Source organism: Pseudoalteromonas marina (genome assembly GCF_000238335.3).
In the GTDB taxonomy this organism is placed as follows: Bacteria; Pseudomonadota; Gammaproteobacteria; order Enterobacterales; family Alteromonadaceae; genus Pseudoalteromonas; species Pseudoalteromonas marina.
On sequence record NZ_AHCB03000012.1, the window covers coordinates 1 to 728,006 of the forward strand.

A 728,006-nucleotide genomic window follows, 5' to 3' on the forward strand; every position below is an offset into this window, starting at 1 on the left:
TATTTAACCACCTTTAAACTTCTTTATTTATACTAAGCAATATTAAAGGTGTAAATTTATATTATGATGTCTTCTTTTTAAAACACATGTCGTCATAAATAGTTGTTTACAGGTATTTGAATGGACATTATACTAATTGCTTAACTTTGAGGAAGGAAAGTATGTCAATTAACAATAATGCGCTTGATACCTATCGACTTTTAAAAGCAACTGCCGAAGTTGCTGAAAAGTCATTAGAAGGACGTATTCAACATTATCGCGCTCATCTTAAATCAGAAGAGAAAGAATTAAGAACATACACCCAAAAAGCAGCCGCTGATTTATTAGGATGTAACAATCGTACACTAAAACGTCGTCATGATAATGGCGACTTTGACGATTTGAATATCAAACGGGGCGCTAACGGCCATTATGCTTACACATTGGTTAATATATTTGCAATGGCAGATATTATGGACATAAAGCCAGATCACCGTTCTGATAGTGATAAACTACAAGTTATTGTTATTAATTCACTCAAAGGGGGCTGTGGCAAAACAACCAGTATGGTTAATATTGCAGCGGCACTTGCCACCACTAATATTAAGCGATACCGAATTGGGATTATAGATTTAGACCCTCAAGGTTCTTCATCGAGTTTTTTCCCATCGAGTGAACACGATCCCATTACTGTCGGAGATCTAATGCGCGATTGTATCGACTTAGACGACGGTGAAACCTGGCCAGAATTTGTTTCAAGTTCATTTTTACCAACACATATTCCTAATATTCGTGTTTTACCTTCCGGTATGGATGACTTTTACTTTGAACACGAAACCGCCACTTTACTCAAAGACACATCAAATTATGAAGAAACACGTCATTATCATAAATTACTCGAAAAAGTAATTGATCCGGTAAAAGACGAGTTCGACATATTACTAATCGACACTGCCCCTACCCTCAACTTTATGTTTTATAATGCATTAATGGCATCTACAGCTATGTTAATTCCTGTTCATCCAGAAGCTGTTGATTTTGATGCTAATAATAAATATTTAAAACGTTTAGGTGAGATTTATCATACTGTTGCCGCACTTGGCCATGAAGGTTGGGACTTTATGCAGTTTTTAGTTACTAATTACGTAAAAGGTAACCATTCACAACGTGACATTGTTAAAGATGTACGTAGTGCTTTTGGTCGCCAAGTAATGAGTTACCCAATTAACCATAGTTCAGCTATCACGGCGAGCTCATCATCGTTTAATACCATTTTTGATCAAAAAGCATCAGACAGTTTAGCAAGTCGCGAGTCTCTTATGCGAGCACAAGAAAATATTAAAGATGTTGTTGACGAACTTGAAATGCTGATCAGATCCAATTGGCAGTCTACTCAATCAAAATTAAATACACCTAAGTAAGGATGTTAAATAATAATGGCTAAAAAACGTAAAAACGACACCCGCTTAGACCCATTTGCAACAGCTGTAGGAAATAGCAGCCTTGATGCGCTTTTAGAACAAGCTAATGCTGGCGATGTAATTAAAATGCCGGCACCGAGTGATTCTTCGCGACAAATTACCCTTGTTTGTAAAGTAATTTCACATGCTGATATTGAAAAAACGACTCATGTTTATGGCAAAAACCGTCGTGTTCAGTCGCTTTTAAACGAAAAATCGGTGTCGGATATTCTTCCTGCTATTCGTGAAGATGGACGAAATCAGCATCCAGCTCTGCTTTGGGAGCAAGGAGATACAAGTTTAGTACTCGCTGGTTCTCGCCGCAGAATGGCGTGTATTTTAGGTAAAGCAGATTATCTTGTTTTAAGTTCAAGCGATTTCACAGAGCAAGATGCTAAAATTTTAGCTGTTTCGTCTGACCAATATATAGCACCCAGCTTGTGGGAATTAGGTCAAGCTTATCAACAAACCAAAAACGAACTTCTTGAACAAGGTAAAAAAGGATCGTATCGCGAAATTGCAGCCATTGAAGGTGTATCCCACACAGCAATTGCAGATGCAATAAAAGCGTATGAGCAAATACCGTCTTCTGTTATTGCTTTGTACCCAACAGCAAATCACGTTGGTAGAGAAGTCGCTAAAAAGCTTGTTATTGCCAAGGAGCGCGATGCTGAGAGCTTTAACCTGTTAGTAGCTAATGTTGCTAGTAACGCTGAGGTAAACGCCATCACAAGTGACGACAAGCGTGCTATGGCTATCACTAAGTTATTGACTGCTGAACCTCAAGCACCTTCAAAGAAAGAAGCTGTGTTGGAAAACGAGTATGTCATGTTGCAACGAAACTTAAAAAGTGGCGATGTGTCGATTAAGATTAATAATAAAGTAATGACCGACAAACGCTTAGAGCAGTTGACTAAGTTATTAAGTGCATTTAATTAGTTAGTAAAATAACGATCTGCTTGGTCCTATCAGTTAGTTAAACTATGATCTAGTAGTCTGTCTAGTTAGTAAAAATTTGATCTATATTAGTGTTGTTATAGCTGTTTTACTTAAATAGCCTTAATGAGATCATTTTTTTACTAACTACTATCCATTTCCTGGTCCTTCTTCTGTCATTATCTTATCTCTTAGTAAAATTATGATCTGTAAAGCCCCTACGCTGTGTGTAAGGTGTTTATATTTTGTTTGTTATTTGTGGGTTACTGTTTGTTTTTTTATTACGCTGCTGTTTAACATCATAAACCGAATTTTTACTAACCTATCAACTCCAACCAGTTTACATTACTGTGAATAGTGCTTTAGCTCAGCGCTTATAAGGCATATACTGGGAAAATTATTTTAAAAAATTAATCCTTTGAGTGACATGTCTGCTAACTTATCAAAAAATGATTTACTGGCTATTTTTGAAGAAATTAAAAATGAGCAGGCTACCCAGTTTCCTCTTTCTGAGCGTTTTATAAATAAACTGTTTAAGCCAAATGTGTTGGCAAAGGGTAAAGCGTATTATAAAAATGGTAAAATCGCCTGGTTAGAACATAACAGTGACTTTTCGGTGATAGACTCAACCGTTCAAAGTGATACCGGCGCCTCTTATAATCAGCGAATCGAGATCAGTAAATTACCAACGGGTTATTCTGTTGATACCCACTGTACGTGTAATATTAAATCAAAATGCCTACACCTAGCAGCCATTTTGTTAAAGCTTAAAATTGAGCACTCTGGTGAGTATGGCGAAGACTATTTTATAAATGATTGGTTCAGTGAATTAAGTACACTCAAAAGTACCGAATCAACAACACCGTCTCAAGTATTACTTTTTGTGTTAAGTGTTGAAAATAAAAAAGTATTTATATCTCCTAAAATAGCTAATTTCGATAAAGACCAAAATTATACCTTAGGGCGCAATCTAACAGACCAGCAATTAAATAGCTTTATAACGCCAAATGATTTACTTGAAAGCGACTTTAGACTTTATAGTTGGATTCGTTCACAAAATGCAGTTGGTAGTCTCGAGTTAAAAGGTCAATGGGGATTTAGTGCGTTACAGCAGTTGATTGCAACCGAGCGCTTATTTTTGCATCGTTCTCGAACTGCAATAAAGCCTCAAAGTGGCCAGGCGCTTAGTTTTAATTGGCAACAAGAAAAAGAGCTTACAAAATTAGTCGTTAATTTAGAACAAAGTAAAAATTGGGCGGTACTCAAAACTACACCTCCTACATACCTTGACCTTGACCACTTAAAAGTTGGCCGTATACGCACACCGTTAAGTGGCGATGAAATAGCCCACTTACAAACCATGCCTGCAATACACAGCCCTAATTTCGACCGTATTTATAAACAGCTTGCAGATAACTTTGGTGCGGGTGTTATTCCCCATCCTACCAATACGCAATCTGTTTTACCGCATACAGCGAGTAATGCAGTAATTAAAGTGACTATGGAAGAGGCTGGTTTAAGGCTGTCTTTATCATTTAAGTATAAAAATAAACATTACCCCGCAGGTACAGCGCCAAATAATTTAATTAACAGCGCGTTTGAAAACACAGTAACCAATGAGCTTGTTAATTTAGGTTTTGAGTTTTGTAAAGGGGGTTTACAAAGTGAGTTTACTTTTAATAAGCAATCAGCAATTCATTTGCATTGGTTAACTTACGAGGTATTTCCGAGCTTTAAAGAGCATGGTTGGAAAGTAACTATTGGTAAGATGGATATCGCCAATCCGCAAAGTGAAGTTACATTGATTGCGAATAGAGCTGCAGGGCATCAAATGCACTGTAAAGTGCTTATTAACAGCAGCAAGCTTTCACAACTTTTTAGCAACGAAGATTCACTTTATCAATCGTTAAATCGACAAAGTCAGTTATTTCATTACTACCCTGTTGGCCGCCAATTTGGTGTTATTAATAAGTCAGCCATGAACGTTTTGTCTGATTTTAAGCAACGTTTTGAGTTTGTAAAAACACGTGACGAATTCAATATACCGCTTTCGTATTTGCCAGAACTTGTAAAACACACTGCAATTAATGTTGAGCTGCACGACGACTCACTCGAGCTCTATCTTGAGGAGCTTAACAGTACACATAAAACAATGCCGAGCGTATCGCTGCATGGTTTAAATGAGTCTGTCGAACTTAGAGAGTATCAACAGCAAGGTGTTGATTGGCTTAGTTTTTTAAAACGCCACAAACTTGGTGGCATTTTAGCTGACGATATGGGGTTGGGTAAAACACTGCAGGTCATTGCGTTTTTAACGAGTACGTACAATCGTCCGCAGGCAGGTCCTACACTAATCGTGTGTCCAACCAGTTTAGTGAGTAACTGGCAAAACGAAATACTTAAATTTACCAAAGGATTAAAGGTAACCACCATATTTGGGTCTAATCGTAACGAGCCACTGCAACACCTAGCGCAAGCACAGTGCATACTGACTACTTACCCTTTGTTAAAACGTGATATAGCTTATTATTCACCGCTTTTTTTTGAAAACATAGTGCTAGACGAAGCGCAATATATTAAAAATGACACGGCGCAAGTATCTCGATTGGTAAAACGTCTTAATGCTGATTTTAAATTGTGCTTAAGCGGTACCCCAATCGAAAACAACTTGCTTGAACTCAAGTCTTTACTCGACTTTGCTATGCCCTCTCTTTTAGGCTCTCAGGTTCATTTTAAACAACATTTTCAAACGCCTATTGAGCGTGAGTCCGACATGCAGCGTGCAGAGCAATTAAAAGCACTCATAATGCCGTTTATATTGCGCCGAACAAAAGCACAAGTGGCGCAAGAACTGCCGCAAAAAACAGAAATAACTAAAGAGTTTGAGTTTGAGCCTAAACAAAAAGAAATGTATCAAGGGATAACACGTGCCCTTGAAGAAAAGCTCATAGATCTATTTGCTGAGCAAGGCGTTCAAAAAAGTAAACTTGCCTTTTTAGAGGCTTTACTGAAGCTAAGACAAATTTGTTGTCATCCAAAGCTCATTGAACCCGATACACAAGCCGGGTCTGCAAAATTAGAATGGTTATCTACTCACCTCCCTTTAATGCTAAATTTGGGGCGTAAAGTAATTATATTTAGCCAATTTACATCAGCGTTAGATTTAATTGCAAAGCAATTAACTGACTTGGACATTAACTTTAGTTTATTAACAGGCCAAACTCGCCATCGCGATAAAGTTATTGATGAGTTTACCAGTGGCAAAACGTCTGTTTTTTTAATTAGCTTAAAAGCAGGCGGCACTGGGCTTAATTTAACGCAAGCCGATACGGTTATTCATTTCGATCCATGGTGGAACCCCGCAGTAGAAAAACAAGCCACCGATCGTGCCTATCGCATTGGGCAAACAAACCCAGTTTTTGTTTATAAGTTGATTATGAGTCATTCAATTGAACAAAAAGTATTTAAAATGCAAGAAGATAAACAAGCACTTGTTGATGCATTATTTACAGACAAATCAATGAGTTTTACACAGTTCGATGAGCAACAAATGCTGTCACTTATAAAAAATTAATTTATTTTAAAATTAGTGCGATCTTTTTTGAACTTATTTAAATGCAGGGCGTCTACTATTATGCTTGTTGATTAATTGCAGTTAACACAAGTTTTCATGTTGATTCCCTATTTAGTTACTAATTTTTAGTAATGATTAAGCCAGTTCATTTTGAACTGGCTTTTTTTATGCCTGTTTTTAGTGTTTAGTTGCTTATTAGTCGGGGCTAAAGTTATTTAAATTAATTTGATCTTTTTTTGAACTTATTTGAACGCAGGGCGTCTACTATTATGCTTGTTGATTAATTGCAGTTAACACAAGTTTTCATGTTGATTCCCCCCTATTTAGTTACTTATTTAGTAATGATCAAGCCAGCTCACTTTGAACTGGCTTTTTTTATGTTTAATTTTTACCGTTTAATGCTTTATTTGCCAATAATCAGTTTTTTTAAAATAATTTGATCTTTTAATGAACTTAATTCAAAACAGGGCGTCTACTATTGTGCTTGTTGATTAATTGCAGTTAATTCAAGTTTTCATGTTGATTCCCCTGTTGTGTTACTTATTTAGTAATGGTTGAGCCAGTTCATTTGAACTGGCTTTTTTTATGGCTGTTATTTGTTACCCCCTACTTCTACTCAAACTTATTCGTTATGATGGCATGTCCATAAATTTTATAAGTTTATTTTATGATTACTCAAATACTCACCCAAATTGATTGGGTAAGCACAGCTGCAGGGTTTACGGCAGGTGTTGTGCTTTATAGTGTTATTGGTGTTTTGCCTCGCAGAAAATTAAAAAAAACAATTAACGAGCAACAACAGCAACTCTCTTTATTACAAAGTCAGTTCGATAACAAAGCTGAGCAACTTAGCGCCTTACAAGATGAACATGAGTTGCTTGAGCATAGCCACCAAGAACAGCGCGACGAAGCGCAGCATTTTAAAACGCGTTGCAGTGAACAAGAAAAGCAAAGCATGCAATACAATCAGTTTTGGCAAAAAGCCGAAACAGAAATAACGCAGTTGCGTGCACAATATAATCAACGCGATGTAGAGCTTAACTCCATGCGAACTATGCTTGAGCAAAAGCAGCAAAGCTTTACTGCGCAGTTAGCCCAAATAGAAGAAAGTAAAAACGTACTTAAAAAAGAGTTTGAAAATTTAGCCAATAAAATCCTCGATGAAAAAACCCAAAGCTTTAAAGTGACTAACCAAGAAAGTATTGAACAACTGCTTAAACCCGTTCAAGGTGAGTTAAAAGGCTTTAGAGATAAAATGGAATCAATTCATGTTGAGGACTTAAAACAGCGTGCACAATTAAAAACTGAGCTTTTACACTTACAAGCCAAAAGCCAATCCATCACCGAGCAAGCCGATAAGCTAAGTAACGCCTTACAAGGGCAAAAGAAAACCCAAGGTAACTGGGGCGAACTCATGCTCGAAAATGTACTCGATAGCGCAGGCTTACGCGCGGGTACCGATTACAAACGCGAAGTGTCGTTTAATACCGAGGACGGTCGTTTGCGCCCAGATGTTGTAGTGTACTTACCACAAGAGCGACATTTAGTTATAGATGCAAAAACATCCCTTAATGCCTACACCCGTTATGTAAATGCTGAAAATGAACTTGATGCTAATCAAGCTATTAAAGAGCATGTAAATGCAGTTACGGCTCGAATAAACGAACTAGCCAGTAAGTCATATGACCGCCTCCCTGGGTTAAATTCACCTGAGGTTGTCATTATGTTCGTACCTATAGAGTCAGCCTTTGTAGAGGCGCTTAAATATCAAAGTGATATTTATCAACAAGCGATAGAAAAAAACATTCTGGTCGCTACTCCCACTACGCTGTTAACCAGTTTAAATATTGTTAAACAGCTGTGGCGTTTTGAAGAGCAAACTAAATATTCAAAGGAACTGGCAAATCGTGCAGAGCGCTTTTACAACAAATTAAATGGCTTTTTACTCAGCATGGAAGGTGTTGGTAAGCAATTAGACCGAGCAAAAGAAAGTTACGACAAGGCCTTTTCTCAGCTTTACCGAGGTAAGGGAAACTTAATTAAACAAGCCGCCGAATTTAAAGAGCTTGGTGTATCTGTTCAAAAAGAGTTGCCCAACGAGAGCGTAGAGCGAGCACAGTTAGAGTTAGATTAGTCCTTTTAGCTTTATAAAAGCGCTTATAAATTGTAAGCGCTATTGCTCACACTTTTTTTTATGTCAATACACCTAATTATTTGGTTTGAACACACATACAAAAATCAATAAAAGGAACAACGCGAATGAACGCTAAAATTATTATTTTTGCCTTAAGCCTATTAAGCTTTTTTGCCCAAGCTTCAAATGAAAAAGCGTATCAGCCAACAGAAGCTGATTATAGTGAAGGGGAGAAGTGGGTATGGAAATATAAAGGGGTAACACCTAGCAATGAAATACGTGCACAAGGCACCGATACTAAACAAATAGTCAGCGAAAATGGCGCACTTAGTATGTTAACTGCTAAGGGAACTACGTTACTAAAGGTATTAACAAAACCAAATAACAGTAAAACCTCTCGTTATTATTGGCCGTTATATGTAGGTAAAACATGGGTATTTGAAGAGCACTGGGAAAGCGAAGATGGCACCAAAGGCTCAACAATTCAAAACGCTAAAGTTGTCTCTTTTAAAGATGAAAAAGTAGAGGCGGGCACATATAAAGCCTACACCATTGAGTACACTGGTAAAATTACTAATTCGAGAGGCTATTCAGCCGACACACAAGACATACACTTGTATGCACCAACACTAAAAACATTCATTAAGTTAACTCAGCGTCAAAAAGGGTATTTATACGTTGAAGAGCTAATTGAATATACCAATTAATAATTCATTTTTCCCAATAGCTGCAGTATCTAAAAATAAATAAGTGCAATTAAAATGATCACTCAACTAAAAAATGCAGTTCCTTCTGTCGCCGAGCAAATTTATAACGTTTTTCAATGTGCTTATAAAATAGAGGCGCTTTTAATAAAGGTTGAACATTTTCCCCCTCTTAGTAGAACGCAGCATGCCATTGTGCGCAGCAACGCGCTATTTTATGGTTTTTATTATGAGAGTACGCTTGCGGGGGTCATAGAAATTACAGTAAAAAATAAGTGCTTAAGTATCGAAAGCTTAACAGTGCACCCTCGCTACTTTAAAAAAGGAATCGCAGGTAAACTAATTGCTCATGCGCTTACTTTGCATACGTATAATAAAGCTATAGTAGAAACGGCTGTAGCAAATACGCCAGCAATAAATTTATATAAAAAATATGGCTTTTCTGAATATAAACAGTGGTTGCCCGGACATGGTATTTTAAAAACAGCAATGCAGCTTGAAGTTCACTAACAAAATATGTGATTTAGTTTTCCGCTTTAATTAATAAGCCTGATAGGAAGAAAAACATGACAAAAAATAAACTAATTAAATTTGGTTTTATTATGGCTGCGGCCATGAATATAGGTGGTGTTTTACTGTTCTCGCGGTTTTTTACAAATTCCATGATAAACGAACTAGACCCTGTTGTTATGTCTAATTTTGGCTTGTTAATGATTGTTATATGGGGCTTAGCATATTTGGCTAGTGCTTTTATTACCTCAAATATAAAGTGGTTAGCTGGTGCATTTGTAATTGAAAAACTGGTTTATGTTGTTGCTTGGTCATTATGGTTAGCAAACAATAACCTTGATGACGTTTACGATAAAGATGTATTCGCGGGGATTTTTTACAGTATTTACGGTATCAACGATTTTGTGTTTATGGTGTTTTTTGCTTGGGTATTCTTAACACACATCAAAGCACCTAACCGTTAAAACTGAACCTCATCCAATAAGTCACTCATTTGTTGTTGTGTTAAACATTGTCCATTTGACCAGCTTGCATTTAATTGCGTGACTAAATCACCAATACGCTGCGACTTTTTTTGCAGCTGAGCAATCAGCGCATTCGCTTCGTTTTGCTTTTGCTGCAAACGCTCAATAATAACAGTGTGATCCAGATCATTTTCTGGCGTTTTTAATGTGGGTATCTCCTCTAACGAAAACCCTAAACTTTGTGCAAACTTAATCATTTTTATTTGCTCAATGCTTGAATGCTCGTATTGCCTATAACCATTACTGTTGCGGCTGCCTTTCGGTAATAAACCTTTACCTTCGTAATAACGAATTGTACTGGGGGCAACGCCAACAAGATTTGCAAGCTCACTTATTTTCATAGTGGTCCTAAATTAGTTATAAATACTGCCTTGACCTTAAAGCTGACTTTAAAGTTATAGTGGCATTAATGTCAATTTAAACGGTTACAAACATGCCAAAAAATCAACAACAGAGCGTATTTACATCGGTTACTTTACCTAGTGGTTTAGTATTAAAAAATAGGCTAGTAAAAGCGGCCATGGAAGAAAACCTAGCAGATGCCGATCTCACCCCCTCTCAAGTACTTAAAAATTGTTATAACGCATGGGCTAAGGGCGGGGTTGGTTTAATTATTACCGGTAATGTAATGGTTGATCACTTAGCTATGACTGGCCCCGGTGGCCTTGCGCTTGAGCATAATACCGATATAACGCCTTTTGCGGAGCTTGCGCGTTTAGGCCAGCAAAACGACAGTAAAATTGTGATGCAAATTAATCACCCAGGTCGTCAAGTGTTTAAAAAAATGGGGGGAAAGGTGCTTTCAGCCTCCAATGTGGCATTAAGCATGGGAAAACACTCTTATTTATTTGGCCAGCCAAAAGCAATGACACACAATGAAATTGATGATGTGATTGAGCGATTCACAAATACGGCATTACAAGCACAAAAGGCAGGGTTCGATGGCGTGCAAATACATGCGGCTCATGGTTACTTATTAGCACAGTTTTTATCGCCTTTAACCAATAAGCGTGATGATAAATACGGTGGTAGCCTTGAAAATCGAGCGCGTTTACTCACACAAATAACGCAAAAGATTAAGGCTAGTTGCGCAAATAACTTTTCGGTATCGGTTAAGCTAAATTCGGCTGATTTTCAGCGCGGTGGATTTGAACCTAGCGACGCCCAAGCAGTAATTACTCTATTAAGTGACTTAAATATAGATTTTGTTGAGCTTTCGGGCGGTAGTTACGAAGCACCCGCCATGCAAGGTAAAACGGCCGACGAACGTACACTCGCTCGTGAAGCGTACTTTTTAGAATTTGCCAAAACAATTAGTGAACAATCCAGTATTCCTATTATGACCACGGGTGGTATTAGTCGCCTATCAGTGGCTAATAATGTTATTGATTCTGGCGTAGCTTTGGCCGGTATTGCAACAGCACTTGCGTATAAACCTGATTTAGTCAGTATCTGGCAAAAACAACCCGAGTTTATTCCCGCAGCGCCAAACGTTCAGATTAAAGATAAAACCATAGCAGGCCTTGCCACCATGGCATTAGTAAAAAGGCAAATTCGCCGTATGGGACAAGGCAAAGCTGCGAAAGTAAATGCATCATCAGTGTTTACTTTAATTTGCGACCAAATTAGATCTCTTAAATTAACAAAGCGCTATAAACAACATTATATTGAATAGTCTGACACTTAGTTGATTAGAAATAGTCCCCATAGCCGCCGTTGTAGTCTCTATTAATTAGGTTTCTTAATTGTTAAAAATACGCTAAAGTTTAATTAGCATATTTATATGATAAAAAAATTAAAGGAGAACAGGATGCGGCTTAAAGGTTATCTAAAAAAGCTTCTATGCTTTGGGGGACTTTATTTATTAATAACTAGCTTGCCAAGCATTGCAATAGAACAGCAAGTTGCTCAGGCTTGGCAGGATCCAAGTATATTTAGAGTAAATAAACTCCCACCCCGCGCGTTCTATTATCCTACAGCAAATGAGCAAAACGCATTTACACTAGAGCCTTGGCAGTTAGATAGTTATAAATTACTAAATGGGCAGTGGAAGTTTAACTGGGTTGACTCGCCTAGTAGAAAACCAAATGGATTTGAAAAAGTAACCTTCAATGACGCAAGCTGGGATGAAATAGCCGTCCCTGCCAATTGGGAGCTAAATGGTTACGGTTCTCCTTTTTATCACTCTCACTACTGTTTAATACCTAATACTGAGCAAATTGAGCTGCCGCGTTACTATAATCCTGTTGGCTCATACCGAAAAATAATTAACATCGACGAAAGCTGGAATAACAAACAAATCCTTATTCATTTTGGGGCGGTAAAGTCTGCGTTCTATATTTATGTAAATGGTCAGCAAGTTGGTTATTCAGAAGATTCTAAAACTGCCGCCGAATTTGATATTACGCCATACGTTTCTAAAGGTGAAAATACTTTAGCATTACAAGTTTACCGCTATTCAACAGGGTCTTACTTTGAATGCCAAGACATGTGGCGTATGAGTGGTATTGAGCGCGATGTATATTTATATGCAGCGCCAAAAGTGCGTATAAGTGATTTTGAAGCTAATACCACTTTGATTGACAATTACACAAACGGTGAACTAACGCTAACCACAACAGTACAAAACCACACTAAGCAAACCCAAACTAACTTTGACTTACTTGTTTCACTTTTAGACGCAAACGATAAGGTAATGAGTACTAAAACATTGTCAGTTCCTAAAATAAAAAAACAACAAAGTACGCAAGTAAAAACAGTGTTTAAAGTAAATGATGTACTGCCTTGGAGTGCTGAAATTCCTAACCTTTATAAATTAAAAATAGGCTTACGTAATAGTAATGATAAGGTTGTTGAGTGGATTGGAAAATCAATAGGCTTTAGAAGCAGTGAATTAAAAAATGGTAATATTTTAGTTAACGGCAAACCAGTTTTATTTAAAGGTGTAAATAGACACGAGCACGACCCAGAAACAGGGCACGTCGTTTCTAAAGAGTCTATGGAAAAAGACGTTGCATTAATGAAGGCCTTTAATATTAATGCAATACGAATGGCTCATTACCCGCAAGATCCGTACATTTATCACCTTGCAGACAAATATGGCTTATACGTAATGGACGAAGCTAATATTGAGTCACATGGAATGGGAGCCGCAAACCAAGGTAAGTACGACCCCTCGGCACACTTGGTAAATAAGCTTAGTTGGCAAAATGCATACATAGATCGCATTTCAAACATGTATCACCGTTCTAAAAATAATCCATCGGTTGTAATGCGCTCACTGGGTAATGAATCGGGCGATGGTATTAATTTAGAGGCGTCGTACGATTGGCTAAAGCGTCAAGCCCCAGGGTTTCCAGTTGTATCTGAACAAGCACAGTTAAGGCGCCACACCGACGTATACGGTCAAATGTATGCGCCAATCCAATCGGCTATTCGCTATGCTAAAACAATGCATGATGTATCAAGACCCATGATTTTAATTGAATACGAACACGCAATGGGTAATTCGTTAGGTAACCTTGAAGAATATTGGCAGGCCTTTGAAAAATACTCACAGTTACAAGGTGGTTTTATTTGGGATTGGGTCGATCAAACTTTTGCCATGAAAAACAGTAAAGGTGAGCTTTTTTGGGCATATGGTGGCGACTTAGAGCCTCCATTTGCAGTAAGCGCAAAAAGTTTTGCTGCAAATGGGTTAGTATACGCCGACAGAACGCCCTACCCTTATTTGTGGGAGGTTAAACAAGTACAGCAAAACATCGACTTTGAGTTAACGAGCAAAACGCCTTACGAAATAAGCGTAATTAACAAACAGTTTTTTGCCGACCTGTCTGACTTTACTTTGTCATGGCAGCTAATGGCCAACGGTGTTGAAGTCGAGCAAGGTGCTAACCTTGGTATTAATGCCAAACCACAAACATCTCAGCGTGTTAGTTTGCCAATTAAAACAAAACTAAAAGCAGGAATTGAATATTTTTTAAATGTACAAGCCGTTCTCAAAAAGGCTAAAAATACATTGCCAACGGGTCATGTGGTTGCGTCAGAGCAACTAGCATTAACAGGCTTTGCACTGACTAATAATACAAAATCAGCCTCGTTAAAAGTAAAGGATTCTGAAAATTCTTTAGCTTTTTCTACTAAAAACGCTCAATTTACGTTTAACAAAAAAACAGGCTTATTAAATGAAATTAATGTCTTTAGAAAGCCATTACTAGCCAATAGTGTAGACCAACCTGTGCAGCCTAACTTTTGGCGTGCGCCTACCGATAATGATTTACCGCAAAAGGGATATGGTGACTCGTTTGCTGTGTGGCAACACGCGGGATCAAATACAACACTGACTAGTTTTAGTAGTAAAAAAGTATCCTCAACACAATACAAAGTCGAAACAGAGCACACATTAAATAACGTTGAAAGTCGGTACTTCACAACATACACAATAAATGGCAATGGCGTAGTTGATGTAGATGTTTACTTTTATGCTGCACCTCATAATTCGTACTCAGCCTTACCCAGATTAGGTATGCAGTTTGTTGTGAACGAGAACTTTAAAAACGTACAGTGGTATGGCCGAGGGCCTCACGAAAACTACGACGATCGTAAGTCATCGGCTTTTGTTGGCTTATATCAATCTGACGTTGACTCTTTACGTGTACCGTATGTTCGCCCGCAAGAAAACGGTCACAAAACGGATGTAAGGTACGTTACGTTTTATGATGATAAAGGAATTGGTGTTAAGTTCTCTGGCGATCCCTTAATTGGCTTTAATGCATCTTTCTACGATATGCACGACTACGATAAGAGTACTGAACAAGTTAATAGGCGCAATATGCACCCATCAGATTTAACCAAAGCCCCGTACATTTTTGTAAATATAGATTACAAGCAGCGTGGTGTGGGTGGAACGGATTCGTGGGGTAGTAAACCCTTGTACGAATATGAGCTCCCATGGTTAGACTACAAATACAGCTATAAAATTGAAGCTGTTAAGTTAAACGCTAAAAAATAGCTATACATAAAGCTTTAAATGACTACCCTAAGCCCGCTTTTTCCCCTTAAATAGTGGGCTTTTTTTATGTAAAACATGCTAATTTAAACGTTTGAAATAGAAGGAACGCTAAATGAACATAGGTATTTATATATATGATGATGCTGAAGTACTCGACTTTTCAGGCCCATTTGAAGTATTTAGTACTGCTCAACGTTTAGCTAAAAACGAGTGGAATATATTTTTAGTCGCGCAACATAATCAGCCTGTCAATGCGCGAGGTGGTTTTAGTGTAAACCCCCATTACAGTTTTGCTGATCATCCTCCTATAGATTTATTGTTAGTGGTTGGCGGTGTTCACAATAATGAGCTTACTAAAGCACCTGTTATTGATTGGATAAAGCGCACAGCTCAGTTAGCTCCTGTCGTTGCATCGGTATGTACTGGCGCATTTTTATTAGCAAAGGCAGAGCTATTAAATGGTAAAAATGTAACAACTCACTGGGAAGACATAAACGACCTAGCTGCGATGTTTCCTTTACTCAACGTAATAAGTAATAAGCGCTGGGTTAAGCATGATAAGTTTACAACCTCGGCGGGTATTTCGGCAGGTATCGATATGAGCTTACATTTAGTCGCTGAACATATAAGCCCTGAACTTGCAAAACTTACAGCAAAGCAAATGCAGTACACATGGCACAAAAATATTTAAATACGCCTTAACTTCACATTACTGCCTAACCAAGGCTGATAAGTTAGTCAAAAGTGAAATATTGTTTATTATTAAAAGCAATACGGCTTAAATGTACCTATTTTGCGATAAGTGTGCTGATATAAAGCCAATAATTTTGTTAAATTAAGGTTGGTAATACAAGTATGTATTACTAAATCAACTTATTGCAAAACTCATAAAATAATAGCGGTAAGTAAATACCACTTTAGGGACTCACATGAAATTACTTAAAACCTCAGTGCTTGCTTTTTCTATATTAGCGGGGCTGTCTTTATCTGGTTGTTCTATGACTCAAAATACCCCATCTACTTTAGCCTCGTCTGAAATAGACACGCCACTTTCACTCGCGCAAATTTATAAAGATAAAGAATTTAAAACCCAGCGAAGCACTTACTTTAAGTGGCTAGACGATGGTACCGGCTATACCGTACTTGAAGAGCGCGAAAGCGAAAAAGAAAAAGCAGACGATAACAACGCCGATGATGAAAAAGAACACGGCGTAAAAGGCAATGACATTGTATTTTACAATGCTGACGGCACAGGCCGTAAAGTATTAGTTGAGTTTGAAAAGCTATTGCCAGAGGGCGCAGACGAGCCATTTGCAATCGAAAGCTACCAATGGTCAAAAGACGGTAAGTGGCTGATGGTATTTACCAACAGCGAGCAAGTTTGGCGCTCACGCAGCAGAGGCGACTTTTGGTTACTTAACCTTGAGACTAACCAACTACAGCAATTAGGTGGTAAAGACGTTGAGCCAACTTCGTTAATGTTTGCTAAGTTCTCGCCAGATAGCTCAAAAGTGGCTTACGTACGCGACAACAATATTTATATGCAAGCGGTTGGCAATCACGATGTAACTGCGCTCACAACCGATGGCAGTGCCACCATTGTTAACGGTAACTTTGATTGGGTATACGAAGAAGAGTTTACTATTGCCGATGGTTTTCGTTGGAGCCCAGACAACAAATCAATCGCCTATTGGCAGCTTGATACCAGTGACGTTAAATTTTTCACTATGATCAACAACACCGATAAGCTCTACCCTACTCTTAAAGAGTTCCCTTATCCTAAAGCGGGTGAAACCAACTCTGCCGTGCGTGTTGGTGTGGTAAGCCTTGCTGATAAACAAACCCGTTGGGCTGAGCTTGAAGGCGATAACCGCGACCGTTATATTCCGCGTATTAGCTGGGCAGGCACTGGTAAGGAATTAATGATCCAAGACTTAAACCGCCCACAAAGCCATAACAAAGTGTGGTTGTTTGATTGGCAAAAGCAGCAACTGACTAAAATTTTAGAAGACAAAGACGATGCGTTTATCGAATGGTTTTACAAAGCAAACTGGTCAAAAGACGGCGAGTTTTTTATTTGGCACAGTGAGCGCGACGGTTGGCGTCATCTTTATCGTGTATCGCGCGATGGCAAAACTATTATCGACCTAACCCCAGGCGATTACGACATTATTGATATGCTGAGCATTAATGAAGACAAAAACGTGATGTATTTTATTGCCTCGCCAAACGATCCTGGTCAGCGTTATTTATACAGCACACCGCTTGATGGCAGCAGCAAACCGGCACGGGTTACACCTGCTGATTTTGAAGGCTCAAACAGCTATTACATGTCAAAAGATGCCTCATGGGCAATGCATACTTACTCAAAATTTGGAACGCCACCGACTAAAGAGATCATTAAAGTAAGCGATCATAGTAATGTAAAAACCTTAGTTGAAAATACAAAGCTCAAACAAAAGCTTGCTGAGCAAAGCTTACCAAAGCATGAATTTTTTAAAGTAAACGCGCAAGATGGCACCGAGCTTGACGGCTACATTATGTTCCCAGAGAACATGGATAAAAGTAAAAAATACCCAATTGTGTTTTACGTATACGGCGAACCATGGGGCTCTACTGTGCAAGACCGCTGGGAAGGCAACAGTTACTTGTATAAATCACTGTTAACGCAAAAAGGCTTTATTGTGGCATCGGTTGATAACCGTGGTACACGTGCACCAAAAGGCCGCGATTGGCGCAAATCGATTTATAAAAAAATTGGCTCAATTACCGTGAAAGACCAAGTAGACGCCCTAGATGCTATGGCTAAACGCTGGGATGTAATCGACACCGACCGCGTTGGCGTGTGGGGACACTCTGGGGGCGGTAGTTCAACCCTTAACTTGTTATTCCGCCACGGTGATAAATTTAAAGTGGGCATTGCCTCAGCACCTGTGCCAGACATTCGTTTGTACGACACCATTTACCAAGAGCGTTATGCGGGCAACCCAAATACAGACCCAGAGAGTTACGATAACACCTCGCCGATTACCTTTGCTAAAAACCTAACCGGTAAGCTACTGCTTATCCATGGCACAGGTGATGATAACGTGCATTACCAAGGCTCAGAGCGATTAATTGACGAGCTTGTAAAGCATAATAAGCAGTTTGAGTTTTTCTCATACCCAAACCGCTCACACAGCTTACGTGAAGGCAAAGGCACTACCTTGCATTACCATACTATGATGGCTGACTTTTTTGAAAAGCACTTACTAACCAAGTAACCGCTTTAAAAAGTAAAATACTAAAGCCGCACACTCATTATTAGTGTGCGGCTTTTTTAATCAAAATGTAACGGGGGTTTACAGCTGAGTTGAAAGGTTAAAGGTGAAAGGTTTTTAGTTACGGTGGGTTGGGTAGACTGCAACGAAACCCAACAAAAATTTGTAGTATTGGCAAAGTAGTTGACGCTAATGACAAGCGACATCATGACTCCTATCTTTTTTGGCCTCTGTATAAACCAGTCTCGATAAATTATACTAAATAGAATCAAATTTATTGAGAGTAATCATGACAGGCAAAGCAACAAAACAAATTATTGAGCAGCTAAAGGACTCTAGTCACCCTCCAATTGTTTTACTTGATGGCGCTTGGGGGATAGGTAAAACTTACTTAATCGATAATGAGTTACGCCCGTTGATTGAATCTGCTCCTCAAGAATTTGGTGATTATCATTACATCTCAGTGTTCGGCATACAAAACGTCACAGAATTTCAGGATCAAATCGTTTCACTTTATATCTCCAATCAAAAAGAAGGTTCCAAGTACCTTGATGGTTTAACTAGTTTAAGTGGCAAGCTCGCTCGTATGTGTGGTGCTGATACTAGTGAAGCGGGAGTTATTCAGGGCGTCATATCTGGTACTACAGGATTTCTTCGTCAAAAAGCAATCCAAAATATGAAAGATGTTACGCTTGTAGTAGACGACTTAGAACGATTAACAGATGAAAAACTAATTGCAGACATAATGGGAACCTGCTTACGATTTGCTGAAAATAACAAAATAAAAATCATTGCAGTAGCAAACGTGGCTGCATTAAAAGATAAAAACAAAGTTGAAAAGTCTTTCAGTGACGTAATCAAACTGACTAGAACGACTGAAGAGCTGCTTACCATTATTAATCAAATTTATAATGACGTGTTAGAGCCTGCGGTGGAAAAGGTAATTTTTCAAACTATTAACCAAGCACAATCGTTTAATGTAGATATCAATAATTTACGAGTGCTTCAACGAGCCATAAACAGAATCATAAAATTAATGAAAAGAGTTGGCGATATCGAAGAAATAGATCAAAGGCGTAGTGCCGAAATGTTAACCCAACATATTCTTCTTCTGACGCTTTATTGTTACTCTAACAAATTAAATTGGGAAGATTTTGTTTTAATACTAAGTAATACTGATAAGTGGCGAACCCACCAATTGACAGCAGCAATAGCCCGTAAAAAAGACCAGCCTCAGGTGGAGAAGCTTTCCGAAGAAGAGCTGCGGCAAAAAGCTTTGTTCGATCAATTAAGTTCACTGCTTAACGGCTTGCCTTTTATCGATGTTTTGGCAGAATACTGTTTTACTAACCTTGTACCTGAACTCAGTGATGAAGAGTTCATTAAGCGATTTCAACTACCTAGACCATCTAATCCCATAGATATTTTTAAATCTCACACATTTTATAGTTTTACTACTGAAGACGAATTTGAGCTGGGTATTGAGCAGTTGGAGGAATTACTCTTTACCATGAACAATGTAAATTGGTCAGATTGGATAATATGTTGTGATACATATTTGTTTATGTATGAACGAGGGTACTTTGAAGACGCTAATATACCTAAGCTTACTAATAAGCTAGAAACAAGAGTTTTAGAAGATGGGGTTATAGATCTAGACACAGTAAATAACTCTCGCCTAAATTTTAGAGATTACTCATCTAATCAAATCAGGACGGCTAGCTTTGAGCAAGCCATTAATAAAATATATCAACGCTCTAAATCTAAGCATGAAGCTTCTATTACAGAAAGCTTCTTAAAAGATTGGCGAAAGACTATTCATAAACCTCAATGCCATATTGAAAATCAGCCATTTTTCCATAGTATTGATCACGGAATACTCGCAGAAGCCATTGCTCAATGGACCGTGATGGAAATAGCTGAGTTCGTAGGTTTTATTAGAAGAAGATACCTTATAGTTAATAACCCAGAAAAAGATAAATTAGAATTACCTGCTATAAAGCAACTTTCCAAGCAATTGGATTTAAAGCGGAAACATATACCTGGGCGTCTACAAAAAGGGGTTTTTAAAGAACTAATAGTTGAGCTTAACAATGCTATAACTACTATTGAAGTTAGGCAGAAGAGCGATTCTCTTAATTAAATGCCGAATAATACTAAGGCCATAATTTTGAGCTATGTAGTCAAGAGATAGCATTGATATTTGTGAGCCTCAGCTTGAAAAGATGAGCGTATAAATAAAACCCTTCATATGTTCAGTGTGGAGGTGAGTAATCTAAATCAATAAACGCAACGAAGACATATACCGAATGAACCTCGCCGCTGCTGTTTGATTGTTACTATACTATTGTCTGGATTTGCATTAGTAATTTATTTTTAGCCTTTTCATCATGTTGAGGTACAACCACATCTATTTTTACCTCTAAACCTAAAGCTTCCATTAAATCAAACGCGCGGCCAATCGATAACGATCCTGTGCCATTTTCAAAATCACTTACTGTATTAATACTAATACCGGAGAAATCTCCCGCAGTTTTTTGGTCAAGCTTTTGGCTTTTTCTCACAATGCTTGCCAATTTACCTAATTGTTTTGCTGACTTTATCGTGACTTCCATAATCCATCCAAAATTCACAGTGTTTTGTGAATAATAGTAAAAATAGTACAGGAAAGCTAATAATTCACAATACTTTGTGAATTATTACGAAAGTTAACTCACTAAAGGATAAATTCACAGTATTTTGTGAATTAGTAAGTTAATAGGCATGAACCTAATAAATTCACAATAAACTATGAATTTAGGTAATTGAAAATTTCACTCTCTTTTTAATCAAAATGTAATGGGGGTTACAGCTGGATTTAAAGATTAAAGGAACAAGAATACTGATCAATAGGTAATAATTGAATCGTTTAATACTAAACACAGCTTGGAATTAGAGAGGTATTAAAAAAGTAGCTTCCTTGCTACTACAAGTGCGATATTAAGAGCTTGGTTGCGAAGGTTGATACTTATTAACGAGAATGTGCTGCAAACTTTTAAGTGCCCGCTTTATCGCTTGCAGCATACTTCGTCCTTTTGTATTTACATTAATACTGGGTAGCCCAGGTACAAGAATATTAATTTTGCACTGCTGCAAAGTGCCGTGGCGATCACTCGAAAGATCATTTATTTGAATCTCCACTTTGCGAATATTTAAAGCATGTTTTGCCAATTGTGTTTTGATCAGCTTTAAAAGCGACATCTTTTCACTTGCGTTAATTATCTTGTTTTTAACTGTAAGTTTTAGCTTCATGCAATTACACCTTTTAATAGTACCTATGTTGCAGGCATGACTGTAATCTACTAACTTAGAGGCAAAGGAAAAAGCTGATTATTTCTTACTTTAAAACAGGTATTTTCGAATGATTACCAACATCAACTACAATCACTTATATTATTTTTGGCAAGTAAGTAAGCACGGCAGTGTTGCAGCGGCGAGTAAAATACTTAATTTAACGCCGCAAACGGTCAGCTCACAAATCACTAACTTAGAGCAACGACTAGGAAAACCACTGTTTGTTCGCCAAGGGCGAGGCCTAAAGTTAACGGAGTTTGGCCATGTTACACAGCAGTACACCAATGATATGTTTGCTATTGCTCACGAATGGCTCGAAACCACGCAAGGTGATGCCACGCACTATTCACGAACGTTAAAGGTCGGTATTTCAGATGTGTTGCCCAAATCACTGGTGTCAAAGTGGCTAGCCCCTTTAATTAATAACGACCGTATTACCAACTTACACTGTATTGATGGCCAACAAGATGAACTGCTTGCACAAATGGCGATTCATAAGCTTGATTTAGTGTTAGCCGATAAACCGCTCGATACCACTTTATCGTTTAAGGCGTTTTGCCATGAAATAGGCAAAAGCCAAATCGCTCTTTTTGGAAACAAAACATGGCATTCGCAGTTACATAAGGAGTTTCCGCAATCTTTAAATAACAAGCCTTTAGTGCTGCCTGCAAAAGAAAGCCCCGTTGCGCGTGCTATGTATTATTGGCTGCAAGAACACAAGATTGAAATGACAATAGCTGGCCATGTTGACGACAGCGCATTAATGAAGTCGTTAGGTGAACAAGGGTTTGGCATATTCCCTGCGCCTATTTTGGTAAAAGCCGAAGTAGAGCGTCACTACGACGTTAACTATATAGGTACAATTGATAATGTTTATCAGCATTATTATGCCTTTACGCCCGACAGGCTTATTAAAGACAGTATTTACGATGAATTTATAAAGCACGCTCAAACAACGTAAGCTTAGCGCTACTCGTCACGTGGTTATCAATGTGTTTAATTAAGCGCCCTATTTTTAAATACTAAATTGTATTTAAAAAATAAACATTTCCTCATTTAGCTTTATATTAAATTTTTAAAGTGGGTTGTTACTTTTAAGTCATTAAATTAATTAGACTTTATTAAATATCAGACCTACCAGTACAAACGATAAGCGTGTTCTAAAAGCGTTGAATATTATTCAGGTTTTATATGAATAAAATGCATAGCTTACTTTGTTAAATAGAGATCTAGACGTCTAAATTGAGTTTTGCCCCTCATCAGCAACTAATCAATATTGCTAACTTAATGAATTCACTCAAGCGTGAATCTGTCTCATGTTTTACCTGAAATAAACCCGTTTTTCTTCATGCTACATACCGCGTATAAATTCATTAACTCAGCAAAGCATCATTACTGCTTAACCGTTATGTCGGTTTAACAACCAGTTAATAAAAGCAGTAACCACTCAAATTGAAAGGATACGGCTATGAGCACTGATCTTACATTTACTATTAAAAGCACTAACTTGGATGAAAACTACCATCCATCAAATAACACACGTATTACGACTAATTTCGCTAATTTAGCAAGGGGTGAAAGCCGCCAACAAAACCTGCGTAATACCCTAAAAATGATCAACAACCGCTTTAATGCACTGGCCAGTTGGGATAACTCACAAGGGGATCGTTACGAGATTGAGCTCGAGATCATTTCGGTTGATTTAGATATTACTAGCAGTGGCCAGGCATTTCCGTCAATTGAGGTATTAAAAACCAATATTATTGACCGCCAAACTAACGAGCGAATTGAAGGCATGGTGGGTAATAACTTTTCATCGTATGTGCGCGACTACGACTTTAGCGTGTTACTACTTGAGCATAACAAAAGCAAACCGCAATTTAGCATTCCCGATAACTTTGGTGACTTACACGGCAAGTTGTTTAAATGCTTTGTAAACTCAAATACCTATAAACAGCACTTTAAAAAGCCACCGGTTATTTGTTTAAGCGTGTCTGATAACAAAATCTATCAGCAAACCGAAAACTTACACCCTATTTTAGGCGTAGAGTATCAGCCTAATGAGTCGTCGTTAACAGAGCAATACTTTAAAAAAATGGGCTTACAAGTGCGCTACTTTATGCCACCTAATAGCGTTGCGCCGTTAGCGTTTTACTTTTTTGGTGACCTACTTAACGACTACAGCAACCTTGAACTAATTAGCACCATTAGCACCATGGAAACGTTTCAAAAAATTTATCGTCCAGAAATTTATAACGCCAACGCCGCCGCTGGTAGCCGTTATAAACCGAATTTAAAAAATGACGACCATTCGTTAACGCAAATTGTGTATGACCGCGCAGAGCGAGGTCAATTAGCGGTAGAGCAAGGTAAATTTACTGAGCAGCACTTTATTAAGCCTTATCAGTCAGTGCTGCAGCAGTTCTCGGCAAGTATCGCTTAATCACACAACAAAGTTAAAGGCAGCATTTATTATGAAAAAACTATTACCCACTTCATCAGCAGGCAGCTTGCCAAAACCGTCATGGCTTGCTGAGCCCGAAACCTTATGGTCACCGTGGAAATTACAAGGTAGCGAGCTGGTAGATGGCAAACACGACGCTCTGCGAATTACTCTGCACGAACAACAAACCGCAGGCGTAGATATAGTCAGCGATGGCGAACAAACTCGTCAGCACTTTGTAACCACCTTTATTGAGCACTTAAATGGCGTTGATTTTGAAAACCGTAAAACGGTTAAAATTCGCGACCGCTACGACGCCAGCGTACCCACAGTGGTTGGCCCTGTGTCTCGCACTAAATCGGTATTTGTTGAAGACGCCAAGTTTTTACGCCAGCAAACCAGCCAACCAATTAAATGGGCATTGCCTGGGCCAATGACCATGATCGACACCCTGTATGACGATCATTATAAAAGCCGTGAAAAACTAGCATGGGAATTTGCTAAAATACTCAACCAAGAAGCCAAAGAACTAGAAGCCGCTGGGGTTGATATAATTCAATTTGATGAACCCGCTTTTAACGTGTTTTTTGACGAGGTAAACGACTGGGGCATAGCTTGCCTAGAGCGAGCTATAGAAGGGTTAAAATGCGAAACCGCCGTGCATATTTGTTATGGCTACGGGATTAAGGCCAACACCGATTGGAAGAAAACCCTCGGCACCGAGTGGCGACAATACGAAGAAGTATTCCCTAAGCTGCAAAAATCGAATATAGATATTATTTCCCTCGAATGCCAAAACTCACATGTACCCATAGAGCTACTTGAGCTCGTACGCGGTAAAAAAATAATGGTAGGCGCAATCGATGTAGCCACCAATACTATAGAAACCCCTGAAGAGGTGGCAAAAACCCTACGCGAAGCGCTTAAATACGTTGATGCAGACAAGCTCTACCCCTGCACCAATTGCGGCATGGCCCCCCTGCCGCGCGACATCGCAAACGGTAAACTCAACGCCCTAAGCAAAGGTGCAGAGCTAGTACGTAACGAGTTATTAGCAGCGAATGTCGCTTAATTTCAGTTAAAGCAGCTGCAAAAAAGCCACACCTTAAAAAATGTTGAGGTGTGGCTTTTTTAATCAAAATGTAAGGGGGGTTTACAGCTGAATTTAGAGGTTCAAGGCAAAAGGTTCTAAGTTCGTTGAATATTGGTTGGATTGAATTCAACAAACCTAGCGTCATTAAATAAATTTAACCGAGCCGCTAGGTATTAATTATTGAGTGGAAGTGCCCCATTTACAGAGAACGGCAACGCCGTTTTAAGCGGCGAGTAATAGCTTGCTAAAATGTGAAACGAAGTGGAACCGAGCAAGCTGTTACGTGTCCGACTTGAAAACCCCTGTTAGGCAGCATTAAGCAAACTTAATTATAGTGAGTAATAATTGCTCTCATCACCTTCGATTGAAGTTCATAAGTCTCATCACCGCCATTAGTTAAAATAACAATTTCAAGATCGTGCTTCGGATGAAAAAATAATTCTGTTTGATAGCCATCTTGTGAACCGCCATGAGAATAAAAAGGCTCATCACCCCAGCCTATAATCCAACCTAAACCAAAGGTGCCATCATCACCTGCACCACTATGAACTTTTGTCATCGAAATTAACGATTTTTGACTAATAATTTGTCCCTCTTTCAATGCAACAATAAAGTTGTTCAGGTCTTCAATACTACTGACTTGAGCCATTGCCCCTGTGGTATATTGACGATTACCAAAAATAGATTCCGTTTTAGCATAATTAAGGGCGTCATTAGGCTTAATAGTGACGCCTTTCTCGACAATGTAGCTATTTTTCATATTTGCAGGAACAAAGATATTCTCACTCAAATATTCGGAAAAACTAACTCCGCTTACTTTTGCTATAACTTCAGCTAACAATACGTAACAACTATTACAATAAATCGCTTTATCGAAAGCTTGTGGTTTAACCTTAATCATATTTGAGGAAATAAATTTTATAACATCTTGGTTTGTGGATAAATTTGCTAAGTTTAGGTTTGAGTCTGAGAAGAAGTCGTCAGAAATATATACCCTATGAGATAGTAAATGCTTTATCGTTATAACTTTCCAACCTGTGGGTAGCTCTTGAATGTATTTGGTTATATGATCGTCTAGAGAAAGCTTTTTCTGTTCAACTAACTTCATAATTGCCAGTGCAGTAAAAGGTTTACTAATTGAGCCAATTCTAAACCCTGTATGAGAGCTAATTGAATTATTATTATCTTTGTTAGCAAGCCCTTTACTTAACTGATAAATAATTTCATTATTTTTTTTTACTAAAACACTAACACCTGGTTGGTCTTTTTTTTGCTTTGAAAGTATTAAATTTAACTTGTCTACAAGAGCGCTTTTATTCTCTTGAGAATGAACAACACCAAATACAGGTGTGCTTGCTAAATAGATAAGTAAAATCAGAAAAGCTTGAATTATAATTTTTTGCATTATTGCTTCTTCTTTGACTGAGGCACAACTTAATCAGCTGCCTAACGCCCGCATAAGCGGCTATTAATAATGGGCTAAACTTATTGAGCGCAGCGACAATAGCCCATTGTTAATTGTCCGATGCGAGTTTACGAGCCTTAATTGATGTCAGCGATTCAATGCAACCCAAAATTCAAAGGCATTTATCAACGAATGATTGCAGCAGGAAAGCCTAAAAAAGTAGCCATCATTGCCTGTATACGAAAGCTTGTAGTGATAATAAATTCTATGGTGAGAGATGGTGTCATGTGGGACCCTAAAATGGTTTAAAATTAGGATTTGACACCATAGTCACTTGTTATGCGCCACCTTCTATATACCACTAATTATTTTTACTGCCCAATCTCCCCAGTTCTGTGTTTTAAAGACGGTATTCATCGCTATGGCTAGGACGCAAAATAAACTAAAAGATATCAATGTGCTAGTGTAAATGCGACCTCTAGTTATCCAGTCAAATACCATAAGAAAAGCGTAAATTAAAAACATAAACACAAACATAGAATAACCCGGTATCGGAAGTAAATGGATTATTCGATTGAGACCTTCAGGCATCATTTGGATAGCCGCAGCAATCATGAATCGTTTATGGTGTACAGGCCTCTTTATGTTTAGAATACCTAGAATATAAAGTATTAAGAAAATTAACCATTGAAGGAAAGTCCCACCTAAGAATGCACCTGCTCGAATTCTAGCTTGGGCGTCTTCAGGGGCGAATACACCAAAACCAACTAGGCGATGATAGAATTCAAAAGCCATAATTGAGCCGGTAATCAAAATCCCAACCACGAAAAAGACACTTAATTTGCCTAGGCTTTTGTGCGCAGAGTAGTTGCTTGCAGCAGACAATCTAATTTGATTTAGAAGCAACACATACCATGCAGCACTGAATACACCATGTAATCCAGTCCACAAAGTGATTCTTCCTAGGCTGTCTGGATTAGAAAGCCAACTTAACGAAAAACCGCCAAAAACAACGAAAGTAATAAATAGTGAAAAAAAATAAAAAAACCTAGTTTCACCACTGAATGTATTTGATGTATTAACGTTCACTACTGCGGACTCCCTGTACTAAAGTGTTCCTATGGTGCGAATTTTAAAAATGATTAATCGGCGCATAACAATTTAATAGTGCGCTCATTGCGCATATTTCTGCCGACGCCACGCTCATTTTTCTACTTTATATAGTTTTAGCAAATAACCTAAGGTATTACTATCATTAAGCTTTCTAAAAATTTAAGGTAAAGTTAAATAGAACAATATGCGCTATTTGCTCATTTTTATAAATATGTGAGCAAAGAGCTGTTTATCCAATCTCTATGCTTAATTTTTGATCACACCTGACTACTCACAAGACTATCTCGAAAAGACGGGCTAATAAACCCAACTTTTAGCTATTACTTTGTTTGACTTCTAGCTAGCACTTATAAGCTCAACAGCCGTTCTAGCCGTTCTAGCCGTTCTAGCCATTCTAAAACGAGCGAGTATCTCGGGTTTGAAAGCGCTGTTTCTTTAATTAAAATGTTGCGGGGTTTCTGTTAGCGTTTATAGCGTGGGTGTTGTTGCTGTACCTTATTATATAACAAATCAACAACGTTGAGCAGTCGTTCAAAGTAAGTTAAGCTCGAAACAATTAGGCTACAAGTAACTTAAATTTTGGGAGCAAACATGGCAACCACACTCGCATTTGACGTATACGGCACGCTAATAAACACCCACGGTGTAATATCTTTACTTGAAAATATGATTGGCGATAAAGCGCAAAACTTTTCAAATACATGGCGTGAAAAACAGTTAGAGTATTCGTTTAGGCGTGGCTTAATGCAAAACTATGTTCCGTTTTCAGAGTGTACTAAACAGGCGTTAGGCTACGCTTGCCTAGCGCACAAAACTCCACTCTCTGATGAACAAAAACAGCAATTGCTTGAGCAATATAAAATTTTACCCGCCTTTGACGATGTTAAAAAAGGGCTTGAGCAACTTAAAGCACAAAATTACCGGTTGTTTGCATTTTCTAATGGCGCTGCTGATGCGGTAAATACTTTGCTCGAAACGGCAGGCATAAGTGATTATTTTGAAGGTGTTGTAAGCGCCGACGATATGAAAACATTTAAACCAAACCCAGGTGTTTACAGCCACTTTTTACGCGAGGCAAATTCAACGGGTGCTAACACGTGGCTTATTTCGAGTAATCCGTTTGATATAACCGGCGCTATTTCGCATGGCATGCGCGGTGCGTGGATAAAGCGTTCTGAGGATTCTATTTTTGATCCATGGGAAATTCAGCCAACCACCACAGCAACCGATTTAGTTGATTTAAAAGCCAAATTAGTAAGTTAAAAACGAGCCCCTTTTTTTGAGGCTTATCAAAAACCAACGCTGTAAAGGGCTTTACGGGCGCAGTTATACGCGCCCTAGCCTGCTTTTATTGCTTCAATTACTGTATTCATGCGCTTTGCCATTGGCCTATTACGGTGATGGCACACATAAATATTTTCGCTAATCGGATTAGCTAAGTGGTGCGTTTTTATCAGTCCGGGTTTATTAAATGCGCTAACAGCATGCGCAGGTAAAACCGTAAAACCTACCCCTAAGCTTACCGGCTCGAGTATTAAACTTATTTGGTTAGAAAACCCCGTTTGCTTAATTTGATCAACATGCTCAAACTCACTGTAGTTTTCGCTAAGTAAAAGCTGCGCGTGGTGTTTTGCATCGGGGTGGCCAATAAAGCCAAGCTCACATAAAACCTCCCACGTTGGGTTTTTAATATGAGCAGGGGTTACTAATAATAAAGCTTCTTGACCAATTTTGTGGCTAGTAACTTCGCTAAGGGTTGGCGCTTGAGTTAAAAAGCCAATATCGGCACTGTGGTTTGCCACCGCTTGTTCAACACTGGTATTTGGAGCAAAGCGGTAATCTATAACTAGCTCCTTGTGCTCTACTTGCAGTGCTAATAGTTGATTGTAAAACTGCAGTCCGCAACTGCCTGGCGACTGTATTTTAACTAAACCGCTGTAAGGTGAATCATCTTTTAATTGCTGCTCTAAAAACTGCCATTCTTTTAATAATAAGCTGCCTTGCTGATACAAGTTTTGCCCATGTACGGTAAGCGTAAATTGTTTACCGTGGCGCTCAAGCAAGGCGCAATCTACTTGCTGCTCTAACTTTTTTATATGTTGGCTTACGCCTGACTGGGTCATATAAAGGCGCTCGGCGGTTTGGGTAAAGTGATTTACCTCAACTAAAGTACAAAACGTGTTTAACCATGTCGGGTTTATCATTACAAAATATACTCAAAATGATGATTAATGATAATTTTACTTAATAACATCTGGTTCGTAAACTAACTCCATCAACTCGTTACAAAACAAGCCACACGTTAAAGAGGACAGATTATGAGTCATACATATCCACGTAGTTTTTCGCACATTGGTATTTCAGTACCGGATGTTGAAAAAGCCGTAGAGTTTTACACTAAGGTGATGGGCTGGTACACCATAATGGAGCCGACCGTGATCACCGAAGATAACAGCCCTATTGGCGAAATGTGTACCGATGTATTTGGACCAAATTGGGAAAAATTTAAAATAGCGCACCTTTCAACAGGCGACCGTATTGGGGTGGAAATTTTCGAATTTAAAAACCAAGAAAACCCTAAAGACAACTTTGAATACTGGAAAACCGGTATCTTTCATTTCTGTGTACAAGACCCAGATGTAGAAGGCTTAGCGGATCGTATTGTTGCTGTAGGTGGTAAAAAACGTATGCCAGAGCCACGTTACTACTACCCTGGCGAAAAGCCATACCGCATGATCTACATGGAAGACCCGTTTGGTAACATCCTTGAGATTTACAGCCACAGCTACGAGCTTATATACAGCGCAGGCGCTTACTAAACATAGCTAATCTAAAAAGTTTAGCTAAAAACAAAGGCCGCAGTATTTATTACTGCGGCCTTTTTGTGTTAAATCGGCTTGTAGATTATTAGTTTGGCTAATTTAGGGGGTTATAAAAATCAATCTCTTCATTTTATTGATTATAGGTACATACACTGATAGCTTACTAATTACACAAACTGGGTCTAAAGGAAAAACATGAATTTGTCATTGGAAGACATCACCGCCGATAACTACGAAGCCATATGCGATTTAGAGGTTGCTAAAACACAAGAAGAATACGTGGCATGTAATATGTGGTCGTTAGTAGAGGCGCACTACAATAGCGGGTATACCTGTAAAGCTATTTACTTAAATGGTGTACCAGTAGGCTTTTTTATGTGGGTACAAGAAACCCCTGCAAAGGTTTCTATTTGGCGCTTTATGGTTGATCAAACTCATCAAAATAAAGGCATTGGGCGCAAAGCACTGGCTATGGCAATTGAAGAGATTAAAGCAACTCCTAAGCTTAAAGAAATCGAGATTTGTTATAACCCGCAAAATCCTGTTGCTAAAAACTTTTATACAAGTTTTGGGTTCGAAGAAGTTGGCCTCGATGAGGATGACGACGATATGTTAGCGGTTATTAAAATTAGCCGTTAACTCATTGATAAGTAGACGGCTAATTTTACGGAATAATAATAGTTGAAAGGAAATACTGTGATCATAAGATCATTTTTAGAGAACGATTTTTTAGCCGTTCAAAATATTTATCAGCAAGGTATTGATACCGGCAACGCGACCTTTCAAACTGAAGCGAAAAGTTGGCAACAGTGGAATAGTTCTATGCTCAACTATTGTCGTCTTGTAGCAGTTGAGGATGAAAAGGTGCTTGGCTGGGCCGGGTTATCTGCCGTTTCTAGCCGTGAGGTATACTCGGGCGTTGCCGAGGTAAGTGTATATGTTGCAAACCAAGCCCAAGGTAAAGGTTTAGGGCACGCATTGCTTTGTGCACTCATTAATGAATCAGAAAGCAACGGTATATGGATGCTACAAGCCAGTATCTTCCCTGAAAATACTAATAGTATTGCTTTACATGCTCGCAATGGTTTTAGGCAGGTTGGAAACCGAGAGAAACTAGGTAAATTGAATGGTGTGTGGCGCAATGTAATTTTAATGGAAAGGCGCAGCGCCATAGTGGGTTTATAATCACACAAACAGCGCAATAAGTACGTATGTGCCTTTGACTAGTATTAAACCATATTAGCGGCCATTGTGGCCGCCGAAAAAACTAATCACTAAAGCAAAATATCTTGCCAATTATTATCAGTATTCTAGGTTATCAAGTGACTGCTGAGTGCGATGAGCAGACATCGAAGGTTTTTAATGTCTGAAGTCAAGATTTGATCCCATTCACTTAATTAGTAAATAAATCAAATACATTACCTAGCGTACTAGCTTTACCACGATAAAATTCAGTGTAAGTACAATTAGAACAAATAACTGCTGTAAACTTGCGATTTTGCATATCAAAAACTTTAGACCAACCACTACCTGTGGTAGCAATTGTATCTGTGTCGTAATCAGTACAATCACATTTCGGGCATTTCCAATTCTTCGACATAGTAACTCCTTGTTTGATGAAAACACTAATACTTATAAAAAGCCTGTAGACTAACTCGTTTTTTATTTGTTTTTGTTAATGAATCAACCATAGCCGAGTTCCTATTTTGGTTCAATCAGTTATCGCTATTTTACATCAAATATAAGATGACAATGTGCAGTTGTTTTAATTGGCGTTTTGGAAGGAATTGCGGCGTTTGCGTGGCTTTATTTTAGGTTAAAAGGGCTTTCCCTCATACATGCAGCCTGTATAAAAGCCGAGGGGCAAATCTTGACTGCAGACATTATGAAGCACGAACAAAGCCAACTGTTTTTTGTCCACGCTTTTAATTTGCCTTGTTAGCAATACATTGCACACGTTTCATATAGCCATTCTTAGTTAAAACCTGAGAGCCCGATGGGTAACTATTAATAAGAAGAGCGCCACTTTCCAGATGCCATGTTGATACGGGCATACCGACTAAGCTATATAACTTTTCAATTTCAAAATCTGAGTTTATGAAATGAATATCACCATAATTCCACGATAAATGGGCTAAGCCTGATGTGACAACTAAACCGAAAGGCATTTCAAAAATATCTTTTACATTCATACGCTCGATGAGTGTGATCTTATCGTTTTCATCGATTAAAAGTAACTCACCTCCGAATTCACCATTATTACTACCTGTGATGCTCTTTTTCCCCAAGTTTATAACTACATGTGGCTGTATTATTTGGTGCTCAATAGCCGTTTTTTCATCGGAGTAAGGTGAGCTTCTAGGAAAAGACTTTTTGTACTTACCTGTCGCTCTATCCAAAAGTTCAAGCTTCCATATTCTTGGCTTTGAATCATTTTGTGTAGATTCAAGAAACTCTTTTACGCCAACCTCTGTAACCTCACTTTTAACAGTACCTTTTAATACTGTTTTATTAAGATATTTAGTAGGTTCATAAGAGGCACAATTTATCTTTTCGAATACATTAGCAAATGAATTGAAGGATAATATGAGTGCAATAATGGTAAAGTATTTCAAGAAACATCCTTGTTATTGCTAACAGTTTTATTAGAAGACACTTTCCCTATTTTAGCGCGAAAACATCCTAATGTTGTGAGCTCATATTAATAACAAATACTATAAGTTATTACCAGATATATATATTATGCTTTCTGTAGCTTATATAAACATGTAAAAAAGAGGAAAGTTTCCTCTTATTATTACTAAACAAATGATGACTCAACTGAATGACTGCTTCTCGCTCTTTGCCGAGGCTCAGCTAAGTGCCATAAGCCGACTATCAGCCGTAACTCGTTTCTGCCCCAAAATGAGTTAACGTAAATGCTCTAAGGGTGGCTTTGAACGGAGAGCAGGCAGTCGAACAAAATCCTTTTAGACAAAATGTGATTTAACGTAATTATTCTATAGGTTGCAGAGTTACCCTAAATTCGAGGCTTGCTCATCTGATGCGGAAAGACCACTGTTAAATATTGACTTGGAACAGGTAAAAACTACTTTGAATTTAACTCTATCCCATTCGCCTCAGACCATTTTCTTAAATCATCTAAAATAGAAAGTGCTGATTTGCCAAAATCAGTAAGTTCATATGTAACAGCTATGGGTCTGTCGCTTATAACCCTTCTAATTACCATACCTTCTTCTTCAAGTTCCTTGAGACGTTGATCAACCATTTTTTTTGTTGCGCCGCCTAGCATTCGAGCTAAATCATTAAATCGGACTGGCTCATCTTTTAAATGATAAATGATTGATCCTTTCCATTTTCCACCGATCAAACGCATACCTTTTTCAATCGCGCAAGGCTCCATGCACGCGTTATAAACTTTTTTTCTTCCCTTAGTATCTGTTTTTATATAACTTTCCACAGTTGCTCACTCATTTTACTTAGGTTACTAAAAGTATACTAATTGATAGTTGTATGTAGGTATATAAAATATACCACGGTTAAGCACTCAGAATAAATTTTATTTTTGGAGAAACTCAAATGAGCAATATTTTAATTATTAATGGTCACCAATATTACCCTTTTTCAGAAGGTAAGCTAAACGCTACGCTAGTAGAAAAAGCAGTTTCTATATTAGAGGCAAAAGGCCACAAAACTCGCGTAGTTACGACCTTAGAAGAGATTAATGTTGAGAAAGAACTTGAAAATCATCAATGGGCTGACATCGTTATTCTTCAAACCCCGGTAAACTGGATGGGTGTTACTTGGTCATTCAAAAAATACATGGATGAAGTTTATACAGCGGGTATGGGTGGTGCATTATGTGTTGGTGATGGTCGTGACGCATCTGCACCTAAAAAGAACTATGGCATGGGTGGCACACTAACTAATACAAAATACATGATGTCTCTAACGTTAAATGCGCCAGAAGAAGCGTTTAATGATGAAAACGAATTCTTCGATGGAAAATCAATTGATGACCTATTATTCCCTATGCATATGAACTTCAAGTTTTTTGGTATGAAGCCTATGGAAACATTTGCATGCTTTGACGTGATGAAAAATGCCGATGTTGAAAGCGACTTCAAACGTTTTGAAGCTCACATTACCAAGCATTTTTAAGGGGCAGTTATGAGCGTTGAATATACTACTAAATTACACGCGGGTACTGACTTCCCTGCAGTAGCCAACGAGGGTCAAATCTTGACTTCAGACATCAAAACTTTTGACTGGCTGCTCTTCGCTCATAACAGCCAGTCATGCATTTATAATCTTTCCATCTAAACGCTTACTTCAGGTATCAGCCACTACACGTCACGCTTCAATATTGAGCAGTGGCTGTCATTGTATATAGGGTTATAGATTAATTAACTCCAAAATCGCGAGTTTCTAAATAGCTTGGGGCGCTTTTGAAACAGGCTTTTAGCTTACTGGTAAGCGCTGTTTCTGGTGCATCACACATTAACTTGCCATTATATTTCTCGTTAGTTAGTGCTACTAAAATTAACGAGTCATAGCTTGGTTTACTTTGTATTTTATGAATTACCATCCCCTGCTCTGCTGAAACCTTTATTAAATCAAACTCTTCTTTTTCAGGTTGTGTTATAGCGATCTTTTTTACATATAACGGATTTTTAAAGGTCAGCTTTGTCGAAAACAAAGGCGTACCTCCGCGCTCAAAATGGCCATTAAACACAGTGGTATTTAATGTGGGTGTCAGCTTATTTATTAATAAATTTAAATCAAATTTGGTGGGTAAAATGGTGATCTGAGTTTGTTTTTTTAGTGACTCGTTCAGTGTTTTTTTAATTATTTTAAGGTGGGTGTCATCTGTAGTTACTTCGTACACTATTTGGTAGTTGTGTGGGGGGGCGTATAAAGGCATGTGGCTGGCAAGTATTTTATCGCCGGCTAATATAAGCGCCATGCCATGAAACCCCACATAACTGTGGGTTTTATGTGTGTTGTGTGCATTGTGCTGAGGGTCGCTTGCAAGTGCTGCGCTCGACAATAAAATAAAAAATAGCAGTATGTGTTTCATGTTAATGCTCAAAAAATAAATATAGCGCCACTATAAGCTGATTTTTATATATAAATAATCGATAATAAGTTGTTAGTTGTTTCCTATTAATCAATACGGTTTGGTGCTATGCATTTAGATGACATTGAAAAAGTAATCCATATGGCGAGTTCGCAAAACCTGCACACAACCGCTAAACATTTTAATATTACCCCAGGGGCGCTGTCTAAAACGCTAAAAAAGGTTGAGGCAAACTTAGCCACGGAGCTGTTTAATCGTGTTGGCAAAACCTTAGTACTTAATGATAAAGGCAAAGAGTTTGTTAAGCACAGTAGCGATTTAGTTCATAATTACCAGCAGCTTACTAGCCGCTTTAAAAACGATAATCATAAATTTAATGCAGTTATTGCAGGCCCTGCCATTTTACTTAAAAGTGGTTTAAAAAAGTTACTTATCCCTCTTGGCAACCTGCCTTGCTCGGTACGTATTAATAATGTGTTTGAAGGTGAAGCTATAAGCCAAGTGGCGTCGGGCGCTGCACATATTGCGCTAGTTACTCGCGAGGCATTAAATAATAGCTTACACGCTAATTTAGTGGCGGTTGATTTATTTAATACTGGGTTTAGTTTGGCTGGAGCCGCTGGGCATCAGCTAGTACAAACTGGTTCTTTAACGCTTAATAAAAATCAATTACTGCACGCAGCTTTTGCATGCCCGCTGTTTTCGCCATTGTGCGGCCTTGAACAAGGAATAGGCTCCGACGGCTGGCAAGACGATATTGCACCGCGCAATATTGTATTTAGATGTAGCGATTACAGTGCATTAATAGAGGTAGTACAAAGTGGCTTAGCGTTGGCGTATTTACCAAATTTTGTGATTGATGATTTAGGGTTTACAAAATTAACTGTAAAGGGGGTTAACAGTCATTACAATGAAGACATTGTGTTAATTTATAAACCATCGAAGGCCGATGGGTGGCTTAATAAACTCATGTATTCGTTATAAAAAGCGCTTTAGCCACTACACTAAAGCGCTTTAGGATGAAAACTACATTACAAAATAGCCAGGTGGTTAAAAATACTAACCCGCAATAATACTTAATTACTTTGCGGGGCTAAAGGTGGAAATACCTGCTTAAAAAAACTCTCATTTACGACTGCACAGATGCAGAAGGTAGAGCAAAGCAGGAGCAATTGCCGAGAGCAACCAAATAACAAATATTTTGGCTGGCTATCAACACGTTTTCCACACTCAAGTAGATCACTTAATCAAGCGAAATGGTACAAGTACAATTAAGCGACAACACAACAAAATAAATTATGTTATATTATAACAAAAATGATAACACAATAAATTAATAAGCAATACTTTTTTTTATTCCTACAAACGGCTAATTATTACACTAGCGACTCTGATGGCATCACGTTAGTATGGTGCTCTACTTATAGTTACATAACGATAAAAACATGACTTTAAAAACAAACGCTTTGATTTACTTTTTAGCCTTTTGCAGTGGCTTTTGCATTATGGGGATTGAGCTTTTAGGAGGGCGCATTTTAGCGCCTTACTTTGGCAGTAGTGTACATATTTGGGGCAGTATTATTACTGTGTTTATGCTTAGCTTGTCGTTTGGTTACTTGCTTGGCGGTAAGCTTAGTACAAAAAATGCGTCGCTGACTAAATACGGATTAATATTTTTAGTTGCGAGCATTATGGTTGTGCCTATTACGTTGTTTGCTGAGCCCATAATGGCATTTATTTTTACCCATATTGAAGATAGCCGTTATGGCTCGTTACTCGCTTCTACTGCGTTGTTTTTTATTCCAACCATTATATTAGGTATGATTTCGCCGTACTCAGTAAGGTTGCTGGTTACCGACAGCGAAAGAAGCGGCCAAGTTGCAGGTATTTTGTATTTTGTAAGCACGCTTGGCAGTGCCTTGGGCACTATTATTACCTCTTTTTACTTTGTACTCGCGTTTGATGTAAACACCATTATTAGTGCCTTTGCTACTACGTTGGGTGTGTTAGGTGTTGTTGCAATTGCTGTAAACAGTGCTGCTAATAATAAGGAGCTTGCGCATGCTTAAATATGTATTTTTAGCACTTAGTGTGTTTTCAGGCGCTGCTTTAGCTAATGTTATTCACGAAGAGCGCTCTTTATACCGAAATATTATTGTTGATGAAACTCGCGATTTACGCTGCTTAAAATTTAACACTAAAAGTAGCCAAACAAGTCAAAGTTGCATGTACAAAAACGACCCCGACAAGCTCGTTTTCAACTACACAAAGCTTACTTTTGCGAGTTTATTAGTAACCGAAAACCCTAAAAATGTATTAATTATTGGGCTTGGGGGAGGCACATTGTCGAATGTTATTCATGAGTTATACCCTGCGGCTAAAATACACAATGTAGAAATAGACCCCGCTGTATTGAGTGTGGCTCGCGACTACTTTAGCTTTATTGAAAACGATAAAGTGACATCTAGTGTTCAAGATGGCCGTATTTTTATTAAACGCGCGGCTATTAAAAAGAAAAAGTACGATTGGATCATTCTTGATGCGTTTAACGGTGACTACATTCCTGAGCACCTGTTAACCAAAGAGTTTTTTGAAGAGGTTAAAGGTGTGTTGGCTGATGGCGGCGTAGTTGCTGCAAATACATTTTCGAGTAGTAAACTATACGAGCATGAGTCGGCAACTTACCATAGCGTGTTTGGCGATTTTATTAACGTAAGCCGCGCTAATCGAAGCAACCGTATTATTTTAGCGGGTATTAAAGCTATGCCAACTAAGGCTCAACTTAACGAACGTGTTAAAGCGCTTGGGCCCAAGCTTAAAAAATATGATGTAGATATAAACGCCATAAGCAATTACATGCAGTACACACAAGATGAGCAAGATTGGCCTAAAAATACCAAAATTCTAACCGACCAATACTCTCCTGCTAACCTACTTAACTTTTAATATGTAATGCGCCTTGCACTAATATAGCTAGGCGCATCCATTTAGGTTTATTGCTAAAACTTAATATTACCGCGCAATGCTTTTGTTTGGCCGTGTTTAGTTTTTTTATCCATGCGTTTACGCTGCGAATTACGGCTTGGTTTAGTTGCACGGCGGGCTTTATTGACCTTGGTAGCGCTTAATATGAGATCTTTTAAGCGTTTTAACGCGTCTTCGCGGTTAAGCTCTTGGGTACGGTGGCTTTGTGCTTTAATGATGAGAACACCCTCTTTGGTGATCCTCGAATCGTTTAAAGCAAGTAAACGTTCTTTGTAAAAGTCTGGTAATTTAGAGCGATTAATATCAAAACGTAAATGAATAGCGCTGGCGACTTTGTTAACGTTTTGGCCACCGGCACCTTGAGAACGAATAGCGGTGAGCTCTAATTCCCACTCATCAATAGTGACTGTATTTGAAATTGTTAACATTGCGTTCAGTTTCCGTTGCTAAAAATGCATTGTACCATTTGTACATTGACTTAGGGTGAATAAGCTAAATAGGCGGTTAATGCAAAGTTGAGTAAACATTTACGCCAATAAATAAATTTAGATTGGCATAGGCAATTATTTAGTTTTTAATTGCGCAGCCCTTATACGGGCCTAATATAATAATCGATTTTCGATAATAGGAAGTACCTGCATGAAAAAATTACTTGTATCACTGAGCTTGTTAGCAATGAGCTTTTCTGGTTTTGCTAAAGATATCACCGAAGGTGATTTACAAAGCTACATGAAAGCCTTACCTGCTGTAACAAGCTGGGCGAGCTCTCAAGACGCGTTAAAAAACGTAGACTTAGGCAGCATGCTAGGTGCAACCGCAGATCAAACTACAGCAGAGCAAGGCGCGCTTGCAAATACAGCCCTCAATATGATTAAAGAGCAATCACTGTATAAAAGCTTTGCGAGCGTAACAACTCGCTATGGCTTTACGCCTGAGCAGTTAATTACCGTGGGTTCTGAAGTGTCTATGGCATACATAGAAAACCTTAAATCGGGTTTGTCTGATGAAAATAAAGAAACAGCAAACAAATTAATGGGTGGTTTTCAAAGCATGAAAAGCGCTAAAGATAAAGGCGCTACATCGTTAATGGGTTCGTTAGGTAATGCGTCAAGCGCTGCTGATACAACCGAGTCACTTGTTAGCGAAAGTAATTTAGCATTAGTAAGCGAATACATGCCACAGCTTAAAAAGTTGTTTGCACTTTTATAAGTATTAAACAATTAAAAAAGGTGGCATTTGCCACCTTTTTTAATACTTAAAATTTATAACACTCACGACATTTTACGAATTGTACTCAGCGGTGCTATGCGTAAAATCCAATGCAGGAATGCCCAAGGCCAGCTTGGCACAAAGCTGTTGGCTTTTTCTTTATTTATTGCTTTTACCAGTGCTTTGCAGCCAGTTTCGGTATCAACAATAAACGGCACTGTTTTTACTTTTTCGTTTATTTCGCTTCTTATAAAACCTGGATGTACACAGCTTACTTTTATAGGCGTGTGCATTACATCTATGCGTATGCCCTCACTTAATGAGGTAATAGCCGCTTTAGTGGCGGCGTAAACGGTCATGGCGCGTCTAAAACCACGTACAGCACTAATAGATGAAATAGTCACTAAATGACCATAGTTTTGCGCTCTAAAAATTTCCATTGCGGCCTCAGCTTGCGCAAGTGCGGCCACAAAGTTAGTTTGTGCGGTTTGTTTGTTGGCATTAAAATAACCCGTACCAATAGAGGCTCCTTTGCCCATCCCTGCATTTATAATTACTCTATCAAGGCCGTTAAGCTCATCTTTAAAGGCGTTAAATACGCTAAATACTTGCTCGTGGTCGTTAACATCAAGTACTTTTATGCTAATGGTTATATTTGGGTTTATTTGTTCAAGCTCACTTTTTAGCTGCTCTAACAGCTCAAAGCGCCGAGCACATAAAGCAAGATTACAACCTTGTTTTGCAAACTCTTTTGCCATGCCTTTGCCTAAGCCTGAACTTGCACCTGTTATTAGTATGTTTTTGCGCATAATTAGATCCTTAGGTGTATGTAATTAATTTTTGTTGTGGGTGGCACTCTAAAAAGTGATGTTCGTTTAAACTGCTAATGCTTAACTGACGGTTTGCCCCTTTGCCGCGCGCCACTACTTTGGTTACGCCTGCGTTTACTAAGTTCCAATTAATATCAATAAAGCGCTCGAGCTTTAGCCCCATTAAATGGCTGGTTATAATGCTAATAGGCCCGCCAGAGGTGTAAATAAGTACTTTTTTACCGTGGTTTTCATTGGCTATTTGTTCAAGTGCGCCCAGTACACGCGCAGTAAATGCATTAAAGCTTTCGTTATATTGAGTGCTGTCGGGATTGAGTACCCATTGCTGTATGGCGCTAATAAATACCGTTTTAAAGTATTCCATAGGCTCGGCTTGCTTGCTAAGTACCGCGCGAACTTGGCTTGGGGTGGCAAGCTTTGGGTTATAAACGGCTAAAATATGCTCGTGATCGTATTCGTTTAATCGCGTATCGTTTATTAGTACCGGCGCATTATTAGCACTTGCTAAACTCAGCTCTGCGGTTTGATTATGGCGCAGCATACTGCCAGCAAATACAGCATCGGGTGTTAGCTGCTTTTGTGCTAAATATTTACCCAGTAGTGTGGCTTGCTGTTGTCCTTTTGTTGAGAGTGTATCGTAATCATCAGCCGAAAAACTGGCCTGCCCGTGGCGTACTAAATATAAAATACACATTAGACTTTACCTTGGTTGTTAATGGCTTTTTTACAGCGCCATAAAAGGTAATGTACAAACACCCAAAAGTGTTTAAAGGCGGGGTTTTTAGTTTGCCCATGGTGATAGCGGTAATAAATTTGCTGCACAATGCCGGCAAGTCTAAATAGTCCGTACACTTCGTAAAAGGTAAAGTCACCTACGGTTATATTCATTTTTTTACAGTAGTAGGCCACTACTTCTTTGCGCGTTAGCATACCCTCTAAGTGAGTGGGTTGACGGCGCGTGGCTTGGGCTAAAAAATCATCTCCTGGCTCTACCCAGTAAGCCAATGTATTGCCCAAATCCATAAGTGGGTCGCCAAGGGTGGCAAGTTCCCAATCTAAAATACCCAGTACGTTGGTGTAGTCGTTTGCATCAAGCACAACGTTATCAAACCTAAAGTCGTTATGTGTTATGCAAATGCGCTCGTTACTTGGCATGTTGTTTTCAAGCCATTTAATTACTTTTTTGCCGCTGGGTACATTCCAAGTTTTGGCTTTAGTAAAGCGCTCGCTCCAGCCGCTAATTTGGCGCTGTGTATAGCCTTCGCCTTTGCCTAAATGGCTTAAGTTGGCCTGTTTGTAATCTACTTTGTGTAACTCTACTAGGCAGTCGAGTACGTTTTCGCACAGCTTTTTGGTGCGCTCGGGCGTGGGGGTTAATCCGCGTGGTAAATTTTTACGCGGAATTATCCCCGTAAGCTTTTCCATAACGTAAAAGTCGGTGCCGAGTATGTTTTCATCGTCGCAAAACGCCTCCATATTTGGCACATAGCCGTAAACTGGCTTTAGCGCCTGCTGAAGTTTAAACTCGCGGCCCATATCGTGTGCGCCTTTGGCTTTGGTGCCTTTGGGCGCACGGCGTAAAATAAGCGATTGCTCTGGGTACTCTAGGCAGTAGGTCCAGTTTGATGCCCCCCCTGCGTATTGAGTAACACTTGGCTCGCCAGTTAATTGTGTAATGTGTTGTTTAAGCCAGGCATCTACCTTTTGGGTGTCGAGCTCTTCGCCTTGGCGTACGTTTTTGGCTTGATCTAATAATTGTGTGTTCATTGCTAGCCTTTATTATTTTGATTTTAAACGTTGCATAGAGCGTGTTTTTTTCAGCATGTTTTTAATGTACCACTCAACGGGGAGTAGTTTTTTCATTAAAAAGGCCTGTTTACCTAATTTATGGGTCAAAATTAAAAATGGGCGTTTAAGTGACTGCTTATAAATAATATCGGCAACTTGTTGTGCGTTTATGGGGGAGCGCTCAAAGGCACGGTTAAGCATGGTTTTCATGGCCGGCTCGCTAGTGCGCATTGATTCATCAAGATTGGTTTTAAAAAAGCTTGGGCACACTACGCTTACATCTATATTATCGTGGGCGAGTTCAAGCTTTAGGGTTTCGCTAAAGCCAATAACCGCTGCTTTTACGGCGTTATAACTGCTCATAAACGGAATAGGGGTAAGCCCTGCTTGTGAGGCTATATTAATAAAGTAGCCACCGCCTTGTTGCACAAAGGCGGGGTAAAACGTTTGGCACACCCGCACCATAGAGAGCAAATTAATATCCATAATCCACTGCCATTGCTCAAGCGATTCGCCCTCAAGCGAGCCACCCGTGGCTACGCCTGCATTATTTATAACAATATCTACGCCCTGCCACTTGGTTTGGATAATATCGTAAAGCCCCTTTACATCTGCTTGCTTGGTTACATCGCAGGCGTAAAAAAAAGCATCGGCTTTTAGTGCTTGCAGCTCACTAATGGTTATGGCTGCACGCTCGGCGTTTATATCGGCAATACAAATTTGTAAGTTAGCGCCCAAATTACTTGCATAACTCAGGGCTAACGCTTTACCCAGCCCTGTGGCTCCACCTGTTATTATTAGTCGTGTTTTCATGGTGTTGCCTTAGCGGTATTTGTTAAGTTCGAGGCGCGAAACCATGCCCATATGTACTTCGTCTGGGCCATCTGCAAGGCGTAAAATACGCCCCATTGCATTAAACGAGGCAATAGGAAAGTCGCTCGACACCCCTGCGCCACCAAACACTTGTATTGCCATATCTGAGACCATTTGCAGCATATTAGGCACGACTACTTTTATGCTCGATATTTCGGTCATGGCGTGTTTAACGCCTTGAGTGTCTATTTTCCATGCCGCGTGTAGGGTTAATAAACGGGCTTGATCTATTGCCATACGCGCTTGCGCTACACGTTCTAAATTACCGCCTAATTTAAGTAAGGGTTTACCAAAAGCGCTGCGCGACAGGCCTCGTTTAATCATGAGTTCTAAACAGCGCTCTGCTGCGCCAATTGCGCGCATACAATGATGAATTCGCCCAGGCCCTAAGCGCCCTTGTGCAATGGCAAAGCCTTTGCCTAACCCTAAAATAAGGTTTTGTTTTGGTACGCGTACGTTATTAAATTCCATTTCACCGTGGCCGTAGGGGGCATCAAAATCGCCACAGGCACTTAGCATACGCTTAATGTTTACACCGGGTGTGTTTAGCGGCACAAGTACCATTGAATGCTGGCTGTGTTTATCGTTTTCGGGGTTGGAAAGCCCCATAAAAATAGCCACCTGTGCATTAGGATGACCAAGGCCGGTGGTCCACCATTTTTTGCCATTTAAAATCAGCTCGTCGCCATCAACATCTATAGTTGCTTGCATGTTTGTCGCATCTGATGAAGCGACATCGGGCTCGGTCATGGCAAATACAGAGCGTATTTCGCCATTTAATAATGGGGTTAACCACTGTTGTTTTTGTTCATCGTTTGCAAAATGATAAAGCACTTCCATATTGCCGGTGTCGGGCGCGTTACAATTAAATATTTCTGAGGCAAATAAGCATTTACCCATTTGCTCTGCAGTAGGGGCGTATTCTAAGCAGGTTAAACCTTGTGCTAGTTCTTCATCGGGTAAAAATAAGTTCCACAGGCCAGCGGCTTTTGCTTTCGCTTTTAATGGCTCAATGTGCTCACTTAGTTGCCAAGTGGTCCAATCGTTTGAATTATTTTTAGCATGGTTATGCGCAACTACTGCTTGCTCAATAGGCAAGATGTGTTCATCCATAAAGGCGGTTACACGCTTTAAGTAGTCTTGGCTTTTTTGGCTTGGCTCAAAGTTCATTAGGGTTGCCTGTTTATTTTTTAGTTAACCCAGCATAAAACATTCGCCCCAATGAATTAAATGAAATATATTACCAGTTAAGTGTGAATTACATTCATAGTGTGGGCGGGTAATAATGATTGAAGCTAAAAATATTCAGCAGTTGGATTTAAATTTACTTAAAATATTTGAATGCCTATACCGTGAAAAAAACATGAGCGAAACCGCAAAGGTGCTGTACATAACGCCCTCAGCAGTTAGCCATGCTATAAAACGTTTGCGCAGTGTATTAAACGATCCGTTATTTGAGCGCCAAGGGCAATTAATGCTGCCCACCCCTGCGTGCCAACGTATGGCACCCGATCTAATAGATTTACTCGAAAAATTACGCCAAGTGCTACAAGCCTGCGGTGACTTTAATTTAGAGACCACTGCGCAAACCTTTAAAATAGCTCTGCACGATGCAATAGAGCCTATTGTTTTGCCTAAATTGCAACTTGCACTGGCAAAACATGCTCCCAATGCAAGCTTAGCGAGCGTAAAATTAAGCCGTGAAGATATGCATAAGCAATTAGCTAATCATCAAATAGATATGGCAATTGATGTAGCACGGCCAATAAAAGCGCCCATTAGCCATGCTGTTCTTTCAAGTGATCACTTTTGTGTACTCATGAAAAAAAACCACCCGCTTAAAAACCAACTCAATATAGACAATTATTTAGCTGCTAAGCATGTGGCGGTATCTAACCGGGCAACCGGTACTGTTATTGAAGATATTGCGTTATTGCAATTGAGTTTTAATAGGCAGGTGGCTATACGTTGTCAAAATTATTTTGCCGCGAAAGAGGTAATAAAAGACGCGCCATTTTTACTTACTTTACCTTCAATGGTTGCCAGTCAATTGTTGGATGACACACTAATAGCAAGGCCTGTGCCCACCACTATGCCTGCTATTTATCAGCATTTATATTGGCATCAGAGCACTGATAAAGACGACGCTTTAGTATGGTTACGCGGGCAAGTGCAGCATATTTTTAAACGTTAATAGCTATAAAAAAAGCGCCAAATTTAGTGAACTAAATTTGGCGCTTCGCATTATTTTTTAAGCGTTTACAAGGCGTTTGTTTTTAAACTTAAGCCCAGCAATTAATAACAGCGGCCCAATAAACATGGCAAGGCCATATACACCACCAGTTACGGCATACTCAGGCTTATTTAAAAAGCTTATAGCAATTAAAATAGCCAGCGATGCGTTTTGAATCCCTACTTCAATGCCGAGTGTTAACGAATCAGTTAAAGATAGTTTTGAAAGCTTTGCTATTAGCAAGCCAATGATCATTGAACCAATATTAAGTGCTATACACGCCCAAAATACATCGTTAAACGAGCTTGCCAGTAAGGCGCGTTCTTTTATTACTAGCGCGGCTATCATGGCGAGCATAAAAAATAACGAAAAGCGCCTAAAAAACGGCTCGCTTTTAATCGCAAATTCGCTTTTAAAATGGCGCAGGCTTATGCCTATGGCTACAGGCACTAAGGTGATTACAAATAGCCCAAGTGATGTAGTTAATATTGAAAAGCTGGCATCGTCTTGCGGCGCAAATTGGTGCATGGCAAAGCCAATAATAAACGGTGTGGTAATAATGCTAATAGCAGTTGAGGCAGCGGTTAAGCTTACCGAAAGCGCTAAATTAGCTTTTGCTAGCTGGCTCACTACGTTTGACATAGTACCGCCAGGGCACGCGGCTAAAATCATTAACCCTATTGCAATTGGTGTGGGTAAATTAAGTAAATAGCATAAACCTAAAGCCAATAGCGGCATGGCGATAATTTGGCCTACCAAGCCCATAGCAATTGCTATGGGCTTTTTAAAAAGTCTTGTAAAGTCAGTAGTTGTAAGGCCTAAACCCATACCAAACATAATGAGCGCTAAGGCTAGGGGTAATATTATTTCTGTTAAAAAAGATGCATTCAAATTAGGCGACCTCGTTAGTTATTGTTTTTATAGCGAGTACTTCATAGTTAAATGAAAACGGGGTTAACAGCGCCTTTATTTGAGGCTGTAACTCGTTTATTTCGTTTTCATTTACAAAAATATTTGCTTTTATGCCTAACTTTTTATCAGCAAATACGTTTATTTGCACGGCTTTGTTTTTTAAATGCGCGTTAATTGCTTCTGTAATGGTTTGTTTTATTTCTAGGCAAACCAGTTCGGGCTTATAAATTTTACCTACTGCGGTCAGTGGTATTTCGTCAATTATATAAATAGCTTTTGGTATTGCTGCTCGCTCAGGTATGTTGGCGCTAACATACGTGGTGAGATCATCAAGTTTAAGCGTGCTCTGTGGGCTTAGCATGGCGTAAAGTACCGGCACTTCGCCTGCGTAGCTGTCTGGGCGTGGCACGGCGGCAGCAAGTGTTACATCGGGGTGGCTGGTTGCGGCATCTTCAATCATTTTGGGGTCTATATTGTGCCCGCCGCGTATTATTAGCTCTTTTTGCCTACCGCATAACGATACATACCCGCTCTCATCAATTTTTCCTAAATCCCCGGTTCTAAAATATTGTTGGCCGTTTTCATCAACTACCCATGCGCCTTGGTTATGCGCATCTTCTACGTAACCCGGAAATACGTTATTACCGGTTATTATTATTTCGCCAACATCGAGTGTATCGCACATTTTAACAAGCGTGCCTTGCTCGTTTATATCGGCAATTTTAAGCGTAATCCCCGGTATTGGTAGCCCTACAGAAGCCTCTTTATTAATTGGATTTACAGGCATTAACGTACTTACCGAGCTGCCCTCAGTTGAGCCATAACCCTCTACCAGTGGGGTATTGGTGAGTTTAGTAAACAGGGCTTGTAAATCTGATGAAAGCGGCGCGGCCCCACAAATGGCAAACTTCATTTTAAGTGGTGGTACAGTAATTTTTTGCGAAGTAATTTGCTCAACCATAGCAGCGTAAACCGTAGGTACGGCGGTCATAACGGCTACATCGTAATTATTAATTAGGGTGAGCAAGTTTTGAATGATGTTTTTACCCCTAAAGCCAGATGGGCTTGCGAGTAAAATTTTACAGCCTTTCATAACTGAAGCTATGCCCGTGGCTACCGCCGCATTTACATGAAATATAGGTAAGCCTACTAGCATGGTGTCGCCTGCGTTTACTGGCGAAAGTAAATTAACCTGCCCTGCATTGGTGAGCTGGTTTAAGTGCAAGTGCTTTGCAAGTTTTGGTAGGCCGGTGGTACCACCCGTATGAAAATACGCGCACACATCGCTTTGCTCAGGCAAAGTAAAATTAGCTGCTTGCGTATTTTGTGCAGCCAGTAACTTTTTAAACCCATACACGGGTACTTTATTATTTTGCGAGCACGCTATGTCGTCACCAAATAAGCTAATAACTGCTTTCAGGCCGGGTATATGCTCTTTAATTGCCATTACTTTTTGCCAAATATCGCTACCAGGCACTGGGCCTAGGGCAATAATTACTTTGGTATTGGCTGAGATCATAATTTCTTTCATTATGGACTCATCAAGCAAAGGGTTTATGGGGTTTGCAATGCCTGCGGCCTCTGCTGCCCAAAGCGATACATAGGTTTCTGGAAAGTTAGGTAACACCAGCGAGGTTACCTCGGTTTTAGTAATACCCAACGAGTGCAATGCATTGCCAAGGCCTGTTACGTTTTTTGCGAGCGCTTTGTAACTCATTTTACGGTGCGGATTAGCAAAGCTTTTGCCTTTAAAGGTCATTAAAATGCGGTGAATAAGCTTTTTTGCAAACGGAATTTGCGCTTCGCTAATACAGTCGCCATCTAAAATGTATTCAATAGCGGTTGCATCACCAAAGTTTTGGGCCGATTGTAAAATGGCATGATAAGTAGAGCGAGGAAGTTGCGCTGGTGATATTTCAGCAAGGTTTAAATTGCCAACATCGGCGTGGTTTTTAATTGTTGTTATAGTCATAAAACTCTCAACGTATTTTTATAATGTGTGTTTGCGTGTGAGTGCATGGTGTTTAACGCGGCTTTGGGTGTGTGGGCCATTACCGCGTAAAATTTAGTCTATCAAAAACTAAGTTATTGCCATTTTTTAATCTAAAAAACTGTTATCTTGTGCAGCAACGACCTGATACATGGGCTGAAAGTTCCCCCATGTAACCAGCTCTGAGCCATTGGCTTGTTTTGTATGTAGTGCTACCTCGTGCGAGATAAGCTTAGGCTCGCCTGCGGCTTGTGCTAATAACTGGCTTTGGCAGCAGCTATCTAGCAATACAAAGTTGGCAACTGCGGCATCAACCGACGAACCAGCGGTAAGTAAACCATGGTTTTGCAAAATAACAGCGCAGTGATCAGCCAGCGATTTAGCTATCATGTCGCCCTCTTCGCTGTCGGCTACTACACCGCTAAATACATCAAATACACTGTGGTTTTCGTAAAATACGCAAGCATCTTGCGAAATTGGTTTAAGTAACTCACCTAATGCTGAAAACGCACGGCCATAACGTGTATGCGCATGGGCTACTGCGTTTACGTCGGGGCGCGCCATATGTATGCGTGAATGAATAGCAAACGCCGCATTATTAATCGGTGTGCTGCCTTCAATAATATTACCTTTATGATCAACCCGAATAAGATCTGACGCTTTAATATGCGCAAAGTGCATACCCACAGGGTTTACCCAAAAAGTATTGGGCTCTATGCAGTCGCGAAGTGTTATGTGCCCCGCAAGTCCTTCGTCAAAGCCATACATAGCAAATACTCTAAAGCCTGCGGCTAGGCGTTGTTTTTCGTAGGTGCGTTGCTCGTTTAGGGTGTTAAATTTAGGCGGCATAATAAGTTTAAATTTATCGCTGCCTATGGTCATTTTTGCGGCTTGCTGCTCTAGTGTATTGCTCATAATAATCCTAAATTAAAGTCTATTGACTTTAGTTTAGTCTCGCTTAAGATAAATAGAAGTGATGTTAATTAATGGTTAAACATAAATGCTATGCATGGAAAGATAGATTTAAACCTGTTTGTAATACTTAAAACGGTATACCAAGAGGGGAGCATTACTAGTGCTGCAGATAAACTGCATTTAACACAACCAGCAGTTAGCCATGCGCTTTCGCGCCTAAGAGATAAGTTTGACGACCCCCTATTTATTCGCCATGGCCGGCGTATGGTGCCCTCGCCTTTTTGCCAAAAAATAATAGCCCAAGTGATTGAGTCGGTGCAGGCATTAGAGGCAACCATGAACAACGAGCGGCTTTTTGATATAGCCGCCTTTAAGCGGGAAATTAAATTTGGTTTTAGAGATATTTTAGAATCGATATTTTTTCCGCCACTAATGAGCGACCTACTTACAAACACCCCTAATATTACAATTAACAGCCGACAGGTTTCGCATGTTGATATGGAAAAATCACTCGAAAACCAAGAGATAGATATAGTCATTGATGTGCTTACCCCAACGAGTAACCACATAAAAAATACCTTTATTTGTAATGAGCATTTTTCGTTAATTTGTAGGCACGATCACCCAATATTAAATGACTTAACCGTACAAAGTTACGCAAAGGCATCGCATGCGTTGGTATCGTTAAAAGGTGCGCAGGTAGATATTATTGATATGGCGCTGGCAAAGCATGCACTTGCCCGTAATGTAGTGCTTAAATGTGAACATTATTTTGCGGCGACTAAAGTGATTAGCCAAAGCGACATGATAATGACCATGCCAAACGCGTACGCGCAGGTATTAAAAGAGCAAATGCCAGTGCATGTAACTAGCTTACCGTTTGATGTGCCGTTAATGCCAGTGCACATGTATTGGCACGAACAAGCCGACGACGATTTAGTAAATAGTTGGATGCGAGAAAAGCTGCTAGGTTTAGCCCAGCAACTTATCCCTGCTGACAAACTTAAAAGCGATAATTAAATTGTGCGTGATAACTACGCCCACGCTCTGATAAAAAACGGTGTGCGTAGCTAATTACCGGCACATCGTTGGCCTGTGAAAAAGTTTGCTTATCGGTTAGGTTTTTAGCTAATAACGACACCGACCAATCTCCTTCACTGCTGCCTAGTTCTATGCGTAAATTTAGCTTTTCAAAAGCGCTTTGCTTGGCTATTGGGTCAAGATCTTGCTCTAAAAAGTAATCATCACTAAAGTTAAGTGCTAAATTACTGCTTAAAGTAAGATTTGAAAATACCTCGGTATTGTAATCAATTGCTATATTGCCTGAGTAGTCGGGAGCAAACGCGCCAGTTTGCCCGGTTAAATCTTGGAATGCTTGGCCAAGTAGCTCGCTTTGCATAACTGTTGGCGACGCACTGGCGTATTGCTCGTATTCAAAATCAAGCACAGCAAGGTTTGCCGATAACTGCCAACTTTGATTTATTGCCCAGCGTGAATCGAGCTCAATCCCTTTTACTTTGGTTTCGGCAGCATTTTTAACTACAAATGCATTACCATTAAATTCAGATACTTGTAGGTCATCGTACAGGGTGTAAAACAGTGTAGCGTTTACTTGTAGAGTATTTTTAATTGGCTCGGCTTTAATACCAAATTCAAAATTAGTGGCTTTTTCGTCGTCAAACTCAAAGCCTGAATTTTCATCAACCGTATTACCTTGCGAGCCATTTAAGCCAGAGCCATCAAAACCACCGGCTTTGTAGCCTACGCCAGCGCTTGCAAATAACATGGTGTTGTTAAACCCTAAATATTGCACACTAATATTGGGTGATAAGTGTGATTCATCACGCTTAGCGTTAAGGTCATGTACCCCCGCGCCCGAAAGCTGCCCTGCAATAGTGGGCGCAGCCGCATTGGCAAATTGTTGTACGGCTTGCGGTGTATTGGGCTCAAATACGCTATACACATTTTGTACGCTGCTTACTTCTTTTTCTTCTTTTTGATAACGCAGGCCAAAATTAGCGCGCCATTGCTCGTTTACATTCCAAGTAAGGGCGGTAAATGCTGAGTAGCTTTGTTGGTCTTGATCAAACAGGGCATTTACGCCCAATGATGTACCCACTAAATCAGGAATAAGTAACGATGCGCCAAATAAAATATCGTTTGGGTGTTCAAGCTCGCTGCTCATGTAAAAAATGCCCGCTACGTATTCAAGCGTGCGCCCTGTTGGCGAGCTTACTCTGAATTCTTGCGTAAACTGGTTATAGGTTTCTAAGTAGTCTTGTTTTATAAGCGGGACTTCTGAAAAGTCGGCATCAAAAGTTGAGTCCCAATCATACTCGCTATACGTGGTTACAGAGGTAAATTCGTATTCGCCATGGTTATAGGTTAATTTAAGTGATGCGTTATCAAGCGTGGTTTTACTTTGCTCATTAAGCCCGCCTGGGTGCCCATCGCCCGATACCGTACTTGTGTAATCAAGGCCTGAGTTGTCGCTTAGTAAAAGTGAGCGATAGCCCACGTTTCCCGGGTTTGTTGGATCGCTTGCTATTTGTAAGTCGCGGTTGGGAGTATCGATAATGTATTGATAGCGTGAACCGTGCGACTCAAACTCACCGTGTTCCCATTTAAATAATGCATTTATATCATCGTTTATTTGCCAATCTATTGATAAACGCGCACCAGATGAGTCGTTAGATTGCTCGTCGCTTTGGCGCGCTTGGTTATATAAAAAGCCATCAACAGAGTGGTCAAACGCGGCAATACGTATGGCTAAATCATCGTTAATAGGAATATTTATAACGCCTGTAAAGCGCTTTTCGTTATCAGAGCCAAACTCTGCCGATACATTGCCTTCAAGAGCATCGGTTGGCGAATTTGAGATCATACTAAAGGCACCTGCTGTGGCGTTTTTACCAAACATAACTGACTGCGGGCCTTTTATAAGTTCAAGGCGCTGCATATCTAAAAATGGAAATTTAGCCTGATGCCCGCGCCCTAAATACACGCCATCTTTATACATAGCAACCGATTGCTCAAAGCCTGAGTTAGTACCCGAGCCTATACCGCGTACAAAAATACGTTTACTGCTTGAGGTTTCGGTTATATGCACGTTAGGTAGGTTTTCGCTTAGGGCGAGTAAATCGTCAACACTGTTTTGCTCGAGGTAATCGCCAGAAAGCGCTTGAATAGAGGTAGGAATATCTTGCAGTGATTGCACCCGCTTTTGCGAAGTGACGGTAATGGTTTCAAGCTCACTTTTATTTACTTTATTCTCGGCGGCTTGTGCCATACCCACGCTTAATGCGCTGAGCGTAAATAAAGTAAGTGTTTTTTGTTTTAAAAAAGCAGGTTTTAAACGTGTGTGTGATTGTGTGTGTTCAGTTGTCATAGCTGCAACTCCATTATAGAGGTTATTTTTATTCGATAATTTTGCGTCTATTTCATACTGACGAGTCTTAAAATAAATAACAGTGATGTTTATTTATTAAACACTATTAGTAATATTTATAGTTAAGCGAAAAAGTGTTGTGTTAAATGGGGTTATAGCGGATTTAAAGCGGGTTAAAAAATACCTGTGGATTAGCGGTTTTATTAGCGATTGCCGAGCTTGGAGTGTTTGCTGCATTGATAAAGGCGGTAACCTGTGGTGCATTTTCGCAAAAAATAATATCCAGTGCTAAACGGTTTTTGCCGTATAAGCCTCGGTGAATCATATTGACTGAAAATAGGAGTAAGTCACCCGCATTAAGTTTAATAACTTTGCCTGTAGTTAAGTTATCGCTTGGCAGTTTATTATTTTTTGCAAGACGTACATTTAGCTCGTTGGCGCTGTAAAGCCCCTTTACAAGCATATAACCATTTGTTTTGTATGTATTCATTTTTGGTCGTTGTTTATTATTTTAGCCACACGTTCGCTTAGCTCTGGTAATACTGTTTGCTCAAACCATGGGTTCTTTTTAAGCCAAATATTATTGCGAGGGCTTGGGTGCGGTAATACTAAATATTGTGGCCAATACTCACGCCACGATTTTACTAACTCGGTTAAAGGCCTCTTTTTTGTGTGAGGTAAATGATAAGCCTGCGCGTATTTACCAAGCACTATTGTCAGTTCTAAATTTGGCAGAGCGGCTAGTAATTGCGCTCTCCATGCGGGTGCACATTCTTTACGCGGAGGTAAGTCGCCCGACTTACCTTTACCTGGGTAGCAAAAGCCCATAGGTAAAATAGCTATTGTTTGCGGGTCATAAAACTCATCAACACTTAGCCCAAGCCATTCGCGTAGGCGGTTTCCGCTAGCATCGTTAAAGGGCTTGCCAGTTTCGTGTACTTTTATGCCCGGTGCTTGGCCGGCAATTAAAATACGCGCATTGGCATTAAATTGTATAACGGGGCGAGCACCTAACGGTAAATGAGGTTCACAGATCACGCATTTACTAACTTGCTCAATTAAATTGATCGGATCCATATAAATTTGGCCTTAAATGCTTAAATTTTGTTCTAAATGGCCATTTAGACCTAATGAGTTGGTAAAAAATCGGTTTATTTTACTCAAATTAGTTATTAGTTGGTAAAATCGTGATCTCATCTAAAAATAACAACTAATCACTTGATATATTTATTTTTTTTCTGACCATACGGCAAATTCGTTACCACTAGGCTCGGTAAAATGAAAGCGGCAACCACCGGGGAACTCAAAAATAGGTTTTACTATTTTGCCGCCATATTGCGCTACTTTTTTATAGGTTGCGTGAATGTCGTTACTGTAAAACACCAGCAGTGCGGCTCCATGTTGAGTAAGTGATTTAAGCGGTGCTTTAAAAAAGCCACCATCAAGTCCTTGGCCGCTAAACGCCGTATATTCTGGGCCGTAGTCGGTAAATTGCCAGTTAAACACGTTAGTAAAAAAGCTTTTTGTAGCTGTTAAATCGCACGCGGGAAATTCTACATAATTTAGTTTTTCGTGGTTGCTCATTTTAAATTTACTTTTTGGCTTGCCAGTATTGACCACTGTAAACCTTCGTTATTAGCTAAGCAATAACCCTAAAAGAGCAAAGATCAGTATTTTACTAACATGCTAGGGATTAATGTAAAATTATCTATAATATACAAATGAGAATCACTATCTTTTGTATTTGTAAGCTTTATAATAACCCCTTATTTTTATCCTCGTATTTGAATAAGGGATTTGTTAACTATGCAGGCACCTCTGCACATAGCACCTTTTACAAAAACTAACCTAGCTGCGCTTTTAAAGGTGGCCCAAAGCTATAGAGTGTTAGTATTTTTGCGTTTTATTATTGCCATAGTGGGTGGCTATGCGTTTACCTCAGCGTGTATTTCATTATTAAGTGTGCTACTGCCCATTCCTAAGCAAGATGCCGTATTACTGTGTGTGTCTATCAGTATTTTAATTTACGCCGCAGTGTTTATTTATGCGTTTTCGGTTAAGTCGTTAAAAACTGTTTGGATCAGTATTTTACTAAGTACATGTTTTTTTGTTGCTGTATTGGCGTTACTGAAGGGTTGGCTATGAAAGACAGCTTTTTTAGGTCGATGACCTGGCTACATACATGGGTGGGCTTACTTACCTGTTGGATTATTTACGTAATATTTTTTGCAGGCACAGCGAGCTTTTTTAGAGACGAAATAAACCTTTGGAATCAGCCGGCTATACACAATGTGCAAGCCCAAACAGACAGAGTGGCCGCGCAAAGGCAGCAAATTATTAAGGGCTTTGATTATTTAAATCAGCACGCTGCAAACTCCCCTAGTTGGCGTATTACCTTGCCCGAAGAGCGAATACCGTATTTAGTATATGGCTATGCAAAACCTAAAGAGCCAGGGCAGCGCCGCAGCCAGTTTGTAAATACCCAATTAAACCCAAACACCATGCAAGCGCTGCCCGCTTTTGTTGAAACCAAAGGCGGTAACTTTTTTTATCGCTTGCATTATCAGCTTTATTATTTAGATGCCATAACAGGTCGCTGGGTGGTGTGTTTTGCCAGCTTTTTTATGCTGCTGGCAATAATTTCGGGCGTGGTTATTCATAAGCGCATATTTAAAGATATGTTTACCTTTAGGCGCAATAAAGGGACTCGTAGCTGGTTAGATGCGCATAATTTAAGCTCGGTACTTGCCCTACCGTTTCATTTAATGATTACCTACACAGGCATCATTACGCTTATATTTATGTTGTTCCCCTACCCTGCGTTAACGACTTACGACAAGGGTATGCGTGGCTTTTTTAACGATGTAACACCTAGCAATAACGTGACTAATAACGCCCAAGGCAGTGCAGAATTGCTCCCTATAAACACTATTTTGGATCAAGTTTATACTAAGTGGCCTAGTGCAGATATTACGCGTGTTCAGGTTAGTAAACCGAATATGGCCGCTTCAACAGTAACGGTATTGGTAAGCCCTGCAAAGGCGCTTCGCGATCAATCTCCGCGGCTTTTGTTTAGTGGCGCTACCGGCAAATTAGTTGCACAAACTGATGACGAACTTAGCAGTAGTAAAGCACTTTATGAATCACTTAACTCTATGCATACAGGGCGCTTTGCTACGCCTTTACTGCGCTGGTTATACGTACTTGGCGGTATTGCAGGCTGCGTAATGATTGGCTCTGGCTGCATAATGTGGGCTAAACGCATACGCGAGCGTAATAAGGGCAAAGCCTCATTTGGCTTACAATTAGTCGAAGGTTTAAACATTGCCACTATTATGGGATTACCACTGGCTACTTGCGCCTTTTTTATTGCCAATAGATTACTTAGTCCAACCGTAGCCGGACGTGGTGAAAAAGAAGTTACAGTGTTCTTTTTAGCATGGTTAGTGGTTGCCCTTATGGCACTTTTAAAGCGCGATAGGCTGCTATGGCGTGTAATGGCTGCCATAAATGCCCTCGCGTGTTTAAGTGTACCGGCAATAAATGCGCTCACCACACAGGGCAATATAGTGAGCTACTTACTTAATAAACAATGGGCTTTGTTTATTTTCGATGCGGTATTTTTACTGTTTAGCATACTGTTTTTAGTACAAACCGAAAAATTACGTACTGCTTCTAGCGCTTCTAAAAAAACAGCTAATAACCTAACCAATAATAAAAAGAGGCAAAAAGCATGATTGATTTACTTAGCTTTAGCCTCTGTTTGTTTGCTTTTAATGGTTTTGCTTTGGCAAAACCAGTGCATTTTAAAACAGTGTTTACAACGCGTCCCTCTAATCTGCAAAGTAATTTGCTGCTAATAGTTGCTTGGATCAGTATTTTACTAAGTTTATTGTTCTGTGTTGTTACGCAGCAAGGATATGGAGCTTTACTGTTTTGTGGTTATATGGGGTTAAGTGTATTAATTATAACGATTTTTTATAATTTTATAGAAAAGTTGATTAAGCCATTTAGCTTTTTAAATATGCTACTGATTGGCTTATCAGGGCTATTACTGGCAGTAGACTCACTTTAGTTAGTAAAAATATGATCCAAAAAAAGCCATTAATTTTAGGCAAAAAAAATGGCAAGCTATAAAGCTTGCCAACAATAGGGGGGATATTCAGTATGTCCAACACTTGCATGTCTCGTTGCAAGTGCAGCTAATATAGCCCGAACATATTTAACTTACCTTACAGTAAGATGATCGTTTTATTACAGCTGTAACAATCATTAGCACAACAACTGTAAAGCCCCTTTACATCGCTAAATAACTACTGTTTAACCCAAATAATTTGTTCTGTAGCAAAGCCTAGTTTGTTTGCTTTAGCTATAAAATGCTGTTTAAGCTTGTCACTCACGGTAGGTGTACGTGATAAAAACCATAAATAATCACGGTTATAACTTGTAATAAATGCATATTGGTAGTCGTCTTGGTCTAATTCAAAAATTACGTAAGCACCATAAAATGGGCCAAAAAACGAGACTTTAAAATGGCCTGTGTCAGTCCCTTCTACAAATTTTGCTAAGCCTTCTGCTTCATCCCACTTTTGCTCTTTAGTTATGAAACCTTTGTTGAGCACTTTTACTGTACCATCGTCGTTTACTGTGTAAGTTGCGGTTACTTGCTCCATGCCCTCTTCAAATGAGTGATCTAGGCGGGCGATTTCGTACCACTTACCTTTGTACTGCTCTAACTCAAAGTTTTTAACGGGGGTAATTCCTTCAGGTGCACTTGTGCAGGCAGAGAGTAAAAATAACCCTGTAATAAGTAAAATAGTCGTAATGGCCTTCATGAAAGCTCCTTTTTAAATGTGATGCAGTTTGTACGTCTTTAACCAAATAAAGTTTGCTAGCCGATTAAAATAAATTGCTATAGGATCAGTTAAATACTAGAGCAATTAAAAGATTTAAGCATGAAAATATGGGTAGATGCCGACGCATGCCCTGTGGTAATAAAAGAAATACTTTTTAGAGCAGCAGAGCGCACGCAAACACCAACCATTTTAGTGGCTAACCATGCAATGCGCATTCCGCCTTCAAAATTCATAAGCCGCGTACAGGTTTCGAGCGGGTTTGATGTGGCCGATGACGAAATAGTAAAGCGTGTAGAAAAAGGCGATTTAGTTATTACTGGCGACATACCCCTAGCCAGTGAAGTTATAGATAACGGTGGTCAAGCACTTAACCCGCGTGGCGAGCTTTACACGCCAGAGAATATTCGCTCGTTATTAAACGTGCGCGACTTTATGGATACCATGCGCTCAAGCGGCGTAGAAATGAGTGGCGGGCCACCACCGCTTAGCCAAACCGACCGCCAAAACTTTGCCAATAACCTCGACCGTATTTTAGCGCAAAAAAAGGCGAGTTAGTGTGAGTGAGCTAGCTATTGGCCTAGGTGAGCATGATTTTAATGTAGCCGTGTATGTCGCAAAAGCACCGCCTATGCCCTACTTTGAAACCCTGCAAAGTGTTGAGCCTGTAATAAACGAGCAAATAAATACCATAAACCAGCACTGTGGTAATGGCTGGCGTAAAGTGTTTAACGTATACGCTAAAGTATTGTTTGCGCTACCCAGCGAGCATTACAGCTTTGCTAAACAAGCCGATAGCTGGCAAGCGTATCGCGATACATTTTTACTGCAAAAAAACAGTAAAACAGCGCTGCTATTTAGTGTCCCCATTATTAACGGCACTAATAAAAACCAGCTGCATATTATTGCTGGGCGAACCCATGCTAAGAACTTATTACAGCAAGGTAAGCTTAATGCGCAATTTAATTGGCTAGACGATGAGTTTGCAATTGATACAACGAATAACATTATTGTGTGCCCGTACTTTGATTACAGGCAGTTAAGTAATATTAAAATAGCCCGATTAAGCGGGCTTGTAGCTAAGCTTAAAACAGCTAATTAAAAATGTAAGGAGTCAACATGGTGGGAATTTTAGAGCTAAATACGTTATTAAAATCAATGAACCCCGAGCTTAAACAGGGTGAATATATATTTTGCTGTTTAGCAGGCGACCTTGCTGACTACGTTCATTTAAACCCGCTTGCTAGTTACGTTGAAGAAGAAGGCCTAACCCTTATTTTAAATGCAGATACCGCCGATAAAGCCGGTATTACTTACGAAGGTAAATATAATTTAATAACTCTTAATGTGCATTCAAGTCTGGAGGCTGTTGGTTTAACCGCTGCGGTATCGGCCAAATTAACAGATCATAATATTAGCGCCAATGTAGTGGCTGCGTTTTATCACGACCATATTTTTGTACAAACCGATAAAGCGCAGGCGGCGCTATCTGCGCTTAAAGAGATTGGTTAAACTTAATTTCATTAAAAGTCCTCGGTTCTGGGTTGTTTAACGTTCAGTAACCGAGCTTTTAATATTTTTAATTACACTATAGATTCAACAATTTTCAATGCTTTAAGTTCGTTTTCGTGGGTTATGCCATCAGCTTCAATTACTTGCTTAAGAAGCTCTAAAACAAACACCCTCATTGGTTGGTCAATAATGTGCGACATACGGTGTTGAATAAATGACTCTATTTCGTTTGTTTGCACCGCTGAAACACATTTTTTAGTCATTTCTATTATGTAATTGTCTATTTCTATTGCTGAGTTCCATTCAATTTTTTGTGCCCAAGCACTCACTACATTTAGCTCTTCGTCAGCAATAGAACCATCAACAGTGACAAAAAGTAAAGCCAGGTCTAATAACGACTCTTTTTGAAGTTGCTCAACACACACGCCCATATCAAAATTATTTAATAACTGCTCAAACTTCATAGTGCTTCCTTGATGGATAAAAATACTGCTAAAGAGCTTATACCAAAGCACACCAAAAAGTAATTTTAATGGGTTTGTTTAATTGCAACATTTTGTAAGTAATTAATAATACGAGCCTTGAAGCTAGGTTAGCTTTTGATGTTATTTATATTTAAGCAAAAGCTGTCATTAGCCGCTTCTAGCTTTACTTTATTTCCTGTTTTTACTCTTACACAGCGAGTACTTTTCGGCAGTTTTTTCTTTTGAATTACAATGAATTCGCCGTTATCTACATCGTTAAGTGTGTATTGATATGCTGTGTTACCGCCTTCAAATAATGCCGTAAAAAGCCCGCCAATCAATGCTCCCGCAATTGCACCGCTGATCATATCTTCGGTGTTACCATCTAAATCTTCGGCTAAACCAATGCCTGCACCAACCATGATTCCGGCTCCGATTTCTGATGACAGCTTTACCTTTTCAATTGATTCGACCGTAGCATAGTAATGCTTAATTATATGACCTTGGTCATCGCGATCAACGCCCTGAGAGGCACAGCCAGACAGTAATAAAAGGGCAATTAAACTTTTTTTCATGATTATTCTCTGTGTTGGTAATGAGTATAATCATATTCACTAATTAGTAATAAAACTGTGAGAGCTTTGTTTGTACCTGTTAGAAGATGTAAGAATGTGTAGGAAAAATACGCGCTTTATTCAACTACTAACTTTGAAACCACCCATTTATGCAGTGGGTTTTTATTGTAACGTGGATGCCACGCCGCTATTACATCAAACGGGGCTGGCAGCTGCTGTAGCTCTATTTTTACCAGTTCGGAGCTTACCGCGCGTGAGGGTAAAAACGCGATGGAGTCGGTGGTTTCTAGGTACATAGGCACAATTGAAAAACACGGTGCCGATACAACAACATTGCGCGTTAAATCAAAGCTTTTAAACCAATCGTCAATAGAGCCTTTAAAATTTGGGCGCGAAGGCGAGGCTATAATGCTTGGGTAACTGGCTATTTGTGCAAGGGTTGGTTTTGTGCCTGCTATTGATGAGTTAGCTGAAGTAACGCAAATATGTTGCTCCTCAAATAACTTAATAATGGGATAAGTACTTGGGATGTAGTCGGGGAAGGCAATGGCTAAATCAACTTTACCGTTTTCCATTAAATCGTGCAGGCTATCGAGTTCAAAGTCTCTTATTATTAATTTTAAATTAGGCGCTTGCTCTCTTAACTCTTTTACAAGCGCTGGCAAAACAACTTGTTGTGCGTAGTCGGTAGCGGCTATTACAAACGCACCATCAACTGTTTTTGGGTCAAATATTTTAGGCGCTAATAATGCCTGAAAATCGTTTAGCAGCTTGTCTATATCTACCGATAACTCTTCTGCATAAGGCGTTGGCACAAAGCCGGTGGTTTTTCTTAAAAACAGCTGGTCGTTAAATACATCACGCAGCTTTTTGAGTTGCTCACTCACAGCTTGTTGGGTTAAGCCCAATTTACTCGCCGCTTTTGATGCGTTTTGTTCACGAATGAGCGCCTGGAAAATACGCAGCTGTTTTATATCTAGTCTGTCTAACTTACTCATGCCAATGCCTTTGTTGTTTTAGCATTATTAACGTATCACATTACCATTTATTTTTGTATCACTTACATGAAGTGGTTGTTTCTAATTGTCGAACTACCCCCTTATTATGCCCCTACACATTAAATTGAATAATTGGAGCAAACAATGAAAACAGTAATTTTAATCGGTGCACTGGGCAAAATGGGTCAAGCGGCATTGACCGGTTTATCTAAGCATAAAGTAATTACAGCGGGTCGCTCGGGTGATGTAGATCATATTGTTGATATTACGAGTGAAGCGTCAATTACTGCTTTGTACGAAAAAGTAGGCCACTTTGATGCCCTAGTAAATACAGTGGGTTTATGCGAATACGAAACCTTTGCTGATATGAGCGAAGAGCAGTGGATGACAACCATTATGAGCAAAATGATGGGGCAAATTAACCTTGTACGTATTGGTCAAAAGTACATTGCAGATGAGGGTTCATTTACGCTCATTAGCGGTATTTTAAACGTTAAACCGATTCCTTTTGCGATTGCCGATGCAACAACAAGCGGCGCAATTGATACATTTGCAAAATGCGTATCACTAGAAATGCCACGTGGCACGCGTATTAATGTGGTTAACCCTACCGTGCTTGAAGAAGCGTGGGATGTTTACGGCGAAATGATGCCAGGTTTTCAACCCGTGCCAGGCAAGCTTGTAGGTAAAGCGTTTGAGCGTTCGGTTGATGGCTTTATTACTGGCGAAGTTATTTTTGTAGATGCATAACTACCCGCCATATTGGTGAGTGACGTGGCAAATTAAAACAAATAAGCGCTCTGCATTAACAGTAACTGCAAAGCGCTTAAATACAGATTTTAATAGGTGATGAAATGAAAAAGTTAATACCCGTATTTGCAATATTATTGGCCGCAGGCTGTGCCAGTGTAGCACCAAGCTCGCAATATGTTAGCAAGCCAGGTGCCGATTCTAATAAAGAATGTAAAACCATACCGCGCCATAAACATACGGTTAAATGGTGCAGGCCGCATCCTTCAAGATAAGTTAAACAACGTATCCGCTAAAACCAAGCGCTTTAAAATAAAGCTTAGGAATACCGTATTTGCACTCGTTAAGTAATTCACTTAAGCGCATTCTATCAAGTGGGTAAAACTCACTTTCTAAATTTTGAGCTGTGTAGGCTTGCCCTGCGTCACTTAAGCCTAAATCGGCACACACAGTAATTTGTGCTTCGCGCTCAAAGTCGGTTTCGGGTTTCATTAAATCGCTAATAAATAAGTTTGCGCCTTTATTTAAATTAGCTTTAATGTTTTTGAGTAGCTGCTTTTTGCTGCCGTCGTCTTTTAAAAAGTGCATTACGAGTAGGCATAGCGCCGCATCAGCCTTAGTAGATAGCTTATCGAGCTCGCCTTCAATAACGTGAACGCGCTTTGCTATGCCGTGCTCTTCAAACGCTTGTTTAGCAATTGCGAGCATATCACTTGAGGTATCTTGCGCGGTAAATTGCCAATTAGGGTTAAGCGCGGCAAGGGCGAGTATTTCTTTACCTGTACCGGTTCCTACTACTAAAATATGCGCGTTGTCTGCTAACGTAGCGAGTAGTTGTGCATTGGTAAGTTGGTGTAATAGCTCATAACCAGGTACTAAGCGGGTAATGCGACTATCGTAATGTGTTGCTTGCTCGCCTGTAAATGTTGGCATTTTTAACTCCTTTAATCAGCTTATAAAACTTCAATAGTGGAGTATCCACCACTTTGCTTACTTACATGAACTTGCGTGGCTACACGTTCGCTCATTTCGCTCACATGCGATATAACCCCTACTTTGCGGCCCTGTGCTTGCAACGAATCGAGCGCGTCCATAGCAACGCTGAGTGTTTCGCTATCTAACGTACCAAACCCTTCGTCAATAAACAAAGAGTTGATTTGTACTTTGTTTGACGAAAGCGATGCAAGCCCTAATGCAAGTGCTAGTGACACTAAAAACGATTCACCGCCAGAGAGTGTATTAACCGAGCGTTGTTCGTCGGCCATGTCGCGGTCAATAATGGCAATATCGAGCGATTGCGCAATGGCTGTAAGCTCGTAGCGTTTATTAAGGGTTTTTAAGTGGCTATTAGCGTAATGCAGTAATATTTTTAGTGTTTGTGTTTGCGCTAAGTTACGCATGGTTTTACCGGTTGCATCGCCCAATACTTTATTAAGTAAGTGCCATTGTTCCACTCGCTTTTTAAGGGTGGCTAGCTCAGTTTGTTTACCCTCAAGCGCTTTGGCATTTTGATTGTGCTGTTCTATAGCAGTATTGGTGGTAAGTAAGCTGTTTTGCTGCTCAGTTTGCTTTGCATTTAATGCCGCTAATTGCTCGGTGAGTTCAGTATGGTTTTGTGATGGCTTGTTAGTATTTTGGTGATCTGTATGCGCACTTTGTTGCTGTTTAAGCGCAGCATTTGCATCTAAAAGTGCAGCTGAAAGCTGCTCAAACTGGGTTAAATGGGCTTTAATTTGCTCACTGCTTAACGTTAGTAAAATTGTGATCTGCTCGTGCGTTGCTTCACTGTACTGGGCTTTAAAGTCGCTAAACCATTCGTTGTAGCGCTCTTCAAGTGTTTTAAGCTCCGTGCTTTGCTCGGCTAAACGCAGCTCTGCGTTTTTAAGCTCAATTGCATGCTCGTCTCGTTTTTTTACAGCGTTATCGTAAGTTTGCTGGCTGTTAGTTAACTGAGCTTGGCATTGCTCAAGCTGGACATTAATTTTTGTTTGGTAGTCGTTTACGCTTATTTTCTCGTTATTAAACAACGCAAGGCGCTCACTTTGTGTTGTATTTTGTAGCTGTTGAGCATTGTCTAAATCATCTTTTAGCGTTTTAAGTGCACTTTCGCTTTTAGTTATTAGTGGCTTAAGCTGCTGTAATTGCTGATTGGCTGTGTCTATTTGTTTTTGACTTTGCTCAAGTTGCGCATATGTATGCTGATACTGCTCAACCTGTTGGCTTAAATCATTTAAGTTAAGCGAGCCAGTTTGCAGCTGTTGCCAAAAGTTGCTGTGTTCAAATTGTGCATTAAGCGTTGTAGTGAGCTCATTAATTTGCGACGTTAGCTCAGCGTGCTTTGTATTTACTTGGCTTAGTTTATTAGTTAATTCACTATTTAAATTATGCAATTGCTGTTGTGTTTGTTGCTCTGCTTTCAAGGCGTTTGTTTGCTGATTTACTTTTTCTTGCAAGGCTGTTTGCTGTTTTTGTGACTCAAAATAGTGAGACTTTTGGTTGTTGAGCTGGGCGTGGGTTTCATCAAGCTGCTGCGCTGTTAAATCGTTAAGCTCTGTACGCGTTCCTTGCATTGTTGTTTTAATTTCTAGCTGTTTTGCCTGTGCGCTTTGTATGGCTTGGCTGTGCTGGGCGTGCTCAGTGACAAGGACAGCATGTTGTGTTTGATGTTGATGCAGCTTAGCTTGAGCGCTATCGTGTAGCTGCTTAGCCTGATTATAACTTGCTTCAAAATCGGCTATTAAGTTAATTAATTGCGGGCTTTGGCTGCTTGCATACGGGTGCTCTTTTGCCCCGCACACTACACATGGCTCGTTTGGAATAAGCTGAGTGCGTAAATGCTCTACGTTTTCGCTGGCACGCAAGCGTGCTTGGTTTAATGCGTATTCGCTGTGTTTAAGTGCTTGTTCGCATGAAGCTAAGCTTTGTTGCAATGTTGTTTGCGTTTGCTCACTGTTTACAAGTTTGGCTGCAACCGCGGCTTGTTGTTGTGAGCTGTGTTTTATTTCTTGATTAAACTGTTGGTAGCGCAAGCGCTGATCATTTAAATATTCAATATTTTTAAGTTTGCTATCGCATTGCTCAATATTGAATTGACGTAGTTGCTCACTTAGTTGTTTGAGATCTTTCTGCTCATGCGCAAGTTGTTGTTCTTGTAGTTCTACTTTTTTAGTTTGATCTGCTAACTGTGTCGCGTGTTTAGTTTGCTCTTCTAGCAGCTGTTTGCTTTGAGAAGCGGTTGCCTTTATTTGCTCATTGGCACTTAAATACGTATTAAAGCTGTGTTGGTAAAAATTCCAATCATTCGCGAGCGGGTTAAGCTGCGTATGTTCAGTAAGCCATTGCTGATGCTGCGTATTTAGCTTAGTTGCTTCATCAAGCGCGGTTTGGCTGTGTTTAAACTGAATTTGTAATTCGCTAAGTTGTTGCTGCTCTTTTTCACTTTGTTGAGTAAGGTTAGTAATGCTTTGTGCGTGTATAGCAAGCTGGCTGTCGAGCTCGCGGGCTTTTACAATAATTGGCTCAGCAGATTGCTTTTGCTCTTGCGCTGTTTTTAATTTGCTTTGTTTTGTTTTAATTGCATCGGCTTGCTCTTCAATAAGCGTTGCATGATCAATAGTTTTTAAGTCACTTATTTGTTTATTTAGTGTGTTATTTTGCGCTGTTAAATACTCATGTCGTTTTCGGTTATCTTTTATCTCAAGTGCGCTTTGTGCTTGTTTTGCTTGCTCACACTGTTGAGCAATTTTTGCAAGCTCGTTGGTAGCATGCTGCTGACTTTTTGTTGCCTCTTCAAGTGCTAGCTCAAGTGCACTTGCTTGCTTGTACCAATTTAGGTTTTGCTCTGTGCTTATTATTGTTTTTCTAGTGTGTTCTATTTTCTGTTTTAGCTCATTAAGTGTGGTGTGTTTTATTGCTAATTCGTCTTCACTCAATAAGGTAAAGCTTGCGAGGCTTGCTTGTAGTAAATCGAACTTATCTTTTAACTCTTTGTTACGTTCAAAAATTCGCTTACCAATTAGGCTAAATTTGTCGGTGCCTGTTAGGCACTCCAATAATTGCGCGCGTTCGTCGCCAGTTGCTTTTAAAAATGCAGCAAATTCGTGCTGCGCTAATAATACCGCACGCGAGAATTGCTCAAAGCTTAAACCTATTTTACTTTCTATTTGTTTTAAGGTTTGGCTTTTGTCGGCTATTAATGTTTCATCTGGTAGGGTAACTAACGTGTGCTCGGCTACTTTTAATTTACCGGTTACTTTTTTATGGGTGCGCTGAATAGAATAACGGGCGCGGTAAAGGTGTTTGTCTTGCCCTACAAAGTCAACCTCAGCAAAGCCTTCCCATTTTCCACGGCGTAATAAGTTACGCGCATCGTTTAATTTGATGCTGTCGCCATTAAAATCAATCAGGTTACCTTTATCGCCTTTTAGGCGTGCCGTTTTTGTGTAAAGCGCCAAACAAATAGCATCTAAAAAGGTACTTTTACCCGCGCCGGTGTCGCCGGTTATTGCAAATAAGCCCGCATCTTTTAGTGGGGCTTGAGTAAAGTCGATTTCGGCGTCTACTATTGATGCTAAGTTATGAATGCGTACTGCGGTTATTTTCATAGTTGCTCTTGCTCCGTCAGCTCACTTATTACATCGTTTAACAGTGTTTTCAGCTCATCTGGTACAGCTTGGCCGGCCATATCTTTGTCGTTTGCAAAGGCTTGTTCTAATAAGTTTAATGGGTTGAGCATTTCAACTTCACTTAAATCTTCAAATACTGTGTCGTTGTCGGTTTGGGCTGTTTGTTCACGAACGCGTTCGATACCGCAAAATTTTACGTGCTTACCTTCTAATGCTTGTTCTATTTGTTCTCTGAAGGTGGTGTCGGTATCACTTGATTTAAGCTTTACGCGTAAATAAGGGGCAATAGCATGTTGTGATGTATCGAGTGCTTTAATTTGTTCACATAAGTCATTCAGTGGCACACACTCCCCTTTTGGTAAAATAATAACGTCGGCTGAGCGCGGAATGTAAAGGGGGTTTACAGTTGTGCTAATGCTCTGTTTTTTATCGCTTTTAAATTCGACAACATTAACTTGGTGAGTATAGTTACGCTCTGAAAACGACATGGGAATAGGCGTGCCGCTGTAGCGAATAGCCTCGTTTTTAGCAACTTGTTGCGCTTTGTGTAAATGGCCTAGAGCTACATAGTTGGCTTTATTGCCAAACACATTGGCTGAAATAGACTCTTCACCACCAATCACTAAGTTGCGCTCTGAATCGCTTGATATGTCGCCGCCTTTAGCGTGTAAGTGCCCCATTACTATTAACGGTGATTTTTGCTCATTAATTTTATAGGCATGATCTAAAGCAAGCTCATAGGCATTTGCAACGCCCTGTGCATAGCTAGGGCCGTTTTTTGTTTGGCTTAGTGAGCTCACGTCGCTTGAGCGCAAAAAAGGCATAGCAGCAATTACAGCGCGTTTATTATTAGTATTTATTTCTATAATAATATCGCCAGGCGCTGATACATCAAAACGCCCTACTACGTGTGTATCAAATTGAGCAAGTAAAGGCTGAGCCGTTAAAATACGATTTGCAGAGTCATGATTGCCAGCAATAATAACTACATGCAGCTGTGGGCAAAGCTTTTTGGTGTCTTTTATAAACTGATAAAGTTGGTTTTCGGCGCTGGCACTGGGTGTTGCCGTATGATAAATGTCACCTGCGACTAATAACAAATCTATTTGCTGCTCAACAAGTGTGGCAAGTAACCAGGTAAAAAATGCTTGATGTTCAACACGGCGGTCGTGTTCGTAAAATTGTTGGCCAAGGTGCCAATCAGAGGTGTGAAGGACTTTCATGTCGCGCTCTTAAAAACCAGTAAGAGCGCCAATATACCCAAGGCTGTTAAAGATGCAAGCCTCAGTATAACTAAACAGTTAGCTTAAGCTGTACCAAATGCCAAAAATTACTGGCAAAGCAATCAATGCGATGAGTAGAGGTTTTTTTAACGTTTTAGTTTGTTTGGATTGCAGCCTTTTAAGTGCGTTCGTTTCGTTACAAGCGGCTACTTTATCAATGTAAAAATAACCTGAATCAAGGTACTGCTTACAGCTATTTTCGTTGGCTGGGATTGCAATTAGTTCTTGTTGTTTTTTTAGGATATAAAAATCCATGAGCCCACCGCATTTCTTACTTGTAATCGATAATATTTGAGGATAAATAGTCGTTATTTATTTGCCTCAAATAAAAAGGTGGGCGATTTTAAATACAAATGACTACAAAGATCAACCAAAAACTACGGTAATTTCAATTTATCGTACAAATAATTAAAATTAGTGAAAACACCGCAATATTTACGCCAATTATGAGCTGTTTTTTACTGTGTTTTTGTTCAGTGGTTAGCCGTTTTAGGGCATCTTCTTTGTTGCAGGCCGACACAATATCTACATAAGAATAATGGTCAGCTTTATAGCGCTCAAGTAGTTCTTTTTCAGCAGGAATAGCGTCTAGTTTGTGTGCCTTTTTTACAATATAGAATTTCATAGCGTGGACCTTTAAAATCTCACTTAACTTTACTGTAATCTCATTTGATGAACTTGACCTGAAGTTGGCTAATACGAGTGAGTTTTAATGCTCTAGTCGGTTTAAAATTTGTAAACCCCCTTTACATTTTTAAATGAATTAAAATAGCTAACAAATTATTGTTATTTGTGCGTACAAAACTTTAGTGAATATCACCCTAAAAATAGGGTGTTTGGTCGCTATTTAATTGAAGAAAACGGCTACATTTGACACAGTATGATCACAAAATTATTTTAGGACTAACAATGAAAAAAATAAGTCTTACGCTTAGTGCTCTTTTATTGCCAATGGTAATGTCGGGTAGTGCTATTGCGTCTTCAGTTGAACAAACAAAAGGCTCGTTTGTTGATAAGTTTCGTCAGTTAGATGAAGCATTGCCGACACCAAATGTGTACCGCAGTGCTGCGGGTGAACCAGGTGAAAATTACTGGCAGCAAAAAGTTAACTACGATATTGACGTGAAGTTAGATGAAAAAAAGCGTCGCCTTAGTGCAAGCCAGAGTATTGAGTATAAGAATAACTCACCACATACATTAAAATATTTATGGTTACAGTTAGACCAAAATATTTTTAAAAGTGATTCAATTGCTGAAACCACTAAAACCTTTAAAAGCACATTACAAAGCCTGCCTGCGCAAAAGCCTGCAAAACTGAGCTTAGGGCAGTTACGTCGCCAGCAATTTATGAGTGACAACGAGCTTGGCTTTGCAATAAGCAATGTTAAAGACGAAGACGGTAAAGCATTACGTGTAACAATTGTAGATACATTAATGCGTATTGACTTGAATGAGCCGTTAAAGCCAGGTAAAGAAGTTGAGTTCAGCATGGACTTTGCGTTCAATATTGTTGAAGAAGATGCTGTTGGCGCACGCTCAGGTTATGAGCACTTTGAAAAAGATGGCAATGATATATTTTTACTTGCCCAGTGGTTTCCGCGTTTAGCGGCGTACACAGATTACGAAGCATGGACGAATAAAGCCTTTTTAGGCTCGGGTGAGTTTACGCTTGAATTTGGCGATTACGACGTAGAAATTACAGTACCCGCTGATCACATTGTATCGGCGACGGGTAAGTTAGATAATCCAAGCAAGGTACTTACAAGCACGCAGCGTAAACGTTTAAAGCAATCTGAAACTGCTAAGCGTCCTGTGTTTATCGTGACCGAAGAAGAAGCACTCGAAAACGAAAAAGAAGGCACAGACAAAACGAAAACATGGCGATTTAAAGCCGACAATGTTCGTGATTTTGCATGGGCGTCTTCACGTAAATTTATGTGGGATGCAAAAGGCTATCAGCAAGGCGGTGATGTTCAACCACTTGTTATGGCCATGTCTTTCTTCCCTAAAGAGGGTGGCGACTTATGGAAAAAGTATTCTACTGAGTCTGTTGTGCACACAATGGAAGTGTATTCAAAGTATTCGTTTGATTACCCTTACCCAACTGCACAATCGGTAAATGGTCCGGTAGGTGGTATGGAATACCCAATGATTACTTTTAATGGTCCGCGTACTAAATTACAAGATGACGGTACACGCACTTACTCTCAGTCTGAAAAACGCTTTTTGATTGGCGTTGTGATTCATGAAGTTGGCCATATTTACTTCCCAATGATCGTTAACTCTGATGAACGTCAATGGACGTGGATGGATGAAGGCTTAAATAGCTTTTTAGATGGTGTTGCTGGACGTGAATGGGATCCTACTATTCCGTGGGGTGTTGAGCCTCGTGATATTGTTTCGTATATGAAATCTGAAGTTCAGGTGCCTATTATGACGCAATCAGATAGCGTACTTCGCTTAGGCCCTAATGCTTACACTAAACCTGCTGCCGCGCTTAATATTTTACGTGAAGTGATTTTAGGCCGCGATTTATTCGACTTTGCATTTAAAGAGTACGCACAGCGCTGGAAATACAAGCGCCCTACCCCCGCTGATTTTTTCCGTACTATGGAAGAAGCGTCAGGTGTTGATTTAGATTGGTTTTGGCGCGGCTGGTTTTACACTACCGACCATGTAGATATCTCGTTGGATAAAGTGTATCAACTACGTTTAGATACTAAAAATCCAGATATAGATTACAGCCGCCTACGTGATATTGAAGCTGACAAACCAACATCGTTATTTGTTGAGCGTAACCGTGCAGAAGGTAAAAAAACATGGGTTGAGAAAAACCCTGATATTACTGATTTTTATGATGAAAATGATCGTTTCACGGTAACGAATAAAGAGCGCAACGCGTACAACAAGTTTTTAAAAGGGCTTGAGCCGTGGGAGCGTAAAACGCTAGACCGTGCTTTAAGTGACGATCAAAACTATTACGTGATGGAATTTTCAAACTTAGGCGGTTTGGTGATGCCAATTTTACTTGAGCTCACGTATGAGGATGGCACTAAAGAGGAGCGTTACATTCCTGCTGAAATTTGGCGTCGTAATCATAAAAATGTACAAAAGCTTATAGTTACTGATAAAAATAAGCCGCTTGTATCAGTAAGTGTTGATCCACGTTGGGAAACTGCAGACGTTGATGTAGAAAACAATAACTACCCGCGTCGTATTATTCCTTCACGTATTGAAGTATTTAAAAAGAGTAAGAGTAAAGCTAAAGTGAGTCGCGATATCATGCAAGATATCAAAACAGAGCTTAAAAGCGATGAGAAAAAAGACGAAAAGGATGAAGTAGAGGAACAGCAATAATGCGTTTTTTGCTTATTGTTGTTTGCTTTTTAATTGCTGCGCCAAGTATGGCGCATCAATTAAAATCATCAGTAACGACTGTGCTTTTTAACAAAAGAACGCATAATGTTGAGCTTATGCATCGGTTTTACTTACACGATACTGAGCATGCTGTTAGCAGCTTATTTAAAGGTAAAATTGATATAATTAGCAATAAAACTGATCAACAACGCTTTGCCAAATATGTTGAGTCACATGTGGCTTTGCAAACATTAAATGGTGATGTTGTGCCGCTTAACTTTGTTGGCGCTCAGGTTGATGGTAAGTTTTTTTGGGTTTATCAAGAAGCGCCTATCCCAGAGGGAATTCAAGGGATAAAAATGAGCAATGGTGCGCTGCGTGATTTATGGCCATCACAAGTTAATATGGTGAACGTTGAAGGCAAAGGTAAAGTTAAAACCCTAAACTTTGCTCAGGATGATACCTGGCTTGAAGCTCGCTTTGAGGCTAACTAACTCATTGTTAATATAAAATACGCGCTTATTTAAGTGCGTATTTTATTACACTATTTAACGTGCGTTCATAATTGATCGGTAAAATACCAAGTTACGTAAAAAATTGGGTTGTTTATATTTACCTTGTTTTGCGCAACATACAACTAGCTGCTAAGCTTTTGTTCATTGGTAGTTGCAGTGAAGTTACTGACCACCTCGCACTATTAATTTAAATATAATTAGTATTAATTGTTCCCATTTAAGGGTGTAAGCTCAGAGTATTTTTATGTTTGAAAAAAGCTCAACTAATTATTTTCACAAACAAGGATTGGTATGACGACTCAGGTAGAGGCTATCCATGGTGTTATTTTTGATTTAGATGGTACTTTGGTATCGTCAGAACTCGACTTTTCACTTATTAAAGCCCAAATTGGCTGTCCCGATAACGAAGATTTACTCGACTTTATTGCGCAACTTCCTTCTCCCTATATGCGCGAAGAGGCAATGAACATTGTTCACCAGCACGAATTATTAGATGCGCAACATGCCACGTTGTTGCCAGGTGTAAGTGAAGCTATTGCACTATTAAATGAACGAAATATTCCTATGGCAATAGTGACGCGTAATTTTGACAAAGCCGCTGCACTTAAATTAAAAAATAACCCGCTTCCTATCAGTACAGTACTTACACGAAGTGACGCACCAGCAAAACCCGATCCAAGTGCATTAAATGCTATTGCTACGCTTTGGAATATTAGCGCAGATAACCTACTGTACGTAGGCGATTACTTATACGATATTCAAGCTGCACACAATGCTAATATGCGTGCCTGCTTATATGCTCCCAATGAAACGCCTCCTTATGCTGATCAAGCTGATTATGTGTTGCATGATTTTTACGATTTGGTTGCTTTAGTTGAAAGCTACTCCAAAAAAGTCGAGTTATGTTAAATTGATGCTTTATTAGCTTTAGTAAATTTACCTCTCACAATATGGGCGCTCATTCACTAAGGTTTACTAGCCCAATACGTTTTGAATTGGTAAAATAATAAAAAATGTAATGTATTTATTAGAGGCACAAAATGGGTAGAGCATTTGTAGTTCGTCAAAGTTCTATGATCAAAACAGCTAATGCAAAAACAAAAGTAAACTCAAAGTACGGTAAAGAGATTTACGTTGCTGCTAAAAATGGTGAACCCGATCCTGAAGTAAATCAAACTTTGCGTCGTCTAATCGAAAAAGCTAAAAAAGACCAAGTTCCTGCGCACGTTATCGAAAAAGCAATAGAGAAAGCCGCCGGTGGAGCTGGGGAGGATTACTCGGTTGCTCGCTACGAAGGCTATGGGCCGGGTAATTGTATGGTGATTGTTGATTGCTTAACTGATAACCCCAACAGAACCATTAAAGATGTGCGTTTACCGTTTACTAAAACTGATTCAAAAATAGGGACGCCTGGTTGTGTAGCCCATATGTTTGATCATTATGCAGTATTAGGCTTTGCAGGCGATGACGATGAAGTTGTTTTAGAAGCGCTAATGATGGCCGACGTTGACGTTGCTGACGTAGAAGCTGAAGATGGAAAAATTTCTGTTTTTGCACCGCCTACAGAATACTTTAAGGCTAAAACAGCTCTTGAAGACGCATTTGAAGGTATTAACTTTGAGGTAGACGAAATTACTTTTATCCCTCAAGTTAATATTGAAATTGATGATGAAGAGGTTATTGCTAACTTCGATAAATTTATAAATATGCTTGAAGACTGTGATGACGTACAAAATGTGTATCACAATGCAATTATAAAAAAATAATCTTAACGTCGTTTTTTATAGCAAATAGAAATTAAAAAGCGTGTTTTGTGTATACAAAACACGCTTTTTTGTATTTACAGAAATGTTAGGTATTCATAGAGGTTATTGATTTATGTGTTTCTATTTTAAAATGAGTTGTTTTAAGTGTGTCTAAACACATTTTTATGAATATTGGTGTGCTTATTTGTTGATTTAAAAAACCAGCCCTAAGGCTGGTTTTGACACGAAATAAACAATTAAGATACAGCGTTAAACATTTGGAGTGTATTAACTTTGCTGTAACTTATACTGTATACGGTAGCTATGTAATAACGGTTCAGTATAGCCACTAGGTTGTGTTGTTCCTTCAAGTACTAAGGCGAGGGCTGCTTGAAACGCAATACTATTTTTTAGTGTTTCAGGGCTGCTTGCCATTGGGGTGTAGGCTTTATCGTGTTCGTTTTGGCCGTCTACTACCTTGGCCATTTTTGCCATAGTGGAAGTAATTTGCTCTTGTGTACATATGCCATGCAATAACCAGTTAGCCATATGTTGACTAGATATTCTAAGTGTTGCTCTGTCTTCCATTAGCCCTACATGGTTAATATCGGGTACTTTAGAGCAGCCTACACCTTGGTCTATCCAACGCACTACATAACCCAAAATACCCTGTGCATTGTTTTCAAGTTCGCTTTGTATATCTTCTTTAGAGAGTGTTGACGTATCTTGCATGAGTGGCGGAGTAAGTAAGTCGTCAAGGCTTGCTATTGTACGCTCAGCGATTGCGTGTTGCTCAGTAAAAACATTAACATCATGGTAGTGCATAGCATGCAGCGTTGCGGCCGTAGGAGAGGGCACCCAAGCTGTATTAGCGCCAGATTTAGGGTGTGCTAACTTTTGCTCCATCATCAGCGCCATTTTGTCAGGCATAGGCCACATGCCTTTGCCTATTTGAGCTTTTTGGCTTAATCCACAGGCAAGGCCAATATCTACGTTGCGATCTTCGTAAGCACTTATCCAAGGCTGTTGTTTTATTTCAGCTTTAGGGAGCGCAACACCTGCTTGCATTGAGGTGTGAATTTCATCGCCTGTACGGTCCAAAAAGCCGGTGTTAATAAATACAACACGTTGTTTTGCTTCATTTATACATGCTTTTAAGTTTACAGATGTACGGCGTTCTTCATCCATAATACCCATTTTTAAGGTGTTTTTAGGTAAGTTTAAGGCTTCTTCTACATGGGTAAATAGTGTGCTTGTAAAAGCAACTTCTTCTGGGCCATGCATTTTAGGTTTTACAATATTAATGCTCTGCGCGCTGCTGTTTTTTACGCCAGAATTTTTATTTAAGTCGTGCAGGGCGGCTGTGGCAGTAAACATTGCATCCATTATACCTTCAAAAACAGGCTCGCCGTAAACGTCTGTAATGGCTGGATTTGTCATTAGGTGGCCCACGTTTCTTACAAACATCATGCTTCGGCCTTTAAGCGTTATGGTACCGCCATCAATAGAAGTATACGTTTTGTCGCTTTGTAACGTACGTTCTACAACTTTGTCGCCTTTTTTAAACGATTCGACTAAGTTACCTTGCATTAAACCAAGCCAGTTTTTGTAAACTTGCACTTTATCTTGTGCATCTACGGCGGCTACAGAATCTTCACAATCCATAATAGTAGTTAGTGCTGCTTCAAGTACCACATCTTTTAAACCCGCTTTATCAGCTTGGCCAATAATATGGTGGTGATCTATCTGTAATTCTATATGTAAGCCATTGTTTTTAAGCAATACAACGCTTGGGTTTTGGGCTTCGCCTTGGTAGCCAATTAACTGAGAGGGGTCAGCTAAAGTGGTTTGAGAGCTGTCACGCAGCGTAATAACTAATGCGCCGTTTACAACAGAATAATTGGTGCTTTCAATATGTGAGCCGTTTTCAAGTGGCAGTGCTTTGTCTAAAAACTGCCGTGCGTATGCCATTACTTTAAAGCCACGAACCGGATTATAGGTAGTGCCTTTTTCTGCCCCGTCATCTTCACTTAACACATCTGTGCCATATAAGGCGTCGTATAACGAGCCCCAACGTGCGTTAGCTGCATTAAGTGCAAAGCGTGCGTTACTTACTGGAACAACTAACTGTGGGCCTGCTGTAACCGCTATTTCGGGTTCAACCTGTTGTGTTTCAATTTTAAAATTTGCAGGCTCTGGCACTAGGTAGCCAATGTCACTTAAAAAACGTTGGTATTGCTTGCTATCCCACGTTTTATTTGCAATGTGGTATTGATCAATTTGCTGTTGCAGCTGTTCTCGCTTAGCCAGCAACGCTTTATTTATTGGCGTGAGCGTTTGAACAATCTTTGCAAAGCTTTGCCAAAATTGTTGTTCTGATAAGTGTGTACCAGGTAATAGTTTAGTTTTAACAAAGTCAGCAAGCTCTAAATCTACGCTGAGTCCTGAATGTGTGAGAGTGTGGGTCATAATTGCCTTCCTTAAACGGTCGCCATAGTATTTGTGCGTTTGAGCAACAATAACGTAAAAAAGCCATGTTGAGTGTGTTTTTGATATTCACAAAAAATATAGTCGTAATAAAAACTATAAATTTACTAAATCTAAAAAATAAGCCTAATGTTGAATTAAGCGCTACGGAGCACTAGCAACGTTGCCACTCTCACAACATTAAATTATTTATATACCCGTTCGAAGGACTTTATTATGACAACATATCAACGCGAAACCGACACACTTTCTACTTTATGCCAATCTCAAGGTAATGCATGGCAGGCAATTAACCCTGAGTATGCAACTCGCATGCGTTTACAAAATCGCTTTCGTACTGGGATAGAAATTGCACAATACACAGCTGACGTAATGCGTGAAGATATGGCCGCTTACGATAAAGATACAAGCCAATACACACAGTCTTTAGGATGTTGGCATGGATTTACTGCCCAGCAAATGATGATGGCTATTAAACGCCACCAAAAAACAACTAAACGTAGTTATGTTTACTTAAGTGGTTGGATGGTTGCTGCACTTCGCTCTGCGTTTGGTCCGTTACCTGACCAAAGTATGCACGAAAAAACATCTGTTCCAGCGCTTATTGAAGAAATTTACACATTCCTAAAGCAAGCTGATGCCCGTGAGCTTGACCACTTATTTAATGACCTAGATGAAGCAAAAGCGAATGGTGGCGACGTTCAAGCTGTGCTTGATAAAATTGATAACTTTGAAACGCATGTTGTGCCAATTATTGCTGATATTGATGCAGGTTTTGGTAACGAAGAGGCAACTTACCTACTTGCTAAAAAAATGATTGAAGCAGGTGCATGTGCTATTCAAATCGAAAACCAAGTATCTGATGCCAAACAATGTGGTCACCAGGCGGGTAAAGTAACCGTGCCTCACGAAGACTTTTTAGCAAAAATTAATGCGGTTCGTTATGCATTCTTAGAGCTAGGTATCGACAACGGTATTATTGTTGCGCGTACTGATTCGTTAGGTGCTAGCTTGACTCAAAAAGTGCCTGTATCTCAAACACCAGGTGATTTAGCAAGCCAGTACAATGCCTTTTTAGAGACTACACCTATTAATGGCGTAGAGGACTTAAACGAAGGTGATACGGCAATGAAAATCAACGGTGAGCTGTGTAAACCTACTCGCCTTGAAAATGGCCTATACCAGTTCCGTGAAGGAACAGAGAAAGACCGCGTAGTACTTGACTGTGTAACTAGCCTACAATCTGGCGCTGATTTATTGTGGATTGAAACAGAAAAGCCACACGTAAAACAAATTGCTGAGCTTGTAAATCGTGTTAAAGAGCAAGTACCAAATGCTAAACTAGTGTACAACAACTCACCTTCGTTTAACTGGACGCTTAAGTTCCGTGAGCAAGTGTACCAAGAGTGGCAAGAAGCGGGTCGCGATTTGAGCGCTTACCCAAGCCTTGGTGATAACAAAGGCCTAATGGCACCAGAAATGGATGCAACAGAGCTTGCAGCCGCTGCTGATGTATTGGTACAAAATTTCCAACGTGATGGTGCACGTGAAGCGGGTATCTTCCACCACTTAATTACGCTGCCTACTTACCATACTGCAGCACTTAGCACAGATATTTTATCAGAAGGCTACTTTGGTGACTTAGGTATGCTTGCTTATGTACGTGATGTACAACGCCAAGAAATTCGCCGTGAACAAGCATCTGTTAAACACCAAGACCTAGCAGGTTCTAACATTGGTGATACACACAAAGAGTACTTCTCTGGTGATAACGCGTTAAAAGCCGGTGGTGAAGATAACACCATGAACCAGTTCTAAAAATTTCTAGATAGTGTTACTCAAGGGCCGTAAGGCCCTTTTTTTATGAGTCATAAATATTTTTACTGCACTCACTAATAGTAAAGCCTTTATTAGTGTTAAAAGCGGATAGTGTATGAGAAATAAAACTTACATTAGGTTACTTAGTTAGTTGAGATCAGGCTTTAACCAACTATGGATATGCGGATCACGTTTTAACTAGCTAACCGAATTTGTAGATCAGAGTTTAACTAACCCTTTAATAAAAGCGTTTTGTAAGTGCTTTTTTGCTGTAAAGGGGCCTTAAAGAGCTATTAAAGTAATCAAAAACGTTATTTTTTGTTTTTTTTGGTGTTTAAATTCGATTTATAAACCGATTTTTTACTAACGTATACCTTTCACAAAACAAAATTTTACCAACTGAAAGGCTATAAACAGTGACTCAAACCGATTTTTTACTAACTCAAACTATAAAAAAGCTATAAACCGAAATTTTACTAACTGAGAAATAGACTAAGTCCGATATTTAACATGCCTTAAAAGTGTAAAGGGGGTTTACACTTTGCACATACGTAAAAGCCACTTTTAAAAAGTGGCTTTTAGTAATTTAATTAATGTAATGCTATTTACTGTGCTTATCAAACCACCATTGAATGTAAGCAACTTTAGTCATTAAATTAGAAGGGCGAGCTGTAATACCATGCGATGCATCTGGTATGCGAACCATCGCGGTGTCAACACCTTGTAATTTTAGTGCTTGGTAGTATTGCTCTGTTTCAGAAATAGGTGTGCGATAGTCTGCTTCACCTGTAAGCAGCATTGTGGGTGTAGTAACATTACCTACATAGCTAATTGGCGAACGTTTCATGTAATGCGCTATGTGATCCCATGGTTTGCCTGGGAACCAGTAATCAGCAAAAAATGGATAAAAGTCGGCAGTTAGTACAAAGCTGATCCAATTTATAACAGGTTTAGCAACAACAGCTGCAGCAAATCGATCTGTATGTCCAACAATCCATGCTGTTAGTACACCTCCGCCAGAGCCACCGGTAACAAATAGTTTAGACTCATCAATAAACCCTTTTTTAATAAGAGCATCAACCCCAGACATTAAGTCATCAAAGTCATTACTTGGGTAATTATGATGAATGGTTTGTGCAAACTCTTTCCCATACGAATCACTTCCGCGCGGGTTCATGTATAACACCACATTACCTTTTGCTGCAAAAAGCTGAACTTCGGCACTAAAGTGAGGGCCATAATTAGCGACCGGCCCGCCGTGAATTTCGAGCACTAGAGGATACTTTTTAGATTTATCAAACCCTGGCGGGTAAGCAATCCATCCTTGAATAGGTAATTGGTCGTGGCTTGATTTAAGCCAAATCTCTTCCACTTTTGCCAGTTGTTTATCACCTAGCGCATCGCTATTAAGCGTGGTTAAGCGCTGAGTTTTACCGCGTTTAATGCTCGCTACATCCGCAGGGCGTTGAGTGTCAGCAAGTGTAAACGCGATATCGCCGTTGCTGCTAACATCAAAATCTCCGCCTGAGTATGGTCGTCCAAATGCTACACTGCCAATTTGTTCGGTGATCACTTTACGCTTGCCATTTCGAGGTTGATAAGCAAGGGTAGTTTGACCTTCATTGGCATAGCTAAAGTAAACCCCTTTAGAGTTTGCAGCCCATTTTATTTGCCCAACGCTTCTATCAAAGTTGGGGGTTAAGCTTTTGGTGTTACCCGTTTTTAAATCACGAATGTAAAGTTGAGTATTTTCGTAGTTAGTGCGTTTATCGTCATATCCTGTATACGCAAGGTAACGACCATCAGGAGAGACTTTGGGTTGTTGATCTGGGCCATTTCTATTTGTTACAGCTTCAATGGCTAATGTATTAAGGTTTAGCTTATACACTTCGCTGTTTGTAGGCTTGAGTTCACCATTTTTATGCCTATTGGCTGAGTAGTAAAGTAAGCTGCCATCTTTGCTAAAGCTAACATCACCTGCGTTATCAAATTCATCGCTAGTAAGTTGCTTAGCATTTCCGCCATTAGCATCAAGAGTAAATAATTGATTAAAGCCTTTTTGCGAGTATCCACCACCATCAGCTCGATAGTATACTTCATCAATAAATTTAGCTGGCTCTGCCCACGTTGCGCCTTTCGGTTTTCCTGGCAAATTAACTGGTGGCGAGTTTTTACTTGGTACAAACATGCTGAATACAAGCTGGCTTGAATCGGGGCTCCAACTAATAGCGCGAGGGCTACTGGTTAAATTACTTATTTTGGCAATGGCACCGGTTTTAAGCCACTTCATATAAATTTGGCTGCTGCCATCGCGGGTAGATATAAAAGCAAGGCGCTGTCCATCTGGAGAAAGTACCGGCGAGTAATCCATATGAACGCCTGAAGTGAGCGGCTGCATTTGTTTGGTTTTGTAATCAACAGACCAAATGTTTCCCACTTTTCGGTCTGTTTTTATATCCATGCGGTTTCGCACAAAGTAAACGGTTTTTCCGTCGTCAGTAATATCTATTTGATTTGCATATTCTAAATCAAATACATCTTGAAGTTGCAATGTGTGTGTATTGTCGTTTGCGTTAGCCAAATGGCTTGCGCTTAATATAAAACTAAGTGCTAAAAGTTGTTTCATTATTAATCCCTGTTGTTAACTTATGTACAGTTATAAGTGAGGGATTAATAAATTAACAGTGCAATGCGATGAAGCTCATATTTAACTCTATGGGGGTATTTAACAAGTTGGGATAAAAGCTGTAAAGGGGGTTTACAGCTTTTATGTGTTATTAAATGTCAGTCACACAGTGCTTTTATTTCTTTAATGAGTTCAATTGCATCGTTATTGTCTCCATGCACACATAAACTATGTGCATTAAGCATAAGTTGCTTACCTGAGCGTGTGGTTACACTACCTGTTTGTAAGAGCTGTTTGACTTGTGCAAGTATGGCGGGTTTATCATGCACGCTGCCATCGAGTTTGCGAGAGACCAAATGGCCCTCATCAGTGTATTGCCTATCTGCAAATGCTTCGAGTACTAGTTCTACATTAAACTGTTTAGCTAACTGGATGTGTTTATCTGCTTGATTAGTCGCTAAAATCATCAGCTTTAGTTTACTAGGGTAGTTCGCGACAGCAGATAAAATGGTTGCTAATACGTCGTTGTTAGCCATCATATCGTTATAAAGTGCACCATGTGGTTTTACATAGCTTAACGTAAGCCCCTGTATTTTTGCCATGCCTTCAAGCGCTGCTATCTGATACTGAATACAATTAGTTAGTTCGCTTGTTGTTAACGCCATAGAGCGTCGTCCAAATCCTTGAAGATCAGGGTAACTGGGATGCGCGCCTACCGTTACGTTGTTTTTTTTAGCTAACGTTAATGTTGTTGCTATTACATCAGGGTCACCGCCGTGAAAACCACAAGCAATGTTCGCCATATTAATATGTGGCATAACTTGATCATCTAGCCCCATTTTCCATGAACCAAAGCTTTCACCCAAATCACAATTTAGTTTCATGTTAATTGCCTTTTTGCGGTTTAATTGTAACAGGCAAGGTGCCATTGGCAGTGGCTTGGCCTACTAATACTTTAGCGAGTGCGGTAAAGGCAGGGCCTGAAACACGCTCGTGCGTGTCTACATCAACATTGTAAGCATAAGAGGCCAGTACACTGTGGGCATAGTCGCCAAATTTAGCAATGTCGTAAGGAGCCCTCAAACTTATAAATACAGTACGCTTATTAAATTTGTTAGCCATGGAAAGCAATGACTCAAGCGCTTGTGGCTGTTCGCGCCTATTAAGCGCAAAATTAGGGTCATCTTTTAAATCATCCATGCCACCAATTTCAACCGCGCTTTGATTGGGCGTGGCATTACCCGCTATAACAATATCAGCTGTTTTAATGCTCTGGGTTGCTTGTGCTGGGTCAAACCCTTGTAAGCTGCTGCAGCTGAACGTAATAGATGATGAACTTGCAGATTCAATTGCTTGCTGCATAGCCATACATTTACGGGTGTCGGGCATAATAATATGAATATGTTGGCCATCATTTAAATTTAGTGGCAATGTGTTTTCTGTGTTTTTTACCTGTGTTATTGCTGCTAAAGCAAGCTCAGCTTCTATTTTTCTGTGTTGTTTATTGCCTATTATACTTTTTGCATTAACTACTGCATTAATAGGGTCAAACTCAGTAGATAACTCAAATGCATTTTTAAGCGAAATAATACGCGCAGCCGATTGTGTTATTTCTTGCTCATCTAACTGATTTGACTCGACAGCATGAACTAACGATTTAATAAGCTCATCAAGCTTTTTTATATCATCGGGCGTTCTTATTTCTATAGGCATAAGCGCAATATCAACGCCGGCTAAAAATGTATTTATAACAGCTTGAATGGGTGTGAAAAACTGACTAATACCTGCCATATCAAGTGCGTCGGTAACCACTACGCCTTTATAGTTAAGCTCACCTCTTAAAATGTCGGTAATAATAGTGCGCGACATAGTGGCGGGTTTAATCATTGTTTTGCCTTCTACAGAGACAAAGGTTGAGCTATCAAGCGCAGGATATTGTATGTGCGCTGTCATGATCATACCGGGGTTTTGCTTAGCAATAATATGTTTAAATGGGGCTAAATCTTGTTCGTAAATGGTACTTTTTGAGTGGGCAACATTAGGGAGTCCTGTGTGGCTATCAACGTGAGTATCGCCATGTCCCGGAAAATGTTTGAGCGATGTAATTATGCCATTGCTCTCAAACCCAGCCACTTGTGCTGCGCCAAGTTCACTCACTCGTTGTGGGTTCTCACCAAACGAGCGTACATTTATAACGGGGTTGTCTGGGTTCATATTCACATCAATGGTGGGTGCATAATTTACATTGATCCCCAGGGCTGTTAGCTCATTGGCAATAACCGTTGCTGATTTAGTAGCAAAGTCAACGCCATGCTGTTTATAGGTTGCACCAATAGACATATTGCCCGTGAATGACGTTGCAATATCACGCGGCAAACGCGCAACTCTTCCGCCCTCTTGGTCTATTGATATAAATAGTGGCAGTTTACTTGAAGATTTACTGGCAGCCACTTGAAGTTGATGGCTAAGCGTAATGGTTTGTTCAATTGACTGTGTGTTTTCTGAAAATAATATAACGCCACCAATGTTATAGTCGCTGATTACGCGCGCTAATGACTCTGGTAGCTTTGTCATTGGCGTTCTGCAATGTTTACCAGTGCCTTGTTCACAATAATAGCGAAAATCGAGCATTAACTTTTGCCCTAGTTTTTCCTCAAGAGAAAGAGCCGGTTTTGCAACCGCTTTAATTGATGGCATTAAGCACCCAGATATAAAAATAATTGACGATAAAACATACTTATTTAGCAAAATACACTCCAAAGCTAAATAAAATGAACAAGTGAAAGCAGCTTATCTATTTTTTTATATAACTGCAAAATAAGCGCACCCTAGTCATTAGGGGGAATGTAACGTCACAATATAATAAAAGTTATTTGGCTGGTTATTAAAAATACACTATGTGCTCAAATATTAGATAATTAATAAATGGCGGGGTATAATTGTAAATACTTTTTAACAAAGTACTTGCTTTAATAGCAGTGTACTGTGGGCTGTTTACTTTTGCTGAATAAATTATTTCCTGTGCTTAATCTGCGTCTTCTTATTGTGCTATTGGCTTTTTCTGCGGCTTTAGCCACGCTCATTAGTAGTTTTCATTCAACGTACCAAGTACAAAAAGAGCAGTTAATAAGCCATACATTAGAAAGTAACTTCGCTTACGCTAATAAATTAGCTTCAGCAACCGACAACTTTTTAGAGTCGGCAAAACAACAACTTGTATATTCAGCAAATAAAATTGAGCAAAACATAAATAATGCAGCATTACTGCAAGAAGAAGTAACGCGCTTAAATTTGCAAACAAATAGCTTTAATTCAGTAGTTATAAGTAATAATGGGGTTATAAATGCCACATCCCCTTATTTACCTGAAATCATAGGAAAATCAATTTCCTCTCCCGGCGCAACACAGGCTTTAAAAGAAAAAAAGCCACTTATTAGTATGCCGTACATGTCAGCAGCCAATAATTTAATTATATTTATATCGCATCCCTTATTTAACGAAGAAGGGAATTATTTAGGCTACGTGGGCGGCTCGTTATATTTAAAAGAAAGAAATATTTTAAACGATCTCCTAGAGCAACACTTTTACGAAGGGGGATCGCACCTTTATGTCGTCGATGCTAATAAGCAAATCCTGTATCACCCAGATAATAAACGAATAGGTACAAGCGTTGCCAATAATAAAGTAATCAATGCGGTTATTACAGGGGAGGCGGGGCAAGCCGTTGTTGTAAACAGCAAAGGGGTAAAAATGCTCGCAGGATTTTCACCCGTTATTAATTCAAACTGGGGCGTAGTGGCCCAACGTCCCATCAAAGCAACACTTGCGTCTCTAGATACATTAATCATGGAAGTATTTGCAAGAACGCTCCCCATGGCGTTGCTCACCTTCATACTCATAGGTGTATTTTCGTATTTTATTTCACGCCCATTAAAGCAACTCGCTAGTAGCGCAAACAGACTCGACGAAGTAAACAGCATAGAAAAGCTAAAAAGAATAAAAGCGTGGTACTTTGAAAGCCAAAGATTGAAGCTGGCCATGCTTAATGGCGTCAATATTTTACAAACACAGATAGGGCAACTTAAGCACGATGCCCAAACCGATCCGCTGACAAACACCCACAATCGTAGAAGCTTAAATGGTTTACTTAGCCAGCTAATGTTAAAGCAAACACCTTTTGCTATTTTAGAAATAGACATCGATTTTTTTAAACGTGTGAACGATACCTTTGGGCACGATAAAGGCGATGAAGCACTTAAAGTATTAGCCGATATTATAAAAAAGATCTCTCGAAAAGGGGATATTGTATCGCGTATTGGTGGTGAAGAGTTTTTACTTGTATTGCCTCATGAAGATAGCCAAAGCGCTCTAAAAATAGCAGAGCGATTACGCACCACTGTTGAAACAACGCAAATGGAAACAATCGGTTTTATTACCGTTTCAATCGGAATTGCAACTTGGCCAACCCATAGCAATAACATCGACCAAGTATATAAATGTGCAGACAAAGCGCTTTACCATGCTAAAGAGCATGGCCGTAATCGCTGCGTAGTGGCAGAGCCTAGTTAGTATAGACTTGTTTAACTTGAATTAAACTTTACTTTAAAAGCCCTTAAATTTATTTAAGGGCTTTTTTGTTTCTTAAGTTTTTTTTAAGTTTCGCTCTTTAACTTATAAACATACTCCTTAAACGGGCGATGTTTATGCAATTAGCACAGTTAAATTTATCACTAGATAACATATCAAATTCGGCACATTTAATAACTGCTCGAGAAAATGGTGAGCATCGTAATGCACTAGAATCTGCGGTAAAAGATGGCTTTTTAGTAGCTTACAATGCAACGCTTAAATCATTTATGCCACTACTTTGTCAATACACAACAATTGAGGGGCAATGTACGTTAGGTTTAAGGCAAGCTACCTCTCCCTTATTTATTGAGCAGTACACTGCAGAGCCCATTGAGCACTTTTTATTAGAACAAACTCCGCGTAGCAAAATATTTGAGCTAGGTAACTTATGCTCTACACATCGCAGGGCAACGCTTGGTCATTTTATTGTTGTTAACGAGGCGCTTTACAATACTGAAGCTAAGTATTTAGTATTTTGCGCCACAAAAAAAGTACGGGCGATGGTTCGAATGCTGGGGGTTAATTGCACTGAGGTTGCTGTTGCAAACAGCTTTGTGGTTGAAAACCCATTAAGTTGGGGAAGTTATTATGCAAATCAACCTACGGTGTGCATTGTTAATTTAGCGCAGGCACATCAGCAAGTACTTAACACACCCATGCTGTTAAATATTAAACAGCAAAATACACAACAAATTAATGCCTTGATGACTGCGTTGGAGAGCTTATGAGCCTATTAAATAATATTAATAAGGTAGCGAATGAGTCGGTGGTTGTTAGTTACTTAGCCAATAAAGTGATGCCTATTAGCGCTTTGGAGTTACAACAAGAAACTAATAAGCTAACAGCTATTCTTAACGCTTTAGACTCAGGTGCAATTGCCTTCCAGCTTGATAACACTCCAGCTTGGCTGGTTGTTGATGCCGCAACCAGTGCAGCAAACAAGGTTGCGGTGCCTATCGCCCATTTTTTTAGTCAGCAGCAAACACAGTATGTGCTAGCGCAATGTGGTGCGCAGTTTTTTATTAGTGATATGCCTCGTCATTCGCTTGGTAAGCATTCATTATCGGTAACATTATTTGAGCATTATACCCTTTATATTTATCAGCTCGATGCGATTGAACCCGTGGACTATTTTACTGGTACGCAAAAAATTACATTTACTTCAGGTTCTACTGGCGAGCCAAAAGGGGTGTGCTTATCAACACAAAGCCAGATGCAGGTAGCTCAGTCATTATGTGAGCAAATAAACATTAGTAACCCCGTGCATTTATGCTTACTTCCGCTGCCAGTACTACTGGAAAATATAGCGGGTGTGTATGCACCTTTGTTAAGTGGCGGTTGTGTACATTTAATGCCGCTAAACGAATTAGGTTTTGTTGGCTCAGGGTTAAAAAATCCTAACAAACTCATTGGTGCAATCGATAGTGTAAAACCTAACACCCTTATTTTAGTGCCTGAGTTATTAACGTGTTTAATTGCGTTTGCAAAACAAGGTTGGCAGCCGCCAAAGTCACTTAAGTTTATTGCTGTTGGCGGAGCACGGGTTAGTAACTCTTTAATTTTAACTGCACGAGAATATAACCTACCGGTTTATCAAGGTTATGGTTTGTCTGAGGCGGCCTCAGTGGTGAGTTTAAACACCCCCAATGATGACGACATAAATAGTGCTGGTGAAGTATTAGGGCACGTTGAAACGAAAGTTGAAAATGATGAGTTATTTATTAAAGGAGCGTTATTCTTAGGGTATTTAAATCAAGCGCCGCATAACCCAAATACCTGGTACGCCACTGGCGACTTAGTATCTAAGCGTAATAATAAGCTGTACATAAAAGGGCGAGTAAAAAATCTGATCATCACCAGTATGGGGCGTAATGTTAGCGCCGAATGGCCTGAATCATTAATTTTAAGCCAAAGTGCGATACAGCAAGCGGTGGTGTTTGGTGAAAGCCAGCCATTTTTAAGCGCGCTTATATATGCGGCACCCGAGTTTAGTGATGAGCAATTAAAAGCACATTTAAAAACAGTAAACCAGCAACTTCCTGACTACGCACAGATTAAAAAGTGGCACCGTTTAGCCCAACCTTTAAGCGAGCAGCAAGGGTTATTAACCGCTAATAATCGCCCTAAACGAGCGGCAATTAGCCAGCACTACAGCCCTATTTTTGAACAGTTCTACAGACTTGGAGAAGTGATCCATGAGTGATTTTTTTAATACATTAAAAGCACAAACTCAAAACGAGCGTGAGTACTTATTAGCTGCGCCAATTATACAGCGTGTATTTAACGGACAAGCAACGCTTGAAGAGTATGCCTCGTTTTTAGCACAGGCTTATCATCATGTAAAACACACTGTTCCTTTAATGATGTCACTTGGCGCACGTTTAACTGATGAGCAAGAATGGTTACGTGAAGCGGTAGCTGAATATATTGAAGAAGAAATTGGTCATCAAGAGTGGGTGCTAAACGACATTGCAGCCTGTGGGTTTGATAAAGAAAGTGTGCGCCATAGTCAGCCACAATTCGCCACTGAAATGATGGTGTCGTATGCCTACGATAGTATTGCACGTAAAAATCCGCTTAGCTTTTTTGGCATGGTTCACGTATTAGAGGGGACCTCAATTGCGCTTGCTGATGGAGCCGCAACAAACATAGCGAATGCAATAGGGCTTCCTAAAAAAGCATTTAGCTATTTAACCTCTCACGGCGCGCTTGATATAGAGCACGTAAAGTTTTTTGAAAACTTAATAAACCAAATTACTGACGAGGCGGATCAGCAGGCTATTTTACATGGTGCAAAATGTTTTTATCGTTTGTACGGCGATATTTTTCGCGCTTTAGATGACGAGCCGTTTTTTAAAGCATCAGCACAAGAGCAACACGCATGAATACCGGCTTATGTGTATTAACTGGTGCGACAGGTGGAATTGGTCAAGCGATTGCTAAAACATTACACGGCCAAGGTTGGCAACTGCTCTTGGTGGGGCGAAATAGTGATGCCCTCAATACGTTAAGTAGCCAATGTCCCGGTAGTATAGTTTTTGTGGGGGATTTAACGGTTGCCGAAAACATGTTGGCACTCGCCATTAAAGCCAAAAAATTAGGGGGCGCTAAGTTACTCATAAACAATGCAGGCATTAATGTAATGCAAAGCTTAAGTGCATCGAGTAGTGAGCAAATTGATAATCTACTGAGCACTAATTTAGCCGTCCCTATGAAATTATGTCAGCTGTTTTTAGCGCAGTTGCACGCGAATAAAGGCTCCATAGTTAATGTTGGGTCGTCATTTGGCAGCATAGGTTACCCGTATCAAACACTTTACTGTGCTAGTAAGTTCGGTTTACGTGGTTTTAGCGAAGCGCTATCACGAGAGCTTTCAGACACACCCGTTAAAGTTAGTTATTTAGCACCAAGAGCAACCGATACAGATATTAATGATGCACAAATACGAGCAATGAATAAGGCGCTTGGTAATCAAATGGACTCCCCGCAGTTGGTAGCTGATGAGTTAGTTGCGTTATTAAACTCAAATAAAACCAGACGATTTATTGGTTTTCCTGAGAAACTTTTTGCACGTATCAATGGCGTTTTTCCAGGTATCGTGGATAACGCAATTGCCAAACAGCTTCCTAAAATAAAACAGTTTTTAGGTTAATAGAGGATTTATTATGAAAAAATTTACTTTAGTAGCTTATTTAAGCATTGTTAGTGTGTTTTCATCGCCGGTATTTGCAGACGAACAAAGCGATTTACTTGCTATTCAACAGCAATGGGCGGTTGCTAATTATGAGCTTGAAGGTGATGCACAAATTAAAGCGTTTACTCAACTGAGTGAGCAAAGTGCTCAATTTATTGAAAACTACCCTGATTCAGCAAATAGCTATACGTGGAACGGCATTGTACTGGCCAGTTTTGCTGGCGCAAAGGGCGGGTTAGGGGCACTGGGCTATGCTAAAGATGCAAAAGCGTCATTAGAGCAAGCCATTAAGGTAGACGACAGTGCTTTAGGTGGTTCAGCGTATGCCAGCCTAGCAACCTTATACAGTAAAGTACCGGGGTGGCCTATTGGTTTTGGTGATGATGACACCGCCGACAAGTTTTTTAAGCAAGCGCTCGCTTTTAACAATAAAGGCATTGATACCAATTACTTGTATGGTGAGTTTTTATATGACGAACGTGAATATGAGCAAGCTAAAGTCCATTTGTTAGTTGCGCAAGCAGCAGGTATTCGTGATACTCGTGCTAAAGCTGATAAATATCGTCAACAAGCAATTAGCTCTTTGTTAGCTAAAGTAGATAAAAAACTAAAGAGATAACAAAATAAACAATGCATTTATTATTAGTTGAAGATGATCATCTTGTGGCGCAAGGGCTTTGCCGCTCATTGCGCCAAGAAGGCTACAGTGTAGAGCATAGCGCAACGGTTAAGCATGCATTGCAATGCTTAGGCAGTGGTGAAATAGAGTTGGTTATACTTGACCTAGGTTTACCCGATGGTGATGGTTCACAAATTTTAAAGCACATAAAAGCGCAAAAAAAAGTGATTCCGGTGGTTATACTAACTGCACGTAGTAGCATAGATGACAAGGTGCAAGGGCTTGATATGGGCGCTGATGATTATTTAGCTAAGCCATTTGAACCAGCCGAATTATTTGCTCGTTTGCGCGTAGCGAGCCGCCGAGTAAATCAAGCTCAGTCGAGTTTATTACAGTGTGGTGAAGTGACTATGGACACGTCAGCGCATAGTGTCACACTCAGCGATGAGCTGCTTTCTTTGCCACGTAAAGAGTACATGCTGCTAAAGGCGCTCTTGGAAAACCAAGGTCGCGTGCAATCTAAACAGCAGTTAGAAAATAAACTCTATCAGTGGGGTGAAGAGGTTGGCTCCAACACCATTGAAGTACATATTCATCACCTACGAAAAAAATTCCCCAGCGATTTTATTAAAACTCTCCGTGGTATTGGCTATGTCGTGGGAAAGAGATAGTTCACGTGATTAAAATGCCCCTAGATTGCACAAACTTGAATTTACAAAGGTAACCATACTCTATGTCAATTCGTAAGCGTTTAACTCTTATTTTACTGTCAATGATGGTGTTAACCTGCTTTTTAGCTTTAGTCAAAGGCTACCAAAAAAGTATGAGCCATGGTGAGCAATTACTCGATAGTGAACTAAAAGTGGTCGCTGGAGTGTTGATGCAACAGCCTTTATCTATAAACGCCATGGCGCCAAAAATACAAGACAGCGCCCAGTTACTGTATCAAATTTGGCAAGCTGGTGAGCTTCTTAGTGGCTCTGACGAATTAAATCTTGATTTAAGCCAGTATCAAGCGGGTTTTCAAACGCTTAATATTGCAGGGCAGCGAATGCGGGTATTCGTTTTTGTCACTTCTTTACGCACCGTTATTGTTGCTGAGCCGATTGCTAAGCGGTTTGAACTTGCCGAGGCGGTTATTTTATCAGCTATGTTGCCTATGCTCTGGGCGGTTCCTTTGCTTGCGCTATTTATTAGCTTTTTTGTTAAATATGCACTGGCACCATTAACCCGTTTATCAAAACAGTTAGCTCTGCGCCAAGCAAATGACTTCACTGCGATCAATTGGCAGGTGACAGATGAAGAAATAAAACCGGTGATCAGCCGCTTAAACGATTTATTTAAACGCGTAGAAACCGCCTATTTACGAGAGCGTTTTTTTGCCTCTGATGCGGCACATGAATTACGTACTCCCCTGAGCAGTTTAAAAATTAATGTGCACAATTTGGCTGCTCAACAAGGAGATAACCAAGAACTACAAGCCATGACCCAAGGTATTAATCGACTGTCCAATATAGTCGAGCAAATGCTAATACTAGGGCGTACTCAGCCAGAGCAGTGGCAAAAACAGTTTAAGGAGCAGTCATTATTAGCGATCACGCAAGAAGGTGTTAGCCAGTTGTATGAAAAAATAGAGGCTAAAAATCACACTATCAGTCTTGAAGGAGATGATTTTATCATTAACGGTGATGAATTTACCTTAGTGACGCTGATTTCAAACCTACTTAGCAATGCTATAAAGTACGCACCAGCCAATGGACAAATAAAAATAACACTAAAGCAGATGCACAAGCAGCGTATTTGGCAAATAGAAGACAGTGGCCCAGGTATGACGAACGATCAAAAACAACGGATATTTAACCGTTTTTATCGTGTTGGCGGTGACCAACACCCTTCGGGTGAACAAGGTGCGGGCTTAGGTATGGCAATAGTGCAGCATATTATTGCTATTTATCGCGCTGAAATTCACTTAACGGATAGTGATTTGGGTGGCTTAAAAGTACAGGTAGTTTTTGCAGGAGCTAAATGTGATTAAACAACTTATTAGGCCTTACTTATATTGTTGTGTATTTTTATCATTTAACGCCGCCAGTAAAGACTATCGTATTGTACTTAAAGATCATTTGTTTTACCCCGCAGAAATCGTCGTACCGGCAAATAAAAAGGTACGCTTGTTAATCGAAAATCAAGATAGTACGCCTGAAGAGTTCGACAGTTTCGATCTCAATCGAGAGAAAGTACTTTACCCAAAGCGCAAAAGCGTTATTTATATCGGGCCATTAATCCCTGGGCGCTATGAATTTTTTGGCGAGTTTTCGCCCAATACGGCGCGTGGTGCTGTCATAGTGACTGAAAAGGAGCGTTCTAATGCTAATAACTAGCCTAGTGATGAGTCTAAACCAGTTACTGCCGGTGGCCATTTTACTTATTTTACTCCAAGTTGTAGCCAAGCAAAGTTTAATGAAATTGCTGGGAGGGCTTATTTTAGGGATCGGGCTTTCATTTTTGTTTGTAAAAAGTGCGCCGTTAATGAGCCCCTTGTTTGACTATCAGGGTTTAGAATATGCCCAAATTGGTTTGTGTATTTTAATTTTTATTAGTGCACTGTACTACGCCATTAAACAAGCAACAGCTGCTTTTATGATTGCGATTATCAGTGTAATGACACTTTATTTAAGTCACTACATTATTTACCTGATTGGCTTTTGGCAAAGCAACGAAGCGGCTCAAAGTTTATTTATTGGCACTTTTTTAGGCTTGGGAATATGCAGCAGCTTTAGCGTCTTGTTGTATTTTTTATTGAGTGCAATCAAACAGCGCTTTGGGCTTACCCCTTTATTGGTATTGTTAGCTTTAAATAGTGCAGCAAAACTAGTTGTGGCGCTTGATTTGGCGAGCCAAATTGACTTAATAGCAACAACGGTAACCGTATGGGATTTACGTGACATTTTAACCGAAAACTCAGAGTTTGGGAGAGTATTGCGCGCTCTGATCGGTTATGAGGCTACGCCAAATTTAACCAGTCTTTTAAGCTATGTGCTGAGCAGCGTGTTATTTTTATCTGCTAGTTATTTTATGCCTAAATCAATCACTAAGGAAAAATCATGAAAGCAATAAACCTATTTGCAGCTACTGTATTAATTGGTTTTTGTTTATTAATACCTAAGCTCGCTTATGCTGATGGCATAGTAGTAGATAAAGTTTATCACCCGTATGTGTTGCCGTTTGAACGAGAGCTTGAGTGGCGCCTTGTGTCGCATCAAACCGACAGTGGCAATATTTTAGCTCAACGTATTGGTTTAGGTGGCGCCATTAACGACACTATGGCACTTGAAGGTTATTTAGTGGGTGAGCGAGATGATAACGGCGACTTTGGCTTGCAAGCGTATGAATTGGAGCTTAGATGGCAACTAATAGAGCAAGGCCGGTTATGGGCCGATTGGGGCGCTTTATTTGAATTTGAAAAACAGCATGACGCCGACGCATACGAAGCAACCTCCGGTTTTGTAATTGAAAAAGAGTTTGGTCGTGCAAGTCTCACCATGAATGCTTTTTTGGTATACGAATGGGGGCAAGACATAGAGAACGAATGGGAAACAGAGTTTAGGGCACAATATCGTTACCGATACTTGTCTGCGTTTCAACCCTCTATTGAGTTATATGCAGGGGAAGATTTTATCGGAATTGGTCCCGGGTTTATTGGGCTATACCGGTTTGAAGGGCAAAAACAGCTAAAATGGGAAGCTGGCTTTATAAGTGAAATTAGCCAGTCTGAAAAAAACCACAGTTTTAGACTTGCCCTAGAATTTGAATTTTAAGCATATAAATACATGTTGATTATTTATCGCTCAATAAAATAAGGAAGTGCTTGACTTATATTTGGTTATCTATATAGTGGGCCGCAGCTAGAAAGAAAGCATGTAAGCTATAAATCTCCATTTCGTTGTTGTATAAGTAATACTTGTAGTACCGTCCTGAAGTTTTTAAAGTACCATCTCATTTTTTGCTACACCCGCTCATATGAGCATATTTTTTATTTTTATATCAGGATATTACAATGTCTAACATCGTATCAGGTACAGTTAAGTGGTTCAACGAGTCTAAAGGTTTTGGTTTCATCGAGCAAGAAAATGGCCCAGACGTTTTCGCACATTTCTCAGCAATCAAAAGCGAAGGTTTCAAAACTTTAGCTGAAGGCCAACGTGTAGAGTTCACTCTTTCACAAGGTCAAAAAGGTCCTCAAGCTGATAACATCACAGCTGTATAATTTTACTTTTTAAGTAAAATGAAAAAAAGCGCCTAGGGCGCTTTTTTTGTGTCTGAAACAAACCTAACTTATTCATCAGCCCGACCTAATACTAAGGATCACAATTAAAGTGGTTCTACTTGACCCCAAGGTCTAATATAAACACCTAGTTAGTGACAGGGTTAGGCGCTATAAAAAGTCTGTATAGCTTTAATTAGTATAAGCGTAGAAGAGTGAGTTCAAGTACCGCTGAGCTAATACCTGTTATTGTTAGTCATTTACCTCACCTGCACATCATTTAATTAAAAGCCGCGTGTAATTTAACTCATTTACCGTAAGGGCTTCTTTTAGTTTTGCTCACTTGTTTGTGCGCTTCTTCCATTTTTTCTATAAGAACTTTATCTGTATCTTTATTTGCAGCTAAATAAGCAACCGTTGTTAAGGCATCTATTTTAAAAATAAATTTTAAGTGGCCCGGTTTAAGTTTAAAGTAATCACTATATTGGAGCATATAAAGCGGGTCATCCAATATTAGGTCTACTTTTTTGGCTAGTAGTAACTTATAAGAATGCTGTATATCTGAAGTTATAACGCCCTCAAACCCCATTTTAGTGAGAGTTTGGGTCGAGAAGTCGTTATGTTGCATAGCTATTTTGTAATTTTTTGCTTGGTTAATATTATTGATTACTATATCGGTTCTGTCTGATAGCCCAACAAATCCCATTTCAAAGCGACCAATTTCCCCTACCCACTGAAATTGATCTTCACGTTCTGGCGTGCGAGCAATGCTGTAAATAAACGTATTTTTTTCCTCGCTTGCCATTTTGTAGGCGCGGGCCCAAGGGTACATTTGTATGTCTGGTGTTAAACCAGCCTGTTTAAATATATCTCTTATGTACTGTGTCCCTTTACCTTGAACTTCACCGTCTATTAAAACTTGATTAGGTGGTGCTAATTCTGTAACAACCAGCAAAGGCTCTTCAGCTAAAGTGCTAAATGATAAAAAAAGGATAAAAAAGGTCAGATTATAATTCACTACAACTAGTCAATTTAGGCTTGAAAACACTTAATTAAGTGTGGTTTAAAATTGTTAAATTTACAAAGTATTAGTGGTTATTTGAGTTGTAAAAACCTCATAATGAAAATAAAGAGAGGATATAGGAAGGAAGGTAACTTTATTAAAGCCCTAAAACGATAAAAGGGCCTTGCGGCCCTTGGTGAAGTATCGTTCAAGTCAGCTAGCACTTTAACCCCTTAAAGTACTAACTTCTTGTTTTGCAACACCGGTTCATCTCTTAAGTTTCTAAGCTAGCGAGAGGAAAAACCCAGCAATTGCTGCGCTCATAAGGTTAGCCATAGATCCTGCTAACACTGCTCTGAGCCCTAAGCGTGCGATATCCTTCCGCCTGCTAGGCGCCATACCGCCTAACCCACCTAGTAAAATGGCTATCGATGATAAGTTAGCGAATCCACACAAAGCAAACGTAACAATTGCTTGTGTGTGCGCACTTAACGTATCGCGATAATTTATAAAGTCTAAGTAAGCAACAAACTCGTTTACTACTATCTTTTGACCAATAAAGCTGCCGGCTATAATTGCTTCATCCCACGGTACACCGAGTAACCATGCAACAGGAGCAAATACATAACCTAAAATTTCTTGTAGCGTTAATGTTGGATGATCAAACCATCCGCCTACACCACCTAATAAACCATTTAGAAGCGCAATTAACGCTACGAATGCCAGTAGCATTGCACCAACATTAAGTGCTAAATGCATACCATTTGCCGCACCTGATGCAGCAGCATCAATTACGTTTACCGGTTTATCATCGTCGTTTAAATCTAAATCAGCTAAGTTATCTTTAGGTGTTTCGGTTTCTGGCACAATCATTTTTGCCATTAAAAAACCACCTGGTGCCGCCATAAAGCTGGCTGCAATTAAGTACTTAAGCTCTACACCAATAATTACGTAACCAGCCATTACAGAGCCAGCTACAGTGGCTAAGCCACCTACCATTACAGCAAATAACTCAGACTTGGTCATTGTTGCTATAAAAGGTTTAACAATTAACGGCGCTTCAGTTTGGCCAACAAATATATTTGCCGTCGCTGAAAGTGATTCTGTACGCGAGGTTTTTAAAAGCTTTTGTAAACCACCGCCTAAAATCTTAATTATCCAGTCCATAATGCCTATGTGATATAAAACAGCGACCAGCGCTGAGAAAAACACAATAACGGGCAAAACCTGAATTGCAAAAATAAAACCTAGCGTGTCTTGCGATGCCAGCGGGCCAAACAAAAAGCCTATCCCGTCATTCGCGTAGCCAATAACCGATGAAACGGCTGCTGACATACTTGCTAATACGTTTTTTCCTGCGTCAAAAAACAGAACAAAGCCGCCAATAACAACTTGCATTGCAAATGCTATAGCAACGGTTCTTAAATTAATTGCCTTGCGATTAGTTGACGCGGCAAAGGCAATGCCCAGCAGCACACACATGCCAACCAAGCTCATAAATGTTGTCATACAAATGTTTCCCGTTGTTATTCTTGTAGTAAATATTTAATTTTACTTTTTATAATATCAATCGCAACGCGGTTCATGCCGCCTCGAGTCACTACTAAATCTGCATTATGCTTAGAAGGCTCAATAAATTGATAAAACATCGGTCTTACAGTTGCTTGATACTGTTCAACAACAGATTGTAACGTTCTGCCTCGCTGCTCCATATCACGTTGCATACGACGCATTAAGCAGATATCTAAAGGAGTATCTATAAATACCTTAATATCAAATTCTTTATTTAGCGCTTTGTCGCTCAGTAATAAAATACCTTCAACAATTAAAATTTTTGCAGCGGCTACACGTCGCGTTTTATCGCTGCGGGTATGCTGTGCATAATCATATGTTGGTACTTCTACTGAATTTCCACTACGAAGTTGAGTTAAATGTTCAAGCATTAACTCATGTTCAAATGCATCAGGGTGGTCGTAGTTCGTTTGCGTTCGATGAGCCATCGGCAAATGCGACTGATCCTTGTAATAAGCATCTTCTTCAATAATGGCAATTGCGCCCGGTTCAAGCTCATTAACCAACTCGTTGTATATAGTTTGGCTAAACAGAGATTTGCCCGACGCAGACGCGCCAGCAATAGCTATAATAGTTGTTCGTGTCACTAAAGTTCTCACCCACACAGAAGGATATATTGTTGGTAGATCACAATAGCAAAAAAGACACGATTAATCTCTTTTGCTTCGCTTAAGAACGCAAATTTATAATGTTTAGGTTTTATGAAACAGGACTTTTGTCCTGTACGGAAAAATCGTTCAGCAGATAAAGTAACCACCTAGAAACAAAGTGAGGTCAAAATGGCAAGAGCAATTATCTTAATGGCAGATAGCCTAGGAATCGGTGCAGCACCAGATGCAGATAAATTTGGTGATCTTGGCGCCAATACATTCGCTCACTTACTAAAAGCATATTACGACGAAACAGGCAGCGCACTTTCGCTTCCTAATTTATCTAAATTAGGTTTAGTAGACGCCTGTGAAGCCGCCGGTGGAGAAACGTGTTTAGTTTCAGACCGCCAAGCACCACAAGGTGCATGGGGTTACGCTAAAGAACTTTCTAGCGGAAAAGACACTCCATCAGGCCATTGGGAAATGGCTGGCGTACCTGTGTTATTTGATTGGGGATATTTCCCAAAAACACAGCCCAGTTTCCCACAAGAATTTGTAGACGAGTTTATAGCTCGTACAGGTATTCCTGGCATTTTAGGCAATTGCCATGCATCGGGAACAACCATATTAGAGCAGCTAGGTGAAGAGCACGTAAAAACAGGTAAACCAATCTGTTACACCTCAGCTGATAGCGTGTTTCAAATAGCCGCGCATGAAGAGTCATTTGGCCTAGAGAAGCTTTATCAAGTTTGCGAAATCGCACGGGCGCTGCTTGATGAAATGAATATAGGGCGAGTGATTGCGCGGCCATTTTTGGGTTCAAATAGTCAAGACTTTGCACGAACAGGTAATCGTCGTGACTATTCAGTACTTCCGCCAGCACCAACATTGTTAGATGTTTTAGCAAAAGACGGCGGCGAAGTAATTAGTATTGGTAAAATTTCAGACATATACGCGCATCAAGGCATAACCCAAAAGCACAAAGCACCTGGGCTTATGAACTTGCTTGAAAAAACCAGCGAGGTTATTTCAACAGCACCTGATCGCAGCTTAATTTTTACCAACTTGGTTGATTTTGATGAAAAATTTGGTCATCGCCGTAACCCGGTAGGTTACGCTAAAGCATTAAAAGAATTTGATGACTATTTACCAACTATACTAAAGCAGTTAAATGCAGATGATGTATTAATGATCACTGCCGACCACGGGTGTGACCCAACCTTTCCAGGTTCTGAGCACACGCGTGAATACGTACCTGTGATAGCGTATAAGCCTGGTATGGATAATACACCGCTAGGTGAACGAAACAGTTTTGCAGATATTGGTCAAACACTAGCACAGTGGTTTAACTTGTCTGAGCTTGAATATGGCGACAGCTTTTTAACTCAATTAAACGCGCCAAAATAAAAGGAAACAACGAATGAGTACTCCTCATATAAATGCAAATGTTGGTGATTTCGCCGAAACAGTTTTAATGCCAGGCGATCCGCTACGTGCGCAATATATTGCTGAAAACTTTTTAGATGATGCGGTACAAGTAACTGGTGTACGCAACATGTTTGGCTTTACAGGTACTTACAAAGGTAAGCCAGTAAGCATTATGGGTTCAGGCATGGGTATTCCATCAATGTCTATTTATGCACGTGAGCTAATTGTTAGCTTTGGCGTAAAAAACATTATACGCATTGGTACATGTGGCGGTATTGGTACCGACATTAAAATCCGTGACGTAATTTTTGCACAAGGTGCAAGCACAGACTCAAACGTAAACCGTGCACGTGTTCGTGGTTACGACTTTTCTGCAATTGCAGACTTCGACCTACTTTTAAACGGCGTTAATGCAGCAAAAGAGCTAGGTATTAAAGCAAAAGTAGGTAACGTATTTACAACCGACACTTTCTACCAAGCAGACGACACTTTCTATAAAGATTTAGATAAGTTAGGCGTTCTTGCAGTAGATATGGAAACAGCCGGTTTATACGGCGTTGCAGCTGAGTACGGCGCAAACGCAATGGCATTATTTACCGTAAGCGACCACGTGATCACTGGCGAAGCAACACCAGCTGACGAACGTCAAAGCACGTTTAACGAAATGGTTAAAATTGCATTAGAGTCTATCTAATTAATAAAACAGTTCCTTGGTAACGTATTCACTAAGTTTTGGAGACACGCCCAAAGTGAAGTGAGACTAACCTCCAAAGCCGCATTTTATGCGGCTTTTTTTATGCCTTAATAATAAAATCAATGAGTACCAGACTCTAAAAGCGCAGCATCTCTTAATCTCTTTGTGAATAATCTTTCAAAAACGTAATGCACAAAGTGAACAGAATGAGGAGTAAATGAGTAGCTAAAATAAATTGGCTAGGGCTTTGTTTTGTAGACATAGAGCTTGCTTACGTTAGAAGCGCAGCTTCTTATTACTTAAAAAAGGTATCACCACAGAGTGCACCGAGGCGCTTCGCGCTACACAGAGTTAAAAGCATTTTTTAGTCACTACTCCTGGTCTTCTCCTTCACTTCTCGGTGGTGAAATAATCACTTTTATAGCAGTTGCTATTAAACGAAAGTAAAGCGAGTCTGTAGGCTACATTCAGCCACTGCTTTTGAAATCTTTATGCACAAAGATAAGCGAATGAGGAGTAAATGAGAAGACAAAGTGAACACGTCATAGTTTAGCTTTGTTTTGTAGACATAGAGCTTGCTTAAGTTAGAAGCGTAGCTTCTTGTTACTTAAAAAAAGGTATCACCACCGAGCGCATCGAGGCGCTTTGCGTTACACAGAGAAAGCAGGAGTAACAATTATTCACGGCTTCTGTCCTTTCCTTTACTTCTTGGTGGTGAAGTAATCACTTTTCATACCGTCATTAAAAATTATGTGTTTAACAAAATTATTTTAAAAGCCGGGTTAAACTCAAGCTAAACTTCGCAATGAAAGCCAAGGTTATTCATTTAATTGCTACCCGAAAACGTTAAAATTTGCTATGTTGCAATACAATACACGTTTAGTGTTTTTATTAGGAAAGTTATGAAATCGTTATCTATTTTTTTTGCTTTATTTACCTTTACGCTAGCCTTAAATAGCTATGCCACAGAGCCTACTACCGAACAGCAAAAAGCGGATGAAAAAGTAAACACATTAGAATATAAAGCCCCTGAGCTTAAAAAACCGGTTGTTGACCCAACCAAACCAGACGACTCAAAAGTGTTAGGCGATGAAACCCCCAAGCCCGTTGAAAAGCCTAAAAATAAAATAGAAAAAGCAGCAGCCGTAGCCGAAGCAGAAAAAGCAGTAGCCCAAGCAAAAGAGGCTTTAACAGCTAAACAGCAAGCTAAAGCTAAGCAATCACGCGAATCACTAGCTGTGGTTGAACAACTTATAAAAGCCTATAACGCGCGCAACATTGAAGAGTTTATTCGTGTTTACGATGAAGATGTAGAGTTTTATATTTTCCCCAATGAGCTATTATTTAAAGGAAAAGAAAAACTAATAGCACGTTATGGTTTAATGTTTAAAAAGCTAAAGTGTATTCACTCATCGCCAATTAAACGCATAGTACATGGTGATATAGTAATAGATCATGAGCTATCAGAAACCTGCTCAGCAGACGAAAACGTAATAGATAAACGCTCAGAGCTTGTATCGAGCTATCAAATTAAAAACGAAAAAATAATTCGCGTATTATTTTTTCGTTAAGGATTATTATGCAAATTACTGACGACAAAAAACTTCGCTTAATGTACCGAGTAGAGCCCGGTTGTTTAGGCCCCGAAGGCGCACAACATATTGAAGATTTTTGTCGTTATGCTAACAAGCATATTAAGTCACCTTATTATGCACAATTCGTTTTTTTACCGCGTTACGATAAACAAAAAGACGAACGCCAATACAGCGTAAAAAGCCGTAATCTATCGCAATTGCAGGTTAGAAAGTACTTTAGTCACTTTGAAATCGATATGGATGGCTTTGAGGAGCAGCTCGACGAGCTACTTACCAAAGCAATCGACTTGTACTTTAAACGCTAATCCCTGAAGCTTCAAATATAAGTAAAGCGGCCAAAGGTATACTTAGCACGTATGCTTTATACCTAAAGCCTGCTTACGTAACCCTTTATCAAATCACTTATTTTTACCTCTAAAAGCGCAGCGTCTCTTAACCTTGTTTTGTAGACGAAGAGCTTGCTCACGTTAGAAGCGCAGCTTCTCATTTCAGATCAAATATTAAATTACTTAGTCCCTAACTCTAAAAGCGCAGCGCCTCTTAACCTCTTTGTGAATAATGGGTTTTAAAACAGTAATACACAAAGAGAAGCGAATGAGAAGACATAATGATCTGGGCAATGCTTAGCCTTGTCTTGTAGACGTAGAGCTTGCTCACGTTAGAAGCGTAGCTTCTTATTACTTAAAAATACATACCACCACAGAGCGCACCGACGCGCTTTGCGCTACACAGAGTTAAAAATATTTGTTAGTCACTACTCCTGGTCTTCTCCTTCACTTCTCTGTGGTGAAACGATCACTTTTATAGCATGAGTAAAACGTTGTTATTAAACGAAAGCAAAGCGCGTTTACAGGCTATATTTAGGCACGGCATTGTGAATATAAGGATTTTCATTACCTCTAAAAGCGCAGCGTCTCTTAACCTCTTTGTGAATAATGGGTTTTAAAACAGTAATACACAAAGAGAAGCGAATGAGAATAAAATGAGAAGGCAAAGTAAATAGGGTAGAGTTTTGTTTTGTAGACGTAGAGCTTGCTAACGTTAGAAGTGAAGCTTCTTATTACTTAAAATTAGATATGACCACAGAGCACACCGAGGCGCTTCGCGCTACACAGAGTTAAAAAATATTGGTTAGTCACTGCTCCTGTTTTTCTCATTCACTTCTCGGTGGTAAAACAATCACTTTTATAGCATAACTAAAACGCTTCTACAGGCTGTATTTAGCCACGGCATTGTGAATATGAGCTTTTAAATCTTAATGCAAAAAAAGAAGTAAATGAGAAAACATAATGATCTGGGTAATGCTTAGCCTTGTCTCGTAGACGTAGAGCTTGCTCACGTTAGAAGCGCAGCTTCTTGTTTCAGGTCAAATATTAAATCACTTAGTCCCAACCTCTAAAAGCGCAGCGTCTCTTAACCTCTTTGTGAATAATGGGCTTTAAAATTTAAATGCACAAAGAGAAGTGAATGAGAAGAAAATGAGAAAACATAATGATATGGGCAATGCTTAGCCTTGTCTTGTAGACGTAGAGCTTGCTCACGTTAGAAGCGCCGCTTCTCATTTCAGGTCAAATATTAAATTACTTAGTTCCTAACTCTAAAAGCGCAGCGCCTCTTAACCTCTTTGTGAATAATAATCTTTTAAAACCTTAATACACAAAGCACAGGGCTTTATTACAGCCATAAAAAAAGAGCTTTCGCTCTTTTTTTCAAACTATATAAGCAAGCTAAACTTACTCGCCTGCCACAATAGTATTAAAGCTATTATTATCGTGAAGGCTTGCAAATGCACTTTCGTGGAGTAACTCATTACGTAAGTTAGGTGAATACTCAAGTGCCATTTTTATATCGGCCAGCGCATCGGCGTGTTCGTGTATTAACGCAAACGCACACGCGCGTTGCCAATACGCATAACCATAATCGCTATCTATATCAATTGCCTGGTTACATAAATCAATCGCTTTGGCTGTTTGATTAATTTCAAGCAGGGCATCAGCTTTGTAAGCAATAGCCTCAACGTCTTCAGGTTTACGTTTTAAAATTTCATCAAAAATCTCGATTTTATTAGCATAATCACTTTCTAAATTTGCGCGCATCCACAACGAGTGAACCTCATTTGTAATCGATATACGTTCTTGGTTACTGAGTATTTCTTCAGAACGTACACGCAGTTTTTCTTCTAGAATTTTTAATCGGTCTTCGTATTCGTCCGTAATAACACTCACACGGGTATTTACAATATCTTCTACTTTATTTTTAACATCGCGCAGCGAGTTCCAGCCAACAAGTACCAAAATAGATGCCGTCGCGGTAATAATAAAAAACACATTATTTATCGTATCGGTAGTGTAAGTAAGGGCTCTGTCGGCCGTGTCTAACTGCGCATGCGTTACTTGTTTAGTAACGTCTTCGCGTAGTTTTTGCTGATCTTGGCGAACCGCTTTTAACTCATCTAAAATGTAGCGTTCCATAAGCGGTTTATACATAGGCTCTTTAAGTTGTTCAAGCGCTTGCTGTTCTTGTAACTTTGAGGGGGCTTCTGTTTGTTGCTCAGCCGCATTAGCCAACGTTAAAAATAAAGTAAAACAAATACATAGTAAATAAAAGTAATAACGCATCAACATGCCCAAATAAAATAATAAATTGCAAAAATAATATTAACACGCACAACCTAAACTCACTAGGGCGGGTTTTGTTTTGAAGGCGAGTTTACAGCACATTATAAATTATTATCACTAAAGCATTGTGCAGTAATAAATTTTAGGCAAAAAAAACCAGCTCTGGGTGAGCTGGCTGAAACTGCTAAAACATCAAAGGTTAGGGAAAACTTAACTACCGTTAGCTAATAAAAATCAGCTAACAAAAAACAGGTAAATTAGAGTTATAAAGTAAAGGTGTATTGGGCTTAGTAATACACCTTTAACGTTATAACTACAATTTCATGGTGAAGGGGGGTATTCCTATGTGCGCTGTGGTAAACCAAAGCCACTTTCAAACCCTTCACGTACCATTACGCCGCTACTTTTTAATTCGATCATCGTTATTTAAAAAAAGATCAAAAATTTTTAAAGGCTCGTTTTTAAATACCAATCAAAAATACAAATCGCTCCAATCGTTTTAAATACGGTGCATTTGTTGGTATAGCTCAAAAAATAAGCCTATATTGGTAATTCAAAATAAGTACAAGTATATAAACAATTGATTAAGCAACATTTGCATGAATTAAAAATAGTAATACCTAAACAAATTGACCATTGCTTACGTATTTTATTTTATACCAAGAGGATTAAATAATGAGTAACTCTAGCGCCGGCAAATGCCCGGTAATGCATGGCAGCAATACACAAACAGCAGGCCAAAACACAGATTGGTGGCCAAATGCACTTAATTTCGACATCCTTCATCAACACGATACAAAAAGCTCTCCATACGGTAGCGACTTTAACTACGCTGAAGCATTCAAATCCCTAGATCTAGAAGCCGTAAAAACCGACTTAAAAAACTTAATGACACAAAGCCAAGATTGGTGGCCAGCCGATTGGGGCCACTATGGCGGTTTAATGATCCGCATGGCATGGCACTCGGCAGGTTCGTACCGCTTATCTGACGGACGTGGCGGCGGTGGCACGGCAAATCAACGCTTTGCCCCTTTAAACTCATGGCCCGATAACGCCAACCTCGACAAAGCGCGCCGCTTACTTTGGCCAATTAAAAAGAAATACGGTAACAAACTCTCGTGGGCCGATCTCATTATTTTAGCGGGCAACATGGCGTACGAATCAATGGGCTTAAAAACCTTTGGGTTTGCCGGTGGCCGTGAAGACATTTGGCACCCAGAAAAAGACGTATACTGGGGCGCCGAAAAAGAATGGTTAGCACCAAGCGACGAACGCTACCAAAATGTTGATAAACCCGACACAATGGAAAACCCGTTAGCGTCTGTTCAAATGGGCCTAATTTACGTAAACCCAGAAGGGGTAAACGGTAAACCCGATCCGCTTAAAACTGCAGCACAAGTGCGCGAAACGTTTGCCCGCATGGCAATGGACGACGAAGAAACGGCAGCGCTTACCGTAGGTGGCCACACAGTAGGTAAAACACACGGTAACGGAAAAGAGTCTAACCTTGGCCCAGAGCCAGAAGCAGCTGATATTTCAGAGCAAGGCATGGGGTGGAATAACCACAAAACACGAGGCATTGGCCGCGATACAATGACATCGGGCATTGAAGGTGCGTGGACCACACACCCAACAAAATGGGATAATGGCTACTGTGACCTTCTTTTAAATTACGAATGGGAACTGACAAAAAGCCCAGCAGGCGCTCACCAATGGGAACCTGTAAATATTAAAGAAGAAGACAAGCCGGTCGATGTAGAAGACCCATCAATTCGCTTAAACCCAATTATGACCGATGCCGACATGGCCATGAAAATGGACCCAGCGTACCGCAAAATAATTGAGCGTTTTCATAACGACTTTGAATACTTTTCAGACGTGTTTGCACGCGCATGGTTTAAACTTACGCACCGCGACTTAGGGCCAAAAGCGCGCTACCTAGGTGCCGATGTACCAAGCGAAGACTTAATTTGGCAAGACCCAATTCCAAGCGTTGATTACACCCTAACAGATACCGAAATCGCCGATTTAAAAGTAACACTACTTAATTGCGGCGTAAGCGCCAGCGATTTAATTAACACCGCATGGGACAGTGCGCGTACGTACCGAGGCTCTGATCACCGAGGCGGCGCAAACGGTGCACGTATTCGTTTAGCCCCGCAAAAAGAGTGGCAAGGCAATGAACCAGAGCGCTTAGCAAGTGTGTTAGCGGCACTTGAAAAAGTACAAGCTGGGTTAAGTAAACCTGTTAGCATGGCCGATTTAATTGTACTTGGTGGCACAGCAGCGGTTGAACAGGCCGCTAAAAACGCAGGGGTAGAGGTTAACGTACCGTTTGCGCCAGGGCGCGGAGACGCAACCGACGACATGACCGACGCCGAATCGTTCGACGTACTTGAACCTATTCACGACGGTTTTAGAAACTGGCTGAAAAAAGACTACGTTGTGTCTGCAGAAGAGTTACTACTTGAGCGCAGCCAGCTAATGGGTTTAACAGCACCAGAAATGTCGGTACTTATTGGTGGCATGCGTATGCTTGGCACAAACCATAGCGGCACACAACATGGCGTATTTACAAACAATGTAGGAACGTTAAGTAACGACTTTTTTGTAAACTTAACCGACATGGCAAACCGCTGGGAGCCAACAGGTAATGGCCTTTACAACATTGTTGACCGCGCAAGCGGTGCAACTAAATGGACCGCAACACGCGTAGATTTAGTATTTGGGTCAAACTCAATTTTACGCGCACTGGCAGAGTTTTATGCACAAGACGATAATAAAACCCGTTTTGTTCACGACTTTGTAAATGCATGGGTAAAAGTAATGAACGCCGACAGGTTTGATATTTAATAAACCTAAGTAACAGTTAAAAAGGAGCAGCAATGCTCCTTTTTTGTTTTTAAAAACTGAGCTTTAAAACCGTATTGCACAAAGAGAAGTGAATGAGGAGTAAATGAGTAGCCAAAGTAATCAGAGTTAAGGTATTTTTTGTAGACGAAGAGCTTGCTCACGTTGGAAGTGCAGCTTCTAGTTACTTAAAAATAAATATCACCACAGAGCGCACCGAGGCGCTTCGCGCTACACAGAGTTAAAATATTGGTTAGTCACTGCTCCTGCTCTTCTCCTTAACTTCTCGGTGGTAAAACAATCACTTTTGTAGCTGTTGCTATTAAATGAATGCAAAGCGCACCTGCAGGCTACATTCAGCCACTGCTTTTGAAAGCTGAGCTTTTAAAAACATAATGCACAAAGAGAAGAGAATGAGGAGTAAATGAGAAGATAAAGTGAATAGGTCATAGTTTAGCTTTGTTTTGTAGACGAAGAGCTTGCTCACGTTTGAAGTGCAGCTTCTTGTTACTAACTTTTAAAGCGATTCCTCTAAAAGCGCAGCGCCTCTAAACCTCTTTGTGAAAAATTGGCTTTTAAATCTTAATGCACAAAGAAAAGCGAATGAGGAGTAAATGAGTAGCCAAAGTAAGTAGGGTTAACTTATTTTGTAGACGTAGAGCTTGCTCACGTTAGAAGCGATAGCTTCTTGTTTTACATGCTATTTAATTTAAATAAATACAATCCCAAAATGGATATTGCCCGACACTTTTTACTATGCCAGTTCTTAGTGGGTTAGCAACAATATAGCGAGCTTGATTAATTAAATCTTTTTCAGAACGAAGCTGATGCTCAAAATAATTTTGCTGCCAAATCTTGCCTGTTGTTTCATTTAGCTTATTTATTTTTACAGTCGTTACACTTTTAAAGATTTTTATTACGTTAGCTAGTGAGCAGTCTTTAAGCTGAAATAACCAATGGAGATGATCAGGCATTAATACATAACAAATTGTATTTACTTTATTTTGCATATCCACAATAGCCTTTGCTGCAATACATGCATTGCCAAATTCTTTAAATAGAGGTGCTCTATTTATGCAGCATATAGTCACAGAGTAGAACTGATTATTATTTGAAAAACGATGTGCTAATAATTTTGAGGAGTCATGCATAGGAAAGGAATATATTTTGGCTTTGTATAACCATAGATAAGAATTAATCTAAAACAAGTTTTAAAAAGCCTTGCTTTTTCACGCCAGCAAGCTGCGCGTCTACAAGTTACTTTAAACACTATTTTGTAGACGTAGAGCTTGCTCACGTTAGAAGTGAAAGCTTCTCAGCGCTACACAAAAAACACGAGCAATAGTTAATTACCTCTTGGTGATGATTTAATTACTTGTTTACTAATGCATTTAACCAAGCATAAAAAAGGCGCTAACTAAGCGCCTTTTACACTAAACAGCAAAGGGTTTATGCTTTTTTCTCTTCGCAGCTTGCAAGGTACTCGTCAAACGTACCCTGAAAATCAATAACCTGCTTATCTTTAATATCAATAATACGCGTAGCTAACGACGACACAAACTCACGGTCGTGGCTTACAAAAATAAGCGTGCCTGCAAAGTCTTTAAGCGCATTATTTAACGCCTCAATGGCTTCCATATCCATGTGGTTTGTTGGCTCGTCCATTACAAGCACGTTCACGTCTTGCATCATTAACTTACCAAATAACAAACGGTTTTTTTCACCACCTGAACAGTTACGCGCTTTTTTGTTTGAATCGTCTGCGGTAAACAACAAACGGCCTAACATGCCACGTACCATTAAATCGTTATGCTTGGCCGTACGCCACTGCGACATCCAATCAAACAACGTTAAATCGTTATCAAAATCTTTAGTGCTGTCTTGCGGGCAGTAACCAAAGCTCGCATTTTCAGACCACTTAATTTCGCCTTCATTACTTTTAAGCTCGTTAACTAAACAGCGCAAAAAGGTAGTTTTACCCACACCGTTTTCGCCAATTACCGCAAGCTTTGCACCGGCTTCTAGTAAAAACTCACCGCCACTAAATAACGTTTCACCATCAAAACCATGGCCAAGCTTGTTTACTTCAAGCGCTTGGCGGTACATTTTTTTGCCTTCGTCAAAACTTAACGATGGGCTCATACGGCTTGACGCTTTAACTTCATCAAGCTTAATTTTATCCATTTTTTTAGCGCGCGAACTTGCTTGCTTAGCTTTAGACGCGTTAGCACCAAAGCGGTTAACAAAGTCTTGTAGCTCGTCAATCTCGGCGCTCTTTTTAGCGTTTTCAGCTAAAAGTTGCTCGCGCTGTAAGCCTGCTGCTTCTAAAAATTTCTCGTAGTTACCTGGGTAAATACGCAGCTCACCGTAGTCAATGTCGGCCATGTGTGTACATACCGAGTTTAAAAAGTGGCGGTCATGCGAAATAATAATCATGGTGCATTTACGTTTATTAAGCTCATCAGCAAGCCACGTAATGGTATGAATATCCAAGTTATTGGTAGGCTCATCGAGTAGCAGTATATCTGGGTTTGCAAACAAGGCCTGTGCTAAAAGCACACGGAGTTTCCAACCTGGGGCAACGTTTGCCATTAAGCCATAATGAAACTCTTTATCTATACCCGCTTCTATTAGTATTTCTTCAGCGCGGCTTTCGGCGGTGTAACCGTCCATTTCGGCAAAAACGCTTTCAAGGTCGGCCACTTTCATGCCGTCTTCTTCGCTCATTTCTGGTAACGAATAAATACGTTCGCGCTCTTGCTTTACTTTCCAAAGCTCAACGTCGCCCATGATTACTGCATCTACCACCGTGTATTGCTCAAATGCAAACTGGTCTTGGCTAAGGTTACCTACTTTTAACCCCGGGGTAATCGACACATTACCCGCGCTAGGCACAAGCGCACCGCTTAAAATTTTCATGAAGGTCGACTTGCCGCAGCCGTTAGCGCCAATTAAACCGTAACGGTTACCGTTACCAAATTTAGCTGAAATGTTTTCAAACAACGGCTCTGCGCCAAACTGCATCGTAATATTTGCGGTGGAGATCAAAAAGGGTAATCCTAGAATGAGTACTGACAGGAGCTTGCTGTAGCAAAAGGCCACAAACAACATCAAGCAATAGGGTAAATTAGCTGGCGAATTATACAGATCAGCCACAACTATTGAAAGGTAAAAGGCAGCTAATTTATAACCAACCTTAAACGCACTTTAACGGTGCAAAAGCTTTTAAAAATTTGCTTAGTAAATAAGGAAGGTTAAATAAATAAAATTATTGATGGGTTTGGTAAATACGCTCAATAACCGCTTTATTATTGGTAATATACGAATTAATAGCCGCAATATCGTCAGCAGTAACCGTTTTTTTACTCAGCATAAAATGCACATTATTAACGTTTATGGGCTCAACCAATGCCGCAGGCATAATGTTTGAATACTGCTTTGTAAAATATTGCGCCACTAACGAATCATCAATTAAAAAATTAATGCGCTGCTTGTTAAGCAAAATAAAACGCTTTTTAGACTCCCCCGTAAGCACCACTTGGTTTGCATACTGCGTGCGTAGTTGTTCAAACGCATCGCCAAAAACACTTCCTCTGTTTACACCCACCGTAAGCGATTTTTTAAATAACGCGTTAATGCTATTCACATTAGGCGAACTGGCGTGCTTATATAGCAGCATTTTTTCAACACGGTAGGGTAACGTAAAGTGGGCATACTCAGCGCGCTCTGCCGTTTTGCTGGCGGCAAAAATTAAATCAACACGTCCCTGTTTTAGCTCTTCAAATGCACGTAACGAGCTAGGTAACACACTAAAATTTAAGCAATAAGGTGAGCTTTTAAAAATAGCCTTAAGTACGTCTATTTCAACCCCGCCCAGCGTATTGTTTTTTAAAATTACATAAGGCGGCCAGTAACTTTCGTTGGTAGCTACTGTTAACGTTTTAGTGCATCCCCAGGCATTAAATGCACTAAAAGTAAAAAGGGTTATAAACAATAATATTTTCAAACTACAGCCTTTTGTAAACGGTTTTTAGTGTGTATTTAATTATAATTTTTCAAACAGTTCTGCTAATTGTGCCTTACGGCTTTGTATTAATTTATTAACCTCAATAACATCTTGCATAGTGGAGGTATTTTTACTCAGCATTAAATGAATAGAGCCCTTATTAACATAGGTTGTGGTATTAACTCGCTTAATAGTGTTTGACTGGCTAATAAAGTACTCACCCACTAACTGGTCTTCAATTATAAAATCGACCCGTTGTTTAGCTAATAAAGCAAAACGCGTTTTTGCCGCACCGGTAAAAATAATTTGTTTTGGATAAATATTTTTTAAGTGCTCAAATTGCTCGCCGTAATAACTCCCTACATGGGCGGCCACGGTGTAGCCCTGTTCAAGCGCATCTTGCAGGTTTTTAACATTATATTGTTTATTTTTATGCTGATACAGCCACATCACCTCGTTGCGGTAACTATCCGAAAAATAAACATGCTCTGCACGTTTTTCAGTAAAGCTGGCAGCCCAGCCTAAATCCATTCTGCCTTTAGTTTGTTCAACAAATGCACGCTCGGTATTGGGTAAAAACTCAACCTGAACACAGTAAGGCGACCCCGCAAAAATAAGCCAAAGTGCCGTTACTTCTTTACCTTGTGCGTGGCCGTCTACATTAACAACGTAAGGCGGCCAATAGGTATCGTGCGACGCGACAAAAAACCTTTTTTCGCAAGCCGTGCTCCCAAAAGAGAGGGCTACTAACAAATACACACCGTATTTTTTTAATCTATGCATTATATCCCTCATGCTAGCGACGCAATACGTACAGTATAAACCAGCCTAAAAATTTGGTAGCAAATTTTGTATAAGCATGTAAATAACATTACTGGCTGTAAAAAGTTATGTATTTATAATCAATGTGTTGGGAGGGCTAAGCTAACATGTTCAATTTTGTAACCGTTAAATTTGCAGTGCGTACGAGTGATTAATAAAAAGGGCGTATTAATTTAAAATATTCTACTACTAAGTCTATATTTTATTTATTTGTTCCTGTAGATTAAACACCAATGAATTTAATATTAACAGCAGCTTAGCTGTTAAACGATTAGCCAAGGAGCGGGTGTATCGTGCCAAGTACCACACTCACTTACTACAATAACAATGCACAAACCTTTAGCGACTCAACGCTTAATGTTGATATGTCGGCGTTATATACTGAGTTTTTACCGCATGTAAAACAGCACGGCCATATTCTTGACGCTGGCTGTGGCTCAGCCCGCGATGCCGCCAACTTTAAAAACCAAGGGTTTACTGTCAACGCGTTTGACGCAAGCCCAGCACTTGCAAAGTTAGCCAGTAATTACTTACAACAACCGATAGAGATTAAAACCTTTCAAGAGCTTGAGTGTGTTAATAAATACGACGGCATTTGGTGCTGCGCGAGTTTATTACATGTGCCAAAAGCTGAGTTGCCGCAGGTTTTTTTAAAGCTACAAAATGCCTTAAAACCAGATGGCGTTTTATATGTATCGTTTAAATATGGCACGCAAGAGCGCGAACATAATGGCCGTGAATTTACCGATTTAAATGAAAGTGCTTTAACTGCGTTAATTAACAGCCACACAAAACTTAAAATAATAAAACAATGGCAAAGTGTTGATCAGCGCCCTGAGCGCGAAAGCCAAGTGTGGCTTAATGCGTTAATAAAGGCTGCTTCCACTTTATGATTGGCGCAATGCAGCAACAGCTCGACTTTATTGCGTATATTCAACGCATGCTGGTTGAGGGCGATTTTAGCGCTACCTACAAGTTTGCACTTTTACACGCTATTGCCGATGTATGCGTAGAGCAACCGCTGTTATCTGATCAAAGTGAATTAGTAATAGAGCTACCAACCCTTGCCGATAAACTCATTACTTTATACTGGCACCATGCAATGCCGTTTTCGTCAGAGCACACCGGCGAAAGCGCCTTACTTAAGCAAAATACAGGCGCGCAATCAAAAGTAATTAGCGTATTGTTTGAATGCCAGCAAAACAACATACGTAACTTTCGCCAGCTTAAGCAAAGCCCGTTTTATAAGCCCACGTTTAATGCTGCTATGGCAACACTAAAATCAGGGCCGCTTTGGCGCTTACAAATTCTCGCCAAACAAGAAGAATGCTTTTTGTACCCGCACACAAACAGCACTCAATTCATTATGTTAAATGCAGGCATTGCTAGCTGCTTTAGACGCTTTTACGACCTAGTAGTGTATTTAGCTAAAAATGCATGGCTTCAAAAAATTCAAAGTATAAAGCACAACCAAGCGTTAATTGGCCCGCAAAGCCAGCTGCAAGAGTTTTTATTTGGGGTAGACCGTAATGCACTTACCAAGGCAAAGCCTGTTTTAGTAGAGCTGCAATCAAACACCTGTTTTTATTGCCAAAAGCCAATGAAAAACGATGTTGAGGTTGATCACTTTATACCGTTTGCACGCTACGCTAATGACTTAGGCCATAATTTTGTGGCCGCGCACCGCACATGTAATAACAATAAACGCGACTTTTTAGCCGCACAGCAGCACCGTGAACGCTGGCAAAACCAAAATTTGGTCGTTAACAGCCAAACTATTAGTAATGAGCTAAGTGCTTATTTTCATTGCGATGCCGATAAGTCTCTCGCTGTAAGTAATTGGGCTTACCAAGTAGCGCAAGCAAACAGCGCTAAATTATGGATTGCTAATAAAGACCATTTCGAACAAGCAAAACTAACCGCAGAATTGTTTACGTTTCCAAATGCACCACAGGCTGAGCTAAATCAAGTCGCTGAACCTGCCGTTAGTTTAAAATCAGTTGATGAAGTATTAAAGCTACCGTACTTCCCTAATATTAAAGTTGCCTGTGGGCATTTTAAAACTGGCGATAGCAGCGATGTTGAATATTTAGACGCGCCACTTGGCGCGGGCAAGCTTGACCCAAACGTACACTTTTTAGCACGTGCATCGGGCAACTCTATGAATGGCGGTAAACACCCAATACTTGATGGCGACTTATTGTTACTTGAGCTTATAACTTCCGATAGAGCCGGATCGCTTCGCGGCCAAATAGTCGCGATAGAGCGAGATGATATAAGCGGAGATGGGCAGTATTTACTGCGCAAAGTTAATAAATTACCAAACGGACAATATGAGCTAATCGCTCAAAATCCCGATTACGAAGTAATGATTGCTGATGAAAGCATGCGAACGTTCGCACGCCTTAAACAAGTGGTTTTGTAGTCGCGATTTTATATCGCGTTTTAACGTGTAGACGCGCAGCTTGCTGGCGTTAAAAGCGTAGCTTTTTGAATAGCTATTTTGCGTGAGAGCTTTAGGGATTTAAAAACCTCTATTCGAGGTTTTATCGCGTTGGCGATGGCAACCAAAGGGCGGCTGCCGCCGACCGCCCTTTGGAATCCCACGGCGCACCCGAGGATCACACTGTAACTTCAACTTACGTTAATGATGTGAACGTAACCAGCGTAGATAGGCCATCCATGGCCAAGCTACGCTTTGTACAGCATCCATGCTGTAAATTACTCATCATTAACTCAGTTTCAGGTGTGATCACGGGGAATTGGAGTGTGTTGTTAAATTGGTGTTTATGAATGTAGGCGGGAGTTTACCTCATGCTTTTGGATTGTAAGCGCAGAGCTTGCTCGCGCGAAAAGCGAAGCTTTTAAATTTTGCGAAATTTTGGTGTTTAAAAGTAGTAATTTAGTGTTTTTAAAATTCTTAAATAAATAACGAACTGCTTAGCTAAGGCGAAAGGATGTTAGAAAAAAAGAAACCAAGGGAGCAAAGCGGGCGTCATTCATTTGCTGCATATAGAGCACAGGTGAGGTCAGCTGCGATGGCATCACTATCTATTCTAGAAAACGATGGTATCGATAGAGTTTACTGTGACTTGCACGATGATTTTGTTATTCGTAAAAAAGATGACGATGGATTTAGTTATGTTTTTTACCAAGTTAAAACCAATGGCAAGCAAAACCACAATTGGACTTTAAATGAATTATTTGGCCTTAAAGCCAAAACTAAAGACCAGAAAAAGCAGTGTACAGAGAAAATAAAAAATAGCTTTATTGGTAAGCTGCTCTTACATACTGTAGTTTTCGATAATTACTGCAATTCAGTTGTCTTTCAAACCAACATCAATAATGGTGATGACGTTGAAAAAGTAATAGAAGACATTGAAGCAGGGGCTTTTCAAAATAAGTTCTCGGAAGTGTTAATTGATAGGTTCAATAAATGTTTCCCAGAAGAAGTCTCTAATGAACTATCCGAAGATGAAATCAAATTAAGATTATCAAAGCTCAAGTTTGAAACTGATGTACAGTATTTAAAAAGTGGTGATGATAATTTCGAACCTATTGCAAAGAATGCGATTTACAAATTTAGCGAAGTAGATTTAGGACACACTGAAACTCGTGAAATACTGATGAAACTGCTTGAACTAGTAGAAAATAAATCAAGTGGGGTAATAGCTGAGCTAACTCAAGAAAGTATTGAGCAATATGCAGGAATAGCTATTGAAGACTTACTATCGATACTAAGTATATCAAAGGACGCATATAATAACTTGCTTGAAAGCGGAGATAGTAAAGTTATAAAAAGCGCATCAATTATTCAACGAACGCTTTCCTCGGCTGGTGCTAGCATTGAGGAGGTTGAGTATATATCAAGATGCAAAACTAATTGGGATCTTTGGCACAGGAAAAATCGCCATGTGCTTTTTGAGTTCGACTTACGGTCCATCAATAGCATGGTAAGAGAGCTTTTAAATAGCTCCATTCGTAGTGATGGCTCACTTCATTTAGCTAGCCTGAGATCTCCAATAAAAGACTTAGTCAGTAAGCTTGAGTCTGAGGACTTAATGTATGATCTAAACCCTGAGCTCATTCTCGGAGGCATATTTGCGGAATTAGTTAAGGGGAAATCATGAATTTCGATACATTTTTTGAAAATATTGCACAATCTGGTACCGAAATTCGCGTTGATAGCTCTAGTTATAACAAGCCAAATTTGTTAAATAACGAAGCATTATTTCAGCTCCCATTGATCAGTTTGATAGTGCTACTTATGGCTAAAGATAAACGAAAACCCAAAGTATCAGAAATCGGCCAACTTGTTGGTGAATGCTTAGAAACAAGCATGCCCGGCTTTAAAGGCTCGGCTCAACACGTTGGTTGGTCAGCAAACTTACGAGTTAGAACTGTGAAAGCAGTTAGCTTTTTGGAATATTCAAACTTGATAGAAATCCCGAATAATAAAGGGCGAATTAAAATCACAACTTTAGGTAAGAAAGTGATTGATAAAGCCTTTAATGAAGAGGATATCCTAGCTTGTAACCTAGCTGAGATAGCTAGAGCATACAGAAACCTATGTGTTTCTAAGCAATTAGACATGGAGTTGGAATGAAGTTAATTAGTATACAAATTTTTTCAAATGGTCTTTCTGGTTGGCAATCAGATTTACTAAAGTTTGGCGACAATATTACTCAACTATTTGGTAAGAATGGTTGTGGTAAAACTCCTATAGTACAGTCGATTGCTTTTTGCCTAGGCTATCCTAGCGTATTTAGAAATGATATTTATGAACGATGCAATCACGCTACTTTAGAAGTGTCATCTCCTATCGGAAATTTGCAATTAAAGAGAATTTTCAGCAAAAGTACAGATATTCAGGTTACAGAGCCTAATGGCGAGAAGCAGAGGTTTTATGATGAAAAGGAGTATTCGGCATATTTGTTTGAAACGTTGGGTCTGTCAATAGATAACCTAGTAACCAATAATAACAAAAGCACTAGTCCCTATTTAGCATCAATGCTGCCAATCTACTACCTAGATCAAGATGACGGTTATAACAAGTTTTATAGCCCACCAAATAACTTTATCAAAGATCAGTTCTCAGAAATGATGAGAATGATATTTGATTTGCCAGTCAAACACTCATTCGACCAAAAGAAAGAAAAATTTAAGGCTAAAGAACGTTTAGATTATTTAGATAAACAAGTAGAGCTTCATTCACGCCAAGCTGAAATTGCTAAGCAGGAAGCCGCATTAATATCTAAAAGCTCAGAAGAATTAGAAGATGAAATCAGTACTTTAGAAAGTGAAATAGAGCAACTCAAGAGCTCAGGCGCAAACCACGATGACTCGATTAATGTTTTAGATCGCTTAATTTCAAAACATAAAGCCTCGATAAGAGGCTTAACGCTTGAAATCGCTGAAATTAATAAGAGAACAAGCGGTATTGCACAGATAGTACATGAGATTAACACCGAAGTTGAAACACTTAACTTGAACGAAGAGGCTAGGCGTGTATTCCTATCATTTAATGAGATTTGTGGCTCTAGTAACTGCCAACTGTTTGCTTCAAGCTCAGATGCCTACAGTAAAAATTTATTGTATTTAAAAGACCAAATTAAAGATCTCGAAAGAAATGCAGGTATAGATAAGATTAAAATCGAGCAAATCATGAAACAACGTGAAAGCTTAGAAGGTTTAATCCAAACGATTATCGATGAGAGAAATCAATCTTTAGAAAAAAGCGAGATATCGGCTCTGGTAGATGCAATATCAGCATTAAAAAATCAGATTTTTGAACTGCAAAGCCAAAAGAGTGACATCGAAAAAGTTGAATTACTGGAAAATAAACATTTTCAAACTATCGCTGAGCGTAATAAAGCTTTAGAAAAGTATCAGTCTTTTGGTACGGATAAAAACTCAATACCAGCATTAGTAAGGCTCAAAGCTGACCTTCGAGAGTTCTTTTTAAACTGGCTAGAAATACTAAATACCAACAACATTAGCCGAAATATTACGTTTAAAGACGATTTTACTCCGTACCTCGGTACAGAAACTATATCTCAACTTAAGGGAAGTACCAGAACTAGAGCTGTATTAGCGTACCACGCAGCTTTAATTGAGTTAATGGCGCAGCATAATTCGTTCTGTTTTAAATTCTTGATTTTAGATACACCTAAGCAGCACGAAATTCACAATGATGACCTAAACCAATACATCAAAGCACTTAAAGTATTATGTGATCAGCATTCTGTTCAAGTTGTTTTCTCTACTACCGAGTATCATTATCAAGGTGATAATCAAGATATAGAGTGGAACCCGAAATACCAAGGTGAGAAACAATTGATGTTCTTAAAAATGAATGATCAAGATCGAATCATTTAAATTTAAATAAGGCGACAAATAACTTACCTTAAAACCTATATAATACAGATAAAAATAAACGGGCAGTTATCCAACCGCCAACTTCCCCGCCTCATGCCACATTTCACTTGGCATGGGGTTGGTTAATTCCCATGTTATATTCATCGGTTGGCTGCCGTTATGGCTTTGGTATTTAACCTCGCCGTAGTTTACAAATCCCATAGTTCGGCCGTTTTCATCTTCCCCTTGCTCCCGCACAAATAACAGAATGGTTTTTCCTTTTTGTTGATGCTCAATATAACCTTTACCGCGGCCTTTTTCAGGTCGTGATGGGTTTTGGCTTTGCCAATGAAATAGATTCGGGCTAATTGCATAGTCGTGATACAGCGTTGTGGGTGAATAGGTTTTCTCACATTTATTTAGAGTTACAAAAAGGAGAGTAACCTTTTGTTCTTCAATAATTAATACTCCCTCACGAGCAGGTGATTTCTGCTCAAACGTATGCACGCCAAACGCGGCGAGTATTTGCTGGCGAGTGTAGCGGCTGTGTAATTTTATGGCATGATTTGGCTGGCTCGTTAAATCGCTTTCTTGCTGGTGTATGCGGTTTATTAACAGCGCGATCACTTGTGCAAGTTCCTGCTGTAGCTCTTTGTGTTTAAGTGTCTGTAGGCTCTGTTCAAGGGTTTTAAAGCCTAAACCTGTGCCTGTGCTATCCCAAAAGTTGTAATGCGCCATAAGCGCGTACTGCTGGTTTTGTGGGGTTGGCATAAAGCTAAAGTTGTTATTACATAAATCACGTAAAAAGCATAGGTAACTGAGCGAGTTGCAGCCGAGTAATTGGGTGTTTATAGCGCGGTAATACGCGGCGTAAATGTCGGCTTGGTCTGCGAGTATTTCATCGCCTTTTAGCCAGTGCCAGCCGCCGAACCTACCATCTTTTGGTTTGTATATATCTTCAAGCGTGACTTGCGGGTTTATGCGTAAAAAACTACTTAGCGTTAGCGTGTCATTGGTATGTTGCGAATAGCTATTTATCAGCTGCTGTAAACGGCGTTTAGAGTTTATAGCTTGCTGAATATTTTTTAATATTGTTTGTTGTGTGCGCTTTTGTAGCTCTATACGGCAACCTAACGGTAAATGCGGGAAGTTGTTTTCAATCTCGGTTTTTATTGGTTGGTTACTTTTACCAATTAGCGCGCGGAATTTACTGGCAAAGTCGTATTCTGGGCGAGCATTGCCTACAAAGTCGAGTACCGTACAGCATTGCTTTTGGCTGTTGTCGGGCAGGCGTAGGCCACGGCCAAGTTGCTGCAAAAACAGCGTTAGGCTCTCGGTTGGGCGTAAAAATAACAGGGTATCGACCTCTGGAATATCCACACCTTCGTTAAAAATATCAACCACGCACAGTATTTGTATTTCGCCTTGGCGCAGAGCTTGTTGTTTGGCCGCGCGCTCATTGGTGTTTTTACTGGTCAGTACATCGGCGTTTATGCCAGCTAAGTTAAATTTAGACGCCATAAACTCTGCGTGTTTTTGGCTTACGCAAAACGCCAGCGCTTTAATGCGGTGAACATTAGTCACTATATCAGCAAGGCTGGATATAATTTTGTTTGCGCGGCTGTTCTCTCCTGTATAAAGGTTACTTAGCTCGCTTATATCGTAACGGCCACCGCGCCATGTTATTTGGCTTAGGTCGGTATCGTCATCTAGTCCAAAGTACTGAAACGGGCATAAGTGGCGTTGGTTTATTGCCTCTGGCAAGCGAATTTCAGCGGCTATTACCCCACAAAAATCATCGAGTATATTAGCGCCATCTTGTCGCTCTGGTGTGGCAGTTAAACCAAGTAATATTGTGGGCGTAAAGTGATTTAAAATAGCGCGATAACTGGCAGCGCTTACGTGATGTACTTCGTCTATTACTATGTAGTCGTAGTAATCGCGGGTTAAATTGAGCGATTCAATTTGGCTGTTCAGCGTTTGGATTGATGCGAATAATTGGTTGTAGCGTTGTGGTTTGTAGTTACCTACCCACAGCTCACCAAAGTCGTTATTTTTAAGCACGCCGCGGTAAGCGCTTTGCGCTTGTTTTAGTATTTCTTCTCGGTGGGCTACAAACAAAAAGTGTGCGTTTGGGTTTTTATCGTAAACGGTTTTAAAGTCGAACGCCGATATAATGGTTTTACCTGTACCTGTTGCGGCTACCACTAGGTTTTTAAAACGATTATGTACGCTGCGTTCAACGCTTAGCTTTTCTAAAATAGTGAGCTGATGCGTTTTTGGTGTTATATCAAAATAAAACTGGCTGCTTGATTGCCCAACACCGCGCTGCTCGTTAAGTGAATTTATGAGCTTTTCTTTACATTCAGCTTTGCCAGTAAATAGCTCGAAATCTGGCGACTGCCAATAGGTTTCAAAGGTACTTTTGGTTTTAGCTATTATGTGTGGAATTTCTTGCGCGGTAATTTTTAAGTTCCACTCTAGGCCGCTGGTAAGAGCCGAATGCGATAAATTAGACGATCCAATATAACCAGTATGAAAACCCGTATTACGCATAAACAAGTATGACTTTGCGTGCAAGCGCTCTTGCTGATTGTTGTAACTAAGCTTTACCTCGGTATTTGGCAGGCTTGCTAAAAACTCAACCGCTTTAGCATCCGTTGCGCCCATGTATGAAGTAGTAATTACTTTGAGTTTATTGCCGCTTTTAGTAAAGGCTTCAAGCTCATTTTTAAATATGCGCAGTCCCGTCCATTTTATAAATGAGACAAGCCAGTAAATAGTGTCGGACGATTTTATCTCGCGCTTTAGCTCGGTTTCGAGCGATATACCTGCATTAGCGCCGCTAAACAATTCGCTTTGGGTAAGCCCCGTAAGTGGGAATATATCGTGAGAGTAATCTTTAAGGTTGGCCGCAATAGGGTTTTGGGTATTAAACAGCGCGGTGAGTATTCGGCCTTGGCTGTCGATAAGGTTTTCGTTAATTAGCTCGTCATCGCGAATATGATCCTTAAGCCAATGCACAAGGCTATTTGCAAGGTCAATTTGTTCTTCCAAGCGCTTTTTTGAATTAGGGATTGCATCAATGGCATGTTCAACCAGCTTACCTAAAAAGCGCGAAAGCCATGTTGCGGCTTCGGCCGTTTCAAGCTGGCGCTCACCCACATAAAATTGATCACGATTTAAGTTTTGCTCAATTACTTGCGTAATTAACTGCTCGTAAATACCAATTTGCTGCATTAAAACCACTCCCTGTTTGCGAGTGGTTAGTTTACTAAAAAGTGCATTGTAAACAAGCATTAACTCATTATTGAATTAAAGACTAATGCTAAGACAATTCCCCGTGTTCACGCCCGAAATTGAATTAATGATGAGTAATAGCAGCGCATGGATGCGCGTAAAGCGATGCCTACACATGGACGTGTTTCATCGTGTTTACGTCATATCATTAATTTAAATTGAGGAAGCAGTGTGATCCTCGGGGCGCCGTGGGGTTCCAAGGGGCGGTCGGCGATATCCGCCCCTTGGTTGCCATCGCCAACGCGATATTAGTTTATTGTAAGGTTTTAATGTATAAACATATTTGGGTTATAAATAGAGTTAAATAAAAGGATAAATATGGATATAGTAATTAATAAGGAACAGCTCCCTGAGTTTGCAAAGCAGCACTTTGGGCACTTGTATAATCGTCTAGGTGAAGGGATTTATAGCTCTCATGAGACATTGAAAGAAGGGGATGTTTACCTCTTAGGCCTGAACCCCGGTGGTAGTGGTCACACAAAACTAGGCGAATTCATGAATAATACGCTTACTCGCACCAGAAATTCTTATTTAGATGAAAGTTGGAAAAATGGTCAAAGCGAATATGCGCAAGGCGCGGCTCCACTTCAAAAGCGAATTCAAGGTTTACTACCGGGCATAAATCAAAATGTAGCTGATGTATGTGCTAGCAATTTGATTTTTACAACATCTAAGTCTTCGCAAGATAGCAATTTTAATTTTGGTTTCGCTGGTACGTTTTGGCCTTTTCATCAAGCTGTTATAGAAATAGTAAAGCCAAAAGTTATTTTAACCTTTGGAAATGCAAAGCATTTATCGCCCTTTGGCTTTTTAAAATCAATGTATTACGATGAAAATAATTCAGATACTTTTGAAGCGATTCACGCAGAACATGGTACGTGGAAGTGTTATGGATTCAAAACTAATTTCAATGGTAGGCAGACGGCTATTATAGGTTTACCACACCTAAGTTATTACAACCCAAATAAAGAAAAGATCTTAGAGTGGATTCGGAATTTTTCTGGATTATAAATCATCAAATCAGCACTGCATTTTTATCAGTGCTTCCTTTCTATTAATTTTAAAAGCTACGCATTTCGCGCGAGCAAGCTGAGCGCCTACAAGTGTTTAGTTGGGCTTCGTAGCGTTAGTTTGAATAATGCGACATGTACCTGTTTTTAATGTATAAAGCTTACATTGTTATTATAGGAATTCATCATGGATGATTTATTAAACCAAGGCCTTAGCCTTTTAGTTATTATTGGTAGTGTTTATTTATTACTAGGTGTTTTGTTTGTTAAAATATGGCTTCATCAAAAAAATGCAAAGCTGCCTGTAGATCGCAAAAAACTTAAACGTGTTGCTGCGCAAACATTAAATGAACAAGTTAATGACAAGATTGTTGAGGTAATAGGCCTGATTTCTTTATCTGCTTTGATAGTCACCATGCCTTTTGCAATTAAAGGGATTGCTGAAATGTTTGCTAGTGGCAAGGTTAATTATTTCCTAATTACTTTGATTATTTTAGGTTTAGCTTATGTAGCAAGAAAGCTGTGGGTAAAATCTAATCACTTAATAAAGCTAAAACTTGGGCGTGATGCCGAATTAGCAGTTGCCTCTGAACTTATAGAACTTCAGTCACATGGATACCAAGTATTTCATGATATACAAGCTGATGGTTTTAACATTGATCATTTAGTGGTGGGGCCAAATGGTATTTTTGCTATTGAAACCAAAGGCAGGCACAAGCGAATAAAAGACGACATTAATTACAAAGTTAAATTTGAGAATAATCATTTAGCCTTTCCCTCTTGGTTTGAAAGCAAGCCGCTAGAACAAGCCCAAAATCAGGCTAATTGGGTGAACAAATGGTTACAAGAGGCAACGGGTTTTAATACCCAGGTTATACCGGTGTTGTGTTTTCCTGGTTGGTTTATAGAGCTTAAACAGCGTCCAAACTTTCCTATTGTTTCGCACAAACAATTAGTGAAAACAATTCTTTCTATGCGACAAGTAAACTTAAGCCAAGAGCAGCAGCGTGCTATTTGTTATCAAGTAGTTCAGCGCTCATTGCATGAAAGCAAAGCAATTTAAACGCTTCGCTTTTCACTTCAGCAAGCTTTGCGCCCACAGAGCAATTAATCATTGTATTTATAATTTAATAACAATGACATTTTAGTTATTTTTAGCGTTAGCCCTAGTGTGAGTTTTGTTTTTTAAGTATTGTTGTTTAACTATTATGCTGGGCTAATTTAATGAAAATAAAAACACGTCATTTATTGTTGTTGGCTGTGGTGTTGCTGGTTTTACACTTTTTTTATAAACCAAATACCGCTGTGGTTGAAGTAAATAACTATACGCACAAAGCTGAAAATGCTGAGAGTTATACGCATGTGTATACTACTGAAACCGTTAATTATAAGCGTGTTGATAATGTAGCCAGTAAAGTAAAAGCTCAGCCAAAACCTGCCCCAGTGCAGCAAAATAGTTGTGAGTTGATTCATGACCCTGAAGAACTTGAATACGCGCAAAGTGAGCTGTCGCAGTTAAACGATAATCTCGATTTTACAGCCGAACAATTTGATATTGGCCCTTACACCTCTGTTAATTTAATTACCCCTAATGTAAATGACGATTATCATAAAACGCTGCGTATTCGTTTATTTGAAGCATACGAAAAGTATCAAAACTTATTTGGTTTATACCCCGACAAACCCATTTTAATGAACTTGGTTGTACTACCTAATAATTATTACGACGATTATGTGTCGCGCTTTGGGGCTTTACCAAGCAACAATGCGGGGATTTACTTTGGTAAAAATAATACGGCGTTGGTGAGGTTTGACCCGGCCGATCCGCAAAGTAGTTTACGCGTAGCAATTCACGAGGCTATGCATGTTATTAATTTTAATTTAATTGGTATTACCCCTAGTTGGTTAAACGAGGGAATAGCTGAGATTTTTGAAAATACGCTGATTTATAAAACTAACCGAACTATTGCTATTCCTACCTACCGTGTACGCCGGACGTATATGGAGTTTAGGTCGTTAATTGATTCAGAGGCGTTGTGGGAGCAGCAGTCTTACCGAAACGATTTATATGCAAATGCGAATAATTGGTTGGCGTTTTATATTCAGCATAAGCAGGGCAGAAGGGTGTTAAAGGCGATTGTGCAGGCTGAGGCTAAAAACCCGTGCAATACGCTTGATAATGAGGTGATTTTAAATGCGCTTTCTACCTATTTTATAGATTACGAGCAGGCGTATTTAGTGTGGTTAAAGGCATCGCAGCAGGTTGAGGGCGAGTTTATTCCTGTTTATTAAAGTGTGTTAGTTATTTATAAGCGTAATGCACAAAGAGAAGCGAATGAGGAGTAAATGAGAAGAGCAAAGCTACTTGATTTAAGTTATTGGTTTTCATAACGAGTCATTTAATTACTACTCTAAAAGCGGAGCGTCTCTAAACCTCTTTGTGAATAATGGGGTTTTAGGGCTTTAATGCACAAAGAGAAGCGAATGAGAAGAAAATGAGTAGTCAAAGCGCGAAGTAAAATTGCATCTACAAATATTTAAATTACGGTTGCCTATAATTTAAAAAGCGGTGTTGCTTGCAAAACAATGAGGCAATTAATGCCATTAATCGCCTCATTGAATGAGGCAATTAAATCATATAGACTGAAGTTAACTAACTTAAGGGCTAAAGACTATGTGGATATGGCAACAACAAAACTGGCCAAACTTTACGTGGGATTATGCGTCGCTTGCTCCCTTACTAAGTGAACTTTCATATAACCATGGCTTATTAGTGGGCCGTATGGGCGTGCAAAGTGCCCATCAAAAGCAGCAAGCTCTTGATACTTTATTAGCAAATATTATTCACTCTAGTGCGATTGAGGGCGAAAAGCTTAATGCATTTTCGGTTCGCTCTTCGCTCGCTAAAAAGCTCAATATTAACGAAAAGCCTTATCCCACAACTGTGCAAAGCGACAATCTTGCAGAAATTATGCTTGATGCAATAACTAACACAGATTCAGCGCTTGGTTTAGAAAGGGTGCTTAACTGGCATCGTTTATTATTTGCAGATGAGCAAAGCTTGTTTACTAATATTGAGGGCGGCCAGTTGCGTGGCGGTGAGCCAATGCAGGTGGTATCAGGGCGTTTAGATAAACCGGTATTACATTTTACAGCGCCACCTAAAAAGTTAGTAAACAAAGAGCTGTCGCTTTTTTTTGATTGGTTCAACACCACGCAAAACGATCCACAAATAGACCCTTTTATTCGTGCTGCTATTGCACACTTGTGGTTTGTAACAATACATCCGCTTGAAGATGGTAACGGGCGCATAACACGTCTTATAACCGACCTGGCTTTAGCACAAAAGTATGCAGAGTCTATTCGGTTTTATGCTATGTCGGTGGCTATTTTAGACGATCGAAAAAGCTACTACGAGGTGCTAGAGGCCACGCAGCGTGGCGGGCTTTGTATAACACAGTGGATTAAATGGTTTTTAAATACGCTTAATAATGCGATACACCATACGCTTAAAAATATTGAGCAAACAGTTTTAAAAACTAATTACTGGGCAAGTAAAGAGCAAACAAAACTAAGTGAGCAACAAGTAAAAGTAATTAATAAATTACTCGATGGCCAATTTGAGCACGGAATTAGTGCCAGTCAGTATCAAAAGGTAGCTAAAGTCAGTCGTGCGACTGCCACACGGCATTTAGCCGATTTACAAACATTAGGTTTCATAACAAAAACAGCTGCCGGTGGGCGCAGTACACGTTACACAGTTGCTCAATGAGGCAATTAAATGGCTATTTGACTCATTGATTGAGGCAAATAGGTGTGTTTAAGTTAAACGAGTAGTGCTGAATGCTTTAATTAAAGCGAAAGGTAAACTTTCGTCCATAATTTAAAAGCTTTGCTTTTAGGGCTTTAATGCACAAAGAGAAGCGAATGAGGAGTAAATGAGAAGCCAAGTGATGGTGTTAAGTGATCTTTTTATTACCACAGAGCACACCGAGGCGCTTCGCGCTACACAGAGAAAACATTAGTAATGTTAGTTACTTCTCCGCATCTTTTTTCTTAACTTTTGGTGCTGAAACAATCACGTTTCAACCCCCGTAAAAGCGTTGCTTTTAAACGCCAGCAAGCTGCGCGTCTACCAGTAAATTGAACCTCTTTTTGAATAATAGGCTTTTAGGGCTTTAATGAACAAAGAGAAGCGAATGAGGAGTAAATGAGAAGCCAAGCCATTTGATTTATTGGTTTTTTAATCACGAGTCACTTAATCACTTCTCTAAAAGCGCAGCGTCTCTTACCCTCTTTGTGAATCATTGGTTTTAAAGATGTAATGCACAAAGGGAAGCGAATGAGAAGCCAGAGTGAATAGGGCTACTTTTAGCTTGGTTTTGTAGACGTAGAGCTTGCTCACGTTAGAAGCGCAGCTTCTTGCTAAAAAATAAATATCACCACAGAGTACACCGAGGCGCTTACGGTTAAAAATCAAAGCGCGAAGTAAAATTGTGTCTGCGGATGTTTAAATTACAGTTTCCTATAATTTCAAAGCGGTAGTGCAAGCAAAATAATGAGGCAATTAACCCTACCATTTGCCTCATTTTATGAGGCAAATAGCGGTGTTTAAGTTTAACGAGTAGTGCTTGATGTTTTAATTAAAGCGTAAGGTAAACTTTGTTTCATAATTAAAAGCTTCGCTTTTCGCGCAAGCAAGCTTTGCGCCTACGGTGTTTGTTGCAAGCGCTGGTATTTAATTACTGATCTTGAGCTTGCTCACGTTAGAAGTAAAGTTTCCCATTATTAAGCACAATCACTACCTCTAAAAGCGGAGCGTCTCTTACCCTCTTTGTGAATAATGGATTTTTAGGGCTTTAATGCACAAAGAGGAGTGAGTAGGGTTGTTACTCTTTTGTTTGTAGCTTTTTAGCGCGTTCTTCTGCGTCTATTAGTGCTTGTGATTTAGGGGGGCGTTGTTTTTCTTCTATTTTGGGTTTTTCGGCTGAGTTTGGGTCCCAACTTGCGTCAAGTGATAGGTTGGCAAATGGGTTGCTGTTATCTGCTTTTTTAGGCTCGGCTTTTGCCTCAGATGCTTCTGGCTCTGGTTGAATTGTTTCACGGGTGTTTTGTGGCGCTGGTGGCTCCGGCTCAGTTTGTGTTGGCTCTGTTTTACGTGGTTTTTTCTTTTTGCCGGGGAGTGGTGCATTAGGATCGAACGTGCGCACTTCGGGCTCTTTAAAGTCGTGTTCAGTTTTAAATGCAGGCGCTTCTGGCTCGGATTTATCTAATTTAGTAGGTGTACTTGTTGGTAGCGGCTCAGGTGTTTGCTCTGCTGGTTGTTCAGTATTTTCTATAGGCTTTGCTGGTGTTGGCTCTGGTTTTACTGGGCTGTGCTTACGCTGTTTTTTTACAGGTTTTGCATCTGGATCAAAGTCGCGTACTTGCGGTTCGTTAAAGCTGCTGGCGTTTTTAATACGCTCTAACGTAGTTTTAGCTGCGGCTTCAAACTCGGCGGTATTAGGTTGTTGTTTTTCTTCGCTTGGTTTGTCATTAGTAACGGCGTTGTTAGTAGGGGCCTTTGGCTCTGCTGCTTCTGCAGCCGATTGCTCACTGGGTGCCGGTGTTTTGTGTGTAGTTTTTGGTTGCTGTTGCTCTGAGGTTACATTAGCTGTTTGTTTTTCGGCGCTTTGTGTATTTTGTGTTTGCGTACTAACTGCTGTAACGGCTGCGCTGGCATTGGTTTGTTTTGCGCGGCGCAAACGAATGATCACCATTGCGCCAATAAGCACAACCAGTACTAATACAAAACTTGGTAATAATAACGAGCTAGGTTGCTGGCGCGCTGGTTGCGGAGTAATCACTGGCGCTGGTTTTATCACCGGCGCTACTGATGGCTCTGTGGGTTGTATAACCGGTGTCGCTTGCTCTGTTACTTGGCTTTGCGCTGGCTCTTGTACTTTTTTTGATCCTTCTTCAAGCATTTTTGCTGAGACTTGTTCACGTTTTTGAGTTGTTATTGGCTCTGCTAGCGTTTGGTTATCAGCTGTGTTGTTAGGCTCTTTCTTTTCAGTAGGTGTAGGTTGTGTAGGCTCTACATTAATGGTTACTTCGCTTGCGTTAGCGTCAATCATGTCGCTAATTTGCTGTTTTTGCTCATCGGTTAAGTTAAGTGTTTTTTCGTCAATTAGCCCATCGGTGGTTTGGATAGTGGGCTCAATAACCGGAGCAGGTTGCACATTGTTTGGTTGTGGTTGGGTTACTATTACGCTTTGCTCTGGCTCTTTTACTACTGGTTTAGGCTGAGTAAGTACTTGCTTAGTTTTGTTACAATGTTTTTTATAGTCACGCGCCGCTTTACGGTATTTTTCGCTTGTTTTGTTATTACTGTATTGCTGTACTTCTTGCTTTATAAGTATGCACATTGCTTCGTTATAAGCAGCGCTATTAACACTATAAAATAAGGCAAAACAAAGCGTCAGGCGTGTGAGTAAAGTGGTCATAAGGGCGGTTAGCGTTTAAACATTAATAAGTTGATTTTAAGCGTAAAATTAAAAATTATCTAGGGGAGTATTACGCTTAATGGCGGGCGAATATGGCTAAGCTTATTTGCTTCAATATTAAAGCTTAGCCAGGCGGTTATTAAATAGCGCTGAGTAAGCGCTATTTTATTAGCTTATTACCATTAGGCTGCGGTATTCGTCGTAGGCAAATTGGTCGGTCATGCCGCTAATGTAATCTTGAATTAACCGGCATCGGTAATAAAATTCGTAGGCTGCAAAGTGGTCGGGCTCTTCTTGCATGGCGTCTATGGCATGTTGGTAGCTGTTTAAGTGCTTTTTAGAGAGTTTTTTAACAAGCCTTGATTCTATTAGTAGGCGTTTGTCGCCATTTAGTGCGCGTTTAAAGTCGTCGCTTGTTAATTGCAGTAGTGGTTTGTAGCTGTCGAGTAGGCCGTTAATGATTCTGTAGCCTTGTAGCTCAAGCTTTTCAACTTCTTTATCTGAAAACACATGCGCTTGGGCAACTTGTTTAAGCGTTTGTGTTACGGCGTGCAAGTGGCTTCGGTCTTCTAGTAGAGCATGGTTAAAGTCGCCGTGATAAATGGGTTCTATGTTTTCTATAAAGCGTTTTGCGGCATGATTAACTAGCGGGTGCAGCAGGGCTACACGTAGGTATATAAAAAATTCGCTATTAAAGTTATACGGTTGTGCTTTGGCACGCTCTAGTGCGTAGTTTACCGCTTTGCTAACAAAGTCTTGGTGTTCGGTGTCGTCAATGGTTAGGTTTATAAGTACTTTTTGATAGTGATTTTTAAGCACGGTGCACAGTAGCTCAATGGTTATTATGCCTTTTTCTACGGCGTCTTCTATGTCGGCTAGGCAGTACGATATATCGTCGGCGGCTTCCATTATGTAACTGGCCGGATGGCGACAGTAGGGCTCTATGGTTAACTCGTTTTGTAATGCTTCAATAAAGGCTTTTTCACTGTAGTAGTAGCCTACTTTTTTCATTAAGTAGTTTTTATTTTGGGGTATGTCTTTTACATCAAGCCCTGCTGGGCGAGTATATTTTAAAATACCTGCACTTTGGCTGTAGGTTAGGTTAAGGGTTTGCAACGAGTGAATAATACGAATGCCCTGGGCGTTGCCTTCAAAGTTGCAAATGTCTTGCGCTAGGTGCTTAAAAATAACGCCTATGCCGGTGTTTGGCTCGCGGCATCGCTCGGGCGTTACACTGGCTAAATTAGTATTAAACCAGTGGTTTATTGCGGCTTCGCCAAAGTGGCCAAAAGGTGGGTTGCCAATATCGTGCATTAGGCAGGCCATTTCTACTAGGCTTTCGAGTGGGCGTTCTAGGTCGGTTAAGCCATAATCTTTTTGTTGCTCAAAGCTTAGGTTGGCAAAAATACGTTGTACAATAAAGCGCCCAACTTGTTGTACTTCAAGCGAGTGGGTTAACCTTGAACGCACAGCGGCGTTTCGCTCAAGCGGAAATACTTGTGTTTTTTGTTGCAAGCGACGAATAGCGGCGCTGTTCATTATGCGGCCACGGTCGCTTTCGAGCGCCATTTGTAAATTAGAGGTGGTTCTGTACATACGCGCGGGGGTTATTTTTTTACTAAAGTCGATGGTCATCGGTGTCCTTGTTTTGTGGCGATGACTGGCAAGTTAAATGCGCGTTGTCATTCGTTTTTAATACTTACTAGTTAATATATACACCTAGAGGAGTTAGGTACAGGTGCTTGTATCATTTAAGGCCTGGCAATTGTATTATAAAGTTATATTTTTCAGTATTTAACGTATTTTAATGTAGGCGAGTATTTGTAATGAAGTATGGATTTGTAAAGGCGATGATGTGGGCACTTTTGGTGTTAACCAGCCATACGGCGTTTGCAGCAAAAGAGCAAACGGTAGTACTTGTGTCGATTGACGGTTTTAGGTGGGACTACATTGAAAAACACGGCGCACCTAATTTAAAAGCTATGGCTGATAAAGGCGTAAGGGCACAAAAGTTAATACCGGTTTACCCCACAAAAACGTTTCCTAATCATATTTCTATTGTGACTGGGTTATTGCCAGTGAATCACGGCATTGTTGATAACAAATTTTGCGACAAAGCGCGTAATAACGAATGTTACAGCATGGGTAAAGCATTAGGCGACAGCACGTGGGTAAAAGGCATTCCGCTGTGGAACTTAGCTAAAATGCAGGGGCTTAAGTCGGCGGCGTATTTTTGGCCTGAATCGGATGCGCGTTTTAATGGTATGACCCCCGACTATTTTTATCATTACTCTAAGCATAGTGAGTACCAAGGCCGGGTTGATCAAATTATTCAGTGGTTGAGCTTACCTAAAGCGCAGCGCCCTCGGTTTGTTGCGAGTTATTTTTCGTTAGTCGATAGCATGGGGCACGAATTTGGCCCCGATGCACCACAAACACGTGATGCAGTTAAACAGCTCGATACGTTAATGAGGCAGTTACACGCGCGTTTAAGTAAATTAGAACAAGATGTGAACTTAGTGATTGTGTCGGACCATGGTATGGCGGTTGTTGATCCTGATAAAAGCATTTTGTTGAACACGTTACCTAGTGATGACGGTTTTATAGTTAAAAATACGGGGCCGCGTTTACTAATATATGCAAAACCCGAAACCAGCGTAACCGACATAGCCAATTACAAAGCGCGTTTACGCGAGGCGGCAAATGGCCGTTATACAGTGTTAACTGATGAGCAGTTGGCTGGGTATCATTATAATAAAGGGAGCCGAGTGGGCGATATTATAGTGCAAACTAACGCGCCTGCGGTATTTACCAGTAAGGGTAAATCGACTTATGTTGGCACACACGGTTACGCTTACACAGACGACATGGCAGCCACGTTTATTGCAACTGGGCCTGCATTTAAACAAGGTGTAAGCCTTAAAAAAGTAAATAACCTCGACATATACCCGGTGCTTGCAAAAGTAATGGGCTTAAAGCTATTAAATAAGGTAGATGGCGATGGCAAAACGTTAATGCCAGCTATTAAGCAAAAGGTTGTTGTGCATTAAAAAGAGCGCATAACGCGCTCCAAAGGGACTAATATCAATCCGCAAAATAGATCACTTAATTAAACGGATTGGACTAACAAAATAACGTAAGCGGGCATTACATATGCCCGCTTTTTTGTGCTCATTTATTTAAAGTTAGCAATACTTGTTTTTGTAGCCGTTACAGTGCGAATTGCGTATGCCTGGTTTGTAATACCGTAAGGAATACCGTTTACGCTCCAATTTGGGTTAGAGAAGTAATCGTACTGTGTTGCGCTACCAAATACTTGTGGGTACGCCATGATACTTGCAAACTCGTTTTGTACACCGTGGCCCATGCCGTCAGTGTAAACACCACCCGACGTATCACCTTGTTTACGTGAATGCGCTAAGCCTTGGTTATGGCCTAGCTCGTGTACAAATGTGCTTGCGCCACAGTCAATCGCTGTTATTGAGTACATACGATCGCTCATTGAGCTGTAAAGGTTGCCGTTTGTACCTTGCCCAACCCATGCTAAACCACATGAAATTAAGCCAGCACCTGCACTTTGACCCATACCTAGCACTGCTACCATATCGGCTTTCCAGCCTGTGCGTAGGTTATCTACGTAGCTGCTGTTTGTTACTGCATTAAGCCAATCTTCAGATGGAGTAATTGCGTAGTCGCCTAAGTTTTGCGAGCCCACTAAACGCAGCGTAATGTCTACGCCATTTTGGCTGTAAACTTGATTACTAAACGCAATAAGCTGGTTAATTTTTGTATTAATATTGCTGGTTGCTGCAGCCGACTGGTCGGTATATAAAATACCAATATCGATTGTTTCTGCTTGAGCTGTGCTTGCAGCGCACAATGCAGCTGCTACTGCTGTTTTGATGATTACATTCTTCATTGTTGTATTTCCTTACTCTTGTAGTGGTTAATATAGTTATTATTAAATTTTGCTTAAGCATAACGAGCACGCTTAAGCAGCCATTTAATGGGGCTTAATATAAAAAATTAGGTAATAGCAATCCGCGATAGCACTTAATTAAGCGAGCGGAATAAGTGATTAGCCGTCGGTTTTAGGGGCAAACATATCGGCAGCGTTATCGGGTTTTGGTTGTGGGGCACTTACGTCGTGCTCAATATGGCTTTTATATAAATCGCGTTTAGCGGCTATCCAGCCGTATTGGCCTTTGCTTTCAAATACGTAGTTACCAGAAGGCGCGGTAAATTGACCGTATATAGCGTCTTTCCCAACGGTAAGTACCGTGTTGTGCATACGTCCGTCAACGCCAAGTACTTTTCCAAAAATACTTTTGTCACCATTGGCCGACTCAATAACGTTAGTGACTTCGGCTGTATAAGTTTCGGTTGTTTGTGGAATAGCTAAATCAAAGTTTTCGCCTGTTTTTAGTGCTTGTAAAGTGGCTAAATCAAACTCTATGTACGCTTCGTTATTAAGATCGGTAGGCAGTACTTTGGCATTGGTAAGTACTGCTTTGGCACGATCTGATAAGCGGTTTACCGCGTCAAAGCTTTCAAATGGAGCTGTTTGTTCTATTTTAGGCGTGGCTTTTATAGGGTCTTTACTCATATCAATAGGCACAGGCGCTTTGGTTGTGCGTGTTTTTTGCAGATCAATAGGAACAAAATCGATCGCTATTGGAGCAGTAGGCTCCTCGGCTTTTTTGGTCTCAATTACTCCTTTGTAAATGGCAAATGCGAGTACCGCAGTAGCAATGGCAGCAATGATTAAACGCTTCATTTGTTTCTCTTTTGGTGTTTTTGGTTAACTATTTGTTACGTTTTATACTAAGTGAGTAATTAGATCAAGTTTGGTTTTATAGTATTAATGTATTGTTTTTTGATTTTTTAAGTTGTTGTAAAGTAATGATTAGCTTATTTTTAGTACATTTTAGGTATTGCTTTTTGTAGGCTTTATGCGGCCTGTGGCGCTTTTATAGGTACTTGTTTGTTTTTTAAAATGCAATAATTTAAAGGCTCAAAATTTTTTAAAATAAAAATGAAAATAATTCACGATTCTTACACTAATAGTTAATTGCATTGTAAAAATGAGCAACGTATGTTGTGTGCATAAAAATAAATGCAAGAGGGATATATGGCGTTTTCAGATCAATTACTTAACCGAGCAACCGCTGGATTAGTGGCAGTGATTATTGGTTTTGCAAGTTCCATTGCATTAATTTATCAGGTTGTGATCACTCTAGGGGGGACGCCTGATTTAGTTGCGAGCTGGATTTTAATGCTAGGTTTAGTAATGGGAACAACCTCAATTGGTTTATCTTACTATTACAAAGTTCCTGTTTTAATTGCATGGTCGACCACTGGGGCTGCTTTGCTTATATCAAGCGCACAGGGATATAACCTAAACGAGGCGGTTGGAGCATTTATGTTTGCCGCGTTGTTGGTTTTTTTGTCGGGTATAACGGGTTGGTTTGAAAAAATAATGAACCGAATACCCAGCGAACTTGCCTGTGCCATGTTAGCGGGCGTGCTGGTTACTTTTGGTATTGATGTATTTAATTTTATGAATGATATGCCCTTAGTTATAGGGTTAATGGTATTGGTTTATTTTGTAGGTAAGCGCTTTTTTGCGCGCTTTGCCATGCTAAGCGTGCTGATTGTGGGGGTGTTATTAGCGTGGCAATTTGGCCATGTAGATACAAGCGCATTGCAGTGGAAAATGAGTCACTTTACCTATATTGCGCCTTCGTTTAATTTACAAGCCTGTATAAGCATTGGTTTACCTTTATATATTGTGACAATGACCTCTCAAAACTTGCCAGGTATTGCTGTGTTAAAGGCGCATAATTACAAAGCGCCTATTTCGGCATCGCTTAATGTGACGGGGCTGGTAAATGTACTTTGTGCGCCGTTTGGGGCGTATTCAATTAATTTAGCTGCGATTACGGCGGCTATTTGTATGAGTGATGAGGCTGATAAAAACCCGGATAAACGCTATTGGGCAAGTATTGCAGGCGGTGTTTTTTACATTTTAATGGCGTTGTGTGCTGCAACTTTAGTCGGTTTGGTGGCAAGTCTGCCGCAGGCACTTATTTTGGCGTTAGCGGGTATCGCTTTGTTTGGCACTATTGCAAATAGTTTGCAGCAAGCGTTAACGGGGTCGCAATATACTGAGGCTGCAATAGTGACGTTTTTGGTTACGGCGTCTGATTTAACGATGTTTTCAGTAGGATCTGCTTTTTGGGGAATTATAGCGGGCGTATGTACAGTAATGATCACTCGTAAAGGTTAATGACGGTGGGTTACTTAAAAGCGCAGCGTCTCTAGACTTCTTTGTGAATAATGGACTTTCAAAACTGTAATGCACAAAGAGGAGTGAATGAGGAGTAAATGAGCAGCTAAAGTGACAAGCGATGTTTTAGTTTATTTTTGTAGACGTAGAGCTTGCTCACGTTAGAAGCGGCAGCTTCTTGTTATTTAATAATAAATATGACCACAGAGCACACCGAGGCGCTTTGCGCTACACAGAGTTTAAAAAATATTGGTTTGGTCACTTCTCCTGGCCTTCACTTCTCGGTGGTGAGTTAATAACTTTATACCCCGTAAAAGCGTTGCTTTTAAACGCCAGCAAGCTGCGCGTCTACCAGTAAATTTAGAAATAATGGACTTTCAAAACTGTAATGCACAAAGAGGAGTGAATGAGGAGTAAATGAGAAGAGCAATACCAATGTTTAGTTTGTTTTTGTAGACGTAGAGCTTGCTCACGTTAGAAGCGGCAGCTTCTTGTTATTTAATAATAAATATGACCACAGAGCACACCGAGGCGCTTTGCGCTACACAGAGTTAAAAAAGTAGTTATTAGTCACTTCTCGGTGTTAAGTTAGTTACGTTTACGAATAAATCGACTAAATGTAAAAGCGTTGCTTTTAAACGCCAGCAAGCTGAGCGTCTACAGGTAAATTCAGCCATGGCATTATAAATGATGGGCTTTTCACTAACTCTAAAAGCGCAGCGTCTCTTACCCTCTTTGTGAATAATGGGCATAAAAAAAGGCGTTAATATTAACGCCTTTTTTTATATTGAGTTGATTACAACATTGGTTTTAACACATCAAATATGGCTTCAATGTGGTCGTCTCTGTCGTTTAAAGCTGGGATGTAGCGGTATTTTTCGCCGCCAGCTTCTTCAAATATTTCGCGGTTTTCGCCTTCTAACTCTTCTAGTGTTTCAAGGCAGTCGGCGCTAAAAGCAGGGCTTATAATTGCCACATCTTTAATGCCTTCGGCTGGCAGGCTTTCTAGCGTTGCATCTGTGTAGGGCTTTAACCACTCTGCTTTACCAAATCGGCTTTGGAAAGTGCTAATGACATTGTCTTTATCAAGGCCAAGCTTTTCAACAACAAGTCGCGTTGTTTGTAAGCACAGGCAATGGTACGGGTCGCCGTTGTCTAAAAATAATTTTGGCATACCGTGGTACGAAAAAACAATTTTTTGCGGCATCCCGTTGGCTGCTAGATCTTCGCTTATGCTATTAGCTAACGATTCAATATAAGTGGTGTTTTTGTGGTAACCGTTTATAAAGTGAAGTTCAGGCACCCAGCGCCATTTGCGTAGCACGCTTGATACAGCGTCAAATGTAGACCCTGTTGTAGGGCTTGAATACTGCGGATACATTGGCATGATAATTATGCGTGTAAGGCCTTTGTCTCTTAGCTCTTCAAGGCCAGCTTCTATTGAAGGGTTGCCATAACGCATGGCCATAACAACTTCGGTGTTTGTGTAGCCTTTTTGCTTTAACAATGTGTTGAGCTTTTCGCTTTGCTGGCGCGTAATGTGCGTGAGAGGCGACCCGTTTTCTGTCCAAATACTTTTGTATAACTTTGCTGAACGTTTTGGACGTACTCGTAAAATAATGCCATGTAATATGATCATCCAAACAAGGCGTGGTATTTCTACTATGCGTGGGTCAGATAAAAACTCGCGTAAGTAAATACGCAGTGCCGCGGCCGTTGGGGCGTCTGGGCTCCCTAAGTTAGTGAGTAATATTCCCGTTTTTTGATTAAAACGCCCGTCGTGGGGATTGTCGGTTACGGCAGAAAATCGCGACACGTTGTGCTCCTTCAAGCAAAGTTATATGTATATTTTAGGCTTATTGTAACGAAAAAAAGCCTGCTTTAGATCAATCATTTAGCGCTTTTAATCATAATTCTAAAGGGGGTTGGTTTTTTTGCTTCAAGTTGTTGTAACTTTTCAATTGATTTACGGCTAAACACATGGCCTTTAGGTAATAACATGATGCCAGTGTGGCTTTGTATCGAGTTCCCCAATACCATATTTTCTTTAAGCTCTTGAGCATTACAAATAGTGACCGACCCCGCTGTGCTTTTCTTCTCTTTCATTTTATTGTGGCTGGCTTCAAGTGCTCGCACAATTTTTGGATGATAAAACGTACCACTGTAAAGTTTTATAGTGTCGAGTGCGTGCTGATGATGTTCGGCCTCGTTATCGCCCACACTTTGTTCATAGGCTTCCCAATAATCACGTGCAACGCTTAAAACCATGGCGCCAATGGGTATTTCGTTACCCGAAAGCCCTTTAGGTAACCCGTTGCCGTTATAGCGCTCATATTGATAGTAAATAGCATCAGATACATCGTGTAAATGCAGTGCAGGCATAAGCATTAGCTGCGCGGTGCTTGGGTGTGTGTAAAAGGTTTTGCGTTGTGCTTCGGTTAGTTTATTCACTGGTTTTTTATAAAGATCGGGGTCCATGGCTAGCAATCCTATTTGTGCTAGGTAACCCGCAGTTGGCGCAAGTTCGATACTTTTTTGCGATGTATTTAGATACAAGGCTATATGCGTACAGGTATTGGCAATGTTTTGTGCTCTGTTACCATCGAGATAAGGGTTTGCATTAATAAAATTGTAGAGCAGTTCTACGGTAGATTTATGCTCGTTTTTTTCTCGTTCATTTGCTTTTTCAAGCTGCCTGAGCACTTGTTTTATTTGCTTTGTACGCTTTTCTACTCTGAGTTCTAACGACTGGTTCAGTTCGGTTAATTGCGCATTTTGTTTTTTGACATGCGCTTGAAGTAGTTCGTTGTGCTTTTTTAAGCGAAACTTTTCAACTGCTGATTTTATAACCCCGATTAAGTGATCGTTTTGCCAAGGCTTTTGAATGTAGGCGTTAATACCCCCATCGTTTACTGCACTAACCGTTGACTCTAGATCAGAATAGCCCGTTAGCAAAATACGTTGAGTATCAGGAGCTAGCTTTTTTGCTTTGGCTAAAAACTCTGCGCCGCTCATTTTGGGCATACGCATGTCACTTATGACCACATCAAACTGTGTGGCTGTCATTTTTTGAAGTGCGTCGTGTCCGTCGGTCGATACAACCACATTAAATTTGTTCATTCGTAACAGCCGTACAAGTGACTTTAAAACACTTGCTTCGTCGTCTAGGCATAAAATGTGGGCAGGTCTGTTGTTAAATTCTTCTAGTTCAGAGGTTTTTTGCATAAAAGTAAAGCCAGCCAAATCTGATATACGGTTAAATTTAGTCTAACCTCGGCTTATAAACAACTGAATTGGCGGATTTTATTAATCGCAACAAACTTTATTAAAGCGTCAATTTAAATTGCATAAAAAAACAATTAAAACCCCGCATAAAAAGCGAATTTTAGGCTATTTTTTTTGCAGAAATTACTAATTACTTCTACTCTAAAACAGAAGGTTACGTACTAATATTGTATAGCGAGGACTGTATGCCAATACCGGTTACAATAGCTGATGACTCAGCACTTTCAAGAAAAACAATTAAACGCGCACTTCCTGAAGATTGGGATATTACAATTCACGAAGCCAAAAATGGGGTTGAAGCGCTAGATGCTGTGCATGCCGGGTTAGCAGAGGTACTGTTTTTAGACTTGCAAATGCCACAAATGGATGGCTTTGAAGTGTTAAAAGAGCTGCAGCAAGAGCATCAAAAAACCATTGTTATAGTGATTAGCGCAGATATTCAACCTGCAGCACAGGCGCTTGTTAGCTCTATGGGCGCTTTTAGGTTTTTACAAAAGCCTTTAAAAGCCGACCAATTACGCGAAACCTTGCTGGATGTTGGCTTGTTATGATTGAAATAAACGAAGACGAGCGCGATGCGCTTCAAGAAATAATGAACATTTCTATGGGGCAAGCGGCCGATGCGCTTGCTCGACTTATTCAAACCAAAGTGTCTTTGTCTATTCCTGCTATTCAAGCAATGTCTCCTGAAGATTTTCAGGGAATGATTAATAGCCTTTCAAATAACTGGTTTGCACGACAGTCGTTCACGGGCACTATTCGTGGTGAAGTGATAATGAGCATGCACAAAGACGGTTGCAATGCGTTGGCTGAAGTAATGGATTTTGACTTACCGCTTGATGAAGCCGCAACAGAAGAACTTGTTTTAGAAATTACCAATATTTTATCTGCTGCTTGCCTACAAGGCTTTACCAGTCAGCTTGAGTTATCAACGCAATTAAATATGCCTGCGTTTTATTATCCGGTGCAATCTGCTCACAGTAATGAGTGGTCGTCTATTTTAATTATAGAAGTTGAATTTTTTATTGAGCAAATGCAATTCGATGCGCGCATACTCATTGGCTTAAGTGAAGGGTCTATTGAACAGCTGTTAATACCAATCAAAGCCTTATTGGAGGATTGATGGAAAAAAGCGAGTTTGAACGCGTCATTGAGCAACTTCCTATTGGTGCCTGTATTATAAATCAGGATATGACAATCACTTTCGCTAACCCTACGTTTTTAGGTGGATTAACTATTCGCCAACCCGATTTAGTTGGCCAACCTCTATTAACTGTATTTGAAGAACAAGCGCGTTTTTTAAAACGTAAAATTGACAGTGTATTTATTTTAAAAAACCCAAGCTTTAGTTACTGGCAACAACGCCCCCATGTATTCCCCATGCGAAGCAGTCGACCCATTACAGGGGATGAATCGCAAATGTACCAAAATGTGCAATTTATGCCGCTATCAAATGAAAATGCAGAGGTTACGCATGTCAGTATTTTTGTGACAGATGTAACCGCAGAGGCCAGTTATTTTATTCAGCAATCTGATTTAAAAAATGCGCTAGAAGACGAGCATCAACAATTAAAGGCACTGCATCAAGAGTTAAAAGTAGCGCAAAAGAAAATGCTGCAATCAGAAAAAATGGCGTCTATAGGTCAGTTGGCCGCAGGGGTTGCACATGAAATTAATAACCCAATAGGGTTTGTGAGCTCAAACCTAGAAACGCTCAAGGATTATGCGTTAAAACTAATAAAAACAACGCAGACGCAAAAAAAAATCATTGTAAAACAGGCTGAAGATCGCTTTATTAAATTACTTGAGGATGTATACGAACGCCAGGGTGTTGACTTTATAATAGAAGATTTACCGGAGCTACTCGATGAGTCGCTAGATGGTGCAGAGCGAGTTAAAAAAATTGTTAATAGCTTACGAGATTTTGCATTAAGCGATGAAGAAAGCTGGATGGAAGTAGACTTATGCGCTGAGATTGAGTCTACTTTGATTGTGTTAAAAAATGAGCTCAAATATAAAGTTCAAATTGAAAAGCAGTTCCCTGCAGAGCCTGTTTTTTTATGGGGTAAGGCCAGTAAAATACGGCAACTCTTGTTTAATACTATTTTAAACTCGTTACAGGCTATGGTTTCTGGAGGAACACTGACCATTGAGTGTAAGCAAGAGCAAGACAAAATAAGGCTTATTATTGAAGACACTGGCGCAGGTATTGCTGAGTCTGATTTAGAGCGAATTTTTGACCCCTTTTATACAACCAAAGAGGTTGGGCAAGGTACCGGTTTAGGCTTGTCTGAGGTGTACACCATTATTGAAGAGCACGAGGCAAGTGTTGATGTACTGAGTAAAGTGGGTGAAGGCAGTCGCTTTGTGTTTGTTTTCAATACCCCAAAAAGTTCATGAGTTAAAAAACAGCGCTAAGAGAGGCATGTTTTGTGACTAAAGGTTGATTGAATAGTGTTGCTGGTATTGTTTATTATTAGCTAATTATATTGGATTGGTATTTTTTATTATATTAATTCTTTACGATTGGATTGGTGGTTTGTAGATAGCAAGTGATATATTTGCATTAGGGTTACATGTTATTTAAATGTAAATTACTGTTACCCTATCATTTTAATGACGGCAGGCTTTTTAAGTACTGTTGTATTAGCTGTTTTGATCTTTTTTAAGATTGAATAACAATAGGAGCCAATAGTGGAACCTAGTATCCTTTTGGTTGATGATGAAGTTAATGTTTTGCGCTCTTTACGGCGTGTATTGCAGCGCGCCGGCTTTAAGGTAAGTGTAGCCGAAAGTGGCCCTGAGGCGCTTGAATACTTAAAAACAAGCGACGTATCTATTATTGTGACTGACTACCGAATGCCTAATATGACAGGGGCTGATTTACTTCGAGAAGTTAAAATTCACTGGCCAGAAATAATAAATATAGTGCTTAGTGGTCATGCAGATTTTAATTCGGTGGTTGAGCTTCTTAACCAAGGACTGGCGATTAAGTTTTTACAAAAGCCTTGGAATGAAAATGAACTGATAACAACCATTGAACAAGCGCAACAACTCTATTGCAAGCGTATTGCTCAGCACGAGCGTGACCAACTACTTTTAGGTAGCGTTACCGCGCTTATTGAAATAGACGAAAATGGTAAAATAAACCGTTTTAATGCGCCTGCGCAGTCTTTGTTTTCAGGTTTATACAGCTTTGTTGATGATTACATAATTAATATAGACGCACAGCCAAATAAAGACGATTTGACGGCCTTTTTAAGTAATAAAACCAATATGTTATTTATTGCTCGTAAATGCGCAGAAAGCGAAAAAGAATACGAGTTTATTTTGGAACGCTATTGGTCTGATGATTTTTGTCAGTTACTTAAGCTGTCGGTTAACCCTAGTAAGTCGAGTGACAAATTTTTAATAGAAAGCTTTGGTGATTTTTTAATTAAAGAACCTGCTTTTTATCAACAGCTAAATGATTATGAAAGTGAAAACACTAGCTACACGGTTATTTTTATCGGTATTGCTAAATTTGAACTTATTGCTGATTTATTAGATTACCAAAGCGCTTACGAGTTTACACATTTGCTTGCAAAAGTATTGCACAATACCTTTGGTGAAAAGGTAAAAATGTGTCAAAAGCATTCTAACCAGTTTATGTTATCTGTACCTCACGCAAGTAACGATGCCACATTACTTGCCGCTCTTAATAAAACAATGAGCTTATTTAGCGATGCGATACCCCAGCGTTATAAAGGAATGAGTTTAGAGCTTTATGGGGTTTACGGCATTTTTCCTGAAGATGTTTTGTCAGGTAAGGAACTTATAAATCATCTTAGCCTGAACATGAATTACCTAGCAAAAAAACAGCAACGCTTTTTTACACGCTTTGATGCAGAGTTAGTGAACGATTACCGAAAAAACTTTGAACTAAGTAGGCTGCTTTTTAAAGCAATTGATAACGAAGAATTTAGTTTATGTTTTCAGCCAAAAATAGATTTAAAAACACATAAGGTAAGTGGTGCTGAGGTGCTTATTAGGTGGTATGAGCCGACAAAGTATGGGTGGGTGTCTCCGGCTTTGTTTATTCCTATTTCTGAATGTGATGGCCAAATTATTGCTATAAGTCGATTTGTAATTTCACAAAGTTTTAAACAGCTTAAGCAATGGAACATGCAAAAAGTTGAAGTAGGTAAACTCGCTATAAACCTTTCTGCTCGGCAAATTAAAGAAGACCCTGAATGGATAGACTTTATGCTTGAGTCTCTAAATGAGAACAACCTCAGTGCATCAAACATTCAGTTTGAGTTAACAGAAACCTACCTAATGGATGATCTAACAAAATGCCAACTACAAATAACCAGATTAAGAAGCTTAGGGTTTGAAGTCCAAATTGATGATTTTGGTATAGGTTATTCATCACTTGCGTATCTTTCAAAGTTATCAATCGATGGCATAAAATTAGATAAAGAGCTGATAAGTGGTTTAGATTCATCCCTTGAAATGCAAAGTATGATCAGAAACATTGTGCGTATGTCCCATGATCTTAATTTAAAGGTGATTGCAGAAGGAGTCGAAACGGCTCACGAATGTAAATTGGTAGAAAGACTTGGCTGTGATTATATTCAAGGCTTTTATTTTTCTAGACCTTTGCCTGCGGATGAGTTTTATGATTACTTAATAAATACAAATGTGCGCGGTGATGAATGAAAACAATGAGAGTAGTTTTATTTGACGACGAGCTGTTTATATTAAAGGCGCTACAGAGAACTATTAACAGAATATACCCCGCTGCTGACGTTATTACGGTGAGTGAAATAAATGAATTTTGGTCTGTGCTTAAAAATAATAAATCAATAGACCTAATTATAAGCGATTACTTAATGCCGCACGTTAATGGATTAGATGTGTTAGAGCGCTGTTTAATTGAAAATTCGTACCCAGTGAGGGCTTTGCTCACGGGGGACCCGTCGTTAACCGAAAAAATGCGTCAATGTAACGTTGTGCATATGTATCTTGCTAAACCATTTAATAAAGACGATTTAATACTTTTGTTTAACAATGTGGCAGAATTAAAAGCACTCCCGTTTTCAGAAAGTATGAGAAGAAAACTGGGGGCAATGTCTAGCTTTCCGGTTTATCCTTCACTGCTGCAAGAGCTCAATACGCTTATTGATAGTGGAGAGTTTGACCTAACTGAAGTAGCCGAGCTTGTCTCTAAGGAGCCTGTTATTGTTGCTAAGTTGCTGCAACTTGCTAACTCGGCCTATTTGGGCTTTACACGTAAAACAGTCTCTATAGAAGAAGCCGTTTCTCGCCTTGGTACGACTATTTTATTGTCAATTAGTACATCATTATTAATGGCAGAAAATTTGCCACCCTCTATATCGGCCATCGATCACGAAAAGCAAATACATGTTGCAACACATTATGCTAGTTGTGTTAAAAAATTTGCACAACATATGGGTATGAATCTAAAAGAGCAGGCTTTGCTATTTTCAGTGGCGCTATTGAGTTTTGTTGGTAAATTAATAAATGTTGAAGAAGTGACGGAGCAACACAAATTAACTGAGCCTGAGCAAAGTATAAATTACCTTCATGTATCTGCTTATATCATGAAATTATGGGGGCAGAGTGCGCAGGTGTGCACATTAATTTTAAACTCTAATGACCTAAAAACCCCCGCTGATAATTTGAGTAATACCCTTTATATTGTTCATCAAAAGCTATTTAATAAGCAGTCTAACGAGGCCCTTATTGTTGGTTGTCAGCAACAGGGGATTTGTTCATCCTTTTGTGAGGCAATAAATACGTTTGAGTGGGAAGTGCTTTAAGTTAGTCTGCCTGTTTATCGTCAATTTACACATTTATTTACAGAACAAAAAGGAGATCTGGTTGCGTATTTTCAGTTTGGCAACTAAATATTAGTTATACAAGCTATAGGGATACTGGCATGAATGAAGTAGAGAGTCATTTAGAAAGTGTATGTTTAAACGATGAAAAAAAACTTAAGTCGTTACAAAAGCAACTAAGTGAAAAAGAGTCCGAATTAGCACGGTATAAAAAAATGCTTGTCCAAAGTACTAAAATGGCAACACTGGGTACGTTAAGTGTTGATGCGGCTTCGGAAATAAGCACCCCATTGTCACAAGCAATTAATACGATAGATAACCTTAGCCATAGCAGCCCAATAATCTCCACATTATTAAATATAAGCGAGCAATATTTAAACGGTGAACTCAAAGAAAGCCAGTTTAAACACGAGCTCGACTTACTTAATTTACAACACCCATTTGCTTGGATTGGCAATGACTTGTCGGCCAAAATAAAAGACAGCGCCAGTACCTTAAGACAGGTTAACTATTGCGTTCAAAATTTACTTAATTTTTCTGAATCTAATGAATGTCATGCAGTGCAGCTCGTGAACGTAGTCGATATTGCTGTAAATATGCTTAAGCTTCTTGAAAGTCAGCTATCGCTGTGCGCTATAAAAACCGATTTTGAAAATGTACCGCCTATTTATTGTAATTTAGCTTCAATTAATCAGCTTTTTGTTAATTTACTCATTAATGCCCGAGAAGCCTGTGAGCATAATGACACTAAAGGTTGCATTGTTGAAGTGCGTGTTTTTGAACAAAATAGCTTTATTTGTATTGAGATAAAAGATAACGGTTGTGGCATGACAAACCATGTACAAGAACAGATGTTTGACCCTTTTTTCACGACCAAAGAAGTAGGAAAAAATAGTGGGATGGGGCTAACTCTTGTGCACTCAATAGTGCAAGAACACGCAGGAAAGATTCAAGTTAACAGCATAATAGAGACTGGTACGTCTATTTTATGCTCACTCCCCTTAAAAGTATAAGTTAATAAATAAATACCTAATGTAAATAATGTGTTAAAAATATATTTTGTAATTTTAATTCCTTATTTGTGTTAATTTTAGCCTGTTTAGTGTGTTTTTTTCTTAAGTTGAATTTTATTTGCATACTTAGGTCTTTAATTTAAAATTTTTCATTTCTTTTTATTTGCTAATGTTGCTAGGATGTTCCCCATTGGCGATGCTAAATCGCTAAATAAACTATAAGAACACACATAAACAGGGTCGTCACTATGTCAACATATCGTTTAAATACACTTGCAGCGGCAGTTGCATTTGCAGTATGCGCACCAGGCGTTGCTATCGCGCAAGAAGCCCCCGTTCAAGCTGCTAAAAATATTGAACAAATATCTGTATTAGGCTCTCGGGTGTCTAATCGCACCTCAACAGAGTCATCTTCACCAATAGATTTAATAGACTCAGATGATTTAAATAAAGGCGGTTACACTGAGCTTGGTCAAAGCCTACAAGCTACAGCACCGTCATTTAACTTTTCGCGTACGCAGGTGTCAGATGGTTCTGACTTATTTAGACCTGCTACACTTCGTGGTTTACAACCCGATCAAACGCTTGTATTGGTTAATGGTAAACGCCGTCATAATCAATCTATTTTTGGTCTTAATGGGACTGTTGGTGCTGGTGCTGCCGGTACCGATATGAACGCAATTCCGTTAACTGCGCTTAAAGGCGTTGAAGTACTTCGTGATGGCGCAGCGGCAAAATATGGTTCCGATGCAATAGCAGGTGTAATCAACCTATCACTTAATAATTCAACAGGTGTAACAACTGGCTTTGTTCAGTATGGCGGTACAAGCGAAGGCGATGGCGACACAGTTACCGCAGGTCTAAACCGTGGTTTTGAGTTAGGTAACGAAGGTGGTTTTATTAATTTATCACTTGAATACCGTGATGCTGACGGAACTAACCGTGCAGAACGCGATACGGGTGGTTCGTTAAATGTAGAACCCGGAACGCTTTCAGAGGATGTTCGCTGGGGACAAGGTAACGCTGATAGCGAATTCACATCGCTGTTTTATAATATGGCACTGCCTGTTGGCGATAGCGAGCTTTACTCTTTTGGTGGGTTCTCAGAACGAAGCGCGTTAGGTAATGGTTTTTATCGTAACTTTAACGAAGCGTCTAAAAACGTGACTCAAGTATACAGTGATGGTTTTTTACCGCGTATATACAATGAAGCACAAGATCTTTCGTTTGCAATAGGGTTTAAAGGGGATATAAACCCAGATTGGACTTACGATGTGTCGGCTGTATATGGTGAAAACCAATACGATTTTACCTCGCGTAATACCTTAAATGCGTCTTACGCTGCCGAGTACTTATTTAATAACCCTGATGCAAGCGATGCTGATATTGCAGCTAATGCAGGCCCAACCGGTGGCTATTCAGGTGGATTTAGATTTGATCAAACTACATTTAATGCTGATTTTAACGGCATTGTAGATATTGGTCGCAGTGAACCACTATACGTAACTATTGGCGCAGAATACCGAAAAGAAAATTACGAAATAGTACCAGGCAGCCAAGCGTCGTATGCTTGTGGTTTAGCTAATACTGATACTTCTTATCCGTCAGTCAATGACGAAAATCAATTTGCGCAGTGTGGATTTCAGGCGTATAACGGCCTACGCCCAGAAGCGGCAAATAAAAGTGATCGAAATAGCTACGCGATATTTGTAGATCTAGAAACGATGATCACAGATGCATGGAACGTTAGTGGTGCACTTCGCTATGAAGACTTTTCAGATGCGGGTGACGATTTAATTGGTAAACTAGCGACACGTTACGAGTTTAATGATGACTTTGCTGTTCGTGGTGCGGTATCAACTGGCTTTAGAGCGCCTTCGCTTCAGCAAAGCGGTTATACAGCTTTTACAACCAACCTAGGATCGGATGGCTCGTTAACTCAGTCGTTTACTGCTAACACAGGCACGGCATTTCCAAGTGCGTTAGGGGTTGATACTTTAGAGCTTGAGACTTCAACTAACTACAGCGCGGGATTTGTTTACGATGTAAGCAGCGAGCTTTCGCTTACAGTTGACTTTTACCGTGTGGAAATTAAAGACCGCATAACGTTAGGAAGTTTGTTATCGGCTGACGACGTATCGTTTAGCTCAGATGCGCTTGCTGCGCTTCAAGCTACAGGCGCAGTACAGGCTAATTACTTCTCAAACTCCGTTGATTCTACTACACAAGGTGTTGATATTATTGCTTCGTATCGTACTGAGATCGACGGGGCTAATTTGGGTGTTACTTTTGCTGGTAATTTGAACGACACTAAAATTGATAACGTAAATGCAGAAGAAGGTATTCCAGAAGCGGTTGCCTTTGATGACTTACAACGTAGCTTTTTTACTGATGGACAGCCAAGTGAGCGTGCCACGCTGACATTTGATTATGCGCGCGACGCATATACTTCAACACTTCGTTTTAATTACTTTGGCGAAACCGATGTAAAATACTTTGGTAACGACCATATTTCATTACCGGGAGAGCTTTCTCCAACGGGGTCGTTTAAACCAACAAGTACAGTTGAATCAGCAGTGTTGGTTGATGTAAACGTAAGTTATGACATTAATGAGATGTTTACGCTTTCTGTTGGTGCCGACAACGTATTTGATGAAACACCCGATGAGTTAGGTGATGACGAAGTACTTAACTTTATTACCAATGGTGCGTTTAAATACCCTGTACGTGCATTGCCTTATGGCTTTGACGGGCGTACATATTATGCAAAAGTAAGCTTTGAATTCTAATTACTTGAGCTAAAAACTATTTAACCTGAACTCTGGTTAAGAGATATACCAACATATTTCATCATGATGATATTTAAGCTTATTTCTCTAGCCAGAGGTTTTCAGTAGAAACAAGGCGAATTTACGCGTCAATAGCTAGCCTATTTCAAGTAAATTCAACGCTGTTAGCGCTGGAAATAGCTGCTAGAGATAGATTTATTATCCAGTGTTCAGGTTACTACTAAGCGCAGTTATTTACTGCGCTTTTTTTATGTTTATTTATTATGAAAAAAGAGCGTTGTGTAATGATAAAAATACTTGCAAGCTTGAAAATTAGGCATACAATCGCCACTTCTTAAGGTTCTTATTGTTATAAATAGTTAGGAAATAAAATGGCTAAAAAATCGAAAAGCAAAGCCGCAAATAATAGCGCGGTAGACACCGGTCGGGGTGTTATTAATCATAATGCGCTGGCGGCTTTAGTAACCTCTAAAGTGTTTAAACCTCAAGTGGTAAAAGCTAAAAAAGGGAAAGGCTCATTTAAACGCAATAACAAACACGTAGGACGAGAGTCTTATTTAATCGCGGCTTAAATAGCACCGATCAAATAAGACTTTTAACTGCCTACTTTTTGCCGCAGCATGCGGGTAAGTGTGTTGTCTTTATCTATAATATGGTGCTTTAAGGCGCCCACGATATGTAAATTTAACGCGATAAGAAGTGCATTTGCTGTATGAGCTCTAGCCCGAACAAAGCACGTCTCAACCTTTTTGTAATTTATTGATCTTTATTAAAAATGCACAAAGAGAAGGGAATGAGGAGTAAATGAGAAGTGAAAGCTGTAGGCGCTAAGCTTGCTCGCGCAAGATGCTATTTTTTTCTCTAAAAGCGAAGCGTTTCTAAACCCTTTTGTGATTTATTGATCTTTAATACAAAAATGCACAAAGAGAAGTAAATGAGGAGCAAATGAGAAGTGAAAGCTGTAGGCGCGAAGCTTGCTCGCGCAAGATGCTATTTACTTCTCTAAAAGTGAAGCGTCTCTAAACCTCTTTGTGATTTATTGATCTTTAATACAAAAATGCACAAAGAGAAGAGAGAGGAGTAAACGAGCAGCCAAAGCAAATTAGTATAAGTTATCTGTATATGACCACCGAGTAAACCGAGGTGCTTCGCGCTACACATTGAAAACACCCGTATCGTTTAGTCACTTCTCTAGGTATTCTTCTTCGCTTCTCGGTGGTTCCCAGTTAAAGCGTTGCTTTTAAACGCCATCAAGCTGCGCGTCTTCAGCCCATTTAACTTATGCGGCTTACTTTTACTTTTATTTTTCCTGCATTGGCGCCATAAAAGCGGCTTAAGTCATTGGCGAAGGGACTAAATTCACCTGATTTAGTAATAGTCACCGTAGCGTCATTAGCTATTTTAAATAAAAATTCTTCGTTATTATTAATTGCACCAACTAATGAGAACCACTGAGCATCTGGAAGTCGTCTGAATGGTTCAAGTAATGCCATTGGAATTTCTTTAACGCCTAATTGCACGTCATCTCGATGCCATCCCTTAGGTGTACACTTTATGCCGTCGTCAAACCAATGTTGATCAGGGTAGGGGGTAAAGCGATAAGTTGCACCTTGCTCGAGCATTAAGCCCGTTTTGTTATAAAACTCACTGGCAAATACCACCACATCTTGGCTTTGGCCAATACTTAATACGCTCATATTTTGGTTGGCAAGCGTAATGTGCGCACTTAAGCCGGTAAAACTTAAGGTGCTGTTGTCACTGTAGCTAACGTTGTATGACTGCTTTTTAAGTGACTCTGGACGGTAGCTGGTGAGCTTATTAATTCGTGTAGCTACACTGTGGTGAACTAATGGCTTAATATTACTTGCTTCGTTGTCCACCAGCACAAAGCACTCTCTATCTACCAGCTTAAAGAACGAGTTTAACCAAAAGTAATTTTGCTGGTGGCTCAGTGCAAGTGAGTCGGGGATAACAGTGAGATCGTCTTGTGCAATTAAATTACTATCTGGAAGAAGAGTTTTGTAGTTAATATCGTGACTTGTTAACAATGAAATAGCTAACGGCTGCTCAATAATCCACTCAAGTGCATAACGTAAGCAAATATCAGCTAAACCATCACGGTAGTATCCACCGCCAATGTCTGAATGCGCGCCTGCAAACCACAGTTCAGTAATGTTATTTTGATGGTTCATCAGCGTAGGCTCAAACGCACGGCGTTTTTCATCAAGTGCCACGCAGTGCAGTGCTTGTGAAATATTATTAGCAATGGTGTGGTTTTCAAAAATAACGTGCTCGGCGCCGCGTGTCGCTTTACTCACTTTTGATAAGCCAATTGAGGCCACGGTATCAAATACACATACGTACACATTATTACTAATCAAAGGTTCCAGAATTTTTGCAAAACGCCTAGCGAGAGCGCCACCTCGGCTAAAACCGGTAAGTAAAAGGGTATCGCCTAGTTGGTAATGCGTTTTAAAATCACGCATGGCTTGATTTAAAATACTGGCAACATCGTCACCACGTGGCGCTAAAGTTTGGTTTAAAATGCGTTTTAACCGGCTACCTTTAGTGCCAATACCTTGATAATAAAAGCTCAATTGTTGCGAGAAAGGTGTAGTGGGGGAACCATCAAGTTTGCCGCCTAATAATAAGTGCAGCTTAACAATGTTAGAAATACTACTGTCTTCTTTAAAATGCTCTGAGCTAAATTGGTCTGCGTCACGGGGCTCATTTCCTGTGCCATCAAAGTTAAAAACTAGTGTTTTTCCCGTCATTGCCTTATTCCCTAAGTGGTTTGTATAAATTTACATGGGAATTGTGAAAAATCAAAGACAGCGGTAATAAAAATTTATTAAATCTGCTTATTACCGCCATGGGTTATTTATTAATGCAATTTCATTTTAGGGCGCACTACACGCAGTACTTTTTCGCTTATCCATAACGCAAAGGTTTTTGCGCTACCGTGTATGGCGCGCTGGTGCATACGATACAGCGATATATACATAAAGCGGGCTATTTTACCTTCAATAAAAAAGGTGTTGCTGGTTAAGTTACCCATTAAATTACCGACTGTGCTGTAGCGCGATAAGTTAACGAGAGAGCCGTGGTCGCTGTATTTAAACTCGCTTAGCGGCTGGTGTTTAAGTGTTGCAATAAGGTTTTTTTCAACACATTGTGCCATTTGATGGGCCGATTGCGCGCGTGGCGGTACAAGTTTTCCGTCTTCTTGGGTAAAGGCGCAGCAATCGCCAAGTACAAAAATACTTTCATCTACGGTGCTTTGTAAGAACTTGTTTACTTGAATTTGGTTGCTGCGAGTAAGCTCAAAAACACCTAGGTCTTTAATAAAATCTGGCGCTTTTACGCCTGCCGCCCATACCATAATATCGGCATTAATATGTTCTTCGTCTTTTGTTATAAAGCCTTGCTCGGTGGCTTCTTTTACTTGGGTTTGTTCTCGCACGTTTACGCCCAATTTTAACAGCTCGCGTTTGGCACTTACGGCAATACGCTCTGGTAATGCAGGTAAAATACGTGGACCGGCTTCAATTAAATGAATGTGCAAACGTTTAGACGACATGTTTGTAAGGCCGTAAAGCTTTAGTAATTCAGACACGTGATACAGCTCTGCCGAGAGCTCAACGCCTGTTGCGCCGCCGCCAACAATGGCAATATCAAGAGATTGTTGCTGGTTGTCGTCTTGGTGAAGGCGGGTAAAGCTATCGAGCAAAGAATGCTGAAAACGCTCAGCTTGCTGGTTTGAATCTAAAAAGTAGCAATGCTCTTTTATGCCTGGGGTATTAAAGTCGTTACTTACACTGCCAATAGCAATAACAAGGTGGTCGTAGCGTACAGTGCGTTTGGGCAAAATAGTGTGGCCAAGTTCGTCAAAAAGTGGTGCGAGGGTAATTGTTTTATTACTTTGGTCGATATTACAAAAGGTACCAAGTTGGAAATTATAATGATGTTTTGCGGCATGGGCAGAGTAAACTACGCCATCTAAATCGGGGTCAATAGAGCCTGTGGCTACTTCGTGCAGTAAAGGCTTCCATATGTGGGTGCGGTTTTTGTCTATTAATAAAATATCTGCGTGTTTTTTCTTTCCTAGTTTATGCCCTAATTGAGTTGCAAGCTCTAATCCGCCAGCGCCGCCGCCAATAACGACGATTTTAGGAGTGGTTATGTTCATGACTATGCCCTTAAAAATAATATACCCAAGCAATCTGTTTTATTATTTTTAAAATGACTTGGGTATCGAAAATTATTTTGGCAAAGCTCACTTTTATGGGGCTATAGTGTGCGCCTAAATAATGGATATGTCAGCAGTAAATCACCTAATTTACGGTATACTAACTTGCAAATACTTCATCTAGGCTGCATTTTTCTGTTATAGCCCTGTGTTATCAACGCCAAAAAGGACATTTTTATGAATACGCCGCTTTTACAATCACTTGAGCAACATTTTGGTTTTAACCAGTTTAGAGCAGGGCAGCAGCAAACTATAGAGCAGCTTTTAAATGGGCAATCGTCCCTTGCTATATTCCCTACAGGGTCGGGTAAGTCGTTGTGTTATCAGCTAACGGCTATGCATTTAGAAAACTTAACGTTAGTGGTGTCGCCATTACTAGCCTTAATGAAAGATCAAATTAGTTTTTTAAATAGCAAAGGTATTTACGCGGCAAGCCTTGATTCTAGCCAAGACCAAATGCAAAGCAGCACCGTAATGAACGATGTGCGAAATGGTAAAATTAAAGTGTTAATGGTGTCGGTAGAGCGCTTTAAAAACGAGCGATTTAGAGAGTTTATAAGCCAGGTTGCGCTGTCTATGCTGGTGGTAGATGAGGCGCACTGTATATCTGAATGGGGGCATAACTTCAGACCTGACTACTTAAAACTACCGCGATATCGCGAAGAGCTAAATATTCCACTAGTACTATTGCTTACCGCCACCGCCACTAAAAAAGTAAAACGCGACATGAGCGAGCGTTTTAATATTGCCCCTGAGTGCATTGTACAAACTGGCTTTTACCGCGCTAACCTCGATTTAAGCGTGCTAAGTGTAAAAACGGCTGATAAAAACACCGAACTTACAAACATAGTGCGTGCGCAAAATGGCCCAGGTATTGTGTATGTAACACTGCAGCAAAGTGCTGAGCAAGTGGCTAACACGCTAAGTGCGCAAGGTATTCAGGCGGTTGCGTATCATGCAGGGCTTGAAGATACACTCCGGTGGCAAATTCAAGATGATTTTATGGCGGGTAAAATTAACGTAGTTGTAGCAACTATAGCCTTTGGTATGGGCGTTGATAAATCAGACATTCGCTTTGTTATTCATTACGATTTACCAAAATCGATTGAAAACTACAGCCAAGAAATTGGCCGCGCAGGGCGCGATGGCAACCCATCAAACTGCTACACGCTTGCTAATTTAGATGGCCTAAACACAGTAGAAAACTTTGTATATGGCGACACCCCTGAGCTGAGTGGCATTGAATATGTAATTAACGATATTCGCCAAGCCCAACAGCAATGGGAAATGCAAGAATACAGCCTTTCAAGCGAAAGTAATATTCGCCAATTAGCACTTAAAACATTACTGGTTCAACTTGAAATGCAAGGCGCAATTACGCCGCAGTACGCCTATTATGCCGATTTTAAATACAAGTTCTTGGTTGATAAAAACGAGCTACTTAGCCAGTTTGACGAGCAGCGCCAAGCCTTTTTAACGCAAATATTTAGCCATACCGATTTTAAAAAAATATGGGGCACGCTCAATTTTGACACCCTTACCCAAGCCGCGCAGGTTGACCGTAAACGGGTTGTGGCCGCGCTTGACTACCTAGCTGAAAAAAACCTTATAACGCTTGAAACCAAACGCATTACCCAAGTATATAAAGTGCATAGTGAAGTTATAAATAACCCAGAGCTTGCCCAGCAGTTACACCACTACTTTGCTGATAAAGAACAAGCTGAAATAAAACGAATTGCTGCTTTAGTGCGCTTTTTTGAGCTACAAACTTGCCTGAGTTATAACTTAGCGCGCTACTTTGACGACCAAAACGCGCCAGCGCAATGCGGGCATTGCAGTGTATGCCGTGGTAATACTGTAAAACTAGAATACTCACTAGCGCCTGTAACTATTAATGATGACGTTATTTATCAAAAGGTAGATGAGTTTTTGGCGCATATGGCCACAAAGGGAGTTCATAACGTGGGTGTTGAAACCCAGTGCCGCTTTTTAGCGGGTATGAGCGTGCCATTGTTTGCTCGTAATAAGGTACGCCAACTCAGCGGATTTGCACTTTGTGAACAACTACGATATAGCGATATAAAAGCCACACTGCTTGGCAGATAGCCATTAAAGTAATGATCAAACCTGCATAATTATAAAAAATGTTAAATTTTTGTTTGTTTTTTCAGCGTTTAACTATACTCAACTTGACTATAAAGGTCATATAAAACGAGGTGAACGATGAAACTGCAAAAATTGATGCTGTTAGGAGTGTTTATTTCAGGGACTAGTTACGCTGAAATTAATATTTCAGGCTTTGCAAGTATTAACGCGGGTAAAGTACTCAGTGGAAGTGGTGTGCCGCAATATGGTGTTGAGCCAACCTTTTTGGCTGACTACCCTAATGTGAGTGGCTACACAGAAGACTTATCTTTCTCTCCAGAGTCGTTAATTGGTATACAATTGTCGGGGGATCTTGGTGAGGGCTTATCTGTCACAGGTCAAATTGTTGCCCGAGGTGTAAACGATTTTGATGCTAATTTTGAGTGGGCATATATTTCGTACGAAATAAATGATAATTGGACGGTTCAAGCAGGTAAAAAGCGTTTACCTCTTTTTTATTACTCAGATTTTTTTGACGTAGGTTACGCATATGTATGGATGCGTGCACCTGCCGACAATTATACATGGCAAGTATTTAACTATGAGGGCATAAACCTTCTCTATTCTGGCTCGATTGGAGAGTGGGGTGTGTCTGCTAATGTGTATGCTGGTAAAGAAGATGATGACGACAACAAACTGCTATCAGACTTTTTCTTTCAAGAGCCTACCCGAGAAATTTGGGAAGATATGCTAGGTGGTGTACTTTCGTTAAGCCATGATTGGCTTGAATTGAGAGTAACGCATATGCAATACACTAATAAACGCTTTCGTTCTGGAGAGCCGGTTTTATGGGATGGAAAAGATAGCCGTGATGGCAAATTCTATGGCTTAGCTGCCAATTTTGATTTTGGCGACTTTTTTGTACTAAGCGAACTTAACCGTTTAGATCTAGACGGAAACCTAGACACTTATATGATCAGTGCAGGGTATCGGTTTGATGCAATTACGCCTTATGTGATGTTTTCAGATTTTGAGCAAGAAGGTGAGGGAGATACTGAAAGCCATAATACCTTTGCGGTGGGGGTTCGTTGGGATTTTCATCCTTCGGCGGCACTCAAAATGCAGTACGACAGGGTAAAAGATGATTCATTCGAGTTAGCGGTAGCGGGTGATAGTAAAGCAATCACGCTTGGTGTTGATGTTGTATTTTAAGGGGAATTAAAAATGAAAAAATTAATGTTATGTGTACTGTTTTTGTTTAGCAATGTTGCCTTTGCTGATTTTGCTATTATTGTACATCCTTCAAACGAGAGTAGTTTTGATGAGTCCGTCATTAGTCGAATTTATACCGGAAAAGAAAAGTCGTTTAGTAATGGCAATACGATCATTCCAATATCACAAGATTCAAAAAATCCGACTACGGAGCAGTTTAACAGTAAACTGCTTAATAAAAGTGCGTCGCAGTTAAGAGCCTATTGGTCAAAGCTTATTTTTACGGGAAAAGGAACACCACCCAAAGAGCTAGAAAATGACTCAGAGGTGATCAAAATGGTTGCAGCTAACCCAAATACGATTGGGTTTGTTTCGGCATCTGCCGTGTCTGATGATGTGAAGGTGGTATTAAACTTTTAATTTAAAATTAAAAGCCAACAATAAAGCGTGTTAACGAGTAGCACGCTTTTTATTACTCTATTTGTTCACCATTAAAATTAACTAGCACGTTTAGCCTGCTCGTGTATCCTACTTAGTGTGTTTCTTTTATTTAAGCCGCTATGCCTAATACTGTTATTCCAAGTAAAACTATTTCCTCTACACCTGAGCCCGTAACCTGCGCCAATTGCCAAGCATGTTGCTGCCAATTAGAAGTGCGCATAGTAACCGACACCGGTGTGCCTTTTCAGTACATTGATTACGACAAGTGGGGCAGCGAAGTAATGAAACGCGCAGACGATGGCTGGTGCCAAGCACTCGACCGCAATACGCTAATGTGTACCATTTATGAAAACCGCCCACTTACTTGCCGTGAGTTTGAAATGGCCTCGAACGAGTGTATTACAGAGCGCGAAATAGCCGGTATTTAATACAAGCATATGTATTAAAAAGGGGCTTAAAAAGCCCCTTTGGTTTATCTGTGTTTTGCACTAATTAGTCGTATTTAGCTTCTAGCTCATTAGCCGTATGAAACTTCTCGTGGCTTTGTAATTGCTCGTCGTATTTTACTAGGTTTTTAAAGTGACCTAGCTGACCTGAGTTTTTAACAATTTCAACAATAAACGACATCATAAAATCGGCGCCGGTTAGGGTGTCGCCAACTAAATAACGTTTACCTTCTAGCCGGTCGTTAAAGTAGCTAATAACTTTAGCGGTTTCGGCGTCGGCGTAGCCTTCTAAAAATTGTGTTTTAGCGCCATCTTTAAGCACAAACATTTTAAGTAGTAGCGGTAAAATGGCAGAGCTTTCAGCAAAGTGTAGCCATTGTTGGTAATCAACGTAGTCAGCGGTGCCAGCCTCTGGTGCAAACTTTCCGTTACCGTATTTAGTAATTAAGTAATCAGTAATAGCGCCAGATTCGGTAACAATTAACCCATCGTCTTCAATAACCGGCGACTTACCGAGTTGGTGAACTTGCTTTAGCTCATCAGGCGCTAAAAATGTGTCTTTGTTACGTTGGTAAGCAACAATTTCGTAATCAACTTCTAGTTCTTCTAAAAGCCAAATAATACGTTTTGAGCGCGATTTATTTAAATGGTGTAGTTTTATCATGTCAGTCCTTGTTGGCTTTGCTGGTTGCAGCAACGCTGTGTTTATATATTTTAGTTAAAGTGCATCGTTGATTTTAACAACGGTTTTACCAAAGTTTTTACCACTAAGCATATCGTTAAATGCGCTTACAGTGTTTTCAATACCTTCTACCATGTGCTCGCGGTATTGTACTTTGCCATCCTGCAGCCACTTTTGCATGTCTTGGGCAAATTCATTGTAGCGGTGACCGTAGTCGTCAAAAATTATAAAGCCTTGCATTTTAATACGTTTAGTAAGCAACTGCCCCATTAGCATACCCATACGGTCAGGGCCTTCAGGTAAGCTTGTTGCGTTATACTGCGATACTAAACCACACAGCGGTACACGAGCTGCGGTATTAAGTAATGGTAATACGGCATCAAACACTTTACCGCCCACATTTTCGTAATAAACATCTATGCCTTTATCACAGGCTTTTTCTAGTTGCTCTGCAAAGTCATCGGCTTTGTGATCAATACAGGCATCAAACCCTAGTTTTTCAACTGCATGGGCACATTTTTCGCTGCCACCAGCAACGCCTACCACTTTACAGCCTTTAATTTTAGCTATTTGGCCAACGGTTGCACCAACTGGCCCCGTTGCTGCGGCTACGACTACCGTTTCGCCTTCTTTAGGTGCGCCAATATCAAGTAGGCCCATATACGCCGTAAAGCCCGGCATACCCATAATGCCTAGCGCGTACGAAGGATTTGCAGGCTCTTTGCCTAATTGCATAAGGCCTTCGCCATTACTAATGGCGTAGCTTTGCCAACCTGTGTAGGCAAGTACCCACTCGCCTTCGCTAAATTTATCGTTTTTAGACTTTTCTACTTGGCACACGGTAGCGCCAACCATTACGTCACCCACGTTTACCGGATCGGCGTACGACTTTGCGTCGCTCATGCGGCCACGCATGTATGGGTCAAGTGATAAGTAAATAGTGCGCAGCAGCATCTCGCCATCTTTAAGGGCTGGTAAATCGACTGTTTTAAGCTCAAAGTTTTTATCGGTTGGAGTACCGTGTGGGCGTGATGCTAAAGTAAGTTGACGACTAGTTGCAGACATAAAATTCTCCTTTTGAATATGAACCCACTTAACGAATGTGTATGCGTTTAATAACCCGATTGGCATAAACAATAATGCGCGCTAAGTAGTAAATGTATGTAAAAATTTGTACCTTACAACAGGAGTTTTGGGCGAGGGGCTGTTAATTCAACCTTAAGCGGAGTAATTATTCTAAAAGGTTTATTTGAGCTTGCTAAAAATATGACTATCGTAAAATGCGCCATTTTTATAAATGGCTTGTTTAAGAACGGCCTCGGCCTTAAAACCACATTTAGTCAGTGCCTTTATAGAACCAGTATTACCAGCAAATACAGCGCCAAAAATACGGTTTAGGTTTGAGGTTTTAAATGCGTCATCGCAAATTTTTGTAATAGCGTGAGTCATTATTCCTTGCCCCCAAAAGTCACTATTAAGCCAATAGCCTATTTCGCCACTGCGGCTATACTCGAATTCTCCGGGCGTTATGCCTATACACCCCGCAAATTGCTCATCTACAACAATGGCCTTAACTATTCCACTTTTAGAGCCTTGGTTTATCCACCAATCGGCGTCGGCTTGGGTATACGGAAATGGAATTTTAGACGATAAAAAGCGGGTCACCTGTTCATCGTTTAAGGTATTAATAATGTGTGGCGCGTCCTTTGGTTTAAAGTATCTTAGGGTAATCATTGTTTTAATTAAGTATAGGGTGAATAAGGTTTAACTTAGCAAGCAATTAGAGATTGCACAATCACAAAGATTAACCGCTTACGCCTATAACTTTGTTTTAAAGTACTCTAATATAAGCAAAATATAATACTGTTTAAGATACCTTTTATGCACCCACACATAGCCGCCCTATATAATAGTGCCCAAAAGCCAAGCCGTTTAATTGTAGGTTTAATGAGTGGTACCTCGTTAGATGGGCTCGATGTAGCGCTATGTAAGGTAAGCGGCGCGGGCTTAAACACACATATTGAAATATTAAATTTTACCACCGTTGAATATAGCGACGATTATAAAAGCAAAATAAAGGAGGTATTTGCAAAGCGAGAGTGCGATTTAGAACTAGTAACCTTACTGCATCCGTGGGTAGGTAAGCTCCATGGCAATATGGTTAATCAGTGCTTAAAAGTGTGGCAAGTGGACCCTAGTACAATTGATGTTATAGCCAGTCACGGGCAAACAATTTACCACTGCCCACAGTCGCAACATAATCATAAAAGCTTTACTAATGGCACGTTACAAATTGGCGACAGCGACCAAATAGCCGTTACTACCGGCATTACAACCATTGGCGATTTTAGGCAAAAGCACATAGCCGCAGGAGGCGAAGGTGCCCCCCTTGCGGTATATGGCGATTACTTGTTTTTTTCAAGCCTTGTTGAAAACCGTATTTTACTTAACATGGGTGGTATAGCTAACTTAACTTTTTTACCCAAAAGCGGTGATGCAAACAGTGTATTTAGCTCTGATATTGGCCCGGGTAATACAATAATGGATGCCTATGTACAAAAATATTTTGAGGGGATGCATTTTGACGACGGTGCAAAAATAGCAAAAGCAGGGAAAGTAAATATGCCTTTACTTCATGCATTATGCGCAGATGACTTTTTTAATTTAAGCATGCCCAAAACAACAGGGCCAGAAGTGTTTAATTTAGCGTATTTAAAAGCGGCTCAAGCACTCACCAATACGCTTGACTTAACTCACCACGATGTAATGGCAACACTCAATGCATTTAGTGCTAATGTAATAAGCGATGCAATAAAACAGTGTGCTAAACACGAGGCAAATTGTGTGGTGTATGCCAGTGGTGGTGGAATACATAACCCACTATTAATGGAGCAGCTTTTAAACCTTTGCCCAGAGGTTAAGGCGTTTAAAAACACACAGGTATTAGGAATAGACCCCGATGCTAAAGAAGCCGTGTTATTTGCTATTTTAGCCAACGAATGCCTAGCAGGTGAGCAGCAACACCTTAATAATACCGCGCAAGGTATTGCGGGAGTGACTATGGGAAAAATAAGTTTTCCCGACTAACCGCTATTGATAAAAGCGTTTTAAAACAATGATAAAAAGGTCGAGCCTACCCCAGCAAAATAGCGGCGAAAACCGTGTGGTTTTGACTGCTCAATATTTACAAGTGGCGCGTTGTAGCCGCCCTCAAATGCGTTAATATTCATATCAAACTGAAGGCTATTTTTTAATGTAGCGTATTTACCGTGCAACATAAGCTGCATTACAAAACATTGGCTATGGGTAATTTTGTTTAAAGTAAGGTTAACGTAACCACGCTCTAAATCTGCTTGCGTAATAACGCTCTCAGTAAAATACTGAGCGCCACGGGCACTTGGATGTGTTGCGCTCAGCGAAATAACATCACCTTCATTTACAGCATCTGGCAAATCGCATTGCAATGTAATTGCATGAAGCGCATTAGCTTGTACCGAAAGGTTTTCGTATTCCATGGTGTGGCTCATAGCCGCAGACATCGGATCATCAAGTGATTGCAGTGCAAATGTTAGTTGCACTAAAGGTGTGGTCATTTACTTCGTCTTCTAGATTATAAAAAATACAGTTTGAGTTTAAATTATCACCTACTTAGATTGCAGTTTTATGACAAATTGCACTTAATCGGATAATCGCTGCTTTTTGATCAAAAATGATCGTTATAAGGTTTTCATTGAATTTAGGTGACGTTTGTTGTCAAAGTAGGTGAAACTTGCGATCCAGCCTAAAAGGGTATTAATAGTGCTTAAAAATAGTGCTTATAAATATTGTGGGGTAAGCATTTAGGCAGCAATATAATTTATATACGCAGAGCGATTTTTCATTTTCAACTATATGAATTTTAGCTGTATATACAGCCATAGTACGGTCGCTCGCATAGTCAATAAAACGACCCCGTTGCTCGTTTTATACTATGAAGAAAAGCGAGCACTGAAGGATTTTAATAACGCTGGCAATTAGTTGGCAAGTTTGTTACTAATAAACAAACAAGAAAAACGAGCTCCGCCGTGGTAGAAAAACGCGCGATTCGCTCGCTATAAACATGTTAGCGTTCAAGTGTACCTCACTCCAATCAAGTTATAGAAAGTAATAGGAATTATTATGGAAGATGTAAAAACAATCCCTTTTTTGAATGGAAATGCTTGGATAAGGGCTGATTTTCATCTTCATACAAAAGCAGATAAAGAGTTTAAATATAGTGGAGAAGATAACTCTTATGTTTCGGATTATGTCGCCAAACTAAATTCAGAAAGAATTCAATTAGGTGTAATAACGAACCACAATAAATTTGTTTTGAGTGAGTTTAACGCTTTAAAAAAGAAAGCAAAAAAATCAAAGATTGGCCTTCTCCCAGGTGTTGAGCTTTCGGTAAATGATGGAGCAAATGGAATTCATGTTCTTGTCGTATTTTCTGAAGAATGGATATCAGAAGGTCAAGATTATATTAACAATTTTCTAAATGTAACTTTCGCAGGAAGAACTCCATCTCAATATGAGCAGGAAAATGCTAGGTCAAATGATGATTTACTAGCCACTTTGAAGAAACTTGAAGCATATAACAAAAGTTTCTTCATTATATTCGCACATGTTGAAGCACCAAGCGGCCTTTGGAACGAGGTTGCGGGTGGAAAAATGCAAGAAATTGCTAAAGAACCGCTAGTTAAAAAGTATTGCAGAGGTTTCCAGAAAGTTAGAACGATTGATAATCCAGATAAGGTTAATAAATCAAAGGTTACTTCATGGTGGGGGGAAGCATATCCTGCAGAACTTGAGGGATCTGATCCAAAAAAAGTTGATGAAATTGGACGAGGTAAACAGTGTTACATAAATATAGGTGACTTCTCCTTTGATGCCGTTAGATATGCACTGTCAGATCATAACTACAGAGTTTCTTTTGAAAACAAAGGCGTTAGGCATTCCTATATTAAGAGTATTAGTTACGACGGTGGCTTTTTAGACGGTGTTACATTACCACTATCTCCGGGTTTGAATTGTCTTATTGGAATTCGCGGTAGCGGTAAGTCTTCAATTTTAGAAAGCTTGCGTTACGGTCTTGATATCCCAATGGGTAATACTCCTCAAGATAAAAATTATAAACAGTCACTTCTTCCACATATGTTGAAAAGTGGTGGAAAAATAACAATTGAAGCAGTTGATAGACATGGGGAAACTTATGAAGTATCTAGAATATTAAATAGCACCCCAGATGTTTACAAAAATGGGAACCATATTCCAGATATAAAAATTCTGGGAACTATTGTTAATAATCCGCTTTATTTCGGCCAAAAAGATTTGGCATCCGCGGGTGATGGTTTTGGACATGATTTAGTCGAAAAGATAGTACGGGATGAATTGGTTGATGTTAGAAAACGTATCGCTCAAAAGCAGGCAAACGTAACTGAGTGCATTGAAAGCCTGTCTGCTATTGAAGAGGAAGCAGAACAGTTAGAAAAGGACACAAATGATCTTGCGACTGTAAAATTTAAGCTTGAACAACTAGACAAGCATGGGATTAAAGAAAAGCTTACCAAACAAGTTGATTATGATAATGACTCCCAATACTTCGGTGATGTTGAAGAAACCATTTCGAAAAAAATAGAATCATTAATAGAGGCAAGAAATGAGCTTCTAAATTCTCTAGATGAAATCAAAAAGAAAGAATCTGAAACCAATCAGTCCAAGATTGATGAACTCTTTACCAAGATTTCTCTGTTGAAGATGGTAGTGAATGATGCTTCTCCAAGCTTCGAAAAGATTGAGGCTAAATTATTAGAAATTTCCAAAGATAAAGATCTGCTTGATAAAGAAAAAGATGGTTTGAAAGAAGACTTTGCAGAAATTGAAAGAGGCTTGGTGAAAGAGCTTGAAGAACAGGGCGTTCATTCTGTCAAGCCAAATGAATATTTAGACCTTTCAAACCAAAAAGCAGAGTTAGAAGCTAGTATTATTAATTTACAAAAGAGAACTGGTACTTTAAATGATAAGAAGCGCCTTTTACTGACAGCACTCAGTGAACTAAATAACGCTTGGCATGAAGAGTTCAAACTAATTGAAAAAGTAATTGGCAGGATAAATGGTGCGCAAGAATCTTTGATAATAGATTCCATATTCAAAGGCGATAAAAGCGCCTTTTCGGAAAAACTTGAAGAGCACTTGAGAGGGCATAATATAAGAAAGGACGCATACGATGCCGTATCTGAAAAATATTCTGATCTTGGTGAAGTTTATAAGGATATTGATAATGCAAAAACAGAAGCAAAAAGTAAAAGCGAAGAGTTTAAGACCCTGTTTCTAGCACATATAAAAGATCTCCTAACGTGCCAAATACCAAACAAATACGATGTTACCTATAGAGGGAAGGCTCTCCGTTCGCATTCATTAGGCCAGCGTGCCTCTGCTATGATGCTGTTTATATTGAGCCAGAATGAAAATGACTTACTGCTCATAGACCAGCCTGAAGATGATCTAGACAATCAGACAATTTATGAAGATGTGGTGAAGCTAGTTAGAAAAATGAAGCCTAATCAGCAGTTTATATTCGCTACTCATAATGCTAATTTTCCAGTATTAGGTGATTCTGATCAACTTGTTTCATGTGAGCTAAGTGAAAACAAAATTGAGCTGCATATTGGATCTATTGACAACAAAGTATCTCAACAAAAGATCGTGAAAGTGATGGAGGGTGGAGCTGAAGCCTTTAATCGCCGTAAATCCATCTATCATATTTGGAAAGCAGATGTGTAGAACACTAACAAGTTGCTGCACGCGGATAAATTACTCGCTGCGCTCCCAATTTACCGGTGAGCAAGGCGTTATGTTTTTCAGAGGTTGTTTTGAGTAAAAAAATAGACTATTCAAAATACTCCCTAAAAGAGCTATACGAAGCTTTGGATAGCATTGATAGTGAAAAATTTCCTGAGAACTACAGACAGCTTAAAGATGAGCTTTCTAAACCAGAAAGGTCTAATGATGAAGTTCTCAGCGAGTTAGAAGCTGAAATGGGCAACCAAGAAAGTGATTTCAAATCTTACTTCATAATTGCTGTCGGGGCGTTTTTTGTTCTTTGGGGCTTTTTGGCAGAAGAAAAAGGCATCATTCATAAACATAGAAGCAAAGAAGTATTAGTTACATTGGCAGATAACCCAGATAAATTTTATTTTCACGTTTATTTAGCTGCAGGAATTGGAATATGTTCAGTAATTTTTGGAGTGTATTTGCTAGTCAGAAACAGCAAAACATGACAAGGCGCTTAACTCGTTCCCTGCGGTCACTGGGGCAATAACACTTCGGTGCTGCGCACTTTACCGCAGTATTATTGTCCGTTAGGTTCAAGTTGTATTTACATGGAAGTTTATGCGTAAAATTCTCTTTCTATTAATTTTCGTTTTGTCTGGATGTTCAAACTACAAACTTGCTCCCATCAAATCCAATGACGACTTTTATGTTTTAATGCCTGAAGTAGTCGACTCGATTGTTTATCTCAATGTATGCGAAGCTCAATCTGAGAAATGTGATTTAATCAGAACTGGCGCATCCCATGTTCATTATTGGGGAGTTGATTGGTTTAAAGAGTCAAACATAATTATCCTATATTCTTCAGATATAGGCATTTATGCGTGGGCTGAATCAGATTCTTGGAACAAAGTTGAAGTTACTCAGGAAATGAATAATTACGCTAATAAAATTTACGAAGAATTAAAAAGGTAAATATAACAAGCGCATTAAGAAATGGGACTGCTAACAGCTTGCTCAGTTCCGCTTCGCAACACATTTTAGCAAGTTATTATCAGCCCCTTATGCGGTTGTTGAGGCAGTAGGTTTACTCATTTTTTAAAAAATAGCCAGTTGGAGTTGTTCTACAGTCTCGTTATGTAAAATGAAGGATTGAGGAAATAGTATGACATTGGAAGAACTAAGAGCGGACTTTGAATGGTCTGCTAAACGATCATTATCTATGCCTATAGCGGGAGCTATTTATTGGCTTGTGGTGGCAATAGTATCAACTCAGGTTCCTGTTAGTGCGGGTCTGTTAGTGTTACTTTTTGGTTCAGGGTTAATTTTTCCAATTGCTTTATTGATATCAAAAATAACCAAAGAAGTTGTTTTCTCTTCAAAAAATCCTTTGGCAAAACTTATGGGCGCTTCTGTCTTAATGGTAAATTTGTTATGGGCAGTCCATATACCGTTATTTTTATATGCTCCTGAGTTCCTAACTTTAAGTTTTGGTATTGGTTTAGGTTTGCATTGGGTAGTGTACTCGTGGATTATTCAACACCCTTTAGGGCTAATTCATGCGGGGTTACGCACTGCGTTAATTTTAGTTATGTGGTTTTCATTCCCAGAATCACGTATTTTGGCAGTAGGCGTTTCTATTGTTTTTGTATACTGTTTAAGTATTTGGCAAATGATAAGCAGACCATTACCACATAACAATTTAAGCCAGAAGGGCGGCGCAAGCGACGCCTCATCTTAAGGCATTATGTTTAATCGCAGGGTCGGTTTACACTCTGAATACTGTCAAGGAGAGACAAATGAATATTATTCCATTATTTGGCGGGGTTATTTTTAGCGCGCTAGGCATTTATGTATGCTACGACTACCGACGCTTCAATAAGAACGCATTTAAAATTAAAGGCAGAGTTCTTCGTTATGAGGAATACATTGCTAAAGATACTGATAACATTAAGAGGAAAGTGTATAGGCCATTCTTTGAGTTTACAGTTAATGGCTCTACCTATGTTGTTAAATCTAAAACTTCATTTCATTCTAAAATCATTCCCGTAGGTCATTATGCAGACGTTTTATATCACAAAGGTGATGAAGAAAATGCTCGTCTAGCTGAAGGTAATGGTGCGGGGTTAGGTATTTTATTTATAGCCCTCTCTTTACCAGCATATTATTTTGGGTTGTTTCATTAATACATATGTTGTTACTTTGAAAACAATAAACATAACAAGAACATGAAACGATAAGTACTCCTCACCCGTTTTAGTGGACACATCCTCATCACTTTGAAGCCACAGGGGGCAAGCTTTACTTCATCCATTAGCCCCACAGTTGCCCGCTCAGAGAGAGCTTGGCTTGGAAATGAGCTCAAGCTTTTAAGTTGGTGGGATGAGTTCCAGCTTGATTAGTAACCTTTTTGCAGTTTATTTATTATATTGGCCATAACAGCTTAATTAAAAAGCCCTGTGCTAAACGTTACGTTTAACACAGGGCTTTGTAGTTTTAGATTAACCGGCTTAAAACTACAAAGCGTATTAAAACGAATACTGCAGCCTTAATGAGATTGCATTACCCGATGTTATAGTACCGCCTGCCTCGTAGTAATCGGCTTTAATGTAGTCGGCCATAAACTTTATGTTTTTGTTTACAGTGTAGTTAACGCCGAGGGAGTAGGTTTTTGCGTCTTGGTTTTCTTGCTTGAGCTTAAGTAGGCTGTAGCGGCCAGTGAGCTCCCAGCCTGGCTCTGAGCTTGCGCCTAGTTTTGCGTTTTTATACTTACGGTATCCGCCCGATAGCTGATAACCAAATTGCAAATAGCCGCCTTCGTAATCGTTAGATGACTCTTCAATACTAGTTACTTGTGCTTGTTGCCACTCGGCCATCATGGTAAATCTGTTTTTAAGCCATAGTAGCTCTACGCCTTGTTGCGAGAGGCTATCGGCATTAATTTTATCGCCTTCTATTAATGAGTCGGCGGTATAAACTTCAAGAGGTTCATTCACTCTAAATTCGTTACCGTCGTACTGCCTCTCACTAAAGGCGATGCCTAGGTGTAAAAGGTTGGTGTTTTGCTGCCATGGCACCCAGGCTACGCGCCCTGTAATAGCAGACGTTGCTTCGTCTTCATCGGGCTCGTAATAACCTAGCTGCCAATTTACTGAGGCTATGTCCCCGGAAAGGCTAATACCTAAGCTGCGTCCTGGTGAAAACGCTTCGCTTATCATGCTGCGCTCAAGCATTAATAAATTACGCGAGCTGGTTAGTTTTTCTAGGCCAAAACCTTCTTTTTGTTGGCCTATGGTTAAATCGGCATATTTCCAGCCAGAGTATTCTAGGTAGGCGTCTTTTATTTCGGTTTCGCCATCGGCAAAGCCAAGTTGAAATTTACTTTTCCAGTCTTTGTCTATGTCTGATTTAAAACTTAGGCGTGCGCGGCGTATTTCAGAGGTACTTTCTGAATCGCTGCTGTCGTATTTTCCCTCTAACAATGAGGTATCAAATTTGTTGTAGTCGAGCATGATATAGCCGCTTAGGTCTATATCGTCGTTAATTTTGGCAAAGCTTGCGCTACTAACAAGGCAAAGAGCTGAAAGTGCCGCATAAGTAATCGTTTGTTTAGAGGTCATGTTAGGCTGCCTTTGTTTGTTTTTCGGCTAAGTAACTTACTTTTAGTTGCGCTACGTCTCTTAAAAAGTCGATGTGTTCTATATCTACGGCAACTACATTTAGGCCCGTGCGCTGTTTTAAATCATCGATTAGTGTGGCTTGGTTTTGCGGGGTTATATTTTCTATGCGCTCGTAGCAAACGCTTTGTACTTCGTAGCGTTTTACAAATACGCTTGAGTCAATCAAAAAGGCAATTAAGCAAATAATGCCATTAAGAATACTTAGCTCAATTAAGCTCATTTGCCCTACAGAGGTCAGTAAAGCAATGGCAGTAACAAGGAATAAGTAGGTCATTTCTTTAATAGAAATAGACTCAGTGCGGTACCTTAGCATGGTAAATACGGCAAATAGGCCAAATGCAAATTCCATTGACATATCAACGCCGTGCAGCAAAAAGGTAATAATAAAAACGCCTACGCCAAATAAAATAAACGAGCCTGCCACCACTGCATTTTTACTTACGCGAAAGTAACAGCCATAGCAAAGTACAGCCAGCGATAGGATGTTAACTAAAAAGCGGGAAAGAAAAATAAGATCTAATTTGGTCATTTTAATTATTCTCTAAAGGTAATAGTGGGTTAGTGCGGTTAAGGTGTTTTAAACGGGCTAAAACAGGTTTAAAGCGGTTTACTTTTAAGCGCTCGGGGTAGAGCAAAGCACAGCCAATGCAGTATTTACTAAACGAGGCTGGGAATATGTGGTGTTTGCTCATAAGCTTATAAAATGGGGAGTGTTTTGTTTTTTTACGTTGCTTAAGTTCGGCAATAAAAAAGCCCGGTAGTGTTATTTTGTTATCGCCTTTTGGGGTGTTGTACCACAGGTTAAAATCAAGCGTTAAGCGCTCGGCTTTTTCTTCGTTGGCTAAGGCTATGCGGTTATAGCCGCTTTGCTGGGTTACGTTTAAATCTGCAAAGCTGTTTTTCATTTGCTCTTTCATAAACGCAGTACAATGGGCTTGCTCATTGTTTTTTTCGAGCTTTATACGTGTTTTAACAGTGCGGCTTTGGTTGTTTTTTAGTTTTACTTCTAGGTATTCGGTGGCGGTATCAACGTAGCGCCTTTGGCGCACTTTGTAGCGATTAAGCTTACCGTTATGATGGGCTTTATATAAATCAAGCTCGGGCGTATCAAGGTACTGATTATAATAAGAAAATAAACGCTTACCTTGTATATCAAGTACGCGGTACTGGCCTTGTATATGAGTAAGTAGCTCAGGTAAAAAAGACAGTGGTAGCATAAACTTACTGTCTACACGGTTCATTAAATTAGCGTTATTAAGATCGTTTAATCCGTAGCCTTCAAATGGGGTGAGTAACTCGTTAATTAAGCTTGTTAATGAGCCATGCGCATCTGGTTTTTCAGGCTGAGCCTGTTTATTTTTAGTGTTTATTGCAGTAATTGCTACTGGTGAGATTGAAGTATCCTTTTCAAAAAGTTCATCCTTAAAACGTGCTTGAATTGTCATAATTTTCTCAGATTATTAAATTGCAAAGTAATACAGTGCAGTGCCAGCGTGCTGACACCGCATGAAGGATGGGTTGTTTATCTAGCGCAAAATCCGCTGCCATCATCCGCTGAGGGCAATGTGCCATCGAGCTGTGCGGCCATATTTGCTACGCGGTACTGCATAAACGAGGTTAAGCCGTAAAACTGCCCCGTGGTAGAGGTTAGGTTTTGCTCAAAGTAGGTTGAGCCATAAAAGCTAGTTGGGTCGTTTTGTACGTGCTCACGAATTAGGTCGGCTATTTCATTTACGCGTGCGTTAAATGTATCGCTTGAAAGTGAGCCATTAATAAGCTGTGTTAAGTAACTGTGGTACGTGTCTAGGTTGCTTTGCTCGGCAAATACATTAGCAATTAATGGGCGCTCGCTTAATGCGCCGCTTACTGGTTCATCAATGTAGAGCTCTCTTACATCTACGCCATTACAATCCATGGCAAAGGTGCCAAATGACTCGTTAAAATCCCACGGCAAAATGCTAAATACGCCATCGTCATCGTAAATATAATAGTTATGTGCAAGCGGACCGTGGTAGCTATCTAAATTAGACAGTGAAGTACTAACCGACATATAACGTAAAAGTGTGTCTACTTCTATGGCGCTGGTTTCGCCTTTATCGAGCGATTCAACAAAGTTAATAAAGGCGCCGTTATCTGTGGTGTCTTCGTTGGTTTGCAGGTTTATATCGGTGTAGCTTTGTATGTCGTCACCTAGCCATAATAAATCGCTGCCTGTGCCATCTGGCTTGTATAAATCGCCATTACTGTTGGCAAAGTGTTTTTCTACAAATTCGCCATCTACGGCTTCTACCATTAAGTACAAACCAAATAGCTCGCCGTTTACATAAAAGTTAACGTAAGCATGCTCAGGCGTTGGTACACCCATTTCATCCATTAGCTCGTAGGCGATTACTTCACGCATGTACGACGGGTCGTTAAACGAATTTTGCAGTGTGAATTTTTTTAGCCCAAAAAACTTTTGCCCCGACACATATTCGTTAATATCAACCTTAAAGCTGTAACGGTCGCTGCTAGAGTTGGCAACATTTCTTAAACTTGAGCCACCTTTAGTGCGAATAGCCACGCTATCGAGTGTAACCCCATTAAAGGTAATAGCGGTTTCGTGGTATTCCTCATCAAGAGGGTTATCTAGAATGTTTTGCCAGTTTTCGTCGGTAATTGTAATAGAAAGCGTATTAACCGCTGTAGGTGTAAAGGCGGTTGCAACTGTATTTTCACTACTTGGGGTAGGTGTTAAAAACGCATGAGTAAAGCCTGTACTGCTACTTAGGCCGTAACTAAAGCCTGTGGCTACATCACTTTCATCCCAGTCAATGTAGTCAATTACTTCATCGTTGAGTATTAAGCTTAGCTCGTCTTCTTTGCCTAGTTTAAACGGGACGTAGTAAGTGCCTGGGTCTTCATCGGTGGCATAAATAGTTATGTATTCACCTGCGTATAAATCTATGTCGGGCAGGGTAACGGGGTCTATGTCGTCGCTTTCATCAATAACTTGGTAGTTGGCTAAGTTAATTGTATTTGCGCTGTTGTTGTATAGCTCAAACCAGTCGTTACCATCGTCTGCGGCGCTTGCCACTATTTCGTTAATAACGAGTGGCCCGTGGGTTGCCTGGCTGTTTGAGCTAAGCTCTGTTGGAGTGAGTACCGCAGTTGCATCGCTGCCATCAGGGTAGCGACCATAGCTGTAACCACTCAGCGCTTGGCCTTTATTCCACGATAACTGCTCTATAATTACATTGTTACTGTAAAGGCTTACGGTATCGCTTGCGCCTAATTTAAACGCAACGCTTGGCAGATCGCCTAAATCATCGGTGCTTGCGTAAATGCGGTAAAACTCACCCGGCGATAACGTAATATCGGGTAGAGCAAACTGTTCGTTATTGTCATCACTTAGTGTGTAGTCTGCTAAATAAACATCGCTACTGCTTGTTACATAAAGCTCTATCCAGTCCTCGCCGCCGCTACTGTCTTTTGCTACTACTTCGTTTATACGAAGTGGTGCATCTTCAGCAATTAAGGTTGTAACAAGTGTTGAGGTATTGGCTGTTTGGTTAGCTGCGCCTTCTGTGGGCGTTAATGTTTGCGCTGTGCCGGTGCCATCGGTGTATAAGCCGTAACTAAACCCTTCAGCGGCTTCGCCTTCTTCCCAATCAAGTACAGAGATAGCAGTGCCGTCCTCGTATAACGTAACCGCATCGTCGCTACCTAGTTTAAAGGTGACGTAATAACCGTTATCGGGCGGTGTATCGGTTTCATCAATGGCTTGAATAACAATAAACTCACCTTGCGAAAGCGCTACTGCGGGTAAAGCTTGAGGCTCTCTGTCGGCGTTATCATCAACAAGTGAAAATACCGATAAGTCGGCTATATCTTCAGTGGCGTATAGCTCAATCCAATCGTAGGTGGTATCGCTTGGGCTTGCGACAATTTCGTTAATAACTAAGCCCGTTGAGGTAATTGTTGATGATGAGTCAGTTTGCTCTGTGCTGCTATCGGTTGTTTGCTCAGTACCGCCACAGCCATACAAAAATGTAGTGGAGGTAATTAATGAATAAAATAGTAAGGGTTTTATGGTCATTGATGCGATCTTTTTTATTTTAATAACGTGGTAAAACAATAAAAAAAGAAGGTGCAAACAATGTGTAAACATTCAGTAATATTCAGTATAGTGAACTTAATTACTCATTTTAAAAGTTACCTTAACCTAATGATTAAAAAATTAATTTTATTATGCGCCTTAAGCATGCCATTGGCAGCGTGTGCTGACGATGTTGCGCCATTTTCAGGTGAGATAAGCGCGCAGGCTTTAATAAACGATTACGATAAATTTAGCGAATATTACACAACGTTTACCCCTACCTCTAAAGATATTGCGTTAATGCAAAAGCTTAAAGGTAAAGAGCTAGTTGTTTTATTTGGTACTTGGTGTCACGACAGCCACCGCGAAGTACCTAAACTCATTAAACTTCTTGAACAGTCAAAAGTTGAACTGGCAAGTGTTAACTATGTGGCAGTGGGTTACAACAAACGAGACGATGCAGGTATTGCACAGGCTCATGATTTAAAATACACCCCTACATTTATTGTTAAACAAAATGGTAAAGAGTTGGTGCGTGTGATTGAAAAACCCACGGGGTCATTGGCAGAAGATTTAACACAGGGTCTGTAAGGGTTATGTGAGCATTAACCAACAATTTTATTTATAGTTAAAATGGATATTTATGAAGTGTAAAAAGTGTAAAGCAGGGATTACCTCACCTGTAGTTAAAACGACAAATCTTAACGGGACTCCAATCGCGTCATCATCTTGCCCTGTGTGCGGTGAAAATTTAGATGGTTCAAAAAAATATTGGGTTTTATTGATTATTTTAATTATTGGTATTGGTTTAGCATCAAAGTATTTGTCTTAACCTTAGTTATATTATCTACACATGTGAATGAATAATACTGTGGTATTGATTATTAGTCTTTTACTTAAAGTTATGTGGCTTATGACATTAATGCGATCTGAAAAAACTCAATTGTGGTTTGTGAAAAATGCAAACAAATTGTATTTAGCTAAAGTTTTTTTGCTTATAGGTGACTTACAGTCTAGCCATAGTTTTAAACGCTTAATCTCTATTCACTAAACAGGCTTTTTTCGAACGCTTGCGCAGCATGCGAGGATGGCCTGTCTTTATAATGCAATTGATATAGCGGCCGAGAGAGTTGCTCGTTATTTTTTTGGTTCAGGCGCGTTAATTTGCCTAACTGCACTAAATCTTCTGTGACTACATTTGGCAATAAAGCGACCCCCATACCTCGAGCGACGGCCCTTGCTATGGCTTCGTTGCTGCCTAATTGCATACTGCGCTCAGCTTGCACGCCATGCTCTGCTAATAACTTTACCGACATTTCTAACGTGCCCGAGCCTGGCTCGCGCAGTAGCCAAAACTGCTCGTTTAACCATGCTTTTAAGTCTTTAGCGGGCTTAAAGTTACTCGGTATAACCACACTCATTAAATCGTTTTGCCAGTGCTTACTAATAATGTGCGGCTCGGTAGGTGTGCCTTCAACCAGGGCTAAATCTATAGTGCATTCAAGTAAGGCATGTTCAATTTGCGCGGTATTAGCTACTTGTACTTCTACTTTTATATGTGGGTACTGCGCACAAAATTTGGCTAAATAAGGCGGTAGCCAATAGCTGGCAATGGTGGTGCTAGTGCCTATAACTAATGTCCCGCGTTTGAGCCCCGTGCGCGATTTTATATCGTCTAGGGCGGCTTTTTCGATAGCAAAAATACTACGGGCGTGATCATACAAGGCTTGGCCGCCTTCGCTTAAGGTGAGCTTTTTACCCTTAGATGCACGTTCAATAAGTTGAATATTTAACTGATGCTCTAGCTCTTTTAGCGCCTTAGAAACAGCGGGCTGGCTTATAAAAAGCGCTTCGGCTGCGCCTGAAAAGCTACCCAATTTAGCCACTGTATAAAACACCCTAAGTGCATGTAAGTTCATTGAACAACCTTAAATTGTATAACTCTAAATTGTATAACCTTAAGTTATCAAATCATGATTTTAATATATTGGAGTTATATTTTGAGCTTTCTTACAATTAAGTCAACACATCAACATGGTTTAAGTGAGGGAATATTATGCTTAGCGCTATTAAAAATAGTTTTCAGCCTCTAGGTATTAATACTAAGCAATACGGCGATACGCGCTGGTGGTTAGGTATGCTGCTGGTGGTTGTGTTAGCGGGGGCATCTGTTGCATTAAGTAAGTTACCTATAATGCAAAGTGCGCAATTTAGCTCGTTAACAATTGGTATTGTGCTTGGCATTATTGTGGGCAACAGCGTTTTTGCGCACATTGCTACGCGTACAGATGTAGGCGTTGATTACGCTAAAAGTATATTACTTAAAGCGGGCGTTATTTTATTTGGGTTTAGAATTACTTTTGCGCAAGTAGCGGGTGTAGGCTGGCATGGCCTATTAACCGATATAGTAATGCTGTTAGGTACATTTATTTTGGCAGTGCAGTTAGGCAAGCGCGTTTTTAATCTTGATGAGCAAACAACTATATTAATAGGTGCGGGTAGCTCTATTTGTGGCGCCGCAGCGGTAATGGCAACAGAGCCGGTTATAAAAGCACAAGCGCATAAAGTATCGGTAGCGGTGGCAACGGTTGTGGTGTTTGGCACGTTAAGTATGTTTGCCTACCCAATACTGTTTGAGTACATGGGGCTGAGTGAACACGCATACGGTATTTTTGTGGGTTCAACTATTCACGAAGTCGCGCAAGTGGTTGCAGCGGGCACAGCGGTAAGTGCCAATGCAGCCGACACCGCCGTGATAGAAAAAATGCTACGTGTAATGATGCTTGCGCCATTTTTAGTGAGCTTATCGTTTTGGCAAAGTAAAAAGCATGCAAACATAAACGCACAGGGCGGCGAGCAAAAACCAAGAATTACAATCCCTTGGTTTGCGGTTTTGTTTATAGTGGCAAGCGGGATACATTCGTTATCGGTTATTCCACAAGGTACTACAAACGCCATTGTATGGTTTGACAATATACTACTTACCATTGCCATGGTCGCACTTGGGCTGCGTACACATGTTGGCGCTATTCGCCAAGCCGGTATAAAACCGCTGTTATTAGCTGGCTGTTTATTTTTGTTTTTAACCTTAGGTGGCTTTGCCATTAATGTAGGCATTGCTCAGCTGTTTTAAATATAACTAGGTGGAGGTAGATTGGCTTAAATAGGCCAATCTACTTCGTTTAGGTGATCGAGTTGTGCATCTGGGCTTTGATTGCCTCCCCATTTTTTTGTGTAAATGGATTTAGGGTCAAACTGCTGTGTTTGCTTTTCAATATTGAAGTGCCGCCCGCCACGTGGGTCAACGCCTACTCCCGCTATGTACTGCCAGTTGCCCCAATTGGCTGCTACGTCATGATCAATTAGCTGCTGCTCAAAATAAGCTGCGCCGTAACGCCAATCGAGTGCCAGCTCGTTAACTAAGCAGCTTGCCACAATTTGCCTTGAGCGGTTTGTTATAAAACCGGTGGCATTGAGCTCTTTCATGATGGCATTAACCAAGGGGTAAGGCGTTGTGCCTTGGCACCAAGCAGCAAAACGGTTTGGCATAAACGTAGTAAGTGGCTTAGTTTGTTTTTGCCCCTTAAAACTAAACAAGCTGCTTTGTACATTTAGCGCGTGCCATTTAAAGTATTCGCGCCACAGTAGTTCAAACTTAATCCAATAGGTTGAATCGTTAGCGGTATATGTTTGTTCGTATTGCTCAACCGCATTGTATATTTGTTTTGCGCTAATACACCCAAAAGCAAGCCATGGGCTAAATTTAGTGGTGTTGTCAAAGCCGTCAAGCGCGTTGCGAGTTATTTTGTACGTACTAGGTAATTCGCCTGCAAAGTATTGTTCACAGTGTTTTTGTGCGCTTGTTAAGCCGCCATGCATTGAGTTGTTAACTGCTTTTGGTAACTCAATTGGGTTCTTAGCGCACAGCGTAATAGGTTTAGGTAATAGCTCGGTTGTAATGTGCGACAGTGTGATTGGTATGTTGGCAGCTTCAACCTTCTTTTTAAATGGGGTAAAGCTTTTGGGTAAATCTGTTAAGTTAAATGGCAGGTCGTTTTGCTGATACAAGGTATCCTGCAGGGTACCGGTAAACTGGACTTCAGGACAATGAGCTTTTAATAAATTAATTTCGCGTTGTTCGTACACACCAAATTGCTCACTGTAAACCACTTCATCAATGTGTTGATCTTTAATACGTTGCTTTAAAACACTAACGGGTTCGCCTTCTAGCACGTGCAGAGTTTGGCCACGCGCAATTAATGCTTGCTGTAACTCATAAAGGCTTTGCATTAAAAAGGTGTACTTGTTTTCACCATACTGCTTTTGCTGATAATTTGTGTTTTTAAACCAGTTGGGGTTAATTACAAACACCACGTCTAGTGCGCATTGCTGTAGTGCGAGTTTGCTAAAAATTGGGTTGTCGTTTAGGCGTAAATCGTTTTGTAGCCAATATAAAATGCGTTTGCTCATACTTTTGCTCTGGTTTTGTAGATGTTGTATTTACGAAACAAAGGTAGCTGAGGATTAGTTAATCGTGTTTTTAATCAAGTAAATTTATAAATACGTGCATGGTTGCAATTTGAGAAGAGGCGATAGAGTTACCGCCTCTTATTTTATTAAAGTACGGTTTTACTTTGTCTTTTTTTGTTTTGCTATCCAATCGTTTATAACATCTTCAAGTACAGCCATAGGGAGTGAACCTTGGCCAATAACGGTATCGTGAAAGCTGCGTATATCAAATTGTGGGCCTAGTTCTTTTTCGGCTTTTGCGCGCAGTTCGCGTATTTTTATTTCGCCCATTTTGTAAGAGAGCGCTTGGCCTGGCCATGAAATATAACGGTCTATTTGATCTTCCACGGCGCTTTGTGGCAACGCGGTGTGGCTTGCTAGGTAGTCAATTGCTTTTTGGCGGCTCCAGCCAAATGCATGAATACCGGTATCAACCACTAAGCGCACTGCACGCCACATTTCGTAACCTAAACGGCCAAAATCGCTGTAAGGGCTTTGATAAAAACCCGCTTCTTTACCTAAACGTTCTGTATAAAGTGCCCAACCTTCGCCAAATGCAGAGTGGCTGAGTGTGCGTCTAAACTCGGGTACATTTAGCTCCATAGCAATGGCGTTTTGTAAATGGTGCCCGGGTATGGCTTCGTGCAGACTAAGTGCTTCTAAATTATATAAAGGCTGCAGTTTAGGTGTTGAGGCTAAAAAATAAGTACCAGGAGAGCGGTTATCTGGCGGTGGCATATAAAACGCGCCACGACTTGCTGAGCCTTTAATAGTAAAGGTGTTACGCGGTAAGTGGCCAAAGTAAGTGGGCAATTTGCCATACATTTTTTGCGTGATAAAAGCGGTTTTTTCAAGTAGGTCTTGCGCGTCTTTTGCGTAAAATTGCTCATCGGTTGCTAAAAATTCTAAAAACTCACTATAGGTGCCATCAAAGCCTACTTCATCAATAATGGCTTGCATTTGCGCTTTAATACGCGCGACTTCTTTTAGGCCCAGCTCATGTATTTGTTTAGGCGTCGCGTTAGTTGTGGTGTAGTAATTAACGGTGTATTTGTAATAATCAAGCCCGCCTTCAACGCTTGCAATGCCCGGCTTCGCTCTACAGTGTGACATGTAATCATTTTTAAAAAAGTCATAAAAATGCTGATAGGCAGGAATTACTTTTTCTTCAATTAACGCTTGTGCTTTTTGTTTTAAACTCGCTTTTTGCGCTGCACTAAATGTATTAGGTATACGCGTAAAGGGCTCGTAAAGGGCGCTTTTTTCGGGGGTTTTAACTAAATGCGCGCTTATGCTTTGGCTATAATTTTCAAAGGTTTTACAGTAATGAGTAAAGCCTGTTTTTATACCTTCTTTCATTAAATCAATATTTTGCTGATTATAGCGCGGGTAGTCGGCAAGGCTGATTAAAAAAGCGTTGTAATCATCAGCTGTTAAAAAAGCCATATTAGCTGGCGCTTCTGCAAAGTAAGTATGCCAGCCACTTAAAAAATTAACCGGAAAATACTTATCTTGATAAAGGTAGCTTTGCTGCTCGGTTTCGCGCTCATATTTAAATAAGCGATAGTTCATTAGCTGCTCGTTATTGAGCGTTTTTGGGTCAATGTTGGCTAAGCTTTTTAGTACGCTGTTGTTATACGCTTGGCGCTTAGCAATGGCTTGCTCGCTCCAATTTGGTAATGTGCCGTTTGGTTTCCAACCGTCAGGATCGGTTCGAAAAAATATTTTTTCACCTTTGGCATTTTGCCAGTGGTTATCAATAATGGTTTTTAAATCGCTGTTGCTGTCGGCAAGGCTTGGTAGCGAGGTGGTTGCTAAGCAAATAGCTAAAATACGTTTTTTAAACATAGTGATCCGTTATTGGCGAGTTAGTCGCGCTTTTTTATTTTAATTTGTGCTCAATATAGTACCAAGTTAACTTAATCAATGCGCTTACTTTTATAACCTGTATCTTCTGGCTTTACTTTTTGATTGAACAAATTTCACTGTGTAACTGAGTGGCGCACTAGTTTATTGTTTTATCAGCGTTTAGAATGATTAAAACTTATTATAAAAAATGACTGTCATGTTTAATAAAGTAATCGCCTTAATTGATGAAGCAAACAACCAAGACCCAAATAGTGAGCAATTTAATGGGCAAAGCGTGCCCAAAGAAAGCCTTTATGCTACTCGAATGAGCGACATGCTTAGCCGTTTTAACCCCGATGCTGGCGAGCTTATGCAAATTGCAGTGCGTGGGCAGCATATACAACGCTGGAAGTCGCCGCGTAGTGACTTTGAAATGAACAAGCAAGGCTATCATCAATGGCGCAGTGCACTTTATATATTTCATGCAAGTAGTGTTGTTGCGCTTATGCAGCAAGCTGGTTACGGCGAAGCTGAGCAAAATAGAGTGTACGATGCGGTGGCTAAAAAAAATATTAAACGTAACCCAGATAGCCAATTAGTAGAAGACGTAGCAAGCCTCGTATTTATTGAGCATTACATGTTGGGGTTTGCTAATAGTAAGCCTGATTACGATGAGCAAAAATGGATAGGGATTATTCGCCGTACATGGCAAAAAATGTCAGATGACGCGCATGAGTTTGTACTTGCAGGTAATATTACATTGCCAGCGCCGCTTGTTGGGCTTATTCATAAAGCGCTTGAGTAAAAAAGCATCAATGAAAAGGAATTTTAAATGTACTGTCCTCGTAGTAATACGCCACTTGAACCTTTACTCGTTGGCGGCATTACTGTTTTTACGTCAGCGCAAGGCGGCGTGTTTTTTGATAACAGCCAAATTTTTAAATTTAGCTCGCCTGAGTTAAAGCATGGTCAGGTTTTACTTAAACACTTAAGTAACTATACCGAAAATGAAGGCGATGTTTCAATGCGAGTAAATTGCCCTAAATGCCCAAGTATTGTGATGATGCGCCGGTATTTTTCGCCAGTTAAGGCTGTCGAAATAGACGAGTGCCCAGGTTGCGCTGGCATATGGCTTGATAGCGGCGAGCTTGCAAAAATACACGAAAACCACCTAACCCCCAAAGAACGAAAACTGTTAGTGCACGAAATGGCCACCAACCATGGGTTTGTATCTATTAAGCCGCCAAAATCTAAGTATTACCCCAAAGCGCCTAAAAATACCCAAGCCACCACAGTCGAACGGCTGGTACAATTGGCATTACTGAGTCTCTAATACCAATCTGCAATAATACGTAATCATTTTGCTAAGCTAAACGTGTTGTTACTCGCGTTAAAGAATTCTCATTCAAAACCACTAAATAGATCACCTAGTTAAGCTAATTGGTATAAAGCATAAAAAAACGGCGTACTACAAAGTACGCCGTTTTTGTAATAAATTAACGCTTATACCGTTTATTTATTACGGTTTTCTTTTGCAAAGGCACGTATTTTACGTTTTTGCGAAAGCGTTACTTTATTAGTACGCCCTGCGAATGGGTTATCACCTTCTCTAAATTCAATTTTGATTGGGGTGCCCATAATTTTAAGTGCTTTACGGTAGTAGTTCATAAGGTAGCGTTTGTAGCTATCTGGTAAATCGTGAACTTGGTTACCGTGAATTACAATACGTGGCGGGTTATAACCACCGGCATGCGCGTATTTAAGCTTAACACGACGACCACGAACAAGTGGCGGCTGGTGATCAGCCTGTGCCATGTCCATAATACGGCGTAGCATTGCAGTACTTATACGTTTAGTTGCTGACTCGTACGCTTCATCAACGGATTCAAATAAGTGGCCAACACCTGTACCATGAAGTGCAGATATAAAGTGCAAGCGTGCAAAGTCAATAAAGCCTAAACGACGGTCAAGCTCGGTTTTAATACGATCTTTAACGTAGTCATCAAGCCCATCCCATTTGTTCACGGCAATAACTAATGAACGGCCTGAGTTAAGCGCAAAACCTAATAAACTTAAGTCTTGATCAGAAATACCATCGCGCGCATCTACAACCAGTAAAACAACATTACAATCTTCGATAGCCTGCAGTGTTTTAATAACTGAAAACTTTTCTACTACGTCGCTTACTTTTTTACGTTTACGTACACCGGCTGTATCGATTAACACGTACTCTTTTTCGTTTCGTGTCATAGGGATATAGATAGAGTCGCGCGTTGTACCTGGCATATCGTACACAATTACACGTTCTTCACCGAGTATACGGTTTGTAAGTGTTGACTTACCTACATTAGGACGACCAATAATTGCAAGCTTTACCGGCTTATCTGCAAATGCTTGGTGGTCGGTATCATCGCCTTCACCTTCTTCGTAAAGGTCTATTAGCTCTTCATCGTCATCGGCTACGTCTTCATCTTGTGCTGCTAGTTCGGCAATCACAGGTTGAAGTGTGTGCTCAAGTAAAAGTGTAATACCACGACCATGCGCTGCTGCAATATGATGAATTTCACCCAGTGATAGCTGGTAAAATTCAGCACAGTTTGAATCAGCGTCTATGCCATCGGTTTTATTGGCAACAACAAAACATTTTTTGTCTTGTTTGCGAAGATGATTGGCAATAGCTTGGTCGGCAACGGTCATACCTACGCGTGCGTCTACTAAAAACAGTACGATGTCGGCTTCTTCAATAGCAAGTAGCGATTGGTCAGCCATTTCGATCTCGATGCCTTCTTCTGTGCCATCAATACCGCCCGTGTCCACCACGATAAATTCATAGCCATCGTAATTAGCTTGGCCATATTTTCTATCTCGTGTTAAACCTGGAAAATCGGCTACGAGTGCATCACGAGTACGTGTTAAACGGTTAAATAATGTGGATTTGCCCACATTGGGTCGCCCAACTAGAGCGATCACGGGAAGCATAAACTACCTCTTTAAAAAACAACAAAAGGCTTCGCAGAGCGAAGCCTTACAAAAAACCTTTAAGTGTTAGCTAGTTAGTTTGGTATTGTTACCGCACTTACTTCACCGTCACGGGTGTATAATATCAGTTTGTCGTCGGCAACAACAGGTTCAACAAAGAAGCCTGAGCTGTCAAAGTCTTCACGAGATACAAGCTCACCAGTGTCTTTGTTTAGCCAATGTAGGTTACCTTCTTGGTCGCCTAAGGCTAAATAGTTACCTGTAACAGCAGGACCTGTTAAGTACCAACCACGGAGTGCGGGTTGGCTCCAACGTTCAATACCTGAATTTTTATCTAATGCATAAACAACGCCGTTGCTGTCTACTACATAAATACTTTGCGCATCCATCGAAATTTCGCGATAGCTACTGTATTCGCGCTTCCAAACAACATTACCAGAGCGAATATCCACTGCAGCTAAGTTACCGTTGTATGCAATTGCATAAGCGTATGGGCCGCTAATGAGTGGCTGCGTGTCTACATCAACTAGGCGTTCAAATTCTGAGGCACCTTTTGCAGCTGCAATTTCTGCACTCCAAGCTGAGTAACCACTTTCTGAAATTAAAACGCTTAATTTACCTGTTTCAAGGCCAACTAAAACACCACCATTGGCAACAGTGGGTGCACTTTGTCCGCGTAATGTAAGCGCAGGCACTTCTTGCTCAAAGCTCCAACGCTCTTCACCAGTATCTGGATGAAGGGCTAGTAATTTACCCGAGCCTAAGTTTACAAATATTAAGCCATCGCCAGCTGCTGCTTTTGAAAGTGATTCACCAGGTACGTTTTTACGCCATACTTCTTCACCGGTTTCACGGTCAAGTGCTACAACAAAGCCATGTTCAGAACCGATATACAGTTTACCATAAGCTTGTAATATACCGCCTGATAATTTTGCTGAACCGTCGTCGCTCCAAGGCCAAAAAGAGGTGTCTTGGCGTACGTCGGTGTCCCACTGTACATCGCCGCTAGTAAGCGATAACGCTTCTACTTGACCTTCGCGGTTAGCAACATAAACAGTGTCTTTGTAAACAGCAGGTGTTAAGCGAGAAAAGTAATGCTCTACGCCGCTACCTACAGACTCTTGCCAAACAACATCAGTTTCAAACTGATTGACGATTTCTGGAAGGACTAGTTCGTCTTCTTCATCACTTGATGAACAACCCATTAGCGTTGCCATACATAGGGCAAGGGTTGCGGTCGTTAATTTTTTCATACCTAAAACCTTATGCCGCTGGGCTAGTTACTGCTAGGTCATCTAACTTAACTTGTAAAAGTGGGTTGCCTGTTAACCCTCCTGCATCTACCGCAGCTTGATAAGCAGTACGTGCTTGCTCTTTATTACCTTGCTGAGCGTAAATATCGCCTTTAAGCTCTGCAACGTTTGCATTAAATGCTTCAGGTAATGGTGCATTTAGTGTGCTTAAAGCATCGTCAAAATTAGTTTGTGCAATTTGAATACGCGCTAAACGTGTAATCGCAATCGCTTTTAATTCTGCATTATCAACGTTTGATACAATCCAGCTTAGCTTTTCACTAGCGACATCTAATTTTTGTGCTTCTACCGCATCTTTAGCGGCAACAAACGCCGCAAGTGCAGCATAGTTTGTGTCTTTATTTTCACTGATAAAAGCATCAGCTGACGATAAAACATCATCACCTTCAACTAATTTAGTGTAAGAATCTGACGCTTGCTCAGCGGTTGTAATTTGGTTTTGGTTATAAGCTTTCCAACCATATAAGCCACCTAAGCCAACAATTACACCAAGTGCCAGTGAAAGACCGTTTTCACGGAAAAAGCGTTTAATTGCTTCTGCTTGTTCTTCTTCTGTTGAATGTATATCCATGATTACCTCTAATATCTGCTTAGCCGTTTATAAGCTCAGCCAGTAGCGCTTTAGCTTGTTCTAATTTTAATGTGACTTGTTCTTTACGCTCGCGTAAATACTTTATGGTCACAACGCCTTGTTCTAATTCATCTTCACCAATAATTACGGCAACAAGTGCATCGCTTTTATCGGCACGTTTTAATTGTTTTTTAAAGTTTCCGCCACCCGCGTGAACCATCACACGAAGGCCAGCCACATCACGGCGTAGTTCTGACGCGATAATTGGGGCTTGAATACTTGCTTTGTCGCCCATTGCCGCTAAATATACATCAGCATTACGACGAATGTCACCAACACATTTAAGTGCTTGGAGTAACAATACTAAGCGCTCTAGGCCCATTGCAAAGCCGACTGCTGGGGTTGCCTTTCCACCAAGTTGCTCTACTAAACCGTCGTAACGTCCACCTGCACACACAGTGCCTTGCGCGCCAAGGCTGTCGGTTACCCATTCAAATACTGTGCGGTTGTAATAGTCTAAACCGCGCACTAATTTTTCGTTAACCGTGTATGAGACGCCAGCTGCGTCTAAACGTTCACATAAATTTTCAAAATGTTCTTTTGATTCAGCATCTAAATGCTCAGATAATTTAGGCGCATCAACTAAGATTGCTTGAACGTCTGGATTTTTGCTATCAAGTACACGTAACGGGTTTGAATACATACGGCGTTTTGAGTCTTCATCAAGCACGTCGGTATGTTGTTCAAGGTAAGCAACAAGCGCATCTCGGTAATCGGCGCGCGCTTCGTTAGAACCTAAAGAGTTAAGCTCTAAACGTACGTGCTCGCTAATGCCAAACGCTTTCCATAATTGCGCTGTTAATAAAATAACTTCTGCGTCTATGTCGGCTGTGGCAATACCAAATGTTTCTAAACCAAATTGGTGAAACTGACGATAACGACCTTTTTGCGGGCGTTCATGACGAAACATTGGGCCCATGTACCAAAGTCGTTGTTCTTGATTGTACAGTAAGCCATTTTGGTTGCCAGCACGTACACACACTGCGGTGCCTTCTGGGCGAAGTGTTAGTAAGTCGCCATTGCGATCGGCAAAGGTGTACATTTCTTTTTCTACTATATCGGTTACTTCACCAATAGAGCGTTTAAATAGATCGGTTGATTCTACAATAGGAAAACGAATTTCTTGATAACCGAACGATGCTACAGTCTCGCGTAAAATGTTTTCTACTTTCTGCCAAATTTGTGTATCGCCCGGCAGACAATCGTTCATACCGCGAACTGCCTGAATTTGTTTTGCCACTGATAAATCCTAATTACTGTTTATGTGTAATAAAAAAATGCTTACACAACGAGAATGCTTAAAATTGACCCGACATTATATACCCAAACCAACTCAAGATGCGAGCGTCGTTGGAATTAAAAGAAATTACCATTATTAAAAGTAATACTTTGATATAAAGCCCGATGAAGCGCTGAGCTCTGTATTTTTGAACGCTTGGGTAAATCTATTATAAGGGTCAACGCCAAACACGAATGCTTGGCGGTTTATACGTTATTTATTCGACTATTTTTACATCGATAGGGGTTTGGCTTTGCTTTTTATCTATAAAATCGCGAACGTAGCCCTCTAGTTGCTCAACAATATTGTTATTGTCGATACGGGCTTTTTGACGTTCACCATTAATATACAAACCAGAACGGCGATTTGCACCGGCAAGGCCAATATCACTGACGAGTGCTTCACCAGGGCCATTTACTACACAACCAATAACCGATACAGAAACCGGTTCGATTATATCTTCAAGGCGTTCTTCTAATTGGTTCATAGTGCTTACTACATCAAACTCTTGACGAGAACAGCTGGGGCAGGCAATAAAGTTAATACCACGAGAGCGAATGCGCAGTGATTTTAATATATCAAAGCCTACTTTTATTTCTTGTACCGGGTCGGCGGCGAGTGATACTCGTAATGTATCGCCTATGCCTTCGGCTAGTAACATACCTAAGCCAACAGCCGATTTAACCGATCCTGAACGCATGCCGCCCGCTTCAGTGATACCCAAATGCAAAGGTTGGTCTATTTCTTTTGCAAGCAAGCGATATGCGCCTACAGCTAAAAATACGTCTGACGCTTTTACCGATATTTTAAATTGATCAAAATCAAGGCGACGTAATATATCAACATGGCGCATTGCTGATTCTAATAACGCCTCAGGTGTTGGTTCACCATATTTTTCCTGTAAATCGCGCTCAAGTGAGCCGCCATTAACGCCAATACGAATAGGGATGTTGTGCTCGCGAGCTGAATCAACAACAGCTCTAATGCGCTCTTCGCTTCCGATATTACCAGGGTTTATACGTAAACAATCTACGCCATACTTTGCCACTTTTAGGGCTATGCGGTAATCAAAATGAATGTCGGCAACAAGCGGAATACTTACTTGCTCTTTTATACTTTTAAACGCTTCAGCTGCGTCCATAGTCGGTACCGATACTCGTACTATGTCGGCGCCAGCATCTTGGATGGCTTGAATTTGTGCAACGGTTGCATCAACGTCCATGGTGTCGGTATTAGTCATCGACTGCACGGCAATTGGAGCGCCGTCGCCAATAGGCACATTGCCTACATTAATACGGGTGGATTTTCTGCGTTTAATTGATGATTCTGAAAACATAGCGACTACTCTGCTAATGGTAATGTAAATTTGGCTAAACGGTTCTTAGGAAAAGCCGAAATATCTATTGGCTCACCGTTTAAGGTAATGTTAACTACATTGTGCTTACCAAGCACAACAGCAAAAGGAGGTGTACCAGAAACAGTCATTCTGTAACCTGCTTTTTTAACGCCAAAGGCTATTTTTTCGCCTTCGCCGTCGTGAATTTCGACCCAGCTTTCGTCATTAAATAGCATTTCTATTGTGCTGATGTCGGCTTTATCGGTATCTGACTCTGAAGTTTGTTCGTTAACTGCTTGTGTTATTTCGTTATTTGTTAAATCTGTACTTTGCTCAATAGACTCTTGGCGTAACTCATCAACATCGTTTGCTGTTTTTTGCTGTTCAATATTAGTTGATTGAATGGCTTGGCGTTCACTCATTATGGTGTTGCCAATATTTATATTTGTAGTTTGTTCTTCAATTGGGGTGGCGTTTTGCCAAAACCATAAAGCAGACGAGCCAATAACAATGGCTATAATAATGTAAGTTACTAACATTAAACGGCTATCGCTTGCTTCTTTTTCTGTACGACGAGAAAAGCTTTGCATGTTAGCTGGTTTTGCTGGCTCAGGTGGTGCTGGCAACATGGCTAATATAGGTGCGCTATCTACTTTTAATTCACGGCAATAGTTCTTTATGTAGCCTTTAACAAAAGTAATAGGTCCTAACGCTTGAAAGTCGTCATTTTCAAGGTGTTTAATTTGAAACTCAGATAGCTTTAGTGGTTTAGCGATGGTTTCAATGCTTACCTTAGCTTGCTCTCTGTGTGCTTTTAAAATTTGGCCTACTGTAGGCTGTTCGCTTTGCGTATTTTCTTCATTCATAATAGGTATGAGTCTGGATCCACTAGTAAAAGTCTATGTCCTGGTTTTAGCTCTATATCAGGACTTAATTTATTCCATCGCATTAATTCATCAATTAATACTTGCTTCTGGGTAGCAATATCGTAAAGGGAGTCGCCAGATTTAATTTCGTAATAAATATTAGGATCGTTTAAGTAAATTTTGCTGCCATTCATTACCCGATCCGACTCTTTTAATCCATTCCATTGTAGGAGCTTTTGTAGTTTAACATTGTATCGCACCGAAATGCTAAATAGGTTTTCACCAAACTCAATGATATGAAAAGGCACTCGTAATGCAGCGACTTTAGGATTTAACATGGGTAACGCTGTTTGCTTATTTGATGATAAGTTTGTAAATGTAACGTCACTACCGTTTTGGTAACCACTCGTTTCAAAAATATCTTCATTTTTAGTGGCTTCGTAAAAAACAACATTTGAGTCGTTACTGGCAGCTGTCGTGTTCGTCGTGACTGCTGGCTGATTTATTTGAGGAGAATTAAAGTTAGCCGTTTTAGGCGCCCCAAAAGAAATAATTTTCACCTCTTCTTTTGGGGCTTCTGGTACTACTTTAGCTGTTACTGTTGAAGCTGCTGTGCTTGAATTAGTAGCTGGCTCTTCAACAACTGACTCAGGCATATTTGTTGTATTTGGTTGAGTTGTTAACGCAAGTAATACCGCAGACGTATCTGTTGATGGCCCTGAGGGTTTAATTTGTTTTGTTTCAGCTTGTACTGGCTGTTTTACAATTGTTGTTACAGGTGCTTTAGGTGTAACTTTTTTTGGAGTGACTTCTGGTGTTGTTTCAACTTCATTAACAGCTGTTTCTGCGCTTGTGTTCATATCATTTCTGGCTATGACCGGATTCGCATCTTGCGTGTTTTGTTCAGGCTTTGCTGGACTTATTTGCGCCGGTTGCTTAATAACCAGGCTTGTTGTGCTGTCTTGATTAGGTGCTTTTTTTCTAACTATTTTTATTTTTGGTTTTGCACTTATATATGTGCCGTCTGCATCAGCTTTTAACTCATTGAGTTTTGCCTTACGATATTTCTCGCGCAGCATTTCAAATTCGTTAAATCGTGTGCGTTGCTCTCTAATTGCGTATGCTTCTTTACTAGTAGAATAGGTTTGTAAAAGTGTGCTTGCTACTTTTTCGGCTTCTTCTATTCGACCCATGCGATTTTTAACTAAATAGCTAAGCATTAAAGCACGCGAGGATACTCGGCCTGTGTCGTCATGTTTTTTAAGAATGTCGTTCGCTTTGTATAAGTCACTTTTTGCATAAAACAGAGCCGCTAAGCTTATAAGAGTAGAGGTTCGTTGAGAGCTATGATTAAGCGCTTGCTTAAAGTAAGTTTCTGCGTTTTCAAAATCATCAAATTCAATGGCGCACAATGCTAGATTTTCGTAGCTCTCGGCAACACGAATATACGTTGGAATTTCAATGGCTTTTAAAAATTGATCAGTGGCGCGGTCGTATTCATCAATACCACATAAAAATACACCGTAGTTGTTGAGTGTATTAGGATCATCAGGCTTTATATCTAATGCTTTTTGGTAGGCTCTGTCGGCTAATGGGTTTTCACCTACTTGCTGGTAGTAATAGGCCATAGAGTAATGAACTTCAGGTAAATTGGGAGCGAATTCAGCAGCGCGTTCTAGGTTGTATTTTGCTTGTGAATTATTACCTGTTTTTAGGTACTGTAAGGCTAAAGCTATTCGAGTGCGTGCTGCCCCGGCGTTATTGATTTTATTTTTGACAACGGGCTTATTACTGCCGTTATAACTACTTTCGGTAACACAGCCACTTAAAGCCAGTGCCGATAGTGTTATAGCAAGTATAGATCGCATTACCTTATCTCTTTATTTTTGTCCATATTGCCTATATTACCTAAAAGCCCTCATGTTGCATCAATTATTTAATAATAAACGATTTAACAGGAGGGCTTTTAGTAATTTAACTAAATTTAGGCTTGCTGGATGTTAACTGAGATTTTGTTATCGTCACGCATTTTCTTTTTCGCCATACGTTTAGTGCGGTCAACTACATCGCCGGCTAATTGCCCACATGCTGCATCAATATCATCCCCGCGAGTACGACGCACAATACATGTAATGCCAGCAGCTTGTAAAACCTTAGAGAAACGGTCTATTCGGCTGTTGCTCGAGCGTGTGTATTCGTTGCCCGGAAATGGATTAAACGGAATAAGGTTTACCTTAGAAGGCGTGCCTTTTAACGTTTTAACTAATTCGTGAGCTTGGTCGGTGCTGTCGTTTACGCCGTTAAGCATTACGTATTCAATTGTTACGTCTTTATTGGCTTTAGAGCCATCAATGTAACGACGACATGCCGCTAAAAACTCTTCAATAGGGTACTTTTTATTAATAGGAACTAAAATATCACGCAGTGCGTTATCTGGCGCGTGAAGTGAAATAGCAAGCGCTACGTCAATCTTCTCTTTTAATAAATCAAGTGCCGGTACCACGCCCGATGTACTTAATGTTACGCGGCGCTTAGATAAACCAAAGCCCCAGTCGTCCATCATTAATTCCATAGCAGGTACTACGTTTTTAACGTTAAGCAATGGCTCGCCCATACCCATCATTACTACGTTAGTAACCGGGCGCTTTTCGCTGTTGCCATCAAGGCCAATATCTTTAGCTACACGCCATACTTGGCCAATAATTTCAGACACTTTTAAGTTACGGTTAAAGCCTTGTTGTGCGGTAGAGCAAAACGTACATTCTAAAGCACAGCCAACTTGTGAAGATACACATAACGTTGCACGTTCTTTTTCTGGGATCCACACGGCTTCAACTTCTTGGCCGCCTTCAAGGACTAATGCGTATTTGATTGTACCGTCGCTCGCTTGTTGGCGAACTGATATTTCAGGGGCTACAATTTCGCATTCAGCTTTCAGCTTTTCTTTAAGCTTTTTATTTACATTGCTCATTTCGTCGAAGTTATCTACGCCAAAATGATAAATCCATTTCATCACCTGATCGCCACGAAACGGCTTTTCACCGAACGATACAAATAGCTCACGCATTGCATCTCGGTTTAAATCTAATAAGTTAATCTTTTTTTGCGCAGTGGTCATGAAACAACCTTAATCAGTAACGGTGGTGATAAAATTTACAAGGGCGAATTGTACACAATTCACTCACTTTAATCATTAAGTAAAACATCAAATATGCCAGTGTAATACTTTAATTAATGACTAAAAAAGGGCTCGAAAGCCCTTTTCATACTTTGCATCACAGGGTTAACTGTGAAACTCAAATTAACGAGTACGTGGGCAAAGCTCTTCGTCAGCGAAGAAGTACGCGATTTCGCGAGCAGCAGATTCAACAGCGTCAGAACCGTGAACAGCGTTTTCGTCGATGCTGTCAGCGTAGTCTGCACGTAAAGTACCAGCTAGTGCTTCAGCAGGATTAGTAGCACCCATGATTTCACGGTTTTTAAGAACAGCGTTTTCGCCTTCAAGAACGGTAACCATTACTGGGCCAGAAGTCATGAAAGAAACTAAAGCGCCAAAGAAAGGACGTTCGCTGTGCTCAGCGTAGAAGCCTTCAGCTTTCTCTTGTGAAAGGTGAACCATTTTAGCTGCAACGATTTTAAGGCCAGCAGTTTCGAAACGGTTGTAGATAGCGCCGATGTGGTTTTTAGCTACTGCATCAGGTTTTACGATTGAGAAAGTACGCTCTAAAGCCATCTTTATGCTCCAATAATTTATAAGTAAAAGTGTGAATATTAACGGGCGCGAATTATACGCGCTTTAGCTGAAAAATCCTAATTTTATTAAAAACCAGTTCAATTACAATTTTATGATCTTGATCAAGGGGAAATTTTTAGTGCTATTTATACTGCCGCGCTTTGATTTTATATTTAAATTTATGACGCACACAATTGGCTTAATGCCCTTTGTTGTAGGGAGCGCAAATGTCACCTGTTTCTTCAAGCCCTTTTATACCTGAACTATTGTGCCCTGCAGGCAGTTTAAAAAATATGCGTTACGCCTTTGCATATGGGGCCGATGCCGTTTACGCCGGCCAGCCTCGCTACAGTTTACGTGTGCGTAATAATGAGTTTGACTTAGAGACCTTACAAATAGGTATTAATGAAGCTCACGCATTAAATAAAAAGTTTTATGTGGTATCAAATATTGCACCGCATAACGCTAAGGTTAAATCGTATTTACATGATATTGAGCCAGTAATAGCAATGGGGCCCGATGCACTGATTATGTCCGATCCGGGTTTAATTATGCTTGTTCGTGAAAAGTGGCCAGCCATGCCTATTCACCTATCGGTGCAAGCAAATGCCGTTAATTACGCTAGTGTGCGGTTTTGGGCAAAACAAGGTATTGAGCGTGTTATTTTATCTCGTGAGCTATCGCTTGAAGAAATAAAGGAAATACGTACACAGTGTCCAGACACCGAACTAGAAGTATTCGTGCATGGTGCATTATGTATGGCTTATTCTGGACGATGTTTACTCTCGGGTTATATAAATAAGCGCGATCCAAATCAAGGTACATGTACGAATGCATGCCGTTGGGAATACGATGTAAAACCTGGGGTTGAAAACGAGACGGGCGAAATGGTGCATAAGTTTGATCCGAAACAGGTAATTCCTACTCTTGGCGAAGGCGCACCAAGCAATGATGTATTTATGCTTGAAGAGCAAGGTCGCCCAGGTGAATACATGCCTGCGTTTGAGGATGAGCATGGCACTTATATTATGAATTCAAAAGATTTGCGTGCCGTGCAGTATGTTGAACAACTTACAAAAATGGGCGTACATAGCTTAAAAATAGAAGGGCGTACTAAATCGTTTTATTACGTTGCGCGCACCGCTCAGGTATACCGTAAAGCAATAAATGATGCGGTTGCGGGTAAACCATTCGATACTAACTTATTTAAGACGCTTGAGAACTTAGCACATAGAGGCTATACCGAAGGTTTTTTAAAGCGCCATGCTCACCAAGAATATCAAAACTACGAATACGGTCATTCGGTGTCTACTAAGCAGCAATTTGTGGGTGAAGTACTAGGGCGCTGCGAAAATGGACTAGTTGAAATCGACGTTAAAAATAAATTTTGTGTTGGGCATTCTTTAGAGCTGATGACACCGCAAGGAAACATTACGTTTGAGCTTGAATACATGCAAAACAAAAAGGGCGAAAGTATTAGCGATGCCAAAGGCTCAGGGTATATTGTAAAAGTTCAGTTAGATGAAGGTATTAATTTAGAGCACGCTATATTGATGCGTAATTTAGATGAGCACCAAGATACACGTAACCCCCATAAGCATGCAGTAGTAACTTAACGATTAAACTTAGTAATGAAGGTATCTGTATATCACTGTGAACTTTATTGCTTAAATAAAACGAAAAAGTTTATTCATAATAAAAGCTACTTATTAAAGAAATGAACTAATTTACATGCAGTCTGTTAAATCAAGACTCTTCTTTCTTAGTGTTTATATGAGTTATAACCAGTTTAACCAAAATGATAGTAAGTACAACTGCGGGGAATATCCATACATAATCAGCCATTGTTTTTAACTCCAAAACTTAATTAATGACATTAAGATTAATGTTTTCTTAGCGGTTTGCAATAAAAAGTTAATGGGTGCTCGGTGTATTTTCCAGAGATGAAAAGCGTTAAGTAACTTATAAACTATATAAAACAAGTGCGATTCAGTATTCGCACTTTATTCAAGGTCAACGAAGGAGGTAATAGTGGCACTACTAATAAATAATAAATGCATTAACTGTGATATGTGCGACCCAGAGTGCCCAAATGAAGCAATTTATATGGGCGCTAAAATTTATCAGATAGATTCTGAAAGGTGCACCGAGTGTATAGGGCATTATGAAAAGCCAACCTGTATAAGTGTATGTCCAATAGATTGCATTAAACCAGATCCAAATTGCCGAGAAACTATTGATGAGTTAGCTAATAAATATATACGTATTAATGGTTAGTAATAGTACCTAACAATTTCACTCATACAGTTATATATAAAGGCAGTTTGTGTGAGTGCTTAAGATGAATATTTATGAGGAAGCTCAAAGTTATTATTTTCGTAAAAGTGAAATTAGTTCAAAGTAAATAACCTCATCCTTTGTATAAACTGATTGAAAGGTCTTTTTATATGCAAATTATACCCCCTCAAACCGCGGTTTGTATGTATTTTGTACTAAAACCAAATTCTTTTGAATAAGCGTGAAATAAACGTTGACCATCATTCGAATATCCCTATAATGCGACCCCACTGAGACGGCAGAGCAGGCAACGCTTAGCGAGGCAAGCAAACCACTTAGTGAGTCGAGTAAAACTTGAGTTTAGATTTTTATAAAATTTAAAATTAAGTGTTGACAAAAGTACAGGAAAGCGTAAGATTCGCTTCCCTTGAGTCGCTAAGGCAACTCAAACGTTCTTTAACAATATAAAGCAATCATCTGTGTGGGCACTCGTACAGATTGAGTTCTAACAGCCAAGCTTAGTTCGCTAAGTGAGGCAAACAAATTAGAGTCTCAATTGAAACTGAGTGACCAACAGAATAATTATTTCGGTAGTTATTCAGCACAGTCAATTCAATATCGAAAGATATTAAATAAATTCAGAATTCATTGAGCTGTCGAAAGACACAAAACTTTTTAATTGAAGAGTTTGATCATGGCTCAGATTGAACGCTGGCGGCAGGCCTAACACATGCAAGTCGAGCGGTAACAGAAAGTAGCTTGCTACTTTGCTGACGAGCGGCGGACGGGTGAGTAATGCTTGGGAACATGCCTTGAGGTGGGGGACAACAGTTGGAAACGACTGCTAATACCGCATAATGTCTACGGACCAAAGGGGGCTTCGGCTCTCGCCTTTAGATTGGCCCAAGTGGGATTAGCTAGTTGGTGAGGTAATGGCTCACCAAGGCAACGATCCCTAGCTGGTTTGAGAGGATGATCAGCCACACTGGAACTGAGACACGGTCCAGACTCCTACGGGAGGCAGCAGTGGGGAATATTGCACAATGGGCGAAAGCCTGATGCAGCCATGCCGCGTGTGTGAAGAAGGCCTTCGGGTTGTAAAGCACTTTCAGTCAGGAGGAAAGGGTGTGAGTTAATACCTCATATCTGTGACGTTACTGACAGAAGAAGCACCGGCTAACTCCGTGCCAGCAGCCGCGGTAATACGGAGGGTGCGAGCGTTAATCGGAATTACTGGGCGTAAAGCGTACGCAGGCGGTTTGTTAAGCGAGATGTGAAAGCCCCGGGCTCAACCTGGGAACTGCATTTCGAACTGGCAAACTAGAGTGTGATAGAGGGTGGTAGAATTTCAGGTGTAGCGGTGAAATGCGTAGAGATCTGAAGGAATACCGATGGCGAAGGCAGCCACCTGGGTCAACACTGACGCTCATGTACGAAAGCGTGGGGAGCAAACGGGATTAGATACCCCGGTAGTCCACGCCGTAAACGATGTCTACTAGAAGCTCGGAACCTCGGTTCTGTTTTTCAAAGCTAACGCATTAAGTAGACCGCCTGGGGAGTACGGCCGCAAGGTTAAAACTCAAATGAATTGACGGGGGCCCGCACAAGCGGTGGAGCATGTGGTTTAATTCGATGCAACGCGAAGAACCTTACCTACACTTGACATACAGAGAACTTACCAGAGATGGTATTGGTGCCTTCGGGAACTCTGATACAGGTGCTGCATGGCTGTCGTCAGCTCGTGTTGTGAGATGTTGGGTTAAGTCCCGCAACGAGCGCAACCCCTATCCTTAGTTGCTAGCAGGTAATGCTGAGAACTCTAAGGAGACTGCCGGTGATAAACCGGAGGAAGGTGGGGACGACGTCAAGTCATCATGGCCCTTACGTGTAGGGCTACACACGTGCTACAATGGCGCATACAGAGTGCTGCGAACCTGCGAAGGTAAGCGAATCACTTAAAGTGCGTCGTAGTCCGGATTGGAGTCTGCAACTCGACTCCATGAAGTCGGAATCGCTAGTAATCGCGTATCAGAATGACGCGGTGAATACGTTCCCGGGCCTTGTACACACCGCCCGTCACACCATGGGAGTGGGTTGCTCCAGAAGTAGATAGTCTAACCCTCGGGAGGACGTTTACCACGGAGTGATTCATGACTGGGGTGAAGTCGTAACAAGGTAGCCCTAGGGGAACCTGGGGCTGGATCACCTCCTTATACGATTTAGAACTTATTTGTTCGTAGTGTCCACACAGATGATTGTTAATTAGTTAAGCCACTGGCTTAGTTAATTAATATGCTCTTTAAAAATTTGGAAAAGCTGATAATAAAATTCGTATGAATAACAATGTTATTTGTACAGAGTTTTCAAAAGTAAAAAAGAATGATAGCAGTATCATTCAGTGCCATTTAATCACTCTTATGAGTTGATTGATTGGTATCTACTTTAGTATTCAATATTAACTTCTGGCGAAGTTAAACTGTCACAAAACAAAGACCCGTTTGGGTTGTATGGTTAAGTGACTAAGCGTACACGGTGGATGCCTTGGCAGTTGGAGGCGATGAAGGACGTATTAACTTGCGATAAGCCTAGTCAAGCTAGTAAAAAGCACTTGAGACTAGGATTTCCGAATGGGGAAACCCACCTGCTTGCAGGTATCGTTAACTGAATACATAGGTTAACGAGGCGAACGCGGAGAACTGAAACATCTAAGTACCCGTAGGAAAAGAAATCAACCGAGATTCCGAAAGTAGCGGCGAGCGAAATCGGAACAGCCCTTAAGCTTATTATGTGTTAATGGAAGGCTCTGGAAAGTGCCACGATACAGGGTGATAGTCCCGTACATGAAAAGACATTTTAAGTGAAATCGAGTAGGTCGGAGCACGTGAAACTTTGACTGAATATAGGTGGACCATCATCTAAGGCTAAATACTCCCAACTGACCGATAGTGAACCAGTACCGTGAGGGAAAGGCGAAAAGAACCCCTGTGAGGGGAGTGAAATAGAACCTGAAACCGTGTACGTACAAGCAGTAGGAGCAGACTTGTTCTGTGACTGCGTACCTTTTGTATAATGGGTCAGCGACTTATATTTTGTAGCGAGGTTAACCGATTAGGGTAGCCGTAGGGAAACCGAGTCTTAACTGGGCGAATAGTTGCAAGGTATAGACCCGAAACCCGGTGATCTAGCCATGGGCAGGTTGAAGGTTGAGTAACATCAACTGGAGGACCGAACCCACTAACGTTGAAAAGTTAGGGGATGACCTGTGGCTAGGAGTGAAAGGCTAATCAAACCGGGAGATAGCTGGTTCTCCCCGAAATCTATTTAGGTAGAGCCTCGGACGAATACTTACGGGGGTAGAGCACTGTTAAGGCTAGGGGGTCATCCCGACTTACCAACCCTTTGCAAACTCCGAATACCGTAAAGTAATATCCGGGAGACACACGGCGGGTGCTAACGTCCGTCGTGAAGAGGGAAACAACCCAGACCGCCAGCTAAGGTCCCAAAGTCATAGTTAAGTGGGAAACGATGTGGAAAGGCCCAGACAGCCAGGAGGTTGGCTTAGAAGCAGCCATCCTTTAAAGAAAGCGTAATAGCTCACTGGTCGAGTCGGTCTGCGCGGAAGATGTAACGGGGCTAAACTATGCACCGAAGCTGCGGATTCATACTTTGTATGAGTGGTAGGGGAGCGTTCTGTAAGCGGTTGAAGGTGTACCGGGAGGTATGCTGGACGTATCAGAAGTGCGAATGCTGACATGAGTAACGATAATGCGGGTGAAAAACCCGCACGCCGGAAGACCAAGGGTTCCTATCCCATGTTAATCAGGGTAGGGTAAGTCGACCCCTAAGGCGAGGCCGAAAGGCGTAGTCGATGGGAAACGGATTAATATTTCCGTACTTGGTATAATTGCGATGGGGGGACGGAGAAGGCTAAGCAAGCATGGCGATGGTTGTCCATGTGAAAGTGAGTAGGGCGTTTGTTTAGGTAAATCCGGACGAACATTAAACCTGAGACACGAGACGAGCTACTACGGTAGTGAAGTTGCTGATGCCATACTTCCAGGAAAAGCCTCTAAGCTTCAGATTATACCGAATCGTACCCCAAACCGACACAGGTGGTCAGGTAGAGAATACTAAGGCGCTTGAGAGAACTCGGGTGAAGGAACTAGGCAAAATCGTACCGTAACTTCGGGAGAAGGTACGCTCCTATCTGTGATGAGACTTGCTCTCTAAGCGGACGGGAGCCGCAGTGACCAGGTGGCTGGGACTGTTTATTAAAAACACAGCACTGTGCAAAATCGCAAGATGACGTATACGGTGTGACACCTGCCCGGTGCCGGAAGGTTAATTGAGGGGTTATCTTCGGAGAAGCTCTTGATCGAAGCCCCGGTAAACGGCGGCCGTAACTATAACGGTCCTAAGGTAGCGAAATTCCTTGTCGGGTAAGTTCCGACCTGCACGAATGGTGTAACCATGGCCACGCTGTCTCCACCCGAGACTCAGTGAAATTGAAATCGCAGTGAAGATGCTGTGTACCCGCGGCTAGACGGAAAGACCCCGTGAACCTTTACTACAGCTTGGCACTGAACATTGAACCTACATGTGTAGGATAGGTGGGAGACTTTGAAGATGAGACGCTAGTCTTGTTGGAGTCGTCCTTGAAATACCACCCTTGTAGTTTTGATGTTCTAACGTTGGCCCCTGAATCGGGGTTACGGACAGTGCCTGGTGGGTAGTTTGACTGGGGCGGTCTCCTCCCAAAGAGTAACGGAGGAGCACGAAGGTTGGCTAAGTACGGTCGGACATCGTACGGTTAGTGTAATGGTAGAAGCCAGCTTAACTGCGAGACAGACACGTCGAGCAGGTACGAAAGTAGGTCATAGTGATCCGGTGGTTCTGAATGGAAGGGCCATCGCTCAACGGATAAAAGGTACTCCGGGGATAACAGGCTGATACCGCCCAAGAGTTCATATCGACGGCGGTGTTTGGCACCTCGATGTCGGCTCATCACATCCTGGGGCTGAAGTCGGTCCCAAGGGTATGGCTGTTCGCCATTTAAAGTGGTACGCGAGCTGGGTTTAGAACGTCGTGAGACAGTTCGGTCCCTATCTGCCGTGGGCGTTTGAGAATTGAGAGGGGTTGCTCCTAGTACGAGAGGACCGGAGTGAACGAACCGCTGGTGTTCGGGTTGTCATGCCAATGGCATTGCCCGGTAGCTACGTTCGGAACTGATAAGCGCTGAAAGCATCTAAGCGCGAAGCAGGCCTCGAGATGAGTTCTCACTAGACTTTTAAAGTCTCTGAAGGGCCGTTGAAGACTACAACGTTGATAGGCAAGATGTGGAAGTGGTGTGAGCCATTAAGCTAACTTGTACTAATTACCCGTGAGGCTTAACCATACAACGCCAAACGCGTTTTGTGTGACAGTTAAGACAGAAGTTAATAACTAAAGTAGATATTACGACAGACTTAAAAAATATTATCAGATATTTTCCAAATTTATGAGGTGACTCTTAGCGCGTAGCGTTAACATTGAGGCACCTTGCGCAAAGAAAATGGGAGCACTACGTGCTTGTCATTAATTCTTTGCACCATATTTGCTTGGTGACAATAGCGTTTTGGACCCACCTGATTCCATGCCGAACTCAGTAGTGAAACGAAACAGCGCCGATGATAGTGTAGCATTTGCTATGTGAAAGTAGGACATTACCAGGCTTCAAATTGTAGAAAGCCGCTTCAGAAATGAAGCGGCTTTTTTACGTCTGCAGAAAAGTAATATTCAACATTTTCTTCTCTAAAGCGTAGCGTCTCCTAAGCGAAGCGCCTCTTTGTTAAGAGTGTTTTGGCTATTAAATACACTGACCTATGGTAGGTAACATTTCACTGTGACTCTCCACCGCTGTGGACACCAAGACATTACGCAGGCCGCAGGCTTCAAATACAATAAAGCTCAATTCGCTAAATTTTTTTATGTTTATAGAAAAGTAATATTCAGTATTTCCTTTTCTAAAGCGAAGCGTCTCCTGAGCGAAGCGCCTCTTTGTGGGCAGTGTTTTGGTTATTCAATACACTGACCTATGATAGGTAACATTTGCTATGTGACTCTCTACCGCTGTGGGCACCACGACATTACGCAGGCTTAAAATTGTAGAGAGCCCGACTAGCGATAGTCGTTTTTTCCGTCTGGGGTTTAGTAAATAGTCAAAACCCTATGCCGAACTCAGTAGCGGCTGCTGATGCATATCCTGTGCTCAACGGTATTTTAATTCCCATACATTATGCATAACAACGTCAAAGCGAGATCCGCACAAGTCAGCCTTTACATAATAATAATTTCTATTTCATGGTGACTTTTACAGATTTACTTCTCTATGTATTGATTTAAGATTTATAACAATATAAAAAATACTAGCGATTTAAATAAGCGTATTGGCTAATACTTTTATAGAGATAAGTTATTATTGGTTTTGTTTAACTTTACTTGTTAAAAGTCCTTATGGGCTTTATGCTCTCCTTTTGTTAACGCTTTTACTCATTCAGGGTCCTCTATGTCTTTCCCCTTATTTATTGATGACTCACCTTCTTTAATAGAGTTTACTCGTATCTACCTTGCTTTGTTTTATACATTTGTAGCAGGCTTTTATACCTATAGAATTATTTATATGTCACGTACTGAGAAAGAAAACATTGTTTTTCCTGGAGTTAAGTATTGTGCAAGTTGGTGGAACCATACTGCGTTTAAGTTCTTTAGAGCCTTGATATGGTTTGTATGTGTATTGCGAGTGTTTGTTCCTTCGCTTGATAATTACCTAGGGCTTTTTACTGGTTTGAATGATTGGCCCGGTGTTATGTTTGGCAATGTGCTTTTGACAGCAGGTTTTGCTTTATCGATGCTTGTTCATTTTAATATGGCCTCATTGTGGCGTTCAGGGATTGATCCAAACGGTCCGCGTGAATTAAAGACAAAAGGGTTATATCAATTTTCTAGAAACCCTATGTATTTGGGGGTGATAGCCGCTCAAATTGGATTTTTCTTAGCGTTGCCAAGCTTATTTAGTTTAATATGCTTAGTCGTTGGGGTCGCAGCTATATACAGGCAAACTCTGGTAGAGGAAAAACATTTAACCGAGAGCTTTACAGTTGAATATAAACAATATTCACAGGTAGTGCCTCGCTGGTTTTAATTGTGCGTTATTCTTCAATGAATTCGCTGACAAACACCTTTTTTGAAACTGGTTTAGAAAAGTAATAGCCTTGAATATAATCACATTGCATCTGTTTTAGTAACATGTACTGCTCTTGTTTTTCTACTCCCTCAGCAACTACTTCTACATTTAAGTTATGGGCCATTGTGATAATAGCCCTTACTAGTGCAATGCTATTATCATTTTTTTCTATATCCTTTATAAATGAACGATCTATTTTAAGGATGTCGATATCTAATCGCTGTAAGTATGCCAGTGATGAGTAACCCACGCCAAAATCATCAATAGCAACATCTATTTGAAACTCACTTAGGCGCTTGAGCTGTCGTTTTATTTCTGAATCAGTTCCCATTAGGGTGTTCTCTGTTACTTCTATTAAGACAGAGTGTCCGGGTAAATTGAATTTTTGGCTCGCTTGTATCCATTGCTCAACCCACTCACCAGAGCGATCAATTTCCAGTGGTGAGGTATTAATACTAACTTGTATAAGGCGTTTAGATATTTTATTGAATAAAGTGCAGTCTTGTATTGCTTGCGATTTCACCCAGCGGCCTATGTCGCTTATTAAGCCATTTTTCTCTGCAATAGGGATAAATTCATTGGGCCCTATTAATCCTTTTTGTGGATGATTCCAGCGGATCAATGCTTCGGCTTTAGTAATGCTCTTACCGTCAACAGAAAAAATAGGTTGATAGTACAACTCAAACTGACTTTCTTTTAAACCAAGTTTTATTTCTTCTATGAGTTTTCTTTTCTCAGTGGCTTTTTCTTCAATTGAGTAAGAGAAAAATTCGTACCTATTTCTACCTTTCTTTTTAGACAAATACATTGCTTGGTCTGCACGTTTTACAAGCTTTTCTACTGTACTACCATGCTCAGGATAAAGAGTAATCCCAATACTTGCGGTAACACATACAGTTTCTTCTTTTAATTGTATAGGTGTTAATAATGCTTGTTTGATTTTATCAGCAGCTTTAACAGCGAATGTTTGGTTAGCGTCTTTTAAAATTAATGTAAATTCGTCTCCGCCTAATCTTGCAATTATATCCTCATCTTCTATGCATGCTTTGAGTCTATTGGCTACATGATGTAACAGTAAATCTCCGTAGTCATGGCCTAGGCTATCATTAACGTCTTTAAAGCCATCAAGATCTAAAAATATCAATGCAAAGCTTGTATTGTCATTACTGATAAGCGTTTGTATTTCTTCGTAGAAAAAACGACGATTAGGTAAGTCGGTTAAACCATCTTGGTATGCGTAGCGGTGAAGTTCGCTGTTAGCATTTTCAAGCTCTTGGGTACGTGTTTTAACTTGATTTTCTAAAGCGTGTTCACGTTGCTCTATTGTATAGAGCATATCGTTAAAACATACGGTTAATTCGCCAACCTCATCATTAGAGAGTTGCTCGGCACGTAAACTATAGTCATTTGATTTAGTGATGTCGTTAGCTGTTTGAGCTAAATATAAAATGGGGCTTAAAAAACGACGCCTCAGTAACAATGAAATAATTAGGCTGACAGCAAAGGATAGTAGCGTGAGACTAATTATAAACTTTACATAAAAATCTATTCGATTATTGATATAGCTATTGTTAGCGTAGATTACTAATTCGCCAACGTTGTTAGCATCTATAGTCAGTTGTTTTTTTACTTCAACAGCATGCTCAACATTATCGGATAACATGTGCGAATTAGTTTTTGCGACAATATCTCCAGTTCGATTAGTAACAATAGCAGAGATTACATCTGTACGAGTAAGAATAGGCTTTATTAGTTCTTGAATTGCTTCTAAATCTTCAAAGATAAGTGCGGTGGCTATATTTGGCGACATCATGTTTGATAGAGAGTTTAGACTTTCTATTTGTTCGCCTTTTGCACTGCTTAATTCGTATGTACCAAATGCTACAGTTACAATACTACTTGATATAAATGCTACGCTCATCAGTATAAAAAGCAGCTTTTTACTAATAGTGTCTAAGGTGAATAGTCTTTTCATTCTAACTATCCACAATTCGCGCAAGGCGTAATACTTTAGAGCTTATTGTTAAGCCATTTGATTTAAGGTTATTAGGTGATATTTCGAAACGGACCTTACCGCTTGATAGAAAAAATCTTATGTGACCATTGTTTTCTATAAATCCGTCACTTTCTCCCACTAATAAAATATTTTGATAAGTTAAACCAGGAGTATTTACCCAATCTTGGTATGTTTTTGATGTAATGAATACCATGTTGCATTGTGTTAGTGAGCTACTATTAAGTGATATGTGTTTATTTACTAATGGGCGTTTTTTAATACTGCGCTTAGTGAGTGCAACATCAGCAATGTTGATGAATGTTTCGTCTGGGCTACATAATGTAAAGTTATTATTATGATACGTCGGTGTTACCCAATGAGCGAATCGAGCAAAGTTATATAAAAAACCAGCCTTGAGCATATACTCTTTCTCAGTCGCAGCACTATTAGCACTAAAAAATAGTGTTAATGTAATTAATAGCCCGTTGAGTAAAAGTTTTAATAGCTGCATTAAATAATCTTAAAAGCTGGCTTTAATTGAAAATGTTATACATTCATCAATGTAGTTAGGCAATGTGTAGGTTTCACGAGTGTTGTTATACTCTATGTGAGAGCCTGCAAACAAGTTTTTACCCGACAAAGCCGTAGACCATATTTGGTTAATTTGATAATTCCAGGTTATATCCATTGTAGTGTAACGGTCGGTATTATAAGCGTCTGAGTTTTCAACTCTAAGCGTTGCAAAAATATTATGTTTATTAAAAAGCGTATAGTTTACTTTGCCAAATACTTGTCTATTAGTTGAATCAAAACCAATAGTTGGTGTTGCTCCCTCGGGTAAATCATAGTCAATTTTTGTATAGCTATACCCTAGTTCTGTACTTAGGTTATTCAGCGGTTGCCAGGTTGCAACTATATCAAACCCGTTAGTTGTTGTTTCACCCTGCGAAACAATATCAAGATCGACACGAGTTTGAGTAAGCGCAAATGCGGCTTGTTCAAATTGACCGAGCTGAAAAGAACGTATAGCAGGCAGAAACTGATTGGGATCGGTGTTAAATCTAATCGCTGCTATATTATCGGCATCTGTATGGAATGCGGACAAATCGAGAGAGGTGTTATTTCCTTCAAAGCGGTAGCCTAACTCGTATGAGACGTAGTTTTCTGATTCAACTTTGTCGTTGCCATTGAGGTAAGTGGCAATCGCATATTCATCAATAGCTTTAATGCCAGTACTTCCACCAAGCGCCTCTTCTACAACTGTCCCATTCACTTTATAGTCATCATTAAACTCTATCAGGGTAGGTGTACGTACACTTCTAGATATAGCGCCCCATATTAGATGGCGCTCTTGTGGCTTATAGATAACCCTAGCCGATGGTTGGTTTTCCCAGCCAGTTAAATCATTGTGGTCGAGCCTAGTGCCGACAACTAAATCAAGATAATTGGGTATAACATTATATTGGGCTTGGATTAATCCACCATATTGTTGAAGATTGTCTAGGTCTTTATTACTGTCTAAAAATACACTTTCCTCGAAAGATATTTTGTTATATCTGTAATTCAAGCCCCAATCGAGCTGCAAAGAGTCATATAAAAAGTTCATTTGGTAGTCTATATCTATAGATTCAAAGTTTTCTTTTATATATGTTTGGTTGCCACTTTGCTTTAGCCATGACACTTGCAACATTTGGTTTGCGTCGGGAGATATTCTATTTTCTAGACGCGCCATAACACGAGAATCAGTACGTGATAAGTCCCCAGAAAATGAAACGTTTCTATTGGTCTCGTCAATAACTCCACGGTAGTTTTGGCCTAAGTTAGAGTGTGTAACATCTCCTTGTATTAAAGCAGACCATTCGTCACTTGGTGTAAAGTCAGCACGCAAACCCAAAGAATGTTGTTTGGCTGTGTCGCTAGGCGTGAGTGAAATCCCTTTTTTTGACTCATTAGCATCTTTTACATGACCATAAATACGGTAACTGCCTTTATTACTTAAGTCGCCGCCATATCGCGCGTTAGCATCAATATTTATTTGATTACCGGTAGTCGCATTCGCGTAGGCACCACGAGTATCAATACTGTTTTTAGTAATAATATTGATCACACCATTATTTGCATTTGTGCCCCACAGTAGGCCGCCTTGACCGCGAATAACTTCTATTCGTTCTATATCATAAAGTGGGACATTCAGTGTTTCCCAATAGACAGCTGCAAATTTAGGTGTATATAAGCTTTGCCCATCAACCATAACTAAAAGCTTACTTGAAAATCGAGACGCAACACCGCGCGAAGAGATTGCCCATTGATTATTATCAAGTTGCCTAACGATAAGTCCAGGTACCATTTTTAATGCTTCTGGTACTGAGTTTGCGCCAGATCTATTAATTTGCTCTTTACTTAAAACATAAATAGACGAGGCGGTATCAAATGCAGATTGAGCTCTCTTCATTGCAGACGTTACTTGAACATCCATTTCCATTAATGCGCTAAGGTCGAGCTCAGCATCTTCAAAAGGGTCTGCAATTACAAGCGGTGATAAAAACAATAATGGCCATAGTGATTGATGCGAAATTTTCACTAAGGAACTCCTACCTAGTCATAAGTTATATAAGCGAAATTGCTTTTCTTAAACATTTTAAGAACATTACATTAACATTGTGAATGGTGTAAATATAGCAAAAATACGCTGCTACTTTTTATGTGAGCCTTTAACTTTTTTCAATATATCATTAGCTTATAAAGTAACCATAACTAAAAAATACCATAGCTAACGTATACACGGCTTCATTAAAATTAATTTTAAATGATTAATAATATATATTATCTTTAAACAAAAGTATTAAGTCCATGTTTAATTGTTTTTTTATCAACCAAAAGCGGATGATTTTTACACTTAACGTAAGTTCATAAAGTTAATTTAACAAAAAAGTAGCTTTGACTTATTTTATATTTTGAGGTGTTGAAAGCAGTAAGTGCATCACAAGGCTTATCAAAACTGGTTCAGCGTTGAAAAATAAATTAACCTTACTTTATTAACCTTTAATAAGATTATTTTTATATGAGTTTTATTTTTTCTGCACTGCTAGCTAGCATTCCTGCTTTACCTGAGCCTGTTGCAAACAACGCAGTAGCTAAAGTTACAGCGCAAAATAACACCTATTTCTTAAGCTTTATGGGCTTAGCTTCAAATAAACAATTTAGTGATGTACATAATAAAGTGTGGGCATTAAAGCTGGGAGAAAGCCAATGGCAGGCTAAATTGGCAGTACCTTCTAGCTTGCCAATTAAGGGGCGTTTAGCAAGTACAGCGGTTGGTATAGGCAAATACGCTTATGTATTTGGTGGCTACACTGTTGCTGCAGATCACACGGAAATATCGAGCCCCGACGTGTATAAATACAATATAACCACAAATAGCTATACGCAACTCAAGTCTATGCCAGTCCCAGTAGATGACAGCGTGGCGCTAAGCTACAAAGAGCGTTACATATACCTTATTAGCGGTTGGCATAACGATGGCAACGTAAATTTAGTGCAAGTATACGATACTAAAAACAATACATGGCAGCAGGCGTCGCCTTTTTTAGGTGAGCCTGTATTTGGCCAAGCGGCTGCAATTAGTGGTAATACTATTGTTATTTGCGATGGCGTAAAAACCCAAGCAAACCCAAGTTCACGCCGCTCGTTTTCAGGGGTTGCACAATGTTTAAAAGGCACAATAAATGCCAACAACCCACAAAAAATAGATTGGCGAACGCTGCCACACCCAACAGGCGAAGCACATTATCGTATGGCTGCTACAAGCTATAATGGCCATATTTACATGCTAGCTGGCTCAAGCAACCCCTATAATTACGATGGCATTGGTTATAACAAACAGCCAGCTCCAGCAAGTCGTCATGTATGGCGCTTTAATATTAAAAATAATACATGGCAAGTAATGCAGCCACTTAAAACTGCAACGATGGATCACCGAGGCTTACTAGAGCATAACGGTATTTTATATCGTATTGGTGGAATGAATAACCAACAGCAAGTTATTAATGATGTGCTAGGTTACGAGGTCAAATAATGAATACGCTTTATATTACCGGCGCAGGGGTAAGCGCGGCTAGTGGTATACCTACGTTTAGAGGGGAAGAAGGCTTTTGGACTATAGGCAGTAAAAACTATACGCCTATGGAAATGGCAACGCGCGCAATGTATCAAAATAATCCGCGTGAGTTTTTGGCTTGGTATTACAACCGTTTTGCAACGTATCGTAACCATGGCCCTAATGACGTGCATCATTGGTTGAGTGATAAAAACTTAATAACCCAAAATATAGATGGGCTTGATGGCAAAGCCGGTAACAAAAATTACATTGCTATACACGGCAGGCTCGATCAGATGACGCTATTTCATGAGCAAGGCGAAGCTGTTGAGCCGCTGATGACCCCGTGGGATAGTGTAGATGAAAGCCGCCGGCATGAATCTCTTTTTGAGCTGTTTAACATTCAAAACCAAACACCTGAGCTTAACCATTCGTTTAAGCCTTTTGTGTTGTTGTTTGATGAATTTTACACCGAGCTTTACAGAATAACCCAAGCACAGCAGCGAATGCTCAACGCTGATAAAATTGTATTTATGGGCACCTCGTTTAGTGTAAATATCACCCAAATGGCATTAGAAATAGCCCGTACTTATAACATACCTATCGAGGTGGTCGATCCTAATCTTGCTCACATACTACACCCAAATGTAAGTTATAAAAAAATGACCGCGCTTGAGTACATTCAAAAGTTTTGATTTATTTGTAATTTAAAACTTACAAATAAATGCATATAAATAAGCGTTTTGTTAACCCCAGTGATACATGTTGTTTTATAATGAAATGTAAAACCACAATCGTTTAGCAATAACATAACCCAAGAGAGTTACATGAGTGATTTAACTGCAATAGCCAATTTATCAATATTATTAGTAGAGCCTTCAGAGGTTCAGCAAAAACTGATAATCAAATCACTAACTCAATGTGGTGTAACCCAAGTAGAAACCGCAAGCAATCAAGCGCAAACGTTAGCCCTTTTAGAAAAATATCAGCCCGATTTAGTCATTAGTAGCATGTACCTAGCCGATGGCACTGCAGACTCTTTGTTACAAAGCATTCGTTCGAACCCGCGCACAGAAAGCCAAGCGTTTATGTTGATCTCGAGCGAACGCAATAAAAAATACCTTGAGCAATTAAGGCAGTCGGGCGTATTAGCCATTTTACCTAAACCATTTAGTGCTGATGCAATTACACGCGCGTTAAAAGCGACGCTCGACATAATTACAGAAGAAGAGGTCGAACTAGAGCATTTTGATGTCACTTTATTACGAGTTCTGGTTGTTGACGATAGTCGTTTTGCGCGCAAGCATATTATTCGTGTGCTTGCTGGTATGGGAATACCAGCCCCGGTTGAGGCGCAAGATGGTAAACAAGCAATTGAAAAACTTAACGAACAGTCATTCGATTTAATCGTTACCGATTACAACATGCCAGAAATGGATGGTCGCGAACTAACCGAAACTGTACGTGGCTCAAATACTTACTCGCATATTCCTATTTTAATGGTGAGCTCAGAGGCGAACGACACCCATCTTGCCAATATTGCGCAAGCTGGCGTTGATGCCATTTGCGATAAACCGTTTGAACCCGCCACAGTGCGAGATTTGCTTTTCAAAATAATGTCGTGATAGACATTTTTTCATCACATATATTTGAACGAGTGCAAAAGTAACAGCACTCGTTTTAAATACTTTTACATTTGGCCTAATCTATATACAAGCAGCGCTGTTTTAGCGGTGTTTTTATTAAGCGAGGTTAAATCGGCGGTTTCGTTTTTAGTGTGTGCGCCACTGCCCATTAGTCCTAGGCCATCAAGTGCCATATCAACATGGTTTGCAGCAAACGAAATATCAGCAGCACCGGCATTACGAGGGTTTGCAGCCACCACTTTGTTATAGCCTAAGTCTTGGCTTGCTTGGCTATACAGTGCAAGCAGCTTTTTATTACCCTCGGTTAGCCCCATTGGTGGGTAGCCGTCTTCAAAAATAAGCTCAGCTTGGCTGCCATTTAAACTTTTAGTCACTATTTGCTGCATCACTTTTTTAGCGCCTTCTACCTGCTTTGGCGAAAGCGCCCGTAAATCACCCGCTACATGCACGGTTTGCGCAATTACGTTACTTTTACCAAACGCCGTGGCTGACGAGTTAGCACTGTCGTAATCGGCATTTGTACCACCTACAATAAGCCCTGGGTTAAAGGTTAAATTAGGTTGTGTAGCTAGTTGCTCTCTAAAGTCATTTAAAATACGCGACGCCTCGTAAATAGCACCATAGCCCACACTGTCATTAAATATTTGCGATGAATGTGCAGCATTGGCCGTTACATTTAACGTCCAGCCGGTATAGCCACGGCGCGCCGCCATAGCGGTTTTAATATTGTTATCGCCGTTTTCAAAACCTAGCGCTACGTCAGCCCAAATTGCAGCATCAACAATCGCCTTTTTAGATAAACTAAGTGGACGACCGCTGCTTTCTTCATCGCCGGTAAGCAGTACTTTTACGCTTACGTTTTCAAGTAAATTAAGCGCTTGCAGGCTTTTAAGTGCGGTAATTATAATAGTGTTACCACCTTTCATATCGGCTACACCTGGGCCGCTCGCGGTGTGTTCATCAATTTGTTTATAGGTAGTAAAGTTATCGTGTTTGGCAAATACCGTATCAAGATGGCCGATCATCAGTATTTTTATTGCATCGGGGTCTTTACTTTTGTGCGTAGCTAATACATGCCCAGCTCGGTTAAACGCGCTGCCATCTAGCCACTCAACCTCAAAACCAATGGCTTTTAGTTGCTCGCTTGCAAGCGCGCCCACCTTTTTTACGCCTTCAATATTAAGTGAGTCGCTATTAATATTAACTGCTTGTTTTATCTCTTCAAGTGCTTGGGGCATGTTTTGCTCAACTTGTTTAACTATTTCACGCTCATTTTTATTAAGCGCTGCATGGCTTGTAAGCGAAAGGGTACTTGCAAGTGTGAGAATAAGTGCATGGCTAAACTTTAAAACTGACATAACAGCCTAATAATTGAAAAATAGTTCAGCTAATATGAAGTAAAAATACAAAGGGTTCAATAGAAGTAGATTGTGATTTTTAACTAATTATATAAGCAACAATGAGTTACAAGGTTAAGGGTTAATGGGTGTATGCGTTACTGGTTTAAACTCAGGTATTTAAAATATGATTTGTTAATTAATAACCAACCGGTATAACTAAACAACGATTTGTCTGATATTACTGATCTCCACCATTTTGGGGTTTTGCTGCATTTAAGAAAGCTAAGGCGAAGCTAACTATTTGTTTACAGGTGTTTATTTTATAGCTAGGATAAAATCACTGTAATATATGGACATTTGTCGGTTTGTAAAACGACAAATGTCGTAGACTAAATTGTTATAAAGCACGGAAGTTTTGATGAAAGCCTCAACTATTGAGTTCACAAGTTATAGTGGTAATCAAACACATATTGAATCAATCAACTACGATTTAGACTATTTAAAAGTAGTAGTTGTCGCTGATTCTAATTTACGAATTGAAGTATGTTTTCAACAGCCAATCGGATTTAGGTGTCTTGATGAAGGTGATTTATTAGAGTTTTGGGCAAGCAATAAAATAACGAGTAATTGGCTTTTACAAATACATGATTTTGGTTGGTTGGCTCAAGAAAGTAATCGCGCTGGCTTCTTATCCAAAGACACTATGTTAAGTGAGTATTTGATTAAAGGCAGCAATGAGTGTTTAAATGTTCTAAGCACAGATAAGCCAGTAATAAGTTTGGTATAAATGCTTTATAACAAGCTAATAAATAAGGACAAAAATCAGTTGACTGTTTTCGTTCCTCAACATTTTAGCCAACAACTTTTTGCCCATTATTAGGGCGTTATATGCCTTGGTTAACTTGAGAGGGACCTATCAATGTCGATGACTATGTACGTAATCTTATCTCTTAGTGATGTTCCAAATACGAACTCACTAAACGAATTATCAGAACAGTTAAACACTCCTGTTCAATATTTAGAAAATGTAGATTTAAAAAAGCATACTGGGTTTCTCCCTGTCAAACTGAAAAGCGAAGACTCTGGAGTGGAAACATTTATGTCGCCTTTATCAGAGTTCTCAGATTACTTTCCTGCGTTCGATTCCTCAGCTTTTATAGAGCCAGTAGTGGTAACATTTCGATGGGGCGGTGACATGAATGAAATGGTTGTGGCTTTAAACTCTGCTTATCTTCTCGGATATCAAAAAAACTCCGCTACATTCGAACCGCAAAGTGGTGTGTTTTTATCAAATGAACAAGTAAAAGAAGGTGCAGAGGCCATGTCTGCAAACGGCATATAACAAGGCAAATTAAAAAGTGCGGACAAAAAATAGTTGGCTTTGTTCGTACCTCACAAATTATAGCCAACTATTTTTAGCCGTTTATTTGCGGCGTTAGATGTAAGAGATATGCGAAGCACAGTTCTGATAATATTTGTATCCATAATGCTCATGTCATGTGGCTCATCATACAGTGTCCCGCGTGCTACGCTGCATATCGATGTTACTGATGTAAATCAGTTCAATATACTGCAGGAGAGCATTAGCGACTTTCTTATGGCTAAAGGTTTTACCGATCTCGGCAAAGATGAAGAAATGCTAGATCTACTAGAATGGAGTAGTAAAAAGCATCAAGGTGATGTCATCGCTAAAACGAATAGCGACCAAATAAATAGGATCCATCGGACAAGGCGCTTCAAGAACGAAGAATTAGAAGTAGATGTCGTAATAATTGATTATTCAGATTCTGCAATCAAAAAACGTTTCGTAAATTATTCAACTTCAGAATCAGAAATATCCGATTCTCCGGCATTAGAATTGAATATTTATAACTATAGGCCCGGTGGTTTTTCAGTCGAAGTTAACAAGTTCTATGAAGAGATATTTTCATTTATAGAATCAAATCATAATAAGCCTATAAACATTGTATTTTCACCTCCTGAAACGAACCAAAGTGAATTTTACAAGATCACTACTATAAATCTTCTTACGAGCGGGCTGTGGTGGCTAATTGTTTATACAATTTCAATCGGAATATTTGGGTTCATAATAATCAAAACGCTAAATCGTACTAATTTCGCAATTTTTACCAAGCGTGCAATATTTGCTTTGTTGGGAACTATCTTGGCTACACCACTACCTTTTCCAGCAACAATATTTGTAATAGTACTGCCAAGCGTAATGGCTTTGCCTGCAATTGGGTCAGATTATTTCTTACGAATTCAAACTTTTGCTATACCATCGTTAATTGTTAGCGCTGCTTTGTGTGTACTCATATCCACCTATGTTATCAAAGGCAGTAAAAGTGAAAACATCTAACAAGTGCATGTTGCCGGACTGCTTTTCCGCTGCGCTTCAAACCAGCCGCAAATGCAGGCGTTAGCTGTACTAGGTGAAATTTGAGCCCATATTTTGAAATCAGTTTAACCCCCAACATTGATTACTTTTTGTGGGTGTTACCTGTTTTATTTTTGCTTGTAGCTTTTGTTAGATTGCCAGCCGCCTCTGATCTTGTATTAAGCATGGTTAAGATTTCACGAAATTGGCTTTTAACAATTTTTGGATTGATTTTTTTCATTGCATTGTTTGGTACATACTCAGAGCTACAACAAGATATTGATGTTAAAAAACAGATTGATTCGGGTGAGTTTTCACTTGTATCTGGTTGTATTCAAAACTATCGTCTAGACGAAGTTAAGGGAAATACAGCAACATTCGAAGTGAAAGAGGTCGAGTTTTCTTATAATAGCTATACAAGAACACCTTTTTTCTATGAAAAAGAGTTACCAGGTAAAGTTATAAAAAATGGTAATTGCCTAGAAATTAGCTACTTAACAATAGCTAAAGAAAACAAAATCATAAAAATCGTACAGCTAACAAAGTAATTAAACAAAGGACACAAAACAGCAGGCTTGTGCTCCTTCGTCGCCAATTTTAGCCTGCTATTTTGTGCCGTTTATTACGGCGTTATAACTAAAGGCATGTTCGAGAAATATTTCGCTAAACGTAAGTTGGTAAGTCATGTTAAAGAGCTTGCCATCTACAATGACAAAGGAATGCATTGGAAGAGTCATAATATCGCTCAAGTTTCTGCCGAGCGAAAAAGGCTAATCCAATTAATACTCGTGAGTTTATCAAAACTAGATAGCACTGAATCAGCTATAAAGCTTAATGACTTAATTATAAGTGGTGCATTAGCCGAAGATGAGGAAGGTCAATATATAGACCTCGCCAAATCAACTTAGTTATAACAAGTTACTTAAAAGGACAAATAACAGTTGGTTTTTGCTCCTTCGTCGCTTATTTTAACCAACTATTATTTGCCTCTTAGTAAGGCGTTATGTGTTTCGTAAAGTATGAGTTTCAAAAATAGCGACAAAGGTTTCGAATGTGAAACAGTACAAAAACATAATAAACTAGACAGATACTTTTATTTTCGCACTTTGATGAGCTACGTATCAGGCTTTAATTAGTGAAGAAATAAGTAAAGTATTACATAACAATCGTAAATTAATTAAGTGCTCACCTACTTTAATTTTTTCACAGGGAAGTTAAATGAACTTAAATCAAATTACATTACCTGTTACAGATATGGAAATTTCGACTAAATTTTATCGCGACTTAGGTTTTACTCAAATTGTAGACACCCCGCATTATGCTCGCTTTGAATGCCCAGATGGGGATTCAACTTTCTCCTTGTCTTTAGATCGAGGTGAGTTTGATTGTGGCACGGTAATATATTTTGAACATGAACGATTAGATGAACTGGTTGAGGCTTTAAAAGTTAAAGGTTTTGTATTTATACAAGAACCTACAGACCAGAGCTATTTATGGCGAGAGGCCGTACTGCATGATCCGTCAGGACATAAAATTAAGCTATATTGGGCGGGTGTTAATAGAGTTAATCCACCTTGGCGTGTAGAAATACGCAGCTAATCAGATTTTTAATTATGCAGTGTTCAAACTTACGCTATTAAAATCCAACCTCATTTAAGTATAAAAAACCGTCAGGTTTAACGCATTAGCATTAAACCTGACAGCTCAAACTCAACCAATCACCGTTAATTAGTCGGCATTAAATAAATCTCGCGCACGTTGTTGCGCTGGTTTGCTTCTATTGCAAACAGTACGGCGTCGGCCACATCTTGTGGGTCGAGTTTGTCGGGCTTTGCTTCATCAAAAAATGGGGTGTTTACCATGCCAGGGGCTATGGTGGTACAGCGGCAGTTCCACTCGCTCATTTCTTCAGCTAAGTTTTGGCCAAACCCGTAAGCAAACCATTTAGTTGCACCGTAAATAGAGCCTTTAATTGGCTTACGGCCAGCAGCTGAGCTGGTTAATATAAAGTGGCCTTTGTTTTGGCGTAAATGGGGCAGGGTTGCTTTTGCCGTCCACAGCAGGGCTTTAATGTTTATGTCTATCATGGTTGACCATTCATCGGGGTCGCCTTTTTCAGTGCCTGCGGTTGAAACGCCCATACCTGCGTTGGCAAATGCGGCATCTAGTCGGCCAAATTTTTTAAGCCCTTTTGTTACTACGTTTTCAAGTTCGGTAAAGTCGGTGGCATCTGCGGGTACACTCAGTGCGTTATCTTCACCTAATGACTCAACTAGTTCAGCTAATTTATCTTCACTTCTGGCGGTAAGAATGACTTTATGGCCGTTATTAACCAATGTTTTTGCACTCGCTTCACCTATGCCACTAGAGGCACCTGTAATTAGAACTACTTTTTCTTTCGCCATGATTATTTCTCCTATGTTTACATATTCAAAATGATAAGAACGGTTTAACTAATACGTGCTATTAACTGTACCAGTTCTGGGTTAACGGAGCTTGAATGCAGGTCACTTTACGAATGAATTATTTGGATGATGTTAGGTGAGTGGCTTTAATGGGTTTCTGCAAAGGTGGAGTGTTCGTTTTTGTTATACTTTTTATAAAAAAAGCGCACCTTAAAGTGCGCTATACGTTTATTGTGTTATGTCAAAGCTAACTGAAAGGTCCTCAGTTTGCGGTACACTAATTTGCTTAAGTTGATAAACAGTGAAATCTGTATCTTCTAGCTCTGCATCGTCTAAATGTGCGGTGCACGTATAGCCAAGTTGGTAGTCTCCCGGTGTAATGAAAGCAAGCTCAAACTCATATTGGTTATCGTCTTGATCAAATACAACATTTGCGGTCGCAAGTGGGGCATCTTCTGGGGTTTGCTCATCTATTTCGTATATATCTTTAGGTATTTGAGCATCTGATGAATATAAATATACGGCGTGTCCAAACGTTGAATCTGCAGCAGCAGTGGCGATATTGTCTGTTTCACAGTTATTAATAAGCGCTTGGCTTACTGTGCCTTCAATTTCTTGTGACTCAGAAAGATTTTGTAATCGTACGCCTCTAGGTTTTAAAAAGATCTCCTCATTATTTTGAGGATCGACCAGCGATTTTTTTAGGTCAAATTCTAAAACAAAGTCGTTATCAGTTTGGTTAAGTGTAAAGCCATCGAGTTGTATTTCGCCTACACCATCATTCCCTTTTCTTTTTACCACGAGCGGGGCAATGCTGTCGTCTTCGTATACTACGTGAGATGTAAAACTAAGGTTATTAGTATCGCCATTTATAACCTGAGCGCGGATCCACGAGTATTCGCCTGCTGGCACTTCTTGATCGTCAAGCAGCTCAAAAACATCGTCCCCGGTGTAATCGAGCAAATTAACCATTTGTGGTTGAGATGCGTCAGCTTCACTTCGGGTTTCAAAACTAAATTCTTCATCGCCTTGTGTTTTAATAGTGATTGAATCAAACACGACGTTAACCGCTTTTAAACCACTAACCGGCGCATCTGACACACCAAGGCTAAAGGTTGATTTGTCGCTAGATTGTGGCGGTGTTGTGTCATTGTCATCACTTGAAGAGCCACACCCGGCTAATGCAAAAAGAACGGCGCTGCTGACTAATGTTGATTTAAAATTCATGATTTACTCCTTTAGTTTATAAAGCGGATTGTAGAAGGGCTAAGCTGAATTTAGATTGAATAGGTTTTTAGAATAGTTACTTGAAATTAATCTTTATTTTACTTTGCGCATTTTTGAACAAAAGTATGTACGCCATAGGTTAACTAGTTTGTGAGCACTAAGTTTTTAAGTGTGAAAATTTAAGCGAAAAAAAGAAAAACTTTGCCCAATTAATTTGCTGATATAGGCACACCTTCCACTTATTTTAATGCTATCGCTTTAAAATTTTTACTATATACTCCCGCCACTTCTTTTGAAGTGTATAGATTTAATTCTTGCTGATAATCAGCCCATAGTTGGAATATGTATGAAAGATAAACTTATTGTGTTTTGGCAAAGCCATTCAGAAACTATCATCACTTTAGGTTACAAAGTGGTATTAGCTTTGGCTATTTTAGTTGCGAGCGCGCTTATTGCACGCTCGGTTAAAAAAGCGATCAAAAATTCTAAATCGCCATTAAAAAAAGTAGACGAAACGCTACTACCGCTTCTATCGAGCATTGCGGGGTATTTAGTTTACATAATTGCTGGGCTGTTTATTTTAGATATTTTTGGCGTTAATACGGCAAGCTTAATAGCGCTAATGGGCGCGGCGGGTTTAGCGATTGGTTTGGCGCTTAAAAACACCTTAAGTAATATTGCAGCCGGCATTATGTTATTAATACTTAGGCCATTTAAAATAGGCGATTTTGTAGATGCGAGCGGCACGCTTGGCACAGTGAACGAAATAAACTTATTTACGACCATTTTTAAAACCACCGACGGCCTTTATATCGCATCGCCTAACGGTAAAGTGTGGGGCGGCAACATTAAAAACTTTACCCGCAACGGTAAAAGGCGCATGGATATAGTAGTGGGAATTTCGTACGCCGACTCTATTGATGTTGGCTTAAATGTACTTAAAGAGCTCGCCGAATCAGAAAGCCGACTACTTGCAGAGCCAGCACCTAAAGTAATGGTTACCTCAATAGGCGAAAGCGCGGTGAACATTCAATTACGTGCATGGACGGTAAACGGCGATTACTGGCAAACCGTGTGGGATTTAAATAAACGCGTTAAAGAGGCCATAGAAGGCGCGGGGCTGAGCATTCCGTTTCCGCAGCGAACGCTGCATATATCTGAGTCGATGGCATCGGCAGTAACGGTTAATAAAGGTATTTAAACTCTATTAGCATAAGCACAAATAAAAATAGCGAGCCTTGGCTCGCTATTTTTGTATTAGCCTTTTGCTGACGAGTATTAACCTTCTAATTGAAAGTCGTACACTGAGGCTAAGTTAAGCAGTTGGGTTAGTTCATCCAGTGCTTGGTAGCTTTCGGTAAGTAGGGCTGAATCGGCAAAGTCGTTTGCGCCTAGCTTATCGCGGTAGTTACGTTTTGCCCAGTCACAAAGCTGTGTGTATTTAGTATCGGTTAAAATAACTTCTGGGTTTACAGCGCTTAGCTCTTGTTGGTTAAGAGCTACACGTAAACGCAAGCATGCAGGGCCGCCGCCATTTTGCATGCTTTGGCGCAAGTCAAAAAACTGCACTTGGTTTACTGGGTTATCGGCTAAAATCATTTCTTCAATGTAGGCGTTTACTGCGCTGTTACGTTGGCACTCTTGTGGCGCTACTAATAGCATTGAGCCATCATCTAGGCTTACTAATTGGCTATTAAATAAGTAACTGCTTACTGCATCGCTAATGCTTACTTTATCGGTAGGTACTTCAATTATGTATAGCTGTTTGCTGCCGGTGTAGGCATCGCGAATTTCTTGCAGGGCATCTTGTTGGTTTAAAAATGCTTGCTGGTGGCAAAGCAATACGTTTGCGTTACCTACTGCAATTACATCGTTATGAAACACGCCTTGGTCTATAACATCTGGGTTTTGCTGCAGTAAAATTTGGCTCGATTCTTTTAAGTTATGTAATCGGCAAATGGCTTCTGAGGCTTCTAGTGTTTGCCTTGCAGGAAACTTAGCCGGTTTTGGTAATTGGCTGTTAAAGGCACTTGCACCAAATACAAACATTTCTAGGCCTTGCTCGCCGTGGCTGTCGCAAAGTCGGGTATGGTTAGCCGCGCCTTCGTCGCCAAAAAAGCCCTGATCGGGTAAATGCGTGTGGTGTGCAAAGTAGCTATCGTTATTAAACATGGCTTTTAGTAAGCGGGTAGTTGTAGCAGGCTCTAGGGAGCGATGAAACTTATTGTTTAAATTAGCTGAGGTAAAATGCACTTTGCCATCGAGGGTATCTGGCGATGGAGAAACAGTAGCGGCATTGGCGGTCCACATTGCAGAGGCCGAATAACACGCGCGCAATAAAATAGGGTCGGCTTTAAATGCTTTATGAATAACTTGCGAGTCGTTGCCGGTAAAACCTAGGCGACGTAGTACGTTTAAATCGGGGCGTGCATGGGGCGCAAACACACCTTGTGTTAGGCCTTTGTCGTGCATGGCTTTCATTTTTTCAAGGCCCTGTAACACAGCTTCTTGAGGGTTTGAAAAACTTGCCGCATTATTTAACGAGGCAACGTTACCATACGATAAACCCGCATAGTTGTGAGTAGGGCCAACTAAGCCATCAAAATTTACTTCTAAGGCGTGCATACACGTTCCAATCATATTGTTTTTAGTTACTTAACAATACAACGCAATGGCCGCGCTTGCAAAGCCTATAAATACGAAATTTATCGGCTGTAAACTCGCTCTTTGTCGCACGTTGTATGGGTATTACTCGGATCGTTTACCTGCCATACGCTAATGTCTAAACGCCAAATTAGGTAAAGGGTGTGGTATAAGTTAGCCATGGTATTTTCCTTGAAAGTTTCACTGAACACATCTGTACTATGAAAGAATTATGCCAACTGTTAATTGAATATTTTATGAATACAAATCAGATATTTATTAAAACACTAAAAATAACTTTTGAGCGCTTAGCACCACTTTGGGGCTAAAAGGGTTAAAAGTTGCACCAAAAAGCCACGCAACAGGTGCGTGGCGTATGGTTTATACGCTGTATTTAGCGCCCTACTTTACCCTTTACTAGTGGGTCGAACGACAGCACACTAAATTTTCCTTGGCTGGCATTTTTACCGTTATTTAATACTGGCGAGCGATGTAGCTCATCTACGGTAAAATATATTTTATGATCGGCGCCATAACTAAAGCCATCAGGCCAGCTTAAGCGCTCGTCTTTAAATAATACCTGGTATTTACCGCTTGGTTTTACCACGCCAATTGCGCCGTTGGTTATGTCGGTAACATACACATTGCCGCCGCCATCAACAATAATGCCGTCGGAAATGGGTTTAGTGCCGTAACGCGTTACTTTACTTTCAAGGGCGCTTGCGCTCAGGCTTTTATTGTTAATATCGCTTGTGGCAATACGATAAACCGACGTGCCAGACATAGAGCCAAAGTAAAGCCACTGTTCGCTTGGGTCGAGTGTGATTGGGTTTACCCCTAAACGTGCTGGTTGGCCGCCTAGTTTCATGGTGCGCCCTTCAATGACCATGTCGATGTTTTCGGCTGTGGTGTATGGGCTATTTTGTAATACTCTGCGCGCCTCACCCGTTTTTAAATTTACGGTAATAATAGCGGCTTGGCTGCCTTGTGCGGTGTCGGCAATGTATACAACACCGTGCTTATTATCGATGACTAAATCGTTTAAAAACGAGGTGTCGGTAATGGTGGGTTTAGCTAAGTAAATTATTTTATGCAGCTGCTCTTTATTGGTATCCCATCCGACTAAACGCCCAGCATGATCAGGGCCTGATGTATCAAGCATCCATAATACGCCATCGGCTGATACATTTATGCCAAGTACATCGTAAAAGCCTTTGCCGTTTTTATACGCGTATGCCCATTCTTCATTAGGGTAGGGTTTGGTGGTGCCATCGCTTAATAGCTCCATAATTTTTTGTTTTTGGCCGTAAAAACCATGTACCGATAAAAACTTACGGCCCGAGGGAGTAATAGCAATATTACCCGGTGGGTGCTGCGCGTCGAATGTGGCTACTGTTTTTAAATCAGCATTTTGATTAGCGGTATTAGCAAACACACTGCTGGTTAAAAACGCGGTGCTGCAGGCTGCAACTAAAAGTATTTTTTTAATCTGATTCATGGTTAAAAGCCTTCTAAAACAAGTTTACCGCGTGAGGTGTGCGATTCTAAAATTTGGTGTGCTTTATATAAATTAGCAGCGTTAATTAATCCTAAATTTTGCCCTAGCGTGGTTTTAAGTGTACCTGCGTCTATCAGTTCGCTAATTTCATTAAGTAAGGTGTGCTGCGCTGTTATATCGGCGGTAGTAAATAGCGAGCGGGTAAACATAAACTCCCAATGCACCGATATACACTTACGCTTAAACTTTAAAATATCGAACGATGTAGGGTCATCTATTAGCGCAAATTTACCTTGCGGTTTAATACACTCTACTATTTGATCTTGGTATTGATCGGTATGGGTTAAGCCAATAACGTAATCAAATTCAGCTAAACCTAGCTCTTTGCGCTGCTCGTTTAAGTTTTTAGAATGATCGAGCACGTGATCGGCTCCTAACTCTTTAAGCCAGGTTACGCTTTGCTCGCGCGATGCAGTACCTACCACCTTTAGCCCAGTAAGTTGCTTGGCAAGCTGTACTAAAATAGAGCCAACGCCACCAGCGGCGCCAATAACTAACATAGATTGCTGAGTATTTTGCTTATTTTTAGGCACTTGCAGGCGCTCAAATAGCATTTCGTAGGCGGTAATACTGGTTAGCGGCAGCGCTGCGGCTTGTGCGTCGGTTAATGTTTTAGGCGCACGCCCTACAATACGCTCGTCAACTAATTGAAATTGCGCATTACTGCCTTGGCGCGATAAATCGCCGGCGTAAAATACGCGATCCCCCACATTAAATAACGAAACCGACTCGCCAACGGCTTTTACTATGCCTACGCCGTCCCAGCCTAATACTTTGTAGCCTTGCTCTGGCGCTACATTTGCACGTATTTTTGTATCTACAGGGTTTACCGAAATAGCATTTACTTCAATAAGTAGGTCGTGCCCGTTAGCGGTTGGGGTATCAAGCTCAATTGCTTGTATAGAGCTTGCTGTAAGCGTTTTAGAGTTTTTGGTGTAGCCAAATGCTTTCATGTGGGTTCCTGATGATTTTAAGTACTTTTTAATATGTAAACACTATAGCTCAGTTGAAAAATAGAAAAAGACATGAAAAACTAAAGCACTTTCAAATTTTAATTGAAAATATGCGATCATTTAACGATATTCAAACTTTTATAGATGTAGCCAGTTGCGCCAGTATTTCTGAAGCCGCAAGGCAAAACGCGCAAACCCCAGCGGCGGTAAGTGCAGCTATTAAGCGCCTAGAAAAAGATTTAGGAAACGTGCTGTTTATTCGCTCTACCCGCAGCTTACGATTAAGTGTGGCAGGGGAGCAGTTTTTAAGTTACGCCAAAGATTCACTTTCGCTTATTCAACAAGGGGTAGCTGCAGTACAAACCGCTGTGGGCGAAGTAACAGGGACACTACAGGTATCGGCCCCGTGCGATTTAGGGCGTAATAAACTAAGTGAATGGCTTAATGAGTTTTTAGCACACTACCCGCATGTAAAACTTAAACTGCACTTAAGTGACGAAGTAAGCGACATTTACAGCCAATCAATTGATATTGCGCTGCGCTTTGGTGTACCAAAAGATTCGCAGTTAATTGCAGCGCCGCTTTTTTTAAATAATGCGCGTATTTTAGTGGCCTCTCCTGACTATATTGCTAAAAATGGATTGCTTACACATCCCCTTAATTTAACACAGCACACCACCATTACCTTTATGCGCTTTGGCGAGGTGTTTAAAGAGTGGCGATTTTATAAAAATGGCGCGGTGCAAAAAGTGCAGCTAAATTGCCAACACATAGTTAACGATGGCGAAATGGTTAGGCGCTGGGCGCTAGAGGGCAAAGGCATTGCGTATAAGTCGTACTTAGATGTAATTGATGATTTAGCAAGCGGGCAGCTCGTTCATCTATGCCCCGAGTGGCAAAGCGATCCGCTACCGCTTTATATGATGTACGCCGATCGACGCCAAATGACCCCGGTGATCAGCGCATTTAGGGCGTTTATTCAACAAAAAATAACCGCGCTAGTTGGCTAACTCATCATCGTTTTTAGTTGTTAAATCGCTTACTACTAAATCAAGTAGCTGCATGAGTTGTTTAGCTTGTGTAGGGTCTACACTTTCAAACTTACATAATATATTTTTTGGAATATCAGCAGCTTCGTTTTTAAGGGCTTGCCCACTTTGGGTAAGCTGAATTAGACGCTTACGCTTATCGTGCTCATCTTTAATAACAGCCAGCAGAGACTTTTCGGTCATTTTTTTGAGTATTTGGGTCATAGCGCCGCCATCAATAGCGGTTTTATCTATTAGCTGCGCTATGGTTATTTTGTCTTGCTCCCACAGCGCCATCATTACTACATACTGCGGATACGTTAAATTAAGTGCAGCTAAAGGCTCACGGTAAGCACGCGCAATGCTATTTGATGCCATATATAACCTATGACACAGCTGATTTTTTAATTTTAGTTGCTCAAATGACATACTCAACTCCTAGTGCGTTAATACCTTCAACTCAAAAAACATTTTAATTTGCATGCAAAGTATTTGCAATCTCTAATTACTTGGCCTATTATTTTGCATGCAAACTAAATTAATTGATAAACTTTGGAGTTCACTATGAATGTATTACAAAGCGTTGCCTACACAGCAAAAGCAACTGCAACCGGTGGCCGTGAAGGTGTAGCTAAATCAGACGATGGCCGTTTAAATGTAAACTTATCAACCCCAAAAGGGCTAGGTGGTGACGACGGACAAGGCACAAACCCAGAGCAATTATTTGCAGCTGGTTATGCAGCATGCTTTATTGGTGCACTAAAATTTGTAGCCGGTAGCGAAAAAATTGCGCTACCAAGTGATACACACATTAACTCTGAAGTATCTATTGGCGCGATTGAAGGCGGTTTTGGTATTGCTGTAAAACTAGCTGTATCACTCGGTGATATGGATAAAACAGCAGCGCAAGAGCTGGTAAATAAAGCACACCAAGTATGCCCATACTCAAACGCTACACGCGGTAATATTGAAGTTGAGCTTTCGGTTATTTAATTAACTGATCACTTAGCATTGTAATAGCCCAGTGGTTTGCCACTGGGCTTTTTTGTGCGCTGCAATTTACTAGAGATCACATTAATTGAAGCGGGCTTTTAAATAAACATACGAAAAATCGTATATTCACTATTTCATATATTCTAATTTTGTTTTATTGTATGCACACTAACTAAACGAGGATGCTATGGAACAACTCAACCCACTTCAATTTTACAAATGCTTAGCCGACGATACGCGCTTAAAAGCCATGTTATTAATTAGCCATGAGCAAGAGCTATGTGTGTGTGAGCTTGTTGCTGCGCTTGAACTGAGCCAACCTAAAGTGTCGCGCCATTTAGCACAGCTTAGGCAATGTGGCTTATTGAGCGACCGTAAGCAAAATCAATGGGTGTACTACAGCATTAATAAAGCCCTGCCACAGTGGGCTCTTAGTGTACTAACACAAACCAAAAACGAAAATTCTGCGTTTTATAACGACGATTTAAATCGACTCAATGCAATGGGTAATCGCCCAGAGCGTGCAGCAAGCTGCTGTTAATTAAGCAAATTGATATAACTTTACTAAAGGTATTTATTATGACAATTAAAGTAGGTATTAACGGCTTTGGCCGTATGGGACGTTTAACACTGCGCGCAGCACTAGAGTGGCCAGAAGTAGAATTTATTAAAGTAAACGATGTAGCGGGCGACGCTAAAACACATGCCCATTTATTAGAGTTTGACTCAGTGCACGGGCGTTTAGCGCACAGCGTTACAGCAAACGAGAATAGCTTTAGTGTGGCTAAACATACAATTGCCGTTACCAATAACAAAACCATTAGCGATACTGATTGGTCTGATTGCGATGTAGTAATAGAAGCCAGCGGTAAAATGAAAACCACTGAGCTGTTAAATCAATATTTAGCCCAAGGTGTTAAGCGCGTTGTGGTAACCGCTCCGGTAAAAGAAGACGGTATTTTAAATGTGGTTATGGGCGTTAACGATGATTTATATAACCCAGATGAGCACAAAATTGTTACGGCGGCTTCGTGTACGACTAACTGTTTAGCGCCAATTGTAAAAGTACTGCAAGAAAAAGTAGGCATTAAGCACGGCTCAATGACCACTATTCATGATATTACCAATACCCAAACTATTATTGATGCGCCACATAAAGACTTACGCCGTGCTCGTTCGTGCGGGACTAGTTTAATACCTACCACAACCGGCAGTGCAACAGCCATTACGCATATATTCCCTGAGTTAAAAGGTAAGTTAAATGGCCATGCCGTGCGCGTACCTTTAACTAACGCATCTATTACCGACTGTGTATTTGAGCTTGAGCGTGGAGTAACTGCAACTGAGGTGAATGAATGGTTTGCTCAAGCGTCTAAAAACGAACTTGCAGGTGTATTAGGTTACGAAGAAAAACCGCTGGTATCGATTGATTACAAAACCGATCCACGCAGTAGCATTATTGATGCGCTTTCTACCATGGTTATTAATAACACCCAGCTTAAATTATACGCTTGGTACGATAACGAATGGGGCTACGCTAATCGTACTGCCGAGCTTATGCTTAAAGTTGCTAAAAGTGACGTGGTTTAACCATTAATTAAAGGTTTTAAGGGCGTTAACCATGTTTGAGCAACTCGCTAATTTACCTACAGCTATAAAACAATATTTAATAATTACCGGTAATTACTGGGCATTTACCTTAACCGATGGCGCACTACGTATGCTGGTGGTGCTGCATTTTCATCAGTTAGGGTATGGTGCACTGGCCATTGCCATGCTGTTTTTGTTTTACGAAATTTTTGGTGTGATCACCAATTTAGTGGGCGGTTGGCTAGGGGCTCATTTAGGCCTTAATAAAACCATGAACTTTGGCTTGGCGCTGCAAATAATGGCGCTTGCCATGTTATGCGCGCCAAGTGAATGGCTTACAGTTGCTTATGTTATGGCGGCACAAGCGCTTAGCGGTATAGCCAAAGATTTAAATAAAATGAGTGCCAAAAGCGCCATTAAACATTTAGTGCCCGAGGGAGAAAGCGGCCAAGGCCAGCTTTACAAGTGGGTGGCTATTTTAACGGGCTCTAAAAACGCGTTAAAAGGGGTGGGCTTCTTTTTAGGCGGTTTACTTCTTACGGTACTGGGTTTTGTAGGTGCTTTAAAAGCCCTAATTTTATTACTCACTATTGCGTGGATTATTAGCGTTGTATTTTTAAAAGGCGACATGGGTAAGGCTAAAAATAAGCCTAAGTTTAAAGAGTTATTTTCTAAATCCCGTGCAATAAATTTACTAAGTGCAGCACGATTATGCTTGTTTGCCGCGCGTGATGTATGGTTTGTAGTGGCTTTACCTATTTATTTAGCCCAGCAGTTTAACTGGAACTTTTGGTGGGTTAGTGGCTTTATGGCACTTTGGGTGATTGGCTACGGTGGTGTGCAATCGCAAGCGCCGCGTATTACAGGCACCAGCAATTCAAGTGAAGATACCGTTAAACATGCCTATTTATGGGTGTTGCTGTTAAGTGGTGTAACTGCACTTTTAGCACTACTTATGCAATTTGATGTTGCTATGCATGCTACCTTAATTATAGGTTTACTAATATTTGGCGGTGTATTTGCCGTTAATTCATCTGTGCATAGTTATTTAATTGTCAGCTTTGCTAAAAGCGATGGTGTATCGCTTGATGTTGGCTTTTATTATATGGCCAATGCCATGGGGCGTTTACTGGGTACGGTGCTTTCGGGGTGGGTGTTTCAGGTTTATGGTTTTGTAGCGTGTTTGTGGGTGAGCGTTGCTTTACTCATAGGTGCCTCAATAACCACAGCTATTTTGGCTAAGCGTTAAAACTCAACGTATTGTATTAAATTAAATTTTGTTCGCGGTTATCGATAGCTTGATTAGTAAAATCGTCTAAACTGTATTTGTAGTTTAAACAAAGGGCAGGTCAATGCGAGAAATATCGTTAGCAAAAAAACTATTATGGCTTACAGTAGGTAGCATATTTATAACCGTGTTACTGCTATCGAGCATTCTGTGGTGGGAGCTGTCGTCGAGTAACGATGAGCTATCAAGCCAGTCAGAAAAATATATAGTGGCAGAAGTTGAAGAAAAACTAAGTGCAAACGCGGCTGTATACGGTGAAAGAATTGCAGGGTTTATTAACGAGGCATACCGTGTCCCTTTTTCACTAGCTGCCATATTAAGTGGCACGGCGGGTAATGACGCACTTAGCCGCGAATCCGTTGTTAATCTAAATAAATCCATATTAAATAATAATGAGTCGCTCTCTTCCATTTATTCCCAGTTTGAAGTAAATGGGTATGATTCAAAAGATACTCAATTTACAAATGGCTACAGTCACTCTGTTGATGGTGCTGGTACACTCGAAATTTATTTTACACGCAGTAAAGAAGGCGTGGTCGAGCAGCAAATTGTAGACAACCCTGCCGAAAAATATTTCACTAAGCTTAATGAATTTGGCCTGCGAGAGTCTGAATGGTATTTGTGTGCTAAAGACAACGTTAAGCCGTGTATTATGGAACCTTACTTATACGAAATTACGCCAGGCAATTCAGAAATGATGACGTCTCTTACGGTTCCTATTGTCAGAGACGGTCGGTTTGTTGGTATATCTGGCGTTGATTTAACGTTACCGGTTTTTCAAAAGTTAACCGAGCAGCTTTCAAAAGAGCTGTATAACGGTCAAGCTAAGGTTACCTTATTAAGTGATTTTGGTTTAATCGTAGGCAGTAGCCACTACAAAACCAAGCTTGGCCGGCCTTACAAAGAAGCAATGTCATCCACTATTACCAGTAAAGTTGAAAAGGTACGAGGTGAAAACAATCTTTTAAAAGCGGATGACACTTACCTGGTTAATTACCCTATAAATATAAAGCTTGCAGACACTCAGTGGTCGCTTATTATTGAAGTACCTGCAAATTTAGCACTGGCTGGCCCACAGGCTTTAAGCGAAAATATGCAAAGTACCGCAGCAGCATTGGGCACTATTATTTTAGTAACCGGCTTAATTATTGCGGGTGTTGCTTTTGTAGTTATGAAATTTGTTGTGGCAGGTGTTATAGCCCCACTTGAACAAATACAAGAACGCGTTGATAACCTAGCCAGTTCAGAAGGCGACTTAACACACACCTTACATGTAGACAGCCATGCCGAACTAATTGCACTGGCTGGTGGCTTTAACCGCTTTTTAACTAAATTACGCGACCTAATTGCTGAGCTTAAAGCCGTATCAGATCAGACTAAGCAACAAGGCGAAATTGCCCAGCATATAGCCATCGACACGAAACACAATGTGCAGGCGCAGTTTAAAGAAATAGAAAGCGTTGTTACTGCTATGAACGAAATGAGCGCAACGGCGCTTGAAGTTGCAAGAGCTTCAGAACAATCAGCGCAGCAAGCTGACGAAATAAACGGCTTAGTGGTAAGCAGTGAGTCGAGCTTGTCGTCGGCTATGACGCAAGTAAAAACCATGTCTGAAGAAATAAAAGAGGCAAACCAAGCCGTTGAAAAAGTAGCGACGCGTAGTAAAGACATAACGCAAATTTTAGATGTGATCAGAACCATCTCAGAGCAAACTAATTTACTGGCACTCAATGCAGCCATTGAGGCAGCAAGGGCTGGCGAACACGGCCGAGGTTTTGCAGTTGTTGCTGATGAAGTACGAGCACTTGCCTCTAAAACCCGTTCATCTACTGATGACATTAGCAACCTAATAGACAGCCTACTGCATGAAGTTGGTAATGCTTCCACCGTAATAGAAAAAGGCGTTGTAAGAGCACAAAATGCGGTTGACGAAACCTCTGTCGCCTTTGACGCGTTGCACAGTGTGGTTGTAAAAGTGGATGAAATAACCAATCAAATAACGCATATTGCAACAGCGGCTGAAGAGCAAAGCTTAGTAACAGAAGAAATAAATCGTAATTTAACGCTTATTTCTGATGCGGCATCTCAGTTGTCTGGTTTATCTTCGCAGGCAGGCGATAGTAGCGAAGTCCTTAATAAGCTAGTTGCTCAACAAGATAGCGAACTCAATAAGTTAAAAACTTAACGGGTACATCATTCCTAAAAATAAAAAACGGCGGTAATTGTATTACCGCCGTTTTTTGTCATTCATTGAGTTGTTTAGCTTAGAGCGCTCTCATAATTTTAAACATTTGATCGATCATAGGTTGTGCAAGCTCTTCAACACCCGGGCGGTTAAAGTAGCCGCGTAGCCCTGTAAATTGCACTTTAAAAAAGCGAGCATAGTCTTTTGGGCTAACCTCGCCTTTTAGCTCTTCACGCGCAATGGCTTGTGCAAATAAATCGCTTAAATAATCTTCAAATTTGTCTGATAAATCAAGGCTTAATGAATACAAACAGCTGTCTTCATCGGCAAACTCACAATTTGCTTTTACTAGCATACAAATAGCGCTCGGGGCATTTTTTTTATCTTTAATGATGACGTTTTCAACAAACGTTTGTAAACCACCAATAATAGTAGGCGAAGCCAATAAACACGTTTTTATTTGATCTTCTATTTGCATGGTGTAATTTTTTAAAGACTCAATATACAACCCTTCCTTTGAGCCAAACGCAGAATAGATACTACCTGGGCGCATATTAATTGCGTCCTGTAGATCGCGGGTCGAAGTGGCATTAAATCCCTTTTCCCAAAATAGCTGACTGGCAAGGCGGACAACAGTCTCGCGCTCAAATTTAACTTTGTTGACCATGCTGTTTCTCAATTAATTTGAACATTTGCTCAATTTTAACTTGAGCAGTCGCTCAAAATCAAATAGTATGTGCTTCGACGTTACTTAAACAACTTATTTTTGGAGCTAACAATGGCAGAATTTACTTTATATACAGCAGAAAATGCACCTGAAGAGTCAAAACCTTTATTAGCCGATTCAGTTGCTGCATTTGGCATGTTACCTAATTTACACGCAGTAATGGCTGAAGCACCAACGCTATTAAAAGGTTACCAAGTACTTCACGAATTATTTCAAAACACTTCATTTAACGCAGAAGAGTTAACAGTGGTATGGCAATCAATTAACGTTGAACATGACTGTCATTACTGTGTACCAGCACACAGTGCCATTGCAGCGTCAATGAAAGTTGACCAAGGTATTGTTGATGCTTTAGTGAATAAAACACCGCTTGCAGATGCAAAACTCGAAACATTACGTGAAACAACATTGGCTATGACGCGTGAACGTGGCGTAATTAGTGACGAGCAAATAGAAAAGTTTTTTGCAGTGGGTTACGGTCAACAGCAACTACTAGAGATTATTGTAGGTATATCGCAAAAGGTAATGAGCAACTACACTAACCACCTAGCAAATACGCCAGTGGACGAACCATTTAAAAAATTCGCAAAATAATCGCGTTATAATTAACAAAAAAGGCAGCGAAAGCTGCCTTTTTTTGCCGTAAGCACCGGGAGCTATTTGAATTTTACGGCTTGATTGCTACGCGTATAAATGCGTGACTCTGGTTTGGTCCATTCACCTTTTTTTAAATAGGAGGTAGACACAACCAATTTCCCATCTTTTAAATCGCTGGTCGACTTCACTTTAGTAATGCCTTCTTTACTACCTGTAACCTCTTCGTAAGCAACAAACTGCGTAGGGCTGAGTACTTTTATAGTGCCTTTTGTATAAAAACCGGCTGTTGTAAAATAATAAAAAACCAATGAGTCTTTTTTGCTATCGTAAAAAATCATCGACTCGCCACCATATTCACCCTCATTAATAGAGTGCTTTGTTCTTATTGCCTTACCATTAAGCGCACGCTCCCATAAGCCTACGTCTTGAACTGGTTTAGTGCCTGGTGCAACATCAAAATCAGCTTGCCACGAGCCTAAATAAGGCTGAAATACACTAAGGTGTTTATCAAGTTTAAGTGGTTGTTCTTTTGCGTGAGTTGTAAAAGCTAAAAAGCACAAAGTAAAAAATAGCACTTTAAAATATGTCATAATTATTCTCTTATTATTTGAATTGATACAGACCAGTATAGGCGATAATTACTTGATAAAGAAAATCTTAATAGTTCTATCCTTACTTTTTATATCCATAGTATGGTTTGTACATTTTCAGTGGGGCGTAACTATTTTGGCGCCTACTTATATAACAGCTATTAGTGCCATAACATTTATTATGTATGCGTGGGATAAACACAAAGCTAAGCAGTCGGTAAATAAAAAAGTGACTCGTACGAGCGAGCGAACTCTTCATTTATTAGCACTATGTGGGGGCTGGCCAGGGGCGTTAATTGCTCAGCAATTGTTGCGTCATAAATCACAAAAAAAGCGTTTTATAACGGTACTTTGGGTGTGCATTTTATTAAATATAGTTTTACTGGTAGGTGGCTATACATTTTTATGCGCTTAATGCCTTTTATCTTTATAGTTAAAGGCATTAAGCGTAAATCGATAATAACTGGTATTAATTGGCGCTTTGGTCCGCGGCTATTTCATCTAACTCTACAGTTAAAATTGTTTTTTTATCAACAACAACCCACTTTCTGTAGGTAAGGTATCCTGCTTTGGTAACTTCTATATCGTACTTACCTTCTTTTAATTCCATGGCGTCTTGGTAAACAGGGGCAATATTCATAATGCGCACGCGTGCATCAGCAGGGTTGGTAATAACGGTTAACGAAATTGGTGCGTTTTCCTCAACTACCTCATTAACAGGCTCTACTGACACTTGCTCAGTTTCTTGAACAGGAGAGGTGGTTGAACAACCAGTTAAAATTAACAATAGTGCCAGTGCGCTTAACTTTTTCATAGGTACTCCATAAAATCATTTAGTAGTGTTCAATTTCACGAAATATCATGGAGGACTATCAACAAAAGGGGGGTACTCGCTCGTCTTCCTTGACTTTCGTTTGTTTAAATAACAAATCGACTTACAGTTTAATATGTATCCAGCCTAGGTTCAATTATTGTTGTTAATTAATCAAAATTAAACATAAAAAGTATACAAACGATCCGCAATTAAATTATTAGTAGAGACTCATCATCATTATCGCGCTCAAAGTTTAAGTTAAACTGGCCTTGACGAGTGATAGTAAAAATAGCGCGTTGCCAATTTTCAGTCTCATTTTTAATGCCGTGGTCAAATAATGTTTTGAATAATGCAGTTATCGCGTCAGATACTGCAATAGCATGGTGTGTATCGTCATCTGCTTTTATAAAGCGGGCTTTGCACTCAAGTATATTATTGTTTTCGCAATCTAAAATAAGGTGTGCTTTAAGCCATGGCTCTTTTATTTGTTGATAAAGGTACTGACCGAGGTGTTGCGGGATGTTTTTAATATCTGGTTGCATGTGCTTTCCTTAGCGTTTAGTTATTGAGCAACGACTCGCTCAGCGACACTTTCGAAATAACGAGAAGAAAAAGACGGTGTGGCTTTTCTTTCTTTTAGGTATTCCTCAGAAAAGAGGGTGACGCCTAAGCTGAGCACTTTTATTTCATTTTTATTTTGTGGGTTTACATCTACCCTAATGCCAATTTCACCCTCGTTAAAATAGGGTGGGGCCTCTTTATCGCACGCAAAACGTGAACCAAAAATAGTGGGCATATACGCCTCACCAAAATAATGGGGATTTTTTGGATTAAATGCATACAATTGATTATTTACTTTACTCATATCCCAGTTGCCTTTAATTGCAGCCCCATTAACCCAAAGCGTTTGAGTAAATGGCGTTTTAGAGCGAGATTCATTCGCTTCTCTTTTTGTTTTGCGTAGGCGTTCACCATGTGTGGCTCTAATATTATCTTCACTAAAAGCAATGGTTTCATTAAACTCAAAGGTCAATGTTTGAGCTGTGTGCTTATTGGTTTTAGAATAGAGACCAATACCAATTTCATCCCAATAATACACATCGTTTGCTAAGTGAGTGACTCTGTCGTATGGGCCAAGTATTTTAACCCATTCATCAATGCTGGCATCAAAAATAAGTGATTGTCCTTTATAGGTTAAATTACAGCCATTAACTTGAAAATCACTTCCTTCAGGAGAGGCCACTTGTATTTTTTCTGCGGGCGCTAATAATGAAGTTACGGTGCTCACAGTCACTTTGTCGCACCCCGCTAGCGTTAAGGCAAGCGCTATAAATATAAGTTGCTTAGTTAAAGTAGTCATAAATATCTCTAAAAAGGGTGGTGAAGTTTGATTGTGATTTGTCTTATTTATTGATGTATTTCAACAGCAGCGATTACTTCTTCATCATTATTATCGCGCTCAAAGTTTAAGTTAAACTGACCTTGACGAGTGATAGTAAAAATAGCGCGTTGCCAATTTTCAGCCTCATTTTTAATGGCGTGGTCAAATAATGTTTTAAATAACTTAGTTATATTTTCAGATACTGTAATTGAATGCTGTGTATCGTCACCTGCTTTTATAAAGTGGGCTTTGCACTCAAGTATATTATTGTTTTCGCAATCTAAAATAAGGTGTGCTTTAAGCCATGGCTCTTTTATTAGTTGATAAAGGTATTGACCTAGGTGTTGCGGGATGTTTTTAATATTTGGTTGCATGTGCTTTCCTTAGCGGTAAAGTTTATAAAGTGCCGTTTTCGTATTTTTTGGCAATTGCCTTTAATTCAGCAAGTAAACCATCTTTTAACATATATAAGGGTATATCCCACTCCTGTGGTGTTATACTTGCTATATAGTCCTTGCGGTTACTATTCCAAATATTTAATCCAGGTACGTTTTCAGCGCAGCAATGCATCATGGCATTAACTCCAATAGTTTCTCCCTCAAACTCTGCAGTTGTACTGCGTTTAAAGTTTGAAAAACCACCTTCGTCCTTTCTTTTGAAAAATCCATTCTCTATTTGGTCTACTATCCAAGGTAATGATCTAAGTGGAAGTTCAGATTGTGTGAATCGTCTTACTTTTTTTATTTTTGAATAATAATCAGTAGACACGATTAAATACGCTTCTTTTTTAAAGAGCATCGTGTTTTCATCTGGGAACATTTCATAGTTAATAGTTAAAAGCTTTCCTTCGTTATCCTTCAAGTTATTGTGATCAATAAGCCCTAAAGGAGGAGCTATATATTTATTCATTTAATTAACCTTTAATTGGTGGTAATAGGATGCTCAGAACATTCTCCATCTCGGAAATTGTTGGAGGATCATTTTCAAGCGTTAATGTTTCGACTACCCCATGATCATTTACCTCATGGCGAATTTTAGTCATTCCATCGTCTGTAAATTCACTATTAGCGCCAAATGGACTTTCCATAGTTTGCTAGACACCTAATTATACCTTTACTCTTAAAGCGCAGCGCCTCTTAACCTCTTTGTGAATCATTCACTTAAAATATTTTTTTGCACAAAGAGAAAAAATGAGAAGTAAATGAGGGTGTTAACCATAAAAAGTAGTCATTACTTGAAAGGCTAGGCGCTTATTTTTAGCGCCTAGCCTCACAACATCCATGTTGTTAAAGAGCGGGTAATTATTAATACGTTCGTTTATTCTGGTTTTGGTGGGTTAACATTGATTAACCAATCAGGAATGTACTCATTTTTAATAGTAAGTTGATAACCTTTGACTTCTTTAGCGATAACGGCCATTGCGATAAGGGGGATTGCTAAACCTCCACTTCGGCTGCCTGAACGCTCTTCATCACTGTAATATTCTTTGTGCAGTAATAAAGCCTTTTCCATGGCGCTATTGTAGGCTTGCTCACCGTCTTCGGTGAAGATGGCTTCGATAATAGATACTAACGGCCACTTTAGGCGGCTGGCATATAAATACGCTTCATCAATTGGGTAATCACCAGGATTTGAGGTGACATACGCTTGCTCAAGGAGGTGTGCTAAGTCGGCGTCTGGGTTGAATAACCCTTTGAGTAAATCAGCTAAGGCGTAATCAAACGGTTTGAGTTGATTGCCGTAATTAGAGTTTACAAACACCTCATTGTCGATGGTGGTTAAAAAATCAATGGCCTCTTGATTGCGTACGATAATCGCGGCATATAAAGCAAGTAGCCAAACAGGATGCTCTGCATTTTCAGGGTTTTTCTTGCCAACCACCTCTAGGTACTCATCATCATAAAAAAATGGAAAGGCTTGACCATCATTAGCGTTACTCTGGAAAATACCGTGGCCTAATTGTGATGCGCGTAGTAGGTATAACCAAGCATGATACCCATTGGGGTTTTCAATGGCTTCCATCGGGAATGATTCAATTAAATTTCGTTTAAATTGAGTTTGCAACCCTAAGCTTGGATTCTTTTGGATACGGGGGACGTTTTTTTCTTCGTGTTTTTTGTATCGCTCACACATGTGTTCATAACTTACTTTTGCAAAGCTGTAATGGCTTTTAATCATCTAAAAAATCTCCTTAAAATCCAATATCAAAAATAGACACATCAATAACGTCAATTAGCCCAGCGTCGTTGGCTTTTTGCTGTATGCCAATATATTCTAGTGTTCCATCTAGTTTAGCGTCTTCTAGTGAATCTAACATGTCTTGGATGCCCTCAACCTGCTTAGTAAAGGCTTCTTCGCCGACTTTACCATAGCGAGGGTCTTTTGTGAGTGTATCTAGTTTAGTTGTGTAATTATCAATCACTGAATTCATGTACTTGGCGGAACCTTGCTGGGCACGCTCCTCTCCAGCCATTCTGCTACCCCATGTTGCATTACCGCCTTTACCTTCCATGATAAGGATTTTACCATCTTCGGTAATATACACTTGGTCAAACTCACCTTGTTTGCCGTTACCGGGTAATTTTGTGTTTAACGGTTTGGCGTTAGGGTAGTTTTGTTGTACATAAATGCGGGCGGCTTCTTCACCTAAGTCTTCACTGGCCAGTCGCATGGCTTTTTGTGCATCTTTTAATGCTTTAGCGTTTCCAGCTAATAGGGCAGCATCACGTTGTGCAACCGCGTTGTTTCGCGCTGTTTCAAGTGTTTTTAAACGTTTTCTTGCGGCTGAGTCTAGGTTGCTGTGTTTAATTTTTAGTTTTTGTGACAAAGTATTAAACACATCGATTTGGTCAGATACAGTAACTAACGCGCCATTTTCATAACGCAGTTTCGGTGGTTTAGTACCATCTAAGCGCTGTATGATAACTTTGCCGTCTGCGTTGGTGTATGCGCGGTAGTTGCCACGGATATCATCAGGCAGATTTTGTAATAAGTAGTCAGCATGTGCTCTTGCTGACACCTGTGTTGTTACGCCTCGATTGATACCCGGCTGTAATGTCACATCGGGCTTGTCAATGCGCTCAATTAACTTAGGTTGCTGAGGCGATACGGTATGCGAGATAGTTTTGTTAAGTTGCTCTCGTTTGAGTATGTCTGCCGTTTTAACTAGTGAGCGGTGCGCATTGGCAAGGTGTTTTGATTTACTTGCTACAGATGCGGCAACACCAACCCCACCTGTTAATATTGCTAGTAAAACTTCAAAGGCCATAATGCCGGTTATGCGCTGTTTTTCAACATAGGAATGGGCTTCAATATAATCATAGGGGAAGCGCGCGAGTGTATTGCGGATATCCTCATCGTCCATTAATACAATTAATAGCTCAAAGGCTTGTGACAATGCACTGGTTGTTTTTTGGCTAAAGACTAAGATGGTTTCGAGTTCTTGTTTTACAGCCTGTTTATCACCACTTGCAACGGCATCAATCATTCTAAAGCAAGCAGAATACACACTGATATTAACATCAATTCCAAGTACTATTAAATCAGCAATACCCGTTACAAGGGATTTAGCGCCTTGATATAAGCCCGTTGCGCGTGCCCCGGTTTCAATCATCCATTGGGTAAAAAAGTCCTCTTGCTCAAAAATAGCATCGCCAATCGCGGCTTGTTTGCGAATTTCATCAAGCATGAAAGTAAGGTGTTGATTGAATTCTTTGCGCAATTGAATGAGTTTTTGCTCATCAGCTTGTGTGGTTGCACGTAACAAAACATCACTTTTACCTTGCGGTAAATTAGCTAAGGAGGCTGCACCGTTTGCCAGTGAGCCGGTGTGTTCAACACCCTCATTATCGATAACGATATAGTCAACACCCTCGACGGGTGAGCCATCATTATAAAAATATTCAAGATCAAGCTGAGCGAGTGAGCCTGCAGATAGCGTATTGTCACTTAAATCAAACGCAGTGATTTGGCTAATACTGGCAGGGTTTGAAACACTTGGGCTGCTGGCGGTTTGTGGGCTTTCTATGTCGTAATCAACCGGGCCATCAAAGGTTATAAATGTGCCATCGAGTGTGAGTACATTTGTTGCAGTAATATCAACATTACCTTGGCTGTCGAGTTTTATCTCGCCGCCTGCGTTGTGAATAATTAAATCGCCTTGGCCGGAGCCGGTAATATCAATACTGTTATTGGTTTGTAAAAATGTAGAGCCATTAGGCACATTAAGCTTTAAATCGCTATTATCAGTTTTAAGAAGTATGTCGCTTTGGATATTTACTTTTATAGCGCGACCAGCAAGTAAAGACAGCTCTTGATCGCTTTCAACACGTGTGTTTTTACTACTAAAAGATTGATTACCTGCGCTTTGATAATTTATGTGGCTGTTATTGGTAGTTTGCTCAATGTTATTTTTTACATCAATAAATTGATTGTTTTTAATAACAAATTGCACATTACTTTGTTCGGTTTCAAGGCATAGGTCGCGTCCAGCGTGTAAATTAATAGTACCGAGTTGGCTTATCCATTCAATAAACTGTCGGCCAGATTGTTTAGCGTTGAGCTCTATGTAATGTTCACTGGCGAGCGTTTGTAAAATGACTTTAGGCTCGTTTTGCTCGTCGTCAAATAAAAGTTCGTTTTGGGCTGCGCTTAAAAGGCGGTTATGTGTTGGGTTGGCTGCTGTTACTACACTTGGCTGATCAGCGTTAAGTGCAAAACCCATTATAAATGCGTTGTTGGGGTCGTTATTAATACACCCAATAAGTACCTCTGAGCCACCGACCAGTGGGAAGTGCCAGCCAGTGGCTTGAGGTTGGTTTTGACATGCATATAGCGCCAATTTTTTTAATGCAGGGCTTGACTGAGTTAATGGCCGTGCTGTTTTATCAAAGTCGGTGCGTGTTCTATATTCGCCATGTTCATCTACAAATGCGTTACCCGTTAATGATTCAACTTTTGCTGCAAAAACCATTGGTTTAGCTGTGTGATCCACAGGCATTGGTTTAAAGGGCGTACCGCGCTCAATAAATTGTGCAACACAATGATAATGCGTTTCGCCGTTATGGCTGCTTTCGTCATTTGCTTGATTTAGCGTGTGTTCTACTTTTATACACAGCAAATCGCCGCTGGCAAACCCCATTTGATCGTCAAGTGATATTGAGCATCCTGCAAATACATCTGATACGTTACCTGTTAAGGTAATTACCTTGTTATGTGTACCTAATGCGTTACTAAAATTTTGTGCTTGTAATGCAGCTTGGCTAGGTGTTTCTGCTACGGGCTCAAAAAACGATTGGCTATTGCTGGCTACTTTTTGAAATTGCCCATGTGCATTACTTATTGCTGCATTATTAGATATGCTTTGTTTTACTTCACTGTGCATAAATCCAAAAAAACTATTGTTGTAAAGTGCGTTCATGCCAGCCGTTGCTTTGACCTCGAGTACACCTGTATTTAAGTAGGGACTATTTAAATTACTGTCACTTATTATTAATGTTTCGGTGTTTGTATCGCTTTCAATCCAATAAAAAAGGCCATGTTGAGATGTGAGCCTATTAAAAAATGACCAGTCACTTTCCATTGCTTGAACACATTGCGCTACCTGAGGTAAAGCTGAACTTGTTCTAAATACAATTTGCCCTGCTGAATAGCCTGCCTTGTACGCTAAGTGTGTTAGTACGTCTTGTATGTTAACTGATATAAACACTTTGCTATTGGCCGTGTTTTTTAATGTTGAGAGCCTGTCTTGCACGGTAATAGCAAAACGATAAACCTTATTAAATGCACCTAAGTTGGTAACAGATGTAATTAGTCCTGCTTGTTGTCGGTATTGATTTTTTTTATTTACAAAGATGACATTGGCGTTAGCTAATAAATTATCAGATTGGAGATTTTCTGAGGACTCTACGGTTATTGAGTAATAAAAACCTTGATTAAGTGTTTCGTGGCCTTGTAGGTGTGTAACGTTAAGGTTTTTATCGTTAACCTTTAAAAAAAAACTAGCCTTACTCACAACGTTGCAATCCTTGCTCAGTAAAAATATCCGCTAAACATACCTGTTTGAAAACTTTTGATCAATAAAATAATAATATATATGTGTATTTTATTATCCCTATTTTCTGGATTGTTTCAAAAATAGGGATTGTTGTTTATTGTTGCAAAATGTTGATTAGTTTTTGTTTTTAGAGTTTTTATTCTATTTATTTTAAGTTTTTATTAATGTTATTTATTAGGGTTTATATAGGTTGACAATGCCTGTTTGGAGTTTGTATTATTGCGTTTATTAAATGGACAGAATGCTAACCTTGTACTACGAGGTTAAATAAAATTGATGACAAGGAGCTTGTTATGAATAGAAAAGAGTTTATAAATCAAATAAATAGCTTGTACTCTTTGGCTTGGTCAATGACTACAAGTGTATCCTCCTTACTTGATCAAGTGGGTATTCCTGCCCATCGTGTTTTTTCAGAAAAGTCCATAGAGCATTTTTTCTTTTTTTTAAATAATCCCCCAATTGATAATGAAAAAGTTACTTTAATTAATGGTGATGTATCTATTTATATTAAAGAGCTTTCTTTAATAAATACTAAATTAATTACATCTATAGATGATGTGGTTACTCAGTCTTTATTAGTTGAATCGCAAGAGAAAAGTAAATCAAAACGTTTTTTAGGGTTGTTTAAAAGTGACAAGTGGTCTGATTGTGCGAACGATAGATTTAATAAAGTAATTTGCCCAGTTTACGAAGCTAATCTGTGCAGAAACTAATTTTAATTTAAATAAAAATAATTATGAGGTAAATATGCGCTTTATTACAAAGGTTATAACGAGCTTTTCATTGTGTTTTATTTTAGCCGGCTGTATGAGTACTAACGTAAGTTTAGATGTTAAGGCAACAGATAATTTAAACTTAAACCAGTTTGATGAGGCTTTACCTGTTGTATTAAAAGTTTATCAATTGTCTGATATACAAACATTTAAAACAGCCACGTTTGAAGAGTTGTGGAAGTCTGATAAATCAGTATTAGCAAATAGTTTAATTACACTAGAAGAGCGCACTATTCACCCTTCAGAAAAGTCTGAAATTAAGTTTGAACAGGCCGAAAATGCCAAGTTTGTAGCGATTGTTGCATTATTTAGAGACCGCAATGGGGATAATTGGAAAGCATATTATCCGCTAGCTGATGGGCCGGTTAAGTTATCTACCTCATTAGATGTGTTAGTAACTAACAATGAAGTGCAACTACCTGGTGTGGATAAGGCCGAGTAATGAACTTAAAAGCTCCCGCTAAGCCTGTATGGGCTGAAGGTGTATTGCTGGCTCAGCAACATTTTCAGTTATTTGATGATTACCACGATCAGAGTCAAATAGTACGCCATGCACTTACATCACCTTTAGCTTTTGGCTTAGAGCATTTTTCTATTGACGAGTCGTCTCTTGCCAGAGGTATTTTAAAAGTAATTAGCTTTAAACTCCTGCTTGAAAATGGCCGTTTATTAGATTTTGATCGCCAACAGCACGAAGAGCTAAAACTGGAGCTTGATAATACACATGAAGAGAGTGTTATTTATATTGCTATTGCTGCAAATAAAACAGTAAGCAATATAGAGGGCTATGCAGCGAGTGGCCAATTAAGCGCCTACGAAGCAGATTATATTGATTTAGAAGATAACCACGATGCGTCACGTAGTCGCGAAGTATTAATTGCGAAACCTAAATTTATACTGCTGTCTGATTCTGACGTTAAAACCTATTTTGATACGGTTGCCTGTTTAAAAATAGCGCGCGCAGATGATGGATCATTTATTTTAAATAAGCAGTTTGTGCCGCCTTTATTAAATATAACAGCTTCGTCTTATTTAACTGAATTATTAAATAGAACGGCAAATTTGGTTAATGCAAAAGTAAACGTGCTTTTAAGCAGACGAAAAAATTATGGCTCGGTGACCGACTTTGGCCCAAATGAAATGAACACATTTTTATTGCTTAATGCCATGGCGCCGTCGGCTAAGCGGTTAGATCATCTTAAAAACCTTTCTTTAGTTCATCCTGAACGCTTGTATTGCGAATTGGTTGATTTAATTAGTTCAGTTTCAATGTTTGAGCACAGTGATTTAGTTAATCAGGTTCCTCCTTACCAGCATAAGCATTTAAGTAATGTATTTGGCCAATTAGATGAGTTGTTAACGCGTTTACTTGAGGGTGTAGTACCTAAGAAAATGGTGGGGCTTAAACTCGAAAAAACATCAAATGCAATTTACCAAGTGGCAACCATTGATTCTGCAACCTTTACAAATAACGACTTTTATCTCGCGGTGTATTTTGAATCAGAAGACACAAAATGGATTGAAACCTTTAGTGAACAGGTGAAAGTAGGCGCAAGCGAAAAACTCGATATTATGATTTCGTCGGCATTAGCTGGTGTTCAGCTAACACATTGCCAGCGCCCTCCTAATAAGCTGGCTATAAAAAGTGGTTATGAATACTTTAGGCTTGAATCACATGGGTTTATTTGGCAACAAATTATTGAAGAACAGTCATTAAGTTTATTTGTGCCATTTGGATTACAAAGTGCACAAATAGAAATTGTGACCGTTGCACGCAGTTAACGTTGAGTTGAAATTATGCAAGAAAAACAACAAGAACAAGATTTAGTCGCGTGCATCTCTCCGGTGATCAATGCGCTCACTCCTTTAAAACTTAAGCAGTCTACTACTGTTGAGCTAGAAGAATTTAGAGAAAGCTTATTAGCTAGCTTTGACGAATACGAACGTAATTGCTATTCGCAGCAAGTGACAACCAGTTTAATGCAAGAAGTTAAATTTGCATTAACAGCAATGTGCGATGAGTTTGTAATGAGCTCGGGTGCACATTTTAGAATGGATTGGATGTCGCGACCTCTGCAGCTTGAATTTTTTGGTAATAACCGGGCAGGCGAAGAGTTTTTTGAGCGCTTAAGTAAGTTAAGAACAGGGGGAGAGCAAAAACTCGCTGCATTAGAAGTTTACTATATTTGCTTGCAACTTGGTTTTGAAGGTATTTACAAAGTTAAGGGTATCGAGCAATTAAAAGCGTTAATTGTTGATGTTAGAGCACAAATTGAAGACATAAAAGGCACTCCCAGCGCTCAGCTTTCTGAAAACGGTGTACCTGCAGAAGGGTTTGCAATGAAGGTGGGCCGCAATATTCCTTATTGGGTTATTTTATCAATTTGTCTGGGATCGATTGCCTCTTTATTTGCTGGGTTTCATTACGTTATCAGTAAGCAAGCGACCCAAAGTACACAAACAATAAATAACCAAATTGAAGTGCTGACTCAGCTCAACAAAACCAACGAAACACGATAGGTAATACAATGCAGGGAAGAGTTAATAAAAGCGGTTTAGTCCATTTTTTACTGGGCTTAGTATCATCGCGTGCAACGGGTCAGTTAATTGGGTTAATTGCCGTTTTAAGTATTGTGTGGTTTGCCGGTCGTATGGTGGGTTTAGACACCACTGACAAAAAGCTTATTGCTATGGGTGCCGTTACCGCTGTTTTTATACTATTTATTTTTATTCGTTGGTTATGGACTAAACGTTCTGGTGATAAATTAGCGTCTGAGCTTGCTAGTCATAATGCGGGTTCTAGCGCTGAACTTGATGAAATAAAAGATAAAATGCAAGAAGCATTGGGATCTTTAAAAGCTTCTCATTTAGGAGCTGGTTACAGAGGTAACACAGCATTATATGCATTACCTTGGTATATGATCATTGGCCCTTCTGCGGCGGGTAAAAGTACTTTATTTGCAAACTCAGGGTTGCATTTTCCATATTCTAACTCAAGCGAACTGCATATTCAGGGCTTTGGTGGTACTCGTAATTGTGATTGGTGGTTTTCAGATCAGGCCATTTTAATTGACACCGCAGGTCGTTACACCACAGAGCAATCTGAAAACAAAGAGTGGTTATCTTTTTTATCTTTACTTAAAAAATACCGTCCTAAATTACCTATTAACGGTGTGATGGTCGCCATTAGTGTGGCAGATGTTTTAACGTCAGATAGCGAAGAAATTCGTCAACATGTGAAGCTCGTACGCGAGCGTATTGAAGAATTGATTACACAGCTAGGTGTTATTTTTCCTGTGTATATTACCTTCACTAAAACCGATTTAATTAGTGGTTTTGAACCCTTCTTTAGTGACTTGTCTGAACAAGAACGCGAACAAGTGTTTGGTGCCTATTTACTTGATATTAGTGAAGATCAAAAAAATGATCCGGCTGAAATGTTTGAAGTTCGCATGCAAGACCTGTACGAACGCTTATGTGAACAACGTTTAAGTAAGGTTGCACGTGAAAGAAATGAACATCGTAAGCAACTTATTTTAGATTTTCCTAATCAATTTAAATCAGCGTCCACCAAGCTTACAGAATTTGTAAACTTATTATTTAAATCTAACCCGTATCAAGAGGTTCCTTGGTTTGCTGGTGTTTACTTTACATCAGGCACACAAGAGGGAACGCCAATAGAGCGTATAACCAACGGAGTCAGAGACCAATTTGGCGCTGTAATTGTTGAGCAAAAACAAGAAAGCATTACGCAAAGTTACTTTATTAACCGCGTTTTTAACGATGTTATTTTTAAACTGCAAGATTTAACTCGTGGAAATAGAAAAAAACGTCTTGTTGGGCGTTGGTTAAAAGGGTTAACCGTTACATCAGGGTTAGCGTCTATTGCAGCAATTACGGCTTTATTGATTACGTCTTACACAAGTAATCAGTTACTGCTAAATCAAGGTGAAGCGCGCGTTAAAGCCGTTGTTGAAGCCAGTGTCAATAAAGCAAAAGATGAGCAAAAGTTAGCAGCTACGCTCGCATTGTTCGATCATTATGGCCAATTGCGCAGTTACGAAGATTCTCTACCTTGGTATTTTATTTTTGGCATTTATGAAGGCGACGAAACACTTGATAGTGTAGCTAATGTTTTATTTAACCAAATGAACCAGCTTATTACTTATCCGGGTGAAGAGCGTTTACTTACTCAAATTAAACAATACGAAACTCAGTGGTTAGAAGATGAAGATGAGGCAAAAGCAACCATACGCCAAGCCTACTATGATGCGTTAAAAATGCATTTAATGATGAGTACTAACCCTGAAAATATGTCATCTGAATTTGCAAAAGAGCAGTTACTTAACTTTATTGCAGAGCACTTTAATATTGACATAAACGCCGAAGAGCAAGCACCTATTTATACTCAACTAAGTAGTTTAGTTGACATGTATTTAGAAAATATGGGCAATGATATTGAGCAACCAGGTAACATTGTTTTTTGGCAATCTAACGAAACCTCTATCGCGTTAGCGCGTGAAAACCTAAACACCCAGCCTGAGGCGTTCCCGCTATATCAACAAGTTATTACAAGCTTTGCTGAGCGCAAAAAGCCACTACTTTTAAATAACTTTATGGCTTCTAAAAATCGTGATGTGTTCAAAAGTAAATACAAAATACCTTACGTGTACACAAATTTAGGCTGGGAAGAATATGTTTTTCCAGAAATTAAACGTATTTCTCGTTTAGTGTTTTCTGGCGATTGGGTTATGGGAACAAGTAATGACTCGGGCCAAAATGTGGTAGATGAAGCACAAGCTGAAACTCTAGCTAAAGCAATGCGCGCCTATTACTTTAAAGATTATGGCAACACGTGGTTTGAGTTTCTTGATAGCGTGAAAATGCCAGCTTTTAGAGATTTAAATGACGCCAGTATTGATTTTGCGCGCCTTTCGTCAATGGATGGCCCTTTTAATGACCTAATGAAATTAGTGAGTGACAATATTACGCCGGCAGATGCGCCACTTAAAAGCCAAGCATCAATCGGTAAAACAGCGTCAGATGTTGCTAATAAATTAGCGCTAAACACACCAACAATTACGCAGATCAGTACTGTTAGAGCACCAGAACTTGAAAGCCGCTTTGCTGATTTAAGGCGTTTTGCACAGGCAAACGCTCAAGAAAACTCATCAGACTACTTAAGGCAATATATTAGTTCGTTAAGCAGTATTCATTCTGATATTAAGGCAATGGCCGCCAGCAATGAAGATGACGCTCAAGCGATGATTTTTGCTCAAGAGCTACTCTCTGGTAATAGTCAAAGTAATGCATTGCAGTCGTCGTGGATTATTATTGAAAGCCAAACTCGCGCGCTTGACCCGCAAACTAAAGAAACGTTAGATGCCTTGTTTAAAGCGCCGCTTCATGCGGGTATTGCAACGATTATGGCCAAAGCCCGGACTCAGTTAAATCAAGAGTGGGAAAACCAAGTTTACACTATGTATAACAGCAGCTTAGCTGGCAAATATCCGTTTAATTTAACGGGGCCTGATGCGGCAATTGCTGATGTTTCAGAATTTTTAAACGCTGAAACGGGCATTTTATGGGGCTTTATAAATACGCAACTTAAACCGTTTATGAAAGTTCGCCGTGGTGTTTGGGAAGAAAAGCAATGGAATGGTGTTGGCATTGGTTTTAGCCCTCAATTATTAGATGGATTAACTAAGGCAACTAAAGTAACGCGTTCGTTATTTGTAAATGGAGCGGATAGCGCAGGGTTTACATTCCAAATGATGCCTGTGCCAGTTAGAGGTATTCGTGAAACTTACTTAGGCTTTAGCGAGCAGGGATACCGTTACCGAAATGAACCAGAAGAGTGGCGTAACTTTTCATGGCCAGGGCGCGGTGCTGCAGAAAAAGCAGTGTTGTATGGCCTTGATAATAAAGGGCGCAGAATCTCAATTGCACAAGATGGCCCATGGGCGTTATTAAAAGTACTTAACTCAGCCAATGTTAAATGGATTAAAGGTACTGAATTTTTAGCAACATGGGAGTTAAAAGATAAATCTGAAGAGCCGCTTACGGTGCAGTTTTCTCTTAAATCAGGACGCAACAGCGGTATATTTTCTAAGTACATGCTTACGTCGTTTGCGCTTCCTAGCAACTTGTTCTCACAAACGCCAACGTTGGCTCAATCGCAGTCGCGAACGATGCAATAGGCGGCTGACCAATGTTTAATTTATTTACTAAAAAGAAAACACCGACCCTAGTAAAGCAACATGCATTTGGTTTTATGGGTAAGACACCCATTAGGCCAGATTTTGTAAAGCTTAATATTTCATCGCGTGAGTCAGTCTCTTTTGATCATTGGCTACAAGAAGGGTTTGCGCATTTAAATAGAGGTCGAAAAGCAAGTGATACTCATCATTTAAATGGATGTAAATCGTTGTTTTTTATTTCGGGTAATGCAGACGATGGTGGTTTACTCGGGGTGCTACAACCGAGTACTGACAGCAGCGGTCGTTTTTACCCATTTAGCTCATTTGTGCACAGCGGTTTAGAAACGTATAAACGTCATCCTGCTTTTTTGTTTTTATTTGCAAGCCAAGTAATTGAACACTTATTGGGTGTGAATGAAAATATTAAAAATGCGTCAAATATTAATGAGATGGAGCAAAAGGCTCAGGGTTATAACTTGGTAGCTAATTCGCTTAAACAGCAACCAAATTTAACTCAAGAGTTAGACAAACTCAGAACAATTCCGATGAGTGTTTTTTGGGATCATTTAGAAATAAATGATATTGCTAAACGCGCAATTCTTATTGAAGAGCTTTCAATCGTTTTAAAATCCATTGCTAATAGAGGCTGCTTAAGAAGCCAATTTGGTATTCGTTTACCTATGCCTCGCTTTACGCACGAAAGTGCATTAGTAGCTGGTTTTTGGTTGCACTTAGTCGCCTCAATGGTGGCAGATCATAATTGGCAACCTTGGTTTTTTTATCAATTAGGTGATGAAAACCAATCTCCTAGCTTAACTATTTTTTGTAGGCCTATTCCAGCCTCGTACTTTAATAGTGTGTGGGAGTGCGATAAAAAATCGAACGATATTATTGATTTATGTAACCTAAAAGTCGAAAAACAACCATCATCACAAACACTTAATTTTGCTGATATGGATAATGTAAGTGTATATGACGCGCTTCGCCGTTGGTGTAAATCATGAGTTTAAAAGCACCGCATACGCACACCACATGGATTGAATGGCTTGAGGCTTTGAGTTCGCCACTTTTAGGAAACAAATGTGGTGAAGATTTAAAGTACGAAGAAACATTTAAAGCATTAAAAGCCTCTTCCTCTGGAGTAGGTGAAGTTGACTTTAAAATGATGTTTATTCAAGCAACCGATCTTATTAATACGCAAAGTAAAGATCTGCGTATTGTGAGTTATTTGGCACTTGCGGCAACCAGTGAGTTTGGTGTGACTGGCCTCACTCATACACTTTTATTGTTTAATCGTTTATTAACCACCTTTCCAGACGAAGTGCACCCGCTTAAAGCAAGAATGCGAAGTGCGGTAAATACCTGGTTTTTACAGCAGCAAGAGCGTTTAAAAGGGGTTGCCCAAGGTCATAATACTAACCCAGAGCAATGGCCAGAGCTTGTTGCTGCATTAAAACAATATAACGAGCAATGTGTTGCTGTGCTTGATAGTGAGTCAGGCCCATTATCAACATTAAACGATTGGGCTCACGAGCAAGAAAAACGCAATCCGGTACCCGTTGTTGAGCCTGAAAAAGTTGAGCCAGTAAAAGAGCTCGAACAAACGACAGTTAATAATGCTGTGCAAAGTGCGCCTAAGGCTGATGAGCCAAGTACAAATGCGGCACCCGCGCGTTCTCAAGTTACTGTAAATACTAACGATATAGCATCAGATACCGCATATTTAGCGGCTATCAGGCAGTTATTAAACTTTGACAAAGAGCAAAATAACATTGAACGCGTAGTGAAATTATCACGCGCAGCACGGTGGACTAAATTATCTTTACCTGCAAATGAAAATGGTAAAACACGCCTCCCAGCTCCGCGTGCAGCCGCATTCGCCCCTATTGAAAATGCCTTGGCGAGCGACCAACCAGAGCAAGCCTTAAATTTAGCTGAAGGCTTATTTATGGAAGGTGCTATGCAATTTAATTTAAATCTGCAAATTCTTACATTAAATGCTTTAAAAAAACTAAACAAAGGACACCTTGTTCATTGGTTAGAGCAACAGCTTGTTAATTTAAACGAGCAGTTTCCGGCTTTAACATCACTGCAATACGACGATAGCAGTGCGCTATGTTCACCCGTCAATAAAGAATTTATAAGAGAGCTTGCTAATTCATTCAATACTGACTCCACCAGTACCCAAAGTAACTTATTTGATGAGCAATACGTTGAGTTAGTCGAGGAAGTTGAAAAAGGTCAATTGTCGAGTGCGTTAAAAAAAGTAGATGAAATAACCATTTTAAATGCTTTTGATAAAGCGCAAGCACAGTTATTGAAGGCGAAGTTATTAATAAAGGCTGAGCACTATGAACATGCTTTGTCTTTATTAAATGTATTACTTGAACAAATAAACGCGCACGATTTAGCGCAATGGCAACAATGTTTTTGCATGGAAGTATGGCGATTCTCCAAGCAGTGTTATGCAAGTTTGTCACAAACGCCAGAAGATGAAATGAGTTTAGCTGCTAAACATATTAGTCAGCAAATGATGGTAACTGATCCCGCACAAGCATTAAGTTGGGTTTAGTTACAAGGGCCTGACTAATATGTCGAGGTTTAATTGGAATTGAGACGGTAGATAACCAAACTGCAAAGGAAAAAACATGAGTGATACATTTCAAAAAGAGATCCCACGAGCTCGGATCAATATTTCGTTAGAGCTTGATACAGACGGCGCTTCGCAAAAAAGTGAATTACCGTTAAAAATGTTAGTGATTGGTGACTATTCAAATGGTCAAAATAGCCAGGAACTTTCTGAGCGCGAGCGAGTAACAATTAATAAAAATAACATTGAGCAAGTGCTAAAAGATATGGCGCCTAAAGCTAACTTTCAGGTTGCTAACAAAATTAAAGGCGACGGCGAAATTAACGTTAACCTTGAGTTTGACTCTTTTAAATCGTTTGATCCTGAGTCGGTTGCAGCACAGGTGCCTGAACTTAATAAAATGATGGCAATGCGTAATTTACTACGTGATCTTAAATCTAACTTATTAGACAACTCATCACTGCGTAAAGAGCTTGAGCGTGTATTACAAAATCAGCCTGAACTTGATGAACTAAAAGCAAAACTTGACGAAATTGCACCACTTGCGTCTGAAGAAGAAAAACAACCCGTAACGGAATAAGGAGGTTACCATGTCAATGCAAGAACAATTAAATGTAGCTGCACATACGACAGAGCAAGCTGCTTTATCTACCTACGAAAGCATTTGTGGAATGGTTGATATTTCACCTGTTGCAGATGAAATTAAACTAGACTCATTCAGAGACGCCAGCAACCTTGCTGAAACACGTGCTAATGAGCGCTTAACAGCAGCCATTAACGTATTTTTAGATATGGCCGGTAGCAGCGATCAAGAAGTAACGCGCATAGATAAACTGCTTTTAGATGATTACATTGCAAAAGTAGATACAATTATCTCTCAGCAGTTAGACCAAATATTACATAACCCAAGCTTTCAAAAAATGGAATCAGCTTGGCGTTCACTTCGTTATTTAATTAACCACACGCCTAATAACGCAAATATTAAAATTGAAATGCTTGATGTTGATAAAGAAACATTAAGAGACGACTTTGAAGAAGCGCCAGATACAACACAATCTGCGTTATACAAACACGTATACACGTCAGACTACGATACGCCGGGTGGCGAGCCTGTATCAACCATGGTATCTAACTTTGAGTTTGATTGTTCTGCACCAGATGTTTCGTTACTACAAGAAATATCGCGTGTTTCAGCGGCGGCTCACTGTCCATTTATGGGGAGCGTTGGTCCTAAATTTTTCTTGAAAGATTCACTTGAAGAAGTATCAAAAATTCAAGATTTAGGTTCTTACATGGAGCGTGCGGAGTTTCTTCGTTGGAAAAACTTCCGCGAATCAGAAGACTCTCGCTACATTGGCCTAGCATTCCCACGATTTTTACTGCGTTTACCATACGGTGAAACAAATCCTCTTCGTAACTTTAATTACCAAGAAGATGTTAATGCACAGCATCATGAGCGCTACTTATGGGGTAATGCTACGTTTGCATTTGCTGCCAATATTATTCGTAGCTTCCATGACAACGGTTGGGCTGTAAATATTCGTGGTCCGCAATCGGGTGGTAAAGTTGAAAACCTTCCTCTTCACTCGTTTGAAGCAGGTAAAGGGTCTGAAACTAAAATACCTACCGAAGTGCTTATTTCTGAAACGAAAGAGCTTGAATTTGCTAACCAAGGGTTTATTCCACTTAGTTACTATAAAAATTCAGATTTTGCGTGTTTCTTCTCTGCTAACAGTGCACAAAAGCCACAAGTACTTGAAACCAGTGAAGCAACAGCAAATGCACGCATTAACTCGCGTTTACCGTATATTTTCTTAGTGTCGCGCATAGCGCACTACTTAAAAGTTTTACAGCGCGAAAACATTGGTTCGAGCAAGCCACGTCATGAACTAGAGCAACAGCTAAATGATTGGCTAGGCGCTTTGGTAACTAAAATGAATAACCCAGATGAGTCACTTATTGCAACGCATCCGTTAAAAGATGCAAAAGTAACCGTGTCAGAAATTCCGGGTAACCCGGGTTACTACCGCGTAAGTACCTATATTGTGCCGCATTTCCAAGTTGAAGGAATTGACGTTCGTTTAGCGCTAGTAGGGCAGATGCCTGGCGAAAAATGAACTGCCAAGCCGCCGATGAAACGCATTTAACGCAGGCTTTATAGTGTAAATACGTCAATTTGGTGAGTAGCTGGTTGGTGTACTTAAAGAATATAGACTAATGGTCTGAAAAGTTGCCCCAAGTTGGTTGCACCCAACTTGGGACATATTCCCCAGTGGCATGAAGCAGAGGGCTTTTTGGGGGGCATAAACAGTGATGTTTATGCCAATGCCAACTAACAGGAAACACTTCATTCTAAAAGGAGAATAATGAAATGGCAATTCCAGCGTACATGTGGTTAAAGGATGACCAAGGTAATGACATCAAAGGTTCTGTAACAGTTGCAGAACGTGAAGGTTCAATTGAGATCCTACACTTTGATCATGAACTTCGTATCCCTACGGATAATGATACTGGTGAACTTACAGGTACTCGTAAGCATGAACCTTTTGTTATTACAAAAGCGGTTGATGCATCTACACCGTACTTGTACAAAGCGTGTTCAAACGGTCAAACACTTAAGCAACTTGAGCTTAAATGGTACCGTATTGATGACACAGGGACTGAGCGTGAATATTTCTGCCACAAGTTGGAAGACGTAAAAATCACTTCAATCTCACCAACAATGCACAACGTTAAAGACTTAGACAAGGAGCGTTACCCGCACCTTGAAACAGTTTGCCTACGTTACAAGCGCATTACTTGGACTTACTTAGATGGCAACATCGAGTTCTCTGACTCTTGGACTGAAGGTCGTTAATTAGTCAGTACTTATTAAGGATATGCGAAAGCATATCCTTTTATTGAGATCCAAATATGGCGTTATTCGATTTTTTAACTCAACCCGTTATTCGCAATGGTCATCAGGGCTTTGAAACTGATGAGCAAGCCAGTGTGTGCAAGCATTTAAATGAGCTTTTAAATGCCCGCAGAGGCGTTTTAAAGCACTTAACCGACTATGGCTTACCCGATGTAGAAGATATTTACGAAGGGCTTCCTTATTCGCAACACACATTAGCGTTTGAAGTTAAAAAATTGATAGAAAAATACGAACCCCGCGTTCGCTATGCAAATGTAACACCGGTCGAAATTAAAGAAGACAACTGTGTAATTAGGCTCGATATACAAGCTTTTCTAACCAGTGGACAAAGTATTAAGTTAAATACGCGGTTTGAGTCGGGCGGTAAAGCAGATGTTATACAGCACGCAAAAAATAATAACTAATGTAGTTCAAAAGGATTGATGAATGCAGCAATATTTTGATGCACAAATGCGCTTACTTACTCAGGCTGGCAAGCAATTTGCTCAGTTTTATCCTGAGCACGCAGGTATGCTTAATATTGATGCATTAAAAGACAGAGATCCGCATATTGAGCGTTTATTAGAGGGGGTTGCTTATTTAACGGCGCATACTCAAAAACGCTTAGATGAATCTGTGCCGGAGGTATCTGAGCAGGTGTTGCGTCAGCTGTGTCCTATTTTGTTAAGTTATTTTCCTTCCAGTACGGTGGTACAGTTTTCTCCTAAATTAGCAATGCAAAAAACGCACACTATTGAGAAGGGGTTGCAGTTAAACCCGCCAACAGGTAAGTCGGATGGCAAAAAAATTATATTTACGACCACGCACAGTTTAGATGTTGTGCCTCTAGATGTTGAGCATGTGCAATATCAAGAGTCGCACTTGGGTGCGGAGCTAAGAATTGGACTCAAATTTGTATGCCAAGGTGAGCGTAGTAACTTTGATTTATCTACACTTAATTTTTATTTGCGCGGTGATACACCTTTATGTAGCGCATTATTTCAATTACTAAAAACACCTAACAAGCAGGCCGAACTCGACTTTGGTGCCAATCACTTTGAATATAATAAAAAGCTTAAGGCAAAAGGGTGTAATGCCAGTTATTTAGATATTGACGGCGCATTACTTCCTAGCGCGGCTAAAAGCCACCCAGGGTATGCTTTATTACTTGATTACTTTAATGCCAAAGATCGTTTTTACTTTTTAAGTTTTGATGGTTTAAAAAATGAAGAGTTTCCTGAGCATATAGACCGCTTTGAAATTGTATTCAGAGGGGATAAAAAGCTTCCTCCGGGACACCAATTAAGTAAAGAAAATATACTAATAAATTGCGTACCCGCTATTAACTTGTTTAGCCAAGCAGCAGAGCCAATAAAAATAGAACCTAATAGAACCGATTACATGATAAGCGCGGATCAAGCACGCACCGACCATGTATTTAGCTATACCGTTGACGAAGTAGCAGGGCGTAATTCGGTAACAGGTCAAACTCACGAATACACCCCCCGCTACCAAAGTGTATTTGAAGACGAAAAAAAGCTATTTACCGTCCTAACTAAAGACGTAGGCGCTGCGGCACCAACGCATTACTTACAATTGCCTTTTAATTTAAATGACGAAAAAGAAACGCTATCGATTGATCTAACTGCATTTAATGCAGGTTGGCCGCGTCAATTATTACAAGAAGGCGATTTAAATGAAGGGGGCAAAGATATGCCCAATATTGTTGATGTTAAAAATGTTATTCGTCCAACAAACTACTTAGCATGCCCAAGTCAGCCAAAACACTGGCAGCTTATTAGCTTATTAAATGTAAAGTTTTCACAAATTACACAGGTAACTGAACTTAAAAGGTTGCTTGTATTATTTGATTGGTCAAATAAGGCCGAAAACCGATTAAGAATTGAAAGTATTTTAAAAATATCAGCAACGCCTATCAGCCAAATTAAGCGAGGCATTTTTATCAAAGGGGTTGACGTACTAATTGATATTGATGAAAGCAAGTTTGTTGGAGACGCAGACCTATACCACTTTTGTAATGTACTGCACGAGTTCTTTTTGATGTACGCACCTATAAACGAAAGCGTACAAACGCGAGTTAACGCAATTCCAAGTTATAAGTCGTGGTGTTGGGATATTGAGCCGGGTAAGAGTTACCAGCTATGAATTCGTCAAGCAATTACGTACATCCTGTTTGGTCTAAATTACCTCCAGCGATTGAGGGTTTAATTGCTGAACCCTGGCGCTTTAATTTATTTAAAGCAATGAGCCTAATAGAAAAACACTGGGCTGCGCCGCAAGAGCTTGATCATGGCATAAGTAGCCGTGTTGTTTTTAAATCACACAAAGAACTGGGTTTTCCTGCAACCGATGTTCGCGAATGTGTATTAGAAAACGAAGGTAGAGGAAAACTCAGTTTATCGACGTCATTTTTGGGTTTATATGGCGTAGACGCGCCCATGCCCCATTACGTGTTAGAGCAAGCAGCAAGTGATGAGCAAAGCGGTGATCGAGTACGCCAGTTTTTAGATATTTTTAATCATGTTTTGTATTGTCAGTTATTTCAGGCTTGGAAAAAGTCTCAAATTAATATTGCAGGCAGAGGCGCGAATCAATTTGATGATTTAGTTAAATCTATTTTATTAGGTAAAACAGATCAAAAAATTCAGTGTGGCATTGCAAGCTTAAAGCAAACAAGTGCAGCGGGTTTAGCGCAACTACTTAAGCACAGCTTAAACATAGACACATTAAAAGTTGACGATACACGAGCCAATTGGCAACACGTAGATACCCCAAGCGCAATAGGCGAAGAAAACCAAATGGTATTGGGCAATTCTGCTGTATTGGGAACCCAGGTGTTGGTTAGCGGTAGTGTTTTAACAATTGATATAGGGCCAGTCAGTAGCGATGTAGCCATAAGCCTTTCACCAAGGAGTGAAGAAGGAATAAAAATGGCCGCTTTGCTTAGTGCGCATTTACCAAGCAATGTTGAGTGGGTATGCCAAATAAAAGTAGCAAATGACGCTGTTTCAGAGCAGCTCATTGGTCAGCAATCGTTAGTACTAGGACATAATTCATATTTAGGGGCCGCAGCTGCAAATACAACAACTCATAGCTACAGCCATCAACAGTATAAACACTAAGGAATTAAGGATAAAAAAATGGATGCTAAAGGCATAAAACAACTTATAGATAAATTAAATGGCCATACTGCTACTGCACTTGAATCAGCTGCAGGTTTTGCCAGTAGCCGCAGTCACTTTGAAGTACTTCCAGAGCATTTGCTTATTAAATTAATGGAAGAGGGCAGTAATGGTGATCTTGAGCACATTTTTCATTTTTTTAATGTTAATCAAGATGCTGTTTGGCATGAGTTACTAGACTTTTTAAATAGGCAGCCAGCGGGTAACCAAAGTAAGCCTACATTTTCGCGTCGTTTATATGAATGGCTAGAGCGCGCATGGTTAAGTGCAAATGTTCAGCATAAGAGTGATTTTATAACGGGTGCTGCTCTAGTTGACTCTTTAACTGAATTGTTACCATACAGCCCAGTGCTTCAGCTACCAGCACTGCTTGATAAAATTGACTCACGCTTTTTAGCCGAAAACTTGGAAAAAATATGTCAGCAATCGTCTGAGCGTTTAAACCCTGCAGCTAAATCACAATCAGCCAATAAATCAGAAAACTCAAACGACAGTGCTGCACTGGATGAATATTGCGAAGATTTAACGGCTAAAGCAGAACAAGGAAAAATAGATCCTGTACTGGGCCGTAATGACGAAATTAGAATGATGGTCGATGTGTTATGCCGTCGCAGAAAAAACAACCCTATTTTGGTAGGTGACCCAGGTGTTGGTAAAACTGCGGTTGTAGAAGGGTTTGCACAACGAATTGTTGATGGCCAAGTACCACAAGACCTGCAGGGTGTTCGCCTTTTAGTGCTTGATATGGGGTTACTACAGGCAGGAGCGGGTGTTAAAGGTGAATTTGAACGCCGCTTAAAAGCCGTGATTGATGAAGTAAAAAACTCTTCAACGCCAATCATTATGTTTATTGATGAAGCACATACGCTTATAGGTGCTGGTGGCGATGCAGGCATGAGTGACGCTGCAAACTTATTAAAACCGGCGCTTGCTCGTGGTGAGCTCAGAACTGTAGCTGCAACAACGTGGAGCGAGTATAAAAAATACTTTGAACGTGATGCTGCATTAGAACGTCGTTTTCAGCTTATTAAAGTTGATGAGCCTACAGAGCAAGCGGCTCAGCTTATGCTTGCGGGCTTAAAAGACAAATACCAGCAGCATCATAATATTCAAATAACCGATGATGCTATTGAAGCGGCTGTGGTTTTATCTTCGCGTTATATAACAGGGCGCTATTTACCAGATAAAGCCATTGATGTACTTGATACCGCTGCGGCGCGTGTGCGTATGTCGTTTGCGACAGACCCTGCAGCAATAGAAGCAGAACGTGAACACATAAATTATTTAGAAACCAGAATAAATAGCCTAAATATAGAGTTAGGCCAAGGCTTGGCGGTTGATCAAGATAAACTAACGCACCTAGTAGAAGAGTTAGTTAATGCCCAGAGTAAATTAGCTGAGTTGACACACTCGCGCGAATCGCAAATATCAACCTTAAGCCAAATTAACGAAATAAAACAAGCAAGCGATAAAGACCTTGATAGCGAATCGTTATTAATGCTTCGCCAGTCACTCAAAGAGCAAAATACGCAAGACAATGGTTTATTTAGTGAAGTAGATGCCGATGCCGTTGCGCAAATTATTTCACAGTGGACCGGCGTGCCAGTAGGAGCAATGGTTAAAGATCAAATTAGTAATTTGATTAATTTAGAAGCCACCATAGGCCAAGAAGTAATAGGTCAGCAGGCGGGGATTGCAAAAATTGCGCAAACGCTCAGAGTAAGTAAAGCAGGTGTAAGTAACGATGAAGGTCCGCTTGGCGTATTTTTATTAGCGGGTCCATCGGGCGTAGGTAAAACAGAAACAGCGCGTTGTTTAGCTAAACAGTTATTTGGTGGAGACAAATTTTTAACCACAATAAACATGAGTGAATACCAAGAGTCACATACTGTGTCGCAGCTTAAAGGTTCACCACCAGGGTATGTAGGTTACGGCGAAGGCGGTGTGTTAACTGAAGCCGTAAGACAGCGCCCGTACTCTGTTATTTTGCTCGATGAAGTAGAAAAAGCGCATAAAGACGTGATGAATATGTTTTACCAAGTGTTTGAGCGTGGCAGCATGCGCGATGGTGAAGGTCGCGAAATAGACTTTAAAAACACCGTTATTATCATGACATCCAACTTAGGATCTGCTGAGCTAATTGACGCCTGCACACCACCTACGGTAATAGACTTAAGTCCAAAAGAGGACGACGAAGAGTCGCAACAAACTGAGCACGAAGCGGCAATTAACGAAGCGCTCAATCCAGCGCAAGCACCTATTAACGAGGACGGAACACCTTGGTCAGTGCCTACTATTGGCGCGCTTACGGATTTAATAAAACCTCAATTACTTGCTTTTTTTGCACCCGCTTTATTAGCCCGAATGCAGGTTATTCCTTACTTAGCACTCGACTCTGATGCATTACAGTCAATTGTTAGCTTAAAACTCGAAGCCATCGCTAATCGTTTACACGAAAACCATAAAATGCAGTTACGCGTAGATGCCAGTGTGCTTGAAAAGCTAACCACTCAATGCACGCTTTCTGACAGCGGTGCACGTATGGTTAATGCGGTCATTGAACAGCAAATACTGCCAGGGATAGCCAAATCAATTTTAGAATTTATGGCAGAAGAAGACATGCCAGACATTTTAACGTTAGCTGTTGATGAGCAAGACGAAATTACAGCAACATTTGCCGATAATGCGTAAATAAAAGGACAACAAAATGGGATTCATGGACGTATTTAACGAATTAAAAGCCAGCTCAAGTCATTTTAGTGTTGCAATACAAGGCATGCCCGACGGCATGGTGTATGTAACCGACTTTGAGTCTAAAAACGATCGTTTATGTGAAGACTATGAATTTAAAATCCAAGTTTTGAGCCCAGAGCATTTAACGTCTGATATGTTAATAGGAAAAGACGTATCGCTTTCTATGGTGTGGTCGATGACTGACCGCACTATATCAGGATTAATAAGCGGGTTTATAGCTCATGGACAAAGTCACCAAGGGTATCATTATACCTTGGTCATGAACTCCCATTTAACGCTCCTTAAACATCAGCACTCTAACCGTGTATTTACTGCCATGGATGCAGGTAAAATAATTAGCAGTGTGTTTAAAAAAGCAGGGTTCCCTACTCAAAAATTAAGTGTTCAGGCAAGTTCGAGTTCACTTGATATGACCGTTCAATACAACGAAACAGATTACGAGTTTGTAACCCGATTAATGCGTAAATACGGCTTTGTGTATAGCTTTATTGAGCAAACAGGCGGTGACTGTACACTGCATATATGTAATGACTCTAAAGATATTGCGCAAAAATTTGATGAGGTTAATTTAAGTTACATTCCGCCTTCGGGGCAAGTTAGAACAAGTGAATCAATATTTGCGATAAGCAGGCAAGCACAATTGTTTCCACAAAGTACACACTTAAACGACTACAACTACCAAGCACCAGGAAATTTACAAGTATCGCAAAATAATAGTGCATCGGTAACAGGGTTTGGTGAAGACAGCCATTATGGCGACAACTATGCGCAATCAGGAGATGGGCAAACACTTGCAACTATTAGGCAGCAGGCGTTTGATTGCCAGCGCGAGCAAATAATAGTTGATACCGATTGCAGAGCTTTACGCCCTGGCATGCGCTTAAATATTTATGACCACCCAGAGCACGATGGGCAATACTTAGTAACACGTGTTGAGCATAAAGGCAGCCAAAATGCAGCCGTTGAATATGGCTCTAATGTTAAAGGCCTAACGTATAAAAACCAAGCGTACTTAATTAGTGTTGACCAAGTGTACAAAGCTCCATTAATTCCCGCCAGACGAGTATTTGCAACCTTTAACGCATTAATTGAACAAGAAATAGATGACAAAGGTAATTACGTTGTAAAGCTGCCTTTTAACCAAGATGGCGAAGGGCAAGAAAGCCGATCAACACGCTTAATGCAACCGTATGGAGGCAGTGGCCATGGTATGCACTTTCCGTTAACACAGGGCACAGAAGTACTCGTTTGTGGAGAAAATGGCGATTTAGACAGGCCCATTATTTTGGGGGCACTTTATAATCAAAATGCGCCTAACCCAGTTACAAGCCAAAACCCAACAGAAAACAAACTGGTGACCAAAGCGGGGCACAGTTTTGTAATGGACGACAAAAAAGGCGAAGAAAAAATAAGCCTTGCCAATAAAAATAATAAAAATCAGTTACTGCTTGATGCAACAAACGGTGCACATCAAGCAACGCTTAAGTCGGTTGATGGTGACGTAAAAATTTCGGCAAAAGAAAACCTGCAATTTGTAGCTGAGAATGACGCTAATTTTACCGTGGCAAATAACTTTACTACCCGTGTTGAAAACAACCTGCAAATTCAAACGCGTGAAGGTGATATTACCGTCACCTCAGCAGCCGATTTAAGTTTAAAGTCGACGGCCAATACGCGCATTGAAGCAACCGACGGCAGTTTAGAATTAAAAGCAGCACAAGAGCTTAAAGTGCAAGCCCAGCAAGATGTAAGTGTTTACTCTGTTGACGGAAACCTTGAACTTCAAGCGCCACAGGGCGATTTAGAGCTTAATAGTGGCAATAACATTACTATAAAAGCCAATGGTCAGGGCTCTATTCAATTGAGCCAAGGCGGAGCAAGTATTGAAATAGATGCAGCGGGCAACTTAACGATTGATGCCACTAATTTAACGCTGAGCGCCACTAATATAGCTATTAAAGGCAGTGCAATTAGTAACAACTAAGTTAAAGGAGTAATTTAATGAGTGCACAAGTTAAAAGTATTTTTAATGATCAGCAAATACTTGCGTTAGTGAACCGTGTTGACCGTTTAGGAAAGGTTAAAGCCGTTTTGATAAACAATGTAGCCCATGAAATTATCGCGCAGGCTGCACACATAACACCATGTAAAACTAACGACACCGTACTACTCACTCATACCTCACAAGGGTTTGTAGTAACGGCCGTATTAGCAAGTAAAGACCAAGCCCCTGCTGCACTAATAAAAAACAGCGAAGGGCACATCACAATTGAAGCGCAGCAAAGCATAACGCTGCAAACGGCTAAGGGCCTTATAGAAATATTTGCTGACGGTACTATTGTGCTCGAAGGGCAAGATATAACGGCAAACAGCGAGCAAGACCTAACCTTGGCTGGTTGGCCAATTAGGCTTAACTAACGCCATGTTTGCACAGGTCACCAAAGTTAAACAGCACAAACAACGTTTAACCACATTACTAAAACATAAACAAAAATTGCAACAGCAAGGGGTGTATTCGCTTGCGCGTTTAAACGTGATTGAAAGCCAATTACTTAACCACTTATACACATTAAGTGACTTAAAAAGTGAAGCGCCAACAGATTACTTTTCGGGCAAAAATCTTTCTGAGGTTAGCACACTAACGCTCGATGAATTTATTCAACTTGCGCTTAATAATGCAGAACGCAGCGATATTTACACCCTACTTATACAAACGCTTAATTTTGAACACACTCGCAATAGCGACGAAACGTTTGACGAGTTAAAGTCGACAGAAAACTTGGGTTACTACACCTTATTAAAGTATTTAATAAGCTACTGGCAAATAAGTGAAAACAAAGCACTGCGCAATAGCCTTATAAGTGAAAAAGAAGTTCTTGATGAAAGCATAACGACCTTACTTTTTTCCCAGTCGTTGGGGGAGGCAGAGCAAAACAGCGCCATGCTGCACCCCAATTTTAACATTGCGTATGCCGCTTTAGTGAATGCGTATTGCACTAAAGCTGACCATGTATCAGACATGTTATTTAAAGTATTTGCAAAAACGAGTGATGACTCACACAAAGCTAAGCTACTTGCATTAGCAGGCTTCACTAACGATCCCCGCTGGGACGAACCGTGTTTTTTATTTTGTAAAGCCAACCCAGACCAATGTGAATATGTATTAAGCCACTTTGTTTATAAGCGTGCACTGCCTCTTTTTATTAATTTAATGGCGCAAGGGGTAACCCAAAAGCCAGCCTACGCTGCATGGCTAACCATTACCAATCGTGAGCTTGCAAAAGCAGACAAAATGTCAGCAGTAAATACAGGTATAGCCCCTCAAAGCGGCTTAAATTTAGACGATGCAGAACACGCAAGGCAAACTTTTGCGCTCACCCCAGGAGAGCAGTTACTCAATGGCATAAGCTTTACAAGCAGCAATGCCGCTCAGCAGTTAAAAGGTCTGGGTGGAACAGTAGTACAACGTGTTTTAGCTACACATTATGAGCCCCAACAAGCGTGCGCATTATATCATTTATTACTGAGTGCTAATCAATGGCAGCAAATTGTAAAGGAGACTACAAATGCTTAATAACTTCTCTCCTTGGCAGGCTAGCTTTTTTGATGGCTGGTTGCACGACCGCACGCAGGCTAAAGTAGTGCTTGTTAAACAAAATTTTGAGTTTGACGAGCAAGGTAATGTCACACCAATCAATCCGGGTGACGAAATAATATTAGCAGATGATTATTACAACGAGCCCGCTAACTCATCACTCAGAGAAGTAAACGAACAGGTTGCATTTAAAACGGGTTTTGAAGTGTATGGCAACTTTACAGCCTATCCGCCAAAAGCAACAAAAGCCCGCGTAATAGAGGTGGAGCTTGCCCTTTATGAACACACAAAGCCCCTGTTTAATAAACGTTTACGTGTTACAGGCACGCGTTTTTGGAAACGCTCATTGTTAGGGCCCGTTGCCACCGACCCACTCATAATTAAACCAACGCCTGTTGATTACAGCCATGCATTTGGAGGCAAAAACCTCAATGACGATACCGACTACTTACTAGAAAACCCATTAGGCAGCGGTTATAAACTAAAAAATAAACACGCGGTAGGGCAGCAATTACCGTGTATTGAATATGCAAAAGAGCTTTTACGTAAGCCAAGCCATACAACACCGGTTGCTAGTTTTTCGGCCATTCCATCGCATTGGTCACCCCGAGTAGAACTTATACCAGAAATAGATCAAAAAGCACTTATGGCGGGTAACTACCCGTTTAAAACGCAGCTTAACGAATTTTTTAATAACACCGCACCGATAGATCAGCGGGTAAATAAAAAATTTACACAAGGCTGGGCTTTTACACTATCGGGTTTGTATCCACTGCAAGAATATGGCCAGCAACAGCGGGTAAACCTTCCTTTTGAAGAGCCCATAGTACAAATTGTGAATACACTTAATAGGCATACATTGGCCATGCACTGCGACACATTGGTTATTGACTCAGACTCACAGCAGTTTTCTTTACTATGGCGAGGGCATATTGATGCAATAAATGTTGCAGAAAATAGCCAAATAATTGTGGCAAAAAAGGAAAGCAACAATGACGTTTGATGTACTTTGCCACATAAATGCAACGGGATCCGCTGCAAGCAGCTTGTACACAGCGGTTGCAAACCAAATGCTGTTTTCTAAACCAAGCAAAGCGCTAATACGGTGCGACATAAGTTTAGACGCCCCTTACATAATGGTCGAAATAGATGAGCTAGCTCAGTTAGACAGGCAAACTAAATGCCTGCTTTTATTAAGCCAATTACTCGAACATATTGATATACCCACGCTTAGGCAAACATCGCGCATTAGCCAAATTGTGTTTGTACTCCCTCAAGACGAACTAGGCAACCCTGTTATCGATAACGACACACTCGCTGAGCTACTGTCTGAAATGATTTTGCAGCAAGTGCCCGACTTTAACCAAACTACAACGCTTGATTTAAAAAGCATAGCGCCCGATACGCTCATAATTGCAGTAGATTCGTGTGTAAGCTACCAATATGTAAGCAACCAGGCCAAAAATAACGCGGTGCAAGTATTAAACGGCCCGCCTGGTATTATAAATGGTGAAGGTGGATACGCATTACTAACTCATTTACAAGGCAGCCTTAGCGCACAATTTTATAGTGGTGAAATAAACGAGCAGCTTAACCAGGCACAGGCTTGCGTTAATAATACTTACCTATTTGCAGGTAAAGACTCGTTAGCATGGCAAAAAAAATGGTTTGCCAATACACAAACACTCTATAGCCCAGAAGACGAGCTAATAGAACTTGCCAATTTAAATAACACGATTGGCTATCAAGGTGTTGCAAACGACCCTGCAGGGCTTGCCCTCGCAAATAGCTATTTAAATAACCCACTAAATAAAGGGTTACAGCATGTTTTTTTATTATTTAATTCACCCAGTGATCAATTAATAAAAATTTCAAGGAGTGAAACTTAATGCCCTACATTAATGCAATGGCAGGTAAACAAACAGGCACTGTGCAATACGATATTGACGCACTCACAGCCGATGTACGTAGCGGTGGCTCTGTAACATGGCGACACAACAACCCTACTTTATTAGGGTTAAATAACAGCGCCCGAAGTAATGGCGCGTTAGGAAAAGCAAATGGCATAGCCATATTTGAAGACCGAGCCAGCGGCGACGCCGCATTTTTAGCCGAAATTGGCCGCCCCAAATACCGCGAAAAAACACTCGGTGAAATGGTTAATACCTTCATACCCGACTTCATAATTCCACCCACGCAATGGGATAGCCAAAAAAACGAGCCCATATTGCCGTGGAATGAGTCGCAAACCAATATGGATGTTAATAAACCCATTACCAATGCCCAAGCATTTTTAGATTTAGTATCAAGCCACCTAGGTTGGGAAGCCGGCACTCAAGCGCAATTAATTAAAGATTCGCAAGCGCAAGCCGCGCAAGTGGCCACCGTGTCTGGTCAAAATGTATTAATTAATGGCCGAACGGCAGTACACACAGATAGCGGCGGAAAGTTAACCACTATTGATGTGTGTTTAACCACCGTGGGCACAAGTGTTATACCTATTCCTTACGCAAACAAAGCGCAAACAAGCGATATTACAAGCGTAGCAAGCTCAGTAAAAATAAATGGTAATGGCGCGGGTAATATAAAAAGTTACTTTTCGCAAAGTAGCGGGGATTCACCCGGCGATAAAAAGGGCATTGCAAGCGGTACAAACGACGGCAAAGCCGAGTTTATATTAGGCTCATTTAATGTGCTGATTGAAGGCAAGCCCGCAGTACGCCAAGGCGATTTAATGATATCAAACGCTAAAAACACCCCACCTATGCCGCTAGCGCAATCAGGTGGCGCATCACCAAGAGGGTTAAGTGTGCAAGTGAGGGATTTAGGCGCAGAAAGCGAAGACCCAGCAGAGGCTGTTTACAACGTGAATGCACCATCCAGTTCTGAATTATTAGGGCAAGGTCATTTTGAAGTGTCGCAAGGCGGGCAGAAATCTTCACGCATGTTAAATCAAGGAGAATAATGTGACGGTACAATATGTTCATAAGCCTAAAATTGCTGATGATACGCAACAGTGTGCGCTTGATTTAAAAATGCCAACTTTAGGCGGTGAAGTCTGTGTGATCCCGTATGGCCAAGCCGCGACTCAAAAGCAATCTGCCCCTAAACAAATGGTAGAGTTGCCAGATTTAGTGGCGGTCGACTTATTGGTGTTTAAGGATCCAAGCCTTGATAAAAGTAAAGCAGGTAATGCTGAATTTATTCCAATGTTTAAAGGAAAAGATAAACTGGGAGAAAATGAGGCCATTGGCTATTTTTATATATTTATAAATGGATTTTTATGGCGTGAAGTAGCAGCTTTACCACAAGGTGCATTAAGTGAGGTTGATTTAAGGCTATATCACGACAAAAACTTTCGCTCGTTTAATACCGCTAATGCATTTGAGTTAGTCATTCCTACTAGAGCTATTGGTTTATTATCTACAAGTACAAGTGCTGATGTGCCCGGTTTACAAATTGCTTTTTCGAGAGTGCAATGGTCATGGGATTATATAAACAAAATGGGCGGCATGTGGCCAAGCGATACTCGCTTTGATAAAAGCCCTCAGTTATCAAAATGTGAAAACATAAATCAAGCAACGGATAATCGTGCGGCGCGGATGCAATCTATCGACCTAACGAGTGCCCCAAGCTGGGCAAGTATAGAAAATATGGGGGCGCCAAATAGCAAGCCCTGTATTTATGTTCATGACTTAGTGGGTATTGCGCAGTCACAAAAATTGGATGCCGACTATGAGCTACACTTGCTCAAAGAACATCAAGCTATTTTGCAGCGTAACCCATTTTACAAATCAGCAATGCTTGCCCATCAGTTGTTTTTAAATGAAAAGCTATGGGAAACCAAGCTCACAACCCCTCCTACAGGAAGGCAAGTTGAATACCCAACATTGGTATTAAAAGATGAGCAAAGTGAACAAGCCCGTGATGCTGGTAGACATTTATCACCCGACGAGTTAGAAAAATATTTAGTTGGTTTAAATCCTGATTGGATCATTGAGCGCTTAGATAATTACATTGTCGCACGTAAACATTTACAAGGCTTACACGAGTCGAAATGCAGTCAATCAGATCAACCTTTTAGTAATATATGTTCGGGTAATCTGGTTCAAGCCCCCCCCAGCTGGCAAGCCGTAATGTGTGACTTTTCCACGTTATCACCTTGCGGGTATCCGTTTGCATTTGAGTTTTGCCATGAGCAATTAGCAAGCTTAATGTTACCCAACACACTCATACCGGCATTTATACCCGCGTTAACTAATGACACTGAAAAACAGCGGCTATCAAGCGAATTAAATGAGTTATTCAATAACGGTAAAGCTTATAACGAGGGATTAGTGGGGGATGACAGCTCTTGGCTCAATGTACAGTTTTGCCCAAATGATGACTTATACGGGCAAAACTTAAGTGCAGCCACCGCAGATGAAGATAAAATAGGCCAAGAGCTCGGGGCTTTTGATCCACGAAAGCTGCAACAAGAGTTAAAAAATGCTGAGCTAAAACAACCAGACATTCCAGCACTTTTTGTAGAGTCTCGATTGCTCTCGGTTATTGAAAAAATTCTCTCAGAAACACTCATGTATTGGGAACGAATTTTTAAAGAACGAGCATTTGCAGGGCGTGAGGAACGCTTATTTTATGCCCGAGTAGGCTCATTAGCTAAAAGCTTTGACGTATCACCACTGCACGATATTCAACTTCATGATATGGACGCTGTGCCCAGTGATAGAATGATCATAAGTATGAGCTTTGTGCGCCACCCGCTTATTGAAAAAATAAAATCAACGAAAGGGCGAGCTGCGCTTAAAAATGCATTAGCCAGTATCGCCAAAGGCAAACCCGTTAATAATAACCAGCTGATCACCATTGCCCGTGAGCTCCATATGGATATGAACCCAGAAGGGTCGGCTCAATTTAAAACGCAAAGTGGTCAGCCTTATATGCTCAAGCAAGTACGCGCAGAAATATTGCAAATGCTCAACGAGGTCAATGATATTCAAGGCACGTTTAAAACAGTATCTGGTATGGTAGGTAAAGTACTTACCGTACCTACAGGCGATACCCCAGCAAGTATAGTGTATGAACATAACCGAGACTTAGCCCCCGCAGTAGCAGCCAGAATGGTCTCACCAAATAATTTCGGCAAAGTGTGGTTTGAAACAAAGCGAGGTTCATCCATTGCACTACTCGCTTTAACAGGCATCACCGCCTGTTACATCTACGCAGAATATGAAAAGGAGTTTGGTAGCAAAGACGTTGGTTATCAAACAATGAAACATATTGCTGTTATAGGTGGAGTTATCGCAGCTGTTGGTTCTGTATGGGAGAATTACTCATCAGCAGCAGGCAATAGCGAGCTTACAAAAGCGCGTTTAGATAAGATAGCTAAAAATATAAACAAACCCGGTAAGGAACTTGTTAAGTTCACTTATTTAAGAACCTTTGGCGGTGTTATGGGCATATTTATGTCTGGCGTGCAAATTGCTGATGCGGTGGAAATGTGGAATAAGCATGACCGAGATGCCGCAACAGTGAACATGATAGCCGGTATGATGGGCATGACATCAGCTATTTATGGTGCAATATTCGCAAGCATGGGCCCTATTGGCTGGGGGCTATTTTTAGGCAGTATTGTACTCTCAATTGTAGCTGTCAGCTTAATGGATACTGAGGCCGAAAAGTGGTGTAAATTTGGCCCATTTGCAAAAAATAAAAAAGGTATATGGCAGGGTGAGCATGGTGCTGAGTATAATGATTTTTCAAACCCAGATAGTTACCATAAATTTATTATGGCTGTGCTGTTTTCGCCCAAAGCGGACTATACCGAAGTCGCTAAAAATCAATACACCGTAGAGGTGAGCATTCCTAACTTTAACAAAGGGGAGTCAGAACTCGCATTTAAATTTGGCTATAAGTTAAAAAACCTGTTAACCCCTCATAGTGTTGAGAATAAAAATTATAGTTATACAGGCGTTACAGGCATAAAAGAATACCAACCAGTTTATGATGAAAAGGGCGAATTAATTAAAGCGCTGTATACAGTTAACGTTGATTTTGATAATCCAAGGCAGGTACTTAAAATAGATAAAGTAAGGCCATTCCCAGAGCTAAGGTATGATAAAAACCTTACATTACCTCTAGATTTTGAGGCAATAGCAACACCTATCGAAAATCCGAGTTATCCAAATCCATGGGTTGTATAAAGGAGTATTATGAGTATTTTTAAATATTTGGGTGGAACCCTACCCAGAAAAACAGTCTTTAACCAATTTTTCGAGCAAGGTAATACACTCGACCTGCAAACAAAATTTAGTGGCTTATGCTTGTTAGCTAAATGGTATTACACAAAAAAAACGACCATAGAAAAAAATCCCCAACGATTTCAAACTCACTCATGTGGCAATAGTCCAATTAGACTTTTATTGTTTGGCCCAATGTTCTTGGGGTTTTGTGGTAGTGTGGCTGTCGGAATATTTAGTATTGTTTATCCTTTATCTGAGGATAGTTTTCCATGGTGGTTTTTATATTTAGTACTAGGCTGGAACTTATTATTTTTAAATTTATTTCCTCTTTGGGATTTGGTATTTTCACCTAAATATGCCTATTTTGACCGCCTTACAGGCAAGGTGGGTTATACCTTTGATATTCCCGGTTGCGACGAGCGGGATGAATTTGGTAATTGCTGCTTTGCTTGGCGTGATATGAAGTGTGTATTGGTAAACCAAAGCACCGACCAAGGGGGCTCTCGCGCCTTTTTCCCAGTGATATCACACAAAGACAGAGATAAATACCCAGATACCAAAATGACCATAGTGGTCACTGAACTTGCACAAAACCCTATCTATTGTTTGTTATTTTGGGAGCGCTTGGTGCGTTTTATGGATAATACCAAGCCATTACCCGATATCCCAGAATACGAAGGCTACAGGCACCTTGACCCAATTACCGCTGAGTTTGATAAACAAAACAATCGCCCAGAAGTGTACTGGCGTGATATGAGCTTTAAACAACAAACCGAAATTTATGATGAGCTGTACAAAGATGCCTGCGAAATAGACTGGTATAACGATACCCCACAACCCGAAATCACCCAGCCGTGGCAACGCTGGACCCCTGAGCCTGAACGTAAAGAAACCTTAAATTGGAAATACAAAGCCAAGCGGTTATTTATCCAGCTAACCTGTGGTTTACCGTAAATAGCCATTTCTAAGATTTTTACCTTATAACGCTCTTTAACAATTAGAAAAGGAATTCAAGCCTAGGCGGTATATGCTGCCTAGGTTTACTAAGATAGAAAAAATATGAGTATATTAAAGTACTTAGGTGGAGCTTTACCCAGGAAAACAGTCTTTAACCAATTTTTCGAGCAAGGTAATACACTCGACCTGCAAACAAAATTTAGTGGCTTATGCTTGTTAGCTAAATGGTATTACACAAAAAAAACAACTATTGAGAAAAATCCGCAACGTTTTCAAACTCACTCATGCAGCAATAGTCCAATTAGGCTACTCTTGTTTGGCCCTATGTTTTTGGGGTTTGTAGGGAGCTGTGTTGTTGCACTGTTTATTTTGGTATATCCATTTTCAGAGGATCCTTTTTCATGGTGGTTTTTATATTTAGTACTAGGCTGGAACTTATTATTTTTAAATTTATTTCCTCTTTGGGATTTGGTATTTCCACCTAAATATGCCTATTTTGACCGCCTTACAGGCAAAGTGGGTTATACCTTTGATATTCCCAGATGCGACGAGCGGGATGAATTTGGTAATTGCTGCTTTGCTTGGCGTGATATGAAGTGTGTATTGGTAAACCAAAGCACCGACCAAGGGGGCTCTCGCGCCTTTTTCCCGGTGATATCGCACAAAGACAGAGATAAATACCCAGATACCAAAATGACCATAGTGGTCACTGAACTTGCACAAAACCCTATCTATTGTTTGTTGTTTTGGGAGCGCTTAGTGCGCTTTATGGATAACACCAAGCCATTACCTGACATTCCAGAATACGAAGGCTACAGGCACCTTGACCCAATTACCGCTGAGTTTGATAAACACAACAATCGTCCAGAAGTGTACTGGCGTGATATGAGCTTTAAACAACAAACCGAAATTTATGATGAGCTGTACAAAGATGCCTGCGAAATAGATTGGTATAACGATGCCCCACAACCCGAAATCACCAAACCTTGGCAACGCTGGACCCCTGAGCCTGAACGTAAAGAAACCTTAAATTGGAAATACAAAGCCAAACGGTTATTTATCCAGCTAACCTGTGGTTTACCGTAAATAGCCATTCTTAATATTGACCTTTAACAATCATAAAAGGAATTCAAACTTAGTCGTTATTCATCACCTAAGTTTATTGTTACTCTAGGGTTGAGAAATGGTGAAATGCAAAGCAATGATAATAAAGGAATAGAATATGCTTGAGCAGTATGCAGACACAGCTTATAGAGGTAAGCAAGATGAAAAGTTCAGAAGTGAAATAGCGACTGATGAGCGTGACTCTATGTATTGCCGCTATTACAACAATAAACTAGACACCCATCCTAATTTTACAGTTTGGCAAACTAAGTACTAGGCTTTTATCAGTGCAAAAATAAGCAGGGTGTCTTATGGCAATTGCAAGAAAGCGTCAAGTAAGTCTAGTTGATACAAAATATTATCATTGTATTTCACGGTGTGTTCGCCGTGCATTTTATGTGGTGAAGACCATTTTACGGGGAAGTCTTACGAACATCGGCGAGGCTGGGTTGAAGATAAGTTACTTGAATTAGCGAAGGTATTTGTATTGATGTATGTGCTTATGCCGTAATGAGTAATCATACGCTCTTAGTCTTGTATGTAGATGATAAGAAAGCCAATAGACTGAATGACAAAGCGATTGTTATTCGCTGGCATAAGCTTTGTAAAGGTACGTTGATTACACAAAAATACATCTAGGGCGAAAAGCTAAGCCAAATAGAACTCATATTTTTAATCAAACAGTCAAACAATACCGCGAACGTTTATCAAGTATTAGCTGGTTTATGTGATTATTAAATGAAGACATTGCGCGCAAAGCAAACAAAGTAGATAACTGCACAGGCCGATTCTGGGAAGGTCGCTTTAAATCGCAAGCTTTATTAGATGAAGCTGCACTTGCAGCATGTATGGCGTATGTAGACTTAAACCCCATTAGAGCGAAAATGGCTAATACTCCTGAAGAATCGGACCATACCAGTGTTCAAAAGCGTTTAACAAGCGCAACAGAAGGTAAGCAACCTAAACAGTTACTGCGCTTTGCAGGTATGTCGCGTCAAATAATACCAAAAGGGTTACCGTTTGAGCTTAAATCGTACCTTGAACCTGTTGAATTAACAGGACGTTGTATACGAGAAGATAAGCGAGGGTATATTGAAAGTACATATTTGCCTTTACTAGAAAGAGTGAATATATCGCCAGAAAACTGGTTAAAACTCACAACCCAATTTACACATGTATTCCATAGTGCAGTGGGGAGACCACCCTCACAAGCCGGCTACTGTGAAAATTTAAATAGAAAACGGCGAGCGAACACCAGTAAATGTGAAAAGCTACTCGCATAGACTTAAACTGCTCAGTAAAAGTATTTAGTAATAAATCACAACTGCATCATGCAGTTATTTTCGTGCATGTAATTTAGGTTTAACAGCGGTAATGTTTTATTTAATGAGTTAAATGAAAGAAATAGATAAGGAAAGGTAAGTTTTTAACCTAAAAAATAGATCTTATGGCATAGTTAAGGTTGCACAATTAAAGTGGCTGTCTAGTTTAATTTCCTTCATTTAATAGATAGTTTAATAAGTAAATTTTATTTTTATGTAGTATTACTTTTACTTTTACTTTTATTATGATTAATCTAATTCATGGAATGATTTTTATTTTAATAAAAAATTCAATATGTACTAAGGATGGTAAATGGAAAGGTTATTAAAATGGCTCCTTTTTTACGGGCTTGTTTTCTCATTTGATGTAAACTCAAACTCTATAATCTCTGAGCATACAGCTCAAAACTTTCTAACCCCTTCATTTGCTGCAAACTACCTCTCAGAAAAAGATTTAATTGCTAGATTTAAAAATGGTTACAGTGAAAAATTAGATGCTGACAGTCAGCGAGATCTTTATTCACGGTTAATTAAGAAAGGTTATCATAAAGACAAAATAGCTACTTGGATATCTAACGGGTGGTTAAAACAAACAGTTTATAAAGACGCAATCATATTCGAATTAGATAATAAAGAATATGATGCTGCATTACAAACAGCCCAAAGTGTAGATCTATCTAACTATGAAAATATTGATAAATTAGAAATGCTTCTTCGTTTTATGGAGAGTGGGAATACCTCATTAATAGAGTCGTTTGTTAAAGAGCTTAGAGTTCAAAACTTTTCTGAAACAGATAGAAGTAACGAAAAGGTTGATAGATTGCGTATTTTCAATGCATGGATAAAATTTCAATCTAGCGAAAACTTTACATTAGAGTATTTAAATATGGCGAAAGAGGCTTTTTTAAATAATCCTGAGCTAATACAACCATTTCCATACACTAATGCTTTTATAAGCAAGCAAGCTACATCCGTTTGGTATCAATTACATGGAAATCAATTAGATGTTAAATTAGTTCTGAATAGTGAATATGTTGAATTTGAAAGTCAATTACTCAAGAATTTGTTTGATTTAGGCCATATTAAATTAGAGCAACATGAATTAGAGATGGTTGAAAAGAACATTAAGGTACTTAGTCAAACAAAACCTGAAACTGACTTAGTTATTGACGGTAAACCATATGAAGAGTTAAACAATATAGTACAGAATCTTGAGCTATTTGTTCCCTACAGTGAAAAGCAAATTTCAATGATTGATATTAATGCTCTAAATGAGTCTTCGAGGTTACATTTACTTGAGTGGGCGATGAGTGTTGATCATCAATACTTAGTTCGTAATTTAGTTACGAATTACAATATCCCATTACATGAGGCCAAGGTGAAGCCAATTGTATTTTTTGAGATTACAGCAGCTCCACTAGAATGGTACTACGCTTTTATGCCAAAGGTATTAGAAGATGCTGCGAAGTTAGGTTTAATAAATGGTTGCAATGATAAAGTAAATAAATATATGTATTTGCTCGAATACATATATATAGGTGGTTTGAATAAAAATGAGCTGCTTTGTTTTTTTTCGAGAACGTCAGATAAAAACTTGCTTTCAAAGATATGGAACACAATTAATAATTTAAGTGAGGATGAACAGCTGGATGCTTTAGTGGATATAATAGACAAGCATCCTAATGTTCTCCGATCTTTATTTTCTGATGGTTTTATTGATATAGATAAATCGAAGTTTTTAATTATATTCGACGAAGAGTTGAAAAAAAATGGTTATTTCTTAGAAAAACTAAGCTTCTTTGAAGCTTTTGGCCTTGAAAGTGATAGATTTGAATCATTAATAAAGCAACAACTAGAAAATACTGACTATATTAAAATTTTTCTATCAGATAATAATGCTTCCCATGATTTTTTTATTCGTGAACCTTGGTTTCAAGATAAATTATGTGCGTTCTTTATAACTAAAAGTTATGGGCGAGAGCTTGAAAGAGCTAAGTATCTTTTAGTAAAAAATAATGTTAGCTGTTCTATTACATCAATAAATATGATTCAAGAAGATGAAGAAATAAACTGGGACTACCTATTAGATGATGGAAGCTTGTTTAGTCACCAAGCTAAAATTGCTTTTTTGTTTGAGTCTATAGAGTCTGAAGATTTTTCTTATTTTACTGATTATATTGAATCACATGGCGTATCTGTATTATCACTAGAAAACACAAAAGGTATTGAGCTTTCTGAAGTACTGGAAGAAAAAGTTAAAAGTTTAGGGTGGGCATCTACTTTATTTAAATCTATATTGACGGAGTATAAATCTGAAGCCAGCCCAAAATATTCTAATAGTGCTACACCCGCAAGGTTACAAACTGCGCTGAAAAACAAAAATTTACATAAATTTAAGCGAGAACTTTTTTCTTATCCTTATTCCGAAGCAATTATAGAAAATTTAATTAATAACTTATCATTAGACTTCTTAACAGCTGAATATCTTAGTTTCAGACATTCAGTAATTAAAATTATATCTTCACACCCTAGCTTTGCAAATTATCAGAATAATTGGGCTCTTTATCGAAAAATTTTCCCAGATGGTGAAGATGGTGGATCTGCTGAGTTATTAAAAACGTATAAAAAACTTGGTTTTAATTTATCTGAGCTAAGATTTCTACCAAAAAAGAGCTATTTTTCTTGCCCAACTTTAATACGTTACTTAGATAACGGTTTGCCTAAAGACATTACAGATATAAAAGGAAAAACATTATTTGAAAAAGTTATAGATAAAGATCTTACTATAGAATGTGTTGAAGCATTGAAAAGTATGGGTGTAAATACTAAAGGATTATTCAAAGGGCAGTCAATTTATTTAGAATTTTTACTACAATTCAAAGGAAATCGTGCAGTTGATATTGAAGAAATTACAAATATTTTTAAAATGTTTAAACGATTGGGCTACAAAGTTAAATCTGATGTTGCAACTAATAATAGGATCATCCGGGCGTCATTATCCTACGATAAAAATGTTTTAGAATATCTATTAAATAATGGGATAGATATTAATGATTCAATTGACCCTGATTACCCACTAATAGCTCATATTATTCGTAGCTTCCGCTTAGATCTATTTAAAGTTGCAGTTGAACACGGAGCTAGGTTTGATGTTCGATATCAATCTGAGCCGTTGTTATTTTTCGCAATTAATCAATCTCCTGAGATAAGTCAGTGGATGATAAAAAATGGTTACCCGGTTTGTGTGAAAAACTCTAAAGGTAAATCTGTTTATCAAACAGTTTACAATTCTAAAAGCAAGGAAATGCTGAAGTTATACGGAGATAACAAATGCAATTAAGAATAGTGGTTTTATGTACCTTTATGATAGGGATCTTAGCTTGCTCTAAAGCAGAGGTATTTAGCAGGGAAGAGTGGATAGAAAAAATTGAAAACGAAGATTATAAAAGTTTACTCTCTATTATTAATAAAAACAGGGTTGTAGTAGAAAATGCAAACTCAAGTATTTTGCAAAGTGCCATTGAAAGTCAACATATCAGCCTGCTGGAGTATTTAATTGACAATGGTAAGTTGGAAAGAAATGATATTATAAGTGGTTACGAAAAGTCAGCGAGATCGCAAAAAAAGACTTGGCAGTATTTGTTAAACTACGATGCTTATAAAAATCCACGTGACAAGCTTTCTAGCTCATTATTTTTAAGCAATTCAAATTACTTTCCCGATTTAATCCTTAATTACAGATTATTGAGTGATCCAGAAACGAACACATTTTCTGAATATAAAGCTAATAAATATATAACAAACCTTAACTTGTTTTTTCCTGAAAATTTAAAAAGCTCTAAAACGTTCGACAAATTAATTAAAAAGTATTACCGAGATGCAGAACCACTCCATATTTTGTTTATTCGATCTTTATTTTATTTAAAGGCAGATACTAATAAAAAAAAGAATGATATTTACGACAATATAAAAATCTTAGCGAAAAAAGGGCACTTACCTGCCGTTTATTATATTGTCGATAATGAATACGACTTTTATGGCAATAATATTAGTTTAGATGAGCATAAAAATAGGAGAGAGTTGTTACTATTGGCAGCTAAAAGTGGAAATAGTCTAGCTGTTAATGAACTTATATCAGATTATGGAAACATGCTCTCAGATAGTGATTATGAATCACTAAGAAGCAGCCTTCTACTGTATGGTGATGAGTTAACTTATCGAGAAGTTATAAATTCATTATTGGAACTGAGTTATGTTAACTCTGAACATGTTGACTTCAGGAATAAATTGAACTCATATGCAGCTGTTTTCTTCTTGGACGCGGTTAAAGATAAAGGCCTGGTCATACAGTATGTATCGCCAAATAATGACAATTTATCGAAAGATCTGAAAATTGACTTTATAGAGGCTTACATATTACAAGGTGATGTTAAAAAAGCTAACAAATTAATACTGAGTGTATTAACTCAACAACTAAGCAATGAGCAAGAAGCAAAACTAGTTAGTTTGGTTTTGGAAAGTAATTATAAACCTGACGGTAAAGTTTTAAAGGCGCTTTTTCAATACGTAGATATTGGTAAATATCACAACAGCCTAATTAGATTAGGTCAAGCTCAAATAATTGATGGCATGCCATTAATTGCTTACTTAATTGAGCAGGGTAGATTTCAATTAGCTAATGGCTTAGTTGAAAGTGAGAGTCATTTTGACGAGGAAAAATATGTTTACTCCAGTTTATATATGGCAATACTTGCTAAACAACATGATTTAGTCAAGGAACTAATTAAAAAATCCAGTTCTGAAATGTTACAAAAGCGTTATGGAGTCAATAAAATTTCATTACTGCACCTTTCCGTATCTGTTGCAGACTTAAATTTTGTTGAAGAGTTTAGTACTCATAAAGCGCTGTTAGAGTTAGAAGATAGTAATGGACTTACAGCATTAGACTGGGCGATTCAACTGAATTTAACTGATATAGCTGAATTATTGGCTACTGAAATGGGTATAGATATAAAAGGAATAGAAAAAAACAGTTCAAATGATTGTTTAGTTGATGAAGTATCGGGGCTAATGTGGCTAAATAAAAACAATGATGGTAATTCCATTTTTAGTTGGGAAAGTAAGGTGCACGTTGATAATCCTAGTATTTGCGATATTGAAGCCTGTAGTATCAAAAATGTGATCAAATATTTAAATGAAGTTAAATATTGTGGAATTGGAAATTGGCGTATACCTTCAGTAGATGAATTACTCTCTATTGATGATAACTTACTTTTTTCGCTTAAAGGAAAGCCTGCGGATAGTTATTTCGTAAGAGACAAGCGAGGGAATCTAGTTTTCCTAAATATTACAGAATTTACATCTGGTGTCTTTAGTGTTAACCCCGAGAGAGCGCACATATGGCCAGTAAATGGTATAGCGAAAAAGCTTGTAAAAAATCTAAATGGTAATTTATTTTCTGTTGGTCAGACTAGAGTGATCAATGATGGAACTACCAGGTCAGATATTGTAAAACGTTCAGATACAGAAAACTTTAATCTGGCAAAGCAATTTTATTTTGGGCACATTCAAAAAGAATCAAAAGAAAAAGCATTAGTAATCCTCAATTATTTAAAAGCTAAAGACCATTCTGGATCGCTTGCATTTTTTTCATATCATCATGAACTCAACAACCAGCCAAAGTTAGCATTTCAATTTGCTCTTGCTGCTTTGGAAAATGCCAAAGAAAAGCAATGGGTTTCCTTTGCTAAAGTACGACTAGGTCATTTGTATTTAAATGGTATTGGTACAAAATTAGATGAAGAAAGTGGGGTTAGCCTTTTAAAAGATTCTGCCAACTTGGAAAATGTGGAAGCTATTGTTGTTTTGTCTAATTTTTACCAGCAAAGAGCGATGATAAAAGAACATCTTCAATATCAGTTACAAGCAGCAGAATTAGGTCATATTGAAAGTCAAAGAGCTATGGGGTTAGCATATGCCTTCGGTTATGGTCCTTTTTTAGGACAAAATAATACAAAAGCAGTTGAGTGGTATAGGAAAGCATCAAGTAGTGGCGACAAATTAGCAACTCAGCAACTTATTCGTGCATACACAAATGGTGAGCTTGGACTTGATTTTTCTCAAGAAGAAATAGATGTACTTAAAAAACGGTTATGAGCTGTTTTAAAAATTAAGATAGTAAGTGTTTTGCAAACTATGGGAACTATAAAAACACTTTATTTTATCGATATAAATAAAGCGCTTGTTGTCATTTAGTTATCGGTGGGTTATTAGCAAATTTAAAATAATGCCGTGCTTTTCTAAGTTTACGAATTGCGAATATTCCCCATAAAGTACCAAAAGGAAATAATAGCAAGGCGATAACTGCAATAAGCCAAACACAATTAAACGCTAATTTACTATTTTGATAGAGCTTAAAACATACAATGAACTGGCTTAATACGAGCATAAAGTTCTGAAAGTTTGAGGGGCGAAATAGCAGACCGTTTAGTGTTGTAAACAATGAAGCACAGAAAATAACTAACAGGACAAAACACCACATCATAAACAACGCTTTTAAAGTAAAAAAGCTTGATTTAGCTGCTTCGTACATTGCGATTTCGTCTTTAGAGTATCGATCGAGAGCACTGATACCACCTTGGACCGCTGATAGAGGTTTATGGTTAGGCGTTTCATTATCAATGTATTCCAAGATTGAGTCTAATGCGTTTGAATTTACATACTCTTTTAGTGTTTCTTGTTCTTCTTTCCATAAAAATGTATTGTTTAATAATATTATTGATTGAGTTCCCAGCCCTACAGTTGAGTATATTGCATGGGGTTTGCCATCACCGACAGCCTTAATTAAAGAGTAAAATGCATTAATCAAATATATGCTTACTTTGAAGTGAGTTTTTTTATTAAGTAGTGTTTGTTTCTGGCTGAATTGATTCCAGCGCTGAAATTGAACATGTTCATCGTCTTCAGATAGTATATCGTCACATATTTGTAATATGTCATCCAGGTTTTCAATTGTAATTTGCTGGTTATCTGACAAGTCAGGAGTTGGTGTTTCTTCTAAAACATTTTGTTCGTTTTTGTTAATTAGATTGTGAAATGAGTTCTCAATAAATACTTCATGATGCTGATGGCAATTAGTATATGATTTACCCGCGCCTTGCTGATCTGCAAGGTATTCGTTTTTATTAAAAAATGGTGTTTTCTCACCAGATAAATGAGCTTGCTCATCTTGTTTTGAGAAAAACATTTGGTCTTCAGAAGTTTCTATTTCCTGATCCATAGCATTCTTTGCGTGCTTAATAGCGCTTTTGTATGCATTGTGAAGTGCAGAAAACTCCGTAGCCTTTTCGTCAGGGCGAATAACTTTGACACGAGCAGCATAAGCTTTTTTAATTAAACCAATATCACTTGTTGGTTCTATTTGCAGTAATTCCCAGTCAATCATTAGAACCAACGTTCGCTATCAAACGAGTCTAAAGCTTCACTAAAAACTACCTGAGCTTGTTGTATCTCTCTTGGGTTTTGGTTATCTAGTATATGTTCAAAACGAGAGATTAGTTGACCCATGTCTTCTCTTTTAGAACCAAGAGAGCAACTGTAAATACGTTCTGCTCTTGCTACTAATGACCGATTTTTTTCGCTGTCTCTAGGGTGAAACTTTAGCTGACTTAGCGTTGCTTTAGCACGACTGATTTGCTCATCAGTTAATGCGCCTGGGGCGTTATTAATTACTTTGTTGTAAGTTTTTCCGGTACTTTTTACTTTAACGTCGACCTCTAGCAGTCCGCTCATATCGTAGCTGTAACGAACTGTAACAGGTTGTTTTCCTACTTTGTCTTTGGGCACGCTTATTTTTAATTCACCTAAACAAATATTTCTATGTACTTGTCTGTGTTCGCCTTGATATATGTTAACTCGCATTGTCGTTTGATAGTCTTTGGATGTGTATAAATCTCGTTCAACACTAATAGGTACAATAGAGTTGCGTTCAATAATTGGAAGCATTTGGCCTGGGTTATCAAAATCATCAAGTATCTCAGTGCCCAGGGTAAAGGGACATACATCGGTTAAAACAATGTCATCCAAGGCTGTGTTTTTTTCTACCAGCCCAGCTTGAACACCAGCGCCTATTGATACGACTAGCTCGGGATTTAAATTGCAAGAAGGTAAACGCCCAAAAAGTTTACTCACCATAGACCGCAGGGCTTTAAGCTTGGTGGCCCCTCCAACTAAAATTACGTCATCAATGTCATTAGGGTGTAAGTTGGCGTCGCGTAGGGCTTGATTAATAGGGTGTTGCGCCCTGATTAAAAGAGGAGTTATTACACGATAAAACCAATGTTGCTCTATTGTAAGTTTATATGTTTTGTTTTGATACGGTAGTTGTAATTGATGAACTAAGTCATTGTCAATATTGCACTTTATGATTTCTAACTTCATAAATGTTTGTTGTCGTTCTTCGCGAGAAAACTGTTGTTTATCAAAGCTATTATCTAAACATAGCTGTTCAAACATGGCATAAACGAAGTCTTCACCACCTAGGTAATTATCTCCGGCACTAGCATGAACTTCCATAACGCCCTCAAAGTACTCTAATATTGAGACATCGAATGTTCCGCCACCCATATCTAAAATCATAAAGGTACCTTGCTGGCGATCATTTAAACTATAAGCCATAGCTGCTGCTGTTGGTTCGTTTATTAGCCTTCTTACGTTAACTCCTGCCAGCTCACCTGCCAATTTAGTTGCGTATCGTTGGTTTTCGTTAAAGTAAGCAGGAACACTAATTATTGCCTCTGTTACTTTTTCGCCTAAAAATGCTTCTGCGTCTTCGATAAGTGAGCGCAAAACAAAAGAAGATAGCTCGGGGGCAGTAAACGCATGACTACCAATTTCTATCGAATGCTCTGTGCCCATAATGCGTTTGAAAACTGCAACTGTATTGAGCGGGTGACTGATCAACCTCTGTTTGGCGGTGGAACCAACGATGATATTGTTTTCATCGTCAATAGTGACGACTGAAGGAGTCAAAAATTTATCTAAACGGTTGGGAATTTGTATTAACTCTGTGCCTTTCCAAACGCAACATGCGCTGTTAGTTGTGCCTAAATCAATTCCTATAATGGCCACGTTCAAGTTCCTTTTGAATTATTGAAAGTTCAACTTTGTATACCGTTATTATCAGCTTAAAAAGGGCTATCAATAACTATGGAAGTAGGCTAAATGTAACATGTGATAAACCGCCGAAGTAGGCAGGAAATCAATAATTAAAGGCATTTACTACCATCTGGTTCAGTTGTCTTTTGAGTATATTGGTTTAGCTATACGTTGAACCTTTGTTGTTTGACATAAAAAAAGATTACCTTACTAATTCTTTCATATTCAAAGTTAAAGGTTAAGTTTTAATTTTATTGGTTTTTAGTTTAATGAGCCTTTTTAAATGTTAATAAAACCATGTTGTCACTAGGCGTAACTATAATTACAAATTTTTAGCCATCATATGTAAAATATTTAAAATGTCGATTTAATACAGTTTTTAATTTGGAATGTTAAGTTTTATTATTCTGTTTATTGGTATAGTTAATGCTGTTGTATTTTTACTTATAAGAGTGTTTTTATTGTTTTATTATCAATAAATATTTTTGTTATATTAATGTTGTTTTTTTTGAAATGGTTTGTATAATTCTGCGCGGGATAAAAAATAAACATTAAAAGGATGAAAATGAATACTTTATTAAAAAAAGTTTTAACTACACTAACTCTTTCTAGTACTTTGATATTAACAGGTTGTATGACAACTGATTTAAAAGTTAATGACAAATACGAACAACCAATCAATTTATCTACTAATAACCCAGCTTTGATTTTTCCGGTTTCATTACATGGCGTGCCAGGTAACAGCAGTGAAGTTGGTTTAGCTATTACTGCGGGTGTTGCTGGTCAATATGGCGCTTCAGTTATTTCTGCTCAGCAGCTATATAGTGTTGTAGGCAACCTTTCTTGGACTTTAGGTGAAAGTATTCGCCGTGGTGCAAATAAAGGTGACTATAAAATAAATTACTACGGTGAAAGAATTGCTACTGACTTACAGTATTCTATGGAAAAGTTAACTAAAGCACTTAAAAGCTCGGGTGTTATTGATGACAAAGACTTTTCTTTTGAAAATGTAATTGTTTTGCATGTAGACAGCACTGGCGGTATTCCAGTACCTGGCGTAAGACGCGTAACGGCTTTTGGTGGTGTAATTAACGTTAAAGATTTAGAAGTAGTGTCTTTTATTGAAAAAGATCTTGTTTTAGCAAATGATCATGACGCTATATTGGCTCAAATGCCTTTAGAAATGAATGCGATTGTTAAAGAGTTAACAAGTAAAAAATAATTGCTTTGGCCTTTCTAAATGAATTTTAGAAAGGCTTTTTTATACTATATAATCATTATTGCAATAATAAAAATATTAAGATTTTATATATTAATTATTCCTTTTTTAACCTCGCTTAATTAAAAATAAATTCAATTTAACTTTCAAATTTATTATAATTTACTTTTTAACAATACTGCTCCACTTTGCTCACTCCCTAAATGATCGTCTTTATTATAAATAGGGCAGCTTTTAAGTGATAAACACCCACAGCCAATACATCCATCTACGCGGTCGCGTATGCGTTGCATATACGCTATGCGTTCATCTAATTGAGCTTGCCAGCGTTTTGAAAGCGCAGACCAATCTTTTTTAGTGGGCGTGCGGTTATCGGGGAGTGAGGCAAGTGTTTGTTTTATATCGTCTAGCGAAATGCCCATGGCTTGTGCTGCTTTTATAACGGCCACTCGGCGAAGTACGTCGGGTTTGTAGCGGCGTTGATTGCCGCTGTTTCGCCAGCTTTTTATTAAATGTTTAGTTTCGTAAAAGTGTAATGTAGACACTTTTACACCACTTCTTTTTGCTACGTAACCTACTGTTAAAGTGGCGTCGATCAGCTTTTTTTGCCCAGCAGACATTAATTTTATTCCATGTATTGACCTCAATATAACTTGAGGTTTTAAGCTCCCTTCAACATTAAAAAAGGAGCTGGAAAAATGCAACAAAAACTTAGTCGTAACACCGTTATTATTTATTCATCGGCACGAAAAAATGGTAACACAGCCGCACATGTTAAAAGTTTTGCTGAGCAAAATGAGCTGCACGTTGTGTGTTTAGATGAATTTAAAATACCGCCTTACAGTTACAGTAAAAAATATACTGATGATGAATTTTTCTCGCTTTTTGAATCACTTTTAAATTACGACCATTGGGTATTTGCTTCGCCAGTGTATTGGTATAGCACCACAACACAAATGAAAACATTCATAGACAGAATTACCGATTACATGGATGACGAACATTTAAAACCAAAGTTGCGTTTACTGCGCAATAAAGATTTTTCGTTGTTGTCTAATGCGTCGTCGAGTGAGGCACCAGATGCTTTTGTTGCGATGTTTAAAAACACATTTAGTTATTTAGGCATGCGTTTTTTAACGCATCACCATAAAAGTTCGCACACTTTATCGTGAATAACTGCCTTTTGTACAAAGCATCTGGTACTTTATTTATACACTAAAAAAGCCAAAGGATTGTTTATGAAATATTTACTATTACTTTTGTTGTTAAGCCCATTATCTTTCGCTAATGAGCAACTTATTAACGGTTTTGGTCATTACTATAAAGTACCAGAGCATGCAGCGATTAATGATTCGACTCAATTTAAAATAGCGTTTGATGTGGCCGATGGCGCTAAAAAAGGCGAGCAAAATAATGCGATGAACTCACTTGCCCGCTTTATAAATATGCATGTTGCACATGGCATTAAACCAGAGAACATTAAGTTAGCATTAGTTATACATGGTGGTGCAAGTGTAGATGTGCTAGCGAACGATGAATATAAAAAACGCTTTAACGTTGATAATAAAAACGCGAGCTTAATAAAACAATTATTGGCAAATAACACGCAGGTATTTGTGTGCGGGCAGTCGGCTACGCACTTTAAAGTAACGCCTAAACAGCTTATACAAGGCGTTACCATGTCTTTATCTGCAATGACCGCGCATGCTCAACTTCAGCAGCAAGGTTACACTTTGAATCCATTTTAATGAAAAAATCTATTTTATGTTTTGGTGACTCAAATACGTGGGGATTAAACCCCGCAACGGGAAAGCGTTTTGTGGAAAAAGTAAGGTGGCCGTCGGTATTAGCAGAAAGGCTAGGTGACCAATTTGCTATTATAGAAGCAGGGCAGCCTAATCGTACGCTTGTGAATAATCCACCATTTAATGGGGACTTATCGGGGGTAAGTTATTTAAAACCGCTTTTAGAAGCGCACTCTTTGACTGCTATAGTGATAGCCCTTGGTACTAACGATTTAAAAAAGCGCTTTAAATTAACGCCTGAGCAAATAGGGAATGGCTTAGCAAATTTAATAGGCGGTATTGAAGGGTTTTACGAGGGTTATAAACAACCTAAGCTCATAATATTGAGCCCACCCTATGTTAGTTGTGTAGGGCAATATAAGCATGTTTACGAGGGCGCACCGAGTAAAAACCTAGCTTTGAGTAAAGAGTTTGAAAATGTAGCGTGTATTAAAAATGCCAACTTTTATGATTTACAAAAAATCGTTTCTGTTTCACCCATTGATGGGGTACATATAGAAGCCAATAGCCATGCTAAAATAGCGGGTTTAGTGTGTAATTTAATAAATGAAGTTGATGCTTAATTAACGCTAACGCTTAAATTATAAGTACGCTATTTACTATGAATATTGTGAGCTTATTTGCATTTAAGGCTGATTATGCAATGATGGAGAACACACTGATAGTGAATGCTTTATAGGCAATAAGGACATAATGAAAAAATACCAACAAAAGTCATTAATTGCAGTTTTAACCGGTGTTTTGGTTTTTGTAGTGGGTAGCCTAGTTTTATTGTATTTTGCGGGGCAAAAATTAGCGGCTGTAATACATAAAGATGCAAAGCAAATTGTTAACCACATAGACGCTGCTGTAAGCGAGCGACGCCAAATTCTTTTTCCTTTAAATGCATTAAACTTCTCTGAGTGTAGCGACGAAAACTTACTTGAAATGCGGCGTGCACTTTTTGATGCCAAGTATGTTGTAGATATCGGCTTTTTTAAAAATAACCAGCTTGTTTGTACCACAGGTTCGGGTGTACTAAAAACCCCAATAAACGATAGAACCCCCGACTATATTCGTAACAATCTTGAAAGTAAAAACGACAATAACATCAGAGTTCGGTTTGAGCCAAACTTAAGAATTTTACTTTTTGAAGAACGAATAATGCAGGTCGTGATAGTTAGGCAGGGTAACTATAATTTAATTATGGATACTGCAGCCATTAGTCGCAGTAACATTGCAGCACCGTACTGGGAAATAACGTATAAAACGGGTTCTGATTCATTTCATTTGGCAGGTAAAAGCGGCTTGAGTAAAGAGCTTGCAAGCCACAAACAAATACCGTTTGAAACCGCACTTATGTGCAGCGATAAAAATACAGGATATTGCGTTGCGGTTAGAACGCCATGGAGTGAGTTTTTCGCTGACAATCAATTTTTGCTGATTATTTCTCTTATATTAACCTGCCTAACGGGTGTGTCGAGCGCGCTAATAGTGGATTATCAAATTGCCGCTCGTCGCTCTACTAATAATAGAGTGCGTAAAGGCTTAACAAAGGGCTCATTTTATTGGACTTACCAACCTATTATTTGTTTGCACACAGGTAAAGTAATTGGTTGTGAGGTGCTAGCTCGCTTTGAAGACAAATACGGGCCACTTTACCCCGATGAGTTTATTCCGGTGATACGAAAAAATAATTTAACGTGGTCGTTTACTCAAGCAATGGTAGCGAAAGTACTTAAAGAGCTTACAGAGTTGGACGATTTACCAACGGGTTTTAAGGTGTCTATTAATATATTTCCTTGTGATGTAGAGCTTGGAAATGTATCGCTGTTGACACAAGAACCTGCACTTATTAATTCACGCTTTATTATTTGCCTAGAAATAACCGAAGACGAGTACCTCGATACTAGCATTGCACATGCTCATTTTAGAACGCTGGTTGATTCTGGATTTAATTTGTCGCTGGATGATTTTGGTACTGGCTATTCTAATTTAAGAAATTTACAAAATTTAAGTTTCCACCAGTTAAAAATAGACCGAACTTTTGTACAAGATATAGCCACGCAAGGTTTAAAGGCGTCTATGATCCCTAATATAATGGAGTTAGTGCGTAAGTTTAATTACACCTGTGTAGCTGAAGGAATAGAAACAACTGAGCAAGAAGCTATGTTAAAAAGCGCGGGTGTACATTATGGGCAAGGTTGGAAATACGGCCGGCCAATGAAGGTCGATAAATTTAAACGGTATATAGCACAGCAAACGCTTTAAAAAAGATCGACGATCTTTTTTAAAGCGTATAAGCAGTTAAATTTATTATAAAAACAGGCTAATTAGAATGATTAGATCAATATTTACAATGCTTTTGTTACTCTTAATAACAGGCTGCGCATCGCAATACCCTAATCAGCAAGTTGTCGGAAAGCAATTTCCAACGATTACTGGCGAAAGCTTAGAGAAGAAAGAATTTGTTATTCCGAGTGATTTTAAAACTGAAAAAACCTTGCTGCTTATAGGCTATAAACAAGATAGCCAGTTTGATATTGATCGCTGGTTAATCGGTTTAGATATGGCAGGTGTAACACTCCCTACCTATGAGTTACCTACCATTGCCGGCATGGCACCGCGAATGTTTAGCACGTTTATTGATAATGGTATGCGCAAAGGGATTCCTAAAGAGTTATGGGGTGGTGTTATTACTATTTATAAAGACGGTGAAGCGGTGCAAAAGTTTACTGGTAACCAAAGTCCTAACAATTCGCGCGTTATTCTTATAGATAGCACAGGGAAAATATTATATTTTTACGACCGAGGTTTCTCTGTTGATGCACTCAATAAATTAAAGGCAAAAATATAACGCTTTAAAGTGTGGTCGTTATTTATGGAAAATTTAAATAACGGCTCAGTATAATTTTTCAGTACTGAGTATTGAGATAAAGCTAATAGGTAATGCTCAACAGATCAGAGCAGTATAATATATGAGGTATAGTATAAATTAATTTTTAAGCTATTGTTATTTATATGTATTAATTTTTTCGCTGCTTTTTTCTCTTTATTCTTAATACTAAAATCGCATTGTAAACCTCGGATATTTTAGTTAATCTACTATCAAAGTTTCAAGGATGAAATCTATGCTAAAACCGCACACCGTATTTGTTAAAACCACCTTTCAATCTTCATTTCACTGTGAAAGTTACACAATTATATTAAAAACTATGCAGGCTATTTTTGGTGATATAAAAATGGATGATGCATTGCCTAAACCTGACGCGCGCGACAAGTTTGATTTATATTTAATTGATGGTGCTAAAAATAACTGGCTTGATTTATTACCTGCTGATTTACTTTGTTTAGCAAAAAAGCATAAGGTTGTTTTATTTAATGTTGAGCAAGAGGCTGTTTGCGAAAAAAACTTACTATTAAATCATGTTAATGGTGTTTTTTATAAATCGGATGCGCCAGAAGTTATTTTTAAGGGGTTAGTTAGGGTCACATCCGATGAACTGTGGTTTACCCGAAAAGTAATTTCTAAAGCATTTAGTGATATTTTATTAGTTGCTTCTTCTTTTAACTCTTTAAAAGACGATATTACTTTAAAGCAAGACGATTATGCTCACCTGACCAAACGCGAAAAGTCGGTTATCCATTTAATTGCTCAAGGCGCGAGTAATAACACGATCGCGGATAAACTTAATATAAGTGATCACACAGTAAAAACTCATTTGTATAGTGCCTTCAAAAAAACAAATTCACGAAATAGAGTAGAGCTTGCAAACTGGGCCCAGCGTTATGTAGCAGTATTATTACCTATGAGTAAGTAGCTTATTGCGGCTAAATAACAACATAAACCACATAAAAAGGCTACGTAATGTAGCCTTTTTAGTTTTTTAAAATAAAATATTAAGCTGCTTTTTGAGCCCATAAGCCTTTATCAATGCCCTTTGTAACTAGGTCGGTCAGTGCTTTTTCTATTGCTTGAGTAACACATATACTCATGGGTTCGTTGTCGCTAAAGCCACCTTCGGCTTCGGCAAGGCGCTTGTAGCTTACATATCTAAAAAAGCCTGCTCTCATTTCTTGGCTTAGTACTTTTTTGCTGGTGGCAACGCTCAATAGCACTTGGCCTGTTCGTACGTCTACGGCGCGTAAATATATTGAAATAGCATCTTCTCTATAAAGCTCAGAGGCGCCAATACCAAAGTACTCCATCCCTAAACCACCGGTTTTTACGTTGGTATCGTAGCTAATAATACCGCCTTCTAAAATTATTTTAGCGGTGGTTAATGGAGGAAGTTCAACACTGTTTGGGTTTTCTGATTGGGCTGCCCGAATAATTTTTCTTTCAGTTAATATATTTTGCAGACCTTCTCGTTCAACCGGTGTAAACCAGTCTGATTCATGAAGCGCTTGTACTAAAATAGAATTAGCGCCTTGTGTTACGGCAGTAGAAAAAGAGCTTACATTTGTTTGGGGTTTGTATTGACCTGTTTGATCTCTAAATGAGTAAACTGAAACCGGTATACTGCCTGCTGGCTTTGGTAAGTTTTTTAGATCGCTGAATATTTCTGTTGGCTCAAGGCTCATTGCATTTTGTTGTGACGGTGGAATTAATTTGCCTAATGTTGAGCAACCGCTTAGCAGTAATAGTATTGCTACTGTTATTATTTTTTTCATTATCCAAACCTCGGTACTTCAATAATCACGACGGTGTCATCAATAATATTTGTTATTTTGACTGTAATGGTATCAGCGGTGCTGGTGATGACTTCAATTTGATAATCGCCACTCATAAAAATTGAGTCTTGGTCAAAAATACTGTCTTCTATATCTTCCCCAAAGGCCATGTCTGTTATTTCACGTACCATACGGTTTAAATAAGTACGTTCAAGTGAGTCCTGAAATTGTTCAGCATAGCCTTTTTCGATTGAAGGCGCTTTATGCTTATTTTGGGCTTGTGCTTTACTCAATAGCATATTGGCATTAAGTGGGTTACCGCCAAAACTTGGGTTTATTGGGGTATAAACCATTTCAGTTGCTGATGCGCAAAAGGATAATGTTGTTATTATTGTAAATATTATTTTTTTCATTTTACCATCCATTTAAAGCCATATCTTTAGAAGATGTAGCCATGTTTGAGCGAGCCATTGCATCAATCACCGTATAGACCGCTTGTTCAACGCGTGCATCTAATGGCTCTAATCTGCGCCCTAAATAGGTTGCATATATAGTTTGATTGTTCATCACTAAGGTAAGCTTTGTTCCAGCTTTAGGTATTACTGTTTCTTTGATTTCAATGTTAAAACCAGCCGTTGAAGGTAAGTCTCGCCAGTAATTTGAAAATTCATAGTAAAATTGATGCCCAAATCGGCTAATGCTTCTATCAAGTAACAGCCCATCAATTTCAAGTTCATCTGCAGCAACACCTGGAGGGGCCAAATACAAAGCGAGTAAGAGCAGGAGAGTGATTTTTTTATTTATTTTCATAGTTTAAAATAGGGGAGTTGAAGCTCCCCTTCATTGTTATTAATTACATTTGTGTAATTGTGGCTGTATTACCGTCGCCAATTTGAGTAACCGTTACAGTACTATTAACACCAATAACACCCCCCTCAACAATGTTGTCATTGCCAAGTTGAGTTACATTGAATGTAACGTTTTCACCACCTACTAAAAACGGTGATTGCTCAGTACCAACAACCCAGTTATTTTCACCTTCTTGAGAAATATCTATGCTGTGGCCACTGCCTTCTACCATCATATCGATAAGGTTAAAGTCGCCATTTTGCGCAATATCAATTTGGTTAAAGTTACTATCAAGAATACCTGCAAGTGTAACCATGGTTTCATTTTGCAAGCCATCTTGTGTAATTTCGATGTCGTTTTCATTAGATGTAAGCGAAACGTCAGGGTAAGATGATTCAACAACGGCGATGTTTTCTTCACCAAGTTGGGTAAGGTTTACATCATTTCCTAGGCCATTAAAGTTTACTAAATGAGCTGAGTTAACATCGCCAAATTGGCTAATTGTAAATTCATTATCTGAGCCTAATACGCCCATGTATGCTTCATTTTCGCTACCATTTTGAATGGCTGTAAGCTCGTTGTCGTTACCAATTAACTCAGCAGTTGTTGTATTAACGTCACCATTTTGCATCGCCATTACTTCGTTGTTTTCGCCTTCAAATAAAGCTGAATCAACATTATTAGCCAAGCCTTCTTGGTCTATACCTACTTCGTTATCGCTACCTACAATAGCTGTGAAATTAACGGTGTTGTCAGCACCTTCTTGCTCAACACCAAACTCATTATTGTCACCGTAAAGATCTGAAAGTGTTACAGCATTTTGGTCGCCAACTTGCTCAATATCTAACTCGTTATCGTTACCTTGTAGCGAGGTCACTCTGAACGTATTATAAAAGCCGTCTTGCTCTACCATTACTGCATTATCGTCGCCTGTAGCGCTTGTAATTACAGCTTCATGCCATTCACCAGTTTGTAATGCGCTTAGCTCATTGCCACTGCCTTGCATGTCCATGTTGTAAAACCAATGACCACCTGTACCTTGTTCAATATCAACAGTGTTGTCATCACCCACAATAGAGTTGATTGCTTCATTGTTAAAAAATAAACCTTCGCCCTCTTGTGAAACATAAAGCTGATTATTGTTGCCGGTGACTGTAGTTAAAGCACCATTGTACAAACCGTCCTGAGAGTATATTTGTACGTTGTTATCGCCAACGGTGGTTACTTCTACAAAGTTACCTGTTTGGAATTGCGATACCTCGGTCGTGTTGTCATTACCAATGGTGGTAACCTGCATTGCATTGCCATCACCATCTTGCAGCAGTAATGCTGTGTTACCTACTTGGGTTTGCGCAAGTACCATTGAATTGCTCGTGCTTTGCACAGACACTTTTGTGCTTAAATCAGATACTGAGCCAGATTTAGTTGCTGTATCTGCAAAGGTAGAGAAGCTTGTGCCCATTGCAATTGCCACTGCACAGCTTAAAAGTGATTTATTTAACTTCATTATTTTCTCCTTGAAATAAAAATACCGAATGCCCTACGTTATTTTGTTTATATAGAGTATTCGCGTTTCCAGCATGCCGTGCCGGTATAAAGTTGTGATCTAAATGTTATTCAATGTTGTGTTGCGTTTTTTAAATGCACATTCACTGTATTCTTGAATTGTTAATTCTTAAATCATCTTTTTTTACCAATTTTTTTATTGTTTTAATACAATTGGTTATGGTGCTTATATTTTTATTCTCACTGTTTTATTAAAAAACCAGTAAAAATTGTTGATCTATTTAAGTGTCCGATTATAAGAATTTGGCTCATAAAAAAGACTGCTTTTAGTGTTTTTTTAGCTGCGCCACTGGTCAAAAATGTTGATTTTTTATTGTTTCCAATTTAAAGACTTGAGTAATTTTTGATTTGTTAGTTTGCTGGGTACATGCCATGTGATCTTTCTTATTCAATGTTGTCAGTAAACTTGCTTAAATTTTTAAGCTTAATCAACTATGGATAGAACAATGAAAACAAAATTATCTATTATTACACTAGCGCTTGTTCCTTGTTTAGCTGCTGCGCAACTACCAGAAACAAGTATTAAGCAATCAGTAACTGCAAGCAGTGATTCGCTTATTGTTAAATACAAAAAAAATGTGTCAGCTAAAATGCGTAAGCAAGCTCGGTCGTTAGTAAGAGCCAAAATCTCTGACATGAACAGCGATGAGGTTGATGATAACTATAAGTCTTTACTTTCAGGCCGCTTAGCTAAATTTAAAGTAACGGGTATGAGTACTAAAGAGGCAATAAAACGTCTTAAAACTCATCAGGCTATTGAATATGTTGAACCAGACTACCGTGTAAGCATTGCCACTACGCCAAATGATCCGCGTTTTGGTGACCTGTGGGGTTTAAATAACGAGGGTCAAACCGGTGGTGTAGCTGACGCCGATATTGATGCACCTGAAGCATGGTCAATTTCTACGGGTAGTAGAGATGTGGTTGTTGGTGTAATTGATACCGGTGTTGATTATAGTCACCCCGATCTTTTAGCAAATGCTTGGGTTAACCCTGGTGAGATAGCTGGCGATGGAATTGATAACGACGGTAACGGTTATGTTGATGATGTTCATGGCATCAATGCAATTACTAACTCAGGCGACCCGATGGACGACCAAGGGCATGGTACGCATGTTTCAGGAACCATTGGTGCAAGTGGCAACAATAACGAAGGCATTGTGGGTGTAAATCATGATGTATCTATCGCTGGTTGTAAATTTTTAGATGCTTCAGGTAGTGGTTCAACGTCTGATGCTATTAAATGTATTGACTACATGGTTGGTCTTAAAAACTCAGGTGTTAACCTTCGCGTACTAAATAATAGTTGGGGTGGAGGCGGTTATAGCCAAGCTTTAGCCGATGCAATAACGGCCAGTGAAGACGCAGACATTTTATTCGTAGCAGCAGCAGGGAATGACGCAGTAGATAACGATGTAAACCCGCACTACCCATCTAACTACGAAAACGACAGCGTGCTATCAATTGCAAGTACAGATAGCAGTGATAATATGTCTGGTTTTTCGCAGTGGGGTCTAGAAAGTGTTGATATGGGCGCGCCGGGTAGCGCTATTCTTTCAACTATTCCAGGTGGCGGTTACGCTACTTATTCTGGCACTTCAATGGCAACACCACATGTTGCAGGTGTGGCTGCTCTTGTTCTTTCAGTAAACCCAGATTTAACAACAGTAGAGTTAAAAGAGCTGCTAATGAGCAGCGGCGATGCCAATACTGCTTTAACGGGTAAAACTGTTGCAGGTACGCGTTTAAATGCAAACCAGGCATTATTAGATGCTGACCCTACACCTGGCTTTAAATTATCGGTTACTCCAACAACTCAGCAAGCAACCGTTGGCGATACAGTTACCTACACGTTTGAGATTGGTTCGATTGCGCAGTGGGATGGCGATGTAGCGCTTTCGCTTAGTTCTAGTCTAGAGGGGGCTTCACTTAGTGCTTCTACAGCACGCCCAGGTGATGAGGTTGTTTTAACTGTAAATACGTTTGATGACACGCCTTGGGGTAATTATGATTTTATGGTTGAGGCAAGTACAGATCAGCAGTTAAAAACACAAACTGTGTCATTAATGCTACAGCCTGCAGGCTTAAACGATTTTACATATAGCAGTGATGAAAACGTATCTATTCCAGATAACGATCCACAAGGTGCAAGCTCTGTAATTACCGTTGCTGATGATTTAACTCTTTTTGGCACTTCCGCCGATGTAAACATTACTCACACGTGGTCTGGTGACTTGGTACTGACGCTAACATCAGCTCAAGGTTCTGAAGTTACGTTACAAAGTAACCAAGGTGGCAGTGAAGACGATATTGTTAAAACATTTACATCAAGCGCATTTAACGGCGAAGTTGCAACAGGTGATTGGACGTTACACGTTGTAGATACAGCGGGAGCTGATGTTGGTAACATCAATGGTTGGTCTCTTACATTTAGTGCGATTGGAGAAGTTACTCCACAGCCACCACAAGCGAGCTTTGACACTGAAATAGAAGGCTTAACGGCCATGTTTACAGATGCAAGTACTGATGCCAACAGCGATATTACACAGTGGAGCTGGAGCTTTGGTGATGGGGCAACATCGTCTGATCAAAATCCAACTCATGTGTACGCAGGCTCTGGCAGCTACAACGTTGAATTAACCGTAACAGACAGCGAAGGTAATACGAGTACGTATATGCAAACGGTTGTTGTTAGTGATGTAGATATTGAGCTTACATTAAAACGCGCTAATAAATCACGCTTGGGTACTATGCGTGTAGATCTTAGCTGGGGCACAGTAGGAGCTGAATCGATGAACGTTTACCGTAATGGTGAGCTAATTGATACTACGTCGGATAACGGCCGCTACCGTGATTACGAGCGTGGTGCTTCACTTTCTAGCTACGATTACCAATTATGTGTTTCTGATAACGTATGCTCTAACATCGTAACAGTAACATTTAATTAAGTAACACCCCCTTAGAGTAACCAAAGCCCAGCTATGCTGGGCTTTTTATGTTTTACAATGCCATTATTTTAGAAGCGTCGTCATAATTATAATTATTTGTATGGATGGGTTTTAAGCCAGTGCTCCGCAATTTGCTCGCGCGTGGCAAACCATACCTGCTCATGCGAGCGGGCATATTCTAAAAACCGTGCGAGGGCTTTAATGCGTCCAGGGCGGCCAATTAAGCGGCAATGCAGCCCTATCGACATCATTTTTGGGGTGTTTTCACCTTGTGGATCGCCTTCTGCATAAAGCGTATCGAATGCATCTTTTAAATAATTATAAAATTGATCGCCGGCGTTAAAGCCTTGCACAGCAGCAAAGCGCATGTCGTTTACATCAAGCGTGTAGGGCACTATTAACTGTGGTTTACCTTCTTTAATACTGTAAAAGGGTAAGTCGTCGCTGTAGTCATCGGCATCATATAAAAACGAGCCATTTTCTACCACTAGGGCAGCAGTATTTGGGCTTGTGCGTCCGGTGTACCAGCCTTTAGGCTTTTTACCGGTAAGTGCTTGAATGATCTCAATGGCTTTTTGCATGTGCTCGCGCTCGGTTTGCTTATCTATATGTTGATAGTTGATCCAGCGCAGACCATGGCTTGCAATTTCGTGTCCTGCCTCAACAAACGCTTTAGCTACATCGGGATGGCGCTCAAGGGCCATTGCGACTGCAAAAATGGTGACCGGTATATCGTATTTTTTAAAGAGTTTAAGTAAACGCCACACACCTGCTCGTGAGCCATATTCGTATATGGACTCCATGCTTATATGGCGGTTTTCTACATGCGGGGCGCTGACTATTTCAGACAAAAATGTTTCAGCCGCTGCATCACCGTGTAATACACAGTTTTCGCCGCCTTCTTCGTAATTTAATACCACTTGCACGGCTATGCGGGCTTTATTGGGCCAATTTGCATGGGGCACCTGTGAGCCATAACCAATTAAATCGCGCGGGTAGTGTTTAAATTGCTCGCTCATGCTATTGCTCCTTTTTTACTGTACTTAGCCAAGTGCCCAGCGTTTCGCGCTCTGTATCAGTCATTTTGGTCATATTAGCCAATGGCATATCTTTGGTAATAACGGCGCGGGTATGAATAAGTGCACTGGCTTTTTTTACATCATTGATAGAGTCGAGCTTAAAGCCAAGGGGCGCTGTTTGAAAAAGCTCAGATGTAGGTGTTTCACTGTGGCACTGTGTACAGTGCTTGCTGATTATATCCCAAACTTGAGTGTCGGTAATGCTCGCTTGTAAAGGTGCGTTTTCGTCTGCATTTGTTGGGCTGCTAGGCCAAGGCGCTATGGCAAGCATTAAGGCAAAAAAGGCGGCAATACCACTTATAAGTACCGAGGGTTTATTAACGCCTTGGTGCTTTAAGTTAAAGTAATGGCGTATCCACATGCCAATGCCAAATAGCGCAATTAATATAAGCCAGCCAAAGCTGTGGCTGTAGGTATATGGAAAGTGGTTGCTCAGCATAATAAATACCACAGGTAACGTGGCGTAGTTATTATGAATAGAGCACAGCTTTGCTTTTAAACCCGGTGCTGAATCAGGAATGCGGCCAGCTTCTACTTCGCTTACCATGTAGCGTTGCCCTGGCATAATAATGTGGTACACATTGCCAACCATACACGTACCAATAAGCGCACCTACATGAATATAAACCGCGCGGTCACTAAATAGCTGATCGACCCCGTAAGTCCAAAGGGCCAATATGCCAATAACCATAGCAATAAACGCTTTACCGTTTTCAACGAGCGGGGTTTTGCATAATAATCGATAAACACCATAACCTAAGCCAATAAAGCCAAGCGACGCGCCAATAGCGGCAAATTTACTTAGTTCACTTTTACTGTTATCGATTAGGTAAACATCGGCGCCAACATAATAAAGTAGGCTAAATAATAAAATACCGGTGATCCACGTTGTGTAGGCTTCCCATTTAAACCAGTGCAGGGTGTGTGGCATTTGTTCAGGGCCATTTTGATACTTAGCCACTTCGTAAAAGCCACCGCCGTGCACGGCCCATAAATCGCCTTTTATACCTTTGTCTTGTTTCCACTGGGGTGGTGTTTGTAAGTTGTTATCAAGCCATGCAAAATAAAACGATGCCCCAATCCAGGCTATGCCCGCAATTACATGAAAATAACGCAATACTAAGTGAGCAAGCTCAAATAAATAATTTTCCATTGGCTAAGCCTCTTCTAATTGCGGTGTGTGGGTGGCTGTAAACTGTTTTTTATCATCGCGCTTATATACGCTTTCACCCATTATGTAGGTTTGTTCAATGCAGCGGTCGTCGCCTAGCATCATCATGGCAAAAAGTTGCTCGTGCAGGGTTTTTGCGTGGCCAATTCTGAACTTTAAAAACGAGGTGGCTGCGTAATCCATTACAATAAAGTCAGCCTCGCAACCTATTGCAAAATTACCTATGGTGCCCTCTAAATCAAGGGCTCGCGCACCGCCAAGAGTTGCTAAGTATAGGCCCTTAAAAGCTGAGAATTTTTGACCTTGAAGCTGCTGAATTTTGTACGCTTCGTTGCCTGTTTGCAGCATCGAAAAACTTGTTCCTGCGCCTACATCAGTTCCCATGCCTACATTAATACCGTGCTCTTCACAGGCCTTTAAGTTTAATAAGCCAGAGCCTAAAAATAAGTTAGAGGTAGGGCAGTGAGAAATAGCCGCGTTGTTATCGGCAAGGCAGCAAAGCTCGCGCTCAGATAAATGAATACTATGAGCAAATACCGAACGTTTACGCACCATTTTAGCTTGCTCGTAAACACTTAAGTAGTCATCAGCCTCTGGGAATAACCCTTTTACCCATTCACACTCGTCTTTGTTTTCAGATAAGTGCGTATGCAGGTACGTGTCGGGGTGTTCTTCTAATAGCTGAGTACATTTTTGTAGTTGCTCAGGGGTAGATGTAGGTGCAAAACGAGGGGTTACCGCATAGCTCAACCTATCAACGTTGTGCCATTTTTTTATGAGTGCTTTTGATTGTTCGTAACTGGTTTGTGCGCAATCTGATAAATCGTCAGGGCAATTACGGTCCATCATTACCTTACCGGCAATCATGCGTAAATTACGTTTTTGAGATTCGTTAAAAAACGCATCAACCGATTGTGGGTGTACCGTACCAAACACTAGCGCGGTGGTGGTGCCATTACGTAGTAGCTCATCTAAAAAGCGATTTGAGACTTCACTTGAGTAAACTTCACTGGCAAACTTTTTTTCAGTAGGGAAGGCGTATTCGGTAAGCCAGCTTAAAAGCTGCTCGCCATACGCGCCGACCATTTCGGTTTGTGGTAAATGTATGTGCGTGTCTATCATGCCGGGCATAACCAATTTGCCATCGTGGCGAATAATAGTGGCTGATTTATCTAAGCTTGGCAGTATGTCTTGCTCGTAACCAAGGTTAACCACTTTACCGTTTTGAATAACTAATGCGCCTTTTTCAAAATAGCGGTGGGCGTTGTCGCCTACTATGGCGGGGTCGTCAACAAAATCGAGTATGTTGGCACAAATTACGGTTAGTTTATTATTGTTTTGCGTGCTCATAATTAGCTGCCTCTGTACGTTGAGTAGCCAAACGGGCTAAGCAATAACGGGATGTGATGATGCTTTTGATCTTGCAATCTAAAGGTTATTTGCGCTTCTGGATAAAACGCTGGGGTAGGCTGGTTTTTATAGTAACTATCTAAATCAAATACCAACTTATAGGTTGCAAATTCTACGTCTGTATTTAGCCAGTCGGTAATGCGCCCGTCGCTATTTGTGTTACCTTGGGCAATTAATTCCCACTTGTTATTAGTGTATACAAACAAGTGTACAGCTACATTTGCTGCAGGTTTACCGGTGCTGGTATCGAGAATATGGGTAGTGATAGGGCTTTTGTTCATACTTTTATTCATATCAGGGACTCCAATCTTATTTTTGTTATTTTGGCTTGTTCGCTCGCGGCAATTGTTAGCTCTTTTTCGCGGGTGTTGTGTACGCGCTGCTCTATTAGCTCAAGCATTTGCTCAGCACTTTTACCGCTGGCACACACAATAAAAATAAAGCCAAATTTACTGAGGTATTGTTTATTTAGCTCAATCATTTTTTTTAGGGTTTGCTCGTTTGCTTTGCTCATACCCGATTGTTCGTGCCCCGCTTTTTTTGCGGTAGCGGCGTACTTTTTACTTAATGTTGATAAATCGCCTATTTGCGGGTGGCCTTCAAAAGCGGCCAAATAATCGCTCTCACTTAGGCTATCCCATACGGTTTGCGCACTGTGAAAGAGGTGCTCTTTATTTTCAAATGGCATGATATTTAGCATACCGAGTACCCAGTTAGGAGCGGCGCAGCAGTGCTCTAATGCTTGATGCGCTTGCGCTGCATTTAGGTCGTTAATTTTTAAGCTACTCATGCGCTTTCTTCCTCGTGCGTGGTGCTAATTAATGCATTTTTAAGTACGCGCCATTGCAGGCCTTGGCGTTTGGGCGCATGGGTTTGCATAGCTTGATAAAGGCCAATTAACTGCCCGCTAATCGAAATGGCTACTTCCATAGGGAGCTTGCCCGTTACATTTTCAAGCCCAACAGGGCAGGTCATTTGGTTTATTTGCTCGGTGGTAAAATTGCGATGAGCTAAGCGTTGTTTAAAGCGTTTTGCTTTGGTATCTGAGCCAATTACACCAAGCCAATTGGCATCAGCGCGTTTAATAATGGCTTGTGTGAGTGCAAAATCGAGCTGGTGGTTATGGGTTAATATTAAGTAATTATTAGTTTTAGGGGCGCGTTTTACTTGCTCTGTTGGCTCTTCATCAACCACTTTTATTACGTTATTAGGAATAGCTTGTGGGAATACATCGGCGCGGCTATCTATCCAACGTATGCGCATCGGTAATTGCGCCAATATACCAATAAGCGCCTGTGCTACATGGCCTGCGCCGTATATGTCAAGGGTAAAGCGCTCGCATTGCATGCACTCAAGCATAACGGTGGCAGCTCCGCCGCAGCACTGGCCTAAATTTGCGCCTAAGTTAAATTGCTCTATCACTTGGGCTGCCTCGCCTTTAGCAAGTAGCTCGCGGGCTTTTTCTATTACTACGTATTCAAGGTGACCACCGCCAAGAGTGTCGTAAATATGCTCGCCGCTTATTACCATTTTAGAGCCTGTACCACGTGGAGTTGAGCCATTGGTGCCAAGCACAGTGGCAATAACATAATTAGTGCCGCTTTGTTCGTGCTGGTTTATAGCTTGCGCCCAATTTTGCGTATGAAAACCCTGAAACGACTCATTTAAATTAGCCATGTTGCTGCTCCTTAAACCAGCTAGCGGTTTGCTCAATTGCATTTAATACACGTTCAGGTGTAGCAGGCGTATCAAGTGGGGCGGTGTATTTGTAATCAGCCACACTGCTTATGGCATTACGAATAGCACTCCACACACTAAAGGCCAACATAAACGGCGGTTCGCCAACTGCTTTTGATCTAAAAACGGTGGTTTCTGGGTTGGCCGAGTTATATAAATTGACGTTAAATTCGGCTGGGGTATCGCCAATTGCAGGAATTTTATAGTTAGCAGGGCCAAAGCTGGCAAGCTGGCCTTTTTCGTTCCATTGTAAGTCTTCAGTGGTGAGCCAGCCCATACCTTGCACAAAAGCCCCTTCAACTTGCCCTATATCAAGTGCTGGGTTAATTGAGCTGCCCACATCGTGCAGAATATCAACACGGGTTACGATGTTTTCGCCTGTCAGCGTATCGATTTCTACTTCACTCAGTGCTACGCCGTGCGCGTAGTAAAAAAATGGGCGGCCTTCGCCTTTAGCTCTGTCGTAATGAATTTTAGGCGTGGCGTAATAACCGGTTGATGAAAGCGATATACGGTTCATGTAAGCAAGGTTTGCAAGTTCGCTAAAGCTAATTTCGCCTTTGCTAAAGGTAATCAGGTTATCTTTAAATACAATACTTTGGCTGTCTGCTTCAAAGTGCTCGCTTATAAAGTTTATTAAGCGTTCTTTTATGGTGTTTACCGCGTTTAGCGCCGCCATGCCGTTTAGGTCAGTCCCGCTTGAAGCCGCGGTTGGCGAGGTGTTTGGTACTTTGTCGGTACGAGTAGCGCTTATGCTTACTGCGTCAAAATCAACGCCAAAGCCATGGGCTACTATTTGCGCTATTTTTGTATTAAGCCCTTGGCCCATTTCGGTGCCGCCATGGTTTAAATGAATTGATCCATCGCTATATACATGCACGAGTGCACCCGCCTGGTTTAAGTGCTGTACGGTAAACGATATACCGTATTTAACCGGCGTCATCGCAAGGCCTTTTTTGATAATGGGCGATGATGCATTAAAGGCTTTAATTGCCTTTTTTCGCGCCCAGTAATCACCCGACTCCTCAAGCTGGCTTATCATATCTTTTAAAATATGCTGCTCTACTGTTTGATGATACGGCGTAGTGTCGCGGCCTTTTTTGTATAAATTAAGTTTTCGGATCTCAAGCGGATCTTTACCCAATTTAGCGGCTATATCGTCCATTATTAGCTCGCCCATGATCATGCCTTGCGGGCCACCAAATCCTCTGAATGCGGTGTGGCTTACAGTATTAACTTTACAGCGATTCCCTTTAATTGTGGCGGCTGGGTAGTAATAAGCGTTATCGGCATGAAACATAGCGCGGTCTACAATGGCATCGGATAAGTCAGGCGAATAACCACAAAACCCATTTACGGTTACATCAGCGCCTTCAATTAGGCCATTTTGGTCAAACCCTACATGGTATTGATTATAAAATGGGTGGCGTTTACCGGTAAGTTTAAAGTCGTCGCTGCGGGCTAGGCGCATTTTAACGGCGCAGCCAAGGTGATAAACCGCAAGCGCTGCAAGGCAAGCCCACGGCGCGCCTTGAGTTTCTTTGCCGCCAAAAGCACCGCCCATTCGGCGGGTTTCTACGTTTACAAAGCTAAATGGCTTTTTTAAAATTTTGGCAACTAAGTGCTGCACCTCTGTTGGGTGCTGCGTAGAACATTGCACATGAATCCCGCCATCGTTGTCGGGCTGAGCGAATGCTATTTGCCCCTCAAGGTAAAAGTGTTCTTGCCCGCCTATGTGTATTTCACCTTTAAGTTGGTGGGCTGCATTATTTATGGCTTGCTCGCTATTACCGCGCTTGAGTGAATGTGGCGGTCTTACCCAGTGCTCTTTTTTTATCGCTTCTTTAATATCAAGTATGGGGGTGGTTTGCTCGCACTCTATAACCACTAAGCGAGCAGCGCGGCGCGCCATTTCGTAGCTGTCGGCAACGACTACCAGCACAGGTTGCCCGTGGTATTGAATTTCGTGATTGGTTAATAGCACATCACCTGGGAATATTGGGCCAATATCAAGCTTACCGGGTACATCATCAGCCGATAAAATACGCTTAACACCTGCCACTTCAAGCGCTTTGCTTGTATCAATTGATTTAATAAAGCCGCTGGTAATGGGCGCAAGTACAGGGTAGGCGTGTAAGCAGCCATGAGGCTCTGGGTTATCGTCGGCGTAGTTTGCATTGCCACATACTTGTTTTATTGCACTTTCGTGGTACTTAGATTGGCCAACGCTTCCGCCTTGGGCTTTTAGTTTATCCATTTCAAAGTGACGCATGTGAGATCCTCGTAATGGCAATGTTGTTATTATTTTTATTGCTACTAGGCTGTGCATCGCAAAACTCAATACCAATACGTTGTAGCAAGTTTTTGCTTACCGTAGTGCGATAATGTGCGCTGCTGCGTACATCGCTCATTGGGGAAAAGTCGTCATTTATAGCGGCTGCGGCATCTATAAACGTACTTACTTGTAAGGGCTTAGCATTAAGTTTTTGCTCTATGTGCGCGGCGCGTTTGGGTATTGCTGCCATACCGCCCATGGCGCAGCGGGCATTGCTAATTACGCCTTGCGTTTGCTCTATAGCCAGTACTAAACAAACAGTAGATATATCATCTTCAAAGCGTTTTGAAATTTTATGACACGCAAGCTTTAACGAGTCTGGGCGTTTAGGTACGGTAATTTTGCTAATGACTTCGTCGCTTTTAATGACTGTTTTTTTGTAATCAACAAAGTAGTCGGCCACGTTTATAGTGCGTGTGCCTGCTGCGCTTAATAAATCCATAGTGGCATTAAGTGCAATTAATAATGGAGCTGGGTCGCCAATTGGAGAGGCGTTTCCTATGCTGCCGCCTAAGGTGCCACTGTTACGTACTTGATTAGAGCCTAGGCGTTCAAACAGCTCTTTAGACTCAGGGTAGTAAGTGCAAAACGCTTCAACAAATTGGCTGTAAGGTAGTGCTGCACCAATATGTAGCTCACCGTTGTTATCGCTTAATGTGCACAGCTCACTGGTTTGGCTAAGGGATATTATTACATCGGGCAATAGCATGTTTTGGCTAAGCTCAATGGCAAAGTCGGTGCCACCAGCAACCAAGTGTGCATGCGGGTAACGCGCTTTAAGCTCAACAAGTTGCGCTGCACTTTGCGGTAAATAAAACGTACGAGGGCCATTTTTTAAGCAAGGAATATCATCACCTATATTTAGTGATGCCTTAAATTGTGCCGCCATGGCTGAGTAAGGCTCATTTTTACGCTCATAGCTGTAGGCTTTTTCAACTGCGAGTAAAATAGGGCTATAGCCAGTACAACGGCACAAGTTACCACCTAAAGCATGAATAGCGGCTTTTTTACCTGGGTAACTCGGGTTATTAATATAAAGCGCCAGCATACTCATTATTATGCCAGGGGTACAAAAACCACATTGCGAACCATGGCACTCTACTAGTGCGCGTTGTACTGGGTGTAAGTCATCAAGGGTTGGGTAAAGCCCCGCTGTTACAGCTTCTACGGTTACTATGTGTTTTGCGTGTGCATTGCCTAATAAAAGCAGGCAGCTGTTCATGGTTTGGTAGTGCCAAACAGGGTTACCGTTTAAGTTTGTTTTTTCTTCGCCGACTAAAATTGTGCACGCGCCGCAATCGCCTGTAGCACACCCTTCTTTGGTGCCCACTTTCCCTTTTTTGGTGCGTAGCCAGTCCAAAATGGTGAGACTTGGCGAGCATTCTTGTTCTTCAATTGGCGTGTCATTTAATAAAAACTGAATCACACAGACCCCCTTAGCTTTTTAACACCTTGTTTTTAATAAGGTTTGTTGTTTGCTTTTTCGTATTGTTATTGCGCAAGTAAGAAAAAAGCTGTTTTATTATGATTAATACTTTGCAGTTAACATGCCATATCTGACCGATCGGTTAGCTTCTTGTGTCTCAGTGAGTTTAATAAGCATTAAAAGCAAGGTTGTGGGTTGTTTATTTGCTTTTATATCAGTAATTTATTTTATTTTTGTTCTTTTTTATATGAGGTGGTTAAATTTTTTTGTTAGCTTTTAGGTGAGATTTAAATAGCTTTTATATATAAACCTGACCAAAAGGATATGTTTATTTTTGTGAGCTTTTTGCTTTTGAAAAGTGCGTTTACATAACTTTTTAAGTTACAGATGTGTGAATATTTGATTGGCTAGGTTGAATTACTTTTTGTAAAAATAAGGTCTTTGTTAGCCATTACAGATTTAATGGGCACACAATGAACTTAACACACACAAATAACGCACTCACCTTTTTACTTACACTTAGCTTTGCGTTGCTTGGTGTATCGTTTGCTTTAGGTGCAAACCCAAACACACTCATAGCGACCTTCAGCTTTTATGAACTTGATACCTTATTCAGTGTAAATACGTTAGGTTTGTTCACAGGCACCGCTATGATTGCATTGGCACTCGCCACTCTAGCTGCACATTTTAAATTACTAAAGCCTATGCCAGTAGCTGTTTTAGCGTTAATTGTTTGCATTGTGCCTTTACTTACTTTATTGGCTAGTAACCGTTGGATGGCACAGTTAGGAGGCTTTCCAATTATTGGCAGTGGGCAAGGCATTATTAAATACTTTGCTGTTATTCCTTTGTATTTATTTTTGTTTTATAAAAATAAGCTCACCGACAAACAACATGTATTTTTAAACTTTATACCGGTTGCGATGGTTTTACTGTGGATTGGCGGCATGAAATTTTATGAATTTGAAGCTAAAGCCATTGTGGGATTAGTAGAAACCTCACCGTTTATGTCGTGGTTATATACAGTATTTAGTGTGCAAGGCGCGTCAAATGTAATTGGTGGGTTTGATTTATTATTTGCAGTGTTACTCGGTGCGGGCATTTTAATTAACAATAAAAAGCTCATTATAGTGAGTGGTTTAGCATGTTTAAGTGTTTTTTTAATGACCCAAACATTTTTAATTACCGCCACCGGCGCATTGAGTTCAGGCGCGTTATTAGATCGATTAGGCCAATTTGTAATTAAAGATTTATGGTATGTAGGCAACTTAATTGTTATTGCTACTTTAATGCGACTTAAGCCAGCTAAATAATGTAAAGAGAACCTTATGATCAGTTGCAACCACTACGATTATATCGAAATTGCTTGTATGCACCATTTGAGCGTTGAGCTTGTATTAAAAAATGGTGATGCAATATGCGGGGTAGCAACTGATACAAAACGTAATGCTAATAGAGACGAATGCATAGTTGTTAACTTGAATAGCGAGCTGAAAATTATTGTGCTCACTACAATCAGCGTACTTAAAGCGCTCACTCACAACCCGTATTTTGATAATGTAAACTTTGAGGCTAATTGAACACTCTGCTGTAGCTTTATTAATAATGCTGCAAAGGCAGCGCTGTAAACCCCTGTTAAAAACAAACAATGTATACAACCCGCAACTTTTACTCTAATTCGCAACCCAACCCAATAACCTTATCAATACGGCTTTTGTATCTTATAAAAAATCACTTTTATAACCTCTAATTGCTTGTTTACATTGCAGTTATTTGGTGGGATTATTAAGCTATATTATGTGTGCCGTTTACGGCAAGCGTCATATCCTTTATTTGGAGTAGTTGTTGTTAAAGTGTAGTAAGTGCAAAACAAAAAATAGTTTTAAAACTGATTTTTGGATGTCAAAAATCGATATGGTGGGATTTCTTTTTCTTAGCCTTTGTTTATCTATTCCAATAGGTTTCTTGGCTTTTTTAGCTGAAGAGTCACAAGGTTTTGCTTATTTTATAGCTTTTTTTACATTTGTTATTGCGGTAATTGGCAAGCACTATAAGGTTGTGGCACTTTTATTTGTTGAGTTGTGTATAGATTCAGCACTCTACGAAAATGGCGCTTATGAATTTAGTTTTATGGTGGCAACAGCGTTTGTTCTGACGTTTATAAAAATTGGAAGTAAAGTGTATGGCTTCTTTTTTCAGTGCGTTAACTATAAGTTCGAATTAGATATCACCTGTGGTAAGTGTAAGAAAGTTTATAAGCAATTAAAATTACCGCAGCAGGCATAGTCACCATATATCAAGCGCATTAAAAATGGCGTTAAATGCTCTTTTGAGACTCATTCTCTGCTAATTATAGCCAAGCATCCCCGCATTATATGCGATCGTTAGCAATCATCAATCTTAGTAAGGAGCCAACATTTGAAAAAAGTTATACTCGCTGTTGCAGTTTTAATGTCGAACATTTCACATGCATCGGAAAATGCGAAAAGTATTTTTGATGAATATACGAAGTTAGGCAGTAATTTTGACGTGAAAGTTGCTTCTTTATATGCAAACGATGCCAAAATTCATTCCTATCGCGTTTACCCGCATGGTACGGAGCGTCAAATGGAAATTACGGGTGAACAGTGGAAGGTGCTTGTCCAACGTGTAATGCCATTGGCAAAAATGACAAAAGCACATTCAAAAACATAGTAATAAAGTCTGAAGGAAATGGCTACAAGATCAAGGCACACCGATATTCTGAAAATAAATGTTATACCGATTAACGCTATTATATGCTTCTAAAAAGAACGGAGAAGGGGCAGCTAGAAATTGTGGAAGAATACATGGAAACACAGCCGCAATCTGATTGCTAACCTACCTCCTAGTTACATTATTAAATAATTGACGTAAATGCGCTGTTTAAACATCAGTAATATTACAATTGAATATAAAAAGCAGGTATTTACTATTACTGCTGTAGCTGTAGCTGTAACTCATCTTGGAGATATGCGAGTAAAACCTCACAAAGTTAATCGTTAAATAGAGCAATACTTACATTTTAACCCCTGTATTACTCATTAGTTTCACTATTCTTTTAACGTTTGTGTATACAGTACAAGTGCGCTGTACATTACGCTGAGTGCTTTTGTTACATCCTCATCAATAACAGCTTCTGCTGGGTGATGGCTTATGCCGCCAGGGCTGCGTATAAATAGCATGCCAACGGGGCAAATTGGAGCGATTGCCATTGCATCGTGCCCTGCACCAGAGGCAAGTGAAGGCGATGCTTGGTTGTTGAGTTTACATGCGCTTGAAAACAAATGTTGAATAGTGGTGTCGCATGCAACGGCACCGGCTGCATGCGTCCATTGCCAATCAAGCGTTAAATCACGGCTAGTTGCAATTTGCTCCGCGCGAGTATGTATTGCATTAAGTAATACTGCTAGGTCGTCATCGTTTTGAGCACGCGCATCTAGGCTTATAGTCGTTTTACCGGCAATAACGTTTGTTGCGCCGGGGCGCGATTGTATTTGTCCTACGGTGGCAACTTCGCCATTTTTAGCATTGTTTGCTAGTTTTTCAATTTCGGTTACTAATTCAGCGCAGCCTGCTAGTGAATCCTGCCTCAAGTTCATTGGAGTTGTACCCGCGTGGCCGCTTTGACCTGTTAAAGTGATCATAGCGCGTTTGGCGCCAGCAATAGCGGTTACTACGCCTAGCGCCTGATTTACCGATTCAAGCACAGGGCCTTGCTCTATGTGGGTTTCCCAGTAACCGAGTAACTCGTTTTTGTTGAGCGCAGCTTTTGCGTAATCATCTGGGTTTAAACCAAAATCCAGCATGGCTTGGCGCATAGTAATACCGTTTGTATCTTGTATATTTAACCACTGCGGGTCAAACTCGTTTGCCAGTGCTTTTGAGCCAATTAAAGTGGTGGCAAAGCGGGTGCCTTCTTCATCACAAAAACCCACAACATCTAAATGAAAGGGTAGATCTAGCTCTAATTCATATGCAATGGCGGCTATTTCAATACCGAGTAACACCCCTAAAATGCCATCAAATGCGCCGGCATTGGGTACGGTGTCAAGGTGCGACCCTATAATTAAACGTTTAGCGTGTGGGTTTGATGATGCTAAGCGCCCCCATAAATTGCCTACTTCATCTTGCCACGATTGCATGCCTGCCTCAGCCATCCACTCGGCAGTAACGCTATTACACTCTTTGTGCTCTTTAGATAAATACACACGGTGAATGCCGCCTTGCATTTGCGATAGGCTGCTAAGTGTTTTACAACGCGCTAAGGCGCGTGCAGCAAATTTATTAGCCAGCTCGCTGTTTAATAATGGCTCATGGAGTGGGCTTGCAATCGTCATGCTAAATCCTTTTTATTATTTGTAATGGGAAAGGGCGGCAATAGCGGCTTCGCCTTTAGGGCCTTTGTAACCGTTGGCATGCAGGCAGGCATCTAGGCTTGCTAATGTTTGTAATACGGCATCTTTACGGGCGTTGTAGCCCATGGTGCCAATACGCCAAATTTTGCCATGCAGCGGCCCAAACGAGGTGCCAATTTCAATACCAAAGTCGGTTAGCATTTGTTCGCGTACATGGTCGGCGTTAATTCCTTCGGGAATATACACACCCACTACGTTGTTCATTTTATGACTAACGTCGCCAAATACGTTTAAGCCCAGCGCTTGAATGCCTGTTAGCATGGCATCGCCGTGTAATTTGTGGCGTGCTACGCAGTTATCTACGCCTTCTTCAATGACTATGCGAGCACATTCTGATGCGCAGTACAGCATGCTGGTGGCTTCGGTGTGGTGGTTAAGGCGCTCCTCCCCCCAGTAATTCATGATCATGCCTAAATCAAAGTAGTTAGAGCGTACAAATGGCTCGGTGCCGTCGGTATGCTCTGCGGTGCGGATCCCCGCTTCTACTTTTTTGCGTTTTTGGATCCAATCGGCGCATTTATCGCTCAGTGTTAAAGGGGCAGAGCCAGACGGGCCACCTAAACATTTTTGCAAACCAACCGACAGTGCATCGAGTTTCCACTCATCGGCGGGTAAATCGTTACCCACAATTGAGGCGGTGGCATCGCAGTAAAATAATACATCGTGCTTTTGGCAAATATCACCAATGTGTTCAAGCGGCTGGTTCATGGTTGTTGAAGTATCGCCTTGCACCATGGCAAGTACATGGGGTTTTACATCAACAATGGCTTTTTCTATTTGTTCGGGGGTAAATACTTCGCCCCAGGGTACGTCTATGGTGTGTACCTTTGCGCCTACGCGCTCGGCTATTTCAACAAGCAAGTGGCCAAAGCGGCCCATTATGGGCACCAGTACTTTATCGCCAGGGCGTAAAATAGAGCACAATACGGCTTCTATGCCTGCGCGTGATGTGCCGTCAACTAACATGGTCCATTCGTTTTTGGTTTTAAATATTTCGCGATAGCGGGCCATGGTTTCATTCATAAAACCAGTCATTACTGGGTCGTATTGACCAATTAGCTGCGCCGACATAGCACGCAGTACGCGTGGATCTGCGTTAATTGGCCCAGGCCCCATGAGTAAACGCTGTGGCGGGTTTAAAGTTTGAATTTGCGTGTTGCTAAACATGTTTTAGGCTCCGATTGTCTGAATAAGCATGCGAATGCCCGTTATCATTAATACAACGGCAAAGGCGCGTTTTAATTGTTTTTGATCCAGCTTGCTACCAATTTTTACGCCAATAGGCGCAAACAAAATAGTAAGTGGAATAATAAGTAAAAAGGCAGGGAGGTTAACTAACCCCCACGTACCTAGGGGAGCATCGGTTGGCGTTGTGCCAATACTTAATAAGGTAATTACGCCAGGTAGCGCAATCAATAAGCCAAATACAGCTGCTGTGCCTACGGCAACATGGGCACGTACGTTAAATGCACTAAGCATGGGCACGCCAATTGTGCCGCCGCCTATGCCTATCATGACCGATAAGCCACCAACAATACTTGCCATTATGCCTTGGCCAAATTTACCTGGTAACTTACTTACAAGGGCAGGGGCGCCGGCTCTAAATAACATGTTAAGGCTAACTAAAATAGCAATACACGCAAACATAAGTACCAGTGCATTACCACGTATTGAGTGCGCTAAGTAGCTGCCTACAACGGCCATTACTAAAATAAACGGCGCCCAGTATTTAATTAAAGCAAGGTCAATGTTTCCCTTTGCATGGTGCGAGCGAATAGATGAAATAGACGTAGGCACTATGGTGGCAAGCGATGTCGCGGTGGCTATCATCATGGCCGACTCAGGGCTTACGCCAAAGCCTTGCAGCAAAAAGTACAGCACAGGCACGATAACAATACCGCCGCCTACGCCAAAAAGTCCTGCTAAAATTCCGGCAAAAATCCCAGTTGCTATTAAGGCCACAATAATTGGCCATTGGTTTATTATTTCTGTCATGTGTGTTCCTACTACGTTGATGAAACAGTTGCACGGCCATCAGAGCGAGGATCCGTTGCAGCTTCAAGGGTTGTAGGTGTATCTAAAATAGCACCTGCGTGACCCATCATTTCGTTATTGTCCTCTACACTTACCCAGTCGTGGCCACGTTTATTTAATTCATTGTCTATTTGGGCAGCGAGGCTGTGTTCTATTTTTAAATTTGTGCTGGTGTCGCCCCATGTGCGGCCCAGTAACCAGCGCGGATCGCTTACCGCTTGGTTAATTGATTTATTTCGCCACGCGTATCCGGCAAATACAGCGGCTTGAGTTTGTGGTTGGCCTTCACCACCCATAGTGCCGTAGGCAAGGCGTCTGCCATCGTCAAACTTAGCCATAGCCGGGTTAAGGGTATGTGCTGGGCGTTTATTTGGCGCTAGTGCATTGGTATCTTTAGTGTTTAAGCTAAAACTTAGCCCGCGGTTATTCCATACAAACCCGCCTTCACTCATGAGTATGCCGCTACCAAATTCCCAGTAAATACTTTGAATAAAGCTCACTAGTTGGCCGTTTTTATCGCGTGCTGCCATCCAAACTGTATCGCCGGGCTGGGCATCAAACGGCCATTTTTTGGCGGTATTCATATCAATATTGTTGGCAAGCTCGGTTAAGCGCTCATCAGTTAATGCGTTTTTATAATCATCGCCAAGCGCTTTAGGGTCGGCCCAAAGCGTTGGGCGGTGCGTAAAGCTTTGCTTGGTGGCTTCTACAATTAAGTGGGTCCAATCGGCTTCGGTGTTAGCGGTGTGTTTTAGCTTATTAACGGTACCAATTATTTGTAGCGAATGTACGCCTTGAGTAGGTGCAGGTAAGTTGTAGCAATTAATACCCGACAAATTAGCATTTAGCGGGCTTACTACATCGGCTTGCGTGTTGGCAATATCATTTGGGGTAATAATACTACCAGCTTTGGCTAAGTCGGCTGCAAACGAGTCGGCAAGTTCGCCTTCATAAAATGCATTTAAGCCATGTTTAGCTAAATGCTCAAAGGTATCGGCAAGTTTTGGGTTTTTAAAATGTTGGCCTGCTTGTAACGGTTTGCCATTTGGGATGTATAGTGCTTTAAATGCATCATTTGTATTGGTAACCGTCGCGAGTTTTTCGCAGCCTGCTTGCAAGCTTTTGGTAACAGTAAACCCTTCGCGGGCAAGTTTGATAGCTGGGGCTAAAATAGTACTTAGCGAAAGGGCTGCGTACTCATCTAATTCAAGGGCTTTTTGCCAGCCTTGAAGTGTAGCCGCTTGAGTCAATGCGCTTAAACCGCCACGCTCTGGTATTTGTTGCTCATTGCTGTAGGCGCTGATGTCGTTTGGTGCACGCCCGCATGCATCAATTGCGGTGGGTGTGCTTTGGTTTGGGTTATCAATAAGCCAAAAGCTATCGCCACCAATCGAGTTCATATGTGGGTAAACCACGCTAATAGCAGCGGCGGCCGCAACCATTGCCTCAGTGGCTGTACCGCCTTGTTTTAGTATAAAGGTGCCTGCCTCGGTCGCTGAGAAGTGCGGGGCCGTAAAGGCAATGTTGTGTGCGTTCATGTGAGAGTTTCCTGTTTAAAATATGCAGCTAGTTGTGTTGCGCAGGCAAGTAAGCTTTTATCGTTATTGTGGCTCATCATGAGTGAAAACCCATATGGATGGCCATTTGCTAGATTAGCTATTGGTAAGTGAACTTGCGCCGAGCGGCTCAAGCCCGCAATAGCCGATAGCGTAATTATTTGCATGCGTAAGGCGCTTGTGTCGGCGCCCAATTTAGGTGCGGTTGTTGGGGTTGTTGGCAAAAATAAGCAGCTAGTTGAATTTAGGTTTTTAGCAATTAATGTTTGCCATTGGATTTGAACGTTAAGTGCTTCTTTTTCTTCTTGGGCGGTTAGTGCCAATGCCATTTTAAAACGGGCCGCAATTGCCGGAGTAAACTGGGGAGGGGGCTCCGGCAACTGAAGCCAATCTTTGTGCGCTTTAGCAATAGCACGTCCTTGCAATATTCTAAAACTATCAGCGAGTTCGCTTAATAAGCTGATGTTAGGTAGTTCAAATTCTTTGTGGTGTTTAAAAAAAGGTTTGGTTTTTTTAAGCAGTTGTTTAAGTGGTGCTTGTAAAGCTGGGCTGACTAGCTCAAATAAGGGCTCACAAATAACCAAGGTATTTACACTATTAATAGCTTGGTTTGGTAACAATACATTGCCTACTTTTTCTAATAGTTCTGCGCTTTGGGTAAGCCAACCAATGGTATCAAAAGGGGGAGCTAGCGGAATTAGGCCATCTTTTTCAATTACGTTATGGCTTGGCCTAATACCAAATAAACCGCAATAACTTGCGGGGATTCTAATAGAGCCTCCGGTATCGGTGCCCAACCCGATGTCAGCTAAATTGCCGGCTACTGCGGCGGCCGATCCCATACTAGAACCACCGCATGCATGCCCTTTTATTTTGGGGTTTTGTGCTGCGCCATAGTGAGTATTATTACCTTCTAAGCTATAGGCAAGCTCGTCGGTATGGGTAAAACCTTTAAAAATACAGCCAGTATCCATTAATTTGTTAACACTACTTGCTGTTTGCTGGGCAGGTTTTGCTGCTTTAAACCAGCTAGGGTTACCTGCGCTGTTGCGCTCGCCTTTAACTGCAAATACATCTTTTACGGCTAGGCGCATAGTGCTTAGTGTGCCCGTTTGACTTGATTGCCAATTACTGGGTCCATGGTCACAAAATATACCTGTGTTTTTAGTTTTTAATTGCGTGTTCATTTTGTAACCCATCTACATAAAACTGACCAAATGGTTATTTACTAATTTTAAATTGAGTAAAAGAGAATAGTGTTGTTATTTTTTTAGCTCTCTACGTAATATCTTATTTTTATTAACTGAGCACTAATTGTACTTTGCATCGGTGGTTGTGGTTTTAGCGAACTTAATACAAGCAAAACAAATGCCAAAAGTAAATTCCTGTCCGATTGGTCAGGTTTTTGGGCGTTGCAGAGAGGGATTTATAATTTTTAAGTTATAAAGTGGGTGTTTTTAACCGCAAAACAAACCAACTTGGTGCATTGTTGCACCAAACTGGTTGTTATTATTTACACGAATTTATTAAATAAGGGGGCTTTACTAATTATTAGGCCATTAACGTCGCCATACAGCCAATCGTTTGGTGCTATTGCGGTACCCAGCATATTAATAACTTGGTCTTGATCGCCAAAACCGCGCTTAAGTGTGCTACGAGGGGTTGAACCAATCGCCATTACAGGTAAATCCATTGTTGCAAGTATTTCTATATCGCGGCAACAACCATTTATTACAACACCTTCCCAGCCATTTTGTAGCGCGCGTTCGGCCATAATGTCGCCAATAAAAGCAAAACGTTTGCTAGCAAACCCATCAATTACTAACACTTTCCCTTTACCATCTTGATGAAGAACATCGGCGGCAAACGAGTTGTCTTCTGGGCAGGTTACCGTTACTGCTTGGCCACTAAAGGTGGTTTTTTTACCAAAGTGGCGCAAGCCACTATCTGCTACTTGAACCGAGTTGCGGTGATCGTCGAATAGGTCGGGGGTTGTAAAGTTTTCCATGTGTTAGGCCTCGTTTGGGGCGGGTATTTTTAAGCCAATACCTTTTAAAATTATGTGGGCAATTGATTGTGTTATTTGTGCCACGTCGGTTTCGTCATATTCTAATTTATTCATAACTAGCAGTACTTCTGCTTGAAAGTCTGCGTAGTATTGTGTTGTTGACCAAATAGTAAATAAAAGGTGATGGGGATCCACTTGGTCTATTTTTTTTGCGTCCATCCAGGATTGAAACACATCAATTTTTTGTTTAACCCAAGGCCGTGTATTTGTTCTAAAGTAGTTTTGTAAATAGGGGGCGCCACGCAAAATTTCATTGGCAAATAAACGAGATTGAAGAGGTTGGTTTACGGCAAGTATTACTTTACTTTTTATGTAGTTATAAAGCACTGTTGCGGGGTCGTCTTCAGCGGTGACGTTATCAAGGCCTAAGTTCCAATTTGCTATTATTCTGTCTATTACCGCTTCGTAAAGGCCATCTTTGCTTTTAAAGTAATACAGTATGTTAGCTTTTGGAACGCTAGCCTCTTTTGCAACCATGCTCATGCTTGCGCCGTCATACCCATTAAGAGAAAATAATTGCTCGGCGGCATTTAATATGAGCAGTTGGTTTTTTTCCCGAGTGACTTCTTTTTTATTTGGTTTTATTTGTGTGGTCATTATTGATTGTGCGTGTTTAACGTGTTGATTGATTGTAGCTTTACTGACCGAAAGGTCAATTACTAAAGTGGCTTTAAATTTAACAGCACGTAAATATGCTTAGGTATGCAGAGGTTAGATGGAGTTAGCAGGTGTGTGTTTAGCGTATAGGGAGCTAAACACACCATGGTGTTAAATACTATGTTTGTTTAGCCAGTCTAGTGCTAAAGGCCATAAAGCGGCAGACCTTTTACTAAAAAACTTCATGTGGCCAATATCTTTCAGGTTATATTCACTGGGCGTTAAATGTAGCGTTTGTGCGTTAAGTTTTGGAAAAACAGAAAGCATATCAGCAACATTATCGTTATTTGCTATATCATCATCGCTGGCATTAATCCAAAGCGAAGGCATGGCTAGTTCATTATAAAAATGTTGAAATACTGTATTGCCAAATGCTGATTTAACATACCCTTGTGCGTTACACCATTTTTGCCACTGTTGAGCTACGCCTTTAGGTAAAGGCTCGCCCATACCAAACCATTGTGATTTAGTATGGCCAAATAGTGCATTACTCACCGGAATAACCCCATTCATAAAAAAGTGTGCTTTTACCTGATACGCTAAGCGCATATTGGTTAACTTGCCCGACGAACACGCAAAGTTGAACAGTGAGCTGAGTTGAGTGGCATTGTGCATTAAACCTACTAGCTGCCCGCCGGCACTGTGACCTATCAAATGGTAGTGGGTATTCGGAAATGTTTTTTGAAGTTGTTCTAGCACTGCGGGCATATCCTGCTCGCCCCACGATTGCAAATTCGCTTTACTATTTTTAATGCTGCCTTTAAGTGATTGGCCTATCCCGCTGTTGTCAAACGTAATAACGGCAAATCCATTTTGCTGCAAGTAAGTAGCAAAGTTTGCATAAAACTGCTGCTTAATCCCCGTTGCAGGTGCAATCATTACTGCGCCTTTTATGGTGTCTTCTGGTTTAAATACATGCGCGCTTAATGTTTGCCTGTTATTGCAGGTAATAGTGATGTGATCAAAGTGTGGTGTGGCCATTAGAGTTATTATTTTCCATATAAAGTACACAGGTGAAAAGAATAGCTGGTTAGACCAGTAGAGGCAATAATACTATTTTTCCCGTGTTCATGTCCTAATGGCAAAAAATCAAAAACAAGCTATTTTGCGTCACTATTCACCTGCGCTAGTAAGTCGAGTACTTTTTGTTGACCAAAAGTTTGTGCAAATTGCTCTGCTGTTTGGCCAGCTTTGTTTTGATGGGCGTTATCGCAATCAAGGCTGACAAGTGTTTTAGCTATACTAAATTCGCCTCTAAATATAGCGGCCATTAGGGCCGTATTACCACGCTTATCTTCAAGGCAGGCATTAGCGCCTAACTGTAAAAGCGTGTTAACTGTGCTTTTATTACCGTGATAAGTGGCAATCATTAGCGCGGTGTAACCTTTGTTGTTGTAACTATTAATAGGAATGCCTGCATCAACAAACTGCGTTATTACGGCGGTGTCGTCAGTACGTGCGGCAGCAAAGTAATATGCAAGTAAGCTGTCGTATTGTGCTTGTGCGGTTGTTGGCTCATTCACAGTATTTTGTTGTTCATTACCAAGGCTTGAAAAGCTCATTACTAAAGTAAATATAATAAGGAATTTACGCATACGGTTTACCTTTTAAAAAAAGAGGAAGGAGAGTCGATCCTTCCTCTTGGTTGGGTAAAATTATTAAAGTTTAGCGGCTAATTGTTTAACCATTTTAATATCGCCATTTACGGCTTTAGTTAAACGTGTACCGTACTCGCTGTCGGCTTTGTAGAAGTAGCTGAGCATTTTGTGCTTTACTTTGCTGTCTTTCACTTTGCCTAAATCGCCAGCTAAGTTGTCAACTAAGTTAGTACGCTCTTGCTTACTAAAGCCACGGTAAAGTACGCCAGCTTGTGCGAAGTTTTGCTGCTTTTTAATCGCGGCTTGTTGTACAAAACCTTTAAGTTCAGTGTTACTTCTACGTGCAATTGGGTTTTCTGCTACGTTTTCGTGACTTGGTTGGTAGTTCACATTACTTGTTGTATTACCGTAGTTCATTGCGCCGTCTTGGTTGTAGTTAACAACATCAACTTTTGCGCGGTTAATTGGCAATTGTTGGTGGTTAGCACCTAAGCGGTACATTTGTGTATCTGAGTATGAAAACACACGCCCTTGTAATAGTCTGTCTTCAGATGGCTCAATACCCGGGATTACATTTGCCGGTGCCATTGCAACTTGTTCTGTAGATTGAAAGAAGTTAGTTGGCATACGGTTTAAGGTCATTGTACCCACTTTTGTTTCTTTAACGTCTAACCACATTTTTGTTGCATCTAATGGGTTGTAATCAAAGTCATCTAACTGCGATGGGTCAAGTGTTTTAATGTATAGGTCCCACTTAGGGAAGTTGCCTTTACCAATTTCGGTGTACAGGTCGCGTGTTAAGTGTTGAAAATCTTTTCCTTGTACTTCGGCTACTTCTTTTGAATCTAGGTTGTCGATACCTTGTTGGCTTACCCAATGAAACTTAACGTATTTAACATCGCCTGATTTATTAATCATTTTATATGCATGCACGCCCCAACCATCCATTTTACGTAAGCTTGCTGGTGTACCGTAGTCGCTGTATACCCACGTTAACATGTGAGTAGAGCCCGGCTCGTACGAGAAAAACTCAAATAAACGGTTAGGATCTTGAATGTTATCTACCGGAGATGGCTTTAACGAGTGAACCATATCTGGGAATTTAATCGCGTCACGGATAAAGAACACAGGTAAGTTGTTACCTACTAAATCCCAGTTACCTTGGTCTGTGTAAAATTTTGTAGCAAAACCACGAGGATCACGCAGCGTTTCAGGACTACCTTTTGAGTGAATTACTGATGAAAAACGAACAAATACGTCTGTTTCTTTACCTGCTTCTGCAAATGGCGCCGCAATTGTTAAATCGTCTAGTTCTTTTGAGGCTACAAACACGCCGTGTGCGCCAGTTCCTCGCGCATGCACTACACGTTCAGGGATACGCTCGCGTGCAAAACGTTGCAGCTTTTGAATTAGGTGTACGTCTTCAAGCAATACACTGCCGCGCTCACCGGCGGTCATTGAGTTTTGATTATCGCCAACAGCTGCGCCGTTGTCTTTTGTAAGAGTGGTAACCGCACTTGCAGGTAATGCCACTGCAAGGGCTAATGCGCTTAAAGTTAATTTAGTTTTTGTTGTGTTTATTTGAGTTTTCATTGTCGACCTCATTATTTAAAAGTGCCGGCAGTGTTGCTGGCTGTTTAACTGTTAACGAGTGTATGGGTTAAATTTATTTCGGTAAAATTGATTGTTTAGATTGCAATAATCAAAAAAGTAGATTGTCATCTGCAGTAAATACACTTGTTGTGAATACGGCATGCGATTTTAGTCGTAACAGCTAAAATCAAAACTAATGAAAATCAACAGCTTTTTTATTGAGGTGTTGATTATTTGAACTATGTGGCGGGTTTTTAAGTTCACAACGTGTTGACATATTATAATAATAAAGAGAATATGCTCAATCTCTGGGCTTATGCTCAGGTCTGTGTTTGCATAAAACTAAATGCAATAAGGTAAAAAAATGAACCCTAAAATTGAACTGGTTATTTTTGACTGTGATGGCGTTGTAATTGACAGCGAAGTTTTAAGTGCGCAAGTGCTCATCGATATGCTTGTTGATAAAGCGGTGTTTATTGACCGTGCTTATGTACAAGAACATTTTTTAGGGTGCAATTTTAAAGCGGTTACTCAAAAGATAGCTGATGCTTTTAATGTTGAATTGCCAGAGCGATTTGAAGCTGATTATAGAAATGCACTTTTACATGAGTTTGAAACAGCCCTAATGCCCACAGATGGCATTAAAGAGGTATTGGCTAATTTAGCTACACCTAGCTGTATAGCAACTAGTAGTAGCCCTGCACGAACAGAAAAAGCATTAAGCGTAGTTAAATTGAGTCATTATTTTGATGAGGTGTTTACTTCAAGTGAAGTAAAAAATGGCAAACCTGCGCCGGATTTATTTTTACACGCCGCTAAAAAAATGGGGGTCAACCCAGCCCATTGCTTGGTAATAGAAGACTCTATAGCGGGCGTGAGTGCGGCGCTTGCCGCAAACATGCAAGTACTTCATTACAGCGGTGGAGGGCATATGCAAGGAGCTGTTAATTTTGTTCACAAGGCATACCCCGAGGTTGCTCATTTAACAGATTGGAAAGCGTTTTATGAAATGTATCCAACCCTAAAAATATAAAAACAGCGTTGATTTAGTCCCACACTGACATGAATGACGTTGTTTAAGAATTTTCGAGGTTGTGTGCGTAGCCGCACACACAACTAAATGCACGTTTTTGTGATTATTATCGTGTTAAAACAATAGGAAGTACCATGGCAACGAGTCCACACACACACACATTTAAAGATGTAAACGAAGAGCAACTACCCGTTGCTAATAATAAGCTTCATGGTTGGAAGCATTTTGCCGGTTTATACGCGGGTGAGCATGTTGCAGCCACTGAGTTTGTTATTGGTGCAACATTTGTTGCACTGGGTGCGTCAACAATCGACATTTTACTAGGTTTATTAATTGGTAATTTACTAGCAATGTGTTCTTGGTGGCTAATTACAGCGCCAATTGCAGTAGAGACGCGTTTAAGTTTATATAATTATTTGAACAAAATTGCTGGTAACTCAATGACTAAGCTCTATAACTGGGCTAACGTCATTATTTTTAGTGTTATATCGGCTGCGATGATTACGGTATCGTCCACTGCGGTTCGATTTTTATTTGATATTCCTGCACAGTTAGATTGGTACCCAAATAGTTTAGCGTTTGTGGGTATTGTTTTAGCCGTTGGCTCTATTGTTGTATTTGTGGCTATGTATGGTTTTTCTACTGTAGCTGACTTTTCTAAAATTTGTGCACCCTGGCTATTTGTTATTTTTATAGCGGGCTCGTTTGCACTTTTCCCTGAACTTTCAAATCATGTAATTGGGTCAACCACGTTAACCAGCTTTAGTGACTTTATGACCATTGGCGACTCATCCATATGGACCGGTACGAACGCAGAAGGGGAGCAGGGAATTGGCCTACTTCAGGTAATTGGTTTTGCCTGGGCTGCTAACTCTATTACTCACTTTGGTTTAATTGATATGGCGATTTTTAGATTCGCCAAGCGCAAAAGCTATGGTTTGTTCTCAGGCGTAGGCATGTTTTTTGGTCATTACTTAGCGTGGATCTCTGCCGGTATTATGGGTGCAGGTGTTGCGGTATTACTTAAAACAACTATTTCATCACTCGATCCGGGCGATGTGGCTTACCACGCATTAGGTTGGACTGGGTTTGTTATTGTAATTATTGCCGGTTGGACTACTGCTAACGCAAACCTTTATCGTGCGGGGCTTGCGGCGCAATCTATTTTTGTAAACCACTCTCGTGAGCGCACTACCGCTATTGTAGGGATTGTGACCGTAGTTATTGCATGTTTCCCGTTCGTATTTTCTCAAATGCTACCTTTACTTACTTATGCTGGCTTATTGGTTGTGCCTGTTGGGGCGATTGTATTTGCCGAGCATGTATTATTTCCTAAAATTGGCTTAACGCGCTACTGGGCTAAATACAAAAACATAACTCGAAGTGTGCCGGCCATTGCGTCTTGGGCGTTAGCGTTAGTGTTTGGCTTTGGTCTAAATGCGCTAGATGTTATGTCGTTTTATTACTTATTTATACCTACCTGGTTTTTTACCATTGTTGTTTACACGCTGTTAGCGAAAAAGTATGGCGCTGGTGAAGACTACAAACAACATATAGCTGCCGAGGAACAAGAGCAACGTGATATTAAAGCGTATCAAGCAGCGCAGGCGAAAGACATTCCAAAACCTGTAGTTGATGGTTCTATGTTTACTAAAGTGCTTAATGCGGTTTCGACTATTTCACTTGTCATTATTTGTATATTTGCAAGCCAAGTCATGTTTTTTAGCGACACAATGAGCATATATAGCGCAAACAAATTGCAGTTTGAGATAGCGTGTTTCATCTGTACGGTTATCTATTTTGTTACCGCTTATTGGTCATTAAAACGCCATAAAGCGCTCAATGCTGCATTGTAATTTACACGTTTTTTAATTTTTGTTTTAGTAAGGCCGCACCATGACACAACATCACACTAATGCCCATGTTAAAGGGCTAAACCAACAAAGTTTGGCATATATGCCAAGCCATGTAGACACCCCTAGCTACGACCGCAGTAAAGTAAAAGCAGGTATAGTTCACATTGGCGTTGGCGGTTTTCACCGTGCTCACCAAGCCATGTATATTAATGAGTTATTAAAAACGCCAGGTTCTGAGCAATGGGGTATTTGTGGTGTAGGCTTGCTTGAAGCAAATCGTGGACTTCGCGATGTATTAAAGCAGCAAGACTACCTTTACACATTAACGGTAAGACACCCAAATGGGACAATAGACAATACCGTTATAGGTTCTATGATTGATTTTTTGTTTGCGCCTGAAAACAAACAAGCTGTTATTAATAAGCTCGCACACCCTGATACTAAAATTGTGTCTTTAACTATTACTGAAGGCGGATACAACTTTAATCCAGTAACGGGTGAGTTTGATTATGCAAACCCAGACATAATTAACGACATTAATAATCCAAACGATCCTATTACTGCATTTGGATATATAGCAGCTGCGTTGAAGCTACGTAAAGAACAAGGCCTTAATGCGTTTACAGTACAGTCGTGCGATAACATTCAACATAATGGCAATGTAACGCGCAAAATGTTACTCGCTTTTGCCGCAGAGCAAGATGCAGCATTAAGTGAATGGATTGCTGCTAATGTAATGTTTCCCAATGCTATGGTAGACCGAATTACGCCAGTATCTAAACAAAGTGATATTGACTACGTTGTTGATGCTTACGGTGTTAGCGATGAATGGCCAATAACGTGTGAATCGTTTACACAATGGGTAATTGAAGATTCATTTTGTGACGGGCGGCCAAATTGGGATAACGCTGGTGCTCAATTTGTAAAAGATGTAACCCCTTTTGAAACCATGAAAATTCGCTTATTAAATGCAGGCCACTCAGTACTGGGTTTACTGGGGTCTGTACATGGCTATGGCACAATTGACGAAACAGTATCAGATCCTTTATTTGCAAAGTACTTACGTGCGTTTATGGATAAAGAAGTAACGCCTAACCTAGAGCAATTAGAAGGCATTGATCTTGAAATCTACAAAGACACACTTATTGAGCGTTTTGCAAACCCTAATATTAAAGACAGCTTATCGCGTATTTGTTCGGAGAGTGCAGCTAAACTACCTAAGTTTTTAATTGCCACTATTAACGAAAACCTAGCGCAAGGGCGAGATGTATCACTAGCTACACTCGTTATTGCTGCATGGTGTTTTTATAGCGACAAAGGGGAAGATGAGCAAGGCAATACGCTTGAAGTAATTGATGCAATGCAAAGCGAGCTTCATGAAGCTGCTGCTAAAACGACGACTGATAACCTTGCATTTTTATCGCTAACAAGCTTATTTGGCGATTTAAACACGCAAAGCGCCTTTACGTCTCACTACAAAAACAATGTAGACGCGTTATACGCACCAGCAAGCAAAATAAAAGCAATTATGAAAAACGTGCTTGAGCCTAAAGGTAACTAATAATGAGCATTTTAATTGATTCTAAACAAGGTAAAGACGTAAGCGTAAGTTGTTTTGGCGAAGTGCTATGGGATTGTTTTGCAACAGGTAAACGCTTAGGTGGTGCACCATTAAACATGTGTGTGCGCATTAACTCATTAGGTATTAAAGCCGACATGATAAGCGCAGTAGGTAACGATGAATTAGGTACTGAGCTTCTTGGCGAAATTAAAGCAAAAGGCGTTAGTTGCGATTATATTGCCGTTAATAACGACAAAAAGACCAGCACAGTACAAGTTACTTTAGACAAAAGCGGTTCAGCCAGCTACGAAATAGTCGCTGATACGGCATGGGACAACATTACTCTTACTGATTCACTTATTGAAAAAGTAAAAGCCAGTGATGTATTTGTATTTGGCAGCCTAATTGGCCGCAGTGAAGCTTCACTTGCTACGCTAAACCAGCTAGTTGATGTAGCTAACTTTAAAGTGTTTGACGTAAATTTACGCGCCCCGCATTACACATTAGACACGCTAGTAGATTTAATGAATAAAGCAGATTTTATCAAGTTAAACGATGAAGAGCTTTACGAAATTGCCAAAGCAATGGGGTGTAAGTTCCATTCGCTTGAGCAAAATCTAGCGTTTATTGCAGAGCAAACTAACACTGAATATTTATGTGTAACCAAAGGCAGTCACGGCGCACTGTTAACGGTTAAGGGCCAAAATTATTACAATTCAGGCTATTTAATTAGTGTTGTAGACACAGTGGGCGCTGGGGATTCATTCTTAGGTTCATTGATATATCAATTATGTAGCAGCGATTGTGCTCAGCATGCGGTTGATTTTGCCTGTGCGGTAGGGGCTATGGTTGCAGAAAGTGCAGGTGCTACACCTACATTGACTCATGAAAAAATTAACGAATTTATGCGTCCTCTTTAAAAAAATTGTGTGTTGAAAGCGGCTTAAGCAATATGCTTAGCCGCTTTTTTTTGCCTAAAAATAGTGTGGTAAACATACATTTTGAACGTTTAAACAGCGGTATTCGTCAGGTTTCTAAACGGGTTATCAAATTACTTTATAAATTGAACAAGTCATGAACGATTGCGACTAAGGTATTAGCTAAACGTCTAATTGTCTGTAAAAAATAGCTTTGATATTGTTCCAAAGTTATTAAGTCACCTTTATGCGAAGCGATACACACTGCGCTTCTAAATACACATACAAAAGAGAAACGTGCTTTATGATTATCTTTTTTATTTGCCTCACTATATTAATTTTGGGATATAAGTTTTATAGCCCATTTGTAGAAAAACAAGCAGGCATGGATTCAACGGTTGATACACCACAAAAACGCTTTAGTGAAGGTGTTGATTACGTGGCTATTCACCCTGTTCGTGCTTTTTTAATTCAATTTTTAAATATTGCGGGTGTGGGTCCAATTTTTGGCCCTATACTGGGCGCTTTATATGGTCCGGTTGCGCTTGTATGGATTGTGTTAGGAAATGTATTAGGTGGCGCTGTACACGACTTTTTCTCAGGTGTAATGAGTATAAAAGAAGACGGTAAAAGCTTACCTGAAATAGCTGGTCACTATTACAATGTTGTATTTAAAGGCTTTATGCTTATTTTCACCGCAATGCTGTTATTTTTTGTTGGTGTAGTATTCATAATGAGCCCAGCGGGTTTACTTAGTAACTTAAATTTATTTGAAGGTACATTTTTAGCCAATAACACTTTTTGGGTATTGGCTATTTTGGCTTATTACTTTTTAGCGACGCTGTTACCAATTGATAAGATCATTACACGTTTTTACCCTATTTTTGGTTTGTTAATGATTGTTATGACAGTCGCTGTTGCCGTGTCGTTACTAATTAACGCGCCACATTTACCGGTTGCTGGCGACTTTTTGGCGTATTTTGAAGCCGATCACGCGCATGACTTTTTAGCACCAAACCCGGACGGGTTACCAACTTGGCCCCTATTATTCATAACCATTACCTGTGGTGCTATTAGTGGTTTTCATTCAACGCAAGCACCTATTATTGCTCGTTGCTTAACAAACGAAAAATATGTACGCCCGGTGTACTACGGTGCCATGATGTGTGAAGGCATTGTTGGTTGTGTTTGGGCATTGGCTGGTATTGCGGCTTTCCCTGAAGGTTATGCTGGTTTAAAAGCAATGCTTGATCAAGGTGGTCCAGGCTTAGTTGTAAACCATATTGCAAATAGTTACTTAGGTGTATTTGGCGGTATTATGGCAATTATTGCGGTTGCTGTTTTCCCTATTACCTCAGGCGACACCGCATTTCGTTCACTGCGCTTAACGGTAGTTGATGCCTTTAATATTCCGCAAAGTATACGTAATCGCCTGTTGTTGGCTTTACCTATTCTAACTATTGCTTACTTTATGACCAAATTGGATTTTTCATTAATTTGGCGTTACTTTGCGTTTTCAAATATGTTGCTTTCTACCAGTGTACTATGGCTTGCTACTAAGTATTTGTTTGACCGTGGCACCTTTCATTGGATTGCGAGTATACCTGCGGTTATTGCAACGGCTGTGACCTTGTCGTATATCACAACAGCTGCAATTGGTTTTAACTTATCGAGCGATTTAGGTAAACCTATCGGTGCAGGGGTCGCGGTGATTGGTCTGATCATACTTGCCATTGTGCATGCTAAGCATAAAGCGAGCCCTGCAGTTTAAATAATTTCCGTGTAAAACTAAAAAGCGAGCTAATTAAGCTCGCTTTTTTATTCGTCAAATCGTCTGGTTAAATACTGTCTCGCGTTGCTAAATCAAAGTAGCTGTGATCGTCGAGTGTTTTACTGATCATCATCGCACCCTCAAGCATACTTACCGTTTGAATAGCTGCTTTTTGTGGGTTTATTTCACCGTTGACCGAATGCGCTGCGCTTAGCCAGGTTAAATTTTGAGTGAAAAAGCGCTTTACTTCTTCACGTACTTTTTCAGGTAAGCTGTCACTCTCGGCGCCAAGTAAACCGCATAAGCACATTTTTTTATCGGTCACCAATGCGCCTCTAAATAGCGACGTATAAAAGTCGATAGGGTTTTTACCTTGCGCTTTTAACTCAGCGGGCTCCCCTAATGAAAGCAAAAACGCATCAGTATATTGATGTGCAAGCTCTGCACCTAAGTCGGCTTTAGTAGGGAAGTGATAATGTACACTGGCGCTTTTTATACCTACTTCGTTAGCAAGTTCTCTAAAGCTAAAATTGCTGTATCCGCCTAGGCGTACTCTATTCTCTGCCGCTTTGAGTAGGGCCTCTTTTTTGCTCATACATCTTCATCCTATTGTTGACCATAAAATTATCGACCAGTAGGTAGTTATTTTCAAGCCTTAATATTTTTATAAATAAAATATTAAGTTTCATTCGGTTAGCAAATACTCTGCTTATGTAGTTATTTTAAAGTTTGACTTAGTTTGGTATAAAGAATATAAATACCTATCAGTAGATAGGTAAATTAAAAAAGGTCACACTCAATGAAAATTTATGATGTAGAAAACTTTCCAAACCCGCTTCGCATTCGTATTGCGCTAGCAGAAAAAAATGCGACAACTGAAGTTGAATTTATTGCGGTTGACTTGCTTAATGGTGAACACCGGACAGAGGCTTTTATAGCTAAAAACCCATTAGCTGGTGTGCCAGTATTAGAGCTTGATGACGGAACATTTATATCAGAATGCACAGCAATTACTGAATATATTGATGCTGCTTTTACAGGACCATCATTGATGGGTATTTCGGCAAAAGAGCGGGCAGTAATAAATATGATGCAAAAACGTGCTGAGTCTATGGTACTTGATGCTGTTGCAACGTATTTTCATCATGCTACTGATGGATTAGGCCCAGAGCTTGAAACATATCAAAATATTGCATGGGGCGAAAAGCAAGGTGAAAAGGCGCGTACTAACTTAAATTATTTTAACGATATACTTGCTAAATCAAGGTTTGTTGCGGGCGATAATTTTAGTATTGCCGATATAACTCTTTATGCTGGATTAGTGTTTGCTGGGTTTGCCAACATTGCGCTACCGAGTCATTTAACTCATTTGCTAGCGTGGCAAAAAGCAGTTGCAGCTCGACCAAGCGTAGCGGGCTTATAAGTAAAAGTGGGTTCAATAGGCCAATTAAACTCGGTATATTGAGTTTAATTGGCAAAACAAAAATTTAAGGGGCAAGCATGAAAATAGCAGCCGATTTTAGTCAGCGTATAGTGGTGAACAGTAATACATTACCGTGGGTAAAATCGCCTATGGCAGGCGTTGATAGGCGACCTCTTGATCGCATCGGCGATGAGGTTGCGCGTGCAACGAGTATTGTTCGTTATGCACCAGGTAGTGAGTTTTCGCCACATGTTCATACCGGCGGGGAAGAGTTTGTTGTGTTAGAAGGTGTTTTTCAGGATGAACATGGCGATTTTCCTGCTGGCTCGTACATCAGAAACCCGCCGCAATCACAACATAAGCCGGGTTCAAAAGAGGGATGTATTATTTTTGTTAAGCTTTGGCAGTTTCAGCCACAGGATAGAACACACGTTCGGTTGCAAACTCACTTTATGGGCAGCGTTGAACACTCAACACAACAAGGGGTTGCGGTAACACCTTTATACAAAGATGAGTTTGAGGAAGTTAGCTTAATCCATTTAGCGCCTAATGCGCAGTTTGTTTTAGATGCTGAGTGCGGAGCTGAGTTGTTAGTAATTGAAGGCACCGTAACAGAAGGGCAAGATTTGCTTGAAAAAAGTAGCTGGTTGCGTACGCCTGTAAATTCTAATGTTTTAGCAAAAGCAGGCAAGCTGGGTGCTAAGTTATGGGTTAAAGAAGGGCATTTAAACGATGTAGATAACCAAATTGCGAGAGTGCAGCAAGCTTAACTAACTTAAGCTCTGCTTAAATACGGTTTTTGTTGATTTGCTTCATCATTGATTAATATAAAGTGCTTTATGCTCAAAACTTACTATAAGAATGAGCAAATTTAATGGCAAATTTAACTCCTAGTTTAACACTTGATATAGAAGGCGCTGGACGCGAAATTTTTATAACCTTAAAAGCAGTGGGTAATTTAAAGCACGCTGATTACAATGCAATTACCCCTAAAATTGAAGCCGCGCTTTTAAAGGTAAACAACCCGATTATTAATTTATTTATAGACGGCATTGAGTTAAAGGGCGTGGGTTTTAAATCGATATTTGACGATTTGAATTTAGGGATAAAGCATAATAAAGCGCTAAGTAAAGTAGCTATTTACGGTAATAAAACATGGCAAGCAACCGCTGCAAACATTGGGAATCGTATTATTTGTGGTGAAATGGCTTACTTTGAAAATGCCACTGCGGCAATTGATTGGCTTGAACACTAGTTTTAAATGGGCCTATTATTTTGGGTTTAGGCTAGTGTTATTAGACTAAAGTCTATAGGTTAGATTTCTTCACTTATTAGTTTTGTTTTTATCGTTTGTCGGTTTTATAGGGATCCTCTAAAGTTCAGTTGTCGGCAACAAGCACGACTTAACTTAACAGGATTATGACCATGAAAACACTTATCAAAACTATCGCTCTTGGCTCACTATTAACATGTTCAGCTGCTGCAATGGCTGATCAAAGTGATTACAAATTAATGGTTATTGAAGCGCAAACCGCGCCGCAGCCACTTGAGCAATCTTTTAATAGCTGTGCACTTAATGTTAAGTCAAAAAACTATGCTGAAGCAGAACAAATTTGTACTAAAGCAATTGCACTATTACAAGATGCCGATGCCCCTAAATTTAAAGTTCGTCAGCTTACATCATTTGCATTAAGCAATCGTGGTGTAGCGCGCCTAAAAGCTAAAAACGAAACGGCCGGCCTTGCTGACCTATACGAAGCAAAACAACTATCTAACAACGATATGGTATCGCATAACTTAACGCGCGCTAAAGAAGAGCTTGCTTTATAGCACTCAGATTAACAATAGTTAAAAAAGCCCCTGTAGGTATTTATCTACAGGGGCTTTTTTAGATTAATTTTTAAAATGTTGCAGGGTGTGTTAGCTCAAAGTACATCGTCTAAAACGGGCAATGCAGGAAAAGCACCCTTTGATAAACAGGCTTTTGAGCCACAACGAAGGCCAAAACTTAATGCGTCTTTAATTACTTGTTTATTATTGAGTTTGTCGATTGGTAATAGCGTCTCGTTGTAATGATTTAAATGATATAACACACCTGCAATAAACGCGTCTCCGGCACTGGTTGTATCTATTGCATTAATAATCGGTGCAGCTTCACTAACGTTAAACTTTTTATGGTAAACAGTGGCAGGCTCGGGTCCATCGGTTAAGAAAATTAAACTAACACCTAACTCTAATAGCGATTGTAAATATTCATCACCTGATTGACTGGTGTGTTCTGCTAAAAAATTTAACTCATCACGTGACAGTTTTATAATGTCGCAATGGGCGTAGCAGGCACGCACATTAGGCTCAATATCACGAATATTATGCCAAAGGCTGTATCGTAAATTTACGTCAAAGCTAACAAGTTTATTATGAATTTTTGCTTGTTTTAAAGCGCTCAATGTAGTGCTTGCAATAGCAATACTTGTTAGCGTATTTGAGCAAAAGTGTAGGGTACTTATTTCATCCCACTGAATTTGCTGTAAATGTTCAGGAGCAAGGAGTAGGTCGGCGGTGTTATGGCGGTAAAAATTAAAGCTGCGTTCGCCAGTTTCATCTAAGCTGACAATAACCATCGCTGTTTGCGCATTTTCTATAGTGAATAAATACTCGGTGCCGACATTATATTGCTTTAACGCGTCAGTAAGTTGTTTTGCAAAGTAATCATCACCCATACCACCACAAAAAGCTGCGTTTCCGCCCAACTTTGCATAACCGACTGCTACGTTTGCAGGTGCGCCGCCAGGAATAGGTAAATACGCTGTGTTGTGTGAGTCTTGTGGCAACATATCAATAAGCAGCTCGCCAAGGCTAAGTAATTTGGTCATGTTATAAATCCTAAAAAACCTAGCAATGCTAGGTTAAATGTAAGGGAGAGTAATAAAGTGTGAGTTAAGCGAGGAATAAAGCGCTGAAATAAAACTGCATTTCAGCGCTTAACACACTCAGACTCGGTTAGTTAAATGCGTATTTAAGCGTTAGTGATGTTGTACGGCCATTAATTGTACGTGCGCGTATAATATCGTTTGCTGGTACAGAGCCTTCCTCTGCTTCTGTAATACCGACTGTGTCAAATAGGTTATTTACATTCAGTGCTAGGCTAAGGTTTTCAGATAGGTCGTAGCTTACAAAGCCATTTACCTGTGTGTAACCATCGAATTTAAGGTCGTTATTATCTTGAGCGTAAGCGTCAGTTGTACCAATAAAGCTCAGACCTGCTGCCCCTTTCTCATAGCTGTAGCGAGCCATTAGTGAGTAAATTAAATCCGCTTGACGGCGTGGTGTGTTACCTACAACGTCAGGAGATAGCGCATCTTTAGCAATTTCAGCATCAGTCCACGTCAAGTTACCACGAAAATCCCACGCATCCATGAAGTACGTTGATTCAATCTCAATACCTTTGGCTTCGTATTCACGGTCGAAGAACTTTTGTGATGTTGCTTCAAAGTTTTGTTCTTCAGTTTCTGCGTAGAACGCTGTTGCGAATACCGATAGCGAGTCAAAACGCTTTTTAACACCAAACTCAAATTGATTTACTTCATCAATTGCATCTTCATCAGCTACTGAGCCATCTGTGCGTACTTTACCAAATAAAAGACGATCAGCGTTTGCACGTCCGCCTTTACTGATACGTGCAAATGTTGCAAGGCTAGGGTCTATTTGGTAGTTAGCACCAATTGAGTAAGAAGAGTAGCTCCAGTCGTAATTTACTGGGCTTGAGTTAGCATGATCAATACCGACAACATTCTGCTCGGGTACTGAAATAACACCATCACGGTTCATGTCAACAGTAGAGGTTACTGCTCCTGCGTAGTTACCGCGTGCTTCGCCGCTGTCGTAACGGGCACTTGCATCAATGCTTAAGTCACCAAGTTTAGTTGAGAACGCAACATAAGGTGCACGTGTGTCGTATTCAGTGTCGTAGTCGCGCTGACAACAGTTACCCCAAAATGGCGTGCCGTATGCGTATAAACCATTTTCTGAAAACTCAGTGCCGTCGGCAGCCGTTACATTTAACAGTGCGGCATTGTCACCTTTGAGCTCCATAACATAAGAGTTCCACAACCACGACATCGCTATGTTTTGCGTTGATGCGTAGTAACCAAACGTAAGGCTTGTGTCATCGTCAAACGATTTTGTTAGTTTAAAGTCGTTAACAATAGAGTCAAAGTCATTCATTGTTACGTCAAACGTATGGATACGCATAGCTAAATCGCCATTGAATGCGTCACCTGTGTTTGCATTGCTCAGTGTTGCTCCTGCTCCACCAATGCTTTCTGCCATTGCTGATGCATCACCTACTTCAGCAGGGAAAACAGAATTAAAGTTTCCGCTAACTGATGACTTACGGAAACGGTTTTCAATACGCCAGTCGTTGTCTAGGTCGAATACAGCTTCAAAGCCAATAGAATCAACATTTGGGTTCATGCCGTCTCGAATGTCACCATTGCTAATTTGGTTTTGACCGTTTAAGCGAACTGTTTTAGTGAACAGTGCTGAATGCGGTGTATCTGACTGAGAATCAAACCCTGGAACTGAATCACCATTTGAGTACATTGGCATTGGAAGGTAACCAACGCTTTTGTCGTCTAAGTGTTTGTAGTAAAGACGCACATAGCCGTTTTCGAAATCTTTAGTCAAATTAGCTTTTATTTGACCACCTTTATTTGATGTGTAACCTGTTTCACGTGGGCCTTCACCTTGGCGTACAAAGCCACCTACATGAAAGCGAACGCTGTCAGTTAAATAAGTACCGTATTCAAAATCAGTACGTACACTGTCAAAATCTAGGCCAACAGTGGTTGCAACGCTGCCCGATTCGTTTTCGCCGTTTTTAGAGATAAAGTTGATGATACCGCCCGGTGCATTACTTGCTGCTGTAGACGCTGAACCACCACGGATTGACTCAACCGTTTGTACCGTGTTGTCAAGGCGCATAAAAATATCAGCATTACCAAAAGCGATGTCACCGTATTGCAGTACAGGTAAACCGTCTTCTTGTAACTGTAAAAATTTAGCGCCACCTGATGCAACCGGTAGACCACGAACTGCAATGTTTGCGTTACCTTCACCGCCAGTAGATTCTGAACGTATACCCGGAATGATTCTAAATGCTTCAGCGGTAGAGCGAGGTGTTGAAACTTGAACTTGTTCAAGCGATACACTGCTTACTGATACGCTTGAAGCCATAATTGTTGTACGGCGTGGAACACCGGTTACAACGATTGTTTCAAGTCCTTTGTTTTGTGATGCTTCTGGCTGAGTTGTTTCTGCTTCTTGAGCATTAATGCCTTGGCTTACTGCAAGTGCTAATGCACTGATTAAATATAAAGGAGTGTTGTGTGTTGTCATGTGAACGCCTCGTTATGTTGAACCTAAATGGTTATTTATTTTTACTTAATCGATTAAGTAAAAATAACAAAATTTTTACAAGATGCAAATTATTTTATTATTAATTTGCTCTTTTTTTACTCGCTCATTGATTTGTAGGGTAATTTTTTTGTTAAATAATTATCAAATTAATTAGTAACTACGTTATTTTGCTCTAAAGCTGATGCTGATGGGTCACGTAAATAATTAAATAGCATAGCCAAAAATAAAATAACTGCAAAACCAGTTGCTAAGTAAAAACCGTAACGCACATGACCAAAGTAATCACTGATCATGCCCATTAAAAGTGGGGCTAATGCTGCTGACAATGCGGTAAAAAATAATATAACGCCGGCTACAGCACCATGTTGTTGAACAGGGAAACAGGAAATGCCCTTAGAGTTTAAAGTAGGGTAAACCATTGACATAAATAAACCTGAAAGTGGAAGCAATCCCACAGCCCAATCTACACCGCCAATTAATGTGCCTACATAACATAGTGCTATGCCAAGGCTTAGGTAGGTCATTACGCCTTGCCAGCTAAAGCGATTTAGTAACCATACCGCTATAAAACGACCCGCCGCGCGAAGTATAAAGAATATGGTTAATGCGTAGGTTGCAAGTAATGGCCATGAACCAGTGTAATCTTGTAATAGTGTTGGCATCCATACATAAATAGCCACTTCGGTTGCAACGTATAGTGCGATAGCCATTGAAAAGCCCAGTGCATAAGGGTTTTTAATCATTTTCATGGTGGTGGCAAGTGAAGCGGGTTTTTCGGTTGTTTTTACAACTGGCGGATAATCTGCGCGCCACGCCAGAAGCGCAAGGATCAAACACATAACACCAGCAATAATGTAAAGGTATGTCCAGCTAACATTTTGAACGAGTAAAACACCTACCAGTGCAGGACCAACAATAGCACCTATTCCAAAAAAGCCTTCTACCTTGTTCATTGTTTTGGTGTGTTCTTCGTTACTGTGTGAAATATCACCCAATAAAGCTAATGCACCTGTTTTAAATAAACCGATTGCCAAACCAATACAGCAAAGAAGTACCAAGAAAAAATTAAAACTAGAACTTACTGAAAATAAAAAACAACTCGCAGAAAAAATGAGTAACCCCAGCATAATGGTTTGCTTTCGTCCAAGGCTGTCGGCTAAAAAGCCTAAAAATAGTCCACTAAAAGCAATTAAAGCCATTGGCGCATAATGAAAGGCACTGGCTTGGGTCATACTTAAGCCAAAGTCTTTTATAAGCTCAGGGATGATCATGCCGACCGCATCAGAGGTCATGGCAAACATAAAAAACATCATGTATGTGAGCCAGCGTATTTGTCGCAACGGATCGCTGCTTGCTTGTGTGTGTGATTTTGTCATTTTATTTAATCCTCGTTAAATGCAGGCTAATACGCGTTAAGTCAGTTAGTTACTTAGTGAAGTATTATTCGTGCAACGATATTTGTATGTAAAATTTTTAAAAATTACTTGTAAATTCTTACTCTCTAGTTAAAGATATATCTTAATCGATTAAGTTTCAACATGGTAATCACACAATGATGCAAAACAAAGTTCAATTGATCACATATGCTGATCGAATCACTGGCCAAGACATTAATGCACTCACTACACTTTTAAATGGATCTTTAAAAGGCGTATTTGGCGGTGTGCATTTGTTGCCATTTTATAACCCAATTGACGGCAGTGATGCTGGCTTTGACCCAATAGACCATAGTGAAGTAGATTCAAGAATAGGTTCTTGGGAGGACATCAAAGCGCTTGGTAACAACCATGATTTAATGGCTGACTTAATTGTTAACCATGTTTCGGCGCAATCTTTTCAGTTTCAGGATGTGCTTGCTAAAGGTAAAACCTCTGAATTTTGGGATTTGTTTTTAACCAAAGAAGACGTATTTCCAAATGGCATGAGCGACGCAGAGCAAAAAGCAATTTATCGTCCTCGCCCTGGTAGTTGTTTTACACCAATGAAATGTGGTGATGGCGAAACGTACGATTTTTGGACTACGTTTACCGATAACCAAATTGACATTAATGTAAAGGTAGAGGCTGGCGTTGCGTATCTAAATAATGTACTCACAAAGTTCTCTGCTAACAATGTAAATATTATTCGCTTAGATGCAGCGGGTTACGCTATTAAGCAAGCGGGTACTAACTGTTTTATGCTAGATGAAACGTTTGGTTACTTAGATAACTTATCTAAGCAAGCAAATGAATTAGGTATGGAAACAATTGCTGAAATACACAGCCATTATCAAACTCAGGTTGAAGTGGCTAAACGCGTAAACATGGTTTATGACTTTGCACTGCCGCCGCTTATTTTACATAGTTTGTTTAATAACGATGTTGATGCACTTTTAAAGTGGCTAAAAATATCACCACGTAACTGTTTAACTGTACTCGATACACATGACGGCATTGGTATTATTGATGCTGGGCCAATGGGCGACAAACCAGGTCTATTAAACGCTGAGCAAATTGATAACCTTGTTGAAACAATGCATGCAAACAGTAATAACGAAAGCCGACAAGCAACTGGGGCTGCAGCCAGTAATGTTGATTTGTACCAAGTTAACTGTACTTATTACAATGCATTGGGGGCAAAAGATTTTGATTATTTATTGTCTCGCGCCATTCAGTTTTTTGCACCAGGTGTTCCACAAGTTTACTACGGTGGTTTATTTGCATGCGAAAACGACATGGAGCTTTTAGCTAAAACAAATGTTGGCCGTGATATTAACCGCCCATATTTAAATGCAGATAAAATAAGCGAATCACTTGATAAGCCCGTTGTAAAAGGTTTAATAGAGCTCATTAAATTACGAAATGAACACCCAGCGTTTTCTGGGGAGTTTTCAGCGCAAGGTGAAGGCAGTATGTGTTGTTTAACGTGGCAACTTGGTGAGCAATCTATTTCATTAAGTGTAGATTTTGAAGCAAGAACCGCCCTCATAACGCAAGTAAATGGTGAAGAAGAAACATCGATAAGTTTAGATTCTTTATTGTAACGAATAGAGTTTTGCTTAATAAAAAGCCAAGCTAGTTAGCTTGGCTTTTTTATTAACTGCTGGCACCAATGTCGAGTTCGTAGCTGACTTCTTGTATTTTATTTTCTTTAGAAATAAATAAGTTTGCAGCAATTACGCCTTTTTCTTCACTGTTTTGATGAATAGTACTTAACCTAGGCACGAACCGTGCTGCTTCATCAATCCCATCAAATCCAACAATACGTAGGTCTTTTCCAATTTTTATACCTTGCTTGATTGCCTCTCGCATTGTGGCGAGTGCAATTAAATCACTCATACAGATAATAACGTTAGGGCGAGGTGAAGCTGATAGTACTTCTTTTGCAGCTATATTAGCAAAGCGCTCGCTGCTTTCAGGTATGTTCCAAATGCGGTCGTCAGCAACACTAATACTTGCCTCAACTAATGCACGTTGATAGCCACGTAAACGCTGATGAGAAATTGACTCTCCGGTTTGAAACTCGTGATGTTCATAAACGCGGCATAATACGTTTTCATCGAGAAGTCTTAGCCCTAGAATGGCGACCTTATCGTTTATATTGTGCAAAACATGCTTGGCAATTTCGTAGCTAGCTTGTTCGTTATTAATGTTAACCGACGCATTGCGGTTAATGTCAAAATCGACTGTGACGACGTGTTTTGGCGTAGTTTTAAGTTGTTCTACTAATGCGTGGTTACGAGGGCGACCGTAGCAAATAAAACCATCTACAAAATCAACAACACTATTAAGATTATTATTAATACCAGAGAACAATAAAACGTTAATATTGTTTTTTTCGAGTACAGAGGTCACGCCACGCATAAAACTGCTGGCAACTGGGTCTGATACCATGTATTCAACGCTGTCGGGTAGCACCAAAGCGACAATGTTAAATGTACCGCTTCTTAATGATTGTGCTGCTTTATTTGGGCCAAAGTAACCAAGCTCTTTGCAGGCTTTGAGTATCGCTTCTCGGCGCTTTTCTGAGAGCTGATCTGGTCGATTAAATGCATTAGATACCGTTGCATTAGACACACCTAACTCTTTAGCAATACTTTTTAGGGTCCATCGAATTTGTTTACTCATTAACTACTCTTTGCCGTAAAACTACACTACACAAATTAACATATTGAACTGTTTAACATAATAAAAAATTTGGGTTTTATCGTTAATTTATTTAGTTATGAGGCTGCTGCATTTAAATTGTAAGCGATTAGTAACGCAATTAATTTATGCCTATGCAAAAAAGGTGTTTTTATAATATTTGCGGCGCCAGTACATGAACGGGTTAAATTATTTTTACCCGATAATAATGTTAAAAAAGTTACTAATTTATAACTACGGGATGAAATTTGGTTATATATTATGGTTTTAGGTTATAAACAACTTCAGTATGCTCTAGTAATAATGAGCTTGATTTTTAAACAAACTGTTGTAATCTAAATCAGGTACACCAAAATCATTACCATGGAGAGAACAATGAGAATATCTAAAGTTTTACCTTTAATTATGGCGTCGGTCTTATCAACTAATTTGGCTTATGCAAATACAGACGCACTTCCTTTGTGTGAAACTGCTGAATGTACATCGGATTTCAAAAAGCTCAGAAATTTTGCCATTAACGGTAGTAGCGAAGCTGCTAGCTTACTTGCCATTGCTTATGCAAATGGTGAAGGCGTAAGCCAAGACGAAGCATATGCCAGAAAGTTTATGTTAAGAGCTATTAAGTGGAAAGACCCTTTTGCTATACATCAGGCTTCGCATTGGTATAGAACAGGGCATATTTTTGATAAAGATGTAGCAAGAGCTGATGAGTTATTAAACCGAGTTGTTGATAGAGGTTTTCCGCCAGCTTTGGTAGACAAGGCGAAACAGTTGTTTGCTGAAAATAATAAAAATTCAGACAAATTAGCATTCGATCTGCTAATTAAGGCAAAAGAGTCAACTTATTTGCCAGCTTATGAGCTGTTAGCTGTTTTTTATGAACATGGTATAGGCACTGAAGCTAGTTTGTATCAGTCAGCTAAAATGCATAAAACGCTGGCTATTCGTGGTCATGAAGGTGCGCAAGAAAAATTAGATAAATTAGTTGCAATAATTGAACAGCAAAATATAAACATTGACGGTTTAAAGGTAAGTCAAGACATTGAGCGTTTAGATCCTGTTTTATTGGACGTCCATTCAGAAATTAAAGATTTGATTGCCAAACTAAAGACTACGGATTATGACGGTAGAAGCACTGTTTCTAGAATACAAGGTCAGGCATGTTCAGATGCGGGGAATGGTTGCTATATACAATTTAATAGAAACTCTCCAGGTATGATACCTAATGTTGTTACAGGGACAATTAAAGGTCGCTTCTTAGGTCAATAGGCCTTGACCGTTTGAAAAAGGAGAGCGTATGCTCTCCTTTTTTGTTTGTATTTAAATAATTATACTTAATTTTATTTTGCAAGCTGCTTTAGGTTATATTTGCTTATTGCTAGTATTGTATTTCTTAAGTTTTTGTAGTCATCTTTTTAGTTATTTTCCCAACTAGCTTCTTACTGCCCAGTTTATTTTCAAGGATGTTTATTGTTATGAAAGTTGTCTCAATGCTTGCGCAGTTTAGCCTTTTTATGCGAGTGATGCGTTAGCGTGCTCGGCAAGTACCAATCCTGAGCAAGTAGTGCAAGCGCAATTAGAGGCTTATAACGCACTAAATATAGGTCTATTTGCAAGCTGTCACTCGGCAGATATAAAAATTAAAAATAGCCAAGAAGGCGCTCCTGACATTATTGGGCAAGAAAGCTTAATCAAAGCGTATTAGTTTTTAAAAACAGCGCCAAAATCATTTAAAGTGATTCTTGAAAATCGAATTGTGAATGGGCCTGTGGTTGTTGATTATGAGCGGTTAACTAGGCTTGGTGAGGGGCGAGATGATATGTTTGCCGTTGCGGTATATGAAGTGCGTAATGGCAAAATTGTTAGCGTATGGTTCCCACCAACTAAATAACAAAAGCTTGCTTAAAACACCTTGAGTAGAGGCCTACAGCAAGGTGTTTTAATGTTACCACTTAAGCATATTTTCAATAACCTTTAGCTTATCGTTATAGCTTCTAATGCCAGAAGCATGCAGTAAGGCAACCGCACTAAACGAGGCTAGGTTAACTAATTGCTTATGTTGGCTTGTCATTAACTGACTGAAAATTTGGTACACCTTAGTGGGTTTAAACTGCTTGGGGCGTTTAATTTGCCATTGATCAATCCCTTTTTTTGGTAATAAACATGGAACATGGCCAGGATATGCTTGCCAAGGCGAATCTAGGGCTTCGGGGAATGCATAGCGTAAAAAATCATGATAAAAGCGATGCTTTCTTACTTGTGACGTTGGCTGCGACAAAACATGTCTAAGTACTTTCCAGGAATAAAAGGGCAGGCAAAAATCCATTTGATACTCGTCCACTTTATCGAATGGAATGGCTAAATGGTGATGCTGATCGTTAAGTAATAAAAACAGATAGTAAGCTTTTTCAAGAGGAATATCTCCAAACTCTTTTAATGAAGTTACGATATTAGCTTTTAGTCTGGCTTGCATTTTTTCAGCGTTATGGATTATTGATTTGGGGATATAAGCAAATTGTTGCGATAAATAAGCGTCAGCAAGGCGCTCAGGTTTTTGTGTTAAAGCCGCTTCGTAAACTTCATCTGAGTAGTAAATAACACCCAGCCCAACACTGCCTCCATTGCCAGACCATGCTAAACGAGGACGTGTTACTTTAGGGTGGTCTGGATGTTGGCCGTTTAACCAATGCTCGCCTAGTCTGTCTTCAATTGTTTTTGCCTGCGTATCGTTAACACGAATAACATCAAGCTCAATTTTTTGGCTTTTTGCGAACGCTGTTGCGCAGTATAAGTCTTGTGTTTGATGCTGTGAAAAATTAAGCGCGGTGATGTTTACATTTTGCCTTTTAAGCAAGCACGCAATCAACCTTGAGTCTAATCCACCCGATAGCGTAGTAAGCACGTGATTATCGTTATCAATATATTTGTTTACATTGTTAGATAGGTCTTGCTTTAAGCTATGCAGTGTTTTTTCGTAATTATCATTATTTTTAGTAAGGCTGCACCAGTCAAAATACTGTGTTTTAGTAACCCCCTTACATGATGCTTCTAGGCGAGTTCCTGGGCGAATACACGAAATTTCGTTGTAATGGGTATGCTCAAATAGGTAATACCCAAGTGTTGCATATTCCATCATTCCTTCGTGATTACAGGTAAGTGGTAAGCCTAAGTTTTTGAGTAAGCTATATTGGGTACTAAAAATAAAAGCACCTTCATAATACATATAATAAAAAGGGCGAACCCCAAGGGAATCGGTAACTAAGTTTAATACATTCGTAACCTTGTTATACCGTGCCATACAAAAAACACCTTCACATCCTGTAAGCATTGCATTGGTATAATGTGAGTTTAGGGTGTTTAAATCGTTATTTCGGTTCGCGCTTAAAAGTGGATGACCAACCAGTGTTGCAATATGCGAATCTGTTTGCAAAAAAGCATGTGGGCCAAAGGTTTCATAATCTAAACTAGCCAAGTAAAGAGCCTGTTCATGTACTTCGTTTATTGTGCCACCGTTTACTTTAGTATCTTCATTTTTAAATTTATTAATAATAAAATCATGATGTTGAGTTAGTCCTGATGCACAATAAATCCCAAAAAATTTCGCCATAACCTTTACCTGTAATTCGTTTTGATATTAATTAGGTATCAAGGTTTGTACCAAGATTAATTAATACTTTGCTAGAGATTCGCAGTACTAATTGAATTTTACTTTTGAGGTACAAATTAATTGCCTCAAAACAAAAAACTATATAACTTATTAAAGTGAATACATTTTATAAAAGTAAATTTATCAATCAGCAGGAAAGCCGAATGAACAATGAAATACTCAAATCATCTACTGCTACGTACCAAAGTGGTGTGGTAAAAGCCGATGGTAAACTTTATGTAACGCAAGGTGAGGTAAGTTTTGAGCCATACAATGAACGTGCTGGTTTAGGACCTTATACTTTAACACGCAGCGCAATCGTAAAAATTGAAAAGTCAGTAGGTACAGGTGCTGGCATTTTACCACTTACAAGCGATGCAATAACAATCACCTTAGAAAATGAAGATACTTATGATTTTATTATAGCAACCCCTGATGAATGGATTCGTTTACTCAAGCATTAATCAATCAGTAAAGCTGGTATTTGGGCATAATTATTTTAAGTGTGTGTTAAGTTAAATAGCATCAATAGTTTCCTGCTTTAATTATTAAAAAACAACAAAAGGATTTGAATGATGGTTAAAATATCTATGCTAAAACTTTCTACTAGCTGCTTAATTATATCCTTTATGGGCTTTGCAAATAGCGCAGTATTACCGAAAACGGATAAGCAATGGCAAACAGTGACAGAAAACGATATTCGCGCTGCTTATAGCATTACCGAAAAAAATCACCCCGGTATGTTTGATATTAATAACATTTCGTTTCCTGATTTATTAAAACAAGCCAAAGCAGAGGCGCTTGCTCTGTCTAAGCAAATGAGTGGGCCGCAAGCTCATGCAGCGGCAATTGCACGTTTTAGCACGGTGTTACAAGATGGTCATGCTGGTGCGTTTTCAAGCATCGACAGGCCTGCGCGACGCTGGCCCGGTTTTAGTGCTTTATGGCGAGGTGATGCCCTAAAAGTGTATTACAGTGAAATTAGCACTATTAAAAAAGGGGATATTGTAAGCCAATGTGATGGGCAAAGTACTGAAGCTTTGATGCGCAAAAGAGTGTTTAAATTTCATGGGCAAGTTGCTCAACCGGGGCATTGGTGGCAGCAAGGTTGGCGGTTACTAACGGATGTAGGGAATCCATTTTTAGTCCCCCTAAAAGAATGCGAGTTTGTTAAACCCAATGGCAATACCTATAAACAGGTTTTAAATTGGTCTGTAAGGCCTAAATCAGTCAGTAAGCATTTAGAAAATGCCTACAATGGTGATGAACTTCCCATTGATTTAATCTGGCCTGAAAAAAACATTGCGTGGATTGCTATGGCCAGCTTTTCAGTAAATGATAAACAAGCAGCTGACTACAAAAAAGTGTTTGAAAAAATACAACAGCAACGTAGCAAGTTACTTACTGCAAAAGCCGTGGTATTAGATTTGCGCCATAATCAAGGTGGCTCATCTTATTGGAGCTCACAAATAGCCAAAGAATTATGGGGCAAAAAAGTAGTAGAACAAAAAACAGCTGGTACTACTCAAAACGAGCAAGTGTGGTGGAGAGCGTCAAAAGATAATACTGACTATGTAGAGTCTTTATTAGACGTTGTAAAAGATCAGCCTGAATTATTGAAAATAGTTAAAGCTGTAGCTGCGGGCATGGCTTTATCGCTTAAAAGTGGTGATCCATTTTATGTAGAACGAGAGTCTACTACGCTAAATATCCTACCAGAAGAGCCCTTATTGAGTGACTTTAAAACCAAGGTGTTTGTTATAGTGCCGCCGCAATGCGCCAGTGCTTGTTTAGATGCGCTTGATAAGTTTAAGCTTTTTGAAAATACCACGTTGTTTGGTGCACCCAGTAGCGCTGACTCGCTGTATATGGAGGTACGTTTAGCCGATTTACCTTCAGGCTTAGGTAAAGTTGTAGTGCCAAATAAAGTATATGTAAATAGAGCGCGAGGGGCAGGTGATTTTTACAAGCCAGATATTGCGTATAACGGCGTTGATTGGACAACGAATATACTATTAGAGCAGATTAAGCGCATCCCATAGCTTAAAAATAAAAAGACCCCCAGGCATTGGATTGTCCAACTATTGGGGGTCACTCCACTTTAGAGCGGTTTTTATTTGGTATTTACTTAAGTTTAGTTACCCATTGAGTATCTAAAACCAAATGCATAACGCGGTCCGTATTGTGCAGCGCTTAAGAACTGGCTTTCAAAACGACTGAACGAACGCTCTGTCTCGTTTGTTAAATTAACGCCTTCAAAGAATACGGTAGTGCTTTCATTCACTTCGTAGTTAACGCTAATGTCCCACTGTAAATATTCTTCAGCATATTGTGGAGGAGCCGTAGCACCCGAATCCGGTAGGCCTTGCGCAATTAGGTATTCATCACGCCATGCACCAGTAATTTTAACTGATAAGCCATCTTTTTCGTAAAAACCTTGTAGATTGGCAGAATCACTCAGACCAGCTAATACAGCTTGAGATGCAAGGTAATAGTTGTCGTACTCTACATCACCGTCAACAATAGTGGCATTAAAACCAGCGCCAAAACCTGACTCGCCGAATAAGTGCTGTATCGCAAACTCAACACCATTTACTTTACGAGAACCTACGTTTTCTGGTGAGTTGATTGTCCACTCTATTAATGGATCAGTTGCTGAGTCAGGAAGTACACGGTTGTTTTCGCCAATTCCTACGCCATTTGCCACAATCTCATTATAGATAGCAGAGTCAGTTGCCTGCTCGCCACGTCCTTCAATTGCGGTTACTGCATTATTCCAGCGTTGACCTAAATAAACATCATGCAGGCCTTCAAACGTGGTTGTTACTTGCGTGTTATCAATCCAATTATCTACATCTTTCCAGAACATACCCACTGCAGCGTAGCTACCTTCATTGTAGTAATATTCAAGGCTAAGATCGAAGTTTGTTGATTTAAACGGTTGTAAATTTGGGTTACCACGGCTACCGCTTCTTGAGTTTAACTTAGGTGATGGTGTTAGGCTTAAGTTACCAAGCATATCGCCAAGGGTAGGGCGTGTGATTGTTTGGCCCCAAGATACACGTGACACTAAGTTATCAGAAAGGTCGACTTTTACATCTATCATAGGTAGAAGAAGATCGTAATTACCTTTGTAATCAACCTCAACTAATTCGCCGCCACTGGCAAATTCAGTTAGCCACTCAGAACCACCTGCCCAATATACTTGCTGAGCAACACGGCTTTTAGCTGGGCTTACGATGTCAGTTTCTTCGTAACGAAGGCCTAAATTTACAAAAACATCGTAGTCGCTGACGTTAAATACCCAATTTGTAGAAAGGTAAACACTGATTGTTTCTTCTTCTACTTTGTTAGTTGGGAAGCCATCAAAAGTACCTATTTGGTAAACATCACTGCCTATTACGTCTTCAGTTAAAAAAGCGCTTTGGCGAGCAAATGCTTCATCAAGATCATAAGTGTAAGCATAGCCTGGCGCTACACCGTTAGGACCAAATGAAAACTCGTCAAGAAAGCCACTTAAATCAACTCGCTCGAACATACTATCTGGGAATATCTCAGCAAATGTACCGTTATTAAAGCCTGGTGCATTGGCATTATTAGAGCCACCCCAGCCACTAAGTGTTTGTTTAGTGTATGCAGCACCAAATTTTACTGTTTCTAAACCAATGTCAGTGTATGTAAATAGTTTACCGTCTAGTTGTACTTGAGATACTTCTGATTCACCGGGGGTTCTTGTAAATATACTAAAGTTAGAGCCAATTTGGTTTGGGTCAACTTCTTGCGTGCCGTTATTCCAATTTACATTAAAACCAGGTACGTCACCTTCACGGAAAGAGTACTCTTTAGTTGAAATGTCTGCCGAGCCTAAAATGATTCGTGCGTTAGCGCCTAAGCCAGGATCTTTACCATTATCGGTCGTTGTTTTAGATGTGTGAGCATCAAAGTTAAAGCTCAGGTTTTCGGTTGCTAACCACTCAACGTTAATACCTGTTGCTTTTGAATCTACTTCTGATGTTTCACGAAATGCAGTAAAGGATGCATCGTCACCTGCAGAGTTGTAATAAACAGCTGTGCCATTTTCATCAAGTTCATAAGCATTGGCATTACCACCAAACGATCCGTTCCAAATACCCCAAGACAATGAGTTATTCCCGGTCGTTGCTTGTGAAATCGTATGATCAAGCGTAAAAGTTAGGTTATCTGTTGGTGCAAACTGAAATGTTGCTTGCGCATTTAAGCGCTCACGTTGAATGTCATCTTTTGCAAAACTAACTTCTTGCGGAAAGAAAGCGGCTGAAACAAATTCACCATTTTCCCCAGCGTTTGGGTCAAAGAATTGTTTAGCCGGGTTACCTTCAGCATCCATTGGGCGATTATCAACAATATTAGCTGCATCAACCGAGAGATTTGGATTAACTAACCAAGAGCGAACATTTGCTGCTTGTCGTTGAAAATCACGACGATGATATGAAAAGTTAGCCGACACACCAAAACGTTCGTCATCAAAGGTGTTACTGTAGATACCTGCAATTTCAGGTGTTACTTTATCGCCTTCTTCTACAGATGTATCGTGAATACCTTTAGCCATAAAAGAAAAGCGTTCACCTGGCTTTTGTAATGGTTTTGCGGTAACAATATTGACAGTTGCACCCAATCCACCGGTTGGTGAATCAGCGCGTGCAGTTTTCATTACTTCAAGTGAACTTACACCTTCTGATGATAAGTTTTCAAAGTTAAATGAGCGTGTAAAACCTGTTCCCGCCATTTGGCGACCATTAAGTGTTACCAAGTTAAACGATGGACCAAAACCACGAACAGTAATTTGGCTACCTTCACCGTTTGAGCGGCTGACAGATACGCCAGTAATTCGTTGTAATGATTCTGCTAAGTTTGTATCTGGGAACTTACCCATTTCTTCAGCTGAGATGGCGTCAACTACACCAGAAGCATCTCGTTTTACATCCATTGAACGGATTAATGATCCGCGAATACCTTTTACTTCAATGATTTCTAGTTCAGGTTCAGCAGTATTTTCTTCTGCTGCATAGGCTAAATTAAATGTACTTGCAGCGATGATAAGTGACACAGAAGCTGCTAACTGGCTCTTTTTAAAAGTGAATGTGTTCATAATTGCTCTGCTTTTCTAAATTTATTACAGTTAGTGGGTGCCTATTTAGAGGCACCTACCATTCAATGGTTGTTCTACGGGTTTGCGATAATTACGTTATCGATACGATAAACCGCGCCTTCACCCGTACTCCATGCTGGGAAAACCATTAACACGTTGATATCACTGATGTCTAAACCGGCGTCAAAAAGTGATTGCAATGTAAATGTGTACGTTTGCCATTGACCAATAACCGGTACTTGACCTTCAACACTTTCTGCAAGAGGAAGCTCCACTGCAGACGCAGCGCCAGTTGATTCAATTTTAAATAACCATTGAGCGTCTGTTGCGTTAGGTGGAGTCACCATTTTCATTTCAAATTGTACAACCCCATTTGCAAGGATAGACGAGGCATCAAAAGAAACACCTTCATCGGCTAAAAAGCCCATAACAGTTGGCGCTGAGCCAATTACAAATTCAGCAACGGTACCGTGATCGCTATCGTCTGTTTCTTCAGTAGGTGTTGAACCACCACAACAATCCCATATGCTCCATTGCTCAGCAGCAGTATCTTGGAATATTGTAATTTCACTTCCTGCAGTAGATGCTGCACTTGGGTCATAAATTTTAGCGTTATCTACACGGTAAACTGCGGCTTCACCCGTTCCCCATGCTGGGAAAATCATAACAACATCTATCGCGCTAACATCTAAACCTGCACCTGCTAGGTCGGCTAAGGTGTAAGTGTAAGTTTTCCATTCACCTGCAACTGGCGCGTCACCTGCGTCTGTTAACGGAAGCTCTACCGCTGAGTCACCCTCATTAGATTCAATTTTCATTAACCAAGTTGAGTCAGGGTTATTAGGGTTTGACATGACTTTTAGTTCAAACTGCAGAACGCCATTTTCTAAAATACTAGTCGCATCGAATGGTGTGCCGCTTCCGCCTGCAGAAGTGCGTGTGTTAAAGCCCATTACTGTAGGTGCTTCACCAATGCTAAACTCTGCAGTTAAACCGTGTTCTTCGTCGTCTAATGCTTCAACTGGTGTTGAACCACCACAGCAATCCCACATAGGCCAATCTAAACTTTGTCCGTTGTCGAATAAAACAACTTCAGGAGAAGCACCCAAGTCACCTTCAATTGCTACATTGGTGATAAGGTACTCAGCACCTTCACCTGTTTGCCATGCAGGGAATACCATAAGCACATCAATTGCGCTTAAATCTAGGCCTTTTTCTTGAAGTAGTGATAATGGAAAGGTATATGTTTGCCATTGACCAGTTACAGGTGTTACACCTTCATTGCTTTCACTTAATGGTACGTCGCCTGTATTTGGGCCACCGTCACCTGCTTCTGCTTTAAGTATCCATGTAGTATCCGACGTTGGAGGTGTTACCACTTTCATGTCAAACGTTAAACGGCCGTTTAATTCAAGTAATGGAGATGCATCAAATGGAGACGATGTTCCTGTAAAGTCGTCTGGAAAGTGACCACCGCGCGTAGAGAAGCCAAGCACAGTTCCGTTGTTATCATTTATATTAAATTTAACAGCGTCACCTTTGTCTGCATCAGTAATAACCTCTGGTACAGTGCCGCCACAACAATCCCATGCAATCCAGTTAGCGTCTAGGCTACCGTTAAATACATCAAGGTTTCGGGCTACGCCGTCGCTTGGTGGGGTAGGTACAGGTGCTGCACCTTCTACAAGTGCGTCGTCTAGGCTGTCGTAACCTGGGCGAACTGTTTCACAACCTTTGCCTGTGCTTGGGTCTGATGCACATTCGTATACTCGAACGTAATCAATTTCAAAGCTTTGGCCTTGTGCAAATGCGTCTGCATCAATACCTAGGTTGTTAACGTTTTCAGGCCAATCGCCACCCACTGCATGGTTTAATATAAGGTAGAAATCTTTATCGAAAGGGGCGTTATCCCAATGTGTTGTAAGTTCGCCGCTTCCTTGTTCAAAGTATTCTGCAAACCAGCCTTTGTGTTTAAGGCCAACAGCTTCGTCTTTTGAATTGAAACGAACTTCAGAACGACGTTGTGTAGCGTAAAGGTAATCATCTACATACCAGCGGATTTCACCCTCTTGCCACTCAATAGCGTAAGTATGAAAATCATCAGCTGGGTTCATATCTTCAGGTAACAAATAAGCTTTACCTGAGCTAGAGTTATTTGGCCACTCACGACCGTAATGAAGAGTACCGTGCACGTAAGATTCAATAGTGCCATCTTCAGCGGCTACTTTTAGATTTACAGCTTCTAAAATATCAATTTCACCAGAACGTGGCCAAGTGCCATACTCTTCATCAGTTGGCATCATCCAAAATGCAGGCCAGCTACCCTGACCAGACGGTAATTTTGCGCGCATTTCAAAGCGGCCGTATGTAAAGTCTGCGTTGTAACGGGTATTTAAGCGGGCTGATGTGTAAGGTTTAGCTGCGCCTTCTTCTGCAGGGAGTGCGACGATGTTCAGCATGCCGTCTTTGATAAAGGCATTTTCTTCGTTATCGGTATAACATTGCTTTTCGTTGTTACCACCACCAGCACAGTTTAATTCAAAGTTCCATTTGTTTGTATCAATGCTAGTGCCGTCAAATTCGTCATTCCATACCATGCGCCAGTCTGAGACTGGCTCTGAAGAATTAACGACTTCTGTATTTGTGTTTGTTGTTGCAGCGTCACCACCACAGCCCGCCAAAGACGCTAATGAAATAGCTGCCAGAAGGCGTGTAATGCGTGTTGTTTCAATGTTCATAACTGAACCCCGTTCAACTGATAATTGTCAGAATATGTGTTTAAGTTTAGTTGATTTTATAGCTTTTATACCTTCTGTAAGCGCTTACATTTACGTGTGTAATTGTAAGCGCTTACAAATAATATTGTGCAGTTGTGGTTTGGTCAACATATTTGTCTAAATTATTTACAATTAATTTACTGTTTAACGAATAAATAGTAGTTCTAAAATCATTAAACTGCATAATTTTGTTTAATGATTTTATTTTTTAAGAGGATAGTTGTTACTTTTTTTGAAATGGCATGGTTAACAAAGCCCAAAGCGACGCGTTTTGCTTTTCGCTTGGGTATTCTTTTAGGCCTACATCTATGTCGTTATCGGTTTTTTGCGCTTCATTTTTGTAACTACCAAACAGTTTATCCCACCAAATAACGCTAAATCCGTAGTTTGAATTGGTTTCGCTCACGCGTTGGCTATGATGAATACGATGCAGTATTTGGGTCATTAAAATTAATCGAAGTGGTTTTTCTATTGCTTGTGGTAAGCGTATATTTGCATGATTAAATAATGCTAATCCATTAAGTGCTATTTCAAATATTAATACAGCAATAGCGGGTACACCCAAAGCGGTAACGGCAATCAATTTTATAAGTATGCTGAGTACTATTTCGATAGGGTGAAACCGCAAGCCGGTACTGGTATCAATATGTGCATCAGCGTGGTGTACGCGGTGCAAACGCCACAAAATAGGCACCTGATGAAAAAGCCGGTGCTGCCAATAAATAAGTATATCAAGCAGTAGCATACTTAAAATAATAGCAACAATACTTGGTGTGGCTATTTGATTAAATAAACCAATGCCGTGCTCTTGGTTATAAAGCGCTACGGCGGTTAAGCCTATGGGTACACTTAAGCGGGCAATTAGTGATGAAGCAAACACGAGTCCAAAATTAGCATACCATCGGGTGCTACTTTTTATAGGCGATTTGCGTGCGGGCATACGCGATTCTAGCAGCATCATAATAACCAAAATGCTAAAAAAGAACCCTAAACGCCACCAAATTTCATTACTCATTGGCTTGTGTAACCTCATTAGCTTCTTGGAGTTTTAACGTGTTATATCCACCATGTATACGTGTAAAAATAGTAATGGCGCACGCAGTGGCAAAAATACTCGCCATTATGGCAAAGTGCTGCGGCCAAATACAAAAGGCAATAAACAGCGCTATGGTTTCTGTGCCTTCGGTTAAACCATTTAAGTAGTAAAAGCTTTTGTATTTAAACTGAGGTTTTTCAAGCTTAAATTTTTCGGCGGCTATGGCAAAGGCTAAAAAGCTTGAACCTGTGCCTATAAAGGTGGCGAGTAATATGCTACCTGCAATGGCGTTTTGCTCGGGGTTTGCCAAAATAAAACCTAGCGGAATTGCCGCGTAAAATAAAAAGTCGAGGGTAATATCTAAATAGCCGCCAGCGCTTGAACTTAAATTTGCATGGCGTGCCAATGCGCCATCTAGCCCATCTAAAATACGATTTAAAGCAATAGCCGTTAACGCTGCGTACCACATTTCAAACGCAATTAATGGCACAGCTAATAGGCCTATTAAAAAACCGACCACAGTAAGTTGGTCGGGCGTTATGCCGCGTTTGTGCATTAACGCCACAACAGGAGTTAACAGTGGCTTTATTACCGGGGTTATGTATTTGTCTAACATGCTTGGTGCCTTGTACTTTTTGTGCGTTTATTTGGCTAAATTTAAGGTAATCAGTTTGCCGTTTGCGGCTTCTGCATCGCTATGATGGTGGGTGACCATAATAGCGGGCAGTTTATGCTCACGTATTTGGCTAAATACCAGCTGGCGGGTATCTACTCTTAATTGGGTGTCGAGCTTGCTAAAGGGCTCATCAAGTAAAATCGCTTTTGGCTCGCTTAATAGCATACGCAATAAAGCAACGCGGGCTTGTTGCCCACCTGAGAGGTTGTCGGGGTGGCGATTAGCCATGCCCTTTAATCCAACTTGTTCAAGGGCGTGCTCTATTTTTTCAAGGCGCTGTTTTTTATTGCCTTTAGGCATAGCAAAGGCAATGTTACCGCTTACCGACAAATGCGAAAATAATAACGCATCTTGATAAAGCACGCCTATGTGGCGTAAATGTGCGGGTAAGTTATTAATATTTTCGCCGTTAAGCCACACTTCGCCATTTGCGCTAAAACCACTGGGTAATGTGCCGGTAAGCCAATTTAATAAACTTGATTTACCACTGCCTGATGGCCCCATAACAGTGAGTATTTCGCCGCCTTTTACTTGCTCGTTTAAGCTTAGTAATTGCTCGTGTTGACGATAAAGCTCACAATTTTTAATCTCTAAAGATGACTGCATTAAAAACCTTTTAATTTATGGGTTAGCGATGGGCGCTTTTAAAAAAGTACTTAGGTAACACCCAAGCCAGTATAAAGCCAATGAGTGGCAATGCCATTTGCATAATGGCATACACCGCACTGGTACGCCTACTTGCGCCATTAGCAAGGGTAACCGCTTCGGTTGTTATAGTTGCAATGCGCCCGCCACCGGCTAAAAGTGTAGGTAAATATTGGCCAAAGCTAATGGCCAAACCAAGTGCGGCCGCAATTAAAATAGGGGCAAATAACTGGGGTAATTTTACTTGTAAAAACACTTTGCAGGGTGTTGCGCCAAGGCTTGCTGCTACATGAGCAAAGCGAGGGTCTAATCGCCTATAACTGCTCGCAAGCGATAAAAACACATACGGCAGTACAAACAATAAATGGGTAAATACCACATTAAAAAACGCGGCTTGGTTATTTACTAGTTGTTGCAGCCACACTAGGCCAAATAAAAACGCAATACTTGGTACAAGCAGCGGTAAATAAATAATTAAGCTGGTAAAGCGCGACATGGGTTTTGCACTTAACTGCTCTGACTCTAAGCACAAAAGGGTAATAATAATGGCAAATAACGTAGTAACTAGCCCTATAGCAAGGGTATTAAAAAGCGGGCTTTGCATTTGCATTAGCGCACTTTTAAAGTGAAGTAGCGTGAGCTGATCGGGCAGTGCCGCCGGAAAACGCCAAAATCCGGCAACCGACCACATAATTAAGCCAATTAATGAAAGCAAAATAAAGCCAATTACAAATACTGTTAATACGGTTGTTATTTTTTGCCAATAAACACCGCCATATTCTCGCTCGCCATTGGTGAGTAAATCACTAAATAATGCTTTTATGGTTTTTTCGCCGCCAAGCCAAAGTGCTAGCAAACCGCCAGTAAGGACAAGCTGCAATAACGCCCCCGCAGAGGCTTTAATACGCAGGTTTAAATCTACATCGTTAAACCAGTGCATAATAGCCACTGCCAAGGTGGGTGGTGTATTTGGCCCTAGAATAAGTGGCATTTCTACACTTGCGCTGGCATAAGCCAATACGGCTAAAATGGGTAGGCGCAGTAATGGGTAAAGGCTTGGTAATACTACTTTAAAAAAAGCAGTCATAGGGCAGTAGCCTAAATTAAGCGCGACTTTATGTTGTTGGCGCAGTTTTTTGCCAAGCTCAGGTTGGGCAAGCACACCTAGCGCCATTAACAGTAAAAAAGGCAGCTCTTTAAGGGTTAAGCCTAAAATTATACTAATACCAAATGCGTCATGCGGAAACATGCCGTTAGGCGCAAGTTCCCATCCACTAAACCAAGGCGATACTAAACGCGAGATCATTCCCGAAGGAGCAATTAAAAAACCAACCGCTATAGCTGCTGCTGCGTGGGGTATTACGAGTATTGGGCTGAGTAAACGCTGAATACGGTTAAGCCACGGGCTATTAAAAAATGTCGCTAAAATCATTAACGTTATGATAAAGGCAAGTAAGGTACTTATTAATCCGCTGCCAACACTTAGCATACCCATGTGTGTTAGGCCGGGTGTTTGCATAAGCATAGTAAAGCCATGTAGGCCAAGTGTTGTGTGCTCAAGTACCGGCGCATAGCCAAAAGCGGGTAATAGCACGCTAATTAAGCCCCCTATTACCGGCAAAATTAGTAATGCCAGTAAAAAGCGTGGACTTAATGTAACTAATTTACTAAACATATCGGCGCTTTTATGTGGTTTAAGCGTTGGGCTTGCTGCTAACTTATTTGAAACAACACTCATTGGCTTACTCCAAAACGTGTTTGCCACCCTTGCATAATAGCGTTTACCCAGCTTGGGTGTGGCTCATTTAGCGTGCGTTTAATACTATTCAAAGGCAGCGCGCTTGGATGCGGTTGCGTTGTTTTAAATAAGGCTTGTTGCTGTGGTGTTAGCGTTGATTGAATAAGTACGCTTTTATCGCCCCATATAGACGCTTTTTGTTTTTGAGCTTGCGCCTCTGGGCTTAATAAAAAATTAGCCACTAACTGCGCACTTTGTGCATGGCTTGCATTATAAGGTATGGCTACAAAGTGGGTGTTACTTAAACTGCCATCTTGCATTGCATAACTGCGAATACTTTTTGGTAAATCATAACGTTTAACGGCGGCGGGTACTTCGGGTGCTGAAAACGTAAACGCTATGCTTAGCTCTGTGTCGCCTACTAAGCGGCGCATTTGTGCACCACTTTGCATAAAGTGTTTACCGCCGCGCCAAAGTGTTGGGTGCAGTTTATTTAAAAAGTCCCATAATGGGTTTAGTACTTGGGCTGTGTTTTGTGCAGTAGCTAGCTGATTTAACTGTGCTTTAAGTGTGTCATCGCTTTGTTGATGTAGCATAACAAGCGCGTATTTTAAAAAGCTCATGCCTAAAAAGTCAGGCGGCTTTGGGTAGCTAAAGCGCCCTGGGTTTTGGGCGCTCCAGCTAAGTAATTGGTTTAGGGTTTTTGGTAGTGTGTTATTTGCAGTGCCGTCAATTGCTAAACTGTCGTAGTAAAAGGTGAGTGAAGCTTGGCCCCAAGGAGCTTCCATCCCGTTGGTGGGTATTCCAAAATCAAAATTAACAGCGGGGTTATTGTCAGGGTCGGTGTAGCTAAAATTAGGCAGCTTATTAGCCCATTGTTTAAGTAATAACGAGTGCTCGCTCATGGTGGCAAAGTTAGCACCGTTTATCCAAATTAAATCTACGCTGCCTTTATCGTTATTGTTTGCTGATTTTTCGGCAAGTACGCGGCTTACTGCTTCACTGGTATCGCTTAGCTTTACATGTACTAAGTTTATGTTGTATTTGGCTTTTACTTGCTGGGCAGCCCATTGAATATACGCATTTATTTGCGCATCTCCACCCCATGCATAAAAATATACGCTTTGGTCTTTACCTAAGCTTTCAACTTGCTGCCAACGGCTTTGTAATTGTGTACTTGCTAGGCTTTTAAAGCTAATAACAAGGCAAATGCAAAACGCGACACAGCAAAAGCTGTATCGCGATAATGTTTGCCAACATTTATTGGCGAGCATTTAAATCCCAGTTGTAGTCTAAAAATTTAACTTTCATGTCGTTATTTTTAAGCGCTTTTTGCTGAGCGGGTATCAGTTTTAGTGCTTCAGGGTATTGCATAAAAAACTGTTGCAGCGTATGCGCACCTTTAAAGCCTTGTTCAAAATCATCGCCGTACCACTTAAATATTGAAGACACACTTAGTGTGTTATCTTGCGCTATATTGCGGGTCATGTCTGATAAAAAACGTACCGTTTGCGCTTGCAATTGGCTTTCTAAATCAATGGCTGTGTAGGCTTCTTCACGTAGTGCTGGGCAGCCAATACTTGCGCAATTTACAGCAAAGTGAATACGTGGGTCGTTGTATTTACCACTGCCACGTATTAAACCATGTTCTATATCATCAAGGCTGCGCGTTTTACCAAGTAATGGCACAAACTCTTTGCTCCATGGTGAGCTAAAAAAGCTGCCTAAATCTTTAATTGACTTAAGATCTGGGTATTTTGTTAATATAAGCTCAACAGTAAAGGCGTTATATGCGTTAATTAAAAACGCCAGCTGCTTAGGTTTTTCCCATGTATCAAACTCATTTTGCGTAACAGCCGATAGCGAATCTAAATAGGTTTTAAGCTCGCTGTGCTTAGCTTTTATTGCTACGTAATCAACCTCAGTGCTGTGGCCATGGTTTATAGCCACAACATGGTTGTTTAATAATGTATTCCAGCCCTCGTGCATATTTTGAGCTTTGCTTGCAAACGATGTTGCAAGCAAAGCAGACCCTAACAATAGCGCTTTTAAAGGTGTTTTAAACATATTAGCCTCTGCGCCATGTGTGGTATTTTTCAAGCATGTTAAGTACTTTTTCAGGTGCGTGAGCGCGTTTCCACTCGCCTGCTGCGTACTTGTTACCTTCAGCCCACGTGGGGTAGCTGTGAATAGTACCCAGTATTTTGTTAAGGCCTAAACCGTGTTTCATTGCCAGTACAAATTCAGCTATTAAATCGCCAGCGTGCTCAGATACCACTGTAACACCCAGTATTTTGTCTTTGCCTTTTGGTGTAATTACTTTAATGAAGCCTTTGGTGGCGCTGTCGGTAATGGCGCGGTCTAGCTCTTCAAATTCAAAGCGAGTGATTTCATAGTCAATGCCTTTATCAATAGCGTCTTGCTCGTTTAAGCCAACACGTGCTACTTCTGGGTCAATAAACGTAGTCCACGGAATAACACGGTAATCTACTTTAAACTTTTTAAGATTACCAAATAAGCCATTTACAGCGGCGTACCAGCCCTGATGAGCGGCTACGTGCGTAAACTGATACGGACCTACAATATCGCCAGCGGCAAAAATGTTAGGGTAAAGCGTTTCTAGGTATTCGTTAGTAACTACAGTACGGTTAGTTTCTATGCCTAGCTCTTCAAGGCCGTAACCTTTAAGGTGAGCGCTTCGGCCCACAGCACATAGTAGCTCATCGTATTCAATATCGATTTCGGTATCGTTATGTTTTACCACAATGAACTTTTTGCCATCGCGCTCTTCACAGCGTAGAGCTTGATGCGAGGTTAAAATGTTTACGCCGCTCTCAATAAGCGCTTCGTGAGCAAAGGTAGACACTTCTAGATCTTCTTTGATCATGATGCGTTCGCTCATCTCAATTTGCGTAACGCTTGATCCTAAGCGTGCAAAACTTTGTGCAAGTTCGCACCCAATTGGGCCGCCGCCAAGTACAACAAGCTTTTTAGGGGCTTCTTCAAGCTCTGCAAATTTAGTCCATAATGTATCGCTTGTTACATAGCCTGTTTCTTCAATACCAGGTAATGGCGGTACAAATGGGCGTGCGCCAGTGGCAATAACAATAGTACGGGCTGTTAATGTTTGTGTGCCGCCATCATTAAGTTTAATTTCTACAGTCCACGGGTCTAATAATTTACCGTAGCCTTTAACCACATCTACACCAAGGTTTGTGTAACGTTCAACGCTATCATGTGGTGCTACATCGGCAATTACTTTATGTACACGTGCCATTACTTTTTTAAACGAAAACTGCGGTGTTGCGTTTTCTAAGCCGTAGTGTTCACCGTTGCGAATTTGCTCGGCAATTTTAGCGCTTTTAATAACGGCTTTACTTGGTACACACCCGTAGTTTAAACAGTCGCCGCCCATTTCGCCGGCTTCAATTAGGGTTACTTTGGCTTTAACCGCTGCTGCAATATAGCTTGTCACTAAGCCGCCAGCACCTGCGCCAATAACAATCATGTTGCGATCGAACTTTTTAGGTTTAGTGTAATTTTTGTATACGCGACGTTTTTTAAACACGTTTAGGATTCCTTTAGCAATAAAAGGGAACACACCCAATAAAGCGAATGATAAAATAAGATCGAGCGATAAAATGCCAGATAAGCTCTCGATTTGCGCAAGTTGCGTACCCGCGTTTACAAATACAAAAGTACCTGCGAGCATACCTACCTGACTTACCCAGTAGAAGGTCCACGATTTAATTGCAGTAACACCCATTAGTAAGTTAATTAAAAAGAACGGGAATACGGGTACTAAACGAAGGGTAAATAAGTAAAACCCACCTTCTTTTTCAACGCCTGCGTCAATAGCGTCTAAGCGCTCTGGAAAACGTTGTTTAATTGTATCGCGCAGTAAGTAACGCGATACTAAAAAGGCAAGCGTAGCACCTACCGTAGAGGCAAACGAGGCGACCAATAAGCCTTCAACTAAGCCAAATAATGCACCTGCGGCCAGTGTTAATATAGCCGCACCCGGTAAAGAGAGAGCCGTTACTACCACATAAAGCAAAAAGAAGCCGCCAATAACAAGCAACGGTGACTCTGCTTTGTACTGATCAAATTGATCCATTGACCCTTTTAAGCCATCAAGTGTTAGTAACTGGTGTAAATTAAAATGAAAGAACGCGCCAATAGCAGCGGCGGCAATCACTATTAATAATAATTTTTTTATCATGTTCTCTCTCTTAATTAGGGCCTATTAACCTTTTTGGATTGCACTAGGTAAATCCTTTGGGCTGAACCTGTTTAGCATTAATTTTACTTTAACGCCTATGAGGAATAACCACACCACATAGGCTTTACCTCGCTTTATAAGAAGCAAATTTATGTATATTTAAGCTTTAAAGCTAAATATTCATAAATATTAAAACTTATGAGTCAGAGTCAGCTTGGCATTTATTGGCAATTCAGGGAATGCCAAGGTTGCGCCAAAGTAGCCGCCTTCAAAAACAGGACGCCAATTTTTTTGGTTTGTGATGTTATTTACATCTAAACGTAACTTAGTACTAGGCGTAAATGCATAGCTAGTATTTACGTTTAGCGTGTACTGATCACGAATTTTAACTGTTTGTAAAAAGTCTAATGGGTAACTCTTTGTATATAGACCTGAAAAACCAGTTTGCCATTTCGAGGTAATTGAATAATTACCATTGAAACTAAACGATTGCTCTGGAATACCTTGTACTTGACTGTTTGACGGTGCAAATGGTGTAAAGCTTGGCGCGCCAACGCCCGTACCAGCAATAATGTCTGGGCGTGAGTTATCAAACGCATCAGCGACTTGAGCGGAATCTTGGCTGCTTGCAGAGTTATCGTAGCGGGCATCTATGTAGCTGTAGCCCGCACTTAGCCAATAAGGGTAAGCATCGTAAAATACTTGGCTTTCAAAGCCCGTAGTACGAATACCCGTATTGCTGCCATCGCGATTACGCAAGCTGCGGCGTTGACTAAATACAGCGCCATCGGCATACCAATCACTGTCGATTGGGGCATATTTTAAACCAAATTCTACGAGTGTGTTTTCTGTTGCAAAGTTTTGTGCACTAATTACGTTGCCGCCACCCAGCACATTACCGCCAGCCATACTATTTGATGTGGCCTCGTTATAACTTGCAGCACCGTAGCCTGTGAAATCAGCATTTAGTTTGTAATTAAAGCTTACCTGACCTGACTGAAGTGTGTCGTTAATGCTATCACTTGCTGCAGTTTGGCCTTGTGGTGCAATAGGATCACGTGCTTCTACATCATAATAATCTACCCGGTAACCTAGGCTTGTATGAAGTTTATCTGTCCAATCCGAGTCTTGCTGAATAGCAAAACCTGTTTGCCATGAACGTGAGTCAGTGGTGTCTGACAGGTTAAAGTCGCCGCTGCCGTCGTTATCTATATCGTACTGTGCACCAGGTGATACGAACACACCCGGGCGAAGCTCAACCAAACGTGCCTTTTGTGCGTCTGTTAAAGGAATGCGGCGGTTTGATAATGGGCCAGTTAAATCAATAGGTGAGTCGGCCTCTGTGGTGAACTGGCTGTAGCCAAGCACTTTGTTATAGCGTACGTCAAAAGCAAAAATAGTTTGTTGTTCGTCGTTCCAACTATACGTTAGTTCTGTTCTATTTTGCGCCGTGTCGGCGCCGTCAATAATTTCAACAAAGCTATTTTGGGCAATCTCTTCACGCTGTAAATGTTGAAAGTAGGTGATGTTTTTAAGTGAGGCATTTGCACTTAGCTCACGTTTATAAATACTGTGAATTAAATAGGTTGTAGCTTCGTTTTGGTTATCAGGGTCAGTAAGTACAGTGCTGCGATCAATGTTTACTTGCCCAGTAGGCGACACAATCGAACCCGCCGCCGGTACTGTACTGCCATTTGCTTGCACGCCTTGGCCAGTAATATAAAGGCCATCATCAATTAAAGCTTGGGTAGGGCGGTTAATACCGGCGTTGTCGGTAAATTCGACTTGGTATAGCTCAAAGTTAATATCCCAAGTGCTTTTATCGTCTGGCAAAATGCGTAGTGCTGCAAATAAACTGTCGCTTTTAGTACCTGAATAATCGTAGTAGCTGCCATGGTCAAGGTGTTCGTAGCTTACTCTAAACCCAACTTTGTCTTTAATAATTGGCGCAGTGTAATCTATTTGCGCACTGTATTGGTCCCAACGACCGGCCGATAAACTCGCTTTGCCTTTACTTTCGTCCGTTGACGCTACTTTTGACTGTAAGTTAACAAATCCACCGTTGCGTTGGCTTGAACCAAACAAAACCGGCGGTGCGCCTTTTACTACATCTATTTGTTCGACAGAATTGAACGATAACGGCACGCCAAACCCATTGTTACCTGCTTGACGACGTGTACCATCTTGAAAAAGCTCACCCAATTGACCGCGAATAGTAGGTAAACTTGGCGCGCCAAAGCCACTTGCAGAGTATGTGTTTGGGCTTACTGCTAATACATCTTGTAAAGTAGTAATGTTAAGCTGTTCTATAAGTTCGCTTGAAATAGGCGTAACTGAGCGTGCTATGTCTTGAAGTGCTAAGTTATCACCAAAAGGACCGTCAATTGTTTCATTTTTAACAGAAAGACCTTGAGAATTTATAACTTGACCAGCCACCTCTATGTGTTCAATCGAATCTTTTACTTGCGTTTTTTCAGCTGCAAAAGCAACAAGGGGAGTGTTTAATATGGTGGCTAACGATAGCGCTAAGTATGCGTGTTTCAAGGGTTGTCTCTCTAGTGTAATTAGTTATTGGCGATAAAGACCGAAAGGAATAAAAATATCTTTCAATTAAAGTAAAACTTTTTTAATTTTTAGAATGGATGCGTGCAAATTATTCTTATTATAGTCTTAAGCTTTAAATGTTGTTGAATACTCACTCGAATTAAATCTAAGTAGTTTGAAATTAATCATACCTTATACGGTCTTGTTCTGTTCTTGGTTTATTTATATATTTTTAAAGGAAATTTTATGACGGGTTCTTTAAGTAGTGATGTTCAAAATCGTTTGCAGTGGTCACTTTTATCTTTGCGTGTAGGTGTGTTTATTGTAATGGTTATGTGGACATTCGATAAGTTTGTTAACCCTGGACATAGCGCACGTATTTTTGAGCATTTTTATGGGATTAGTGGCTCTACAGATATGGTGGCTTACATTATTGGTGCGGTGCAGCTAGTTCTTGTTTTAGCGTTTTTAGCAGGTATTAAAAAACGTATTACTTACGGTATTATTTTCATAATGCACGGCCTATCAACGCTTTCATCTTACAATCAGTACATTGATGGCTTTAATAACTTATTATTTTTTACTGCGTGGCCAATGTGGGCAGCGTGTTTTGCACTTTATTTATTACGGGATCAAGACGTAAAATATACTGTTAAATAAAACAGCCAGACAAAAAAATGGTTATAAGCCAATTAGCTTATAACCAAAAGTACACAGGGAGGTGTATGAATTCTTACTTTTACGATTAATGCATTGCGTCGTTATATTTGTCGCCTAAGCGCTCTTTTTGCCCTTCAGACAGCGCTTTACCTGCTAGTTGAAATACTTCATGCTCTTCTTCATCTAAGTGATGATGCACTAAATGGTGTAGTTTTTTAGCTTCTACTAACCATGCTGATGAGCTCATTTCGGTGTCTTCAAGTTGTTCAATTAGTTCATCAATTTCATGATGCTCTGCAACACTGTGGCGTGCTTTTTCTTGCGTTAAATCTTCACAAATTAATGGATTATAAAAGTAGCGCTCTTCAAATTTTGCATGTTCTTCTAGCTCTGTTTTTAGCTCATCCATTAAGCTATGACGTTTTTTTGTGTCGCCCTTGGTTTGAATAAGCGCGTCAACTAGTTTGCGTTGTTTGTCATGATCATTACGTAGTGCTTCAAAAATATTCATAAATCATCCTAATCAATTACGTTGCTTAATAACTAATAAGCAAACGCAGTGCCAGATTTTAAGTTATTGAAAATAATGAGTTTATATGTTTTAGGCTATATTTTTGGATTGTTTGTGTATTTTTTACAGACGAGAGGATGAAATAATTTCTTACTTTTAATACGAGCTTATACTTCACGTGCAGCTTTTTACAATTAGCTTGTTAAAAACATATTTGGGGGGTATGTGTTTGTTAAGCTTTAATACGCCTAGGGCTGCTCAACATTAACCTGATTGCGGCCACTTTGTTTGGCTTTATAAAGAAGCTCATCAGCATGTATGATCAGTTTTTCAAGTGAGCGGTTAGAAGAGGAGCTAATTGCTGCACCTGCGCTAAACGTAATGGTTTCAGTATTATTTAAGCCTTCTATTTCGCTGCAAATATCTATCAGTGTATTGGCAATAGAATCGAACGTTGTTTTAACGCTTTGTTTATCAACAGTGTTTAAAACAAATAACCATTCCTCACCACCATAGCGGCCAAATTGGTCGTCACCAGCAAGTGTATTTTGTGCTGCACGAGCAAAAGCTTTAAGAACGGAGTCACCCACATCGTGGCCGTAAGTGTCGTTAATGTGCTTAAACAAATCTAGATCGACAATGGCAATTGTAGCATTGCTTTGCTTAAGTTTTTGAGCCGCTTTTTGCATAATACCGCGTCGATTTAAACTGCTAGTTAAGTAGTCAGTTAGCGCAATGTTATAATATTTTTTACGTTGTAGTACTTGTTTATAAATAAGTAATAACGACATAATAACTAAAATAAACGCAATTGTTGCGCTTAACCGCCAAATTATTTTTTGTTGATACTCTTCTTTGGCGAGTAATTCGTTAATGTTTTTGTCGTATTCTAGTTGGAGTATTTTTTCTTCTTTTTCTTTTACTTCAAATTTTATTTGCAGCGTTTTAATGTTTGTTTCGCTGGTGGCTTCGTAATGCTTTTTCATAAATGTAAGCATTTGCTCCATTGCGTCAAATGCATCGTCTGTTTTGTTGAGGCTTCGTTTTAACTGGTATCGCTTTTGAAGGTAATCGGCTTTATAAATGCTGCGGCTAAAATCATCGATCATCGAAAATACTTCATCGTTCATTTTATCGGCTTTTTCAAGTAAACCTTGTTTTTTATAAATATCTAGCATCAATATCATCGATGCGAGTTTCATATCACCTATTCCGGCTAGGTGGGCAACCTCAATATTTTTTGTGGCTAAGGCGAGCGCATCTTCGTAGTTTTCTTGTTTGTATAAAATATTAGCAATTGAATACTGAGCAAAAGACAGTCCTTTTTGCATGTTAACAGATTCAAAGTAAGAGAGTGCTTTGTCTAGATAAATGAGGGATTCGTTTGGTTTATTTATTTCAAGTAATACATTGCCCAAGCTCCAGTAAGCTTTAGCTGTATATAAGCCATCTTGAGTTTGCTGATATGCGATCAGCGCTTTTTTAGCGTATGTTATTGCTTTTTCTTTGTTTTCTAAATAATTATACGCATCGGCTATCTTCCTGTAAAAATAGCCTTGCGATGCAATATCGTTGTTTTGCATCGCCAGTTCTAATCCATCAAGTGCCACGCTCAAGGTTTTTTTCAGTTCATCTGTTTCGGTATAAAAGTATGCAAAGGCTCTTAAAATAATGATTTTTTCAGCCGGTGTAGATTGAGAAAATCGCGTTTTTAGTTGATTAACAACATCGTTTGCCTTTTGGAGTTCTTTTTGTAGGCTAAGCAGTTTTAATTGTGACTCCAAAAATAGCAGTAATACGTCAGGTTGTTTAGATAATTGCTGATTTGATAAGTAAACAGTGAGGTGTTTATTTAATTTTTCGTACTTTTCTTCCCTAAAAAGCAGTTCGGCATAAATGGCTGCAGCTTCTAAATGCAAAGCGTCATTCTGTTTTAATTTACTTTGCTCGTAAGCTTGAGTGATTTGTTTTTTGTTTTGCAGGTAATCAAGTTTATCTGTTCTTACACTTTTAATTAGCGCCCGTACGTCTTGCTGACTGAGCTCAGGGGTAGTGGAATTGTTTGAATAAGCAATACTTTGAAAGGCGGCGAGTAAAAAAAACACAACAACAAGCTGTTTAACCAACACCGATAGGTAACTTGCTTTAAATTGCATGTTATTAGTCATATTAAGCCCTTACTAACTTGATACGTGTAGCTTTTTTGAAAAACGTAGGGTTAGTTAAATTTTGGCTATACCTTAACCATATACTTTTATTAATCAAAAACTTAAGCAGGTTGTAGCCTTGAGAGACGTTTATATCTAGCATTTTCAATCTCTATTAAGTATTGGTTAACCATTAATTATCCAATTACATTACCATAAAAGTTATTTTATAAAAATATCTACGCCTATAATCCTAGTATAAGCGTGATAGCAGCCTTATTTATGGTGGTTTTAGTATTTATCTGTTAAAAATCAGCATCAATTTTAAACTCTAAGCGCTCGTGATTAATCGGGTGCGTGAATGCTAGATACTCAGCATGCAGGTGTAACCGGTCTGCTTTTTTACCATAATGTGTATCACCAATAATAGGGGTGTTTAAACCTAATACGTGTGCGCAGTGCACACGCAGTTGATGTGTGCGCCCTGTTTTAGGGTAGAGCTGCAAGCGAGTTGTGTTGTTTTTTCGCTCAAGTACTTGCCATGTTGTAAGTGCAGGCTTTCCTTTTTGGTAACACACTTTTTGACGCGGCTTATCATCAAAATCTGGTGTTAGGGGTAACTCTATAGTACCGCTTTCTTGTTCTATATTCCCGTCAACTAAAGCAACGTAGCGCTTTTCTATTGTGCGCTCAATAAATTGTTTTTGAATGGCTTTATGTGCCCGTTTATTTAGGGCAATGATTAATAGTCCTGAGGTTGACATATCCAATCGGTGCACAATAAGTGGGCCTGTAGCTTCTGGAAATTGTGTTTTCATACGCAAGAATACAGAGTCGTCTATGGTAATGCCCGGGACCGATAAAAACTCTGCCGGTTTATTCACTATGACCAAATCGTCATCTTGGTAAACAACAGTAAGCTCTTTACCTTGTGCAGGGTTATTCAACAGTGGGCTAGGTTCTACATTTAAGCCTTTTAGCATGTGGCCTAAGATAGGCTGACATTTACTAAAGCAAGATGGGTAGTAGTTTTTATGCTGCCTAACCGCAGATTTAGGCGGGGCTCCCCACCAAAATTCACCCATGGCTATAGGTGTTAAGTTATGTTTAAACGCATATTGAAGTAATTTAGGGGCTGCACAGTCACCTGCCCCCGATGCCGGCGTATGCTCAGGTAATTTGGCAAAAATAGCATTGAGGTCTTCTATTTCGCCATCAATATTAAGAAATTGATATTGAGCAAATAGTATTTTTTGTAAGCTTTTGGAGAGCGTTTTACGGCGTTTTTTTAAATGTTCAAGTTCATCGTTTATTTTGCTATGCGCTTGTTCAAGTGTGATTAGCTGTGTTTGCCATTTTTGCTTTAATGCCTGAAGCTGCTTTTTTTCTTCAATGCTTTGTGTTGCTAGCTTTTTTTTGAGTTGTTGAATTTTGGTTTTACTCGATTTTTTTTCAGCGTCGCTGCGTTGTTTTTTACGCTTTTTTCTGCTTTTTTGCATTAAAGCATGCTGCGCTTGCAGCTCTTTTTCAAAGCCTTTGTTGGCGGTAGCTAATAATTGGCTAATGCTCTTTAGTTGTTCACTGTTTTCAAGTTCGTCTATTTGTGCGTTCAAGTCATTTATTATTTTGCTTTTAGCTAAGTAATTTTCATCGTTTAATTGCATACTTGAAATAGGGGGCACAAAGTTAATATTTTCCTTGTTTGCGTCAACTTGCCCTGAGTAGGCTGCTAAAAAGCCCAGTTCGTTTTGCTCATTTTTAACCACTAACACGCCAAACATTTTACCCGCGTTTTCAGCTTTTAAATGTGGCAGTGTTTCGAGCTGCTGTTGCAATTGTTCGCTTGCTGCAATAGTTAACGGGTGTGGCTCGTAAAAAAAGGGGTAAGTAAACTGTTCCGGTAAAGGAATAGTGGAAACAGGTTGAGCAAATGGGGTAAAACAAGGGCTGTTAGACATAGCGGTCGAATCATGAAATTGAGGCGAAGAATTAATTTAGATTTTATCACAGCATGAGCTTGCTAGGGGATATTGGTTCTACAAATAATAAAAAAAGGCCAGCAACAATGCCGGCCTTGATATTTTAACTTACCACAAATTATTTATTGGCATCTTTTACTGCTTTAAGTTTTGCTGCGTGGTCTATTTCGTAATCAGGCATGTCTTTTTTACCCTCTATTAAATAGTTATCCATCCAACGCATTAAACGTAAGCTGTAGTCGTATTGTGCTGCCACTTTACGGTTGCCGTGGCCTTCACCCGGGTAATAAACAAGGCGTACATCTTTACCTTGTACTTTCATATAGCGGTAAAGCTCCATTGACTGTGCAGGGTGAACGCGTGGGTCGTCTTTACCGTGCATAATAAGCAACGGTGTTTCTGACTGACCAGCCCAGTAAATTGGGCTGCGCTCTAAATACCATTGCCATTTATCCCACGGGTATGAACGGGCATGAACTAGGTGCATTTCGTTTGAAATATCAGTGGTACCAAACTTAGAAAGTTGGTTAGTGACACCCACAAACATAACACTTGCTGCAAAATGTTCAGTTAGTTTTGTTGCACCCCAAGCAGAGGCGTAACCGCCGTAAGAACCACCTGTGATACCAACGCGTTTGCTGTCAACTAGACCCATGTCGACTAAATGGTTTTTAAAGTCCACTAGGTCGTCAAACTCTTTACCAGCGTAATCGTTTTGCCCTAGCTTTGAATAATCAACGCCTTTACCTGTAGAGCCACGATAGTTTGGATAAAATACTGCGTACCCACGTGCAGCACCCATTTGGCCAGGGCGAGAGTAATTGGTTACCCACCCATCTTTGTCGTGACTTTCTGGGCCGCCATGTACTGACATTATAAGTGGGTAGCGTGTGCCTTTTTTGTAATCGAGCGGGTATACAAGTACGCCGTCTAGTTCAACGCCATCACGCGCTTTAAGTTTAATCGTTTCTTGTTTAGCAAAACGTTTATCGTTCAGCCAGCTGTTTGAGTCTGTTAAACGCTTTGCTTTTTTACTACGCACAATAAACACTTCGTTAGGATGCTTAGCACTGTTACCACGAAGTGCCAATGTTTTATCTGAGTCAGAAACACTTAACTGCGTTGCAATAAATTGGCCTTCATCAACTAGCTTTTTGTATTTATTAGAGCCTGCTTTGATACTGGCAACAAAGCTTTGCGTACCTACATTGGCAATAAAGTTAAGCGTGTTACGCTTATGCGACCATTCAAAATCAACTACGTGGCCCATAAAGTTAGGTAGCCACTCAGTGATTTTTGCGGTTTCAGTGTCAGCAATAAATAAGCGGCCAGTTGCTGGGTCGTGCTGATCTTCTGCGCCTAAAATAGCGACGTATTTACCATCATGCGACAGCTCGGCATCGCCCAATTTACCCTGTGTTTTAAACGATAAAGTTACTTTTTCGTTAGCAATATCGTAAAGGTGCCACATTGATTTAGTATAGCGATCGTCAATAAGTGCTGTAGGTTGAGTTTTAACGAGTAGCTTTTCACTGTCGGCTGACCAGTTAACATCGCTTACATAGCTATCAATGTTTATGGCTGTTGGCGATAATGGTTTATCTTCTTTGGCCAAATCAACAACAAAGAGTTGTTTGTTTTTTAAACCTAGTTCGTATACTTCTGCTTTAAAACCAAGTTTTTTTAATTCTTTATCTGATTTGTCGGCAGCGGGCATCGCTAATAACGCAAGCTGTTTATTGTCTGGGCTTAGTTGATAACTTGAAATAGAAGTCCCTTTTAACGACATAACTGCTTGTGCTTGTCCGCCATCAACAGGAATTTGGTAAAGCGAAGTAAATTTATCGTCTTTAAGCTTTGCTAAAAAGTAAATTGTTTTGCTGTCGTTTGACCATTGTAGGCTTTTAATATTAACCGAGCCGGTAATAAATGGGCGTTCAACACCTTCATCGTCTACAACGTAAAGTTCGCTGTAATTGCTGCCATTTTCGTCAACGTAAAGTTTGCGTGGTAACGAGCGTGTAAATGCAACGCTTTCACCATCTGGGCTAATACTTGTTTGTATTACCGATTTTACTTTTGGAATGTCTTCAACTGTGATTGCTGATTGCGCAAATGCAAGGCTGCTTGAAAGCCCGATTGCTAGCGCTAAGCTTGTCTTAAGCATTGTTATATCCTTTATTTTTAAAATCCAGATTAGTATAACAAGCTAAGGTTAATAAACTAAAAAATGCGATTAATGCTCAAAAGAGGGCGTTAAATGAAGGTGATAAAATAAATAATGAATAGCGCGGAATGTACCGCGCTGCTTTTTATAAACTTTTTTTAGGCGGTAAGGCAACGTTTGCAAATATAAGCCCGGCTACAAGCGACATAAATATTAAAAATGTTTGCTGGCCTATATGCTCTGCATATATGAAGTCTTGGCCTTCAATAAGTGAATTTAAGCCAATGTAGGTTTTGCTACCTGGGACTAATACAATCAAGCCCTGCATTGCCACAATTGAAGCCGGCGCATTAGCAACACGGTTAAATAAATTACTAAAAATACCCACCGATAACGCGCCAACAAAAGTACCCAATGTGTAATCTAAATACATTGCTGACCCAATACTTGTGCCATAGGCTATAAAGCCTGATGCAATAGACCAACCCGCATGTTTTAGTTTGGTTCTAAATATAACTATTAGGCTGCTACACAGTAAAAATATAGCAAGCCAAGGTGTCCAGCTGGGTAAAGGCTCCGGTTGAACAAAGTCTGCTTGGCCAAAAAGTGCAAAGCCAATGCCTATACCTATAAAGCCACCAAAATAGAGTTTAAACAGCAACATAAATGAGTCCATTACTCTTGCTGTACCCGAGACCAAGTGGCGAGCTGCAAGCTCTGCCAATCCAAGTGCAAGCGCAAGGCCCGGTATAAATACAATAATGGCAGAAAGCACCACTAAGCGTATGTTTACTTCGGGTGTTATATAAACGCTTACAGCACAGGCCATAATTGCTGAAACAATAGCAACAAGTGGTTCAAGCATATGCGCTACACGTTTAGAGCGCATAGACCACAATACAAACATATACACCACAAGGGTGAGTAACGCAGACCAAATTACATCGGTCCAACTGGTGCCCATAAGCATTGCAAATGCGCCGCCCGAGGTTGCAAATGCAATACCTGTCGTTAATTTATTGTAAGGGTTAGGGGCATCAAAAATTATATCTAGCTGTTGGTCTACTTCTTGAAGAGACAATTCTTCATTAAGCATTTTATTTACAAGGTCGTCGGTATCGGCAAGTGATCCTAAATCATGATCGCCTGGGTCAACTCGTGCCACATGCGTATACTCATCTTCATGGCCGTCGGTCCAAATAACAAAGGTGACCGAGGTGGGCGACATAACAAACGACGATTTGAGGCCTAAGTATGTGGCGACTTCCATTAAGTGTGCTTCTAGGCGGTAGGCAGGCGTACCGTATTTATGAAGCATTTTACCCAACTTAACGATAAATTTGCGTTTTTCTGTAAAGGTTGCAGTTTTCAAATCTTATTTAGGCCAGTGTGTAAATAAATTAGCTAAAAGTATAGGCTAAAACGCCCATATGTAATGGGCGCGATTTTAAAGACTAATTGGTGTGTGTCTAGTCATTTTTAATCTAATTTTTTATTTTTTTCCGCTATCCATTGCGCCATGTATTGTGTGCTTCGCATTGTGTGATGTTTGAGCATTTGTCCGGTAAAGTTTTTTTCACGATGCGCGATTAAATCGCTGCTTATTGCATCTATTTTATTAATGAGCGCCGCGCTTAATTTTACTTTGTCGTATACGGTGTTAAGTAGCGTATTGCCAGCTTGCTGGGCATGTGTAAAATCGGTTTCATTGGTATAAAGCTCAACGGCTGCATTTGCAAAGTCTTCGGTATTATTAGCCACTTTACCAGACCAAGGTAAATCGTTGTGCATGCCCTCTACACCAATACTAGTGGTAACGCTGGGGGTTTGCATTATCATGGCTTCAAGTAATTTACCTTTAATACCTGCGCCAAACCTAAGAGGGGCTAAACAGACGCGCGCACTTTGCATTACATCAAAGGCGTTATCGGCCCAACCTTTTATTAAAAACCCGGTTTTTGGGTTGTTAAGCGCAGTGGCTTTAGGTGGCGGGTAAGAGCCATAAATATGTAGTTCTGCTTTTGGTAATTGCTTGCGAATAAGCGGCCATATTTTTTGTAAGTAAAGTACTGCATCCCAGTTTGGCGCATGCCTAAAATTACCTATCGTCATAAAGTGCTGACGTTCATCAAAGCTTTTTGTGGTTTCGGGCAACGAGGTTAAATCGACCATAAACGGTAAATGGTGTAATAAGCTTGGTTCGACCTTAAATACGCTATTGAGTAATTCCATTTCGTAGCTTGAAATAATTAGGCTTAGGTCGCAACGCAAAATAGCCGCTATTTCGCGTTTTGCTATGTCTGAATGTAAATCGCTTGTTGTAAATTCACGCTCGCCTTTGTGCGCTTCATGGCGTGCGTTTCGCAGGCACTGTAAATCTTCGGTATCGAGAATCTTAATGGCATTGGGGCAATGCTTATCAACGCGCCAACCAAATTGTTCTTCCATCATAAATCGGTCAAACATTACAATATCTGGGTTATAGCCTTTAACGTATTCGTCAAAGCTTGCACAATTAAGGGCAATGCTTTGGCTTGTTATACCAAAGTCGTCAAGGTTTACCATGTGCTCTGTGCGTTGAGCGGGAGTAGCAAACTCCACTTGCCAGTTTTGTGCTGTAAATGCGTTCAATAATGACATCATGTGCGTACCCGCAGCGGATGAGTTGGGCTCTGGCCATACGTAGCCAATTACCAGCACTTTTTTCATTGGCTAGACTCTTTAATTTGTAAGTTAACATTTACCAGTGTTTTAACCGGTGGGGCTGTATTTTGTAATAGTTCTTGTAATACTAAAAGGCAACGTTTTGCGATTTCATGCGTGCTGATTGCAACACTCGTTAATGTATCGTCAAGTAAGGCGCTATTTTTAACTTGCTGACAGCTTACTACTTTAATGCGTTGATTAGCTGCTAAGCCTAATGTGTTAATGCTTGCTAGCACGCCGTGGGCGATAATGTCATTCGCACACACAATGGCGTTAATAGCAGGGTTGCTTTTGTAAGCCTGTGCAAAAGCATTTTTGGCACTAAGTGCTGAGCTTTCATCACATTCGATTGCGTTTAGTGGCGATATACTGTGTTGGGCACATGCGGTATTAAAGCCATGTTGAAGTGTTAAGCAGCTGCTTAATTGTAAATTGCTGCCTATAAACGCAATGTTTGTAACCCCTTGAGAAAGTAAATGCATGCTAACTATATGGCTAGCTTTTTTGTAGTCAGGTAACACACAAGGTGCATTACTAAATGCAAGCTCTTGCATTAACGTAACAACGCTATGCTTAGAACTTAATGTGTCTAACCATTGGGTGCATGTATTAGTCACAGGGCAAATTATAAATCCGGCGGCGTTGTATTCTTTTAGTTTATTAATTGCCTGTGTTTGCTGCTCAACGTTATTGTTACTGCTAACAATAACGGCCTGAAAACCTTCATTGTTTAATATTAGCTCAAGCTCGGTGGCCAACTGTGCCATAACAGGGTCAGTTAAATCATTTATAACCACAGCGATTAAATTAGAGCGCTTTGAGCGCATAGCTGCGGCATCGCGATTATAAACGTAGCCTAACTCATCAATTGCTTTTAATACTTTTTGTTTGCTTTTATTACTGACTTTTTTACTTTGAGTCAGCACCAAAGACACCGTTGATTTAGACACACCTGCAAGGTCGGCAACATCAAAAATTGTGACAGATTTAGCTTTGTTATGCATAGTTGTGTTTGTCGCAGTGATAAATTAAAAACGCGTTAGTGTAGCTTAAACTGGGCTGTTAAGTCATCTTTTGCCATGTGTTGAGCCACCTTAATGCTTTATGAACAAAGCAAAACGTGTTTATATACACTTAATTGTGTAAAAAATAACAAAAGGATAAAAACATGAACGCTTTTAGGCTGTTAGTTGCCTTTATTTGTTGTGTTGTATTACTACCATTTAGTCATGCAGAGCAGGGCTACCAAACTCCTTCGCCTGATTTAGCGGCAGTGGTAGATGCTAAATTGGCGCCCACAAGTTACTTATCAAGTGATGGTCAGTGGCTTGCGCTATTTGAACGCAGGCGTGTTGTATCGCTTGATGAGCTTGCAATTGAAGAGTTAAAGCTTGCGGGGATTAAACTAAACCCGGCTAATTTTTCACGCACACGGGTGCGCGCAAATTTTAGTGCTGTAGAACTTAAACATGTGCAAAGTGGCACTGTTATTAATATTAATAACTTACCAAATGGTATTATTCGCTCGCCTAAGTGGTCTTCTAATAGCAAATACTTAGCGTTTATTGTTGAACAAACAAACGAAGCAAATTTATGGCTTTATAGTGTTGAAAGTAAACAAGCAAAAATGCTATCGAGTGCTGCGTTAAATTCAGTTTTAACGGCATCGCCATACCAATGGTTACCAGACAGCACAGCCATTATTGCAAACCTTGCTGTAAATGTTGGTAAACCACGGCTAGAAAACAACAGTCAAAATGTTGTGCCAGTTATTCAGCAAAGCACTGGCGAAAAAGCCCCTGCACGCACGTATCAAAATTTATTAACGAGCCCATTTGATGAAGCTCAATTTAAGTTTTTTGGTCAAGGCCAGTTGGCTTACATTACTCTTGATGGAAAAGCTCAAGCTATTGGCAGTCCTGCACTTTTTAAATCGTTTTCGGTGTCGCCCGACTCGACTAATATTTTGGTGGCGGGAATTAACGAGCCGTTTTCGTATCAAGTGCCTTACAGCCGCTTTGCGACAACGTGGCAAATATGGGGTATGCGCGGTTTTGCATTAGCCGAGCTTGCTAAGCAACCTTTGGCCGATAATATTCCACAAGGTTACGACAGTGTGCGTACAGGAAGACGTAATTTTGAATGGCGAGCAGATCAGGGTGCTGAAGTTATTTGGGCAGAAGCGCAAGATGGCGGCGACATGAAAACTGACGTGCCACACCATGATTACATTTATAGCTTACGTGCGCCGTTTAAACGCGAGCCAAAGTTATTTGCAAAAGTAGAACGTCGTTATGCGGGTATGGAGTGGGCTAATAACGACATTGCTATGCTTAGCGATTGGCGCTTCAGCGACCGTCAATTACGCACGTATGTAATACAGCCGCGTAATGCAGATAGTAACCGTGTGCTGTTTTCAGAGCGTAGTTATAACGATGCTTATAAAGACCCTGGTAATGCTATTTACGAGCGTAACGATTTAGGCGCTAACGTAATTAAAGTGGTTGGTGGGCGTTATATTTACCTGCGCGGCAATGGCGCGTCAGAACAAGGTAACATCCCGTTTTTAGACAGGTACGATGTAAAAACAAATAGTAGCAAGCGTTTATGGCAATCTAAAGCGCCTTATTACGAGCGTGTAAGGGCGCTGCTTGATGACGAAGGCGAACGCTTTATTACTGTTCGTGAGTCTAAAACTGAGCAGCCTAACTTTTTTATTCGTGATTTAGATGACGATTCGTTAACCCAACTAACGCAATTTGAACACCCATACCCTGCTTTTAAAGGTGTAACAAAAGACCAAGTGCGTTATACGCGCGACGACGGTGTTGAGCTTTCTGGCACATTATATTTACCACCAGGGTACGACAAAACACAAGGCACTTTGCCTGTGCTTATGTGGGCTTACCCGCTTGAATACAAAGACAAAGCAGTAGCGTCGCAAGTTCGCGAGTCGCCTTACGAGTTTACGTATATTGGTTACTGGGGCCCAATGCCGTACCTTGCCAAAGGTATTGCCGTGTTTGACGATCCTAAAATGCCGATTGTAGGTGTTGATGGTAGTGAGCCAAATGATCACTTCAGAAAACAGCTGGTTTCTAGCGCCAAAGCAGCAGTAGATGTATTGGTTGAAAAGGGGGTTGCTGATAAAGACAAAATAGCCATAGCAGGGCACTCATACGGTGCATTTATGGTTGCTAACTTATTGGCGCATAGTGATTTATTTAAAACAGGTATTGCTCGAAGTGGTGCGTATAACCGTACGTTAACACCGTTTGGTTTTCAGGGGGAAGAACGTGATTTTTGGCAGGCGCAAAGTGTATACGCTAATATGTCGCCGTTTTTTCACGCCGAAAAAATCAATGAGCCAATGCTCATGATACACGGTAAAGAGGATCCTAATTCAGGCACTTTTCCAATGCAAAGTGAGCGAATGTATGCCGCGCTTAAAGGCTTAGGAAAAGATGCCCGTTTAGTTATGCTGCCTTACGAAGCTCATGGCTACCGCGCACGTAAAAGCTTATTACATGTATTGTGGGAGCAAGAGCAGTGGTTAGATAAGTATTTGTTAAATGATACACCACAGCCAGTAGAGGTCGTTAGCGAGCCTGCTGTTAATACCCAGCAATAACAATACACATAGGCAAGCAACAGCGCGGCTACTTATAGCCGCGTTTTTGTTATGAATACGAGAGTAAATTAATGATTGATTCAGCAGCACTGGCAGTTTTTATTCCTACCTTCTTTTTTGTATCTATCACACCGGGTATGTGTATGACCCTTGCCATGACATTAGGTATGAGCATCGGTGTGCGCCGCACCTTGTGGATGATGATAGGTGAGTTATTGGGAGTTGCTAGTGTAGCTATTGCGGCGGTACTTGGGGTTGCAAGTGTCATGCTAAATTATCCTGATGCGTTCGCTATTTTAAAATGGGTCGGTGGTGCCTACTTAATTTATATAGGTATAAATATGTGGCGCGCCAAAGGTAAAATGTCGGTTAATACACATAGCCCAAGTGATGTAAGTAGGCAGTCGCTTTTTACGCAAGGGTTTATTACCGCTGTTGCTAACCCAAAAGGGTGGGCGTTTATGATTTCACTATTGCCGCCGTTTATTAATGTTGACCAGGCTGTTGCGCCACAGTTATTTATTTTACTTAGCGTAATTATGATAACCGAATTTGTAAGTATGTTAGCGTATGCAACAGGTGGTAAAAGCCTTCGCTTGTTTTTAGCCCGAGGCGATAATATTAAATGGATGAACCGAATTGCAGGCAGTTTAATGATGCTTGTAGGTGTTTGGTTAGCCTTAGATTAATAATAAAGAGCCCGTGGCTCTTTATTATTTTGTGCATAACGACTATTAATTTTTAATTAGAACCTGCGTGATTTGACTGCGCTTTTAAAAATGGTGCCGTTTTACTTTTTTGTGATTCAGCGACCCTTTCAGGTTTTCCTTGTGCAACTATTACCCCGCCTTCGTCGCCAGCTCCTGGGCCAATATCAATAACCCAATCACTGTTACTGGCTACTTGCATATCGTGCTCAACCATAATGACGGTGTTGCCAGCATCAACTAAGCCATTTAACTGCGCCATTAGCATGGCTACATCTTTTGGGTGTAGGCCTGTGGTTGGCTCATCTAAAATATAAAGCGTATCGCCACGCTGTGTACGTTGTAGTTCAGTGGCAAGTTTAATACGTTGTGCCTCGCCGCCCGAAAGTTCAGTAGCAGGTTGCCCTAAACGTAAATAGCCAAGGCCCACTTGTAAAAGCGCATTGAGCGCGCGCAAAATAGCGGGTTCATCGGTAAAAAATGTATGCGCTGACTCAACGGTTAAATTAAGCACATCGGCAATGGTTTTCTCTTTGTAGGTAATATCGAGTGTTTTTTGGTTATAGCGTTTGCCATTACACACAGGGCAAGGTGAATACACGCTGGGTAAAAATAACAGCTCTACGCTTACAAAGCCTACGCCTTCGCAGTTTTCGCAGCGGCCTTTTTTAACATTAAACGAAAAGCGACCGGCATCGTATTTTCGCTTTTTTGCCTCAGTGGTGTTTGCAAACAGTTTACGTACTTGATCGAATAAGCCCGTGTACGTTGCAAGGTTTGAGCGAGGTGTGCGGCCAATGGCTTTTTGATCAACCGTAATTAGGCGCTTTATGTACTCAATGCCCAGAGTTATTTGCCCGCCGGTTGCTACGTTGAGCTCTTGCTCGAGTAACTCTGCTTCGTCGGTTGGCATTTGTGGCTGCGATTTTTGCCCAAGTGCATCGTAAACCAGGTCAACAAGTGCTTGGCTAACTAAGCTTGATTTACCTGAGCCAGATACCCCTGTAACACTTGTAATAACCCCAAGCGGAAATTCTACATTAAGCTTTTGTAAGTTATTACGTTCAACATTTTTAAGCGCTAGCCACGCTTTAGGTTGGCGCTGCTTGTTTTGTATGGGTGCCTGCTGGGTTTGGTTATTTTTAAATAAATACTGGCTAGTGTGTGAGCTACTAATTTGCTTTAAGCCTTCAACGGGGCCGCTATAAACTATGTTACCGCCATGGGAGCCCGCATTTGGCCCAACATCGACTACCCAATCGGCATGTCGAATAACACTTACGTCGTGCTCAACCACAAATACAGAGTTACCAGCAGCTATTAGTTCATCTAATGCGCTTAAAAGTGCTTGTGTATCGGCAGGGTGTAAACCTGCCGAAGGTTCATCTAACACATACACAACACCAAATAATTTTGAGCGAAGTTGCGTTGCTAGCCGCAAACGTTGTAACTCCCCTGGCGATAGCGATGGGGTGGTACGATCAAGTGATAAATACCCTAGGCCAAGTTTAGTTAATGATTCTATACGTTTAATAATATCACTTGTAATACGCTTAGCGACGATGGCTTTTTCTGGGTGTGTAGCGTTACTTTTAGCAGGTGGATTAGCGGCAAATCTTAATTTATCTGCAAGTTCGTTCAATGTTAACTGCGAAATTTCGCCTATATCAAGGCCTGCGACTTTAACCGATAACGACTCTTTTTTAAGCTTTTTACCTTTACAGCTTTGGCATGGGGATATTTGCATAAACTGCGACACTCGTTTTTTAATACGAGGACTTTGTGTTGTAGCAAAAGATTTAAGAACAAAGCGCTTAGCACTGGTAAAAGTACCTTTATAGCGAGGTTTTTCGCCATTTTTAATGGCGTTTTTAACCTCTAAAATAGTGTAGTCTGGATAAACAGGCACAGTGGGGGTGTCGTCTGAAAATAAAATCCAATCGCGTGCTTTTTGCGGTAACTCATACCATGGTATGTCGATGTCGTAACCAAGTGATACCAGTATGCGGCTTAAGTTTTTACCTTGCCATGCTGGTGGCCAAGCTTCTATTGCGCCTTCGCGTATCGTTTTTGTATTGTCGGGCACAAGTAGTTGTTCGGTTACCTCAAAAGTGCGTCCAATGCCCGAACATTGTGGGCATGCACCTTCGGGGGTATTTGGAGAAAACGCATCGGCATACAAAATGCTCTGCCCTTTAGGGTATTCTCCAGCGCGTGAGTAAAGCATTCGCAGCGCGTTAGAAATAGTGGTTACGCTGCCAACCGATGAACGAACAGAAGGCGCACCGCGCTGTTGCTGCATTGCTACTGCTGGTGGCAGCCCTTCAATTGAATCTACGTCGGGTTCGTCAACCTGATCGATTAACCTGCGTGCATAGGGCGACACCGAATCAAGGTAACGATGCTGCGATTCAGCAAATAATGTTCCAAAGGCGAGCGATGATTTACCCGAGCCCGATATACCAGTAAACACTACAAGCGAATTACGGGGCAGGTTTACATCCACATTTTTTAAGTTATGAACACGTGCGCCTCTTACTTGAATGCTGTGCTCAGTGTTTAATAAAGCCAATTGCGAATGTTCAATCGCGCCTGAACTGTTAAATGTGGTTGCCATGTAATTTTCTCCGTTTAATCGCCATGTTTATTAGGTGAAATTAAAGCTTAGGTTACACAAGCAACGCTGAATGAGCGCTTAGTGAGCATTATTGAATTTGTTGTGTATGTTTACATAATAGGTAAATGCTGAGAGTATGCTTAACTATGTAGACTATACAAACGTCAATAAGTACGCTTGAAGGAGGTTATTAATATGATTAAAGCATGGATTTTAATGTTGGTTATACTGTCGTCTTCGGTATTGGCAAATACTGAGAACGTAATTAACGTAGACAGAGCCATACCTAATAGCTTGCATTTAGCATTTCCAAACGATGCTAACATCACGCCTAAAAAAGGCGACTTCAATGTTTTAAATTACATATTAATGAGTAATAACGAGGGTGAACGCTGGGCGGTAATAACACTCACTAATTTATCGACGGGCAATCGTGAGCTTAACGAAGACCACTTACTGGCTTTATTCGCTGATGGAACGCGACTACCTCCTCAACCTTTTAAATTAAGTTTTAAGGGTAACGAAACGCAGTCGGTAACTGTCTCGTTTGCTGAATATAAATTTCCTATTTTAAGTGTTTACTCAAGTAATGATCAGTAGCTAACTTTAAAATAAGCCTAAATATGCAGTAATTGTTTTAGCTTATCGGCACCGGCTCTGCTGGTGCTTAGCTCCGATTTTACATCGTCGTTTACAATCACCATCAATTTGCCGTTAAACCAGCGCTGTATTTCTTTTATATGGTCAATATTAACCAAATAACTGCGATGAATACGCACAAAATTGTGCGTGGCTAGGGCGTGTTCAAGCTGATCGAGCGTGTCGCTCAAATGATTAAACGTTTCTCCATTCCACGCTAAGCTATTTCCTTGCTCTGATTTAATAAATTTAATATCGCTTGGGGAAAGTAAAAATATGCGCTCGCCACTTTTACTAACCAGTTTGTTTAATGAACTTTCGGTAAGTGTAAAAGCGGGTTCACCTGCGCAGCTAGTTACATGAGTATGCGCTCGTTGTTGCTCTAATTGCTGCTGTGCTTTGGCTAACGCTTTTTTTAATCGTGCAATTGGAAAAGGTTTGAGTAAATAGTCAGTTGAGGCGTGCTCAAATGCTTCAATCGCAAATTGGTCATACGCGGTTGTGTAAATAATAATGGGTTGGTAGTTAAGTAAATCAATAAGTTCAAGGCCATTAATTTCAGGCATTTGAATATCAAGCAATACCACATCAGGAGTTAGCTCATTAATTAATGCAATGGCCTCTTTGCCATTTGTGGCTATGCCTACCACGTCAACATGCTCCATTAAACTTAATTGATGGCTTAACTTTTCGCGAGCAGGAAGCTCGTCATCGGCAAACAGTATGCGCATTTTAGTCGTTTTATTTGGCAGGTTTATATTGTTCATAACGCTAGTTCCAGCGTAACAACAGCACCATTATCATTACTTAGCAATACTTTACTTTGTCCAAGTTGATTAACGCGTAACATAATGTTTTTCATCCCTATACCTTTTCCGTAGCCACATTTTAATACATCGTCAGTAAAGCCTTTTCCGTTGTCGCTTATCACAATTTTTACCCCGTTAGACATTTCACTCAGGGTAATATTAAGTGTAAGTGAGGTTTGTTTAGCATTGTGCTTAATTGCATTTTCAATAATAGGTTGAATAAGTAGCGGTGGTAGCGTTTTGTTTTTAAGGGTATTAGGAATGTGGTAATTAACCTTAAGCTTATCGCCAAAGCGTGCTTTTTCAATATTTAGGTACTTTTCTATTATGGTAAGCTCTTGCTGTAAAGGTATTTGCTGCTGCTCTGCGGTATCAAGCGAGTACCTTAAAATATCAGCGAGTTCATGCAGTACTTCATCTGCTAAATCGGGTTTTGTGTGTATGTAAGCGGAAATTGTATTTAAGCTATTAAACATAAAATGAGGGTTTAGCTGGTATCGCAATGTAGCAAGTTGGGCTTGTTTAAGCGCATGTTTTTCGGCTGTTACGCGTTTTTTGCTTTCAATAAAAATACTGGTGAGGTAAATACATGAGCCCCAAAGTAAGCCGTTAAATACAACAAATATCCCCATTGATTTATGCCCATCAAAAAGCAGTGTCAGTAATACATCGGTAAGCACATTACCGAGGGCCATAAATACAACGGCAATTAACCATTCAAGTGCTGTTTTATTAATGTGCTTATTGCGCAGGTAAAAAATAACGGCTGCCGCACTCCATACTGGAACCCAATAAAAAGTAATAAACCACACGGTTGCAGCGAGTGCACTGCCGCCTGTTAAGGGCGCAGAGTTAGCAATTATCAGCCCAAGGGCGTAAGCAATATCAACAATAAGTAGAATAAAAAAGCTGTATTTGTAAAAAGGATGTTTGAGCATAATAGGTGCTTCTTTTTGTAAGTGATTAAACCATAACAAAAAACAGTCAAAACCCAAAGATTTTGTGTTTTGACTGTTACTTATTTAAAAGTAAGTTAGCTCTTTGATTTGTAATGTGTTTTTTAACGGCTCGTTGCTTGCGCCTGGCATTTTACGCCACATTAAGTTAACCCCTGTTAATTCTGTTGCCGACCACGTAACGGGGCTACCAAACCCAAACTGTTTAAATGTAGTGAAAGGTATATCAAGCGTGGTCCACTCATCGCGTGGTTTTAAAAGTACACTAAAGTGATCCCAATCTTTTACATCACTATGATAAACAGACATAGCAAAAGGTGTAGTTGAGCCTTTATAGGTTAAGCGAATACCTTTAAATGTTGAGGCATCAGCCGGTGACGAAAACTTAATTTCAGCGCCCGCCCATGCACCAAAGCTGGTAGGCTTTGTAATGGTTGTATCAATAGTTAAGCTGTTTTTATGCGTGGTAAGCGTTGCAACAGACTGCCCACCCATTACCGAATCGCTCATAGCTTGCCATGGTGTATCACCGGTAAAATCATCAATACTATGCTGTGCTTGGCTGCTTTTAACTTCTTCATTACAGGTAGGGCCTTGTGGTGTAATGGCCTTGTTTTGAGCAATAAGCGCTGAGCGGTCTACTTTTAAACCTGTTTTATACACCTGTGAGATAGTATGAATATGATTTATATCACTAAGTGGGTTTTGTTTAAGCAGTACAAAACTTGCCTCAAAACCTTTAGCAAGTTTGCCAATGCTCCCGGCTTTATTAATCGCTTTTGCGCCGTTAACCGTTGCTGCGTTAATTATTTCACCATTAGTTAGGCCTGCTTTTTTAAGTGCATCTAACTCGTTGTGTAACCCTGTACCGTGCAGCGTGTAAGGGTTTCCGGCATCAGAGCCTGTGCCAATAGTAATATTAGCTTTATGTAGCTTTTGTATATTTGCATAAGCGGTTTTACGCTCATCCCACGCGTGCTCTTTCCATTTTGAAGGTGCAGGCACCTTTTCAAACAAACACCCTTGAAGCTTTTCAGGAATGGTTTTTAGTAACTCGCTTTGTGAGCTAATAGTATGGTTATGCTTTTCATCGCTATGATTGTGGTACACCGCAAGGGTAGGAATGTAAGTTACATTATGCTGTTTCATTAGCGTAATAAACTCATCGTCAATCGCTTCGCTATTAATGCCGTGCGCTAAAGCCGTTGCACCGGCCTTAATTGCGCGTTTACCATCATTTAGTGTAGAAACATGCACAAAATACGGTAAATTAGCGGCTTTAGAGCGCTTACCTAGCTCCGCCAGTTGGCTATCAGTTAACGATTTACCTACACCGCCAAAGGTTTCAATAACCGCTTTAGTTACATGTGGATTAGTGCTTATATGTTTTTGCCACAGCGCTGCTATGTCTTCATCTTTTGCAATTTCGTATGCTTGGCCACCAAACTGCGTGCCATGCCCGCCAGGTTTGGTAAACAATGTACCTGCATAAAAAAGGTTAGGGGTTAGTTGGGCTGCTTTTAATTGCGCAGCTTCGTTTAGGGTTTGTTCGAACGAAAACAAATCAACAATGTTAGTTACGCCTAAATACAAATTAGAATTAAAGTGCGACTTAACCGGCAAATACTGAAACTCAGTAAAGTTACTGCCCGATGAGCCTAAATGTACATGTAAATCAATTAAACCGGGTATTGCATACTGGTTGTTGGCGTTAATTGTTTTATCTGCGTTTTGTAGTGGGTCAGTCGCTTTAGTAATGCTTACAATTTTGCCCTCATCAATATACAGCGAACTTGGCGCAGAAAAGCTTTGCGAACTACTTTGGTACAAACGAATGTTATCGACCCGCAGGTCAATGGCGTGAGCACTAAAGTGGCTTGCTAAACTCAGTGCTATAACTGTTTTTGTAATAATGTTCATGACTGTATTCCTTATCAAAAAAATAGGTGTTTGGCGTTTTGTTGATAAGAAAGTTAGCGACTTTTATAACCTGCTTCATTAATGTTTATCTGAATCGACATTATTGGCAGTTGAACCGACACAAAAGTAAATAAGCGTTGTGGTAGGGCGGTTCAGGTTCACTAAATTAAGTGCTTTGAATGAGCGATAGGTTCTATTGACGGGGAGCCTATTTTAAGGCAAAGCTTTAAAATTTGATCATGTTTGAATGGTTATTAAGGGCAGTGGTGAGCGAGAAATAGTTAGTCAAAAGTCTTAATGTCTGAAGTCAAGATTTGACCCTCGGCTTCTCTTAATGTCTGAAGTCAAGATTTGACCCTCGGCTTCTCTAGACTTCTCGACTTTCCAAATTGTCATCTTATATTTGATGTAAAATAGTGATAACTGATTGAACCGAAATAGGAACTCGGCTATGGTTGGTTCATTAATAAAAACAAATAAAAAACGAGTTAATCTACAGGCTCGTTAGGTGCTAATGAAGATTGTATTACTAACTTTTTTTCTGCTTTTTTCATTTAAAGTATCTGCTGTAGAACATTGTGCAGCAGTCCCTGAGGGCAAGCAAAGGCGAGATGGTGTTTGCTCATATCAAGATGCTGCATTTAAAGCTCGTCAGGTTTTTAGCTACGTATTATCTTTAAAAAAATACTGTGATACCGCTATCCAAGAAGAAATAAATGAGTGGTACTTAAGTAACAAACAACTCATTGATAAAGCAGTTATCATCGGTAAGCAACCATTAAATGAAATAGTAAAAAATACAGACATAGCATTGTGGCAATCTGAGAGCAGCGACAGAGTTAAAGAGTCTTGTACATATGTTAAACGGAAAATACAATATCCATCACCTTCACTATTTGGTGGTCGAGTAGGTGAGTACTTGAATTCTTACGCACCTAACAAACAATGAAACAGGGATTAAAAACTGCGGGTTCTTCGCTTCGCTCAATTTTAGCCCGCAATTTTTAACCCGTTAATCGGAAGTTAGGTGCTTAATAGTGGATTTTAAGAAAATAATTTTATTAGCACTTTTTTGGCCCATAACGTCAGAGGCGATTGAAATTGTTTTTCGAGAGTCTCATTTTTTGAGTCAGTATCGTCACGAGATATACATAAAAGATGATCAATATGTTTATATTGACGACCATTTTGAACTTGATAACGAATCCAAATGGATACCTAGTGCACCTTCACTCAAGGTTCTAGCGTTAGACTTCGAAACTCAGCAAAACATAGTTAAGCGGCTAATAGAATTAGGGGTCGGAGAATGGAAGCCCGAGTATCCAGAAAGTGATATTCCACTTATTTGCGATGGTTTGTCTTTTGTTCTTTATATTAAATCAGAAAAATTAAATACTTACTCTTCAGGTGGATGCAGGTTTCCGCCAAATTACGAAAGTGTTAGAAATGCATTGGAAGATTTATGAGCGCACCTAACCAAGCGCTTAAGTCGTTCACTGGGACAGTAACATTGCTCGGCTTCGCGATTTTCTCGCAAAGTTACTGCTCCTTAGCTCAAAGTTAGTATTACAAGGAATGTTATGAGTAATTGTCCAAACTGTCGAAATAAAGTTAATCCTTTTGACTTATCACTTTCGGCATTTCCATTGTATTTCAGATGCCCGAATTGCAAGATTCGTTTAAGGGTAATAAATTCAAAATTATTTTGGGTTACGTTTTGTTTATATATACTGATTGTAATACCAATGATCACCTATATACCTATTATTCAAGAATATAATTTAGGCATTATTCTTACTGTGTGCGGTTCGTTAGTTATCTATCAAAAAATATCATCTTATATGCTGCGTAAAGAAAACCTAGCCCTATATGAGTAATGTAATGCTTACAAGAGTCTAAGGTTACAAGAGTTGGCTCATGGCATTTTTGCGAAGTTCAGCTGTGAGCAAGTAATAGTTAGTCAAAAACCTTAATATTTGAAGTCAAGATTTGACCCTCGGCTTTCTCAAGCTAACTAAATTAAGTATTTTGAATGAGTGATAGGTTACATAGACGTGTGTGCCTAGTTTAAAGCAAAGCTTTAAACTTTGATCATGTTTGAATGGTTATTAAGGGCAGTAATGAGCGAGAAATAGTTAGTCAAAAATCTTAATGTCTGAAGTCAAGATTTGACCCTCGACTTTGACCCTCGACTTTCCATCACCTCATTTTTACAGCTACCACCGGTAAAAAATCTACCTTTTTAATAGCCTTACACAAACAATTGTATTTAAAGTAGTTGCTTATATTACCGTTGCCATTTTTTAGAGGTGGTAAAATGGTTTAAAAAAGCTTTTGGTTTTCATTTTAAATTACTGCATTTACTAAAGCGATGGCGTTTTTCCTCCTAAGTCAGAAAGTGAGGACACTCTCCCCTTTTCTGCCTGTTGTTAAAAGTGTTATGGTCAACCCCATCCGACTTAAAGTTAATACTCGCAATGTGTTACAGGATTTGTTATTAGTATTAAAAATAAATAAGAGGACATACATTGCTCATAAAAAGAGGAAAGTGTCCTCTGATAAAGTTGTTAGGTAGCAAGGATGATTGTCAGACACATTATTGAAGACGTTGAATTAGTCTTCGAATCACTTCCAGAATCACAAGAGTTTGATTTAGCTTTTGCGTGCTACGCTGAAGACGGGTCGGGAAATATAGAATTTCGCACAATTGAAGCATTTCATTGGGACGATGATGAAGAGTTTTACTTAGTTCCTAGTGGTTGCGCTCAGCATTACTCTTTAGATCCAATACAATATAAAGCTAAGCAGTTTTTAGATGAACTAAAGAACAAAATTCACGACGAAATTGAAGAATATTGTGCATATGCGAGAGCGCGTATAAAAATTGCGAAAGATGGTTCTGTTGTTTCACTTAATTCGCCTTTGTGGGGAACTGGCTATCACGAGCAAGAGCAGCTTTTGTATTTTTATCATGGGAAGCAACCAAGTGACGCTACCTAACAAGCGCCTGAATTCGCTCGTGAACTCGCTCGGACAATTAACAACGGGTTATTGTCGCTGGCGCTCAATAATTTTAACCCATTGTCAATTTGCCGCTTAGGCGGGCGTTAGAGTTTTTGGAATATATCGATGGGCATGACTAGCGGAATCAACATAAGTGAACTCAATGATTTCTTTGACCATATATTTGAATATGATGTTTTAGTTTATGAAGCTTATTCTGACTTTGATTCTGAGCTAAGGCTATTTTCTTCTCTAAATGAGTTAAAAGATTACGTTTCCTATAAAGTTAACAAAAACAACGAATTAAACAAAGATATTAATTTGTCATTACATTATGTAGATACTTGCGGACAAGTGTTTACTGAAAAACACGAACTTAACCCTGATAAGTGTAGTGGTGCCAAATACAGATATACAAGTGATGGCTGGGGAGTTATTAACTTCAACGTATTTATTGAAGGTGCCCATTTTGGTTTATTTAGCTTACATTCTCGTAATGAAAAAGAAGCTAAAGAATTGGAAGATACATTGCCTGAATTTGGCAGGACTAATTCTTGGGATTGGAAGAAAGTAAGCTTTCATATAAAAAGGCTAACGCAGGTTTATACCAAGATACATAAAGATCTGGCAGTAAAACTCTAACAAAGCCGTCAAGAAACGACGCAAAAATCTTGGCTTGCGCTCATTCTTCGCTAATTATAGCCTAGCATTTTCCGCCTCTTACGGCGGCGTTATGACAGAAAGGATTCCGCCAAATGGTTCAAAATTTAGTTTTAATCTTTTTTTTATTCTTTGCCAGTTATTCACTGGCTTTGGACAGTGAGGATATAAAGCAAGATAAATCTGTTAGTCTCGCAACGATTGCAGACAGCATCGCCATGCAATACCAGCAGATGGGATGGTTTTCCGGAGCATTACTGATAACTAAAGATAATGAGGTGGAGTTTGCGTCATCTTATGGCTTTCAGAATGTCGAAGAAAAAATAAAGAACAGCATTCAAAGTCGCTTTAATCTTGGCTCAATCATGAAAGACTTTACCAAAGTCTTGATCTTGCAACAGGTTGAGGCTGGCAAATTAAAGTTAAGTGATAAACTAGTTAGCTTTGAGTTGGGGTTCAAACAACCTGATGCTGATAAAATCACGATTGAGCACCTACTAAATCATAGTGCAGGCTTTGCTGATATCTTTGTGGCTGAATATCGTCAGAATCAACTTGCATTTGATACTCTAAACAAGAAAATAAAGATATTGATAAATAACCCCCTTTTATATACACCTGGAACTGATCGAAAATATTCAAATTATGGGTATGTGGTATTAGGAGTGATTCTTGAGAAAGTAACTGGAAAGCCTTTCGAAGAACTACTCAAAAACAATATATTCAATTGGGTTGAGATGTCTTCAACGACCTTCAGGCCGGTTAATTCTCATGAATATCAATCAACCCGATATACATACCAATACAATGGCAACTTGAGGAAGGCAGGTGTTACTGAACACCCTAGTCCCGATGGCGGTATTGAATCGACTGTTGTGGATGTGCAACGATTTTATCGAGCGTTATTCTATAGCGATAAGTTATTGAAAAACTCAGACGCGATTAATCGCCACCTATTTGCAATGGACGGCTCCCACTGGGGCGCATATGGAGGTGGTCTAGGCGTCAGTGCAGCCGTGGAAGTAGATTTGGACACTGGCTATGAAATAGTTGTTCTGGCGAATACTGATCACTTAGTTGCCGAACGCATTTCCGGTCGAATTCACTCTTACATCAAAAATGGTGAGTATCAACCAGTTAAACAATTGGAAAAAAACTTTGCCTTTAAGTACTATCAATCAAAAGGAAAACAACAATTCTATAAACACTTCAAACAGGTTTATAAAGACAATGGTTACAGTCGATTCATCGGCAGAACAATTAATGAAGTAGGAATGGAACTACTTAGTACAAAATCATGGACCGAAGCATTTGATATGTTCGAATATTTAGTTTCATTGTTTCCCAATGCACCGCAGGCCTACGACAGTTTGGCATTCGCCTATTTATCGAAAGGAGATAGCGAGGCTGCGAAAAGTACTTTTAGCAAATCTTTAACTATTGATGGTAGTTTTAAAAGTGATTACGTGAGTGATAATTACGGTCATGACAATATGCTCAAGTAAGGACAGGCTATCGCCAGCCGCTTAGTTTTGCGTTATGTGCCATGAGTAACAGAAAGTTTAGTCTCCTGTTTAGAGTCTTACTTATGCTTCTAGTCATTTTAGGAAGTAAGCGGGGTCAAATTTTGACTTCAGACATTAAAACCTTCGATGTCTGCTCATGACACTTTGCAGATTAAACCTAATCTATCGAGTTAAATGAAAATTTAACGGAATATGAGTCAGGTGAGTTAAAGCAAGTACAGGCATAACTATCTGTAGTTTTATTAAATTGATGAGTTACGCCAAACATTTTTGTTATTGCTTTCCCGGTGATTACTTAGCGGTTTAGTGATGTTTACGGTTACTGCATTTCCTTTTGGTTTTAAGTGTTTATTTCTGTTTTTATTTACCTAAATATTGTCTTACTTAGGTTTTGGCTGAGTTTTAGCAAGGTAATAATAGCAGTAATAAACTGTTAAATAACGGTAGTAAAAATAATTTATTATAGTGAATGTAGGTTCCTACCCTGTTGTGAATTTTATGTATAATGTTACTTAAATATAAGGATTTAAGCAGTGGGATCAAAATGCTAATACAGCTTATTATTGGAACATTTGTTATTTGTGGCACGGTGCTAATACAAGCAATGTTTATTGGTGTTTTGTCTAAAGTGCTGGCTAATATTAACGATTGGTTACTAAATGGCTCAAAAACTCTAAAGATGATTTTAGTCGTCACGGCAATGGTAATTTGGTTGGTAGGAGGCTTAACGGCGAGTGCGTGGTTATGGGCTGCTATATTTTTAATTTTTGATGTTTTTAGCGAATTAGAGTCCGCACTTTATTTTTCGGTTGTTACCTTTACAACACTTGGTTATGGCGACGTTGTGTTGGGCACTCAATGGAGGCTGCTTGGCAGTTTAACGGCTGTTAATGGGTTAATAATTGTAGGGCTTAATACGGCTTTTTTAATGGAAGCTATTTCTCAAATAAGAAAAGTTCAATCTAAAAAGCCAAGTTAAATGCTCTCTATTGCAATATATAAAAACTCTCTAGTTAAAGCTGGGAAGTTTATTGTGTTATGAATTTATAAACCTAAGCTTTAACTTTGGCTTATAAATTCACTTTTACTAAAGCAATGCATAATTAATGGCTATTGCAACGTAATTCCTTGCTCTAACAGGTAATTTTGAGCCTCGTCACTATGGGGTTTAAATGCCTTCCAACGCCCAATGGCTTTGTTGTTTAGCGGTTGGCGTACTTGCACTTTACTGGCAGTAGATACCGGTGCGGTGTTTAAGTGAAAGTCTATACACTGTTCTTGCCACTCTAAATCACAAAAGCTGACTAACTCTTTTATTTGCTGCTCGGGCTGTGCGACTAATTCTTCGTATTTCACAATTTTTATATTGCTGTGCAGGGTGCTGAAGTGCTGTATGAGTTTATAAAAACGGCTATAAAATTTAGCAGTGTCGAGTAGGTCTAGCGAATACGCGTAGTAAGGGTTGTTAATGGTAAATAGCTGGCGGTAGTTACCAATACAGGTGTCCATTGGGTCGCGCAGCATACAAATAATTTTAGCGTTTGGCAGTGCTTTAGTGATTAAGTCGATATAAAAAAAGTTAAACGGGAGTTTATCTATAAAATGTTTATGGCTACCGGTAGTAACGCGGGTGGCGTTTAAATATGTTGAGCCAAGCTGATTAAAATCAAGTTCATACGCTTTAGTGAGTGTTTGTATGTCGAGCACGTTTGGTGTGGGTGTGTTGCTTAACCTTTTTACACTTAGGCCGAAGTCTTGTAGTTCACCAGCCGATTGCACGTCGCTATGGCTCGATAATATTCTCTCAACTAATGTGGTACCAGAGCGGGGCATACCTAATACAAAAATAGGCTCAGCGGTGGGATTGCCGTTTACTTGTTGGTTTTTGTGTTTAGCACTGAGTTGTTTTATATGTTCAAACAACGCATTTGACGATGCGTTATCAAACGGGGTAAGTGCATGCTTTGCTGCTTTACCTTGTTGTAACGCGGTAAAGGCGTCAGAAAATGCGCCAATATCTTGGTATTCTTTTGCCAGTGCATGGCCTATGTGTAATTTAGCATCAGGGTGTGAAACCTGCTCAAACACTTGCTTTAACCGTGTAATATTATTTTTTTGCTTTGTTACTTTAGTTAAATCACTGAGTGCAAAGTGGCTTTGATGATGAAGCGGGTTAAGTGCAATGGCATGTTCAAACGCGGTGTGTGCTTTGTCAAATAGGCCCAAAAACTTGGCGCTTACTGCAAAGTTGTAATAAAACTGGGGTTGAGGTTGTTGTTTGGCATTGGCTAATGTGAGTGCACATTCAAAATAATGTAAAGCGTGTTCGTGTAGGCCTGCTTGCGTAAGTGCAACGCCTAGAGTATCGGCGTCGAGTGCTTTTTTTATTTGTGTAATAGGCACCGACAGCGCTACATTTTTTGCTTTTTTTAAGTCACCGGTAAGCGCATAACATTTTGCCAGTTGAGCAGAATATTCAATGCTAGAGCCAAGTGTTAAGGCTTTTTCGATTAGCTTGATGGCTTTATAAATTTGCCCTACTTGCAAGTTGACCATTGCCAGTAAAAAATAGCCGTCGGCAAAGTCAGGTTTATGCGAAACCAGTTCAACTAAGCTTTTGTGGGCAAGTTGTACTTTGCCTTCGTTTAAATATTTAATAGCGCTTTGATGGAGTTGTTTTAAATTTGGCTGCATTTTTTATTTGTATTGTTTAGTTACGCGTTAATAAAGAAAAAAGGCCCAAATAAATTTGAGCCTTTTGATTGTACTTAAACTTAACGGTTAATTATATTTCAAACTTATAATTAAATTTAATGCCTACCGTTAATGGACGGTTGATAAAGTAACCATAGTTACGTTGTATATCAGTTCTATTTGCTGAGGTAATATCGGCATCTGAACGGCGAACAGACGTAACGGCGTATTTATTAAATACGTTGTCTACGTAAACGGTCGCTGACCACTCATCGGCGGTTAGTTTAGCTGAAATATTGCTTAAGCTATAACCTGGTAATGTTTCACCGTTATCGCGTAAACCAACACGAGAAATTACATCGCTTTGTGCGGTAATACCGTAGTTAATATCAAGCGTTTTGTCGTTAAACACATCGGTTTGATAGTTTACACCCATTGAAAACTGGTGCTCAGACGAGCCTGGTAAACGGTCGCCATCTTCTGCACCATCTGTGCCGTCTGAATTAAATAAGAATGGTGCGTCTGATGTTAGCTCTGCTTTTGTGTATGCATATGTAGAATACACAGAGAATGAGTCAGATAAAATTGCACGCGACGATATTTCAATACCTTTCGCATTGGCTGAACCGGCATTAGACAAGTACGGTAGTTGGCCTACCTCGGTTGCACCGGCAACTTGTGCGTCGTCCCAATCTATATTAAATAATGCAGCGTTAAAGTGTAAACGGCTTCTTAACCATGTGCTTTTAAACCCAAGCTCGTAGTTAGTTGTTGTATCTGCATCGTAAAGCATTTCACTTGGGTTACCACAACCCGCTTGGTTAGCTGGTAATGGATCAGGACAAGGTGCTAAACCATTTGAACCACCAATTCTAAAGCCTTCACTTATTGTTGCGTAACCCATTACTGAATTAGTAAATTGATACTTGGCGTTAAATTTAAATAGGCTGCCGTTGTCGCTTGCTTCATTTTGTTCAAAGTTAAGTGTTACGTCGTCTGGGCCTGCGCCGCCAAATAAGGTATTAAATAATGGAAAGTCGACCGCTGACTCAGACTCTACATCGTATTTGTAAAAACGAGCGCCTACAGTAATATCGAGTTTCTCGGTAACTTGGTAACCAATTTCACCAAATAAAGCTGACTCTGTTATTTCAACGCGGTCAATTGAGTAGTATTCAAGTTGGTCTGGACGAGATTGGTCTGCACCAAAGTTTTCTACTGCAAAATCGCCAAAGCCTGGCGTGTATTCTTGGCTAGACGCATCACTTTCAATTTTGTTGTAAAAGCCACCTACAATCCAGTTAATATCACTGTCGTTTTGTGATACTAAACGAATCTCTTGTGTGAACGTGTCTTGCTCTTCAATTTCACGTGTGAACGATGAAAACGCAGGAAATTCTTCGTAGCCGTAATCAAGGCGAATAAGTAAATCGGTTTGGTCACGTTGGCCGTCTGCATCAAAATTTGAAATACCTGTTGCCGATACTAATTCAGCAAAACCTAGGTCTGCTTTTAACTCTAAGCTTAGTAGTTGGTTTTCTTTTTCACGCGGTTCTTCGTAGCGATAACCTGACTCGTATTCACCAATTAAATCGCTAAGACCGTTATCGGCGCTTAATGTATTGTAATGAACAATTGAGCGACCTTCGCTGTCTTGGTTTTGGTAAAAGTAGTTAAGTGTACCTTCAAATGTTTCGCTTGGTTTAAAGCGAACAGAAATACGCCCTGTAGTGGTTGATTCACCGTTGGCGTCTTCTACATTTTTAAGGTTGTTGTTAACTGCTGCGCTGTCGGTCCAATCTGGATCAGGTAACGATACGCCCGGCTCACGCACTACGTAACCATAGTCAATAAAACCTGGGTCTTCGTAAATGTTTAAACTAGCACGAACGGCAAGTGTGTCTTCAATTAATGGTAAGTTAAATATGAATCCACCTTCACCGCCAATAGAGTCGCTTTCTTGTGTTTGCGATACATTGCCGAATACTTCAAGTGATGTGAAATCAAGCTCAGGCTCTTTAAGCATGTAACGAATAGCACCACCTAATGTACCTGCACCGTACAGCGTACCTTGTGGCCCAATAAGAACCTCTACGCGCTCTACGTCGACTAGGCGCATATCAATGGCGACTGGGATCTCGTTAATGTAAGTTGCAACCGTGCCACCGTCTGATGATGGACCTGAAGAGTTTGTGTTTAAACCACGTACAATAATAGGTGAACCAGAACGACCACCTTGATCGGTAATTGTTAAACCAGGTACCCAACGTGCTACATCGGCGAGTTCGCTGATGTTTTGGTCTTTCATTATGTCGGCATCAAGCGCTGTAATGTTAAGCGGTGCGTTTTGCACTGAGCCGCTACGTCGTGTTGCTGTTACTTCAATAACTTCAAGTGATTTGTCTTTTGCGGTTTCTTGCTCTTGGGCAAACGCAGTATTTGGAAGTAAAAAAGCGCTAGATAGGGCGCCCGACATAGCCAAGGTTAACAAGCTTGGTTTAAACATAAAAATGATCCCTAGTTCAAAGATTTAACATAAGTAAAGTACAGTGAATATGATATCAGTCACAATCGAATCAGGGAATGTGTAAATTGAATTAAAATTCACTTTTTTAGAATAAAAAAGGATTGGTTAGGTGTGGTTTGTTGGGTTTGTTAAATTTATCACCCATTTATTGGTAGCTTTACCCGCGAAAGGTACAATTTATGTACGGTTTTAATTTTTGTGAATATTTGAATGACTATTCATCCTTTTTTGCATGCTTGTATTTTTGTGGTGTTAATTTTTTGTAAGTTTATTTGGCTGGGCAGGGAGCCATTTATTTTTTAGTAAGTTGTAGCGGTTTAAAAAAAGTTTTACCTCCCCATAACCTACTTTTAAATAAAGGTTTTTTATATGACTAAATGGGCGAATGTGTTTATTAGTTCGTACATTCAATTTAATTTTTAATTCGTATGCATCAAGGATCTGTTATGAGCCAGCTTTTTTCGCCGTTATCTTTGGGTAAGCTCAGTTTACCTAACCGCATTATTATTGCACCTATGTGCCAATATTCAGCTATTAATGGTGAGGCAACTGATTGGCATACTATTCATTTAGGTCAACTGAGTTTAAGTGGAGCCGGTTTACTTATTATTGAAGCGACGGCTGTAAGCCCTGAGGGGCGAATAAGCTATGGTGATTTAGGTCTGTGGAATAATGAAACCCAACAAGCATTAGGTAAAACTTTAAACGCGGTTAGGCAATATAGTGACATGCCTATAGGTATTCAGCTAGCGCATGCAGGGCGTAAAGCGTCAACCGGTAAACCGTGGGACGACGTAGGTGCTATTTCACTTAGCGATAAAAATGGTTGGCAAACTATTGCGCCATCAGCACAGGCTTACGATGAGCATTCGTTTGAACCTGTTGCAATGAGTAAAGCAGATATAGCGCAATTAATTGCGGACTTTGCAAGCGCTGCTAAACGCGCCGACGAGCTAGGCCTTGATCTGATCGAATTACATGGTGCTCATGGGTATTTGTTGCATCAGTTTTTATCACCTTTGAGTAATAAGCGTGACGATGAATATGGAAGCAGTTTACAAAACCGTATGCGCATTGTAATGGAGGTATTTAAAGCTGTTCGCGCAGAGTTTAACAGTAACAAACCCGTGGGTATTCGAATCTCAGCGACTGACTGGGTTGAAGGTGGCTGGGATTTAGAGCAATCAATAGTGCTTGCTAAAGCGCTTGATGAGCTTGGCTGTGATTTTATTCATGTAAGTACTGCGGGTTTAAGCCCTTTACAGCAAATACCTGTTGAGCCTTGCTTTCAGGTGCCTTTTGCTACTGCAATAAAACAGGCCGTTAATATGCCGGTTATTGCGGTGGGTTTAATTACCGAAGCGCAACAAGCAGAAAATATTTTAAGCGAGCACAAAGCCGATGCAGTGGCTTTAGCTAGAGGTATTTTATATAACCCACATTGGCCATGGCATGCAGCAGCTGAATTGGGTGCAACAGTTAACGCACCTAAGCAATATTTACGTTCAAGCCCCCATGGAAAGCCTTCGCCCATAAAGTGACCTAATAAAAACCTCAGTTTCTTGAGGTTTTATTTAATTAATTTTGAGAATGCCATGTCTAATTTAAGCGCAGACCCTGTGCAGATCAGCCGTACTCTTGTAAGCGTTATTGCACTATGTTGCGGCTTAATTGTTGCCAACATTTACTATGCACAACCTATTATAGAATTGTTAGCCCCGGATGTGGGTTTAAGTGCACATAGTGCCAGCTTTATTGTGTCTTTAACTCAAATTGGCTATGCCATTGGGTTATTTTTTTTAGTGCCGTTAGCCGACTTAGTTGAAAATAAACGGTTAATGTTAATTACTCTGTGTATTACATTTTTTAGCTTAATTGGACTGGGGGTTGTTCAAACACCAAATACAATGCTGTTTTTGTGTTTGCTAGTGGGAGCAAGCTCGGTATCGGTGCAGGTACTTATTCCGTTGGCGGCGCATTTATCGTCAGACGAAAAGCGGGGGCAAGTTTTAGGTAATATTATGGCGGGGCTGTTGTTGGGTATTTTGCTAGCAAGACCTGTAGCCAGCATAATTGCCGATCATTTTGGCTGGCGTGCCGTGTTCTTTTTTGCCGCGGGATGCATGGTATTTATTGCTTTAGTTATTCACTTTGCTATACCAACAAGGTTGCCAACGCATAACACACGTTACTTTGCTTTATTACGATCGTTAAAGTCGCTGGTAATAGGTCAACCTGTGCTTCGTCAACGTGCTTTTTACCAAGGACTAATGTTTGCGTCATTTAGCTTGTTTTGGACGACAGTGCCTGTTGTGCTTGCCAGAGAATATGGTTTTTCGCAAACTCAAATAGCATTGTTTGCTTTAGTGGGCGCAGCCGGTGCTGTTGCAGCGCCTATTGTTGGGCGTTTAGCTGACAAAGGCTATACCTACGAAATGTCGTTATTAGCCAAAGTGATTGCATTATTGTGTTTTTTACCCAGCTTATTTGATTTACCAAACGGCATTATCATATTGGCGCTAACCGGTGTTTTAATTGATTTTGCAGTGCAAGCCAATATGGTACTTGGCCAACGGGTAATCTATTCGCTAGAGCCACAAAGCCGTGCTCGGCTTAACGCCATTTACATGACCAGTATATTTTTAGGCGGTGCTGTTGGGTCATTAATTGCTAGCTCATTATATGAGTTTGGGGGGTGGGAAAGTATAGCTTTAGTTGCGGCTGCAATGCCGCTTATTGCGTTAATAGGGTTTGTTTATTCTGCTAAAAAAGAAAAACAAAAAGCACATACAGCTTAACAAAAAAGCCATCGTGGTTGATGGCTTTTGGTTTAGGCTACTTTTTTGACTCGCCAGAGAAGGAGCTTCCTGCCGAGGCTATAATTACTAATAAAATGGCTAACCACTGCCAGAGTGTGAGTAGCTCGCCTAAAATAACAAAGGCAGCAAGTGATGCAATGGCAGGTTCAAGGCTCATCATTATGCTAAAGCCTTGAGAAGGCATATTACGCAGTGCCACCATCTCTAACGTGTAGGGTAACGCACTTGATAAAACTGCAATACCAATCCCCAGAGGAATAACTTCCCATGTGAATGCGCTCGCTTGCATAATGCCTCCGTAGGGCACAAGCACAATGGCCGCAACTGTCATACCTAGGGCAACCGTTGCACCACCTGAGCTTTGCATTCCGGTTTTTTTACCAAACAATATATAGCCAGCCCAACATGCACCTGCTGCTAAAGCTAAAATAACACCAACAGGATCTAAGCTCTCTTCACCGCTCATATCGGGCAATAAAAGTAATATACCGGCAATGGCGCAGGCAACCCAAAATAAATCGCGTTTACGGCGAGAGCTAAATAAAGCAACGGCAAGGGGACCAGTAAACTCCAGTGCTACACCAATACCCAAGGGTATGCGCTCAATAGCGTAGTAAAACAGAATGTTCATTCCACCTAGGCTTAAACCATAAACCACAATAGCTAAGCGGTTTCCTCTAGTGGGTATATGTTTCCATGGTTTAAATACTAAACATAATATAAGTGCAGAAAAACCAAGCCTAAGCGCGGTCGTCCCTTCGGGGCCAACAATGGGGAATAGTTGCTTTGCAAACGACGCACCCGATTGAATGGTCATCATGGCAATTAATAAGCAAACAGTTGCTAATATGAAGTCTTTGGTACTTGATTGCATTGTTGTCCCTAATTTAAAGCACTGTTAATAGGGGTTAATAAATTTCCACTATTTAAGATGCAATGGCTATATTTTGTGGCGGGATAATATCTGCTTTTAGTACGATTGGTAAGTGTTTGCGATTAAAAAATAGGTGTGGCTGTTTAGAGTAAGATCTAATGAAGGGCAACATACTAGCAAACAGGTGTTTGCTAGTATGTTTAAACTTAGTGAGCGCTTTTATTAACGAGACCGTCCAAAGAGTAAAGGCCGCGTTTTTCGTCATTTTTACGTTTTATTTCTTCAAGAGCACGCGCTTCTACAGCGTCAAACAATGCATTTATTAATCGGTTGAAGTGTTTATGCATGGCCGCACGGGCTGCACTTGCGTCATGTGATTTTAGTGCCGTGTAAATAGCTGTGTGCTCATCCATCACACATTCGTTGTTATTAGTACAAACACTACTGTAATCGGCAACAATTTGTGGGTTTTTTAATCGTAAATCCCACAAGTTAGAAACAGCAAATTCAAGCGCTTTATTGCGTGTTGCTCTGGCAATTATTTCATGGAATTCGCGGTCTGCTTGCTCTACATAAAGCCCTTTTTCCATTACTATTAGCGTTTTATTTAGCTGCTCAAGTTCTTCTTCTGTAATGCTTTGAGCGGCAAGTGCTGCAATTTCGCCTTCGATGAGTGCGCGGGCCTGAGTTAATTCAAATGCGCTGATCTCTTTTGATTTTATAGAGGCATTTTTTTGTTCAACAACATAAACACCCGAACCGGTTTTAACTTCAACCCGTCCACGTACTTCTAATGCAATAATTGCTTCTCGAATTGTTGGGCGACTTACGTCAAACATTTCTGCAAGTTCACGCTCAGGAGGTAAACGACTCCCAGCAGTAAACTCACCTTGATTTATTAAAGACTCTATTTTATCAACAATGCGCCAAAATAAGCGACGATTACCCATATTGTACCTTCATACCCTAAGGAATATTGACCATTTAGGTCTAAAAATTTATACCATTTATTAACCGACAAGGTTACCCCAAACCCCACTAATATGTCAAAATTCTAGTGTTATGATTTGGTTATAAAACAATATTGTTAGCTGGTTTAATTTGTGTAATACCAATTTAGTTTAAAATTAAACAATTGGCCAGCTTGATTGGTTATGTTTTTGTGTGTTAGTTTGGATTTACACCGATAAAATGAGCAATGGCTGTTTTCTGATTAAGATTGAGTAATAGCTCTATTGTCAGTCAGTAATTGGTAAATACTTTAGGTCATTATATCAAATTGATTGCCCACGGATGGGGATCGTTGTTGTAATGTGCGTAAGTAAAAGTGTGTAGTTAGTATAGTGATTTGCATTTCCCCATGGGCGTTAACTGTCGTTGGTTAACGCCCATATACAGCTAATCCAGTTATAGGCTTAATTAATGTGTTTTATCGTTAGGGTAAATCACACCTAATTGTTTACGAGCTTCGTCAAGTACATTCATAACATCTAATGACAACGCGAAGGTGTTTACATCAGATTCCCACTGTTGTTTTTCTATGAGTTGCATAAAGTGAGCAACTTCAAACTTCATAAAATGCTCATCAAATTGTTCAGATATAATTTCTGATTTGCCATTGTTAGCAATAAACTCTACTTTTTTGAGTTGCGATACGGCTTCAATACGCATTCTGCCTAGTTCACCTTGTATTTCTGTTATGTTGTCGCCTTGCGATATTTTTGAGTAGCTAATCACAGCTTGCTTATTTGAGTAATTAAGCAGTACATCGCCTGCGCCATCAACACCGGTATCTAGTATTACGCCACTTGCATTTACACTTTGCGGCGCGCCCCAAAGTGCAATTAACAAGTAAAGAGGGTATATACCTAAATCGACCAAAGCACCGTTGGCAAATTCAGGTAAAAAGGTGTTAGGGCGCTCCCCATTTTTGTACTTATCGTAACGAGATGAATATTGACTGTATTGACCTATGTACTTTCGAGGAGTGCCTATTCTGCTAAGTGCTTGCTTTAACAATGTGAAGTTAGGTAAATGGGTGGTCATCATTGCTTCCATGTATAAGCACTGGTTTTGCTTAGCGGTGGCTATGATTTCTTTTAGTTCTTGGCTATTGGCTGCGGACGGCTTTTCACCGAGTACATGTTTACCTGCGTTTAAACACATAACCGCATACTGTTTGTGCAAGCTGTTGGGCGCGGCTATATAAACTGCGTCAACGCATTCGTCTTGGCAAACTTGTTCAATACTGGTAAACGTTTTTGCATGTGTATTTTGCGGGTGCTTTGCTAAAAATGCTTCGCCGCTTGAAAGCGCGCGAGAGCAAACCCCGTATAAATTAAAATCAGCGAGGGTATTAGCAGCGTCAAGTAATGTGTCGCTGATAAAATTAGTACCTACAATTACAAAGTTCATACTCATTCCTTAGAATTATGTTTATTTAAGTTTATCATTTTTTTAGCTCTGTATGCTTGCGGAGAATAACCAAACCAACGTTTTACACTGGCGCTAAGTGTTGCTTGTTCTTGATAACCTAATAGCTCTGAGATGGTTGAAATACTGTAATGGTTTTGCGCCAAATAGTGCGCAGCTAATGAGCGCCGGGTTGAGTCTTTTAGTTTTACAAAGCTTGTGTTGTGTTTATTTAACTCTCTGTGCAATGTTCTTGGGTGCATACCCAGCGCTGTAGCTATGGTTTCGTTTGTGCATTGATATATTGGCAACATGGGCCTAATTAACGCGCTTACTTGAGTTGGCAGGGATTGATTTTGCTGTTCGCTTTGAGCTAAAAACTGCAGCGCGGCAGGTACTTTATCGTGCTGGGGTTGTGCAATTGATAATGCTAAATCTGTTTTTAAAATAACAATACCGGCACTATTTCTATTGTGCGTGACTTTGCAGCCAAAGTAAGTGTTATATGCGCGGGTATTAGCAAGTTGCTTTTGAGGTAAGAATACCGATTGTGGTTTACAGGTGTTATTACTTATTTTTTTTATTACTCCCATGGCGAGGCCGATAGTTAGTTCTAAAACCTGGGTTGTTTTAGGTAATGGGGTTAAGTTTATTTGAAATGATAAAAAGAGTGTTTTATCAGCCTCTAACGGATGAATAGTTAAGCTTAGAGCGGGAGTGTGTAGGTGCAAATATTTAATAACCCAGTTGAGGGCGTCACCTAAATTAGTGCTACTTTTTGCTGCTATAGCAATAGGGCCAAGTATATCAAAGCTCTGCTTATTGGCTAGTTGCAGCCCAAAGCTTGGGCAGTTGAGCGTATGTGCACAATATTCAAGGAGTTCGGCGTAAGTACTATAGGGCAAGTATTGTTGCTCTAAGTTATTAAAGCAAATGTTAAGGCCAAGCTGTGTCATTATTTGTGATATGTCAGCGCCTAAGCTCTTAACAAGCGAGTCTATCCCTTGTAGTGATGTGGCCTTAATAAAATTTTTCATGCATTACTCCAGCAACTTGGTGTCTAAAAATATCAAGTTTTGATGTGTTTTTCTATGCAGTATTAATAAGGTATTAATTTTTCATAAGGGCTCACATGCAGAGCACAACATTTGATTACATTGTTATAGGGGCAGGTAGTGCTGGGTGTGTTATTGCTTCGCGTTTATCTGAAGATAAAAATGTGAGTGTGTGTTTAATTGAAGCCGGCGGGGGTGATAAAAGCGCTCTTGTTCAAATGCCAGCTGGAGTTGCTGCCAGCGTGCCTTATGGTATTAACAGTTGGCACTATAATACAGTACCCCAAAAAGCACTTAACAATCGGTGCGGTTTTATGCCAAGGGGTAAAGTGCTCGGTGGTTCAAGCTCAATCAATGCAATGGTTTATATTCGAGGTAATAAACACGATTATGATGAGTGGGAAAAGCAGGGGAACATGGGCTGGGATTATAAAAGCATGTTGCCCTATTTTATAAAAGCTGAAAACAACAGTGCATTTATAAATAACCCATTGCATGGAGTTGATGGACCGCTTTATGTACAAGAGCTAAATACGCCAAGTTCTGTTAATCAGTATTTTTTAAATGCTTGCGCTGAACAAGGGGTACCGCTAAATGATGATATTAACGGTAAAGAACAAAGTGGTGCACGTTTGTCGCAGGTTACACAGCATAAAGGAGAACGTTGTAGTGCAGCGAAAGCGTATTTAACACCTAATTTAAATAGGGATAACCTAACCGTATTCACACATTGCCACGTTAAAAAAATAAATATAAAAAATAAAACTGCGCAAGGAGTGCAAATAACACGTAACAAGCAGCAAATAGAGTTAACGGCTAATAAAGAGGTGATTTTGAGTGCGGGGGCTATTAATTCGCCGCAAATTTTAATGTTGTCGGGGATTGGACCAAAAGAGCAATTAAAATTACATAATATTGATGTGAAGGTTGTGTTAGAAGGCGTTGGTGAAAATTTACAAGACCATCTAACAGTGGTTCCACTTTTTAAAGCCAATAATAGTGCCGGTACGTTTGGTATAAGCCCAAAAGGTGCGCTTCAAGTTACCAAAGGGGTTGCAGATTGGTTTAGTAAACGAAACGGATGTTTAACAAGTAACTTTGCGGAGTCTCATGCGTTTATTAAATTATTTAAAGATTCGCCGGCACCTGATGTTCAACTCGAATTTGTAATTGGGCTAGTAGACGATCATAGTCGCAAGTTGCATTATGGGCATGGGTACAGTATTCATAGCAGTATTATGCGACCTAAAAGTAGAGGGACTATCAAGCTTGCAAACAATGGCTCCCATACAGCACCACTGATTGATCCTAATTATTTAAGCCATCAAGATGACTTAAACATAATGTTGTTGGGTTTGAAAAAAACACTCGCAATAATGAATAGCCCAGCCTTTGATGAAATACGTGCAGATATGGTTTATCCACTCGATATAAATAATGATCAGCAGCTAATCGAGTTTATTCGTGAAACAGCTGACACTGAATATCACCCCGTTGGGACATGTAAAATGGGTAAAGACGAGATGTCGGTTGTTGACAGCAAGTTAAAAGTGCATGGCGTTAATAATTTACGTGTTGTTGACGCGTCGATAATGCCCACAATTGTCACAGGTAACACTAATGCCCCTGTTATAGCGATTGCAGAAAAAGCGGCTGACTTAATTAAGGCAGCCAATAGTTAGCTGTAAAAGGTGTTTAACCAGTGTTGCCAATCAGATTCTAGGCGTAACATTTGTAAGTGCTTTTTAGCTTTAAAATGTTTTGCTTGGTCTTCTTCTGCGATGAACGGTCCAACTCGGCAAAGCGCGCAATGGTTTGATGTTAAGTAGCTGGGTTTGGTTAATTGTTTGGCTAGTTGGGGTTCTAAGGTGCTACTTTTTGGGCTAAATACATACGTGATCCCGCTGGTGTCTTTGACGTGTTTGTCACGGTCAACATTACGAATTTTATATCCCGAAAAACGTGTTATATCAAATGGCATTTGGCCGCAATATGTGCTGCTTAAGCGTTCGTTTAAGCTGCCTTCTATGTTCCATTCACGATAAGGTTTTACATCTTTAGAGGTTATAAAGCAAAGCATTGGGCCATTTGGGTTTAACGCAAACTCAGTGGCATATTTAATAAATTGATGTAATAGGGCTCTGTTTAAAACGTTCATACTTGACTGACGAGTGCTAGCTTCAAACGCCTCTTTACCTACAAATGCAGGAATAAGTGGGAACTGAAAAATGACTACATCAAAGTATTGGTTGTTACTTTTTAATGCTTGCCAACACGCTTTGCTCGTTACATCAAAATTATTAAGAACGTTGACACTGCTTTCACGCAATTTTTTTAAAGCGTTATCAGGGTATTTTTGTTCTATGGTTTGTGCGCTATCGTAAGTTGAGGCGACTAACTTATTTGGTTTTACGTGCTCAAAAATCGCTTGAGAAAACGATAGGTCGCCATCGCCAACAGTAAGTATTCGCCAATTAGGGTTTAAGTACATACTTTGCTACGTGTTTTGCTTATTAACGTTTTGAAGTTGCTTATTTGCCGAATTTAAACGCTCAAAAGCAAGCCTTGTTTTTAGGCCTTCGATGGCTATTTGCTTAATAATTAAGTTAAAAGTGATTACAATTGCAAATGCAAAATGCAGTGGGCCATCTGTAAACCCACCGTCCGCTTTATATAACGTTACGCCAAATAATATGAGCAAAACAACTAAAAATATCTCAATAAGTTGATTTGAATAAAAGTTGAGGCGGTTTTCATTTTTGTGATCTTTTTTAATGCTAATAGCGCAAAAAAATGGAATGACCTTGATTTTGAAAGCGGCGTTTTTTTCTACATAGTTTTCGCCAAGCTCGTCAAGCTGCTGGCGTAATTGGTCAATCATGGTGAGTCCTCAAATAGCTGTGCGCGGATGGTACATTATTACCGCGCAATATTTAAGGTAATAGCTACTATTTAGGGTAAATACTCATACCAATAAAAAATATGTGGCATACAAACACGACCGACGTCAGCACAAAGCGCATTTTTTGATAGTCTTTGTCGTAGGTTTGCCACTGTGATGTTGATTTTTCAAAAAGTAGAACAAGCCAAAAACTCAGCGATAACCACCCTAAAACCCATTCAACAGGTAAAAATGCTAAAAATGGTACCGGAATAACAGGTAGTACCGCTTTTATTGCATCAGCATAGTTTTGCTGGCCGGCATGCCAAAGATTACCTGCCATAAAAGCAAGAATAGCAATGCTATAAAACGTAAAAAACTCTAAGTTAACACTGTTACTACCGAGCATCAGCGGCCACGCTAAACAGGCTAGAAATGGTAATAGGCCAAGATAGCCTAATTGGATGTGATTGATAAACTTGTTCATAACAGTGTGCCCTGGGTGTTTTTAATAGTAAGCGAGGCAATTGTATCAGCCTTACGCGCGCAAACCGATAAATTGCAATAAATTAACTACGAATCTAGTTATTATTTAGTTTCATCCTAAAAATCGATTGTTTTAATCTAAACAATCAATTTTATTTAATTTATCGATGGGCTTACTGTATTAATCAAGCCAGCAAGGTTAGCCCAAAAAATCTCGCTTTGCTTGGTAACTTAAATTAATACATTAAATATAAATGAGGAATACTATGAGCACTTCATTAATCAACACAAAAATTCAACCTTTCAACGCAACTGCATACCACAATGGTGATTTTGTAGAAGTATCTGAAAAAGATGTACTTGGTAAGTGGTCAATCTTCTTCTTTTACCCAGCAGATTTCACATTTGTATGTCCTACTGAACTTGGCGATGTTGCTGATTACTACGAGCAACTACAAGAAATGGGTGTAGAAGTTTACTCAGTATCAACTGATACTCATTTTACTCATAAAGCATGGCACGATACGTCAGACACAATTGGTAAAATTAAATTCCCGATGATTGGCGACCCAACAGGCCGTATTACTCGCAGCTTTGGCGTTATGATTGAAGATGATGGCCTAGCACTTCGTGGTACGTTTGTAATGAACCCTGAAGGTGAAATTAAAGTAATTGAAACTCATGATTTAGGCATTGGCCGTAGCGCTAAAGAGCTAGTGCGTAAAGTACAAGCTGCACAATACATTGCAACTCACGACGGTGAAGTTTGTCCTGCATCTTGGCAGCCGGGTGAAGACACTCTTGCTCCTTCACTAGACCTAGTTGGTAAAATCTAAGTATAGATTACCTCAACTATAAGGGCAGGTAACTGCCCTTAAACCAATAAATATTCGTTTATTGGTGCCTCCTATCTCAATTTGATGATTAAGCACATGCATTAATTGGCATGGGAGGCTTGCTGTTTAAATTTTCCTAAAAAGGGTTAAGCCATGTTAGATAACAACATTAAAAATCAATTAAAAAGCCATTTCGAATCGCTTACTCAACCTGTTGAGCTGCTTATTGCCTTGGATGACAGCAAAAAATCAACAGAAGTAGAAGGCTTAGCAAACGATTTAGCATCATTAAGCGATAAGTTTACGGTAGTTAACAACCCAGATACCAGCGCACGTCGCCCGTCTATGGTTGTACATTCGCCGGTTAAAAATACCCATATTACGTTTGCAGGCGTACCGATGGGACACGAATTTACAAGTTTAGTGTTGGCGCTTTTACATACTGGCGGGCATGCAAGTAAAGCAAAAAGCGAAGACATTGAACAGATACAATCACTTGATCAAGAACTTAATTTTGAAATTTACATTAGCTTGAGCTGCCAAACGTGCCCTCAAGTAGTGCAGGCGCTAAATACAATGGCCGCGACTAATAGCAAAATTAAAGCAACCATGATTGATGGCGCACTATTTCAAGAGGAAGTAGAAGAGCGCAACATTTTAGCTGTACCGGCTGTTTATTTAAATGGTGAACCATTTAGCCAAGGTGCATTAAGCCTAACTGACATTTTAAACAAAGTAGATAGTAAAGGTGCAGCACGCCAAGCTGCTGCACTAAGTGAAAAAGATGAATTTGACGTACTAGTAGTTGGTGGTGGACCTGCGGGTGCCTCAGCTGCTATTTACTCTGCACGTAAAGGCTTAAATACAGGTGTTGTAGCTGAACGTTTTGGTGGGCAAGTTGCTGACACATTAGCGATTGAAAACTTTATCTCTGTTAAAGCCACTGAAGGGCCAAAACTTGTTGCACAGCTTGAAGAGCATGTTAAAGAGTACGATGTTGATGTAATGCATAACCAACGTGCTGCAGGACTTGAACGCGTTAATAACAAATACGAAATTACGCTTGAGAACGGGGCTACTTTAAAAGCTAAATCACTTGTTTTAGCAACCGGTGCACGCTGGCGTGAAATGAACGTACCCGGTGAGCAAGAGTACCGTGGGCACGGTGTAGCATACTGCCCGCATTGTGATGGCCCTTTGTTTAAAGGTAAGCCTGTAGCAGTGATTGGTGGTGGTAACTCAGGTATTGAAGCGGCAATCGATTTAGCAAACATTGTTGAGCACGTAACAGTGCTTGAATTTGCAGATACACTTCGCGCCGATGAAGTACTTATTCGCAAAGCGAAAAGCTTAAATAATATTACTATTATTAAAAACGCCCAAACTACAGAAGTACTTGGCGATGGTAAAAAGGTAACAGGACTCACGTACACAGACCGAGTATCAGGTGATAGCAAGGCACTTACTCTAGCGGGTATTTTTGTACAAATAGGCTTAATTCCTAACACTGAGTGGTTAAAAATTAGTGACTTAGCGCTAAGTAAATTTGGTGAAATATTAATTGATGCAAAAGGTGCTACGTCATTACCGGGTGTTTATGGCGCAGGTGATGCAACAAATACCCCATTTAAGCAAATTATTATTGCCATGGGCAGCGGTGCAACAGCAAGTTTAGGTGCTTTTGATTACTTAATTCGCAACAGCGAAGAAAGCGAGCAAGACAAAACAGCTGCTTAACGTGCAAAACTTCTCTTGATATAACAGCAAGGTACACCCATCGCTGTTTGTTAACCCAAGCCGCCCTCTCCAAAGGCGGCTTTTTTATGGCGTAATTAATCATATATAAATAGGTTAATCGCCACCGCCACCGCAGGCAGAATCTGAACCGCTGCAATTATTATCAGAGTAACTTGTACTAGTATTATATGTGGTTGCACCTTGTTTTGAGTTTGCAGTGACAAAGGTAAGTAGTAGCAAAAAGCCACTAACAATTAAAATTACCATGATTGACTGCCAATCCTGTGACGAATAACCGACATAAAGTGACAAAGCTAAAATAGTAATCAAAATGGTCCGAGCTATTAATTTCATTGTTATTTCCTTTTACTTACTGTCAGGTACATTTAATGTAATTCTGGTTTAACGGTTTTTATTGCTGATGCGACAGCGAGCTCAAGTGAGTACATTTTAAAAGGTTTTGATATAAACATATCCATGCCAGCTTGTTTACAGGCAAGTTTGTCTTGAGACGATGTATTAGCAGTTAATGCAACAATATAAGTTTTATTAGTAGGGCAAATTTTTTGTTCTCTTAACTGCTTAGTTGCTTCAAAACCGTCCAAAATAGGCATAATACAGTCCATAAAAATAAGGTCATACGGCTTTTGCTTACATTTTAAAACAGCGTCTTGACCATCAACCGCAAAGTCGGGGTGTATATTAAGCTTATTTAGGGATGCGTTAAGCACTAATCTATTGATGTCGTTGTCATCAACAACAAGCACAGATAACTCGCTTGTGTTTAAATCAATGTTAGCGAGCGGTTTATTTTCAAGTGCTTGCTCTTCACCTCGGGTTATAGGGATATAAACTGAAAATGTAGAGCCTTTATTAATTTCGCTAGTAACTTCAATTTTACCGCCCATGTACTGAACAAGTTCTTTTACAATTGCTAAGCCTAGACCTGTACCGCCTTTTGTATTTTTAGCATCGACTTCTTGCGTAAATGGAGAAAATAGCGATTTAAGAAATTCAGGAGTCATCCCTCTGCCTGAGTCAGTCACGGTAATAGTGAGTGACAAAGCTTCGTCAATATTGGTTAAAAACGTGTCCAGCTTTACACTACCTTTTTCTGTAAACTTTAATGCATTACTGAGTAAATTGGAGGTAATTTGGCTTAGGCGTGTGTTGTCGAAAAAGGCCCAGCAATCGTCATTAATTTCATTTTTCACTTCAAGTGCGACACGCTTTTCAGTAAATAAAGGGGTATAAAGTGAAACAAGGTCAGTGAAAACAGTTTTTAATAAAACATTGTTTGGTTCAAGCTTAAGCTCGCCATGATTAATTTTTGAGAAATCAAGAACCTCATTAATAATGTTCAATAATATGTCTGAGCTGCGTAGCGCAACTTTAATTTTTTCTGTTCTTTTTTGTTCATCATGCTCATCTATCAAGTTGGTGAGCATGCCTGTAATACCATTGAGTGGCGTTCTGAGTTCATGGCTAATTTTTGCAAAAAGCATGCTTCTATCAAAAAGTAAGCGTTCAGCCTCTGCTTTTTTGCTTTTAAGTTCTTCACGAAGAGTCATCGACTCTGTTACATCTTGAAACGTGCCAAATAACCTTACGCAGGTGTCGCCTTCAAATTCAGCTTCTCCAAAGGTCGATACCCAAATGTTGTTATTTTTTGCAGTAACAATTTCAAGGTCTAAATTCCACTTTTCGCCTTTGCTAACGGCTAACTCTACTGCTTTGGTAATATTTTCTCTGCTAGATCCCTCTTTATAGAAGTTAATTGCTGTTTCCATAATAGGTTGATAGTTTTCATCAACTTCGTGAATAAGCTTAGTTTGTTTGCTCCAATAAATTTTATTGTGGGCAATATCAACTTCCCAAGTTCCTATATTCGCAACGCTTTCAAGCTTAACAAGGCTATTACTATTTTTTATTAGGCGATCTTTTGTTTGGTTTCTGGCAAATTCCGCACCTAACCATTGTGCAAATAATTCTATATAGTCATAGGCTTGGTCTGTAAAAACAGGCGATGAATCAGCAGAAGAAAAGTTAACGGTTCCAAACACTTCATTACCTATTTTAATAGGAGCACCAATGTAGGATTCCAGTTGGAAATTAGCAAAGCAAGGGTGGTCTGCAATTTCGCTCTGAGATACATTGTGAAATGCGAGGGCTGAGCCTGCTTTGAGGGTGTGTGTGCAGTAAGTACCTTCTAGGTCAAATTGTGTACCTATAGCAAGATCGTTGTTAGGGGTAACCGCATATAAAACAGTGTAACACTGGTCTTCAACCTTACTGATAATAGCTAAATCAAGATTAAAAACGTTAAGCCCAAACGTTAATAGCTTTTGCGTTTTGTTGTCAAATGATAAACTTTGATCAGAGACTATGTCGTGAAATTGCCTAAGAAAATTCAATAGAAAAACCCTATGGTATTAATTTTTTAAAACTTTATTTAGCAAGCTTAGAATAACGTTAAAAAGTGATAAAAAGCTATTACTATCTCGGCAACTAAATACATAAAAACACGATTTGATTAAAATATAGATTTAGCGTATCTGTGTGCTCGTTATATAATCTAGTATGTTGAGTTAGGTGTGTACTCTGGGTTGATATCTCCATCAACTTCTTCTGGATCAACATCGTTTATCAGCAGTGTTTCTCTTACGGCTTCTATATGATCAAGGACCGTTTGATAACGCTCACCATATTCATATTTAGTCACTTCAATAGCTTTTGGCATATATGTAAACGCTATTTTAAGAGCATGAAGTGCATCGTCATTTATTTTTTCACTCATATTTTTCTCCTGACTAAATTAATATCGGCGGTTAAAGTATTTTCTTTAATTGTTTATTTTAGGGTGCTTGCAAGTGAGCACGCGCTTCAGTTATGCCCATTTGGTATCCTTTATTTAAAATATTAAACGATTTAGTGGTTCTGCCCACTTTAAAGTGCTTTGGTGGTGCAATAATATTAACTATACAATCGCTGGGTGGGTTTTCTATAAAATCGATACTTTTATTATAAACGTCAGCTCTATTTAATGCTGCATTTATGAGTGCAGGATAGCCCTTATAAATTTGTTTAGTGAGCCAAGACGTTTTTGTCGCTTTTTTTTTGTACCCTCGTGAACGTGACAAGATAACCGTTATTTCGCGCGCCCCCATTTCATACGCCTTGATAACAGGAATAGAGTCTGCAACTCCACCATCCGTCATAGGTGTGTTATTTATAATCGGGTAATCACGATATGCAATAGGAATTGCGCAGGATGCTTTTAATTGCTCAACCATATTGTCGTTTGTTGCTTCTAAATAATAGGCTTTACCTGAATCTATAGCGGTAGTAACAATATAAAACGGTTGTGGGTTTTGCTCAAATATTTCGGTTTGTAGACGAATTTCACGAATAGTTTCTTCCCATAACCAATCAAGGTCAAATAAGTGACCACCTTTTAAAAACCGAGCCAGATTAATAAACTCCGGCCTACATGAATAATCTGTTATCACTTTGTAGTTTCGCATGGGTTGCTTACATAAGAATGCAGCTACATTTGTTGCTCCTGCAGAAACGCCAAAGTAACAATCAAAGGGCTGATGATTTTGTGATAAAAATTCATCAAGGACGCCTGCAGCAAATATACCGCGCATTGCGCCACCTTCGACTACAAGTGCATGTTTTATATTTTTAGCCATAATTGTAACTCCTTTTAATCTGACTTTATGTTACCAACTAAGGCCAGTGAGGGCGAGCTATAAAACACATACTATCAATAAGTTGCATTCCTATTAAAAGTTAATTCAATAATAAAAAAGCAATAAATCAGACATTTAATTTAATAAATATGTTGGTAGTTAATATATTAATTAATCGGCATACTATTTTTAGAAATTTTATGGCTGTAATTCCATCGCACTGAGTTATATTTTTTGTTAATGTTAGGCTTCAAGCTTATGTTAATAATAAACCTTAAACGGGTTACTGATACTGCAACATTAAGATGGATAATACGCGTCAATATTTTTGCATAAATTGACATTGTTATAGTTATTATATCGCGAACCTAAGTCAGCATAATGTAGCCGTTGTTGCTTTCGAGCCCGATAATTTAAGAGCCTTGTACTGCGAATAATTGTACCAAGGTCATAGTTTGCTCCTACAAGGTAAATAAACTCTAAAATGAGCGATTTTAAAATCACCTTATTTAATAATACGCAAAATCAGCTTGGCGAAAGTCCGCTATGGCACCCAATGTTGGAAACACTCTTCTGGGTTGATATCAATAAAAAACTGTTATTTTGTTGCTCACTCGGTAAACCAGCAAATGCTTACTCGGTTGAAATGCCTTTTATAGTGACAGCTATAGCTTGGCAAGATAAAGAGCATTTAATTTTAGGAACTGAATCTGGGATTTATCGTTACAATATAAAGCGTAAAATACCTCAGTTAATTACGGAACTTGAAAGTGGCGACACGAATAGGCGCTCAAACGATGGGCGTGCCGATCCCTGGGGTGGTTTTTGGTTAAGTACAATGGATATGACTGCCGAAAAAGGGCAGGGCAAGATATACCGCTATTACAATAAAAAGCTAGATTGCATTGTGACTGATTTAACCATTCCTAATGGTTTGTGTTTTGATAAAGCTCGCTCTCGTGGTTACTATTGTGACTCTTTTACAAGCTGTATTTACTTTCTTGACCTTGATGTTAATACAGGTGAAGTTGCTGGTACGGCGAAGGTATTCTATCAATTTAATAACACCGATGTAGATCCCGATGGTTGCGTAATCGACAGTATTGGTAACTTGTGGTTAGCGGTATGGGGAATGGGCTGTATTATGTGTTTATCGCCTGATGCAGAAGTAATTCATACAATAAAAGTAAATAACCTCAATCCTACATGTACAGCATTTGGCGGCAAACAAGGTGAGCTGCTATTTGTGACTTCAGCAGTGTGCGAGTCTAATAAGGACTTACAAAATATACAAGGGACGACAATTCAAATTAGCGGGATAAAAAACGGGCAACTAGAGCCACCCGTTATTTTATAATTTGTTTACAGGTTACTGGGAGACTGGTTTGACCCACATAACGCCAACATCTTTTTTCATAACGTATACGCGAGTGCCTGCAGTAATTGTTTGCTCACTTTTTAATTTCCAGCTAATACCTGAATAATTATACGTAGTTAACCCTTGATCGGTAACGTCGTCATCTAGGGTAAAAGTAAGCTCTGCAAAATCGTTTGTTACGGGCTTTGTATCCACACGGTTTTGCATTTTTTTTAGAGGTTTCCACAGGCCAATGGCTAAAATAGCCGTTACCACTGTGTTACTCCATAGTGCAGTTGTTAATGAGTCAGGCAATATTCCTATGCTCATTGAAAAACCAGTTATCAGTAGTGATAAGCCAAAAAATAATAGAATAATAGTAGAGAGACCCAGCACGGCTACTTCTATTATTAAGGCAATTATACCAAGCACCATAAGTGCTTGTGGTAAATTTTGTATAATAAAATCCATACAAACCTCTTTAGGTGTTAACCTTTATTTTGCTTGTTTAAACTATTAATGATTGCCATGCCTTGCGCAACCATTGAGCTTGCATCTGTTGCGTTGTCAGGGAGAAGAACAACAGATGATTCACGTGCAATGGCTTCTTTAGCCGAAATGGCTTTAGTTGCTAAATCAAGTTGAATCGCTTTTTGCCCTTGCTCTGTATCAGCGGCTTCACCGACTTTTAATAGTGCATTGGCTTGAGCTTTTGCGACGGTTGTAATTGCGGTAGCTTCACCTTCCGCACGTAAAATTTGCTCAGCTTTATCTGCTTCTGCAGCAAGCACTTGTGCTTGCTTTTTACCTTCAGCGACATTTATATTTGCTTGACGGTCACCTTCAGACTCTAAAATTTGAGCACGTTTTACACGCTCAGCCTTCATTTGTGCTTCCATAGCTTCCATAATCGAGTTCGGTGGCACAATATCTTTAATTTCGTAACGCAGTACTTGAATACCCCATGGCTCAGATGCCTGGTTTATTGCAGCTACGATATTTGTGTTTAGTAAGTCTCGCTCTTCAAAAGTTTTATCTAGCTCCATTTTACCAAGCTCTGAGCGCATTGTTGTTTGCGAAAGCTGAACAACTGCAAATGTATAATCGTCAACACCATAGGTAGCTTTGTACGGGTCTAATACTCGAAAGTACAATACGCCATCTACAATTAACGAGATGTTATCTTTTGTTATAGCTGATTGAGATGGAACATCTTGGGCCTGTTCTTTTAAGCTGCGGTCGGCAGATATTCTATCGATAAACGGAATAATAAAATTAAGGCCGGCTTCTTTGGTTGATTGGTATTTACCAAAACGTTCAATTAGCCAAGCTCTATTTTGAGGGACAAATTTAACACTGCTTTTTAGAAGCACAATAACAAATATGAGTAAAAATGCCTCAACGGTAAATACGACATCGAGGATTTGTGACACTGGATCCATTTAAATATTCCTTATAATAATTAATCATAAAATGGTGTGTTGTTTTAATTTTAAACTAATAAAGACTACCACTTTTCAATGTAATTACCTACAAAAAGTGGGCACTTAAGAAGTACATATTATCGAGGGGGGCTCTCGGAAATTTTATTTCGACCAGTTTCTTTAGCGTTATAAAGAGCAGCGTCTGCTTTTGCAATAATGTCTTCTGCTATTGTTTTTGTGTTAGGAATTAGGCTATAAAAACCAATACTTAAAGTAAGCATATCACTTACTTCTGAATATTTATGCTCTATGCCCAACTTGGCTATTTCTTTTTGAATTAGAGTGGAAAAGCAATATGCATTATCAGTATTGGTACAGGGTAAAATAAGTGCAAATTCTTCACCACCATATCGAGCTGCTAGATCGCCGGGGCGCTTACATAAATTTTGCAGTGTTTCAGCAACTTGTTTTAATGCCTCATCCCCTTTTTGATGACCATAACTATCGTTGTATTTTTTAAAAAAGTCGATGTCGCAAATAAGTAAACTAATGGGTTGTTGGTAACGAACGCATCGTTGTATTTCGTCATCTATAGTTTGATCAAAGCATCGACGATTAGCTATGTTAGTCAAGCCGTCTGTATTTACCAGCTCACTTAATTGTTGATTGGCTGTGATAAGTTGCTGCTGAGTAAGTTCTAATTTTTGTTTATAGTTTATATTTTTGAACGCGTTGGTTAGTATTTCACCCACTAATTTTATTCTGATTAAATCAAGGTTTGTCCATTCACGTTTTACTGCTACACAATCGCAACCAATAAAACCAACAAGCTCTTTTTCGTAGCTTAAGCCAATGCACATTACTGATTTGATTTTTTGTAGTTCAAATTCCTTTTTTTCACCACCTGCAGAGGCTGGTAAATCCGCAATATCATTTACTTTAAAAAGGTAAGTGTCGTTCATTAATTTAAAAAAGTAGGGAAGTTCGCTTTTAGGAATATTTTGTAACGAATCCTTAAAAGGCATTATGCCTTTATTTACCCATTCATGTGTATTACTCATTTGTGTGTTTTCGTCGTTAAATTTAAATAAATAGCTGCGATCTGCATGGCATACAGTGCCAATTGCTTTTAATGCATAATTAATATGTTTATCTACATCATCGTTCTGAATATCAATGAGATCGGCTGATATATTCGATATAACAACATCAAAATTATATTGTTCATCAATTGTTTGTTTTTCTATTTCAAAGGTGATCATTGAAACGGTCTCGGTAATATTGGCAAATTTAATGTTCAGTAAGAAGGCTGTTTGATCTACTTCAAGCACCACTTTATTTTGAACATTAGGTATAAGATAAACATCAAAAAGGTTCTGTAATAATAAAGTTTTTTTACTTAAAGGGCTTATTAGCTTTATGTGACTAAAGTGATTTTCATTCAAGTCAGAATGCTGCTTTAAATTAAACAGGTTTAACGCGGATTCGTTTGCTTTGTAGTTGCGTGTTTTTGAGTCGTGGACCAAAACAGCAAAAGGGAGACACTTTAATGTACTCCAGATCTCTTTAATCGAGTTCAACGTTTAAGTTACCTCATTTTCTATAAAAGATAGGACATATCCGATTGATTTTTATTCTTATAATATAGTTTTAGTACAGTTTTGTTGATATTACTAACTTTTTTAGTGCGTTTATGTGAGTCACGCATTATAATTGATACTGTATATCATTACTCCTTTCTTCAGTGAGCCTTTAGCGGCTTACTTGCATTTTAAGTATAGGTAACCCAAGTATTTCATGACCGAAATTACAACACACCAAGCTTCTCGTAGGCGCTTACTCATTGCGCTTGCAATAACATGCTCATTTATGATCATACAAGTAATTGGCGCGTATTATGCTAATTCGCTTGCTGTATTAGCTGATGCAGGACATTTGTTTGTGCATAATAGTTCGCTATTTATTGCCTTAATTGCTTCAAGTTTTGCTATTCACTTAGCTAAAACTTTCAATGATGGCTATCAACGGGCTGAGTTAATGGGTGGGCTTATTAATGGCATTTTATATCTCGCAATTAGTTTGGTGATTCTATATGAAGGTGGGGAGCGATTTATTCATCAGCATGAAGGTAACGAACTTGAGATAAATAGTTACTTAATGTCGGTAATTGCGGGGCTGGGCTTTTTGTTCCACGGTGCCGCTGCTTGGGTGTTATACAAGGGACGAAAAGCAAGCATTAATGTTTATGCCGTGTTCTTACATTCGTTTTTTGATTTGATTTCTACTGTGTCCACTTTTGTTGCTGGTGTATTAATATATTTCACAGGCCTTGAGGTCATCGATATTTTATCGAGTATGCTTATAGCGTCGTTTGTATTGTTTACGGGCATTAAAGTAATTATAAGTTGTATTAAAGGTTTGCGTTTAAATAAAGCAAAACTTCCTAAGGTAGCAGATATTGAAAGCGAAATCACAAGCATAGAACACGTACATAATGTACATAATGTAACTGTAACACGTAATTACGATGGCCTAGTCGTGGGGGCTCATGTGGTACTCAAAAAGCACTGTACTATTGAAAAGCATGACGAAGCATGTCGCTTAAAGGTGGAAAATCTGCTTGCTGAAAGGTTTAGAGTAACGAGTAGCGTACTGCAAATTGAAAGCCATGAATGCCATCATATTCACTAGAGTTTATTAACCTTTCAAAGTTAAATTCCAACGGCCTACATGGTGCTTAGGCAAGACAGTGCACATAAGGTGTGTACCTTCACAAATAGTTGATAACGCATAATTAATGCAAGCAGACGCGGCCCCAAAGGAATCTCCCGGGGCAGTTTACTTCTTGTTGCTTGGCTTTGGTTTTATGTTACACAGTGTAAAGGCTGAAGAGTAGTGCAGGAGTAGTAGCCAACCCGGTGCTGCGATTAAACCGCTTTAAGTTTTAACAAACACTAACCCACAAAGGTCACTAGAACTTAGTGTTAGTGGGGGGGGAGGGTTTATATACCATGTTAGTTGCTTCAAATAAGCTCAATAATTCTGCTAAAGCAACTATTTTCATTAAGCGCTTCGGCGCTCATTGGTTTTGCAAAGTAATAACCTTGAAGTATATGACACCCTTCATTCGATAAAAACTCCATTTGTTGGCGGTTTTCGACTCCTTCAGCAATACAATATAGGTTCAAATTTTCAGCTAAAGAAATAATAGTTTTAATAATTGACTCGTCTCCTTTGTCCTCACCAATACTATTTACAAAACTTTGATCTATCTTTATAACGTTAATTGGGAATTGGCTTAAGTAAGTCAGCGATGAATAGCCTGTACCAAAGTCATCAAGCAATAATTTAAATCCTGCTGCTTTTAATTTTTGTAACTGCTTAGCAGCTTTCAGTTTATCTTCAAGCAATATAGTCTCTGTAATTTCGAGCCTCAGTTGCTTTGGCAGAATACCCGCGTCTGCTAGTATGCATTGTAAACGTTCGGTTATATTCTCCTTTAAAATATGTTTTGGTGATAGGTTTAAGGAAATATAAAATAATGGATTGTCATTCAGTAGTGGCGCTAATTCAATAAGTGCGCGTTTAAGGGCTAACTCAGTTAAGCGCTCGATTAAACCGGTTTCTTCTGAAATTGGAATAAACACTGCGGGTGAAACAAATTGCTCTTTGTTTTTCCAGCGCATTAGTAGCTCTACACCATTTATTGTTCTTGCTTCAATATCAACAATTGGCTGATAATGATTAAAAAATAAGTCGGCTTTTACTGCATCTTTTAAATCATTTTCGAGCATTAGCTTTTGTTTTATTTGTTCGTTCATTTCATCGCTAAAGAAGCTAAAACCATTCCTGCCATTTTGCTTTGCTTGCATCATAGCGACGTCTGCGTTACGAATTAAAATGTCGGTTGTTATTGCATCAAATGGGTACAAAGCAACGCCTATACTGGCAGAAATATTAATCGCAAAGTCTTCAATCATCACTTTATTTGCTAATTCTTTACTAATTAGCATAACTGTTTCTTTTAATGAGTCCTGAGATTCTACATTTTTAATAAGAACTAAAAACTCATCTCCACTTTGGCGGCCAAGCTGTGCATTTTCGTTAAGAATATTATTCACCCGTTCAGTAATATTACAAAGAAGCTTGTCACCTACAGCATGACCAAAAGAGTCATTTACTGGCTTAAACTTATCTAAATCTATAAATAAGAGTGCGCAATGTGTGTTTGAACTTTCGGCTTGTTTAATGGCTTCCTCAATTTCTTGATACATTAAACTACGATTTGGCAGTTTTGTTAGTGCGTCGTAATTGGCTAAATAACGCAGCTCATTTTCAGCTCTTTTTTGCTCTGTTAGGTCAGAAATAACAATTACATAGTAGCTTACTTCTGTTGTACTTTTTGCTACAGCAGTCACATTAATATGCACTGGGTGCTTACTGCTTTTAGCTGTTTTTATTAACGTATCAATATGCCAGTTTTCAGTTGGTTGCAATTTTTTAAGTATTTTTGCGAACTCTTTACAGTTTTCTTTACCAATAGACTTTATAAATAGTTTCGGGCTAATATTTGTAAATTCCTCTGAATCAGAGAACGTTCTTATAAAACTATTATTTGCTGAAAATGGCATTAAATGATCGTCTAAAATCAGTAACCAATCGTTTATTTGGCTAAATGCTTCACCTAGTATTTTGGCTTGTTCTTCATTGGCACGCTGCTCTGTAATATTGGTATAAATACCAGATACATACAAAGGTTTGCCTGTTTGAGTGTCAAAAATTATTTGGCCAGTGTCTTGATACCACAACCACTGCCCATTTTTATGGCGGAGACGATATGTTAATTGCCAATTTTTATTTTTACTTTTTTTGCTTATAAAGCTTTGCCATTTGGTTTCAAATCGACGCTTATCGTCAGGGTGTATAATAGAATAAAACAGCTCTATCGATACTCGTTCTTCAAGGTTCTCATAACCCAGTTCTATGCCGCGTAAGGTATTTACAGAACCATCTTCAAATCGAAAATCCCATATTCCACTTTTATTATTTTTAAGAGCGAGCTCTGTTTGTTTTTTCGAATTTATAGTGTCTGTATGCGCTTGTTGAATAACATTTTGGCGGCTACGGTATTGCCAGAAAAATAAAGCGAAGAGACTTAACATAACTATAATATAGGTGAATATCGCAAAGGGTGACTTCCAAGGGGCATAGGCTACATTCATGCTCAGCTTAACTGGTTGGGCTTTAATTACACCATCTTTAAAATGAGCGTTTATGGTTAGAGTGTAGCTTCCTGGTTGAAGTTTAGTAAAAAACACCTGATTTGATTTTAAGTTGTCATAGGTAAGTGATGTTGGGCCATCAAGAACCACATCATATAACGTTTTATTTGTATCTGGGTAAGAAAAGTCAGAAAAGCTTACCGTTAACCCCATATCATCATGGCTCAATTTGAGTGGTTGATTACTGTATGCAAGAGGTGAAAAAGGTAATTCTCTTGTCAATAGACTGACATCTGTAATTGCTAATTTATGTTTTTTAGTTGTTGCTTTTGTATTAAAATCAGCAGGATTAAAAAGCAGCGCGCCTGCATTACTACCCAATATTATTTGCCCATTATTCAATTTTCTTTGTGTGTAGTCTGTAAATTTATTGGTGCTTAAACCATCTTTAACAGAAAAACTTGTAACATTAAGTGTATTGAGGTTTACCTTGTAGAGCCCATTCTCAGAGCTTGCCCACAGGTAATCATTTTCATCAGGCACTAAAGACAAAATTGAATTAGAATTTAAAGAACTTTTAAGCCCCAGAGAATGTTTACGTTCATAGCTTTGTGGGTCTATGCCAATTAAGCCTTCATGAGTAGTTGCAAGCCATAAAACATTTCTTTTTAAGTCAAGGTAATAACTATCTACAGTGTAATAGATGTCGTCTCTATTCTTTGATGACTCAAATATTTGGGTTAAGCTTTGTGTTGACTCGTTATACCTATATAGGCTGTTGGTCATACTAATTAAAAGTTCATTTGGGTGTGTTTCTATTGGCGGAAGGAACACATAGGCATATACCGGGTCTAGAAAGTTTTTAAGTCCTTTAACAACCCTTATATCACCCGTTTTTTCGTTAAATAGGTAAAAGTTTTTGTCGTTTGCAAATGCATATTGATGAGTGCCAATTTTGGCAAAACCAAAAACAGTTGGTTGAGTAAGTATATCGTTATTAGTACTTAAATTTGATACTAATTGCTTACTATTTTTATCAAACAACTCAAAACCATTGTAAGAATATAGCCATAAATATTGGTTGTTTCCAAGAGAGGAAGCAAAAATATCATAAATTGCTGACGAACCAAACACTGCTTTTGCGTCAGTTGAGTTTAAAAAAGTACGCGTGGTTTTTGTTTTAGGGTTGTATTGAGCTAGGCCATCGTTTGTGCCAAACCATATAGTATTATCTTCGTCTTCGTGAATTTTGTTTATAGTATTATTGACGGGCAACTTAATATTTTTAAATCGTCTTGTATTAATGGGCCACGTGAATACCCCTTGGCTTCTTGATGATAACCAAAGTACTCCTGTTTGGCTTATTGTTAAATCGTCAATTGAGTTATCGTTTATATTAAATTTACTTTTTTCATAATTTAATATGAACTCTATTTCGCCGTTTATTCGGCTAAAACTAAATAATCCTTTTTCTGTTGCTACAAACTCACCCTGCTCAGAATTAATGTAATCCCAGATATTAAGATCGGGAATAAGCGTCGTTATTTTAGAGCTGAGTACAAGGTTATCTTCTGAAAATGCGAATTTATACAGCCCTTCTACCGTGCCAACTAGAAGGCCAAGCTCTTTATCTACCTGTAAAAACTTTACATTGATGTTGTCTATTGTTGTTTTTTCGACAGGGTGAAGCGGTATTTCTGTAAGCTGATTACTAACAAGGTTGAACGTGAATAGCCCATCATTGGCACCAATGAAAAGTGTATTATTGTGTAGTGTTAGAGCACGTATATACGACGTTTTTTTGGGTAAAGCCGCTGTTTGTGTGAAAGCTCCAGTGATTTTATTGTAAGTGAGTATTTGGTTATCAATTGCTAAGTAATAAAGTTCGTTTTTTTCGGCCATTGCTGAAACAGGTGAATAAATTTGTTTTTCTTTATCGAGCTGTCCTGAGTAGATTTTTTCTGTTTTTAAAGTTTGCGGGTCTATTAGGTATGCACCAGCTATATCAGTAGAAACAAGTAACTTACCGTCTTGTGTTTTTAGTACTGTAAAAATGTAATGTTTGTCTAGGTCAAAACCACCGTCGAATGTTTCAACATTATAGCCATCAAACCTATTTAGTCCTTGTTGCGTAGCAATCCAAATGTAGCCAATCTCATCTTCTTGTATTTTTACAACGTAATTTTGTGAGAGGCCTTCATCGGTAGAAAGGCGTTGTAACTGTTGGGCATAATTTTGCGATGCAAATGCATTGGTCATACACAACATTATAAATAAAACAAAAAGGGATAATTTACTTATTGGCACTGATGACCGATCTCCAAAACAGGTACTGCTCTATACAGCTAAGTGTTAAATATAGCACAGTTTTTATTTTGTTTTACAAAAAATAAACGTATTTTGTCAGTGCAAATTTAATGCAATGAACTAATATTTAACACTATTTAAGGGTTTTAGGGAGGTCTTAAAATGGTTTTAACAAACATACAAGCCAAAGATAGTCTTTTACTGATCATAGATATTCAAGAGCGACTTTCCCCCATGATTAGTGATTTTCAAAGTCTTTTAAAAAATACGCTAAAATTAGCGCAGGCATCTTACGTGCACGACATACCGACTCTGATCTCAGAGCAGTACGTCCAAGGATTAGGAGAAACCGATAACAAAATTAAATCGGTTTTACCGCGGGCTACGTACTTTGGCAAGGTGCATTTTAGTGCTTGTGAAGAAGCTGGCTTCTTAGATAAGTTAATTAGTTTTAACAAAAAAACGATTGTTGTAGTGGGCACTGAGGCGCACGTGTGTGTTTTACAAACGTGTATTGATTTATTAAAAAATGGATTTGAAGTGGTTTTAGTAACAGATGCAATAGGCTCTCGTAATGCTGAGCATAAAAGTATCGCAATAGAACAGCTAAAGCATGGCGGAGCGGTAATTTCATGTGCAGAAATTATTATATTTCAATGGACAAAAACTGCAGCTACGCCTACGTTTAAGAAAATATTACCTATAATTAAATAGGTTACTTGTATATAGTGTAAATTAAATGTTTATTATTATTAAATTTTAAATTATTCATTGATAATATCGGTACTATTTGGCTGTATTTGTACTAAGTTAAATGTATTAGCAAAATTAAAAGTTAGGGTCTTTATGTCTAGTGTTAGTCGTTTATTAACAGTTATTTTTGTCATCTTATTCGTCGAATCTATAGGATTAGGCCTTTATTTTGGTACGTTAACTCAAGCATTAATAGTTGGTTTACCGTTGTGTTTACTTCCAATATGGCTACTTAAAACTCAAGAAAATAACCCTATTACACCCCACATAGTTGCTGCTGCAATTATGATGTTTTCTTTTTTGCACATACAGCAAGCATTTGGCTTAATTGAAGTGCATTTTGAAATTTTTATATTAATGCCTATTTTAATTGTTTTTGTTCAGTGGCGCGTTTTTATTACAGCTATCTTGTTTGTCGCGGTCCATCACCTTTCTTTCTACTACTTACAAACCCAAAATACGGGCTTTTATGTTTTTGACCCTGATAGGCTTGCTTTTAGTACTGTGATTATTCATGCAGCTTATGCAATAGTTGAAGTGCTTGTTGTAGGTTATATAGCAATTACTTTAGAGAGAGAGCGCCGGGCTGGAACATCACTTAGCTCAGCAACTGAGCAAATCATGGAAAACTCTGAGCACATCAAACTATCTCTTAGAGCCGATTACACGCAAAGTGAAGCCGTTGTTGGTTTTAACACCTTGCTCGATTACTTATCGGACGTTATTAAACAAGTTAAAACTCAATCGTATTCTCTAAAAACCAATTCCGGTGAATTAATACAAGTTCATGATCAACTAGCGAATGGTGCACATCAGCGAACTCAGCAAACAGATGATATAGCTAATTCGGGTGCTCAAGTTGCGCATGGTTTCAAATTAGTAGAGCAAGAAAGCGAAGTGTTGAAAACACAAGTAGATAGCATCACACAATCTGCTAAAGGGGCTTTAGACGACGTATTGCAGACCGACAGTAAAAGCAGAGAGCTACTGAATTTGTTAAATCATACAGAAGAGCAAATTAATCAACTCGTTGCTGCCGGCGATGTCATCTCAAGCTTATTAAACGAAATATCTGGGATTGCTGAGCAAACAAATTTACTTGCGCTTAACGCAGCCATTGAAGCCGCCAGGGCTGGCGAGCACGGAAGGGGCTTTGCAGTTGTAGCGGATGAAGTACGATCATTGGCAAACCATAGTAAAGCAACTACTGACAAAATAGGCCTGACTCTTAAAGACCTTGTTACAAATAGTAAAACATCTACTCAATCAATGACTCAGTGCGTGAGCTTTGTTGTTGATTTAACTGAAATAAGCACTGCAATGAAAGAGAATATTTCAGCAATGAGTGAACAGATAAAAGCGGTATCGAGTAGTACTAGTTCGGTTGCACAAGTTGTTTCAGAGCAAGCTGGTAATACAGAACAAATTGCTAACAGCACAGACCAAATGCGCCAAAACCAGTACGAAGATTCCAATATCGTTAAGCAACTCACCGACAAAGTTCAGTTAATCGACGTCAGTATTGATGTACTTGAGCAATCAATTGCTAAATTTAAGTAGCCCACATTTTTTAAAGTTTATAATACTAGCCTGGTTAGGATTCGTTATATCAGGCTTAGTATATTTTCAGGTTGGCCAGCTAAAATCGTTTGATAGTGACAGAGTACTATTACAGGATGGTTGGTTTTTAAGTTTTAAAAAGCAGCTAGGGTTGAATACGCAAATACACGAGGCATCTTTAGTTCTTGTCATAGAGCAAAACTGTGGTTGCGCAAAGCAGGCTAAAGCACATATTACCTCACTTAAACGGTTTGCTGACGAAAAAGGCTTTAATATTATCGAGCATCCTTATTCAGCTGAGTTACATCACGTTATTCCAGCTACGCCAGCCGCTGTAATTATTGATAAGAATGGCGAGTTTGTTTATGCAGGGCCACTATCCGAAGGATTGGCTTGCTCACAGGGCAGTGGTTTTGTAGAAACGGCTATGACTAACTTATTTGCTGGGTTTAACTCAAAATTACTCGTAGCAGATACTAAAGGCTGTTATTGCAAAAATAGGGTTTAGCTTCAGGGGGCCGCTTCCTTAAAGTAAATTTGTTGAGTGTTAAATCACACTCTATTTTTTCAAAAAGAGCCTAACTGAGTAGTCACTAGTTTTATGCAAGTGATTTATATTGTATTAGTGCACACTTTTGAGTGAAAGTTTTATTAGTCAACTCTCAAATGAACTAATCTATATTCACTAATTATTAAATCTTAATGAGCAATCTATCAATTTGAATCAATGGCGATACTAAATAAAATTGACAAAAGATTAGGGGAACAATGAGTTACCAATTTTTGTATGAAAGGTTACCCTAAAGTTATAATTGGATTTAAAATAAAATTCAAATAACGCTCTAAAAATTATTGATAACTATTACTATTTAGATTAATATAACTATATCGAAAGTAATTAGAGTGGTTTGTAATCATGTATATTTGTCTATGTCACGGTGTGACAGATAAAAAAATTGAACAAACAATTGATGATGGTGCAACAACTATGCGTGAGTTGGCAAAAGAGCTTAACGTCGGCAGCCAATGCGGAAAATGCTGTGGTTGTACTAAGAAGATTTTGAATCGCAAGCTGATTCAAATTGCAGACATAACAGATCAAGTCGCTTAATTATTTTAAAAAATATTACATAAAAAAAGCAGCCATATGGCTGCTTTTTTTATGCTTATAACGTGTTGTTAAAGTTGAGATTGAAGATAATTTTCTATACCAACATTCTCAATAAGCTGTTGTTGTGTTTCTAGCCAGTCCATTTGCTCTTCTTGCTCGTTTAAAATATGGCCGAGTGCTTCTCGGCTAATGTAGTCTTTTTTACTTTCAGCTAATTTAACCGCAGCGCGAAGTTCGTCTATAGTATCAAGCTCAAAGCTCATGTTAGCAGCAATCATTTCTTCGCTGTTTTCACCAATACGTAAACGGCCTAAGTCTTGTAGGTTTGGTAAACCCTCTAAAAATAAAATACGCTCAATTAAACGATCGGCGTTTTTCATTTTTTGAATTGACACTTTGTAGTCTGCTTTATCAAGCTGGCTAAAACCAAAGTCTTTAAACATACGTGCATGTAAAAAGTATTGATTAATTCCGACAAGTTCATTAGCAAGTACGCTATTTAACGCTTTAATGACCTCTAAGTCGCCTTTCATAACTTTAGCTCCTGCTAACCCATTTGAGATTGATGGTAATTTTCTGAGCCAATTTTTTCAATTAGGCCAAGTTGTTGTTCTAACCAGTAAACGTGGTCTTCTTCTGTATCGAACAATAGTTTTTGGAGTATTGCACGAGATTGATAGTCTTGCTGTTCTTCACAGATGGCAATTACATCTTTTACGCAGGCTACAACTTCTAGTTCGAGTGTTAAATCATTTTGCATCATGCTTTTAACATCGTTTCCAATAAGCAAATCACGACGCTTGGTAAGGTTTGGGACACCTTCTAAAAATAAAATACGTTTGATTAACCAGTCAGCATGGTCTTTTTCTTCTTCCATTTCATGATTAAGGCGCTCATAAAGTTTATTTAAACCCCAATCATCATACATGCGAGAGTGTATAAAATACTGATCGATTGCAGCTAACTCGTTGGCGAGTAGCGCATTAAATGCGTCGATTACTTTTTGATTACCTTTCATGATATGCCACCATAGCTTTGTTAATTATGGCTAGTGTAGTGTAAAACCAAGTAATTGCAAGTTTTCTCTATAAAAATCATTGTGTTACTATTGGTTTTGATTCTTATTTAAGTTTGCATTGTTGCTTGCTTTATAGGCTCTCTGCGTTTTGGGCACACAATCAATTTTTGCTTGAATAAGAGTAGCTTGAATATATTTAAAACAGCTTAGGTAATACGGGTGTCGTAATTAACTTTATAGCGCTGAACTCAGGTGCAAAAAATAGCAAACCACATTAATAGTTTTTAATTCAATTATATTTTTTGTTTATTAATCAATTAAGCTAATTAATGTATGGCATACTCAAACACACATTAATTTCATGGTGTGTAATACATTATCAGCACCATAAATACTTACTGAACACATATTTTAATTTAACAATAGTGCAGCACACTTAGGGTCACTACTATGAGCAAGTCAATTATAATTCGCGATGCGAAGCCAAGCGATGCCAAAATTATCTTACATTTTATTACAGAGCTTGCGATATATGAAAAAGAGCCAGATGCGGTCAAAACAAATGAGCAAGCTATTTTAGAGACATTATTTAGCGAAGGCGCCACAGCGCACAGTATTATATGTTTAGATGGCGATGAACCTATAGGCTTTGCAGTTTATTTTTACAATTATTCTACTTGGCTAGGTAAAAACGGATTGTATCTTGAAGATTTATACGTAAGTCCAGATAGCCGTGGTAAAGGTGCTGGTAAAGCCATAATGAAGCATTTAGCTAATAAGGCGTTGAGCAATAATTGTGGCCGTTTTGAATGGGTTGTTTTGGATTGGAATAAGCCTGCTATAGATTTTTATGACAGTATAGGTGCAAAGCCCCAAACTGAATGGATTATTTATCGCTTGACGGGTCAAGAGTTAATAGATTTTGCTAAATAGTTAAGTTCCGATTGTGGCTAGCAATGGTTAAAAATTTATTTAAACTTTGTGCTAGTCACTTATTAAAAGAGCTATTTATGATTTCATCTTACTGGCAAGAAGCACGTCAAAGTCGCGATCACCGATTTGATGGTCTTTTTTATGTTGCGGTAAAAAGTACGGGTATTTACTGCAGGCCTATTTGTCCAGCGCCTACTGCGCTTGAAAAAAATGTTATTTATTATGAGTTTGCTCATAATGCAGCGCAAGACGGTTTTAGGCCTTGCATTCGTTGTAGGCCTGACAGTGCACCGGGAAGTGCGGCTTGGCAAGGGGTCAAAACAACCGCTTTGAGGGCAAAGCAGCTCATTGATCAATACGATGAACATGATTGCGAAAAGTTAGCTGAAAGGTTAGGAGTGAGTAGCCGATATTTAAGACGTTTGTTTAAACAACATTTTGGTTTGTCGCTTACGCAATATCGTTTATTTAAGCAATGTCATTTTGCAAAAAAGCTGATACAAGAAACGCATTTATCGCTAACCGACATTGCATACGCGGCAGGTTTTAAAAGTACAAGGCGATTTAACGATGCTTTTTTCAAACAATTAAATATGACACCATCAGCACTGCGTCAAAATACCAAAATTCAAAGTACGTCACTTGCCTTAACCCTTCCTTTTAGGCCTCCTTATAATTGGCTTGCTTTACGCTCGTTTATAGAAAAACGTTTAATTAAACCTGTTGAATGGATTTCGGAAAATAGCTACGGGCGTACGTTTTCAAATACGCTTTATAAAGGATGTTTCACTGCCGAATTTATCGAAAGTAAACATCACTTTAAAGTAAAGGTAGAGATAGACGACACGCAATATTTGCAAACAGTTATAAATAACATACGGCGGGTTCTAGACTTAGATGCTGATATTAATTTAATAGAAACTCATTTAAATACAAACATAAACAATGCATTCACACTGTGTAACGGACTTAGGTTGCCAGGTATTTGGTCAGAGTTTGAGGCTGGTATTAGGGCTGTGCTAGGACAACAAGTAAGCGTAGCCGCAGCGCATAGCTTAGTCACTAAACTAGTTGATGAGCTCGGAGAAAAAGACGTAAACCATGTGTATTTTCCGAGTGCCGAACAGGTAGCACAAAGCAGCTTTGATTTTTTTAAAATGCCACAAGCGCGCAAAAATGCGCTACATAATTTAGCTTTGTTTTGCGCCAATAACCCTGGCAATAGTGACTTAGATTTATGGCTTGACTTAAAAGGAATAGGCCCATGGACTGTGAACTATGCAAAATTAAGAGGGCAAAGCCAACCCGATATATTACTTGATGGTGATTTAGGAATTAAAAAAGCACAAGCTGCGGCAAGTTCGTTTAACAGTGAAAAGTGCACCCCATTTCGTTCCTATTTAACGTTTCAACTTTGGCAGCAACTATCATGATTATTCAAACATACATAACAAGTCCCATAGACAATATAATAATTCAAGCAACTGAAAAAGGGGTGAGTTACGTTGGCTTTTATCCGCTTGAAACCTACCCACATGTGCCTCTTGCTAAAGTAACTAATGAGCCGATATTAAGCTGTGCGCTGCAATTAAAAGAGTATTTTAATAAAAAGCGTAAAACATTTAGTGTTCCATTGGATACTAAAGGGACTGAATTTCAAAAAAGTGTATGGAACGCACTTTTAGATGTTCCTTACGGTAAAACCAATACGTATGGTGATATTGCTCACGCATTAAATAACCCAAAAGCGGTAAGAGCGGTGGGGGCAGCTAACGGTAAAAACCCAATTAGCATTATCGTGCCTTGTCATAGAATTATTGGCGCAAATGCAACGCTCACAGGATACGCTGGTGGACTCGAAAGAAAACGCTGGCTCCTAAAACACGAAGGGGTTTTGTGAATTAGTAGCCTTAAGTTTTGTATCATATATTATAAAGGTTACACTATAAAAAATACTCCAATAAAAAATAGCTATGCAATTTAATACACTATTTTATATATTTATCTTTTTATGTATCTTACCAATTAATGGCGCAAACGCCGCTGCTAAAAAGTTGCTTTTTTGCTATGAAGACAAGGAAATTGCGCCAATGTTTTTAGGTACAGGGCAAGAGATTCCGATTCAAAGGCCCGGAGCTTCGGCAGACGTACTCCGGCTATTGGACGACGCAGTTGATGGTGTTGATATTGAGTTTGTAAGAAAACCTTGGCGAAGGTGCTTGAAGGATCTTGAATCAAATAAAGTAAATGCAGTTATTGCTAGCTTCAGAGAAGGCAGAGAGCGAATAGCCGTTTACCCAATGGATGAAGATGCAAAACCTAATGCTCAGTTTGCTATTAGCAGGTTTGGCAGCTGCTTGTTAGGTCGTGATAAATTTCGATCGCAATGGCAATCACGCGATAAGTTTAATACCAAAACATTTACAATTGCTGTGCCAAGCGGTTATGGCTTGAGCGCTGTTTTAAAAAAAGAACCTCTTTTTGTTCACGAGACGGTATCTAAAAAAAATGCATTTGAGCTACTTAACAAAGGGGTTGTGGACTCAAGCATAGATATTTGCCAAGTTAATAAAATTAAAACGTCTAGTTACCCTTATAGTGACACCGATGTAAAAGCACTATTTCCCCCATACGAATTTACGCTTGGTTATTTAGTTTTTTCGCATCAATTTTATGAAAATCATCCGACGCTTAGTCATAAAATGTGGCAGTGGGTTAGTGAATTTGATTCGGCTCCTATCTACATTGATTATTTAAATTCTGCCAAACAACCTCAAAACTAATACTTTAAATCATAAGCTTATTTGGCGTTTGAAATTGGTATTCAGTGCATATTAGGGTAGCATAAGCGCACTTTTTGTAACTTGGCACCATCATGGCTCAATTATACTTTTACTATTCTGCAATGAATGCGGGAAAATCTACCACCTTATTACAATCGGCTTTTAATTATAAAGAGCGAGGTATGGAGCCAGTTATCCTCACTGCAGCTATTGACGATAGAGAAGGTGTTGGCAAGGTTTCGTCTCGAATAGGTTTGCAAGCAGATGCACATGTATTTGATGCAAGTAAAGATGTTTATGATTTGATTCAATTACTTAACAATGAAAAAAAACGCCATTGTATATTAGTCGATGAATGTCAGTTTTTATCCAAAGAGCAAGTCATGCAGTTAACGGATGTAGTAGATGAGTTAGGCATTCCTGTGCTTTGCTACGGTTTACGAAACGACTTTAGAGGTGAGTTGTTTGTTGGCTCTCAATACCTACTAGCTTGGGCTGATAAATTAATTGAGCTTAAAACGGTGTGCCATTGTGGGCGCAAAGCCAATCACGTATTACGTACCGATGAAAATGGTGATGCCATTGCCGATGGTAATCAAGTTGAAATTGGCGGCAACGATCGTTATGTATCGGTATGCCGCAAACATTACAAAGCCGCTTTAAATATGGGCCGATAACGCGTTAATAAAGGTGTCTATATCTTTTCGAGTTATCCCTAAATGCGTAACTAGCCTGAGTTGTTTACTTGGGCTTATTAGAACACCTTGCTGTTTTAGCTTCGCAGCTATATCTACAATATTAAAATCTTCATCACAAGATGCATACACCATATTGGTCGTATTACTCATATCTACGTTAAAGCCTTCAAGTGAGCTTAAACATTCAGCTAGGTAGCGCGCATTAGCATGATCGTCTTTTAAGCGACTTATGTTATTTTCAAGCGCATATTGCCCCGCAGCAGCGAGCATTCCGGCTTGTCGCATACCACCACCAAGTACTTTACGCCATCGCCTAGCTTTATTTACCAACGAAGATGACCCCAATAATAATGATCCAACCGGTGCACCTAACCCTTTAGATAAGCAAATAGACACAGAGTCAAAATGTTTCGTTATTTGTTTAATATCAACTTCTAACTCAACTGATGCATTAAACGCACGTGCGCCATCTAAATGCAGAGCTAAATTATGCTCATTAACAAAGTCCCGTGCTTGGGCAAGGTACTCTAGGCTAAGTACTTTACCGCCAATGGTATTTTCTAGGCTTAGTAATCGCGTTTTTGCAAAGTGGCTATCGTCTGGTTTAATTGCAGCGGCTATTTTATTGAAATTAATGGAACCGTTTTGTTCGTTTTCTATCGGTTGTGGCTGTATAGAGCCTAGAACTGCTGCACCACCACCTTCAAATTTATAATTATGCGCATTTTGGCCACAAATATATTCGTCCCCACGTTCACAATGTGCCATTAAACCAAGTAAATTTGCTTGTGTTCCAGAGCTGCAAAAAAGTGCGGCTTCAAAATTAAAACGAGTAGAAGCGAAGTTTTCTAGGTTATTTACACTTTCATCGTCGCCATAAACATCATCACCGACTGGTGCACTGTACATGATATCGCGCATTTCTTTTGTTGGCTTGGTGACCGTATCTGAACGAAAATCTATCATATTTTTTCTTTTTCTTATTTAATCAAGTTCATTACAAATGTGTTCACGCGTCTCTTTATCAAAGTAACTCCAAGCAAGAAATCGGCTAACTTTTTGCCCTTGAGCCATATCAATAATTTTATATTCCGCAATTGGGTATGTTTTTAGTTTTGCTTCAAGTGCACTAAGTGAGTCTTTTTTTGAGACTAAAGATGTAAACCACAACACTTGTTGTGCAAATTCTTCACTTTCTGCAATCATTGTTGTAATAAATTGTACTTCACCACCTTCGCACCAAAGCTCGTTGTTGTTACCACCAAAGTTAAGCGTTTTACTGGGCGCTTTTCCTAAGTTTTTCCATTTTCGTTCACTTCCTTTTTTTGCCTCTTGTTCGCTTGCATGAAATGGCGGGTTACAAAGCGTTAAGTGATATAAATCTTTTTGGTTTATAACACCTTTAAATATATTAGCCGGTTTTTTTTGCAGCTTAACCGTTATTTTTAAGGCATTAAATTGTGCAATTTGCTTGGCTATTTTAACCGAGACAGGGTCTATATCTGAGCCAGTGAAGTGCCAGTTATATTCACTCGTCCCTGTTAATGGATAAACTAAATTTGCACCAGTACCTATATCAAGTACTTTAACCTGCTTACCTTGAGGGATTGTTTGTTTATTATCTTCGCTTAATAGATCGGCCAAGTGATGGATATAGTCTACCCGCCCTGGTATTGGTGGGCATAAGTTGTGCTCGGGAATATCCCAAAATTCAATATTATAGTGCGCTTTGAGTAGCGCTTGGTTGAGTGTTTTTACTGCTTTATTATTTGCAAAGTCAATACTTTTAGTACCTGCAGGCGTGTTAACTATATAAGGGCTTAAAGCCGGCAGCGCTGCTGTTAGTAAGTTAAAATCGTAACCGTTATTATGCTGATTGCGTGGGTGTAGTTTTGCACGTGGTGTATTTTTAGTCATGAATTTATTTTAGCACTCTATATCAATAGTTAATTGTAACAAATCCTCGTAATTAAAGTGCAGACAATTACTTTGGCATATTTAAAAATACTGGTACGATGAGTTGAGGGTAACAATAAGGATTAAGCGTGGCCATTTCTCAACAATCAATAACTATAAATTTAGCAGATAAACAAACACTGCATTTACGCAAAATATTCGATGAACAACAAAATGGTCCCATCGTATTCTTTATGCATGGTGCAGTCGAAAATGGCAAAATTTTTTATACACATAGTAATAAAGGTCTTGCTCCATTTTTAGCTGAGCACGGATATCGTTGCTATGTCGCTGATCTGCGTGGGCGCGGAGAAAGTAAGCCTGTTATATCTAAATCTGCTGCCTATGGGCAAACCGAAGCTATATTAGAAGATATTCCCGCGTTTATTAACAAAATTGAGCAGCTCGAAGGTTCTAAACCAGATTACTGGGTGGCGCATTCGTGGGGTGGCGTTTTAATGAATAGCGTATTTGCACGCTTTCCACATTATATTGATGATGTAAAAGCATGTGTTTACTTTGGTTCAAAACGCTCACTGTTTAACAATCATCCAAAAAAGTTACTTCAAGCTAATTTTATTTGGTATTTTATGGCGCCATTACTAGCTAAAAAGCACGGGTATTTACCTGCAAAGCGCTTAAAGTGGGGAAGTGACGACGAAACCCAAAAGTCGCATTATCAAAGCATGCAGTGGGCTAAAAAAAAGCCTTGGGTTGATTCCGATGATAATTTTGATTATGCAAAAGCATTGCGTTCACTTCATTTGCCACCTACGCTACATATTGCAGCGGTTAAAGATAAAGCATTAGCGCAGCCAGTTGATATTCAAAGGTTTATTGATGAATCTGGCCCTGGTATCCAACAAATGCGTATTTATGGTCGTCGCCATGGACACCGTATAGATTACGACCACATAAATATGTTAACTCATCCAATAGCCCGTAAAGAGCAATTTAACGATTTACTTCAATGGTTTAAGAGTCACCCTTGTTCATTAGCTTGAGCAAGGGGACTTGGTATCGTTCCCATTTACTAACGGCATTTGTATTTACTGGCTGGCGAACAGCTTGTTTGCTCAGTGTTGTGACGGCTCTTTTTTGATTGTAAAACGATAAGCAGTTTTGCTCATATTTACACCCTAAAAACTCAAAAAGAGTATTTAATTGGTCTTTAGGATTATTTACTAAGTCTTCATAGGCTAAATTAAACACAGGTAATCTTAAAGTATTCCAATGTGTCATTAGTTTTTCATATAAGCCATGGTAGTGCTTAAATTCAGTTAAAGAGCAAAAGTACGGCTCGTTCTCAGCAAAATAGTTACTAAATACAGAAAATGCTGTGGCATTAACGTTACGTGATAAATTAATAAACTTAGCGTTTGGAAATAAAATATAAATCAGCCCGAGCGATTGATAATTGCTTGGTAGCTTATTAATAATAATCGGCCTTAACGGTGTCGCTGTTTTTAGTGTATCAATATAAATATTACGAGCTTGATTAATTAGGCCAGGCGTTAAATTTGCTAAGCACTGAGGATACGAAGTTTTGGTTTTTTGCTCTAAAAAGGCAACAACATTATTACTAATACTCGTGTTTTCGCCTAGGCTTGAACATTCGCTATGACTTATAAGCATTTGCTCTAGTAGAGTTGACCCGCTTCTTGGCATGCCAATTATAAATACAGGCGTGATTGTTGCGGAAAAGTCTTCTTCACGTGTAGCCAATAAATCAAGAGTATTGAATTTAATGATCTGATCATAAAAAGGGTCAAGCTCTTTGGTTGTAAACGTACTTAATTTATATTGTAGCGTATTTGCTAGCTCAAAATAGTTAAAAGCTTGATCTGTATCGTTTAGTTTATCGTAACTTTTGCCTAATGCGTAGTAACACACCATTTTAAGACGTAGGTTGTTAGTTTGAGTTACTAAGTGATGCAAATTACTAATGTAATTGTGTTCTTTATTAAAACGGCCAAGTTGTACTAATTCAAACAAAATATAGGCTGTGACAGGGTATAAGCCCATACTCAATGCGTGTGCAAATGTTGTGTGCGCTTTATCCAAATCACCATGTGTTAAATAATGCTGGGCTAAGTAATAATGTGGTTCAGGGTTATGGCTTGCTAGGCTTTTTGCATATTCTAATACGGTAAGTGCGTCCTGTGGTGAATTAACACCATTAAAAGCGTCTGCCAATGCGTGAAGCGGTTCTAACATGTGGGGTAAACGTTCGCAGGCTTTTTGTAGTAAATAAACTGCGGCATCAAACTTTTCTAGTCTTAGTGCTATTTTACCTAAACCAAATAAGGCTTCGCCATTTTCGGGCTCAGTAGCAAGTATCGTTTTGTAATGAAATTCAGCTTCTTTGAGCTTATTTTGTTCGAGCAGTTTGTTGGCTTTATCTAGTAGCATAGTGGGGCATTTTATTTTTTATTTACTATAAAATAAAAAAGGCGAAATGTCTTAACATTTCGCCTTAATGCTTTCATTCTAAAAATTAGAAAGTATACGTGGCCTTAGCGTAGTAGAAACCACCGTTAATACCGTAAGGAGATGTTTCGTAGTATTTACCACCCCAGTTATTATTTGGGATACCCGTTGCATCTTGGAAATCAAGTTTTTCAGCATCTTGGTCAAGTAAGTTTTGTGCACCTACAGAGAAGCTGATTGAATCGTTCACAAAGTACGTAATTTCTGCATCAAGTGTTACAGATGCGTCTGCTGTTTTAGCTGTTGCATCGTAATCAACATGAACACCTTGATATTCGCCATAGTAGTTAAGACGAGTAAACGCAGAGATTGATTCCCACTGTTGTGCCCACGTAAGTGTTGCACGGTGGTTAGGTAAGTCTTCTTCTAGGCGTTTAACTTTAAACTCACCCGTAATATCACTGAACTTAGTTACTTCAGTTTCATTCCAGTTGTAAGCAAGGCTAAATGTAGAGCTGCCACCTAAAATATCTGCTGTGTAATTAGCTACAACATCAACACCTTGAGTTGTTGTATCAAAGTCATTAGTGAAGAAACTAACTTGCGCAAGACCTTCAACATTAGGTACACCCGCAGCTGAAAGTGTATCTTTATCAGCTTGGCTAAGCGTAATTTTTTCAGATTGACTGATACGGTCTTCAACTTGAATGTTGTAGTAATCAACAGTTAGGAACAAATCGCCAATTGTATAAACTGCACCAAATGTATAACTTTGCGATTCTTCAGGTTGTAGCTCCGTACCACCAAGTTGAACAGCAACAGGGTTTGTTGGTGGTAATAATGCAGAATCTCTTAACACACCATCACTTAAGTTTGTTTGAACGTTACTTACGTTTGCTTGACCAACAGTTGGTGCACGGAAACCTGTGCTAATTGAACCACGAATATTTAGGTCTTCAGTTACATGGTACTGAGCCATTAATTTGTAGTTTGTTGTGCTACCAAACGAGTCGTAGTCTTCAAAGCGAAGCGCTAAGCCCATTAAGAAGTCTTCTGTAAATGGTGCTTCAACGTCTACAAATGCTGCGTAGTTACGGCGTGTAAACTCACCTGCTTGCGACGGTTTGAAACCAGGGAAGCCGTTTGAGCCAATGCCAAAGCCTTGCGCTGTTAATGGACCCGCTGTGTAAGATGCTTCATCACCAGAAATAACGGTGAATGTTTCTTCATGCCACTCTAAACCACCGGCTACGTTCACATCATATGCTAGGCCAAAGTCGTAGCCTTTAGATAGATCTAAATTAAAGTTTTTCTCTAGCTGCTCGTATTTACCCGGACTAAAATCACGAGGTGTGTCTGGGCCTAAAGATGCATTAACTGTGTTGTAAATAAAGTAACGAGATTCATTTAGACCCACAGTACCGCTTAAATCATACAATACGTCTTTCATGAAGCCGTCTGTAAATTCACCTTTTGTACCAATGGTTAAAGAGGTATCAGTGATGTTCCCACCAAAGTTTGGTGTAAAACCACCCGGGATCATTTCGTTAAATGCAAAACAATCTGGGTTGTTAGCTACGCCGTTTACGTAAGCCGGGTCGTCTAATACATTACCATCTGTAATTGAAATGGTAGGACAGTTACCGCTCATGTCGTCAGTTAAGTCTGCAACAAGGAGTGTTGCGCCATCATCGTTTGAATATACACCTGAACGAGTATGCGGGTTACGATAGTAAAAGCCACCACGTACATCGCGCTCAGAGTAGTTACCAAACATGTAAAATTGTGAGTTGTTTGTTAAGTCTAGGCCTACATTACCAAAAAGTGAGATATCGTCATCAACTTCTGGTGCACCCCAAACTTGAGCAAGAGACGAAACATCAGGTACGCCTGCTGCTGCAAAACCTGCTGCATCTGGGCGTTGAACTGAACGACTCGTTGCATCTGCTGTTTTGTATTGGAAGCTTAAGTTTGCAAAACCACTGTCTGTAAACGGTAAACCTACGTTACCAGAAATTTGAGTTGTATCGCCGTCGCCTTCAAAATATTGACCTTTACGAACTTCAAACTTACCGCCTTCTGAAGCGTCTTTTAATTGGAAGTTCATTACACCTGCAATAGCATCAGAACCGTACTGAGCGGCTGCACCGTCACGAAGTACTTCTACTTGTTTAATTGCAATGCTAGGAATAACTGAAATATCGGCGCCTTGTGCACCATCGTTAATACCACCACCTAGAAATGCGATTACAGATGCACGGTGACGACGTTTGCCGTTTAAAAGTACTAGCGTGCTGTCTGATGGTAAACCACGAAGGTTAGCAGGGCGAACTAGTGATGCTGCATCACTAATAGGGTTTTGATGAACGTTGAAAGAAGGAACTGAGCCTTTAAGAAGTTCTAGCATGTCAGTGTTACCTGACTTTTCTAGCTCTTCGCCACCTATGATATCAATAGGAACGGGTGAATCACCAATTGAACGTGGAGCTGAACGCGTACCTACTACAGCAATTTTCTCTACATTTTTATTAACTTTAACTTCGCTTTGTTCATCTGCTGCTATTGCAGAGCCCGAGATGAATAATCCGGCGGTGGTTGTGGCTAATGCAAATTTAATCGCTTGGTTTAGCGTATTATTTTTTAATTTCATTCTAAATTTCCCCAGTTAGAATAATTTTGTTTTAGTCGTACTTTAAAGCACGCCTTAATCATAATTGTGGAACGAACAGAGTGGTTTTACGCGATTGAAATATCGAATCAAAAGAGCGTAAATACTCACCTTCTGTTAACTCCTGAATACAGACTATACATAAAAAACAACAAGAGCAATTATTAATTAACTATTAAATAACAAAACTTTAATTAGGTAAAAAATCCAAAGGTGGTGCATTTTAGTGCTACTTACAACCATTTGTGTGCAGGTTGGGTTATAATTGGGAATATTAATGCAGGTGGGGGAGGGTTTTTCGAGGTTGGCTTTTTAAATGTCATCCTGGTTTTTTGTTTTAGTTTGCAAATTTGTTAATTTCCATGTTGCTAATTTTTCTCTATATTCATCCCACACACATGAATAACAATTGCCACTGCCGCAACATTCATCAGATTTTGGTTTTTCAGGTTTTTGTGGAATTTGAGTTGTTAAATCAGTCATAGTTAATACTTTTTGGCACTAGTTTGGTGCAAAGGATAAAGTATAGTCATAATCAAGTAAATTATTCTTTGTTAACCCAACAGCATGTGTGAAAATATAGAAATGCGATTATATAAAGTTATTCACCGTGCCCCTTGGCGTGTAGTAAAAATTAGTAAAAAGCGTCAGCAGCTTCGTTTTCGTCGCGCTATGGTGGCGCTTAAAATTGCACTTGCACAAGAAAAACAAGAAACCAAAGAAATGTTGGCCATATATAAGCGTTATACACAAGGGCAAACAAATAGTGCAGAGCTTAAACGAGCGAATGAGCAGTTTGTCGATATTTTAAAAGGCCTTGGGTTGGGCGTATTTGCTGTGCTTCCTTTTTCACCCGTTACTATTCCACTTGTTGTTAAGCTAGGGCGGTTAGTGGGGGTGGATGTATTGCCCAGCTCGTTTAGCATTAATAAATCAATAAAAGAACTCGATAACGAAATAGAACAATCGCATCAAGAATCAGTTAAAAAAGATATACACAATAAATAACACTAAAAACTCGACAATTAGCGATACCTTTTAATAGTGCTTATTGATATCCTCATAAGAACAATTTTTACAATTTATGAGCTATTTAATGAGTGCATTACTTCGCAATACATCTTCTGGTATTCCTTTATCATTTATTCTTAAAAGCGAACTCTCTGATTGGCAATCAAAGCAGCCAACATTTATTCAAAATTGGCTAAACAATACAGGCTTTGAAAAGCAAGGTTTAGCGTTAATTCCCGATAGCAATTCCGGAGAGTTGTCCCAAGTAATTTGTTTAATGCAAAGCCCAAACGACTTTTGGGCTGCTGGCAATTTGGCCAATACGCTACCAGTGGGTAGTTATCAAATTCAAGGTGACGATACGTTTATAGAGTTTGTGGCATTAGGATTTGTTCTTGGTGGCTACGAATTTAGTGAATACAAAGAAAAACCGACTGTTAAAGCCGAGTTGTGTATTGGCGATGAACAGCTTTACACGCGTATCAAACAGCAAGCGGAAGCTATTTTTTTAGCGCGTGATTTAGTAAACACACCTGCCGTCGATATGATGCCGCAACATTTATCGCAAGTGATGGAAGATTTGGCTTCAACTCATGGCGGTGATTTTTCACAGTGGATAGGCGATGAATTGTTAGAGCAAAACTACCCAACTATTCATATGGTAGGTCGTGCAAGCGAGAATAAACCGCGTTTGCTTGATTTAAAGTGGGGAGCAGATGATGCGCCACTAATAACGCTTGTTGGTAAAGGTGTGTGTTTTGACTCTGGCGGGCTCGACTTAAAGCCAAGCAATGGTATGCGTAATATGAAAAAAGACATGGGCGGTGCTGCGCATGTTATTGCATTAGCTCAGCTGATTATGGCTGCTAAATTGCCTGTCCGTTTGAGAGTATTAGTACCGGCAGTTGAAAATGCGGTGTCGCGAAATGCATTTCGCCCGGGCGATGTTGTAAAAACGCGCAAAGGTATTATGGTTGAAATAGATAACACGGATGCTGAAGGGCGTTTAGTTTTGTGTGACGCGTTAAGTGAAGCACAAAACGATAATCCGGAGCTTATTATTGATTTTGCAACATTAACGGGGGCATGTCGTGTAGCGTTAGGTACTGAGTTACCTGGTTTCTTTTCTACAGAGCGTGATGTAGCAAATGGTATAATTGATGCAGGAATCAGTGTGAATGACCCTGTTTGGCAGTTGCCTTTATTTGAGCAGTATCGTGGATTTTTGAAAAGTGATGTAGCAGATATGGCTAATAGTGCAAGTACACCATTTGGTGGCGCAATTACCGCCGCACTTTACTTAAAAGAATTTGTAGAGCCAACCACGCCTTGGGTCCATTTTGATGTGATGGCATGGAATTTACGTGCGCTGCCAGGTCGCCCTACTGGCGGTGAAGCACTTGGCATTAGAGCCGTGTTTAACTATTTGCAAAACCGCTTTAATCATTAATTACCCGTAAAACATTAGCGCTATATGAAGCTTAAACTTCATATAGCTCTAGCGGTAAATCATCTGGGTCGGCAAAAAAAGTAAATTTTTTACCTGTAATTTCATCAATTCTAATCTCTTCAACTGCCACACTTTTACTTTCTAAATATTCTTTTGCTTTAGTTACATTGTCGACTTTAAACGCTAAATGGCGTAAGCCTTGTGCTTCCGGATAACTAGGCCTTGAGGGCGCACCCTTAAACGAAAACAACTCAACTTGACTACCATCAGGCATTGCTAAGTCTAACTTATATGAATTACGCTTTTCCCTGTAATGCTCGTTAATAATGTTGAGTTTTAAAATTTCACTATAAAAATGTTTAGAGCGAGGATAATTACAGCAAATAATTGCAGCATGATGAATACCTAGAAGCTCCATAAATTTATCTTCCTTAAATAAAAAACGCACTAAAAAGTGCGTTTTAATTATACGTTTTTAAAGCAAGCTTATTCAGCGTCTTTACATGCTTTTACAGCTGGCGCCACAAGCTCTAAACCTGTTTGGGTGCAAGGTGCTAATTGTGCGTCGCTAACGCTAATTGGAGTTACACGTTCGCCCCATTTTATGTAGCTTGCAGCCCATGTTAAACCCGCGCCAAAAGCCGCAGACATAATATTTGAATGAGGCTTTATTAACCCTTGTTCAACTGCTTCACATAGCGCAATAGCAATGGTTGCAGCTGATGTGTTGCCATAATCTGCAATGTTAACCATTACTTTTTCATCAGGTACTTTTAAACGGTGCTGGATTGCCTGAATTATGCGTAAATTAGCCTGATGTGGTACTAGTACGTTTATGTCGTCTAGGCTTAAATTAGCTTGCTCAAGAACGTCGTCACAGGCTTCACTCATACCTTTTACGGCACGTTTGAATATTTCTCTGCCTTCAAATAACAGATCAGATGGTCCAATGGGTTCATATTTGTTCAAATCACTACCAAAGTTAGTAATATGAAGAATGTCGCGGTCTTCACTATCACACCCTGTTTTAGTGCCAAGTAAACCTGCCGGTGTTTCTGCAGCTTCCAGTACCACAGCACCAGCGCCATCACCAAATAGCACTGCACTGTCGCGGCGCGCCCAGTTTACATACCAAGTCATTCGTTCAGCAGCAATAACGACTGCTTTTTTGATCATGCCTGCTTGAATTTGCGCAGTAGCAGCTTGTAATGCGTATAAAAAGCCAGAACACGCAGCATTTGTATCCATGGCGGCTGCGCCTGTTGCGCCAATATTTTTTTGCACTTGAGATGCCGTATTTGCAACAACTGTTGAAGGCGTACAAGTTGCAAGTATGACAAGATCAATGTCTTTTGCGTCAATACCTGCGCAAGCAAGTGCGTGTTTTGCAGCAACAGTTGCCAGCTCTGCCGTACTTACATGGCTTACACGGCGAGATTTGATGCCAGTACGCGTGGTGATCCACTCGTCGGTGGTATCAACTATTTCGCTAATTTCATCGTTGCTAATACTTGCTGGTGGTATGCATTTGCCCCAACCAGTGATATGTGCGTATGGCATAGTGTGTTCTCTTAAGGTGGTATAACTTCAATTTATTACCGGCAAGTTATACCAAAATTCGACTTATAAGACTAGTTTATAGCATGCTTTGTATCGTAAATATTCGCTATTAAAGGTTTTTTAGAGTAAAGCTAGTATAAAAAAGGAGCATGTATGAAAACAGCACTCACAACATTATCGTCAATTGTATTGGCAATGTTCGTTAATAATGTAAACGCAGCACAATCTAAAATCATTTACGCAGGTAGTTTACTTGTAGCACCTGAGCAGGCATTAAAAAAAGAACAAACCTTAGTTGTTACCAATGACAAAATAACGGCTATTAAAGACGGTTATGTATCAAAGTCAGTACTTAATTTACCCGATGCTGAAATAGTTAATTTAAAAAACCAGTTTGTTATGCCAGGTTTGATTGATATGCATGTGCATGTAACTTTTGAACGTGACGCTAAAGCAAACCCACACCGTTGGGCTACAGAATATGAAGCCGATTATGCGCTTCGTTCTATTAAATATTTACAGCGTACGCTTGATGCCGGCTTTACGTCGGTGCGTGATTTAGGCAGCGACTATCAAGTTATTTTTCCGTTAAAACGAGCAATTGAACGACAAGACATTGCAGGACCTCGTATTTTTGCAGCCGGTAATACAATATCGCCAAGCGGCGGTCATGCTGATATTCATGGCTACAGAAAAGACATAACCGATGTTTTTAAAACGACATTAGGCATTTGTAATGGCGCTGACGATTGCCGCCGTGCTGTGAGAGAAGTTATTAAAAGTGGTGCTGATGTAATTAAAATTACTGCAACGGGTGGTGTGTTGAGTAATACCGCAGCGGGAGTGAATCAACAACTCACTGATGATGAGCTTGCTGCTATTGTAGATACAGCGCATCATTTAGGGCGTAAGGTAACAGCGCATGCCCACGGAACAGAAGGAATTAAAGCAGCACTTAGAGCTGGGGTTGACTCAATAGAGCACGGGTCTTATTTAGATAAAAAAACAGTCGATTTATTCAACAAAACGCAGGCCTATTTAGTTCCCACACTGCTTGCTGGTGCCACGGTAAGTGAAGAGGTACTTACTAATCCTAATATGCCAGCGGCAATTGCGAATAAAGTGCGAGAAGTAACGCCTAAAATGCAGGCGTCGTTTAAGTTAGCGCTTAAAAACAAGGTAAACATTGCCTTTGGTACCGACTCGGGTGTATCGCGTCATGGTCTTAATGCAAACGAGTTTGGTTTAATGGTAAGTAATGGAATGAGTGAGGCGCATGCAATAAGGTCAGCCACAGTGTATGCTGCTAAATTGTTAGGGCAAAGCCATCAGTTAGGCGACTTGAGTGTTGGTAAGCAAGCAGATATTATCAGCGTAAATGGTTCGCCACTTGAAGACATAAACGTACTTAAAAACGTGCAATTTGTTATGAAAGCAGGGCAAATATACAAGCAATAGGGAAGCACATGAGCAGCAAAATTAAAGCGTCGTTGTTTAATCATTTAATTGAGGCTGAGCGTCAATTACTTGAGCCTGAAGTTCGCCAATCAGAGCGTGCACTCGACGCTTTACTCGACGATGAGTTTATCGAAATTGCTGCTAATGGCACGTCGTTTAATAAATATCAAGTACTCACACACCTACCCACAGAGGTGGTGCCGCAGTTTTATAATCAGCATTTTAAAGGCCGAATGTTGAGTATAGATGTGGCGCAAATAAGTTATCAAGCAGCGTATAGGCGCTCAGCCCGTGCCGAATTTAATTATTCACTTCGCATGTCGTTATGGCGTAAAAATAGCGCACAGCAATGGCAAATGGTGTTTCATCAAGGCACACCGTGCGCTGCTTTTACAATTTCAATGGACGACGAGTAACGTTTTACCTCAACTCATTTTTATATATTAAATTGGAAAATCATTGTTTTGTTAATGCAAACTGATCCCACTATCAGCCGTTTACTTATGCTACGAAGCGGCGCCATTGCAGTACAATTAATTGCAGTATTAAGTGTTTATTTTTTACTTGATTACCAATTGGCATTACTGCCCTTACTTGGTGTTATTGCTTTAGAAGCTGCGTTTCAATTAGTCAGTCTATTTGCTTACCGACACGTTAGCCACGCTAAACCCTCGGTTATGCTGATGCAACTCACTGCTGACGTTTTGTTTTTAACTGTTTTGCTTTCTTTAAGTGGCGGCGCAACTAATGCATTTGTGTCGTTATTATTACTGCCCATCATGATAGCAGCGGTAACACTACGTGAAAAAGGCTTAGTCTATATTGCTTTGCTTGCCATTGCTGCATACAGCTTTTTGTTAATAAACATGCCCGATCACAGTATGCATCAAATGAACATGAGCGGCCACTTTGTTGGCATGTGGGTTAACTTTGTTTTAAGTACCAGTGTAATAGCGCTTGTGATAGGGGCTATGAGCCGTGCACTAAAAGAACGCGAACGCGTCATTGCTAAAGCACGAGAAAAACAACTACGAAATGAGCAACTAGTAACGCTTGATGGAGCTGCAGCACAAATAACTCATCAGTTAGCAACACCGATAGCTAACTTACAACTGTTGTTTGAAGAATTATTAGAGGAGCAACCAAACAATATTATAGTTAAACAGATGCAAACCCCACTTGAACAATGTCGCGATCAGCTCAATAGTTTTAGAGCGCTATCGGAGCAAATACGGGTTAAAAATGCTAAAGATCAAATAACCATAGCTCAATTACAAACAGCCATTAACGATACCTTTTTATTACAATACCCCGGTCAACATATAAAATGGTTTTCACCTCCCATTAATGCGATTCTTTTAAGTGATGCGATGTTATTGCCTGCTATATTAAATTTATTGCAAAATGCAGCTACGGCTAATCAAAAACAAGGTAAAACAGAGCTTGAGTTAAGCTGGGAGCTTAACCAGCAAGATCAATGTATAGATTTATTAATCCGTGATTTTGGCGATGGGTTTACGCCCTCACAACTAGCTGAACTAGGGGGGCAGGTAATGCCTAGCGAACAAGGCATGGGTTTGGCCGTGTTGTTATCTAACGTCACGTTTGAGCGACTAAATGGCTCACTAACCTTATTTAACCATAAAGAAGGCGGTGCCGTAGCAAAGGTACAATTAGCCATTATTAATAACGAGCAAACAGCATAATGAAGTTACTAATAATTGAAGATGATATAAATTTAGCCAGTACGCTTGCTAGGCGTTTAACTAAGCAAGGCTTTATATGTGACGTTGCGCATAATCAAAGTGATGCGTTACTTCGTGCGCGCCAATTAGTACCCGACTCTATTTTATTAGACATGAAACTTGGGGACGACAATGGCTTAATGCTTATAAAGCCACTGCGCAACTTATTAGAAAATACACATATAGTCTTATTAACTGGGTTTGCTAGCATTGCCACTGCGGTTGAAGCAATGCGCTTAGGGGCAAACGATTATTTAACTAAACCTATTGATATGGCAACATTATTAAAAGCACTTAATAACGAAACAAGTGAGCTTCAAACGAGTATTGATGATGCTGTTATGTCGCCTGAACGCTTAGAATGGGAGCATATTCAGCAAGTGCTACACAGTAATAATGGCAATATATCGGTCACAGCTAGGCAATTAAATATGCATAGACGCACATTGCAACGTAAGTTACAAAAAAAGCCGGTCCAGCACTAATCGCTTAAGGAAAATAAATGAGTGAAAATGCAGTCACACTAATGCGTAATCGAAAAATTATATTATTCGATGCGCAGTGTAAATTATGTAGTGCGTGGTGTAATTTTATAATTAGTAACGATACCAATGCCATTTTTAAACTATGCAGCGTGCAATCCCCAAAAGGTGAACTGCTATTAACTCACTTTGGTTTTTCAACTACCCAATACGCTTCGATGGTGTACTTACAAAACGGCAAAGTGTTCACACAAAGCCACGCTTTTTTTGAAGTAGTGAAGCAGCTTGGTTACCCTTACAAACTAGCCACTATTTTTAGTGTTTTCCCAAACACCTTTAATAATTGGCTGTACGATAAAATTGCTCTAAACCGTTATACCTTATTTGGAAAATATCAGTATTGCCGTATCCCTTCTAAAAGTGACGAACTGCACTATTTATAAAGCCAATTAGATGCCCTCAAACAGTAGCTGTGCTAAAATCGCCGCGTTTTAAATTATCAGGGCTTTGAAATGGCAAGTACAGCGCACGCACTCCACATATTGGTTAAGCACAAAGAAATAGCAGAAGACATTATTAAGCAATTAGGTAAAGGTGCAAAATTTCAAACCTTAGCTAAAAAGTATTCGTCGTGCCCATCGGGTAAAAAAGGCGGTGACTTAGGTGAATTTAGACGCGGGCAAATGGTTCCGCAGTTTGACAAAATAGCCTTTAATGGCGCTATTTTAGAGCCACACCTAGTTAAAACTAAATTTGGCTGGCATGTTATTAAAGTACTTTATCGTACTTAGTTTATTTTAATTAAAGATGTATCTTTGGGTATATAAATAAGGCTGCAATGTGCAGCCTTTTTTTGTTTTAGTTAGTTATTATTTTTCTAAATTAAAATCTATAGTCATTTCTAAGTCTTCATCAACTACTGCAATACCATTAACTACTTTAGGTGCGTAACGCCATTTAGAAAGAGAGCGAATTGCAGCTTTATCAAAAGTTTTAACAGGCTCAGCTTTGATCACCTTAATATTAATTGGCTTACCAGATGTATCTACATCAAAAGACATTGTCACGCTACCTTCTATCTTTTCACGGGCGTTTTTAATTGGATATTCCGGAGGACTCGGCATTATAAGCGTAGAGTGAGGGCTATCAGCTAGAGGTGTTGTCGAACATGCAGTTAAAAGAAACAGTGAAGTTAGTGTTGTAATTATATATTTCATTATAAATCCCTTTATAGGTACTATTATTGATTTGTTAAATTTAGTTTCTATAATGACACCAAAAGAGAACGAAGGTAAATAACAAGTTTGTATTATTTTTGAACTCATAAATATATAAGAAAGGCTGCAATCTGCAGCCTTTCTTTATTTTAAAATTTATTTGTATATCAAGCGTCTTGCTTGGCTTCTTCTTCGCTAATTTGTTTTAGTGCTTGAATAAATGAGTCGCTTGGTTGTCCGCCAGTGAGTGCGTATTTATCGTTTATGATAAACGTAGGGACTGAGGTAATACCCATTTGTTTAAAGTTATTTTGCTCTTGGCGTACAGCTTGAACGTATTTATCTGAGTGCAAAATATTTCGGGCTTCTTCTTTATCAAGGCCAACACTTTCGACAACATCAAGCAGAGCGTCTTCTTGGTTTAAGTATTTTAAATCGGTGAAGTGCGCTTCAAAAAAGGCGAGTTTTAACTCGGTTTGCTTATCTTCTTCGCGTGCCCACATTAATAAACGATGCAAATCAAAGCTGTTGATCATGATACGTTTGCCATCAAAGTTAAACGTAAATCCAGCACGCTTTCCTGCTTCAAACATGTTTTTACGATTTTCATCGCCTTGTTCTTCAGTTAGGTTGTACTTTTGCATTAAATGCTCGTTTAAGTCTTGACCTTCAACTGGCATATCTGGATTTAGCTCAAAAGGATGCCATGTAATATCTGCACTCATTTCGTCTTTAAGTTGGCCAAGTGCTGTCTCAAGATTTTTATAACCTACTACACACCATGGGCACATTACGTCTGACACGATATCAATTTTAAAATTTTTCATATTCATCCTTTTGCGGATTGCTTTTGTATAAAAGGGATATTGGGATGAACTGGACTTTATCAACGAATAAAATAAAAAGAGCAGCTAAACAGCTGCTCTTGAAGGAATTAAGCGTTAAGCCCAAATGGGTCGTCGATACTGTGGCTAGGCTCTGTAAACCAATGAGGGCCGTTGTCGGTCATATAAAAATGATCCTCTAAACGCACCCCAAATTCATCGGGTATCACTAGCATTGGCTCGTTACTAAAGCACATGCCTGGGGCAAGTGGGGTTTTATCACCGCCAACTAAGTATGGCCATTCGTGAATATCTAAACCAATACCATGGCCAGTTCGATGCGGGCAACCCGGTGTTTGGTACTGCGGGCCCAGCCCTTGAGCCGCTAAATAGTTACGAGCACCTGCGTCAACATCTTCGCATGTAGTACCAATGTTTGCGGTGTTAAATGCGGCCAGTTGCGCTGCTTTTTCGTGATCCCAAAACATGCGCTGGCGCGGTGTTGGTTCACCAAATACATAGGTGCGGGTTATATCTGAAAGGTAATCGTGTACTTTACAACCGGTATCTATTAATACCATATCGCCTTTTTTAAGCACTTGCGCATCTTTAACACCATGTGGAAACGACGTTGCTACGCCAAACAGTACAATACAAAAATAGTTGCCCGGAGCACCTACTTTTTGATGCGCTTTTTTTATAAAGGCTTCTACTTCTGTGGTGGTAATACCTTCGTAAAGCATACTCGCAGTGGCTTGGTGAACGGCTAAGGTCATGTCCATTGCGCACTGCATAAGTGCTAATTCGTTAACCGATTTGTGCATACGGCAATGTGCAGTAACACTTTGCGCATTGATAATATTCAAGCCTTTTTGCGCTTTGTTAATACCATCGAATATAAAAAACTGTGCGCTTTCATCGATGCCGATGGTGGCGTCGTCACTAATGTTTAGTTGCTTTAATACGCTAACAAATAGCGCATAAGGGTTTTCGTGCTCTTGCCAGCCGTGTATGGGCCCTTCAACCACTTTAAAGCCATCTAGAGTACCAATTTCAAAATAAGGTGCTATGTACTGTACTTCACCAATCGCAGGTAAAATTGCGCCAACCATACGCTCACTCGCATACCACTTCATACCCGTAAAGTAGGTGAGGTTGGTCCCTGCATTTAGGTAAATTGCATCAATGTTATTAGCTGTCATATAAGCTTGTGCTTTTGCTATACGTTCAATGTGTTCGTCAGTCTGAATAGGTGTTAACGATTGGGTCATATTACTTAAGCTGGCCAATGCTTGCTCTGGGGTTTGCGTGCCAATACCGATTGTGCTCATGGGATTCTCCTTGGAATTTTCGCTATTGTGCGCAATGCATTTTTAAAATTCAATGTTCTGCGATTAGCAACATCGATTGGGATTGTGAGTGCGTTGGGGCTAAGTTGGGTTATGTGTTTGCCATGATAAAGGGGTGAAATACACCCCTAAAAGTTATTTTTTTGCGTAGGGAAGGCGCGTTAATTTATTTGCTGTGTGGTAGCTGTCAAGGCCTGTAACCGCGACAGTATCAATGGCTTGTAAATCTAGAAATCCATCGCTTTGCAGAGCGGTTTCATCTAAATACACATCGACAATTTCACCAATCACTAGTTCAGTTCCGTTAATTTCAAGATGTTTACTTTCAACAAATTTTACTGAGTATTTTAAGCGACTCTCTTTGACAAAAGGAGCCGAAAACTCATTTAAGTACTCAGGTGTTAACCCTGTTTCCTCAAATTCGGATTCGTCTTTGTCGTAGCGTGCTGAGGTTTGATGCGCTTGTTTATAAATAGACTTATTTACCTGATTGATAGTGTAAACACCCGTTTGTAATATATTTTCAAACGTATGGCGCGGTACACTGTGTGGGCGCATTATCATACCTACGAGGGGAGGGTGAGCACCCAAATGAATAACCGAACTAACAATCGATAAATTAGTGTTGCCTAGTAGGTCTTGTGTGCCTATTAGGTTTGCACTTTTAAACCCAGATAACGAGTTTATTAAATGTGTACGAGTACGTTTTTCAAGTGCGTCGATACGCGCTTTAGTAAAATGCATTTTAAATCCTTACCACGGTATAGTTGAGCCTTGCCAATCTAAATAAGCTGGCTCGCCATTTAGTTCTAAATCAGGGTTGTTATTTGTTAAGTCAAAAATTTGGTGTGCTACAAATTCAGGTGTAAACAATTTGCCTTCGGGTACATTTTTTTGAAAAGGCTTAGATAGGTCAGTGTCAGTTGTACCGGGATGAAATAGCACAAGCTTGGTGTTCTTTGCACGACGAGCAAGCTCTACTGCGGCAGTTTTAAATAACATGTTAAGGGCTGATTTAGATGCTCGATAACTGTACCAGCCTCCCATTTTGTTGTCGTTGATACTACCTACTCGTGCACTTAAGGCGGTTATAGTGCAGTGCGTTTTATGATTGATTAAAGGCAAAACGCTTTGTAAGCAGAGCAATGGGGTAAGCGTATTTGCGTTTAGTAACAAATTAAAATAATCAGCGTTGATGTCTTCAAGCTTTTTTTCTGGCATGTGCTCGGAGTTATGTAACTTACCGTTGAACATTATTACCTGGTGTATGTCGGCTTGCTCATCTTTTAAATGTTGAGTAAGGCCAAATAAGCTGTCAGTAGAGTAATCAGTATTGTAAAAAGTAATGTTGTTACTGTCTTGTGGAACATGGTTACTTGAACTGACGCATACAATGTTAAATTCAATTGTTTGGTTTTGAAGGTGCTTCACGTAGGCTTTAGCAATCGCGCTACTAGCGCCAAAAAGAATAATTGTCTTCATTTTTTTCCTTTTGATTTTATGGCGCACTGGCCGTTGTTGCACTGGGTGTTTGGCATTAAAAACCTACTAATAGAGTGCCTATGTTTTGCAAAAAAAATATAGCCCCAATCTGCAAAAATACGAATAACAGGCAAGCGAAAAATTTTCAACCAGCGGTGTTTTCCAACTGTTTTCCACGCTTGATACGTTACGTCTAGCCCATAAATTATCTCACCATTTTTTAGTTGCGCTTGTAGGTATGTAAGTGCTTGGTTTTTGTTTATATGCCTGTAGCGCTCGCTAAAATCAGCAGCATTTAAATCCTCGAGGGTAATTAAGCTGTGTTTATCTGCTTGTTTTAACTGTTGCATTTCAGTGCTGCAAAGTGGGCAGTTACCGTCGTAAAAAATGATCATACCAGTGCTTTGTGATTATTTTATCTATACTTTTTTACGACATGACATTGCAAATGGATCTATTAAATATGCGCTCATAATGATATTAATAGTCCTCCATGAAACAAAGGAGACTGAGAAATGAGTGAACAATATGCCGCCCTGCGAGGTAATGTGGGTCTACTTGGGCAATTATTAGGTCAAACTATAAAAGATGCCCAAGGCCAAGCAATTTTAGATAAAGTAGAAGAAATTCGCGCTTTATCAAAATCCTCTCGCAGTGGTAATGAAGACGATCGCAAGGCGTTAATTGAAGTATTACATGCGCTTAGTGACGAAGAGCTTTTACCGGTTGCCCGTTCATTTAATCATTTTTTAAATTTAGCCAATGTGGCAGAGCAGTTTCATACTGTATCGCGTTTTAATGACGCTGGTCTTGGCCAGCAAAACCCTCTCACTCAAACATTAAAAACGTTAGCCGCTAAAGCACAAGAAGGTAAGCTAGACTCTAACCACCTTGCTGACACACTCTCAAAACTCCACATTAATTTAGTACTAACGGCACACCCCACAGAGGTTACACGCCGTACCATTATCAACAAGCACGTAGAGTTGAGCGATTGTTTAGCATCGCTTGAGCGAAAAGATAACTTGGAGCATGAGCGCGAAGCTATTTTAAATAGAATTGCTCAGTTAATAAGCCAAGCGTGGCATACAGACGATATTCGTCGTTCGCGCCCAACGCCTGTTGATGAGGCCAAATGGGGGTATGCAGTTATTGAAAATAGTCTTTGGCATGCTGTTCCGCGTTTTTTACGTGAATTTTCGGAGCATGCTAAAGAGCAATTAAGTCTAGAGTTGCCCATTGACTACAGCCCAATTGAATTCACTTCTTGGATGGGTGGAGACCGAGACGGTAACCCATTCGTTACTGCACAGGTTACTTCGCAAGTTCTTGACCATGGTCGCTGGATGGCACTTGATTTATATAGCCGAGATATTGATACGTTATGCGCTGAGCTATCTATGTCTGACGCCAGCGACGAACTCATTGAGTTGGCAGGCCAAGATTTTGAACCCTACCGCACTGTGCTTAAAAAGCTTAAAGGCGAAGTGTCTGAAACAGTGGCGCATTTAGGTGCAAAAATTAAACACAAACGCACTGACGCACAAGATCTTGTTACTGATATTAACCAGCTTAAGCACCCAATTGAGGTATGTTATCGTTCATTATTAAAATGCAACATGAAAGTCGTTGCCGATGGCTTACTACTTGATTTAATGCATCGTTTAAACAGTTTTGGTCTTCGTTTGGCAAAACTGGATGTACGTCAAGATTCATCGCGCCACAGCGACGTTTTTTCTGAACTTACGCGTTATTTAGGGTTAGGGGACTACAACCAGTGGCAAGAGCAAGACAAGCAAGCATTTTTATTAGCGGAGCTTAATTCGCGTCGTCCGCTTATACCTAAGCATTGGCAACCAAGCCCTGATGTACAAGAAGTGCTCGACACCTTCGATGTAATTGCAAAGCAAGATGAAAAAACATTTGGTTTGTATATTATTTCAATGGCACGCACTGCATCCGATATTTTAGCTGTACAGTTACTTCTTAAAGAAAGCGGCTGTAGTTTTGAATTGCCAGTTGCCCCATTATTTGAAACATTAGACGATTTGAATAATGGAAGCGACGTGATCACGACGCTACTCGATAACGTGTGGTACCGCGGCCATATTCAAAATACGCAAAATGTAATGATTGGTTATTCAGACTCGGCTAAAGATGCCGGTATGATGGCAGCAGGTTGGGCCCAATATGAAGCAATGGATAAACTCGTGCAGCTTGCAGACGAGCGCGGCATTGAGCTTGTGTTATTCCACGGCCGAGGAGGGACTGTTGGTCGAGGTGGTGCACCGGCTGCACAAGCACTGCACTCGCAACCGCCAGGCTCACTTAAAGGTGGTTTACGGGTAACAGAGCAAGGCGAAATGATACGCTTTAAATTTGGTTTGCCAGATGTAGCACTACAAAGCTTAAATATATATGCAGGGGCAGTACTGCAAAGTAACTTATTACCACCGCCAGAGCCTAAGCCACAATGGCGCGAAGTTATGAAGCTTATTAGTGAGCAGTCGTGTGAGCATTACCGCAATGTTGTTCGCCACGATGAGAATTTTGTTCCTTACTTTAGAATGGCAACGCCAGAATTAGAGCTATCTAAACTTCCGCTTGGCTCTCGCCCTGCAAAACGCAACCCTAATGGGGGCGTTGAAAGTTTACGTGCTATTCCATGGATTTTTGCATGGAGTCAAAACCGGTTAATGTTGCCTGCTTGGTTAGGTGCGTTAACAGGCTTAAAAAAGGCACTAGACCAATATGGCTTAGAAACACTAAACGAAATGAGCCTCAATTGGCCATTTTTTAGAGCTCGTTTAGAAATGCTTGAAATGGTATTTAGTAAAGCCGATAGCTGGTTAAGTGAGCACTATGATAATGCGCTGGTGGAAGATATGTACAAGCCGTTAGGTGTAACGTTGCGAAAAGAGCTTGAAGAAGCCATTGAGCTTGTGCAGTCGTTAAGCCCGCAAAAAAGCTTACTTGCTGCTCAGCCTTGGATAAAAGAGTCGATTAGTTTACGAAACCCGTACACCGATCCGCTCAATGTATTGCAGGTTGAATTGCTTCGCCGTGCTCGCTCTAACGACGAGCACAATGAAGGTGATATCGATAATGCATTAATGATCACCATGACAGGTATTGCTGCGGGTATGCGTAATACTGGTTAATCGTTAACGTTTGTTATTTAGAAAGGGAACACGGCGTGTTCCCTTTTTTTGTGTTTAATAACCTAAGGTCTATTTACCTTTCGCGGTTAAATTTTCAGCAGTGTATTTGGTGCTTAGGCAAGACAGCGCCTATGTAGTGTGTTTATTTCCGATAAATAGGCGATAACGCAATATGAATACCAAACACGCGTTGCCCGAAGGTTCGTTCTAGGTGCGATTAACTCTTTGTTGCCTACATGAATGTAGGTAAGGAGCATGAGCAGGGCGAGGAGGTTTTGCTCGGTTTTACTTAGCTCACTAGGTTACAAACCTCGCGCCACGATTAAATTGTCTCTAGTTTGAACAAGTTTTAAGCCTGAAAGGTCAACAGGCCCTAGCAATTTGGGTCTTAAACTTTTAAACTACTTAGCCATTGAATAATTAAAATACATTATGGCTTCAGCAACTTTTACTGTACAAGAAGATACAGCCCTTACAAATTCTCATATCACGTTAAACGTAGCGCAAACCGCGTCCTTACGTAGCCAATTAAAGTCGCAACGCGGCATATTAAACACCAACAACATTGAACAGCTTTGCAAAGAGTTTAATGTTTCTGTCGATTCACTGTTACAAGGTTTAGTACCTTTAGCGTCTGAGTTTTCAGTAGCTCCAGTATCACATTTTCATGTGGGTGCTATTGTCAAAGCTCTAGATGATCAGCAACAAGTTAATTTTTATTTTGGCGCTAATGTAGAGTTTGATCACCAAGCACTGAGTCTCGTTGTTCATGCAGAACAGTCTGCCATTAATAATGCTTGGTTAAATGGCGCTAAAAAAATTCTTAAAATTGCTATAAGCGACGCTCCGTGTGGCTACTGTCGCCAATTTATGAATGAATTAGCCGATGCAAAAGAATTTGATATTTTACTTCCAAGTCAACATTTTAAATTGGCAGAGCTATTACCTCACTCGTTTGGACCAACCGATTTGGGTAACGAATTTAGCTTGTTTAACCCAAAGCCTCAGCTTGCGGTTTTTGATGACAAACAGATCGAAGAGACTTTTGCTGGCTTTGCGTTAAATGCGTATGTACCGTACAGTCAAAATTTTAGTGCGGTCAAGTTAAGTACATTTAATAATGGGGATTTTTACGGCAGTTATGCAGAAAACGCAGCCTATAGCCCAAGTTTATCGCCTTTGCAAAGCGCGTTGAGTCAGTTCTTTTTAGCTGGTCTTAGTTTTGATAAAAAGACGGTGAAAGGCATCACACTTTTAGAAACTAAAGGGCACGAAAATCAAGCGGGTGTTTCGAAGGCGGTACTATCGGGATTTACTGATTTGCCAGAGCTAAAAATAATTAGTGCAGCGCTTAAGTAGAGTCAAAAAAGCACAGCTAATAAGCTGTGCTTTTACAGATTAATTTTACTTATTAAGTAAAATTAATCTAGTAACACTTTAGCGGCTTCTAATACAACAGCCACTGATTTTCTTTCTATTTCACCGTGGTCAACGTTAGGAATTTCTTGACGAGTACGGTTAACTAATACACCGGCAACACAGGCAGCTTGCAAGCCAAGAGCTGCACACATAGTGAATAATGTGGCCGACTCCATTTCGTAGTTCATTACGCCCAGCTTTTGCCATTCTTCACAACTACCTTGGAATGCTTTTGGTACATAACCCGAGTGTGTGTCGTAGCGCTCTTGGCCCGGGTAAAATGTATCGCTAGATGCAGTAATACCAATATGAAAGTCAATGTTTAAGTTTTTACAAGCTTCAACCATGGCTTGTGTTGCATAAAAATCAGACACAGCAGGGTAGCTTAGTGGTGCAAAGTGTTGGCTTGCACCGTCTAAACGTACAGACGCTTGGCTAATTAAAATTTCACCTTCATTAATGTGCGGCTGAATAGCACCCGTAGTACCAATACGTAAAAATTGACGCACGCCCAATTGAGCAAGTTCCTCTACTGCAATCGATGTAGATGGGCCGCCAATACCGGTTGAGCATATAACCACAGAGTGGCCATTTAGTTGACCTAGATAAACATGAAACTCACGTGTTTGAGCAAGGCAGGTTGGGTTGTCTAGGAATTGAGAAATACGTGCAGCACGATCTGGGTCACCGGGCACGATTGCAAGTTTTGCACCTTGTAGATCGTCAATACATAGTCCTAAGTGAAATACCTTTTCCATATCTAAGCCTTTTAAAAATAATTTTTATCAATCTAGCATAATTGCTAGAAACCTTTCTTAAGTACAGGACGTATGTCCGTATTAATAAAATTGAGTGCTTGTCTAGGCCAGTAAAATAGGGCTTTAGCGTATTTTATTCATCAACTATGAATATTCAAGCACACTCATGGATTGCTGGTTTACTTGTGCGGTTGACTTGTGTGCGCAGGCATTATAAGTATCACTCAACTAAGTGGTTAGTCATAAATGATGATTGCCTGCATTAATTAAAAGTTTTTAAATATCAGTTTCTTATGTTTTTATTTTAAGTTGGTTTTGAAAGGGTTTTTAATGATACAGACAAGAAAATTTTTAATTTTTTAATTATTTAAAGTTTAGGCCTGTTTAATCGTTTTGCATAAATAATCACTAAAATACGCACTGAACAATTCATAAGGATTTATTATGAGTCAAGAAATTCAAGCATTTAATAGTAAAGTAGAGCACTGCTTATGTGCTCCTGGCGATGGTGTTTTTACCGTTAATACTGCAAAAGAGCGAAAAGCGGCGCTTCGAAATAAACTGTATGGTCAAACCGAAAATGTAGATACGCTATGGCGCGAATCGTTAAATGAGTTACCGCACTCTCCCCATAAAGCGGTCATGCTTGGAATTAGTTCTGATTGTGGTGGCGGTATTTTACGTGGTGCCAATTGGGGGCCTTTGTTTGTTCGCTCAGCATTAATTGATCAGCACCCTGAATGTCATTCGTTCGACTTAGGCGATGTGCGTGTTATTCCGCATTTGTTACATGACAAATACCTAAACGACGCAACTATCTCTAATTGCCAAAAAGCGCTATACGGAAACGAAAATAACGACTACTACGTAAGTCCGTTATCAATTACTGAAGATGTGTGCGACAGCTTTTATGCCACGTTTAAAGATAAAGGTATTTTTGGTATTGGTGGCGATCACTCTATTAGTTATCCATTAACCAAAGCGTATTTAAAAGCAAAACGCGAGCAAGGGAAGCGTACGGCTATTATTCACTTTGATGCGCACACCGATTTGCTTGTGGAGCGCTTGGGTATAGATTTATGTTTTGGCTCTTGGTGTACACATATTTTAGAGTTTTTACCTGCACCCCATCACTTAATTCAATTTGGTATACGTTCAAGTGGAAAACCAAAATCACACTGGGAAAACACATTTGGGGTTAAGCAACATTGGGCGCATGAAATTATTGAACGCGGTGCAGCCGCTGTTGCTGCAGAGACTATCGCGCAACTAAAAGCGGATAATGTTGATGAAGTGTATGTAAGTTTTGATATTGACGCACTCGATGCCGAATTTGCTTCTGCAACCGGTACACCGGAAGATAACGGTTTAACACCAAAGCACGCGCTAGACATCTTATCGGCCATTGCCGATGAGTTTCCTATTACGGGCGCTGATATGATGGAAATAGCACCATTTACCGATAGTTCACTTGTGGGCCAAGCAAGTTCTGAGACAACATTAAAAGAAGGCGCAAAAATTTCAGCGTTTTTAATTAATGCGATGAATAAATAAGTGCTTAAAAACTAATACTATTGACTTAATCTTATTTTATTAAATACTCAAAACTAGCAGTCTACAAAGCCTCAACTATATTTATTGAATAATTGCACTAATTTAGTTGAGGCTTTTACCCAATGAAGGGATTTGTTTTTTTACTTTGCGTGTTGTGTACGACAGTAAAAGCACACGAAATTAATATAGTTACGGAAGTTTTCCCTGACTTTCAATATCTCGATGCAAACAACCAATTGGCAGGTCGCTCTGTAGAAAAGGTAAAAAACGCCCTTGATGCTGCTGGTATTAGTTACACTATGTCGGCTAACAATTGGAGTGTGTCTTATAACGCAGCCCTTCGAGATAAAAACACCTGTATTTTCTCAATTGTTCGTTTGCCACCAAGAGAAAATAACTTTGTGTGGATAGCTGAACTTGAAGAGTTTGAGTCAGCGATTTATGGGCTGAAATCTCGAGGCATAAAGTTAAAGACTTTACATGATGCCAAACGCTATAAAATAGCAGTATTAAGAGATAACTTTAGCCATCATTATTTACTTGAACGCGGTTTTAACGAAAGCCGGCATCTGTTGCTGATTGATAACTTAGATAAAATAGATAAGTTAATTAGTGCACGCCGTGACATTCTTGATTTTGTCATTTTAAGTAAAAAACAATTTAATTACCGTCTCAAAACATCACCAAAGTTAAATTTACTCGAGCCAGTGCTAGATTTAAATACGGCTCAATCTCCATTATACTTTGCATGTAACATAAATATGGATGAGTCGTTAATTACACAGTTACAGCTTGCATTTAGACAAACCTCCTCTCTTAATTAGTGGCTAAAAATCATTTAACTAACTGAATAATAAAAACTTAAACATAAAGTGAAAATATCAATTGCTGCGATTAAAAAAGCGACTATAATCAGCTGCTTTTTATATAAAAAGCGCTAACTTTTTGGAGCGTTAAATGGGTGATTTAATCGGGATTAGTCTATTGATCTTGATCAGTGCGTTGTTTGCTATGTCGGAAATAGCAATTGCAGCGTCACGAAAAATAAAACTTCGTGTAATGGCAGACGAAGGCAGTTTAAATGCAGCTGCAGTATTAAAACTGCAAGAAAATCCGGGCGCGTTTTTCGCCATGATACAAATAGCACTTAATGCTATCGCTATATTAGGTGGCATTGTAGGTGAACAAGCATTATCGCCATACGTTGAAAAAGTATTGGTTTTATTTTATCAGGGTGCATATGTAGAAAAAATTAGCTTTTTATTCTCATTTTTTACTATTACCTCGTTATTTATTTTATTCGCCGATTTAATGCCAAAGCGATTAGCGATGATCATGCCAGAAGCTGTCGCCGTTAAGGTCGTTAACATAATGCGCTGGGTTACATTTGCATTAACGCCTTTAGTGATGTTTTTTAATGGCGTGACTAACTTTGTACTGCGACTGTTTAAAGTTCCCGCAGAGCGTGAAGATAATGTAACCACAGAAGACATTGTTGCCATGATGGAAGCTGGCGCCGAGTATGGTAGTTTGCAAAAACAAGAGTATGATTTAATAGGTAATGTGTTTGATTTAGAAGCTCGTTTTTTATCAAGCGTAATGACCCCGCGTGACCAAATTGTGTACTTCGATTTAAACGAAAGCAGTAATGACATTGCGACCAAAATTATTGATCACCCGCACAATCATTTTTTAGTTGTGTCGGGTAACTTAGACAAATTACATGGCTCTGTTGAATCAAAAGATATTTTACGCCAAGTACTTAAAGGTGAAGCCGCTAATATCAATGACGAATTAGTTGATACTGACGTATTTTACTTACCAGAAACATTAAGTTTGTCAGAGGCATTAAATGCATTTAAAAGCGCCGCTAAACCATTTGCTATTGTAGTAAACGAATACGCGCTGCTTGTTGGTATTGTTACTGTAAAAGATTTAATGAAAGGCTTTATGGGAGATTTAATAACTCACCAAGGGGATGAACTAATAATCGAGCGAGATAAAAGCTCGTGGTTAGTTGACGGACTGACGCCAATTACCGATTTAGCTAAAGTGCTTGATATAGAGGAGTTCCCAGAGCAAATACATTTTGAGACGGTGGCAGGCTTTTTAATTTACACCATGAAACGTATACCTAAACGTGCTGAGCATATAAGTTATGCGGGCTTTAAATTTGAAGTTGTTGATGTTGAAGGTATTCGTGTAGAGCAATTGCTTGTATCTAGATTAGTTTAAAGCTTGCCATCCTAATCACTTTATAAACGCTTAACCACGTCATGAATAAAAAAGCCAAGTTCGCCTTGGCTTTTTTGTTAATGAAAGTTTATAAATTTGTTCGTTATGACAATTGTATTTGGCTATGGCCTAATGGGTATCTGGCTAAATGACTCATACCTCTAATTAACTGAAATATAATATTAAAATCTCTTCACTATGTACTTCTAGGCTTTAATTTAAACAAAGTAGGTTTTTGCGTAAGCACTTTTCTATTTTTAAAAAATACAGTGCGCTGAGCATTTTAGTTAGCTTGTAGGTGTAAATGTTTATTATAAAAGCCTTATTAACATTACTTGGTGATTAAGTATGAGGCCGCATAGTTGAGTGTAATTTTGTGTAAAGATCGGCTTATTAAGATGTATTCTCACTAAAATTTAATTTAGAATGATCGTTCACTCTAAATTAAAGGTATCTGACATGCAGCGTTCTAGCACCGCTTTATTTGTATTTTCAATTCTCATAGGTTCAGTTGCGTTAACCGGTTGTGACCAAGTGACAGAGCAGTCGCAGGCAGCTGCTCCTAAAGCTGTGCCGGTAGGGGTTATTACGCTTAAAAAACAATCGCTAACTTTAAGGCAAGAGTTGCCTGGACGTATTAGTGCATTTCAAATTGCAGAAATACGCCCGCAAGTAAGCGGTATTGTGCAATCACGTTTATTTACCGAGGGGTCTCAAGTAGAAAAAGGTCAAGCGCTTTACCAAATTAACCCTGCTACTTTTGAAGCCAACTTAGCGGCAAGTGAAGCTGCTGTTGCCCGCGCTGAAGCAAGCATTGCAAGCAGTAAAGCTAAAGCGTCTCGCTATAGTGAATTATTAAAAATTAAAGCGGTTAGCCAGCAAGATTACGACGAGGCTGATGCAGCCTACAAGCAAGCAAAAGCAGAACTCCTTACTGCTCAAGCGCAGCTGCAAACCTCAAAAATTAATTTAGAATACAGTCATGTCTCTTCGCCTATTAGTGGGCAAATTAGTAAATCGAATGTCACCGTAGGTGCATTAGTAAGTGCCAACCAAGCCACTTCTTTGGCAACAGTAACACAACTTGATCCTATCTATATTGATTTAACGCAGTCGAGTAGCGAATTAACTAAGCTTAAAAAAGCGATTGTTTCGGGCGATCTAAGTGTAGATTCAACTAGTCAAACCGATGTTGAACTTACTATGGAAGATGGCTCTTTATACTCTCATAAAGGCACTTTACAGTTTTCTGAGGTGACAGTTGACCCAAGTACAGGGTCGGTTACATTACGCGCTAAATTTCCTAACCCTGAAAAGTTACTACTTCCAGGGATGTATGCTCGCGCCTCAATTGTTGAAGGTGTTAAAAACGATGCTATTTTAGTTCCACAGCGCGGTGTTAGTCGAAATTCGAAAGGTGAACCTACCGCAATGGTTGTTAGCAAAAACAATACTGTAGAGAGCCGCGTTTTGAAAACAGACCGCACCATTGGATCTAATTGGCTTGTAACCGATGGCGTAATGGAAGGCGATAAACTGATTGTAGAAGGGTTACAAAAAATTCGCCCAGGCGCACCAGTTAGCCCATCTGAAGTTCAAACTGCTAAAGCGCAATAACGGAGAATTTACATGTCACGATTTTTTATCGATAGACCTATATTTGCTTGGGTACTTGCCATAGTAGTGATGCTAGCAGGTATATTAGCAATTAAAAGTTTACCCATTGCGCAGTATCCGTCTATAGCGCCGCCAGCAATAAGTATTACGGCTACCTACCCAGGTGCATCGGCGCGTACGCTCGAAGATACTGTTACACAAGTGATAGAGCAAAAAATGAAAGGCTTAGATGGCTTGTTATACATGTCGTCAACGTCAGAGTCTAGCGGTTCAGCAACGCTCACACTGTCGTTTAGCGCTGAAACCGACCCTGATATTGCTCAGGTTCAAGTACAAAACAAGTTAGCTACTGCAACGCCACTATTACCTGAAGCCGTGCAAAGGCAAGGTGTTGTGGTTGCAAAGTCAGCCCGTAACTTTTTGATGGTTTATGCGTTTATGTCTAAAGATGGCAGCATGACCAACATTGATATTGGCGACTACGTGTCATCAAACGTGCAAGATATTGTTTCTCGTGTTGAAGGTGTGGGTGAAGTTCAGTTATTTGGCTCGCAGTATGCAATGCGTATTTGGTTAGATCCGGCTAAGCTTCAAAACTATAAATTAACGCCTGCAGATATAAGTGCATCTATCAGTGCTCAAAATGCACAAGTGTCGGCTGGGCAACTAGGTGCTATGCCTGCGGTGGCGGGACAGCAACTCAACGCGACTGTGACCGCGCAAAGCCGCTTACAAACTCCTGAGCAATTTAGAAATATTTTAGTTAAAACCAATGCAGATGGCTCTTTTGTAAAGTTGAGTGATGTTGCCCGTGTTGAGCTAGGTGGTGAAAGCTACCGGGTTGTCGCGCGTTATGACGGAAAACCAGCTTCTGGCTTAGGGATTAAATTGGCCAGTGGCGCCAACGCGCTTGATACTGCGCAGGGTGTAAAAGATGCCATTGCTGAATTAGAGCCATTTTTTCCTGAGGGACTTGAAGCGGTTGTGCCTTACGACACTACACCATTTGTGGCGCTTTCAATTGAAAAAGTAATTCATACGCTTATAGAAGCGGTTGTGTTGGTGTTTGTTGTTATGTACTTGTTTTTACAAAACTTTAGAGCAACGCTTATTCCAACAATTGCAGTGCCAGTGGTATTGCTGGGTACGTTTGGTATTTTATACACTTTTGGTTACTCAATTAATACATTGACCATGTTTGCCATGGTGCTTGCCATCGGTTTACTAGTTGATGATGCCATTGTTGTTGTAGAAAACGTAGAGCGACTGATGACCGAAGAAAAACTCTCAGCGCTTGATGCAACCCGCAAATCAATGGACGAAATTAAAGGCGCACTTGTTGGTATTGCAATGGTGCTTTCTGCTGTATTTATTCCGATGGCCTTTTTTAGCGGCTCGACGGGCATAATCTATCGTCAGTTCTCAATTACCCTTGTTTCTGCTATGGGTTTATCGGTACTTGTGGCGCTTATACTTACGCCGGCACTGTGTGCAACGCTTTTGAAGCCTAGCCATGTTCATAATGATAAGTCGTTATTTGGTAAATTTTTTACAGGGTTTAACCGCGGGTTCGACAAAACAAATTCGGGTGCGCAAAGCTTTGTGAGCCGTATGATCAAACATGCTAAACGCTACCTTGTGATATACTTTTTAATTGTAAGTGGAATGGCTTATGTGTTTTCAAATTTACCCACCGCATTCTTACCAGATGAAGACCAAGGCATATTATTTAACCAAGTTTCGTTACCTGCGGGTTCTACAACCGAGCAAACACTTGAAGTGGTTAAAAAAGTAGAAAACCACTACTTGAACGAACAATCTGAAGCAGTAAACGGTATTTTTACTGTTACCGGGTTTAGCTTTGCAGGTTCTGGCCAAAACTCAGCAATAGGGTTTGTTAATCTTAAGCATTGGGATGAACGCCAGCGTGATGATTTATCTGTGCAAGGTGTAGCAGGTAAAGCTATGGGGTACTTTTCCAGTATTAAAGAAGCGTTTGTGTTTGCTTTTCCACCACCAGCTATTGTAGAACTGGGAACAGCAAATGGTTTTAATATATTTTTACAAGACCGTGTAGGTTTGGGCCACGATGCGCTTTTAGCAGCACGTAATCAACTATTAGGTTTAGCAAGCCAAAGCCCGATATTGGCTGGTGTACGCCCTAATGGTCAAGAAGATATGCCAGAAATACAACTCGATACCGATTTAGCTAAAGCACAAGCATTGGGTGTGTCGCAAACCGATATTAATAACACCCTTGCTACGGCTTGGGGTAGTAGTTATGTAAATGACTTCATTGACCGTGGGCGTGTTAAAAAAGTATATATGCAAGGCGATGCTGAATCTCGAATGGTGCCTGAAGATTTAAATAAGTGGTATGTACGTAATAATGAGGGTGATATGGTTCCGTTTTCTGCCTTTGCAACAGCCTATTGGACTTATGGTTCGCCGCGTTTAGAGCGTTACAATGGCTTTTCAGCAATGGAAATACAAGGAACCGCTGCACCTGGTTACAGCACAGGACAAGCAATGGATGAAATGGAGCGTTTGGTAAAACAGCTGCCAAATGGTATTTCGTCTGAATGGACCGGTATTTCATTTCAAGAACGCTCTAGCAGCGGCCAAGCACCTTTATTGTATGGTTTGTCGTTGTTATTTGTATTTTTATGTTTAGCGGCTCTTTATGAAAGTTGGTCGGTACCGTTTGCGGTTATGATGATTGTTCCGTTAGGTATATTTGGTGCTGCTATGGCTGCATTGGGTAGCGGATTATCAAACGATATTTACCTGCAAGTGGGCTTATTAACTACGATAGGGTTAGCGTCTAAAAATGCCATATTAATTGTGGAATTTGCTATCCATAAAATGGACGAAGGGTTTGATTTAGTTGAAGCGGCTGTGGCTGCAGTAAGGCTGCGTTTACGCCCAATTTTAATGACTTCAATGGCCTTTATTTGTGGTGTTATTCCACTCGCTATTGCATCAAGTGCAGGCTCTGGTGCGCAAAACGCATTAGGCATTTCAATTATTGGTGGAACACTCGCATCTTCTATTTTGGTTGTTGTTTTTGTGCCGCTGTTTTTTGTATTAGTACGCCGTGTATTCCCTGCAAAAGAAAAAAACACTAACGAGGAGACAGCATAATGCATATAAAAACCTTTTCGTTGAGTGTGCTTACGTTGGCTGCTTTAAGTGGGTGCCAGTTGGCACCTGAACAGCAAAATTTAGCGCTGCCAGTACCCGAAACGTATTCAGTTCAAACAGAACAAGCCACAGTTAACACATTAAAGTGGCAGCAGTTTTTTAGCGATAAAAAATTACAGGTGCTTATAGGTCAAAGCCTTGAGCACAACAAAGATCTGCAAATTGCGATGCTCAATGTACAGCGGGTACGTGGGTTGTATCAAATAGAAAACTCAGTATTGTATCCGTCCTTAAATGTTAATGGTTCGGGCACTCGCCAGCGTCTGCCTGCAAGTTTAACAAGTACTGATGAGGCCACTATAAGCTCGCAATACAGTGCTACTGTAGGTATTACCTCTTACGAATTAGATATATGGGGTAAGGTTCGTAACCAAACTCAACAAGCACTGCAAAATTTATACTCTACTGAGCTTACTCAATACAGTACGCAAGTGTCGCTGGTAGCAGAGCTGGCTAATGCGTGGCTTAATTATGCAACCGATCAACAGTTACTTGGGCTTGCTGAGGAAACATTAAAATCGCAACAAGCGTCGCTTGGGCTTACTCAAAAAAGTTTTGATTTAGGCGCAGCATCTAAAATTACGTTAGAGCAATTGAAAAGTACCGTTGCCAGCGCAAAGGTTGATATTGCAACGTATAAACGTTTATTAAAGCGCGATAAAAACGCACTTGATTTATTAGTAGGAAAACCAGTAAGTCCTGAGCTTCTGCCAAATAAGGTGCTGGACTCGTTATTGGCGTTGCCTAAAATACCGGTTGGTTTACCTTCTGATTTATTAACTCAACGCCCAGATATTAAAGCAGCAGAACATCAGTTATTGGCTGCTAATGCCAACATTGGTGTAGCGCGTGCTGCTTTTTACCCCAGTATTAGCTTAACGGCTAATGCGGGTACTGCCTCTAACGATTTAAGTGATTTATTTGATGCAGGTTCGGGTACGTGGAGTTTTATTCCATCAGTTACTTTACCTATTTTTAATATGGGCAGAAACCAAGCTCAGCTAGATGTTGCTAAAGCCGACCAACAAATTGCTGTAGTTACTTATCAGCAAAAAATTCAGCAAGCATTTCGCGAAGTCGCCGATGCGTTAGCAGACAACGAAGGCTATCAAGCGCAATTAAGTGCACTTGATATGTTACTACAAAGCCGAGAGTCTACATTTTCGCTATCAAAGGCGCGTTACGATAAAGGTGTTGATAGCTATTTACAAGTCCTTGATGCACAACGCAGCTGGTACAGTGCACAGCAACAGCAAATTTTGGGTCAACAGGCTTTGTTAGCTAGCCAAATTAGCCTTTATAAAGTAGTGGGCGGTGGCTGGGAGAAAAGCGATCTAACCAACTAAGTAAGGGTTTTAGCTGTAAACACCTTTTTGCACCTAATTAACTAGATTTATATAGGGCTAAATACTTATTTATGAGTGAAAGGCGTATTTCAAAATGATTAAGTATTTGCCTTATTGTCGAGTCTAATCACTTGGCAGTGGAGCTTTGTATGAAAACTAAAAGACAGACAGATCCAGCGATAGCCAAAGCGCGTCGTGATCAGGTTTTAACTGCGGCGGCTGAATGCTTTCGTCGTAAAGGCTTTCATGCTGCAGGTATGGCTGAAATATCCAGAACAGCAGGAATGAGTGCCGGGCATATTTATAACTACTTTGAAAGTAAAGAAGCCATTATAGAAAGTATTATTGAAAAAGATATGGAAGAAATGTTTTCTATATTTGAGCATTTTGAAGGGCAACCAGAAGATACGCTCACAGTATTATTGAACGGTTTAAATATCGGCGTTCAAAGGCATATGGATACCGGTGAATGTGCGGTTGATTTAGAAATGCTCGCTGAAGCTGGTAGAAACGTAAAGGTAGCTAAACTATTACGTGATGCTGACACGCAAGCGCGAAATAGAATGCGCCAATTGCTAATAAGTGAACGCAGTGTGATAAAAGGCATAGATGAGGTAGAGCTAGAAAGCCGTATTAATGTTATTTTTTCAGTAATGGCAGGCTTACTTTTGCGAAAAGTGCTTTACCCCGAACTTACCGAAGAGACAGTTTTAATTGCGCTTCGCCCAGCGATGAAAACGTTGTTAATGCCGTTTGAAGATTAAAATAGTGCTATTAAAATGCATAAACTATGTGCCCGCTATATTAGCGGGTTTATAGTATTAACAACCGTTTAAAGTAATACCAAGCCGCAATAATACTTAATCATTTTGTGGGGCTAAACGCCTCGCTATTTACGTTAAAAAACTCTCATTTACGACTGCATGAATGCAGAGCTATTGCCGATGACAACTAAATAGCGAATTTTTTCCTAGCTATCAAGACGTTTTTCCATCTTCAAAATAGATCATTTAAGTAAGCGAATAGGTATAGTTATGTTTAAAAGCGTTCTACAGACCAGTTTAGAGCCACAACAGCAATACCTATAGACCCTGCTGGCATTAACCATTTTACGTACCAAGCGGTTTTTCTAAATGCAATTAATAAAGGCAACGCTACTAATAAAATACTAAGTTGGCCTATCTCTACCCCTAAATTAAATGCCAATATGCTCATTAATTGATAGTTACTCGACAAACCTAATTCACCAAGTACACTCGCAAATCCCATTCCGTGAAGTAACCCAAAAGCAAATGTCAGCCAGCCTAAACGCAAAACAACGGGCCAAACATTATTGAGGGCTGCAAACAATACAGAAATTGCAATAATTAGTTCAACCCAGCGAGTATTGAGAGATATTAAATTAAGCGCTGTTGCTGTAAGCGTTATAGAATGAGCAAGCGTAAATGCTGTAACAATCCATGCAGTGTGTTTGATAATGTGTTTTTTAGAGCTAATGGGCTGCCAGGTGTTTTTATCACGGGTTAAAACACAAGTTAGTAATAGCGCAATTAAAAATAAAATATGATCGATGCCTATCCAAATATGTAATACGCCCTGATACACATATTCTGTAAAGGTATCTAAATAGCTCGACTGCTTAGTATTAAAGGTTTGGGTAGGCTCATTTATACTAAACACACGTGCTATGTTATTCACATTAACAATGACCTTATGATTTGCGTCATCTTGAAAAAAGGCTGAATACTTAAGCGTGATCTCGTTATTTGTTAAACACGAAAATGACACAGGTAATACCAAGTAAGGCTGATTAAAGTGCTCACTTAGCTGGTAATTGTTATTTACAGTGAGTGCGCAAGTTTGTTCGTTTTGTTCTGCGATAAGATTGTTTTTTATAAATGCGTTAATTGAGTCCCGTTTTGCTTTTATTTCAGACCAGGTAATGTTGGCATTTTGGTCTAAGTCGAGCGCTATAACGTGCTCTAAATCTGCAACATTGATTTCCCAATTGCCGCTGTATTGAGCTGTATTGTTGCTATTGAGCGTAATGTAGCCGGTGCTTAACTGGTGCGCAAAAGCTGCTGTTGAAAATAATAAGCTTAACAACATAATAGAAAATACGCGTATTAATATTCTCATAACATTCACATCCTTTTTGCTTGAACAATCAGCGCTTGGTCGATATTCATTTTAGCTTGTTGCCAGTTAATATTGGCCCAATACAAGGCTTTAGATTTGTTTGGCTGCACGTGAATATAATAGTTGGCGAGGTCACTTGCGTGAAAGCTGTCGTGGCGAATTTCTCTGAGCTCTACTCGTTGCTTCATGGCGTTTTGCCATTTGTATTGTGTTGTGTTTAGTTTTTTTTCTGCGATGGCTAAGCGTAGCAAAAGCGCATCTTCTAGATCGTGCGATTCTTTTAATAAATTACTTAATTTGGTTATCACTTGCTGTGGCTTGTTTAAGCCCAGTTGTATGTCTGCCCATAAAGCAATTAGGCTTACTGGAGAGTTTACTAAATTTATATTTTCAAGGTGCTTTAATGCGTTTGTGTAGTTTTGTAATCTAAAGCTCATTTCAGCTAGGACATGTTTTGTATTGAGTCCAATAGGCTTATTGTTCGTTAGCTTTACTAAAGATTGATAACTTCTTAATAAATTACCGTGCTGACTTTGCACGTCTAGTACACAAGTACTGGCCGTTAATGTGCTTACCCTTGTTATTAGTGCTAAGCAATGCTGTTTAGCAAGTTCAAACTGGCCTTGTGTCATGTACAAATTAGCCAGCAATAGATGAGTGTTGCTGTGATCAGGCGTTATTTTTAAAACACTATTAGCAATGTTTATCGCATCATTAAACAAATGCTCTTTTTGTAAAACGCGTGCATATAAATAGCCTACCTGTGGCGTTGGCTCATTTAAGTATATTTCTGCGAGCCTGTTTTTGAGTACCCCTTGCATATGCTCCGTTTGTCCAACGAATTGACTTTTATTGACTAGATTTTCTATTTCATTTATCGATAGTGAGGCAGTTAAATCCGATTTAGTGACTGCTATTACGTCGTTGTCATTAGGTGTATAAGCCGCTGCAAAAAGCTCAAATGAGCACACTAAGCTTAATGTAATCATCAGGTTTACTAGAGGTGATTTCATATTTGTATCCTTAAAATAGCCATCCATGGCCGGTCAGCTTATTTACTGATTACTAATTAAATTATTAATATCTGTGTCTTTATTTGTAAACTCTCTTCCATTTACAGAGAGTGGCTCTGCATTCGGTGCTTGGTTAAATGCATCGCTAGTAAACTGAGCAAAGTCCACTTGCAAAGCTTCAATAGTGATATTAACCATTGCACTTACTTGGCTGTTAACGCCATCAGATACGCCAAAGGTAAAGCTATCTGTGCCCGTAACCTCTTTATTTGGTGTGTAAGTAAAGTTGCCATCAGCGTCAATATTTACCATGCCTAATGAAGGCTCATTGACCAATGAATAAGTAAGTGAATCACCTTCTTTATCTATGGCTGTAAGTGAGTCGGTAATATTCACCTCCGTTTGCGTTGTTAACATGATGTCGCTAACTGAGGGTGCTGTATTAACCTCAGGCAACGGCTTTTTATTGTCGTCATCATTGCTACACGCTCCCAGCGTTAATGCGCTAAGCAGAATACCTATATGCGTTATTTTTAAGTGTTGCATTAGTTTACTCCTTATTTAGAGCCCGCAAGTGGGGTAGCTAAGTACGGAAAGGTTGAGTCCATCATTGTTGCATCAACAGGTGCGCCATCGGTAAATGGTACTGTACCAACGCTTGCATCTTCGGGAGTACACAAGCCTAGGTCAGTATCTTCGCCTGCAACAGGAATAGGATGACATAAACGACCCATTACTACGCGCAGAGCAATATCAACAACATCATCGCCAGGGCGTCGGCCATTTGGAAAGCCAGCTAAATCGTTTCCTGCAACACCAAATGCAGACTGCTCACTTTGCGCTGTTGCCGCGATGTTTGTGTTTAAACGAAGCATTTCAGAGGGAGTGACGGTTGCTTGTTGATTAACACCAGCAAAACCTGTTAAAAATGCAGTAATTAAATCGGTACGAGGAAAGTTTGTTGGGGCTAATGTTTCGAGGTTAGCGCCAAGTGTCGTATTAACAGCATCCTTGAATAAAATATTTAAAAGTTCAGGAAGGGCTGGGTGAGATACATAATCTAAAAACTGTCCATCGTCTTTGGGATGTGCTGTAGAGAAAGTATCCTTATCCTTTATGCCAATAACAAGCTCATTAACAAGTGGATTACCCAAACGCGATACTTGAGTAAGTGCACCACCATTAACTGCATTATTAGCAAATTTAGCATTCGGGTTTAGTATGCGAGCTTGTGGTAAACTTGCAGTGGTCCACGAACCAATAACGCCATTACCTTCGCCTACAATACAGCTTTTTGGTACTTCAATAGCAATTGATGTCACATTTTTATCTGCAAGATCGTCATTGTCAGCCGATTGGGTAATACCTCCAGGGAAGCCACCTGAATCACCAGCACCCGGAGCGCTGTCGCCCTCTACCGGTACGTAGTTTACTAAATCGAACGTTTTACCAAGGTTAACGACAAACGCATCTTTTCTTTGGCCAACAAATACTTGTGCCATGCTTTCACAACCTGGGATTGACACATTATATACAAATTGATCTGCGTAAGTTTGATAGTCAGCTTTAGAGGTAAATGTTTTATTACCAATATAATCAAGTGGCTTACTGAATGTTGATGTGCCCGTAGTGGTATTATTTAATGAGGTTGCAACACCTGTGCGCTGCGGCCCATTAATCATACTCAGAGTATATGATTCACTGAAATTAGTTGCGCTATTATCACCGGCTGATACACCACCCACATTTTTAAGTGGCACAGAAACAGTACGCTGGTTGCCTTCTGGGCCTACAGCTAATTGCACACCTTGATTATCGTTTGGTAGCATGCTTTGAAAATCAAATGCAAAAGTAATGTCTTCAACGGCATCGCCATCGTTATCTATGTGTATGCTGTAAGTTGCATCTGGGTCCATTGCAAAATAATTAGGGCCGCCGTAGGCATCCTGTAATGGAATATAGTTTGCAATTAGTGTGACGTACTCTTCTTTTCCTTGTTCATAGCTATTAAATACATAAAAGTCGGTAGAATCTAAGGTCGGAAAGCGACTAATATTTGGCGCTTCTCGGTGACTTGATGCGTTACTTGGTGCGCTAATAAAAGTGCTACATATTACTACTGCGAGTATTGATGGTGTTAAAGCTTTCATGACTTTTTCCTTTAGTTTTAAATAGAAGTCATAGCTAATAACGGGGGGGAATTTAGATTGGATGCAAAAAAGTTACATTTTATTTAAATAAAAAATGGCTGCTTATATAAGCAGCCATACAAGTGGTTAAAGTAACACGAGTTCGGTTGTATAAAGTACCTCGGTAGGTAAGCCGTTTGGCGAACCACCTAAAGGCTCTAAACTGACTGCTAGTAGTGAGATATCGTCAGCGTTAAAGCGTTTATCTTTTAGCAAAAATTTACCGCCTTGTTTAGGTAATATACCCAACGAAACAGGTAAATCTTGCCCTTTTAAGATCATCCATAGTTGATAATCTTTATCTCTTTGGGCAACTAATTGACTACTGGCTTTAATAGTTAATGCATCTTCGTTTACTTCAATAAACCATAAAGACTGTTTATCTTGGTTTTGCACGAGTGCAATTTGCTGATATTGCGACACTTCTTTGGCCGGTTGAATGACTAAAAATGCCAACACAATACACGCGGCGGTGGCTATAAACGACCATGTCTGCCAAATCGACGGCTTAGTTTGCACCACTGTTTGACTAGGCACTGTTTTTGACTCAATACCTTGCAAAATGTTTTCCCAAACAGAATCGCTAGGTGCTTGTGGTGTAATTGCACTTGCTAGATTATTAAGGTTTTGCTCCCACATAAAAATTGCCTCACGTGCTTTGCTTGAGCTAAGTAACAAGCGCTGAAAACGTTTTCGTGCCAGCCCCTTGAGTGTGCCAAGTACATATTGTCCTGCTAGCGCGTCTAATAGCTCGGGTTTTGTATAATTCATAATGTTAAACACCTCTGAAGTTGTGTAAGCCCGCGTCTGATCCAGCTTTTAACTGTGCCTAATGGCGACTCTATATGGTCTACTAGCTCGCTGTGACTAAGCCCCTTATAGTAAGCTAAATGAATGGCCTGCTTTTGCTGGGGTTCAAGCTGCTCTATACAGTTTACTAATTTAGTATTTTCGTCATAGTTGACATCGACGCTCTGAATATCAAAGTCATCATCTCCCATTGTTTGCTCTTTTCTTACTTTGTTGTAACGCAACGCATCCAGACTTCTATACCTTACTATACCTATCATCCAGCTTATGACAGTGCCTTTAGAAGCATTGTATTCTGAGGCGTTATGCCATATTTTAATGAAGGCGTCTTGCAGTACTTCTTCGGCATGGGCTCGGTTAGAAAGCATATTTAAGCTAATGGCAAAAAGCTTTCCGCTTGTTTGTTGGTACAAGGTTGAAAATGCATGCTTATCGCCTTGCGACGTATCGTATAACAAAGACAGTAAATTATCGTTTTCCATAAATATCCTATTTATTTTTATTCTCTTTTTAAAAACGGTTGAGGTTAGAACTTGGATGCAAAAAAGTTAAGTAGCTTGCAACAGTATACTTTTTGCTCTTTTTTGCAATGACTATCTGTGGTTTATTATTAGGTATAATTCTGTGAGTTCAAAAACTATATTAGACAAAAGCATCTGTAATGGTTGAGCCGATTTTTGTTTATAGCAGAGTCGCTACGCTAAATTACACTTAAAATAAATTAGCTTAGTGAGTCAGGTTCACTAATATGGAACTAAGACTTAGTGAGTTTCTACTTTGATACGTGTGAAAAATTAACACACCCATTGTGTAAAAAGAGCAAAGTCGATACAACCCAAAAAATATGATATTTAAATAGCTATTAAATATCAATAGCATAAATAAAAAGTGGTGCCGTACGCTTTACCGTTTTGTGGCTTGTAAATTGCAAGCACAATAATAAAAGCTGTTTGTTAATTAATGAATAGCAATAAATATAAATGGAGATTTTATGTGGGCTGCAATTAGTTATTTGATATTAGCGTGTGTACTTATTTTTATAGGGTGGGAAATACATTCAATTTATTTTTCGTTATTTTTTTACTGGACCGCGCTATCACTGTCATTGGTCAGTGGGGCATACATTTTTAATATAGGTAAAATTTTCAGAAAGCGAGAAAACGGCGTTATTCCATTTTACATACGCTGGGCGTTTATTCCTTTTTTATTGGGGGCGCAAGTGTACAACGCGTGGTCGCGTAAGCATGATAAAGTGCCACCAATTCAGCAAATTAACGATAACCTTTTTTTAGCATGCCGCTTATTTCCCTCGGATATAGACACGTTAAAAAGCAATAATATTACCGCTATATTAGATGTTACTTGTGAGTTTGACGGTTTAGAGTGGAGCTCGACACAAGAGCGTATTAACTACTTAAATATTCCAGTACTTGACCATAGCGTTCCAACACGCTCTCAGCTTAACCAGGCAATAAATTGGATTCATCATCAAATCCAAAAAAACAATAAAGTGGTTGTGCATTGTGCGTTGGGTCGCGGTCGTTCAGTGTTTGTAATGGCTGCTTACTTACTTAGTCAAAATAAACATGCCAATGTGCATGATGTGCTTGCCCAAATTAAAGAAACACGTGAAACCGCTAATCTAAATAAACGCCAACTGCGCCACCTAGCAAAGCGACATAAAAGTGGCGAACTAGTAATTAAAAATCGTGCATTTTTAATTGCAAATCCCGTATCGGGTACAAAAATATGGCAAGAAAAAGAACAATTTATAATTGCCCGTTTGTCTACTTATTACGATTTAACCGTAATGACCACAAGTCCTGACATTAACGGGATAGAGCTTGCCAAACAAGCGATTACAGAAAAGCCTGATATTGTTATTGCTTGCGGTGGCGATGGAACAGTAGCGGAAGTTGCGAGCGTATTAGTTAATACACCCTGTAAGTTAGGTATTATTCCGCTCGGGACTGCTAATGCGCTTGCTCACGTTTTAATGGGAATAAGTTCAAAATTTATACCTGTAGAGCAAGCGTGTGATTTAATTATTGATGGTCAATCTACGTTAATAGATACGGCATATTGTAATGACGATTTAATGCTACTTTTAGCCGGGATAGGTTTTGAACATGCAATGATTGAAAAAGCTGACCGCGAATTTAAAAATAAATTTGGGCAACTCGCTTATTTAACAGGATTTTTTCAGGCGTTTTCGGAACAAAAATCGCAACAGCTCAACGTAAAATTGGACGATAACGACCCAATGATGATCACAACAAGCAGTTTTGTTGTTGCTAATGCAGCACCGTTTACAACGCTACTTGCTCAAGGGGGAGGGCAGCCTAATCACAGTGATGGGCTACTTGATATAAATTGGCTTATACCCAATAAAGAAAATTCCACTACGGTACTGAGTATTGCCGAGCTTATGTTTAGCAGCATAACGCAAAGCCATTTAGCCATTAATTCTCAACACACAAATGCTAAAAAAGTCGAAATATCTTCAGATAATGGGATTAAGTATGTCATTGATGGCGAGGTGAAAACGGCTAATAGGCTTGTGATTGAAATACTGCCAGCATCGCTTAACGTGATCAGTAAAGAAATTTAGCAAAACTAAAATATAAAGGCGCATTAAACTGCGCCTTTCTTTATATTTTTACTTTTTTATTGATGGCCAAACAAAGTCAGTTGTATCTGGAGCCTTGTTTGTTGTTTTACGAGGCGCACTTTTTGGTTTACGAAGTGGTTTGTTATTTATTGTATGAATATATAACGCTTCAACTTTGTCTCTGGCCCAAGGGGTTTTGCGTAAAAATTTTAAGCTAGATTTTATGCTTGGTGCATCCGTAAAACACTTAATTTTTACTTGTTCGCCCAGCGTTTTCCAGCCAAGTCTCTGCTCTAACTCGACCAATATTTGTTCTAGTGTGATCCCATGTAGTGGGTTTTTAGGTTGATTATCCATAGCCATACTGCTTATTTAAACTGTGCTTATTGTAGCTTAAATACAATAAGCAGGCTATTTCACTGTAATCTTTTTAGGTCGATTTGGGTAAATAACTTTCCCTTGCTCATTGAGCTTAAGCCACATTAATGCGCTATTGCTTTGGTTGGGGTTTTTGGCACCGCACAGTAAATTGAACGTATCAACGCTAATTAATGCGCCTTCACTATAGCGTTTGTCGTCGTACCAACACATTGTTTGGTGCTGATTTAACTGACTTGCGTTCACAAAAGTGCGGCTGTTATGCGGCTCGGCATTACAAAATAACGAGAGTGATAAGCTTAAAAAACAGGCGGATAGAATTATTAATGGGCGCATAATATTCTCCTACAATTGACTTTAAAAATAGTACGTAATACTAAAAAACATGCTAGTGTAATATTACACACTAAAAAATAAACAGAACAATAAAAGGTACACACACATGAAATTTAATCAGCTGATGATAGATGAATTCACATTACTTGCAAAGTTTCCGCTTGATAGCAAAATGCAGGGTATCAAATTACATTCTGACGCAGAAGCAAGCTTGATAGAAGCAGCACAACGATTATTCGATAAAGGCGTTATAGATAGCCCAGATGGCGGTTACTTAACGGATTTGGGGTTAGATTTAATTGAGCACGTTACGATTATTCATAGCGCGCTCAAAAGTTAAGCTCAACAGTATTTAGGTCGCATCGGGTTGATTTTGCGGTGCGGCATCATTAAACGCAGCTAATTTATTACATCGTTCATAAATAGCTGCAATTTTTGGATATCGACTCATATCCACGTTAAAACGAATAGCATTAAATACCTGAGGTACTAAGCAAACATCAGCAAGGCTTGGCTTGTTCCCAACACAGTAATCGTCGTCTCCAAGTAGTATTTCTATTTTATCAAAGCCTACTTCAACCCAATGTTTGTACCAGGTGTTTTTAGCATCATCGTCTACTTTTAATTCATTCGATAAATACTTAAGTACTCGCAAATTATTCACTGGGTGAATATCACACGCTATTGCAAAACTTAAGTTTCTTATTTGGGCTTTTTGCCAAGCAGAGCCGCTAATTAATGGTGACTGTGGGTATGTTTCATCAAGCCATTCTAAAATAGCTAATGATTGACCAAGTACACCTTCATCTGTTTCAAGGGCTGGTAAAAGCCCTTGCGGGTTTAGTGTTAGGTAACCTTCCTCAAGCTGCTCTGATTTTAAAAGATTTACAATTGCGAGCTCATGGTCAATTTTTTTTAGGTTTAACGCAATACGCACTCGGTATGCAGCTGATGAGCGAAAATAACTGTATAGCTTCATAATTAATCCTTGTTGGCTGAATAGTGTTTTTTAATTGTTCGCCAACAATCTGTGTAATTTGGTTGGCGCTCATTACCTTCTAATGCGTATTTAGTTGGTGAAATGACATAACGTGATTCAAACATAAACGCTAAGGTATTTTCGTATTTTTGTGGAACCAGTTCCGCATTAGATGCTTTTTCAAATACATCCGCTTCAGGTCCATGCGGAGACATACAATTATGTAAACTTGCGCCACCTGGCACAAAGCCATGCTCTTTTGCATCATATACACCTTCAATTAACCCCATAAATTCACTCATGATATTACGATGATAGTAGGGCGGACGAAACGTGTTTTCAGCAACCATCCAACGCGGTGGAAAAATAACAAAATCAACATTAGCCATTCCTTCAGTAGCTGATGGCGAGGTTAAAACGGTAAATATAGAAGGATCCGGATGGTCAAAGCTTACTGTGTTCATTACATTAAATCGCGATAAATCGTATTTATAAGGCGCGCTATTACCTGTCCATGCAACAACATCGAAAGGGGAATGCTTAATCTCACAGCTGAATAAGTTGCCATTAAATTTTGACACCAGTTCAAAATCACCTTCTTTATCTTCAAAAGCTGCAACTGGGTATTGAAAGTCACGGTCGTTGGCATAGCCGTTTGCACCAACAGGGCCTCGCTCTGCAAGCTCCAAAGCATGACCATAGTTTTCGCAGATATAACCACGGGCCGTTGATTGTATTAAATCAACAGAAAACTTCATCCCTCGGGGTATGACTGCAACTTCACCTGGTTTTACACAGAGCTTACCGCATTCTGTATGCAGGAGTAGCTCGCCTTGTTGGGGTACAAATAGCATTTCACCGTCAGCGTTGTAAAAGTAGCGATCGACCATAGACTTGTTAGCAACATAAACATGAATACCGATGCCAGATTGCCCATTAGCACTGCCGTTAGCAGCCATTGTTATGAGTCCATCTAGAAAATCAGTTGGCTTTGTAGGAATTTCAACGGGGTTCCAGCGAAGCATAGTCGGAGGTGTTACGGCTTCAGTGATAGGCGCAGTTCGAATCAAGCCGTTATCAACAGCGGTGTAATCACCTTGCACTACCGAAGGGCGTAACCGGTACAGCCATGTTCTGCGATTTGCGGCTCGTGGCGCGGTAAATGCTGTAGAGCTAAATTGTTCAGTGTAAAGATCGTACTTAACTTTTTGAGGAGTAAATTGCCCTATAGGCAAGGCACCGGGTAGCGCTTCGGTTTCAAATTCATTACCAAAACCGGTCATGTACTTTAACTGTTCTGCCATTACTGACTCCTGTGAGAGAAGGCTAGTTTTATGTTTTATTTATTTAAGTTAAGATACTCTCAAGTGAGAGTAATTTCAAATTGCTCAATGAATGTGTATGTAAATATAAATGAACAGCTAGTAAACCTATTTAACGGGATAACAATGAAACTGGATTTAGACACTTTTTTAGCATATCAACTAATTAATGTAGCAAGTTTGGTAAGTAATGACCTTGCTAAGGTATACCAGAGCAAATTTGACTTAACGATACCTCAATGGCGAATTTTGGCGAATTTAGCGCAATTTGGTCATAGTAATGCCAAAAATTTATGTACGCAGGCAAATATGGATAAATCGACCGTGTCGCGTGCAATAAAAATATTAGTAGAAAAAAAGTTGCTAATGACTCAAATTAATTCAGAGGATAAGCGCGCAGCCATACTTTCATTAAGTGAAGCTGGAAAAGATATGTATAAAAAAGTAGTACCCGAGGCGTTAAAGTGGGAAAAAGAACTCTTGGCTTCCCTAAACACACATGAACAGAGCTTATTAATAAGTATACTTAATAAGCTAAAAAATAACTTACAGGCATAAAAAAGCCCATCAAATGATGGGCTTTTATAATTTTAACTAATCTAACAATTTAGATTAGAAAGTGTAACGTACGCCTACACGCATTTCCCATAATGACGCACCAGTTTGTACTGAAGTATTAGCGTTATTACCGTTAAAGCCTGAGTAAACGTAACGACCTTGGTCATCAATAGATGTTGAGATCATGCTTGCGCCTACGAAAGGACCTTTCTTAAGTACGCCCCAGTCATCATTTAGCATGTTTGTAAGGTTGTCGATTACAAAGAATGCTTCACCTTTATGGCCTTCCATAAAGCCTGGTAATTCTTGTGTAACTTTAAGGTTAAACTTAACAAACCAGTCAGCATTTTGTTGGTTACGACCTGTGATTTCACCACGTTTAAGTCCTTCAGAAGCAATAAAGTCGTTAAACTCATTGATTTCATCAGCCGACATGTTGTAAACAACGTTAGGATCGTTTTCAAGTGGAACGTACATTAACTGACGGTTGCCATTCCAGTTGTTATCACCAAAGGTAGTGTTGCGGTTAGCATCTGTGTTATCGCTACCATCAAACGTAAAGCTGTAAGGTAGGCCTTTGTATGCTTCACCGTAAAGGTTAAAGCGTGTCTCAAAGCCATCTACAAACTCATATTTGTAACCAAGCGTCATAGTAAAACGATGCGGAATTTCATAATCTGAAGACGCAACACCTGGGTTACCTGGGTTAGTAAGTGCGATGTTACCATAGTTAGAACCAGCTACAGAGCTAGTCATTGGGTTTACATCGTCTGCATCTGTGTATGCATAACCAAAGCTAAAGTTGATGCCGTTATCGAACATTTTGCTAACTGCTGCAGAGATAACTGAAGAATCACCGCTATCGCCACTAACATTTGTTAATAAATACTCATTACTACGACCTTCGATTGACTCGTAAATAGGACGACCATCAAACGTTGTTTCGCCGCTATCTTGAAGTGCAATATCACGCATCAATGCAGCATCTTTCTTCTTCGAGTATAGGTAGTCTACAGAGATTACGTATTCGTCTTCAGTTGTGTATGTAGCACCAAGAGAGTATTTCCACTCTGAAGGAATTTCAAAATCTGGGTCTACAGCATTAACTGTTGCATCGCCTACACCAATTTCTGTATTTGCAACAATGTCAAACATACCTTGTGGTACGTCAAAACCAGGTGTACCGCCGTTTACGTTAGCTGTATTGAATAAATCTACACCACGGAACTGCGTACTAATGTTTGTAATACCATCGTTAGAGTATGAGTTAGACAGCCATACGTTCGGGTTACCACCAGAGAACAAGCCTAAGCCAGCACGTACTTCAAGTTCGTCAGTTGCATACCATTGGAATCCAACTCGTGGCTGCAGTAAGTCAATACCGTCGAATGTAGACTGGTTGCTGAAACCGTAACGGTTAGTGAAGTTTTGGTTAAAGTTAGGAACGTCATCACTTGTGTACTTGTCGTAACGTAAACCAAACTGAATGGTTGCATCTAAGTCAGTGAATGCGTATTCATCTTGGACATAGAATGTGTGTTGAGCGTATTTAAAGCTTGCAGCCGCATCATTCGGGTTATTAGTACCTGCAGCATTGTTGTAGTAGATACGCGCTGCTTGACCTGCTTCAAAGTCGTCAATTGAGTCAAAGCGCCACTCACCTTCTGTATGCTGTACGAACAAGTTAAAAACAGATAGCTCTTCAAACTCGTAACCAGCAGTAATTGTGTGTTGATCTAAATAATAAGTACCAGCAACTTTAAATGTAGTTGTGTCGTAGTCTAAATCGTTTGATTGACGAGAATCATCAGGACCAATGTAAACCGTACCACCATTATCAGTGCGGATTTGCATTTCACCAAAGCTGCTTGCAGCATCTAATGATTGAACCGTTGCATCTAGCTCTGATTTACCTAAACGAATTTCAGTAGAAAAATCGTCTGACCAATCAGAATATACAGAACCAATGATTGATGTAAACTCAGCACTTTGATTGTAGAAGTGGTTTGATAAAGAAACGCGGCTAGAACCAGTATCAGACTGAGAAATTGTGTTACCGTCGTTGTAGTTATAAATTAAGTTTGCACGGTGATCTTCGTTGATGTTCCAATCTAGTTTTACTAAGATTTTTTCATCTTCAACAGGCATGCTTGATGGCATACCGCCTGCATCGTAGCCGTAAACTGATTGAGAAATACTTTGAATACGAGATACGTCATCAGCTGTAACACTACCACTGCTAAGGCCGTCGTAATTAAACTGGCGAACACCTTCAAGTTTTTCGTATGAAGTGAACAAGAATAATGTATCTTCAACAAGCGGAAGGCCTACGTTGAAACCGTAACGTTTTTCAGTGTAGTTACCGTTATCAACTTCATTACCTTCAATTTCGTCGCCTTTCATTGAATCGTTTGTGTAATCGAAGAAAACACCACCGTGAACGTCGTTGCCACCAGATTTAGTTACAGCGTTAATGTTACACGATGTAAAGCCACCGTATTGAACGTCAAAAGGTGCTAGTTCAGCTGAAACTTGTTCAATAGAGTCGAAAGAGAAAGGGGCACGGATAGTAGGGTAACCGTTTGAGCTTAAGCCGAAGTTATCGTTCATGCGAACGCCGTCAAGCGTTAAGCTGTTGTAACGTGGGTTACCACCACCACAGTTGATTGAACCACGGCTATCATCGATTGTGATACGTGGGTCAATACGGATGATATCTTTTAAATCACGGTTGATGGCTGGTTGGTTTTCAAGATCCGTTAGCGTAAAAGTAGACGCAGGACCTGTACCACCAGACATAGCACTGATAGGAGCACCCGTAACTACAATTTGCTCGATGTTAGAGATATTCTCTAAAGAAGCATTTACCGGGTAATCGTTACCAATGTTAAGAATAATGTTATTGAACTCTTGGTCTGCATAAGTGTCAGAATCTACAACTACTCTGTATGGACCACCAACACGCAGGCCTTTAGCTGTAAAGTAACCAGCATCATTAGTTTCAGTTGTTTTAACTGAGCCTGAAGGAACGTGTAAAATTGTAATTTTAGTGCCAGCAGCAGGGTTGCCGTTAGGATCAGTGATTTGACCTTTAATTGCAGATGTTGTTTCATTTGCAATTGCAGCGCCACTAACACCAACACATGCTGCGATAGCAAGTGATAGGGCCGTTTTGCGTATTTGAGTTTTCATTTAATTTTCCCGTGTAGTTAATAATTAAATTTTTATATTTTTATTTTTTGGTTTTCAAAAAATAAACTAAATGCAGGTTTATATTTTAAAAACCATCGCTATTGTACCCCAATTGTTTGTTACAAATAAAATACAACTGCAATGTTTTTTTAATAAATAGTACAAATTTTGACTATTTTTTACCTTTTTTTGAGTAATCACTCTATTAGCGAGCTCATACTACCGATGTTTTATGACAAACTTGTGAAATGTAAAACAAGCTTTTACAAAAAGTCCCCGTGTGTAGGTTTTATGTGTCACAAATTACATAGATACTTTTTTTAACGCTGTTTCCAGCTCTTTAGCAGAAGGGTCAAACATAGCGTTTAACAAACCAGCCAATCGAACACCTGCTTGTAGCAGACGTGTTTTTACGATAGGTGTATTTTTATAAACATAGCTGTAACCAACTTCTTCATTTGTAGATTTATAAAGTGCATTTGCTAAATTATGAGATTCTTCAATCCAAGTAGTTGGTGTACTTTCTAAATATTCTGCAATTAGTTCACTGTTATTAGTATTTATAAACTGCGCGTACTCAGTAAATGATAAGTTTTCGTTTTCAACTAATTTAGTATCCCACAAGCTGTGTAAGTTTGTATCTTGACCAAAAAACGACACTTTAATTCGGTTTCCGCCTCTATCTTCGCTTCTTCCTGCATGGAAGGGTTGATGGCTATCACCAACCAAGTGAACTAAAAAACGTAAACTAAATTGCTTTGCATCTAGGCTGCTGTTTTGATCTTTGAGTGTTTTTATAGAATAGTGGATGCCTTCTAGAATATTGCTAACCGACTCTTTGTTGTTTGTATGGTCGTGATTGATTGTGAAGGACTTGTTAGGTGAGGCGTTAATGTAGTGCCAACGAGAAGATTGCTTTTGCCAAAATTTCCCCGGGTTTGAGCGCATCTCGTCAGGCCAAGTTGAAACCTGTGCAAGTGATTCACCCGCTAAGAATGGTTTAATAGCTGACTTTGTGGTGTCTGTTATATGAGATTCAGCAATTTTACCTACAACCCGGTGACCGTTTTGGCCCCAAGCAAGTGAATCGCTACTTGTAAAAATGGCACCTATTAAAAGCGCTGACGTTATCGAATATTTTACATTGATACGCATTAAGGTTCCCTAATTAATTTGGAGTGGTGTTGCTGCGTTGTAATAAGGTCAATTGTCCTTACTTTTGTTGAAATTAGGAAGGACTCAATAAAATTCATAATTTCTTATTCATATTTATTATAAATCAGTGTCTTAGCATCTATAGGTAAAATTACTTGTTGTAATAAGTAATTAAAATTGTTCAAATGAATAAGTAATGTATTTTAGGATGTCTTTAGCTTGAATATTAAAAATACGGTATTGCAAAAAACTTCAATTGTTACATTTTTGTTTATAGTAATAGTTTTTGCTTGGGTGTGTGGTCAATTAATTGTAAATGACGATGAACTCGCTTTTCCTTTACTTATTGAAACATCAACAACATGTCGTACAACAGCGACCGCAAATGATAGTGAGCTTATTGTATTTACACCCTCTAAAAATATTGCAGTGCAACTTACACAGAAGTTGTGTGGTGATAATGTCGTTGCTAAACAGTACGGAGTGGTTGTTGGGTATTGGGGGTATAAAACATCAAACAGTTTAGAATTTGTAGGTAAAGGAATTGCAGACCTGATACTCGCAAAAAACAACATTATGGCGGCTTTTAAAGCTGAATCTACCTATAATTATATGCCCGTTGTTGGTTTTTCTGATTACACTGCATTTTTTATATCTTCAAAAGAAAAGCCAATTATTTCAAAATCTTATTTTTTAGACAAAAAAATAGGACTGCTTGATTACCCAACAAGTCGCTCTGGGCATATTCTTCCAAAACAGGTCTTTAAAGATCTCGATATAAATATTGCAAATTTAAATATTTTGTACGCAAGTTCTCATAATGAACTACGAGATTTATTAGCCAACGGTAAAGTAGATATTATTGCGTCGTTTTGGAAAGAAAACGATAAAGACCGTTTCTCGAAAAACTATATCACCCCATTAAGCAATAACATAACAGGCACACGTTGGTACTTGAAAATGCAACAAAACAACACAGATTTGTTGTGTGCTGTTCAAGAACATCTAATGGCTATGTCTAAAGACCAAGAACTTCATTATTATCAAAATGTTTTGCCCTTTTGGCAATGTGAGAATAATACAGCTGTTTTTAAGATAGGTGAAAATAATGAGTAGGCTTAAATTTTCTGCAGTGTCTTCGTGTATTTTTTTAATGCTTTCTTCAGTGTTTTATATATCTATGATTAATAAAACAGAGCGTGTTAGCGAGCAGCAAAAGTTTCAAATTGAAAAACAAATTGCACTAGATTTACCATTACTCGATTTGCCAAATGAACTGTATAAGCATGCAGGTAATAAAGATGCTTTAGTTGGCTATATTGACTCACTAAATAGTTATTTAAGAATGAGTAACTTGCGTGTCATCGATATCAGTACAGGCGAGATTGCTCACAGCGATTTAAAGGCAAAGCAATTTATCAGTAGCTTAGCGACGAGTGAAGGCCCTCTGAATATTATTTTTAGTGTCGATGAGCATTACTTGACACCTAGTAATAAAATCTTTTTTTTGTTTTTTTTACTTATCAGTCTCTTTGTTGCTGTGTGGTTAAAAGTGGTAGACAGTAAGAAAAACAATGTAAGCTTAAACAAGAGTATTAACTCCGTTGCATCAATGCCAATGCCTTTGGCGGTCATAATTGATTTACGCAATAAAACACTTTCACATAGTTATAATAAAGAGCACAGCGTTCAATTAGCTAATAAACCATTGTGTTTTTACCTAGCCCTTGTTGAATATTGTTCAGCTAATAGTGATGTCATTTTAAATCATAATAAAAATGTACCCGATGAGCTTATTGAACTTGCCAACAAGTATTTTTACCGTTTAACAGAACTAGGGCACACGATAAGGAAACGGCCGAACTTCAATAATAGCCTTGAAAAAACGTTGAGTGAAATAAGGGCTTCGCTTGACGACGTTTTGAATGAATATCCTGAGGAAAAAGAGATTTATTACCCTCCAAAAGCATATGGAGAAGGCTCTCGCTCTCGTCTGCACAGCTACGGGCTCATAAATATTGCAAAGGGAAATGTTGAAATAATAGGGAAGTAATATTACTTCCCTATTATTAACCGTGTTTATTTAGGAGCAAACTCAGCCGCTTTTATTGGACTATGTTGCGATATAAATGTTTTAAGTGCTTGGGCGTCAGTTTCGTCAGTGCTAACAAAACCTTTTAGTGTATTTATAGTTGGGTAACCATCACCGCCCGATGCGTTATAGCTATTTAAACTCATGCGGTATGTTTTACTTTTATCGAAAGGCTTACCGTCAATAAATACGTTTATAAGCTTACCATTTTTGCGTTCAAACGAAAGCTTGTGATATTGCAAGTAAGCACCAGCGTCTGCCGGGAAGCTTGTTACTGTATTTAAGTAGTCCCATAGTTCAGCACCTTGCCAATCCATATAAGTTATACGGTTTTTAAAAGGGTGAACTTTTAATATGTCTTTATAGCTTATTTCACCAGCATCAATTGAGCTGCGAATACCACCGCCACTGATCAACCCAAAATCTGCACCTACTACATTCATTTGTGCTTGGATGATAACGCGAGCAAGGTTTGTTTGTTGATAGCGTACTTTGTTTCTATCACCTTCTAATCTTGCATCAACAGAGCCAATAGTCCCCTCAATTTGTTTAGCACCAATCGCTTGGTATTTAGCTAAAAACGCTTTTAATGACGGGTCTGGCTTAATATATTCGTTCGCAAGTACCTCTTTTAATGTGCCGTCAGCTTGTGTTTTTTCTACATATAAATTAACTGGCATTAATTTATAATCAAGTAGGCTCAATTCACCATTTTCTAATTTGAACTCAGCCTTACCAACGTACTTTCCCCACTCGTGGGCTTGCATTATCCACGTGCCATTTTGCTGATCAGGATTACAAGCTAAGCCAGGTTTAAAACTATCATCGTTTACATTTTCTGATGCCATACACACAGGCTCTTGTGAGTGGCCACCTATGATCATATCAAGCGTATTAGCAGGCAATGAGCGAGCAAGTGTTACATCGCCCGGTGCGTTTATGCCATGTTTAGCATCAATAAAATGACCCATGTGAGTAACAGCAATAGTAATGTCTGGGTTGTATTTTGCTTTTATCTCTTTAGCTAGGTTGGCTGTTACAGGAACAGGGTCTTTAAATTCTAAGTGACCAATGTACTGAGGGTTTCCTATTTTTGCTGTATCGGTTGTAGTTAAACCTATCACGGCAATAGTTAAGCCATTTTTTTCAAATATTTTATAGGCGTCAAAAGCGTTCTTACCTGACGACTTTTCCACTATATTAGCCGATAAGAGAGGGAAATTAGCCCAGTTTTGTTGCTTGGCTAAAACACTAAGTGGGTTATCAAATTCATGATTACCTAATGCCATTGCATCGTAGCCGAGTAAAGACATCCCTTTAAAGTCAGGCTCTGCATGCTGTAAATCAGATTCTGGTATACCTGTATTTATGTCGCCACCTGATAGCAGTAAAACGGCATGACCTTTTATTTTCGCTTCACTACGTAATTGATCCAGTAGTGTTTTGCGAGCAGCCATACCGTATTCGCCTTTTTCGTTATGCCAAAAGCGACCATGATTATCGTTAGTATGAAGAACGGTTAAGTATTGTGTAGAAGATGTTTTTTCATTAGTTGTGGCAGATGTGCATCCCAGTACACCCAAAATGATCGAAAAAATAAAAATTATGCGCATAAAATACCTGTGTATTAAGTTGTACTTAATGTTGTAGGTGGCTAGTTTAAACTAGTTTGAAATATAAAAAAGGCAGATATTTATATTTTTGGCTAATTACGATTCGTAGCCGCATTTTCCCTGCGTTTGAGTTCTTGGCTAGCGTAATGTGACTTTTCGTGTTTTGTAGCAACCATCCAATTTAAAAAGCTTGCTGGGAGTTTGGTGTATGCTTCGCCTTTGTGTAGGCCAAAGTCGCAAATTGTGTGTGGTGTGTGTGTCATGTGTATCCGTTATCTCTGTTATTTAATAATTAACAATGAGCAAAGTTAAACATTTACTCGGTTTACATATTCATAGAAAATATAAATCAATATTGTGTAATTGAAATGTTACCAGAACGGTCTAATTTGTATCAACTATCTTAATGCTATCGATTTTCTTAGTGTGTAGCATTAACCTAAACAAAACTTATTTTTAAATAACTATAATAATAGGAACTAACATGAAAAAACGTTTACTGTGTTCATTGCTTGCTTCATTAAGCTTTGCTAGCCATGCAACCATAGTCGAAATGCAAACTAGCCAAGGCACAATTGAGATTAATTTATTTGACCAGCAAACACCAAAAACCGTAGAAAACTTTTTAAGTTATGTGCAAGACGACTCATACAATGAAACAGTTATTCATCGTTCAATAGACAATTTTGTAATTCAAGGCGGTGGTTTTACATTTTCAGACACGCTTGACCCCATAACAACTAAACCTGCTGTTATCAATGAACCTGTATTTTCTAATGTTAAAGGTACTATTGCCATGGCTAAGTTAGGGGGCAACCCTAATAGTGCTACTAGCCAGTGGTTTTTTAATATGGCTAATAATAGCGGGGGAAGTGCGGCACTTGATACGCAAAATGGTGGTTTTACAGTGTTTGGACAAATCACAGCAGACAGTCAGGAAACGCTTGATAAAATTGCGGCCCTTGTTCATTGCGGTGAAACACCAGTAGTCGATATAACAACAGAGCAATGTGCGAGCAGTGATGTGTCTATTAGTAGTGCTAATTTAGTGACAATCCAGAGCGTTACTGTATTAGATGACGATCCTAATTCGGCAGCCGGATTGACCGTTGTTGAAAATACACTGATTGACGCGGATAACTCTGGTAGCTCAGGCGGTAGCTCGGGTGGGGCTTTAATATGGTTACTGGGTGCTTTTTTGTTAGCTGTACCACGCCTTAAAAAGAAGAAGTAACCTCATTCAGAGCAATATAAACAGCGCAGCTAGTATATAGCTGCGCCCTATATTAAATAAATAGCCGCCAAATCATCGCAAGCCACATCGCAAATACAGACACGCAGCCAATTAAAAACACGTTAAATCGAGCTCTTACGTTATTTGATCCTAAATGAATAATGCTATGTAATATGCGTGTTATTACAAATACGCAGGCCAAAATTGCAACCACAACGCTTGCACTGTTTAATTGCAAAGCTAACAAGCAACCGGTGTAAAATAAAACGGGTATTTCAAACTGGTTAGTAAAGTTTCTATCCGCAACCCTTACATGGTCACCTGCGTTATCTAATCGCATCGTTGCAAAATCGTTTAAGTTTAACTGTTTATTCTTAGCTGCTGCAAAGCGTCTTCTCCCCATAATAATCATTACAGCCAAAGACAGGGCGACTTGCACAAACATGGCAAGTATTATTATTTTTTCCATTGTAGTTCCTTGTTATTGTTTTAGTCAGTATGCAGACATTTTTCACAATGTGTTACACAAAAAAGCGTTAACTGCTAGAAAGTATTCAGTACAAAGTGTTAGTTTATATTATCAAACCTGCTTTTGAATTAGCATAACCTTTTTTGCATCATGCTTTTAATGGAAATAAAATGAAAAAAATTATTTGTCTCAGTGCCATCGCACTCGCTGTTCTCAGCGGTTGCTCGAATACATCTTCATCAGTAGCAACCTCGCCACAAGCCTCGTTACTATCAGACACTTTAGTGGTTAGCCCAAATGATAATAGAGAATATAAAACACTAAAGCTTGCTAACGAAATTGAGGTTATTTTAGTGTCTGATCCAAGCGCAGAAAAATCTGCTGCTTCACTAAGTGTGGGGGTGGGTTTACTACATGATCCTATGTCTCAGCAGGGTATGGCGCATTACTTAGAGCATATGCTATTTTTAGGCACAGAACGTTACCCTGATACAAAAGGGTATTCAGATTTCATGACCAAAAATGGCGGAGCGCACAACGCCTACACGTGGCTCGAAATTACAAACTACATGTTCAAAATAAACAACGATGCGTTTGACGAAGGACTCGACCGTTTTTCTGACTTTTTTAAATCCCCCAAGTTATATCCAGAATACACAGAAAAAGAAAAAAACGCAGTGAATGCTGAGTGGTCTATGCGCCGCGAACTTGACTTCTTTGGCCAATTTAAATTAGCGCGTAAAATGATGGGCGAGCATCCAGCTAATCGCTTTTTAATTGGTAACCTAGAAACACTAGGCGATAAAGAAGGTAGTTCGCTTCATCAAGAAACCGTTGATTTTTACAATAAATATTATTCTTCAAATATTATGAAAGTCGCACTTATTTCTAATTTGCCAATCGCCGATATGGAACAAAAAGCGCAAAAATACTTCGCTGACATTAAAAATAAAAACATCGAAAAGCCAAGTGTTACTGCTAATTTAGATTTTGATAAAGCGGGCGGTAAACGCGTATTTTACTCGCCAAATGAAGATGTAAAACAGTTAAAACTTGATTTTACAATTACCAACAACAGTGATGAGTTTGCTGTTAAACCTAACCGTTTTGTTTCATATTTATTAAGCAATGAAATGCCGGGTAGCCCAGCACAAATACTAAGAGATAAGGGATGGGTTTCGCAGCTAGGGGCATCAGCTTCTCCAACACAATATGCAAACTATGGTGCCTTAACAGTCGATATTGAGCTTACTGATTTAGGTATGCAAAACCGCGAAGCAATTGTTGCAGTGGTTATGCAATATATTGATTTAATCAAAAAAGAAGGGGTTGATAGCAAATACTTTAACGAAATACGTACCTCACTCAATAACCAATTTAAATTTTTAGAAAAGGGCGACGAGTTTAACTATGTAAGTGCTCTAACAGGCAGCATGCAAGTTTACCCACTTAATCACACGATTAACGCGCCTTACCACTATGCAAAGTTTGATGCTGACGCCGTTAATGATGTGCTAAACCAGCTCAACGCAGATTCACTGCGTATTTGGTACATTTCACAACAAGAAGAAACAGACTCTCAATTATACTTTTACGACGGCAAATACCGCATAAATGACATTAGTGATGATGAAATAGCAAGCTGGAATAAGCCAAGTGAGTTTAAATTAGCGCTCCCTAGTGTGAACAACTTATTACCTGAAAGTTTTGCAATTAAAACGGCTGAATTTAAAGAGCAAAAACACCCAGAGCTTGTTTTCGATAAGCAGGGCGTAAAAGTATGGCGTCAAGCAAGTCAAAAATTTGCTGAGCAACCTAAAGGGCTCGTTGAGGTTTATATAAATACACAATCGGGTCTGAACGACATAAGTGCTGAAGTGCTTTACTCTGTTTGGGCAGATTTATACAACATTCAGCAAAGCCAATTAAGCACTGAAGCTGCTGTAGCGGGTATGGGCGTTAGACTTGCACCAAGTAATGGGCTTGTATTATCACTTAATGGGTTCACTGATAAGCAAGATGTATTGCTTAAACAGGCTTTGAGTGGATTAAACGTTAAGGTTACTTCGCAAGCGTTCGAGCAAGCTATTGACCGTTACACGCGTGACTTATTGAATCAACAAAAGCAATTTCCTTATGCTCAAGCGTTTGATGCTTATTCTAAGCTAACACGTACAGGCAGTTTTGATACTGATGAATTAATCAAAACCGCAAAAACATTAACTGTTGCTGATCTTACAAAGTTAAAAGAAGCCACATTCTCTAAAAATGACTTGCGTGTATTTAGCTACGGTAATTATAACCAGCAAGATATAGAGTCAATAGCTGGTGAGTTAACAGCCGTTTTACCTAAAAATCATACTGTGAGCGAGTTTGCTCGTAGTAAAGCGTGGTTGCCGCAACCGGGTGAAACGTTAGTATTACAAAAGGATATAGATGTAGCCGATGTTGCCGTGGTTGATATGACCGTTCACCCAATACCGGGTTACAAACAAAAGGCTCAAGCTGCTGTATTACGCGATCACTTTAGAACAATCGCATTTGACAAAATGCGAACAGAAGAACAACTCGCTTATGCAGTAGGTGCTATTGCAAGCTCAATCGAAGATTATTCTGCTGTTGGTTTGTTCATACAAACCCCTGTAAAAGGGCCTAAAGAAGTACAAGCTCGCTTCGACCAGTTCAAAAAAGAGTACGCGGTAGAGCTTGATAACATGACAGAAGACACATTTTTACAGCTTAAAAATGCGACTTTGGTGTCACTTAAAGAGCAACCTAAAAACTTAAATGATGAAATGGGTCCTTTAATTAATGATTGGTACCGAGAAAACTTTAGTTTTGACTCAAAACAAAAGTTGATCAATGAAGTAGAAAAAGTAACGCTTGCAGATATAAAACAGTACTACAAGCAAACTATGCTAAACCCACAAGCAGCGCGTTTAAATGTGCAGCTGCGCGGTACTAAGTTTATTGAAAGTGACTTTGCTGATTTACCTAATCAAAGCAAAATCACTACGCTTGATGCTTATTACAATGGCATTAAGTTACAAAAATAAGATTGATAAATAAGTCAAAAATTAAACCCCAATGTACTGATGCATTGGGGTTTTTATTTATTTCAATATCTACAAAATACTTGTCTCATGCTTTAAAACTCATAACAGCCAGCGATGCTGCTATTAATGTGTAAGGTAATTGCATAACTCCAAAGTTCATTAAGTTACAACGAGAACGTAGTGCTGTAAGCATGGTGAAGTCTGAATAAAAAACGCGTTGCTGTAAATGGTGATACAGATAATAACAATGTTTATTAGTGTCTATTATTAAAGTTAGATTTTAACAGGGTAGGCAAGGCGGTTATTAGTGATGATAAAACCGCCATTGATATATATGGTTATTAAAGTCGTGCTTGTTCTATTGCTTTGGCTACATCTAAGTTTATGTTTAGCCACGTTTGTTCAAGCGTGGCTACTAAACCGTCGTAGCCGTCGTCTTTTATGGGCACTAGGCGTGAGAAGTTATGCACACTAATCAAGCGGCGGCCGGTTTCTGGGTGAGTATAATATAAGCGCCATAGTCCAGAGATATCAGCATTGCCTTGCATATCACCATTAAAATGGTGAATTTCGTACTCAAGCTCATAAAATGTTTGCTGATCAAGCTCGGTTATTACAGGTAGCCCTTTAATAACCATCCAAGAGGGCATATTTTTAAATAAAGTTTGTTGGGCAGTGGCAGTAAGCATAACGTCAGGAGACTCGCCCCATAAATGATAATTTGCAGCATGAATTTGATTATTATCAATTTTCATCGCTATGCCTAAGTTGTTTAATGCGCCTCTTAAAACAACTGTTTGCACTCTCAACTGTGCGTTGGTTTCACTAACATTTCGTGATGATGAATCAATAGGCTGTTCAAATTGGTAATACTGAGTCGCATTTTGTATTGCTGAGCTACAGCCCGACAATACTAAAAGCAAACTTGTTATGATTAATAGGGTTTTCATTATTGCTTCCTTGGTATTGGATCTGCGGGCAGTGATTTGTCAAAAATTAGCATGTTTGGTTGCTCATTTAAGCCGCGTGTCAAAGGTTGTATTTCTTCACTTAAGCGCTTAAATTCACGCAGTGTTTGTTGTAATTGATGATGAAATTCAGATCCAGCCTGATAACTCGCCATTGTTTTATCAAATTGTCGCATGGTCACTTCAAATTGCTCCATGCTTTTGGTCATTTTTGCAAAGTTACGATTTATATCACCGGGTAAATTTTGAGTATCTTTTTCATTTAATAGTGTGCGCATTTCATTTGCAAGAGACTGATAGTCGGCAAAGGCAACTTGTATTTGGGCTAAGCTTTCTTCAACTTTTAAATTATTAACTTTGTTTAATACATCAGAAACCTGGTCGGCAAGTACGGTAATTCCGCTCGATATACTAGGAAAAACGGTATACTGGCCCAGTTTTTCAAACTCCGCTTCTGGGGCATCGGGGTACATATCAAAATCAACATAAACTGCACCAGTTAAAAGATTTCCGGGCTTTAAAGAGGCGCGCATGCCAATTTCTATCCAGCCTTTTAAGCTTTCTTTCCAAAAGTCTTTAGCTGTTGCGCTGTGGTGATAAATACGCCCGTACTCTATTTTTATAAGAACAGGTACTGACGTGTTTGCACTTTTAAAGTGAGCAGGTTTGCCATTAACAATTATGTTTGCAGGCGCTTCAACTACTGTACCAATGCGAATACCACGATATTCAACAGGGGCACCGGATCTGAGCCCTCGAATTGATTGTTCAAAATCTATTATGTAATAGTCAAAGTCGTAAAAGCGTTCTTCTAGTGCTTCTTTATAGCTTTGGCTAAGTGAGAAATTGTGGCCATCGTTAGCTATTTCCCCCGGTGTTTGGTTATCGGGTAAGCCAACTGAAATTCCGCCTTTTAAAAGCTTACTTAAAGAGCCTGTATTAATATTTATGCCATCAGCAGATAAATCAATTTCTATACCGGCGTTGACCCAAAAAATTGAGTTGTTGGTAATTAAGTTTTGGTAAGGCGCTTTTATAAATATACCGTACTTCATTGCTTGGTTTTCCCAATCAAATGTTGCGGTTTCTATTTGGCCAATTTTATAATTCTTAAAAAATATTCCGGTACTAACATCAAGTACTTCTGCGTTATAACTAAGTAGTTTAAAGCGACCACCTTGCACGTCTTTGCCTATTAATGCAGGTTCTTCTTGCAGGGTGAAATTTTCTTTAAGTGTATTACTTTCGCCCGGTGCAAATTCTAAATATACCCCAGAGAGTAAAGTACTCATTCCACTTATGCCGGTTTCATCTATGCGTGGTTTTACCACCCATATTTTTGCGTCGTCGGTAAGTAAGTCTTCATAGCTTTTATCTATTTGAGCCCGTGCAATCACACTGTCTTGGGAGTCGGATAAACGAACGCTGTCTATTTGCCCTATTTTTACACTGCGCACTTTTATTTCTGTTTTACCTGCAATAATGCCCTCGGCTTGCGGCATCTCAATATATATAGTGGGGCCTTTATTTGCTTGATATTGATAAAGCATCCACACGCCGACAAAAAGCGCTATGGCTGGAATAATCCAGATAGCAGAGATTCTTGGTTCATCTGTTACTTGGGCAGTTTCGGTCATGTTTTAGTCTCTGATGATTTATTTTTAGGTGAATCCCATAAAAGGCGTGGATCAAATGAATGAGCAGCCATCATTTGGCATATTACCATAACGGTAAAAAATGCAATGCCTAAGCCTGGTGTAACTGACATTAAATTACCTAGCTGTACTAAAGCCACTAAAATGGCGACAACAAAAACGTCAATCATTGACCATTTACCAATAAACTCAGTGAGTTGGTAAATTCTAGTGTAACTTTTTGTATGCCTGTTTGCAGGTTTTGTTACCATAATACACAAAAAGCTTAGTACAAATGCTTTGGCTAAAGGAACAACAACACTCGCAAAAAAAATGATACCTGCAATGGGATAAGAACCACTTTTCCAAAGTAAAATAACCCCACCAATAAGTGTGGACGGGGTTTCATCACCCAAGCTTGTTGTATTCATGATAGGCAATACGTTGGCTGGTATATAGCAAACAATAGATGTGATGAGCCAAGCAGTTGCTTTTTGAACGCTATGAGGATTACGTACATGTGTTTTGGTGTGGCATCGCTGGCAGACCTTACCTGTACAAAGCTGATGACACACATGACAGGCTTTAATATTTTCATCAATAGCACGTTTAGCGTGCTCGGCACCTTCTAACACTTTTACTGGTTTTATTTGAGCCCATAACCTTGGACGATTTAAGTGTACTAAAGCGGCAATGTATAAAATAACAAAGCCAGCATAGGCCCAAAAACTTGCCCCAAAGCTTATATCAGCCAAAGACATAATTTTAACCATGCTGACTAAAACACCAATTAAAAATATCTCAGACATAATCCATGGCTCAAGTGCCAAAGTAAACTTAAGCAACCTACGCGCAATGCCTTGTGGCAATGTTTTTAAAACACCTAAATGAAGGGGTATTAAAATAATTAATAAACTCATTGGTAAAGCAATAATGCTTAAATCAATAAAAAGGCCTAACAATTCGCTATCGTAATTGAATAATATTCGGGCTGCGTCGGGGAGGGTGATAGTTTGGGTTATACCATTACTACTAAAGGATAAAAAAGGATAAAACATACTACTTAATAGCATTAGCAAAGCACTAAAGCTCAACGCCACTATGCGATTATCGTGGTTTACGTTGGCTTCGCATAATTTATGATGGCAATGCGGGCAAATCGCCATTTGCTTAGCGATAATTCTTGGTATATCTATGATCAGGTCACAGCAGGGGCAAACAGTTTGCAATTTAGTACCAAACAATAATGCATTTAGTTGATTTTGCAATATTTGAAGCTGTAATACAACGCGAACTGCTAATTTTGAATACAGGCCAAGCCAGAAAGTATCTGATTGGCCTGCATTTTATATATTAAGGTCTGTTCACCTTTCAAGGTTAAATTTGCAGGAGTCTGTATTAGTATTATGGAAGAGCCTATTTAGTATGGTTATTCCCCATAAATTGGCGAGAACGTAGCATTAATGCCAAGCAGGCGCTGCCCAAGGGGGGCTTCCTAGGAGCTATTTACTCTTTGTTACTCAGTTTTTACTTATTCTTACATGGATGTAAGCCAGTAGAGTAATGCAGGAGCAGTTATCGAGCCCACTAGGTTCACTAGGTTGCAAATCTCGTGAAGCAAATCTCGCGCCGCAATTAAATAGCCCCTAGTTTGAACGAATTTTAATCCGCAAAGTTCAACCGACCCTAATCAAACACGGCAACAGTTTGGCGGGTAAGAGCAATAAGCTCACCTGACTGTGACCAAATACACCCATCCTCTAAACCATATCCATCTTTAGAGTGATGCGTAATTGCTTCAAAGCCAAGCCACTCGCCAGGCGTTAAATTGGGAGACTGAACAAACTCTAAATACCACGACATGCTACTTGCTGGTCCGGGTTGTTTAAACATTTGTAATAATGTTGGCGGCCATGCATCGGTTAGTGCAATTACATGCGCTTCTGTAATGGTTTCAGGTGTATGTTTAAGTCGCATCCACCCACCTAAATGAGATGTGTCTGCCCCTGTAAAAGGCATTGCGCCTTGCTGTGGGCACAAATCCACATGCTGAAAAAATTCAGGCATTTGGCCCTTTATAAAGGGTAACGTATAACGCTCGTTAACAGGGCTTAAACCTAACGACTTTGAAACAGGAACATTAATAGCTGACTCTCTATTTTTAGCAAAACAAGCCTGCACGATTACGGCTACTTGCTCATTTTGAATTGCTTTAGCGAGTACTTGTGTACTGTTTTTACCCTCACGTAATACTTCAACATAAAGTGAAAAAGGGGTGTCGGCGAGTAAAGGCCCAACAAAATTAGTACTTAATGAAAGAAGTCGGCGGTCATTATTCACTTTGCCTCTAATAGCCTGATATAACAATGCAGCTGATAAACCACCAAAAGCGGTTCTTCCTTGGCACCAATTTTCAGGAAATTGCATGGTAAGTGCGGATTGTTCGATTTTATCTGATTGACCTATTTTAGCGGCTTGCTCAAGTAGTTGGTCAAAATGCATGGGAAATATCCTTTAAAAGTGCAATTTAATAAATTTATAACACAACCAAACTGGTCAGGCCAGTATTTAAAGGTGTTTCAAACGCTCTAAAAATCATCATTCCTTACAATTATTGGGGTTATTTTGTAAATAAATCATAAAAAATGAATTTTTTTTCATTTTTACAGTTGAATTAGTTTTAGGGCATCCCTATTTACTAGTCATCGAACGAATTAACGTATAACGAATTTTGAAGTTGGAGAAGTTTCATGGGTAAAATTATCGGAATCGATTTAGGTACTACAAACTCTTGTGTTGCAGTACTTGATGGTGACAAAGCACGTGTTATAGAAAACGCGGAAGGCGATCGCACAACCCCGTCTATCATTGCTTACACGCAAGACGGTGAAACATTAGTAGGTCAATCTGCTAAGCGTCAAGCGGTTACTAACCCTACTAACACATTATTTGCAATTAAGCGTTTAATTGGTCGTCGTTTTGAAGACGAAGAAGTACAACGCGATATCGGCATTATGCCATTTAAAATCATCAAAGCTGATAACGGCGATGCATGGGTAGAAGCGGGCGGCGAAAAACGTGCTGCACCACAAATTTCTGCTGAAGTACTGAAAAAAATGAAAAAAACTGCAGAAGACTTCTTAGGTGAAGAAGTAACTGAAGCGGTAATTACAGTACCTGCATACTTTAACGATTCACAACGTCAAGCAACTAAAGATGCTGGTCGTATTGCTGGTCTTGAAGTTAAACGTATCATCAATGAGCCAACTGCTGCTGCCCTTGCTTACGGCATGGACAAAAACAAAGGCGAAAACATTGTTGCTGTATACGATTTAGGCGGTGGTACGTTCGATTTATCAATCATTGAAATTGATGAAGTTGAAGGCGAGCATACATTTGAAGTACTAGCTACCAATGGTGATACTCACTTAGGTGGTGAAGATTTCGATAACCGCGTTATCAACTACTTAGTAGCAGAGTTTAAGAAAGACCAAGGCTTAGATCTAAAAACAGATCCACTTGCAATGCAACGTGTTAAAGAAGCTGCAGAAAAAGCAAAAATTGAACTTTCTTCAGCACAATCTACAGAAGTTAACCTTCCGTACGTAACTGCTGATGCAACAGGTCCTAAGCACATGAACGTGAAACTAACACGAGCTAAGCTTGAGTCACTTGTTGAAGATTTAGTAACTAAATCTCTAGAGCCGCTTAAACGCGCACTTGCTGATTCTGATTTATCAGTAGGCGACATCAACGACATTATTCTTGTTGGTGGTCAAACACGTATGCCTTTAGTACAAAAAACAGTTGCTGATTTCTTCGGTAAAGAGCCACGTAAAGACGTTAACCCTGATGAAGCTGTAGCTGTAGGCGCGGCAATCCAAGGTGGCGTACTAGCAGGTGATGTTAAAGACGTACTATTACTAGACGTTTCTCCATTGTCTCTAGGTATTGAAACAATGGGTTCTGTAATGACAGCGCTTATTGAAAAGAACACGACGATTCCTACTAAGAAATCACAAACGTTCTCAACAGCAGAAGATAACCAGTCTGCGGTAACAATTCATGTGTTACAAGGTGAGCGTAAACGTTCAAGCGACAACAAATCTTTAGGTCAATTTAACCTTGAAGGTATTCGTCCTGCTCAACGTGGTACACCACAAATCGAAGTAACATTTGATGTTGATGCTGACGGTATCTTACATGTATCTGCTAAAGATAAAGACACAGGTAAAGAGCAAAAAATTACTATTCAAGCGTCTTCAGGTTTAAGCGATGAAGAAGTTGAAAAAATGGTACGTGATGCAGAAGCGCACGCTGAAGAAGACAAAAAGTTTGAAGAGCTTGTAGCTGTTCGTAACCAAGCAGATGCAATGGTTCACGGTACACGTAAGCAAGTTGAAGAAGCGGGCGATGCTTTACCAAGTGAAGATAAAGAAGCGATTGAAGCTGCAGTTGTAGACTTAGAAGCTGCAATTAAGAGCGACAACAAAGACGAAATTGAAGCTAAAACGCAAGCACTTGCTGAAAAGTCTCAAAAGTTAATGGAAATTGCTCAAGCTAAAGCACAGCAAGGTCAAGCAGACGCAGGTGAGCAACAACAATCAGCTAAGCAAGATGATGACGTTGTTGATGCAGAGTTTGAAGAAGTAAAAGACGACAAGTAATTGTTGCCGACGCTTCTAACTAACCAAAAACACTTAACTCGCTTAGGTGTTTAGGTTAGGATGAACAAATGAGGCGCGCGAGCAATAGCTTGTCGCGCCTTTTGCATGTATTTAAGGTTCATAATTCAATGATAAATCGATTAGATTTATCGGTTTATCCCGCAGCTTACGCTGCAAAATAGAAAGAGTAGTGTGATAGATATGTCAAAACGCGATTATTACGAAGTCCTCGGCGTAAGCAAAGATGCGAGTGAGCGAGACATAAAAAAAGCGTATAAACGCTTAGCGATGAAATATCATCCAGATCGTACCGCAGGTGATAAAGAGCTTGAGACCAAGTTCAAAGAAGTAAAAGAAGCATACGAAATTCTAACTGACGATCAAAAACGCCAGATGTACGACCAATACGGTCATGCTGCCTTTGAACAAGGCGGTGGCGGTGGTCATGGCGGCTTTGGTGGCGGCCATGGCGATTTTGGTGACGTATTTGGCGATGTGTTTGGTGACATTTTTGGTGGCGGCGGTGGCCGACGTCAATCTCGCCAGCAACGCGGTTCTGATTTACGTTACAACATGGATTTAACGCTTGAAGAAGCGGTTCGTGGTAAAGAAGTTGAAATTAAAGTACCAACATGGGTAAGTTGTGACCCTTGTGATGGAAGCGGTGCAAAAGCGGGTTCTAAACCTAAAACATGTACTACCTGTCATGGTGCAGGCCAGGTGCAAATGCGCCAAGGTTTCTTTGCTGTTCAGCAAACATGTCCTACGTGTCAGGGACAAGGTCAAATTATTTCAGACCCTTGTAACAGCTGTCATGGTCAAGGCCGTGTAGAAAAAACTAAAACGTTGTCGGTGAAAATACCAGCGGGTGTTGATACAGGCGATCGTATTCGTTTATCGGGTGAGGGTGAAGCAGGAGTTCATGGCGCACCAGCGGGTGACTTATATGTACAAGTGTCTGTAAGAGAACACGACATATTTGTACGTGAAGGTAACAATTTGTATTGTGAAGTACCTATTAGCTTTACTACATCAGGCTTAGGCGGTGAAATTCAAGTACCTACACTTGATGGTCGTGCAAAACTTAAAATACCGTCAGAGACGCAAACCGGCAAAATGTTCCGTATGCGTGGCAAAGGTGTTAAGTCTGTACGAAGTGGCGCACAAGGTGATTTAATTTGTAAGGTAGTTATTGAAACACCTGTTAATCTTAACGAGCGCCAACGTGAACTACTTAAAGAGTTAGAAGAAAGCATGGGCACAGATAGCTCAAAAAACCGTCCTAAAGAGCAAGGCTTTTTTGATGGTGTTAAAAAGTTTTTTGATGACTTAACAAAGTAAAAATTGTGTTGTTTAAAAAAAACGGTGCTTTACAGCGCCGTTTTTTTTGCTTTAAATTTGCCAACACCTCTAAAAAAGAGAGAACGCAATGACACCCGCTATCGCACTGCTCGAAAAACAAAAAATAAAGTTCGAAATACTGAGCTATCAGCACGATGCAAACAATGGTCACTATGGTTTAGAGGCAGTTGAAAAACTCAATTTAAATAGTGAGCAAGTATTTAAAACACTTGTACTAGAAACGCATGAAGGTGAATTAATCGTTGCCATCACCCCCGTATCTCAACAAGTTAATCTTAAACAGCTTGCTAAAGTGGCAAAAACAAAAAAAGTGGCCTTGGCCGCGCCTCAAAAAGTAAATGCAAGCACCGGTTATATACTTGGAGGAGTGAGCCCAATAGGACAAAAAAAACGTCTTAAAACATATATTCACAGCAGTGCTAGTGAGTTTGAAATTATATATGTCAGTGCCGGTAAGCGTGGGTTGGAGTTAAAGTTAGCCATAGACGATATAGCTGAGTTAACAAAAGCAACGTTTGCTGTGTTCTAATAGTTTGTTGGTATTTAAGTATCGATTACACTTTAGTATTTGCTGCTTTAGTTAATATTAACTACATTAAAAAGACGTTACGATTCAGGAAATTTCAGTGTTGTATGAATTTTTCGGATATTAATTTTATTTCGATACTGGTTGCTGCGCTTTCGTCGTTTACGTTAAGTAGTGTTTGGTATTCAAACTTATTATTTAGACAAGCTTGGCTTGAAAGTTGCGGCTTGACCGAGCTTGATTTGCAAAGTGCCAATAAAAAACGCACATGTGTTGGCACATTTTCATTTTCATTTTTGGCTGCATTTGTACTGTCGATATTTTTAGGTAACGAGTCGAGCTTGGGTTTGAGTGTAGGGACTGGTTTTGCTATTGGTTTATTTTGGGTGAGCAGCTCTTTGGGTTTAAGTTATCTTTATGAGCAGCGTCCAGTAAAACTTTTTTTGATAAACAGTGGTTACTATGTAAGCCAATTTTCGTTGATGGGATTAATTTTAGGCGGGTGGCCATAATTGATTTATAAACACAAAATTGTCTATCTTTTTATTTATTCAGGTAACTAAATAATATGAAAATACTTGTTGTTGATGACATACCACTGATGCGACATGTATTAATTAACATGCTTAGAAATCTAAACTATCTTGATATTGTTGAAGCGACCGATGGTATTCAGGCGTTCACACTGTTAAAAAAGCAGTCTTTTGATTTGGTCATCACTGATTTATATATGCCCAAAATGGACGGTAAAGATTTACTAAATAGAATAAGAAATGACGAACAGCTTACCTCAACCCCTGTCTTGATGGTGACATGCGAAGATAATTCTAAAACTATAAAAAATGTAATTGCAGCTAAAGTTTCAGGCATTATTGTTAAGCCCTTTAGCCTTAAATGCCTCGCTGATCACTTAAATCATGTTTTAGCTACTGCCAATAAGTCATGAACTGGGCGGTTAAAATATTTTCTAGTCACTACGGCTGTTTTAATTTACGGGCTACCTCATTAAACTTATCTTATTTAACCTTAAATATAATTATTAATTACGGAGGTGTTTTGGCACAACCAAACAAAAAAGGCCCTATAAAAACCGTTGATATTTTTTGCTCGTCATGCAAAACGCAACTTTTTAAATATCGCAAAGGGGGGAAGGGGGCGCTTGTTAAGTGTTTTAAAGAGCGTATATCTCAAGACTTCACAAAAATTCCGTGTATTTGCCCAAGTTGTGAGCGGGCTTTTGCAAGACCTGCTTTAATCCGCGGCGCACCTGCCTACAAAATGATCGGTGGAAAAGTTACATTTAAATAAGCTAAAAACATATGCGGACATATGGCCTTGTTTGAAACTGCTTTGTTGCTATGATCGCCCGGTTTTGCTGTTTCAATGAATGAAAAATACCCTCCCCATGGAATGGGCCAGTTTTTTGGGTTATTTGAAAAATGGATAAAGGATAGTTTCGTGATAGCACTCTTATTTGACATCATCGGTATGACAGGCACATTTTTAGTTGTTGGCTCGTTTTTTCTACTTCAATTAGGTAAAACAACACCAACCAGCTTGACGTACAACATGATGAACCTAACAGGGGCGATTTTATTATTAATAAGCCTTTGTTATAACTTTAATTTAGCAAGTTTTGTGATAGAAATATTTTGGATAGCTGCTTCATTAATTGGTTTATATAAGTACATAAAAAATAGATCAGCATTAGCGACTAGTTAATTTTGATATGTTCGCCGTAGACCTCTTGTTTACGGCGTTTCTATAAATTGCCCTTCTTAATTTTTTGATGCCTTACACTTATCACTCTTACTAAAGCTCTAAGCCTTTAACTCTATGCAAATTTAGTTATGGCTGATATCCATTTGACAAGTCCTTACTATCTTCTTTACTGTGTCGACTGTTAAATAGCTTTTGGCGCGGTGATGGTAAGCAACCTAAATAATATTAATCAAACATATCCTATTATACGAAGCGTGTGGCTTTGGTTTGGGCCCATTGTAATGCTGTTAACCTGTTTATTAGATCCACCAAATGGCCTATCTGATACAGCCTTTAAAACCGCAGGTTTAACATTTTGGATGGCCTCTTGGTGGGTGACTGAGGTTGTTCCTATTCCTGCAACTTCATTGTTACCGCTCGTCATAACGCCACTTGTAAACATTGCGCCTATCAAAATTACGGCAGCGCCTTATGCACACCCACTTATATTTTTATTTTTGGGTGGTTTTTTAATATCAATAGCTATGGAACGTTGGGGGTTACATAAACGAATTGCGTTAACCACTATGTTATATGCGGGTAAAAAACCGAGCTTACAAATTTTAGCTATGATGTTAGTCACAGCATTTTTATCTATGTGGATGTCAAACACGGCTACAACGGTGATGATGTTACCTATCGCGTTATCAATTATTCATTTAGTGAGTCACTCTGATTCTGGTGAAGATGGATTTGCAAAAGCATTACTTCTATCAATTGCCTATGGTGCCAGCATTGGTGGTATTGCTACGTTAATAGGAACACCGCCTAACGCGCTTATGGCAGCATACTTATCTGAAAGTTACCAAATTGAAATAGGCTTTGGGCAATGGATGATGGTAGGTGTGCCTTTAGCAATTGTGATGTTACTGGTGTGTTGGATATGGCTTACTAAATTCAGCTATAAAGTTGATAAAAATTCAGAAAACATTAAAGACAGTAAAGCTATGTTTGTAAATGAACTTGCTGAACTCGGTGCGTTGCAACGAGCTGAAAAAGGTGTGTTTTCAGTATTTGTACTAGCCGCGTTATGTTGGATTTTTAGACCACTATTAGCTGATTTATCGGGTCTTAGCATTTCAGACACTGCTATTGCTATTACAGCAGCCTTGTTGTTATTTGTTTTGCCAGCTAAGAAGGGAAGTGATGAGCGAATTTTAGATTGGCAAAGTGCATCTAAAGTGCCATGGGGTGTATTGTTATTATTTGGTGGTGGTTTATCGTTAGCATCACAGATTAAATCTTCTGGTTTAGCGCAATACATTGCACAAATGATAGAAGGGGCGAGTGCTATTCCGTTAGTTATGGGCATAGTGGTTGTTGTAGGGCTTATCACCTTTTTAACCGAAATCACGAGTAATACAGCTACTGCGGCGGGCTTTTTGCCGTTATTAGGCCCAGTTGCTGAAAGTATTTTTGGCTCGCCTTTAGTGTGGGTTATTCCTGCTGCTATAGCATGCAGTTGTGCGTTTATGATGCCAGTTGCCACACCACCAAATGCCATTGTATTTGGCTCGGGAAAAATTAAAATTCGCGATATGATCAGAGCAGGTTTTGCGCTTAACCTAGTCGCTATCGTATTAATTACAGTTGTAACAATAACGCTCGCAAAAACAGTATTTAATTTTTAAAAATTGAGTCGGTTTGTATCTTAAACAAAGCGACTCTTAATCACTATGTGTGTGGTTGTAATAGGTAAATTAGTGTTATTGCTCGAAAAACAGATCAAGGTTATAGTCGACAATAACTTTAAAAGTCGAGTAATCTATTTTGACAACAGATACAGCACAAATAGCCTCTTTATCAGCGCAGTTTACTAGTTTACAAAATGCGTTTTTAGATAATCCTTATCCTTCTATTCATTCTCGAATTGCCATTTTAAAAAAATTACGTTCGCGCATTGTAGAGCTAGAAGAAGAACTTATCAGTGCAGTATCTAAAGACTTTGGCTACCGGACTGCGTTTGATACCTTACTTGGTGATATTTTGCCTACCGTTCAAGGGCTTTCTCACATTATTAAAAAATTACCTAAATGGTCAAAGCCTAGTAAACGTTCTGTGGGGCTTAGCTTATGGCCGTCAAAAGTGAGTGTTACCTATCAGCCTAAAGGCGTGGTAGGTGTTATCGCACCGTGGAATTACCCAATACAACTAGCGGTTGTGCCAGTGATCACCGCTATCGCAGCCGGTAATAAAGTAATGTTAAAACTCAGCGAATTTACACCACATACTAATGCCGTATTAGAAAAGCTTTTTGATGATAAAATGAGTCAGCATGTATGTGTGGTCCAAGGCGGCAGCGACGTTGCCAGCGAATTTTCGTCTCTTCCTTTTGCGCACTTATTATTTACCGGCTCTACTGGGGTTGGCAAATTAGTAATGAAAGCAGCCAGTAAAAACTTAACTCCCGTTACTTTAGAGCTTGGTGGCAAGTCACCAGTCATTATTACCGAGCAAGCTGATGTTGCAAAAGCAGCACACGCACTGTTATTCGGGAAAATGGCAAATGCCGGGCAAATTTGTGTCGCGCCAGACTATGTATTTGTGCCTAAAACCCTAGAAAGCCAGCTTATTAAACAGTTATGTGAGCTTTATAAAAAGCATTTTAAGCAGGGTGTTGAAGGTAAAAACTTAACCTCTATTATTAGTGACTCACATTATGCGCGTCTAGCCGGATACTTAGTACAAGCACAAGAACTTGGGGCAAATGTCATTAAGCCACTTGAACAAAATCAACAAGATGCAGATAAACATCGTATGGGTCTGCATTTAGTAACGAATGTGACCGACGACATGCAACTTATGCAAGATGAACTATTTGGGCCTATATTGCCAATTAAGAGTTATGGGAAGTTAGATGACGTTCTCGATTATATTAAACAGCATCCAAATCCGCTTGCTTTATATATTTTAGGCCAAGATAAAGAGGCACAAGAGTACATTATTAAACAAACACTTAGTGGCACCGTTGCGGTTAACGACACTTTAGTACAAGTCACTGCTGACGACGCGCCATTTGGTGGGGTGGGCCATTCAGGTATGGGGCACTATCACGGTAAGGAAGGGTTTTTAACGTTTAGTCACGCTAAAAATACACTCGTTTCTGGTTCTTTTAACCCGCGTATAGGGTTGTTGCTTAAGCAAAGTAAACTTCTAACCAAGCTACTAAAGTGGTTATATATTAAGTAAAAAAAACCAAAAAAAGCTGAACTAACTATGCACAATGACACTAAGTTCAGCTTTATTTTTTGCTTAACCTAAAATAGACGTCCTTCACCTGCGTAGGTACCTGCAAGAATTTTAGTGTAAATTGCGTCAGCTTTTTCTTTTGCTTCTTCAATTTCTTTAGGTAGCATCGAACGCTCATCTAACTTTCGACTATGGCTTGCTTGCATGTTGCCATTGTATTCGGCAATTGTATTCCATATGTATGACTTTTCGAGGTTTTTAGGCATTCCTAGTCCTTCAAAATACATAAGCGCTAAATTAAATTGCGCTAAAGAATAGTTATTCCCAGCGGCTTTTTCGTACCATGTTTTAGCAAGTTTGTAGTCGTGACTAACACCATCACCATTTGAATACATCACGCCTAAGTTAAACTGTGCGGCAGGCATGTTTTTTTTGGCTGCTTTTTCGAATAGAGATAAAGCCATTTGTTTGTCTAACTTAACGCCTTTGCCTTCGTCGTATAATACCGCTAATGCAAACATTGAGTCTGCGTGATTCTTTTTTACGCCTTTTTTGTATAGATCGGCTGCTTTGTAATAATCGCGTGTAACGCCGTGGCCTTCTTCGTATAATTTAGCAAGCTCGTAAATGCCAGGTGCAAACCCTTTGTCGGCAAGGTATTCAAATTCTTTTAAAGCGAATTCAAAGCGACCTTCGTTCGCCGCAATAATACCTTCTTCAAGGGTCGCATTCGCAAAAGGGCTCGCAATTAAAGCACCCGTAAGTAATAACGTTTTTAAATTAAACTGTGGCATAGCGATGTCTCCAAAAAGTAATCGTTTCACTGTGAGTTAAATAAAACCATTTTATTTGCAACACTATTGCACTTGCAGCTAATTAAGGGCGTATAACGTTGCTATATTTTAGGTTTATTTTATTACTACAAACAAACTAGCGTGCATTTAAGTTTAGATAAACTCTGTTTGTGATTATAGCTCAAATCGGGGGCGTTTTTTCTAACACGTTCGATTTTATAAGCGTAAGATACAGATATAACAGAAAATTTAAAAGAAATAACTATGTCAAAGCATGGCGAAAAGTTGCTAATTATAAACTTTTGACTGTTATGCTATTCAAGGTAGCGAGTTCACGTTACGTAGGTTCATTATGTAAGTGCTTAGCTAAGTGAAGCGTTTATATTTGCAGAGGTGAAAATGTTAAAAACAATAAAAAATAAGTTGTCACATATAACTATTGCGTTAAGCGTACTGCTATTAACGAGTTGTTCTGCCTCGTTTACATATAATAATTTAACTTGGTTATCGTCATTTTGGGTTGATGATTACGTCGATTTAAACAAACAACAGAACAAGCAATTAAAAGAGATTATTAACACCACACAGCAATGGCACCGCGATACACAGTTGCCAGCATACAAACAAGATATTGAAAATTTAAAGTCGTTGTTTAATCAAAATCTAAATCATGCTCAATTAAAAGAGCAGGTAGTATTTGCTAGGGCCCACTGGAAAAACCTTCTTGAGCATGCGCATTTTTCGCTTGCGCAATTAGGGTATACGCTTTCTACAGATCAGCGCGATGAATTTATACAAAATATTCAAGATCAAATTAACGAAGATCGTGAGCAATATAACGAACAATCTAGTAAAGAGCGCAAAACTAAACGGCTAGAAAACCAGTTAGACTACTACTCAGATTGGCTGGGTAAGCTCACTGACCAGCAAAAGCAACTTATTACAGACGCAAATAACGAGCATACGGAGTCAGGGGAGCTGTGGCTCGATTACAAACAAACTCGATTAGATGCAGCAAAATTAATAATGGTTGATGGAACACTCTCTGAAGATGAGTTTGTAACTAAATTAAGCTATGTAATAAAAGAGCGTGAAGCCTTTATGAGCAAAGAGCAATTAGCCATAAATGCCAGCAACCTTGATTTATATGTTAATTTATTAATAGAACTAGCCCCGACATTGAATAAAAAACAGCGCGAAAGTGTTAATGATGAATTTGACAGCCTAATTGAAACCCTCAACGATTTAATGGAACCGTAAAATTTAAACCTTTACATTGAGTACGAAAATTTCATTTATATAATATAAATATGATCTTACTAAGTAGGCTCAACGTAGGTTAAACGTTTTTAAAATTAGTCAGTTATTTACAGCTAAATTTTATAGGCTACGAAAATACAAAAATAAAGGATTCTAACGGCACTTATATGGTAACTGATTTAAAAAGCATGCTTGCAACGTGGCACCCTTTACGAGACGAACAGCAATGGGTTTTGGCTACATTGTATAAAATTGAAGGCTCGAGCTACCGTAAGCTAGGCGCCATGATGCTTATTTCTAGCTTAGGGCAGCGATTGGGTATGCTCTCCGGTGGGTGCTTAGAGGCAGATATTCAGCGCCACGCCAAACAAGTAATGACCTCCCTTACGTCAAAAACGATTACCTATGATGCCACCGATGAAGATGACTTAACTTTTCAGTTAGGTATTGGCTGTGGTGGTGTTGTCCATATTGTTTTACAGCCAGTTAATAGCGCCAATAAATACCTAAATCTCGATTTTGTTTTTAATGCTCTTAAAGAAAAAGTGTCAGGTTATTATTTACAACCAGTGCAGCCTCTTTGTGTGTTGGGGCAGGGCGTTTTTTCAAAACGTAATGTTTCTGATGGTCTTTCTGTTAATCGTAAAGCACAAATCATTGAAAAAAATAATCAGCATTGGCTTCAAGTGGCCGTATACCCAGCCCCACATATTTTAATTGTGGGTGGCGGTGCCGACGCTGTTGCCGTTTATTCTATGGCTAAGCAGCTGGGTTGGGTTGTGACTGTGTGGGATCCCCGCGCGGCTAATGCTAAAAGGCAATATTTTCAGCAGGCAGATGCAATTTTACGTTGTCCGCCTCAAGAGCTATCCCAATATTGCGAAAAGCAAAAGGTGGATGCGAGCATATTAATGGCCCACAGTGTTGAGCTTGATGCAAATGCACTTTATGCGTTGAACCAGTCTAATTTAAAATATATGGGGCTGCTGGGTCCTAAGCACCGACGAGCACAAGTTTTTGAGCAAGCTAATATAGCTATACAAGAGGTTAAAGCGCCTGTTTTTGGGCCTGTAGGGCTTAACTTAGGTGGCGACTCGCCAGAAAGTATTGCATTGTCACTTATTAGTGAAATACACGCCGTGCTTTCTAATAAAGATGCTACATCCCTAAGCAATTGGGGTCAGTGAAGTATGCGCATAGCAAAAGTGTTGTTAGCCGCAGGACAGTCGTCTCGTTTTGATGGATGCAAATTAATAGCAAATGTGGGCAATAATAAAACTATGATTGCTCGTGCAGTTGACGTTTTACAGCAGTTAGACGCGGGTGCCGTCTATGTTGTTTCAGGCGCCTGGCATAACGAAATTACTCAAGCGCTAAAGCACTACAATAATGTCGAAATTATCTGTAATTTAGATTGGCAGCAAGGGTTAGGTAAATCAATCGCGCTTGCAGCTAATCAGTTAAGGCATAGTGACGGTTGGGATGGCATTTTATTTATGCTAGCCGATCAGGTTGAATTAGAGGCGTGCGATATTCAGCAGTTAGTCACTCGTTTTCAGAATAACCCCACTCGATGGTGTGCTAACTATGGAGAACGATTAGGTGTGCCGGCAATTTTTCCTCATGATGATTTTGATTTACTCACCACTTTGTCTAATGACAAAGGCGCTCAACATCTACTTCGTGAATCCGGCGGTATTGTAAACTGCGTTTTACTAAATAAGGCAAGCGCAGACATAGATACCGTTGAGCAGTTAAATTGTTATACCGCTAAACAGGCGCTAAATTAAATAATTAAAACTTTAGGCAATAAATCTACCTCAAACAGAGGTTCAGCTTAAATAAAAAAACAAACTAAACTTTAATTGAACATGTTTATATAAATACATACTGCGCAGGGCATAAAGTTGCGCATACAACTTAAGAGCAATGTCGAGGATCAAGTTGCTTTAATTTTAATGGTATTACCAACTGCTCAGCACAAATCGCAGTGCAGTTGATTGAGAGCTAATTCAAGGGGCGGGTTATGGTAACGTTTACAATTAATGGCAAAGTGATTGAATCACAAGCAAGTGAAGATACACCACTGCTATGGGTTATTCGCGATGAAGTAGGACTAAAGGGCACTAAGTTTGGTTGTGGCATAGCAATGTGTGGTGCGTGTACAGTGCATTTAGATGGACAGGCTACACGTTCATGTGTATTACCCGTAGGAGCTGTAGCTGGTAAAAACATTACCACTATTGAAGGTCTCAATAACGAACACCCGCTTCAAAAAGCATGGGTTGAAGAGCAAGTACCGCAATGTGGTTATTGTCAGTCTGGGCAGATTATGCAAGCGGCAACATTACTTGCAGACAACCCGTCGCCAACAGACGAAGAAATTGTCAATCATATGAATGGTAACTACTGCCGTTGCATGGCGTACAAACGTATAAAGTCGGCAATACAACGTGCGGCCGATGAGTCACAAAGCGCAGTACAGATGTTTAACCCAAATGAGCAAGACGTTTAATCGGAGCGGATAATGAAAAAATTATTTCAAAAAAACAGCGAAACCGTCAACTTAAATCGTCGTTCATTTATGATTGGCAGTGCTAGTGCGGGCTTGGTAATGGCATTTGCGCCTGCGTTACTTTCAGGTTCTTTAAGCGCCAAAGAATCAATTTCACAACAGGCGTTTTCACCCACTATTTGGTGGACAATGGATACCAATGGTGGGGTAGAGGTTAGCATTGCAAAGGCTGAAATGGGCCAACACATTGGTACTGCTTTAGCACGAATAGTGGCCGACGAGTTAGAGTGTGATTGGGATAAAGTATCAATTACTTACGTAGATACCCATGAAAAATGGGGATATATGGTTACAGGTGGTTCGTGGTCTGTATTTCAAAGTTTTAAACCGCTATCGCAAGCGGGTGCCGCAGGTCGCTTAGCCCTTATTGATGCAGGGGCTAAAATGCTAGGAGTTAAACCAGAGCAATGTACTGCACAAAAAGGGCAAATTATTGCTGGTGGTCAATCGGTAAGTTACGCTGATATTGTACAAAAAGGTGAATTTAATCTTACCTTTGCAAGTGAAGACGTTGCAAAGCTTCCTTTAAAACCAGCTAATAAACGTCATTTAACCGGCTTAAACCAAGATTTTAAAGCATTAGATATACCCGCTAAAACAAACGGATCAGCAGTGTATGGCATTGATGTTGAAATAGAAGGTATGGTGTATGCGCGTCCGGTTATTCCTCCGACACGTTACGGTAGTAAAGTAACAAGCGTTGATGACAGTGGTGCAAAAGCAATTAAAGGTTATCGCGGTTTTGAAATATTAAACGATCCTAGCAATACCGTTGAGGGGTGGGTTGTTGTACTGGCTGATAATTATCACAGTGCTATTAAAGCGGTTGATGCGTTAAATGTAAGCTACCAGGTAGGCAAAACGGCCAACGTCTCCGAGACAGATATTCAGGCGCAGGGTAAAAAATTATGTGACGATAGCGCATCCGGTACTTTATTTGTAGATGAAGGCAATACGCCTCAGGTTTTGGCCGATGCAAAAAACACATTTGATGCAACTTACACCACGGCGACAGCGAGTCACTACCAATTAGAGCCACTTAACGCCATAGCTGAATTTAAAAACGGTAACTGGATTGTACATACGGGTAACCAATGGCAATCACTCACGTTACCTGCTTTAGCCAAAGCCCTCGATATAGAGCAAAATAAAGTCATTATTCGTCCTTACTATTTGGGTGGTGGCTTTGGACGTCGTTTATTTGGTGATTGGACAGTCCCTGCTGCATTAACGGCAAAAGCAATAGGTAAACCGGTTAAGCTTGTATTTACCCGTGAAGATGACAGTTTATTTGATCAGTCTCGCTCAGCGTCTACGGCTAAATTAACCGCTTCGTTCGGTGAAAAGGGAGAGCTTAGCGCATTAGAGCATGCGTTTGCTGCAGGCTGGCCAACTAAAGCAATGGCGCCAGGTTTTTTGGCTCCTGGTGTTGATGGTAATGGTAAATTTGATTCGTTTTCTGCCTCAGGTGCTGATCACTGGTATAGCATGAATAACCATCGTGCTCGTGCTATCAATAACGAGTTAGCACAAAGCACTTTTACGCCGGGTTGGTTACGTTCAGTTGGACCGGGTTGGATTGTATGGAGCCTTGAGTCTTTTATAGATGAAATAGCGCACAAGCAAGGTATTGATCCGGTTAAGTTTCGTTTATCAATGCTTGACGGTAAAGGAAAACAAGCGGGTAAAGCACCTGAAAGTGTGGGTGGCGCGCGCCGTTTACATGACGTACTTAAAAAAGTGTCAGACAAAGTTAGCTCAATAAAGCTTAACGAAAACGAGGGCATTGGTTTTTCGGTTAGTTCAGGGCAAGAGCGCCACATGCCAGCATGGATTGGCACTGCAGCCCATGTTCACGTTAACAAAAGCGATGGCAAAATCACCCTTAAAAAGCTATACGCTGTTGTTGACGCTGGTTTAATTGTACATCCTGATGGTGCGATGGCTCAATTAGAAGGGTCATTATTATGGGGAGCGAGTATGGCCTTACATGAGTCCAACTCTTATAAAAATGGCCAAGTAGCTGCTACAAACTTTAATACTTACCTTCCACTGAGAATGCAAGATGTACCCGAAATGGACATTGAGTTTGTGCAAAGTGATGAGTTTCCTGTAGGGTTAGGGGAGCCAGGTGTTATTGGCGTTGCGCCAGCAATTGGCAATGCCGTATACAATGCAGTAGGTGTACGTTTACGTGACTTACCAATGAAACCAAGTGCAGTTGTAAAAGGTTTAAAAGCCTAAATAAACACCAAAAGCGTGTAAACCTTAAATTTACACGCTTTTGCAGTGCGAGTTATTAGGCTCATATTAGATTAAATACATAAGGCCTTTATTTTATATTAATAAAGCCAAATTCCGTGTGTTAACCTACAACCATAATAAAAGCATAACCTGTAATACTCACAGGCCCAGTTAAACAAAGTAAAGTGAAGGTTTTTATGCTCATCGACCCAGCAGGGCGAAAATTTAGTTACTTACGTTTATCGATTACCGATGTGTGTAACTTTAAATGTGTTTATTGTTTACCCGATGGCTACCAATGTGACCATGACAGAGAATTCCTTTCACTGAATGAAATTAGTAATACTATTAGCGCTTTTGCGCATCATGGTATTACCAAGCTGCGTATTACTGGCGGTGAACCCACCCTTAGAAAAGATTTCATAGATGTTATTCGTGTGGCAAAAGATACGCCGGGCATTACAAAAATAGCCGCTACAACAAACGGGTTTTCAATGCATAAGCACATTAACAATTGGGTAGATGCAGGGCTTAATGCGATTAATGTGAGTATTGATACACTTGATCCAAGAATGTTTAATACTATTACCGGTCACGATAAATTTAATACCGTGATGAAAGGCATAGACGCCGCGTTAGAAAGCGGTATTGAATCGGTAAAAATAAACAGCGTGTTAATGAAGCAATATAATGGTCAAGAGCTCGACACATTTTTAGCGTATTTAAAGCATCGCTCAGTCACTATGCGCTTTATTGAACTAATGCAAACTAACGACAATAAGGCATTTTTTGATAAAAATCACGTATCCGGCCAGTCAATTAAAGCACGATTACGTGCAGCGGGGTGGCAACCTGTCATTAGAAGCATTACAGACGGCCCTGCTCAGGAGTTTTATCACCCTGACTACCAAGGGCGTATTGGCTTAATAATGCCTTACAGTAACGACTTTTGTAACACATGTAACAGGCTGAGAGTGTCTTCTTTGGGTAAATTACACCTTTGTTTGTTTTCAGAGCAAGGTATTTCATTACGAGAGTACATGAATGAAAACTCAAACCAAGCACTTATAGATCAGTTATCTCATTATATTAAAACTAAAAAACCAACTCATTTGCTACATCAGGGCGAAACAGGTGTAACAACTAACCTTTCAATGCTGGGTGGTTAGCGGTTAAAAATGCCACAATGTGGTGCAATAACACTCGATTACACTTGTTATATATTTATTACAGGGTAGAATAATCCCTTAGTTCGACGTTATTGAGTTAATTGAATGGATATCACCGCTCTAAATAGTACTAAAGCATTAAGAAAGCACGTTCTTGTATGGATGTGTTTGTTTTTTGGTTCTGTGTCATTATTTTTTAGCGCATTAAACGTATTCAGTGGTGTCTATTTGCTCGGCTTTTTAGAGCTCTGTTTTTCAATTTATTGCTTGTATACCATTCATCATTTAAGTAAGCATGCATTGCGGTTTTGGCAGTCTGTTGTAATGTGTGTATTGGTTTGTATTATAGTTTTGTACGCCAATTATATATCAGAACCTAAATATGGCTTATTTGTATGGTCATTCGCTTTGCCTGTATTGTGTTACTTATTAATGGGAAAGCGATACGGAATTTTCTTCTCAGGTACTGTCCTCTTTATTCAATCACTGATTTTATTAAGTAAATCTTCGCCTGATCCTATAGTAAATTTAAATATGGCGATTAACTTACTATTGGCCTATGTCAGTATTTGGACTGTTTCGCATATTTTTGAGGGAAGCCGCGCGCTTTCATCTAAACGTTTAAAAAACCTAGCACTACTTGATCCATTAACTGGCGCAGGTAACCGGTTATCAATGAACCACTATTTTGAAGTAGAGCTGGTTGATAAAACAAATACCTATTTATTTTTACTCGACTTAGATTACTTCAAACAAATAAATGACAAATTTGGCCATGATGTAGGCGATAAAGTACTTACTGAAATTGCAACGCTTTTAAGAATAACCTTAGCAAAGGGGTACGTGTTTAGGGTTGGCGGTGAGGAGTTTGCCGTTATTCATTCTTTTAATAGCAAAGACGAAGCCTTATTTGCAGCTGAAAAGTTAAGAGAAACTGTTGAAAAAACACCGTTTAATATTGAGGGGCATGCAATTAAACTTACTATCAGTATTGGTGTAGCTGACTATCAAGCTAACCCCTCGCTTGAATCTATTTTCATTGCAGCTGATAAACAGCTTTACAAAGCAAAACGCTTAGGTCGAAATAAAGTATATGCAAGTTCAAAAGAGCAATTAAAGCAAATAGAAGTACCTGCTTAATACATTTTTTCAAAGTTTGGGATGCCGCGTTCCCAAATTGGTTTATCTTTTCCTAAATATTCGCGCACTGCATCAAAAAATAACCGTGTACGTACAGGTAAATCTCTGTGCGGATAAACAGCATACATAGCACTGTAATCCATTAACTTTACATCCGTTAATATAGGAATTAATTTACCCTCAGTAATTTCGTCACCGATTATAAATGCCGGTGCTACAAAATAAGCGGTGCCAGATATGGCCTTCATTAGCAGTGCTTCAGCATCGTTGGCGCGATACACACTTTTTATCTTTTGCTCACATGGCTCACCCGAGCTGTTGTAATAGTCAACTGTTTCAACTCTCATCGAGTTGCTCGCATAACTTGCCGCAGGCAAATCTGCTAGTTCTTCCATGGAGGATGGCATACCATACGTGCTGATAAACTCGGGGGCGGCAACAATTAATAAGCGATTACGTGCAATTTTTCTTGCAATGAGTGATGAATCTTTTGGCTCCCCAATACGAAATGCTAAATCGAACCCTTCAGATACAATATCTACTAATCTGTCATCAAGCCTTAATTCAACTTCAACCTGAGGAAAGCGCTTTTGAAAGTCATTGAGTACAGGTTGTAAGTAGCGCCTACCGATGAGTGTTGATGAAGTAATTTTGAGGACGCCACGAGGCTCCAAGTGGTAGTTTTCGGCCATGCGCACGGTTTCGCCAAGCAGCTCTCTGAGCTCACCGGCTTTTTTTATCATTTCTGCACCAGCGGCAGTGAGTGAAAATGAGCGAGTAGTGCGGTTTAGCAATCTAACCCCTAGCTCATCTTCTAAACGACTAATTTGTTTAGAGATCACAGAGCGATCGATATTACGTAACTCGGCAGCTTTAGCAAAAGAGCCTTGCTCAACCACTTCAAGCAACATTAAAAGCCGACTTGTCGTATCCATATAACCACCAAAACAATACTATTGATGCCATTTTGGCATTAATGAATTTAAAAATCTATGGTTTTTGTCCGCAGGTATAACCCGTAGTATGCGTTCTTAATCAATTAAAGGAGCGTCTTCATGAAAAAACACCTTATCGCTGCTGCATTTGCAGGCGCATTTTTAACACTTGCTGGTTGTGCTGATGAAAGCACACCGCCTTCGGCTCAAGCACAATTTCTTCAACCTATAGATGTTGCTAACGTACTTGTTAAACCAGTACAAAGCTGGCACACCTACACAACTCGCTTAGAGTCACCGCAAGAAGTTGCACTTATGCCACGAGTATCTGGTGTTATAGAACAAATTACGTTTAATGAAGGCGACCTTGTTAAAAAAGGCGATGTATTATTTAAGCTTGATGACCGTCCGTTTGCGGCGGTTGTTGCTAGTTTAAAAGCCCAAGTTAACAGTGCACAAGCTGCGCTTGAGCAAGCAAAAAGCGAAGCTAAACGCGCTGAACGTTTAACTGAACGTAAAGCAATTTCAACTGAGCAAGCAGAGTCACGTACCTCTGTATTACGCCAACGCGAAGCACAACTTGCTGCATTACAAGCACAGCTAACATCAGCTGAACTTGATTTAGAATTTACAGCCATTGTGTCACCTATCGACGGTGTGATCTCGCGTGCCAATATCACGAAAGGTAACAACATCATTGCAGGGCAAAGCGTGCTTACCAGCATTGTTTCTAACGAAAAAATGTACGCCTATTTTGATGTGGACGAACGCACTTGGAATAGCGATTTTAGTAACGTGACCTCAAAAAGCCGCCAAGCCGTTGTAATGCAAAAAGTAGGCGAGCGCGATTTTGCTTACAAAGGGTACATTAACTTTATTGATAATCAAATTAACTCATCAACAGGTACGCTGCGTGTGCGTGCTGTATTTGATCAGGATAACAGCCAATTACGTGCAGGGTCGTTTGCGCGTATTAAGCTTGCTGCTAATTCAGTCACAGAGCAAATAATTGTGCCAGACAGAGCAATAGGGACTGATTTAAAAAACCGCTTTGTTTTGACAGTGGGTGAAAACAATGTGCTGCAGTACAAATTAGTCACAGTGGGTGAGCGTTATGGCTCTCTTCGTGCCATCACCTCAGGTCTTTCAGAGGGCGATGTAATAGCCGTAAATGGCCCTGCTCGTGTTGGACCAGGTATGCCTGTGGCACCGAACAAAGTAACCATTGATAGCAGTGATGTTGCGTTCACCATGAACAATGACGATTCAAGCTTAGTCGCAAAGCAATAAGGTTTTTTAGATGAAATTTTCACACTTTTTTATACAGCGACCCATTTTTGCGGCCATGCTGTCTTTGGTTATATTAATTGCCGGTGGTATTTCGTTATTCCAACTGCCGGTAAGTGAATACCCAGAAGTCGTGCCTCCTACCGTGGTTGTAACAGCAAGCTACCCAGGAGCTAACCCAACGGTAATAGCGCAAACGGTAGCAACGCCGTTAGAGCAAGAAATTAATGGTACAGAAAACATGCTGTATATGTTTTCGCAAGCAACCAGTGATGGTCGTATGACGCTGACGGTTACATTTGCACTAGGTACTGATTTAGACCGCGCCCAAGTACAAGTACAAAACCGTGTAAACAGCGCCTTGCCACGTTTACCTGAAGAGGTGCAACGTTTAGGTGTGGTGGCTGAAAAATCATCGCCCGATTTAACCATGGTGGTGCACTTGTACTCACCAGAAAAATCGCACGATACCGCGTATTTGTCTAACTATGCCGACCTCTATATTAAAGACGAAATAGCACGCTTACCGGGTGTGGGTGACTTGCGTTTATTTGGCGCAGGTAAATATGCCATGCGTGTATGGTTAAACCCCGATGCGCTAGCAGCACGCGAGCTAACCGCAACAGATGTAATAACAGCACTTCGTTCACAAAACCAACAAGTAGCAGCAGGTAGCTTGGGTGCACAGCCGGTTTCTAACGACAGTCAATTTCAAGTACTGTTAAATGTAAAAGGGCGTTTAAACAGTATTGAAGAGTTTGAACAAGTAATTATTAAAGTGGGCGATGAAGGCCAAATAACACGCCTTACTGATATTGCCCGCGTAGAGCTTGGCCAAGACAGCTATTCTTTGCGTGCTGAGCTTGACTCACAACCTGCACTTGCAATGCCTATATTTCAACGCCCAGGGTCTAATGCAATTGAGCTTTCGGACCAAGTACGCGAAACCATGGCGCGTTTATCAAAAGACTTTCCTGAAGGTGTAGAATACGACATAGTTTATGATCCTACTGTATTTGTTCGTGGCTCTATTGATGCTGTAATTGCCACGTTGCTTGAAGCTATTGTACTAGTAGTGATTGTTGTCATTGTGTTTTTACAAACATGGCGTGCATCTATTATTCCACTTATTGCGGTGCCTATTTCACTCATTGGTACGTTTGCGGTAATGCAGTGGTTAGGCGTATCTATTAACACCTTGTCGCTGTTTGGTTTAGTACTTGCCATTGGTATTGTGGTGGATGACGCCATAGTTGTAGTTGAAAATGTTGAGCGTAACATTGAACAAGGGTTATCGCCGCTTGAGGCAACACGTGTTGCTATGAGCGAAGTAACAGGGCCAATTATTGCCATTGCACTCGTATTGTGTGCTGTGTTTATTCCTACGGCATTTATTACCGGACTGTCAGGGCAATTTTATAAGCAATTTGCCTTAACAATTACTATTTCAACGGTGATTTCAGCAATTAACTCGTTAACGCTGTCGCCAGCATTAGCGGCACTGTTGTTAAAGTCTCACGATACTAAGCCAGATGCATTCACACGTTTGTTAAATAAACTATTTGGCCGCTGGTTATTTAAACCTTTTAACCGTGTATTTGACCGAGGCGCCAAAGGCTACGAAAAATTAGTTAAAAAACTAATTCGTATGAGCTTTATTGTAATGATCGGTTATGTTGCCCTAGTAGGTGGAACCATTAAGCTGTTTGATGCAGTACCTGGTGGGTTTATTCCACAACAAGACAAACAGTACTTAGTTGCCATTGCACAACTACCTGATGCAGCAAGCCTTGACCGTACTGAGGATGTACTTAGACAAATGCAACAAATTGCACTTGAAGTACCAGGTGTAGCTAATACGGTTGCGTTTCCAGGTTTATCAGTAAATGGCTTTACTAACAGCCCTAACAGCGGGATTGTGTTTACTCCGTTAGATGCATTTGAAGATAGAACCGATCCGAGTAAATCGGCCATGGCTATAGCCGCGCAGTTAAATCAACGATTTGCAGCAATTGACGAAGCGTTTGTCGCAGTATTTCCACCGCCGCCAATTCAAGGCTTAGGTACTACAGGTGGCTTTAAACTTCAAATTGAGGACAGAGCAAACAAAGGCTTTGAAGCATTATTTAACAGCCTACAAACAGTGATTGGTAAAGCGCAACAAGATCCAGCATTAATGGGGCTTTACTCAAGCTTTAGAATTCAAGTTCCACAAATGGATATTGATATTGATCGTGAACAAGCGTTAATTCAAGGCATACCGCTTGACGAAGTATTTAATGCTTTACAAATATACTTGGGTTCTGTGTATGTAAACGATTTTAATATGTTTGGCCGAACGTACCAAGTAAATGCGCAAGCTGATGCTGATTATCGCCTAGACCCTGATCAAATTCTTAACCTCAAAGTAAGAAACCGTGAAGGTAACATGGTGCCATTAGGCTCAATCCTAACGGTTACGCCAACAATTGGCCCAGACCGTGTAATGCACTACAACGGTTACCCAAGCGCAGAGCTTAACGGCAGTCCTGCACCTGGTTTTAGTTCTGACCAAGCTCAACTGGCAATTGAGGCTATTTTGGCCGACAACTTACCCAGTGGTATTGAGTACGAATGGACTGAAGTAACGTACCAACAAGTATTAGCAGGCAACACTATGGTGTATGTGTTCCCATTAGTTGTGTTACTGGTGTTTATGGTATTGGCTGCACAATATGAAAGCTTGCGCTTACCATTGGCAATTATTTTAATTGTTCCAATGACGATATTTTCAGCATTACTTGGTGTTTGGTTTGTAGGTTCAGACAACAATATATTTACGCAAATAGCGCTTATTGTGCTGGTGGCCTTGGCCTCTAAAAATGCGATATTAATGGTTGAATTTGCAAAAGATAAAAACGATACAGGCTTATCGCATATTGATGCAATATTAGCGGCATGTCGTATGCGTTTACGCCCAATACTTATGACATCAATCGCGTTTACAGCGGGTGTTATACCCCTCGTACTAGCAACGGGTGCAGGGGCTGAAATGCGCCATGCAATGGGTAATGCCGTGTTCTCTGGAATGATTGGTGTAACCGTGTTTGGTTTATTGTTTACCCCGGTGTTTTACATGCTTGTTGTAAAGAAAAAAGGTAACACACAGGAGTTATCAAATGACTAATAAAATAGCAAAGCGGTTTAAAACACAGTTAACCGTAGCTTCTGTATTAATGGTCACGCTCATATCTGGCTGTGCAAGTAAGGTTGACGTGCTTGACGAGCAAAAAACAATTAACGAATTTGTTGCCAGTGCTGCAGTTGCTGACCAACTAAGTGGTGCAGATGAAACTAACTGGTGGCACGCGCTTAAGTCTGAGCAGCTAAACCAATTAGTATCAGATGCACTCGCTAAAAACTACGACCTAAAAACAAGTCAGCTTGTACTAAAAAGTGCATTAGCTAGGCTGGGCGAGCAAAAAGCACAATATTTACCGCAAGGTGGTGTTGAGGTAGGCGCTCAAAGAAGCGGCTTAGGAGATACAAACTCACGCCAATCAAGTGCTAATTTTGCACTTAATTGGCAGCTTGATTTATTTGGCCGAGTGACTGCTTTAGTTGATGCCGCAAATGCATCGGCTATGAGCCAAGCAGAGCAAGTTCGTTTACTCCAAATTGAAGTTGTTTCAGCGGTTGTTAAAGGGTTTGTTAGCTATCAAGGCAATGCTGAAAAACAGCGTATTATTAGCTTACAAATACAAGCGCTTGAGCAAAGTATTGATGTGTTACAAGCGCGTGTTGATGAAGGCGTTGCAAGTGAGCTTGATTTAAACCGCACCCTAGCGCAATTACGCCAGCAACAAGCGTTAATTCCTGCCATTGAGTTTGCAAAGTACAGTGATTTATCAACGCTTGCTGTTCTTACAGGGCGTTTAACTCAAAATATTGAATTAACAAATGAACTGAGTGTGTTACGCAATAAATTTGACGTAACACTTAGTAAGCCAAATGCCGCTATTGCACTGAGGCCAGATATTAGCCGTGCAATTTATGACTTTAGCCAAGCCAATAGTTTAAGTGTGGCAGCCAGTAAAGCTTTACTACCTGATGTAAGCCTAAGTGGCTTTGCAGATGTGTTAAGTCTAGGTAGTAATGGCTTTAGCGATACACAGCAGCAATGGCAAATTGCGCCTAAGTTGCAATGGTCAATCTTAAGCTATCCTGCTCTTTTAGCACAACGAGACGCACAACAGTTTTTAAGTGAAGCCGCTTACAGCGATTATCAAAATGTGGTGCTTAAAGCACTTAGTGAAAGTGAGCTTTCGTTGCAGGGGTTAGTTAATCAGGCACAGCAAAAACGTTTTGCAGATGAACGTTATGACTTTGCTAATAAAGCCTTTTTACAAGCAGAAGCCATGTATGAAGAAGGCCAAATCCCTTATCTAGAGTTGTTAGATGCGCGGCAGGATGTTTTAATAGCACAAGAAAATGCAGTTGAAACAACCATTTTATCGTTACTTGCTAAGGTCAATGCGTACCAATCATTTAATGGGCAATGGAGCTATGCACTAAGTAACACAAATAAGTAGAGTTTAACGATGTCTGATACTGATATTTTAACGCAAAATACTATACCGCACACAATGCGTGCCATTGTATTGGAAAAACCGAATGATCAAATAAACTTAGCTGACATTGAGTTACCTGTTCCTGAGTGTTCAGATAACGAGCTACTGATAAAAGTAGAATATGTTGGTTTAAATCCCGTTGATGGGCATTTTGCAAAATCAGGTTTTTGTCAGTGGCAGTACCCTCATATTTTGGGGCTTGATGCGGTAGGTGTTGTAGTAAAAGCAAGTAAAGGGATTTTTCCTAATGTTGGCGAGCGAGTCATGTGGCACGCCAACGTAGGTGGGCAAGGGGTACTGAGTGAATACACAAAAGTGCCTAATTTTGCAGTGTCTATTGTACCGCAAGAGTTAAACCCAGCGGTTGCTGCTGTGCTGCCTTGCGCCGGAATGGCAGCACTAATTAGCTTAGATAAAATTAGTATCACCGAAGGTCAAACTGTTTTTATTGAAGGTGGAGCAGGTGCTGTGGGGCAGTTTGCTATTCAGTACGCTAAACAGCGTGGCGCTGATGTATTTGCAACAGCCTCTAAGAAAAACCATAAACTCGTTAAACAGCTTGGCGCGGATGTTGTGTTTGACTACAACGATAAAAAGTTGTGTGAAAAAATTCGTAGAGAGCTAGGGCCGCAAGGGTTCGATGCAGTAATCGATACCGTGGGTGGTGAGTCGACAGCGCGTAATATCGAACTCATGCGTTTTTGCGGAAAAATAGCGTGTTTAAATCCATTACCTTGTTTTGAACAAGATCTAATGTACCGGCGCGCGCCAAATATCAGTGTTGTGTCGCTTGGTGGTGCATGGCTCGCTAATAGTTTATGTGCGCAGCAACGCTTGAGCTTTATGGGTAATTTATTACTCGAAGGCGCCACTAATGGTGATATTAAAGCACCGACCTTAACGCCTGTTGAGTTTAACGCAAACGCGGTATCTAATGCCTTAAACACGCAGCTCGCGGGTGGTTTTACAGGCAAGCATGTCGTAAAAATAGGCTGTTAAAAAACTCTGATTAATACAAAACGCAGCCTGTTTAAGCTGCGTTTTTTTATGCTTTTTTAGGTGTCATTCACTTATTATTTTTTATACATTTACACTAATAAGCAAAAGCATTTTAAAAAACTTGAGTGGCCATAAATCACGTATTTAACGTGTCAACTTACCCTGTTCAATACAATAAATCAGGCTTAAATTTAAAAATTAAAACAGTCTGTATTTAAAAAAACACCCCTAATTTATTACCCACTTTACAGATTATTTGCTATTGGGTGCCTTTGCACGGCGTTTTATCCATCAATCTTAAAAAATTTATCATTTTCAGCGTACAGGTGTAAGCCTTTGTGTTTCAACAGTTTACGTTCGAGTAAAGAAAATAAATTGAAAAAACTGTTAATTAATTGAATAGAGTAATTGATCTAAAGCGATTTTTATGACGTAATGTAGGTATTATTTATCTGGTCGGATGAGTTCAATCATGAGTTTACGTACAAAGTTAAAAAAAGTTTTACCAAGTATTTCTATCACTGAGCAAGAAGCGCTAGACGCGGGTGATGTTTGGCTTGAAGGTTCTATCTATCAAGGTAAGCCTGATTTCAGTGCATTACGCGATGTACCAGCAGCTACATTAACAGCTGACGAACAAGCATTCCTTGACGGCCCTGTACAAGAGCTACTAGGCATGATTGACGATTCAGTAATTCAAAATGGCATTCACTTACCGAATGACATTTTAGAGTTTTTGAAAAAAGAACGTTTCTTCTCGCTTATCATTCCTAAGTCATTTGGCGGTTTAGAGTTTAGCCCTTACGCAAACTCAACAATTGTTGGCACAATTGCAACTAAAAGTTCTGCAGTAGCAGTAACAGTAATGGTACCTAACTCATTAGGTCCGGGTGAGCTACTTCTTCACTTCGGTACGCAAGAGCAACAAGCGCATTACTTACCACGCTTAGCAAACGGCACAGACATCCCATGTTTTGCCCTAACAAGCCCTGAAGCGGGTTCTGATGCAGGCGGCATTCCAGACGTTGGTAAAGTAACCAAAGGCATGCACAACGGCGAAGAAGTTCTTGGCCTAGAAATTACATGGGACAAGCGTTATATCACACTTGCACCAATCGCAACTGTTCTTGGTTTAGCATTTAAAGTAGTTGACCCAGACGGTTTACTAGGTGGTAAAGAAAACCTAGGTATCACGTGTGCCTTAATTCCAAAAGAGCACCCAGGTGTAGAACTTGGCAATCGCCACGATCCAATGGGTATTCGTTTTTACAACGGTACTACACGTGGTAACAAAGTATTTGTACCAATGGATTTTGTTATTGGTGGTCAGAAAAACATCGGCCGTGGTTGGCAAATGCTTGTTAGCTGTTTAGGTGCTGGCCGTGGTATTTCACTACCCGCGCTAGGTGTAAGTACAGCGCAAGTTGCACTTAAATCTGCATCTGAATACGCAGCAGTACGAGAGCAGTTTGGTCTATCAATCGGTCAGTTTGAAGGTATTCAAGAAAAGCTTGCTGACATTGCGGGTAAAACATACCTTCAAGAAGCAATGCGTGTACTTACAACTGAAGGTTTAGGCATGGGCTTAAAACCGTCGGTAGTAACGGCAATTGCTAAATACCACATGACTGAACTTGGCCGCGACGTATTAGACTCGGCGATGGATATTCAAGCCGGTAAAGCGATTCAAAACGGTCCACAAAATACACTAGCAAGTGGCTACGTTGCACAACCTATTGCAATTACTGTAGAAGGCGCAAACATCCTTACTCGTAACCTGATGATATTTGGTCAAGGTGTTATGCGTTGTCACCCATACTTACAATCTATGGTTGAATCAATCCACAGCGACGACAAAGGCGCTGATGCAGAATTTAACGGTATTTTACGTAAAACAATTGGTTACAGTACAGCAAACAGCTTACGTGCATTCCGTTTAGGTTTACTACCATTTACAGCTGGCGCAAGCTCAGCATTACCAGAAGTACGTGACTACGAAAAAGCAGTACACAAACTATCTGCAAAACTTGCAGTATACGCTGACTTCTCGTTGTTAGTACTTGGCGGTAAATTAAAGCAAGCTGAAATGCTATCAGCACGTTTAGGCGATGTAATGAGCTTCTTGTACGCAGCTATGGCATCAATTAAATACTACGAGCAAAAAGTAGCGAGCAGCGAGCGCGAGCAAGCAGCACCTTACTTCCATTATGCAACTCGTTTTGCACTACAAAGCGCAGAAGAAGCATTGCACAAGTTCTTAGATAACTTCCCTGCAAGTGGTACTCGTAAGTTTATTCGTTTTATTACAATGAACTACTCAACTAAAATGCCAAAAATCAGCGATGATTTAATCCGCGAATTAGCTGAACAAGCACAGCTTGATACAGCATTTAAAGCGCAAATAACGCATTTAGTTAAGCCTATTGAAGGCGACGGTCATCATATTAATGAGCAAGCTTATAAAGCTAAAATTGCATCACTAGCTGAACTTGCAAAAGTTAAAAAAGCATTACGTGCAAGAACCATCAAGGCAGGTGCTCGTTTTAGCATTACGCTTGAAAACGCACTTGCTGCAAACGTAATCACAGATGCTGAGTTTGCTCAGTTAATTGATTACAACAAGAAACGTGAAAAAGCGATTCGTGTTGATGAGTTCGATTTTGATATGAACATATTAGATGACAACGCACAACCAGTTAACCCACTCAAAAGTGTGGTTAACCAGTAAGCTACAAAGCTAATTCAATGATGCAAAGCGCCAGCAAAATCGGCGCTTTTATTCTTAAGTCACTAATTAGTGTGGAGCCCCGTTTGATTAAAACCAAACGGGGCTTTTTTATGTGTTTTTTAAAGTAGCAATAGATAGCGATATTGGTCTTAAAGCGAATATGTAACGCTAGAGGATTAAAAAAGACGCTCATAATCTTAAAGAAAGGCTAACAACTCCATTAGCAGCTTGTGTTTTAGCTGACATGTTACGTTTTAATAGAATATGGTCTAAAAACGCTTCGACTTCTGAATTTCCCATTGAGCTTGGGTGGCGTTTGTTGTGAAAGTGAATAAAGTTTGGACCCAACTCAAATAAGCATTAATAGTTCTTAATGAATACTGTCGAGTGAGCATATAGTCGGCAATGTAATTTAAATACGCAGAGCGAGTTTTCATTTTCAATTCGTCAAATTAGCGCTGTGTATATGTACAGTCATGGCTTTGTCGCTCACATAGTCAAGAAAACGACCCATTCGCTCGTTTTATACTAAGAAGAAAACGCGCGCGGGTGAATTTTAATAACACTGGCAATTAGTTGGCAAGTTTGTTAATAATAAACCAATAAGAAAACGAGCTACGCTGTGTTAGAAATACGCGCGATTAGCTCGCTATAAACATGTTATGCGTACAGGAGGTTTCAGGTAAATGGAAAGTTTTATCCCTTTAATTTTTTTATCTATGCTTGTTTTTGTTCAAATAAAAAAATTCAAAGATATGTGTAAGTATTTATCTTATACCTACCCAGAAGAATGGGAAAAATTATCTCATACCTCTTTAGGTGGTTCTCAGTGGTCTGTTACAAATGCAAATTTAAGCGAATCACTTAAAACAGGATTTTTTTCAACCGTAGCCGATGAAAAAGTAAGACGGTTCGAAAAATTTAGATTATTTAATATGTACTTAATGGGTGCAGTGGTATTGCTACAATTAACCTTAGCATATTTACAGTAATGTACGCATAACAAACAAATTAACAGGACAAAAAAACAGTTGGCTGTTTTCGTTCCTCAACATTTTAGCCAACAATTTTTTGCCCGTTATTAGGGCGTTAGCCGTCTAAAGGAAGTCTGTTGAAATACGTAAGTTTATTTATTTTTATTCTATGTTTAGCATCTTGCACTTCTAATTATAGAATTCGTACGCATTCAAATGCGGTGGAAAATAAAACAGAATTTTCATTTCCTTATTCGGCGGAAAATTTGTCTTCCAAACTAGAGCGTATATTTTCAATTCAAAACCAAATTGAGAATAAGATTCCTTTAGCGAGTAGCTTTCATAGTGGAATTTACACTGCCAAGGTTACTAAATTTAACTCTGAAACATATCAATTTGATTTTAAGAATATAAGTTCTAATTTTTGGAAATCGGATTTTTATCTCGTAAATGGGGAAAAAGCGAAAACCACGGGTAAATTCCAAATTATTCTTACTCAGACAGGAGTGCAATCAACCAATGTTAAAGTTAGAGTAACTCAGTTACGGGTCATTAATGGTATTGAGTGTTGTGGCCCTCATGGGCGATATTCTCGCTATACTGATGTAGCGCCAACGACAATAGAAGAATATGCTTTTTTATATTTTATAGGTGAACAATTAGGCGTTAAAATGCCCCCTGTAAATAGAGTTAACAACGGCTAACAAGAGACTATGGCGTCAATAGTTAATTATTAACTTTTGGCGCTTCCCACCTTACACCGTCTCTTAGCATCGAATTTAATATCACAATCATCTTTCTAATACAGGCGATGATGGCTACTTTTTTGGGTTTCCCTGCTGCCAATAAACGTTGATATGTTACTTTGAAAACTGGGTTTGATTGCATCGCTGACATCATCGCCATGTATAAAACCGTTCTCACTTGAGGTCGACCACCCTGAATTTTTCGATGGCCTTTATATCGTCCACTTTCTCGGTTCATTGGGGCAACACCAATCAGGCTACTTGCTTGTTTGCTGTTGATGTAACCCAGTTCAGGTAGGTTACTGATGATTGATGCAGCAGCTATTTTTCCAATACCAGTCATACTCTGTAATATCGTATTTTTAGCCTGGTATTCAGGGCAGCTTTCAATGAGTTTAACGATTTTTTCTTCAATCTTTTTTATCTGATTATTAAATAAAGTTAGTACTGGTTTGATTGTCATCGCCAGTGCTTTGGGCATTATTTGTAAGCGATTTTTCTCCATTGTTTGCATCGTAAGCAACTGGTTACGTCGAGTCACTAAATCACTCATTGCCTGCATGGTATCTGGCTTAAGCTGTGATAATTTAGGTTTAATCGCTTCACTATAATGGGCAATTAATTGCGCATCAAGCTTATCGGTTTTGGCTCGTTGACCTATTGCTCCCGCAAACCGTTTAACATGAATAGGGTTAGCGATTGTGAAAGGTAAATTGGCATTAGCGCAAGCCAAAATAAAGGGCATTTCAAGCCTACCAGTGGCTTCAATTACGATGCGCTCAGGCTTGTATTTCTTAATCGTTTTGACGGCTTCTTTAATGCCTTTATCATCATTTGGAACAGTGAAGTAAATGTCCAATGGACGGATATAAATATCGAGTTGGTACTTTCCGGTATCAACACCTACGTTTATGTTTTGCTTTGTTTTTGTATTCATAATAAGCTAACTCTTACTTGCATAATGCGGGTTCGAGACCCAGTAGACTATTCGAGTGTGGTGCTTGGAGTCCTTTGTCGTGTTCGTTCTTGTTATCGGTCTCTCAACAGAGGAGCCTTTGCTCAATCGAACTACGACAAGGAAAGCTTAAGTTGCTGCTTAAGCCTGGGTCTCACATTACCCGAAATGGGGTTTAAATAGTAATTAAGATGGATGTATTATCCATACAAGTCGTTAAAGCAGGACAAAAAACAGTTGGTTTTGCTCCTTAGCAAAGCGTTATGTGCATTAGTTTAGGTGATATATGCAAAAGTGGCTTATAGAATCAGAGGATTCCCTTTCTAAAGCAATGGAAGCACTTAAAAGTGGTGAGATTCCTAAAGAAAATCTATATAAATTGGCACCTTTATTTTATTCAGAAAAACAAAAATCGAATAATGGCTCGCTGCTCCAAGAAATGTGCGATGTAAACGACAAGCAGATTGAACAAGACTGTTCTTTTGACCCTGACTCAATTAAACGATATAAATTTAATTATGTTGCATCGTACCTATATTGTTACGTTGTCGCAGGAAAAATGGATGACTCCAAATACGATAATATTATGGATTACGTGAATTCAAATATGGATCTATTTTCTGACTAAACCACGGTGCATAAGAGCACATAACAAGAGCCTTAAGGCTCGCAAGCTCGCATCGGAAATTAACAATGGGTTATTGTCGCTGCGCTCAATAAGTTTAACCCATTGTTAATTTGCCGCTTAGGCGAGCGTTAGGTGCCAATGAAGATCGTATTACTAACTTTGCTTCTGCTTTTTTCATTTAGAGTCTCTGCTGTGGAACCTTGTGAACCAGTCCCAGATGGCAAGCAAAGACGAGATGGTGTTTGTTCATATGAAGATGCTGCATTTAGAGCTCGTCAGGTTTTTAGCTACATATTATCTTTAAAAAAATACTGTGATAGCGCAACCCAAGAAGAAATAAATGAGTGGTACTTAAGTAACAAACAGCTCATCGATAAAGCAGTTATCATCAGCAAGCAGCCATTAGAAGAAATAGTAAAAAATACAGACGCGGCATTATGGCAATCTGAGAGCAGCATCAGAGTTAAAGAGTCTTGCTCATATGCTAAACGTAAAATACATAATACATCACCTTCGCTATTTGGTGGTCGAGTAGGTGAGTATTTGGATTCTTACGCACCTAACAAAGCAAATTAAAAAGTACGGACAAAAAACAGTTGGCTTTGTTCGTGCCTCTCAAATTATAGCCAACTATTTTTTGCCGTTTATTTGCGGCGTTAGGCTTACCAAGGAGTGTGCGTGAAATTTCGTATTATAGGTGCAATATTAATTAGTGTTATTTCATTTGGTTGTTTCGCTACAGCTCAAATCCCCGATGCTATCGAAATTAATGATGTTAAATACCGTTTAAACACAAATCCATTAGAAAAATATCTGGCAGAGATCAAATGGGAAAAGCCAGAAAGTGCTTCCATTTCATCTGCAAATTGGAGAGGTTATCTAGCAGCTTGGAAAGTCGAGGCAGGAAATTTACTTTTAACAGATATGACAATTAGTGTTCACTCTGAAACTAAAAAGCACAGTTACTCTGATGTAAGTATTTTGGAGGATGTTTTCCCAGATAAAAAAGAGATTGTTGCTGTTTGGTACAGTGGAGCCTTAATAGTACCTCATGGTGAAATGACCAACTATGTTCATATGGGTTACGGCTCAAGCTACGAAAATTACATTGTTTTACGAATAAACAAAGGAATTGTTATTGAGCACCTTGATTTGGTGGCAACTGAATTCGAAAAATATAAAGGTAGAAAGTTTCAAACATTTAAGGAAACTAAAGAATTTCAAGAAGAGCTGGAAAATCTAATGAATGGTGAATACGACTGGACAGAAGAACAAGCACTAGATTTTATGCAAAGTTTTAATGCAGAATATTATTTATCTTTGTAAAAGTAAGCCTAACAAGGGTTTTCAAGGCGGACTCGTAACAGCTTGCTCGGTTCCACTTCGTTTCACATTTTAGCAAGCTATTACTCGCCGTTTAAAACGGCGTTATATTTGTAGGGAAGCATGGCACATAATCACACTTTTTCAGATGAAGACTGGCCTTTTGATTGCGATATAAATACTTGTGCGGTCACAACCAAATTTGTTTATGATCGAAGTAAACCTATCGTGCAGGTACTTCACTACGATGATGGTGAATGGCAATTTATGTGTAACACTACTGATGATCCCGATGATGGTATGGTTATTTGTATGGGTTGTTTCGTTCAAAAATTTCCAGAAATTACTGAGTTGGCCACTTTGCCTTTAGGTTTTGACGCATATCGAGAAGATGTAAATCAACCTTGGGAAATAGAAAAGCTAGAAGAGTAGCGTAATACAAATATAACAAGTCATTAAAGCAGGACAAAAAACAGTTGGTTTTTGCTCGTGCCTCGCTATTTTAACCAACTATTTTTTGTCTCTTAATGAGGCGTTATAAGCCATGATGATCGAATTAGTTTTAGCCTCAACTTTAGTGTCATTTGTTAATACCGAAATGTATGAGGTAGATTCGTGCATAGGTGAAAAATTTGCGTTAATTGAAGCTGAAAACCCTCAGTGGCCGATACATTCCGAAAGGTTCATAGGTGTCGGTTACGTTGACTTTATGGTAATAGTGAATAGCGAAGGCAAGGTTGTAGAACACCAAATTAGTCGTTCTCAGCCAAGAAGAGTTTTTGATAGGCAATCACTTCGTGCATTAAAGAAATGGAAATTTAATCCATCAAAGCATGCAGAACGATGCTTTGATGTAACTTTTAAATACGATTCGGAAAAATTTGAGTAAATGGCTTATAACAAGAGCCTTAAGGCTCGCAAGCTCGCATCGGACAATTAACAATGGGTTATTGTCGCTGCGCTCAATAATTTTAACCCATTATTAATAGCCGCTTATGCGGGCGTTAGGTGCCAATGAAGTCTGAGCCACTGTTTAACATAAAAGAATTTTTTCATCTTGCATTTTTGCTCATCGCATTTGTGTTGATGCTATTCATTTTCGATTTTTCCAGTGATACTCAAAGGGCCCAATCATTACTTATTGCTGGATTTATTGGAGCCATATATTACTTTCAAACTAACCAACTAAACATGCAATACTGGTCTTTTGGCGACGAGAAAAAAGAAACTAATTATGAAATAGTTGGCCCATTCGGGATGGTTTTTTTTGTATGCTGGTTAGCGATAATCGACTATAAAACTCCAGAAGTAGTGTCCAAATACACTGGCTTCATTATTTTAATAACAATACTGAATGCAATGGCTGTGAACGGAGAGCTCACAAAAAGGGCAGAAACGCGCTTTGTATCTGATGAGAAGCTAATGGCATTCAAAGTAGCAGTTTGGGTTCTTTTCGGCCTGCTTTATATGGCTGCAACACGCTATTTCTTTACACAAGGTAGATGGGCTTGGGATATACCCAGTGTTCTCAATCTATTCGAGTTAGCTTTTGGATTGCATTGATGACACCTAACAAAAATATTAAGTCACTCACTTCGTTCGTTGGGACGCATACACGTGGGCTGCTTCGCATTATAGCCCATGTGTATGCGCCCCTTATTTAAAAGTTATGTACCTATGAAATTTAAATTAGCATTGGTGATAATCTTTATAGCTTTGACTGCGTTAGTCTGGCAACCAGCGAAGACTTTTCTTCTCCAAGATTCGTGTTTAGACAATGGAGGGAAGTGGGCATCAAATGGTAACTTTTGTATTTATCAAAATTGCGCTGAAACTAGTTCTTGCAAACCAAGCTTTAGAAATAACTCAATTTGCGAAGAGTTAAAGTTAGGTATATCTCAAAACGAATTGTATTTTCATTTAGGTATGCCTGAATCTAGCTCAGATAATAATTTTATATTTACAGGTGGTGGCGGAGAAAATGCAATTCAAGCAACCATAAAGTCTGGTAATTTTGTTAAATTACAATGCGGTACATAACAAGAAAATTAAGCGGGACTGCTAATAGTTGGCTCGGTTTCGCTTCGCTTCACATTTTAGCCAACTTGTTAATCAGCCCCTTATTTGGGCGTTATACGCTACTCAAGGTTCGAGTTTATGAAGCAGGTTTCGAATATAATCTTAGCCATTATTATTGTGATAACTAGCCTTAATATGATCGATTTCCCGTGGGAACTTCGATTCACGGATGTTAAAAACAATTATCTTTTCGTTATGGTGTTATCGATTCTTTTACCTTTTTCTGCTTTGTTATGGTCTTTATTCAGAGACTCAAAACCTAGCAAAGTGGCTGGTATTATTCTTTCTTTGTGTTTGTCCGCCCCTTGCTACATTGTATTTATATTTGCAAATTCAGATTACGCTGACATAAAAAATGAAGGCATAGATTATTCTTTCGAGGAAATAAATAGATTACGAGTTAACGATAATAGCTATGTGCTCTACAGAACTAATGGAGGAGCTACAACTTCATTCGGGTTAGTTTTGCGTTTAGAGAAAAAAGTCGCTTTTGGGTTAAATGTAGTTAATGTTATATACAGTAAATATAAAGCCTCAGAGAGCACATTAGAATCAATAGGTAGTCAGCAAATAAAGATGCAGATTCAACCTTATGATAAACATGGTAAAGTAGAAGTTGTAGTGTTGAATATTTAGCGTATAACAAGCGCTTTAAACGGAAAATACAGTTGGCTGTGTTTCGTACCTCAACAATATTAGCCAACAATATTTTGCCTGTTAACAGGGCGTTAGGTGTTTCTCGAGTATGGGTGGTGCATTAGTATTAATTTTAGTAATTCAATTATTGCTCTTAGCATATTCAATGTTCATTGCTGGTGGTAAAGGTGCATTCTATAAAGTTCAGTCAGGTTTTATTTTAACCGTATCTTTACTTTTAACTATTGCAATTATTTTTACATATCCTAGCTCGTATGTTTTCTACTTAATTCAATTAGTTGTCTTTGCAATCACGGCATTAATTCTTTATAAATACTATGGTGTAAAAAACACCGAACAAGGGTTTTCAAGTCGGACTTGAAAAAGCTTGCTTGGTTCTACTTCGTTTCACATTTTAGCAAGTTATTACTCGCCGCTTTAAACGGCGTTAGGAACAACTAGAGGTTAGAGATGAAATTAACATTCGTATATGTAATTCTAGCTCTTACGTTTGGTATTTTATCCGTCGTGAGTGTTCCAAGAAGTGGATGTTATGGCGCAGTATGCAGTGACTTTCAATCTGTTGGTGTTATTACATTCATATTTTTTGGTTTGGCTTTATTGTTTTCTAATTTAAGCCTGTTGCGTTTATTAAAAAAAGTTAAACTCAACCAGTTGCATAAATATGATAGTAAAGACCTAAATAACTTTGACGGATAAGTTGTACCTAAAAAGTGACTATGGGAAAGATTAACAAGACACCCATTCTAAATTTTGCACTCTAAGCGGGTTAAAACAACAATGTCGCCCACGCAAATATTTTACAGCAATAAACGCTAAAAAATAAAATAAGCAAAACCGCAAAGCCAAATAGAACGTATTTTACTTATACACTCTATTTTTAGGCTATGTTATGAGATATCTCAAATACCTTTTCTTACTCGTATTCAGCGTGTTTTCGAATGCCAGTGAAAGTATTCCATTGAATGACTTATCCAGTTTACGATGGGAAAATCGCCTGATTATATTAAATAAACCTACAGATACTGAGCACGCATTAAGCCTAATGAAAAACAGTTCAGAAGGGATTAATGAGCGACACATAGTTTGGTTTATTTTGAAAGAAAGTGAGGCTTTAACTAACTATTCTGGTCGGTTATCCGAGTCGTTCATGTTAAATGTTAGGCAGCAATATCAACTAAAAAACAATACCGTTACTTTAGTAGGAAAAGATGGGGGCATTAAATATCAAGGAAGCACTGTTGATGTTAAAGCACTTTTTTCGATCATAGATGCCATGTATATGCGACAGCGAGAAGTACAACTAAAAAATTAAAAATGGGTGCCATTTAAAAATAAAAGCTGTGGGCTTGTTAAAGCATTGGGTTTAATTAAGTACTTTCACTAATAATACCGTCTAATGCTAAACTACAAAAAATTAATTACTTAATACAGCTATGGCATTTTACCTTCCTTTATTACAGCCTCACTTTAAACACATTGAAATAGGTGCAACACTTACTTCGCTTTGGAGCGGGTGTGGCAGTATTATTGAATGCAGGCTTGATAATGTGCCTTGTGTTATAAAGGCGATTAGAATACCCAGTCACATAAACCATCCAAAAATTAAGCAAAGCGAATTTGCATTAAAAAGAAAGCAGCAGTCTTATAATGTTGAATATAACTTTTATAAGCATTACAGCCAGCATTTACCTAAAACAGCAAACAGTATTGAATGTGTGAGTGCTATTAATTGTGGCGATGAGTATGCGCTGGTGTTTAAAAATTTTACTCAGTTTGGGTTTACGCAAGCCAGCTCGTTGCATATAAAGCCAATATTAAAGTGGCTTGCTCACTTTCATGCGTTTAATTTAAATAAGCAACATGATGATTTGTGGGAGCAAGGGTGTTATTGGCATTTAAATACCCGGCCAGATGAATTTAACGCGCTTGTATCAAACCCTGATAACCAGTTAGATATAAAAGTGGCAGCTAAAAAATTAGCTTATCAGTTAGAACACGCTAAGTATAAAACGTTACTACATGGCGATGCTAAAGTGGCCAATTTTGCCGTTAATTCAAATAATGAAATACGTGGTTACGACTTTCAGTACACAGGCGCTGGCGTTGGTATAGTGGATGTTATGTATTTTATGACGAGCTGCTATAGCTGTGAAGAATTACATGCTCATGCAACAAGCGAACTTACCTATTATTTTTATGAGTTAGAACATGCGCTAACTCAGTATCAACCTAATATACCTGCTCAAGCGGTAACAAAGGAATGGAAAGCGTTGTGGCCTGCTTCGTGGGCTGATTTTTATCGCTTTTTAGCCGGCTGGAGCCCGGAGCATTACAAAATAAATAGTTATATGCATGACCAAGTTGTGAGTTGGTTTGAAACCAACAGCTGAACTTTTACAATTGTGTTGTGCATAAATATCAAACAAACACATATATTTGCGCACAATGTATGAGAATTGGTTTAAAACTACAGGTCAAATGATCATTTTTAATATAAAATATCGCTAATTATTGTCTAAGTAGGTTTTCATCATGGCTATTCACGTTATTACTCATCCACTTGTTCAACATAAATTAGGTTTAATGCGCGCTTTTGGCATTAGCACTAAAAGTTTTCGAGAGCTGTGCTCAGAAGTCGGCACATTATTAACGTACGAAGCAACGAAAAATATTCCCCTTGAAGACAATGAAATAACCAGTTGGGATGGCAACAAACTTAACGTACAGCATATTAAAGGTAAAAAAATTACAGTGGTGCCTATCTTACGTGCAGGTTTAGGTATGATGGATGGTGTTATGCAGTTGTTGCCTGCGGCTAAAGTGAGCGTAGTTGGCCTTCAACGCAACGAAGAAACGCTTGAGCCAATTCCTTATTTTGAGAAGTTGGTTGGTAACATTGAACAACGTCTTAGCTTAGTTATCGACCCTATGCTTGCAACAGGTGGCTCGATGATTGCCACAATAGACATGTTAAAAAAAGCGGGCTGTAAAGAAATCAAAGTTATAGTGTTAGTTGCAGCCCCTGAAGGGGTAGAAAAAACGTTAGCAGCTCACCCTGATGTAGAAATATTTACCGCAGCGGTAGACAGCCACTTAAACGAGAAAGGATATATAGTGCCTGGTTTAGGTGATGCGGGTGATAAAATATTTGGTACGGTGTAGTCGTCATTAATTAGCGTTAATTGTGTTTCGCGTTATGGGCAATGCAATCATTAAAGAGGCTTTCTGAGGAAGGCCTTTTTCGTGTTTGTTTATTACTTTATAACTGCAAAAAGCAATGTTTAAATTTAGGAGTGTGTAGTGAAAAGTAACGCAACGTTTTCAATTAAAACAATTTTAACCGGCGCACAAATGCTATTTGTTGCATTTGGTGCATTGGTATTGGTGCCGTTATTAACGGGGCTCGATCCTAGTGTGGCGCTATTTACTGCAGGTGTTGGCACATTACTATTTCAATTAGTGACTAAAGGGCAGGTACCAATATTTTTAGCCTCTTCGTTTGCGTTTATAGCTCCCATTATTGCAGGAGTACAAATGTGGGGCGTACCCGCTACGATGGGCGGATTAATGGCCGCTGGCGTTGCTTATATGTTGTTAGGTTTGTTAGTTAAATTTAAAGGTGTGGCGACTCTTCATAAAATTTTACCACCGGTTGTTGTTGGCCCCGTTATTATGGTGATAGGTTTAGCGCTTGCGCCTGTTGCAGTTAACATGGCAATGGGTAAAACAGGTGATGGCAGTGTTCAGCTTATTGATTACAACAGTGCTATTTTAATTTCCATGTTTTCACTTGTGGTAACGCTTATTTTTGCCGTGTGGGGTAAAGGAGTATTTAAGTTAATTCCTATATTGGCAGGCGTAATATCGGGCTATGGTTTATCGCTTGCGTTGGGGGTAGTGCAGTTTGATGCGGTAAGTAATGCACACTGGTTTGCTATTCCAAACTTTACACTGCCAGAGTTTAAATGGCAGGCTATTTTGTTTATGGTGCCTGTGGCCATTGCGCCAGCTATTGAGCATATAGGCGATATGATGGCTATAAGCCAAGTGACTAAAAAAGACTTTTTAAAAAAGCCAGGTCTGCACCGTACTTTGTTTGGTGATGGATTAGCAACATCTGCGGCGTCGTTATTTGGAGGCCCGCCAAACACGACGTATTCAGAGGTGACTGGCGCGGTAATGTTAACTAAAAACTTTAATCCAAAAGTAATGATGTGGACCGCTATTATTGCTATTGCTCTGGCGTTTATTGCAAAAATGGGGGCTGGGTTACAAACCATACCGGTGCCTGTGATGGGCGGTATTATGATTTTATTATTTGGTTCGATTGCGGTCGTTGGACTCAATACGTTGGTTAAGTCGGGTGATGATTTAACAGCGCCTCGTAACTTAAGTATTGTTGCCCTTATTTTAGTGTGTGGTATTGGCGGAATGCACATAGGCAGCAGTCAATTTAGTTTAGAGGGCGTTAGCTTGTGTGCCGTTTTAGGTATAGTGCTTAATTTAGTACTCCCCAAAGTAGAGCAACCCGCTGCTTAACTTTGAACATTAGTTAAAATATTTGCACCAATTTGGCGCGTTTTAAACGCGCCTTTTTTATAACCTATTAAAAAGGTTATAAAAATAATGTTGGTCTAGTCCCTGCATTTAGTACTCTGAACACTATGTATTTAAGGAGTTACTATGTCAGAGGCCAATATTGTGGATATAACCCCGTTTTTAGCAAAGCATCAACTGCCTTTAAAGTATCAATATTTAAGTGAGCAGTACTTTGTACCTCTTGCGCATGACATTCTCGAATCAAAAAAATCATCAACTCCTCTTTTTGTTGGCATTAATGGTTGCCAAGGCTCCGGCAAAACAACCCTTGCAGACTTTTTAGTCACGTGGTTTAGCAACAATACGTCGTTAAATACGGTCGCTTTATCAATCGACGATTTTTATCTAGGTAAAGAAAGCCGTAAGCAACTAGCTCAAGACGTACATCCTTTATTTGTAACACGTGGCGTACCCGGTACACACGATACCGACCTGATGAATAAAACAATTACTCAGTTATTAGCTGGCGAGGTGGGCGTAGCATTACCGCGTTTTAACAAACACCAAGACGACTGCGTTGCAGAGCAAGATTGGGTTAAAAATTTAGCGCCTGTTGATATTGTGTTTTTAGAAGGGTGGTGTGTAGGAAGCGAGCCACAGCCGCTATTTTCACTAAGCGAACCTCTGAATGAATTAGAACAATTAAGTGATAAAGAAGGTGTGTGGCGTCGTTGTATAAATAGCTGCTTAGCAAACGAATATAAATCTATTTTTAATAAAATAGATTATAAAATTATGCTCAAAGCGCCTAGCTTTTCAGATGTTTTTACGTGGCGAAAAGAGCAAGAACAAAAGCTAATAGCTAAAAGTGGTGTTGGTACAGGCACGATGACAGACGAGCAGTTAGTTTATTTTATTTCTCATTTTGAGCGTATAACGCGTGAAAACTTAAATACATTGAGTCGCAAAGCAAACGCACTCATTGAGCTTGATAGCAATCGAGACATAGTAAGCATGCACTTAACAAGTGATGATACCTTACAGCCTATTATTTTTACTGACTTAGACGGTACTTTACTCGACCATACAGATTACAACACAAGCAATGTAAGCGAGCTACTTCAGCAGTTACAAAGCGCACACATTCCTGTGGTATTTAATACCAGCAAAACATTTTGCGAAGTGGTTGAAATAAAAAACGAGTTGAACATTCAGCAACCTTTTATTGTTGAAAATGGCGCAGCAGTATTTATACCGCAAAACTATTTTGAGCTTAAGCCAATAGGCTGTAAAGAAGTGGCAGGTTATTGGTGTCACGCCTTAGCGTCTCCGCTATCAAGCTTGTTAAGTGATTTAGACTCATTAGATGCACAATACAAAGCACACTATAAATTATTTAGTGAGTTAAGCAGCGAGCAAATAAGCGAGCTTACCGGATTAAATAATGCGCAAGCTAGGCGCGCTCAAACACGCGATTACTCCGATCCTTTGTACTGGTATGGCAGTGATGAATTACTCGATACCTTTGTAAATGACGTAACAGCACTTGGCTACGAAATAAAGATAGGTGGCCGATTTATTCATATTGCTAAAAATACCGACAAAAGCGCTGCGCAGCAGTGGTTAGTTAAACAATTTACCCAACATTTTAGAAAGCCTCTCACAGTAATAGCCCTAGGTGATAGTGACAACGATAAGCAGATGTTAGAACACGCTGATATCGCCATCATCATCAATAACCCAAGCAGTAAAAAGCCAGTTAAATTATCGCATAACAAGGCACGTTATTCTCAATCGCCCGCGCCGCAGGGCTGGGTTGAAGAAATAACAACATTGCCAAGCATTAGCAGCATTTTAAATACTATTGAGGAGCAAAAATCACATGGCTGATTTTTATCAAAATGGCATTATCACGACTTTACATAATATTGCAGATAGACCGATTGAAGCACTAGAAGAAGAGCTAATAAGCTTTAGTAAACAACGCCCTATGGGGCTAATTCTCCCTTCTTTATTTAGTGAGTTAGAAGGTCCGGCACTACAAAATATAATAAAAGAGTTAAGAGAAGTGCCGTACTTGTCGCAAATAACAATTGGCTTAGATAGAGCCGATGAGCAGCAATACCGCCATGCACTTGGTTTTTTTAAAGAGTTAAACCAAAATCACAAAGTGTTGTGGAACGACGGCCCACGTTTGCAAGCACTTGATAAAGAGCTTCAAGAATTAGGCGTTGCACCAAGAGAGCTGGGTAAAGGGCGTAACGTTTGGTATTGCATGGGTTATAAGCTTGCAACCGCCGAGGTTGAGTCTATAGCGCTTCATGACTGCGATATTTTAACCTATGACAGAAGCTTACTTGCACGTCTTATTTATCCGGTTGCACACCCTCGTTTTAACTACGAGTTTTGTAAAGGATTTTACCCGCGTACAGCCAACGGCAAAATTAATGGCCGTGTATCGCGTTTATTAGTCACACCTTTGTTGCGCTCATTTAAAACCATTTTAGGTAATACAGACTACCTTGAATATATGGATTCGTTTAGGTACCCATTAGCGGGTGAGTTTTCGTTTAGGCGCGACGTATTAAACGATATTCGTATTCCAAGTGACTGGGGGCTTGAAATAGGCGTATTGAGTGAAATGTATCGAAACTATTCGCATAACCGTTTATGCCAAGTAGATATTGCCGATAACTACGATCACAAACATCAAGCGTTGTCGCTTGACGATCAAAGTGCCGGTTTGTCTAAAATGTCGATTGATATTACCAAGGCATTATTTAGAAAACTCGCTACCCAAGGGGTGACATTTACTAGCGAAACTATTCGTTCATTAAAAGCAACGTACTACCGAATTGGCTTAGATTTTATTGAAACCTACCACAATGATGCATTAATGAACGGACTAACACTGGATGTTCACCAAGAAGAAAAAGCCGTAGAAATGTTTGCACAAAACATTATGGAAGCAGGCCAACACTTTTTAGATAACCCAATGGAAGCGCCATTTGTGCCAAGTTGGAACCGGGTGGTATCGGCTATGCCTGATGTATTTGAACGTTTAAAAGAGGCGGTAGAGCTCGATAACGAAGAATACAGTTAAGTTATAAAATAAATATAAAAACGGTTAAAGGAGTCGCGTGTGAGTACAGTGAATGAATTATTTTTACAGCGAGTAGAGCAGCACCTACACATTATTTACCAAGATGTTGAGCTGCCTATATCTATAGCAGAGTTTGCACAGCAACTCATTAAAATTATTTTAGGTGACAGTCCACTTCGCGACCCAACTCCACACACTAACCGATGGGATGAGCAAGATATTGTACTGATTGCTTATGGTGATTCGATTATAAAGCACGACGACACTGAGTTTGCGGTAGCAAACCCAATCGAAGCCCCACTAAAAACCTTACATCGATTTATAAAAGAGCAGTGCGATATGCAAATTAACGCCCTGCATATTTTACCTTTTTACCCGTATAGCTCTGATGAGGGGTTTGCGGTGATGAACTACGTGCAAGTCAACGAGTCGTTAGGTGATTGGGAAGACATAAAACGGATTGCGAAAGATGTAAAGCTAATGGCTGATTTAGTTATTAACCATTGCTCTAGCCGAAGTGTTTGGTTTGAAAACTTTTTAAATGATTTACACCCTGGCAAAGATTACTTTAAAACTGCAAGCTTAAGCGATGATTTAAGCCAAGTTGTTCGTCCGCGCACATCGTCTTTACTCAATACAGTAACAACTCCCAGTGGTGAAAAGCATGTATGGTGTACGTTTAGCCATGATCAAGTTGACTTTGATTTTGCAAACCCGGAGGTTTTGAAAGAGTTTGTAGGCATTATTCGTCATTATTTAGATAACGGTGTGAGGCTTTTTAGGCTCGATGCAGTGGCGTTTTTGTGGAAACAACTTAATACAAGTTGTATTAACCTGCCACAAACCCACGAAGCCGTTAGGCTAATGCGCACGCTTATTGAGCATGTTGAGCCAAGTGTGGTGATCATCACTGAGACAAACATACCAAACCAAGAAAACCTGTCGTATTTTGGTAATGCCAATGAAGCGCATGCTATTTATAACTTTGCTTTACCTCCGTTACTACTGCATACCTTATTAAGTGGTGATAGTTCGGCACTCAAGCATTGGATGATGAGCATGCCACCTGCGCAAAACGGTACCGCATACTTTAATTTTATTGCGTCTCATGATGGTATAGGGCTTCGTCCAATTGAGGGATTATTGCAGCCAACTGAAGTGGCGTCGCTGGTCAGTACAACCATGCAATTTGGTGGTCGCGTTTCAATGCGAACCAGTAATGATGGCACCCATACACCGTATGAGTTAAATATTGCGTTATTTGATGCAATGCAAGGAACACATAATGGGCCTGACAAATTTGGTTTTGAGCGTTTTATGTGCGCGCATGCCATTATGTTCGCGCTTGAGGGGATACCTGGCTTATATATTCATAGTTTACTTGCCACAACTAATGATTATGAGCGTTTTGAAAACTCGCAACACAACAGGGCAATTAATCGCCATCGTTGGCAAGAATCAAAACTGTTAGCCGCAATTGGCGAAAAATACAGCCATCATCACAAAGTGTTCACTTCAATTAAAAACTTATTAGGTGTGCGTAAAAAACAACGTGCATTCCATCCTAATGCCACTCAGTTTACGTTACATCTTTCTGGTGGATTATTTGGCTTTTGGCGCCAGAGTATAGACCGCAGACAAAGTATTTTTTGTGTATTTAATATTAGCGATAAACCGCAAACACTTTTATTGGCTGACTTAAATTTAATTAATACTCAGCAGTGGTTTGACTTAGTGTCAGGAAAAACAATAGAGGAAGGGCAGTTAACGATTGAACTTGAACCGTATCAATGTGTTTGGCTAAGTAATATAAAATAACAAATAGGCCGGGCACGCGTTGCCTGGCCTATTATTCACTTTAAATTAAAGCTTGTAAGAAAAGCTTACATAACCAAAGCGGCCAATGTTATCGTAGCTTGCGCTACCGGCGCCTGTACCGCGTGTACCGTATGGTAGTTCACGGTTAAATAGGTTATCTACACCTACTTTAACGCCAACACCGCTATCGAAGCTGTAACCTACAGTCATATCGGTAATAAAGTATTTACCGTAGCTCATGTTGCTATTAGGGTTTGAGTTTTGAGCAAGTTCAACATTTGTATAAAGGTCTACTTCGTCAATAAAGCGTGTTTCAACAGTGCTGAAAAAGCGGTCAATTGAGTAGCTTACAGATAGATTTGCTTGCCATTTAGCTTCCCCAGAAGTACCTGCTGCTTCAATAAAGTTGCTTGGATCATCTTGGAAAGGGTAGTCTTTTCGTTCAATTAAGTAAGTACCAATTAAACGTGTTTTAAAGCTACCTTCTAGGGCTTCAAAATCGTAGCCTAGTTCGAAATCAACACCGGATGCTTTTTGACCCGCCACGTTTAATACAGAGTTTTGGATTAACGAAATTTCGCTGTTTGCATCGCGCGTAATTAAATTACAGTACTGGTTGTTGATGCCAGTAGTGCTGTCTACACAGCGGTCAAGAATATCTTGCGCGCTGATTGTATCAATGGCATCTTCAAGTTCAATTTCCCAGTAATCGATAGTTAATACTGCGTTGTCAATAAACTCTGGTTGGTAAACAATACCTACCGTTGTACTTGTTGACTCTTCACCTTTTACGTCACGGTTACCGCTTGTTAAGCCATTTAAAGACGCTGAATCGTAGTCTGAGTTAAAATCGTTTGCTACACCTAATGCGGCACAGTTAGCGCGGCGGGTCGTGCTGTTTGACAAGTCATTTAGGTTTTCAGCACGACATGGATCGTCAACACTGTAGAAAGTTTGGCTAGGTGCGCCAAATACTTCACCAATATTAGGTGCTCTAAGGGCAGCAGATTGCGTTACACGCACGCGTAGCTCGTCGTTTACTGTCCAATCAAGGCCTAGTTTCCAGCTAGTTGCTTCGCCAATCGTACTGTAATCGGCATGGCGTACCGCGGTATCAAACACTAAGTCTTGAATAAGCGGTAAATCAGTTAAGATAGGCATTGAAGCTTCAAAAAACACTTCACGCACGTTAAACGAGCCTTTATCTTCGCCTAGTGCGTTAAAAAATGTACCTTCTGCGTTATCTGGCTCGTTTGTTTCGCTTTCTTCTTTACGATACTCTGCGCCAAAAGCAATACCTACATAACCGGCTGGTAGCTCAAAAATAGCGCCGTTTGCAAGCGAGGCAGATACAACAGTTTGCTCAATGGTCGAGTCGCCAATAGACACTGTGTTTATGTAATCAATGGCTTGTTGGCTTGGTGCGCCAAAGCCCATAATATTAACAGGTACACAGCCATCAGCTTGCGCCTCTGCGCTACGACAGACAATATTACCGTTTGCATCTTCAACGGCATCTAGCGCGTTAAAGTAGTTTGCTAAAATCATGTTAGCGCCATTTTCGCGCTCTAATTCTGTTTTACCGTATACGATTGATGTATCTAGTTCCCAATCTTCAAATACAGTGCCTTGTAAGCCTGTAACAAAACGGGTTGTTTCACGGGTGTTGTTTTCAACGCGGCGGCCCAAGTCAGTCATCATGCGGTTAACCATGATTGACTCAACACCTTCTTCTTCCATACGCGCTTTAATGCTTGGGTCTAGGTATGGGTTATCTAGCTTAATGCTGTTGTCGCTGTCAAAAAAGAAAAACGCAGGTTGGCCTATGCTTTCGCCTTGGCTATTTACATATTTAGCGTCGAAGTAAGCATTTAAATCATCAGTCACATCGTAGTTAACTTTAAAGTTTACGTTGTAACGTTCAAACTCAGGTTGAATTTCTTCAAACTGACCTAGGTTAAAAAAGTCACAGTTGGCACATGAAAGGCCGTCAACATTGTCACCAATGTATAAATCGCGAGCGGTACTATCAGGGTTGAAGCTATTTGTGTAACCATTTTCTAATGCATAAACACCTGCGTTGTTGATCGCGTAGTAACCTGCGTTAGGTGTTAGTATTTTGTCTGGAAAGTCTGCGCTGTCTTTGTTTTCATCGGTTTGCGCCTGATTACGTAGGCTTCTGAACGATGTGCTTGTCCATGGGTGGTCTAGGGCATTTAACGACTCTTGTGAAGAATACTCTACTGCAAAAGCTGCATTACCACGATCATCATTAAAGTTTGAACCGTATGAAAAAGTCGCTTTTTTGTTGTTATAGCTATTTAGGTCGGCAAAGCCACGGGTTAGGCTTACATCTAAACCTTCAATATTATCTTTTAAAATAAAGTTAACCACACCCGTTACGGCGTCAGCACCATATACAGCAGAGGCGCCACCAGTAATAATTTCAACACGTTCAATCCATACGCTTGGAATTGTATTAGTGTCAACTGATTGAGAGCCCGCAGAGCTTGATACGTGACGTTTACCGTTTACAAGTACAAGTGTGCGGTCTGTTCCCATATTACGTAAATCAAGGATGTTTAAACCTGCAGTACCTATAAAACGACCAGAGTTAGCCATTGAATAAGTGCTACCCAGTGCAGGAAGGTTATTTAATGCTTCACCAATATTAACAGCGCCACTATTTACAAGTTGATCGCCACTAATTACGGTTACGGGTGCCGGTGCAATTGCGCCTTCACGTAATATGCGTGAGCCTGTTACTTCAACGCGTTCTATTTTTTTTGCTACTTGCTCATCTTGAGCTAATACTGTGCTACTCGCTGTTGCAGCAGCGGTTAGTAGTGCACATTTAATGCTGTTGGAAATTAAAGAATAATGTTTCATGAGTTCCCTAATGGGTGTTTGTTATGAAAAAATGCTTAACAAAATTGGCATAGTTAAATAGCAACATTGTCATCACATTTGGCTAAAGAACTAACGATTATTACACGCTCGTAAATAAGATTAAACCCTCTGAAAGCCTCTATATTGTTGTATTAAGGTTTGAAATTAATTTTATTTATAGTGTTTTAAGTTGTTACTTTTGTTTAAATTATGATGACAATAAGATGGGGTTTTTCTTGGTTGTTTACCTTTTTTGGTCGCGTTGTTTACATTGAGTTATTAATATTAAAATTGGCGCGGTATTTTTGATCTATTTGCTGTTTATTTGACTCGTCAAAATGATAGTTAAATTGCAGATGTAATTAACAGGTGTGTTTGTTAATTGTGCTATTAAGTTACTTAAATGTATATTTTTGCTGATTTAGCGAGCGGGGCGTTCAATGGTGTTATTAAAATAAATGTTTAAATTGAGTAAATTTCATCATCTTTATTAAATGTGTCGTTATTCATTTGTTGATCTAGATATATTCAATGTTAGTAAGATAGGTAGTTATTTGATTTTAACTTAATGATGACTATTACCAATAATAAGTTGTAAACCCCCTTTACAGCATATAAAGAGTGATTGCTGATTCGTTACTTTATTCTGTTTACTTGATACAATTTGTATTATCAGTTTTTTTTGGGCTTTTCATGAAATACACTTACCTCATTATTGTCATTTTATTTAGCTCGCTCAGTTATGCTAGCGAGACTATTGATCTAGAATTAAACATGAAAAACACAGGGCTTGCTTATAAAAAAGCGGTACAAGCTAGCCAGTTAACAGAGTTTAATACCGCAATTGATGAATTTATTAAGCTGGTGGAAGTAAGCAAAACGGCAAAGTTTTACAAGAAGCCCGAACAGTCGGTTAAGGGGCTTGATAAAGTGCTTACACAAGCAAGGCTTGCAAAAAAAGCGGCTAATCAGCAAGGGCTTACTGCTGCTAAAGTACCGCTTAAACGCATTGATGATTTACGAAAAAAATATCATAAACTACATGAGCCACCAGGCTTTTTTGAATTATTGTTTGGAAAGTAAGGAATAGTTATGGAAATTTCGGTTTCATTATTAGAAGGCCAAAAGCAAAGTGCTAAATTTGGTGATTTGGAAGTCATTAGCGATCAGAGTATTTCGGCTGGTGGTGGTGCAGAGCACCCAGAACCATTTGACTACTTTTTAGTGAGTATGGTTTTGTGTGCAGGGTTTTATGCGCGAAAATTTTGTGAGCAACGTGACATTTCTACAGAAGGTATGACACTTACACAAAACAACGAAAATGTAGATGAAAATGGTAAAAAGTTATTTTCAATCGAAATCAATTTGCCAGATGGTTTTCCTCAAAAGTATAAAAAAGCATTAATTGCGGCAGTAAATACATGTACTGTTAAAAAAGTAATTCAAGCTGTGCCTGAGTTTTCTGTTGTTGTAAAATAAATTCACCAATATGTAGGTAACTTTAACGAGTTACCTCTTTCATTTTAATACCCTTGCCTTGCCGCTCACCCTAAAATACGACGTTTTTAGATAGCTATAAACACAACAATTACGAGTTGTAATTTGGTGTGTTTTTTATTGGTTTTTCAATATGCGATGCTTTTATAAGCACTCTTGGTGGCTATTTAAACAAATAAATCAAAAAGTAATCACTTAGTTCAAAAATACTGGCTATTCATGTTTAGGCTGTTATAACTATAAACACAACAATAAAAATAGTTAAACATATTTACAGTAGATACTGAGGTATTTTATGAGCGACGCAATACAACAAGAACAAATAGATCAAGGGGTAATGGAGACCTTAAGAGAGCGCGACCATAGTGCCTTAGCACAGCAAGTTAACCATCTTGGCTGCGATAATAACGACATTATTGAGCTACTAGCTCATTATATGGCGTTGAGCGAGCAAGAAAATGATGAATTATTTGATGACTGGTACGATAATCTATCAAAAGACCAACATACTGTTTTAAAAGTATTTGAGGTATATAGAGGCCAATACGAACATCAAAATTAAATCTTTATTTAATTAATAGCTTGTATTGGTTGTGTACTAAGATTAATTGATAAAGATTATACGGCGGTTAATTTGAGTAAGAGTTAATACAAGTTAGCTTTTAACATTTTGTCGATAACATTACTTATATTACAGATAAGGGCGTGCTTTAAAGTGCTAAATTCAGAATCGATAAAAGCGAGAAACAATGTAAAGGTAATTGGTAGCGGCTCTAAAACATTGCTATTTGGACATGGATTTGGATGTGACCAAAACATGTGGCGTTTTTTAACTCCTTATTTAGAAAAGCAGTTTAAAATTGTACTGTTTGATTATGTGGGTTCAGGTAATTCAGACATATCTCAATACAACAAACAACGATACAAAAAACTAGAAGGTTATGCCTTAGATGTAATAGAGGTGTGCACAGAGTTAAATATATCGGATGTCGTATTTGTTGGCCATTCGGTAAGTGGAATGATAGGCGCGCTTGCGGCAGTTGAAAGGCCCGATTTAATTAGTAAATTAATTATGGTGTGTCCTTCTCCTTGCTTCTTAAATTTCCCGCCAGATTACCAAGGCGGGTTCGACAAAGAAGACCTGCAAGAATTGTTAAGCTTAATGGATAAAAATTATATTGGTTGGGCTGACTATTTAGCACCACTGGTTATAGGTAATACTAACTCAGCTGAGTTGATTGGCGAGCTTTCAGGTAGTTTTTGTTCAACTGATCCTGTCATAGCCAAAAATTTTGCAGAGGCGACCTTTTTTTCTGACTATCGTTTTTTACTCACAAAAATTATACAACCTACACTCATTTTACAAAGCGAAGATGATGCACTCGCTGATATTTCTGTTGGCCAGTACATTGAAAAGGAAATACAATCGAGTTCACTCATTGTTATAAGTGCACAAGGGCATTGCTTGCAAATGACTCACCCAGAGATTGTAAGTCAATCTATTATTGATTACGTAAAGCAATAAGCGTGAAATCCATTAAAACAGAAAACAAAAAAGCATCTTACTCAGCTGACTGTTTTCTCAGTGGTGCCTTGATCACAGATTCTAAAAATACGATTATTTATGTAAATAGCTATTTTGAGGAGCATCTTTATTGGAAAAGTGATGAACTAGTGGGTCAAAATATAAATAAAATTTTGACCAAATCATCAAGAATATTTTTTCAAAGTTATCTTATTCCTACCTTGCTTCACGAAAAAACATCCGAAGAAATGCAGCTAATTATTTTTAATGGACAAGGGATAAAAACCCCCATGACCATTAATGCTCAAATAAATGAAGAGGGGACGGTGTTTTGGAGCCTATTCAATTCATCAAAGCAGGATCAACTTTATGATGAGCTAATAAAAACACGAGAAAAACTAGAAGAGCAGGCTGAAGAGTTAAAGTCATTAGCTTCTACTGACGAGCTAACTAATTTGTTAAACAGAAGAGAAATGAATTACCGCAGTACATTACTGTTAGAACAATCGTTAAGATCAAAGCAGTCTGTAGCCTTGCTTGTTATAGATATAGATAATTTTAAATTAATTAATGATACTTTTGGCCACTTAGAAGGCGATCGTGTTTTAAAAGAGCTTGGGCAAGCACTAAAAAGTTTTGGACGACAAACCGATTTAATTTCCCGCTATGGTGGTGAAGAATTTTTAATCATGCTACCAGACACAGATAAAAAAGGCGCCTTACTATTTTGTAATAGATTGCATGCCATTATTGCGGACATATTAGTCGATAATAAGCCTGTGACTGTGAGTATAGGTATGACCATAAGTAATACAATAAACACATTTATAGATTTATTTACACAAGCAGACAACGCTGTTTACCAAGCAAAATCGCTTGGTAAAAATAGAACTCAGCTGTTTGGGGACGATAACACTATTTAATGATTAGTATCGTTGTTGCATGTATTGTTGAGGAGTGAATTGCTGGGTTGCCAAATTCTATCCCATATTTTATCCATATCATTGAAGCTTGGACGTTGACTTATTTTGTCAAAATTACTGGCTGTGACTCCCTCTGAATTTATTTCACCTACTTGAAAATTAAACACATACTGACATTCCATTCCCATGCGCAAGTCTGACAAAATCACTTTGTTTTGCTGCTCTCTTACTGAATAGAACCCTTTTGTAAACCATTGCAAGCGTTTTACACCCCATTCATTTTTAATGTTATTTAATAGCGAGGGATTTGTAGGATATGCACTAAGTGTTACCTCGTCGGGTTCATCAAATACAGAGGCATAGCCTTCATAGTAATGATCGTCAGACATAACAACGACTCGCCAAAGCAAGGTAGTAAGTGGGGCTGGTGTGCTTATATACTTCTCATACGTAATGTTTTTGTTGTTTAGCGCCGTTTTTACTTTGTCATCAATCATGACTTTCAATGCAAAAGACGTACATAAATAAAGTGAGCTTAATCCAAGCGCAATACTATTAATTTTGTAGGCGGTGTTTGATGATACTTTAGGAAGTAACGTACACACGACTCCAAGCAATAATGGAAGTGTATAAAGGGGATCAATTATAAACATATTTGATAACGCAAAAGGGTGCTCAGTAAACGGCCACATTAATTGGGTGCCATATACGGTAAAACTATCTAGCAATGCGTGGGTTGATAAGCACAAAAACACTAACCAAAACCATCTCACTTTGTAAGTTTGCATGCCAGAGTGTAATTTTAATATAAGCCACACGATAAATGGGCTTATTAATAAATGGATAAAGAAGGAATGGCTAAAACCGCGATGATAAGTAAATGACTCTACAGGGCCGCCATAAGGTAAAAAAACATCTAAGTCGGGCAAGGTGCCAAGCGCTGCACCCCAAAATACCGCTTTACGACCAATTTTATTGCCTAGCACGGCGTAGCCTACAGCACTACCCAAAGCAACCTGTGTTAACGAGTCCATATCAATCCTTTATTAATTATAAGTCTGTTTATACTGATTAAAAGCGTAAAAAGGCCACTCATAATGCAAGCTTTGGTTTTATAAAATCTAAAAATGCAACAATGCGAGACGACACCGCACTGTTTTTGTAATAAACGGCTTGTATATCTTCTCGGTGGTTTGGTGTTTTAATACTATTTGGTAAAACATTGACTAACCTACCAGCTTTTAAATCGTTTCCAATCATAAAATGCGAGAGTAAAGCAATGCCTTGGTTTGCTATACATAGTTGTCTAATTGTTTCGCCGCTGCTTGCTGTGATTTCAAACGAAAGCTTTGAGGGTATGTTAAGAGGCCAGTTATTGAGCGCGGGTGAGTCGGTAAAGCCGATAAGTTTATGTTGGCCCAAATCGCTTGCTTGAGTAAGTTCAGGTGCGTTTTTCAAATACTCAGGGCTTGCGACCAAATGCAATTTACTGGCCCCCAACTTTTTTGCATACAGGTTTGAATCTTTTAAATCACCAATACGTATGGCTAGGTCAGTTTTATGCTCTAGTAAATCAATAATGCTGTCGTGAGAGGTAATATCAAGCGTAATGTGGGGGTACTGCATATTAAACTCAGCAATCAAAGGTACCAATTGATGCAGTACAAAAGGGCTTGCTGCATCAATACGTAACTTTCCACTGGGCGACTGTTTTAACAGTTTGATTGCCTCTTCGCCGGTTTGTAAGGTGTTTAAGCCATCACGAGCATATTTAATAAAGGTATGGCCCTCTTCGGTTAGCTCTAATCGGCGAGTGGTTCTGTTTAGTAACGTACATTGTAGCGTATTTTCAAGACGAGACACGGCACGCGACACTTTTGCTACTTGCTGATTAAGCAAATTCGCGGCTGCTGAAAAACTCCCGCTATCTACTACCGTTAAAAACATTTCTAAGTCTTCGGTTTTTGCATGCTGAGCCATATTTTAGCACCTTACTTTTGCATTTATTACAAAAGTATTTTGTCACTAATGCTATTTTTTGCAAACACATTTTTAGTCAAACTGTAAGTCTTAACTAATAATGAGGATTTAATTATGCCATTGGCTTTGTGGGCGCTCACCTTAAGCGCATTTGCAATAGGAACAACCGAGTTTGTAATAGTGGGATTAGTGCCTACTATTGCAAACGATTTAGGCGTAAGCCTACCTTCAGCGGGTTTGCTAGTGAGTTTATATGCGGTAGGTGTGGCTATTGGTGCACCTGTACTTACTGCACTCACCGGGAAATGGAATCGTAAAATTGTACTTATAAGCTTAATGGGCTTATTTGTGCTGGGGAACTTATTAGCATGGCAAGCGCCAAGTTATGAAACATTAATACTTGCGCGTATTTTAACAGGCTTAGCCCATGGGGTGTTTTTCTCAATTGGTTCTATGATTGCCACAAGCTTAGTAAGCAAAGATAAAGAGGCCAGCGCTATTGCAATTATGTTTACGGGACTCACGGTTGCGCTTGTAACAGGAGTGCCATTAGGAACGTGGATTGGTCAGCATTTTGGCTGGCGTGCAACATTTTTAGTGGTATCAGTGTTGGGCTTAATAGCTTTGGTAGGAAGTGCTATTTTGGTACCCAAAAACTTGAAGCAGTCTATCCCTGCAACCTTTAAAGAACAGCTTCAGGTTATTGTTAAACCGCGCTTATTACTCGTATATTTAATGACTATTTTAGGCTATGGCGGCACGTTTACAGCATTTACTTATTTAGCGCCGATTCTAGAGCAGGAAACTGGCTTTGCACCCTCAGCTATTGGTTTAATTATGCTGGTTTATGGTGCATCTGTAGCGGTAGGCAATATTTGGGGTGGAAAACTTGCGGATAAACGCGGCCCAATAAGTGCACTCAGTATTATATTTAGTGCTCTTAGCATTATTTTATTGGCACTTACATTTACTATGGATAATAAAGTAGCTGCCGTACTTACAATTTTAGTTTGGGGCGCCTTTGCGTTTGGTAACGTGCCAGGCTTACAGCTTTACGTTGTAAAACAAGCACAAAAACATACACCTAATGCTGTGGATGTTGCATCTGGATTAAATATAGCCGCTTTTAATATTGGTATTGCACTTGGCTCAATCATTGGTGGAAGCGTAGTGGAAAGTATGACTCTGCGAGACACAGCATGGATAGGCGCCGTTATTTCTGCATTAGCACTTATAGCGACTCGTTACAGTGGCTTGCTCGATAAGCGTGAAATTCAGCGAGCATAAAGTGTAAACTTTGTATCATTAAACCCTTGAAACGCATTTTTATAACCTCATAGCTACTGTGAGGTTATTTTTTGAGAAAGTAAAAGGTGTATTTTTTAACGCTATTCAATAGCTGTATTTTAAACCAACGTATAAGGATAGATTCATGACACAACGTGTAATTGAAATGCCGGATTTAGGTGTTGGAACATTTCGTTTAGAAGGCGATACTGCATATAACTCGGTAAAAATGGCATTAGATGTCGGGTTTCGCCATATAGACACAGCGCAAATTTATGGTAACGAAGAGCAAGTAGGCCAAGCCATTAAAGACAGCAACATTCCTCGCAGCGAAATATTTTTAACGACCAAAGTGTGGAATAACAAACTTAATAAAACTGATTTTATTGCAAGCGTAGAAAAGTCTTTAGAAAAGCTGCAAGTAGACTCTGTTGATTTATTGCTTATTCATTGGCCTGCGCCATCAAACGATGAGCCCATGAGTGAGTACCTAACTGAGCTTTTAAAAGCTAAGCAGCTTGGTTTAACAAAACATATTGGCGTGTCTAATTTCACTATTGCAAACTTAAACGAAGCAATGCAAACGCTAGACTCACGTGAAATATTTACTAACCAAATTGAGGTACATCCGTACTTAACCAATACAAAATTACGTGCGTTTTGCGCTCAGCACGGTATACACGTAACGGCTTATATGCCGTTTGTGGTCGGTAAAGTACTAAAAGATGAAACGATTCTTGATATAGCGAATAAGCATAACGCTTCACCTGCGCAGATTGTAATTGCTTGGGAAAACGCAAATGATATGACTACTATTCCATCGTCAACCAAGCGTAAAAACTTGGAAGATAACTTTAACGACCATGTTAAGTTAGACGATGAAGACATTGCCCGTATTGATGCACTTGATTGTGGCGACCGCCAAGCAACGCCTGATTTTGCGCCGCAGTGGGATCAGTAATAAAATACGCAACACGATATTAGGTGTAGCAAAGCTGCACCCTTATTTTTAAAAGGACTCCGTATGTTAACGGTAATTGCCACAATCGCGAGCAAAAATATTGACGCAGAGGTTGTATTAACCGCGCTCGAAAATCTACAAAAGTACTCACGCCAAGAAGTAGGCTGTCTACGTTATGAGCTATCGGTAAAAAGTGATGCGCAGCAAACGACTTATTTGGTGACTGAGCAGTGGGCATCAGATGAGCATTTTGAATCGCACAAAAACGAGCCACATTTTAAAGCTTTTGGAACACAAGTTACCGGGCTTCTAACAAGCAGTAATATTGACGTTTACAACACCATTGGCTAGTAAAAATAGTAGTAAAATACAGTGGCGACGTAAACTACATCGCCATTTGCGTTACTCTGTATTTTAAACCCCAAGCTTGTATAAATCTCAGCCGTATTTATTTAATCGATAAATCGTACTTTAAAATAAGTGCGTCTATGTAACGGGCACGCAATGTGTGTTGTTTTTCGTGATCAGCCCCGTGCCCTAATGCTTTATTAAGCAGTTTCATCGCGGGGTGAAGTTGCGTACGCTCTTGTTGGTTTAAACTTCCTTTAGTGCGCAATTCAGTAATATCGTCTACCAGCAAGCGGCCTATATCCACACATACTATTTCGTCAATTAACCCGTTTTGTGTCAGTACACCGTATTTGCTGCATAAAAACTGTTGCCACACTTGCTGTAAATGCTCGTCTATTTCGCAGCCAAATAATTCTTCATTAAAATTAAAGCCTTGCTGAGCAAGTTTACTCAGGCTTGCTGTGTACTGCTGCGCAAAGTAATTAAAGGCATTGCTTGAGGATTCAATTTTTTGTTTTATTAGCCCTTGCCCCCAATTTACACAACCTCGCGGGTAATAATCATCGTACTCTTCACATTCATACAAACCAGAATACGAGCTGCAACTTAACTTGCTTTTTATACAATAACTTGGTTTAGGAAAAATACTTTGCTGCTGCCATGTATCTAGTTGCTCGGCGTCAATATTTAAAGCATGGCAAAGCTCATCGGTAGTATAAAAATGAGTGGCTAAGTAGTCAGATAAACGCATAAAGGCTCGCTTAAAGTTAAAAACACAAACACTGTTTAAATGTACAGTATTTGTATTTTGTATTATCAAACTAAATAACACAAGCCATTTTACGTTTATTATTAGCTTAGACCTGCAAAAATGCGTGTAAGTATGTTACAAATAGCGCAAGTTTTATAAATAATGAATTTTTATGCGCACCCTAGAACAAATTAAACAAGCAAGCTTAATTACTGCTATTAAAACCCCGTATTTAGCTAATGGTGAAATAGATTTAGTCAAGTATGATGAACTCGTCGAAATACAAATTGCCGCGGGTGTAGATGGCATTGTGGTTGGTGGTACAACCGGCGAAGGTCAGTTAATGAACTGGGAAGAGCATTTAATGCTTATTGCGCACAGTGCAAACAAGTATGGCAATCAGTTACTAATTGTTGGTAATACAGGCAGTAATAATACACGCGAGGCAATAAAAGCCACTAAATATGGCTTTGCAAGTGGAATGCATGCAGCGCTGCAAATTAATCCATATTATGGCCGTACGTCTATTGCGGGTGTAAAAGAGCACTTTAAACGCGTGCTCGATATAGGCCCTGCGTTTATTTACAACGTAGCAGGGCGCACAGGGCAAGATTTAACACCTGATATTATTGAGCCATTAGCAAAACACCCTAACTTAATTGGTGTAAAAGAATGCGGTGGTAACGAGCGAATTGCACATTACGAGCAGCAAGGTATTGCGTGCTGGTCTGGTAACGATGACGAAGCGCACGACGCACGCCATGTACACAAAGCCCACGGTGTTATATCGGTGACATCTAATCTTATTCCTAGGTTGTTTCGCCAGCTAATGGATACTAAAAATGATGCGTTAAATAGCTCTTTACAACCTTTAATGAACTGGTTGTTTTGCGAGCCAAACCCGATTGCAATAAACACGGCATTGATGATGACGGGCGCGGTAAACCCCGTATTTAGATTGCCGTATTTGCCACTGAGCGATGAGCAACAACAAATAGGGTTGCCACTCATTAATCAGTTAAATGAAGCCGATGTAGTAGGTGGCAAGGCGCGTTTACTTAACAGCGATGAAGTATTAACTCTTTCTTAATTAAGATTTAAGCCAAAAGTGAAGCGTAAATGATTTCACTTTTGGCCTATTTTATTGCCAGTAATAATTTAATTTAAATTTCCAGCTTGTTAAGTTTGCATGCTTATAACTGAAACGAATGTCAAAATTTTGATTAATTGGAATTGATATTTCAGCTTGAGTTGATGACTTCTCATCATTTCCTAAAATAAATTGTTCGTGAGAAGCTCTTAATTTTATATCTGAGTATAGTGTTGTTATTACACCTAGTTCTAACGATGAATCATAAATCTTGTCTGTAGCAGCGAGATCTCCAATATACCCGTTAGCAAGCGTGAATATTAAGGTTTTATTATTGTTAGTGAGATAAGATTTACCTATTCCCCCCATTAAAAACGTGTTTGTGCAGCTTCGGCAAAGTGTATTCTGTCTTTCAAAACCAGCATTAATTTTCCATGATAAGTTATTTTCTTGTGGCCATTCAACGTATGCTGGTGAAAATGACTCTAGATCCAGTAAGTGTAGTTTATCTAGGTATAACTTAGAGTTTAAAATTGAGACTTCGGTATCAACCATTTCTAAATTAGAAAACGCAATGCGTGCAACATCTGACGCTAAGGAATCAAAATAACTAAGCCTAAATCCTAACCCTAGGTTATGTTGTTTATTTACTCGTGTTGAAGAAACAGAAATGTTTGACGGTTTTTGCCCTTTGTGAGGCGCTTGTTGGGTATATGATGAGACTAGCACTTCATTACCAATTGGAAGCGTTAAACGCATTTTAATAAGCGCCTTTTTTAAGCTTTTAATATGGTCAATATTGTGTTTTTTTATTTGCTGTAATTGGACTAGTTCAAATAATGTTTCAATAATTCGCTTTTTACTTTTTATATTGAGTGAAGTGAAATCATTTTGCTCAAGAAAATCAGGTGTTTTGTATATTTTCTCTGCAATGTTTGATTCGTTGGCAGTCAGCTTTTTCATGTACTCAATAAAAACAGTACTCCTAGATGGCGTAAAGAGTACGTCTTGAACCAGCTTTTTATTGTTATAAGTTGCCTGATTTAATTTTGAAAAAACAGTTGTAGGGATCATCCAAGGCGAACTGTTATTTGTTAACTGCTCTCCTATAACAAGCTCTATTAGCTGCGCAATATGAAAAGCACAGTTTTCATCAGCAAAATAGTAATCGAATTGCGCACCGAGTATTTCCCATAAATGATTAGCAATAAACCTTGTATCGTTATTTTTTAAGGCTAACTTATATTCCCAAAGGTCTCTTAGTTCTATCTCGCCATAATTATGTTGGTGGCGGTAAAACAATTGATCTGAAAACCCCGCTTTATAACCGCCAAACAAGCCTTTTGTTATATAAACTAGTCCATTTTCGTTATCCGGTACATGAGCACCATAGTTTATGCTGTAATCGAGTAGTTTATTATTTTTGGCTGATGACCGATTTAGTTTTAACAACAAATGCCCATAAAGTGATGCGGGGTTACTCATATAACCCGATGCAAATATTAGGCTTATAGAATGTATAGGCTGCTCATCTCGCCATTGTTCTAGTTCAATACAGGAGGATTTAGGCTGTGTAAATGTGAGCCCTTGTTTTTGTAGCCACGTGTATCTTGCTGGGTATTTGCATTGGGTTAATGGATTTGAATTAAAGCTTTGCACAGTCGCTTTTAGTTCTTCAAAAGGGCTTGTTGCTCCCAGTGAAGATATAAAAAATGATGTGTTTGTAATATAGCTCTCATTAAACGCTGGTTTTTTGTAATGGCCTAAACTTAGCCATGTGGGATGTTGTGCTAATTGTTTTAATGTTGTTGATGCTTGAATATTAAACGAAGCAATAAAAAAAATAAAAATGATTGAAGAATGAATTTTCATAAATACCCAACGGGCTTGGGGTAGAAGAGCTAAAAGGGCTAAATTAGCCCTTTTATATATTATATTGCAGAACAGTTAGCTGAGAACTGGCTAGCAATGTTGCTTTCAACAAGTGTGTAAAGAGCCTGAGCATCGTTTACAGATGTTTGAGCAAAATCATTACGTATTGTTGAGATCATTTGCGTGTGAGCTGCGCTGTCACAACCACGTACATTAAGCATTGCTGAGATGTACTCGCCTTCACCTTGTGCAATTTCTTGCTCTAAGATTGGGAATGTTTGTTGAATAAATTGTGCAGTTTTAACATTTGCACCTTTACAGCTTTCTACAGATGAAACATTTGAAGAAACAGCTGTTGTTCCTAAATCCCAAATAATGTTTGAGATAGCAGCGGCTGTGCCATTATCAGGAAAAACCATTGCACCGATACCACATTGTTGCCATGGGTTAACATCTGCTTGCGCTGGGGTTACTACGAAAGCACTTGCTAGTACTGCTGCAGTTAAACATCTTTTTATCATTATTAAATCCTTATTTAAATGTCCCTTAAATGGGGCTTGAATTCTATACATAAGAAAGCTGTAGAGCAATAACACGTTTAAAAAAAATTAATAATAAGTATATTTTGTAAATTTTTATGAGGTAAATATTTTTGCGAGAAGTGAGATTGCGGCTACTTTGTGAAAGAAACTCTTGGGTTACAGGTAAGGTACTTTAATAAAACAAAATATTTAAATAGTAATATTGTTTAAAACTAACTGTTGGCTCATTTTTACTGTATAATTTGCGACCCTTGATAATGTGGCCGTAGGTTATACAGCATGAATTTTAAATCTTTTAGTTTCGCACCTGAAATCATCCGGGCATTAGACGAACTCAACTATCACACTCTTACGCCCATTCAACGCGCAGCAATTCCAGCTGTTCGTAAAGGTAAAGACGTTTTAGCCAGTGCACAAACTGGTACCGGTAAAACTGCCGCGTTTGCTTTACCTGTTATCCAAAAATTAATTGAATCAGACTTAAGCACAACCAATGCACCTACTGCTTTGGTTTTAGCACCAACACGAGAATTAGCAGAGCAAATAGCCAATAACTGTAAAGAATATGCAAAGCATACCTCACTAAAAGTAGTGAGTTTATTTGGTGGAGTAAATACCGCAGGCCAAGAAAACGCATTAAAAGCAGGCGTTGATATTGTAGTCGCAACTCCGGGTCGTTTATTAGATCACATTCGCCTAGGTAACTTAAGCTTGGCCAATGTAAAGCACCTAGTACTTGATGAAGCCGACCGTATGCTTGATATGGGCTTTATCACAGATATGCAAACTGTGATTAAAAGCTGTGCTGATGACCGTCAAATTTTATTATTTTCGGCTACATTCCCTGCAGCTATTAAACAATTTGCTTCTAAGGTACTTAAGCAACCTGAAATTGTGCGTGTTGACCAAACTAACAGTACTGCATCTACTGTACAGCACGTTGTATACCCAGTGGAAGAGCGCCGCAAACAAGAACTTCTTTCTGAGCTGATTGGTAAAAAGAACTGGCAGCAAGTACTTGTGTTTGTAAATATGAAAGACACAGCGGATGAGCTAGTTAAAGAACTAAACCTTGATGGCATTCCTGCAACCGTTTGCCATGGCGATAAGTCACAAGGTAACCGACGCCGTGCTTTACGTGAGTTTAAAGAAGGTAAGGTACGTGTGTTAGTGGCCACTGAAGTTGCTGCGCGTGGTATTGATATTGATGGATTACCGCGTGTAATTAATATTGACTTACCATGGCTTGCTGAAGATTACGTTCACCGTATTGGCCGTACAGGCCGTGCTGGTAATCAAGGCCAAGCAATATCGTTTGTAAGCCGTGAAGAAGAAAATACATTATTTGAAATCGAAGCATTAATCGGTCAAAAAATTAAGCGTGTTTACCTTGAAGGCTATGAAGTGAGTAACCGCGAAGTGCTTATTGATAAAATAGGTAAAAAACCGGCACACTTACGCCGTACTCGTTCTAATAAGTTATCAGGGCAAGCAACGGGTGAAGCTCGTGCAGTAAACCGTTCGCGTATATCTAATGTGCGTAAAAGCTTAAAAGGTGCAAAGTTGTCACTTAAAAAATAACAACTCGTATAAGAATTAATAAAACCTGAGTTTACTCAGGTTTTTTTATGGGTGAAATAAATACTGCGTCGATTATTTGAGCATGCTGATAGGCAGCCTGTGGCTGGTTTTTATTTGCAATAATAGATAACCCAACAGGTAGTCCACTGACTTGACCAACAGGAAGAGTTATATGAGTTGTGCCGGCAATTGCTGATAAAGAACTACTACTGCCTTTAAAGTTATCACCATTTACTAAGTCTGTTTTCCATGCAGGTGATGTTGTTGGGGCAATGACAACATCCACATTATTATTTTTGTATAAATTAGTAATTGCAGCTGTGGCCAGTGTGCGGTAACGGTGTTTAGTTTTTTGGTATTTGTCTGTTTGTGTTAAGTCGATAGCATTGGCTTGTATTAAAATATCTTGCCCAAAATGAAGCATTTCAGCTGCTTTGTTTTGTTTATTAAAATCAATCAGTGCACTTAAACTTTTTACCTTCACTTGGTCAGGAGTATTTGCTAAGTACTGGTTTATTTCTTTATTAAAATCATAAAGTAATATGTAATATTCATCGACAAAAAGCGTAGCTAAATCATCAGATATATCAATATTGACTACTGTATGACCTGCCTGTTTGAGCGCTGAGAGCTGTTTTTTGTATAAACGCTGAGTCTCCACTGTAAACTTATCACTGGGCAACGCACCAATAACTAATGATGACTTTGTAATTTTAGGCAGTGTTTGCAATTCAAAGCTATGCGTTGAAGTATCAAGCGGATCGCGTCCTTGTAACACAGATAATACAAGACGGGCATCTTTTAATGAGTGTGCCATTGGACCAACACTGTCTTGGCTACTAGAAAGTGGCACTACACCAGAGCGCGATACTTGGCCCATGCTTGGTTTTATAGCATAAACGCCATTTACAGAAGCGGGGCAGGTAATAGAGCCATCGGTTTCTGTTCCAAGGGCTACAGGGGCAAAGTTAAGTGCGATGGCAACCGCTGACCCTGAGCTCGAACCACAGGGATTACGAGTTGTATCATGAGCATTGTGTGTTTGCCCGCCAACTGCACTCCATCCAGACGATGAGTAAGACGATCTAAAATTTGCCCACTCACTTAAATTGGTTTTGCCTAAAATAATAGCGCCCGCATTTCTTAACTGCTTAACAACAAATGCATCGTTATTAGTTATATTATTTTTAAGAGCTAAAGAGCCAGCTGTTGTTGGTAATGATCCAGTGGTTTCTATGTTATCTTTTAAAAGTACGGGTATTCCATGAAGAGGCCCAGCCCACAGCCCTTGAGCACTAAGTGCATCAATTTTTTTTGCTTGCGTAACAGCTGTAGGTTCAATATTTATGACGGCATTAAATTGAGGGTTAAGCTGATTAATTCGTTTAATATAGCCTTGAGTAAGTTGTTGAGCGGTAATTTTATTATTTTTATACGCTGAGTGGATCTCATCTATTGTTTTTAGCTCGTGTGCTGAAATATTAAAAGCAACGACCAAGGTTAATAACCCTAATAATTTTTTTATCATAAAAAAGTACACAAATAATTTTTTGGTTACTTTTAACACAAAAAAGCCCCACAATGTGAGGCTTTACGATAATTAACTAAATAGCGCGTTTAAGCGTTTTCAAGCATTGAAAGCGCAACAGCTTCGGCAGCTTTAATGCCATCAATACCCGCTGATAATATACCGCCAGCGTAGCCTGCACCTTCACCTGCAGGGTAGAGTCCTTTGGTGTTAATGCTCTGAAAGCTTCTGTCACGTTTTATACTAATGGGTGATGACGTGCGCGTTTCAACACCCGTTAGTAATCCATCATTAGTAGAAAACCCACGTATTTGCTTATTAAAAGCAGGAATAGCCTCACGTAACGCTTCAATAGCAAACGCAGGCAATACGTTACTTAAGTCAGTTAACTTAATTCCTGGTGTGTAAGAGGGTTTAACATCGCCTAAATCAGCAGAAGATTTGCCTTTTAAAAAGTCGCCGATAAGCTGGGCTGGTGCATCATAGTTTTCGCCGCCTAGCTTGTAAGCTAGCTCCTCTAATTTGCGCTGCAACTCAATACCCGCTAAAGGATGGCCTGGGAAATCTTTTTCAGGTGAAATACCCACAACAATAGCACTATTTGCATTGCGCTCACTGCGTGAATATTGGCTCATACCATTGGTAACAACTCGGCCTTCTTCAGATGTTGCCGCAACGACAGTGCCACCAGGGCACATGCAAAAGCTATATACAGTGCGTCCGTTATTACAATGATGCACGAGCTTGTAGTCGGCAGAGCCTAAAATCGGGTTGCCGGCATTTGGTCCAAAGCGACACTCGTCAATCATTGATTGCTTGTGTTCTATTCTAAAGCCAACTGAAAAGGGCTTGGCTTCTAAATAAATGCCTTTTTCGTGAATCATTTTAAAGGTATCGCGTGCGCTGTGCCCAACGGCAAGAACAACGTGTCGTGTTTCAAGGTGTTCACCGTTAGAAAGGGTTAAGCCTGTTACTTGACCGTCATCTAAGTGAATATCATCTACACGGGTGCTAAAGCGAATTTCACCACCTAGCTCTATAATACGAGCGCGCATTTTTTCAATCATTGTCACAAGTTTAAACGTACCAATGTGAGGCTTACTTACATACAAAATTTCTTCAGGTGCGCCTGCTTCAACAAATTCGGTAATAACTTTACGACCATAATGCTTAGGGTCTTTTACTTGGCTATATAATTTGCCATCTGAGAATGTACCCGCGCCGCCTTCACCAAACTGCACATTTGATTCGGTGTTTAATGCTTTTTTACGCCAAAAGCCAAAGGTATCTTTGGTACGCTCTCGTACTTCTTTTCCACGCTCAACAATAATTGGATTAAACCCCATTTGTGCAAGCACTAAGCCTGCAAATAAACCACAGGGGCCAAATCCAATAACAACGGGGCGCTCTGTGATGTTTTTATTTGCTTGAGCTACAAATTTATAGGATGTGTCGGGCGCTGTTTTAACATGTTGATCTTTTGCAAATGCAGCTAAAAGCTCAGCTTCGTTATCAACTTCTATATCAAGGGTGTAAATGAGTAATATGGCTGTTTTTTTGCGCGCGTCGTAGCCACGTTTAAATACGTTATAACTGTGTAATTGTTCTGGTTGTATTTTTAGTTTGTTGATAATGGCTTGGCCAATAGCATTTTCATCATGATCAAGTGGCAATTTTATTTCAGTTAAACGTATCATTAATATCTCTATTTGGTGTCTTAGCGGTTGTATATCCGCTCACAATAAGAAAGTGTAGGGCACGAATTGGCTTTACATTAAGGGCGCATATACTACGTTAAATTGGCTAATTATGGCAGTTATTTATTGTATTTTTGAGGTGAAAGGGTATGATCGCGCACTATAAAATTAGCTTTATGGTACAAAAAATTTATGGCGTTTGTAGTTACTGAAAATTGCATAAAATGTAAGTACACCGATTGTGTATCAGTGTGTCCTGCCGATGCATTTTTTGAAGGCCCTAATTTTTTAGCAATTAGCCCAATTGATTGTATTGATTGTGGGTTATGCGTACCGGAATGCCCAGCTGAAGCAATTTATCAAGAAGATGAGTTACCCGACTCTCAAAAAGAATTTACTGAACTTAATGCAGAGCTTGCCTTAATTTGGCCTCGCATTACCCAAGTCAAATCTGCCCCAGATGATGCAGACACATGGAATGGAGTTGAGAATAAGCTAAAGCTACTCGACACCTAACCGTCCAATTAAAATAACCCTTTATTATTAATTAGTTAATATTCAGCGAAATTTTGTTTGCAAGGTATTAACAAATGTACTCGCTTAAATTACACTCCGGCTTAGAAATTACTCATATTGGGTAAAGTTGTTCTAAATGGATGTTTATGCAGTACTTTATAACTATAAAAAAACCACTCACGCTTTTACTTTTATCCTTTTTTCTCCTATTTAATAGCTTCTGTGTATTTGCAGAAAAAGAGCAGGTATCGCTAGCACGAATCAATCAAAATATTAGTGTTGATGGCGTACTTGATGAAACGCAGTGGCAAAAAGCGACCTACGTTCCTTTACTCGTTCAAGATGAGCCTAATGAAAGAGGCGCGCCTCCGGTAAAAACCGATGCCTACATGTACGAAGATGGCACAAATTTGTATGTTGGTTTTATTGCTTACGACCCTGACCCAGATCAAATACGTGCTTCACTTCGTGACCGAGATACCCTTTGGCAAGATGATACTGTCATACTTGTAATAGACACCTTTAATGATGAGCGCTCAGGCTATGAGTTTTTTGTTAATCCGTTAGGTGCGCAAGGTGATTTACGCATGAGCGATACCGATGGTTGGCAGTCTGATCCGTCGTGGAATGCAATTTGGGATAGTGCCGGAAAAATTACCGATGAAGGTTATGTAGTTGAAATGCGTATTCCTTTTAAAGCATTGCGTTTTCCAGAAGATAAAAAAGATTTAACGTGGGGGTTTTTGTTAATGAGAAACTACCCACGGGACGTGCTCTATCAAATATCTAACATGGGGTTCGACCGCGATGTCAAATGTAGCCTTTGCCAGTTTGATAAGTTAACGGGCTTAAGTGAAATTGAATCAAGTAAAAATGTACAACTTACCCCAACGGTTACAGCGCTTCGTCACGATGATAAAGCGCAACTTCCCGGTGACTGGGAGAACGGTAACATAGATACTGAAGCCGGTTTAGATTTACGCTGGGGAATAACAAAAGACGCGGTATTAAATGCGACTATTAATCCTGATTTTTCGCAGGTAGAAACTGATTCTCTAGAGCTTGATGTAAATACAACCTACTCAATTTATTATGCAGAAAAAAGACCTTTCTTTTTAGATGGTGCCTCATATTTTAAAAGTGGCTTATTTGAGCTTTTATACACCCGAACCATTGCAGAGCCAACTTTAGGCGCTAAGTTAACCGGTAAAACGGATGGGCATAGCTATGCACTTATGTTAGCTGATGATGAAAACAGTAATATTCTACTTCCTTCAAATCAAGGCTCTGGTTTTGCTTCATTAAATGAAAAAACACAGGCAGCAGTCGGTCGTTATCAATATGATTTAGGTGATCAAGGAACGTTGGGCGTTTCAAGTACACACCGACAAAGCGATAATTATCGTAATACGGTACTATCAGTTGATGGCAGTTATTGGTTTAATCAGTCAGATACATTGCTTTATCAGGTTTCGTCAGCTGAAACACGAAATTCTGACTTTTTGGTTGATAACTATGGACTATCCAAAACGCAATCTGATCAGGCATACGCAATTGAATTAACGCGTGACAAGCGAGACTATAAACTTTACACATCTTATGAAAATATTGGTGAGGATTATCGCACCGATTTAGGATACCAAGCAAAAGTTGATTATGAAAAAGTGCTAATTGGTGGCGGTCAAACGTGGTATCGAGATGAGTTAGATTTAATTACGTCATGGTCTTATGAAGCTGATTGGGATAAAACCTGGTCGCAAAGTGGTGACTTGCTTGAGGAAGAGTATGAAGGCTTTTTAAGTTTTAAGGGGCAAAAGCAGTCTTTATTTAATATTGGTTTTATCCATCGTAAAGAAAGTTATTACGATGAATTTTACAATCAGAATATAGGTTATCTTTACACTTCGCTTAAACCGACAAAAGACTTGAACTTATCGTTTTATTTAGAATATGCAAGCCGTATTGACTATACAAATTTAGAGCTTGGCGATGTAATTAATACACAAACGCAAGCAGTTTGGGATATAAACGATCATTGGCAAGTGGATATAAGACACAGTTATAGTAAGTTAGATAACCCACGAGATGACCGCGTTTACACAGCTAATTTAGTCGATTTTAGACTGCATTATAAATTTAACATGCGATCAATGTTAAAGCTCATTTTACAGGTTGAAGATATAGACAGAAACAAAGACGCTTATTTTTATCAAGTAAGCAAAACAAATATAGACTATGGCAGCCAGCTTGTTTATTCGTATAAAATTAACGCACAAACGTTATTTTACCTAGGTTACTCAGATAGAGGGTATCAGGATGATACACTAGAAAATATTGAGCGCGACCAACGCACCTTTTTTACAAAAGTAAGTTACGCATGGCAGCTTTAAAAGCATAGATAGATTTAAGCTCACAAGCAAAATATACACATAAGCTGTTTGTGAGCAATCTATCAAATACATGGTCTGACTTTGCGGATACTTTGCGCTAAAAATAATTGCCTTAACGAATAAACAATAACTTAGCTATATTAAAATGAACAAAAAATAGCATACAAGTCATTAATAATTGCTTACAAACAAAAATAGGGGATATAATGAGCATTTAGTTATTAAGGATTAGTATTGTTAGGGAATTTTTCATGAACAAATTAAAGCATGTTGGATTAATTTCCTTAGTCACTTTGTTATTTTGCTTTTACCTAAATGCTGAATTAACGAGCCAAATAAGCCGTACCAATCTGTTTCAGTCTAATTTTAGTGTTAAAAAATTTGATATAAGCAGCACCAGTTTAGATATTGCCCCTTGGTATAACCCTGTTTTAAGCGGTCATTATACAATTGACAGTGCTTCTCAAACATTACTTCTTGTTAAAACAACGGATCAACATTTTATTGCGGCTGATTCAAACGCACTCATCTTGATGGTGTTAACGTCGCCTAAAAACATTATTATTTTCTTCTCTTGTATACTTTTGCTTGCTGTCTACATAAAAAAACAAAGCAGGAAACAAAATCATAAACATAAGCTAAGCCAACTTAATCTGCAGGCAAATAAACTTTTAGAGTCGTTTAACTTAGATATTGAACCTGCTCAAAACCCTAATGGTATTAGTAATTTAAGCAAATCTATCACGACCTTAAATATGCATGTAGTGAATTATGTGAAACAAACACAAACAAGTATATGCCAAGATAAATTAACACAACTCATCGATAGACATGCCTACATAGAGCATATTGGTAGGCACATAAATCAAACCGGTCAAAAAGAACTCAATTGTGCATTGTTGTTTATAGATTTAGATGGGTTTAAGCAAGTAAATGATTCATTTGGTCATAGTTTTGGCGACGAAATATTGGTGCAAGTTGCCACGCGATTAGCTAATGTGTTGCGTCACCATAAGTTGAGTAATATCAATTCTGCAAACCAGTTAGAACAAAATTTATCGCGTTTAGGCGGTGATGAATTCTCTATATTTATTGAATCGTTGGACGAAAGTGACAAAGTAGTCGACATAGCCAAGCAAGTACTTAGTGAGCTTGAAAAAGACTTTGTGCTTGGCAATAAGATTGTAAAAATTAGCGCAAGCATTGGTATTGCTACTTATCCAGAAAGCGCATCTACACCACAAGCACTATTACAACTAGCTGATGTAGCAATGTATCGTGCTAAAAGTGATGGTAAAGGTATTTTTAAAGTTTATTCTCCAGAAATGGGTAATAAAATGCGTCGCTATCATTACTTACTTGAAGAGCTTCGTTTAGCCATTGCATGCAAAGACTTTTATTTGTCTTTTCAGCCAATTGTGCACGTAGAAGATTGCATGATTGACTATTTTGAAGCGCTCACTCGATGGAATCACCCCGTTGAAGGTATGATCTCTCCCGCTGAATTTATTCCTATTGCTGAAGAATCAAATTTAATATTAGAGTTAGGTGATTGGATTATGCTTGAGTCATGCAGACAAATGGCTGCTTGGCACAATGCGGGTATGCGTAAAGTAAAAATATCAGTGAATATTTCCGGTATTCAGTTAAAACATCGTGATATATACGATTGGATCACAAAAATCCTCAAAAGTACGGGGTTACCGGCAACGTCTTTAATGCTTGAAGTAACAGAGTCTACCTTTATTCAGGCAAGCTCTAGAATTATTGATGAGTTGAGCAAGCTAAGAGAAGACGGTGTAACTATTGCTATAGACGATTTTGGTACCGGGTTTAGCTCTTTAAGTACGCTAGCAGATTTACCCATCGATGTTATAAAAATAGATCGCTCGTTTATTACACAAGCTAACAAAAGCAAAAAATATAACGATATACTCAATACAATTAGTGAGCTTGGGCAAAGATTGGGGCTTAAAATTGTCGCAGAAGGCGTTGAAGAAATCGCCCAGTTTGAGCTTGTGAAAAAATTAGGTGTGAGTTCAGTTCAAGGTTACTTAGTCAGTCGACCTGAGTCGTCAATTAATGTAGGAAATAAAGTGTTACGTAATAATAACGCTAATTTATCTGCATCTGGCTCTAGCGCCTGGGAAATTTCTAAATAAATGTGTTGCTAGGGCGTTTACTGGACAATTTTTTAATTAAGGCATAGCTTTAGTTAAACTAATAATAAAAACGAATGTAAAGGCTTAGATAATATGCATCGAAGCTCCCTAATCAAAGAAAACCTTAATGATACCGTTAGATTGCTTTACGAGAACGCTTATTCAGGTTTACTCGTCTCTTTATTTGCCAGCGCATGTATTGCTTTTAGTTTTAATAAAGGCGGATTGTTAAGCTATAACGACAAGCTAGTTTGGTGGCTTATTATGCTGCTTGCTTTGGGGATCCGTTTTTTAGATATTCGTCTATTTTTAAAAACAAACAAAACGGCTACCCAATTAGACCTACTAAAGTTTTCAACAGGCGTTATTATAACTGCCATTATATGGTGCAGTTATGCCTTGTATTTTCACACTTCTTTTGCCCCCCTAGAAGCCACAAGTATCATAATTATATTATCCGCTCTTGGTGGTGGCTCTGCCAATGTTTTGTCAGCACATAAGCTGACCTGTTTTGCTTATGCTTTTATTCTGTTATTTCCCTACGCTTTAGTGCTAATAATGTCTGAAGACTATTACGAAAATGTACTCGGCTTTTTGGGTATTGGCTATGGCTCAATTACCTTGTTAACTCTAAATAAAGCATCTGCATTTACACAACAGGCAATACATTTAAAAAATCAAAACAGCGATTTGCTAGAAAGAATGGAGCTAAGAGTTGACGCGCGTACTAAAGAAATAATGCATTTATCAAACTCTGATTCGCTAACTCAATTATTAAATCGAAATGCATTTTTAAATGATGCAAAAAAGAGAATTAAGCATTATCCAGACCCACCTTTTGCGCTATTTTTTATAGACCTAGATGGGTTTAAGAATATAAATGACGTGATGGGTCACAAGGTAGGCGATAATGTTTTAAGAAGAACAGCGAAACGTATTTCTGACGTGTGTGCTCATAATCAGCAAAAGTGCCGCTGGGGTGGCGATGAGTTTTTAATTTTAAGTGATTTTGTATGCAAAGAAAATACTTACGATTTTGCTAAAGAAATTATTGATGCAATTACGCAGGATCATCCAGAAACAGAGCACGGTGCACGGGTAGGGGCAACCATAGGTATTGCACTTTACCCAGAGCATGGTAGAGATCTGGATGCCTTAATTTTAAATGCCGATATGGCAATGTATCATCAAAAGAGAATGAATCGTGGGCAAATAAGTTTTTTTAGCGAGTCGCTTCGTTCAGAATTAGAAAGAAAGCGCCTACTTAGCGAAGAGCTTTTATCAGCGCTCATCAACAATTGTTTTTCGTTAGTATACCAGCCCATTATTGACTCTAAAACACATGATATTTATGCGATTGAGGCGCTTATACGTTGGCAATTGAAAGGAGAAAACATTCCTCCTGACGAGTTTATACCTATTGCTGAGCAGTATGGGTTAATTTCAAAAATAGGTTTTTGGGTACTCGAAACGGCATGCCAACAAGCACTTACTTTTCAAAAATTAACTCCAGATTTATCAGTCAGTATTAATGTATCTGTAATGCAGCTTAAGGAGATAGAGTTTGCCAGTAAGGTTAAAAGCATTTTGGCGGATTTAAATTTTCCTGCTCATAAGCTTCATTTAGAAGTAACTGAATCTGTATTTGCAAACGATAAGCATACATTTTTGTATGTGGTTAAATCATTACAAGAGTTGGGTGTTAGAATTTCAATAGATGATTTTGGAACCGGTTACTCTTCTTTATCAAGTATGCTTGATGTTGGTGTAGATATTGTAAAAGTAGATAAAAGTTTTGTTCAAGATGAGGATGAAAGAGGCTTAAGCATTGTTAACGCAGTAGTGCAAATGGCAAGTTCGCTTAATTTTAATGTTATTGCTGAAGGGGTTGAAACACCTTTGCAGTGCAAAAAGCTTACTCAACTTGGCGTAACGCATTTGCAAGGGTATTACTTTTCAAGACCGCTGACCTCAAGCGCATTAATTGAATATTTAAACAATAAAAAAGCCTCATAAAGAGGCTTTTTTCAGTTTAACGAACCTGGGTTGTGGTTCGCTAACTTTATGTACAGAGTTAAAATTAATTAATCTTTATAAATCAAATGTTCTTGAAATTGCTAGCACGATGCGCTCATCGGCGTAATCGTAGTCAAGGCTAGTATTTTCAGCTGCTACTTCAATACCGAAACCTTCGTAACTTGTTTGATAAGCAAGACGGTAGTGATTATACGATTTCTTTTGGTTTACATCCCAAGCCCATTTTTCACCGTCAAGTGAATTAGAGATATCAAAACTTGCACGTATTGCATGATTTGGTGCAAGTTCATAAGTATGAGCAATCATTGAAACTACATGGCCCGCACTTGTTCCAAAATAATCCCAGCTGTACCAAAAGTTAAGCTCTGTTTGGCCGTATTCACTTGCGTAACCAAATTTAGTGTAAACCTCTGGGTAATTTCCATCACTGTTATTACCTTGGTATGTGTAGTATGCAATACCGTAGTCAACGCTAAACTTGTCGTTTAATTGTACATAGCGACCAACATAGCCATCTAGTTCAAAATCAGTATCGTCACCAAAGTCAACGTTTGATGCCCATACACCGGCATACACGCCATTATCAAAAGCATAATCTAAACTTGCTTGTAATGCAGGGTCGTTATCTGTTTGGCTTACACCATTAAAAGTGTAATCTGATGCTGCTGTAATAGTTGTTGACCAGTCTGCAGCTGCCGTTGTTGATAAAAGAGCTAGTGGCAATGCTACTGCAAGTTGTTTTAGTTTGTTGTTCATTATAAATCCCTAACTTTGTGTCTCAATTTTAGTGTAGTCAATCTTGTTTGCTTTTGGTGAGCTATCAATACTATTAACGGTTTTAAATTTGCTATAGCCAATGAAGCCAGCACATAGGAAAAACAAGGCAATCACCAATGCGCCTACCCACTGTATTTGTAAAAACTCTAGCTTGAACAATAATGTTAATAATGAAAGAGCAAGTATGTTTCCAATCATATACTTCGCTTTACCAAAGCGTTTTACAGTGATGTTTAAATTATCTGTGTATAAACGCACTAACGAGTCGAGTGAATTAATTACAAACACAATACCTACAAATACCATGGCAAAGTTTTTAATGCCTTGCGTTGGAATACCCGCTTCATGATAGTGGTAAAGTACGCTGAACCAAATTGCGATTGGTATTGAAGGGAAAATCAACATAGCGCCAAGTACTTGGTAAGTTTTTAACCCGCCAACAAAACGAGAAGTAAACTGTCCAATCATAATACTCCAAGCAAACCACCAAAACAGGTAAAATTCATGGTAATCGTTAAGCGGTAAAACAAATTCATTTATGTTGGCAAAGTATGTGCCGATAGAGGCTAAGTTATCTGTGAATGCTGACATTTGACTGTCACCCAATACAAAGGCACCAGCCCACATAAACCCAATTAGTGCTATGAATAACCAAGTTGTAGAAATACTTAAAAATCGTACGTACTTAATATCTGTACTTGAATATACCGCAAAACAAATTGCTGCAAATACAATTAAGTAAAACTCAGAAACGACACTTGAACCATCACCAATTTCAGGTAAATACCATGGAAGGTTTGAAAGTAAAAGGTATGCGGTAAAAGCACACGTACCAATAATTACTACATTATTGATAAATTTAACCCAAGGAATTTCGAAAAATTTAACTTTAGGTTCTATTACACAGAAATAAAAACACGTAAGAAAGTAAAATCCCCAGATCAAAAATCCCCAGTAACCAAACTCAATGGCCAGTGGATTTGCAAACGCGTATTCTGGGCTTGCTTTTATGTCTGCATAACCTGCAAACTCAGTTAAAGGAAACATTATAAGGCCAACATCTAGGCCTGAGGTAAAGAGTATTGCTATAAAAGTAAGTGTTTTAACTGGTGTAACACCAACAACACGTACATTACCCCATTTTAATAAAATGATTGTAATTGCAAGTAGGGTAAAAATAATACCAGCATTAAGCCAAATGGTCATTGCTACCCTCCAATAGTGAGTTATTCATAAGCACTCCGTTTTTTATTGTTCAATCTTGCATTATTACAACATAACCAATTTATGTTGTTCGCCACTGCAAGGCTTATAGGGTTAGTCTGACGAGGCTAACCCTATAAGTAGCTGATTAAATTTTTGCTTCACGCTGTGTTTCTTGCCAATTTTGAGTCATAGCAACATCAGCATTTGCTTTTTGTAATGCAACATTTCCTAAAATGATGTCAGCCGCTTTTTCTGCAACCATAATCGTAGGCGCATTAAGGTTTCCGTTAGGAACCGTTGGAAAAATAGAAGAGTCAACAACACGTAAGCCTTCAATACCATGTACTTGGGTATTTGAATTAACTACTGCCATTTCGTCTTCACCCATTTTGCATGAGCAAGAAGGGTGGTAAGCACTTTCTACGGCTTGGCGTACAAAGGCATCTATTTCTTCGTCGGTTTGAATGTTTTTACCTGGTTGAATTTCTTCATCACGGTAATCATCAAAGGCACTTTGCTCAATAATGTCGCGAGTCAAACGCACACAGGCTCTAAAGCCTTCAATGTCGTCTTTGTGCTGCAAGTAATTAAACAAAATTTGTGGCGGTTGCTCAGGGTTAGCTGATTGAATAGTAACGCTGCCACGGCTTTTTGGTTTGTTATGACCTACGTGAACTTGAAAACCATGACCTGCAAATGCACTACGCCCATCGTATCGCATAGCCGCTGGTAAAAAGTGATACTGAATATCAGGCCATTCAACTCCAGGCTTTGAGCGGATGAATGCACATGACTCAAAGTGGTTAGTAGCGCCTAAACCTTTTCGAGTAAGTAACCATTTAGCGCCGATCAAGCCCTTGGAAATAAGACCCAATTTTCCGTTTAGTGTAATTGGCTGCTTACATTTGTATTGAAAGTAAAATTCAAGATGGTCTTGTAAATTTTGACCCACACCCGGTAAGTGGTGTTTAACTTCAACGCCTGCTTTTTCAAGGATGTCTTTATCGCCAATACCAGATAGCTGTAATATATGCGGAGAGCCAATAGGGCCTGCACTTAAAACAACCTCTTTTGCTGCATGTGCTGTTTGAACATTACCGTTTACCTTGTACTCAATGCCTGTGGCTTTTTTACCGTCTAGAATAACTTTTTGAGCAAGTGCGCCGGTAATTACAGTTAAATTACTACGTGATTTTACAGGGTCTAAATATTCACGAGAAGCCGAGCTGCGTACACCGTTTTTAACGGTCATGTGCATTGGGCCAAAGCCTTCTTGCTGTGACGCGTTATAATCGTCTGTACTAGCGTAACCGGCCTCTACACCTGCTTTTATAAACGTGGTGTACAACGGGTTTTGCATTTCGTTACCGTTATTAACGCCAAGTGGGCCTTTACCACCTCGGTATGTATTTTCACCAAGGTAAAAGCTTTCCGCTTTTTGAAAATACGGTAAACACGATTGGTAGTCCCAACCATTAGCACCGTGCTGTTGCCACTCATCAAAATCTTTTGCGTGGCCGCGTACGTACACCATGCCATTAATCGATGACGAGCCACCGAGTACCTTACCACGAGGGCAATGCATTTCACGGTTATCTAAGTACGGCTCTGGCTGAGTATGAAATTGCCAAGCATACTTGTCAGTATTCATAGGAATAGACAACGCCGTTGGCATTTTAATAAAAATACTTTTATCACTGCCACCGGTTTCTAGTAGTAACACTTTGTTGCTTGAATCTTCAGATAATCGGTTAGCTAAAACACAACCCGCAGATCCCGCACCAACAATAATATAGTCGTAATGATTACTCATAAAAGGGCGCCTTAAAATGGGCTTTCTATGTCGGCCATACCAACATAAATAGACTTGGTTTGCGTGTAATGATCAAGTGTTTCTATGCCATTTTCACGGCCAATACCAGATTGCTTATAACCACCAACAGGCATTTCAGCAGGTGAGTTACCATAGGCATTAATCCAACAAATACCGGCTTCTAATTGATGAATTACGCGGTGTGCGCGTTTAATATCGCTAGTAAATACGCCTGCAGCTAGGCCTAGGTGAGTACCATTAGCCCGTGCAATTACATCGTCTTCGTCTTCAAAAACGAGTACGCTCATTACTGGGCCGAATATTTCTTCTTTAACGATAGTCATTTCATCGTTGCAATCAATGAACACAGTAGGTGCAACAAAGTAGCCATTAGGCGCTGATTCAGGTGAAAGCGTTGAACCACCGGTAAGCAGTGTTGCGCCTTCTTCAATCCCTTTATTAACATAACTCATTACTAAGTCTTGATGCTTTTTAGAGATGAGCGCACCAAAGTTAGTGTTTAAATCTTGCGGGTCGCCCGCAATAATATTTTTCTCTGTTCGCGTTTTAAGCTCATCAATAAATTGCTGGTATATATTTTTATGAACGTAAATACGTGTACAGTTAGTGCAAATTTCGCCTTGGGTATAAAAGTTACCTAACATGGCTGCGCTTACTGCTTGCTCTATATTTGCATCATCAAACACAACAAGCGGCGACTTACCGCCAAGCTCCATGGTTACGTCTTTTAATGTACCTGAAGCACTTGCGACTACCTTTTTACCTGTGCCTACTTCGCCAGTGAACGACACTTTGTCAATCTCACTATGTGCAGTTAACCATTGCCCTACGTCACCTGCACCTTGAACTACGTTAAATACGCCAGCAGGTACGCCCGCTTCTATAAAAATTTCAGCAAGTTTAATAGCGCCTAGTGGCGTTTCTTCAGATGGTTTAAATATAAATGCGTTGCCAGCTGCAAGGGCTGGGCCTGATTTCCAACATGCTATTTGTAGCGGGTAGTTCCATGCACCAATACCGGCACAAATCCCTAATGGCTCTTTACGTGTATAGTAAAAGTCTTCGCCTACCATTTGTTGTTGGCCAACTTGCGCAGGTGCTAGGCCTGCAAAGTATTCAATTACATCGGCGCCGGTTTCTATATCAACACAGTTTGCTTCTTGCATTGGCTTACCGGTATCAAGCACTTCTATTAAGGCAAGCTCATCGTTACGTTCGCGAAGTATTGCCACAGCGTTTAATAAAATACGGCTGCGTTCAATAGGGGCCATTTTTGACCACTGTGCAAAACCTTGCTTTGCACTTTCAATGGCTGCGTTTTGAACAAATTCATCGGCAACTTCGACACTGTAAATAACTTCACCTGTTGCAGGGTTAGTTACATCAAAAGTTTCACCGCTTTGGTTAGCAAGAAAATGGCCATTAATAAAATTTTGATAGACTGGTGTGCTCACGCTAGGCTCCATATTGCTTGATGAGTGAATTTACATAGCTTTTTGCTAGAGTTTCACTGTGTTTAAACTGGTTTTTGTCTGATTTACTCAATACTGCTCTCAACCATAGGCCATCAATCATAGCGGCGCTAAGTTCAGCAGCTTGTTTTGCTTGCTCAATAGGCATTAATTGCTTAAATGAGAATGCTAAATTACTTTGCAAGCGTTTACTGTTTACATTTTGCAGTCGGTGAAGTTCGTCATCGTGCATTGATTGCGCCCAAAAGCTCAACCAAGTTTTAGTTGTATCACTGCGCTGTTGTACAAGCGCAAAGTTAGCTTCAACAATAAACATAAGGCGCTGTGTAGCGCTGGTGTTGTTGCACACTTTTTCAATAAGGTCTTTTTTAAGATTAGAAAGCAAATAACGAACAGTTGCTTCTATTAAACCCTGCTTTCCACCAAAGTAATGACTAATAATGCCTGACGATAAACCCGCATTTTTACTGATGCTGTTAATAGTGGTTGCTTGTAATCCACGCATCGCCACTGACTCAATTGTCGCGTCAATTAACTGTTGACGCCTGACCGGTTCCATTCCAACTTTAGGCATAATTTTTATTAATTGAACGTTCAATAAAGATAAGCTTAAGGTAATAGCTCTAACAATTCAAGGGTGAAGTAAATAGTCAGATACTAAAATGTAGATGAATTATTAATAAAACCAACAGGAGAAGTACTTAAGCAAATAGATGCAATAGATGGTTAATTACCATTTAAAACAGTGGTTTAAATGTTGTTTTAGAAATGCTTAAGAGTGTAATTATATCTTTACTCCTTGTTATCAAATAAAAGATGAATAAATTTATTTGAGTGGTAATAATTAGAGTACTAATAGTATTTTTTTAATCCAAGTGAGCACAAACACAACAATTACTTAGTGCACTAATAACTTAGGGAAGGTTAGTATTACTAGGGGCGCGGTAAGGCAACTAGCTCTGGCTAAATAATATTAACCACGCTAATTTGGAAATTACCTGAGGCTTTTATCTGGCTTGTATAGATGTTATTTAGTATAAATAATAGCTATTATTGTTCGCTAATCACGCCTTTGAATAGAAGGGGGTAACGTCTTAGGCGATTTCCAATATAGTCGTCAGCTAGTATTTGTTCACAAATAAAATTAACATCATCACTTGCCTCAAATACCCAGTCAAAGCGTTCAATTGCGAGTAAAAACCCCCGTTTTAAATGGCGTTGGCTTCTGTATTGTTCCAAGTTTTCTTGAATGACGGCGAGTTTTGATGGATCTGATTTAAGCGCAGCTATTACCTGATTAATAAAGGCTGTATTGAGCTTGCTGTCGCTGCGCTTTCTTACTTTTCTTGGATACATTATTCCTCGTTAGCAATATTGTGTAATTTTTTTAAGAAATCATCTTTATGTTTATCGTGCTCGTAATCAAGATGATAAGTGTTATGAAACCCAAAGCGTAATAGTACGCCACTACCTTGTAAATAAATTGTGTATCCATCTATATCTGAAAATGCAGTAACACCTTGATAATGCTTACCTTCATCGTTCATTTCTCCGCGTTTTTGTATTCGCTCGTACACGGCAAGTATTTGTTTATTGTCGAGTTCATTTTTCATATTTTGCACCTTTAATTTCAAATTCAATACGTATTAGATATGAGGGTCGATCAGCTTAAAACAACAGATAAAATTGATTGATAATACTTGGCGATTTACTGTTTATAAATTATGCTCATGGTTCATTTTTTATTGAGCTTTCACCATGATAGACAAGGCGTTACTGCTTAAAACTCGTGAGTTATCAGACCAACTAATTGCACTTCAAACACCTATTCGAATTCTTGATGCAATAAATTGGGATAAACAGATCAAAGAGGAATTTTTTAGGCAAAAGTGTCAAAAAAACCCTCTAATAGATCGTGCATACTACCAACAGCGCGATTTAGGCTTTGTGCCTAGCGAGTTGCGTCAAGCGTTTTCAACATTACACCGAAACATTATTAACCAGTTAGGTCAGTTAAACCCCATTTCTCAATATATGGGTAAAATGTGTGGCGAATATAAAACGGTATTAAGTATGTTGGAGTACCGAGGTACTCCTGAATTTCATGATTTATCAGTTGAGCTTTTTGGTCATCCTAAAGATTTATTCCATGCGGGTGAGCCTTCACTCTCCGAGCTTGCGAATATGCTAGAGCAACCACTGCAAAATTTATTAATGGCCGACATTTTACCCGATGATCCTAAAAATATAGATGCTAGCGACGCGGTGCGAATTTTATCAGAGCAAGTTAATGCCAGTATGCCAGGTATAAATGTAGAGGTTATGTTGAGCGATGGGATTGTAAGCGACGCAGCAGCAGGTGCTAACAATATAAAGCTAAACCAAGATGTTAAATTTTCACAACGTGAATTAGATATATTAGAAGTACATGAAGGGTGGATTCATGTGGGCACGACTCAAAATGGTTTAGCCCAACCTTATTTAACCTGTTTAAGTAAGGGCACACCAAGCTCAACAGTAACACAAGAGGGCTTAGCAGTATTAACTGAAATTATTACTCTAAAATCTACCCCTAGGCGCTTATCGAAATTAGTTAATCGGATTCAAGCGGTCACCAAAGTAATTGATGGGGCTGAATTTGTTGATATATACCGAGATTACGTAGCTCAAGGAATATCTAAAGACGATAGTTATACGTTGGCTCAGCGTGTATTTAGAGGCAGCACAGCAACAGGATTACCGTTTACTAAAGACATTGCCTACATAAAAGGCTTTGTTTTAGTGTATAACTTAATACGTGTGGCAATTCAGTTAGGGCGAATCGATCAGTTACCGTTGTTATTAGTCGGTAAGTTGTCTATTGATGATTTTAGATTAATTTCCCAGCTTCATGATTTAGGTGTGATTGAAAGCCCTAAGTTTGTTCCCCCGCATTTTAAAGATTTACGCGGACTAGCAACATGGTTGAGTTTTGGGCGCTTTATTGGTGACTTATCTTTTGAACAACTAGAAAACGACTATAAACCCTTGTTTTTATGATGTAGGTATTTTATCTGCATGCTTAAGTTCGTGAGCATAAAAAAGCCCGTAAGGGCTTTTTTTTGTTTTCATCAAATTAGCGTGCGTTAGTGCTTTCAAATATTTTATCAGCAGACGCTGCGACAAAGCCTGTGTAAAGCTCGCCATCGGCTTTCGGGTATCTAATTGCAAACTCATAAAAACAACTAGGAATGCGTAACTCGCCATCACTGAACATAACGGCGTAATCATCAGCAAGTGTTGATGATTGCTCTAGTAACACCTCAGGTGAGCCTTTTACTTCGCCGCCTGATGTATTAAGCGCAAAGCCTGCATCTTTAAGCGCTTGGTTAACATCGTGAATGTTATCAAACTTGGCAAGCATATTAATATTTACAGTAAAGTGGTTTGCACGGTAGCCCCATGCCGACATCCACGCTGCGTACTCGCTTTCTGCTAATAACTGCTTGTAGGTTTCACCGCTTACTTGCCAATGTGTACCTGAATATAAAAAGTTATCAGCCGTTACAGCACTTTCATCAATTTGATTTACCATATCGGTAACAATAGCTTGTAACTCTGGCGAGCACTTTTCTACTAATAACTCAGAGATAAATACTTTAGGTTGCTTAGGATCGCTGTGTTCGTAGTGTTTAGCGTATAGCTTTTTAGCTTCAAAGTGGTATTCGCCGCACTCTGTGTAACCTAACGCTAAAAAGTGTGCTGCTAGTTTTTCAAGGCCTACTTTTTCTATATTGAACGTACGTAGCGCAATATGGTCGTTAATTATGTCGTCTTTTTGGGTTGAACCTAAAAGGTCATGAATTTTATCTGCCGATGGGGTAACTGCTAAATAGTTATCCCATAGGTTTTCAAATAATGTATTTACGTTGGTATGCATGTTAAATCCTTAAAAATGGGTATTATTCTATTACTAAGCCAGGTGCTAAAGTTTGCGGTAAATTCACTTTTTCTGATTCAACCGACGCAACAGGGTAAGCGCAGTAATCTGCAGCATAATATGCGCTAGCACGGTGATTACCACTTGCACCAATACCACCAAACGGGGCAGTACTAGAAGCACCTGTAATAGGGCGGTTCCAATTGACAATGCCAGCACGAATACGTTTTAAAAAGTGGCTGTAATCATCTTCGTTATCGCTAAGTAAGCCTGCTGATAAACCAAAGCTGGTGTTATTAGCCTCTGCTATTGCGCTGTCAAAGTTGTTGTAGCGGTAAACTTTTATAAGCGGGCCAAAGTGTTCTTCATCTGGCATGTTAGCGATATGTGTAACATCAATAATACCTGGGCTTACAAAGCCTGTGCCTGCTTTTAGCTGCTTAAGCTCAACGAGTATTTCGCCGCCGCTTTCAACTAATTCTTTTTGCGCAGCAACCATACCAAGGGCTGCTCTTTCGCTTATCATTGCACCCATAAATGGCTGGTCAGTTGCAAAGCTGTCGTCAACAACAATATTTTTAGTCGCGCTAATAAGTTTTTCTAAAATGGCATCGCCATTGGTTGAATTCTCGATAAAGACGCGGCGTGCACAAGTACAGCGCTGGCCAGAAGTAATAAAGCCAGATTGAATAATATCGTGCACTGCAGCGCTTACATCGGCAACATCTTTAACTATTAATGGGTTATTACCGCCCATTTCAAGTGCTAATATTTTACCTGGGTGGCCTGCAAACTGTTTATGTAGTAAATGGCCGGTGTTTGAGCTGCCGGTAAAAAATAAGCCGTCTATGTTTTTATGTGAAGCAAGTGCTTTACCTGTTTCTACCTCACCTTGCACTAGGTTAATAACACCTGCTGGTAAGCCCGCTTTTAACCAAAGTGCTAAAGTAAATTCAGCAACGTGAGGTGTAAGCTCAGATGGTTTAAATACCACGGTGTTACCCGCTAAAATAGCCGGTACGATATGGCCATTAGGTAAATGCCCAGGGAAGTTGTAAGGACCAAATATAGCTACAACACCGTGTGGTTTATGGCGTATAAAGGCTTTAGCACCCGGCATTGGGTTTTCTGTTGTGCCGGTGCGTTCATTATAGGCTTTGATAGAAATGGCTACTTTACCAGTCATAGCGCCTACTTCTGTTCGTGTTTCCCAAAGAGGCTTGCCGGTTTCGCGCGCTATAATGGCTGCAAATTCTTCGCTGTGCTCTTTTAATTGTGCTACAAAGTTTTCAAGTATGGTAATACGCGATTCAATTGGCGTATCGGCCCACTGTAATTGTGCGGCTCTAGCTGCATTAATTGCAGAATCTACTTGCTCGGCATTTGCGCCATTACCTTGCCATACAACTTCGCCGTTACTTGGGTTAACAGAGTTAAAAGCGGGGCCTTGGCCTGTATGCCATTGGTTATTTATAAGGTGTGTGTTCATATTTGTTTTACAGGCGGAAAAAACGCGCTGCATCTCCTTGGGATAGATTAAGGGCATCAGCCACTTCTTGGCTTATTACTAATGTGTGCTTAGCGTGGTTATAGTGGGCGTGCTGGGTAAAGGTTGCTCTAAACCCACTTACACCTTGATTGCAAACGGCTAAAGTATCTGAGCTGGGCTGGCTAATATGCTCCAGCTCGCCAATTGTTATAGGGCATACTTGAGACTCACGAACACTGCGAATATTACCAAGCTTAGCTTCTACCGTTGGCCCTGCATCAAACAAATCAACGTAGCCACGATGCTCAAAACCTTCTTTTTCGAGCAGTTTGAGCGCCGGTTTAGTTTTATCATGCACGTTGCCAATCACTGCTTGGGCTTTTTTACTGAGTAGGTTGACGTAAATAGGGTATTTAGGCATTAATTCACTAATAAACACTTTATCGCCAAGCCCCACTAAGTGATCAGCCTGAGGAAACTCAATACTAAAAAAGTGCTCTTGCAACCACTGCCAAAACGGTGAGTGACCATCTTCGTCGCTTACGCCACGCATTTCAGCAATCACGGTATCGGCAAAACGCTCGCTGTGCTGCGCCATAAATAAAAAGCGTGAACGTGATAAAAATCGACCGGTTAAACCTTTGCGGCTGTTTTCGCGCAAAAACAAAGTACATATTTCAGAGCATCCGGTGTAATCGTTACACATGCTTAAAATATCTACGGTGTTATAAACATTAAGTGTAGGCGAGTGGTGTACTGTTTTACCTAAATGGTAATGGTACAGCGGCACCGATAAGCCAACAGCGGCTTCTATGGCGGTAGTACCAATGACTTCACCTGTTTCGCTATCTTCTAGAACAAATAGGTAGCTCTCATCTAACGGCTGGTTGATATTTTTAGCAAAGCTTTTTTCGGCGCGGTCTATTTTGTCTTTTAATTGCTCATCATCCACAGGCAGTGAGGTAAACCCATGGCCCGATTCAATCGCAATTTGCTTAAGTGCAGCAAAGTCATCAGTGGTAATAGGACGTAATACTTGCATTTATTACTTGCTCCAACAGCGCGCCCTGAGGCGCGCTTAATTAAATTAGCCGTTTACTACGTCGCTTACTGCTTTTTCAAAGCGTGCTAGGCCTTCTTTAATATCTTCAAATGGAATAACTAAAGAAGGGGTAAAACGAATGACATTCATGCCCGCAACAAGGTTCATTAAACCATTGTTAGCACTGGCAACTAAAAAGTCGCGTGCGCGGCCTTCAAATTTATCGTTTAATACCGCACCAATAAGTAAACCTTTACCACGTACTTCGCTAAATACGTTGTATTTTTCGTTTATAGCGTTTAAGCCATCGCGGAATAACTGTTCGCGCTCTTTAACGCCGTTCAGTACATCCGGTGTATTTACGGTATCAAAGGCAGCTTCTGCTACTGCACAGGCAAGTGGGTTGCCACCGTACGTAGAGCCGTGCGTACCTATTTTTAAATGCTCTGCAATAGCAGTGCGTGTGATCATAGCACCTATAGGAAAACCACCACCTAACGCTTTAGCGGTTGTTAAAATATCGGGTACTACCCCTAAGCCTTCGTAAGCGTATAAATCGCCAGTGCGGCCAACGCCTGTTTGTACTTCATCAAAAATTAGTAGTGCATTGTGTTTAGTACATAACTCGCGTACTTTTTTAGCAAATTCGTCGGTAGGTGAAATAATACCGCCTTCACCTTGAAGTGGCTCCATCATCACGGCACATGTTTTATCACTGATAAGTGATTCAAATGCTTCGATATTGTTGTAATCACAATGCATAATGTCGCCAGGTTTTGGGCCAAAGCCATCAGAGTAAGCAGCTTGTCCACCCACCGTTACAGTAAAAAATGTACGACCGTGAAAACCTTTGTTAAACGCTATAATTTGTGACTTTTCTTCGCCGTGTACGTCAAGTGCAAAACGACGAGCAAGCTTCAGAGCCGCTTCGTTAGCTTCTGCACCTGAGTTTGCAAAATACACTTTATCAGCAAATGTCGCTTCAACCATTTTTTGTGCTAAACGCAGGGCTGGCTCGTTAGTCATTACATTTGATAAGTGCCAAATTTTCTCACCTTGCTCTTTTAGCGCATTAACAAGCGCTGGGTGACAGTGGCCTAAACAATTAACGGCAATACCGCCTGCAAAATCAATAAACTCATTGTCATTTTGATCCCATACACGTGAGCCTTCGCCTCGCACTGGAATAACTGCCGACGGGTTGTAGTTTGGCACCATTACATCGTTAAATAAGTCTCTTGTTACTTGCATTATGTACACCTAAAAATTGTGAATATTGAATAAAGATTAGCAAAATAAAAACGTTAGCGTTTTCTCAGCTAGATAATTTTTGTTATTAGTGGTTATTATCGAAGGTTATAGGTTAAATTTGCAGTGCTATTTTGTGAAAATTGATTACAATAAAAGTCAAAATAACGAAATCAATAAGCAATATGATAACTCCACAAGATGAAAAGTTACTTTCTGTCCTTAAAACCAACGCCAGAGCGAGTATTTCTGACTTAGCTAGAATCCTTAATTTATCGCGTTCTACAGTGCAAAGTAGGATGCTTAAATTAGAAGAAACGGGTGTTATTAAAGGCTATAGCGTTGATTACGGCGATGCTTTTTTAAGTAAAATGGTATCGGCACATGTGTCAATAAAGGTGATTCAAAAGCTTACTACTAAGACGAATATTGAGCTAAAGCAAATAGATGCGATATCACAGCTTTATGCTATAAGTGGTGAGTTTGACTTAATTGCAGTTGTACAAGCACAAAACTTAGAAAAACTCAGCCATTTACTCGATGATATTGGTAATTTAGATGGTGTGGAACGCACAACTTCTTCGGTTATTTTAGAAACCAAGTTTAAACGTTGATGTACTTCCTATGTAAATTTATGTTTTATTGCACTATGGGAGAGCGCGTTTAACAACCACTTTTTTTGCTTTATCAAGTTTTATAAAGTAGGCATTACCACCAATTCCTTTAAACTCCTCGTCGGTGAATACAATTGTACTATCGTCATAAAAAGTGATGGCTTCTTTTTGCGTAACGATGCCTAAATCTATTTTAGACACATCACCAGAGAAAAACTGATCACCTTTAAAGTTCTCAAATAACCAAATACTGGTAGAGTCGAGTAGTACTAGTTTTTTACGATCTGGGCTTAACGCTGCAGAGGTTATCCAGCACAGTCTTTCCATTGTTGTACAGGTTTTAAAAGATCCTATTAATTGGGCTTCAAAGTTAGCAGCGTGGTCGCCTACTTTGTATAAATTTGTAATGCCATCAAAAGGTTCTGTGCGGTTTTTAGTGAATAAATAAAGGTGGCGACCCAAGGCTACAAACGCTTCTAGATCAAAATTACGATTACTTGGTTTTATTGGATTGCCATCCATTTCAGGATACGTAAACTTTATTATTTCGGCATGTGTTGTATCGGTTTTGATATCAATTGGATTCTCTATTTTATAAATAGTAAGCCAACGCCTATCATTTTTATTGTTGCCAAAATCACCTAAAAAGAAATGACCAAATTTATTTTGAGTCATGTCTTCCCAATCAATGTTTTTAGCATTAGATACTAAAATTTCTTGCGCAATCGACCCATCTTTATTTAAGCGGTAAAGCTTTGGATCGTCACCCCCATCATTAATTGCCCACAAGCGATCGCGCTTATCAAATTCAATGCCTGATATTTCTTTGAGTTTAGGGTCGAATGAAATTTCCTTTTTACTATATAAGGTGTAGATTGAGGAAATAATAAACACTGCGACAACTAAAAAAATGAATGTCGTAGTTAATAAAATGCTTTTTTTCAACATGAAATTTACGATATTTCAGAGCGTTAAATTGATGTGTATTATCACTGATGTGAATACGTAACAAAAGCAGTTTATTGAGTAAGCTCTCTCATTACTTCAAACCAAATCATCAGTGTAATTAAGATAAGTATTAAATGGTTAAAATCGCTCCAATTGGTTTGAAAATTGCTCTGTAATGTATATGCAATTCTTAATGTCTATATTTTACACTTTATGCACTAATAAAGTGCGATAAGTAAGATTGCCTGCACTGTAATAAAGCGTAAACAAAAGTTTGCTTTACTACGGTTAGCTTAAAGTTTGACTGAATACATTCCCACATCGCCAGCTTAAAAATAGGCCCTGTGGCAATAATTAAATACCTTTTACTGTTTAGTTGGAGCCTACTATGTTGCACAAACGATTTTTTAAAACAAAAGATGAAGCGGAAATCACCTTTGAATTTACTCACCCAGATGCGCAAGAGGTCTGCTTAATTGGCGAGTTTAACAGTTGGCAGCCCGTGCCAATGAAGCTTAATAAAAAACAAGGTGTGTTTAAATGCAAACAACGCCTTCCTCTTGATCAACAATACCACTTTCGTTATTTAATAAATGGCGAATTTTGGGATAACGATCATAAAGCAGACGCTTATGAGGCTAACAGTTTTGGAACTGAAAATAGTATTGTTAACACCCAACGTATTAATTAAGGCCTGTAAATGAACGAACTTTCGCAGTTGTTTTACTTACACGGTATTGGTTATGAGTTTACTAAATACACAGGCGAGCAGATATTTTTCAGTGAAGATACACGTAAGCGTGCCCTGCAATGTTATGGTGTTGATACCAACAACTATAACAAAATAGCTCAATTAAATTACAAGCTCGATGTAGAGCCTTGGATGCAGCTCTTGCCCAATGTAAGTTTAATTGAGCAAACAGACTTTTATTTAAAAGTGAAAATAGATGACAGACAACGTAGCCAAACTGCATCAGTAAGTGTTGAACAACTGGGAATAAAGTGTGAATTTACTAACCTTGATGATTTAATAATTACAGGTGAATACCACTTTAATGGCGTCCGTTATATTGAAATTGCACTGCCTTTACCTTCAATACCAATAGGGTATTACCACGCAGACATTACAGTAGGCGAACAGCACGCAAGTACTGAGATCTGGTCTGTGCCCGAGCGTGTTTTTCAAGTTGAAGATACAAAAAAAACGGGGTTGTCGGTTCAGTTATATACGCTTAAAAATAATGAAAGATTGGGAATTGGCGACTTTTCAGATTTACTCACGCTAGTTGACTTGTGCTGTGAGCAAAATATGGATTACATTTTGCTCAACCCTCTGCATTTGTTGTTTTGCGACATGCCTGAGCGTGCAAGCCCATACAGCCCTAATAGTCGTGCGTTACTGAACCCTTTATACATTTCTGTTGATTTGTGCGAAGACAGTAAAAACAATGCTGAATTAGCAAAAATTATGCAAAGTAATGAGGCGACCTCTCTTTTAAATAAAAGCGGACAGTTTATTAATTACGAGGATGTTAGTTGCGTTAAATATAAATTATTTAAAGCACTGTACAACCATTTTGAATTAACAGCCAGTAAGCTTCGTCGTGATGCATTCAATACTTTTTGCGATAAACATCAGCCCACCTTACAAACAATAGATTCACAAACCCCTCTTTTTGATTATTACCTACAGTGGCAAGCGCATCTTCAACTTGGTTTATGTCAAGAGCGGTGTATGAAAGGAGGTATGGCAATAGGTCTGATTAATGATTTAGCTGTTGGGTGCGCTGGCGATGGTGTTGAGTTCAAATCACAACAGTCATTATTCGCCGATAATGCCAGTGTGGGTGCACCGCCTGACCCTTGGGCTGAGGGCGGTCAAGATTGGGGGTTACCGGCTTTAAACCCGCAAAGTTTAGCACACAATAACTACTCATTTTACCGTTCGTTAATTCGTGAAAATATGCAGAATGTAGGCGGGCTAAGAATCGACCATGTTATGGCTATTCGCCGCTTGTGGTGGTGTTTTGAAAATAATGGTCAGCGTGATGGTTGCTATATTTATTACCCCTTTGAACATTTGCTGGCTATTTTGAAAATAGAGTCGCATATTAACCAAAGCATAGTTATTGGTGAAGATTTAGGCATTGTTCCTCCAGAAGTAAAGCATGCATTATCAAGTAGTGGTATTTTTACAAACAGTTTATTTTATTTTGAAAAGCAAAACGATGGTGATTTTTTACCGCTACACGAATTACCCTCTCAGTGTTTATTGATGATTGCAAATCACGATGTACCGCCCTTTACAGGCTGGTGGCAGCACGATGACATAGCTATAAAACAACAATATCACTTAATTGACGACGAACAATCAACGCAAATTACCAACCAGAGAATCGATGAAAAAACGCGATTGCTTCGTTTTATCAATGCTACAGCTAATCTTACATTAACAATACACAGCGATGCTAAGTCGGTTTACCGTGCGCTTTGCCAGTGTTTAGCCGGCTCAGATTCTCGATTGTTTGCACTACAAATAGATGATTTAGATGAACAGCAATATCCGGTGAATATTCCTGGTACAGACAAAGAATATCCAAATTGGCGACGTGTATTAACACATACATGTGAAGAAATTTTTGCTAACAACGCCACGCTTTTAGCTGCAATCGATTCAATAAGGAAGGGTTAAATGAGCAGTACAGCTTCAAATAGTTCGGCATTACGTAAATCTCAATGCGCTGACTACGATGCCCAAGTTAATGCACTTAACATAGGGCGATTTAAAGACCCATTTAGCTTTTTAGGTGCACATAAAGTAAGTGAATCAAATATAGAAGTGCGTGTATATTTACCTGGTGCTCAACATGTTTCTTTGTCAATTGACAATCAAATAGTCGAAACGCAAAGATATAAACACAGTGATTTATTTATAGCCCGTGTAAGTCATTTGCCTACCTCGCCTTATTTATGTACAGCTAAATATAGCGACACTTCGACTACGTTTTTTGATGAATATAGTTTTAACAGTGAGCTTGATACAGATGCCATGTACTTATTCAACGAGGGCAGTTTAGAGCATGCATACTTGCACTTTGGCGCGCACTTTACCAACCAGCAAGATGTAGATGGTGTTCGTTTTTGTTTGTGGGCACCTAATGCAGCCAGCGTTTCAATTATTGGTGAGTTTAATTTTTGGCAAGCGAATCGACATTTTATGCGTTTTCACCCTGCCAGTGGTGTATGGGAGTTATTTATTCCCGAGCTTAAAGCAGACATGTGCTACAAATTTGCCATTACAGCGCAAAGTGGTGAGGTAATAGAAAAAGCAGACCCTTACGCTTTTAAAATGCAACAGGCTCCAGGTACCGCGAGTGTTCTTCAATACAAACCAGAGGCAATAGCGTTAAGTGAACAAGCAATAAGCAATAGGCAAAAGCGTAATCATATAGACGCACCAATCAGTATCTATGAGGTGCATTTAGCGTCGTGGCAGCGAGGTGAAGGTAATCGGTATTTGAGTTACACCGAGCTTGCCGACAAACTCGTTAGTTACGCACTTGAGATGAACTTTACCCACTTGCAGCTTATGCCCATAAGTGAATACCCGTTTGACGGTTCATGGGGCTATCAGCCTGTTGGGCTGTTTGCTCCAACCAGTCGTTTTGGCGATTACAATAGCTTTAAATATTTTGTAGAGCAATGCCATAAATATAACGTAGGGATTTTACTTGATTGGGTTCCGGGACATTTCCCAAGTGATCCCCATGGTTTACACCGATTTGATGGTACGCACTTGTACGAACATGCCGATATGCGCCAAGGCTTTCATCCAGATTGGAATACTTATATTTATAATTATGACCGTCCAGAAGTTAAGAGCTTTTTGATTTCTAATGCAATGTATTGGCTTCATCAATTTGGCTTAGATGGTTTAAGAGTAGATGCCGTTGCGTCAATGTTGTACTTAGATTACAGCCGTAAAGAAGGTGAGTGGATACCTAATTGCTATGGCGGTCGCGAAAACCTTGGTGCAATTGAATGCCTCAAACAGGTTAATTTACGCAGTTATAAAAACAACCCTGGCATTATGATGGTGGCAGAAGAGTCGACTGCTTGGCCAGGTGTTACGCAGAGTGTTGAGCATAATGGCCTAGGCTTTGGCTATAAATGGAATATGGGGTGGATGAACGATAGCTTGTTGTATATGCAACGTGACCCACTTTATAAGCAACATCACCATCACGAAATCACGTTTTCGATGGTATATGCATTTAGTGAAAACTTTATTTTACCGCTGAGTCACGATGAAGTTGTTCATGGGAAAGGCGCGCTAATTGAAAAAATGCCGGGCGATGATTGGCAAAAATTCGCAAATTTACGTGCTTATTATGCATTTATGTGGGCACACCCAGGTAAAAAGTTGTTATTTATGGGGGGGGAAATAGCTCAACGTGCTGAGTGGGGGCATGATCATTCTATTGATTGGCATTTACTAGAACATGAAAGTCATAAAGGTATAAAGCAGACAGTAAAAACGTTAAATGAGGTTTATAAAAATCAACCCGCGCTGTATGAACTTGACTCAAGTGCCGCAGGATTTGATTGGATTGACAACAATAATAACGAGCAAAGCATTTTAAGCTTTGTACGTTACGCTAAAAATGCCCATAACTTTGTAGTTGTGATTGCCAACTTTACGCCTATGTCATATCAAGAATATACCTTAGGCGTTCCGAGCAAAGGCGTTTATAAAGTAATAATAAACACAGATGAAAGCGAATTTTTTGGCTCGGGTATTAAAGTATCGCAAAACCAATCAAATACTGTTGTCACTAACGACAATCCTCAACATGGTTTTAACCAAAGCATCACTATTGCTATGGGTGGCTTAACAACAATTTATTTGCAAAAGGTACAAGATGAGTAATCAATTTGAAGTAACTCACGGCCTTGTTGAGCCTCTTGGCTCGAGCTTGCATTTAAACGGTGTTAATTTTTCATTGTACGCGCCAAAAGCGACACAAGCGTATGTGTGTTTATTTGATAAAAGTGGCCACTCTGAAATACTAAAAGTGGCTATGAATATAAATGAAGGTGGTATTTGGAGTATTCATATTGCACCTCTCACCACTGGGGCACTTTATGGGTTTAGGGTTGAGGGCGAATATAACCCTGATACTGGCTCGCTATTTAATGAACATAAATTATTAATTGACCCTTACGCAAAAGATTTATTTGGTGAGTTTACATGGAGTGAACGCCATTATGGCCAAATGCCAATAGGCACCAAAAGTACCGTTAACAATGCCATTGATTTACCAAAATCAAAAGTGTCATCAATTGATTTTTATGAACATAATAAACCGAATCACAGATGGTCTAAAACAGTTATCTATGAGTGTCATGTAAAAGGGACTACGTGTCGTCATCCTCAAATACCTAAGGCACTGCAAGGCAAATTTTTAGGATTGAGCCACCCGCATTTTATTGACCATTTAAAAAGTTTTGGTGTAACAGCAATAGAGCTACTCCCTGTGCATGCTTTCATTAGCGAGCAATTTTTAACAGGCAAAGGCCTACAAAATTATTGGGGATACAACACGCTTAACTTTTTCACTCCTCACAAAGACTATTTGGTAAACGACGATATTAACGAATTTAAACAGATGGTTAAGGAGCTTCATGCTGCAGATATTGAAGTTATTTTAGATGTTGTTTACAACCATACAGCTGAAGCGGGTAATGATGGCCCCATATTGTCGTTGCGCGGCTTAGACAACCTTGCTTATTACCGCACAGCAGAAGCACAACCCAATGTATACATAAACGATACGGGGTGTGGTAACACCATTAATATAGATCACCCAAAAACCTTGCAGCTCGTACTCGATAGCCTGCGATATTGGGTTGAAGTAATGGGTGTCGATGGTTTTAGATTTGATTTAGCAACAATACTGGGCCGCTCAAAGGCTGGGTTTAGTTCAGCGCATACGTTTTTACAAACTATTGCTCAAGACCCTGTTTTAAATAAGGTAAAGTTAATTAGTGAGCCATGGGATATTGGCCCTGGTGGGTATCAACTCGGGGCTTTTCCTCCACCTTGGCGAGAGTGGAATGACCAATACCGAGATGTAATTCGTCGTTTTTGGAAAGGCGATGAAGGGATTATAGCCAACGTAGCTAAACGCTTACATGGCTCGTTTGATATATTTGAGCATAGCCAACGAGGCCCACTCAATAGCATAAACTTTATAACCAGCCATGACGGATTTACCCTTGCTGATTTAGTGAGTTACGAGCATAAACACAATGAAGCAAATGGCGAGCAAAACAGAGATGGCCACAGTGCTAATTACTCATTTAATTGCGGGGTAGAAGGCTTTAGCAATGATGAGAAAATAGCCGCATTAAGATTACAACAACAAAAAAACTTTTTACTCACATTAATCCTTTCTAAAGGTGTGCCTATGATTGCTGCAGGCAGCGAAATGGCACATTCTCAAGGGGGTAATAACAATGCTTATTGTCAAAATAATCGCACGAGTTGGCTTGCATGGAAAGACTCACAGCTGAATCATTCTTTAACGCGTTTTATAGACGATGCCCTTAAAATTAGACGTGCACATAGTGCGTTTAAACACAGTGTATTTTTAGACGATATAGACGAGCGCTTTACTGTTAAATGGTTTACCGAAACAGGTGACACTATGACAGATTCGCATTGGCATGAGAATTCGCGTCAATTTTTAATGTATAGCTTGCTTGATAAGCAGAATAAACACGCATTACTTATTGTATTCAACGCTAATAAAAAATCAGTCAGTTGTCAGTTGCCTCCATCACCTATTAATGCGCAGTGGCAAATGGTTTTATCAAGTGTAAATAATGCATCTTTAACAACTCACCAAGATGCACCCGTTGAAATTTCTGCACAAAGTAGTTGGGTTTTTAGTGCTAACTTAGAGGACGTAGCTAATGGCTAAGCAAGTTGAACAAGTATGTGTTGTAAAGGGGTGGCAAGAAGGCCCAGTAATAGACGAAAGTACCTTAAAAGATGATTTAACGCGCCATTTTTATTACACCCTAGGGCGAGACAAAGTTGGAGAGTCGCAGCTGTATTTGTACCATGCATTAGCATTGACGATTCGCGATCGTTTAGTGGCACGGTGTCGAGAAACGAATAAAAAAATCAAACAGCAAAAAAGCAGAAAAACCAGTTACCTTTCACTTGAGTTTTTAATGGGGCGTGCTCTGGGAAATGCGGTATTAAATCTTGATTTAGAGGATCAAGTGTCATCGGCACTACAAGAATATTGTACCGAAATTGAAACAGTTGAAGACGCAGAGCACGATGCAGGCCTTGGTAATGGTGGCTTAGGACGCTTAGCTGCGTGTTTTTTAGATAGTTGTGCAAGTTTAGCTTTACCCGTTGTGGGTTACGGCATTAGATACGAATACGGAATGTTCAACCAATCAATTAATGATGGTAATCAAATAGAGCAACCCGATAATTGGCTTCGTGAGGGTCACCCTTGGGAGCTAAGTGCTCCCGAGCATTCTAAGCGCATTAAGTTCGGTGGTTATGTAAATAGTTATACTGATAAACAAGGTAGGGAACACCGCCAGTGGGTTAGTAGCCATGACGTGTTAGCTGTGCCTTACGATGTGCCCATTCCTGGTTATAAAAACAATATTGTAAACACGCTACGCTTATGGAAATCAGAAGCGACCGACGAATTTAACCTAACTGAATTTAACGCGGGTAGTTATTCAGAAGCCGTTGCACAAAAAAACTTAGCCGAACAAATCACTATGGTACTTTACCCTAACGACAGCAGTGAAAATGGTAAAGAGCTACGACTACGCCAACAATACTTTTTATCATCAGCGAGTATTCAAGACATTGTTGATCAGTGGGTGAGTGACCATGGTGAAAGCTTTACTGATTTTGCCGATTACCATGTTTTTCAATTAAACGATACTCATCCAAGTATTGCAGTGGCAGAGCTTATGCGAGTGTTAGTTGATGATTACGAGCTCGACTGGGATGATGCATGGCAAATAACAACTAAAACAATGGCCTACACAAACCATACATTATTGCCTGAGGCGTTAGAGAAATGGTCAGTTTCATTATTTTCAAAATTGTTACCCCGTATTTTAGAAATAGTATTTGAGATAAACGCACGTTTTCTAGCTGAAGTTGCACAGCATTGGCCTGGTGATGTTGATAAACAGCGAGAGCTATCGCTAATAGAGGAAGGTGGCGAACCGCAAATTCGCATGGCTTATTTAGCCATTGTAGGCAGCTATTCAGTTAATGGTGTTGCTGCACTGCACACAGAGCTATTAAAAGCGGGTTTATTTAAAGAGTTTTATACACTTTGGCCTAACAAGTTTAATAACAAAACCAATGGGGTTACCCCTCGCCGTTGGCTTGCCCATTGTAACCCTACATTGAGTGAATTGATTAGTGAGAAAATAGGCACCGATTGGGTACGTGACTTTGCTCAAATAAACCAGCTACGTCGTTTTTATGATGACACATCATTTCAAGCACAGTGGCAAAAAGCCAAAGTAACAAACAAACAACGTTTAGTTGATTTAGTGAAAGAGCGCTGTGGTGTAGAGTTTGATGTATCCATGATGTTTGATGTACAAGTTAAACGGATTCATGAATACAAGCGTCAGTTACTAAATATACTCCATGTTATCCATTTATATGACCGCATTCGTCGTGGTGATACACAAGGATTAGTGCCACGTTGTGTTTTACTCGGTGGTAAGGCTGCGCCGGGTTACTACATGGCTAAAAAAATAATTAAGCTAATAAATAATGTGGCAGATGTGATCAATAAAGATCCCCTCGCGTCGTCGTATTTACGTGTGGCTTTTTTACCTAATTACAATGTGACAGCCATGGAAGTTATTTGTCCAGCTACTGATTTGTCTGAGCAAGTTTCAACTGCCGGTAAAGAAGCTTCAGGCACCGGTAATATGAAGTTCATGATGAATGGTGCATTAACTATTGGCACGTTAGATGGCGCCAATATCGAAATTAGAGATGCCGTTGGTGCCGATAATTTCTTCTTATTTGGTGCAGAGGCACATCAGATTGATGACATTAAATCGCGTTATAACCCCGCACATTTAATCGAACAAAATAGCGACTTAGCCAATGTTATGCACTTGCTAGAAAGCGGGCACTTTAATTTATTTGAACCTTGCCTATTTGACGATGTAATTAATGCAATTAAGAGCCCAAACGATCCATGGCTTGTTGCACACGATTTCGAAAGCTACGTATCTGCACAAAAGCAAGTAGATAAAGCCTATGCTGATCAAGCTTATTGGACGCAAATGAGTATTTTAAATACCGCTGCCAGTGGCATATTTTCAAGTGATAGGACCATAAGCCAATACAGTGACGACATTTGGCATTTAACCCCACTCAATACTAGTGACACTGACTCAACGACAACTACCAGTAAAGCCACTAAAAGTTAGATAAATGGAGAGAATAGTATGCCTAATTATGCAAATCGCTACATAAGTAGCCTAACTAGAGAAACGTATGCGTTAATACTGGCTGGTGGTCGTGGTTCTCGCCTGCACGAATTGACCGACTGGCGTGCAAAGCCAGCCGTTTACTTTGGTGGTAAACACAGAATTATTGATTTTCCTTTGTCTAACTGTATCAACTCGGGTGTTAGGCGTGTGGGTATAGCAACACAATATAAATCTCACTCACTTATTCGCCACGTAAACCGAGCTTGGGGGCACTTTAAAAAGGAATTAGGTGAATCGGTTGAAATATTACCTGCATCACAACGCCATGGTGATGAATGGTATTGCGGCACCGCCGATGCTGTTTTTCAAAATATGGATATTATTCGTCATGAGTTACCTAAATATGTAATGATTTTATCAGGCGACCACGTTTATCGTATGGATTACGGTGCATTGCTTGCTGAGCATGTTCAAAAAGGGGCTGATATGACCGTGTGTTGTATTGAAGTACCTGTTGAAGAAGCTGCAGATACCTTTGGTGTAATGACAGTAGATGAAGATAGCCGTGTTTGTCGTTTTGATGAAAAGCCAGCTATGCCAAGCTCAGTGCCAGGCAAGCCGGGTACATGTTTAGCATCCATGGGTAACTACATATTTAATACTGAGTTCTTATTTGAGCAACTAAAGAAAGATGCTGAAAATGAAGGGTCAGGACGTGATTTTGGGCATGACATAATCCCCGCTATTATTGAAGAGCATAACGTTTTTGCATTCCCATTTAGAGACCCTCAACAGGAAGGTCAGCCATATTGGCGCGATGTAGGAACACTCGACTCATTTTGGGAGGCTAACATGGAGCTTGTTATGCCTGAGCCTCAACTTGATCTGTACGACCCAGCGTGGCCAATTTGGACATACCAAGAGCAATTACCCCCAGCTAAATTTATATTTGATGATGACGACAGGCGAGGAATGGCCCTTGACTCTACAGTTTCGGGAGGGTGTATTATTTCGGGTTCGGCAGTAAGAAAATCATTGTTATTTTCTAACGTGCATGTGCGCTCGTTTTGTGAAATTGAACAATCGGTTATTTTACCGGGTGCTATTATTAACCGCGGTTGTAAAATTAAACGTGCAATAATAGACAGAAGTTGTGAAATACCTGCAGGGCTTGAAATAGGTTTTGACCGCAAAACAGATGAAGAAAATGGTTTTAGGGTATCAAAAAAAGGCATTGTACTTGTTACCCGCGACATGCTTAGTGAACTTGCTAAAAAGTTAGAGCGTCAAACACAAGAAAATAAGAAACTAGCTTAATACAGAGTTAGGCAAAACAAGCTTGCCCTAAAGCGGGTAAGCTTATTAAAACAAAGGAAGCAGTAAATTAATGCATGTATTAATGGTTGCAGCAGAGAACGATGCGTTACCTAGCGCTAAAGTAGGCGGTGTAGCAGATGTAGTCCGTGATGCTCCGAAGGCTCTTGCGAAGCATGGCGTATCGGTTGATGTAGTGATCCCAGATTATGGATTTGAGCCATTAAATAGGCATTACATAGGTGAAGTAACCGTGGCGTTTAATGCTCAATCTCATGTAATGACCTTGTTTAAAGTGGATCAAACAAAAAATAACATAACTCAAATTGTAATAAGCCACCCAATGTTTAGTGAATCGGGTAGCGTTTATTGTAATGATGCACCGGGTAGGCCATTTGCAACCGATGCAACAAAGTTTGCGCTATTTAATGCGGCTGTTTGCGAAGCATTATTACAAGGACTACTTAAACGTCCTAGTACGCTGCATTTACATGACTGGCATAGTGCATGCGTTGCTGTTTTACTTAAGTTTGAGCCGCGTTATAGTGCTTTAAGCGATATACATTTAGCGTACACAGTGCACAATTTAGCACTACAAGGAATAAGGCCTTTTAAGCACGATGAGTCGAGCTTAGAAGCTTGGTTTCCATCATTAAGTTACAACGGGCAACACTTGTGCGACCCAAGGTATTCAAATTGTTTTAACCCAATGCGAAGCGCCATTAATTTAGCAGACAAAATTCATTTAGTGTCGCCTACCTACAGCCAAGAAGTGCTTAAACCCAGTAATTACAATGATGGCTTTTTTGGTGGTGAGGGGCTTGAACAAGACCTACAAAATGCAGCTAATCAAGGTAAAGTGGTCGGCATCTTGAATGGCTGTGAATACCCTGCATTGGAAGTTGCAAATGCAGTTATGGACGAGTTGTACAACGAGGCAGAAAAAAGCTTATTTGCTTGGATGAGCAACAGCGAACAGCTTGAAAGCGTTCACTACATTGCGCACCAACGATTAAAGCAATTTAAAGCGACACCAAATAATGGGCCAATTGTTACAAGCGTAGGTAGACTCACAGAACAAAAAGTATTGTTATTATGTCAGCCATTAAATGGTGAACTTGCGATAGACGCAGTATGTAATAGTATTAATGAACAGGGTGGGCGTTTAATCATATTAGGCTCTGGCGATAAAGCGCTAGAAGCATTGTTTACAAAAGCCATGGCACGTAACGAAAATTTACTATTTTTAAAAGGTTATGCGCAAAGAGTAGGTGATTTAATGTATCAATTAGGTGATTTATTTTTAATGCCTAGTTCGTTTGAGCCTTGCGGAATAAGCCAAATGCTGGCAATGCGCGCAGGCCAACCTTGTTTGGTACATAGTGTTGGCGGATTAAAAGATACGGTAAAACACAATCAAAATGGGTTTAGTTTTAATGGTGCAACATTACGTGAGCAAACACATACTTTGCTTTCATGTTTAACCGAAACGCTAGCATTTTATAAACAACATCCAAAAAAATGGCAGCAAATAAAATCTAATGCTAAAGCAGTACGCTTTTCGTGGTCTAAGGTTGCAAGTGATTACATTTCAACCTTGTATCGATAAAGTTTGTTTAATTTAACTTAAGCGAAGTGACATTTTAGATTATTTACGCTATTAATAACTTGGTATTAATGGAATTAAATAAAGTAGGTAAAGTGTCTGTATTTGTTGCAAGGCAAGCAATTTTCAATCGGCGTCAAAAAGTAGTTGCTTACGAGCTACTTTTTAGGGACAGTCCTAAAAACTTTTTTCCTGATATAGCCGAAGGGCAGGCAACTGCAAGGCTTATTATGGAAAATCAACTTAATTTGGGCACACGCCATATCACCTCTGGTAAAAAAGCGCTCATCAACATTGGGCCTGAATCTTTAGAGCTTGACCTGTGTGCCTTTTTACCGTGCCAAGATGTTGTAATAGAGCTTCTTGAAAGTATAGAGCCCACTGATACAAATTACGAGTTATGCCGAGAGCTCTTTCATAGTAATTTTAATTTAGCCCTTGATGACTTTGTATATAAACCGCAATGGGATCGCTTTTTAAAGCTGGTTAAACTCATAAAATTTGATATAACCATAACCCCATTAAACGACATTCACCCTATTATAAAAAAGCTCAAAGATCACAAACAAATTAAATTACTCGCAGAAAAAATAGAAACTCAGGAAGAATACGAAGTTGCCGCTGGCATGGGCTTTGATTATTTTCAAGGTTACTTTTTTGCAAAACCCACCATGATGAAGCACAACGACATTGATTATAACTACGGGTTAGTTGTTGCAATATATGCTGAAATAATGAGCCCGAATCCAGATTTAACCAAAATAGCAGCGTTGTTTGAATTGGATGCCGCACTGGCTTATAAATTACTACGTTTAATTAACAGCGGCGTATTTCCCATACAAAGTAAAATAGCCTCCTTAAAGCAAGCGCTGGTTTATTTGGGTCAGGAGCGGTTAAAAAAGTTTGTTAGTTTAATTGTTACCGCTCACACCGCTGGTAAAAAGCCTGCAGAGTTAATGCAAGTGTGCGTCGTACGTGCCCGCTTTTGTGAATTGATTGCTAAAAAAGTGGCCAAGCATCAGTCAGGAGAGGCGTTTTTAACCGGCTTGTTTTCGCTTCTTGACGCTATATTAGATCAACCAATGAGCTTGCTTGTTGAAAAATTACCTTTTCAGGATGATATAAAAGCAGCCTTGCTCGAAGAAAAAAACACACTGTATTACATTTTAAAAGTTGTTAAAGCATACGAAACCGGCAGCTGGTGGGCACTCGAACAAGCTGTTATATTTTTAAACATACAAAGTGATATACTACCAGAGCTTTACCAGAAGTCGGTTGACTGGGCCGACAGCTATAAAAATAATATTTAACGGAAAATAGCTTTAATGCGTAATTATAATATGGACTTTATTCGCGGCATTGCCGTGCTTGGCTTAGTGTTTATGAATGGCTATGCCTTTGGTTTTATGGAATTTGGTTATGTGCCTTTAACTACCCCCCCTGTAAGCGACACCATCATTGAATATTTTAATATACTGTTTATAGAAGGCCGATTTAGAACGCTGTTTAGCTTACTTTTTGGCGCAGGTTTGTATATTCAATGGCAGCGCTTTAAATCATCTGCGCAAATAAAAAGTAGATTATATTGGCTCATAATTTTTGGTCTAATACATGGCTTTTTACTTTGGGCTGGTGATATTTTGTTTGTTTATGGAGTGTCTGGCTGGTTTATTATTAAATATCTAGACACCGACAACCCAAAGCTATTGCAAAGAGGGCTCGAGTTTACTGGGCTCTCGGCGGTGGTTACGTTTTTAGTGTTGTTCACTATTCCTGACGATCAGAGCTTTCGTGATTCTGCCAAGTTTATTGAGTTATTTAGCCCTCATTACAGTGATTACTTTAATGAAAATCTTTTTATAAATATCCTTATGCTAATCACAGTGCCGCTAATGACGATGTGGATGTGCGTTGGCATCATGCTAATTGGCATTTACGCGTATAAAGAGGGAATATTTAACAAAGGTCTATCAAATCAGCAGTTGTGGGTGTGTGCCTTAGGTGTACTTATATTTTGTAGTATACGACTAAGCACATCAACGCTTACTGGTGGTTTGGGTATGAGTTTACAAGAAATTTCTAACATGTTCGCTGCTCTGTGTATGGCTGGGCTTTATATTCATGTAATTGTTAAGTTTTGTAATAATAGCCCACAGTTTGGCAAACTAATACAGCAGGCGGGTCGCATGGCATTCACACTGTATATAAGCCAAACCTTTATGCAATTACTTATTTATAGAGTGTTATTTCCAGAGTGGATACTTAGCTTTAATAGAATAGATTACTGGTTAGTTGCTGCCAGCTTAGTTGCTGTGCAGTTATTATTTACGTTATTTTATAGTCGTTATTTTAAACAAGGGCCGCTTGAAGTGCTGTGGCGCAAATTAACCGACATTAAATCGGCGGCATAACTCGCATTTTTAGGTGGTTTGGGTATACACTAGCGACCCTAAAAAATTAATACCATTAAGTGATATGACCGAATTAAAACGTTTAAATAAATTTATTAGTGAAACAGGTTTTTGTTCACGCCGTGAAGCCGATAAATATATTGAGCAAGGTCGTGTGTCAGTTAATGGTAATGCGCCAGAAATGGGCGTGAAGGTTGCAGCAACCGACGTAGTATTGGTCGATGGCAAACCATTAAAAACACCACCTAAACGCGTTTATATTGCCTACAATAAACCGGTGGGTATAACGTGTACAACCGAACGTAAAATCCAAAGCAATATTGTCAAAGCGGTTAATTACCCCGATCGTATATTTCCAATTGGGCGCCTAGATAGACCTTCTGAAGGGTTAATATTTTTAACTAACGAAGGCGACATTGTTAATAAAATTTTGCGTGCGGGTAATAACCACGAAAAAGAATACGTAGTCACCGTGGACAAGCCCCTTAACCGCCAATTTGTATCTAAAATGGCCAACGGCATTCCTATTTTAGATACTGTTACCAAAAAGTGTAAGGTTACACAAACAGCCCCTAAAGAATTTAAGATCATTTTAACTCAGGGGTTAAATCGCCAAATCCGCCGAATGTGTGAGTATTTAGGTTACGAGGTGGTGACTTTAAAGCGCACTCGTATTATGAATGTAACATTAAAAGGGTTAAAAGTGGGTCAATGGCGTCATTTATCCGATGTTGAAATGGCGCAAATAAACGACTCAATTGCTGACTCAGGCAAAACCCAAGAGCACTCGTTAGATACTAACAAGCAAGTTGATAAAAATGCGGCTATATCACCTAAGCGCGACTTTCAGGGTGAAAACCCTCGTCGTAATAAGCAAAAAGAGCGAGGCGATGAGCAAAAAAATAATCGAACTAATGCACCTTATCAAAAGCGATCTACAACCTATGTTGGTAAACCAAAAACGGCAAAAGCAAATAGTGCATCTAGCAATAAAGCAGGCGCTCGCACTAAGCTAAGTTTAAAAAAATAAGCTAAGCAATTACCACTGTATTTATTTAAGTTATAAAAAATGCCACAGTTTACGCTGTGGCATTTTTATTTAGTTAAACACTCAATATGTCTTTATTTACGTGGTTGGTATTCAATTCTAAAAATCATAGTATATAAAACAGGCACTACTATTAATGTAAGTATGGTCGCAAAGCCTAAACCAAACATAATTGTGACCGCCATAGATTGAAAGAACACATCAAACAGCAAAGGGATCATACCGAGTATTGTAGTGATTGCAGCCATTGCTACAGGCCGCACACGGCTCACCCCAGAATCAAAAACCGCTTGGTAAGGTGAGCTGCCCGCTTTTAGCTCAAGGTTTATTTGGTCGACTAATACAATGCCATTTTTAATGAGCATACCACTTAAGCTTAATAACCCAAGTAGGCCCATAAAACTAAACGGCGCGTTCATTGCTAACAAACCGGCACTTACACCAATAATTGCCAGTGGAACTGTGGCCCAAATTACAAGAGGCTGCTTTAATGAGTTAAACAGTAAAACCGTAATAGCAAACATAGCTAAGTAGCCAAGCGGCAAAGACCCAAATATAGCTTTTTGAGCTTTGCTTGAAGATTCATATTCGCCGCCCCATTCTAATGAGTACCCATGAGGTAGCTCTATAGATTCAACAGGGCCTCGCACTCGGGCAAACAATTTAGCGGCTGTTTCATCTCCTAGCACATTTTGGTCGGCCATTACCGTTATTGTTCGCTTTCTATCGCGACGCATTATTAGGCTGTCTTCCCATTCAACAATAAACTCATCTACCACTTGAGTTACTGGTACAAATACACCTAAAACAGGGCTGTATATTTGTAAATCATGAACGCTATCTACATTAAGACGCTCATTAGCAGGGGAGCGCGCAATAATTGGCAGTAATTGAGTACCATCACGGTATACACCCACCTGTTTACCCGACAAGCTTGTAAGCAGCACATCATCCAAATCTGATTTACTTATGCCTAAGCGTCGTGCCTTTTGCTCGTTAAACTGTGGACGAATCATTTTGGTTCGCGCACGCCAATCATTACGAATATTAAATGCGCCGTCATCTTGAGCCATAAGCTTTTCAGCTTCAGCTGCGAGTTTTCTAAGAATGACAGGGTCAGGTCCTGTAAAGCGGGCTTCTATTTTTGCATCAGTAGAAGGCCCAATCTCCATAGGCTTTATTTTTAGTTGAGCTGATAACGGTGTATTTTGAGAATAATCACGGACCTTTTGCATAACAACCGCAACTGCTTCGCGGTCTTTTACTCTTATAATAAGTTGTCCATACGACGAGTAAGACTTTTGAGGCGCATAAGTAAGCATAAAGCGCGGCGCACCTTGCCCGGTTGTACTTGTTACTTCTTCTACAAGTTCTTCTTTTTGCAAATAGTTTTCAAGCTTCTTTATGCCATCTAGTGTGGCACGAATATCCGAACCTTGTTGTTGCCAGTAATCTACGTAAAACATAGGTGTGTTTGAGGCAGGGAAAAACGACTGCTTAACCGAACCAAACCCCACTACGGCACTGCACAGTAATACAACCATGAGGATTATTGTTGACTTACGATAGTGCATTGCTAAATCTAATAGCGCTTTATAGCCTGTAAAAATAAACCCTTGGTATGGGTCGCTATCTGAATCGTCTTCGGTGTTTTTATCTTTTTTAAATTCATTTTCTGAAAACATAAGGTTTGCAAAAAATGGAGTTAAAGTAATGGCGGTTATCCAGCTAAGTAACAGCGATATAAACAACACCCAAAACAAGCTGCCCGCAAACTCACCGGTTGCGTCAGAGCTTAAACCAATTGGCGCAAACGCAGTAATACCAATAATAGTTGCACCTAACAATGGCCATTTAGTTTGCTCCACAATGTTAACTGCGGCTTTGAGTTTGGTTTGGCCACGTTTTAGGTTAATTAAAATTCCTTCGGTAACCACTATGGCGTTATCTACCAGCATACCAAGGGCTATAATAAGCGCACCTAACGATATACGTTGTAAGTCTATGGCAAACAACTTCATAAAAATAAAGGTGCCTAAAACCGTTAGTAATAAAATACCGCCTATTAAAATACCGCTTTTAAGGCCCATAAAAATAAGGAGTACCACAATTACTATCGCAATGGCTTCTAGCAGGCTAACAATAAAACCGTCTACCGAGGTTTCTACTTCTTTTGGTTGGTTGTATACAGCATTCACGTCAATACCATGCGGGCGCTGGTACTCAAGTTCTGCTAAGTGAGCATCAATACGTTTACCTACATCAACCACATTAACGCCATTCATAAACGATACGCCAATTAATAGCGCTTGCTCAGAGTTATATCTAATTACATTAGTGGGTACTTCAGCGTACTCTCTAAATACTTCGGCAACATCACCTAAATAAATAAGCTCGCTCGCACCAGGTTTAGAAATCAGCAGAGTTTCAAGCTCTTTAACATCTTTAAATTCGCCGGTAGGATGAAAACGAATCGACTCATCGCCCACTCTAATCTTACCTGCGTTAGACACCGTGTTTTGAGATTGTAACAAAGCAAATATATGGCTAGGTGCAATACCAAGTTGGGCTAATTTACGGGTAGATATCTCTACCATTACTTGCGGCTGTTGCTCACCTGCAATCGTTACCTTGCTTACTCCTTTAACTAATACCAGTTCACGCTTTAAATAGTCGGTGTAGTCTTTTAGTTCATCGTAAGAATAGCCGTCACCTACAACAGAATATAAAACACCATATACATCGCCAAAGTCATCTAAAATTGTACTTGGGTAAACACCACTGGGTAAAGACGGAGAAAGATCGTTTATTTTACGACGCATTTCATCCCAAATTTGGCGAAGTTGCTCTTTTCGATAAGTGCTCTTCATTTCCACGGCAATTTGCGACTTCCCGTTGGATGAAATAGAAGTCACGTGGTCAACATAGGGTAACTGTTGAATTGCATTTTCGAGTGGAAAAGTAACTTCTTCCTCGACTTGCTGCGGTGATGCGCCAGGGTACATGGTAATAACCATGGCCTGTTTAAGTGTAAATTCAGGGTCTTCTAACTGACCTAAATCAAAATACGATACGCTACCACCAATTAAAAGCAGCAGGGCAAACATCCAACTAATTACTTTTTTCTTTATAGAAAATTGTGCAAAGCTCATAATTATAAGCCTCGCTCTTTATTCCATGGACGAACTTTCATGCCTTCTTCAATCGAGTGAACACCCGCAGACACCACAATTTGGCCCTCTTTTATACCGCTAAGTACCTCTATGCCATCATGGTGTAATTGGCCAACTTCAACAGCTTGCTTATGGACTTGGCCGGTATTTTCATCATAAAGCCAAACATAGGCATTATTTTTAATTGCTTCTTGTGGATCAGAAAAAACCGATTCAATAGGGAGTATTGTGTAAGCAACCTGCGAACGTGTTACTTTACTTAAATCAATTAAAACGCGGCCAGTCATACCTGCTAGTAAGTTAAAGTCATCAGGCACGGGTAACGAAAACACCACTTTATAAGTGAGTGTTGCTGGGTCGGCTTGGGTGTCCCATTCTTTAATATCGAGCGAGTATTCTTTATCTTCAAAGCCATCAAATTTAACAGTAGGGTGGTAATCAGTGCCTTTTTTGAATCGTGCCACTATTTTTTCAGGAACCTGAATTTCTACATCCATTAAATCGCGCGTTTCTAGGCGCAAAATATTTTGTTTAGCTTGAATATTTTCAAAATTCTTTACAAACACTTTGGCAACAGTGCCTGCAAAAGGGGCTCGCAATTCACTGTACTCTAGGTTGGTTTCAGCAATTTTAAATGCCGACTCAGCAATTTGCATATTGGCGGTTGCTTGGTCGAGCTCAGATTGGCTGGTAATTTTTTTCTCGAATAATTGTTCAATTCGGCTCAGTTGCGATTTTGCTAGTTCGTAACGTGCTTTACGTTCATCAAACTGGAGTTGAAAATCTTCAGGGTCTAATTTGGCTAGTAAATCGCCTTTTTCAACGTGTTCACCAGCAAGAACCGGAAACTCTATAAGTTCTCCGTTTACCCTAAATGCAAGGTAAGATCCTTGGTTTGCAACCACCTCAGCAGGGAAACTACGAATATTGATTTGAGAGTCATGGCCAATATTGAACAGCTTAACAGGGCGGATGGGCTCTTCTTTAACTTGTTGTTCTGGCTCAGAACAGGCAATTAAGCTAAGTAGGGTCGTTGTTAGTAAACATAGACGAAAGAGTTTCATGTCTTCTCCGTTGCAATATTGGCAAAATAATTAAGTGCAGGATACGCTGCAAACATATAAAATAAAATTCATTAAATTTTAGAGACTCAATAAGTTTTACTTATAATGTTTTGAGGCGGTATATGAAGCTGAATCAATTAGTAATATTAGATGCCATAGTGCAAAGCGCAAGTTTGAGCGGTGCTGCACAAAAGCTTCATAAAACACAGCCCGCGCTAACGTTGGCTATAAAAAACTTAGAAGCGCAAATAGGCTTTGAGCTGCTAGATAGAACTAAGTACCGGTTACAGCTTACTGAAAAAGGACGTATTTTTCATCGTGAGGCACAACAGTTACTACATGCAAATGACGAGCTTGCCAAACTCGCAGAAGAACTTTCGTTAGGAAATGAACCCCAATATCAAATTTGTTACGAACAGCTCTGCCATAAACAAAGTTATAACAAGATCATAAGTAATACTTTTAGGCAGTTTACGAGCACAGAGTTTTGTATTACCAGTGGCAAACGGTTTGTATCATTAGAACAAGTTAATAGTGGGCAAGCAGAGTTAGGTATTGGCCCCTGGTTTGATTTATTTCATGCTACAGGTGACTTAGAAAGCGTGCCCATAGGTAAGCTCGACATTGGTATAGTAAGTGCTAAAGGGCTATTACCCCAACAGTTAACATACACACAATTACAAACCTATCCGTGTTTAGCTATGTTTGAAAGCGATTTAAGTATAGACAGCGATAGGCTATCTTACTCTAAAGGTTCTGCAATGATGAAAATAGACGACGTAGCAACTTTAAAGTCGTTTTTACTTTCAGGGGCCGGATGGGCAATGATGAGCCTAGAGCATTGCAAACCTGAAATAAAAGCAGGCTTATTACAAGAAATCCATATTACAGACCGCGAACATAAATTTAGCGCACAAATAAGAGCGTTTAGGCAGCATGCTATTCATCATGGCCCTGTGGCACGCACTGTATGGGAGCAATTTAAACAACTAAGTAAGGCTTACGCTGATAAAAATGGATATTGAAAAAGAAACCCTTATTTATACTGTAATAGCCGGTATCCCAGCAGGAAAAGTAGCAAGCTATGGTCAAGTTGCTACGTTGGCTGGATTTCCGCAAAACTCACGCTTAGTTGGGCGTTTATTAAAAATAATGCCAAGTGATTCGGTTATTCCATGGCATCGTGTTGTAAACAGCCAAGGTAAAATATCGTTCCCTGTAGGCAGTAACAAGTACCAAGAACAGCGTCAAAAGTTATTATCAGAAGGTGTGCTTTTTAAAAACGACAAAGTAAATATGCGTGAGTGTAGGTGGCAGTAAAGTTACTATTGCAAGTCCGATAAATTAGTGCCATTCGACACAGTAAAATACCTACTAGATATTTTTTTGCTAAGTACTTAGTATAAACAGATGAATACCTAACGCCTCGGCAACGTCCTGTGATATTGCATCGTCTCGTAAGCTTAGTTTGACTGCTTTGATTTTGAAATTAACGGGGTAAAAATATGTCTTTCTAGATTGGGTATATCTAGGCATTTTAGCCTCCTCAAAGTGATGAGGAGGTGTCCACTAAAACGGGTGAGGAGCAAGTTCCGTTTTAACGAGTGCGTTAGATATAATATGCACAGATAAGCATGTGTATGTAATTGTGTGACATGCAGACAATCATGAAACCGACAAAGCAGATACTAAATGTTCTCTCTGGTATTGCGTGTATAGCTAAGCAAGGCATTTGCTTTAGGTTTGATAGCGAAGGTATAAATAAAAATGAGTGGCGCTCGAAATGTTTATATTTAAGCAAAACTTTTGTAAAAAACAATTTTAAGCCTGAAACGTACATTAAAACGAATGTTGAAGCTCCAAGCAGCTCTACCATTGCCATGAGTTCCATGCTCACTATAATTTCTGGTCCAGCAATGAGCATTACTATTATTACTGCTAATGAGTGCCAAATGCCTTTAGACATTGTTTTTTTGATCCGATCAAACACCAAACTTTCCTTGTATAGCTAATGCCAAATAACAATTGATTAAAATAAGCGAAGCAGGAGTAAACCCAATTGTTATTTGTCTTGATTAATTTGCTTGTTAGCTTTCATACTGCTTCAAAAAAGCTAACATTTCCATTTTTATCTCTACGGGATTTCCGTAAATACCATCATTGGCAATATCTAGCGAGTCCCAAAAACTCATCATCTGATTTTCGGCTTGTTCATCTGGAATGAAGATGTTTGGTTCAAAAGCCATCTCATAAATTTTCTGTGATACTTTCTCGTAGGTAGTAGTGTTGTTTTCTAATGCTTTTACGAATATCGAAAAGGCCTGTTTTGCGACTAATTTCGAGTCAGTAGATAATCCAAACTCTTGGAGCGCTAACACGGCATCATTAGTATTTTTTGAAACCGATACATCAAATAATCGGATATCAGGTTCATCGGCTTTTAAGATCAATGAATCCACCCACTCTGTGACGTTATTTATTTTTAAAGCCCCACATTCTAAGGCTAATATCATTGCATTAATTTCGACGATGTTCATTTCCCGTTTAAGCGACTTGTTAGGTATTCTTTAACCTTTTTAGTTGCTTAATACCTAGAAATGTACCAATAGGAATAAATAAAAGCCACAGATACGCGAAGTATTTGCAGTAAATAACAAACAACTTGGAGCTATGATTTTTATTCAATAACCAAACACTGATAATTAGACCGATTAAAGCAGGAGTTATTTGTATAAGAGAAAACACGATGCCTGATGATAAATGACCTGCTATTAATTTAGGATCGTTTGTAGATAATTCTAGAAATGCGGAATATAAACCTGAAAAAAAATTAAATAATGATAAGAGTAAAAAGCCTTGTAAAACGATACTTATAAATTTTAATAGATTAAACAAACTCAAACCTTCCCTGAATATCTAACGCCCGCAGCACGGGCTTGTTTGGAGCGCAGCGAAAAACTTGTCCCAGTGCCTGCGTTTGTTAGGCGAATTACCAAACATACGCTATTTTACCAATGATATTGCTCTCAGGCACAAATCCCCAGTAACGACTATCTAGACTATTATCTCTATTGTCACCTAATACGAAATAGTGCTTATCTGGCACTAACCATTCATCTGTTTGAGTACCAACTTGATAAAAGTAACGTTCGGATAAATCTTTCTGATTACTGTTCAATTTAATAACGTATGAATCATTATCTAGCGACTCTTTATAATACTCATGCTCCGAACCAGCTCCCGAGTCAGTGAATTTGTATTCTTTCGCTACCTCTGTAAATCCAGGACAATTTGCCGATTCATCCATGCAAGAAGGTTTAATAAAGATACTTTTGTCACGGTATATAACAGTATCCCCAGGCAGTCCTATAACCCTTTTGACAAAATCAATTTGAGGATTCTGTGGATATTGGAACACAACCACATCACCTCTTTTAAGTGTTTTAGATGGTGCTTTTTTGACTATTTGTAACCCAAAATATCTATAGTTTCCAAATCCACTTTTACTCACTATAACTTGATCACCAGGATTTAAAGTGGGACTCATTGACCTTGCCGGGATAGAAAATGGCTCATAAATAAAAGCTCTGACTAAAGATAAGAACGCAAAAAACATGACAAAACATACTAACGTAGCCAACCAACCAGCGTACCACTTCTTGCGTTGACCTTTGTCGTACCCCCGACAAATAAGATAAGCATGAATAGGACAAATGATTAAAAACAACCAAGTAAAATAAATATTATGATGCCACGACTCGGTATCATCAATAGCCTGCAGCTTGGTATCGATTAATGTAACAAATATAATCAAAATTAAGTAAAACCAAAACAACTTGGCTTTGTTAACATACAAAAATGTGAAAGGCTGTATTACCAAACCGTAAAAAATACTTAGCCAAGCTTTGGGCTTCCATGAATCTTCCAATTTATCTCCTATTCGCCTAACGCCTTGCTCACCGGAAAATTAGGAGCTCAGCGAGTAATTTTTCCGAGTGCAGCAACTTGTTAGGCCTCTGCGTCATAAACTTCTCTGATCTTTTGAGCCATTTGTGGCGTGACCGAAAAACCTTCTGCTGTGATGTGACTTAATGCGACATAAGGTTTGCTGCTACCGCCATTTGGTAATCCTAGCTCTTCCTCTATATCGTTTTCTAATACCACTGAAGAACCTATGTTGTTATCGATCTCATCAACAATTTTTTGTGTTGATCGATCTGCTGACGCAATTGCATCTACCCCTTTGTGAGCTTGATGATCTCTGTCATAAACAGCCACATATGGGATAGAAAACTTATTCATGAGCTTAACATAAAGAGGGATATTATCTTTTGAGCCGCAATCGATTAACGTATACTCGTACCTGAAAACATCAAGCTCTTTCGCCAACAGAGGAAATACAGTTTTTTCTGTAGCGCCCTCTAGCAAAACAACTTTACTTGCAAAAAATAATTCCCCACGATCAGGGTTGATCCAGTAGGAAAGGTTGAAATCTTTCTTTGAATCCCCTTCAAATAAGTCTTCGGTGCACTGTTTAACCTTAGTTCCGTTTAACTCATCAACCTTTGTTGCTATGTAAATAGACTTATAACGCTCAACATCAATTAAACCGCTTGAGTGAGTACAAAGAATAACTTGACTCCCTGACTCAGACAAAGCCACGAATGAGTCGAATAACGACCTTTGTGCTTGGGGATGCAAATAAAGCTCAGGCTCTTCGAATATGAAGTATCTTGAATTTGATGCTTTCCTGTTTCCTTGCTCTTCCGCTGACTCTGCCTCAGCAAGAGCCTTCTTAGCAACTACTTGTATTAGAGCAACTGTTAGAGCTCGCTGTAAACCGTGCCCTTTTCGTTTTATGTCAGTTCTAACACCGTCATCAACCCAAACCTGTGTATTTGCTTTAAATACATTTTTAATATCAGGGGCGTTTACTTCAATATCTACTTTTGCACCCCATGCAACAAGCTCATCAGTTAACTCTTGTTCAAAGTCAGTTAATTGCTGAGGTCTATCATTATTGTCATTGCCTTCCTGGTCTTTTTTGTTCAGGGTGGAAAATAGTTTCCCGAGTTTTTCCTTTGTTTCCTTCCAGTCGTTATTGTGTTCAGACATTAAAGCTACAACATCAGCATACATTTTTCCGAAAACACTAGAATCTTTAGAAGAAAAATCATCCGAGGCTTCTTTTACTGCTGGTATAAAGTAAACCTCACCAAATATTCCTTTTGCGACACTTTTCAAGCCAAGAAAGTTTGTCGACTCAAGCTCAAAAGCGAATTGAATATCCTCCCTGTTATTCTGGATATATTCGTTTTGGGCATCGATGATGTTTTGTTTGGTAATTCGACCAGAATCGGGGATATGAGGATGGAATGGCAGACTAGAAGCAAGCTCTCTTTTAGTATAAGCAGAAGCATTTGCTTCTTGAAGCCAGTCATCCGATGGGTTTTCTATGTACCCTCGGTATTCAAAACTACCGCCTAGAAAGGCAGTTTTTCTTACAACTATTTTTTCTTCAGAGGTTAAATACTTCTTGAATGTAGTTTTGTCTGATTCATCAAGATCACCAAACTCAATTTCCACAAATAGTTCAATAGACCCATGATAAAAATCCAGATCTTGTTGCTTTATCTCACCAAAGAAGAACAAGACAGAAGATAAGAGATTCGATTTCCCGTGGTTATTCTGGCCAATGATAACCATCAGATCTTGTGCTTCTAGCTTTTCTTCTTTTACTGAACGCCAGTTTTTGACCCATATACTTTCAATTTTCACTATTTATTCCTTGTTAGGCTGGAAACTGCCAAGACTAGACAAGCGCCTTAACTTTTTTTCGATGCTGAACGACTGATTCCTTTGCCACTATTCGCTGCTCATCTGTTAGATCATTGAGCTTAGGTAGATTTTTCTCGAAGTTTTTGAATCGCTCGGCCATCCCTCTCATTGAGATGCCATCGATCAAGCTCCGATGTTGAAATAACTGCCAGAGTTCCATTAATTCTGATGGTAGATTAACACCAGAAATAAGTTTATTTGCAATCCACAAATAAACGTCAACAATTTGAAGCCCTATAGAGTCAGCACTTTTCGAAATCGTCAACTCCTTATCTGTTAAACCTTTATGTGAAACTTCTTCAGGCGAAAAATCCGTATAGAGTGGATTATTGAAATACATGGCCTTATCTTTCTCAGAAGAGTTTTTAATGCCTTCGGCTATTCTTGAAAGATTATAGTGCGTTCCAATTTGAGCCTTATTGAATTGATTTTGCCTATCCACGATTATAGATGACACTGACTTCCTGCGTTTCTTCCTTGTTCGTCGTGCAATTGCAGCTACGACAAACTGAAAACCAACAGCATTCGGAGATATTATTTTTTGATCTGGGTGACCGAAATCAAGTGATAGTGGCTTTCTAATACCGAAATCCAAAGCATCGATGATAAGCTCTTTGGATCTCGCGTCTAGGGGAGCGTTCTCTGCTCGACTTTTAACTTCCGAAAGCAGACTAACGATAGCATCCTCACAATTCTCAATCCGTTTTACTGTTGATAACCTCCAAGACTCTCGAAGCAGATCTTCGTCAAATAGAACAGATAATTTGTGTATTAAAACGTATCTCAAGGGAGTCCAATATGTATCCCATTTGACAGCATCGTTTAACCCAGCATCAAAAACGGCATCGAAGAATATAACTAAGGCATAATCGAGTTTTCTATAAAATAGTAGTCAAAATCGAACTTCATTTTTTTCTGGATTTTAATCAATAACGGAGCAATTTTTACCAAACCACCTATACCCAATATATTTGCATGAATTAGGTCATCATCGATTATATCTCGAATAGCATTGTGTTCGACGACACAAAGAGCATCTACGTTAGTAACGCTAGAAATTAGACCGTAGCTAAGCCTTGGTTGATTTTCATCAAATAAATTATTCCCAGTATTACCCGATTCATCAATGTGGAAAAACATACACTACCTATTCTGCCTAGACATAATGACTCCCACACGGTGTTAGCCTCCGCTTTTCGTGGGTTAGCTTAATTCAAAGCCAGAGCCATAATTAGTTTGTCAATTAACTAAACAGCAGAGGCTAACATGAATAAACATAGCATACTTTTTATCGGTCTTGATACACATAAAGAATTCAATGAAGTTGCCTATATTGAAGAACATAGAGGCGCGCAACCTGTTCATCTTGGCCGAATTCCCTCTTCCAAAGTGGCCGTTCAAAAGCTTGTTCGTCAGTTCGAATCGAAATACCCTGGCGCAACACTTCATTTTGTTTATGAAGCAGGCCCTTGTGGTTATTGGATTTACCGATTAATTACCAGCCTCGGCCATTGCTGTTATGTGGTTGCACCTTCTCTTATTCCTAAAAAATCTGGTGAGAAAATTAAAACCGATAAACGTGATGCCCTTAAGCTTTCTAAATTACTTAAGTCTGAAGATTTAACACCTATCTATGTTCCTGAGCCTGAAGATGAAGCTGTACGTGATTTATCTCGTGCACGCGAAGTAGCCATGAAGGATTTAAAAGATGCCAAATATCAATTAAAGGCGCTGCTGCTTCGCAATAATATTAATTACAAAGGCACTGCGAATTGGTCACAAAAACATTTACGTTGGCTCACTGAGCTTGTGTTGCCACACCCCGCTCAGCACATCGTCTTACAAGAATTTTTACACACAATTACCGAACGAATAAGCCGACTTGAGCGGCTAGATAATGAACTAACACACCACTTTCACCAGTGGCGTTATTATCCTGTAGTAAAAGCAATACAAGCTATGCGTGGTGTCCGTTTGTTGGTCGCCACTGGCGTTGTTGCTGAGCTTGGCGATTTATCGCGTTTCGACCACCCCCGTAAATTAATGAGTTATCTCGGTCTTGTACCCAGTGAACATTCGAGTGGTGGCAAACGCCATATTGGCGCCATCACAAAATGCGGGAACGGCCGAGCAAGACGCCTTCTTGTGGAAGGTGCACACACTTATCGGTATGCGGCAAATATATCAACAGATATGCAAAAACGACAAGAAGGCTTACCAAAAGACATTATTGATATTGCGTGGAAAGCACAGCTTAGGCTCTGCAAACGCTATAAAAAAATGATAGCCAAAGGGAAACACTACAATCTGGTTGTTACCGCCATTGCCCGAGAAATGATTGCGTACATATGGGCAATTGCAAAAGAAGTGGTGCTTACGCCAGTGAATACAAAACTTAGATTGGCAAGAGTACCCGCATGATAAACGAATTAGAGTTAGTGCATGGGATCAAGCATCGGGTGTGGCACAACCACCGACGGCGTTAGGATGGCAATGCAGCTAACGCTGCATTGAACCACGAACATAGACTGAAGACAGGTGCCACGACGAAATAAGTAAGGTCTGCTCTGTTACTAGAAATAGTAATAACCAACGAATATCAGCAAGATAACCGACGACATTACTTGCTTCATCCTATGTATTAACTCGCTCTAATTCGAGCTAAAGTAATTATGGCTTAAAAAGTTAGGCAGGGATCAGTGCGTTTAACTTGACAGTGGGAGTCATACCAACGCCCGCATAAGGGGCTGATAATTGTTGGCTAAAATGTGTAGCGAAGCGAAACTGAGCCAACTGTTAGCAGTCCCGTCTTAATGCGCTTGTTAGGTATACACTGCTTCGTAAATAACAATACTGTTAATAATTAACAAAACAAAATACGCTAACTGCTCAATATAGAACAATGTTGGTTTGCTTAATTTAGCTGCCTTTAAAATATATGATTCTTTAAAAACAAAACCAAAAGTAAACATCGAAACCCATGCAATAAAGATTACAGATACTATTACTTGTTTAACTAAGGGTTGCACCAGGTTTTCATTGAGCGCTAAACCACAAATAAGAAATATGATTCCTAAAAAAGTATACTCGAATATGCTCTTAAATTTTGTCTTCGATATTGGCATCAGACTCCAAACTTCCATGTATACCTAACGCTCCGTTAAGGGGCGGATAATGCGTGGCTATAATCGTGAGGGACGAACGTCAGCCATGCGTTAGACGTCCACACCTTCAACGGCTTGTTAGGCCTTATTTATACAAGGGTATCCGAGCAAGCCATATGAAACTTTACAGGCTTTAATAATTTCTTCTCGCCTTTTTTCTTTAGACCAACCATTGATATGTTCACAATACCATTCGTCTTCATAGATCGTATATTCAGCAAATGATTCAGGATAATCTAGAAATACATTGGCATCATATATATTTGAAGCTCCTATTTCTGGAGAAATAATACCCTGAATAACTTCATGGGCTAAGATTTTTGCGTATCCTTCAACAGCTTCTTCAGGCTTAGGTAGTTTTAGGTCTAACTCCGATATAACGATATTAAAAAACTCATCAACTTCAAATTCATTTAATGGTTTTAATAAAGACGCCAAAACACAAAGGTTTTCAGTTTCGACTCCCTGTTCTAGCAAACTCATAGCCCAATTAACTTTAAGTTCACTGCCACCGACTGTCATTGCAATCAAACCGAAAGCTTTAATTGTTTCTAATTTTTGAGCAGGAGTCAGCATACTATCCTTGAGGCCTAACATGTTTATAGCGAGCTAATCGCGCGTATTTCTACCACAGCATCGCTTGTTTGTCTTAATTACTCATTTGTAACAAACTTCTTAAGCATTTGCTAATACTAACAAAATACAGTCGTTCTGGTTTTTAATGCAAGATAAAAACGAGCGATTGGGTCGTTTTCCTGACTATGCAAGCAATATACTTTGACGAAATTAAAAAGTAACTGTTAACTAAAGCTCTAAGTAGCCATTAATAAACGTAGGTGCTGATCGAAATATAATGACAAATACAACCAGCTATTACGAATAAGTGCCAAATTGCGTGGCTGAATTGAGTTGTTTTAGCGCTGTAAAATAATGTGCCTGCGCTATAAAAAATTCCGCCAGCGAGTAGCCAATATAAAGCTTTTACATCAATGCTCGAATACAACGGATAGATAATTGCTAATGCAAACCACCCCATGAGTAGGTAGGTGGCTAGGGATATTTTTTTGTTACCATTTTTAACAAGTATTTTGTATGCAACACCTGCAATCGCAACGGTCCATATAAAGCTGAGTGTACCCCATGACCAGGCCCCCGATAGTGAGAGCAATAAAAAAGGAGTGTATGTGCCTGCAATAAGTAAATAAATGGCGCAGTGGTCACACTTTTTGTACAAGGCACGCAACTTAGGTTGCACGCTCGCGTGGTATAGTGTTGATGATAAAAATAGTATAAATAAGCTACTACCGTATATTGCGGTACTTATATTGGCTTTAGTGCTGGTTGCTTGGTTAAATAAATCCCACATCACAAAAACAGCAAAAAAAATACCGAGTGAGTGGCTTATAACATTGAGCTGTTCTTCTTTACGAGAATAAGGGGCGTCGAGTGACATTACTGCTCCTACCACTATTTAATTTGCGTTTAGTGTACAAGTGTACGCTGAAACTTTCAATCACTGTATAAGTTAAAGCTTTTTCTTGATTTTAAACAAAAATAATTCACTATGGGTTGGCCTATTTACAACAAAACTCAAGTTAATAACCATGAAAGCAAATTTAAAAGCCGCATTACTAACAGCCATTATTTACCCAGGGGCAGGGCACTTTTCGTTAAAAAAACATTTAATAGGTGCAATATTTGCTGGTGTGTTTTCGGTATTATTAATTTTAACGATGAAAGATATATTTGCCGTTGCACAATGTACAGCCAATGAAATAGTGGCAGGAAAAATACCGATGACCATCACCTCTATATTAGGTGCTGCAAAAGAGCCGTCACTGGCATGTGCAAAACTTGCAGAATACAAATACTTGCCACTTATGATAATTATTTGGGTGCTGAGTATGGTTGATGCCTATCGTTTAGGTAAAAAGTAAACCCAGGCCTACACATTTTTTTGATATTCATTTTTTTGTTATTTCAAAACCATTATTTAAAGTTGTGTGTTTTTTCGTAATGACTTTGTAATTCAACGTGCCATTTTGTATTTAAATTTTTTAGCTAGCATAAAATAATTAAGCATACCCCTATTTATTTTTTAACTAAAAAGTGGCTAAAAAATAAAACTACGTGGTTAAATTAACCTCTCCTGAATTTCAACAAATTAACCAGCTCATTAAAACTTTATTAATATCAGCGATTTAAACTTTATTTTCATCTTGGCACAACCCTTGAGTATATAACTACGTCTAAACAATACACAAACAAGGAATACCATTATGAAACATTCAATTAAAATCGCTATGGCTAGTTTATTAGTATTAGGTTCTTCGCAAGTAAACGCGACAGAAGTGGACCTAGATGTAACTGATATTTTAACAAACAGTGTAACTAGCTACATTAAGCAAACCACCATTGAGCTTGAAAAATCTATAAAAGAAACACTTTATTTTGATACAAAATTAACACTGGAAACGTTAATTGAGCCTGCTGATTTAGTGAGTAATGAAGCGGCAGAAAGTAAAGACCCTGCAGTTAATAACGTAAAATAAGCAACTTAAAGGAATAAGGCGATGAGTACCGAACTTGGATTATTTGCACTTATGTTGGCACCCGTAGTGAGTATTATAACTGCGTATGTATCTGTACAAGCACTAAAGAGTATGGGTGGGTGGCTTAATATTTAACCAATTAAGTATAATGCAATTAATTCGGTTTACTTAAAGCTGATCGACTTAGTAAAAACGCACGTAAATAAAGGCAGTGTTATTGATAGAAGTAGACTTTATGAAACGTGCGATTTTCCCATTACCCATTTTTATTTTACCTGAAGGTTATACGCGTTTGCGTATTTTTGAACCTCGTTATTTAAACATGGTTAAAACCGCATTAAAAAATAACACGGGGTTTGTGCTATGTACGTTTGAGCACGACACACCTTTTAACATTAGCGCCCAAGGATGCTTGGTTGATATAATCGACTTTGACCAAGACGATAATGACGTGCTTCTTATTGATGTTTTTGCGTCTAAAAGTGTTCAAATAAATGATGTTTACCAAGACGAAGAAGAACTTCGCCATGGTTTAATATCTGATTGTAAAACGCCTTACTGGTATAGCGATAAAAACAAACAAGTGGGTGAGCATTTTTTATTGCATGACGCATTGCGTAACGTTTTTTATGGCAACCCTGAACTTAGCCTACTTTACAAAACAACTAACTTTAATAATTTAGCTTGGATAGCCGCCCGTTGGCTTGAGTTGTTACCTATTTCGATCGAGAAAAAACAACAACTTGCGTTCGAAACTAACTTTGATAACTTACTTAATTTCCTCCATACTGTAATTAATAACGAATTTGCCTAAATAATGTGATCTCGTACCATTTATTGCACGTATTACCTTTATCAAAACAATAATGGGATTAATTACTATGGTAAGTCAACAACAGTCAACTCGTTGTGAACCTAATACAGGTAAGTATACTGCCATGCCAGAAACGCCTAGTTCTGAACTTATGCAAGCATTACTATCGGTTGCACAAGACCGTGATAAAAAAGCATTTGCCTATTTATTTGAATATTTTTCACCAAAAATTAAGCGCTTTGGAATAAAGCAATTTGGTGTGGAAGCACAAGCCATGGAGCTTGTACAAGAAACATTAACGTCTGTATGGCGTAAAGCACACTTATATAATAGCGATAAAGGTGCTGCTACTACGTGGGTTTATACAGTTATGCGTAATGCGTCATTTGATATGCTTCGTAAAATGAAGAGCAATAAAGAAGAAAACATCAGCGAAGACATTTGGCCTTTAATTAATGATTCTGAAGACACAAATCACGAATACACTGACCATTTAGAAGACAAACAAATTAAACGCTACCTTGATAAATTGCCTATCGCTCAACGTGAAGTTGTTCGTGGTGTTTATTTTCAAGATATGTCGCAAGAGCAACTAGCTCAACAACTTAATATTCCAGTAGGCACGGTAAAATCACGATTACGTTTAGCCTTGCAGAAATTACGTAATGAAATGGGAGATCAGCATGATTAAACATCACCCGAGTGAAACACTACTTACAGAGTATTGTTCAGCGTCGTTAAGTGCCTCTTTGAGCCTTGCAGTTTCGATACATGTGGATATGTGTCCTGTTTGCCAAGAAAAAGTAGCAAAAATAGAAGCAAGCAACGCAGATGCTCTGTTTAGTGAAGTCACCGAAAATTTTGATAATCCGGTTAATAATCAATCTCAGTTGCTTGAAGAGTTTGATATGAATGTGCTCGACTTAATTACTGCAGACGACTCTATAGACGAAGTATATGAGGTAGAGCCAGTTAAAGTAAGTGTAAATGATCACAATTACCAACTCCCTCGTGCTCTGACTCGTATTTCGCACAGCAAGTTTACTCAAGTTGGCAAATTAGCCCGTTCACGTGTAGCACTAGATGATGGTGCATTACGTTCAAGTTTACTGCACATAGATGCGGGCGGTGAAATTCCTGAACATACGCACACAGGTTTTGAAATAACCCTATTACTTGACGGTGAGTTTTGTGATGAAGACGGACACTACGTGCCAGGTGACTTTATTTGGCAAGATGGTCGTCATCAACACACGCCAATAACAAAAGATGGGTGTTTATGCTTTACAGTTGTGAGCAGTGCGCTACATTTTAATAAAGGGCTAAGTAAATTACTAAATCCAATTGGTAATTTAATCTACTAAGAGATTACATGCAAAAAACTACAATAAAAATAGGTATAAGCGCCTGCTTAGCAGGCGAGAAAGTTAGATTTGATACAGGTCACAAAAGGTCAAACTTTTGTATGGACGAACTTGCAAAGCATGTTGAATACACACGATTTTGTCCTGAGGTTGCGGTTGGCTTACCAATTCCTCGACCTACAATTCGCCAAGTTCGAGTTGGCGACACAATTAAAGTTTGCCGCCCTGATGGCTCTGGTGATGTTGGGCCGCAGTTAACTGAATACGGTAAAAAGGTTGCTACTGAGCAAGCTAAAGAGTTGAGTGGTTTTGTATTTTGTGCAAAAAGTCCAAGTTGTGGCATGGAGCGTATAAAAATATACAACGAGGCTGGGACGGGTAACACCTCAGAGGGCGTTGGTTTTTTTGCAGAACAAATTATGAAGCACAACCCACTTTTGCCTTGCGAGGAAAATGGTAGGTTAAACGACATACACCTGCGTGAAAATTTTGTAATGCGCGTGTACGTTCTAAACAGTTGGCAGCAGCTTGTAAAAGAACCATTAAGTGTTCATCACTTAACGCAATTTCATGCAAAGCATAAGTATTTATTAATGGCACACAATTACCAAGCTTATCGAGAGCTTGGCAAGTTACTTGGAACCTACGCTGGTGATGATATAAACGCATTGGCCGATGAATACATTTTAGGTTTAATGACAGGGCTTAAAAAACCTGCATCTCGTCGTAATAACTGTAACACCTTAATGCATTTACAAGGTTACTTTAAGAAAGACCTTGCTAAGGTAGAAAAGCAAGAACTGCGTGAAGCAATAGACGAGTATCGTTCTGGTTTAGTGCCGCTTTATGTGCCTCTTACTTTACTTAAGCACCATCTAAAAGTTCACCCTAAAGAGTACCTAGAAAAACAGGTGTTTTTTAATCCCTATCCTCATGACTTAAAACTACGATTTGGTATTTAATGAATACATTATTTTGGTTTAGGCGCGATTTGCGCCTTTTTTCGAATGAAGCGTTAATAGAAGCGCTAAATAATGGCGCTAAACACGCCATTTTTTTTGTTTGCGAAAAACAGTGGCAACAACACCAAGCAGCGCCAATACAAATTGATTTACTAAAGCGACGTGTAACTTATTTGCAAGAGCAACTTGCCAATTTCGGCATAACGCTTAATGTAATAAACGCTCCTAACTTTAGTGATTGTGAATCTGAGCTACTTTCGTTTTGTGAAACTCATGATATTCAGCATATTATTGCTAATACAGAATACGAGCTTAACGAAGAAAATCGAGACAAAGATGTTTTAGCGCAATGTGACAAACGTTCCATTACTTTTACATTATACGAAGGAGATTTAATTGCGCCTGTTGGTAGCATTAAAAACCAAAGTAATGAAATGTATAAAGTATTCACACCATTTAAACGCGCATGGTTAAAACAGTATCAAGATACTCACTTTAGCTTGGCGCAATGGCCACTAGAACAAAACCCTATAAAAATTGAAAAAAGCCAGCACCTTGAAAACGATGGTAGTTCGGATAAATGGCCTGTTGATGATGAAACACTTTTGAGTGTTGTTGATAATTTTATTTGCGATAAGTTAACAAGCTACGACGATCAGCGTGACATCCCCAGTATTAAAGGTACATCGGGTTTGAGCCCGTATTTAGCGCTGGGCATTATTAGCCCAAAGCAGTTGCTAATTAATATACAGCAACGTTACCCCGACATTCTGACTACATCAAAAAGTAAAACATTCACGTGGGTTAATGAGCTTATTTGGCGAGAGTTTTACAGGCATCTTATTGCAGAGTACCCGAAGCTCTCTCGTGGTGAAAACTTTAACGAGAAATACAATCCTGTTAAATGGCGAAAAAGTGAAAAAGAATTTAACGCGTGGTGCGAGGGACGTACTGGTTACCCACTCGTAGACGCTGCTATGTTACAGCTTAAGCAAACTGGATGGATGCATAACCGTTTAAGAATGGTAGTGGCCAGTTTTTTAACTAAACACCTATTAATTGACTGGCGTGAAGGTGAGCGCTTTTTTATGCAGCACCTTATTGATGGCGATTTAGCTTCTAACAATGGTGGCTGGCAGTGGGCTGCAAGCACAGGGTGTGATGCACAACCGTATTTTAGGATTTTCAACCCTATTACCCAAAGTGAGCGCTTTGATCCAACAGGTAAGTTTATACGTAAGTATTTGCCTGAGCTTGAAAATGTGCCAGATAAACACATTCATTTTCCGCATACCTACTTAGCTGCAACGGGCAAGGGAAGTAAATGTTACTGGCCAGCAATTGTTGATCACAAAGCTGCACGTGAACGTGCGCTCGCTGCATTTAAGGTATGATATGGATAACCAGTTACCAGTAGATAAATTTGTTGATATTTACCAGCAACTTAATAGCTCTAATTTGGACTTATTAAGTGACATTTATGCCGACAATATCCAATTTATTGATCCGATGCACGAAATTAACGGCATAGAAAGTTTGCGTGACTATTTTGCAAATTTATATAGCAATGTTAAGCATTGTCAATTTGATATAACGGATTCGTTTGGTATCAACAACAATGCATTTGTTTATTGGACAATGCATTATTCACATCCCAAACTGGCTTCTGGCAAAACCATATCTGTGCAGGGGCACAGTAAGCTAATTTTTGATAATGATAAAATTGTTAAGCATCGTGATTATTTCAACGTTGGCGAACTACTTTACAAGCATATTCCAATCCTAGGTAGTGTGGTTAGTTACATTGATAAGAGGGCGGGCTAATTATGGTTACCTTAATTACAGGCGCAACGTCAGGCATTGGCGAACAACTAGCTATTAAATATGCACAAATGGGCGACACCGTTATTGCATGTGGACGTAATACAAAAAAACTAGCTGAGCTTTCAAAACATAACAACATAGAAAGTTGTAAGTTTGATGCAACAAGCCTAAAAGATATTAAAGAAGCAACCATTGGATACCCACACTTTGACCGAGTAATTCTTAATGCGGGCAATTGTGAATACATAGACGACGCAAAAAACTTTGACAGTGCTTTGTTTGAGCGCGTAATTAATGCAAATTTACTGTCGGTTGGCTACTGCTTAGAAGCATTACTCCCTAAAGTTAAAAGCGGCGGTCAATTAGTTATTGTTAGCTCAAGCGTTACATACTTACCGTTACCACGCTCCGAGGCTTATGGGGCGTCTAAAGCGGGCGTAAGTTATTTAGCTAAAAGCCTAGCCGTTGATTTGATGGATGTGGATGTCACGTTAGTTCACCCAGGGTTTGTAAAAACGCCTCTGACCGAAAAAAACGATTTTCCTATGCCTATGGCAGTGACCGCTGAAGAAGCGGCAGATTACATGATCAAAGGAATAAACAAACGACGTAAAGAGGTACACTTTCCGTATCGTTTTACGCTTATATTAAAAGCATTGCGGATATTGCCTTTACCGCTTTGGCTTAAAATAGCAAAAGGATTAACCCGTTGAAAAAAATAGCAATAATAGGAACTGGTGTATCAGGTTTAACATGTGGGCATTTGCTTCACAAACACTACGATGTCACTTTATTTGAAAAAAACGATTACATTGGCGGGCACACTGCGACTGTTGACGTAGATGTTAAGGGCGTTAATTACGCCGTGGATACCGGATTTATTGTTTTTAATAACCGAACCTACCCTTATTTTGAAAAGTTACTTGCGCGTATTGGTATAAAAAAGAAAGAAACCCAAATGAGTTTCAGTGTTCATAATGAGGCAACAGGCTTTGAGTACAATGGCCATACCTTCACCAGTTTATTTGCACAAAGAAGAAATATTTTTAGGCCTAAATTTTGGCGCTTGTTATCTGACATAGTTAAATTTAACAAACTATGTAAAGCCATACACGAAAAAGGCGAATATCAGCAATCGCAAACACTCGGTCAGCTACTTAATGAAAATCAGTTTAACGACTTTTTTAAATATCATTATATTTTACCTATGGGCGCAGCTATTTGGTCTACTAGTATTAAAGAAATGGAAAACGTAGGCGTAGAGTTTTTTGTAAAGTTTTTCTTTAATCATGGCCTTTTAGATATCACAAATAGGCCGCAATGGTATGTTGTACCGGGTGGTTCTCGTGAATACATTAACCCATTAATTAAAGGGTTTGCTGACAGAATAAAGCTTAACACTGATATTAAATCGGTAACACGTGCAAATGACGATGTAACCATTGAGCTTGCCAGTGGTGAGCAGCACGTTTTTGATAAAGTTATTTTTGCGTGCCACTCTGACCAAGTACTCAAACTACTTGGTGATGCAACAAGCCAAGAAAAGTCAGTACTTGGCGCAATTCCTTATACTGAAAATTCAGTAGTACTTCATACAGATACAAATTTACTACCTGACAGAAAAGCCGCTTGGGCTAGTTGGAATTATTTATTAAATAACAATACCGACAAAGCAGCTGTTGTTACCTACCAGATGAATATATTGCAAGGTATTCAATCAGACACGCAGTTTTGCGTTACGTTAAACCACCTTGAAGGGATAGATAAAAGCAAAATATTGCGTGAATTCACTTATCATCACCCTGTTTTCAACAAAGAGTCTATTGCTGCGCAAGGGCTTAAACAAACGATCGATGGTCAAAATAATAGTTATTTTTGTGGTGCCTATTGGTACAACGGCTTTCATGAGGATGGTGTACGCAGTGGTGTAGACGTGGCAAGGCAGTTAGGGGTTGAATTTGACTAGTGCTGTTTATTTAGGCGATGTTAAGCATCGCCGTTTTGCTGTTAAGACTCATCATTTTAGTAATCCACTTTATATGATGTGGGTTGATCTCAACAACCCAGAGCAATTGAACAATAAGCATAAATGGTTAGGTACGTCTGGTTCAAAAGCATTAAAGTTTAACGAATCAGACTACTTTATTAATAAGCCCCACAATAATGATGCGTCAATCATTGAACGTGCAAATCATCAGTTATTATCGCTTGGTGTAACTGAGACTTTTAACCATGTATACATGCTTGGACAGCTCCGTTGCTTTGGTATTTACTTTAGCCCAGTAAACTTCTTCTTTTATGGTCATAGCGACAGTGAATTTAAGTACATGGTGGCTGAAGTTAGTAATACGCCATGGAATGAGCGACACTACTACTTGATACCACTAGAAAAAAAAGTGAACTTTAAAAAAGTCTTTTCCGTATCACCTTTTATGAACCTCGATATGAACTATCATTGGACAATTAGGTTAACGCAAGATAAAACATTGATTCATATTGAAAATAAGCGGGATGGAGAATTGCTATTTGATGCTACTCTTCGATTAACCCGCAAAGAACTGACTGAAAAAGAAATGAGTCAGTTGTTAAAGCGATTCCCAGCAATGACGTGGACAATATTTAAAGGTATTTATTACCAAGCGTTGAAGCTGTTTATAAAAAGAGTGCCTTTTTTAGGTCATTCTTAAAAGTCACAAATTACATACAAGCAGTAATAAAAATAATATAGGTGTTCTAATGGAAAAAGTGTCTAGCTTAAATTGCGAACAAAAAACGGGCTGGTTTACAGGGCTTTATAAAAGATTAGTATTTAAAGCTTTTTCTTCAATAGAAACAGGGCAAATCACCGTTATTGATGAAGATCTGCAGCTTGTTTTTGGAGATGCATCATCTGACTTAAAAGTAACGGTAACAATTCACGACAAAGCGATGTACAAGGCGTTTGCATTATCTGGAAGTGTTGGTGCAGGTGAGTCTTACATTTTAGGTCAATGGAGTTGTGACAACTTAACCCGACTAATTGAGTTATTTGCTATAAATGAAAAACAGTTAGACGAGTTTGAGAAAAAATTCGCGTTTTTCAGCAACATTGCCCACAGACTAACTCATTTAAAAAATAAAAATTCTGAGTCAGGCTCTAAAAAAAATATAGTTGCTCACTATGATTTAGGTAACGATTTATACGAATCGTTTTTGAGTAAAGAAATGCTTTATTCGTGTGCTGTTTATCCATCAAAAGATGCCAGTCTAGAGGACGCGCAGCAGTACAAATTAAAGCGCATATGTGAACAAGTAGAATTGCAACCTGGCGATTCCGTTATAGAAATTGGCACTGGATGGGGCGCATTTGCCATTTACGCAGCAACACATTACGACTGCCACGTGACGACTACCACAATATCTGACGAGCAACATGACTTTGTTGCAGAAAAAATTAAAGAGTTAGGCTTAGAGAATAAAATTACGCTTCTTAAGCTTGATTACAGACTACTCACGGGCAAATACGACAAACTCGTTTCGATTGAAATGATTGAAGCAGTTGGACACGAATATTTACCTAGCTTTTTTACCCAGTGTGGTTCGCTACTCAAAGACGATGGCGCAATGTTGATACAAGCAATCACCATTAGCGATCAGCGATACAAGCACTACCTTAAAAATTCAGATTTTATTCAACAGTATATTTTCCCTGGTGGGTGTTTACCCTCATTAAACGAAATGAGTGAGCAAATCAAAAATAACACCGATATGGTTATCCATACTGTTAGTGATATTGGAACGCATTACGCACGAACGTTAGCTGACTGGCGTGAACGCTTTATCAAAAGTTGGCCAGATCTAGACCGCACGAAATTTGATGACCGCTTTTATAGGCTATGGTTATTTTATTTTGCTTACTGTGAAGGCGCATTTAGAACGCGTGCAACCAGTACTGTACATTTAATGGCGCGTAAACCTCGCTTTAGTAGCAATGTAGATGAAATTGCACTCGCTTATTAATTTTGTCTTGTTTCAAGCAGTGTGGTTTTTATCATTACTGCTTGAAGGACAATCACTTTTATTTAGCGCTGGCATCATTGTCTTAATGTTTTATTTGTCAAAGCAAAAAAAACAAGATGCATTATTGCTATTAAAAGCACTTCCTATTGCTTTGCTACTTGAATACATAGCGGTTGAGCTTGGTCTACTTTCATTTAAAGTTGATCCTTTTCCAATTTGGCTGGTACTTCTATGGGCCGCGTTGCTTCTTTCATTAAATACATCGATGCATTTTTTAAGTCGATTAAGACTTTGGCAGGTATTTGTTGTTTGCCTTATTTTTTCGCCAGCTAGCTACTGGGCGGGTGCGCGTTTTAACGTAATTAATTTAGGCTTACCGCTATGGCAGTTTTGGGTAGCCTACGGTGTTATTTGGTCGGCAGCCTTTACGTTTATTGTATTTATAAACCAAAAAATTAAGTCGATTATTTTAGCAAGTCAAAATTAGTTTACCCTTTTATTTGTTATTAAAAGAAGGACTTTAATTGTGAAATCAATCATAACGACAACTGTTTTATGTCTTTTATTGTCTACTTGTGCCTTTGCTAAAGTTGAATATAGCAAAGTGGGCGAGGGTAGAATGGAATACTTGTTTTGGGATGTTTACGACGCCACCTTATATACCCCTTCTGGCGATTATGCATTGGGTGAACACCCTGTCAAATTTAAGCTGACCTATTTACGTGATTTTGACGCCGAAGATATAGTTAAAGCAACCAATGAGCAGTGGGACCACATAGGTAAAAAAAATCTAGTCGGCAAGTACGATGAGGTGCTTTTGTCTATTTGGCCAAACATAGGTAAAGGTGATTCGTTAACGCTGATAACTGACAAAGAAGGAAAAAGTACTTTTTTGCATAACGATAGCGAGGTTGGCGTAATTGATGATGTTGCGTTTTCAAGTGATTTTTTAGCTATTTGGTTAGGTAAAAATACGTCAGAGCCAGCTTTAAGAAAAAAACTATTAGGAAATTAAAATGATTATTAATAACGCGTTAAAAACGATTTTTGTGTGTGTATTTGCACTTTTTTTGGTTAGTTGCTCAGCCCCTAATGTAGAACACTACAGTAAAACAACTCCCAATTTTGACTTTAAAACCTTCTTTAGCGGCAAATTAAAAGCATATGGCGTAGTGCAAGACTTTAAGGGTGAGTTAACCCGTAAGTTAGTCGTTGATATGAACGCGACGTGGGAGGGCAACAAGGGCGTAATAGAAGAAGATTTTGTATATGATGATGGTGAAACACAAAAACGCATTTGGAAAATAACCCTTAATGACGATAACACCCTTACAGGGACTGCTGCAGACGTTCTTGGCGTTGCACAAGGTAAAAGTGATGGCAGTGTATTTCATTGGAACTACAACGTAGAACTCCCTTATGACGGAAGCACTTTAGAAGTTAATTTTGATGATTGGATGTACTTGGTAACACAATCGCGCTTGATTAACCGCACATCTATTGTTAAGTTTGGTGTCGAGGTCGGGGAAGTGACCTTAGTTATCGAAAAAATATAGTTTTTATATGCTGATTAACATGCACCAAAATTGTACAAAAATTAAGTCTTTGTTAACACAAGATGCTGTATTTTAGCGGAAATTAATATAATTTTATGTGTTTTATAAGATTTTAACTAAAAATTGCAATTTGCTGTTGCTAACTTTTAAAAAATACATAAAGATAGGTTTTGCGAAGGCAAAATAATAACGAATAGGAATCTAACAATGAATAAAGCTCAATTAGTTGAAAAAATTGCTACTGACGCGGAAATTTCTAAAGCCGCTGCTACACGTGCTCTTGACGCGTTTACTGGCGCTGTAACTTCTGCACTTAAAGAAGGTGATTCAGTAGCATTAGTTGGTTTTGGTACTTTCTCAGTTAAAGAACGTGCTGCACGCACAGGCCGTAACCCTCAAACGGGTGCTGAGATCCAAATCGCAGCGGCAACTATCCCAAGCTTTAAAGCAGGTAAAGGTCTTAAAGACCAAGTAAACCTATAATTGGTTTTACAAATTAATTGAAAAAAGGGCTAATAAGCCCTTTTTTTTTGTATTGAAAAAGCCGTAATGTAACGGCTCAGTATTTGAAAAGTTATGCTTTTAAGGCTTTATCGCCTCTACCAATTCCAACTGCACCTGAACGTACAACTTCTATGATATCTGTTTCATGGCGTAGCGTATCTAAAAATGATTCTATTTTGTCTGTGCTGCTCACAAGTTGTAAGCTGTAACTCTGACGGCCCATATCTAAAATATCACCTTTAAACACATCTACTACCCGGGTAACTGCAGCACGCGTTGTTTCGTCTTGTGCAAATACTTTTACGAGGAGTAGTTCTCGTTCAATGTGGCTCATTTCTGTTAAATCAATAATTTTTAATACATCAACTAGCTTGTTCACTTGCTTGGTAATTTGTTCAACAATTCGGTCGTCACCCATTGTTGTTATGGTAATACGCGATAAAGACTGATCGTCAGTAGTACCTACTGTTAGGCTGTCAATGTTGTATGCTCGTTGTGAAAATAGTCCAACAATACGAGATAGTGCACCGGGTTCGTTTTCTAATAATATTGATAAAATACGACGCATTATGCTTTAACTCCTTTACGTAACCACATTTCGTCAATGCCACCTAATTTAATTTGCATTGGGTACACATGTTCTTTTTCGTCGACAAGTATGTCTAAAAATACTAGACGATCCGTTATGCTCATTGCTTTATCAATCGCGGGTTGAAGCTCTTCAAGTGTGTTTACCTGAATGCCTACGTGGCCATAGCTTTCAACTAATTTTATAAAGTCAGGTAGTGAGTCCATGTAAGATGATGAATGACGACCGCCGTACACCATATCTTGCCATTGGCGTACCATTCCTAATGAGCGGTTGTTAAGAGAGACGACTTTAACGGCTAAGTTGTACTGCAAGCACGTAGAAAGCTCTTGAATGTTCATTTGAATAGAACCATCGCCAGTTACGCACACCGACTCTTTATCAGGAAATGCGAGCTTAACGCCCATGGCAGCCGGTAAACCAAAGCCCATAGTGCCTAATCCGCCTGAATTGATCCATTGGCGAGGGTATTTAAATGGGTAATACTGTGCTGCAAACATTTGATGCTGCCCTACGTCAGAGCTGATGTAGGCTTCGCCGTCAGTTGCATTATAAAGCGCCTCAATAACAGCTTGAGGCTTAATTTTTTCTGAAGGGCTTTGTTTGTAACCTAAACATTTTTGTTCACGCCAGCTAATAATTTGTCGCCACCAATCTTCTTGTGCACTGCGATCTATTTGAATTGTACTTTTGTCTATTCCATCTTGTAGTTGTTTAAGTACAGTGTCTAAACAACCTACAACAGGTATATGAGCCTTAATGGTTTTAGAAATAGAGGTAGGGTCTACATCTACGTGAACAATAGTCGCATTAGGGCAAAACTTTTTAACGTTATTTGTAACCCGATCATCAAAGCGAGCGCCTAATGCCAATATAACGTCGGCATTTGCCATAGCTTTGTTGGCCTCTAGCGTGCCGTGCATCCCGAGCATACCGATAAAGTTAGGGTGAACCCCTGAAATACCACCCAGACCCATTAAAGTGTTAGTAATAGGTGCATTCAATGATTCTACTAAGCGTGTTAATTGCTCTGAGGTGTTTGAAATGATAATGCCACCCCCAGAATATATAACTAGCTTTTTAGCTTCCAATATAGCGGCCACTGCTTTTCTAATTTGTTTTGAATGGCCTTTAGTATTTGGGCTATAAGTGCGGAGTTCAGTCGTTGCAGGGAAGTCGTATTCAAATTTGACAGCAGGGTTAAGCATATCTTTTGGTAGCTCAACAACAACAGGCCCAGGGCGACCAGTGCTTGCAATATAAAAAGCTTTCGCCAATATTGCAGGTATTTCTTGTGCACTTCTGCAGTTAAAGCTGTGTTTTACAATTGGTCGAGAGCAACCAACTATGTCTGTTTCTTGGAAGGCGTCGTCACCAATTAGACTAGTAGGTACCTGCCCAGATAATACAACCATCGGAATAGAGTCCATGTACGCAGTTGCAATACCGGTTATACAATTTGTAGCACCAGGGCCTGAGGTAGCAAGGACAACACCGACCTCACCAGTAGCACGTGCATAACCATCAGCCATGTGTGTTGCTGCTTGTTCATGCCTAACTAAGATGTGCTCAATATCATTTTGTTGAAAAAGTGCATCGTATAGATCTAATACTGAGCCACCTGGGTAGCCAAATATATATTTTACCTTTAATTCTTTTAATGCCTGAACGACTAGTTCAGAGCCATTATACTCTTGTTTGCTCATCCTCATTCCTCTGCGCTTTTTTTGTGCATAAAAAAACCCCCGCGTGGTGCGGGGGTTTTTAAAAAGCAGTATTACCTTTTAATACATCCCCGCTGGGCTTATTACTAAGACCAGTACGAGAACGACTAGAAGGTTAAATTGTGTTTTCATAGTTATTTACTCTACTCAGCAAAACACTGCTTTGATGTGAAATTTTATATGGGTTTATTTTTAAGTGTTTTAAGTGTTTATGTCAACCTTGAATGTTGTTTTTTGCATTTTAAATTCGTTTTTTATTGTTTTTTAGTGGTTTGTTGCTTTTTGTGCGTTTAATTTGAAGTTTTTAGGGAGATAATATGCAGCGCGCTTATTTTTGCATTGTTTGCTGTTGTTTTAGTATTAAGCAATTATAGATTGCTAACGTATACTTAAAGCTGGTTTATAACATGTTTAAATAGTTGTTATTAGGTATGATGTGCTTAACAAATTGTTTGAGGAATATACAGTGAACAAAATAGCGTTACTTACACTTATTACTACGTTGTTTAGCTCTATAACTGTAGCTAAAACATCTACTCCGCACGATATAGGTGTAACCAACAAAGAACGTATTTTGTATTGGCTTAATAAAAAAGAAGACTTAACTTCCGATGAGTTAGAAGCGTCTTACAATGAATACATCAATAACAAATCACCTGTGCAAGTAGCGTTAAAAAATGGGTTTAGCCAGCTATCTCGTTTATCGACATATAACCCAATACAAAAGGGGCTCTTACCTAGTCAACAATCTAGTTTTTCATCGGAGTTAACCCCAGATGATCGAGTCAATACAGTTAAAGTCTTAACTATTTTAGTTGATTTCCCTGATTTAAAGCACGACGAAAACCAGTTAACTCCCCAAGACACTGATATGTTTTATACCGACTACTCCCATGATCATTACCAGCAGATGCTGTTTAACACTAACGGCTATGAAGGCCCTGACGGACAGGTTCTTTTATCGGCGGCCGATTATTATAAAGCGGCTTCTGGCAACAGCCTTAATTTTGAAGGGCAAGTTTACGGGTGGGTAACTGCAAATAATAACGCTAAATTTTATGGTGAACGTTTAGGCTCTACCCGAGATAAAAATGCGCCGAGCCTTGTAAAAGAAGCTGTTGCAAAAGCGGTTGCACAATTTAATATTAATTTGGCTGATTATGACTTAACTGATCTTGATGACATAGACGGTGATGGTATTACCGACGAACCAAATGGGATAATCGATCATGTTATGATTTTTCATTCTAGTATTGGTGAGGAGTCGGGCGGGGGTTATTTATCAACAGATGCAATTTGGTCACATCGTTATTATGTTTTAGACGAAAATAGCCAACCAACTGAAGTTGTTGGGAGTGATATAAAGCTATTTGGTTACACAATAAACCCTATTGATGCCGCCATTGGTGTTGTTGTTCATGAGTTTGGGCACGATTTAGGTTTAAAAGATGAATACGATTTACAGTCTAATACGGTAGGTGAGCCTGTAGCCTCATGGTCGGTTATGTCGTCAGGTACGTGGGCGGGTTCACCACGCGGGTCTGAGCCAGTAATGTTTAGCCCATATGCGCTAGAGTATCTTCAAACACGCTACCAAGGTAATTGGGTAAACCAGCTTAGCCTTGATATGGATGAGGTTCTTACGAACCCAGTGCAAGTGATTAATAACGCATCAAGTACGTCTAAATCACAAAGCCAAGTAAAGGTCACATTGCCACCAAGGCTTGAAAAATTTAAAACGCCAGTAGAAGGCGTTTTTCAATATTATTCAAATACTGGCGATAATCTTAATACTCGTTTAGTGAACACCATTACTTTACCAAGCACGACAGAATCGCTTATGCTGAGCTTTGTTGCTTTTTATAGCATTGAGCAAGATTATGACTTAGTTCAAATAAAGGTTAATGGTGTGCCAATCGCGGGTAACTATACGCAACCTACTAACCCTTTCTATGGCAATATTGGTCCTTATATTACAGGTGATTCATTTTTAAATCCTGATGCACAACTTCCTAACGGATACTTAACGCATCAATTTGATTTATCTGCTTATGCAGGGCAAACAATAGAGCTACAAGTACAATACTTAACAGACGCTAATAAGCATTATTATGGTTTTGTTATTGACGATATGCGCATTGAGCAAAATGGTTCATTAATTTGGCAAAATAACGCAGAAACTCAAAGTAATACGACCTTATCCGGGTTTGCAAAAGTAGGGAGTTATGTATTTGCTATGCCATCTCACTATTACCTGCAGTTGCGTGACTATTCGGGTATAGATAGTGGATTACAAAAAGAGGGTTACTCGCCGGGATTATTACTGTGGTACAGCGATGAGTCGCACACTGATAACAATACAACTGAGCACCCCGGTAGTGGTTTTGCATTGGTTGTTGACGCAGATCAGCGTGCTATCAATAAAGGAGGCACGCAATCACCAGCAAATACTGCTATTCAAATAAGAGATGCCGCATTTAGCCTTTATGCTCAACGAGCAGGGCTAGGAGATGACGATTTATCTGCTATCAGCTCTTTTAGTGACGAGATGGACTATGGCTTTGCAGAACAAGCTGAATCGGGTGTTAAATTACCACAAGTTGGCTTTGGTTTTACGCTCACAAATCAAGAAAACGATAATCAAAGCATAGAAATATTATTAAATTACGAGCCATCAAATGGCATTAGTTACTCACTCTCAGATTTCACAGCAGATTTTACAGTTGATGGATTGACGCTTTTGCCATCTGATACGTTTACTTGGGATTTTGGTGACGGCAGAACAAGTTCTGAGTTATCCCCTTCGCACGTTTTTGAGAGTTACGGACGCTATGATGTTATATTTACTGCAAGCAACGGTGAAGAAGAGCAGGTAGCAACAACAACAGTCATTATTGCCGCACCCCTGAGTATTACTGAAATTGATCACGAAATAACACAAGGGCTACTAACGGCAAAAGCTGAAGTTGCAGGAGGGTTAGCACCATACAGTTATTTGTGGAATTTAGGCGATGGCAGTTCGCTAGCATCACAGAGCATTTCATATGACTATTTACACTCGGGTGATTATTTATTGTCGCTAACAGTGACTGACGACCAAGGGATGTCGGTATCTCAAAACGTAAATGTAAACGTCAATGTTCCACTCTCAGTTAATACCGGTTTTTCAACAAATAATTTAACGGTTCAATTTAACGCTGATGTGATAGGTGGGTTTAAAAATTATACTTATAGCTGGGATTTTGGTGACGGCAGTGAGCTTTCTCAAGTTCAAAACCCAGGTCATACGTATCAAAATGCTGGCAGTTATTCTGTTACTTTAACTATAACAGACACAATTACGGGAGAGGCTATCAGTGATGACTTATCCGTAACGGTAGCACAATCTCAAACTAATAGCGGTTCAAGCTCTAGTGGAGGGGCGCTTGGCGGGTTATTAATTTTTATGTTGTTAATTTCAATTAGATTTAAACGCGCTTAAATGGCATAAAAAAGCCAGCAAAAATGCTGGCTTTTTTGAACGTTTTATTAAATTACAGGCGGTCGATCACTGACTGTGTGAAATCAGTTGTCCCGTGGCTGCCACCTAAATCACGTGTAGTACGGTCACCTGATTTAATTACATCAGCAACAGCGCTGCGAATACGCTCCGCTGTGTCACCCATGTTTAAGTGCTCTAGCATTTGAATAGACGCTAATATTACTGAGGTAGGGTTTGCTAGGTTTTTACCCGCGATATCTGGTGCGCTACCGTGCACAGCTTCAAAAATTGCAGCATCTTCACCAATGTTTGCACCTGGTGCCATACCTAAACCGCCTACTAAGCCAGCACATAGGTCTGATAAAATATCACCAAATAAGTTAGTCGTTACAACAACGTCAAACTCTTCTGGTGTCATTACAAGTTTCATACACGTTGCATCAACAATCATCTCTGTTGATTCAATTTGTGGGTAACGCTCAGCTACTTCACGAGCAACTTTTAGAAATAAGCCAGAAGTAGATTTTAAAATGTTCGCTTTGTGAACCGCTGTTACTTTTTTACGGCCTTCTCGTACCGCAAGCTCATAAGCAAATGTTACGATTTTTTCAGCGCCTTCACGCGTTATTACAGACTTTGCTTCTGCTTCATTACCGTCTTCGCTCACTACTTGGCCTGCGCCTGAGTACATACCTTGTGTATTTTCGCGAATAGTGATGATATCAATATCATCGTAACGTGCTTTAGTGCCTACAAATGATTTTACTGGACGTACGTTTGCGTATAAGCCAAATTGCTTGCGCAGTGTTACGTTAATAGACGTAAAACCTTCACCTACAGGGGTAGTTAACGGGCCTTTAAGTGTGATTTTGTTTTTAGCAATTGTATCAATTGTCTCTTGTGGAAGTAACTCACCTGTTTTTTCAAGAGCGGCTAGGCCAGCATCAACAAATTCATAATCAAAATCGCATCCTGCGGCTTTTAGTATTTCAAGTGCTGAGTCGATGATGCTAGGACCGATGCCGTCGCCTTTGATCACTGTGATGGTTTGTTTGGCCATTATCTTTTCCTTTAAAGAGTTTGATGTGCACATAAATTACTACTCTGAGAGAGTAGCTGCTTGTTAGGTCATTTATGTGAATGGTTGAAAATTTTAAGGGCGCATTTATACCAATTTAACGCTTATTTTGCCAGTTTATAGAATAAATAATGGGTATAACCTGTATTTATAATGGTAATAACCGAACTAAATATTGTTATATATTTGTAGATTTCCTAATTGGTCGTAAAAAGTGCGCTCTTCATTCCAGCCATTTAATTCTAGTTGTTCACTGAGAGTTTGCTGTTGCCATGGAGTTAATTTTAGTTCTGGTTTGAAAACCTGTTGCGCAATTACTTTTAAAGCGACCCATAGCTTATGTTTATTTGTTAGCTGTTTTTTTGCTGTGTGCTCTGCCTGTAACAATGTGTTTGCCCAAGGGTTATCGCTCAGCAATTGTGAAAACAATGATTCGATGTGTTCATTTTTAATACTTTCTACACCAAAAAATGCACTAAATGGTGCACTTAGCGTTTTGTTAGGCACTTCATCGATAGCTACTTTTCGTGTCAAGCGACTACTGCATTGGGTTAACATAAAATGAGTATATGCATAAAGAGGTAAAGTTATGTGCTCAAATTGATACTGCTTATTGGGTGCTACCAATAAAGCCATTATTTTTACTAAGCTGTCTAATCGATTTACTATAAACCTTTGTAGTGGATGGGGTGTTGAATTCACCAATTGCTCAAATACAACGCGCTGAATAATAGCAGGTGCGTTGTTGTATCCAACCATCGACAAGCTATGGCGGAGATCTTTAGCTGCTTGATGTTCTTTGTTATAAGGTTTTACGGCTTCACATACTCGCGCAACAATCTCAGGGTGATGACCCATTATTTTATTTAAACCTTTAAAACTATATTCTTGGTTAACTTTAATTTGACTAATTAACTCAATTAGTTGCCTTGGTTTATCTAAACTGCTTGGCTCGTTAATAGTAATATGTTCACTGTTCCACACACTGTATAGAAGCTTTTTATCTGCACACTTCCACTGTTTTGGGGTGTCTTTTAGTGGGGCTTTTATTCTATACCAAGCTAATTTCTGCTTATTTTCTGAGTTAACTAAAATGTGTCGGTTTTGTTTGTCGGTAGCTAAATAAACCATACTTTGATCTTGATATATAACTCGGCTACCAGCTAAAAAGGGTCCCACGTCGGCCACGTAAGACTTAACCAAATGTTGTGCAAACAGATTTGGCGTGCGCAAATATAAATCGGCTAAAGCTTGATAAAAACTTATGTGCTTTCTAGCAGGGGTATGAGTTATATTCATTGCTATTATATTAGCTAATGCAACAAGGGTAATTCCACCATCGTAAAGCATTGTTTTAGGCGTGTTTACAAGGGCTTGCTTATATTTATTTAGTTTAGCGAGTATATGTGTGATAGGGGCTGCGCTATTGCCGCAGCTCAACATTATTTTTGCTGCGAATTGGTGGCGAAGCTGCCAAATTTTTTTATCATTGGCACTAAATTTAGACTGTTCAGCTAGCTTATTTAACTGCGAACAAACACATATATGCTCCACAAGCGCAGCGCTTATGTAAAGTTCGGTAAGTTTTTTATCGTAATTTTGGCTAGCGCATAAGCCGGCGGTAATTACACATTGGCTTATAACTAAATTAGTCGAATAGCTGTATTGAGGATTAAATAACGTTAATTTAGACAACAGTGCATTAGGGCAGTGTTCGTATAAGATTCTATACTGTTCAGCTAATTTACAAGCCATAGGGTATAAGGCTTGCCATTGCTCTTTATTATTATAGCCGGTTAAAAAACGCTGCGTATTTTCGTGCAGTTGCTTTAAACGATTCGCAAGAGGCTCATCCATTATGCCTTCACCTAACTTCTTCCTGATATTTACTGTACGCACTAGGTCCCCATAAAATGAGCTGGCCATTTTTAAATAATAAACCTGTGCATTCATCCATTGTCGTTATCCCGTCTGACGTAATATGCTGAGTACGATAAAAAATAATCTGTAATACTTGTTCGTTATCCCGCTTAGCAAATGTCAGGTCTGGGCTACCAAGGTAATCAAGTACGGTGTTGAGTGTAGTTTGAGAATCTAGCGAAAGTTTTTCAATGTAGCGCTTGTTAAATGACTCTCGATCTTGCCAAATCATAGCTTGAGGATCGTCTTTGTAAAAAGCAATCACCAAAGTTGCAATGAGCGCATATAGCCCCAATCCTAAAATTAAATACCGTATAAACTTTTTCAACACTATTTACCTTAAATACTACCACGGGTATCAGTATACGTTTTGCTATAAATACACGCTATTTACTTGCGACTAATTAAGCCTGAGCTGCTTTAAACTAAACCCTAAATTTATATCTGTTCTTAAACTAACCAATTGTTTGGAGATAACGTACATATCCATATTGGTTTCAAGTTTTTTGCGTAGTCCTGAATTAAGTAATTCATCACTCAATGCTTCATTTATAGAGGTGTAATTATTAACAATCTGTTGAGCTGATTTTATACCAACGCCTTTAACACCAGGTATATCATTCGTTTTATCGCCTGCAAGCGCCCAAAAGTCGACGAGTCTATTCTTATCTACCCCAAAGCGTTCATGTATTGCAGGTTCATCTAAATGCTGCCTTTTAAAGTAATCGTAAATATGTATTTCACTGTTTAAATACGGTAAAAATCCCTTGTCAGTGGATACGATAGTACTCGTGATTTTATTATCAGCAGCTTTGCAAGCAAGGGTAGCAATAATATCGTCAGCTTCATCATTTATTGGTTCAAAAACAACAATGCCGGTTTCCTCTATTGCTGATTTAAAATGATGCAACGCACTTTTTAGCGTTTCAGGCATTGGGGCTCTGGAGTGTTTATAATGTTCATAAAAGTGATAACGCCAACTTTTATCCCCATCAAATATCGCAATAGCATGTGTTGCATCCGTTATGCGAAGCATTTTTTTGCATGCTTGAGCTACACGCTCGCTGCAAGTAAGCACTAATTGCTCATCGTTGCTATGTTTTTGATTTGCGTCAACTGCGTAAATGCGCCTAATTAAATTAAGCGCATCAATTAATAATAAATGGGGTTTCAAACTATACGACTCATGCTTTTATTATGTAACACGGAATATACTTACTACCAGGAAGTTTCATACGACCTTGATCAACAAAAGCCTGTAAAAGTACATCCATATCTTGCATTAAGGCAGGCTCGCCGCTGAGAGTATAAGGTCCATGTTGTTTAATAGCGCGTACACCCTCATCTTTAACATTACCCGCAACAATACCTGAAAATGCACGTCGTAAATTTGCTGCAAGCTGCTGTTTTGGTTGATCCAAATGTAGGTCTAAGCTTGCCATATTTTCATGTGTGGGTGCAAAAGGCTGCTGAAATTCGTGATCAATTTTAAGCGTCCAATTAAAGTAATACGCATCGCCTTCACTTTTTCTATACTCGCGTACATTGGCCATTTTAGATTTTAGCTTTTGGCCTACTAAACTCGGATCATCAATAATCACTTCAAATTTGTCTAATGCTTCTTTGCCGAGTGTCATTTCGATAAATTCACAGAGTTTTTCAAAGTAATCTTTACTTTGCTTTGGTCCTGTTAAAATAACGGGCAAACACTGCTTTTCGTTATCTGGATGCAATAAAATCCCTAGTAAGTACAATAGTTCTTCGGCAGTGCCCGCACCACCTGGAAAGATAATAATTGCATGAGCTGTGCGTATAAATGCTTCCAACCGTTTTTCTATATCTGGCAAAATAACGAGTTCGTTTACTATTGGGTTAGGGGGTTCAGCTGCAATAATGCTGGGTTCTGTTAACCCTAAATAACGATTGTTTTTAATACGTTGTTTAGCATGGCCAATGGTGGCACCTTTCATTGGACCTTTCATTGCCCCAGGTCCACAACCAGTACAAATATTCAATCCACGCAAGCCAAGTTCATAACCCACTTGTTTGGTGTACTTGTACTCAGTTTCGTTTATTGAATGTCCACCCCAACAAACCACCATATTAGGCTCGCTGTTTACACGAAGTGCATGCGCATTTCTGAGCATATCAAACACCATATGAGTTATGGCTTTTTGTTCTTGCAGGTCTTTTTCGTACTTTTGACAAATAAATAAAATATCGCGAATAACTGAAAATATATGTTCGTGTATACCGGTGATTATTTCACCATCTACAAAGGCTGTTTTTGGAGGGTTTTCAAGTTCAATTTTTATACCGCGCTCTCGGCTGAGCAAGCGAATATCAAAATCTTTATACTTGTCGTATATTTGCGAACTTTCGTCTGTGTGGCTGCCTACATTGAGTACCGCTAACACACAATTTCTAAATAATTTATAACGTTCGCTGGTAGAAGATTGTTCTAATAAATCAACCTCTAACTGAGATAGTAAATCTAATACACCAGTTGGGTTTAACTGTATTAACATGGGCGTACTCCTTGCTATTTATGTAAATTACTACTGAGTCATACATTTACAATATTTATAATCGAATGACATTATTTACTTATACAAAGGCGGTCTCTACCTGTATTTTTGGCCTCATACAGAGCGTCGTCGGCTCTATCAAAAGCTTTAATCGGCGTATCCCCTTTTTTTAATTGTGTAGCGCCTACGGAGATAGTTATTTCAATTTGCTTGTCTTTAAATTTAAAAGGGATGTTTTTTATAACCTTTCTGAGTTTTTCAAGCGGTGCAACTGCATTATCAACAGTGGTTTCGCTCATTAATAGGACAAATTCTTCACCGCCATATCGCGCTATAAAATCAGATTTTCTTATCGATTTTTGTAATGCTTTCGCAATAACTTGCAACGTTATATCGCCAGCTGTATGGCCAAATCTATCGTTTATTGACTTAAAGTGGTCAACATCGATGACAACCAGCGTAACATTTGATTGCTGAACATTAAATAAATGCATTTCGTGATTGTAACGTTCGTCAAAAGCGGCTCTATTAGGTAATTTTGTTAACCCGTCCAGCAGGCTTTTAAAACGTTGATCGTTTAAGCGTTTTTTGTATTTTGTAAGCTTTGTTTCAAGCGTGCCAATACGGCCATTAATCTCATTAAAACTAGATACAAGTATTTCTCTGTCTTCGCGTTCTAGTTTTTCTTTTGCCATAAAGTCTTGAGTTAACGACTTTAACTCATTATCAACAAGCTCTTTTAATGATGAAATAGAAGTCGCAGATTGTGTTTTTTCGTTTAAGCTTTCTATTTTACTTTTAATACTTTTATTTAGGTTTTCAAACTCAGTCCCCATTGAGGTTGAGTGCTTACTTGTAGCGACTATTGATTTGTGTAGTTCTTCAATTGTTTGGTTAAGTGACGATAAAAAGCTTTGCGCTGATTCTCGTTCTTTATTTATATTTTTAACAACAACAGTAATTATATTTATGGCCGTATCGAGCAAAGACCCTAAATTATCGCTTTCAGATATAATGCTCTTAATACGTTTAATTTCTACAGTTGCTTCATCTTCAAGAACTAAGTCGTTAGCGAGTTCAAGCAGCTTTTGTGCTAGTGCAGGCGTGGCCTCACAACTAATATTGCTATCAGCACGTAGCTTTGTGTTTAACGCCTGATGATAAAAGCTTATTAATTTTTCTAGTAGCGGAATAAAGTCATGAGTGGAATGGACGTTATTCATTTCGTGATCAAGTAAGTTTCTTAACGAGCGGCGTGTACCCTCTGGCAAGCCTTTGGTTTTTTGTAGTTGTCTGCCAGCAGATAAAACACTTTCTTGCAGGTCACGTTGCTGCGATAGTTGTATGGCTTCTTGCTTTTTTAACAGCTCTATTGTTTCGTCGATTAAAGGAGATAAATCATCAAAACCAACGCCTTTATTTAATGCGCTTCTAAAGTTAGCAAGTCTGTTATCAAGTTCCGTATCTAGACCCTTACAGGCTAAAGATAATTTAGATGAGAAAATAGAAAGGGTGTCTACTTGATGTTTTCGCGCGTCTTCAAGTGCCATGCGCGCACCAATTGCTTGTTTAAGTTTTTTCTCTGTAGCAGTAGATTTTTCTGACACCTAGGCAAGCCACCATGATTTGTAATTTTATTATTCTAAGTCTACAACAAATTTATATTAAGTGTAGTTATCTCGGTAAAAACTCTATAATTTTATTAACCTAGTGCGTACAAACTCGTATACATGAGTGTTTATCGCTTTTAATTCACATTTAAATGTTCGCTTGTTAACCTTGAACACAATTAAGGTCTTAATTAGGTTTCTATGAAAAAGTTATTAGTTTTATCAATTTGTGCTGCGTTATCTGCATCTGCATTTGCAGATGTTAACTACTCATTGAGTATTGAACAGCCTCAACATCATCTTGGTGATGTGCGCGTTCAATTCCCTAAATCAGCACAAGCCCATCTTGATATTAAATTACCTTCTTGGCGCACCGGTCGTTATGAAATACTAAATCTTGCCAATGGCGTACGTTACTTTAACCCAAGAGATAAAGAGGGTAACCCCTTAAAGTGGGAAAAAATTGATCACAGCACATGGCGTGTTCACATTGATACACCAACAGAAGTAAGTGTAGGGTATCAGGTCTATGCAAACGAGCTTGGTAAACGTGCTCGCCATATTGATGATAGCCACGCTTTCATAGACGCTTCTGGCTTTTTTATGTTTAGCGAATCATTTCGACAAGAGCCTGTAACGGTTAATTTAGATGTTCCGAAACAGTGGCGTTCAGTATCTGGAATGGATAATTTAGATTCTACTCATTCGTTCAAGGCAGCTAATTACGATGTGCTTGTGGACTCGCCTATCGAAACAGGTATTAACCAACTTCACTCATTTAACGTTGATGGACGTGAGTACGAACTAGTTATTTGGGGGGAGGGTAACTACGACGTTGAATTAATGCTGCGTGATCTTAAAAAGCTAGTAACAACCGGTAATGTAATTTGGGATAGTTACCCATATGAGCGCTACGTTTTTATGGTGCATGCTACTTCTGGCGCTGGTGGTGCAACCGAGCATTTAAATTCGACCATAATTCAAAGGCCGCGTGATCGATTTGGCTCTCGTGAAGATTATTTAGGTTTCATAAGCACAGCAGCTCATGAGTTTATTCACACTTGGAATGTAAAAGCATATCGCCCAAATGGATTGGTACCTTACGATTATACCAATATGAATTACTCAAAATTACTTTGGATTGCAGAAGGCTCAACAAGCTACTTTGAGGATCATTTATTAGTGCGTTCAGGCATTGAGACGACAGATGAGTTTTTTAAAGGGCTAACAAAAACCATTAATCGACACTTACAAACACCAGGCAGAGAAGTTCAAAGTGCCAGTGAAACGAGTTTTGATAAATGGATTAACCAAGGTGGGGATCACGGACGTAATTACAGTACCAATATATATTCAGAAGGCTCATTGTTATCAATGGTACTTGATATTGACCTACTAGAAAAAACAGCGGGTAAAGTAAGTTACCGTGATGTGCATAAAGCACTATATAACAATCATAAGCTACCAGCGGGCTTCGATGAAAAAGATGTACTAAGCATCTTACAAAACCTGACAGGTCTCGATTATTCAAATTGGTGGGAAGAGCATGTTGACTCACCTGCAAATATTAATTTTGACGAGTTGCTTAATAAAGTAGGTTTGACTTTTGAACGACCACAAGCTGCTAAGGCTATTGCCAGCATAGACGCAGTGGCTAAAAATACCGGCCAGCTTTTAACATTAACGCATGTTCAACGCGATGGTAGCGGGTGGAAAGCAGGCTTAACAACTAACGATAAAATTGTAGCTATTAATAAGCTCCATGTTAATAAAGATTTAAAGTCTAGCCTTGAGACGTTTAAACCTGGTGATAAAGTGGTTATTGACTTTATTCGTCGTGATGCATTACAAAGCCTCACATTAGTATTAACTGAAAAGTTTGATAAACCTAAAAAGGTAACTGCTAATTTACAAGCAAGTGAGAAGCAAAAAGCCCTTTTCAAAGCTTGGATGGGTGTTGAGCACCCCAATGATACTAAATAGGATTTAAAAATAGTAAAAAAGGAGCTAAGGCTCCTTTTTTATTGCTCCAATAATTAAAAATAAACCTAAGCTTATTTTTTAAATATATGTGTATGGAAATTCAACAATTAACTTCTATTATAAAATAAGGAAATTTTAAAGGAGATAGACTCAGCATGACTGCCAACTCAATTGTAAATCAATTATCTAAACAGTTTGTAACTAACGATTCATTGCACCAATTATTTGAAAGTGTTAATTCAATCTCAGTGCAAGGTTATGATGATCAAAGACGAGTTGTGTATTGGAACAAAGGAAGTGAACTCCTTTATGGCTATAAACAAGAGGAAGCACTTGGAAAGAAGCTAGAAGAACTGATAGTACCAGCCCCTATGAGAGACATGGTAATTGAGGCTCATACAAAGTGGATCAATGAAGGCGTAGCAATCCCTGCTGCAGAAATATTACTTAAACATAAAAATGGAACTGACGTATACGTTTATTCAAGCCACGCAATGTTTGAAAATGAATTTAAAAACAAGCAAATGTATTGTATAGACATTAATTTGTCGGATGTAAAAAAAGCCCAAGCCATTGCCACATTTAAAGAACAAATGCTAAAAACCATTTTTGAAGCAATCCCAGACTTGCTTTTTTTAATGGACTATAACGGAATAATTATCGATTACCATGCTAATAATCAAGATGCCCTCTATGTCTCCCCTGACCAATTTGTTGGTAATAATATGCTTGATATTTTACCGAAGAGTGTTGCTAAAAAGTTTGAAGTTTACATAGAAAAAGCAATTGAACAAGATGAAATTGTAACGTTTAAATATGAGCTGTCCGTTCCTCAAGGGCAGGTGTATTTTGAAGCAAGAATTAACAAAGTTTTAAAATACGACCAAATAATGATAATTATTCGAGATATAACCGAACAACACCAATCAGAGCAACTCATTCGTAAACAAGCTTATTTCGATAGCCTTACACAATTACCAAACCGTTTACTCGCTCTTGACCGTTTATCACAGCTAACAGTTGAGGCGACTCGTAATGATGAAAAAGCAGCGGTATTTTTCTTAGATTTAGATGATTTTAAAAAAATTAACGATTCACTAGGTCATGAAGCAGGCGATAAAGTTTTAATTGAAACAGCCAATCGTTTACAAAGGGCATTAAGAAAAGCTGACACAATTGGTCGCTTAGGTGGCGACGAATTCATTATTTTGTCAAAAGGAATTTCCACTCAACAAAATGCTGTGGGTATTGCTGAAAAACTCCTGCAAAATTTTCGAGAACCTTTCACAATTGAGGGGCGAGAGTTAATGTTAACAATTAGCATTGGGGTAGCAATGTTTCCAGATAACGGCAAATCTGTGTCTGACTTATTAAGAAACGCCGACACGGCAATGTATCAAGCCAAAGCTCTGGGTCGAAATACATACTCGTTTTTTACTAATCAAATGAATACAGTAATCCAACGACGCTTAACAATAGAAGAGCAAATGCGAGGTGCATTGCAGCGCAATGAATTCATTCTTTATTACCAACCGCAATTTGATGTTAAAAAGAACGAAATTATAGGGGCAGAAGCATTACTCAGGTGGCTAAACCCTGTACTAGGAAGTGTGGCACCAGATGAGTTTATCCCTATTGCAGAAAAAACAGGCGTGATCATATCTATTGGTGAGTTTGTTATTAAAGAGTCACTCAGTTTACTCAATCGATGGAAGAACGTAGAACAGCTCAACAGAAATTTTTCAATTGCAGTAAATTTATCTCCTAGTCAATTTAAAGATCTGAGCCTATTTAACTTTATCAAAACATCGTTATCAAATGCGAATATTGAACCTCAAAGTCTTGAACTTGAAATTACAGAAGGTGTTTTAATGAGTGGAGAGTCCAGCATTACTGACACATTAAACGATATAACAAATTTAGGGGTTATATTGTCAATGGATGATTTTGGCACAGGTTATTCCTCGTTAAGTTATTTAAGGAAGTACCCGTTTAATGTACTAAAAATAGACCGTGGTTTTATAAATGGGATTACAAAAAATAATGAGGATTACAGTTTAGTAGAAGCAACAATCGCTATGTCGCATGGTTTAGGGTTAAAAGTTGTCGCTGAAGGCGTAGAAACAAAAGAACAACTCACAATATTAAAAGAACTTGGTTGCGATCTAGCTCAAGGATATTATTTCAGTAAACCAATACCTGAGCAGGACCTCATTGATTTTTCGATACGTTTTTATAGTTAACTAGCAGTGAACCTTGTAACGGGTGCGATGTAACTACCGTGTTTAAATAACACTTTAATACAGTTTTCTAATTCAAACGTAAATCGATTTAAGACTTCGTTTAATTTATTACTTCCATATACAGCAGCATGAGCCAGTATTTGTTGGGTTTTGACTGTGCCATTGCTCTTAAATTGGTCGAGTTAAATCTGCACTTCACATTCAGCGTCTGCTATGTTTTGAGGTGACAATTTACTAGACAATAAGAATTAACAAGTTTGGTGCATGCTCTAGTAGGGGCTCTAAAATAAAATTAACTAGTTTAATCTTAATTTGCAGCTTAAAAGATTATATTATTCTTTTATTGTGGGTTTATATTTTTACGTGCATTTAATTACCCTTAAGTGGTATGTTTTAATAATTTACCAAGGGAATTAATTATGAAATTAGAGTCATTAGCGCTGCACCATGGTTACGAGTCTGAAGAAACCACGAAATCAGCAGCAGTACCTATTTACAATACCTCATCCTACACGTTTGATAACACGCAACACGGTGCTGATTTATTTGATTTAAAAGTACCTGGAAATATTTACACTCGCATAATGAACCCAACCAATGCTGTGCTTGAGCAGCGTATTGCTGCTATGGAAGGGGGCATTGGCGCGCTAGCGGTAGCCTCGGGCATGGCAGCTATTACCTATGCGATTCAATGCTTGTGTGAAGTAGGCACTAATATTGTGAGCACCAGCCAAGTATATGGCGGAACGTATAATTTATTTGCCCATACATTACCCCGCCAAGGTATTGAAGCGCGTATGATTAAGGCTGATGACTTTAGCGCATTCGAGGATGCCATTGATGACAACACCCGTGCTGTTTTTTGTGAATCTATCGGTAACCCTGCAGGTAATATTGTCGATATTGAGCGTTTAGCTAAGATTGCTCATAGCAAAGGTGTCCCACTTATTGTTGATAATACTGTGGCTACACCGTATTTATGCCGGCCATTTGAGCTAGGCGCCGATATAGTGGTTCACTCACTGACAAAGTACATAAACGGGCACGGTACAGCTATTGGCGGTATGATCGTTGATTCAGGTCAATTTGATTGGAAAGCCAATGCCACACGCTTTCCAATGATGAACGAGCCCGATCCGTCGTATCACAATGTGGTTTATACCGACGCGTTTGCTGAAGCTGCATTTATTGGGCGTTGTAGAGTAGTGCCACTGAGAAATACTGGTGCAGCGCTTGCCCCTAAAAACGCATCTGACATTTTAATCGGCCTTGAAACCTTAGGCTTAAGAATGGATCGCCACTGCGAAAACGCGCAGCAACTGGCTGAATACTTAGAAAATCATCCTAAAGTACTTTGGGTTAACTACGCTGGTTTAACATCAAGCCCATATAATGCAATGAGCCAAAAAATCACCAGTGGTAAAGCCTCAGGCATTTTAAGTTTTGGTATCGCGGGCGGACTTGATGCAGGCACGCGTTTTATTGATGCGCTAAATATGATCCTGCGTTTAGTTAATATTGGCGATGCTAAATCGCTGGCTTGTCATCCAGCATCAACTACACACCGCCAATTAAACGATGAAGAGCTTGCAAGCGCAGGCGTAAGTCGCGATTTAATTCGTTTGTCGGTTGGTATTGAAAACATTGCAGACATAATTGCGGATGTAAGCCAAGCGCTCGATAAAGCATAGTTACCTCACTACCTTTCATAAAAGCTTAAAACATAAAAAGCGTTAGTTGAAAATATACTCTCGTTTTTTATGTTTTTCTAAAATCAATTTATAATTATACCTCGTTGTTTTATATATCTTTATTATAAAACCTTCCTGAGACTTTTATATTTCAACCGTTTATTTTTTATTCATATGACAGTTTTGTATTGACACTAAGATTTCTTACTACTACATTTGTAACAGTACCACTACAAGTGTAGTAATAGGAGCAACAATGAAACTTAGTGATTTTGAAATGGATATTATGCAGCTGCTTTGGCAGGAAGAACCCTGCACCGCAAGTCAACTACATAAAGTACTTTTAGCTGATAAGCAAAAAGATAAACAAGTAGCTTATACAACAGTCAAAACTATTGTAGATAGGTTAGAGCAAAAAGGTGCTATAGAGCGCTGTGGGCTTGAAGGGCGAGCCATTGTTTTTAGAACAATCGTGACTCAAGACACGTTATCGGAGCAAGCTATGCCTAGTTTTATGCAACGATTTTTTAAAGGTAATTCTCGTAGTTTAATTGCCCACTTTATCAAAGAAGAAAAGCTAAATGATGAAGATATAGAATACTTACAAACGCTTTTAAAAAATAAGAAGTTAGATTAAAGGAGAGGGTAATGACGGATTATTTACTAACTTGCACGCTTATTAGCTTATGTATTTTACTTACAGTAAAAGGATTAAAAAATGCCCCTGCACGATTAAACTTTTACATTTTAATGATTGCCTTGGCATGTTGGTTTGTCCCTTGGCAGTACTTTTCCCAGCTACCGTTATTTGAAGGGACAAATCGTTACACATTCAACGTGGCGCAATTGATTCCCGATGTTAAAGAATTAATACCAAACGCTGAACAAGTAGCAACTAAGGACGAATTACAAAGCGATATGGGTATATGGGACTTATTGCCATCACTTAGTAATGTTTTTATGGTTTTAGTTTTAGCCGGTTTTGGATTGTTTTTATTACGCATGGGCTTATATGTAAAGCTTATAAAAAATCTATACATTAACTCAAAGCCAAGTCCTGAACTTAAACACATCAACAATCAGTATTCAATTAGGCTAACAACCCATACAGAGCCAGCTTTTGCTACAGGATTAATAAAGCCTGTTATTTGGTTAGAGTCGACGATGATAAATCGTGAAGAATTAGATTCAGTCATTCAGCACGAGGTAACCCATTTACAACAAGGTGATATTTATTGGACGTGGCTTATTTGTTTTATAGAAAGCGTTTTTTGGTGGAATCCTATCTGCTTAAAGTTAACTGGTTTAGCGCGAGAACAACTTGAACTTAGCTGTGACGAATTGTGTATGGAAAAGCTAAAAGATAAATACCAATTAGATTTAGCCAGCTTATTACTAAAAAAGCAAAACGTTATAAGTAAAAACAACTTTTTTACCCCCCCACTTTTGAATATTGCTCATTCTAAGAGCTTTAATATTCAGAGGATCAAAATGTTAAACAAGGAAAAAACAATGAAATGTAAATATTTGATTATGGTCGCGGCGGCAATGTCTTTTAGTGCTTTAGCTGCAGCGCAAATTGTAGATGGTAATACGAGTAGTAAACAGCAAAGTAGTAAAACTTCTCAGGTACCTGTAAAAAGTGAAGCTTATAATCAACAACTTGAACAACTTCTTAAAAGTGCAGCAGGGGCAAAAAGTGATAACTCTGAACTGTTAACCCAAGCTGCGCAAGGCATTCATCAATGGCACTTAAATAGAGATAAACTTGCTGGTTTTGAAGAAGCTGAAATCAAACTACAAAGCTTTAGGCTGCTAAATCACGTTTACTCTAAACTCGAGCAATATGAAGATATATTGAGTGCTTACGAAAAATGGTATGAGCCTGGTAGTAACCCGCCTTACTTTTTAAAAAATTCACTAGCAACCGCGTATATACAACTAGGGCGTTATGAGCTTGCAGTTGAAGAGCTTGAAGATTTATCAAAACAGCTTGGAGGGAAACTACATGTTGGCTCTGCTGATAACTTAGCACTGGCATACATTTACCTTGCTGATTACGATAAGGCTTTAAAAACTCTAGAGCAGGTAGATGCAAAAGATGATGTATACGGAAATATCCTTAAATACTATGTTTATGATAAACAAAATAACCGCAAAAAAATGAACGAAATCAGTAGTAAAATTCCAGAAGTATTTGCAGTTACCCCCGCGTTATTACCGCAAACTGGCATACCAGGTTCTCAACTTTTAAGGATGTTATAAGCGTTGAGTAATTAAACTTGGAGCCTTTGAGGCTCCTTTTTCATTTTGTTTAAATTTCTTTACAAAGGCGCTTGTATAAACCTTATTAAAAATACAGCTTTTAATTTGCTGTGCTTTACGCCGCAAAAAAGCTTTTTTAACCTTGGTTTTAGTAGCGCAGCTTGCAATATCGCTCTGTATGTCTGTATTTTGCGAAACAGGGTATGGCATAAGCGAAAAACCATTTACGTGGGTTTCCCAAATATGTTGTAAGTCGCAATCTACAGGGCGGCCAAATTGAGCTGTGGCTTTAAGTAATTGCTTAGCCCCTTCATAGCTTATTGCTGTGGCGCAGCAGCCGGTCATTAGTTTTTTATGTATGACTAATCGCTGGTGGTTATTTAGGTTTTGCTGATAGGCAATAGGGCGAGTGCGGTTTTCATAGGCTGCGAGTTTAATAAGTTGCCAGGGCTGCTGTAGCTGCTCAATATTTTTTATCGCATTATGAATGCTGTCATCAATATAAAAATCATCCTCGAGCACAATCGCGTATTTTAATTTCTCATCAACTATTTTTTGCCATGCTTTACGGTGGCTTAAATAGCAGCCAATTTGGCCATTGCTTAGCGGATAGTGATACTGTTGTTTATTCAATTGCGGGCTGTAATGTAGGTACTTTTGTAGTGTACTCAATTGTGCGCCATCTACGGCATCAATACGTTCAAATGGCAAGCTAACACGTGCCAGTTGCGTTTGAGTATTTGCGAGTCGCTGCGTTGAGCGCGCTAAGTTTATTACAAATAATGCTGCCATGATGTTCACCCCCTAGCATTTTTAGCAATACTAAAGAGGGGCTGTTACACGCAAGTGGCAAATTTATGGATTTTTTAAGTCAGCTCGCGGCTGTGCTAAAATGGCGTTTTTTTCTTCTTGAGAGAGAATGATCCAATCAAATATTTCTTCATTAGTTCGACCGCACCCAGTGCAATAACCGCTGCGACGTTCACATATGCCTAAACAGTCGCTTTTTAATTTAGATGTGTTTTTATTTGTTTTTCGCATTATTAAAATCCTAACGGTGGAGCAATTTCAAAGCGAGTTGAAAACCCATTACCTTCTTGATTTGTAGACAGTGTAATAACCGGATTTTTAGTATCAAGTACAAAGGTGCTGTAAATTGAACTAGCTGTTTCTTTTTGGCTTTCAAACCAACCTGTTTTTGATAGGCATTGGCGTAACTGTTCAGCAAGTGTTTGATGCGAATTTACTGCATGCGTTTGCGCTTTAACAGGTGTTTGGCATTGGTAACTTACTTGCTCAGACTTATTTAAAGTAATTGTACAGGCAGATCCAATGACATGAGTATTAGTGTGCCATTGGTTTGAAAACGGGTTATTTACTTTATCTGCTTTGATTGAATTAAAGCCAAACTCATAACCATTTATTAGTTTATTTATGCTGCTACATTCATCGGATGTGACTGTGGTTTTTGCAGACTGATTCGTTGTAGTAGCTTTGGTTGTAGTCTGATTAGTTTTGCTTGTACAGCCCGCTAAAATAAACACGATAATAAGAAGGGTAATATAGTTTTTCATAGTTCACAGTAACCGATAAATTGAGCCGTGCACTATAACACACATCATTTATTCAACTAAAAGGGAAAATAAAAAGGCCCATAAAATATGAGCCTCTTTTTAATTTACTTTAGCACGCGTTATTTATGGCGACCTTGCAGGCATTTTACAACGTCTTCTAGGGCTAAGCCTTGGCGTTGTAATAATACAGTAAGGTGATAAATTAAATCAGCCGATTCATTAGTAAGCTCATCGTTATCGTGCTTCATTGCGGCAAGCGCTACTTCTACGCCTTCTTCGCCCACTTTTTGACAGCTACGGCTTAAGTCTTTAGCAAATAATGAAGCGGTGTAGCTTTTTGCTGGGTCGTCGTTTTTACGCTCAACAATCACATCTTCTAATTGCGCTAAAAAGCTCAGGCTAGGTTTAGCGTCATCACCAAAGCAGCTTTGTGTGCCTAAGTGACATGTTGGGCCTTCTGGATTAGCCAGTACTAAAATTGAGTCGTAGTCACAATCGGTATGCACCGATACTACGTTTAAGTAGTTTTCTGATGACTCACCTTTGGTCCATAAACGTGACTTTGAACGCGAGTAAAAGGTTACTTTGTTACTTTCAAGCGTCACCTTTAGTGCTTCGCTGTTCATAAACCCTTGCATTAAAATAACACCAGAGCGAGCATCTTGAACAATCGCAGGGATCATTTCGCTTTTAGCAAAATCTACTTGAGTTTGGTTTTGTTGTGTTACTTGCATAGTCTTGCTGCCACTTGGTTATCGGTTAAAAATTGTTTTAATTCGCCAATGTTAATCACATTTTTGTGAAAAACGCTTGCTGCTAATGCGCCGTCGACTTCGCTTTGTTTAAATACATCAACAAAGTCTTGCATACTGCCTGCACCGCCTGATGCGATTAAAGGAATATTACATAATGCGCGCATTTTACTTAGCTGCTCATTGTCGTAACCGTTACGTACGCCATCTTGGTTCATACAGTTTAAAACAATCTCGCCTGCGCCTAAGTCTTGTACGCGTTTAACCCATTCCTCGGTTTTATAACGTGTACGGCTTGATGCATTAGGATCGCCGGTTAATTGATACACTAAATACTCGCCGGTCACCTCATCGTAAAAGCTATCAATACCTACAACAACACATTGCTTACCAAATTCATCATGTAGCTCTTTTATAAGCTCAGGGCGGGCAATAGCGGGGCTGTTAATACTTATTTTGTCAGCGCCACGCTCTAGTACACGTGCTGCATCGGCTACCGATTTAATGCCGCCAGCCACACAAAATGGAATATCGATGTGGCGGGCAATACTCTCTACCCAATTTACATCAAGTAGGCGTTTTTCAACACTTGCGCTGATTTCGTAAAAAACCAGTTCATCGGCACCGGCATCGCTGTAGGCTTTTGCCATTGTTAAAATATCGCCAACAACTTCATGGCCTTTAAATTTAACGCCTTTTACTACTTGGCCGTCTTTTACATCTAAACACGGGATTATGCGTTTTGATAACATGCCAACGCCTCCTCAACACTAAATGCGCCATCGAGTAGTGACTTACCTAAAATAACGCCACCTACGCCCAGCTCTTTAAGCTTTTTAATGTCATCAAGTGAGCTTACGCCGCCCGAAGCTTGCACTTTAATGCTGCTGTTATGGCGAGTTAAATCTTCGTAAAGCTCAAACGATGGGCCAGTCATGGTGCCATCTTTACTGATGTCCGTACATAAAAAGTCAATAACACCCAAGCTTACATAAAAATCTACAAGTTCAAGTAAACCAAACTCAGATTCACTTAACCAACCATGGGTAGCAGGTGCCCAGCCCGTGGCTGTTTTATTTACATCAAGAGCAATAACAAAGTGCTCGGCGCCAAATTGTTCAATCCAGGCTTTTACTTGCTCGCGCTTTTCTACCGCCATAGAACCAATAACAACTTGGTTAGCACCGGCTTTTAGCCAATCGCTTACATCTTGCTCTGAGCGAATACCGCCGCCCACTTGGTACGGTACGTTAAGCGCTTTAGTTGCAGCTTGAATATGTTGCCACTGTTTTTTACTTGGATCGCGTGCGCCTTCTAAATCTACAAGGTGCAATTTACCTGCGCCGCTGTCGGCGTATTCTTTTAAACGTGCACCAAGCTCAAAAGGGTAAAACTGAGCGGTGTCGTACTTACCTTGGTATAAACGAACAATTTGATTTTGTAATACGTCTAATGCTGGAATAATCACAAATAATCTCTTTATTGTTGGTTAATGGGCCGTTTATAACTGCCAATCAACAAAATTTTGTAATAAACGTGTGCCTACTTTTGCACTGCGCTCTGGGTGAAACTGCATGCCCGCGTAGTTGTCTTTTGCAACTATGGCTGAAAAGGTTTGGCCGTATTCGCCGCTTACAAGTGTTGCATCGTTTACGGTGTGCGCAAAGCTATGTACAAAGTACACTTGCTCGTCTTGTGTTAAGCCTTTGGTAAGTGCATGCTCTTTATTTACGCTTAAGTTATTCCAACCCATATGCGGCGATGTTAAATTGCCAACATCAAGGGCCTTTACTTGGCCTGGTATTTTACCTAAGCATTGAACGTTACCTTCTTCGGTGCTTTCGCACAGTAACTGCATACCTAAGCAAATACCCATAAGAGGGCGCTGGTATTCATTTATAGCTTGTTGCCAGCCGTTATCTACTAAACGCTTCATGGCAACAGATGCATGTCCAACGCCTGGTAATATAGCACGCTCAAAGCCGGCTAATTGCTCTGGCGAGGTAATGACCGTTGGCGTTTGACCTAAGCGTTCAAACGCAAAACGAACTGAATTTATATTGGCACACCCGGTATTAATTATGGCAATCATAAACATCCCTTAGAGCTGGCTGTTTGTTGGGTCGTGTCTTGTGCTACTGCCATACGAAGGGCACGTGAAAATGCTTTAAATAAGCCTTCTACTTGGTGATGACAGTTACCGTCGCTCACCGATAAAATAAGGCTAATAGCGGCATTATCGCTTAAGCTTTTGAAAAAGTGCTCAACCATTTGTACGTCTAAATCGCCGGCTTTTTCGCGGCTAAAGTTAGCGTTTAATACAAATGAAGCGCGGCCCGATAAATCAATTTGTGCTTCAGCTTTACACTCATCCATAGGTAGCGCAAAACCATAGCGCGCTATTTGCGATTTAGTGCCAAGCGCTTGTTTAAGCGCAACACCTAGGGCAATACCTATGTCTTCAACAAGGTGGTGCTCGTCTATGTGTAAATCGCCTTTCGCTTTAATATTTAGACCAATGTTGGCGTGGGTGCGAATTTGATCAAGCATATGATCAAAAAAGCCAAGGCCTGTTTCAATGCTACCGTTTTTAGTTTGATCTAGGTTTATGGCTACATCAATTTGGGTTTCTTTGGTGTTACGCGTAACACGGCCTTCGCGATTGGCAGTTGTAAGCTTTGTAACAATGGCAGGCCAGCTGCCATCATACAAAATGCCTTCACAACATAAATTTTGAGCAAGGCCAATATCGGTTTGGCGATCGCCAATTACATATGAACGTGCTAAATCAACTTTGCCAGAGCGCATAAGTTCAGTTAATAAACCTGTTTTAGGTTTACGGCAATCACAGTTTTGCTCGTCAAAGTGTGGACAAATTAATACTTCATCAAAGCTAATGCCTTGGCTTTGCATTATATCCATCATTTTATCTTGAGCTATGTCAAAGTCAGCAGTCGGGAAGCTGTCTGTGCCTAAGCCATCTTGATTCGATACCATTACTAAGCGGTACCCTGCGGCTTGTAACTGTAATAAAGCCGGGATAACACCAGGTAAAAACGCTAATTTTTCTAGGCTGTCTACCTGTTTGTCGGTGATTGGCTCTTCAATTATGGTGCCGTCACGGTCAATAAATAAATAGGGGTTACTCATGATACTTCTTGTCCTGATAAAAGAGGTGAGGTTGCTGGCTTATCAAGGCCATCTAACCAAATTTTTACTTGCTCAAGTTCTTGCTCATTACCAATGGAGATACGTAGCCAATCGTCTTCACCGTATAGGGTAAACGCGCGCATCACTAAGCCTTGTTCAAGTGCTGCTTTAAAGTAGTTTTTGTCGGCTAATTTTAAGGTAACAAAGTTACCTTCACCAGTTAGAATTTTTAATGCAGCAGGGGATGCGTTTAACCACTGTACAAGTTTAGCTTTTAAACTATTTAAAATACTCACTTGGCGGCGCATTGATGTAATTGCATCAGGCGCTATGGCTTGTGCTGCAATACTTGCTACCACACCCGATACCGGATACGGCGCAATCACTTTACGAATAGGTGCAAGTACACTTTCTTGTGCAAGTGTAAAACCGGTTCTTAACCCTGCAAGCGCAAACGCTTTAGATAAAGTGCGCAGTACCACTACATTACTATATTCGTTAATCAGCGCTGTAGCACTTTGCTCAGGGCAAAATTCAATATAGGCTTCATCAACAATAACTAAGGCCTTACCGGCAAGCGCTGTTGCCAGTGCTTTTATTTTTTCAAGGGGGGTTAAGCTACCGGTTGGGTTATTTGGATTACAAATAAACACCAGTTTTGAGCTGCCCACTGCCTCAACTATTTCATCAACACTGCCATCAAGTAATAACGCTTGGGTTAAGCCATTGATAGCAACGTTGTGCGTATCAGCGGTTACTTTGTACATACCGTAAGTTGGCAAAAATAACGCAATGCTGTCTTTTGCAGGTTCGCAGTAGGTGCGTACTAAAAGCTCAATGCCTTCATCGGCGCCGCGCGTCATTAATACGTTTTCGCTTTCAAGCTCTGCATACGCAGCATAACGGTCAATAACCAGTTGCGGCTGTGGGTCTGGGTAGCGATTTAAATCTTCAATACTCAGCTCAATATTTTTAGCGTACGGGCTTTCATTGGCATTTAACCACGTTGACCCTGTTAGCTTTTCACTTTTAGCAGAGCTGTAGGCAGCAAGAGCTGCAATATTTTGTGGTAATAAGCTAGTCGCTTGTGCGCTCTCATTGCTCATTTTTAATTGCCTCTAAACGAATTGAAACCGCATTTGCGTGTGCATCAAGGCCTTCTGCATCTGCTAGTGGCAAAATAGCTTTTGACAGCTGTGTTAGGCCACTTTTACTTATAGTTTGTACTGTGTAAGTGCGGAAAAAATCAAGCAAGTTTAAGCTTGAATAAGTTGCACTATAACCGTAGGTAGGTAACACGTGGTTAGTACCCGATGCGTAATCGCCCGCTGATTCTGGCGTGTAGTCGCCAACAAATACCGAGCCTGCATTTTTTACTTTATCTAAGTAAGGTGTTGAATCTGCTAATTGCAAAATTAAGTGCTCAGGGCCATATCGCGCTGATACATCAAATGCTTGCTCAACAGAGTCCACTAAAATAAGTGATGAATTAGCCAGAGCTTGCTCGGCTGTATCTTTACGGCTTAATTTAGCAAGCTGGCGTGTAAGTGCCTGCTGCGTTTGCTTAATGGTACTTTCGCTGTTACACAATAAAATAACTTGCGAGTCTGCGCCGTGCTCAGCTTGCGAGAGTAAATCTGCGGCTATAAATTCTGGGTTTGCACGCTCATCTGCTATTACTAACACTTCAGAGGGGCCTGCTGGCATATCGATTGCCATACCAGGAATTGTTTGCGCAACAAGCTGTTTTGCCATCGTTACAAAGCTATTACCTGGGCCAAAAATTTTGTTCACTTTAGGCACTGATTCAGTGCCGTAGGCCATTGCGGCAATTGCACCTGCGCCACCACTTTCAATTAAAGTTGTAATGCCACATAACTTAGCTGCATATAATATCGCAGGGTTAATGCTTTCATCACCTTGCACAGGGGTTGCAAGTACGACGGTTTTAGCACCACTTAATTGTGCAAGTACACCTTGCATAATAACCGATGATGGCAGTGGAGCACTACCACCAGGTACATAAATGCCCACAGCTTCGATGGCCTGATATTTCAGTTCACATTCAACGCCAGGTTGGGTTGATAACTTAATATCTTTAGGCAATTGCGCTTCGTGAAAACGTTTAACGTTTGCATAAGCGGTGTCAATTGCGTATTTAAGCTCTGCGCTTAGTGCCTGCTCTGATGCGTTTATTTCATCAAGCGGTACACGTAAACGAGGGTTAGCTCTATTATCAAACTTTTTAGCCATATCAAGTAAGGCTATATCGCCTTGCTCTTTCACATCGCTCATAATTGTTTGGCATATTGCTTCAACCTTTGCGCTGGCAGAAACCGCAGGGCGCATTAGCGCCGCTGCTTGTACTTGTGAAGATTCCTCATTCCAACGAAGCATGGTACTTACTCCATCATTTTTTCAATTGGCATTACTAAAATAGAGTTAGCGCCTAGGGCTTTAAGCTGCTCCATTGTTTCCCAAAATAATGTTTCGCTGCTTACCATGTGAAGCGCTACGTACTCTTCGTTACCAGCAAGTGCAAGTAGAGTAGGTTGGCCAGAGCCTGGTAAAATTTCGCAAATTTCATCAAGTTTAGTTTTTGGCGCGTGTAGCATAATGTATTTGCTTTCTTTAGCTTGTTTAACACCACGAAGGCGCGGCATAAGCTTATTGATTAGCGCTAGTTTGTCTTCATCTTGCAGGTCTTTATTTTGAATTAAACACGCGTTTGATTCTAAAATTGTATCACCTTGAATCAAGCCGTTCGCTTCAAGCGTTGCACCGGTAGAAACTAAATCACAAATTGCATCTGAAAGACCGGCACGTGGGGCTACTTCTACTGAGCCTGTAAGCATTACAGTGCTTGCATTAATGCCCTCGCGCTTTAACCACTGCGTTAATATTTCTGGGTAGGTTGTTGCAATACGTTTGCCTTCAAACCAGCTTTTATCACGTGGGCCAAGCTCTTGTGGCCATGCAAGTGCAAGGCGGCAGTAACCAAAGTCTAGTTTTGCTAGTTTGCTAACTTCGCTTGGTACACCTTGGCGTTCACGTTCGGCTTGTACTTCTACTAGTACGTTTTCGCCAACAATACCTAAATCACAAACACCGTCCATTACTAAGCCCGGAATATCGTCATCGCGCACACGAAGTACGTCAATTGGCATATTGGTTGAGTGTGCAATTAAGCGTTGTTCACGTAGGTTTAATTTTACGCCTAGTTGCTTTAGTAAATCTTGACAATCTTTAGACAGGCGACCGCCTTTTTGGATGGCGATACGTAGACGATTTGTGTTACTCATTATTCATTTTCCTTTAATTTAAAAACTAAAAACCCCGAGGGGAACCTCAGGGCGAAAATGAATCAATGTGTTATGAATCGCCAGAGGTTCCTTTTAGGAATAACCTCTCAGCGAAAGACCTGACAGGTTATTCCGGTGAATGGTGGTGATGATGTACTGTTGTCAGGTTTAAGCGCATTTTATTTCCTTTGTGCTGCTCGTTACTAACGTAACGCTCAACAAATATCTGTTTTAATAAATTTCGCGATTATAAAAACATATTATGCATCACAATGGCAAGTGTTTTTTAAGCTTAATTAAAGCATATCTTATAACTGCCGATACTATAGATGTAACTGAATTAGTTTGTATTATATCAGCTGGTTGATTTTTGCTCATAACTAGGCTTTGGCTTTAAGGATTTATAAATGGATATAATGATCCCTTATTTGGGTAGAATAACGCGGCTGTCGCTTGAATCTAAAGGTGCATTCCATATTGCAGGTGTGCAAAGTAGCGCTGCGAGTGAAAAAGTGGAACTTGAAAACAAAAAAAAGAGAGAATTACAGAAAAAGAAAAAACTAAACGGTTTAAGTGACGAGACTCAACCACCAACCCATAAAAAAAGCGTTAATAAAGATGACGATGGTATTGAGCATTTAGACACATGGGCATAAATGCTCATAAAATTAAAACTTGTTATTCATTTTTACGCCACTTTGCGGGTGTTAGCCCTGTGTTTTTTTTAAACAGGCGGGTGAAGAAACTGCTGTTTTCGTAGCCTACGTTAATTGATATTTCGTTTACGGTTTTATCTGTAGACAGTAACAGTTTTTTAGCTTTGTCTATTCTCACTTCTTGCACGTACCTATTTATAGATATACCGGTTGCTTGCGTAAATCGCCTCTTTAAATTGCGCTCACTAAAATTAAAGTATTTTGCTAACTCAACGATTGTGATTACGCTGCTTGAGTGATTATAAATCCAGTCTTGCACTTCACTAATTTTTTCGTCTCTGTGGCTACTATATTTTGGTAATGCAAAATTTAACTTACCAGAGTCAGAAATAAGTAAATGTGTGGCACATTGCTGGGAAAAGCGATCGCCCTTGTCTTTTGCAACTATTTCTAGTAGTACACTTATTCCCGCCTCAAAAGAGCCCGTTGTATAGATACTTCCCATTTTTAAATACGATTTATGATTAATAAACTGGCAGTCGGGAAATAGTTTACTCAATGGTTTAACCAAACTCCAATGAGTTGCAATGGCTGTTTTATTTAACTCGCCTGTGGCGGCTAAAAAATAAGAACCAGTGCTTAAGCTGAGAATAGACGTACTACTATTGATTTTAGGTATTAACCATTCAATTATTAATATACTGCTAGAGGGCATACTCTTTAATTTAGAGCCCTCAATTGGTGGAATAATCACTAAATCATACGGTTTGTCAGAAAGCGAATTATCGGCAACAACAATTGAATTACTTGAGCTTGTTATAGGTGCACCGTCTGTCGTAACTATTTCTACGTTATAACTTTGAGGTAATAAATAATGCGAGTCGAGTAACGAAACAATGGTAAAAAAGTCTTTAGCTAATAATACGCTGACTGCCCAGCATCCCTCGTAGGCAATAATTGCTATATTTTTCATAATTTAATTTGGCCCAATCGGACTGTTAAAAGTACCCGTGAAGACATATTATTTTAATCTTTGTAAAAGTAACATTAAAACCTACTTTAAATAGCGGTTATTTTTTAAGTGATTGTTTTAAAGTTGTTTTGTTTCATATTAAATGCATTTTAAATATTTTAATTTATAAAAATCAGAGTCACAAAGGGGAATGGTTTGCAGCAGTATATACAAAATAATGCTTATTTTAATCAAAAGCACAGTGAAATAAATAACTGGTTGAAAAATGTTAAAGGCCATGACGATCGCACTAAGGCCGTTTCAATTTATTATCTTGTAAGAGATGGAATTAAATATGATCCTTTTACACTTTTAGATGGGGCAAAGTCACTTAGTAGTGACTATTGCTTAGACAATAAAGCAGCATACTGTATTCCAAAGGCATCATTACAAATTGCATTGAGCCGAGCTATTAATATTCCTGCCCGCTTGGGTTTGGCAGATGTTCGTAATCATTTAAGTACACCTAAGTTAGACAAGTTACTAAAAAATGATGTGTTTACAATGCACGCTTATGTAGAGCAGTTTATTGAGGGAAAGTGGGTGAAATCAACACCTGCCTTTAATAAAGAGCTGTGTGATTTCGTTAATATAAAGCCATTAGAATTTGATGGAGTAAACCACTCTTTATTTCATCAATTTACTGCTGACGGCGAAAAGCATATGGAGTATTTAAAAGATCATGGGCAATTTGCGGAAATGCCAACGGCACTTATTAACAAAAGTTGTGATCACTATTACCCGCATTTAGCTCTCGATTTTTCAAATATTGGTAAGTAAATATTTTATATGGGTTGCTGCTTTTGCAGTCTTTAGTACTTAATTTTAATTTTTTATATTTTGTTAGGAGGGGGATTTGCTTGCCCTTGGTTACAGCCTTACGTAAAATCGCGCTATTGTTTTTAAAATGTGATTGCTGTTATCAAACAATTGTTTAGTGCAACCGGCCCCTTAGCGTTATCTTTTGATGGCTACACACCACGTCAACCGCAAATTGATATGGCCGTTGCAGTTGCCCAAGCGTTAAAAAACAGTTCCCAACTCGTTGTTGAGGCCGGCACAGGTACGGGCAAAACGTTCGCTTACTTGGCACCCGCGCTTAAGTCTAAGGGTAGAACAATTATTTCTACTGGCTCTAAAGCATTGCAAGAGCAACTGTATCATCGTGATTTACCTCAATTAGTAAAGGCACTCAGTGCTACAAAAAAAACGGCTTTACTAAAAGGTCGCGCTAATTACTTATGTACTTACAGGCTAAATCAACATGTTGCGCATGTGCCTACAGACGATCCCGATGTTATGCATCAACTTGCCATGGTTGCTAAATTTGCAAGTGAAACACAATCAGGCGATTTAGCTGATTGTATTGGTATAGAAGATGACGCCAAAGTTTTACCTTATGTGAACTCCACTGCAGATAATTGTTTAGGTAAAGAGTGTCCAGACTTTCAAGAGTGTTACATACGAAAAGCGCGTTTAACTGCTGCTGAAGCTGACGTTGTTGTTATTAATCATCACTTATTTTTTGCAGATATGGCTGTTAAAGAAAGTGGCTTTGCTGAATTGATGCCCACAGCCGACGCTTATATTTTTGATGAAGCTCACCAATTAAGTGAAATTGCCAGCGACTATTTTGGTGAAAGTGTAAGTACTAAAAAGCTGGTGGATTTAATTAACGATTTACGCGCGATATACCGAGCTGAAATTCCTGATATGTTACAACTTGGTAAAAGCTTAAATAAATTAGAGACCAGTGTAGCTGATTTACGCTTGCAGTTTGGTGTCGATGGCAGTAGAGGTGATTGGCGAGAAAAGCTTAGCGATAAGCAAATCTGTGCAGCACTGCATCGTGTCATTAGTGATTTGGACTTTGTTTATCAAGTACTAAAACTATGCTTAGACAGAAGCGATAAAATAGAACACCCGTTTGAACGGGCTTTAGCATTTAAAGGTCAATTAGAGCGGGTTTTTGATACAGCACAAACGGGTTTTAGTTACTGGTATGAGACAACACGGCGCTTTTTAACTATAAATATTACGCCGTTAAATGTATCGGCAAAATTTTCACAAATGATGCAAGATACCGGTGCTGCATTTGTGTTTACCTCTGCAACACTTTCGGTTGATAATAAGCTTGACCACTTTAATGCAAGCTTAGGGCTAAAACCAGCACAAAGCATGATGGTTGACAGCCCGTTTGATTACCCAAACCAAGCATTATTGTGTTTGCCAAGATACTTGCCAGAATCGCATGCTGATAATATGCCTCATGCTATTGTAAAATTAACCCTTGAGCTTATAAAATCAGCGCAAGGGCGCTGTTTTGTGCTTTTTACAAGTTACCGTATGATGCATTTAGTTGCAGAGGGGCTCACAACGCAAATAGACTACCCCGTTTATATGCAAGGGCAAATGTCTAAGCGGATTATTTTAGAAAAATTTACCCGCCATGGTAATGCAGTTCTACTCGGTACGGCATCATTTTGGGAAGGGGTAGATGTGAGAGGCAGTACATTAAGCTGTGTTATTATAGATAAATTGCCTTTTGCAGCGCCAGACGACCCCTTGTTGCAAGCTAAAATGCAGGATTGCCAAATGCAGGGAAAAGACCCATTTGCACATATCCAATTACCACAAGCAGTTATTGCCTTAAAGCAAGGTGTAGGGCGATTAATTCGTGATAGCAAAGATAAAGGCGTGCTTGTTATATGTGATAATAGATTAGTAACACGCCAATATGGTCAAGTGTTCTTAAAAAGCTTACCTGCAATGCGTCGTACGCGAAGCTTAGAAGTCGCTAATACATTTTTACAACAAATTAATTAGAGTAATAAAATGATCAAAAGTAATATTCTTGCCCTTGATGCTTCAACAGAAGCACTATCACTTGTTTTACATTATAAGGGAGAGACATTTCATCATTTTGAAGAGTGCCCTCAGCAGCATAGTCAAAAAATTCTACCTTTGATTGATGAGTTATTGGCCAAAGCAAATTGTAAATTAAAAGAACTGGATGTTATTGGTTTTGGCCAAGGGCCCGGTAGTTTTACAGGCGTAAGAATTAGTGTTGCTATAGCTCAAGGGTTAGCGTACTCAACTAATTTACCATTGGTAGGTGTTTCTACATTGGCTGTTATGGCGCAACAAGCATACGAGCAAAACAACAGCTCACTTGTTTTTCCAAGTATAGATGCGCGTATGGGTGAAATTTACTTTGCACAATACCAAGAAAATAATGGTTTAATGGAATTAGTTAATAACGAGTGTGTTATTAAACCTGAACTTTTAACTAATGAGTATATAACGAGTAACGAAGCATCAGTTGCAGTAGGCACAGGTTTTAAAACGTACCCTGATGCATTAGCAAACTTTGAAAACATCACTATTAATACAGACATAACATTACCAGATGCACGTTTTATGCTTGCCTTTGTTGATGCCGCCTTTATTGCAGGCCAGGGCGTTCAAGCAAGTGATGCCCAACCAAAGTACGTTCGTGATACTGTAACATGGAAAAAGTTACCAGGGCGCGAATAAAACAGTACCGCGTTAATTTGCAAATTGATTGTTTTTAAATCATAATTTTAGTTATGTTTAAGGTTGGAGAAGCGTGATGACGCTGCCTATTGGCTCTGGTTTTTTTACAGGTGATATTCCTGGTAGAGTAATCCCTGCTAAGGGAGTAACTGCAAGACCACAAGGTTTGGCAGATCAAGCTGCTGCTCAAAAAACAAATACTGATTATGTAAAAACCAGTGCCGAGGGCGTTGAGCTTGCTAATCGATTGTTCAAAACTAGCGCAAAGGGTGATAACTTCAGCCAAACAATTTACGACCAGCCTAGTGCAAAAAATAGCAAAGCCATTTCTACCTATACTGAGTTTGCAAATTTAGAACGCAGAGCTGAAGTACAAAATTTAATTGGGGTAGATATTTACGCTTAAAAGTAATCAACCTTTAATAAAAACCGAACATTGTTCGGTTTTTTTTGCTTTATACGTATTTTACTGTTCTATAAAGTGTATTAACTTATCAGCTATATCTGTATTATTTTGAGAACCAACAAATTGTTCACTCCCTTTACCATAAGCAAAAACTTGTACGTCTACTGCAGTATGGCCACCCGTAGTCCATCCAGTAAAGCTTGTGTCACTAATAATACTTTTAACGGCTAAGTTGAGTGCTTTGTCACCCATAGATTTAGCTTGCTCAAGTTTTATTTTGTTTTCAGGGGTAAATGCAATGCTGGTATATTTATTCCACACTGATTTTAAATCATCAGACTCAAGTAAGTGTTGTGTAATTGTACCTGCTGTTGCTTTTACGCCATGCACAACATCTGCTTCCCACTTATATTGGCCGTGCGCACCCAATGTTAAGCCACCTGTAGAGTGATCAGCAGTTATAACTAATAAAGTATCTTTATTTTTATCAACATACGCTTTAGCTTTTTCGATAGCAGATGCAAAGTCATCCATTTCGGCCATGGCACAGGCTATATCATTTGCATGCCCACACCAATCAATTTGGCTACCTTCAATCATTACAAAAAAACCATCTTTATTTTGATTGTCTAGAAGGTCGAGTGCTTTAGAAGTAAGCTTAGTTAACCTTGTTGGGTTTTCGTCTAACGCAAAAGGTAAGCCTTTAGCGGCATATAAACCGATAGCTGGAAGTTGCGTAATTTGATCAAGGTTTTGAATATCGTCACCATACTGGTAACCCGCTGCTTTAAATTCGTCAACTAAATTTCTGTCGTCTCGAATAAAGTATTTAGTACCACCACCCAGCATTAGGTCAACGGGTAGTTTGCCTGTGATTTTATTATCAATATAATCATTAGCAATTTCGTCGTAATTATTACGTGATTCATTATGAGCGGCAAAGCTTGCTGGTGTAGCGTGGTTTATTTGTGATGTAGCTAATAGGGCTGTAGTCATGCCTCGCTGTTTAGCGATTTCAAGCATTGTTTTAAGTGGTTTTTTATCAGTATCTACGGCAATTGCACCATTATAACTTTTATGCCCGCTGCTCAACGCTGTCGCACTTGCGGCGCTATCGGTTACAACTGTGTGATCGTCAGGGTAAGTACGCGCCATTCCTGTCAGCATGGTATCAAAAACGGTTTGCTCAACAGACTTTGTAGTGGGGTCATCTTTAAAATAACGATAAGCAGTAGTATAAGCAGGCCCCATGCCATCACCAATCATATAAATTACATTTTTAGGTGCAGTTTCGGCCATTGCACCAGATGCAGTGCACATTAGAGCTAACACACTTAGTTGTTTTTTCATGTTTTATGTACCTTTTGAGTGTACTTTATTAATAGCTAAATTATTGTATACCTTAACTATGATAAATAAATTAATAGATTGCGACAAATGATGATTTAGCTATATATAAGCTGATTATTGTGCGTAAAAATTATTGTAAAGCCGTTAAAACATCTATTAGGAAACACCAAATAACAAAAAATACACACATAATAGTCGAGCTAAATTAAAAATAACATTATGAATAAATGACGGTTTTTATTTATTCTTCTAGGTTGCAGTTGTAGCCTCAGCGACTAAAATAACAAACATTTAGTGAAACTATTTAGTGGTCTGACAACTTGTATGTTATAAATTTACAAAAATAAAAAGGGGTTTATGTGCGGCCATTTAATATTAAAACACGTAATTTAGATATTCATGGTTTAAAAATAGGCTCTGGTGAAGAGGTAGTAATAGCACTTCACGGTTGGTTAGATAATTGTAATAGTTTTAAGCCCATGCTTGATGGCCAAAAGCCAGAGCAAACTTGGTACTGTATTGATTTTTCTGGACATGGTTTAACATCGTGGCGCAGTGATGACGCTCATTACTATTTTGTTGATTACATCGATGATGTTTATCAATTTATTGAAGCCATTGGTGCTGACAAAGTTCATTTAGTCGGGCATTCTATGGGAGCTATGGTCGCGGGTCTTTTCGCCAGTTGCTTTAGTCAAATGGTTAAATCGGTAAATTTTATTGAGGGTATTGGCTGCGTAACAACACCCAGCGAGGCAGTTACGGAGCAACTAAAAAATGCTGTGCTTAATCGTGCAAGAACGCATAATAAAAAAACAAGAATATATCCCTGTAAAAAAGATATTTACGAGGCACGGTCTAAAACAACCGACTTAGATGTTGAATTAATTTCGCTATTGATGGAACGAAATATCAAAACAGTCTCTAAGGGTTTTGCACTAACAACCGATCCTAAGCTCAAAAATCATTCAGGTTTTAGGTTTGATGAAGTGCAATGTATTGGTGCAATAAAAGAATTAATTGCACCATGCCAATTAATTTTAGGTAACCAAGGTTACGCGTTTGTAAAACAAAATTTAGAAAAATATATTAATTATTACAATGACTTGAGTGTAATTAATGTGGAGGGCGGGCACCATTGCCATATGCAAAGTAGCAAAGAATGTTATGAACACATTCAAGCATTTATGGTGCAAAGTGGTGCACGTTAATTGTATATTGACGTTAAATGTGGGATTATTCCCGCATTAGAGTATTTGCTCAATTGTTAAAGTGCCTTACTTAGATTAAGGTTAATAAAAATATAACTATAAACAGGGGCTAAGAGTGGAAAAAATCTGGCTTAAGCGCTACCCAGAAGGTATGCCTGAAACAATCGATCCTGAGCATTACAACTCGTTACTCGAAGTGTTCGAAAAAAGTTTTTCTGATTACAAAGATTTACCTGCATTCACAAACATGGGTAAAACGTTGTCGTATGAAGAAATAGACACAGCAACTAAAAAAGTTGCCTCGTATATTCAAAATGATTTGGGACTCAAAAAAGGCGACAAAGTTGCCGTAATGATGCCTAACTTATTACAAACACCTATTTCTATTTTAGGTATTTTACGCGCAGGGTGTGTGGTAGTTAACGTTAACCCTTTATACACTGTACGTGAGCTCGAACATCAGTTAAAAGATTCAGACACAAGCGCCATTTTCATTCTTGCAAACTTTGCAGATACTCTTGAAAAGGCTTTAGGTAAAACAGACGTTAAACACATCGTGGTTACACAAGTTGGTGACATGGTGGGTGGCCTTAAAAAGCACATTGTTAACTTTGTTGTTAAGCACGTTAAAAAAATGGTGCCTAAATACAACTTACCAAACACGATTAAATTTTCAGATTTGTTAAACGCTGACGAAAATGCTTACACACGCCCTGAATTAAATTTATCTGACCTAGCATTTTTACAATACACAGGCGGTACGACCGGTGTATCTAAAGGTGCTATGTTGAGCCATGGTAATATGGTGGGTAACCTTGAGCAGGTGTCTGGTTGTTTAGATAAGGTACTAAACCGTGGAACAGAAGTGGTTGTTACTGCACTTCCGCTTTACCATATCTTTGCACTTACGGCTAACTGCTTAACGTTCATGAAATATGGTGGTTTAAACTTATTGATTACTAATCCGCGTGATATGCCGGGTTTTGTAAAAGAGTTAAGCCAAACTAAATTTACAGCAATCACCGGTGTTAACACATTATTTAATGGTTTACTAAACACCCCAGGTTTTGATGAACTTGATTTTAGCCACCTAAAAATGTCGTTAGGTGGTGGTATGGCGGTTCAACGTCCTGTTGCTGAAAAGTGGCAAAAAGTGACTGGGTCAAAACTGATGGAAGGCTACGGCCTTACTGAATGTGCTCCACTTGTTACAATTAGCCCTTACGACTTAGAGTCTTATAACGGTTCTATTGGTTTACCTGCACCAAATACTGACATTAAGCTAATGCTTGAAAATGGTGAAGAGGCAGCTAAAGGTGAGCCTGGCGAATTATGCGTTAAAGGCCCTCAGGTTATGCTTGGCTATTATAAGCGCCCAGATGCCACAGCCGAATGTTTACAAGACGGTTGGTTTGCAACAGGTGATATTGCTACATATGACGATGAAGGCTTCTTCTATATAGTAGATCGTAAAAAAGACATGATCATAGTATCTGGCTTTAACGTTTTCCCAAATGAGATTGAAGAAGTTGTTGCAATGCACGACGGTGTGCTTGAAGTGGCGGCTGTTGGTATTCCTCATGATGTCAGCGGTGAACAAGTTAAAGTTTTTGTTGTTAAAAAAGACCCTTCTTTAACTGAAAAAGATATAATAAACCATTGTCGTGATAATTTAACTAATTACAAGGTTCCAAAACTCGTTGAGTTTAGGGATGAGTTACCTAAAACAAACGTAGGTAAAATACTCAGACGAGCCTTGAAAGATTAGAAAACTATAAAAAAGCCGGCATTAGCCGGCTTTTTTATTGTAGGAGACTAAGTGCAATATCAATTAATTCAAACACAAGTTCAGCTTAATACCTTTGTTGAGCAGATCCAAAATAAACCTATCTTAGCTATTGATACCGAGTTCATGCGTCGTCGCACTTTGTATCCAGAAGTTGCACTCATTCAGGTTTTTGACGGTGAGCATCTAGCACTTATCGATCCTTTAGCTGAGCTCTCGTTATTTGATTTTTGGCAGGTTTTAAAAGACCCCGCAGTTTTAAAAGTGCTTCATTCACCATCTGAAGACATTGAAGTATTTCAAAAATATGCTGGGTTTGTTCCTGCACCATTGTTTGATACTCAATTTGCTTTGCAATTGCTTGGTGAAGGAAACTGTATGGGGTTTGCCCTTATGGTTAAAACACTCCTAGGTATTGAAATAGATAAAAGCGAATCACGTACCAATTGGTTACAGCGCCCGTTAACCACTAAGCAGCTGGATTACGCCGCCGCTGATACATTTCATTTATTACCGTGCTTCGAATTAATTATCGATCGCATCAACAAAGCTGATTTGTTTGAGATTGTTTTGGATGAGAGCGAATTAATTGCTAATAAGCGAGCTTTTCAAACACCGGATGAATTGCTCTATAAAGATATTAAAAATGCTTGGCAGTTAAAACCACATGAATTAGCTGTATTAAAAGAGCTAGCTATATGGCGCCGTAATAAAGCAATACGTAAAAACCTTGCTCTTAATTTTGTGTTGAAAGAACATAACATGACCGAAATCGCTAAGCGAGGGCCATCTAGTTTAAATTCATTGCGTCAAATACCGGGTGTAGAATCGATTGAAGTTAATCGCTCAGGGGTTGAGATTTTAAAGTGTATAGAAAAAGCTAAAGCAATTGCCGTTGACGAGCACCCGCAAGTGTTGAAACGTTTAATAGATTTTCCTAATTATAAACAAACGGCAAAAGATATTAAGCAAAAAATAACGAAAGTTGCTAAAGCTAATAATATTCCTGAGGACGTTTTAGCATCTAAAAAACAAGTTAATCAATTAATCAGCTGGAATTGGAAGTTGACGGCAGAGCAAAAAAAGACACACATAAAGCCAGATTTATTGAACTCTTGGCGTTATAGCTTTATTAAAGAAGCTTTAAAAGAGTGGGATACCTAAAAGGTTAATATTCTAGTAGTTGTTAGTTATAAAGAGGGCGCTTAACGCGCCCATTCTTCAATTATTTCTTTTCTTCGTCAGGTAAAGTTACGTTTAGCTCTAATACAGCTAAGTCGTCTTCATTCTGATCAAATTGTACCTGCACGGCATCACTATTAACGTTCACATATTTTCGAATTACATCCAAAATATCTTGTTTTAATTGTGGTAGGTATTCAGGTGTTCCACGCTGAGAACGTTCGTGTGCGACAATGATTTGCAATCGCTCTTTTGCAAGAGACGCACTGTTTTTCTTTTCTGAGCGGAAATAGTCAAGTAACGACACATTAGCCTCCAAAAATCCGTTTAAAAATGCCTTTTTTCTCTACATCTAAGAAGCGAAAATCGACGGTTTCACCAAGTAAGCGGTTTATGGCATCAGCATATGCTTGACCAGCATCTGATTCGCCATCCAATATTACCGGTTGACCTGAATTTGATGCACTCAATACTGCTTGTGACTCAGGAATAACACCTAACAAATCGATAGCTAATATGTCTTGTACATCTTCTACCGAAAGCATTTCACCTTTAGCAACACGCTCAGGGTTGTAGCGTGTTAATAATAGGTGTTCTTTGATATTTTCAAGGCCTTCTTCAGCGCGTTTAGATTTGCTATGCAAAATACCTAAAATACGGTCAGAATCTCGTACAGATGACACTTCTGGATTGGTGGTTACAATCGCTTCATCAGCAAAATACATTGCCATCATCGCACCCGCTTCAATTCCTGCTGGTGAATCACATACAATATAATCAAAGTCTTCTTTTAGCTCGTTTAAAACGCGTTCTACACCATCACGAGTTAGTGCATCTTTATCACGCGTTTGCGATGCTGGCAGTAAAAATAACTTCTCAACACGTTTGTCTTTGATAAGTGCTTGGTTTAGGTTTGCTTCACCGTTTATGACGTTTACAAAGTCATAAACAACGCGGCGCTCGCACCCCATAATTAAATCAAGGTTACGTAAACCGATGTCAAAATCGATAATAACCGTTTTGTAGCCTTTTAATGCTAAGCCTGTGCCTATTGCGGCACTTGATGTTGTTTTACCAACACCACCTTTACCCGAGGTAACGACAATTACTTTTGCCATGAGATTTATCCTTTAACCAAAGCTGAAATTTCTAATGATTCATTTTTTTGTTGTATTTGCACTGCACTGCCCCAAAACTCACCTTGTAGAGAGTCACTGATCCAGTAGTTGCCATTTATGGAAACAAGTTCTGCTTCTAGCTTTTGGCAAAATATATGTGCGTTTTCTAATCCTTTTGCGCCCGCTATTGCGCGACCACGAAGGGTTCCGTAAATATGTACGTTGCCATCTGCTATTACTTCTGCACCATGACTAACAGCACCTAATACAATAAGGTCGCGGTCTTTTGCATACACCTGTTGACCCGAGCGTACAGTACCGTTAATTATTTGTGCTGGAAGTATAATATTTTTTTCGACAATTGAAGTGTTTGGTTGCTTTTCAACGGGCTCTGCTTTTACGTCTTGCGAATAATTTAATACTGAAAAGCCAGCTTTTTTGGCATTTGCATGCTGCCCATCAGAGCCATTGCATACACCCACTGCGTTGAAGCTCATTCGTTCGATAAGTGACTTTAAATGAACAAAGTCTAAAGAACTGCTTTTTACTTCTTCTAAATTGACAACAATAGGGGCTCCTTCAAAAAAACGAGGGGCTTGGGCTATTTTTACGTACAATTGTTCTGCTAAAAGGTTTATATCAGCACTATAAAGATGTAAAACTGATAACGTAAAAAGATTCCCTTTTAACTCAAAAATTTGGTCCGACATACACGCTCAATTGAATTGTATGATAAGAAATTATAATTAGATAAACACAGGCTGAATAAGGCCTTAATCAAAATTTCTAATCTAAATTTTCTAACTTATTATTACTCTCATGGTATAGTGTGCAGCATTGTTGTGCAAGAATTTATAGGGTCATAATGTTAACTGCGGTATATAAAAGTAAGAAAAAGACGGATACCTTCTTATTTGTTGAAAAAAGAGATGATTTTAGCAAAGTTCCAGAACCTCTAATGGCTATGTTTGGCAAACCTCAATATGTGATGCTCATCAACTTAGCTAAACGTGAGCACCTAGGTGGTGCGGATTTGGAAACCGTTAAGGGTGCATTAACCGATCAAGGATACTATTTACAACTTCCACCACCGGAAGATAATTTGCTTACTGAACTAAGAAAACAAAATGGAGCCGATCGTGATTAAAAAACTGGCAGTTGTATTATGTGGTTTATGCTTGAGTTCGTCAGTTGTTGCCAAAACACAAGCCGAATTTAAAGATTACTTAGTAAACCTAAAAGAAGAAGCAATCGCAAAAGGCTACGAAACGTCGTTAATTGATAGTGCATTTGCGACTGCGACGTATAAAGAGAAAGTGGTATCAGCTGATAAAAACCAGCCAGAAGTGAAAGAAACACTCGAGACCTATTTACCAAAACGTGTACCACAATGGAAAATTGACCGTGCTCGTAAACTTTATGCTGAGAACAAAGATATTCTTGAGCAAGTAGCTAAAGAGTTTGGCGTACAAGCACGCTTTATAGTCGCTTTATGGGGTCTTGAAAGTAACTTTGGTACTATTCAAGGCGGTCACAATGTTATTTCATCATTAGTGACACTTGCCTTTGATGGCCGCCGTGAAGCACTTTATAAACGCCAGTTGTGGGCGGCTTTAGACATTTTAAAATCGGGTCATATTACTTTAGACAAGTTTAAAGGTTCTTGGGCTGGGGCTATGGGGCAAACTCAATTTATGCCAACGTCTTTTAATGCTTATGCAATTGATTATAACAATGATGGTCGCAAAGATATTTGGACTACAAAAGAAGATGCGTTTGCTTCAATTGCTAATTATTTAAAGCAAGAAGGGTGGAACGACTCATTAACTTGGGGTCGTCAAGTTATGCTTCCTGATAACTTTGACAATAAATATATTTTAGTTCGTGGTACTAAAACACGTAAACAATGGCTTGAGTATTGGAATGATTCTGAGCGTTCACTCGATGAGTGGCAGGCTTTAGGGGTGAGAAGAGCAGACGGTACTGCGTTGCCTAACGTTGATGTACGAGCAGCACTGGTTATGCCTGATGATATCAACGGCCGTATGTTTTTGGCCTATGATAATTACAAAGTGTTAATGCATTGGAACCGTTCTTATTACTTTGCAACGAGTGTGGGTTATTTGTCTGATAGAATCGGATACCCAAAAATATAGTTCAATAAAAAATAAAGCCGCAAAATGCGGCTTTATTCTTTTTTAAAAATTTTGTCTTTTAAATCGATGACCTTGCCAATTCCTGATCCCAGTTTCATAAGTTTGTTGAGCTGCTCGGGAGTTAAACGCTGTAACTCAGACGACCATTTAGTGACCGTTTCAAGTAGGTTGTGAATTTCTTCCATTTGCTTTTGGGCATACACTTCTTCTTCGTTATTCGCTTCGTCGAGTAAGTTATCTCGCAAAAGGCTGAGCGTTGGATCGATTTCACGTTTTTTTCGCTCTTCAAATACTCGATTAGCCATATCCCAAATATCGCCTGCAGGCGCATAATACTCTTTACGATCACCCGGAATGTGCTGAACTTTAATTAATTGCCAAGATTGCAGCTCTTTTATGCCCATACTTACATTACCACGAGAGATACTTAGTGAGTCGGCAATTTCATTCGCTGTCATCGGGTTTTTAGTAATGATTAGTAAACCACACATTTGGCCTATTGTACGGTTAAAGCCCCAACGGCTGCCCATTTCGCCACAATGCATCACAAAGGTAAAATTCTTTTCAGATAAAGTCATATCATTAACTTTCAGTAATTTCAGAAATTAAATGCTAGCATGTTGATTTGCGATAGCAAGGCATTAAGTGCACTAAAATAATCTTAGTTTGGCTTAAATACAATTTAAGCCATTTTATGTATAGTTTTTAAATATTAAGGGCGCTTGTAAATACAAGCACCCATATATTTTAACCGCTAAAGTGTGTAACTAAAACTTAATTTAGCATTACGCTCTTCACCTGGCATACCGCCTAAAAACATCGCTTTAGAATAATACTGTTTGTTAAATAGGTTGTTTAAATTAAGCTGCATGTTCCACTGTTTAGTTGTATACGAAATTGCAGCATCGTAAACAGTGTAGCCAGGTACATAGCCATCAGGAATACTAAATGAACTTGAGTTAGTACTTCTGTTATCAACGAAAGTAATACCCCCACTAATATTAACTGACTCGGGTAAATTAAATATGTTTGCATAGTAAGTAACCCATGTGCTTGCAGTTACATAAGGCACCCCTTTTTGACGAGTGTCGTAAGCGCTACTATTGGGGTTAGATTTATCACGCGCGTCTTGATATACGCCGTTAACATTTATTTTCCACTGCTCATTTAAATACGCATTTAAATCAAGCTCAACGCCTTTGGTTTGCTCTTCGCCATCAAAGTAGCTTTCTACTATATCAGGGCCAGACACACCAGCTTCATACAGTGGGTTACTGTATTCAAGATTTGTACGAGCGCTTTCAAACACAACTAAAGTAGCTAGTAGCTGGTCGTCAAATGCTTTATACCTAAAGCCTAAGTCATTACTTATTGACTCTGAGTCTTCTCTATCTGCTTCGTTACCAGCAACAGAGCCTAATACACTGTATGCGGTTCGGCCTTTAGAGTGATTAACAAACACAGAAAAATCTTCAGTAGGCTGATAAGTAGCACCTAAATTATAGGTTAAACCTGAATCAGATGTGTTTGCCTCAGGGGTTGGCTCTGCACGGCTTGAACTGTAACGTTCATCTACACCATTATGTTCGTAGCTCTGCTTAATACGGTTATAGGCGACTCCTATGCGTGTAGTAAGTGAGTCATTAATATAGCCTACATGCTGAAGGCCCATTCCCCATGCTTGAACCTTTTTATTATAATCACTCGTTTTTAGTGGGTCGTAATCGTCAAAGCCACCGATTGGCCAATTTGGTTGCCTCATGTCATAGATATAGGGTAAAGCACCTTGATAAAGCACATTACCATCGGTGTCGTAAATTACTTTATCGCTGTCATAAATAGAGTATTGTTTGAAACCAATATCTCGGTCTTCATAATTTGCATTAACTAAGAGTTCGTTATCAATATCGCCTATCTCAAAGTCGTATCTTAAATCTAAAAAGTACTGCCATGATTTTTCATCTGCTTCTACTTGGCGATACTCTTGGCGCCTAGCTGCAAATGGATAAAGTACATCATTTTCAACTAAAGGAGCACGAGGGTCTTGATTAATAACGCCACTGCGAGTTGAGTACACGTAATTAAAAGCCCCTGTTTGACGAGCAAAGCTTGATGTGTAATTACGGTACTGTAGTTGCTGGTTTAAGAATAAGTCATCAGTGATAAAGTAATTATGCGTAAGCTTAAATCGTAATTCTTCACCTTCATTATCATCGGCCATTGGTGAAATAATCCCATTGGTACCAAAGTCATAGGGTGTTAAACCATCTGTTGCAGAAAGAGAGTTCGCTAATTGTAATTGCTGTTCACTTGTCAGTTGTAAGCCATTGCCTGTCGGATCATTTACTAAGTCTGCAGCGGTTACTTCACCAGCAGTTAAGCCATTCGCTGTCTCTGCGTTGTATATGCGAATAGGGTGGCCAATTGAGTCAACAGCAATTGAATCCTTAATATAGGCAGCAGAGAGCATAACGTCTTGTTTATCGTTTAACACATACTTAAGTGATGTATAAATTTCATCACGCTCTTCTTTTAAATCACGAAAGCCATCGCTTGATGCTGTTTTAGCCATTACGCGATACGCTAAGTTCTCGCTAAGTGCATTTGTGCTGTCAAACGCAAGAGAGTAGCTGTCCCATTGACTAAGCTCTAAAGCGACTTTATGCTTTTCTTCAAATTCAGGTTTTTTTTCAATTAAATTAATTACACCACCAGCGCTACCAATACCATATAAACCTGTAGCTGGGCCTTTTAACACTTCAACCGACTCAACATTGGTTAATGAGCGAGTTGGATTAAAGGTGTTTCCAAGTCCAGCTCCCCCATACATACCATCATAAGTGTAATTGGCGTCAAGACCGCGAATAACCAGGTTATCGCCAATACCATAATTATTACCCGCTTGGGTTAAACCACTCACATTACGGACAAGATCTTGTAGGCTGTCTACGCCCTGTGATTCCATTAATTCACGATCAATAATAACAACAGGAGCAGGGGTTTCCATTAAGGACATATCTGACTTTGTGGCAAGACCCGAACTCATAACAACTTGATTTTGTTTTTGATAAACACTTATGTGTTCAATATCTTGTTCTGCAGTGGTTGTTGCTAAAGCGGCTTGTCCATTTAAACAAGCAAGGGTGAGGAGTGAGTATTTAAACTTTTTCATTATGATAACCATTCGTATTTATTTACGGTAATGGTAATGATTATTATTTGCAAAATATACTAAAAGTTCAATAAATATTAGATTAAAACAACTGTTTGCGTGTTTTTTATACAAATAGGCCAGCTTAGTTAATAAAAACCAAACAAATATAAAGGAGGGGACGAATTTGACAATTAAGAAAAACAAATTGCAATATGATTTTCTTTAACAACTCTCCCGAATTAAGAGTAATAAACTAAAAGTGACAATAGAGATCAGGTAAAACAATGCTATTAAAGCTTTAACACATTGTTTTACTGAGCTTTTAATTTTAGTGTTTTTAGGATTGAGAATTAAAATTTAATGAATTTTAACGTTAAAAGTAAAGGCTAACACTATAAAGCCGGCCTTAACTTAGATTTAAATTTTATTTTTCAGTTTTATAAACAATACCAGCTTTCATCACAAACGGTATTTGCTCTAATGTTGAAATGTTCTCTAATGGGTTTCCTTCAACAGCGATAATATCGGCGGCATATCCCGTTTTTATTTGCCCTAGTTTGTTATGCATTTTCAGCAGTTTAGCGCTGTTAATGGTCGCTGATTGAATAGCTTGCAGTTCAGTCATGCCAAATTCAACCATACGTGAAAATTGCTTTGCATTATCACCATGTGGGTAGATGGCAGCGTCGGTTCCAAATACCATGTTCACACCAGCTTTCACAGCTCGGCTAAAGCTATCTCTTTGTTTTTTAGAAACTTGGCGTTCTTTGTTTAGGTTTTCTTCGTCTACACCATTTTGTTCGCCAAAGCTTAATGTGTATTCTGTGTTGTATATATCCATAGAAAGCCAAGTGCCATGTTCTTTAGCCAGGGCTATGGCTTCATCGTCTAAAAAGCTTGCGTGTTCTACGCTGTCAACACCTGCGATGATGGCTGTTTTTATGCCGCTTGTGCCGTGTGCATGTGCTGCAACGGGCAGGTCGCGCATGTGCGCTTCTTCAACAATGGCTTTCATTTCTTCAAGCGAATATTGTTGTACACCTACTTTGGTACCCTTTGAAAAAACACCACCTGTAGCACAAAACTTTATAGCGTTTGCACCATACTTTATGTTTTCACGTACTTTTGTTCTAACCGCCCATGGTCCGTCTGCAACACCTGCTGAAGTATATTTTAGCTCAGGCGGTAAACGGTTATTGTCACAGTGCCCGCCAGTTATACCCAGTGAAGGACCTGCAGCCCAAATTCGTGGACCTACAATGTCACCCGCATTAATACCGTCCCGCACCGCAATAACGCTATAACCATCTGCGCCTACATTTCTTACGGTAGTAAAACCTGCTTCAAGGGTCTTTTTAGCAAAATAAGCTGATTTAACTGCCATGCGTGGGATTGATTGACCCAAGCGCTCACTACGAGAAACAGTAGGATCACTCGTTAAGTGTACATGCATGTCCATCAATCCAGGGACTAGTGTTAACTGTGGCAGGTTAATAAGTTCATCATTTTTACCTAGTTGCGGCTTTTTATTACGTTCTATTGAGGTGATCACACCATCATCAATAGTAATTAATGGCGATTGAATGAGTGTGCCATTCTCTACATCTAACATGGCTTTTGCAGAAATGTAGGTGACTGCCTGGGCAGGTAGACTGCTCAAACATAATATGGCTATTGAGGCTGATAATAGGTGCTTTTTCACTTTTTAATTCTTTTATATGAAAGTTACGTTGTTTTGACTTTACCAAGCTCAAGTAAAAGTGCAATAAAATAACGACTAAGTTACTACTTTATTTAGCTTAATTTAAAGCTCATAATCGAGCTGAGTTTTTTATAAGGATTAATATGAAATTATTAAAATTAGCACTGGTCGCTACTTCAGTGATAGGTGCGCTAATGGGGTGTAGTAGCACAACGTCTCAACAAAATAATAGTAAACCGGTTTCATCATCTATAAATGCTGTGGTTTCAGAATTATCTGCCGAGCAGCAATTAGACGTGCTTGCTGACCAATACTACAACGAGTCGCTTGCATTTTCGCCAATAATGGCAACATATAGCGGTAAAAATGAATTTAATGATCAGTTCACTCCTGCAATTTCAGCGACAAATCGTAACAAAAAGGCGGTTTTTTATAAAAAGTATCAACAACGCCTTGCTTACATTGATTCACAACAATTAACAGGGCAAGCGTTATTAAGTTATGAGATTTTAAAACGTGACCTTGCACTTAACCTCGAGGGGATGCAATTTCCAAGCTACTTTCTGCCTATTAATCAAATGTCGGGAGCACATAATGTGTTTGCTGGATTTGGCTCTGGGCAAAGTGCACAACCTTTTAAAACAGTACAGGATTACGATAATTTTTTAAAACGTAGTGATGGCTATATCAAATGGCTTAAAAGTGTTGAGCTTTCTATGGCTGAAGGTATAAAACAAAATATTGTTTTACCTTTGCCACTTGCAAAAAAGTTAGCCCCACAATTTAGTGCGCATGTTGTAAATAAGGCTGAAGATTCACTGTTTTGGGGACCTATAAAAAACTTACCAAATTCGTTTACAGTTGAGCAAAAACAAGAAATAACAGCGCAATACCGCGATTTAATCATGAAGCAATTAGTGCCGGCTTATCAAAGCATGCACACATTTTTAATTAACGATTATATACCTAGTAGTCGTGTGTCAGTAGGCTACAGTGATTTTACTAATGGTAAAGCTTGGTACGAATACCAAATAAAGAAAAACACAACGCTTAACTTATCTGCTGACGAAATTCACAATATTGGTTTAAGCGAAGTATCACGTATTTTAAGCGAAATGAAAAAGGTAAAACATACCGTTGGCTTTGACGGCGATTTGCCCGCATTTTTTACCCACTTGCGTGATTCAGATGAGTTCTACTTTAATACCGCTGATGAGCTTATTGAAGCGTACGAAAATGTGAAGAAAAAAATTGATGCTAGAGTACCGCAGTTATTTGATGTGGCCCCTAAAGCGCCTTACATTGTTAAACCAGTAGAGGCTTATCGTGCTCAGTCTGCGGCGGGTGCTTCTTATGCAGCCCCAGCACCAGATGGTTCACGTCCGGGTATTTTTTATATCAATACTTTTAATTTAAAAGCACAACCTAAGTTTTTACTCGAAACACTCTCGATTCATGAAGCGGCACCTGGTCATCATTTTCAAATTGCTCTTCAACAAGAAATAGACGGTTTACCTGATTTTCGTAAATTTGGTGGGTATACGGTTTTTGCTGAAGGGTGGGCACTGTATGCAGAAAGTTTAGGAAAAGAGCTTGGATTATTTACCGATCCGTATATGTGGTATGGGCGTTTGGCTGACGAGCAATTACGGGCAATGCGTTTAGTACTCGATACTGGTTTTCATGCAAAAGGGTGGACGCGCGAGCAAGGTATACAATACATGCTTGCTAATTCATCAATGGCTGAGAGCGATGTAGTGGCAGAGGTTGAGCGTTATATTGCGTGGCCAGGGCAAGCACTTTCGTACAAATTAGGGGAGTTTAAAATTAAAGAACTTCGCGATTATTGTAAAAAAGAGCTAGGTTCTCAATTTGATATTAAAGCGTTTCATACGCAAATATTAATAGATGGCGCATTACCTATGCCTATTTTGGAGAAAAAAATAAAGCGTTGGGTGAAAACCCAGCGTTAATTAATAGCGTAAAGTGCTTATCAATTTAAGGTATTCGCTTTGCGCCATTTAGTGCAATACGTTAGAATGCGCGCTCTAAAAAGGGCGCGAGAACACTATGTTTGATCAACAGTTAGCAAATACACAGTTTTGGCTTACAAAAAGCTTGAGCGAAATGAGCCAAAATGAATGGGAAGCTATTTGCGATGGCTGTGGTAAATGTTGTTTAAATACGTTTATAGATAGTGAAGACGAAGACGATTTTTCCCCCACAGATCAGCTACGTGAAGGTGAACAGCTCATTTTCACAAATATTGTTTGTCAGTATTTAGATAATAATACCTGTGGGTGTAGCGAATACGAAAACCGCCAAACACTTGTCCCTTCTTGCGTAAAACTAACCAAAGAAAACCTTAAAGATATTTTCTTTATGCCGCAGAGCTGCAGTTACCGCCGCCTGCATGAAGGGCGTGGTTTAGCTTCGTGGCACCCGTTATTAAATAACGGCGATAAAACACTTATGCATGATCTCGGTATTTCAGTAAAAGATAAAACAGTCAAAGACAGTAATGTAAAATTAGATGATTTTGATTTATACATTGCTGAGTGGCCAACAAAGGATTGCGATTAATGAGCAAGTTAAAAGCGAGTATTGGTTTAATAAACCCGAAGAGCCCTACTAACGTTGGCGGTGTGTTACGAGCTGCTGGGTGTTACGACGCAAAGCAGGTTTATTTTACGGGTAATCGATACCTTAATGCGCAAAAATTTCATACCGATACTAAAAATGTGGTTGAACGTATTCCATTAACCTCTACTGATAGCCTAGAAAAAGTAAAACCTGAAGGGGCAACCGTTGTTGTTGTTGAGTTAATTGAAGGGGCTACACCGCTCCCTGAATTTAAGCACCCAGAAAATGCATTTTATGTTTTGGGCCCAGAAGACGGTTCTGTTCCTAAAGACGTACTAAAGTGGTGCGATGAAGTAGTTTACATTCCTACTATAGGGTGTATGAACTTAGCTGCAACCTGTAATGTAGTACTTTACGATAGGCTTTCTAAATTAGGTGGTGTTAAAAGCAGTGATGACACAATAATAAGTTCGCGTGACACCAATAATAAAATGAAATGGGTTAAACCTGCTTTATAACTTTTGTAATGCCAATTAAATCTGCTAGTTGGCATTAGACACTGTCTATATTCAATTTCACGTTCTACCAATTTTTCATTCTCTAGATTTATTTCTCCTTCAAAAGTGTAAATAACGCCTACACTTAACTGACTATTAGTTTGACGATAGCTTTATTATGCGCATTGTAGTCTTTTTGTTGTCCTTTATTAGTTGTTTTAGTTTCGCGAGTCAAAGCGTAACCTTCATTCATAAAAATAGCCTTAAAACTGTAGAAGGGCAGCGTTATAAATCGGGGCTTTTATATAGCGCCCCAAATAGTAAACGCACATTACATATTGTTACTTTAGATTGGCCGCCTTATATAAGTAACGACTTATGTAACAAAGGGTGGGTCTATCATTTTGCCGTTGCTGTTCTTAATAGTCAGGGTTACAGCGTTTATTTAGAATTTTTACCTTGGGCAAGAGCTGTGCGTAATGCGGAACTTGGAAAAGCCGATATTTTAATGCCTGAGTACTTTATTGAAGACACTGCGCCTTCAGACTATGTTAATAATAAAATGAGAAGAGAGCTGCTTGGTATTTCAAATTCGTTTCAAGGTGGAAATATTGTATTTCTAAAGCGAAAAAACGCACCTGGTATTTTTACAGGTAATCTAAACTCATTAAAAGGCTCAACAATAGGTGTTGTAAGAGGATATCAAAACACGCCTGAATTTGATGCCATGATGGATAATGAAGAGTTTAAAGTTATTAGTGCGGTAAACGATTTGCAGTTAATGCAATTACTTTTTGCCAAGCGGGTCGATCTTATTATAGGCGATCCTTCGGTGTTAACCCATTCAGTTACGTTTTCTGAGCTTAACCAAAGTGAAAAAATAGCACTGCTTAATGCTGTTGAGCAAGATGGCAAACCACTCCATTATAACTCATTGTATTTTGCTATAAGTAAGCTAACACCTAACTGGCTTGGAGTGCTAGATGATATAAATCAAGCCTTATATATATTTTCTAATAGCGGTGAAACTGAGCGTTTAATCAATACTGTTTCAGAAGAATGTGCAGTTTGAATATGCATGATGATTTGGAACGTTCTAATCACCTTGTGCCCAAACAACTTATTAACAATGTAGAATCAGTTTAACTTGTTAATGGAGTGAAAATAAAAATGAGCACACTGAACACACATCACGATTATGGCGTTAATAAACAGCACAACAAAAATTATCTGTTTCCCCTAACTGCAATGACAACCCTGTTTTTTTTATGGGGTTTTATTACAGTATTAAATGATGTATTGATTCCACGATTAAAAGGCGTATTTGATCTTAGCTACTTTGAGGCAATGCTAGTGCAGTTTTGCTTTTTTGGTGCCTATTTCATTGTATCTATTCCCGCTGGTATTTTAGTTAAACAGCTTGGTTATAAAAAAGGTATTTTAACGGGGCTTATTATTGCTTCGATTGGTTGTATGCTTTTTTACCCTGCAGTAGTAGTGCATGAGTATTGGTTGTTTTTAGGCGCATTGTTCGTGCTTGCTGCTGGTATAACCGTATTGCAAGTATCAGCTAATCCATACGTTGCGGCTCTTGGTCCTGATAAAACCGCCTCTTCACGATTAAACTTAGCACAAGCGCTTAATGCCTTGGGTACTACAGTAGGGCCTTACGTAGGAGGTATTCTCTTTTTCGGTACTGCTGGTACATTGGCTGCGTCTGCTGCATCGGCAGAATCAGTAAAAGTGCCTTATTTAATGTTGGCTGCAGCACTTTTATTAATTGCCATTGTGTTTGCATTTATAAAGTTACCTGAAATTGAAGCCCATAAGGAAGACAGTACAGACACCGAAACTCGCTCTTTAATGCAAGCACCTCACCTTACTATGGGGGTTGTAGCAATATTTTGTTATGTAGGCGGTGAAGTAGCTATAGGTAGCTTTTTAGTTAATTACTTTGGTGAAGCACACATTGCTGGGCTTGAAGAGCATGCTGCTGCGGCACTTATTAGTTATTATTGGGGCGGAGCAATGGTTGGGCGTTTTGTAGGCTCTGCGTTGTTACAAAAAATTGCGCCTTCTAAAGCAATTGCCTTTAATGCTATCAGTGTTATTGCGTTGTTATTAATCACTATTTTTACACAAGGTGATGTCGCTTTGTATTCAGTATTGGCAATCGGGTTGTTTAATTCAATTATGTTTCCAACTATATTTTCTGTTGCGATTGAAAAATTAGGCCCGTTAACCAGTAAAGGCTCTGGTTGGCTATGTTTAGCGATTGTAGGTGGTGCATTAGTACCTTTACTACAAGGGTATATTGCCGATACCGTAAATATTCAAGATAGCTTTTTCGTGCCTATGGTATGTTACGTATTTATAGCTTGGTATGGTTTAAATGCTGTTCGTTTAGCTAAAAAATGGTAAAAAATGTAATGAATGATAATGGCTGAATACGTATTCAGTCATTATTATTTTCTTTTTATATGGAACATTCCAAATTGTTTTATCTATTGAACATTATTTATGTAAAATTAACTACTTAAAATTTGTAATTAAGTTTATCTAGTCCTTTTTCATTGTTTTTAGCTGCTATTTTCGGAAAAACCGAAAATAGCTAAGACAATGCTCACATTATTTGCTAAAACTAGAATGCTAAAAATAAATTAAAGGGCATTTATGTTTGGGGCATTCAAGTTTACGACAAAAGTCACAATAGCAGCGTCTGTTGTACTCGTTTTGGTATTAGGGTTATTCACTGTAAATAACTACTTTACCTTAAAAAACCAAACACAAAATCAGCTTGCTCTCGTGTTGCAACAAAACTCAGAATCTGTTTCTCAAAATATAGCTAGCTGGTTAAATGCAAAGCTGGCCATTGTTAGTGCGTTTGCTAAAACCCACCAACCATCAGATCCAAGTACGCTTACATTACTACAATTAAACACAGCAGGGTTAGCAGGTAGTTTTAAAAACACCTATATTGGCCAATCTAACGGTAATTTTATTTTAAATGATCAAAGCATTGTTTTACCGCCAGATTTTGATGCAACATCACGTCCTTGGTATAAGCTAGTCGAAAACAAAACCAATACTGCCTTTACTACTCCCTATATTGATGTAACAACTAACGAGTTAACGATATCTGCTGTTGTGCCTATAAACCAAAATGACCGTTTTGTTGGTGTTGCTGGTGCTGATATTGATATGCAAACTGTGACAGAAATTATTAATAATATTGATTTTTTAGGGCTGGGTTATGGTTTTTTACTCGATGACAGCGGCCAAATATTAAGTCACCCACAAAGCAATGTTAACCTAAAAAATATCGCTGAGTTATTTGGCACCCAACCATTACTTAGTAGCGAGTTTGTTGAATATCAAATAGCTGGCGAAACTAAATTAGTTTCGTTTAATAAAATACGTGGTATTGAAAATGTAAATTGGTATTTAGGGGTTGTTATTGATCAACAAAAAGCATTTGCTAGTGTATCTAGTTTTGGTGAAACGGCATTTATTTACTTAATTGTGGGTACAATCGTCATTGTAATTTTAATGCAATTTTTACTTCGTTATTTAATGCGTCCAATGAATCGGTTAAATGACGCTATAAAAGATATTTCACAGGGAGAAGGTGATTTAACACGCCGTTTAGAGATAGAAAATGACGATGAGTTTGGTGAGCTAAGTCATTCATTCAATGTGTTTATTGAAAAAATTCAATCATCAATCGAACAAGTTAAAAATACAACAATACTTCTTGATGGCGTAATAGCCAGTCTGCTATCACAAACTCATTCTTCACTTGCGATGTATGACGATCAAAGTATGCGTACTGATAGCGTTGCAGCTGCAATTAATCAATTTACAGGGATGACATCAGATATATTCAATAGTGCATCTGACGCATCAACACTTGCAAAAGATGCGAATAAGCACTCTACACAAAACCAAGAAATATTAAGCAATAATGTTGCTGGGATCCATGAGCTATCTGCCAATATAGTGCAAGCTCAACAAACTATTAATAGCTTAAATGCACATACAGAAAGCATTGGTAATGTTTTAGAAGTGATTAAAGGCGTGAGTGAACAAACCAACTTACTTGCATTGAATGCGGCTATTGAAGCAGCTCGTGCAGGTGAAGCCGGACGTGGTTTTGCAGTAGTGGCTGATGAAGTTCGACAATTAGCTCATCGCACCAAAGAATCAACGCAAGAGATAGAAGAAACAGTCATAGAATTGCAAAAAGGGTCAACTTTGGCTGTGGAGTTAATGAAAACAAGTTTGCAAGGCAGTGAAAAAAGCGTGTCAGAAGCTGATGCAGTTGGAGAATTAATGCAGCAAGTCATAGAGGATATAAAACAAATAAGTGCTGCTAACCATGCCGTTGCGGGCGCTACAGAAGAACAAAATCAAGTTGTTAAATCATTAGATGCAGATATACAAACTATCAGCGAACTATCTATTCAAAGTAAAACCAACCTAAATAATACTCTAAACGAATGTACAAAACTGAGGCAACAATTCGGTGATTTAGAACAAATGGTTAAAAAGTTTAGAGTATAGATATGGAAGAGGAAAAATTAGCTAAGTCAAATTGGCGCAATTTAATTAACATAGATAGCGTTTACAACTCAGACAGGCAGCGTCAAGCACTTTCATTATTTACAATGATAGCCTTTGCTATTCTTATATTGGGTTTTTTACTTCTATCTAATTATGATGTGTATTCGCCCATCTTAAGTGTGGCTTTGCTCGTTGCTAATATGACGATCATTGCCTGCACTGTTTACTTCTTCAAAACCGGTAAGCTAGAGGTTGTGTCTTTAATAACCATGCTAATCATTTTTATTATGTGTATTGCGCTTATTTACACAGGTGGTAAAGAGAACACTGCGTTGTATTGGCTTATGTTTTATCCAGTTGTTACCTTTGCTACTCTCGGTGTTAAATTAGGGTTATGGCTTAGTGGGTTTTTATTGGTCTGCTGTTTAGGGCTATTATACGGCCCTAATTTTGGGCAGGTCGATTACGGTTTTGTAGAAAAATCACGTTTTATGGCTTCGTTTAGTTTGGTGTTTATTTTTTCGTTGATTGGTGAATTTTTTAGATATAAAAGCCATCAATCTATTGCTGAAATAACTTTGGCACAAAAAAAGGATGCGTATACCGATCAGCTAACAGGGGCTGCCAATAGGCGTTTTGTTACATCTCATTTTTTTAAGCTGGTTAGCGATAATCCCGATAATTATTTACCGTTCTCAATTTTACTTTTGGACTTAGATCACTTTAAATCCATTAATGATAACTATGGTCATGATTGTGGTGATACTGTCCTAATAGAATTTACTAAAATGCTTGAGTCACACTTCAGCAGCGATTCAATAAAAGCGCGTTATGGTGGTGAAGAGTTTGTGGTAATTCTCCCAAAAGCGACTATTCAAACTGCAGAGCACATTGCTAACAACTTTAGAGAAAGTGTTGCCAATACAACACTTTTGAATGTTGATAGTAAAAACGTAGCACTTACCTGTAGCATAGGTGTAGCACAAGTAAATAAACTATCAGATTACAATGATGCTTTAAAACAAGCCGATCGATGCCTTTATAAAGCAAAGGAAACGGGTCGAAATAAAGTTGTTTCAGCTTTTATGTAGGAGTTGTTATGTTTCAAAGTAAGTTAATTTATATACACGATCCAATGTGTAGTTGGTGTTGGGGCTATGCACCTACGTGGCTAAAATTAAAAGAACAACTTGAGCATAAAATTATTGTTGAATATAAAGTGGGCGGCTTAGCTGCCGATAGTCAGCAGCCTATGCCAAAAGCAATGAAAGAAATGCTTGAAGGTACGTGGCATAAAATACAAAAGCAATTAGGTACCCAGTTTAATTATGACTTTTGGCGTAATTGCGAACCTCGACGTTCTACTTACCCGGCTTGTAGAGCAGCTCTGATCGCGCGTAAAACCAATAAAGAAGTGCAAATGATAGAAGCAATCCAGCGTGCTTACTATTTAAATGCGCAAAACCCTTCTGATGAAGCCACCTTAGTAGCGCTTGCTCAAGGCATTGGTTTAGATAAAGAGGGATTTGCAAATGAATTAGTCAGCTCATCATTAAATAATGAATTGAGTGACGAGTTGGCATTTGTTAATGCGTTGCCTATTAATGGCTTTCCTTCCTTGGTACTTATTCATAACAACAGCTACTATCCTATTGGCGTTAATTACACAGACTGGCAAAGCACTTACAGCCAAATTTTAAATATTATTGATTAGGCAGCGTTAATTTTAACGCTTCGACCGTCTTTATTCTGCTATAAGTCCTGATTATGACAGCTGTCATAAAAGCGACTTTTTTGCGCAACATCCTTGTCATCTTTTATCTATAAACTTCCCTTCATTGAATTATTCAAGCCACTAAAGCTCTGTTTATTGGCTTGAAATACAACCTAGCAAATCCGCTAATTAACGAGTAAAGGTGTATGCGATGAAAGGCGTTAAACCATTAATCTTAGCTGGTATTGTGGCCGCAAGTGCAGCAGTACACGCTAACGATTTAGATAAGGTTATTGATAAAAGCAGCGAAATTAATAAATCAGCTGCGCAATCACAAACAAAAATAGACAAGATTGCAGATTCAATGCAAGGACGTTTACAGCAATTTAAAACGCTCAATAAAGAGATTGACGGTTTAGCTGTTTATAACGCGCAGTTAAATAAACAGCTTAATAATCAAATTGAAGAAATGGAATCGCTTAACCTATCAATGGATCAGGTTTCTATTATTGAGCGCCAAATTACACCACTTATGATGCGAATGATCACAGGTCTTGAGCAGTTTGTATCGTTAGACATTCCCTTTTTGCAAGACGAGCGCGCTAAGCGTTTAGTATCACTGAAAGCCATGATGGACCGCGCTGATATCACCTCGAGTGAAAAATTTCGTCGTGTGCTAGAAGCTTACCAAGTAGAGGTAGACTACGGGCGCACTATTGAAGCTTACACCGCATTGTTAGATGTAAACGGTAAAGAGCGTGAAGTTGACTTTTTACGCATTGGCCGATTAGAGCTGATTTACTTAACACGTGATGGTAAACACGCTGGTAGCTACAACACAGAGACTAAAACGTTTGAAACATTACCAGATTCAACAATTAGTCAAATCAACAAAGGTTTACGTATTGCGCGCAAGCAACTTGCCCCAGATATGCTAACTCTGCCAGTACACGCAGCAGAATAAGAGGTTAAAAATGAAATTGTTTACTCAAATGACAAAAATGGCATTGTTTGTTACAAGCCTCGGTTTTGCAGGCGTTAGCACTGCGGCAGAAACAATGGATCTTGATTCATTATTAAAAACATTAGAAAACGGCAAGACCGTTCAAAGTGCGCAAAATAAACAACGAGAGCAGGAGTTTACTTCTCGCCAAAACCAGCAAGTTCAAATGTTAAATGATACAACTGCAAAGCGTAACCAAATGCTTGTTGAATCAGAGCGCCTTGAAACACAATTTGAAGAAAACGAAGTTAAACTAGCAAACTTAACCGATACCTTATCTAAGCGAATGGGATCACTTAAAGAGTTATTTGGGGTATTACAGCAAGTCGCTGGGGACTCTAGCAATAAGTTTGCTACTTCGGTTGTATCAGCAGAATTACCGGGCCGTAGTGACTTTATGGACGAGTTAGCTCAAAAAATGGGTTCAACGTCTAAGCTTGCTTCAATAGAAGATATTGAAAAGGTGTGGTACGAGCTGCAACGTGAAATGACTGAGCAAGGTAAAGTCAGTCGCTTTAATACTTCAGTTATTGTTGAAGGTGGAAATAAAGCAGAGCAAGAAGTTGTTCGTGTTGGTGCCTTTAACTTAATTTCACAGGGTCAATACTTAGAATATAACCCAGGAACAAACACGCTGAGCGCGCTTACTCGCCAACCAGTGTCTCGTTATACTGCTACAGCTGCTGACTTACAAGATGCTAAAAGTGGTGTTGTACAGTTTGCATTAGACCCAACAGGAGGCTCTATTTTAGGCTTACTTGTTCAAGCACCAGATACATCAGAGCAAGTTCATCAAGGTGGTGCGGTTGGTTATGTAATTTTAGGTGTTGGTTTGCTTGCTTTATTAATTGCAATTGAGCGCTTTATTTCATTGTTACTTGTTGGTGGGAAAATTCGTCGCCAATTAAAAGATTCAGTAGCGCGTGACGACAATCCGCTAGGTCGTGTAATGAAAGTAAAAGACGACTACCCACATGTTGCTTACGACACGTTAGAGCTTAAATTAAGTGAAGCAATTTTACGTGAAATGCCAAAAATCACACGTAACTTAACGCTTATAAAAATCATCTCTGTTGTTGCCCCATTACTTGGCTTGCTAGGTACAGTTACCGGTATGATCAACACGTTCCAAGCAATCACATTATTTGGTACTGGCGACCCTAAACTAATGGCTGGTGGTATTTCTCAGGCACTAGTTACGACCGTACTTGGCTTAGTTGTGGCAATCCCAACAGTGTTTATATACACATTACTAAACACGCGTTCAAAAGGCTTACTGCTTATTTTACAAGAGCAAAGCGCAGGTATCATTGCTGAGCGAAGCGAGAAGGGAGAATAAACCATGGTGCTATTGATTGACTCAATCAATGCTATCCGTGATTTTCTCGACACCGGTGGCCAAGTCCTCTTGGTCATTGGGGTGTTAATCTTCGCGATGTGGTTATTGATACTCGAGCGATTTATATACTTTTTCAACGGGTTTCGCGGATACAAAAATAGCATTAAAGGAACATGGTCAACGCGTAACGAACGCAATAGTTGGAATGCTGAGCAAATACGCCAAGCTATGATTTCGCGAGCAAGTATGCGTTTAAATGCAAACCTTCCGCTTATCAATGTCATGGTGGCTTTGTGCCCACTACTTGGGTTGCTTGGCACAGTAACGGGCATGATTGAAGTGTTTGATGTAATGGCTATAACAGGCACCGGAAGTGCGCGCTCTATGGCGTCAGGTGTATCTAAAGCCACAATCCCTACAATGGCGGGTATGGTAGGGGCATTATCTGGTGTATTTGCCTCAACGTACTTACAACGTAAAGCCAAACGTGAAGTAGAACTACTTGAAGATAGCATGTTGCTAGATCACTAAATAAGTTTTATGAGCGGCTAAACATACCCGCTCATATCAGGAGAATAAAAATGAGAGCGCCTTTAGGTAATTTAATGCAAGAAGATGAAGCTGAAGAAATAAACATGACACCCATGCTAGATGTTGTATTTATTATGCTTATCTTCTTTATTGTAACAGCTTCATTTGTTAAAGAAGCAGGCATTGACGTAAACCGGCCAGAAGCCGCAACTGCGGTTAAAAAAGAAAGAGCCAATATATTAGTTGCTATTTCAGATAAGGGTGAAATTTGGATTAACAAACGCCAAATAGATGTTCGTGCAGTGCAGGCAAATATTGAACGCTTAAAAGCTGAAAACCCACAAGGTAGCGTTGTAATTCAAGCCGATAAAAAAGCAACCACCGATACGTTAATTAAAGTAATGGATGCCGCACGCGCTGCAGGTGTGTTTGATGTTTCAATTGCGGCTCAAGAAGCGTAAGGGTAAGTAATGCGTTATTTAGTAGCATTAATTATTGCCGGTGTAGTCACGTTTATGCTGTTTTTGGGCATGCAAGCACTTATAACCGGCGGTGAAGGGGCAATGAGCGAACCAGCTAAAGGCAATGTACTTGATTTTGTTCGTTTGAAAAAAGAAGAAAGTGTTCAAAAGAAAGAGCGTAAACCACAAAAGCCACCTACGCCAAAAGAGCCGCCACCACCAATGGAGTCGCCACAAATGCAAAGTAGTGATGCTAATGCCAACGCTAACAACTTTGACTTTGGTGCTAATGTTGACGCCGAAGTGAACCTGGCGGGTGGATTAGCACTGGAAACGAGCGATGGCGAGTATTTACCCATTGTAAAAGTTGCACCGGTTTATCCGCGTCGTGCGCTATCGCGCGGTATTGAAGGGTATGTGATTGTTGAATTTACTGTAACAAAGCAAGGTACCGTTCGCGACCCGCAAGTATTAAAAGCAGAGCCTGAGTCGTTATTTGATCGGGCTGCAATGGACGCTGCTCTTAAATTTAAATATAAACCGCGTGTTGTCAACGGTGAAGCTGTTGAAGTAGCGGGTGTTCAGAACAAAATATCTTTTCAAATTGGCGGATAGTAGCTAACTAGAAAAGACCGTGAGGCGATTATGAAATTATTAACCAAAACTAAACTTTTAAAAGTAACACTACTTTGTACCACTGCGATAGGGTTCAGTATTGTTACACCCAGTGCACTAACTTTGTTACCTGGCGTATCAATTGCAAGTGCTCAAGCGGCGCAGGAGCAAAAAACAAAACGCGTTCCTGCGCTTCGTGAAAAAGTATACAGCCAACTGGCTCGCGCACAAAAATTGGCAGACGATGGCGATGTAAAAGCTGGACTTGAAGCGCTCGATAGCATTAATGAACGTTCTTCAAGTATGAACTCGTACGAAATAGCCATGATGCATAATTTTTACGGGTTCATTTACTACAATCAAAATGACTTACCAAAAGCGATAGCTTCATTTGAACGCGTTGTGGCAGAAGAAGGGATCCCTGAAACATTGCGTTTAAGCACCACTTTTAGTTTAGCGCAGCTTGCAATGGCAAACAGCGATTACGATAAAGTCATTGCCTTTTTGGATAACTGGGATGAGATTAACACTCAGCCAATACCTGAAGGGTATTACTTACTTCGTGCACAAACGTATTACCAGTTAAAAGACTATAAGCAAGGCCTAGACTACATCACTAAAGTTATTTCATTAAGTGATGACGAAGGTAAAACCCCAAAAGAAAACTGGCTTGTATTACAGCGCGCTATGTTTTATTCACTAAATCAAACTAACAAAGTGGTTGAAGTACTTGAACGCATGGTTAAGCTTTATGATAAACCAGAATACTGGGTACAGCTTTCGGGTATGTATGGTGAAACAGGGCATGAGAAGAAGCAATTAGCTGTTATTGAAGCTGCCTATCAGCAAGGGTTTTTAACATCAAGAGCCGACTTACGCCAACTTGCTCAAGTTTACTTATACAATGGACTTGCTTTTAAAGCGGCAGAAGTTATGAGTAAAGCAATAGATAATGGCATTGCCGAAAAAACAGCTAAAAACTATGCGTTTGTTGCCGAGGCGATGATCCAAGCAAAAGAAGATGAAAAATCGATAGAGTATTTTGTTAAAGCCGCCGATTTATCAGATCATGGGCAATACGATCAGCGTTTAGCTGAGGTGTATGTTAATACAGAGCACTATGAAGATGCTGCTGATTCAGCGCGTAAAGCGCTTGATAAAGGTGGACTTGATTTTGAGTCAAATGCCTTTGTCGCACTGGGTATGGCGCAGTACAATTTGCAAAATTTCGATGCGTCTATTTTAGCGTTTGAACAAGCTGAAAAACACAAAAAATCACAGCGTTTGGCTAAGCAATGGATTAAGTATGTTAAACGTGAAAAAGTACATGCTGAAACGTTAAGAACCGCTCTGCTTTAAATTTTAAAACAACAAGTCACTACTTCGTTGGTGCTTGTAATATCAATTTCATAATCGCACTACGCAAGCCGGCTCAATAATAATTGAGTCGGCTTTTTTTATTGCTGTAGCAATTAAGCTGTTGAATTTTAATAATATAGTTTTGTCATGTTATGTTTATTAAAGTGTAACTCCAGTGTCATATAGCTCCCGTAAGGTAAGCCCTGCTGATAACTCAAGTGACCTTAACGCATTATTAAGTGCTTTAAAGTGACTTGAGTTTTTATAAAGCGCTAACAAAATAATTAAATACTTTAACGGAGTGAACAATGAAATTATCTGACTTATTCAAAGTTAGTTTGATTGCAACTGCAGTATCTTTAGCGGGTTGTGGTGGTGACTTAGTAGTATCTGAAGGCGACACAACAATTAACGAAGGCGATACAATAACAAACGTTGTTGAAGGCGGCTCAGACACAGGCGGTGAAACGTCATCTCGTGATGATTCACAAAACGGCACAACTGGTTTCCCTACCACTGTTGATAACGCATTTGTTCAAGGCTTAGCCACAGACGTATCAAGCGAATTTCCGGAAATTACTGATAAGCCAGTGTATCGTTTAACAGCAGATACAACGTTCACTACCGATGCAACACTTACAAACGACGCGCATTGGATTGTAAATGGTCGTACAGCAGTAGGTAATGACCGTGCAGATAACGCAAAGCTTTATATTCAACAAGGCACAACAATTATTGGTGAATCTGGCGATGACTTTTTAGTTGTTCGTCGTGGTTCACAGCTTGAGTCGGTTGGTACGGTAAGCCAGCCAATTACTATGACCTCTATTCAAGATGTAACGGGTGGTGAAACAGCCATTGGTCAATGGGGTGGTTTAGTATTATTAGGTAATGCACCTGCTAACTCATGTGGCGACCAACAAGGTGAAGCAACAGCCGATGAGCTAGCTAACTGTGGTGTATCTGCTGAAGGTGACGCCGGCCAGTTTGGTGGCGATGTTGCAGATGATAACTCAGGTACATTAAAGTACTTAATCGTTAAGCAAGCAGGTAAAACTCTGGGTAATGGCGATGAGCTAAACGGTATTTCGTTTGCCGGTGTAGGTTCTGCAACAACTGTTGATTACATTCAAGTACACGAAAACCTTGATGACGGTATCGAGTTTTTCGGTGGTACAGTTGATGTAAGCAATGTTGTATTAACCAGCATTGGTGATGATTCACTTGACTGGTCGTTCGGTTGGACAGGCTCTGCAACTAACGTATACATTCAACAAGCTGCAAACGTGGGAGATAATGCGATTGAAGCTGATAACTCTGAGTTTGATTCAAGTGCAACACCACTTACAATGCCAACTGTTTCAAACGTAACAATTGTAGGTGCTGAAGGTAACAACGGTATTCGTTTACGTGCAGGTACTGCGGGCGCATTAAGTAATGTATTCGTAACGGGGCCAGCTACCTATGAAAATTGTTTACGTGTGGGTTCAGACTCTGTACCACGCGCAGAAGATGGTACATTAACTATTACTAATTCAGTTGTTGCATGTCAAACAACAGCTAACAACTTTGGTAGTGAAGCGATTAATGGCGGCGATGTTAAATCGTGGTTTGAAGCTCAAGACGGCAACCAAACGCTAACTCCAGCAGATTTAATGCTTGATGATAATGGTTACACACCACTGCCGGGTTCACCGCTTATTGCCAATGGGCAAATTGGTGCATTTAATGGTACAACTAACTGGATGGAAGGTTGGACAGTAGGTATTAATGGTGGCTTCCCAACAGATATTTCAAATGCATTGGAGCAGGGTTTAGCGACCAATGTATCAAGTGAATTTCCACAAATTACCGATAAGCCTGTTTACCGTTTAACACAAGATACAACATTTACAGCCGATGTAACGCTTACAAACGATGCACATTGGATTTTAAATGGCCGTACTGCGGTAGGTAACGATCGCGCTGATGCAACTACACTTTACGTTCAAGCGGGCACTACGCTTATTGGTGAAACTGGTGACGATTTCTTAGTTGTTCGCCGTGGTTCACAAATTAACGCTAATGGTAATGCAACAGCACCTATCACTATGACATCTATTCAAGATGTAACGGGTGGCGAAACAAATATTGGCCAATGGGGTGGTTTAGTATTACTAGGTAATGCACCTGCTAACTCATGTGGCGACCAACAAGGTGAGACAACACCAGAAGAACTCGCTAACTGTGGTGTATCGGCAGAAGGTGATGCAGGTCAGTTTGGTGGTGATATCAGCGATGATAACTCAGGTGTTCTTCGTTACATTGTTGTAAAACATGCTGGTAAAACACTGGGTAATGGCGATGAGCTAAACGGTATTTCGTTTGCTGGTGTAGGTTCACAAACTAAGGTTGAATATATCCAGGTTCATCAAAACCTAGACGACGGTGTAGAGTTTTTTGGTGGTACAGTAAACGTACGTAACATTGTACTGACTGATATTGGCGATGACGCATTTGACTGGTCGTTTGGTTGGACAGGTCGTGCACAAAATATCTACATTCAACAAAGTGCTGTTGAGGGCGATAATGCCATTGAAGCTGATAACTCTGAATTTGATTCAAATGCAACGCCATTGACTAAGCCACTTATTTCTAACGTAACTATTGTAGGTGCAGATGGTACTAACGGTGTTCGTTTACGTGCAGGTACAGCGGGTGTGCTTCGTAATGTTGTTATCACTGGCCCAGATGGGTATTCAAACTGTTTACGTGTAGGTTCTGACTCGGTAGCAAATGCAGAATCGGGTGAGCTTTCTATTGAAAACTCAGTAGTAGCCTGTAATGAAGATAATAACTTCGGTAGCGAAGCAATTGCTGGTGGTAACGTTCAATCGTGGTTTGAAGGCCAAACAGGTAACCAAACACTCACGGCTGCAAACCTAAGCTTAGCAACTGATGGATATACACCTAAGTCGAGTTCACCTTTACTTGGTGCAGGTGTTGATACCTCTGGCCTTGATTCGTTCTTCACTAAAACCGATTACATTGGTGCGTTTGACGGTGATAATAACTGGATGGAAGGCTGGACCGTTGCTATTAAACCTAGCTTCCCAACTGATATCCAAAACGCATTAGAGCAAGGGCTAGCAACAGATGTGTCTGCAAGTTTCCCAGCTATTACCGATAAGCCTGTTTATCAGTTAAATTCAGATGTGGTATTCACAGCTGATGTAACACTAACAAATGATGCACATTGGATCTTAAAAGGGCGTACAGCTGTTGGTAATGACCGCGCAGATAACACAACATTGTATGTTCAGTTTGGTACAACATTAATTGGTGAATCGGGTGATGACTTTTTAGTTGTTCGTCGTGGTTCAAAAATTGAGGCCGTAGGCACAGCAACTCAGCCTATCACCATGACATCTATCCAAGATGTAACGGGTGGCGAAACAACGATTGGTCAATGGGGCGGCTTAGTATTATTAGGTAATGCACCGGCTAACTCATGTGGCGACCAAGAAGGTGAAGCGACAGCTGATGAACTTGCAAACTGTGGTGTATCTGCTGAAGGTGATGCTGGCCAATTTGGTGGTAATGACCCAGAAGATAACTCAGGTACGTTAAAGTATGTTGCTGTAAAACAAGCAGGCAAAACTTTAGGTAATGGTGATGAACTAAACGGTATATCACTTGCTGGTGTAGGTAGCCAAACAGAGTTAGATTACATCCACGTTCATGAAAACCTAGATGACGGCGTAGAGTTTTTCGGTGGCACAGCAAACATCAGCCACTTAGTGCTTACAAATATTGGTGACGACTCTTTAGATTGGTCATTTGGTTGGACGGGTAAAGCGCAATACGTACTTATCAAACAATCAGGCTCTGAGGGCGATAACGCGATTGAAGCTGATAACTCTGAATTTGATTCAGATGCATCACCGCTTACTATGCCTACTATCTCTAATGTAACCATTATTGGTGACGCAGGCGTAAACGGTATTCGCTTACGTGCAGGTACTGCGGGCATACTTAAAAACGTAGTGGTAACGGGTGGCGCAGATTACGCAAACTGTTTACGTGTAGGTTCTGATTCAGCACCACGTGCCGAAGACGGTTCACTTACTATCACTCACTCAGTGGTTGCGTGTGAAACAGCTAACAACTTTGGTACTCAAGCAATTGGTGATGGCAATGTTGAGTCTTGGTTCTTAGGTCAAGCTGGTAACTCAGTGCAAACAGCTGCAAGCCTTGCACTAGCGAGTAACGGTTACATGCCTTCAAGTGAATCATTACTACTCGGTGCAGGTTTTGATTCTTCTAGCCTAGATAGCTACTTTGATACAGTAGATTACATTGGTGCAATGGATGCACAAACAGACTGGACAGCGGGTTGGGTAAAAGTAGGTCTTTAACCTTAAACGCTTTAGGCCGGGCGAAAGCCCGGCTAATGTCTTGTTTTGTTTCGGAGTATAAAAATGAATTCTTATAAACCCTCTAAACTTGCCTTATCAACATTAAATTGCGCCGTTTTGGCTGCACTATTTGGTTGGTCGGTAAATACTGCTGCTGCAGAAGCCGACATTCAAGAGCAAGAAATAGAAGAAGTGGTTGCAGTAGGGCAACGACTCAAAGGGAGCGCAGGTGCAGTACTGCAAGAACGCCAAAATCAGGCGTTTGTTGCTGATATTATGGGTGCCGACCAAATTTCACGCACCGGCGATGGTGATGCTGCATCGGCTCTTCGCCGTGTAACAGGCTTAACCTTAGTTGATGGTAAATTTATATATGTGCGTGGTTTAGGTGAGCGTTACTCAAGTACACAATTAAATAGCATGTATGTACCAAGCCCCGATCCTACTCGCTCGGTTGTGCCACTCGATTTATTTCCATCTGAAATAATCGAAAGCTTAAGTGTACAAAAATCATTTTCACCAGATATGCCTGCGCATTTTGGTGGTGGTAATGTAAACATTCGTACCAAGTCTATTCCGTCTGACTTTTTATTTAAAGTTCAAGTAGGCTCATCGTATAACACGTCAAATAGTGATTCTGGCTACTTTTACGAAGGCGGTGATGATGATTGGATGGGCCGTGATGATGGCACACGTGCGCTATCTAATGTATTTACTACAGCACTTACCAGCGACGCAGGCCTTGAAGGCAATATTAATTCTACGCTTGAAGAGCGTAAAAACCTTATTCAATCGCTCGATTGGAGTGTAGGCATTAGCAAGGAAGATGTTGATCCAGCTATGAGCTTTTCTGTTGCCGTGGGCGACAGACTAGAAAGCGAAATAGGCACCTTTGGTGTGCTTGCGGCTGTTTCTTATGACAACGAATGGGAAGTTGTTCAAGAACAAAGTGGTTCAAGCCTAGGTAGTTTGGGTTGTGAAAACAAATGTTTTGCACAATATTACGATGGTACATCGACTGAACAAAATGTTCGCTGGAGCGGAACATTAAATCTTGGCTATGAGTTTAACTCAAACCATCGATTTGAGCTGACTAACATTGCATTACACGACATGAGCGATCGGGTTCGTAATCGTAACTATTACGATGCCAATGAAACCGAAGAGGGTGTGACTGAGCTTCGCCGTGTTGATATTAGCTACGAAGAACGTGAAATGTTTTCTTCTCAGCTTAAAGGCACGCATAACTTTCCAGAGCTAAATAATTTATTTTTTGATTGGTATGGTGGCTTAAGTAGAGCTAACCGTAACGCACCAGGCGGTTTAGATGTTGTTTTTCAACAAAACTATAACGACGGTGTTTTTGAGTCAGAGCAGCTTCAAGATGTTGCAGCAACTAATATTACGCGTGAATACCAGGTACTTCACGATGACGTAGAAACATTTGGTTGGAACATGGGGTTACCTTTTTATGGGGACGGCTACGAGCTCGAACTTAAAATTGGCGGTGACTTTTCAGAAAAAAAACGTGATGCAAGCAATGTTAAATTTGGCATAACGCACCGTGGTATAAGCGATGAGTTTACGTTTGGTAATAACATTAGCGATATTTTTGCTGATGCAAACACATCAAACGACGCGTTTTACACAAGTGCTACGGGTTCAGGTATTTTTGATGATGGTACAACTGACGGTGACAAATACAGCGCAGCGCATAAGTTAGATGCTTATTACTTTATGGCTGACTACTTTTTTGAAAATACGTGGCGTATTACCGGCGGTGTTCGCTGGGAAGATTTCAAACAAGTATCAATTGGCTATCAGGCACATTCAAACTTATTCGAAAACACGCTTGAAGAAATTCAAGACGTTGTCATTAACGAAGATACTTTTTTTCCATCACTTGCTGTTACGTACATCATGGATGAAGAAATGCAGTTTCGCTTAAACGTGAGTGAAACCACTATTCGCCCAGACTTACGTGATGTAAGTACCTCGTTCTTTGTTGACCCGCTTACTGAATTTTTGGTTCGTGGTTCGCCTAGCTTACAAAGCTCTGAATTAACGAATGTTGATTTTAGGTTTGAGTGGTACATGCCAACAGGGAATAACCTGTCAGTTGCATTGTTTTACAAGGACATAGAAAACCCAATTGAAATGGTTGAACTTGCAGGTGTAGGTGGTGCGTCTCCGCAATTACTTACGGCTAATGCGCAGTCGGGTAAGCTATCTGGTATTGAGGTAGATTTTTTAACTGACTTTGGTTTTATCAATAAAGATTGGTCGTCTGCATTTTTGTCGGGTAACGTAACGCTATCTGATTCGAGCGTCAATTTAGGTATAAATGACTCAGATAATGTTGATTCATTATTTGAAACGCAACTTAAAGAAGCACTCGAAGCCGATACCGTTTCAAATATTGTTACTAACAACAAACGCCGTTTAGTAGGCCACTCTGAATGGGTTGCTAACTTACAAATGGGTTACGATTCAGATGACGGTTTTCATTCAACATCGGTTATTTACAATGTGTTTGGGCCGCGAATTATCGTACCAGGTACGCGTGGGAATGAAGATGCTGAAGAAAAGTCATTTCACTCACTTGATTTAGTTTATTCTTATTTTCCTAACTTTAACTCTAAAGTTAATTTTAAAGTGAAGAATATTTTAGGCCAAGAAAAACAAATAGAGCAAGAAGGGTTAACCCTTTGGGGCCAAGAAACAGGCACCGAGTTTAGCTTAAGCTATAGTTATGAATTTTAGTTTTAGCTTGCGTTAAGCCTTATACATTCGCGCTATAAGCCCTGTATTAAATACAGGGCTTTTTTTATACCTTAATTTCGCATGAAAAATTTTTAAGTTCTGTTTTATTAACTAGTTTTAGCCGTCTAGCAGTGTTAGTTTGTTAACTTGAAAATTGAATCTCACGCAATGAATTTAATTTTTAATGTATTAAGGCATCTTTTATGAACAAAACAGTGGATAAAACAATGAAAAAAGTAGGTTTAGTCGGTTGGCGTGGCATGGTTGGCTCTGTGTTATTAGAGCGTATGGAAAAGCAAAATGATTTTGCCAATATAGACACCACTTTTTTTACTACCTCACAAGCCGGACAACTTGGTCCTGATTTAGCGGGTGATGCAAAACCGCTACTTGATGCAAGCGATGTATCTGAACTTGCAAAAATGGATATTATTGTTACGTGTCAAGGGGGCGATTACACCAAAGCGGTTTACCCAAAACTTCGTGAATCGGGGTGGGATGGTTACTGGATTGATGCAGCATCTGCACTTCGTATGAGTGATGACAGCATTATTGTGCTTGACCCTGTAAATAAAGATGTCATTACTCAAGGTTTAGAGCAAGGCGTTAAAACCTTTGTTGGCGGTAACTGTACTGTGTCGTTAATGCTCCTTGCTTTAGGTGGTTTGTTTGAGAAAGACCTTATTGAATGGGTAAGCCCCATGACTTACCAAGCAGCCTCGGGTGCGGGTGCACGCAATATGAAAGAGCTGATTTCACAAATGGGCGCTATTCATTCAAGTGTTGCTCAGCAACTCGATAACCCAAGTTCAGCTATTTTAGAAATTGATAAAATAGTCAGTGAAAAAATGGCTTCAAGCGATTTACCACAAGATCAATTTGGCGTGCCATTAGCAGGTAGCTTGATCCCATGGATTGACGTGCCTATGCCAAGTGGACAATCAAAGGAAGAATGGAAAGCACAAGTTGAAGCTAACAAAATTTTAGGCTCTACCCAGCAGTCTGTACCTATTGATGGTTTATGTGTTCGCATTGGCGCAATGCGTTGTCATAGCCAAGCAATGACTATTAAATTACGCGAAGACATAAGCGTAGAGAAAATAGAAGAAATATTAGCTTCGCACAACGAATGGGTTAAGGTTATTCCAAATGAGCGTGATATTACATCCACCGATTTAACGCCGGTTAAAGTAACAGGCACGTTAAGTATCCCAGTGGGACGTATTCGTAAGCTTGCTATGGGACCTAAATATATTAGCGCATTCACAGTGGGCGATCAGCTTTTATGGGGTGCAGCAGAGCCACTTCGTCGTATGCTTCGCATTATTGTAGACGCTGAGTAATTCCAGTTTTTTAACTTTTCTATTTCATAGGGTTAGCATAGTGCTAACCCTTTTTAGTTTTTATTCCTTCCTTTTACACTCTTTTGTGGCTTTTAAATAACTGTCTGTGTGGCATACCCATTGCAAAAGCTAAAATAGTATTTTGCGTGCACCCAGTAATTTAAGTACTTTACAGCGCAGTTGTGCTTATTTTGTGTAGTTTTTACACATTGTCATGCTCATAATTACACAAATAAGGATGGTTATATGGCGTTAATTTCAAAGGTTACTCAAGCTAAATGGTTTACTACTTTTGTTTTAATCACTGTGCTTTTATTAATATTCCGTGTTGGTGCGCCCCATGCTATTCAATATTATGTTAATCAACAAATTAAACACACGCAGGGAATAACAGGTCACGTAGGTGACGTTGATTTATATTTATACCGTGGTGCGTATGCTATTGACGGCATAAAAATTTATGCCAAAGAGGATAATTTAGCGCCTAAACCGCTACTTAGCGTTGCAACCCTCAATTTTTCACTTTCATGGTCTGCACTACTGAAAGGGAATTTAGTGACAAAAATGCAATTTGCCCATCCTGAAATTGTGGTTTACGACAAAGCCCCTAATAAAACGGAGCAAAATAAACAAGTTAAAAACGAAACAACCTGGATAGGGCTTGCTAATAATTTAGTCCCTTTTTCAATTGACACTTTAAGTATTGATAACGGTAAAGTTTCGTTAGTTAATGCCACCAGCGAGGGTGATAAACCTACCTATATCTCAAATATTAATGCAAATATTAATAACATAACCAATGCTAAAAACCTCACAAAAACGTTAGTGACTTCGTTAAACGTAGAAGGGGATTTAATGGGCGAAGCTGCATTGTCTCTTAAAGGTCAATTAGACCCATTTAGTGAAAAAGCAAATTTTGACTTTAATGTAGAGGTTCAACGTTTTTCGGTTAAACACCTAGAAACGGTTTTTAAAGTGTATACCCCGTTTGACATTGAAGCTGGTGGCATAGATGGTGCAATGGAGGTTGCTGCAAAAGACAATGTTTTAAACGGCTATGCAAAGGCCGGTGTTTATGACTTGAGTGTTTTTTCGTGGCGTGAAGATATAGAAAAAGACGATGACGGATTGTTCACTGCTATTTTTGAAGGCAGCATAGATATACTCAGCGAATTACTTGAAAATGATGAATCTGAGTTAGTTGCTGCGCGCATACCGATCGATGGCACATTAAACAACACCGATATATCTACGTTTCAGGCAGTGGTGTCGGTATTAAAAAATGCGTTTTTAGAAGCGTTTAAAATGGAAGTGGAGGACGTGATATCGTTTGAAACAGTAGAAAGTACATCAAATGAGTAACAGGCTAATTGAGTTTTAAGCCCCACAAACATATTTTGTGAGGCTTAAACTGTTACTTTTTACTCAGCAATGTTTTTAACTCTGCTATTTGCGCTTGTAATTCGTTAACTTGTCCTTGTGTTGCAGGGAGCGAGTCGTTATCGGCCTGTTCTTCTCGTGCATTTCGGTGTTCTTCACCCATTACTTCTAAAATTGCGCCAACCATCATATTTAAAAATACAAAGGCGGTTAAAAATATAAAGGTCAGGTAGTAAATCCAGCTTAGCTCATACACCGCCATTGTTTCGTACATTATGTCGGTCCAATCTTCAAAGGTCGCTATTCTAAATAGCGTTAGCATTGAAATAGACACATCTTGCCAAAGCACGGGGTTAATGTCGGCAAACATCATACTGCCCATAGCGGCGTAAATATAAAAAATAACAAACATAAGCAGAGCTATGTAGCCCATTTGCGGGATTGCTTTAAGCAAGGAGTTAACGAGTAATCTAAGCTCCGGTATCATCGACACTAACCTGAGCACTCTAAATATACGTAGTAAACGCGCTATTAGCATTGTAGAGCCCGCAGCGGGGTATAAACTACCCAATACAATAATGGTGTCGAATATATTCCAGCCCTTCGAAAAGAAGTCTTTTATGCCTTTGCTTGCAACAAAGCGAATAATCAGCTCAATTAAAAAGAATGCGGTTATGCCAATATCCATCCAGTTAAGTGCAAGCTCAACCGTAGGATGAAGACTATAGGTATGAGCGCCTACAGTAAGGGCAGAAACAATAATGACAGCTATAACAAATGATTGAAATATCTTGCTTTTGTCTATACGCTGAAACAAGGCTTGTAACTGCGACATCATAATAAGTGGTCCTGTAAATACGAAGATTTTTATGGCGCTAATATACAATATATTCGGCTTAATTTAACGTCTTTTTAAAAGCAATAGTGTAAGGAAATTTAATGGTTATTAATAAATTAAAAGTATGTGCTGTATTTATAATCGGATTACCTATTTTAGCCGGGTGTAGTTCCGACGCACGCTTTGAACAATTGCAATCAGCCCGCCTTAACGAATGTAATTACAAAGCTGATAAAGAATATTATGAGTGCCTTAAAGAGCAAGACTCAAATTACGAAGAATTTAAAAAACAACAAGCAGAAAAAAGTAAATAATCCTCCTCATGACTAAAACACAAAAACAACGAGACAAACAAATACGCGCAGCGCTGACTCAAGCCTGTGAGTCTATAAAAGACTCAGTGACCGATTTTGCATACCTTACTCACACTGTCGATTTAAATAACGAAGCTAACACCTTAAAAGTTAACTGCTATTTTGAAGATACTATAGCGCTTAATAACGCTGACTCTGAGATTGAACACCTTAAATCTATAATTATTACTCAACTAACGGGTATTAAATTGACGATAAAACCGTCACATATCGTGTTTTTTGCCAATTAAAATGGGTTTTGTTGGTTTGCCTGCAGTTGGGCGTTATAATTAAAAAAATTATATTTAGGGTTTAAATAATGGCTGTTCCTTCTCGTTCGCAAATATCACCAGGCACTGTAGTTAATATTGTTTTAAAAGAAGATCAACGAAGCGGTACATTAACCGAAGGCGTGGTAGAGCGTTTATTAACTAAATCACCAAACCACCCGCATGGTATTAAAGTGAGATTAGAAGATGGCCAAGTTGGCCGAGTAAAAGAGATTTTATAATGGCAGCGTTATCAGAGCAGGCTTTTTGGGAATTAGTGACTACACCCGACTTAGGCCTTGATCCGCAAAGTGTAAGCGACCACCTTAAAGCAAACCTAAGCAATTTAGACGATCAGCAACTTATTGCATTTGATAAGTTTTTTGGCATAAATATGCGCAAATGTTTTACATGGGATTTATTTGGCGCTGCGTTTGTTATGGCAGGCTGCAATGACGAATATGGTTTTAGTGAGTTTAGATGTTGGCTTATTTCACGCGGTAAAACAGTGTTTGATAACGCGCTCGTTAATGCCGACTCCATTGCATTATGTACACCTGTTTATCACTTAAATGAACAGCCTTATCCATACATTGACGAGTACGACCTTATCGCCGGCTTATTATATGAAGAGCGCAACGAGGATGAATTACCCTTCGTGCCATCAGGCGACCAACCCGCAGGCAAACGCTTTAAAGACAAAGCAAAATTTTTAAAACAAGCCTATCCGCAATTATTCGCAAAATATTGGCAGTAATACGCTAATTTTGCATTGTTTTTAACGATTTTTTGAAACAGAGCACTGCGTAGATATTTAATTTGTTTATGCAGTTTTTTGTACGCTTATCATTTATTTTTTACACCTTTAAAATTCAAATCATAGTTTCAATTAATTATTTAGTTACTTTTTACATTAGTTAACAATTGTACCTATTAAACTAGCTTTTTGAATGACTCTTCATTATCAAATATGTTACATTTAACTGTTTTTATATGAATAAACACTGAATAATTACAATATACGACATAGGAATGTTATGTATAAAACACTTTCATCAGGATTGATAGCATTTTGCTTTTTGAACACTCTAAGTTCTCAAGCTGCTGTTTCACTGCGAATAAATAAATCATCCACCCAAGAAGTTAAGCAACTTTTAAATCAAAACGCCTCTATAGCTAATAACCCTTCTGCAAGTTCTTATTTTGTAGAATTAGAACAACCTCAATTGAGCCTTTCACAACAAGTTAATGCATCTTCTAAAAAGATGCAGCAATACTTTTCTGGGGTTCCAGTGTGGGGTCAGCAAATTAGAGTTCAGTCTAACTCCGAACATATTAGTGGTTTTTTTGCTAAAAATATTAACTTTACATCTTTGAATAAAACCGCGAGCACCACTTTTGATCAGTCAAAGGCGGTTAAATCGTTGCTGACTAAGTCTAAATTAGATGATTCACTAGAGAGTGAAATAATAAATAATAAGCGCTACATTTATATTCATGATGGAAAAGCTTACTACGTTCGCTTAATTGAACTCAAAGTAACTGAGAATGGCATTGAAAAAATGCCAATAGGTTTAATAAGTGAATCGACTTATCAGATTTTTGAACTGTGGGACAATATTCAAAGTGTTGACGGGACAGGACCTGGTGGTAATCAAAAGATTGGCCAATATGAATACGGTACAGATAAAGACGCCTTTAATGTTACTCAAGTTGGTGAGACCTGTTTTTTAGAGAATGACAAAGTAAAAACGGTCACTATGGAATCGGGCTCTGAGCCAAGTGAAGCCTTTTCATTCACATGTGATCGTAATACACATAAAGAAATAAATGGTGCTTTTTCTCCATTAAATGACGCTCATGCATTTGGAACCGCAGTTTTTGATATGTATCAACAATGGTACAACACTGCACCGCTTACATTTCAATTGTTAATGCGAGTTCACAGTGGGGATAACTGGGAAAATGCCACCTGGAATGGCCAAGCAATGACCTTTGGTGATGGCGCTGATAGGTTTTACCCGCTGGTTTCACTTGATATTGTATCTCATGAGGTTAGTCACGGTTTTACTAGTCAAAACTCCAATCTAATTTACTCTAATCAATCAGGCGGAATTAACGAGTCTTTCTCTGATATGGCAGGCGAAACCGCAGAATATTTTTTACGTGGTGAAACCGACTGGCTATCAGGGGCGGATATTTCAAAAGTAGATCCAGCTCTTCGTTACTTTGAAACGCCTTCATTAGATGGCGTTTCTATTGATAAAGCCAGCGATTTTTACCCCGGCATGGATGTTCACTTTAGTAGTGGTGTTTTCAATCGTGCTTTTTTCCTGCTTTCAAATACTGAAGGTTGGGATCCTCAAAAAGCATTTGAAATAATGCTAAAGGCAAATCAAAACTACTGGGTTAATTCAAGTGGTTTTATTGATGGTGCATGTGGTGCAATCAACTCTGCAATTGACCTAAATTATAATGCATCTGATGTAATTTCAGCATTTAATGAAGTAGAAGTTATTTGCGATAATATTAAGTTTGTCGATACTGATTCAGATTTAATGGATGATTACTGGGAGCTTTTATACGGACTAGACCCTTCAGATGCTGATGATGCCAATTTAGATTTAGACCAAGATGGCCTTTCTAACTTGGAAGAATACTTGGCAAATACTCTTCCAAACTCAGTTGATACTGATGCTGATAGTTTATCTGATTACGATGAATTAAACGTCTACATGACGATGCCTAACAATGCGGATTCAGATTCTGATCGTATGCCAGACGGTTGGGAAGTCACTTTTGCATTTAATCCACTCGATGCAGCTGATGCAGAACTTGATTTTGATGCCGATAGCTGGGCTAACTTAATTGAGTATTATGGCAACAGCGACCCAACTGATCCAAACTCTGAACCTTCTGTTTTTCCCGAAACTACCTATAACTTTGATGACGCAATAGTCCCTGAATTTTTAGTTTCTTCAAATCCTCAAGCGCCTTGGTTTATTACTGATTATGACGGTCATGATAGCTTAGTGTTATCTAGCAGTGATATTACTGATTCGCAACAAACGAGCACTGAGTTTCAATTTTTAAGTGACGAACATCGTTTTGTTAACTTTAACTACCTATTGGAAACTGAAACAAATTATGACTTTTTCAAAGTTTATATTAACGATACATTAGTCCTTGATGAGTCAGGCTTAACTGACTGGAAGGTGGCTTCTTTTCCTGTACCTGCTGGGTTCAATACAGTTAAGTTTGTGTACACTAAAGACTTTACAGTGTCTGAAGGTTTAGACGCCGTATTTATCGATAATTTATATATTGGGCCTAACTTCCCTGACTCTGATGGTGATGGTATGTCAGATATGTGGGAATTATCATATGGTTTGGATATAAATACTGACGATTCAGCGCTAGATTTAGACAACGATGGTTTATCTAACCTTCTTGAGTTTTTAAATAACGGTTTACCTAACAACTCAGATACTGATGGCGATTTAATGCCTGATGGGTGGGAGTATAACAACAGCCTAAATCTTACAGATGCCGCAGATGCGTCACAAGATACTGACAATGATGGATTTACTAACCTTACAGAGTATCAAGCAAATACAGACCCTCAGTCAGATGCTTCTTACCCTGTTGCTTTAAATATCACAACGTCATTTGAAAGCGATACACTTCCAACATGGATGATTGAATCTGTAGACTCAAGTGCACCGTGGTTTATCACAAACGACTTTGCCACACAGGGCTCACAAAGTATTCGCTCGGGGGATATCTCTGATTCTCAGTTTAGCGGGTTTACTGTCACGGGCTTATTTGAAGAAGGGGTTTTAGCGTTCGATTATAAAATTGATTCTGAATCTTGTTGTGACTTTTTTATGGTGACTATAGATGGCCAAGAAGTTATTGGTTTTGCTGAGCGTGGAGATTTAGAAGCACCTGAACCAACTTCATTTTTAGTTAATATTAGTGAAGGGGTGCATAAGATTGAGTTCAAATATACCAAAGACGGATCAGTATCAACTGATGCTGATGCAGTATGGCTTGATAACTTTGCTATGCTTCCAGTCGGTGATCAAACCGATACTGATAACGATCAAATGCCAGACTACTGGGAACTACTAAATGGTTTAAATCGTTTTGATGCAAGTGATGCACAATCTGACAATGACGTTGACAGCCTTTCAGCCCTTGATGAGTATAACCTAGGAACAAATCCAAATTCAGCTGACACAGATTCTGATGAGTTAAGTGATGGCTATGAAGTTAATAATGGCTTGCTACCACTTGACCCTTCGGATGCAAGTTTAGATTTTGATGCTGATGGTTACACTAATATCCAAGAGTTCTATGGGCAAAGCGTTGCTAATGACGCAACATCAACTGTGCAGTCTTTTTCTCAGCTAAATGAAAGCTTTGAAGAAGGGCTTTTGCCAGCTATGTTTACTGAGCTTGCAGAACATACTACACAATGGCAGCTTAATACTAATTGGTCTACTGATGGTACATCAAGTTTAAGCCTAAATACTTCTCCAGCAGGTAGCATAAGCGGCTTTGCAATTGCAGGGTTATTTGAGGCAGGGTTCATTAATTTAGATTACTTTTCAAACAGTAACTCATCATTCCAAATTAGTGTTAACGGTACTCAGTACAATATTAAGCATTATCGCTCTCGTTTGTTAATTCCGGTAAATGATGGTTTTAATATTGTGAAGATAAAATACGAAAGTCCTTACTTAGCAGGTATGCCTTTTTCAGTTGATAATATCTCATGGACTGCTGAGCTGGATGTAGTTAGTGACTTTGATGGCGACGGTATTCCAGATTATTGGGAAGCACAGAATGGACTAAATGCACTTGATTCTTATGATGCATCAAATGATCCAGACTACGACGGTTTATCTAACTTAAACGAGTATCAGATGTCGAGTAATCCGCTTTCTACAGATACAGATGGCGACGGTGTGCTAGATAGTGAAGATAGTCACCCAACTGACTCTAGCTTGGGTGAAAATATAGCTCCTGTTTTTGTATCAAGTTTAGAACCAATTACTCTTGAAGCAACGTCTCAAAATACTAATGTTATAAATGTTTTTGTTCCTGAGGCAACTGATAACGGGCATTTAGAACCTTATGTTTATGCTGCTTCTGGGTCTTACTTGCCCCTTGGTGAACATCAAATTACATGGGTTGCTCGTGATTTTGTTGGTAACGAAACGACGGCTATTCAAACGGTAACCTTAGTTGACACAACGCCACCGGTTATACAAGACTATTACTCAGTCGATGTTTATGGCAGCTCAATTGATCATATAAAAGCGGCATTATTTAACTCTAATGCTATCTACGATAGTGTATCGGATGTAGCTATTATCGATATTGATAGCAACTTTGTGTTCAGAACGGGGGATATTTTAATTCCTGTCTCAGCCGTTGATGGAGCGGGTAATACTTCTACAGGTGAAGTAAATGCTCGTGTTTTTCCTAAGGTTAGTATCCAGCCCACTACCTATGTTTACCAAGATGGTAATGCGGTTATTGATTTATTCATAAGTGGTAAAAGCCCTTATGGTTCAGTAAGCTTTGATCTGATTGGAAATAATACTAGTAAATATATATCTACAAACCTGCATGGGCTTGTCAAGGTAGAGTTAGAACGTGAGTTCTTTGAAAATGCGTCTAATATTCGCATTAATACGAGAAGTAGTTCATTTACCGATAGAAATGATACCAGCCAGTTAGTTTTTCTAAATGAAACTGCAAAACCTGAATTTATTACTAATCTATATCAAGATGGGAAAGTAATAAGCAATGTAGTTCAACGTGATTCGTCAGACTTTATTGTTGATGTTCATGCAGTTAATTTACCTAGTGCAGCAGCTGATAATTCAATAGAGCTTCAGCTATCATCACAAGGTGATTACTTTGTAAATAAAATTGGTCACTCAAAATGGAATATTACATTTACGCCTCAATTACTTACAGATTCTGATAATCTAGACATTGCATTCACTATAAAACAAAATAGCGAAGCTGTTGCAACGGATAAAATTAGTCTACGTGTGATTGACGCAGTTACTTTCAATGATCCTGAGTTAGATACTGATGGTGATGGTATTCCTGATGCTGAAGAAGGTGTGAGCGATGGCGATAAAGACGGCATTGTTGATTACTTAGATAGCTCTTCTATTACGCATTCAGCTGTTTTAGATTCAGGTGATATGGTTCGTAGTATCGATGAGTTTAATCACTTGTCAGTAGGTAACATTAAACAGGCTACTGTAACGCAAATGATTGCTGATATGTCTATTTTAGAGCAAGATTTAAGTACTTACTTTGATAGCTTAGACATTACAGAACCTCACTTTCAAGCTAAAAGTGATATTGTAAATATCCATATTACACTTTCAAACTCATCGGGTACGGCTGAGATTGCAATACCAGAGTATGTTAACTCTATTTTAAGTTCAGAAATGCAAATTCGTTTGTTATCTAATACTGGTTGGCAGTCGGTCGCAAAGCTAACTGGTAACGTGTACGAGCAAATTTGTTCAGGTTGCTTTACTTTTGCAGTAACAGACGGCAGTGAATTTGACTTAGACGGTGAAGTTAATGGTGTGATTGAATTAGTTGCTAAGTTAGCTGAAGAAAGCTTAAACCAAGCGCCTGTTTTAGATGTAACAATTCCAGCAACCATTGAAGAGCTTTCAACTACTGAGCTTGATGCGTCAGGAACAACAGACCCTGATGGTGATTTGCTAAGTTTTGAGTGGAGTATTGATCATCCTCAATTATCACTGGCGCCTTTAGAGACAGACAGTAAAGCGTCACTGACTGTAGGTGAATTAGAGGAAACGTTCACTACAGATATCACTTTATTAATCTCAGATGGTTACGAGCAATTCACAGAGGTATTTACAGTGACCTTTATGCACGTTAATCAATTACCAGCAGTTGACTTGAGCTCATCTTCTTTATCGGTTGATGAGGGTAAAGACGTTAGCGTTACAGCAACTGCGACAGACAAAGAGTCATCTGAACTTACTTATAGCTGGGTTCAAACACAAGGTATAGAAGTCGCAATTGAAGATGCTAATTCAAATACATTGTCGTTTACAGCGCCAAGTGTATCTGTAACAAGTGAACTTGGCTTTAAACTCAGCGTTTCTGATGGTGAAGGGGAGACAGAGCAAAGTGTTATCGTTACCGTTAATGATGTACCTGTTGCACTGCCAACACCTAAAGAAGGTGATAAAAGTGGAGGGGGGTCTTTAAGTTTCTTCTTATTACTCTTAACCGCTTTGTTTGTTTATAGAAGAGCACAGTTGTTTCACAAATAACAACAGTCTAATTGTATAACTATTAAATCCCTTGATTGCTATCAAGGGATTTTTTTGCATAAATTTTAAAATAAGTAAGTAGGTTTAATGTGTTAAGCTAATTGTATTGTGACTTGTTAGGTTTCTTTAATGAAGAATTATAAAGTTCTATTGTGTGTTTGTTGTTTATTTTTTGCTAACCAGTCTTTTGCTAAAACGATTTTGCCTAGTAACAAAACTAAGTTTGTTAGCTTGTTTAATAGTAAAGTTGGCGAGTATGAATTAGTTTCTGGCGATACTCGCTATTGCGATTCAGGCTCATTAATGTGGCTTGATAAAAATAATACCGATTTGGGCTTTAGACTTGGCAGTTTAATTTCTTTTATTGATTTACATAATGGTACACAAACTAATAAAGTCCCTGATTTTTGCCTAGTGACTACAAAGTTTAAATATACGAATATTGGTTTAACAATGTATTTACGCCAAGACCGGTGTGACAATAATAACGATACATTAGATGTTAGCCGTACGCTAAATTTTGTTTCTGATACACAGTTAGAATACTTGATTAAAAATGCTAGTGTTCAGTGCAAGTTTGAATTAAAGCGTCTATAAATCGCATTTTATTTTTGGTATATCTCGCCAACGGGTTGTGTACTGAGGCGATAAAAAATCTCTGTTCATATGCCAGCGATCGTTTAATTTACTACTTGCTAAGCCCAACATACCCTTGCCGTATCGGGTATTAATAGCATCTAAACAGCCCATTAACTTTGGGTTATCTTGTTGTGGTGAAAATAAGTCATTTTGCTGAAATTGCTCAGCGGTGAGTTCTAGTGCACCTACACCACATTTATAAAACCGCACGCCAGGTTGGTAAATTTTTTCAAACACCTCAGACACCGCATTGGCCATAACGCAAGTATCGTTTGTTGGCATACTAAACTGATACATATAAGACTTTTTATAAAATACATCTTCATGAGATGAGCTAGATGCAAAAATATATAATTGCTTTGTTAGCGACTTTTGGGCTCTTAGTTTTTTGCCCACAATAGTGACATGGTTAATTAAAGCGGTTTTAAGAGCGGTTGGTTCATAAATACGCTCTCCAAAGCTGCGAGTTGAGTAAATTTCGCGTTTATCTTGGCGTACATCATCCCAGTTTAAACATACTAAGCCATTAAGCTCGCTTACTGTGCGCTCTACCACCACACTAAAAGCGCGGCGCATAGTTTTTGGGTTTTGTTGTGCAAGCTGCCATGCGGTATTTATGTTCATTATTTTTAGCTTTTTAGCTAAGCGCTTGCCAATTCCCCATACATCTTGGCAGTCCATGCGCTGTAAAATAGCTCGCCGGCTTGCTTCGTCATTTATGACAGCAACACCGTCAAAGCCTGTTAATTTTTTAGCTGCATGATTTGCCGCTTTTGCAAGTGTAGGCGTTGGCCCAAACCCCACGCCAACGGGGAGTTTTGTTTCTCGCCATACGGTTCGTCTAATAAGGTGCCCGTAAGTATGCCAATCTTTTACAACGTTTTCGTAGCCGCTAAAGTGCAAAAACGATTCATCAATACTGTAAATATGCTGGGTATCACAAAAACGGCCAATCACACTCATCATTCGGTCGCTTAAATTAGCGTATAGTTCATAGTTACTAGAGCGTACAACCACATTGTTTTGTTCTAGTAACTGCTTAACTTTAAAATAAGGGCCAAATTTAGGAATATTTAAACGTCGCGCAATAGGGCATACCGCACATACGCAGCCGTCGTTATTAGTGAGCACAACCACAGGTTTTGAACGAATGGCGGGATCAAATACTTTCTCGGCGCTGGCATAAAACGCCACGGCATCGACTAAGGCATACATGAAAGTAACTCAGGGCTTTGGCGATGCATACGAATTGACAAACTGACTACGCCTTCAAGCTGAAATTCATCGCTAGGCGTAATATTAACGGGTTGGTATAAAGGCGAAGCCGATAGTAATCGAGCGTTTGTTTTATCAAGTAGCTTACACACAAATAAGCCATTTAAATTAGCCACAATTACATCGCCATCTTTAGCGTGTTCTGCTCGGTCTACTACAAGTAAATCACCCTCAAAAATCCCTACTTCTTGCATAGAGCTACCCGACGCAATACCAATAAAAGTGGCATCAGGGTGCTTTATTAATAGCTCATCAAGGGAAACGCCAAGCTCAGTGTATTGTGCGGCAGGAGATTCAAACCCGCAAATACCTGCTTCTATATAAATAGGAATAACAAACATAAATAAACAACCAAAACACATATACTGTATAAGTGTACAGTATATGTGTTTTGTTTAACTTATGCCAAGTAATGAAGTAAAGATCATTGCATATTTTTGATCATTTGCTGAGCCGTGTTTAAAAAGTCATTGATTTGCTTTGGGTTTAACGTTTTACACATTTGATCGTTTACATGTTTTTCAGCGGCCAGTAATTTTTCAAAAAGCACGGCACCCTGATCGGTAAACGTTAAAATAAAACAGCGCTTATCGTGTTCGCTGGCACACTTATTTATAAGCTTTAAAGCTATAAGTTCTTTTACAAGCCGCGCTATTTGAGCCTTATCTCGTTGGGTTTTATTCACAATGTCGTTTGCTGTGCACTGCGAAGTACTTGCAATAATATGCAAGCAACGTACATGCATTGCATTTAAACCGAGCTCGCTGGCATTAATGGCTTCGCGTATGGTTACCCGGTAGTTTTGCATTAACATAAATAGCGTATTGGCTAAAGAGGTGTTCATAATACATTCCAAATGGTTGACAAAGTCAATTAAATCTATATAGTTGATTTTATCAACCAATGGGGCGTTGTGCAATGTCTGCTTTATAAAGCAGTGATTTTTAATCAATGAGGTTAATTTATATGGCAAAAAAAGTACGCAAAGCAACAGTATTAAGCACACAGCAAATAACCCCGCATTTACAACGTATAGTTTTAGGCTCTGAAGAGTTTACAGATTTAACTTCCGATCACATTGGCAGTTATGTAAAAGTGCTTATTCCAAAAAACGGTGTGGCCGACTTCAATTTAAAAACGGCGTGTATGCGTTCGTACACAATACAAAATGTAAATAAAAGTAATGGTGCAATTACGCTCGATTTTGTTATTAATATGCACCAAGGCTCTGCAACTAAATGGGCAAAAGCCGCTAAAGTAGGTGATGAACTGGCTATTGCAGGCCCTGGTCCTAAAAAGCTTGAAAATTACCAGCACTCACATTATGTGTTACTAGGCGATTTGACCTCAGTAAACGCTATAAAAGGCTACATTAAGCAATTGCCAATAAACGCCAAAATTGACGCGTTTATTCATGCCCCAACTGATGCGGATATAATCAGCTTAGATTCAACGCGTCAGGCCACTTGGTTAATAACTACAACGCCAGAGGTTGAGATGGCTAATGCATTAACCACACTACAGCATTATGAACAGCCACCTATTGTATTTATGGCACTTGAAGCTGGGCTAGTGCGTGAGCTTAAAGCAGCATTAACTAACACGCATTCAATACCAAGGGGCAACATAGTGGCATCAGGTTACTGGAAAAAAGGCTTAAATTCAGAAAACTACAAGTTAGAGCGCCAAGCTAATAAACAAACGGCTTAATTCTTTATAGCTAAGTAAAATAGGTTACTTAGCTATTTAATACACTCGTCAACACTCATTTTTATTTTAGTTAAGCAAGCGTACACCTAAGGCTTGGTAAAGTAGTGGCATCAATCAGTAATTTACAATTTAAATTAATTGATGTGATGCCTAAATATTTAAAATAAAACAAAACGCATTAGTAACTATTAGTTAAGTGTATTAATAGGTGATCTATCGTTCTGTTTTATCAATCAAACTGATTTAAACAATCAATTTTAAGGCATTACTTTAATTCTATAAAATGTATTTATTGAAACAAACATTATTAAATTAAAGGCAGGTACCCCGTGAACTCTCTAAACAGCGCAACAGCTTCTTCAGTAACTAAAATAGCTCAGCCTAAGGTTGCGTTAATTGCTGAAGGTGGCGGGCAGCGAGGGATTTTCACCGCAGGTGTACTTGATGCGTGGTTAGAGCAAAACTACGACCCATTTGATTTATTTATTGGTACGTCGGCAGGTTCACAAAACTTAACAAGTTATTTAGCACGTCAAAAAGGTTACGCTAAACGCCTAATTAGAGGGCTGTCTCGTAATAAACGTTTTTTTCAGCTAGGTCGCGGCCTAATGGGAAAACACATTGTTGATTTAGACTGGTACTTTGATAAAACAAAAGAAGTAAATAGAGCGATTGACTTTAAAACAGCTAAAACGTCTTTAGGTGAACGTGAGTTACTTATTACTGCTACAAACGCACGAGACAGAAAAGCGTATTACTTATCACCAACGGGTGAAGAGCATCAATGGAGAGAGCTATTAAAAGCGTCAAGTGCTTTACCATTTTTATACAAACAAGGTGTTAAATTAACGCCTTGGTTAAATGCGCAAGCGGCTAACGAAACCACGAAAATAAACAAAGTCCAAGAAGACTTTTTTCTTGATGGTGGGCTAGCAGCACCATTACCAGTACGCGAAGCGTATAACCGTGGGGCACGTAAAATTGTGGTTATTAGAACGGTAGATGCTGATTTTCAAGCGCAATCTGCATGGGTTCAAAAGCTTAGATCGCTTGCTACAGCTGCCGGTTACTGCCCAAAAACACTCGACTACCTAATTCAGCACGAACAAGCTTACTTAGACGAGCTAAACTTTATGGCAAACCCGCCAAGTGATGTAGAAATTATACAAATTTTTGCAGACGAAACACTGCACAGCAAATTGTTAGGCAGTACAAACGACGATCTACGTAAAGATCATAAGCTTGGTGTAAAAGCAGGCCGTGAATACTTAAAAAGCCAAAATGCACGTATTGTAGATTACGCACACAGCTACGCCATGTAGCTGTGAAGCGAATAGTTTAGAAACAACCGTAAAATATTACGGTTGTTTAACTGAATAAGTCTTAGCTAAATCTGATAGTCACATATTTGTGATTTGCGGACAGTCATAACCTTAGTCACCTGTTATGTAGCGCTTTTAAATTTAGCTTTGTTTTTAATTAAACCTAAAGCTGAACATAAAGCAATGATTACCGCTGCACTATATGACGCAATTATAAAAGGCCTACCTTGCTCTTTGATTATTCCAACGCCGATATAAGGATCACTAAGTGTTGCATATGCAACGTAAGCAAAAAATACCGTAAACAAAATACCAAGACCTAGAAAATCTTTACGCCATACTGTTAAAAAATAAATAGGAATACCGAATATAAAACCTTGAAGCCACAACTCAGGAATTGTTGCCATTTTATCTGATACTTCAGCAACAGCATTAAAAGACACAAACAGTGCTGCAAATGTTAGTCGTTTATTCATAGGTATATAACGCCCACTTAAGCGGACAAAAATTGTTGGCTATAATTTTGTGAGGAACGAACAATAGCCAACTGTTTTTGTTGATCTTCACCCGATAAAGTGGACACCGTCCACGTTTCAATTAACTGCCGATTCAAACTCGGCAGGTGATTTATATCCTAAACTCGAATGCAATCGCTGTCTATTGTAAAAGTAATTTAGGTAAACCTTTAATTTTGATAATAGTTTACCGCTACTCTCAAATTTATTTCCTCGAATTAAATCTGCTTTAAGCGAATGAAAGAACGACTCGACTTCTGCGTTGTCAGTACAGCACCCAGGCCTATTCATACTGGCTTTGATGTTTTTGCTAGCCAAATACTTTTGTACAACGTGAGCACGGTATTCTGCACCTCGGTCAGTGTGAAATAATACACTTTCTGTTGGCTGTCGTTTTTTTATCGCAAGCCTTAGCGCCTTTAACGTAAGCTCCGTTGTTTTGTTTTTACCAAACGCCCAGCCGATTACTCGACGTGAATATAAGTCGATAACCACTGCAAGGTAATGCCAACGAGCCCCGACTTTTAAATACGTAATATCGCCAGACCACTGTTGGTTGATTGCTGTGGCCTTTTCACTATCTTTGCGTTTATTTTCTATCTCTTTATAAAAGAACTTAACCTTCGCTGGTTTACTATAAGTCTTAAGCGCCCTAGCTCTTAAACCGTTTTCTCGCATTAAGCGGGCAACACGTTTTTGGCTTGTGTTTACACCTTCTTTTTTTAGCGCATGAAATACGCGTGGGCTACCATAGGTTTGATGATTGACATTGAAGACGTGTTTTATCTTAAGCAACAAATTAGCATCTGACAGCGCTCTAGCTGACACTGTACGCTCACGCCAAGCATAGAACCCACTACGCGACACATTAAGCCAAGAGCACAAGTATTTGACGCCTAAGGCTTGTCCGAACTTTTGGATGAATCCAAATCGTTCTGATGTACTTCCGCCAGATACCGTTGCCACTTTTTTAGCAGGTCATTCTCCTGCTTGAGACGCTCATTTTCTTTCTTAAGCTTTTGAATGTTATCCAGCTCTTTTTTTGTTGGGAGTTTACTCATTGTTTTGTTGTTGCTTTGATAGCGCGGCGTGTTTTTAAACTTACCTTCTCGATATTCTTTTCGCCAACGACTAAGCATTAACGGATGAATATCCAGCGCCTCGGCAACGTCCTTTGACATGACATCGTCTCGTAAGCTTAGTTCGACTGCTTTGATTTTGAAATTAACGGGGTAAAACCATGTCTTTCTAGGTTGGGTATATCTAGGCATGTTAGCCTTCTCAAAGTGATGAGGAGGTGTCCACTAAAACGGGTGAGGAGCATGTTCCGTTTTGAAGCGCTTGTTAGGCATATGTTAAATTGGTACGAAACTTCGTTTACCTAGTAAAGCACGAAGCTCTTCGAAAGCTTCATTAAAATCGTCAGGGTTCATATCAGGGTTTTCAGTAAGAGCTTTCATTTTTTTACTAATTTCACTCAACTTAGATTTATCTAAAACATAGTTGTCATTTGTTGGGCCAAACCTATATTCATATGAAACCGAATCGATGATCAACCTATTAACTGATTTGATAGAGAGTTTTTTCTCTTTTAACGGGTAACCAAACAATGAAATATTATACAATTCGGATTTGTGAGCTTGCCCAAAATAACTAAGAGAAATAAACCCGTCATAGCCATATTTCTGGATTTCCAAGGCTAACTCTTGGCAAATGCTATATTCATTTTTTCCTGCATATGACAGCCTTTGTAACATTCTACCAACTTGTTCAAACTCAGTAGCGCCAGTTGACTCACTTTTAGACAAATTTAATAGTTTCAATGGTTTTATGGCAAGTAGTTCTGCAACAACAATATAGTCAGCTAAAGTTGCACGTGTTTCGTGAATACAAGTCTCTACATCAGTCGCACAATATAATATTGGCAACTCACTTGAATTAAATCTCCCCTCGCCAATTAAGCCTACTGGGGGCGTATCAAATTCACCTTCTACTGATGGAGGCATCTTATTACCAGTTCTTACACGGTATAAAACATCACCTACATTATAGGTAGTTTCCTCACAGCTATTTATTATCTGCTTCCAAACCTGACTTCGCTTTTCCCCTTCCACTTTATCGAAAACAAGTGCTTGATAGTGCTCAGTATACCCAAGTCTCCATAATGGCGGACCATAATGAAAAAGCCCCACATTTAGTTTTTCTGAAAGTAATTGAAGATCTTTATCAATATCGGTTAAAAATCTAATGTCTTTAGAATTATGGTATTCATTGAATTGATAAACAGGTGCCGGACCACCAATTTCAGGGGGAATAGAGCCATTAACAAAGAACTTCCCCATAATATCTGCTAATTCATCCAAGTTAAGGGGATATCCGATGGAACCACAATTATCGCATTGCTTTTGAATATTTGATTTCTTTACCAAAAGGCTTGTTTGCCGAATACCATAATTATTAAAGCACGATGTACAAACCATCAAATACACTCCGACTATGTGAATATGCCTAACATATTTATAGCGAGCTAATCGCGCGTATTTCTACCACAGCGTAGCTCGTTTTCTTATTGGTTTATTTTTAACAAACTTGTCAACTAATTGCCAGTGTTATTAAAATTCATGCGTGCTCGCTTTTCTTCTCAGTATAAAACGAGCGACTGGGTCGTTTTTTTGACTATGCGAGCGACTGAGCTATTACTCTGCATATATACAGCATAAATTCGACGGATTGAAAATAAAAACTCGCTCTGCGTATTTAAATTACATTGCCGACTATATGCTCACTCGACAGTATTAATTAAAAGCCTAGGGTCAAATCTTGACTTCTAAAAGCCTAGGGTCAAATCTTGACTTCAGACATTAAGATTTTGACTAACTACTTCTTGCTAATAGCTGTCTGCTAAATGAGGTCTAAATCTAATTACTTAAACTGTAAGATCAGACATGAGCAAGGCGATATTAATATTCACGTGTTAACATTAATGCTTAAGTAGATGATAATAATATACTGGTTTCGCTATTTAAAATGCCTTCTATTTCGCGCACTTGCCTGAGTACGCCATCAAACTCACCTAAATTTGCCGCCTGTATTTCTGCTACTAAATCCCAAGCGCCGTTAGTGGTATGTAATTTAGTGAGCTCTGGTATGCCCCGCAGAGTTTTAATTACCTGCGATGTAGATTTACCCACTACTTCTACCATCATTATTGCTCTTACAGCTTCGGTTTCTATGTGTTCATGTACACGCACCGTAAAGCCTAATATAGCGCCCGATGAAACTAAACGGTCTAAACGATTTTGTACTGTACCGCGCGACACCTTTAAAACATCGGCTAGGGCTGAAATAGAAGCACGGCCATCTTTTCTTAATTCGGCTATTAAGGCGTTATCTAATGAGTCGTAAATGTATGGGATCATTCGCTTACCTCTTAATTAATTTCATACAAAATACTAAAACTTTACATTTATGCATAGCAAATTGATAAAAATTACTACTATTTGTATAAAGTATTGCCATATTAAATAGCATCTGTAGTCGATAAACTTATTTTAATTAGTTCATATTATTATTACAGAGGTAGTCATGAGTCATTTTATAGCAGAGCCAAAACAAGGCGTTCCATTTGTAAGTGTTCAAGCTATGGCTAAGCTAATAAATACATTAGGAATAGAAAACGTATTAGTTAGCCTAACTAACACGTTAAAACACGATTTTGCTCGGTGGCATGAGTTTGATAAATCGCCGCGTTATGCAGCTCACTCTCCGGATGGTGTAATAGAGCTTATGCCGGTAAGTGATGGAAAAATGTTTAGCTGTAAATATGTCAATGGCCATCCAAAAAACACGTTTAAGGAGCTTCAAACGGTTGCGGCTTTTGGTATTTTGTCAGATGTTGATAGCGGCTACCCGGTAATGATTAGCGAAATGTGCTTATTAACCGCACTACGCACTGCTGCAACATCAGCGCTGGTGGCTACTTATTTAGCACCAAAAAACTCAACAACCTTAACTCTGATTGGCAATGGGGCTCAGTCAGAGTTTCAGGCTTTAGCATTTAAAGCGGTATTAGGTATTACGCACATTCGTTTATACGATATAGACGAAGCAGCTTCTCAAAAAGCATTTAATAACTTAAACAATAAAGGCTTAACCGTGACTATCTGTGAAAGTGTAGAGGAAGCAATAAAGGGCGCGCACATAATTACCACATGCACTGCCGATAAAACCAACGCAACCATTTTAACAAACGATATGATCCCACAAGGTGTTCATATTAATGCGATTGGTGGCGATTGTCCTGGAAAAACTGAGCTTGATTCAGCGTTGTTGGAGCGTGCTAATGTATTTGTAGAGTACGAACCACAAACTAGAGTAGAGGGCGAAATTCAACAAATGAGCAGGTGTTTTGCTGTAACCGAATTTCATAAAGTAATTAATAAACAGCACCTTGGTCGTACATGCGAAAAAGAGCTTACTATTTTTGACGGTGTAGGCTTTGCAAGCGAAGACTTTAGCGCGTTAGTGTATATTCGCGAGCAGCTTATTAAGTCAGGAGAATACGAAATACTTGACCTGATCACTCAGCAGGGCGACCCGCGCAATTTATTTTCAGTTCTTGAAATACCGCATAAAGATAAAGAGAATGCAGCATGAGCCTAACACAACAAGCACCGAGCGCGGTTGTTATGGTTCGTCCGCATCACTTTACTTCTAATCCACAAACCATGCTCGACAATGCATTTCAAAGCGAATGTGAAGTAAAAAATGAAAGCGAGCAAGCATTTAAAGAGGTGACCCACGCGGTTGAGTTACTACAAAGCGAAGGTGTAACCGTTCATTTATTTGAAGATGAGCAAACACACACACCCGACTCGGTTTTTCCAAACAACTGGTTTTCTACCCATCAAAATGGGCAATTAATTATTTACCCAATGTTTGTTGAAAACAGAAGATTAGAATATCGTAAAGATATAATTGATTTTTTAACGGATCACTATAAAGTGGCGGTAGTGACTGATTATGCGCATTTAGCGAAAGAAAATTCATTTTTGGAAGGAACCGGATCACTGGTGCTCGATCACCAATATAAAGTTGCCTACGCGGTAGAATCTAAACGCACAACAAGGTCGGTGGTTAATACAGTGTGTAATTTACTTTCGTTTAAGCCGGTTGTGTTTAACGCAACTGACGAGCAAGGTATAGCGGTGTATCACACTAATGTACTAATGTGTGTGGCCAGCAAATTTGTAATGATTGGCTTAAATATGGTGCCTGAAGACCAACGCAGTGAGCTGGTAGGGCATTTTTTACAAAGCCATCACGAAGTGATTGATTTGTCGGTTGAGCAAATAAATAACTTTTGCGGAAATGCCATTGAATTACACGGTAAAAATGGGCGAATTTTAGCGCTGTCACAAACCGCCTATAATGCGCTAACAGCCGAGCAAATAATTGCAATACAAAAAACGGCTAAACTGGTCCCTTTGCCAATACCTACCATTGAATCTGCTGGTGGTTCAGTAAGATGTATGATTGCAGGGGTACATTTACAAAGCAAATAACAAAACCTAAAGGCAACATGGTTGCCTTTATTACGTATAAAATATTAAGCGTTGCCAGTACATTTTAAAATGCCTATGTTAAAGCGCATAACTATAAAAATATAATAAGGAATCCGAAATGTTCGATACGGTAGTAAAAAGTGTAAATAACCTTTTGTGGGGAGAAGGTCAGGTACTCATTTATATTTTACTTTTCACCGGCGTATGGTTTTCTGTGCGTTTAAAAGCAATTCAAATAGTTAAATTTAAGCATATGTTTAGCCTATTAAAAGGCAGCAGTAAATGTAATAAAAACGATATTTCGTCATTTCAGGCATTGTGTACAGGGCTTTGTGCTCGGGTAGGTACTGGTAATTTAGCCGGTGTTGCAGTCGCTATATCGCTTGGTGGCAGTGGTGCAATATTTTGGATGTGGGTCATTGCTATATTGGGCATGGCAACCGGATTTGCAGAAAGTATATTAGGCCAAGTGTATAAAATTCGCGATAGTAACGGCGAATTTAGAGGTGGCCCTGCGTATTACATTCAACAAGGGCTGGGAAGCCGTGCCTTTGCAATTGTATTTGCCGCGTGCTTATTTTTGGGGTACGGGTTTACTTTTAGCGCAATGCAAACCAATACGATTACTGATGCACTAAACTACGCATTTGAAGTCCCCACGTTTTACTCCGGTATTGTTATTACAGTCCTTGCAGGCTCAATTATATTAGGCGGCTTTAAAGCCATTGCCCGGTTTGCAGAGCGCGTAGTGCCCATTATGGGCATTATTTTTGTATTAGCCGCCGTTATTATTACCGTTATAAATTTTACTCAAGTACCGGCCATGCTTAAAGATATATTTTTGTCAGCCTTTGGATTACAAGAAGCGGGAGCAGGCGCGATGGGGGCTGCAATTAAAAATGGTATTCAACGCGGTTTATATTCTAACGAAGCGGGCGCAGGGAGTGTTCCGCATGCCAGTGCAAGTGCTAGCCCCATTCCTAATCACCCTGTAACACAGGGCTACATACAAATGCTTGGTGTGTTTTTCGATACAATCGTACTTTGTAGCTGTACAGCCGTTGTTATTTTATTAGCCGATATAGACATAAGCGGCGAAATGGAAGGCATACGTTTAACACAAAGCGCTATGACCGCGCATTTGGCTCAAGGTGGCGTGTACTTTGTAGCTGCAGCCATTACGTTATTTGCCTTTACTTCGGTGGTAGCTAACTACGCCTACGCTGAAAGTAACTTACATCTATTTAAGCTTGATAACAAAGTAGGGCGTGGTATTTACACATTACTATATTTATCAATGATGTTGTGGGGCGCATCGGCCACATTAAAAGAAGTATGGGATTTAGCCGATATTGCGTTAGGGTTAATGACAGTCGTTAACGTAATCGCTATCATACTGTTAACACCTACTATTTTGTCGGTAACGCACGATTACCACACGCAAAGAGACAAAGGTATAGAGCCCGAATTTAAGGTAAAAGATGTAAAAGTTCAGGGAAAATGCGAAGACGGCATTTGGGATTAATTCATGTATTTTAGCTAACTTTAACTACAAATAGCGGTTTTATGGCAGCATAAAACCGCTTTTTAATTTTGCATAACTATTCACATTTGTAGCGCGTTAAAGAGTTTAAAATACATATATAAAAGGTAAAAATACAGACATGATCGACATTGTCGCAGGGAAGAACGCAGCAAAAATAATAAACGAGCAAGGCTTTAAGCCTGAGCTATTTACTTCATTTTTAGGCGCAAGTGGTGGGCCTAAATGGTTTACTTTATTTGGATTAGACAAATATATTTTTGGTGAATTTTTTAAAAACCGAACCCAACCGCTTAATTTAATTGGCTCATCAGCAGGGGCTTTTCGTTCAGCCTGTTTTGCACAAAACGACCCGGTTGCCGCCATTGAGCGTTTAGCAACATCGTATTCGCAAACGCGTTATTCAAGTAATAAACCAACACCAGCCGAAATTACAATTAAAGCCCGCGCATTACTTGAAGATGTATTTGGCGATAACGGCGTTACCGAAATAATAAATAACCCCGTATTTAAAGCACATTTTATAGTCGCTAAATCTAATGGCTTTATAGCCAGCGAAAATAAATTAATTCAGCTATTAGGTTTATCAAAAAGTTACATGCTTAACAGAATTAATCGAAAATTATTAGGCTCGCAGTACGAGCGATTTATTTTTGGCGCGCCAAATAGTAATTTATCAATAACCGACAGTTATAATTTTAAAACGCAAAACATAGCACTTAACCAAACAAATTTAAAAGATGCCTTACTTGCATCCGGCTCTATACCGCTTGTTATGCAAGGTATAAAAAATATTGCAGGCTCGCCACAAGGCATGTATCGCGATGGCGGAATAATTGATTACCACTTTGATGTAAAAATTAATAACCCTGGCTTAATTTTGTATCCGCATTTTAATAGCGACCCAAAAGCAGGGTGGTTTGATAAAAACTTAAAACGAAAAGTAGCACCACACAATTACGACAACGTGGTGATGATCACCCCATCAAAAGAATTTGTAGCCGGTTTACCTTACGGCAAAATCCCAGACCGAAACGACTTTACCGATCTTGATGCCGACACGCGTATTAAATATTGGAATACTGTGTTTAGTGAAACTGAAAAATTGGCTGAAGCTTTTGATAAAGATTTGGATACGGCTAAGTTTGATTTTAAACGGTTCTAATTTTTCATGTTACTGACAACTGACAACTGACAACTGACAACTGACAACTGACAACTGACAACTGACAACCTATAAATTACGTTATGTTAAATTGTATTGTTAATAATAAAGCGAGCGTGATTATACAAATCAGCCCGCTTTTAGGAGAGTTATTAACGGTTAATTTAGCTCAGAATCTACCCAAAATTTAGTCCCTTTTAGAACAGCTTGTAGAGCAAGTCCATTTTCGGTTACAGAATATACAGTAACTTGGTCTGCAATGGCTTCGGCCACCAATGCTCCACCTTTATCTTCGTATTTTGCTGCAGCATCTGCGTTCCCACCAAATGCCCAACCGTGTTCAATAAATCTATTTACTGCTGCTTGGGTATGAAAAACCATAACTACATTAAAATCTTTAACGCCTAAACCTAACCCTAAACCAGCTTCACCCATGTTCATGTAAGTAGATTTACCTGTTAGGTTATTTTTTACTACGCCATAACCACCACCAAAACTAGCAAGAATAACGTTAACATTCGCGTTATCAAAAACAGCATAACCAGCAGAGTTTGTTATTTGCGTTTTAACATCTGGCTTTTTAGTATAAAGTTTACTAAGTGTGTTACTTTTCATACTTTGAACTAAAGAACGTTTTTCACTAGGAGATGCACTACCGGTAGTCGCACAACCTGTAAGTATTAACGAGAGTGTAAGTAAAAATAATATACTAACTTGTTTCATAACTTTTCCTTAATAAGGTTTGGCATGGCCATTTAAGCATAGTCTAAAATAAACAGTTATTTACTATGTCCAATACTAGACAGTATCGGACTTAAAGGTTATTCTGTAACTAACTTATTTAATTGAATATTTATATACTATGCTTGTTGCGTTGGTCGATACGTTAAAACAATTAAGATATCAAATTGCTCATCTTGATGACGGTACTCTTAATTCGGAATACCCAGAACTTTCAACCTTTATACAGCAAGTTGCCTTGACTGTAACTGAATCAGAATCGGATCTTAAATTTTTATATCAATTTTTATATGTCTATGGCCGAAAATCAGAAGCAACATACAGTCGATTTAGAAACGAACTTGAACGGTTTTATTTATGGTCGTGGTTAATTGCCGAAAAGTCAGTATTCGAATTAAAACGTGAAGATATTGAAGCCTATGTTGATTTTATGGTTGAACCCGATAAAAAGTGGGCATCGACTTCTGTTCAGTGGCGTTATAAAGATGAGCAAGGGATTCGCCGATTAAATCAAAATTGGCGCCCTTTTATGCTTAAAGAATCTACGGCTAGCCAACAAACATTGTCGGCTATGTTCACAGCGCTTAATGTATTTTATAAATTTTCATTACTTGAAGAAAAAACGTTTGCTAACTTTGTACCAGTAGTGAAAAAAAATAGCCCGTATTTAGTTGTGCAATCTCAAATTCAGATCCCAGACACATTAAGCGATATACAATGGGAGTATGTGTTTGGAGTAACTCGCGATTTATGTGAACAAAACCCAGATTTAGAACGAAACTTATTTACCCTTGCGTGTTTAAAGGGATTGTATTTAAGAATTTCTGAATTATCTGAGCGACCTCAGTGGTCACCGGTTATGTCTCACTTTTGGCAAGATAACGACGGCTTTTGGTTTTTACGAATAATGGGTAAAGGTAACAAGCTACGAGATGTTACGCTAAGTGATGATTTTGTTGAATATTTAAAACGTTATAGATTATACCGAGGGCTGCCTGCCCTTCCCCGCGTTGATGAAGCCGAGCCACTGGTTCATAAAATTAGAGGCCAAGGTGGTATGACTGTCAGGCAAATTAGGCGTTTAGTTCAACAAAGTTTTGATTATGCGCAACAATCATTGTTGGATGATGGTTTTAAAGATGATGCTGAACAATTAGGTGCAGCAACTGCCCATTGGCTGCGTCATACGGGAGCAACACACGATGCGCAAACGCGGCCACTTAAGCATTTATCTGAAGATTTAGGACATGCAAAAATTGCGACCACCGATCAAATTTATATTCAAACAAATATTAAAGAGCGAGCAAAATCCGGAGCTAAAAGGAAAATTTAATGACCTACTTAGTGATAGCGTTTATAGGCGCTTTGTTTTTAATATATTCATTGACGCTTCGCCAACTAGAAAAAACAGAAGTAACTGGCCCAATGTTTTTTGTTATTGGCGGTATTACATTAGCCAATTTAGTGCCCAATAATGGCGGTGAGTTAAAAGCGGGCGTTGATTTATTACTGCCGTTTATAGAATTAACTTTGAGTATATTTTTATTTTCGGATGCGGCTAAATCTAAACTAAGTGTATTAAGGCATAGTTTTCAATACCCTGGCTTATTATTATTTGTTGCCCTCCCCTTAACATTATTACTGGGAATAGCAGTTGGCTTATTTTTGTTTGCTGAGCTTTCGTTAATTCAAGCGGCATTAATTGCTATTATTTTAACGCCAACAGATGCAGCACTTAGCAAAGGGTTACTATCAAGCGGTCAAGTGCCCGAAAAAATTCGTGAAGGTATCAATACCGAAAGCGGATTAAATGATGGATTATGTGTACCCGTATTTTTAATATTTATTTTATTGGCAAAAAATCCTGAGTCAGCAATAACTACCTCTCATGTAGTGAGTGTATTTTCAAGAGAGTTAGGTATTGCATTACTTGTTGCTATAACGAGTATTTCGATTTTTATTCCGAGTTTAAATTTTGCAATGAAGCGGCATTACTTTGCTCAAAACACTAGCCCATTTTTGTTATTAGGTTTTGCAATGGCGGTATTTTCTGTTACCCAATATTTGCATGGCAGTGGTTTTATTGCTGTGTTTGTAGCGGGTTTATTGTTTGATAAGTTTTCAACTAAAACAGTGCGTACTGAATTAATAGAAGATTCAGAACATATTGCTGACTTTACGTCTCTGATGATTTGGTGTTTGTTCGGTTATGCATGTGCTTATTTAGTATTGCCAAAATTAAATTTTGAAATAGTAACGTATGCATTATTAAGTACTACATTGATAAGAATTATACCTGTAATGTTGTCACTACTTTTTACATCTTTAAATTTAAAAGAGCGTTTTACTTTTGCATGGTTTGGGCCAAGAGGATTGGCCTCAATTGTATTTACTCTTATGGTGATTGATGAGCAAATAGAAAATAAATTTCAGATTGCGAGCATTGCCATGACTACAATTTTGTTTAGTGTATTTATTCATGGCATTAGTACAAAACCGATTGCTGATAGTTTTAAAAATGCAAAGTAAAATAAAAAAGGCGTAACTAAATTTAAGTTACGCCTTTTAAATATGTTTAAAAAAATTTTTAACTTAGTACATGGGCAAGTAATTCGATAGGATGTTTAGGCTTAAACTTTTCATAGCGTTTTACTTGGCTACGGCACGAAAACCCAGTTGACAAAAGTTGCTCTGATTTAGTTTTATCAACTATGGGTTTCCAACTCATTTCGTAAAGTGCGCGTGAGTTATCTTGATTTTGTGCTTCATGTCCGTAAGTACCCGCCATACCACAGCAACCGGTATTAGTTGTATTTAAAGTTAGTCCGATATCTGTAAATATAGTTTTCCAAACATTAGCTGCTTTTGGCAAAGATGTAGTTTCTGTGCAATGACTTAATAATGTAAATTCAGTTTCATTATTATTATTTGCAGTTAGCCCTTTAAAAGATTGCGTTTCTAACCATTCGTGAGCAAGTTGTACGTTAAAATCGCCGCGGTTATTTTCTAAAATTGTATTGTATTCATCGCGATAACACATAACCAAAGACGCATCTAATCCTACTAGTGGCGCATTAATATCGTTTAACTGATTTAAAAATTCTGCGGCATTTTTGGCAGTTACTTTAAATTCGTGCAAAAAACCTTTTACATGTTGCGGTTTACCATTGGGTTTAAAGGGTAACAACATTGGTTTTTTACCAAGTTGAGCAATTAAGGTTATAAAACTTTCAACTAGTTCGGCTTCATAAAAGCTGGTGAACGGGTCTTGAACTATTAAAACATATTCACTTTGTTGTTCGGCAGTTAAACTATTTAAAAATTCAAAATTAAATTGCTGTGCTTTGTTTATCCGATTTGCTAGTGACGGAATGCTCAGTTGTGGTGTATCAACATAACCCACCGTGTTTTTAATTATGCTGCTAATAAATTTTGTTTTAACGATTGGATTTATTATTTTACCGAATTTAGCCATAAGTGGCGCGCTACTTTCAATGTTACCCACTAAGTAGTCTTTGAGTGGGCGCGCATAGTAACTGTGATAATAATTTAAAAAGCGAGCTCGAAAAGTAGGTACATCCACTTTTATAGGGCAAGCAGTTGTACATGCTTTACAGGCTAAACATTCATCCATAGATGCTTTTACTTCGTGTGAAAAATCGTAAATGCCTTTCTTTTTTTCGCGGCTATGTACAAACCTTTCCCACCAGGTAATTACTTCACCTTTATTCAATTCTTTTTCTACGCCCAGCAGATCTATGCTTTTAGATTCTTGAAGGCGAAGCCATTCACGCATTAAACTGGCTCGCCCTTTTGGTGAGTTACGGCGATCGCCGGTTACTTTATACGACGGACACATTGGCGAGTTTTCATCATAATTAAAACAAATACCATTTCCATTACAGGTCATGGCGTTGTTAAAACTCGTTTTAACGTCGATGGAAATTTGTTTGTCGAACCACGATCGTTTTTGCCCATCAACACTAACTAGTGAGTCTTCACTATCGATAGGTGTACATATTTTACCAGGGTTTATTCGGTTATACGGGTCGAACGCTGTTTTGATTATACGCAGTTGGGTAAATAAATGTTCGCCAAAAAACTCAGGCCCATATTCACTTCGGTAGCCTTTACCATGTTCGCCCCACATTAAACCGCCATACTTAGCTGTGAGTTTAACCACTTCATCTGAAATGGTACGTAATAATTTTTCTTGTTCAGGATCACACATATCCAGTGCGGGCCTTACATGTAAAACACCAGCATCAACATGGCCAAACATACCATATTGTAAATTATGACTGTCGAGTAAGGCTCTAAACTCAACGATATAATCGGCTAAATTTTCAGGCGGTACTGCAGTATCTTCTGCAAAGGCCAATGGCTTTTGGCTGCCTTTTACGTTTCCAAGTAAACCAACTGACTTTTTACGCATTGCGTAAATTTTTAAAATGTCACTTTTATCATTTGTTAGCTGGTAGCCTATTACACCATTGGTTTGATTGGCTACACATTCATCTAACAATGTACAAAGCGTGTCTACTTTGTCTTTTATATCGTCGGGTGATACTGCATTAAACTCAACCATGTTGAGCCCTTGCATATTTTTATTTGGTACATCAGTTATTAAGTCCGATACTGAATGCCAAATGATATCTTCGCGGGCTAGGTTTAATACTTTGCTATCGACAGTTTCAACTGAAGTTGCACGGGCATCAACCAAAAATGGAGAGTGTCGAAGTGCTGAATCAAAGCTATCGTACTTAATATTTATAAGTGTTTTAAATTCGGCAATCGGTGTAAGGTTTAATTTTGCCTCGGTGACAATACCTAGTGAACCTTCTGAACCTGTTATTAAACGGCTCATATCAAAAGTAAGTAAGTCATCACTTAGGACATGCTCTAAGTCATAGCCGGTTAAAAAACGATTTAACCGAGGAAACTTATTTAAAATAGCATCACGTTCATCAATGGCTATATTAAGTACAGTTTTATATATTGTGCCAACTAGCGTGTCTTGCTCTGCAATTATTTTTGCTTTTTCGACGTTTATTGGAGCGGTACTCATTGGTGTACCGTCTACTAAATAGGTTGTAAGGCCTAAAACATGATCACTTGTTTTACCGTAAACAAGTGAACCTTGCCCTGATGCATCGGTGCTGATCATACCGCCTATAGTTGCACGATTACTGGTAGATAAGTCGGGAGAAAAGAAAAATCCATAAGGTCTTAAAAAGTCATTTAGCTGATCTTTTATTACGCCAGTTTGAACCCGAACCCACCCTTCATCGACATTAATTTCGAGAATTTCACGCATGTAGCGTGATAAATCAACAACGATACCTGGTGTTAAAGACTGACCATTAGTGCCAGTTCCACCACCGCGCGGTCCAAATGTTAATGATAAAAAAGGGTCCCGTGATGCAGTTTGCAAAGCAAGTTGAATGTCTTTTTCGTTTTTGGGAAAAATGACACCTTGAGGCAATTGCTGGTAAATACTGTTATCGGTTGAAGCGGTAATACGTGTTGCATAACTTGCATCGGTATCACCGGTAAAGCCTTGCTTTTGTAATGTATTTAGGTAATTTGCGACAAGGTCTGACGCGGCATCTTGCTGAGTAATTGTTGCGATCATAACGGCATACTTTTAGACATTTGGTTAATTATATCATGCTGATTGCTAATAGAAATTGAAGAATTTACAGTTTGTAACACTCTTTTAGTCGATTTAAGCGCTGCTGTAATTATAATCAAGTTAACTACATGAGAGGTCATTTATATGAAAAAAATTGTATTACAGATCATGGGTGCGTTATTTATTTTATTAGGATTAATATTTGCGGTTGTACCGGGTCCATCACTTATCTTTTTTATGGCTGGTTTATTGTGTTATTCGTTTTATTACCCAAAAGCGCGTTATTATTTGACCCTTTGCCAAAAAGCACTGACTAAATCGTGTCAGTATTTAGATAAAAAATTATCACGCAGTTAGAATAAATTGACCAACAAAAAAGCCAGCAATATATGCTGGCTTTTGCATAGTTATAACAGGTTACTAAGCTAATTTTTTAGCTAAGTATAACCAAGTTTCGATTACTGTGTCTGGATTTAATGATACAGAGTCTATACCTTGGTCAACTAACCATGCAGCAAAGTCTTCGTGATCTGAAGGACCTTGTCCACAAATACCTACATACTTTCCTTTTGCTTTGGCTGTTTGAATTGCCATAGAAAGAAGCTTTTTAATTGCAGGGTCACGCTCGTCAAATAAATGAGCAATTAAACCAGAATCTCGGTCTAAACCTAGTGTTAACTGTGTTAAATCGTTAGATCCAATTGAAAAACCGTCAAAGTGCTCTAAAAACTCTTCGGCAAGTAATGCATTTGACGGCAGCTCACACATCATAATTACTTTAAGACCATTTTCGCCACGTTTTAGGCCATGCTCTTCTAGTAATTCAATTACGCGTTTACCTTCTTCAAGTGTACGTACGAATGGAATCATGATCTCAATGTTAGTCATGTCCATAGTATTGCGTACACGCTTGATTGCTTCACACTCTAATGCAAAACAGTCGCGGAAGTCTTCTGATATATAACGTGCTGCACCACGAAAACCAATCATTGGGTTTTCTTCTTCAGGTTCGTATTGTTGGCCGCCAACTAAGTTAGCGTATTCGTTCGATTTAAAATCAGACATACGAACAATTACTCGCTCGGGAGCAAACGCACAACCTAGCGTAGAAATACCTTCAACAAGTTTTGAAATATAAAACTCTACTGGTGAATCGTAACCAGCAATGATGTCGGTTATTTCTTCTTTAAGGGCATCTGTTTGTGCGTCGAAATTTAATAATGCTTTTGGATGCACGCCAATCATACGGTTGATGATGAATTCAACACGTGCAAGGCCAACACCTGAGTGTGGCAAACGTGCAAAGTCGAATGCGCGGTCCGGGTTACCCACGTTCATCATTACTTTCATTGGTAGGTTTGGCATTTCGTCAACACGTGAAGTAAGCACTTCAAAGTCTAAAATACCTTCGTAAATGAAACCAGTATCGCCTTCGGCACATGATACAGTAACTTCTTGACCAGCTTTGATTAGGTCGGTTGCATTGCCACATCCTACAACTGCAGGGATACCCAGTTCACGAGCAATGATTGCTGCGTGACATGTGCGGCCACCACGATTTGTAACAATCGCTGCTGCACGCTTCATGATAGGTTCCCAGTCTGGGTCGGTCATGTCGGTAACTAAAATGTCACCAACTTGCACTTGATCCATTTCATCAATCGAGTCAAGAACACGAACAACACCGCTACCAATTTTATGACCAATTGCACGACCTTCTACAACAACGTTACTTGAACCGTTTAACTGAAAACGCTCCATTACATTTGTATCTTCGTTTGAACGTACAGTTTCTGGACGAGCTTGTACTATATATAGTTTGCCGTCGTTGCCGTCTTTTGCCCATTCGATGTCCATTGGACGACCGTAATGTTTTTCAATGATTACAGCTTGCTTGGCAAGGTCTTGTACTTCTTCATCTGTAATCGAAAATTTGTTAGAAAGTTCAGGGTTTACGTCAACTATTTCTACTTGTTTACCATGTGCTTTGTCGTTTGAATAAATCATTTGAATGGCTTTAGAGCCAATATTACGACGCACTACAGATGGCTTATCTTTTAGTAATGTTGGTTTATGTACATAAAATTCGTCTGGGTTAACAGCACCCTGTACAACCATTTCACCTAAACCGTAGCTTGAGGTTACAAATACAACATCTTCAAAGCCAGATTCAGTGTCGATACTGAACATAACGCCTGATGCTGATTTATCAGAGCGTACCATACGCTGTATGCCTGCTGATAATGCAACACCACGATGATCGTAACCTTGGTGAACACGATAAGAAATTGCACGGTCGTTAAACAAAGATGCAAATACATGCTTTATAGCAACCATAACCGAATCGATACCAACAACATTTAAAAATGTTTCTTGTTGGCCTGCAAAAGATGCGTCTGGCATATCCTCAGCGGTTGCTGATGAACGTACAGCAAATGACACATCAGCTGATGTGTCGCCATGAAGTTGGCTGTATGCATCGCGAATGGCTTGGTCTAAATTTGGTTGGAATGGTGTATCGATTATCCATTGGCGGATATCGGCACCTACTTTGGCGAGTGTATTTACATCATCAACATCAAGTGTATCTAAGATGTCATGAATTTTGGCATTGAGTCCTGATTGGTCTAAAAACTCATTAAAAGCATCGGCGGTTGTTGCGAAACCACCCGGTACTTGTACACCAGCATTAGCTAGGTTAGAGATCATTTCACCAAGAGAGGCGTTCTTACCGCCAACTCGAGGAACATCTTGCATACCAAGCTCTTGATACCAGAGAACGTATTCTTGCACGGGTCTTTCTCCAAAAAACAAATTGTAGTTGAAACTGTGAGAGTTAAGAAAGAAAACCTTTTATAAAGGCCACCTTCATTCTACACTGGCAACAGTCCTCGCGTAAACCGTGAGTAACCCATTTTAGGGATTAAAAGTAACAAAAAGGTTAATTATGAGAACTGCATTTTATATATCTGATGGAACAGCAATTACATCAGAAGTGTTTGGGCATGCAACGTTATCTTTGTTTCCAATCGATTTTAATCACAAAACTATTCCTTTCGTAGAAACAGAAGAAAAAGCACACGAAATTAAAGCGTTAATAAATGCAACAGCTGCAAAAACGGGTGAAAAGCCCTTTGTGTTTTTTACATTTGTGAATCACAGTTTGAGCGAAATCATAAAGTCAGCGGATGCTATCCCATATGATTTTTTGACCACGTATAGCGAAAAAATTGAAAAAGAATTACAGGTTGCGCCTGTACCAAAAATGCATCGTACACACTCTATACATGAAAAAAGTTATGACTTTAGAATAGACGCGGTGAATTATGCTTTAATGAATGACGACGGCGGCAATATCAAAAACTTTTCCGAGGCTGATATTATTTTAATAGGTGTGAGCCGAAGTGGTAAAACCCCAACGAGCTTATATTTAGCGTTGCAATATGGCATAAAAGCAGCAAACTACCCTATTACGGAAGAAGATTTAGAAAGCGAAGGCTTACCGAAATGTTTAGTACCTTATAAACATAAATTGTTTGGTTTAACTATTGACCCAGAGAGACTTGCTGCAATTAGGCATCGACGCATGGCCAACTCTAAATATGCATCTATAAGGCAGTGTCGTATTGAAGTACGTGAGGTTGAAATGCTTTACAAGCGTCATAAAATTGCCTACTTCAATTCAACCCACCATTCTGTTGAAGAAATTTCTGCAAAAATATTGATGGATACGGATTTAGAACGTCGTAAGTACTAACTTAGTTAAATATTTACGCCACAAAAAAGCCGCTGTTAAGCGGCTTTTTTTATGTGTGAGAGTCTTTATTTACGTGCGTCTTTTAATAAATCAGCAACTAAAAATCCTAGCTCTAATACTTGGTCTGCATTAAGACGTGGGTCACACTGTGTTTTGTAGCGTTGTGCTAAATCGTCGTCTGATAGACCATATGCTCCGCCGGTACACTCTGTAACATGCTGACCGGTCATTTCTAGATGAACGCCACCTGCATATGAACCTTCTGCTTTGTGAACAGAGAAAAACTGGCTGATTTCGCGCATTATATTGTCGAAATTACGCGTTTTGTATCCAGAAGTCGCTTTTTCAGTATTGCCATGCATTGGGTCTGAACTCCAAATTACCTTACGCCCTTCTTGTTGTACTTTACGTACGAGTGCTGGTAATTTCTCTGGCAGTACATCTGCCCCCATGCGTGTAATTAAGGTTAATCGTCCTGGAATATTGTCAGGATTCAATGCATCAATTAGGCGGATTAATTCATCTGGGTCCATACCAGGACCTACTTTTACACCAATTGGGTTTTTAATTCCTTTAAAAAACTCAATGTGTGCGTGGTCTAATTGACGTGTGCGCTCACCGATCCAAACAAAATGCGCTGAACAGTCATACCAGTCGCCTGATAAGTGATCGCGTCGAGTTAGTGCTTCTTCATAGCCCAATAACAATGCTTCGTGAGATGTGTAGAGATCTGTCTCTTTAAGGCTTGGTGCAATGGTCGAATTAATACCGCACACTTCCATAAACTCTAATGCATCTTGAATTTTATCAGCAAGCTGTTGGTACTTTTGCTTTTGAGGATTGGCGGCTACAAACCCCATGTTCCAGCGATTGACCTGGTGTAAATCTGCAAGGCCACCTTGTGCAAATGCACGTAGTAAGTTTAATGTAGCTGCACTATGGTGGTAAGCCGTCATTAAACGTTGCGGATCGGGTATGCGGGCTTCAGCTGTGAAGTCTATGTTGTTAATTATGTCGCCACGGTATGATGGAAGTGAAACACCGTCAATAGTTTCTAAATCAGCAGAACGTGGTTTTGCATACTGTCCAGCCATACGGGCAATTTTTACAACTGGGCATTTACCGCCGTAGGTTAAAACTACAGCCATTTGTAAAATTGTTTTAAATGTGTCGCGAATGTTTGCTGCATTAAAATCACTAAACGATTCTGCACAGTCTCCACCTTGAAGTAAAAATGCTCGGCCTTCACATACATCTTCAAGTTGCTTAAATAAACTACGAGTTTCTTCTGCAAAAACTAACGGGGGTGCAGTTTTTAATTGGCCTTCAACAGATTTTAACACGTCTTGATCTGGGTATTGTGGCTGCTGCAGTATTGGCAGCTCTCTCCAGCTATTTGGGTTCCACGATTGCATATTCTTTCCTCATTCCTACTTTACCTGATGTACTGAAATTAACGTATGCACGTACCTCTGTTCAAGCACTAAATTCACTATTTACTAATTATTTTGTTATGGGCTAGTTATAAACACTAATTAACAACTTTCAATATGTGTATATTTCATAAATTAGCTTAATCAAACTATTATTAAAACCATTTATTATCAGTTAATTACACCTATAAATGTTAATTTCAAAGAGTTCGAGAACACTAAGCTTAATACCAGATATTATATACAGAATAAGAGGGAACACATCATACTTAATTTGCATCAATTGTAACCTAAACTTTACAGTAAAATTTAAAAAATTATAATCATGAGGATTGTATTTATATCTATATATGCTAATGAAGCACAACCAAGTTTAAGCGGCCGACCTATAACATTAATAATATCTAATATAAATAGTAGCTTATATGTTAAACACCAAAGAACACATCATACGAAATTTATAATAAATATTAATCTTGGCTACAGAAAATTAGTAAAAGGCTAGCTATCAAGGCAAAAGGTTAGTATCATTTCTAGTTAGAGTAAGATGTGTTCTTGGTGTGTGATGGTCTCCAAAATAAAAATAAGAAGTCAGTTTGATTTAATGAGTGAGCTTACCTCATTGTTAATTGATGAACTCAAACAATGTGAATACTCAAAAGCTGAATACTATAAATTGCCTGAGGTTCTTACTAGTGAAGAAAATAATGTCCCGCAAAGTATACCCGTTTCAAAACTAGCGGGAGATAATGCCCAACGAGCTATTCTTAATTCATTTACTGATATGTATACAAAGTCAGGGTTAAGCAGCCGAGTACTTAAAAGGCACCCTGGTTTGTTAGTTATAAAAAATGCTAATAAACAGGCACTCAATGATAGGATTAATCAGGTTAATAAAGCTAAAGCAGCATTTAAGGAATGTATTCTAAGTATTGATAACAACGACGCTCGTTTTGAAGCTGTTCATAATGCAGTACCAAATTTAATTACTTTAGCTGCATACAGAAAAATACACAGTGAGAGTGAATCACCTTTTTCTGTTAGATTTACATGGATGCACAAACATGCAACTAAAACCCTCACTAAAAAGATGGCTCTTGAAATGTTGAGTAAATCTGCAGGTTATACAAATCCAAGAATGATCGATCAGCAAAAGTGGCAATCTCTGGTCGCTCAAGAACAAATGAGGATTGCTAGCTTAGGTGAAAAGGAAAAACTAAGAATAAGACGCCCTACTCGAGTTAGTCCTCAAGTAAATATCAGATACACTGCACAAAATCGTTACCACGTTAGTGCTGCATTACCATTTATATTAATAAACCCAGAGCCCGATGTTAAAATAGGAACCTTACCAGATTACGAAAAGCCAGATAGTCATCCTCGAAAACGAGATTATGATTTTCTGGTTGATAGGCTTTACCTTGAACAAGTAACAAATTAATTATGTTAAAAAGGCCACATTTAGTGGCCTTTTAGTATTTGTATAACAAAGATAAATAAAAAACTATTTTTCGACTATTTCTTCTATTTTATCTTCATCTATTAAAACGGCATTTTCAACTATGCGTTTACCGCCTTGAATCTCTATACGTTTGTTATGCTTATTCAATGTAAGTATTTCATCACAAAACTGATCTGACGGATGCATTTCATAGGTGTAATCTATAATATTACCGGTCTTATCGTCTTTAACATTGGTAATGCTGTATTCTGAAATGGCACCCTTTTCTATAAGGTCTTTCATGGTAGTTGTCATATCACGACGTAATGCTTTTAATTTGTTTTCTGTTATATTGTCGGTTGAGTATATCGAACCATATTTTTCCATAATAGAAAGTAATCTAAAATGATATGTTTTACCCGGTGCCGCGTAGCGCCATAAGTGATACAAGCGCAACATCATCCAACGTGATAAACCACGCTTTAGTTCTTGTGCACTGTTAAAATAATAACCTTTATATTCTAAGTTATCGATCATGTTATGAACGAAAGCATTTAAACAAGCAACACATTTAACATTACCGCCCTGACCTTTTTTCCCACTAAAATGCAAAGACGATAAAAAATTCATATTTGACTCGTAGAATGAATCATCAATATCTGAATTTTTAGTATCTGTTGCAGAGTATTTAAATGATAGTTTTGACCCTTGAAGTGCTTCAAGTGATTCTTTAATTGCAGGATATGGCATGGACTGACCAACGGCTTTAAGTTCTTGTGCTAATTCGTTCATCGAAAAAACAACGGCATATTGAATACCGGACTTAAAATTTATTTTTACTATTTTACCTTTTGAGGCTAAACGGATAAGAGCTCGTTCTACTTTTTCTTCTCTATCTGATGGCCATACTAGGTATTCAATATCTTCACCGTCTTTGCGGGTACTAACAACGGCGGGTGTTATTTTTATTTCGCCATCGTATAAAATACCATCTACTTTTTCTGATATTTTACGTGTAATGATTGTTTTTTTAGGCGCTTCTTCTAATGGAAGTTTTTTATGACCCGAGCGAACAAAACGTCCCCATAAATCGTAATGATTAAATGTATTTGAATAGGCACGTAAACCATGAGCTGCATTCTCAATAGAAATGCGAACATCTTTGTTATCTGTAAATAGTGCTAAACTTTCATTATCAATTGCACTTTCCACCCCGTGAATTTGGCCTCTTAGTGTATCAGGCAAGTTATCTACCGAGATGTTGACCTTTCGGCTCATTGTTCTTATTTCCATTTATTATTGCGACAGCTAATAACAACACATAAAACAAAAAAAGTTAAATGTTTAAGTTAGTATAAAAGTGATCTGGCTCTAATTAATCTACTCAGATCAGTTTTATACTAAGTACTAGCATTTTTCTTTAATTTAAGATCATTATTATACTAACACGTGCATTTCAAATCTCATTTTTACTAACTCAGTTATAAATTTGTCCACTGCTATGCTAAATTTAGACTGCAAAGCACGACAAATTTGCTCTTTTTCATACTAGCCTGTGGATAAGGACTTAGTTAGTTAGCATAGATCTGATCTGTACTTACTACAGATCAGATCTATACCAATTGATACCTGCTTTTTCTACATTGAACGGTGCATAACATTCTAATTTACTTAGTAAAAGCATGATCTTAATCGACCTATTTGTTTATAACCTTAAGGGTAAGCTGTGCATAACTATAAAATTTATTTAGCAGTTAATAAAATGCTGATCTGTTAGTTATTAAAGATCTGATCTTAACCACGTATAATGCTGATCTAACTTTTTATAGTTTATTTATATTTATCATATAGTTAAACTACACTTTTAAACTCTTAACCTTTATTACCTTATA

The 728,006-nt window shown here is 39.4% G+C and carries 620 protein-coding genes, 3 rRNA genes and 3 pseudogenes; 355 read left to right on the top strand and 271 right to left on the bottom strand.

Annotation, left to right across the window (positions count from 1 at the left end; all coding sequences use genetic code 11):
* Window positions 1-161: 161 nt before the first annotated feature.
* From PMAN_RS15955 to PMAN_RS15985, 7 genes are all read left to right on the top strand, one after another.
* On the top strand, window positions 162-1,400 hold the full coding sequence (locus PMAN_RS15955) for an AAA family ATPase (protein ID WP_006793244.1): 1,239 nt from the start codon (window positions 162-164) through the stop codon (window positions 1,398-1,400).
* 15 nt (window positions 1,401-1,415) lie between these two features.
* Window positions 1,416-2,378: a hypothetical protein gene (locus PMAN_RS15960; protein WP_008131808.1), complete on the top strand. Its 963-nt coding sequence runs from the start codon at window positions 1,416-1,418 to the stop codon at window positions 2,376-2,378.
* A gap of 424 nt (window positions 2,379-2,802) precedes the next feature.
* Window positions 2,803-5,949: a DEAD/DEAH box helicase gene (locus PMAN_RS15965; RefSeq protein WP_010556160.1), complete on the top strand. Its 3,147-nt coding sequence runs from the start codon at window positions 2,803-2,805 to the stop codon at window positions 5,947-5,949.
* Window positions 5,950-6,616: 667 nt separating this feature from the next.
* Complete coding sequence (locus PMAN_RS15970; RefSeq protein ID WP_010556159.1) at window positions 6,617-8,083, top strand: DNA recombination protein RmuC; 1,467 nt, start codon at window positions 6,617-6,619, stop codon at window positions 8,081-8,083.
* Between the two features lie 125 nt (window positions 8,084-8,208).
* A complete protein-coding gene (locus tag PMAN_RS15975) occupies window positions 8,209-8,790 on the top strand; it encodes a hypothetical protein (RefSeq protein ID WP_010556158.1) in 582 nt (193 codons plus the stop codon).
* A 54-nt stretch (window positions 8,791-8,844) separates the two neighbouring features.
* Window positions 8,845-9,297, top strand: a complete 453-nt coding sequence (locus PMAN_RS15980; RefSeq protein WP_010556157.1) for a GNAT family N-acetyltransferase — start codon at window positions 8,845-8,847, stop codon at window positions 9,295-9,297.
* Window positions 9,298-9,353: 56 nt separating this feature from the next.
* On the top strand, window positions 9,354-9,761 hold the full coding sequence (locus PMAN_RS15985; RefSeq protein ID WP_010556156.1) for a hypothetical protein: 408 nt from the start codon (window positions 9,354-9,356) through the stop codon (window positions 9,759-9,761).
* Here PMAN_RS15985 and PMAN_RS15990 read toward each other — a convergent pair.
* Window positions 9,758-10,162, bottom strand: coding sequence for a MerR family transcriptional regulator (locus PMAN_RS15990; RefSeq protein ID WP_010556155.1), 405 nt, complete (start codon window positions 10,160-10,162; stop codon window positions 9,758-9,760). The genes PMAN_RS15985 and PMAN_RS15990 overlap by 4 nt on opposite strands.
* Before the next feature lie 92 nt (window positions 10,163-10,254).
* Between PMAN_RS15990 and PMAN_RS15995 the strand changes: the two genes are divergently transcribed.
* From PMAN_RS15995 to PMAN_RS16015, 5 genes are all read left to right on the top strand, one after another.
* Complete coding sequence (locus tag PMAN_RS15995; RefSeq protein WP_010556154.1) at window positions 10,255-11,496, top strand: NADH:flavin oxidoreductase/NADH oxidase family protein; 1,242 nt, start codon at window positions 10,255-10,257, stop codon at window positions 11,494-11,496.
* Between the two features lie 135 nt (window positions 11,497-11,631).
* Window positions 11,632-14,832: a glycoside hydrolase family 2 TIM barrel-domain containing protein gene (locus tag PMAN_RS16000; RefSeq protein WP_010556153.1), complete on the top strand. Its 3,201-nt coding sequence runs from the start codon at window positions 11,632-11,634 to the stop codon at window positions 14,830-14,832.
* A gap of 112 nt (window positions 14,833-14,944) precedes the next feature.
* Window positions 14,945-15,523, top strand: coding sequence for a DJ-1/PfpI family protein (locus PMAN_RS16005; protein ID WP_010556152.1), 579 nt, complete (start codon window positions 14,945-14,947; stop codon window positions 15,521-15,523).
* Between the two features lie 238 nt (window positions 15,524-15,761).
* Window positions 15,762-18,095 carry a S9 family peptidase gene (locus PMAN_RS16010; protein ID WP_010556151.1) on the top strand — a complete coding sequence of 778 codons (2,334 nt, stop codon included), beginning with the start codon at window positions 15,762-15,764 and terminating at the stop codon, window positions 18,093-18,095.
* Between the two features lie 286 nt (window positions 18,096-18,381).
* The gene (locus tag PMAN_RS16015; RefSeq protein ID WP_010556150.1) at window positions 18,382-20,235 is read left to right on the top strand and encodes a P-loop NTPase fold protein; all 1,854 of its coding nucleotides are present in this window, start codon (window positions 18,382-18,384) and stop codon (window positions 20,233-20,235) included.
* A gap of 196 nt (window positions 20,236-20,431) precedes the next feature.
* On the opposite strand, the gene PMAN_RS16020 is transcribed toward PMAN_RS16015, so the two are convergent.
* Together PMAN_RS16020 and PMAN_RS16025 are read right to left on the bottom strand one after the other, a co-directional pair.
* Window positions 20,432-20,707, bottom strand: coding sequence for a helix-turn-helix domain-containing protein (locus PMAN_RS16020; protein ID WP_010556149.1), 276 nt, complete (start codon window positions 20,705-20,707; stop codon window positions 20,432-20,434).
* A 364-nt stretch (window positions 20,708-21,071) separates the two neighbouring features.
* Window positions 21,072-21,383: a hypothetical protein gene (locus PMAN_RS16025; protein ID WP_008130547.1), complete on the bottom strand. Its 312-nt coding sequence runs from the start codon at window positions 21,381-21,383 to the stop codon at window positions 21,072-21,074.
* A 109-nt stretch (window positions 21,384-21,492) separates the two neighbouring features.
* Between PMAN_RS16025 and nhaR the strand changes: the two genes are divergently transcribed.
* From nhaR to PMAN_RS16040, 3 genes are all read left to right on the top strand, one after another.
* Window positions 21,493-22,386: a transcriptional activator NhaR gene (gene nhaR / locus PMAN_RS16030; RefSeq protein WP_010556148.1), complete on the top strand. Its 894-nt coding sequence runs from the start codon at window positions 21,493-21,495 to the stop codon at window positions 22,384-22,386.
* Window positions 22,387-22,893: 507 nt separating this feature from the next.
* On the top strand, window positions 22,894-23,868 hold the full coding sequence (locus PMAN_RS16035; RefSeq protein WP_010556147.1) for a DUF1852 domain-containing protein: 975 nt from the start codon (window positions 22,894-22,896) through the stop codon (window positions 23,866-23,868).
* A gap of 31 nt (window positions 23,869-23,899) precedes the next feature.
* Window positions 23,900-24,940, top strand: coding sequence for a methionine synthase (locus tag PMAN_RS16040; protein WP_010556146.1), 1,041 nt, complete (start codon window positions 23,900-23,902; stop codon window positions 24,938-24,940).
* 346 nt (window positions 24,941-25,286) lie between these two features.
* Here PMAN_RS16040 and PMAN_RS16045 read toward each other — a convergent pair whose 3' ends face one another.
* Complete coding sequence (locus PMAN_RS16045) at window positions 25,287-26,366, bottom strand: serine hydrolase domain-containing protein (protein WP_010556145.1); 1,080 nt, start codon at window positions 26,364-26,366, stop codon at window positions 25,287-25,289.
* A gap of 141 nt (window positions 26,367-26,507) precedes the next feature.
* Here PMAN_RS16045 and PMAN_RS16050 point away from each other — a divergent pair.
* Window positions 26,508-26,675: pseudogene (locus PMAN_RS16050) on the top strand (IS110 family transposase); the annotation flags it as partial.
* A gap of 42 nt (window positions 26,676-26,717) precedes the next feature.
* Here PMAN_RS16050 and PMAN_RS16055 read toward each other — a convergent pair.
* A complete protein-coding gene (locus tag PMAN_RS16055) occupies window positions 26,718-27,455 on the bottom strand; it encodes a hypothetical protein (RefSeq protein ID WP_010556143.1) in 738 nt (245 codons plus the stop codon).
* A 615-nt stretch (window positions 27,456-28,070) separates the two neighbouring features.
* On the opposite strand from PMAN_RS16055, the gene PMAN_RS16060 reads away from it, so the two are divergent.
* Entirely contained in the window at window positions 28,071-28,742 is a 672-nt protein-coding gene (locus tag PMAN_RS16060) for a haloacid dehalogenase type II (RefSeq protein ID WP_010556142.1), read from the top strand.
* Between the two features lie 74 nt (window positions 28,743-28,816).
* Here PMAN_RS16060 and PMAN_RS16065 read toward each other — a convergent pair whose 3' ends face one another.
* Window positions 28,817-29,683 carry a LysR family transcriptional regulator gene (locus PMAN_RS16065; RefSeq protein WP_010556141.1) on the bottom strand — a complete coding sequence of 289 codons (867 nt, stop codon included), beginning with the start codon at window positions 29,681-29,683 and terminating at the stop codon, window positions 28,817-28,819.
* A 114-nt stretch (window positions 29,684-29,797) separates the two neighbouring features.
* Here PMAN_RS16065 and PMAN_RS16070 point away from each other — a divergent pair, with 114 nt between their 5' ends.
* From PMAN_RS16070 to PMAN_RS16080, 3 genes are all read left to right on the top strand, one after another.
* Window positions 29,798-30,298: a lactoylglutathione lyase family protein gene (locus PMAN_RS16070; protein WP_010556140.1), complete on the top strand. Its 501-nt coding sequence runs from the start codon at window positions 29,798-29,800 to the stop codon at window positions 30,296-30,298.
* A gap of 198 nt (window positions 30,299-30,496) precedes the next feature.
* Window positions 30,497-30,940, top strand: coding sequence for a GNAT family N-acetyltransferase (locus PMAN_RS16075; RefSeq protein WP_010556139.1), 444 nt, complete (start codon window positions 30,497-30,499; stop codon window positions 30,938-30,940).
* 57 nt (window positions 30,941-30,997) lie between these two features.
* The gene (locus PMAN_RS16080) at window positions 30,998-31,486 is read left to right on the top strand and encodes a GNAT family N-acetyltransferase (RefSeq protein ID WP_010556138.1); all 489 of its coding nucleotides are present in this window, start codon (window positions 30,998-31,000) and stop codon (window positions 31,484-31,486) included.
* Between the two features lie 208 nt (window positions 31,487-31,694).
* Here the strand turns inward: PMAN_RS16080 and PMAN_RS16085 are convergent, their stop codons facing one another.
* The 3 genes from PMAN_RS16085 to PMAN_RS16095 all read right to left on the bottom strand — a co-directional run bounded on the left by PMAN_RS16085 (window position 31,695) and on the right by PMAN_RS16095 (window position 33,761).
* Window positions 31,695-31,901, bottom strand: coding sequence for a zinc ribbon domain-containing protein (locus PMAN_RS16085; RefSeq protein ID WP_006793268.1), 207 nt, complete (start codon window positions 31,899-31,901; stop codon window positions 31,695-31,697).
* A gap of 325 nt (window positions 31,902-32,226) precedes the next feature.
* Window positions 32,227-32,916 (bottom strand): hypothetical protein, encoded by a 690-nt coding sequence (locus PMAN_RS16090; protein ID WP_006793269.1) that lies wholly within the window; start codon window positions 32,914-32,916, stop codon window positions 32,227-32,229.
* A gap of 473 nt (window positions 32,917-33,389) precedes the next feature.
* On the bottom strand, window positions 33,390-33,761 hold the full coding sequence (locus tag PMAN_RS16095) for a winged helix-turn-helix transcriptional regulator (protein ID WP_010556137.1): 372 nt from the start codon (window positions 33,759-33,761) through the stop codon (window positions 33,390-33,392).
* A gap of 119 nt (window positions 33,762-33,880) precedes the next feature.
* Here PMAN_RS16095 and PMAN_RS16100 point away from each other — a divergent pair, with 119 nt between their 5' ends.
* The gene (locus PMAN_RS16100) at window positions 33,881-34,462 is read left to right on the top strand and encodes an NAD(P)H-dependent oxidoreductase (protein ID WP_010556136.1); all 582 of its coding nucleotides are present in this window, start codon (window positions 33,881-33,883) and stop codon (window positions 34,460-34,462) included.
* A 241-nt stretch (window positions 34,463-34,703) separates the two neighbouring features.
* Here the strand turns inward: PMAN_RS16100 and PMAN_RS16105 are convergent, their stop codons facing one another.
* A complete protein-coding gene (locus tag PMAN_RS16105) occupies window positions 34,704-35,381 on the bottom strand; it encodes a hypothetical protein (protein WP_010556135.1) in 678 nt (225 codons plus the stop codon).
* Between the two features lie 108 nt (window positions 35,382-35,489).
* Here PMAN_RS16105 and PMAN_RS16110 point away from each other — a divergent pair, with 108 nt between their 5' ends.
* From PMAN_RS16110 to PMAN_RS16120, 3 genes are all read left to right on the top strand, one after another.
* Window positions 35,490-36,365 carry a LysR family transcriptional regulator gene (locus tag PMAN_RS16110; protein ID WP_010556134.1) on the top strand — a complete coding sequence of 292 codons (876 nt, stop codon included), beginning with the start codon at window positions 35,490-35,492 and terminating at the stop codon, window positions 36,363-36,365.
* 461 nt (window positions 36,366-36,826) lie between these two features.
* Window positions 36,827-37,450 carry a fused MFS/spermidine synthase gene (locus PMAN_RS16115; protein WP_010556133.1) on the top strand — a complete coding sequence of 208 codons (624 nt, stop codon included), beginning with the start codon at window positions 36,827-36,829 and terminating at the stop codon, window positions 37,448-37,450.
* A complete protein-coding gene (locus PMAN_RS16120; RefSeq protein ID WP_010556132.1) occupies window positions 37,443-38,327 on the top strand; it encodes a spermidine synthase in 885 nt (294 codons plus the stop codon). Before PMAN_RS16115 ends, PMAN_RS16120 begins: the two co-directional genes overlap by 8 nt.
* A gap of 53 nt (window positions 38,328-38,380) precedes the next feature.
* On the opposite strand, the gene arfB is transcribed toward PMAN_RS16120, so the two are convergent.
* A complete protein-coding gene (arfB, locus tag PMAN_RS16125) occupies window positions 38,381-38,794 on the bottom strand; it encodes an alternative ribosome rescue aminoacyl-tRNA hydrolase ArfB (protein WP_006793276.1) in 414 nt (137 codons plus the stop codon).
* 211 nt (window positions 38,795-39,005) lie between these two features.
* Here arfB and PMAN_RS16130 point away from each other — a divergent pair, with 211 nt between their 5' ends.
* Complete coding sequence (locus tag PMAN_RS16130; RefSeq protein ID WP_006793277.1) at window positions 39,006-39,575, top strand: hypothetical protein; 570 nt, start codon at window positions 39,006-39,008, stop codon at window positions 39,573-39,575.
* A gap of 62 nt (window positions 39,576-39,637) precedes the next feature.
* Here the strand turns inward: PMAN_RS16130 and PMAN_RS16135 are convergent, their stop codons facing one another.
* The 5 genes from PMAN_RS16135 to PMAN_RS16155 are packed head-to-tail and all read right to left on the bottom strand — an operon-like array spanning window position 39,638 to window position 44,236.
* A complete protein-coding gene (locus PMAN_RS16135; RefSeq protein WP_010556131.1) occupies window positions 39,638-40,384 on the bottom strand; it encodes an SDR family oxidoreductase in 747 nt (248 codons plus the stop codon).
* Between the two features lie 10 nt (window positions 40,385-40,394).
* On the bottom strand, window positions 40,395-41,099 hold the full coding sequence (locus PMAN_RS16140) for a histidine phosphatase family protein (RefSeq protein ID WP_010556130.1): 705 nt from the start codon (window positions 41,097-41,099) through the stop codon (window positions 40,395-40,397).
* Window positions 41,099-42,172 carry a phosphotransferase family protein gene (locus tag PMAN_RS16145; RefSeq protein WP_010556129.1) on the bottom strand — a complete coding sequence of 358 codons (1,074 nt, stop codon included), beginning with the start codon at window positions 42,170-42,172 and terminating at the stop codon, window positions 41,099-41,101. The genes PMAN_RS16140 and PMAN_RS16145 overlap by 1 nt, the downstream gene beginning before the upstream one ends.
* 12 nt (window positions 42,173-42,184) lie before the next feature.
* Complete coding sequence (locus PMAN_RS16150; RefSeq protein WP_010556128.1) at window positions 42,185-43,006, bottom strand: SDR family oxidoreductase; 822 nt, start codon at window positions 43,004-43,006, stop codon at window positions 42,185-42,187.
* A gap of 9 nt (window positions 43,007-43,015) precedes the next feature.
* On the bottom strand, window positions 43,016-44,236 hold the full coding sequence (locus PMAN_RS16155; protein ID WP_010556127.1) for an acyl-CoA dehydrogenase family protein: 1,221 nt from the start codon (window positions 44,234-44,236) through the stop codon (window positions 43,016-43,018).
* 115 nt (window positions 44,237-44,351) lie between these two features.
* On the opposite strand from PMAN_RS16155, the gene PMAN_RS16160 reads away from it, so the two are divergent.
* Window positions 44,352-45,260 (top strand): LysR family transcriptional regulator, encoded by a 909-nt coding sequence (locus PMAN_RS16160; protein ID WP_010556126.1) that lies wholly within the window; start codon window positions 44,352-44,354, stop codon window positions 45,258-45,260.
* Window positions 45,261-45,317: 57 nt separating this feature from the next.
* On the opposite strand, the gene PMAN_RS16165 is transcribed toward PMAN_RS16160, so the two are convergent.
* From PMAN_RS16165 to PMAN_RS16175, 3 genes are all read right to left on the bottom strand, one after another.
* The gene (locus PMAN_RS16165; protein ID WP_010556125.1) at window positions 45,318-46,190 is read right to left on the bottom strand and encodes a bile acid:sodium symporter family protein; all 873 of its coding nucleotides are present in this window, start codon (window positions 46,188-46,190) and stop codon (window positions 45,318-45,320) included.
* A 1-nt stretch (window position 46,191) separates the two neighbouring features.
* Window positions 46,192-48,183 carry an AMP-binding protein gene (locus PMAN_RS16170; RefSeq protein WP_010556124.1) on the bottom strand — a complete coding sequence of 664 codons (1,992 nt, stop codon included), beginning with the start codon at window positions 48,181-48,183 and terminating at the stop codon, window positions 46,192-46,194.
* Window positions 48,184-48,309: 126 nt separating this feature from the next.
* The gene (locus PMAN_RS16175) at window positions 48,310-49,116 is read right to left on the bottom strand and encodes a class II aldolase/adducin family protein (protein WP_010556123.1); all 807 of its coding nucleotides are present in this window, start codon (window positions 49,114-49,116) and stop codon (window positions 48,310-48,312) included.
* 90 nt (window positions 49,117-49,206) lie between these two features.
* On the opposite strand from PMAN_RS16175, the gene PMAN_RS16180 reads away from it, so the two are divergent.
* Window positions 49,207-50,136 (top strand): LysR family transcriptional regulator, encoded by a 930-nt coding sequence (locus PMAN_RS16180; RefSeq protein ID WP_010556122.1) that lies wholly within the window; start codon window positions 49,207-49,209, stop codon window positions 50,134-50,136.
* Here PMAN_RS16180 and PMAN_RS16185 read toward each other — a convergent pair.
* The 4 genes from PMAN_RS16185 to PMAN_RS16200 all read right to left on the bottom strand — a co-directional run bounded on the left by PMAN_RS16185 (window position 50,120) and on the right by PMAN_RS16200 (window position 54,088).
* Window positions 50,120-52,504 carry a TonB-dependent receptor gene (locus PMAN_RS16185; RefSeq protein ID WP_010556121.1) on the bottom strand — a complete coding sequence of 795 codons (2,385 nt, stop codon included), beginning with the start codon at window positions 52,502-52,504 and terminating at the stop codon, window positions 50,120-50,122. The two genes, PMAN_RS16180 and PMAN_RS16185, sit on opposite strands and share 17 nt — an antisense overlap.
* Before the next feature lie 163 nt (window positions 52,505-52,667).
* Window positions 52,668-52,994: a hypothetical protein gene (locus PMAN_RS16190; RefSeq protein ID WP_010556120.1), complete on the bottom strand. Its 327-nt coding sequence runs from the start codon at window positions 52,992-52,994 to the stop codon at window positions 52,668-52,670.
* Window positions 52,991-53,581 carry a uracil-DNA glycosylase family protein gene (locus PMAN_RS16195; RefSeq protein ID WP_010556119.1) on the bottom strand — a complete coding sequence of 197 codons (591 nt, stop codon included), beginning with the start codon at window positions 53,579-53,581 and terminating at the stop codon, window positions 52,991-52,993. Before PMAN_RS16195 ends, PMAN_RS16190 begins: the two co-directional genes overlap by 4 nt.
* 150 nt (window positions 53,582-53,731) lie before the next feature.
* Window positions 53,732-54,088, bottom strand: a complete 357-nt coding sequence (locus PMAN_RS16200; RefSeq protein WP_010556118.1) for a VOC family protein — start codon at window positions 54,086-54,088, stop codon at window positions 53,732-53,734.
* Window positions 54,089-54,310: 222 nt separating this feature from the next.
* Between PMAN_RS16200 and PMAN_RS16205 the strand changes: the two genes are divergently transcribed.
* Genes PMAN_RS16205 through PMAN_RS16215 form a run of 3 tightly spaced genes read left to right on the top strand, consistent with a single transcriptional unit; the run spans window position 54,311 to window position 56,579 of the window.
* Window positions 54,311-54,649 carry a hypothetical protein gene (locus tag PMAN_RS16205; RefSeq protein ID WP_010556117.1) on the top strand — a complete coding sequence of 113 codons (339 nt, stop codon included), beginning with the start codon at window positions 54,311-54,313 and terminating at the stop codon, window positions 54,647-54,649.
* Window positions 54,646-56,241: a PepSY-associated TM helix domain-containing protein gene (locus PMAN_RS16210; protein WP_010556116.1), complete on the top strand. Its 1,596-nt coding sequence runs from the start codon at window positions 54,646-54,648 to the stop codon at window positions 56,239-56,241. Before PMAN_RS16205 ends, PMAN_RS16210 begins: the two co-directional genes overlap by 4 nt.
* The gene (locus tag PMAN_RS16215) at window positions 56,238-56,579 is read left to right on the top strand and encodes a DUF3325 domain-containing protein (protein WP_010556115.1); all 342 of its coding nucleotides are present in this window, start codon (window positions 56,238-56,240) and stop codon (window positions 56,577-56,579) included. The genes PMAN_RS16210 and PMAN_RS16215 overlap by 4 nt, the downstream gene beginning before the upstream one ends.
* Before the next feature lie 238 nt (window positions 56,580-56,817).
* Here PMAN_RS16215 and PMAN_RS16220 read toward each other — a convergent pair whose 3' ends face one another.
* Window positions 56,818-57,339, bottom strand: coding sequence for a lipocalin family protein (locus PMAN_RS16220; protein ID WP_010556114.1), 522 nt, complete (start codon window positions 57,337-57,339; stop codon window positions 56,818-56,820).
* A gap of 120 nt (window positions 57,340-57,459) precedes the next feature.
* On the opposite strand from PMAN_RS16220, the gene PMAN_RS16225 reads away from it, so the two are divergent.
* From PMAN_RS16225 to PMAN_RS16235, 3 genes are read left to right on the top strand one after another with little or no spacing between them, the layout of a single operon-like run.
* A complete protein-coding gene (locus PMAN_RS16225) occupies window positions 57,460-57,915 on the top strand; it encodes a YaiI/YqxD family protein (RefSeq protein WP_004588273.1) in 456 nt (151 codons plus the stop codon).
* A gap of 1 nt (window position 57,916) precedes the next feature.
* On the top strand, window positions 57,917-58,459 hold the full coding sequence (locus PMAN_RS16230) for a DUF6942 family protein (RefSeq protein WP_010556113.1): 543 nt from the start codon (window positions 57,917-57,919) through the stop codon (window positions 58,457-58,459).
* A 17-nt stretch (window positions 58,460-58,476) separates the two neighbouring features.
* Complete coding sequence (locus PMAN_RS16235; protein WP_010556112.1) at window positions 58,477-58,869, top strand: ACT domain-containing protein; 393 nt, start codon at window positions 58,477-58,479, stop codon at window positions 58,867-58,869.
* Between the two features lie 71 nt (window positions 58,870-58,940).
* Here the strand turns inward: PMAN_RS16235 and PMAN_RS16240 are convergent, their stop codons facing one another.
* The 3 genes from PMAN_RS16240 to PMAN_RS16250 form a co-directional block, all read right to left on the bottom strand.
* Window positions 58,941-59,333 (bottom strand): tellurite resistance TerB family protein, encoded by a 393-nt coding sequence (locus tag PMAN_RS16240; RefSeq protein ID WP_006793298.1) that lies wholly within the window; start codon window positions 59,331-59,333, stop codon window positions 58,941-58,943.
* A gap of 128 nt (window positions 59,334-59,461) precedes the next feature.
* Window positions 59,462-59,908: a hypothetical protein gene (locus PMAN_RS16245; protein ID WP_010556111.1), complete on the bottom strand. Its 447-nt coding sequence runs from the start codon at window positions 59,906-59,908 to the stop codon at window positions 59,462-59,464.
* A 116-nt stretch (window positions 59,909-60,024) separates the two neighbouring features.
* Entirely contained in the window at window positions 60,025-60,906 is an 882-nt protein-coding gene (locus tag PMAN_RS16250) for a LysR family transcriptional regulator (protein WP_010556110.1), read from the bottom strand.
* A 144-nt stretch (window positions 60,907-61,050) separates the two neighbouring features.
* On the opposite strand from PMAN_RS16250, the gene PMAN_RS16255 reads away from it, so the two are divergent.
* Complete coding sequence (locus tag PMAN_RS16255; protein WP_010556109.1) at window positions 61,051-61,656, top strand: short chain dehydrogenase; 606 nt, start codon at window positions 61,051-61,053, stop codon at window positions 61,654-61,656.
* 104 nt (window positions 61,657-61,760) lie between these two features.
* Window positions 61,761-61,931: a hypothetical protein gene (locus PMAN_RS16260; protein ID WP_168371055.1), complete on the top strand. Its 171-nt coding sequence runs from the start codon at window positions 61,761-61,763 to the stop codon at window positions 61,929-61,931.
* 1 nt (window position 61,932) lies between these two features.
* On the opposite strand, the gene PMAN_RS16265 is transcribed toward PMAN_RS16260, so the two are convergent.
* The 5 genes from PMAN_RS16265 to PMAN_RS16285 form a co-directional block, all read right to left on the bottom strand.
* A complete protein-coding gene (locus PMAN_RS16265; protein ID WP_010556108.1) occupies window positions 61,933-62,589 on the bottom strand; it encodes a class I SAM-dependent methyltransferase in 657 nt (218 codons plus the stop codon).
* Between the two features lie 20 nt (window positions 62,590-62,609).
* Window positions 62,610-66,260, bottom strand: coding sequence for an AAA family ATPase (locus tag PMAN_RS16270; protein WP_010556107.1), 3,651 nt, complete (start codon window positions 66,258-66,260; stop codon window positions 62,610-62,612).
* On the bottom strand, window positions 66,257-67,504 hold the full coding sequence (locus PMAN_RS16275) for an exonuclease SbcCD subunit D C-terminal domain-containing protein (protein WP_010556106.1): 1,248 nt from the start codon (window positions 67,502-67,504) through the stop codon (window positions 66,257-66,259). Before PMAN_RS16275 ends, PMAN_RS16270 begins: the two co-directional genes overlap by 4 nt.
* 78 nt (window positions 67,505-67,582) lie before the next feature.
* On the bottom strand, window positions 67,583-67,819 hold the full coding sequence (locus PMAN_RS16280; RefSeq protein ID WP_006793303.1) for a hypothetical protein: 237 nt from the start codon (window positions 67,817-67,819) through the stop codon (window positions 67,583-67,585).
* 133 nt (window positions 67,820-67,952) lie between these two features.
* Window positions 67,953-68,189: a hypothetical protein gene (locus tag PMAN_RS16285; protein WP_010556105.1), complete on the bottom strand. Its 237-nt coding sequence runs from the start codon at window positions 68,187-68,189 to the stop codon at window positions 67,953-67,955.
* A gap of 284 nt (window positions 68,190-68,473) precedes the next feature.
* On the opposite strand from PMAN_RS16285, the gene PMAN_RS16290 reads away from it, so the two are divergent.
* The 4 genes from PMAN_RS16290 (at window position 68,474) to PMAN_RS16305 (ending at window position 73,202) form a co-directional block, all read left to right on the top strand.
* Window positions 68,474-70,921 (top strand): M1 family metallopeptidase, encoded by a 2,448-nt coding sequence (locus tag PMAN_RS16290; RefSeq protein ID WP_010556104.1) that lies wholly within the window; start codon window positions 68,474-68,476, stop codon window positions 70,919-70,921.
* Window positions 70,921-71,415, top strand: coding sequence for a DUF6702 family protein (locus PMAN_RS16295; RefSeq protein ID WP_006793306.1), 495 nt, complete (start codon window positions 70,921-70,923; stop codon window positions 71,413-71,415). The genes PMAN_RS16290 and PMAN_RS16295 overlap by 1 nt, the downstream gene beginning before the upstream one ends.
* Before the next feature lie 312 nt (window positions 71,416-71,727).
* Entirely contained in the window at window positions 71,728-72,345 is a 618-nt protein-coding gene (locus PMAN_RS16300) for an HAD family hydrolase (RefSeq protein ID WP_006793307.1), read from the top strand.
* A 131-nt stretch (window positions 72,346-72,476) separates the two neighbouring features.
* Window positions 72,477-73,202: a YebC/PmpR family DNA-binding transcriptional regulator gene (locus PMAN_RS16305; RefSeq protein ID WP_008132889.1), complete on the top strand. Its 726-nt coding sequence runs from the start codon at window positions 72,477-72,479 to the stop codon at window positions 73,200-73,202.
* A 267-nt stretch (window positions 73,203-73,469) separates the two neighbouring features.
* Here the strand turns inward: PMAN_RS16305 and PMAN_RS16310 are convergent, their stop codons facing one another.
* Complete coding sequence (locus PMAN_RS16310) at window positions 73,470-75,650, bottom strand: malate synthase G (protein ID WP_010556103.1); 2,181 nt, start codon at window positions 75,648-75,650, stop codon at window positions 73,470-73,472.
* 234 nt (window positions 75,651-75,884) lie between these two features.
* Here PMAN_RS16310 and PMAN_RS16315 point away from each other — a divergent pair, with 234 nt between their 5' ends.
* A complete protein-coding gene (locus tag PMAN_RS16315; protein WP_006793310.1) occupies window positions 75,885-77,486 on the top strand; it encodes an isocitrate lyase in 1,602 nt (533 codons plus the stop codon).
* 601 nt (window positions 77,487-78,087) lie between these two features.
* Here the strand turns inward: PMAN_RS16315 and PMAN_RS16320 are convergent.
* The 3 genes from PMAN_RS16320 to PMAN_RS16330 form a co-directional block, all read right to left on the bottom strand.
* Window positions 78,088-80,112 (bottom strand): S9 family peptidase, encoded by a 2,025-nt coding sequence (locus PMAN_RS16320; RefSeq protein ID WP_010556102.1) that lies wholly within the window; start codon window positions 80,110-80,112, stop codon window positions 78,088-78,090.
* Between the two features lie 158 nt (window positions 80,113-80,270).
* Window positions 80,271-80,996: a 5-oxoprolinase subunit PxpA gene (locus tag PMAN_RS16325; RefSeq protein ID WP_010556101.1), complete on the bottom strand. Its 726-nt coding sequence runs from the start codon at window positions 80,994-80,996 to the stop codon at window positions 80,271-80,273.
* Window position 80,997: 1 nt separating this feature from the next.
* A complete protein-coding gene (locus tag PMAN_RS16330; protein WP_010556100.1) occupies window positions 80,998-82,809 on the bottom strand; it encodes a glycoside hydrolase family 3 protein in 1,812 nt (603 codons plus the stop codon).
* A gap of 303 nt (window positions 82,810-83,112) precedes the next feature.
* Between PMAN_RS16330 and PMAN_RS16335 the strand changes: the two genes are divergently transcribed.
* The 12 genes from PMAN_RS16335 to PMAN_RS16390 all read left to right on the top strand — a co-directional run bounded on the left by PMAN_RS16335 (window position 83,113) and on the right by PMAN_RS16390 (window position 93,321).
* Window positions 83,113-84,681, top strand: a complete 1,569-nt coding sequence (locus PMAN_RS16335; RefSeq protein ID WP_242032473.1) for a sensor domain-containing diguanylate cyclase — start codon at window positions 83,113-83,115, stop codon at window positions 84,679-84,681.
* A gap of 134 nt (window positions 84,682-84,815) precedes the next feature.
* Window positions 84,816-85,469 (top strand): thermostable hemolysin, encoded by a 654-nt coding sequence (locus PMAN_RS16340; RefSeq protein WP_010556098.1) that lies wholly within the window; start codon window positions 84,816-84,818, stop codon window positions 85,467-85,469.
* Window positions 85,466-86,944, top strand: a complete 1,479-nt coding sequence (locus PMAN_RS16345) for an AMP-binding protein (RefSeq protein WP_010556097.1) — start codon at window positions 85,466-85,468, stop codon at window positions 86,942-86,944. The genes PMAN_RS16340 and PMAN_RS16345 overlap by 4 nt, the downstream gene beginning before the upstream one ends.
* Window positions 86,937-87,626 carry an iron-containing redox enzyme family protein gene (locus PMAN_RS16350; RefSeq protein ID WP_010556096.1) on the top strand — a complete coding sequence of 230 codons (690 nt, stop codon included), beginning with the start codon at window positions 86,937-86,939 and terminating at the stop codon, window positions 87,624-87,626. The genes PMAN_RS16345 and PMAN_RS16350 overlap by 8 nt, the downstream gene beginning before the upstream one ends.
* Complete coding sequence (locus PMAN_RS16355; protein ID WP_010556095.1) at window positions 87,623-88,393, top strand: SDR family oxidoreductase; 771 nt, start codon at window positions 87,623-87,625, stop codon at window positions 88,391-88,393. The genes PMAN_RS16350 and PMAN_RS16355 overlap by 4 nt, the downstream gene beginning before the upstream one ends.
* Before the next feature lie 13 nt (window positions 88,394-88,406).
* The gene (locus tag PMAN_RS16360; RefSeq protein WP_010556094.1) at window positions 88,407-89,054 is read left to right on the top strand and encodes a hypothetical protein; all 648 of its coding nucleotides are present in this window, start codon (window positions 88,407-88,409) and stop codon (window positions 89,052-89,054) included.
* Between the two features lie 11 nt (window positions 89,055-89,065).
* Window positions 89,066-89,725: a response regulator gene (locus PMAN_RS16365; RefSeq protein ID WP_010556093.1), complete on the top strand. Its 660-nt coding sequence runs from the start codon at window positions 89,066-89,068 to the stop codon at window positions 89,723-89,725.
* A 62-nt stretch (window positions 89,726-89,787) separates the two neighbouring features.
* On the top strand, window positions 89,788-91,089 hold the full coding sequence (locus PMAN_RS16370) for an ATP-binding protein (RefSeq protein ID WP_010556092.1): 1,302 nt from the start codon (window positions 89,788-89,790) through the stop codon (window positions 91,087-91,089).
* Complete coding sequence (locus PMAN_RS16375) at window positions 91,082-91,435, top strand: cupredoxin domain-containing protein (protein ID WP_006793322.1); 354 nt, start codon at window positions 91,082-91,084, stop codon at window positions 91,433-91,435. Before PMAN_RS16370 ends, PMAN_RS16375 begins: the two co-directional genes overlap by 8 nt.
* Window positions 91,422-92,162, top strand: a complete 741-nt coding sequence (locus PMAN_RS16380) for an FTR1 family protein (protein ID WP_010556091.1) — start codon at window positions 91,422-91,424, stop codon at window positions 92,160-92,162. Before PMAN_RS16375 ends, PMAN_RS16380 begins: the two co-directional genes overlap by 14 nt.
* The gene (locus tag PMAN_RS16385; RefSeq protein WP_008132926.1) at window positions 92,159-92,872 is read left to right on the top strand and encodes a hypothetical protein; all 714 of its coding nucleotides are present in this window, start codon (window positions 92,159-92,161) and stop codon (window positions 92,870-92,872) included. The genes PMAN_RS16380 and PMAN_RS16385 overlap by 4 nt, the downstream gene beginning before the upstream one ends.
* Before the next feature lie 239 nt (window positions 92,873-93,111).
* Window positions 93,112-93,321, top strand: a complete 210-nt coding sequence (locus PMAN_RS16390; RefSeq protein ID WP_002959120.1) for a cold-shock protein — start codon at window positions 93,112-93,114, stop codon at window positions 93,319-93,321.
* A gap of 304 nt (window positions 93,322-93,625) precedes the next feature.
* On the opposite strand, the gene PMAN_RS16395 is transcribed toward PMAN_RS16390, so the two are convergent.
* From PMAN_RS16395 to udk, 3 genes are all read right to left on the bottom strand, one after another.
* The gene (locus PMAN_RS16395) at window positions 93,626-94,336 is read right to left on the bottom strand and encodes a substrate-binding periplasmic protein (protein WP_010556090.1); all 711 of its coding nucleotides are present in this window, start codon (window positions 94,334-94,336) and stop codon (window positions 93,626-93,628) included.
* A gap of 267 nt (window positions 94,337-94,603) precedes the next feature.
* The gene (locus PMAN_RS16400; protein WP_008132935.1) at window positions 94,604-95,830 is read right to left on the bottom strand and encodes a NupC/NupG family nucleoside CNT transporter; all 1,227 of its coding nucleotides are present in this window, start codon (window positions 95,828-95,830) and stop codon (window positions 94,604-94,606) included.
* A gap of 17 nt (window positions 95,831-95,847) precedes the next feature.
* A complete protein-coding gene (udk, locus tag PMAN_RS16405; RefSeq protein WP_006794607.1) occupies window positions 95,848-96,480 on the bottom strand; it encodes a uridine kinase in 633 nt (210 codons plus the stop codon).
* 192 nt (window positions 96,481-96,672) lie between these two features.
* Between udk and PMAN_RS16410 the strand changes: the two genes are divergently transcribed.
* The 4 genes from PMAN_RS16410 to PMAN_RS16425 all read left to right on the top strand — a co-directional run bounded on the left by PMAN_RS16410 (window position 96,673) and on the right by PMAN_RS16425 (window position 100,505).
* Window positions 96,673-97,890 carry a phosphopentomutase gene (locus tag PMAN_RS16410; RefSeq protein ID WP_010556089.1) on the top strand — a complete coding sequence of 406 codons (1,218 nt, stop codon included), beginning with the start codon at window positions 96,673-96,675 and terminating at the stop codon, window positions 97,888-97,890.
* Window positions 97,891-97,903: 13 nt separating this feature from the next.
* Window positions 97,904-98,605 (top strand): purine-nucleoside phosphorylase, encoded by a 702-nt coding sequence (gene deoD, locus PMAN_RS16415; RefSeq protein ID WP_006794609.1) that lies wholly within the window; start codon window positions 97,904-97,906, stop codon window positions 98,603-98,605.
* A gap of 902 nt (window positions 98,606-99,507) precedes the next feature.
* Window positions 99,508-100,176 carry a nuclear transport factor 2 family protein gene (locus PMAN_RS16420; protein ID WP_010556088.1) on the top strand — a complete coding sequence of 223 codons (669 nt, stop codon included), beginning with the start codon at window positions 99,508-99,510 and terminating at the stop codon, window positions 100,174-100,176.
* Window positions 100,177-100,184: 8 nt separating this feature from the next.
* Window positions 100,185-100,505 (top strand): hypothetical protein, encoded by a 321-nt coding sequence (locus PMAN_RS16425; protein ID WP_006794611.1) that lies wholly within the window; start codon window positions 100,185-100,187, stop codon window positions 100,503-100,505.
* Window positions 100,506-101,933: 1,428 nt separating this feature from the next.
* Here the strand turns inward: PMAN_RS16425 and PMAN_RS16430 are convergent.
* Window positions 101,934-102,818 carry a tetratricopeptide repeat protein gene (locus PMAN_RS16430; RefSeq protein ID WP_010556087.1) on the bottom strand — a complete coding sequence of 295 codons (885 nt, stop codon included), beginning with the start codon at window positions 102,816-102,818 and terminating at the stop codon, window positions 101,934-101,936.
* A gap of 675 nt (window positions 102,819-103,493) precedes the next feature.
* Between PMAN_RS16430 and katG the strand changes: the two genes are divergently transcribed.
* Window positions 103,494-105,671, top strand: coding sequence for a catalase/peroxidase HPI (gene katG / locus PMAN_RS16435; RefSeq protein ID WP_010556086.1), 2,178 nt, complete (start codon window positions 103,494-103,496; stop codon window positions 105,669-105,671).
* A 701-nt stretch (window positions 105,672-106,372) separates the two neighbouring features.
* On the opposite strand, the gene PMAN_RS16440 is transcribed toward katG, so the two are convergent.
* From PMAN_RS16440 to PMAN_RS16455, 4 genes are all read right to left on the bottom strand, one after another.
* Entirely contained in the window at window positions 106,373-106,819 is a 447-nt protein-coding gene (locus PMAN_RS16440) for an REP-associated tyrosine transposase (RefSeq protein ID WP_083830893.1), read from the bottom strand.
* A 298-nt stretch (window positions 106,820-107,117) separates the two neighbouring features.
* A complete protein-coding gene (locus PMAN_RS16445) occupies window positions 107,118-108,716 on the bottom strand; it encodes an ABC-F family ATPase (protein WP_010556085.1) in 1,599 nt (532 codons plus the stop codon).
* 220 nt (window positions 108,717-108,936) lie between these two features.
* Entirely contained in the window at window positions 108,937-109,674 is a 738-nt protein-coding gene (locus PMAN_RS16450) for a substrate-binding periplasmic protein (protein ID WP_010556084.1), read from the bottom strand.
* Window positions 109,675-109,713: 39 nt separating this feature from the next.
* On the bottom strand, window positions 109,714-110,457 hold the full coding sequence (locus PMAN_RS16455; protein ID WP_010556083.1) for a transporter substrate-binding domain-containing protein: 744 nt from the start codon (window positions 110,455-110,457) through the stop codon (window positions 109,714-109,716).
* A 332-nt stretch (window positions 110,458-110,789) separates the two neighbouring features.
* Here PMAN_RS16455 and PMAN_RS16460 point away from each other — a divergent pair, with 332 nt between their 5' ends.
* The 5 genes from PMAN_RS16460 (at window position 110,790) to PMAN_RS16480 (ending at window position 116,874) form a co-directional block, all read left to right on the top strand.
* Entirely contained in the window at window positions 110,790-111,389 is a 600-nt protein-coding gene (locus tag PMAN_RS16460; protein ID WP_010556082.1) for a class I SAM-dependent methyltransferase, read from the top strand.
* Window positions 111,386-112,921 carry a S24 family peptidase gene (locus PMAN_RS16465; RefSeq protein ID WP_010556081.1) on the top strand — a complete coding sequence of 512 codons (1,536 nt, stop codon included), beginning with the start codon at window positions 111,386-111,388 and terminating at the stop codon, window positions 112,919-112,921. The genes PMAN_RS16460 and PMAN_RS16465 overlap by 4 nt, the downstream gene beginning before the upstream one ends.
* 532 nt (window positions 112,922-113,453) lie before the next feature.
* Window positions 113,454-114,626: a dsDNA nuclease domain-containing protein gene (locus PMAN_RS16470; protein ID WP_010556080.1), complete on the top strand. Its 1,173-nt coding sequence runs from the start codon at window positions 113,454-113,456 to the stop codon at window positions 114,624-114,626.
* The gene (locus PMAN_RS16475; RefSeq protein ID WP_010556079.1) at window positions 114,623-115,102 is read left to right on the top strand and encodes a hypothetical protein; all 480 of its coding nucleotides are present in this window, start codon (window positions 114,623-114,625) and stop codon (window positions 115,100-115,102) included. The genes PMAN_RS16470 and PMAN_RS16475 overlap by 4 nt, the downstream gene beginning before the upstream one ends.
* A complete protein-coding gene (locus tag PMAN_RS16480) occupies window positions 115,099-116,874 on the top strand; it encodes an ATP-binding protein (RefSeq protein WP_010556078.1) in 1,776 nt (591 codons plus the stop codon). The genes PMAN_RS16475 and PMAN_RS16480 overlap by 4 nt, the downstream gene beginning before the upstream one ends.
* Window positions 116,875-116,940: 66 nt before the next feature.
* On the opposite strand, the gene PMAN_RS16485 is transcribed toward PMAN_RS16480, so the two are convergent.
* Window positions 116,941-120,093 (bottom strand): DEAD/DEAH box helicase, encoded by a 3,153-nt coding sequence (locus PMAN_RS16485; RefSeq protein ID WP_010556077.1) that lies wholly within the window; start codon window positions 120,091-120,093, stop codon window positions 116,941-116,943.
* Between the two features lie 378 nt (window positions 120,094-120,471).
* Here PMAN_RS16485 and PMAN_RS16490 point away from each other — a divergent pair, with 378 nt between their 5' ends.
* The 4 genes from PMAN_RS16490 (at window position 120,472) to PMAN_RS16505 (ending at window position 124,935) form a co-directional block, all read left to right on the top strand.
* Window positions 120,472-121,164 carry a uracil-DNA glycosylase family protein gene (locus PMAN_RS16490; protein ID WP_010556076.1) on the top strand — a complete coding sequence of 231 codons (693 nt, stop codon included), beginning with the start codon at window positions 120,472-120,474 and terminating at the stop codon, window positions 121,162-121,164.
* A 186-nt stretch (window positions 121,165-121,350) separates the two neighbouring features.
* Window positions 121,351-122,226, top strand: a complete 876-nt coding sequence (locus PMAN_RS16495) for a nuclease-related domain-containing protein (RefSeq protein WP_010556075.1) — start codon at window positions 121,351-121,353, stop codon at window positions 122,224-122,226.
* A gap of 161 nt (window positions 122,227-122,387) precedes the next feature.
* Complete coding sequence (locus tag PMAN_RS16500; RefSeq protein ID WP_010556074.1) at window positions 122,388-123,455, top strand: hypothetical protein; 1,068 nt, start codon at window positions 122,388-122,390, stop codon at window positions 123,453-123,455.
* A 382-nt stretch (window positions 123,456-123,837) separates the two neighbouring features.
* A complete protein-coding gene (locus tag PMAN_RS16505) occupies window positions 123,838-124,935 on the top strand; it encodes a Fic family protein (RefSeq protein ID WP_010556073.1) in 1,098 nt (365 codons plus the stop codon).
* 1,117 nt (window positions 124,936-126,052) lie between these two features.
* Here the strand turns inward: PMAN_RS16505 and PMAN_RS16510 are convergent.
* Window positions 126,053-127,648 carry a hypothetical protein gene (locus PMAN_RS16510; protein WP_010556072.1) on the bottom strand — a complete coding sequence of 532 codons (1,596 nt, stop codon included), beginning with the start codon at window positions 127,646-127,648 and terminating at the stop codon, window positions 126,053-126,055.
* Window positions 127,649-127,816: 168 nt separating this feature from the next.
* Window positions 127,817-129,283, bottom strand: a complete 1,467-nt coding sequence (gene dgt / locus PMAN_RS16515; RefSeq protein WP_010556071.1) for a dGTPase — start codon at window positions 129,281-129,283, stop codon at window positions 127,817-127,819.
* 191 nt (window positions 129,284-129,474) lie between these two features.
* On the opposite strand from dgt, the gene PMAN_RS16520 reads away from it, so the two are divergent.
* The gene (locus PMAN_RS16520) at window positions 129,475-130,698 is read left to right on the top strand and encodes an alkaline phosphatase family protein (RefSeq protein ID WP_033035222.1); all 1,224 of its coding nucleotides are present in this window, start codon (window positions 129,475-129,477) and stop codon (window positions 130,696-130,698) included.
* 125 nt (window positions 130,699-130,823) lie between these two features.
* Here PMAN_RS16520 and PMAN_RS16525 read toward each other — a convergent pair whose 3' ends face one another.
* Window positions 130,824-131,567, bottom strand: coding sequence for a M12 family metallo-peptidase (locus tag PMAN_RS16525; protein WP_006793508.1), 744 nt, complete (start codon window positions 131,565-131,567; stop codon window positions 130,824-130,826).
* A 159-nt stretch (window positions 131,568-131,726) separates the two neighbouring features.
* Entirely contained in the window at window positions 131,727-132,425 is a 699-nt protein-coding gene (locus tag PMAN_RS16530; protein WP_010556069.1) for a hypothetical protein, read from the bottom strand.
* Between the two features lie 354 nt (window positions 132,426-132,779).
* Here PMAN_RS16530 and PMAN_RS16535 point away from each other — a divergent pair, with 354 nt between their 5' ends.
* A complete protein-coding gene (locus PMAN_RS16535; protein ID WP_006793510.1) occupies window positions 132,780-133,937 on the top strand; it encodes a benzoate/H(+) symporter BenE family transporter in 1,158 nt (385 codons plus the stop codon).
* 796 nt (window positions 133,938-134,733) lie between these two features.
* Here PMAN_RS16535 and hemH read toward each other — a convergent pair.
* Together hemH and nosR are read right to left on the bottom strand one after the other, a co-directional pair.
* Window positions 134,734-135,753, bottom strand: coding sequence for a ferrochelatase (gene hemH, locus PMAN_RS16540; RefSeq protein WP_006793511.1), 1,020 nt, complete (start codon window positions 135,751-135,753; stop codon window positions 134,734-134,736).
* A 74-nt stretch (window positions 135,754-135,827) separates the two neighbouring features.
* Entirely contained in the window at window positions 135,828-137,162 is a 1,335-nt protein-coding gene (gene nosR / locus PMAN_RS16545; protein ID WP_010556068.1) for a response regulator c-di-GMP phosphodiesterase, NosR family, read from the bottom strand.
* Between the two features lie 245 nt (window positions 137,163-137,407).
* Here nosR and PMAN_RS16550 point away from each other — a divergent pair, with 245 nt between their 5' ends.
* The 8 genes from PMAN_RS16550 to arfA all read left to right on the top strand — a co-directional run bounded on the left by PMAN_RS16550 (window position 137,408) and on the right by arfA (window position 147,439).
* Window positions 137,408-137,773 (top strand): response regulator, encoded by a 366-nt coding sequence (locus PMAN_RS16550; RefSeq protein ID WP_008133194.1) that lies wholly within the window; start codon window positions 137,408-137,410, stop codon window positions 137,771-137,773.
* Entirely contained in the window at window positions 137,770-138,345 is a 576-nt protein-coding gene (locus PMAN_RS16555; protein WP_006793514.1) for a chemotaxis protein CheX, read from the top strand. The genes PMAN_RS16550 and PMAN_RS16555 overlap by 4 nt, the downstream gene beginning before the upstream one ends.
* Window positions 138,345-139,622 carry a PAS domain-containing sensor histidine kinase gene (locus PMAN_RS16560; protein WP_010556067.1) on the top strand — a complete coding sequence of 426 codons (1,278 nt, stop codon included), beginning with the start codon at window positions 138,345-138,347 and terminating at the stop codon, window positions 139,620-139,622. The genes PMAN_RS16555 and PMAN_RS16560 overlap by 1 nt, the downstream gene beginning before the upstream one ends.
* Before the next feature lie 294 nt (window positions 139,623-139,916).
* Window positions 139,917-141,923 (top strand): EAL domain-containing response regulator, encoded by a 2,007-nt coding sequence (locus PMAN_RS16565; protein ID WP_010556066.1) that lies wholly within the window; start codon window positions 139,917-139,919, stop codon window positions 141,921-141,923.
* Window positions 141,920-143,047: an HDOD domain-containing protein gene (locus PMAN_RS16570; protein ID WP_010556065.1), complete on the top strand. Its 1,128-nt coding sequence runs from the start codon at window positions 141,920-141,922 to the stop codon at window positions 143,045-143,047. Before PMAN_RS16565 ends, PMAN_RS16570 begins: the two co-directional genes overlap by 4 nt.
* 119 nt (window positions 143,048-143,166) lie before the next feature.
* The gene (locus tag PMAN_RS16575; protein WP_010556064.1) at window positions 143,167-144,078 is read left to right on the top strand and encodes a sensor histidine kinase; all 912 of its coding nucleotides are present in this window, start codon (window positions 143,167-143,169) and stop codon (window positions 144,076-144,078) included.
* A gap of 248 nt (window positions 144,079-144,326) precedes the next feature.
* Window positions 144,327-146,867, top strand: a complete 2,541-nt coding sequence (locus PMAN_RS16580) for a TonB-dependent receptor plug domain-containing protein (RefSeq protein WP_010556063.1) — start codon at window positions 144,327-144,329, stop codon at window positions 146,865-146,867.
* A 371-nt stretch (window positions 146,868-147,238) separates the two neighbouring features.
* The gene (arfA, locus tag PMAN_RS16585) at window positions 147,239-147,439 is read left to right on the top strand and encodes an alternative ribosome rescue factor ArfA (protein WP_006793520.1); all 201 of its coding nucleotides are present in this window, start codon (window positions 147,239-147,241) and stop codon (window positions 147,437-147,439) included.
* Between the two features lie 702 nt (window positions 147,440-148,141).
* Here arfA and PMAN_RS16590 read toward each other — a convergent pair.
* Together PMAN_RS16590 and PMAN_RS16595 are read right to left on the bottom strand one after the other, a co-directional pair.
* Window positions 148,142-149,641: a phospholipase effector Tle1 domain-containing protein gene (locus tag PMAN_RS16590; protein WP_008130858.1), complete on the bottom strand. Its 1,500-nt coding sequence runs from the start codon at window positions 149,639-149,641 to the stop codon at window positions 148,142-148,144.
* A gap of 110 nt (window positions 149,642-149,751) precedes the next feature.
* Window positions 149,752-151,056, bottom strand: a complete 1,305-nt coding sequence (locus PMAN_RS16595; RefSeq protein WP_021032404.1) for an NAD(P)/FAD-dependent oxidoreductase — start codon at window positions 151,054-151,056, stop codon at window positions 149,752-149,754.
* Window positions 151,057-151,293: 237 nt separating this feature from the next.
* Between PMAN_RS16595 and PMAN_RS16600 the strand changes: the two genes are divergently transcribed.
* The 4 genes from PMAN_RS16600 (at window position 151,294) to PMAN_RS16615 (ending at window position 155,282) form a co-directional block, all read left to right on the top strand.
* Window positions 151,294-153,222, top strand: coding sequence for a RecQ family ATP-dependent DNA helicase (locus PMAN_RS16600; protein WP_010556061.1), 1,929 nt, complete (start codon window positions 151,294-151,296; stop codon window positions 153,220-153,222).
* A gap of 117 nt (window positions 153,223-153,339) precedes the next feature.
* Window positions 153,340-154,413 carry a porin gene (locus PMAN_RS16605; RefSeq protein ID WP_010556060.1) on the top strand — a complete coding sequence of 358 codons (1,074 nt, stop codon included), beginning with the start codon at window positions 153,340-153,342 and terminating at the stop codon, window positions 154,411-154,413.
* 12 nt (window positions 154,414-154,425) lie between these two features.
* Window positions 154,426-154,833 carry a substrate-binding domain-containing protein gene (locus PMAN_RS16610; protein WP_010556059.1) on the top strand — a complete coding sequence of 136 codons (408 nt, stop codon included), beginning with the start codon at window positions 154,426-154,428 and terminating at the stop codon, window positions 154,831-154,833.
* A 140-nt stretch (window positions 154,834-154,973) separates the two neighbouring features.
* Window positions 154,974-155,282: a YkgJ family cysteine cluster protein gene (locus PMAN_RS16615; protein ID WP_004586962.1), complete on the top strand. Its 309-nt coding sequence runs from the start codon at window positions 154,974-154,976 to the stop codon at window positions 155,280-155,282.
* A 64-nt stretch (window positions 155,283-155,346) separates the two neighbouring features.
* Here PMAN_RS16615 and PMAN_RS16620 read toward each other — a convergent pair whose 3' ends face one another.
* The 3 genes from PMAN_RS16620 to PMAN_RS16630 all read right to left on the bottom strand — a co-directional run bounded on the left by PMAN_RS16620 (window position 155,347) and on the right by PMAN_RS16630 (window position 157,716).
* Window positions 155,347-155,964 carry a glutathione S-transferase family protein gene (locus PMAN_RS16620; RefSeq protein WP_010556058.1) on the bottom strand — a complete coding sequence of 206 codons (618 nt, stop codon included), beginning with the start codon at window positions 155,962-155,964 and terminating at the stop codon, window positions 155,347-155,349.
* A 54-nt stretch (window positions 155,965-156,018) separates the two neighbouring features.
* Window positions 156,019-157,047, bottom strand: coding sequence for an NADP-dependent oxidoreductase (locus tag PMAN_RS16625; RefSeq protein WP_010556057.1), 1,029 nt, complete (start codon window positions 157,045-157,047; stop codon window positions 156,019-156,021).
* Between the two features lie 180 nt (window positions 157,048-157,227).
* The gene (locus PMAN_RS16630; RefSeq protein WP_010556056.1) at window positions 157,228-157,716 is read right to left on the bottom strand and encodes a GNAT family N-acetyltransferase; all 489 of its coding nucleotides are present in this window, start codon (window positions 157,714-157,716) and stop codon (window positions 157,228-157,230) included.
* A gap of 147 nt (window positions 157,717-157,863) precedes the next feature.
* Between PMAN_RS16630 and PMAN_RS16635 the strand changes: the two genes are divergently transcribed.
* The gene (locus tag PMAN_RS16635) at window positions 157,864-159,069 is read left to right on the top strand and encodes an anhydro-N-acetylmuramic acid kinase (protein ID WP_010556055.1); all 1,206 of its coding nucleotides are present in this window, start codon (window positions 157,864-157,866) and stop codon (window positions 159,067-159,069) included.
* Between the two features lie 20 nt (window positions 159,070-159,089).
* On the opposite strand, the gene PMAN_RS16640 is transcribed toward PMAN_RS16635, so the two are convergent.
* Entirely contained in the window at window positions 159,090-159,575 is a 486-nt protein-coding gene (locus PMAN_RS16640; RefSeq protein ID WP_010556054.1) for a hypothetical protein, read from the bottom strand.
* A gap of 565 nt (window positions 159,576-160,140) precedes the next feature.
* On the opposite strand from PMAN_RS16640, the gene PMAN_RS16645 reads away from it, so the two are divergent.
* The 5 genes from PMAN_RS16645 to PMAN_RS16665 all read left to right on the top strand — a co-directional run bounded on the left by PMAN_RS16645 (window position 160,141) and on the right by PMAN_RS16665 (window position 164,957).
* Window positions 160,141-162,783, top strand: coding sequence for a TrlF family AAA-like ATPase (locus PMAN_RS16645; protein WP_010556053.1), 2,643 nt, complete (start codon window positions 160,141-160,143; stop codon window positions 162,781-162,783).
* Between the two features lie 89 nt (window positions 162,784-162,872).
* Entirely contained in the window at window positions 162,873-163,280 is a 408-nt protein-coding gene (locus PMAN_RS16650; RefSeq protein ID WP_010556052.1) for a hypothetical protein, read from the top strand.
* Between the two features lie 112 nt (window positions 163,281-163,392).
* Window positions 163,393-163,746: a hypothetical protein gene (locus PMAN_RS16655; RefSeq protein WP_006793547.1), complete on the top strand. Its 354-nt coding sequence runs from the start codon at window positions 163,393-163,395 to the stop codon at window positions 163,744-163,746.
* Window positions 163,747-163,936: 190 nt separating this feature from the next.
* On the top strand, window positions 163,937-164,512 hold the full coding sequence (locus PMAN_RS16660; protein WP_010556051.1) for a DUF7010 family protein: 576 nt from the start codon (window positions 163,937-163,939) through the stop codon (window positions 164,510-164,512).
* A 58-nt stretch (window positions 164,513-164,570) separates the two neighbouring features.
* Window positions 164,571-164,957 (top strand): hypothetical protein, encoded by a 387-nt coding sequence (locus tag PMAN_RS16665; protein WP_010556050.1) that lies wholly within the window; start codon window positions 164,571-164,573, stop codon window positions 164,955-164,957.
* A gap of 342 nt (window positions 164,958-165,299) precedes the next feature.
* Here the strand turns inward: PMAN_RS16665 and PMAN_RS16670 are convergent, their stop codons facing one another.
* The 4 genes from PMAN_RS16670 to PMAN_RS16685 form a co-directional block, all read right to left on the bottom strand.
* Window positions 165,300-166,391, bottom strand: a complete 1,092-nt coding sequence (locus PMAN_RS16670) for an OprO/OprP family phosphate-selective porin (RefSeq protein ID WP_010556049.1) — start codon at window positions 166,389-166,391, stop codon at window positions 165,300-165,302.
* Window position 166,392: 1 nt separating this feature from the next.
* Window positions 166,393-166,980, bottom strand: coding sequence for a DUF4956 domain-containing protein (locus PMAN_RS16675; protein WP_010556048.1), 588 nt, complete (start codon window positions 166,978-166,980; stop codon window positions 166,393-166,395).
* 1 nt (window position 166,981) lies between these two features.
* Window positions 166,982-167,896: a polyphosphate polymerase domain-containing protein gene (locus tag PMAN_RS16680; RefSeq protein WP_010556047.1), complete on the bottom strand. Its 915-nt coding sequence runs from the start codon at window positions 167,894-167,896 to the stop codon at window positions 166,982-166,984.
* A 77-nt stretch (window positions 167,897-167,973) separates the two neighbouring features.
* Window positions 167,974-170,529 (bottom strand): CotH kinase family protein, encoded by a 2,556-nt coding sequence (locus tag PMAN_RS16685; protein ID WP_010556046.1) that lies wholly within the window; start codon window positions 170,527-170,529, stop codon window positions 167,974-167,976.
* Window positions 170,530-170,658: 129 nt separating this feature from the next.
* On the opposite strand from PMAN_RS16685, the gene PMAN_RS16690 reads away from it, so the two are divergent.
* On the top strand, window positions 170,659-171,120 hold the full coding sequence (locus PMAN_RS16690) for a thioredoxin family protein (protein WP_033035240.1): 462 nt from the start codon (window positions 170,659-170,661) through the stop codon (window positions 171,118-171,120).
* Between the two features lie 449 nt (window positions 171,121-171,569).
* Here PMAN_RS16690 and PMAN_RS16695 read toward each other — a convergent pair whose 3' ends face one another.
* Window positions 171,570-172,448, bottom strand: coding sequence for a LysR family transcriptional regulator (locus PMAN_RS16695; protein WP_010556043.1), 879 nt, complete (start codon window positions 172,446-172,448; stop codon window positions 171,570-171,572).
* A gap of 137 nt (window positions 172,449-172,585) precedes the next feature.
* Between PMAN_RS16695 and PMAN_RS16700 the strand changes: the two genes are divergently transcribed.
* On the top strand, window positions 172,586-173,662 hold the full coding sequence (locus PMAN_RS16700) for a YeiH family protein (RefSeq protein ID WP_010556042.1): 1,077 nt from the start codon (window positions 172,586-172,588) through the stop codon (window positions 173,660-173,662).
* 26 nt (window positions 173,663-173,688) lie between these two features.
* Here the strand turns inward: PMAN_RS16700 and PMAN_RS16705 are convergent, their stop codons facing one another.
* Window positions 173,689-174,999: a DASH family cryptochrome gene (locus tag PMAN_RS16705; RefSeq protein ID WP_010556041.1), complete on the bottom strand. Its 1,311-nt coding sequence runs from the start codon at window positions 174,997-174,999 to the stop codon at window positions 173,689-173,691.
* A 159-nt stretch (window positions 175,000-175,158) separates the two neighbouring features.
* Window positions 175,159-176,886, bottom strand: coding sequence for a DUF885 domain-containing protein (locus tag PMAN_RS16710; protein ID WP_010556040.1), 1,728 nt, complete (start codon window positions 176,884-176,886; stop codon window positions 175,159-175,161).
* A gap of 217 nt (window positions 176,887-177,103) precedes the next feature.
* On the opposite strand from PMAN_RS16710, the gene PMAN_RS16715 reads away from it, so the two are divergent.
* The gene (locus tag PMAN_RS16715; protein ID WP_010556039.1) at window positions 177,104-177,691 is read left to right on the top strand and encodes a DUF4202 domain-containing protein; all 588 of its coding nucleotides are present in this window, start codon (window positions 177,104-177,106) and stop codon (window positions 177,689-177,691) included.
* Window positions 177,692-177,718: 27 nt separating this feature from the next.
* The gene (locus PMAN_RS16720; RefSeq protein ID WP_010556038.1) at window positions 177,719-178,219 is read left to right on the top strand and encodes a TFIIB-type zinc ribbon-containing protein; all 501 of its coding nucleotides are present in this window, start codon (window positions 177,719-177,721) and stop codon (window positions 178,217-178,219) included.
* Window positions 178,220-178,398: 179 nt separating this feature from the next.
* On the opposite strand, the gene der is transcribed toward PMAN_RS16720, so the two are convergent.
* The 9 genes from der to ndk form a co-directional block, all read right to left on the bottom strand.
* Window positions 178,399-179,865 carry a ribosome biogenesis GTPase Der gene (gene der / locus PMAN_RS16725; RefSeq protein ID WP_010556037.1) on the bottom strand — a complete coding sequence of 489 codons (1,467 nt, stop codon included), beginning with the start codon at window positions 179,863-179,865 and terminating at the stop codon, window positions 178,399-178,401.
* Window positions 179,866-179,939: 74 nt separating this feature from the next.
* Window positions 179,940-181,118: an outer membrane protein assembly factor BamB gene (bamB, locus tag PMAN_RS16730; protein WP_010556036.1), complete on the bottom strand. Its 1,179-nt coding sequence runs from the start codon at window positions 181,116-181,118 to the stop codon at window positions 179,940-179,942.
* 10 nt (window positions 181,119-181,128) lie between these two features.
* The gene (locus PMAN_RS16735) at window positions 181,129-181,749 is read right to left on the bottom strand and encodes a YfgM family protein (protein ID WP_006793569.1); all 621 of its coding nucleotides are present in this window, start codon (window positions 181,747-181,749) and stop codon (window positions 181,129-181,131) included.
* A gap of 19 nt (window positions 181,750-181,768) precedes the next feature.
* Complete coding sequence (hisS, locus tag PMAN_RS16740) at window positions 181,769-183,049, bottom strand: histidine--tRNA ligase (protein ID WP_010556035.1); 1,281 nt, start codon at window positions 183,047-183,049, stop codon at window positions 181,769-181,771.
* A 256-nt stretch (window positions 183,050-183,305) separates the two neighbouring features.
* Window positions 183,306-184,424, bottom strand: a complete 1,119-nt coding sequence (ispG, locus tag PMAN_RS16745; RefSeq protein ID WP_010556034.1) for a flavodoxin-dependent (E)-4-hydroxy-3-methylbut-2-enyl-diphosphate synthase — start codon at window positions 184,422-184,424, stop codon at window positions 183,306-183,308.
* Window positions 184,425-184,429: 5 nt separating this feature from the next.
* Window positions 184,430-185,290, bottom strand: a complete 861-nt coding sequence (locus PMAN_RS16750; RefSeq protein ID WP_006793572.1) for a RodZ domain-containing protein — start codon at window positions 185,288-185,290, stop codon at window positions 184,430-184,432.
* Window positions 185,287-187,158 (bottom strand): type IV pilus biogenesis/stability protein PilW, encoded by a 1,872-nt coding sequence (gene pilW / locus PMAN_RS16755; RefSeq protein ID WP_010556033.1) that lies wholly within the window; start codon window positions 187,156-187,158, stop codon window positions 185,287-185,289. Before pilW ends, PMAN_RS16750 begins: the two co-directional genes overlap by 4 nt.
* Window positions 187,159-187,274: 116 nt before the next feature.
* Window positions 187,275-188,408 carry a dual-specificity RNA methyltransferase RlmN gene (gene rlmN, locus PMAN_RS16760; RefSeq protein ID WP_006793574.1) on the bottom strand — a complete coding sequence of 378 codons (1,134 nt, stop codon included), beginning with the start codon at window positions 188,406-188,408 and terminating at the stop codon, window positions 187,275-187,277.
* Window positions 188,409-188,591: 183 nt separating this feature from the next.
* A complete protein-coding gene (ndk, locus tag PMAN_RS16765) occupies window positions 188,592-189,023 on the bottom strand; it encodes a nucleoside-diphosphate kinase (RefSeq protein WP_008111339.1) in 432 nt (143 codons plus the stop codon).
* A gap of 227 nt (window positions 189,024-189,250) precedes the next feature.
* On the opposite strand from ndk, the gene trhP reads away from it, so the two are divergent.
* The 6 genes from trhP to PMAN_RS16795 all read left to right on the top strand — a co-directional run bounded on the left by trhP (window position 189,251) and on the right by PMAN_RS16795 (window position 198,480).
* Complete coding sequence (trhP, locus tag PMAN_RS16770) at window positions 189,251-190,639, top strand: prephenate-dependent tRNA uridine(34) hydroxylase TrhP (RefSeq protein WP_010556032.1); 1,389 nt, start codon at window positions 189,251-189,253, stop codon at window positions 190,637-190,639.
* Between the two features lie 415 nt (window positions 190,640-191,054).
* Entirely contained in the window at window positions 191,055-191,300 is a 246-nt protein-coding gene (locus tag PMAN_RS16775) for a YfhL family 4Fe-4S dicluster ferredoxin (protein WP_010556031.1), read from the top strand.
* Between the two features lie 676 nt (window positions 191,301-191,976).
* Window positions 191,977-193,513 (top strand): 16S ribosomal RNA (locus PMAN_RS16780).
* 296 nt (window positions 193,514-193,809) lie between these two features.
* Window positions 193,810-196,695 (top strand): 23S ribosomal RNA (locus PMAN_RS16785).
* A gap of 201 nt (window positions 196,696-196,896) precedes the next feature.
* Window positions 196,897-197,011, top strand: a 5S ribosomal RNA gene (gene rrf / locus PMAN_RS16790).
* The 16S, 23S and 5S rRNA genes sit together here, the layout of an rRNA operon.
* An 833-nt stretch (window positions 197,012-197,844) precedes the next feature.
* Entirely contained in the window at window positions 197,845-198,480 is a 636-nt protein-coding gene (locus PMAN_RS16795; RefSeq protein WP_010556926.1) for a methyltransferase family protein, read from the top strand.
* A gap of 7 nt (window positions 198,481-198,487) precedes the next feature.
* Here PMAN_RS16795 and PMAN_RS16800 read toward each other — a convergent pair whose 3' ends face one another.
* Genes PMAN_RS16800 through PMAN_RS16810 form a run of 3 tightly spaced genes read right to left on the bottom strand, consistent with a single transcriptional unit; the run spans window position 198,488 to window position 203,099 of the window.
* A complete protein-coding gene (locus PMAN_RS16800) occupies window positions 198,488-200,497 on the bottom strand; it encodes a putative bifunctional diguanylate cyclase/phosphodiesterase (protein WP_010556925.1) in 2,010 nt (669 codons plus the stop codon).
* Window position 200,498: 1 nt separating this feature from the next.
* On the bottom strand, window positions 200,499-201,029 hold the full coding sequence (locus tag PMAN_RS16805; protein WP_010556924.1) for a YfiR family protein: 531 nt from the start codon (window positions 201,027-201,029) through the stop codon (window positions 200,499-200,501).
* Between the two features lie 9 nt (window positions 201,030-201,038).
* A complete protein-coding gene (locus PMAN_RS16810) occupies window positions 201,039-203,099 on the bottom strand; it encodes a TonB-dependent receptor plug domain-containing protein (protein WP_010556923.1) in 2,061 nt (686 codons plus the stop codon).
* A gap of 480 nt (window positions 203,100-203,579) precedes the next feature.
* On the opposite strand from PMAN_RS16810, the gene PMAN_RS16815 reads away from it, so the two are divergent.
* The 3 genes from PMAN_RS16815 (at window position 203,580) to PMAN_RS16825 (ending at window position 206,239) form a co-directional block, all read left to right on the top strand.
* Complete coding sequence (locus PMAN_RS16815; RefSeq protein WP_010556922.1) at window positions 203,580-204,593, top strand: Kelch repeat-containing protein; 1,014 nt, start codon at window positions 203,580-203,582, stop codon at window positions 204,591-204,593.
* Window positions 204,593-205,309: an SIR2 family NAD-dependent protein deacylase gene (locus PMAN_RS16820; protein WP_010556921.1), complete on the top strand. Its 717-nt coding sequence runs from the start codon at window positions 204,593-204,595 to the stop codon at window positions 205,307-205,309. Before PMAN_RS16815 ends, PMAN_RS16820 begins: the two co-directional genes overlap by 1 nt.
* A 132-nt stretch (window positions 205,310-205,441) precedes the next feature.
* Window positions 205,442-206,239, top strand: a complete 798-nt coding sequence (locus PMAN_RS16825; protein WP_010556920.1) for a response regulator transcription factor — start codon at window positions 205,442-205,444, stop codon at window positions 206,237-206,239.
* Window positions 206,240-206,304: 65 nt separating this feature from the next.
* Here PMAN_RS16825 and PMAN_RS16830 read toward each other — a convergent pair whose 3' ends face one another.
* Window positions 206,305-207,618, bottom strand: a complete 1,314-nt coding sequence (locus tag PMAN_RS16830) for a M20/M25/M40 family metallo-hydrolase (RefSeq protein WP_010556919.1) — start codon at window positions 207,616-207,618, stop codon at window positions 206,305-206,307.
* Window positions 207,619-208,018: 400 nt separating this feature from the next.
* Here PMAN_RS16830 and PMAN_RS16835 point away from each other — a divergent pair, with 400 nt between their 5' ends.
* The 6 genes from PMAN_RS16835 to PMAN_RS16860 all read left to right on the top strand — a co-directional run bounded on the left by PMAN_RS16835 (window position 208,019) and on the right by PMAN_RS16860 (window position 211,576).
* A complete protein-coding gene (locus PMAN_RS16835; RefSeq protein ID WP_010556918.1) occupies window positions 208,019-208,387 on the top strand; it encodes a hypothetical protein in 369 nt (122 codons plus the stop codon).
* Between the two features lie 312 nt (window positions 208,388-208,699).
* A complete protein-coding gene (locus PMAN_RS19170; protein ID WP_242032475.1) occupies window positions 208,700-208,942 on the top strand; it encodes a hypothetical protein in 243 nt (80 codons plus the stop codon).
* 255 nt (window positions 208,943-209,197) lie between these two features.
* Entirely contained in the window at window positions 209,198-209,959 is a 762-nt protein-coding gene (locus PMAN_RS16845; protein ID WP_010556916.1) for a hypothetical protein, read from the top strand.
* An 80-nt stretch (window positions 209,960-210,039) separates the two neighbouring features.
* On the top strand, window positions 210,040-210,525 hold the full coding sequence (locus PMAN_RS16850; protein WP_010556915.1) for a hypothetical protein: 486 nt from the start codon (window positions 210,040-210,042) through the stop codon (window positions 210,523-210,525).
* A gap of 96 nt (window positions 210,526-210,621) precedes the next feature.
* The gene (locus tag PMAN_RS16855) at window positions 210,622-210,885 is read left to right on the top strand and encodes a hypothetical protein (protein WP_010556914.1); all 264 of its coding nucleotides are present in this window, start codon (window positions 210,622-210,624) and stop codon (window positions 210,883-210,885) included.
* Window positions 210,886-211,195: 310 nt separating this feature from the next.
* Complete coding sequence (locus PMAN_RS16860) at window positions 211,196-211,576, top strand: VOC family protein (RefSeq protein WP_006794416.1); 381 nt, start codon at window positions 211,196-211,198, stop codon at window positions 211,574-211,576.
* Between the two features lie 125 nt (window positions 211,577-211,701).
* On the opposite strand, the gene PMAN_RS16865 is transcribed toward PMAN_RS16860, so the two are convergent.
* Complete coding sequence (locus tag PMAN_RS16865; protein ID WP_010556913.1) at window positions 211,702-212,382, bottom strand: SDR family oxidoreductase; 681 nt, start codon at window positions 212,380-212,382, stop codon at window positions 211,702-211,704.
* A 228-nt stretch (window positions 212,383-212,610) separates the two neighbouring features.
* Entirely contained in the window at window positions 212,611-213,609 is a 999-nt protein-coding gene (locus PMAN_RS16870; protein WP_010556912.1) for a DUF4382 domain-containing protein, read from the bottom strand.
* A gap of 346 nt (window positions 213,610-213,955) precedes the next feature.
* Here PMAN_RS16870 and PMAN_RS16875 point away from each other — a divergent pair, with 346 nt between their 5' ends.
* Complete coding sequence (locus PMAN_RS16875) at window positions 213,956-214,810, top strand: mechanosensitive ion channel family protein (RefSeq protein ID WP_010556911.1); 855 nt, start codon at window positions 213,956-213,958, stop codon at window positions 214,808-214,810.
* Window positions 214,811-214,887: 77 nt separating this feature from the next.
* Here PMAN_RS16875 and astB read toward each other — a convergent pair whose 3' ends face one another.
* The 3 genes from astB to PMAN_RS16890 all read right to left on the bottom strand — a co-directional run bounded on the left by astB (window position 214,888) and on the right by PMAN_RS16890 (window position 218,763).
* The gene (astB, locus tag PMAN_RS16880) at window positions 214,888-216,234 is read right to left on the bottom strand and encodes an N-succinylarginine dihydrolase (protein WP_010556910.1); all 1,347 of its coding nucleotides are present in this window, start codon (window positions 216,232-216,234) and stop codon (window positions 214,888-214,890) included.
* Between the two features lie 412 nt (window positions 216,235-216,646).
* Window positions 216,647-217,750, bottom strand: a complete 1,104-nt coding sequence (locus tag PMAN_RS16885) for an L-dopachrome tautomerase-related protein (protein ID WP_010556908.1) — start codon at window positions 217,748-217,750, stop codon at window positions 216,647-216,649.
* 2 nt (window positions 217,751-217,752) lie between these two features.
* Window positions 217,753-218,763 carry a zinc-binding alcohol dehydrogenase family protein gene (locus tag PMAN_RS16890; protein WP_010556907.1) on the bottom strand — a complete coding sequence of 337 codons (1,011 nt, stop codon included), beginning with the start codon at window positions 218,761-218,763 and terminating at the stop codon, window positions 217,753-217,755.
* Between the two features lie 110 nt (window positions 218,764-218,873).
* On the opposite strand from PMAN_RS16890, the gene PMAN_RS16895 reads away from it, so the two are divergent.
* A complete protein-coding gene (locus tag PMAN_RS16895; RefSeq protein ID WP_033035064.1) occupies window positions 218,874-219,773 on the top strand; it encodes a LysR family transcriptional regulator in 900 nt (299 codons plus the stop codon).
* Here PMAN_RS16895 and PMAN_RS16900 read toward each other — a convergent pair.
* Window positions 219,762-220,220 (bottom strand): MarR family winged helix-turn-helix transcriptional regulator, encoded by a 459-nt coding sequence (locus PMAN_RS16900; protein ID WP_010556905.1) that lies wholly within the window; start codon window positions 220,218-220,220, stop codon window positions 219,762-219,764. The two genes, PMAN_RS16895 and PMAN_RS16900, sit on opposite strands and share 12 nt — an antisense overlap.
* A gap of 135 nt (window positions 220,221-220,355) precedes the next feature.
* Here PMAN_RS16900 and PMAN_RS16905 point away from each other — a divergent pair, with 135 nt between their 5' ends.
* From PMAN_RS16905 to PMAN_RS16925, 5 genes are all read left to right on the top strand, one after another.
* Window positions 220,356-220,784: an organic hydroperoxide resistance protein gene (locus PMAN_RS16905; protein WP_010556904.1), complete on the top strand. Its 429-nt coding sequence runs from the start codon at window positions 220,356-220,358 to the stop codon at window positions 220,782-220,784.
* Between the two features lie 187 nt (window positions 220,785-220,971).
* Complete coding sequence (locus PMAN_RS16910) at window positions 220,972-221,325, top strand: metalloregulator ArsR/SmtB family transcription factor (protein WP_010556903.1); 354 nt, start codon at window positions 220,972-220,974, stop codon at window positions 221,323-221,325.
* A 38-nt stretch (window positions 221,326-221,363) separates the two neighbouring features.
* The gene (locus tag PMAN_RS16915; RefSeq protein WP_010556902.1) at window positions 221,364-222,374 is read left to right on the top strand and encodes an ArsJ-associated glyceraldehyde-3-phosphate dehydrogenase; all 1,011 of its coding nucleotides are present in this window, start codon (window positions 221,364-221,366) and stop codon (window positions 222,372-222,374) included.
* A gap of 31 nt (window positions 222,375-222,405) precedes the next feature.
* Complete coding sequence (arsJ, locus tag PMAN_RS16920) at window positions 222,406-223,623, top strand: organoarsenical effux MFS transporter ArsJ (protein WP_010556901.1); 1,218 nt, start codon at window positions 222,406-222,408, stop codon at window positions 223,621-223,623.
* A 103-nt stretch (window positions 223,624-223,726) separates the two neighbouring features.
* On the top strand, window positions 223,727-225,847 hold the full coding sequence (locus PMAN_RS16925; RefSeq protein ID WP_010556900.1) for a methyl-accepting chemotaxis protein: 2,121 nt from the start codon (window positions 223,727-223,729) through the stop codon (window positions 225,845-225,847).
* A gap of 79 nt (window positions 225,848-225,926) precedes the next feature.
* Here PMAN_RS16925 and PMAN_RS16930 read toward each other — a convergent pair whose 3' ends face one another.
* Complete coding sequence (locus PMAN_RS16930) at window positions 225,927-226,514, bottom strand: TetR/AcrR family transcriptional regulator (protein WP_006794429.1); 588 nt, start codon at window positions 226,512-226,514, stop codon at window positions 225,927-225,929.
* A 111-nt stretch (window positions 226,515-226,625) separates the two neighbouring features.
* Here PMAN_RS16930 and PMAN_RS16935 point away from each other — a divergent pair, with 111 nt between their 5' ends.
* Window positions 226,626-227,168, top strand: coding sequence for a carboxymuconolactone decarboxylase family protein (locus PMAN_RS16935; RefSeq protein WP_008129977.1), 543 nt, complete (start codon window positions 226,626-226,628; stop codon window positions 227,166-227,168).
* Between the two features lie 62 nt (window positions 227,169-227,230).
* Here PMAN_RS16935 and PMAN_RS16940 read toward each other — a convergent pair whose 3' ends face one another.
* Entirely contained in the window at window positions 227,231-227,761 is a 531-nt protein-coding gene (locus tag PMAN_RS16940; RefSeq protein ID WP_006794431.1) for a hypothetical protein, read from the bottom strand.
* Window positions 227,762-227,942: 181 nt separating this feature from the next.
* Between PMAN_RS16940 and PMAN_RS19240 the strand changes: the two genes are divergently transcribed.
* Window positions 227,943-228,176: a DUF1294 domain-containing protein gene (locus PMAN_RS19240; RefSeq protein ID WP_339327663.1), complete on the top strand. Its 234-nt coding sequence runs from the start codon at window positions 227,943-227,945 to the stop codon at window positions 228,174-228,176.
* Between the two features lie 54 nt (window positions 228,177-228,230).
* Here the strand turns inward: PMAN_RS19240 and PMAN_RS16950 are convergent, their stop codons facing one another.
* From PMAN_RS16950 to PMAN_RS16985, 8 genes are all read right to left on the bottom strand, one after another.
* On the bottom strand, window positions 228,231-228,575 hold the full coding sequence (locus PMAN_RS16950; protein WP_006794433.1) for a PEGA domain-containing protein: 345 nt from the start codon (window positions 228,573-228,575) through the stop codon (window positions 228,231-228,233).
* Between the two features lie 209 nt (window positions 228,576-228,784).
* Window positions 228,785-229,117: a hypothetical protein gene (locus PMAN_RS16955; protein ID WP_010556898.1), complete on the bottom strand. Its 333-nt coding sequence runs from the start codon at window positions 229,115-229,117 to the stop codon at window positions 228,785-228,787.
* A 20-nt stretch (window positions 229,118-229,137) separates the two neighbouring features.
* Window positions 229,138-229,935, bottom strand: a complete 798-nt coding sequence (locus tag PMAN_RS16960; protein ID WP_008129968.1) for a DUF7738 domain-containing protein — start codon at window positions 229,933-229,935, stop codon at window positions 229,138-229,140.
* A 47-nt stretch (window positions 229,936-229,982) separates the two neighbouring features.
* A complete protein-coding gene (locus PMAN_RS16965) occupies window positions 229,983-230,330 on the bottom strand; it encodes an immunity protein YezG family protein (RefSeq protein WP_008129966.1) in 348 nt (115 codons plus the stop codon).
* Between the two features lie 22 nt (window positions 230,331-230,352).
* Entirely contained in the window at window positions 230,353-230,865 is a 513-nt protein-coding gene (locus PMAN_RS16970) for a hypothetical protein (RefSeq protein WP_008129965.1), read from the bottom strand.
* Window positions 230,866-230,869: 4 nt separating this feature from the next.
* Window positions 230,870-231,043 carry a hypothetical protein gene (locus PMAN_RS16975; protein WP_008129964.1) on the bottom strand — a complete coding sequence of 58 codons (174 nt, stop codon included), beginning with the start codon at window positions 231,041-231,043 and terminating at the stop codon, window positions 230,870-230,872.
* Between the two features lie 230 nt (window positions 231,044-231,273).
* On the bottom strand, window positions 231,274-232,134 hold the full coding sequence (locus PMAN_RS16980; RefSeq protein ID WP_008129963.1) for an immunity 49 family protein: 861 nt from the start codon (window positions 232,132-232,134) through the stop codon (window positions 231,274-231,276).
* Between the two features lie 13 nt (window positions 232,135-232,147).
* Window positions 232,148-235,969, bottom strand: coding sequence for a contractile injection system protein, VgrG/Pvc8 family (locus PMAN_RS16985; protein ID WP_008129962.1), 3,822 nt, complete (start codon window positions 235,967-235,969; stop codon window positions 232,148-232,150).
* A 335-nt stretch (window positions 235,970-236,304) separates the two neighbouring features.
* Here PMAN_RS16985 and PMAN_RS16990 point away from each other — a divergent pair, with 335 nt between their 5' ends.
* The 27 genes and pseudogenes from PMAN_RS16990 to PMAN_RS17120 all read left to right on the top strand — a co-directional run bounded on the left by PMAN_RS16990 (window position 236,305) and on the right by PMAN_RS17120 (window position 273,803).
* Window positions 236,305-236,724: a hypothetical protein gene (locus tag PMAN_RS16990; RefSeq protein ID WP_008129960.1), complete on the top strand. Its 420-nt coding sequence runs from the start codon at window positions 236,305-236,307 to the stop codon at window positions 236,722-236,724.
* 34 nt (window positions 236,725-236,758) lie between these two features.
* On the top strand, window positions 236,759-237,226 hold the full coding sequence (gene tssJ / locus PMAN_RS16995) for a type VI secretion system lipoprotein TssJ (RefSeq protein ID WP_008129958.1): 468 nt from the start codon (window positions 236,759-236,761) through the stop codon (window positions 237,224-237,226).
* The gene (gene tssK / locus PMAN_RS17000) at window positions 237,226-238,566 is read left to right on the top strand and encodes a type VI secretion system baseplate subunit TssK (RefSeq protein ID WP_006792568.1); all 1,341 of its coding nucleotides are present in this window, start codon (window positions 237,226-237,228) and stop codon (window positions 238,564-238,566) included. Before tssJ ends, tssK begins: the two co-directional genes overlap by 1 nt.
* A 15-nt stretch (window positions 238,567-238,581) precedes the next feature.
* Window positions 238,582-239,304, top strand: a complete 723-nt coding sequence (icmH, locus tag PMAN_RS17005) for a type IVB secretion system protein IcmH/DotU (protein WP_006792569.1) — start codon at window positions 238,582-238,584, stop codon at window positions 239,302-239,304.
* Between the two features lie 8 nt (window positions 239,305-239,312).
* Window positions 239,313-242,984, top strand: coding sequence for a type VI secretion system membrane subunit TssM (gene tssM, locus PMAN_RS17010; protein WP_010556897.1), 3,672 nt, complete (start codon window positions 239,313-239,315; stop codon window positions 242,982-242,984).
* A gap of 11 nt (window positions 242,985-242,995) precedes the next feature.
* Window positions 242,996-243,988, top strand: coding sequence for a type VI secretion system-associated protein TagF (tagF, locus tag PMAN_RS17015; protein WP_010556896.1), 993 nt, complete (start codon window positions 242,996-242,998; stop codon window positions 243,986-243,988).
* Window positions 243,985-245,556: a TssA family type VI secretion system protein gene (locus tag PMAN_RS17020; protein ID WP_008129950.1), complete on the top strand. Its 1,572-nt coding sequence runs from the start codon at window positions 243,985-243,987 to the stop codon at window positions 245,554-245,556. Before tagF ends, PMAN_RS17020 begins: the two co-directional genes overlap by 4 nt.
* 76 nt (window positions 245,557-245,632) lie before the next feature.
* Complete coding sequence (gene tssB, locus PMAN_RS17025; protein WP_006792573.1) at window positions 245,633-246,154, top strand: type VI secretion system contractile sheath small subunit; 522 nt, start codon at window positions 245,633-245,635, stop codon at window positions 246,152-246,154.
* 10 nt (window positions 246,155-246,164) lie between these two features.
* Window positions 246,165-247,691 carry a type VI secretion system contractile sheath large subunit gene (gene tssC / locus PMAN_RS17030; RefSeq protein ID WP_006792574.1) on the top strand — a complete coding sequence of 509 codons (1,527 nt, stop codon included), beginning with the start codon at window positions 246,165-246,167 and terminating at the stop codon, window positions 247,689-247,691.
* Between the two features lie 254 nt (window positions 247,692-247,945).
* Complete coding sequence (locus PMAN_RS17035; RefSeq protein ID WP_006792575.1) at window positions 247,946-248,431, top strand: Hcp family type VI secretion system effector; 486 nt, start codon at window positions 247,946-247,948, stop codon at window positions 248,429-248,431.
* A 56-nt stretch (window positions 248,432-248,487) separates the two neighbouring features.
* Window positions 248,488-248,895 (top strand): type VI secretion system baseplate subunit TssE, encoded by a 408-nt coding sequence (tssE, locus tag PMAN_RS17040; protein ID WP_006792576.1) that lies wholly within the window; start codon window positions 248,488-248,490, stop codon window positions 248,893-248,895.
* A gap of 22 nt (window positions 248,896-248,917) precedes the next feature.
* Entirely contained in the window at window positions 248,918-250,636 is a 1,719-nt protein-coding gene (gene tssF / locus PMAN_RS17045; protein WP_010556895.1) for a type VI secretion system baseplate subunit TssF, read from the top strand.
* Window positions 250,633-251,613: a type VI secretion system baseplate subunit TssG gene (gene tssG, locus PMAN_RS17050; protein ID WP_006792578.1), complete on the top strand. Its 981-nt coding sequence runs from the start codon at window positions 250,633-250,635 to the stop codon at window positions 251,611-251,613. The genes tssF and tssG overlap by 4 nt, the downstream gene beginning before the upstream one ends.
* An 18-nt stretch (window positions 251,614-251,631) precedes the next feature.
* Window positions 251,632-254,364 carry a type VI secretion system ATPase TssH gene (gene tssH / locus PMAN_RS17055; protein WP_010556894.1) on the top strand — a complete coding sequence of 911 codons (2,733 nt, stop codon included), beginning with the start codon at window positions 251,632-251,634 and terminating at the stop codon, window positions 254,362-254,364.
* A 25-nt stretch (window positions 254,365-254,389) separates the two neighbouring features.
* On the top strand, window positions 254,390-256,411 hold the full coding sequence (locus PMAN_RS17060; RefSeq protein WP_010556893.1) for a type VI secretion system tip protein TssI/VgrG: 2,022 nt from the start codon (window positions 254,390-254,392) through the stop codon (window positions 256,409-256,411).
* Between the two features lie 17 nt (window positions 256,412-256,428).
* Entirely contained in the window at window positions 256,429-256,845 is a 417-nt protein-coding gene (locus PMAN_RS17065; RefSeq protein WP_010556892.1) for a hypothetical protein, read from the top strand.
* 4 nt (window positions 256,846-256,849) lie between these two features.
* Window positions 256,850-258,001 (top strand): hypothetical protein, encoded by a 1,152-nt coding sequence (locus tag PMAN_RS17070; protein ID WP_010556891.1) that lies wholly within the window; start codon window positions 256,850-256,852, stop codon window positions 257,999-258,001.
* The gene (locus tag PMAN_RS17075; RefSeq protein ID WP_010556890.1) at window positions 257,994-259,025 is read left to right on the top strand and encodes a DUF2169 family type VI secretion system accessory protein; all 1,032 of its coding nucleotides are present in this window, start codon (window positions 257,994-257,996) and stop codon (window positions 259,023-259,025) included. Before PMAN_RS17070 ends, PMAN_RS17075 begins: the two co-directional genes overlap by 8 nt.
* Window positions 259,015-259,911 (top strand): hypothetical protein, encoded by an 897-nt coding sequence (locus tag PMAN_RS17080; RefSeq protein WP_010556889.1) that lies wholly within the window; start codon window positions 259,015-259,017, stop codon window positions 259,909-259,911. Before PMAN_RS17075 ends, PMAN_RS17080 begins: the two co-directional genes overlap by 11 nt.
* Window positions 259,911-260,987 (top strand): DUF4150 domain-containing protein, encoded by a 1,077-nt coding sequence (locus tag PMAN_RS17085; protein WP_010556888.1) that lies wholly within the window; start codon window positions 259,911-259,913, stop codon window positions 260,985-260,987. Before PMAN_RS17080 ends, PMAN_RS17085 begins: the two co-directional genes overlap by 1 nt.
* Before the next feature lies 1 nt (window position 260,988).
* Window positions 260,989-264,225: a hypothetical protein gene (locus tag PMAN_RS17090; RefSeq protein WP_010556887.1), complete on the top strand. Its 3,237-nt coding sequence runs from the start codon at window positions 260,989-260,991 to the stop codon at window positions 264,223-264,225.
* 9 nt (window positions 264,226-264,234) lie between these two features.
* Window positions 264,235-265,218, top strand: a complete 984-nt coding sequence (locus PMAN_RS17095; RefSeq protein ID WP_010556886.1) for a hypothetical protein — start codon at window positions 264,235-264,237, stop codon at window positions 265,216-265,218.
* Window positions 265,219-265,323: 105 nt separating this feature from the next.
* Entirely contained in the window at window positions 265,324-266,307 is a 984-nt protein-coding gene (locus PMAN_RS17100) for a hypothetical protein (RefSeq protein WP_010556885.1), read from the top strand.
* A gap of 136 nt (window positions 266,308-266,443) precedes the next feature.
* Complete coding sequence (locus tag PMAN_RS17105) at window positions 266,444-266,602, top strand: hypothetical protein (protein ID WP_168371061.1); 159 nt, start codon at window positions 266,444-266,446, stop codon at window positions 266,600-266,602.
* 34 nt (window positions 266,603-266,636) lie between these two features.
* Window positions 266,637-267,608, top strand: a pseudogene (locus PMAN_RS17110) (transposase).
* A 352-nt stretch (window positions 267,609-267,960) separates the two neighbouring features.
* Entirely contained in the window at window positions 267,961-270,987 is a 3,027-nt protein-coding gene (locus tag PMAN_RS17115) for an ankyrin repeat domain-containing protein (RefSeq protein WP_010556883.1), read from the top strand.
* Entirely contained in the window at window positions 270,978-273,803 is a 2,826-nt protein-coding gene (locus tag PMAN_RS17120; RefSeq protein WP_010556882.1) for an ankyrin repeat domain-containing protein, read from the top strand. The genes PMAN_RS17115 and PMAN_RS17120 overlap by 10 nt, the downstream gene beginning before the upstream one ends.
* Before the next feature lie 91 nt (window positions 273,804-273,894).
* Here PMAN_RS17120 and PMAN_RS17125 read toward each other — a convergent pair whose 3' ends face one another.
* Both PMAN_RS17125 and PMAN_RS17130 read right to left on the bottom strand, forming a co-directional pair.
* Window positions 273,895-275,091 carry a hypothetical protein gene (locus PMAN_RS17125; RefSeq protein ID WP_010556881.1) on the bottom strand — a complete coding sequence of 399 codons (1,197 nt, stop codon included), beginning with the start codon at window positions 275,089-275,091 and terminating at the stop codon, window positions 273,895-273,897.
* On the bottom strand, window positions 275,091-276,776 hold the full coding sequence (locus PMAN_RS17130) for a molecular chaperone HscC (protein ID WP_010556880.1): 1,686 nt from the start codon (window positions 276,774-276,776) through the stop codon (window positions 275,091-275,093). The genes PMAN_RS17125 and PMAN_RS17130 overlap by 1 nt, the downstream gene beginning before the upstream one ends.
* 592 nt (window positions 276,777-277,368) lie before the next feature.
* On the opposite strand from PMAN_RS17130, the gene PMAN_RS17135 reads away from it, so the two are divergent.
* Window positions 277,369-278,025 carry a hypothetical protein gene (locus tag PMAN_RS17135; protein ID WP_010556879.1) on the top strand — a complete coding sequence of 219 codons (657 nt, stop codon included), beginning with the start codon at window positions 277,369-277,371 and terminating at the stop codon, window positions 278,023-278,025.
* 152 nt (window positions 278,026-278,177) lie between these two features.
* Here PMAN_RS17135 and soxR read toward each other — a convergent pair whose 3' ends face one another.
* On the bottom strand, window positions 278,178-278,642 hold the full coding sequence (gene soxR, locus PMAN_RS17140) for a redox-sensitive transcriptional activator SoxR (protein WP_010556878.1): 465 nt from the start codon (window positions 278,640-278,642) through the stop codon (window positions 278,178-278,180).
* Window positions 278,643-278,720: 78 nt separating this feature from the next.
* Here soxR and PMAN_RS17145 point away from each other — a divergent pair, with 78 nt between their 5' ends.
* From PMAN_RS17145 to PMAN_RS17170, 6 genes are all read left to right on the top strand, one after another.
* Entirely contained in the window at window positions 278,721-279,194 is a 474-nt protein-coding gene (locus PMAN_RS17145) for a flavodoxin family protein (RefSeq protein WP_008128048.1), read from the top strand.
* Window positions 279,195-279,260: 66 nt separating this feature from the next.
* Window positions 279,261-279,770, top strand: a complete 510-nt coding sequence (locus tag PMAN_RS17150) for a DsrE family protein (protein WP_010556877.1) — start codon at window positions 279,261-279,263, stop codon at window positions 279,768-279,770.
* A complete protein-coding gene (locus PMAN_RS17155; protein ID WP_010556876.1) occupies window positions 279,770-280,390 on the top strand; it encodes an SGNH/GDSL hydrolase family protein in 621 nt (206 codons plus the stop codon). Before PMAN_RS17150 ends, PMAN_RS17155 begins: the two co-directional genes overlap by 1 nt.
* Before the next feature lie 130 nt (window positions 280,391-280,520).
* Window positions 280,521-282,077 (top strand): EAL domain-containing protein, encoded by a 1,557-nt coding sequence (locus tag PMAN_RS17160; protein ID WP_010556875.1) that lies wholly within the window; start codon window positions 280,521-280,523, stop codon window positions 282,075-282,077.
* A gap of 67 nt (window positions 282,078-282,144) precedes the next feature.
* Entirely contained in the window at window positions 282,145-282,663 is a 519-nt protein-coding gene (locus tag PMAN_RS17165; protein ID WP_010556874.1) for a hypothetical protein, read from the top strand.
* Window positions 282,664-282,937: 274 nt separating this feature from the next.
* A complete protein-coding gene (locus PMAN_RS17170; RefSeq protein WP_008128493.1) occupies window positions 282,938-283,627 on the top strand; it encodes a helix-turn-helix transcriptional regulator in 690 nt (229 codons plus the stop codon).
* Window positions 283,628-283,706: 79 nt separating this feature from the next.
* Here the strand turns inward: PMAN_RS17170 and PMAN_RS17175 are convergent, their stop codons facing one another.
* From PMAN_RS17175 to PMAN_RS17190, 4 genes are read right to left on the bottom strand one after another with little or no spacing between them, the layout of a single operon-like run.
* Entirely contained in the window at window positions 283,707-284,480 is a 774-nt protein-coding gene (locus PMAN_RS17175; protein WP_010556873.1) for a CsgG/HfaB family protein, read from the bottom strand.
* On the bottom strand, window positions 284,480-284,905 hold the full coding sequence (locus PMAN_RS17180; protein ID WP_006792599.1) for a curli assembly protein CsgF: 426 nt from the start codon (window positions 284,903-284,905) through the stop codon (window positions 284,480-284,482). Before PMAN_RS17180 ends, PMAN_RS17175 begins: the two co-directional genes overlap by 1 nt.
* Window positions 284,895-285,290 carry a curli production assembly/transport protein CsgE gene (locus tag PMAN_RS17185; RefSeq protein ID WP_006792600.1) on the bottom strand — a complete coding sequence of 132 codons (396 nt, stop codon included), beginning with the start codon at window positions 285,288-285,290 and terminating at the stop codon, window positions 284,895-284,897. Before PMAN_RS17185 ends, PMAN_RS17180 begins: the two co-directional genes overlap by 11 nt.
* Before the next feature lie 43 nt (window positions 285,291-285,333).
* Window positions 285,334-286,836, bottom strand: a complete 1,503-nt coding sequence (locus PMAN_RS17190; protein WP_010556872.1) for a curlin — start codon at window positions 286,834-286,836, stop codon at window positions 285,334-285,336.
* Window positions 286,837-287,341: 505 nt separating this feature from the next.
* Here PMAN_RS17190 and PMAN_RS17195 point away from each other — a divergent pair.
* Complete coding sequence (locus PMAN_RS17195; RefSeq protein WP_010556871.1) at window positions 287,342-289,843, top strand: S8 family serine peptidase; 2,502 nt, start codon at window positions 287,342-287,344, stop codon at window positions 289,841-289,843.
* A gap of 92 nt (window positions 289,844-289,935) precedes the next feature.
* On the opposite strand, the gene puuE is transcribed toward PMAN_RS17195, so the two are convergent.
* From puuE to xdhA, 8 genes are read right to left on the bottom strand one after another with little or no spacing between them, the layout of a single operon-like run.
* Window positions 289,936-290,862 (bottom strand): allantoinase PuuE, encoded by a 927-nt coding sequence (gene puuE, locus PMAN_RS17200; protein WP_010556870.1) that lies wholly within the window; start codon window positions 290,860-290,862, stop codon window positions 289,936-289,938.
* A 1-nt stretch (window position 290,863) separates the two neighbouring features.
* Entirely contained in the window at window positions 290,864-292,075 is a 1,212-nt protein-coding gene (locus PMAN_RS17205) for a urate hydroxylase PuuD (protein WP_010556869.1), read from the bottom strand.
* Window positions 292,076-292,078: 3 nt separating this feature from the next.
* On the bottom strand, window positions 292,079-293,443 hold the full coding sequence (gene guaD, locus PMAN_RS17210; protein WP_010556868.1) for a guanine deaminase: 1,365 nt from the start codon (window positions 293,441-293,443) through the stop codon (window positions 292,079-292,081).
* 2 nt (window positions 293,444-293,445) lie between these two features.
* Window positions 293,446-293,796, bottom strand: a complete 351-nt coding sequence (gene uraH / locus PMAN_RS17215; RefSeq protein ID WP_010556867.1) for a hydroxyisourate hydrolase — start codon at window positions 293,794-293,796, stop codon at window positions 293,446-293,448.
* On the bottom strand, window positions 293,793-294,293 hold the full coding sequence (gene uraD, locus PMAN_RS17220; protein ID WP_010556866.1) for a 2-oxo-4-hydroxy-4-carboxy-5-ureidoimidazoline decarboxylase: 501 nt from the start codon (window positions 294,291-294,293) through the stop codon (window positions 293,793-293,795). Before uraD ends, uraH begins: the two co-directional genes overlap by 4 nt.
* Entirely contained in the window at window positions 294,290-295,180 is an 891-nt protein-coding gene (gene xdhC / locus PMAN_RS17225) for a xanthine dehydrogenase accessory protein XdhC (RefSeq protein WP_010556865.1), read from the bottom strand. The genes uraD and xdhC overlap by 4 nt, the downstream gene beginning before the upstream one ends.
* On the bottom strand, window positions 295,173-297,512 hold the full coding sequence (xdhB, locus tag PMAN_RS17230; protein WP_010556864.1) for a xanthine dehydrogenase molybdopterin binding subunit: 2,340 nt from the start codon (window positions 297,510-297,512) through the stop codon (window positions 295,173-295,175). The genes xdhC and xdhB overlap by 8 nt, the downstream gene beginning before the upstream one ends.
* Window positions 297,499-299,001, bottom strand: coding sequence for a xanthine dehydrogenase small subunit (xdhA, locus tag PMAN_RS17235; RefSeq protein ID WP_010556863.1), 1,503 nt, complete (start codon window positions 298,999-299,001; stop codon window positions 297,499-297,501). The genes xdhB and xdhA overlap by 14 nt, the downstream gene beginning before the upstream one ends.
* Before the next feature lie 473 nt (window positions 299,002-299,474).
* Between xdhA and PMAN_RS17240 the strand changes: the two genes are divergently transcribed.
* The 4 genes from PMAN_RS17240 to PMAN_RS17255 all read left to right on the top strand — a co-directional run bounded on the left by PMAN_RS17240 (window position 299,475) and on the right by PMAN_RS17255 (window position 301,695).
* Window positions 299,475-300,314, top strand: coding sequence for a DUF417 family protein (locus PMAN_RS17240; RefSeq protein ID WP_010556862.1), 840 nt, complete (start codon window positions 299,475-299,477; stop codon window positions 300,312-300,314).
* A gap of 15 nt (window positions 300,315-300,329) precedes the next feature.
* Window positions 300,330-300,581 (top strand): Rho-binding antiterminator, encoded by a 252-nt coding sequence (locus PMAN_RS17245; RefSeq protein ID WP_010556861.1) that lies wholly within the window; start codon window positions 300,330-300,332, stop codon window positions 300,579-300,581.
* 319 nt (window positions 300,582-300,900) lie between these two features.
* Entirely contained in the window at window positions 300,901-301,287 is a 387-nt protein-coding gene (locus PMAN_RS17250) for a hypothetical protein (protein ID WP_138739542.1), read from the top strand.
* A 165-nt stretch (window positions 301,288-301,452) separates the two neighbouring features.
* Window positions 301,453-301,695 (top strand): hypothetical protein, encoded by a 243-nt coding sequence (locus PMAN_RS17255; RefSeq protein ID WP_168371060.1) that lies wholly within the window; start codon window positions 301,453-301,455, stop codon window positions 301,693-301,695.
* Window positions 301,696-302,072: 377 nt separating this feature from the next.
* Here the strand turns inward: PMAN_RS17255 and PMAN_RS17260 are convergent, their stop codons facing one another.
* The 10 genes from PMAN_RS17260 to PMAN_RS17305 form a co-directional block, all read right to left on the bottom strand.
* Window positions 302,073-303,359 carry an allantoate amidohydrolase gene (locus PMAN_RS17260; RefSeq protein ID WP_010556858.1) on the bottom strand — a complete coding sequence of 429 codons (1,287 nt, stop codon included), beginning with the start codon at window positions 303,357-303,359 and terminating at the stop codon, window positions 302,073-302,075.
* A gap of 15 nt (window positions 303,360-303,374) precedes the next feature.
* Window positions 303,375-304,604, bottom strand: coding sequence for a pyridoxal-phosphate-dependent aminotransferase family protein (locus PMAN_RS17265; protein ID WP_010556857.1), 1,230 nt, complete (start codon window positions 304,602-304,604; stop codon window positions 303,375-303,377).
* A 3-nt stretch (window positions 304,605-304,607) separates the two neighbouring features.
* On the bottom strand, window positions 304,608-305,432 hold the full coding sequence (locus PMAN_RS17270; RefSeq protein ID WP_010556856.1) for a sulfite exporter TauE/SafE family protein: 825 nt from the start codon (window positions 305,430-305,432) through the stop codon (window positions 304,608-304,610).
* A gap of 11 nt (window positions 305,433-305,443) precedes the next feature.
* Window positions 305,444-307,009, bottom strand: coding sequence for a gamma-glutamyltransferase family protein (locus tag PMAN_RS17275; protein ID WP_010556855.1), 1,566 nt, complete (start codon window positions 307,007-307,009; stop codon window positions 305,444-305,446).
* A complete protein-coding gene (locus PMAN_RS17280; protein ID WP_010556854.1) occupies window positions 307,006-308,214 on the bottom strand; it encodes an amidase family protein in 1,209 nt (402 codons plus the stop codon). Before PMAN_RS17280 ends, PMAN_RS17275 begins: the two co-directional genes overlap by 4 nt.
* A gap of 326 nt (window positions 308,215-308,540) precedes the next feature.
* A complete protein-coding gene (locus PMAN_RS17285) occupies window positions 308,541-309,035 on the bottom strand; it encodes a putative 4-hydroxy-4-methyl-2-oxoglutarate aldolase (RefSeq protein ID WP_010556853.1) in 495 nt (164 codons plus the stop codon).
* 3 nt (window positions 309,036-309,038) lie between these two features.
* Complete coding sequence (locus PMAN_RS17290; RefSeq protein ID WP_010556852.1) at window positions 309,039-309,692, bottom strand: TetR/AcrR family transcriptional regulator; 654 nt, start codon at window positions 309,690-309,692, stop codon at window positions 309,039-309,041.
* A gap of 171 nt (window positions 309,693-309,863) precedes the next feature.
* Window positions 309,864-310,733 (bottom strand): alpha/beta hydrolase family protein, encoded by an 870-nt coding sequence (locus PMAN_RS17295; RefSeq protein ID WP_010556851.1) that lies wholly within the window; start codon window positions 310,731-310,733, stop codon window positions 309,864-309,866.
* Between the two features lie 119 nt (window positions 310,734-310,852).
* Entirely contained in the window at window positions 310,853-311,314 is a 462-nt protein-coding gene (locus PMAN_RS17300) for an ankyrin repeat domain-containing protein (RefSeq protein WP_375277670.1), read from the bottom strand.
* A gap of 96 nt (window positions 311,315-311,410) precedes the next feature.
* Window positions 311,411-312,943: a catalase gene (locus PMAN_RS17305; protein WP_008128553.1), complete on the bottom strand. Its 1,533-nt coding sequence runs from the start codon at window positions 312,941-312,943 to the stop codon at window positions 311,411-311,413.
* Between the two features lie 364 nt (window positions 312,944-313,307).
* Between PMAN_RS17305 and PMAN_RS17310 the strand changes: the two genes are divergently transcribed.
* The 5 genes from PMAN_RS17310 (at window position 313,308) to PMAN_RS17330 (ending at window position 320,081) form a co-directional block, all read left to right on the top strand.
* Window positions 313,308-313,976: an HAD family hydrolase gene (locus PMAN_RS17310; protein WP_010556849.1), complete on the top strand. Its 669-nt coding sequence runs from the start codon at window positions 313,308-313,310 to the stop codon at window positions 313,974-313,976.
* Between the two features lie 134 nt (window positions 313,977-314,110).
* Window positions 314,111-315,832: a purine-cytosine permease family protein gene (locus PMAN_RS17315; RefSeq protein WP_010556848.1), complete on the top strand. Its 1,722-nt coding sequence runs from the start codon at window positions 314,111-314,113 to the stop codon at window positions 315,830-315,832.
* Window positions 315,833-315,872: 40 nt separating this feature from the next.
* Window positions 315,873-317,393, top strand: a complete 1,521-nt coding sequence (locus PMAN_RS17320) for a mannitol dehydrogenase family protein (protein WP_010556847.1) — start codon at window positions 315,873-315,875, stop codon at window positions 317,391-317,393.
* A 2-nt stretch (window positions 317,394-317,395) separates the two neighbouring features.
* Window positions 317,396-318,313, top strand: coding sequence for a carbohydrate kinase family protein (locus PMAN_RS17325; RefSeq protein WP_010556846.1), 918 nt, complete (start codon window positions 317,396-317,398; stop codon window positions 318,311-318,313).
* 301 nt (window positions 318,314-318,614) lie between these two features.
* On the top strand, window positions 318,615-320,081 hold the full coding sequence (locus PMAN_RS17330) for a carbon starvation CstA family protein (protein WP_010556845.1): 1,467 nt from the start codon (window positions 318,615-318,617) through the stop codon (window positions 320,079-320,081).
* Window positions 320,082-320,148: 67 nt separating this feature from the next.
* Here the strand turns inward: PMAN_RS17330 and PMAN_RS17335 are convergent, their stop codons facing one another.
* Window positions 320,149-320,676: a TetR/AcrR family transcriptional regulator gene (locus tag PMAN_RS17335; RefSeq protein ID WP_010556844.1), complete on the bottom strand. Its 528-nt coding sequence runs from the start codon at window positions 320,674-320,676 to the stop codon at window positions 320,149-320,151.
* Window positions 320,677-320,880: 204 nt separating this feature from the next.
* Here PMAN_RS17335 and PMAN_RS17340 point away from each other — a divergent pair, with 204 nt between their 5' ends.
* The 4 genes from PMAN_RS17340 (at window position 320,881) to PMAN_RS17355 (ending at window position 323,334) form a co-directional block, all read left to right on the top strand.
* The gene (locus tag PMAN_RS17340) at window positions 320,881-321,504 is read left to right on the top strand and encodes a glutathione S-transferase family protein (RefSeq protein WP_008128566.1); all 624 of its coding nucleotides are present in this window, start codon (window positions 320,881-320,883) and stop codon (window positions 321,502-321,504) included.
* Window positions 321,505-321,581: 77 nt separating this feature from the next.
* Window positions 321,582-322,274, top strand: coding sequence for a cupin domain-containing protein (locus PMAN_RS17345; protein ID WP_010556843.1), 693 nt, complete (start codon window positions 321,582-321,584; stop codon window positions 322,272-322,274).
* Window positions 322,275-322,378: 104 nt separating this feature from the next.
* The gene (locus PMAN_RS17350) at window positions 322,379-322,759 is read left to right on the top strand and encodes a SpoIIAA family protein (RefSeq protein ID WP_010556842.1); all 381 of its coding nucleotides are present in this window, start codon (window positions 322,379-322,381) and stop codon (window positions 322,757-322,759) included.
* Between the two features lie 170 nt (window positions 322,760-322,929).
* Window positions 322,930-323,334 carry a hypothetical protein gene (locus PMAN_RS17355; RefSeq protein ID WP_006792633.1) on the top strand — a complete coding sequence of 135 codons (405 nt, stop codon included), beginning with the start codon at window positions 322,930-322,932 and terminating at the stop codon, window positions 323,332-323,334.
* A 95-nt stretch (window positions 323,335-323,429) separates the two neighbouring features.
* On the opposite strand, the gene PMAN_RS17360 is transcribed toward PMAN_RS17355, so the two are convergent.
* The 3 genes from PMAN_RS17360 to PMAN_RS17370 all read right to left on the bottom strand — a co-directional run bounded on the left by PMAN_RS17360 (window position 323,430) and on the right by PMAN_RS17370 (window position 328,298).
* Window positions 323,430-324,377 carry a carbohydrate kinase family protein gene (locus PMAN_RS17360; RefSeq protein ID WP_010556841.1) on the bottom strand — a complete coding sequence of 316 codons (948 nt, stop codon included), beginning with the start codon at window positions 324,375-324,377 and terminating at the stop codon, window positions 323,430-323,432.
* 127 nt (window positions 324,378-324,504) lie between these two features.
* On the bottom strand, window positions 324,505-326,901 hold the full coding sequence (locus tag PMAN_RS17365; protein WP_010556840.1) for a TonB-dependent siderophore receptor: 2,397 nt from the start codon (window positions 326,899-326,901) through the stop codon (window positions 324,505-324,507).
* A 167-nt stretch (window positions 326,902-327,068) separates the two neighbouring features.
* Window positions 327,069-328,298, bottom strand: a complete 1,230-nt coding sequence (locus tag PMAN_RS17370) for an MFS transporter (RefSeq protein ID WP_010556839.1) — start codon at window positions 328,296-328,298, stop codon at window positions 327,069-327,071.
* 176 nt (window positions 328,299-328,474) lie between these two features.
* Between PMAN_RS17370 and gtfA the strand changes: the two genes are divergently transcribed.
* On the top strand, window positions 328,475-329,944 hold the full coding sequence (gene gtfA, locus PMAN_RS17375; RefSeq protein WP_010556838.1) for a sucrose phosphorylase: 1,470 nt from the start codon (window positions 328,475-328,477) through the stop codon (window positions 329,942-329,944).
* A gap of 52 nt (window positions 329,945-329,996) precedes the next feature.
* Here the strand turns inward: gtfA and PMAN_RS17380 are convergent, their stop codons facing one another.
* Window positions 329,997-331,028, bottom strand: a complete 1,032-nt coding sequence (locus tag PMAN_RS17380; protein ID WP_010556837.1) for a LacI family DNA-binding transcriptional regulator — start codon at window positions 331,026-331,028, stop codon at window positions 329,997-329,999.
* A 393-nt stretch (window positions 331,029-331,421) separates the two neighbouring features.
* Here PMAN_RS17380 and PMAN_RS17385 point away from each other — a divergent pair, with 393 nt between their 5' ends.
* Window positions 331,422-332,315 (top strand): tetratricopeptide repeat protein, encoded by an 894-nt coding sequence (locus PMAN_RS17385; protein ID WP_010556836.1) that lies wholly within the window; start codon window positions 331,422-331,424, stop codon window positions 332,313-332,315.
* Between the two features lie 295 nt (window positions 332,316-332,610).
* Complete coding sequence (locus PMAN_RS19175) at window positions 332,611-332,751, top strand: hypothetical protein (RefSeq protein ID WP_242032477.1); 141 nt, start codon at window positions 332,611-332,613, stop codon at window positions 332,749-332,751.
* A gap of 240 nt (window positions 332,752-332,991) precedes the next feature.
* Here the strand turns inward: PMAN_RS19175 and PMAN_RS17395 are convergent, their stop codons facing one another.
* The gene (locus PMAN_RS17395; protein WP_010556834.1) at window positions 332,992-334,653 is read right to left on the bottom strand and encodes an asparagine synthase-related protein; all 1,662 of its coding nucleotides are present in this window, start codon (window positions 334,651-334,653) and stop codon (window positions 332,992-332,994) included.
* A 203-nt stretch (window positions 334,654-334,856) separates the two neighbouring features.
* Between PMAN_RS17395 and PMAN_RS17400 the strand changes: the two genes are divergently transcribed.
* Together PMAN_RS17400 and PMAN_RS17405 are read left to right on the top strand one after the other, a co-directional pair.
* Complete coding sequence (locus PMAN_RS17400; protein WP_010556833.1) at window positions 334,857-335,156, top strand: hypothetical protein; 300 nt, start codon at window positions 334,857-334,859, stop codon at window positions 335,154-335,156.
* A gap of 111 nt (window positions 335,157-335,267) precedes the next feature.
* Entirely contained in the window at window positions 335,268-336,734 is a 1,467-nt protein-coding gene (locus tag PMAN_RS17405) for a S41 family peptidase (RefSeq protein ID WP_010556832.1), read from the top strand.
* A gap of 92 nt (window positions 336,735-336,826) precedes the next feature.
* Here PMAN_RS17405 and PMAN_RS17410 read toward each other — a convergent pair whose 3' ends face one another.
* The 10 genes from PMAN_RS17410 to PMAN_RS17455 form a co-directional block, all read right to left on the bottom strand.
* Window positions 336,827-339,820: a TonB-dependent receptor gene (locus PMAN_RS17410; protein WP_010556831.1), complete on the bottom strand. Its 2,994-nt coding sequence runs from the start codon at window positions 339,818-339,820 to the stop codon at window positions 336,827-336,829.
* Window positions 339,821-339,894: 74 nt separating this feature from the next.
* Entirely contained in the window at window positions 339,895-342,558 is a 2,664-nt protein-coding gene (locus PMAN_RS17415; RefSeq protein WP_010556830.1) for a glycoside hydrolase family 16 protein, read from the bottom strand.
* Between the two features lie 262 nt (window positions 342,559-342,820).
* Entirely contained in the window at window positions 342,821-343,612 is a 792-nt protein-coding gene (locus PMAN_RS17420; RefSeq protein ID WP_010556829.1) for a sterol desaturase family protein, read from the bottom strand.
* Window positions 343,605-344,249, bottom strand: coding sequence for a CDP-alcohol phosphatidyltransferase family protein (locus PMAN_RS17425; RefSeq protein ID WP_010556828.1), 645 nt, complete (start codon window positions 344,247-344,249; stop codon window positions 343,605-343,607). The genes PMAN_RS17420 and PMAN_RS17425 overlap by 8 nt, the downstream gene beginning before the upstream one ends.
* 27 nt (window positions 344,250-344,276) lie before the next feature.
* Complete coding sequence (locus tag PMAN_RS17430) at window positions 344,277-344,915, bottom strand: ATP-binding cassette domain-containing protein (RefSeq protein ID WP_010556827.1); 639 nt, start codon at window positions 344,913-344,915, stop codon at window positions 344,277-344,279.
* Window positions 344,916-344,937: 22 nt separating this feature from the next.
* On the bottom strand, window positions 344,938-346,692 hold the full coding sequence (locus PMAN_RS17435; RefSeq protein WP_010556826.1) for an ABC transporter permease: 1,755 nt from the start codon (window positions 346,690-346,692) through the stop codon (window positions 344,938-344,940).
* Window positions 346,689-347,966 (bottom strand): ABC transporter substrate-binding protein, encoded by a 1,278-nt coding sequence (locus PMAN_RS17440; protein WP_010556825.1) that lies wholly within the window; start codon window positions 347,964-347,966, stop codon window positions 346,689-346,691. Before PMAN_RS17440 ends, PMAN_RS17435 begins: the two co-directional genes overlap by 4 nt.
* Window positions 347,953-348,759 carry a DUF547 domain-containing protein gene (locus PMAN_RS17445; RefSeq protein WP_021032412.1) on the bottom strand — a complete coding sequence of 269 codons (807 nt, stop codon included), beginning with the start codon at window positions 348,757-348,759 and terminating at the stop codon, window positions 347,953-347,955. Before PMAN_RS17445 ends, PMAN_RS17440 begins: the two co-directional genes overlap by 14 nt.
* 1 nt (window position 348,760) lies before the next feature.
* Entirely contained in the window at window positions 348,761-350,914 is a 2,154-nt protein-coding gene (locus PMAN_RS17450) for an FAD-dependent oxidoreductase (RefSeq protein WP_010556823.1), read from the bottom strand.
* Between the two features lie 189 nt (window positions 350,915-351,103).
* Window positions 351,104-353,458 carry a TonB-dependent receptor gene (locus PMAN_RS17455; protein WP_010556822.1) on the bottom strand — a complete coding sequence of 785 codons (2,355 nt, stop codon included), beginning with the start codon at window positions 353,456-353,458 and terminating at the stop codon, window positions 351,104-351,106.
* Between the two features lie 246 nt (window positions 353,459-353,704).
* Between PMAN_RS17455 and PMAN_RS17460 the strand changes: the two genes are divergently transcribed.
* Window positions 353,705-354,118 (top strand): hypothetical protein, encoded by a 414-nt coding sequence (locus PMAN_RS17460; protein ID WP_010556821.1) that lies wholly within the window; start codon window positions 353,705-353,707, stop codon window positions 354,116-354,118.
* Window positions 354,119-354,203: 85 nt separating this feature from the next.
* On the opposite strand, the gene PMAN_RS17465 is transcribed toward PMAN_RS17460, so the two are convergent.
* The 7 genes from PMAN_RS17465 to PMAN_RS17495 all read right to left on the bottom strand — a co-directional run bounded on the left by PMAN_RS17465 (window position 354,204) and on the right by PMAN_RS17495 (window position 364,632).
* On the bottom strand, window positions 354,204-354,629 hold the full coding sequence (locus PMAN_RS17465; RefSeq protein ID WP_006792655.1) for a hemerythrin domain-containing protein: 426 nt from the start codon (window positions 354,627-354,629) through the stop codon (window positions 354,204-354,206).
* A 248-nt stretch (window positions 354,630-354,877) separates the two neighbouring features.
* Entirely contained in the window at window positions 354,878-356,797 is a 1,920-nt protein-coding gene (locus tag PMAN_RS17470) for a tetratricopeptide repeat-containing diguanylate cyclase (RefSeq protein ID WP_010556820.1), read from the bottom strand.
* A gap of 284 nt (window positions 356,798-357,081) precedes the next feature.
* Window positions 357,082-358,734 carry an RluA family pseudouridine synthase gene (locus PMAN_RS17475; protein WP_010556819.1) on the bottom strand — a complete coding sequence of 551 codons (1,653 nt, stop codon included), beginning with the start codon at window positions 358,732-358,734 and terminating at the stop codon, window positions 357,082-357,084.
* Window positions 358,735-358,873: 139 nt separating this feature from the next.
* The gene (locus PMAN_RS17480) at window positions 358,874-360,922 is read right to left on the bottom strand and encodes a S9 family peptidase (protein WP_010556818.1); all 2,049 of its coding nucleotides are present in this window, start codon (window positions 360,920-360,922) and stop codon (window positions 358,874-358,876) included.
* Between the two features lie 145 nt (window positions 360,923-361,067).
* A complete protein-coding gene (locus PMAN_RS17485; protein ID WP_008129681.1) occupies window positions 361,068-362,294 on the bottom strand; it encodes a threonine/serine exporter family protein in 1,227 nt (408 codons plus the stop codon).
* Between the two features lie 107 nt (window positions 362,295-362,401).
* Window positions 362,402-363,631, bottom strand: a complete 1,230-nt coding sequence (locus PMAN_RS17490) for a glycosyltransferase (protein ID WP_010556816.1) — start codon at window positions 363,629-363,631, stop codon at window positions 362,402-362,404.
* Complete coding sequence (locus PMAN_RS17495) at window positions 363,628-364,632, bottom strand: LacI family DNA-binding transcriptional regulator (protein WP_010556815.1); 1,005 nt, start codon at window positions 364,630-364,632, stop codon at window positions 363,628-363,630. Before PMAN_RS17495 ends, PMAN_RS17490 begins: the two co-directional genes overlap by 4 nt.
* A 164-nt stretch (window positions 364,633-364,796) precedes the next feature.
* On the opposite strand from PMAN_RS17495, the gene PMAN_RS17500 reads away from it, so the two are divergent.
* The gene (locus PMAN_RS17500; RefSeq protein ID WP_010556814.1) at window positions 364,797-367,259 is read left to right on the top strand and encodes an alpha/beta hydrolase family protein; all 2,463 of its coding nucleotides are present in this window, start codon (window positions 364,797-364,799) and stop codon (window positions 367,257-367,259) included.
* Window positions 367,260-367,330: 71 nt separating this feature from the next.
* Window positions 367,331-367,948 (top strand): LysE family translocator, encoded by a 618-nt coding sequence (locus PMAN_RS17505; protein ID WP_010556813.1) that lies wholly within the window; start codon window positions 367,331-367,333, stop codon window positions 367,946-367,948.
* Window positions 367,949-368,000: 52 nt separating this feature from the next.
* On the opposite strand, the gene uvrA is transcribed toward PMAN_RS17505, so the two are convergent.
* Window positions 368,001-370,583 (bottom strand): excinuclease ABC subunit UvrA, encoded by a 2,583-nt coding sequence (gene uvrA / locus PMAN_RS17510; protein WP_010556812.1) that lies wholly within the window; start codon window positions 370,581-370,583, stop codon window positions 368,001-368,003.
* Window positions 370,584-370,778: 195 nt separating this feature from the next.
* Between uvrA and PMAN_RS17515 the strand changes: the two genes are divergently transcribed.
* Window positions 370,779-371,183 carry a hypothetical protein gene (locus PMAN_RS17515; protein WP_006792665.1) on the top strand — a complete coding sequence of 135 codons (405 nt, stop codon included), beginning with the start codon at window positions 370,779-370,781 and terminating at the stop codon, window positions 371,181-371,183.
* Window positions 371,184-371,200: 17 nt separating this feature from the next.
* Here the strand turns inward: PMAN_RS17515 and PMAN_RS17520 are convergent, their stop codons facing one another.
* The 3 genes from PMAN_RS17520 to PMAN_RS17530 are packed head-to-tail and all read right to left on the bottom strand — an operon-like array spanning window position 371,201 to window position 374,907.
* The gene (locus PMAN_RS17520; protein WP_010556811.1) at window positions 371,201-371,989 is read right to left on the bottom strand and encodes a LytR/AlgR family response regulator transcription factor; all 789 of its coding nucleotides are present in this window, start codon (window positions 371,987-371,989) and stop codon (window positions 371,201-371,203) included.
* On the bottom strand, window positions 371,986-373,026 hold the full coding sequence (locus tag PMAN_RS17525) for a sensor histidine kinase (RefSeq protein WP_010556810.1): 1,041 nt from the start codon (window positions 373,024-373,026) through the stop codon (window positions 371,986-371,988). The genes PMAN_RS17520 and PMAN_RS17525 overlap by 4 nt, the downstream gene beginning before the upstream one ends.
* A gap of 27 nt (window positions 373,027-373,053) precedes the next feature.
* On the bottom strand, window positions 373,054-374,907 hold the full coding sequence (locus PMAN_RS17530) for a CIA30 family protein (RefSeq protein ID WP_010556809.1): 1,854 nt from the start codon (window positions 374,905-374,907) through the stop codon (window positions 373,054-373,056).
* A gap of 514 nt (window positions 374,908-375,421) precedes the next feature.
* Between PMAN_RS17530 and PMAN_RS17535 the strand changes: the two genes are divergently transcribed.
* The 6 genes from PMAN_RS17535 (at window position 375,422) to PMAN_RS17560 (ending at window position 381,075) form a co-directional block, all read left to right on the top strand.
* Window positions 375,422-375,856 carry a hypothetical protein gene (locus PMAN_RS17535; RefSeq protein WP_010556808.1) on the top strand — a complete coding sequence of 145 codons (435 nt, stop codon included), beginning with the start codon at window positions 375,422-375,424 and terminating at the stop codon, window positions 375,854-375,856.
* Window positions 375,857-376,031: 175 nt separating this feature from the next.
* Window positions 376,032-376,373: a hypothetical protein gene (locus PMAN_RS17540; RefSeq protein WP_242032471.1), complete on the top strand. Its 342-nt coding sequence runs from the start codon at window positions 376,032-376,034 to the stop codon at window positions 376,371-376,373.
* Window positions 376,374-377,487: 1,114 nt separating this feature from the next.
* Window positions 377,488-377,907, top strand: coding sequence for a hypothetical protein (locus tag PMAN_RS17545; protein WP_010556805.1), 420 nt, complete (start codon window positions 377,488-377,490; stop codon window positions 377,905-377,907).
* A gap of 129 nt (window positions 377,908-378,036) precedes the next feature.
* Window positions 378,037-378,552, top strand: coding sequence for a hypothetical protein (locus PMAN_RS17550; RefSeq protein ID WP_010556804.1), 516 nt, complete (start codon window positions 378,037-378,039; stop codon window positions 378,550-378,552).
* Window positions 378,553-378,665: 113 nt separating this feature from the next.
* Complete coding sequence (locus PMAN_RS17555; protein ID WP_010556803.1) at window positions 378,666-380,075, top strand: serine hydrolase domain-containing protein; 1,410 nt, start codon at window positions 378,666-378,668, stop codon at window positions 380,073-380,075.
* Window positions 380,076-380,640: 565 nt separating this feature from the next.
* Window positions 380,641-381,075 carry a potassium channel family protein gene (locus PMAN_RS17560; RefSeq protein WP_006791602.1) on the top strand — a complete coding sequence of 145 codons (435 nt, stop codon included), beginning with the start codon at window positions 380,641-380,643 and terminating at the stop codon, window positions 381,073-381,075.
* A gap of 131 nt (window positions 381,076-381,206) precedes the next feature.
* Here the strand turns inward: PMAN_RS17560 and PMAN_RS17565 are convergent, their stop codons facing one another.
* Both PMAN_RS17565 and PMAN_RS17570 read right to left on the bottom strand, forming a co-directional pair.
* Window positions 381,207-382,790 (bottom strand): tetratricopeptide repeat-containing sulfotransferase family protein, encoded by a 1,584-nt coding sequence (locus PMAN_RS17565; RefSeq protein WP_010556802.1) that lies wholly within the window; start codon window positions 382,788-382,790, stop codon window positions 381,207-381,209.
* Between the two features lie 91 nt (window positions 382,791-382,881).
* Window positions 382,882-385,296, bottom strand: coding sequence for a TonB-dependent receptor (locus PMAN_RS17570; RefSeq protein ID WP_010556801.1), 2,415 nt, complete (start codon window positions 385,294-385,296; stop codon window positions 382,882-382,884).
* Between the two features lie 467 nt (window positions 385,297-385,763).
* Here PMAN_RS17570 and PMAN_RS17575 point away from each other — a divergent pair, with 467 nt between their 5' ends.
* Together PMAN_RS17575 and PMAN_RS17580 are read left to right on the top strand one after the other, a co-directional pair.
* Complete coding sequence (locus PMAN_RS17575; protein ID WP_010556800.1) at window positions 385,764-386,858, top strand: NADH:flavin oxidoreductase/NADH oxidase; 1,095 nt, start codon at window positions 385,764-385,766, stop codon at window positions 386,856-386,858.
* A 54-nt stretch (window positions 386,859-386,912) separates the two neighbouring features.
* Window positions 386,913-388,115: an MFS transporter gene (locus tag PMAN_RS17580; protein ID WP_010556799.1), complete on the top strand. Its 1,203-nt coding sequence runs from the start codon at window positions 386,913-386,915 to the stop codon at window positions 388,113-388,115.
* A 37-nt stretch (window positions 388,116-388,152) separates the two neighbouring features.
* Here the strand turns inward: PMAN_RS17580 and PMAN_RS17585 are convergent, their stop codons facing one another.
* From PMAN_RS17585 to PMAN_RS17600, 4 genes are all read right to left on the bottom strand, one after another.
* Complete coding sequence (locus tag PMAN_RS17585; RefSeq protein WP_010556798.1) at window positions 388,153-389,010, bottom strand: EamA family transporter; 858 nt, start codon at window positions 389,008-389,010, stop codon at window positions 388,153-388,155.
* Window positions 389,011-389,216: 206 nt separating this feature from the next.
* Window positions 389,217-389,960 (bottom strand): FadR/GntR family transcriptional regulator, encoded by a 744-nt coding sequence (locus PMAN_RS17590; protein ID WP_010556797.1) that lies wholly within the window; start codon window positions 389,958-389,960, stop codon window positions 389,217-389,219.
* Window positions 389,961-390,429: 469 nt separating this feature from the next.
* Complete coding sequence (locus PMAN_RS17595) at window positions 390,430-391,425, bottom strand: Gfo/Idh/MocA family protein (RefSeq protein ID WP_010556796.1); 996 nt, start codon at window positions 391,423-391,425, stop codon at window positions 390,430-390,432.
* A gap of 2 nt (window positions 391,426-391,427) precedes the next feature.
* Entirely contained in the window at window positions 391,428-392,459 is a 1,032-nt protein-coding gene (locus tag PMAN_RS17600) for an AraC family transcriptional regulator (RefSeq protein ID WP_010556795.1), read from the bottom strand.
* A gap of 95 nt (window positions 392,460-392,554) precedes the next feature.
* Here PMAN_RS17600 and PMAN_RS17605 point away from each other — a divergent pair, with 95 nt between their 5' ends.
* Window positions 392,555-394,159 (top strand): GMC family oxidoreductase, encoded by a 1,605-nt coding sequence (locus PMAN_RS17605; protein WP_010556794.1) that lies wholly within the window; start codon window positions 392,555-392,557, stop codon window positions 394,157-394,159.
* Here PMAN_RS17605 and PMAN_RS17610 read toward each other — a convergent pair.
* The 3 genes from PMAN_RS17610 to PMAN_RS17620 all read right to left on the bottom strand — a co-directional run bounded on the left by PMAN_RS17610 (window position 394,156) and on the right by PMAN_RS17620 (window position 395,845).
* Window positions 394,156-394,968, bottom strand: coding sequence for a class I SAM-dependent methyltransferase (locus PMAN_RS17610; RefSeq protein WP_010556793.1), 813 nt, complete (start codon window positions 394,966-394,968; stop codon window positions 394,156-394,158). The two genes, PMAN_RS17605 and PMAN_RS17610, sit on opposite strands and share 4 nt — an antisense overlap.
* Before the next feature lie 6 nt (window positions 394,969-394,974).
* Complete coding sequence (locus PMAN_RS17615; RefSeq protein WP_010556792.1) at window positions 394,975-395,358, bottom strand: hypothetical protein; 384 nt, start codon at window positions 395,356-395,358, stop codon at window positions 394,975-394,977.
* Between the two features lie 67 nt (window positions 395,359-395,425).
* A complete protein-coding gene (locus PMAN_RS17620; RefSeq protein ID WP_010556791.1) occupies window positions 395,426-395,845 on the bottom strand; it encodes a DUF3429 domain-containing protein in 420 nt (139 codons plus the stop codon).
* A gap of 265 nt (window positions 395,846-396,110) precedes the next feature.
* On the opposite strand from PMAN_RS17620, the gene ahpC reads away from it, so the two are divergent.
* Entirely contained in the window at window positions 396,111-396,680 is a 570-nt protein-coding gene (ahpC, locus tag PMAN_RS17625; RefSeq protein ID WP_004587118.1) for an alkyl hydroperoxide reductase subunit C, read from the top strand.
* 153 nt (window positions 396,681-396,833) lie between these two features.
* Window positions 396,834-398,417 carry an alkyl hydroperoxide reductase subunit F gene (ahpF, locus tag PMAN_RS17630; protein ID WP_010556790.1) on the top strand — a complete coding sequence of 528 codons (1,584 nt, stop codon included), beginning with the start codon at window positions 396,834-396,836 and terminating at the stop codon, window positions 398,415-398,417.
* Window positions 398,418-398,531: 114 nt separating this feature from the next.
* Here ahpF and PMAN_RS17635 read toward each other — a convergent pair whose 3' ends face one another.
* From PMAN_RS17635 to PMAN_RS17650, 4 genes are all read right to left on the bottom strand, one after another.
* On the bottom strand, window positions 398,532-398,771 hold the full coding sequence (locus tag PMAN_RS17635; RefSeq protein WP_010556789.1) for a hypothetical protein: 240 nt from the start codon (window positions 398,769-398,771) through the stop codon (window positions 398,532-398,534).
* Between the two features lie 32 nt (window positions 398,772-398,803).
* A complete protein-coding gene (locus PMAN_RS17640; protein ID WP_010556788.1) occupies window positions 398,804-400,831 on the bottom strand; it encodes a hybrid sensor histidine kinase/response regulator in 2,028 nt (675 codons plus the stop codon).
* A gap of 161 nt (window positions 400,832-400,992) precedes the next feature.
* Window positions 400,993-401,214, bottom strand: coding sequence for a hypothetical protein (locus tag PMAN_RS17645; RefSeq protein WP_006791618.1), 222 nt, complete (start codon window positions 401,212-401,214; stop codon window positions 400,993-400,995).
* A gap of 58 nt (window positions 401,215-401,272) precedes the next feature.
* Complete coding sequence (locus tag PMAN_RS17650) at window positions 401,273-402,112, bottom strand: patatin-like phospholipase family protein (RefSeq protein ID WP_008129729.1); 840 nt, start codon at window positions 402,110-402,112, stop codon at window positions 401,273-401,275.
* Window positions 402,113-402,596: 484 nt separating this feature from the next.
* Between PMAN_RS17650 and PMAN_RS17655 the strand changes: the two genes are divergently transcribed.
* Complete coding sequence (locus tag PMAN_RS17655) at window positions 402,597-403,469, top strand: SMP-30/gluconolactonase/LRE family protein (protein ID WP_010556787.1); 873 nt, start codon at window positions 402,597-402,599, stop codon at window positions 403,467-403,469.
* A 12-nt stretch (window positions 403,470-403,481) separates the two neighbouring features.
* Here PMAN_RS17655 and PMAN_RS17660 read toward each other — a convergent pair whose 3' ends face one another.
* The 3 genes from PMAN_RS17660 to PMAN_RS17670 form a co-directional block, all read right to left on the bottom strand.
* Window positions 403,482-403,940, bottom strand: coding sequence for an NfeD family protein (locus PMAN_RS17660; RefSeq protein WP_010556786.1), 459 nt, complete (start codon window positions 403,938-403,940; stop codon window positions 403,482-403,484).
* 17 nt (window positions 403,941-403,957) lie between these two features.
* Window positions 403,958-404,911, bottom strand: a complete 954-nt coding sequence (locus PMAN_RS17665; RefSeq protein WP_010556785.1) for an SPFH domain-containing protein — start codon at window positions 404,909-404,911, stop codon at window positions 403,958-403,960.
* A 119-nt stretch (window positions 404,912-405,030) separates the two neighbouring features.
* Window positions 405,031-406,473, bottom strand: coding sequence for a sensor domain-containing diguanylate cyclase (locus PMAN_RS17670; RefSeq protein ID WP_010556784.1), 1,443 nt, complete (start codon window positions 406,471-406,473; stop codon window positions 405,031-405,033).
* A 217-nt stretch (window positions 406,474-406,690) separates the two neighbouring features.
* Between PMAN_RS17670 and PMAN_RS17675 the strand changes: the two genes are divergently transcribed.
* Entirely contained in the window at window positions 406,691-407,584 is an 894-nt protein-coding gene (locus PMAN_RS17675) for a cation diffusion facilitator family transporter (protein WP_010556783.1), read from the top strand.
* A gap of 332 nt (window positions 407,585-407,916) precedes the next feature.
* Here PMAN_RS17675 and PMAN_RS17680 read toward each other — a convergent pair whose 3' ends face one another.
* The gene (locus PMAN_RS17680; RefSeq protein ID WP_010556782.1) at window positions 407,917-412,374 is read right to left on the bottom strand and encodes an EAL domain-containing protein; all 4,458 of its coding nucleotides are present in this window, start codon (window positions 412,372-412,374) and stop codon (window positions 407,917-407,919) included.
* A 210-nt stretch (window positions 412,375-412,584) separates the two neighbouring features.
* Between PMAN_RS17680 and PMAN_RS17685 the strand changes: the two genes are divergently transcribed.
* The 4 genes from PMAN_RS17685 (at window position 412,585) to PMAN_RS17700 (ending at window position 415,846) form a co-directional block, all read left to right on the top strand.
* A complete protein-coding gene (locus tag PMAN_RS17685) occupies window positions 412,585-413,136 on the top strand; it encodes an isochorismatase family protein (protein WP_010556781.1) in 552 nt (183 codons plus the stop codon).
* 132 nt (window positions 413,137-413,268) lie between these two features.
* Window positions 413,269-414,735: a methyl-accepting chemotaxis protein gene (locus PMAN_RS17690; protein WP_010556780.1), complete on the top strand. Its 1,467-nt coding sequence runs from the start codon at window positions 413,269-413,271 to the stop codon at window positions 414,733-414,735.
* Complete coding sequence (locus PMAN_RS17695; RefSeq protein ID WP_010556779.1) at window positions 414,701-415,243, top strand: DUF6436 domain-containing protein; 543 nt, start codon at window positions 414,701-414,703, stop codon at window positions 415,241-415,243. The genes PMAN_RS17690 and PMAN_RS17695 overlap by 35 nt, the downstream gene beginning before the upstream one ends.
* Before the next feature lie 408 nt (window positions 415,244-415,651).
* On the top strand, window positions 415,652-415,846 hold the full coding sequence (locus tag PMAN_RS17700; protein WP_006791629.1) for a (2Fe-2S)-binding protein: 195 nt from the start codon (window positions 415,652-415,654) through the stop codon (window positions 415,844-415,846).
* A gap of 68 nt (window positions 415,847-415,914) precedes the next feature.
* Here PMAN_RS17700 and bfr (PMAN_RS17705) read toward each other — a convergent pair whose 3' ends face one another.
* Window positions 415,915-416,379: a bacterioferritin gene (bfr, locus tag PMAN_RS17705; protein ID WP_010556778.1), complete on the bottom strand. Its 465-nt coding sequence runs from the start codon at window positions 416,377-416,379 to the stop codon at window positions 415,915-415,917.
* A gap of 14 nt (window positions 416,380-416,393) precedes the next feature.
* A complete protein-coding gene (gene bfr / locus PMAN_RS17710) occupies window positions 416,394-416,864 on the bottom strand; it encodes a bacterioferritin (RefSeq protein ID WP_006791631.1) in 471 nt (156 codons plus the stop codon).
* Window positions 416,865-417,314: 450 nt separating this feature from the next.
* On the opposite strand from bfr (PMAN_RS17710), the gene PMAN_RS17715 reads away from it, so the two are divergent.
* The 5 genes from PMAN_RS17715 (at window position 417,315) to PMAN_RS17735 (ending at window position 421,257) form a co-directional block, all read left to right on the top strand.
* The gene (locus PMAN_RS17715; RefSeq protein WP_010556777.1) at window positions 417,315-417,797 is read left to right on the top strand and encodes a GNAT family N-acetyltransferase; all 483 of its coding nucleotides are present in this window, start codon (window positions 417,315-417,317) and stop codon (window positions 417,795-417,797) included.
* 77 nt (window positions 417,798-417,874) lie between these two features.
* On the top strand, window positions 417,875-419,230 hold the full coding sequence (locus PMAN_RS17720; protein ID WP_033035319.1) for a DNA-3-methyladenine glycosylase 2 family protein: 1,356 nt from the start codon (window positions 417,875-417,877) through the stop codon (window positions 419,228-419,230).
* Complete coding sequence (locus PMAN_RS17725; protein ID WP_010556775.1) at window positions 419,227-419,697, top strand: methylated-DNA--[protein]-cysteine S-methyltransferase; 471 nt, start codon at window positions 419,227-419,229, stop codon at window positions 419,695-419,697. The genes PMAN_RS17720 and PMAN_RS17725 overlap by 4 nt, the downstream gene beginning before the upstream one ends.
* Before the next feature lie 73 nt (window positions 419,698-419,770).
* Window positions 419,771-420,580, top strand: coding sequence for a hypothetical protein (locus PMAN_RS17730; RefSeq protein WP_010556774.1), 810 nt, complete (start codon window positions 419,771-419,773; stop codon window positions 420,578-420,580).
* A gap of 92 nt (window positions 420,581-420,672) precedes the next feature.
* Window positions 420,673-421,257: a thymidine kinase gene (locus PMAN_RS17735; protein WP_010556773.1), complete on the top strand. Its 585-nt coding sequence runs from the start codon at window positions 420,673-420,675 to the stop codon at window positions 421,255-421,257.
* On the opposite strand, the gene ltaE is transcribed toward PMAN_RS17735, so the two are convergent.
* Both ltaE and rlmF read right to left on the bottom strand, forming a co-directional pair.
* A complete protein-coding gene (gene ltaE / locus PMAN_RS17740) occupies window positions 421,240-422,244 on the bottom strand; it encodes a low-specificity L-threonine aldolase (RefSeq protein ID WP_010556772.1) in 1,005 nt (334 codons plus the stop codon). The two genes, PMAN_RS17735 and ltaE, sit on opposite strands and share 18 nt — an antisense overlap.
* 18 nt (window positions 422,245-422,262) lie before the next feature.
* Window positions 422,263-423,195, bottom strand: a complete 933-nt coding sequence (rlmF, locus tag PMAN_RS17745) for a 23S rRNA (adenine(1618)-N(6))-methyltransferase RlmF (RefSeq protein ID WP_010556771.1) — start codon at window positions 423,193-423,195, stop codon at window positions 422,263-422,265.
* A 128-nt stretch (window positions 423,196-423,323) separates the two neighbouring features.
* On the opposite strand from rlmF, the gene PMAN_RS17750 reads away from it, so the two are divergent.
* On the top strand, window positions 423,324-424,238 hold the full coding sequence (locus tag PMAN_RS17750) for an alpha/beta fold hydrolase (RefSeq protein WP_010556770.1): 915 nt from the start codon (window positions 423,324-423,326) through the stop codon (window positions 424,236-424,238).
* Here the strand turns inward: PMAN_RS17750 and PMAN_RS17755 are convergent.
* From PMAN_RS17755 to PMAN_RS17765, 3 genes are all read right to left on the bottom strand, one after another.
* Window positions 424,210-425,646, bottom strand: a complete 1,437-nt coding sequence (locus PMAN_RS17755) for a tetratricopeptide repeat-containing sulfotransferase family protein (protein WP_010556769.1) — start codon at window positions 425,644-425,646, stop codon at window positions 424,210-424,212. The two genes, PMAN_RS17750 and PMAN_RS17755, sit on opposite strands and share 29 nt — an antisense overlap.
* An 85-nt stretch (window positions 425,647-425,731) precedes the next feature.
* Window positions 425,732-428,314 carry a TonB-dependent receptor plug domain-containing protein gene (locus tag PMAN_RS17760; RefSeq protein WP_010556768.1) on the bottom strand — a complete coding sequence of 861 codons (2,583 nt, stop codon included), beginning with the start codon at window positions 428,312-428,314 and terminating at the stop codon, window positions 425,732-425,734.
* A gap of 330 nt (window positions 428,315-428,644) precedes the next feature.
* Window positions 428,645-428,815, bottom strand: a complete 171-nt coding sequence (locus tag PMAN_RS17765; RefSeq protein WP_010556767.1) for an oxidoreductase-like domain-containing protein — start codon at window positions 428,813-428,815, stop codon at window positions 428,645-428,647.
* Between the two features lie 102 nt (window positions 428,816-428,917).
* On the opposite strand from PMAN_RS17765, the gene PMAN_RS17770 reads away from it, so the two are divergent.
* Window positions 428,918-429,340: a hypothetical protein gene (locus tag PMAN_RS17770; protein ID WP_021032409.1), complete on the top strand. Its 423-nt coding sequence runs from the start codon at window positions 428,918-428,920 to the stop codon at window positions 429,338-429,340.
* Between the two features lie 88 nt (window positions 429,341-429,428).
* Complete coding sequence (locus PMAN_RS17775) at window positions 429,429-430,793, top strand: leucyl aminopeptidase family protein (protein ID WP_010556765.1); 1,365 nt, start codon at window positions 429,429-429,431, stop codon at window positions 430,791-430,793.
* Window positions 430,794-430,824: 31 nt separating this feature from the next.
* On the opposite strand, the gene gloA2 is transcribed toward PMAN_RS17775, so the two are convergent.
* Together gloA2 and PMAN_RS17785 are read right to left on the bottom strand one after the other, a co-directional pair.
* Complete coding sequence (gene gloA2, locus PMAN_RS17780; RefSeq protein ID WP_010556764.1) at window positions 430,825-431,211, bottom strand: SMU1112c/YaeR family gloxylase I-like metalloprotein; 387 nt, start codon at window positions 431,209-431,211, stop codon at window positions 430,825-430,827.
* A gap of 68 nt (window positions 431,212-431,279) precedes the next feature.
* Window positions 431,280-432,353, bottom strand: coding sequence for a ketoacyl-ACP synthase III (locus tag PMAN_RS17785; RefSeq protein WP_006791646.1), 1,074 nt, complete (start codon window positions 432,351-432,353; stop codon window positions 431,280-431,282).
* Window positions 432,354-432,506: 153 nt separating this feature from the next.
* On the opposite strand from PMAN_RS17785, the gene PMAN_RS17790 reads away from it, so the two are divergent.
* The 6 genes from PMAN_RS17790 to PMAN_RS17815 all read left to right on the top strand — a co-directional run bounded on the left by PMAN_RS17790 (window position 432,507) and on the right by PMAN_RS17815 (window position 436,829).
* Window positions 432,507-433,811 (top strand): metal-dependent hydrolase family protein, encoded by a 1,305-nt coding sequence (locus tag PMAN_RS17790; protein WP_010556763.1) that lies wholly within the window; start codon window positions 432,507-432,509, stop codon window positions 433,809-433,811.
* A gap of 8 nt (window positions 433,812-433,819) precedes the next feature.
* A complete protein-coding gene (locus PMAN_RS17795; protein WP_010556762.1) occupies window positions 433,820-434,227 on the top strand; it encodes a nuclear transport factor 2 family protein in 408 nt (135 codons plus the stop codon).
* Window positions 434,228-434,281: 54 nt separating this feature from the next.
* On the top strand, window positions 434,282-435,517 hold the full coding sequence (locus PMAN_RS17800) for an ATP-binding protein (RefSeq protein ID WP_021032408.1): 1,236 nt from the start codon (window positions 434,282-434,284) through the stop codon (window positions 435,515-435,517).
* Window positions 435,517-436,041, top strand: a complete 525-nt coding sequence (locus PMAN_RS17805) for a response regulator transcription factor (RefSeq protein ID WP_010556760.1) — start codon at window positions 435,517-435,519, stop codon at window positions 436,039-436,041. The genes PMAN_RS17800 and PMAN_RS17805 overlap by 1 nt, the downstream gene beginning before the upstream one ends.
* Window positions 436,042-436,058: 17 nt before the next feature.
* Entirely contained in the window at window positions 436,059-436,481 is a 423-nt protein-coding gene (locus PMAN_RS17810) for a thiol-disulfide oxidoreductase DCC family protein (RefSeq protein WP_010556759.1), read from the top strand.
* Window positions 436,482-436,550: 69 nt separating this feature from the next.
* Window positions 436,551-436,829, top strand: coding sequence for a peptidylprolyl isomerase (locus tag PMAN_RS17815; protein ID WP_004588770.1), 279 nt, complete (start codon window positions 436,551-436,553; stop codon window positions 436,827-436,829).
* 78 nt (window positions 436,830-436,907) lie between these two features.
* Here the strand turns inward: PMAN_RS17815 and PMAN_RS17820 are convergent, their stop codons facing one another.
* From PMAN_RS17820 to PMAN_RS17845, 6 genes are all read right to left on the bottom strand, one after another.
* Entirely contained in the window at window positions 436,908-437,255 is a 348-nt protein-coding gene (locus tag PMAN_RS17820; RefSeq protein WP_006791652.1) for an energy transducer TonB, read from the bottom strand.
* A gap of 167 nt (window positions 437,256-437,422) precedes the next feature.
* Window positions 437,423-438,082: a DsbA family oxidoreductase gene (locus PMAN_RS17825; protein WP_010556758.1), complete on the bottom strand. Its 660-nt coding sequence runs from the start codon at window positions 438,080-438,082 to the stop codon at window positions 437,423-437,425.
* A gap of 107 nt (window positions 438,083-438,189) precedes the next feature.
* Window positions 438,190-439,410: a M24 family metallopeptidase gene (locus tag PMAN_RS17830; RefSeq protein ID WP_010556757.1), complete on the bottom strand. Its 1,221-nt coding sequence runs from the start codon at window positions 439,408-439,410 to the stop codon at window positions 438,190-438,192.
* A gap of 153 nt (window positions 439,411-439,563) precedes the next feature.
* Complete coding sequence (locus PMAN_RS17835) at window positions 439,564-440,172, bottom strand: flavin reductase family protein (protein WP_006791655.1); 609 nt, start codon at window positions 440,170-440,172, stop codon at window positions 439,564-439,566.
* Between the two features lie 9 nt (window positions 440,173-440,181).
* Window positions 440,182-440,910, bottom strand: a complete 729-nt coding sequence (locus PMAN_RS17840; protein WP_010556756.1) for an SDR family NAD(P)-dependent oxidoreductase — start codon at window positions 440,908-440,910, stop codon at window positions 440,182-440,184.
* Window positions 440,907-441,305 carry a thiol-disulfide oxidoreductase DCC family protein gene (locus PMAN_RS17845; RefSeq protein WP_010556755.1) on the bottom strand — a complete coding sequence of 133 codons (399 nt, stop codon included), beginning with the start codon at window positions 441,303-441,305 and terminating at the stop codon, window positions 440,907-440,909. Before PMAN_RS17845 ends, PMAN_RS17840 begins: the two co-directional genes overlap by 4 nt.
* 120 nt (window positions 441,306-441,425) lie before the next feature.
* Here PMAN_RS17845 and ppc point away from each other — a divergent pair, with 120 nt between their 5' ends.
* Together ppc and cdd are read left to right on the top strand one after the other, a co-directional pair.
* Window positions 441,426-444,071 (top strand): phosphoenolpyruvate carboxylase, encoded by a 2,646-nt coding sequence (gene ppc / locus PMAN_RS17850; RefSeq protein WP_010556754.1) that lies wholly within the window; start codon window positions 441,426-441,428, stop codon window positions 444,069-444,071.
* Between the two features lie 432 nt (window positions 444,072-444,503).
* Window positions 444,504-445,430 carry a cytidine deaminase gene (gene cdd, locus PMAN_RS17855; protein WP_010556753.1) on the top strand — a complete coding sequence of 309 codons (927 nt, stop codon included), beginning with the start codon at window positions 444,504-444,506 and terminating at the stop codon, window positions 445,428-445,430.
* A 62-nt stretch (window positions 445,431-445,492) separates the two neighbouring features.
* Here cdd and udp read toward each other — a convergent pair whose 3' ends face one another.
* Window positions 445,493-446,248 (bottom strand): uridine phosphorylase, encoded by a 756-nt coding sequence (gene udp / locus PMAN_RS17860; protein ID WP_010556752.1) that lies wholly within the window; start codon window positions 446,246-446,248, stop codon window positions 445,493-445,495.
* A gap of 444 nt (window positions 446,249-446,692) precedes the next feature.
* Here udp and PMAN_RS17865 point away from each other — a divergent pair, with 444 nt between their 5' ends.
* From PMAN_RS17865 to PMAN_RS17895, 7 genes are all read left to right on the top strand, one after another.
* On the top strand, window positions 446,693-447,802 hold the full coding sequence (locus tag PMAN_RS17865; RefSeq protein WP_010556751.1) for an arginase family protein: 1,110 nt from the start codon (window positions 446,693-446,695) through the stop codon (window positions 447,800-447,802).
* Window positions 447,803-447,924: 122 nt separating this feature from the next.
* Entirely contained in the window at window positions 447,925-448,626 is a 702-nt protein-coding gene (locus PMAN_RS17870) for a type 2 periplasmic-binding domain-containing protein (RefSeq protein WP_010556750.1), read from the top strand.
* A 133-nt stretch (window positions 448,627-448,759) separates the two neighbouring features.
* Entirely contained in the window at window positions 448,760-450,037 is a 1,278-nt protein-coding gene (gene paeA, locus PMAN_RS17875; RefSeq protein WP_006791663.1) for a polyamine export protein PaeA, read from the top strand.
* Window positions 450,038-450,496: 459 nt separating this feature from the next.
* Window positions 450,497-451,654: an efflux RND transporter periplasmic adaptor subunit gene (locus PMAN_RS17880; RefSeq protein ID WP_010556749.1), complete on the top strand. Its 1,158-nt coding sequence runs from the start codon at window positions 450,497-450,499 to the stop codon at window positions 451,652-451,654.
* 12 nt (window positions 451,655-451,666) lie between these two features.
* The gene (locus tag PMAN_RS17885) at window positions 451,667-454,798 is read left to right on the top strand and encodes an efflux RND transporter permease subunit (RefSeq protein ID WP_010556748.1); all 3,132 of its coding nucleotides are present in this window, start codon (window positions 451,667-451,669) and stop codon (window positions 454,796-454,798) included.
* On the top strand, window positions 454,798-456,204 hold the full coding sequence (locus tag PMAN_RS17890) for an efflux transporter outer membrane subunit (RefSeq protein WP_010556747.1): 1,407 nt from the start codon (window positions 454,798-454,800) through the stop codon (window positions 456,202-456,204). The genes PMAN_RS17885 and PMAN_RS17890 overlap by 1 nt, the downstream gene beginning before the upstream one ends.
* 149 nt (window positions 456,205-456,353) lie before the next feature.
* Window positions 456,354-456,968 (top strand): TetR/AcrR family transcriptional regulator, encoded by a 615-nt coding sequence (locus PMAN_RS17895; RefSeq protein WP_010556746.1) that lies wholly within the window; start codon window positions 456,354-456,356, stop codon window positions 456,966-456,968.
* 274 nt (window positions 456,969-457,242) lie between these two features.
* Here PMAN_RS17895 and PMAN_RS17900 read toward each other — a convergent pair whose 3' ends face one another.
* From PMAN_RS17900 to PMAN_RS17925, 6 genes are all read right to left on the bottom strand, one after another.
* A complete protein-coding gene (locus PMAN_RS17900) occupies window positions 457,243-458,343 on the bottom strand; it encodes a HupE/UreJ family protein (protein ID WP_010556745.1) in 1,101 nt (366 codons plus the stop codon).
* Between the two features lie 5 nt (window positions 458,344-458,348).
* Window positions 458,349-459,356 (bottom strand): tetratricopeptide repeat protein, encoded by a 1,008-nt coding sequence (locus PMAN_RS17905; RefSeq protein ID WP_010556744.1) that lies wholly within the window; start codon window positions 459,354-459,356, stop codon window positions 458,349-458,351.
* 42 nt (window positions 459,357-459,398) lie between these two features.
* On the bottom strand, window positions 459,399-459,902 hold the full coding sequence (locus PMAN_RS17910; RefSeq protein ID WP_010556743.1) for an Ig-like domain-containing protein: 504 nt from the start codon (window positions 459,900-459,902) through the stop codon (window positions 459,399-459,401).
* 11 nt (window positions 459,903-459,913) lie between these two features.
* Window positions 459,914-461,506: a DUF4331 domain-containing protein gene (locus tag PMAN_RS17915; protein WP_010556742.1), complete on the bottom strand. Its 1,593-nt coding sequence runs from the start codon at window positions 461,504-461,506 to the stop codon at window positions 459,914-459,916.
* Between the two features lie 126 nt (window positions 461,507-461,632).
* Window positions 461,633-462,316, bottom strand: coding sequence for an anti-sigma factor (locus tag PMAN_RS17920; RefSeq protein ID WP_010556741.1), 684 nt, complete (start codon window positions 462,314-462,316; stop codon window positions 461,633-461,635).
* Window positions 462,313-462,837, bottom strand: a complete 525-nt coding sequence (locus tag PMAN_RS17925) for a sigma-70 family RNA polymerase sigma factor (RefSeq protein ID WP_010556740.1) — start codon at window positions 462,835-462,837, stop codon at window positions 462,313-462,315. The genes PMAN_RS17920 and PMAN_RS17925 overlap by 4 nt, the downstream gene beginning before the upstream one ends.
* A gap of 509 nt (window positions 462,838-463,346) precedes the next feature.
* Between PMAN_RS17925 and PMAN_RS17930 the strand changes: the two genes are divergently transcribed.
* Entirely contained in the window at window positions 463,347-464,966 is a 1,620-nt protein-coding gene (locus PMAN_RS17930) for a diacylglycerol kinase family protein (protein ID WP_010556739.1), read from the top strand.
* A 48-nt stretch (window positions 464,967-465,014) separates the two neighbouring features.
* Here the strand turns inward: PMAN_RS17930 and PMAN_RS17935 are convergent, their stop codons facing one another.
* Complete coding sequence (locus PMAN_RS17935; RefSeq protein ID WP_008126252.1) at window positions 465,015-465,323, bottom strand: VF530 family protein; 309 nt, start codon at window positions 465,321-465,323, stop codon at window positions 465,015-465,017.
* A gap of 54 nt (window positions 465,324-465,377) precedes the next feature.
* A complete protein-coding gene (locus PMAN_RS17940) occupies window positions 465,378-465,680 on the bottom strand; it encodes a DUF1496 domain-containing protein (protein ID WP_010556738.1) in 303 nt (100 codons plus the stop codon).
* Window positions 465,681-465,786: 106 nt separating this feature from the next.
* On the opposite strand from PMAN_RS17940, the gene PMAN_RS17945 reads away from it, so the two are divergent.
* The gene (locus PMAN_RS17945) at window positions 465,787-466,020 is read left to right on the top strand and encodes a TIGR02647 family protein (protein ID WP_006791677.1); all 234 of its coding nucleotides are present in this window, start codon (window positions 465,787-465,789) and stop codon (window positions 466,018-466,020) included.
* Window positions 466,021-466,032: 12 nt separating this feature from the next.
* Here PMAN_RS17945 and maiA read toward each other — a convergent pair whose 3' ends face one another.
* Together maiA and hmgA are read right to left on the bottom strand one after the other, a co-directional pair.
* Complete coding sequence (gene maiA / locus PMAN_RS17950; protein ID WP_010556737.1) at window positions 466,033-466,659, bottom strand: maleylacetoacetate isomerase; 627 nt, start codon at window positions 466,657-466,659, stop codon at window positions 466,033-466,035.
* A gap of 2 nt (window positions 466,660-466,661) precedes the next feature.
* Entirely contained in the window at window positions 466,662-467,963 is a 1,302-nt protein-coding gene (gene hmgA, locus PMAN_RS17955) for a homogentisate 1,2-dioxygenase (protein WP_010556736.1), read from the bottom strand.
* Between the two features lie 144 nt (window positions 467,964-468,107).
* Here hmgA and PMAN_RS17960 point away from each other — a divergent pair, with 144 nt between their 5' ends.
* Window positions 468,108-468,539: a MarR family winged helix-turn-helix transcriptional regulator gene (locus tag PMAN_RS17960; RefSeq protein WP_033035317.1), complete on the top strand. Its 432-nt coding sequence runs from the start codon at window positions 468,108-468,110 to the stop codon at window positions 468,537-468,539.
* Window positions 468,540-468,593: 54 nt separating this feature from the next.
* Here PMAN_RS17960 and PMAN_RS17965 read toward each other — a convergent pair whose 3' ends face one another.
* The gene (locus PMAN_RS17965) at window positions 468,594-471,731 is read right to left on the bottom strand and encodes a TonB-dependent receptor (RefSeq protein WP_010556734.1); all 3,138 of its coding nucleotides are present in this window, start codon (window positions 471,729-471,731) and stop codon (window positions 468,594-468,596) included.
* 303 nt (window positions 471,732-472,034) lie between these two features.
* Window positions 472,035-472,886: a S1/P1 nuclease gene (locus tag PMAN_RS17970; RefSeq protein ID WP_010556733.1), complete on the bottom strand. Its 852-nt coding sequence runs from the start codon at window positions 472,884-472,886 to the stop codon at window positions 472,035-472,037.
* Window positions 472,887-473,105: 219 nt separating this feature from the next.
* Here PMAN_RS17970 and PMAN_RS17975 point away from each other — a divergent pair, with 219 nt between their 5' ends.
* Window positions 473,106-474,002: a type 2 periplasmic-binding domain-containing protein gene (locus PMAN_RS17975; protein WP_010556732.1), complete on the top strand. Its 897-nt coding sequence runs from the start codon at window positions 473,106-473,108 to the stop codon at window positions 474,000-474,002.
* Window positions 473,995-474,939, top strand: coding sequence for a hypothetical protein (locus tag PMAN_RS17980; protein ID WP_010556731.1), 945 nt, complete (start codon window positions 473,995-473,997; stop codon window positions 474,937-474,939). Before PMAN_RS17975 ends, PMAN_RS17980 begins: the two co-directional genes overlap by 8 nt.
* A 26-nt stretch (window positions 474,940-474,965) precedes the next feature.
* Here the strand turns inward: PMAN_RS17980 and ushA are convergent, their stop codons facing one another.
* Window positions 474,966-476,591, bottom strand: coding sequence for a bifunctional UDP-sugar hydrolase/5'-nucleotidase UshA (ushA, locus tag PMAN_RS17985; protein WP_010556730.1), 1,626 nt, complete (start codon window positions 476,589-476,591; stop codon window positions 474,966-474,968).
* A gap of 92 nt (window positions 476,592-476,683) precedes the next feature.
* Window positions 476,684-476,854 carry a hypothetical protein gene (locus PMAN_RS17990; RefSeq protein WP_010556729.1) on the bottom strand — a complete coding sequence of 57 codons (171 nt, stop codon included), beginning with the start codon at window positions 476,852-476,854 and terminating at the stop codon, window positions 476,684-476,686.
* Between the two features lie 221 nt (window positions 476,855-477,075).
* Here PMAN_RS17990 and PMAN_RS17995 point away from each other — a divergent pair, with 221 nt between their 5' ends.
* Window positions 477,076-477,825, top strand: a complete 750-nt coding sequence (locus PMAN_RS17995) for a peptidylprolyl isomerase (RefSeq protein WP_010556728.1) — start codon at window positions 477,076-477,078, stop codon at window positions 477,823-477,825.
* A 52-nt stretch (window positions 477,826-477,877) separates the two neighbouring features.
* On the opposite strand, the gene PMAN_RS18000 is transcribed toward PMAN_RS17995, so the two are convergent.
* Window positions 477,878-478,294 carry an MAPEG family protein gene (locus tag PMAN_RS18000; protein ID WP_010556727.1) on the bottom strand — a complete coding sequence of 139 codons (417 nt, stop codon included), beginning with the start codon at window positions 478,292-478,294 and terminating at the stop codon, window positions 477,878-477,880.
* Between the two features lie 170 nt (window positions 478,295-478,464).
* On the opposite strand from PMAN_RS18000, the gene PMAN_RS18005 reads away from it, so the two are divergent.
* Window positions 478,465-481,350 (top strand): insulinase family protein, encoded by a 2,886-nt coding sequence (locus PMAN_RS18005; protein ID WP_010556726.1) that lies wholly within the window; start codon window positions 478,465-478,467, stop codon window positions 481,348-481,350.
* A gap of 341 nt (window positions 481,351-481,691) precedes the next feature.
* Here the strand turns inward: PMAN_RS18005 and PMAN_RS18010 are convergent, their stop codons facing one another.
* The 4 genes from PMAN_RS18010 to PMAN_RS18025 form a co-directional block, all read right to left on the bottom strand.
* Window positions 481,692-482,300: a PqiC family protein gene (locus PMAN_RS18010; RefSeq protein WP_010556725.1), complete on the bottom strand. Its 609-nt coding sequence runs from the start codon at window positions 482,298-482,300 to the stop codon at window positions 481,692-481,694.
* Window positions 482,300-483,955, bottom strand: coding sequence for an intermembrane transport protein PqiB (pqiB, locus tag PMAN_RS18015; protein ID WP_010556724.1), 1,656 nt, complete (start codon window positions 483,953-483,955; stop codon window positions 482,300-482,302). Before pqiB ends, PMAN_RS18010 begins: the two co-directional genes overlap by 1 nt.
* The gene (locus tag PMAN_RS18020; protein WP_006791694.1) at window positions 483,952-485,118 is read right to left on the bottom strand and encodes a paraquat-inducible protein A; all 1,167 of its coding nucleotides are present in this window, start codon (window positions 485,116-485,118) and stop codon (window positions 483,952-483,954) included. Before PMAN_RS18020 ends, pqiB begins: the two co-directional genes overlap by 4 nt.
* A gap of 520 nt (window positions 485,119-485,638) precedes the next feature.
* Window positions 485,639-486,454: a thioesterase family protein gene (locus tag PMAN_RS18025; RefSeq protein WP_006791695.1), complete on the bottom strand. Its 816-nt coding sequence runs from the start codon at window positions 486,452-486,454 to the stop codon at window positions 485,639-485,641.
* A gap of 248 nt (window positions 486,455-486,702) precedes the next feature.
* Between PMAN_RS18025 and dnaK the strand changes: the two genes are divergently transcribed.
* From dnaK to PMAN_RS18065, 9 genes are all read left to right on the top strand, one after another.
* A complete protein-coding gene (dnaK, locus tag PMAN_RS18030) occupies window positions 486,703-488,619 on the top strand; it encodes a molecular chaperone DnaK (RefSeq protein WP_008126292.1) in 1,917 nt (638 codons plus the stop codon).
* 201 nt (window positions 488,620-488,820) lie between these two features.
* Window positions 488,821-489,960, top strand: a complete 1,140-nt coding sequence (gene dnaJ / locus PMAN_RS18035; RefSeq protein WP_006791697.1) for a molecular chaperone DnaJ — start codon at window positions 488,821-488,823, stop codon at window positions 489,958-489,960.
* Between the two features lie 88 nt (window positions 489,961-490,048).
* Window positions 490,049-490,510, top strand: a complete 462-nt coding sequence (gene ybaK / locus PMAN_RS18040) for a Cys-tRNA(Pro) deacylase (protein ID WP_010556723.1) — start codon at window positions 490,049-490,051, stop codon at window positions 490,508-490,510.
* A gap of 104 nt (window positions 490,511-490,614) precedes the next feature.
* Window positions 490,615-491,019: a DUF1761 domain-containing protein gene (locus PMAN_RS18045; RefSeq protein WP_010556722.1), complete on the top strand. Its 405-nt coding sequence runs from the start codon at window positions 490,615-490,617 to the stop codon at window positions 491,017-491,019.
* Window positions 491,020-491,075: 56 nt separating this feature from the next.
* Window positions 491,076-491,453 carry a response regulator gene (locus PMAN_RS18050; RefSeq protein ID WP_006791700.1) on the top strand — a complete coding sequence of 126 codons (378 nt, stop codon included), beginning with the start codon at window positions 491,076-491,078 and terminating at the stop codon, window positions 491,451-491,453.
* A gap of 110 nt (window positions 491,454-491,563) precedes the next feature.
* A complete protein-coding gene (locus tag PMAN_RS19180; protein WP_008127468.1) occupies window positions 491,564-491,815 on the top strand; it encodes a hypothetical protein in 252 nt (83 codons plus the stop codon).
* Window positions 491,816-491,965: 150 nt separating this feature from the next.
* Complete coding sequence (locus tag PMAN_RS18055; protein WP_008127470.1) at window positions 491,966-492,229, top strand: CBU_0592 family membrane protein; 264 nt, start codon at window positions 491,966-491,968, stop codon at window positions 492,227-492,229.
* A 203-nt stretch (window positions 492,230-492,432) separates the two neighbouring features.
* Window positions 492,433-493,899: an SLC13 family permease gene (locus PMAN_RS18060; protein WP_010556721.1), complete on the top strand. Its 1,467-nt coding sequence runs from the start codon at window positions 492,433-492,435 to the stop codon at window positions 493,897-493,899.
* Window positions 493,900-494,038: 139 nt separating this feature from the next.
* Window positions 494,039-495,457 (top strand): coniferyl aldehyde dehydrogenase, encoded by a 1,419-nt coding sequence (locus tag PMAN_RS18065; protein WP_010556720.1) that lies wholly within the window; start codon window positions 494,039-494,041, stop codon window positions 495,455-495,457.
* A gap of 68 nt (window positions 495,458-495,525) precedes the next feature.
* On the opposite strand, the gene PMAN_RS18070 is transcribed toward PMAN_RS18065, so the two are convergent.
* Window positions 495,526-496,251, bottom strand: a complete 726-nt coding sequence (locus PMAN_RS18070) for a tetratricopeptide repeat protein (protein ID WP_010556719.1) — start codon at window positions 496,249-496,251, stop codon at window positions 495,526-495,528.
* A gap of 399 nt (window positions 496,252-496,650) precedes the next feature.
* Here PMAN_RS18070 and PMAN_RS18075 point away from each other — a divergent pair, with 399 nt between their 5' ends.
* The 7 genes from PMAN_RS18075 to PMAN_RS18105 all read left to right on the top strand — a co-directional run bounded on the left by PMAN_RS18075 (window position 496,651) and on the right by PMAN_RS18105 (window position 504,639).
* Window positions 496,651-497,511, top strand: a complete 861-nt coding sequence (locus tag PMAN_RS18075) for a DUF6279 family lipoprotein (protein WP_010556718.1) — start codon at window positions 496,651-496,653, stop codon at window positions 497,509-497,511.
* 167 nt (window positions 497,512-497,678) lie between these two features.
* Window positions 497,679-498,698, top strand: a complete 1,020-nt coding sequence (locus tag PMAN_RS18080) for an XdhC family protein (protein ID WP_010556717.1) — start codon at window positions 497,679-497,681, stop codon at window positions 498,696-498,698.
* Between the two features lie 3 nt (window positions 498,699-498,701).
* A complete protein-coding gene (locus PMAN_RS18085; RefSeq protein ID WP_008127478.1) occupies window positions 498,702-499,301 on the top strand; it encodes a nucleotidyltransferase family protein in 600 nt (199 codons plus the stop codon).
* A 236-nt stretch (window positions 499,302-499,537) separates the two neighbouring features.
* Window positions 499,538-500,026 carry a (2Fe-2S)-binding protein gene (locus PMAN_RS18090; RefSeq protein WP_010556716.1) on the top strand — a complete coding sequence of 163 codons (489 nt, stop codon included), beginning with the start codon at window positions 499,538-499,540 and terminating at the stop codon, window positions 500,024-500,026.
* A 12-nt stretch (window positions 500,027-500,038) separates the two neighbouring features.
* On the top strand, window positions 500,039-502,330 hold the full coding sequence (locus tag PMAN_RS18095) for a xanthine dehydrogenase family protein molybdopterin-binding subunit (protein WP_010556715.1): 2,292 nt from the start codon (window positions 500,039-500,041) through the stop codon (window positions 502,328-502,330).
* A gap of 197 nt (window positions 502,331-502,527) precedes the next feature.
* Entirely contained in the window at window positions 502,528-503,499 is a 972-nt protein-coding gene (gene moaA / locus PMAN_RS18100) for a GTP 3',8-cyclase MoaA (RefSeq protein WP_010556714.1), read from the top strand.
* A gap of 105 nt (window positions 503,500-503,604) precedes the next feature.
* Complete coding sequence (locus tag PMAN_RS18105) at window positions 503,605-504,639, top strand: GGDEF domain-containing protein (RefSeq protein ID WP_021032407.1); 1,035 nt, start codon at window positions 503,605-503,607, stop codon at window positions 504,637-504,639.
* Here PMAN_RS18105 and PMAN_RS18110 read toward each other — a convergent pair.
* A complete protein-coding gene (locus PMAN_RS18110; protein WP_033025041.1) occupies window positions 504,636-505,574 on the bottom strand; it encodes a LysR family transcriptional regulator in 939 nt (312 codons plus the stop codon). The two genes, PMAN_RS18105 and PMAN_RS18110, sit on opposite strands and share 4 nt — an antisense overlap.
* Before the next feature lie 120 nt (window positions 505,575-505,694).
* Between PMAN_RS18110 and PMAN_RS18115 the strand changes: the two genes are divergently transcribed.
* From PMAN_RS18115 to PMAN_RS18135, 5 genes are all read left to right on the top strand, one after another.
* A complete protein-coding gene (locus PMAN_RS18115; RefSeq protein ID WP_006791714.1) occupies window positions 505,695-506,864 on the top strand; it encodes an efflux RND transporter periplasmic adaptor subunit in 1,170 nt (389 codons plus the stop codon).
* A 10-nt stretch (window positions 506,865-506,874) separates the two neighbouring features.
* Window positions 506,875-510,027, top strand: coding sequence for an efflux RND transporter permease subunit (locus PMAN_RS18120; RefSeq protein WP_008127493.1), 3,153 nt, complete (start codon window positions 506,875-506,877; stop codon window positions 510,025-510,027).
* Window positions 510,020-511,432 (top strand): TolC family protein, encoded by a 1,413-nt coding sequence (locus PMAN_RS18125; protein WP_010556711.1) that lies wholly within the window; start codon window positions 510,020-510,022, stop codon window positions 511,430-511,432. The genes PMAN_RS18120 and PMAN_RS18125 overlap by 8 nt, the downstream gene beginning before the upstream one ends.
* Before the next feature lie 9 nt (window positions 511,433-511,441).
* On the top strand, window positions 511,442-512,470 hold the full coding sequence (locus PMAN_RS18130) for a zinc-binding dehydrogenase (protein ID WP_010556710.1): 1,029 nt from the start codon (window positions 511,442-511,444) through the stop codon (window positions 512,468-512,470).
* A gap of 472 nt (window positions 512,471-512,942) precedes the next feature.
* Entirely contained in the window at window positions 512,943-515,198 is a 2,256-nt protein-coding gene (locus PMAN_RS18135; protein ID WP_010556709.1) for an acyl-CoA dehydrogenase, read from the top strand.
* Between the two features lie 189 nt (window positions 515,199-515,387).
* Here the strand turns inward: PMAN_RS18135 and PMAN_RS19260 are convergent, their stop codons facing one another.
* Window positions 515,388-515,498, bottom strand: a complete 111-nt coding sequence (locus PMAN_RS19260; RefSeq protein ID WP_010556708.1) for a hypothetical protein — start codon at window positions 515,496-515,498, stop codon at window positions 515,388-515,390.
* A gap of 386 nt (window positions 515,499-515,884) precedes the next feature.
* Between PMAN_RS19260 and PMAN_RS18145 the strand changes: the two genes are divergently transcribed.
* Window positions 515,885-516,190 carry a hypothetical protein gene (locus PMAN_RS18145; RefSeq protein WP_010556707.1) on the top strand — a complete coding sequence of 102 codons (306 nt, stop codon included), beginning with the start codon at window positions 515,885-515,887 and terminating at the stop codon, window positions 516,188-516,190.
* A gap of 119 nt (window positions 516,191-516,309) precedes the next feature.
* On the top strand, window positions 516,310-516,876 hold the full coding sequence (locus PMAN_RS18150) for a hypothetical protein (protein WP_198434416.1): 567 nt from the start codon (window positions 516,310-516,312) through the stop codon (window positions 516,874-516,876).
* A 22-nt stretch (window positions 516,877-516,898) separates the two neighbouring features.
* Here PMAN_RS18150 and PMAN_RS18155 read toward each other — a convergent pair whose 3' ends face one another.
* Window positions 516,899-517,855 (bottom strand): IS110 family RNA-guided transposase, encoded by a 957-nt coding sequence (locus PMAN_RS18155; protein WP_010556705.1) that lies wholly within the window; start codon window positions 517,853-517,855, stop codon window positions 516,899-516,901.
* A 304-nt stretch (window positions 517,856-518,159) separates the two neighbouring features.
* Here PMAN_RS18155 and PMAN_RS18160 point away from each other — a divergent pair, with 304 nt between their 5' ends.
* From PMAN_RS18160 to PMAN_RS18240, 17 genes are all read left to right on the top strand, one after another.
* Window positions 518,160-518,501, top strand: coding sequence for a hypothetical protein (locus PMAN_RS18160; RefSeq protein WP_010556704.1), 342 nt, complete (start codon window positions 518,160-518,162; stop codon window positions 518,499-518,501).
* A 138-nt stretch (window positions 518,502-518,639) separates the two neighbouring features.
* Window positions 518,640-519,077 (top strand): hypothetical protein, encoded by a 438-nt coding sequence (locus PMAN_RS18165; protein ID WP_198434417.1) that lies wholly within the window; start codon window positions 518,640-518,642, stop codon window positions 519,075-519,077.
* 102 nt (window positions 519,078-519,179) lie between these two features.
* The gene (locus PMAN_RS18170) at window positions 519,180-519,827 is read left to right on the top strand and encodes a hypothetical protein (RefSeq protein ID WP_010556290.1); all 648 of its coding nucleotides are present in this window, start codon (window positions 519,180-519,182) and stop codon (window positions 519,825-519,827) included.
* Window positions 519,828-519,947: 120 nt separating this feature from the next.
* Complete coding sequence (locus PMAN_RS18175; RefSeq protein WP_010556289.1) at window positions 519,948-520,256, top strand: hypothetical protein; 309 nt, start codon at window positions 519,948-519,950, stop codon at window positions 520,254-520,256.
* A gap of 112 nt (window positions 520,257-520,368) precedes the next feature.
* Complete coding sequence (locus PMAN_RS18180; RefSeq protein ID WP_010556288.1) at window positions 520,369-520,713, top strand: energy transducer TonB; 345 nt, start codon at window positions 520,369-520,371, stop codon at window positions 520,711-520,713.
* Between the two features lie 125 nt (window positions 520,714-520,838).
* On the top strand, window positions 520,839-521,387 hold the full coding sequence (locus PMAN_RS18185) for a hypothetical protein (RefSeq protein ID WP_010556287.1): 549 nt from the start codon (window positions 520,839-520,841) through the stop codon (window positions 521,385-521,387).
* 114 nt (window positions 521,388-521,501) lie between these two features.
* On the top strand, window positions 521,502-521,864 hold the full coding sequence (locus PMAN_RS18190) for a hypothetical protein (RefSeq protein ID WP_010556286.1): 363 nt from the start codon (window positions 521,502-521,504) through the stop codon (window positions 521,862-521,864).
* A 117-nt stretch (window positions 521,865-521,981) separates the two neighbouring features.
* Window positions 521,982-522,539 (top strand): hypothetical protein, encoded by a 558-nt coding sequence (locus PMAN_RS18195; RefSeq protein ID WP_010556285.1) that lies wholly within the window; start codon window positions 521,982-521,984, stop codon window positions 522,537-522,539.
* Between the two features lie 109 nt (window positions 522,540-522,648).
* Window positions 522,649-522,921 carry a hypothetical protein gene (locus PMAN_RS18200; protein WP_010556284.1) on the top strand — a complete coding sequence of 91 codons (273 nt, stop codon included), beginning with the start codon at window positions 522,649-522,651 and terminating at the stop codon, window positions 522,919-522,921.
* 89 nt (window positions 522,922-523,010) lie between these two features.
* Window positions 523,011-523,259: a hypothetical protein gene (locus tag PMAN_RS18205; protein ID WP_010556283.1), complete on the top strand. Its 249-nt coding sequence runs from the start codon at window positions 523,011-523,013 to the stop codon at window positions 523,257-523,259.
* A 193-nt stretch (window positions 523,260-523,452) separates the two neighbouring features.
* Window positions 523,453-523,875 (top strand): DUF4174 domain-containing protein, encoded by a 423-nt coding sequence (locus PMAN_RS18210; RefSeq protein WP_010556282.1) that lies wholly within the window; start codon window positions 523,453-523,455, stop codon window positions 523,873-523,875.
* Between the two features lie 121 nt (window positions 523,876-523,996).
* Window positions 523,997-524,953, top strand: a complete 957-nt coding sequence (locus PMAN_RS18215) for a protein kinase family protein (protein ID WP_010556281.1) — start codon at window positions 523,997-523,999, stop codon at window positions 524,951-524,953.
* 142 nt (window positions 524,954-525,095) lie between these two features.
* Window positions 525,096-525,725 (top strand): uracil phosphoribosyltransferase, encoded by a 630-nt coding sequence (gene upp, locus PMAN_RS18220; protein WP_006791732.1) that lies wholly within the window; start codon window positions 525,096-525,098, stop codon window positions 525,723-525,725.
* 138 nt (window positions 525,726-525,863) lie between these two features.
* The gene (locus tag PMAN_RS18225) at window positions 525,864-527,102 is read left to right on the top strand and encodes a uracil-xanthine permease family protein (protein ID WP_010556280.1); all 1,239 of its coding nucleotides are present in this window, start codon (window positions 525,864-525,866) and stop codon (window positions 527,100-527,102) included.
* A gap of 144 nt (window positions 527,103-527,246) precedes the next feature.
* Window positions 527,247-528,992 carry an HAD-IIB family hydrolase gene (locus tag PMAN_RS18230; RefSeq protein WP_010556279.1) on the top strand — a complete coding sequence of 582 codons (1,746 nt, stop codon included), beginning with the start codon at window positions 527,247-527,249 and terminating at the stop codon, window positions 528,990-528,992.
* Window positions 528,985-530,205, top strand: coding sequence for a glycosyltransferase family protein (locus tag PMAN_RS18235; RefSeq protein ID WP_006791735.1), 1,221 nt, complete (start codon window positions 528,985-528,987; stop codon window positions 530,203-530,205). Before PMAN_RS18230 ends, PMAN_RS18235 begins: the two co-directional genes overlap by 8 nt.
* A 39-nt stretch (window positions 530,206-530,244) precedes the next feature.
* Window positions 530,245-532,023: a sugar phosphorylase gene (locus PMAN_RS18240; RefSeq protein ID WP_010556278.1), complete on the top strand. Its 1,779-nt coding sequence runs from the start codon at window positions 530,245-530,247 to the stop codon at window positions 532,021-532,023.
* Between the two features lie 45 nt (window positions 532,024-532,068).
* On the opposite strand, the gene PMAN_RS18245 is transcribed toward PMAN_RS18240, so the two are convergent.
* Window positions 532,069-534,912 (bottom strand): TonB-dependent receptor domain-containing protein, encoded by a 2,844-nt coding sequence (locus PMAN_RS18245; RefSeq protein WP_010556277.1) that lies wholly within the window; start codon window positions 534,910-534,912, stop codon window positions 532,069-532,071.
* 693 nt (window positions 534,913-535,605) lie between these two features.
* Between PMAN_RS18245 and PMAN_RS18250 the strand changes: the two genes are divergently transcribed.
* From PMAN_RS18250 to PMAN_RS18270, 5 genes are all read left to right on the top strand, one after another.
* Window positions 535,606-535,995 carry a cytochrome b562 gene (locus tag PMAN_RS18250; protein ID WP_008127943.1) on the top strand — a complete coding sequence of 130 codons (390 nt, stop codon included), beginning with the start codon at window positions 535,606-535,608 and terminating at the stop codon, window positions 535,993-535,995.
* A 9-nt stretch (window positions 535,996-536,004) separates the two neighbouring features.
* Window positions 536,005-536,391 carry an OsmC family protein gene (locus tag PMAN_RS18255; RefSeq protein ID WP_008127939.1) on the top strand — a complete coding sequence of 129 codons (387 nt, stop codon included), beginning with the start codon at window positions 536,005-536,007 and terminating at the stop codon, window positions 536,389-536,391.
* A gap of 313 nt (window positions 536,392-536,704) precedes the next feature.
* Window positions 536,705-536,971 carry a hypothetical protein gene (locus tag PMAN_RS18260; RefSeq protein ID WP_006791740.1) on the top strand — a complete coding sequence of 89 codons (267 nt, stop codon included), beginning with the start codon at window positions 536,705-536,707 and terminating at the stop codon, window positions 536,969-536,971.
* A gap of 153 nt (window positions 536,972-537,124) precedes the next feature.
* Window positions 537,125-537,934, top strand: a complete 810-nt coding sequence (locus PMAN_RS18265; RefSeq protein ID WP_010556275.1) for an alpha/beta fold hydrolase — start codon at window positions 537,125-537,127, stop codon at window positions 537,932-537,934.
* A 2-nt stretch (window positions 537,935-537,936) separates the two neighbouring features.
* On the top strand, window positions 537,937-538,857 hold the full coding sequence (locus PMAN_RS18270; protein WP_010556274.1) for a diguanylate cyclase: 921 nt from the start codon (window positions 537,937-537,939) through the stop codon (window positions 538,855-538,857).
* On the opposite strand, the gene PMAN_RS18275 is transcribed toward PMAN_RS18270, so the two are convergent.
* Both PMAN_RS18275 and PMAN_RS18280 read right to left on the bottom strand, forming a co-directional pair.
* Window positions 538,854-539,891 carry a metal-dependent hydrolase gene (locus PMAN_RS18275; RefSeq protein WP_010556273.1) on the bottom strand — a complete coding sequence of 346 codons (1,038 nt, stop codon included), beginning with the start codon at window positions 539,889-539,891 and terminating at the stop codon, window positions 538,854-538,856. The genes PMAN_RS18270 and PMAN_RS18275 overlap by 4 nt on opposite strands.
* 58 nt (window positions 539,892-539,949) lie before the next feature.
* Window positions 539,950-540,837 (bottom strand): LysR family transcriptional regulator, encoded by an 888-nt coding sequence (locus PMAN_RS18280; RefSeq protein WP_008127930.1) that lies wholly within the window; start codon window positions 540,835-540,837, stop codon window positions 539,950-539,952.
* 114 nt (window positions 540,838-540,951) lie between these two features.
* Between PMAN_RS18280 and PMAN_RS18285 the strand changes: the two genes are divergently transcribed.
* From PMAN_RS18285 to PMAN_RS18295, 3 genes are all read left to right on the top strand, one after another.
* Window positions 540,952-542,124 carry an MFS transporter gene (locus PMAN_RS18285; RefSeq protein WP_006791745.1) on the top strand — a complete coding sequence of 391 codons (1,173 nt, stop codon included), beginning with the start codon at window positions 540,952-540,954 and terminating at the stop codon, window positions 542,122-542,124.
* 145 nt (window positions 542,125-542,269) lie between these two features.
* Window positions 542,270-543,085: a 2,5-didehydrogluconate reductase DkgB gene (dkgB, locus tag PMAN_RS18290; protein WP_010556272.1), complete on the top strand. Its 816-nt coding sequence runs from the start codon at window positions 542,270-542,272 to the stop codon at window positions 543,083-543,085.
* A gap of 63 nt (window positions 543,086-543,148) precedes the next feature.
* Window positions 543,149-543,436, top strand: coding sequence for a putative quinol monooxygenase (locus PMAN_RS18295; protein ID WP_010556271.1), 288 nt, complete (start codon window positions 543,149-543,151; stop codon window positions 543,434-543,436).
* Between the two features lie 97 nt (window positions 543,437-543,533).
* Here PMAN_RS18295 and PMAN_RS18300 read toward each other — a convergent pair whose 3' ends face one another.
* On the bottom strand, window positions 543,534-544,187 hold the full coding sequence (locus PMAN_RS18300; RefSeq protein ID WP_010556270.1) for a DUF6058 family natural product biosynthesis protein: 654 nt from the start codon (window positions 544,185-544,187) through the stop codon (window positions 543,534-543,536).
* Window positions 544,188-544,359: 172 nt separating this feature from the next.
* Here PMAN_RS18300 and dapA point away from each other — a divergent pair, with 172 nt between their 5' ends.
* Entirely contained in the window at window positions 544,360-545,277 is a 918-nt protein-coding gene (dapA, locus tag PMAN_RS18305; RefSeq protein WP_010556269.1) for a 4-hydroxy-tetrahydrodipicolinate synthase, read from the top strand.
* Window positions 545,278-545,328: 51 nt separating this feature from the next.
* On the opposite strand, the gene PMAN_RS18310 is transcribed toward dapA, so the two are convergent.
* Window positions 545,329-547,149, bottom strand: a complete 1,821-nt coding sequence (locus tag PMAN_RS18310; protein ID WP_010556268.1) for an Lnb N-terminal periplasmic domain-containing protein — start codon at window positions 547,147-547,149, stop codon at window positions 545,329-545,331.
* Window positions 547,150-547,208: 59 nt separating this feature from the next.
* Window positions 547,209-547,670, bottom strand: a complete 462-nt coding sequence (locus PMAN_RS18315) for a DUF3015 family protein (RefSeq protein WP_008127917.1) — start codon at window positions 547,668-547,670, stop codon at window positions 547,209-547,211.
* A gap of 300 nt (window positions 547,671-547,970) precedes the next feature.
* On the opposite strand from PMAN_RS18315, the gene PMAN_RS18320 reads away from it, so the two are divergent.
* A complete protein-coding gene (locus PMAN_RS18320) occupies window positions 547,971-549,272 on the top strand; it encodes a DEAD/DEAH box helicase (protein ID WP_010556267.1) in 1,302 nt (433 codons plus the stop codon).
* A gap of 31 nt (window positions 549,273-549,303) precedes the next feature.
* Here PMAN_RS18320 and PMAN_RS18325 read toward each other — a convergent pair whose 3' ends face one another.
* Window positions 549,304-550,800, bottom strand: a complete 1,497-nt coding sequence (locus PMAN_RS18325) for an amidase family protein (RefSeq protein ID WP_033035550.1) — start codon at window positions 550,798-550,800, stop codon at window positions 549,304-549,306.
* An 89-nt stretch (window positions 550,801-550,889) separates the two neighbouring features.
* A complete protein-coding gene (locus tag PMAN_RS18330; protein WP_010556265.1) occupies window positions 550,890-552,497 on the bottom strand; it encodes an NAD(P)/FAD-dependent oxidoreductase in 1,608 nt (535 codons plus the stop codon).
* A gap of 192 nt (window positions 552,498-552,689) precedes the next feature.
* Between PMAN_RS18330 and fdxA the strand changes: the two genes are divergently transcribed.
* The 4 genes from fdxA to PMAN_RS18350 all read left to right on the top strand — a co-directional run bounded on the left by fdxA (window position 552,690) and on the right by PMAN_RS18350 (window position 559,581).
* Window positions 552,690-553,013, top strand: coding sequence for a ferredoxin FdxA (gene fdxA / locus PMAN_RS18335; protein WP_006791755.1), 324 nt, complete (start codon window positions 552,690-552,692; stop codon window positions 553,011-553,013).
* A 146-nt stretch (window positions 553,014-553,159) separates the two neighbouring features.
* Complete coding sequence (locus tag PMAN_RS18340) at window positions 553,160-555,403, top strand: carbohydrate binding family 9 domain-containing protein (protein ID WP_021032436.1); 2,244 nt, start codon at window positions 553,160-553,162, stop codon at window positions 555,401-555,403.
* A 251-nt stretch (window positions 555,404-555,654) separates the two neighbouring features.
* Window positions 555,655-557,565, top strand: coding sequence for a putative bifunctional diguanylate cyclase/phosphodiesterase (locus PMAN_RS18345; protein WP_008127905.1), 1,911 nt, complete (start codon window positions 555,655-555,657; stop codon window positions 557,563-557,565).
* Window positions 557,566-557,658: 93 nt separating this feature from the next.
* Window positions 557,659-559,581: a putative bifunctional diguanylate cyclase/phosphodiesterase gene (locus PMAN_RS18350; protein ID WP_010556263.1), complete on the top strand. Its 1,923-nt coding sequence runs from the start codon at window positions 557,659-557,661 to the stop codon at window positions 559,579-559,581.
* A 75-nt stretch (window positions 559,582-559,656) separates the two neighbouring features.
* On the opposite strand, the gene PMAN_RS18355 is transcribed toward PMAN_RS18350, so the two are convergent.
* The 7 genes from PMAN_RS18355 to PMAN_RS18385 all read right to left on the bottom strand — a co-directional run bounded on the left by PMAN_RS18355 (window position 559,657) and on the right by PMAN_RS18385 (window position 566,504).
* Complete coding sequence (locus PMAN_RS18355; RefSeq protein ID WP_006791759.1) at window positions 559,657-560,358, bottom strand: TorF family putative porin; 702 nt, start codon at window positions 560,356-560,358, stop codon at window positions 559,657-559,659.
* A gap of 9 nt (window positions 560,359-560,367) precedes the next feature.
* Window positions 560,368-561,585 carry a BCCT family transporter gene (locus tag PMAN_RS18360; RefSeq protein ID WP_008127897.1) on the bottom strand — a complete coding sequence of 406 codons (1,218 nt, stop codon included), beginning with the start codon at window positions 561,583-561,585 and terminating at the stop codon, window positions 560,368-560,370.
* 145 nt (window positions 561,586-561,730) lie between these two features.
* The gene (betA, locus tag PMAN_RS18365) at window positions 561,731-563,398 is read right to left on the bottom strand and encodes a choline dehydrogenase (protein WP_010556262.1); all 1,668 of its coding nucleotides are present in this window, start codon (window positions 563,396-563,398) and stop codon (window positions 561,731-561,733) included.
* Window positions 563,399-563,409: 11 nt separating this feature from the next.
* Window positions 563,410-564,873, bottom strand: coding sequence for a betaine-aldehyde dehydrogenase (gene betB / locus PMAN_RS18370; RefSeq protein WP_010556261.1), 1,464 nt, complete (start codon window positions 564,871-564,873; stop codon window positions 563,410-563,412).
* Window position 564,874: 1 nt separating this feature from the next.
* Window positions 564,875-565,450, bottom strand: a complete 576-nt coding sequence (gene betI, locus PMAN_RS18375; protein ID WP_008127893.1) for a transcriptional regulator BetI — start codon at window positions 565,448-565,450, stop codon at window positions 564,875-564,877.
* A gap of 491 nt (window positions 565,451-565,941) precedes the next feature.
* Entirely contained in the window at window positions 565,942-566,247 is a 306-nt protein-coding gene (locus tag PMAN_RS18380; protein ID WP_010556260.1) for a hypothetical protein, read from the bottom strand.
* Window positions 566,247-566,504 carry a DUF3081 domain-containing protein gene (locus PMAN_RS18385; protein ID WP_010556259.1) on the bottom strand — a complete coding sequence of 86 codons (258 nt, stop codon included), beginning with the start codon at window positions 566,502-566,504 and terminating at the stop codon, window positions 566,247-566,249. Before PMAN_RS18385 ends, PMAN_RS18380 begins: the two co-directional genes overlap by 1 nt.
* 145 nt (window positions 566,505-566,649) lie before the next feature.
* Here PMAN_RS18385 and PMAN_RS18390 point away from each other — a divergent pair, with 145 nt between their 5' ends.
* Complete coding sequence (locus PMAN_RS18390; protein WP_010556258.1) at window positions 566,650-567,930, top strand: flavohemoglobin expression-modulating QEGLA motif protein; 1,281 nt, start codon at window positions 566,650-566,652, stop codon at window positions 567,928-567,930.
* A 76-nt stretch (window positions 567,931-568,006) separates the two neighbouring features.
* Here the strand turns inward: PMAN_RS18390 and PMAN_RS18395 are convergent, their stop codons facing one another.
* Genes PMAN_RS18395 through PMAN_RS18410 form a run of 4 tightly spaced genes read right to left on the bottom strand, consistent with a single transcriptional unit; the run spans window position 568,007 to window position 572,592 of the window.
* Window positions 568,007-568,810 carry a DUF1338 domain-containing protein gene (locus tag PMAN_RS18395; RefSeq protein WP_010556257.1) on the bottom strand — a complete coding sequence of 268 codons (804 nt, stop codon included), beginning with the start codon at window positions 568,808-568,810 and terminating at the stop codon, window positions 568,007-568,009.
* A 22-nt stretch (window positions 568,811-568,832) separates the two neighbouring features.
* Window positions 568,833-570,299 carry a succinylglutamate-semialdehyde dehydrogenase gene (gene astD, locus PMAN_RS18400; protein ID WP_010556256.1) on the bottom strand — a complete coding sequence of 489 codons (1,467 nt, stop codon included), beginning with the start codon at window positions 570,297-570,299 and terminating at the stop codon, window positions 568,833-568,835.
* Window positions 570,300-570,306: 7 nt separating this feature from the next.
* Complete coding sequence (astA, locus tag PMAN_RS18405) at window positions 570,307-571,341, bottom strand: arginine N-succinyltransferase (RefSeq protein ID WP_010556255.1); 1,035 nt, start codon at window positions 571,339-571,341, stop codon at window positions 570,307-570,309.
* 45 nt (window positions 571,342-571,386) lie between these two features.
* Entirely contained in the window at window positions 571,387-572,592 is a 1,206-nt protein-coding gene (locus PMAN_RS18410) for an aspartate aminotransferase family protein (protein WP_010556254.1), read from the bottom strand.
* A 182-nt stretch (window positions 572,593-572,774) separates the two neighbouring features.
* Here PMAN_RS18410 and PMAN_RS18415 point away from each other — a divergent pair, with 182 nt between their 5' ends.
* Window positions 572,775-573,203 carry an Lrp/AsnC family transcriptional regulator gene (locus PMAN_RS18415; protein WP_006791771.1) on the top strand — a complete coding sequence of 143 codons (429 nt, stop codon included), beginning with the start codon at window positions 572,775-572,777 and terminating at the stop codon, window positions 573,201-573,203.
* 33 nt (window positions 573,204-573,236) lie between these two features.
* On the opposite strand, the gene PMAN_RS18420 is transcribed toward PMAN_RS18415, so the two are convergent.
* The gene (locus PMAN_RS18420) at window positions 573,237-574,151 is read right to left on the bottom strand and encodes a hypothetical protein (protein ID WP_010556253.1); all 915 of its coding nucleotides are present in this window, start codon (window positions 574,149-574,151) and stop codon (window positions 573,237-573,239) included.
* 388 nt (window positions 574,152-574,539) lie between these two features.
* On the opposite strand from PMAN_RS18420, the gene PMAN_RS18425 reads away from it, so the two are divergent.
* The 10 genes from PMAN_RS18425 (at window position 574,540) to rluF (ending at window position 590,025) form a co-directional block, all read left to right on the top strand.
* Entirely contained in the window at window positions 574,540-574,842 is a 303-nt protein-coding gene (locus PMAN_RS18425; protein ID WP_010556252.1) for an isoamylase early set domain-containing protein, read from the top strand.
* Between the two features lie 9 nt (window positions 574,843-574,851).
* On the top strand, window positions 574,852-576,843 hold the full coding sequence (malQ, locus tag PMAN_RS18430) for a 4-alpha-glucanotransferase (RefSeq protein ID WP_010556251.1): 1,992 nt from the start codon (window positions 574,852-574,854) through the stop codon (window positions 576,841-576,843).
* Window positions 576,844-579,081: a 1,4-alpha-glucan branching protein GlgB gene (gene glgB, locus PMAN_RS18435; RefSeq protein ID WP_010556250.1), complete on the top strand. Its 2,238-nt coding sequence runs from the start codon at window positions 576,844-576,846 to the stop codon at window positions 579,079-579,081.
* Entirely contained in the window at window positions 579,074-581,137 is a 2,064-nt protein-coding gene (gene glgX, locus PMAN_RS18440) for a glycogen debranching protein GlgX (protein WP_010556249.1), read from the top strand. The genes glgB and glgX overlap by 8 nt, the downstream gene beginning before the upstream one ends.
* Window positions 581,130-583,661 carry a glycogen/starch/alpha-glucan phosphorylase gene (locus PMAN_RS18445; RefSeq protein WP_010556248.1) on the top strand — a complete coding sequence of 844 codons (2,532 nt, stop codon included), beginning with the start codon at window positions 581,130-581,132 and terminating at the stop codon, window positions 583,659-583,661. The genes glgX and PMAN_RS18445 overlap by 8 nt, the downstream gene beginning before the upstream one ends.
* A gap of 18 nt (window positions 583,662-583,679) precedes the next feature.
* The gene (glgC, locus tag PMAN_RS18450) at window positions 583,680-584,981 is read left to right on the top strand and encodes a glucose-1-phosphate adenylyltransferase (RefSeq protein WP_010556247.1); all 1,302 of its coding nucleotides are present in this window, start codon (window positions 583,680-583,682) and stop codon (window positions 584,979-584,981) included.
* Between the two features lie 70 nt (window positions 584,982-585,051).
* Window positions 585,052-586,587 carry a glycogen synthase gene (locus tag PMAN_RS18455; RefSeq protein WP_010556246.1) on the top strand — a complete coding sequence of 512 codons (1,536 nt, stop codon included), beginning with the start codon at window positions 585,052-585,054 and terminating at the stop codon, window positions 586,585-586,587.
* Window positions 586,588-586,679: 92 nt separating this feature from the next.
* The gene (locus tag PMAN_RS18460) at window positions 586,680-587,894 is read left to right on the top strand and encodes an EAL and HDOD domain-containing protein (RefSeq protein WP_033035547.1); all 1,215 of its coding nucleotides are present in this window, start codon (window positions 586,680-586,682) and stop codon (window positions 587,892-587,894) included.
* A gap of 15 nt (window positions 587,895-587,909) precedes the next feature.
* Entirely contained in the window at window positions 587,910-588,995 is a 1,086-nt protein-coding gene (locus tag PMAN_RS18465; protein WP_010556244.1) for a DUF418 domain-containing protein, read from the top strand.
* 64 nt (window positions 588,996-589,059) lie between these two features.
* Window positions 589,060-590,025 carry a 23S rRNA pseudouridine(2604) synthase RluF gene (gene rluF, locus PMAN_RS18470; RefSeq protein WP_033035542.1) on the top strand — a complete coding sequence of 322 codons (966 nt, stop codon included), beginning with the start codon at window positions 589,060-589,062 and terminating at the stop codon, window positions 590,023-590,025.
* 92 nt (window positions 590,026-590,117) lie between these two features.
* On the opposite strand, the gene PMAN_RS18475 is transcribed toward rluF, so the two are convergent.
* Both PMAN_RS18475 and PMAN_RS18480 read right to left on the bottom strand, forming a co-directional pair.
* Window positions 590,118-593,195 carry an efflux RND transporter permease subunit gene (locus PMAN_RS18475; protein WP_010556242.1) on the bottom strand — a complete coding sequence of 1,026 codons (3,078 nt, stop codon included), beginning with the start codon at window positions 593,193-593,195 and terminating at the stop codon, window positions 590,118-590,120.
* 2 nt (window positions 593,196-593,197) lie between these two features.
* On the bottom strand, window positions 593,198-594,280 hold the full coding sequence (locus PMAN_RS18480) for an efflux RND transporter periplasmic adaptor subunit (protein WP_008127849.1): 1,083 nt from the start codon (window positions 594,278-594,280) through the stop codon (window positions 593,198-593,200).
* 122 nt (window positions 594,281-594,402) lie between these two features.
* Between PMAN_RS18480 and PMAN_RS18485 the strand changes: the two genes are divergently transcribed.
* Both PMAN_RS18485 and PMAN_RS18490 read left to right on the top strand, forming a co-directional pair.
* Complete coding sequence (locus tag PMAN_RS18485) at window positions 594,403-595,305, top strand: LysR family transcriptional regulator (protein WP_008127847.1); 903 nt, start codon at window positions 594,403-594,405, stop codon at window positions 595,303-595,305.
* Window positions 595,295-595,600, top strand: a complete 306-nt coding sequence (locus PMAN_RS18490; protein WP_010556241.1) for an MGMT family protein — start codon at window positions 595,295-595,297, stop codon at window positions 595,598-595,600. The genes PMAN_RS18485 and PMAN_RS18490 overlap by 11 nt, the downstream gene beginning before the upstream one ends.
* Window positions 595,601-595,675: 75 nt before the next feature.
* Here PMAN_RS18490 and PMAN_RS18495 read toward each other — a convergent pair.
* Window positions 595,676-595,816 (bottom strand): annotated as a pseudogene (locus tag PMAN_RS18495) (transposase); the annotation flags it as partial.
* A gap of 131 nt (window positions 595,817-595,947) precedes the next feature.
* Between PMAN_RS18495 and PMAN_RS18500 the strand changes: the two are divergent.
* Window positions 595,948-596,292, top strand: a complete 345-nt coding sequence (locus PMAN_RS18500) for a hypothetical protein (RefSeq protein WP_010556239.1) — start codon at window positions 595,948-595,950, stop codon at window positions 596,290-596,292.
* 75 nt (window positions 596,293-596,367) lie between these two features.
* Here the strand turns inward: PMAN_RS18500 and PMAN_RS18505 are convergent, their stop codons facing one another.
* The 5 genes from PMAN_RS18505 to PMAN_RS18525 all read right to left on the bottom strand — a co-directional run bounded on the left by PMAN_RS18505 (window position 596,368) and on the right by PMAN_RS18525 (window position 601,258).
* Entirely contained in the window at window positions 596,368-596,817 is a 450-nt protein-coding gene (locus PMAN_RS18505; RefSeq protein WP_010556238.1) for a hypothetical protein, read from the bottom strand.
* Window positions 596,818-597,269: 452 nt separating this feature from the next.
* Window positions 597,270-598,208 (bottom strand): signal peptidase I, encoded by a 939-nt coding sequence (lepB, locus tag PMAN_RS18510; RefSeq protein ID WP_010556237.1) that lies wholly within the window; start codon window positions 598,206-598,208, stop codon window positions 597,270-597,272.
* An 80-nt stretch (window positions 598,209-598,288) separates the two neighbouring features.
* Window positions 598,289-600,058: an ATP-dependent nuclease gene (locus tag PMAN_RS18515; protein WP_010556236.1), complete on the bottom strand. Its 1,770-nt coding sequence runs from the start codon at window positions 600,056-600,058 to the stop codon at window positions 598,289-598,291.
* Between the two features lie 34 nt (window positions 600,059-600,092).
* Window positions 600,093-600,905 carry a DUF3800 domain-containing protein gene (locus PMAN_RS18520; RefSeq protein WP_198434418.1) on the bottom strand — a complete coding sequence of 271 codons (813 nt, stop codon included), beginning with the start codon at window positions 600,903-600,905 and terminating at the stop codon, window positions 600,093-600,095.
* A gap of 71 nt (window positions 600,906-600,976) precedes the next feature.
* Window positions 600,977-601,258 carry a hypothetical protein gene (locus PMAN_RS18525; protein ID WP_198434419.1) on the bottom strand — a complete coding sequence of 94 codons (282 nt, stop codon included), beginning with the start codon at window positions 601,256-601,258 and terminating at the stop codon, window positions 600,977-600,979.
* A gap of 126 nt (window positions 601,259-601,384) precedes the next feature.
* Here PMAN_RS18525 and PMAN_RS18530 point away from each other — a divergent pair, with 126 nt between their 5' ends.
* On the top strand, window positions 601,385-602,539 hold the full coding sequence (locus PMAN_RS18530; protein WP_010556235.1) for an IS110 family RNA-guided transposase: 1,155 nt from the start codon (window positions 601,385-601,387) through the stop codon (window positions 602,537-602,539).
* A gap of 821 nt (window positions 602,540-603,360) precedes the next feature.
* Here the strand turns inward: PMAN_RS18530 and PMAN_RS18535 are convergent.
* Both PMAN_RS18535 and trhA read right to left on the bottom strand, forming a co-directional pair.
* Complete coding sequence (locus PMAN_RS18535; protein WP_010556233.1) at window positions 603,361-603,858, bottom strand: hypothetical protein; 498 nt, start codon at window positions 603,856-603,858, stop codon at window positions 603,361-603,363.
* A 247-nt stretch (window positions 603,859-604,105) separates the two neighbouring features.
* A complete protein-coding gene (gene trhA / locus PMAN_RS18540) occupies window positions 604,106-604,735 on the bottom strand; it encodes a PAQR family membrane homeostasis protein TrhA (protein WP_010556232.1) in 630 nt (209 codons plus the stop codon).
* Window positions 604,736-604,886: 151 nt separating this feature from the next.
* On the opposite strand from trhA, the gene PMAN_RS18545 reads away from it, so the two are divergent.
* The 16 genes from PMAN_RS18545 to PMAN_RS18620 all read left to right on the top strand — a co-directional run bounded on the left by PMAN_RS18545 (window position 604,887) and on the right by PMAN_RS18620 (window position 616,836).
* Window positions 604,887-605,219: a hypothetical protein gene (locus PMAN_RS18545; RefSeq protein WP_008129213.1), complete on the top strand. Its 333-nt coding sequence runs from the start codon at window positions 604,887-604,889 to the stop codon at window positions 605,217-605,219.
* 342 nt (window positions 605,220-605,561) lie between these two features.
* The gene (locus PMAN_RS18550) at window positions 605,562-605,834 is read left to right on the top strand and encodes a hypothetical protein (RefSeq protein WP_010556231.1); all 273 of its coding nucleotides are present in this window, start codon (window positions 605,562-605,564) and stop codon (window positions 605,832-605,834) included.
* A gap of 235 nt (window positions 605,835-606,069) precedes the next feature.
* Window positions 606,070-606,648, top strand: coding sequence for an LON peptidase substrate-binding domain-containing protein (locus tag PMAN_RS18555; protein WP_033025371.1), 579 nt, complete (start codon window positions 606,070-606,072; stop codon window positions 606,646-606,648).
* A gap of 67 nt (window positions 606,649-606,715) precedes the next feature.
* A complete protein-coding gene (locus PMAN_RS18560; RefSeq protein WP_008129206.1) occupies window positions 606,716-607,339 on the top strand; it encodes a sigma-70 family RNA polymerase sigma factor in 624 nt (207 codons plus the stop codon).
* Window positions 607,332-608,012, top strand: a complete 681-nt coding sequence (locus PMAN_RS18565) for a ChrR family anti-sigma-E factor (protein WP_010556230.1) — start codon at window positions 607,332-607,334, stop codon at window positions 608,010-608,012. Before PMAN_RS18560 ends, PMAN_RS18565 begins: the two co-directional genes overlap by 8 nt.
* 8 nt (window positions 608,013-608,020) lie before the next feature.
* A complete protein-coding gene (locus PMAN_RS18570; protein ID WP_010556229.1) occupies window positions 608,021-608,974 on the top strand; it encodes a YbgA family protein in 954 nt (317 codons plus the stop codon).
* Window positions 608,974-610,368: a deoxyribodipyrimidine photo-lyase gene (gene phrB / locus PMAN_RS18575; protein ID WP_010556228.1), complete on the top strand. Its 1,395-nt coding sequence runs from the start codon at window positions 608,974-608,976 to the stop codon at window positions 610,366-610,368. Before PMAN_RS18570 ends, phrB begins: the two co-directional genes overlap by 1 nt.
* A gap of 1 nt (window position 610,369) precedes the next feature.
* Window positions 610,370-610,798 (top strand): nuclear transport factor 2 family protein, encoded by a 429-nt coding sequence (locus PMAN_RS18580; RefSeq protein ID WP_006794850.1) that lies wholly within the window; start codon window positions 610,370-610,372, stop codon window positions 610,796-610,798.
* Between the two features lie 2 nt (window positions 610,799-610,800).
* Complete coding sequence (locus PMAN_RS18585) at window positions 610,801-611,511, top strand: SDR family NAD(P)-dependent oxidoreductase (protein ID WP_010556227.1); 711 nt, start codon at window positions 610,801-610,803, stop codon at window positions 611,509-611,511.
* A complete protein-coding gene (locus PMAN_RS18590; RefSeq protein ID WP_010556226.1) occupies window positions 611,508-612,764 on the top strand; it encodes an NAD(P)/FAD-dependent oxidoreductase in 1,257 nt (418 codons plus the stop codon). The genes PMAN_RS18585 and PMAN_RS18590 overlap by 4 nt, the downstream gene beginning before the upstream one ends.
* On the top strand, window positions 612,757-613,485 hold the full coding sequence (locus tag PMAN_RS18595) for a DUF1365 domain-containing protein (protein ID WP_033035493.1): 729 nt from the start codon (window positions 612,757-612,759) through the stop codon (window positions 613,483-613,485). The genes PMAN_RS18590 and PMAN_RS18595 overlap by 8 nt, the downstream gene beginning before the upstream one ends.
* A gap of 49 nt (window positions 613,486-613,534) precedes the next feature.
* On the top strand, window positions 613,535-614,797 hold the full coding sequence (locus tag PMAN_RS18600; protein ID WP_010556224.1) for an SAM-dependent methyltransferase: 1,263 nt from the start codon (window positions 613,535-613,537) through the stop codon (window positions 614,795-614,797).
* Window positions 614,775-615,284 carry a DUF2878 domain-containing protein gene (locus tag PMAN_RS18605; protein WP_010556223.1) on the top strand — a complete coding sequence of 170 codons (510 nt, stop codon included), beginning with the start codon at window positions 614,775-614,777 and terminating at the stop codon, window positions 615,282-615,284. Before PMAN_RS18600 ends, PMAN_RS18605 begins: the two co-directional genes overlap by 23 nt.
* Before the next feature lie 51 nt (window positions 615,285-615,335).
* The gene (locus PMAN_RS18610; protein ID WP_422613658.1) at window positions 615,336-615,812 is read left to right on the top strand and encodes a chalcone isomerase family protein; all 477 of its coding nucleotides are present in this window, start codon (window positions 615,336-615,338) and stop codon (window positions 615,810-615,812) included.
* Between the two features lies 1 nt (window position 615,813).
* Window positions 615,814-616,353, top strand: a complete 540-nt coding sequence (locus PMAN_RS18615) for a DUF3833 domain-containing protein (RefSeq protein ID WP_010556221.1) — start codon at window positions 615,814-615,816, stop codon at window positions 616,351-616,353.
* A 207-nt stretch (window positions 616,354-616,560) separates the two neighbouring features.
* The gene (locus PMAN_RS18620; protein ID WP_006793424.1) at window positions 616,561-616,836 is read left to right on the top strand and encodes an HU family DNA-binding protein; all 276 of its coding nucleotides are present in this window, start codon (window positions 616,561-616,563) and stop codon (window positions 616,834-616,836) included.
* A 91-nt stretch (window positions 616,837-616,927) separates the two neighbouring features.
* Here the strand turns inward: PMAN_RS18620 and ilvN are convergent, their stop codons facing one another.
* Together ilvN and PMAN_RS18630 are read right to left on the bottom strand one after the other, a co-directional pair.
* Window positions 616,928-617,425 carry an acetolactate synthase small subunit gene (ilvN, locus tag PMAN_RS18625; RefSeq protein ID WP_006793425.1) on the bottom strand — a complete coding sequence of 166 codons (498 nt, stop codon included), beginning with the start codon at window positions 617,423-617,425 and terminating at the stop codon, window positions 616,928-616,930.
* The gene (locus PMAN_RS18630) at window positions 617,425-619,152 is read right to left on the bottom strand and encodes an acetolactate synthase 3 large subunit (protein WP_010556220.1); all 1,728 of its coding nucleotides are present in this window, start codon (window positions 619,150-619,152) and stop codon (window positions 617,425-617,427) included. Before PMAN_RS18630 ends, ilvN begins: the two co-directional genes overlap by 1 nt.
* Window positions 619,153-619,636: 484 nt before the next feature.
* Between PMAN_RS18630 and PMAN_RS18635 the strand changes: the two genes are divergently transcribed.
* A complete protein-coding gene (locus tag PMAN_RS18635; protein ID WP_010556219.1) occupies window positions 619,637-622,651 on the top strand; it encodes an immune inhibitor A domain-containing protein in 3,015 nt (1,004 codons plus the stop codon).
* A gap of 52 nt (window positions 622,652-622,703) precedes the next feature.
* On the opposite strand, the gene PMAN_RS18640 is transcribed toward PMAN_RS18635, so the two are convergent.
* The 6 genes from PMAN_RS18640 to PMAN_RS18665 form a co-directional block, all read right to left on the bottom strand.
* The gene (locus tag PMAN_RS18640) at window positions 622,704-623,711 is read right to left on the bottom strand and encodes an isocitrate dehydrogenase (protein WP_006793428.1); all 1,008 of its coding nucleotides are present in this window, start codon (window positions 623,709-623,711) and stop codon (window positions 622,704-622,706) included.
* Between the two features lie 186 nt (window positions 623,712-623,897).
* Window positions 623,898-625,586 (bottom strand): hypothetical protein, encoded by a 1,689-nt coding sequence (locus PMAN_RS18645; protein ID WP_010556218.1) that lies wholly within the window; start codon window positions 625,584-625,586, stop codon window positions 623,898-623,900.
* 7 nt (window positions 625,587-625,593) lie between these two features.
* Window positions 625,594-625,980 (bottom strand): DUF3192 domain-containing protein, encoded by a 387-nt coding sequence (locus tag PMAN_RS18650; RefSeq protein WP_033019488.1) that lies wholly within the window; start codon window positions 625,978-625,980, stop codon window positions 625,594-625,596.
* 69 nt (window positions 625,981-626,049) lie between these two features.
* Complete coding sequence (gene xni, locus PMAN_RS18655) at window positions 626,050-626,823, bottom strand: flap endonuclease Xni (RefSeq protein ID WP_010556217.1); 774 nt, start codon at window positions 626,821-626,823, stop codon at window positions 626,050-626,052.
* Between the two features lie 10 nt (window positions 626,824-626,833).
* Entirely contained in the window at window positions 626,834-628,177 is a 1,344-nt protein-coding gene (gene ppnN / locus PMAN_RS18660; protein ID WP_010556216.1) for a nucleotide 5'-monophosphate nucleosidase PpnN, read from the bottom strand.
* Between the two features lie 71 nt (window positions 628,178-628,248).
* Window positions 628,249-629,784, bottom strand: coding sequence for a GGDEF domain-containing protein (locus PMAN_RS18665; RefSeq protein WP_010556215.1), 1,536 nt, complete (start codon window positions 629,782-629,784; stop codon window positions 628,249-628,251).
* A gap of 204 nt (window positions 629,785-629,988) precedes the next feature.
* Here PMAN_RS18665 and PMAN_RS18670 point away from each other — a divergent pair, with 204 nt between their 5' ends.
* The 5 genes from PMAN_RS18670 to PMAN_RS18690 all read left to right on the top strand — a co-directional run bounded on the left by PMAN_RS18670 (window position 629,989) and on the right by PMAN_RS18690 (window position 637,969).
* Window positions 629,989-631,770 (top strand): M61 family metallopeptidase, encoded by a 1,782-nt coding sequence (locus PMAN_RS18670; protein ID WP_010556214.1) that lies wholly within the window; start codon window positions 629,989-629,991, stop codon window positions 631,768-631,770.
* 155 nt (window positions 631,771-631,925) lie between these two features.
* Window positions 631,926-634,013 carry a sensor domain-containing protein gene (locus PMAN_RS18675; protein WP_010556213.1) on the top strand — a complete coding sequence of 696 codons (2,088 nt, stop codon included), beginning with the start codon at window positions 631,926-631,928 and terminating at the stop codon, window positions 634,011-634,013.
* A 419-nt stretch (window positions 634,014-634,432) separates the two neighbouring features.
* On the top strand, window positions 634,433-635,704 hold the full coding sequence (locus PMAN_RS18680) for an O-acetylhomoserine aminocarboxypropyltransferase/cysteine synthase family protein (protein ID WP_010556212.1): 1,272 nt from the start codon (window positions 634,433-634,435) through the stop codon (window positions 635,702-635,704).
* A 256-nt stretch (window positions 635,705-635,960) separates the two neighbouring features.
* Window positions 635,961-636,341, top strand: a complete 381-nt coding sequence (locus PMAN_RS18685; RefSeq protein ID WP_010556211.1) for a BlaI/MecI/CopY family transcriptional regulator — start codon at window positions 635,961-635,963, stop codon at window positions 636,339-636,341.
* 11 nt (window positions 636,342-636,352) lie between these two features.
* Complete coding sequence (locus tag PMAN_RS18690; RefSeq protein ID WP_010556210.1) at window positions 636,353-637,969, top strand: M56 family metallopeptidase; 1,617 nt, start codon at window positions 636,353-636,355, stop codon at window positions 637,967-637,969.
* Here PMAN_RS18690 and PMAN_RS18695 read toward each other — a convergent pair.
* From PMAN_RS18695 to hisG, 11 genes are all read right to left on the bottom strand, one after another.
* Entirely contained in the window at window positions 637,964-638,761 is a 798-nt protein-coding gene (locus PMAN_RS18695) for a glycosyltransferase family 25 protein (RefSeq protein WP_010556209.1), read from the bottom strand. The genes PMAN_RS18690 and PMAN_RS18695 overlap by 6 nt on opposite strands.
* A 63-nt stretch (window positions 638,762-638,824) precedes the next feature.
* On the bottom strand, window positions 638,825-639,010 hold the full coding sequence (locus PMAN_RS18700) for a DUF1289 domain-containing protein (RefSeq protein ID WP_006793440.1): 186 nt from the start codon (window positions 639,008-639,010) through the stop codon (window positions 638,825-638,827).
* Window positions 639,011-639,012: 2 nt separating this feature from the next.
* A complete protein-coding gene (locus tag PMAN_RS18705; protein WP_010556208.1) occupies window positions 639,013-639,543 on the bottom strand; it encodes a hypothetical protein in 531 nt (176 codons plus the stop codon).
* A gap of 119 nt (window positions 639,544-639,662) precedes the next feature.
* A complete protein-coding gene (gene hisIE / locus PMAN_RS18710) occupies window positions 639,663-640,277 on the bottom strand; it encodes a bifunctional phosphoribosyl-AMP cyclohydrolase/phosphoribosyl-ATP diphosphatase HisIE (RefSeq protein ID WP_010556207.1) in 615 nt (204 codons plus the stop codon).
* Complete coding sequence (gene hisF / locus PMAN_RS18715; protein ID WP_010556206.1) at window positions 640,268-641,047, bottom strand: imidazole glycerol phosphate synthase subunit HisF; 780 nt, start codon at window positions 641,045-641,047, stop codon at window positions 640,268-640,270. The genes hisIE and hisF overlap by 10 nt, the downstream gene beginning before the upstream one ends.
* On the bottom strand, window positions 641,029-641,763 hold the full coding sequence (locus PMAN_RS18720) for a 1-(5-phosphoribosyl)-5-[(5-phosphoribosylamino)methylideneamino] imidazole-4-carboxamide isomerase (RefSeq protein WP_004586383.1): 735 nt from the start codon (window positions 641,761-641,763) through the stop codon (window positions 641,029-641,031). Before PMAN_RS18720 ends, hisF begins: the two co-directional genes overlap by 19 nt.
* A gap of 33 nt (window positions 641,764-641,796) precedes the next feature.
* Window positions 641,797-642,387: an imidazole glycerol phosphate synthase subunit HisH gene (hisH, locus tag PMAN_RS18725; RefSeq protein WP_004586382.1), complete on the bottom strand. Its 591-nt coding sequence runs from the start codon at window positions 642,385-642,387 to the stop codon at window positions 641,797-641,799.
* On the bottom strand, window positions 642,384-643,445 hold the full coding sequence (hisB, locus tag PMAN_RS18730) for a bifunctional histidinol-phosphatase/imidazoleglycerol-phosphate dehydratase HisB (RefSeq protein ID WP_006793446.1): 1,062 nt from the start codon (window positions 643,443-643,445) through the stop codon (window positions 642,384-642,386). Before hisB ends, hisH begins: the two co-directional genes overlap by 4 nt.
* The gene (hisC, locus tag PMAN_RS18735) at window positions 643,442-644,551 is read right to left on the bottom strand and encodes a histidinol-phosphate transaminase (RefSeq protein WP_010556205.1); all 1,110 of its coding nucleotides are present in this window, start codon (window positions 644,549-644,551) and stop codon (window positions 643,442-643,444) included. The genes hisB and hisC overlap by 4 nt, the downstream gene beginning before the upstream one ends.
* Entirely contained in the window at window positions 644,541-645,842 is a 1,302-nt protein-coding gene (gene hisD / locus PMAN_RS18740) for a histidinol dehydrogenase (protein WP_010556204.1), read from the bottom strand. Before hisD ends, hisC begins: the two co-directional genes overlap by 11 nt.
* 5 nt (window positions 645,843-645,847) lie before the next feature.
* Window positions 645,848-646,747, bottom strand: a complete 900-nt coding sequence (hisG, locus tag PMAN_RS18745; RefSeq protein ID WP_004586378.1) for an ATP phosphoribosyltransferase — start codon at window positions 646,745-646,747, stop codon at window positions 645,848-645,850.
* A 407-nt stretch (window positions 646,748-647,154) separates the two neighbouring features.
* Between hisG and PMAN_RS18750 the strand changes: the two genes are divergently transcribed.
* Entirely contained in the window at window positions 647,155-647,403 is a 249-nt protein-coding gene (locus PMAN_RS18750; protein ID WP_010556203.1) for a hypothetical protein, read from the top strand.
* 22 nt (window positions 647,404-647,425) lie between these two features.
* Here the strand turns inward: PMAN_RS18750 and PMAN_RS18755 are convergent, their stop codons facing one another.
* Entirely contained in the window at window positions 647,426-648,376 is a 951-nt protein-coding gene (locus PMAN_RS18755; RefSeq protein WP_010556202.1) for a GlxA family transcriptional regulator, read from the bottom strand.
* Window positions 648,377-648,571: 195 nt separating this feature from the next.
* On the opposite strand from PMAN_RS18755, the gene PMAN_RS18760 reads away from it, so the two are divergent.
* The 4 genes from PMAN_RS18760 to PMAN_RS18775 all read left to right on the top strand — a co-directional run bounded on the left by PMAN_RS18760 (window position 648,572) and on the right by PMAN_RS18775 (window position 652,358).
* Window positions 648,572-649,195, top strand: coding sequence for a transglutaminase-like domain-containing protein (locus PMAN_RS18760; protein ID WP_010556201.1), 624 nt, complete (start codon window positions 648,572-648,574; stop codon window positions 649,193-649,195).
* 129 nt (window positions 649,196-649,324) lie between these two features.
* Entirely contained in the window at window positions 649,325-651,241 is a 1,917-nt protein-coding gene (locus PMAN_RS18765; protein WP_010556200.1) for a DNA repair helicase YoaA, read from the top strand.
* Window positions 651,242-651,250: 9 nt separating this feature from the next.
* A complete protein-coding gene (gene tsaB, locus PMAN_RS18770; protein ID WP_006793454.1) occupies window positions 651,251-651,952 on the top strand; it encodes a tRNA (adenosine(37)-N6)-threonylcarbamoyltransferase complex dimerization subunit type 1 TsaB in 702 nt (233 codons plus the stop codon).
* 76 nt (window positions 651,953-652,028) lie between these two features.
* Window positions 652,029-652,358 (top strand): hypothetical protein, encoded by a 330-nt coding sequence (locus PMAN_RS18775; RefSeq protein WP_010556199.1) that lies wholly within the window; start codon window positions 652,029-652,031, stop codon window positions 652,356-652,358.
* A 60-nt stretch (window positions 652,359-652,418) separates the two neighbouring features.
* Here the strand turns inward: PMAN_RS18775 and PMAN_RS18780 are convergent, their stop codons facing one another.
* A complete protein-coding gene (locus tag PMAN_RS18780) occupies window positions 652,419-653,708 on the bottom strand; it encodes an alkaline phosphatase (RefSeq protein ID WP_010556198.1) in 1,290 nt (429 codons plus the stop codon).
* 359 nt (window positions 653,709-654,067) lie between these two features.
* Between PMAN_RS18780 and PMAN_RS18785 the strand changes: the two genes are divergently transcribed.
* The 3 genes from PMAN_RS18785 to rnd all read left to right on the top strand — a co-directional run bounded on the left by PMAN_RS18785 (window position 654,068) and on the right by rnd (window position 657,869).
* The gene (locus PMAN_RS18785; RefSeq protein ID WP_010556197.1) at window positions 654,068-654,919 is read left to right on the top strand and encodes an alpha/beta hydrolase; all 852 of its coding nucleotides are present in this window, start codon (window positions 654,068-654,070) and stop codon (window positions 654,917-654,919) included.
* Between the two features lie 115 nt (window positions 654,920-655,034).
* Window positions 655,035-656,687, top strand: a complete 1,653-nt coding sequence (fadD, locus tag PMAN_RS18790) for a long-chain-fatty-acid--CoA ligase FadD (RefSeq protein ID WP_006793459.1) — start codon at window positions 655,035-655,037, stop codon at window positions 656,685-656,687.
* A 51-nt stretch (window positions 656,688-656,738) separates the two neighbouring features.
* Window positions 656,739-657,869, top strand: coding sequence for a ribonuclease D (gene rnd / locus PMAN_RS18795; protein ID WP_010556196.1), 1,131 nt, complete (start codon window positions 656,739-656,741; stop codon window positions 657,867-657,869).
* Window positions 657,870-657,930: 61 nt separating this feature from the next.
* On the opposite strand, the gene minE is transcribed toward rnd, so the two are convergent.
* Genes minE through minC form a run of 3 tightly spaced genes read right to left on the bottom strand, consistent with a single transcriptional unit; the run spans window position 657,931 to window position 659,715 of the window.
* The gene (gene minE, locus PMAN_RS18800) at window positions 657,931-658,194 is read right to left on the bottom strand and encodes a cell division topological specificity factor MinE (protein ID WP_006793461.1); all 264 of its coding nucleotides are present in this window, start codon (window positions 658,192-658,194) and stop codon (window positions 657,931-657,933) included.
* 1 nt (window position 658,195) lies between these two features.
* Window positions 658,196-659,005, bottom strand: coding sequence for a septum site-determining protein MinD (gene minD / locus PMAN_RS18805; protein ID WP_006793462.1), 810 nt, complete (start codon window positions 659,003-659,005; stop codon window positions 658,196-658,198).
* A 5-nt stretch (window positions 659,006-659,010) separates the two neighbouring features.
* Window positions 659,011-659,715, bottom strand: a complete 705-nt coding sequence (minC, locus tag PMAN_RS18810) for a septum site-determining protein MinC (protein WP_010556195.1) — start codon at window positions 659,713-659,715, stop codon at window positions 659,011-659,013.
* 155 nt (window positions 659,716-659,870) lie between these two features.
* On the opposite strand from minC, the gene PMAN_RS18815 reads away from it, so the two are divergent.
* Window positions 659,871-660,152 (top strand): YcgL domain-containing protein, encoded by a 282-nt coding sequence (locus PMAN_RS18815; protein ID WP_006793464.1) that lies wholly within the window; start codon window positions 659,871-659,873, stop codon window positions 660,150-660,152.
* Window positions 660,145-661,161 (top strand): lytic murein transglycosylase, encoded by a 1,017-nt coding sequence (locus tag PMAN_RS18820; RefSeq protein WP_006793465.1) that lies wholly within the window; start codon window positions 660,145-660,147, stop codon window positions 661,159-661,161. The genes PMAN_RS18815 and PMAN_RS18820 overlap by 8 nt, the downstream gene beginning before the upstream one ends.
* 32 nt (window positions 661,162-661,193) lie before the next feature.
* Here PMAN_RS18820 and PMAN_RS18825 read toward each other — a convergent pair whose 3' ends face one another.
* The 3 genes from PMAN_RS18825 to PMAN_RS18835 all read right to left on the bottom strand — a co-directional run bounded on the left by PMAN_RS18825 (window position 661,194) and on the right by PMAN_RS18835 (window position 666,017).
* Window positions 661,194-661,739, bottom strand: coding sequence for a GbsR/MarR family transcriptional regulator (locus PMAN_RS18825; protein ID WP_010556194.1), 546 nt, complete (start codon window positions 661,737-661,739; stop codon window positions 661,194-661,196).
* Window positions 661,740-661,915: 176 nt separating this feature from the next.
* Window positions 661,916-664,333: a TonB-dependent receptor gene (locus tag PMAN_RS18830; protein WP_010556193.1), complete on the bottom strand. Its 2,418-nt coding sequence runs from the start codon at window positions 664,331-664,333 to the stop codon at window positions 661,916-661,918.
* A 406-nt stretch (window positions 664,334-664,739) separates the two neighbouring features.
* The gene (locus PMAN_RS18835; RefSeq protein WP_010556192.1) at window positions 664,740-666,017 is read right to left on the bottom strand and encodes a Xaa-Pro dipeptidase; all 1,278 of its coding nucleotides are present in this window, start codon (window positions 666,015-666,017) and stop codon (window positions 664,740-664,742) included.
* Window positions 666,018-666,160: 143 nt separating this feature from the next.
* Here PMAN_RS18835 and PMAN_RS18840 point away from each other — a divergent pair, with 143 nt between their 5' ends.
* The 18 genes from PMAN_RS18840 (at window position 666,161) to PMAN_RS18925 (ending at window position 690,547) form a co-directional block, all read left to right on the top strand.
* Complete coding sequence (locus PMAN_RS18840) at window positions 666,161-667,990, top strand: DUF885 domain-containing protein (protein WP_010556191.1); 1,830 nt, start codon at window positions 666,161-666,163, stop codon at window positions 667,988-667,990.
* A 97-nt stretch (window positions 667,991-668,087) separates the two neighbouring features.
* Entirely contained in the window at window positions 668,088-668,600 is a 513-nt protein-coding gene (locus PMAN_RS18845) for a YcgN family cysteine cluster protein (RefSeq protein WP_006793470.1), read from the top strand.
* Window positions 668,600-669,118: an RNA methyltransferase gene (locus tag PMAN_RS18850; protein ID WP_006793471.1), complete on the top strand. Its 519-nt coding sequence runs from the start codon at window positions 668,600-668,602 to the stop codon at window positions 669,116-669,118. Before PMAN_RS18845 ends, PMAN_RS18850 begins: the two co-directional genes overlap by 1 nt.
* Window positions 669,119-669,275: 157 nt before the next feature.
* Window positions 669,276-670,169, top strand: a complete 894-nt coding sequence (locus PMAN_RS18855; RefSeq protein ID WP_010556190.1) for a substrate-binding periplasmic protein — start codon at window positions 669,276-669,278, stop codon at window positions 670,167-670,169.
* Between the two features lie 98 nt (window positions 670,170-670,267).
* Window positions 670,268-671,518 carry a sugar MFS transporter gene (locus tag PMAN_RS18860; protein ID WP_008131736.1) on the top strand — a complete coding sequence of 417 codons (1,251 nt, stop codon included), beginning with the start codon at window positions 670,268-670,270 and terminating at the stop codon, window positions 671,516-671,518.
* Between the two features lie 252 nt (window positions 671,519-671,770).
* Window positions 671,771-673,660 (top strand): methyl-accepting chemotaxis protein, encoded by a 1,890-nt coding sequence (locus PMAN_RS18865; protein ID WP_010556189.1) that lies wholly within the window; start codon window positions 671,771-671,773, stop codon window positions 673,658-673,660.
* A 2-nt stretch (window positions 673,661-673,662) separates the two neighbouring features.
* Window positions 673,663-674,751, top strand: a complete 1,089-nt coding sequence (locus tag PMAN_RS18870) for a GGDEF domain-containing protein (protein ID WP_010556188.1) — start codon at window positions 673,663-673,665, stop codon at window positions 674,749-674,751.
* Window positions 674,752-674,759: 8 nt separating this feature from the next.
* Window positions 674,760-675,374, top strand: coding sequence for a DsbA family protein (locus PMAN_RS18875; RefSeq protein WP_010556187.1), 615 nt, complete (start codon window positions 674,760-674,762; stop codon window positions 675,372-675,374).
* A gap of 211 nt (window positions 675,375-675,585) precedes the next feature.
* Window positions 675,586-676,338, top strand: a complete 753-nt coding sequence (locus PMAN_RS18880) for a DUF3450 domain-containing protein (protein ID WP_006793478.1) — start codon at window positions 675,586-675,588, stop codon at window positions 676,336-676,338.
* Window positions 676,339-676,348: 10 nt separating this feature from the next.
* A complete protein-coding gene (locus PMAN_RS18885) occupies window positions 676,349-677,716 on the top strand; it encodes a MotA/TolQ/ExbB proton channel family protein (RefSeq protein ID WP_006793479.1) in 1,368 nt (455 codons plus the stop codon).
* Between the two features lie 3 nt (window positions 677,717-677,719).
* Entirely contained in the window at window positions 677,720-678,247 is a 528-nt protein-coding gene (locus PMAN_RS18890; protein ID WP_006793480.1) for a MotA/TolQ/ExbB proton channel family protein, read from the top strand.
* A gap of 50 nt (window positions 678,248-678,297) precedes the next feature.
* Window positions 678,298-678,708, top strand: coding sequence for an ExbD/TolR family protein (locus PMAN_RS18895; RefSeq protein ID WP_006793481.1), 411 nt, complete (start codon window positions 678,298-678,300; stop codon window positions 678,706-678,708).
* A gap of 9 nt (window positions 678,709-678,717) precedes the next feature.
* Entirely contained in the window at window positions 678,718-679,323 is a 606-nt protein-coding gene (locus tag PMAN_RS18900) for an energy transducer TonB (RefSeq protein ID WP_010556186.1), read from the top strand.
* A gap of 30 nt (window positions 679,324-679,353) precedes the next feature.
* Entirely contained in the window at window positions 679,354-680,682 is a 1,329-nt protein-coding gene (locus PMAN_RS18905) for a tetratricopeptide repeat protein (protein ID WP_010556185.1), read from the top strand.
* Between the two features lie 308 nt (window positions 680,683-680,990).
* A complete protein-coding gene (locus PMAN_RS18910; protein WP_010556184.1) occupies window positions 680,991-685,079 on the top strand; it encodes a hypothetical protein in 4,089 nt (1,362 codons plus the stop codon).
* 63 nt (window positions 685,080-685,142) lie between these two features.
* Entirely contained in the window at window positions 685,143-687,842 is a 2,700-nt protein-coding gene (locus PMAN_RS18915) for a TonB-dependent receptor domain-containing protein (protein ID WP_010556183.1), read from the top strand.
* Between the two features lie 203 nt (window positions 687,843-688,045).
* Entirely contained in the window at window positions 688,046-689,185 is a 1,140-nt protein-coding gene (asd, locus tag PMAN_RS18920; protein ID WP_033035487.1) for an aspartate-semialdehyde dehydrogenase, read from the top strand.
* A 246-nt stretch (window positions 689,186-689,431) separates the two neighbouring features.
* Window positions 689,432-690,547, top strand: coding sequence for a DUF748 domain-containing protein (locus PMAN_RS18925; protein ID WP_010556181.1), 1,116 nt, complete (start codon window positions 689,432-689,434; stop codon window positions 690,545-690,547).
* 52 nt (window positions 690,548-690,599) lie between these two features.
* On the opposite strand, the gene PMAN_RS18930 is transcribed toward PMAN_RS18925, so the two are convergent.
* Window positions 690,600-691,403: an ion transporter gene (locus PMAN_RS18930; protein WP_006793489.1), complete on the bottom strand. Its 804-nt coding sequence runs from the start codon at window positions 691,401-691,403 to the stop codon at window positions 690,600-690,602.
* A gap of 101 nt (window positions 691,404-691,504) precedes the next feature.
* Here PMAN_RS18930 and PMAN_RS18935 point away from each other — a divergent pair, with 101 nt between their 5' ends.
* The 6 genes from PMAN_RS18935 to PMAN_RS18960 all read left to right on the top strand — a co-directional run bounded on the left by PMAN_RS18935 (window position 691,505) and on the right by PMAN_RS18960 (window position 699,971).
* Window positions 691,505-691,717, top strand: coding sequence for a hypothetical protein (locus tag PMAN_RS18935; protein ID WP_008131755.1), 213 nt, complete (start codon window positions 691,505-691,507; stop codon window positions 691,715-691,717).
* An 8-nt stretch (window positions 691,718-691,725) separates the two neighbouring features.
* Window positions 691,726-692,007, top strand: a complete 282-nt coding sequence (locus PMAN_RS18940) for a hypothetical protein (protein ID WP_010556180.1) — start codon at window positions 691,726-691,728, stop codon at window positions 692,005-692,007.
* Between the two features lie 68 nt (window positions 692,008-692,075).
* The gene (locus PMAN_RS18945; protein WP_006793492.1) at window positions 692,076-692,267 is read left to right on the top strand and encodes a YwbE family protein; all 192 of its coding nucleotides are present in this window, start codon (window positions 692,076-692,078) and stop codon (window positions 692,265-692,267) included.
* Window positions 692,267-692,782, top strand: a complete 516-nt coding sequence (locus PMAN_RS18950) for a DUF4240 domain-containing protein (RefSeq protein ID WP_006793493.1) — start codon at window positions 692,267-692,269, stop codon at window positions 692,780-692,782. Before PMAN_RS18945 ends, PMAN_RS18950 begins: the two co-directional genes overlap by 1 nt.
* Before the next feature lie 280 nt (window positions 692,783-693,062).
* On the top strand, window positions 693,063-699,374 hold the full coding sequence (locus tag PMAN_RS18955) for a M4 family metallopeptidase (protein WP_010556179.1): 6,312 nt from the start codon (window positions 693,063-693,065) through the stop codon (window positions 699,372-699,374).
* Between the two features lie 129 nt (window positions 699,375-699,503).
* Window positions 699,504-699,971 (top strand): hypothetical protein, encoded by a 468-nt coding sequence (locus PMAN_RS18960; RefSeq protein ID WP_010556178.1) that lies wholly within the window; start codon window positions 699,504-699,506, stop codon window positions 699,969-699,971.
* On the opposite strand, the gene PMAN_RS18965 is transcribed toward PMAN_RS18960, so the two are convergent.
* From PMAN_RS18965 to PMAN_RS18975, 3 genes are all read right to left on the bottom strand, one after another.
* Complete coding sequence (locus PMAN_RS18965) at window positions 699,966-701,228, bottom strand: Y-family DNA polymerase (RefSeq protein ID WP_010556177.1); 1,263 nt, start codon at window positions 701,226-701,228, stop codon at window positions 699,966-699,968. The genes PMAN_RS18960 and PMAN_RS18965 overlap by 6 nt on opposite strands.
* A complete protein-coding gene (umuD, locus tag PMAN_RS18970) occupies window positions 701,216-701,629 on the bottom strand; it encodes a translesion error-prone DNA polymerase V autoproteolytic subunit (protein WP_010556176.1) in 414 nt (137 codons plus the stop codon). Before umuD ends, PMAN_RS18965 begins: the two co-directional genes overlap by 13 nt.
* A gap of 83 nt (window positions 701,630-701,712) precedes the next feature.
* The gene (locus PMAN_RS18975; protein WP_006793498.1) at window positions 701,713-702,132 is read right to left on the bottom strand and encodes a MarR family winged helix-turn-helix transcriptional regulator; all 420 of its coding nucleotides are present in this window, start codon (window positions 702,130-702,132) and stop codon (window positions 701,713-701,715) included.
* 122 nt (window positions 702,133-702,254) lie between these two features.
* Between PMAN_RS18975 and PMAN_RS18980 the strand changes: the two genes are divergently transcribed.
* Complete coding sequence (locus PMAN_RS18980) at window positions 702,255-702,998, top strand: siderophore-interacting protein (protein ID WP_010556175.1); 744 nt, start codon at window positions 702,255-702,257, stop codon at window positions 702,996-702,998.
* Window positions 702,999-703,327: 329 nt separating this feature from the next.
* On the top strand, window positions 703,328-704,320 hold the full coding sequence (locus PMAN_RS18985; protein WP_010556174.1) for a patatin-like phospholipase family protein: 993 nt from the start codon (window positions 703,328-703,330) through the stop codon (window positions 704,318-704,320).
* 122 nt (window positions 704,321-704,442) lie between these two features.
* On the opposite strand, the gene PMAN_RS18990 is transcribed toward PMAN_RS18985, so the two are convergent.
* The 4 genes from PMAN_RS18990 to PMAN_RS19005 form a co-directional block, all read right to left on the bottom strand.
* Window positions 704,443-704,796 carry a hypothetical protein gene (locus PMAN_RS18990; RefSeq protein ID WP_010556173.1) on the bottom strand — a complete coding sequence of 118 codons (354 nt, stop codon included), beginning with the start codon at window positions 704,794-704,796 and terminating at the stop codon, window positions 704,443-704,445.
* A 117-nt stretch (window positions 704,797-704,913) separates the two neighbouring features.
* Window positions 704,914-706,106, bottom strand: a protein-coding gene (locus PMAN_RS18995; RefSeq protein WP_198434420.1) for an IS3 family transposase whose coding sequence is annotated in 2 segments (ribosomal slippage) — window positions 704,914-705,798 and window positions 705,801-706,106 — 1,191 coding nt in all. Because the reading frame shifts where the segments join, the coding sequence is not laid out codon by codon here.
* A gap of 84 nt (window positions 706,107-706,190) precedes the next feature.
* On the bottom strand, window positions 706,191-707,198 hold the full coding sequence (locus PMAN_RS19000; RefSeq protein WP_168371057.1) for an RES family NAD+ phosphorylase: 1,008 nt from the start codon (window positions 707,196-707,198) through the stop codon (window positions 706,191-706,193).
* Between the two features lie 624 nt (window positions 707,199-707,822).
* A complete protein-coding gene (locus PMAN_RS19005; RefSeq protein ID WP_010556171.1) occupies window positions 707,823-708,254 on the bottom strand; it encodes an Lrp/AsnC family transcriptional regulator in 432 nt (143 codons plus the stop codon).
* A gap of 166 nt (window positions 708,255-708,420) precedes the next feature.
* On the opposite strand from PMAN_RS19005, the gene PMAN_RS19010 reads away from it, so the two are divergent.
* The 4 genes from PMAN_RS19010 (at window position 708,421) to PMAN_RS19025 (ending at window position 713,107) form a co-directional block, all read left to right on the top strand.
* Window positions 708,421-709,491: an ornithine cyclodeaminase gene (locus PMAN_RS19010; RefSeq protein WP_010556170.1), complete on the top strand. Its 1,071-nt coding sequence runs from the start codon at window positions 708,421-708,423 to the stop codon at window positions 709,489-709,491.
* Window positions 709,488-710,399 carry a citrulline utilization hydrolase CtlX gene (gene ctlX / locus PMAN_RS19015; protein ID WP_010556169.1) on the top strand — a complete coding sequence of 304 codons (912 nt, stop codon included), beginning with the start codon at window positions 709,488-709,490 and terminating at the stop codon, window positions 710,397-710,399. Before PMAN_RS19010 ends, ctlX begins: the two co-directional genes overlap by 4 nt.
* Before the next feature lie 118 nt (window positions 710,400-710,517).
* On the top strand, window positions 710,518-711,924 hold the full coding sequence (locus PMAN_RS19020; protein ID WP_006794782.1) for an alanine/glycine:cation symporter family protein: 1,407 nt from the start codon (window positions 710,518-710,520) through the stop codon (window positions 711,922-711,924).
* A 139-nt stretch (window positions 711,925-712,063) separates the two neighbouring features.
* A complete protein-coding gene (locus tag PMAN_RS19025; protein WP_010556168.1) occupies window positions 712,064-713,107 on the top strand; it encodes a patatin-like phospholipase family protein in 1,044 nt (347 codons plus the stop codon).
* A gap of 159 nt (window positions 713,108-713,266) precedes the next feature.
* On the opposite strand, the gene PMAN_RS19030 is transcribed toward PMAN_RS19025, so the two are convergent.
* On the bottom strand, window positions 713,267-713,830 hold the full coding sequence (locus PMAN_RS19030) for a lipid-binding SYLF domain-containing protein (RefSeq protein WP_010556167.1): 564 nt from the start codon (window positions 713,828-713,830) through the stop codon (window positions 713,267-713,269).
* A 139-nt stretch (window positions 713,831-713,969) separates the two neighbouring features.
* Between PMAN_RS19030 and PMAN_RS19035 the strand changes: the two genes are divergently transcribed.
* Both PMAN_RS19035 and PMAN_RS19040 read left to right on the top strand, forming a co-directional pair.
* Window positions 713,970-715,181: a tyrosine-type recombinase/integrase gene (locus tag PMAN_RS19035; RefSeq protein ID WP_010556166.1), complete on the top strand. Its 1,212-nt coding sequence runs from the start codon at window positions 713,970-713,972 to the stop codon at window positions 715,179-715,181.
* Entirely contained in the window at window positions 715,181-716,377 is a 1,197-nt protein-coding gene (locus tag PMAN_RS19040) for a cation:proton antiporter (RefSeq protein WP_010556165.1), read from the top strand. The genes PMAN_RS19035 and PMAN_RS19040 overlap by 1 nt, the downstream gene beginning before the upstream one ends.
* Before the next feature lie 58 nt (window positions 716,378-716,435).
* On the opposite strand, the gene ydiJ is transcribed toward PMAN_RS19040, so the two are convergent.
* Complete coding sequence (gene ydiJ, locus PMAN_RS19045; protein WP_010556164.1) at window positions 716,436-719,483, bottom strand: D-2-hydroxyglutarate dehydrogenase YdiJ; 3,048 nt, start codon at window positions 719,481-719,483, stop codon at window positions 716,436-716,438.
* Window positions 719,484-719,627: 144 nt separating this feature from the next.
* Here ydiJ and PMAN_RS19050 point away from each other — a divergent pair, with 144 nt between their 5' ends.
* Window positions 719,628-719,840, top strand: coding sequence for a PGPGW domain-containing protein (locus tag PMAN_RS19050; RefSeq protein ID WP_010556163.1), 213 nt, complete (start codon window positions 719,628-719,630; stop codon window positions 719,838-719,840).
* A gap of 63 nt (window positions 719,841-719,903) precedes the next feature.
* On the opposite strand, the gene ppsA is transcribed toward PMAN_RS19050, so the two are convergent.
* Complete coding sequence (ppsA, locus tag PMAN_RS19055) at window positions 719,904-722,276, bottom strand: phosphoenolpyruvate synthase (RefSeq protein WP_010556162.1); 2,373 nt, start codon at window positions 722,274-722,276, stop codon at window positions 719,904-719,906.
* A gap of 154 nt (window positions 722,277-722,430) precedes the next feature.
* Between ppsA and ppsR the strand changes: the two genes are divergently transcribed.
* Complete coding sequence (gene ppsR, locus PMAN_RS19060; RefSeq protein ID WP_006793240.1) at window positions 722,431-723,240, top strand: posphoenolpyruvate synthetase regulatory kinase/phosphorylase PpsR; 810 nt, start codon at window positions 722,431-722,433, stop codon at window positions 723,238-723,240.
* A 65-nt stretch (window positions 723,241-723,305) separates the two neighbouring features.
* On the opposite strand, the gene PMAN_RS19065 is transcribed toward ppsR, so the two are convergent.
* Window positions 723,306-724,655: a class II 3-deoxy-7-phosphoheptulonate synthase gene (locus PMAN_RS19065; protein ID WP_006793241.1), complete on the bottom strand. Its 1,350-nt coding sequence runs from the start codon at window positions 724,653-724,655 to the stop codon at window positions 723,306-723,308.
* Between the two features lie 583 nt (window positions 724,656-725,238).
* Between PMAN_RS19065 and PMAN_RS19070 the strand changes: the two genes are divergently transcribed.
* Window positions 725,239-726,114, top strand: a complete 876-nt coding sequence (locus PMAN_RS19070) for a DNA replication terminus site-binding protein (protein WP_010556161.1) — start codon at window positions 725,239-725,241, stop codon at window positions 726,112-726,114.
* Between the two features lie 63 nt (window positions 726,115-726,177).
* Here PMAN_RS19070 and PMAN_RS19075 read toward each other — a convergent pair whose 3' ends face one another.
* Window positions 726,178-727,392 carry a hypothetical protein gene (locus tag PMAN_RS19075; RefSeq protein WP_006793243.1) on the bottom strand — a complete coding sequence of 405 codons (1,215 nt, stop codon included), beginning with the start codon at window positions 727,390-727,392 and terminating at the stop codon, window positions 726,178-726,180.
* Window positions 727,393-728,006: the final 614 nt, after the last annotated feature.

Bases quoted from the DNA above. Each gene is read 5' to 3' on its own strand.
- PMAN_RS15955 (WP_006793244.1), top strand. From the start codon at position 162: ATGTCAATTAACAATAATGCGCTTGATACCTATCGACTTTTAAAAGCA.
- PMAN_RS15960 (WP_008131808.1), top strand. From the start codon at position 1,416: ATGGCTAAAAAACGTAAAAACGACACCCGCTTAGACCCATTTGCAACA.
- PMAN_RS15965 (WP_010556160.1), top strand. From the start codon at position 2,803: ATGTCTGCTAACTTATCAAAAAATGATTTACTGGCTATTTTTGAAGAA.
- PMAN_RS15970 (WP_010556159.1), top strand. From the start codon at position 6,617: ATGATTACTCAAATACTCACCCAAATTGATTGGGTAAGCACAGCTGCA.
- PMAN_RS15975 (WP_010556158.1), top strand. From the start codon at position 8,209: ATGAACGCTAAAATTATTATTTTTGCCTTAAGCCTATTAAGCTTTTTT.
- PMAN_RS15980 (WP_010556157.1), top strand. From the start codon at position 8,845: ATGATCACTCAACTAAAAAATGCAGTTCCTTCTGTCGCCGAGCAAATT.
- PMAN_RS15985 (WP_010556156.1), top strand. From the start codon at position 9,354: ATGACAAAAAATAAACTAATTAAATTTGGTTTTATTATGGCTGCGGCC.
- PMAN_RS15990 (WP_010556155.1), bottom strand. From the start codon at position 10,162: ATGAAAATAAGTGAGCTTGCAAATCTTGTTGGCGTTGCCCCCAGTACA.
- PMAN_RS15995 (WP_010556154.1), top strand. From the start codon at position 10,255: ATGCCAAAAAATCAACAACAGAGCGTATTTACATCGGTTACTTTACCT.
- PMAN_RS16000 (WP_010556153.1), top strand. From the start codon at position 11,632: ATGCGGCTTAAAGGTTATCTAAAAAAGCTTCTATGCTTTGGGGGACTT.
- PMAN_RS16005 (WP_010556152.1), top strand. From the start codon at position 14,945: ATGAACATAGGTATTTATATATATGATGATGCTGAAGTACTCGACTTT.
- PMAN_RS16010 (WP_010556151.1), top strand. From the start codon at position 15,762: ATGAAATTACTTAAAACCTCAGTGCTTGCTTTTTCTATATTAGCGGGG.
- PMAN_RS16015 (WP_010556150.1), top strand. From the start codon at position 18,382: ATGACAGGCAAAGCAACAAAACAAATTATTGAGCAGCTAAAGGACTCT.
- PMAN_RS16020 (WP_010556149.1), bottom strand. From the start codon at position 20,707: ATGGAAGTCACGATAAAGTCAGCAAAACAATTAGGTAAATTGGCAAGC.
- PMAN_RS16025 (WP_008130547.1), bottom strand. From the start codon at position 21,383: ATGAAGCTAAAACTTACAGTTAAAAACAAGATAATTAACGCAAGTGAA.
- nhaR (WP_010556148.1), top strand. From the start codon at position 21,493: ATGATTACCAACATCAACTACAATCACTTATATTATTTTTGGCAAGTA.
- PMAN_RS16035 (WP_010556147.1), top strand. From the start codon at position 22,894: ATGAGCACTGATCTTACATTTACTATTAAAAGCACTAACTTGGATGAA.
- PMAN_RS16040 (WP_010556146.1), top strand. From the start codon at position 23,900: ATGAAAAAACTATTACCCACTTCATCAGCAGGCAGCTTGCCAAAACCG.
- PMAN_RS16045 (WP_010556145.1), bottom strand. From the start codon at position 26,366: ATGCAAAAAATTATAATTCAAGCTTTTCTGATTTTACTTATCTATTTA.
- PMAN_RS16060 (WP_010556142.1), top strand. From the start codon at position 28,071: ATGGCAACCACACTCGCATTTGACGTATACGGCACGCTAATAAACACC.
- PMAN_RS16065 (WP_010556141.1), bottom strand. From the start codon at position 29,683: ATGATAAACCCGACATGGTTAAACACGTTTTGTACTTTAGTTGAGGTA.
- PMAN_RS16070 (WP_010556140.1), top strand. From the start codon at position 29,798: ATGAGTCATACATATCCACGTAGTTTTTCGCACATTGGTATTTCAGTA.
- PMAN_RS16075 (WP_010556139.1), top strand. From the start codon at position 30,497: ATGAATTTGTCATTGGAAGACATCACCGCCGATAACTACGAAGCCATA.
- PMAN_RS16085 (WP_006793268.1), bottom strand. From the start codon at position 31,901: ATGTCGAAGAATTGGAAATGCCCGAAATGTGATTGTACTGATTACGAC.
- PMAN_RS16100 (WP_010556136.1), top strand. From the start codon at position 33,881: ATGAGCAATATTTTAATTATTAATGGTCACCAATATTACCCTTTTTCA.
- PMAN_RS16105 (WP_010556135.1), bottom strand. From the start codon at position 35,381: ATGAAACACATACTGCTATTTTTTATTTTATTGTCGAGCGCAGCACTT.
- PMAN_RS16110 (WP_010556134.1), top strand. From the start codon at position 35,490: ATGCATTTAGATGACATTGAAAAAGTAATCCATATGGCGAGTTCGCAA.
- PMAN_RS16115 (WP_010556133.1), top strand. From the start codon at position 36,827: ATGACTTTAAAAACAAACGCTTTGATTTACTTTTTAGCCTTTTGCAGT.
- PMAN_RS16120 (WP_010556132.1), top strand. From the start codon at position 37,443: ATGCTTAAATATGTATTTTTAGCACTTAGTGTGTTTTCAGGCGCTGCT.
- arfB (WP_006793276.1), bottom strand. From the start codon at position 38,794: ATGTTAACAATTTCAAATACAGTCACTATTGATGAGTGGGAATTAGAG.
- PMAN_RS16130 (WP_006793277.1), top strand. From the start codon at position 39,006: ATGAAAAAATTACTTGTATCACTGAGCTTGTTAGCAATGAGCTTTTCT.
- PMAN_RS16135 (WP_010556131.1), bottom strand. From the start codon at position 40,384: ATGCGCAAAAACATACTAATAACAGGTGCAAGTTCAGGCTTAGGCAAA.
- PMAN_RS16140 (WP_010556130.1), bottom strand. From the start codon at position 41,099: ATGTGTATTTTATATTTAGTACGCCACGGGCAGGCCAGTTTTTCGGCT.
- PMAN_RS16145 (WP_010556129.1), bottom strand. From the start codon at position 42,172: ATGAACACACAATTATTAGATCAAGCCAAAAACGTACGCCAAGGCGAA.
- PMAN_RS16150 (WP_010556128.1), bottom strand. From the start codon at position 43,006: ATGAAAACACGACTAATAATAACAGGTGGAGCCACAGGGCTGGGTAAA.
- PMAN_RS16155 (WP_010556127.1), bottom strand. From the start codon at position 44,236: ATGAACTTTGAGCCAAGCCAAAAAAGCCAAGACTACTTAAAGCGTGTA.
- PMAN_RS16160 (WP_010556126.1), top strand. From the start codon at position 44,352: ATGATTGAAGCTAAAAATATTCAGCAGTTGGATTTAAATTTACTTAAA.
- PMAN_RS16170 (WP_010556124.1), bottom strand. From the start codon at position 48,183: ATGACTATAACAACAATTAAAAACCACGCCGATGTTGGCAATTTAAAC.
- PMAN_RS16175 (WP_010556123.1), bottom strand. From the start codon at position 49,116: ATGAGCAATACACTAGAGCAGCAAGCCGCAAAAATGACCATAGGCAGC.
- PMAN_RS16180 (WP_010556122.1), top strand. From the start codon at position 49,207: ATGCATGGAAAGATAGATTTAAACCTGTTTGTAATACTTAAAACGGTA.
- PMAN_RS16185 (WP_010556121.1), bottom strand. From the start codon at position 52,504: ATGACAACTGAACACACACAATCACACACACGTTTAAAACCTGCTTTT.
- PMAN_RS16190 (WP_010556120.1), bottom strand. From the start codon at position 52,994: ATGAATACATACAAAACAAATGGTTATATGCTTGTAAAGGGGCTTTAC.
- PMAN_RS16195 (WP_010556119.1), bottom strand. From the start codon at position 53,581: ATGGATCCGATCAATTTAATTGAGCAAGTTAGTAAATGCGTGATCTGT.
- PMAN_RS16200 (WP_010556118.1), bottom strand. From the start codon at position 54,088: ATGAGCAACCACGAAAAACTAAATTATGTAGAATTTCCCGCGTGCGAT.
- PMAN_RS16205 (WP_010556117.1), top strand. From the start codon at position 54,311: ATGCAGGCACCTCTGCACATAGCACCTTTTACAAAAACTAACCTAGCT.
- PMAN_RS16210 (WP_010556116.1), top strand. From the start codon at position 54,646: ATGAAAGACAGCTTTTTTAGGTCGATGACCTGGCTACATACATGGGTG.
- PMAN_RS16215 (WP_010556115.1), top strand. From the start codon at position 56,238: ATGATTGATTTACTTAGCTTTAGCCTCTGTTTGTTTGCTTTTAATGGT.
- PMAN_RS16220 (WP_010556114.1), bottom strand. From the start codon at position 57,339: ATGAAGGCCATTACGACTATTTTACTTATTACAGGGTTATTTTTACTC.
- PMAN_RS16225 (WP_004588273.1), top strand. From the start codon at position 57,460: ATGAAAATATGGGTAGATGCCGACGCATGCCCTGTGGTAATAAAAGAA.
- PMAN_RS16235 (WP_010556112.1), top strand. From the start codon at position 58,477: ATGGTGGGAATTTTAGAGCTAAATACGTTATTAAAATCAATGAACCCC.
- PMAN_RS16240 (WP_006793298.1), bottom strand. From the start codon at position 59,333: ATGAAGTTTGAGCAGTTATTAAATAATTTTGATATGGGCGTGTGTGTT.
- PMAN_RS16245 (WP_010556111.1), bottom strand. From the start codon at position 59,908: ATGAAAAAAAGTTTAATTGCCCTTTTATTACTGTCTGGCTGTGCCTCT.
- PMAN_RS16250 (WP_010556110.1), bottom strand. From the start codon at position 60,906: ATGAGTAAGTTAGACAGACTAGATATAAAACAGCTGCGTATTTTCCAG.
- PMAN_RS16255 (WP_010556109.1), top strand. From the start codon at position 61,051: ATGAAAACAGTAATTTTAATCGGTGCACTGGGCAAAATGGGTCAAGCG.
- PMAN_RS16260 (WP_168371055.1), top strand. From the start codon at position 61,761: ATGAAAAAGTTAATACCCGTATTTGCAATATTATTGGCCGCAGGCTGT.
- PMAN_RS16265 (WP_010556108.1), bottom strand. From the start codon at position 62,589: ATGCCAACATTTACAGGCGAGCAAGCAACACATTACGATAGTCGCATT.
- PMAN_RS16270 (WP_010556107.1), bottom strand. From the start codon at position 66,260: ATGAAAATAACCGCAGTACGCATTCATAACTTAGCATCAATAGTAGAC.
- PMAN_RS16275 (WP_010556106.1), bottom strand. From the start codon at position 67,504: ATGAAAGTCCTTCACACCTCTGATTGGCACCTTGGCCAACAATTTTAC.
- PMAN_RS16280 (WP_006793303.1), bottom strand. From the start codon at position 67,819: ATGGATTTTTATATCCTAAAAAAACAACAAGAACTAATTGCAATCCCA.
- PMAN_RS16285 (WP_010556105.1), bottom strand. From the start codon at position 68,189: ATGAAATTCTATATTGTAAAAAAGGCACACAAACTAGACGCTATTCCT.
- PMAN_RS16290 (WP_010556104.1), top strand. From the start codon at position 68,474: ATGAAAAAAATAAGTCTTACGCTTAGTGCTCTTTTATTGCCAATGGTA.
- PMAN_RS16295 (WP_006793306.1), top strand. From the start codon at position 70,921: ATGCGTTTTTTGCTTATTGTTGTTTGCTTTTTAATTGCTGCGCCAAGT.
- PMAN_RS16300 (WP_006793307.1), top strand. From the start codon at position 71,728: ATGACGACTCAGGTAGAGGCTATCCATGGTGTTATTTTTGATTTAGAT.
- PMAN_RS16305 (WP_008132889.1), top strand. From the start codon at position 72,477: ATGGGTAGAGCATTTGTAGTTCGTCAAAGTTCTATGATCAAAACAGCT.
- PMAN_RS16310 (WP_010556103.1), bottom strand. From the start codon at position 75,650: ATGACCCACACTCTCACACATTCAGGACTCAGCGTAGATTTAGAGCTT.
- PMAN_RS16315 (WP_006793310.1), top strand. From the start codon at position 75,885: ATGACAACATATCAACGCGAAACCGACACACTTTCTACTTTATGCCAA.
- PMAN_RS16320 (WP_010556102.1), bottom strand. From the start codon at position 80,112: ATGAAACAACTTTTAGCACTTAGTTTTATATTAAGCGCAAGCCATTTG.
- PMAN_RS16325 (WP_010556101.1), bottom strand. From the start codon at position 80,996: ATGAAACTAAATTGTGATTTGGGTGAAAGCTTTGGTTCATGGAAAATG.
- PMAN_RS16330 (WP_010556100.1), bottom strand. From the start codon at position 82,809: ATGCCATCAATTAAAGCGGTTGCAAAACCGGCTCTTTCTCTTGAGGAA.
- PMAN_RS16340 (WP_010556098.1), top strand. From the start codon at position 84,816: ATGCAATTAGCACAGTTAAATTTATCACTAGATAACATATCAAATTCG.
- PMAN_RS16345 (WP_010556097.1), top strand. From the start codon at position 85,466: ATGAGCCTATTAAATAATATTAATAAGGTAGCGAATGAGTCGGTGGTT.
- PMAN_RS16350 (WP_010556096.1), top strand. From the start codon at position 86,937: ATGAGTGATTTTTTTAATACATTAAAAGCACAAACTCAAAACGAGCGT.
- PMAN_RS16355 (WP_010556095.1), top strand. From the start codon at position 87,623: ATGAATACCGGCTTATGTGTATTAACTGGTGCGACAGGTGGAATTGGT.
- PMAN_RS16360 (WP_010556094.1), top strand. From the start codon at position 88,407: ATGAAAAAATTTACTTTAGTAGCTTATTTAAGCATTGTTAGTGTGTTT.
- PMAN_RS16365 (WP_010556093.1), top strand. From the start codon at position 89,066: ATGCATTTATTATTAGTTGAAGATGATCATCTTGTGGCGCAAGGGCTT.
- PMAN_RS16370 (WP_010556092.1), top strand. From the start codon at position 89,788: ATGTCAATTCGTAAGCGTTTAACTCTTATTTTACTGTCAATGATGGTG.
- PMAN_RS16380 (WP_010556091.1), top strand. From the start codon at position 91,422: ATGCTAATAACTAGCCTAGTGATGAGTCTAAACCAGTTACTGCCGGTG.
- PMAN_RS16385 (WP_008132926.1), top strand. From the start codon at position 92,159: ATGAAAGCAATAAACCTATTTGCAGCTACTGTATTAATTGGTTTTTGT.
- PMAN_RS16390 (WP_002959120.1), top strand. From the start codon at position 93,112: ATGTCTAACATCGTATCAGGTACAGTTAAGTGGTTCAACGAGTCTAAA.
- PMAN_RS16400 (WP_008132935.1), bottom strand. From the start codon at position 95,830: ATGACAACATTTATGAGCTTGGTTGGCATGTGTGTGCTGCTGGGCATT.
- PMAN_RS16410 (WP_010556089.1), top strand. From the start codon at position 96,673: ATGGCAAGAGCAATTATCTTAATGGCAGATAGCCTAGGAATCGGTGCA.
- deoD (WP_006794609.1), top strand. From the start codon at position 97,904: ATGAGTACTCCTCATATAAATGCAAATGTTGGTGATTTCGCCGAAACA.
- PMAN_RS16420 (WP_010556088.1), top strand. From the start codon at position 99,508: ATGAAATCGTTATCTATTTTTTTTGCTTTATTTACCTTTACGCTAGCC.
- PMAN_RS16425 (WP_006794611.1), top strand. From the start codon at position 100,185: ATGCAAATTACTGACGACAAAAAACTTCGCTTAATGTACCGAGTAGAG.
- PMAN_RS16430 (WP_010556087.1), bottom strand. From the start codon at position 102,818: ATGCGTTATTACTTTTATTTACTATGTATTTGTTTTACTTTATTTTTA.
- katG (WP_010556086.1), top strand. From the start codon at position 103,494: ATGAGTAACTCTAGCGCCGGCAAATGCCCGGTAATGCATGGCAGCAAT.
- PMAN_RS16440 (WP_083830893.1), bottom strand. From the start codon at position 106,819: ATGCATGACTCCTCAAAATTATTAGCACATCGTTTTTCAAATAATAAT.
- PMAN_RS16455 (WP_010556083.1), bottom strand. From the start codon at position 110,457: ATGCATAGATTAAAAAAATACGGTGTGTATTTGTTAGTAGCCCTCTCT.
- PMAN_RS16465 (WP_010556081.1), top strand. From the start codon at position 111,386: ATGATTGGCGCAATGCAGCAACAGCTCGACTTTATTGCGTATATTCAA.
- PMAN_RS16470 (WP_010556080.1), top strand. From the start codon at position 113,454: ATGTTAGAAAAAAAGAAACCAAGGGAGCAAAGCGGGCGTCATTCATTT.
- PMAN_RS16475 (WP_010556079.1), top strand. From the start codon at position 114,623: ATGAATTTCGATACATTTTTTGAAAATATTGCACAATCTGGTACCGAA.
- PMAN_RS16480 (WP_010556078.1), top strand. From the start codon at position 115,099: ATGAAGTTAATTAGTATACAAATTTTTTCAAATGGTCTTTCTGGTTGG.
- PMAN_RS16485 (WP_010556077.1), bottom strand. From the start codon at position 120,093: ATGCAGCAAATTGGTATTTACGAGCAGTTAATTACGCAAGTAATTGAG.
- PMAN_RS16490 (WP_010556076.1), top strand. From the start codon at position 120,472: ATGGATATAGTAATTAATAAGGAACAGCTCCCTGAGTTTGCAAAGCAG.
- PMAN_RS16495 (WP_010556075.1), top strand. From the start codon at position 121,351: ATGGATGATTTATTAAACCAAGGCCTTAGCCTTTTAGTTATTATTGGT.
- PMAN_RS16500 (WP_010556074.1), top strand. From the start codon at position 122,388: ATGAAAATAAAAACACGTCATTTATTGTTGTTGGCTGTGGTGTTGCTG.
- PMAN_RS16505 (WP_010556073.1), top strand. From the start codon at position 123,838: ATGTGGATATGGCAACAACAAAACTGGCCAAACTTTACGTGGGATTAT.
- PMAN_RS16510 (WP_010556072.1), bottom strand. From the start codon at position 127,648: ATGACCACTTTACTCACACGCCTGACGCTTTGTTTTGCCTTATTTTAT.
- dgt (WP_010556071.1), bottom strand. From the start codon at position 129,283: ATGACCATCGACTTTAGTAAAAAAATAACCCCCGCGCGTATGTACAGA.
- PMAN_RS16520 (WP_033035222.1), top strand. From the start codon at position 129,475: ATGAAGTATGGATTTGTAAAGGCGATGATGTGGGCACTTTTGGTGTTA.
- PMAN_RS16525 (WP_006793508.1), bottom strand. From the start codon at position 131,567: ATGAAGAATGTAATCATCAAAACAGCAGTAGCAGCTGCATTGTGCGCT.
- PMAN_RS16530 (WP_010556069.1), bottom strand. From the start codon at position 132,425: ATGAAGCGTTTAATCATTGCTGCCATTGCTACTGCGGTACTCGCATTT.
- PMAN_RS16535 (WP_006793510.1), top strand. From the start codon at position 132,780: ATGGCGTTTTCAGATCAATTACTTAACCGAGCAACCGCTGGATTAGTG.
- nosR (WP_010556068.1), bottom strand. From the start codon at position 137,162: ATGCAAAAAACCTCTGAACTAGAAGAATTTAACAACAGACCTGCCCAC.
- PMAN_RS16550 (WP_008133194.1), top strand. From the start codon at position 137,408: ATGCCAATACCGGTTACAATAGCTGATGACTCAGCACTTTCAAGAAAA.
- PMAN_RS16555 (WP_006793514.1), top strand. From the start codon at position 137,770: ATGATTGAAATAAACGAAGACGAGCGCGATGCGCTTCAAGAAATAATG.
- PMAN_RS16560 (WP_010556067.1), top strand. From the start codon at position 138,345: ATGGAAAAAAGCGAGTTTGAACGCGTCATTGAGCAACTTCCTATTGGT.
- PMAN_RS16570 (WP_010556065.1), top strand. From the start codon at position 141,920: ATGAAAACAATGAGAGTAGTTTTATTTGACGACGAGCTGTTTATATTA.
- PMAN_RS16575 (WP_010556064.1), top strand. From the start codon at position 143,167: ATGAATGAAGTAGAGAGTCATTTAGAAAGTGTATGTTTAAACGATGAA.
- PMAN_RS16580 (WP_010556063.1), top strand. From the start codon at position 144,327: ATGTCAACATATCGTTTAAATACACTTGCAGCGGCAGTTGCATTTGCA.
- arfA (WP_006793520.1), top strand. From the start codon at position 147,239: ATGGCTAAAAAATCGAAAAGCAAAGCCGCAAATAATAGCGCGGTAGAC.
- PMAN_RS16590 (WP_008130858.1), bottom strand. From the start codon at position 149,641: ATGACGGGAAAAACACTAGTTTTTAACTTTGATGGCACAGGAAATGAG.
- PMAN_RS16595 (WP_021032404.1), bottom strand. From the start codon at position 151,056: ATGAACATAACCACTCCTAAAATCGTCGTTATTGGCGGCGGCGCTGGC.
- PMAN_RS16600 (WP_010556061.1), top strand. From the start codon at position 151,294: ATGAATACGCCGCTTTTACAATCACTTGAGCAACATTTTGGTTTTAAC.
- PMAN_RS16605 (WP_010556060.1), top strand. From the start codon at position 153,340: ATGAAACTGCAAAAATTGATGCTGTTAGGAGTGTTTATTTCAGGGACT.
- PMAN_RS16610 (WP_010556059.1), top strand. From the start codon at position 154,426: ATGAAAAAATTAATGTTATGTGTACTGTTTTTGTTTAGCAATGTTGCC.
- PMAN_RS16615 (WP_004586962.1), top strand. From the start codon at position 154,974: ATGCCTAATACTGTTATTCCAAGTAAAACTATTTCCTCTACACCTGAG.
- PMAN_RS16620 (WP_010556058.1), bottom strand. From the start codon at position 155,964: ATGATAAAACTACACCATTTAAATAAATCGCGCTCAAAACGTATTATT.
- PMAN_RS16625 (WP_010556057.1), bottom strand. From the start codon at position 157,047: ATGTCTGCAACTAGTCGTCAACTTACTTTAGCATCACGCCCACACGGT.
- PMAN_RS16630 (WP_010556056.1), bottom strand. From the start codon at position 157,716: ATGATTACCCTAAGATACTTTAAACCAAAGGACGCGCCACACATTATT.
- PMAN_RS16635 (WP_010556055.1), top strand. From the start codon at position 157,864: ATGCACCCACACATAGCCGCCCTATATAATAGTGCCCAAAAGCCAAGC.
- PMAN_RS16640 (WP_010556054.1), bottom strand. From the start codon at position 159,575: ATGACCACACCTTTAGTGCAACTAACATTTGCACTGCAATCACTTGAT.
- PMAN_RS16645 (WP_010556053.1), top strand. From the start codon at position 160,141: ATGGAAGATGTAAAAACAATCCCTTTTTTGAATGGAAATGCTTGGATA.
- PMAN_RS16655 (WP_006793547.1), top strand. From the start codon at position 163,393: ATGCGTAAAATTCTCTTTCTATTAATTTTCGTTTTGTCTGGATGTTCA.
- PMAN_RS16660 (WP_010556051.1), top strand. From the start codon at position 163,937: ATGACATTGGAAGAACTAAGAGCGGACTTTGAATGGTCTGCTAAACGA.
- PMAN_RS16665 (WP_010556050.1), top strand. From the start codon at position 164,571: ATGAATATTATTCCATTATTTGGCGGGGTTATTTTTAGCGCGCTAGGC.
- PMAN_RS16670 (WP_010556049.1), bottom strand. From the start codon at position 166,391: ATGACCTCTAAACAAACGATTACTTATGCGGCACTTTCAGCTCTTTGC.
- PMAN_RS16675 (WP_010556048.1), bottom strand. From the start codon at position 166,980: ATGACCAAATTAGATCTTATTTTTCTTTCCCGCTTTTTAGTTAACATC.
- PMAN_RS16680 (WP_010556047.1), bottom strand. From the start codon at position 167,896: ATGACAATTCAAGCACGTTTTAAGGATGAACTTTTTGAAAAGGATACT.
- PMAN_RS16685 (WP_010556046.1), bottom strand. From the start codon at position 170,529: ATGACCATAAAACCCTTACTATTTTATTCATTAATTACCTCCACTACA.
- PMAN_RS16690 (WP_033035240.1), top strand. From the start codon at position 170,659: ATGATTAAAAAATTAATTTTATTATGCGCCTTAAGCATGCCATTGGCA.
- PMAN_RS16695 (WP_010556043.1), bottom strand. From the start codon at position 172,448: ATGAACTTACATGCACTTAGGGTGTTTTATACAGTGGCTAAATTGGGT.
- PMAN_RS16700 (WP_010556042.1), top strand. From the start codon at position 172,586: ATGCTTAGCGCTATTAAAAATAGTTTTCAGCCTCTAGGTATTAATACT.
- PMAN_RS16705 (WP_010556041.1), bottom strand. From the start codon at position 174,999: ATGAGCAAACGCATTTTATATTGGCTACAAAACGATTTACGCCTAAAC.
- PMAN_RS16710 (WP_010556040.1), bottom strand. From the start codon at position 176,886: ATGTTTAAAAAACGTATTTTAGCTATTTGCTTAGCAACCACCTCGCTA.
- PMAN_RS16715 (WP_010556039.1), top strand. From the start codon at position 177,104: ATGTTTAATAAAGTAATCGCCTTAATTGATGAAGCAAACAACCAAGAC.
- PMAN_RS16720 (WP_010556038.1), top strand. From the start codon at position 177,719: ATGTACTGTCCTCGTAGTAATACGCCACTTGAACCTTTACTCGTTGGC.
- der (WP_010556037.1), bottom strand. From the start codon at position 179,865: ATGCTTCCCGTGATCGCTCTAGTTGGGCGACCCAATGTGGGCAAATCC.
- bamB (WP_010556036.1), bottom strand. From the start codon at position 181,118: ATGAAAAAATTAACGACCGCAACCCTTGCCCTATGTATGGCAACGCTA.
- PMAN_RS16735 (WP_006793569.1), bottom strand. From the start codon at position 181,749: ATGGATATACATTCAACAGAAGAAGAACAAGCAGAAGCAATTAAACGC.
- ispG (WP_010556034.1), bottom strand. From the start codon at position 184,424: ATGTTTTCAGAATCATCAATTAAACGCAGAAAATCCACCCGTATTAAT.
- PMAN_RS16750 (WP_006793572.1), bottom strand. From the start codon at position 185,290: ATGAATGAAGAAAATACGCAAAGCGAACAGCCTACAGTAGGCCAAATT.
- pilW (WP_010556033.1), bottom strand. From the start codon at position 187,158: ATGCGATCTATACTTGCTATAACACTATCGGCACTGGCTTTAAGTGGC.
- rlmN (WP_006793574.1), bottom strand. From the start codon at position 188,408: ATGACCACTGCGCAAAAAAAGATTAACTTATTAGATTTAAACCGAGAT.
- ndk (WP_008111339.1), bottom strand. From the start codon at position 189,023: ATGGCTTTAGAGCGTACTTTCTCAATCGTAAAACCTGATGCAGTAGCT.
- trhP (WP_010556032.1), top strand. From the start codon at position 189,251: ATGTCACCTGTTTCTTCAAGCCCTTTTATACCTGAACTATTGTGCCCT.
- PMAN_RS16795 (WP_010556926.1), top strand. From the start codon at position 197,845: ATGTCTTTCCCCTTATTTATTGATGACTCACCTTCTTTAATAGAGTTT.
- PMAN_RS16800 (WP_010556925.1), bottom strand. From the start codon at position 200,497: ATGAAAAGACTATTCACCTTAGACACTATTAGTAAAAAGCTGCTTTTT.
- PMAN_RS16805 (WP_010556924.1), bottom strand. From the start codon at position 201,029: ATGCAGCTATTAAAACTTTTACTCAACGGGCTATTAATTACATTAACA.
- PMAN_RS16815 (WP_010556922.1), top strand. From the start codon at position 203,580: ATGAGTTTTATTTTTTCTGCACTGCTAGCTAGCATTCCTGCTTTACCT.
- PMAN_RS16820 (WP_010556921.1), top strand. From the start codon at position 204,593: ATGAATACGCTTTATATTACCGGCGCAGGGGTAAGCGCGGCTAGTGGT.
- PMAN_RS16825 (WP_010556920.1), top strand. From the start codon at position 205,442: ATGAGTGATTTAACTGCAATAGCCAATTTATCAATATTATTAGTAGAG.
- PMAN_RS16830 (WP_010556919.1), bottom strand. From the start codon at position 207,618: ATGTCAGTTTTAAAGTTTAGCCATGCACTTATTCTCACACTTGCAAGT.
- PMAN_RS16835 (WP_010556918.1), top strand. From the start codon at position 208,019: ATGAAAGCCTCAACTATTGAGTTCACAAGTTATAGTGGTAATCAAACA.
- PMAN_RS19170 (WP_242032475.1), top strand. From the start codon at position 208,700: ATGTCGCCTTTATCAGAGTTCTCAGATTACTTTCCTGCGTTCGATTCC.
- PMAN_RS16845 (WP_010556916.1), top strand. From the start codon at position 209,198: ATGGCTAAAGGTTTTACCGATCTCGGCAAAGATGAAGAAATGCTAGAT.
- PMAN_RS16855 (WP_010556914.1), top strand. From the start codon at position 210,622: ATGTTCGAGAAATATTTCGCTAAACGTAAGTTGGTAAGTCATGTTAAA.
- PMAN_RS16860 (WP_006794416.1), top strand. From the start codon at position 211,196: ATGAACTTAAATCAAATTACATTACCTGTTACAGATATGGAAATTTCG.
- PMAN_RS16865 (WP_010556913.1), bottom strand. From the start codon at position 212,382: ATGGCGAAAGAAAAAGTAGTTCTAATTACAGGTGCCTCTAGTGGCATA.
- PMAN_RS16870 (WP_010556912.1), bottom strand. From the start codon at position 213,609: ATGAATTTTAAATCAACATTAGTCAGCAGCGCCGTTCTTTTTGCATTA.
- PMAN_RS16875 (WP_010556911.1), top strand. From the start codon at position 213,956: ATGAAAGATAAACTTATTGTGTTTTGGCAAAGCCATTCAGAAACTATC.
- astB (WP_010556910.1), bottom strand. From the start codon at position 216,234: ATGCACGCCTTAGAAGTAAATTTTGATGGCTTAGTTGGCCCTACTCAC.
- PMAN_RS16885 (WP_010556908.1), bottom strand. From the start codon at position 217,750: ATGAATCAGATTAAAAAAATACTTTTAGTTGCAGCCTGCAGCACCGCG.
- PMAN_RS16890 (WP_010556907.1), bottom strand. From the start codon at position 218,763: ATGAAAGCATTTGGCTACACCAAAAACTCTAAAACGCTTACAGCAAGC.
- PMAN_RS16895 (WP_033035064.1), top strand. From the start codon at position 218,874: ATGCGATCATTTAACGATATTCAAACTTTTATAGATGTAGCCAGTTGC.
- PMAN_RS16900 (WP_010556905.1), bottom strand. From the start codon at position 220,220: ATGTCATTTGAGCAACTAAAATTAAAAAATCAGCTGTGTCATAGGTTA.
- PMAN_RS16905 (WP_010556904.1), top strand. From the start codon at position 220,356: ATGAATGTATTACAAAGCGTTGCCTACACAGCAAAAGCAACTGCAACC.
- PMAN_RS16910 (WP_010556903.1), top strand. From the start codon at position 220,972: ATGGAACAACTCAACCCACTTCAATTTTACAAATGCTTAGCCGACGAT.
- PMAN_RS16915 (WP_010556902.1), top strand. From the start codon at position 221,364: ATGACAATTAAAGTAGGTATTAACGGCTTTGGCCGTATGGGACGTTTA.
- arsJ (WP_010556901.1), top strand. From the start codon at position 222,406: ATGTTTGAGCAACTCGCTAATTTACCTACAGCTATAAAACAATATTTA.
- PMAN_RS16925 (WP_010556900.1), top strand. From the start codon at position 223,727: ATGCGAGAAATATCGTTAGCAAAAAAACTATTATGGCTTACAGTAGGT.
- PMAN_RS16930 (WP_006794429.1), bottom strand. From the start codon at position 226,514: ATGGTCAACAAAGTTAAATTTGAGCGCGAGACTGTTGTCCGCCTTGCC.
- PMAN_RS16935 (WP_008129977.1), top strand. From the start codon at position 226,626: ATGGCAGAATTTACTTTATATACAGCAGAAAATGCACCTGAAGAGTCA.
- PMAN_RS16940 (WP_006794431.1), bottom strand. From the start codon at position 227,761: ATGACATATTTTAAAGTGCTATTTTTTACTTTGTGCTTTTTAGCTTTT.
- PMAN_RS19240 (WP_339327663.1), top strand. From the start codon at position 227,943: ATGTATGCGTGGGATAAACACAAAGCTAAGCAGTCGGTAAATAAAAAA.
- PMAN_RS16950 (WP_006794433.1), bottom strand. From the start codon at position 228,575: ATGAAAAAGTTAAGCGCACTGGCACTATTGTTAATTTTAACTGGTTGT.
- PMAN_RS16955 (WP_010556898.1), bottom strand. From the start codon at position 229,117: ATGCAACCAGATATTAAAAACATCCCGCAACACCTCGGTCAGTACCTT.
- PMAN_RS16960 (WP_008129968.1), bottom strand. From the start codon at position 229,935: ATGACTACTTTAACTAAGCAACTTATATTTATAGCGCTTGCCTTAACG.
- PMAN_RS16965 (WP_008129966.1), bottom strand. From the start codon at position 230,330: ATGCAACCAAATATTAAAAACATCCCGCAACACCTAGGTCAATACCTT.
- PMAN_RS16970 (WP_008129965.1), bottom strand. From the start codon at position 230,865: ATGAATAAATATATAGCTCCTCCTTTAGGGCTTATTGATCACAATAAC.
- PMAN_RS16975 (WP_008129964.1), bottom strand. From the start codon at position 231,043: ATGGAAAGTCCATTTGGCGCTAATAGTGAATTTACAGACGATGGAATG.
- PMAN_RS16980 (WP_008129963.1), bottom strand. From the start codon at position 232,134: ATGATTAAAAGCCATTACAGCTTTGCAAAAGTAAGTTATGAACACATG.
- PMAN_RS16990 (WP_008129960.1), top strand. From the start codon at position 236,305: ATGAATAGAAAAGAGTTTATAAATCAAATAAATAGCTTGTACTCTTTG.
- tssJ (WP_008129958.1), top strand. From the start codon at position 236,759: ATGCGCTTTATTACAAAGGTTATAACGAGCTTTTCATTGTGTTTTATT.
- tssK (WP_006792568.1), top strand. From the start codon at position 237,226: ATGAACTTAAAAGCTCCCGCTAAGCCTGTATGGGCTGAAGGTGTATTG.
- icmH (WP_006792569.1), top strand. From the start codon at position 238,582: ATGCAAGAAAAACAACAAGAACAAGATTTAGTCGCGTGCATCTCTCCG.
- tssM (WP_010556897.1), top strand. From the start codon at position 239,313: ATGCAGGGAAGAGTTAATAAAAGCGGTTTAGTCCATTTTTTACTGGGC.
- tagF (WP_010556896.1), top strand. From the start codon at position 242,996: ATGTTTAATTTATTTACTAAAAAGAAAACACCGACCCTAGTAAAGCAA.
- PMAN_RS17020 (WP_008129950.1), top strand. From the start codon at position 243,985: ATGAGTTTAAAAGCACCGCATACGCACACCACATGGATTGAATGGCTT.
- tssB (WP_006792573.1), top strand. From the start codon at position 245,633: ATGAGTGATACATTTCAAAAAGAGATCCCACGAGCTCGGATCAATATT.
- tssC (WP_006792574.1), top strand. From the start codon at position 246,165: ATGTCAATGCAAGAACAATTAAATGTAGCTGCACATACGACAGAGCAA.
- PMAN_RS17035 (WP_006792575.1), top strand. From the start codon at position 247,946: ATGGCAATTCCAGCGTACATGTGGTTAAAGGATGACCAAGGTAATGAC.
- tssE (WP_006792576.1), top strand. From the start codon at position 248,488: ATGGCGTTATTCGATTTTTTAACTCAACCCGTTATTCGCAATGGTCAT.
- tssF (WP_010556895.1), top strand. From the start codon at position 248,918: ATGCAGCAATATTTTGATGCACAAATGCGCTTACTTACTCAGGCTGGC.
- tssG (WP_006792578.1), top strand. From the start codon at position 250,633: ATGAATTCGTCAAGCAATTACGTACATCCTGTTTGGTCTAAATTACCT.
- tssH (WP_010556894.1), top strand. From the start codon at position 251,632: ATGGATGCTAAAGGCATAAAACAACTTATAGATAAATTAAATGGCCAT.
- PMAN_RS17060 (WP_010556893.1), top strand. From the start codon at position 254,390: ATGGACGTATTTAACGAATTAAAAGCCAGCTCAAGTCATTTTAGTGTT.
- PMAN_RS17065 (WP_010556892.1), top strand. From the start codon at position 256,429: ATGAGTGCACAAGTTAAAAGTATTTTTAATGATCAGCAAATACTTGCG.
- PMAN_RS17070 (WP_010556891.1), top strand. From the start codon at position 256,850: ATGTTTGCACAGGTCACCAAAGTTAAACAGCACAAACAACGTTTAACC.
- PMAN_RS17075 (WP_010556890.1), top strand. From the start codon at position 257,994: ATGCTTAATAACTTCTCTCCTTGGCAGGCTAGCTTTTTTGATGGCTGG.
- PMAN_RS17080 (WP_010556889.1), top strand. From the start codon at position 259,015: ATGACGTTTGATGTACTTTGCCACATAAATGCAACGGGATCCGCTGCA.
- PMAN_RS17085 (WP_010556888.1), top strand. From the start codon at position 259,911: ATGCCCTACATTAATGCAATGGCAGGTAAACAAACAGGCACTGTGCAA.
- PMAN_RS17095 (WP_010556886.1), top strand. From the start codon at position 264,235: ATGAGTATTTTTAAATATTTGGGTGGAACCCTACCCAGAAAAACAGTC.
- PMAN_RS17100 (WP_010556885.1), top strand. From the start codon at position 265,324: ATGAGTATATTAAAGTACTTAGGTGGAGCTTTACCCAGGAAAACAGTC.
- PMAN_RS17105 (WP_168371061.1), top strand. From the start codon at position 266,444: ATGCTTGAGCAGTATGCAGACACAGCTTATAGAGGTAAGCAAGATGAA.
- PMAN_RS17115 (WP_010556883.1), top strand. From the start codon at position 267,961: ATGGAAAGGTTATTAAAATGGCTCCTTTTTTACGGGCTTGTTTTCTCA.
- PMAN_RS17120 (WP_010556882.1), top strand. From the start codon at position 270,978: ATGCAATTAAGAATAGTGGTTTTATGTACCTTTATGATAGGGATCTTA.
- PMAN_RS17125 (WP_010556881.1), bottom strand. From the start codon at position 275,091: ATGATTGACTGGGAATTACTGCAAATAGAACCAACAAGTGATATTGGT.
- PMAN_RS17135 (WP_010556879.1), top strand. From the start codon at position 277,369: ATGAATACTTTATTAAAAAAAGTTTTAACTACACTAACTCTTTCTAGT.
- soxR (WP_010556878.1), bottom strand. From the start codon at position 278,642: ATGTCTGCTGGGCAAAAAAAGCTGATCGACGCCACTTTAACAGTAGGT.
- PMAN_RS17145 (WP_008128048.1), top strand. From the start codon at position 278,721: ATGCAACAAAAACTTAGTCGTAACACCGTTATTATTTATTCATCGGCA.
- PMAN_RS17150 (WP_010556877.1), top strand. From the start codon at position 279,261: ATGAAATATTTACTATTACTTTTGTTGTTAAGCCCATTATCTTTCGCT.
- PMAN_RS17155 (WP_010556876.1), top strand. From the start codon at position 279,770: ATGAAAAAATCTATTTTATGTTTTGGTGACTCAAATACGTGGGGATTA.
- PMAN_RS17160 (WP_010556875.1), top strand. From the start codon at position 280,521: ATGAAAAAATACCAACAAAAGTCATTAATTGCAGTTTTAACCGGTGTT.
- PMAN_RS17165 (WP_010556874.1), top strand. From the start codon at position 282,145: ATGATTAGATCAATATTTACAATGCTTTTGTTACTCTTAATAACAGGC.
- PMAN_RS17170 (WP_008128493.1), top strand. From the start codon at position 282,938: ATGCTAAAACCGCACACCGTATTTGTTAAAACCACCTTTCAATCTTCA.
- PMAN_RS17175 (WP_010556873.1), bottom strand. From the start codon at position 284,480: ATGAAAAAAATAATAACAGTAGCAATACTATTACTGCTAAGCGGTTGC.
- PMAN_RS17180 (WP_006792599.1), bottom strand. From the start codon at position 284,905: ATGGATGGTAAAATGAAAAAAATAATATTTACAATAATAACAACATTA.
- PMAN_RS17185 (WP_006792600.1), bottom strand. From the start codon at position 285,290: ATGAAAATAAATAAAAAAATCACTCTCCTGCTCTTACTCGCTTTGTAT.
- PMAN_RS17190 (WP_010556872.1), bottom strand. From the start codon at position 286,836: ATGAAGTTAAATAAATCACTTTTAAGCTGTGCAGTGGCAATTGCAATG.
- PMAN_RS17195 (WP_010556871.1), top strand. From the start codon at position 287,342: ATGAAAACAAAATTATCTATTATTACACTAGCGCTTGTTCCTTGTTTA.
- puuE (WP_010556870.1), bottom strand. From the start codon at position 290,862: ATGAGCGAGCAATTTAAACACTACCCGCGCGATTTAATTGGTTATGGC.
- PMAN_RS17205 (WP_010556869.1), bottom strand. From the start codon at position 292,075: ATGGAAAATTATTTATTTGAGCTTGCTCACTTAGTATTGCGTTATTTT.
- guaD (WP_010556868.1), bottom strand. From the start codon at position 293,443: ATGAGCACGCAAAACAATAATAAACTAACCGTAATTTGTGCCAACATA.
- uraH (WP_010556867.1), bottom strand. From the start codon at position 293,796: ATGAATAAAAGTATGAACAAAAGCCCTATCACTACCCATATTCTCGAT.
- uraD (WP_010556866.1), bottom strand. From the start codon at position 294,293: ATGAGTAGCTTAAAAATTAACGACCTAAATGCAGCGCAAGCGCATCAA.
- xdhC (WP_010556865.1), bottom strand. From the start codon at position 295,180: ATGGCTAATTTAAATGAGTCGTTTCAGGGTTTTCATACGCAAAATTGG.
- xdhB (WP_010556864.1), bottom strand. From the start codon at position 297,512: ATGCGTCACTTTGAAATGGATAAACTAAAAGCCCAAGGCGGAAGCGTT.
- PMAN_RS17240 (WP_010556862.1), top strand. From the start codon at position 299,475: ATGAACTTAACACACACAAATAACGCACTCACCTTTTTACTTACACTT.
- PMAN_RS17245 (WP_010556861.1), top strand. From the start codon at position 300,330: ATGATCAGTTGCAACCACTACGATTATATCGAAATTGCTTGTATGCAC.
- PMAN_RS17250 (WP_138739542.1), top strand. From the start codon at position 300,901: ATGTCAAAAATCGATATGGTGGGATTTCTTTTTCTTAGCCTTTGTTTA.
- PMAN_RS17255 (WP_168371060.1), top strand. From the start codon at position 301,453: ATGTCGAACATTTCACATGCATCGGAAAATGCGAAAAGTATTTTTGAT.
- PMAN_RS17260 (WP_010556858.1), bottom strand. From the start codon at position 303,359: ATGACGATTGCAAGCCCACTCCATGAGCCATTATTAAACAGCGAGCTG.
- PMAN_RS17265 (WP_010556857.1), bottom strand. From the start codon at position 304,604: ATGTTTAGCAACACGCAAATTCAAACTTTAAACCCGCCACAGCGTTTA.
- PMAN_RS17270 (WP_010556856.1), bottom strand. From the start codon at position 305,432: ATGACAGAAATAATAAACCAATGGCCAATTATTGTGGCCTTAATAGCA.
- PMAN_RS17275 (WP_010556855.1), bottom strand. From the start codon at position 307,009: ATGAACGCACACAACATTGCCTTTACGGCCCCGCACTTCTCAGCGACC.
- PMAN_RS17280 (WP_010556854.1), bottom strand. From the start codon at position 308,214: ATGAACACGCAATTAAAAACTAAAAACACAGGTATATTTTGTGACCAT.
- PMAN_RS17285 (WP_010556853.1), bottom strand. From the start codon at position 309,035: ATGGAAAACTTTACAACCCCCGACCTATTCGACGATCACCGCAACTCG.
- PMAN_RS17290 (WP_010556852.1), bottom strand. From the start codon at position 309,692: ATGACCACACAAATAAAACCAAATAAAAAAGAAGTCACTCGGGAAAAA.
- PMAN_RS17295 (WP_010556851.1), bottom strand. From the start codon at position 310,733: ATGGCCACACCACACTTTGATCACATCACTATTACCTGCAATAACAGG.
- PMAN_RS17300 (WP_375277670.1), bottom strand. From the start codon at position 311,314: ATGAGCTTTTCAAGCCTTGGTAATGAACAACAAAATACTGTGAATGAG.
- PMAN_RS17305 (WP_008128553.1), bottom strand. From the start codon at position 312,943: ATGAAAACTCAAATAAACACAACAAAAACTAAATTAACTTTAAGCGCA.
- PMAN_RS17310 (WP_010556849.1), top strand. From the start codon at position 313,308: ATGAACCCTAAAATTGAACTGGTTATTTTTGACTGTGATGGCGTTGTA.
- PMAN_RS17315 (WP_010556848.1), top strand. From the start codon at position 314,111: ATGGCAACGAGTCCACACACACACACATTTAAAGATGTAAACGAAGAG.
- PMAN_RS17320 (WP_010556847.1), top strand. From the start codon at position 315,873: ATGACACAACATCACACTAATGCCCATGTTAAAGGGCTAAACCAACAA.
- PMAN_RS17325 (WP_010556846.1), top strand. From the start codon at position 317,396: ATGAGCATTTTAATTGATTCTAAACAAGGTAAAGACGTAAGCGTAAGT.
- PMAN_RS17330 (WP_010556845.1), top strand. From the start codon at position 318,615: ATGATTATCTTTTTTATTTGCCTCACTATATTAATTTTGGGATATAAG.
- PMAN_RS17335 (WP_010556844.1), bottom strand. From the start codon at position 320,676: ATGAGCAAAAAAGAGGCCCTACTCAAAGCGGCAGAGAATAGAGTACGC.
- PMAN_RS17340 (WP_008128566.1), top strand. From the start codon at position 320,881: ATGAAAATTTATGATGTAGAAAACTTTCCAAACCCGCTTCGCATTCGT.
- PMAN_RS17345 (WP_010556843.1), top strand. From the start codon at position 321,582: ATGAAAATAGCAGCCGATTTTAGTCAGCGTATAGTGGTGAACAGTAAT.
- PMAN_RS17350 (WP_010556842.1), top strand. From the start codon at position 322,379: ATGGCAAATTTAACTCCTAGTTTAACACTTGATATAGAAGGCGCTGGA.
- PMAN_RS17355 (WP_006792633.1), top strand. From the start codon at position 322,930: ATGAAAACACTTATCAAAACTATCGCTCTTGGCTCACTATTAACATGT.
- PMAN_RS17360 (WP_010556841.1), bottom strand. From the start codon at position 324,377: ATGACCAAATTACTTAGCCTTGGCGAGCTGCTTATTGATATGTTGCCA.
- PMAN_RS17365 (WP_010556840.1), bottom strand. From the start codon at position 326,901: ATGACAACACACAACACTCCTTTATATTTAATCAGTGCATTAGCACTT.
- PMAN_RS17370 (WP_010556839.1), bottom strand. From the start codon at position 328,298: ATGACAAAATCACACACACAAGCAAGCAGCGATCCGTTGCGACAAATA.
- gtfA (WP_010556838.1), top strand. From the start codon at position 328,475: ATGATGCAAAACAAAGTTCAATTGATCACATATGCTGATCGAATCACT.
- PMAN_RS17380 (WP_010556837.1), bottom strand. From the start codon at position 331,028: ATGAGTAAACAAATTCGATGGACCCTAAAAAGTATTGCTAAAGAGTTA.
- PMAN_RS17385 (WP_010556836.1), top strand. From the start codon at position 331,422: ATGAGAATATCTAAAGTTTTACCTTTAATTATGGCGTCGGTCTTATCA.
- PMAN_RS17395 (WP_010556834.1), bottom strand. From the start codon at position 334,653: ATGGCGAAATTTTTTGGGATTTATTGTGCATCAGGACTAACTCAACAT.
- PMAN_RS17400 (WP_010556833.1), top strand. From the start codon at position 334,857: ATGAACAATGAAATACTCAAATCATCTACTGCTACGTACCAAAGTGGT.
- PMAN_RS17405 (WP_010556832.1), top strand. From the start codon at position 335,268: ATGGTTAAAATATCTATGCTAAAACTTTCTACTAGCTGCTTAATTATA.
- PMAN_RS17410 (WP_010556831.1), bottom strand. From the start codon at position 339,820: ATGAACACATTCACTTTTAAAAAGAGCCAGTTAGCAGCTTCTGTGTCA.
- PMAN_RS17415 (WP_010556830.1), bottom strand. From the start codon at position 342,558: ATGAACATTGAAACAACACGCATTACACGCCTTCTGGCAGCTATTTCA.
- PMAN_RS17420 (WP_010556829.1), bottom strand. From the start codon at position 343,612: ATGAGTAATGAAATTTGGTGGCGTTTAGGGTTCTTTTTTAGCATTTTG.
- PMAN_RS17425 (WP_010556828.1), bottom strand. From the start codon at position 344,249: ATGTTAGACAAATACATAACCCCGGTAATAAAGCCACTGTTAACTCCT.
- PMAN_RS17430 (WP_010556827.1), bottom strand. From the start codon at position 344,915: ATGCAGTCATCTTTAGAGATTAAAAATTGTGAGCTTTATCGTCAACAC.
- PMAN_RS17435 (WP_010556826.1), bottom strand. From the start codon at position 346,692: ATGAGTGTTGTTTCAAATAAGTTAGCAGCAAGCCCAACGCTTAAACCA.
- PMAN_RS17440 (WP_010556825.1), bottom strand. From the start codon at position 347,966: ATGCTCGCCAATAAATGTTGGCAAACATTATCGCGATACAGCTTTTGC.
- PMAN_RS17445 (WP_021032412.1), bottom strand. From the start codon at position 348,759: ATGTTTAAAACACCTTTAAAAGCGCTATTGTTAGGGTCTGCTTTGCTT.
- PMAN_RS17450 (WP_010556823.1), bottom strand. From the start codon at position 350,914: ATGATAAAAAAATTATTATTAATAGTGATTGCCGCCGCTGCTATTGGC.
- PMAN_RS17460 (WP_010556821.1), top strand. From the start codon at position 353,705: ATGACGGGTTCTTTAAGTAGTGATGTTCAAAATCGTTTGCAGTGGTCA.
- PMAN_RS17465 (WP_006792655.1), bottom strand. From the start codon at position 354,629: ATGAATATTTTTGAAGCACTACGTAATGATCATGACAAACAACGCAAA.
- PMAN_RS17470 (WP_010556820.1), bottom strand. From the start codon at position 356,797: ATGACTAATAACATGCAATTTAAAGCAAGTTACCTATCGGTGTTGGTT.
- PMAN_RS17475 (WP_010556819.1), bottom strand. From the start codon at position 358,734: ATGTCTAACAGCCCTTGTTTTACCCCATTTGCTCAACCTGTTTCCACT.
- PMAN_RS17480 (WP_010556818.1), bottom strand. From the start codon at position 360,922: ATGCTTAAGACAAGCTTAGCGCTAGCAATCGGGCTTTCAAGCAGCCTT.
- PMAN_RS17490 (WP_010556816.1), bottom strand. From the start codon at position 363,631: ATGAAAAAAGTGCTGGTAATTGGCTACGTATGGCCAGAGCCCAACTCA.
- PMAN_RS17495 (WP_010556815.1), bottom strand. From the start codon at position 364,632: ATGCATAACAAAGCTAAATCTGTCACAATTTTTGATGTTGCCGACCTT.
- PMAN_RS17500 (WP_010556814.1), top strand. From the start codon at position 364,797: ATGAACGCTTTTAGGCTGTTAGTTGCCTTTATTTGTTGTGTTGTATTA.
- PMAN_RS17505 (WP_010556813.1), top strand. From the start codon at position 367,331: ATGATTGATTCAGCAGCACTGGCAGTTTTTATTCCTACCTTCTTTTTT.
- uvrA (WP_010556812.1), bottom strand. From the start codon at position 370,583: ATGGCAACCACATTTAACAGTTCAGGCGCGATTGAACATTCGCAATTG.
- PMAN_RS17515 (WP_006792665.1), top strand. From the start codon at position 370,779: ATGATTAAAGCATGGATTTTAATGTTGGTTATACTGTCGTCTTCGGTA.
- PMAN_RS17520 (WP_010556811.1), bottom strand. From the start codon at position 371,989: ATGAACAATATAAACCTGCCAAATAAAACGACTAAAATGCGCATACTG.
- PMAN_RS17530 (WP_010556809.1), bottom strand. From the start codon at position 374,907: ATGAACATTATTACAAAAACAGTTATAGCACTGAGTTTAGCAAGCCAC.
- PMAN_RS17535 (WP_010556808.1), top strand. From the start codon at position 375,422: ATGAAGATTGTATTACTAACTTTTTTTCTGCTTTTTTCATTTAAAGTA.
- PMAN_RS17545 (WP_010556805.1), top strand. From the start codon at position 377,488: ATGATTGTCAGACACATTATTGAAGACGTTGAATTAGTCTTCGAATCA.
- PMAN_RS17550 (WP_010556804.1), top strand. From the start codon at position 378,037: ATGGGCATGACTAGCGGAATCAACATAAGTGAACTCAATGATTTCTTT.
- PMAN_RS17555 (WP_010556803.1), top strand. From the start codon at position 378,666: ATGGTTCAAAATTTAGTTTTAATCTTTTTTTTATTCTTTGCCAGTTAT.
- PMAN_RS17560 (WP_006791602.1), top strand. From the start codon at position 380,641: ATGCTAATACAGCTTATTATTGGAACATTTGTTATTTGTGGCACGGTG.
- PMAN_RS17565 (WP_010556802.1), bottom strand. From the start codon at position 382,790: ATGCAGCCAAATTTAAAACAACTCCATCAAAGCGCTATTAAATATTTA.
- PMAN_RS17570 (WP_010556801.1), bottom strand. From the start codon at position 385,296: ATGTTTAAACCAAGCTTGTTAACCTTGGCTATGTCGGGCGCCCTATCT.
- PMAN_RS17575 (WP_010556800.1), top strand. From the start codon at position 385,764: ATGAGCCAGCTTTTTTCGCCGTTATCTTTGGGTAAGCTCAGTTTACCT.
- PMAN_RS17580 (WP_010556799.1), top strand. From the start codon at position 386,913: ATGTCTAATTTAAGCGCAGACCCTGTGCAGATCAGCCGTACTCTTGTA.
- PMAN_RS17585 (WP_010556798.1), bottom strand. From the start codon at position 389,010: ATGCAATCAAGTACCAAAGACTTCATATTAGCAACTGTTTGCTTATTA.
- PMAN_RS17590 (WP_010556797.1), bottom strand. From the start codon at position 389,960: ATGGGTAATCGTCGCTTATTTTGGCGCATTGTTGATAAAATAGAGTCT.
- PMAN_RS17595 (WP_010556796.1), bottom strand. From the start codon at position 391,425: ATGAACTTTGTAATTGTAGGTACTAATTTTATCAGCGACACATTACTT.
- PMAN_RS17600 (WP_010556795.1), bottom strand. From the start codon at position 392,459: ATGAAAAATTTTATTAAGGCCACATCACTACAAGGGATAGACTCGCTT.
- PMAN_RS17605 (WP_010556794.1), top strand. From the start codon at position 392,555: ATGCAGAGCACAACATTTGATTACATTGTTATAGGGGCAGGTAGTGCT.
- PMAN_RS17610 (WP_010556793.1), bottom strand. From the start codon at position 394,968: ATGTACTTAAACCCTAATTGGCGAATACTTACTGTTGGCGATGGCGAC.
- PMAN_RS17615 (WP_010556792.1), bottom strand. From the start codon at position 395,358: ATGATTGACCAATTACGCCAGCAGCTTGACGAGCTTGGCGAAAACTAT.
- PMAN_RS17620 (WP_010556791.1), bottom strand. From the start codon at position 395,845: ATGAACAAGTTTATCAATCACATCCAATTAGGCTATCTTGGCCTATTA.
- ahpC (WP_004587118.1), top strand. From the start codon at position 396,111: ATGAGCACTTCATTAATCAACACAAAAATTCAACCTTTCAACGCAACT.
- ahpF (WP_010556790.1), top strand. From the start codon at position 396,834: ATGTTAGATAACAACATTAAAAATCAATTAAAAAGCCATTTCGAATCG.
- PMAN_RS17635 (WP_010556789.1), bottom strand. From the start codon at position 398,771: ATGAAATTAATAGCTCGGACCATTTTGATTACTATTTTAGCTTTGTCA.
- PMAN_RS17645 (WP_006791618.1), bottom strand. From the start codon at position 401,214: ATGAGTGAAAAAATAAATGACGATGCACTTCATGCTCTTAAAATAGCG.
- PMAN_RS17650 (WP_008129729.1), bottom strand. From the start codon at position 402,112: ATGGCTAAAAATATAAAACATGCACTTGTAGTCGAAGGTGGCGCAATG.
- PMAN_RS17655 (WP_010556787.1), top strand. From the start codon at position 402,597: ATGAGCGATTTTAAAATCACCTTATTTAATAATACGCAAAATCAGCTT.
- PMAN_RS17660 (WP_010556786.1), bottom strand. From the start codon at position 403,940: ATGGATTTTATTATACAAAATTTACCACAAGCACTTATGGTGCTTGGT.
- PMAN_RS17665 (WP_010556785.1), bottom strand. From the start codon at position 404,911: ATGGATCCAGTGTCACAAATCCTCGATGTCGTATTTACCGTTGAGGCA.
- PMAN_RS17675 (WP_010556783.1), top strand. From the start codon at position 406,691: ATGACCGAAATTACAACACACCAAGCTTCTCGTAGGCGCTTACTCATT.
- PMAN_RS17680 (WP_010556782.1), bottom strand. From the start codon at position 412,374: ATGACCAATGCATTTGCATCGCAAAATTATGCCCAACAGTTACAACGC.
- PMAN_RS17685 (WP_010556781.1), top strand. From the start codon at position 412,585: ATGGTTTTAACAAACATACAAGCCAAAGATAGTCTTTTACTGATCATA.
- PMAN_RS17690 (WP_010556780.1), top strand. From the start codon at position 413,269: ATGTCTAGTGTTAGTCGTTTATTAACAGTTATTTTTGTCATCTTATTC.
- PMAN_RS17695 (WP_010556779.1), top strand. From the start codon at position 414,701: ATGTACTTGAGCAATCAATTGCTAAATTTAAGTAGCCCACATTTTTTA.
- PMAN_RS17700 (WP_006791629.1), top strand. From the start codon at position 415,652: ATGTATATTTGTCTATGTCACGGTGTGACAGATAAAAAAATTGAACAA.
- bfr (WP_010556778.1), bottom strand. From the start codon at position 416,379: ATGAAAGGCGACTTAGAGGTCATTAAAGCGTTAAATAGCGTACTTGCT.
- bfr (WP_006791631.1), bottom strand. From the start codon at position 416,864: ATGAAAGGTAATCAAAAAGTAATCGACGCATTTAATGCGCTACTCGCC.
- PMAN_RS17715 (WP_010556777.1), top strand. From the start codon at position 417,315: ATGAGCAAGTCAATTATAATTCGCGATGCGAAGCCAAGCGATGCCAAA.
- PMAN_RS17720 (WP_033035319.1), top strand. From the start codon at position 417,875: ATGATTTCATCTTACTGGCAAGAAGCACGTCAAAGTCGCGATCACCGA.
- PMAN_RS17725 (WP_010556775.1), top strand. From the start codon at position 419,227: ATGATTATTCAAACATACATAACAAGTCCCATAGACAATATAATAATT.
- PMAN_RS17730 (WP_010556774.1), top strand. From the start codon at position 419,771: ATGCAATTTAATACACTATTTTATATATTTATCTTTTTATGTATCTTA.
- PMAN_RS17735 (WP_010556773.1), top strand. From the start codon at position 420,673: ATGGCTCAATTATACTTTTACTATTCTGCAATGAATGCGGGAAAATCT.
- ltaE (WP_010556772.1), bottom strand. From the start codon at position 422,244: ATGATAGATTTTCGTTCAGATACGGTCACCAAGCCAACAAAAGAAATG.
- rlmF (WP_010556771.1), bottom strand. From the start codon at position 423,195: ATGACTAAAAATACACCACGTGCAAAACTACACCCACGCAATCAGCAT.
- PMAN_RS17755 (WP_010556769.1), bottom strand. From the start codon at position 425,646: ATGCTACTAGATAAAGCCAACAAACTGCTCGAACAAAATAAGCTCAAA.
- PMAN_RS17760 (WP_010556768.1), bottom strand. From the start codon at position 428,314: ATGAAATTAAAAAATAATACGCTAAACCAAGCGATTAAATTTGCATTA.
- PMAN_RS17765 (WP_010556767.1), bottom strand. From the start codon at position 428,815: ATGACTGATTTAACAACTCAAATTCCACAAAAACCTGAAAAACCAAAA.
- PMAN_RS17770 (WP_021032409.1), top strand. From the start codon at position 428,918: ATGCGATTATATAAAGTTATTCACCGTGCCCCTTGGCGTGTAGTAAAA.
- PMAN_RS17775 (WP_010556765.1), top strand. From the start codon at position 429,429: ATGAGTGCATTACTTCGCAATACATCTTCTGGTATTCCTTTATCATTT.
- gloA2 (WP_010556764.1), bottom strand. From the start codon at position 431,211: ATGGAGCTTCTAGGTATTCATCATGCTGCAATTATTTGCTGTAATTAT.
- PMAN_RS17785 (WP_006791646.1), bottom strand. From the start codon at position 432,353: ATGCCATACGCACATATCACTGGTTGGGGCAAATGCATACCACCAGCA.
- PMAN_RS17790 (WP_010556763.1), top strand. From the start codon at position 432,507: ATGAAAACAGCACTCACAACATTATCGTCAATTGTATTGGCAATGTTC.
- PMAN_RS17795 (WP_010556762.1), top strand. From the start codon at position 433,820: ATGAGCAGCAAAATTAAAGCGTCGTTGTTTAATCATTTAATTGAGGCT.
- PMAN_RS17800 (WP_021032408.1), top strand. From the start codon at position 434,282: ATGCAAACTGATCCCACTATCAGCCGTTTACTTATGCTACGAAGCGGC.
- PMAN_RS17805 (WP_010556760.1), top strand. From the start codon at position 435,517: ATGAAGTTACTAATAATTGAAGATGATATAAATTTAGCCAGTACGCTT.
- PMAN_RS17810 (WP_010556759.1), top strand. From the start codon at position 436,059: ATGAGTGAAAATGCAGTCACACTAATGCGTAATCGAAAAATTATATTA.
- PMAN_RS17815 (WP_004588770.1), top strand. From the start codon at position 436,551: ATGGCAAGTACAGCGCACGCACTCCACATATTGGTTAAGCACAAAGAA.
- PMAN_RS17820 (WP_006791652.1), bottom strand. From the start codon at position 437,255: ATGAAATATATAATTACAACACTAACTTCACTGTTTCTTTTAACTGCA.
- PMAN_RS17825 (WP_010556758.1), bottom strand. From the start codon at position 438,082: ATGAAAAATTTTAAAATTGATATCGTGTCAGACGTAATGTGCCCATGG.
- PMAN_RS17830 (WP_010556757.1), bottom strand. From the start codon at position 439,410: ATGAGCACAATCGGTATTGGCACGCAAACCCCAGAGCAAGCATTGGCC.
- PMAN_RS17835 (WP_006791655.1), bottom strand. From the start codon at position 440,172: ATGCATTTTACTAAAGCGCGTATCGACGCACTTGAAAAACGTACTCGT.
- PMAN_RS17840 (WP_010556756.1), bottom strand. From the start codon at position 440,910: ATGAAGACAATTATTCTTTTTGGCGCTAGTAGCGCGATTGCTAAAGCC.
- PMAN_RS17845 (WP_010556755.1), bottom strand. From the start codon at position 441,305: ATGATCATTTTTTACGACGGTAACTGCCCACTTTGCAGCACTGAAATG.
- ppc (WP_010556754.1), top strand. From the start codon at position 441,426: ATGAGTGAACAATATGCCGCCCTGCGAGGTAATGTGGGTCTACTTGGG.
- cdd (WP_010556753.1), top strand. From the start codon at position 444,504: ATGGCTTCAGCAACTTTTACTGTACAAGAAGATACAGCCCTTACAAAT.
- udp (WP_010556752.1), bottom strand. From the start codon at position 446,248: ATGGAAAAGGTATTTCACTTAGGACTATGTATTGACGATCTACAAGGT.
- PMAN_RS17865 (WP_010556751.1), top strand. From the start codon at position 446,693: ATGAGTCAAGAAATTCAAGCATTTAATAGTAAAGTAGAGCACTGCTTA.
- PMAN_RS17870 (WP_010556750.1), top strand. From the start codon at position 447,925: ATGAAGGGATTTGTTTTTTTACTTTGCGTGTTGTGTACGACAGTAAAA.
- paeA (WP_006791663.1), top strand. From the start codon at position 448,760: ATGGGTGATTTAATCGGGATTAGTCTATTGATCTTGATCAGTGCGTTG.
- PMAN_RS17880 (WP_010556749.1), top strand. From the start codon at position 450,497: ATGCAGCGTTCTAGCACCGCTTTATTTGTATTTTCAATTCTCATAGGT.
- PMAN_RS17885 (WP_010556748.1), top strand. From the start codon at position 451,667: ATGTCACGATTTTTTATCGATAGACCTATATTTGCTTGGGTACTTGCC.
- PMAN_RS17890 (WP_010556747.1), top strand. From the start codon at position 454,798: ATGCATATAAAAACCTTTTCGTTGAGTGTGCTTACGTTGGCTGCTTTA.
- PMAN_RS17895 (WP_010556746.1), top strand. From the start codon at position 456,354: ATGAAAACTAAAAGACAGACAGATCCAGCGATAGCCAAAGCGCGTCGT.
- PMAN_RS17900 (WP_010556745.1), bottom strand. From the start codon at position 458,343: ATGAGAATATTAATACGCGTATTTTCTATTATGTTGTTAAGCTTATTA.
- PMAN_RS17905 (WP_010556744.1), bottom strand. From the start codon at position 459,356: ATGAAATCACCTCTAGTAAACCTGATGATTACATTAAGCTTAGTGTGC.
- PMAN_RS17910 (WP_010556743.1), bottom strand. From the start codon at position 459,902: ATGCAACACTTAAAAATAACGCATATAGGTATTCTGCTTAGCGCATTA.
- PMAN_RS17915 (WP_010556742.1), bottom strand. From the start codon at position 461,506: ATGAAAGCTTTAACACCATCAATACTCGCAGTAGTAATATGTAGCACT.
- PMAN_RS17920 (WP_010556741.1), bottom strand. From the start codon at position 462,316: ATGAATTATACAAAACCCGAGCTATTAGACGCGCTAGCAGGACAATAT.
- PMAN_RS17925 (WP_010556740.1), bottom strand. From the start codon at position 462,837: ATGGAAAACGATAATTTACTGTCTTTGTTATACGATACGTCGCAAGGC.
- PMAN_RS17930 (WP_010556739.1), top strand. From the start codon at position 463,347: ATGTGGGCTGCAATTAGTTATTTGATATTAGCGTGTGTACTTATTTTT.
- PMAN_RS17935 (WP_008126252.1), bottom strand. From the start codon at position 465,323: ATGGATAATCAACCTAAAAACCCACTACATGGGATCACACTAGAACAA.
- PMAN_RS17940 (WP_010556738.1), bottom strand. From the start codon at position 465,680: ATGCGCCCATTAATAATTCTATCCGCCTGTTTTTTAAGCTTATCACTC.
- PMAN_RS17945 (WP_006791677.1), top strand. From the start codon at position 465,787: ATGAAATTTAATCAGCTGATGATAGATGAATTCACATTACTTGCAAAG.
- maiA (WP_010556737.1), bottom strand. From the start codon at position 466,659: ATGAAGCTATACAGTTATTTTCGCTCATCAGCTGCATACCGAGTGCGT.
- hmgA (WP_010556736.1), bottom strand. From the start codon at position 467,963: ATGGCAGAACAGTTAAAGTACATGACCGGTTTTGGTAATGAATTTGAA.
- PMAN_RS17960 (WP_033035317.1), top strand. From the start codon at position 468,108: ATGAAACTGGATTTAGACACTTTTTTAGCATATCAACTAATTAATGTA.
- PMAN_RS17965 (WP_010556734.1), bottom strand. From the start codon at position 471,731: ATGAAAACTCAAATACGCAAAACGGCCCTATCACTTGCTATCGCAGCA.
- PMAN_RS17970 (WP_010556733.1), bottom strand. From the start codon at position 472,886: ATGCGTATCAATGTAAAATATTCGATAACGTCAGCGCTTTTAATAGGT.
- PMAN_RS17980 (WP_010556731.1), top strand. From the start codon at position 473,995: ATGAGTAGGCTTAAATTTTCTGCAGTGTCTTCGTGTATTTTTTTAATG.
- ushA (WP_010556730.1), bottom strand. From the start codon at position 476,591: ATGCGCATAATTTTTATTTTTTCGATCATTTTGGGTGTACTGGGATGC.
- PMAN_RS17990 (WP_010556729.1), bottom strand. From the start codon at position 476,854: ATGACACACACACCACACACAATTTGCGACTTTGGCCTACACAAAGGC.
- PMAN_RS17995 (WP_010556728.1), top strand. From the start codon at position 477,076: ATGAAAAAACGTTTACTGTGTTCATTGCTTGCTTCATTAAGCTTTGCT.
- PMAN_RS18000 (WP_010556727.1), bottom strand. From the start codon at position 478,294: ATGGAAAAAATAATAATACTTGCCATGTTTGTGCAAGTCGCCCTGTCT.
- PMAN_RS18005 (WP_010556726.1), top strand. From the start codon at position 478,465: ATGAAAAAAATTATTTGTCTCAGTGCCATCGCACTCGCTGTTCTCAGC.
- PMAN_RS18010 (WP_010556725.1), bottom strand. From the start codon at position 482,300: ATGAAAACCCTATTAATCATAACAAGTTTGCTTTTAGTATTGTCGGGC.
- pqiB (WP_010556724.1), bottom strand. From the start codon at position 483,955: ATGACCGAAACTGCCCAAGTAACAGATGAACCAAGAATCTCTGCTATC.
- PMAN_RS18020 (WP_006791694.1), bottom strand. From the start codon at position 485,118: ATGGCGATTTGCCCGCATTGCCATCATAAATTATGCGAAGCCAACGTA.
- PMAN_RS18025 (WP_006791695.1), bottom strand. From the start codon at position 486,454: ATGCATTTTGACCAACTACTTGAGCAAGCCGCTAAAATAGGTCAATCA.
- dnaK (WP_008126292.1), top strand. From the start codon at position 486,703: ATGGGTAAAATTATCGGAATCGATTTAGGTACTACAAACTCTTGTGTT.
- dnaJ (WP_006791697.1), top strand. From the start codon at position 488,821: ATGTCAAAACGCGATTATTACGAAGTCCTCGGCGTAAGCAAAGATGCG.
- ybaK (WP_010556723.1), top strand. From the start codon at position 490,049: ATGACACCCGCTATCGCACTGCTCGAAAAACAAAAAATAAAGTTCGAA.
- PMAN_RS18045 (WP_010556722.1), top strand. From the start codon at position 490,615: ATGAATTTTTCGGATATTAATTTTATTTCGATACTGGTTGCTGCGCTT.
- PMAN_RS18050 (WP_006791700.1), top strand. From the start codon at position 491,076: ATGAAAATACTTGTTGTTGATGACATACCACTGATGCGACATGTATTA.
- PMAN_RS18060 (WP_010556721.1), top strand. From the start codon at position 492,433: ATGGTAAGCAACCTAAATAATATTAATCAAACATATCCTATTATACGA.
- PMAN_RS18070 (WP_010556719.1), bottom strand. From the start codon at position 496,251: ATGCCACAGTTTAATTTAAAAACGTTATTACTTACGGGTGCTTTAATT.
- PMAN_RS18075 (WP_010556718.1), top strand. From the start codon at position 496,651: ATGTTAAAAACAATAAAAAATAAGTTGTCACATATAACTATTGCGTTA.
- PMAN_RS18080 (WP_010556717.1), top strand. From the start codon at position 497,679: ATGGTAACTGATTTAAAAAGCATGCTTGCAACGTGGCACCCTTTACGA.
- PMAN_RS18085 (WP_008127478.1), top strand. From the start codon at position 498,702: ATGCGCATAGCAAAAGTGTTGTTAGCCGCAGGACAGTCGTCTCGTTTT.
- PMAN_RS18090 (WP_010556716.1), top strand. From the start codon at position 499,538: ATGGTAACGTTTACAATTAATGGCAAAGTGATTGAATCACAAGCAAGT.
- PMAN_RS18095 (WP_010556715.1), top strand. From the start codon at position 500,039: ATGAAAAAATTATTTCAAAAAAACAGCGAAACCGTCAACTTAAATCGT.
- moaA (WP_010556714.1), top strand. From the start codon at position 502,528: ATGCTCATCGACCCAGCAGGGCGAAAATTTAGTTACTTACGTTTATCG.
- PMAN_RS18105 (WP_021032407.1), top strand. From the start codon at position 503,605: ATGGATATCACCGCTCTAAATAGTACTAAAGCATTAAGAAAGCACGTT.
- PMAN_RS18110 (WP_033025041.1), bottom strand. From the start codon at position 505,574: ATGGATACGACAAGTCGGCTTTTAATGTTGCTTGAAGTGGTTGAGCAA.
- PMAN_RS18115 (WP_006791714.1), top strand. From the start codon at position 505,695: ATGAAAAAACACCTTATCGCTGCTGCATTTGCAGGCGCATTTTTAACA.
- PMAN_RS18120 (WP_008127493.1), top strand. From the start codon at position 506,875: ATGAAATTTTCACACTTTTTTATACAGCGACCCATTTTTGCGGCCATG.
- PMAN_RS18125 (WP_010556711.1), top strand. From the start codon at position 510,020: ATGACTAATAAAATAGCAAAGCGGTTTAAAACACAGTTAACCGTAGCT.
- PMAN_RS18130 (WP_010556710.1), top strand. From the start codon at position 511,442: ATGTCTGATACTGATATTTTAACGCAAAATACTATACCGCACACAATG.
- PMAN_RS18135 (WP_010556709.1), top strand. From the start codon at position 512,943: ATGAGTTTACGTACAAAGTTAAAAAAAGTTTTACCAAGTATTTCTATC.
- PMAN_RS19260 (WP_010556708.1), bottom strand. From the start codon at position 515,498: ATGGGAAATTCAGAAGTCGAAGCGTTTTTAGACCATATTCTATTAAAA.
- PMAN_RS18145 (WP_010556707.1), top strand. From the start codon at position 515,885: ATGGAAAGTTTTATCCCTTTAATTTTTTTATCTATGCTTGTTTTTGTT.
- PMAN_RS18155 (WP_010556705.1), bottom strand. From the start codon at position 517,855: ATGAATACAAAAACAAAGCAAAACATAAACGTAGGTGTTGATACCGGA.
- PMAN_RS18160 (WP_010556704.1), top strand. From the start codon at position 518,160: ATGCAAAAGTGGCTTATAGAATCAGAGGATTCCCTTTCTAAAGCAATG.
- PMAN_RS18165 (WP_198434417.1), top strand. From the start codon at position 518,640: ATGAAGATCGTATTACTAACTTTGCTTCTGCTTTTTTCATTTAGAGTC.
- PMAN_RS18175 (WP_010556289.1), top strand. From the start codon at position 519,948: ATGGCACATAATCACACTTTTTCAGATGAAGACTGGCCTTTTGATTGC.
- PMAN_RS18180 (WP_010556288.1), top strand. From the start codon at position 520,369: ATGATGATCGAATTAGTTTTAGCCTCAACTTTAGTGTCATTTGTTAAT.
- PMAN_RS18185 (WP_010556287.1), top strand. From the start codon at position 520,839: ATGAAGTCTGAGCCACTGTTTAACATAAAAGAATTTTTTCATCTTGCA.
- PMAN_RS18190 (WP_010556286.1), top strand. From the start codon at position 521,502: ATGAAATTTAAATTAGCATTGGTGATAATCTTTATAGCTTTGACTGCG.
- PMAN_RS18195 (WP_010556285.1), top strand. From the start codon at position 521,982: ATGAAGCAGGTTTCGAATATAATCTTAGCCATTATTATTGTGATAACT.
- PMAN_RS18200 (WP_010556284.1), top strand. From the start codon at position 522,649: ATGGGTGGTGCATTAGTATTAATTTTAGTAATTCAATTATTGCTCTTA.
- PMAN_RS18205 (WP_010556283.1), top strand. From the start codon at position 523,011: ATGAAATTAACATTCGTATATGTAATTCTAGCTCTTACGTTTGGTATT.
- PMAN_RS18210 (WP_010556282.1), top strand. From the start codon at position 523,453: ATGAGATATCTCAAATACCTTTTCTTACTCGTATTCAGCGTGTTTTCG.
- PMAN_RS18215 (WP_010556281.1), top strand. From the start codon at position 523,997: ATGGCATTTTACCTTCCTTTATTACAGCCTCACTTTAAACACATTGAA.
- upp (WP_006791732.1), top strand. From the start codon at position 525,096: ATGGCTATTCACGTTATTACTCATCCACTTGTTCAACATAAATTAGGT.
- PMAN_RS18230 (WP_010556279.1), top strand. From the start codon at position 527,247: ATGTCAGAGGCCAATATTGTGGATATAACCCCGTTTTTAGCAAAGCAT.
- PMAN_RS18235 (WP_006791735.1), top strand. From the start codon at position 528,985: ATGGCTGATTTTTATCAAAATGGCATTATCACGACTTTACATAATATT.
- PMAN_RS18245 (WP_010556277.1), bottom strand. From the start codon at position 534,912: ATGAAACATTATTCTTTAATTTCCAACAGCATTAAATGTGCACTACTA.
- PMAN_RS18250 (WP_008127943.1), top strand. From the start codon at position 535,606: ATGAAATACACTTACCTCATTATTGTCATTTTATTTAGCTCGCTCAGT.
- PMAN_RS18255 (WP_008127939.1), top strand. From the start codon at position 536,005: ATGGAAATTTCGGTTTCATTATTAGAAGGCCAAAAGCAAAGTGCTAAA.
- PMAN_RS18260 (WP_006791740.1), top strand. From the start codon at position 536,705: ATGAGCGACGCAATACAACAAGAACAAATAGATCAAGGGGTAATGGAG.
- PMAN_RS18275 (WP_010556273.1), bottom strand. From the start codon at position 539,891: ATGGACTCGTTAACACAGGTTGCTTTGGGTAGTGCTGTAGGCTACGCC.
- PMAN_RS18280 (WP_008127930.1), bottom strand. From the start codon at position 540,837: ATGGCTCAGCATGCAAAAACCGAAGACTTAGAAATGTTTTTAACGGTA.
- PMAN_RS18285 (WP_006791745.1), top strand. From the start codon at position 540,952: ATGCCATTGGCTTTGTGGGCGCTCACCTTAAGCGCATTTGCAATAGGA.
- dkgB (WP_010556272.1), top strand. From the start codon at position 542,270: ATGACACAACGTGTAATTGAAATGCCGGATTTAGGTGTTGGAACATTT.
- PMAN_RS18295 (WP_010556271.1), top strand. From the start codon at position 543,149: ATGTTAACGGTAATTGCCACAATCGCGAGCAAAAATATTGACGCAGAG.
- PMAN_RS18300 (WP_010556270.1), bottom strand. From the start codon at position 544,187: ATGCGTTTATCTGACTACTTAGCCACTCATTTTTATACTACCGATGAG.
- dapA (WP_010556269.1), top strand. From the start codon at position 544,360: ATGCGCACCCTAGAACAAATTAAACAAGCAAGCTTAATTACTGCTATT.
- PMAN_RS18310 (WP_010556268.1), bottom strand. From the start codon at position 547,149: ATGAAAATTCATTCTTCAATCATTTTTATTTTTTTTATTGCTTCGTTT.
- PMAN_RS18315 (WP_008127917.1), bottom strand. From the start codon at position 547,670: ATGATAAAAAGATGTTTAACTGCAGCAGTACTAGCAAGTGCTTTCGTA.
- PMAN_RS18320 (WP_010556267.1), top strand. From the start codon at position 547,971: ATGAATTTTAAATCTTTTAGTTTCGCACCTGAAATCATCCGGGCATTA.
- PMAN_RS18325 (WP_033035550.1), bottom strand. From the start codon at position 550,800: ATGATAAAAAAATTATTAGGGTTATTAACCTTGGTCGTTGCTTTTAAT.
- PMAN_RS18330 (WP_010556265.1), bottom strand. From the start codon at position 552,497: ATGATACGTTTAACTGAAATAAAATTGCCACTTGATCATGATGAAAAT.
- fdxA (WP_006791755.1), top strand. From the start codon at position 552,690: ATGGCGTTTGTAGTTACTGAAAATTGCATAAAATGTAAGTACACCGAT.
- PMAN_RS18340 (WP_021032436.1), top strand. From the start codon at position 553,160: ATGCAGTACTTTATAACTATAAAAAAACCACTCACGCTTTTACTTTTA.
- PMAN_RS18345 (WP_008127905.1), top strand. From the start codon at position 555,655: ATGAACAAATTAAAGCATGTTGGATTAATTTCCTTAGTCACTTTGTTA.
- PMAN_RS18350 (WP_010556263.1), top strand. From the start codon at position 557,659: ATGCATCGAAGCTCCCTAATCAAAGAAAACCTTAATGATACCGTTAGA.
- PMAN_RS18355 (WP_006791759.1), bottom strand. From the start codon at position 560,358: ATGAACAACAAACTAAAACAACTTGCAGTAGCATTGCCACTAGCTCTT.
- PMAN_RS18360 (WP_008127897.1), bottom strand. From the start codon at position 561,585: ATGACCATTTGGCTTAATGCTGGTATTATTTTTACCCTACTTGCAATT.
- betA (WP_010556262.1), bottom strand. From the start codon at position 563,398: ATGAGTAATCATTACGACTATATTATTGTTGGTGCGGGATCTGCGGGT.
- betI (WP_008127893.1), bottom strand. From the start codon at position 565,450: ATGGAACCGGTCAGGCGTCAACAGTTAATTGACGCGACAATTGAGTCA.
- PMAN_RS18380 (WP_010556260.1), bottom strand. From the start codon at position 566,247: ATGTATCCAAGAAAAGTAAGAAAGCGCAGCGACAGCAAGCTCAATACA.
- PMAN_RS18385 (WP_010556259.1), bottom strand. From the start codon at position 566,504: ATGAAAAATGAACTCGACAATAAACAAATACTTGCCGTGTACGAGCGA.
- PMAN_RS18390 (WP_010556258.1), top strand. From the start codon at position 566,650: ATGATAGACAAGGCGTTACTGCTTAAAACTCGTGAGTTATCAGACCAA.
- PMAN_RS18395 (WP_010556257.1), bottom strand. From the start codon at position 568,810: ATGCATACCAACGTAAATACATTATTTGAAAACCTATGGGATAACTAT.
- astD (WP_010556256.1), bottom strand. From the start codon at position 570,299: ATGAACACACACCTTATAAATAACCAATGGCATACAGGCCAAGGCCCC.
- astA (WP_010556255.1), bottom strand. From the start codon at position 571,341: ATGCAAGTATTACGTCCTATTACCACTGATGACTTTGCTGCACTTAAG.
- PMAN_RS18410 (WP_010556254.1), bottom strand. From the start codon at position 572,592: ATGCAAGTAACAAGAGACTTATTTAACGATGTAATGGTGCCAAACTAC.
- PMAN_RS18415 (WP_006791771.1), top strand. From the start codon at position 572,775: ATGATAACTCCACAAGATGAAAAGTTACTTTCTGTCCTTAAAACCAAC.
- PMAN_RS18420 (WP_010556253.1), bottom strand. From the start codon at position 574,151: ATGTTGAAAAAAAGCATTTTATTAACTACGACATTCATTTTTTTAGTT.
- PMAN_RS18425 (WP_010556252.1), top strand. From the start codon at position 574,540: ATGTTGCACAAACGATTTTTTAAAACAAAAGATGAAGCGGAAATCACC.
- malQ (WP_010556251.1), top strand. From the start codon at position 574,852: ATGAACGAACTTTCGCAGTTGTTTTACTTACACGGTATTGGTTATGAG.
- glgB (WP_010556250.1), top strand. From the start codon at position 576,844: ATGAGCAGTACAGCTTCAAATAGTTCGGCATTACGTAAATCTCAATGC.
- glgX (WP_010556249.1), top strand. From the start codon at position 579,074: ATGAGTAATCAATTTGAAGTAACTCACGGCCTTGTTGAGCCTCTTGGC.
- PMAN_RS18445 (WP_010556248.1), top strand. From the start codon at position 581,130: ATGGCTAAGCAAGTTGAACAAGTATGTGTTGTAAAGGGGTGGCAAGAA.
- glgC (WP_010556247.1), top strand. From the start codon at position 583,680: ATGCCTAATTATGCAAATCGCTACATAAGTAGCCTAACTAGAGAAACG.
- PMAN_RS18455 (WP_010556246.1), top strand. From the start codon at position 585,052: ATGCATGTATTAATGGTTGCAGCAGAGAACGATGCGTTACCTAGCGCT.
- PMAN_RS18465 (WP_010556244.1), top strand. From the start codon at position 587,910: ATGCGTAATTATAATATGGACTTTATTCGCGGCATTGCCGTGCTTGGC.
- rluF (WP_033035542.1), top strand. From the start codon at position 589,060: ATGACCGAATTAAAACGTTTAAATAAATTTATTAGTGAAACAGGTTTT.
- PMAN_RS18475 (WP_010556242.1), bottom strand. From the start codon at position 593,195: ATGAGCTTTGCACAATTTTCTATAAAGAAAAAAGTAATTAGTTGGATG.
- PMAN_RS18480 (WP_008127849.1), bottom strand. From the start codon at position 594,280: ATGAAACTCTTTCGTCTATGTTTACTAACAACGACCCTACTTAGCTTA.
- PMAN_RS18485 (WP_008127847.1), top strand. From the start codon at position 594,403: ATGAAGCTGAATCAATTAGTAATATTAGATGCCATAGTGCAAAGCGCA.
- PMAN_RS18490 (WP_010556241.1), top strand. From the start codon at position 595,295: ATGGATATTGAAAAAGAAACCCTTATTTATACTGTAATAGCCGGTATC.
- PMAN_RS18500 (WP_010556239.1), top strand. From the start codon at position 595,948: ATGAAACCGACAAAGCAGATACTAAATGTTCTCTCTGGTATTGCGTGT.
- PMAN_RS18505 (WP_010556238.1), bottom strand. From the start codon at position 596,817: ATGAACATCGTCGAAATTAATGCAATGATATTAGCCTTAGAATGTGGG.
- PMAN_RS18525 (WP_198434419.1), bottom strand. From the start codon at position 601,258: ATGTTTTTCCACATTGATGAATCGGGTAATACTGGGAATAATTTATTT.
- PMAN_RS18530 (WP_010556235.1), top strand. From the start codon at position 601,385: ATGAATAAACATAGCATACTTTTTATCGGTCTTGATACACATAAAGAA.
- PMAN_RS18535 (WP_010556233.1), bottom strand. From the start codon at position 603,858: ATGCTGACTCCTGCTCAAAAATTAGAAACAATTAAAGCTTTCGGTTTG.
- trhA (WP_010556232.1), bottom strand. From the start codon at position 604,735: ATGTCACTCGACGCCCCTTATTCTCGTAAAGAAGAACAGCTCAATGTT.
- PMAN_RS18545 (WP_008129213.1), top strand. From the start codon at position 604,887: ATGAAAGCAAATTTAAAAGCCGCATTACTAACAGCCATTATTTACCCA.
- PMAN_RS18550 (WP_010556231.1), top strand. From the start codon at position 605,562: ATGAAACATTCAATTAAAATCGCTATGGCTAGTTTATTAGTATTAGGT.
- PMAN_RS18555 (WP_033025371.1), top strand. From the start codon at position 606,070: ATGAAACGTGCGATTTTCCCATTACCCATTTTTATTTTACCTGAAGGT.
- PMAN_RS18560 (WP_008129206.1), top strand. From the start codon at position 606,716: ATGGTAAGTCAACAACAGTCAACTCGTTGTGAACCTAATACAGGTAAG.
- PMAN_RS18565 (WP_010556230.1), top strand. From the start codon at position 607,332: ATGATTAAACATCACCCGAGTGAAACACTACTTACAGAGTATTGTTCA.
- PMAN_RS18570 (WP_010556229.1), top strand. From the start codon at position 608,021: ATGCAAAAAACTACAATAAAAATAGGTATAAGCGCCTGCTTAGCAGGC.
- phrB (WP_010556228.1), top strand. From the start codon at position 608,974: ATGAATACATTATTTTGGTTTAGGCGCGATTTGCGCCTTTTTTCGAAT.
- PMAN_RS18580 (WP_006794850.1), top strand. From the start codon at position 610,370: ATGGATAACCAGTTACCAGTAGATAAATTTGTTGATATTTACCAGCAA.
- PMAN_RS18585 (WP_010556227.1), top strand. From the start codon at position 610,801: ATGGTTACCTTAATTACAGGCGCAACGTCAGGCATTGGCGAACAACTA.
- PMAN_RS18600 (WP_010556224.1), top strand. From the start codon at position 613,535: ATGGAAAAAGTGTCTAGCTTAAATTGCGAACAAAAAACGGGCTGGTTT.
- PMAN_RS18605 (WP_010556223.1), top strand. From the start codon at position 614,775: ATGAAATTGCACTCGCTTATTAATTTTGTCTTGTTTCAAGCAGTGTGG.
- PMAN_RS18615 (WP_010556221.1), top strand. From the start codon at position 615,814: ATGATTATTAATAACGCGTTAAAAACGATTTTTGTGTGTGTATTTGCA.
- PMAN_RS18620 (WP_006793424.1), top strand. From the start codon at position 616,561: ATGAATAAAGCTCAATTAGTTGAAAAAATTGCTACTGACGCGGAAATT.
- ilvN (WP_006793425.1), bottom strand. From the start codon at position 617,425: ATGCGTCGTATTTTATCAATATTATTAGAAAACGAACCCGGTGCACTA.
- PMAN_RS18630 (WP_010556220.1), bottom strand. From the start codon at position 619,152: ATGAGCAAACAAGAGTATAATGGCTCTGAACTAGTCGTTCAGGCATTA.
- PMAN_RS18640 (WP_006793428.1), bottom strand. From the start codon at position 623,711: ATGGCCAAACAAACCATCACAGTGATCAAAGGCGACGGCATCGGTCCT.
- PMAN_RS18645 (WP_010556218.1), bottom strand. From the start codon at position 625,586: ATGGATGAGCCTCTTGCGAATCGTTTAAAGCAACTGCACGAAAATACG.
- ppnN (WP_010556216.1), bottom strand. From the start codon at position 628,177: ATGTTAATACAGTTAAACCCAACTGGTGTATTAGATTTACTATCTCAG.
- PMAN_RS18670 (WP_010556214.1), top strand. From the start codon at position 629,989: ATGAAAAAGTTATTAGTTTTATCAATTTGTGCTGCGTTATCTGCATCT.
- PMAN_RS18675 (WP_010556213.1), top strand. From the start codon at position 631,926: ATGACTGCCAACTCAATTGTAAATCAATTATCTAAACAGTTTGTAACT.
- PMAN_RS18680 (WP_010556212.1), top strand. From the start codon at position 634,433: ATGAAATTAGAGTCATTAGCGCTGCACCATGGTTACGAGTCTGAAGAA.
- PMAN_RS18685 (WP_010556211.1), top strand. From the start codon at position 635,961: ATGAAACTTAGTGATTTTGAAATGGATATTATGCAGCTGCTTTGGCAG.
- PMAN_RS18690 (WP_010556210.1), top strand. From the start codon at position 636,353: ATGACGGATTATTTACTAACTTGCACGCTTATTAGCTTATGTATTTTA.
- PMAN_RS18695 (WP_010556209.1), bottom strand. From the start codon at position 638,761: ATGGCAGCATTATTTGTAATAAACTTAGCGCGCTCAACGCAGCGACTC.
- PMAN_RS18700 (WP_006793440.1), bottom strand. From the start codon at position 639,010: ATGCGAAAAACAAATAAAAACACATCTAAATTAAAAAGCGACTGTTTA.
- PMAN_RS18705 (WP_010556208.1), bottom strand. From the start codon at position 639,543: ATGAAAAACTATATTACCCTTCTTATTATCGTGTTTATTTTAGCGGGC.
- hisIE (WP_010556207.1), bottom strand. From the start codon at position 640,277: ATGCAAGTAACACAACAAAACCAAACTCAAGTAGATTTTGCTAAAAGC.
- hisF (WP_010556206.1), bottom strand. From the start codon at position 641,047: ATGTTATCAAAACGCATAATCCCGTGTTTAGATGTAAAAGACGGCCAA.
- hisH (WP_004586382.1), bottom strand. From the start codon at position 642,387: ATGATTGCCATAATTAATACCGGGTGTGCCAATATAAATTCAGTTCGT.
- hisB (WP_006793446.1), bottom strand. From the start codon at position 643,445: ATGAGTAACCCCTATTTATTTATTGACCGTGACGGCACCATAATTGAA.
- hisC (WP_010556205.1), bottom strand. From the start codon at position 644,551: ATGAGCAATGAGAGCGCACAAGCGACTAGCTTATTACCACAAAATATT.
- hisD (WP_010556204.1), bottom strand. From the start codon at position 645,842: ATGCTTCGTTGGAATGAGGAATCTTCACAAGTACAAGCAGCGGCGCTA.
- hisG (WP_004586378.1), bottom strand. From the start codon at position 646,747: ATGAGTAACACAAATCGTCTACGTATCGCCATCCAAAAAGGCGGTCGC.
- PMAN_RS18750 (WP_010556203.1), top strand. From the start codon at position 647,155: ATGGATATAATGATCCCTTATTTGGGTAGAATAACGCGGCTGTCGCTT.
- PMAN_RS18755 (WP_010556202.1), bottom strand. From the start codon at position 648,376: ATGAAAAATATAGCAATTATTGCCTACGAGGGATGCTGGGCAGTCAGC.
- tsaB (WP_006793454.1), top strand. From the start codon at position 651,251: ATGATCAAAAGTAATATTCTTGCCCTTGATGCTTCAACAGAAGCACTA.
- PMAN_RS18775 (WP_010556199.1), top strand. From the start codon at position 652,029: ATGACGCTGCCTATTGGCTCTGGTTTTTTTACAGGTGATATTCCTGGT.
- PMAN_RS18780 (WP_010556198.1), bottom strand. From the start codon at position 653,708: ATGAAAAAACAACTAAGTGTGTTAGCTCTAATGTGCACTGCATCTGGT.
- minD (WP_006793462.1), bottom strand. From the start codon at position 659,005: ATGGCAAAAGTAATTGTCGTTACCTCGGGTAAAGGTGGTGTTGGTAAA.
- minC (WP_010556195.1), bottom strand. From the start codon at position 659,715: ATGTCGGACCAAATTTTTGAGTTAAAAGGGAATCTTTTTACGTTATCA.
- PMAN_RS18815 (WP_006793464.1), top strand. From the start codon at position 659,871: ATGTTAACTGCGGTATATAAAAGTAAGAAAAAGACGGATACCTTCTTA.
- PMAN_RS18825 (WP_010556194.1), bottom strand. From the start codon at position 661,739: ATGACTTTATCTGAAAAGAATTTTACCTTTGTGATGCATTGTGGCGAA.
- PMAN_RS18830 (WP_010556193.1), bottom strand. From the start codon at position 664,333: ATGAAAAAGTTTAAATACTCACTCCTCACCCTTGCTTGTTTAAATGGA.
- PMAN_RS18840 (WP_010556191.1), top strand. From the start codon at position 666,161: ATGAAATTATTAAAATTAGCACTGGTCGCTACTTCAGTGATAGGTGCG.
- PMAN_RS18845 (WP_006793470.1), top strand. From the start codon at position 668,088: ATGTTTGATCAACAGTTAGCAAATACACAGTTTTGGCTTACAAAAAGC.
- PMAN_RS18850 (WP_006793471.1), top strand. From the start codon at position 668,600: ATGAGCAAGTTAAAAGCGAGTATTGGTTTAATAAACCCGAAGAGCCCT.
- PMAN_RS18855 (WP_010556190.1), top strand. From the start codon at position 669,276: ATGCGCATTGTAGTCTTTTTGTTGTCCTTTATTAGTTGTTTTAGTTTC.
- PMAN_RS18860 (WP_008131736.1), top strand. From the start codon at position 670,268: ATGAGCACACTGAACACACATCACGATTATGGCGTTAATAAACAGCAC.
- PMAN_RS18865 (WP_010556189.1), top strand. From the start codon at position 671,771: ATGTTTGGGGCATTCAAGTTTACGACAAAAGTCACAATAGCAGCGTCT.
- PMAN_RS18870 (WP_010556188.1), top strand. From the start codon at position 673,663: ATGGAAGAGGAAAAATTAGCTAAGTCAAATTGGCGCAATTTAATTAAC.
- PMAN_RS18875 (WP_010556187.1), top strand. From the start codon at position 674,760: ATGTTTCAAAGTAAGTTAATTTATATACACGATCCAATGTGTAGTTGG.
- PMAN_RS18880 (WP_006793478.1), top strand. From the start codon at position 675,586: ATGAAAGGCGTTAAACCATTAATCTTAGCTGGTATTGTGGCCGCAAGT.
- PMAN_RS18885 (WP_006793479.1), top strand. From the start codon at position 676,349: ATGAAATTGTTTACTCAAATGACAAAAATGGCATTGTTTGTTACAAGC.
- PMAN_RS18890 (WP_006793480.1), top strand. From the start codon at position 677,720: ATGGTGCTATTGATTGACTCAATCAATGCTATCCGTGATTTTCTCGAC.
- PMAN_RS18895 (WP_006793481.1), top strand. From the start codon at position 678,298: ATGAGAGCGCCTTTAGGTAATTTAATGCAAGAAGATGAAGCTGAAGAA.
- PMAN_RS18900 (WP_010556186.1), top strand. From the start codon at position 678,718: ATGCGTTATTTAGTAGCATTAATTATTGCCGGTGTAGTCACGTTTATG.
- PMAN_RS18905 (WP_010556185.1), top strand. From the start codon at position 679,354: ATGAAATTATTAACCAAAACTAAACTTTTAAAAGTAACACTACTTTGT.
- PMAN_RS18910 (WP_010556184.1), top strand. From the start codon at position 680,991: ATGAAATTATCTGACTTATTCAAAGTTAGTTTGATTGCAACTGCAGTA.
- PMAN_RS18915 (WP_010556183.1), top strand. From the start codon at position 685,143: ATGAATTCTTATAAACCCTCTAAACTTGCCTTATCAACATTAAATTGC.
- asd (WP_033035487.1), top strand. From the start codon at position 688,046: ATGAACAAAACAGTGGATAAAACAATGAAAAAAGTAGGTTTAGTCGGT.
- PMAN_RS18925 (WP_010556181.1), top strand. From the start codon at position 689,432: ATGGCGTTAATTTCAAAGGTTACTCAAGCTAAATGGTTTACTACTTTT.
- PMAN_RS18930 (WP_006793489.1), bottom strand. From the start codon at position 691,403: ATGATGTCGCAGTTACAAGCCTTGTTTCAGCGTATAGACAAAAGCAAG.
- PMAN_RS18935 (WP_008131755.1), top strand. From the start codon at position 691,505: ATGGTTATTAATAAATTAAAAGTATGTGCTGTATTTATAATCGGATTA.
- PMAN_RS18940 (WP_010556180.1), top strand. From the start codon at position 691,726: ATGACTAAAACACAAAAACAACGAGACAAACAAATACGCGCAGCGCTG.
- PMAN_RS18945 (WP_006793492.1), top strand. From the start codon at position 692,076: ATGGCTGTTCCTTCTCGTTCGCAAATATCACCAGGCACTGTAGTTAAT.
- PMAN_RS18950 (WP_006793493.1), top strand. From the start codon at position 692,267: ATGGCAGCGTTATCAGAGCAGGCTTTTTGGGAATTAGTGACTACACCC.
- PMAN_RS18955 (WP_010556179.1), top strand. From the start codon at position 693,063: ATGTATAAAACACTTTCATCAGGATTGATAGCATTTTGCTTTTTGAAC.
- PMAN_RS18960 (WP_010556178.1), top strand. From the start codon at position 699,504: ATGAAGAATTATAAAGTTCTATTGTGTGTTTGTTGTTTATTTTTTGCT.
- PMAN_RS18965 (WP_010556177.1), bottom strand. From the start codon at position 701,228: ATGTATGCCTTAGTCGATGCCGTGGCGTTTTATGCCAGCGCCGAGAAA.
- umuD (WP_010556176.1), bottom strand. From the start codon at position 701,629: ATGTTTGTTATTCCTATTTATATAGAAGCAGGTATTTGCGGGTTTGAA.
- PMAN_RS18975 (WP_006793498.1), bottom strand. From the start codon at position 702,132: ATGAACACCTCTTTAGCCAATACGCTATTTATGTTAATGCAAAACTAC.
- PMAN_RS18980 (WP_010556175.1), top strand. From the start codon at position 702,255: ATGGCAAAAAAAGTACGCAAAGCAACAGTATTAAGCACACAGCAAATA.
- PMAN_RS18990 (WP_010556173.1), bottom strand. From the start codon at position 704,796: ATGAATAAACGACTAACATTTGCAGCACTGTTTGTGTCTTTTAATGCT.
- PMAN_RS19005 (WP_010556171.1), bottom strand. From the start codon at position 708,254: ATGATCCCATACATTTACGACTCATTAGATAACGCCTTAATAGCCGAA.
- PMAN_RS19010 (WP_010556170.1), top strand. From the start codon at position 708,421: ATGAGTCATTTTATAGCAGAGCCAAAACAAGGCGTTCCATTTGTAAGT.
- ctlX (WP_010556169.1), top strand. From the start codon at position 709,488: ATGAGCCTAACACAACAAGCACCGAGCGCGGTTGTTATGGTTCGTCCG.
- PMAN_RS19020 (WP_006794782.1), top strand. From the start codon at position 710,518: ATGTTCGATACGGTAGTAAAAAGTGTAAATAACCTTTTGTGGGGAGAA.
- PMAN_RS19025 (WP_010556168.1), top strand. From the start codon at position 712,064: ATGATCGACATTGTCGCAGGGAAGAACGCAGCAAAAATAATAAACGAG.
- PMAN_RS19030 (WP_010556167.1), bottom strand. From the start codon at position 713,830: ATGAAACAAGTTAGTATATTATTTTTACTTACACTCTCGTTAATACTT.
- PMAN_RS19035 (WP_010556166.1), top strand. From the start codon at position 713,970: ATGCTTGTTGCGTTGGTCGATACGTTAAAACAATTAAGATATCAAATT.
- PMAN_RS19040 (WP_010556165.1), top strand. From the start codon at position 715,181: ATGACCTACTTAGTGATAGCGTTTATAGGCGCTTTGTTTTTAATATAT.
- ydiJ (WP_010556164.1), bottom strand. From the start codon at position 719,483: ATGATCGCAACAATTACTCAGCAAGATGCCGCGTCAGACCTTGTCGCA.
- PMAN_RS19050 (WP_010556163.1), top strand. From the start codon at position 719,628: ATGAAAAAAATTGTATTACAGATCATGGGTGCGTTATTTATTTTATTA.
- ppsR (WP_006793240.1), top strand. From the start codon at position 722,431: ATGAGAACTGCATTTTATATATCTGATGGAACAGCAATTACATCAGAA.
- PMAN_RS19065 (WP_006793241.1), bottom strand. From the start codon at position 724,655: ATGCAATCGTGGAACCCAAATAGCTGGAGAGAGCTGCCAATACTGCAG.
- PMAN_RS19070 (WP_010556161.1), top strand. From the start codon at position 725,239: ATGGTCTCCAAAATAAAAATAAGAAGTCAGTTTGATTTAATGAGTGAG.
- PMAN_RS19075 (WP_006793243.1), bottom strand. From the start codon at position 727,392: ATGAGCCGAAAGGTCAACATCTCGGTAGATAACTTGCCTGATACACTA.